Raw genomic sequence first — 913,846 nt, forward strand, 5'->3', positions numbered from 1 at the left:
CCGCGTCGTCGAACATGAAGATGCAGACGAGGCCGTCGATGAAATACGTCTGCCCGAAACCGTCGTCGGTAGCGCCCTCGATCGTCGAACGCGGCTCGCCGAGGCGCTTGATGATGTCCGTCGAGGTCCTCGCGTCATTCACGCCGAACGGCAGATTCCCCTTGAACGGATTTTTCTTCGACTCGAGATCACAGTAGATCTCGGAGAAGATGAACTGGCCATCACTTTTCGTCGCGATCTCATACTTCCGTGGACTGTCCTCAAAAGTCAGCGTGATTCCCTCCGCTTTGACATCCACCTGATAGGGGTAGTCATCACTCGCCTTGGGACGCTTCTTGACGCCGTGGCGGGTCAAATAGTCATTGAAAGCGTCGTGAATCGACGAATGCCCGAGAAAGGCAACCAACTGGTCGATCTCAATTTTCACTTCATTCTCCTTCTCAGATCGACTCGTCGTTCGGGTGACCAGCGCGGGCTTCTTCCAGAAGCGGCAACAAGCTGGCCCGCCGGCATCAGCGGAAGTCGAATGCACTGAACAGTCGCGTCCACTTCTCGCCGTCGTATAGACACGCCCCGTATGGACCGGCGGTCAGCAGGTGCTTGCCGTCGGGACTGATATCGATGCGCCCCGTCACCATCGAGCTGGGAACGCCGTCTTCGATCGTACCCAACGGCACGAGTTCCTTGTCGCCGCTGATGACGTACAGACCTTCCTGAGCGCCGAAGAGCATGCGGCCCTTGAACCAGAAGGCGTCGACGGGCTGCGATCCCCAGCTAAGTTCGCTTGCTGCGACCTGGGCCCAGGTCTCTTCGCGACCCGCCCACACGTTGCCGTGCAGGTCGGTCACATACACCTTGCCGTCACCGGCGCAGCAAACGGTCTCCAGCTGTGCTTTGGTGGACAGCGGACATTGGTACCAGGTCTTGCCGTCGAAGCGCCACAGGTCGCCTTCACCGCCGGCAGCGTAGAAGTCGGTGTCGCTGAAGGCACTCAGGTCCTTGAACCCGAGCACCCTACCCCAGTCCGTAGGAGAGGTCGTGTAGTCCGCAGGCGTCGGGGCACCGCGCCCCTCGGTATGCAGGTCTACCCAGTTGTCGATGCCCTCGCGGCGATACAAGCGCCGATCGCTGCCGATCGCGTAGACCTTTTCGGCCACTCGTGCAACGCGGTTGATCACGACACTGTCGCCTACGTCAGTCTTGAGACTGATGAGGTCTTCAATTGGAGTTTCGAATTGCCTGGACCTGCCACTGGTACTGAATACATTGCTCGCGGTATCGACAACGACGTACTCGGCAGGACCCAAACCGCAGGCGATCGTGGCGAACTTGAATCGCACGGTTTGCGCGAACGGCACGCCGCCTGATGTGGAGATCGACCGGTCCGCGATGATGGTCACAATCCGAGTAGCCGGCAGAGGATCTCGACCCCCTTTTCCTCGACGAGAAGGAAGCAATAACCCTTCTCTCTATAAATGGCGCAGTCGTGGATCGTGTAACCCTTTAAATACCTGTCCCAAACATCCCTGTCAATCATCACGTCTCCACTCAATCGAAGTGGCAACTCAGCGGAAATCGAATGCACTGAACAGCCGCGTCCACCGCTCGCCGTCGTATAGACACGCTCCGTAAGGACCGGCAGTCAGCAGATAGTTCCCATCGGGACTGATGTCGATGCGCCCCGTCACCATCGAGCTGGGAACGCCGTCTTCGATCTCACTCAGCGGCACGAGTTCCTTGTCGCCGTCGATGACGTACAGACCTTCCTGAGCGCCGAAGAGCATGCGGCCCTTGAACCAGAAGGCGTCGACGGGCTGCGATCCCCAACCGAGTTCGCTGCTCGCGACCTGCGTCCACCTCTCTTCGCGACCCGCCCACACATTGCCGTGCAGGTCGGTCACATACACCTTGCCGTCACCGGCGCAGCACACCGTCTCCAGCTGCGCTATGGTGGGCAGCGGACATTGGTGCCAGGTCTTGCCGTCGAAGCGCCATAGGTCTCCCTTACCTCCGCAGGCATAGACGTCCGTGCCACTGAACGCACTCAGGTCCTTGAACCCGATCTCATGGCCCCAATCCGCATTCGGCTTGGCCGCATAGTCGGCTGGCATCGGTGCACCGATCCCTTCGCCGTGCAAATCCACCCAGTGGTTGACGCCGTCTCGTCGGTACAACCGCCGGTTGTTGCCTACTGCGTAGACGCGGCCTGCAGCTCGCACGACTTTTCGGATCGTCACCATGGTGTCGTGCGGCGTCTTGAGGCTGATGAGATCCTCAATAGGCGTTTCAAACTGATTCGACTTCGCGTTGGCGCTGTAGACCTTGCTTGTCAAGTCGACTGCCAGATACTCAGCAGGAGTGATCCCGCAAGCGATGGAAGAAAAAGCAAAGTTGTCGGTCTTCCCAAACGGTACATTTGCGGTCGTGATCGGGCGATCAGCTATCACCGTCACAAATCGCGTCGTTGGCAGCGTGCGGCGATCACTCTGTTCTTCAACGAGGACAAAGCAATATCCGTCGCGCCGAAAGATTGCACAGTCGTGGACAGTGAATCCGTCGAAGTACTTCTTCCAGACGTCCTTACTGAGCATCACTTGTTGACCCAATGGATGTGCGAACTCGGAAAACCGAGTGCGCAGAAAACCTCTTTTTCCGCTCGTCGTCGCCGAGCTGCGCCTCGTAGGTCGAATGCCAGCTGAAGCGGCCCGCACTCGAACTCAAAGGTAGGGCTCCACGATGGTTCGCCAGTTCTCACCGTCAAAGACATTGAGCCGTTCGACGCCAGCAACGGCAAGCAGACCGTCGCGGGCATCCATATGGCCATTGAGCCAAAGCTGCCTACCCTCATGCGTGACCGGCGCCAAGCTCTTTCCATCCCAGTGCCGGAACTGGAAGTCCGACGACAGCCAAAGCTTTCCCTCGAACCACAGCGCGTCGTTCCACAAAACGCTTGAGTTTCCCTCGTAGATGCGCTTCCAGCTGGACTTCTGCCCCACCCACAAGCTGCCACCTTCGCCACTGATGTAAACCTGCCCATCTCCCGCGCAGGTCACCGTACCCAGTTGCACATTGCTGGGGAATTGCATGTGGCTCCAGCGCTCACCGTCGAAATGCCAGACGTCGCCATGGCCGCCCACGGCATACATATCGCCTTCACTGAAGGCATCCATATCCTCAAAGCCGTGACTGGTCACAGCTTCAATTGCCGGAAAACCTTCATTGAACGGCAACCAGCTTCCGATATAAGCTCGCTTGTAGATGGAACGCCCCTGCCCCACCGAATACGCGCACCCGAACAAGGTCTTGACCCGGTGGGTCATCGGGTACTTTCCGGGAGCAATGAATTCGTCGGAGAAGTCGCGTCCTCCGCCAAGCAGGACCACCTGACCATCGGCGTTTCTCGCGACCATCATTGCCTGCGCGACTGGGACCGAGCAGACGCCGAGCTTTGGCAACTTGAGGCCAGCGTAGGTCCGGTCCCCAAAAACGTTCTCATCTCGATTGATGAACAGGTTCATCAACCTGGACGGAATGTCACTGTCGGCAGTCCAGCTCACGTCCTCCGGGTCGACCTTGCGGCGCAGACACAAACTGATCACATCCCGACTACGCACGGCACAGTCTGTGATATTCCAGCCTTGTATTCGATCGAGCCAGATTTCCTGCGAGACGTGCATCATTCACCACCCTTCATGATTTCGCTCTGACAAGCGGCGGAACGCGGAGGCACGTCGGCGTGACTCCCGGATTTCCCGGTCAGGAACTTTTTCATTTCGCCTCGGCAAGCAGCATCTTGTCCATGCACCCTTTGGTGAAGATGCTGTGCCACTCACCGTTCTCGCGGAAGCAGGCGCCGCCGAGACCGGCCATCAGCATCACGCCGTCGTTCACGTAGAGATTGCCGCTGCAAACCGCGATCTCGGGTTCAAGCAGGTGATTCTGAAACTCCACCTTTCCATCCTTGATCGCCCAGAGCCCGTTCTCGCTGACGGCCCAGGCCCGATCTTCGAACCACACCATGTCCCGCCATCCGAGGTAGATGCCCCCCTCCTGAATCTGGGTCCACGTGTCGTCTCGCCCCATGAAAGTGCGGCCTTCATAGCCGGAGATGTAGACCATGCCATCACCGCCGCAGCACACGGTGTTCAACCAGGCGTTCGTGGACAAGTGAATCTGGCGCCAGGTCTTGCCGTTGAAGTGCCAGACGTCGCCCTTGCCCCCGGCGGCGTAGACGTCATCCTCGGCAAACATGTCGAAGTCGGCGAAGCCGTCGCGCAGGTACAGCGGGTCGTCCTCCGGAACCTCGGGGATGGCATCGGTGTAGCTCTCATATTTGTCGACGCCCAGACGCTTCCCGAAGCTCCGGTAAGCCCCGCAGAGGAACGCGTGCCCCTCGAAGGTCTTGATCCTGTCGACCAGACCGAATGGCGGGAGGTTCGGGTTGTCACGATTCAGCGGCACTTCAAAGCCTGCCTCGCCGGATCCGACGACGTAGACCTGCTGCCCATGCTGCTCGAAGAGCAGCAGCTGACTCTTGGGCGCCGACATGGCACCGAGTCTCAACGGCCCCCACTCCTCGAATTCTCTCGCTCCATAGCGCGCGCCCTCGGGCTTGTCGCGAAAGAACGTGATGAGTCGTTTGGGTCTGAGCGATCGGTCCCAGCCATTTCGCTGCTCTTCATCGACCTCCTCGTCCGTGAAGATCGCATCGAGCGCGAATGCGAAGATGTTCCTGTCTCGCACGGCGCAGTCCACGATGCAAAAGCCGTCGAAACTCCCGCTGTATTCGTCGCCTGTGATCCATGTCATTGATCCACCATCTCGATCACAAGGGCCTTGATGCGCTGACGAAGGGCAGGAGCGCCCTCTTCAACAGCAAGAGTCAAGAACCGGTCGCCCAGGAAGTGGAGGAGAACTCCGTCCACAACGAAGGAAGATCGAGCAATTCGTCTTCATGCGGATCCCGAATCTGTGTCCCCTCGATCGCGACAGGTTGTAGTTGGACACGTTCAGCCGGCGGCGCATCGGGCGTAATGTCGATTACCACCGCAGCCTGTACGCAGACGCCTTGGCGCCACCGTAGAAGCAGCGGCAGGTCCGGCGGTACGAAGCCATTCAGGAACTCGGCGTGATCTTCCAGATCCAGCCACATGGGTAGCACGTGACGGGGCATGCCTACAGCCAACTCATCGAACGCGGGTCGCAAGCGTTGGCACTTGCCGCACCACGACTCCGCGCCGAGGACCACAAGCAACTCCGCGCCCGGCTCGCGGAGGCGTTGAGCGATTTGCTGAGCATCCAGCCATGGGTCCAATCGCTCCTGGCCGCTCACTGCGGGATCCCCATACGGGCCAACTGCGCGGCTTGCACCGCAGGACTGGCGCGCAGATTCAGCGCGTAGGCGGGAAGCACCTGTTCCAGCGCATGCCCCGCAACGAAGCGCAGCGCCTGGGAATGATTGGCGGAGGGATCCAGCAGCGCGCGCAAGACATGGGCCTGCACAGGCTGTCCCATCAGGCAGCGCTGGTCGATGGACAACGCGACGCGGCTGGCCGGGTGCGCGACAACCGCTGCGGGGTCCGGCAGAGGCAAACCATGGTCCGAATCTTGCTGTGCTGCGCTGAGCGGCGCATCCAGGTCGAGTGGCGCGTCAGGCAAGGTCAAGCCGGCTTCCTGAGGGTCGACGCCGGTCAGGCTGCGCCAGACCCAAAGTGCCCAACGAGCGGTGTCGGGCCGCTGCAAGGCCTGCAGCACGAAGCCAAGCTGCCGCGGATCGCCGTGATGCAAGACGAAGCTGAGGGCCAGGCGCGGCGGCAACTGGTTCAACAGTTGCGGCACACCCGGATGCCCAAGCGGAGCGAGCCAGGCGAGATGACGCAGCCAACGTGTCAGACGCCGCTGCGCCTGCATCCTGTGCCAACCCGTGGCGGCACCCAGCAACTGCAATTGTTCTGAAACGCAGCACCACAGCACACTGGCGGCCTGGGCCGAGTCGTCGGCACTTCGTGCGCTCGACGGGACCAGCCTCGCCCAGGCAAGCACACTCTCGGCGCGGACGGCAAGGTCGACATCCGTGCGCAGCGCGAGCAGGACGCTCGTCGCCTCGACCGGCGCTGCACGGCACGCCGCCGCACGGACGAAGGCGCTCTCATGTCCGGCCTGTTGCTTCCAATCGGATACCACTAGTCCGCGCAACGCCATGGCACGTAACGATGCCACCCGTCGCACCACATCGTCCCGGAACGAAAGGGTCAGCCACGGTTCGACGTGAGTCGGATCGGCCCACGCCAACGCGGAGATGGCGCCGCGCAACAGCGAGTCGGGCGCGCGCGTCACGGTCGCGAAAACCCTTTGCACCGCGCGAGTCTGCTCTGCTCCAGGCGCCACGGCGAGCGCTGCGTGCAACGCGGCAAAAGCCTCACCGGGCTTTCGCCACCGTTGCAGCGACTCCAGAGAGACATCCCGGCCTTGAGCGCCGGCCAGACCAAGCCCCTCCAGGTGCAAGGTCAGCAACTCGGCGAAATGACGGGCTCGCCGCGCGGGCAGTTCGGTCGCGCCGGCACTGCCGGCCAGTTGTTGCCAATAGAACGCGGCGTCTTCCGAATGGCGACGCACCAAGGGCAGCACGACGGGACGGTCTTGCGTCTCCTTGAGAGGCGCCCTGGCCCAACGCTTGGATGGACATTCAACCCCTCCAGATCTCGGCAGCACTCACAGCAACCGATGCCATTGCCTGCCGTCGTGAATGGCGGCGCCGTTGAGACCCGCCACCATCAGGATGCCGTCGGCGGTCGACAGGTTGCCGGAACATGCCGTGGCAAGCGCCGGCGCGTCCGCGTCGACCAGCTTGCCGTCCTTGCCCACGGTCCATAGACCGTACTCCGACGTGCACCACAGCTGATCCTGGTACCAGACGATGTCCTTGAACGGCACGGTCATGCGATCTTCATGAATGACCTGCCATTCGTCCCCACGCCCGCGCATCAGGCCGCCGGACTGCAGTCCGACGTACACATTGCCATCGCCCGCGCAGCGAGGCTCTCCATGGTCATGTTGGTCGGCACCTGGCACTGGCGCCAGGTCTTGCCGTCAAAATGCCAGAGATCACCTTCACCGCCTGCAGCATAGATATCGTCGGCGCCAAATCCGGCGATCGCCTCAAAGCCGAATCGGCTGGCCTTCTTGGGGTTTGGGGGATCCGGCAGGTTATGACGGATCGACACCCACTCCCGTGCGTCGCTCAGGTAGCAAACATGTCGCCAACCCGCGCAGACATAGAGCTTCCCGCCAATGGTCGCGACATTCGTCGGCCCGGTACTGATGGGGCCTTGCGGAGATTTAGGAATATCGGGCCACATCTCGCCCCCGCCCTCGCCATGAACGGCCACACCATCGATACTGCCAAGCATGACCGAGGTCTTTCCGAGATTCGGCGCCACGCCGAGCATCGGGAAGGCGAACCCGTTGAACTTCTTGCCTCCCAGCTTCGCGTCAGCGCCGAAACTGACCGTGCCGAGCGCACGGTTGCCGTTGTCTTCCGGGCCGTTGTCGAAGAGGATAAAGCTGACCGTATCTCTGTCGACAACCGCACAATCGTAGAACCAACGGTTCTCGAAGATTCTCTGGCGGAAGGACTCCGAAATTTCGTAGTGGCTAGTCAAAAGTCATCTCCAGAAGTGTTCCCAGCTCCAACCTTATTGTCCTTGATGCCCGATTCCTTCTTCGGCTTGCAGTTGATCTTCTTGTAATAGTTTTCCAACTGCGCCTTCAGGCATTCCTCGCTGCATTTCGACTCGGGGAATGTCTTGCGGACAGACTCGACCCCAGCATCGATGGCATCCGCTTTCGTCATGGTCTGGCCGAAGGCTGTCCCGCGGTGGTTCGTGTCCAGCACGCGGAGCAGCGAACGGTGGGCCTTGCCATGGGATCCCAGGCTGTTGGTAGCGCCCTCGACACACATCGTGGGCGCCCTGGCATGCTCCTTTGAGCCGTAGTTGGAGCAATGGTCGAACATTGCTTCCGGCAACAGGTGGTGGCCGGTCTGTCCCGGGCAACAGCCCTTGCCCGCCATCGCAGGCCCACTACCGGTCTGGTTATATGGGACCAGCATGCAGCGCCGCGCCGTGAGGCAGTCATTGGTGCGAGCGGCAAGCTCCATCATGTCTGAGGCGATCGCATCCTTCTTGAGCAGGCCTGTCTTCGGATCGCGATAGTGATCCAGCGCCTTGTTCACGTCCGTGACCTGCTTCTTGGCCGATTCCAGCGCCCGCTGCGCGTTCTCGACTTCCTTCTTCATCTGCGGGAACTCTTCGACGGCCCGCTTCACATCATTGATCGCATCCGCCGTCATGGCGACGTTCACCGCGACACCGACCACCGGCCCGCCTAGGAACGAGAACACACGGATGAAGCCCTGCTTGAGCGCCAACTTCGCGAGCTTCTTCTTGACCGCATCCTCTAGCGCCTGCACCACTTTCTGCTCGACCGCCTCCAAGGCCTTCATGCCAAGGCTCTCGGCCATCTGGGCGGGCAGCGCCTCAAGATCCTTGACCATGTCGTCAGCCGCACCCGGCTTGAGCATCAGGAAATCGCAATGACTGCCGATCCAGCCCGCGTTAGGCTTGCTGCTGCCTGCATTGGGTTTGCGCTGGAGCTTGCCGAGCAGTCCGCCCCGCTTGGCGTGCCGCTTGGTCTTGTTCTCCTCGGACTCAGGCTTGCACTTCTCCTCGATCTCTTCGCGCTCGCCCTTGAGCCCGTTCTTGCCTTCGCAACTTTTCTTCGACTTCGAATCGAGATAGGGGAAGTTGGGCGTGTTGCCCACCGACGAACCGCCACCCGACCTGCGTGCTGATCCTCCCATGGTGCTCGCTCAGCGGTGATTGTGGGTCATGGGATCGTCATGCCGGCAGACATTGAGTCCTTCGACCTTGACGTTGCCCGACCAGTCGGTGAAGAAGGCCTTGCCCTTGATGACCGTGGTCTTCTGTCCCTTCTGGAACGCGGGCGTCGCCGGCTCGTTGCCGATGCTGTTGGCGAGATGGCTGACGTTCTTCAACGCCAGCGGCTTGCCGCAGATGAACACGGTGGCACTACCATCCTGGAGCTGACTCGCGAACACGGTGTTGGGATACGGCAGAAGGACCGGGCCAGCGCCAGGTGGCGGAGGACTCCAACAAGGATCGGGAAATGCGCACTTGGACGTGCCGTCCGCCGTCTTGGAACAGATTTCGTTGCCGTTGGCAAAAACGTTGGTACTCATGGCTTGGCAGGTCAGCGGAGCTCGAGGACGGCCGCGGCGCGCGCGCCATCGTCGTCGGCCAGATGCAGGATCCCGCAGGCGCCCGGCCCGAGCGGGTGGCGCATGAGGCGTGAAAGGTGGGCCAGCATCAGCGGGCCGAGGGCAGCGCCGACTTCGCCGACGCCATCCGCGATGGTCAGCAGTTCCAATGCGTCTCCACCGACCGGCGCAATGCGGCCAAAGGCATGACTGGCTTCTTTGGCATAGAACGCTTCGCCGTTCTGGTCCGCGCATCGGAACTCGAGGTCCGCATAGCCCAGCGCGGCACTGCTCAGGGCGGCCCGCAACGCTTGTGCGAGCCCCTGCGCGCGGCTCGGAACGCTGCCATCGACTCGGCCGGCCTCGATGCCCCGACCATGTCCGACGATGTGGACGGAAGGCCGGGCATCGGACGGCGCCGTCTCCCGCTGCAGCAGGACCGCGGCAGCCGCCTCGCCGGGGATGAATCCATCGGCATTCTTGGGCGTCAGCAGTCGATCCTCGTTCAGGTAGCGGCCGATCGTTGGCGCGTCCAGCAAGCTGTCCACGCCCACCACCAAGACCCCGTCGATGTCGCTACGCTGCAGCAGCAGATGGGCACGCTCCAACGCCACGGACAACGAGGCTCGCCCTTGAGCCAGGATGCGTGATTCGGCATGGAAGCGCAGCTCCAAGGCATCGCAGGCATCCTGATAGATCGCGCCCCAATCGATGGCCGCGTGCCTGACCTCGAGCCTTCCGGGCGCCAACCAGAGCACAGCCAGCCGATCCGGGGTGACCTCCGAGACATTGCTCAAACAATCTCGCAGCGCCGCCTGGAGCCACAGACCCAGACGTTTGCCACCCCAGCGTCGGGTCTCGGGCAGTTGAGCCACGAGCAGAGGCTCGCCTCGCGGGGTCTTGAAATGACTGCTCTGGAAATGATCCAACCTCGCCTGCAATGCGACGCTCGCCGTGTCGAGGGTGTAGCCCAACGAGCAGCAAATGCCCGCGGAGGCAATCCGCAAGGGCGTGAAAGGCAGCGTCTGAGGAGGCGCCTCCATGGTGCGAGGTCCGTTCATGCGAAGGCCCCGCGATCCAGCATCGTGACAGGCGGACCATCGCCGCAGCCCTCGCAACCGCCTTCCTGTTCGAGACCCAGCCGCCGAGCGCGCCACCACGCACCATCGACCTGCCCCAACGCGACCGTATCGATTTCCTGCAGCCGCCTGCGCAAGGGCACGCTGGCCCGCCAGACGGCGCTGAAACGACCTGCTTCGGTCTCGAAGAAGATCGTGTCCACGGGCGCATCCATCTCCTCGACGCTGTAGTCCGTGCGCAGGACCATGACTCGAAGCGCCTTCAGATTCGGCAAGGTGAAGCTGACACGCGGACGACCCGCGATCAGGTTCTCCAGCATCACCGGCATCGCCTCGGTGGGGTAAGGCATCTGCTGGTCAGGCGGCGCCACCTGATGGAAGCGCTCATCGAAATCTTCCGGAAGGAACGGAGCCACGCTCTCTTCCCAGGCCACGTCGTAGGTGCCTGCATAGTGAATGCGTGGCGGGCAATTGCTGGGGACGGCGGAGAACGCCCAGGGCACATGCGGACCATCAGGACGCGCCAATGCGTCATGAGGCGCCTCGAGCTGGCTGGCGGACAGGCCCGCAGCCTGGTTCCTCGTGTTCGGCCCGACGAAACCCTTACCGATCGGATTCGGAAGGAAGACGTCGGCCATCGATTCCTTGCCCGGACCGTGGGGCTGCCGAAGGCTGCCGCCAAAGGCATTGCCGTAGTGCAGCGCGACCGATCTGAAAGGTGCGGCATTACCAAGCTTCGCCTCCGCGCCCTGCCCTTCCCAGTGCCTTGGACCGAACACACGCACCTGCTTCTGCAGGTCGCCGATCTGCCAGCCGGCGTTGATCTGCTGGACGGTCGACGCATCCGGCGCATGCGCACAGGCGTCGAAGATCACATCGCACTTGGGCTTGAAACGCGCGAAGTCGCTGCCGTATCGCATCGCGCTTTCGCCGGGCTCGCCATGGTAGTCGTCGACCATGGCCAGCGGCTGCGGCGGCAACGGCCGCGGTCGCTGCCCCGGCTCCGGGATACTCCAGGTCGCCTTCGCCACCACCACGAGATGTTCGCGTCCAGTCACATCGAGCGCCACCGCGACTTCGGCGGCGTGATGCTTGGAGCCAATGTGCAACTGCATCGTCGACGTCAGTTCACATGCACCGACCCGCCCACGATGCGCTGCGTCGCGCTCGCATGGCTGGTGATGTAGGTCCCGCGCAGCTGGATGCGACCGTCGGCCGTCAGCACGATGCACGCCTCGCCGCAGCGCAGCTCGAGTTCCTCTGCGGCTTCGATGACCTCGCGATGGCCATCCACCGTGATGGCGAGTCCTTCGGACTCCTCGTCGTACGCCAGAGGGGCTGGCTGAGATTCCTTCACGGCCTCGCCGTTCCACAGCAGCCCCAGCACGATCGCGGAGCCCCCAGCGAGTACGCTCAGCGCGACACCCTGGCCCTCATGTTCCGCGGACAGCGGCACCAGGCTGTGGGCCACGCCCACAAGTCCGAGCCCGGGAACCATCGCCGAGCCCGTTGCCTGCTGCGAAGGCACAGTCTGCAAGGTACCGATGATCACCTGACCCGGGGCCGGCATCGTGGCCGCCTGGGAGCCCTGGTTCAGCAATACCTGGAAAGGCGATCCCTCTTGGGTGGCAGTGTCGACGCCATGCGCCGGCATGTCGATTCGCTCCACGTCAGTTCTCCAGGATCTGTTTGCCCTTGACCGTCACCTCGCCGTCGGCCTTGAAGGTCTGCTCGCCGGTGGTGCCGACGCTGAGCGTGTGGCCGTTGAGGATGATCGTCCCGTCCGACTTCATCGTCAGGCTCGCCTTGCCGACCGTCAGATGGAGCTCGTCCTTTGCGGTGACCGAATACACCGCGCCGCTGTTGATGGTGTAGTCCTTGCCCACCATCGTGTTCTTGTACAGCCCGACCTGCTCGGTCTGGAACGCACCGACCGTCGTGTTCATCATGGCGCCGACCGAGGTCTGGTATCCCAGGCCGATCGTCAGCGCCTTGGCAAGACCGATCGTCTCGGCCTTCGCCATCGAGATGGTCTCGGTCTTGTTCCCGCCGATCGTCACCGACCGGTTCGACCCGATGCTGATCGTCTCGTTGATGCCGACGTCTTCCGTGCGGTTCATCCCGATCGAGATCGTCTCATCGAGGTCCACGCGCTCCTTGCGGTTCTGGTGGATCGTGATCGTCTCGTCCAGGTCCACCGTCTCCGTGCGGTTGCCCTTCACGAACACCGTCTCATGCCGGTCGATCGTCTTCGTCCGGTCCCGTCCGACCCAGTGCGTCTCGTCGTTCTCGACCTCGATGTCCTGGTTCTTCTCCGCGTGGATCCACAGCTGCTCGTCGCCGTGCTTGTCCTCGAACCGGATCGCGTTGGCGTTGCCGTAGCTCCCGCCCTTGGTCGAGCGCGTCAGGAAGCCGCTCTGCGTCGCGTTGGCCGGCAGGTCCCATGGCGGCAGGTTCTCGCCGTTGTAGGTCCGCCCCATGATGATCGGCGCGTCCGGGTCCCCTTCGATGAACCCGATGATCACTTCCTGCCCGATGCGCGGGATGTGGATGCCGCCGAAGTTCGAGCCCGCCCACGGATGCGCCACGCTCACCCAGCACGAGCTGCGCTCGTCGCTCTTGCCGCGACGGTCCCAGTGGAATTGCACCTTCACCCGGCCGTACTTGTCGGTGTGAATCTCCTCGCCCGCCGGACCGCTGACGATCGCCGTCTGCGGCCCCGCCACCAGCGGCTTCGGGGTGCGGCGCGGCGGCCGGTACTGCTGCGCCGCCGGGATGCAGTTGAAGCTGCAGCGCAGCCCCGTCTCGCCCGAACCCGCCTCGTTGGCGGCCTGGCTCAGGCTCAGCTGCGTGCTCGTGACCAGGTACTGCGCGTTCTCGCTCTCGCGCGGATGGCGCGTCAGCGACAGCAGATGGCCCGTGCTCACGCCCTGCGCGTTGGTCGCGCCGTCGTAGGTCTGGAACTGCGTCTGCAGCTCGTCGAGCCGGTCCTCCACGTACTGCGACCCGTCACCCGTCTGGATGTAGCCGCCCGGGTAGTCGAAGATCTCGCCGTCGGACAGGTCGTAGTTGCGCGCCACGCTCTGGTTGGTCTCCAGCGACGTCGACGGACGCTGGAAGTCGTAGTCGGTGATGACGACCTTGCCCGGTTTCACGCACTCGGCGCTGCCCCAGGCCTGGACGTACTCCAGCGCCGGCGTGGCCTGCGCGCCCGAGCCGTAGAACGGCAGCGACTCGCAGCCCGGCCTGGCGTCGTGCCCGCTGGCCGAGTCGCACAGCACCACCTTGTGGCCGCCCTCGTCGTGCTCGACGTACCAGTAGATGCCCTCGTGCTCCAGCAACCGCGCGACGAAGTTGAAGTCGGTCTCGCGGTATTGCACGCAGTAGTTCCAGGTCCGGTACGGACGCAGCAGCTTGAACTCGTAGCGCGCGACCGGGTGGTCCTCGAAGACCTGCTTGACGATGTCGGGGACCGACAGCTCCTGGAAGATCCGGCAGTCCGACGTGCGCGTCAGCAGCCACAGCCACGGCTTGAGCTGCATCTCGTACACGCAGTGCTTGCCCTCGAAGCCGCGTTGCGCGAAGCGCGTCACGTAGCCGCTGAGGTAACGCGGTGCGTCGTCTCGCAGCGCGATCGTCAGCGTCGCGGGCTTGCCCAGCAGATCCGAGGCCTGGATGTCCTTGCGTTCGCTCAACAGCGTCAGCGTGGTGTCTCCAGCGTCGCTCAGACCCTCGCGCGACACACAGGTGTGCACGCGCAGAGTGTCTTCGGGCAGGGAGGTCTTGAGGCGGAAAGGTGAGGCCATGGCACCAAGGGTCAGGTCGACACCCCGCAGGCTAGGGATCACCCGCAATCACCACAACGGTCGAAAGTCACTCCCTACCTCGCCCATCGACTTGGGCGATATTCGCACACATTCTGGGCGACCAGAGCCCTCTGCCTCGACAACCTCTTCTGAGGTTTCCGGTCGTCACGCCGATTCATCCGGATCGAGAAGCTCCGTACCCAGTCGCAAGACCGTCACCCGCGCGATGCCCTTCAACTCAGGGAGCCAAGTGATCTGCAGCACCAGCGCCTTGTCCAGGACGAAGCTCTGGCGATAATCTCCAGCGCGCAGCCTCGCTTCGCCAAGTCCCAGGCTGTCGGCGTCAAGACGCGCTTTCGCGGACTCGGGCGTTTCGAGGTGGGCGTCAAGGCCGAAAGGCAAGGCCTGACGCCATGAACCACCGTGGGCGCCAGCCACGTCAAAAATGACGTCGGTGATCAACCACCGATCAGGATCGCCGCGTTCGACATCCCCCGCATGCGGATGTCTGAGCACCAAGTAAAGCCCATGGTCTGGCAGCGATATCACATGCCTGGCGACTGGCGGCTCCGGCATGACCTGTTGAGGCGCCAGCCCCGTCCGACGACCGAGCTCCGCCAGCCAGTTGCCGGCACCCCGGCAGTTCACGCGCCGGCAGAGCTCGTCCGCAAAGGCCGCGGGTTTGGAGGGTGCGTCCATCATCAATGACGGGTTCGCGATCAGATGGGATCGTTGTCGGGGTGATGGATACGCGTCCAAGTCTTGCCATCGAACTTGGCGATATCTTTTCCACCGACTGACCAGAGCACGCCATTGGCCCGATCAATGATCCGCGCGTCCTGCAACTCCGGCACCAACCCTGTGACGACCTCCCGGATCCCTGCTGCCGGATCCTGAACGTCGTAGACGAAGAGGCCGAGGGTGGATGGTAAATACACCTTCCCGAAGTACTCGCAGACGCCAAGGAACAGCTGGTTGTCGTCGACCGAACTGAGACTTTTGAAGCCGTCGTTGGCATTCCCGACAAGCAGCGTCCCATTGGCGCCGGCAAGCCAGACCCGATCCTCGGATTCCACATAAAGCGCGTTGATTGCCTCCGCGACTTCAGGCAGCGGCACCTCCCGCCACACTTGACCGTCCCAGAAATGGACTTGCGGGGGTGTCCGTCCTTGGCGATCGAGCCCACCACGTAGATGGCCGATTCGTGCGCACCATCGATCGCGCGAGGCAACAGGCGATCATCGACGTCCGGCGCCTGGAGCAGGCCTTCGTCCATGTGAACCCATTGGCCGCCGCCGAGACGTTTGTAGACCTGACCAGCGCCGCCGCAGGCATAGAGATGGTCGCCGATCTGGCGAAGCCCACTCATGTAGCCCCAGCCTTCGGAATCTTCCGAATGCACACCGGCACCGGGGATCTTCTCGATGATGGCCTTATGCCCGAAACCGAACAGCTCCACCTCTCCTTCATTCGACAGCGAGCAGAGTTCCCACTCGGCCCCCTCGTACTCGATGAAGATGGCGCTGGCCACGCACCACCACGGGACGTCGTGGCTCTCCCAGGGCTGCTCGAACTGCGGGTCGTACAGGAACATCCGGCCATGCCTGGAATAAGCTGGCTGGGAGTCGAGAGAACCGCAGATATAAATCGTGTCGGCATCCAACGTGATGGCGTTGGTGAATTCTACGGAAGCTGTCATTACTTCTCTTTCTTCGGCTTTGCGGCGCGGCTGGAGCGGGACTCTTCGACAGGATGACTTTTCCCCTGTTCCAGCGTGTTGCGTGCGGGCTCTTTCTCAGGCGGAAGATTCTGCGTCGTGCGCGCGTATTTGTTCCTATCGACACCCTTGAACGCCTCTTTGACCTTGCGGTCGATCTCGTCGCGGCAATGAGGCTTCACCTTTGCCACTTCCTCGATGGAGATGTCGAGGATATTTCCGATCGGCGCCACCCCGGCGACACCCTTTGTCGTGTCCTTGCCCAATGCGGCAATCTGGGGATCCGTACCTTCGTGGGCCTTATTGTGCTCAGAGCCTGAGGTCTTGCTGCCCCCGGAAAGACAGATGCTCGGACCCGCGTCGAACGAGGGCATGCCAGGGATCCGATTGATCCCATCGATCCCATCCTTGCGGTTCCCGTATCGAAGCGTGTAGTCCGGAACGATGTGATGCGCCTGCTGGCCCTTCGGGCAGGTCTGCTGCCCGTACGGCTTGATGCCGCAGCCACCCTCACCCTCTCCTTCAGTTTTGAATCCGTTGTTCCCTGTGCCTGATTTCGGCGGGTCCTTCTTGTCGTTGTGCCTGCGCTGCCTGTTCGGAGCACCTCCGGTCAGCCGATCCACCTTGCTCGAGACCATCCGTTGGAAGAGCGCAGTGGCAGCCGAAGAAGCATTGGGGATGGCACCGGTGGTGGCGAACTCGGCAGCCACATCCAGGCCGGTGGCCACGGTCTCAGCAATGCCGCCCACGCTCGCGACACCGCCGCCGATGGCCGTCGCCACGCCACCGCCGGCCGCCAGGACCGCGCCGGGCGCTGCGCCTATTCCGGTCGCCATCATGACCCCACCCGTCGTTGATACCGCGCCCCCTGCGGCGGCAATCTGTCCACCGGAGGTCATCGCCCCATCGGCGAAGCTGTGCGCCGACTCGGAGACGTTGTCCTTGTAATACTGGCCGGCCTCCTTGAGCTTCGTCGCGACACGATCAAAGAAGCTCTTCTCTTCGTCGGTCTCCGCCTTCGCCGAGGGGGTCGAACGTCCTGCCGCCGCAGGTGCCGTTCCCGATACCGCCGGCACGGTGACGTAGAGCCCGGGGTTGTTCCCCCGTTCATCGTGCAAGGGTCGCCGTCGCGGATGACCGGATGCCCGCCGACGCGGGTGGTGGTGGAGCCCTGCGTCGGCTTGACCTCGCCATTCAGGGTGCCGCTCTTCACGCCCTTGGCAACCCCCGCGTTGTCCCCCTTGCAGCTCGGTTGTTTCGTCTGATCCAGCACATAGGTCGGCCGGCCGTTGAGTCGCACCGACGCCACCGCACCCAAGGCATTCGCCAGGTCCTGGACGGTGGGATACGGCAGCGGCGGCGTGCTGGCCCCGACCGGTGTCTTGTTGAACGACGGGGCGGTCGAGATCGCCTTGAAGCTGTCGTCCTTGCGCGCGCCAATCCTGTCAGCCATCGCTGCCCACCTCGTCCGGCTTCGCCTGCCCGGCGGCATGGATGTCCAGCAGCGCTCGATAGGCATCGCGCTCACGGTTGAAGCGGACCGTCCGTACCTCGTCCATCGTCCCCACTTCGGCGACCCGGATCGGCGTGTCGTCGCGCTTGTCAAGCACGGTTCTCCAGACACAGACCACGCTGCGTTCATCCGTATCGATGGCGACGGTATCCAGCCGCAGAGGGTGCACGAACACCTCCCCTGAACTGAGCCTCAGCGTCACATGGGCGGTGTGCCCCGGAAGCTTCAGGTGAAGGATGCGATTGCCGTCCCGATCCACGCGCTCCCACGGTTCGCCCGGCGGTTGCAGATTCACGAGCGCGATCTCCTCATTGCCCTCCAGCACGTCGACCTGCTGATCCGGCCAGGAGGCTTGCCAGACCGCGAAGTCGAAGTCGGGGGCAGCGGCGCATCGCCTTTGATGAAGGCTTCGTCGATGGTGCCTGCCAGCACCGCCCGCTCCGGAGAGCCTTTGGGACGGACGCCGAAAGTTGCAATACCGGCGGTGGCGGGATCGACACGACCTGACAACAGGCCCTCGAAGACCGAGTCCGACATCGGTCGATCCCGAAACTCCAGCTGCGGTGCGGTCACCTGCGTCGCATTCGTCGCACGCAGCCACCAAGGCGTGACGAAGCCGGTTCCCCATGTATTCGCGGACACCGCCTCGTGCGCCATCGGCGCGTCGGGACCGTCAGGGTGGGACTGCCGTTGTGCCTGTGTCAGCCGATGACGCTCCGCGACGTGAGCCGCCGCGGCATCGGACCGTTCGATCCGGCACTCGCCGCCAAAGGCCCTTTCCAGCCGCACAGGCACGGCCTCCGACGCGGGCGCACGCACGAGTTGCCATGACTTGCCGACCCCCGCATCACCGTGAGTCCGCTGGAATTGCCCGCGTCCACGGACTGTCAGGCGCTTGTCGATCAGCCGTTCCCCGGAAACTGGATTGGCGCGGGCGCGAAGGATTTCCGCTTCCCATTGCGCCAAGGCTTCTCGCGAGGGCGACATCGTGGGATTGAGGCCGGTGGGCCGCTCCGGCAAAGGCGCCGGTCGATCGGCTCGACGCAGGGCCAACCTCGCCTCAAAACCTTGGAGCGGACGGCCCGTGCTTGCCGGCGGATAGGCGGTGCCGTTCAACAGCACATCGCATCTCGGCTTGTAGGGACAGAAGTCCGATTCGTATCGTGGGCTGCCATGCGGCGCATCGAAGAACTCGTCGACGTCGCAAAGCGGGGTCTGGACGTCGGCGATACGCAGGATGCCGTCGCCCGCCCACGTCAGCGTCTGTCGCAGCACGATGACGTGGAAACTCTGGTCAAGCGCATCGACGCCCCCGAACGCAACTGCGGGGAACGGGCTGTGGTTTCTGAACTCCATGTGTCGTGGCGTTCAGTTGACGTCGACGTCCTTGCCCTTGATGACCGCAGGGCCACTGGCTTCGAACTTGAATCGGGTCCCGTTGATGAGCACCGTGCCGTCGGACTTCATGACCAGGCTGGCCTTGCCGACGTTGATCTTGAACTCATCCCCCGCATCGATCGAATAGGTCTTCCCGACCGTGGTGCTCTTGCTCATGCCAACCTGCTCGCTCTGCTGCAGGCCGACGCTCGTGTTCATCAGCCCGGCGACCGTGGTCTGGTAGGCCGCGCCGATGGTCAGCGCCTTGCCCAATCCGATCGTCTCGGCCTTCGCCAGCGCGATGGTCTCCGTCTTCATGCCGCCCACGGTCACCGACCGGTTCTTCCCGATCGACACCGTCTCGTTCACCCCCACATCCTCGTTGCGGCTCTTCCCGATCGAGATCGTCTCGTCGAGGTCGACCCGCTCCTTGCGGTTCTTGTGGATGGTGATCGTTTCGTCCAGGTCGACCGTCTCCGTCCGGTTCTTGTGGATCGTGATCGTCTCGTCGAGATCGACCGTCTCGGTGCGGTTCTGGTGGATCGTGATCGTCTCGTCCAGGTCGACCGTCTCCGTGCGGTTGCCCTTCACGAACACCGTCTCATGCCGGTCGATCGTCTTCGTCCGATCGCGCCCGACCCAGTGCGTCTCGTCGTTCTCGACCTCGATGTCCTGGTTCTTCTCCGCGTGGATCCACAGCTGCTCGTCGCCGTGCTTGTCCTCGAACCGGATCGCGTTGGCGTTGCCGTAGCTGCCGCCCTTGGTCGAGCGCGTCAGGAAGCCGCTCTGCGTCGCGTTGGCCGGCAGGTCCCACGGCGGCAGGTTCTCGCCGTTGTAGGTCCGACCCATGATGATGGGCGCGTCCGGGTCCCCTTCGATGAACCCGATGATCACTTCCTGCCCGATGCGCGGGATATGGATGCCGCCGAAGTTCGAGCCCGCCCACGGATGCGCCACGCTCACCCAGCACGAGCTGCGCTCGTCGCTCTTGCCGCGCCGGTCCCAGTGGAATTGCACCTTCACCCGGCCGTACTTGTCGGTGTGGATCTCCTCGCCCGCCGGACCGCTGACGATCGCCGTCTGCGGCCCCGCCACCAGCGGCTTCGGGGTGCGGCGCGGCGGCCGGTACTGCTGCGCCGCCGGGATGCAGTTGAAGCTGCAGCGCAGACCCGTCTCGCCCGAACCCGCCTCGTTGGCGGCCTGGCTCAGGCTCAGCTGCGTGCTCGTGACCAGGTACTGCGCGTTCTCGCTCTCGCGCGGATGGCGCGTCAGCGACAGCAGATGGCCCGTGCTCACGCCCTGCGCGTTGGTCGCGCCGTCGTAGGTCTGGAACTGCGTCTGCAGCTCGTCGAGCCGGTCCTCCACGTACTGCGAGCCGTCACCCGTCTGGATGTAGCCGCCCGGGTAGTCGAAGATCTCGCCGTCGGACAGGTCGTAGTTGCGCGCCACGCTCTGGTTGGTCTCCAGCGACGTCGACGGACGCTGGAAGTCGTAGTCGGTGATGACGACCTTGCCCGGCTTCACGCACTCGGCGCTGCCCCAGGCCTGCACGTACTCCAGCGCCGGCGTGGCCTGCGCGCCCGAGCCGTAGAACGGCAGCGACTCGCAGCCCGGCCTGGCGTCGTGCCCGCTGGCCGAGTCGCACAGCACCACCTTGTGGCCGCCCTCGTCGTGCTCGACGTACCAGTAGATGCCCTCGTGCTCCAGCAGCCGCGCGACGAAGTTGAAGTCGGTCTCGCGGTATTGCACGCAGTAGTTCCAGGTCCGGTACGGACGCAGCAGCTTGAACTCGTAGCGCGCGACCGGGTGGTCCTCGAAGACCTGCTTGACGATGTCGGGGACCGACAGCTCCTGGAAGATCCGGCAGTCCGACGTGCGCGTCAGCAGCCACAGCCACGGCTTGAGCTGCATCTCGTACACGCAGTGCTTGCCCTCGAAGCCGCGTTGCGCGAAGCGCGTCACGTAGCCGCTGAGGTAACGCGGTGCGTCGTCTCGCAGCGCGATCGTCAGCGTCGCGGGCTTGCCCAGCAGATCCGAGGCCTGGATGTCCTTGCGCTCGCTCAACAGCGTCAGCACAGTGTCTCCGGCATCGCTCAGGCCCTCCCGCGACACACAGGTGTGCACGCGCAGAGTGTCTTCGGGCAGAGAGGTCTTGAGGCGGAAAGGTGAGGCCATGGCACCAAGGGTCAGGTCGACACCCCGCAGGCTAGGGATCACCCACCATCACCACAACGGTCCAAAGTCACTCTCACCCCTGGTGATCCGTCCACGAATGCTTCGTGACATCAGAAAAGGGGTCAGGCCATCAGCAGGAACTCCTGGCCTTCCATCATCTCTGCAACATCCTCCCGCCACTGCCGCGGGTCGTTCACCACGTGCCAGACAACACCATGGGGCCAGGTCTTGCCTTCCCCATGAAACCGGTCCCGCATCATCGCGACGATGCATCGCGGGCTCGGCCAGGAGGATTCTCCGATCTCGACCATCAGGTTTCCCTGATCGAGCTCCTCGAGCAAGACCTGGCGCAGGCCGTCGGGCAGCCGGTAGACGAGCGAGATCCAATCCGCCGCGATGGCGGGGTCCTGATGTCGGGCACGGATCTGCGCAGCATGCTCGCGAGCGGTCGCCGCCGCATCAGCGTCGGGGATCGCGTGCGGGCTCGCCGAGCATCGGAACTGGAGGCCGTCGGGGGATGGGTAGCGGCGCCAGGAGGAGCGTTCAGGCGTGACGCCTCTGACTTTGGGCATGGGATCAGCGTTCGCGGACTTCGATCGACAGGTCGCCCTGCTTCGGATCGACGTGGAACACGACCTCGCCCCAAGCGAATCGGGCCACCGCGCGTGACAAGGCGATCATCTCGGGCTCGACACCGGTCTTCCTGGCGAAGCGCTTGACCATCTGCGTGGTCAGGATCGACGCGGGAAAGTCCTCCTCGTCGAACAGCACGAACGCCGCCGGCGCCCGACCATCGCGCGCATCGATCACCAACTTCGCCGACAAGTCCAGACACCTGACTGGGCGCCAATCAGAGGGCTGCGCATTGGGTGCGCCTGCCCGCCAGACCGCCTTGCCGTCAACGGCGACGAGGCCGTCGATCACATCGATTTCCAGATTCATTCGAGTACCAGAAAACCAGTCGCGCCAGCGGCGATGATCGACGGCGTTGTCCACACAAGACTTGGCACCCCGCCACGATGACCGTCGAGTCCCTTCTCATCCGCCGCATCCACACCCAGTCTTCCCGGTACGACCAGCTCCGGGGCCAACGCATGGCCTACACGCTGGACGTGGGCGCCAAACGCCCGGAGTTCGTCCTTCTGCCCGGAGACGTCCAACTCGTCGAGGGCCAGCAGATCCACATCGTGCGCTGGAAGCCGGGATCGCCGGCGGTCGTCGCCTTCCTCAACGGGGGCTACGGCACGCCGGTCCACATGCAGCCGGGGAGCTGGTTCGGCCTGACCTCGATGGCGCTGCTCAACAACGGCATGGGGCTCTTCTACTGCTGGACTGTGGAACAGCTCGCTCCCCTGCTCCTCCTCGGGCTGAGTTGCCTCGTGGTGAACGCATGGCTGATCCAGGACGTCCGCGCGCGCCTAAAGCTGAAGCAGGCGCTGCAGGCCTTGCGAGCGTTCCAGCAGATGCGCGTCCGTCTCGGATTCCAGACGGAGCGAGGCTGAGCCTCAATCGAACGCGTAATCGAAGTCGCCGTCCTTCACCGCCAGCTCGACCTTCGTGATCGCCTGGCCGTTGGTGACGCGGGTGAGGTACTCGCGGCTGATGCGCGGCAGCACGGTGTTCGTGAGGATCGCGTCGACCACGCGGCCGCCGCTCTCCACCTCGTTGCAGCGGCTGATGATCAGCTTCACCACGTCGTCGCCGAAGGTCAGCGGCACGCCCAGGTTCTCGCCCACGCGCTTCTGGATGCGGCCCAGCTGCAGACGCACGATCTGGCCCAGCATCTCCTCGTTCAGCGGGTAGTACGGGATCGTGACCAGGCGGCCCAGCAGCGCCGCCGGGAAGATCTTCAGCAGCGGCTCGCGCAGCGCCTTGGCGATGCCGTCCGGCTCCGGCATCAGCTCCGGGTCCGCGCACAGCTTCATGATCAGGTCGCTGCCCGCGTTGCTGGTCAGCAGGATGATGGTGTTCTTGAAGTCGATGTGGCGGCCCTCGCCGTCCTCCATGCGCCCCTTGTCGAAGACCTGGAAGAACAGCTCGTGCACGTCCGGGTGGGCCTTCTCGACCTCGTCCAGCAGCACGATGCTGTAAGGGCGACGGCGCACCGCCTCGGTGAGCACGCCGCCTTCGCCGTAACCGACGTACCCCGGGGGCGAGCCCTTGAGCGTCGAGACCGTGTGGGCCTCCTGGAACTCGCTCATGTTGATGGTGATGACGTTCTGCTCGCCGCCGTAGAGCGCCTCGGCCAGCGCGAGCGCCGTCTCGGTCTTGCCCACGCCGGACGTGCCCGCCAGCAGGAACACGCCGATCGGCTTGCTCGGGTTGTCCAGCCCGGCGCGCGAGACCTCGATGCGCTTGGCGATCATCTCCAGCGCATGGCGTTGACCGACGACACGCTGGTTCAGCGTGTCCGCCAGCTGCAGCACCGCCTGCACCTCGTTGCGCACCATGCGGCCCACCGGGATGCCGGTCCAGTCCTGCACCACCGCGGCCACCGCCTGTTCGTCGACCTGCGGCAGGATCAGCGGCGCATCGCCTTGCAGCGTCGTCAGTTCGGAACGCAGGCCGTGCAGCTCGGTGAGCAACGTCTCGCGCTCGGCCTCTTCCGGTGCGCCCTCGCCGCCCTTGCGCAGCAGCGCGTGCAGTTCCAGCACGCGGTCGACCATGCCCTTTTCCTTCAGGTGGCGCGCTTCCAGCTCCGCCTTGCGCGTCTGCGCCTCGTCCAGCTGGGTCGCGACGCGCTGCTTGCGCTCCGCGACGTCCATGCCGATCGCGCCTTCGCGGCCGATGATCTCCCGCTCGATCTCCAGCGCCTGGATGCGGCGCAGGCAGTCCTCGAGTTCCGCCGGCGTCGCATGCTGGCTCACCGCCACGCGCGCGCAGGCCGTGTCGAGCAGGCTCACCGCCTTGTCCGGCAACTGTCGCGCCGGGATGTAGCGGTGGCTCAGTCGCACTGCCGCCTCGATGCCCTCGTCGAGCAGCGCCACGCGGTGATGCTTCTCCAGGATGGAGGCCACGCCGCGCAGCATCAGCACGGCCTTGTGTTCATCGGGCTCGGGCACCTGCACGACCTGGAAGCGCCGCGTCAGCGCCGGGTCCTTCTCGATGTGCTTCTTGTACTCGGCCCACGTGGTCGCCGCGATCGTGCGCAGCTTGCCGCGCGCCAGCGCCGGCTTCAGCAGGTTGGCCGCGTCGCCGGTCCCCGCCGCGCCGCCCGCGCCGATCAGCGTGTGCGCCTCGTCGATGAACAGGATGATGGGCTTGGGCGAGGCCTGCACCTCGTCGATGACCTGACGCAGGCGGTTCTCGAATTCGCCCTTCATGCTCGCGCCGGCCTGCAGCAGGCCGATGTCGAGCATGTACAGCGACACGTCCTTCAGCTGCGGCGGCACGTCGCCCTGCGCCAGACGCAGCGCGAAGCCTTCCACCACCGCGGTCTTGCCCACGCCCGCCTCGCCCGTGAGGATCGGGTTGTTCTGGCGCCGGCGCATCAGGATGTCGACGATCTGGCGGATCTCCTCGTCGCGGCCGGCGATCGGGTCGATCTCGCCGTTGCGCGCGCGCTCGGTCAGGTCGACGGCGTAGCGCTTGAGCGCCTCCTGCTTGCCCATCGCCGCCGGCGCGATCGCGCCGCTGGCATCACCGGGCGCGGCGCCCGGTTCGGCCGCGCGCATCGCGCGCTCCGGCGAGCCTTCGAGGATCTGGTTGAAGTTCTCGCCCAGGTCGTCGACGTTGATCTTCTCGAACTGCTTGGACACCGACAGCAGCACGTTGCGCATCGACGCCGTCTTCAGCAGGCCCAGCACCAGGTGGCCGGTGCGCACCTGCTGGTCGCCGAACATCAGCGAACCGTAGACCCAGCCGCGCTCGACGGCGTTCTCGACCCAGCTCGACAGATCGGTCACCGAGGTCGCACCGCGCGGCAGCCGGTCCAGCGAGGCCATCAGGTCCGTCGACAGCTGCGCGGCGTCCAGCCCGTAGTGCTTGACGATGCGGTGCAGGTCGGAATCCGGCGTGTTGAGGATCTGGTAGAGCCAGTGCTGCAGCTCGACGTACGGATTGCCCCGCAGCTTGCAGAACACGGTGGCGCCTTCGATCGCCTTGTAGGCCAGCGGGTTGAGCTTGCCGAAGAGGCTGGTACGCGAGATTTCAGTCATGACGATGCTCCCTGTGATGCCGGCGGCGTGGCCTGCCCCTTCACCCGCTGTTGCGGATGCAGGTGCAGGTCGCCCCGGTCGTGACGATGCGGACGGCCGCCCGAGCGGCCCGTCCAGGAAGTGAAGCCCAGGCGCGCCTTGCCGCTCAGCGCCGCGGCCGGCACCTCGTCGCGGCGCAGCACGGGCTGCAGTTCCCATTGAAGGTTGTGGCCGACGTACTGGCGGATCCAGTCGTTCAGCGGCCGCCACGCGTCGCCATCGGGCAGGAAGCCCTCGTACTGGCGCAGCGTCAGCGGCCCCAGGACGACGCGGAAGCGGTACTGCCGGTCCCAGGCCTTGTTGCCCGCGGACGTGTTGCGGCCCAGGCGCGGCAGCTCGCGGCCGATGCGCTCGGGCCGCTGGCGCGCGAAGCCCAGCCGCGTGCGCTCGCCGTCCTCGACGGGCAGCCAGTGCGGCACGTGCTGCTCGATGCGCACCGGCACCTTGAAGTGGGACGACAGGATCTTGGCGAGGCCTTCCGGATGCTGCGCCCGCCCTCCGTGCAGGCCGGCCTGGAACAGGCGCGCCGTCTGCGGCAGCGAGTCGCCGGGGCGTTGAGCGCCGTCGAGTCCGGTGGCGGCGCCCAGCCAGGCGGCATAGCGGTCGGTGGCCGGCCGGTCGTGCTGTACCGTGGGCTGCGATTGCGCCCAGGCACGGTAGAAATGCAGCAGCAGCCGGTGATGGAAGACGTCGAGGAAGCGGCTCAGCGTCGGGTCGCCGCGCTGGTGCAGCCGCTCGCGGGTGTATTCGGTCAGGTGCAGCGGCATCGGCCCCTGCGGGCCGAGCAGGCCGAAGAAGCGCACGCCCAGCCGCGGCGCGGGCCCTGACCGCGCGTCAGGCTCTGCAACGCGGCCGGCGCGAAGTCGAGCTCGGGCTCCTGGCCCAGCCGGATCGCCTCCTGCGACGGGCGCAGGCCGCGACCCAGCCGCGGGACGTCCGGCGTCAGGCCCTCGATGCGCCGCAGCAGCGCGAAGAAATCATGCGCCCAGGGCGTCGCCTCGACGTCCTCGAACAGCGCACGCAGCGCGGCGTCGCGCTCGTTGCGCTTCTCGGGCCGGCGCGCGAGCAATGATTCGGGCGTCTGCACGGTGTCGTCACCGGACGCGAGATCGGACGCCTGCGCGGCGCCACCGCCGCCGGGTCCGCCCGCGGCCTCGGCGTCTTCGTCGTCCAGGGTCGGGCCGGGCCCGTGCGCATTCATCCGCGGTCCTCGTCGAGGGCCCGATCGCCGCGTCCTTCGGCGTCGCCGCCGATGCGCGGCGCCCAGCGCTTCACGAGGCCGCGCTGCGTCGTGCGCAGGCTCAGCTGCGTGAAGCTGTTGATCGCCGCGTGGCGGGTGAAGTAGCGTTCCAGCACGCTCGCGAAGAGGAAGGTGCTGTGACCCTGGAAGGCGTGCTCGTCGAGCTCCAGCGCGATCTCGGCGCCGGTGCCGTAGCTGAGCGGGCCCGAGAACGGCAGGCGGCGCACGACCTGGCGGGACTCGACGGCGCGCACGCCCTCGACCTGCCGCAGCCAGCCCGGATCGCCCGGCGGGCCGTACAGGGCCAGCAGCCGTCGCATCGTCGCGGCGGCCTGCGCGGGCGGCTCGTCGGCCCACGGCAGCTGCTGCTGCGTCAGCAGGCCCACCAGGTTCCAACCCGCCTCGCCCGCCGGCTGTCGATTGACCGGTCGCGTCGGGCCATGCACCGCCTCGACCTTGAGCACCGGACCGGCCGCATCGAGCCGCCAGACGCCGGCGCCGTTGTGCGGCAGCAGCATCGGCAGGTCGCGGTTGGTGACCAGCGCGGAGACCGACAGCTGGCGGATGTCTTCGCGATACGGCGCGTGCCGCGGATCGACCAGCGAGAGGAAGACCTCCTCGCCGATGTAGCCGGTACGCGGGCCCTGCTCCTTCTGGCGCGTGGACATCAGCCGCGGCTCGCGACGCGCGGTGTAGAAGCCGGGCGCCTCGGACGGCGCCTCGTGATAGGTGGCGTAGAGCGGCTCGAAGCCCTGCTGGCCGAGCGCGCCGGCACCGTAGCCGGTGACCGACTGCAGGCTGTGGACCTCGTAGTCCATCGGCCGGGTGCGGTCCGGCACGACGTGGTATTCCCAGCTGCCCGTGCCGAGCTGGATCCGGTCCAGCCGTTTCGGGAACAGGTTGATCGCGGGCGTGCAGTGCAGCGAGACGCTGTCGACATCGACCATCGCCTCCAGCGCGCCGTCGCCGCGGGAGAAGAACAGCACGATCTCGAAAGACGTGCCGTCAATGCGTGCGAGGCGGTCGGCCAGTTGATCGACCTCGATGAACAGGAAGCGCCGCGGCATCGCCGCGAGTTCCTGCATCAGCCGGCTGCCCGAGAAACTGCGATGGGTCTCGGGCAGCAGCGCCTCGTCGGGTGCGAAGCCCAGCGGACGGATGCTGGTCGCGGAGCGCCATTGCACGGGCACGGCGGCCGCGTCGATGCCGTCGCCGGTGACGAAGGTGCCCAGCGGCGCGCCCAGCGCCAGTTCATGCAGCCGGTAGGCGACCTCGTCGGGCGCGCTCAGGTAGAGCGCGAGCCGGTCCAGGCCGAGCTGCCGCACGGGAATGCCGCCGCCGGTCTTCAGCCGGAGGCGTACGCCGCCGCGGCTGCCCGCGGCATCCGGCAGGCGCGAGACCGGCAGGTCCGGCGCGTGGGTGAAGTACTGGACGTCGTCCAGCGTCAGCGGCCACAGCGTGACGTCGTGGGCGGTGCGGAACTCGCAGCGCGTGTCCTGTCCGCGCGGCACGGCGGACTGCAGCACGCTGCCGCGCGGCACCGGATGGCCCTTGGACAGGTTGGGGTCGGTCGGATCGACGGTCAGGCGCGCGATCATCATCGACGGGATCGGCGCCAGGAAGTTCGGGTAGATCGATTCCAGCAGGTGCGAGATCAGCCGCGGGTGTTCCGCGTCGAGCTTGAGCTGCACCCGCGCGGACAGGAAGGCGAAACCCTCCAGCAGCCGCTCGACATACGGGTCGGCGACCTCGGCGTCCTCCAGCCCGAGCCGGGCGGCGATCTTCGGGAAGTCGCGCGCGAACTCGGCGCCGACCTCGCGCAGGTGGGCGAGTTCGTCGTTGTACAGGCGCAGCAGGCGCGGATCCATGTCCTCAGCCCTCGCGCACTTCGACCTGGCCGGCCTCGAGGTCCATCTGCGTGCGCAGCAGGATCTCCAGCGGGATCGGTTGCGCCCACAGGTGGCCGCGGATGTCGAACTCGATCACGTTGTGCGTGTCCATGACGCTCTGCGTCTCGATCGCACGGACCTCCAGCGAGTCCGGCAGGATGCGCGGCTCGAAGCGCAGGATGGCCTGGCGGATCTGCTTCTCCAGCAGGTGCACGTCGATGCGCGAGGCCAGTTGACCCGACAGCGCCGGCAGTCCGAAGTTCAGCACGCTGTCGCCGACATGCCCGTAGGGATCGCACTCCTTGCCCATCGGCTGGATCGCGTTGAACAGCCAGCCCAGGTCGCGCAGCACCGCCTGGCGCAGCTGCGACTTGGTCATGACGCGGCGCTCCTCCGCCTCGACGCGGTGGAAGGGGTCGTCGTCGGTCAGCCGGTCCAGCAGGGCCGGTTGCAGGCGGTCGCGGTGGATCTGGCTCATGAGGTGCGGCGCTTGCGGGGAGTCGGTCCATCGACCGATCGATATTGACGTTGCGAGGCATCCCAGCGCAACACCGGGAGGTCATACGGGCCGCTCACGGCGGGGTTGTCGACATGGACGCGGATCTCCTGCGGGATCCCGCCCTTCCAGAGCCCATGCCGGAGCGTCAGCGTGGCAGGCTGATCCCAAGGGAACAACTCCGAGATCCCGCCGACAGGGCGAAATTCTTCATCCACCAACAGAGGTCTGGGGAAGTCCTCCCATGGTGCCGTCGCAGGTTTCCCCTCGTAGAAGGAGAGTGCAAAGACGGTGATCAACGCCACTTGGGACTTTGCGCCGGGTTCGGTCAATTCACATCGGCGCGTCGCGGACAGATACGGCTTCCATGTCGCGGGCAGACGGGCCTGTTCGTTTTCCGTCAGCGGCGTGCAAGCCTCCGCATTCAACTGCCGCCAGCGCCCGTCCTGCTTGCCGTCAGCCCAGGCGGAGCCCATCAAGGCCACGGCCACAAGCGCGCCGCCGACGCGGCTCAAGGACGGCGCCGAGCGCATTCAAGACCTCAGTTCAATGAGGCGCGCATCGAGCAGCCCGGTCTCGCCCTGGTCGGTCATCAGCACGCGCTGGCCGACGCCGGCGTACTGGTCGTCCTGCGAGCCCGGCAGCGGCTGCCATTCGGTGCGGCGCGCCATCCAGACGCGCTCGTCGTCGAAGGCCACGCTGCCCGGGTATCGCGTCGGGATCAGCGCGACGGAGCCGCCGCCGTTGGGGAATTCGAGGTGCGCCGCGGACCACACCAGGTCGCGCAGGTCCGTCGGCGGCTCGATGTGGATCTCCTTGATCGCGGAGAACGGCACCCAGCAGTAGCGGCCGTTGATCACCGCCTCCAGCACCGGACCGATGCGCGAGTCGCCGTCGCAGATCCAGTCGAAGGCCTGGCCGTCGATCGTGCCGGCCGTCGCGGGCGCGGCGTCCAGCGCCTGGGCGCGCAGCTGCCGCGCGCCGGCGATGTCGCCGTCATGCTCGAGCTTCAGCGAATGGACGAGGTTGGCGACCCATTCGGCCGGCTCGCCCATCACCATCGGCGTGGTGCGGCCCTCGAAGACGGCCTCGCGCACCAGCTCGCACTTCAGCGCTTCGCGGTAGGTGTTGACCATCGCCAGTGTGCCCGCGTCGAGCTCGCCGCAGACTTCCAGCTGCGCCGCCGCGCGCGCCCATTGGCCCGTCACCGCCAGCAGCTGGAACAGCATCGTGCGCAGCTTCGCGTCCTGCGGACGCTGGCGCACTTCCGCCTGCGCCGCGGCCAAGGCCTCGGTCGGGCGGCCCGCCGCCAGCAGTTCCTGCACTGCGCTCATTCAAGACTCCCGTGGAATTCAATGCCCCGGCGGGCCCGCGGGCGCGCCGGGATGACCTCAGGTGAGGTCGTCGTCGAAGGTGTGCGTGCCGCCCATCGCGCCCTTGGCGTTCTGGGTGCGGTACTCGATGTTGACCTTCTGGAAGCTCATCGAGATGCGCTCCACCGGCGCGCCGGTCTCGTCGCAGTCGATGTCGTAGGACGCGATGCGCGCCTTCTCCAGCGTCAGGCAGAAGTAGTCCTCCTGCGAACCGCCGGCCTTGCGCAGGTAGAGCTTGGAGCTCTTGACCTCGTCGTTGGTCGCCACGGCGCTCATCAGCGCGGTGCTGGCGCTGTCGAGGCCCTTGGTGATCGTCAGCTGGCGGTAGCTGCGGCGGCCGGTCTGCTGACCGGCCACGGCATCGCCCGCGGCGCCCACGCCCCAGCTGAAGCCGCGCACGACGATGTCGTTGGCGTGGCCCTGCGAGGTGGACTCGCCCTTGACCTTGCCCGCGCGCTTGAGCGAGAGGTCGAGGTACATGTCGGCGCTGCTCGCGCCGCTGGTCAACGGATTCATCTTTCGCTCCGGCATGGACAACGGATGACGGCCTGATCCAGGCCTGGCACCGGCATGCGTTGTTCGAGCGCGGCGCGCCAGGCCGAAGCCTGCCGCGCCGCGGGAATGGTCGAAGGAGAAGCGCCGGCGCGAAGCCCCGGCCCTTCCCCGTTCAACCCATCAACGCGTTTCGGTCGTGGCCACGTTCCAGCCGAACTTGACCGCGCCGCCCAGACCGCCCTTGGCGTCCTGAGCCTTGTACTCGAACTCGATGTCGGCGTAGGACACCGACACGCTTTCGCTGATCTCGCCGCCGGCCGAAGCGGACGGGGAGACGGCGGTCACGAGGACTTGCTTCAGGGTGACCTTCAGGAAGTCCTGCTGGCCTTCACCGGCCTTGCGGCAGGTCAGGACGGCCTGGTCGAAGTGCTTGCCCGAGGCGCAGGCCTTGGCCAGCACCGGGGACGCCTTGTCGTAGTAGTGCGCGAACACGAACTGGCCAGGAACGCCCTTGCCCTTGCCCGAACCGGTACCGGCGGCGGCAGTGCTTTCCTGACGCACGTCCCACGACCAGGCCAGCAGGTCGATCTCGCCCTTGTGGTCCTTGTGGGTGGATTCGCCTTCGACTCCGGCGAACTTCAGATTGGCGTCGATCGTCATGGTCGGTTTCTCCTAGATGAACTCTTTGAAAACAGTCTCCGCCTCGACGCTGACCGCGACGGAGACCAGGGATATCGGACCTGGAAAGGTCCGGATGGCGGGGTGCCTCGAAAGTCCAGAACGCGCCTTCGGAGGCGCTCCCTTCAACACGTCGCGCGTCATCGCGCGCGATTCTCAAATTCCTGGGGTCCTGGCGACGGCCGCGTCGCGGCCACCGCCCGGCCCGGTGCTTACTTGCCCTTCTGCGACGGCAGCGTCGAGACCAGACGCAGCGACACGGTCAGGCCTTCGAGCTGGTAATGCGGACGCAGGAAGAATTTCGACGAGTAGTAGCCGGGGTTGCCCGGGATCTCCTCGACGACCACTTCCGCGGACGCCAGCGGCTTCTGCGACTTCGTCGTCTCCGACGAGTTCGCCGGATCGCCGTCGACGTAGTTCATGATCCACTTGTTCAGCCACTTCTCCATGTCGCCGCGTTCCTTGAACGAGCCCACCTTGTCGCGCACGATGCACTTCAGGTAATGGGCGAAGCGGTTGCAGGCGAACAGGTAGGGCAGGCGCGCGGCCAGGTTGGCGTTGGCGGTGGCGTCCGGGTCGTCGTACTCGGCGGGCTTCTGCAGCGACTGGGCGCCGATGAACGCGGCGAAGTCCGAGTTCTTGCGGTGCACCAGCGGCATGAAGCCGTTCTTGGCCAGCTCGGCCTCGCGGCGGTCGCTGATCGCGATCTCGGTCGGGCACTTCATCGCCACGCCGCCCTCGTCGGTCGGGAAGGTGTGGGCCGGCAGGCCTTCAACCGCGCCGCCCGCTTCCACGCCGCGGATGCGGGTGCACCAGCCGTAGGTCTTGAACGAGCGGTTGATGTTGGTCGCCATCGCGTAGGCCGAGTTGGCCCACGTGTACTTGGCGTGTTCGCCGCCGCCGGTCTCTTCCTCGAAGTTGAATTCCTCGACCGGATTCGTCTTCGAGCCGTAGGGCAGGCGCGCCAGGAAACGCGGCATGGCCAGGCCGATGTAGCGCGCGTCGTCGGACTCGCGCAGCGACTTCCACGCGGCGTATTCGGGCGTGCTGAAGATCTTGGTCAGGTCGCGCGGATTGGCGAGTTCCTGCCACGAGCCCATCTGCATCAGCGACGGATTCACGGCCGCGATGAAGGGCGAGTGCGCGGCGGCCGAGACCTTGGCGATCTCGCCCAGCAGCTCGACGTCGGGCGGGCTGTGGTCGAAGTAGTAGTCGCCGACGATGGCGCCGAAGGGCTCGCCGCCGAACTGGCCGAATTCCTCTTCATACACGCGCTTGAAGATCGGGCTCTGGTCCCAGGCCGTGCCCTTGTAGCGCTTGAGCGTCTTGCCGAGGTCGTTCTTCGAGATGCTCATCACGCGGATCTTGAGCTGCTCGTCGGTCTCGGTGTTGTTGACCAGGTAGTGCAGGCCGCGCCAGGCCGATTCCAGCTGCTGGAGCTCGGCGTGGTGCAGGATCGCGTTGACCTGCTCCGACAGCTTCTTGTCGATCTCGGCGATCATGGCCTCGATCGAGACGATGACGTCGCTGCCGATCAGCGTGGTCTGCGACAGCGCCTGCTGCGCCAGCGTCAGCACCGCCTGCTCGACGGCGGACTTGGCCTCGTCGGTCTTGGGCTTGAATTCCTTGTTCAGCAGCGAGGCGAACTCGCCGCCCTCGTACTCGATGCCCTGCAGTGAAGGCGCGTGTTGCGCGAGGGTCTCATCGGCCATGGTGCGTGCTCCGTGGGGTCCGTCGGTTTCTGGATAACGTGGGCGCCGCGCTTACTGCGCGCCGCCGTCGGCCGGTTTCTGGGCCGTGGCCAGGGACTTCAGCAGCGCCTCGTCCTTGACGACCTTGGCGATCAGCTGCTCGGCGCCGGCCTTGCCGTCCATGTAGGTGATCAGGTTGGCGAGCTGCTGGCGCGCCTCGAGCAGCTGCTTGAGGCCGTCGACCTTGCGCGCGACCGCAGCCGGCGAGAAGTCGTCCATCGACTCGAAGGTCAGGTCGACCATCAGGTTGCCTTCGCCGGTCAGCGTGTTGGGCACGGCGAACGACACGCGCGGCTTCATGGCCTTCATGCGGGCGTCGAAGTTGTCGACGTCGAAGTCCAGGAACTTGCGGTCCGACACCGGCGGCAGCGGCTCCGTGGGCTTGCCCGACAGGTCCGACAGCACGCCCATCACGAAGGGCAGCTGCACCTTCTTCTCGGCGCCGTAGAGCTCGACGTCGTACTCGATCTGCACGCGCGGGGCGCGATTCCTGGCGATGAACTTCTGGCTGCTGGTGGCCATGGGGTGCTCCTTGAAGCGGGGATCGGGTGAAAGGGGTGACGTTGAAGAACGGCGTCGGTATGGGGGGCCGGGGGTGTCGGGCGCTTACTCGCTGGTCGTGCCGGCGAGCTTCTCGATCTCGTGCACGCCCTCGGGGTTGAGGTCGCGCATGATCTCCAGGAAGCTCTTGCTCATCAGCCGCTGGGCGCGGCGGATCAGCAGGGGCGCGGGATTGCTGGGTTCGTGGCGCTCGATCCAGTCGCAGACGCGTTGCAGCGCGCGGACGGCGTCGTCTCGGCTGGCGATCGTGCCGGGCGCGGCCACCGCGCCGACGGCCACGCCGCCGACACCCGCGACCGGCACGCCGGTCGCGTCGTCCATCGCGGCCGCGGCATCGCCGCCGCCCTGCCCCTGCAGTTGTCCGGCAGCCGCGGCGAGCGGCTTGAACAGACGCAGCAGCGGCGAGAAATCAGGGCCTTGTCCGCTGCCGAGCGGCGACTCGATGGCCGCGACGATGCCTTGCACCGTCGGCAGTGCGTCGTGCAGCCGGGCGGCGAAGGCAGGATCGTTGGCGGCCTGCGCCGTCAGCCCGGCCATCAGCCCTTCAGGCGACGGCACCGACTCTTCGCCCATCGGATCGGCATTGCCCAGCGCGAGTTCCACGTCACGGACGCGGGGACCGCCGCGCTGCCCGGTCAGGCTGGCGGCGCGCAGGTCGGCGATGCCGGCCATCACGCTGGTCAGCGGCTGCAGCGCGTTCATGCGCATGGTCGGGTCGTCATGATCGGAGGCATCCAGCTGCGGATGCACATGCGCCCACTGCTGCTCCAGCAGGCCGCGGATCAGCGCCAGGCCGTCGAGGGCGGCGCCGAGACCCTGCAGGCGCGCGCCGGCCCGTACCAGCCACACGGCGACGCGCAGGTCGCGGGTCCGTCTGGCCAACGCCAGGGCCTGTTCCTGGACGGCGTGCCAGTCGGGCTCCTCGGCCGGGATGATGGTGTCGCCGAACTGCTGCTCGGGCTTGCCCGCGCCGGCAGCTTCCAGCGCGAGGAAGGCGGCGTCGTACTCCAGGTCGGCGCCGCACGGGGCGTCGTCCTGCAGGGGGCAAGCAGTGATTCGAGGTCGAGGTCAGCCATCGCGTCGGAGGCAGCAAAACGGTTGCATGCCATGGACTCTATTGAGGCCTGTAACCGAGCGCAGTGGTCGAAAGTCACTTTGGCCCTTCAGGGGGCGCCCAGGCTAGGGATTGCGAGCGTCGCCAAGTCAAGACGGGGCCGCCGCGGATCGCCGCGGGACACCTCTTCCGAGGTACAGGGATTAATGCCACCCGTCAGCAACATTAACAATGTGTTTCGGTGCGGGACAAGAACATCGCGGGCCACCCATACTCCGGCCCCGCAAGACCTGTCCCTTTCGTGAGGGACAGGCTCATCACGAGCCTGACGCCATGCCCAAGAAGATCCCGACGGCCCCGTTGCCCATGTCCATGCCGCAGCAGACACCGGCGCTGGTCGCGCCGCTGCCCCCGATGCCGACCGTCGACGCCTGCTGAGCTACGCCGGCGCCGGCGCGCTCGCCGTCACGCTGTCGGCTTGCGGCGGCGGTGGCTCGGAGGCGTCGGCCGAGCCGACGGGACCCGCCGCGGGGGCGCCGCCCTCGTCGTCGCTGCCGCCGGCGTCATCACCACCGGCTTCGTCGCCACCGGCGTCCACCCCTCCGGCATCATCGCCGCCAGCATCCACGCCGCCCGCCTCGTCGCCCCCGGCTTCTCCGCCCGCGTCGCCACCGCCCGCCTCGTCGCCTCCCGCTTCGCCGCCGCCCCCGGCAGCGCCGCCCCCGGCAGCGCCACCGCCGGCCTCGTCGCCCCCAGCGTCGCCGCCTCCCCCCACCGCCGCCGCCCCCGCCTCCTCCGCCGCCCGCGCCACCGCCGCCCGCGGTCAAGCGCGGCATCGCCTACGACCTCAAGGACGCGGCCGACTTCAACGCGCTGTCCGGCGGCAACGTGGGCTGGTGGTACAACTGGGCGCTCCAGCCCGACGCGAACGTCCGCTCGAATCCGTCGATCGCCGGCACGATGGAACACGTGCCCATGGTCTGGACCACCCGGGAACTGAAAGTCGCCGAGACGGTCGCCGCCTTGAAGGCTCGCCCCACGGTGAAGAACCTGCTGGTGATCAACGAGCCCAACCTCACCGACCAGGCCAACCTCACGCCCGCGGAAGCCGCCGCGCAATGGCCCATGCTGGAGAACATCGCGCGCCAGACCGGCGTGAAGCTCATCGGCCCGGCGCTCAACTGGGGCACGATGGCCGGCTACAAGGATCCGATCGATTGGATGGACGCCTTCCTCGCCGCCTTCCGCGGCGCCAACGGGCGCGATCCGCAGATCGACGCCCTGGCATTCCACTGGTACGACTACGGTCTCGCCGACCAGTTGGACAGGCTCAAGAAGTACGGCAAGCCGTTCTGGGTCACCGAGATGGCCAACTGGCACAACGGCGATGGCGACGCGCAGATCGACACGCCCGCCAAGCAGATGGCGCAGATGGCCGACATGGTGCGCGTCTGCGAGTCGCGCAGCGACGTGCTCCGCTACTCGTGGTTCATCGGTCGCATGTCGCCCAAGGCGGACCCGCACTTCACGAGCCTGCTCGGCGCCCCCGGCGTGCTGACCGACGTCGGCAAGCAGTACAAGAGCCTGCCCAAGGCCTGACGCCCGGCTGGCGGCAGCGATCAGCGCAGCGCGGCGATGACCGCCGCCTGCGCGAGGCGACGGGGCGACGACGCGTCGGCGCCGCTTTCTTTCCTGGCCCCTGCGCGGACGCGAGCGTCGCCTGCACGTCCACCACGGGGACCACGGCCACGGCGCTCAGTCGCCGCACCACCGCCGGCGGCAGGCCGTCGCAGGCGATCGCGCCGTACAGGCGCCCGAGCAGGCGCGCGATCTCTTCCAGCGCCGCGCCGTCTTCCAGCACCCGCGCCGGCTCGAGCACCGTCACCTGGGCGCCCAGCTCGAGCACCAGCTGCTGGAACAGCATCGCACCCGGCGCGCGTTCATCCCCGCACAGCAATCCCATCCGGAGACCCAGCAAGGGCTGGGACGTCATACGCACGGACGAGGCAGGCTGCGGCATGGTCGGGCGCGTGGCGCGAGGGGAAGAGATCGGCGGCATGGTGGCAGCGGCGGGCGCGGGGCCTCGCCGGGCGGTGAGCTGCGCAGCGTAGTCAGCTCCCGGAAACACGCCTTGATCGATGTCAACACGCAGCTCATGTCGCGAGCGGGACCGCCGCCCGGCCGGCAGGGTTCGACGGGCTGTTACTGAACCGTCACCGAGGGTTCACTGACTGTTGCTGACCGATGTCAAGGATTGGTGATGCCGTTGCGCGCCGTTTCTAGCATCCCCAGCAATCCCTCCAACCACGAGTTCATCATGCACAGCGCCATCGCCCTCGCCCCCCTCCGAGCGATCTCTCCCGCGACCGCCTGCGCGATGCCCTGGCCGGCCGCCCGCGCATTGCGCCCTCCGCGAACCCGCCCTCCACGAACCTATCGCTTCGCGAAGGCGCCCTCGCCCTGTCCTCCACGATCGTCGCCGCTACCACGCCCGGCCTGATCGCGCCCGATCTCCGTCCGCAGGCACGGCCGCCGCTGTACGTGACCGTCGCGGAGCCCCGCGTGGTCTCCCGCGATCCGCAACAGCGCATGCTCGAGGTGATGCGGACCATCCGGGACCTCCTCCAGCCGGCCGCCAAGGTCGTGCGCGCCGGGGACATGGTCTTCCGAGCCGCGCAGTCGTTCAACACCGTCTACCTGATCAATGCCGGCGCCTTCAAGCTGGTGAGCCGCAGCCTGGACGGCCGCGAGCAGATCGTGAGCCTGAAGTTCCGTGGCGACTGGCTGGGCTTCAGCGGCATCGCACACGGCCGCCATCCCTGCGACGCCGTGGCGATGGACACGGGCAACATCTCGATCATTCCGTACGACCTGCTGCTGCAGGCCTGCGCGCGTCATCCGGAGATGATGGCCGTGGTCCACGAAGGCATGAGCGCCGAGATCACCCATGAACGCCAGTCGCTGATGTCGGTCTGCACGCTGGCCTCGCTGGCACGCGTGGCGGAGTTCCTCTGCGCCTGGGCGCGCAGCATGCACCAGCGCGGCCTGCGCGCCGACGAACTCACGCTGCGGATGACGCGCGCCGACCTCGGCAACTACCTGGGCATGACCCTCGAGACGGTGAGCCGCTGCCTCTCCAAGCTCAACCGCGAAGGCCTGATCCTCTTCGGCGAGCGCGGCCGACGCCAGATCTCGATCCCCAACCGCGAACGCCTCGAGCAGTTCGTGATCGGCGGCTCGATGGCGCGGGGAAGCTGGCCTCGGCAGCGTGAGCCGCCCGCGCCGGTCGGCGCCGACGAGCACTCAGCGGTTCAGCGCCTTCCCGATCGCCCTCGCCAGGGCGGCACGCTCATAGGGCTTGGGCAGCAACTCCCAGTCCAGCGTGTTGTCCGGTCCGGACGACAGCAGTTCCGCCGAGAACCCCGACATCAGCAGGACGGCAAGGTCAGGCCACGCCTGCTGGACGGTCGACGCCAGTTCGGTGCCGCGCATGCCGGCGCCCAAGGCGATGTCGCTCAGCAGCAGATGCGGCAGCGCGCCGCCACCGGCGGGATCCTCCAGATCGCGCAGATGCCGCAGGGCCTCCTCGCCGCTGACGCAGGCCGTGACGCTGCAGCCGAGGTCGGTCAGGTAGCGCCGCGCCACGGCACGCACCTCCGCGTCATCCTCCACCAGCAACACCTGCAGCCCCGGCGGCACGGCCGCGTCCGAGGCATCGTGCTCGGCGGCATCGCGCGGCACGGCCGGCGGCTGGGGCAGGATCAAGGACAGCGTGGTCCCGTGACCCGGCGTGCTGTCGATCCCGACCGCCCCCTGCGACTGGCGGGCGAAGCCGTACACGGTGCTCAGCCCCAGGCCGGTACCGCGGCCGGCCTGCTTGGTCGTGAAGAAGGGCTCGAAGGCGCGCTCCTTGACGTCGTCCGGCATGCCCGTGCCGCTGTCGGAGATGGCGATGCGGACATACCGCGTCGCGTCGCCCGCCAGTCCCGCCGGCGCGGGAACATCCTCGTCCCTCGCCAGCTGGCGGCTCAGTGCCGGCGGGATGACGCTCAGCGGTTCAGCCTCGAACACCAGTTCTCCACCCTCGGGCATCGCGTCGCGCGCATTGATGGCGATGTTCAGCAGCGCTGACTCCAGCTGTGCCGGATCGGCCTGCACATCCGGACAGCCGGGCGCCACCTCGATGCGGATGCGGATGCGCTGGTCGAGCGTGCGGCGCAGCATGTCGGCCAGCGAGCGCATCATCGCGCTCACGTCGACGCTGGTCGGCTGCAGCCGCTGGCGGCGCGAGAACGCGAGCAGCTTGCCCGTCAGCTCCGCACCGCGGCGCGAGGCGCGCGTCGCCGCCGCGACCAACTGCGGCGCGAAACCGTCATCGATCACCACCGGCAGTTCGGCCAGCACCTGCAGGTTGCCCTGGATGACGGTCAGCAGGTTGTTGAAATCGTGCGCGATGCCGCCGGTCAACTGCCCGACCGCCTCCAGCCGCTGGGAATGATGCAGCGCCTCCTCGGTCTGCGCCCGCTGCAGGCAGGTGCCGAGCAGATTCGCGACCGACTCCAGGAAGCGCACTTCCGCGTCGCCGAAACGCTGGGGCTGGCGCGAACGCACGGCCAGCGTGCCCACGGGCCGTCCCCGATCGGACAACGGGACCGCCAGCGCGGACACCAGGCCCGCCTGGCGGTAAGCCTCAGGCACGGTGAACCGCGACTCGACGCCGTAGTCCTCGACGACGACGGGCTCGCCCTGCGCGAGCACGAAGCCCTGCGGCGTGTCGGGTCCGTTGGGCACTGTTGTGCCGAGCGGCTCGCCGGCCAGCAGGCCGACGCCGCCGGCCAGACGCAGCCCGGCGCGGCCGGGCTCGAGCAGGTAGACCACCGCCAGGTCCGCCTCCAGCGCTTGGGCGGCGATGGCCGGCACCTGGCGCAGCACCTCCTGGGGGTCGAGCGAGTCGACGGCGATCTTGCCCAACTGGGCCAGATGCTCGCTGTAGCGCGCCCGCTGCAAGGCCTGACGCACACGCGGGTACTCGGCCACACTGCGGATCGACGCCATGGTGTACGGCAGCCCGAGCGGCTGCAGCGGACTCAGGGCGATCTCCACCAGCACCTCGGACCCGTCGCGCCGGCGCGCGACGAGTTCGGTGGCCGTGCCGCCCATGGGCCGCGAGCGCGGCGCTTCTTCGTAGGCATGCCGGTAGGCGGCATGACGCGGGCGGATGCTGTCGGGCACCAGCATCTCGACGGAGGCGCCGATCAACGCCTCGTTCGCATATCCCAGCAGTTGGCTGGCCGTCGGATTCGCGAGCCGGATCAGCCCCTGGTCGTCGACGAGCAGCAGGCCGTCCGGCGAGGCGGCGAACAGCGCGCGGAAGATCGCGGATTCATCGAGCCGGGGCGCGCCGTCGCTCATGCCGTCGCTCATGCCGTCGCTCATGCCGGCGGTCAGGCGGAGAGCGTCGAGGTCACCCTCGGCGCGAACAGGTAGCCGGCGCCTCGCACCGACTTGATCCACTGGCCCTCGCCCGACTCGGCACCGAGCTTGCGACGCAGGCGTCCGACCTGCACGTCGATCGTGCGGTCGAACGGCCCCGACTCCCGGCCCCGGGTGTGTTCCAGCAGGAAGTCCCGTGACAGCACACGCCCCGGATGCAGCAGGAAGATGTGGAGCAGGTCGAACTCCCCGGTCGTCAGCGCGACCTCCTCTCCGTCCGGCCCGGTCACGCGACGCGCGGACACGTCCACGGTCCAGCCATCGAAATGGAGCCGTTCACGTCCCAACCCCGACGCAGCGCTGGTGGACGTGACGACGCCCCCAGGATGGGCAGGCGCGGCGGCCGGGGTCATCGCCGGTCCGGGCGCCAGGCGACGCAGTACGGCCTTCACCCGGGCGACGAGCTCGCGCAGGTCGAAGGGTTTGGTCACGTAGTCGTCGGCGCCGACCTCCAGCCCGACGACCTTGTCCACCGCGTCGCCGCGCCCGGTGACGATCACCAGGCCGCAGCGCCAGTGCTCGCGCAACTGGCGGGCGATGACGAAGCCGTCCTCGCCCGGCAGGCCCAGGTCCAGCAGCACCAGCTCGGGTGGGTCGGCCGCCATCAGGTCCATCAGCGCGCGGCCCGTATGCAGCTGCGTCGTGCGGAAGCCGTGCGACGCCAGGTAGCCCGCCAGCAGCTGAGTGATGTCCGGCTCGTCGTCGAGGATCGCGACGTGGGCCGGCGCAGGCGCCTTCGCCGGCGCGTTCGTGGAAGGAAGGAGGTCGGGCGCGGTCATGAGTCCCGATCAGAGCGCGTCGGCGCGGATCAGCCGCTCCAGCGTGCGCGTCAGGCGATCCAGATCGATCGGCTTGACCATGTGCTCGTCGAAACCGCTGCTCAGCGCCTTGTCGCGGTCCGAGGCCTGGCCGTAACCGGTCAGGGCGATCAGGCGCGGCGCGGCGCTGCCGAGTTCGTGCTGGATCAGCGTGGCCAACTGGTAGCCGTCGATGACCGGCATGCCGATGTCGAGCACCGCGGCGTCGAAGCGGGACGCGCGCACCCGGTCCAGCGCTTCCTGCGGCAGCGTCGTCGTGACGACGTCGTAGCCGGCGTAGCGCAGGGCCATGCCCAGCGTCTCGGCGGCGTCGCGGTTGTCGTCCACGACCAGCACCCGTCCCTGCACCGGCGGCAGCGTGTCCAGCGCCTCCGTGGCCGGTCCCGGCAGCGGCGGCACGGCGTGGATCTCGGCCGGCAGCGTCACGCGGAAGGTCGCGCCCTGTCCCGGTCCGGCGCTGAACACCGCGACCTGACCGTGGTGCATCTCGACCAGCTGCTTCACGATGGCCAGCCCGATGCCCAGCCCGCCCTTGGAGCGGTCCAGCGTCGTCGATCCCTGCTCGAACAGCTCGAACACGCGCGGCAGCATGTCCGCGTCGATGCCCGCGCCGTTGTCCTGCACCTCGATCACCAGCGCGTCGCCGACGGCGCGCGCCGCGACGCGGATCTCGCCGTTCGTCGGCGTGTACTTGGCGGCATTGCTCAGCAGGTTGACGACGACCTGCCGCAGCCGGGCCCGATCGCCCACCAGCCGCAGTTCCGGTCCGACGTCGCAGGCCACCCGCAGCAGGTGGTTGCGCTCCTCGAGCAGCGGACTCACGCCCTCGATCGCGTCGGTCAGGAGGAACGGGACGTCCACCGGCTCGCGCGACAGCTCGATCTTCCCGCGGGTGATGCGGGTGATGTCGAGCAGGTCGTCGACCAGCTTGGAGAGGTGGCCGACCTGACGCTCGATGATCTCGTGCTCGCGCGACAGCTGGCCCGTCTGCAACCGGATCAGGTGCAGCGCGGTGGAGATCGGCGCGAGCGGGTTGCGCAGCTCGTGGCCAAGCATCGCGAGGAACTCGTCCTTCGCGCTGGCGGCACGTTCGCGCTCATGGTCCAGCCGGGCCGCGTGCAGGCCGGTCGACGCGAGCGTCGCCGCGGCACGCATGAACGCGCTCTGGTGGGGCGACGGGAAGTCCGGTCGGGACGAACCGAACCACAGGCTGCCCGCCCGTCCCGCGGGCCCCAGGTAGAGCCGCACCACCCGCAGGGTGCCCAGTGGGGACTCCAAGGCTGTCGCGCTGTCCGCCGTGTCCGGCATCTGACGGCAGGCGACGATGAAATCGGTCCAGGCCTCCTGCGACACGCGCACGCCGCCCAACTGCAGGACCGTCGCCGGCGGCGCGTCCGGCACCAGCGGCGCATGCAGCAGGCAGACCGCCGTGCCGACGATCCGGTTCACCGCCTCGGTGGTGAGCTGCAGCACGGTGGCGGCGTCCCGCCCGACCCACAGCGCAGGCAGCGCGAGCAGGCCCATCAGGTCGCGCAGCGCCTGATCGGCGGCGGACGGTTCTCGTTCTCTCTCTCGGGACATCGTGGTCATTCGGCCCGCCGGGGTCGTGCCGGCACTGGAAGCGCCACCGGAGCGGACCACCCGCGACGTCGCCTGGTGGCCCGGCGCGCGGACAGCTCGCGCAGCATCTCGGCCGGCGGCGTGAAGAACGGATTCTCTCGCAGCACGCCACCGATCATCGTCAGCGGATGCGTCCGGAGCAGATCCATCATCGTGGCGCCATCGAGCGGCGCGAGGTCGTAGACGCAGATGGCCAGGCGTCGATTCGCGTCGAGGACACCGTTCAGACGCGCCTCGTACTCCAGCAGGTCGAGCCGGTCGAGGCCATGGCGGACGGCCCAGCCCATCTGCGTCATGACGCGCAGTCCGCTGAAGCCGTCGAGTTCGCTGCCGTGCCCCGCCGTGGCCTGCGCCATGGCGGCGAGCAGGAGCTCCACGTCGAACGCACCCGGCGCTTGAGGCCACGGCCTCACTGCCAGTTGGCCGCGGTGTTCGCACGCCACCACGTCGATGCCGGCACCGCCCAGTCGCGCCCGGTGCTCATCCAGGCCGCCCGGTTCAATCAGGTGAAGGCTGCGTTCATTGTTCTGCTCCGCCTCCCGATAGAACGGCGCCAGGACCTGGCACGCCTCCTCACGGCTGTCGAAAAAGGCACAAATATGGAAATGAGGGGTGATCACTGCTTTCTCGCACCGCCCGAGGCGTCTGGGGCCTTCGGACGTCCTCCGTCCCGAGTTGGATCGGCCAGTCAACTGGCTCTTGAGGGTCGATCCACGGATGTTAGCCGTGAAGCGCGCGGGCGGGAGGCATCCGCGAGAGGGTTACGCCCGGTTCCGGGCCCTCGCCACCGTCAGTCGCCACGCGATTTCCCCTTCCGCACCCGATTCCATATATCAGGCGGCAGGCGAGCGACATATGTCACGCATCAATATTTCAGGGAAAATTGACGATCCGATCCCCCGATCAGCAGCAGGCCCGTGAAATCCGAGCTGGACACGCGGAAAACCGTTGCGGCAATTCATCCGCAACCTGGCGGACGACAGAGGGATCAATCCATCAACGAGTAGATTGACGGCCACGCCGATGAGCGGATGGCCCTCCATCAGCGGCAGCGCTCAAGCATGGGCACCCAGCGAGTGGCGTTCACCCGCGTGGCGATCGCAGGCCGCCGCGCAAGCCCGGCAAGCCAGCGCGCAACGCCGGCAATGCGCGTGCTGGTGTTTCTCACACTCGTCGGCGCAAACGCGGCACAGGTGCGCGCACAGCGCGCAGAAATCGCCGTGGTGCTCGGATTCCCTTGAAAGCGCACCGATCGTGGCCTCGCAGATGGCGGCGCAGTCCAGATCGAGCAGCGCGCAAGCCTCCAGCAGGCGATCTCCGGAGCGGATGCACGCATTGGCGCACTGACGCGTTGCGAGCAGGGCCTCCGCGCAAGCCTTCATGCAGGGTTCCAGATCTTCGGTAGGGGCGGTCATCGCGTTTCCTCGGCAAGGTGGCAGGAGCGCTTCGTCTGGCAACCACCTCTCCCGCCACCCTTCCCGTCCTGCGCAAGCAGGGTCGCCCCCGGAAATTCCGAATGCGGACAAGGCTAGCAAATGATTGCTAGTTTATTTGCATAAATAAACCACCATTAGCAGTCGGCGTCGGAATGCTAGCAAGGGAATGTTATTGCGAGACCCCGAGACAGGAAACGAAACTGGGCGCCATAGAAAAACAGCCCGATGGGGTTTCCCTTGAACTTTCAAACCAATTCCCGACCATTCCGGTTGGCGAATATCCATACTACCGCTCGCTGGAAATACTCGTTCGCGGCACTGGCGCTGATCTGCGTGCCGGCCCATGCGGACGATGAGCCACGAGCGGCGGTCGCGGGGGCGCTCGACATACCAGCGGCGGCCGCGACCGCCAGCACGCCTCCCCCGGCAAATCTCGTCCGTTGGGGGGCCGCGATGGACGACTTTCTGGGCGGCGCCCTGTCCGCAGATCCATCCCTCGAACGTGCCCGCGCCTCGATCGCCGCCGCCGAGGCCGGCGTCTCCGCCGCGAAGTGGCAATTCGGCCCGTCGCCGAGCTTCTCCCGTCAGCTGGCCACCGGCACGAGTCGTTATGTCAACGTCCTCAGCGTCCAGCAGCCGCTCTACACGGGCGGCTTGCTGTCTGCCAACCTGAATGCTGCGCGAACCACCCTGCGCAGCAGCGAACTCGAGCTGCGGGCCGCCCAGCGCCAGTTGAAGCTCCGGATCGTCCAGACCTGGGCCGACTGGACCAAGGCCCATGGCCGCATCGACCGTCTGGAGGCGCTGCGCGCGGAGCATCAGCAACTGCTGGAGATGATCCGCCGACGCACGGAAGCGGGAGTCGCCACCACGGCCGACGGCGCACTGGCGGCCTCCCGCCTCAGTGCCGTGATGGCCGAGCTGGCCCAGGCACAGCTCGAGGAGGCCCTGCAGCGCGACCGGCTGCAACGTCTGGCTCGCCGCCCCGTCGAGGCACCGTTGCTCACGGCGCTGGACGGTGACCTCCCGACCCCGCCGTCCTTGAACCAGGTGCTCGACCGCATCCAGCTTTCGCCGGAGATGGCCATCGCGCGCGCGAACGTCGACTTGTCCCGCGATGAACTGAGCAAGGCCAAGGCCGTGCTGCTGCCGACGGTCAGCCTGCGCCTGGACCGCCAGAGCGGCGCCTACAAGGACGATCGCATCGGCTTCGTGTTCCAGGCCGGGCTGCCAGGTGGCCTGTCCGCCCTCTCCGGCCTGAACGCTGCCCGTTCCCGCATCGCGGCGGCGGAAGCCGCGGTCGCGGGGACAGAGCAGGACCAGTGGAGCAATTACCAGCTGGAGTACACGCGCTACGCCGCAGCGGTCGCCTCGCTGCGCAACGCTGCACTCACCGCCTCGACGGGCGACGAGGTGCTGGCGTCGTACCGACGCCAGTTCTACGCCGGCAAACGGGCGTGGCTGGACCTGCTCAACATGGTGCGAGAAGCCCACGCCACCCGCCAGGCCCAGGCCGACGCCGCCACCGACGAACGCGCGGGCCTGTACCGCCTGACCCTGCTGCTCGACAACGGACCGGCAGCCGACTGAGGAGGTCGACGCCCGTCTCCCGTTGCGCCTTCCTCCTGCCCTTCGCCACCAGCGAGTTCCCCAATGATCCGGAATCCTTTCAAGCGCCCGACGGCCCCGACGTCACTCCCTCGCTCGCCATCGCCACGTCGCTGGCCCACTGGATGCGGCTCAAAGGGCGCCCCGTTCCCGTCGATCTGCTGCGTCAGCGCCAGCTCGAGCTGGGGATGTCCGGCGAGGATCTCCATTCGGCCAGCCTCCTGGCGGCCTCGGTCGACGAGCGGATCCGATTCGTCCTGCTCGACGCTCCGCAACTCGCGGCACTGCCGCTGCTGTGCCACCACGCCGAGCATGGCTGGCAGGTGATCACCGCGCGCACAGCCGAAGGACTCTGGACCTGCGCAGGCCCCGATCGGGTGCGTCGCGACCTCGTGCTGGACCGGCAGCCCTGCCTCCATGCGGTGATGGACGTCGGGAGCGATCCGGCGACGTCCCGCAGCGCGCGCGGCATGATGCTCGCGCAGATCCGCGGCCAGTGGCCGATCTTCGTGGAGGCGGCTGGCCTGTCACTGGTGCTGTCGATGATCGGCATCGCCATCTCGTTCTTCTCGATGCAGGTCTACGACCGTGTCATCCCGAGCCAGGGCTACCAGACCCTGTGGGTCCTCACCCTGGGTGTCGGCTTGGCGGTGGTGATCGAGTTCCTGCTGAAGCTGGCGCGGGCATCGCTGCTCGAGCCGCGGCTGAAGCTGCTGGATGTCGGCATCTCCAAGGCGCTGATGGCGCGGCTGAACGCGGTCCGGATGGATCAACGGCCCGGCTCCATCGGCACGCTGGCGTCACAGGTGCAGAGTTTCGAGTCGATCCGCGGCATCCTCTCGGCCAGTACGCTGTTCCTCCTGTTCGACATGCCGATGGCCTTGATCTTCGCGCTGGTGATCGCGGCGATCGGCGGCTTCTGGATGGCGCTGCCGGCGGTGGTGCTGTTCGGCGTGACCGTGCTGACCGGCTTGCTGCGCGCCCGCCGGATCGCCCGACTCACGGCGAGCAGCCAGTCCGGCGCGAACGCCAAGACCGGCCTGCTGGTCGAGACCATCGAAGGCACCGAGGCGATCAAGGGGCTCGGCGCCGGCTGGCGCTTCGAGGCCCGCTGGGCGGCGCTGTGCGAAGTGAACGCCGCGCAGAGCCTGGACCTGAAGCATGAGAGCGACACGACCTCGTACCTGTCCGCCGCCCTGCAGCAGGCGAGCTACATCGCCCTGATCTGTGTCGGCGCGGTGCTCGCCATCGACGGACACCTGACCCAGGGTGCCATCGTGGCTTGCTCGATCCTGTCGGGACGCGTGCTGTCGCCGTTGGCATCGATCCCGCCGCTGCTGGTGCAACTGGGCAGCGCCCGGGCCTCCATGAAGGCACTCGATGCGATCTTCAGGCTGCAGGTGGACAACGACGGCATCGCCCGCGCCGTCGTCCCCCAGGTGCTGCACGGCGAGTTGCGATTCGAGGATGTCGAATTCGCCTATCCCGGCCAGAAGGAGCCGCTGCGCATCGGCCACCTGCGATTCCGCCGCGGGGAGAAGGTCGCCATCCTGGGCACCATCGGTGCCGGCAAGACCACACTCCTGTCGCTCGCCTGCGGACTGACGAAACCGACCCGGGGGACGGTGTACCTGGACGGCGTCGACCAGCAGCAGATCCATGCCGGATGGCGCGCCACGCAGCTGGCCTATTGCCCGCAGCACGCCTGGCTGTTCTCCGGCACGCTGCGCGACAACCTCCTGTTCGGATTGCCCGACGTCAGCGACGACGCGCTGGTCGAGGCGTGCCGGAAGACCGGTCTCTGGCCGATGGTCGCGCAGCATCCGCTGGGCCTGGACCGCTGGCTCTCGGAAGGCGGGCGAGGCCTGTCGGGCGGGCAGCGGCAACTCGTGGCACTGACGCGCCTCGTCCTGGCCGATCGCGCGGTCTGGCTGCTAGACGAGCCGACCTCGGGCATGGACGACGGCCTCGAGCAGGCCACCGTCCGCTTGATGAAACAGATGCTCAAGGCCGAGGCGACGCTCCTGCTGGTGACCCATCGCCTGTCGATGCTGGCGCTGGTCGATCGCGTGATCGTTCTCTCACCGCAAGGCGTCCTGGCCGACGGGCCCCGGGACGAGGTGCTGGCCAGGCTGCAAGGCCGGCCGCTGCCGTCATCGAGCGTCCCTGTCCGGGCAGCCTGAGCGCCCGCCCCGTCCCACGATTTCAGATATCCAGAGAATCCCATGACAATGACCGAGCGTCTTCACAAGGGTCCGGCGCGGGTGCGCTGGACCGTCCTTGCCACGGTGGCGGCGTTGGGTGCCGGTGTGTGGTGGGCCTCGCAGGCGGAGATCGAGCAGGTCACTCGCGCCGGAGGCAAGGTCATGGCATCCTCCCGCACACAGGTGATCCAGGCGCCCGACGGAGGTGTGGTGGAAAAGCTCTTCGTGCACGAGGGAGACGCGGTCCGCAAGGGCGACCTGCTGGCTCAGCTCGACAACACCAAGGCCAGTGCCGCGCTGGCCGAGTCCAGCGAGAAGGCCGATGCGCTGAACGCATCGCTGGCGCGCCTGCGCGCCGAGACGCTGGGAACGCCTTACCGCCCCGCCGGGACAGGCCCCTTCAATGAACTGCAGCGCAAGCTCTACGAGCGACGCCGGACGGCGTTGCAGGAAGAACTCGCCGTCCTGCAGAAGTCCGCAGATCTTGCACGGCGCGAAGTCGAGCTCAACGCGCCGCTGCATCAGACTGGCGACATCAGCGCGGCGGAATTCCTGCGATTGCAGCGCACCGCCAACGAGGCGGCGGGCCAGGTCACCTTGCGTCGCAACCGCTTCCTCCAGGACTCCCAGGCCGAGCTGGCCAAGACCGAAGAGGAGCTCGCCAGCGTCCAGCAGATGTTGAACGACCGACGTGGCAACCTGGAGCACACGCAGTTGCGAGCGCCGGTCGACGGCGTGGTCAACCTGATCACATTGACGACCGGTGGAGCGGTCCTGCGACCCGGCGACGAGATCATGCAGCTGCTGCCGACCGGCGACGACCTGATCATCGAGGCCCGGCTCCGGGCGGCCGACATCGGATTCATCCGGACCGGCATGCCGGCGATGGTCAAGGTGGACGCCTTCGACTACAGCATCTATGGCGCACTCGAAGGCAGCGTGACCTACGTGAGTTCCGACGCCTTGACCGAGCGTACCCCGCAAGGCGAGCAGGCCTACTACCGCACCCACATCCGCATCAGCGGCAAGCGTTTCAAGGGCGGGAAGGCAGATCGCATCGTGATCCAGCCCGGCATGACCGCAACGGCGGAAATCATCACCGGACGTCACACGGTGTTGGACTACCTGCTCAAGCCAGTCAGGAAGACCGTCTCGGAGTCGCTCGGAGAGCGCTGAAGGCCCGACGCCCCCGTGACGACCCCCAGAGCTCCAGTCACCTCACCTCCTCGATCGCCATCGAACATCAGCAACAACAACTCCGAACTACAGGAGAACATACATGATTACCGTCACCATCATCGAGGACGACGCCACCGTCCTGCAGCGCCTGATCGACGTCGTGTCGGCCAGCAGCGCCTGCCAGATCGTCGGCATCGGCCGCAATCGCGGGGAATCGGTCTCGGCGATCCTTGCCAATCGCGCCGACATCTACCTGGTCGACCTGGGCCTGCCTGATGTGGACGGCATCGATCTGATCAAGCTGATCAACGAGAAGTGTCCCGACGCCCACAGCATCGTGATCAGCACCTTCGGGGATGCCAAACACGTGATGCGCAGCCTGCGATCGGGTGCTTCGGGCTACCTGCTGAAGGAGGAGATCCAGCCCAGCCTGATCGACAAGATCATCGCCACCCATAACGGCCACGCCCCCTTGAGTCCGGCCGTCTCGCGGCTGGTGCTCGACAAGCTCGAGAGCCTGGAGACCGGCGTGAAGCCCAAGGTGGACAAGGCGCAGAAGTTGAAGGAGCTCGGCCTGGGACAACGTGAGTGGAGCGTGCTCAACCTGCTGATCGAAGGTCTGCCGATTGTCGACATCGGCAGCCGCCTGTCGATCTCGCGCTTCACGGTGAACCAGCATCTGCGATCGATCTATCGGAAGCTGAACGTCAACTCCCGGGCGATGGCGACCAGTGTTGCCCGGCTGCATGGACTGATCGACGACTGAACATGGCAACCGTCAACCCCACGCATGACGGCCAGAACAAAGCCGCCCACCCGGGCGGCTTTTCCATTGATGCCGACCATTCGAGTTTCAGGCGGCAATCCACGCGGTGCCGCCACCCGATCCGACATGGCGATGCGGCGTTGCGGGGCCCCCTGGCGTCTGAAGCACGTTGGCGACGCTGGACTGCGGGAGCATCCGCAGCAACTGTTTGCAAAGCAGGAAGGAGACCTTCTCCATCGCCGCCGATGTACTGACGAGGCCCTCGCGGCGCAAGCGCAGTCGCCCGTCAGCCAGTTCGCCTTGCAACGCCTGCGCCAGTTCGCGCTCCCGGCCGTGTACGGCGGCGATGCTGAGCACCAGCAACCAGGCGACCAGGATCGCGCGCGGCAGCGACTCCAGCACATCGGTCAGCGACTCCGCTGTGGCGACACAGTGGGGAACATGGATGGCCTGCACGCGCAGCAGCCGCGCGACCAATGCCGGATGGCGCCCGGCCAGCAGCGCGAGCGATGACGCGGCAGCACCCGATCGGGCCATCAGCATCAGCCGTCCGACAACGCCGGCATCGCATCCAGGCAGCGCGGGCACCGCCAGCGTCGTGGGTCGAGCGATGCCGTATCCCTGGAAATAGTCCGCGCCCGCACGAAGCGCCTGCTGGAAGGCCTCGTCGTCTTCAATCTTCTCGGCGATGACCGACAGACCGAGACGATGCGACTGGCGGACCAGCGCCTCCAATTGCGCCGGATCAAGATCGATGACATCGATCTTCGCGAACTGGACCCAGGGCGCGAGGTCCCATCGCGCATCATCCGCGCGGACGATGTCGTCCAGTGCAAACCGGTAGCCACGGCCATGAAGCGTCCGGATCCGCTGCACGAGCGCAGCGTCCACGACGATCGTTTCAAGCAGTTCGATCACGCCGACATCCGGCGTCAACGCCTCGGCGATCGGACTCATCAGCGTATCGCGATCCATGTTGACCAGCAGATCGCCGATGGGGTGTTCCGCGGCAGACGGACCGGTCAGCAGTTCGCCATCGATCAGTGCACTCGACAGGGCCGCGGCGGTCGCGTAGGCCCCCAGTTCCGGACGGACGCCATCGTCGCTGGCGTTCCAGCGGAACAGCAGTTCCGTGGCCACGACCCGCCCCGTCCGATCGATGATCGGCTGCGTGGCATAGCGGACATGGCTGCCGAGGTGCTCGGCCTGCCAGTTCGACCGGAGGGGAATTTCCGCACCATTGACGGCTGTGCTACCGGGTTCTGAGGGGCGGGACATGAGCACGTCGCGGCATGGGTGGCGAGGAGGTCTCCATGCTATGAATCCAGGGCGTTGCACCGAATAGCACACGCGTGTCATCCGCAGACAGTGGATAGCAGTTATGAGAGGGGTCGACCGACTGCGATGGGGAAAACGGCGGGTTCAACGCTTGCCCTCCATCGCCGTCGGACGCGCGATCGGACCGGGAGCCCGGTGCGACGCGCGGGTCACTCATCCACCGGCCCCGGGCCGGACCATCGCCGCGCAGGGATACTGTTCCCGAGGGCGGTGGCATGCCGCCCGGGTCGTTGGGTTTTCTTAGATCACAAGGAGAAGCAACATGCAGATGCGACACACCCGACTGGCTGCGGCCGCCCTGGCGACGGCCGTCCTGGCCGGCTGCGCGAACATGGACGACCGTCAACGCGGCACCGCGGGCGGCGCCGCGATCGGCGCCGTCTCCGGCGCGGTCATCAGTTCCGCCACCGGGGGCAAGGCGGGCACCGGCGCGTTGATCGGCGGCGCGCTCGGCGCGGTGGCCGGCAACGTCTGGTCACGCCACATGGAGGACAAGCGCCGGGCCATGGAGCAGGCGACGCAGGGCACCGGCGTCGAGGTGACCCGCACCGCGGACAACCAGCTCAAGCTGGACGTGCCGAGCGACATCTCGTTCGCCACCAACAGCGCGGCGGTCGAGCCGCGCCTGCGCCCCGTGCTGGACGCGTTCGCGAACGGCCTGAACAACAACCCGTCGCCGACCCTGGTCCGGGTCGTCGGCCACACCGACAACACCGGGTCCGATGCGATCAACGATCCGCTGTCGCTGCGCCGCGCGGAAAGCGTCAGGAGCTACCTGGCCGACCGGGGTGTCCGCGACGACCGGATCGACGTCGCCGGTCGGGGCTCGCGCGAACCGCTGGTCTCCAACGACACGGCCGAAAGCCGTGCCAAGAACCGGCGCGTCGAGATCTTCCTGCGCGAGCCGCAGCAAGGCTCGGGCGGGTGAGCGTTCCGACTCGCCAATGACAAAGGCGCCTGGACATCCAGGCGCCTTTTTTCATCCCCTCGGATCCAGGGGGCGGGGATCAGAGAGTCGACTTGGCGGGTTCGGGCCCCATGTGCGGCCCCGTGCGGTGCAGCGCGCCGCCCTCGCCTTCCCAGGTCGTCACTTCCTCGGGTTTCGAGTGGCAGGTCTTGTGCCGCCGCTCGAAGCGTCGGGCCTGCCACTGCCACAGCGCGTAGCCGGCCAGACTCGACAGCGCGAGCGGGACGAGGCGTTTCATCAGCATGGTGTCGCTCCTCTTCGATCGATCAGCGGGCGGGCGCGCTGGCCTTGGGCTGGCGCGGCGGCGGGACGTCGGGGCCCGGACGCATCGTCGCGCTGGGCGGCTCGGCCGGCGCGGACGGGATGCCCGCGGCCGTCGGGTTCTCCTGCACCATGCGGTCGATTCGGGTGAGGATGCCGCCGCTCTGCACGCTGCCGTCACGCGTCCCCTGCCCCATGACCATCATGCGGCAGTCTTCCCGGTCTTCCTCGGCAACGCGCTGGCAGCGCAGCATCGCATTGTTGGCGAGGTCCTGCGCGCTGGCGGTCCGCAGCGTGCCCCGCTGCGATGCCTGGCGAGCCGCGCCGGCCTCCTTCAGGCAGGCGGCTCGGGCCTGGCCGGTCTTGCCGGCGATGCAGTTGGCCCGCTCCTGCTCATAGGTCGCCTGGATGTCGGACTTGGTCGACGCGCCGGCCGCGAAGGCCGGCGTGGTCACCATCATGACGGCCGACAGTACGGCACCGGCGGTGATCCACGCGGCGGCGGAGGGGGACGTGAAGGTCTTGTTGAGCTTGATCATCTTGGGTTCCTTTCCAGCGCATTGCGCCGAGGTCGGAAGACGGGGCGGGAGGATGAAGCAAGGCTAGGCCCGCAACGGGCCGCCGTCTGTCGTACCGCGCCGGAGCCGGCTGTAGGACGAGTCCGGCATCGCCGTCGTCGGCACGTCGACCTTGCCGCGACAACCCCTCGCCGGCGGCATCCTGTCCTACACCCGGACGTGGGCCCTGCTGATCCTTCCGGCCCCCTGACGCTTCTACAGTGGCCTCAAGCGCCGCGCCGCGGCCGACAGCACGAAAGGACATCGTCATGTTGAAGTGGGCCCTGATCTTTGCCGTGATCTCGCTGGTCGCGGGCGTCCTCGGCTTCACCGGTCTCGCCGCGGGCGCGGCCGGCATCGCCAAGATCCTCTTCGGGATCTTCCTGGTCATCTTCCTGGTGCTGCTGGTACTCGGCATCACCGGCGTCAACGCGCTCCGAAAGTGACCTTCACCGTTTCCTGAACCCAGAGGAGCCAGCCCATGAACGCCCCCGAACACAAGCACCTGCAGCTTGACGAGACGGCATTGCAACGCGCTCGCCAGCACCTCGACGAAGGCCCCGTCACGCCCAGCTACGGCCCGTGGCGCGAAGACGTGATCCGCCTGCTCAACGATGCGCTCGCCACGGAGCTCGTCTGCGTGCTGCGCTACAAGCGTCACTACTTCACCGCGCACGGCCTCAATTCGCCGCGCATCGCCGAGGAGTTCCTCGAGCACGCCACGCAGGAGGCGGTGCACGCGGACCGCATCGCCGAGCGCATCGTGCAGCTGGGCGGCGATCCGGACTTCAAGCCGGACTCGCTGACCCAGCGCAGCCACGCCGAGTACGACGAGTCCAAGGACCTGAAGGCGATGCTGCGGTCGAACCTGATCGCCGAGCGCATCGCCGTCGAGGCCTACCGCCAGATGATCCAGCTCATCGGCGACAAGGACCCGACGACGCGCCGCATCCTCGAGGAAGTCCTCGCGGAAGAGGAAGAGCACGCCGACGATCTCGCCGACCTGCTGAGGGACTGAGTCCATGCGCCGACGCGTCGCCGCCCTGCTCTTCGCGCTCGGCGCGAGCGTCGGTCTCGTGGCCTGCGGCACCCCGCGCGCGCCGGTCAACGGCCGCGTGCCGGAACCGCCGTCGGCGGCACCGACCTTGACGCGCGTCGCGTCGCAGGTCGACGTCACGGGCCCCCGCGGCCCGATGAACCAGGCCAGCCGTGAACAGGCACTGCAAGCCGCGGCGGCGCAAGGCAGATCCGACCTGCTCAAGCGCCAGATCGCCGCGATGTCGGCGTTCGGCGACGTCGACCTCTATGCCGGCAACGACGCGCAACTGCTCGTGGACGGCCCGGCCACCTTCGCCGCGATGTTCGCGGCCATCGGGAAGGCACGCCGCCAGATCGTCCTGGAGAGCTACATCATCGAGGACGCCGACGTCTCGCGCCAGCTCGCCGACCTGCTGGTGAAGCGGCGCGCGGACGGACTCGAGGTGGCGGTCCTCTACGACGGCGTCGGATCGATGGGCACCGAGGAGGCCTACTTCGACCGCCTGCGCCAGGGCGGCATCGCCGTCTGCGCGTTCAATCCGGTCAATCCGCTGAAACAGCGCACAAGGTATCACAAGATCACGCAGCGCGACCATCGCAAGATGCTGGTCGTCGACGGCGAAACCGGCTTCACCGGGGGCATCAACATCAGCGCGGTGTACTCGTCGGGATCCGGCGGCTTCGGCAGCCGCGGGCCGTCGAAGGCGCCGAAGCCGAAGGCCGCCTCCAGCGAGGCCGGCAGCGGCAAGCCCGACGACAAGGCCGAAGAGAACGGCTGGCGCGACACGATGGTCCAGGTGCGCGGCCCCGCGACGCAGAAGCTGCACACGCTGTTCCGCGAGGTCTGGTCGCAACAGCACTGTGAGGGCACCGTCGCCGCGATCGCGCCCCGCCCGGTCCGCCCGCGGGCCAGCAGTTGATGCGGGTGGTCCCGTCGACGCCGCAGGACACCGAGAACCGCATCTACACGCTGCTGCTGGGCAGCATCCGGGCCGCGCAGCGCAGCGTCTACCTGACGATGGCCTATTTCGCGCCGGGCCAGGACATGGTCGACGCCCTGTCCGAAGCCGCGCAGCGCGGTGTCGACGTCCAGCTGATCCTGCCCTCGCGCAGCGACTTCGGCCCGGTGATGCAGGCCGGACGCAGCCATTACGAACGCATGCTGAAGGCCGGCGTGAAGATCCACGAACTCCAGGACGCCGTCCTGCATGCGAAGACCGCCGTCATCGACGGCGTCGTCTCGACGATCGGCTCCAGCAACATGGACTGGCGCAGCTTCGTGCACAACAACGAGGTGAACGCGGTCGTGCTCGGCGAGGACTTCGGCGGCGCGATGACCCGGATGTTCGAACGCGACCGCGCCGCGTCCAGGACGATCGAGCTGCAGCGCTGGCAGGACCGCGGGCTGTGGCAACGGAGCAAGGAATACTTTTCCAGGATGTTTGAACAATGGTGGTGAACAACGCGCCCTCTTCCGCACCGGCCAGCGCGCCGGCCCCGCGACGACGTGGCCCGCACGGCTGGGTCATGGGCCTGCTCGTCCTGCTGGCCCTGCTGCTGATCACCGTCGGCATCTGCGAATGGCTGGGCTGGCCTTTCCTGCGCCGGCCCGCCGAGCAATGGCTGAGCCAGAAGCTCGACCGCCAGGTCCGTTTCGATGGCGACGGGGACAATGCCGCCTGGCAACTCCGCCTGATCGGCCACCTGCGGCTGCGCTCGCACAGCCTCACGATCGCGGGTCCCAGCTGGAGCACCCTGGGCGGCCTGATGGTGCAGGCGCAGGACGCCGCGCTGACACTGCGCTATTCGGACCTGCTCGCCCTGCGCCACGAGGGTCAGGCCTTGCAGGTGAAGGCGCTGCGCGCGGGTGAACTGACCGTGCGGCTGGAACGCGACGTCGAGGGCCGCGCCAGCTGGCAATTCGGCAAGCAGCCGCCCAGCGACACGCAGGTGCGCAAGCGGTCCAGCATCGACGGCATCCGCTTCGACCTGCTGGAAGTGAGCCAGGGCACGGTGCTGGTGGACGACAAGATCCAGCAGCTCTCGCTGCTGGGCCGCTTCGCGCTGCGCGAGACCTGGATCACGCCCGAGGAAGCCGCGTCGGCGGTCCGCTCCGGCCGTGCCGCGTCGAGCACGGTGACCGAGCAGCGTGCGCCGACGGCGACGGCACGGGTGGCCAGCGCCGCGGCCTCCGGCACCCGTCTCGCCGTGGATTTCGGCGAGCGCGTGGCGGGCAAGCCCAAGGGCGCGTCGGCACCCGCCGGCGAGCCCGGCCCCGGCGAGGGCGGCCGTTACGGCATGACCGCCAGCGCGGAGGGCCACTACCGCGACCTGCCGATCAAGGCGACGCTGCAGACCGGCTCCGCCCTGCCCTGGTTGTCCTCGGATCCCAACGCGCCGGCCGTGCCCGTCACCCTGCGCGGCAACATCGGCAAGGCCAGGCTGAGCTTCGACGGCCAGGTCCGCGACCTGCTGGTGAGCCAGGGGCTGTCCGGCGAGTACACGCTGGCGGGCCCGTCCCTGGCCGCCGTCGGCGAGCCGCTCGGCGTCACGCTGCCGACCACGCCGGCCTTCGCGATGCAGGGCAAGCTGACGCGCGACGGCTCGCGCTGGACCACGGCGGTCAGCAAGGCCACGATCGGCAAGAGTCACCTCAGCGGCGAGTTCCAGTACGACAAGCCCGCGAACAGCGTGCCGACGCTGACCGGGGAGCTGCGGGGCCGCGAGCTCTGGCTGGCGGACCTGGGTCCGGCGGTCGGTGTCCCGGCCGAGCCGGGCGCGCCCAAGGCGAAGAAGGCGCCCTCGCGCGTGCTGCCGGACAAGCAGTTCGACCTACCCTCGCTGCGGGCGATGAACGCCAACGTCAACGTGAAGCTGGCGCGCTTCGAATCGGGCACCGCGATCCTGCAGGCGGCCGAACCGCTGAACGCCCGCATCGTGCTGCAGGACGGCGTGCTGGAACTGCGCGACATCGACGCGCGCGTGGCGCGCGGTCAGGTGGCGGGCAACATGAAGCTGGACGGCCGCGAACCGCAGGCCAAGTGGCAGGCGCGCCTGCGCGTCGGCGGCGTGCATCTCGAGCAGTGGCTGAACCTGGAGCGCAAGAACGGCCAGCGCTGGGTCACCGGGCTGATGGGCGGGCGCATCGCGCTGGATGGCGAGGGCAAGTCGACGGCCGACCTGCTGGCCAGCGCGGACGGCCGCATGGTCCTGTACTGGACCGACGGGACGATCTCCCACCTGATCGTGGAAGCCGCCGGCATCGACATCGCGCAGGGCCTGGGCATGCTGGTGCGGGGCGACGAGCCGTTGCAGGTGTACTGCGGCGTCGCCGATCTGCAGGTCAAGGACGGGGTCGTGACGCCCAAGCCCATGGTCATCGACACGAAGGACTCGGTGGTGCTGGTGGACGGCGGCATGTCGCTGGCGACCGAGCGGCTGGCGCTGACGGCCAAGGTCGATCCCAAGGACAAGAGCCCGCTGACACTGCGCACCCCATTGAACATCCAGGGGACATTGGGCGACCCGCAACTCAGCCTGCAGAAGGCGCCGCTGCTGCGCAAGCTGGTCCCGGCGGCGGTGCTGGGCGTGGCCGTGGCGCCGCTGGCGGCGATCGTGCCGCTGATCGACCTGGGCGAGGACGCCGATCCGGAGAGCATGAAGGCGCTGTCTGAATGCAACGCGCGGCTGGCGCCGACATCGAAGCGGGGCTCGGGATCGTGATAATGGGCGCCTCGCTCACGCCCATACCCATGTCCACCGTTCCCGTCACCGCACCGACGCCCGGCACGCTGAACTGTTTCCTGGTCGAGGACAGCCCGCTGATCCGGGAGAACCTCGTCGCGACCCTCCAGGAGATGCTCGACCTCGACATCGTCGGCATGGCCGAGGACGAGGCCGGCGCGCTGCGCTGGCTGCATGACGAGGCGGTCCCCTGCGACATCCTCATCATCGATCTCTTCCTGAAGCGTGGCTCGGGCATGTCGCTGCTGCCCAAGGCGCGGCTGCTGCAGCCGGAGGCCAAGCTGATCGTGCTGACCAACTACGCCACGGCCGACATGCGCCAGCGCTGCGAGGGGCTGGGCGCCGACAAGGTCTTCGACAAGTCCAGCGAGCTCGACGAACTCATCGCCTACTGCCTGGAGCTGGCGTCGTCCAAGGCCTGACGTCGTCCGTCGATGCACGACGCATGCGACGCGCCGATGCCACCGGAGAGCGCCGGACGCACAGCAGAATGAGCAGAAAGGGGTCCCGAGGGACCCCTTTCCGTTGTCGGGCGACAGGCGTCGCCTCGAAGATCGAATCCTCGATCGCCGTCAGTGCGCCCCGCCGGCGTCCACCGGCGCGCCCATCTTCGGCGGCCGTTTCGTGAGCCAGACGAAGGCGATCAGCACGACGAACAGCACTGCGGACGCCAGGAAGATGTCGTCCGCCGCGCGCGTGAACGCCTGCTGGTCGACCAGCCGGTTGATATACGCGAGCGCCTGGTCGTGGCTGAAGCCCTGGCGCTGCAGCGTGTCCAGCGCCGCCGTCTCGGCCGGGTCGCCCAGCGCGAGCCGCTCCGCCAGATGATGGTGATGCAGCGCCGCGCGGTTCTCCCACAGCGTCGTGGAGATCGACGTCCCCATCGCGCCCGCCGTGATCCGCACGAAGTTCGACAGACCCGCCGCCGCGGCGATCCGGTCCGGCGTGATGCCCGACAGGGTCAGCGTGGTCAACGGGATGAAGAAGAACGCCAGCGCCCCGCCCTGCAGGATCGTCGGGATCATGATGGTGCCGAGGTCGGTGTCCGTCGTGAACAGCGAGCGCATCCACAGCACGATCGCGAACATCACGAAGGCGAAGCTCGCCATCATCCGCGGGTCCCAGACCGAGACCTTCTTCCCCACCACCGGTGAGAGCAGGATGGCCAGCACCCCCACCGGTGCGAGCGCGAAGCCCGCGGCGGTCGCGGTGTAGCCCATGTGCTGCTGCAGCCACAGCGGCAGCAGCACCACGTTGCCGAAGAACAGCCCGTAGGCGATCGACAGCACCGAGGCCCCGAACAGGAAGTTCCGCCGCCCGAAGAGGCGCAGGTCCACCACCGGATGGTCGTTGGTCAGCTCCCAGACGATGAACACCGCCAGACCCACGACCGCGACCACGGCCAGCGCGATGATCTGGTTCGACTCGAACCAGTCCAGCTCCTTGCCCTTGTCCAGCATCACCTGCAGCGAGCCCACCCACAGCACCAGCAGCGACAGCCCGACGGTGTCGATCGGCAGCTTCTTGGTCGGCGTCTCGCGGGTGCGGTAGATGCTCCACGTCAGGCCGGCCGCGAACAGCCCCACCGGCACGTTGATGTAGAAGATCCACGGCCAGGTCACGTTGTCGGTGATCCAGCCGCCCAGCAGCGGCCCGACCACCGGCGCGACCAGCGTCGTCATGCCCCATAACGCGAGCGCCGTGCCCGCCTTGTGCTTGGGGTAACTCGACAGCAGCAGCGTCTGCGACAGCGGGATCATCGGACCCGCGACGAGGCCCTGGAACACGCGCGCGACGACCAGCATCTCCAGCGAGTGCGCGAAGCCGCACAACCAGGACGCGAGCACGAACAGCAGCACGCTGGTCGTGAACAGCCGCACCGCGCCGAAGCGCTGCGTCAGCCAGCCGGTCAGCGGCACCGAGATCGCGTTGGCGACGCCGAAGCTCGTGATGACCCAGGTGCCCTGCACCGGGCTGACGCCGAGGTCGCCGGCGATCGCGGGCAGCGACACGTTCGCGATGGACGAGTCCAGCACGTTCATGAAGGTCGCCAGCGACAGCGAGATGGTGCCCAGCACCAGCGCGGTGCCGGTCAGCGGCGCGGGGCCGCCGGGCGGCCCTGCGGGCGCCGGGGGCGCGGCGGGCCCGGGGCCGCCGGCGCGCCGGGCGCGGTGGGAGTGGAATCGCTCATTGCACGCGGTTCGTGTTCGCCTTGACCGCGGCCTTGCCGAGGTTGGTCGCGATGATCTTGTTCACCTGCTCGTCGGCGGCCTTCTCCTGGACGTCGAAGATCGCCGTCTGCAGGCGCGGCGCGCTGGCGCCGGTCGCGGCGGCGAGCATCGCGCCGCCCTGCTCACGGATGTCGACCTGCACGTCCATCGACAGGCCCACACGCAGCGGGTGCTCCTGCACTTCCTTGGGGTCCAGCGCGATGCGCACCGGCACGCGCTGCACGACCTTGATCCAGTTGCCGGTGGCGTTCTGCGCCGGCAGCAGCGCGAAGGCCGCGCCCGTGCCCGCGCCCAGGCCCTGCACCGTGCCGTGGTACTCGGTCTTCTTGCCGTAGACGTCCGCTTCCAGCGTCGCCTTCTGGCCGATGCGCAGCTTGGCCAGCTGGCTCTCCTTGAAGTTGGCGTCGACCCAGACCTGCTGCAGACCGACCACCGCCATCAGCGGCGCACCGGCCGCGACGCGCTGGCCCAGTTGCACCGAGCGGCGCGCGACCCAGCCGTCCACCGGCGCGATCAGCTCGGCACGCTGCAGCGCCAGGTAGCTCTCGCGCAGGCGCGCGGCGGCGCGCAGCACGTTCGGGTGTTCCTCGACCTTGACGCCGTCGGTCAGCACCTGGTTGGACGCCAGCTGATCCTTCGCGGCCTGCAGCGCCGATTGCGCGGCGGCGGCCTGGGCACGGGCCGAGGTCAGTTGCGACTGCGCGTGTTCCAGCTCTTCCTTGCCGACGGCGCCGGTGGCGACCAGCGGCTGGCGGCGGGTGACGTCGGACTGCAGTCGCTCCAGGTCGACGCTGACGCGCTTCAGGTCGGCCTCGCGGACCTTGACCTGCGCCTCGAAGCCGCTGTTGTTCGCATACAGCGTGCGGACTTCGCGGACCGTCTGCGCCAGTTGCGCCTGCGCCTGCTCCAGCGCGACGCGGGCGTCGACCGGGTCCAGACTCACCAGCTTCTGGCCGGCCTTCACGAAGTCGGTGTCGTCGGCGTAGACCGCGCGCACCGTGCCGCCGACGAGCGGCGTGATCTGCACGACGTTGGCCTGCACGTAGGCATTGTCGGTGGACTCGTAGCGGCTGCCGACGATCCACTCGTAGGCGGCGTAGCCCAGGCCCGCCACGATGACGACGGCGGCGATGGCCGTCAGGCCCTTCTTGCGGGTGCCGTTCTTGGCGGGAGCTTGCGTGTTGTTCGGGGGCGTTGCGCTCATGGTGTGCTCTTCGGGATTCTTGTGATTCGGGAGCGCTGGCGGCGTGGCGGCCGGCGCGTCAATTCGGAGTCGATGTTTGTCGGAGGTCCGGCGATGTCAGCGGCGATCGGCGGAGGCCGTCGTCTGCGCGGCCTCCCGGGCCGGCTCGGCGTAACCACCGCCCAGCGCGCGCATCAGGTTGATCTGCGCGTCGACCGTCAGGGCCTGCAGGTCGATCTGGCCGCGCTGCTGCAGCAGCTGGTTCTGCTGCGCGCTCAGCACCGCGATGCGGCCGGTCAGCCCCGCACGGTGGCGCTGGTCGGCCAGCGTGGCCTGGCCCTCGGCGTTGGCCACCAGCGCGCCCTGCTGCGTGCGCTGCTGGCGCAGCGATTCGAGCGTCGTGAACTGGTCGCTGGCGTCACGCACCGCGTCCAGCACCGCGACGTTGTAGCTCGCGATCGCGGCGTCCTGCTCGGCGGCGCTGCCGCGCAGGTTGGCGCGCAGCCGGCCGCTGTCGAACAGCGGCAGGTGCAGCGCCGGGCCGGCGCCGTACTGGCGGCTGCCGCTCTTGAACAGCTCATCCAGGCCGATCGAGTTCAGGCCGATGAAGGCCGTCAGGCTCACGCTCGGATAGAACTGCGCGCGGGCGACGCGGATGTCCTGCGCGGTCGCCTCGACCCGGGCGCGCGCGGCGGCCAGGTCCGGGCGGCGGCCCAGCAGGTCCAGGTGGGGTGCCTGCAACCAGTCGAGCGCGACCGGCAGCGCGGCGTCCAGCGATTCGGTCGCCTTCGGGCCCTGCCCGGTCAGCGCGGCGAGCTGGTGGCGCAGCAGCGCCTGCTGCTCGCGCAGCACGACCTGCTGGCGCTGGATGTCGGGCAGCGGCGCCTCGGCGACACGCAGGTCCTGGCCGTTGTCCAGGCCGGCGGCGCTGCGCTGGCGCACCAGATCGAAGGACTGGTCGCGCAGCGATTTCTGCTGCTCCAGCAGGCGAGCTTGCGCCTGGCTGCGGGCCAGCGCGACGTAGGCCTTGGCCACGGCGTTGGACACGCTCAGCCGCGCCGCGGCGGCGTCGGCCTCGGCGGCGCGCCGCTGGCCGAGCGCCGCCTGCAGCGCCGCGTCATGCTTGCCGAAGAAGTCGAACTCGTAGCTCAGCCCGGCCTGGATGTTGGCCAGCGTCTGCACGCTGCCGGCCAGCGGCGGCGGGTAGATGCCATGTTCGGTGATGCGCTGGCGGGTCGCGTCGGCCTCGAGCTCGGCGGCCGGGCGCTTCGCGGCCTCGGCGTTCTCGGTCATGGCCGCGGCACGCGCGATGCGGGCGCGGGCCAGCGCCAGGTTCGGCGAGTTCACGATCGCCTGGTCGACCAGCGCATCCAGTTGCGGATCGCGGAAGGTCTTCCACCAGGCGGCGTCGATCGACGGGCTCTGGCTGTCGTCGAGGCCGAGGCGGGCCGCTTCGGCGCTGTCGATCGGTCGGCTGGACTCGTCCAGCTTGGGGATGGGCGCGCAGGCGGTCAGCACCATCAGCAGCGCCGCGCCCATGGCCAGGACCAGGGTGGTGCGGTGAAGGAATCGGGAAGTCATCGGGGGGTCCTCAATGTTGTTCTTTTGGAGGGAGCAGGCAATTGAAAAGGGGAGCATCGGTCGCACTTGTCCGTCGTGACTCGTCGATCAGTCGTCCGTCATTCGCATTTGTCGAGGGTCGACGACTCGGACGTCAGGCCCGCGTCGCGGATCGCCTGGCCGTTGACGACGATGCGTTGCAGCAGGCCGATCAGCGTGCGGAACTCCTGGTCGGTGAAGCCGGCCAGGTGGTCGTTGAAGACCTTGGACAGCACGCCGGGGGCGGCGGCCATCGCGTTCACGCCGACCTCGGTCAGCGAGACCATGACCACGCGCCGGTCCTCGACCGAGCGCTCGCGGCGCACCAGGTTCTTGGCTTCCAGGCGATCGAGCAGCCGCGTCATCGCGCCGCCGTCCATCGCCAGCTCGCGGGCGAGCGCGGCGGAAGACATCGGGCCGTTGAAGCGCAGGCGCAGCATCGGCGCCCACTGGGCGTGGGTCAGGTCATGCTGGCCGAGCATCTTGTCGGCCTGCAGCACCATGGACTGCTTGATCTGCCGCAGGAGCCAGCCCAGGCTCGGCTCCGACGTGAAGCTGTCGGCGCTGTAGAAATCGGCGGGTGGGGGCAACTTGGCACTCATGGCGTCGTCTTTCGTGACTTCGGATTTCCAGGACGGAGCTTCCGGAAATGCTTGATGACAATTATTGCTTAGGCAATGATTGCCGTACCAATCACTGCCTGGGATGAGCTTTCCGCGCGTAGGGACATTCCCGCAACACGCGGCCCCTAAACTGACCTCATGTCCGCCATGTCCCCTCCTTCGATGTCGTCGACCCCCACGAGTACCGCCCCCGGTGCCGCCCCCACCCCTTCCGGGTCGCAGGCGTCTTCCTCCGCGCCCGGCGGTCAGGCAAACGCCGTGCGCACGTCGCCCCGGACGCCGCCGCCGCTGCGGGCCATGGCGCCGGCGCTGTGGCCCTTCCTGCGGCCGTACCGGGGACGGATCGCCGCGGCCATCGTCTTCCTGATCCTGGCGGCGGCGGCGACGCTGGTCTTCCCGATCGCGCTGCGCCAGCTGATCGACCAGGGCCTGATCTCCGCCGATCCGGGCGACCGGCTGATGGCGCTGCGCGAGCACTTCGTCTGGCTGTTCGCGACCGGCGCGGCGCTGGGGGTGTTCTCGGCGCTGCGCTTCTACGCGGTGACCTGGCTGGGCGAGCGGGTCAGCGCGGACCTGCGCACCGCGGTCTACAGCCACGTGCTGCGGCAGAGTCCCGAGTTCTTCGAGACCACGCAGACCGGCGAGGTCATCAGCCGCATCACGACGGACACGACAGTGATCCAGAGCATCGTCGGCTCCAGCCTGTCGATGGGCCTGCGCAACGTGATCATGGGCCTGGGCGCGGTGGCGCTGCTGATCTACAGCAACCCGTGGGTGATGACGCAGGTGCTGGGCATCCTGGTGCTGGTCGTCGCGCCGGCGATGTTCTTCGGACGGCGCGTGCGGCGCCTGTCGCGCTCGAGCCAGGACCGCATCGCCGACACCAGCGCGATCGCGGCGGAAATGCTCAACGCGATCACCGTCGTGCAATCGCACGCGCAGGAAGCGCGCGAGGCGGTGCGCTTCGACGTCGCGAGCGAAGCCGCGTTCGACACGGCGCGCAAGCGGACCAAGGTGCGCTCCTTGCTGGTGGCGTTCATCATCACGGCGACCTTCGGCGCGCTGCTGTGGGGCCTGTACCAGGGCACGCAGGCGGTGATGGCGGGGAAGATCTCCGCCGGCCACCTGGGCCAGACGGTGGTCTACGTGATCCTGCTGGTGTCGTCGGTGGCGGTGCTGGCGGAGGTCTGGGGCGAGCTGCTGCGCGCGGCGGGCGCGATGGAGCGGCTGATGGAGCTGCTCGCGGCCCAGTCGCCGGTGGCGGACCCGGCCGCGCCGGTCGCCCTGCCCGCTTCGGCCGGCCCGGCGCGCGTGGTCTTCGACCAGGTCCGTTTCCACTATCCCTCGCGCCCCGACCGCGCGGCGCTGGAGGACTTCACGCTGCACATCGAGCCCGGCGAGACCGTGGCGCTGGTCGGCCCGAGCGGCGCCGGCAAGAGCACGGTGCTGCAGCTGCTGCAGCGCTTCTTCGACGTCCAGTCCGGCAAGCTGCAGCTGGACGGCGTGGCGGTGGACCGCGTCAGGCTCGCGGAGCTGCGCGGCCGCATGGCGCTGGTGCCGCAGCAGAGCGTGATCTTCTCGGCCAGCGCGCTGGACAACATCCGCTACGGCCGCCCGGACGCGAGCCCGGAGGAAGTCATCGCCGCCGCCAAGGCCGCGCATGCCGACGAATTCATCCGCCAGCTGCCGCAGGGCTACGACAGCTTCCTGGGCGAGCGCGGCGTGCGCCTGTCCGGCGGGCAGCGCCAGCGCATCGCGATCGCGCGGGCGATGCTGCAGGACGCGCCGCTGCTGCTGCTCGACGAGGCCACCAGCGCGCTGGATGCCGAAAGCGAGCGTCTGGTCCAGCAGGCGCTGGACGAGGCGATGCGCGACCGCACGACGCTGGTCATCGCACACCGGCTCTCGACGGTGCAGCGCGCCGATCGCATCGTCGTGATGGACCACGGCCGCATCGTCGAGCAAGGCACGCATGCCGAGCTCGTGGCGCGCGGCGGCCTCTATGCGCGCCTGGCGGCCCTGCAGTTCAATGCGTGAGTCCTGGCCCCTCTAAAATCGTGCCCATATGACCGCCGACCTCACCTCCCCGCGCCCGGTGCGCAGCCAGTTCGAAGACTTCATGCGCCACGTGTACGAGCACGGCGTGGCCAAGGGCGACCGGACGGGGACGGGCACGCGCAGCGTCTTCGGCCACCAGATGCGTTTCGACCTGAACGAGGGCTTCCCGCTGGTGACGACGAAAAAGGTGCACCTGAAGTCGATCATCCTGGAGCTGCTGTGGTTCCTGCGCGGCGACTCGAACGTGAAGTGGCTGCAGGAGCGCGGCTGCACGATCTGGGACGAATGGGCGCGCGAGGACGGCGACCTGGGCCCGGTCTACGGCGTGCAATGGCGCAGCTGGCCGAAGGCCGGCGGCGGGCACGTGGACCAGATCGCGGAGGTCGTGAAGCAGCTGAAGACCAATCCGGACTCGCGCCGGATCATCGTCTCGGCGTGGAACGTGGCGGAGCTGGACCAGATGGCGCTGATGCCCTGCCACGCGTTCTTCCAGTTCTACGTGGCGGACGGCAAGCTGTCGTGCCAGCTGTACCAGCGCAGCGCGGACATCTTCCTGGGCGTGCCGTTCAACATCGCGAGCTACGCGCTGCTGACGCAGATGCTGGCGCAGCAATGCGGACTGGGCCTGGGCGACTTCATCTGGACCGGCGGGGACTGCCACATCTACGCCAACCACTTCGAGCAGGTGGAGACGCAGCTGTCGCGCACGCCGTTCGCGTATCCGACGATGCACATCAAGCGCAAGCCGGACTCGATCTTCGACTACGAATTCGAGGACTTCGAGCTCCAGGACTACCAGCACCACGCGGCGATCAAGGCGCCGGTGGCGGTGTGACGCTAGACTGCGACTCACGTCCCCCCGAAAGCACCGAGCCATGGCCCGCCGCCCCGAAGACCTGACCGAATCCGCGATGCGCGCCGCCGAGCGCCGCTTCCCGGAACTCGCCGCCAAGGCGGGCCGGGCGGCCTACAAGCAGGCGCTGGCGGAGACCGGCGCCGTGGTGGTGGCGACGAGCAAGGGGCAGCTGGTGGAGCGCAAGGCGGACGGGTCCGTCACGGTCATCAAGGCCCTGCCGCCGGACAAGCGCGTCAAGGTCGGCGTCGTGCTCAAGCGTGTCAAGCAAGAAGCTGCCTGACCGCCCCCAGGCGTCCCAGCCCCGCCTTCGCGTGCTGGCCGGACCGAACGGCTCCGGCAAGAGCACGATCAAGCGCGAACTCAAACCGCAATGGATCGGCGTCTTCATCAACGCCGACGAGATCGAGCGCACCCTGCGCGAGTCCGAGGGCCGGCTCGACCTCGCCTCGCTCGGGATCACGGCGGCGCCCGGGCGCGTGCTGGAGAGCCTGGAGACCCATATCCGCGAGTCCGCGTTCGCCAGGAAGCTCGGGCTGCACGCGGTGCTCGGGAAGATGCGCGTCGACGACGCGTTGATGCTCCAGGTCCCCGGGCCGTTCAACTCCTACCTGGCGTCGGTGCTGGCCGATGCCATCCGGCGGGAGCTGCTCGACGAAGGCAAGACCTTCACCTTCGAGACGGTGATGTCATCGGGCGACAAGGTCGATTTCATGCGGGAGGCCCGCGAGCGCGGCTACCGCGTGTACCTCTACTTCGTGGCGACGAAGGACCCGGCGATCAACGTGGACCGCGTGAAGATCCGCGTCAAGCAAGGCGGGCATCCGGTGCCGGAAGACAAGATCCGCGAGCGCTACATCCGGTCGATCGACCTGCTGACCGAGGCGGCCACCACGGCCAATCGGGCCTACGTCTTCGACAACTCGGGGGACAAGCACAAGCTGCTCGTCCAGGTCATCGACGGCGAGTCGATGGAGATCGAGGCGGGGGCGATGCCGAGGTGGTTCACCGAGACGGGGCTTTGGCAGTCGTTCAATTCGTGACCTCGACGGCTTGAGCCCTCCCGAGGGCGGCAGGGCAAGTCCTGACCCTTCAACGGTAAGCCGGCGATTCCGCCGGCGCTCTGGCGCCAGTCACTTTGCTGCGACGGAACTCCCAAGGCGGTGTCGGCGCCGCCTCGCTCCACAGGCCGCGCCGCGCGCGCCGGGCATCGACCTCCTCGTCCGAGTACAGGGTGCGCTGTGCGGCCGGTTGCTCCCGCGCGTACGCCTTGTAGTGCCAGGCCAGGCCCGCTCTCAGCTGGGCCTGACCGACATCGACCGATCGCACGCGGACGACCCCGAGGATGCGGCCGTAACGGTCTCTCTTCTTCCAGTCCACCACCACCTCCTGCCGGAACACCAGCGCTGAGAGATGCTGGCGCGAACGCTCCCCGAAGGCTTGGCGCTTCTCCGGCGCATCGATGCCGACCAGCCGCACGCGATGCTGATGGTGCTCGTTGTCCAGCACGGTCAGCGTGTCGCCATCAGCGAGGCCAACGACCTCGCCGCGGAGCGTCGCTGCGCTGGCAGTGACGATCAGGCCGCACAAGAGGACGGCAACGAGGAATGCGTGGAGCGAGGAAAACGCAGAGATCGGAAAGATCGGAGGGAGGCATCTGCCGGAGGGAACGGACATGAAGGCTGCAGAGTGAACGGGGACCCGGTTTGTAGGTCATTTCCCGACAGCTCGTTCATGGATTTGCCGACATCCACACAAATGATAAAAGTGCAAAATTCATTTCACGTTGTTACGCCGTGATGAGCGGTGTCTTCGTCCCCGTTTTCCTCCCTGAGCGGGGTCGACCCAGGTCGATTACGCCCGGCCGCGCAAGCGGTTCGGGCTACTTTTTGCTCGCGCAGCCTGAAGGGGCGCTGCCGTCCATCAAGAAAATGCGAATTCTGCTAATCGACGCCTCTTCCTCATTCCGACGGCGGCTTCACGACCGCCTGACCCGAGTCCCTGGCGCGGCAGTCGTGGGACAGGCGGAGCATGAGGATCAAGCCGTCATGGCCGCCGGCCTTTGCAGGCCGGACGTCATCCTCACCGACCTGACCCTGTCCACGGGCACCGGGTTCTCGGCGGTCGAGCGGCTGCGGGCCAGCGGGTTCCAGGGCACGGCGTATGCCGTCACCTGCGAGGACGAAAGCGTGTTCGGGCCGCTCTGCATCGCAGCGGGCATCGACGGCTTCTACGACAAGATCCATGACCTGGACCGTCTGGTGCAGGCGCTGGTCGTGATCGCGGATGCCCCGACCCCGCCGACGCGGTCGACGCTCAAGATCGCTGAACTCTGAAAGCCTGCGGGGCGAACCGGCCTCGCTCCCATTCTTCTCGGCAAACACACGAGACCTGAATGCTCCGCCGAATCCTGTACGTCTCCTCGATGGCTGAAGGCATGACCGACCAGGTGCTGAAGCACATCGTGGCGGTCGCGCAGATCAACAACCGGCGTCTCGACATCACCGGGGCCCTCGCGATCGCTCCGGGGGTGTTCGCGCAGGTCCTGGAAGGGCCGGCCGAGGACATCGCACGCACCCTCGCGCGCATCGAGCGGGACGAACGACACGTCGGGCTGCGGCTCCTTCTGGACGAGCCCATCGTGCTCCGGCTGTTTGACCGCTGGCGCATGCAACTCCTCGTCGACGACGGGGCTGCCCGATTGGCCATCGAGGCCACGCAAGGGGCAGCCGTTGCCCGCGAACTGCTGGAGCAGATGCGGCGGCAGTACACGGAGGATCCGCACCTCTCCCCGGCGGCGATGCGAGGGATGGCGCTGGCATCCTGAACCGATGGCGGCGAGCCGCGCGCGAAGCCCCAGTCGCGTGGCAGAGTCGGGGCTGTCAACAGCCCAAGATCGGCACTGGAGTCGATGCGAGGACGCGGTGCTGACGGCCAATCCGTCGGCGACGGTGGCGCGCATCGGCTGGCAGATCGCGCCGGATGCGGTTGGCAACAACATGCTCCGCCACCTCGATGAGCAGCACGCCCGGGATGGGCGCATCCGCGCGAGTTCGGCCTGGCGGCCGGCGTGCTCGTTCATGTCCGACACCGCGGCGGCGCTTTGCGACCTCGTTCAGGAAGGCACCGGTGGGCCGGTTCATCTGGACAGCAATGCGTTGGATGCGATGACGTTCGATCAGTTGGTTCAGAGGCTGGGGAAGAAGTTCGAGCGGGATTGGGTGGTCGAGGTGACGCAGGACTATGTGCATGACCAGCGGCTCGTGAATGAGAGCGGTGGGTCGATGCTGCCGGCGTTGAGCGTGCATCTGGGTTGAGCGACGCGGCCGGCTGAGAGAGCACGCGAGGAACGTCCAGGCGAGCGCTTTGCCTCCCCTGGTTGCAACGCAACGGGAGTCCCCGCACAAGCGCCCTGCCTTTCCCAAGGAGTTCCTCATGTCAGAAGAAGCCAGCTTTGCAGCACCAGTCGGCGGCCCCGCCGCTTCCAGCATCGACATCGCCGCCGACGACCAGGTCCAGACCTGGGCGAAGAAGCTCGCCGTCTCGCCCGACCAGATCCGCGATGCGGTCAAGCACGTGGGCGCGAATGCCAGCGACGTCGAAGAGTTCCTGAAGGGCTCTCGCTCCACGACGAACGCGGAGCAGACCAAGAAGGCGGTCTGAGCCGCGGAGACTGCCCGTGAGGGACAGTCATCCAGTGACGCCGGACGGCCGCTACTTTGTTGTGAAGGGGCGGCTGTGGCGTCGCACGAATCCGGCGGCGTCGCCTATCTGCAGATGTTCACAGAGAAGCTGCCACGCTCTCCACCAGCCCTCTGAACCATCTCTGCGCCGGGCTCGCGTCGCTGCGTCGATGCCAGATCAAATGGAAGACGATCTCCGGCAATGCGACCGGAGGAGGAAATATCGCGAGCCGTCGGCCCGCCGGCGAATTGAGCGCGACACGCTTCATGACCGTGGCCGTCATGCCTGTCCGGGCCACAACGGCAGGCACGGCAAACATCTGCGGCAACGTCAACGCCAGCACGCGCTTCTTGCCCTGTTGCGCCAGCGCCTGATCGACCAGCCCGTGACGCTCCCCCTCGGGGGACGCGAGGACGTGGGGCAACGCGAGGTAGGTCTTCATGGTCATCCCGCGCCTGGCCGCGGGATGGTCGCTGGCAACGATCGTGACGAACTCATCCCGAAGCACCGGGCGCGTGTGTATGCGCCCATCGGCCTGCGTCGGCGGTACGCCGATGGCGGCGTCGATCTCGCCGGCGTCCAGCAGATCGACGGCTTCGTCCCGGCCGTTGAACGCGCGCACGCTCAGTGACACCCCCGGCGCCTGCTTTTCCAAGGCCTGCAGCAGCGGAGGAAGCACAACGAAGGCGGGGTAGTCCGACAAGCCCAGATTGAGCGTCAGCGACGCCTCTCGTGGCGCGAACTCCGGCTTCCTGATCAATGCCGCCTCGATCTGCCCGAGCGCCTGCGACAAGGGCTCCGCCAAGTCCCGCGCCAGCGGCGTCGGCAGCAGCCCCTGCGCGCTGCGCAAGAACAACTGATCGCCGAAGAGCTTGCGCAATCGGGACAGCGCCGCGCTCATGGCCGGCTGGCTCACCCCGACTTGCGTTGCCGCACGGGTCACGTTGCGCTCTCTCATCAGCGCGTCGAACGCCACGAGCAGGTTCAGATCGATGCCATGAAAATCCATAGAACAAATATAGATCTATACAAGTCATTTGTTGGACAGATTTTCGGCTGGAAACCAGACTTCCCACATCCCAACCAGCCAATGGCGAATCCATGACTACGTCCCCAACGGACCTCTCCCATCAACTGCGCGCCGAACGCGAGGCGGTGGAGACCCTCTACCGCGCGTTCACCGAGCAGAACCCCGACCTCGTCGACGAGGTCCTCGCCCCCCACTGGGACGACATTCCTCTCGCACCGGGCCAGGGTCCCGGCCCGGAGGGCATCAAGCCGATCATCCGCAGCGTCGCGCAGGCGTTCCCCGACGTCCGGATCACGATCCACGACATGGTGCAGGAGCCCGGCCGGATCGGCGTCCGCGCGGAGATCAGCGGCACGCATCAGGGCGAGCTGTTCGGCATCGCGCCCACCGGCAAGCAGGTCAGCTTCCGCATCCACGAGTTCCACACGCTGGCGGGCAACCGCGTGACCACCACCTGGCACCTGGAGGACTGGTTCGGCTTGTTCCTCCAACTCGGCCAATTCCCGCCTCAAGCCTGAAGTCCCTTGGAGAGATCCCGATGAAAGCAGCATTCATCACCACCTTCGGCGCCTCGGACGTCGTCGCGATCGGTGAACGTCCTTTGCGCGCAGCCCAAGCCACCGACGTCACCGTGCGCGTGGACGCCGCGAGCGTGAACCCGCTCGACTTGAAGATCATGGCGGGCTACATGCAGCAGGTCTTCCCGGTCGACCTCCCCTATGTGCCGGGCACGGACTTCAGCGGCGTCATCGAGGCCGTCGGCGCCCAGGTGACGCACGTGAAGCCCGGCGACCGCGTGTTCGGACGGACGGCGCCCAGCGCTGGCGGGGCCTTCGCTCGACGCCTGGTCCTCTCCGCCGATGACGTCTGCCTCATTCCCGCGCAGATGAGCGCCGAGCAGGCGGCGGCCCTGCCGACCGCTTTCGGCACGGCGCAGCAGGCACTCTTCGACGTCGGCCAGCTCAAGCGCGGGCAGCGCGTGCTCATTCACGCCGCGGCGGGTGGCGTCGGCAGCATGGCCGTCCAGCTGGCCCATCAGGCGGGAGCCCATGTCGTCGCCACCGCTTCGAGCAAGAACGTCGATCTGGTCAGGAGCCTGGGCGCGGACGAGGTCATCGACTACCGGACGCAGGACTTCGCAAGCACGCGCGACATCGACCTGGTGCTCGATCCCGTCGGCGGTGACACGCTGACCAAATCCTGGACCGTCTTGCGCGCAGGGGGACGCATCGCGACGCTCGTGGAGTTCGGCATCAAGCCAACCAACGGGCACCTGGGCGAATCGGTGTTCTTCGCCAGCGCCACTCCCTTCCTGCCGCAAGCCATCCAGCTGTTCCAGCAGGGGCAGCTGCAGATCATCACCGACGCCATCTTCCCGCTGGACGAGGCACGCTCGGCGCTGGAGAAGGTGGCCACCGGACATGCGCGCGGCAAGGTGCTCATCCGCATGAGCAATTGAGGCAGGGAGTCTTGTGATGGCACATGAGGAACAAGTGGTCCTGGTGACAGGCGCGGGATCGGGCATCGGCCGCGCCATCGCCTTGTCGCTGGCGCGCGCCGGCCACCGCGTCTACGCCAGCATGCGCGACATCGGGAGGAAGAATCGCGACCGCGCCGGCGCGCTGCTTCAGCTGGCCCGGGAGGAGGACCTCCCCCTTCAGGTCCTGGAGCTGGACGTGCTGTCCGAAGTGGGATGCCAGGCCGCCGTCAACCACATCCTGGCCGAGCATGGCCGCCTCGACGTGGTGGTGAACAACGCCGGGATGCTGATGACGGGCGTCACCGAGGCGTTCTCCATCGAGCAGGTCGCGCGGATCATCGACACGAACGCGCTGTCCTGGCTGCGCGTCAATCGCGCCGCCCTGCCGGCGATGCGGCGACAAGGCAGTGGCCTGCTCATGTACGTCGGCAGCACGACGGCGCGACTGCACGAGCCCTTCCTGGGTCCCTACATCGCGAGCAAGGTCGCGGGCGATGCGCTGGCCGAGGTCCTGGGCATGGAGGTGCGGCCGTCGGGCATCGACAGCGTCACCTTGGTCCCCGGCGCCTTCACATCAGGGACGGAGCACTTCGCCCACGCCAACGAGCCGGAGTACCTCGCGATCGAGCAGCAGTACGGCGACCTGCCCGGCCGCGTCGCCACGCTGGGTGACCGGCTGGACGCCATCGACGCGAGTCACGGTGGCGCTCTGGATGTCACGGCGGTCGGGCGCGCAGCGGTCGAGGTGGTGGCGATGCCGCGCGGTCGACGCCCGTCCCGGGTGGTCGTGGACGGACAGCGAAAGGGAACGGAAGACATCGACGCCGTCTACCACGAGAAGCAGCTGGCCTTTCTTGAACGGATGGGCTTGCAGGACCTCGCCCCACCAGCGCCGTACCGCATGACCGAGCTCATCCAACGCGAGGACGTCGAAGCCTGACACCGGGCAATCGGGCAGGTCCACGCCAAATAGGGAAACAACCATGAAGACACTCAACCAACTTGCGGCCGTATCAGCGCTGCTGATGTGCATGCTGACGGTCGCCGCCGCACAGGATGTCTCGGGCGAGAAGCTTGTCGACACCTCCCAGGTCAGCGAAGTGCGCCCCGGGGTGTATGTCGTGGAGGACCGCCATCAGGTCCTCCTCGTTCCCAACGTCACCATCATCGTCGGACGAGATGCGGCCCTGGTCGTGGATACCGGGCTCGGCCCCGACAGCGGTCGTCGCGTGCTTTCCCTTGCCAGGAGGCTGGCCGGCACCAAACGTCTGTACCTGACCACCACCCACTTTCATCCCGAGCACGGGTTCGGCGCCCAGGTGTTCAAGGGTCAAGCCACGATCATCTACAACCGCTCGCAATGGGACGAGCTGAACAAGAAGGGCAGCGCCTATCGCAAGCTGTTCAGCGAACAGCTGGGCGTCGCGCATGCGCTCAAGGATGTCGAATTCGTGCCCCCCGACATCATCTACGAGCGCGAGGCTCAGATCGATCTGGGAGGACGGCTGGTCCGCCTGGAGAGCGTCGGGCCTGCTCACACACTCGGGGACCAAGTAGTGTCGGTCCCCTCCGAAGGCGTGGTGATTCTCGGCGACCTGTTCGAGACAAACTCCTTCCCCATCATGCCTTGGTTCCCCCAGATCCAGGACACCGACGTCGACCCGATCAGGTGGCGCGCGATCTTTCGCAGCGTGGAGCAGTCGGCGCCCACGGTCGTCATCCCAGGACACGGGCGCATCGGCGCCCTGGCGGACCTCCAGGCAGCCGCAGAACACCTCGACTTCGTGAGCAAGGAAGTGTCGGCGCGCTGCGCGGCCGGACAGGACCTCGCGGCGATGCAATCGGAATTGACGCCGATCCTGAAAGCGCAGCATCCCGGGTGGGATCTGTCGAACTGGATCGCAGGGGAGATTCAGGTCTTTCACAGAAGACTGTGCTCCACGGCGAGCACGCAGTGAGGCGTCCTGATTCCTGACGGGCGACTGGCCCATTGCCGGCGCAGACCTCGCGTCAACTCAATACGAATAACTCACAAACACCGCCCCCACCGGCGACGTCGTGCGCCGGGTGAGCGGGCTCTTCTTCGCATCGCCGAGCAGCGTCTGCGCGCCGACCATCCCGATGACGCTCCACTCCGTCGAGAGCTTGTACTGCCAACTCACCCCCGCCTCCGCGAGGTGCATCCCCGCCGTCGGCGTGTAGACCGCATACCCCGACCTTGCCGACTGCGCCGCCGTCACGCCGTGGTACGTCTGCATGTACTTCTTGTCGGCCGCATTCGCCGACGCCGACAGCACCACCGTGTTCTTCCCATCCGCCAACAGCGTCGCCGCGGCGCCGATGCTGTAGAGCGACCCGTTGCCCCGATTGGAGATCGCCTGCTCCGTCGCGACCTGGATCTCCAGCTGCTCCATCACGGCATAGCTCAGCGCCAGGTTCGCCGTGGCGCTCCCCTTCACGTCGCCCATGCCGCGCAGGTACCTGCTGCCGCTGCTGAAGCTCAAGCCGTGGGTCTTCTTCTCCTTGCGCTCGCCGCGATAGCCCAGCGCCGCGCTGTAGCTCAATCCGCCGACCGTGCCGGCGTAGCCGAGGCCGCGTTGCGTGCTCGCGAAGAAGCCGCTGGCATGCGCGTACTCCACGCCGAGGAGCGGCACGACCATCCGCTCGTCGGAGCCCGAGTAGCGCGTCGACACCGCCACGCCGGCTTGCACGACGACGGTGGAGGTCGGCGCGGCCGCGGCGCTGGATTGCGCCTGCGCCGTCGCGCAGAGCGGCAGCAGGACGGTGGCGAGGACAACAGGAGAAAGTTTCATGGTGGTGGTCATGGCAGTCGTTGAAAGGTGGATCGCGCTCACTCGAAGCGCTTGAATGGACGGCATTCGCCGGAGAGCCGCTTGACATCGGCCTTGCGCCCGGTGACTCGGAAGTTGCCCTTGCACCACTCCGCCGCCGTCCGGTCGCACGCGGCCCATCCGTCCGGGCCGGCGCAGGTGACGACGAAGTCCTTGCGTTCCTGCGCCGCGAACAGCGGATCGAAGGCAGCCGCGCACGCGCCCAGCGCGCAGGCGATCACGCAGAGCGACGGCGCGCGCAGCGCGAGCAGCGATCCGATGTCATGTCCGCGTCCGGGCGGACGGTGCTGAGGTGCAGCAGTCATGTCGTTACTCCCTGAACTGCGCCCGGCAACACGCCGGACCGCCTCGGCAGTGTCGAAACGCCCCATGAACCGCACCTGAGCCGCACATGAAGAATCGATGAAGAGCCCTTCCCCACCGCCGTTTCCGGCCCGTCGGGCTGGTCCAATGCCGGCATGAAGATCCTGCTCATCGAAGACGACCTGGACCTGGGCAACGGCGTGCGCATCGCGCTGACCGACCACGGCATGGACATCGTCTGGGCGCGCAACATCGAGGGCGCGCTCCGCCAGCTCCAGGACAAGGCCTGCGACCTGGTCCTGCTGGACCTCGGTCTGCCCGACGGCGACGGGCTGCACCTGCTGTCCCGGCTGCGGCGCGAGCAGGGTTCGCTGCCGGTGCTGATCCTCAGCGCGCGCGATGCGTTGAAGGACCGGCTGCAGGGCCTCGATTCCGGCGCCGACGACTACCTGGTGAAGCCCTTCGAGATCGCCGAACTGGTGTCGCGCATCCGCGCCCTCGCCCGCCGCAGCTACGGCTTCGACGGCGATGCGCTCACCGTGCGCGACCTGCAGCTGCACCTCCCCACGCGTCGCGTCACCGTCTCGGGACGCCCCGTCGAACTCACGGTCAGCGAGTACGACCTGCTGCGCCTGCTGATGATGCGCACCGACCGCATCGTCACGCGCCGCACGCTCGAGGAGCAGGTGCTCCCCGGCGGTCAGAGCAACGCGAGCAACTCGCTCGACGTGCACATGGCCAACCTGCGCCGCAAGATCGGCGACGGGTATGTGCGCACCGTGCGCGGCGTCGGCTACGTCATCGATCTGCAGGAGAGCACATGAGCGCCCCCGCCCTGCCCTCGTGGCGGCGGGCGGCCGCCGCCCTTTTCAAGCCGAGTCTGGTCCGGCGGCTGCTGATCGCGCAGATGCTGCTGCTGACGCTGTTGTGGTCCCTCGGGTTCGCCTACCTCGTGCTCCAGGGCGCCCGCCCGCTGCTCGAAAGCCGCCGGATCTACGAGACCATCAACGGGATCGCCGACGAACTCGTCGCCGATCCCGAGCGCCTGCGTCGCGTCATGGACCGGGCCCATGAGGCGATCGTCGAAGACTTCGAGAAGATCGACGATCCCCAACCCAGCTTCATCGTCGAGCAGCGCGGACGGATCGTGTACCGCAGTCCGAAGGCTCCGACGGTCGTCCCGGCCGGGCCGCTGAACGAGGAGTTCCCGCTCCGCGTCGACGGCGTGGGCTACCTCGCCAAGACGGTGCGCGCGCCTTCCGGCACCCGCACGACGATGTTCGCGCGGGATCACGGCATGAACGTCTTCATCACCATCTACTCCAAGAGCTTCTACCTGCTGCCGCTGCTGATCAGCCTGCCCTTCCTGCTGCTGCCGGCCTGGCTGTCCATCCGGCTGGCGATGCGCCCCTGGACCGGCGTCGCCCGCGAGATGACCGCGCGCGGCCCGCAAGACCTGTCCCCGCTCGCCTATCGCGGCAGGCACCGAGAACTCGCGGGGATGGTCGACGCGATCAACGGCTGGATGCGGCGCGTCCGCGACAGCAGCGAACGGGAACGCAGCTTCGTCGCCGACGCCGCCCACGAGCTGCGCACGCCGCTGGCGGCGATGCTCGTCAATGTGGAGGCGCTGAAGGCGAACGCGCGCGACGAGCGCGAACGCCAGCTGATGGCCGGCGTGATGAGCAGCGGCCATCGCGCGACGCGCATGGTCAACCAGCTGCTGCGTCTGATGCGCAGCGAGGCGCACGGCAGCGACCCGGTCGAGCGCGTCGAACTGGACCGCCTGCTGCAGGACCGGCTGGCGGTGCTGTCGCCGCTGGCCTCGGCGCGATCGGTGGAGCTGGAGCTGACCGCGGCACCGGGGCTGTGCGTCGCGGCGCCGCTCACGTCGCTGGAATCGCTGGTCGACAACCTGGTCGAGAACGCCGTGAAGTACGGCCCCGTGGGCGGCACGGTGCGCGTGATGCTGAAGCGCGCCGGCGGCGAGGCCGTGTTGTACGTGACCGATCAGGGGCCCGGCATCCCGCCGTCGCTGCGCGAGCGCGTGTTCGACCGCTTCTTCCGCGACCCCGCGCAGCGCGAGCCCGGCAGCGGACTGGGGCTGTCGATCGTGAAGGCGGTGCTGGAGCAGCTCGGCGGCCGGATCGAGATGCGTGACGGCCTCGGGAACGGCGACAGCGGCGGGCTCGAAGTCGCGGTGACGCTGCCGCTGGCGCAGGCGCGTGCCGACACGGCGCCTTGATGTGCGCGCCCGGGTGCCGCACCGCTTCCGCTTGTCCTACACGCACTCGCACCCCTCTCCGGCAGAGGCAAGGCCCGACCCTCGGCACCATTCACGGCAACCCATCCGAGTACTGCCATGACCACCAACCCGCCGATCTCCGCCGCCGACATCCTCCTGCGCATCGCTTCCGCGCGCCCCGCCCTGCGCGTTGAAGACGTCGAGCTGCACAGCTCGGCGCGAGGCCTGAGCAATGCCGCGCTGGACGCGCTGGTGGAGCTGGCCGCCCTGACCGAGACGACCGACGAGGCCGCGGCCGAAGCCGGTTACCGCCAGGCCATCGCCAACGATCCGTGCCACATCGAGGCCTTCTCGCAACTGACCTCGCTGCTCAGCCGCCAGGGTCGTCACGACGACGCGCTGGAGCTGATCGACCAGGCCGTCGGCTGGTGCAGCGACATCGCCTCGCTGTACTTCTTCGCCGGCAAGGTCCAGGAGAGCGCCGGTCGCGTCTCCCAGGCCATCGCGGCGTTCGAGCAGGCGCTCGACCTGAACCCGGCGCTGGCCGAAGCGCATTACCGCCTGGGCTCGCTGTGCGAGCAGCTCGGCGAGCCCCGCGCCTCCGCCGCCCACTTCCGCGTCTATCGCCGACTCGTGGACGAGAACCGGTCCAATCAGCGCCTGAGCTGAGCGCTCCGGACGCGACGCCGTCGTGAAACATCGTCGCGGTCGTAGACGCATACGAGGTCGTTTCTCGTGCTGGCGGGAGTCTTTGGCCATCCTCGCCGCGGCGCATTCTAGAGACCTGCATCACGCCGCGGGGCCGGACGCCGTGGCGCTCGCCGGGCGCCGCTGACGAGCCCTCAGTACTTCGCCGGCACGAACATCGACTCCGGCACCGGATGGCGCTGGTAGTCCTCGTGGCGCTCACGATCGGGCAGGCGGATCTCCTGACGCTCGACCTCGTGGTACGGGAACTGGTCCAGCAGATGCTGGATGCAGTTCAGCCGCGCGCGCTTCTTGTCGTCCGCCGCGACCACCCACCACGGCGCTTCCGGGATGTGCGTGCGGTCCAGCATCACTTCCTTGGCGCGGGTGTAGTCCTCCCAGCGGCGGCGCGACTCCAGGTCCATCGGCGACAGCTTCCACTGCTTGAGCGGGTCGTGGATGCGGCCCAGGAAGCGCAGGTGCTGTTCCTCGTCGCTGATGGAGAACCAGTACTTGATCAGCGTGATGCCGGAGCGCACCAGCATGCGCTCGAACTCGGGCACCGAGCGGAAGAACTCCTCGACGTCGTCCTCGCCGCAGAAACCCATCACCCGCTCGACGCCGGCGCGGTTGTACCAGCTGCGGTCGAAGAGCACGATCTCGCCGGCCGCCGGCAGGTGCGGCACGTAGCGCTGGAAGTACCACTGCGTGCGCTCGCGGTCGTTGGGCGCGGGCAGCGCCACCACGCGGCAGACGCGCGGGTTGAGCCGCTGCGTGATGCGCTTGATCGCCCCGCCCTTGCCCGCGGCGTCGCGGCCCTCGAAGAGGATCACCACCTTCTGGCGCGAGTGCTGCACCCAGTCCTGCAGCTTCACCAGCTCGCGCTGCAGGCGGAACAGGTGCTTGAAGTAGGCGATCCGCTCGTTGTGGGCCTCGCCGTCGTCGCTCTCGTCGAGGGCGCGCAGCGCCTCGTCGACGTGGCGGTCCTCGATCTCCAGCTCCAGTTCCTCGTCGTAGCCGTCCTGGAGATCGCGGCGGATGCGTTCGACGAGATCGTCGCGGTCGGAAGCAGAGCTCATGGCGGCAGGGGCGGAATTGCGGAAGCTCCGATCATCCGCCAGCGCGGTGACGACGGCGTGACGGACCGGTCGGCGCCAGCGCCCGCGCGCCGGATCAGGGCTTCCTCGCGGACGAACCGGCGACAGCTCGGTTCAAGATCGCATCGATGCAGGAGACGCCCATGAAGCCGGAAGCCTCACACCACTCGCTGGAGACCCGCCGCCACCAGATGTATCCGCGGCTGAGCGCCGGCGACATGGCGCGCATGCAGCGCTTCGGCACGCCGCAGCGCTTCCAGCCCGGGCAGACGCTGCTCAGCGCGGGCAAGCCGGGGCCGGGGCTCTACCTGGTCCTCGGCGGCACGGTGGATGTGTGCCATCGCGACGGCATGGGCAACACCACGCCGCTGATCCAGCACACGCGCGGCAATTTCTCGGGCGAGCTGGCGGCGATGTCGGGCAAGCCCTCGCTGGTGGACGCGGTCGCGGTCGACGAGGTCGAGACGCTGCTGCTCCCGCCCAGCCAGCTGCGCGCGCTGATCATCGCGGAGGCCGACCTCGGCGAGCGCCTGGTGCGGGCGATGATCCTGCGGCGCGTGGGCCTGATCGAATCGGGGGCGAGCGGCCCGGTGCTGATCGGCCGTCCCAACTCGGCCGCGCTGCTGCGGCTGCAGAGCTTCCTGCACAGCAACGGCGAGCCGTATCGCGTCGTCGACGTCGCGCAGGACGCCGCGGCGGCCACGCTGATCGAGGAATACGGCGCCGCGCCGGGCGACGTGGTCGCGGTCTGCCCGGACGGCGCGGTGCTGGTGAATCCGCCCGAGGCCACGCTGGCGCGCTGCATCGGCATGGTGGATGCGACACCGCGCGAGGAGCTCTTCGACGTCGCGATCGCCGGCGCGGGTCCCGCCGGCCTGGCGACGGCGGTGTATGCGGCGTCCGAGGGGCTGCGCGTGGTCGTGCTCGACCGCCGCGCCTATGGCGGCCAGGCCGGCAACAGCGCGCGGATCGAGAACTACCTCGGCTTCCCGACCGGCATCTCCGGCGGCGCGCTGACCGGCCGGGCCTGCGTGCAGGCCGAGAAGTTCGGTGCCGAGCTGCTGATCCCCACGGAGGTCGAGTCGCTGGACTGTGCCCGTGAAGGTCCGGAAGGCGAGCTCCTCATCGCCTTGACGGACGGACGCAAGCTCCGCGCGCGCACGGCCGTCATCGCCAGCGGCGCGCGCTACCGACGCCTGGCCGTGCCGCGCCTGAGCGACTTCGAAGGCCGCGGCATCTGGTACTGGGCCTCGGCGCTGGAGGCGCCGCTGTGCGTGGACACCGAGGTGGTGCTGGTCGGCGGCGGCAATTCGGCCGGACAGGCGGCGGTGTTCCTGTCCGAGCACGCGTCGCGCGTGCACGTGCTGGTGCGGGGGCCGGGTCTTGCCGACAGCATGTCGCGCTACCTGATCGACCGCATCGAGGCGACCTCCAACATCGAGCTGCGTCCCTACACGGAGATCACCGAGCTCCACGGCGATCCGCTGCGCGGCCTGGACGCGGTCACCTGGCGCTGCGGGCGCACCGGCACCGAGTCGCGCCAGGACACGCGCAACGTCTTCCTGTTCGTGGGCGCGGAGCCCGAGACGGATTGGCTCGCGGGCTGCCCGGTGATGTCCGACGACAAGGGCTTCGTGCTGACCGGCGCGGACGTGCGCCGCGCTCAGCGGCGGGCCGATCCGACGCTGGCCGCCGACCTGGAGTGGCAGATCGAGAGCGGTCCGGCCGCGCTGGAATCCAGCGTCCCCGGCGTGTTCGCAGTGGGCGACGTGCGCTCGGGGTCGGTGAAGCGAGTCGGCGGCGCGATCGGCGAAGGGGCGGCGGTCGTCGCACAGATTCATCAATGTCTGGCGAGAATGCGGCCCCGGAGGTCCCCATGATCCTTGAAGTCGCCCCGCTCCCCGTCCGCGCCGGCCATGAGGCCGCGTTCGAGGCTGCCTTCCTGCAGGCGCAGCGCATCATTTCGGCCATGCCCGGCTACCTGGGGCACGAGCTCCAGCGGTGCGTGGAACGGCCCGGCGAATACCTCCTGCTCGTGCGCTGGCGCACGCTCGAGGACCACGAGATCGGCTTCCGCAAATCGCCGCAGTACCAGGACTGGCGCGCGCTGCTGCACCACTTCTACGACCCGTTCCCGGTGGTGTCGCATTACGAGGCCGTGGCGGGCGCGGCGGGCTGAGCCTCTCCGCGGCATCCGGTCGCCGCTGTTGCCAGTCTTCACCGGTGCAGGCCCGAGGAGTCCGTAAACTCCCGTCCCTGTCCCCACGGCGGCTGCTGCCCTGTCCCGACCGCGTTCCACCGACATCCCCATGCCTCACCTGACCCTCATCGCCGCCCTAGACCGCGCGCGCGGCATCGGCCGCGACAACGAACTGCTGGTCCGCCTGCCCGAGGACATGGCGCGCTTCAAGGCGCTCACGATCGGCCACACCGTCGTCATGGGACGCAAGACCTGGGACTCGATCCCGGCGAAATTCCGGCCGCTGGTGCAGCGCCGCAACCTCGTGCTGTCGCGCCAGCCCGGCTTGGCGCTCGACGGCGCCGAAGTGTTCGCGACGCTGGACGAGGCGCTCGCCGCCTGCGCGCCGGACGAGGCCGTGTTCGTCATGGGCGGCGCCCAGGTCTACGAACTCACCCTGCCCCGCGCCGACGCGCTGGAACTCACCGAGATCGACGCCGCCTTCGACGCCGACGCCTTCTTCCCCGCCGTCGATCCGCAGCGCTTCGCCGAAGTGCGCAGAGAGCGCCACCACAGCCCCGCCGACCGCGGCCACGACTGGCCCTACGACTTCGTCCGGTACGAGCGACGCGGCTGACGACACCATCCCCGGCCGACGCCTTGGCGGACGCACGCGACCGGTCGCGGCGCGCATCGCCCCGGGGCGCCGGCCTTCCCCCTCCTCCCTCGACACCCCTCCGACCTCATGTCCGGCAACCATTTCCACGTCCACGGTCCGCACGACCACGAACTCGAACACGCGGCGCAGCACGAGCCCAAGGGGCTCGCGGGCCAGCTGGCGGTGATCACCGCCATCCTGGCCACGCTGGGTGCGTTCTTCTCGTACATGGGCGGCGCCACGCAGGCCAATGCGGGACTGTTCAAGAACAACGCCGCGATCACCAAGACCGAGGCCGCCAACCGCTGGAACTACTTCCAGGCCAAGAGCAGCAAGCAGAACCTGGCCGAGTTCGCGCTCGACCTGACCCCCAGCGACGAGCAGAAGGCCCGGTACCGCGAGAAGATCGCCCGCTACGAATCGGAGAAGAACGAGATCAAGGTCCAGGCCGAGAAGCTCGAGGCCGAGTCCACCGAGTGGGACCACAAGAGCGACGAGTAACTGCACCTCCACCACCGCTGGGCGCAGGCCACGACGGCGCTGCAGGTTGCCATCGCGCTCGCCGCGATCGCGCTGCTGACCAAGCGCCGCTGGATGGAGTACGCGACGCTGGGCGCCGGCGCGATCGGCGTCGGCCTGGGGATCGCGGCCTGGCTGCACGTCTGACCCGGCCCCTGATCGAGCGCCTGATCGAGCGCCTGATCGGGCGTCGGGCGGCGGATCGCCCGCGAGCGCGCGGCGCGCCTCCCACCGACGGGGAGCCCGCTCAAGTTCCGGAGCCACCGGCCGATAGCGAAGGGATCACCGCCAGCGCCATCAGAGCGCCGCGGGACTGCCGCCAGGGAGGCGCTTCGCAATGACCCTCATCACCTCGACCGGTGCAAGCCTGCTGGACCGCATCGCCGCCAGCCGCACCCCTCGACCTACCGCCCCGCGGGCGTGTCCGCGCAGGCGGCCAGCGCCGCTGCGAAGACGGCGTCGTCCGCCGCGTCCGCGCCCACGCGCGTCACCGTGGATGCGGTCGCCGACGGCGACCTCGTCTACGCGAAGCCCAGGACGCCGGGCTTCGGACCCCAGCGCTTCTGGGCCAACGCGCGCGATGACGGCCTCAGCGAACTCATGGCCCGCAACAGCGGCAAGGACGCGGTGTCGCTGTCCGACCGCTGGCGCGGCCTCGGCGGCGGCTTGCTCAAGCAGCTCGCCGACACCGGCACCGCCTACAAGCAGACGCTCGCCGACCATGTGCCGGGCGCGGAGGCCGCCGGGGCCGTCGAGGGCAGCGACGCCGCCGCGACCGCCGCGGCTGCCGCCGCACTCCAGGAACAGGCGCTCGGCGGCGTCAGCACGAACGCCGCCGAAGTGAACCTCACGATCCGGACGCGTTCCGGGCACACCGTCGAACTGAAGATCGGCGTCAACAACGGCGACCAGGGCGGCACGCGCGGCCTGCAGGTCGAGGTCAAGAGTTCCGGCGCGCTCAGCAGCGCGGAACGCAAGGCGCTCGCCGACCTCGGCGACGGGCTCGACAGCGCGCTCGAAGGCCTCGGAGAAGGCGCGCCCACGCTCGACCTGTCCAAGCTGATGGCCTTCGACCGGGGCGGCGTGCTCAGCGGCCTCGACCTGAAGGTCGAGAACCCGAATGCGCCGGCCGATGTGCCCGGCGCGATGCGGGCGTTCTCGCTGCACCTGGGCACGGACACCAAGTCGGTCTCGATGCGCACGACCAGCGGCGAGATGAATCTGGAAGTCGATGCCACGCCGCCCAAGGGTGCCGCGACCAACGGCCAGCGCTGGACGGCGATCGATCAGCTGCTCAAGCAGATCGACGCCGCCGCGGATCGCGGCCATGCCGACGCCGCGATGACGAAATCCTTCAAGGACGCGTTCCAGCAACTGCAGGCGCCGCCGGTGGACGAGGATCCGTCGAGCGCCGGCAGCGTGGCGAAGGCCGTCGCGAAGAACGATGGCCAGCCGATCGCGATCAACGCCAACGCCGGCGGTGCGGACGAGGCTGCGCCGGTCACGCCGTCGATGAGCGACGGCCTGCGTTCGCAGGTGCAATCGCTGCAGAGCGGCCTGGCGGACTTCAAGGCGTCGTTCAGCGCCGACTCGCAGCGCACCAGCCGCATCGGCAGCATCCAGGAAGCGGGTCACGCCGACTACCGGATCAGCCAGACGACCACGGACCGTCCCAACACGGCGACCGGCGGCCGCTCGATCTCGCAGGCGCAGACCGAGGAGATGGACGCCCACTACGAGAAATCGCGTACCTTCACGCTCGACCGCGCCAAGGGCAACTACGACGCCTACACGGTCAAGGACAGCAAGACCGTGACCACGCTGATCGACACGGCGAAGGACTCGGTGTCGCGCGCCCTGCGCAAGACCGACGAGCACCGGCAGAAGAGCTTCTCGCAGATCGAGAACTTCAGGGCCACCGAACACAACGAGTGGCCGTCGCAGCGCAGCGTCACCGAGCGACTGCGCTGAGGCGCCGACCCCGGAAACAGGAAAGCCCGCGGCTCGCGCCGCGGGGCTTTCTTTCAGGGGAGGTCGATCAGGCCGACTTGCGGCGGCGCGACACGGCCACACCGACCAGCGCCAGACCGGCCAGCGCCAGCGTGGCGGGTTCCGGCACTTGCGCGGCGGAAGCCTGGAAGAAGATCTTCTGGTAGGCCGTGCTGCTGTTCAGACCCTGGATGTCGTTGATGCGATAGCCGCCGACGGAATCCATGGTGTGCAGGCACATGCTCTGCGCGCTGCTGCTGACGTCGCACTCGCCGTTCGACACGCTGTCGCCCAGCGCGGTGAAACCCCACGACCAGTTCGGCGAGTAGTACCAGTTCGCGCCGTTGGCCACATGCGTGGTGCTCGTGTGGCCGGTGTTGATGATCGTGTCGGCGCGCAGGGCGGCAGCCAGCGACAGCAGCGTGTTCGAGCCGGTGGCGCGGCCGGCCATCATCAGATAGTCGCCGGAGCAGGCGCTCAGCACGTTCTGGGCGTTGCTGCCGATGGCCAGGCTCATCGTGCCGACGTAGCACTGGGTCCAGCCGCCGTTCAGGACGCTGTTGATGTCGACATTGGTCTGGGCACCCACCGGCAGGTAGGTCGGGGCCGCCTGGACGGCGCCAGCGAAGGCCAGGGTGGCAAGCAGGGCAGCGATCTTGGTTTTCATGGTCGTGGCGACGGGGAGGTCGGCTGATTGTTGATGCGATGACAAAAGCAACCGCCGTGCCACATCTTTAACCCAATGATTCATATGACAATTTCTCAAACACCCCTAATACTAGGGATGTAAACGTCAATAAATCCGACACACCGGGCACACCGCTTGCCGTGAACTTTTTCACGAGCCGCCAATCCGCCGTTCCGCTTCGCCGGACACCGCGCGACACGTCGGTTGTTCGCCCTTCGGCCCTTTAATACCAAAAATAATATTGATTGACCATCGCCTTGGTCAAAGGGTATAAACGGGCTGGCTATCATGCTCACCCGAGGCATGGCCGGAAATTTTCCGGCCCACGGCCTTCCGCGTATCGACGATCTGCCACCCAGACTCTGTCAACGCTTCGTGCGCCCCGTGCGCGCCCTCTGCACCTCGGCTTCCCGTCGTGCGCCACGACTCAGAAAGGCTCACTTGAGCACCAAAATCTATGTTGGGAATCTGCCCTACTCCGTGACCGACGCCAGCCTCCGAAGCAATTTCGGAGAGTTCGGCAGCGTCAAGTCCGCCAAGGTCATGATCGACCGCGACACCGGCAACTCCAAGGGCTTCGGCTTCGTGGAAATGGCCTCGGCTGAAGTGGCCCAGGCCGCCATCACCGCCCTGAACGGCATGTCGGTGGATGGGCGCTCGATCGTCGTGACCCTGGCCCGTCCCCGCGAAGGCGGCAACGACGCAGGCGGCCGCAGCAGCGGTACTGGCGAATTCCGCTCGACCAAGCGCGCGGACGTCGGCTACGGCAACGGCGGTTTCGGCGGCGGACGCTACTAATCCCGGCAGCCCCCTGAAAAGCCGGCTCGTTCGAGCCGGCTTTTTTCGCCCGGATCCGCCTGCCCCTCAATCGCAGGCCGCGCCGGCTTGCACGCGTCGCAGGCATCCACGCTCCGACCGCGGGTCGGCGTCGGTCCCCCAGTAACTGGGCGGGTAGTTCCAGATCGGCCCGCCCCAGGCCAGCGTGCGCGCCCCGTCCGTGACGTAGATGTAGTGCGTGCGGGCCCGCTGCAGCGCGTCCTGCATCTGGGCGGGTGAGGCTGAATGGATGAGCGCCCAGGTCTTGACCTGGAGCGAGTCGGCGACTTCTCGCGCTTGCGCGTCAAGGGCCCTGCCGCGCCCCTCTTCGGCCGGGCCGTCGAAGCTCACCACATGCTCGCCCGCTCGGGCCGATCGCAGGAAGCAATGGTCGGGTCCGGAGCTGCCCGCATTCCACACCACGACTCCCCGGCGTTGAGCGCGCTCAGATGCGCACGCACACCCTGCCAACGGGCATTCGCGGTCTCACATGCATCGGGTTTGCCGGCAGCGATCATCGGATCGGGTCCCGCCTGATCGAAGAAGAAGCCGTCGACCCCGTCCAGGGCATCCCGGTAGGCCGCGATCTCCAGCGGCACGGCGGCAAAGCGGGCCTGCTGATCCTGCGTCACGCCGCCGTGTCCCATGGCGATGTAACCCAGCACCTTGCCCCCTTGCGACCGGATGGTCCGGATGGCGGTCTTCCAGTTGGCCCGCTGCGTCGCATCGAGCCGCTGCACGCCCTCCACCGGACCGATGACGACCAGGCTCCCCGGCGGCACCCGCCCCTCATAACTGCGGGGCGACTGATCCCACAAGGCCAGCATGCCGAAGTTGGACGGCGCGGCCTCACAGGCCGGGCTGAGCGCGGCGAGTGAGACGAGCGCGGCGGTCACGACCATCGAGGCGGCCCGGGATCTGACCCAGTTCCGCATTGAGGAGATCATCGGTTTCATCATGCGCGCGACCTTCGTGGCGATCGTGAACGACAAGCCCATGTTCGCTCGTTGCGAACACCCTTGCGCTGCGGAGGGATCGTTGCCATGGGCGTCGCGGCCCGCGGGGTGATCGCTGCACGGGCGCGCCCCCGTGTCCCGCGACCCAGCCAGGATCGAAGCGCCCTGGAGACGGGGTGACGCAAGCGCCGGCGCAGGTCGGGGCAGCCAATCGGCCAGAGGCGATCCAGTTGGATACGATGCCGGGTTGCGCAATCGCTGAGAGAAGTCATGAAATTCGCCACCTGCGAATTGAATTAGGGTTTCCACCAATCCCAAGACGTCTTTTTTGAAACGCCGGAGTTGTTTGAAATCAACAACTTAGCAATCACCCCATCCCACCCCTCCCATACCACCTCGCGAGCAAATGGTAGCTAGCGGCGTAGTTTGGTAGCTAGAAATCATTAAACTCGTAGCGCGGAACATCAATCGTTTCTCGGGCTACAGGGGCACTGGATGGGCAAGCAGATTCACCGTCTGGATGACATCCAGATCAGACGCTGGATGGCCAAGGGCGAGGTGGTCGCGTTATCGGACGGCGGGGGTCTGACGTTCACGCTTTCGGCTGCCGGCGCCGCGAGCTGGGTACTGCGCTACAGCGTCGGCGGTCGCCGGCGCGAACTCACCATCGGCAACTACCCCGACGTGTCACTCGCCAACGCGCGGGTACGAGCACGCGCGGAGCGGGCCGCGGTCGACCGCGGTGAAGACCCGGCGATGCGCAAGAAGATCGACAAGATCGAGGCCAAGGGCGCCTGGACCGTCAATCAGCTGATAGCGGACTACAAGGACAAGCGCCTCACGCCAGACGCTCTGGCGCCCGGCACCCTGTACTACCGCGCCTGGGATCTCGACAACGTCTTCAAACCCAAGCTGGGATCATTTCGAGTCGATCAGGTCAGCGCGGCGCACATCGTCTTCGCGATCGAAGATGCAAAACGTAGCTGGACCGTCTCCAAGCGCATGCTGACGTCGGTCAAGCAGCTGTTTGCGCACGCCTGCGGGAAAAAGCTGATCCATTCCAACCCAGCGATCGGCATCGACTTGAAAGCGTTGATGGGGCCACGCCCGCCCATCAAAAAGCGGGTGATGCTGAGCCGACTCGAGTTGGAGACCCTGTTTCGCAATATTGAGGACATCGGCACCGAGAACGCCCTCGCCTTGCGGATCTTGCTGGCGACGTGTGTACGGTCGATCGAATTGGCCAAGGCTCGCTGGGAGCACGTAGACTTGGAAGGCGGCAGCTGGTGGGTGCCCGATGAGGTCGTGAAAACACGCAACGGGTTCCTGGTGCCGATGACTCCCACGGTGGTCGAATGGTTTAAGCGGCTCAAGGACTTGGCCGGTGACTCCGTCTGGGTATTGCCATCCCGGCACCCCCTTCGGCGTAGACGGCTCGGCGACATCCATGTGGGCAACACTACGCTCTGGGCCGCAATACAACGCGCGTTCAAGCGCGGAAATCTTGAGATTCGGCGCTTCACGCCGCACGACACTCGAAGCACTGCCAAGGGACACATGCGCAACCTCGGCGTGTCTCGTGAGATCTCGGAGATCGCACTGAACCATGTCCTCCGAGGCATGGAGGCGATCTACGACGTGCGCGACGAAATACCCGAGCGCCGCGAAGCACTGGAGCGTTGGGCCAACTTCATCGCTAGATGCGAGATGACCGCGCGCAGTGCCATGGTCCCAACTCCCGTAGCCGTGATGACTTAGAGGTTACCAACTCGAGAGCACTCATGGACTGCTTTGCAGCGGAAGCAGACATCGGGGCGACAGGTCGCGTTAGGCTTCTCGACCCCACGCACTGGAGTTTGAATGGCAAAGCTTGTGACTGGCGTCGTGTTCGCACGCATCGAGGACGAAGAGTACGAAGGCATGGCGCACATCTGGGTTCGAGATGCTGAGGACGCGTACTGGTTCTCGCTGTCGCGGGCAGTCGAGGCCGACAACATGCAGTTGATGGTGTCCGACCAACTTACGCACGAGTGTGAAGGCTACGCTGATTAAGTTCGATGGTTTCGGGTTGATCTGGTAGCGAGGCCGGGGCCGCATTGGGATGATGTTGGCATGAAGCAAACGACACTCGCAGTAGCAGCTGATCAGGGTGCGGAATTCGAGCGGTTCCGCAAGCCCACCCGGCGCGACGTGTTCCTGCAAGCGATGGACGCCATCGTCCCGTGGGCCGATCTGTGTGGGGTCATCGAGCCGCACTACCCGAAGGCCGGCAAGGGCCGCCCTCCCATTGGGTTGGAGCGCATGCTGCGCATGTACTTCGTGCAGCACTGGTTCAACCTGGCCGACGAGGCCTGCGAGGAAGCGTTGCTGGACAGCACGGCGCTGCGCCGCTTCGTAGGCATCGACCTCGGGCGCGAGCGCGTCCCTGATGGCACGACTTTGTTGAAGTTCCGCAGACTGCTTGAAGACGACAAGCACAAGCTGGGCGCGGCCCTGTTCGCCAAGGTCGGCGAAGTGCTTCAGAGCAAGGGCATGAAGGTCGGCACAGGCACCATCGTGGACGCGACCATCATCTCCGCGCCGAGTTCGACCAAGAACGACAAAGGCGAGCGTGACAGCGAGATGCATCAGACCCGCAAAGGCAAGCAGTGGTTCTTCGGCATGAAGATGCACATCGGCGTGGACAGCGAGACCGGGCTGGCGCACAGCGCGGTGGTAACGGCGGCCAACATGCACGACAAACACCCGCTGCCGCATTTGCTGCATGGCGCAGAGTTGGAAGTCTTCGGCGACTGCGCCTATGCCAGCCAGCCAGCTCTGATTGCCGCGAAAGCGCCGAAGGCAAAGGATCGAACGAACCAGCTCGTCAACGGCACCGGCGTGGTGGCCGAGATCGAGCGTATCGCTAACCGCATCAGATCCAAGACGCGTTCGCGGGTAGAGCATGTATTCGCGGTCGTCAAACGCCAGTTCGGCTTCAACAAGGTGCGCTACAAGGGCCTCGCCAAGAACGCCACGCGTGCATTCGTGGCACTGGGTTTGGCCAATATCTACTTGGCGCGAAAGCGTCTGATGGGATGAGTCCGCCCGCTTCGGGCGCACACGGCGCTCGGGCTTGAAGAAGCGGCGTTGAAGAGGCAATTCACGGCCGACTTGGCATCAACACCGGCGGCGAGACATGCCGCAGTTCGAGCGAGAAAATCGGGGGCTTGTTCAGCGTAGCCTGAAGTCCTGAGCGCCAGTCTCAAGCCCACCCGCCTTTGCGTGCGCGTGGATAGCTCGGCGGCTCGGTCGCTCGACGGGCACCTGGAGTACACGATTGCGTTCCATCCCGAATCGGACAGCTTCGACGCCATCGCGCGGACTCTGGGCGTTATTTTTCGAGGCAAGGAGGGGCTGGTGTTGGCCCCCACAAACGTAGGTTCCTAGCCAGTCGCAGAAATCGAAACCTTTCGGCCATACTGACCGGCAACCGGACCTTGGGGGACAACGGATGACAACATGGATGGACTGGCGCTCTTGGACCTACATCATCGCGGGTAGCGACATGGCCACCAGCGGGCGGATTGTCGACCTCGATTTTCAGGCCGGAAAGGTTACGTACCTACGCGAAACGGGGCGCCCTTTCGATGCCAATCCGCATCCGCTCGGCAGCCATGAATATGAAGCGTATCTCTATGACACCATTGAAGCTCGCTACGAGCACCTTTGGGTAAATCCGCAGAGGTCGGCCATCCTTAGCCGCGAAGACTACGACTGCTTGGTCGTCCAGCATAAGAAACCTTCATCATTCATCGAACTGGTCGACGTGGACCCTCGTGCCTATTTTGAGGGAGATGTGCTGATTACATCTGCCTCCGGGTGCCCATCGGATCTAGCGCCGTAGCGGATGCCAGAGGCGAGCGCTTAGCAGGCGGATAAGGCGACGCTGTCGAGCAAGCGTGGGCGGAATTGACGCTAGGAAAGTCCCTCGGAGGGGCGTAGTGTTCCGCCTACTCAATGGCCGTTTCCAGCCTCAACCCGGAGTCCGCAGCGCAGCGAAAGCGGACGCTATGCTGGATGTCCACAACTGATATCACTATGTCCGTCCAAGACACCACGAACTACAAGGTGTACGCACTACTGGCTTCGTTCGGCCTGTCCCGGCAGCAACTGCTGGCGGTTGCCAAGGAGGCCGAACTGCACGAGTTGCGGCAGCTTCGAATGCTGCGACTCACGTTCAATCTGTCGCTCCAAGAGGCACAAGCGGAGCTGGCAGCGTATGACGAATGCTCCTCACGCCAACAGCCTTGAATGTTGACGCTTGGCGTTCCAGCGCACTGTCAATGCCCGCTTCCAGCCTGAAGCCGTCCTCGGTCGATCGGCATCAAGCGAGGCGCCAATGCTCCTGCCAAGTCGCCTTAACTGCATCTGCGGCAACAGCGGCACGCGCTGCTCGTTCGTACGCCTCGATTCGATGAATCTCAACCAGCAGCTCGATACCGCGGTCTTCCAGGATCTCGCACGGCCAGCCGTCGCGCATTGCATCCTCAAGCACCAGATCGGGATGCACATCTTCATAGCCGGGCGGCCGGACCAGGAGGATCTGAACAGAGGTTGAACGAGATCGTTGCATGGTGTGTTTCAGGAACTGTCTGGGTACGCCGTAGGCGCGCTCCCATTGAAGACGCCTTGGTCCTATTCTGCCGGGATGCGGACCTCTCCTCACGCGAGACTTGGACCCGCGCCCGACCGGCCGCGGCAGTACCGAACCGCTGGCTCGCGCGGGTATGCATCGATTCGTGCCCCCACTCGCGCTGCCATACTCAACCGGTGCATGAGCTGGAGCAGATCCTCATCCTCTTCTTCGCGGCGGTCCTCCTGGCCGCCGCCGCGAGGAAGCTCGGCGCCCCGTCGCCGGTGTTCCTCGCGCTCGGCGGCGCGGCGCTGGCGCTGGTGCCGGGAGCGCCGGAACTCAGCTTGCCGCCGGACCTGGTGCTCGCCCTGTTCGTGGCGCCCATCCTGGTCGACGCGGGCTACGACGCCTCACTGCGTGATCTGAAGGACAACTGGCTGCCGTTGACGAGCCTGGTCGTCGTCACGGTGGGCCTTACCACCGCGGCGGTCGCCGTGGTCGCCCACACGCTCGTCCCGACGCTGCCCTGGGCGGCGGCCATCGCCCTGGGGGCCATCGTCGCGCCGCCGGATGCCGTGGCGGCCACGGCGGTCCTGCGCCCGCTGCATCCGCCTCAACGCATCCTGGGCGTGCTCGAGGGCGAGAGCCTCCTCAACGATGCCAGCGCGCTGCTGATCTACCGACTGGCGGTCGGCGCCGTCGCCTCGGGGGGCTTCGTCGTCCAGGCGGTGGCGCCCGCATTCATCCTCAGCGTCGTCGGGAGCCTCATCGCCGGGCCAGTGCTCGGCTTTCTGACGCAACGGCTGCTGGAGCGGGTCCAGCACATCCCGACGGCCATCCTCCTGCAGTTCGTTGGCACCGTCGCGGTGTGGCAGCTCTCCGAGCGCTTCGGGCTGTCGGGTGTGCTCACCACGGTGGGCTTCGCCATGACCCTGGCGCGCCTCGCGCCGGCCCGCATCGAGGCGCGCGTGCGCGTGCCCACCAATGCCGTCTGGGCGACGGTGGTGTTCGCGCTCAACCTGCTCGCCTTCATCTTCATCGGGCTGCAACTGCGACCGGTCCTCATCGAGCTTCCCCAGGCGACCCGGGACCAGTACCTGTCGGTGGCCGCGGCCGTGCTGGCGACCGTCATCGCCGTGCGCATCGCGTGGCACATGACCTTCAACCACCTGCTCCAGTTCTTCGGCGGCCGCCACGGCCTGCGCGCCGCGCGGCTGATGCTCAGGCCCACCGTGGGCAGCGGGCTCGTCATTTCCTGGGCCGGCATGAGAGGCGTCGTCACGCTGGCGGCGGCGCTGGCGCTGCCCGCGAAATTCCCCGGCCGTGACCTTATCCTGTTGACCGCCTTCCTCGTCGTCCTGGGGACGCTGCTGATCCAGGGGCTGACACTCAAGCCGCTGCTGCGCGCACTCAAGCTGCGCGACGACGACCCCGTCGGGGACGAGGAGGCCGCCGCGCGACAACGCATGCTGGAGGTCGCGCTGGCGCGCATCCCGGCGGAGACGTCTCCAGCGCTCGACCTCGCTCGCAAGAACCTGAAGATGCACCTGGGACGTCCGCTGCACGACCCGGGAAGCGCCGCCGCTTCGTTCGGTACCGATTACGACGCGGCCTACGAGGGCGCCCTCAGCGCGGCGCGCCAGACCTTGCTGGACATGCGGGACGCCGCGGAGATCGGCGACGACGCCTTCCACGCGCTCGAAAACGAACTGGATTGGCTCGAAGCCTCCGATCCCTTGCGTGCCGCGAATGCGGACGCCGTACCGTAATGACGCCGCCCCCGAGCGCGGGTCCAGGATCTTCCCTACCGGTTGGATTTCGCGACCCTTCCCTACCCGCGTTGCAAGGTCGGCGAGCACGCCTCTCATCCATCGTCTTGTACCGGGCATTCCTTCGCAACGGGCTACTCGCACGGTAATTGCCACAGAAGCGCATGTGCGTTGTGCACAGTCTCGCAAGCGGCGAGCCGCTAGCAGCGAGCAGCGAGCAGCGAGCAACAAGGAGTTTGCGGAGGGCGCATGAAAGTTGACCGAGACCATAGGGAGCAGCGCCGCGAGCAGCGGCGCCCGCTCAGTCAGCGCGCGACGGCGCATGACCGTCAGGACCATCGCGAGGCCGCGTTCACCGAGCGCGAGCGCGAAATGGCCGAGCGAACACGCCGAAGCGCGCGCATGTAGTCGTTGCCACTTCAGCCTTCGAGAAGGCCAAATGCTCCTTCACCGAACGCTTTGCCGGTGCGCCAGTTGCAGGGGCCGACGACCTCTGTAAACCGTTGAGGATCGTCTGGTTCACAGGCTCTCGCTCATCCGAGGGGCCCCACGCTCAGAGAAGCGGCAAGGTCGCAGGCGGCTCCGTCCGTTCGCCTAGCCCCGCATGACAGAGCAGCCATGTGTCATGGGTCGCCTCGCCCACCCGCCGCGCCATAGACCTGGCCAGTCGCATAGCTCGATTCGGAGGATGCCAGCAGCACGTAGACAGCGGCCAGCTCCGCCGGTTGGCCGGCACGTCCCATGGGCGTGTCGGTGCCGAACTTCTGCAGCTTCTCCTGCGTCTGCCCGCCGCAGACCTGCAGCGGTGTCCAGAACGGACCCGGTGCGACCGCGTTGACGCGGATGCCCTGCTTGGCCAGCTGCTTGGCGAGACCCTTGGTGAAGATCAGGATCGCCCCCTTGGTGGTCGCGTAATCGAGCAGGTTCTCGCCGGGATCGTAGGAGTTCACCGAGGCCGTGTTGATGATGGCGCTGCCTTCGCCCAGGTGCGGGATCGCCGCCTTGCACAGCCAGAACGGCGCGTAGATGTTGGTCTTGAAGGTCCAGTCGAACTGCTCGGTGCTGATGTCCAGGATCGATTCGTGGCTCTGCTGGCGGGCCGCGTTGTTCACCAGGATGTCCAGGCCACCGAGTTCGCGCACCGCGTCCGTTACGAGCTTCTGGCAGAACGCTTCGTCGCGCAGGTCGCCGGGCAGCGCGATGCCCTGCCGTCCGGTCTCCCGGATCAGCTCGATCACCTCTTTCGCATCGGGCTCCTCGTCGGGCAGATAGTTGATCGCGACGTCCGCGCCCTCGCGGGCATAGGCGATGGCGGCCGCCCGACCGATCCCGCTGTCGCCGCCGGTGATCAATGCACGACGGCCCGCGAGGCGGCCGTGCCCCACGTAGCTCTTCTCCCCGTGGTCGGGTCGCGGCGTCATGTCGCGCGCGAGGCCCGGCCAGGGCTGCGACTGCTTCGGAAAGGCGATCTTGTCGGAAGAGGACATGTCGGGCTCCTGATTCGAAGTCGGTGTGCGGCATCCGCGTCAGACAGCTGCGGCAACACGCATGCCCAGTCCGCCTTGCGCCTCACGCGGACCGCAGCCGGCTCAGGTGGGTCGAGAAGCCGTCGGGTGCCCGGCCCTCCTGTCTCGCGCTCGTCACCACGCGCACGGTGTTGGTCCAGGCGATGCGGACGCCGAGCGCGTGGAGACGCTCCACCAGCGCCACGTCCTCGCGCGTGCACAGCGTCGGAAATCCACCGGCCTGCTGATAGGCGCTCACGCTCACCCCGAGGTTGGCGCCATGGATGTGCCGGTGGTCCTCGGTGTCGAAGTAGCCGGCCTCGTAGGCGCGGCGCTCCTCGGACGTGAAGCCCGTCCAGTCGTCCACCTCGACCACGCCGCAGACGGCCTCGCTGCGCAGCGCCAGCTGGCGCGAGAACCAGCAGGGCGCCACGACGGAATCCGCGTCCGTGAACGCCAGCCACCGGGCGCCTTGCTCGATCAGGGCCTGCGCGCCCGCCGCGCGGGCGACGCCCACATTGCGGGCATCGACGGCCAGGCATTGCGCGCCGAAGGCGTGGGCGATGTCGCCGGTCCGGTCGCGGCACGCGTCCAGCACCACCAGGATGCGGACTTCCTCGCCTTGCAGGTCCGGATGCGCGGCGGCGACCCGCAAGGCCTGCAAGGCCCTGCCGATCAGGGCCTCTTCGTCATGGGCGGGAACCACCGCGCCGATCATGGCCGCAGGCCCTCGCGACGCGCCACCGAGCGATCGTCCGGACTCCAGACCTCGACGAGGAAGTCCTCCTCCTCGTGTCGCAACAACCGGGTCCAGCCGGGCCGCTGCCGGAACGCGGCGCCCATCAATCGATGCACCTCGTCACCGCTGCGGATATAGTCGCCCTCCGGATGCCGCCAATGGCTGGCGAGCAGCGTGCCGCCGGCGTCCAAGCTCGCTATCGCGCCATCGAGGGTCGGCCGGAGGGCCTCGTCGTCGAGGTAATAGCCGATCTCGCTTAGGACGATCAGGTCGAACCGTCCCTCGGGCCACTGCGAAGGTAGCCGGGCCTGCGACACCTCGACATGCGACAGCCCGGACAGTCGCTGACGCGCATGGGCCACGGCCGTGGCGCTGCCGTCGCTGCAGAGCAGCCGGTCGCAGCGCTGCGCCAATCCGGCGCTCAGTTCCCCATTGGCGCACGCGGGCTCGAAACCTCGCGCGTAGCGCTCCGACGGCAGGCTGGCGAGGATCTGCGCGCGCTTGCGCCGTTCGTACCACCGCGTGCGGTAGCCCCACGGGTCCGCGTCCTTGCTGAACAGATCCTCGAAGTGGTCGGCCAGCGCGTCCTGTCCCGAGGGGCCTCGGGCGTTCATGACGACCGCTCCAACACGAAGAAGAACTCCGCCGAGCGCAGCAGGCGATCCACGGCTTCAGGGAACAGCACGGGCGGACGGTCTCCATCGGGCGTCAGCTGGCTGCGGTGCTCGGACAAGGCAAGCCACTTGTCCTCGAGCGCGCGCCCGGTTAACGGCAACTGACGCAGGCGCTGCCACGGCACGGCAGGGTCTCCCGGTCGCGACCAATGCCAGGTCCACACCGGCATTTCCAGCAGCGTGGCCCCGCAGGCCGCGCTGGCTTCGGCGCAGGCCCGGCCGACGGCTTCATGGTCGGGATGGCCGTCGTGGCGCCAGGTGGAGATGACGACGTCGTGCGGCTGCAACTGGCCGGCCAAGGCGTCGACGAGCCGCTCCTCATGGTGCCGCACCTGACCATCGGGAAGTCCGAGCCCGTGGATCGGGGCGCGCAACCCGAGATGCCGCAATCCTTGCGTGCGCTCCTGCCGGCGGCGCGCGGCGAGCCGCGCCGGCGTCCAGGTCGTCGACCCGGCGTGGCTGGCATCGCCATCCGTCACGCCGATCACGAGGACCGTCGTCATCGATGACATGGCTGACATCGACGGCCAGCGCTGCGTCGTCGCCCGCGAGCGGGCCGCCAGCAGCGACAGCAATCCGCCACAGCCCAGCACTTCATCGTCCGGGTGCGGCGCCACGACGACGACCCGCGAACCATCCGGAACCAGCTCGTCGATCGACGTGGGCGGCACCTGCCACAGCGGCATCCACTGCCGCCAGGCCCATTCAGGCGTCCCGGTGCCCTCGATGCGACGGTGCGACAAGGGCCCCGCCGTCGCCGTCAAATCGGGTTGATGCGTCTGCGGCATCGGCAGCAGATCCGGGAAGCTGAGATCGATGGTCAGAGCGTCCATGTCGTGTCCGCCTGTTGAGAGAGCGCTTTGCCGAGCGCGGCCAGATCCCGGTCGCCATGGCATTGGCGGATGAACACAGGCAAATCCGCTGCCAGCCGGGCAAAACCTTCTTCATGGCACAACGGGCCCGCGCCCATCGCGCGCGTGGCCGCGCGCAGCACCTGCTGGGCGCATTCATCGCTGGAGGCGCGCGTTCGCAGCGCCCAGACGCGCGCGTCGCGGTCGGGATGGCGATCGATCCAGGCGGCGGCCTCGCGCAGCAGCGCCGCATTGGCGCTGAGCAGTCGATCCACCTCGCCGAGTGCCAGCGCCCGATGCCAGCCGGGATCGCCGACGGCGTTCGCGCTGCTGCCGGTGCCCGTGCCGGTGCCGGTGCCGGTGCCGGAAGATGCGAGCGCCGCGGTGCGGGCGTGTGCCATGAGGACGTTCGCGATGGCACACGACGCGCCATGCCAGCAGGCGGCGATGCCGATGCCCCCTTGCCAGAACCCAGACCGGGACAGGTAGAACCCCGCCGGCCCGACCAGGCGAGCCGGGACCGCGTCGAATCGCACCGATGCACTTGCGGAGTCCGCCATGCCGACGGCTTTCCAGCGCGACGCATCGAGGGTCACGCCCGACTGCCGCAGATCGACATCCGCAAGCCAGGGCCCCTCCTCCTGGTCAGCGTGGGACCCGTCGTCCGGCCAGACCGTCAGCAGCGCCCGATCCAACGCGGCGGCACCAGAACACCACGCTTTGACGCCGTCCAGTACGACGGCGTTGCCATCCAATGCGCGAAAGACCACACGCGCCCCCGGAGGCTCCGCCGCCCACATGCCGTACGCAGGGGCCGCGGATGAGGGGCCTCGCGGTGCTGCAACGCCCACTTCGGCGAGGATGGCCATCGCGTCGGTGTGTCCCTCGAAGAGCTTGACGAGCGACAGATCCACAGCGGCCACGGTCGCCAGCGCAGACCAGCGCTCCAGGGTTCGCCCACGTCCTGGCAGCGGCAGCTCGGCCCGCCCCGCGTCGATGAGGGCACGCAGGCGTCGGCTTGGCTCGACATCGCTCATGGTCGTGCGCTCATGGTCGGGCGCTCGCGGAGGGGGTGACCCGCATAGTGGGCAAGATCGCAAGGGTCGCGGTGGAAAGCATGGACCGGTTCCTGAAAAGGGCGCCCCGCCTGGCAAGGCCGCGGCGGGAATCTGAACCGGTCGATAGCAAGCGCGGTGCCTGCGCCAGGTGGACAGATGTCCCCCTAGCGTCGAAGCGCGTTCCGGCGAGGGGTGCTCGGTCAACGCCCGTTCGGGTCGTGGTCCTTCGCGCTCCGCTCGTTTTTGCGCACGCCACGCAGATTCATCGCGAACAGACCGACCTGCAGCACGATCAGGGCGTAGGAATGACTGAAGGCCCCCCAGACGCACCACAGCAGGTTGCTCAGGACAAAGGTCCAGAAGCCCCAGGTTCTTCGCCGCGCGCTCTGTCCGCCCACCAGCCAGGCGGCAATGAGGGTGACGGCCATGGCGGGCCATTGAAGCGCGTCGAGCATGCCGTTCATGTTGTTCATGTCCACGCACGGCAATCGGCCCGCCAACGGCCAAAAGCGACGCAACGGCCCGCACGGCTTGTCGCTTGCCGAGCTTCCGCAAGCAATCACACGGAGCCCACGGCATGTCCGTCACCCCTCGCATTGGCACGGCCGGCTGGAGTATCCCCAGGGACGCGGCCGGCAGCTTCCCCGGCCAGGGGAGCCAACTGAATCGATACGCGCGCGTCCTCGGGTGTACCGAGATCAACACCACCTTCAGCCGCACTCACCGCGAGTCCACTTTCGGCCGCTGGGCCGAAGAGACGCCGAGTGACTTTCGGTTTTCAGCAAAGCTGCCGAAGGCGATGACGCACGAAGCGCGCCTCAAGGTCTCCCGGGCAGATGTCAACGCATTCATCGAGTCGCTCGCGGGGCTGGGCGAGCGGCTCGCTGTGCTGCTCGTCCAATTGCCTCCGTCCCTGGACCTGGAAACGAGGACGGCGCGGACCTTCTTCCGTGCTCTTCGCGCCGCCTTCAACGGCGCGGTGATGTGCGAGCCCAGGCATCCGAGCTGGTTCACCGAGGCTGCGCAGCGGCTGTTGCGCGAGGAGCAAGTCGGACGCGTCGCGGCAGATCCCGCGCGTCCCGTCGGCGCTGACGTGCCGGGCGGGTGGCTTGGCGAGGCGGGAGACGGGCGTGGCGCCACGGTTTACTACCGCTGGCACGGATCACCGCGCATGTATTGGTCCGCTTACGACGACGAGTGGCTCCTCGCGCGAACCTCAGAGATGGCCCGATGGCCGGCTGGCACCGATGTCTGGTGCATCTTCGACAACACGGCGTCCGGAGCGGCTGCGGACGATGCCCTACGGTTGCAGGCCTTGCTGCGACGCACGTTTTAGCTGCTTGGTACCGGCCGCTCAGGCGGTCCGCACGCTGCACTGGCTGCACTGGCTGCACGGCTATTGCCGTTGCTGCCGCCACTGCACTTGGATCAGACCAGACCGAGCTTGGGGGTCGCGCGGAATGACGCGCAGGGCCTGCTCATCGCCTGCACATCGCCAGAGCGACGGCGCGCGCGCCTCACGGGCGAAAGGAGCCCGGGTCCAAGGCATAACGCCATGCGGCCGATCGCTGAAGCGACGTCCGGATATCGTTGGGTTCAGGATCGAGCGTGATGCCGAGCTCTTCGCAGACCAGCACGCACCCGGTGGCGGCAGCGCCGGCGCAGACCTTGCGAATGAACCCGTCAGTCTCATCGGCACGAGCGTCGAGGCGTGCCTGCACCTGCGACGACCCGTCGGGCTCCATGACGACATCCACCCGGTTGCCGTATCTGTCGCCGAAGTAGCGCCACTCCCGCATCATGGTCTGGCTCGGCCCGACGCTCTGCGACAGCAGCCCCATCAAGCGTTCAGTCGATGCCGCAGAGAGTGTTCGCCCGTCTTCAGCATGCTCAAAATCGAGATCGAACTGCCATACAGCCATGTGACTCTCCTACGCGGCACGCTTCGCCACCAGAGGATCAGACCTTGAACTCTTCGCGCTTGCGTCCGGCCGCCTCGTAGTCGCTGAGCCATCGGGCGGCGCGGCCGCGGCCGGACCAGGTGTTCCCTGGGTTGGACGGATCCCGGTAGAGCACGGGCGCGGTGGCCCCGGCCTGGGTGGTCTTTCGCTTCGCGCCCGACGCGTACGGTTGCAAGGCCACCAGAGCCTCGTCGACTGAGAACCCTGCCGCTTCCAGCTTCTTCGCGATGCCATCGACGAGCACCTTCAACTCCTCGTCGCGCTTTTCGGTGATCTTGTGCTCCAGCTCCCTGCTCAGCTCCAGCAGTTGAGCGTAGGACAGTTTGGACACATCAACGGTGGTCATCGAGTTCTCGGAAGGAGTGATTCATGCGCGCATGGTATCCGCCGGATCAGTCGTGCTCGCGACAACTGGAACCCTCGTCGCCTCGATGCCAGCCTGGTCGCGCTTGCCGGGCATAGAGTCGGTCCGCGCCTGCGGATGATCGCCGTTGTCGGGCGTCCCCCACGGGAGACGCGAAGGCCGATGAGGCATCTTTGTTAGCCACGCCGTCGTCGAGCCGCGCCGATGAGACGCCGCTGCGAGCGGCGCCAGCCACCGCCGATCTTCATCGAGCATCAAGAGGCGGAGCGCGGAGAGAACACCGCTGCGGTTAGACTTCGCCTTGGGTGCGACGCGATGAGGCGCTCGCAGGTTCATGCGAAGGTCGGGCCGCCTCGCGGCACTCCTTTGCGCCATCCACCATGCACCCTCAGGCGATCGACCTGATCGCGGCCGGCTTTTTCGCCGCCGCGCTACTCCACACCTTCGCCGCCAAGCAGTTCGAGCGATTGTCTCGACAGTTTCCCCGGCACGCGGGCCTCTTCCATCTCCTTGGCGAAGTGGAGGTGGTGTTCGGCTTCTGGGCACTCGCTCTCATCGCCACCCTGGCTGCTGTCTTCGGTGGCGCCGACGCGGTCGCCTACGCTGAGTCGCGCAATTTCGCCGAACCGCTCTTCGTGTTCGTCGTCATGGTCGTGGCAGGCTCTCGCCCGGTGCTCAGCGCCGTCCTGGGCGCAGTGGAGCATCTCACGCGCGTTCTGCCAGCGCCACGGGCGCTGGCCATGACCTGGCTCGGTCTTGCCGCCGTTCCGCTGATGGGCTCCCTGATCACGGAGCCCGCGGCCATGACCCTCGCCGCACTGTTGCTCGCCCCGCTCGCGTTCCGATCCGACATCCCGGAGCGGCCGAAGTACTTCGCGCTCGGCGTGCTGTTCGTCAATGTCTCCATCGGCGGCACCCTCACCTCCTTTGCCGCGCCGCCAGTCCTCATGGTGGCCAGTGAATGGGGCTGGAGCAGCGCGTTCATGGCCAGCGCATTCGGCTGGAAAGCGGCGTTGGCGGTGCTTGCAAATGCCACGGCAGCGTCGTTCGTGCTGCGAAAGCATCTGCGGGATCACGTACCGGCATCGGCGGATACTCCCGGTACCGCCGCCGTGCCCTGGCCCGTAATCGCGCTGCACCTGGCCTTGCTCGCCGGCATCGTGATGATGGCCCATCACCCCGTTGTCTTCCTTGGGCTCTTCTTGCTCTTCCTCGGGGTCGCCCAAGCCTACGATCGCTACCAGGAGCCGCTGTTGATTCGCGAGGCCTTGCTGGTGGCGTTCTTCCTTGCGGGACTCGTGGTCCTGGGGGGATTGCAGCGCTGGTGGCTGCAGCCACTCGTGTCGGGCCTGCAGCCGCTGGCTTTGTTCTTCGGCGCGCTCGGCCTGACGGCCATCACCGACAACGCCGCACTCACCTACCTCGGCTCCCTGATCCCGAGCTTGAGCGACCAGGCCAAATACATGCTGGTGGCCGGCGCGGTAGCTGGCGGCGGCCTCACCGTTATCGCCAATGCGCCGAATCCGGCCGGCATGGCGCTGCTGAAGAACGGCTTTGCCGATGAAACGGTCGGCGCGGGCGGATTGCTCCTGGGTGCGCTGGCCCCTACCGCTGTCGCCGTGGCGGCCTTCCTGCTGCTCTAGGTGCGATCTGGACGACTACGCAGATCGGGCCGGCTCCTGCGCGGAGCCTCCCGGCAGCCGCGCCAGCCTGGCTAACTGCGCCTGGGCCAGCCGGTGGTAGATCGGCACGCTGATCCATCGGGACACCAGGCTCGCCAGTAGCGCGGCGGCCATGAGGCTCAAGACCATCGAGTGGCCGTCCACCATCTCCATGACGATGATGAAGGACGTCACAGGCGCCTGCGTCACCGCCGCGAGGAACGCGGTCATGCCGATGGCGATCATGACGGCCGCGCCCTCGGTGGTGTGGGTCAGTTGGGCGATGTCGCTGCCGATGCCCGCGCCGATGGCCAGCGAGGGCGCGAAGATGCCGCCCGGTGCGCCCGACCAGACGGCCAGCCACGTGGCGACGATGCGCAGCGTGACGTAGAGCACCGGCAGATCCAGATGCCCCTCGACCAGACTCTTGGTGTAGTCGTAGCCGCTGCCGTCCGTCGCGCCATGGCTGACCAGGCCCAGAACGGCGATGGCCAAGCCGCAGCCAAAGGCGAATCTCACCGGAAACCGCGCGCGCCACTGACTGAAGCGATCGTTGCCGCCGAGCAGGCTGCGCTGCAGGAGCCGGGAGAAAACGCCTCCGGCCAGGCCGCAGCCGAGAGCGGTGAGCAAGCCCGGCAGCAGGTGCGCCCAGGTGAGGTGCTCGACGCGCAAGCGGCCGAAGTAGCTGGCATTGCCGAAGACCGAGACGGCCATCAGACCCGCCAGGACGATGGCGGCGATGATGAGGCCACTGCTGCGCTGTTCGATCTTGCGAGTGAGTTCTTCGATGGCGAACATGACGCCCGCGAGCGGCGCGTTGAATGCAGCGGCGATGCCCGCGGCCCCGCCTGCCACCAGCAGCCCGTCGTGATTCATCGGTGAGCGCCGAGGGAGCCAGCGCTGGGCGTGCTGCATGACACCCGCCGCGATCTGCACCGACGGCCCCTCGCGGCCGATGGCCAGCCCCCCAGCAGTCCGCCCGACACCAGCAGCAGCTTTGCGAGACTGAGCTTGAGCGATACAAAAAGTCCCTGTTGCTCAGCGCCGACCTTGGGTGACAAGGCCGCCATGACCTGAGGAATGCCAGAGCCTGCCGCACCGGGTGCGAAGCGCCGTGTGAGCCACACCAGCCCAGCGGTGCAGACGGGCGTCCACACCAGCGGCGCCCACGGCGACCACGCGCGCAGCGTCGCGAAGCCTTCGATGGCCTGATCGCTGACCCACGTGAACAGCACGACAGCCAAGCCCGCGGCCACGGCAAACGCCAGAACAACGATGCGGGCCAGCCATTGACGCCAGTCGGTCAGGTCCTCCCGTACGGCGGATAGGAAGTCAGGCTCGGCATGCGAGCTGGCCTCGGGATCGTGATCCAGATGGGGATGGGGATGGGGATTGGGATGGGGTTCAGGACGGGGATCTCGATCCTGGACCTCGTCTTGCGGCGCTACGGGCAGTCCCCGAGCTTCGTTGTCACCTGCCATGCGCGGAGTATCTCGTCGTGTGATAAGTGCTCGAAGTGTGCGAAGTGCGCGGAGTGCGCGGAGTGCGCGGAGTGCGCAAACGCATGGCGTCCGCGCGAACCGTTGCGCTCGAATCCACGACTTCGCCGGCTGGGGCATGGCGGATACGACGGTCGTGATGCCAGGCCGTCACGCCAAGTCACCTCGCCCGGCGCAGCAATAGCCAACGCGCGAACCCCTTCGCAGAATCTCAACCTCAGGCAGCTGACTCAGTCTCCCCCGCAGCCGACAACAGCCGGCGATAGTGCGCTTGGAGCAGATGATCGGGTGCCAGTGAGGTCGCTTCGGCCATGAAGCCGATTTCGGGCAGATTGGGCTGGGATGTTTCGTGTTGGCGAAAGATCGCCACCGCGCGCTCTCGCAACGCCTTTTCACCAGCCGCAAACCGCCGGATGACGTCTCGCTCCGCGCCTGACATGCTTGGCATGGATCACCTCCTGGCAGCATTCTAGGGTGGCGCCCCGGCGGCCAATCAGCGCGTCACTCGCACTTTGAAGCCGGTCTGCGCGTGCAGCTCCGCCTCCGCAAGCCGTTCGGCCTCGCCTGTGGCGAAGTACGGTGCGCCGCCGTGCGGCCGAGCTCGTGGCGAATTCTCGCTATGGCGTTGTCAGAACAATCGCGAAGCGGGAACCGTCGGCGCGAGCTTCTGAATTGCCTTTGACTCACGCGGCGCATCGCACACACGCTTGCTCCGATCTCGCTGCTCGAAGGCTTCGCGACGCGCGTTATCCGTCCTGCGTTCCGTGGGCTTCGCTTGCCAGGGGTTCATCTCGCTCTCCTTGAAATGTAAGGAGGTGTTGGCAAACCGCCCTCCTAAGCGCAGCGGCGCACCCGTTCTTTTGGGCGGAAGGACGCCCATGACTAAGCAACCCGGAAGGAAGATCGCGATGGTTGGAGTCAGCCGCGGCACTCCATGGCCGAAGAGCCTGGATGTCACGCAGCGGGTGCACGAGGATCCCATGCGCGACCGTTCACTCGTTGGTTTGCTCGCTGGTTCGCTCGTTGGTTCGCTCGTTGGTTCACTTGTTGGTTTGCTCGCTGGTTTGTTCGCTGGCCTGAGGGTGTCCACGTAAGCCGGGCTTTCGTGAGAGCGCTTGGAAGACGCTCTGAAGTCACGTGCCATCGCCATGAGCAGGCGAAGCTTGGACTCAGACCTCTCGTGGTCCTTCGCTGGGGAGCGCCCTCGCGGCGCGACCGCCTGTGGACCACCTCTTACCGACACACGCCTCAGTCGGCAGAGATCCGCGAGTGGACGTCGACTCGCGGCAACGTCCTACAACGCCACCGCACCTTGGCTGCTCCTTCCCGCACGGCCTCGCAATTATTGTTGGGCGCATGCCAGGAGGCACCATGGTCACATCTGCCCGCTCCATCGCATCGCTCACGCTCAGCTTCGGTCTGGTCAACGTGCCGGTGAGGCTGTTCTCGGCGACCGAATCCGGATCTGAGATCCGTTTCAATCTGCTGGACAAGGACGGCTCGCGCCTGAAGCAGCAGTATGTCAACGAGCGGTCCAAGAAGGTGGTGGATCGCAAGGACATGGTCAAGGGGTACGAGGTCGAGAAGGACCACTTCGTCCTCTTCACGCAGGACGAACTCAAGAACCTCGAGGAAGGCAGCAGCCACGTCATCGACATCGTGTCCTTCGTCCCACAGGCCTCCATCGATCCCCTTTTTACGACAAGAGCTATCTGCTCGCGCCAGACAAGCGCGGCGCCAAGCCCTACGCGTTGCTCGCGGAAGCCATGCGTCGCTCCGACCGCTGCGCGCTGGCCAAGTGGGCCTTCAAGGCCAAGCAGTACATCGTGCAGGTGCGAGCCAATGCCGATGGGCTCATCCTCCAGCAGCTGCGCTACGCCGAGGAGGTGCGCTCGCTGGCGGACCTCAACATCGAGCATGCGCCCGTCTCCAGCAGCGAGCTGCAACTGGCCCTGAAGCTGGTGGAAACGATCGCGGAGGACGACTTCCGCCCCGAGGAGTTTCAGGACGAGGAAAAGGCGCGTGTGCTCGCAGCCATCGATGAGAAGGTCGCCGGCAAGCAGATCGTGGCGTCGTCACACACCGAAGACGAGGTCGTCGCGGGCGGTCAGGTCATCGACCTCATGGAGGCATTGCGCTCAAGCCTCGCCAAGAAGCCTGCCGCCAAGGCCGATAAGGCCGATAAAGGCGATAGGGCCGACAAGGCCGTCAAAACGCCCTCCAACGTCACCAGGCTCAAGGCCGAAGCGGCTCCTGCCGTGCGCAAGCCCGCCAAACGCGCAGCCCCCACGCCTGAGCCCGTTTCAGCGCCGGCGCCCAGAACGCGAGCGCGCAAGTGAACATGGCTTCGGGCGCCGACTATTCCGCGCGTCAGGTCGACAAGCTGGTGGGGCTGCCGCGCGCGTTCATCCGCTCACTGACGGACGCCGGAGTGGTCCACCCTGACTCGTCAGGAGGCTTCTCCCTGCAAGACCTCATCGTGCTGCGCACCGCCAAGGGGCTGCGCGATGCCCGCATCCCGCCGAGGAAAATCATCCAGTCGTTGAAGAACGTGCGCGCGACCCTGCCCGGGCCAAGGCACCTTGCCAGCGTGCGCGTGCGAGCCAGCGGTGGCACGGTGGAGGCGGCCGACGGCCACGGCACGCACGATGCGCTCTCGGGTCAGCGGCTGCTCGCGCTGGACGAGTCAGCGCCCGCCGAGCTGGCGCCGGACGGTCCGCGGGCTCCAGCCGCGGCGCGAGGCGCAGCATACTGGTGCAAGCAGGCGGTCCGACTCGAAGCCTCGGACGCGGCTGCGGCCGAAAGCGCCTATCGGCGGGCGATCGACCTCGATCCGTGTATGAGCGCGGCGTACGTCAATCTGGGCGCGATGCTGTGCGAGGCCAAACGCTGTCTGGAGGCGGTCGCGCTGTACGACCAGGCTCTTGAGCACTGCGGCCAGACACCGCTCGTTCACTTCAACCGCGGCGCTGCTCTAGAGGACTCCGGCCGTCCTGCGTTGGCGGTCGACGCCTATCGGCGTGCGCTTGAGCTGGACGACACCCTCGCCGACGCGCACTACAACCTGGGTGTGTTGATGGAGCGCCTGGGAGACACCCAGGCGTCCCTGCGCTACTTCAGCGCCTACCGGCGCCTTCACCGCGAATAGCGTCCTTAGGCCCTGGCCCTCCTCCTCGCTCCTACGCCAACCCTCCACTCCACCCTCACCCCTAGGGAGACCAGCATGGCTGACGACAAGACCAAGACCGGTGGACAGGACCGCGCCCGCATCAACGTCAATGAGGACTACGAGCTTCGGGACTGGAGCAAGAAGTTCGGCGTGACGCCCGAGCAGCTCAAGGCCGCCGTCAACGCGGTGGGCACCAGCGCGGAGGCGGTCGAGGCGCACCTGCGACACACCAGACGTTGATACCGTGCTGGTCGCAAGCTGGAGCGCCGTTGATCGCCCACGGTCTTCAATCCGTCAGGCAAGGTTCGCCTTCCCCGCGGCCGACAGCGATGGCTGGCATCCCGCCTGCCCATGAGAAATCACGACAGCCCACCACGCGATCCCTTTCACAGGAGCAGCCGATGTCCGAAGAAGCCAGCTTTGCCGCCCCCGCCGACGAACCGGCCGCCCCGACCATTGACGTCAACGATGACGCGCAGGTCCAGTCCTGGGCGAAGAAGCTCGATTCGTCCACGGCGCAGATCCGTGACGCCGTCAGGCTGGTCGGAGCCAACGCGGCCGACGTCGAGGAGCACCTCAAAGGTTCGCGCTCCACGACCAACGCAGAACAGACAAAGCGCAACGGCTGACCTGGCGCCAATCAAGAGATGACGCAGCATCCGACAACCCCGGACGGTCGCTACTTCGTCGTTCGTGGACGCCTCTGGCGCCGCACCAATCCGTCGCTCTCAACGGCGCGCGCTGCGGCGCTGGTGGCAGAGCTCATGGACGCTCGCCGACAGCTCGCCCGCAAGGACCTGAGCGCAGACGAACGGGCACAGGCCCGTGCCCGGGTCGACGAGGTCAAACGCGAACTCGGCGAACGGGGGGACGTCTGGTGGAGCGACGGCGCGCCGGACTTCAACCGCCACATGGCGGCCACGACGCCGTATGCGGACTGGTTCAGCACACTCGCAAAGAACCAGGTCTAGCGCGGCCTCAAAGCAAATGCACGGGCAGCCGGCAGACCGCCCGAAGCGGCCTGACACAGCAGTCGCCTCCCCAATGAAAACTGCGAACGCTTCTATCAGAGGCGTCGCGATGAATGTTGACTCCCACTGGGCCTCGCCCAGCCCTCGCGCAACGGTCTGTCGCCGAAATGCGCGGGCGCCACCGCGGCGACTCACAAGCTCCTACAAAAAGTGCGGCGACGGCTGTCTCTCCTAATCCTGGGCAGGCGGTACCTTCCTCGGTCAGCACAGTCTTCCGCGAGCACCATGAGAACCGCACCTCCCCATGAAACGGCACATGCCGCGCGATTGAGCGTGGAGTCGACCTCGGAGGTCCTTGAGCGAATCCTGGCCGAGGACCTCGGGCAGGATGCCGTGCAAGCCATGGTCGATCAGGCGGCGCTCAGGGAAGTTGACGACGAGGCCCAGGCCGAGTCCAGCTATCGCGCCGCCATCTCGTCTGACGCCAATCTCGTCAGCGCGCACACGGCGCTCGCAGCGCTGCTTTGTCGTCAAGGGCGCCAGGAGGAGGCCCTCGACATCACGAACGCCGCGCTGGAGAGTTGCGACAACAACGCCAGGTTGCATCACGTGCGCGGCTGCATCCTTGAGTCTGCGGGGCGCCTGGCCGCCGCCATGGAAGCCTTCGGGCGCGCGCTCCGGCTCGACAGCAGTCTGGCGGAGCCTCACTACCGGCTCGGCGTGCTCTGCGAGCGCCTGGGCGCCCCGGTGACTTCGGCCAGGCATCTGGAGGCTTACGAGCGACGCGTCGCCGCACTCAGGTTCGACTCGCGTCTGAACTGACGGGCCAACGCCGCGACGTCGCATTCTCCGCGTACCAGCCCGCGCCTGTCGGGGCCGCGGCCGCGTTCGAGCGACGTTCTTGCGAGCACTGCCTTTGCGCAGTGCGCTGCGGGAATGCCACCTGCCTGCCACGGACACCTTTTCTCCTCGGGTGTCTCATGACCTCTCGCTCCTGCACATTGCTGCTCGTTTTGAGCGCCTGCCTGTCGCTGACGGTCCGCGCGCAGCAGGGGGACGGCACCGATGTCCCCATCCGCACGCACGTGTTCAAGCCCGACAAGGTGCAACCCACCCAGGCGCGCCTGAACGGGCTCAAGGCACCGCCCGGCTTCAAGGTATCGATCTTTGCCGAGAACCTGAAGAATGCCCGGATCATCGCGGTGGCGCCTGATGGACGCATCTACGTCAGCCGCCGCGATACCGGCGATGTCCTGCTCCTGGAGGACCGTGACGGCGACGGCAGGGCAGACGGCCCTGGCGTGAAGGTGCTGGACCGGGCCGGCGCCCACGGGCTCGCCATCCACGACGGAAAGCTGTACGTGGCCACGGTCAAGGAGGTCTTCGTGGCGCCGCTGCAGGCCGATGGTCGTGTCGGGGAGCCAAAGCTCATCATCGGCGACCTGCCCGATGCGGGCCAACATCCCAATCGAACCCTGGCATTCGGGCCGGACGGCATGCTCTACATCAGCGCTGGATCGACCTGCAACGCGTGCAACGAGAGCAATCCCGAAAACGCCACGCTGCTGCGCGCGTCCGCGGACGGCCAGAGCCGCGTGATCGTGGCCAGCGGGCTTCGCAACACGATCGGCTTCGACTGGCATCCCGCCACCGGCGAGCTCTGGGGCATGGACCATGGCATCGACTTTCTGGGCGACGAGATCCAACCCGAGGAGCTCAATCGCATCGAGCAGGGCAAGCGCTACGGCTGGCCACATGTCTGGGGCGCCGGCGGCATCAACCCGCAGAGCACCCCGCCGGGGGAGATCACCAAGGAACAGTGGAAGGGCGACAGCGTGCCGATGACGCTGGGCTACAAGGCCCACGCCGCGCCGATGCAGATGGTGTTCTTCAAGGGGGAGGACGCTTCCCCGCTGAGTTTGCCGGCGACGCCTTCGTGACGATGCGCGGCTCGTGGAACCGCAAGGCGGCGTCGGGGTACGAGATCGTGCGCATCCGCTTCGCCGATGGCAAGCCGCAGCGCTTCGAACCCTTCGTCAGCGGATTTCTGACCGACGGCGGACGCACCCACATGGCGCGACCGGTCGGCCTCGCGTGGGCCAAGGACGGATCGCTGCTCATGGCAGACGATGCGAACGGGGTGATCTATCGCGTGGCGTATGAAGGCAGGGAAAAACTGCCGCGGCGATGGAACCTCCTGCCGACGAGATGAAGCGTCAGGCGCAGCGCGGTATCGGTGTTCCCCTCGCGAAGGATCGATCGGAGACAGACGCGCGCGATGCGACTTCTGCGACTTCTGCGAAGTCCGCGGCGTCTGTGGCTTCCATCGCCCTCACCTCCACCGCTTTCGGACCAGATGCGGCGATTCCCAGGAAGCACAGCGAGTACGCCGATGGCGTGTCGCCCCCGCTGAGATGGAGTCCTGTGCCCGGGGCCAAGAGCTATGTACTCCTGGCCGAGGATCCCGATTCCAAGCCCATCACGCCCTTTGTTCACTGGGTCGCCTGGAACATTCCCCCCGAGGTGACATCGCTGCCCGAAGGTCTGCAGGAGCAGGAGCGACTGACCGAGCCCGCAGGGCTGATGCAAGGCGCCACGAGTCGGGGCTCGGTGGGGTACTACGGCCCGCGTCCCCCGGTGGGCGACCCGCCGCATCACTATCACTTCCAGATCTTCGCGCTGGATACCCTCCTGCAGCTGCCCCTTGGTGCGACCCGCGACGACGTGCTCAAGGCCGCCACCGGCCACGTGATCCGCAAGGGCGAGCTGGTCGGTACCTATCGCAAGGAGGTCAAACCGCCGAAGTGAGGCAACGCCGTCCCCATAAGCCTGCTGCAGGACGTCCTTGGGGACGGTCTCAATAGGCGTTGAGTGGGCGTGACAGTGGACGTGACAGTGGACGTTGCGTTCATCACTTCACACGATCAGCGAGTCAAAGAAAGGAGCCGGGGAACATGTTCGACATGCACGTGCCATGGTGGGAGCTGCTTGCGCGCGCGGCGCTGATCTATCTCGCGTTGTTTCTGATGGTGCGGTTATCGGGCAAACGCACCGTCGGACAGTTCACCCCGTTCGATCTGCTCGTCGTGATGCTGCTGAGCGAAGCGGTGAGCAACGGGCTGAGCGGCGGTGACGACTCCGTGGCGGGCGCCTGGATTCTGGCCGCCGCACTGATCGTCATGAATGGCGCCATCGGTTTTCTGGGATCGCGCAGCCCGCGCCTGGAAGCCTGGCTTGAGGGCTCGCCTGTCCTGATCGGGCGGGACGGGCAGTGGTTCGAGGCCGTGTTGCGCCGGCATCGCCTGGGCATCGCGGATGTCGAAAAGGCGCTGCGCGAGGCCGACTGCGAGCTGGCGGATCTTCACATGGGCGTGCTGGAAAGCGACGGGAGCATCAGCATCCTCAAGCGCAAGTAACGTCAGCGCGACGGCGCTATCCGCGCCTTCAGCACTTCTTTCATCCACATCAACGCCCCTTGCTTGCGCTGATCCGACTCCGCCGCGGTGCAGTCTGCGGGGACCGCGACCCGATAGCCCCTGACATAGGCGTCCATCGCCGTGCACTTCACGCAGTAGTCGGTCGCCAGTCCCGTGATCACAAGGTCCTTGGCCGCGAGTTGCTCCAGCAGCAGGTCCAGCGGCGTGGCGTAGAAGCCTGAATGACGAGGCTTGAGGATCATCAGGTCGGTCTTGGACGGCGCGAGCAGCCGCGCCAACTCCGCCGCGGCGCCGCCCGCTCGCTTGCATTCACGAAGCAGCGTGCGCACGTCCGAGCGCCACTGGCCGAAGTTGTCGTTGACGTAGATCACGCAGGCGCCGTCTTGATGGAATTGCTTCTTCAAGCGGGCGGCCGACCTGGCGGCCTCGACGGCCGCCTGCGCGATGAGCTCCGCCCCATCGAACGACAGCGGGTTGATGAAATCGACCAGCAGCAGGACCTTGCGGGAACGGGGCATCCCCGTTCCGCTGGCGACCTGATGATCGATCTCACGTGCCGGCTTGGTCATTGCGAAGTGAGGGGCGATTCATAGGCATGCATGAGCACGCATGGCCACGCATGAGCACGCATGAGCAAGCAGGAGCCACCCCGAGCCAGTACTTGGCGAGGGATGGCGCTGTCTCAATGCGCGGTCTGGTACTGAGCAAGCAATTCGTCCTTGCGGCTCTGAATACGCTGACCCAGGTCCACCAAGTCAAGCTTGGACTTCTTGGCCTTGGGGAACATCTCGTTTTGCTCTTCCTTCACGTGGTGCTTGACCCATTCGCTCATCACCTTGACCTTCGCGTCGTAGTCTTCGCCGTCAGGCTCCACGCCTTCCACGGCGGCGATCAGATCCTTGATGCTCTGGTGCTCAACCCGGGCCTCGGGCACGAGCTCCTTGTCACGCAACGCGGCCTGCACTTCGGGATAGAAGATCTCTTCCTCCACTTGCGCGTGAACGGTCAGTTCCTGGCAGATCTGGGCGACCAGTTCGCGCTTCTTGGCGGTGGAACGCGACTTCTCGAACTGCTCGAACAGGTCGGCGACCTTCTTGTGGTCAGCCCGAAGCAGCGTCACCGCGTCCGGGGTGCGTGGCGAAGCCTTCACGGTGGATTTTCGAACGGCAGTGGATCGGGTCGTGGCTGTCGATGGCATGTGGCCTCCTGGCGATTGCTGGAAAGTCGAGGTTTCAGCTGCGCGAGCGCGGTGCCGCTGGCGAGCCGTGAGGATGAATGGCAAACGACAGACCTACCGCCCTCGCCAAGGTGCGAGCGGCGCGAGTGAACAGGGCACGCATTCACCCCGCGCGACTGCGCAAGACACGGCGGCAACGCGCTCGCGTACCGGCCGCCCTTCCCTCCCGCAGATCGATGGGGGCGATTGCGCGGCCCGATTGCGCGGCTTGATTGAGCGGCCCGATTGAGCGGCCCGCTGAGCGATCCTGCGAAAGGCGCCCGAGCGTAACCCCAAGGCTCACGCTCGTGTCCTGTTCATGGCCACGTCCGCGCCGCTATCCTGGGGCAACAGGACTGCTCGCCCCAAGCCTCAAATGCGTCACTCTCCGCCCAGCACCTCCCCGGCGACCACCCTCGACTTCTCCGCACCGCCCGTGGAGCTCGCGCGCTCACTCCTAGGATGGACAGTGCTCGTCGACGGTGTCGGCGGACGCATCGTAGAAACTGAGGCCTACGACATGGACGATGAGGCGTCGCATAGCTTTCGCGGCATGACACGTCGCAACGCCGCGATGTTCGACGCGCCCGGCTCCACCTACGTTTACCGGTCCTATGGTCTGCACTGGTGCTTCAACATCGTCTGCCGCGAACGCGACCATGGCGCAGCGGTTCTCATACGGGCGCTGGAGCCCACGCATGGACTGGAGCGGATGCGCCAACGTCGCCAGCTCGAAGATCCGCGCCTGCTCTGCTCCGGGCCTGGCAAGCTGGCGCAGGCCCTGGGGATCACCGCGGCGCTCGACAGACGACGCATCGACGAGCCTCCGTTCGAACTTATCGCGCCGCCGGACATGGATCAGGCAGCAGACATCGCCAGCGGCACGCGCGTGGGCATCTCCAAGGCACAGCATCTCCCGTGGCGCTTCACCCTGGCAAAGTCAAGATTCCTCAGCAGGAAGGTTTGAGCGAGGGCCGGTTATCGGCGCTTCCGTCGGGGCGACACACAAGGATGAACGCTTCAACGCAGTGGTCGTGTTTTACGTGTCTTACCCATGAGATCGAGCAGGCCGCGCTCCAGCGCGCGGAAATCAAAAGGCTTGAGCCAGTACGCGCTGGCTCCCGCGCTCAGCGCGGCCTCGATGTCAATCACGTCGTTGCTTGCCGAGAGGATGACGAGCGGGACGCCGGCCAGCGTCGGCGCGGCCCGGCATTGGCGCAACACGTCGAGTCCGTCCATGTCCGGCAGACGCTTGTCCAGCAGCACCGCGTCCGGCACCTCGCGCAAACAGGCGGCGAACCCAGTTGCACCTGTCAGCGCGACCTCCAGCGTGAGTTTCGGATACTGCGCGGCCCAGTGCTGCATCAACAAGGCGTTGACGGGCTCGTCTTCCACATACACGAGCCTGCCTGAAAGGCTTTCGCCCGGCAAAGAAGCGGCATGCATCCGTTCCTCCACATCCATGTACTGACCCTCGCCTCGCCTGACCTCGTCACCAGGCGACTGCCTTGAGGTGGGCCAGTCGAGGTGGTGGCACTGCTGCAAGAAGTCAAGTAAGCCTGGGGTCGTCCGGCCTCGCTTGCTTCCTAGGTGGGTTGCTTGTTCTTCTACGAGGCGTTGTCCGTGGCGGATCACTCGCCGTTCGACAAGTTGGGTGAAGAACGTAACCCGAGGCACTCCGGTGACGTGACGGACTGGCGTCCGGCACCGTACTTGCTCAACAGTGCTATGGCGCCAAAGTTGTCAGAGGCTCTTCACACGTGGCAAGAGGCAGAGGCGCACGCTCGCCACCTCGATCAAGCGCTTGCCTCGGCGGTCTCGCGTCTGGACCTTGTCGAAGCCGAACGCGTCGCCTGGGAACTTCGGCATCAGCGCAGCTATGCAGGCGAGATGTTGACGACGACGCTGCGCCTCCTCGCGGATTGGAAGGAAGGCCCATAGTGCCGAATTTCCTCACGGCACCGAACCGCGCCGCACCGCGCCTCATCCAGCCCGCGGCACTACCATCGCCCCTCCCCACTATGGTCTGGCGCCGACGCGGTGGGGTGGGTGTCGAGGCATCCTTGCGCCGCTGGCTACGATTTGTTGGCGCTACCCGGCTCCGTGATCTTCCGGTGCTGCTCAGCCAGCATCTCGGCCGGCGTGACGTTCGCCAACACGGCCTGGATCTTGTTCTTCCAACCGGCGACCACCGAGCCTTCGCCATCTTCCATCGCCTCATAACCGGCCTTGGCAACCTCCACCGGCGGCTGCTTCTCGTCAGTGCCCACCTTTGTATCGGTCAAGTCCGCTCGGCGGAAGAACTCCGTGTCGGTCGGGCCCGGCATCAGCACGGTCACCGACACGTGGGTGTCCTTCAGCTCGTTGCGCAACGCATAGGCGAACGAGTCGATGAAGGCCTTCGTGCCGTTGTAGACGGCCTGGAAGGCGCCCGGCATCAGGCCGGCGATCGAACCGGTGATCAGGATCTTGCCGGCGTTGCGATCGCGCATCTCGCGTCCTACTCGCTGGATGAGGTCCAGCGTCCCGGTGATGTTCGTATCGATGACGTGACGCACGCCCTTGAAGTCCTGGTCCAGGAATGCGTGACCCAGTCCGTGACCCGCGTTGGCCAGCAGTGCGTCGACGCGCCGGCCCGCGAGGGCCTCATGGACCGCGTCCACACCGGCCATCGTGGCTAGGTCCGCGTTGACGAGCTGCACGCTCGCCCCTTCGGCGCCGCAGGCCGCCGCGGTGTCTTCCAGCGGCCGATCGGCGGCGAGCAGCAGATCGTAGCCATGACGCGCGCATTCCAGCGCCAGCTCGCGGCCGATGCCACTGGACGCGCCGGTGACCACTGCCAGCGGCCTTGTGACGATGTCATTCGAGTTCATGATGACTCCTGGTTCAATGCGTGGGGAATGGCGTCAGCACCACCTTGCGGCAGTCTTCTTCCTTCTTGTTGAACACCTCGTAGCCGTGCGCCGCATCGGCGAGCGGCATGCGATGGCTGACGATCACCTCGGGCTTGAGCGTGCCCTCCTCGATGTGTCGCAGCAGCTCGGGCATGTGGCGCTGGGCGTGCGTCTGACCGCTCGCAAAGCTCAGTCCCTTTTCGAACGCGTCACCGAACAGGAAGCCGTGGATGAACCCGGCGTACACGCCCGGCACGCTCACGACGCCGCCGCGGCGCGTCGCCGCAATGGCCCAGCGCAGGGACGTGCCGCTCGAGCCTTCCAGCTTGAGCGTGGACAGGACCGTCTCGACAGTGCTGCCCTTGGCCTCGAACCCGACCGCGTCGATCGAGGCGTCCACGCCGCGATGGTCGGTCTGTTCGATGATCAGTTGCGCCGGATCGTCGACCTGGTCGAAGTCGATGGGCAGCACACCGTACGTCTCCTTGGCGAACGCCAGCCGATACGGATGGTGGTCCACCATTAAGATGCGTTCCGCGCCAAGCAGCCGCGCGCTGGCAGCCGCCATCATGCCCACCGGGCCCGCGCCGAAGATCGCCACACTGGAGCCGGCGGTGATCTGTGCGTTCAACGCGGCCTGATAGCCGGTCGGCAGGATGTCGGACAGGAAGAGCACCTGTTCGTCAGCCAGACGCGTGTCGGGAATCACGAGGGGGCCGACGTTGGCCTTGGGCACACGCACGTACTGCGCCTGGCCACCGGCGTAGCCACCATACAGGTGGCTGTAGCCGAACAGTCCGGCCCCGGGACGAATGTCTTTCTTGTTGAGAATCGCGCCGCGTCCGGGGTTAGTCGTCTCGCAGGCGGCAAAGAGCTTGCGGCCGCAGAAGAAGCAGTCGCCGCATGAGATCGTGAACGGGACGACGACCCGGTCGCCGGGCTTCACATTGGTCACGCCGCGCCCTACCTCCTCGACCACGCCCATGAACTCATGGCCGAGGATGTCCCCCGACTTCATGTCGGGGATCTTGCCGCGATAGATGTGCAGGTCGGATCCGCAGATCGCGGTCGCGGTCACGCGCAGCAGCAGATCGTCATCGGCGGCGAGCACCGGATCAGGCACGGTTTCAACGCGCACATCTTTGGCGCCGTGATAAGTCAAAGCAAGCATGGAAGTACTCCTGACCGCCGCGGCGGCTGCAATGGGTGGAAGTCGCTTGGTCAGGCAACTTCAGTACCCACGGTACCCACGGTACCCACGGCACCGACTGGTCTCGCAGTTCGAAAGGCGACGGCAACGGCATCAACCTTGCCCATCGTCTTTGGGAACCGGTGACGGGCGTCATCGGTGCCATCACCCCGGTTTGAGGCTTACAAGGAGTCGCCATGAACCCGTATGGACAACGAGGCAGACAAGATCAGCGCCAAGACAATCAATGGGACGACGCTGACCGCGGACGTACGAACTACGGCAGCCGATCGGATCAATCCCGCGGCGAGCAGCGGTCCGAGTACCAAGGCAGCTACCAGGCAAACACCGACGACCAGCGCGGCAGCGGCTACCGGGGATACGCCGGCGGCAGCGACTATCGCGACGACCATCGGAATGACTATCGCGACGACTACCGTCAGGAATACCGCAGCCACGGCGACTTCCAAAGTCAGGGCGGCTACCGCGGCGGCCCCGACAGCGACGCCTGGGGCGGCGACCGCAGCCGTTCGATGGGCGGCAACAGTGGCAACTACGGCGGCGGCAACTACGGCAGGCAAGACAGCTATAGCGGTTCCGGCAACTACGGCAGCAGCAGCTACGGCACTTCAAGCGGCTATGGCCAGGGGACGTCGGATCGCTATCGCGACCAGGGCCCGCGTCACGAAGGCTGGGGCGAGGACAGCAGTCGCCGCGACTACGGCGGTATGGCTGGCTCCGGATCCGACAGCTATGCGGATTCGCTCAGTGAGCACTACGGCGGCTCCAGCGAAGGCCGAGGCTCGCAGGGAGGAGGCCAGCAACGGAACTGGCAGTCCCAAGGCGGGCAGTCCCAAGGCGGACAGTGGCAAGGCGGGCAATCCCAAGGTGGGCAGTGGCAAGGTGGGCAATCGCAGCCCCGACAGTCCCAGGGACGCCAGTCGCACTACGACCCGGATTACGAGCAGTGGCGCCACGAACAGATGCGCGCACTCGACAACGACTATCACGGCTGGCGTCAGGAGCGTTATCAGAGATTCTCGGACGACTTCAACAAGTGGCGTTCCGAACGCTCGACGCGTCAAGGGCAAGGCAGTAGTGGCGCCGGCTCCTCCGGGTCGTCCCAGTCGCTGGACCAAGAGACGTCCGATACCTCGCGGTATGGCCAAGGAAGCAGTGGCTCGGGCAGCGGTTACGGCGCCTCCGGTGATCGCAATGACAGCAGTGGTCGCAGCGATCGCAGCGACCGCAACCAAACGGCTTCGGCCGGATCGAGTCTGTCCAGCGGATCCACTGGAACGTCCACCCCCTCGTCTACCGCTTCGTCAGCCGGGTCCGGGACGTCGTTAACCTCGGGTGGGTCGGCTGGGTCGGGCGCGTCGGGCACATCTGGCACATCTGGCACGGCGACCGACAAGTCCAAGTGAGAGATCGCGTGAAGTAAGCCGAGATCCCAGCGTCACCGCTGGGATCTTTTTATGCACGGTTTTCTGGTCGCCCACTATCCCGCTTGGGTCACGGTCCCCTTCAGTCACGTAACGCGCTCTGCTCGAGCAAATATTGGGCGCATGCGTGGCGATATCCCTGCATCACCGGCCAGTCCATGACGGCTTAGTTGCCGACGGCCAGGACAGGGACACCGCCTGACAATCCACTCAACAGGCGTTCACCAAGGCCGCAACGGGCAGCTATCCAAGCGCTCGCAGCAGCGTCTGCATGTCGTAAGGCTTGGGAATCACGGCCACTCCTTCCCTGCGCGCGCCTTCGGCCACGTCGCTGTGACCGGTGACGAGCACCGACTTCACCTGGGGATGCCGCTGCCGGATCTGCCGCACGAGCTCCACCCCGTGCATGCCGCCCGGCATCACGATGTCGGAGATCACGACATGGGGCGTGAAGCCATCGTTTATGAATGCCAGCGCCTCCCTGGCGCTGCGGGCGGCCATCACAACGAATCCACCGGCCTCCAGCAGCTGCGCCGAGGCTTCCCTCACGTCGTCGTTGTCGTCCACCAGCAGCACCACGTCGCCCGCAGCGAGTGTTGCCGTGTGTACAACGCCTCCGGTCGACGAGGGGCCGGCCGTGGGCGACATCGCACCTGGGGCGAGCGAAAACGCGAGTGCGACGGTCGTTCCCTCGCCCATGACACTGCGCAACTCGACGCGCCCGTGGCTCTTGCCGGTGAAGGCGGCGACCTGCGCCAGCCCAAGGCCAGTGCCCTTGCCCGGCTCCTTGGTCGAGAAGAACGGCTCGAAAATATGCTCCCGGATCTCCGGACGGATCCCGACACCTGTGTCGCTCACTTCGACAACCAATGTCGGGCTCGCGGCGCGCGCGCCGAGGAACGCCCGGATCGTCACCATCCCGCCGTCGGGCATGGCGTCACGCGCGTTGGTCACCAGGTTCGTGACCGCGACTTCGAACTCCAAGGCGTCCAGCGTCAGCGGGGGCAGCTCGTCAGGCACCTCCAGCAGCAATTTGTGGTGCGCGTCGAGGAGGAGGCGGGCTGCTTCCGCTGTCCCTTGCAGCGCTGCGATCATGTCCACGGACTGGGCGAGGAAGTGGCGCCGCCCGGACAGCGACGTGAGTTGCCGCGTCAGCACCTCCGCCTTGCGGACATTGCGGCGGATCACTTCCACATCGGCGTCCGCCGCCGCGCCAACCCTGCGCTGCAAGATGGACAGCCGCCCGGTGATCACTTGCAGAATATTGTTCAAGTCGTGCGCCAGGCTCGCGCCGAGCTGCCCCACCGCTTTGAGCTTTTCCGCCTGCGCCAGCTGCGCCTCCAGCCGTTCCCTTCGCAGGATCTCCGCCTGCAGGCGCTCGGTGCGGTAACGAAGAGCGTCGACCGAATTGGCCAGACGATGCTGAAGGCGCCTGAAATGCTGCGCCAGGACCAGCAGCATGACCGCGCTCACCAGAACCCCTTCGATGCGGGCGCCATACCAAGCGATCGTGTAGCGACCGCCGCTGAAGGTGCTGAGCCAGACGCCCGCGGCCTCGGCAGTCATGACGAAGACCAGCCACACGAAGATCGAGCGCCTGTACAAGCCGCGCCGCCAGATCAGCGCCACGGCCAGCACCGCGATGGCCCCGGCCGCGTAGGACCCATAGATGCTGAAGGTACTGAACAGCTGCCGGCCACCGGCGAGCGTGATGGCCGCCGCGTCCGTGCATTGCGAGGCAACGGCCGCCAGCACGGTGGCGAGCACCGCCAGCACCACCGGCCAGGATCCGTCGACGGGACTGCGAGACGTGGCGACCTCCCCGCGCCAGGCGGCCCAGCCCACGAAGAGGGCAAATCCGGCGCGCCAGACGATGAACAGCCAACTGACCGCGTGGGGCGAGCCGAGTACCGGCTGACTTTGCAGGACGGCGCCGGGGAAAGTGAGGACATGCAAGACCGCCATCAGCCCGGCGAACAGATACGCCGCGGCGATGGCCGAATGCGCCCGAGTCTGCGCGGGGGCTGAGACAAGCAGCCAGAACGTGGCCAGATTGATCATCGCCACCGCTGCACCGTACATGCCGCTGATGTGGGAAAGTTCAGGCAGGGGCGTCGACGCATAGGGCGTGAGCGCCGCCGCAGCCGCCAGCAGCACAGCCGAGAGCCCGAAGGCCAGACGCTGCTGCGCGCGACTTGCGGATTCTTCGACAACCTCGCCCAGACTCATCCCCGCCCCCGTCCTGTGGACGCATTGTCACTCGAATGCAAAAGACCGATCGGCACGGTGAGCCGAGTCCAACGCGGGCCCCTGGCCCGAAAGGAAGTTGAACGTCGGGTGCGACGGAGAAGAGGCCCGAGCGGTCACGCGACATGGAACGCTCACCCCGGCGCCCGCGAGCGCACTTGCGCGCTTTTCGGGGCGCGCCCCGCGATCGGGCGGGGCGGGCCGGGCCGGGGCGGGCCGGGCCAGCTCAGGTGCCTGCGTTCGACTAGAGCGGCGTGAACGCCGACGTCGCCAGCACGAAGCTGATCGGCATGAACAACCCGCCGCCCACGTACTGAAGCTGAAGGGCGTCGGCTTGCCCTCCCGACAGCGTACCCGCCGCGCCGGGGGTGGTGGCCGTGCGGCGCGTTCCGCCATACAACGCCGCACCCGTCTTGGCTGCCAGCAGCGTCTGACCATTCGCACTGCTGGCGACGGCCGACCAGGCGCCGGCGTCGGCCGTGGCACGCCAGGACGTGCCGCCATCGGGCGATTCGAACAGCCTGCCGCCCGCCGTGGCGGCCACGACATAGCGGCCATCCGCAGACGTGGCGATCCCGCGCCAATCGCGGCTCGTCGACGCGGTGTCCCAACTGACGCCGAAATCTTCGGAACGCCAGATGACGCCGGTGTCGACCGTGGCAAACATGCGCTTGCCGTCAGCCGAGGTGCTCACGCTCCACCAGAACTGAGCGGATGCCCTGGGCGTCCAGCTTGCGCCGAAGTCGGTCGAGACATACAGCTGCGCGCCGTTGGTGGCGGCGACCAGCACGCGCCCGTCCGCAGAAGAGGCCACGGCGCGCCAGGCGCGATTGCTGTCGCGAGGCGTCCAGCTCAACCCCGCGTCGGAGGACGTCCAGATCTGCCCCAGGTAGGCCGTGGCGACCAGACGCTGGCCATCGGCAGACGTGGCCACGGCGCTCCATGCTCGCCCTGAGGCATCGTTGCTCCAACTGACGCCGCCGTCGGGGGACGTGAACAGCGCGCCGCCATTGGTCGCGGCCAGGATGTGTGACCCGTCCGACGACATGGCGACCCCAGACCAGACTTGGCCGGTCAGGCGGAGCGTCCAGTGGTCGCCACCGTCCGTCGAGGTGAACAGGTCGCCAGAGGATGTCGCCGCCACCTGGTTGACCCCATTGCTCGACATGCCGACGCTGGACCAGTTACCCGAGATCGGCTTGGCAGCCCAGTCCACCAGATTGCCGCCCGGCAGTCCGACGGTCGAAATACTTTGAGAGGCGTTTTGCGCGATGGTCCACCCTCCCGACCCCACCCCGGTCACCTTGATCCAGTCGCCGATGACTGGCGCGGTGGGCAGCGTGATGACTACAGCAGAGCTGGCATTGGCGAGGTATCCGGTATTCGCCTCCGCCTGAATGGATGATGCGGTGACGTTCACCCAACGGGTGTCGGCGGGCGCGGCGCTGCACAGGTAACTCGTGGACATGACCTCGCCGGCATCCAGGATGCCGTTGCGGTTGCCATCCTGGCCGGACTGCACACGCTGGCCGCCGTAGACACAGTTGGCGCCGGAAGGCTCTGCGCTGAGCGCCAGCAACGCATCCAATCCCGACGATCCGGTAGAACCGGTGGGACCGGTCGGTCCGGTCGGACCAGTGGGACCAGTGGGGCCAGCGGGGCCAGTGGGACCGGTGGGGCCTGTCGGACCAGTGGGCCCCGTAGAGCCGTTTGAGCCGTTTGAGCCGTTTGAGCCGTTTGAGCCGTTAGCTCCGTTAGAACCGTTGGCGCCGCTGCACACGTATGCGACGCTGCTCACTTCCCCGTCCTCGAGCACGCCGCTGCCGTTTGCATCGAGCCCGGCAGCGATGACCGACCCGCCTTGCGCGCAGTTGACGCCTGCAGGCTCGGCGCGCACTCGCACCAGCGTGGATTGGCCGGTCGCCCCCGTGGGCCCCCCGCGCCGGTGAGCCCGTTACAGACATATTGCGTCGACGTGACCTCGCCGTCGACCAGCGCACCGTTGGCGTCAGCGTCGCGTCCGGAGTCGATACGCGAGCCACCGGCCGCACAGTGGCCGCCTGGCGCTTCAGCCGAAACACGAACCAACGTGACGGCGAACGTGCCCGCCGCTGTGTCGGGTGGCGAATCGGGATCAGAGGAGCCGCCGCACGCCGTCAGCAACGCCGCGGCGAGGGCAAGTCCAACGCCAAGCAGCCCGCGCGGCGGCACGTGAAGCAATAGAGGAAGGCAGCGTCGCAATTCAAGCCGTCGAGGGTAAGCGCAGGTGTGGTACATAGTTGATATCGAGGTGTACGCCGCCGGCTGCCGCACCTTGCGGCCTTCACAGCGCGATGCGTCGCAGTATCTTCAAACGCCGTATCCTGCGGGAAAGGCGGTTTCGGAAAGTGCCGAAAATATTCGAAGAGTGTCGCGAGTTCGCCTCGCTTTAACGCCCTCGGATGAAGACGTGGGAACATATCTACGGGCACCGCTCTGCGTAGCCGCCACAACGCTGGCATGCCACAGCGAATGGCGTGAAAGGCGTAGTCGGGTGCCGCGCCCCCACCGATGGCCTCTGCATGCCGAGCCTTCTAAAAGTTGGCGCTGGAAACCGCGGAACGCCGGAGCTTGCACGTGATTGCACCCGGCAGCGTTGTCGGCTACCCGGTGACGGCTTGGCCGCGCCCTTTGGCAAATTACAGGGCCGCACTATAAGAGGCGAGCTCTCGCTCCATCTGCGCCGCGCGTCACCCGGCGAACCGTGGTGGCGCCGACCAAATCCCCTCAGAAGTGGACGTCTGGTTCAGCTTCATGACGCAGGCCAAAGCCTATGCATGCGCCCTGGACGTTCGAAGTGGAACCCCGCCGCGCAGCGTAAGCTCTCAGGCGGTGGCCTGGCGAGCGTCAGGCGCCATCGCCATCGCCACTGTCCACTGACGTGCGCACCATGCGCTGCATGGTCGAGCGGCGCCATTGGCCCGTCTCTCTACACCTCGCACCGCCACTCGCGCGCATGCCGGGAGGCCAAGGGCTCCGCAATTACGCCTGACTGCGACTATCACCTGCGGGAGCCGAGTCGCCACTGTACTGCCGCCGAGCCGCAGAGGCAGCCTCGCTGGCGCTTGGGTACTCGCCAGCATAGGTCCAGCTCGCCTCACGACAGCCCTCCCCCCGCTCCTGAAAAGGAGTACGACCGGAGCGAAGTTGCCCGATGGAGTGAGCCTGGCAGAAAACTCGGGATACCAAGAAATGTCGGTCATGTTCAGCTCCGTCACCTCGTAGTTCGAATCCTAAGGCGCCTGAGGTCACCTTCGCAATACTCAGATGGGTCCGTCCAGCAGGCGGCGCGCGCGCCGTGCAGCGCCGGGCGCACGCCAGTGAGACCAACGCCATTCATTGCCCCTCTTGAAATCCTTCGAGGAACTCCTAAGTCGGCGTCGGTGCGCAGCAGGGGCTGCATGCGCCACTTTTCAGACCCTTGATGGAGGACTCATCATGTATCGATCTTTGTTCCCTCGCGACTTCTTCGCGGACATGGATCGCCTGCAGCGGGAGATGCAGCAGGCGTTCGACCTGTCCCCCACCATCCGCGGCTTTGGTCGCCACTCCTTCCCGGCGCTGAACGTCGGCACGACGCCGGAAGCGATCGAGGTGTACGCCTTTGCTCCGGGCGTGGACCCGCAATCGATCGAGGTGCATGTCGAGCAGGGGCTGCTCACCATTTCGGGCGAGCGCGGCTCCCCGCTCAGTCAGCTCGACGAGCGCGCGAGCGTGCATATCAACGAGCGCTTCGCCGGCAAATTCCGACGGGCGCTGTCCCTGCCTGAGGATGCCAACGGCGAGGCAGTGACGGCCCAGATGCGCGAAGGCTTGCTCCACGTGACCGTGCCTCGCAAACAAGCCACGCAGCCGCGGCGCGTGCAGATCCAACCGGCCGCTTGAGACAAGGGAGACGATCATGAGCCAATTGCAAACCACACAGCATTCCGCCCCGGTCAACCCCGGCACCGCGTCGAACGCCAATCGCTTCAGTGACGCCACGCTGACGCCCCCGTGGACGTCGTGGAGGATGCGGTCGGCATCACGGTGTTCGCAGACCTGCCCGGCGTGAGCGCGGAAAAGCTCAACCTGCAAGTCGAGCGCGACGCGTTGACCATCGAAGCCGAGACAGACTTTTCGATCCCGGCGGGTTTGTCGAGCAGCCATGCAGAGGTTCGGCTGGCCAAGTTTCGCCGGGTTTTTACCCTCAGCCATGAACTCGACACGGAAAACGTACAAGCAGAGCTGTCGGCAGGCGTGCTAAAGCTGCGCATTCCCAAAGCAGCGCACGCCAAGCCTCGTCGTATTGAGGTGCGCGCCACCTGATACGCGATCCTCGCGCCGTCCCTCCCATGCGAGGGCCGGCGCGACGTCGTGCGATCCGCGCGGGACGAAAGCACGTGTTCGATCACCCAACATCGCTGCGCGCGGCCGTTCTAGTTGGCCGTCGGGATTGGCAATGCCGTGGCCGTCCGATCGTCATGGGGCGCCTGCGCGGTCCGCGCGTCGCTTCGCTCTTCGGCCATGCCTGCTCACGGACGTGCTTTCGCGCCGCAAGGGCCGTAGCGTACGCGGCCGCCACAGCCCAGCGATCACACGGACTTCAGTAAAGGAAAGGTGTGTCCGCCGTCCGCGACCAGAGGTCGAAACTTTCGAGGCCCACCGCATGTGCGGCGCCGCCGCAGGTTGCGCTCGGACAAGCGCCGCTCGCGGCGCCGGAGCGCGCCGCGGCAGCGCACCGATCAAGGTCGGCGAGGCTTGATTTTCACACCCGGCTTGCTAAAAATTCCGACTGTCCGACCGAGTCAGCGCCGTTGATCAGGATCCTCGACGCTCGAGGCGTTGAGCAGGCTTGGGACCACGTTTGCCACGCCTCGCCTTCGCCACGAGTTGATCACCCCTCGTCTTTTCCGGACCTTCAGCCGGCAAAAGGTAAGCGCGATGTTCATCTGGTCACGGGCGAGACTCGCTAATTCCTCGGCGTTAAACGCCTTCCATCATCGTTTCAACTTAAGGAGATGCAAGGAGTTCCAACATGACCGTCAAGGCAGTTCAATTCTGCGAAGCCGCTCACACCCGTCCCATGAATGGCGTGAGCCTGCAGAGTCATCGGGAAGCGCCCACCGCCAAGGCCGCGCGGCACGAGGCTGAGGCTGCCGCCCTGTCAGCCACCGAAAAGGGCGACGCCCGTGAACGCGCTGGCCTTGTCTTCCCCGACGTACCGATGCGCAACCCTAACGCGCCGGTCGATGCGCGCGCGCCTTGCGAAGCGTGGCAGCGTCGAGGCGACGCAAGAAGCATCCACCCGCCAGAACCTCTTCCGACGGCACAACTGCAGGCCCTGCGAAGGTGGTTGAGAGGCGAGATCGCGATGAGGCCGGAAGAAGCCCGCGAGCGACTGGCGCGTGCCATTGACGCGCGCCAGTTGGTGGACGAACCTGCGACGCACTGGCGCGCGGTGAAGGCCTGGATCGCAGGGGACGACAACTGGGCCCAAATGGGCTTCGGGCTCGTCCTCGACTGAAACGTGGTCGTGCTCGTGCTCGTGATGGTCGTGGTCGTGCTCGTGGTCGTCGTGGTCTTCACGACGACACGGGCACCTCGATGCAAAAGAAGCAACGATCTTTTCCAGCCACTCGGAACAAGCAAGGGTGGAACAACCAATCCGCTGCGTGATCAAAATGGCTCACACATCCCTCGAACCCAACGTTGAACAGAACACGTCACGGCGCGTCAGTTCTCAGCGGCGTTCTCAGGCGCAACTTCAGGCCTACCTGCTGGCCCGGGAAACGATTCGCCGTCACAAACCTTCCGCGACGCCGTGTTTCGCACGCGACTGGCAGCCTCGCAAGCCCACGAACCAGGAGGACGAGTGCATGGGCGCGGGCATCCCCGGGCCCGGGCACGACGAGGTAAGCCCTCCTCCGCCGTCGCGCAGCACGTCCACATAAGCGTCACTCAACCCGCCAAGCGGTTCCGACTGCCGCTTGATCGGCCACGCTGGTGGCATGTCGTCGCAACACGAGTACGACCCGCCCAGCGGGTACCGCGATTTGCCGCAGGCATGCACCACCCGGCTCGTTGCCGCCCACTCGCAAGGGGCGGCTGAGACGCAGGAGGATTAACGAGTCTGAGGCGCTGGACTGGCGGCTGGATCGGCAATGTGTGCGGGGGGCCCCGGGCAAGAGTGCGATGTGCTAGCCGTTTTAGAAACTGCAGCACTGCTCGCACGATTCGTCGGCAGACGCGGCGCGCTTGCCGCGACCTGAGCGCGCGCCGCGCACCTCTTCATCGCGAGGATGCATCGACCTCAGGTCGAAACGTGTTTCAGCTACCGTGTCCTGCTCAGCCTGTATCACGCCTCGACGCGCGTGTGGCCGGACCTTCGTCTACGACATGGTCCCCCTCCTCTCCAAAAGTTGGCGCAAGGCACCGCGAAGCTGTGTCGGAGAAGTCCTGCATGCGAACAGGATCGGGTCTGGCGGGTTGATGCGTGTTTCAACGGCAGGATGGCCGCAAGATTCACTGGCTGGTGTGACATGAGTTCCGATACCGATCCTCGCGACCAATTTCCGCATGCCCCGCGACACGACGCCCGCGTGCGCACCGAGGGGTTTGCGTCCGGTGGGCTTGGCCAGGACATCTTCCATGCCGCCGTGCACGCCACGCGCATGCCCATGGTGGTGGCCGATCCGCGCCAACCCGATACCCCGTTGGTGTTCGCCAATGAGGCTTTCCTGGAAATGACCGGCTACTCGATCGCGGAGATCCTCGGGAAGAACTGCCGCTTCTTGCAAGGGCCGGACACCGATCCCAGTACTGTGGCCCTGATTGGCGAGGCCATCCGCGCCGAGAAGGAATTGACGGTGGAGCTATTGAACTACCGCAAGGATGGCAGCACGTTCTGGAACGCGCTTTTTCTTACGCCTGTGCGGGGTGAGAGCGGAGAGCTGCTCTACTACTTTTCGTCGCAGCTGGATGTCAGCCGTCGACGCGATGCCGAGGCGGCGCTGCGCCAGGCTCAGAAGATGGAAGCGCTGGGCCAGCTCACGGGGGGCATCGCGCACGACTTCAACAATCTCTTGCAGGTCATCACCGGCAACGCCGAGGTAGCGACAGCGCGCGCCAGGAGCGCGGCGCCAGACGACGCGCTGCTCAGCCGAGCCCTTTCCAACGTGAAGGCCGCGGCGGCGCGCTCGGGCGCGCTCACTCAGCAGTTGCTCGCGTTCGCCCGCAAACAGCAGCTCCAAGGTCGCGTGGTCAGCGTCAACGACGCCATCGCCAGGACGGTCGACATGGCGGCCAGTTCCTTGCAAGGCGTGCGCGTGCAGTTGGAACTCGACCCGTCTGTCGCGAACGCGCGCCTCGACCCGTCTCAGTTCGAGACGGCGCTGCTGAATTTGCTGGTCAACGCGCGCGATGCGATGCCAGACGGCGGCCGGGTCTGGGTGCGGTCTGGCAATCTCGCGATCACCGCAGAGGACATGCGGCTGCACGGCCTTCCCGCCCCGGGCGACTATGTGACGGTGTCGGTCAGCGACGAGGGGCTGGGGATTCCCAGGCAGGCGTTGTCCCGCGTCATGGATCCCTTCTTCACCACGAAAGCCGAGCAAGGCGGCACGGGTCTGGGCCTGTCGATGGTCTACGGCTTCACCAAGCAAAGCGGCGGCATGGCAACGATCTACTCCGAGGAGCGCGCGGGCACCACGGTGCGTCTGTACTTCCCTGCGGTCGTCGATGTTCCCACCCCAACGACGTCCCAGAGTTCTTCGCGCGTGCGCGGCGGCCAGGGAGAGCTGGTCCTTGTGGTCGACGACCGTCCAGAGGTGGCCCAGACGGCCGCCGCGATGCTAGAAGCCGAAGGCTATAGCTGCCTGACCGCCTACAACTCCGACGACGCGCTGATGCTCCTCAAAGACCGCTCAGACATCCGGCTGCTTCTCACCGACGTCATCATGCCCGGCAGCAAGAACGGCGTGCTGCTGGCCCAGGAGGCCCAGCTCCTGCGTCCAGCTTTGCGTGCCCTGCTCATGACCGGATTTGCCGATGGCAGTCTGGATCGCTGGGGCGGCGAGAGCTATGACATCGTGTTTAAGCCCTTCACCTCAGAGGATCTGCGGGTGCGTGTCCGGAGAGCGTTGGATAAGCAGAGCTGAAATGCAGGCGCACGAAAGCCTGCCAATGCGTCCGGCCTCGCGACACTGAGATCGAGGAAAAACCGCGATGCCGCATGCGGCCTATGCGTCAGAACAAACGGCAGCGGCGTTCTGCAAGACGCTGACGGAGCGCGCGCGGTGTGAAACGTCCTCCCTGCCCTTCAAACTCGCCACTTCACCCATCTCGTCTACCCTAGCCTCCAGGGCCCTAGGGCCCAGGCTGATGGGCATAGCGTTTGCTGATCTGAACTGAGTCAATACGGGACCCTACCGAATCGTTGCGGGGACAAAGACATGGTCCACCCGAACAGACAGTTCATAGCGAAAGCCGATGTCCGAACGTCAGAAAAGACGTCCGATGCATGCCGAACAGGCGCCGTCGGCTACCGCGACCCGTGAACTCGTTCGCCACAACGCTCACCACGCCATCGTCGTTTCGGAGCATCGCGATGCAACGCAAAGCCACATCCGTCTATGTCCCGCTGCACCAGTTGGTACTGCTGTTCCCGCTGTTCCTGCTGTGCGGCTCCGTCTTCTTCGATTGGCTTGCCATCGCCATGGGCAGCGCCGCGTTCGCCGTCGTGGCCTTTTATCTGATCGCGGGCGGCTTGATTGGCGGCGTGATCGCCGTGCCATTCGGACTCATCGACTGGTTCTCCATGCCCACGGCACGACCAGCGCCGGGCGTCGCACGCTTTCTCGCGGGCGCCAACGTGATGGCGCTGATGCTGTTCGCCGGAAGTTGGGTGCTGCGCGAGCCCGCGCCACTCTCACCGCCTTGGCAGGCATACGCGCTCGCGTGGGCAGGCGCGCTGGCGTCGTTGCTGACCGCCTGGCTGGGGGAGACCTGCAGGGCCGTCGCAGTCCCTTCATCGGTTGCACCGACGGCTCTGCACCGGGTGATCACGCACGTAGCCTCGTGGCCAGGGAACCATCGCCGGTGGGGAGGTTCAAAGTGCCAGAGAACCAGTAATGACGGATGGTACGAAACGGTGATGCTGTGGATGCAGCAGAAACTTGGCGGCTTCATGCCGCGGTGCGGTGATGACGTGGCATGGTGAGCGATCCCGCTGGGGCCGCCGCCAGCCACCAAGGGCGAGACGACTTGGACAGCAGGACGTGGTCGCCGCGCTCGTCGGGCCCATGGCCGCTATCCCCGCTACCCCACCGCTACCCCACCGCGACCACCAACGCAACTCCACGCAAGGCACAGGATGCGACGCCAGTGGCCAAGCAACGGCTAGCATCACGACACGACATTTTTGACGACTCGACGGCACTATGGACTCGGCAACTACCGCCCTGGTGAGCAGCGAAGACGAACGGCTCGGGCGCTTCATCTCGTCAGTGACCGATTACGCGATCTACATGCTGACACCGGAAGGCACCGTGGCGAGCTGGAACGCAGGCGCCCAGCGTTTCAAGGGCTACCAGCCGGCGGAAATCATGGGTGAGCACTTCTCACGGTTCTACACCGATGAAGACCGGGCCAGCGGCCTTCCCCAGCGAGCTCTTGAGCAAGCAGTGCAAACGGGAAAGTTCGAGGCCGAAGGCTGGCGAGTGCGCAAGGACGGGAGCCGGTTCTGGGCCAGCGTGATCATCGACCCGGTGCGCTCGAGCAGCGGCGAGCTGCTCGGCTTTGCGAAGATCACGCGCGACATCACCGAGCGCCACATCGCGCAGCTTGAACTCGAGCGTGCCAAGGAAGCGCTTTTTCAGGCGCACAAGATGGAGGCGCTTGGTAAGGTGACCGGCGGCGTCGCGCACGACTTCAACAATCTGCTCAGCGTCGTGGTCAACGGTTTGGCGGTGCTGCGCAAGAGCGGCGCGCTGGCTGCAGAGGTCAAGCTGCTCGACTCGATGGAATTGGCCATCGACCGCGGGGTTCGCCTGGTGCAGCAGTTGCTGGCGTTTGCCAAACAGCAACCCGTGGAGAAATCCGCTCGACAACTGAGTCGGGTGATCTCCTCCTTCGAGGCGGTACTGCGCCGCGCCGGAACCCATCACGCCGTGCTGGCGCTGTCACTCCAGCCAGATCTCCCGCACGTGCTGGTGGACACGACGCAGTTCGAGACGGCGCTGCTCAATCTGGTGGTCAATGCCTTCGATGCGACGCCCCCGGGCGGTCGCATCGTCGTGAGCACCGGCACGGCTGACCTGGCGCGCGAACAGGTGGGGACGCTGCCAGCGGGCCGCTACGTCACGCTCGCAGTCACCGACAACGGACAGGGCATGAGCTGGGCCACCCGCCAGCGCGCCATCGAGCCCTTCTTCACGACGAAGGGCCCGGGCAGGGGCTCGGGCCTGGGCTTGAGCCAGGTGTTTGGCATGGTGCAGCAAAGCGGCGGGGACATGCAGATCGAGTCGGCCGAAGGCGCTGGCACCACGGTCACGCTTTACTTCCCCGCGTTGACATCCGGGTTCGAGGCCGAGGCGTCCAGTCAGTCCGAAACCGTGCTGGTGGTTGATGACCAGCCGGAAGTCCTGGACGTCACGTCCGAACTCTTCCGCACACTCGGGTTCGAGGTGCTCTCGGCCGACTCCGGTGAGCATGCCCTTGAGGTGCTTGAGCGCGCGCCAAGGGTGGACCTGCTCTTCAGCGATGTGCGGATGAGAGGCATGACCGGCATTGAGTTGGCACGTCGGGCGGTCGAGGCCGCGCCGCATCTCCGCGTGATCCTGGTCTCGGGTTTCGCGGGCCAGCAAGGCCCTCCCTCCTCGGACGGACGGCTGGAAGGTTTTCACTTCATGACCAAGCCCTACAAACTCAACGACGTCATCCGCAAACTGCGAGCCCTCGGCTGAGTCCGCGCTGCGCGCTTGGATGACTTTTTGTCGGAGAGCATGCCGCCCTTGGCAGCGCCAGGCTAATGCGTCAGTGGAAGATGATGGCCTTCGCGGCCTTCGCGGCCTTCGCGGGTGTCGCGGGTGTCGCGGTCGGTCGTGCCAGCGATCTAGGGCATGACTGGTGTTCCCGTATCGGGATTCCCAACGTCGCCTCACGCCGGCTCAACTGACGGCATTCGCACTGTTCGCTGTCACCGGGCAGTGGCGTGGCCCGCCCGCAGCAAGGATGGCGGGCCATCAGTCACAGCGACCAAGGTGCGCCACTGGTGCCCGTGCCGCGTTTGCGCTGCCGGTCGGCATGCCGAGTACAGAGGCGCAACACACCGATTTGCGCTGTGGAGGGGCATGTCGGTCTTCGAGCGCGCCAACAAGCTCCGGTTTGGGGGCGTCACGCCGTGCTGACGTTGGTCAAGACGCCGTCCAGGCGAAGCCGGGTCAGCTGATCGCCGTCCCCGAGTATCCAGGTACGGTGGCTGAGCTTAGTCTCCGACACCAACCCTGGCAGGCAACGCGTTGGTCGCTGATTGATCGTTCTTTCCACCTGGTTGCTGCTCATCGGCGCGTTGCCAGTCTGGGAACACCGCCTTGTGGACCGTGCGTGCGATGCACGTCTGCAGGCCTGGGCGCCGGCGTGTCGCGATGCTGGTGGCCGCGCTTTGATCGCCCGTAGGCGCTGGCGCGATCTTCCGGCTGGACCGATGACAACTGGCAAAGCACCCGCGAGAAGGGGTCACGCGATTCCGCTGCACGTGATAGCTGCCCGGGCGCCCACCGCGCCCCCTGGGCGCTCCAGGGGGCCGGCACAGATGGGGTAGCCGGGCTGGACGGGCGGACGCCTCCGCTTCGCGGCGCCTCAGCCCTGTTTCTTTCCCATTTACCCCACCGGGGTCGTAGGTCGGATCACACCTTGGGCGGATCTGTCTCGCGCTCGAAATGACGGTGTGTGCCCAGTTCGGCAATCAGCGCCCGCGCGCCGTCCACAGAGGACGTTTCGACGATGACGCCCGGCGCGTGGGCACTGGCGAGCGCGGCTGCTTTCTCATGGTCCGCTGCGATGTCTACCGCACGGCCTTCCGTACGGTTTTCCGCCCCATCCTCCGTGCCCGCGCCGGCGTCCAGTGCCGGCCCCAGGCCCGAGGCGCGCAGCAGCGTCACGCCTGCCCCCAGCGCCAGGATCGGCTTGCAGTGCCGGAACTGATCGCGGACGAACTCGAACACGTGCGCGTCCTGCAGCAGCGCGTGGATACCGGCCTCTCCGTCGGGAACCACCAGTGCGTCGAACAGGAATCCCGGCTCGTTCTCCAGCGACACGTCCGCCTGCAGCTCCACGCCGTCGGCCGTCTGCACCGGACCAATGCGCGGTGCGGCAAAGCGCGGCACGGCCCCCGCTTCGAACAGGGCGGCATGCACCTCGCTGGCGGACTGACCCAAGACGCCGTCGGCGACAAGGATCACAACCTTGCGGCCGGCCACGGAGCCGTCGCCCGGGCGCGCCATCAGCGACAACGTGGGCGAGTGCGTCACCTCAGGTTCGGGCGGCTGCTCGATGGCCAGCGGCGCGGGGTCGGGCAGCGGCATGTTGAGGCCCTGCGCGATCTTTGTCGCAAGTTCTTCCGACGCGTTACGCAGCGAAGCCAGCATCCGCGTGCGGATGGCCGGCACGGTGACCTTGCTCAGTTCAAAACGGAAGGCCGCGGCGATGTGCGCCTGCTCGGCAGGCGTCTGGCTCTCGTAGAAGAGCCGCGCCTGGTTGTAATGCTCGGCAAAGAGTTCGGGCTTGGCGCGCACCTTGGCCTGCTCGTCTCGGCCCTGCTGCCGCGCCGCCACCGAGGTGAAGCCCTGCGCAGCGCCTGCCTGGAACGGACAGCCGCCCGCCAGCGAGTTGGGCTCATAGGACACCCGTCCGCGCGGGATGGCCTGGCGATGCATGCCGTCACGCTGGTTGTTGTGAACCGCGGCGACCGGCGCGTTGATCGGGAGCTCGTGGAAGTTGGGTCCTCCAAGACGACTGATCTGCGTGTCCACGTAGGAGTGGATGCGCCCGGCCAGCAGCGGATCGTTGCTGAAATCAATGCCCGGGATCACATGGGCGGCACAGAACGCGACCTGCTCGGTTTCGGCAAAGAAGTTGTCCGGGTTGCGGTTGAGCACCATGCGCCCCACGGGACGCAACGGCACGAGCTCCTCCGGCACGATCTTGGTTGGGTCCAGGATGTCGAAGCTGAAGCCCTCGGCCTGTTCTTCGGTGAAGACCTGCACGGCCAACTCATACTCAGGATAGGCGCCTGCTTCGATGCGCTCCCAGAGGTCGCGTCGGTGGAAGTCCGGATCGGCGCCGGAGATCTTCACGGCCTCGTCCCACACCAGCGAATGCGTGCCGGCCTTGGGCGTCCAGTGGAACTTCACGAATACCGAGTCGCCCGCGTCGTTCACTAGCCGGAAGGTGTGCACGCCAAAACCCTGCATGGTCGCGTACGAGCGCGGGATCGCGCGGTCGCTCATCACCCACATCAGCATGTGCGTGGACTCTGGCATCAGCGAGACGAAGTCCCAGAAGGTGTCGTGCGCGCTGGCGGCCTGCGGCATCTGGTGATGTGGCTCGGGCTTGACCGCGTGGACCAAGTCAGGAAACTTCATCGCGTCCTGGATGAAGAAAACCGGCATGTTGTTGCCCACCAGGTCCCAGTTGCCCTCGTCGGTGTAGAACTTGACGGCGAATCCGCGCACGTCGCGCGCGGTGTCCTTGCTGCCGCGCTCGCCTTGCACGGTGGAAAAGCGCACGAAGACCGGCGTGCGCTTGCCCGCCTCCTTGAACGGCGCGGCCTTGGTGAGGTCCGTCAGCGCTTCGTAGGCCTCGAAGAAGCCGTGCGCGCCGGACCCTCGCGCATGCACGATGCGTTCGGGGATGCGCTCGTGGTCGAAGTGGGTGATCTTCTCTCGGAGGACGAAATCTTCCAGCAGCACCGGCCCGCGCGGGCCGGCCTTGAGCGAATTCTGGTTGTCGGCGATGCGCACGCCCTGGTTGGTCGTGAGCGCCTGGCCCGAGGAATCGACGCGCACGCGGTCCATCGAGGCGATGGTGGCGTTGCGCCCTTCCGGGGCCTGCGTGCCCACCTTCTCACTCGTCTGCGATTCGGACAAGGTGCTGCCCAGCGGCAGGCGCGACGCGGCAGAGGCAGTCCCCCGGCAGGTGGCCGTACACCGTTGTCGAAACCGTGTTCAGCGGCCTTGGTGGCATTGAATGGGAGCGAGGCGGCCAGTTCCTGCGTGTGCGCCACCTTCTGAACGGCGAGGTCGGCGCCATCCGGCGGCGCCGAGGTGGGCGACGACGGCCCGCTGTCGGTGTTCCTGGCCGCGGCCTTTGCGGACGAGTCCTTCGCTGGCTTGCTCAGGCTGTCATCCTTGCCAGGACGTCGCGTCGAGTCGGTGGGCTTGCTGGGCGGTTTCGGCATGTCGGTTCCCGATGTGGCGTTGAAGGTCCACTGCGTAGCACCCGGCGTTCCCGCCCCGAGAGGTCGTCATGCGGTCGAACCCGCAAGTCGGCAAGTCGGCATAGGCGCACTGCAACGCTCCGACGCGATGTCGGCCCGATGACGCGCGGCAATGCCTGAACGCAGTCTGCAAACGGTGCCGAACGCCCTCGCTGCATGACCGACCGCATGACCAATCAAATGACCAATCAAATGACCCGGCGAATTTCGAGCGCTGCCTCATTTCCAATATGGAATCGACGTCTGACGCCCCGATAAAGTTCGCAAGGCATCGCCACGTCACCAGCCGCCTGTCAGGGATCCGGAGGAAGGCATCCAACTCCACCGACGCGGCGGCCGACGCGCAGCCGCGAGGCTTCAAGCGCCCGGCAACGCCGGGAATGACACGGCGAAGATCGTTCCGTCTTCGACGGACGAGGTCACTTCCACCCGCCCCTCATGGGCCGCGGCGATCGCCTTGACGATGAAAAGTCCCAGGCCTACGTTGCGCTGTGCGCTGCCGGGCGTCTCGCCCCGCACCATGGGCTCGAACACCGCGGTGAGCATGTCGGCCGGAATGGCGTTACCGAAGTTGTGCACGGCCAGGCGTGCCGTGCCCTCCTTCACCAATGAGCTCACGGTGACATCGCGCGTTGGATCGCCGTAGGCCATCGCGTTGCTCACCAGGTTGCCCAGCAGCTGAGACAGCCGGTCGCCATCGGCGTACGCCTGACCCGGCCCCCACCCCTGTGTAGCAGCCCCCTGCCGGGATAAGCCAGGGCGAGTTCCTCGACCGCCTTCTCAGTCACGAGATGGACGTCCATCAACTCGCGAGACACCGACAGCCCGTCCCCGAGCCGCGCGACCGTGAAGTCCAGCAAGTCATCCACCAGGCGGCGCGAGCGTTCCGCGGCGCGCGTGATGTTGGCCAGCATCCGCTGGGCTTGCTCCTCGCTGAGATCGACGCCCCGCGTGCTCAGCGCCTTGGCAGCCATCAGCACGACCGACAGAGGATTGCGCAGATCATGGCTGACGATGCCCACCATCTGCTCTGCGAACAGCGCACGATCCTTTTCGAACACCACGAGGCTGTCGGCGCGCTTGCGCGCGGCCAGCAACTCCTTCTCATAACGGTTGCGGTCCTCGGCGATGAACGCGCAGACCTCGTCGAAGGTGCCCGCGTCGGTCGTCCGGCGCATCACGTTCAAAATCATCGGGAGCCGTCGGCCGTCCTTGGCCTTCACGTCGAACTTGACCTCCGAGATCGACCCCTGCATCTGCAGCATGGGCAACCAATGGGTCTGGTGAAAGATGCGCGCGCCTACCGTCAGCAATTCCTGCAGCTTCTTCGCGCCCACGAGCTCCTCGGCGCTCATGCCGATCCAGCGACAGAAGGTCGCGTTGACGCGCACGATGGTGCCGTCCATACGCGTCACCAGCAGCCCGCAGGGCATCTCCTCGAGCAGTTGCTCGGCATCGCGAGGCGCAGCCTGTTCCCCGGACATGACGCTCAGTAATCGATGGAGGCGAGGAACTCGTCCATGGCCTGCGCGCTGGCGCCGGGGACGCTCAGGTGCGGACAGTGCCCGGTGTTGTCGACCACACGCAGCATCGCGTGGGGTAAGTGGGCCTTCAGATACTGACCCACCACCAACGGGGCCACGAAGTCGTCGGTCGACTGCACGATGAGCACGGGCGCGGTCAGCTTGTCCAGATCGGCACGGTTGTCCGCGGTGAAGGTCACTCTCGCGAACTGCTTGGCGATCTCCGGGTCGGTCCGGCAAAAGCTTGCGGTGAGTTCGTCGGCGAGCTGCGGCTGCTCGGGGGCGCCCATGATGGCTGGCGCCATACTGCCCGCCCACCCCAGGTAGTTGGCCTCCAGGGTCTCCAGCAGCGAATCGATGTCCGCCCTGTCGAAACCACCGACGTAGGTGTCGTCGTTGATGTAGCACGGGGACGGCCCAAGCATGATGTGTCCGGCGAACTTCTCGGGACTGCGGATCCCCGCGAGCAGCCCGATCATGGCGCTCACCGAGTGTCCGACGAGCACGACCGGCGAGTCCGCCACTGCGTCGATGACCTCCAGGAGGTCGCTCGCGTAACCGTCTAGCGAACCGTACTTTTTTCGATCGTAGGCCGACAGGTCTGACCGCCCGCTGCCCACGTGATCGAAAGTGACGGTCTTGTAGCGCGCGCTGTACTGCGGCGCGAGCAGGCGGAACATGTTCTGGTCGCAACCGAAGCCGTGCGCGAACACCAAAGTCCTGTCGCCTGCGCCATGGATGCTCACGCTGTTTCGCTTCAAGACCGACATGCTGCGCTCCAAAACGGTTGAGCGCTCGCAGTACCGGATCGAACGCAAAGAGACACTCAAAATTATGCCCGACGTCCATCGAGCGTCACCTTCGATCGTCGACGCGCCCTCTCTTTGGACCCACGGGTCCCGTCGACATCGCTCAGGGTCGCGGCATCAATCGATCCAACCGCTCGAGGCTTTGGGGCAACGCGCGCGCGATGATGTGACGCTTGCTGGCTCGCCAATTGCCGTTTGACGACGATGCAACCAAGAATTCTTGTCGTTGATCCCCTGGCGGACCTGGTGCACGCGCTGACGGCCCTGCTCAGCGCAAGGGGGTGGTCGGTCGAGGCGGCCGGCTCACTGGTCGAAGCGCTGGCAAAAGTCGATCGTTTTGAACCTCACGTGGTTCTGGTGGGCGTGGAGACCCCGTTGGAAGTCGGCATCGCATTCGCTACGCGGGTTCGGGCGCTTCACGACGGCAGCGTCCTCCTTGTGGGCATGTCCGCCTGGAGCCCGGGGTGGTTCGGGACCGCGGACCCGACCTGTTCGATCGGATATGCCACAAGCCGCTCACTGACGAAGGAATCGAACAGATCGAGGAAGTCGTCCTTCGTAGGTTCGACGGCGTGCGCTTCAGTGCAGGCCGAAGCTGAGTCTTTGGTGTGCAACACGTTGGCAGATGGGATCCGCAATGCCTACGCGCGACTCCAATAGGTAGCTCAGTGACTGCGTTCGAAGCCCTTGCAGACCAGCCACTGCCAAAGACGCAGACCATCACGGTGATGCGAAGGGGCGGGTTGCTCCAGGCCCACCGCACCTCCGCAGCCTGGTGCGAATGTGATGCTGCAACGGAACCCGTTGTCGCGACCGGTGCCCCGCTGAAAGTCTTTCCATGACCACCCCTCCCTTGCCGCAGCAACCCGTGGCCCATGTATCGAACGAAGCGAAGGAGGCGAACGAAGCGCTGTTGAACCTGGCGGTCGAGGTGGCCGACATCGGGTTGTGGGACCTGGATCTCGTGACCGACCGGCTCGAGTTCTCGCCATGCATGCGACGTATGTTCGGGTTGACGCCACACGAGCCGATCACGCGCGAGCGATTCCGCGCCATGCTCCACCCCGACGACCGGGAGCGCGTGATGCAGGCCGTCGCGTCGGCGCAGGATTCGCATCGTCGGCCCGCTTACGAGGTCGAGTATCGGGTCGTCAGCGCCAGCGCCGGCGACGTGCGCTGGGTCGCCGCCAAGGCCGGGGCGTCTTCGACGCTGCAGGCCGTTGCGTGCGCCTCTTGGGCGCCGCGCTGGACATCACGCAACGCAGGCACGCGCAGGAGCAGCAACACCAGACCTCCGAGCGGCTAGCGCTGCTGGATCTGATCGGCCTGGCGACCCGCACCGTCACAGACGCGGCGCAGGTGATGCAGCTGACCGCTCGCATCCTTGGCGAGCACCTCGGGGCGACACGGTGCGCCTACGCCGATGTGGAGCCCGACAACGACCGATTCACGATACGCGCCGACTGGTCAATCCCCGGCGTTGCATCCAGCGCTGGCACCTACTCGCTGGACCTGTTCGGTCCGCAAGCGACATTCAAACTGCGCCGTGGCCAGCACCTGATCGTCAACGACGTGGACCGCGAGCTCGGCGACGAGGGCGGCGGCCGGATGTTCAATGCGATCGGCATCAAGGCCATCATCTGCGCCGGGCTCGTGAAGGGCGGCAAGCTCGTGGCGATGATGGCCGTGCATCAGGCCACGCCGCGCGAGTGGAGCGAGCACGACGTCCGTGTGGTCGGTGAGGTCGTGGACCGCTGCTGGGCCCACATCGAGCGGGTGCGCACGTCGGCCATGCTGCTGGAACAGGACCGTCGCAAGGACGAATTCCTGGCCACCCTGGCGCATGAGTTGCGCAACCCGCTTGCCCCGCTGATGTACGCCACCACCATCTTGCAGAAAGTGGACGACGCAGTCCGGCGCGACCGCGCGCTGGCGGTGATCGAACGTCAGACCGGTCAGCTGGCGCGCCTGATCGACGACCTGCTCGACGTGTCGCGCATCAACCGAGGTCTGGTCGAGCTCAAACGTCAACCGAACCCTATCGCGCCTTTGCTGCATCAGGCGTTGGAGGCCTCCAAACCCGCGCTGGACGCGGCCGGCCACCGGGTGAGCGTAAGCGTCCCTGACGAGACGGCCGTGGCCGACGTCGATCCCGCGCGCATTGTCCAGGCCGTCACGAACCTCCTCAACAACGCCGCCAAGTACACCCCGGACGGCGGCCAGGTGCGGCTGAGCGCTTGGGTGGAGGGCGATCGGATCGTGGTGGAGGTGGCAGATAACGGCATCGGCATTCCGTTGCAGGATCAGAGCAAGGTATTCCAGCTCTTCACCCAGCTCGCCCATGCTGGCATGCGATCGCAGGGCGGTCTAGGCATCGGGCTTTCGCTGGTCAAGCGCTTGGTGGAGCTGCACGGTGGCCAGGTGAGCGTGCACAGCGACGGGTTGGACGACGGCAGCACTTTCCGGATCGAGCTTGCGCGAATGCCCGCCCCGACGCACGCCGAGAGTCCCAACGCCGTGCACGCCGTAGACATCGTTCACGCCGTTCACGCCGCCCAAGCTGCCCAGCCAGCCCATCATGGCAAAACGGCCCAAACCGCCCAGACCTCGCAGACCACCCAAATTGCCCACACCGCCCCAATCTCCCACAGCGCCCAAGCCCATGCGCCCGGCAGCCTCTCTACCGGTACCGCAAGCGCGGTGCGCATCCTTGTCGTCGAAGACAACAAGGACGGCTTGGCCACCTTGCTGGAATTGCTGACGGCGCACGGCCACGACGCGCGCGGCGCATCCACGGGTCCCCAGGCCCTTCGCCTCGTACGGTCCTGGCGCCCTGACATCGTATTGTTGGATCTGGGATTGCCACTGATGGACGGCTACGAGGTGGCGATGCGTCTGCGACAGGACACCGGCCTGATCGGCGTTCGACTCATCGCACTCACCGGCTGGGGCGCGCAACGCGATCGGGAGCGAACGGCGCAGGCAGGTTTCGATGCGCACCTGACCAAGCCCGTGGCGCCCGCCCGGCTGCTTGCCGCCATCGGCGAATGGATGTCTTCCGCTGCGGCGCCGCCGCAGTGAGCGCCATCGTGGGCAGGGCGTGGTCCGAGACACCGGCGCGGTCAACTTCAAGGCACCGAGAGTGCGCGAACGCCGGCCACGACCAAGCGGGCCAACCGCAGCGACCGGCCAGCCAACCTCTCCCCTGGCCAACAACGTCAGGCGAGCCCGTCCTTCACCTATGACTTTTGACCAGGGCTCTACACCTGAGTCTATATGAGCGACATTGCCAGCCCGCCAAGGCGGCTAACCCGCCCATCTGCCATCGGCCGTGTGGAAATGACCCACCTCGGTCCACGCCTGCACGGACGCCGGCACATCGAACGCGGCTGCCAGCGCGCTGACGGCGTCCTGGGCGCCGTCGAAGGACTCACCCCAAGGCATGTGATCGATGCGGACTCGCCATCTACCGCTGATGCGTTGCTTGACGGTGAACGTCCCGCTCGGGCACTGAAAGACGTATGAGACGGTGTCCAACTCCATGGCGAGCCTCCTCCCTGCCAGATCCGCGAGCTCGCTCGGCGGGCCCGCTGCCGCGCGTTGATGTTAGTACTCCGGATGCCACCCCGAATGCTCATCGCTACGGTCATTCTCGTAGACCCACACGGTGGCGCACACGGAGCAAGTGAACTCGGTCAGATAGACGCTTCCGCTGGACGTCGGCTCCCTGGTGGTCTTGCCTTCGACAAGGAATGCGTGACCCGGTTCGCCCCGCTTGTTTTTGAGGATTGCCGAGCAGTCACTGCACATGGCCATCGGAGCCTCCAGGGGTGCGGAGGGAGTATGCGCCTTTGAAAGGCGAGTGCTCAGGCGTTACAGCCGGCGTCATGAATTCAAAGCGCTGCGCCAGGGTTGACCCTCGCTTCGCCGCGCCGCGCCCTCCCGAAGTCGTCCCAGGCGCTCCGCCTGAAGGCACCACTCGCAGCGCGACCCCGAGTGGGCGGAACCGTGCTCAGCGCCGCGATGACCTCGCTACGGTGCGAGGGTGCAAGGGTGACGGGCGGCCCCTTCGATCGTCAGGCACACGGGTTGCTGTCCAATGCCAAAGCCAGCGGGATGCGTGCTCCCATCCCCGTTCGCACATCCGCTGCAGAATTTCCAAAGGAGATATCCATGTCTGACGACAAGAGTAAGACCGGTGGGCAAGACCGCAAGCGCATCAACGTCAGCGAGGACTATGAACTTCGCGACTGGGCTGCAAAGTTCGGCGTAACCACACAGCAACTCAGGGACGCGGTTGCCCAGGTGGGTGACCGCGCCGCCGAAGTTGAGCAGTACTTGAAGTCAGCCAAACGGTGATGTCGTGCGGGTCGCGACATGGAACGTCAACAACGTTGTTCGGCGTCTCGACCTTCTCCTCGACTGGCTCGACCGCACCCAGCCTGATGTCGTCGCACTTCAAGAGCTGAAAACCGTCACCGAGCGTTTCCCTGCCAATGCTTTGCGCGAGGCCGGGTACGAATCCCTGGTCGTCGGTCAGAAGACCTGGAACGGCGTCGCGCTACTGGCTCGCGGCCATGACATCGTGGAGGTGGCCCGCAAGCTGCCGGGGACGCCAAGGACCTCGAGGCGCGATATGTAGAGGCCGCCATCAACGGCGTCCTCTTCGGATGCCTGTATCTGCCCAATGGCAACCCGCAGCCCGGCCCCAAGTTCTCCTACAAGTTGAAGTGGTTCGAGAGACTGCGCAAGCGCGCCGAAGCCCTCTGGGCCTCGGGCGAGCCCGTCGTGCTCCTTGGCGACTGGAACGTTGTGCCGACCGAGGCGGACATCTACCAGACCGAGTCCTATCGAGACAACGCGCTCGTCCAGCCCGAGTCGCGTGACGCGTTCGCAAGCATCCTCGCCCAAGGCTGGACCGACGCGCTCAAGCAGGTCTTCCCCACCAACACGCCGTACACATTCTGGGACTACATGCGCAAGCGCTGGGAACGAGACGCCGGCCTTCGCATCGACCACATCCTCGTCAGCGCCAGGCTCAAGGTTTTGGATGCCGGCGTCGACAAGGAGGAGCGCGGGAAGGAAGGTCCGAGCGACCACGCGCCAGTGTGGGCCGAGCTCAAGCTCGGGCGGGGGACGAAGGCGGCGAAGGTGGCGAAGGCGACGAAGGCGACGAAGGCGGCGAAGGTGGCGAAGGTGGCGAAGGTGGCGAAGGTGGCGAAGGAAAAGGCTACCGCGAAAGCAGCCACCCCCACCGCCAAATCCACCGCGAAGTCCACTGTCAAAGCCACTGCCGAGCCAAGTGGTAGCGCCACTGTCAGCCCCATGACCAAGGCAACTACCAGCGCCGCCAAGGCCGCCAAGGCCACCAAGGCGATCATCGACGAGCAGGTCGCTGGCGACGAGCCCGCGCCGCTTGAGCGCTACAACGCCAAGCGCAACTTCAGCATCACCGCCGAGCCGGCCGGCGTGGTGCCGCGCCATCGCGCGAAGGCCAAGGGCGCACTGCAGTTCGTCATCCAGAAGCACTGGGCCAGTCACCTCCACTACGACTTCCGCCTGGAGCTCGGCGGCGTGATGGTGAGCTGGGCTGTGCCCAAGGGGCCCTCCTACGACCCCGCCATCAAGCGCATGGCCATCCACGTCGAGGACCACCCCATCAGCTACAACACCTTCGAAGGAGAGATACCCAAGGGGCAGTACGGCGCAGGTACCGTCATCATCTGGGACCGCGGCACGTGGGAACCGGTGGGCGATCCCGGCGAAGGGCTGGCCAAAGGCAAGCTCATCTTCAAGATGCACGGCGAGAAGCTGGCCGGACGCTGGGAGCTCGTGAGAATCGGCAAGCCAGGCGACAAGAAGCCGCCGTGGCTGCTGTTGAAGAAGCGCGACGCCTGGGCCAGGCCGCTCGCCGACTACGACGTCATTACCGCGCTGCCCGACAGTGTCGTCGCGACGCCGCTCGGCCTGATCGAGGAGCGAGACCCCCGAGCAGCGCCGGTCACCACGGCGACCGCCAGCGACACGGCGCAACCTGACCTCGCGAACGCGAAGAGGGCGGCCCTCCCGCTCACGCTGGCGCCACAGCTGGCGACCCTGGCGAGCGCCCCCGCCGACGCAGGCTGGCTCGCCGAGAGCAAGTATGACGGCTACCGAATCCTTGCGCGCATCTCCAAGGGCAAAGCGCAGCTCTTTACGCGCAACGGCAACGATTGGACCGCCAAGCTGCGCAGCGTCGCCAGTGCCGTCGAGGCGCTGGGCATCGACACTGCGTGGCTGGACGGCGAGATCGTCGTCATGAATGACCGGGACGTCCCTGACTTCAACGCGCTTCAGAACGCCATCGACAACTCGGGCACCGAATCCATCGTGTACTACGTCTTCGACGTGCCCCACCTCGGAAGACAGGATCTGCGCGCCGTGCCCTTCGACAGCCGGCGCAAGGTCCTCCAAGCCCTCCTTGAGGACCGTGCCTCCGAGCGAGTACGTCTCAGCCGGACGTTCGATGCGCCCGCGTCGCGGCTGCTCGCCGCCGCCTGTCAGATCGGCCTTGAGGGCGTGATGCTCAAACGGGCCGACGCCCCCTACACGTCCGGCAGAACGCAGACCTGGCTCAAGCTCAAGTGCCAACACCGCCAGGAGTTCGTCGTCGTGGGATTCACCGATCGCACCAACGCCAGCGGCGAGGTCGGCAATCTGACCCTCGGGTACTACGAGGACGGTGTGCTGAAGCACGCCGGCGCGGTCGGTACCGGCTGGAGTTCCAGCGCCGGACGCGAGATGCACACGCAGCTCGAGCAGCTCGAGGTCAAGACGCCCACGGTCGACCCGGCCGCAGCCAAGCCGGGTCGATGGTCGAAGCGGTCTGCCGGCGCGCAGCGCTGGGTGAGGCCAGAGATGGTCGTGGAAGTGGCTTTCGCCGAATGGACGCCGGACGGCTCGGTACGACACGCCACCTTCCGCGGCGTTCGCACCGACAAACCAGCGTCCAGCATCGTGCGGGAGGACGCCACCGCGGTGAAGCCGACAACCGAGACGTCCAACACCGCTAGCACCACCAACGCCACCCACACCACCAAGAGCGCAACGAGCGCAAAGGGCGCAAAAACCGCAAATGGCGCCAAGGGTTCAGAAGCCTCCAAGGGCGGCGCGGCGGTCAGCGTCAAGGTGAGCCATCCCGAGCGCGTCATCGACAAGTCCACCGGCATCACCAAGGTCGAGCTGGTTCGTTACTACGAGTCCATCGCGCAGTGGATGCTGCCCCACCTGAAGGACCGTCCGGTCTCGCTGGTCAGGGCCCCTCAAGGCATCGAGGGACAGCTCTTCTTCCAGAAGCACTCGGAGGCCAAAATGCCCGGGATGACCGAGCTGGACGCGGCGCTGTGGCCCGGCCACGATGCACTGCTCGCGGTGAATTCCGCGCAGGCGCTGGTCAATGCCGCCCAGTTCAACACGATCGAGTTCCACACCTGGAACTCCAAGTCTGGCCGCATCAACCTTCCCGACCGGGTCATCTTCGACCTCGACCCCGGCGAAGGCGTCACCTGGGCGCACGTTCAGGAAGCCGCGGTGCTGACCAAGGACTTCCTTGAGCAGCTCGGGCTGCAGGCCTGGTTGAAGACCTCGGGCGGCAAGGGTTTGCACGTCGTGGTCCCCCTGGCTCCCAAGCTCGAGTACGACGCGGTGAAGGCGTTCTCCCAAGCCGTCGTGCAGCACATGGCCAGGGTGATCCCCAGCCGGTTCGTCGCCAAGTCAGGAGGCTCCAACCGCGTGGGCAAGATCTTCATCGACTACCTGCGCAACGGCCACGGCCAGACCACCGCCGCGGCGTTTTCCGCCCGCGCAAGACCCGGCCTGGGCGTATCGATGCCGGTGTCGTGGGAACAGCTCCCCGAACTGAAGGGTGGCGCCCAGTGGACCATCGCCACGGCGCGTGAGTACCTCACCTTCCAGAAATCCGACCCTTGGGCCGACTACTGGAAGAGCAGGCAGACCCTGACCAAGGCCATCCGGTTGCTCAACGCGACATAAGCCCCTCCCCCACCCTCAACTGGAGCCGCGATGGCGACCAAAAAGACAGCAGCCTCCGACCAGCGCAAGTCAAGTTCGCGTTCCATCTGGAAAGGCGCCATCTCCTTTGGCCTGGTCCATGTGCCGGTCTCGCTGCACACGGCCACCGAGGAACAGGAGGTCGACTTCGACTGGCTCGACAAACGAACCATGGACCCGGTCGGCTACAAGCGCATCAACAAGCGCACCGGCAAGGAAATCGACAAGGACAACATCGTCAAGGGGGTGAAGCTGGAGGACGACAAGTACGTCGTGCTCTCCGACGAGGAAATCAAGGCCGCGTATCCCAAGCGCACGCAAACCATCGCCATCGAGACCTTCGTCAAGGCAACGGACGTCTCCTTCGTCTACACCGAACGGCCCTACTACCTGGCGCCCGAGGGCAAGGCCGACCGCGTCTACGCGCTGCTTCGCGAGTCGTTGGCCAAGGCCGGGGTCATCGGCATCGCACGCTTCGTCTTGCACAACAAGGAGCATCTGGCCGCACTGATCCCGGCCGGCCCGGCGCTCATGCTGGGGACGCTGCGCTGGGCCAATGAAGTGCGCTCGCCCGAGGCCTTGGACCTGCCCAAGGTGGGAGCGAACGCGAACAGCCTGAAGCCGGCGGAACTGAAGATGGCGCAACAGCTCATCGAAGAGATGACCTCCGTGTGGAAGCCGGGGGACTTCAAGGACGACTTCACCGGCGCCATCCGCGCGTTGATCCAGAAGAAGGCCAAGGCGGGCAAGACAGCCACGGTGGAACCGTTCGAGAAGGCCCCCGACCTCGGCAGCTCCAACGTCGTCGACCTCAGCGAGTTGCTGCGACAGAGCCTGGGCGGCAAGTCCAAAGGCAAGACGGCGCCTGCCGCGGCGCCGGCGAAGAAGGCAGCCGCCAAGAAGGCCACGCCCGCAAGGAAGGCAGCCTCAGCGACGAACCGGACCAAGAAGGCGGCCTGAACAGCTCAACGGGGCGGCGAATTTCAACCCTGCGACCTTCAAGAGATCTCCGAGGGATCATTGAGGGCTGTTGTCGACCGTTTCTCGGAGCTGAGCCCCGTTGGAGCCGACAGCCTCCTGCTGGCGCTTGAACGTGCGCCATGCTGCCGCGCCGGACATCGGCTTCAGGCGGCGTCGTGGACCATCCAAGGAATCCCTCGCCTCCCGCGGCCTGCTCAAGCCGTCCCGCCACGCATAAACGAACGACAAACTTTATGCGTTGGCGTCCGCAGGCTCGCCGTTTGCTAGACGAGGCGCTCACCACTTCATGGAGTGCCACATGACCCTCGTCCGTTCCAGCTCGTCCCGCTTCCCCTTCCCGTCCGCCTTCGCTGCAGCCTCGATGGCCGTGGTCAGCGTGCTTGCAGCCGGCACGGCCGGCGCGCAGGGCACCACGACCGCACAGAGCACCGCGGCCTCCTCGCCGCGCGCCGCGCACGCTGACAGCAGCTTCTTGAAGGACGCCGCCGAGGCCGGCTATGCCGAGATCGACGCCGGTAAGCTGGCCTTGCAAAAGGTGCCAGCGCCGAGGTGAAGGCCTTCGCGCAGAAGATGGTCGACGATCACAAGAAGGCCGATTCCGAGCTGCAGAGCCTGGCCGCCGCCAAGGGCGTCAAACTCCCCACCGATGCGACCATGGTCGCCAAGGGCAAAGCCAAGATCCTGGAGAAGCGCGATGGCACGGGCTTTGACCATGCCTACGCGGAAAACCAGGTGTCTGCTCACAAGGACGCCGTTGAGCTCTTCGACAAGGCCTCCAAGAATGCCAAGGACGCCGATGTGAAGGCGTGGGCGGCCAAGACGCTGCCCACACTGCAGCATCACCTCCAGGAGGCCCAGGCTCTGGAGGCCAGTACCAAGGCGGCCGACAAGAAAAAGTGATAACTCCTTGCCGCGCAGAGTGATTCGGCGTGCGCGACGCCTTTCGGCGCCTCCCGGCGAAGGATCTGCGCCTCAGGTCGACGTTAAACGGGACCTTGAGGCGGAGTGTCCGAATCTCGCCGAGTTGTCGTGGGCGATATTGTCGGACATCCACTCCGGATCCGTTAGCCGCACGCTCGCCATCGCGAGCCGCCAATAACTGCGCATTGGCCGACGGCGAGCGGCAAGCAAGACGTGGCCGTACATGTCCGCTCGCTGTCCCTTGTCACCGGGCGGCGGTCTCGTCCGGAAGTCGGCAGTTTCAGATGGACTGTCCACGCGAACTTTGCTGGTTCGAGATCTTCCCCCTCGGCGCTTTGACATCCCCGAGGAATTCCGGCAGCGTTTGCAGGTATCTCGCGACATCAAGAAGACGCGCGTTTTAGGTCCGGCTGATCGAGGCAGCGTCGGGCCGTTCAGCGCAACGGCTGCGGCATTCCGCCGCGAACCTCGGCCGGGAGGATCAATTGCCGGCTTCTGTCGAAGCGGCTGTTCAGATCCGCCATCCGGGGACGGCCATGGAATTTCAAGCGGATCCGATCGAGGGGAATCTTGTGTAGATCGAGGACCACCCCTTGAACGCGCTTCTCATCCAGCATTGGGCGGCTTTGCATTCGAAACTCGATGTGACGATCGCCGTTTCCGGGGCGGCAGGCTTGACCTGCTTCGAAACCATGGCGCCCGACGTCGTGCTCCTGGACATGCAGCTCCCTGACCTCGACGGTCTGGAGGTGCTCAGACGACTGCGACAGTTGCCTTCGTATCGTGATCAGCCGATCGCCATCTTCACGGCGGCCGTAGCGCAAGAGGACAAGAAGCGCGCGTTCGCCGCCGGGGCGAGTGCGTTTGGGCCAAGCCGGTCGACTTCATGTCATTCACCAAGGATTTGGCCGCACTGATGCCTGCGTCGCGTAACCATCGCGTTCAGCGCTGATCGCGCGGTCCTGAGGGTTCCTCGGGCGCCGCTTGCCGGTCCGCCGTTGCGGGCCGGACCCCAAATGCCGGGCGGTCGAGCCGTTCAGCAACCGGGCATCAGGGCATCAGGGCATCAGGGCATCAGGGCAAGCAGGCAGGCAGGCAAGCAGGCAGACAACAGAACAACGGGCGATCGGGGAGTCCATAGCCTCGGCCAGCCTGTGGGGAGCGCCATGCCTCCCTATACTCCGCCATCTTCCTGTGGCCTCCCGTGAAACTCAAATTCCATCTGGCGCTCTTGTCCATCGCGACCGTCGCCCCCCTGGTGACCTTCTCCTGGATGGCCCTCCACGACTTGCGCCAGAGCGAACAAGCCGCGCTGCACGCCCGCGTATTCACGGCGACCCGGTCGCTGGCCAACGCGGTCCAGAGCGACGTCGGGCGCGCAGAGGCGGCACTGCGTGTCCTTGCGGCGTCCTCCAGCCTCGCCACAGCCCGGTATGACGACTTCCGCATGCAGGCTCTCGCGGCGCGAGTGGCTCCGGAGAACTGGATCGTTCTCATGGACAGCGCGGGGCACCAACTCGTCAACACCCGCTTGTCCCCCGGCGAACCCTTTCCGGCGAGTGGGGCGCCACCCAACTTCGGCGAGTTGCTGTCGGCCACCGATGTGACGATTTCCGGTCTCGTGGTCGGACAGATCACGAAGCGGCCCCAGATCCGTCTGGATGTGCCGATCCGGCTGCCCGACGGCCAAACGCTGTTGCTGACTTCGGCGTTGAGCGCCGACTACTTCCAGCGATTGCTCACCGACGCGAAGCTGCCTTCCGAATGGCTGGTTGGCGTGTTCGATGACAAGGGCATCACCGTGGCGCGCAGCCACAGGGCGCAGGAGTACGTGGGCAAGCCGGGCGGGAAGGTATTGCTCGAAGCCGCGCGCCGGGCCAGCGAAGGCCGTTTGTCCACGGTTTCCCGCGAAGGCATCGCCCTGCACGACACGTTCGTGACGATCCCCAGGCTGAATTGGGTCATTGCCAACGGCGTGCGAGCCTCGGACCTGGAGTCCGCGTCCTTGAAGGCCTTGAGGACCGCCACGCTGGGCATGGTCATCGCCGTCTTTGGGAGCTTTTGCATCGCGCTATGGCTGGGTGCCCGGCTCAGCCGGGCGTTCGGTCAGACGGCGCGTGCGGCCGCGCTGATGGGCCGCGGCGAATTGCCACGGTTCGACAAGAGCCATGTGGAAGAGTTTGACCTCCTTCAGCAACAGCTGGAGCAAGTCCACGCGGACCTCCTGGATGAGCGGGTGGCACGGCAAGGCGTGGAGGAGCAGCGCCAGGCCCTGTTGCTGAGCGAGCAGGCGGCACGCCAGCTCGCGGAACAGCAGAACCAGTCAAAGGATGAGTTCCTGGCCATGCTCGGTCACGAACTGCGCAACCCGCTCGGCGCAATCAGGTCGGCGGCGACCATTGCCAACACCGATCGGGCCAAGCCCGAGGCCCGCAGCTTCGCCCTGGGCGTGATTGCGCGGCAGGCGGACCATCTGGCGCGAATCATCGAGGACCTCCTGGAGGTCAACCGCGTGTTGCGAGGCAAGATCACCCTGCGCCTGGAACACCTCGACCTGGCCGAGGTGGTGCAAGCGGTAGTGGCGTCGACTCGGACGGCTGGTCGCTTCGAGCGGCACGAGGTGCAGGTGTCGATCGCACCCGCCTTCGTGCTCGGCGACCGCACGCGGCTGGAGCAGGTGGTGTCGAACTTGCTGAGCAATGCGCTCAAGTTCACACCCGAGGGGGCGCAATCTCGGTGGCACTGAGCAGCGACGAACGCACCGCGCTGTTGCGTGTGTCGGACAGCGGCACGGGGATGACGCCTGAACTGCTGGCGACGGCCTTTGATCTCTTCGTGCAGGGCGAGCCGCCGCTGGATCGCTCTCAAGGGGGGCTCGGCATCGGTCTGGCGCTGGTTCGGCGGCTTGTGCAAGACCATGGGGGTACCTGCACGGCAGCAAGCGAGGGCCTGGGGTTGGGTTCGGTCTTTGAAGTGCAGTTGCCGATCGCCACCGCGTCCAGTGCCGCAGCTCCTTCATCGGCGTCAACGGCCGACCCATCCGCAACGCCCGTCGGCCCCGCGTACCCTGCCGTGTCCCGGCAGGTCCTGCTGGTGGACGACAACGCCGATGGACGCGAAATGCTCGCCGAGGTGCTGCGCTTGAATGGCCACCACGTTGACGAAGCCGCGGACGGACTTCAGGCTGTCAGCATGGCGCTCGAGGGTCGCTACGACGTCGCGTTCATCGACATCGGCCTGCCCGGCATTGACGGGTTCGAGGTCGCTCGGCGTTTAAGGGCGTCGCCGGCAGCCTCAGGCCTCCTCCTCTTCGCGCTGACCGGCTATGGCGAGGCGCGTGATGCCGCGCTGGCAGCCGGCTTTGATCGACACATCGCGAAACCGGCCGATCCGGACTTGGCGCTGGAGCTGCTGGACACCCTGCTGCGCAACGCCGATGGCCCTTAGATCCCCAGTGGCACGCGCTCAGCTGGAGGCCGGGCCCGAAGCCAAAGTCCGAAGCCAAAGTCCGAAGCCAAGGTCCGAGGCAAGGTGGTCGGCGCGGGCCGGCGAGGCGACCACGCCCGAGCGGGCCCAGGAGCATCCCTAGCGACGACACTGTCGACGTGCCACGCGTCGCAGCACGTCAACGTTGCTCAGCCATGCTGCCGCGGTGACGCCCGACTCAGCGCCGTGCCCGTCCCGTCCGCCTTCCATCGTCCCAGGTCCCACTGCCCTTCTCGCGTGCCACCTCGACGAGCGGCGTCCGAGCCGGCAGCGGCCCAGGGCGATAGAGTGTCTCCAGTGAACAACCGGTGCTAGGGGTCCCCATGCCAGAGTCGATGTCTGAGCTCGCACGCGAGTCTGTCACCGAGCTTTGCCAGGTCGAGCTGGCCGACCTGAGCGTGGGCGCGCAGGTGTGCGGACCAGCCCACGGCCCGGTCGCCATCCTGTTGCATGGCTTCCCCTACGACATTCACGCCTACGCCAAGGTCAGCCGCCTGCTCGCGCACCAGGGCGTGCGCGTGATCGTTCCCTACTTGCGCGGCTTTGGCACCACGCGTTTCCTGCGAGCTGACACCCCACGCTCCGGAGAGCAAGCCGCACTCGGTGCGGATCTGTTGGCGTTGATGAACGCGCTCGGCGTCGAGCGGGCCGTGTTGGCCGGGTATGACTGGGGCGGCAGAGCCGCCTGCGTGGTCGCCGCGCTCTGGCCCGAGCGCTGTGCGGGTCTTGTCTCATGCAACGGCTACAACCTCCTGGACCCGAGGACATCCCTCGCGCCGGACGTTCCCGCCAACGAAGCGCGATATTGGTATCAGTTCTACTTCCACGGCGAGCGCGGGCGACACGGTCTGGATCTGCACCGCGCGGCGTTGGCGGACCTGCTGTGGCGGATGTGGTCGCCCAACTGGACGTTCAGCGACGAAGTCTTCCGCCAGACCGCGCCCGCATTCGATAACCCAGATTTCGTCGATGTGGTGGTGCACTCCTACCGCCACCGATACGGCCTGGTGGACGGAGATCCGCGCTACCTTGCGATCGAGTCGCAGCTGCTGGTACGGCCGGCCATCCTGCCCCCAACCATCTTGCTTGACGGCTTGGCCGACGGTGTCGCGGTGGAGGCCGACTCCAGGGCGCACGCGAGGCACTTCGCGCAGCTGCTGCGGCACGAGCGGGTGCCGGGCATTGGCCACAACTTTCCTCAGGAGTGCCCGGAGGTTTTCGCGAAAGCCGTCCTGGAGCTCACCGCACGTTGGTCGGATACACCGCCGTAGCGACGGCCGGCGCGCCCCCCGTCACGATGAAGGGCTAGCGTGGCTGCAGGCTGCCCGTGGTCGAAGGTTGAGCGTCCGGTCATTCCACCTCAACTCGCAACGGCCTGCGGCTAAGCGTTTGACCCGGGCCACCATTTGCTCGGCAACGGGAGACTTGCGCGTGCCGATGTGGCGTAGGCCCGCTAGTCTCGAGTTCAAGTGACATAGCTAGGATGCCGATGTATCAGCAATCAGTTCGGGCATCCGATGAGCCAAAGTCAAGCAGCAGGCAAGCAGGATGCAACCATGGCTGACGCCTCGCCAACGAGCGCGCGTGGGCCGCAGGGCTCGGCGACCGAGGTCTTCCTGGCTTTCTTGAAGCTCGGGTTGACTTCCTTCGGCGGGCCCGTCGCTCACCTTGGCTACTTCCGTACTGAGTTCGTCGAACGTCGGGCGTGGGTGGACGACAGGAATTACTCCGACCTGGTCGCGCTCTGTCAGTTTTTGCCAGGTCCCGCCAGTAGCCAGGTCGGCATCGCGTTAGGACTTGGGCGCGCGGGGTGGCGAGGGGCGATTTGCGCTTGGGTCGGTTTTACTCTGCCGTCCGCCGTCGCCCTCATCCTGTTCGCGCTGGGTGTCAACCAGTGGGCAGTGTTGGCGCAATCCGGCGCGGTCCACGGTCTCAAGGTCGTGGCAGTGGCCATCGTCGCGCAAGCCGTATGGGGTATGGCCAAGACGCTTTGTCCGGACCGTCTGAGAGCGGGTGTCGCCGTCGTCGCCGCTCTACTCGTGCTGGCCGTTCCGTCGGCGATGGGCCAGGTTGGTGCCATCGTCGCAGGCGGCATTGCAGGACGATGGGCGGTACAACTCGGACACCTGCCGGTCGCCGAGCATCGCGACTACGGCGTCAGCAAGAGGACAGGCGCAGCGATGCTGTTGGTGTTCGGCCTCTTGCTCGTGCTGCTGCCGGTTCTGGCGGCCACAGTCCGGTCGCCAGCTCTGTCGGCCATCTCGTCGTTCTACCAATCGGGCGCCCTCGTGTTTGGCGGCGGGCATGTGGTGCTGCCGCTGCTGCAGGCGAGTGTCGTGCCCGCCGGCCTGGTCACCAACGATGCCTTCCTCGCTGGATACGGGGCGGCCCAAGCCGCGCCCGGTCCCTTGTTCACCTTCGCCGCGTACCTCGGGGCAGTGATGACCGGCACGCTGGGAGGATGGATCGGTGGCCTGACGCTCCTCGTCGCAATCTTTGCTCCCGCGTTCCTGATGGTGGCCGGCGCACTGCCGTTCTGGGAATTGCTGCGCCAGCGCGACGATGTGCAGCGTGCGATGGCTGGCGTCAATGCCGCAGTGGTCGGCATCTTGGCAGCCGCGCTGTACGACTCCGTATGGACGAGCGCCATCCATTCGCGCGCCGATTTCGGGCTGGCCCTGGCCGCCTTCGGCTTGCTGGTGTATGGGCGGCAGTCGCCTGTGCGGGTCGTGGCGCTTGCGGCGGCTGCGGGCTGGATGCTTGCGCCATGAACCTGGCGTCCCATTGCTGGCAGCCAACGGTAGGACTGCAGGTGGGCCTGGTCGTCACCTGACGAGCATGCACCAAACTAGGGGCCACCTGCGGGAGATGCCAACGATGCGGTAGCGGTTCCCCGATCCGGCTGTCCGCTCCCGCCCGGAATCCGGCAAGCATGAGTGGACGCCGCCAACGACCCGTCTTCCATTTCCTGCCCATACACGCCGCCGCTAGCCAAGGTCGCCATGACTCCCGAGCACCCGACCCCACACCTCCAGCAGGTTCGAGAGCCACCACCTCCCGTGCAACGCGAGCGGCGATCACCGCAGGTGCAGTGCAACGCATAGGCTGCACTCCAGCATTGCGCCGAATGAAGGCATCAAAGATTGCGTCGGCCGCTGTGGCGCGCAAGGATGTCGCTGAGCTGCGCCATTACGATCGGCTTGACGAGGTTGAAGTCGAAAAGCGTGGGCTCGTAGGCGACGAGATCGCCCGACCTCACAGCGGCGGACATCGACACGATCAGCGGGCAAGCGGTGCCAAGGCTTCGGGCAACTCGGGCGACTTCCATGGCGTTCCCCGAGCGCAGGTAAGGCTCCATGACCAAAGCGGCTGGGCGATCGCGCTCGAGGCACAGAAGCGCTTGTGCGATGGTGAAAACGCAAGTCGGTTGCCATCCGTCGAGTTCCAACCAACCGGCGACGGCTTCAGCCGCATCGGGGAAGTCATCCAGGAGCAAAACGGTACGGTTCTGAGCTAGCACCGGCACATCGTAGCGTGGCACAACGACACCCTGCCAGCTGCACGACTCCCTCGTCGCCGGCGAAATCCCATGACCAAGGTTTCACATCGCGACGGCGCCCCGAGATCGCCGCGCGCCCATGCTGCACCTCTATTCGACTGCCGGGGGTTAATCCCCCACCCGAATCGACCACGTCCAGACCGTGCTTCCTGCCCACGGCCCGAGCGGATGCGGCATTGCCTCCAGTCGACGCGGCGCTCGTCGCTGGGACGCCTCCCGCCACGGAAGTCGACTCGCCTTCGAGCGCTCTCCAGATGTCTGGCAGAAGGTGGATGGCTCCACTCTCCGGCTATGCAACCGCGATGGCGCCGCGCTTACTCGCCACGGCGGGTCCGGCGGTGATGCGAGCGCCGCTGGGCGGCGGCGGCGTTGGTCGTCGATCTCGCGCATCGGCTAGTCGAGGCCCGAGAGAGTCGAATACCTCCGAGGCCGCCGCGCGGACGATGCGTCATCGGCCCCCGCCAGTCACCCACTTGAATGAGGTGAAGCCGCTCCCCCGGCGACATCGATATGGGAACGGACAAGGCACCATCCGAGACGCCAGAGCACTGGTCGCAGAGCGACGTCCGCAGGCGGCGGCAAGTGTATTGGGCACGTATGGCCACATATGGCCACGAATATGCACGTATAGGTCTCGCATTGGCACGTATAGGCCGCGTACATCTCGCGGATAGGCGATGATTGACCATTGATCCCCTCCTTCAATTCGACAGGAAGACCAATGGCGAAATCATTGAAGCAAGTCCTCGACCAGATCACCAAGCTTCAGCAGCAAGCCGACGAGATCCGCAGCAAAGAAGTGTCGGAGGTCGTTCAACGCATCCGCGTGGCCATCGACCACTACGGGCTGTCGGCCCGGGATCTTTTTGGGCCCGAGGGTCGCCGCACGCGCAAGGTGGCAGCTGCACCCAAAGGCCGCGCAGCAGCCAAGCATTCGGGTGTTGCCAAATACGCCAGCGGGGACGGTCGTACCTGGACCGGCGTTGGCAAGCGACCGACTTGGCTTGTCGAGGCCCTGGCGGCCGGCAAGACGACGCAGGACCTCCTCATCGACCCGTCCGCGACTTCGACGTCCGACACCGCGACTGCACAGCGCGCCAAGAAGTCGACCGCCTCCACCGCTGCCGGCGCTGGTGGGAAAAGGCGCAACGCCGCCAGAGGCGCGGAGGAAGGCGGCCTTCCCAAAGCCCTCGACGTCAGCCCTTCCGGCAGGTCGACCAAGTCAAGTAAGTTGAGTAAATCGAGAAAGGCGAGCAAGGCGCCCGGAGCCCCGAAGTACCACGACGGGGCAGGGAAAACCTGGACGGGCGTGGGAAAACGTCCGAACTGGTTTGTCGAGGCGTTGGCCGCCGGACGGCGGGCGGAAGATCTTTTGATCCCTGCCGCCGCCGCATAAAGCGGCCTCAATAAGACATTCGAGCCGGTCTTCGAGCCGGCCTTCGCGCCGGCCCGTGGCGGGCGCTCGGTCATGGCACAGCCGGCCTGTCGTCGACACGTGACGAGCACCTGACGAGCACACCCGACCGTCGGATCTCCAACGCATCCCCTGCGCATCCCCTGCGCATCCCCAGTGCATCTCCAGTGCATCAACGGCGCATCACTGGATTTGACGTCACCGGCGGATCAGTCGGTAGGTCGCGAAGTGACGCCACTCGCCCCCTGGTTTCTCCGCCTCAATGGTCAAGGTCCATTCCTGGCTGGCAGGGAGATGAGTGAAGACATCTCGAAACGTTCCGCCGGAGTAAGGGATCCGGATCTCTATCAGGACGTCCGTGGCGTCGCCTTCGCCGTGAGGCAAGGAGTAAGCCGCTCCAAACGAGTCGAGCCAGTGCGCGAAGACGCGCCCGCTATCGTCGCTACCCAGTAAGACGCGGGCTTCGTAGCGAGGTGGCACCTGAACGTCCACCATATGCAACTCCAGAAACTTGCCGCCAAAGACACGGGTGGCGTCCAGTTGATATTGCACCGGCTTGCCACGCACATCACCGACCATCCGCCACGGGCCTTCCAGCCGGGCGGGCAGTTGTTCCGCCAACGCAGTCGCCTTTACACCCGGGATGGCTGTGGCGGTTGGGACTGCTGAGCCGCCGTAGGCGATGGCACGGACTGATCCGGATGAATTGAGCGAGTTGGCTGCATCGAGGCGCCGGCCGCCTGCGAGGGATGACCGTCCCGCCTCGCGCTGACAACATCGGTGGCGTTGTCGCCTTCGGCTGCTGCAACCGCAGCGGTTGCTCCGGGCAAATTCTCAAGCTTGCAGCAAAGCACGAGACACAGGGCTGTAGCTCGAACGGAGAAATGAGGTCGGCGCATGTCGAAAAAACGTAACGGCTTGCGTGCAAGCACGCGAAGGCCAGGCCACGCCCTCGACCATCGCCGGCATCTCAGTTCCGTATCGGTGCGAGACGTCCCGCGCCAGCCACGCCACCCGGTCGATGACGACCGGGCAGCCAGTGGAAACATCCGCCAGCATGGAGCACGGCAGAACGACTACCGGCGCCAGTCGCTGCCCTGCCCCGCCCTCCCCGTCTCGCGCAGTTCTTGCCCTCCCACCGTCCCGGCCAACGGGCGCCAGCCTGCGCGGAAGCTGCCTTGCCGCGAGCAGGCTCACAGCGCGTGCCTCGGCCGTCATGTATCAGCTCGCCGGCTTGACCGCTGACGAGCGGGACATACGACCGCAAGGGAGCCATCGGAACCCGGCGCGTCTAGAAATCAATCACGACGTAGGTCTGACCGCCAAGCCGAGATACGGACTCTGCAGCACCGAGTGCGGCGCTCATGGAAGCGCCGGCGTACACCTCGGCGCCATTGGCGAGACAGCACGCGGACCGACGCGCCCGACCCTGCTCCGCACGCCAACCCTGCGCGGCCGGCCGTCGTTCGAACGGAACAACTGGGAGAGATTCGCACGAACACGCCAAGCCCGGCGCCGTAGGCCGCCGACATGGTCATCGCGATCACCACGGCGGCGACCGGCCGGGGAATGCGACGAAGCACTGGTCTCATGGAGCCCGCCAATCGAACGATGGTCCCTGCAAATTGACGCGTCATGTCGCCCCGTTTCTCATCTCCCCGCGAGCCCCAAGGGGCTGGAAAAATTGGCCCCGCACCAGGTGCGGGGCCGCAAGACTGCTTGACAGTCGCCCGACCGAGGGGGGCGGTGGGCACGACACCCACCGGATGGCGAGTTCGATGGATGAGATTCTGATGAACGACCGCCCCGGCGCCCAGTCGATTTATCCGGACTTCCATGTAGTGCGTTTGCGGACGTTCGCGGCGCAATCGCCTCATAGGACGACGCCATACAGTGGCGTCGGACTGCGGTCACAAAGAACCTTTCTTTCTGCGCGTGCAGATAGCGACCAGTCTCCGGACCGACGGCGGCGCCTGCTAAAAGGGTCGCAATGCCGGGATTCCTCAGCTTCGGCCAAACTTCTCACGCGACACCGCGGTGTCCGCGACGTCGAATAGTGCTTCTCGAACTTTCGGCCACGGCGACGGTGCCGCCAGCCTGGGCCGCGCAAGCGGCCACCCGGAGCGGGTAGCGCGCCGCTCATTGCACGGTGGGCCGTCCGGGACCCAAGAAGAAACGCTTGCCGTCGGTGTCATGACGCGGTGGCGCCTTGGCGGCGTGGCGGCGTGGCGGCGTGGCAATTCGCGCCGCGGAGGTTGCCATGAAAAGCTGGGGGCGGAGGGGAATCGCACACGACACGCGACGAACGACGACGTTTCCAGCATGGGTTCGCGGTGGACGTCGACTCCCCCACCCGCGCAGATCACGATGCCTTCACATCCAGGAGTCACGAGCAGCGCGCTGAGGCTGGACGAAGTCGCTGGCGCGCCGCTCCTCAAGTCGCCAGGCTCATCCACAGACTGCCGTCGCGCGAGCCCAGATCCCGGATCAGACGGTCCATGTCATGCGCCTTGTCGTAGAAACGGTCGGCCCCTCGTGAGAGCACCAGCGGTTCATAGGTGCTCCGGTCATTGGCGCTGAGCACGATCAGCTTGCCCCGAAACCGATTGGCCCGGAGCCGCGACACCAGGCTGAGCCCGCTGCCACTGGCAATGTTCAGGTCGATCAGGACGGCGTCCGGTGCAGTGAGCTGCACGGTGGTAAGCGCGGCGGACTCGCCATCGCTTTGACCGACAACCGTGGCGCCTGCCTCATCCTCCAAACGTTGCACCACCATGCGGCGCAACAAGGCCGAGTCTTCCACAACAACCAACTTCATCGTCACTCCTGTAGTGGCTGCATGATGCCGACCGCGGGGCCATCCCGTCCAGGCGCTAGCCTCCGCTCTCGCGAAGGCTTTTGCGCTGAACATGTGTAGGCAAATCGAGCACGACTTCCGACGCGACTCCGCTTAGGGAACGTCATCGCGTGAGTTCGTGCCGGAGTCGCCTTGGCCGACGGCAAACATCGGCGGGGCGCGCGGCTGTCGTGCCGGCCCGTCACGCTTGGCGCCTCACTTGGCGCCTTACTCGCGTCTCACTCGCGTCTCACTTGGCGTCGACGCTGCCGAACGGCCTGGGCGCTTCGCGCAGCGAGGCGCACGCAGACAGCCCCCGCGATTTCCGCTATTGGTCGGCTCGGACCACTCGTTCGGACCGCTCTTTCGGACCATGTGTTCGGTGCGATCGCTGGATGCGATCGAACGCACGGCAAAACGAATGCGGCCGCTTCACCTCGCACGAGACGGCGCTGGGAAGGGTGGGAGTTCGAACCTGGGGACGGTCAACGAAACCTCGGTTGGCAACGCGCCCGTCTGGCCGGTGCGCAGGAACTCAAAGATCGCATCTTTGGCAGCCACGCTCTGGCGCAGTTGATAGAAGGCGCCATCATGCCCCGCGCGATGCACCAGGATTGCGCGTCCGTTGGGGAAGTAGGGCAGCAGCCCGAGCGTATTCTCGATCGGGGTGGACGTGTCCCAGTCGCCGTGGACGAACACGACAGGAATTGGCGAAACGCGCGGCAATCGGACGCTGTCGCCCATATCCGGAGTGGGCCAGTCGGACGCTGAGGAAATATTGCTCTCGAAGTTCCAGGTTCCAAGCAGGTCGGTGGCGGGATCCGTCCGCATTTGGTGTTCGCGCTCTGCGGTGACGCCCAGACTGCTGTCGACAAGTGGTCCGATCAAAGTCACGGGCGCGGCGCGGCGGTCCTGAAGGGTCTCCCGCGCCCAATCCTCGTACCGGCCGTGGTACAGCGACAGGATGAACGCCGGCCATCGCGCCGCGTCGCTGGTCCGCGACAGCAGGGCAAGCTGCAGATCCTCCTTGCCCAGCGCGACAACCTGGCGCTTGCCGACCTCGTCAACCACGACCACACGCACGACCTTCGGCGTGGACTGCGACGCGAATCGCCGATGAAGGGCGCGAACGGCCTCCATCACGCCACCTTGCGGAAGGTAAGGCGCCAGGCCCGCATCACGATCGGCGTCGTAGGCGATGCGCTGCAGAGCGGCGAAAACATGCGACGGCATGTCGTAGCCGTTGTTCAGCGGCTCGACGGACGAGAGCACCGCGCGGGCGACGATCTCGGGGTGGAACCGCATCACCGCGAGCGACCACTGCGAACCGAAGCTGCCCCCGAAAAGACTGATCTTGTCGTAGCGCAGCTCTCTTCGCAACGAGTCGATGTCCGCTGCGAACGCGTCGATCGTGTAGCCCGAGAGGTCCTTGTCCGAATGATGTGCCATCGCCCGGATCGCCAACGCACGCATGGCTTGCGCCTCGGCCTGCACCGACGCAGGCCGGTCCAGGGGCGATGCGTCGGACATCTCGACCAGTTTCTCTCCCCGGAACGTGTAGCCACGCTGCCCCACGATGACCAGATCGCCCACCAGACGAAAGCTCAACCAGGAGCGCAAGCGCGCCTGGGCCGCCTCGCCGCTCTCGGTGAAGGCGCCCAACACGTCGAGGCCGGGGCCGCCGGGCAACCAGAACACGGGCGGCGCGCCGGTTGGATGGAGCGCCTTGATGCGGGCAAAACCGATCGCTATCGTTCGGCTGTTGGGCTTGCCTCGGTTCTCGGGCACAAAGAGCGTGCCCACCTCATAGTCGATCGTTTCTCCGCTCGCCAAGGTGACAGCGCGCTGCTCGATGCTGATGCGATCGGCAGTGGACTGTGCGCACACCCGCTCACTATGGAGGGCAAGCACCATCAGTGCGGTGAACAGAACTTGAATCGAGCGCACACAATGCTCCTTGAACCTGATCATCCGCTGCAAAACGGCAACGGGGCCTTGCGGAGCCACATGAGCACCGCGTCGCATCAGGCATTGACGAACCGATCGTATCCGTGTGCCTCGGTTGGCGCGCACCCAGCAGCGCCGTCGATGTCCCGCGAGCTGCCGCGAGATGCCGCGAGATGCCGCGAGATGCCGCGAGCGGGCCACCGGCAAGTCGTTGCGCCCACGTTGGCGGCCACGATCAGGATCTTGCTTGTTGGCGCCAAGCGTTCGCCTTCCTTGCACCTTCGCCATGAGCCGCCAGAGTCGGAGAAACATCCGGGTCCTGTGGGTCCTGTGTCTCTTGCGGTCCGGTGATCCGATGGGTCCAGCGGATCCCTTCCCGCCGTGCCCACCGCGACTGGCATGGGAGCAGACGGCCGGGCAATCACTCGTTCAGCGGTGCGTCGAAGACGCCTGCCGTCAGGGCCGCATCGGGCCATGCCAATGTGTCGCGTTCCTTAGTGAAGTCCGCGGCAGCAGGTGCAACGTCCGCCGCATGGGCGGGGTTAGCGGCTTGCACAGTGTCCGAGGTGCCCGCGTCGCGTGAAGCACCCGCGGCGCCACTCAAGCGCTCCCGCACGAGACCGGCGGAACGAGCGGCGGGACCAGTGGCGGGACCAGTGGCGAGCAGACCATCGTGTGCCAGGGTGCGCAACCGCGCCACGCGCCGACGTCCTTTGGGCAATCCGGCGAGCGCGTCGAACAACAGCGGATCGTCGCTGCGGCTCAACTCAAGCGTGACCCGAACACGACCTGGACCCGGGGCGATGCCGGTCTCGTCGGGTAGCCCGATGTGTGATCCGCTGGAGGGCGCGCCGTGTTGGCCGGTCCCCTGCCCTCTGCTTCGCCCATTGCTTTGCTCGCTCCCTGGCATGCCGTCGGTCACGCTGTCGGGCACGCTGTGGGGCATGTGGTGGGGCATGTGGTCGGGCTCAGGTCGCCGGGACATCAGCAGCTTCCGGTGCTTCGCCGGCCTGCGTCAAGAGGTTCTCGCCAGCGATCTGAAACCCTTTGACGTTGGCGTACATCGGATCCCGTAACGACTGGACCACGTGGTTGGGAAAAGCGGCCCGCACCGCATCCTTGAACATGAACGCGCCGCCGCCGACCAGGATGATGTTCTGGATGCTGTAGTCCTCGGTGATCCACTCCATCATCGACGACACGGCTGCGCGCGCGACAGTGCGGACGGTGGGCAGGATCGGCGTGAGGTCATAGGGCCGTTGGTAGATCAGCAAGGGCTTGCCGGTGCGCAGCGCCGCATCGATGGCGGGCAGATCGTGATACGGTCGCCCGATGTCGCTGCCGATCTCCTGCGCCACCGTCTTGAGAATGTCGGACATGCCCCGGTTCACCGAATTGCTCACCTTGAGCACGAGCCGCATCCCGCGTGAGAAGAGCCAATCGAACGTGCGGGACCCAGGATCGATGACCAGGCTTTGCTCCTGGCCGATCGTTCTGCCCTTGTGGCACGCCGCCGTGTAGAAGACGAGCGCTCCTTGCGGCTGCGCGAGCGCAACCGCTCGCCGCACCGTGACACTTCGCCCGCGCCCGAGATCGTGGGACCCCGTCATCAGGCGTTCGAGCTGCGCGCGGCGCGCCTGGAACATCGACACGGGCAGCCCCACCACCAGCAAATCGATTGCGTCGAGCTTCATGAAACTCATCGCTCCGCGCGCGAGCGCCAGGTACTCGGGCGTGCCCAGGTACTGATCATGAAGCTGCGTCGCGCGATAGTTGTCCGCGGCGAGCTGTACCTCCGGTCCCACCTCGTAGTAGGTGCCCCCGATCGGCAAGGCCACCGTCTTTCGGCGATCACCCGCGGACCCCGCGCCGGGATCCTTCATGCTCGTGTAGGCCAACGAGGGAAATGACGCGCACCTGAGTTCCGCCGCGGAACCTTCCCCGCGCCCCAGGGTGAACTTCGTCTGTCCGAATCCGACATCGATCGCCCGCACCACCTTGCTCATGGCTTCACCCCTCACCACGTGTCGACGCAGCGGAGCTTGTCGGTCGCACCACGCCGGCGAAAGGTCGCAATGGGGCCGTCGACACGCACAATTCGCCCGCACTCTCTCACGCTACACGTCCCCCGCCACACGTCCCAGGCGACAGGTCCGACGCGACACGCCCCAAGCCCCACGCTCCGCAGACCAACAGGCTCGACCTCACGACTTCGACAACCGTTCAATTCCGGGCGGCGAAAGTGCCGACTCGCCAGAAGCAATTGAAGCGTCTTTCAATCGACCCGCAGGCTCGCCACGCCCCATGCGAACTCACTCCCCTCGATCCATTCCCCTTGTTCACAACCAGAGGCCATTGCGCCCCTCGTCAACCCCCTCGCGCTCCGGTGGTGGGCAAGACAGTTCGCAACATGGACGGCGCTGTTTCGCGTGCTGGCCCGCCACCCCGAATCGCCGTCGGCAAGCTTGACCACCCGCGCGCCGGCGTTGCCTACTGAGGGCGTTCTAAAGCTCCAAGAGCATCAACAGGCTCTAAAAACTCCAACGGTTCCGAGGGCTCCAAAGGCTCCTTGTCCTCGCTTTCCTCACGGAAGCCAAAAAGGCGTCGCGCCCGACACGCGCCCTTCCCGCCCCCACCCCGAGTGAGGACGATGCGCTGCCCAGATGCAGCGCTTCGGAGGACCCTTCCGTAGCGCAGCGCCGCGATCCACCAGCCCGGCTGGGCGTTCTCCAAGGACGCATCGCGGCAACGCAGAACATGGCCAGGTACACCAGAGGTACCCGCGCAGTTCCCGCCACCATCGAGCACGCGCAGCGCGCGGCACACGGACGTGCTTGCCCCACTGGGGCTCCACGTGTGCACTCGCTCGAACGTCTGACGCTCCCTGGCTGCGGTCAGGGGAGCTACCCAGCAGACGGGTGGCGCTACGACACCAGCACTGATCCCGCAGAGGCGTCCCTGCCAGACAGGAACGTCGCGCCCCAGTCCTCCAAGGACATGGACGTACACCCCTGTGTTGACGTGGAAACACGCGCACAGACCGGATCAAACCCGTGTTCATTTTTAAGAACGGCCGCGTCGCCGGCGCCTATGAAGGCCGGCGACAAAACCTGGGTCAGCGCCTCGCGCTTGGGCTGCACGCGACGGCCAATCACGCGCTTCAAACAGCTCACCGTCGGAGCGATTGCGAGCGCCCCGGACAGACACGCCGCAACGTCACATCGGAAAAACGCTGCCCGCCCACCAAGCCGGGTCAACCTTGTATTGGAGATCGACATGTCCCGCGCCCATGAGCCCGCAACGCGCAAGACGACGATGACGACGATGACGACGATGACGATGACGACGATGACGACGACGACGACGAAGACGAAGACGAAGACGAAAACGACCAAGGCACGAAGCACGGCCAGCGTCACCGCGCGTGGGCGCCCCGCAGCCCGCCGGCGCCAAGACTGGGCAGGACTAAACGCCGCCGACGTGCTAGCGCGGCATCCCCCGGGCCAAACGCCGCCGACTCGGGTGCTGGGGATCTTGCTCGACCTGTTCAATGAGCAGCACACCGCGCGCCACAAGAGCGTGTCCCACAAGACCCGCCACGACCGCGCCGTGTTCCTGCGCCGCTTCTTCCGGGATCTGAGGGACAAGGCGGGTTTCGCGACCGTCCCCGATCCGCGCAATCTGGGCGGTCGCCACATCCAGGCGATGCTCGATCTGTGGCAGGCGCAGCGCATGGCGGCGGCGACGATCCAGACCTACCTGAGCTTCCTTCGCGGTCTCGCGATCTGGATCGGAAAACCCGGACTCGTACGAACGGCGGCGAGCTACGGCCTGCCAGCGTCGAGCTACCAGCGCCACGGGGTCGCCCACCGCGACAGGACCTGGAGCGGTGCCGAGGTGCCCATCGAGCCACTGATCGCCGAGGTGTGTGCTTATGACGCCCATGTGGGCGCGGCGCTGCGACTGATACAGGCGTTCGGGCTGCGTCGCAAGGAGGCGGTGATGATGCGGCCCCACGCCTGCGAGGTGGCGTTCGAGGCCACGGGACTGCCGCAGGACCGGCGCAGGGCCGACAGCTACTTGTGGATTCGCCAGGGCAGCAAGGGCGGGCGACCTCGCCATATTCCCATCGCGACCACGCAGCAGGAACAGGCGCTGGCCTACGCGCGGGAGGTGGCCGTGGGCCGCGACGCGCATGTGAGCCGACCGGGGCGCGACCTGCGCCAGAACCTGAACCGGTTCAGCTACGTGATGCGCCGCTTCGGGATCACGCTCAAGGAGCGCGGCGTCACGGGCCACGGTCTGCGCCACGAGGCGCTGGTGGCCGTGTGGGTGCAAGCCACCGGCGAGGCGCCACCGGTGCGCGGCGGCGCGCGCGTGGCGCGCGACGTGGAAGTCGCGGCCCGGCAGGAGATCGCCGAGCTGGCCGGGCATTCGCGCGCTCGGGCGGCGGCGGCCTACATCGGATCGCGACGCGCAGGGACGACCAGCGGCGGGCCGCCAGATCCGTCCACGCCGCGAGCCAACTCGCTATCCACCCCGCTATCCACCCCGCTAGCCACCCCACCCTAGCGACCGACCGGTAGGGCTTGAATCGTGCCCCTGACGCGAGTGATCAGGCGGCACCGCCCATGGCGCCGCCTGCCGGGCTCATCATCGGTGTCACCCGCAGCACCTGCGGCAGCCATCCCGTCGATGCCAGCACCTGCTGCGCGCCGGCAGCCGCAGCCTCCTTCTTGAGCTGTTGCAAAGGAGCTGCTGCTTGCGCGCCGAGGACTTCATCCACCACCTGCGCGATGCGCGCCTTGGAGACGTGGTTGAAGTAGCTCGCCGCACTGGCCTGCCACCACTTGCGCATGTCCAGCGCCAGCGCCTGGGCGAGACCCTCGGTGCGCTGGCACCGGGGCGATTCAGGCTCGGCGGCGTAAACGCCGGACACGCTGCTCGCCACGAGGAAGGTCAGCAGCTTCGTGACCATCGCCGCGTCCTGGGCAAGCATCCACGGCAGCAGCGCCTGCGCCTCGGCGGGAAGTTGGTCGCGCCAGAACTGGCGTTGCGCCTCCACCGCCAGCCAGGCCGGGCTGCTGACGATGTCGGGCGCGTCGCTGCTCAGTGGGCCGTGCGTGTCGGTGGCGCTGAAGGTGAGCGGATCGCCGCTCGTGTGCACATGTTGATAGCCGTCCAGCAGCAGCTTGCCAGCCAGTTGCGCCGTGAGTATCGCCAGCGCGACCTCGGGCCTGTCCAGCAGCTCTGCCTGGATGGCCGCCACGCGGTGTGCCGTCAGGTTGCGCGTGAGGCGCTCGGAGTGGACCGGTCGGACCTTGGGGACACTGTCCGACGACGTGCCGAAGGCATCTGCATCGTCGAAATCCAGCCCGTCGTCGTGACCGCCATGAGGGTCATGGGAATCATGGGAGTCATGAGCGCCGTCGGAGCCGCAGCCTTGATCACCAGCAGCGAGTCGACTGGCCCGGACGGCCTGGGCTGCCCGCGCCAGTTCGTTGCGGTCCTCCGGACGGATCAGGCCGTACCGGACCGCCGGGCTCGCGTCGGCGTCGACGTAGACCACGCATCCTGCAAACGCCATCAGCTCGGTCTGCCACACGCTGAGCGACTCGTGCAACGCGGCAATGGCCGCGCTGGCTGCGTCGCATTCGGATTCAAGGGCGGATTCAAGGTCGGCTTCCATATCGCCTTGCAGATCGCCCTGCAGATCGACTTCCAGCTGCTCATCGTCGCCCTCGCCGGGCAGCGCATCGTCGTTCCTGCCGTCCTGGTCAGCCTGCTCGGCTTGCTCGCCATCGCCTTCCCCCAGCTCGTTCCCCTCGACGCCGTCCAGCGCTTGCAACTTCCGGGTCAGCGCCGCAAGCCGCCCCTCCAGCACAGCCAGTTCGGCAGCCTCCGTGTCGTTTGCCGGGCGGCGTGACTTCCTGAGTTCGCCGTGGCGCGCATATTCGTCGTGCACGAAACGCGCACGCACCTCCACCCACTTCCAGCCTTCGGCCAGGATCTGCCTGGCCTTGCGCTGCAACTTCGCCACCGCCAACTGGTCGAGCAGCACCGCGTCCAGCAGGTAGACCTTCTTGTCGTTGTCGCTGAAGAGGTCGCGCCTTGAAGGGCCGCCGGCCTTCTCGTACGCCTTGACGCCGACGTACTTCGCCACCGGGCTGCGATCGGACTCGACCTCGCCCTGACTCAGCACGCGGCGAAGGTGGTCGGGTTGGCGGCTCCAGGCGTCCAGCCCCTCCCATGCCTGCTCCTGTCGGGCGTGGTCGTCCACCGACGCCAGCGCCATGAGGCAGTCCATGCTGATCCGGCCTTGCCTGAACTCCGCGATCAGCTTGGGGGACACGGCGGCCAGTCTCATGCGTCGCTTCACGACGAGCGGCGTCACGCCGAAGGCGGCGGCGACGTCCTCCAGGGAGCGGCCCTGCGCCAACAGCTTGGCGAAGGCCTCGAACTCGTCGGCGGGGTGCATGGGCACATGGAACGCATTTTCGGAGAGGCTCGCGATGAGGCCGTGCTCGGCGGCGACCACGAGCACCGGCACCGGAACGTTCTCGGGCAGCGTCCCGGCGCTCACCAGCAAGCCCAGCGCTTGCAGCCGCCGTCCGCCGGCGCAGACCTCGTAGAGGTTGCGCGCGCCTTTTATGACGATCAGATTTTGGAGGACGCCGCATGCCTGGATGGACGCGGCCAGCTCCTCGATGCTCAGGCGCGACGTGCTGCCCGCCGGGCGCGCCTGATAGTCCTTCGACAGGACGAGTTGATGAAGGGGGATGAAGGTCCGGCACGACGCGTCGATGATCGCCGCGATCTCAGCCTTGGAGATTTTCATGAGGGCTCCTGGTGTGGGTTGAACGACGGGTGGAGAACCCAACCCGTACATTCAGGATCACATCGAAGCCTCGCGGGTCAAGGGCATGCGCGGGCCTGCCATACGCGGCAGACGCTGCGATCTCGTTGAGAGATCGGCACCGACACAGTCAGCGACACAGACAGCGGCGCAGACAGCGACACCAACACCGCATCCAAGTTCGAGATCGAGTGCGAGTCAGAGTCCGAGTTCGAGTTCGAGTTCGAGTTCGACTCAGTCGATGCTTGGCAGTCCCACCGCCTCATCCGAACCGTTCAAGCCATCGCCTGCGGCAATGCGCCATCAACGCATCGGAACCGCGATGGGGTCGATGGGTTGGTCGCAAGCCCACCTGCCCTCTGCCGTATGGAAGTGGCCGATGGCCGTCCACTCGGTCACCAACGCCGGAACGTCGAAGTGCCGGGACAGCGCGGTCACGGCCTCCTGGGCGTTCGCGAACGATTCATCCCAGGGCATGTGATCGATGCGGACGCGCCAGCGCCCGCTGATGCGCTGCTTGACGGTGAACGTCCCGCTGGGCGACTGAAACACATACGACACGGTATCCAACTCCATATGGCCTCCCGACCCGTTCTACTTTCTATTCCTGATCCCGCCGCCCAGAACGCCAAGCCTGCTGCCCGAAAGTTCGGCGCCGATCATAGGTCCATCACTCATCCACGACTCATCCACGACTCGTCCACCACTCGTCTATCACTTGTCTCACACCCGTCGCTTGCCGGTCGCTTGCCCGTTGAGCGCACGCCGATCTCCAACCGGTCTCCAGACGATCTCCAGCCGATCACCCTGGCTATTCGAGCCGATCCGCCCCTGCGACACAACTATGCAACGTGGCGCGCTGTATCCACGCGCGTCGACACGCGAGGCAGCAGCGCTGCGGCGGCCAGGCCTGACATCGTCGGTCCGAAATGGATCCGTGCCTTGCCCGCGCGCTTGGCCGCGTACATCGCCGCGTCCGCGCCGCGCATGACGGCGCCAATGTCGCACGTTCCTTGGGCCAGCACGACGCCGATGCTCGCGCTCACCCGGACCGTCTGAGGCTCAGTGGGATGCTCAGTGTGATGCTCATTCACGCGGATGGGCCGCTCGATCTCTGCCAGGCAACGCTGGAGCACCGTGCGGGTGCTCCCCGCGTCGTCGCTGGCCGACAGCAGGATCGCGAACTCGTCGCCGCCCAGGCGTGCCACGACATCGTTGCCGCGCAGGCTCTGCTGCAAGCGCAGCGCGACCTCCTTGAGGACCACATCGCCCGCGTCATGTCCGTGGGTGTCGTTGACGGGTTTGAACCCATCCAGATCGAGATAACAGACCGCCACGCCGCGCTGCGACCTCAGCGCCTGCTGCTGCGCATCCGCGAGCTTTTCCTCGAACAGCCGACGATTGGGCAGACCCGTCAACGCGTCGCGCAGGGCCAGACTCTGGGCCGTTTCCTCGCTACGCTTGAGGGCGTCGACGTCGACCAGCATCCACAGGCTCTCGTCCTCGGACACCAGCATCCCACTCAGGTCGACCCACAGCGGCGAGCCGTCCTTGCGACGCATCTGCACCTGGGTTCGGAATCGCTCGCCCGCGCGCAGGGCGCCATACCCGGCGCGACCGATTTGGTCGAAGGTCGCCTCGTCCAGATACAGCTCGCGCATGGACATTCCGCGCAGCTCGGCGCTGGCGTAACCCAGCAGATTCGCCATCGCCCGGTTGTCCCACTGGATCACGCGCTCGCGCAGGCGCACCATGCCCACGAGATCGTTCTCCAGCATCAGTTCTTGCTCGCGCGTCAACCGGTCGGCGGCCATCCGGCCGAGGTACTCGCGCTGCTGCCCGCGGTACAGGAGCGCGGAGATGGCGCCAACGAGCGCGATCATCACCGCCACGAGCAGCCACAGCTCCAGGGCCTGGCGGTACCAGGCCGCGAGGTACTCGCTGGTGCTCAGCCCCGCATACACCGTGAACGGGTAGCCGGGGACCCGGCGGTAGGCGGTGACGCGCTCGACCTGGTCCAGCGCCGTCGGCGTCACGTACCAGCCGCGCGCCGGGTCACGGGCGATGCTGTCGCGCAGCGCCTGGGACACGATCGCCAGACCCACCCCCTTGGCCGACTGCGGCTCGGACGCCGAATGGCGCGAGACCAGCACGAAGCTGTCGCTCGTGCGCATGGAGATGGCGCCCGAGCGCCCCAGCTCCATGCCGGCGAAGAGCTGGGAGAAGTGCTCCGAGGTGAGCTCGGTCAGCACGATGCCGTCGAAACCGCCGTCGGCGTTGATCAGGCGGCGCGCCACGACGATGATCCACGCGCCGGTCACCCGGCTGCGCAAAGGCTCGGACACCACGGTGGCGTCGCGCGAGCGCGCCCGCTCGAAATAGGAGCGGTCCCCGAAGTGGAACACCCGGCCGGCGAGCGCCTGCGGGATGACCACGTCGCCCGACGCGTCGGTCACGCGCACTGCGCTCACGTGCTTGAGCAACGTCTGCTGTTCGTCGACCATCTCCCCCAGCACGGACGCGCGATCGGCCGACTGGCGCGTCTTGCCGTAACGCTCGGCCACCGTCGCCAACGCGTTGTCGATGACGCTCAGCTCGGCGGCAACCTCGCCGCTCATGCTCGTGGCCAGATTCTCGGCCGTCAAACGCGCGGCGTCTTCGTCGCCTTCGCGGGCGTTGTGAAGGCTCAGCCAAGCGGCAGTGCACAGGATGGCTGCTAGCACGAGGTTGCCCACCACCAGCCAGCGGCGAACGCGACCCAGCGACGGAGCGCCAAAGGCTTGTTGATGGATCATGGTGGTGCCTCCCTGGCCTGCGGCGGGACAACCCCTGCCGAAGGTCTCAGTTGTACGGCACGCGCTGAAGCGGCGGTATCCGGCGACGGAGGAAGCGCACGTAGGCAATCACCCGACCGCACTCTGACGGGCCGGGCGAGCACTCCTTGTCGGTCGGCAGCTGGGAAGCCTGCAAGTCAGGAATGCGGGAGAGCGGGAAGGCAGGAAGCCGAGAAGCCTGGGACCCGGCCCCCCCCCCGCATCCCAGACCGCCTGCGCGACGGGGCTCAGACCCCGGGGGCTTGGCCCTGGGCCGCTGGACGGGTGCGTGCAGCGTCGTCAGCGGTACTGCCCGTCGAAGCCGAGCCGTCACGCTCGCGTGAAGCGGACATCTGGTCAGGCTGGTTGCCTGCAGACGGCGTGACCGATGCCGCACGAACCGTTGATGGCACCGTCGAAGGGGCATTGGACGAAGAGGTGGTACCAGAGGTAGGTGCGCTTTGAGACTGGGCGGCAGGTGTAGCGGCAGGTGTAGCGGCCGCTGTGCCGGCGGTGGCGACGGTGTTCGGTGCGGTGGCGGGGGCGGCGCTCGGCGCAGCAGTCGGGTCGGCGGATAGGGAGGACGTTGTAGAAGACGGCGTGGACAACGGTCTGGCCGAGGGCGAAGCCGGCGTCGACCCCGTCGCGGTCGGCGAGTTTTCGCTTCGCCCGTGCGTGACGACCGCGGGAAGGCGGCGACCGGATCGGACGATGCGCGGCCCTCGTGCTTGGCCCGCATGGACTTGATCAGACGTGCAGAAAGGAAAGCGACGCCACCGGCGACCGCGAGGAAACGAAGGGACATGAGGAACTCCAGGTTGGGGCTCGATGACCGAGCCATGGACCCCATGAGGCAACCAGCGTTCCATCAGAGGGGCCAGCGCTTGCCGTGGGACGCCCAAACGTCACCCCAGAAAGACTGACATACGACGCGAAGCTTTGGCGCCGGCGCGTGGCGGGCGAGGTGAGGTTCGACGGGCCTCGTATACAATCGCAGCGTGCTCCTCCCTGAGCATCGGTCCGAGTGACTCCCTCCTCGGACCCTCAAGCCTCGACGATGTCGGGGCTTTTTTTGCCCTGAAGCGCCCAGCCGTATCCTCTCTGCCACCCCACCCTGGATTCTTGACATGTCCCAGATGGTTTCTTTCACCACCCGGATCGCGCGACCGTTCGGCGATGTGCCGATTGTCGCGACCGTGCGGGTCTGGGCGGATGACAGTGCGAGCCTGCGATGGGAAGCCGATCTGTTGGGCGTGTCCGCTTCGCGCGCCGCAGGAACCGGAACCCGCTCGGAAGGCGAGTCCCTGCATGCTGCCGGAGTGCGCCTACTTCAAGAGTGGGTGGAGTCTCTGGCTTGATCGCTTGACATCCTTCCGAGCCCAAGCTCGTCCACGCGTTGTGTACGGTGAAGCCGTCAGCCGTCAGCCGTAAGCCCGAACGCCTGGAATACGGGTCGAGTCCCCGAACCGTCAAAGGCGTCGGTGCCGTCAAGTCCCGGCGTCAACAGAGGACCTATCTCGCAGACACGGGCCCCGCGCGCGCATGCTCCGCCGCGAAGGCGCAGCGTCCAGCGCACGGAGCGGGGTTCAGCAAAAAATCGCAGCCACGTCCCAGGCCCAGCCGTGCCAGAAGCCGATCGCGTGGACCCGCGCACCATCCGGCGCGATGAAATCCGGGCATGCTCTTGGACAGTCAGCCACGAGGCCCCACTCCTGGTCGCTGAATTCGCGAAACGTCAGACGCAAACGGTCGTAGCGCACGCCATACATGGGGCAGCTGCACTCGGCGGCGATCCGCAGCCCGACTTCCAATGCGAACACCGGAATGCGCCTATCCTCAGGGTCAATCCAGCACGAATAGCCCAGGCCCTCCATGCCTTCCAAACTGGCAATGCCGCGCACTCGTGGTCTGAAACGCGCGACTCGATTCATTGCACTGATGTAGCTCACGGGCCAACTCCAAGCGGTACGCTGAGAGGTGCAGCTTGAATGGGAATGAGTGCAGCGCAAGTCAGTCAGCAGCGCAATTCCGGCGCCATACACGACTCCGCGCATCTTATGGCGCAGAGGTTGCCAGCCGCGCTGAGCGTCAAGCGATTCCGCTGCGCGACACATAGCACGGAGGAACTCCTCGGCAAGCGCCGCAAGTGATTCCTCGCAGCGCCACGCCTTGTGAAAGCAGCAGTCAACCCAAATACCGTCCTGCGACTCTCTCACTTCGGTCAACATCGAAAACCGCGCGTGACTCGCGGCCTTCGAAGGTGGTGAGTGGCTGCGGGCATCCAGCGAGCAGCACAGGATGTAGCGAAGTGCGGTGTTCTGCAAAATCCGTCCGCTTTCGTCGAGCGCGACGCCAGCCGCGCTCCGCGCCAGCTCATCGCAGCCCGAGTCGCGTGAACCGGCGATGGCGATTTGCATGGAATGCGGCAGCTCTGCGGCATGCGGTGCGCCGCCCGCCCGGCGAGGTGTCTTTGCGCGATCGGCAGCGGAGCCGACGGCCCGTCGGGAGCGTCCGTCGGATTTGCCACCGTCACCGCAGGCACCGCCGGCACGGATGTCACGGCCTTCATTAGCCTCATCGCATCCGACAAAGTCGTCCGACGGCAGCAGGATGAGTTCGCCGTTCCCGCAGGGAAGGCTGCGATCCAGCGCCGCGACGTATAGCGTGACAACCAGGTTGAACAGCGAGTTGCCCGCGTCATCCGCGGCACGGCGAAGTCGACCAAGCCGTGATCCGTCGATGAATAGACCGAGAAGTCCTTCGCCTCGGTGGAGTACCGATTTCTGCGTCTTCTCACTCTTCAACAGGTCGGCTGCGTCTCTGCCGACGCCCCGGCCAGCCGACGCCCCGGGCGCTGCTCGTCGGGAGTCGTCGTTCGGACCACGGCTCGCACAGGCCGACTCCCCGCGCAATGATGACGCGTCCAGATCGTTATCTGTGTCTGCGCCACGTGGACCACGCGTGTCGGCCAATGTTGTGGCCAAGGCGTGGAAGTGCGTGGGTGTGCAAACCGCCAGCCCGCCGTCTTTGGCATCCTCGCCTATTGGAGACATCCAACACCTGAGTTCATGAGCCGGACGTTCCATTTCACGCTCCTGTCGATGCAGGCCTGACGCCTACCCGTGTCACTCGAGGCCGGCGAGCCACTGGGCCTCACCGCCATTTGCGCCACTGCCGCCACTGCCGCCATTTCCGCAAGACCGCAAGATCCGCCACCGCGGCGCCGCGGCTCAGCGGCACGGCGGTACAGTGACTCAGCGGCTTGCCGCTGCGCGTGCTGCCCGTACTCCCTGCCTGCGCGACCGTACTTGGCTCGCCGACGTCGTCGACGCCATCGCGGGATCTCAAAGGTCGCGAGGCCGGCGAGAGCGCGCAGCCGCCGCAGTCCTCCGAGAGGCAACGCCGGTTGACAGCAACACGCATTCATCAAGAATTCGGCGAAGGGGTGTTGCCACGAGCGTCCGGTCCGCAGGACGTGAGCGACACGCCGCCATCTGCTCGCTGAGCGTCGCCTTGGAACGCCCAAAGTGCCGTGCAACGGTCGAGGCCGGGCACAGGCGGTGTGCCACCGCCAGGCAGGCGACCACGCCGCGCACGCGTGGCTGCATCGATGAAGGACGGATCTTGGCCCCGCGCATGGCCGGCGCTTGCATGCGCACGGTGACCCATGCGTGCAGCAGATCCAGCGCGCCCTCGACACCCTGCCCTCCTGCCAGGGCGATGAGCATCGCCGCGTCGCGGCTGGCCGTCTTGGCCGCGCGGACCTGCTCCCCGCCGTTGCTGGTCGCGAGTTCCAGACCCCGCGTCAGTTCCCAGGTCCGCCAATCGCGCTCGGAGGGACGGCGAGAGATCCACTGTCGCAGCGCCGATCGCGCCTCGGGCACCGGACCGCCGAAATGCCGCAGCAGAGGTCGAGCGTCGAATCCGTTGGAAGTCGTCAGGCCGAGGGCGACGCGAAGTCCACCGTGCGGATGGTAGGTGGGCGTCACGCTGGCCCTGCGGACGACGGGACGCCACGCGAGCATGCGCACCTCGGCGCGCAGCGCCTCCTCCGATTCCAGCGGCTGCGCCCAGAATCTGCCAGCCAGTACGGGGCCGCGAATCGGCTGGACCAGGCGCACCCACCGGGACACGACATTCCCGAAGCCTCTGGCAACGAGCCCGACCGAATCGCCCGGGGTGAGCTGGGTGATCGCGTGGATCTCCCTTTGCAGCATCACGAAGTCGATCAGCTCCCTGCTGTGCTTCTGGTGCGCGCCGATCAACCGCTCGCGGATCTTGGCCGCCAGCGCCGGAGTCGCGAGGAAGTCGCGGCCCACTGCGGCCTGCCAGCACAACGCCCATGTCGTACGTGCATCTCCCACATCCCACGCATTGGTGGTCGCCATCTTTGTTCTCCCATGAATCGATGACGAGTCGATTGCGCGACCGCCCTACCGCGCATCCCCGAATAACGGATCGACCGTTCGGTCGCTTGTCGTCTCGGAAGTGCGAATCGGTCGTTGGAGGGACGAAACCGTATGCCGCACGTTTTCACTCGTCACTCTGCCAATCGCCGAACAACTGAGACCTCGCTCATGAACGAGCGCCGATCGCGGTGTCGTGCGAATAGCAACTTTCTCGCTTCTTGCGCAGCGTCGCCGGGGTACGTGGCCAGGCCCGACAGCGACCGAACACGCAAAGGTCGCCTGCCCGGCGCCATGGACCACCGACGCGGCGTCGGACTACCTTGGCGTCGCCCCACGCAGATGAGCTGCAGGGCGGGACCGTTTCAACCTCAACTGAAGGAGTTCGACATGAGCAAGACCTCGCAAGTCGATCCGAGTCATGACCTGGACCTGGATCTCCAACTGGTCGACCTGGGCGACGCCAAGGAGCTGACCATGGGCACGCCGAGCACGGAATACGCGGAAGACAACCCGCAGTTCCCGCGCAAGATCACCACCTGAGCGTGGCAGGCGCGCGCCGCTGGCGACGGCGTGCGCCTGGTGTTCCGGCAGCGCTCTCCACCACCACACATCCTCAACGTCGTCGGCCGCCTGGTCCCACAGTCGCTCGGCGACCAACGCGCCGAGCGCGCCGAGTGCGGCTAGTGCGGCTAGTGCGGCTAGCGCGGCTAGCGCGGCTAGTGCGGCGCACACCGCGCCACAAGTCACCAAACCAATGCCATGACCAACTGCCAGCGCGTTTCGCCCCTCCAGCTCGCCCCGCATGTACGGTGCTGCGAGTGCGAAGGCTCCGTCGTCCTGCTCGATCTGCAGCGTGGCCGTTACTGGAATCTGGGCCAGGCCGGCGCTCGCGCGCTGGCCGGCCTCGTTGCGGGATGGCCAGTACCCGCATGCGCGTGCAGTCGGGGCGAAGACCCTCTCCACAGCCTCGCAATGAGACCGTATAGCGGCGACGCCGTGCTACTCCCCGTCGCCCGCCGTACGGTGAGTCCGGGCACGGCACTTGCGGATCGCCTCCTGTCGTTGGGCCTGCTCGCCCGCTCGTCGAGCCAGGTGCCTCCCACGCACGTGCGCCTTGAAGAGCCGCGCGAATCACCGGATCCGGATTGCGTGGGGAGACCTTTGCGTCTCACCGCGCGGCGGATCGGCAACTTCCTGCAAAGCAGTGCGTTGGCAGCATGGCGGCTGCGAAGGTCGTCCTTGCAGACGATCGCCGCGCACGTCGCCGCCAAGCACGACGAGTTGTCGCACAGCGCTGTGGAAATTGCAGCGCGTGCGGAATGTGCGGCACGGGTAGCGCCGGCGGAGCGGCTGGCGCGCCTGAATGGGGGACGCGCGATTGACGGCATCGCGGCTGAAGCGAGCGACGTCGGCCGGCTGACTGACCCCGCCGTACACGAGTCGATTCGTCTGGCTGCGCTGACCTTCGAGCGCCTTCGTCCCTTGGCGTTCAGTGCAAGGGATCGCTGCCTGCACGACTCGCTATCGCTCGTCTTTTTCCTCTTTGCAGAAGGTTTGAGCGCACGCTGGGTCATCGGCGTCAAGACGAATCCGTTCGGGGCGCATTCATGGGTCCAGTCAGGGCGCATCGTGCTCAACGACCAGCACGAATACGTCCGCGCGTTTCGCCCCATTCTTGTGGTGTAAACGGGACCGCCGCCCCATGTTCAGGTACATCGCCATTGCCTGGGATCCCGCACGGCAGGAACGCGCGCGCCTTGCCGCACAACTCGACGCGCAATGGGAAAGGCGTCCGCAATGGAAGCTGGCACTACGGCTTCCCGGCCTGAGCGTGTATGCGACCGGGACCTTGCCCGGTGTCAACGAGGCACAGGAGTTCCACGATGGTCTTGGGGGCCTGCTGGGCAAGGGGTTCCGCCGCGCGAATCTCTCCTCCTCTTCCTCTTCCTCTTCCTCTTCCTCGTCCTCCCCGGCCCGCGATGCGCGCCTGACGATCCTGGACGAGGCGCGACTGGTGGACAGTGAGGGTACGTCGCTCGTGCGCGATTTCTGGGGGCGCTACGTGGCCTTCTTTCCCACGGCGCGGGGATCGGTTTGCGTGCTGCGGGATCCCACCGGCACGCTCCCTGTTTTCGCATGTCTCACCAAGGGATCACCCTCGTCTTCTCCTGGCTCGAAGACGCGCTGACGATGCTGGGTGAGCGCGCCGCACCGGTGGTGGACTGGAACGCGGTGGTCGCACAGCTCCTGCTCGGTGCAATCACCGGGCGGGAGACCATGCTCAACGGCGTGTGCGAAGTCCTCCCCGGCGAACGTTTCGATCTGCGCACTGGCGAATCCGAATTGCTTTGGGAGGCGACCCGGTTCGCGCAGGCGCCGCTGGAGATGGCGCCAGGGGATGCCGCCGCACAGATGCGCGACACCGTTCAGGCCTGCGCCCGGGCCTGGGCCAGCTGCTACGACGCGGTGCTGCTGCGCCTGTCGGGCGGACTGGACTCTTCCATCCTGCTGAGTTGCCTGCGCGAAGAAGACACCCACGCGCACGTGCTGGCCGTCAACTACCACTCCCCGGGGTCAGACAGCGACGAGCGAGACTACGCCAGGCTCATGGCGCAACGTGCGGGACGCGAGCTGGTGGAGCGCGAACGCGATCCGAAATTTCGAATCGAGCGCGTGCTGCGTGCGGCCCGCATGCCCGCGCCCGTGCCCTACATCGGGTGGATGAACGGCGCATCGGATGCCGCTCTGGCTCGCGCACATGGCCTTGCTCACCAGCATTCAAGCGCCGGCACCCGCGCCAGCACAGGAACCAACACCAGCACCAGCACCAACCTCGCGACCAGCGCGCATGCCAGCAACCACCCCACGCCAGCCATGTTCTCAGGCACAGGTGGCGATCTGGTGTTCTGCGAGTTCCCGCGCTGGTGGCCTGCTGCGGACTACCTGGACGACAACGGCCTCAGGCCTGGATTTGTAGCCGCCGTCATGGACGCCGCACGCCTGGGGCGGGTCTCGATCTGGACCGCCTTGGGTCACGCCTTGAGGAGTGGATCCGCCCGGACGCCGCGCTGCGCGAGACCGGTGGGTTTGCCAACCTGCTCTCCAATAAAACCCGTTCGCGCTCACCTTGCCTGGACCGATTCGCGCATCCCTTGCATCGGGAGCTCTCGGCGCTGCCGATCGGCAAATACATGCAGACCTTCGGACTGATGTATCCCATCGGCTACTACGACCCGTTCGAGCAAGATCTGGCACCCGAGCTGGTCAACCCACTGCTCGCGCAGCCCCTGGTCGAGCTGTGTCTGCGTTTTCCGACCTATGCGCTGACCGTCGGCGGGCGGGGGCGTTCGCTCGCGCGCCAAGCCTTCGCCGGCGAACTGCCCGTGCAGATCACCAATCGCCGCTCCAAAGGCGGCATGGAAGAGCATCTCAAGGCCGTGCTTGCAGGCAACATCGACCTTGTGCGGGGTCTGCTGCTGGAGGGAGCGCTGAGCCGGCGCGGACTGCTGGATCGCCGCACGGTCGAGGTCCTGCTCTCGGGCCGTCCGACGACCTTGTCCGGCGCGCCGGCCCAGTTGCACGGATTGGTGGCGGTTGAAGCGTGGCTCGGACGCTGGGACGCCTGAGGCTGCGCCGTCGCAAGTGCATCCGGGAAATCGCCATGCCGCCGCTTCAAGGCGCCCTCGCCGCCATGCGACTGCTCGCCACGGGCGTGACCCGCGCAGTCGCCTGGCGGCTCTGTCTGGCCGCGGCCCTGTCGGTCGCGGGCGGCGCGCTCGCCGCGCTCGCGCCTCTGGCGCTCAAGGGACTGTTCGATTCGCTGGGAAAGCTGAACACCTTGGCTCAGCTCGGTGGCATCAACGGGGTGGATGGCGCTAGTGCGGTGAGTGCCGCTAGTGCCGTAAGCGGTGTGAGTGGCGGGAATGGACTCACCGGCGCCAACGCCGCCACAGCGGCCACCGGCTGGCTGCTGACCATCGGCGCGCCGGTGGCGGCGTACGTGGCAGCTCACTCCCTCGCGCGACTGGTTTCCGAGATACGCCCCGTGGTGACGAGCGCGGCCGAACAACGTCTTCAAACCCACCTGCGGCAGCGCTTTTTCGATCGCGTGCTGTCCCTGCCGACGCAGTTCCATCTCACGCGTCGGACCGGAGCGCTCCTGCAGGAGCTGCAGCAGGCGGCGGCCGGATATCAGATCATCCTCTTTCACCTCGTCAACAGTGTGCTGCCGGTGCTCGTGGAGACCGGCGCGATCATGGCGATCCTGACCACGTTCGATCAGCCGGCGCTGACGGCGATCATCGCGTCGACCGCGCTCGCTTACCTTGCCGTCATGACGCGTCGCACCACGCCGCTTCGCGCCGCCGCGACGGCGGTCAACGAGGCCAGCGTGGACGTGCACGCACGTTTGGCGGAAGGGCTCGGCAACGTCGAACCGATCAAGATGTTCGGCGCCGAGCGCGCCAGCATGGCGCGCCTGGGCGCAGCCAGCCTCTCGTTGGAGCGCGCGTGGCGCCTATTGCATCGCCTGCGCCTGCTGCAGGGCGCGGCGACCGTCCTCGTTTTCGCCGCGTCGATGGGCGCGTTCCTGCTCCTTGCCGCAAACGCGGTGCTCGATGGCTCGCTGACGCTGGGCGGCTTCGTGCTCGCCAATGTCTACATGTTGCAGGTGATCCGTCCCCTCGAAGCACTGAGCGGCGCGGTCCGCGACATCTGCCAGGGATTGGCGTTCGTTCGACCGCTGGTGGGGATCCTCTGCACGCCGGTCGATCTCGCGCGAGCGCACCACCCGCTCGATCGCGCTGCGGCCGGTCCGGCGCATGATGCGGCTGCGCGTACCTCGCCGCCCTCACCGGCCTTGTCGCCGGCGCCGTCCACGCCGTCCACACCGTCCACGCCGCTCCCGTCCTTCACGCGGCAAGCGCCGCCACACATCGCTTTTCGCGGCGTCGGACTGACCTACGAGGATCGCGCTCCCGTGTTGCGGGGCGTGGATCTCGACATCGCCGCCGGACGCTCCCTGGCCATCGTGGGGCCCACCGGCAGCGGGAAGTCCTCCCTGGTTCGACTGTTGCTTCGGCTGCAGGAGCCGCAGGAGGGCAAGATCCTCATGGACGGTTTGGCAATCGCTGAGATGCCGATCGATCACTTGCGCGGCCTAGTGGCGGTGGTGCCCCAGGACGTGATGCTGTTTCACGCGACGATCGCCGCCAACATCGCCTTGGGCAGGGATCACGCGACTCGACGCGAGATCAACCGTGCCTCGCGACTGGCCGGGCTGGGCGAACTGCTCGACGCGCTGCCAGACGGCCTTCAGACGGTGATCGGCGAGCGGGGACTCAAGCTCTCGGGCGGTGAGCGTCAACGCGTCGCGATCGCGCGCGCGATCCTGCGCGACCCGCTGGTCTATGTCTTCGACGAGGCGACCTCGATGCTGGACACGGCCACCGAAGCGAAGATCCTTCGAGATCTGCGCAACGTGGCGGCGGGATGCACGACCATCACCGTCGCCCACCGGCTTTCCACCATCCAGCATGCCGATCACATCGCCGTGCTGGCACAGGGCCGGGTCGTCGAACAAGGCAACCACGCGGCGCTGCTGCAACATGGCGGCGCCTATGCCGCGCTCTGGCGGTCGCAGGCGCCCCAATGAAACCGCGTGTGCGGTCGTTGCCTACCCGCGAGAAGTTGCTCCCCCGTCCCTCGACTCCTTGGTCCCTGATGCCCTGAGTCGCTGAGTCCCCGAGTCGCTGAGTCCCTCTGCCCGTTGGTCACTCCCTCAAGCCTGCGTGTCTCGGGTCCTCCTCCGCCACTGATCACGGCCGGCGCGTCATCGCCGCAAACGCGTCGAGCGCGGCCATCTCGGCCAGCTCCGGAGCGTCGTACTCGCCATCGATGGGCATTCGGAGGGGCGGGCCAAGCTGCGAAGGCGGCGACAAGACGAGCACCGCGACGAACCGGCCGGAGTCCACTCGCACGACGTCGATGTCCGCCTCCCAGGCGTCCCACGCGTCCCACGCCTCTCCCGCATCCAACGCCCCTGGGTCCCCGGTCATTGCGCGACGGTCCGGGCCGGATGTCTCATGTGATCTTTCACGTCATCTTTCACAGCGCCCCCGTGCATCTGCCGCGCTGAGCTGCACGAGACCTGTGCCGGCTGCCGCGTAGCAGTTGCGCGCGGATATCCATCGTGCGAGCAGGCGCAGCCGACGCTGAGTCAGGCAATGGCTGGAGGTCATCAGCAACAGACTCTACATGTGGAGCGATTCTGTCGAGGGGCGTCGGCGATGGACGTCGGCGATGTGCTGGTGCTGGTGCCGGTGCCGGGGAGTTTTGACCGCCTTGCCGGTTTTCCTTGACCGTCGCCGCTGGTTTGGTCGGACCATCTTCGCTGGTCATGACCAGCGCTGCACTGCGCTGATGATGACTTGCCGACCGACCACTTGCCTTCGCAGGGCTCCGAGCGGAGCCCCCCGCCAAACCACCCTAAGTCGACTTCCGGTTCAGGCCGAAAGCGGGGTCCGAGGCCGCGGGAATTAAACCCGCGTGCAACGCCGCTCTGGTGGGCTCTTGAACCCGTCGGTGCGAAATCGGTGCGATTCGCTCACAGCGACCGACTGGCCTGGACCCAGTCTAGTGATCGATCAGCACCTCGAAACGGCAAAGAGAACGCGTAGGCATCGACCAAACTTTCAATCGGCGTGCCCCATGGCCCCATCCATGGCCTCAACTTCCGCTCGAGGCTGAGAGCGGAAGTCGGTCGCACCGCTTCCGGCCGTCGTTGCGCTCATAAATCGCCCAAATAAAAATGGACTCGTCAGCGAGTCCATTACAAATTCTTCAGTTGAATACCGAACTTAATCTAGCGCGGAAATAATAGCCGGCATTGCTTTTTTAGCTGTGTTGGGCTTCGGCACCGGGGGTATTGGAAGGATTTCAAGTCTAGAGAAGGATTTCAGTGTTCCGCCACCCTCATCCCATCCTTCTGCAGTGACCCTATAAGAACCCACCGGAAGATTTGGAAATGCAAATAGTTTACCACCTCTCATTTCATAGTGCAGAGGGTCCGGCCGGCGGGCGACGAATATGTCAACGTTACCAAGAAGAATATGTCCCGGCTCAACATATATTCGCAAGGGTAGCGGATTACTCCCCGGCAGGCATTCAATCGTCATCGGATTGCTCGGCTGCGCGAACAATGAAACATCGACCTTGAGTGTAGATGCCTCACCTGGCGTGTATTCGACCGGCCCCGCAATACCAGTGGACAGCGAATATATGCACGCATTCTGGGCATTTGCCGGAGCTGCGCCCAATAACGCAAACGTCATAGCGAGCAGTCCAACTGCCGCAGCACCGGTGCCAGATCGCTTGGGAGGTCGTCGGTGGAATACCCAATTACGCATTAGAGACCTCGAGGTCAAAGAGTTGGCAAGCGCCATTTACCCTTTGAGATTCCTCATAGGCCCGAGCGCGTACCGTCTTCGGCAGCGAAAAACCGAGCATCGCAGTGGAGTGAATTGCCTTGCCGGCAGCAGAGGCTGGATCCACCCACAAACGGTTACCGCAGGTCCCGCCAATTGCGTAATCGAAAGAAATGTAAACCAAGCCCGATTCAACTTTGATCGACTGCACCCAATTTCCATTACCACCGACCAAAGCTGCATGCGAGGCCGACGAAGCGAGAACGCAGGCGGTAACGATCGAGGCCTTGAGAAGAGTATTAGAAAGGTGCTTCATAGTTTCCCTGATGTAGATAAGTGAGTAAATGCCCATCCAAATTGGGCATCGGATTCTGGCACGCTTTCTCCCAAAGGGTCCTTGACGAAGCCTTGCCCGCCAGGCATCCGCGGCGTTGCTTATGCACATCATGTTTTGAGGCCGATGCGGATGGATCGCAGTCGTTGGGGTCAAGCATTGCAAGAGACGGCGTCCATGGGTCGATCACCACTGGTACTACCGCCGTGCGCCGGCAAGCTCGGGACGTTGTGTTCGAACAGCGCATCTAGGTTTGCTCGTCCTGTGCCGCACCCCTTCAGCAATGCGTAGCACGCTGCTATCCCGCCAGCGCGCTCCTTCGCGTGAAAGACATCTGCGGCGACAGAAAGCCGGGCGCCCTGACCTGCTTCCCACGGGCCTGTGCCGCGCCGCCATGGGTGGCGTCTGGCGCCTTCCAGTCCCTTGGCAGTCCGCTGGCGCAGCGAGCAGCGAGCAGCGAGCAGCAGCAGAGCAGCTAGCAGGAGCAGTAGCCCGCAGTCGCAGGAGGATCAGCGCTTGGCAGCTTCATCCAGCGGACGGTGTTGCCACGTTGGGGCGCGGTTTCCGGACCACCCGCCCTATCCGCGGATCACAGCGGCTGGACAGCGCGAAGGCTTGCATATACTGTATGTCCATACAGTCTTTTCATCCGATCGTCATGCTGCCCTCCTCGCCCGGAGGGGCTGGAGCACCACCTCCAGTCCCCCCATCATCCCTGTCCTCGCTATCTTCCCTGCCACCCCTGTCCTCCCCTGCCAGAACGCGCTCCCCGGTGCTCATGAGCCCTTGCCGCCAGCGGTCGAGGCCGCGTTGTGGCGAGGCGACCAGTTGGGCAGTCCAGTCTCGGACGTTGAGTCGACAGGCTTTCCGGCGCTGGACGCCGTGCTGCCAGGCGGCGGGTGGCCCAGCGCCGCGCTCACCGAGGTGCTGGTCAGCCAGTTTTCCATCGTCGAATTCCGCCTCCTCGCCCCGACGATCGCCGCCCTCACCGCGCGCGGAAGAACGGTGGCGCTGGTCGGCCCCGCCCTGCGGCCGCATATGCCGGGGCTGCGCCATCACGGCGTGGACGATCGTTTCGTTGTCTGGGTGGACGTCGACGCGCCGAGAGATCGGCTCTGGTCCACCGAGCAGCTGATCAAGGCCGGCAGCTGTGGCGCCGTGATCGCGTGGCTGCCGCTGGTGCGTGCCGAACAGGTGCGCCGGCTGCAGGTGCTGGCGTCGCACTGCCGCGGACCGGTGTTCCTGTGCCGACCGGAATCGGCGGGACGGGATTCGTCCGCGGCGCCGCTGCGCGTCGCGGTGCGTGTGCAGACCGACTGGCAGATCGAGGTCCAGGTGCTCAAGCGCAAGGGCTCGCCGCTGGAGGAATCGCTGACCCTGCTGTCCATGCCCGGAGGCCTGGACACCATCATGACCCCGAGGCTGCGACACCCCAGCCGCCTCGTCACCGTCGAGCCCAGCCATGCTGTGGACAGCCCTGTTGCTGCCGCCGAGCGCAAGCCAGACCCCGTCCTCGAACCTTCCCGGTCCTGACGCGCTCGCCGCAGTGGCGGTCTGGGCGTTGCAGTTCACGCCCCGCGTCGCCGTGTCCGAGGATGCCGTCTTGATGGAGGTCGGGGCCAGCACGCGCCTGTTCGGGGGCAAGCGGGCGCTGCGCGACCGCGTGGTCGCGCAGGCCAAGGAGCTTGGCGTGGCGCAGGTCGCCTGGGCCACCACCGCCCTGGGCGCGCACGCCCTGGCGCGCTGCGGCATCGAGAACGGCTTCAAGAAGCCGCTGGGCGTCATGCTCGACGCGTTGCCCATGGCGTGCCTCTCCGCCGTCCGCCCGCACGCGACCACGCTCGCCCAGGCGGGCTGCCGCACGCTGGGCGACGTGCGGGCGCTGCCCCGGGGCGGCTTGAGCCGGCGCTTCGACAAGCAACTCCTGCAAGCGCTGGACCGCGCCTACGGCCATGCGCCCGAGGTGCATGCCTGGGAAGCGCTGCCCGACACCTTCCACGCCAGGCTGGAACTGCCCTTCCGGGTGGAGCACGCGCCCGCGCTGCTGCAGGGCGCGCGGCGGCTCCTGGTGCAGATGTGCGGCTGGCTGGCCGCGCGCCACGCCGGCGTCACGGCGTTCACGCTGCGCTGGTGGCACGACGCCATGCGTGCCAAGGACGCGGGAGAAGGCGGCTCCTTGAGCGTGGGGACCGCCGATCCCAGCCGCGATGTCGAGCACCTGTGCCGGCTGCTGGCCGAGCACCTGGCCAAGGTGGCGCTGCTGGCGCCCGCGGGGGACCTGGCGCTCACCGCCGACCAGGTCCACGACCAGGCCGGCAGCACCGCGGCTCTCCTTCCGGGTCTGCCCGGCCTGCAGGATGCGGCGCGGGACGTCGAGTCGCTGCACCTCGTGCTGGAGCGCATGGCCGCACGGCTGGGGCCCGAGGCGGTGCGGCGCTGCGTCACGCGCGAGGATCACCGCCAGGAGTGGATGGGGCACTGGCAGCCCGCGGCCGTGCCGCCCCCGCGCAAGCTCCCGGGCAGCACCTCGCTGCCCCAGCCCACCTGGGTGCTGCCCGAGCCGCTGAAGCTGGCCGTGCGCAAGCACCGCCCCGTGTACCAGGGAGAGCTGCAGCTGCTGGCCGGCCCCCAGTGCGTGGAAGCCGGCTGGTGGGACCGCGACGACGCGACCGACGAAGGACGGCTCGTCGTGCGCGACTACTGGCTGGCGGAGTCCCGACACGCTGGACTGCTGTGGATCTTCCAGGCCAGGCTGGACGACGGCACCGCGTGGTTCCTCCACGGCGTGTTCGGGTGACGAGTGACGGGTGACAGGGCACCGATGATTCCGGACTACGCGGAGCTGCGCTGCGCCTCCAACTTCACCTTCCTCAAGGGCGCGAGCAAGCCCGAGGAGCTGGTCGAGCGCGCCAAGGCGCTGGGCTACCGGGCCCTGGCCCTCACCGACGAGTGCAGCATGGCCGGCATCGTGCGGGCGCATGTTGCGGCGAAGGAAGCGGGCCTGCAGCTGCTGGTGGGCAGCCAGTTCAAGGTCGCGGGCGACGACCCGTTCACGCTGGTGGTGCTGGCCACGAACCGCAACGGCTACGGCAACCTGTGCGAGTTCATCACGCACCTGCGCCGCCGCTCGCCCAAGGGCACCTACACCCTGGACCTCGGCGAGATCGACAGCAAGACCTTGTCGGACTGCGTGGTGGTGGCGATCCCCGACCGCGAGTGCACCCAGGCGCAGATGGCGGGCATCGCGCGCTGGCTGCTCAGCCACTGGGTCGGATGCTGCTGGCTGGGCTGGGAGCAGCTGCGCCGCATCGACGACGAGGTGCAGCTGTTCAAGCTGCGGGCGTGCAGCGAGCTCACCGCCGTGCCGGTGGTGGCCGTGGGCAACGTGCACATGCATGTGCGATCGCGCAAGGCCTTGCAGGACGTCCTGACCGCCACGCGGCTCGGGCTGCCGCTCACCGAGTGCGGCCTGCGGCTCAAGCAGAACGCCGAGCAGCACCTGCGCACGCGCCGGCGCATCGCCGAGCGCTGCCCGCCCGAACTCATGGAAGAGACGCTGCGCGTGGCCGCGCGCTGCGAGTTCTCGCTGGACGAGCTGAAGTACCAGTACCCCGAGGAGGTCGTGCCCGCGGGCGAGACGCCCCAGAGCTACCTGCGCCGCATCGTCTACACGGGCGCGGGACGCCGCTGGCCGCGCGGGGTGCCCGCCAAGGCCCAGGAGCAGATCGAGCACGAACTCGCGCTCATCCAGGAGATGCAGTATGAGCACTACTTCCTCACCGTCTACGACATCGTCGCCTTCGCGCGCTCGCAGGGCATCCTGTGCCAGGGACGGGGGTCGGCCGCCAACTCGGTCGTGTGCTACTGCACCTTCATCACCGAGATCGATCCGCTGCGCAGCAGCATGCTGTTCGAACGCTTCATCAGCAAGGAGCGGGGCGAGCCGCCCGACATCGACGTGGACTTCGAGCACGAGCGCCGCGAGGAGGTGATCCAGTACCTGTACCGCAAGTACGGGCGCGACCGCGCGGCGCTCACCGCCATCGCGAGCAGCTACCGCCCGCGCAGCGCGCTGCGCGACGTGGGCAAGGCGCTCGGGTTCGAGGACGCCACGCTGGACCAGCTCAGCAAGGGCATGGGCCACTGGGACCTGGACATCAGCGACGAGCTGCTGGCCGAGGTCGGTCTGGACAAGACCCGGCTGGCGGTGCGCCAGCTGCTGCTGCTCACGGGACAGTTGATGGGTTTTCCGCGCCACCTGAGCCAGCACCCGGGCGGCTTCGTGCTGACCAGCGGGCCGCTGTCGCGCATCGTGCCCATCGAGAACGCGGCGATGGCCGAGCGCACGGTCATCCAGTGGGACAAGGACGACCTGGACCTGATGGGGCTGCTCAAGGTGGACGTGCTGGCCCTGGGCATGCTCACCGCGCTGCACAAGGCGCTGGACTTCATCGGCGCGCGCAAGGGCCACGTCTTCGAGATGCAGGACATCCCGGCCGAGGACCCCGCCACCTACGACATGATCTGCAAGGCCGACACGGTGGGCGTGTTCCAGGTGGAGAGCCGCGCGCAGATGAGCATGCTCCCGCGCCACCTGCCCCGCTGCTTCTACGACCTCGTCGTGCAGGTGGCCATCGTGCGGCCCGGCCCCATCCAGGGCGGCTCGGTGCACCCCTACCTGGACCGGCGCAGCGGCAAGGTGCCCGTGGTCTACCCCAGCCCCGAGATCGAGCAGGCGCTCGGGCGCACGCTGGGCATCCCGCTCTTCCAGGAGCAGTGCATGCAGCTGGCCATCCTGTGCGCGGGCTTCACCGCGGGCGAGGCCGACGGATTGCGCCGCGCGATGGCGGCCTGGCGGCGCCGGGGGAGCCTGGACAAGTACGAGCCCCGCATCATCGGGGGCATGCTCGAGCGCGGGTACACCGACGCGTTCGCGAGGAACGTGTTCGAGCAGATGAAGGGCTTCAGCAGCTACGGCTTCCCGGAGAGCCACGCCGCGAGTTTCGCGCTGCTGGTCTACGCCTCGTGCTGGGTGAAAAGGCACCACCCCGCCGAGTTCCTCGCCGCCATGCTCAACAGCCAGCCGCTGGGTTTTTACACCCCCAGCCAGCTGGTGCAGGACGCGCGCCGCGCGGGCGTGGAGGTGCGCCCGGTCGACGTGCTGCACAGCGACTGGGACTGCACCCTGGAAGGCATGGCGCACACAGAAGACACAGAACACACGGACCACACCAACCACACCGACCAAGCCGACCACACCGACCACTCAGCCCACGCCGATCACCGTCCCGCCGTGCGCCTGGGCCTGAGGCTGGTCGACGGCTTCAAGGAAGAGTCGGCCAGGCGCCTGTGCAAGGCGAGACAGACCGTCTATTTCGAAAGCGCCCAGGAGCTTGCCCGGGAGGCCGAACTGGAGCAGCACGAGATGCGCCAGCTCGCCGCCGCCGACGCGCTGAGGTCGCTGAGCGGCCATCGCCGCCAGCAGGTCTGGGACGCCGCGGCGCTCAAGCGCGCGCCCGCGCTGCTGCGCCAGGCGCCCGTCGACGAGCCGGTGCTGGATCTGGTGCCCGCGGCCGAAGGCGAGGAGGTGCTCTGGGACTACCGCGCGCTGGGGTTGACGCTGCGCAGCCACCCGCTGAAGCTGCTGCGCCCCGTGCTCGCCACGAGAAAGCTGTGCACGGCCCAGGACCTGGCGGCGATGCCCAACGGCCGGGCCGCGCACTACTGCGGCATCGTCACGCTGCGCCAGCAACCCGGCACCGCCAAGGGCGTCGTGTTCCTGAGCCTGGAGGACGAGACGGGCAACGTGCAGGTGATCGTGTGGTCGAGTGTTCAGGAGAAGCAGCGCAAGGTGCCGCTGCGCGCGCGGCTCATGGCCGTGCACGGCACCTGGCAGCGACAGGGCGACGCCTGCAGCCTGATCGCCGGCCGCCTCGAGGACCTGACCGAACTGCTGGGCGAACTCGACACCAGCAGCCGGGACTTCCGATGACCTGCCCCGCCGTGCAGCAAGGCGAGGACGAGCGGTCGCAAGGAACAGCACGGAGCGAATCGAGCGAATCGAGCGCACCGCAGGTACCACGCACACCGCAGGCACCAACCGGCGTGGACCACCCGCTCTGCTCACGATGAGAACAACCGCCCCTTCGTCGCAGCCTGCGTCGCAGCCTGCGAGAATGCCAGTCAACCAAGGAGATCCGTGAACGAAGCCGATGGACTGCGCGTGCTGCTGGTGGACGATGTCGTGGACGCGCTCGAACCCCTGCAGATGCTGCTGGCGCTGCGGGGTTGTGAAGTGCGCTCCGCGAGTTGCGCGGACGCGGCCCTCGCCATCGAGAAAGTGTGGCGGCCCGACGTGGTGATCACGGACATCGGCCTGCCGGGCATGGACGGCCGCCAGCTCGCGTCGCAATTGCGCGCGCTCGACCCCCATGTGGTGATCATCGCGCTCAGTGGCACGCCCCCACCATCGGACTGGAATTCGGCGCAGACGGCGATGTTCGATCACTACCTGGTCAAGCCGCTGAATTTCACGCAGCTGGAAGCGATGCTCGGTTTGTCGTGAAGGGTTCGGTGAGCGTTTGCCGCAACCGGTCCCCGATGGCCAGTGTCCAGTGTCCGGCCTGCGATTCCCGCCTCCCCGTTCGCCCACAACGTCACCCTCGGCTCGGAAAGAAACAGCCCGGCGACATGGCCGGGCTCAGAGGGAGGGTCCCGCCCGTAAGCATGGAGAAGCCGCACCTTCTATGCGTGGGTGAAACCCGCGCCGGCGACGACCCGACTCCCAAAAATACGACTTCAAGAAAACGATGACGATGAACGCACTGGACATTACCGAAGACGAACGCGCCGCGCTCTACTTCATCCCTCAATCCGAGGGCGGAAAGATCATTCCTGAAGAGCTGCAGCAGCGCCTGCAGGACAAGGGCTATGCGACCGCCCCTCGCGAAGACGGCCGCCGCTGGCTGACCGAGCTCGGCGACAAGGTGCGACGCGGCAGGCTGTAGAGCAGCACCGACTCCGCGCCGACGGAACCTCACGCCGCTCAGCCGGCCTCCCGCGCGCGCTAGATGTGGTGCCCGACGTGACGCCGAACTGGACAGCGCACGCCGGGAGCGGCGAAGGCTCGCTCCTCCCGGTCATCCCGCTCATCCCGCTCATCCCGCTCATCCCGCTCATCCCGCTGATCCCGCTGCGCCCGAAGCGCCCGAGGCGCCCGAGGCGGCACATCCCGGCTTCCCATCGACCGCACGCTTGAGCGTGAGCATCTGGTCCCAGCGCTCGTACTGTTGACGCAGGCTGTCGACGGTCTCCGTCGGCACGACGACCGCGGTGCGTTTCTCTCCCTTGAGCCAGAACCGGAACCAGTCGACATTCCCCTGCAGCGAGATCATGCGTTGGCTGGGCCTCGACAGCGCATGCGCGCCGTCGGGAAAGACGATCATCTCCGCGGGCTTGTACTGGCGCCGCAGCAACGCGTAGACATCCCAGTTGTTGTGCACTTCCTGGCCGTAGGTCTCGATGCGCAGCGCCGCGCGCACGCACTCGGTGTGCAGCGAGGGATCGTTGGCGAGCCAGCGCTCGCGCGAGGGCCCGAACGGCCCGCCCTGGTTGGCCTGCTCCTTCTTCATCTGGATCGCGTCGGTGGCGGCGTAGGTGATCGTCAACGAGAAGAGCGTGTTGGCGTCCCCGTCCAGCATCGACGCCGCGCGGATCGGCGTGTCGGTGAAGGTCACGAGATTGAGCACCGACTCGCCGGTGGCGCTCCATCCCATGATCCCGACGCGGTCCCGGTCCACGAGGCCTTCCGCCACCAGCGCGTCCACCGCGCCGCGCACGCCCTGCGCAAAGGCGATGCGCTGCGCCCGTTCATCCCGCGAACCGCCGCTGGCAGGCCCCAATGGCAGCGCGAGCACGAGGATGTTCTCGGCCAGGAACGCGCGGCCAGGGAACCCGCTGGTGAACCCGTCGTACAGGTTGGATCCGTCCCGGTAGAAGCGCGTGGGCGAGAACCCGTAGGCCTGGATCACGAGCGCGTACTTCCCCTTCGGATCGAACCCGGAGGGCACCATCAGGCCGCCCTTCCACGGCCGCCCTTGATCGTCCGACCAGGCGTACTCACGCATGGTGCCCCAACGCGCCGCGGAGTACTGCGGATTCAACGCGGTGAGTCGCACGATGGCGCGGTCGCCGATCGCCTTCGCCATCGCCTTCACCTCCGCCCCCTCCGCCCTCCCCGCCACCTTCGCCACCTTCGCCCCCGCCCGCGCGTCGCGCTGCCCGGGCTTTCCCCCATCGCCGGAACCTCCGGGAGCGCGAGCAGCGTCAGGGCCCTGAGCGTCACCGTTACCGTCACCGTCACCGTCACCAATTGCCTCGCCGCGTTCCCCCGCCCCCGTTCGGACCGCCACGATGTCGGGGGGCTCGTTCAAGGCCTGCTGCACGCGGAGCTCCCATAAAGCGCTTGATAAGGCGCCCGATGAGGCGCCTGATGAGGCGCCTGATGAGGCACCCGATGACGCGCCTTGCGCCGAGCGCCCCTGCTCGCGCCCACCGGAGATAGCGCCCCCGGCTTTCCCCGCCGCGTCAGCTGTCCGGACGGCCCTGCCCGTCCCGCTGCTTCGAGCCATCGGCGTCGCCGTGGCCTGCCCCACTTCGATCTCGCGCCACCCCTGCGCCGCCACCCGCATGAAGCGTCGCGGGCGATCGCCGTCGACCACGACGAAACCCGCCGGTTCGCCCACCGTCGGCGCCACCGCATACGCGGCCTTTGCCCGGGTCTGGAGCGTCGCCACGTCGCGCCACATGCCCGTGTCCGGCCAGAACTCGATCACGTGCGAGGCGGCGTCCTGCACTGCCACCGCCGGACGTTGCGCGAGGAAGGTGCCCAGGATCACCACCGAGCGTCCACCGTCCTGCCACAGGCCAGGCGCGCGCGCCTGGGTGTCCTGCTTGGCGTCGTCGGGCGCATCCACCACCATGAATTCCTGGCGATCGGAGAGACGATAGGCCACCACGCGCCGCGTCACATAGCTCGAGGGTCGCGAGAAATAGCTCAGCGGATCCATCGTGAGCGACGCGCCGTAGGTCGCCATCACATCGGCCACGTACGGGTAGTGCCGCGACCACAGCAGCTGGCGATGCGCCTCAAAGCGCGGCACGAGCGCCCAGCGGCCATCCGGCGAAATGCTGGCCGCCGGCACGCCGAGGTTGGCCTCCGCGAACGGCTCGCCCAGCGGCATCGCGCCCCGGCGCGCGGCCGCCGCGGTGACGAAGAACTGATAGCGCCGCTGCTGGTTGCCGAAGCGGTGCTGACCGAAGTGCACGGTCCAGAACGAGTTCGTGCCGACCACGATGCTCTGCCCGCCCGGAGGCATCGGCGGGTTGGGCACCGGCGAGAGGTACACCAGGCGCCGCCGGTCGCTGGCGGCGTCGAACGCCAGCACGCCGTGCGGGGCGAAGGTGAGCTGGGTCAGCCGGTGCGTCGCCACATCGAGCCGGTAGGCCTGGTACGGCTGATCGTGGAGCCGCGCGCGCAGCAGCAACGTGCCGCTGCCCGACCAGCGCACGTCCGTCACTGCCGGTGTGGCGTCGTTCTCGTCGCGCTGCGCCAGCACGGACAGCAGCGGCACCGGCGCCGGCGGCGCGCCGCTGGCCAGCCGCTGATCGCTCACGTCCAGCAGCAGCACCTCGAAGCGGTTGGTGTCGGTGGCCACGTCCGCCCGCCGCGTGACGATGAACGCGCGCTGACCGTCGGGGGAGCGCTGGGTGCGCAAGGTCTGGTCGTCCAGCAACACCGGCTGGATGATGCGGGTGAACTCGATGACCTCGCGCACGCTGGGCCCGGTGCCTGCGACGGCGACAGCGGGCGCGCAAAAGCCGACGACCGCTGCGGCAACGACGAGTCCAACCGCCGCGACGAGTCGCCCGCCCGTTCGCGGCATCGCGGACCGCGACGACAACGCAACATCGGGGCCGAGCGACCCTGACGACGCGGACGACGCGGACGAGGCGGACGCCGCGGTAGATACGGTGGACCCGGTTGATGCGGTCGACGCTGTTGGCGTGGTGGCGCCCGCCGGGGCAGTCACTGCAGTTGCAGCGTTCGGTGCAACGATGGCGCGCCATCGACGCGGCGTGGTGAAGGGAAAAGAGTGAGACAGCATGGTCCATGCCAAGGCGAAACCCTGGCAACAAATGTTGAGGATGAAAGGCAGGCGCTTGGGCCTGATGTCACTGAGCGTGGCTGAGTGCCGATGCGTACCGCTGCGTACCGCTGCGTACCGCTGGATGGCGCTGGATGGCACCGGGTGCAGTTGCTTACCGCGGCGCCATCAGTGCGCAACCGAGGCGGTGCTGCGAGATCGAACCGCTGTATCCGAACCGCTGTATCCGCGTGGCCTGACGCGAAGACGGGACCGCGAGCCAAGCGACTGCGCAAGACGCCAACGCTGGCGACAGAGGCCCGGGAACAAGCGATCAGCGCGAGGCGATCACCGAGCGCCGGTCACGAGCGCCGAACGCCCGTCAGCGCGCTCGCGCTACCAGTTCACAGACACGTGCAGGTTGGCGTAGCGGCCGCGCCAATCCGCCTGCGTGAGGTCGTAGTACGGCGACGCCGCGACAAACTCGGGCAGCTGGTTGCCCAGGTTCACGACGGACACCCCCACCTGCGCCGACTTCACGCCCGGCAGCCGCAAGCCGGCGCGTCGCAGGTCGAGCGTCGCGGCCAGGTCATACACCCAGCGGTTGCCCAAGCTTCGCTCGCTGGGTGCCATGTCGCGGTAGGCACCCAGGTAACGTCCCGTGAGGCCCAGGCTCCAGCTGCCCTGGTCCACCCCCGCGAAGACACGCCCCTTCCACTTCGGCGACCAGAAGTCGGTGGCTCGCCGCGCCAGGCGATCCTCGACCGGCGCGTTGGGGGCGACGACGACCTCGTAGCGGGTCGTGCGCGTGGCGCTGGCCGACATCGTCCATTTGGCCCCGGCCGCCCGCCACGCGTGCGTGAGTTCCATGTCCGCGCCCGAGGTGTCCACGCCGCCGAAGTTGACCTCGGTGGCCAGCACCCGCGTGACTTCACCCGGCAGCCCGCCCACGCTCGCTCCGCGGACGACGAGCCCGGGGAACAGCGCCTCGTTGTCCAGGAACACCTGCGGCCACGGCAGCGAGATCAGCCCGTTGATCTTCACCCGCCACGCCGTCAGCGCGATCCGCGTGCCGCCGGCCCACTCCGGCTCCCACACCGCGCCCAGCGAATACGCCCGGCCCTTCTCTGGCCCCAGCGCGGCATTGCCCGTGCGCAGCACCTCCCCGCCGACGATGGGCGCGTTGCCGCGCGCGGGATCGACCAAGCCGAAGTCGTCGGTGGTGAAGGTCTCGTCGTTGATGTGCGTCTGCAGCAGCGTGGGCGGCTTGAACGAGGTCGCCGTGGAAGCGCGCAAGAGCGTCGTGCGAGTGGGACGCACTTCCAGCCCCGCCTGATACGTGCCCGCGCTGCCGAAGTCGCTGTAGTGGTCGCGCCGCGCGGCCAGCGTGAGGACCGCGGCGTCGCGGCTGGGGCCGCTGTCCATGCCACCGCCCATGCCGCTGTCCACGCCGCTGTCCGCGCTGCTGTCCGCGCGGCTGCGACGCTCCGCCCCCGTACGCCACAACGGCACCCGCGCCTCGCCATAGACAGCGCTGTTGGTCCGGCTGCCGCCGATGTTGTAGGTGCCCGGCGTGATGCTCAGATACCGATCCCGCGCGCCTTCGGCGCCCGCGATGAGATCCACCGGGCCGGTGGGCAGCGTCAGCACGGGGCCGCGCACGAAAGCGCTGAACTGGTCCTTGCGTCCATGGTTGTCGCGCAGGGAGTCCGTCCAAATCGCGCGCAATACCTCGTCACTGGCCGCGCGACCGTTGGTGAAGGGATTGAGCGCAGCTCCAGGTGATGCAGCCGCCAGCGCCGCCGTGCGGGCGGCGCTGTTCACGACGGTGTTGGCGAAGATCCGGTCGCCGTCGTCGCGCGTGGTCGACACCGAGGCTTCCGCGTCCCACCCCGCGCCCAGCTCCGCACGAGCCCCGACCAGTAGCCGCTTGAAGTCGGTGTCGCGCGAGAAGGTCTCCGCGCCGTTGACCGCGCCCAAACGGGTCGTGATGCGCACCGCTTCGCCAAAGGGGTTGTAGGGGTTGCTGGCGGGCACCAGCACGTTGCTGAGCAAGAGCCCGCTCTGCTCGGCCCGCAACCGGTCCCGGGCCAGCGTCACCTCGCCGAAGAAGGACCAACTCGCGCCGAATTGGCGTTCGCCCGCCGCGTGCAACGCGAAGTTCTCGCTGCCGTGCACGAGCGCCGTGCCGTGACCGTTGGCCGCGCTGTTGCACAGGTTGGCCTGACCCGCGGTCGCCGCGAAGCTGCCGACCGTGGGCACCACGCCCTCCCCCAGCACCGGCAGGCCAGCGAACGAGGAGTTCAGACCGGGCAGGTTCGCGCCTGACGCACTGCTCACCGTGCCCGGCGAGCAGGAGCGCGAGCGCGTGTCGGCGCCACCGAAACGCCGGTAGTCCGCGTCCCGAAAAAACCCGCGTTCGGACATGCTCAGCGGCTCGGTCTTGCTGTAGGCCCCGAGCACGAGGTAGGAGCCGGCCTGATCTCGCCCGCCCGTGGCCAGCGACACGGCGCGGTCGCCAGTGCCCGCGCCGGTGGTCGCATGCGCGTCGAGCAAGACGCCCTCGACCGACTTCTTCAGGATGATGTTGACCACGCCCGCCAGCGCATCCCCGCCGTACACGGCCGACGAGCCCACCGGCACGATCTCCACCCGCTCCACCGCCGCCATGGGGATGAGGTTCAGGTTGAAGAAGTTGCCCGAGGACGAACCCACCGCCTGCACGCGACGCCCGTTGATCAACACGAGCGTGGAGCCCAGCGGCAGCCCGCGCAGCTGCACCGAACCCTGCCCCGTGGTCGAGCCCAGGCCGCCCTCGCCCGGACTCACCGAGGCCTCGTTGAGGCTGCTGATGAAGCGCTCCAGCGACGGCTGTCCGCTGCGGTCGATGTCGGCCTTGGTGTAGACGTTCACAGGGGTGGGCCCGTCGGCGTCGATGCGCTTGAGCCGCGAACCGGTCACCTCCACGCGCGACAGCGACGTGACCGCTTCGGCCCCGCCAGGGGTCTGGTCATCGGATGCACTGTCACCCGCGCCTTTGCTTCCGCCATTCGCCGGATCGGCGGCGATCTGTGTCCCGCGCGAGGCTCCGATGGATGCGCCCGGCTCCCCCGCCGAATCGGCCGCGCTGAGGGGTCGCGAGGCCGTTTCGTCGGAGGGCGTCGCGGCGCGCACGACGATGGACCCGTCGGGCATCACGATGGCCTGCAGGCCCGAACCCTGCACCGCCTGGGCGATCGCCTCCGCGGCCGAGAGCTGACCGCTGACCGGTCGGGACCGACGATCGCCCACGGCCACCGGATCGAAGAGCACGGACACGCCGGTCTTCGCGGCGATCGCGCGCAAGGAGTCTCCGAGCGGCTGGGCCGGTTGATCGATGCGGTACCGCGCCGGCGGTGTCGGCTCCGCCGCCCACGCGGTTTCGCAGGTCATGCCGAAAGTCAGGACAAGCGCCGTCACGACGGCGCTGGCGGGCAGGTGTGGGCGCCTGCGTGACGCCTGAATCATGTGTTTTGTCATCGTCGTCTCTCTCCATTGCCAAGGTGGCAGACCAGATGACGACGTCGTTCGGCGCAATTACGCTGGGGGTTCTCCTACTGCGGGCGCAGCAGTTCGAAACGTCCGTCCACCCTTCGCATGAGCAGCCCGTGGAGCGTGGCGGCCGCATGCGCGAAGCCGTCGCTGTCCCCCGCGCGGTAGGAGCCGCTCACCCGCAGGCGAGACAAGGCCGCATCGTCCACCAGCACGATCGGCTCACGGTTGTAGCGGTTCATCTCGGTCACGGCCTCCGGCAACGAGACGTCGTCGAACACCACTTCGCTGCGCTTCCAGGCGGTCACCTGATCGATGCGCGGACGATCCAGCGTCACCACGGCGGGCGCGCCGACGGACGAAAAACCGGCGGGGAACGCGCAGGCCCCTTACCCGTCGCCGCCGCGCCCCCCTCACCAGCCTGACGCGCTCGCCCGGCACCAGCGTCAGTTCCTTGGGCGGTGCCACCGCCGCATCCTCGGAGGAGGCTTTCCCTGCCCGCACGTTGACGCGACCCTCAATCAGCGTCACGGCGAGGGTCCGCGCCGACGCGCCCGGCTCGGACAGCCGCACCGCGAAGGCGGTGCCGAGCGCGACCACTTCGCTGCCCAGCGCCTGCACGACAAACGGGCGGCTCGCGTCCTTGGCGATTTCGAAAAAGCCTCGCCACTGACGATGCGCACGGTCCTACGTTCCGGAGTCAACGACACGTCCACCTCCGTGCTGGTGTTGAGGCTCAGACGAGAGCCATCCGCGAGCACGACACTGCGCTGCTCGCCGACCCCGGTGGCGTAGTGCGGCGTGTCGCTGCCCGCGTACATCACCGCGAACACGCTCAGCGCCCCCAGGGCAAACACACCCAATGCCATCCCGCCCCAGGCCCACCGGCCCGGATCACCCACCCTACCCCGCGTGCCATCCCGATCCAGATACTGATCGTCTGCCAGACCAGGCAACTCCACTTCCGAATGAACGCGCGATGCGGCTGAATAGGCATCCGCCAAGCTCAAGCCGGGCACGGCTTCCACACCTCGGTGCATCGCTCAAACGCGAGGCGATGCATGTCCGAGCGCGACTGCCAGGCCAAACATTCGCGCTCCATCTGCACCGAGCGATCCGGCCCGTGCAGCCGCGCGATCCAGACGGCTGCCTCCGCGGCGACCTCGGGCGTCGGTGGAGTGGATACAGTGGACGGCCATCCTGAGTCGCGGCTTGTCCGCCGATCCGCATCAGCGCCGCCGGCACGCTCGCCACGCGGGGGAACGGACCCGTTCATGATCACCATCCCTCCATGTCGCGCGTGAGGTGCAGCGTCGCTTTGGCGATGTGCTTTTCAATGGCCCCCACGCTCAGCTTCTGCGCCCGCGCGATCTCGTTGTAGGTCAGGCCCTCGATGCGGTTGGCCAAGAAGATGCGCTGCGTCTTTTCTCCCAGCCCCGCCAGGCTTTGAATGAGGCGAGCCACGCGCTCGCGGGCCAGCAAGGTCGTCTCAACCGTCGGCGTCGTGTCCACGAGATCCTTCTCCTCCACATCGTCCAGCATGACCTGCTCGCAGCGACTGCGCCCGCTTCGGTAATCATCGATGGAGAGATTGAGCGCGGCGCGCATCAGGAAAGCTTCGGGCTCCAGCACCGTCTGGCGCTGCGCATAACTTGCCAGACGGATCCACGCTTCCTGAACCAGATCGTCCGCATCGTGACATGAGCGCCCCCGCCGCATGAGCGCGGCCCTGACGCGAGAGAAAACCGGTAGCCAGTTCCTGTTCATGGCGCAGCACCTCCACCGGAAGTGCGGCCGGGCACCTTCGCTGAACCAGCGAAAAACACACTCGAGGTCGATGAGAGGCCAGCGCTTCGCGCTGAGGATCATCGCAGCGAACGACCGAACGTTGGCGACGTTATTCCTTTGACGAAGGCTGCGCGATGAGGGAGAAAAAGTGCACTCCCGACGCATGAAGCGGCCGGTCTGGCGGGAAGGTAGCGACGCCCCGCACCGCATCTGGCGCGTGACGCCGCCTTCGGACACGAACGGCCAGTGGCATTCATGGCACTCGACGTCGACGGAAGGCACCCTAGTCAAACGATGGCGCGTCGACGCGCGACCATGTGGCCACTCCTCCGTCGGTTCAAGGCGCGAGACAGGCGCAGTACCTGAAGGCAGCGGGAAGCCTCTTGGAGTTTGGCGACCAGTGCGCGCTGCCGCGGCTTGGACAGTGGAAGCTTCTGAAGGAAACCCTGCATGCCGGCGTCGATGTCGTGAAGCAGCTTCTCAATCCCTGCAAGCTGGGTGCCGTCAACGGGAGGGACTGCGGGCGAATCCACGACCGCAGACTTTCTCCTGAGCCGCAGCTTGCTCAGCGAAATCTTGGCTACCGCGAACGCCAACCTAGCGCGTGGCGGCTGCGCTGTTCAGCACTTTTGCTAGAGTTGAGAAAAGCAAAGCGCAGGGGGAAGGATGGCGGACGGCTCGACCGGACACGTCGGCTTGGCGAAGACTGAGCAGCAGTTGTCGCGACCACTAGATGGTCTGATTGACCTATTCAGCGACCACAAGCAATGGCGGATGGACCGGACCTTCGGCGGTTGCCCTGAAAGACATACTCGATGTCATCACCATAGCGCCTCCTCGCCTGCCACGTTGTGTCAACATCGATGCAGCTATCACCGTGGACATCGACAGGGAGATGGGATTCGCCGTCGCCTCGCTGAACGTGAAATCGGTCTATCTCGGAGAGTTGTCCACCATCTACGTCGCCACAGTTGACGTTAAATACCCCACCGGCTCGGTGCAAACGTTCTATGTCTACCGGGATAGTGATAACAACATGAACATGTACATGCCCACGCCGGCTCGTCCAGGAAACGCCTGCGGAGGATGAAATGAAGAAGTACCTTCCGTCAAAGTGGGTTCTATTGATCTGCTTCCTGATCGTTCTCGCGGGAGGGTACTTCCTTCTTTCCATGGAGAAGCGATTACCAGTGACTTTGACCGCCACGGATGGCGACAAAGCATCTCATGTAATTCGGCGGGATACGGAGCCCTCACCGTCGCACATTGAACCCGCCCAGGCGCCAACGGTGCGTGAGATCGTCAAGCCGGACACCTTGGCATCCGCCATGCGGAGCGCCAACCCGTACGCTCTTGCCATCAAACTCAGAAACGAACAAGGACCCGGAGCGTTCGCCGTCGCCGCAAACCTTGATGCGACCTGCCGCCTAGCCTTTGGAAAGACCATCGCCGTAAAGCCGTTCCTGGAAGGCACGCAAGCGGCGCCGCGAGGCGCAGACATGCCGGTCGCAAACGCAGGGCTACCGCCCGAGGTCCAGGCCAAGCGCGCCGCTGCAATACAGGAGATCCAGGCTCGCTGCCAGCCATTCCTCGCTGACCGCTCGACGACGGAACCTCTGCCGAATGACGCGTCAGGCGTTGCCTATCGAGATGCCATCTCGCGCTTGAAGTTCAGGCGTTTGACCGCGGCCTCGGCCGACAGCGCGCTGAGGGAGCTTGAGTCCCAAGGCATGCTCGCCAAAGCCTGGGGCATGTTGGGATCAAGCGACGGCGGCTTTAGCTACTTTGAAGGCCAACCACGTGGCGGCCTTTCGCAGGATGAATTCTTCCGCGCCATGCAATTGGGATCGCTGCTCGCGACGAGCGTCCACCAGGCGGGTCCTGCCGATCTCCGCATGCTGGCCGCCTGTGCTTATTCGGCTCAGTGCGGGGACGACCCGTCGCAGATCGTTCTGGCTGACCTGCCTGCTGACTCAGCCTCCGCGGCTCGAATCAAAGCACTGGCGATGAGAATCGCCGCGGCGTTCGAGGCCAGTAGGGTCGATGCATTTCAACCGCCACGGTCTTGAGTCGCGCGCTGCAGTCCCACGCCTTTGCTCCGGCCACGTCGCCTACACCTCCTTGGGCATTGAGACTCTCCACGGCTCCGCGCACCTTCGCGCAGTCCCCTAATCCACTCACCGCAGCAAGGAGATCTGGGACCCGCGGATCATCACCAATATCGAGGTGGGACTTCAGGAGCTGGCGCAGATTCTCCGGCGGCAGCTTCGTACTGCTCGCCACGAACACGAGAGAGCGGTTCGCCAGAGCTGCTTGCACCATCGCCGAGCCTGGCCAAGCAACTCCGTGTACCTCCCTGCATCCTCGTGGCTCTCCACATACACGTGCTTCGTCGCAGCGTAATGCACGTAGACGTCGCCCAGACCCACGAGCAACTAGGAGATCGCCTCATCCTTAGCGACTTCGACGAGGCGGGTCGCCGAGCCCCACGCTGTTGGCACCGAGGCGCTCCTGCGCAGACGCAGGCGTTTCAAGTCGCGCATCCAACCCGAACGGCAAGGCTTCGCCCCTGTTCATCAAGCGTTATGTGGGCGGCCGCACAATCTTCAAGAGGCACCGTAGGTCGAAGTTGCCTCGGCAATCCCAGGGCGCCAGACGGCCCGAGCCTCCTATGCGACAGGCGCAGAGTCGAGCTCATCGGGCAGCGCGCGAGCATCCGAACTCTGAAGAAGGGGCCGCGTGAGGCTCTCACCAAGAGACGATGCCGAGAGAGTTGCGTTCGGACAATGATTCGACTATTCTTTAAATATGGAATCAACAGACGTCGTTCGCGCCCTTGGCGCGCTTGCCCAACCTCTGCGCCTGCAGGTCTTCCGCGCGCTCGTAGTGGTGGGAGACACAGGCCTCACTCCCGGCGCCATCCAGGAGGCTCTCGGCGTGGCCCCGGCGACACTCTCCTTCCACCTCAAGGAACTGGTCGCGTCGGGCCTGGTGACCCAGGAGCGCGTGAGCCGCCACCTGGTCTATCGGGCCGCCTACGCCCAGATGAACGCGCTCCTGGGCTACCTCACCGAGAACTGCTGCCAGGGCGCGTCTTGCGCCGTTGAAGCGACTGCATCTAGCTGCGACTGCTGAACAAGGAATCTTCATGACATCGAGGGTCTACAACGTGCTGTTCATCTGCACGGGCAACTCTGCACGGTCCATCCTTGCCGAGGGCTTGCTGAACCACCTGGGGCGTGGCCGCTTCCAGGCGTACTCGGCTGGCAGCCACCCCAGGGGCGCAGTCCATCCGCTGTCTCTCAAGGAACTGAGCGAGCTGGGTATCCCGACGGACGGCTTCCGCAGCAAGAGCTGGGAGGACTTCGCTCAGCCGGGCGCTCCCGAGATGGACTTCGTCTTCACCGTCTGCGACCAGGCTGCTGGCGAGGTTTGCCCCGTGTGGCCCGGTCAGCCGCTGACAGCGCACTGGGGCATGCCGGATCCGGCTGCCGTTGAAGGCAGCGATGACGCGAAGCAGCAAGCCTTCCGCGCCGCGGCGGTCACGATGAAGCGCCGGCTGGAACTGATGATGTCCTTGCCGCTCCAGAGCCTGGACGCCATGGCCATCCACAAGGAAATCAAAGACATCGGGACGCGCTGAACCATGACCACCAACGTTCTCATCCTTTGCACCCACAACTCGGCGCGAAGCGTGCTGAGCGAGGGCATGCTGAACCACTGGGCCCAGCGCCTGGGCAAGGACATCAAGGCCTTCAGCGCCGGCAGCGCACCAAGCGGGCGCATCAACCCGTACGCGCTCCAGGCGCTTGGCGACGCCGGCATCGACACGAGCGCCTATCGCAGCAAGAGCTGGGACGAGTTCGTCGCCGATGGCGCGCCCGAGATGCGCGTCGTCATCACCGTGTGCGACAGCGCTGGGGCCGAGCAGTGCCCCTACTGGCCCGGCAGCCCCGTCAAGGTTCACTGGGGCTACGCCGACCCGTCGAACGCGCCCGAGGCCGACAAGCCTCAGGCCTTCCAACTGACGCGGCAGGCCATCGGTTACCGCATGCTCCAGCTGGCGCAGTTGCCGCTGGAGACCATGTCCAACGCCGAGTTGCAGCAGGCACTCGATGCCATCTCGAAGTCCTGAAGCCCGCCCATGACTACCGCCACTCTCAAGCCGGCCGCCACCGCGGCCAAGCCTGCCATCAGCTTCTTCGAGCGCTACCTCAGCGTCTGGGTTGCCCTTTGCATCGTCGTCGGCGTGGCGCTGGGCCAGTTCTTCCCCAGCGCGTTCAAGGCGATTGCCTCTCTCGAAGTCGCCCAGGTCAACATCCCGGTGGGTTTGCTCATCTGGGTGATGATCGTTCCGATGCTGCTGAAGATTGACTTCGCAGCGCTGGGGCAGGTGAAGGCCCATGCCCGGGGCATCGGCGTCACACTCTTCATCAACTGGGCCGTCAAGCCGTTCTCGATGGCGCTGCTGGGCTGGATCTTCGTGCGCCAGCTCTTCGCTCCCTGGCTGCCAGCAGACCAGATCGACAGCTACATCGCCGGGCTCATCCTGCTGGCCGCGGCGCCGTGCACAGCCATGGTCTTCGTCTGGAGCCAGTTGTGCAAAGGTGACCCGTACTTCACCCTGTCTCAGGTCGCGCTCAACGACGCCATCATGGTGATCGCGTTCGCGCCCATCGTCGCGTTGCTCCTGGGCCTGTCCTCGATCACGGTGCCGTGGGACACGCTGCTGACCTCGGTTGGCCTGTACATCATCTTGCCGGTGATCCTGTCGCAGCTGTGGCGCAGGCTGCTGCTCAAGCGCGGACTCGGCCACTTCCAAGCTGTGGCTGCCAAGCTCGGCCCGTTCTCCATCGGGGCGCTTCTGCTGACCCTGGGGCTGCTGTTCGCCTTCCAGGGGGACCGCATCATCGAGCAGCCGCTGGTCATCGCCTTGCTGGCCGTGCCCATCCTCATCCAGGTAGTGTTGAACTCTGGGTTGGCCTACTGGCTCAACCGCAAGATGGGCGTGCAGCATTGCGTCGCCGGCCCGTCGGCCCTCATTGGCGCCAGCAACTTCTTCGAACTGGCCGTCGCTACGGCCATCAGCCTCTTCGGCTTCCAGTCCGGCGCCGCCCTGGCGACCGTCGTTGGCGTCCTCATCGAGGTGCCGGTGATGCTTGCCGTCGTCGCCATCGTGAACCGCTCGCAGGCCTGGTATGAACAAGGAGCGCAGCGTGCCTGAGCTGGACCAGACCTTCCCGGCCTTGCGGTCGGAGCTCTTTGATGTACCCGACCAGGGGCGGTTGACGGTGCGCGAGCCGTCTGAGCAACGGCCGCGATTCCTGATGCTCTACGGCTCCCTGCGTGCCAGGTCGTACAGCCGACTCTTGACCTTTGAAGCAGCCCGCTTGCTGGAAGCCATGGGCGGCGAGGTCAAGATCTTCGACCCGTCCGGTCTCCCGCTTCCCGACGATGCCGCGGACACGCATCCAAAGGTCCGAGAACTGCGTCAGCTGGCCACGTGGGCGGAGGGCATGGTCTGGTGCTCGCCAGAGCGTCACGGCGCCATGACGGGCGTTATGAAGTCCCAGATCGACTGGATCCCCTTGAACTCCGGCGCTGTCCGTCCGACGCAGGGCAAGACGCTGGCGGTGATGCAGGTGTCCGGCGGCTCGCAGAGCTTCAACGCCGTGAACCAGATGCGCGTGCTGGGCCGCTGGATGCGGATGCTGACCATCCCCAACCAGTCCTCCGTGGCCAAGGCATATGCGGAGTTCACCGAGGAAGGCCGGATGAAGCCTTCCTCGTACTACGACCGCGTGGTCGACGTCATGGAGGAGCTGTTCAAGTTCACGCTCCTCACGCGCGACTTGGGTGACTACCTGGTCGACCGGTACAGCGAGCGCAAGGAGACAGCCGAGAAGCTGTCCGAGCGGGTCAATCAGAGCGCGATCTGAGCGTGAGTGCGGCCTGCGGCCCCGTTCTCTTGGCCATCTAGTTGCTATTGACAACCAAAAGAGCGATTTCTAGCATGCGGCCAAATAGTTGCCATTCACAACGATATGAGCCAAAGCCTATCTGTCGAGCTTCTGCGCGAGGTCACCCGGATGTACACGCGCGCTCAGCGCGTCGTCGCCGACTGCTGCCGCACCACCAACACGCAGTGCCATCTGCTGACGGAGCTGGGCCGCTCGGGCCCGCTGCCGCTGTCCGAGCTTGGCGTGCGGGTCAGTTTGGAGAAGAGCTGGGTGTCACGTGCGGTGGAGGCCATGGTCGCGCGTGGCTGGGTGACGAAGGAGCCGAACCCCTTCGACGCAAGGAGCTGGCTCGTCACGCTCACCGCCGACGGCGAACGCACGGTCCATGAGCTCAACGCCACTCTCGACCGTCACGCCGAGGCCTTGATGGCCAAGCTCAGCGAGCGCGACCGGACCGCTGTCGAGAAGTCACTGCAGATTCTCATGAAGGCATTGCGCGAGGACGACGCGGCCATGTGCTGCCTGCCGCCTCCCGAAACCAAGGACGACAAATCATGCTGTTGAACGCGAACATCACCCTGCGCCAAGCGAAGCCCACCGACTGGCCCGCGTTGGCCGCGCTGCTCCAGGCCAACAAACTTCCGCTGGATGGCGCGCAGGAGCATCTGCACGCGTACTTGCTCGCGCTGTCCAACGGCGAGGTGGTTGGCAGCGCCGGCGCGGAGATCTATGGAGACATCGCGCTGTTGCGCTCGGTCGCGATCTCGCCCGGGCTGCAGAAGCAAGGCCTGGGCAAGGCGCTGGTCGGTCGCTTCCTGGATGAAGCCAGAAGCCAAAGCATCCGCCGCGTCTTCCTGTTGACGGTCACCGCGCCGGAGTACTTCGAGCGGTTCGGCTTCCGGCGGCTGGACGCCAAGCAAGCGCCCGAGGCGCTGAAGGCGTCCGCCGAGTTCCGGGGCGCGTGCCCAGAGAGCGCGGCGTTCATGGGTCTGTCGCTCCAGGCTGCCACAGCAGCCGAGCCGGGCCTGCCGGTCGCGGTGCTGGGAGCAGGTCCGGTTGGTCTGACCGCTGCAGCGAAGCTCATCGAGCGCGGCTTGCCATTCGTGGTGCTCGAAGCGGGCCGCGAGGTGGGAAGCAACCTGCTGGAGTACGGTCACGTTCGGCTGTTCTCGCCCTGGCGCTACAACGTCGACGGCTCGATGGCCGCACTTCTGATGCCCACGGGCTGGACCGCACCCGATCCAGACGGCTTGCCGCTGGCGCGCGACATCGTGGAGCAAGTACTGAAGCCGTTCGCGCAACTGCCCGAGGTCGCCCCGGCGCTGCATGTCGGTACGAAGGTGCTAGCCGTAAGCAGGGAGGGCTTAGACAAGGTCAAAAGCGCTGGTCGTGACCAGGCCGCCTTCGTGATCCGCGCCCAGCGTGGCGACGAGTACCTCGAACTCCGGGCGCGAGCGGTCATTGATGCGACAGGGACATGGGGTACGCCCAATCCGCTCGGCGCCAGCGGCTTGCCAGCCATTGGCGAGGCGCAGGCCACCTCGCGCGTCTTCTACGGCATCCCGGATGTGCTGGGCACGCATCGCCATCGCTATGAAGCCCGGCGCACTCTGGTGGTCGGTGCGGGGCATTCCGCCGCGAACGCGCTGCTTGCGCTGGCTGAGCTTGCCACGGCCGTGCCGGGCACGAGCCTCGCCTGGGCCGTGCGCTCGCCTGTGCTCACCCGCGTCTTCGGCGGAGGCAATGCTGATGCACTTCCAGCTCGCGGGCAGCTCGGCGCATCGCTTCGGCGCCTGCGCGATGCCGGGCAGCTGGAGTTCTTCGGAGGTCTGCGCATCACGGAGATTCGCGAGCAGGACGATGCGCTTTCGGTGATCGGGTTGAACGCCGACGGCCGACAGGTCCAGGTGGATGGCGTTGACGAAATCATCTGCGCCACTGGCCAGCGTCCCGACCTATCGCTGACCAGCGAGCTGCGGGTCAAGCTCGATCCCTGGCTAGAATCGACCGAGGCGCTCGGCCCTTTGATTGACCCGAACGTTCACAGCTGCGGGACGGTGCGTCCCCACGGCCATCGCGAGCTCGCCCATCCGGAACCGGGCTTCTACACGCTCGGAGTGAAGAGCTACGGCCGGGCGCCGACCTTCCTGATGGCGACGGGCTTCGAGCAGGCGAGGTCCGTGGTGGCCGCCATTGCCGGCGACGTCGAAGCGGCCGACCGTGTGGAACTCGATCTGCCCGAGACTGGGGTCTGCGGCATTGGCGTGCCCGGCGTCGCTGCGACGGGTGGTGGCTGTTGCGGAGAGGCGGCGCCATCGCCGAATGCGAAGCCGGAGCCCGCGATGGGGAAAACGGGCGGCTGCGGGCCGTCGTCCTGCGGCACAGGAGCGGCGACGCCAAAGCCTCCGATTTCCCGTTGCTGCCGCTGAGCTCACGACGAACATGAGGCGTTCGACCACCATCGTCGCGCTGGGACTGGCCCAGACCCTGGCCTGGGCCTCGACCTACTACCTACCGGCCATGCTGGCTGCGCCGATGGCGCGGGATCTGAGCGTCACCGTCCCGACGGTGTTCGCCGCGTTCTCCGCGGCGCTGGTCGTGTCAGCACTGTTGGGACCTCACGCCGGTCGGGCCATCGACCGCTTCGGTGGTCGGCCGGTGCTGATGGCCACCAATCTGGTGTTCGCGCTGGGCCTTGTGCTTCTCGGGCTCGCCACGGGACCGACCTCGCTGTTCGCCGCGTGGGTGATCCTTGGCATCGGGATGGGGAGCGGCCTATACGAGGCGGCCTTCGCGGCACTCGTTCGGCTGTGGGGTCATGACTCCCGCGGCGCCATCACCGGCGTCACGCTCTTCGCTGGATTCGCCAGCACAGTCGGTTGGCCGTTGTCGACCTACCTAGAGGTGCACCACGGATGGCGTGCGGCGTGCTTTGTCTGGGCTGCGCTTCATCTTTGCGCCGGGCTTCCGCTGAACGCATTGATTCCTCGGGTTCGGAAGGAGGCTGAGTCCGCGCCGGACCCCGCCAACGAAGCAGCTTCGCCGGTGAGCGGCGACCGGCCGCCCCTACGCGCGTCGCTGGTGCTCGCATGGGTGTTCGCGACGACCTGGTTCATCAGCACGGCGATGGCGGCACATCTTCCGCGCGTGCTGCAGGCCGGAGGCGCCAGCATTGAGACGGCGGTTCTGGTCGGAGCCCTCATCGGTCCAGCGCAGGTCGGTGCCCGGCTGCTCGAGTTTGGTCTCTTGCGTCGCCTTCATCCGCTGCTGTCTGCGAGGCTGGCCGCATTACTGCATCCGGTTGGGGTCGTGTTGCTCGGCATCTTCGGGATGCCTGCAGCTGCGTTCTTCGGCGTACTCCATGGAGCTGGAAACGGCATCCTGACCATTGCCAAGGGCACACTGCCATTGGCGGTCTTCGGTCCACACGGTTATGGGCATCGACAAGGCGTACTCATGGTGCCAGCTCGCGTGGCCCAAGCGTTGGCACCCTGGGCATTTGGTGTCGCGATCGATGCCTGGGGTGCCTTTGCTCTTGGCGTATCTGCCAGTCTCGGGGCTCTCGCGTTCGCAAGTCTGTTCTTGCTCCCAGCCGACTTGGGCGGCAAGAAGCCGACCTTGCCAAGCAACGGGCCTTCGGGCAGAGATCCTCCTTCCGGCCGGTGAGCCCCGGCATGGAAATCTCCCGTGGTCCGAGCAGCGCCGGGATCGCACTCACCCGCGATAGGTCAGACGCACGCCTGCGTTTTGCGTTGCAGGCGTGCTAGTCCAAGGCTCAGCGGGCGGGCTTCAGCTCCGTGACGGTGGCCTTGCCCTTGACCATCTCCACCTGGAACTTGACCTTGTCGCCGACCTTCAGGCCGTCGAGCATCTTCTTGTCGGCGACATCGAATCCCATGGTCATGCCCGGCATGGCCAAGTTCGGAATGTCGCCGTGGCGCAGCACGACGAGGCCCTTGCTCAGGTCGACCTTGCGTACCTCGGCATCGACGAGCGGCAAGGCCGCCTCGGAGGGGCTGCTCGCCGGTTTCATGGGCATGCTCATGCCTTGAGCGCGGGCAATCGTGGCGGTGCCGAGCGCCAGGACCGCGGAGAGGATGAGAGTGGTTTTCATAGGTCTTCCTTTCAGAGAAGTCGGGGATGAACGGCGGCGCCCGCTGGCGAGCCAAGTGGTGAGGAAACGAGCGCCGAGACGAGCCTTCGGCGATGAACGAGGTACCAGGCCGCTGGAATCACCAGCATGCTGAGCAGCGGCGCGGTGACCATGCCGCCAACCATGGGGGCGGCGATTCGCGCCATGACCTCATGCCCGGCGCCTTGCCCCCACAGCATCGGGACGAGCCCGGCCAGCACGATGGCGACGGTCATCGCCTTGGGGCGCACACGCAGCACGGCGCCTTCACGGATGGCCGCCAGCAGCGTCTCGCGCGTGTCCGCTTCGCCGGCGGCAAGACGCCGTGCCAGAGCGTTCTCAAGGTACACCAGCATGACCACGCCGAACTCGGCAGCGACGCCGGCGAGCGCGATGAAGCCCACGGCCGTTGCGACCGACACGGAGTGACCGAGGAGCCAGATCAACCAGAACCCGCCCACGAGCGAGAACGGCACGGTAGCCATCACCAGCGCCGCGTTGGTGGCGTTCCGGAACAACAGATAGAGCAGCACGAAGGTCACCGCCAAGGTCGCGGGGATGACGAGCTTCATGCGATGCGTCGCGCGTTCCAAGTACTCGAACTGTCCCGACCAGGAGAGCGCGTACCCGGCTGGCATAGCGACCTCCTTGGCGACGACGGCTTGCATGCCGCGCACGACCGAACGCAGGTCTCGGCCCCGCACGTCGACGTAAACCCATCCCGACAAGCGCGCGTTCTCGCTGCGCAGCATGGGCGGGCCGTCCTCGACGGTGATGCGCGCCACGTCCTGCAGCAGCAGGCTGGCGCCGTTCTTGGTCAGGAACGGCAGGGTCCGTAGGCGCTCCAGCGAATCCCGGATCTCACGCGGATAGCGGACGTTGAGCGGGAAGCGCTCGCGCCCGCTGATGACCTCGCCGACGTTCTCGCCGCCCACCGCGGTCGACACCACGGCCTGCACGTCCGCCACCGACAAGCCGAAGCGCGCCGCTGCGGCTCGGTCGACGTCGACATCGATGTAGCGTCCCCCGGTCAGCCGCTCCGCCAAGGCCGACGAGACCCCGGGCACCTGCTTGACGGCGGTCTCGATCCGGGTGGTCAGGCGGTCGATGGTCTGAAGGTCCGTGCCCGCGACCTTGATGCCCACCGGCGACTTGATGCCGGTGGCCAGCATGTCGATGCGATTGCGGATCGGCGGCACCCAGACGTTGGACAAGCCGGGCACCTTGACGACGCGGTCCAGCTCCTCGACCAGCTTGTCCGGCGTCATTCCGACCCGCCACCGCTCGCGCGGCTTGAACTGGATGGTGGTCTCGAACATCTCCAGCGGCGCCGGATCGGTGGCGGTGTCCGCGCGGCCGGCCTTGCCGAAGACCGTCGCGACCTCGGGCACCGTCTTGATGAGGCGGTCGGTCTGCTGAAGCAGCTCCGCCGCCTTGGAGACGGAGATGCCCGGCAACGCCGAGGGCATGTAGAGCAGGTCGCCCTCGTCCAGCGGCGGCATGAACTCTCCCCCAGCCGCATCAGCGGGACCACGGTCAGAGCGAGCACCACGCCCGCGACGACCAGCGTGGCCTTCGGGAAGCGAAGCACGGCCTCCAGGGCGGGCCGGTAGGCCGCCATCAGGAGTCGATTCAACGGGTTCGCGGTCTCTTTGGGAATGCGGCCTCGGACCAGGTAGCCCATGAGCACCGGCACCAGGGTGACGGACAAGGCCGCGGCTGCGGCCATCGTGTAGGTCTTGGTGAAGGCCAGCGGAGAGAACAGGCGTCCCTCCTGCGCCTCCAGCGTGAAGACCGGCAGGAAGGACAGCGTGATGACCAGCAGCGAGAAGAACAGCGCCGGACCGACCTCGGTGCAAGCGTCCGCGACCAGCGCCCAGCGTTCCTGCGTCGTCGGCGGTCGGGACCGGGCGCACTCGAAGGCCTCGATGTGCTTGTGGACGGCCTCCAGGAGGACCACGACGCCGTCCAGCGCGGCGCCCAACGCCAGCGCGATGCCGGCGAGCGAGAGGATGTTGGCGTTGAGACCCTGCCATCGCATCACAATGAAGGCGACCCCGACCGCGATCGGCAGCGCGACCACGGCCACCAGCGCGGAGCGCAGGTGGAAAAGGAAGAGCACGCACACCAGCGCGACGGCGATGAACTCCTCCGTGAGCTTGAGCTTGAGGTTGTCGATGGCGCGATCGATGAGCTTCGAGCGGTTGTAGGTCTCCACGACTTCCACGCCCTTGGGCAGGCTGGGCCTGAGCAGCTCGAGCTTCGCCTTCACGGCGTCGATGGTCGTGCGTGCGTTCTTTCCCGAGCGCATGACGACGACTCCGCCGGCGACCTCGCCCAGACCGTCCAGTTCAGCGACCCCGCGACGCATCTCGGGGCCGAGCTGGACCGTGGCGACGTCCCTCAGCATCACGGGCGTGGCCCCTGACAGGCTGAGCGGGATGGCGCGAAAGTCGTCCAGCGACTTCAGGAAGCCGCGCGAGCGCACCATGTACTCGGTCTCAGCCATCTCGACCACCGAGCCACCCGAGGACTGGTTGGCGTTCCTCAGCGCGTCGACGACCGTGGCCTGCGTGACGCCGAGTCCGCGCATACGGTCCGGGTCCAGCACGACCTGGTACTGGCGGACCATGCCGCCGATGCTGGCGACCTCCGCCACGTCCGGGACCGTCTTCAACTCGAACTTCAGGAACCAGTCGTTGAGCGCGCGAAGCTGGCTGATGTCGGTGTGTCCGGTCCTGTCGACCAGCGCGTACTCGTAGACCCATCCCACGCCGGTGGCGTCCGGCCCCAAGGCGGCCGTCGCTCCCGGCGGAAGGCGGCTCTGCACCTGGTTCAGGTACTCGCCCACGCGCGACCTCGCCCAGTACGGATCGGTCTTGTCGTCGAACAGGATGTAGACGAACGAGTCGCCGAAGAACGAGTAGCCGCGAACTGTCTTGGCGCCCGGCACACTGAGCATGGTCAGTGGTCAGCGGATAGGTCACCAAGTCCTCGACGACCTGGGGCGGCTTGCCCGGGTAGGTCGTGCGCACGACCACCTGCGTGTCGCCGACATCGGGCAGCGCGTCGACCGGCGTGCGCAGCACCGACAAGAGCGCCGCCGCGACCAGGAAGCCCGTGGCGATCAGCACCAGGAACCGGTTGCCGATGGACCAGCGGATGAGCGCCGCGATCATTTGCCACCTCCCAGGCGATGCACCGCGACGAGTTGGTAGTCATCGCCCTCCTTCTTGAACTCGAAGCGCACCCGGTCGCCGTGCTTCACTCCAGGGAACGCCTGGGCCCGAGGCTTGTTGAAGGTCATCGTCATCGCGGGCCACCTGAGCGCGGCGACAGGACCGTGAGAGAGGGTCAGGGTCTGGGCGTCGACGTCCTCGACCTGGCCTTCGGCGGCGAAGATGCCGCTCGCCGCGGCGCCTGCGTCGGCGGCTGAAGCAGCCGAGGCCGCGGGCGCCGCGGACGCCATGGCGCCGAGCACGGACTTGAGCCGTGCCTCCGAATCGATGAGAAACTGGCCGCTGGCGACCACCTCGTCACCTTCCCGCAGGCCCGCCAGCACCTCGATCTGGTCGCCCAGATCGGCGCCCAGCTGGAGGTCGCGGGGCGCGAAGCCGACGCCGCCGCCGACGTGGTTTCGGACGATGGCGACCGCGCGGGTCCCGGTGCGGATCACCGCTTCGGACGGCACGACCAGGCGCGATGTCGACGCGCCGGCCACCTGCAGACGCAGCAGCATCCCGGGGTCAGCGTCCCCGCCTTGTTGTCGACCTCGAAGCGTGCTTGCAGCGTGCGCGTGTTCGCGCTGACCTGCGGAAGGATCTCCTTCAGTTCCCCATCGAAAGCATGCGACGGGTCGGCTTGCAGCACCGCCTTCACCTTCTGGCCGCGTGCGAGTCGCCTGACCTGCGCCTCGGGCACCTCCGCGACGGCCCAGACCTTCTCCAGGCCGGCGATGCGGAAGAGGGTCGTGCCGGGCTGCACCTGCACGCCCTCTCGAACGCCGAGCTCCGCGACCACGCCACCGACGGGGGCGCTGAGGGTGAATCGGGCCTGCGCGACGCCGGTCTCCTCGCTTTGTCGAATCAGACCGTCCGGAATAGAGATGGCGCGCATGCGATCCCTGGCGGCGGCGATGACGTCGGCGCCGACGCCGGCCCGCTTGAGCGCCAGGAGCTCGTTCTGCGGCGCCAGCCAATCCGGCGCGAAGACGGTGGCCAGCGCTTGACCCTTGCGCACCTGTTCCATAGGCGCTCGCACGGCCAAACGTTCCACGTAGCCGGCGACCCGGGTCTGGACGGCGACGCTGAGGCGTTCATCGAACTGCACCGTGCCGACGGCATCGAAGGAGGCGCCGATGTCCGCCCGCTTCACGGTCGCGGTCCGGATGCCGAGGTTCTGCTGGAAGGTCGGGCTGACCTTCACGCCGGCATCGTCGGCCTCGGCCGCGTAGACGGGGACGAGCTGCATGTCCATGAACGGGGACTTGCCCGGCTTGTCGAAACGAGCGCCGGGGACCATCGGGTCGTGCCAGTAAAGGACGTTGCGCTCACCAGCGGGGGCGGCACCGGCGCTCGGCGTGGCCGCCTGCGGCGCGGTCCGCGAGTGGGCGGAGGAACGGCCGAGGATATAGCCACCGCCGGCGAGCAGGCCGCCGACGATGACCAAGGACGTGACGAACGTGGCGCGAGTCATTGGGCGCCTCCCTGTGCAAGGGGTTTGAAGGTCAATTGCGCCTGTGCGCGCGCGAGGTCCCGTTGAAGCGCGAGCAGTCGGCGCTGCGCTTCCACCTCCGCATGGCGAGCCTCGAAGAGCGTGGACAGCGGCGTCTGGTTCGAGCGGTAGGACGCCAGGGTCGCGGCGATCCGCTGCTGGGCCGGAACGAGCACCGCCACCCGATAGCGGTCGACCCGCTGCTGAAGCCGGGCGGCGTCGCTGGCCAGGGCGCGGTAGTCGGCCGTCGCGGCGCGAGTCGCCTCGGCGAGTTCCGCCTCCGCCTTCTCGACCAGCGCCAGCTTGGCCGCAGTCTCGCGGTCCTGGCGCTGGGACGGCGCCACCGGCAGCGGGATGCTGACCCCGACGGAGACCATGTCCGAGTAGCCGCTGCGCTGACCGTAGGAGACATCCCAGGTCCAATTCGGCGTGCGCTCCTTCGCGGCCACGGCGGCGGCCCGTCTGGCGACCTCCAAGTCGCGCTGCAGGCCGGCGACGCTCGGGCTCCGGGCGAGGAAATCGTCCTCGGGCGGGATGACGAACACCGGGGGCGGGCTCAGCGATTCGGGCGTGAAGCCGACCCATCGCTGGAGATTCACCGCGGCGGCAGATTGCAGTTGCCGCGCGTCGTCGCTCTCGTCCTCCGCCATGCCGCGCGCCGCGGTGAGCTGCAGAACCTGGGGGCTGGCGCCCGTCGCCGCGGCGAGGCGAGCCCGGGCGGCCTCGAACTCCTCGTGCAGATGATGCTCGGTCTGAATCGTGAGCTTGAGCGCTTCGCCCGCGTACCAGGCGTTCACGTAGCTCAGGGCCACCTGCAGCCGGGCGTCAGCCTCGGCCGTGGCGCTCTGGACAGCCTCGCGGTCGGCCATCGCGCGCGCGGCGCCTTCCCGCGCGGCGCGCTTGTCGGCCGACAGCCATTCCTGGCTGATGCCGACGCGCTTCATCGTCATCGAGTCCCGCGTCGTGCTGAACCGGTCGGCGCCGGTCGCAGGAAGGTTGTCGACCCCGGCGCGCAGCGTGGGGTCGGGTAGTTGGCCCGCGGCCCGAGCGGACTCGTTCGCGCTGGTGATGGCCGCGCGGCCCGCGCGAGCGGCTTCCGAGCGTTGGACAGCCAAGCTCAAGGCCTGGTCGAAGGAAAGCGGTTCTGCCGACGCGAGGACGGGCAGAACGGCGGCAGCCATGGCGACTGCGCGCAAGAACATGGGTGGCATGGAAACTCCGAGGACGAACGGGAGTGCCGCCGGTATGCGGACGTGCCGCACCAGCGCCTGTCAGTCGACGGAGGAGGTCAGACTCGGAGTCTGCGCGTGGAGAGGAACAGTGGGTCGGGAGGCGGGCGAAGCTCTGGCGCCTCAGCCAGCGGGAGGGTGCGGGCGACCTCGGCCTCCAGCACCAGGGGCAGCTCGATCACCTGCAGCACCATCGGCAGCGATGCCGTCGGCAGCTTCACCGCCTCGAAGGTTTTGCCAGGGTCGGCGGCGTGCTGGTGGCACAAGGCCGGCTGCTGGTGGTCCATGCCGTCGCAAGGCATGCCGGCATCCATGACGGTCGTCATCGCGGCCATGTCCGCCTCTTGCGGGCAGACGTAGTGAGCCAGCGCCAGCTGTGAGAACAGCAGCGACAGCATCGCGACGTACGCGATAGTGAGGCGATGGAGACGGCGGCGCATCATGGACCGGGAAAGTGTAGGGCAACTGGCTCGGCCATGTCGCCGCGACCCCATCTACGGGCGGTGTCATACCTCTTTCGAGAATCCCGCGAGTGGCTCGGGTTGGGGCCTCGGCGGCAAGCGTCCATCGGCGTCCCGCATTGGAGATGCCAATCAGAGCAACTGGGGCATGGTAACAAGCATAGGGAGATAGGAAAAAGGCGCGGCCGCGAGCTGTGATCGTGCCGACGAGGTCGGTCATGTTGCCGATGTGGGTGCCCGTGTTACCGAAGCTGCGGCCACGCGTTCGCATGGAGCGATCTTCTCAGCCATGAAAGACTGAAATGCCTGTGCAGCACAAATTGAACTGCCTGTTCAAGTGGAGGCGAAATATGCAGGTGATCAGCCAGCGGTCAGGATCGCCGTGCTCGACATCGCCGGCATGCGGATGGCGGAGTACCAAGTAGAGCCCATGCTCAGGCAGCGACAGCAGGTGCCTGCGCCTACCCGGGGGCACCGGCAGGACCTGCCGCGGCTCCCTGCCCGTCCGGCGACCCAATTCCTCCAACCAGCGACCGACGCCCCGTCGATTCACACGCCGACAGAGTTCGACCGCGAAGCTCAAGCGAGGCGAGAGTACTGCCATGGTGTATGCCTTGCCCGCGCTCAGATGGGGTCGTTGTCCGGGTGCTGGATGCGTGTCCACACCTTGCCATCGAACTTCGCGATGTCCTTCCCGCCGACGGACCACAACACGCCGCTGGCCCGATCGATGATGCGCGCGTCCTGGAGCTCAGGCGTCAAGCCGGTCACCACTTCCTGGATGCCAGCCTGCGGATTCGCGACGTCGTACACGAACAGTCCGAGATTGGAAGGCAGGTAGACCTTGCCGAAGTACTCGCACACGCCGAGGAAAAGCTGGCTGTCATCCACCGAGCTCAAACTGACGAAGCCGTCCTTCGCATTGCCCAGGAGCAGCGTGCCGTTCGCGCCAGCCAGCCAAATCCTGCTGTCGGTCTCGACATAGATGCAGGTCAGGCGCGCTGCGACATCCGGTAATTCCAGCTGCCGCCACGACCTGCCGTTCCAGAAGTGAACCCTCGGCGGATAGCCGGATTCGGCCAGGGCCCCCACCAGATAGATCGCTTCCTCGTGCGGCCCATCGATGGCGCTGGGCAAGAGACGGTCATCGACGTCCGGCGCCTGGAGCACCCCTTCGTCCATGTGCACCCAGTGATCCTTGCCCAGCCGCTTGTACACCTGCCCCGCGCCGCCACAGGCATAGAGATGGTCGCCGATCTGCTTCAGATTGCTCATGTAGCCCCATCGCACGGCGCCCGACCTGTGGACGCCCGCGCCGGGAATCGACTCGACGACCGGGCCTCCGGTGGACCTGATGTAGTCGATCTGCCCTTCGTTGGAGAGGCAGCAGAGCTCCCAGTCCGCGCCGTCGTGCTCGACGAACACGGTAGTCGCAACCGACCACCAGTCCACATCGTGGTGTTGCCAGAGGTGCGCCACTTGTTCATCGTAGATGAACAGCCGTGACTGGCTCGAATACGCCTCCAAGGCATCGAGCGATCCGCTGATGTAGATGCTCTCGCCATCCAGTGCGACGGCGTTCAAAAACTCGACGGATGCTGTAGTCATTATTTCGATTCATCCTCCGATCGAGGCAATCGGATCAACCCAGATGCCTCACGCACCTCGGTTTGCCTTGGTGGCGCGCACTGTCGTAGATCAGCCTGAAGCCATGTCGCGGATTGGCCGCAAGGTGCTGGTCGAGGAACTCGATCACCCCGGAATCGTGGGGAGCCACGGCTCTGTAGCCCAAAGCGGATCTGGCGATCCCGCTGGCTTGACAGGCTTGGCGCTGGCTCAAGCCCTGGTCGTCCATCAGCGCTTGAACGACCTGCGCGACGCACCCACAACCCTATCCGATCTTTGGATTGCTGACATAGTCAACACGCTTCCAGACGTCGCCATCGAAGTACGCAATATCTTTGAATCCAATTGACCAGACAAATCCATCCCGCGCTTGGATGACGTTAGCGTCTTGCAGCTCCGGCTGAAGCCCAGTGATCACAGGCCTCAAACTTCTGCGCTCTTCGTCGTAGACCAGCAGGCCCAAATTGCTGGCCGCGTACAGCTGGCCCTGGAAGCGCTCCACGCTGCTGATACGCATGTTGTCGTCGACGCTCGAGATATCACGAAAACCATCCGCCGCGTTGCCAACCAACAGTGTTCCATTGGACCCGCCGATTACCACGTCCTTCTCGTCGAACACACGAATGCAAAGCAATTGTTCATCCGTTCGGATGTCGATCTTGCGCCATTGCTTCCCGTCGCCATGGAAAATCTCCCCGTCGACACCTACCACGTAAATAGCCGACTCACTCAACCCATCGATCGCCATGAAGCAGCGATTGGTCGAACCTTCTATCAACAAGCCCTCATCCACGTGAACCCACTTGTCGTCCGCCAAGCGCTTGTAGATCTGCCCTGCATCACCGCAGACAAATAGCGTCTTCCCGATGGCGGCAATATCCATCACGTAACCGTAGTCCTTGGACCAGTCCCCGTGCAGCCCTGCATCCTGAATCGTTTCATTCGACGGGAAGTCGGCACCCTGAAGAACGATCTCGACCTGTCCCTCCCAAGACATGGCGACGTAGGCCCGCTTCTTCCCCTTCGCGTTGGGCCAGAGGCACATGGCGATCACGTGCGTGTCGACATCGTCCTGACTCCAAGGATCATCACCTTGAGGGTCGTAGCTGATCATGCGGCTCTCATCCACCTCATCGGGGTCGATGTCATCCCTGTAGGCCGCAAAGCGCACGTAGTCAGATTCAACCACCACCGCAGTTGCAAAAGTGACGGTATCGGCCTTCTTGGCGATATCGGTATTCTTCTTTCCCATTGTCATTCCATCCGATTTCAGTGACGGTCGTCAGTCAGCGTTTGGTCTGACCCAGCTTGCCCATGGATTTCACCCTTAAAGATGTTGCACTTCAGAGTTGAATCCGCCTCTTCAAAAGCGTCATGCGATCCAGTTGCCTTCCTGACGACTTGCTTGTAATCGTCCCCACTTCTTCCTTCAGAGCGTGAGCCAGTTAATGTTGATGCTCACTACCTTGCCATGGCGTCCAATAACAGATTGGTATGCGGTCGGGCCGAGAAGTAGCGCCCCGCGCCGAAGGGCGTCGTCTGAACTCGACAGCACCGAGCTTCGCTGAGCCGTCGGGTGTTTAGGGTGCCGGTAGGTCGCCAGGGCGACGTTGGCCAGGGAGCTGCGCCGCGCATGTCACCGCTGCTCAGGGCCGGGGGTATGACGATGCCAGTCTTGGAGAAGGTTTGTTCCCAGGCACAGCGTTGCGAAGCCGAACTCGTCGGCCAGGCAGGGTTCACCGTTCATGTTGGCGATAGGTCAGACGCATTCATTGCGTCTCGACCGGATCCAGAAGCTCCGCCCCCAGTCTGACGACGGTGGCCTGGGCGAGGCCGTTGAACTGCTCGAGCCAAGTGATCTCCAGCACGAGCCCCTCCTTCAGAACGAAGCTCTGCCGGTAATCCCCGACGCGCAGCGCCCCTCGCCGAGGCCCAAGCTGTTGGCATCGAGGCGCTCCTGCGCAGACGCAGGCGTCTCAAGTCGCGCATCCAACCCGAAAGGCAAGGCCTGGCGCCACGGCGCGCCATGGGCACCCGCGACATCGAACAGCACGTCGGTGATCAGCCAGCGGTCAGGATCGCCGTGCTCGACATCGCCGGCATGCGGATGGCGGAGTACCAAGTAGAGCCCATGCTCAGGCAGCGACATCAGGTGCCTGCCTACCGGGGGCACCGGCAGGACTTGCCGCGGCTCCCTGCCCGTCCGACGACCCAACTCCTCCAACCAGCGACCGACGCCCCGTCGATTCACACGCCGACAGAGTTCGTCCGCGAAGCTCGTAGGTGTAGAGCGTGATGACATGATTGACGACGGGCTCGCAGTCAGATGGGGTCGTTGTCCGGATGCTGGATGCGCGTCCACACCTTGCCATCGAACTTCGCGATGTCCTTCCCGCCGACGGACCACAACACGCCGCTGGCCCGGTCGATGATGCGCGCGTCCTGAAGCTCAGGCGTCAAGCCGGTCACCACTTCCTGGATACCGGCTTGTGGATTCTCGACGTCGTACACGAACAGTCCGAGGTTGGAAGGCAGGTAGACCTTGCCGAAGTACTCGCACACGCCGAGGAAGAGCTGGTTGTCATCCACCGAGCTCAAACTGACGAAGCCGTCCTCCGCGTTGCCCAGGAGCAGCGTGCCGTTCGCCCCGGCGAGCCAGATCCGGGTGTCCGTCTCGACATAGATGCAGGTCAGGCGCTCGGCGACTTCCGGCAGTTCCAGCTGCCGCCAGGTCTTGCCGTTCCAGAAATGAACCCGTGGCGGATAGCCGGATTCGGCCAGGGCCCCCACCAGATAGATCGCTTCCTCGTGCGGCCCATCGATGGCGCTGGGCAAGAGACGGTCATCGACGTCCGGCGCCTGGAGCACCCCTTCGTCCATGTGCACCCAGTGGTCCTTGCCCAGCCGCTTGTACACCTGCCCCGCGCCGCCACAGGCATAGAGATGGTCGCCGATCTGCTTCAGATTGCTCATGTAGCCCCATCGCACGGCGCCCGACCTGTGGACGCCCGCGCCATGAATGGACTCGACCACTGACCCTCCCTTGGAGCGGATGTAGTCGATCTGACCTTCGTTGGAAAGGCAGCACAAGTCCCAGTCCGAGCCATCGAATTCCACGAATACGGTAGTCGCAACCGACCACCAGTCGACATCGTGGTGTTGCCAGAGGTGCGCCACTTGTTCATCGTAGATGAACAGCCGTGCATGGTTCGAATAGGCTGGCAGGGCGTCGAGTGAGCCGCAGATGTAGATGCTTTCGCCATCCAGCGCGGCGGCGTTGATGAATTCGACGGGTGCTTTCATTTTGTTTTCCTAGGTGCAACAGCACGATCGCGGGTGGCATCCGCGGCCTTGCGAGTTTCGCCGCTCAGGGTAGCGTGCGCCTCCGACCCCTTGGGCGGCGGATTCTGAGTGGTACGGCCATAGGCGTTGCGGTCGACACCGGCAAACGCGTCATTGACCTTCTTCTTGATCTCTTCCTGGCAGTGTGGCTTGACCTTGCCGACCTCGTCGATGGAGATCTGGATGATGTCGCCGATCGGGGCCACGCCTAGTGGCCCTTATCCGTGCGGTGACCGAGGTCCGCGATCTGCGGATCCGTCCCCTCATGGGCCTTGTTGTGCTCGGAGTTCTTGACCTTGCTTCCGCCGGTGAGGCAGATGCTGGGCCCATCGTCCAATGAGGGCATCCCAGGGATTCGGTTGATCCCCTTGGCCCCGTCGGCGCGGTTCCCATAACGAAGCGCGTAGTCAGGAACAATGTGGTGCGCCTGCTGACCCGTCGGGCAGGTCTGGTCCTTGAAGGGCTTGACGCCACACCCGCCCTCGCCTTCTCCTTCGACCTTGAATCCGTTGCTGCCGTTGCCCGATTTCGGCGGCTCCTTCTTGTCGTCACGCTTGCGCTTCCGGTTCGGAGCGAAGCTGGTCAACTGCTCCAGCCTGTTCGTCAACATCCGTTGAAGGAATGCGGTGCCGGCGGCGGACAGATTGGGCAGAGCCCCCGTGGTAGCGAACTCTGCAGCGACATCGACACCGGTGGCCACCGACTCGGCAATACCGCCGACGCCCGCCACGCCGCCGCCGATCGCCGAGGCCACGCCCCCGCCCGCTGCAACGACCGCACCTGGCCCCGCGCCGATGCCGGTCAGCATCATGCCGCCCCCGACCGCCGACGCCGCGCCGCCCGCGGCAGCGATCTTCCCCCGACGTCATCGCCCCATCGGCGAAGCTGTGGACCGACTCGGAGACGTTGTCCTTGTAGTACTGCCCGGCCTCCTTGAGCCTCTTCGCAGCGCGATCAAAGAAGCTCGACTCCTCGTCGGTCTCTGGCTTGGCCGAAGGGGTCGAGCGCCCGGCCGATGCGGGCGCCGTGGCCGAGACGGCCGGCACGGTGACGTAGAGCCCGGGGTTGTTCCCGCCGTTCATCGTGCAGGGGTCGCCGTCGCGGATGACCGCGTGCCCACCGACCCGCGTCGTCGTGGACCCCTGCGTAGGCTTGACCTCGCCGTTCAGGGTGCCACTCTTCACGCCCTTGGCGACCCCGGCGTTGTCTCCCTTGCAGCTCGGCTGCGTCGTCTGGTCCAGCACATAGGTCGGCCGACCGTTGAGTCGCACCGACGCGACCGGTCCCAAGGCGTTCGCCAGGTCCTGGACGGTGGGATAAGGCAGAGGCGGCGTGCTGGCCCCGACCGGTGTCTTGTTGAACGAAGGGGCGGTGGACACCGCCTTGAAGCTGTCGTCCTTGCGTGCGCCAAGCCTGTCAGCCATCGCTGCCCACATCAGTCGGCTGTGCCTGCGCCGCGGCATGAATGTCCAGCAGCGTCAGGTAGGCATCGCGCTCGCGGGAGAATCGGGCAGCCCGTTGCGCGTCCATGGTCCCCACTTCGGCGACGCGAATCTCAATGTCTTCTCGCTTGTCGAGCACGGTTCTCCAGACGCAGATCACGCTGCGCTGGTCGGTGTCGATGGCAACGGTGTCCAGCCTCATCGGGTGCACGAACACCTCGCCCGAGCGCAGCCTCAGCGTCACATGGGCGGTGTGCCCCGGCAGCTTCAAGTGAAGGACCCGGTTGCCTTGGCCGTCCATGCGTTCCCACGGCTCGCCCGGCGGCTGCAGATTCACGAGCGCGATCTCCTCGTTGCCCGCCAGCGCGTCGACCTGCTGATCTGGCCAGGCGGCCTGCCAGACAGCGAAATCATGGTCGGGGGGCAGCGGAGACTCGCCCCTGATGAAGGCCTCATCGATGGTTCCCGCTAGCGCCACCCGCTCTGGAGAGCATTTGGGGCGGACTCCGAATGTCGCGATACCGACCGCGGCGGCATCGACGCGACCCGCCAGCAGATCGTCAAACAGCTGCGCCGTCAGGGGTCGATCCCGGAACTCCAGTCGGGGAGCCGGCACCCGCGTCGCGTCCGTCGCTCGAAGGAACCAGGGCGTGACAAACCCTGTTCCCCACGTGTTCGCGGACAGGGCCTCATGGGCCAGCGGTGCTTCCGGGCCACTCGGGCCACTCGGGCCACTCGGGCCACTCGGGCCACCCGGGACACCCGGGCCGCGCAGGCTAGCCGGGTCGGCCTGACTGTCCGGGTGCTCGCGGCGCCGCACTTCCGTCAGTCGATGGCGCGGTGCCACGTGGGCCGCCGCAGCGTCGGACGCATCGATCCGGCACTCGCCGCCAAAGGCCGCTTCGAGCCGCACGGGTGTGGCCTCCGACGCCGACGCGCGCACCAGCTGCCAGGACCTGCCGTTCCCCGCATCGCCCTGTGACCGTTGGAAATGCCCACGTCCGCGCACCATCAGGCGCTTGTCGATGAGTCGCTCCCCGGCGACGGGATGCGCGCGCGCATGACGCACGTCCGCCTCCCAACGCGCCAGAGCCTCGCGAGAGGCGGGCATGGTGGGGTTGAGCCCGGTGGGACGCTCAGGCAAAGGCGCAGGTCGATCGGGGCGACGGACGGCCAGCATCGCCTCGAACCCGTGAAGCGGACCGCTTGTGCTCGCCGGCGGGTATGCGGTGCCGTTCAACAGCACATCGCACCTCGGCTTGTAGGGACAGAAGTCGGACTCGTAGCGCGGACTGCCGCCCTGTGGCGCATCGAAGAATTCGTCCACCTCGCAAAGGGGCGTCTGGACGTCGGCGATGCGAAGGACGCCGTCGTCCGCCCAGGTCAGCGTCTGACGCAGCACGATGACGTGGAAATCCTGTCCGAGCGTGTCCACGCCCCCGAATGCCACCGCGGGGAACGGGCTGTGGTTCCTGAACTCCATGGGTGGTGGCGTTCAGTTGATGTCGACGTCTTTGCCTTTGATGACCACTGGGCCACTGGCAGAGAAGTTGAATCTGGTCCCGTTGATCAGCACCGTGCCGTTCGATTTCATGACCAGGCTGGACTTGCCGACGGTGATCTTGAATTCGTCCCCGGCGTCGATCGAGTAGTCCTTCGCGACCGTCGTGCTCTTGCTCATGCCGACCTGCTCGCTCTGCTGCAGGCCGACGCTCGTGTTCATCAGCCCGGCGACCGTCGTCTGGTAGGCCGCGCCGATGGTCAGGGCCTTGCCCAAGCCGATCGTCTCGGCCTTCGCCAAGGCGATGGTCTCCGTCTTCATGCCGCCGACCGTCACCGAGCGGTTCGATCCGACACTGATCGTCTCGTTCACGCCTACGTCCTCGCTGCGGTTCATCCCGATCGAGATCTTCTCGTCGAGGTCCACGCGCTCGGTGCGGTTCTTGTGGATGGTGATGGTCTCGTCCAGATCCACCGTCTCGGTGCGGTTCTTGTGCACCGTGATCGTCTCGTCCAGGTTCACCGTCTCGGTACGGTTGCCCTTGACCAGCGTCGTCTCATGCCGGTCGATCGTCTTGGTCCGATCCCGCCCGACCCAGTGCGTCTCGTCGTTCTCGACCTCGATGTCCTGGTTCTTCTCCGCGTGGATCCACAGCTGCTCGTCGCCGTGCTTGTCCTCGAACCGGATCGCGTTGGCGTTGCCGTAGCTGCCGCCCTTGGTCGAGCGCGTCAGGAAGCCGCTCTGCGTCGCGTTGGCCGGCAGGTCCCACGGCGGCAGGTTCTCGCCGTTGTAGGTCCGCCCCATGATGATGGGCGCGTCCGGGTCCCCTTCGATGAACCCGATGATCACTTCCTGCCCGATGCGCGGGATGTGGATGCCGCCGAAGTTCGAGCCCGCCCACGGATGCGCCACGCTGACCCAGCACGAGCTGCGCTCGTCGCTCTTGCCGCGCCGGTCCCAGTGGAACTGCACCTTCACCCGGCCGTACTTGTCGGTGTGGATCTCCTCGCCCGCCGGACCGCTCACGATGGCCGTCTGCGGTCCCGCCACCAGCGGCTTCGGCGTGCGCCGTGCCGGCCGGTACTGCTGCGCCGCCGGGATGCAGCTGAAGCTGCAGCGCAGCCCCGTCTCTCCCGAACCCGCCTCGTTGGCCGCCTGGCTCAGGCTGATCTGCGTGCCCGTGATCAGGTACTGCGCGTTCTCGGTCTCGCGCGGATGGCGCGACAGCGACAGCAGGTGCCCCGTGCTCACGCCCTGCGCGTTGGTCGTGCCGTCATACGTCTGGAACTGCGTCTGCAGCTCGTCGAGCCGGTCCTCCACGTACTGCGACCCATCGCCCGTCTGGATGTAGCCGCCCGGGTAGTCGAAGATTTCCCCGTCGGACAGGTCGTAGTTGCGCGCCACGCTCTGGTTGGTCTCCAGCGACGTCGACGGCCGCTGGAAGTCGTAATCCGTGATCACGACCTTCCCCGGCTTCACGCATTCCGCGCTGCCCCAGGCCTGCACATATTCGAGCGCCGGCGTGGCCTGCGCGCCCGAGCCGTAGAACGGCAGCGACTCGCAGCCCGCCTTGGCGTCGTGTCCGCTCGCCGAGTCGCACAGCACCACCTTGTGCCCAGCCTCGTCGTGCTCGACGTACCAGTAGATGCCTTCGTGCTCCAGCAGACGCGCCACGAAGTTGAAGTCGGTCTCGCGGTACTGGACGCAGTAGTTCCAGGTCCGGTACGGGCGCAGCAGCTTGAACTCGTAGCGCGCGACCGGGTGGTCCTCGAACACCTGCTTGACGATGTCGGGGACCGACAGCTCCTGGAAGATCCGGCAGTCCGAGGTACGCGACAGCAGCCACAGCCAAGGCTTGAGCTGCATCTCGTAGACGCAGTGCTTGCCTTCGAAGCCTCGCTGCGCGAAGCGCGTCACGTGGCCGCTGAGGAATCGCGGCGCATCGTCGCGCAGCGCGATCGTCAGTGTCGCGGGCTTGCCCAGCAGCTCCGAGGCCTGGATGTCCTTGCGTTCGCTCAACAGCGTCAGCACAGTGTCTCCGGCGTCGCTGAGCCCCTCCCGCGACACACAGGTGTGCACGCGCAGGGTCTCGTCAGGCAAGGCAGTCTTGAGGCGGAAAGGTGAGGCCATAGCACCAGGGGTCAGGTCGACACCCCGCAGGCTAGGGTTCACCCGTAGTCACCACAACGGTCCAAAGTCACTCCCGACGTTTGGGAGCGACGCCCTCAAGGAAGCACCGTAACAGAGAGTGATCCACCGACCCCGGAGGCTGCGCGCCGGCCGGCATGCGCGCGACGCCCTGAAACCGTGGGCCACAGGCACGCAGCAATTCGGACAGGTCCCGCGCCGCCCGTTGGAGACTGAAGGAAAAGTTACCTGCCCTCCACGTCTGGCCAACTCAGAAAATCAACGATTCAATGGCGGAGGCGGTCGCGTCAGGTTCGTGCCACCAAGCATCTCGATTCGATCCGGGTGCTCGACAATGCGAAGACCGTTGAGCTCGGCTACAGCCCTCGCGAAACTCGCGTTGTCGCCCGTGCGGTACACCCCGCTGATCCTCAACTGCGCCAGACCGCCCTCCTCCGCCAGCGCAAGACGCATCGGGCTGTATCGATTCATCTCAGCCACAGCCTCCCTGAGCGTCGCGCGGTCGAACACCGCCTCCCCCGCTGCCACGCCGTCACCTGATCAATCCGCGGTCGGTCCTTGGCCACTTCCGCGGATTTCAGCCCTGGGGCCAACGCGATGCGCAGACGTTCACCCGGCAACATCTCGACCGCCATCACCGACGACATCGGCGACATCGGCGACACCGGCGACACACGCTCGTTCTTGCCGCTGACCTGGGTCACGACGACCGTCCCCTCGATCAGGGTCACCGAGGTACCTCCCGATGCTTCATCACGCCTGGCTTCACCGGCATCTGATCGAACGACGAAGCTGGTCCCGATGGCACGCACTTCAACGCCATTGGCCACGGCCACAAAAGGACGACGAGGATCCTTCGCTACCTCGAACAAGGCTTCCCCGGTCTCCAGTTCGACGATCCGGCGACTCGGTGTCCAGCGGACATGAATGCGACTGGCCGTGTTAAGCGATATGCGCGACCCGTCCTTCAGCACGACGGTGCGTCGCTCCCCGACTCCGGTTTCATAACGCTCGGGATTCGTGAGGAGAAATCCGCCACACAGCAGGGCCACACCGCCGGTTGCCGCAACAGCCCACATGCGTCGGTTCATGCGCCGCGTCATACCCCGTGCGGCTTCCCGCGCCGAAAGGTCTGCGCCATCTGGCAGAGCACCCGCAAACGCAGCCAGCGTGAGCCCGCCCACCTCCTGCCAGGTCTCCGTGCAGCGTTCAAAGGCCCAGCGGTGCTCCGCGGATCGCGCCTGCCACTCCAAACATTCCTGCTCCATCCGCGACGTTCGCGAGGGGCCATGCAGACGCGCAACCCAGACAGCCGCCTCGGCGGCGATCGCAGGGCTTACCTGCACCATCGCGCGCCGACACCGCAGAAACCAACGATAGCGGGCACGATCACCATCCCTCCATCCAGCTGGTGAGCAGCAGAGTAGCCTTGGCGACGTGTTTCTCCACTGTGCTAATGCTCAGATCGTGTTCGAGCGCGATGTCCTGATAGGTTCGCCCATCGACGCGGTGCGCCAACAGAATCGCCCGTGTCTTGGGTCTCAGGCGACTCACGCACTCGCTCAAACGCGCCACGCGTTCCCGCGCGAGCACGATGGCCTCAGTCCCGGGCGCCGTATCCATCAGCACCACATTCTCCGCCAGCACGTGATCGCCATGGGTGGACCGAGCCCGATGCGCGTCGACCGATAAATTCAGCGCCGTGCGCATTAGGAAGGCCTCGGGCCGGTCCACAGGTTGGCTGCTTTCATAACAGGCCAGCCGCAGCCAAGCCTCCTGCACGAAGTCGTCCGCCTCTTGCGATGAGCGACCACGGCGCATCAAGGCTGATCGCACGCGGGCGAAGCTTCGTGTCCAGTCAGTGATCATAAAAACTCCAAATCTCCTCCGGAACCGCGCGAGCGAGGCGATGCGTACACCCACCTCCGGCAGATCGTCCACGAGGGCGGCTGGCCCACTCACCCAACGTGACGGATGAGGTGCACACCAAGCAACCATTGAGGCTGAGGTTCGGATCGAATCTTTTGTGTACCCGGACGGCCATCAAACACCATCAAATACGTCTGAATAAGTTCCGCCTGATCCTCAAACGACACCCAATGTATATCAAACGATGTTGTTAGGACAAGTGCTGGATTTGATGCTTGAGGTACATGCCAAAGATCAAATCTCCGCTGTCCTCTCGCGAAGTTTTCGCCCGAAACCTTCGTCGCGCGAGGCGCATGAAGGACATGACGCAGGAAAGCTTGGCCAACGAAGCCGGCGTTCCGCGCGCCTACGTTAGTCGTGTCGAACGAGGCAACGTCAACATCTCAATCGACAACGCGGATGTTCTCGCGCGCGCCATCGGAATTTCGCTGCATGACCTGGTAGATCCATCTAAGTTCGTCGGCTTCGACGATGACTGACCTACACAGGTGAATAGCGTGGCCGGGGCACGAGATGTGAAGCCTTCTTGATTTCCTGTGCAAGTCAGAAGTAACGCCGCCGCGCGTCCTCGAACTATGCGTAATCGCAGAACAACGAGGCCACGCCCAGCAGCATGCGCAATGGGTGGCTACGGCCGTGGCGAGCCCGCAGCAGGCGGCCTGGCTAAATGGCCGTCTTGTCTGGAGTGCACGGAAGGGAGATGGATTCCGGGCGCGCATCGGAGCGGTCCGATGAAGCGCAAGTAATCGGCGGGCACTTCCTTGAGCCGGAGTTGGTCGGCCGAGGCGAGCAGCCCCAGATCGAAGAACCTCGCCCGCAGGGGCGCGAGCATCCGGTCCATGTCGATCGACTCGCACTAGAGGGAATCCGGTGAAGCCACGAGAGTGGCTCCTCGTGCCGCTGCAAGTGATTGATAAGGCGATGCAGCGCATCCGAGATGGGTCACTCACGAACTGCGTGTATGACCTTAAAAGCGCAGGACTGGCTGTCAGTTGACCCTAGGAACTGGCGCCCCACCGACTTTCCTTCATCGACAACTCACGGAACAGAGGGAAGAACGAAATGAACAAGGGGCGCTTGATGCGCCCCTTCGCTCGCCGTGCCTCAGCAACACCGAACCGATTGTGGTGGCGAGACGGTCGATAAGCTCCTCCGGAACATTGAGAAGGCGGCGCAGAGGCCCGGCAGCGGCGCCCACGACGAAAATCAGAGACAACGCGTGTGGTAAGAGTCTGAGAAAGCTGACCACCCAGTGGGCGCAATGTCCCGTCAGTGCGGGGCGACCAGAGAACTGATCGGCACCCACTCCTGTTGCGGCTTGCCAAAAATCTGCCGCTGCATTGGGTCGTACTGAATTAATGCGAGCGGTGACTTCAGGTCGATGATGATGCCCTGATTCGTTTTGTCGCCGATCTTGGGCTCAACACGAAGTCGCCGCGTTTCCGAAGCTGCGCGATCCAGGCGCTGCTGCAAGTTCCTGTGCGAAGCCTCGGCGCGCTCCTTCTCCTTCGCGTTATAGAAGTCGGCGAACTGGACCGCCTGCTCGGGGGTATAGAAGGCGATTACCGGCGCGGGCAGTTTGTGCGGTTCATAAGGGTGATTTCGATTGCCGCCATAGATGCGAACCATCATCACGGTCGTCAATTGCTGCTGCGCGTCGAAGCAGAATTGCGACGTGGAGCTGTAGCGCTCGCCGTAAGAGACCAAGTCTTGATTCGCCCAGGCAGAGGCCGCCGCATAGAAGGACTGGGCGACGCCTGTGGACTGTAAGGGCGGCATGTTCGACGTCTTACCTCCGCCCGCCCTGCACCAAATGTCAAAGCTCGCCTTGGTCTGCTCTAGACCTGGCGTGTTAGCGCCGTGGACGCTGCGCTTGAGCATTGGAGTCTTGTATTCGTCACCCCCAATCACTGTGCCGGGCACCGACGCGATAAACGCGGGCCAGTCCATCGAGGTCTCCCTCGCGACTGGAGCGGCGCACCCCACCACGATTACAGCAGCGAGTGCCGTCAGAATTTTCAACGTCATCAGATCTCCCTGTTGCTCGATAGTTCGTCGGTCTAGGTTGCGGTGGCCTTGAGAAGCCCACATTGTTTCCACCGTGCCCGGGCCCGTCGTCTCAGACTTCGACGCCGCGTCCCGGAATTTAAGGCGCTATCTCAGCCATTAATGGCAAAGAACAAAAAATCGGATTGGCCGAGGCAGGCCGCGGCGCCACTGAACTTCAGCTTGCGATTTTGTCCGGCATCTCCCCGGTAAGGCGGAAGACCGTATCGAGCGGTGGGGGAAGTCTCAGGCCGACGCGCGTCGCGATTGCCACGATGGCGAGATGATCTCGCTGCGAAATAATGACCTGGAGCGCCGACGTGCGGCGCGGCCCGACGCAGAGAAGATGCAGTCCACGCGTTTCGGTCAGAGCCTTTACGCATTCGCTTTACTGTCGATTTTGTCTAGCAAGACGTTTAGCGAGTGCCCGCAACAAGATTGGGGAAGGTAGGCATTTCGTCGCCATAGCCCCAACACCAGGCTCCCGCCTCCTCGCGCAGCACCCTCTCCTTGGTCGCCCGCTCTTTACCCGCCAAGAACGGACTCAAGACATGAAGCGGCACCGGCCGCGGCCCGGCGTCAAGGAGTAGCACGTTCGGGAAAGCAGCCGCCGTGCGCGCGTCATAGCGCAGCGGCTTGACGAAACGCCGGCGCTGCTGGACAAGCGCATTGACCAGCGCCAGCTCATGAACGCCTTCGAGCGGGATCCAATGTTCACTCGCGAGCATCAGACTGGCGGTGTCCACCTCGTAGGTGTGCTCACGCCGCGCTCGGATGAGTGCCGCCATGACGACGCGCACGCGCTGCCCGGTGTCCGCATGACGCGCCTCAAGCAGCGCCCCGAAGCTCCGTTCGATGCGCTCCCACGTGCGCGAGGCCACCAGCAGCGGCGCGTCCGGCGCATGCTTGATCCAGATCCGCCGCCCAAGCGCTGAGGCCTCGCACCCCTTGAACTCACCGATCACGAGTGCCAGCGGACTCTGGCCGTCGCGAGGATGCAGCACGGCCAGCTTCGCACGCCGCCGCCTCGCCGCCTCTTCCCGCCCCGCCTCCGAGAACGCCTCGGGCACATAGAGCCGCTCGGCCAAGCCGATGCCGCGCACCGTCATGCCCTCGGCGGCCTCCATCAGGTATTTGTGCAGCACCGCCTGGTTGCGCTTGCCCTCCATCGCGGGCGACCACCGATCAAATCCCGCCGTATGGAAGAGAAAGTGCATCAGCGCCCGCAGGCTCATGCGGCGCCTCGCGACCATCACCTCCGCGGTCTCCTCGGCCTCGCCCCGCGGAACTCCCTTCCCCGCCACGCGCGTCCACGGAAAATTGACCCGGAGCTCGAAGCAGCCGGGATTGGGCTCGAGCACGGCATCACCCACCAGCTCGCCCAACCCGGATAGCCGCTCATCCGGTTCGTAGGACGGGCACTCGGGATGATGCCGCGCGCCCGAGCCCGGCATGCGCTTGAGGACGAACTGCCGATGCCGCGCGACGTACATCTCCACGCCGCCCTCGCAGCACAGACACCGCGGACGATCAGGCGACTCATGCACACCCGCGAGCACATGCTGCAAGGCCGCGTCGTCAGCGAACACGACCCGTCCCGCCACCTCGAATCGCTGAATGCTCATGGCGCGCATCCTGGCGCCAGGGTCGCCCCACCGGCCGGCCACCACCAGCCTGAATCCGCGCGATCGACGCCCGATCTCGCGCCCACTGCCCTCACCCTCCAAACAACCGCCCCGGCGTGGACGCGGCAGTCCCGACGCACCACCCCGAATCCGCTTGGTGTCCCACAGCTTCGGCTGCCACCAGTGTCGGACGCGCACTCGCAAGTGACGCCTCGAACCGACAGGCTCATAGTGACGGCGCTACCCGTGGGCATCGCGTCCACACAGCCTTCTCGAGGCCTGTCACCGGGCCGCTGAAGTCCAGCCTGGCTGGCGCCGCGACCGTCACTCGCCCTGGATCCCTGGAGCGGCCGTATCCCCGGCCACGACCACAGCCAGTCCTACCTGGTTGGCAGACGTTCCTTCCGCCGCAGACGCGGCAGTAGGACACTGGGTATCGCTCGCTCGGGCGACGCCACAGGCAGCACGGAGCCTCGCGTCTCGCGTTCCACGGCCCCCTCCTCTTTTCGAATCACAGGCACGGTCCAACGGATCGAAGCCACTGTGCACGTCCACAACGTGGCAGTTCGCACTGGGCCACACAGGTCCAGCCACCCAACGGGGGACCAGTTCCCCGCCGGGGAAGCGGTGTCTCCACTTTTCATCGGGAGACACCATGTCGACGTTGGAGACAACGCACGCGCTCTGCGTGCTGCTCGGCGGCTCCGGCCACCGGGTGACGTTGAACAAGGCGGGACGAAACGCTCACGCGCCGTGCCGCCTCATGACGGGCGCCAGGACCATCGCGCCTCGCGCGCCTGGCGCGCCACGCCAGCGCGGCGCCGACAGCCCGGGTTCAGCGCTCGTCATGGCCTCAGCCCACTGATGCGGCATGCAACCCGCAAAAAGATTGACGTTGCCGCCTCCCCTGGCGGCATCCGCCGAACCATGAAGCTCCTGTCCTGGCCGACAGGCTCGCCATGGGCGACTTGGAGTTCCACCGCGCGAAGCGCGGAACGAGTGGCGACGGGATCCTCCCCGCCGCCGTCAATCAGCGCGCAAGGCCCACCCACGATCACGCAGTGACGCGGCAGGCCTGCGCAACCCCCGGAGTTTCACCATGGAGGTGAGTCATGAGCATGGAAAGAGAAGTGCTGGCCGCGCCGCGCCGTCGCAACAAGAGCGTGGAACGGCAGGAGGAGCTGACCTGGGACCGCTTTTACCCCCAGGCACGACGCGACGCGACGTTGGCGCTGGAGATCCTCAACGAGCTTGACCGAGACGAGTCGCTGCGGCGACGGCACCTGGGCCTGTGCCTGTCGTGCCAGCGCTGCATCCGGCTTCACGAGAACCGCGAGGCCCGCAACCGGCGCGTCGGACGGTTGGTACGCGCGACGTTCGCAGCCGTGTTCGTCGCGACGCCGCAGGCCCTGTGGCGCGGCGCGCGACACGGCGGGCAGTTGCTGCTCGCCTGCCTGCCCGGCGGCGACATGGAGCCAGACGATGCTCTCTTCCGGCGCGAGCTGGACGAGGACACGATGGAAGAAGTCGACCCGTCTCTGCGCATTCGGGCCCGCAAGGCTGCAGACCGGCAAGAAGCCAGTTCACGCGAGGCGCCCCCTCGGAGGGCGTCGCACCGACTGGCCATCTCCCGCCTGTCGACGGTTCCAGCCGGTGAGCGTATCGAACGCCCAGCCCGTCGCCTTGGCGGCGGGCTCGGGCGATTCGACCCGCCGCTCCGCAAAGCCCAACTCCCGTGGGATTTAGAGACCGACGACCCGGTCGAAGGGCGGCTGATGGAGCGGCTGATCGAGCGGCTGATGGCAGGCCAGTGTGCGGCGAACAAACCGAGTCCGGGCGATCGGCCGCGAGCGACGAAGTACCAGCCGGCGGCCGGCGCTGCCCAATCACTCCCCTACACCAGCTCGTTCACCAGCTCGTCCAGACGCACCTGTGGACGTTTGAGGGTCCGCAGTTCGCGCAGACCCAGCAGTTCACCGATCTGTCCCGCGCTGGCACCGCGCCGGCTCAACCGGTCCATGAACGTGCTCCGCACGCTTAACGCGGACAGGCCCGGGTACCCTATGCGCCTGAAGATCTTTCGATAGGCGTAGTGAATCTCCTGGCAAAGGCACCGCGTGCCGGTGGGCGTGGCCATCGCCAAAACCTGAAAACGCCGCTGCTCCTCGTTTAGGAACAGCGCGTCGGCGCCGTCCAGCCCGCGGTAGGACGCTGCCAGATCGCCCGCCAGCGCATCCGCTCGCTTCGCCAGATACGCATCGATCGCGTCGCGGACCGCGGAACTGGTGAAGAACAGGGGTCGCAGTCGTCGATTGGTCGCGACTGCCTCACGCAGCTGAGAGCTGGTCTTCACCGCTCCGTCGGCACGGAGATAGTCGCGGATCTCGAGCCGCGCGACCTCGAGCGGACGCAGTCCCGTAGCCAAAAGGATCAGAAACATCGCCGTGTCCCGCTCAGGTGTGCGGGTGCGATGGCGCACCCGGCGCAGCGCCGACTGGACATCGACATCCGACAGCACCGGAGAGGACACTGGCTCATCGCAGCTTACGGGAACATACGCTTCCAACGCCTCCTCGATCCGGCCCCTGTGCCTTCTCAAAGTGCGCACGAAAAGCGCTTGGCTTTCGGTGACGCCAGCGAGCGCGCCGTCGCGAATCAGCGCAAGAACCAGGGACTTCGCCCGACGCTCCACGGCTGTCCGTGTGAGCTCGTGCGCCCGCGCCGCCGATTCGTAGGTGTCGCCGGCGAGCACTCGGCGCAGCAATTCAGCGGACAAAGCGTGGCTGCCACGATCCATCGCATCCTCCTGGCGTTCGCCACATCATCCGCACGGCGCGCGGCGGCGACCCGTCGAAATTCCAGCCCTGCACTGAGGATTACGAGGTCAGGCCTCTCCGCCGTGAGCTCGACACAGGACGACGAGGAAAGCTTCCTCCAAGCCCCCAAGATCCGAAGTCAGGCTGGCCGTGCGCACCGTGGCTATTCTGGACATTCCGCTCGGTAACCAAGCCTGAGTTCCGCGAGCGACAGCTCTGCAGCGATCGCTGCCAGTGGCCGCGCGAATGCGTACTCACGCTATCGGGCATCAAGCAGAAGTTCGATCCGGCAATAGGGCGATGGCACGGAGGGCCGCCCTACGGGGTGCTGGGTTCGTAGGACCATCACGAGGCGGCCCACGATTCACCAGTAACCGCTACCCTATTTTTCAACCGCGCAGTCTCGACGCATAGCCGTGCCGCGCTCCCCGGAATCGCTGCCCGGCATTTGATTTAGATTTGTAATATCCTGCACAGAGGCACCCTCTGCCAAAATGAATCTATTTCTGATACTTAATAAGTTTACGCCTTTCAAGGTCCGTCAGAAATTTCCCCTTACGCTGTGTTTTCTCCTTCCCTTTGCTGCCAGGAGTCATCAACGCAATCGTCTCGCCCAGTAGAGACCTGATGCGCTCTTCCTCATTTACATGCAGGCGGCCAAGCATGTAGATTTGAAAGAGTTTGGCGAAGACAAGCTCACACACGAACCTATTTTTTGGATAAGTTTTCAACAGACCTTCGAGATGATTCAACCATTTTGGGAATCGAAGATCAACCATCAGGAATACATCAAGGACGCGCTGCGCAGTGGTATGGGAATGGCCCAAATGCTTCTCCATCACGATCTGAAGCTTTGAGGTACCAATTGCCTCCAGCGCAAATGAGATGATTACATTCGGAATCACCAGTTTCTTCAAATGCTTCGCCATACCCGGATTGTCCGTGGGCAATAATCCTTGCAACAAATGCAAAACAGGATCATCAACCGGTTTGCTGATGCCACCCTTGGCTTCAGTATCAATGGCGTGTACAACCTGAATTAGAACCTGGCACCATCCGTTGGTAAGCTTGTCGTACCCCTCCTCTTTCAATGCAAGATCGCCGACTAATTCGGAGTTCCTCAATATTGTCGACCCCACTTTCAAAGCTTCCAAATAGCGCGCGATTCCACTCTGTCCCTTCGCGGCCCGGACAACCTCGGCACTGGAAGTAGCCTTGCCGGCAGCGCGTTCGTCGTATGAATCGAGTAATTCGTGTCTTTGCGCAATCGAAGGGCGTACTGAAGGAACGGGGGCGAGACGACTGGCGATGGGCGCGCCTACTGGAGCGTCACCAATGCGGATATTGTCGAACTCACTGAGTTCATGCTTGATATTTGTCTCGATACAAAGTTCAGCAACCAACTCCAGTGCTCGCTTCAACACGTCCGGGCGATCTCGATGCCGACCAGTGTAATAGTCCAACTCCTCACCCAACTCCAAGAAGTGCTCGCGTGAAAGTGCTTTTGCAAGCAACTCCGGACTCTCATGAAGACGAGTTGACAAGAAGAATGCTCGAATGGCTTCGAACATAAAACTAACTTCATTGCCGACTTCTAGCAGAATTCTTTTTGCTTTAAGCTCAGCAAGAAATGGCCCCGTGGATGTGAGCAACCCCTTTGACGAAAAATACTTAACGGTGAAACTTTCCAACTCTAGCGTTGGAATCTTCTTCTTGCCAGTGCTGTACAAATGTTCGGCCAAGGCGGCGAGGTAATGACGCTTTATAGTTGAGTCATTCTTGGAGCGATCCTTTGTTTCCGACAATTTCTCCATGACGCCGTCTATCAGCGCATCGAGAATTTCCGCCTGATTAACTGGAGTGAATTGAGTTTGACGTTCGCGAATCCAAAGCAGCGCAGAAATTAGGAATGGTGACCTGGGAATATTTAACCGACCGAGCAAGGAGAGGACTTCATCAACCTTTGCTCCACACTCTTCCAATGACTCACCAAACCAGTTATGGGTAAGCAGTCTCGTCTCTTTGCGCCCGAACGGGTGCATGTAAATAACTTCAGCGCCACCTTCAGCAACCAACGGCACTTCGGTTGTGGAAAGCGAATAATCCAAATCCTCAATCATTGAGAAGTAATAGCGGCAATTGCGATAAAGCGCGCAGAACTCGCGCACAGATTTCAACTGCTTCGCCCGGCGCTCGTCCAAATTATCAAAGCAGATGCAAAATTCTCCTGCTTGAAGAAGTGCGATAATTTCCGGTTTTCTATAAGCACCTCCACAGAAGGAAATGACTGCATCAACCAAACTTGGGACTGTGTCCCCCGCAATCTCAAGGTCGATATATCCACCAAAAGGCGGCATTTCGGAACCAAATTGCAGACTTAGTGAGCAGACGTGCTGCAGTAGCGTTGTTTTCCCCATGTCCTTCGTCCCGAGGAACATGATGTGCCTTTTGGACTGAAGCAGATCTTTAAGGGGAACGAACATCCCGCTTTTTCCATTCTTGCCGCTCCCGTCAATTTTGCGTTGCGACACACGACTCAGCGGGGGTTCTACAAATATAGATTTCAAGCTATGCGGCGCTACCTCGGACACCAAGGATGGAAGGAGCCGCGAATCAAACGTAGCCTGCACCGAATCAATGTATTCATCGGAGGGTGAAGGTGGTGCCAAACTCGAATTACCCTCACGCGTCTGAATGAATTCAGCAATGCCGTCGGCATTAAAGCGTATCGCCTTATCAAAAACCTGACGCGCCTCGTAATACTCGCGAGCACGAACCACCCAACGCTTATTGCGATGGAAATAGTTTATTGAGCAGTACCCGTTAAAGTAATCCCTATGTTGATAAAGACATCCAGCATTGCTGACGAAGTACGTGCTCGACGCTCCAACGGAAACGACGGCATCAGATTCGTGATTGTGCCCGTGAAAAAATCCATCGAAATTGACGAGAATTTGACGATGCGTATTTTGTGCGTCTTTTGGCGTTAGCCAAGAAAGCGGATGATGGAGCAGCGCGAGTTTCAAGTCTGCCCCGTTGATAGCCTCAACAACCTCATCCATCTGCATACGGCTAACAAGCAATTTCCCATAGTCTCCGTCGGATGGAGCGCCTGTCGCGTGCCAAGCCGAATTCATCGCACCGATGCCGACCTTTAAGCCATCAATATCAAGCAAGTAGGCTCGATAGTGCGTGTTGCTAAGTACCGGATCTCCTCCATCGAGCTTCTTTAATATGTCATTGAAGCCTTCAAGTCCATTATTGAGCCCTGGGACAACTGCTTCCTTCAAATATACTGCGGCATCATCGTCACAACGGATGCTTTTTTGGGCGGATGCAATCAAGCCTGCTTGGCCTTTAAGATTTACATCATGATTACCAGGAATGAGGATGAGGCGGCACGGCTCAATTTGCGCCGCAGACAAGAGAGGCACAATAAATTGACTTATCACTTCCGCTTTATTGACGTCTGAGTAGCCACCCTTGGCGACGAGATCGCCGGTGAAAAACACAAGGTCATATGGCCCTTGGTCAGCGACGGTCTCCGAGATATCCTGGAAAAGTGCCTTCAACACAACGCGCTGGTCCCGCAAGAGGTCCTTGTCTAGATGCAAATCTGATAGATGCAGGATCTTCAATGTCTTGTCCACCGTTTCCTCCCGAAAATCATTTGGCAAGCATGCTCAATTTCTGAGGGCTTGTCTAACGGGGGATTTCCTACGGTAGAACATGCCGGCACGTCATGTAATGCACGGTGAGAACACGCAGGGTTCGCGTTGCCCACGGATGACACGGGGCCGCAAGTGGAAAGACCCGCCTGTTGATAGTCGGACCTGTCAGATTCCGAATCGCAAACTCAGGCGACGAGACGAAGTCGTTGGAGAGCCGGCGCATCGGTGACCCGAGCGCGATTGCGCCGTGTGATGGCTGCGGTGGGCTCGCCAGGCTGCTGAAGCCGAGCGGTGAGCCGTTCGTGATCGACATTCCCATGACCAGGATCGAGGACTGAAGGCTCAACGCCCCCCGAACTGCCGATGACCGGTAATTGCAGCAGCGGTCGTTGAGCCAGTCCAACTCAGCGTCAGCAGACAGCCTAATGCGGCCTCCGAACGACACCGGCATCTGCGAAGCGATTGCCGCGCCGTCAGGACGAGTGCTTTGCTAGACCTCACGTATGGCGCGCGCGTAGCTCGCGGGCGTCTCGCCGACCAGTCGTCGGAAGTCGGCAATGAAGTGGGCCTGGTCGAAGTAGCCAAGATCTTGAGCCAGGGCAGCCCATGACGCTGGTTGTCCGGCTTGCACGCGGGCCAGCGCCTCATGCATGCGATAGCGCTTGATGACCCACTTCGCGCCAACGCCGACACGGTCGTTGAACAGGCGCTGCAGCGTGCGCGGATTCATCTCGAAGCGCCGTGCGAGCGCGTCGACCGAGTGCAGCGTCAGGTCCTCGGCGACGCAGTCTACGATGCGACCGACCAGCCTCGCGGGCGCGTCCAGCGCAGGAAGACGCGCACGCAGGAATTCGGACGAGAGGGCCGCCGCCTCGGCGTCGGCGCAGTCCAGCACCTCGTTCAACACGACCGCCTCGGGACCGAAGAGCTCGGCCAGGGGCAGCGCCCGGTCGGCCAGCTCAGACAACGGTCCTCCAACCAGGCTGCGAAAGGCGCCCGGCCGGAACTTGATGCCGAACGCCTGGGAGCGGCCCGCCAGCTCGCGTGTCCAGCGCCGCGTATGCACGCCCCAGACAGCAGCCGACCGGGGTCCGATGACGATGTGCACGTTGGGATGCGGCAGGGTTTCCTGTACCCGCGGTGGGAGCCCTTCCAGATCCCAGCGCACGCGCCAGAAATGCTCGATCCGATCGGCCAGATCCAGCGGCGGCGCGATGCGTGAATGCACGAACTCGCCTTCCGGCAATCGGTGCAGGACTCCCCGCACGCGGTGGTCAAAGGGTTGTCGCGCTTTTCCAATCGTCGACATCGCGTTCGCTGCTTCAATACGGATGGCCGGTCATTCCCGGCGGATTCGGTTCATGTTGCCATGAATATTTCACCAGCCTTGATCGGCGCAGCGATATGCGCCGCCCTCGCCGCGAACGTCGCCGAAGCGGCGTCGCCCGATGCAGCAAAGGAGACTGCCTTGGATGTCCTCACTATCACCGGACCGTTCGAGGTCCAACTCTCGCCACAGCCGCCAACCGACGCGGCCTCTCAAGCCGGACTCGGCCGGATGACCTTGGACAAGAAGTTCCATGGTTCCCTGGAGGCCGTCAGCGCTGGCGAGATGCTCGCATTCCGAAGCGCGGTCGCCGGGTCGGCCGGCTACGTGGCCATGGAAAGCAGCCATTCATCTTGGAAGGTACAAGTGGCGCGCTGTACCGTCGGGCCGCTATTCGACAGTTTAGGCTGTAGGGCCGTGTGCACTTGCGCGCTGGTCATGCGCAAGTTCCCGGCGTTTTGGGCCGCGCCCAGCTCCCAGGGGATGTCCAATAGCATTGAACCATCTGACCGATCCGACCTGATGCCGATGACGCGCCCCATCTTTTCCAGAACGCTTTGGTTTCAGACCGACGGCGGCACCGTTGAGACATTGAGCCAGGCAGACTTGCCCGCGAAGCCGCAATCAGTCGTCGTCCTTGGTGAGGCCGGCATGGGCAAGACGCAACTCCTTGCGTGGCTTGGCGAGCAACCCGGCTACCTGTTTCGAACCGCCAAGCAGCTCAGGAACTCGGGATCGAGCACAGCGCGCCTTCTCGACAACTCGACCACGCTCGTGATTGACGCGCTGGATGAGCTCAGCAGCAAGAACGAAGGCGATGCTGTCGACGTGATGCTGCAAAAGCTCGCAGATCTCGGATTTCCTCGGTTCGTCATGTCATGTCGGACCTCCGACTGGCGCCATGTCACGGGAAGTGAGGCCATCAAGGAACAGTACCCCGATCTGGACCCATTGGTTATTCACCTGCAGCCACTCGACGAGGAGGACATACACGGCCTCCTTACGTTCGAACTGAGTGGTGATTCAGTCAGGGCAAGGGAAGTGATCGGCAGGCTTGAAGGCTCAAATCTGGCGGGTCTCCTGGGAAATCCGCAGACTTTGCAGATGATTTCGCGCGTCGTGGTTACCGGTCCTCTCCCTGAGACGAAAGCCGAGCTCTTCGAGAAGGCCGTGGAAGAGCTCCGGCGCGAGCACAGCAACAAGAAGCTAGATCTGCAGCCCGACTCGCAGACGGCCTTGGACGCCGCGGGTGCCGCATTTGCCGCGCTGATCTTGAGCGGTGCAGAAGCCATCGTCTATGAGACCGCCGAGCCGGAAGAGTTCGAGATCCAGATCGCTGAAGCCGCGGCGCTTCCAGGCGCGCAGGAACTGCGGTCGGTGCTTGGCAGCCGTCTCTTTGGAACTGCAGGTGCACCCAATCGACTGAGCTACTGGCACCGCAGCATCGGCGAGTTCCTGGGAGCTCGATGGCTCGCTCGGCAGGCGAGTTCGTCGATGAAGCGTAAACGCCTGTTGGCGCTCTTCCACTCTCCCGACGTGGTCCCGTCATCGCTACGCGGCCTCCATGCGTGGCTTGCGATTCATAGCGCTGATCTGGCACCCGAAGTGATCGCAGCCGATCCCTCCGGTGTGATTGAGTACGGCGATGCCTGGGCGCTTAGTCCAGCTATGTCTGAGCTGTTGCTCGACGCGCTTGAGCGCAGCGCATCCGAGGACCAGCGGTTCGTAGCGGGCGCTGGCACGGCACTGTCTCTCAGAGGCATCATGCGCCCGCCGCTCGTGGCGAGGGTCAGTGCACTCATAACGAGCGACCTCGTCCCCTATGGCTTGCGAGTCCTGCTGATAGCGGCAGTCAGCGGATCATCGATTTCGGAGTTGTTCAGGTCGGACCTGCGGGCAATCGTTCTTGCACCGGAAGCCCCCTATTCGGTGCGGTGGGCGGCGCTCGAAGCCTTGACGTCAATGGGCGGCGAGGATTGGGTCGCCACAGCAGACGCTGCGCTGTCTGCAGGGGCGGACGGTCCGCGGATGGCCATGGACATCGTGAAGGAGATCGGACCAGGCACGTTTTCAGACGCGCAGATCGTCAGGTCGGCGGTCCGGTATGCCCAGGCCAGCCGGCGCATGATCATGCAGTTCAATGGGCTGGCGGAGAGAACTCCTGGCGGGCGCCTGGACGGAATTCTCGACAGCTTGGCCGAACAGCTTGCCGCCCTGGGCAACCGGCATGAGCGCGCCGGCAACGACGAGCTTACCGATCTGGGATACCGGCTGATCGAACGGCGACTGGCGATGGGGCCAGCCCCGGCGGTGCGGGTCTGGAGTTGGCTGCGGAACTTTGACGAAGACGTGGGATACAAGCGTGACCAACGCAAGCGTGTGCACGCCCTCATCCGCAACAACGTCGAACTCCGTCGTGGCGTTCAGCGCCTGGTCTTGATCGATGAGTCCGGGCCCAAGTCGGTCTGGCAACGTGCGTTCAGGCTGACGACGCGGTCAAGTGGCTTTGCTCCGACCGAGGAGGACATCGTCCAGCTCCTGGAATCGATGGATCCACAGACCGAGAGTTCGGAGGAGAGATGGCAAGACCTGCTTCGGCTGACCTCACATTCGGAGACCGAAGGAGCGGCGGCTCGCGCCGCGGCCCGCCGGTTTGCGGCAGGCCAACGACAGCTCGAGGACTTCATCAGCCAACTTCCGCTCCCCAAAGTTCACGACTGGGAGATCAATCAGGCGCGGGAATCGAAGAAGAGGGAAATTGCAAAGGCCGAGCGTTGGGCTAAGGCCCGGCTTGGCATGAGCAAGGACATCGAAAAGATCCGGACAGGTACCGCGGGTCACGTCATTGACCTGGCCTACGGATACCTCGACCTTTATGACGACCTGGACCATGACGTAGTACCGGTGGAGCGTCTCACCAACTGGGTCGGCACCGAAGTCACTCACGCCGCGATCGCGGGGTTCGAGGCGTTCATCCTCAACAATGCGAAACCTACGGCCCGGGAGATCGCGCAGAGTCATGTCGAATCGATGCAGTGGAACGTGAGCCGGGTGATCGTCGCGGCATTGGCCGAGCGGGTCCGCGTCAGGGCGGGATTCGGCGGCATCTCAGACGACAGGCTCAAAGCGGCGTTCATTGAACTTCGGCACACCCGCATCGACGATCACGCCAAGCTCCCAGAACTGCAGCCTGCCATTGAACAAGAAATGTCCAAACGCGGACTGCTGGAGCCGACCTTGCACGAATGGGTTGGTCTCCAGTTGGAGAAGCCACTATCGAACGTCGATCAACTTGTGCAAATGATGTGGAGCGACCTCGATGGCAAAAGGGCTGCTGACATCGCTGTGCAATGGCTGGCCGACTTTCCCGATATGGCGACGGAGCCTGCAGCGCAGCTGATTGATCGGCTCATTGCCTCGCGCCGCTTCGATGAGCTTCGCGAGTTTGCCAATGAACGCTTGGCCGGAACATTGCACGAAGAACTACGTCAGATCTGGAACGCGGCTGCCTTCGTCGCCGATTTCCCGGCCCAAGCGAAGCGCTTGTCGGCTGCCGCCGCGAGCGACCCCAAGTTGATCTGGGCGCTACGTCGCCGTGTCTATCCGACACGGGATCGCCAATCCGGTATCTCGCTTTCCGTGGATCAGCTTGCGTGGGTGTTCAACGCGTTCCGTGGAGCGTTCCCGCAACGGAGGCATCCTGACAACGGGTGGACTGGAGACTCCAACCCGTGGGACGCTTCCGAGTTTCTCCTCAGCGTCTTGAATCGCATCGCTGCGATGACGTCCGACGAAGGCGTTACCGCGCTCAAGGCCTTGCGCGACGTTCCTGACGACAGCTATACGGCGACTCTAAAAGTGCTGTTCTCCGAGCAGCGGCGCAAGGCCACGGAAGATCGCTACCGCTCGCCGTCCTTGGCTCAAGTCAGGGCCATCGTCGAAGCGGGCCCGCCAGCCACCGTCCTAGATCTTCAGTCCACCCTAATCGAGTTGCTTGCCCAGATTCAGAAGCGGGTGATCGGCGATCCTGCGGACCCGTGGCGGGGCTTCTACGGCCACAGCGGTAGCCCGTTCGGGGAGGAGCGGTGCCGCGACCATCTGCTGACCATGCTTGGCCCGACACCCGAGGGCATTGATCTTGCGCCGGAAGGGCACATGGCCAATGACAAGCGCGCCGACATCAGCGCGACGCTGAGCGGGATGAGGGTACCGATCGAGATCAAGGGCCAATGGCACAAAGATCTATGGCATGCGGCGGACTCGCAACTGGACCGCTTGTACGCAAGCGACTATGCCGCCGAGAAACGTGGCATCTACTTGGTGCTCTGGTTCGGGACCAGCGTTCCGGAGAGCAAGGCCGCGAGATCGCCAGGGCGGGGCTGGCGGCGCCCGCAGACCGCTGAGGCGCTCAAGGCAGGGCTTGTTGCCAACAGCCGCGCGGTTTCAGAAGGTCGGGTTGAGGTTGTGATTCTGAACATCGAGCAATCTGCGCTGTAAATCACCCCAGCTTCAGTAGACATGTTCGAGCCCCTTCCTCTGGGCCTGGTCGGACGTTCACTTCGCGGTCGGCAGAGCGGCCGGTCAGCAATTTCCGCTCTCAGCCTTAAGGCGTCACCCCTGTCTGACCTTCGGCTCCGCTTTGGAAGGCTGAGCTGCTCGCGCGACAGCCGCTCCGCTAGCGTCGTGGTTGCGCCTAGCTGTGAAGCTTCATAGGTTGTGTCGGGTGTTCACCCGGGCTGAATTTGAGAGACTGGAAATCGCCAAACCCCCAGTCACTCAGGAGAGCAGCCGGATGAACACCCACAAGCATGCCCGACTCACCTTCGCGCGTCGACTCCAGATGGTCCAGCAGCTCACCTTCGAAGGGTTCTCCTTCGCTCAGGCCGCAGCCGAGCACGGCGTGACCCCGGCGACGGCCCGCAAGTGGCTGGCCCGCTATCTCGCGGGCGGTGAGTCCGCGCTGGAAGACGCGTCCTCGAGGCCCGCCAAGTCACCGCGGTCGATCGCTCCGGCCAAGGCCTTGTTGATCGTGGAGCTGCGGCGTCGGCACCTGCTGCAAGCGCGCATCGCGCGCTCGGTGGGCGTGTCCGAGTCGACGGTCAGCCGTGTGCTGGCACGCGCCGGGCTCTCCAAGCTCAGCGACCTCAAGCCGGTCGAGCCGGTGCAGCGCTACGAGCACGAGGCGCCGGGAGATCTGCTGCACATCGACACGAAGAAGCTTGGGTGCATCGTCCGGCCCAGCCATCGCGTCACCGGCGACCGCCGTGACAGCGTTGGAGGTGCTGGATGGGAGACCTTGTTCGTTGCCGTCGACGACCACGCGCGCATCGCCTTCACGGAGATGCAGCCCGATGAGAAGACACCGCAGGCCGTGCAGTTCCTGCACGATGCCGCGGCGTACTACGCGTCGTTGGGCGTGCGGCTCAAGCGGCTTCTGACCGACAACGGCGCAGCCTTCAGATCTCGCGACTTCGCGGCCGCGTGCAAGGATCTGGGCATCCAGCATCGCTTCACGCGGGCCTATCGGCCGCAGACCAACGGCAAGGCCGAGCGCTTCATCCAGTCAGCGCTACGCGAATGGGCCTACGGCTGGACGTATCAGAACTCCCACCATCGCACCGCGGCCTTGGCCAGTTGGATGCACCACTACAACTGGCATCGCCCGCACAGCGGCATCGGCGACGTCGCACCAATGACCAGGCTTAATGCTTCAGGACATAACGTCTTGACGTTTCACACCTAGCCGTGCACGCAACGCGCAGGCAGCCACTTCAACGGAGGCTGCGCGGTCCTTTTCGGCATGGTTTACGACGGTCACATCGTCGCCCCTTCCCATGGATGACACACGACGGCGCTCGGGCACCGTCGCGCGCGCTCAAGGCTTAGCGTGCAGCACGCCCACGTCCACGGCGCTGATCAGCATCACCAAGGGCAGACCCGCCGGACCCGCCAGATGAATCCGTTTTATTCGATCGACTTGCGCGATCAGGTCGAACCGCCTGCGAACGGGTCGCGGCCGTCGGCCGCACCGGGACGGAAACCGGCACCGGCGCCGGTCTCCAAGGTTGCATCGTCTCTGTCTGCGCGGCGATCCACATCCGCAGGTCTTCCGCCCGCCAGGCGGTCACCTTCGACGACAGCTTGACAGGCGCTGGAAATGACCCCGCCTCGACGCGTCGCCAAAGCGTGGATTTGGAGAAGGGGATGAAAAGAAGCACCTGCGGTTGACGCAGGAAACCTGTGTCCGGCAGGACAGACATTCGTTGAACGTAGGTGGACATGGTGCGACCTTTGCACGGCAAGCGCCGGCGCTGTGGCGACCACTTGTTCGCGTGCGGCGCGGTCTGAAGCACGACACGTTAGGGACGACAAGCTGCGCTTCACACCGCCGACGTCCCCTGGGCGGCATGGCATGTAGGAATGGACTGGTAGGGCGTGGTACGTGACGAGAGACCAGCGTCGCCAAACTTGCGGACCTCGCTGACCTTTAGAACCTCGCAAAGGCCGAGAACCTCGCGTAGCTCAGGCGGCGGGCGCCCTCCGTGTCACCGCGCCTCGCAAACATGCTGTGGGGCTGGAATGCCTGTGAGAGGACCAGCTGCCTCCGCCCTTCGCCGAGGAAAGACCTCGGCGGTGGCCATTGCCATCCAGGATAGGGCGTGATGATGACAGAGCAACCTCTATCTGAGCGCGCCACCCCGATTTGTCGAAACGTGCGTTCACCTGGATCCGGTTGGTGAGATGACGTGGGATGCCTCGCAACGTCGTCCACGCCAACCGACCTGTTCGTCAATCCGCTTCACTCATCGTCCTCTTCCGACACATCGTCGGCGGACACCCGCTCCGCTGCGGCCTCCGCCACCTGCAGGTCGTGCGCCAAGGGCGAAGCGGAATCATCGAAGATTGTGGGGGGTGTCAGGGACAGCGGCGCGGAGGTCGCCTCCGAAGCCGGCGCCCTCGCGAGGCTGCGCCGCACGCGACGCATTCCCGGCGCCGCCATGGAGGTGTAGCGGTGCCGGGAGCCCGTCCCCGCCGCATCCTCCGGTTCATCGCCGAATTCATCTCCAAGTTCGTTGTCAAACTCATCGTTGGCACTCCGATCACCACCGTCGCCGACCTTGTCACTTTCGGCATGATCGCCAAGATTGCCAAGCTCGCCAAGGCCGCCGGCCAGCGTCTCGCCGCGATTCCGGGCGAAGGTCAACGCACTGTCCCCGGCGACAGATTCCGTCTTTGTGAAGCTCTCCCCGGGTGCCTCGGTGTCCTCTACTGCCTCGCGAGCGGCTTCGTCGTCGCCTTTGCCCGAGCCGGCGACGCGCGCACTGCTAGCGCCACGCACCTTGCCGGCCCCACCCGGGCCATCGCTGCCACCCGAGAGCGCGTTCATCCGCCGGCGAAGCGCCGTGGCCAAGCGACGCGCGGTCGTCGCGATATTGCGGATCTGGCGCTTCAAGGTGGCCCGTTGGATGTCCAGGGTCTTCGTTGTGATTACCTCGTGGATCTCCAGCGTCTGCAGCAGCGGCATCAACTGGTCGAACTGGTTGAGCACCTCCAGGTAGCGGCGGCCTGCGGACGACAGAATCCCGACTTCGATCTCCAGGGGCTGCGTGTCGTAGCTGGCGAAGCTGCTGATGCCGTTCACCTGGAACAGCGCCTCCGCTCCGTCGATGGCCTGCCCCAAGGTCTCCTTGGCCGCGTCGATCTCCTTGCGGAGCGTCTCCTCCACGGCCTCGATCTCGCGGTGCTCCAGCCGCGTGCGCGCGATCACCGAGATGAAGTGCGCGTTGAGCTGCAAGGTATTGAACATCCGCACGAACAGCCGCTTGGCCTCCGCGCTCGTGAGATGGGTGCGCATCTTGAGGCTCGCGGCTTCCACGCGGCGGAAGTCCGCCTTGGCCTCCCGGGCCAGGATGCGTTCATTCACGCCGCCCTGGTCGGTCTTCACGATCGTGCTGTCGGCCATCGATGCCTCCGTGTGTCGGATCTGGCGATGATCTTGTGCACCGCCGCACCCCGCCACCACCCCGAAATCGCCGAGCCCTCGCGTTGAATTCACCGGCAGCCCGCGCCGTCACCGACCCCGCGATTGACGTTACGGCCCGGAGTGCCTAACTTGAGTCCAACGGCTGGCCCGCGCCGCTGATCAGCGTCACAAGACGCTCGTCTTCCCGCGCGGACGTTGGGAACGGGACGGCCATCCCCGTTCGCCTCCGAGCGATGACCCGGCACACAGGGCCCAGCTCGGCGGCTGATGAGACGCACGCATCGACTTTGAGAGCAGCACTGCGGCTCCGCTTCGGCCATGTTTTCCCGTCGGTAGTTGGCACACCGAAGACAGCGACACCTCGCCGTCCAAAGCCAGCCCGGGTCTCGCGACCCCCTCCTCGCTCGGCGATCGCCGAGTCATTCAACCCCGTGGGGCCTGCGCCCCTGAGGGTCGTAGCGCCTCCGTTTTTCCATGGAGGCCGCCATGCGGCAACGCATCTCAATCAACCATCCGCCGTCCCCGACGACCCCACCGTCCTTATCGGGCGGCACGGCAGATCGTCTGCGCATGCACGCCATCCGCCGCGGGCGTTCGATACCTACCAAGGATCTGGAAGGTGACGATCCAGACGAGCTCGACGAGCCCAACGAGTCCGTGGGCGATCACCACCCTGGCGGCGCTCAAGCGCGCTGCGAGTGGACTGAAGAGGAGATCGTCCTCCTCCATTGGCGCTTGCTGCAGGACGTGCGGCACCTGGCCGACCCTGCTGCGCCACTCGAAGAAAAACTATCCACCCTGCGGTGGGTCTTCACGGAGCCGGACAAGGACACACAGCCTTTCTCCTTCGTGAGCTGCCTGCGCGTGGTCGGGTGCAGCCCCCTGTCACCCGTCGCGTTTTGCGGGCGGGTCGACAGCGAGTCCATCCGTGAGCACATCGCCAGCAACGCCCGCCGTTGGCTGACGGAGTCGTTGACGAGGTACCCGGACTGGGTCGCCCACGCGCTGGCCGACAACCCCGCGTGGGTGGAAGCCCAGCTCGCCCGAAATCCGCAATGCATCAACGAACAGGTCAGGGTGATCGCTGCCCAGGGCGACCTGTTCGCCTGAGCAGGCGTGCATACAGGCCACGGCCGTCGACGCCGAGTTGCTGCCGGTGTGCAGGCGATGGGCGCAGTCCGATGGGTCCATCGCAGCCCCTCCCAGCCATTGCCGCCCCTCGCGGTCGCACCCTGACCGACCGCTCTGAGATGCACCTGCCGATCCCGGCAGCGCCCACACGCTCCCAGTAGATCCGCTTTCAACCACCCACACCGTCCCTTCCGAGCGACGGTGCACAGGAGATCCACATGAAGACCTATCTTGCCGTCCTCTCCCTCGTGCTCGGCCTGCTGCTTTCCTACGGCATTGCTTGGCACCTGGACAGCGAAGAACCGGCGGAGCGTCCCTCGCGCCGCCTGCTCAGCCACAAGGACGACGTGGCCGGCGCTTCGACAGACGCTTCGACAAACGCGCCGCTACCGGATCTTGAAACCGCGCTGAACAATGCGCTGGAGAACGCGCCGTCAACCGCACGAGACACTGAGCCCGATCGCGCGCCCAGCCCAGCGTCGTCCCCCATCCCCACGTCGCCACGCGAGTGCAGCGGCTTGAGCTCCCAGCCAACGATCGGTCTGAGCCGCGACCCGAACCAGGACGATTGCGACGAGTGGCCATCCACCACGGCGTCGCCATCGCGAAACGACCCGACGAGCGAGAGGAAGCACGACCCGAGGAACGCCCTGAAGGACCACAGGAAGAACGGGCCGCACCACGCGCCGCAGGAGTGAGTCATGACCGATGAGCACTACGCCCTGAGCGTGGATGACGTCAAGACTCGCGCGCACGGCCGCTGGGACGAGATCCTGCGGTGCCTCGGCGTGGACGAGCGCATCCTCAGTCGCAAGAACATGCCCTGCCCCTTGTGCGGCGGCACGGACCGGTTCCAGTACACCGATCGCTTCCAGGAAGGCAACTACCACTGCCGCAACCCGGAGTGCGGCCCTGGCGGCGGCTTCAAGCTGCTCCAGGCGGCGCTGGGTTGGGACTTCGCCACCACCCTGCGCAAGGTCCATGACTGTGTCGGCAGCGCGCCCAAGCGCTCCGAAGAGCAGCCGACCGCGGCACGCATGACGACGCTGGCGCGACGCATCTGGGACGAGTCCGTCCGCGTGCGTGCCGGAGACGCCGTTGATCGCTACCTGAGCAGCCGCGGTCTGGGGCTGGAGGACTACCCAGGCGCGCTGAGATGCCATCCACGTCTCGGCTACTACGGACGCGCAGACAGCGGCAGGACGCGGCGGCTGGGGGAATACGCCGCCATGGTGGCGCGCATCGACGGGCCCGACGGCGAGCTGGTCGCGCTGCACCGCACCTACCTCGACGCCGGACGGCGCGCAGCGCTGCCCGACGCGAAGAAGGTGTTGTCCACGGGCATCAACGGCGCTGCCATCCGGCTGTTTGCTGGCGGCGAGGTGCTCGCCGTGGCCGAAGGCATCGAGACCGCGCTTGCCGTGCACCTGCTGAAGAACCTGCCCGTCTGGGCGGGCCTCAATGCGGGCAACCTGGAGCGGCTCTGGGTGCCAACACACGTCCGCCGAGTGCTGATCTTCGGGGACAACGACGCGGATGCCGGGTTCGACGGCGAAGCCAGCGCCTATGCGCTGGCACGCCGGCTGCGCAAGGAGGCGCGACACGGCCCCCCGCGAGACGTTCAGGTGATGCTCCCGCGCAAGCGCGGCGCTGACTGGGCCGATGTGTGGTGGAGCGTGGTCCGGCAGATGAAGAACGAACGATGAGGAGCGGCGCACGAACCGCCGCATCCGCCAACCGCCGCAGAGGGGCACGCGAGACGCATGCCCCGTGAGCGACACCGTCGACGCACCCGCGCTGGCGATGCCGCGAAGGACGAGTCCGGCCACGAGCCGCGACTCGCCTTGTCGATGAGCGCCTGACACCGGCCCGCCGCGCCGGCGGGCACCGCGCTCAACGTGCTCAACGCGTTCAACGCGCTCATCGACAAGGCGAGCCCCAGATGTTTCCAGGCATTCCTGCCTTCCCCTGGTCGCTGTCGCACCAGGCCGGCCACGTCGTGCGCCGGCGAAGACAGCCTTGAAAGAGATGCGCGACCTGCTCGCGCCATACATGCCCGCGGTCAAGACCGCGGATTTTCACCACCCCCTGGGGCGCTGTCCCACGGGGATGTCGCGTCCCGCACCACTGTCGATTGGAGACTCTCATGCGTAACGGACGAAGCCTGGTCGCCTTGGCCAGCGAACTGGAGCGGCAGCTCTCGAGCAAGCGCGACCTGGTGCTGCATCCCTCCTTGATGCGGCACGAGACTCGCGAAGCCGGGGACACCCACCTGATCATCGATCACCCGGGAGGCGGCGACTTCGCCGTGACCGAGCTCGCGCGCCGGCAACTCGCGGCCAAGCTCAACATCCCTTTCGCCTACTTCGAGCGCATGCGTTCGGAGCAGCCACAACTGCTGGACCGCAACGTCAACACCTGGCTGCAGTGCGACGAAGGACACAAGATGGTGAGAACGCTCGACGGTCAGGCGCGCGCCGTGCTGTCCGACCGCTACCGGCGCCTGGACAACCACGACCTGGCCAACGCGGTGATCCCCATCCTGATGACGCTGCCCGACGTGCGGTTCGAGTCCATGGAGCTCACGGACACCAAGATGTACCTCAAGGTGGTGGTGCCGCCGCTGGCCTACACGATGGCCGCCGGCGACATCGTCCAGGCGGGCCTCGTGATCTCGAACTCCGAGGTCGGCCAGGGCACCTTGTCGGTCCAGCCGCTGATGTACCGCGTGTTGTGCAGCAACGGACTCATCGTGCCCGAGCGCGCGCTGCGCAAGGCGCACGTGGGCCGCGCACTGGGCGGCGCACTGGGCGGCGACGACGACGCCCTGCGGATCTTCCAGGAGGAGACGCTTCGCGCTGACGACCGCGCGTTCTTCCTCAAGGTGCGCGACGTCGTGCAGGCCACCGTGTCCGAGAAGACCTTTCTCGAAGGCGCGCACAAGCTGCAGCGCACGATGGGCGTGCGCCTCACGGGCGACCCGGTCAAGACCGTGGAGGTGCTCGCCGACCGGTTCGATCTGAGCGACGGCGAACGCTCGGGCGTGCTGCGCCACCTGATCAGCGGGGGCGACCTGAGCGGCTACGGCCTGGTCAACGCCGTCACGCACTTCAGCCAGGAGGTCGACGACTACGACCGCGCCACCGAGTTCGAAGCGCTTGGCGGCAAGCTGGTCGAGCTGAACCACCGCGACTGGGCCACCCTCGCCACGGCCGCCTGAGGGCCGTCCTCTCTCCCCACCCCAGGTCACATCGGCCCAGGGTGCGGGGGCCCCTTCCAGCACGAATCTGTCCAATGAAATGCGCCGACGTACGCCAGGCGATACCTCATGGAACGGCGGGTGGGCCCGCACAAGTGACGCTCGCAACATAGTCGCGATGTTGCGCGCGGGCCGCTCGAGACAGCTCGGCAAGGTCTGCCAGCTCCTCGGCGTTGACGTAGGCGCCCCGCCGCAACTTCGCGTAAATCGTTCGGTATGCCGCGAAGAACTTGCCCTCCGCGCGCTGCCACTCCTGGATAAGGTCGACTGCCGGCATGGCACTCTCCCGATGCGTGGACATGCTGATGACGATGCTCGCGGGCCGGTACACAAACAAGCACCCGATCAGGATGAACGATGCTGCGCGCTCTCAGCGCCCCTTGCAAGCGTCCCTGTCGCTGCAATCACAGATGCACTGAGCCACGAAGGCACGGAGACTTCCGTGGCAGAACACTCGGGCGCGACGTTCCACGGCGAATCAGCGCCCATGTCAGCGGCGGCCAATATCCCATTGCCGATTTCCGATTTCCGATTTCCGATTTCCGATTTCCGATTTCGGATTTCCGATTGCCAATTGCCAATTGCCAATTGCCAATTGCCCGTGCGCTCCTGGTGCGGACCTCGGCTACTGAGGTGTGCTGCCGTCAGTCGCCCGAAGCCCGCCCGGGGAGCAGTCGCCAGAACCTGCGGATCTGCACGACCCCCTCGATGCGCCCCATGATGCGTAGGCCGTGCGCGAGGATCTCCTCGGCGTCGCGGAAGACCGCGGGCTCGTAACGCGGGTTGGCGCAACTCACGACCAGCCCCTTACCCACCGTGTACTCGAGGCGCCGTACCAGTTCCTGCCCGTCGCAGGTGACCAGGTAGGTGCCATGACCATCGAAGTTGCGGACGGTGGCATCGATGAAGATGGTGTCGCCGTCGGCGATCTCCGGCTCCATCTCGTCCCCACGCATGCGCCGCGCGCGGCAACCGTACATCTCCCGCCCGACGTTGCTGAACACGGCCTCCAGCCACGCGTCGTTTTCCGATAGCAGCGTGCCAGGCGTACGGGAAGCAGCATCCGCAGCGGCTGCCCCGTCGGTACCGCTCGCGCCTGTAGTGGCCAAAGCGGCCGAAACGGCCGAAGCGCCAGTCGTGGAGCCACGATCCTGAGCAGCGAGGGCGACGGCGTCGCGGGGAACAGTCGGCGCCCCGGCCGCTCGTGCGACGCCGGACGTCCTCGCAGCGCCGACGGCTTCCCGCAGCGAGCGCTTGTCATCCGTCAAGCCCAGCAGCCACTGGGCGTCCGCGTCGACGCCCTCGCACAGCATGCGAAACGACGTCAGGTCGGGAAGCCCTGGCGACGCGTCATCGATCCAGCGGCGAGTCGTCTGATACGCCCGCCCGGTAATCCCGGCGAGGTGCAACGCCTGCGCATGCCCGGCCGGTACCCTCGCATCGCTCAACCGCTCCAACAGGCGCGCTCGCAACACCATCGCCAGCGCGTCTGAGGAGGAGGAGGAGGAGGAGGAGGTCGATGTCGACGCCTCGGCGACAGACGCGCGGAGAGCGGCCACTGCGTCTGGCGCGGCGGGGGCCGGCGTCACAACCGACGCGGCCTCCGACGCACGCGTCCTTTTTGACACCGGACTGCGCTGCCGAGCGGTCTTCGTCATGTCCGACTTCACCCTTCGTGTGGACCTCACGCCCAAGGGAGGCGCTTGGCAGTGACTGTGGGCGACTCGTGCCGCCCTGCGCTAGGGACGCCACCCCGAAACACCCGGCGACCCTTTGCCTTCGGGCCGCATACCGGGTGCACTGGAGCAACTTCTCTTGGATTTATCGATTTCGAGAGCATAGACTACACCGGCATCTTGAGCTCCGTCACGCGCCGTTCGCCGCCGAGAACCACGTGGACACCAAGGGCTTCAACGGGCTGATGGTCTATCTCCGGCGGTTCACTGTGCCTCAAGAGGCCACACCGAGGAAGCGTCCCATGGCTGCCATCCAGTTCTCCGATCTCGAACTGTTCAACCTCACGCTGCTGCTGGCGATGCGCGACAGCGTGGCGCGCGACGTGATGACAGCGTGCGCGCAGTTCGGATTGCGCGAGGAGGACGCACGGTACCTGGCCGCCCTGACCACCACGCAGATCCTCGCGGTCGTGGCCAACGTGGGACCGCAAGCGCTTTTCACCCCGCGCGCCGATCTCTTTTCGGTGATGCGGTGTCCACTGCCGTTGGCCGCACCCCTTGTCGCGGTGCATCCGCCGATGCCCGTTCAGCCGCGGATCGGCGCGGGAGCGTTCACGGATGCCCGGGGGCCCGGGCGGGCCAGGCGATCGCACCGCTCGGACAACGTTAGCCCCTACGCCCGTGAGGAACCGCCATGTCGGACTACCCGTTTGAGCGACACCTCGATCATTTGGCACTGGCCCGCGACTGCGCGGCACTGGGCGCGCGGCTGCGCACGATCGAGATCCTCACGGGACTGAGCCCCAGAACCATCGTCTGCCTGCTGCGCGCCGATCGCCGCATTCCCATCCGTGGCCGGCCGCCCAATACGCCGGAGTGGTACCACAGCGGCACCCTGCTGGACCGCAGCGAGGCATCGATCTTCGTGAGCGGTTATCGCCGACTACGGGACCTGGGCTTCCAAGCTGCGCCCGCCCTGCCCGGCGCCTACCGGCATTACCTGGCGGTGTGCCGGAGTCATCCGCGGATCAGCTTCGACCGGGCATTCGACCTGGCCCGGCAGCTCGACGGCATCTGGGAGGTGTCCGAACCCGGTTTGGCCCTGCACACCTGCGGCTCGTGCAGCAGTCGCTACCTGACCGTCGTCGGCGCGGCCTCGCGCAGCGGCAGCGACTGCCCCTTTTGCAAACTCAAGGCGCGCTACTTCCACGATCCGCGGGTGCAGGTCCATTTTCCCAGCGCGCCCCTGCCCGATCTGTCGTGTCTGGAGTGGAGCCTCATCCTGCGGACCCGACTGGACGAGCAGGCCGCGTGAACCACGACCGTGACGAGCGCAGCGCACACGTCATCGCTGATCCAGCCCATGGGCAGCGATGGCACTTCGGCCTCGAACCTCCTTTCTATGCTCGACGCGATGCCCCACTCAACGTCCGGTTCCGCGTCAAGCGCCGCGTCAAGCGCCGCGTCAAACGCCGCATCAGACGCCGCGTCAGACGCCACGTCCGACGCCGCGTCCCGATCGGCGCCCGGCCCCTCATCGAACTCCACGTCCGACTTCACTCCGGCTTCGGCATCCCCCGCGGCACCCGTCGACTATCCGCGACCGGCTCCTGCGTTCTCCGCGGTGGGCCTCGAAGCGCTCCTGGAACCGCATGTCGACCTGATCCGGCGCATCAAGATGTGCTTTGGCGCCGATCGAGCGACCTTCGAGCGGGACGTCCTGACGCTCGTGCGGCGCTACGCGGCATTCGTGCACCTGCTGCCCGCCACTCCCAATAACTATTTCGACATGCCCGGCGGATTGCTACAGCTGGGCTTGGAGACCGCGTTCTTCGCGTTGCAGGGAACGGATGCGCACATCTTCTCCGGTCGGTCCACCATCACGACACGGCGGCACCTGGAGCCCCGGTGGCGACTCGCGACCTTCATTGGCGGACTGTGCGGGGAGATCCACCGCACCGTCGGCCGCGTGACCGTGACGGACGAGCGAGGTCGCGAGTGGCCGGCCTACATGCTGGGCCTGCTGCCGTGGATGCAACGCGGCGAGATGGCCCGCTACCTGTTGAAGTGGCGCCCGGATGCGCCCGCGAATCCCGTGTTGTCGCTGTTCGTCCTGCCCCACATCGTGCCTGCGGCGACGCTGCAGCATCTGGCCGAGGGCAACTCGGTCATCGTGCCGCATCTGATGGCGAGCCTGTCGTCGACGCTCCCTCACGACAACAACATCCTGGATCAGCTGGTGCGCCGCTCGGCCGCGCTCGTGATCGACCGCTTCCTGCAAACCAGCGCAGAGCGCGACGGACAACCGCGCCTCGGCGACCATCTCGAGCGCTACCTGATCGCCGCGCTGCGACGCCTGATCGCCACGGACCCGGCCTGGCAGCCCAATGCGGAGCGTTCCCGAGTCTGGTTCGGCGCCGACGGGCTCTTCATCGTCTGGCCCCAGGCCGCCGCGGACGTGCGCAAACTGCTTGAGGCGGACCAGTTGGTCGGCATGCCTCGATCGGCCGAGACGATGCAGGAGATCCTCATGCGCGCCGGGGTGCTGCAAGCGCGCAGCGATGGCGGGGGCCTGTGGACGATCAATCCGCCGACATCGAAGGCTGCCGTGGACGCACTGAAGTTCAGCGCGGCGGAGCTGCTGCTTGACGGGCTCGCTCCCAGGCCGAGCAGATTGCCGACAGCCCTCTGCGTTCAAATGGTCGTCACCGCTCGTGTCGCCCAGCCTGACGCCGCTGCGGCGCGCGCTGGCACTCCGCTCCAGCCCGGCGCACCCCTCGACTCGCCGCTGGACTCGCCGCTGGACTCGCCATCGACCGCATCATCAAATTCCCCGCTCCAAACGTCGTTCCCTCCCCCGTCCCTTCCACCGTCCCTTCCCCCGTCCCTTCCCCCGTCCTATCCGCCGTCCCATCCCCCATCGCAACTGGAACTCCCGCTCACGCTGGGCCGGGAATCTCAGAGCGTCGGCGCGGCCGCAAGCCACCCGCGGTCTCCTCCTGTTGCGGTGTTTCCTTCGCCGCCGACTCCGGCCCCGGCCCGGTCGCCGTTGCAAGCGCCTTCTCCACGGCCCATCGCGAAGGAACTTGTGCTGAGAGCGCCGATGCGCCTGGCCCCGGCCGTCCGCGAGGTCGTTGACTCCCTGCTCGCCGCGCTGAGCTCACGGCTTGCGCACGGAACGGATGAAACGGACCGAACGGACCGAACGGACCGAACGGACCGAATGGATGGGACGGAGGGGACGGTCCAAGTCGTCGACACGGGTCTGTTCATCGCGTTGGACGCGCTGGCTGCGCGCGGTGTCCCGGCCCCCGTCGCCCTGCGCGCACTGGGCGATGCGGGCATGCTCCATGCGGGCCAGGCGTCCCCTGGCCCCACGGTGCTCCTGCGCGTTGGCGATCAAGAGCTACGCGGGCTCGTGATCGCCCGGTCATTCCTCGACGGCCTGCCGCACGCTCGAGGCGGCGAGGAGTCGACCAATCGGACCGGCCATACAGTGGATGCCGGCTTGGACGACAGGAATGACGAGGTGACCCAGATTGTCCAGGTCACCCATGTCGCCCAGGTCGCCCAGGACGTTCGAACCGGACATCTCACCGCCCCAAACACCCAGAGCAACCAGATCGACGGCGTCAATGCGATGGAGGAGGCCGAGCGTTCGGACGCCGTGGACGTGACAGCGGTGTCGGACATGTCAAACGCCTCGTACGGCCGGCTCTGGAACGCCAACCCGAACGAGGCGGACTGACATGCTGGCGCGTCGCTACGAGATGCCCTGGCGGCGCGCCTATGAAAGCTATGCCGCCCTGGTGTGGACGCTTGCGTTCGTGCTCATCCTCATCCAGACCGCCTCCGGGCGACTCCCCGGCCTCCTGGCCGCTCCGATGGGTCTGGGCTGCCTGTGCGCCGCGTGGCTCAGGGGCACGCAGGCGCTGCGCATCCTGGTCGTGCGGGCGTCCCTGACCGGGCGCGCCATGCAGGTGATCGGCCCTCGCGAGGTGGAGCGGGTCACCGGTGACCTCAAGAGCGTCTATCTGGGCCAGGGGTTTGAGTGGCAGCCCGTCCATTCCCAGCGCCTGTACGAGCTCGCCAAGATCGACTACCGGGACCATCTGGTGTCGCCGGTGCTGCTCACCCTCCTCGGATACCGTGCCGACCCGCAACCCGACGCGGAGATCGGCCTGCCCTACATCCACGGCGTCGAACCGCAGGAAGCGGCCGTGTCCCGCCCCTTGCAGAACTTCGAAGGCGGCACGCTGCTCGTCGGCACGACCCAGTCCGGCAAGGGTGTCGCGCTCGCCACGCTCATCACCCAGGCGGTTCGCCGAGGCGACGTCGTCATCGTGATCGATCCCAAGAACAGCCACCGGCTGCGTCGTGTCGTCCAGTGGGCATGCGAGCGTTACCGCGATCCCGACACCTTCCTGGAGTTCCATCCCGCCTTCCCGGAAAAAGGCGTGCGGCTGGACTTCACCTTCAACTGGCAAAAACCCACCGAAGTGTCCTCGCGGATCCAGGCCATCATGCCGCCCGACACGGCTGGCGCGTTCAGCGCCTTCGGCTGGGACGCCGTCAACGTCGTCGTGCAAGGCCTCGTGGAACTGGAGGAGCGGCCCAACCTGCTGCGGCTCACCCGCTACATCGAAGGAGGCATCGAACCCATCCTGCTGGCCACCCTTCGCCGGCACTACGCCACGCAGCTGGGCCCAGGCTGGCGTGAGACCCCCGACATGCGTCGACTGTTGCAGGAGCCTCAGCGCACCGGCCAGCGCCGGCCGTCCGAGGCCACGACCGCGGAGCTGATGGCGCTCGTGTCCTACTACGAACTGCACGTGCCCGAGGCCCAGCGCACCAAGACCATCGACGCGCAGGTGCGCACCTTTCGCCACGACCGCGAGCACTACCAGAAGATCACCGCGAACCTGCTCCCGGTGCTGTCCATGCTCACCTCGGGGGACCTGGGGCGCACGCTCTCGCCCGACCCGTTCGACGCCGCGGACACGCGCCCCATCATGAACCTGGAGAAGATCGAGCAGGCCGGGCACGTGCTTTACCTGTGCGTGGACGCCCTGCCCGACCCGTCGGTCGCCTCCGCCATCGGCGCCCTGGCGCTGGCGGACCTGGCGGCGCGCGCGGGCATGCGCTACAACCTCGGCGCCCACCGGCGCATCGCGCTGTTCGTCGACGAAGTCTCCAACGTCATCAACCTGCCCCTCATCGAGATCCTCAATAAGGGGGCCGAGGGCGGCATCCACACGACCTGCGCGATGCAGACGCTGGCCGATCTCGCGCGCCGCCTGGGCAGCCAGGACGCCGCGCGCATGGTGCTGGGCAACCTGAACAACCTCATAGCGCTGCGAACCAAGGATGGCCCGACGCAGGAGTTCGTCGTCGAGACCTTCGGCCGCACGGCCATCCATTCAGTGCGCGTGGGCATGAGTCATGGCGCCGACGTGCACCTGGGCGACTTCTCGTCGACGTACTCCACGCAACTCGCCGAGAGCTTCGAAGAAGCGGTGCCCGCCGACATCCTGGGCAAGCTGCCCAACCTGCACTACTTCGCCTCCATCTCGGGAGGCCGCAGGATCAAGGGCAGATTCCAGATCATCGACCCGGACCTCGAGGGGAGCCATGCGCCCAAGCCGTGATATCGCTCGCGGCGCGGCACACACAGAGCAGCGCCCGACCAACGCCCGACCAGCGCCCGACCAGCGCCCGAGTAGCACCGAAGTAGCGCCCATGTAGCGCCCGTGTACGTGCCCGTGTACGTGCCCGTGTACGTGCCCGTGTACGCGCCCGTGTACGCGCCCGTGTACGCGCCCGACCACCGCCCCCGTCGAAAGCCTTCCGACGATCACCCACGCCCGCCCCATGATCCGCGCTGTCACCGTCACCTGCCTCGTCACCGTACTGCTTCTGGTGCTGTACCTGCCCTCGTCCCGCCCACCGCAGCACTTCCTTGAGCGGTTGCGCCTGGAGCATGATGGCAACGCGGCGTTGTGGGGTATCGCGATCGCGGACCGCATCCTGGACAGGGCGTTGACCCTGCAGGGCCATGCCCGCGTCCACTCCCCCGTGCCCTCCATCGCCGACGCACCGGCGCCGGCCGCCGCGTCCGCCGTGGCTCCCGCCGTGGCTCCCGCCGTGGCGCGGGAGATGGCGCGCGTCAACGCGCGCCTCTTCGACAACCCCTACTTCCGCTCGATCGACGCCTTGCTCGTGTTGGCGCAGTACAGGTTCGCGGCCCTGCTGGAATGGTGGCCGCGGACGTGGGTGGTGGCGCTCGCCCTGGTTCTGGACGCATTGCTGGAGCGTTCCCGCAAGGCCAAGGAGTTCCGACATCACGACCCGGAGCGCTTCGCTCTGTTCGCCAGCTTGGCCATCCTCGTGCTGTGCGCCAGCGTCGTGGCGATGGTCTGGCCCGGCAACCTTCCGCCGTTCATGTGGGCGGTCGTGCCTACCGCAATCGCAGCGCTCGTGGCGCGGGCGGTTTCGCACTTCCACCGTCGCCCGTTCTGAGGCGGCACCGGGGGTCAGGTCGGCCGCCACTACGTCGGGCGCGCACGCAAGTCGCGGGCGCGGCGGTGATGTTGGCTGGCGTTCTGCTGGCCATCCCTCGAGCGCGCCGCCGCTGGCATCTGCTGCTCGGGTTGCCGATGGCGATCGGGCTCCTGCGCACCCCTGCTGTGGCTGGTCTTCGCCTCAACGCTGACAGTGGCGGAGCGTGTCGGGTTCGGCGCCTTCACGGCGATCGGTCTGGTGTCAATGGAGGTGGACTTTCACCAGACATTGTTCCGTCGCTCAAGCGGCGTTTTCCCGATCGAGCTCCACCGTCTCGACCCCGTGCAGGCCGCCCGGGTGCTCCGCCAGCACGGACGTCCGGAGCAAGCTGAAGCGGTGCTGAGGCGTGCGATGCGCGAGGAGCCTCAACGGCGCGACGAACTGCAGCGCGCCCTCGACGCAATGACGCGGCGAGCCTTGAAAAGCGCCTGACCAAGCAGCGCCCCCTGCGCCGGACAAAGGGCGTCGTGGGCGTTGGCTTAATGCCGGTAACTCAAGGACCTTGGGCATCCCTTGTCGCGTCAAAAGCGAGTGAACGGCTCGGCCGAGTGATCGTGCGGTGTAGCGGTTGAGCGGTGGAGCGGTCGAGCAAATTGCCAATCTCCATGTCTCCATGAACGCCGTCGTCGCGGATTGTTCGAAACGGTGAAGGGCGAACGCCCACGTGTCGGTGGTGGATCCCTGTCAATCTGACGGTCTCTTCACCGCTACCGCCACGCCGGCTGCGTGGGCACACTCCGTCTTGAGTTCTGTTGCGTCTACGTGACTCTCCCTGCTTTCCCCTGGGCAGGAGGCCGCCCAGGTGGGTGATGCCTTTCCAACCCCTGGCCCTTCATCGGGCCAGGGGTTTTCTTTTGCTGGTCGACGCATCTCCGGGAGAGTCGCCGCAGGGGGCATCGGCGACGCCCGACCGGGCCCACCCTCTCCCCGTCCCCGCTTTCCCCGCTTTCCCGCGCTCACCGCCCTCGCCGCGCTCCCCGCGCTTCCCGCGATCGCTCCGCGTCACCATTCCCAGCGACCCGGGTCGCTCAAGGTCGTCTGCTGAGCGCGCTGGGCTTACCGCGCGCAACTGCCGCGGGCGTCTGTTCGTCATGCCTCGGACGCATCCCACGGATCGCGTGCGGCGTGGGCACGCTCATCATGCGGAATCGGGCATTGGATGCCGACCTTGGGCGCCGACCTCGGACGCCGCGCGGGCCCCCGCGCAAGGACAAGGTGATCTTCAAGCCGCGCGATATCGCCCATGGTCCGCGCAACCTAGCCAGCTTCCGGCGGCGAGCGCAGCACTAGCGGGCCAACAGCGCCCTCGGCGCTGGTGTTGATGCGCGGCCAAACTTGCTCGCTGGTCACGAACGCGACCCGGCGGCCAGATGCCAAGCGCGCCCTCCGCAGTTCATGGGACGCCGCGTAGAACTCGTCCGTTACGCGATGAAGCAATTTCTACCTTGAAAAGCAAGCCGTGCGGCAGTTGCCGACGGGTTTCTCACCTTGAGTTCGACAGCGCGCCATCGATGTTCTGCTGGCGTCCTCTACGCCTGGCCAGGCCCCGTTCGTAGCGCGGGTTTGCTTCCCACGCGCGCGAGCGTCGCAGGGCACGGTGATTGCAATGAGCGAGGGGTGGGCACGTGCCACTGCAGTCCGTTCAGGAGACAACACCATGACGCAGCAAGCCAATCAAAGTCAGAACCAGCAAGGTCAACAGGGCCGGCAGTTCCAGGAACAGCAGCGTACACAGCATCAACAGCATCCACAGCGTCCACAGGTGCAGCAGGCGCAGCAGGGTCAACAGAATTGGCCAAGCCAACAGCTGCGCCATCAAGGTCAGCAAGACCAGCAGCGTCAGCCGGGACAGGATCGGCAGGGCCCGGAACTGCAACGTCACCAGGACCAGCAACGCCAAGGCGGCCATTAACAAGCGCCAAGCGCGTCGAATGCCACTGACTCACCGAAGGGCCGGCTGGAAGGGCCGCCCTGTTCAATTGGAGCCCCTCCATGCCCGGCGCCGCCTTCACTCCCGACGATCTCTTCAAGGAACAGCGGGTGGAACACCTGGACTTGCGCCCCGGCGGGGACATCGCCGTTTGTGAGTTGAAGACCGTTGAGCGTGACGACGACGCCTACCAGTCCCACCTGTGGCTCCTGCCCATGGACGGACGCCCGCTCAGCCGGCTGACGTTCGCGCCGGGCCGCAATATCCGCCCGCGATGGTCGCCCCAGGGCGAGCGGATCGCCTTCTTGAGCGACAGGCATGGCGGCGCGGCGCAGATCTATCTGATTGACCACCAGGGCGGTGAAGCCCGTCAGCTCACGCGCTTCGCGTCCACCGTCGTGGACATGGCATGGCATCCGGGCGGCCGACATCTGGCAGTGCTATGCGCCGTCAATGTCGATCCGGATGAACGTGCGAGCGGGGCGCAAAAGATCGATCTGGCGCGTCCCCTCGCCCCGCCCACGTCCCCGGAGGTGGTCTGGCGGTTGCCGTACAAGATGGATGGCGCGGGGTACACCCTGGGCGCCCGTTTGCAGCTGGTGCTGTACGACATCGACAGCGGTACGACCACGCCGCTCACGCGGGGCGATTTCGACGTCGGACAGTGCTGCTGGTCGCCAGACGGCTCACGTCTGGCAATCATCCGCAACCGGGAAGACGAACGCGATTCGCATTGCAAGGACTTGTGGATCCTCGACCTGGGCGACAAGCCGCGTGCGTTTCCCTCCGCCCGCCGGCTGACCAACACCATTGCCACCGCCTGCTGCCCGGCCTGGTCGCCCGACGGCGAGGTCATCGCGCTCATGGGCGCCAGGGACGGCGGCGACCCCATCATGAGACTGTGGCAGGTGGAAGTATCCAGTGGGGTCCTGCGGCAGGTGGGGGACGACGATCTGGAACTGGTCGGGAACGACCTGTTCTGGGACGCGCGGGGACCTCTGCTTCGCGCGGTCCAGGCCTGGCGCGGCGTCCAGCGGATCGTGGCCATCGACATGAAGCACGGGACTGTCACGCCGTTGGTGGAGCCCGCAGCCGGGCACGTATCCGCCATGGTGGCCCGTGAAGCCATGGTTTTCGCCGAAGAGGGGATCGACCATCCCATCGAGGTCCACCGCTGCGATCTCGACGGAAGCGCGAAGCGCCGCCTGACCGATTTCAACGCCTGGTGGCGCGAACGGCTGGCGCTGGTGACCGAGCGACGCCGCTTCACCGTGCCAGATGGCGATGGAGGCGAGGAAGAGATCGAGGGGTGGCTGCTCCGACGCGCGCAGCCCCGCACGTCCGACTCGTCCGCAGTGTCAGTCGCGCGCTCCGAGCCGTCCGCGCCGTTACAGCCCTCAGAGCCCTTAGAACCCTTAGAGCCCGCTCCCCTTCTGATGGACGTGCATGGCGGTCCGGCCAGCTACGTGATGCTCAAGTACGCGAGCAACCCGTACTGGCAGGTGCTCGCCAGTCAGGGATGGACGGTACTGGCGTTGAACGCCGTGGGATCAGCCAGCTATGGGCGGCCTTTCAGCCAACGGTTGCGGCGCAACTGGGGCAGGCTTGATCTCCCGCAATATCGCTCGGCCCTCGCCGCGCTCCGACGCGAGGGGCTCGCGGACGGGCGTGTCGCCATCGCGGGGTCGTCCTATGGGGGCTATTTCAGCGCCTACGCCACCGGCAATTGCAGCGACTTCCGCGCAGCCCTGGTCAACGCCCCCGTCGGCAATCTCGAGACCCATTACGGCACCTCCGACAGCGGCTACTACGCCGATCCCTATTCGATGGAGGGCAAGCCTGAGACGGACCGCGAGCTGATGATCGAGCTGTCGCCCATGGCACATATCAGCCGCAGCCGCACGCCCACGCTGTTTTTGCAGGGCAAGGACGACGAGCGGTGCCCCAAGTGCCAGTCCGAGGAGATGTTCGTGAAGCTGCGGCGTTCGGGCACCGTGAGTGAACTGGTGCTGTACCCGCAGGGAGATCACCACCTGCTGAGACAAGGGAGACCGTCGCACCGCATCGACGCGCATGGGCGCATCGTCGCCTGGCTCACGCGCTGGGTCGAGGAGCCGCTGCCGGTGCAGCCTACTGGATCCGATCCGGCAGACGCGCCGCTTGCGAGCCGGCATCGCCCCTGAGGAGTGAGCCCGACGGTGCAGCGACGAGTGCCTCGATCCCTGCGGGCGTGGCATGGACTGCGCATCTGCAGGAGTCGGCAGGTCGGTGCCGCGCGACGGCACGACGGGTCCAGAGGTGCAGCGACCCGGCACCGGCGATGACGCTGACGTACTGCCACAGGTATCGCACTTGCCAATCAAGACATGGCCGTACGGCTCTCCACGCGGCCGTTCAGCGCCTGGCACGCCGAGGCGATGCTGGCTGGTGGCTGGTCGTCTTAGACCCATGACTGCGAAGCTTCACGCTGCGAAGCCGCCACGGGCTTGCCGGTCCGGACCCGTTCCACGAGCGCGCAGCGCTCCATCGTCCCCACCAGGAGTTTCCATGACCGCCACCGCCACCGCCACCGCCACCGTCCCGACATCGACATCGACATCGGCAGCTGCCGACGCCGTTGTTGCCGTTCGCGACCACGACACCGCATCCACCGCGGCGCCCAACGACGGCGCGCAACGCGGTCCCTGTCCTGGCGCATTCGACCCGATCCGTGGCGAGCATCCCGAGCAGGCACCCTGCAGCGGCTCAAGCCCCCAGCAATGGTGGTCGTGAAGCGGCGCGTCCTCCATCCAACCTGACGCGCCTCGAAACGGTCCCCAGCAGCGGTTCGGCGGCACGTGCTGCCCGGGCGGACTCACTGGCAGCACGTGCCGCCAGAGGGACTCACTGGCTGACCATCTCGCTCACGCGCGCCGCAAGCACGGCCATGTCAAAGGGCTTGCTAATGAGCGACATGCCTGCGCCGAGCACGGGGGCTGTTCCAGCGCCCTCCCGGTTGTATCCCGTCATGAACAGCACGGGCATCTGCGGATGATTGCGTCTCGCCGACTCGGCCACCTCCACCCCGCTCGCTCCCGGCAGGCCGATGTCGGTCACCAGCAAATCCAACGGCCCGTCGAGCATGCGCATGGCCACCGCGCCGTCCGCCGCCTGATGCACCTCGAAGCCCAGGTCCTGCAGCGCCTCGACGACCAGACCGCGGACGACGTCGTCATCCTCCACCACGAGAAGCCTGCCGCGCCGCGGCGATGGGCGCGATGCGGCAGCAGGGACCACCTCGCGTTCGCCGTCGCTGCTTGGCGCCGCGGGCAGGATCAGACGCACGCGGGTGCCCCGCCCCGGCTCGGACTGGATGTCGCAGGCGCCGCCCGACTGCTTGGCGAACCCGTAGATCATGGACAAGCCCAGGCCCGTCCCTTTTCCCATTGGCTTGGTGGTGAAGAAGGGGTCGAACGCCCGCATGCGGACCTCCGCGGGCATCCCCGTGCCGGTGTCCTCCACCTCCACGATTGAATACCCGCCGTCGCGCGACCGTGCCGCCGACGCTTCCCCCATGTCCAGGGGTGCGCCGGAGGTGGTGTCCACCAGCGCATCGACGGTGGAGGTCCGCACGGTCACCGTGCCGCCCTGGGGCATCGCGTCACGCGCATTGATCACCAGGTTGAGGATCGCGTTCTCCAGTTGATTGGGATCGCAACTGGCCCGCGGCGTGGTCGGGTCGAGATCCAGCGCCAGCACGATCGTGTCTCCCAGGGACTGCCGCAGGAGGTCCCGCATCGACGTCACCAACTGGTTCAACGGCACCGCCGAAGTTTTCAATGGCTGGCGCCGGGCGAAAGCCAAGAGCCGCTGCACCAGCGCCGCAGCCCGATCCGCGGATCGTCGGCCGCTGTCGATGGCGCGCTGCATGCCTTCGGTGCTGCCGGTCGCGACGCGTTTGTTCAGCACGTCCAACGAGCCGCTGATCCCCTGCAGCATGTTGTTGAAGTCGTGCGCGATCCCCCCGACCAGTTGCCCCAGTGCCTCCATCTTCTGACTCTGGCGCAGCCGGTCTTGGATCTCGTCGCGCTCCGCGGTGCGCAGATGGACAAGCGTCTCCAGCGAGTTCGCAGCCTGCGCGATGGTTTCGCGCGCCGTCGCCAGCTCGTCCATGCGGTCGCGCAACTGGAACTGACGCTCGCGCGCCCGCAGAGCAGAATGCACGGCGCTGACGAGCGACGCACGGCTCAGTGGGCGCTCCAGCACGAGGGTATTGCCGCCCAGCTCCGCCACGAGTTCGGGCAGCACGCTCTGGCGCAGCGCAGCCGAGCGCTGCGGCATCAGCAACACCAGGGGAAGATCGGACCAGATGGGCTGAGCCGCCAGTGCCGCGCGCAGCGCAGCGAGCGCCGGGTGCGCCAAGGCCTCGGTCGTGATGAGCACAGCGCCCAGGGGGCCCTGATCGGCGTGGCGCGCCTGCTCACGCGCCGGCGCCTCCGACAGCCCGTCCGCCACCCGCTCAGCCACCCGCTCAGCCACCCGCTCCGCCAACTCACCAACCGAGCCCATCACCACCGTCTGCAAGCCAGCCTCCGCCAGCAGCATCACGGCGTTGCGCGTGTCCGCTCCAGTTGGCGCCAGTATCGCCACGCGCATTGGCCGGGCGGGGAAGCCGCGTTGAACGTGCTCGCGGTGTGGGGCGACTCCGACGGCGTCGTCGGCGTCGTCGGCCTGATCGGCGTGATCGGCGTGATCGCCGTGATCGGCTTGGCCGGCTTGAAAAGCTTGGTCGGCGTGGTCGGCGACCCGGGCGTCCCTTGCATCAAGGCGCCCGGCGTCATCGACTGCCTGCCCGGCCGGGGCGCCACGGGCGCCGCTGACAAGGGGCAAACCGTCAGGGGGCGAAGTCACCACGATCCTCCATCAGCTGCTCGGCCTGCCCTTCGAAGGTGGGCACGCCTGTGAGCACGCCATGGAACGCGTCGAGGACCTCGCCGATCCGTATCCCCTGCTTGTCGATGCGCAGCTCGCGGATCGATTCCTCATGCGCGCCACCGCGGTTCTTGATGATGGAGAGCGCTTTGCGGATCCGACCGCGATGCTCGAAGAATCGCAGCAGCAACACGGCATCGGCCACGTAGCTCACGTTGAGGTTGGAGGTGGACATGGTGCCGACCAAGCTTTGTTGCGCGTTGAGCAGCAACGTGGTCACCCCTTGCTGGTTCAGGTACGCGAGCAGTTCATGCAGCTGAAGAATGAGCTGCTGCTCCTGGGGCATCGCCGCCATGTACCCGGTGAGGCTGTCGACGACGATCATGCGGGCGCGGCGCCGTTCCACCTGCGCCACCACCATGGCGTCGAACTGTCCGGGTGAGATCTGCGCGGGGTCGACCTGATGAAGTTCCAGCAGACCCGCATCGATGTGGCGGCGAAGCGGCAGTCCGAGCAGTTCGGCCCGTCGCAGCAGGGTGCCGATGCGTTCGTCGAATTCGTACATCGCCACGGGCTCGCCGCGTTCGCACGCGGCGTGGACGAACTGCAGCGCGAGGTTGGTCTTGCCACTGCCGGCAGGCCCCATGAAGAGCGTGGAGGTCCCGCGCAGCGGTCCGCCGTCCATCATCGCGTCCAGCTCCTGGAGGCCGCTGCTCACCGCCTCACCCGTGAAGAGCTGGGCGTGGTCCGACGCGATCAGCCTGGGAAACACTTGAGCGCCGCCCGTGAGCACCACGAAATCGTGGAACCCGGCCACGTAGTCCACCCCGCGAAGCTTGCGCACCTGCAGGCGGCGCCGCGCGCCACCGAAATCCAGCGTCAGCCGCTCCAGCGAGATCACCCCGTGGCACAGGCTATGCAAAAGGGCGTCGCTTTGACCCTCGTTGCCGGTCAGGTCGTCAGTGAGCAGCACGGTGACCTGCCGCGTTGCGAAGTACTGCTTGAGCGCCAGCACCTGGCGCCGATAGCGAAGGGAGTCCTGCGCCAGCAGCCGCAGCTCCGACAGACTGTCGAACACCACGCGGGTCGGCTGCAAGTCATCGATGCGGTCCGTGATGCGCTTGATGGTCTCGCCGAGCTCGAGTTCCCAGGGATGCAGCAGCGTTTGCTGGTGGTCGGGCGAAAAACGGTGTCGACCTCGGAGAACTCGAAAAGGCTGATGCCGTCCAGTTCCCAGCCGTGCGACGCCGCCACATCGGACAGCTCCTCCGCGGTCTCGGACAGCGTGACGTACAGCACCTTCTCGCCGAGCGTCGCGGCGTGTCGCAGGAACTGCAGGGAGACGGTCGTCTTGCCCGTACCCGGCGGCCCTTCGAGCAGATAAAAGCGCGAGGCCGGCAAGCCCCCTCGCAGGACCGCGTCCAGTCCTGGAATTCCGCTCTCGACCCGTTTCGAAGTCACGACTTCTGTGCTCATGCGCGTGCCTGTAGGTGTGCCACTCCAGCGCAGGATAACCCGCCCTCTCGGCCGAGAACGGTGGAAGCTCGACTGGAAAAGCACACGGGTCACTGACCGCCCCACGCCGAGCGCTCCCAGCTCGGCGACTAAGCCGTCTTCGAGAGGCCCACGCGGCCCGCGCATCTCGGGCAGACCGGCGACGCTTCGCGGCAGCCGCTAGGCGTTCCAGCCACCATGCTGCGGACGTTGTGCGGCATCGAGCCGCTCTGGAAACTCCCCACGAACGGGCCGGAAGCCCTCAGCAGGATCATTGTCGGCCGGTTGGAGGCCCTGAGGCGCCTGCTCGGCGAGCTGCAGAGCGGCACCGGGGGTTTTCCGCTGACGGGGCCGTCGCACCACGCCAACCCATGAGCATCAGTGGTCCCCACCGATCGCTGCGTCGCTGCCCCCACCCACAGCGGCATCGATCGCAGCATCGATCGCGGCATCAATAGCGTGCGCGAGCTCGCCCTCGTGAAACGGCTTGGCCACGCGTCGGAACCAAGGCAGCGGCGGTTGGTCGACAAGGCCAGTGTCGCCTCCCGCGCTGATGGCGATCACCGGGATGGCGGCAGTCCGCGGTGCCTGTGCGAGCAACTCGAACGCCTGCCGTCCCGTCAGCTCCGGCATGTGGTTGTCCATGAGAATGACCGAGGGTTGATGCGCAATGGCGAGGGCCACCCCTTCGCGGCCGTTGGTGGCCGTGATCAGGTGCAGGTCACGGCGATGGGACAGCTGAGCCCTCACGAGTTCCTGACTCCGGAGATCGTCCTCGACAAGCAGCACCGTGTGACGGGGCCGATCGGTCGAGGGTGATTGGTGCCCCGTCGCCCGTTCCACCTCCACCTCCGCCCCCACCTCCCCCTCCACCTCCACCCCGACTTCCTGCGCCCACGCTTGGCCTGGACCGGCGGCCACCAGTTCAACCCAGAAGCAGCTGCCCACGCCAGGAGTGCTCGACACGCCCATGCGCCCGCCCATGAGTTCCACCAGATGTTTGGTCACGACAAGCCCCAGACCGGTGCCCTCCGTGCCGCCTTCACCATGCTGGGAGCGACCCAGCCGGTTGAAGGCCTCGAACAGGTGTTCGAGTTGCTCCGCGGACAGCCCCGCGCCGCCGTCGACCACCTCGATCCGCACGTGGCCACTGTCCGTCTGCCTCACGGTGAGCGCCAGCTCGCCCTGCGCCCGGTTGTACTTGACCGCGTTGGACAGCAGATTGAGCATGACCTGTTTGAGCCGCGTGGGGTCCGCGACGACGGTCAACCCGTCGGGCGCTGGTGAGAAGCGGCTCTTCAGCGAACGGGCGCTGGCCAGCGGCTCGATGATCGCGGCGCACTCTGCAAGCAACCGGTCCAGCGCCAGCGGTTCCAGGTGCAGTTCAATCTTCCCGGCCTCTATCCGAGCCAGGTTCATCAACTCGCCCACCAGCGTCAGCAAGTGTTGGCCGGCTTGCAGGATGTGCCCGTTGAACGCGGCCTGGCGCTCCGCTGGGAACTGGTGACCTGGCTGAGCGAGCAGCTGGGCGAAGCCGATGACCGCATTCAGTGGCGTTCGCAGCTCGTGACTCATGCGAGTCAGAAATTCACTCTTGGCCTCATTGGCCCGCTGCGCCGCCTTCACCGCAGCCGCGAGCTCCAGGTTGCTCATCTCCAGCTGCCGCGTGCGCAGGGCCACGCGCTGCTCCAAGGCTTCATTGACACTGCGCACCGAGGCCTCCGCAGTCTTGTGCACCGTCACGTCCTTCAACGTGCTGAACCACAAAGAGCCGCCCACCGCAGCGTCTTGGGCGATCGGCTCCAGCACGTGGGCCACGTACACCACCGCACCGGCCGGTTGGACCAGGCGATATTCGATCTCTGTCTTTGTCCCGCTGCTCAGCGCCTGTGTGATGGCTCGGCGCACCTCGCCTTGGTCCTTCTCGTGCACCAGGCGGGCGATCCACGCGTCATGGCTGAGCGGCAAGCTGTCTGTGGAACAGCCGGCCAACACCGGGAGGGTGTCGGACCAACTTTGGAAGGTGCCGTCAGGGAGTGCCACGACGTGGGCTAGCCGGGCCAGTTTCTGGGCGTGCGCCAGCGCAGCTTCGCGCTCACGCAACGCGGCCTCGGCCTGAACGCGCGATGTCACATCCAGCGGAGCAACGAAGCGAGCCGCCCGTCCGCGGTACATCAGCTCATGCGACGTGATCTCGACGAAGATTAACCGCCCATCGCGTAGCCGATGACGCCACACACCGCTGCTGAAGACCTGGGCCGGCGTCAGCCGAACGGACTGCTCCACGGCGCCGATGTCTTCCGGCGGACGGATGTCGCGGATGGTCATCGCCAGAAATTCATCCCGCGAGTAACCGTATTTCTTGCAAGCGACCTCGTTGACGTCCAGAAACGCGAGGGTTTGCAGATCGTAGATCCACATCGGCACCGGGTTGGCCTCGAAGAGCTGCTGGTACCACTGGGGATCGGCTGCGTCCATTGCGGGCGATTGTTCCATCGAACCCCTCTGCTGTCGTGCGGGGCTGATCCGCCCCGGATCGGTAGGCGGCGGGACGGCGGCCGTGCGCCCGCCCCGCCCCTGACGCATCCTTTATCGCCGAGATAGCATAGCCTCAGCGCACTGCTCTACTACCGAGGGTGCGCCGTGAGATGAATGACGGCGATCGCCGTCGCAGCCTGTCGCGCCCGCCCGTCGCGCTGTTGCCCTGTTGCCCAGCTGCCTTTTTGCCTTGTTGCCTCGTCTCCAACGGGCAGACAAGCCATCGTCGGCTCGATGTGCCCTGACGATCCGGGATGCTGCCCCAAACCGAACAACAGCGCCGCACGCGATATGAACGCACGACGGTCGCCGTGCGGCTCTCATTCCGCCCTGACGGCGCGATCGTCGCACTCTCACCCCTATGGTGGCGCCGTACCTATCCGGGAGACGCCAAGAGCTTGTACGCATCGTCAGCCCACCGGCCTGTGAAAAGTGCAAGACGGATGAGATCCGTCTGCGATCCACGGGCGCGCCCGCTCCCAGCGCTGCCGGTCGAACTTCCTTGCATTGGCACCGTTGTGTCTTTGCGCGGGTAGCGCGAACCGCCCGTCCGAGTCGAGATGCGCGCGACCGCCAAGTGTCGCGCCATCCGCTGCGCCCTCTACTTTCGCATTGCGTTCATCACGAACGTCACCACGGCCACCGCAAGGAAGATGAAGAAAAGAATCTTCGCAATCCCTGCCGCCCCTGCGGCAATTCCGCCGAAGCCGAACACTGCGGCGACAAGCGCGATGACAAGAAACACGACGGCGTAATGAAGCATGAGATCTCCTTGAATGAATCCGCGACAACTTCGCAGGATATGGAAGACGTTCACTCGGCAAGACGTGCGCCCGGCAGCTTCGCTGGAGTAAGCCCGAGCGCGATCCGACAGGTCTCTACAAGCGGTCAGGACCGACGCCCGGCACCACCGGCGCAGAGCCCGTCTAGCGATCGCCCCAGAACGTGCTGGAAGCCTGCAGCACGATCATCGCGATCGTGGCCGCGGCCATCGCCGCGGTGGCCAGCCAGCCCAATACGCGCCACAGCGGCGGCAGGCGCAGCTCGCCGACGATCTTGCGGTGCGACGCCGCCACCATCACCGCGATCATGATGGGCACGGAGATCACGGCGTTCACGACCGCCGACCACACCAGCGCCTTGATCGGATTGAATCCCGACAGGCTGATCGCCAGGCCGATCAGCATCGCGCCGCTGAGGATCGCGTAGAACACCTTGGCGGAATGCGCGGGGCGGTCGAGCCCGCGCCGCACGCCGGCGAGCGTGGCGACGGCATAGGCCGCCGATCCCGCGAGCACCGGTAGCGCGAGGAAGCCCGTGCCCACGATGCCGGCGGCGAAGAGCACGAACGCGAAGTTCCCCGCGACCGGCTTGAGCGCCTGCGCGGCCTGCGCGGTGGTCTCGATGTCGCGCACGCCGTGGGCATGCAGCGCCGCCGCGGTGGCGACGATCATGAAGAACGCGATCGTGTTGGAGAAGCCCATGCCGACCAGCGTGTCCGTGCGCAGGCGGCGGAACTGTTCCGTCGCCTGCTCGGGCGCGACGGCCAGCGGACGATCCGCATCGATGCGGCGGATCTCCTCGGCTTCCTGGCTGGCCTGCCAGAAGAAGAGGTAGGGACTGATCGTCGTGCCGAGGATGGCGACGACGGTGGTCGTGTAGTCGCGGTCCCAGTGCATGGTGGGCATCACCAGCGACTTCAGCGCGAGCACCCAGTCCGCCTGCGCCGCGAAACCGACGCCGACGTAGGCCAGCAGCGTCAGCGTGAGCCACTTCAGCAGCATCACGTAGCGGGCGTAGGGCAGCCAGATCTGCAGCAGCAGCGAGAGCAGCGCCATGACCACCACGAACGCGCCCGGTGACCCGCCCACGGCGAGGTGCATCGCGTCGCCCATTGCGCTGAGATCGGCACCCAGGTTGATGACGTTGGCGACGACCAGCAGCGAGACGAGTGCGACCACCAGCCAGCGCGGGCAGAGCTTGGAGAAGTTCTCGGTCAGGCCCTTGCCGGTGATGCGACCGATGCGCGCGCTGGCGAGCTGGATGCCGACCATCAGCGGGAAAGTCACGAGGATGGTCCAGCCGACCGCATAGCCGTACTGCGCGCCGGCCTGCGAGTAGGTCGCAATGCCGCTCGGATCGTCGTCCGCGGCACCGGTGATCAGGCCAGGGCCGAGCTTGCTCCACCATGGCGCGCGGCCGGAGGCCGTGGCCGAGGCCGTGGCCGAGGCCGTCGGTTCCGACGGCGGCGTATCGGAAGTCGCCTCGTGGGTGGACGCCTCGTGGGTAGACGCCTCGTGGGTGGACGGCTCGTGGGTGGACGGCTCGTGGGTAGACGGCTCGTGGGTAGACGGCTCGTCGGCCGGCGGGACCGTGTCGGGCACGGCCACCATCACATTTTCGGCTGACCGTTAGAGGCCATCACGCCGCCGTCGACCGGCAGGTTCACGCCGTTGACGAAGCGCGCATCGTCGCTGGCCAGGAAGGCCACGACCGCGGCGATATCGGCGGGCTCCGCCGGCCGGCCCAGGGGCATCCGTTCCATGAAGCGTGCGACGAGGTCCTGGTCCTCCAGCATCTCCTCGGTCATGCCGGTGCGGGTGAGCGACGGTGCGACCGCATTCACCCGCACGCCCTTGCCGCCGAAGTCCAGCGCGAGCGAGCGCGTGAGGTTCACGACGCCGCCCTTGGCCGCGTTGTAGGCGCACATGCCCCAGTCGCCGGAAAGGCCCGAGACCGACGCGGTGTTGACGATGCAGCCCTTGCGCTTGAGCAGCTCGGGCATCGCCGCGCGGCAGCCGTGGAAGACGCCGCTGAGGTTGATCGCGAGGGTCTCGTTCCAGTCGTCCAGCGAAACCGTCAGCGCGTCGCCTTCCGTTCCGATCCCCGCGTTGTTGACGATCACGTCCAGCCCACCGAAGCGCTTCACCGCCGCGGCGACCAGCGACGCGACGTCCGCGTACTTCGAGACGTCGGCCGCCAGCGCCAGAGTACGGTTCTGCGGCAGCTGCCGGGCGAATTGCTGGAGCTTGTCCTCACGCCGCGCGCAGATCACGACGTTGGCGCCTTCATGCGAGAAGCGCTCGGCGACGCCGCGCCCGATGCCGGACGAGGCGCCCGTGACGATGACGGTTTTTCCCCTGAATCTTTCCATGCGGGTCTCCTGTGCGATGAGTGGACGACGGCAAGACGAATGCCCGCCATCGGCGGCAGAGCAAAACCGGCGGTGAGGGCCCAACCGTCGACCACCACTCCCTTTCACCAGGGGCCTCGTCTCACCGGGCAACGCCGACTGTTCTCACCTGCCAGTCACCCGTCGAAGCAATTTCCCAGCCGTTCGAGCCACTGCTCGTGCTGTTTGCGTCAGTTCAGAAACTGTCGACGCAGCGAACGCCATCGGGTGCAAGTTGCTGGCAAGCGCTTCCCTTAACGGCGACGCCCCGAGCTGTCTGACACTTCGCTTCTGCGCGAGCAGCGCTGCAGCATCTTGTTCATGCCCGATGAGATCGATCGCGCGCCACCGTTGAAGGTTCGTTTCCGAAACGCAGCGTCACTTCAAACGCCTGAAGCGCACAGCGTCCACGTAGCGCTCGCCGGACTCTTCGTCCGAATGTTGAGCGGTGACTTCCACCATGCCTTGCTCGGCGAGTTCGTCCAGGCGTTCGAGTTCGCGGGAGAAGCGCTCCAGCGTTTCCACCACGTCTTGATGGTCTCGAAATGCAAAGCGCTGTTCGGAGCCGATCTCCGTCAGCTTGTAGATGTGATCGATGAGCATGACGGTACACCTCAGTGGGAGAGATCCTGCTACGGCCAAGGTTGGATGCGCGCAAGGCATGTTGGCAAGGGACCTCCAAACCTGTGAGCGCCAGAATCAGTGAGGCAACCTCCGCGCCCGCCAAGGCGGCCAAGGCGGCGATGTGTCGCCGCTGGCGAGGCGATTCTGAACACCTCACAGGCCAAACGACATCGAGCATGAATAGGGCCGCCTGGAGCGGGTGGGATGCACGGCGGGAAACTCAACCCGGCGCCCCTGAGCGTCCATCATGTCGGTTCATGCGCCGATCCGCTCTATGCGGACGTCGCCTTCGGTGATCGACTCCAGCGCGGTCGCATCGCCGACGAGTCGACCCAACCGGATGAGTCCGCTGGCATGCTGCGCCCCACGATAGAACAACGCAATGTTGCCCCAGGGAGCGTAATAGGCAACATCTCCCGGTACCGGCGTCATGCCGGGCAGTCCCGAGGCAGCCAACAACCGTCGCGGAAGGTAGGCAATTTTTTCGGTGGCCTGATAGTCCTCCAGGCGGACCGTCATCGGCAGTTGAGGCCAGAGCTCCAGCGTGGCGCGGTTCGCGTCCAGGATCACCTCGATACGGATACCACGTCGTTGTAGTTGTATTTTCATGCGCGACTCTTGGCCCATGCTGCCTATGGCGCGGATTCGATGATCCCCACCGCGGTGGCCGGGACGCCATCATGCGCGTCAGCGCCCCCTACGGGTGGAGGTACCGCGTGGCTGTCCCCCGTTCCGGTGGACGCAACCCGTCTCTCGATTCTTCCTGGCAGCCGCAGCCGCAGTCGCAGTCGCAGTCGCAGTCGCAGTCGCGAGGCAGCCGGCAGACTCTCGGCGGGCATTCCGCCTTGGGGCTCGGCTGCATACGATGAGCGACGTGGCTCACCTGCCTCCTGGATCCGCCCGCTGCCCCTCATTGCGCTCTCGGGATCCAGTCAGCTCGTCCCGGTTCGGCATGCCGGCCTCGATGCTAACGTCGACGCGGCGCCGGCTGGCCGACGCCGCCCATCGACTGTTCACGGCGCGCGCTGCAGTCGCCGCGGTTGGCATCTGCCTTGCTGGGATTCACCCGTTGGCAGTTGCCAATGCGTTTTCAAGGAGTACGCCATGATGGATAAACCCAGCGCGAGTCAGAGGTCGCAAGGCCGCGACAGCTTGAAACAGCAAAGTGATTCACAGCCGAGCCGACAGTCGGGAAGCCCGCGTACGGCCGATCAGCATGACCTTCGCGGGCTCGTGGACCAGAAAGACCGCGAAGACGGGCGCGTGCGGCCAATACAGCCTGGTTCAGAGGATCTGCGGAATCAGGCCGGCCACGAGGCACCGAAGCCACCGAGCGACCCTGACCGACAACTGGTGAAGGATCTGCAGAAAGAGGAAGGGGAACGCCCGAACGGCGAACAACGCAAGAACGGCGCCCCTTTGGGCTCGGCTGAACAGTAAGGCGTGGCGGAGGCTGCGGCGACCGCCCACCGACCGCTGAAGCGGCCGCGGCACAGTGCGGCGCCGCCGGATGTCTGGGCCACGTCGCAGCAGCCGCCGTCCGAGCCTGCTCAACACGAAACCCACTTTGGTGATGTCCTCGAGGGACAAGGCACTGAAGCAACCGGGAACCATCGCCGCGATCGCGACCCTGCACAGGTCTTCAACCGGCAGCCTCCTGCCGCCCCTTGTTCAAGCGAGTCTGCGCTTCAACGGCCAAGGAGGGGCGCGGTGGCGGCGCCTCTCACTCACTGCGCGGCACTTCGATGCCTTTGAGAAGGTGCCGCATGGATTCGTCAACGTCGCGGCTGCGCACCCGTTGCTTACGCCCCCCGCGGCGAGATCGGCCACCATCGCGAGCATCACATCAATGTCGAAAGGCTTGGATAGGAAGCCATCGTAGTCGCCGAAGGACTTCTGAACGACTTCCTCGTTCGTGCCACTGATGAACATGAAGGGGATGTCCGCCCAATGCGGCGTCTGACGGATCAACGTGCCGAATTCGCCCCCCGTCATGTGAGGCATCATGAAGTCGCTCACGATCACCGCCGGGCGCTCGCCTCCCAGCATCTCCATCGCCGACCGACCGTTGGAGACCGAGGTGACGCGGTAGCCATGCGCTTCAAGGATCAGCTGCAGGATCTCTGCTGCGCCGTACTCGTCTTCCACAATCAGAATGAGCTTCATTCGAGGTGGTCCTCTGCCGTTATACCCAGCCGTCGAGGCGATCAATCTCGCAGCGAGATGACGGTCGCTCCGACACGATGCCCCCTCATCTTGCGAACGGCCAGCTGGCGCAACGCCCCGGGTTGCCGGGGCGCCTCCAGGGCGAGCACGTTATCGAACAAGGCCGCCAACCCTGGGGCAATTGGTGTGCCGCTTGCCACACTGATTTCGGCCGGGTCCAAGGTGAACAAGGCCGTGACGGCCCGCTGACGAAGTTCGATCAAGAGCCGGCCCAGGAATCGATAGCCCCGGTCCTGGAACGCGCGGGTGTCGGCCAGGGCAGCGACCCCGTCCAGCACCAGTCGTCGGACTTTGCCCTCGTCGAGCAGTCGCAAGATCTTGTGGCCCATCTCGTCGAGCGACTCGTCCACCTGGCCAAGGGTTTCGATGCGAAGGGCGCCGCTGTCCACAGCGGTTTCCAGCCCGATGTCGAACCGCGCCGCGAGGCGACAGGCGTCGGGTTTGGTCTCGGGCGCGCCGATCAGCAGCAGTCCCGGCTGGTCCGGCGTGGACCCTGCCGCGAAGCGGTATCCCATGAGCGTCTTGCCCGCGCCGCTGTCGCCGACCACCAGCGACACGCTTCCCGCCCAGGCGCCGGATTCCCCCAGGACCGCGTCGACCTCCGGGATGCCCAGCACCACCGCTTGCGCCACCGCGCGTTCGCCCTTCGGGAGGGGCAGGTTCTCCAAACGGGGGAAGAACCGCAGTCCTTCGTCGGTGATGCAAAACGAGTGCTGACCCCGCACCACCTCGCTCCCACGGAACTTGCGGACCTGCACGAGGCGCTCCGCCCTGCCCTTGAAGAGTTGGTCCTCGAACGAGAAGATGCCATCCACCATCGTCTGTTCCGCACTGAGCGCGTTGCCCCGGCCCGTGGTCAGCACCAGGCACGTGCAGTTCATGGCGGTGACCAGGCTCTGGAGTTCGTGCACGAACTGGCGCACGCCCTCGTCGATGCCCGGCGCGCTCACCACCAGACCGTCGACGACAAGCAGGGTTGCCGCGCTGCGCACCAGCTCGCTGCGCAGCAGACTGACCACCCCCTTGAGTCCTTCGCTTTCCAGTTCGCGGTAGCCACTCATGTAGAACACGAAGGCGTTGACCGCTGTCTTGCGGAAGAACGTCTGGTTGCTCATGTGCTGCACCATGCGCGCGTGCGACTCCGAGAGCATCGTGACGTACAGGGTCTTGTTGCCGGCGCTGGCGTGGTTGTACGCCATCTGGTTGGCCAGCGTGGTCTTGCCGACCCCGGGCGGACCTTCGAGGATGTATACCCCACCTTCGAACAAGCCGCCGTGCAGGATGTCGTCCAGCCCGGCAACGGTCGATGGAAACCTTTTCATGTGATGCGCCTGATGTCTGAGGAAATGAATGCTCGGCCTGAACCTGAGGCGTCATCACCGCGATCAAAGTTCAACTCCCTGCATAACCGTCAAAATTCTAAGCAGATTCGAGCCACGAACTCCCCTGGCGTCGCTCGTTTGCGTTGCCAAGCGTTCCTTGGCGCGGCGCGTGAGGTCGATCGGCTCGGCGTTGAATGGGCTTGGGCGGGCTGCCCCTGCGTGAAGATCCCCCTTGCAGGGTACAGCGCTGGCCGCGTGACCGGCTTCGGGCGCCGCCCGGACGGCAAGGAGTGCGCGGACAAGTCAGGCCCGACCCGCCGCCAGTCGCGCGGGCACGGCGTGACCTCGCCGTTGCTTCACTGGTGCGCCTGACGGATCGTCCGCTTTAAGCCGCGACCACCGCCGGCGTAGGCGACTGGTTCTACAACGTGCCCGATCTTCCCCTGGTACGTGTGCGCTGTGATTGGGCCGCTCCAAAGATCGACGCGTCACCTGTCCGCGAAGGACGCCCTCGGGGCGTCATCGGATCTCCCGATTTACCGATTTCCCATGGCCCGCTGATCTGAAGGTCAAAGGCCAAAGCGGCGCAAATGGCGCGCAGCGCTGCTAGCGCCAGCCTGGTATCGAAAAGCGTGGGCTGATCTCGCGATTCCGGGGCGACCCGTGAGAGCTCCCGTCCTACTCTGACCGCATTCGAGGCATTCGCTGCGCGCCACGTCAACGCGCAGTGTTTCCTCAAGGAGGTTCAGATGTACGCATCCTCGGCGGCGCGCCGCGCCAGACCAACGCCTTCCCAGACGGAACGCACCTCCGGTGGGGATGCTACCAACGCGAGTCCTCTGCACTCCGCGGCCTGTTCACAAGCCGATGCGAAGGAGACGCCCCAGCACGGGCCTGCTCGCTCGTCAGGAACGCGCGCGTCGCCTCGTGTCAGCAACCTGACCGCGCACGCACTCACCACCGCCTCGGCCCTGCTGTTCATGCTCTCGCCAGCGATGGGTGCGGCATGTTGGCGCGATGCCGCGCAACGCCATGGTGTGCCCGTCGCACTGCTTCACGCAGTCGCGCGCGTCGAATCGAACCTTGATGCGCAGGCGATCAACCGTTCCCATTTCGTGAGGACCGGAACGTATGACATTGGCCTGATGCAGATCAACAGCTCGCACCTCAAGACGCTTCGCCGCTACGGAGTGGATGAGGCAGCTCTGCTGAACCCCTGCATCAATCTGCACATCGGCGCATGGCTTCTGGCGGATGCCATATCCCGCCACGGGATGAGCTGGAACGCCGTGGGCGCCTACAACGCGGCCTGCACGCGGCTGCATCCCGATGCCTGCTCGCGAGCGAGAGCACGGTATGCCTGGAAGGTCTACCGGCATCTGCGTGAAAAGCCGATGTCCGCCCAAGCATCGACCGGCCAGCCTTCGGCCGGTGACGGGTGTCCACGGCCTTGCCGAGTTGGCGCGTCTGCGATCCGCCCGGCCTCACCTCGCTCTGCCGGGAGTTGAACTGTCATTGCCCTGCGGCATTGCGTGGCGTCTTTGCCTTGCGCCTTTGCCTTGCGCCATTGCCTTGCGTCCGCCGAGGTCGCGTGGCGCCCCGAGTCGCGCCCTTGTTCAGTATCACTGGAGCTCACATGACCCCCAACATCTCCACCACCGTTTCGCCTGTAGCACCTACTGCCGCTGCGGCGTCATCGGCGTCCGCTGAGCCGACGTCCAACTCCTCGATTGCACTTCACGAACCGTCAACGGCAGAGTCAGCTGAAGCAGCAGCAGCAGCAGCAGCGATCGCGGCCCCTGCCCCGCTCAGCCGCAGGCTCGTAGCCTTCCATGCGCTGCTCATCATCGCGGTCGCCGGCCTCGCCAGCACCTTCCCCAGCCATGCCCTGGATCTTGTCGCTTTCAGCGGCATCACCGGCCCGTTGACCTCGGCGCTCACGCAGATCTCCGCGCTCGGACCGGGCATCAAGGCGCTGGTGGGGTTCGTGGGCTTCGTCGTCGCGCTGATCTCGTTGTCGGCGATGCGCAACTTCTCCTCAGTGCTGTTCTACGTGGGTCTGGCCATCTTCGCCGCGGTGGGGCTCGTCATCGCGGGCGCCATCATGGGCGCCGTGGTCTGAGCCGTCGCGGGCGTTGCCAATCATCCCCTGCAATCAGCAGCCACTGCCGGGAGGCCCTATGCAAACGGACACCTACATCCCGCGGCGTCTTGACGACCAGTGGAAGATCGGTTTTTGGGATGTCGACGTGGCTGCGCCCGTCGTTTTCATGTTCTTCGCTGGATACCTGGCAGGCAACAAGCTGGCGTTTGCCCTCTGCGTGGGCGTCGGCCTAGGCGTTGCTCGCTGGATGTCGCGCATCAAGGCTGACAAGCATCCCGCCTTCGCCATCCACTGGCTGTACTGGCATCTGCCAACCAACCCCATCACTGCGCTGCGCGCGACGCCGCCATCACACCTGCGTCGGATGGTCGGTTAGGTCCGTCACGTAGGGTTGGATTGGTCAGGTCGTCCAGCCGCGGTCAAGTCGGTCAAGTCGCTCAAGTCGGCAAGGTCGGCAAGGTCGGCAAGGTCGGCAAGGTCGGCAAGGTCGGTTAGGTGGGCTAGGTGGGCTAGGCGGGCTAGGTGGGCCCAGTCGATCCTCTCAGCGCCAATCGGAGGCACACATGGACTTCGAACGCTTCAAAAGCGACATCGGTGAACTGCAACGGCGCAACCGCGGGTTGGGTTTCACGGTCGGTGCGCTGGCGGCGAGCCTGTTGCTCTCGTTGATCGTCGTCTTCAATCTCCTGGGCACAGTACGAACCGTCGTCGTGCCGCCGTCGATCAACAAGTCCTTCTGGGTGACGCGCGACAGGGCGTCTGTCGAGCTGCTCGAGCAAATGGGCAGCTTCATCGCCTGGCTGGTGCTGGACGTCAGCCCAAGCTCGATCGACTGGAAGAAGGACCTGCTGCTGGGCTACGTAGATCCGCTCCAGCACGGGGCGCTCAAGACGCGCCAGGAGGTGGAGTCCGAGCGCCTCAAGCGCATCAATGCGGCGACCTCGTTCGCGCCGCAGCAACTGGTGGCCAGCGAGGCCAGCCAGTCTCTGGTGGTACGTGGGCGGCTGCGCACTCTCGTCAACGGGTTTGAGACCGCCAACGAACTCAAGGCCTACCGGATTGATTTCGGCTACGCCGGCGCGCGCATGCACGTGGCCGCTTTCAAGGAGGTGCCGTATGCCGTCAAGTGACGTGAGCATCGCAGGCCGCGTCTCGCCAGCGGCCGCCTGCGACGCGCATCGGCTGTCGTGGGACAAGCTTGGATCCCGCATGCATGCAATGCGCTCGCCGCCCCGCAGCGGGTCGGGGCATCGGTCGATCGCCCCACAGGGGCTCGGCGCGATGGCACTGTCGCTCGCACTGCACGCGCACGCGCTCCAGGTGTTGGAAGCCATCGACGGCGTCGCCGTGCAAGGCGTCATCTCGATCAAGGAGCCCACGCGCATCCGCATCGAGGGTGGCGCCATCACGGACGTGGTGGGCAACATCTTCTCCACCCGCTGCGCGCCACCGCCGGCGGGACCCATGGCGTCAGGCCGTTCGTTGGCCGGCTTTGGCAACGACGGCGCCGCCCTTCCAGGCAGCCCGACCGTCCCTTCCGACCCCAACGGAACCGCTGGCCCTGTCGGTGTCGGCCCGAACAATTCCATCGGTCCTATTCCCCCTTCTATTCCGGCAGCCCGATCAGCCCGATCAGCCCGGTCAGCTCCGTCACCCCAATCAACCCGGGCGGCGACGTGGTGCTGGAGTGCGACCCCGACAAGGGGGAGGTGTATGTGCGCCCGGTGGGCGTCAGCGACAAGCCGATCAACCTGTTCGTGTCCTCGGCGACTGCCACCTACACCTTGATCCTGACACGCGCGGATACGCCCGCCGACACGGTCCTGATCAGGGACAAGACGCCGCCGGCCCTGCGTCGCTTCACGAGAAGCACCCCCACCACCTCAGGCATGCCTCAAGCGGTAAGCCCTGCCCCCAGCCATGTTCGTGCGATGAAAGCGTTGTTGGTGGCGATGGCCTCCGACCGGATCCCGACCGACGTGCGTGTGGACGAGGCGCCGCGTCTCGTGCCACTCTGGACGGGGGTCAAGTTCTCGCTGCTTCGCGTGTACGAGGGCCGTGGCGTGACCGGCGAGCAGTACTCGCTGCAGAACGTCAACGATCTGCCGATCGTGCTGACCGAGCAGGAGTTCGACCGTCCCGCAGCCTCCCCCGGCGGCGAGATCACAGGCGTGGCCATCGAGCGACACGCGTTGCAGCCCGGTGAGTCGACGCTCGTGTACGTGATCCGCCGTGGAGGCGCCCGATGACGCGCCCCACGTTGTCCCCTCGGTCACTGGCCGCGTTGCGCAAGGGCGTTCGCGCACGCCTGGATCAGATGTCCCCACGCCAGCGACAGTGCGCCCTGCTGACCGCACTGCTCGCAAGCGGCATCGGCGTGCTCTGGCTCGTTTTGAGCCTGAGCACCCCCGCCCCCGTGTCCACGACCCAGGACCTGCCTGCGGACCAGAGGGCGAGCGTTACCAACATCGGCGTGCTGCCGCCAGGCGCTCAGATCAACCCGGTCGATCAGTGGGTCGGGACAGCCGGGCGAAAGCTCGCCCAATATGAGAGCGAGCGGGAGGAACAGGGTCGCCTCAACAAGGACCGCCAGTCCTTCGAGACGCGCACGATGCAGCGCTTCGCGGAGCTCGAGCAACGACTGACGTCCGCGCAACAAGGCGCGGCCTCGCGGGGCGTGTCACCGGACGTGCCACAGCAGTCAGCGGGACCGGGCGCGCCGCCCTTCCCGTCGGATCTCTCTTCGGACTCGCCCATGGGAATGCCGCCAGCGGGAGCGTTGCCGCGATCGACATCGCGCGCGACATCGCCCGCCACATCGCCCGCGACATCGATCTCGGAATCGAACTCGGAATCGCCAGCAAATTCGGCCTCAACTACGGCCGCAACTACGGCCGCAACATCAGCCGCGACCTTGCCCGCGATGGCGACGAGGACGCCGCCGGGCGCGCATGCCGGTTCGCGGCCACCTCCGCTGCCATTTGCTCCTGCGCTCGTTGCAGCGCCCCTGATCGTGCGCGTCAGCCTCGCCGCGGCGCCCCCGATCCCGGGAAACGCCCTGGACGCGGCTCATCCGGTTGGATCGCCAGCGGGCAACTTCGTGCCGGCGCCGGCCGCAGCGGATGCGACTGTGGCTGCGACTGTGGCTGCGGCTGCGGCTGCGGCTACGACCGCGGCTGAAACCGTGGCCACCTTCCTGCCCGTGAGTTTCACGCGCGGTACCTTGCTCGGTGGCCTGGACGCACCGACCGGGGGCAGTCCCAATCCAATCCTCACCCGGTCTTGATCCGGCTGTCCGACAACACCGTGCTACCCAACCGTTTCCGCGGCGAGTATCGCGACTGCTTCGTCATTGCCGCCGGTTACGGTGACATCAGCGCCGAGCGTGCCTATCTGCGCACGGAGAGCCTGTCATGCGTACGGGACGACGGCGCCACGCTGGAGGTGCGCATCCAGGGCAGCGTCTACGGCGAGGACGGCAAGGTGGGCATGCGGGGCCGCCTGGTCACGAAGCAAGGCCAGATGCTGGCCAACGCCTTGCTGGCCGGCGTGGTCAGTGGCATCGGCCAGGGTCTTTCCACGGCCAACACGAGTTACAGCTCATCTCCGCTCGGTACAACGGCCAGCACCGACAGCAGCGCTGACGCCTACCGTGCCGGGCTGGGCAGCGGCGTGGGCAAGGCGCTAGACCGTCTGGCGCAGTACTACATCAAGCTCGCCGAGAACACCTTCCCCGTCATCGAAGTCGACGCGGGCAGGGAGATCGATGTCGTGATCACAAAGGGCGTGCGGATCGACGTGCCGATGTCGAGCGCCGCTAGCGCGCACGCGAGCTTTGTTGGCGACGGCGATGGCGACCGCAGTCGCGATCGCAGTGAACGGAGTGGCGAACGCAATGCCGGCCGCAATGCCAATTGGGACGCGGGACGCGCCACGGGAGCACGCGGCCGGTCTCCCCGTTTCTCCTCTCCTGAGACCCGCTACCTGGAGGCGTTCAACGATGACCTGTACTGAACCGCTGCGGCCGGGAAGCCGTATTCGGGACGGCCGTATTCGGGACGGCCGCATTCGGGGCGACCGCATTCGGGACGACCGCATTCGGGCACGCCGCCTTGCTGCCCTTGCAATTGCACGCGCTGTTGTCACATGCGCGGTGCTGGTCCCGCTCAGTGCTCCAACCTGGGCGCAACGCAGCGATGCACGGCTTGAGCGCACCTCGGAGGCCAAACCGTGCACGGCCGCTTCAGACGCATCGAACGCAGCGAACGAATCCGGCGCATCCCAAGCGGCCCATGCGGGAAATGCAGCCCATGCGGCCCATGCGGCCGATATAGCAGACCCATCATCCTCGGCGCGGCCGTCAGCGCGGGAAATCCGGTCGGCGGAGTGGGCGGCGATGGCGAGCTCGCCGACCAGATCGACTGCGATCGTCCAGCGCAGATCGAGGCGTGGTGACGCGCACACCACGCTGCAGGCGAACTTGCGCGCAGCGCATCCCGGCACGCGTTTCAGCGACATCGTGCGCACGGAGGTGCCGGACCTGTTCGAGGTCTGGATGAACGGGACCGTGGCGTATGTCTCCGCGCGAAACCCGCGCTTCTTCATCTTCGGGCGGCTCTACGACACGCAGACCATGCGCGACCTGACCGGATCTCGCGTGCCCGAGTCCGGGCCAGCTCGAAACGCCGCCGGTTCCGGCGGCACTGAAGCGGGTGCGGACGCTGGCGTTACAGCAGCTGCACGGCCCAGTGCTGACGCTGCGGAGTCGGACAGCAACGGCGCGAGCGACATGGCTGGCGCGGATGCTGGAGAAGCAGCTGCGTCAGATTGGGCCGACAGCCCGCCCATCGATGTGAAGCGGCTTCCGCTGCACGATGCGATCCGCACGGTGCGCGGCGCAGGCCGGCGCACCCTGGCGATCTTCAGCGATCCCGGCTGTGGCTACTGCAGACAACTCGAGTCCGAACTCGCAGGGCTCGACGACGTCACGATCTACACGTTCCTCGTGCCATTTCAGGGCCACGACCTCCCCGTATCGATCTGGTGCGCTGCGGACCGCGGGCGCGCGTGGCAGCAGTGGATGTCGAGCGGTCGCGCCGCGCCGCAGTCGCGGGCCGCCGCCTGTGATCATCCCCTTGACCGAAATCTGGCACTGGCTCGCCGCTTGCGCGTGAACGCGACCCCGACGCTCATCTGGGCCGATGGGACCAGGTCGACCGGATCGCTCGCCCGCGAAGCGATTGAGGCCCGGCTCATCGCAACCGCGTTCACTCCGTCTCGTCCGGGTACCGCTGGCGACCGAAGGATGTCCCCCCTCGACCAGTGCTGCCAGGCCGACCGGTCCTGCTAGCTCGCCCGTTCCTGCCAGTCAGACCATCGCGACCTTCCCGACAGTCCCGACCGTTCCCGCCGTTCCCGCCGTTCCCGCAATCCCGGGCGTCCCGACCGATCTGCTCCGAAAAGACTCACCGCTGGAGCGCAAGCCATGATGACGCAACAAATCCTCCGCGCCGCTCCGCGGCTGCGTCCTTGGCAAGATCGGTCCGCGCGTGCGGCGCGTGCGGCGCGTGCCTCGATCACAGGCCCGTGCGCGTCAACCGCTGTCGCCTGCCTGCTGAGTGGCTGCCTGAACCTGTCAGGGCTGGGGGGCGAGTCCAAGTACGCCTGCGCCGCGCCCGAAGGCGTGACCTGTCAGTCGGTTGCCGGCACCTATGCCAACGCCGTGCGTAACGGCGCGGCGACGCCATCGTTCAGCCAAGGGCCGGTAGGCGCCGCCACTGCGACCGCAGCTCGCCCGCGCCAGCCTGCAACGGACTTGCTCCAACAGCGCGCCCCGATCGACGGACCCAACGCCGATGCGGCACTCTTCAATGGCCTGCCGGCCGACGCGCTTCGCACCCAGGCCCGCGTGCTGAGGTTGTGGACGAAGGCCTGGGAGGATGCGGATGGCGACCTCTGGGATCAGGGTTACGTCTACGTGCAGATCACCAACGGTGGCTGGCGCATCGATCACGTACATCAGAAGATCCGCGCGCGCAATGCGCCGATCCGTCCGCTGTCGGCAGCCTCGTCCAGCGCGAACGCCGCCGCGGCACGACCTTCGATGGCTATGCCCGAAGACGGGCGCCAGGGCGCGTTGACCGCCACGCCGACTGTTGTTCTTCCTCCCGCGCCAACCTCGCGCGACTCGCCGCGGCTCCCATGAGATCCGTTATGGACCTCCACTCCAGCGACGTCTCAAGTTCTGGCAGCTCGTTTGGCGCAAAGCCTTCACCCCAGCCACGAACGCAGCCACGAACGCAGCCTCGAACACGACCTCGAACTTCTCCCTGAACGCCGACACGACCACCGCCACGACCACCGCCACGATCGCCGCCATGAAATCCGCCACGCCTCCTCTTGATCGACCTCAGGGTGAACCAGCCCTCGAATCATCCGCCGTGCCGTCGTTGGCACCGGTTCTCGCCCCTGCCATGGCGCCACACGGTCCAGCCTGCGCGCCGCACGGGCCGACAGTCGAAGTCGAAGTCGAAGTCGAAGTCGGAGCCCGAGCCCGAGCCGGAGCCCGAGCCGGAGCCCGAGCCGGAGTGGGAGTCGGAGCCGGACTCGGCGTTGGGATCAAAGTCGAATCCGTTGCTGCTGCCCATACAGGCTCCGCTCAGGGGTCCGACGCCCCTCCCGCTGAGCCGCTGACCCGGGCGTCACACGAGTCCTCGTGCACGTCGCCCGAGCCGTCGCCCGAGCCGTCGTATGAGCCGTCGTATGAGCCGTCGTATGAGCGGTCGTCCGAGCAGTCGCCTCAGGGCTCGCCCCGTCGCACGTTCAAGCGATCGCTCAGTCGATCGCTCAAGCGGCCGGTCGGGCGGCCGTTCGGGCGGCCGTTCGAGCGGTCGCCAAATTGGTCGCCGCCGGGGTCGACCGATCCAACGCTCCGGTCCCCTTCGTCGCCGCTGTCATCGCTCCTGGGTCTTCGCGGCGTGTCGCAGTCACCCGCCGAGCAATTCGCCAGTTGGCTGCCATACGCCGCCTTTCTGAGAGAGGAACGGATCTTCGTCAACCGGGACGGCATGGGCTTCCTGCTGGAGGTGACCCCCCAGTCTGGCGCCGACGAGCGCATGACTGAAGTGCTGGTCTCTCTGTATGCGAGCTGCCCGCCCGAGACGGGACTCCAATTCCACCTCTTCGCGTCTCCGCACGTGCGACACCGGCTGCGGGCGTACACCAATCTCCGGATTGAGGACGACGACCAGGCGGAACGCGCGCGCACCGAAGGCGCTCCGGTGCCCAACTTGAACCTGTTCAGGCGTCTGGCAAGGCAGCGGGTGACTCATCTGTTGCACGGCACACAGCACTCGATGACGACGGGCTTTCACTACACCCTGCGGGACTTCCGGCTGATGTTGAGTGTGGCGTTACCCGGCGAAGCCGAAGACATGAGTCGGCGCGAAACGCTCCTGGCACTGCGCGACTCCATGCGGGCAACACTGCGCTCCGCACTCCTTCCCAGCAAGGTCTGCGACGCGGCCGATCTCATCAACTGGTGTGCCCTCTTCACCAATCCGGACCGCATCGCCCATTCCGACGAGCCGGACCTGAACTACGACGACGACCGCTGGCTGCATTACGACGACGGCCGGGAGATCCGCGACCAGATCGTGGACTTCGACACCGTCCAGGACGCCACCGCCAACGGCCTGACCTTGTGGAAGGAAACCATCCCGCAGGTTCTGGAGGCCAGGTTCTACTCCGTCAAGAGCTTCCCCGAACGTTTCGCGCTGTGGCAGATGGGCTCGCTCATCGGCGACCTGATGCAGCCGTCGCTCCAGTACACGGCGCCGTTCCTGATCACGCTGGGCGTGCACGTGCTGGATCCGAGCACCATCAAATCCACCGTCACCGCCAACCACGTGCGCGCGACGCAGAACGCGAAGTCCAAGATGGCCGACGTGATGCCGGACGTGCGCAAGAAGCTGGACGACTGGGCGGCCGCAGCCGAGGCGATCGACACGGGCGGCAGCCTCGTGAGCCTGTACATGCAGCTGGCGACCTTCACCACGCCGCAGCGCGCCGGCGCCGCGCACGAGGCGGCCAACGCCATCTGGCGCGCACGCGGCTTCCAGCTCAACGCCGACGCCTACCTGCATCGGCAGGCCTTGCTCGCCAGCTTGCCGATGACACTGACGCCGCGCTTCCATCGGGACCTCACCAAGATGCGCCGCGTGACCCGCAAGACCATGGCCAACGCGATCCACATGGCGCCTCTGATCGCCGAGTGGCGGGGCACGCCCACGCCAGCGCTTGTCTTCGGCGGGCGCCGCGGCCAGCTGATGACGCTGGACCTCTACGACAACGACCTGGGCAACTACAACTTCGCCATCATCGGCGCACCGGGCTCGGGAAAGTCCGTCCTGATGAACGAGCTGGCTTGGTCCTACCGCGCGGTCGGCGCCAAAGTGTGGATGCTCGACCTGGGGCGCAGCTTCGAGAAACTCTGTCGCAAGGCAGGCGGCACCTACATCGAGTTCCGCCCCGACGTGGCGCTGTGCCTGAACCCGTTCTCCGTCGTGCGCGACATCCACGAGGACCTCGACATGCTGGTGCCGGGCATCTCCAAGATGGCCTCCATGCAGCACCCGTTGGAGGAAGTTCAGTACAAGGCCATCTCCGCCATGGTGCTCAAGCTCTGGCGCGCGTACGGATGCGATCTGACGATCACCGGGCTGCGCGATGCGTTTCGCTCCGGAACGCTGGAAGAGCTCGGCATGGTGGGCGACCAGCGCATCAAGGACCTGGCCATCATGCTCAACCCCTACGCCAAGGGCGGGCAATACGAGCGCTTTTTCGAAGGCCGGGCCAACGTCGACTTCTCCAACGACTTCATCGTCATCGAGAACGAAGAGCTCAAGCGACGCCCGGACCTCCACGCCGTCGTCAACATCTTGCTGCTGCACCAGATCACCGGCGAGATGTACCTCACGCGCAATCGGCGCAAGGTGCTGTTCATCGACGAGCTCAAGCAGCAACTCGGCGACGTCGGCGCGGACGACCCCGTCAAGGCGGCGGTCGTGGAGGAAGCCGCCCGTCGCGCGCGCAAGTACGGCGGCGCGCTCGGCACTGCCACGCAAAGTGCCGACGACTACTACGGCTCGGCGCAGATGGAGGCCGCTTTCAACTGCTCGGACTGGGTGTTCCTCCTGCGCCAGAAGCCCGAATCCATCGAAATGCTCGATCGCAAGGGACGCCTGGCGATGGACGAGTCCAAGAAGCGGCTGCTGAACTCGTTGCGCACCGAGGCAGGTGCGTTTTCCGAGCTCTACATCTCCTCGCCCGTGGGCGAAGGCGTGGCGCGCACGATCCTCGATCCGGCCACCCACCTGCTGTTTTCCAACAAGCTCGAAGACAACGCCCCGCTGGACGCCTTGCGGGCACAGGGCTTGTCGATCGACGAGGCGATCACAACGCTGCTGCGTCAGCGGGGGCATGCGCTATGAGCCGGCCAGCCGTTGCGCTCCTGGTCAGCGCCCTGCGTCAAATGGGTGCCGCCACCGTTGCCGCGAGCCTGGTCACCGCCCTCGCGCTGCAGGCCTATGACCGCTTCGTGCTGCGTCCGGCGCTGACGGTGGGCGTGGTCGATCTCGCCGAGGTCTACCGCGCCAAAGAGGCCGAGTTCACGCGCTTGCTGACTCGAGCCAGCACCGAGGAAGACCGTGAGCGGGCGTTGGCCCTGGCGCGGGCATTCGCGAGGCGTCTGCCGGCGGCGCTGGACGAGCTGCCCAGGGAGTGCGCCTGCGTGGTGTTGGCCAAGTCAGCAGTCGCAGGCGCGCCGCACGCCCGCGACCTCACTCCGCTGTTGCGGCAGAAGGTGCACCTGCCATGACCAACGAATCCAGGGGGCGCGAGGCCGCTTCCGTCCCTTCCGTCCCTTCCGTCCCTTCCGTCCCCTCCGCCGCGTTGGCGCATTCCGCGCCATGCGCTCATTCGGCCCCATCAGTCTCGTCTGCCGGGTCGATCCGACATCGCCGCCGGCCACGCGAGTGGCAGCGCTGCTGCCAGCACTTCTGGCAGCACTTCTGGCAGCGCCAGAAACATTCACACCGAGAGCTCATGGGGATGATGCGTCGGCGTTGGTATCTCGTGGCTCCCGTCGTGGCGATCTGGGTCTTGGCTTACATCCGCCTCTTCATCGCCCCCACGCCGCGCATGCCGCTGGTTTTCAACTGGACGCCCAGCCTGCCTTATCACGTGGCGTGGATGCACGTCGGCCCGCGCACGCCCGGTCGCGGCGACCTCATCGTGTTCGCGTTCTCCGGCGGGACGCCGAAGCCGTTTCCCGGCCTGCAGGGACAGCCTTTCTTCAAACGCGTCCGGGGACTACCCGGTGACGTGATCACGGTCCAGGGTCGCACGGTCCTGGTCAATGGCGAGCCGATGGGGCTGGCGAAGCCGTTCACGCATGACCGCCGGCCCCTGACGCCCATCGCACCCCTCGTCATCCCACCGGGTCAGTTCTACGTGCAGGGCGCCAGCGCGGACAGCTTCGATTCCCGTTACCAAGAGAGCGGCCTCGTAGCGCAGGGGCAGATTGTTGCCCGTGTCCACCCGTTGTTCTGAGGAGCAGCCGAATGCATCGCTATCGTTCGCTCATCAGCAGGTATGTCGATCACTGCAAGCGTTGCCTGCACTGCACGAGCCAGATACGACAGCGCGGCTTGTGGCATCGCGACTGTCGCCCCGGTCGCCCTGGTCGCCCTGGCGATCCTTGTCCCCAGAGGCACCGCCAACACTGGTCAAATTTCTCGCGAGGCCGCAAGGGCGAGCGCCGCAGCTGGGCGCGTTTTTGGAGGCACCACGAGACGTATCGCAGCGGGATGGTCCGCGTGCTCGTCGGGGCCGCTGCCGTCGCCTTCATCGTCGTCATCACAGCAGTGACCACATGCGCAGCCGTGGCGCTCATCGCCCTATGCGCTTCGGCCAACGCCGCCTTTGCTCAGAGCAGCCCTGCATTCGGCGCGCTCACTCGGGAGGACCCTCCTGCGCCGTCGATGTCGACCAACGCGTTTGCAGGGGATGTCGATGCGATGTCGCTGGCCGACTATCTGGGGCTGCTGCGACAGATCTCGCCGGCTGCGGAACAGGGTGCTCGAGATTTTCTCGCGGCTTTCCTGCTGCGTTGCGGGCGGGAGATGACGACCCCGGAACTCCATCGATCGTTTGCCGGAACGGCCGGCGACCCGGTGCTGATGGGTTTCATCCGCGCAGCGCAGCGCCAGGATCCAAGCGATCGCCGTGACCTGACGCGGTATCTGCGGTGTTCCGCTGGAGCGGCTCGATGAAAAGCGATCCGCTTACTCAGATCCCAGCTCCGGGCACGGCCCGAGATGCCGCATGTGCCTCGCTCCCGTCGCGAGCCACACACGCCTTGAAACGCACAAGCCGTTCACACCACCAGCCGACTGTCCCGAGCGAGGGGGCGCCGAGAGCGGCCGCCCACACAGTCGCCCGCACCGCCGTCCCCGCGGCCGTCCTCGCCGCCACCTTTGCCGCCATCCGCTTTGGCCTCTCGCCGGCCATCCCCGCGACCTTGGCAACGTGCGCCATCACCGCCATCACCGCCATCGCCCTCCCGGTCGCCCCGGCCATGGCCGCCGAGGCGGCGGCACCCGACGCCGGCACCTTGGGTCCCACCTATCCGATCACCGAAGCTCACCTGCTGCAGATGATCGAGCAGCGTTTGAGAGAGGCCGCGCGAACGGGCGAGCTCTCGCGCATCGAGGACGAGGCCCGCAGCCGCGGCGCGCACGCGGTCCGTCATCCCACACCGGTTGCCGAGATCGTCACCACCCGGGTCGCGCGGAGCTTCCTCTTCGATCCGACGTTCGTGCTGGGCCGCAACGTGCTCGGACCTCGCGGAGAACTGCTCTTCCCAGCGGGCACGAAGAAGAATCCGCTCGACGTGACATCTCTGAGCCGGCCGCTGCTGTTCTTCGACGCACGCGACAGCCGCCAGGTCCGACAAGCCCACACAGTCATCACTCAGCACCAAGGGCGCGTGAAACCGATCCTGACGGCGGGCTCATACCTGGAATTGATGCACGTCTGGCGTACCCCCGTCTACTACGACCAGGGCGGCATGCTGACGCGTCGGCTCGGGATTCGGCAGGTGCCGGCGATGGTGACGCAACAAGGTCAGCGACTGCGTGTCGACGAGCTGGAGGTCGCCCCATGAGATGGCTTTCACCCGCCGCTGCGCGTTTCATGCGCCTCGTCGGACGCGCGAGCCGGAGCCTGCACCCGCGCGCCTCAGTGCACATCCGACGCGATATCCCGCGGGGCATCCCAGGGGTCATCGCACGCGACTCATCACGAGTCGCCACGGAGCTCAACGGCGCGGTGACGACACTCTCGGCAATCCGCGCCGCCGCCCCGGCCGGCATGCTGATCGCGATGATCATCGCTTTCGCTCCCGTGGATGCGGCGCGCGCCGCCGGCGCCGGGACCTGCACCGGCCAGTTCCCCAACCCGATCACCGACATCTGCTGGAGCTGCATCCTGCCCATCAGCATCGGCAGCGTGCGGCTCGGGAATCTGGGTGAACAGGAAGACATCGACAACCCATCGAGCCCGCTGTGCAGTTGCGGCACCAACCCGACCATCGGCCTCACCGTGGGGTTCTGGGAACCCGCGCGCCATGTCGAAGCCGTGCGCAAGCCGTTCTGCCTGGTGTCCCTGGGCGGCCTCGACCTGAACCCGGGACTGCCCTCGCCCGAAGGCGCGCGCTACACACATGCGGAAGGCGACGGAGACGGCGGGGCGTTCTACCAGGCCCATTTCTACGTGAACCCGGTCCTGTTCTATCTCGAGGCCGTGGCCGACTTTCCCTGCCTTGAGCGCGGCTCGTTCGATCTGACCTACCTCACCGAAGTCGATCCTTTGTGGGGCGATGACGAGCTCACCCTGATCCTCAATCCGGACGCCGTGCTGTTTGCCAATCCGGCAAGCGTCGCGGCGTGTGCGGCGGACTGCGTCGCCGCGTCGGCCGGGTTCGGTATTCCCGAGCTCTTCTGGTGCGCGGGCTGCCAGGGTGGGCTGTACCCGATGAATGGGCACGTGCCCTACCACCTCGGCGGCGTGCGCACCGCCGCGCTGATGGCGCAGCGGCTCACCGCCAAGATGCATCGTGAACTCGTGGCCTGGGGCTGGCACGGCCAGCGCGGACTGTGCGGTCCGTACTTCGAGCCCGTCATGGACAAGCGTGCCTACAAGACCCAACTCACCTATCCCACTCCCAACACGACCAAGGAAGCGGGCAAGTGTTGTCAGCCGTTCGGGCGCACGACGGTCCTGTGGGGTGCCGGCAAGGAGTACCCCGTTCGCGGCGAGGACTTCGCCTTCATGTTGTTCCGAAAGAGGAACTGCTGTGTCGGCTACTGATCTCATCATGGCGCCCGGCTGGATCGCGGCCCGGGCCGTCGAACGCGCCATCGCCCGTGTCATCGCACTCGCCATCACGGTGGCGATGTCCTCGCCATGCTGGCTGGGCTCGGCGGAGGCGCAGGTACTGTCGACCCCGGCGACAGCGTCCGCGTCCGCGTCCGCCGCTGCCGCTGCCGTCGCGGCCCCCGCCGTCTCAGTCCCGCGTCGTCGCTTAGGAGCCGGCACTCAGACGGAGACGAGGACCGCGACCGGTATTGCGACCGGTACTGCGACCGGTAGTGCGACCGGCACTGCGACCACACCCGTCATGCCGCGCATCACCGACGAGGACATTCGACGGGCGCAGCGGGAGACCCGTACGCCCACACCCGCGGACATCGAGGTCGTGCGCCGTCTGCACGGGACGCAGGGACTGCCACGGGACCTGCAACGGGACCTGCAACGTCATCCGGGGCTTGCGACCGCTCAGGGCCAGCCATCACCGTCTTCGCAGGCACCACGCCTCGACGCCCTGCCGCTGCCGCTGTCCAATACGCCGATCGATCTCGAGGCCATCGCGCGCAGCTATGCGGCGCAGGCGGAAGGGCCCCCACCAAACGGCGCCACCACGGCCCCCGGGCTGCTGGTATTCGTGAGCTTGTCGATGCCCCGACCCACCTTGCAAAGGCTGCTCGCGCAGGCGGCGCGCGCACGCGCTGCCGTGGTGCTGCGGGGATTCGTCAACGGCTCGTTGCGCGAGACGGTCCAACTCGTGCAGCCGCTCCTCGGCGCCACGCAGGTGGCGCTCCAGATCGACCCACCGGCCTTCGATCGGTTCGATGTGCAGCGCGTGCCGACCTTCGTGCTGGTGCGAGACGGCGCGCGACCCCAGTCCTGCGCGAGTGGCACGTGTGCGCCGGCCGCGGATTTCGTGCGCGTTGCCGGCGACGTCAGCCTCGACTACGCACTGGCGCACATGCGCCGGACGCGGCCCGACTTCCGGCACTCCGCGCAGCTCTTCCTTGCCCGACTCGCCGCACACGGTGTGGACCGCGACGTAGCCGGAACCGGAACCGGAATCGGAACCGGGATGAAGATCGAAGCTGGCCCGGGCGCCGGCAATGTCCCGCGTGCTGGGGGTGATGGCGGCGATGGTGGTGTCGGACACAGGACCGAGGTCGGGGTCGGGGTCGGGGTCGGCGTCGGCGTCGGCGTCGGCGTCGGCGTCGGCATTCGCGAGACCGGCGCGGGTCGCGGCCTGCACAAGCACTGAGGTGTTGACATGCCCCTCCCTCATCAAATCGTGGTGTGGCTGACGGCGCTGGCCATGTCGCTCTCGCCACCCGCACGAATCGCGCATGCCGCGAGCCCCCATGAGGAGGGATTGGCGGCGGGCCAGGCGGCCAATCCGCTCATACGCGGCAGGGTCACTGCACCGAGTGCGTCCGGGCTGGTGCCGGGCTACACGACCACACCGCCGGAGCGTCGGTACTACGGCCAGCCCAGCCTCTCCGGTGCCGCCGATGCGCAGTTCGCGGCGTGCCGTTCGCTGCCAGGCGACCCGGTCTGCCAGGCGCTGCTCGGCGCCCGGGCCTCGGCCAGCACGCCGCGCGATCCGCTCTCGGCGAACGATCCCGCAATACTCGACGCCCGACGCATCATCGGCGATCCCTCCGGGCAACTCGGGGACATCGCCGCTTACTACCGCGGCTGCGAGGCCGGCAACTGCCCGGCCAACGTGTTCTGTCTTGGCGGCAACTGCTTCGAGACCCGTCACGCGAACGACCCCGACTTCGCCCGCGCCATGTCTTTCCTGGAGGCCGCGCGTGAGGCCGGGGTCTATCTCGATCCGGCCGCTCTGAAGGTGTTCCAAGGAGAGCCTGCCCGGTGCCGCGACCGGCTGCTCAAGAACTGCTGCCATGCCGACTCCGCCGGGGCGGGCATGAGCAACCAGAGCATGTTCGGCGTGGGATCGCGCCTCGTCTACGACGTGCTGATGAACGCCAACAACCGCCAGTTCCTGTACCAGGGCATGCAGGCGCTGCTGATGGGCGGTGGCTTCGCCGGCACGTTCACGACCTACGGTGTGACCGTTGCCGTGAATGGCGCCGCCCTGCCTGCCGGCTCGGCGGTGCTGTATTCGGGCCAAAGCGTCGTGGTCGCCTTCGATCCGTGGAGCCTGGCCATCGCCGTGGTGATCTACATCGTCATGTCGATGATGTCGTGCGACGAAGAAGAGGGAAAGCTCGCGATGAAGGAAGGCGCACGGCTGTGCCACGCCGTGGGCACCTACTGTTCGTCGTGCATCCGGGTGCTGGGGCACTGCGTCTCATGCACCACGCACACGACCAAGAAGTGCTGCTTCAACTCGTCGCTGGCACGCCTCATCAACGAGCAAGGACGCGCCCAGCTGCGCAAAGGCTGGGGTTCCGCGCAGAACCCCGACTGCTCGGGTTTTACCGTCGCGCAACTCCAGCGGCTGGATTTCTCGCGGCTGGACTTGCGCGAGTTCTATGCGTCCATCGTGCCCCGTCTCCCGGATGCGAGCGCAATTCGGAACCGCAACGCCACGCAGGCCACCCGTTGCTACCTGGGACAAGGCCAATGCCAATGACCTCGCCCGCATCGGAGCTCAGTTCGCATCCCACGCGGCGCCCTGCACTGGCCTCCCCGGCCCCGCATGCCGTTTGGTGGCCATTCGACACGATGGTGTCGTGCACGCTCAGCAGCACGCAGGTGTTTGGCTGCGGTCCTATGGGCGCCGCGTTGCTCGTGCTCGTCGCCCTTTGCGGGGGGACCGTTCGTGCGCAAGGCCTCGCGCAAGGCCTCGCGCGTGTCCCCGTACCGGACGCCCGACCGTTGCTGCTGGCAGCGCTCGCCGCGGCCGATGGCACCGCGCGCGGCATCCTGACCGGCGAGCTAGCCGATGCCATCACGCGCCGCTTCGACGCCACCAGCCCCGTGTACATCGATGTCACGACCCTGCGGCGGTATCAGCAGACGGGATGTGCGCGGCTCAACGTGCTCTTCTGGCAGGAGGGCGTCAAGCTGCCGGGAGTGGCTGCGCCGCGCCGCCAGACGATCGAATTCGGCTTGAACTACTGCGCCGACGGCTTGCCGCCGCGTTCGCTGCGTTAGGAACGCCATGCGTCGCCTCGCCTTCGCCTGCCTTCGCAGGCTCACCCGGCTCACCCGGCTCACCCGGCTCAGCTGGCTCAGCTGGCTCAGTTGGTTAGGGTGCCTGGGGTGCGTGTCGCTCCTGGCCGGGCCCTTTTGCATGCGGGCGGCACTGGCGCAAGCGCCTGTGCTGCGCGACCCGGTTCGCGTCGAGACCCCAGCCCCACGCAAGGCGGCCTCAGCCCCAAGTGCGGAACGCCCGCGCGACGCGCGTGTCGCGTACTGGGCAGATGGCTGGCGCGGCTGGCACTTCTATGAGGATCCAGACCTCGAAGCCAGTCCGGATCGCCAGGCGCCGCTGCGCTCCAAACATGACGATGGCACTCCTCCAAGGCGCGCTACCTCGCCCGCACAAGCCCCTGCTGCTGCTGAGCGCGCACCAGAACTGGTGGAGTTCGAGCAATTGCAAAGGACCCTGCAGGACCTTCGCCACATCGCGATCATGCGGCCCACCGAAGTCAACGTACGCCGCTACATGGCACTCGAGGCCAGCGTCGTCGCGCGCGCATCCCACTTCGCCGACGTGGCGCAACGCGTGGCGTGGGCCACGCCAGAACTCGATCCGACCGTCCAAGGCAGACCCGTGAACGCCAAGGCGTTGGAGGTGTTCGAGCAGCGCCAGCGCGACGATCGGTCGAGCACCGTTGACGCGCTGGGACGGGACCATGTGCTGCTCTTCTTCTTCCGCTCGGACTGCCCGTACTGCCACGCCTTCGCGCCGACGCTGCGCGGCTTCGAGGAACGCCATGACCTGCAGGTCGTGCCGGTCAGCCTGGACGGCGGGCCTCTCCCGAACTATCCGAGTCCCCGACGGGATAACGGCATCGCCAGCGCCCTGAAGGTCACCCAGGTGCCTGCGGTCTTCCTCGCCCAACCCTTCAACGCCACGATCACACCGATCGGGTTCGGCGTGCTCTCCGAATCCCAACTGCTCGAACGCATCGCCACCGTGTCGACGCCCGAGTCGCAGGCGATGCTGCCGGGCGCCATGCGGCGCCTGGCGCTGCCGTAGGAGAACCTGATGCAAATGCCCAAGATCCCAGGCCCCGATCGCGACCGTGCCGCACGGGTGAGCCGCCAGCGCCCGGTCCCGTCGCTGCGCCGCAGGCCTCGACTGCTGCGCCGCAGGCCTCGACTTCGCGCTTCGTTCCCTGGCCTCTCGCTCCTTAGCCGGCCATTCCTCCGCCGGTCGTTCCCGCACCGGTCGTTCCTGCACCGGTCGTCCCTGCACCGGTCGTCCCTGCACCGGTCCTTCCTGCACCGGTCGTTCCTGCACCGATCCATGGTCTGCGTCTCGATGCTTCTGATGGGCCTGCCCGGCCACGCCGGTGACCTCAACGCGGAAGTGAACACCATGTTCAATCAGCTCGGCGCCATCGGGAACTACACCGCCCCCGGCGCGTTTCGCGGTCAGGCGTACAACACCTACACCGGGGGCAGCCTCATGATGCGTTCCCCCAACAAGGTCTATCAACTCGCCGCCATCCAGTTCCCCAACGCGAAGGCCGGCTGCGGCGGGATCGACATCTTCGGCGGCTCCTTCTCCCACATCTCCGCCGAAGAGTTCAAGAACATGCTGCGCAACATCACGGCCGCGCTGCCGGGCATCGCGTTCCAGCTCGCGCTCGAGTCCGTCTCACCGATGCTGGGCGGGCTGACGAAATGGGCCAAGGGCCTGGAGACCTGGATCAACAACGCGCGCATCAACTCCTGCGAGACTGCCAAGGCCATCGTGAGCACGGCCGCGGAGGCGGCGGGCTACAGCTCGCAGGAGAGCTGCGCCGACCTCGCCATCGAACTGGGCATGGAAAGCGACCGCGACGCCGCCCGCCGCCGGTGCAAATCCGACCGACCGGGCATCCTGGGCGCGGCCCGCGCCTCCGGCGATCCCGGGCTGAGAAACCGCGCCCCCTTCGTCGGCAACCTGACGTGGAAGGCCCTGCAGCACGCCGGCGCCTACCTCGACGATCAGGAACGCGAGCTCATCATGAGCATCGTCGGTACCGTCCTGTACTACCCGGAGGAATCGGGGCGGGATCCCGACCCCGTCGCCCCGACGCTGACCTCGATCGGCCAATTGCTCTACGGGCAGGCCGCGGGCGCCGACGCCGAGGTGGTCCAGCACCTGCTGCGATGCAACGACTACGTCAACTGCGACGTGGTCAGCGTCAATACGGCCTACCGGCACGTGCCGTTCACGGCGCGCGTGGAGACGCTGATGCGCTCGATCGCCGCCAAGATCGCGACCCGCGCGCCCATCCCGAACAATTCCCCCGAGGTGGGCTTCGTGAACCAGACCACCGAGCCCGTCTACCGGATGCTGTCGATCGGGGCCAGCATCCCCGGCTCCGGCCTGGCCGACAGCCTCATCGCGCAGTACCGCGACGTCATCGCCGCGGACTATGCCTACGTGTTCCTCGAGCGCAGCCTGCGCCTGGGCATGGCGGCGCTGGACAAGGATTACACGCTGCAGCAGCCCCAGCGCGAACAGGCCAACCGCGTGCGCCAGCGCGCGCAGGCGATGCTGCAGCAGCTGTCCCAGGAGAAGGGGCTGCTCTACCAAAAGGTCGGATCATTTCGCGCGGTGGCCGGCCACCTGGAACAGCTCGAGCGTCAGCTGCGATCGAGCATGCCCCAAAGCGTGGCGGACATGCTGGGGCAGCAGTCCGCATCGATGTCGCGCTGACCAGGCGCCGCGGCCAGGCCGACCTGGCCAGGGTGCCAGGGTACCGACCATCTCGGCCTGCCTTCGATCCCTGCGCTTGCATCGTCGGAGATCCGCATGTGGGAAATCTACGCCTACCAGAACGCCGACAGCCTGTTCGGCGTGTTCAACGCGTGCGCGGCCATCCACGCCTCGGGCGACTACGCCAGCGCCGTGGCGGCCGTCGCCTTCTGCGGCTTCGTCGCCGCCCTGCTCGCCTACGCGTTCGCGCCGGAAAAGCTCCAGGGCTGGAAATGGCTGGCGTCCGTCACCTTGGTCGTCGCGCTGCTGATCGTTCCCAAGGTGAGTGTGGGCATCATCGACAAGACGGGCGGCGCGCCCGTGAAGGTGGTCGATAACGTGCCTCTGGGCGTGGCGCTCCTGGGCAGCGTCACTAGCACCATCGGTCACACGCTGACAGGCCTGTTCGAGACCGCGTTCCAGCAACTGCCCGGCAACGCCGCGCAGCCGCAGGAGCTGCGCTACGAGCAGCACGGCCTCATGTTTGGCAACCGCCTGGTGCGCGAGACCGCCGCCGTCGTCTTCCAGGATCCGGGCTTTCGCACCGACCTGATCAATTTCATCCACAACTGCACGACCTACGACCTCCTCGACGGCACGCTGGACGCCACGACCTTCTCGGCGTCCAGCGACGTCTGGCCGCTGATGGGCACGCCCAATCCGGCGCGCTTCACCACCGTGTCGTCTCTTGCATCTTCGGGTGGCGGGGGCAGCGGCATGGGCATCGGCATCGACACCTGCCCCAACGTCTATCAGGTCCTCCAAGCACGACTTCCCGCCCAGCTCACGCGCGTGCAGGGGCGGCTTGCCTTCCAGCTCAATCCCACGCTCCCCGCCGCGGCCGCCGCCAGCGTCATCGCCGCCCAGATCCAGCAGGCCTACCTCAGGAACAGCATCGCCGACGCCGCGGCCAGCGCGGCGGACATCGTGCGCCAGAACGCCATGCTCAACGTGATCCAGGACAGCGCAACGCTGGTGGGGCAGAAGGTCAACGATCCCGCCGCGATGGTGCTGGCCGTGGGGCGGGCCCAGGCCGTGGCCCAGAAAAACGCGTCGTGGCTCAACTACGGCAAGGTGGCCGAGCAGGCCCTGCCCGTGTTGCGCAACGTGATCGAGGCGGTGGCTTACGCGATGTTCCCACTTTTCGTCTTGCTGCTGCTCATGACCAGCGGGCGCGAGACCATGCTCGCGTTCAAGGGCTATGCGGGGCTGCTCATCTGGATTCAGCTGTGGCCGCCCCTGTACGCGATCCTGAACTACATGGCCTCGGTCTACGCCGCCTACGATCTCGCCGCGGCGGCGGACCTGGGCACCGGCGCCAAGGCCCTGTCGCTGCAGACCGCCTCCAGCATCTATTCACGCGCCATCTCCGGCGAGGCCGTGGTGGGCTACCTCTCGATCAGCATCCCGTTCATCGCCTGGGCCGCGCTCAAGCGCATGGAGACCGTCGGGACGGCCCTGGTCGGCGGGCTGTCCGGCCTGCAAGCGGCGCTCTCGGGCGCCACCTCGTCCGCGGCGGTGGGCAACACGTCGATGGGCAACGTGGCCATGGACCAGCTCCAGCTTTCGCCCAACCGGTCCTCGGCGTTCATGAACCGCTGGCAGGACGACCTGAGCGGCGACACCTTCACCGCCGGCGTGCTGGGCGGCCGCACGGCGGTGAGCTTGCTGCGCAACCAGGGCTACGCGTCGCGCGTGGTCTCCAGCCGCGTGTCCGAGCAGGACGTCCAGGACGCCAGCCGGCAGGTGGCGGCGGCGCGCAGCGAATCGGTGTCTGCCCTCCAGGAGCGCTCGGCGGTGCTGGCCGAGTCCTTCACCAAGGGCCTGGCCAAGCTGCATGCCAGCCGCAGCGCCACCGGCACCACCACCAGCGGGTTCGAGCAGTATGGCGAGAACCTCAACCGCCTGGACCAGATCAGCAAGAGCGTGGCCGACACGACGGGATTCACCCAGAGCCAGAGTGCGCGCATTGCGCTTGGCGCGGCGGCGCGGCTGGGCGTCAGCACCCCGCTGGCCGGTCTGCAGGGCAACGTGGCGGCGGACAAGAGCTATCTCTCGTCCTTGTCCAAGGCCGAACAGCGGGTGGTGTCGGCCATGACCAATGAGCAGCTGTCGGAGTTCAAGCAATTTGGCGATCGCGTCTCGCGGGACCGCTCCTTCGCGACGCTCGTGTCCTCGGATGCGCGAGAGGCGCGAGAGCTCGCGGCTCGTCTGAGTGCTTCCGCGTCGCGATCGGAGCGTGCGGACGCGACCCTGGTGCACAGCACGGCGGTGTCCGAGCGCATGGCGCGCGCCTACGAGCGCGGTGAAACCATCGCCATCGACATCGCGCAGGATCCGCACAACGTGGCGATGTTCACGCGCTTTGCGCAGCGCTACGGGGGCACCAGTGCGTCGGCGATGGTGCTGATGGACGCCGAACTGGCCAGGCAGTCGCCGCGCCCCCACCGCATCTTCTCCGACGGCGCCAGCGTTCCGGGCGGGGCCGCCGACGTCCGGCGGGCCCATGAGCAAGATCGCGAGTCAACGTCGCTGCGTGTCGATCCACGTGCGATGAACGACTCCCACAGGCAAGCCGTCGAGCGGGCGTCCTGGACCGAGCAGTCGCCGAAGGCGCCACCTCAGACGCGCTCTCGGCGCTCCGAGTTCCAGCAGGCGGGAACAAGCGTTCGCGATCGCGTCGACGACGCGGCGGGATCGCCGGGCAGCCAGCCTCGCGCCGGGGCCACCGCGGACGGGACGCTGCGGTCGTCGGAGTCGCTCCTGTCCCGATCGGCCAAGCAGGTTGCGGCCGATGCGGGGTCCGTGATCGACGACGCCACCAAAGCGGTGAAGCGCGCGCTCGATGACTGAGCACCTTCACCACCGCAGACCGGGGCCGCATTTATCCCTGGGACCTGTGGACAAAGCTGTTGGCTCTGCCTGCAGGTGCATCGCAAGCCGTTGTTCTATATCGCAAAAGCTTGTTCTGCCCGCAAATGAGGCAAGCGGGCGCCTGACGACTGAATTTGAGACTGAGTCTGCGGTGCGAGACAGCGACGTAGCCACGCGGCACCCCAGCGATGTCGCAAGACGTTCACCCCAGGACCGCCTCACACGTGCGCAGCAAAGCGCTCGCCGCCAAGCCAGTGCCGCCGGCGCCGCCGGCGCCGGTCCGCTCAGTCCCCGAACTCCACCACCAGCTTGCGATCGAGTGTCGTGCCGTTCTGTTCGAGCAGCCACTTGCTGGCGAACTCCCGGACCGTCGCTTCGGCCGATGCGGACACCAGGCGCAGGTACGCGGGCGCCGCGCCTCGCTGGGCCAGCGTCGGGCTGAAGTGCTTCACCGCAAGCTCCCGGTTCGGAGCGGCGTCCGGCGAAAACAAGCCTCGCTCCTTCGTCTCGATGCGCATGGTCGACGTGTCAAACGCCACGGGGATCTGCAGCTGCGGCAGCGGTACCTTGAGCAGATAGGCGCCGTCGCGTGGCTCGAGCTTCCAATCCTTCGCGAGCGCGATGGTGTAGGTGTAGCGCGCCGTCACCTCCACCCTTGACACCGTCAGGGGCAGCCTGCTGCAGTCGATCAGAGGACAAGTCCAGGAGGTCTTCCATTCGATGGCTTCCGACCTCTCCAGCTGAGCCACCTGCAACACGCCGCCCGGCGTGCGCAGGACCACGACCCTCGCCGGGTCGATCAGCTCGACGGCCTCGTCCGCGGTGCCCAGGCCCGTCGTTCGGAGATGAAATCCAACCGCCGTCGCGGCGAGGATGATGGCCAGCCCGCCAATGATGAGCCACTTGTTGCGCGTCATGTCGCGAAAGTCCGTTCTTTCGTGCGTCCGTGCGTCCGTGCGTCCTAGCCTCCAAGCGTCGGTCGTCCCTGCGTCGTTCGGCGATGTTATTCCCCGCCCGTGAGCAGTCCGCGCTACGCGGGCGGCCCGCGAGGCGCTCGGCCGCGGCGTCGGCGTGCCGGTGCTCCCCGGTGCTCCCATGCATACTGCAACGATGCACAGGCCCAACAGCGAAGAGATTGCGGCGCTGCCGCTGTACCGCGCCCTCCCCCTTGACCGGATTCACGTGCTTCGCAATCAGGAGCAGTGCGAGGCCGCCGAAGTTGAGCTGCGGCTGGCCGGCCACGTGGGCTTCGACACGGAAAGCAAACCGCAGTTCGTGGCCGGTAGCGAAAACACCGGCCCGCACATCGTGCAGTTCGCGACCGCAGACCGCGCTTTCATCATCCACACCGAGGCGCCCGGCACCGCCGCCTTTCTCAGGACCATGCTCGAAACCGAGGCGGTGGTGAAGGTCGGCTTCGGCCTGGCGTCGGATCGCACGCCGTTGTTCAGGAAACTGGGCGTCGCGCTTGCGGCAACAGTGGACGTCTCACGGATGGTGCGTCGCCTTGGGTTCAAGGACGACGTCGGGCTCAAGACCGCGGTGGCCGTGGTGCTGGCTCAGCGCTTCCCGAAATCCAAGAAGGTCACCACTTCCAACTGGGCGCTCCCCCAGCTCAGCACCCAGCAACTGCAGTACGCTGCCAACGACGCTCATGCATCGTTGCTCGTCTTTCTGGCGCTCAGGGACATGGGCGTGCCAGCTCCAGTCGCGCCGAAATCAAGACAGCCGCGCAGACGACCTGCTTCAGTCCCCGAGTTTTAAGTCAAGGCACTAGCCTGGGATTCGAAAGTGTTCCGACGGGTGCACTAGATGAACGTTGACGTTTCGACGAACCTCCACAGTTCGGCCCTTTCGATCCGCAAATTTTCGAACTAGTAAGTCCTCGACACCCACGTACACCACTACAGGCGTCCGACCCTGCAGCCCTGTGATTCGGTGGCACAGCACGCCGTCAATAACGCGCGGAGCGCGACGCCGTGGCCGCTTCAAGTCTGCGAACGTCCAACCTCCCACGTCTGGATATAGCAGTCCCGCAATCGTGTGGGCGGCTCCCCCTGATATGCCAGTCGCGGCGGCCACGCTCCTACAAAGCTCGGGCTCGTGATTCAGAAGAGCTCGGCCGCTTGACGTGAGGCTATAGAGATAGGGTCGTCCATTTGCTCTTCCAACAATATGGGTTGTCACCTTGTGTCGAAGAGGCCAGTACGGATGTGGCGACCGAAAAACAAAACGAAAGTTGCCGCCGTCGCCCGCGGCCGTCTCAAAGGTGCGCACGTGCTGGCCTGGACGCAAACGAGTTGAAACATGCCCAACGTCTGAGTACGTTTTTAGAGCACGGTATCGCTCTTTCACTGCGGCCATGAGGGCTCTCGCACTATCGGAGGTCGGCATAAAACATCCTGGTTTCATTCGTCTGCGTCAGCCATCGCGGCGGCGAGCCGGCTATACACATCCTGCTGTGATGGAAGCGCTTCAGCACATCGCGTAGGTACCTTCTCCGCAAGCCCGGTCAAGAACTCTTCGGTCGCAAGGCCTCCCGCACGAGAGGCTTGAACCAACGCAAGGAGTTCGTCGCGCATGAGTAGATTTGATTCGCCTAACCCATTGAAATATATAGCATTTCAAGAATCGTCTCAAAAACTTGAAACTCGATGGAAATCGACTCAGCGCCGTCTCAGCGTCACCTCAGCGGCACGGCGCCAAGCACAAATCGGCGAGCCCCCCATTCACGGGCGGGATGCGCACGGGGAACCGATCTTGCCCGTTGCTGATTGGCCGCAACGACGCGTCCATCCTCGTCACGCGCTGTGAGCGGACTCGCCCTGTCCAGGCGGCGATAGGAGACCTCCAAGGTTGAGCCTGCCAGGGCTCGGTCGCCCCTCGCGCCAAGCGTGACATTTCATTCCACACCAACGCTGCGACCACGGGCGGACTTTGAAGGTCCGTCGGCGGCGCGCCAGGGACGCAGACATGACGCTCAAGGCGAAACTCAACTTTTCGTTCATCGCATTGGTGAGCCTGGTCCTGCTCATGGGGGTGTTCGGCCTCGTGCAGTTGGCGCGCGTCAATGCGGTGGCGCACGATCTCGCGACGGAACAGCTTCCGAGCGTCACGTCGCTGGCCAACATGCGCGCCACCGCCAATCAGATCCGGCGCGCCGAGGCCGAGCATGTGCTCAGCAAGAATGAGCCGGAGATCGCGGCCGCGGATCGCCAGATCGCCAATCTGCGCTCCGTGCTCGCCAAGCAGGAGGAGGCTTACCGGCCGCTTGTTGCGCCTGGCGACGAGGCACAAGGCTTCGCGGACTACCAGAGATTGCGGGACGCATTCCTCACGTCGATGGACACGGTGCTCACGCTGTCACGCGCCGGCGAGGACTCCTTTGCGCAGGCGCGCGAGGCCCATCTCACGACCTCTAAGACGACCTTCGACGCCTGGGTCGCTGCGATCAGCCGTCTCGTGGAGATCAACAATGCGACGGCCAGCGAGTCGGCTCGTCAAGCGTCCTCCACCTACGGTTTCGCCAAGGGCGCATCGTGGAGCCTGATGGTGGCCGCCGTGGTGGTGGGCGCCCTCCTTGCCTCGGTCATTGTGCGCAACGTCCTGGGTCAGATCGGCGGCGACCCGGCGGTCGCGGTGTCCCTGGCGACAAGGGTGGCTCAGGGAGACCTGACGACCGAGATCCAGCTCAACAAGAACGACGACCGAAGCGTCCTCGCCGCACTCAAGCAGATGCAGACAAAGCTCAACGGTGTTGTCTCTTCGGTGTTGGAGAACGCTCATGGCGTGGCGACGGCATCCGCGCAGATTGCGCAAGGCAACTCCGACCTGAGCAGCCGCACCGAGCAGCAGGCCTCCGCGCTGCAAGAAACTGCCTCGTCAATGGAACAGCTTGGCGCCACCGTTCGTCAGAACTCGGACAACGCCATGCAGGCCAATCAGCTCGCCAGCAGCGCGTCCCAGGTTGCCAAGCTCGGCGGACAGTCCGTGTCCGAGGTGGTGTCCACCATGCGCGACATCAACGAGTCGTCGCAGAAGATCGGCGATATCGTCGGCGTCATCGACGGCATCGCTTTCCAGACAAACATCCTCGCGCTCAACGCGGCCGTGGAGGCCGCTCGGGCGGGGAACACGGAAAAGGCTTCGCGGTGGTCGCCCAGGAAGTGCGCACCCTTGCCCAGCGCAGCGCCACCGCGGCCCGGGAAATCAAGACCCTCATCGCAACAAGCTCCGAACGCGTCGAGCGCGGCACGTCACAAGTGGACGCCGCCGGACAGCGGATGCAGGAGATCGTCACGTCCATCCAGCGCGTGACCGACATCATGGCCGAGATCAGCGCGGCGTCGCTTGAGCAGAGCCAGGGCGTGGCCCAAGTCGGCGAGGCGATCGGACAGATGGACAGGACCACGCAGCAGAACGCCGCGCTTGTCGAAGAGAGTGCCGCCGCAGCAGAGAGCTTGAGATCACAGTCCGAGCGACTCGTCGGACTGGTGGCAGCTTTCAAGGTCGCATAGGAAGGCAACAAGGTTCGCGTCCAATGAAGGCTCGCCTTGCGTGCGACCAGACCAGTACACGTCATGCCCGAGACGCCCAGCGCCAATCCCGCCCAACCAGATGCAAGACAGTGGCCTGTTCTGGCGCTACGACGGCAACAGCCGCGCTTGCGGGCCGTCCGCGACGCTGGCGCACCATCGCGGGTAGCTGGCGAGCACGGCTATCGGCACGACAAATGCCCGAGTGGATTGAAGCGGAACTCTCCGCACATCCAAGGAAACGCCATGAGCACGCAACCCAACCCCGCCATCAACACCGACCCTGAGGCGCACTCCGCGGCGGGTGCGGCCCCACAAGACGGCCGAGCGCCCGCGGAGCGGCAGGAGCCGGCGGGCGGGATTGCGCCCAGCCCCAGCCAGCAAGGTCGCCAGACGCCGAGCCCCGAGGACGATCTGCGTGACGCACCCGCTGGCGCGGATCGAGGCAATGTGCAAGGCGGACGCGATGAGGACGACGGCATCCCCCAATCATGAGCGTCTCGCCACAGGGCGCCATGTGAGTACCTCGGTCCGCAGGACGACCCGAACGTTGAACGGCGGTCTCGTTGATTGATCGGGGTGAGAGCGCCCTACGCTGCGCCAAAGGCCCCCTGCAAGCGCGTCATCAGATCCTCCAGCGCCAACGGCTTGTGCACGACATCGAGCTTGGCGTCCAACGCGCTCTGCACATTCTCGGCGTACCCGGTGATGACCGTGACCGGCAGCCTCGGTCGCTCACCCCGTACCGTCATTGCCAGCTCAACGCCTCCCATCGCGCCGGGCATGACCGCGTCCGTCAGCAAGAAGCCAATGTCATCACCCAGCTGCGGTGTTCGCAGCACGCGCAGCGCATCGTCGGCATTGACTGCCCGGGTGACCTTGAGCCCCAAGCTCGCGATGAGCGCGATCGTCGCGGCGGCGACGTCGTCGTTGTCTTCCGCCACCAGGACGTGGCCGTGGAACTTGCGCCCGACGGCCGTTGAGGAAACAAGTTTCGGCTCGACAGCTCCGGTGACTGCGTCAGATTCGCCAGATCGGTCAGATCCGCCAGATCCTCCAGCTCGGTCAGCTCCTTGCGTTTCGTCGGAACCAGCCGCCCCGTCAGGTCCGACGTCGGCTGCAGGCAAGATCAGCCTGACCGTCGTGCCCTGCCCCACTGCGCTCTCGATACGCAACTCTCCCCCGGCCGCCTCCGCGACGCCCCGCACCTGATTCAAGCCCAGGCCGGATCCAGAACCCCGCTCCTTGGTCGTGAAGAACGGCTCGCTCACGCGGCCCAGGATGTCCGACGGGATGCCATGGCCCTCATCGCGGGCACTGAGGGTCACGAGCTTCTTTCCGCCCTCGACCATCCCGTCCGCGTTGACGACAAAAACGCCTCCGTGCGGTTGCGCGTGTTTGGCGTTCACTGCGAGGTTGACCAGCGCCAACTCGAGCTCGGCCGCATCCACGAGAACCGGCGGAAGATTGGAGGCGACGTCCACGCTCAGCGCAATGCTGCGACCCAAGGTCGTGCGCAACAGCTCTTCGATCTCCGGTAGCCACGTGCGCAGGTCGATGACCTCGGGCCGCAACGTTTGCCGCCGCGTGAGCGACAGCAACTGGCGCGTCAGACGCGTGCCGCTCTGGACAGCTCGGCGCATCGCGGCGTTCTGCGGCTCCGAGGCGTGCTCCGGGTGCCTGACGTTCTGGATGTGGAGGCTGTTGGTGAGGATGGCCAGCAGGTTGTTGAAGTCGTGCGCGACGCCCGCCGTCAGTGTCGACAGCGTCTCGCGCCGGTGAGCTTCGAGCACGCTTTTCTCGCTGGCGGCGCGCAGCCGGGTCTGTTCGTGGAGATCGAGCTGGGCCTGCTGCTCCAGTTGTACGCGCCGACGTGCAATCGCGGTGACGGCGATCAGCAACAGCGTGATGGGCAGCGCCATCGCACCAACGATCCCCATGGTCCGCACCCAGCCCGACATCAGCGCGGCCTGGCTGAAACTCACCACCACATACACGGGCAGTTCCTCGACACGGCGAAATGCCGCCACGCGTGGCTCGCCGGATCCGCCCACCCGACCGTAGACCACGCCTGACGATTCTCCGGATCGGATGGCCTCCAGTGACGGAGAGTCCGCCGCCACGTGCGTGGTTCCCGTCGCAGGAACGGGCCATCGTGCCAGCAAGTCGCCGTCCGTTCGAACGAGGCTGATGGATTCCACGTCCGTGTTCTGCGCCAGGATGGCACGGTAGTAATCGCGGAAATACTCGGGGTTCAAGGAGACCGCAACGATGCCGTTGAAGCGCCCATCCGCGGCCGGGCGCCGGTGGGTGAGGTTGAACAGTTCCCTCCCCGTCTGACGCCCTTTGAGCACCTCACTGAGGTCGAACCCGCGGTCCTCGGCGGCCTGCCGGGTGAAGTAGCTGCGATCGATGACCGTGACGGTCGGATCGATGGCGCGGTCGCTGCGCACCACGGGAACCGCCATGGCATCCCACACATTGAGGTTCACCACGGAGGGCACCCCCAAAAGCATGTCACTCAGCCGCTGTCGAACGTCGCTCTCGTGCCGACGAATGACGTCGTCGTTGCCCGTGGTCAGCAATGCGGCTTCCAGCGTCAGCTTTTCCGCGACGTCGAAGGTACGCCGCGCATGTTGGTACACCAAGTCTGCACGTCGCACGACGGTGTCATGAGACGCCTGCAGCGCTTGCTCATAGGTCCACCAGCCGACGAGCACGAACGCGGTCGCGGGGAGCAGCACTGCACCGAATAGCGCCGCATTGAGCCATCGGACCAGCGGCATATCGGCGGCTGCGCCCAGCCTGACATGGCGACGCCGCAGGGCATTGACCCGCGCCACGAGCACACAGGCCCCCCGAGCACCAGAGCGAATCCGACAGCCCTGACGCCGCCGTCGCGGTTCAGCACATCCGGCGGCATGCTCGGCAGCAAGGTACCCACAAGGCAGATCAGCGTCGCCAGGGCTCCCGGGCCTGCTCCCCACATGAGGGCGCAGAACAGTGCGACCGGCGCGGCAATGATGAAGGGGAGCTCGTCGCCCAACGCGGGCTGAAGGAAAGCGCGCAAGGCGATGGCAAGGACCGCCGCAAGCGCGGCCGCCAGCCATCTGGCTTTAGCCGCGATGCTCGGGTGGCGAAAGCGAAAAGAGGGCATGGAGTCCGGCATTGGGGCGACCCGCAACTATGCCTCGATTTGTCCGTGAGGCTTGGTGCGCTCGCTGCCGTCCTTCCGTCCTCCCGTCCTTCCGTCCTCCCGTCCCCGCTCCAGTTCAACTGGAACACCCCGTCTCCAAAACATCGCGTCCGTTAAGGATGCAGCGAGCAGTTACGTGATGGCCCCTCCTAATGAATCTCAAGCCCTTGCTTCGGCCAGGCGAGCGGCCAGTTCGTCATGCTGCATCTGGAACCTGGCGTCGTTCTTCCTCGGACCTTTCGTCACCTAGCAATTGTCCGCATGAAAATTTCGGTCAAATGCCCTTCATACGGTCATTTCACCAATTTTTCAATTCCACAAACGGTCCGCCCTAACCTCGTGATTGGGTGTTCCACCGCCTTTCGTGAGGCGCCGGCGCATCAAATGCCCGGGCGAGATCTAGCTGCGGCTGGATGCTCGGCCCGTATTCTGGGCATACAGCCTCCCCGCCGCTTTCAGCCCGCCCATCGCGAACGCATGCAGATGCAGGGCCAGGTCCTCGCGCGGCGAGGCGACGAAGTCGCGCAGCGGCGCGATATAGCCGTTCGCGCCAACCAGCATCATCAAGCCCGGCGCGCCTGTGCTCACCAAGCATCGCAAAAGCGCCGGCTCGCCGACCGGGATGCGCGTGACCCCGCTCAAGATCCCCAGAACGATCTGCAGCTTTGGCGCGATCTCCTGGTTCAGCAGCACATGCGCGTTGGCCGTGGGCGACAACAACTCCCTTGCCAGCACCCGGGTCGGCCAGCCGGGCACACCGCTCGTGGCATGCAGGAACTGGTCGATCAGTAGCCTGACCTTGTCCGATCCTGGCCGCTTGCCGCTGGCGATCTGTTGAAGGACCTCCAACCGGATGACCCGCCGATGCGCCTCCGCCAACACCGCCTGGTAGAGCCCGTTGCGACTGCCGAAGTGGTAATTGATCGACGCGACGTCCGCGCCCGCATGTTTGGCGATCGACGTGCTGGTCGTCTCGGCGAAGCCGGCCGCGGCAAAAAGCAATCCGGCCGATTCCAGCAACCGCGCGTAGGTCTGATCCCCGTCGGCGCGGGTGGCGCGGGGGCGCGCGCGTGGCTGGTGGCGCGCACCGGATTCACGCTCGCCGAGGGCGCGCCGGGCTGCTTGCTCTTTAGTTGAGTCATCCGTTTAGTTTAAAAGCGATTGAGATTAGAGTCGATTCCCAGCTCAAGTCCCAACGCTACTCACATGAAGAAACCTTTGATTCTTGGCCTCGTTGCCTTGATCCTGATCCTCGGATCGGGTGGCTGGTGGTGGCATCGGCAGGCCGCGAACAAGGACGATGGGACGCTGACACTGCATGGCAATGTCGACATCCGTCAGGTCTCGCTGGCCTTCGACGGCAGCGGTCGCGTCGCCGAGGTATTGGCGCAGGAAGGCGACCGCGTGCACGCCGGCGCCGTGGTCGCGCGACTGGACGTCAGCACGATGAAGCTGGAGGCGGAGCAGGCCCGCGCGCAGAGCGAGGCGCAGCAGCAGGCGCTGTTGAAGCTGCGCAACGGCTCGCGATCCGAGGAACTGGCTCAGTTGCGCAGCCGTGTGGTCGCCGCGAAGGCGGACGCCGAGCGCGCGCAGGACGAGGTGGCACGACTGCAGGAGGTCTCGGCCAGCACGCGGGGTCGTGGGGTGAGCGCCCAGGATCTGCAGCGCGCGAGCACCGCGGCCCAGGTCGCACGTGCCAAGCTCGACGAGCAGATCGAAGCGCTCAGGCTTGCCGAGCGCGGCGCGCGCAAGGAGGACCTGGCGGCGTCCGAGGCGCAGGCGAAAGCTGCCCTCGCCCGCGTCGCTCTGCTTGACCATCAGATCGCCCAGGGCGAACTGAAGGCTCCTTCGGACGCCACCGTGCGCTCCCGCCTGGTGGAGCCGGGCGACATGGTCTCGCCGCAACGTCCCGTTTTCGCACTCGCGTTGGCCGGGCCCAAGTGGGTGCGGGTGTACGCCAACGAACCCGACCTGGGCCGAGTCAAGCCGGGCACGCACGTCAGCGTGACAACGGACAGCGCGCCGACGACACCATTGCAAGGCGTGGTCGGTTTCGTCTCGCCGGTGGCCGAGTTCACGCCGAAGGCCGTGCAGACCGACGAGCTGCGCACCAGCTTGGTCTACGAGGTGCGCGTGCGGGTGGTCGACCCGCAGGACCAGCTGCGCATGGGTCAGCCGGCGACCGCCCGATTTCCTGTCGCCACCGGCAACTGAGCGATGAGCGCCGGTGAGCCGACCGTCGTCGCGCAGGGCCTGCGCAAGACGTTCAAGGGGAGCGGGGGCGGCGAGGTCGCGGCCGTCGACGCGGTCACGATGCGCGTGCGCGCTGGCGAACTCACTGCGTTGGTGGGCCCCGACGGGGCCGGCAAGACCACGCTGCTGCGGATGATCGCGGGATTGATGACGCCGGTCGCGGGCTCGCTGACCGTGCTGGGCACCGACGTGGTCCGGCAGCCTCAGGCGGTGCAGGACCGGATCAGCTACATGCCGCAGCGCTTCGGCCTGTACGACGATCTCAGTGTGCAGGAGAACCTCGATCTCTATGCCGATCTGCACGGCGTGCCGCGGGACAAGCGCATCGACCGCTTCCAGCGCCTGCTGGCCATGACCGACCTCGCCCGCTTCACCGACCGCGCCGCGGGCAAGCTGTCCGGCGGCATGAAGCAAAAGCTCGGCCTCGCCTGCACGCTGGTGCGCTCGCCCGAGCTGCTGCTCCTCGACGAACCCAGCGTCGGCGTCGACCCGCTCTCCCGCCGCGACCTGTGGACGATCCTCGAGCAGCTGATCTCGGACGAGCAGTTGAGCGTGATCGTCAGCACCGCCTACATGGACGAAGCCGAGCGCTGCGCCCAGGTCTTCGTCATCAACCAAGGCCGGGTGCTGGCGCAAGGCGCGCCCGACGTCCTGAAGGAGCGGGCCAAAGGCCTGAGCTATCAGGCCACGCCGCCGCGGGGGATGGCCGCGCGGGACCTCCAGGCCAGCCTCATTGATGCAAAGGACCGCATCGTCGACGCCGTCCCCAAGGGCGGTGGCGTGCGCTTCATCCGCCAAGCACACGTGTCCCAGGACGCGTTGACGGACTTGCTCGGCGAGGCCGAGGTCAAGGTCCGACCCCATGAACTCGAGGACGCGTTCATGATGCTGCTGCGCGAGCAGACGCCGCCGGGCGAGCACGCCGCGAGCGCGGCGGCGGACGCGCCGGTCGGCACCGTCCGGCCGCGCGACGGCAAGCCGGTCATCATCGTGCGGGACCTGGTGCGCAAGTTCGGCGACTTCACCGCCGTGGCGAGCACCTCCTTCGACGTCAAGCGCGGCGAGATCTTCGGACTGCTTGGCCCCAACGGCGCCGGCAAGACGACCACCTTCCGCATGCTCTGCGGCCTGCTGCCCCCCACCAGCGGCCATCTCGAGGTCGCGGGCGTCGACCTGCGCACCGCGCGGGCCAAAGCCCGACGAAACATCGGCTACGTGTCGCAGAAGTTCGCGCTCTACGGCAACCTGAGCGTGCGCGAGAACCTCGAGTTCTTCGCCGGCGCCTACGGCCTGCGCGGTCGGGCGCTCGCTGACCGCGTGAAGACCGTGATCGAGCAGTTCGATCTGGATCCCGACGCGACCAGCGGCCAGTTGCCCGGCGGCTACAAGCAGCGCCTGGCGATGGGCGCAAGCCTGCTGCACGAGCCGGAGATCCTGTTCCTGGACGAACCGACCAGCGGCATCGACCCGCTGGCGCGCCGCGCTTTCTGGCGCACCATCACCGGCCTGGCCCAACGCGGCGTGACCATCATCGTCACCACCCATTTCATGGAGGAGGCCGAGTACTGCGATCGCATCGCGATCCAGGATGCCGGCCAGGTGCTGGCGCTGGGCACGCCGCGCGAGGTGCGCGCGCAGGCCGGCGCCGAACATGGCAGCGACATGAACGACGCGTTCATCGCCATCGTCGAGCAGGGTCGCCAGTCGGCCGGGAAGCCAGGGACATGAGCGATCAAACGCACGGCGGGTTTCTCCGGCGCTTCACCGCGCTGCTGCGCAAGGAGTTGCGCCAGATGCTGCGCGACCGCAGCAACCTGGCGGTCGGGCTGCTGCTGCCGGTGATGCTCATCCTGCTCTTCGGCTACGGCTTGTCCTTCGACGTCAGGGACGTGCGACTCGCCGTCGTGATGGAGGACAACTCCCCCACCGCGCGCGACGTGATGGCCGGTCTGAGCGGATCCGAATTTCTGTCGCCAGTGTGGATGGCCAGCCAGACCGAGGCGGTCCAGGCCATGCGCGAGGGCCAGGCGGTCGCGATCCTGCGCGTGCCGTCCAACTTCTCAAGCGAGCTGGCCGCCGGTCATGCGCAGGTGCAGCTGTTGATGAACGGCGTCGATTCGAGCAGCGCCGCGGCCGTCGAGGGCTACGTCGCCGGCGCTATCGGCCAGTGGGCGCAGATCCAGAACGCGCGCCGCGGCACGAGGGTCGAGACGCCCGGGATCGAGCTGGTGCAGCGCATGTGGTTCAACGAGGCCAACACGAGCACCTGGTATCTGGTGCCGGGGCTGATCGTGCTGGTGATGACGCTGATCGGCGCCTTCCTGACCTCGCTGCTGATCGCGCGCGAATGGGAGCGCGGCACGCTGGAGTCGCTCTTCGTCACGCCCGTGCATTCGCTGGAGATCGTACTGGCGAAGATCGTTCCCTACTTTGTCGTCGGCGCCATTGACCTCGTGATGTGCCTGCTGGCCGCGCGCTTCCTCTTCGAGGTACCCATGCGGGGCTCGCTCGTCGTGATCGTCCTGGCTTCGCTGCTGTACCTGATGGTGGCGTTGCTGCTGGGGTTGTTCATCTCGGGCAGGACGCGCAACCAGTTCGAGGCCAGCCAGCTCGCGATGCTGGCCAGCTTCATGCCGGCCATGATGCTGTCGGGCTTCGTCTTCGATCTGCGCAACGTGCCGCTGGTGGTGCAGCTCGTCAGCCAGTTGCTGCCGGCCACCCACTTCATGAGCCTGATCAAGACGCTGTTCCTGGCTGGGGACAACTGGCCCATGATCCTGCGCGACTGCGCGATCCTGCTGCTCTACATGCTGGTGCTGCTGTGGGCCACCCGCGCCACGCTGCGCAAGACTCTGGACTGATGCCCATGATCGAAGGATTCATCACCGGTCTGGGGGCCATCGGCTTCCTGATCCGCAAGGAGCTGCTGGCGCTGTTCAAGGAGCCCAGCAGCCGCGTCATCCTGCTGGTGCCCGCGCTGCTGCAGTCCTTGCTGTTCGGCTACGGGGCCACCTACGACCTGACCAACGCGCCCTATGCGGTGCTGGACCTGAGCCACGGCGCCGCCGCGGCCAGCGTCATGCAAAAGCTCGACGGCACGGGCGTGTTCCGACGCCAGGCGATGCTCGTCAGCACCACGCAGATCGCGTCCGCCATCGAGAACGACGACATGCTGATGGTGCTGGTGTTCCCGGCCGACTCCGAGAACCGGCTCGGCGCCGGGCAGAGCGCGCCGCTGCTCATGGTGCTGGACGGCCGCAACTCGTCCACCGCCGGCGCGGCCGCGGCGCAGGTAGGCGCCATCGTGGCCTCGATCAATGCCGGGCGCGCCGGAGCGCCGGCGATCAGCATCGAGCGGCGCGCCTGGTACAACCCCAACCTCGAATCGCGCTGGAACATGATGCCCGGCCTGATCGCGGCGCTGAGCTTGATCCAGACCTTGATGATCGCGGCGCTCTCGGTGGCCCGCGAGCGCGAGCAAGGCACGTTCGACCAGTTGCTGGTGACGCCCTTCACCCCGATGCAGCTGCTGATCGGCAAGGCCATCCCCTCCATCCTGGTCGGACTGGCGCAGTCCACGATCATCTTCCTGATCATCGTGTTCTGGTTCCGGATCCCGTTCGCCGGCTCGGTGGCGCTGCTCTACCTGGGCCTGGTCACCTTCACCATCGCCGCCGTCGGCATCGGCCTGTCCATCTCGGCGCTGTCGGTCAGCATGCAACAGGCCATGCTCTACACCTTTTTGCTGATCATGCCGCTGATGCTGCTGTCGGGGATGCTCACGCCGGTCAGCAACATGCCCGAGTTCCTGCAGATCGCCACGCTGGTCAATCCCTTGCGATTCGGCATGGACTTGACGCGCCGTGTCTACCTGGAAGGGGCAGGCCTGCATGAGGTCGCGCACGACTTCGTGCCCATGCTGGCTGTCGCCGCCGTCACGCTGCCGCTGGCGGCCTGGCTGTTCCGCAACCGCTTGGCGTGAATCCCATGAAGCACTCTTCCCTCCTCCTGGGCGCCGCGACGCTGCCCCTTGCCGCCGCTCTGACACTCTGCGGTTGCGCGAGCCCCTCGACCTTCTCCCAGCCCGAGACCGCGACCCCGAGCGACTGGTCGCAGTGGCGCACCGGCGACGCGGCGCTGCCGCGGCCGGTGACGACGACCGCCTCCGCCTCCACCGCCACCGCCACCGCCACCGCCGCCCCCGCCGCGGGGCATGGCGCCGGCTGGTGGACGACGTTGAACGATCCGGTGCTCGACGAGCTCGAAGGTCGCGCCGCCCGTGCCAGCCCCGACCTGAGGACGGCGGCCCTGCACTTCGCCCAGGCGCGCACGCAGCTGCAGGTGGCCATCAGCCAGCGAGGGCCGCAGGCCAAGGCCAGCGCGGGCGCGCTCCGCCAGCGACAGAGCGAATACGGCGCCAGCACGCGGCTGCTCGACGTGATCGGAGGCAGCAGTGGCGCCAACCGCGATCAGCTGGTGTCGGCGCTCAGCAGCCCGTTCAACGACTATCAGGCGGGCCTCGATGTCTCCTGGGAGCTGGATCTGTGGGGCCGCGTGTCCCAAAGCATCGAGGCGGCCGACGCGGACGTGGCGACGCAAGTCGCGCTGCTGGCGCTGGCCCGTCAGAGTCTGGCAGGCCAGGTGGCGCAGCACTATCTGGCGCTGCGCAGCGCACAGGATCAGCGGCAGGTGGTCGAGGAGGATGTCGCCGGACAGCAGGACCGGCTGGACTTGTTGAAGGCGCGCGTCGACGCAGGCCTCATCGATCATTTCGACCTGGAGCGCCAGCGCGCCGACCTCGCGACCACCCGGGCGCAGTTGCCCGCCTTGCTGGATCAACTGGCGCAGGCGCAGGGTCAGCTCGAACTGCTGCTCGGCGAGCAACCGGGCGCGCTCAGTGCCGTGCTGGCGCCACGTCGATCGACTGCGGGGGCCACAGCCCTGCCTGATCTGTCGCTGGGCCTGCCCTCCGAGGTTGCGCGACGCCGGCCGGACATCCGCGCCGCCGAAGCGAAGCTGCGCAAAGCGGTCGCCAACGTGGGTATCGCCCAGGCGGAGCTGTATCCCAGCATTCGCATTGGCGCGCATGCCGGGCTGGAGTCCTACCAGGCTGGCAAATTCACCGATTGGGCCAGCCGCACCTGGTCGATCGGCCCAAGCTTGGACTTGCCAATCTTCGACCGCGGTCGGCGCCAACGCGTGGTACAGCTGCGCGAACTCCAACAGCAGGAGGCCGCGATCGACTACCAGCAGACGGTTGTCAAATCCTGGCACGAGATCGACGATGCGTTGAACACCTACGTCTCGGAGCGCGAGCAGCTCACCGAAGCGCGTCAGCGGGAGGCGCACCTGCAGGACGCCCTTGATTTGGTATCCGCGCGCTACGGCGCCGGGACCGTGGACGTTGGCTCAGTGTTGGACGTTCGTCGAGGCCTGCTCCAGGCAAGGCGGGAGCGCGTTCTCAGCGAAGGACGGCTGAGGCAGAAGTATGTCCAGCTCCACCGCGCGACCGCCGCAGAGGTTGCTGTTGGGGACGCGAGCGACGAGTTGCCAGATTAATAGACGCAGGTCGAGTCGCGGATCACGTTCTTTTTCGCGCGACTGCGTACCTCCGGTTTCCGCCTCGCTGCTACACAGGGAGACTCCCGCCATTCTGAGAGAGCGGGCCCGGAGCTGACCCGGCAGCGCCCTGCCGACGGAGCCGCCGCGGGGTGGGGGCGGAGGCGCCCGGGTCTAGGAGCGTTCTTAGTACCGGCGCGGTCCCGGCCGCACGACCTAAGCCGGGATTGCGATCGGGACGCGGCTAGCACCATGCACAAATTCGGTGTAGAAAAGATGCATCGATTTTCTGCAAACGAGGTATCTCGATGGGCGCACGCTACAACATGGAAGTGCCCGACGTTCTCAACAACGAAATCACAGCTGCGGCCGCGGAGGACGAGGTCAGCAAGGCCGAGATCATCCGCAAGGCGCTGCAGATGTACATCGTTGGACGCAAGGCGGTGCGTGAAGGCAACGTGCTGGGCATCGTGCCTGCTGAGAACAGGGACGTCCTCAAGCGAGAGTTCATCGGCGTATGAATTAGCCGGACCGGGAGAAACCGGCCGGCAACCTTGACGGCGACGCGCTGGATCGGCAGCACTTCCGCACGCATGGCTGCGAGATCCGCGCAGACGCGTCGCATCACGTTCATGCCGAGCTTGTGAATGCACCCGCTGGACTCCGCAATGGGGATGAAGACGTCAGGCCCGATCGGACCCAATGTGGGGTGTCGCCAGCGCGCAAGCGCCTCGGCCACCACCGGCCGACCGGCCGACCGGCCGAGTCCACGAGCGGTTAGTAGGCGATGTGCAATTCATCGCGGTCCAGCGCATCGATCAAGTCCCGCCGCAACCGGTGGAGCCGGCAAGCCTCCCGGTCCTGAGAGGGGTCGAAGATCGCAAGCCCGCCAGGCCCCGCTTGCTTGGCGGCCTGCAGAGCCACATGGGCCATGCGAAGCGCTTCGGACGCCGTCTTCGCATGATCCAGCAGCGCCGCGCCAACGCTGACCGACGGGGAAAGACGCAGACTGTCCAGGATGATGGGCACCCCCATTGCGGCGCGCAGCGACATCAGCGACTCCGTGAGCGGCTCCTGCAGCGACGTGGGGAGTAGCAACCCGAACTCGTCGCCCCCCGTACGTGCCGTCGTTCACGTGGTGTGGAACACCTTCAACAGCCGTCCCGCGCCCCGCTGGATGACCGCGTCACCGGCGGCATGGCCGTGAAGGTCGTTGATCGCTTTCAGGCCGTCGATGCCCACTAGCCAGTCTCCGCATCGTCAGTCGAACTAGTTGCGTTCACAGCTTTTAGTGCGTATTCTCAAACTACGCATCAAATGCTGTAAATCAACAATACAGCCTATAAACTGTATGTCTCGATTCACCGTACGAACGGCCGATCAACTGCCCACACTCTTGCAGGCCTACCGCAAGGAAGCAGGTTTGACGCAAACGGAGGTGGCGCTGAGATTGGGCGTCACCCAGCAGTCCTATTCCGCGCTGGAACGCAACGCCGACACAGTCGGTGCCGCACGCTTGCTGAAGCTGCTGCACATCCTGGGTGTAGAACTCGCGCTGAATAAACCATCGTCGCCCCACCATCCGAGCAAGGATGTCTCAGACGCGGGCTCAGGCGCCGACAAACCGGTCTGGTGACCAATGGGACGCCGCTCTCACACCCGCACGCTCGGGCTCTGGATGAACGGGGCCCGGGTGGGCCGATGGAGCCTCGCTCCGAATGCGCCCGACACGCTCCAGTATGACGAGGCCTGGGTTTCGTCAGAACACGGGCGTCCCTTGTCGTTGTCGCTGCCTTTCACACCGGGCAACAGTGCGCATCGCGGCGACAAGGTCCGCGCCTATTTCGAGAACCTGTTGCCCGATAGCAAGGAGATCCGTGAGCGACTAGCGCGTCGTTTCAGCACCGGCTCCACCGATGCCTTTGAACTCCTTGCCGAGATCGGAAGGGATTGCGTCGGTGCGTTGGAGATCCTGCCTGAAGACCAGGCGTCATCGGGCCTTGGCAGCGTACACGCCGAGGTGCTGAATCACGCCCAGATTGCGCAGGTCCTGAGGAGCGCGACGACGCCACAGGGCCTGGGCTGGGGGAATGAGGACAACGAGTTCCGGATCTCCATCGCCGGCGCGCAGGAAAAGACCGCCCTCCTCCTGCGCGATGGGCACTGGTGTCTGCCGCGTGGCAGCACACCCACCACGCACATCTTCAAGCTGCCTCTGGGACTGATCGGCGGCATGAAGCTCGACATGCGCCACTCTGTGGAGAACGAGTGGCTGTGCGCGCTGATACTGAAGGCGTTCGGTCTGCCCGTCGCCCCTTGCCAGCCCATGCAGTTCGAGGACATCACGGCGCTCGTCGTCGAGCGCTTCGATCGCTCGTGGTGGACAGCTTCCGACGGCGATCAGCGCCTTGTCCGGCTGCCGCAGGAAGACATGTGCCAGGCCGTCGGCGTCTCGCCGGAGGCGAAATACGAGGCCGAAGGCGGCCCGGGTATGGACCGCATCCTGGAGCTGCTCGACGGCTCGATCACCCGGGAGCAAGACCAGCGCAACTTTTTCAAGGCTCAGTTGATCTTTTGGATGCTTTGCGCCACGGACGGGCACGCCAAGAACTTCAGCCTGTTCCTGCGCCCAGGCGGCAGCTGCCAGTTGACCCCGCTGTACGACGTTCTATCCGCCTATCCGGTGCTCGGCGAGGGGCCGGCGAAGATCTCCGCGCACAAGGTCAAGATGGCCATGGCCGTGCGTTCGAAGAATGCGCATTGGAGGATGCGCGACATTCTCCGCCGTCACTGGGTGGCGCTTGGCGCCAGGCATGGCGTGATCACCGAAGGCGGTCGCGCCGTCGATGCGCTCATCGATGAAGTCGTGGACCACACACCAGCCGTCGTACAAGCAGTCCACGCCGTGCTGCCGGACGATTTTCCACAGGCGGTGACCAACAGCATCCTTAGCGGGTTTCAGGCCGCCGCTGCGCGGATCGCAAAGTCTTGATCCGCAGGGCGCCTGCGCACCCCGACGAAGGCACAAGCAGCACGCAATGGCGGCTTCAGATCAGGCGCGAGTTCGGCGTGTCCAGCGCTGCAAGTTTCGAAACAGACTTGGGCTGCGACGCGATGACGTCGGGACGCTTGCTGCGATCACGTTGAGAAAAGGCGTCCCTGCGTGCCGGATCGCTTCTGCGATCGATGGGGGACTTGGTGGGGAGAGTGCTCACGGCGGCTCCTTGAATCGTAAGAAGCGGTTGGCAAACGTCTCTCCCGTTCAGCGTCCGCGCACCCTCTTCCAAACGCCGCAAAAATGGATTTCATCAGCCAACTCGTGGCCCGCACGCTAGCGGAGGGAGGCGGCAGGCTCCTTGCCCGGATGCAGGAGCGCTCGACTTCGCTCGCGGTCGCGCGGGCTCATCGCACTCACCAGAACCAATCCTCGGGCGATGCGGTACGCGCAGCGCGAGCGCGAATCAGCGCGCAGTGCCCAAGTCCGAGTCGCCGAATGCAGTGTGTGCGCTGGCGCCTGGTGGCGCCATCTGGCGCCGGTACTGCGCTTGCAGCAAGTGATCCGGCACAAGCGATGTCGCTTCAGCCATGAGACGAATTTCCGGAGTGCCCGCGTGCGAAGCCTGGTGCTCGCAAAACGCCTCGATGGCCTGAATTCGAAGCGCTCTATCGCCGGCCGCGTAGCGGCGAATCACGTTGCGATCGCTGTCGGTCATGGTGCTCATCTGTCTCCTCATCGTCATCTTATCGACCGTCTGATCCCGCCATGCCCTTTAGCAAAGGGGCGCGGCACTGCCGAACCGGCGGCTCGCTGCAGGACCAGGAACAAGCGTCCATCCGTCGGATTCGCTCTTCCGCGTCGCCAACGATGCGCAGGCGCCCGCCTGAATCCGGCGACATCGGCCGCCACCCGCTCCGCGGCGGCGAGCAACTGAACCGCTCGGGCCGGTGCACTTCCCGGTGAAGCCCGTTCGCTCCTCACATGCGTCGCGCCTGGCCCGGCTCATTCGCCAACGACCGATCCCAGCCTCCCCACATCCCACGATGACGCCGGCCCAATTCCATGTCGGGACCGCTTTCAGCAGCGCCTCTGGCGCCAGCTGTGCCATGAATCGATAGGATGCGTCGTAGGACGCTAGCTACCACCCAAGCTACCATTTTGGCGCCCGAAATTTTGGTAGCTGGACAGGTAGCTAGCAAGAAAATAGAAAAAACCAACATCAAAAACTTCAATAAAATCAATAGGTTAAAGGAATCATGAAATTCGCCACCTGGAACGTCAACTCCCTGGCCGTGCGCCTGCCCCAGCTGCTCGAGTGGCTGGCCGCGAATCCCGTCGACGCGCTGGTGCTGCAGGAGACCAAGCTCACCGACGACAAGTTCCCGACGCTGGAGATCGGCGAGGCCGGTTATCAGGTGCAGTGGTTCGGCCAGAAGACCTACAACGGCGTGGCCCTGCTGAGCAAGACGCCCGCCCAGGACGTGGTCAAGAACATCACCGGCTATGCCGACGAGCAGGCGCGGTTGATCGCCGGAACAGTGGGCGACGTGCGCGTGATCGGGGGCTACTTCCCGAACGGCCAGGCGCTGGACAGCGACAAGTTCGTCTACAAGATGGCCTGGCTGGACGGCCTGCGCGCCTGGCTCGCCACCGAGATGCAACAGCACGAGAACCTGGTGCTGATGGGCGACTTCAACATCGCCCCCGAGGACCGTGACTGCTACGACCCCGCCGCCTTCGTCGGCCAGACCCACACCTCCCCGCAGGAACGCGCGCACTTCCAGGCGCTGCTCGACCTGGGTCTGACCGACGCCTACCGGATGTTCGAGCAGCCGCCCAAGAGCTACAGCTGGTGGGACTACCGGATGCTGGGCTTCCAGAAGAACAAGGGCCTGCGCATCGACCACATCCTGGTGAGCGCGGCGCTGAAGGCCCGGGTCACCGCCTGCACGATCGACCGGGCCATGCGCAAGCTGCCCAAGCCCAGCGACCACGCGCCGGTGATCGTCACGATCGACTGAACGACTGAACGACCGCTCCGGACGAGGTCAGTCCGGCTCGACCTCGCCCCGCATCAGCGCGGCACATTCGTCAAGCAAGGCGTGCAGGCGCTGCACGCGTTCGTCGCCCAGGCGCTCGTTGAGCGAGAGCTGGGCGCGCTTCCACGTCGCCTTCATCTGCTTGCGCCGCGCGTGGCCCTCTTCCGTCGCCTGCAATTGGCGGCTGCGCGCGTCCGCGCCAGGCAGCGTCTCCACCAGACCCAGCGCCTGCAGCGGTTGCACGTTGCGCGACAGCGTCGAGAGATCGATGTCCATGCGCCGCGCGAGTTCGCTCGGCTGGATCGGCCCCAGCACCACGATGTGCGACAGCAGCGCGTACTGCGTCGTGGTCAGGCCGGACTCGGCGAACTGCGCCTCGCAGTGGTTGGACACCAGCCGCGTCACCTGACGCAGCTTGAAATTGGTGCAGCCCTTGGGCGAGATCGGCTCCGCGTGCGCCTGGGCCTGGCCCTGCGCGGGCGTTGTCTTGGAGGCAGGGACGGAGGCGCTCATTGGAGTGATCTCTCAAGGTGTCGCCGGGAGGCTTGACAGCGAATGATTGTAGCTGCAACCATTGCAGCCACAAGCTTTCACTCCGGCCCACCGCCACAGGACCTCCTCATGAGCGCAGCATTGACTCCTCCGCCCACCGCTTCACACGACGACGCGCTGGCCCAATGGCTGGCGGAAGAGAAGGACGTCCGCGCCCGGATCCGTCCGGAACACGGCGTGGCCACGATGGCCGAGATCGCCGGACTGAACGGCCTCGAACAGATGCTGGCGATGCTGGACGGCAAGCTCCCGCCGCCGCCGATCGCGCAGACGCTGGACTTCACGCTGCTGCGCGCCGCCAAGGGCGAGGTGATCTTCCAGGGCACGCCGAAGTTCCGGCACTACAACCCGATGGGCACGGTGCACGGTGGCTGGTATGCGACGCTGCTGGACTCCGCGCTGGGCTGCGCAGTGCACACGACGATGGACGTGGGCCGCGCCTACACGACGCTCGAGTTGAAGATCAACCTCGTGCGTGCGCTCAACGACAAGGTGCCGGTGGTGCGCGCCATCGGCCGCGTGCGGCACGTCGGCCGCCAGATGGCCACCGCCGAGGCCGATCTCATCGGCCACGACGGCAAGCTGTATGCGCATGCCAGCACGACATGCCTGGTGTTCGATCCGCCGAAGCGGTGAACCCTTGGGTCAGCGGCGCAGCGCGCTGGCTTCCTTGGCCAGTTGCGTGATGCGGGCCCAGTCGCCCGCCTTCACCGCATCCGCCGGCGTCAGCCACGAGCCGCCGCAGACCTTCACGTTCGGCAGCGCCAGGAAGTCCGGCGCGGTCTGGACCGTGATGCCGCCCGTGGGGCAGAACACGACGTCCGTGAACGGGCCGGCCAGCGCCTTCAGCAGGTTCACGCCGCCGACCGCCGTGGCGGGGAACAACTTCAGGAACTTGTAGCCCGCGTCGCTGGCCATCATCACTTCGCTGGCCGTCGACACGCCCGGCAGCAGCGGCAGGAAGTTGGCTTCGCAGGAGCTCGCCACATCGTGCGTGAAGCCGGGGCTGACGGCGAAACATGCGCCGGCCTTCTTGGCCGCCACGGCGTCGGCCGAGGTGCGCAGCGTGCCGGCGCCGAGGATGGCCTCCGGCACCTCGCGCGAGATGGCCGCGATCGCCTCGAGCGCCACCGGCGTGCGCAGCGTCACCTCCAGCACACGGACGCCGCCCGCCACCAGCGCGCGGGCCAGCGGCACCGCGTCCTCGACGCGGTCGATGACGATGACCGGAATCACCGGACCGTGTTCGGCCAGGCTCAGGGTGTCCTTGATGGAAGTCATGCGATGTCCTCGTAGTCGGATTCGAAATCGGCAGACGCCACGGTCGGCGGGCGATCAGCGCGGCCTCACAGCCAGCTGATCGCGCCCTCCTCCGCCGTCGTCACGTTGCGCCGCATGCCGGCGAAGAGCTCACGGCCCATGCCGGCGCCGTTCTCGATCACCGCATCGGCGGTGATCTGCGCCAGCTCGCGACGGTCCCAGTCGGCGGCCGGCACCAGCGCGCTCAGCTCGCCGGTGTTGGCGCACACGCGCACCAGGTCGCCGTCGCGCAGCTTGGCCAGCGGACCGCCGGACAGCGCCTCGGGGCTCACGTGGATGGCGGCCGGCACCTTGCCCGACGCACCGCTCATGCGGCCGTCCGTCACCAGCGCCACCTTGAAGCCCTTGTTCTGCAACACCGCCAGCGGCGGCGTCAGCTTGTGCAGCTCCGGCATGCCGTTGGCCTGCGGGCCCTGGAACCGGACCACGACGACCACGTCGCGCTCCAGCTCGCCGGCCTTGAACGCGGACTGCATCGCCTCCTGGCTGTCGAAGATGCGCGCCGGCGCCTCGACGGTGTGCCGGTCCTCCGGCACCGCCGACACCTTGATCACCGCGCGGCCCAGGTTGCCCGCCAGCAGCTTCAGCCCGCCGGTCGGCGAGAACGGCGCGGCGACGGTGCGGACCACGCTGTCGTCGTTGCTCCTGGCCGGCAGGTCGGTCCAGGTGACGGTGCCATCCTCCGCCCGATGCGGCAGGCGTCCGAAGGCGCTCAGGTTCTGGCCCGAGACCGAGGTCAGCACGTCGCCATGCATGAGTCCGGCGCCGATCAGTTCCTTGATGACGAAACCCGGGCCGCCCGCGGCCTGGAACTGGTTCACGTCGGCGCTTCCGTTCGGGTACACGCGCGACAGCAGCGGCACGACGCCCGACAGCTCGGAGAAGTCGCTCCAGTCGATCAGGATGCCCGCCGAACGCGCCACCGCGATCCAGTGGATCAGGTGGTTGGTCGAGCCGCCGGTGGCCAGCAGCGCGGCCATCGCGTTGACGATGCTGCGCTCGTCGACCATGCGGCCGATCGGCGTGTAGTCGCGCTGCGGAATGATCTTCAGCGCCTGGCGGACCGCTTCGCGGGTCAACGCCTCGCGCAGGCCGTCGTGCGGATGGACGAAGGCCGCGCCCGGCACATGCAGGCCCATCGCCTCCAGCAGCATCTGGTTGCTGTTGGCCGTGCCGTAGAAGGTGCAGGTGCCCGCGCCGTGATACGCCTGGGACTCGGCCTGCAGCAGCTCGTCGCGGCCGACCTTGCCTTGCGCGTAGAGCTCGCGGACCTTGGCCTTGTCGTTGTTGGACAGGCCCGAGCTCATCGGCCCCGCCGGCACGAACACGCAAGGCAGATGTCCGAAGTGCAGCGCGCCGATCAACAGGCCCGGCACGATCTTGTCGCAGATGCCCAGCAGCAGCGCCGCGTCGAACACGTCGTGCGACAGCGCCACCGCCGTGCCCATCGCGATCGTGTCGCGCGAGAACAGGCTGAGCTCCATGCCCGGCGTGCCCTGGGTGACGCCGTCGCACATCGCCGGCACGCCGCCGGCGACCTGCGCGGTCGCGCCCAGGCGGTGGACCTCGTCGCGGATGAGCGCGGGATAGGTTTCGTACGGCTGGTGCGCCGACAGCATGTCGTTGTAGGCCGTCACGATGCCCAGGTGCGGGGCCTTCTCGGCCACGATGCGCAGCTTGTCGTTGGCCGGCATCGCGGCCACCGCATGCGCCACGTTCGCGCAGCCCAGGCGTTGCACGCCGCGTTGCCGACCCGCCATGCGTTCGATCAGGTCCAGATAACGCTCGCGCGACGCGGCGCTGCGCGCCTTGATCCGCGCGGTGACATCCAGAATGGTCTTGTTCATGCCGACTGCCGATGTAACTCGGCCAGGGTTAGATTGGTAACCATATTACACGCCCGGGAGGTCCAACGGCTCTCCAACAGGCCTTTCCCGGGTACAAGCTGGTTACAGAAACGTTCCGGGAGCAACCGACCTGCGGCACGCCACGTTCCTACGCCGAAGTCCTCGGTAGCAGAACCGTGGAAGTCGGATCGTGGTCGGGGGCGGGAGGGCGTGGGGTTTCCGCGCTTGCCGCGGGGGCCCCATGTCCTCGCGACCAGCGCACCGATCGTTGCAGGGAGATATCCACCCTATGGCAGCATCTCTCCCATGATCGCCGACCCTCTCGCCGAAGCCAGACTGGAAGACCTGCCCGCCCACAGCCAGCAGCTGTTGAAAGTGGCGGAACGCACCTGGGACCGTGAGCACGGCCTGATGATGTTCGCTTATGGCTCGCTGATGTGGAACCCTGGTTTTGACCCTGCGCAGACCTTGGTGGCGAGGGTCCAGGGCTACCACCGCGCGTTGCGGCTGCGCTCGCTGGTGAACCGGGGCAGCAGCGAGCAGCCCGGCCTCGTGATGACGCTGTTGTCGGGCGGGAGTTGCCGGGGGTTGATCTACCGCGTCGAACCCAAGGACAGCGAGGCCACGCTGCACCGCCTGTGGCTGCGGGAGATGGTGGTCGGCACCTACGTGCCGCGGTGGCTGGACTGCCATTGTGCCGACGGCCTGGGCACGCGCAAGGCGCTGGCCTTCACGCTGTCGCGACGCAGTCCGGGCTGGGTCGGCGACATCGCCGACGACCGCCTGCTGCACATCTTGCGGCATGCGCGCGGCCGCTACGGGACGACGCTCGACTACCTGCAGCGTGCCGTGACCTGCCTGCGGGAGCACGGCATCCACGACCGTGCGCTGGAGCGCCAGCTGGCGCTGGCCCGGTCGAATGGGCTCTAGCCCAGGGTCCGCAGGCCTTCGCCGCTCGGACGCGGCTTCAGCGGATCGAGGGCGAGCCGCTCCAGGTCCTCGACGGTGTCGACGTCGATGAGCACGCCGGGATCGTCGACCTCCACGGCCTGCGCCGGGTAGCGCGCCAGCAGCCGGCGCGCGCCCTCGTCGCCCTGCAGGCCGGCGAGTTCGGAGAAGAGCTCGGCGTTGAACCCCACCGGATGCCCGCGACGTCCGCGGTGCTGCGCGTAGGCGATCGGATCGCGCTCGATGGCCTGCGCGACCGCGGCCAATGTGGTCGACCGCACCATCGGCATGTCGGCCGGCAGGATCAGCCACCCGGGCGCATCCCCGGTCGCGGCGACACCGGCCGCGATCGAATGCCCCATGCCCAGCGGCGCGGGGCGCCCGAGGCGGTCCTGGTCGGGCAGCACCAGCATGTCGCGCGAGGCCACATGGCGTCGGACCAGAGGCGCCAACGCGGTCGAGGTCACCACGAGCATCGGCAGGCCTGACGCCATCGTCTGGCGCAAGGTCAGCGCCAGCACGGTGTCTCCATTCACGACCTGTTCCAGCTTGTGGCCCTCGCCGCGAAAGCGCTGGCCGCGCCCTGCCGCGAGCACGACGACGGCGGGTCGTCGCTGATTCATGCGAACTTCCTTCTGGTTTGGTCCCGATCCCCCTGGGCCCCGCTCTGCGGCGTGGCTCGACGGGACCAAGCATGCCTGCGGCGGGAAAGCGCTCCCACCCGGAGTTTCACGAGTGGGAGCTTTACTTAAGGGAAGCCCTGCATAACTCCCCCGCGCGGAGCGTCCGAACGATTCGCCCGATACTCCGGAAAATGGACAAACTCTCCGACCTCCGAAAGAGCTACGAGCGCGCCGAGCTCGATGAACAGCAATCCGCGGCCGAGCCGTTGCGCCAGTTCCGCGAGTGGTTCCAGCAGGCGCTGGACGCGCAGGTGCCCGAACCCAATGCGATGACCCTGGCGACCGTCGGTCCGGAGGGGCGTCCGTCGACCCGCATCGTGCTGATCAAGGACATCGAGGACCGCGGCCTCGTCTGGTACACCAACTATGACAGCCGCAAGGGCCGCGAGCTGGCGGTGCATCCGTTCGCCGCCCTGCAGTTCCACTGGGTGGAGCTGGAGCGCGTGGTCCGCATCGAAGGCCGCGTCGAGCAGGTCGATGCGGCGCAGTCCGATGCCTACTTCGCGTCGAGGCCGCTGGACTCGCGCCTGGGGGCATGGGCGTCGCCGCAGAGCCAGGTGATCTCGTCGCGCGCGGTGCTGGTGGCCAATGCCGCCAAGGCCGCGGCGCAGCACGGACTCAGCCCGAGCCGGCCGCCGCATTGGGGCGGCTACCGGCTCGTGCCCGAGCGCTGGGAGTTCTGGCAGGGGCGCAAGTCGCGGCTGCATGACCGGCTCGTGTATCGCCGTGAAGGCGACGCGTGGGTCCGAGAACGGCTCGCGCCCTGACGCTCAGAACTTCACCTGCAGCCCCGCGAAGAGGCTGCGTCCCGGCAGCGGCGTCAGCTCGCGGATGGTCTGGACGCTGCTGGCGTTGTAGGCCAGCTTGTTGGCCAGGTTGTCCAGCTTGACGTACCACATCGCGTCCAGGTTGCCGATGTCGAAGTGGCGCGCGATGTTCAGCCGCAGGATGCCGTAGCCCGCCGTCGGCGTGTCCAGCGCCGGCACGCGGTCCTGGCGCAGCGCGCCGCGCAGTTCGGCCTGCAGCAGCCACGGACCTCGCTCGGCCTGGATCGACACGCTGCCCCGCACCGGCGCCAGGCGCGGCAGCGGCTCGCCGGTGTCGCGGTTGGTGCCGCGCACGAGGTCGATCGTCGTGCCCAGCGTCAGGTCCCAGCCCGCGAGCTTGGACAACGGCAGCTTGCCCTCCAGCTCCACGCCGTGCATCCGGGCGCGCACGCCGCGGTAGAGGTACTCGGGCACCGAGGACGGTTCGCCATCCTCACCGACCTCGTCGACGCTGCGGCCGCTTGCATCCAGCGCGATGTAGTTGGAGAAGCGCGTCTGGTAGACCTGCACGCTCCACTTCGCGTCGCCCTGCTTCCAGTGCAGCCCCAGGTCGACCGCCTTCGCGCGCTCGAGTCCGAGGTTGATGTCGCCGACCTCGTAGGCGCCGGACGCCACGTGCACGCCGTTGGCGAACAGCTCGTAGAAGGTCGGCGCGCGCTGGCTGCTGCTCAGGTTGCTGGAGACACTGAAGCCGTTGCCCAGCTCATAGGCGCCGCTCAGCGAGAAGCTCTTCGGGCTGAAGCGCCGCGTCACCGGATCGCCGAAGCGCTCCTCGTCGCCGCCGGTGGAGCCGATGTTGACGCGCTCCGCGCGTGCGCCGGCCTGCAGGCTCCACGGGCCCGAGCGGAACTGCTCGATCAGGAACAGCGCGTTGTTGCGGGTCTTGGTGCCGGGCACCAGCGCTTCTTCGCCGAGCGCGGAGAAATCGCTCAGTTCCCATTGCCAGCCGAGCACCCCCTGCATCGTGCCCCAGTCGCCCTGGAAGGCCGAATGTGTCGCCTCGATGCGGCCGTCCTTGCCGTCGGACGAGAAGACGGTGCCGACTTCGCCGCTGCCCTCCACTTCCTGGTGCTTGTAGCGGCTGCTCGCGAACTGCCACGTCACGCGCGCCAAGCCAGGCAGCGGATCGCGCCATTCACCGGCGGTCGCCAGGCGCTGGCGCTGCATCTGGATGCGGACGTCGGGCTCGACGGTGACGCCGTAGTCGTTGTGATAGTCCTCGACCGACACGCCGGCGTAGCCCTGCGAGAACAGCAGCGAGCCGCCCACCGCACCGCTGCGGCCGTGGCTGTCGGAGTTGCGGACGTGGGACGAGACGCCGTCTTCGCTCTCGAAGCGCGGCACGCGCTGGTCGTCGGCGCGGCGGTCGGCCGCGTCCACGTGCCAGGCGAAGCCGGTGGTGCCGCCGTCGAGCACGACGGCGCCGCCGCGCTCCTTCGAGGCGCCGCCCAGACGCAGTTCCGCCGCGCCGTTCAGGCCGGGCTGGGCCAGGCGCGGGATGCGGTTGTCGATCGCGTTGACGACGCCGCCGATCGCATTGCCGCCGTACTGCAGCGCCGCCGCGCCGCGCAGCACCTCGACCCGCGTCAGCACCAGCGGATCGACCGGCAGCGCATGGTCGAAGCTCAGGCTGGACGCATCGACCGAGGCGCCGGAGTTGCTGAGCATCCGCACGCGGTCGCCGTCGAGGCCACGCATCGTCGGGCGGTTGCTGTTCGGGCCGAAGTAGGTCGAGCCCACGCCGGCCATGCCGTCGAGCGTCTCGCCGAGGCTGGCGCCGCGCTTGAGCGTCAGCGCATCGCCGCTCAGCACCTGCACCGGCGCGGCGAGTTCCTTCTGGCTCAGCGGGTTGCCGGTCACGACGACCACGTCGAGCTTGTGCTTGTGGGGCCGGTCGGCGCCGCCGGACGCGGTGCCGCCATCGGCCGAGGCCGATGCAGCCGAGTCAGCCGAAGCGGATGCGGGAGCCGGCACGGTGGGCGCCTGTTGCGCCCAGGCGCCCCCGGCGGCGACGCTCAGCGCGAGGGCCAGCAGCGTGGGTTGGAAAGGGGCGCGCAAAGACGCCGACGAACGGATCGAAGTGGACTGGAAGGCCATGGAAACACTCTCGAGCACCGGCGGCACAACGCCGCGGCGCCATCAAATTCTTGGAGGGCCCAAGCCGGCACGCCACGCTGCCGGAGGCAGGCGCGAACGGCCCGGTCGCGTGAACGGACACGCCCGGAACGGACGCGCCTGAGCAAGGGCGGAATCGATGGAGGTGTCAGGCTCTGGGCGGCCCGCGGGCGCCCTTGCGCCACTGCTGCGCGAGCATGGCGTCATGGGGCTGGTCGATGCCGACGGGGATGTCCGGCGGCAGCGCGGTCCAGGCGGACGCCTGGACGATGGGGCCCAGCACATGGCTGAGCTGGTCGAGGAGCTGGCAATCGCCGGAGCCGGCGACGTGCCCGAACGTCAGGAAGCTGCCATCCTCGGCATCGCCGGACCCGGCCCGGGCGGCCAGTTCCGCGCGCTCGACGGCGGCAGCCTGCTGCGCGGCGGCCACCGCGAGCCGGACAGGCTCCGGCATCGGTCCGCCGTGCAACGCGCGGTGCACCAGGCCCAGCGCCTGGAAGCCCACCACGGTGACCACGCACAGCCAGATCCACCAGCGCTGCTGACGGCTCATGGCGGTGGAGGACAAGCGCGACATCGGGATCGGTCGGTGTCCGCGCGGTCAGCGCGTCGCGCGGACGGCGTCCGTCACGCGATAGAACATGCCGTAGGGATCGTCGTTGAGGACGGCCAACTGACCTTCCACCGTCACGACGTCCAGCGTGTAGCGCACCGGGGTCTTGCTGCGAACCTCGACCAGGCCTTCCGGTCCGGCCGGCACGCAGAACGAGCAGCTCGTCGGCACCGACGACAGCAGGAAGTGGCTCTGCTTGTCGCCCGGCTCCAGCGGCATCATGAAACCCTGGACCTTCACCGTGCGCTGGTTCAGCGCCAGCACGCCGGACGGGAAGCTCGGGATGACCTTGCTCTTGTCCGCCTTCACGGTGACCGAGGACAGCAGCTTCCAGCTGACGACGCCCTCGACCTCCTGCAGCGGCTTGAACGGGCTGCGCGGGTCGTGATAACCGGGGCCGGAGCCCATCGGCATCGCGGCACCCGACGTGGGGGACGGCGCCGCCGAGGTCGTGGCCTGCGCGAACGCCACACCCGCAGCGCCTGCCATGACGATCGTCACGAGCGCGAGCGCGACCCGGCGGGCGGGTGTTGCATCGGTGGTGGCGCGAGTGGGCATCGGGGCGGCGGGGCGGCGGCGTGAATGCGATCTGAGGACCGCGTGAAGCTCGCCATTGTGCACCGGCTCGATGACCGTCCGGAGCAAGGTCCGGGCGCGTCGCGTTCAGCGCGGGGTCTGGAGCAGTTCGGTCACGTCGAGCCGGTAGCCGCGCCACGCCGGCCACGCGGCGGCGATCAGGGCCAGGCCGAGCGCCAGCGCCGGCACCAGCGCTTCCCAGCCGGACACCCAGGAGCCGGAGATCCGCACCGACTGCTGCTGCGCCAGCACCGCGCCCAGCCCCGCCGTCAGCGCATGGGCCAGGCCCAGCGCGAGCAGCGTGGCGAGTCCCGCCAGCATCAGCGCCTCCATCGCGATCAGCGCAGCGACGCGCCTCGGCGCGGCGCCGAGCATCCGCAGCATCGCGAGATCGCCCTGGCGCTCGCGCACCGCGTGCAGCAGCGCCACCAGCACCGACAAGGCCGCCGCCAGCAGCAGCACGCCGCCGAAGCCGCGCAGCACGTCGACGCCCACGCCGACCATGCTCAGCAGCCGCGCCGTCTCCAGCGCCGGCACCGAGGCCTGCAGCCCCGGCTGCGCGTTCACCCAGCGCGGCAGCATCACCGCGGCCAGCGGGCTGCGGTAGCGGACCAGCACCATGCTGACCTCGAGCGAAGCCTCGTCGTCATGCGCGGCCTCTCCATGCCCGTGCGCCACATGCGCTTCCCAGACGGAAGCGAGATCCGTCAGCACGAGCCGATCGACGACGCCCCCGTCGGCGCCAGCACGCCGGTGACCTCGTAGGCCTGCTCGTGCTCGTCGCCGCCGGACGCGAGGCCATGCGTGCCGTGGAATCGGTCGCCGGGCTTCAGGCCGGAACGGCCCGCCACCTCCGCGCCGAGCACGGCCTGCATCGGCGCCTTCCACGACGCACCTCGAGCCAGCGAGAGTTGATAGAGCCCCAGATAGTCGGCGGTCGTGCCGACGATGCGGAAGCCCTGGAAGCTGTCGCCGAGCGAGATCGGCACCGCCTGCGCCACCAGCGGCTGCGTGCGCAGCTGCGACACGGTGGCCAGCGGGATGTTCCCGGTCGACTGGTCGAGGTGGAACACGCCGGCCAGCAGGATCTGCATCGGGCTGCCCTTCGCGCCGACGACCAGGTCGATGCCGCCAAGATCGCGTCGCAGCCCCTGCTCCATCTGCTCGCTGACGAGGACGACGAAGCCGATCGCCGCCAGGCCGAGGCTCAGCAGCATCAGGTTGAGCGCCGTCAGCATCGGACGCGCCCAGAGGTAGCGCCACGCCAGGCGAGGCAGGTTCAGCGGCGCGCGGCTCATGAGGTCGAGGTCGTCGAGGTCAGGACGGCATTCCGACCGGGGAGTCGCAGTCGATGCAGCGCCGGCCAATCGGCCCACGACGCCTCGATCCGTGCGTCGTGCGAGGCGATGATCAGGCACACGCCATGCACGGTGGCCGCGCGGCGCAGCAACGCCAGCGTGGCATCGCAGGCCTCGTCGTCGAGGTTGGCCGTGGGCTCGTCGGCGAGGACGATGCGCGGCGACCGCAGCAGCGCCCGCGCGAGCGCCACCCGCTGCGCCTGCCCCTGGCTGAGCGCATGCGGACGGCGGTCCTGGAGCTCGCCGATGCCGAGCTCGTCGAGCAGGGCCTGGATGCGCGCGGGATCCGGCGCCAGGCCGGCCGCCACGTAAGGCAGCGACAGGTTGTCGCGCACGCTGAGCGAAGGGCTGAGATGCAACCGCTGCGGCACGAAGCCGAGGTGCGCGCCACGCCACGCGTCGCGCGCCGCGGGCGCGAGCGCGCCGATCTCGACGCCGTCCACCGTCAGCCGCCCGCCCGACGGCGTCAGCAGGCCCGCCATCAGCGCGAGCAGCGTGCTCTTGCCGCTGCCGGACGCACCGCGCAGCAGCAGGTGTCCATCGGCAGGCAACGCGAAGTCCGGGAACTGCAGACCGGCGACGGACGCGCTGTCGCCGCCCGTCGTCCGACCTTCACCGCCATGGCGGTAACGCAGCCCCTCGAGAACGACCATCAACCGGCCGCCTCGTCCTTCAGCAGTTCCTTGAACTTCTTGGCGAACTTGTCGACCTTGGGCGCGACGACGAAGGCGCAATAGCCCTGCTCCGGATGATTGGCGAAGTAGTCCTGGTGATACGCCTCGGCGGGCCAGTAGTTGTCTTCGGGCTGGATCTCGGTGACGACCTTGCCGCCGTGGGCGCGCTGGGCCTCGTCGACCACCTGCCGGATCACGCCGAGCTGCTCGGGCCGCGTGTAGTAGATGCCGGAGCGGTACTGGGTGCCGACGTCGGCCCCCTGCCGGTTCAGCGTCGTCGGATCGTGGATGGTGAAGAAGACCTGCAGCAGGTCCTCCAGGCTGACGACCTTCGTATCGAAGCGCACGCGCACGACCTCGGAATGCCCGGTGCTGCCGGAGCAGACCTGCTCGTAGTTGGGGCTGGCGAGCGGCCCGTTGGTGTAGCCGGACTCCACGCCGAGGACCCCTTGACGCGCAGGAACACCGCCTCGGTGCACCAGAAGCAGCCGCCGCCGAGGGTAATGAGGTCCTCGCCGGGCTGGAGTTGGACGGGGTTCGGGGTGGTGGTCATGATGGATCCTTGGCTCATGGGTCGATCGCCCTACATGGCGTCTGCGGCGTATTCCTCAAGCCTCGCCCGCCGCACCCGCCTGCTGCTGGACGAGGTCGAACTGGAGGACTTCCTCGAACACCCGGTTCCGTGCCTTGGCGTCGCGGATGAGGGACGAGGCCGGCGTCACATACAGATGGAGGGGCACATCGCTGGATTGCCCGATCAGGAAATCGTTGTAGACCACCCGCTCGGACAGGGAGAAGACATCCTTGAATCCGGTCTGCTTCAAGTCCCGGTAGAACTCGTCATCCACCTCGACGATCGAGAACGCGAAGACTTCCCTCACCGTGGGGATGCGATCCGCCAGGGCGCTCGCATAGAGCCGGCATTGCAGCAGCGACTTGTTGTTCTCGAAGATGTCCGCCGCCGGCTTCTTGAATTCGATGATCACCAGCTTATTGGGCTGGTCGTCGGTGTCCTTGGAGAAGAAGGCCGCGACGTCGGGGCGCCGTTGCAGCTTGCCCTCGAGGCCGTGTCCGACCTCTTCGAGGATCTGCTGGAGCCGCTCATCGCTGTGGATGCTCGAGTAGGAGAGGAACTTGTCGTCCACCAGCCAGACGTTGTTCTCCCGCAGATTCGCACCGTCGCTCCGCTTCGGAAGGATCGCGTTGTGGACCACCTCCTCCACGCAGTCGTGCGGCAGATTGGCCAGGGAATCGATCACCAGGGCCCGGTGGACGATGAACCGGGCCAGGTCTTCGCTGGCCAAGTGGGAGACATCGTCCAGGGACACTTCGCGCCCGCTTTCCAGGGCCTCGACCACCTGGTCCTCGCGCCGCGCCTGCTGCGCGCGATACGCCTTGACGATCTCGTCCGCGTCCAGCAGCGCGGCATTGCCGCCGAGCGACTCCAGGCGGATGAACGGGTAGTACTTCCGCAGGCGCCCCAGATTGTTCGACTTGAATTCGTCGATGCCGCTGTTCGAGGACCCACGGATGAGCCGCATGCATTCGGCCTCGATGCGCGGCATCAGCCGCTCCCGACTGATCGGCGAGATCATGTCCACGTCGTCTTCGGTGCGCGGCAGTTCCAGGCGCTGCCGCTCGATGTTGGAGCGGTCGTTGAAGTAGCTGGAGGTGATGAAGATCAGATGCCGGCAGACATCGAAGCGCCGGCTGATCACGAACTCCTCGATGCAGAGTTCATCCGCGCACAGCATGGCGGCAATGCCCTTGCGCGGCAGTTCATCCCGGAAAAGATAGCAGCGGAACAGCTCGTCCCCGACCGAGAACTCGTGCTCGGCCACTGCCTTGACCTCGTTCCCCGAAAAGACAAACTCGTCATCGAACGGCTGCCGGGAGTTATGGCGGAAGGTCACCGAAATCTGATGCCCTTGCCGCGCCTTGAGGAAGAGCAGCAGGCGCAGGTCGTCGCAGATGGAGTTGACCAGCTTGGTGACCTGCGTGTTGATCCGCTCCTTCAGGTCGCGCAGGACGATAGCCGTGCGCGACGGCCCCGCAGCATCGGCATACCGCACATCCTCGAGCGTGAACTCCGGCGTATAGCTGAACTGGACCAGCCGCTCCGGAAGCTGGCTCTCGATCTGGACCACCCGGGCGTACTTGAGGAACGCGAGCCGGCCCACGCCCTTCCCGCCGATTTCGTCCTTGTGACCGGTGCAGATCTCGTCGAAGTACTGGAGGTTCTCGTGCGTGAACCCTTCGCCGTCGTCCGCGATGGTGATCTGCTCCAGCACGCTGCGCACTTCGGTGCCCTGGAACAACTCGCCGTTCTTCTCCGAGAAATGCAGATCCACGGCGATCTGGCGTCCTCCGGCATGGATCGAGTTGGTGATGGCCTCGCGGATCACGTCCCGGGCCGAGACCCCGCCGCGGTAGTGCTCCGCAATGAATTTCCGAAGATTGATCCGGGCCATCTGGTCGTTCCCCGCCTCGACGGCGGCACTTGAATCAAATGATCTTACGGCCGTTCGACAGCGCCGGATTCGAAGCTACTGTGCGCTCAGCGCCAGATCGACGCGAGGCGCCCAGGCCTTGTCCTTGTCGGCGCCGCGCTCGTCGTCCTTCGCATGCAGCTTCGGCGAGGCCAGGAACATGCGCGCGTTGGGCACGCCGCGTTCGAGCAGCGCGTCGCGCACCGCGACCGCGCGCTGCAGGGCCAGCTCGCGCAACTGCTCGTCGGTGACGGTGTAGCTGTCCATCAGCAGCTCGCGCATCTGCGCCGCCGGGATTTCCTTGGACAGCCCGATGAAGTTGCGCGGCTTGTTGGGCAGCTTGGCGTTGTCGTAGACGACCTTGAGCAGACGTGCGCGCTGCGCATCGTCGAGCACGACCGGCGCCAGCCCCGCATCGGCACCCGCCGATGCAGCGGACGCGCCGGATGCGCCCGAGGCGCCCGTCAAGGCCACGTTCGGCGCGTTCACCGCCTGCGTGACCGATGCGCGCCGCAGCTCGCGGCGACGCTCGGCAATCATCGCGTCCTCCAGCCGGGCGCCCTGCGCGGCGCGGCGCTCGCCCTCGGGATCGACCCAGCCGGTGATGCTCAACTGCAGCGCCGGCTTGTCGGCCAGCACCTTCGTCAGCGGCTCCAGCTTCTTCGCCGCCTCCGGCTGAAGCGCCGCCGTGCCGGGCTTGAATTCGAGCTGGCTCATCTCGGCGCCGCCGCCGCCGCCGGACAGCAGCGAGAACGGCGCCGTCAACGCCTTCGTCAGCAGGTTGACGATCAGCTTCACCACCAGGCTGCCGACGCTGAACTCCGGATCGTTCAGCGAGCCGCTGACCGGCAGGTTGACGTCGATGACGCCGTCGCTGTCCTTGAGCAGCGCGACCGCCAGCTTGACCGGCAGCCGGGTCGCCGTCGGGCTGTCGATCCGCTCGCCGAAGGTCAGCTGGTTGAGCACGATCTTGTTGTCGGCCTCCAGCCGGCCGCCGGGTTCGATCTGGTAGTGCACCCGAGTGGACAGCTTGCCGCGTTCGATCGCGTAGCCCGCGTACTTGCCGGCGTAGGGCGACAGCGGCGCGAGCTCGATGTCGGTCGCGCTGGCGGTGATGTCCAGCGCCAGCGGCGCGCCGCTCGGGTTCAACTGGCCGCTGATGTCCAGCAGCCCCGTGCCCTCGACCTTGCCCTTGAGCTGCAGCGGCGCCATCGCCGCCGAGCCCGCCGAGAACGCACCCAGCGTCCCCGTCAGCTCGCTGAGGTTGGCGCTGTAGTTGGGCTTGATGAACCGGTCGTTGAAATCGACCTTGCCGCCGTTGACACGGGTCTCGGCGATGCTGATCCGCAGCGGCGGGGCGCCGGCCGCGGAGGCCGCCGGTTCTGGCGCCGACGTCGCGCGAGCCACGGTCGCCGCCACGGGCGCAGACGCCGCCGGCGTGTTCGCCACGGCGGGCACGGCCTGACCCTGCTCGGTCTGGTTCAGGTCGCGCAGGTTCAGGCGCCCCTGCTCGTTGATGATCAGCCGCGCGTAGAACTCGTCCAGCACGGCCTGCTGGATCTTCACGTCCGGCGCGCCGCCCGGCGCCAGCGCCACCCGCAGCCCGCCGAGCTTCAGGCCCTGCCAGCTCAGCAGCTCCTCGGCGGAACGGCGTCTGCCGTCCTGCAGCCGCGCCTGGCGCAGCCGCAGATCCGAGATCACCAGCTCGCCGCCGGCACGCACCGACGGTCCCTTGGGCGTCGCGGTGAACTCGAAACCGCCGCGCATCGAGCCCTCGGCGCGTTGCAGGTGGATGCCGATCGACGGATCGAGGTAGGGATCGACCCAGTGCAGCGGCAGGTGCTCGGCGGTGAGTCGTCCCGAGGCCTTCAACGGCGCCAGCGCCAGTTGACCGTCCCAGCGGAACTTGGGCACCTCGCGCAGGTTGCGGCGCGTGGCGTCGGGCCGGCGCAGCGTGGCGCCCAGTTCCACCGGCAGCGGCTTGCGCAACTGGCGGCCGTCCCAGTCGATGCCCGACACCTTCAGCACCAGGTCCTGCACGCCGATCGGCCGGGCCGGTTCATCGTCCAGCACATGCGTGGCCAGGTCGAGCAGGGTCGCCTCGCCGCCTTCGACGGCGATCTCGGCGATCTGCGCCGTCCAGAGGGCGTCGTTGGCCGGCGCCATCGCAGTCGCCGGAGTCGTGGTCGCGGGCGTGGTCGGTCCAGCCGCCACCGGCGACGCAGGGCGTTGGAGCACCTCCGGAACATCCAGTGTCAAGCGATCGCCGCGACCCTCGGACGCGCGTCGGCGCGAAGTCGCCGCCACGCTGACGTTCGCGGTCGCGGCCCCCTGCCCGCTCGCCACAGGCGCCGGCGTCCCAGCGCCCATCCAGGCGTCCCAACTCCACTTCCCTGCCTTGTCGCGGCCCATCTGGACCTTGGGCGCCACCAGCGCGAGTCGCCCGGCCGTCAACTTGCGGCTGCCCAGCACCAGTTCCGCCTGATCGAGGCTCAGTTGCTTCAGCGCCAGCACCGGCTTCTTGCCATCGGCCAGTTGCACCTCGTCGAGACTGAGCGCCTTCAACGACAGCTTGAGGTTCTCACCCGCGGGTCCCGCGCGCACGGCGCCCTGGGTCGCGAAGCGACCCGCCACCGACAGCGGCGTCGCCGCCTTCAGATACGGTGCAAGGGCTTCCAGTGCGAGATCCTTCAGCGCCCAGTCGAGCGCGATGCCCGACGCGCCGAGCTCGCCCTTGCCGCTCAACGCGGCCGGGGTCTTCCCGCCCTCCGGCGACAAGGTGGCAGCGATCTCCACCGGTGCCGCCTTCGCGGCCAGCGGCCACGACAGCCCGCTGCCCTTGACCGTCAGGCCGTCGACGCTCCACCGCGCCACGGGACGGAGCGTCTCGTCGGTCCAACCGACGCGCCCCTCCAGCGCCAGTTGCCGCACACCGACGCGCCAGGGCATCGCGCCCTTGGCCGGCGTTGTCGCGGGAGCCGACGACGCGGCCTTCGGCACCTCGGCGACGGCCTGGGTTGCCGGCATGTCCGGCAGCCGGAGTCGACCTTGCGCGTCACGGCCCATCAGCAGCTCCGGCTGCTTCAGGCTCACCGCGCCCAGCAGCACCTGCCGCTTCAGCGGCTGCACGTCCGCCAGCTCGACGCTCAGCGCCTGCCAGCGCAGCCAGTCCTCCCAGCCGCTGTCCGCTTTCCCGTCTGCGCCGGCGCCCGCGCGCCGCTGCAACGACAGCTCCCGCACCGAGGCCCGGCCACTGACCTTGACCTCCGGCGACTGCTTCGGGGGCTGCTTGAAATCCAGCGTCAGCTGCGAATCGACCAGGCCCTTGGCCAGCCGCATCGGCAGCTCCTTCGGCCAGTACGCGCGGTATGCCGACAGGTCCAGCGCGTCGAGCTTGACCGTCATGCTCGCGCTGCGCGTGTCGGCGAAGGGCTGCACCTGGCCTTCGCTCTCGAAACCGACCCCGTTCAGGCGCCCGGACAGCCGCGGCAGCACGTTCACCTCGACGTCCGTGTCCAACGTCGACAGGAACGGGATGCCCAGGTGGAGCGCCTTGAGCTCGTGAACCATCCCGGCCGTGCGATCGTCCAGGCGGAACTCGCCGTCGGTCAGCTCGATGTTGTAGAGCGCGGCCTCGGCGGGGCCGTCGTCGGGTGTCGGAGGCGCCTTGGGCGCGGCGGCCAGGCGGACGAGGATGTCGTCCAGGTCGGTCCTGCCGTCGGGCAGCAGCGCGACCCGCACCCGGGGCGCCTCCACCGTCAGCGAGGACAGCACCGGCGCCAGGTGCCACAGCGAGCGCGGCGACAGCACCGCGCGCACGCGTTTCACTTCGAACAACGGCGGCGCCTCGGCCTTCGGCCCGGCGATCTTCAGGTCGTCCAGCGTGAGGGCCAGCCGCCACGGCGTGAAGCTCGCGGCGCCCAGCGTGACCGGACGCCCCAGCTGTTCCGCCGCGATCCGGACGCCCGCCCGTTCGATCCACATCGGCAGCGCCACCCACGCGACCAGCAGCAGCGCGACCACGGACAGCACCACACCCGCGAGCACGCGCAGCGCGCGTCGCGGCCAGACCGGAAGGGCAGAGAAGAACACGAAGGGCAGCCGGCGAAACCCGGACGAGTCGTCAAGGAAGCTGATTATGCTGGCGGGCCTCAACACCTGACACCGATCCCCGGCCCTCGATGAACGACCTGATACATGCGGTCGCAGCGTTCCTGCTGCCGCCCACCGGCGCCTTCCCGCTGCTGCTGCTCGCCTGGTGGCTGCGGCACCGCCGCCGCGGGATCTCCGGCGCGCTGTTCGCGACCGGGTTGATCGCCGTCTGGATCGGCAGTACCGAACTGGGGGCGCTGTGGCTGCAGGACCGGCTGCTCGGACCGCAGCAGGCCGTCCAGGTCGAGCGTCTCAAGGCGGTGCCGCCCCAGCAGGCCATGATCGTCGTGCTCGGCGGCGGCGCCCGCAAGCTGATGCCGGAATACGGCGGCCCGCAGCTCAAGGCCTTCTCGGTCGAGCGGCTGCGCTACGGCATCTGGCTGTCGCGGCAGACCGGCATCCCGCTGATGTTCACCGGTGGCACGCCCCGCGACGCATCGGACGAGCGCATGACCGAAGCCGCACTGGCCGAACGCACCGCGGCGCAGGAGTTCGGCTTCACGCTGGCGGCCAAGGAAGACCGCGCCACCGACACGCGCGAGAACGCACAGTTCACCGCGGAGATGCTGCGCGGCCAGCCCATCCGTCGCGTCGTGCTGGTCACGCACGACGTGCACATGCGCCGCGCGCTGCGCGCTTTCCGCGAGGCGCTGCCGCCGGAGGTGGAGGTGGTCCCGGCGCCGCTCGGCCTGGCACTGCCCGGATTCGAATGGCGCGATCTGCTGCCCTCGCAGGAAGGCCTCTCGCGGGCGCGGTATCTGGGCTACGAATGGCTGGGCTACGTCGGCGGTCATTGACCGTCCCGCGCATCGCGCATCGCGCGCCGGACCTCGACGATCGGGGATCGACCATCGGGGGTTGACCTTCGGCGGTTGACCTTCGGCGGTTGAGGCTCGGGGATGTCGACGGCCCAAATAGAAACCCCCTCCGCGCCGGGCGTGCCGGACGAGGAAGGGGTGGGCGGACCAGCCGCCTTTGGGGCTCCGCGGCGAATTGCCGCAGGGCTCCTGGCGCGCAGAGACTGCGCCAGTTGAAGTGCCGGAAAGGCCTGACAACCTTAGGCCCGCGCGCCGGCCCTTTCAAGCGCCGGCCCCCTCGACCCCGTAGTTTCCTAGCCCCCGAACAAACGCTGATAGAGATCCGCCGCGCGGGCTTTCTGCTCCGCCGGCATCTCGATCACGCGGCCCCATTCGCGCGGGGTCTCGCCCGGCCACTTGTTGGTCGCGTCCAGGCCCATCTTGCCGCCCAGCCCGCTGACCGGCGAGGCGAAGTCGAGGTAGTCGATCGGCGTGCCCTCGACCAGCGTCGTGTCCCGCACCGGGTCCATGCGCGTCGTGATCGCCCAGATCACGTCCTGCCAGCTGCGGATGTCCACGTCCTCGTCCACGATCACGATGAACTTCGTGTACATGAACTGGCGCAGGTAGCTCCACAGGCCGAACATCAGCCGCTTGGCATGTCCCGGATAGGCCTTCTTGATCGAGATCACCGCCATCCGGTAGCTGCAGCCCTCCGGCGGCAGATAGAAGTCGACGATCTCCGGGAACTGCTTCTGCAGGATGGGGACGAACACCTCGTTCAGCGCCACGCCCAGCACCGCCGGCTCGTCGGGCGGCTTGCCGGTGTAGGTCGAGTGGTAGATCGCGCCGTCGCGCTGGGTGATCCGGTTGACCTCGAACACGGGGAACCAGTCCTGCTCGTTGTAATAGCCGGTGTGGTCGCCGTACGGGCCTTCCAGCGCATGCAGGTAACCGCCCTTCTCCTTCAGCGGGATGCCGTCCTCGCTGTGGCCGGTGAAGCCCGGCGCAGCGGGCGGGATGTGGCCCTCGAGCACGATCTCCGCCGTCGCCGGCACCTGCAGCATGCGGCCGGCCTCGCCGACGTTGGTGTCGGCGACCTCCGTCCGCGAGCCGCGCAGCAGGCCGGCGAACTGGTATTCGGACAGCGTGTCCGGCACCGGCGTGACCGCACCCAGCGTCGTCGCCGGGTCGGCGCCCAGCGCCACGGCGATGGGGAACGGCTGCCCCGGGTTCGCGATCCCGAAGTCGCGGAAATCCAGGGCACCGCCGCGATGCGCCAGCCAGCGCATGATCAGCTGCCGCTTGCCGATCAGCTGCTGTCTATAGATACCGAGGTTCTGGCGGAGACGCGGGTTCGCGATCTTCTGCGGCCCCCGCGTCACCACCAGGCCCCAGGTCAGCAGCGGGCCGACGTCGCCGGGCCAGCAGGTCTGGATCGGCAGGCGCTTGAGGTCGACGTCCTCGCCCTCGATCACCTGCTCCTGGCAGGCCGGCCGCTTCACCAGCGACGGCTTCATGTCCCACAGCGCCTTGCCCATCTGCGCCAGCTTGCCCACGTCGCGCAGGCCGCGCGGCGGCTCCGGCTCCTTCAGCGTCGCCAGCAGCTGGCCGACCTCCCTCAACTGGGTGGTCGACTCGGCGCCCATGCCCAGCGCCACCCGGCGCGGCGTCCCGAACAGGTTGGCCAGCACCGGCATGCGGTAACCGGTCGGCTGCTCGAACAGCAGCGCCGGGCCCTCCGCCTTGAGGACCAGGTCGCTCACGGCCGTCATCTCGAGCACCGGGGACACCGGCTCGGCCACGCGGCGCAGCTCGCCCATGGCCTCCAAAGCGCCCATAAAGTCACGCAGATCTCGGTACTTCATAACTCAAAGTAGTTAAGAACAAGGCCCATACGGTTGACGGGTTATTTTTGATCCATAGAATCGCGCCCTGCCCTGGCCCCCAGGGTTATCCCGGTCTTCGCTGTGGGACGCGAAACCGGTGTGCTGCCAATGGACGCTGGATCGCCCGTCTGTCGCATCAAGAGCCTGGAGCCCTCTGAGAGCCCTCCAGGCCGTCGACGACGCCCGAGCCGGCCCATTATCACCACCCCCAGGTGGGTGTCCGGCGAGTGACGCTTCGAGCGGCTCGCCAGGCAAACACCGGGAGTGGTCGGAGAAAGGAGTCGCATGACAGCGCGTTCAGACCTGCTATCCCTGCCCCGCCAGGCGCAAGCCGCCCTGGTGCTTTTCGTCAAGGACATCGGCCAGGGCCTCCTGGTCGTCAGCCACAACACGCTCGCCCTGGTGGGCTTCGCGGTCGTCGCCGTCGGGCTGGTCTTCGCCAGCCAGGCCGACCTGCGCCAGCAGCTGGAAGGCCAGGTGCTGGGTTGGCTCAACGCCCGCCACGAGGCGCGCGTCGAGGCCTCCGGCGACGTGCTCGCCCTGATGGCCGAGCCCGACGCGATCAGCCGCGCCACCGCGGTCGATCCGAAGGAGCTCACCCGCCAGCAGGCGCTGGTGGCCAACTACCTGGCCCGGCGCTACCGCGTCGCGCCGGAACCGGTCAGCCGCCTGGTCAAGGAAGCCTGGGACGTCGGCCAGCGTGCCCGCGTCGAGCCGACACTGATCCTGTCCATCATGGCGATCGAGTCCGGATTCAACCCGTTCGCCCAGAGCGCCGTCGGCGCCCAGGGCCTGATGCAGGTCATGACGCGCGTCCACGACGACAAGTACGAGGCCTTCGGCGGCAACTTCGCCGCCTTCGACCCCGTGACCAACCTGCGCGTCGGCGTGCAGGTGCTGAAGGAGTGCATCCAGCGCGCCGGCAGCCTCGAGGAAGGCCTGCGCCGTTACGTCGGCGCCGCCAACCTGCCCGACGACACCGGCTACGCCTCGCGCGTGCTGGCCGAGCAGGACCTGCTGAAGGCCGTCGCCCAGGGCCGCAATGTCAGCCCGTCGGCACCGCGCCCGGTCCGTGAGCCGGCGTCCGCGCCGACCCCGACCGGCGAACAGGTCGCGATGACCGCCGTGATGCGCTGATCGTTCCATTCGCACCGATCTCGCGCCTTTCATGCGCCGGTCATGCGCTTTGACAACGGGTTCCGATCGGAACCCGTTCTTCATTGGGCGAAGCCTTCGCCCCACCGCCGTGGGAACAATGTCACGGGATGGCCGGCGCCCCGAGCCGGTGCGGCTACACTGCGGACTTCGCGCAACTGGCGATCAGGGCGCCCTGCCCGGAGACGATCCTGTCTCCGCACAGGCGTCGCCCGAGGTGGGCCACCACCGGGAAGCGCGAACGGCCGGGGACGTCCCCGGCTGTCCGTGCCGTTCGCCTGGGCCGCCGTCGTTCCGACCGCCGTCGCCGCCTCGCCGTCATCCTTGACCGCGACCGCGCCGATGCGTTGCCGGGCGGGCGGCGCCAACCCTTGAGCCGACATCATCATGTTTGACCGCACCCAACAGACCCTCGCCACCGTCGATGCCGAAGTCTTCGCCGCCATCCAGCAGGAGACCCGGCGCCAGGAAGACCACATCGAGCTGATCGCCTCGGAGAACTACACCTCTCCGGCGGTGATGGAAGCCCAGGGCAGCCAGCTGACCAACAAGTACGCCGAGGGCTATCCCGGCAAGCGCTACTACGGCGGCTGCGAGTACGTGGACATCGTCGAGCAGCTGGCCATCGACCGCCTGAAGCAGCTCTACGGCGCCGAGTTCGCCAACGTGCAGCCCAACAGCGGCTCGCAGGCCAACCAGGGCGTGTTCTTCGCGCTGCTGCAGCCCGGCGACACCATCATGGGCATGAGCCTGGCCGAAGGCGGCCACCTGACCCACGGCATGGCGCTGAACATGAGCGGCAAGTGGTTCAACGTCATCTCCTACGGCCTGGACGCCAAGGAAGAGATCGACTACGACGCGATGGAAGCGCTGGCGCGCGAGAAGAAGCCCAAGCTGATCATCGCGGGCGCGTCGGCCTACTCGCTGCGCATCGACTTCGAGCGCTTCGGCAAGATCGCCAAGGAGATCGGCGCCTACTTCATGGTCGACATGGCGCACTACGCCGGCCTGATCGCCGCGGGCGCCTACCCGAACCCGCTGCCGCATGCCGACGTCGTGACCTCCACGACGCACAAGAGCCTGCGCGGCCCGCGCGGCGGCATCATCCTGACCAACGACGAGGCGATCGCCAAGAAGATCAACTCGGCGATCTTCCCCGGCATCCAGGGCGGCCCGCTGATGCACGTGATCGCCGGCAAGGCGGTGGCCTTCAAGGAAGCGCTGACGCCCGAGTTCAAGGCCTACCAGCAGCAGGTCGTCGCCAACGCCAAGGTGCTGGCCGACACGCTGATCGAGCGCGGCCTGCGCATCGTCTCCGGCGGCACCGAAAGCCACGTGATGCTGGTGGACCTGCGTCCGAAGAACCTGACCGGCAAGGAAGCCGAGGCCATCCTGGGCGCCGCCCACATGACCTGCAACAAGAACGGCATCCCGAACGACCCGCAGAAGCCGATGGTCACCAGCGGCGTCCGCCTGGGCACGCCGGCGATGACCACGCGCGGCTTCAAGGAGGAGCAGGTCCGCAAGACGGCCCACCTGATCGCCGACGTGCTGGACAACCCGCACGACGAGGCCAACCTGGCCCGCGTGCGCGAGCAGGTGGCCGAACTGACGCGTCAGTTCCCGGTCTACCGCTGAAGCGGGTCCGCGGCGCATGCGATGCCCGTTCTGCGGTCACGGCGACACGCAGGTGTCGGAGACCCGGGAGTCCGACGAAGGCGACGTGGTGCGTCGCCGCCGTCGCTGCCAGTCCTGTGACAAGCGCTTCACGACCTACGAGCGCGCGGACATCGCGCTGCCCATGGTCGTGAAGAAGGACGGCACGCGCGCCGAGTTCGACATGGGCAAGCTGCGCGCGTCGATGACGCTGGCGCTGCGCAAGCGGCCGGTGAGCATCGAGCAGATCGACGCGGCGCTGGAGCGCATCCAGGAGAAGCTGCTCAGCACGGGCGTGCGCGAGATCCCGTCGACCAAGCTGGGCGAGCACGTGATGCGCGAGCTCAAGCGCATCGACAAGGTCGCCTACGTGCGCTTCGCATCGGTGTACCGCTCGTTCGAGGACGTCGACGAGTTCCGGCAGCTGATCCGCGACATCTGAGGCGGCGCGTTTCACGCGTCTCCCCAAAGGCCGGCCCCCTTCAGCGGGCCGGCTTTCCCTCCTGAAGGCGAAGCGCATCGCAGGCCATCTCCCTAGAGTTCCTGGCAACTCTTCTGGAGATCTTCCTTGCGGCCTGCCACCTTCTCCTTCCCCTTCCGCGTCCCCTGCCCCGGCACGGCGCCCCACCCGGCACTGACCACCGCGCGCGGTGTCAGCCTCATCGAGTTGCTGGTCAGCATCGCGCTCGTCGCGCTGGCGGCCCTGCTCGCAGGCCCCGACCTGCGCGACTGGCTCTGGCGCCAGCGACTCGCGAACGCCGCGCAAGCGGTCCTCGGCGACCTGCAACTCGCCCGCAGCGAGGCGATCCTGGGCGCGCGCAACGTGATCCTGCGCTTCGGCGGCGACCTGTCGTCCCTCAGCGGCAGCGGGCGCTGCTACGTGCTGCACACGGGCGCGCCGTCCGCCGTCACCACCGCCACCGCCACCACCACAACGACAACGACGTCCGGCAACTGCGACTGCCGCCTGGACACGCCGCCGCTGTGCGACGGCGGCGCGCAGGCGATCAAGCAGGCCCGCTGGTCCGGCGGCCGGGGACAGGCGGAGGTGGTGTCCAACGTGCCGTCGATGCTGTTCAGCGGACGCCAGGGCACCGTGTCGGTGAGCGGCACGATCGAGGTCCGCATGACCGGCATCGGCACCGTCCGCCACATCGTCAGCATCACCGGCCGCGTGCGCAGTTGCACGCCCGACGGCGCGCTGAACCGCCTGCCGAGGTGCGCATGAACCGCCGGGGCTTCCCGCCTGTCGGCTTCTCGCCTGTCGGCTTCTCGCTGATCGAGCTGCTGACCGTGCTGGCCATCCTGTCCGTGCTGGCCGCGCTGACCCTGCCCGGCTTCCGTGACCAGGTCCTCAAGGGCCGGCGCGCCGAGGCGCGCGAGGCGCTGCAGTCGATCCAGATCGCGCAGGAACGTTTCCGCGCCCGCCATCCCCGATACGCCGACCGGCTCGAGGACCTGGAGCAATCCGCGACGACCCGGGGCGGGCTCTATCGCCTGCGCATCGTGCAGGCCGACGCCACGCGCTACCAGGTCGAGGCCGTCGCGCAGGGCAACCAGTCCGCGGACCGCCGATGCCAGGTGTTGAGGCTCCGACTGGATCTGGGCGCCACCACCACGACCGGGTTCGACGACCGCGGCGCGGAGCAGGCCGACGCCTGCTGGCCGCAATGAAGGAGGCCACACGATGAACCGCCAACGCCTCGCAGTGCCGACGCGCCACCTCTCACGGAGCCTCGCCGGGAGCTCCTCACCGCGTTCCTCTCAGCGTTTCCCCTCGCGCGCCACCGGGGGCTTCACGCTGGTGGAGTTCATGATCGGCCTGACGATCGGGCTCCTGCTGCTGGCGGGCGCCTTCTCGATGGCCGGCGTGCAACTCGGCGAGCACCACCGGCTGATGCTGGAGCTCCAGGTGCAGCAGGAGCTGCGCGCCACGGCGGAACTCATCCTGCGCGACCTTCGACGCGCGGCGTTCTGGGACAAGGCGCAGGACGGCGTCTGGCAGGACGACCCGGACGCACCGGTCCCCAACCCCTACGCCGATCTGACGGTGGAAGACGCCGGACATCGGGTCAGCTACAGCTTTGCCCGCGACGGCAGCGCGCCAAGCGCCGGCAGCGTCCGGGAGACCTCCGGATTCCGGCTCAACGAGGGTCGGATCGACCAGTTGATCGCCGGTCGCTACCAGCCGCTGACGGATCCGGACCTGTTGCGGGTGAACGGGTTCGAGGTGCGGCTCACCGCGCAGGCCCATCCGCTGGGCGACGACTGCGCCCCGGGCTGCGCGTCCGGCACGGCGGGTTGCCTCCCCGTCCTGTCCACGCGCCTGGTGACCGTCACCGTCGACGCCGAAGCCACGCACGACCCACGCGCACGCCATCACCTCGAGATGCTGGGGCAGCTGCACAACCATGTCCTCTCGGGAGGCTGCCCATGATCCGGCCACTTCAACGAGTCCAGCGGGTTCAACGGATTCAACGGATTCAACGGATTCAACGGATTCAACGAGGATTGGCCACGCTGACCATGTGCGTGCTGCTGCTGGGCGTGCTGGCGCTCGGGGCCGCCTGGGCGGCGCGGCAACTGGCGATGGCGCAGCGCGTGGCGGCCAACGACCTCAGGGCCGCTGCGGCGTCCGAGGCCGCGGAGTCCGGCATGGCCTGGGCCGTCGCCATGCTCAACAGCGGCGCCATCGACGAGACCTGCCGCGCCGCCACGATGCCTCCGGCGGCCGGCGGCACGGCGCCTTCGGATTTCCGGAGCCGGTTCCTGCTGATCGGCGCGGACGGCCACTATCACGCCCCCACGGCGCCCGCCACCGCCGCCCCTCCCACGTCACCGCCGGCGGCAGCCGGCACCGGACCCGCGATGCCGGCCTGCCTGAACTCGGGTCCGCTGCGATGGTCCTGTCGCTGTGCCGCCACCGGCGGTGCTCCCGTCGACGCCCAGCCCCGCGCCGACGGCGAGGCGCAACCGCAGTTCAGCGTCCGCTTCGCCGACGCCGGCGGCCCGGGACAGTTGAAACTCATCGTGCGCGGCTGCAGCGACCGCCGGACGGACTGCGACGACGTGTCCGACGGGCCGGTCGGGGTGGCGGAGACCTCGCAGCAACTGGCGCTTCTCAGCGCATTGCGCCTGCCGCCGGCCTCCGCCCTCATCGACACCCCGGGCAGCTTTCTCCAGGTCTTCGGTTATCCACCCGGGCGTTATCGCGACCAGCCCGCCATCACGCGGCTGCGTTGCATCGACGACTGCGGCGCATCGCTCGCCCAGGCACTGGCGCGCGGCCGGCGCCTGATCTGGATCGACGGCGACGCCCGTCTGTCCGAATGGCCGGCACCCGCACTCGACGGCACGCCGCTGGTGCTGATCGTCGACGGGCGGCTGGACCTCCTCGCGCCCGGTCACCCGCAAGGCGTGATCTATGCGCGGGACGGCCTCGCCTGGCATCCGCCCGCGGGACAGTCCGCCTCGCTGCGCGGCGCGGTGGTCAGCGAGGGACACGTGGACAAGTCCGCGTCGGTCCAGTTGATCCATGACGCGGCCGTCCTCTACCGCATCCATCGGCAGATGGGCAGCTTCCTGCCCGTGCCCGGCGGCTGGATCCCGACACGATGATGACGATGACACGCTCCCACCCTCGGTGCCCTCCTCACCGTCCTTCCCACCGGTCTTCCCACCGTCTGCCGCACCACCGGCCTCCTCCGAACGATCACACCGGTCGCGCCGGGCGCCGCCTTCGCCGCGGATTCGCGCTCATCGAGGCCCTGATCGCGCTGGTGCTGCTGTCGATCGCCGCCGCCAGTCTCATGACGCTCCAGGCCCGCCTGCGTATCGCCGCCGACGAAGCGCGTCATCACGACCAGGCCCTGCGCCTGGCCCGCAACGAACTCGAGCGCTGGCGCGGGCAGCCGGACGCCCCCTCGCCGGCGCTGAGCTGGGAAGGTCCGGACATCGCCTTCGCCGTCGTCGGCGGTGCGGCCCTCACCGCCGACGCCGCCGCCCCACCGGGCGGGAGCGCCCCGGACGCCGGGCTCACGCCCCTGCCCTTGCGCCCGGTGCAGCTGCGCGTGCAATGGACGGACCGTGCGGGTCACGCCCGGAGCATCACCCTCGAGAGCCTGCTCCCCCTCACCGATCCGGCCCTCTCCGGATGGTTGCTCCGCCCGCCAGGGTCGCGCCGCTAGACTTCGCGCCATGCAAGAAGTCTCTTCGTCCGCCCTGCCGCCCGTTCTGCCATCGGGCCAGCCGCCGATCCACGGCTCCCCGGCGTCGACCTCACGCGACGATCGATGGATGGCCGAAGCCCTGCGGCTCGCCGAGGCCGCGGTCGGCCTCACCGACCCGAACCCGCGGGTGGGCTGCGTCATCGTCGACGGCGACGACCGCGTGCTCGGTCAAGGTCACACCCAGGCCGCCGGGCAGGCACACGCCGAGATCATGGCCCTGCGCGATGCCCAGGCCCGGGGTCAGGACGTGCGCGGCGCCACCGCCTACGTGACCCTGGAGCCCTGCGCCCACCACGGCCGCACCCCGCCCTGCTGCGACGCGTTGATCACGGCCGGCGTCGGCCGGGTGGTGGTCGCGCTCGGCGACCCCAATCCGCAGGTCGCCGGCCAGGGACTCGCACGGATGCGCGCCGCCGGCATCGCGACCGAGGTCCTGCCGACCGACCACCCCAGCGCGGTCGAGGCGCACGAGCTCAACATCGGTTTCCTGACCCGGATGCGGCATGGCCGCCCCTTCGTGCGGATGAAGGTCGCCGCCTCCCTGGACGGACGGACCGCGCTGTCGAACGGCGTCAGCCAGTGGATCACCGGTCCCGAGGCCCGGCGCGACGGTCATGCCTGGCGCCGCCGTGCCGGCGCGGTGCTGACCGGCATCGGCACCGCGCGCGAGGACGATCCCCGCCTGGACGTCCGGGACGTGGACACCGTGCGGCAGCCGCAACGCGTGCTGATCGACTCCCGCCTGGAGCTGTCGCCGGACGCGCGCCTGCTGGCGCCTCCCGGGCAACTGCTGATCTATCACGCGTTGTCCGAGCCGGGCGAGCGCGGCGCCGCGCTCGCTGCCCGAGGGGCGGAACTGGTGTCCGTCGCCGATCCGGTCAGAGGCAAGGTCGACCTGGGCGCGGCGATCCACGACCTGGGGCGACGCCAGGTCAATGAGCTCCACATCGAGGCGGGCTACAAGCTCAACGGTTCGTTGCTGCGCGCCGGGCTGATCGACGAACTGCTGATCTACGTCGCGCCGATGCTGCTGGGTGAAGGCCGCGGCATGGTCGACCTGGGTGGACTGACGGCGCTCGACGGCGCGCCCCGCTTCCGGATGGTCGACTGCCAGCCCGTCGGGGGCGATCTGCGGCTGAGGTTGCGGCCGATCGGCGCGTAATCGCCTCCCGATCGCGTCCTGATCGCCGCATCGGCCCGGTCTCCCGACGCCGTCGAGCAACCCCGCGCCCCGGAGAACCGGGCCGCCCCCGCCTACAATCGCGCCCATGCCTATTTCACCGATTCCCGAGCTGGTCGCCGAGCTGGCGGCCGGCCGCATGGTCATCCTCGTCGACGAAGAGGACCGCGAGAACGAGGGGGACCTCGTCCTGGCCGCCGACCACGTCACGCCGGAAGCGATCAACTTCATGGCCAAGCACGGCCGCGGCCTGATCTGCCTGACCTTGACCCGCGAGCGCTGCGAGCTGCTGCAACTGCCGCCGATGGCCACGCGCAACGGCACCAAGCACGGCACCGCCTTCACCGTCTCGATCGAGGCGACCACCGGCGTCACGACCGGCATCTCGGCGGCGGACCGGGCGCGCACCGTGCAGGCGGCGGTCGCCAAGGGCGCCGTCGCGGCGGACCTGGTGCAGCCGGGCCACATCTTCCCGCTGCAGGCGCAGGACGGCGGCGTGCTCATGCGCGCCGGCCATACCGAAGCCGGCTGCGACCTGTCGCGCATGGCCGGCCTGACGCCCGCCGGCGTGATCTGCGAGATCATGAACGACGACGGCACCATGGCCCGTCTGCCGGACCTGGAGATCTTCGCCAAGGAACACGGCCTGAAGATCGGCACCATCGCCGACCTGATCGAGTACCGCAGCCGCAACGAGTCGATCGTGCAGCGCATCGCGCAGCGTCCGCTGGACACGCGCGAAGGCCGTTTCGAGTGCCACGTCTTCCGTGACCGCTCGAACAACGTCCACATGGCGCTGGCGCTGGGCCAGTGGCAGCCGGACCAGGAAGTGCTGGTGCGGGTGCACGAGCCCTTCTCCGCGATGGACCTGCTGGACGCCGGCCGATGCGGCCACAGCTGGCCGCTGCCGCAGGCGCTGGCGGCGATCCAGCGCGAAGGCGCCGGCGTCGCGGTGCTGCTGAACTGCGGCGAGGATGCCGACGCGCTGCTGGCCCGCCTGCAGCCGAGCGCATCGGAAGACACCCGCCAGACCATGGACCTGCGCACCTACGGCGTCGGCGCGCAGATCCTGCGCGAGCTCGGCGTCCAGCGCATGAAGCTGCTGGGCAGCCCCCGCCGCATGCCGAGCATGACCGGCTACGGGCTGGAGGTGACCGGCTTCCAGGCCGCCCAGCCCGGCCACGACAAGAACTGCTGAGCCGAGGACCGCATGCAAGGATCTGACAAGGGTCAATCGACCCGACTGGACGGACGCGGGCTGCGTGTCGGCATCGTCCAGGCGCGCTTCAACGATGAACTGACGACGGCGCTGGCCAAGGCCTGCCTGGCCGAACTCGCCCGCCTGGGCGTGCAGGACGCCGACATCCGTCACGTGACCGTGCCGGGCGCGCTGGAAGTGCCGGTGGCGCTCCAGGCGATGGCCGTCAGCGGGAAATTCGACGCACTCGTCGCGCTGGGCTGCATCATCCGCGGCGAGACCTACCACTTCGAACTGGTCGCCAACGAGAGCGGCGCCGGCGTGACGCGCCTGACGCTCGACCACCGCCTGCCGATCGCCAACGCGATCCTGACGGTCGAGAACGAGGAACAGGCCTGGGCGCGGGCCGAGGACAAGGGCCGCGATGCCGGTACCGTCGCCGTCGAGATGGCACAGCTGCTGAAAGAACTCAAGTGAACACGAACGACAACAACCCCGCCGGCAAGCCCGCTCCCAAAACGGGGAGCCATTCGGGCGGCAATTCGGGCGGCAAGCCCGCCGCCAAGAAGGCGCCGGCCAAGTCGGCCCGCCGCCGCTCGCGCGAGCACGCGCTGCAAGGCATCTACCAGTGGCTGGTGACCGGCGACGACCTCGGTGTGATCGACGCGCACACGCGTGAGCAGGACGGCTTCGAGAAGGCCGACCGCGGCCACTACGACAAGCTGTTCAACGGCGCGATCGAGGAAGCGGCCGATCTGGACACGGTGCTGGCCCGTCACGCGGACCGCAAGACGACCGAGCTGTCCCCGATCGAGCACGCGATCCTGATGATCGGCGCGTACGAGCTGAAGAACTGCATCGACATCCCGTACAAGGTCGCGATCAACGAGGCCGTCGAACTGGCCAAGTCCTTCGGCGGCACCGACGGCCACAAGTACGTCAACGGCGTGCTGGACCGCGCCGCGATCGACCTGCGCCCGGTCGAGGTGAAGGCCGTCCGCGGCAACTGATCTCCCGACGGACCGAGGCCGACGCTGCTCCCGCAAGGGAGCCGTCGGCCTTTTTCATTGGCACGCGATTCGCCAAGGCGTCTCCCCGGGCCGACACGCCTCCCAGGGATCGACGCGCCCCGTCAGGTGGCACGCCCTCGCCACACGCTCACGAGTCCCGCGATCAGCGCGAATCCCGCGGCCATGCCGAGCCCTGCGTGCGACGCCCGTGACGCCGGCAGCCACGTGAACAGCAGCCCCATCAACAGGCTCCCCAGCGTCTGACCGGTGAGGCGTGCCACGCCTTGCGCGCCGCCGGCGGCGCCGCTGCGCTCCTTGGGCGCGGACAGCAGCATGTTGCGGTTGTTGGGCGTCTGGAAGAAGCCGAATCCCAGCCCCGCCAGCGCGGTGAACACGACCAGCGACGGCCGCGGATCCGCCTGCACCGGCCAGGCCGCGCAGAGCGCCAGTCCCGCTGCCAGACCACTCGCACCCGCCGCGCAGAGCCAGGCCGTCGGCAGGCGATCGGCCATGCGGCCGGACAGCGGCGCGGCCAGCATCACCGCCAGCGGCCACGGCGTCATCAGCAGGCCGGTCGCGAGCACGCTCAGTCCGAGCACATGGTGCATGTAGAACGGCAACGCCACATAGCTGGCCATCTGCCCGGTGAAGCAGCACACCGACGCGATGATCGACATCCGGAACGACGGCGAGCGCAGCAGGTCCAGCGGAATCAACGGCGCCGCGCGCGGCAGCTCGCGGCGGACCAGCAGGGCGCCGCAGACGATGGCCGCGATCAGCAGCGCGCCGCCCTCCAGCGGCTTGGCCAGCACCTGATCGCCGCCGAGCACGAAGGCCGCAAACATGCCCGCGTTGAGCGCGACGCTCACGACGTCCAGCGGCCGGCGTGTGCCGGGCGTGTCGGGCAATCCGCGAGCGGCGATCAACACCAGCAGGCCCACCGGCAGGTTCACCGCGAACAGCCACGGCCAGCCCGCCACCGACAGGATCGCCGCGCCGATGGCGGGCCCGGCCGCCGAAGCGCCCGCGACGGCCAGCGCGTTGTACGCGATGGCCTGTCCGAGCAATCGCTTCGGATAGGTGAAGCGCAACAGCGCCAGGCCGAGCGGCATCACCGCCGCGCTGCCCAGGCCTTGCAGGCATCGACCCGCCACCAGCCACCCCAGCGAGGGCGCCAGCGCGCACAGCGCCGACGCCGCGGTGAACAGCGACACGCCTGCGACGAAGACGCGACGGTAGCCGAGCCGCTCACCCAAGGCCGACGCCGGCAGCAAAAACATCACGACGGCGAGTTGATAAGCCGTCGCGACCCAGATGGCATCGGCGGGCGAGGTGTTCAGGGTCTGCGCGATGTTGGGCAACGCGACGTTGGCGATGGCGCCGTCCAGCACGACCAGCGCGATCGCGCCTAGCAGCGCAGCGACCGCGGCATGTCGGCGCGGCAGCGGGACGCCATCGGAATCAGACTCGGAAGCGGACGAAGCGGGCAGCGTGGCGGACATCGGGACGACGGCTCGGAAAGGGATGCGTTCAGCATAGGAGCCGCCCGGCGACGCGACCAGCGCGCCGGGCGCAGGGAGTCCCTGTACGCGACGCCATCCGCACCACTCGTGCGCGTGCTAGCGTGACGCGATGGCCGACATCGATCTGAACCTGCTCACCGCGCTGGATGCCCTGCTCGCCGAAGGCAGCGTGGCGCGGGCCGCCGAACGCCTGCGGCTCAGCGAATCCGCGATGAGCCGCACGCTGGCGCGGCTGCGCGAGGCCACCGGCGATCCGCTGCTCGTGCGGGCGGGCCGCGCGATGGTGCCGACGCCGCACGCGCTCGCCCTGCGGGACCAGGTCCGCGAGCTCGCGCAGGGCGCGCGCGCCGTGCTGCAGCCGGCCGGCGCCGGCTGGGACCTGCGGACACTCCGGCGGACCTTCACGCTGCGCGCGAACGACGGCTTCATCGAAGCCTTCGCGCCGTCGCTGGTCGCCCGCGCAGCGGAGGAAGCGCCGGGCGTGTGCCTGCGCTTCGCGCCCAAGCCCGACAAGGACGTCCGCCCGCTGCGCGAGGGCCTGATCGATCTCGACATCGGCGTGCTCGGCGAGTCCGGCCCCGAGGTGCGGATCCAGGCACTCTACCGCGACCATTTCGTCGCGGCGGTGCGCGAGGGCCACGCGCTGCTGGACGCGCGTGAACCCGATGCGACAGCGTACGCGGCCTGCGCCCATGTCGTCACCTCGCGACGCGGTCGTCGCGCGGGTCCGGTCGACGAGGCGCTGGCCGCGCGCGGCTTGAAGCGCCGGGTCGCCGTGGTGGTGCCGAGCTTCCGCGCGGCGCTGTCGATCGCGGCCGCGACGGACCTGGTGGCGCTGGTGCCCGCCTCCTTCTTCCGGCCGGATCTGGCCCAGGGCGCGCTGCGTCTCTTGCCGCTGCCCGTGCCGACCGAGCCGATCACCGTCTCGCAGATGTGGCATCCCCGCCTGGACAAGGATCCGGCGCATCAGTGGCTGCGGGGGATGGTCTTCGAGTTGTGCAGGTCGAGGACCTCGTCGTCGTCACCGCCATCGCACTGATCGAAGCCGGGGTGGCGCCGGTCACTCCGGCAGCGGCACGCGCCGGATCACGTCCTCGTACGGCGCGAGGTCGAGAAAGGCCGTGGCCTCCGTGACGCGACCGTCCTTCATGCGGAAGATCCAGACATAGCTGTTGCGATACGGTCGCCCGTCGCGCGCCTGCGCCTCCCCGTCCCAATGCACGGCGACGTCGTCGCCCTGCGCGAAGACGTGGTGCACGGCAACCGGCCGCACCGGCGTCGACAGCCTCGACGCGAAGGGACGCACCGCGCGCGTGACGAAGTCCTCCAGGCCGACGTAGGTGCCCGCCGTCGGCCCGCTGCCGCGGATGGTCCAGCGCACCGACGGCGACAGCAGGTCGTCGAAGAAACGGTTGCCGCCCTGGGCCCAGGCATCGAAGGCATCGACGACGCGGGCACGGTTGCGTTCAGCGGTCTTGATGTCCGCGCGGACTGAAGGCGCCGGCGGCGTCTGCGCAAGGAGTGCTGGCGGAGACAGCAGCGGGACGATGGCGACGGCGACGACGACGACGAGCGGCACGATCGCGCGTGTCCAGCGACGGGGGCGGGGGCACTCTGCATGGCGGTCACTCCAGGTCCTGACGATCCGACCACTGTGGTTCCGGTCGGTGGGGACGGCTGGCACGATCCTCCAAATCGCTTGCACGATACGGTCACCTCCGCCCCATCGCTCGGATCACGCAGAATCCACGCTCACCTCACAGCGCGCAACGCATTCCCCATGTCCCGACTCAACATCGCCATCACCGGTTTCGGCGGCATCGGCCGCAAGGTGGCGGAACTGCTCGCGGCCCGGGCGGACCGCTATCGGCAGCAGTTCGATCAGGACGTCCGCATCGTCGGCGTCTGCGGCGGTTCAGCCGGTCTCATCGACGACGCCGGATTGAGCCTGGCGGCGCTGGCGGACCGGTCCGGCTACACCCCCGGCCTGACTGGCGAGGCCTTCATCGACCAGGTCCCCGCCGACGTCCTGATCGAAGCGAGCCCGACGGACTTCCGCACCGGCGGCGCCGCGCTCGGCTACATCCGGACGGCGTTCCGCCGGCAGATGCACGTGGTCGCGATCTCCAAGGGCGCGCTCGTCCACGACTTCCCCGGACTGCATGCGGAAGCGACCCGCCGGGGTCTGGCGCTCAAGGTGAGCGGCGCCGCGGGATCGGCGATGCCGACGGTCGACCTCGTTCAGTACAACCTGGCGGGCTGCGAGGTGAAGTCCCTCGCCGCCATCGTGACCGGGACGACCAACATCATCCTGTCGGAGATGATGGACAGGGAATGCGACTTCGCCGACGCGCTCGCCGAGGCGCAGCGCCTGGGCATCGCGGAGTCCGACCCGACCCTCGACACGCACGGCTGGGACACCGCCTGCAAGATCGCGATCCTGTGCAGCGCCGCGTTCGGCGAGGTCGTCGACGTGCAGACGATGAAGCGCCAGGGCATCACTCACGTGACGCTGGCCGATGTCCGCCGATGGAAGGCGCAAGGACTGATGCCGCGGCTGGTGGGCCGGATCGACCGTTCGGGCGGGACCTGCGACGCCTCGGTCGGCATCGAGCTGTGCGGCCCCGACCATCCGTTCGCGCGGGCCCATGGCCGGGCGAAGGCGGTGCACGTCGTCACCGACCTGATGGGAGACCTGACCCTCGTCGGCGGCGGATCGAGTCCCTACGGGACGGCGGCCGCCGCGCTGAAGGACCTGGAACACCTCCTCCGGGACCTGCGGCTGCCGCTCAGCCCCCGTGCCGGAACTCCGGATACAGGCTCATCCCCCCGTCGATGAACAGGGTCGTGCCGACCACGTAGTCCGACGCATCGCTCGCCAGCCACAGCGCCGCGGCGGCCACGTCCTCCGGCGCGCCGATGCGGCCGTAGGGAATGAGCGACAGCATCTTCGCCCTTGCCGTCTCGTCCTCCACCGATGCGCGGTTGATCGCCGTGGCGATGGCGCCCGGCGCGATGGCGTTGACGCGGATGCCCTCCTCCGCCACCTCCTGCGCGAGGCTGCGCATGAACAGGTCGATGCCGCCCTTGGACGCCGCGTAGTTCGCATGCCCCGCCCAGGGGATGAGCTGATGGACGGAGCTGATGTGGATGATCTTGCCCAGGGCACGCGAGCGCCGTTCGTCCCGTCCCTGCCGCCGGAACAGGCGCACCGCCGCGCGGGCGCAGAGGAACTGCCCGGTCAGGTTGGTGCCGATCACCTGGTTCCACTGGTCGAGCGTCATCTCGCCGATCGTCGCGTCGCGCTGGATGCCGGAGTTGGCCACGAGGATGTCGACCCGGCCGAACGCCTCGACCGCCTTGTCGAACAGCTGGTCGACCTCGGGCTCCGAGCCGACGTCCGCCTTCACCGCGATCGCGCGCCCGCCGGAGCGCATGATCTGCTCGACGACCGCCGTCGCCGCCTCTTCCTGCGAGTGGTAGTTGATCACCACGGCCGCGCCGGCGTCCGCCATCGCCAGGGCGATGCCCTGGCCGATGCCGGAGCTGGCGCCGGTCACGACGGCGACTTGGTGATCCAGGGGGTGCACGAGCGGCATGCGAGGTCTCCAGGGGCTGGATGCAAGGGGTGTTCGCCAGGGCTCAGGCCCGCGGTCCGCGTCCTTCGATGGCGCGGTCCAGCGCGAGGGCGGCGCTGATCAGCGCCAGGTGCGTGAGCGCCTGCGGGAAATTGCCGAGGTGCTCGCCGCCGCGTCCGATCTCCTCGGCGTACAGCCCGAGATGGTTGGCATAGGTGAGCATCTTGTCGAAGTGCAGCCGCGCCTCGTCGACGCGCCCGGCACGGGCCAGGCATTCGACGTACCAGAACGAGCACGCCATGAACGCGCCCTCCTGACCGTGCAGCCCATCCAGGTTGGCGGCGTCGGGGCCGTCGCCGGTCGTGTACCGCGCGACCAGTCCGTCCACGCTCAGCTCCCGGCCCACGGCGTCCAGCGTGGACAGCCACCGCGGATCGCTGGACCCGATGAACTTGACCATCGGCATGAGCAGCACCACCGCGTCCAGCGTGTCACCGCCGCGGTACTGCACGAACGCCTGTTTTCCGGGATGCCAGAACTCGTCGATGATCTGCGACGCGATCGCGTCGCGCGTCTCCACCCACCGCAACACCGGCGCCGGACGCGCAAAGCGCTTGGACATGCGCAGCGCGCGGTCCAGCGCCACCCAGCTCATCAATCGTCCGGACAGGAAATCGCGCCGCTCGCCGCGCATCTCCCAGATGCCGTCGTCCGGCTGGTCCCAGTGCTCGCACAGCCAGTCGATGCGGCCCGTCAACCGGCGCCAGACGTCGATGGACGGCGCGGGCCCATGCTTGTCGGCCAGGTACATGGCGTCGACGAGTTCCCCCACCACGTCCAGCTGCAGCTGGGCCGCCGCGGCATTCCCCACCCGCACCGGACGGGAGTCGCGGTAGCCGGACAGGTGATCGAGCTCGACCTCGCCCTCGACGCGACGGCCGTCCACGGCATACAGCACCTGCGGCACGGCGTCCTCGTCGTCGTCGTCCGCCCGGCCCTTGGCCCAGGCGATGAAGCGGTCCGCCTCCTCGGTGTAGCCCAGCCGCAGCAGCGCATGGACGGTGAACGCCGCGTCGCGGATCCAGCAGAAGCGGTAGTCCCAGTTCCGCGCGCCGCCGACGTGCTCGGGCAGGCCGAAGGTCGCGGCGCCGATGATCGCGCCGTGCTCGGCCGAACTCAGCAGCTTCAGGATCAGCGCGGAGCGTTGCACGATCTCGCGCCACCGCCCGCGATAGGCCGACCGCTCGCTCCAGCCCTGCCAGTACGCCACCGTGTCGGTGAACGACGCCTCCAGGAAGGCGTGGAGGTCGTCGCCATCGGTCGGCCGTTCGATCACGCATTCGAAGACGAAGCCGACTTCGTCGCCCGCCTTCAAGGTCATCACGGCCCCGACGGCACCCACGGCGCCGACGCCACCGGGATCGACCTGCAACGGGACCGTGCTGCGCAATTGCATCGGCGCCGGCGACGCGCCCATCGTGAACGTCGCCAGCAAGCCGTCGCTCCCGTCGCTCCCGTCGCTGTGCACACGGGCCTCGCTCTCCACGCGCCCGTAGTCGAACCGCGGTTCGCAGAACATCTCGAAACATTGTGTGCCGCGGATACATCGGACCCGACGCACGAGGGCGCTCTGCGGACCATTTTTTCGAACCGGCATGTAATCGATGACCTCGACCAGGCCCTCAGCCGACATGTGGCGGGTCAGCAGCACGTTGGTGTCGGGCAGGTACATCTGCCGCGTGTGCATCCCGGCGCCGTCGACCGGACGCAGGCTGAAGCGCCCGCCCTGCCGGTCGTCCAGCAGGGACAGGAACACGCTGGGCGAGTCGAAGCGCGGGAAGCAGAAGAAGTCGATCGTGCCGTCGGTGCACACCAGGGCGGTCGTGCGCAGGTTGCCGATCACGCCGTGCGATCCGATGTCGGGGTAACTCAAGGAAACTCCTGGTGCCAAATGCGGGAAGCCCCTGCAATCGGTGTTCCCACATCTGCGTACATTCGGCTGCCCGAGGCACCGTGATGCGGCGCTTCGCACCTTGAGACAACGCTTCGTACCGGTGTTCGCCCCCGTGCACCGACGTGGCGCAATGACCACGATCACGGTCGCCATTCGCCCGATCATGGCGGCCCTCAACTACCTGCCAGGAACGCACGTGAGAACTCTCTGTGGGCTGACGCTCCCCTCCTCTTCGCGACCCTGTCCGCGACAATCTTCGCGACGACCGCCCACGCCGACGTGCTCATCGGCCAGACCTCCGGTTTCACCGGCTCGGTCGCAGCCAGCGTCAAGGAAGCGACCGACGGCGCCAAGCTCTACCTGGACTCGGTCAACAAGGCCGGCGGCGTGCACGGCGAGAAGATCAAGCTGATCTCGCTGGACGACAAGTTCGATCCGAAGCTCGCGGCGGAAAACGCCAAGACGCTGATCGTCGACAACAACGTGCTGGCGCTGTTCCTGACGCGCGGCACGCCGCACAACCAGGCCATCATGCCGCTGCTCACCGAGCACCGCGTGCCGCTGGTCGCCCCGTCGACCGGCGCGATGGTGCTGCACAAGCCGGTGCATCCGTGGCTCTTCAACGTCCGCGCCACCTACCAGCGCGAAGCCGAGCGCGCGGTGCAGCATCTGAGCCTCATCGGCATCGAGAAGATCGGCGTGGCCCAGGTCGACGACTCGTTCGGCGCCGACGCGGTGGTCGGCGTGATGGCGGGCTTCGCCGCGGTCGGCAAGACGGCGGCCTTCGTCGAGAAGTTCGATCGCGCCCATCCCGACTTCAAGTCGACCGTCGCCAAGACGCAGTCGACCTCGGCGCAGGCCGTCATCATCCTGGGATCGGGCCAGGCGGTGGTGGACGGCGTGACCGCGCTGCGCGACAGCGGCTCGCGCGTGCAGATCGTGACCCTGTCCAACAACGCGTCGTCGGGCTTCGTCGCCTCGCTGGGCAAGAACGCGCGCGGCATCATCGTCGGGCAGGTGTTCCCCTACGAGCGCTCACGCAACGCCGCCATCGTGACCGAGGCGCAGGCGCTCTCGACCGCCCAGGGCCATGGTGACATCACACCGGCGATGGTCGAGGGCTTCGCCGGCGCCAAGGTGCTGGTGGAGGCGCTGCGCCGCGCCGGCCCCCACCCGACGCGCCAGAAGCTGCGCGACACGCTGGAGAACATGCAGAAGGTCAACATCGGCGGGCTGGAGATCAGCTACGGCCCGAACGACCATTCGGGCCTGGATTTCGCGGACCTGTCCATCGTCGGCGAAGGCAATCGCTTCGTGCGCTGAATCGTCCCGTCGGGCGGGTCGGGACGGCGCGAGGGTCGCCGCCGCCGATGCCGCGCGCCTGCGATGAGCGGCGGCGTCAAGCGCCGCCGCATGCAACCCGGGCTACAGGTGGGTCGGCTTGAGGATGCGGCCCGTCTTCGCCGGGTCGGCGGCCTGACCCAGGCCGGCAATCCCGCCCGCCCCCAACACCCGCTGATGCGGGTCGTCCGATGCGCGCATCGCGGCGATGCGCTGCGAGGCCAGTCGGGATGCTTTGGCAGCTTGCTGGCCCTTCGGCGTGACCGCCGCGGCGGCCAGTTGGCCGATGTAGTGGAGATCAAAGGGGTGCATGGCGGATCGCGTGATGAACACGCCCCGACTCGGCATGCGGCGTGCCAGCCCCCGCACGCGAGGCGGACGAGCGCGGCATCGGTCGCAACCAGACCCCCTATCATTCCCCCATGAGACTGTCTGACCGAGTGGCGCGCATCGACCCGTTCTACGTCATGGAATGTGCCAAACGGGCCGACGAGATCGCCCGTTCCGCGATCTGCGATCCGGCCCAGGGCGGCCGGCGCATGATCTACCTGAACATCGGCGAGCCCGACTTCGGCGCCAGCCCCGCCGTCCGCGAGACCGCCGCGCGATTCACCGCCGAGGGCCGCATCCCCTACACGCAGGCCAACGGCCTGCGCGCGCTGCGCCAGCGCGTCGCCGACTGGTACGGCCAGACGCAACAGCTGGACATCGATCCCGATCGCATCGTCATCACCGCCGGCGCCTCGGCCGCGCTGCAGCTGGCCTGCCTCGCGCTGTTCCAGGCCGGCGACGAGGTGCTGATGCCGGACCCCAGCTACCCCTGCAACCGGCACTTCGTCGCCGCCGTGGACGCGACGCCGGTGCTGATCCCGTCGACCGCCGCGGAGCGTTTCCAGCTCAGCCTGGGGCGGCTGCGCGAGCACTGGAACGAACGCAGCCGCGGCGTGCTGCTCGCCTCGCCGAGCAACCCGACCGGCACCTCGATCCCGCCGGAGGAGCTCGCCGCCATCCACGCCTTCGTGCGCGAACGCGGCGGCATCACCATCGTCGACGAGATCTACCAGCCGCTCGGCTACGACGACCGCTATGCACGCAGCGCGTTGACGCTGGGCGACGACGTCGTCTCGATCAACAGCTTCTCGAAGTACTTCGGCATGACCGGCTGGCGGCTTGGCTGGCTGGTGCTGCCGCCGGCGATGGTGGGCGCGGTCGAGAAGCTCGCGCAGAACCTCTACATCTGCCCGTCGACGATCGCCCAGCACGCGGCGCTCGCCTGCTTCGACACCGACTCGATCACCGAATACGAACGCCGTCGCGAAGCGTTGCGCCGGCGCCGCGACCGGGTCGTGCCCGCCCTCGAGGCGATGGGGCTGCCCGTCCCCGTCGTGCCCGACGGGGCGTTCTACGCCTGGGCCGACGCGTCCGGCACGGGCCTGTCCAGCTGGGACCTGTGCATGGACCTGATGACACACGCCCAGGTCGCGCTGACGCCGGGCCGCGACTTCGGCCCCGCCTTCGGCGAACGCTTCCTGCGCCTGTCCTTCGCCAGCAGCATGGACGACCTCGACGAGGCGCTCGCGCGTATCCGCGTCCGCCTCGCCCAGTTGAAGGCCCGCACCGCATGACCGGGCCGGAATTCGAGCTCGAGTTCAAGGTCCGCGACTACGAGTGCGACATGGACCACGTCGTCAACAACGCGGTCTATCTCAACTACCTCGAGCACGCCCGCCACGAGCTGCTGCAGGCCCGCGGGCTCAAGTTCGAGGAGCTGTCCAAGCGCGGCATCAGCCTGGTCGTGACCCGCGTCGAGATCGACTACAAGGGCTCGCTCGTCAGCGGCGACAGCTTCGTCGTCCGGACCCGCCTGCAACGCAGCGGACGGATCCGCTTCCTCTTCCACCAGCGCATCCACCGGCAGTCCGACGACCGGCTCATGCTGGACGCGGTGGTGACCGGCACGGCGCTGAACGCACGCGGCCGGCCGGAGTTCCCGCCGGAACTGGACCAGGCCTTCGGCTGAAGGAGCCGGGCAAGGGACGGGGCGGGTTCTGGGTGAACGCCTGAGGCTGACCGCCATCGGTGGATCGCCACCGATCGATCGCGGTCCCTTCCGGCTTTGAAAGCGTTGTCAAAGCGCATCAGACCGGGGTTCGAGGGGGTGGGTCACCTACCTCTGAAGGGTGGGTTGGTCCTATGATCTGGATGCGAATCATTGTTATTCGCACAGATTCCTCCCACCTCCGCCTCCCAGATGACTCATCAACCGCGTCCCCTCGTCCTCGTGCATGCCCTGGCCCTGGCCGGCCTGTCGCTGTCCTCGGTCGCCCTGGCCCAATCGGCGCCCGCGCCCGCACTGGCGGCTTCCGCCGCCCGGTCCGCCGCGGCCGACGCCACCCTGCCCGAAGTGAACGTGCGCGGCACCGGCCCGCGTGAGACCGCCACCAGCGCCGTCTACGGCATGGTCGCGCGCCGCAGCGCCACCGGCATGAAGACGGACACCTCGATCCTGGAAGCGCCGCAGTCGGTCTCGGTCGTCACCCGCGAACAGATCGAACTGCAGGGCGCCACCGGCGTCGACGAGGCGGCGCGCTACACCTCCGGCACCGTCGGCGGCGCCTTCGGCTCCGACTCGCGCAGCGACTGGATCCTCGTGCGCGGCTTCCGCCCGGCGCTGTTCCTCGACGGCCTCGGCCTGCCCGACGGCACCTGGGCCGGCCAGACCCGCCTGGAGCCCTATCTGCTCGAACGCATCGAGATCCTGAAGGGGCCTGCCTCGGTCATGTACGGCGCGCTGCCGCCCAGCGGCTTCATCAACGGCGTGAGCAAGCGTCCGTCCGCCGTGCCGGTCAACGAGATCGGCCTGGAGTTCGGCAGCTTCAACAAGAAGCAGCTCACCGTCGACGTCGGCGGCAAGCTGGCCGCGGACGGCTCGGTGCTGTTCCGCGTCGCAGGCCTGGCGCGCAAGGGCGACACCTACGTCGACTTCGCCAAGGACGACCGCTACGCCATCGCCCCGTCGCTGCTGGTGAACTTCAGCCCGGCGACCTCGCTGCTGGTGATGGGCCAGTTCCAGAAGGCTGACACCGCATCGGCGGGCGGCTTCCTGCCGGCCGACGGCACGCTGTTCACCAATCCCAACGGCAAGATCCCCGCGTCCCGGTTCACCGGCGAGCCTGATTACGACTGGTACAAGAAGGACAGCGCCTCGGTCGGCTACGAGCTGTCGCACAAGCTGAACGACAGCGTCACGCTGCGCCAGAACCTGCGCTACATGGACTTCGACATCGACCACCGCACGGTGGGCGCGTTCGGACTCGCGGCGGACCGGCGCACGCTGTCGCGCTACGTGTGGACGCCACGCGAGGACTCGAAGTCGGTGGCCCTCGACAACCAGGCCGAGTTCGCCTTCGCCACCGGCGCCGCGCGCCACACGCTGCTGACCGGCCTGGACTACCGCCGCGTCAAGACCGATTCGCGCTCGGCCTTCGACTTCACCGGCGCGCCGCCGCTGGACATCTTCAATCCGGTCTACGGCGCACCGATCACCTCGCCCGCCGACACCACGCACACGGAGCAGACGCAGAAGCAGCTGGGCCTGTACCTGCAGGACCAGATCCGCCTGGACCGCTGGATCGCGACGCTGTCCGCGCGCCATGACCGCGTGACCACGGACACCGACGACAAGCTGCTCGGCACCACCGCGTCGCAGAAGGACAGCAAGACCTCGGCTCGCGTCGGCCTGAACTACGTCTTCGACAGCGGTCTGGCGCCGTACGTGTCGTACTCGACCTCGTTCCAGCCGACCATCGGCACCGACTTCTTCAAGCGCACTTTCGTGCCGACCACCGGCCGCCAGGTCGAGGCCGGCGTGAAGTACCGCCCGGCCAACAACCGCGCGCTGTTCACGGCCGCCCTCTTCGACCTGCGCCAGAAGAACGTGCTGACGCCGGACCCGGATCCGACACACAGCTTCGCGTCGGTGCAGCAGGGCGAGGTGCGCTCGCGCGGCCTGGAGCTGGAGGCGCGTTTCCGCGCGGTCAGCACGCTGGACGTGATCACCTCGTACACCTACACCGACTCCAAGGTCGTCGAAACCGACCGCCCGGTGTTCCGCCAGCCGAAGAACCAGGCGCAGGTCTGGGTCGACTACCGCGTGCCCGAGGACCTCGTGGCCGGCCTGGGTGTCGGCGGCGGCGTGCGTTATGTCGGTGGCTCCTATGCGTACGCCGCGGCGGACAACAGCCGTGTGAACACGAAGGGCTACACCGTGCTGGACCTGCAGGCCCACTACGACCTGGAGAACTGGCGCTTCCTGGCCACGGTGAGCAACGTCACCGGCAAGGAATACATCGCCACCTGCCAATCGGCCGCCTGGTGCTTCTACGGCTATCCGCGGACCTTCAGCGTCTCGGCACGCTACAGCTGGTAAGACGGGCACGCCGGATCGGACGGGCCAGAGCGACGGCATCGTGAGCGCCACCTCCCCCTCCGCCATCTCGGTCGTCAATCCGGCCGACGTCGGCGTCGCCGGCGGTGCCTCGGCGCTGGAGGCCCTGCCCTGGCGGGGTCTCTTCACGGTGCTCTTCCTTGGCGTGACGGCCGGCATCCAGATGAGCGACCGCGGCCTGCAGGCCGTGCTGTCGCCGGCGATCCAGCAGGCCTTCGCCGTCAGCGACGCGGCCATCGGCGCGATGCACGGCGTGGCCGGCATCCTGATCGCCAGCGCGCTGGCGGTGCCGCTGGCGCGGCTGGCCGACCGGCATTCGCGCAAGGGGATGCTGCTGGCGCTGATCGCGGTGTGGACCGCGCTGACGGGCGTCAGCGCGATGGCCTCGAGCTTCCCGCTGTACTTCGCCACCCGGGCCGCGCTCGGCGTGAGCGAGTTCGCGATGATCCCCGTCGTGTATTCGCTCATCCCCGATCTGGTGGGCGAGCGTTTCCGCGTCGGCGCCAACCTGAGCTTCGCCGCGCTGATGGCGACCGGCGCCAGCGCCGGCTTCTACGGCGGTGGCGCCTTGCTGGACTTCGCGCAGGAACTGGGCGGCGCGGTCAGCGGCGGAGCGGGCGGCGGCGCCCTCGCCTCCTGGCGGCTGGCCATCGTGGTGCTGGGCGCGGCGGGGATTCCGCTGTTCCTGGCCGGCCTGCTGACCTGGGACCCGCCGCGCGGCATCGCGCGCGCGGAAGCGGCGGAGGAACGCGGCGCGTTGTCGGCCTTCGTGCGGACGCACGGCCGCGACCTGCTGCTCTTCGTCGGCGCCGCGGGCGGACTCGCGATCGCCGTGCAAGCCCTGACCCCGATGATCGCGCTGGCGCTGGGGCGGCGCTACGGCGCGGACCTCACGGCCATCGGCCATGCGCTCGGCGTCATCCTGCTGGTGACCAACCTGTCCAGCCTGCCGCTGGCCGGCACCCTGGATCGCGTGCTGCGGCGCCATCTCGGCGCCCGCGCGCGGCCCGCGGTCATGGCGGCCGGCGCGGCGCTCAGCATGCCCTGCGCGCTCGCGCTCTCGAGTGCCGGCGACGCACGGCCAGCCCTCGCGCTGGTCGCAGGCTTCCTGCTGCTGACCTGCATCGCCAACGCGCTGATCCCCACGCTGCTGCAGGATCTGCTGCCGCCGACGATCCGCGCGCGCTGCTTCGCCATCTACAGCTTCGTCATCGCGGCGTTCTGCTCGCTGGGACCGGTGCTGTCGGGGGCGGTCTCCGACCGGTGGATGGGCGGCGACCTGCTCGGCGCGATCGCCGCGGTGAGCGTCCCCGCGCTGATGCTGACCGTGCTGTGTGCCGGTCTGCAGGTCGCACGGCGGGCGGACCGCCCGGACCGCCCGGTCTGACCGGTCTGACCGACCCACGGCGGGCCGCCGCCACCCTGCGGCAATAATCGGCCACGACGCCGCCGACGCCCCGTCCCCGACACGCTTCTTTGCATGTGGCTGGTCCGTCGTTTGCCGGGGACCCCGCCAGACTTGTCACAATCCCGCTCTTGATCCGCGACCACCGCCCGCCGACCTCATGAACCAAGACCTCTCCATCGTTTCCCTGATCGCCCACGCCAGCCTCACGGTGCAGCTGGTGATCGCCGCGCTGCTGCTGGTGTCGCTGGCCAGCTGGAGCGTGATCTTCAGCAAGCTCATCTCGCTGGGCCGCATCCGCACGCGCAACGAGGGCTTCGAGCAGGAGTTCTGGTCCGGCAAGAACCTCAACGACCTCTACAACAGCGTCTCCAACCGCCAGGACGGCGCGCCGCTGGAGCGCATCTTCGCCTCCGGCATGCGCGAGTTCCTGAAGCTGCGCGAGAAGCGCGTCGTCGACTCCGGCCAGCTGCTGGACGGCGCCCGCCGCGCGATGCGCGCCAGCTTCCAGCGCGAACTCGACGCGATGGAATCGCACCTGTCCTTCCTGGCGTCGGTGGGCTCGGTGTCCCCGTACGTGGGCCTGTTCGGCACCATCTGGGGGATCATGCACGCCTTCGTCGGCCTGTCCAACCTGACCCAGGTCACGCTGGCCACCGTCGCCCCCGGCATCGCCGAGGCGCTGGTGGCGACCGCGATCGGCCTGTTCGCCGCGATCCCCGCCGTGCTGGCCTTCAACCGCTTCGCGCGCCAGATCGACCGCAACGCGATCACGCTGGAGACCTTCATCGAGGAGTTCTCCAACATCCTGCAGCGCAACGCCGGCCAGCCCGCGCCGGCCGCGCAGCGCTGATCCGGAGCGTCGGTCATGCCCGGAATGTCCTCCCGCAGCGGTTCGCGCCGCCGCACGATGAACGAGATCAACATGGTCCCGTTCATCGACGTCATGCTGGTGCTGCTGATCATCTTCATGGTCAGCGCGCCCCTCATCACCACCGGCGTCGTCGACCTGCCCAGCGTCGGCTCCAGCCGCACGCAGCCGCAGCACGTGATCCAGGTGATCGTCGGCACCGACGAGCAGCTCAAGATCAAGCTCGACGGCGACCAGGACCCGTCGCCGGTGCCGCTCAAGGCGCTGGCCGCGCGCGTCAAGGACGCGCAGAAGGGCGACGCGGCCACGCCGGTCGTGATCTCCGCCGACCGCAACGTCAAGTACGAGGCGGTCGTCAAGACGATGGACGTCCTGCAGCGCGCGGGCATCCAGCGCGTGGGCCTGTCCGTGAAGAACGGCGCCGCGGCGGACCGTTGAGACCGGGAAGCGATTCGCAGCGATGAGCACCCTGGTCTCCCGATTCCACCCGGACCGCGATCCGCTGCGTCCGCCGCCCGCGCCCGGACTGGGCCGCGGCTTCAGCTTCGCGATCGTCGCGCACGTGCTGCTCGTGGCGGCCCTGAGCTTCGGCGTGAACTGGCGCTCGGCGCCGGTGCCGGCGATGGACGCGGAGCTGTGGTCCGCCATCCCGCAGGCCGCCGCGCCCAAGGAGCAGCTGCCGACCGAGCCGCAGCCCGAACCGCCCAAGCCGCAGCCGGAGCCCCCGAAGCCGCAACAACCGACCCCGCAGGAAGTCCAGGCGCAGCGCGACGCCGACATCGCGATCGCCAAGGCCAAGGAGCGCAAGCTCAAGGACGAGCAGGAGCAGCGCGAGGCCGAGGACAAGCGCAAGCAGGAACAACGCAAGAAGGACGAGGCGGACCAGAAGGAACGCGACCGCAAGGCCAAGGAAGAGCAGGCCAAGAAGGACGAGGCCAAGGACAAGGCCGCCGACAAGGCGAAGGCCGAGAAGGCCCGCAAGGAGTCCGAAGCCAAGGCCGAGGCGCAACGCCAGGAGAACCTGCGCCGCATCCAGGGCATGGCCGGTGGCACGGGCGCGCCGGGCGCGACCGGCACGGCGGCCAGGAGCTCGGGACCGTCGGCGAACTACGCCGGCCGCATCAAGGCTCGCGTGCGCCCGAACATCATCTACAACGACCCGGGCGGCGATTCGAATCCGGAAGCGGAAGTCGAAGTGCGCACCGGTCCTGGCGGCACGATCATCGGGCGCAAGATCGTCAAGTCCAGCGGCCTGCCAGACTTCGACAACGCCGTGCTGCGGGCACTCGACAAGACCGACACGTTCCCACAGGACACCGATGGCACGGTGCCCAAGGTCATGATCATCGCCTTCCGTCCCAGGGAGTGACGCCCCTCCCGGCGTCCTTCCTGACGTCGCTGTCGAGGGTCTAGACGGTCTCGACGCGGGCCAGCCACCCGCGCGCGACCGCCATCGACAGCCAGGCGCTGAAGTCGAAGGCCGCGCCGACGTTCAGCAGCGCGCGTTCCAGGTCGAGCCCCGCGCGCAGCGACTCGAACCAGCGCGTGGTCACGCCGTCCAGCGCCATCGCCCGGCCGCCCCAGCCCTCCCGCCACACCATCAGCGCGGCGTGCGGCCCCTGGCCGAAGGCGTCGCTCGCGAGATCGAGCAGCGCCTTCGGCGCGTGCGCGTCGCCACCGTGCCAGACGACGTGGTCCGCCAGCACGAGCCGCACCGCGCTCGCGGGCAGACGCCCGAGCAGCACGAGCGAATCCAGGTCGGGCCGCGGATCGGCGACGCGCTCGACACGGTGGAACTGCCACTCGATCCGGGCCAGCGCCGTCCATAGAGGCGGCAACCCGTCGGCTTCGGCACCGGCGAGCAGCGCGATCAGCGCTTCTCCCCACTCGCCGAGATCGCCCTGCGCGGGCGGATGGCGACGCCAGCAGGCCCAGGCCAGCGAAGCGAAGCTGCCGGGTTCGTCGGCCTCCACGCGATCACGCAGGCGCGGATACGCCGCCGCGAGCGTGCGTTCGGCCTGGCCGCTGGCATGCGCCTGGTACTGGCGCAGCACCCGGGCGAGCCCGCCGACGATGCCGGACAGGGCTCGCAGCCCGACAGGCGCCAGCGAGGCGGCGTCGACGCCCGGCGCGGCCAGCAGCGCGGCCACGAGGCCGGACTGCTGATCCGGGAGGCCCCGTCCGTCGCGTCGGGACGAGCGATGCGACTCGCCGGGGAACACCGCCGTCGACGCCGTCGTCAGGGATGCGCGAGCGGTCCGGCGCAGCATCGGCCGCGAAGGCGCCAGCCGTGACGAGGGGCGCGGTGGCGGCGGCGCGATGAGCTGCCGGTCCAGCAAGGTCTGCTCCCGGCGGGCGCGTGCCACCTCCTTGCACAGGACCGGGAGCGCCGGCAGCGCGTGGTCCCACTCGATCAGGGTCGGCCGGGCGCCGATGCGCGTCAGCGCGTGGCGGTACAGCGACCAGACCGGCTCCGACACCGCGCCGCCATGGTCGTCGAGCACCAGGCCCGCCGTCCTGGCATGGCCCGACACGTGGTACTGGCCGACGGTGGCCGGCGTCATGCCGTCGAGCCAGGCCATGCCGGCCCGCAGCGCGGCCTCGTCGTTCAGTCCGCGGTTGAGCGACCGGACGAACACGCTGTTCAGGTCGAGCAGCAGCCCGCACCCGGTGCGGGCGGCCAGCGCGTTGAAGAAGTCGGGTTCGCCGATCGCGTCCTCATCCCACGCCAGGCAGGTCCCGAGGTTCTCGATCAGGATCCGGCGGCCCAGGCCCTGCTGCACCGCATCCACCTGCGACGCCAGCAGCGACAGGCCGCGCGGGCTGAACGGGATCGGCAGCGGCGCATGCACATGGGCGGTCCCGTGGTGGTGCCGCGCGCGGGTGAAGCCGGCATGTTCCGAGACCAGCGCGGGCTGGACCGCGTCCACCAGCGCACGCACGCGCTGGAGGTGACGCGGGTCGATGCCGACCGCCGAGCCCAGGCCCAGGCCCACCCCATGCAGGCTGACCGGGAACCGGCGCGCGGCCTCCAGGAGCAGCTGCCGGCTGGCACCGCCGGGCGCCAGGAAGTCCTCGGTGTGGACCTCCAGGAAATCGAGATCGAGCACGCCACCCGCCATCACCTCCCGGTAGTGGGGCTGGCGCCAGCCGACGCCGACCGCGACCGGCCACAAGGCGGCACCGCGCTTCAACGCAGGCCCTCGGCACCGGCCCCGTACGTCCATTCGCCGGGCGTGCGATCGACACACGACAGGCCGGCGCAGGCGTGCTGGCCCGCCTTGGCCACGTCGTGGCACGGGCCCCCGAAGGCGCGGTGGGCGGTTCGAGCGTCCGCCGAGGTGTCGGTGGACAGGGCGGCCGTCAGCGCCGCGAGGACGATCTGGCGAGTGGTCATGGAGGACTCCGATGAGGGGGCGATGCCCGCGAAGGGGTAGGCGATGAGCGTGGCAATGGACGCGGCGCCGGTCCGATCGACCGCGCCACCGCGCCTGTGCCCTCAGTCGGCCGGCCCTGTCCTTCGCGCCACGCCGGAATCCTGTTCATTGACATCGGTCAAGCCAGGCTCCGAGTCGCCACCCCATCGACCCCGCGCCGTTGCAGCGCGCGTCCTCTCAACGTCCTCCCACGGCCCTGCCACCGCCCCTCAGTCGAGCTGCCCGCCTCCGGCCCGGATCTCCTGGGCGGTGACGGCCAGTTCCATCGCGAGCCGCGTCGCCGCGACCAGCGTCGGCAGCGGCAGGCTGGGCGCGCCGGGATGTCGCGCGGCCTGCTCCGGCAGGTAGGGGATGTGCATGAACCCGCTGCGCACGCCGAGGCCGTCCAGCCGATGCTGCAGCCCGTAAAACAGGTGATTGCAGACGAAGGTGCCGGCCGTCTGCGACACCGACGCCGGATATCCCGCCGCCCGCAGCCCGGCGACGATCGCCTTGATCGGCAGCGTCGAAAAGTACGCCGCCGGGCCGTCCGCCACGACGGGGACGTCGACGGGCTGCGCGCCGGCGTTGTCCGGGATGCGCGCGTCGTCCACGTTGATCGCGACCCGCTCCAGCGACAGGTCGCATCGCCCGCCCGCCTGGCCGATCGCCAGCACCATCGCGGGCCGCACGCGCTGCAGGGCCTCGTCCAGCCGTTGCAGCGCCTCGCCGAACACGCAGGGCAGTTGCACGGCCACGACACGGGCACCGGCGATCACCTCGCCGTTGAGCGACCGCGCCAGTTCCCAGGACGGATTGACGACCTCGCCGCCGAATGGATCGAAGCCCGTGACCAGAAGGTTCTTCATGGGGACGAGTCTAGACGCGAGGCCTGACCCCGTCGCCGTCCCGGCCGGGCGACTGCTGCGACAGCCGGGCATGCCACCTGCTTATCTCGATAGTGGCCACTCCTCAAAAGGGTTAATCTCCCGCCTCAAGCATGTACAGATACACATTCCCCGCGGAGACCGCCAGATGACCGACCCGTCCGTGCCGCTTCAATGGCCCACCGCCCCGTCAGGCAGCGCGCCAGCCGAAGCGTCACCGCAGTTCGAGTGGCCCACCCCGCCCTTCGCCGCCTACCCGCGGCCCCGCCCGCAGCGTGAACCGCAGGCCTGCGAGATCATGGGACTGAACGGCAGTCGCACGGTCGGCAAGGTGATCCTGATGGTGCCGTCGGAGCGTCTGGCGCAGGTGGTCGTGCCGCCCGCGCGCAACGCGATGCCGCTGAAGTTCTCGCAGTTCAAGGGGCTCAAGCTGCTGCATGCGATCGAGGTCCCGCCGCGCGACCCGGCCGCGGCGAACGATGCGATGTCGCTGGACCAGCGGCCGCGCAGCGACTTCAAGCTGGTCTACCAGGGCGGCGAGGAACAGAAAGGCACGACGATCGGCCACCACGAGACCGACCTGGGCCTGTTCCTGTTCCCGCCGGTGAGCGAGACCAGCGACTGGGTGCGCTGCATGTTCGTGCCCCGCGAGGTGCTGGTCAGCTTCGAGGTCGGCGAGCGCATCGGCGACCTGCTGGTGCGTCAGGAAGTGGCGACGCAGGCGCAGGTCGACGCCGCCGCGGATGAACAGCGCGAACTGCGCGACCGCCGCGTCGGCGACATCCTGGTGGCGACGCACATCGTCAGCGCGGACCAGCTGATGCAGGCGATCGAGCAGCAGGCCAAGATGCCGATGGTGCGCATCGGCGAGGCGCTGCTCGCGCTGGAGCTGATCACGCAGGCGCAGCTGGACGAGGCGCTCGCGCAGCAGAAGCAGGACCGTTCGGTGCCGCTGGGCGAGCTGCTGGTGCGCAAGGGCATCGTGACGCGCGCGCAGCTGCAATCGGCGCTGGCCCGCAAGATGGGCTACCCGCTGGTCGACGCGGACAACTTCGCGATCGAGCCGGACTCGGTGCGCAAGCTGCCGTTCTCGGTGGCCAAGCGGCTGGAGGTGCTGCCGCTGGTGCTGCGCGACGGCCGCCTGATCGTCGCGATGGAGGATCCCACGCGGCGCGACTGCATCGACGAGGTCGAGTTCATCACCCAGCTCAAGGTCGTGCCGGCGCTGGCGCGGCTGGGCTCGCTGACCTTCGCGATCCCGGGCGCCTACGAGCGTTTCGGCTCGATGCCGGCCTCGTCCCTCGGCAGTGCGCTGCCGGCGCTGACGATGGACTTCGAGCTCGACAGCTCCGACAAGCTGATCGAGACGCTCGAGCGCGAGGGCCAGGAGCAGTCCGCCCGCGAAACCGCGCGCGAGGAGGAGAAGGACCGGCAGATCGAGCAGAGCGACAACTCGCTGGTGCGGCTGATCAACACGATGATCATCGACGCGCACAACCAGAACGTGTCGGACATCCACATCGAGACCTACCCCGGCAAGGAGAAGGTCAAGATCCGCTTCCGCAAGGACGGCGTGCTGCAACCTCACCTGGAGCTGCCGCACACCTATCGCAGCGCGATGATCGCGCGGATCAAGATCATGTGCGACCTCGACATCTCCGAGCGCCGCAAGCCGCAGGACGGCAAGATCAACTTCGCGAAGTTCTCGGAACGCCACAAGATCGAGCTGCGGGTCGCGACCATCCCGACCAACAACGGCCTCGAGGACGTGGTGATGCGGATCCTGGCGTCGGCCAAGCCGATCCCGATGGAGAAGCTGGGCTTCTCGGAACGCAACCTGCGCGAGCTGAAGGCGGCCTCGGAGCGGCCGTACGGCATGGTGCTGTGCGTGGGCCCGACGGGCTCGGGCAAGACGACGACGCTGCACTCGGTGCTGGCCAACATCAACAAGCCGGAACGCAAGATCTGGACGGCCGAGGATCCGGTCGAGATCACGCAGACCGGCCTGCGGCAGGTGCAGGTCAACCCGAAGATCGACTGGACCTTCGCCAAGGCGCTGCGCGCCTTCCTGCGCGCGGACCCGGACGTGATCATGGTCGGCGAGATCCGCGACGAGGAAACCGCGGAGATCGCCGTCGAAGCGTCGCTGACGGGTCACCTGGTGCTCTCCACGCTGCACACCAACAGCGCGCCGGAGACGGTCACGCGGCTGCTCGACATGGGCATGGACCCGTTCAACTTCGCCGACTCGCTGCTGGCGGTGCTGGCGCAGCGGCTGGTGCGGCGCATCTGCTCGTCGTGCCGCAAGTCGGAGCCGATGTCGGACGCGACGCTCAACGAGCTGCTCGACGACTACCTGCACGTGTTCTCGGCCGAGAACCGGCCGGAGCGCGAGAAGGTCCTCGCCGAGTGGAAGGGTCTGTACGGTCAGCCCAACCTGCTGCAGTACCACTCGCCCGGCTGCGAGAAGTGCGACCACACCGGCTTCAAGGGCCGCGCGGGGCTGCATGAGCTGCTGATCGTGACCCGGCCCATCCGCCGGCTGATCCAGACCGGCGGACGGGCGGAGGAGCTGATGCACCTGGCCATGTCGGAAGGCATGACGACGCTGCGGCAGGACGGGATCGCGAAGGTGCTGCAGGGCGTCACCACCCTGGGCGAGGTCAGGTCGACGAGCAACCAGTAGCGGGAACAGAAGCGGCGACCTACCCCGCCATCAGGTCGTGATCGCGCAGCATCACCGGCTCACGCGATCCGCCGGCGACGCGGCGTCGGACGATCCCTTCAAGTTCATCCGTGTGGGCCTGGAAGGTCTGCAGCGGATCGTCGTTCGTGTTGTGGGGGCTGTAGCGATAGTGGAGCGACTCGCGCCGGACGGTGGCGCCGACGAATTGCTCGCCCACGAGCACCCAGAAGCGGATGGTTCCCGAACTCAGGTCGTAGAACGCGGCTGGTTTCACTGGACCTCCTGGCGCCGGTGCGACGCCGTGAAGGGTCAGGTTGAGCGCATTCACCGGCACAGTCTGTGCACTGGCGCACACAGGCCCGCGCCGACCCATTCGATTCGCAAGCGCAACAGGGAGGAAGAACATGGCCAGTCTGGACTTCGAGGATGAGAAGGCACGGTTCCGGGTCTTCTACGAAGCCAATTCAGCGAGGTTGCAGAATGCCGGCCGGTCGCTGGTCAGCCTCCTCACAGACCTCCTCCCGCAACTCGGCTCGGTGCCGTTCTCCAAGATCGAATCGCGGCTGAAAGACCGTGAGGAGTGCATCAAGAAATTCAATCTCAAGTACCGCCAGGCCCTGGAAACCGAATCGACGGACTACGACATCCGAAGTCACATCAGTGATCTGGTCGGCCTTCGTATCGTCTGCCTCTATGAGGACGACATCGAGAAGATCGGCGCGATTCTCCAAAGCGAGTTCGAGGTTGTCGAAGTCACCGACAAGATTTCGACCATCGAGAACACGGAGGCCTCGTTTGGCTACAAGGGTCTGCATTTCGATCTGAAGCTAAAGAACCCGCGGCTTGAGTTGCCCGAGTACCGGGCCTATGCGGACCTTCAGTTCGAAGTGCAGGTACGAACGATCGTGCAGGACTCATGGAGCGTGCTGGATCACAAGATCAAGTACAAGAAGTCCATCCCCAACCATTTGAAGCGCCGGATCAACACGCTGGCCGCACTCTTCGAACTGGCCGACCGAGAGTTCCGGCAAATCCGCGATTCAACCGAAGAAGAGATCCAGAAAGAAGAGGACGAGCCGGCCGAGCCGGTGGACACATCGGCGGCGCAGGGCGTCAACGGTGTAGGGCCAGTTGAAGCGCCGCGCACCGAGCCTCCCGCGTCCCCGGCAATCGAGCGTCGCAGCGCGCAGCTCAACGCCTTCAATTTCCTGAAGATCGCCAGCCATTTCTTCCCCGCCTTCGACTTCGTGCCACAGAAGGTGGATGGCTTCGTTCAGGAGATCGTGACGGCTCAGCCGTCCATTTCGCGCTCAGAGTTCAACCAATATCTGCGCGAGAACATCGGCATCGTCAAGCGATACCAAATTCACTTTGAAGACGGTTCTGAGAACCGGATGAACCCTTTTACCGTGATCCGTCACAGCCTCTATCTCGGCGACAAGACGCTGTTCCAAGGCATGCTGGCGACTCTTGCCAGGAAGAACTTCGAGAAGTGGCTCTCGGTTCAGGCCGTCGAAGAGCTCTGATGCCATGGCTTGCGGCTTGCGGCCGGCGCATGACCTGACCCTTTCATGTCAGGACATGCGACGCGAGGACCGTCTGCAGTTGTCCGGACCTAACGACCGAGCAGCGCCAGGATCGGCGAGGCCATCCGCGCCGCCGCGCCGCGATGCGCCGCGGCGAAGGCCGTGGCCGCTGCCGCCATCGCGTCGCGCTCATCGGACTTCCTGAGCAGCGCGAGGGCGCCATCGAGGCCCTCCGGCAAGGTCTCCACGCGGCGCGCAGCGCCGGCCTGCAGCGACAACTCCGCCGCCTCGGCGAAGTTGAAGGTGTGCGGCCCCATGAACAGCGGCACGCCGCAGGCAGCCGTCTCGATGAGGTTCTGGCCGCCCAGCTTCTCGAAGCTGCCGCCGAGCAGCGCGACGTCGGCCAGGCCGTAGTACAGCGCCATCTCGCGCATCGAGTCGCCCAGCCACACGTCCGCCACGCCCGCGCTCAAGGGCGGCGTGGCGATGTCGCTGGTGCCGAAGGCGCTCCGTCGCGCGAGCGTGAGTCCCGCTTCGCCCACCATCGCGGCGATCTCGTCGAAGCGCTGCGGATGCCGCGGCACGATCAGCAGCAGCGGGGAACCTGCAGCCGCCCTCGCCTGCGACGCCGCCTTCCAGGCGGCCAGCACCGCGGCCTCCTCGCCTTCGCGGGAGACCGCCAGCATCACCACGGGTCGATTCAGTCCGGCGCGCCAGACGCGGCCTCGCGCGAGCAGCGCTTCATCGGGCTGAAGGTCGAACTTCAGGTTGCCGCAAACGCGCACGTCCTCGACGCCGGCCTGACGCAGGCGGTCGGCATCGCCGGCCGTCTGCGCGAGCGCGAGCTTCAGGCTGCGCGCCGCCGGCGCGAGCAGCGCCTTGAACTTCTCGCCGCGACGCAGGCTGCGCGCGGACAGCCGTGCATTCGCCAGCACCATCGGTACGTCCGCCTTCCGCGCCTCGTGCTGGACGTTGGGCCAGATCTCGGTTTCCATCAGCACGCCGACCGCCGGCCGCGTGCGCTTCAGGAAGCGACGCACCGCGCCGGGCGTGTCGAAGGGCAGCCAGCGCTGCGTGTCGCCGTCGCGCAGCAGCGCGCGGCCGGCCTCGCGGCCGGTCGCCGTCGTGTGCGTGAGCAGCAGCCGCATGCCGGGACGTTCCTGGCGCAGGCGCTCGATCAGCGCCGCCGCGGCCCGCGTCTCGCCGAGCGAGACCGCGTGCACCCAGATCGCGCCCGGCGCGATCGCCTCGCCGAAGCCGAAGCGCTCGCCCGGATGCACCGCGTAGAGCGGCTCCTGGCGTCCGCGCAGGAACAGGCGCAGGAAGTACGCCGGCGAGGCGAGCCTCAGCACCGTGCTGAAGACGCCGCGCGCCAGGCGCTCCTTGAACGAATCGGCAGGCAAGGGACGATCAGTGGCCGGACGTGAAGGTGATGTCCGGCTTCACGCGCTTGAGCTGGGCCAGCACTTCCTTCTGGATGCGCTCCAGCGCTTCCTGGGTGTGGCCCTCGAAGCGCAGCACCAGCACCGGCGTCGTGTTGGACGCGCGCACCAGGCCGAAGCCGTCGTCGTATTCCACGCGGATGCCGTCGATCGTGATGATGTCCTTGGCGTTCGGGAACTCGGCGATCTCCTTGAGCTTGGCGACGACCTCGTGGTGCTCGCCTTCCTTGCAGGGGACGTTCAGTTCCGGCGTGTTGACGCTGTTGGGCAGGTCGTTCAGCACCTGGCTCGGGTCGTCGCTGCGCGACAGGATCTCCAGCATGCGCGCGGCGGTGTACATCGCGTCGTCGAAGCCGTACCAGCGCTCGGCGAAGAAGATGTGGCCCGACAGCTCGCCGGCCAGCGGCGCGCCGGTCTCCTTCAGCTTGGCCTTGGCCAGCGAGTGGCCCGTCATCCACATCAGCGGCTTGCCGCCGTGCTCCTCGATCCACGGGGCCAGGCGTTGCGTGCACTTGACGTCGAAGATGATCTCCGAGCCCGGCAGGCGCGTCAGGATGTCCGCGGCGATCAGCATGATCTGGCGGTCCGGCATGATCATCGTGCCGTCCTTGGTCACGATGCCCAGGCGGTCGCCGTCGCCGTCGAAGGCCAGGCCCAGCTCGGCGTCGGTCGCGTGCACGATGCGCTTGAGGTCCTCGAGGTTCTCGGGACGCGACGGATCCGGATGGTGGTTGGGGAAGTCGCCGTCCACCTTCGAGAAGATGTCGATCACTTCGCAGCCCAGCGCGCGCAGGATCGCCGGGGCGGTCGCGCCGGGGATGCCGTTGCCGCTGTCGACCACGACCTTCATCGGACGCGACAGCTTGGCGTCCTTGACGATGCGCTGGGTGTACTCGGCGATGACGTCCATCTGGCCGACGCGGCCGTTGCCGGTGGCGTAGTCCTCGGCCTCGATGCGGCGCTTCAGGCCCTGGATCTGTTCGCCGTAGACGGCGGCGCCCTTCAGGACCATCTTGAAGCCGTTGTAGTCCTTCGGGTTGTGGCTGCCCGTGACCATGATGCCGGAGTTGCAGCCGTGCTTGCCGCGCGTCGCGGCGACGTAGTACAGCATCGGCGTCGTGACGGCGCCGATGTCGACGACGTCCAGGCCGGTCGACTTCAGGCCGCGGATCAGCGCGTCCACCAGCGACGGGCCCGACAGGCGGCCGTCACGGCCGACGGCGACGGCCTTCTCACCGGCGTTGACCGCCTCGGTGCCGAAGGACTTGCCGAGATGCTCGGCGAGCGTCTCGTCCAGCGTCGTGCCCACGACCCCGCGGATGTCATAGGCCTTGAAGATGGATGCGTGAACTTGCATGTGCTTCCTTGCAGGAATGGTGGAGATTCGAACTGGGGCGCATTGTAGGCAGCGCCTATGAGGCCTCCGTGTAACCCGGTGCACGGAGGCCCCAAGAGGGCAATTCCCGGGCCAGGGCCGACCACGGGGTGCTGGAGGGAGATGTCCGAAAACGGCGAGAACCGTCGGACCCCGGCTCCTATGATCCTTGCCATGGACTTCCTCCTCGATCCCGACCACTGCTACCCCGCCCTGCTGGCGCGGGACGCCCGTTTCGACGGCCAATGGTTCGTCGGCGTGACCTCGACCGGCGTCTATTGCCGACCGATCTGCCGGGTGCGTGCGCCGCGCCGCGAGAACTGCCGCTTCTTCCCCAGCGCGACGCTGGCCGAGGCCGCGCGCTTCCGCCCGTGCTTGAAATGCCGCCCCGAACTGGCGCCCGCCGCACGCCCGTGGAGCACGATGGACGCCGCCGAGGTGCTCGCCCGCGAAGCGGCGCGCTGGCTGGACGAATGTGCGCCCGAAGAGGCGTCGCTGCCGGCGCTGGCCGCGCACCTGGGCGTCAGCGAGCGCCATGTGCGGCGCGTCTTCACCGCCGTGCACGGCGTGGCGCCGCTGCAGTACCTGCAGACCCGCCGGCTGCTGCTGGCCAAGCAGTTGCTGACCGATACACGCCTGCCCATCGGCGAGGTCGCGCTGGCGGCGGGCTTCTCGAGCCTGCGCCGCTTCAACGCCGCCTTCCAGGAGCAGTACCGGTTGAGCCCGTCCGCCCTGCGCAAGGGCGGCGCGGACGCGGAAACCGGCGCGTCCGGCACCGGCACTGCGTTCGAGACCGCCGAGCTGCGCCTGGACCTGCGCCCGCCGCTGCTGAGTTCGGCGCTGCTGAACTTCCTCGCCGCCCGTGCGGTGCCCGGTGTGGAGCAGGTCGACGTCGAGCGTCTGTCGCTGTCGCGCAGCGTGCGCTTCTCGCGACCGGGTCAGCCCGATGTGCTCGGCTGGCTGTCGGTGCGACTGCCCGCCGACGGCGACGAGCGGCCGCGCGTGCGCCTGTCGCTGAGCCCGTCGCTGTGGCCCGTGATCGCGCCGCTGATGCCGCGCCTGCGTCGCTGGCTCGACCTCGACGCCGACCCGCAGGCCATCGCCGCCGCGCTCGGCGAGACGCTCGGTCCGGCCGCCGCCGGCCTGCGCCTGCCGGGATCGCTCGACCGGTTCGAACTCGCGATCCGCGCGGTGCTCGGCCAGCAGGTGACGGTCGCCGCGGCCCGCACGCTCGCCACACGCCTGATCGCCAAGTACGGCGAGCCGCTGCCCGATGCCGCCGGCGCGCCGCCCGGCGTCACGCATGTGTTCCCGACACCGGCCACGCTGGCGGCCGCGACGGTCGATGACATCGCGCCCCTCGGCATGCCCGGCCGCCGCGCCGAGGCGCTGATCCACCTGGCCCGCCAGTGGCCGACGCTGGCTTTCGCCCACGGCCGCGGCACGGTGGAGGAGGCGATCGCGGAACTGGCTGCCCTTCCCGGCCTCGGCCCCTGGACCGCGCACTACATGCTGATGCGCGGCTGGAGCTGGCCCGACGCCTACCTGCCGGGCGACGTGGTCCTCAAGCAATGCCTCGAGGAGCGCGCGGGAACGCCGTTGCGACCGAGGGAGCTGATCGCTGCCGCCGAGCATTTCGCCCCTTACCGCAGCTACGCCGTGTTGCAACTGTGGCGGGACGCCGCGACCAAGTCCGCCGCGGCAAGGACTCTCCCGAAGTCCGCCGCTGCCAGAACCATCCGAAGTCAACCGAAGACAGTGGGGCCGGAATGAGGCTGGGGGTTCCCGGACGGGATGCCCCCTGCCTCGTGGAGAGCCCGCGCCTGGCCCACCGGAGTTGGTGGGTCTCCCGCCAACCAGGAGAGACACGATGAAGCACGACCCCCACACCGCCTGGACCGAGACCGACACCCCGCTCGGCCGCCTGCTGATCGCCCGCAATGCCGAAGGCTTGTCGGGCCTGTGGTTCGAGGGCCAGAAGTACCACCCGGGCGGCCTCACCGCGGCTCGCGACGATGAGGATCCGTTGTTGCGCGACACCGTCGCGGCGATGAAGGACTACTTCGCCGGCCGCGCCGCGACCCTCCCGCCGATGTCCCCGTCGGGCACCGCGTTCCAGCAGGCCGTGTGGCAGGCGCTGCTCGGCATCCCGGCCGGCGAGACCGTCACCTACGGCCAGCTCGCCGCGCGCCTGGGCCGCCCCGAGGCCGTGCGCGCCGTCGCCGCGGCGGTGGGCCGCAACCCGGTCTCGGTGCTGATCCCGTGCCACCGCGTCCTGGGTGCCGACGGCAGCCTGACCGGCTACGCCGGCGGCCTGCATCGCAAGGAAGCCCTACTGACAATCGAGGGCGGTCTTCCGACTACGCTTCGCCCCTCGCCTTCCCACAAGCCGGCCCTGCGCCGGGACAACAAATCAAGGGTGACCGCGTGAAGCGAAGCGATCTGATCGAACTGCTGGTCCTGGCTGCCATCTGGGGCGCCTCGTTCCTGTTCATGCGGGTGGCCGCGCCGGAGTTCGGCGCGGTGGCGACGGCCGCCGTGCGCGTTGCCGGCGCGTCGCTGTTCCTGATCCCGCTGCTGGGCTTTCGCGAAGGCCTCGGCGACCTCCGGACCCACTGGAAGGGCCTGCTGCTGGTGGGCCTGCTGAACAGCGCCTTCCCGTTCGCGCTGTTCAGCTTCGCCGCGCTGTCGATCAACGCCGGCCTGTCGAGCATCCTCAACGCGACCACGCCGATGTGGGGCGCGCTGGTCGCGTGGGCCTGGTTCGGGCAGCGCCTGGACGGATCGCGCCTGCTGGGCCTGGCGCTGGGCTTCGCCGGCGTGGTCCTGCTGGCCTGGGACAAGGCCTCGTTCAAGCCCGGCGGCAGCGGCTTCGCGATCGTCGCCTGCCTGATCGCGGCGCTGAGCTACGGCATCGCCGCGAGCGCCACCAAGCGCTACCTTACCGGCGCCAGCCCATTGGCCGTCGCCACCGGCAGCCAGTTCGCCGCCGCGCTGCTGCTGGCCGCGCCGGCCTGGTCGCTGCGTCCGGCCAAACTGCCCAGCGGTCATGCCTGGGGCGCGGTCGCCCTGCTCGCGCTGCTGTGCACGGGCATCGCCTACATCCTGTTCTTCCGCCTCATGAAGCGCGTCGGCCCGACCAACACGATCTCGGTGACCTTCCTGATCCCGGTCTTCGGACTGCTGTGGGGATGGATCTTCCTCGGCGAGACGCTGAGCGCCGGCATGGCCGCGGGCTGCCTCGTCGTGCTGCTGGGCACCGCGCTGGCGGTGGGCGTGCTCAAGCTGCCTTCGACGACGCCTCCAGCGACGTCCTGAGGATCCGGTCCGACAGGCCCGGCGCGGCGCCCGCGCAGGCCCGGGCCAGGATCATCCCGCCGACCATCGTCGACAGCACGCCGATCGCGCGGGCCTCGTCCTCGGCGGTCGGCTCGTCGACGACGGTGCCGTCGGGCCGGTGCACCGCCAGCTCGCGCAGGTAGGCGGCGATGCCGGTGCTCATCGATTCGCGCAGCAGGCCGCCCTCGCGCGCCGCGTCCACGCCCAGCGCGGCCATCGGGCATCCCGCGCCCGGCGTGTCGCGATGCGCGGCGCCGAAATAGCGCTTGAGGAAGGGCTGGTAGTCGCCGTCGTGCTTCTCGAGTTGCGCACCCAGGCGCGCCAGCGAGACCTCGAAGGCCACGTCGCAGGCCTCGGCCGCGAGTTCCTCCTTCGACGCGAAGCGTCCGTAGAACCCGCCGTGCGTGAAGCCGGCCTCGCGTGAGATCTCCGCCAGGCCGACGCCGGCCACGCCGCGCTCGCGGTACAGCTTGGACGCCGCGTCCACCAGCGCCTTGCGGTTGGCGGCGGATTGCTCTTTGGTGACTTTCATGATGGTCACCATTGTAGGAACGCCGCCCGCCGCTTCCGATGACCGCGTGATGCCACGCTTTTGAATAGGGTCATCATCAAATCTGCGGCGGGTGTCGGAAATCCCGATACGATGGCGGCCATCATTAAAACAAGCACCCCTGGAAGGATCCGCCCGCATGCTTGCCGCCGCCCTGTCCCGACGCCTGACCCATCGGGGTCTCCACTTCAGCTGGGTGATCGCCGGGCTGACCTTCCTGACGATGCTCTTCATGTCGGCGGCGCTGGGCCTGCCCGGCGCGATGCTGCAGCCGCTGGCGAAGGAATTCGGCTGGTCCACCAGCCAGATCTCGTCGGCGCTGGCGCTGCGATTCGCGCTGTTCGGGCTGATGGGGCCGTTCGCGGCGGTGCTGATGGAGCGCTTCGGCGTGCGGGCCGTCGTCAGCGTGGCGCTGGGACTGGTCGGCGGCGGCATGCTGCTGGCCGGGCTGGTCACGCAGCTGTGGCACCTGGTCGTGCTGTGGGGCGTGGTGCTGGGCCTGGGCAGCGGCATGACGGCGCTGGTGCTCGGCGCGATCGTGTCCAACCGTTGGTTCGCGACGCGCAAGGGCCTGATCATGGGCATCCTCACCGCGAGTGCCGCGACCGGCCAGCTGATCTGCCTGCCGATTGCCGCCTGGATGATCGAGCGCTGGGGATGGCGCGCGCCGCTGCTGCCGCTGGCCGTGCTGTGCCTGGCGGTGATGAGCCTGGTGCTGCTGTTCATGCGCGACCGGCCGTCCGATGTGGGTCTCGTGCCTTACGGTGCCGATCCTGAAGCGGCTGCGGCGCCGGCCGCACCCGCGGCGAAGGTCACCTGGCTCACCCCGTTCACCGCGCTGCGTGAGGCGTCGACCCAGCCGACCTTCTGGCTGCTGTTCGGCACCTTCTTCATCTGCGGGCTGTCGACCAACGGTCTGGTGCAGACCCACTTCATCTCGCTGTGCGGCGACTACGGCCTGGCGGCGGTGCCGGCGGCCTCGGTGCTGGCGATGATGGGCATCTTCGACTTCATCGGCACCATCCTCTCGGGCTGGCTCAGCGACCGCTACGACACCCGCAAGCTGCTGTGCTGGTACTACGCGCTGCGCGGACTGTCGCTGCTGTGGCTGCCGAATGCGGAGTTCACGCTCTACGGGCTGTCGCTGTTCGCGGTGTTCTACGGCCTGGACTGGATCGCGACGGTGCCGCCGACGGTGCGCTTGACGGCGGAGCGCTTCGGCGCGGCGAAGGTGGGGATGGTGTTCGGGTGGATCTTCGCCGGCCACCAGATCGGCGCGGCGGTGGCCGCGTACGGTGCCGGGCTGAGCCGCAGCCTGCTGCTGAGCTATGCGCCGGCGCTGTATGTCGCCGGCGCGGCGTGCCTGCTGGCCGCGGTGATGGCGATGGTGATCCGCCGCAAGACGGCCACCGCCTGACCGGTCATTCCGCCGCGATCACGTCCGGCGGCGCCGCGAGCAAGGCCTGCAACCCTTCCTCGTCGAGGACCGTGACGCCCAGTTCGCGGGCCTTGTCGAGCTTGGAGCCCGCCTCCTCGCCCGCGATCACGTAGCTGGTCTTCTTCGACACCGAGCCGCTGACCTTGCCGCCGGCGGCCTCGATCAGTTCCTTGGCCTCGTCGCGCGACAGCGTCGGCAGCGTGCCGGTCAGCACCAGCGTCTTGCCGGCCAGCGGCTGCGGCCCGGCCGGCGCCGCGGCGGCGCCTTCCGATTGCGGGAAGGTGACGCCCGCGGCCATCAGCTGCTCGACGACCTCGCGGTTGTGCGCCTCGGCGAAGAACGCCGCGATGCTCTTCGCGACGATCGGTCCGACGTCCTTGACCGCGAGCAGTTGCTCCTCCGTCGCGCCCATCAGCGCGTCCAGGTTGCCGAAGTGCTTCGCCAGGTCCTTGGCCGTCGTCTCGCCGACCTGCCGGATGCCGAGCGCGAACAGGAACCGCGCCATCGTCGTGTGCTTGCTCTTCTCGAGCGCGTCGATGAGGTTCAGCGCGCTCCGGTCGCCCATGCGTTCCAGCGCGGTGAGCTTGGCCACGCCGAGCTTGTAGAGCCCCGGCAGGCTGGTGACGATGCCGCCGTCGACGAGCTGGTCGACGAGCTTGTCACCCAGCCCCTCGATGTCCATCGCGCGTCGGCCGGCGAAGTGCAGCATCGCCTGCTTGCGCTGCGCCGGGCAGAAGATGCCGCCGCTGCAGCGGTGGTCGATGCCGCCCCGCTCGCGCACGACGTCGCTGCCGCAGATCGGGCAGTGCGTGGGCATGCGGAAGTTGGGCACGTAGCTCGCGCGCGTGGTGTCGACCTTGCCGACCACCTCCGGGATCACGTCCCCGGCGCGCCGGATGATGACCTGGTCGCCGACGCGGATGCCCTTGCGGCGCATCTCGAAGAGGTTGTGCAGCGTGGCATTGCTGACCGTCGTGCCGCCGACGAAGACCGGCTCCAGCTTGGCCACCGGCGTCAGCTTGCCGGTGCGGCCGACCTGGATGTCGATGCGGTCGAGCTTGGTGACCTGTTCCTGCGCCGGGTACTTGTGGGCGACCGCCCAGCGCGGCTCGCGCGAGACGAAGCCCAGCCGCCGCTGCAGCTCCCGGCTGTTGACCTTGTAGACGACGCCGTCGATGTCGAAGGGCAACTCGTCGCGCTTCTCGCCGATCGACCGATGGAAGGCCACCAGGCCCTCGGCACCGCGCACGACGGCACGGTCCTCATTGACCGGCAGGCCATAGCTCTGCAGCGCGTCCAGCATCGCGCCATGCGTGGCCGGGATCTCCCAGCCCTGCGTCTCGCCGATGCCGTAGGCGAAGAAGCTCAGCGGCCGCTGCCGCACCAGCGCCGGGTCCAGCTGGCGGATCGCGCCGGCGGCCGTGTTGCGCGGGTTCACGAAGGTCTTCTCGTTGGCGGCGCGCTGGCGCTCGTTGAGCGCCTCGAAGTCGTCGCGGCGCATGTAGGCCTCGCCGCGCACTTCCAGCACCGCGGCCTTCGCGCCGTCGCCGGAAAGCTTCAGCGGGATCTGCTTGATCGTGCGCACGTTCTGCGTCACGTCCTCGCCGGTCTCGCCGTTGCCGCGGGTGGCGGCCTGCACCAGCACGCCGTGCTCGTAGCGCAGGCTGATCGCCAGGCCGTCGAATTTCAGCTCGGCCGCGTACTCGATCGGCGCGGCGTGCTCGCCCAGGTCCAGCTCGCGGCGCACGCGTGCGTCGAAGTTCTCGGCGCCGCTGGCTTCGGTGTCGGTCTCGGTGCGGATCGACAGCATCGGCACCACGTGCCGCACCGTCTCGAAGCCCTCCAGCACCTGCCCGCCCACGCGCTGCGTCGGTGAGTCCGGCGTCAGCAGCTTCGGGAACGCGGCCTCGATCGCCTGCAGCTCCTGGAAGAGCTTGTCGTACTCGGCGTCGGGCAGCGACGGCGCGTCGAGCACGTAGTACAGGTGGGCATGGTGATGCAGCACGTCGCGGAGTTCGGCGGCGCGCGCGGCGGCCTGTTCGGCGGAGTGCGAGGACACGGGGGAGGACACGGAAGAAGGCACGGTGGAAGGCACGAGAACGGACCTCGAGGGAGTCATGCGCGCATTGTGGCGCAGCCCCACCGTACCGGGCACGGCGCCGGGGTCAGTCCCCCAGGCCCAGGGCCCCGGATGCCCCCGATTCTCCGGACGGCGGCCCCACCCTGGCGATCATGACCTGGTCGACGCGGTGGCTGTCGACGTCGACGACCTCGAAGCGCCAGCCGTGCCATTCGACGACGTCGGTGCGCTTGGGGATGCGGCGCAGCATCACCATCAGGAAGCCGGCCAGCGTGTCGTACTGGCCGTGGTGCGGGAAGTCGTCCACGCCCAGCGCGCGCTGCACGTCGGGGATGGGCGTGATGCCGTCGGCCAGGAAGCTGCCGTCGTCGCGGCGGATGATCTGCTGTTCCTCCTCGGCGGTGGAGACCAGCGAGCCCATCACCGTGCTCATCACGTCGTTCAGCGTGATGACGCCGACGACCAGCGAGTACTCGTTGACGATGACGGCGAAGTCCTCGTGCGCGTGCCGGAACTGCGTCAGCACCTCGGCCAGCGTCAGCCGGTCCGGGACGATGAGCACCTTCTTGACCAGCGCCGGCTCGGAGCGCAGCGAGATGACCTCGCCGCGCAGCACGCGCTGGAACAGGTCGGTCGCGTCGACGTAACCGACCACCTGGTCGATCTCGCCCGCGCAGACGAGGTAGGTCGAATGCGGCGAGTCCGCGATCCGCGTGCGGATCAGCGCCTCGTCGTCGTCGAGCGAGAAGTAGACGACGCGTTCGCGCGAGGTCATCGAGGATTCGACGGTCCGGGTCTCGAGCTCGAAGACGTTCTCGATCACCTGCTGGTCGGCCGCCGAGACGACGCCCGCGCGCTGGCCCGCCGCGGCCAGGGCGAGGATGTCGTCGTGGGTGATCGTGTTGTCCGGGCTCATCGGCCGGCCGAGCAGCCGCAGCAGGCCGTCGGCGACGTGGTTCAGCGCCCAGGCGATCGGCCGCAGCACGATCGTGAGGAACAGCATCGGCCGGATCAGCGCCATCGCGACGCGCTCGGGCTCGTTCATCGACAGCCGCTTGGGCAGCAGGTCCGCCAGCACGACGAAGAGGATGGTGACGCTGGTGAACGACAGCGCGAAGGCGGCGCGCTGGGCGCTGTCGATGTCGATCAGCGGGCGCAGCAGCGACTCGAAGTGCGGCGTCAGCGCGCCCTCCCCGACCACGCCCGCCAGGATGGCCAGCGTGTTGACGCCGATCTGCACGACGGTGAAGTAGTAGCCGGGCTGTTCCTGCACCTTGAGCACCTGCGCGGCGCGGTGGTCGCCTTCATCGGCCAGCTGTCGCAGCTTCAGCCGCCGGGAGGCGGCCAGCGAAAGTTCCGCCATCGAGAAGAACGCGCTGGCGGAGATCAGCAGGATGATGAGCAGCAGGCTGGAACTCAAGGCGGCTTTCAGGAGGAAGAAGCCGCCCAGTGTACCGGGCGCCCCCGCTGCGCCGCCCGCACGTCGGGGCCGGCTCGATGCCCGCCGCCGCCCTCGGGCGGCCGGTGGACGACGGGATGGTGGCAGGTCGGTGGCAGGCAGGGCCGATGCGGGTGCGCGGCTTGCTTGCCCCTCGTAGACTTGCCCGAACCGGCCTCGACGAGGAAATTCTGCCGATGCATGCCTTGCCCGCCGATCCTGCCGGCACGCCCAGCGACCCGTCCATCGACCCGCGCGACGATGCGCCCGGTCACGGCGCGCTGCCCCCGGTCCGCCGCGCCGCGCCGCCGCCATTTCCTGGACGGCGGCGGCGAGATGGGCGAACGCATGCGCGCGCTGGACTGGGCCGCCACGCCGCTCGGCCCGCCGGACGGCTGGCCGGCCGCGCTGAAGACGGTCGTGCGGATGATGCTGGACTCGCGCTATGCGATGTGGATGGCGTGGGGGGCCGACATGACCTTCTTCTGCAACGACGCCTACCTGCCGACGCTGGGCCTGAAGCGCGAATGGGCGCTCGGGGCCCCGTCCCAGCGCGTCTGGGCCGAAGTCTGGGATGCCGCCTACAGCCGCATCCGCCACGTGCAGACCACCGGCGAGGCCACCTGGGACGAGGCGCTGCTGCTGCTGCTGGAGCGCAGCGGCTTCTCCGAGGAGACGTATCACACCTTCTCCTACAGCCCGATCTATGACGACGAGCTGCGCGTGGACGGCATGCTGTGCGTCGTCACGGAGGTGACGGACCGCGTCATCGGCGAGCGCCGCCTGCGCGTGCTGCGCGACCTCGCGGCGCGCACCGTCGGCGCGGACGAGACGGACGAATGCGCCCGGCGCGTCTGCGGCGTGGTGTCCGACTGGCCGCTGGACCTGCCGTTCGCGGCCCTGTACCTGAACGACCCCGGCGGCCAGGCCGCGCGACGGATCTGCTTCAGCCTCCCCGAGGGGGCCGGAGCGGAGGGCATGGCCGCGCCGTTCCCGGAGGCGCTCAGCCTGGCCGATCCGCCGGACGGCTGGCCGCTGCAGGACCTGGCCGCCGGCGGCGCGGCCCGCGACCTGCCGGACCTGCGGGCGCTGGGTTTCTCGCGGATCCCGGGACCCACGCCGGGGCCGCCGGCGGGGCCCGGCGCGGCGCAGCCCCCGGGACCGACCGCCGGACCGGCGCAGGCGCCGCCGCCCTGGCCGGACGCCCTGAACCGCGCCGTGCTGCTGCCGCTGCGCAGCGCGGGCAAGGACCTCGCCGGATTCCTGGTGCTGGGGGTGAGCCCGCGCCGGCCGCTGGACGAGGACTACCGCGCCTTCCTGAACCTGGTCGCGGGCCAGGTATCGGCGGCGCTGGCCGACGCGTCCGCCTATGAGGCCGAGCGCCGCCGCGCGGAATCGCTCGCCACGCTCGACCGGGCGAAGACGGCGTTCTTCTCCAACATCAGCCACGAGTTCCGCACGCCGCTGACGCTGATGCTGGGGCCGCTGGAGGAGCTGGTGACCGCGCCCCACCTGGACGGCGCGGCGCGGGACCGGCTGGCGCTGGTGCTGCGCAATGCCACGCGGCTGCAGCGGCTGGTGAACACGCTGCTGGACTTCTCGCGCATCGAGGCCGGCCGCGCGCAGGCACGCTACGAGGCCTCCGACCTCGCGGCGCTGACGCGCGACCTCGCGAGCACGTTCCGGTCCGCGATGGAGCGCGCCGGCCTGGGTTTCGAGGTCGACTGCGCGCCGCTGGGCACGCACGCCTATGTCGACCGCGAGATGTGGGAAAAGATCGTCCTCAACCTGCTGTCCAACGCCTTCAAGTTCACGATGCGCGGCCAGGTCACGGTGCGGCTGCGCGAGGCCGGGCACGATCCGGCGCAGGCGGTGCTGGAGGTGGCCGACACCGGCACCGGCATCCCGGCGGACGAGTTGCCGAAGGTCTTCGAGCGCTTCCACCGCGTGGCCGGCGCGGAGGGCCGCACGCACGAAGGGTCGGGCATCGGGCTGGCGCTGGTGCAGGAGCTGGTGCGCCTGCACGGCGGACGGATCGAGGCGTCGAGCGTGCACGGCGCGGGGTCGCTGTTCCGCGTCCTGCTGCCGCTGGGCCACGAGCATCTGCCGCAGGACCGCGTCGAGCGCCCGGCGCGCGACCACCGCCTGGACAGGCCCCGCGGGCGCGACGATCCGCCGTCCGCGTCCATCGCGCCCATCGCGCCCTCGCCGGCCGACACGACCTCCGCGCGGGCCTATGTCGAGGAGGCGCTGCGCTGGCTGCCCGCGCCGGAGCCGGTGCGCGACGGCACGCCCGGCCCCGTACGCACGGGCGATGCCCGCGCGGATGGCGCGGACGTCATTCACGGCGCCGGCTGGCCGGCTGCCGACCAGCGCTTTGCCGCGACCTTCGGCGCGCGGGTCATCGTCGCCGACGACAACGCGGACATGCGGGCCTACCTGCGCGACCTGCTGGCGCCGTACTACGCGGTCGAGCTCGTCGCGGACGGGCTGCAGGCGCTGGAGGCGGCTCGGCGCGAACCGCCGGACCTGCTGCTGAGCGACGTCATGATGCCCAGGCTGGACGGTCTGGCGCTGCTGGCGGCGATCCGCGTGGACCCGCGGCTCGGCGGCGTGCCGGTGGTGCTGCTGTCGGCGCGCGCCGGCGAGGAGGCGCGCATCGAGGGCCTGGACGCGGGCGCGGACGACTACATGATCAAGCCGTTCTCGTCACGCGAGTTGCTCGCGCGGCTGGGGGCGCTGCTGGAACTGCGCCGGCTGCGGCAGTCGGCGGAGGCCGCCTTCCGGCTCCGGACCGAACAGTTCGAGACCTTGCTCAACGAGGCGCCGATGGGCGTCTTCCTGGTCGAGCACGACGGCGAGGGACTGCGGATGCGCGAGGCCAATCCGACGGCCCGCGCGACCTTCGGCGATCCGCCGGACCTGATCGGCGCACGCTTCGACGCGCTGCTGGAGCGGCAGTGGGGCCATCCGTTGTCGGACCAGATCGCGTCGCTGTTCCAGCGCACGCTGGAGACCGGCGACCCGTACCACACGCCCGAGTTCATCCAGGAGCGCAGCGACCTCGGCATCACCGAGGCCTACGAGTGGCAGATCAGCCGCATTCCGCTGCCGGACGGATCGCTGGGCGTCGTCTGCTACTACCGCGAGATCTCCGCGCCGGTGAAGGCCCGACGCCAGCTGGAGGCGGCGGACCGGCAGAAGGACCAGTTCCTGGCGATGCTCGCGCACGAGCTGCGCAATCCGATCGCGCCGATCCGCAGCGCCGGCGATGTGCTGTCGCGGCTGGGCCTGCCCGACGAGCGCGCGACCAAGATGGTCGACATCATCCGCCGCCAGGCGGCGACGCTGACCCGGCTGGTGGATGACCTGCTGGATGTCTCGCGGATCACGCAGGGCCGGGTGGAGCTGCAACTGGGCCCGGTGCCGCTGGCCGAGGTCCTCGCCCAGGCGGTGGAGACGGCCGAGCCGCTGATGCGCGAGCGGCGTCATCACTTCACGGTGGCGGCCGGCGGACCGCCGCTGCGCGTGCGGGGCGACCTGGCCCGGCTGGTGCAGTGCGTGGCCAACCTGCTCATGAACGCGGCGAAGTACACCGACCCGGAGGGATGCATCGCGCTGGTCCTGTCCGCGGAGCCCTCCCCGTCCGGCGGGCCCGGCAACGCGGTGATCCGGGTCAGCGACGACGGCATCGGCGTCCCGCACGCGCTGCAGGCGACGATGTTCGACCTGTTCGTCCAGGGCGATCGCGCGCTGGACCGCTCACAGGGCGGCCTGGGCATCGGCCTGTCGCTGGTCCGGCAGCTGATCGGCATGCACGGCGGCAGCGTCTCGGTGCACAGCGAGGGCACCGGCTGCGGCGCGCGCTTCGAGCTCCGGCTCCCGCTGCTCGCGACCGAGCCGTCGCTCAGCGCAAGCCCAGCCGCTTGAGCCCCGCGGTCAAGGTCTGCCTCGACGTCCAGTAGTCCGCCCACGGGTCGACCTTCTGGAAGCTGAGCCGGTCGCGCGCGTTGGCGAGCGTCCACTGGTCGCCGCGCTTCACGTCGCCGAGCTCGTCCCAGTCGATGGGCATCGAGACGCCGAGCCCGGGCCGCGCGCGGACCGAGAAGGCGCAGGCGGTGGTCTGCCCTTCCCCGTTGCGGAGGTAGTCCGGGAAGATCTTCCCGACGCGGTTCCTGGGCCCGCTCCTGGCGGAGAACTTCTTCGGGAAGGTCTCGGCCAGATGCTGCACGACAGCGTGGCTGAAGGCCTTCGCCGTCGCATGGTCGTGGCGCCGCGCCAGCGGGACCACCACATGCAGCCCCTTGCCGCCGCTGGTCTTGAGCCAGGACTGCAGGCCGAGCTCCTGGAGCAGCGCGCGGGTGATGCGCGCCGCGTCCACGACCGCCGCGAACCTGACGCCGTCGCCCGGATCCAGGTCGATGATGAAGCGGTCGGCCCGGTCGAGCTTGTCGTCCTGCGCGTTCCAGGTGTGGAATTCGATCGCGTTCATCTGCGTCATCTGCATCAGCGCGGCGGGATCGCGAAGGACGATGAGGTCGTCGCCCTCGACATGCTTCTGGAAGAACAGCGGCCCCTCGATGCCGTCCGGCGCGCGCACGATGGCCACGGGCCGCCGGCCCAGATGGGGCTGCATCCAGTCGATCACGCTCTCGTAGTAGCGGATCAGCTCGATCTTCGTGTGGCCCGTGGACGGGTCGATCACGCGTTCCGGATGAGTGATGCGCAGCTGCCCCGCGGCGGTCGGCGTCGATCCCTCCGCCGACCTGCCCGCGCGCTTGGCCGATGCCGTCGCGGGCTCCGATGGCTTCGATGGCTTCGATGGCTTCGACATGTTGACCGACGAGGCCGCCTTCGGTGCCTTGACCTCATCGGCGGTCTTGGCCGACTCGCGTCCGACGTCCTTCGGCGCCTTGTCCTCGCGTTCGCCCTGGAACGACGCGTGACGCACGTGACCGTCCGGCGTCCATTCCGCGAAGGCGACCTCGACGACGAGCTTCGGCTTCACCCAGCGCGCGTCACCGCCCGAACGGCCGCCGAGGCGGGCCCAGTGGCTGCGGGCGATGGTGGCCTCGTCGAAGTGCGGGGTCTTGACCTCGAGCGCGGTCAGCCGCTTGTGCATCTCTCCGGCCAGCTTCATCGACCAGCCGGTGCCGACGCGCCCGGCATAACGCCATGCGCCGTCCTCGTAGTAGCCGAGCAGCAGGCTGCCCAGCGCCTTCGCACCGTCCGACCGGTCCGTGAAGCCGACGACGACGAACTCCTGCCGCAGCTGGCATTTCAGCTTCACCCAGGCATCGCTGCGGGCGGACACGTAGCCGCTGTCGGGCCGCTTCAGGATCAGCCCTTCGAGCCGCATCTGGCAGGCGGCGGTGAGCATCTCCTCGGGCGGCACCGCGAAGTCCTCGCTGAAGCGCAGGCGCTCGCCTTCAGCGCCGTCCTCGTGACCCTCCATCAGGGCCCGCAGCACCGCGCGGCGGTGGATCAGCGGCACGTCGCGCAAGTCGTGGCCGTTCAGGAACGGCAGGTCGAAGAGGAAGTAGACGATGTCCTCGTGCCGCGTGCGCTTCGGGTGACCGATCGCGTTCTGCAGCAGGCTGAAGTCGGGCGCGCCATCGTCGCGAAGCACGACGATCTCGCCGTCCAGCCAGCCGTTGTCGATGTCCAGGCCACCGATCGCCTCGGCGAGCGACGGCAGACGCGAGGTCCAGTCGTTGCCACCGCGCGTGATCAGTCGGACCTTGCCCTTGTCGACGCGGGCCATCAGCCGGTAGCCGTCGAACTTGGCTTCCGCGATCCAGTCGCCGGGCGGCGTCGCGCTGACCAGCGTCGCGAGCTGAGGCGAGAGCTCGGCGGGCAGGCGCGCCTTCTTCGCACGGCTCAGGTCGGGCTCGGTTCCGGCATCGCCACCGGCACGGCGACCGCGGCCATTCTTGTCCGGGTGACCCGTCGACGCGGCACCGGCCCCCGTTGCCGTCGCGGACTTCGCAGACCTGGCGGTCTTCGCGGGTTTGGCCTGCCGCTCCTCCGCCCATCCCAAGGGCTGCCGGATCACGCTGTCGGGCAACTCGACGGTGACGTCGTAGTCCGCGTGCGGCCGCTCCAGGCCATCGTGCTTCTTGATCAGCAGCCACTGCTCGCGCTTCGACGCATCGCGCGAGGTGCGGATCAACTGCCACAACCCGGCGAGCTTCTGGCCGTTCAACCGGAACACGAGCTTGCCGTCACGCAGCCCCTCGTGCGGATCGCCTTCAGGCGTCCAGCTGCCGTTGTCCCAGACGATCACCTCGCCGGCGCCGTACTGCTTCGGCGGGATCGTGCCCTCGAAGCCGCCGTAGGACAGCGGATGGTCCTCGACATGGATCGCCATGCGGCGTTCCTTCGTGTCGTAGGACGGCCCCTTGGGAACGGCCCAGCTCAGCAGCACGCCGTCGAGTTCCAGCCGGAAGTCGTAGTGCAGGTGGCTGGCCCAGTGCTTCTGGATGACGAAGGACAGCGACTGCGTCGCCGCCTTGGCGGCGCGACGCGGACGCTTCGTGCCGGCGCGAGACTGCGCGGCGCCGCGCGCCGGACCGACCGTCCCGTCCGCCTCGTCCGGCTCGGGCGTGATGCGGAAGTCCCGCTTCTGGCGGTAGCGGGAGAGCGGGTCCTGGCGCGGGGCGGTCGGCATCGATGAACTCCGGAACTCGGACAGCGGCGCCCGGGAGCGCTCAGGCCGCCTTCTTCTTCGACTTGCCGCCGAGACTGCGGCGCAGCAGCTCGGTCAGGTCCACGACGTTGCCGCCCCCGCCGGCTTCCTCGGGCGCAGCCTCGAGCGGGGTCACGGTCTGCGTCTCGCCCTCCTCGACCTTGCGCGCGATCAGGCCGCGGATCGCGGCGGTGAACTCGTCGTGGTAGTCCTCGGGATGCCAGTCGTTGCTCATCTCGTCGATCAGCTGGCGGGCCATCTGCAGCTCGGCCGCCTTGAAGCCGTGCGCGGACTTGCCCTCGGCGGGCAGGTTGAGGTCGTCGCAGGGCCGGATCTCATTGGCCCAACGCAGCATGCCGATCATCAGCGCCGGTCCGGCCGGCAGCAGCGCGGCGAGATGCTCCTTGCTGTGGATCACCAGCCGCGCGATCGCGATCAGCCCGGCATCGGCCATCGCCTCCCGCAGCAGCGCGTAGACCTTGCCGGACTTGCCGACCGGCTCCAGGTAATACGGCTTCTCCAGGTAGACGAAGGACACCTGGGTGGCGGGGACGAAGGTCTCGATCTCGATCGTCTGGGTCGTGGTCGGATAGGCCTTGCGTATCTCGTCGTCGGAGACCAGCACGTAGTCGCCGTTCTCCTGCTTCACGCCCTTGACGACGTGCGTCTTGTCGATGTCCTTGCCGGTGCGCTTGTTGATGCGCTTGTAGCCGACCGGGTCCATGGTGCGCTTGTCGAGCCAGTCGAAGTCGACGCGCTGGTCGCGCGAGGCGGGGTACAGCGCGACCGGCACGTGCAGCAGGCCGAAGCTGATCGCGCCCTTCCAGATCGCGCGCCGCGCGGCGGGCGCGTCGTCGCTGTCGCCGCGGGTCGAGGTGGGGTGGGCCGTCTTGCCGGTGGACTTGCCGGTGGACTTCCCATGCGAGGCCCGATCGGCATTGGATGCGCGCTGGCGGCTCGCACCGGGGGCGCTGCGGCTGGCGGTCCGCGGCGGCGCCTTGCGGACGCCGCGGGAGGACGTGGAGGCGGTTCTGCTCGGCATGGGAACCTCGACGACGCATGCGATGGAAGCCTGCCATCGGCAAATCGCGCGCCCGTGGACGTCGCCCGTGCGGGCATCCGGCTTGCTCCGTCCTGGCGATGGAACTACCGCCGTTGCGAGGCCACCATGTCGCCGGAAGCCCCTGCCATGCCGCTTGTCCGCCCAGCGCCTGCCCGTCCCGGTCCGGACGCCGTGTCGGGATCGCTGATGGCGGCTGAGCGGCGATTCCTGGATCGACGCGATGCGGGCCGGCACCTGGTGGCCCGACTGGCGGCCTATGCCCATCGCGACGACGTGACCGTGCTCGCCCTGCCGCGCGGCGGCGTCCCGGTGGCCGCTGAAATCGCGCGGGCGTTGGAAGCTCCGCTGGACGTCCTGGTCGTTCGCAAGCTGGGCCTGCCCGGACAACCCGAATACGCGATGGGCGCCATCGCCTCGGGCGACGTGCGCGTGCTCAACACGCAGGTCCTGCAGCAACTGGCGATCAGCTATTCGGCGATCGAGATCGTGACCCGCGCGGAGGTCCGCGAGCTGCATCGGCGCGAGAAGCTCTACCGCGGCGACCGGCCGGCACCGGCGATCCAGGGCCGGCAGGTCATCCTCGTGGACGACGGCATGGCCACGGGCGCATCGATGCGCGCGGGCGTGCAGGCGCTGCGGGAGATGCGACCGGCGAAGATCGTCGTGGCGGTGCCGGTGTCTTCCCCGGAGACCTGCCACCTGATCACGCAGGATGCCGACGAGGTCCTCTGCGCGCGCACGCCGGAGCGCTTCCGCTCGGTCGGGCAGTGGTACGAGCGCTTCGAGCAGACGACGGATGAAGAGGTGCGGCGGTTGTTGGCGGCTGCATCGGAACACGTCGCGGCGGCGAAGGCCTGAGCGTCCGTCAATTCCGCCTGCCGGAATGGACAACGGGCACCTCTCGGTGCCCGTTGCTCGTTGAGCCCGTTGCTCGTTCCCCGTCGCTCGTTCGACAGTGCGTCCGCCGCTCAGCTGAACAGGCGTCTCGCCACCGGGCTGCCCGCCGCGAGATCGCGCGCAGCGAGCGACTTGTAGAGTTCCGACAGCTCCTGCCCGATCGACTGGAACGCATGCAGGTTCAGGATCTGGTTGCGGTCGTCGCAGACGTCGGCCTCGAAGTCCCGCGCCAGGTTGCGCGCCGACTCCTGCCAGGTCGCGAACGGCTCCAGCGCCTCCGGCGTCTGCAGCACGTCCAGCGACAGCGTCAGCTCCCGCAGCGACGAGGCCTGCGGATCTTCCGCCAGCGCCGCCTGCGCATCGAAGACCAGCGTCAGCAGCGGCGGCGAGCCGTCCTCGGCCGCCGGCATCACCAGCCGGCCGGGAATCGATCCCGGCACGAAGCCGTGCCGCAACGCGCCCTGCTGCACGAAGCCGAGCGTCCACGCCGCGGCGCGCGCCTTCAGCACGATGGCCAGTTGCGCGTCGTGACTGGCCGCGAACTGGTCGAGTTCGCGCGCCCGGCCCACGACGTCCAGCATGTCCGGGAACTCCGGCATCGCGCCGATGCCGTCCGCGAAGCCCTGGATCTTCTGCACGAACTCCGAGTACTCGATCTCGTTGAGCGCCCCGCTGCGGTTGGCCATCTGCAGGCCGGCCTGGAACTCGCCGTAGCGCTGGCCGGGATGCGGCAGCTCCCATTCGCCGCTGTCCGTGTTCAGGCCTTCGATGTGGAACGGCTTGGTGCCGGCGCGCCGGCTGCCCGGCAGGTGAGACAGCGCCATCTCGCCGCTGACCGGCGACTCCGGCGTCATCGTCGCGATGGCATCGATCAGCGCGTCGATCCGCGTCGACGCCTTGCGCACGCGCGCCATCGCCGGCACGCGCTCGTCCAGCGTGCGCAGGTCCATCGTGCGGGAGTCCACCGCCTCGCCGTCGGCCGTGCCGTCCAGCGTGACCGGCGACTGGCCCGCCGCAGCGGCGCCGGCCCCCAGGCTCGGCTCCTGGCGGTCGCCCGCCGGCACGATCGGCTCGGCGCGCCGCGGGCCCGCCTTGCGCGCGCTCCACCAGCCCTGCGCCAGCAGCCCCACCAGCACCACGCCGCCCAGCGCGGCCAACAGCGTCGTCAGGTTCCAGTCCGTCGTCATCGCGTCATTGCTCCTGCGGCACCGCGCGCGTCCCACGCCGCGATCACCGTCGTCGTCCTCATTGTTCGGCCATCGCCAGCGCGGATTCCATGTCCACCGCCACGATGCGCGACACGCCCTGCTCCTGCATCGTCACGCCGATCAGCTGCTTGGCCATCTCCATCGCGATCTTGTTGTGCGAGATGAACAGGAACTGCGTGATCTTGCTCATCTCCGACACCAGCCGCGCATAACGCTCGGTGTTGGCGTCGTCCAGCGGCGCGTCCACCTCGTCCAGCAGGCAGAACGGCGCCGGGTTCAGCTGGAAGATCGCGAAGACCAGCGCGATCGCCGTCAGCGCCTTCTCGCCGCCTGACAGCAGGTGGATGGTCGAGTTCTTCTTGCCCGGCGGCTGCGCCATCACCTGCACGCCGGCGTCCAGGATCTCGTCGCCGGTCATGACCAGCTTGGCCTGGCCGCCGCCGAACAGGCTGGGGAACATCCGCCCGAAGTGTTCGTTGACCTGGGTGAAGGTCGAGCCCAGCAGGTCGCGCGTCTCCAGGTCGATCTTGTGGATCGCGTCCTCCAGCGTCGTGATCGCGCTGGTCAGGTCGGCCATCTGTGAATCGAGGAAGGTCTTGCGCTCGCGCGCCGCGCCCAGTTCGTCCAGTGCCGCGAGGTTCACCGCGCCCAGCGCCGCGATGTCGCGGGTGATGCGGTCGATCTCGCCCTGCAGGCCGTAGAGCTTGACGCCGCCGTCCTCGACGCTCTTGGCGAGCGCCTCCAGGTCGACGTTCTGCGCCACCAGCTGTTCCATGAACTGCTGGCCGCCGAGCGCCGCCGCCTGCTCGTCGAGCTGCAGCTTGGTGATGCGCTCGCGCAGCGGCTCGAGCGCGCGCTCGATCGTCATGCGCTGCTCCTCGCTGCGCTTGAGGCGCAGGCTGAGGTCGTCGTAGTTGGCGCGGACGACGGCCAGCGCCTGCTCGCGCTCCATCTTCAGCGCCAGCGCGTCCTCCAGGCCGGCCTGCGCGGCGGCGTCGTCGAGCTCGGCGCGCTCCTGCGCCATGCTCTGCACCGTCTGCTCGTTGACCTGCACCTGCTGGCGCGAGGTCTCGATGGCGCGTTGCAGCTCGCCGCGCTTGGCCGCCAGCGCCCGGGCGCTGAACACCGCCTCCTGCGCCCGGCGCTCCAGCACGCGCTGGTGTTCGCGGGCCTCGGTCAGCTTGCGCTCGGCGGTGATCACCGACTCGTCGAGCTCGGCGTGTTTCTCCTGCGTCGTCGCGAGCTGCTGGTCCAGCTCCTCGAAGCGGGCCTCGCCTTCCATGCGGCGTTCCATCAGCGCTTCGTTCTGCGCATCGATCTCGCCGAGTTCGTCGTCCAGCTGCGTGCGACGCGCGACGGCGGCCTCGGTCTGCTGCGCCAGGCGCAGCAGCTCGACCTGCAGCTGATGCGCACGGCCCTGCGTCTCCGATGCCTCGCGGCGCACCACCGCCAGCCGTTGCGACACGTCCGTGTAGACGGCCTCGGCCCGCACGGCCTGGGCGCGCGACTCATCGGCGATCAGGGTCTGCGCGCGTTGTTCGCGCTCGAGGTTCTCGATCTCCTGCGCGCGCGCCAGCAGACCGGCGGTCTCGCTGTCCGGCGCGTAGAAGCTCACCGCGAACTGGCTCACCGCATGGCCGTCGCGGGTCATGATGAGTTCGCCGTGGCTCAGCTTCGGTCGCTGCGCCAGCGCATCGCCGATGGACTCCGCCGTGTAGATGCCCTCCAGCCAGTCGTTCAACAGCGCCTTCAGGCCGTTGGCGTCGAGCTTGAGCAGATCGCTCAGCGGCGACAGCGCGCGGTGCGTGTTGACGATCTCGCCGCTGGGCAGCGAATAGAACGCCAGCCGCGCCGGCGGCGGATCGGACGCGAAGGCCTGCACCGTCTCCAGCCGGCCCACCGACAGCGCGCCCATGCGCTCGCGCATCGCGGCCTCGAGGGCGTTCTCCCAGCCCGGCGTGATGTGCAGCTGCGTCCACAGGCCCTTGATGTCCTGCAGGCCGTGCTTGGCCAGCCAGGGCTTGAGCTTGCCTTCGGTCTGCACCTTCTCCTGCAGCGCGCGCAGCGCGGTCAGGCGGGCGACGATGTCGGTCAGCTTCGCGGCCTGCTGCTGCGATTCGCGCTGCGCGTGCTGGCGCGCCTCGTCGGCGGCGGGCGCGGCTTCGGCCAGCTCCGCGAGGCGTGCATCGGCCACGGCCTGCTGCTCGTCGGCGGCGACCGACAGGCGCTTCACCTCGTCGAGCTTGTCGTGCTGCGGCGCGGCCAGGCCCTGACGCTCCTGGCCGAGGCGCTCGCGTCGACCGCGCAGGCCCTTGAGCTGTTCGTCGACGCTGCGGCTCTCGGCGGCCAGCACCTGGATCTGCTGCTGGACCTGCGTGACCTGCGTGCGCTGCTCGTTGGCGCGCGCCTGCGCGGCGCGCACCTGGTCCTCGACCTCGGGCAGCTTCATCGCCTGTTCCTCGGCCTGCGCGGCGAGGATCTCGCTCTGCTCCTCGGCCTGGGCGATCTGGGTGGCGACGTCCTCGAGCTCCGCCTGCGCCTGCTCGGCGCGGTCCTGCCACTGCTGGTTCTGCGCCTGCAGTTCGACCAGGCGCTGCTCCAGCCGCTGGCGGCCTTCGACGACGTAGCGGATGCGCTCCTCGAGCCGGCTGACCTCCATCTGCGCCTCGGCCATGCGGCCCTGCGCGGCGTGCAGCTCGTCGCCGGCGCCGTAGTGGGCCTGGCGGATGGTCTCCAGCTCGGCTTCGAGGTGGCGCAGCTCGGCCATCTTGGCCTCGAGCGCGTTGACCGCTTCGGCGTGCTCGGTCTTCACCCGCGTGGCCTCGCCGGCCGCGTCGCGGTGCTTCAGGAACCACAGCTGGTGCAGCTTCAGCGTGCCCTGCTCCTGCAGGTTGCGGTAGTTCGCGGCGACCTCGGCCTGGCGCTCCAGCTTCTCGAGGTTGTTGTTGAGCTCGCGGAGGATGTCCTCGACGCGGGTCAGGTTCTCGCGCGTGTCGCGCAGGCGCAGTTCGGTCTCGCGTCTGCGCTCCTTGTACTTGGAGACGCCGGCGGCCTCCTCGAGGAACATGCGCAGTTCCTCGGGCTTGGATTCGATGATCCGGCTGATCGTGCCCTGGCCGATGATGGCGTAGGCGCGCGGGCCCAGGCCGGTGCCCAGGAACACGTCCTGCACGTCGCGGCGGCGCACCGGCTGGTTGTTGATGAAGTAGCTGCTGGTGCCGTCGCGGGTCAGGACGCGCTTGACGGCGATCTCGGTGAACTGGTTCCACTGTCCGCCGGCGCGCGCGCTGGCGTTGTCGAACACCAGCTCGACGCTGGAGCGGCTGGCCGGCTTGCGGTTGCCCGAGCCGTTGAAGATCACGTCCTGCATGGACTCGCCGCGCAGCTCGCTGGCCTTACTTTCGCCCAGCACCCAGCGCACCGCGTCCATGATGTTGGACTTGCCGCAGCCGTTGGGGCCGACCACGCCGACCAGCTGCCCGGGCAGCTGGAAGGTCGTCGGATCGGCAAAGGACTTGAAGCCCGAGAGCTTGATCGAGTTCAGTCGCATCGGGTGGGATCACCGGCCAACAGCGGCCCTCACGTGATCTAAGCCTTTGATTTGATTGTGGAAACGCCCCTTCACGGGGCGCTCGATTCGCGGCGGATGATACCATCGCGCCCTTCGCATTCCGGCCGCCGCCGCCCTCTGAAGCAGCGACCCGGCCGCCACCCGCATTCATCTCCCGCCCATGGCCAAGACCACCTCCGCCAAGCCGGCCGCGCCGGCTGCCGTTTCCTCCTCCACCGCCAAGGCGGCCAAGGCCCCGAAGGCGTCCAAGGCGCTGACGTTCGTCGAGCCGATCAAGGCCGGCAAGTCGACGAAGGCGGCCAAGGCCGACACGGCCGTGCCGCCCAAGATGCGCGACATGCCGCCCAACCCGCCGAGCCGACCGAGCAAGGAGATCCACGTCTTCCCCAACCCGGCGCCGGAACGCGACTACGTCATCCAGTTCCAGATCCCCGAGTTCACCTGCCACTGCCCGCTGACCGGCCAGCCGGACTTCGCGCACTTCACGATCGACATGATCGCGGACCAGTACTGCGTCGAGCTCAAGAGCCTGAAGATGTACTTCTGGAGCTACCGTGACGAGGGCGCGTTCCACGAGAAGGTGACCAACACCATCCTCGAGGACATCGTGAAGGTCACCAACCCGCGCTTCATCCGCATCACCGCCAAGTGGTACGTGCGCGGCGGCATCTACACGAACGTCGTGACCGAGCACCGCAAGACGGGCTGGAAGCCGCTGCCCGCGGTGGACCTGCCGGCGCACGGCTTCGAGACCGGCCTGCTGCGCTGAGCGGCTGAGCCGGAGTCCCGAGACAGCAGCGGATGGCCCTCGCCTATGACACGGACACGCAGTTCGTCGCGGTCGCGCTCAGGCGCAGCCGCATCGACGGCTACGGCGTGTTCGCGGCCGAGGCCATCCCTGCCGGCACCTGCCTCGGTCTGCTGACCGGCGAGTCGATCACCGTCGCCGAGGCACGGCGCCGCGCGCAGGAGCGCCGGCGGCTGATGCTGGTGGAGCTGTCGCCAGCGCGGGCGATCGATGCGAGCCGCTCGCAGGACGCGATGCGGTTCACCAATCACAGCTGCTCGCCGAACGCCCGCATCCAGGTCGAGGACGGCGAGATCCGCTTCTTCGCGCTGCGCGACCTGGATCCCGGCGACGAGATCACCGTCGACTACGGCCTCACGCACCACGAGGGGCGCCTGGCCTGCCGCTGCGGCGCGCCGGGCTGCCGCGGCTCGCTCTAGGTCTCTCGCGGATCGCTCCCGATTCCTTGACTCCAGGTGGGTCGAGATATATCTTCCGATCATTCGGAAGGATTAATCATGAGCATGCCGCAACCCTTCGTTCCCGCCGCCGAAGTTGCCTATATCGGCGATGTGAGCACGAGTCAGGTCAACCGGCTGGTCGACGAGCACCTGGTGCCGGACTCCCTGTTCCAGCGCGATGGAAACGCTCGAAGATTGGCGCGCCTCCTCGCCGCGTATGCGCGATTCTTCTTCGCCAACGACGCCGTGCTTCAAGCCGCAGCCCGCAAACAGGTGTTGGCCGACCTCACCGCCAGAGTTGAACGATCCCAGGTGAGGGATCAACTTTTGGACTTCGCCCCGTGCCACACGACATCGACTGGACCATCGCCCTCCCCGGGCGCGGCATCGTCGTCGACATCTCCAGCTTCGTCGCGGAAGCGACCAGCCGGGCCAAGGATGTCGACAACGCCGACCGCCTCGTGATCTCGGACGTCGAGATCATGGGCGGCGCGCCGTGCTTCATCCACTCCCGCGTTCCCATCGACATGGTGGTCGGCAGGATCGATTGCGGGGAAGACCGCGCGCAGATCCAGTCGGACTACCCGTTCCTCACGGAAGCGCACATCGACGCCGCGCGGATCTACATGGCCGCGCATCCGAGGCGCGGGCGCCCGCTGCGGATCACCGACATGTACCCGACGGCGAAGGTCATCGCCAGCGGCACCGCAAAGCTGAAGCTCCCGCATCCATGATCTTCAAGTTCCTGATCGATGAGTGCCTGTCGCCGGCACTGGTCGATTCCGCCGTGCGGGCCGGTCACGTCGAATCCACCTGCGTGCGCAATCGCGGCTGGTCAGGGACCAAGGACCACAGGCTGATCGAACGCATCGTCGCGGAGGACTTCACCCTCGTGACCAGGAACGCAAGTGATTTTCGAGGCGAAGGCGAAGACAACCCCGGGGGCGAACACGCCAGGCAGCCCATCCACGCGGGACTTGTTTGCCTCAATGCAAGCGACAAGCTATCGACCGCGTTGCAGCTGGCGATGTTCGACTACACCCTCCACGTGCTTGCCGAACAGGGCACGGATCTCGTGAACCAGGCACTTGAGGTGTCTCTCTTGCCCGATCGATCGGTGCGATGGATCCGCTACACCATCCCTGCGATCTAGCGCCGCAAGAAAAGTCGACGACCTTACGTCTGGAACACAAGTCTCCGTTGTCGACGTAAGTACGACCCGCCCTTGGGCGCCCGCCTATGATTCCGCGCATGAGCTCCACCCCCGCTTCGCAGCCGGTCCCACCACCGGTCAACCCTCGCCTGGCGCTGCTGAACCCCTACCCGTTCGAGCGGCTGAGCGCCCTGACCCAGCGCATCGTTCCCAACCCCGAATTCCGGCCGATCTCGCTGGGCATCGGCGAGCCGAAGCACCCGGCGCCGAAGCTGGTCGAGGACGCGCTGATGGCCAACCTCAAGGGGCTGTCGGGCTATCCGGCCACCGCGGGTCAACTGCCGCTGCGCGAGTCCATCGCCGGCTGGCTGCAGCGGCGTTATGCGCTGGCCCTCGATCCCGCCACGCAGATCCTGCCGGTCAACGGCTCGCGGGAGGCGCTGTTCGCCCTCGCGCAGGTGGTGATCGATCCGTCTTGCCCCGGCGCGACCGTCGTCTGCCCCAATCCGTTCTATCAGATCTACGAGGGCGCCGCGCTGCTGGCCGGCGCGACGCCCGCCTTCGCCAACTCCGACCCGGCGCGCAACTTCGCCCCCGACTGGTCGCAGATCGACGAGGCGACCTGGTCGCGCACGCAGCTGCTGTACGTCTGCTCGCCGGGCAACCCGACCGGCGCGGTCATGCCGCTGTCCGAGTGGCAGACGCTGTTCGAGCTCAGCGACCGCCACGGCTTCGTGATCGCCTCGGACGAGTGCTACTCAGAGATCTATTTCCGCGACGGCCCCGATGCCGCGCCGCTGTCGGGCCTGCAGGCCGCCGCGCAGCTCGGCCGGCCGGACTTCCGCAACCTGATCGCCTTCACCAGCCTGTCCAAGCGCTCCAACGTGCCGGGCATGCGCTCGGGCTTCGTCGCCGGCGACGCCGCGTGGATCAAGCGCTTCCTGCTGTACCGGACCTACCATGGCTCGGCCATGAACCCGATGATCCAGGCCGCCAGCATCGCCGCCTGGGACGACGAGGACCATGTGATCGCCAACCGCGCGCAGTACCGCGCCAAGTTCGCCGCCGTCACGCCGCTGCTGGCCGAGGTCCTGGACGTCGCCCTGCCCGACGCGGGTTTCTACCTGTGGGCGGCCGTGCCAGACGGTAACGATATTGGCTTCGCCCAGGGGCTGCTCGCTCAATACAATGTCGGCGTTCTGCCCGGCAGCCTGCTGGCCCGCGACGCCCATGGGATCAACCCCGGCGCCGGCCGCATCCGCCTGGCACTGGTGGCCGAGCAGGCCGAATGCCTGGAAGCCGCCCATCGCATCGTCTCCTTCGTGAAGCAACTCAAGACGTCCGCCTGATCCGGCTCCGCCGGTCCGCCCCACGATCTGCTTCGCGTATCCACCGCATTCGCCCCGAATCCACCCTCTTTCCCCGAACCCCTCCGCACCATGACGCAAGACCTGCAATCGATCATCGACCTCGCCTGGGAAGGCCGCGCCAACCTGACCTCCGCCAACAGCCCCGAAGTGCGCGCGGCGGTGGACGAGGTCATCGCCGGCCTGGACGCCGGCACGCTGCGCGTGGCCGAGCGCAAGGCCGTCGGTGAATGGACCGTGCACCAGTGGGTCAAGAAGGCCGTGCTGCTGTCGTTCCGCCTGAACGACAACCGCCAGATGGGCGCCGGCGACATGACCTTCTTCGACAAGGTCCCGACCAAGTTCGGCGGCCAGTCCGACGAACAGCTGCGCGCCGCCGGCGTGCGCGTCGTGCCCCCGGCCGTCGCCCGCCGCGGCAGCTTCATGGCCAAGAACGTCGTGCTGATGCCCTCCTACGTCAACATCGGCGCCTACGTCGACGAAGGCACCATGGTCGACACCTGGGCCACCGTCGGCTCCTGCGCGCAGATCGGCAAGCACGTCCACCTGTCCGGCGGCGTCGGCATCGGCGGCGTGCTGGAGCCGCTGCAGGCCAACCCGACCATCATCGAGGACAACTGCTTCATCGGCGCCCGCTCGGAGATCGTCGAGGGCGTGATCGTCGAGGAGAACTCGGTCATCTCGATGGGCGTCTACATCGGCCAGAGCACCCCGATCTACGACCGCGAGACGGACACCGTCACGTACGGCCGCGTCCCGGCGGGTTCGGTCGTCATCAGCGGCAGCCTGCCGAAGAACGACAAGTACAGCCTGTACGCCGCGATCATCGTCAAGAAGGTCGACGCCGGCACCCGCGCGAAGACCAGCATCAACGAGCTGCTGCGCGCCTGAAGCCACGAGCTTCACGACGCCACGCTGAACAAGATCATCCGTCCGGAGGAGACCGCATGAGCACGGGAAACATGGAGCGCATCCTGCGCCTGATGGCCGAGAAAGGCGCATCCGACACCTACCTGTCGGCCAACATGCCGGTGCTGATCCGGATCAACGGACAGATGCTGCAGCTGTCGGACCAGCTGCTGACGCCCGCGCAGCCGCGCGCGCTGATCTCCGAGGTCGTCGACGCGCAGCACATGTCCGAGCTCGACACCAACGGCGAGCTGAACCTGGCGGTCTCCATCCCCAAGGTCGGCAGCTTCCGGCTGTCAGGCTTCCGCCAGCGCGGCTCGATCGCGGCCGTGTTCCGCCACATCCCGCACGTCATCCCGACGCTGGACAGCCTGGGCCTGCCGCCCATCCTGGCCAAGCTGATCACCGAGAAGCGCGGCCTGATCCTGATGGTCGGCGCGACCGGCACCGGCAAGAGCACGACGCTCGCGTCGATGCTGGAGCACCGCAACCAGACGATGACCGGCCACATCCTCACGATCGAGGATCCGCTGGAATACCTGTTCACCAACAAGCGCTCGCTGGTCAACCAGCGCGAGGTCGGCCGCGACACCGCGTCCCTGGGCATCGCGTTGAAGAACGCGCTGCGCCAGGCGCCGGACTGCATCCTGATCGGCGAGATCCGCGACCGCGAGACGATGACGGCCGCGATCTCGTACGCGCTGTCGGGCCACCTGGTCGTCGCGACGCTGCACGGCAACAACAGCTACCACGCGCTGAACCGGATCATGTCGTTCTACACGCCGGAATCGCGTCCGGCGATGCTGAACGACCTGGGCGCCGGCCTGAAGGCGGTGGTCTCGCAGCGCCTGGTGCGCGCCGCCGCGGGCGGCCGCGTGCCGGTCACGGAAATCCTGTTGAACACCAAGCTGGTGGCCGAGCTGATCGAGCAGGGCGACTTCGCCGGCGTCAAGGAGGCGATGGAGAAGTCCATGGCCGAGGGCTCGCAGAGCTTCGAGGAACACTTCGCCCGCCTCATCACCGAAGGCACGATCACGCGCGAGGAAGGCCTCGCCTTCGCCGACTCGCCGACCAACCTGCTCTGGCGCCTGCAGAACGACGGTCCGGGCGTCAAGCCCGGCGGCCCGGGCGCGCCGAAGAAGGAAGAGCCGGCCGAGGACACCGCCAACTTCACGTCCATCACGCTGGACGTGCAGCCGGGTTGACGCCCCGGCGCGCCGACGACCGCTCCCACCGATGGACGACCTGACCCTCGCGCTGCTGGAGCAGCTGATCGCCCGCCCGTCGGTGACACCGGCCGACGCCGGTTGCCTCGACCTGATCGGCGCGCGGCTGGCCGCCGCCGGCTTCACGCTCGAGCGCATGGACAGCGGGCCGGACGACTTCCACGTCAGCAACCTGTGGGCCGTGCGTCGCGGACAGTCGTCGGACGGCCCCCTGCTGGTCTTCGCCGGCCATACCGACGTCGTGCCCACCGGCGATCTCGCGAAGTGGACCAGCGATCCCTTCGTCCCCACCGTGCGCGGCGACCGCCTGTACGGGCGCGGCGCGGCGGACATGAAGACCTCGCTGGCGGCCATGGTCGTCGCCGCGGAGGACTTCGCCGCGATGCATCCGGACCACCGAGGCAGCGTCGCCTTCCTGCTGACCAGCGACGAGGAAGGCCCGGCGCGTGACGGCACCGTCGTCTGCGTCGAGCGTCTGCGCGCTCGCGGCGAGCGGCTCGACTACTGCATCGTCGGCGAGCCGACCTCGGTCGAACGCCTCGGCGACACCGTCAAGAACGGGCGCCGCGGCTCACTGTCCGGCAAGCTGCGCGTGATCGGCGTGCAGGGCCACGTCGCCTATCCGCATCTCGCGCGCAACCCGGTCCATCAGGCCGCGCCGGCGCTGGCCGAACTGGCCGTGAGCGAATGGGATAATGGCAACGCGTACTTCCCGCCGACGACCTTCCAGATCTCCAACATCGCTGCCGGCACCGGCGCCGGCAACGTGATCCCCGGCGAGATGGTGGTGGACTTCAACTTCCGTTTCTCGACCGAGTCGACGCCGGAGAGTCTGCGTCAGCGGGTGCACGCGCTGCTGGACCGCCACGGCCTGGAATACACGCTGGACTGGTCGCTGTCCGGCGAGCCCTTCCTGACGCCGGTGGGCGAGCTGTCGGCCGCCATCAGCGCCGCCATCGAGGCCGAGACCGGCGTCAACGCCGAGTTGTCCACGACCGGCGGCACCTCGGACGGCCGCTTCATCGCCAAGCTCTGCCCGCAGGTGGTGGAATTCGGACCGCTCAATGCGAGCATCCACAAGATCGACGAATACGTGCCGCTGGACCAGATCGCGCCGCTGACGCGCATCTACCGACGCACCCTGGAGAACCTGCTGCTGTGACGCTGTTGGAATTGATCGAGGCCCAGGCCGCCCGCCTCCGTGAGGCGGGCGTTTCGTTTGGGCACGGCACGACGAACGCCTTCGACGAGGCTGCCTGGTTGAGCCTGTGGGCGCTGGACCTGCCGCTGGACGCGCTGGACGACCACGAAACCGACGTCGTCGACGACGCCGGCCGCGCGAAGGTCGAAGCGCTGGTCGCCGAGCGCGTTGCCACGCGCAAGCCCGCCGCCTACCTGACGCGCGAGGCGTGGCTGCAGGGCGTGCCCTTCTACGTCGACGAACGCGCCATCGTGCCGCGCAGCTTCATCGCGGAGCTGCTGGCCGACGCGACCATCGACGCCTGGCTGTCGGACCAGACCACCCGCGTGCTGGACCTGTGCACCGGCAACGGCAGCCTGGCCGTGCTGGCCGCGATGGCCTGGCCGGACGTGGCGGTCGATGCGATCGACCTGAGCGCCGAGGCGCTCGCGGTCGCGGCGATCAACGTCGAGCGTCATCAGCTCGGCGACCGCATCCGCCTGCTGCAGGGCGACGGTCTCGCGCCGGCTCAGGGTCCCTACGATCTGATCCTGTGCAATCCGCCGTACGTGAACAGCACGTCGATGGCGGCGCTGCCGCACGAGTACCGCGCCGAGCCCGAGCTGGCGCTGGCGGGCGGCGCCGACGGCATGGACTTCATCCGCGAGCTGCTGTCCGACGCCCCTGCGCAGATGAAGCCGCAGGCGGTGCTGGTCCTGGAGATCGGCAACGAGCGCGAATTTTTGAAACCGCCTTCCCGCAACTTGAGGCCTTCTGGCTCGAGACCTCCGCGGGCGAGGACCAGGTCCTGCTGCTGACCCGCGAGGCGCTGGTCGCCGCGGGCTTCGGCCATGAAGACACACAAGGAGTTTCCCCATGATCACGCTGCGCAACATCGTGCTGCGCCGCGGCACCAAGGTCGTCCTCGATGACGCGAGCGTCGTGCTGCAACCCGGCGAGAAGGTCGGTCTGGTGGGCCGCAACGGCGCCGGCAAGTCCAGCCTGTTCTCGCTGCTGACCGACCGCCTGCACAGCGACAAGGGCGACGTGGAGATCCCGCGTCACTGGGCCCTCGCCGAGGTGGCGCAGCACATGCCCGAGACCGACATGCCGGCCACCGAGTTCGTGCTGGAGGGCGACGTCCGCCTGATGGCCGCGCGCAAGGCCCTGGCCGAGGCCGAGGCCGCCGACGACGGCCACGCCATCGCCGACGCCTACGCGCTGCTGATGGACGCCGGCAGCCTCGACGCGCCCGCCCGCGCGCAGGCGCTGATGATGGGCCTGGGCTTCAAGGGCGCGCAGGTCGACGCGCCGGTCAACAGCTTCTCCGGCGGCTGGCGCATGCGGCTGCAGCTGGCGCGCGCGCTGATGTGCCCGTCCGACCTGATGCTGCTGGACGAACCCACCAACCACTTGGACCTGGACGCCCTGGTCTGGCTGGAAGCGTGGCTGCAGCGCTATGAAGGCACGATGATCATCATCAGCCATGACCGCGAATTCCTGGACGCGATCACCAAGGTCACGCTGCACCTGGACGAGGCCAAGCTGCACCGCTACGGCGGCAACTACACGGCGTTCGAATCGATGCGCGCCGAACGCATGCTCCAGCAGCAGCAGGCGTTCAGCAAGCAGCAGGAGCGCATGGCGCATCTGCAGAAGTTCATCGACCGCTTCAAGGCCAAGGCCAGCAAGGCCAAGCAGGCGCAGAGCCGGGTGAAGGCGCTGGAGCGCATGGAGCGCCTTGCGCCGGTGCTGACGGCGTCGGACTTCAGCTTCGAGTTCCGCGAACCGCAGAACCTGCCCAATCCGATGCTGATGTTCGATACGGTCTCGGTGGGCTACGACACCGACGAGGGCGAGAAGGTCATCGTGCGCGGCATCGACCGCTCGGTGCTGGCCGGCCAGCGCTTCGGCATCCTGGGCGCGAACGGCCAGGGCAAGTCGACCTTCGTGAAGACGGTGGCGCGCATGCAGCGCGCGATGGGCGGCACGATCACCGAAGGCAAGGGCCTGTCGATCGGCTACTTCGCGCAGCAGGAGATGGACGTGCTGCGGCCCGACGAGGGCCCGCTGATGCACATGATCCGGCTGGCCAAGGAGGTCAGCCCGAACGCCCGTGAGCAGGAGCTGCGCGACTTCCTGGGCCAGTTCCGCTTCGTCGGCGACATGGTCAACCAGGAGGTGGGCAGCCTGTCCGGCGGCGAGAAGGCGCGGCTGGTGCTGGCGATGCTGGTCTGGCAGCGCCCCAATCTGCTGCTGCTGGACGAGCCGACCAACCATCTGGACCTGCAGACGCGCGAGGCGCTGTCGATGGCGCTCAACGAGTTCGAAGGCACCGTCATGCTGGTCAGCCACGATCGTGCGCTGCTGCGCGAGGTCTGCGACGAGTTCTGGCTGGTGGCCGACGGCAAGCTGGCACCCTTCGACGGCGACCTGGACGACTACCAGCGCTGGCTGCTGGATCGTTCCAAGGAGGCAGCGAAGCTTGCCAAGGAAGAGGCCAAGCAGGCGCTGCGTGCCGCGCGCACCAGCAGTGCGTCGCCCGCTCCCGCACCGGCCCCGGTGGTCGCGGCGCCCGTGGCCGCCGCGCCGGTGGCGCCGCCCGTGCCCGTCAAGCGCGAGGATCGCAAGCTCAGCGGCCAGGCCCGTCAGAAGCTGTCCGAGCAGACACGCCCGCTGCGCAAGGAGATGGAGCAGATCGACGCCCGCATGAAGGCGTGGACGCAAGAACGGGCCGCGCTCGAAGCGCAGCTGTCCAGCGCCAGCCAGACGCCCGCGCAGATCGCGGACGCCGGCAAGCGCCTGAAGGCCATCGCCGACGAGGTCGAAGCTGCGGAACTGCGCTGGCTGGAACTCAGCGAGCAGGTCGACGCCATCCAGGCGACAGGCTGAACCCGCCTCGGCACACCGCTCCACGAACGCCTCGGCGACCTCGGTCTCCGGGGCGTTTTTCTTTCTGGAAGTTCCGGCGACTGCCGCCGATAGTTCCCGTCAACCGCGCTCAAAGACCATTTCAATTGTGCACAATTGAATTGCTCGCTATAGTTCATCCCATGCCGAAGACAACACCCTTCAACCCGCAGGACGCCGCCGCAGTCGCCGTGGCCGATTCCCGCGGCCTGCCGATGCCGGCCGGCACGGACTGGTTGAAGCTGGACGTTCAGCTGTGCTTCGCGCTGTATTCGACCTCGCTGGCGATGACCAAGCTCTACAAGCCGCTGCTGGCTCCATTGGGCCTGACCTATCCCCAGTACCTGGCGATGCTGGTGCTGTGGGAGACCGACGGCCCGAGCGTGTCCGATCTGGGGCAACGGCTGAACCTGGATTCCGGCACGCTGACGCCGCTGCTGAAGCGCCTGGAAGCGAATGGCCTCATCGAACGTCGACGCGCGCTGGCCGACGAGCGCCGCGTCGAGATCCACCTGACGACGACTGGGCGCGCCCTGCGCGATCAAGCCGTCGCCATCCCCGAACAACTGGCCTGCGCCAGCGCCTGCGGCCCCGCCGAACTGGAATCGCTGACCCGACGCCTGCATGAATTGCGAGCCAACGTACTGACCCACCTGGCCCGTGATCCCGCCCTTCCCGTCACTGCCGACGAGGAGGGCGAGACCTGACCCCGAGTTGTCCGTTCACCCCCACCCACCTTCACCCATCACCACCAAGGAGCCTCACATGGCCATCGAAAAAGCCCTCTACACCGCCACCGCCACCGCCACCGGCGGCCGTCAAGGCACCGCGCAATCGTCGGATGACCGTCTGAAGGTCCAGCTGTCCACGCCCAAGGCGCTGGGCGGCGACGACGGCGCCGGCACCAACCCGGAACAGCTGTTCGCCGCCGGCTACTCGGCCTGCTTCATCGGCGCGATGAAGGCCGTTTCCGGGCGCAACAAGGTCGCCCTGCCGGCCGAAGTCTCGATCACCAGCGAAGTCGGCATCGGCCCTCACGCCAACAAGCCGGGCGCCTTCGGCATCGCCGTGTCGATGAAGATCTCGGTGCCGGGCATGGACCGCGCCGCGCTGGAGAAGCTGGTCGCCGAGGCGCACGAGGTCTGCCCGTACTCGAACGCCACCCGCGGCAACATCGACGTCACGCTGACGATCGTCTGATCGTCTGATCGTCTGATCGTCCGGGTCCGGCTCGTTCCGGATCTGCGATGAAAAAAGCGCCGGCACTGCCGGCGCTTTGTCGTTGGGGAGCGCCGCGACGCGCTCAGCGTGACCGCAGCAGCGTGAGCATCAGTTCGACGCGCGCGGCCCAGGGCGACAGCGCCGCAGCAGGCTCGTCGATCGCGCCGACGATGCGGCCCTGCGCACAGCGCGTCGTGCGCCAGACCGGAACGCCCGCGTCCTTCAGCGCCTGCACCGGCGCTTCCAACGCCTGGTTCAGCGTGCCGTTCCCCGTGCAGGCCAACACCAGGCCCTGGAGTCCGGCCGCGCGCCATGCGTCGAGCGAACGCGCATCGGCGCCCGCATGACTGGCGAGCACCTCGACCCACGGCCACCGCGACGCGTCTTCAGGCAGCACGTTCGCGCCCAACGCCTCGCCATGCGGCCAGTCGCGGAAGCGGCGCACGACGCCCTCCTCCACCACGGCCAGCGGACCGGCATCGGGCCCGGTCTCGAAGGCATCGAGCCGGTAGGTGTGCGTCTTGCGCAACTCCAGACCCGACAAGACCTGACCCGCGACCACCGCGACGACACCGCGCACGCCGACGGTTTCCGCCACGGCCACCGCATCGAGCAGGTTCTGCGGCCCGTCCGCTTGAATCGCCGTCGCCGGCCGCATCGCCGCCGTCAGCACCACCGGCTTCTCCGGCGCGAGCACGCGCTGCAGCAGGTAAGCGGTCTCTTCCAGCGTGTCCGTGCCGTGCGTGATCACGATGCCGCGGACCTCGGGACGGTCCAGGTGCTCGCGCACCCGGCGCGCCAGCCGCGCCCAGGTCGCGTGATCCATGTCCTTGCTGTCGAGCTGGGCGAGCTGCTCAGCCTCCAGCGCCTTGGACGCGAGCGCCGGCACTGCCCCCACCAGCGACTCGACCGACAGCGAGCCGGCCTTGTAGCCGACGTTGTCCGTCGCACTGCCGGAGGCGCCGGCGATGGTCCCGCCGGTGCCGATGATCACGAGGGTCTGGGCCGCGCTTTGCAATTTCTCGTCTCCTGTATAAAAATCCAGATGCTGGATGAATTCTCAGGCGGCCTTCGAACCCTCAGGTCGCCGCGTCTTCGACATCCGCCCCTCAATCGAATAAAGGCTTGCTCGTGGACACTCCGCCCAAACTCACTGCCCGGCAACAGCAGATCTTCGATCTGGTCCGCGACAGCATCGAGAGCACCGGATCGCCACCCACCCGCGCGGAGATCGCGCAGCAGCTCGGCTTCAAGTCCGCCAACGCGGCCGAGGAACATCTGCAGGCCTTGGCGCGCAAGGGCGTCATCGAGCTGGTGGGCGGCACCGCCCGCGGGATCCGGCTGCCGTCGACGGCGTTGCGCCAGGTCAATCGCGCCCGGGAGCACAGCCAGTTCGCGCTGCCGCTGGCGAGCCTCGCACAGCTGACCTTGCCGCTGGTGGGCCGCGTCGCCGCGGGTGCGCCCATCCTGGCCGAGGAACACGTCGAGCAGCACTATAGCGTCGACGCTTCCATGTTCTCGAAGGCGCCGGACTTCCTGCTCCGTGTCAAAGGCATGAGCATGAAGGACATCGGCATCATGGATGGCGACCTGCTCGCCGTGCAGAAGATCAGTGAGGCCCGCAACGGCCAGGTGGTCGTGGCACGCATCGGGGAAGAGGTCACCGTGAAGCGCTTCCAGCGCCACGCCGACGGCATCCGGCTGCTGCCCGAGAACCCCGACTTCGAGCCGATCGAGGTCACGCCCGATGAGCAGTTTGCGATCGAAGGCTTGGCCGTCGGCCTGATCCGTTCCGGCGGCTTCCACTGAGCGTCGGGATCCCCTCATGAGCGCGCGAAAGACGCACACCAAAGCGGCTTCGGCCGCCGAATGTACGTCGCTTCGGCAGATTCCCAACATCGGACCGGCGATGGTGCGGGATTTCGAGCTGATGGGGATTCATCAGCCGGCGGATCTCGTGGGTGCCGATGCTTTCGCGCTGTATCAGCGGATTTGCAAGCTCACCGGCCAGCGGCACGACCCGTGCGTACTGGATACCTATATGGCGGCCGTCGATTTCATGAACGGCGGTCCGTCACGGGATTGGTGGAGTTATACGGCGCAGCGGAAGCGCGAGTATCCGGATCTCTGACCCCAGACTCATCAAACGCAATCGAATGCGCCAAAGAAAAAACCCTGCCGATTTTCATCGACAGGGTTTTAATGTTGGCGGAGTGGACGGGGCTCGAACCCGCGACCCCCGGCGTGACAGGCCGGTATTCTAACCAACTGAACTACCACTCCAGATACGACGCTATTGAGTGCTTCGATATCATTTGCGAACAAGTTTCGCTGCAAACAACCGGCTCCAAACGGAACCGCGATTCAGCCAAGCCTTGTCAAACTTGGCGTCCCCTAGGGGATTCGAACCCCTGTAGCCACCGTGAAAGGGTGGTGTCCTAGGCCTCTAGACGAAGGGGACTGGACTTGCTGCCTTGACTCGAACTGCGCGTACCTTGCAACCGTCACACCCGAAGGTGTTCTGGTGGAGGTAAGCGGGATCGAACCGCTGACCTCTTGCATGCCATGCAAGCGCTCTCCCAGCTGAGCTATACCCCCGAATGCTTTCGCATCGAATCGGTACGCCGCCCGAGTCTCAACTGTGTTGGCGGAGTGGACGGGGCTCGAACCCGCGACCCCCGGCGTGACAGGCCGGTATTCTAACCAACTGAACTACCACTCCAGATACTCAAGATCTTTCGATCCGTCGCATCAAACTTTTTCCGCTTTGATTCGATCAATTGCTTGATGTCATCGCTGCGTCGATTTCGTTACTGTACCTGATTTTGACAACGATCAAATCGATTTCCGAAGAATTTTTCGATTTTCTCGTTCAATCTCTGGTCAATAACCAAGTTCGAAACTTGGCGTCCCCTAGGGGATTCGAACCCCTGTAGCCACCGTGAAAGGGTGGTGTCCTAGGCCTCTAGACGAAGGGGACAAAACCTTCTTCCTTGAACCGCGCGCCACGCAAACCGAGGTTTGGTGGAGGTAAGCGGGATCGAACCGCTGACCTCTTGCATGCCATGCAAGCGCTCTCCCAGCTGAGCTATACCCCTTCGGGGAATTCGATCCGGCTTCTTTTCGGCTTTTGAATTTCATCGGGGAGCTCGCGCTCCCCGTTTAGATTCATCGTCTGCCGCTTCGAAGTTCGTTTCGAACAACGCGCTGTTCAAGCGAGAACGAGAGTATAGATCGAGTTTTAAACGGAGCGCAAGCGGTTCAACAAAATTTCTTTGTCGAAAAGTTCCAGCACCGCGTCCACGGACGGCGTCTGCGACCGGCCGCAGGCCAGCACACGGACGGGAATCGCCAGTTGCGGCATCTTCAGGCCGTGCGCGGTGATCGTTTCCTTGATCGCGGCGCTGATCGAGGGCTTGTCCCAGACCGCCAGCGCGTCGAGTTTGTCCGCCAGCGCCAGGACGGCCGGCTTCACCGCGTCGGTCAGATGCTGCGCGCGATCCGCGTCGCTGATCGTCACTGGCGACACATACATCGCCAGCCAGTCCGTCAGCGCCACCGTCGTGCTGCAGCGGTCCTTGAACAGCGCGCACATCTCGACCAGACGGGCCGGCACCGCCAGTTCGCGCTTGGCCAACTGCGTCGTCACGAGTGCGGCCAGGCGGGCGTCTTCGGCCAACTTGATGTAATGCGCATTCACCCACTCCAGCTTGGCCGGATCCCACTGGGCCGGGCTCTTGGAAATGTGGCTGCCGTCGAACCACGACACCATCTGTTCGATGCTGAAGAGCTCATCGTCGCCGTGGCTCCAGCCCAGGCGCGAGAGGTAGTTCAGCATCGCCTCCGGCAGATAGCCGTTCTCTTCATACGCGGTGACGCTGACCGCGCCGCGGCGCTTGGACAGCTTCTGGCCGTCGTCTCCCAGGATCACGGGGATATGCCCGTAGGCCGGCAGCGCCGCGCCCAGCGCGTTGAAAAGGTTGATCTGCCAGGGTGTGTTGTTGATGTGCTCGTCGCCGCGGAAGACGTGGGTGATCTTCATGTCCCAGTCGTCGATCACCACCGCGAAGTTGTAGGTCGGCACGCCGTCCGGACGCAGCAGGATGAGGTCGTCGATCTCGCGGTTGTTGATCGTGATCGGTCCCTTGACGAGGTCGTCCCAGGTCACGTCCCCGTCGATCGGATTCTTGAAGCGCACCACCGGCTCGATGCCTGCGGGAATCGCGGGCAGCGTCTTGCCCGGTTCCGGGCGCCAGGTGCCGTCGTAGCGGCGCTTCTCGCCGCGTGCTTCCTGGCCGGCCTTCATCGTCGCGAGTTCCTCGGGCGAGCAGTAGCAGCGGTAGGCGGTGCCGGCCGCGATCATCTGCTCGATGACCGCGTGATAGCGCTCCAGGCGCTGCATCTGGTAGATCGGGCCCTCGTCGTACTCGAGGCCCAGCCACTTCATCGAGGCGAGGATCTGCTCGACCGAATCCTGCGTCGAGCGCGCGACGTCGGTGTCCTCGATGCGCAGCACGAATTCGCCGCCGTGATGGCGCGCGTAGGCCCACGAGAACAGCGCCGTGCGCGCCGTGCCGAGGTGCAGGAAGCCCGTCGGCGACGGGGCGATGCGGGTGCGGACCGGGGTGGAGGGAGTCGTCATAGGGAATTTAAACCGCGGGCCAGGTCGGCCTTGATGTCTTCGATGTCTTCGAGGCCGACCGCGACGCGGATCAGGCCCTGCGTGATGCCGGCAGCCTGGCGCTGCGGCTCGGTGAGCCGGCCATGCGAGGTGCTGGCCGGGTGCGTGATGGTGGTCTTGGTGTCGCCGAGGTTGGCGGTGATCGAGCAGATCTTCGTCCCGTCGATCACATGGAAGGCGGCGGCGCGGCCCTTGTCGTCCGCGTTGCTCTTCACGATGAACGACACCACCGCCCCGCCCTGCCCGCCTTGCTGGCGCATCGCGAGCTCATGCTGAGGATGCGACTTCAGGCCCGGGTAGTAGACGCGCTCGATGCCGGGATGCGCTTCCAGCCATTCGGCCAGCACGGCGGCGCTGGCGGTCTGCGCCTTCATGCGCACCGACAGCGTCTCCATGCCCTTGAGCACGACCCAGGCGTTGAACGGCGACAGCGACATGCCGACCGAGCGCATCACCGGCGTGAACACCTCGTCGACGTACCTGGCCGAGGCGCAGATCGCGCCCGCAATCACGCGGCCCTGGCCGTCGAGGTACTTGGTGCCGGAGTGGATGATGAAGTCCGCGCCCATCTTCGTCGGCTGCTGCAGCGCGGGCGAGGCGAAGCAGTTGTCGACCGCCAGCAGCGCGCCGTGCGCGTGCGCAATCTCCGCCAGCGCGGCGACGTCGCAGACCTCGGTCAGCGGATTGGTGGGCGTCTCGGCGAACAGCAGCCTGGTGTTGGGCTGCAGCGCGTTCTTCCACTCGGCCAGATCGGTCTGCGACACGAAGGTCGTCTGGACGCCGAACTTGCCGAACTCGCCCTGCAGCAGCTTGATGGTCGAGCCGAACACCGAGCGCGAGCACACCACATGGTCGCCGGACTTCAGCAGGCCCATCACCAGCAGCATGATCGCTGACATGCCGGACGAGGTCGCGATGCAGGCCTCGGTGCCTTCGAGCGCGGCCAGCCGGCGCTCCATCATCATGACCGTCGGATTCGAGAAGCGGCTGTAGACGAAGGCCTCCTCCTCGTTGGCGAAGCGGCGCGCGGCGGTGGCCGCGTCCGGATGCACGAAAGAACTGGTCAGGTACAGCGCTTCCGAGTTCTCGCCCCAGGGCGACGGCGGCAGGCCCTCGCGGACGGCAAGCGTGTCCAAACGGACGTCGGCCGGCAGGTCCACGCGCGGGATGCCGCCCTTCTTCTCGTTGCTCATCACTGGTCCCCACCGCTCTGCAGCGCCAGGCGGCTGCGCGCCGGCAGGTCTTCTTCCTCGGGCTGCGACTTGCGTTGCGCCTGCATGGTCGCGAAGTCCTCGACCGAGACGTCGCCGGTGATGTAGGTGCCATCGAAGCACGAGGCCTCGAAGCCGTTGAGACCCGGGCGCAGTTGGCCGACAACGCGCTTCATCGCATCGACATCCTGGTAGATCAGCGCGTCGGCGCCGATGAACTGGCGGATCTCCTCGATCGAGCGACCATGGGCGATCAGCTCTTCCTTGGTCGGCATGTCGATGCCGTACACGTTGGGGAAGCGCACCGGCGGCGCGGCCGAGGCCAGGTAGACCTTGTTAGCGCCGGCCTCGCGGGCCATCTGCACGATCTCCTTGGAGGTCGTGCCGCGCACGATGGAGTCGTCGACCAGCAGCACGTTGCGACCCTTGAACTCGAGGCCGATCGCGTTGAGCTTCTGGCGCACCGACTTCTTGCGCGTGGACTGGCCCGGCATGATGAAGGTCCGGCCGACGTAGCGGTTCTTGACGAAGCCCTCGCGGTACGGCTTGCCGATGCGGTGCGCGAGCTGCATCGCCGACGGACGGCTCGATTCGGGGATGGGGATCACGACGTCGATCTCGCTCGGCGGGATCGTCGAGATCAGGCGCTGGGCCAGCGTCTCGCCCATGTTCAGGCGGGCCTGGTAGACCGAGATGCCGTCCATCACCGAGTCCGGGCGCGCCAGGTAGACGAACTCGAACATGCAGGGATTCAGCGTCGGGTGCTCGGCGCACTGCTGTGTGTGGACCGTGCCGGCGGTGTCGATGAACAGGGCCTCGCCGGGCGCGAGGTCGCGCGTCAGCACATGGCCGGTGCCTTCGAGCGCCACGCTTTCGCTGGCGACCATCACCTCGCCGTCGGCCGCCTGGCCGAAGCACAGCGGACGGATGCCGTACGGATCGCGGAAGGCGAGCAGGCCATGCCCGGCGATCAGCGCGATCACGGCATACGAGCCCTTGATGCGCTTGTGCACCGTGCCCACGGCCTTGAAGATCTGCGCCGGCGTCAGCGGCAGGTCGCGGCCGGCCATCTCGAGTTCGTGCGCGAGCACGTTGATCAGGACTTCGGTGTCGCTCTCGGTGTTGATGTGGCGGCGGTCGACGTCGAACAGCTCGGCCTTCAGCGCATGCGCGTTGGTCAGGTTGCCGTTGTGGACCAGCACGATGCCGTAGGGCGCGTTGACGTAGAACGGCTGCGCCTCTTCCTCGGAATAGGCGTTGCCGGCCGTCGGATAACGGACCTGGCCGAGACCGACGGTGCCTGGCAGACCGCGCATGTTGCGGGTGCGGAACACGTCGCGCACCATGCCGCGCGCCTTGTGCATGAAGCACTTGTTGCCTTGCATCGTGACGATGCCGGCCGCGTCCTGGCCGCGATGCTGCAGCAGCAGCAGCGCGTCATAGATCAGCTGGTTGACCGGCGCCTTGGAAATCACACCGACGATGCCGCACATGGGGAGGTCCTTAATGCTTCGGGAACAGGAGGAAAACGACGAGAGAAGCGATGGCCGGGGCGCTCGTGACGCTCAGGCCGGAATGTAGTCCTGCAGGGCCGCCGGCAACAGCGGCTTCACCTGCGCGAGCGTGGCCTGCAGCCAGGGCGCGATCTGTGATTCGGTCCAAGGCCGCGAGCGCACGGCTGGCGTCATGTCGACGATCACCGTCGCCAGCAGCGCCAGCAGCGCCGCGCGCAGCACGCCGAAGGCGGCGCCGCCGAGCCGGTCCAGCACGCCCAGCGGCGTCGCGTGGATCAGCGCCCGGATCAGCTTGGCGCCCAGGCCCCAGATCAACAGCACCAGGATGAAGGCCAGCACCAGACCGACGGCATGGATCAGCGACGGGCCGATCTTCTCCGCGGGCAGGAAGCGCTCGATGAACGGCGCCACGAAGGGCGAGGCGGCATACGCGACCAGCCAGCCGGCGATCGTCATGAGCTCGAACACCAGGCCGCGCCAGGCACCCAGCAACACCGACACCACCAGCAGGCTCAACAGCGCGAGGTCGACCCAGTTCATCGTGTCGATCGGGCGTGGGCGACGGGTTCATGGGCGTGCATCGTGGGGTGCTCCGTGCCGGCCCGTCAGAGCGTCAGCACGGCCGACGACAGGCCGCCGCCGCGGACCTTCGCCGCGACCTTGTCCGCCTCGTCGCGCGAGTTGAACGGCCCGACCCGCACGCGGATGCGCTTGCCGTCCGCCGTGTCGACCGATTGGGTGTAGGTCTTCAGGCCCATGCGCTCCACCTTCGCGCGCACGTCCTGCGCGGCCTTGCCGTCGGCGTAGGCGCCGACCTGGACGATGAAGCGCGCGCCGGACGCCGCGGCGTCGGGCTTCTTCTCGGAGGAGGACCGCCCCTCCAGCAGTGCCTGCGCACGGGCAGCATCCGCCGAGCGGGTGTCGGGTTTCGGATCAGGCTTGCGTTCGGGCTTGGCTTCGACCTTGGGCTCGGGCTTGCGCTCCGGCCGGGTCTCGGGTCTGGCTTCGGGCTTGTGTTCGGGCTTGGGCTCGACGCGCGCCGGACGTGCCGGCTCGGCGATCGTCGCCCGCTCGTCCGGCTTGGTGTCCATGCGCGTGGGCGGCATGGCCTGGGCCACCTGGTCGGCCACCGGATCGCGCGGCGTCTCCGGCGGCACATTCGTCTGCACATTCGGCGGCGGGACCGAGCGGTCGGCGGCGGCCTGCTCGGCGGACTCGGTGATGATGCCGCGGCCCGCGTCGCCCCCGCCGGTCTGGCCACGCGAGGTCTGCGCGGCCGGCGCGGGAATGGTCAACGGCGTGGCGCCATCCTTGCGCGGAATGTCGATCGGCAGGTCGACCGGGATCGGACGCGGCTGGGTCTCGAACAGCAACGGGAACACGATCACCGCCACCCCCACCAGCACCGCGGCGCCGATCAGGCGCCGGCGCGCCCGCAGGCGCAGTTGCTGGACGTCGTCGACAGCCTCGGCGCCGCCGCGGGAACGCCCCCGCCCGCCGTCGCCGGAACGGCTTCGCTCGCTGCGATCACCGCTCCGGTCGCCGGAGTCTTTCGCTTCGCCGCGCTTCAGGAAGGACAGAAAACCCATGTACTCGGAGAACCTGGTTGATGCCGCGCCGTCGCCGCGGGAGTGCCGTCGGGGCCGGGGCCCCGGAGCGGAAAGCGGCCCCTCCGCAGATACGGACAGAGGCCGCCGACTTCAACTGCGAGCGATTCGAATGCAGCGTTGCGAAGCGCTCAATGCCACCCGTTTCAAGACTCGGCTTCCGGCTGGACGCCGCCGCCCAGTCTCGGGATGCCGTTCTTGAGCACGCCGCCCACGGTGAAGAACGAACCGAAGACCAAAATTCTATCAGCGGGGTCCGCCTCGGCCGCCGCGGCGGCCAGGGCCGACGCCGGGTCCGCATGCAGCGAGACGCCAACGTCCTTCGGGGTTTGCAGCGTGCCGGCGGCGCGGGCCTCGTCGAAGCGCGCCTGCAGCGCCTGGGCGCTCGCCGCACGCGCGATCGGCAGGTCGCAGAAATGCCAGTGATCGATCAGCGGGGAAATGCGCGCCAGGATGTTGGCAAGGTCCTTGTCCGCCATCGCGCCGAACACGGCCCGGGTACGCGGATAGAAACCCATCTGGTCGAGGTTCTGCGCCAGCGCGGCCACCGCATGCGGGTTGTGCGCGACGTCCATCACCAGCATCGGCGAACCCGGGATGACCTGGAAGCGCCCCGGCAGCTCCACCAGCGCCAGTCCCGCGCGCACCGCCTGCGCGGAGATCGGCAGCCGCTCGTACAGGGCTTCGAAGACCGCCAGCACGCCGGAGGCGTTCAGCAACTGGTTGACGCCGCGCAACGCCGGGTAGGACATGCCGCTGTAGCGCCGCGCGCGTCCGGCCCACTGCCACTGCTGGCGGTCGCCGGAATAGCTGAAATCGCGGCCGAGCTGCCGCACCTCGGCGCCGATGGACTCGGCATAGGCCGCGATGGACGCTGGCGGCATCGGGTCGGACACGATCGCCGGCTTGCCCGGACGCATGATGTGCGCCTTCTCGCGGCCGACGGATTCGCGGTCCGGGCCGAGGTATTCGGTGTGATCCAGGTCGATGCTGGTGATCACGCTGCAGTCGGCGTCGATGAGGTTCACCGCGTCCAGGCGTCCGCCGAGGCCGACTTCGAGGATCACCAGGTCCAGCGGCTCGGACGCCAGCTTGTGCAGGATCGCCAGCGTCGTGAACTCGAAGTAGGTCAGCGCCAGGTCGCCGCGGGCCTGCTCCACCGCCTCGAAGTGCGGCAGCAGCGCCGCGGCGTCGACCGGGCGGCCGCCGACGCGGCAGCGCTCCTGGAAGTGCACCAGGTGCGGCTTGATGTAGAGGCCGACGCGGTAGCCTGCCTGCAGCGCGACGCTTTCCAGCATGGCGCAGGTCGAGCCCTTGCCGTTCGTGCCGGCGACCATCACGACCGGCGTGTCAGGCCCGAAGTTCAGGTTCAGGCGCTGACGCATCTCGGCGACGCGCGCCAGCGTCATGTCGATTTCCTTCGGATGCAGCCGCTCGCAGCGCGCCAGCCAGGCGTCGAGCACCTGCTGCGCGTCACCGCCGGGGATCAGCACCGGAATGGAAAGATCGTCGGGAGAGGCCGACACGGACGAAGTGGAGGACATCGGAAATTCCAAGGCTCAAATGAAGACGGCCAGACCGGGCGTGGTCTGGCCGTGCTGAGTACCGTCACCACCCGGAGGGCGGTTCACTGTCGCGACGTCAGGCGACCGCGTCGGAACTCTGCCGCTGCAGGATGGCCAGGTTGCGGGCGATGACCTCGCGCAGCTTGCGGCGGTCGACGATCATGTCGATGGCGCCCTTCTCCATCAGGAACTCGGCGCGCTGGAAGCCCGGGGGCAGCTTCTCGCGCACGGTGTTCTCGATCACGCGCGGGCCGGCGAAGCCGATCAGCGCCTTCGGTTCCGCGATGACGATGTCGCCGACGAACGCGAAGCTCGCCGAGACGCCGCCCATGGTCGGGTCGGTCAGCACGCTGATGTAGGGCAGCTTCGCCTTGGCCAGACGCGTGAGCGCGGCGTTGGACTTGGCCATCTGCATCAGCGAGAGCAGGCCTTCCTGCATCCGCGCGCCGCCGGTGGCGGTGAAGCAGATGAAGGGGGTCTTCTGCTCCAGCGCGGTCTCGACGCCGCGTGCGAAACGTTCGCCGACCACGGAGCCCATCGAGCCGCCCATGAAGTCGAACTCGAAGCAGGCCGCCACGACCGGGATGCTCATCACGGCGCCGCCCATGACGACCAGCGCGTCGGTCTCGCCGGTCGATTCCAGCGCTTCCTTGAGCCGGTCCGGATACTTCTTGCTGTCCTTGAACTTCAGCGCGTCCACGGGCAGCACTTCCTGGCCGACCTCGTAACGGCCCTCGCCGTCCAGGAACGCGTCCAGGCGGGCGCGGGCGCCGATGCGGTGATGGTGGCCGCACTTCGGGCAGACGTTGACGTTCTGCTCGAGGTCGGTCTTGTACAGCACCGTTTCGCAGGACGGGCACTTGATCCACAGGCCTTCCGGCACCGTGCGGCGCTGGTCGGGGTCGGTCTGCTGGATCTTCGGGGGAAGCAGTTTCTCAAGCCAACTCATGGCGGGCTCCTATAGCTAAGGCCGGACGACCGGGCGGAGATCGACGTGATCGACCCGTTCAGGCGTCCAGCGCGGCGCGGATGTCTCGGATGAAGGCCGCCGCCTGGATCGCGACATTATCCCTTGTCTGGGACTCGATCAGCTGGACGAGGGCCGAACCGATCACCACCGCGTCCGCATGGCGCGCCACGGCGGCGGCGGTCACCCCGTCGCGGATGCCGAACCCGACGCCCAGCGGGATGCTCACATGCTTGCGCAGGCGGGGCATCGCGTCGGCGACGGCACCGGTGTCCAGGTGGCCGGCGCCGGTCACGCCCTTGAGGGAGACGTAGTAGACGTAGCCGCTGGCGAGTTGCCCGATCCGGGCGACGCGTTCGTCGGTCGAGGTCGGGGCCAGCAGGAAGATGGGGTCCAGGCCTTGCGCCTTCAGCGCGGCAGCGAAGTCCTCGGACTCCTCGGGCGGGTAATCGACGACCAGCACGCCGTCGACGCCGGCCGCCTTGGCCTCGGTGACGAAGCGCGCCAGGCCGAAGCGCTCGACCGGGTTGGCGTAGCCCATCAGCACGACCGGTGTCGCGTCGTCCTGGCGGCGGAAGTCGCGCACGATCTCCAGGACGTGCGTCAGCGTGATGCCCTTGGCCAGCGCGCGTTCACTGGCCTTCTGGATCACCGGACCATCGGCCATCGGATCGGAGAACGGCACGCCGAGTTCGATCACGTCGGCGCCGGCCCGGGCCATCGCGAGCATCAGCTCGACGGTCACGTCCGCGTAGGGATCACCGGCGGTGACGTAGGGGATCAGCGCCTTGCGGCCCTCGGCGCCGAGGCGGGCGAAGGTGGCTTGGATGCGGCTCATTGCGCACCTCCCTTCACGGCGTAGCCGGCCATCGAGGGCCGATCAAAGTACTCGGCGCCGGACAGGTCGGCGACGGTGCCGATGTCCTTGTCGCCGCGGCCGGACAGGTTGACCAGCAGGTGCTGGTCGGGAGCCATCGTCGGCGCCAGCTTCATCGCATGCGCCAACGCATGGCTCGACTCCAGCGCGGGGATGATGCCCTCGGTGCGACACAGCCTGTGGAAGGCGGCGAGCGCCTCGGCATCGGACGCGACGACATACTCGGCCCGGCCGGTGTCCTTCAGGTAGGCGTGCTCCGGCCCGACGCCCGGGTAGTCCAGGCCGGCGGAGATCGAGTGCGTCTCGATGATCTGTCCCGCGTCGTCCTGCAGCAGGTAGGTGCGGTTGCCGTGCAGCACGCCCGGCGACCCCGCCGTCAGCGTGGCGGCATGCTTGCCGGTGTCGACGCCCTGCCCCGCAGGCTCGACGCCGATCAGCCGGACGCCCTGGTGCGGGATGTAGGGATAGAAGATCCCGATCGAGTTGCTGCCGCCGCCGACACAGGCGATGACGGCATCAGGCTGCCTGCCGGTCATCTCGGGCATCTGCACGAGGCACTCGTCGCCGATGACGCGCTGGAAGTCGCGGACCATCATCGGATACGGGTGCGGGCCGGCGACGGTGCCGATGATGTAGAAGGTCGACTCGATGTTGGTGACCCAGTCGCGCATCGCCTCGTTGAGCGCGTCCTTGAGCGTCTTGGAGCCGGATTCCACCGGCACGACGCGCGCGCCGAGCAGGTTCATCCGGTAGACGTTGGGCGACTGGCGCTTCACGTCCTCGGAGCCCATGTACACCACGCACTCCATGCCGTAGCGGGCGCAGATCGTCGCGGTCGCGACGCCGTGCTGGCCGGCCCCGGTCTCGGCGATGACGCGCTTCTTGCCCATGCGGCGGGCCAGCAGCGCCTGGCCGATGGTGTTGTTGACCTTGTGCGCGCCGGTGTGGTTCAGGTCCTCGCGCTTGAGGAAGATCTGCGCGCCGCCGAGCTCGCTGCTCAGCCGTTTGGCGTGATAGATCGGGCTGGGCCGGCCGACGAAGTGCGCCAGCTCGTACTGGAACTCGCGGATGAACTCCGGGTCCTGGCTGTAGCGGGCGTAGGCCTCGTTGAGCTCATCCAGCGCGTGGATCAGCGTCTCGGCGACGAAACGGCCACCGTAGTAGCCGTGGGAGTTCTCCGTGGACACGGGACCGAAACGGCCCTGTGCGTCGGGCTGCGCGTAGCCCTCGAGCGGGCCCGTGACGAACGGGATCGCGGACGAGGTCGCGGAGGGATTCAAAGTCTTGGACATGAGAGGTCCTCAATGAGGAGGCCCGCGCGTGAATCCGCAAGGATCGCAGGAAGCGACCGGAGGCAGGGATTCAAGCCGACTTCAGGCGGTCGGCCTCGCGCACGGCATCGCAGAACTGGCGGATCTTGCCGGCGTCCTTGAGGCCTTTCGAGGCCTCCACGCCGGAGCTGACGTCAACGGCCCAGGGCCGCACCTTCAGCACGCCATCGATCACGTTGGCTGCACTCAACCCACCAGACAAAACGACCGGAGAGGGAACGCTTGGAGGCAGCAGTGACCAATCGAAGACCTTTCCGCCTCCACCGTAGCCGTCGACGAAGGCGTCGAGCAGCACGGCCTGGGCGTGGGAGAACCGAGACGCGAAGTCTAGCAAATCGAAACCCGGCGCCATCCGTGCCGCGCGCAGATAGGGGCGCGCCCAGCGATCGCAGTCCCCGGGCGTTTCGTCGCCGTGGAACTGCAGGGTCAGCGTCGGGATCGCGGTCAGCGCCGCCTGGATCGTCCCGGACGATGCGTTGACGAACAACCCCACCGGCGTCACGAACGGCGGCAGGCGCCGCGCCAGTTCGGCGGCGCGCTCGAGGGTGACGGCGCGCGGACTCTTCTCGTAGAAGACCAGTCCGATCGCGTCGGCACCGGCCTCGACGGCGACATCGACGTCGGCTTCGCGGGTCAGGCCGCAGATCTTGATGCGGGTTCGGCTCATGGCAGGGCGATCGTCATTCGGAAGGCAACCGGGATCGTCGGAGTATCACGGCAACCAGTCCATCGCCGCGGTGTGGCGCGGCAGGTTCAGGTGGTCGTCGTAGCTCGGGCCGACGAAGTACAGCCCGTCCGGAGGAAAGGTCGGCGCGGCGGCATCTCGCGAACGCGCCGCCAGCACCTCGTCCATCCACGACGGCGGCTTCTGCCCGGCGCCCACGGCGATCAGGCAGCCCATGATGTTGCGGATCATGTGGTGCAGGAAGGCGATGCCGTCGAACTCGAAGCGCCAGTACGGCCCGCGCCTGTGGATCTCGATGCCGCGCAGGATCTTCACCGGGGACGACGCCTGGCACTCCGCGGACCGGAAGGAGCTGAAGTCGTGCTCGCCGACCAGCCGCGCGGCCGCGTCGCGCATCGCGTCGCCGTCCAGCGGCCGGAAGGTCCAGCCCACGCCGCCGGCCTGGATGGAAGGCCGCACATTGGACTCCAGCAGCAGGTACCAGTAGCGGCGACCGCGCGCCAGGTTGCGCGCGTGAAAGTCCTCGCCCGGAAATGCGGCCCACTGGACCGCGATGTCGCGCGGCAGGTAGCGGTTGACGCCGCGGACCCACGAGAACACCTCGCGCTCCACCGGCGAGTCGAAATGGACGACCTGGTTCAGGCCATGGACGCCGGTGTCGGTGCGGCCCGCGCAGATCGTGCGGATCGGCTGCGTCACGAACTGGGCCAGCGCCGCCTCCAGCGCATCCTGGACCGTGCCGCCGCCGGGCTGGCTTTGCCAGCCCTTGTAAGCCTCGCCGCGATAACTCACGCCCAGCGCGACGCGCATGCGGATCTCCGGATCTCAGTGAAACGTGAACGCCAAAAGAAAAGGCGCCCGGCCAGGCCGAGCGCCTTGTCGTGAACCGCCCGCAGTTTAGCGAAGCTGGTCCAGCATCTGCTGCGCGCGGGCGCGCATCGGACCATCCGCCTTGCCGACGAGTTCCTGCAGCACGTCGCGCGCGCCTTCGGTGTCGCCGATCTGACGGAACTCCTCGGCCAGCTCCAGCTGGCGCTGCAGGGCCTCGTCGTCGTTCGGATCGATGCTGTCGAGGTCGACCCCCAGGTCGTCCAGGCTCATCGTGTCGCGCGTCGCCGGCTTCGCATCAGGCAGCGCGTCCAGGTCGGGCAGATCGACCGAGGTGATGTCCTCGATGTCGTTCACCTTGCCCATCGTGCGCTCGTCGCGGCCGGCCGGGGTGTCGGACGGCAGGTCCAGGTCGATGCTCGACAGGTCGAAGTCCAGCGACGACGAATCCTGGGCCGGCGCCGAGGCGGGCGTGCTGCCGCCCAGATCGTCCAGGTCGCCGAGGTCGAACTCGAGTTCGCGCGCGCTGGCCTGGGTCGGCGCCGCCGACGGCGTGCTCAGGTCCAGGTCCATGTTCATCGGCGCCTGGCTGGCGGACGACGGCAGCGCCTGCGTGGCGGCCATCGCCGGAGCGGGAGCCGGAGGCGAACCGAGGTCCAGGTCCAGATCCAGGTCCATCAGGCTGGACGGGCCGCTGTCGCGCGGGGCGGCTGCGGCAGCCGCGGCGGCGGTTGCCGCGGCGCGCGCCAGCGCGCCACCACCCGGATGGGCCATGCCGGTCGCGGGCAAGGTGCTCGCGTTCATCGGCTCGGGACGCTCGTCGTCGTTCTCGAACATCGTCGGCGCGCCGCCCGGCTGGTACAGCGGATTCTCCGGATCGGCCTGACGACCGAGTTCCTGGACCTTCGCCCAGTCCTCGCCCTGACCCTTGGTCTCGGCATACAGCTGGACGGCCAGCTGCTCGAAGCCCTTGATGTCACGACGCTTGCCGTAGACCTCGAGCAGCTTCAGGCGGATGGCCAGGCGTTCCGGATTGGCGCGCAGCGCTTCCTTCAGGATTTCCTCGGCCTGCAGGTCGCGGCCGTAGGCCAGGTAGACGTCGGCTTCAGCGACCGGGTCGACGTCGCCGATCGCATCGAGCTGGCTCAGCGAGTAGCTCATCGACGACTGGCCGGTCGTCGACGCATCGCGCGTATCGACACGCTGACCGCCGCTGTGGCCGAAGAACGAGTCCGGCGCCAGGCGGCTTTCCGCGAACGCGGTCTCCGAACGCGAGGCCGCGTCCCGGCGCGCGCGCCAGCGGTTGTAGCCGATGCCGGCGACGATGACGGCCAGCGCAGCCACCAGCGCGGGGAAGTAGTCGCTCAGCGAATCGAGGAAGCCTGGCTCCTCGGGCGCGGGCTTCGGGGCCGGCACGGCGCGCGGTGCCGAGGCAGCCACAGGCACCGACGCGGGGGCCTCGGCTTCGGCCACGGCAGCGGAGGCCGGCGCGGAGGCGGCGGGCGCTTCCGACGAGGCCGGCACATTGGCGGCGACGCTCACCGGCGGCACCACCGCCGGAGCGGGTGCAGGTGCGGGTGCGGGTGCCGGAGCCGGCGTGGGCGCCGGTGCAGGAGCTGCCGCGGTCGTCGCGCCCGGCTTCGACGCGGCGGTCGACAGCTTCTTCAATTCCTCGACGTTGCGCGTCAGCTCGGCGACTCTGGCGGCCGAGTCCTTCTTCTCGGTGTCCTTCGACACCTTGGACTCGGCGCCGGTCACGCCGCTGGGCTTGCTCAGCGTCAGCTTGTCGGGGGCCGCCGAGGTCGCGGGCTTGCGATCCTCCACGGACGCCTGCACGGAGCCCTTGGCCTGACGGCTGTTCTCTTCGGCCTTCAGCGCGGGCGCGCCTTCGGCCAGACGCTGGCGATAACCGCCGAAGTCGTTGCTCTGCGCCTGGATGACGCGGCGCGCTTCCTGCGGCGTGATCGACTGGACGGCGTCGCTGCCCGGCACCGACAGGACGGAGCCCGACTTCAGCCGGTTCATGTTCTGGTTGATGAACGCGTCCGGATTGCTGCGGTACAGGCCGACCAGCATCTGGTCCAGCGACACGCCGGAAGGCTGGGTGCGACCCGCGATGCGCGACAGCGTGTCGCCGGGCTGGACCGTGTATTCGGAACCGGGCGTGGCCGGCGACGGCGCGGCGGCCGACGGGGCCGGACGCGGTGCGCGTGCCGTGGCCGGCGCGGGCGGCTGGTTCACCGGCGTGGCCGGCGCGGACGCCGTCGGCGTCTGCGTGCGTGCCACCGGCGGCGGAGCGACGACAGCCGGCGTCGACGCCGGGGCCGAGATCACCGGGGACGTGGTGGGTTCGCTCGAACGGGCGACGTTGTTGCTCGGCGGATCGAACAGCAGCGTGAACTCGCGGGTGAGGCGGCCGCTCGACCAGTTCACCTCGAGGATGACGTCGACGAACGGTTCCTGGACCGCACGGTCGCTGCTCAGTCGCAGGTAGGGCCGGCCGTCGGCGCGGCGGGCCAGTTGCACCTGCGTGCTGGCCAGCACCGCGTTGTAGTCCAGACCGGAAGCCCGGTAGGACTCAGGCGGCGCGACGCGCAGCTTGAGCGAGCTGGCTTCCTCCGGCGTGAGGCTGCTGACGTCGATCTCCGCGCGCAGCATTTCGCCGAGCGCCGATTGCACCGTCAGTTTTCCAAGCCCAAGGCCATAGGCGGAACCCGCCGCCAGTCCCAGCACGGTGACCGCGGCCACCTGGCTCAGCGCAAATCGCGCATATGCGCTCGCATGTTTTTTCAAGGCGTCCCCCAAAGCAACAAGGCGGCCCATCCAAAGGACCGCCTGTCTGACGTATTGTTGTTGTGCGACTGATGCGCCCGGGCAGGCTCCCAGCCATTCCCGCGGTAGAAAATCACAACGGTGGCAAGCATATACGCATCGTTGCTGAGGTAGCTCATGAATAACATCGATGAGCTAGCCTTGATTCACAGGTCGTTACGGGCTTGTCGCTAGAAGGCAACGCGCCCTCCCCCTGGCAATCCCTGATCCGCATGAAAAATGCGGTGACCGCGTCACCGCTTTCAGCACGCCAGGCGCCAGCCGGCGTGTCGCCGACGATGGCCGGCGACCTAAGGATCAACGATCCAGCAGGATGCGCAGCATCCGGCGCAGCGGTTCCGCCGCACCCCACAGCAACTGGTCACCGACGGTGAACGCGCCCACGTATTCCGGCCCCATGGCCAGCTTGCGGATGCGGCCGACCGGGATGGTCATCGTGCCGGTGACGGCGACGGGGGTCAGGTCCTTGATCGTGGCCTCGCGGGTGTTGGGCACCACCTTCACCCATTCGTTGTCCGCGGCGATCATGGCTTCGATCTCGTCCAGCGGCACGTCCTTGCGCAGCTTGAGGGTCAGGGCCTGCGAGTGGCAGCGCATCGCGCCGACGCGCACGCAGAAGCCGTCGACCGGGATCGCGGCGGTGCCGAAGCCCTCGCCCTGGCCGAGGATCTTGTTGGTCTCGGCCATGCCCTTCCACTCTTCCTTGGAAGTGCCGTTGCCCAGGTCCTTGTCGATCCAGGGGATCAGCGAGCCGCCCAGCGGCACGCCGAAGTTGGCGATCTCGTCGGCGGACAGCGAACGCTGCTTGGCGATGACCTTGCGGTCGATCTCCAGGATGGCGCTCTTGGGGTCGTCGAGCAGCGCCTTCACTTCCGCGTTCAGCGTGCCGTACTGGGTCAGCAGCTCGCGCATGTGCTGCGCGCCGCCGCCGGACGCCGCTTGGTAGGTCTGCGTGGACATCCACTCGACCAGGCCGGCCTTGTAGAGCGCGCCCACGCCCATCAGCATGCAGCTGACGGTGCAGTTGCCGCCGACCCAGTCGCGGCCGCCCTTGGACAGCGCGTTCTTGATCACCGGCATGTTGACCGGGTCCAGCACGATCACGGCGTTGTCGGCCATGCGCAGCGTGGAGGCGGCATCGATCCAGTGGCCACTCCAGCCCGCAGCGCGCAGCTTGGGGTAGACCTCGGCGGTGTAGTCGCCGCCCTGGCAGGTGATGATGATCTCGCAGCGCTTGAGCTGGTCGAGGTCGAAGGCGTTCTGCAGCGCCGTCTCGTTCTTCGCGAACGACGGGGCGGTGCCGCCGGCGTTCGAGGTGCTGAAGAACAGCGGTTCGATCAGATCGAAATCGCGCTCCTGCGCCATGCGGTCCATCAGCACCGAGCCGACCATGCCGCGCCATCCCACCAAACCAACCAATGTCGTCATTTGCGTACCTTCGTTCATTGAAAGGCCCGGCACTGCTGGCCGGGCATCGCCCAAACACCGTCACACACCCTGGGAGCCTGCCCGGCTCGCTTCGCCGGGTGTGTGAGGTGGGGCGAGACGAACCGGAGCGGACTAGCTCTTGATGGTTTTGGTCGTCGTGGTAATGGCGGTCGCGCCCATGCCTTTGCCCGAAGCAACGGCAGAAATGGCGGCGACGACGGCATCACCCATCTCGCGGGTGCTCACCTTCTGGGTGCCCTCGCTCCAGATGTCCGCGGTACGCAGACCCTGGGCCAGCACGGCTTGAACCGCCGACTCGATGCGAGCGGCGGCTTCGGGCTGGTTGAGGGAGAACTTGAGCATCATGGCAGCAGAAAGGATTGTAGCCAGCGGATTGGCGATTCCCTTGCCGGCGATGTCCGGCGCGCTGCCGTGGCTCGGTTCGTAGAGCCCCTTGTTGTTCTTGTCCAACGAGGCGCTGGGCAGCATGCCGATGGAGCCGGTCAGCATGGCCGCTTCGTCGGACAGGATGTCGCCGAACATGTTGCCGGTGACGACGACGTCGAACTTCTTGGGCGCCTTCACCAACTGCATCGCGGCGTTGTCGACGTACATGTGGTCGAGCTCGACGTCCGGGTAGTCCTTGTGGACCTCGGTGACGACGTCCTTCCAGAACTGGAAGGTCTCCAGCACGTTGGCCTTGTCGACCGAGGTCACCTTCTTGTTGCGCTTGCGCGCGGCCTGGAAGGCGACGTGGGCGATGCGCTCGATCTCGGGGCGCGAGTAGCGCATCGTGTCGAAGGCCTCCTCGCTGCCGGGGAAGTGGCCGTCGACGGCGGTGCGGCGGCCGCGCGGCTGGCCGAAGTAGATGTCGCCGGTGAGCTCGCGGATGATCAGGATGTCCAGGCCGGCGACCAGTTCGGGCTTGAGGCTCGACGCGTGGGTGAGCTGCTCGTAGCAGATCGCGGGACGGAAGTTGGCGAACAGGCCGAGCGCCTTGCGCAGGCCGAGGATGGCCTGCTCGGGCCGCAGCGCCCGCTCGAGCTTGTCGTACTTCCAGTCGCCGACGGCACCGAAGAGCACCGCGTCCGCGTCCTGCGCGAGCTTGAGCGTCGCCTCGGGCAGCGGATGGCCGGAGGCCTCGTAGGCGGCGCCGCCGACGGGCGCGGTCTCGAGTTCGAACGGGAGTTCGAGCACGTTCAGGACCTTGACGGCCTCCGCGACGATTTCGGTGCCGATGCCGTCACCAGGCAGGACTGCGATCTTCATAGGGTCCTCAGCGAGTAATTCGATTGTTCAGCCACGGCTTGGTGGCGATGCGTTCGGCCTCGAAGGCCTTGATCTTGTCGGCGTGACGCAGCGTCAGCGCGATGTCGTCGAAGCCGTTGAGCAGGCAGTACTTGCGGAACGGCTGCACGTCGAAAGGCAGCTCTTCGCCGTCGGCCTTGACGACGACCTGGCGCTCCAGGTCCACCGTCAGTTGGTAGCCCGGGAAGGCGAAGACCTCGTCGAACAGGCGCGCGACCTGGTGCTCCGGCAACACGATCGGCAGCACGCCGTTCTTGAAGGTATTGTTGAAGAAGATGTCGGCAAAGCTCGGCGCGATCAGCGCGCGGAACCCGTACTGCTGCAACGCCCAGGGCGCGTGCTCGCGGCTGGAGCCGCAGCCGAAGTTGCTGCGTGCGATCAGCACCGACGCGCCTTGATAACGCGGCTGGTTCAGCACGAAGTCCGGATTGGGCTTGCGGCTGGCCGGATCCTGGCCCGGCTCGCCGTGATCGAGGTAGCGCCACTCGTCGAAGAGATTCGGGCCGAAGCCGCTGCGCTTGATCGACTTCAGGAATTGCTTGGGGATGATCGCGTCGGTATCGACGTTCTCGCGATCCATCGGGGCCACGAGGCCCTTGTGCACGGTGAACTTGTCCATGGCGGGTGTCCTGTCGCTACTGTCGGTCCTGGGGGCTCAGGCGATTCTGCGCACGTCGACGAAGTGGCCTTCCATCGCGGCGGCGGCGGCCATCGCGGGGCTCACCAGGTGCGTGCGGCCGCCGGCGCCCTGCCGGCCTTCGAAATTGCGGTTGCTGGTGGAGGCGCAGCGCTCGCCCGGCTCCAGCCGGTCAGCGTTCATCGCCAGGCACATCGAGCACCCGGGCTCGCGCCATTCGAAGCCGGCGGCCTTGAAGATCTGGTCCAGGCCTTCAGCCTCGGCCTGCGCCTTCACCAGGCCGGAGCCCGGCACCACCATCGCCAGCTTGACGTTGCCGGCGACGCGACCGCCCAGGCGCTTCACGACGGCCGCGGCTTCGCGCATGTCCTCGATGCGGCTGTTGGTGCAGCTGCCGATGAACACCTTGTCGATGCGGATGTCGTTGATCGCCTTGTTGGGCTCCAGCGCCATGTACTGCAGCGCGCGCTCGATGGCGCCACGCTTGACGGCGTCCTTCTCCTTGTCGGGATCGGGCACGCGATCGTCGATGGACAGGACCATCTCGGGCGAGGTGCCCCAGGTGACCTGCGGACGGATCTGCGCGGCGTCGAGCTCGACGACCGCGTCGAACTTCGCGCCGGCGTCGGTGTGCAGCGTGCGCCAGTACTGGACAGCCTGGTCCCATTCGACGCCGGTGGGCGTGAACGGGCGGCCCTTGACGTACTGCAGTGTCGTCTCGTCGACGGCGATCAGGCCGGCGCGCGCACCCGCCTCGATCGCCATGTTGCAGACGGTCATGCGGCCTTCCATCGACAGCGCGCGGATGGCGCTGCCGGCGAACTCGATCGTGTAGCCGGTGCCGCCGGCGGTGCCGATGCGGCCGATGATCGCCAGCACGATGTCCTTGGCGCCGACGCCGGGCATGACCTGGCCCTCGACCTTGATCAGCAGGTTCTTGGCCTTCTTCGCGAGCAGCGTCTGCGTGGCCAGCACATGCTCGACCTCGGAGGTGCCGATGCCGTGCGCCAGCGCGCCGAAGGCGCCGTGCGTGGAGGTGTGGCTGTCGCCGCAGACGACGGTCATGCCGGGCAGCGTGGCGCCCTGCTCCGGCCCGATCACGTGGACGATGCCCTGGCGCTTGTCGTTCATCTTGAACTGCGTGATGCCGAAGCGGTCGCAGTTCTTGTCCAGTGTGTCGACTTGCAGGCGCGAGACCGGATCGGCGATGCCCTGGCTGCGGTCGGTGGTAGGCACGTTGTGGTCGCTGACGGCCAGGTTGGCCGACAGGCGCCAGACCTTGCGGCCGGCCAGGTCCAGGCCTTCGAAGGCCTGCGGGCTGGTGACCTCGTGGACGAGGTGGCGGTCGATGTAGAGGACGGAGGTGCCGTCGTCCTCGGTGTGCACCACGTGCTCGTCCCAGAGCTTGTCGTAGAGGGTGCGCGGCGCACCGGCTTGGGCGGCGTGGGCGTTGGAGATGTTGGCGGTCATGGGATGGCTCTCCATCACTTCAGGGAAAAGCTGCTCAATCGGCTGCGGACAGGGCGGCTCACTTCGAGCCGGCCTTGGGAACGGGAACGGTCGGGGTGGCGGCCGCCCCGCGGCGGCGGCCTCCTTGGCGGCCGGACACAGCGCGTCGACGAAGCGCTGGACGACGGTCGGCAGGCGCTCCTGGCGGGCCACTCCCAGAACATAGTCGCGCTGGGCCCAGGCTTCATCCAGCGTCAGGCGCTTGACGTCGAAGACCTGCGCGAAGCGGCGCGACGGCGCATCGGGCAGCACGGCGACGCCCAGGCCGGCCTCGACCAGCTGCGCGATCGCGTCGAAGCCGCGCACCTGCAGCCGCGCCTTGAGCGTGCGGCCGCGGGTCATGGCTTCCTGCATCATCAGTTCCTGGGCCGCGGCGCCGCCGTGCAGGCCGACGAGGTCGTGGTCCAGCAGGTCGTCGAAGCTGACGGACTCGCGCCCGGCGAGCTCGTGGCCGGCCGGCACCAGCACGGCGAGGCGGCCGGTGCGGTAGGACCAGGTCTGCAGCCGGTTGTCGAGCAGCGGCGTCGTGAAGACGCCGACATCGGCGCGGCCTTCGGCGACGGCCGCCTGCACCTCGGCGCTGGTCTGGTCCTCGAGGCTGATGCGGATCTGCGGATGGGCCTGCGAGAACGCGGCCAGGTCGGGCGGCAGCGCTTCCGCGATCGCGCCGGCGTTGGCGGCGATGCGCAGGTGGCCCTTGATGCCGCGGGCGAATTCGACGACCTCGCTCTCGAGCGCATGCAGCGAGGCATGCAGCGAGCGGATGTGGCGGACCAGCGCGCGGCAGGCCTCGGTGGGCTCGACGCCGCGGGCGCGACGCTCGAACAGTTGCACCCCCAGGCGGGTCTCCAGGTCCGAGATCCGCTTGCTGGCCGCGGCCAGCGCCAGATGCTCGCGCTCGGCCCCGCGGGTGATGGATCGAGTCTGTTCGATCGCCAGCACGAGGTTCAGGGTGGTGAGGTCGAGGCGCATGGGATGGCGGCGGCTGGGTTGAACTGTAGCCTTCGCTCAGAGAGCAAGACTGCGGTCGTTCATGATAATCCCTTCGCCTTAAACGAAAGCTGGAAAATCTTCAGCGACGGCCGTTACCGTTGTTCGGCTTGTTTTGGTATTTCTCAGGTCCTATGGTGGTACTGCTTTGGTGCGATGTCGGGCCCATCCCGCCGAAAGCGCCCATCCCAACACTTCCAGGAGACCTGCATGCATTTCCGTGCCCGATCCGCCGGCGCCGCCGCGCTGGCCACGCTGTCGACCGCCATGACCGCCGCGCTGGCCCCCAGCGCCGCCTTCGCCCATGGCGCGCCGGAGTTCCCGATCTCCCGCCAGTACAACTGCTACAAGAACCCGTCGCTGCCGGCCTGTCAGGCGGCGATCGCCTTCGGCGGCGAGCAGGCGATCTACGACTGGAACGGCGTCAACCAGGCCGCCGCCAACGGCAACCACAAGGCGGTGGTGCCCGACCTCAAGATCTGCGCCGGCGGGCAGGAGAAGTTCAAGGGCTTCGACCTGGCGCGTGCGGACTGGCCGAGCACGGCCTATTCGCCGGGCGCCGACGGCAAGTACGAGTACCGCTACAACGCCACCGCGCCGCACCGCTCGCTGAACTGGACCTTCTTCATGACGCGCGACGGCTGGAACCCGACCGCCTCGCCACTGCGCTGGTCGGACCTGGAGCAGGTGCAGCAGCTCGGCCCGGACCAGATCGTCACCTCGGCGTCGGGCAAGACCTACACGATGAAGCTGAGCCTGCCGCGTCGCACCGGCAAGCATCTGCTGTTCTCGGCCTGGCAGCGGGCGGACAGCACCGAGGCGTTCTACGCCTGCTCGGACGTGGACTTCGGCGGCGGCACGACGCCGCCCGGCACGCCGTCGGGCCTGAAGCAGATCGGCCAGGTGTCGGCGGCACAGGACCTGCCGTCGGGCAGCCAGGTGAAGCTGCGCGTGTTCAACAGCGCGGGCAATGACCTGGAGACGATCCCGGTGGCGTTGACCGCCGCGACCAGCAAGGCCGCGTGGCTGGGCCAGCTCGCGACCAAGGTCAACCAGACCTCGGGTTACGTGAAGGTCGGCACCCTGCAAGGCGGCAGCGTCGTCGTGCCCGGCGGCGCGACGGTGATGGACGTCTACCTGCAGAACGCGAACTCGGGCGCAAGCTATGCGCTGGATGTGATCCTGCCGACGCCGCCGACGACGCCACCCACGACGCCTCCGACGACTCCGCCCGGTGCGAGCCGGTGGGCCGAGGGATCGAGCTACACCGCCGGGCAGGTCGTCAGCTACCAGGGCAAGCAGTACCGCTGCCTGCAAGCGCACACGGCCTGGGCCGGCGCGGGCTGGAATCCGGCGGTGTCCGCAACGCTCTGGAAAGCCATCTGAACTGACAGCACCGAGCACCGGCAGAGGGTGCCGGAGGCACCGTGTCGTCAATCGCGTCGCATGCTCCGCATTCCTCCCCGGTGCCCCCGGCACCCTCTGCCGCGATGCGGCATGGTGCTCGGGTGAGTGCGCGAGTGAGGTCGTGGACGGCGGCGCGACGGATGGCGCGTCAGGGCGTCGGGGTCAGTCCTTGAGCCCCAGCAGCGACTTCCCCACCGCCTCGGCCACCTCGATGCCGTCGACCCCGGCGGACATGATCCCGCCGGCGTAGCCGGCGCCCTCGCCGGCCGGGTACAGGCCGCGGACGTTGAGGCTCTGGTAGTCCTTGCCGCGCGTGATGCGCAGCGGCGAGGAGGTGCGCGTCTCGACGCCCGTCAGCACCGCGTCGTTCATCGCGAAGCCGCGGATCTGGCGCTCGAAGGCCGGCAGCGCCTCGCGGATCGCGTCGAGCGCGTACTTCGGCAGGCTGCCGTTGCCCTTCTGCTGCAGGTCGGTCATCGTGACGCCGGGCTTGTAGCTCGGCTCGACGCTGCCCAGCGCCGTGCTGCGCTGGCGCTTGACGAAGTCCCCCACCAGCGCAGCCGGCGCCAGGTAGCTCCCCTCGCCGAGCTCATAGGCGCGCGACTCCCAGAAGCGCTGGAACGCGAAGCCGTCCAGCGGATTGACGGCGCTGCCGTCCTTCTTGCCGTCCTGCCGGTAGTCCTCGGGCGTGATGCCGACGACGATGCCCGCATTGGCGTTGCGCTCGTTGCGCGAGTACTGGCTCATGCCGTTGGTGACGACGCGGTTCGGCTCGGAGGTCGCCGCGACCACGGTGCCGCCGGGGCACATGCAGAAGCTGTAGACCGAGCGCCCGTTGCCCGCGTGATGGACCAGCTTGTAGTCCGCCGCGCCGAGGATCGGATGACCGGCGTTCGGGCCGAAGCGGGCCTTGTCGATGATGGACTGCGGATGCTCGATGCGATAACCGATGGAGAACGGCTTGGCCTCCATGTGGACGCCGCGCTCGTGGAGCATCGTGAAGGTGTCGCGCGCGCTGTGGCCGAGCGCGAGGACGACGTGATCGGCGCGCAGCTGCTCGCCGGTGGCGAGCGTCACGCCGCGCACATGCTGCTGGCCGTCGGCGCCGGGCTCGATGAGCAGGTCGGTGACCTTCTGCTGGAAACGGATCTCGCCGCCGAGGCTTTCGATGTCCGCCCGCATCTTGATGATCATGCTCACCAGACGGAAGGTCCCGATGTGCGGCTTGCTGACGAAGAGGATCTCCTCGGGCGCGCCGGCCTTGACGAACTCGGTCAGGACCTTGCGCGTGAGGAAGCGCGGGTCGGAGATCTGGCTGTAGAGCTTGCCGTCGGAGAAGGTGCCCGCGCCGCCTTCGCCAAACTGGACGTTGGACTCGGGGTCGAGCACGCTTTCGCGCCACAGGCCCCAGGTGTCCTTGGTGCGTTCGCGGACCTGCTTGCCGCGTTCGAGCACGATGGGCCGCAGGCCCATCTGCGCCAGGATCAGCGCGGCGAAGAGGCCGCAGGGGCCGAAGCCGATGACGATCGGACGCGGACGTTCGCCGGCCTCACCAGCGCCGCCGGCGGAAGCGGCGTAGAAATCCGTCGGCGCATGACCGGCGAACTTGTAGTCGGTATCGGGCGAGGGCTTGATGTGCGAGTCGCCGGCGTGGCGCTGGAGCAGCGCGGCTTCGGCGGCGGCGTCGCTGCCCCCGTTGATTTCGCAGTCGACGGAGTAGATCAGGACCATCGCGGTCTTCTTGCGGGCGTCGTAGCTGCGCTTGAAGACGGTGAAGGCGGTGAGCTGCGCGTCGGGGATGCCGAGCCGTTCGACGACGGCGGGGCGCAGCGCCTCCTCGGGGTGGTGGAGGGGCAGGCGGAGTTCGTTGATGCGGATCATGGCGATTGATCGGGCAGCGGCGCGAGGGTCAGGTCATGAGCGCAAGCCATGCGCCTCGCTGAAAACAAAACAGGCCCCGCCGGAGGGCATGGGCCTGTTGTCGGATCGATGGGGAGAGGCTCCCCGCGACCTCAACCCGAGTGCGGACGCTTGCCCGGGTTCTTCTTCGAGCGGGTGTGCGAACCGCGCTCGAGGCTGCTCTTCTGGCCGCGATGCGACGTGACGGTCACGCCGTTCGGTGCGACGGGACGGGGGAAGCCTTGCGATCGGCTTCGGTGATGATCTTGTTGCCCATGTTGGCTCCGGTAAATGAACTGAAAAACACCTGCCCGAAGTCACAGACTCGCCGGCCTCGGACCCGAATGGGCGACCGGTTGCCTGGAGCAGCGTCGGAAATACGGTGAAGGGCGGGAGTTTACACGCGCCGGAGGGGTCTCCGCTCTCCCCCTCCACGGGGACGGCGGCCTGTCAACCGTCCCCCTCGGGTCCGTTGACCGTCGAGCAGGTCGTCGCGAGGATGATCCGCATCCGGCCAGGACGGCGCCTGAGGCATCGGCCGGTCGCACCACAGAGGGAGAAACCATGTCATTTCCGTCCCGATCCGCGGTCGCACAGGCCGTCCTGCTGACAGCCGCGGTCGCCACGCTCATCGGCTGCTCGACCATACCGCGGCAGGCCGGCAACTCGCCCGTCGAGCAGCAGGCGCCCGCCGAGACACGGTCGACCCCGCCCGTCGCCACCACGCCGACGCCGACGCCGATGCCGGCACCGGCCCCCCGGTTACGCGCCGCCTGCGCCCTCCCCGGCGGCGCCCGCCGGGGCGGCGGACTACCGGGTGCGCGCCGCCGCCACGGCCCCGGCCTATGCGCGTCAATGGACGCCGCCCCCGCCGGTCTCGACGGCCAAGTACACCGCCTTCTCCGACAACCCCTGGCAGCGCGCCACCGAACAGCCGGTCTCCACCTTCAGCGCCAGCGTCGACACCGGCAGCTATGCCAATGTCCGCCGCTTCATCAACCGCGGCCAGTTGCCGCCGCAGGATGCAGTGCGGGTCGAGGAACTGGTCAACTACTTCGGCTTCGATGCCCCCGGCCCCGAGGCCGGCGAGCGTGATCCGTTCAAGGTCCGCGCGCAGGTGCTGGCTTCGCCCTGGAACGCCGAGCGCGGCCTGATACGCATCGCCATCAAGGGCAAGGACATCGCGAAGGCCGGCCTGCCGCCGGCGAACCTGGTGTTCCTGGTCGACATCTCGGGCTCGATGGGACCCGAGGATCGGCTGCCGCTGGTGAAGTCGGCGCTGAAGCTGCTGACCGCGCAACTGCGCCCGGTGGACCGCGTGAGCGTCGTGACCTACGCCAGCGGCACACGCGTCGCGTTGCCGCCGACTTCCGGCAACCAGAAGACGGTCATCAACGACGCGATCGACCAGTTGCGCGCCGGCGGCGCCACCTACGGCGAAGGTGGACTGAAGCTCGCCTATGCGCAAGCGCGCGAGTCCTTCATTCCGGAAGGCATCAACCGCGTGCTGCTGGCCACCGACGGCGACCTGAACATCGGCGAGACCAACCAGGAGACGCTCAGGAAGATGATCGAGGGGGAGCGCAAGAGCGGCGTCACGCTGACGGCGCTGGGCGTGGGCCAGTCCAACTTCAATGAAGCGCTGATGAAGAAGCTGGCCGACACCGGCAACGGCAGCTATCACTACCTGGACTCCCTGCAGGAAGCGCACAAGGTGCTGGTCAACGAGATGACGTCGACGCTGGCGACGATCGCGCAGGACCTGAAGCTGCAGGTCGAGTTCAACCCGGCGACGGTGCAGGAGTACCGCCTGATCGGCTACGAGCTGCATGCGCTCAAGCGCGAGGACTTCAACAACGACAAGGTCGACGCGGGCGACATCGGCGCCGGTCACCAGGTCACGGCGCTGTACGAGTTCGTGCCGACGGGCGCGAAGGGCAACGTCGATCCGCTGCGCTACGGCGGTGAGGACAAGGCCGCCAAGGAAACGCCGCGTGTCGGAAAGAACGGCGAACTGGCGTGGATCAAGCTGCGTTACAAGCCGCCGGGCCAGGAGACCAGCCAACTGGTGGAACTGCCGGTCATGAAGCCGGCGGCGATGCCGGCGCTGGCCGCGCAGGACGCCGACACGCGTTTCGCGGTGGCGGTGGCCGCCTGGGGCCAGTGGTTGCGGGGCAGCACGTTGATCGGCGATTACGGCCCGGATCAGTTCGTGCCGCTGGCGCGCGGCGCGCGCGGCGAGGACCGGTACGGCCACCGCGCAGAGTTCGCCAGACTGGCCGAGCTGTCGGCCAGCCTGAAGCGCTGAGGTTTACTCGACCGCGTGACCGCCGGCGTCCAGCGCCGGCGGGCGCATCAGGTCCACGTCCACGCCCATCGCTTCGCTGGCGCGCTCGACGGCCTGCCAGAGCTCGGCAGGCATCTGCAGGATCTCCTCCGGCGAGCTGGCTCTCGCGATCCACGCATCGATCTCCTGGTGCTGCGCCACCGTGATCAGGTCCAGGTTCAACATCTCGTCGATCGTCTTCACTGCGCAATTCCTTCTTGTGGGGGCCGGTGGCAGTGTCGAATCCCGCCCGCTGACGGGGACTGCTGTGGCAGTGCATCCACCGTTTCACCACGCCGACCGATGGATAGTATGCGGGACGATTCACCGTCGAATGCCCCTCCCATCCCTTCGCCCCTGGCCGCCCGTCCGGCAGCGACATGGCGACCCTTCCTACAGACTTCGCCGGCCGCGTCGCCTACTGTGATTGGATGAAGCCAGCCACCCCTTCCCCCGACCGAGCGCCGACCACCGACGACGAGGACACCGTCCCCCTGCTCCTGCGCGGCTTCTCCGTCGTGCACGGCGCGTTGGCGCTGCTCTTCACCGCCATGGCGCTGCTGCTCCTCGCCATCGCGGCGAAGGAAGCCTGGATGGCGCTGCACCTCGACTGGAACGACGAGGCCGCGCAACTGGTCATCGAGGCGATGGGCGTGCTCGCGGCGGCGGTCGTGGCGCTGCAGATCGCGCAGACGATCACCGAAGAGGAAGTGATCCGGACGGCACACATCAGCGCACCGACGCGCGTACGGCGCTTCCTGTCGCGCTTCATGGTCGTCATCGTGGTCGCGCTCGCGATCGAGGCGCTGGTCGCCACCTTCCGCGCCGCGCATTCGGACTCGACGCTGTTGCTGCATGCCGCGGCGATGGTCTTCGCCGTCGGCGCGCTGCTCACCGGCTGGGGGCTGTTCATCCATCTGAACCGCTCCGCCGAGGAACTCGAGCCCGAGGCGATGCAGGAGGCCAAGCGCGAGGATCACAAGCTGAAGTGACCGGCAGATCACCAGATGAAAAAGGGAGGCCCTGGGCCTCCCTTCCTCATCGTCACAGGCGACCCGACGGTCGCGCGACGCGGTCCGTGGCGTGCCGGACTCAGGCCTTGCGGGCCTGCTTGCGACGCGCCACGCCCACGCCCGCCAGCGCCAGGCCGGCCAGCGCCAGCGAAGCCGGCTCGGGAACGCTCTGGCCGTCCACCGACAGCACGTTCAGCGTGCCGTTGGTCGCCGTCATCGTCAGTTGCCAGGCGCCGAAGCGGTTGTCCGGGCCGTCGTAGTTGCGGAAGTAGTTGTTGGCCTGATATCCCGCCAGCGCGTCCTGGACACCGTAGCTCAGCTGACCCAGCGTGATCAGGTAGGTGCCCGCCTGGGAGAAGGTGTAGCCATAGGCGGAGTCGTACGCGTGGACCGAGCCATCGCCGAAGGTCTCGCTGGAATCATCCTGGGCGTACAGCATGTTGCTGCCCTGCAGCAGCATCATGTAGTTGTCGAACCCGGTGATCACGCCGTCGCCGTTCAGGTCGACGCCGGTGGATTCGCGCACCAGCGAATCGAAGAACACATGCGTGCCCGCCGACACGGTGAACGTCACCTGCGAAATCTTGCGGCCGTCGACCTGGCCATTGCCATCGCGGTCGATGTCATGGATGGAGCCCTTGACCACCACCGGGGCCGCTGCGGCGGTGCCCGCCATCACGGTCATGACCAGTGCCATCAACGTCTTCTTGAACATTCCTCTTCCCTCTGTTGTCGTATGAAACGACGTCACAAAAGCAAGGGTCATGCCAAATGCGTAAGTCTTTGATTCGTCTAGACACGATCAAGACCACATCACGATCATGTAAAGATCTTCGACGCTTTTCACGTCCCATCCTGAGACGACATCCGCGTCACCGATTAGGAGGACGCCGATCACCTTCGGGCGCTTGAAGACGCCGATGCCGAAGCCTATGACGTGAGCCCGGCAAGGTATGCGGCTGCGCGTCGGCGCTCAATCGTTCTCGAACGGCAGCGTGTCCAGGAAGTCCTGCGCCTCGACCTTGCGCGCCACCAGCCGCGCGCAGCCCTTCAGGCGCGACAGGTCCTCGGACCGCAGGGCCGGATTCGGCTGGAGGCTGAAGCAGCACACGGTGCCGAAGACGCGGCCGTCCGACAGCACGACCGGCGTGCTCAGGTGCGCGCCGATGGGCACCGGCGTCGGCGGGAGCTTGAGCTCGGCGGCCACGGCGGCGGCGTTGGTCATCAGCTCCGGCGCGCGACCCTCGACGATGCGCTGGCAGTAGCTCTGCTCCAGCGGCGCCGAATCGCCGACCCGCACGTCGATCTCCGACTCGCCGTCGACGAAACGGAACACGCGCTCCCCATCCTGGAACTCCGAGACGAACACCACGTCCATGTTGAGCTGCTCGCGCAGCCCCTCAGCACGCTGGTGATCCGCGCATCGAGTTCCGGATCGAATCCGTCCGCGGTGGCGGCGAGCAGTTCGGAAATCGCGACTTCGAGGGAATGGGCGGTGAACGGACGGTCGTACATCGGGCGAGGACGGCTAGAACGGCGGCTGGAACAGCGGACGGGCTGGATGGAGGGAACATGCTACCGAAGCGCAGCCTGGGGCATGGGACAACGTGCCAGGAAAGTTACAGCTTGTAGGAATTCGCCCTAGCCTGCATGGGCCAGACGGTACAGCCCCACATCCACCCGCCCGGAGCGGAAGCCGGCCTCGCAGTAGCAGAGGTAATACTCCCACAGCCGCTTGAACGGCAGGTCGAATCCCTGCGCCTCGATGGCGGGCCACTCGGCGAGGAAGCGGCGGCGCCATTCGACCAGCGTGGCCGCGTAGCCGCGCCCGAAGCGCGTCTGGGTCGAGAAGCCGAGGCCTGCCTTGCGGGCCTCCTCGGCCATCCGCTCGGGCGTCGGCAGCATGCCGCCGGGAAAGATGCAGCGCTGGATGAAGTCCGGATTCGCGCGGTAGCGCTCGAAGTGCTGCTCGTCGATCGTGATGGCCTGCAGCACCGCCAGGCCGCCGGGCTGGAGCCGGTCCCGCAGCGTCGAGAAGTAGACCGGCCAGTAGGCCTCGCCCACGGCTTCGATCATCTCGATCGACACGATCCGGTCGAAACGGCCCTCGACGTCGCGATAGTCCTGCAGCCTCAGGTCGACCTGGTCGGCCACGCCCCACTGCCGGGCGCGCGCCTGGGCAAAGCGCAGCTGCTCGGTCGACAGCGTCAGGCCGACGACCGCCACGCCGCAGCGCTTGGCCAGCGTCGCCGCCAGCGTGCCCCAGCCGCAGCCGATCTCCAGCACGCGCTGGCCCGCGCGCAGGTCCAGCAGTTCGATGATGCGATCGAGCCGCCGCGCCTGGGCGCGCTCGAGCGAATCGATGTCGATGTCGACGGACGCCCGAGGCGGATTCCCGCCCGTTCCCGCGCCCGCTCCTTCAGGCCGCAGCCCGGGCGGCACCCCGTTCGCATCGTTGTGCTGGTCGTCGTACAGCGCGCTCGAATACAGCATGCTGTCGTCCAGCCACCGTTCGTAGAAGTGGTTGCCGAGGTCGTAGTGCGCGGCGATGTTGTGCCGGCTGCCGCTGCGCGTATTGGCATTCGCACGATGCAGCAGACGCGCGAACCAGCGCGCCGGGCCGCGCGTCTGCGCGACGCTGCCCAGCGCGGCCTCGTTGGCGATCCCGAACGACAGCAGCGCCGTCAGGTCGGGCGTGCTCCAGTCGCCGTCCCGGTAGGAGAACGCCAGGCCCAGATCGCCCTGCAGCAGCAGCCGGATCGCCGGTCGCCAACGATGCAGGTGCAGCACCGCGGCGGGGCCGGGATACGGGCCCACGGCCTCGACACAACGCCCGTCGGGCAGCGTCAGCGCCAGTCGGCCCTGCTGGATGCGTGACAGCAAACGCCGCAGCGTGTCGTGGCGCGCACCGAGCCGGTCGCCGCCCAGGATCGCGGGGGTGATCTCGAGGACCGCGGGGGCGGTCATGAACGAGCTCTCTTCATGCATGCGAGGTCGCCTTGGAGGGGTCGGCCGGTGAAGCCGGTGAAGTCTGCGGGGCCGCGCGGGCCGGTTCAGGTCGGGTCGGTCCGCTCGCACGGACGATGGTCATCGGGCGATCCGGCGCGGCAGGCCGCTCATGCAGCCGGGCGCCCTTCAGCCACAGCCGCAGCGCCTCCCAATGGATGCCGACCACGACCTTGAGCGTCAGCAACGGGTGGGTCACGAGCAGCCGCAGCAGTGCGCCGTCGCTCAGCGGCACCCGCGTCGCGTCGAGTCGCGCATTGAGGACCGCCGCGCCCAGGTCGCCGCCGTCGTTGCCCCCGTCGTCGCTTCCGTGGTCGCCCCCATGGCCACCCACGCCGCCGCTTCTGTCGTCCCCGTCCTGATGAACGCTGACCCCGATGGAGAGCCGCTCGCGCGGCGGCTCGATCCTGAACCGGTAGGTCAACGCCATGCCGAGGAACGGCGACACGTACAGCTGCTTGCCGCTGCGCTGCTCGACGACGGCCGCCTCGCGCTGCGCCTCGTCGACCTCGATCAGGTAGCTGTGCCGCTCGCCGAAGGTGTTGTTGACCTCGTAGACGATCGCGCGCAGCGGACCGTCCGGCGCATGGCAGAACCAGACGCTCAGCGGATTGAAGACATGGCCGAGCAGGCGCGGCATCGCGAGCAGCCGGATCGCGCCGCCGATCGGCAGGCCCGCCAGCGCGAGACGCGCGTCGATGTAGGCGCGCAGGCCGGGGACGTCCGTGGCCGTGCCGTCGCCATGATCGGACGGCCGGAAACTGAAGAGGTTGAAGCGCCTCACCGAGAACCAGCGCAACCGGGCATGGAGCGCGGGCAGTTCGTCCAGGTCCAGCAGCAGCGTGAACATCCGGTATTGCAGGCGGTGCCGCAGCGGCCGCAGCCGCTGGTGCATCACCGGCCCGCGATAGATCGCCGAGTGCAGGTCCGCGTCCGGCCGTCTGCTCATGCGGCCACCGTCCGCGGCAGGTGGATGCGATCGGACTCGCCCGCGACGGTCCAGGGTCGGCGCACGCCGCCGAGCGCCTCGGCCACCGCGAGCCCGGCCTGCAGCCCGTCCTCATGGAACCCGGACCCGAAATAGGCGCCGCAGAACCAGGTGCGCTGCTGGCCCTGCAGCGACCAGAGCTCGCGTTGCGCCGCGATCGCGACGGCGTCGAAGCGCGGGTGCTCGTAGACGTCGGTGCGGATCAGGTGCTCCGGCTTGGGTGCCACCGACGGGTTCAGCGACACGAACAGCGGCGACGCGCCGCGGCCCTGGGGCAGATGCGGCTGCAGCCGGTTCATCCAGTAGGTGACCGTCGGCGGCAGCTGGAAGAGGTCGTCGCGCTGCCCGGCGAGGTAGTTCCAGCTCGACCACACGGCCCGACGGCGCGGCATCAGCGCGGGATCGCGGTGCAGCACCGCGAGGTTGCGCGTGTAGGCGAACGCGCCAAGCAGCCGCTGCTCGGTCGCCGTCGGCGCCGTCAGCATGCGCAGCGACTGGTCCGCGTGCGTGGCCAGCACCACGTGGTCGAAGGTCGGCGTCCAGGCGCCGCGCCGCGTGCGCAGCCGCACGCCGCCGAGCTCGCGGGCGACGGCGATGACCGGCTCGTCGCGGTGGAGCCGGTCCTCGAGGCCCCGCGTCAGCCGCCGCACGTACTCGCGGCTGCCGCCGTCCACCGTCCGCCAGACCGGCCGGTCGGCGAGTTTCAGCAGCCCATGGTTCTCGCAGAAGCGCACGAACGCCGCCACCGGATAACGCCCGATGTCCGCCGCCGACGACGACCAGATCGCCGCCCCCATCGGGTAGAGGTGGTCATCGCGGAAGGCGCGGCCGTAGCCGCGCGCGTCCAGGTAGTCGTCGAGCGCCAGGTCGCCGCACTCGGCGGCGTCGCGGGGCGCCTCGCGGTAGAAGCGCAGCAGGTCGCGCAGCATCCCCCAGAAGCGCGGACGCAGCAGGTTGCGGCGCTGGGCGAAGAGTCCGTTGAGGTCGGTCCCCGCGTATTCCAGCCCGCCGTCGTTCAGGCTCACCGCGAAGGACATGTCCGAGGCCCTCGTCGGCACGTCCAGGTGACGGAACAGCGCGCTCAGGTTGGGATAGGCGGGCTCGTTGTAGACGATGAAGCCGGTGTCGACCGGCACCTGCAGCAGCCCGCAGGGCGCGTCGACCGTGTGGCTGTGGCCGCCGATGCGGCCGTCCGCCTCGAAGACCTGCACGTCGTGCCGCTGCGACAGCAGCCACGCACAGGACAGGCCGGAGATCCCGGCGCCGACGACGGCCACCCGCAACCGGCGTCCTTCCTCGAGGAGCGGCATGGGCAGGCTGGGGTGGTCGTCGGGGCGGTCCATGGGCGCGTGGGGGTGATGGGCGGTCTGTGACTCTCTGGCGCTTCTACGCGGACGGCCGCGTTTTGGATTCCTCCACCGTGAAGGAACACCGCCCGCCCGGGCGAGGGTCGCCCGCGTGGTGGCCGCCCCCGAGTCGAGCGATGATCCGGAACGTCGTCCGCCGCGTAAGAGCGTCCATGGGCCCCTTGCGACGCGACGAACCGACCTCGGCCCCGGCCCTTCCGCCGGGCGCCGGGCCCGTGTCCGCCATGTCCTTGAACGCCGCGTCGACGCCAGCGCCCCGCCGCACGTCCCCGCCGAAAGCCCGCCACTTGAAGATCGTCCCGATCGATCCCGACCGCAGCGCGCCGCCGTCCCCGCCCGGGGACGACTGGCCGGCGCTGATGCGCCGCGTGGCCGAGCTGCAGGACCGCGACGCTTTCGGCCGGCTGTTCTCCCACTTCGCGCCGCGGGTGAAGAGCTACCTGATCCGCACCGGCAGCACCGACGGCGCCGCCGAGGACCTGGCGCAGGACGCGCTGGTGATGGTCTGGCGCAAGGCCGCGCTCTTCGATCCGAAGCAGGCGGCGGTCTCGACCTGGATCTTCACGATCGCGCGCCGGCTGCGCATCGACGCCGCCCGGCGCCACCTGCTGGACGGCGCCGGCGACGAGTGTTTCGAATTCGACCGGCTCGAGGCCGACCAGCCCGGCGTCGCCGAACACGCCGACGCGGCGCGGCTGTCGCGCCGCGTGCGGGAGGCGCTCACCCGTCTCCCGCCCGAGCAGGCGCAGGTGTTGCGCTTGTCTTTCTACGACGACGAACCGCATGCCCGCATCGCGGCCGAACTCGGCCTGCCGCTGGGCACCGTCAAGTCGCGGATCCGGCTGGCCGTGGCGCACCTGCGCCGGCTGATCGACCTCTGATGTCCCGACTCCTGCTGCCCTCCCCGACCATGCTCCCGTCCCCCGACATCCGCCATCACCCCGCCGACGAGCTGCTGCTGTCGCTCGTCAGCGGCGCGTTGCCGATCGGCCTGCGGCTGGTCACCGAGACCCACCTGGAGCTGTGCCCGGTCTGCCGGGAACGTGTGGCGACGTTGCGCGCGCTCGGCGGCGTGATCCTGGAGGAACAACCGGAGGCGACGATGCGCGAGGATGCGCTCGCGCGCGCCTTCGACCGCATCGACCGGCTGGCGCGCAATGAGCGCGCCGTCGGCACGCCGGTACCGCGCAAGGTGCCGGCCCCGCCGCCGCTGCCGGCCGGCGCGGTCTGGCCGAAGGCGCTGGAAGGCTGCAGCGCGACGCGCTGGCGCTGGCTGGGCCCCGGCATGCGCTGGAGCCGCGTGACCGTGCCGGATGCGCCCGAGGCCAACGTCTTCCTGCTGCGCATCGGCGCCGGCAAGTACCTGCCGCAGCACACGCACCGCGGCACCGAGCTGACCCAGATCATCTACGGCCGGTTCCATGACGGCCGGGCGCTGTTCGGGCCGGGGGATTTCGACCTCGCCGACGACGAGGTCCACCATCAACCGGTGGTCCAGGACGGCAGCGAGTGCATCTGCGTGGCGGCCGTCGAGGGCCGCCTGCACTTCGACGGGGTCATCGCCCGCTGGTTCGGATCGCTCGTCGGCATGTGAGCGCGGTGAGCGCCGAGGCGATTGCGGCGGAGACGCCGCTGACGGTCGTGCCCCAGACCAGGTCGATGACCGTCACGTGCCAGGGCCAATCGCGCAGCGTGGCCTGGTTGGTGAAATCGTAGGTCGCGTAGGCGAGGAAACCGAACAGCGCGCCGCGGCCGAGCGCCCCGGCGAACGGGCGCCCCGCCAAGGCCGGCGCGATCGCGAAGAACACCAGCCCGCCGACGTACAGCGGATAGAACACCGCCACGGCACGCCAGTCGATGGTGGCCGCCATCAGATGCCCGATGGCCGGCTGGTACAACGCGCTCGAGCTGAGGCTCAGCCAGACCGCGTCCATCGCAAGGAACACGACGAGCGTGAGGACATAGGCGAGCGGCCAGCGCCAGGCCGGCGCTCGCGTGGGGATCGGATCGTCGCGAAAGCTCATGGGGGTCTCCGGTTCAAGGCAGGCGATAGCTCAGCACACGATCGCCCTTCACCTGCGCGTCGAGTCCGATCCAGCGCCCATCGGCGCGATCGCGCCACAGCGTCAGCACCTGGCGCGCGGGCGAGGACTTGCCTGACGAGGTCGCCGTCGCCGTCGACGTGATGCGCCACCGCGACGCGTCGACGTCGCGGCCGCCTGCCGGGACGGTCGCATCGGGCAGACGTTCGATGCGGACCTCGTCCACCTCGCCGGTCTGCGGATTCAGCAGGCGCTGTTGTCGGATCAGCCCGGGATGCCAGTACGCGTAGCTCATGAGGCAGGCCGGTTCGCCAGACGCTGCGGACGCCACGGGCGCTACGGAGGTGACGGAGGTGGCGGAAGTGGCGGAGGACGCTGCAGGCATCGTGGGTTCCCACCGCCGGTCCACCTGGACAGGTTTCCCGTCGTCGTCGGTGCGGCTGCGGATCTCCTGCAGGCAATCGCCGCGCCAGCGCTCGCGCGCCTCGTGGCGATAGCGGAAGACGGTGATGCCGAGCAGCTTGACGTCGAAGGCGGCGATGCTGGTGACCTCGCGCGCCGCCTCGGGGCCGTCGACGGTGAAGCGGTGCGTGCCGATCGGCTTGCCGTCCAGGCGCACCTCGAAGTTCCAGGTCTCGGCGCGAGCCGATGCTGCCAGTCCGGCGGCTCCGGCCGTCACGACGGACACGGCGACCATGACACGCATGACGCGCATGAATGCGCCGACGGCCGCAACGCGGGCGGCCATCGGGGAAGCGTGCGTCGACGAGGCTGCGGTCATCGTGCGGCCTCGCGCTTCGGCGGCCACGGAATGAAGGCGCTCGTGCGCGCGATGTAGTCGCGATATGCAGGGCGACGCTCGCCGATGTCCTGTTCCAGCAGCGTGACGCCGGAGACCTTCAGCAGCAGGATCGTCATCAGCAACGGCGAGACCAAGGCCCAGGCGCCGGCCCACCCGCCGGCGGCCAGGCCCATCACGCCGAGCCCCCACCAGACACAGGTCTCTCCGAAGTAGTTGGGATGGCGCGAGTAGCGCCACAACCCTCGATCCATGACCTGTCCGTGATGGGCCGGATCGCGGCGGAAGCGCGCGAGCTGCGCGTCGGCGACCGTCTCGACGAGCAGCCCACCCGCCGCGAGCGCGGCGCCGAGGCCGTCCCACACGCCCCAAGGCGCCGTGCCCGGCGCGCTGGCCACGAGCATCGGCCAGCCGACGATCCATCCGAGCACCGCCTGCAGCAGGAACACGAGCCAGAGACTCTTGAGCGCGAAGTTCGGTTGGTTGCGCTCGCGGATGGCCTGATAACGACGGTCCTCGCCGTGACCCCAGTTGCGGATCGTGACGTAGACGCCGAGTCGCACCGCCCAGGCGAGCGTGATCGCGAGCATGACGTCGGCGCGCGCGTCGCCGCCGGTCTTCCACACATAGAACGCGACGGGAATCGCGATGAACGCCGACCAGACGCGATCGGCAAGACTCGCGTCGCGCAGCGGGAGACTGGCGAGCCAGGTCGGCACCGCGATGACGACGGCGATCAGCAGACCCGTGAGGCCCAGCGCGGGCGTGGCCGGCAGCGATTCGAGGAATGCCATGGCGGTGGCCTCAGCGCCGCGGCGCGAAGAGGTAGTGGCTGACCCACCACTGCTGGCCGCGGTCGTAGCCGAACAGCTCCTCGACGGACAGCAGGAAGAGCCGCCAGCGCTGCCACCACATCGGTGCGTCCTTGGCGCCGTAGACCGATTCGAAGACCGGCCACAGCGCGGCGCGCTGCGCGTCGAAGCGCTCCAGCCAGGCGGCGGCGGTGCGCGCGTAGTGGCGCCCGTCCCAGCGCCAGCGTTCCTGCAGCGCGAGGTCGTCCTGGCACAGCAGCGCGAGGTCGTCGCTGGGCATCATCCCGCCGGAGAAGAAGTACTGGCTCATCCAGTCGGTCGCGTCCCGCACCTCGAAGGCGTACGGCGCCTCGCGATGCGCGAAGACATGCATGAAGAAGCGGCCGTCATCGCGCAGCCAGCCGGCGACCTTGCGGAACGCGCGCGGCCAGTTGCGCAGATGCTCGAACATCTCGACGGACACGACGCGGTCGAAGCGGCGGTCGAGGCTGCCGTCCTCGCCGAACGCGTTGAAGTCGCAGGTCACCACGCGCAGGTTGCGCAGCCCGCGCGCCTCGGCCTGGCCCTCGATGAAGGCGCGCTGCGAGGCCGAGTTCGACACGGCGAGGATCTCCGCGGCAGGGAAGCGCGCGGCCATCCACAGGCTCAGCGAGCCCCAGCCGCAACCGAGCTCGAGGATGCGCTGCCCGTCGGCGAGCCCGGCGCGCGCGACGGTGGCCTCGAGCGCCGCCTCCTCGGCGGCCTCGAGCGTGTCGACGCCCTCCGGCCACCAGCAGCAGCTGTACTTGCGCTGGGGGCCGAGCATCGCCTCGAACAACGCCGCGGGCAGCTCGTAATGCTGCTCGTTGGCCTTGTCCGTCTGCACGGCCAGCGGCGCCGCGCGCAGCGAGGCCAGGAAGGACTGCGTCAGCGCGGCGGCTGTCTCGTAGTCATGATGATGCGATTCATCGAGGCGCTGGCGCAACAGGCGGCGGATGCCCAGCCGCACGGCGGCCTCCGGCAGCAGGCCGCGCTCGGCGAGCCGGACAGCGATCGAGGAGATGTCGAGATCCATGGGGGCGCCTGGAAGCGGAGGACCGGCTCTATACGCAAGACCCGCCGATCTGGATCTCCGGGCGTTGATGCGATTTCCCGAGCGCTGGCGCGATCAGCGGAGGACGCCGGGCGCTGGCGGCGCTGGACGGCACCGGCCAAGGCCTGATCGGCCGACGTCGGGACGAGCCTTGAAGCGACGCGAGACGAGGCGGTCGCGACCTTCCACTGTTTGGCGCCGGCAAACACTGCTTGTGCGAACTGGCTGTTTATCGGTGATCGTCGAATTCCTACAGTGGCTGCATCCGCCATCACTTTGAAGGAACGCCTTTCATGAGTACCCGCGACGTCGTCTTTCCGCCCAACCGTCACGCCCTGTACGAGCTGCATCGTTATTCCCCGGCCATCCGGTCCAATGGCCTGCTGTTCGTGTCGGGCCAGGTCGGCAGCCGGGCCGACGGCTCTCCCGAACCGGAACTCGACGACCAGGTCCGCCTCGCGTTCAGGAATCTCAATGCGATCCTGGCCGAGGCCGGCTGCACCTTCGCCGACGTCATCGACGTGACGGTCTTCATGGTGGACCCGCACACCCGTTTCGAGCGCGCCTGGGAAGTCGCCGCCGAGTTCTGGGGCGAAGCGCCCTACCCGACCGCCACCGCCATCGGCGTCACCTGGCTGGCGGGCTTCCAGTTCGAGATCAAGGTCATCGCCAAGCTGCCTGAATCCGCATGCAGCTGAGGGACACTGGGGCGCAACGACTGCCCCCGTGAGCCCTGACGATGAGCATCTCCGCACGACGCCTCGCCCGACCCGAAGACCTGGAAGCAGTCTTCGCGATCTACTCGCATCCCAAGGTCGATCCCTACCTGACCTACGAGCCGATGGACCTCGCGTCCTTCGTGCCGATCTACGAGGAACTCGTGCGCAGCGGCGCCTTCTGGATCTGGGAAGTGGACGGCGAGATCGCCGGCTTCTACCGGGCGACGCGTTATCCGGGCCGCGTCAACCATGTGCTCCTGCTGGGCACATTGGCCGTCGATCCGCGGCGCCATGGCCAGGGTGTAGGCCGGGCCATGATCGACGACGCCCTGCGCCACTTCCGCGAGGCCGGCATCCGCCGCGTCGAGCTCTACGCCGAGACCGACAACGGCCAGGCGCTGGCCTTCTACAAGCGGCTCGGTTTCGTCGTCGAAGGGACGCTCAGGGACTTCTACAAGCGCGCCGATCAGGCGCACTATGTCGACGAGCATGTGCTGGGGTTGCTGCTGGTGTGATCCGGCGTGTGATCCGGCGCGACCCGCCATCGCTCTGACTGGGCGAAGCCATCGCCAGGGCCGCACGGCCCGTCACGGGCTCCAGCCTCCTTCAATCCCGGCAGTAGCCCTCCCCGGGATGCACCGTCAGGCAGGTCGTCTTCCCAGCCAGCCACTTCATGCCCGTGGCGTCGCCGTTGGTCGCCTTGATCGACTCCTGCTTGCCGTCGCGCACGAAATGAACTTCCCCGTCCCTGCCGGTCCCCTGGAACGTCCGCTCCGCATCCAGGTCCTTGATGCGGACCTCGTAGCTGCCGCCGGCGGCGGCCTCCAGTTGCAGGTAGGTGCCCTCCGGCCCGTTCCAGCGTCCCAGCCAGGCCTGCGCGGGGTCAGGTGTTGACGCTGCCGGAGACGCAGCGGACGCGGATGTCGCAGCGACCGGCGCGGACGACGCAGGTGCCGATGGCGGCGACGCCGCACGGTCGCAGCCGGCGAGTGACGCGGTGAGAACGAGCAGCGAAACGGCGGTCGATGGCAGGAAGTTCATGGCACTGTGCACGCGCTCGGCGCGCCGGGTGTTGGGGATGACGATCCTGCCAGCAAGCCAGGTGCCCGCTCGCGAGACCGGCCTGGCAGCCCGGTCCGTGGCCAGCCCTTACAGTCCCCGCTTCAACGCCGGGAAGCCCAGATGACGGATAGCCCCTTCGACGCCCTTCACGCCTCCCTCCGAGCGGAGGTCGACCAGCAGTTCCTGCCCAACGTGGCGACCGCCCTGCTGCGAGGACGGACAGTCGTGGATCGCTTCTGCTACGGCGCCGCCGACCGCGAGGCCGGCATCGCGCTGCGCGAGGACCATCTCTTCCGGATGTTCTCCAGCACCAAGCTGATCACGGCCTGCGCCGTCCTCCTGCTCGTGGAACAGGGGCGGCTCGGCCTGGACGATCCCGTCGATCCCCATCTCCCCGAACTCGCGCACCGTCGCGTCCTGCGCCCCGGCGCGCGCGACCTGTCGGACACCGAGCCCGCCCGAACCCCGATCACCGCGCGCCACCTGCTGACGCACACCTCGGGCCTCACCTACGGCGTCTTCGATCCCGGCTCGCCGATGTACGACGCCTACAACCAGGCCCGCGTCCTCGACCACCGCCGCGATTTGGCGGGAATGATGAAGGCCTTGGCGGATCTGCCGCTGATCTTCCATCCTGGAACGCAGTGGGAATACTCGGTGTCCATGGACGTGCTGGGACGCCTGGTGGAGGTGGTCAGCGGCGAGCGCTTAGGCCAGTTCCTGGCCCGGCACATCTTCGAGCCGCTCGGCATGGTGGACACGGACTTCTGGGTGCCGCCTTCCAAGCGGGACCGGCTGACGGTGCTCTACGAGGGCGCGGACTTCAACGACCCCGACACGCCCGGCCTGCCGCGCGTCGACGAGAAGCCCTATCCCGGCGCCTATGTCGAACGCGCGCCGCTGGAGTCCGGCGGCGGCGGGTTGGTGAGCACGCTCGACGATTCCATCCGCCTGATCCAGAGCCTGATCCCCGGTGGCCCGACGCTGCTCAAGCCCGCCACGATCGACATGATGTTCAGCAACCAGCTCGCGCCGGGGCTGCACGTGCGCTTCGACGATGCGCCGCCCACGCCGGGACGGTTGTTCGGCCTGGGCTCCGCGGTGCGCGCGTTCGCCGATCGGGGCGAGCCGGCCGAGGCGGCTGGGGAAGTCGGCTGGGGCGGCCTCGCCGGCACGCTGTGGTGGATCAATCCGCGCCTGAACGTCGCCGCCGTGCTGCTGACCCAGCGCTACTTCGGCTACGCCCATCCGTATGGACTGCGGTTCAAGAGGAAGGCGTATCAGGCGTTGACGGGATCCTAGGACCACCTCGTCGGCTCACCCCGCGATGACCGCCTTCGCGTAGGTCTCCCGCTGGATCTCGACGACCTCGACGGAGACCTGGATGTGGAGTTCAGACGTCGCGGGGATGCACGACACCAGCGCGCGCAGCGCGATCGCGCCCATCTCGCGCCGCGTGTCGTCGCTGCGTCCCGTCAGCACGGACAGCGTGCCGGCCACGAACGCGCGGCCGCGCGCTTCCACGCCCACGAGGAACTGCTCGGCCTGGAAAGCCCGGCTCTTGATGTCGATCTCCTCGAAGTGGCCCGACGCCGCGAGCGCGGCGTTCACTGCAGTGAGGCAGCGATCCACGTCGATGCCGCTGAGGTTGGCGCTGTGATGCAGGATGAAGTGAGGCAAGGTGGGGCTCCAGGTTTTTTCCATGATAGGAGTCCGACGCTGGAATGCGTGCGGGTAGCGCCGTTCATACCAGCCTGAGACTTCCGCAGGCGGGGTACCGAGGAACGTCCTGAGGTCAGGCACCACCAGCAGCGCGAGACCGCTCAACAGGAAGCCCGCGCTCATCAGGCCGTAGACCCACGCCACCGGCCACCGTTGCAGCCACATGCCTGCCAGCAATGGCGCGAGCGCGGCGGCCAGATGCGAGAGGGTCAATTGCGCGGCGGCCATCCGCGCGCGGAAGTCTTCCGGAACCGCCAGCGAGCGATGCGTCTGGCCCATCAGCTGCGTGACGGAGAGGCAGACCCCGATCACGCCGAAGCACAGGACCAACGCACCGGGCCCGTCCGCGACCCCGACACCGCCCAGACTCAGGCCGCACAGCACGATGGCCGACGCCATCGCCCGCAGGCGGCCAAGCCGCGCCATGCATCGGTCGGCGATGCCCAGCACGCCGGCGAGCACACCGACCGACAGCGCGCTGCTGCACAGCCCCAGCCACGCCGGCGAGGCCCCGAACGCCTGCAACCTCAACGGCAGCAGCATGCCCGTGGCGGGAAGGAAGAAGACCATCATCAAGGCGCCGGCCAGACTCCACCACCGGTCGACGCGCACGAGCCACTTGGCGCGCAGTCCTGCCCGCACACTGCCGCGCCAGTCCTCACGCGGCCCGACGAGCGATGCCGGCGCAGCGGGCCTGACCTTGCACGCCAGGACCCAGGCCCCGATCGCCAGCAGCGCCTGCATGCCGAATGCCCAGGCCGTGCCGCCCGACGCGAGCGCCAACCCGCCCACGGCCGGGCCGCCCAGGGTGCCGAGCGCCTGCGCGCCGCGGCGGACACGGATCGCCGCGGCCAGCCTTGCGGGAGCGACGACGTCCAGCAACTGGGCGGACCGCGCGGGCTGGATCACCGCGTTGGCCACGGTCGCCAACGCGCCGCAGCCGCACAGCGCCGCCAGGCCAAGGCCGTCGACGATGGCGAGCAGGACCAGCGCCACCGCCTCCACCACGAGCAAGGCCTGGCCCCAGACAACCAGCCGGCGCTTGTCCGACCGATCCCCCAGCGGTGACAGCAGCGGCAGGCTGATGAGCGCCACCGCGGCCATCAGGACGGCGTAGATCGTGAGCCCGTGAACGCCCGCGGTTCCGGCCAGCCACCACAGCGCAGCGCCATGTCCGACGGTGCTGGCGAACAACGCCGTCAACTCGGCCAGCAGCAGCGCGGCGGACGGGCCGTCGACCGGCAGTCCACGGAACCGGCGGCCGAGCAGGGTGAAGAAGAGCGGAGCGAATGGCATGCGGCGGGACTCTAGGCATCCGGCCCGGACGCCGACAGGCGCAGCCGTAGTGCTGCGGCATGGATACAGCCGCCCCTCCGGCTGTATCCATTGCCCGCCGATGTCTCTGCATCGATACAGGGACGGTCGAGCGCGGTATCGTTGCGCGCCCCCTGCTTCCACCGACGCCGTGAGTTCCCCTTCCGAGCCTTCCCCTTTCCGCTACCTTCAGGTCGCCGACCAGTTGGCCCAGGCGCTGCGCGACGGCCGCCATGCCGCCGGCGCCCGACTCCCGTCGGTCCGCAGCCTGTGCGAGAGCCACGCGGCGAGCCTGGCCACCGTGACCCATGCGCTGCATCGCCTGGAGGACGCCGGGCTGATCGAGGCGCGACCGCGCCAGGGCTTCTTCGCACGAACGATCACGCCCACGGCCCCACCCGCCCGAGCAGAACGACCGCAGGCGCTGAACCTGCGCCGCGAACGCCTCATGGCGCTGGCGGCGTCACAGGACGACCTCCTCTCGCTAGGGCATCTGGGGCTTCCGGAAGACCTGCTGCCGCTGTCGACGCTGCGCCGCCTGACGCAGGCGCGTCTGCGTGGCACATCGGGCGCGTGGGTCGGCGGTTCTGTGGCAGGCTCGTCCTCCTTGCGGGCAGCGCTGGCCGCACGGCTGCGCCAACGCGGATGCGGCATCCGCGACGACGACCTGGTCGTCACCCACGGAGAGGGCGAATCCCTGCAGCTGTGCCTGCGGGAGCTGACCCGGTCCGGCGACCGCGTGGCTGTGACCCGCCCGGTGCCGCTCCGCGCGCTGGATGTCCTGCACAGCATGGGGCTGGAGGTGGTGGAGCTGCCCGCAGCGTCGGACGGACACGAGGTGGCGACCGCCATGGCCGGGCTGCTGCGCACGGCCCCGGTCGTCGCCTGCATCGCGGACGTGGCGCTGTCCTCCACGTCGGGCACGGTCTGGTCGCCATCGGCCTGCGAAGCGCTGGTGTCGACCTGCGGCAGTCACGACCTGCCCCTCATCGAATGCAACCTGCTCGGCGAATTGCCGATCGGCCCCGACAGCCCCAGACCCCTGAAGGCCTTCGACCAGGACGACCGCGTGCTCCATTGCGGCAGCCTGGCGTGCGTGACCGGCACCGGCCTGAGCGTCGGCTGGATCGCGAGCGGACGACACCGGCTCCAGATGCGCGCCGCACGGGCGGTGCATGGCGAATTGCTGTCCGCATTGACGGATCAGGTGCTCACCGATTTCCTGAGCGGCGACGCGGTCGACCGCCACCTGCGCCGGCTGCGTCGGCAACTCGGCCGCCGGGTGCTCGCGTGGCGGGCGGCGGCGCTCGACGCCTTTCCGCCGGGGACGACGGTCCGGCACGGGCCGCTCGGCCATCAGTTGTGGGTGACGCTGCCCGACGGACTCCGCGCGCTGGAACTCCTGGCCCGCGCCCGGGCGTTCGCGATCACCTTCGTCCCCGGTCCGGTGTTCACCACGAGCGGCGATTTCGACAGCTGCCTGCGACTCACGGCGGGACACGCCCTCGATGAACGACGTGCGGGCGCGCTGCGACGACTAGGGGAACTGACGGCGTCGATGACTGGCTGACGCGTCACCCGCGCGCGAGCCACACGCCCCTCGGATCCTTCGTCGGCGCGATTGAGCGATCATTGGCCTGTCCGCCAGAATGTAGATTCCGATTCATGACGCACCTCGCCATCCCCGCCGACCGCCCCCAGACCCTGGGCGAAGAGATCGCCAACGCCATCAGCCACGGGCTGGGCGCCCTGCTGTCCATCGCGGCCCTGCCCATCCTCGTCATCCGCGCGATGAACCACGGCGAGTCGGCGGACGTGGTCGCCGCCGCCATCTTCGCGTCCACCGGCATCCTGCTGTACGGCATCTCCACGCTGTACCACGCCCTGCCCGCCAAGCTGGCCAACGGCCGCGTCAAGGCCTGGCTGATGCGCCTGGACCATGCCGCCATCTACGTCTTCATCGCCGGCAGCTACACGCCCTTCACGCTGGGCGTGCTGCACTCCGGACCCGGCGTGACGCTGCTGATCGCCGTGTGGGCCGCGGCCGCCTTCGGCGTGACGATCAAGCTGCTGAACCGGCTGCGCCATCCGCTGGTGTCGACGGCGCTCTACCTCGCGATGGGCTGGGTGGTGGTCTTCGCCATCGGGCCGCTGATCGACCGCACCCCGGGGCCGGGTCTTGCGCTGCTGGTCGCCGGCGGCTTGAGCTACACACTGGGCGCGGTCGTCTTCCTCCTCGACAACAAGGTGCGCTACGCCCACTTCGTCTGGCACCTGTTCGTGCTTGGCGGCAGCGTCTGCCACTTCTTCGCGGCGCTGTTCTACGCCTACGCGTGAGGTCGGTCGACAGCTGCCCCGTCGAGAGTGCGCCTCTCCCTGCTCCTCTGTCTCCTGCTCGTCGCTGTGCCGATCGCGGTGGCGACGATGCTGATCATCAGAAGGCTGCCCGAGTTGCGTCGCGAAGAGGAAGCGCAACAGAAGACATTCCGTGCCGCAGCCGCGAGGGTCTATCAAGCCCACGTCGTGCCATCCAACGATCCCCGGTTCAGCTTCGATCCGGCCACCGCCACGGTCGTCCATGAGTACGAGGCCTTCGGCCGGAAGCGCCATCCCGGGCACTGGTTCTATTGGATGGAGCGCATCGCCCGCAATCCCAGCGGCGAATACTTCAGGATTGAGTACGGCACCGGGTCCATCTCCCGGTTCTCCCACATCGAGCACCGCATCGCGAAGATCGTGCTGAAGGATCGCTACCAGCCGCCGGAATCGGCTTGAAGCATTGCCCTACCCATGCATGACAAGGACATCGTGACACTTGTGCGCGCGTACGCAACGGATCCCGCCATGGGCGACGCGCTGCTCGGGCAGCGCCCGGATCTGCTGAACGCAAGAACCGGACTTGGAGAGACGCCAATTCATCTGCTCTGTCACGGTGAGTCGGTCGCGGCTGTCCGCGCCCTCCTCGCCCACGGTCCCGATATCAACACCCTCAATTTCTGCGGCGGAAGCCCTCTGAGCGAGGCGGCCCTGATCGGCCGTGAATCCATCGTTCAAATGCTGCTGGAAAACGGAGCGCTACTGTCAATTCCGAACCAGGACGAGCCGACTCTGCAACAGGCGATCCGCTCAGGAAACGTGCGCCTCGTTGAGCTGATACTCGACGCAGGGGCACCCGTCGACGAGCGGGGACCGCTCAACCAGACCGCGCTTCATCTCGCCGTGGAAAACGACAGGGTGGAGATCGCAGCACTGTTGATCGCGCGAGGGGCCGACCCCTCGGCCCTCAACGGGTTCAATGAGTCGGCCCTCGAGATCGCACGCGGTCATGAGAGCGCAGGCTGCCTGCAGTTGCTGAAGCGGGTGCATTGATCCCCCTCGTCTTGCCTCACGGCAGCGTCGCCCGGATCAACTGATGATCCGACATCAGCACCAGCTGCTTGACGCCCACCGCGGCGAACGCCCAACTGCTGTCGCCGCCCAGGCGCGGATCGCTGCCGAAGGTGAGCCGGGTCCCCAGCGGCACCAGCACCGTCAGCGCGCCGGTGGCCGGATCCAGGCTCGCCAGGTCGCCGCCCTCGGAGATCACGTAGAGGTTCCCCGCGGGGTCGACCGTCAGCCGCCGGACTTTCACGGGCAGCGAGCTGACCGTCCCGTCCGGCGCGACGCGACGGACCGTGGGCGTCTCGTTCCGGCCGCCGTCGAGCAGCCACAGCGAGCCGTCCGGCGCCAGGGACAGGTCGAGCGGCATCGTGAACCGCGCCGTCGCCCGCGGGCCGTCGGTCGCGGCCTTCTGGCCCATCACGCCGGCATAGGTGGTGACGTTGCCGGCCGGGTCGATCCGGCGGATGGCGTAGTTCATCGAATCCGACGCGTACAGGTCGCCATTGGCCGCGCGGGCAAGACCGGTCACGTTGGTGAATCGCGCGCCGGCGCCGTTGCCGTCCACCGCACCCTGCCCTTGTCCGGAGGAATCGCCGAAGACCGAAGGCGTGCCCGCGATCGTCCGCACGGCATGGGTCGCGTCGACCGCGCGGATCGTGGACACGTCGGAGAAATAGATCACCCCGGCCGGATCCACCACCACCGCCTGGCTCGCGTTCAGCATGTCCGCCGCGCGGCCGGTGCCGTCGAAGCTGCCGACGCCGATGGCCCCGGCGATGGGCGAGACGGCGCCGCCCGGCGCGATGCGGCGCAGCGAGGCGATCGAGCCGATGACCAGGCTGCCGTCGGGCGCGCCAGCGACGGCGACCTCGCGGCTGAAGTGGCTGAGCCCGTCGGTGAGGGCATCCTCGGGGAACCAGGCGAACGGCAGCTGTGCGAGCACGCCGGTGCCCGCCGTCGTGCCGTTGAACCCCAACGGATGCGCGACGGCCAGCGTGGTGACCAGGCCGCTCGAGTCGATGCGGCGCACCGCCCCCTGGTAGAGGGTGGTTTCCGTGAGCAGCAGGCCGCCGTCCGGTGTCGGCACCAGTCCGCCACCGTTCATGGCCGTCTCGATGGTGGCCTCGCCTTTCGGACCATCCCGGGGCACGGTCGCGGCCACCGTTCCCGCCAGTGTCGTGACGACGGCGGTGCCGGTGTCGATCGTGCGCACCAGGCCGGCGCTGTCCCGGACGTAGAGCGTGGTTCCGGAGACCGCCATCTGCTCGGGCACCACGATGACCGCCGCCGTGCCGGTACCGTCCATGTTGGGAACGATGGCGCCGGTGCCGGTGCCGGCCAGCGTCTGGACCGCGCCGGCGGCGTTGCCGCTGCGCAGGATGCGGCGGACCCGTCCGTCCGAGCCGGAGACATAGACGACACCGTCGCCGCCGACCGCGAGGCCGGTGGGATAGCTGAGCTTCGCCCCCAGGGCGGCACCGTCGACGTACCCGGACATCCCGGGCGTGCCGGCATAGGTCGTCACGACGCCGGCCGTGGTGACGCGGCGGACCACCTGGTTGCCGCGATCCGCGACGTAGAGGTCGCCATCCGGGCCGATGCCGATGGCGCTCGGGAAGTAGAACCTTGCCGCGCTGCCAGTGCCGTCGGCACTGCCCGACTGCCCCCGTGCGCCGGCGATCGTCGTCACCGTGCCGTCGGAGGCGATGCGCCGGATCACGTTGCTGGATCGCTCCGTCACGTAGAGAGTGCCCGAGGCGTCGACCGTGATGCCGTACGGGTCCGCGAACCCGGCGGCCGTGCCGACGCCATCGACCGATGAGCCGACCAGATCGCCGACCGATCCGGCGACCGGCGTGATGGACGACATGTCCGCGGACAGTCGCAGCACGGCATTGCCGGAGACGAAGGCGTAGCTCCCCGCGCTTTCCCGGACGATGCCCCGCGAGAACGCGATCGGCGCCTGGTGGCGCAGGCCCGTGACCGCGATGGGCGCCAGCACGCTGGCCACGGGGTTGCTCACGGCCAGCGTGGCCGTCGCGCTGGTGGTCGCGCTCTCGCCGCCGCAGTCCAGCGCCGCGCGGAACTTCGCGCCGTTGTCGGCAATGGCGCTGGTGAACGCGTAGCTCGTCGCCGTCGCCGAGGCGATCGCGACGAACGCACCGTCGGCGCCGGTGTTGCGCTGCCACTGGACGTTCAGCCTGCCGGCGCTGCAGGTCCCCGCGACCACGAAGTTCGCCTGCGCGCCCGCGATGACCGCACCATCCGCGGGCTGCTGGGTGATGGTCAGCACCGCCGGCGTGACGACCGGCGGCGTGACGACGGGCGGCGTCCCCACCGGTGGTGCCGGCGGCGCCGCGACGTCGGGCGGCGCCGGATCGTCGCCTCCCCGCACGCGACCAGGAGCACGCAAAGGACGGCGACCGCGGCGGCATGCAGCCTCCGTTCCACCGGGGACCAGTCAACACTGAACATGGCGACTCCGCAAATGACGAGATGGGGGGCGCTGCGTCGTCCAACCGTCGCAGCACCTGCTCCCTCACTGAACGAAGTCCCGGGCGGACGCCGGACACGCGACGGACGCAGACCGTCGATGCCCTTGTCCCCTGCTTGAGGTTCCGGGTCCTTGTCCGTCCGCGGCCGCGCACCTCGTTCACCTGGGCAGGACGACGTGATTTCTCCGTCGTCCCCAAGGGGAGCGCGATGGACGAGTTGTTCAAGGGCCTGCTGACGGCGGGCATGGTGCTGCTGGTGATGGCGGCGGCAAGGCATGGCGGCCGCCGGGTGGCAGGTCTTGTCGCCGCGCTGCCGACGATCACCGCGCCGACGCTGGCCTGGCTGGCGCACGATGAAGGCCTGGGCTTCGCGATCAGCGCCGCGATCGGCAGCGTCGCCGCCTGCGCGATGCTGGCGGTCTTCGCGCTGGGTTATGCACGGGCCGCCCGCTACGGCGGCGGTGCCGTCGCACTGGCCTGCGGGCTGGTGGGCGCGCTGGCGATGGCCCTCCCCGCCAAGGCGGCCAGCACCGACCTCACCAGCGCACTGATGCTGGCGCTCGGCTGCTGCGCGCTCACCTTCGCGGCCATGCCCAGGCTGGGTACGGAGGTCGTCCCCGGCCACCGGCCGCGCTGCTCGATGTGGCGGGTCGCGGCAATGGCCGGCGGTCTCACCGCGATCGCGACGCTGGTCGGTCCGGCCATGGGCGGCTTCGCCGCCGGGCTGCTGTCCTCGCTGCCGCTGATCACCGGGCCGGTCGCCATGGCGGAGCACGCCAACGGCGGCCATCGCGCCGCCGCGCACTTCCTGCGCGCCTATGTCGGCGGCCTCTTCGGCAAGGCGGCCTTCGGCACCGTGTTCGTGCTGCTCGCGCCCCGCACCGGGGCCCTCCCTGCGCTGGCCCTCGCCTGCGCCTGCGCGTGCCTGCTGTCCACCGTCCGGTGGCGGCTGCCATTCCTGGGCACCGTCTCGTTGACGATGCCTTCCCTCCCGCCCATCCCGCCCATCCCGCCGATCGCGCCGATCAGGCCCATGACCCGCGCCCCGCGTCGGGCGGAGTGACACGAGATGACACAAGCCTGTCAGGACTTGGGGACGCCCGGCGCTCCGGACCGCGAGGAGCGCGCGCTACCATCGCCGTCACCAACCTCGTTTTGGACGGAAGCACGGCATGGGGGAAGTGACGCAGTTGATCGGACGGGCGCGCGAAGGCGACCGCGATGCCTTCGACAGGATCTTCGAGCTGCTCTATCCCGAGCTCCGGCAGGTGGCCCACCGGCGACTGTCTCGCGGCTCCGGCAACGACCTGATGGCGACGACCGCCCTGGTCAACGAGTGCTACCTCAAGTTCCTGCAGCGCGAGACGCTGACGCCCTCGGACCGGGGCCACTTCCTGGCCTACGCCGCGACGGTGATGCGATCGATCATCGTCGACGCGGCGCGCCAGGCGAAGACGGACCGCCGCGGCGGCGAGGCCGAGCAGGTCACGCTGAACTCCGAACTGATCGGCGCCCTGCCCGCCGCGTCCGACGAGATCCTGGCCGTGCATGCGGCGCTGGAGGACCTCGGCCGCGTCGACGAGCGGCTCGGCCGCGTGGTCGAGATGCGCTACTTCGGCGGCCTCGAGGACGAGGAGATCGCCGAGGCGCTGGGCCTGTCCGCGCGTACCGTGCGCCGGGACTGGGACAAGGCGCGGCTGCTGCTCGCGCACGCGCTGCGCGACTGACGGCGCCACGGGTCGGATGACGGCATGACGACCCTCTCCCGATTCGAAGGCGACTGGCCCGCGATCAGTGCCCTGTTGGACGAGGCGCTCAACCTGTCGAAGGCCTCGCGCGACGCCTGGCTCGAAGGCCTGATCGGTGAACACGCCGTGCATCGCGACACGCTGCGCACGCTGCTCGCGCACCAGGCCGAGGTCGAGACGGACGACTTCCTCGACACGCTGCCCCGGCTCTTCGAAGCCGAGGGACCCGCCGACAGCCCGGGACCGTTCGACGGCGTCGGCCCGGGCAGCCTCGTCGGCGCCTACCGGCTGATCGACCAGATCGGGCGCGGAGGCATGGGCACCGTGTGGCTCGCCGAACGGGCGGACGGCCTCATGCACCGGCGCGTCGCGCTGAAGCTGCCACGCATCGTCTGGGGCGACAGCCTCGCCGAGCGATTGGAGCGGGAACGGGAGATCCTCGAAACGCTCGAACACGAGCACATCGCACGGCTCTACGACGCCGGCATCGACGCGCACGGCCGGCCTTTCCTCGCCATGGAGCATGTGGACGGCGTGCCGATCGACGCGTACTGCCGCACGCGCGCGCTGCCGGTGCGGGAGCGGGTCACGCTGCTGCTGCAGGTGATGGCGGCCGTGGGGCATGCGCACTCGCGACTCGTCGTCCATCGCGACCTGAAGCCGAGCAACATCCTGGTGACGCCCGAGGGTCAGGTGAAGCTGCTGGACTTCGGCATCGCCAAGCTGCTCGAAGGCGACAGCACGCAGCGCACGGCACTCACGGAGCTCTCGGGCCGCGCGCTGACGCTGGACTACGCCAGCCCGGAGCAGATCCGCGGCGATCCGCTGGGCACCGCCAGCGACGTCTACAGCCTGGGCGTGGTCGCCTACGAGGTGCTGGCCGGCGTGCGTCCCTACCGCCTCAAGCGGGGCAGCGCGGCCGAACTCGAAGAAGTGATCGCCGCGGCGGAGATCCCTCTGGCCAGCAGCCTCGGCATCGCGGACGTCGGCGCGGCCGTGGGCACGGGGCCGGGGCTGGGCGCTGCCGGCACTGGCACGGTCTCCAGTGCCGACCGCACGCTGCGCAGGCAGCTGCGCGGCGACCTGGACGCGATCCTGAACCAGGCGCTGAAGAAGTCGCCCACCGATCGTTATCCGACGATGGACGCCTTCGCGCAGGACCTGCGCCGGTGGCTGGATGGCGAGCCGGTCCAGGCGCGGCCCGACGGATGGGCGTATCGCCTGGTCAAGCTGGTGCGACGGCACCGCCTGCCGGTGACGGCCGGCGCCATCGCCACGCTGGCGCTGCTGGGTGGCGCGTCGGTCGCGCTGTGGCAGGCGCACCGGGCGGGTCTGGAGACCCAGCGTGCCCAGGCGGAAGCGGCCACCGCACTGGCGGTGCAGGGATTCCTGGAAGGCGTGTTCCGCGCCAACACGGCCGATCAGGCCAATCCGGCCAAGGCCCGGGACACGACGGCGCGCGAGCTGCTGGACCGCGGCGCCGAGCGGATCAACGCCGAGCTCAAGGACGCGCCCGCCGCGCGACTGCGGCTGCTGACGGTGCTGGCCTCGATGTACCAGGACCTGGGCTTGAACGCGCGCGAGGTCGACCTGCAACGCCAGCGCCTGGGCGTGGCGCGCGCGCTGCACGGGCCCACCAGCGACGAGACGGTGCTGGCGTTGGCGGCGTTGGCCAATGCGTTGGCCCTCGACAGCAAGCGCGACGACGCCGCGGCGCAGTTGAAGGAAGCCACGGCCCTGCTGGACGCGCGACAGGACCACAGCTCGCCGACACGACTGCAGGTGGAGATCGGCCAGGCGTCGCTGAACCGACGCGCGGAGCCGGCAGTGGCGATGGCCTTCGCCGAGCGTGCATTGACGATCGCGCGCCGCGGCAACTCCAACGCCGACCTGCTGCTGGTGCTGCACATCCTTGGCGACGCGGCCCTGTACGACAGGTCGTTCGAGCGCGCGCAGGCCGCCTACGCGGAAGCCGTCCGGCTCTGCGAAGCGCATCCGCCGCTGGGTGCCGGCGAGCTGTCGCTGCTCTACGAGTTCCTCGGGCATTCGCAGCGCGCGCTGGGTCGATACGCCGACGCCGAGACCAGCATGCGCAAGGGCGTGGCGGCGGAGCTCGCGCGCAATGCCAACGCGGTGCGCGTGGCCGAGACACAGACGCACCTGGCGATCTTCCTCAACCTGGGCGGGCGCTTCCGCGACAGCCTGACGGCGCTGGCGCCGGCATGGCGATGGAGTGAGACCGCGGCCGCCGATCTGCCGCAGCGCCGCTGGGTCCGCATGTGGCAGGCGCGCGCGCTGGCGACCTACGGTCAGACGCAAGCCGCGCTGGCCGTCAGCAGCGACGACGTGGCGGTGCTGGGCAAGCCTCATCCGGTGGACGGCATGGACGAGCAGGTCCTGACGGACCGCGCAGTGGCGCTGACGAGCCTCGGTCGATTGGCCGAAGCGCAGGCCTTGCTGGAGCGCCAGCGACAGGCCACCCCCGCCGGCAAGCCGCCGGGCAGGCTCTACAGCCTGGCGCTTCGGCGCTGGCAGGTGCAGAGCGGCCAGGCATGCGAGGCGCTGGCGGGCCTGCAGGCGCAGCGCGCCGCGAGGAAGGTGCCGCCCGCGCCCACCGCAAGCGAGCCCGTGACGGAACAGGCCGAATCGGCCTGGCTCGAGCTGAACGCAGGCCATCCCGACGTGGCGGAGGCGCAGGCGCGGCAGGCGCTCGCCGCCATCGACCGCGGCGGGAATGCCGACTACCAGCGGGACAACCAGGCCGCCGCGACGCTGGTGCTGGGTCAGGCCTTGCTCCGACAGCACCAGGCGGCCGCGGCGGAGCCGGTGCTGCAGGAGGCCGTGCGCCTGCACCGGCTGATCTACGACCCCGCGCTGAGCCCCGCAGTGGCGGATGCGCTCGATGCGTTGGCCCAGGCTCAACGCACGCTGCACAAGGACGCCGAGGCCGACCGGCTGCTCGATCAGGTCCGCGCGCTCCGCGCTGCACAGCGCAAGCCGGCTCCGCTTCCCTGATGTCGCGCGGCGCTGTCCGCTTTGGGGCCGGGATCTCGTAATCAGGGATAGGCGGGTGGCGTCACCCGCGGCGGAGATCCCGATGAGCTTTCCGATCCCGTGGCCCGAAGGCGGCCACGCGCCAGCAGCCCCCGCAGCCGTATCAGCACCCACCGCATCAGCAGCAGCGACAACGGCGGCAACTGCACTGCGCTGGCGGCCGATGCCCTGCGCCGCGGCGACCTCCGCCACGTATGCCGCGCTGTACACGCTGTCCAACCACGTGACCAGCCTGCGGACCGATGTCGGCGCCGGCGTCTTCGCGTGGGAACGGGCCATCCCCTTCGTGAGCTGGACGGTGGTGCCCTATCTGTCGATCTGCTTGTTCTTCGCGCTGTCGTTCTTCATCGACGGGGACGCCGAACGGCTGCGCCGCCACGTGCTGCGGCTGCTCATCGTGCTGATCGTGTCGGTGCTCTGCTACGCCGCGTTCCCGCTACGCTTCACCTTCGAGCGGCCGCCGACCGACGGCGCGATCGGCCTGATGTTCGACCTGCTCGGCCACTGCGACATGCCGTACAACCGCGCGCCCTCGCTGCACATCGGCGTGCTGGTGCTGCTGTGGGCCCGATTCACGCCGGCGCTGCGAGGCTGGCAGGCGGCGGCCCTGCACCTGTGGTTCGTGTTGATCGGCGTGTCGGTGCTGACGACCTACCAGCATCACGTGATGGACGTGCCGGCGGGCGCGGCGCTGGGCGCGATGGCGATCCTGCTCACCGCGCCGCCGCGACGGATGCGGAGAAAGTCGGGGACGAGGCTCGTCCGCAAGGGCCGATGGCCTCGCTTAAGCTAGTTCCCCGCTGCGGCTTGAACACTCGCCGCCGACGGAGCTCGAATGAACGAATACCTGCTGTTGATGCACCGCGACGCCACCGACCTGCAACTCGCCGACGATCCGGCGCGATGGGAGCAATACCTGGACCTCCTCCGAGGCACCGGGCTGTTCGACGGCGGCAGCGCCATCGGACGCGGCGAGGAGCACAGGAAGCATGCGTCCATTCAACCCGCGCGCAGCCGGCTCGACGGCTTCATCCGCGTGCGTGCGGACAGCCTCGAGAGCGCCAGGCAGTTCCTGACGGGCAACCCCGTCTACGAGGCGGGCGGTACGGTGGAGATCCGAGAGCTTCCCAAGGGTTGACGCACGCGGGGAGCCGATGGATTCGCGCGCTCATAATCCCGCATGAAACTTATCGTCGCGGTTCATTGGGATGGTGCGCAGGCGAATGCCGCCGCCGTGGCTTTCGATGCCTGGGATGCAGCGGAAGCGACGAAGACCTACTTCTCCCGCATCGAACACGTCGAGAAGGCCGTGCGCGGCGAACTCGACCTGCGGGAACTGCCCTGCGTGATGCAGCTGCTGCGCGAGCACAGCCTCGAGCCCGAGCTCATCCTGATCGAAGGCTTCGTCCACCTCGATGCCGATGACACGCCCGGCCTGGGCCAGCACCTGTTCCATGCGCTGGGTGGACAGGTCCCCGTCGTCGGCGTCTCGAAGAAGGGCCTGCCCGGCCTGTCCTCGCAGTTCGAGGTCATGAGAGAGGAGGAAACGCCCCCGCTGATCGTGACGTCCGCGGGCCTCGACATCGGCGCGGCCAAGGTGCGCCTGCGCTCCATGCACGGCAGGAAGCGTGTTCCGACGCTCATGAAGCTGGCGGCGCGGTTGGCGAAGAACAGGGATTGATTCGGGGACACGACGCATGAGCATGGGGAAACGCGGTTCCCGCCTGATCACCGTGGACGGCGTCCTGTATCGCTGGAGCGTGCGGCGAAGTGCTCAATTCGCGACGCAAGGCCCCACGTCGACGCTGACCGTCATCGTCGAGTCGACAGCGGACATGAGCCACCCGCTCAAAGTGGTCCTTCCGCCTCTTCCGACAGACGACTGGCTCCACGGTCCGGGCCACGTCGTCATGCCGAGGCAGGTGGCAGCGTGGATTCGACGGGCCTGCGCCGAAGGGTGGCAGCCGACCCACCGCAGGGGCGTCCACGATCTTCGCGTGACTCTTGAAGAGATTGCTCATGAGTCCGGAACCGTTGAGCCTTGATGCCTCCGCCCTTGTGGCAAGCCGCTTTGAAGAGATCTCGAAGCTCTTGGCGCCGGCATTGAGTCGACTGCGACATCCGGCAATAGCCACGTGGCCGATTTCCGCGGATGAAGCTGAGGCGCAGTGGTAAAAACGGACGGCGCACCCCAGCAACAAGCCCGCTGGCCACTTGAATGATGGAATCCCGCGATGCCAGGAAAACAAGCAGCTCTGCGCCCCCTTGACGCTCGCGAACAGTCCGACCTCCACGTCAGGATCAGCGCGCAGCCCGACCCTCTGGAAGACTGCTATCGCGTGGAGGTCTCGAACTCCGGGGCCCGGCCCTATCGAGACCTCACCGTGGAGTACGCAGACCTGATCCTGTGGGCCGAACGGTTCGGTCTTGACACCACGCACATGCCTGCCGATGAGCAGTACCTCGCAGGAGAGCCCATCAGGATCGACTGCCTGGCTCCTGGAGAAGCACGCCTGCATCTGAGACGGGGATATGCGGCACATCACTGCTACGACGGACCGCGTGTGACCAGGACGAGGGTGTCCTATGCCATCGACGACCAGATGGACTCGCCGGCCGAGGGGCATTGGTGTCGCGCCGATGTCGATCTACCCGCTGCGAAGTGATCGCGGCATGCGGAGCGTCTGGCCAATCCCAAACTGGAAACTGCGGCATCGCAGCGGGGCGGAACTCCCGCTCGAAAGCGCTGAGTCACCTTTCCGCGCGGCGAATCGCCTGTAATGCAGACGCATTGACCTCGCACTGGTACTTTTCTCGAACCAGAGACTGGCGAGCATCAATCACTGAACGCGATTCCGCCAGCCGCAGCGAGACGCTGGGAACGGTGCACGCCGACAGGGCATGGCGCAGGCGAATGAGCTGCGCCATCAACCCGGACAGTTCGCTCGGGCACTCGGCGTCCAGGTGCGCCAGCGCGAGATCCACCGCCCAGGCCTTTCGAGGCTCGTTCAGCCGCGCAGCCTCAAGCGCCTCTCGAAAATCCTCTGACGGCGCGAGGCATGCCAGGATGCTTGCCCACACCAGGCCGCGCCAACCGAATTCGCTGGCCAGATCTTCGATGAGCGCCTTGCTGAGCGCTCCCAGGCTCTGGAGACAGACGTAGTGGAAGTCCAGCGCCTGATAGCGCACCTGCGGATACTGACCCAATACCGACGCCAGTTCCTCAGCATCGTCCGCCGCGCGAGTGAGCAGACTCAATGCGCTGCCCGGACGCATCAGCGCCATGAAAGGCACGGCGCCCACCAAGCGTTGGAGGTCGTCGTAGCGGTGATGCATGCGAATGTCCGGCGTTGCGTCTACGCGGATTGTCCTGCACATGGCTCGCCGTGAAGCATCAGGACGTCATGGGCCGAATGCCACGCTCTCTCGCCGAGATGGCCTGTGGGTGTTTGACAGGCGCTGAGAGCCCCTCTGCAGAGGGACGACGCGAAGTCCGGCGCCACGGGCGCGATGGCGTCGTCGAACTCCTGGTCGACGTGGACGCCACGCGGCTCGCAGGATCGAGCGCCGTCAGGCCGAGGTGGATCCTGCGATGGCCGCAGTGCCAGCTTTGCGCTTGCGAGAGAGCGCAAGGATCAGCGCGCCGCCGCCCAGCATCAACATCCAGGACTCGGGCTCGGGGACCGCGGACGCGTTCCGATCGGTGATGGTGAGCGTCGCGAGGCCGTTCATGCTGATACGCCGAGCGCCAACCAGCGCATTCCCGCTGACATTGCCTGCGAAGGTCCCACTCGCCGCGAGGTAGTCGGTCGTGTCCTGATCGAGGCTGAACAAGAAGGAGATGCCGCCGAACGTGTACTGGTCATCCACGAGAACGCCGAGCCCACCTCCGTCAAATGCCCACCAACTGTTCTTGTTCGTCCCGGCACGGGACACGTCGTAACCAAACGGCGTGCGCAGCGAAGGACCTTCGATCGGCTGCAAGCCTGTCGTGCGGACGAAGTCGTCGAAGCTGAGGTGCAATCGGAAATCATCGAAGGTGTGAGCGCCGGTCCTCAGGTTGGTGAACGTGAAGTCGTAATCGACCGCAGCAAAGGCCGGGCTGACCAAGCCCATAAACGCCACCGTGCAAGCCCCCACCCGGGCCGAAATCCATCGAATCATCTGCTCTCCCTGAACGCTTCAACGCAAAGCGGTCGACGCTAGCAAGCTCCATTCCAATACGACTTTCCTGAGCCGCGACAAGGGGATGGCAAGCCGACGCTCAGCGTGCTTAATCGGAGTGTCAAGTTTTCCGTCGCGCTTCGTGGGAGCGCTCGCCGACAAGCCCCTCGACTCCACACACCATCAGAACCGATCGCAGTGATCCGGCTGTGCGTTGCTCTGCGGCGTCCAGACCTGGTAGGCAGCGACGGCGGCACCGGGGAACGCGCCTTGCACTCGATCAGAGCTTCTCGACTTCCTTCGATGCCCCACTCGAAGAGTTCAGGACGGGCCTGAAGCGGAGCCCACCGCGTGGCGTCGGTTTTCAGCCTCAAGCCAACGTCCGCGCTGCAGCGAAAGCAGACATGCTGTCGAGACGGGCCTAGCTCTTAGGAAGCGTCATTCAGCTAGTCTGTTGCTTATGAAACGGGATGCGCTTGAGAACCTTGGGCACCCACCTCTCGGAATCTTTGGGATGCGCGACCGTCCATGATCAAACAGGACCTTTTTAGTGATCTTCAAGTTCAAGAAGATGCTTGTTTTCTATGCGGGACACATTCAGGCATCACGCAGGAGCACGTGTTCGCGAAGTGGATGCAGCATGGCTACAACCTGTGGGATAAGCGTCTTACGCTGCTGAACGGCACGCTCTTGCAGTATCGAAATCTCAAGATACCTTGTTGCTGCCACTGCAACGGGGTTGAGTTGGGCAGGCTTGAGAACCTAGTCTCGAATGCTGTCGGGCAGGGTTATGAAAGCGTCAAGCAGTTGGGAGACAGGCCGCTGTACCTTTGGGCCGCTAAGATCTTCTACGGAATCTTGCGCAAGGAGTGGTCGCTCTTGCGAGACCGCCGGCAACCAGAAGCTGGCCCCATCGTCCCAGAGGAGGTGCTGCGATCTTTCTCCAATTTGCATCTGTTTTTGCAGGGGTCCGGGGGCGCCACGATTTCGCCGGCACGCCTCCATATTCCCTGCTGCTCTTCAACCTCCATGACGTTGGCGGAGAGCATCGTTTCGGCTTCCGCGACAGCATCCCTTACATGACCCTCTCATTACGCATGGGCGAGGTTGGGCTTATCGTCGTTTTCGAGGACGACGGGCTCGCCCGAGAGTCGTACGGGCGCTATGCACTCGACGTTGGTGGGCGCAAATTGCACCCAATCCAGTTTGATGAGGTCTACGCCAGGGTGTCCTACCAAATGAGCTTGGTTGAGTCAGGGTTGAAGTACTTGACCAGCAAGACTGACGGCGACCACACCTCTTGTCGCACTACTGTCTTCGGTCGCAGCCTTCCGACGAAGGCTTGGTCACAGAGAGAACTTTCAGACGTATTGAGAGTTCACTTGGCCGGCTGGACCGACGCGCAAGGCCACAGCATCAAGTGGTACGAGCCCCCAGACAAAGTTCAGACTTGGATGACCAACACCGCCGGCGAACTGCTTCTCAAGCCTCTCGAAGAATGGGAAGGCGCTTCAACGTAGCTACAGTGACCGCCTCCAGTGGCAGAGCCGTCTCGGTGACCGCTGTCAGCCTGAAGCCGCGGCGGCATCGCAGCGATAGCGGTCGCTCAATCTGCGGCGGTTGGGTGGCTGCTGTCGGCCAAGAGTAGACCGATCACGGAGACCGCTTGCGGGTGAGCCGATCGGCTCCTGCTCGACAGGCGTGCCGGAAATTCAGGGTTAGCGCCAATGCCCGCGCCCCAGCAAGAGGGGTACTTCCTCCTGTTGGCACGTCATACTCGCTCCACCTACCCATTTCTGAAGCGGACGGCTGCGCTGCCCGCTGAGCGCGAACGTTGGCTTTAAAGATGACACCAGCTCAGATTCAAGATTTTGCGGATCGAACTTGCAGCATCCTTGTCTCGCATGCAGCGCACGGACTAGCGACATCCTCGCTTGAGGGGATGGGCGAGATCACACTCCGGGATAGCCTGATAGTTGCCGCTGCAACTGCTGGCGCACAAATGAATCAGGCATGGGTGCATAAGCGCGAAGTGATTCCTGCGGGATGGATTGACTCCGCTGTGGATTTGGTTGTCCACCGAATAGGACATAAAAACGTCCTGCATGTCGTCGGAGGAGTTGAGCTCAAGTGGTGGCGCCACCAAGACAAGAGCAACGCTTCAAATCGCAGACGAGACCTTGTGCGCGATTTTGTCCGGGCGGCGGCGCTCTATCCGCAGGTTGAGGACTTCTCATTTGTGGCCTTGCTATCCACGGAAGTTTCTTGGGCAACAACTACGACGACAACCGGTGCGGACGCAAGTGCCATGACTCTCCTAACGGCCAATGGAACCAGCAAATGGAACCTTCAGTCCTTGCGAAGTTCACCGGCTGTAAAAGGTGCTGTTCGCTCACTTAATGGCAAAGTGCCGGTGCCCAACATCTTTCATTCCAAGTTGCTCAGCACACTTGAGCTACACCTTGCTTCGGGCCGCTCGGCCTTTGCTCGTGTATGGTTGATAACAAAGCCTCAGAAGACGCACTTCTTTGATGCGAATGAGCTGCACGATTTCCTCCAATGAATGCTAGCCAATCGCTCGATCCGACTCGTCTCGGTAACCTGCTGCTCGCAGCATAGGCTCAACGTTGAGCGGCCGCTTCAGGGCAGCCAGACTGCGGAACCCCATGTCCGCTCCGGGTCGATAGCGGCCGCCTGTCGGGCTCGCAGCGAACGGCCGCAACCAGCCTGAAACGGACGCCAGCACCTGTCGATCGCCACCCCGCCTTTATGATCCGCGCGGCCTTTCCACTCCTTGCCAACTCCCCACATGACCGACGACTGGGACTTCTACTCCGCGCGTGTCGACGGCAAGCCCGCGTCGCTCTACGTGGACCTCGGCGCGGAAGCGTCAGCGCCCGTGGCGGCCCTGCCGCACATGGCCTATCTGCGGCTGCGCATGCGCCATCCGCGCGATGACGGCCTCTCCAGCCAGGCGGAGTTCGACCAGCTCATCGCGATCGAGGACCGGCTGCAGGCGTCGCTCTGCGACGACCGCACCGCCTACGTCGGCCGCAACACGTCCGATGGCTGCCGGGATTTCTACTTCTACGTCTTCGCGCCCGACACGTGGGCGGCGCGCGCCGCCGCGGCGATGAAGCCCTTCGCCGACTACGAGTTCCAGTCCGGCGCGCGCGACGACCCCGAGTGGTCGACTTACCGGACCTTCCTGCTGCCCGACGACTGGGACCGGGAACGGATCCAGAACCGGCGCGTCTGCGAGCAGCTCGAAGAGCACGGCGATACGCTCTCGGCGCCGCGCGAAATCGATCATTGGGCGTGGTTGCCCGATGCCACCTCGGCCGCCGCGTTCATCGACGCGGTGCGTCCGCTCGGCTTCCTGCCCAAGGACGAGCCCACGCATGTCGAGGAACGCGATGCGATGAGCGTGCACGTCGCGCGAGTGGACGTGCCGTCCCATCAAGACATCGACGAGGTGACCCGGCCGCTGTTCGAGGCCGCGAAGCAGCATGGCGGCGAGTACGACGGCTGGGGTTGCCCGGTCGCGCCTTGACGGCCGCGATCACGCCACGAGCTTCTTCACCGACCCGATCACCGCCGGGCCGTTGAACGGCTTCACGATCCAGCCCTTGATCCCGGCCGCCTTGCCCCGCTCCTTCATGGCCGGCGAGTTCTCGGTGGTCAGCATGATGATGCCGACCTGGAGATTGCCCAGCTCGCTGCGCACCTTCTCGGCCATCGTCAGGCCGTCCATGTTGGGCATGTTGACGTCGCAGATCACCAGCTTGATGCCGCTGTCCGCCTTCAGCTTGGTCAGGCCGTCGCGGCCATCCACCGCGTAGGCCACGCTCAGCCCGTGACCTTGCAGGAAGCCGCCCACCTCGTTGCGGACCGTGCTCGAATCGTCCACCACCAGAATCTGCGTCATGTCGTCTCTCCGAATCGTCGTCAATGAAGGAATACGGGGAATGAAGGGAATGCGGGGAATGAAGAGGCGCAGCGGGCTCTGTCAGAACAGTTCGAGCTCGCCGACGCTCACGTCCTCGACGACCGCCTCCGGCGCCGCGAAGTCGATGTCGCCGTACGCGCAGACGCAGTAGCTCGCGAGCCGGTGCGAGCCGTCGCTCAGCGCCATCCGGAAGTGCCGCGCGTGGCTGTGCCTGAGCAGCCGCAGGTGGTCGATGCAATGCCCGTCCAGCCGGTGCGGCGTGGACATGCCCACCAGCGGGAACACGCGTCCCAGCTCGCGGTTGAGCGCGCCGCAGAACAGGTTGCCGGCCTCCGACATCGCGTCCTCGACCGCTTGCCCGTCCCGCGCCGATGGATCCAGCCCATGCTGCGCCGCCAGCCGCGCACGCGCTGCCGCATCGACCTCGTGATGCAGGAACAGCACCAGGCTGAAGCTCGACGACGCCACCGTCAGCATCACCACAACACCGCGTGACGCGGTGGTACGTGGTGCCGTGCTTGCGGCACGCGCGGATGAGACCGGCTCCGGCGTCACCGCATCGAGCGCGGTGATGCCGATCGCCGACTGCCCGGCGGGCACCAGCGTCGTGCGCATGCAGTGCTGGACGAACTGGTCGAAACCCTGTCGGGCCCGATCGCTGATCTTCATGTCGTGCTCACTCCGGCGACGCGCCCAGCAGGCGCCGGTTTGCCAGTTCCAGGCTCGTCAGCGCGCCCATGATCAGGCGCCCGGACGCCTGCACGTCCTGGAAGGTCGACGTGGTGATCAGGTCGTTCTCGTGCAGCGCGTCGCCGTAGTCCTGCGACAGCTGGGCCGCGTCGGACGCCAGCCCGCGCATCTCCTCGGCGACGACCGCGAAGCCGCGGCCGGATTCGCCCGCGCGCGCCGCCTCGATCGAGGCGTTCAGCGTCACGATGATCATGTGCCGCACGATGCGGGCGAAGTCGCCGTTCTTGTCGTGCATGCCCTTGTTGTGCGCGAGCAGTGCGTTCATCGAATGGTGCCAACGCTCGAAGGTCTGCTCGACCTTCATCAGCTCGGCGATGTTCCGGGCGACCTGGCCGTTGCCTTGCAGCAGCTCGTCCACCCGCCCCTGCCGCTCGGCCTGGACCTCGCCGGCTTCGACGAGCTGGCGCAGCAGGCGATCGCGGTCCTGCGCGACGTCGGCGCCGGCCTGTGCCGCCGCCTCGGCGTCCGAGGCCGCACGCGCCTTCAAGGTCTCGAAGGCCTGCTCCAGCGCCTGGAAGCGCTGCGTCAGTGCCTGCGCATCGTGCTCGGCGCGGGCCTGGCCGGCCGCGCCCCGCCGTTGACGCCAGTACAGCGCACCCGCGGCCGCCAGTCCGAGCAGCAGTCCGATCGCGAACTCAAGCATGCGCCACCTCGACGATCGCGCCGATGTCGGCCGGGACGGCGAAGCGGTCCGGCAGCGTGATCACCGTGCGGAACGGGACGAAGCCGCTCGCCGGGATCATGTCGGTCTCGAGCACCAACGCGATGTCGCCGCCTTCGACGTTCAGGAAGGCACGCACCGCGTCCATGCCGACGCCGCGGCCGGAGACGTCGGACACCTGGTCGGCGGTCGAGAAGCCGGGCGCGAAGACCAGCGCCGCGAGTTCCTGCGGCGAGGCATTGACCGCCGCGCCGATCAGACCGCGTCCGACCGCGCGATCGCGGATGCGATGCAGCGCGAGTCCGCGTCCGTCGTCGGCGATCTCCAGGCGCAGGCGGCCGGCGCCGTCCACCGTGTCATGGCGCACAGAGATCGCGATCCGGCCTGCGGCGCGCTTGCCCGCGGCGATACGCTCCAGCGCCGGCTCGATGCCGTGATCGATCGCGTTGCGGCACAGGTGCACGAAGACGTTGCGCAAGGTGCCGCCGATCTGCGCGTGCAGCAGCACGCCATGATCCTCGACGCGCACGTCCGGCGCCTCCTTGCCAAGCTGCGTCGCGAGCGCAGGCAGCGAGTCGATCACCGGCGCCAGCTGGTCGCCCAGCGTCTCGGTCCCCACGCGCGCCATCGACGCGCGCAGCTGTTGCCAGGCGAGCGTCTGTGCCGCGTCGCCCGACGCGCCGGCAGCGCCCAGCGACTCCAGCTGCAGCTGCCACGACCGCAGCGCCTCGCGCGGCACCAGTGCGAATTTCTCGACGTCGCCGCGCCGGCCCGGACCGCGACGGCCGAGCTTGGTCTCGCTGAGCTGGCGGTATTCGTCCAGCGTGTCGCGGACGCGCGCCGACTGCTCGCACAGCAAGGCGCCGTCCCAGTCGACACGACCAGAGCGCAGCCGGTCGAGGGTCTCCTCGGCCTGATGCGCCGGCTCGGCCAGCTGCAGCAGGCCGTGCGTGCGCGCATTGCCCTTGACGGTGTGCATGTTGCGGAACAGCACGTTGACCGCCTCGAGCCGCTCGCTCGGCGCGGCGGATCCGGCGTGCTCGATGACGTGGCGGTTCTCGTCGAGCAGCGTGGCCGCGTCGGCGCAGAAGGCCTGGAACTTCTCCTGATGCACGGCGAGGATCTCGCCGATCATGCCCAGCTCGCGGCGTTGCGACTGCGCGGCGCGCGCCAGCGCGCGCAGCTCGGTGACGTCGCGCACGCACACCAGCAGCCGGTCGACCTGATCCTGCTCGTCCATCATCGGCGACCAGTTCAGGTCGAGGATCTTCACCCGCCCGTCGGCCATCGACTTCTCGATCTCCAGCGGCAGCAGGTGGGCGTTGAATGCAAAGTTCATCGCGTCCTCGCCGATGCAGGCCGAGATCGCCGCGTCGACCTGCGACAGCGCGTCGGCGCCCAGGGTGGTGTCGGCGAAGAGCACCGCCATCGCCGGCTGGCCGGCGCAGTCGCCGCGCTCCAGCACGGCGGCCAGGTGCTGCGAGACCTCCGGATGCACGAGGCCGCCGGCCTCGATCGCCAGGATGCCCTGCGGGATGTTGTCGAGCATCGCGTGGATGTCGGCGGTCCTGCGGCGGACCTGCGCGGCGCCCTCCTCGATCTTCTCGATCATCAGGTTGAAGGCCTGCAGCGAGCGGCCGATCTCGTCGTCGCGCTCGACCGGCACGCGATGCGAGAAGTCCTGCGTCGTGGCGATGCGGGTCATCGAGGCCTGCATCTCGCCGATCGGCGCCACGATGCGGCGGTAGAGCACGAAGCCGATCACGCCGAGGAAGGCGATCGCCGCCGCGGTGACCGTCGCCAGCAGGATCAGCGTGGCGCTCAGCTGCTCGTTGAGCTTGCGGATCGCCTCGTCCTTGCTGCGGGTCTTCTCGATGTCGAGCGCGGCCAGCGCCTCGCCCTGCTCGCGCAGGTACTGGTCGACGGTGGCGGCCATCGTGGCCTGCGCGATCTCGCGCTGGCCGGCCAGCGCGAACTGCGCGGTCTCGTCCAGCGACTGGAAGTAGTTCTTCTGGCTCTCGCGGACCAGGTCGACCAGGCCGCGCTGGGCCTTGGAATCGGACTGGGCGTCGAGCGCGTCGACCGCCTGCTGCAAGGCCTCGCGGCGGCGCGTGGTCTCCTCGTGCGCCTGCTTGACGGCGGCCTCGTCGGGCGCGGACACCATGCCCAGCGCGGCGATGTGCACCTCCTTGAGCTTGGTGAGCAGGGCCACCGACTTGATCGCACTGGGGACCACCGTCTCGGTGACGAAGCGGACCTCGCGTTCGCTCTTGCGCGCTTGATACATGGACAGGGCGCCCACTGCGAGCAGCGCCAACAGGGACGCTGCCACGAGCAGCAGGATGCGGGCTCGGATGTTCATGCGTGACTCTCTCGACCAACGACTACAGGGGCCTTGTCATGTGGCGTTGCGCCGGGACAAGGCGGCGACGTGCCGACCTCGGAACAGGGGCTGCGTCTTCCGGTCCGCAATGTAGTCAGCAGCCGATGACTGTTTCCATCTGTGTCATGGCCCCTCCCTCGCAAAAGCCCGTCGTCTGTGAATGAGCCCACGACCGCACCGCGCGGTCATCCCTCCTTCAAATTTCGGTCACCGTCCCCCACCACAAATCCGTGACCGGCACGCGCGAGCACACCCGCGATCACCGCGCGCCTAACTCGGCAGAGGTAGCGCCGCCCTGCCCGCTTACCGCTGATTGCAGCTCTTGCGACTTCCGCTTAGCGCCGCCTTCACGTCGCAGAAAAAATCCGATCGATTCGGGTCATCGAGCCGACAACACCATTCGCGAGACACGCCCATGCACCAGCCCTTCCCTCCGAGCTTCGGCAAGATCCAGGCCGCGCCGACCACCGTCGCGCTGGCCGTCAGCGTCCTGTTGAGCGCCTGCGGCGGCGCCGACTCGCCAGGATCGGCGACGCCCGCCGCCGCGAGCGACCGCGCCACGGCCGAAGCACTCGCGCCCGATACGTCGCCGGTGATCGCGGCGGGCCGCTACGTGCTGATGAACGCGCTGACCGGCAAGTGCGTCGAGGCGGTGCCCGCCGCGGCCGACGGTGGCCGCGTCCAGCAGACGACCTGCGGCGACAGCCTCAACCAGGCCTTCGACCTGAGCGTGCAGAACAACGGCTTCTACAAGCTGACCAACGCCGGCACGTCGAAGGTGCTGGAGCTGGCCGGCGCCTCGCGCGCCGACGGCGCGGCGATCCAGCAGGCCGGCAACAGCGATGCCGACACGCAGCGCTTCCGCCTGTGGCGCGCCAACGGCAACCGGGTCCGGGTCGTCAACGTGTCCAGCGGCAAGTGCCTGACGCTCCCGGGCCGGTCGGCGGCCAACGGCGTGCAGATCCAGCAGGCCAGCTGTCTCACCGCGGAGGCGGTGCACCAATTCTTCCTCTATCCGCGCGCGTCGGCCACGCGAGGCCTGCTGCCCGTGGGCCAGTACACCGTGCGCGGCGTCCAGTCGAACCTGTGCCTGGACATCGAAGGCGCGAGCACGGCGGACGGCGCGAAGACGCAGCTGGCGGCCTGCGGCACCGCAGCCAGCCAGCGCTTCGAGGTCAGCGCCGCGGCCGATGGCAGCTACGCGTTCCGCAACGTCAACAGCGGCAAGGGGCTGGACGTCAGCGACATCTCGACCGTGAACGGCGCGCTGATCCAGCAATGGAGCTACGGCGCCGGCGCGAACCAGCGCTTCGCCGTGACGGCCAAGGGCGACGCGTTCAACATCGCCGCCAAGCACACCGGCAAATGCCTGGACGTGAAGGAGTTCAGCGTTGCCGTTGGTGGCCGCATCCAGCAATGGGATTGCGGCAACGGCGACAACCAGCGCTGGCGCCTGCAGGAGACGGACGCGCAAGGCCCGGCACCGACGCCGGCACCGCCTGCCCCCGCGCCGTCGCCCACGCCACCTCCCGCGCCAGCCCCGTCGCCGACGCCACCTCCGCCGCCCCCTCCTCCTCCGCCGCCGCCGCCGGCCCCGCCGCCGGGACCCGCACCAGCGCCCGGTCCCGCGCCGACCCCCGGCCCCGCGCCGACGCTGACGCTGCCGATCGAGGTGCTGGGCGCCGGCTCCCCCGATGCACCGACCGTCGTCGGCGCCGAGCTGTCGCTCGATGCCGCCTCGCTCGCCACCGCGACGCAGCTGGTGGTGCGCTGCCACCGCTGCGGCTTCTACAACTCGCCGGAGTTCGAGGCGCTCAGCAAGCCGCTGACGGCCATCGCCGGCAGCCTGCGCGTGATCGGCGCCGCCAACGCCAACAACACCAGCGCGGCGGCGTGGATCCCGATCAGCGACACCGGCGTCCAGCTCGACGACGTCGAACGCTCGCACGGCGGCGTCAACGGCGGGCTGCTGACCATCCGCTTCCGCGTGCCGCTGGACAGCACCGCGCGGGCGCGCCTGGTCGCGAGCCCCGCCACCAACCGCATCGAGTTCCGCTTCAACGGCACCGACGGCAACTCCAACGGCTTCCGCATCCTCGACCTGCAGCTGCAGGACGCGAGCGGGCGCAACCTCGCTACCAACCCGCGCCGCTGGGCCGACATCGCCGCCGAGAAGCAGACCGGCCGTGTGTGGACCGCCGATGCGGACGCGGGCAAGGCGTTGTGGAACGCTTCCGGCCTGCTGCTGAAGTCACCGGTGGTCAACACCAAGATGCGCGCCGCCTGCGCGTCCTGCCATGCCGCGACGGGCCGCGACCTGCAGTACTTCAACTACTCGGACAACTCGATCGTCCAGCGCGCCCGTTTCCACGGCCTGAGCGAGACGCAGGGCCGGCAGATCTCCGCCTACCTGCGCGCAGCGCTGACGCAGGTCCCGCACGTGCCGCAGGCCACGCCGTGGAATCCGCCGTACCAGCCCGGTCCCGGGCTGGACAGCCGGCCCGTCGTCGAGTGGGCCGCCGGCGCCGGTCTCGACGCGGTGCTGCCGGACGCGAAGTCCTTCGTCAACGTCTTCGCCGGCAAGGCGGCCAACAGCACGGCGGCGGTGACGCAGGCCGAGCTCGACGCCGCGATGGATCCGAGCCCGGGGAAGGTGCTGAACACCCGCGAGATGCCGATCCCGCTGCAGCTGCCCGACTGGAACGCGTGGCTGCCGATCACGCATCCGCTGGACATCTGGACGCCGGAATCGGGCCAGGGTCAGGGCTTGTTCGAGACCCAGGGCGACACCGGCTCCAACCCGATCAAGGTGGTCAAGCGCATCGCCGACTGGCTGGCGGCCAACAAGAATCCGAACGGCGTGTACGGCGACTGGAGCCATCTGACGCCGGACCAGCGCGAACGCGCGCAGTACTGGCTGACCGATCCGGGCATGCGCATCCTGGACTTCGTCGGCGGCGGACGCGGCAGCCGCGTGTCGTCGAATCCGTCGCAGCCCTACGGCGCCGAGATCGGCGGCCGCAAGCTGCAGGCGCTGCTGTCGCCCTCGACGCAGTCGGCGGCGAGCGCGCTGTACCCGAGCGCCAAGGCCGGCTACAGCAAGGAGGCGTTCATCGAGCGCGCCATGTTCGGGATGATCCACTGGATGGGCGTCAAGCAGTGGGAACTGGCGCAGGAATACGGACTCGAGGGCCAGGCCTCGTGGTTCCGCGGCAAGAAGGATTCGAGCGGCAAGTGGGTGGGCGAAGGCGAGAAACGCGGTTGGCCCTTCAGCTGGCCCAGCGTGTTCTACATGGCGCCGCACATGCTGTACGTCGACGAGAAGACGCCGCAGGGCAAGCGCGAGTTCTACTTCTCGTGGGAGCCGCGGCTGACCTCGTACTACCGCACCAACCAGTGGTACCAGCTGCAGATGACGGTGAACCCGGGCTGGTCCGGCGCGTCGGAAGGTCCGATGGACTGGCCGTACCACATGGGCTTCACGACGGCGGTCGTGGACGACCTGATGACGGCGAAGGCGCCATCGCAGGTGTCCGCCTCGCACCTGGCGCGCTACTTCCAGGTGCGGACCAAGCTCGCGCAGCTGGCCAACACCAACCTGTCCTTCAGCAAGCCGGATCCGGCCTATCCGACGGACCTGTTCCGCAACGAGGGGCATCGCAGCCGCGCGTCGCTGGCCATCCACAAGCTGGGCGTGGGCGAGGTGGTCGACCGCGGTCCGGAGAGCTGGGAGAAGTCGCGCTTCCGCCTGCTGGACGACGTGACGCCGGGGCTGCACCTGCAGTTCATCAACAGCTCGATCTCGCTCTACAACGCGATGTACGCCAACACGACCTACGAGCAATGGCGCCGCTGCGACCCGAACGCGCTGTTCGGCAGCGAGCCGGAGATCAGGTCGGGCTTCCGCTTCTGCCTCGACGCGAAGCGCACGCCGCTGCCGCTGACCAGCAAGGGCCAGCCGCACCTCGTGGGCGGATGGGTCGACTGGACCGGCGAGCAGTACATCACCTGGAGCGTGATCTCGGCGCGCAACCACGGCGCGGAGGCGCAGCGCCTGAAGACCTTCTCGGACTGGGCGGGGAGGATGTGGCGGGAGTGAGGGGACGCCTCCCGCGCGGGTAACATCACCCGCGTGACATCTGTCCTTTCCTGATCTCGAGGCGCCGCGGAAGGCGAGGATCCTTCCCGCGTGCGGCGTTCCTCACACGCTGTTCCCGGCGCCTTGATGCGGCGCCGCGGACGACTGCGCACGGCCTCGTCACGAGGCCATCAGGAAAGACCTTGTCATGCACACATCCCACTTGCTTGTGACCGGTGTCGGTGGACACCTGGGTCGGCTCGTTGCCGAACAACTGATCGACGCCGGCGCGACGGTGCCTGTCGTCGGCACCAGCCGCAGCCCCGAACGTCTAGCCACGCTGATCCGACGCGGACTCACACTGCGTCGCGCCGACTTCGACGAACCGGACGCATTGCCTGCCGCCTTCGCGGATGCCGAGCGGATGCTGCTGATCAGCACGGCTGCCGCCAACGCAGGTCCCCGGCGGGTCCGCCAGCACACGCAGGCGATCCGGGCCGCCCTGCAGGCGGGTGTCCGCCACATCGCCTACACCTCGTTCCTCGACGCCGATTCGACACCCCTGCAAGCCCTGGCGGCGGACCACGCCAGCACCGAGGCGGAGCTGACGCAGGGTCCGGTCGGGCACTCGATCCTCCGCCACGCGTTCTACATGGAGATGCTGCTGACGACGCTCCCGCCCGCCATCGCCAGCGGGCGGCTGCTGAGCTCGAACACGCGGGCCGGCGTCGCCTACGTGGCCCGCGCCGATTGCGCGTCGGCTGATGCGGCCGCCCTGCGCGACGGCTTCGACGGTCGACGGACACTCGACATCACCGGGGGTCAGGCCGTGTCAGCGGCGGGGTTGGTGCGGCAGCTCAACGACACGCTGGGGACCGACATCGTTGCGGTCGATGCCAGCCGGCAGGACGTGGCGGCCCATCTGGCCGCCTGCGGCCTGCCGCCTCCGATGGCTCAGATGCTGGCGGCCATCGACGAAGGGCTCGGCCGGGGCGCGATGGCGCGCGTCAGCGAGGATCTCGAGCGCCTGACCGGCGCCCGGCCCACCACCGTCGAGGCGTTCCTGCGCGATCACCGGGCCTCGCTGCTCGCCCGCTGATCGTCGCTCACGACGTTCCAGACCTCAGGCCTCGCCGATGGCGGGGCCTGACCGCCCGGCCCGATCCCGACGCGAACCGGCGGGAACGACTACCTGGCGTCGCTTTCCAGCAGCGCGTCCAGCTCCGTCCACAGCGGATCGCAGAGCCCCGGCCGATAGGCGGCCGCCCGGAACGTCGGATGCTCGCCACGATACACGTCGAGCATGCGCTCGTTGCGGTCCGCCACGGAGGCTCTCACGTTGGCCAGTCGATCCGCCGCTTTCACGATCAACGCGAGTTCCTGCGGTCCGGTGACCAGGGCCAGCTTCGCGTAGGTCTTCGCCTTGCGCTCCTTGCGATTGGCGCCGGGCTCATCGGTGAGCAGCGCCACGCAGGCGGCGATCTCCGGCCCGAACAGATCGGTGATCTCCGCCAGCGTCGCCGGCGTGTCCTCGACCGTGTCGTGCAGGTAGGCGGTAACGACCGCCGCCTCGCCGAAAGGCGCGGCGATCGCGGCCACGGCGTCCAGGTGGTGCACGTAGGGATGCACCCCGTACGTCTGCTCGCCGTGCGCAGCCACGGCGAAGGCTCGCGCTTGATGTGGGGTGGAGATCGTCATGACGTCGAGTATCCGCGACGAGGCCAGGCACGTTCCGCGCAAGGGCACAGGACGTGCTGCGGGCCGCCGGCGGGATTCGCCTCCGACACCGTCCCCCTTACGCGTGATTGGCACTGTGGGCCGGCCCGAAGATGATCGCGTCCATGAAATTCGCCAAGACCACCCCGATCCTGCGCATCTTCGACGAAGCCAAGGCGCTGGAGTTCTACGTGAAGTTCCTGGGCTTCCAGGTCGACTGGGATCACCGCTTCGAGCCGGGCCTGCCGCTCTACCTGCAGGTCTCCCGGGACGGGTGCGTGCTCCACCTGTCGGAACATCACGGCGATGCCTGCCCGGGCGCGGCGATGCGCATCGAGACCGACGACATCGACAGCTTCCACGCCGAGCTGAGCGCCCGCCAGTACGGCTACGCCCGGCCCGGGCTGGAGGAGACGCCCTGGGGCTCCAGAGATGTCTCGGTGACGGATCCGTTCGGGAACCGGTTGACGTTCACCAATGCGATCAGCACATGATGCTGGACGTCGGGATACCGACGGCTTCCATGGAGTGACCGTTCAAAGGGTCTCGAGACATGAATGACACGCTGGCAACAGCCGCCGAGTACCTTCGGCTGGCCATCGAGACGGACACCTTGCCCGCATCGTTCGTACGCCAATGGGCCGATGCGATCATTGCGGCCGATCCGCAGCCCACGGGCGACATCGTCGAGGTGTCCTGGAGTCGCGATACTCGGGACATCATCGCAGCGCTGAATGGCGTCGAAGGCGATCGGGACTTCGAGCTTGCAGAGCGCTGGTTCTGCAGGACCTTGCACTCGCAGCTGCGCGCCGGTCGAGAACCGTCAGACGTCATCCGGGCCGCCAGACACGCCCTGTTCAACAACGATCTTGCGCTTGAGTCCTACTATGCGGCCGGCACGTTGGAAGACGATTTGCAACTCGCCGACATGGGCGTGCACGGATCCCCGCCAGAGGTCAAAGAGCGCATCGCCAAGTTTCTAGACGGCAACGCCGCAGAGTCGATTCCCCCAACCTTGAAGAAGCGCAGCGTCGGTAGATGCACCTCTCAAGGGGTCGAGCATCGTGGCGGGGAATCGCTGACTCAGCGGCTCAGATAGAAGTCCATCGGAATCAGTTCCACGGCCCACCCACCCGCTTCGCCCAGCGTGGCGGCCGGATGCATGGACGCGATGCGCTGGGCCTCTTCAGGGCTGTCCGCCTCGATGATGAACAGTCCGCCGACGACTTCCTTCGACTCGGTGTACGGGCCGTCGGTCACATGCGTCCTGCCGCCTTGCGGGCGCAGCGTCTTCCACTGGTCCAGATCGCCGAGCGACGCGGACACCAGCACCTTGCCGGTGGCGCGCATCTGCTCGTCCAGCGGCGGGCATTGGCTCACCAGCGCCTTGACGTCGTCCGGCGCCATCTCGGCGAACTTTTCAGGGGTGAAGTAGGCGAGGCCGAGGTATTTCACGAGAGGTCCTTTGGAAGGTGGTGATGCTCTGACGACGAACGCGAGGATCGGGAATCGACAGGGCGAGCAGCGATGCGCAACGATTTCGCCCGCTTGTCTCGATTGGCCGGATCAGTCCTGATCGTGAACCGGATACTCGGCGGCTGTCACTTTCCAAAGGCCTGTCTCTTGATCAAACCATGTCAAGAGGCCGATCAGGTCCCCTTCTTCGCTGAGGAGGGGAAAGTTGGCCGGACCGTAGGCACCCGGCCCGGGACCGTTGTATGGCCCGCTCATGAAATACCGAGGTTCAATCACGCCGAAATCGCACCCGGCATGCTTGAGAAGAGGTTGCGGGACGTCCAGGAGTTGATAGTTCGATCCGCCGCAGCAGAGCGCCCTGGGGGCGTGCCGCCGCTCCAGGCGCCACCGGAGGAAGGCGCCGACCTCGTCCATCGCCATCTCACGAGTCAGGTTCTCGGTTTCGGCGGGGTACTCCACCGCTCGGCCAGCTTTCACCGCGCCGTAAGCGTCCTCGAACGCTCGTATCGTGGCAATGTCCTCGACGGTGCATATCGTGGCGCAGTCCTTGCACCAACCGGGTCGCAGCGGGGCATGGAACACCTTGGCGCCGGAGATTTGGCTGCCAAGAGGATCCCCGCCGCGATTGAAGTGATAGCGCGCCTCTCGGGTCGCGAACTCAAAGTTCTCGCCGCAACTCGTGCAGGTGTAGTGACTGGGAAGCATCATCGGCTCAGCAACGCAGTTGTTTTGATCGGACGTGCGTCCAGGCTCGATGCCGCAATGGCCGACTCAGTCATATCCGTAATACCGGCGCACGACATCCAGAAATGCCGTCTCCTCCATGGGATGGCCCTGTTCATCGACAAGCGCGCTGGAACGAAAAGACAGAAGGATCTGACCTCGCTCCTTGCGATGCGGCTTCAACACGACGAGGTTGTCCTCCTCCGCTGCGCCCATCACCATGAATCGATCAAGCGCCCCGTCGACTTCCCGGACGTCGTCGCTGGAGCGCAGGTGCACGGTCCCTTCGAGCAACCGCACACGGAGGACTCCGGGCGCGTCGGACACCCTGTCCTTGAGAAACGAGCAGTCGACGACCAGCTCGATCAGATCGAAGGAGAGACGGTGGACCGACCTGATCCATGCGCGATGCAAGGCATGGAAGATCGCCAACCGCCGCACCGAGACCTCCCGCCGCTCGGCATTGGCCCGGGCAACAGTCATCGCCTCGGTGACGAGACCGGCGGTTTGTCGAGGCTTGTTCGCCTTGGACGGGAACCAGATCTCTGGAATGTCTTGCAGCAGCGGCCACGCAGCCTCCGGATCCACGCCTATCGAAGGCAGGTGGATCGACACAACGGATCGCTGCGTGACCTCCGTCGAACGTGGAAGACGAAGCAAGATCGACAAGACATGCGGTAGATCCCCGTCTTGCAGCTTCTCAGTCCAGGATAGGTCTTCTGAAAAGATCAGATGGATGTGCGGCCAGTCTGGCCAAGTCTGCGAGTCGATGGAACAGTCGAAGAACTGGCTCAGGATCAGCCGCGCTTCGGAGAAGTCGCAATCCCGGACGCTCCCCTTGCTGCCGGAAAACTTTGGGCCGAACTCACACCCCTTGTACTGGCCCTTGAAACGACACCGCTCGAAACGGGTGTCGTCAAACCGGCCGTCGCTCAACGGCTTGGTGGCACGTACATCGCAATCGGAGAACTGCGCCTCGAAGTTCATGCGCTGCCGAGGCGTAGGGACGATTTTCAGTTCGCAGTCCTGGAACTCCGCACCGCCATCGATGCGGTCGAACACCTCGCCCCCTCCCACGACCAACGATCGCCCCTCGAAACGGCCGCCACGGATCTCGTAGCCCATCCCCGGATCCAGAGGTTCCCGCTGGCGTCTCTTCGTTGCATTCAACCTGTCCTCCCTCAAGGGCTACCGTGGGTCGAAAGCATAGCGCTGGCTCCTGATCTGCAACGTACCGGCGCGTCCCTTGAGAGCTGCTTGATATCCTCGAAAAAAACAAGCCAGGATGCCAATGAGCCACTGCTACTTCATCACCCACCCCGAAGTGACCATCGACCCCGATGTGCCTGTGCACCGTTGGGGCCTGTCCGACCAGGGGCGGGAGCGCATGAGCGCGTTCTCGGCGCATCCTTTCCTGGCCAACGTGAAGCGGGTGATCAGCAGCGAAGAGCTGAAGGCGGTCGAGGCGGCAAACCTGCTCGCTGCGCGGCTCGGCCAGCAGCCGGCCCGGATGGCAAGCCTGGGAGAGAACGATCGCACGGCCACCGGCTACCTGCCCAAGGCGCAGTTCGAGGCCGCGGCCGACGAGTTCTTTGCCCATCCTGACCGCTCGTATCGCGGCTGGGAGACGGCGACGGCAGCGCAGGCGCGGATCGTCGCCACGATCGAGCAGATCCTGCGCGCTTCGCCGGACGTCGATATCGCCATCGTGTCGCATGGCGCCGTGGGCACCCTGCTGAAGTGTTTCCTGAAAGGTATCGCCATCACAAGGACCGAGGACCAGACCCGGCAAGGGCACTACTTCGTCTTCGAAACGGACTCCAGGAAGTTGCTCCTGGACTGGACCCCGCTCGAGTCTCCCTGGATCGTCTGAATGCAGCCATCCGCCCTCGACCCCGACGACTTCTTCCCCGCGCTCGAGATCCGCCGCACGCGCGCCCTCGTCGAGCGCGACATGGCGCTCATCGAGTCGCTGCACGCGCCGGACTATGAGCTCATCACGCCCGCGGGACGGCGCTTCCAACGCGACGAGTACCTCGCGCTGCTCGCGGAAGCCCCCTTCTACTCCGGTTGGGACCACAGCGACATGCAGGTCCGCGCATCGCAGCATCTGGCGGTCATCCGCTATCGCGCACGGCTGAGCTTCCCGTCGGGCAAGGTCGTCGACTGCTGGCACATGGACGTCTACGAGCGCCGTGAGTCCGGCTGGATGGCCGTGTGGTCAGAGGCGACGGCCCTCGCGCCCAAGGAAGGCGGCGATTCGTCGACGAGATGACCGCGCGCGGTGATAGTCTGCCGCCCGATCCAAACACCCCACCCCGCTCCATGAGTTCCGCCTCGCCCATTCCTGGAATCGACACGCCTCCACCCGACCTGTCGTACGGCTACGGCGGCATCTGCTTCATCCCCCTCGACAAGATGGCCGAGATGCAGATCGGCTATTCCGGCTCCGACTGGAACCCTCAATGGCTGGTGGTCGCCCAGGATTCCCTGTGCGGCGACCCGATATTCGTCGATCGATCTGGCCCGGGCTTTCCCGTCCTGTCCGCCCCGCATGGCGACGGCGTCTGGAATGCGACGCCCGTGGCCCCGTCGTGGCAGGTCTTCCTCGCAGCCGTCGAAACGGTCCGGCCATTCACGAAAGGTCGGGAGTACCCGGTCGCCCTCGAAAGGAGTCCGTTGACGGAGACGGAGCGCGTGCAGGTCCTGCAATCGCTCGAGGACCTGCTCGGCCCGGAACCGCTCGACTATTGGCGGCTGCTGCTCGGTCAGTCCGACTTCGACATGCCCATGGCGCCTCACACGCCGTTGCCCCCCGAAGAAGCCGAGCGCCTCATGGCAGAGGCACTGGCTGCGCTGCCACCCGAGTTGCGCGAGGGCATGCGGGAGATCGAGCGGCATGCACGGGAAGAAGCGGCCAGTCGCCCGCGCGTGACGTCGTTGAACGACGACGCATGGCGTTTGATCCCCGACGAGCGACTCGATGCTGCGGTGATGGCCTACATCAACGGTCGGGCCTTCAGTCAGATCGGCGAACCGGAGTCGTTGGCCGCCCTGCCACGCGGCTTCCAGATCTTCCACCTCTCATTCATCCTCGAAGCCGAGGTCGCCAACGGTGGCTTCCATCAGTTCTTCTGGAACATTCCCGGACAGTACCTGCGGCAAGTGCCAGCGGCGTTGCAGGCCTTGGGTGCGAACGAAGCCGCCGTCATGTTCGAGCAGGCGTGGCAGGTCGCGGATCAGGACAGCCCGCGCCTGGCCCCTTTCAAGGCGGACGGTTCCTTGCAGGCCTTTTCGGCGTCGTACAGGGACTCCCCGCTCAACGCATTCGACGATCCGTTCATGGCATTGGCAGCGAGGTTCCCGGCCTTGCGCGTCGAGTACCTGAAGCAGCGCATCGAGCAGTTCCGCGAGTGATCGACACGCTCGGCCGGGGGGCCGTCGGCTCACGGCAGGCTGCGCACCACCAGTTCCTCCGACTTCGATTCATCGAACGCCATGCGTTCCTTGAGTCCCGCGTGCTCGTCGTAGGGCGTCTCGTAGGACCACACCGCATCGTTGGCGCTCTGGTCGCCGACGTCGACATCGAAGTAGCTCGCCGTGCCCTTGAACGGGCATTCGGTCGAGGTCTCCGTGCGTTTCAGCCGGTCCTGCCGGACATCTCCGCGCGGGAAGTAGAACCGCGGCGGATGGCCGTCCTCGTCGACACGTACCACGTCGCGTGAATCCGCCAGCGTCTGACCGGCGAACACGACGGTCATGCGTTCGGCGACGCGGGACTCCTTCACATGGTGCTCGGGATGCTGCCGATGGCCAGGGGACTTGCTCATGACGGGACCTTCATGAAAGTGGCTGAGGAAAACGTCTGAGAGCAATCGGCATGCCTCGCCCGGCGCGCCCCGCCCGCCCGATGCGGCGCCCTCTCACCCCGCTCTGACCTGCCCCTTCCCATCGCGCTTCCCGCGCAGCATCTCGTGGTCCGCGCGCTCGATCAGCTCGTGCGCGCCGGCCTCGTCGTCCGGCGAGAACACCTCGACGCCCGCCGTGACGCCCACCGTCACCTGCTCGCCGGACGACAGCACGATCGGCTCGCCGATCGCGTCGACGACGCGCGCCAGCACCGGCCGCCATTCCTCGTCCTGCACCCCGGTCAGGACCAGCACGAACTCGTCGCCGCCCAGCCTCGCCACGGTGTCCAGCGGGCGGATGCTCGCCGACAGCCGCGCCGCCACCGTCTGCAGCAGCTGGTCGCCGGCGTCATGCCCGTGCGCGTCGTTGACCGCCTTGAAGCCGTCCAGGTCCAGGTAGCAGACCGCCACCCGGGTGCGCTCGCGCCGCGCCATCGCCAGCGCCTGCTCGATCCGGTCGTACAGCAGCACCCGGTTGGGCAGCTGCGTCAGCGCATCGTGGAAGGCCGCATGCGCCAGGTCCTCATGCGCCGCCTTCATCGCGGTGATGTCGACCGCCATCGCGAAGACCTCGTGCGCCGACAAGGGCACCGCGCCGAAGTCCACCCACACCGACTCGCCGGCCTTGCTCCGCATCCGGATCTGCGAACGGTAGTGCCCGTGCTCGGCCAGCGCCGTGTAGACCTGCCGCCCCACGTCCTCGTACTGCGCGTCGTCCCAATAGAACACCCGCGCCGGCACGTCCTGCAGCTCCCCGGGACCGTAGCCGAGCAGCCGCTCCACCGCCCGGTTGCGCCAGGTGATCTTGCGGCGCGAGATCTTGGCCATGCCGACCAGGTCGCTGTCGAGCATCGCCGCCTGTTCGCGCTGCAGCGCCTGGATCTGCTTGCCCTGGTCGGCCAGCGCCTGCATGGACCGTTGCTGTCGCCGGTTCGCGCGATGGACCTGCCAGCTCGCCAGCGCCACCAGCAGCCACGCGAGCGCGGCCAGCGAGGCCACCGTCCAGGCCTGCTGCCGCCAGGGCTTGAAGAAGCGCGCGTTGTTCACGCCGGCGAACACGACGAACGGCCAGTCGTCCAGCGCGCGGTACGAGCTGGTGCGGCTCTGTCCGTCGATCGCCACGGTCGACACGAAGGTCCCCTGGCGCGGGTGCGCGGCCAGCATGGCGCGCAGTTCGTCCGAGACCATCGTCTCGCCGACCTCGCCCTGCGACGGGCTGTCCGGCGCCATCCGCGCCACCAGCCGCAGGTCGTCCCGGCGCAGCGTCATCGCGTCGAGCGGCGCGAGGTCGTACCGCTCGAAGAGATGCCGGAAATGATCGACGCCCACCGTCACGTAGAGGAAGCCCGCGAACCGTCCGCCCACCACCAGCGGCCGTCCGAAGCCGATCACCCAGTGTCCCGACACGCGCGAGCGCAGCGGCCCGGTGACCCGCGTCACCGGCCTCGAGAGGTCGCGGGCATCGATGAAGAAATCGCGATCGGCGATCTGCGTCGGCACGCCGGCCGGCAGTCGCGTTCCCCAGCGCACCAGGCCGGCCGTATCCGCGGCGCGGAGCGCCTCGATGCCGGGCAGCAGTCCGAAGCGCGCGTGGAGCACGTCGTTCAGCACCGCGTCGGAAGCGCCGCCCGGCGCGTCGAGCAGCCGCTCCATCTCGCCGGCGGTCGCGCGCAGGACCGCGTCGACTCGCCCCATCTCGGCGGCGACGTTGAGCTGCGCGACGGCGGCCAGGCCGTCGGACACGTCGCGCGCCTGCGCCGCGTAGGCGCGGCGGGAGGTGTCGAGCACCTGCACGACGAGCGCGCCCAGCACCAGGGCGACGGTCAGGTTCGCGACGATCAGCCAGGCCGTCACGCGGCGCCGGCGGCGCATGGCGCCTTCGACAAAGACTTGTGGATCGGAAAGCGGCATGCCTTGCATGGTGCCTCAGCCGGACGCCGTCCGACAGCCGGGACGGCCCCCCAGGGCCTGTGTTTTCCCGAGTCCCTACATTCGGGGATGACCGTGGCCCCCATCCGTCCTAGCCTTCGAGCTTCGACAGAAGAACCACAGGGGGAGGACGACCATGGACCCGAGCACGACAGGCGCGACGGACGCCACAGGCGGGAGAGGCACGGCAAGCGCGGAAAGCGCGGAAAGCGGGGAAAGAGGGACAGGCGCGCCCGACGCGGCGACCGGCATCGCACGCCGGCAGCGCAACCTCGTGCTGTTCTGCGACGGCACGAACAACACGCTGACCGGCGGCATCGAGGACACCAACGTCCTGAAGCTGTTCGGCTACCTGCGCCACCACCCGCCGACCATCGATTCGCTGCTGTACTACGACCCGGGCGTCGGCTCGCCCGATTCGGCCCCGCCGACCGGCCTGCTCGACCTGATCAAGCGCCGCTGGGCGCGCATCGCCGGCCTGGCCTCGGGCCAGGGCGTCTACGACAACATCGGCGAGGGCTACCGCTTCCTGATGCGCCACTTCGACGAGCGCATCGACGACCGCATCTTCTGCTTCGGCTTCTCGCGCGGCGCGTTCACGGCGCGCGCGATCGTCGGCATGGTCAACCTCTTCGGCATCCTGCGTCCCGAGCATGAGGAACTGATCCCGACGCTGGTGCGGATCTACTTCTCGCAGCCGCCGATCGAGGAACAGGCCCGCGGCCGCAAGAACTGGCGGCGGTCGCTGGCCCGCGCCCTGCACCGCGGCTTCGCCCGGCCGGGCCAGGAAGGCGCGCGCGGCGCCCAGGGCGGCGAGGAAGCCACCGCGGCCACGCGCAACCGGCTCGCGGAGCAGGTGCGACGCAACTTCGCGCGGCCCGCGGACGTCTTCTGGGTCGGCGTCTGGGACACCGTCGAATCGGTCGGCCTGCCGCCCTTCGGCTCCCGAGACAACCCGGCGACGGCCACCTTCGCCGACAAGAAGCACATGCTCAACGTGCGCCACGCGCTGGCCTTCGACGAGCACCGCTGGCCCTTCCTGCCACGGGTCTACGACTCGCCCAGCCGGGTGGACGTGCCGGCGGTCGACCGCTTCAACCGCCCGATCACGCGCACGCTGCGCCAGCTCTGGTTCCCGGGCGTGCATTGCGACGTCGGCGGCAGCTATCCGGCGCAATCGGCGGAGAGCCCGCGTTATCCCCACGGGCGCACCGGCCTGCCCGATGCCTCGATGGTGTGGATGGTCAACGAGGTGGCGGCGGAACTCGGCGTCCCGCCGCTGTCCAGCCTGCCCGCCGGCAGCGACGCCTTCGGCATGCCGCTGCCGGAGTCCTTCGTGGGCACGCTGCCGCTGCGCCACGATGCGCTCCACGACACGCCGTTCTGGGCGCTTGCCGGCATGACGGTGCGGCGCATGACGACGGAGGTCGTCCGCATCCCCAAGGGCAAGCAGAAGATCCCGGTGGACGTGGTGGCGGAGTCGCCGCCCGCGCCCTTCCAGGGCCCCAGCGTCTGGGACGAGCGGCGCTCGCTGCCGTGGCTGCTGTTCGCGGTCGTCGCCGCGGCGGCCCTCCTGCTGCTCTCCGGCTGGCAGCTCCAGCAGCTGCCCTTCCTGCAGTCGCGGCTGCCGGCGCCGGGCGGCTGGGAAGAGGGCCTGATCCGCAGCGCCGTGGCGCCCTGGGAGTTCGCCCGCCATCAGCTGGGCCTGCTGCTGCACGGCTGGCCGCGCGACCTCTGGTGGATCCGCCAGGAGCGCGCCGCCCTCTTCCTGGGCCTGGCGTGGGACCTGGCCTTCCTGCTGGCCGCGGCCTACCTGCTGTCGCGGCTGGCCTCGCGCGTCTTCACCTGGATGGCGGGCTGGCGCAAGCCGGGTGACCACCGGTCGCGGCTGCTGCTGGCCATCGGCTGGCTGCCCGCGCTGGCCTTCGGCGCCGATGCGCTCGAGGACCTGTCCACCCTGGCCGCGACGCTGATCGACCTCGTCGGCCTGCCCCATGTCGCGGGCCTGGCGCTGGTGGCCATGAGCCTGTGCTCGGTGGTGAAGGTCGTCGCCTGGGGGCTGGGCATCGTCGTCTTCGGCGGCGGCCGCGTGCTGCTGGCGGTGCTGCCGGTCAAGACGGTCGGCAAGGTCGGGCGCAAGACCTGACCCTGCGTCGGATCAGAGGCCTTCCATCGCCCGCTCGTGCGCCTGGTCCTTCAGCGTGCCGCCCTTGGGGGCCAGCAGCTCGCGGGCGTTGGGGATGCCGGAGCCGGCCGACGCGGGCGCCGGCGGCGCCTTGTAGGCCGGCATGACGGTGATCGTGCCGCCCTTGACCTGCTGCTCGGTGCTGCCCGCCGGACAGGCGTCGTTGGTGTAGAGCACGCTGCCGTTGACCACGCAGCGGCGCGCCCCGCCCGCCGGCGGCTTGCCCTGCGGGGCACCCGAGGTCGCGGGCGGATCGTTGTCGAAGCGGATCTTGGGCACCTCGACCTTGTCGGCCTGGCGTTCGACCTCGCGCGCGGCATCGCGCAGGAACGGGATCTCGTCGCGCTTCTTCCAGCCGACGACACCCAGGATGGCGACCACGATGATGAGCAGCACGGCTCGCATGACATTTCTCCCTGATCTGCCGGCCATGTGTTTCGAAATGATGCAGCGCGGCGGGGGCGAATGATAGCCACGGCCTGTCACCTCGGCGCAACCTGGCGCAACGAACATGACACGCATCACGACCTCGATCGCTGTCATGCCCCTCTTCCCGACGCTCTTCTCCCCCATGCCACCGCTTGCTCCCCCTCCCGCTTGCGGGAGAAGGCGGGGGTGAGGGCCCGCGGCCTTGACACCCCACGGACCGGCACGAGGGGCCCGCCTCCGCGTACCGCCTGATCCCGCTGCTGCTCGCCACCGCGGCGCTGGCCGCCTGCGGCGGCAGCGACGACGCCGGCGATCCGATCAACAGCAACGACAACGTCACCGTGTCCAGCCTGCGCCTGATCGGCCAGCAGGTGCTGCCGCGCCGGATGACCTACGCGAACACCGTCGTCGGCGGCCTGTCCGGCGTCGACTACGACCTCAAGACCGACACCTACGTGTTCATCAGCGACGACCGCACGACGACGGACTCCGCCGGCGCGCCGCGGCTCTACACGGCCAAGCTCACCTTCGATGCGAGCACCTTCAGCGCCGTGACCTTCACCGGCGTGGTGACGATGAAGCAGCCCGACGGCAGCGACTATCCGAAGGTGCCGGACGCGAAGGTCGCGGACCCGGAGTCGGTCCGCGTGGATCCGGTGACCGGCAACTGGGTCTGGCTCAGCGAGGGCGACCGCACGCTGACGAGCACGCCGCCGCGCGTGATCAACCCCTTCATTCGCGAGATCACGCCGCAGGGCGGCCATGTGCGCGAGTACACCCTGCCCGCGATGTTCCAGATGAGCGCGCAGGACGCCGGCCCGCGCGGCAACCTGGTCTTCGAGGGGCTGACCTTCTCGCCCGACGCCCAGTCGGCCTGGGTGCTGATGGAAGGCGCGCTGATCCAGGACGGCGCCGCACCGACGCTGGCCGCCGGCAGCGCCTCGCGCCTGACGCGCTTCGACCGCGCGGGCGGCACGGCCAACGCGCAGTACGTCTATCCGATCGAGAAGGTGCAGGCGACGCCGGTGCCGGCCGACCAGTTCACCGTCAACGGACCGACGGAGATCCTGGCGCTGTCGGCGACGCGTTTCCTGGTGCTGGAGCGCAGCTTCTCCGTCGGCGTCGTCGGCAACCAGGTGCGGCTCTACGAGATCGACACCGCGAACGCGACCAACGTGCTGACGGCCGCGTCGCTGACCGGCGCGACGCCGGTGACCAAGAAGCTGGTGCTGGACTTCGAGACGCTGAAGACGCAGCTCGGTGGCATCGCCAACCTCGAGGGCATGACCTTCGGGCCGAAGCTGGCCAATGGCAAACGCAGCCTGGTCGTCGTCGCCGACGACAACTTCCCGGCGGCGGATTCGGCGACGGACCGCAACCAGATGCTGGTCTTCGAGATCCAGCCTTGAAGGACGCTGAGGACGCTGCGCGTTACGGCGAACGCCCGTAACGCGCCTTTCGCCGTCGCGGCCCGGCATCTGCCTCCAACATCCGGGATGAACGCTGCGCTTCCCGCGCGGCCCTCTTCCGACGAGGCTTCATCGATGCATGGGATTTCACGCGCCGCGGCGCGACTGGCGACACGACTGGCGACACGACTGACGGCGCGACTGACGGCGCTTGCCGCCGCCGGACTCACCGTCCTCTCGGCGCAGGCCGCGCCCCACCAGGCACCCGACGCCGCCGCCCTCCGTGCGGCCGTCGACGCGGCGATCCGTCCCCTGATGGCGAAGAACGACATCCCCGGCATGGCCGTCGGCGTGACGGTCGGCGGGAAGTCCTTCGTCTTCAACTACGGCGTCGCGTCCAGGCAGTCCGGCCAGCCGGTGGACGACCGCACGCTGTTCGAGGTCGGCTCCGTCAGCAAGACCTTCAACGCGACCTTCGGCGCGCAGGTGATGGTGGACGGCAAGCTGCAGCTGTCGGACCACCCGAGCCGCCACCTGCCCGCGTTGAAGGGGCATCCGATCGACCGGGCGACGCTGCTGAACCTCGTCACCTACACGGCCGGCGGACTGACGCTGCAGGTGCCGGACGCGGTCACGGACGAGGCGTCGCTGATGCGCTACCTCCAGCAGTGGAAGCCCGACTTCGCGCCGGGAGCGAAGCGCCGCTATTCGAATCCGAGCATCGGCCTGTTCGGCCGCGCGGCGGCCGCGGCGATCGGGCGCGACTACGCGGATGCAGTCGAATCCGACCTGCTGCCCAAGCTGGGCCTGCGCGAGACCTACCTGCGAGTGCCGACGACGGCCATGACCCGTTACGCCACGGGCTACGACAAGGTCGATCACCAGGGTACGGCCCAGGACATGGCCGTGCGTGTCTCGCCGGGCGCATTCGACTCGGAGTCCTACGGCATCAAGACGACCGCGGCGGACCTGGTGCGTTTCATGCAGGTCAACATCGACCCGAGCGGGCTGGATGCCACCACGCGCCAGGCCGTCGAGGCCACGCACATCGGCCACTTCCAGGTCGACGGCATGACGCAGGGCCTCGGCTGGGAGCAGTACCCGTGGCCGGTGCCGCTGGCGCAGCTCCAGGCGGGCAATGCGCTCGGGCGCGTGACCACGGCGGTCAAGCCGCTGGACCACACGCCGGCCGGGCCGCGGCTCTTCAACAAGACCGGCTCGACGCGCGGCTTCGGCGCCTACGTCGTGTTCGTGCCGACGCAGCGCATCGGCGTCGTGCTGCTGGGCAACCGCAGCTGGCCGATCCCGGAGCGCGTGGACGCGGCTTACGCGATCCTCGGCAAGCTGCAGGCGGGCAGCGCCCGCTGATGCGGCTTCCATGCCGACGCCCGCGGAAGCGGGCTCAAGGTGACACCCGGCTGAAGCGGGCTCAAGGCCACCCCCGCTGAAGCCGGTTCAGCGCGACGTCGTCGGCCCCGTGGCAGGTGCGGACGCGCCCTTCCCTGCGGCGCGCACGACCGCGAGCTCGCGGCTGAGCCAGGTCTTGCTCTCCACCGGCGCCGCGCCGCCGCATCGCACCAGATACGGCTTGCCGCTCATGCTGCTCTTGGTCGCGCCGAGGTCGATGAACTGCTCCGCCGTCTTCACGAGGTTCTTGTCCTCGAGGTAGCTCAGCTTGCGCTCGAGGTGGGACTTCGCCTCGGCGGCGGAATGCCAGTCGCCGTTGCGGTTGAACTCGCACGACGAGGCCGTCAACTTGCCGAGCAGCGCGGTGACTTCGGCCTTCGCGGCTGGCGGCAGCGGATCGGCCCAGGCGCCCATCGGCACGGCCACACAAGCGGCGAAGGCGGCGGCGGACAGGACAGGAGACGGGAAAGCGCGCATGAGCAATGGACGTCGACGGTTCGGATCCACGATGTTGCCACGCGTCGCGCTCAGGCCTTCCTTCCCACTGGCGCCGCGCCGTCGAGCGTCGCCGCGATGAAGCCGTTCGCTTCCAGGCAGTCGCCGCGCGACCAGCCTTCGGTGAAGGCCTGGGCCAGGCGCTGCAGCTCGGCGTCCTGGGCGTCGAGTTCCATCCGCATGCGGGCGATCTCCTCGCGCCGGCGCTGCAGGCTGGCGAGCACGAGTTCCTTCGGCACCTGCCCGTCGCCTTGCGCGAACGCCTGTCTCAGGCTGTCCAGCGTGAATCCCAGCCGCTGTGCGAGCTGGATGACCTGCAGCCGCTCCAGTGCGTCCGTGCCGTACTCGCGGTAGCCGTTGAGGCCGCGCGCGCCCTCCGGCAGCAGCCCGCTGGCCTCGTAGAACCGGATCGCCGAGGTCTTGATCCCGATCCGTTTCGCCAGTTCCCCGATGCGCATCCTCGACTCCATGAAACGCTGAAAAAGGCGCTTGACCTTCAAGTTGGCTTGAAGCTTACGCTGAAGGCCTTCCTGAACTCAAGCCCGGACCATGCCGACCGTTCCGACGCCCCACCTGCCGCCTGCCCTCCATGACCCGCTCGTCCTGCCCAACGGCCAGACGCTGAAGAACCGCATCGCCAAGGCCGCCATGGAGGAAGCGCTGGCCGAGCCGGGCCAGTTGCCCGGCCTCGGGAGCCAGACGCTCTACCGGCGATGGGCCGAAGGCGGCGCCGGCCTGCTGATCACCGGCAACGTCATGGTGGCACCAGATGCGCTGACCGGGCCCGGCGGCCTGGTGCTGGAAGCCGGCACGCCGCTCGCGCCCTATGCCGCCTGGGCCCGCGCGGCGCATGCGGGCGGCGCGCGGCTCTGGATGCAGATCAACCATCCGGGACGGCAGGTGTTCGCGGCGCTCGGCAATCCGGGGTACGCGCCGTCCGAGGTCGCCCTGGACATGGGCAAGCACGGCAAGCTCTTCGCGCCGGTCCGCGCGCTGACCGAGGCGGAGATCGCCACCATCGTCCGGCGCTTCGCCGACACCGCCCACGCCGCCCGCGAAGCCGGCTTCGACGGCGTGCAGATCCACGCGGCGCACGGCTACCTGCTCTCGCAGTTCCTGTCGCCGCTGGCCAACCGACGCGACGACCGCTACGGCGGCCCTATCGCGCTTCGCGCCCGGCTGCTCCTGGACGTCGTGCGCGCCGTCAAGGCCGTCGCCGGACCGGACTTCGCCGTCGCGGTGAAGCTCAACAGCGCCGACTTCCAGCGCGGCGGCTTCGACGAGGCCGATGCCCGCGCCGTCGTCGGCCTGCTCAACGCGGAAGGCATCGATCTGCTGGAGCTGTCCGGCGGCAGCTACGAGAGCCCGGCGATGCAGGGCCGCACCGCGGACGGCCGCACGCTGGGCCGCGAGGCCTACTTCCTCGAGTTCGCGCAAGACCTGGCACGGCTCGCCCACATGCCGGTGATGACGACCGGCGGCATCCGCCGGCGCGCCGTCGCCGAACAGGTGCTCGCGAGCGGCGTCGCGGTGGTGGGGCTGGCGACCGCCCTCGCCTACGAGCCGGATCTGCCCAGACGCTGGGCGGCCGCGGAAGCCGTGGCCGAGCCCGTCGCCGTGACCTGGAAGAACAAGTCCATCGGCAGTCTGGCGACGATGGCGCTGGCCCGGCGCCAGTTGCGGCGCATGGCCGCGGGCGTCGCGCCGACCCGGCATGTCTCGCCGGTCATCACGCTGGTGCTGGACCAATGGCGCGCGTCCCGGCTCACGCGGCGCTACCTGCGCTGGCGGCAGGACGCGACGGCGCAGCCGCGCTAGGCCAACCGCCATCGAGCGTCGATGGTCCACGAGGCGCGGATCGAGGTCCGCAGTCCGCAGTCCGCAGTCCGCAGTCCGCAGTCCGCAGTTCGTGATCCGTGATCCGTGATCCGGGGAACGCGACAATGACGACGTCGCACCCCGTCGACCTCGCGGTCGCATCGCATGTCGCCTTCGCTGCCCCCTCATCGCACGACCTGCCGGGTTTTCCGCCCTTGCTCGATGACGTGTTGCGGCGGACGCCCCGCCGCTATCGCGCGCCCGCGTTGCCGGCCACGTGGGAGGAAGCCCGCGCCGCCGGGACGGCGACGGCGCTCGCTGCTGCCATCGAGCAGGCGCGGACCGCGCTCGCCTCCGGGAACGCGCCCGCGGACGACGCGCGGACGCTGTTCGTCGACGCCCTTGCACGGCTGATCGGCCACGCCATGCGCCCGCTCACGGCGCAAGGCAAAGAAGGCGACGGCGATGGCGATGCAGGTGGTGACAACAACGAGGGCGGCCCGGCCCCTGCAGGCGGCGGCGACCCGGCCTTCCAGGCCATGGTGCTGCGCCACCGTTCGCCGGTGGTGCGCGAGTACGCCTCGCTCAGCGCGCATGCCGAGCGCGACCGCCGCGCGGTCCGCACCGCGGTCAACGCGCTCGCCCATCCAAAGAAGACGCAGCGCCGCGCGGCGGGTCCGACGCGCGACGCGCTCCTGGCGCTCCACGCCGCGGCCGGCGCCGGCGATTGGGCTCGGGTGTCCGATGTCCTCGTCCCGTTGCACGACGGCGCCGACACGCACGCGGAACCCTCCCTGCACCGCGGTCTGGCGCGTCTGATCGACGAACCCGCGCTGACGCGTCTGCGTCGACTCGACGCCCTGTCCCCGGACGTGCTGGTGGCGCGTTACCGCGCGCTCTGGGAACGGCGAGGTCCGATCGCCGGCAGCGAGCAGGCAGCCGCGCGCGGCGCCGGGGCCCAGCAACGCGGCGATGCGGTGGAGGTGCTGGCGGTCCAGGCGCTCGATGGACTCGTCGACCGCATGAATGCGGCCGCCGGCGAGACACGCTACCGGATCGTGGCCTCGCTGAGGATCCCGCCGTCCTTCCCCGGCGACGCGCAACGCGCGAAGAGCGAGTGGGACGTGGCGCTGCTGAAGCGCAGCGACGCCGACGGAGACTGGGACCTCTGCCTGCTGGTCGAGGCCAAGGCTTCGCCCGACGCTGCGACGACCGACCTGCCGAAACTCCTGCGCGGTCTGCGTCTGCTGGCGCAGGCCGACATCGACACGACCTACGCGTTCACCTCGACCGACGGCGAGGTCCGCCTGCGCGGCGCGTCGCTCAGCGCGCTGCCCACCGAGGAGGGCGACCTCGCGCGCGCCGTGCTCTATTGCTGTGACGGCCTGGAGGACCGGACACCGCGTCTGCTGAGCGCAGCAAGCCGCATGCAGCTGCTCTGCGCCGAGGCCAGCCTCGACTTCGCCGCGGCGCTCGAGGACGGCGCCTCGGCCGACCCATCACGGTTGATCCCCGTCTGGCGTCTGCTGCTGGAAGCGCCCGCCTTCACCTCGGTGCTGCGCCAGTACGAGACGCTGCGTGCCGTGCGCGAGTTGATGGTCCATCCCGGCGACCTGCAGGCCGCAGTGGTCACGACAACGCCATCCACACTACCCGATTCGAGGTAGTCGGACAAACAACAGGTCCTGAGCCGAGAACCCAGCAGGCATCGGCCATGACGGCAGTCATGGGCCTCTGCGGAAGGCCCGCCTTTTTCATTTGGTCGCAGTCCGGCACACCTGCCGGCGGCTCGGGCGACAGAGAATCCGCGCCCGTTCCATTGACCTGATCGACCCGTGAAGCACCGTCGCCACCTTGCCCTCCTGTCACTGACCGTGGCGCTCTCCGCATGCGGCGGAGGCGGCTCCAGCGACGGGCCCGGATCACCGGTGTCGAGCAACCCGTCCTCGCCCTCGCCGGCGCCCTCCCCCGCTCCGGCACCTTCGCCAGCACCAGCGCCTGCTCCGTCGCCGGCACCTGCTCCAGCGCCCGCGCCGGCACCGGCACCGGCGCCGTCTTCCGCCGACCTGTCCGATGCCCGCAAGAAGGACATCGCGATGCAGATCGTCTCCAGCGCGGAAAACAGTTCGCAGGACTGGCGCGCGCAGTACGCCTACATCCAGGACATCAAGGACGGACGCGGCTACACCGCCGGCATCATCGGATTCTGCTCGGGCACCGGCGACATGCTGGAGCTGGTCGAGGACTACGCCCGGCGCTCGCCCGGCAACGTGCTGGCGAAATACCTGACGGCGCTGAAGAAGGTGAACGGCAGCGACTCGCACGCCGGCCTGGATCCCGACTTCAAGGCGGACTGGGCCGCGGCCGCGAAGGATCCCGTGTTCCAGCAGGCGCAGGATGCCGAGCGCGACACCGTCTACTTCAATCCCGCGGTGAGTCAGGCCAAGGCCGACGGCCTGCGCGCGCTCGGCCAGTTCGCCTACTACGACGCCCTCGTCATGCACGGCCCGGGCAACAGCAGCGACAGCTTCGGCGGGATCCGCAAGGCGGCGATGGCGAAGGCCCGGACGCCCGCGCAAGGCGGCGACGAGACCGCCTACCTGAACGCCTTCCTGGATGCCCGCGTGGCGGCCATGAAGAAGGAAGCGGCGCATGAGGACACGTCCCGCGTGGACACCGCGCAGCGTGTCTGGTTGAAGGCCGGCAACCTGGATCTGAACACGCCGCTGCGGTGGCAGGTCTACAAGGACGACTTCCACATCGACTGAGTCGCGCCGGCCCCGTCACGGGCCGGCGGCCGGTCACTTCACATCGGGACGAACGGAGGACGGCGATACGGACGGCGATACCCACGGCCGGCGCATGTCGAGTTCCTCCGACTCGCCGGGCATGCGGATGCCGTCGAGCAGGCGGGAGAAGACCTCGACCTCGTCGCGGCCTGGCGGCCATCCCGTGTCGAACAGCGCCGTGTGCTGCCGGATGAAGGCTTCAGCGGCGTCGACCAGCCGGGCGTCCTCGGCATCGGAGAAGGTCGGGAAATCATTGCCGAGGCTCGTCTTGAGAGAGGCATCGAAGCGCGACAGCCAGCCCGGCCCGAAGGCCTCATGCAAGGCGCCCAGCGCCACGAGCTGCGGTGCGGCAATGCGGCGGTTCGGCTCTCCGCGCGGCGTCTCCACCACCGTCCCCGTGTCATCGCGCTTCGCGGTGAAGCGTCGCAGCCGCGCCCGGAGCTCGTCGAGCAGCGTGCGATCCCGCTCCTGGCCCTGCTGCAGCATCTCGAAGTAGCGCAGCTTGTTGCCGAAGCGCTTCACCGCGCGCGGCGTGTGCGCAGCCTCGCGGACCAGCTCGGTCCAGACCTTGAGCGCATCGCGGAAGTCCTTCGAATCCGTCGCCTCGCGATGGCGCCGGCTCGCGACGCGCCAGAGCAGCAGGCCCGCCAGCGCCGCGCCGATGGCGAGCACCCCCGCGGCGATCCATTCGTCCGCGTGACTTTCCTGACCGGACTGCACCAGCACCCGAGTCGGCGGCTGGTCCGGTGAGGTGCCCCAGGCCAGCGTCGGATCGGACGCCGAGAGTCCGGGGAAGACGACGGCACCGGACGCGCCGCTTGCCGTCGACGCCATCGACGGCGCGGGTGATGACGACGACGCCGCTGCCGATGACGGCGCGGGCGCTGCCGTGCGTTCGTACGCCGCCTGCGATGCGTCGGGACGCATCAGCACCCCCAGGCTCACGCCGACAGCCACCGACAGCGCGAGCGCCAGCCCCATCGCATGACGACGCAGCCCGTCGGTCGCCTGACCCCGCCAGGAGGGCGGCTTCGCCGTCGCCGGATCGTCGGTGAGCAGCCGCCACGCCTCGTACGACTGCTCGGTCGGCACCTTGATCTCGAGGTTGATCAGCTTCTGCAGGTAGTTGGCCGCGTAGTCGCGGCGCTGCTTGCGCGCGGCGGCCTCCGGATCCTTCTCACCGCCGGCGCCGCTGGCCAGTTCCTTGGCGATGCGCTCGAACGCGATCGCCAGCGCCGCCTGCACCTTGTCCGTCGCCATCCCGAAGAGCACGAAGCATTGCCCCGAGGAGGTCAGGAAGTTCACCGCCTCCATGATCTCGAGCACCGCCTCGGGCCGGCAGCGGTCGAGGTCGTCGATGACGACGACGACACGCTCCGGCAAGGCCTGCGAGACCTCGCCGAACTGCTCGGCGAAACGCGTGCGGAAGCTGTTCTGCTCGGCGGCGAGCTTGGGCTTCATGCCTTGAAGCCCGCCGGCCAGCAGCGCCGCCGGATCGGCGCCGAAGGCCGTCAGCGCCTTGCGCAGCGCGGCCAGCGTGGTGCCGGCGACCGTCAGCAGCGCGAGCCAGCCGGCCCAGGGCACGGGCGGCGCGGTCGCGGCGCTCATCGAGGCGGCCATCGACGCGGTCGTCGCGCCGGCCGATGCCGCATCGGGCTTCGCGCTCCCCACCCGCCGAGCGACGTCAGCAGGTCGCCGAGCTGGCGCAGCCGCTGCGTCTCCGCCACGGCGTCGTTCATGCCGAGGTGCAGGGTGACGAGCGCCGCCACCGCCGTGCACAGCAGCAGCGTGAACACCCAGTGCTTGCGCGAGCGCACCCACAGCAGGCGCAGCCGGAAGCCGATGCCGTCGAGGCTCAGCCACGGCGGCGGGGCCTGCTTGCTCAGCGCGCCGAGCAGCGCGGCGAACAGGTGATCCTCCTTCTGGTGGTGCCAGGCGTTGAACCAGATCGGCCGGGAACCGTGCTCGCGCAAGTCCGCGCAGATCAGCCCCATCAACGAGCTCTTGCCCGAGCCCCAGTCGCCGGTGATCGCCAGCGTCAACGGCGGTTCGGTCGCCGGATTGCGCAGGAAGCGGGAGATGCCTGCGGCGAGCGGCTCGAAGTTGAGCCGATCCTGCCGCGGGTCGGTCAGTGCCGCGTCGGTGGCCGGCGTGTCGGCCATGCCGATCACGGCCTGGTGCGCCTGCGTGAAGTGCCGCCACGCGCGCAGGAACATCGGCACCGACAGCAGCAGCGCCAGCCAGTACCACGGCGCCGGATAACGCGCGTAGCGGCGGGGATCGGTCCAGCTGCGGCCGCCGTCGCGCGTGGTCAGCAGGAGGCCCCCGTCGCCGACGGCCCAGCCGCGCAGGCCGTCCGCACCGATGTAGCCGGAGCGCACACCCCAGGGCAGCGGCATCGGCGGCCGCAGCGATGCACGAGGACGCACCATCGCCGCTTGCGCGTCCGGCGAGGTGAAATCGCCGGGCTCCCAGGATGCGCCTCCGTTGAGGGTCTCGAAGGCGAGCTTGCCGTCCGCGTACCCGGCCCAAGCCTTCATGCCGTCGGCGCTGACGTGCAACAGACTCAAGCCAGTCGAGGAACCCGTCGGCTGCCGCCGCCAGGAGCTGCCGCCGTCTTCGCTCCTCAACACCGTGCCGCTGGCGCCGAGAGTCCAACCCCGCTGTCCGTCGTCCGAAAAACCGACGCTCGTCAGCGCGTCCAGCGCGCCCCGGGTCACCAGCGACCAGGACAAGGGGTCGTCCCGGAACATGATCAGGTTGCCGCTGTCGCCCAATGCCCAGGCACGTGTCTCGTCGACTTCAGACCGGAAGGCGACCAGGGGTCTGGACCAGCCAGGCCTGTCCGGCACAAAGACGGACAGGCGTCCCGTTTCACTCATCACCATGCGGGCGCCGTCGATCGTGAGGTCTTGCAAACGCCTTGTCCCGGTGGGCTCCGACGGCCCGACGCCGTCCACCTGGTGCCAGGTGGTGCCGCCGTCGACGGTTTCGACCGAGGCGCCCTGGTTGCCCAGGAGCCACCAGCGGTCGCCGCCGACGCCGACGGCCATGGAGGTGAATGGTCCGCGGAGGTCGGGAAGTCGAAGGAAGGCATGGCGCTCGACCGGCAGACGCCACCAGTCCCAGAGACTGTGCTCCACGCGCGTGACCGGCATCGCCGAGCCCACGGGCCCCGGCGGCTGCCACAGCGCCACGGCGGTGGCGAACGCGCACCAGACGACGGCAATCCACAGCCAGACACGGCCGCCGCGCCGATGGGTCGCGGGCGAGCCGGCGGAGGGAGCTTGCATGGCGGGAGACCAGTTAGCCACGTGGCCGTATATCCCGCGCCACGCGGGCGCGCATCATCAATCCGTATGACGCCGGACCGCCGGACAATCGGCGCATTCCGATACCGAGAAAGTCCCGGCATGCGCCTCGCAGCGACCCGCTCCCGCCTCACAAGCCCCGCGCTGATCGCCCTCTCGGCCATGGGCGCACTGGGGGCGATGACCGTCATGGCCTGGATGGTCCCGTCAACCGCGATGGCCGCCGAGTCCGCAGTGGCCGCGTCGGCCGCGTCAGCCGCGTCGGCCGCGTCGGCCGCAGTGATGGCCGCGTCGGCGCCCGCGGAGGCGCCTCCGATCGTCGGTCGCGAAGGCGTGACGGCCACCCTGTGGTTCCAGACCGCGGTGGAGCGGCGGGCGGCCACGCTCGCGGTCTACCGCGCCGCGACCGCCCGCCTTCCCGCCGCCCGCAAGGCCACGCGGGAGACCGCGTCCCTGGAGCAGGCCGGTCAAGGCGGTTTCACCCGCAAGCCGCCGGCGATCGTGCTGGACGTCGACGAGACGGTGGTCGACAACTCGCCCTACGAAGCCTGGCGGATCCGCGCCGGCCGGCCCTATGACAGCGCGTCCTGGGGCGCCTGGGTGGCCTCCGCGCAGGCGACCGCGATCCCGGGCGCGCCCGGGTTCATCGCCGAGGCCCGCCGGCTGGGATTCCGCGTCGTCTTCATCACCAACCGGACCTGCCCCTCCAGGGGTCCTACGGTCCGGACGGTTTCCATGTCGCCTGTCCGCAGAAGGCCCAGACGCTCGCGAACCTGGCGCAGGTGCTGGGCCGCGCCGTCGCGCCGGAAGACCTGATGCTGCGCCGCGACCGCATCGAATGGTCCGACGCCGACAAGAGCGCCCGACGCTACGCGGTCGCGCGCACGCACCGCATCGCGATGCTCGTCGGCGACGACCTCAACGACTTCGTGCCGCGCGCGAAGTACGACGCAACGGCGCACGAGCCACGCTGGGGACGTTCGTGGGTCCCGATTCCCAATCCGACCTATGGGTCGTGGGGCGATGCGCTCACGCTGCCGCAGCGCTACGAGGCGTTGAAGCCGTGGAGCGGGCCCACCGTTGCCGAACCGGCAGGTCCCGCGTCAGCCTCGCCCTAGGTGCGCCGGGCGACCTGCCCTCGCAATGACGCCTCACGCCTGGATTCGCCCCCCGACGAGCAGGCTCAGCGCGCCTGCAGCGCCTCCAGCGCCTGCGTCCGCTTGACCGCGTTCACGGTCTCCCGCGCGTTCTTGCTGCGCAACTCCCGGATCCTGTCCAACGCGCGGGTCACGCGGCCGGACGCCTTGCGGAACTCCAGCAAGGTCAGCTCGTCGTTGAACTGCAGATGCAGCGACGGTTGACGCACGAGCGCAAAGTGGCCCGACTGCGCGTCGAGCAACCCCAGCAGCGCCGTCGACTGCACCGCGAGGTCTCGCTCCGCGTCCGTCAGCGCGGTGTACTCCTGCCGCGAGCGATCGTGGATGTCGAGCAGATCGCCGAACTTGGCCTGGTACTTGGGCGCCAGGTTCTTGAGCGCGGCGCGCGTCGCCTCGACCTGCCGGTCTATCGTGGCCATGCTCAACCGCTGGTGGCCGTCGACGTCGGCCATGAACGCCGCCATCCGACCACGCACCTCTTCCCGCTGGGCCGCGGTCGCGAGCGCCTCGGGCGCCAGCAGCGTCTTGACGGGGAATTCCCGCCACTGCGCCTCGTGGCGCAGCAGCAGCCGGTCGTTCTCATGGACCGCCGACATCAGCGCCAGCATGAACGGCTCCAGCGAGCCGATCTTCGCCGCCTTGATGCGCTCCGGCGTGACGGCCTCGCCAGCGTCCGCCGCGAGCATGAGGGGGACGGCCTTGTCCACGCTCTCGCTCATCAGCCGGGGGTCTTCCAATGAGCGGTGCGACTGCACGCCGAAGGTCCCCGCCCAGATCGCCGCGGCCAGCAGCACGCGCAGCGTCGACGGCACGCGCAGCGTCGACGGCACGCGCAGCGCCGACAGGATCGCATAGCCGATCACCGCGAAGCCGAGGCCCATGCCCGCCCACATCGGCAGGTCGGTCGCGGTCATGTCGCGTTGCAGCGAGCGCGTCTTCCAGATCGCGTAGTACGCGCCCCCACCGACGATCGCCACGAAGCTCAGGCCCAGCAGCAGCCGGCCGCCGAACTGCCCCTGACCGGCACGCGCGCTTGCGCGCCCCTGCCCCTGCGCGCGACCGCCGCGCGATGCTTGAACCGCCATGACTCCCTCCCCAAGAACCGATTGATTTTGGGGAGGGATTGTGCCGGCTCTCCCATCGCGGGAGGGTCAGGACTTGCCCCGCAGGCGCGGGTCGGGGTCGGGGTCGGCGCCCGGCTCAATACCCGGCCGCCAGGCCGGTGTTGCGTCGCGGATCATTCGCGCCGTAGAAGCGGTTGTTCCCGACCGGCTTGCCGTTCAACGACGGCGCGCCGACGATGATCGCCGCCAGGTGGTTCGCCGGATGCGGCGCGCCCAGCTTGTGGCCCATGCCCTCCAGGACCTTGCGCGTGTCGGGCGAGAACGCATAGGGCTCGACGTTGGTCACGTCCGGCAGCCACTGCTGGTGGAAGCGCGGCGCGTCCACCGCCTCCTGCACGTTCATGTCGAAGTCGATCGCGTTGAGCATGGTCTGCAGCACCGCCGTGATGATGCGGCTGCCGCCCGGCGTGCCGACCACCATCACCGGCTTGCCGTCCTTGGTCACGATGGTCGGGCTCATCGACGACAGCGGCCGCTTCCCGGGCGCGATCGCGTTGGCCTCGCCCTGCACCAGCCCGTACATGTTGGGCACGCCGACCTTGGAAGTGAAGTCGTCCATCTCGTTGTTGAGCAGCACCCCGGTCTTCGCCGCCGTCACCTTCGCACCGAACCAGTCGTTCAGCGTGTAGGTCACCGACACCGCGTTGCCCCACTTGTCCGCGATCGAGTAGTGCGTCGTGTTGCTGCCCTCATGCGGCGCGACGCCGGGCTTGATGTCCATGGACACGCCCGCCTTCGCCGGATCAATGGCCGCGCGGATCTTCGCCGCGTAGGTCTTGTCCAGCAGCCGCTGCAGCGGGTTCTTCACGAAGTCCGGATCGCCCAGCGTGCTGTTGCGATCGACGTAGGCATGCCGCATCGCCTCGATCTGGTAGTGCGCGCCCTGCGCCGAGCCCCAACCGAGCTGGCGAAGCGGGTAACCCTCCAGGATGTTGAGCATCTCGCAGATGATCACGCCACCCGAGCTCGGCGGCGGCGCGGAGACGACGTGGTAGCCGCGGTAGTCGCATTCCACCGGCGGCAGCTCGCGCGTCTGGTACTGGTCCAGGTCGGCCTGCGTGAGGATGCCCTTGCCCGCCTGGCTGGAGTCCACCAGCGCCTTGGCCACCCAGCCCTTGTAGAAGCCGTCCGTCCCCTTGGCGCCGATCTCGCGCAGCGTCTTGGCGAGGTCCTTCTGCACCAGCCTGTCGCCGGCCTGGAAGGGCCTGCCCTTGTTCAGGAAGATCGCGCCCGAGGCCGGGTCAGCCTCGAAGTCCTTGCTGGCCGTCTGGAACATGTCGACGTCGCCCTGCTCCAGCGCGAAGCCGCGGTCCGCCAGCGCGATCGCGGGCGCGATCAGCGCGGGGCGCTTCATCGTGCCGTACTTCTCCCGCGCGTATTCCATGCCCGACACCGTGCCGGGCACGCCCACCGCGAGGTGGCCGTGCGTGCTCAGTCCCTTGACGACGTTGCCGTCCTTGTCGAGGTACATGTTGGCCGTCGCGGCCAGCGGCGCCTTCTCGCGGAAGTCGAGGAAGGTCTTGCGCCCGTCGGCCAGCTGGATCGTCATGAACCCGCCACCGCCCAGGTTGCCCGCCGCCGGGTACACGACCGCGAGCGCGTAACCCACCGCCACCGCGGCATCGACGGCGTTGCCGCCGTCCTTGAGCACGTCGACGCCGACGCGCGTCGCGAGGTGCTGGGCCGTGACCACCATCCCGTTCTGCGCGGCCACCGGCGCGGCCGAGGCGGCATACGTGGGCGCCACCGGCGCGAAGGCGAAGGACGCGGTCACCGCCGCGGCGCAGACCAGCAATCGGAAAGTCTTCATGAACCTGATTCCTCAAGAGATGCGACCGGCGCATTCGACACCCGCGGCGGTGTCGCCCGCAATCCCAAGAGGCGTCAGGTCGTTACTGGAGAGGGTCTTTCAGCGCGTCGGGCACCGGCAGTGCGACGATGTCGATGCCCTCGTCCGCCAGCTCGCGCGCCTCGTCCGGCGTCGCGCGGCCACGGATGCCGCGCTCCTCGGCTTCACCGTAATGGATGCGGCGCGCCTCGGTGGCGAATCGGTCGCCGACGTCCTCGGTCTTCGCCATCAGCGTACGCACCGCCTGCATCACCTGCTTCTGCAGCTCGATCGCGATCGGGGGCACGCCCTCCGACGTCGTCGGTCCTGCGGGAAGCTTCGCCGATGTCTCCGTCGCGCGCGTCCTTGCGGCTTCGGCAGCCTGGGCAGCCTCTGCGGCTTGCGCAGCCTTCGCGGACTTTGCCGCCTGGGGCTGCGCGGCAGAAGAGAGATTCAAGCGCGGCGCGCTCGGCATCCGCCGCACGGAGACGCTGTTGCACAGCGGGCAGCTCAACAGACCGCGCTCCTGTTGCGACTCGAAATCGGTGGCGGACGCAAACCAGCCTTCAAAGGCATGGCCGGTCTCGCAGGCCAGGTTCAATACCAGCATGATGGGCCGATGCTAGCGGCTGGAGGCTTCTTCCGCCGGCATCCAGTCCAATGGCCATGCGCCGGCCCGCCAGCGCTGCAGCCACTGCAGGCCGATCAAGGTCTTCGCATCGGTGACACGGCCGTCGCAGGCCATGCGGTCGAGCTCGTCCTCGGTCACCGGCAGCAGGTCGAGGAACTCGCCCTCGTCCAGTTGCCGCTCGCCGGCGATCAGGCCGCGCGCGAAGAAGATCTCGATGCGCTCGTCCGAGTAGGCGATCGCGTTGTGCAGCACACCGGCGTAGGCCCACTCGCGGGCGCGGTAGCCGGTTTCCTCGAACAGCTCCCGCACCGCGCAGCGCAGCGGGCTCTCGTCCGGATCCAGCTTGCCCGCAGGGAACTCCAGCACCACGCGACCGAGCGGATAGCGGTACTGGCGTTCCAGCAGCACGCGACCGTCGTCGAACAACGGCACGATCACCGCAGCGCCGGGGTGGCGGATGTATTCGCGCGTGGCCTCCCGGCCATCGGGCAGCGCGACGCGGTCGCGCTTCACCTGAAGGAAATTGCCCCGCAGGATCCAGTCGGAGGACAGCGCGGTTTCGCGCAGATGCTCGTCACCATCGTCCGCCGGCGGGATGCCGATCACGCCGTCGTCGTCGGGCCGGTTCGCTTCAGGCAGCTTCTTCGTCATCGAACTCTCGCACCTTGGCCCGCGAGCGGCGCAGGTAGCGCCACACGAAACCCGGGAAACCCAAGGTCACGAACATCGCCAGCGCGGCGGCGTAGAACTCCCAGCCCTGCGGGAAGCGCTGGCCCTGCGTGGACTCCAGGCCGAAGCCCACGACCAGCGTCAGCAGCGCCAGCAGGAAAAGCTCCAGCAGGCGCCAGCCCCCGGCCTTGGGATCGCGGCGCGGCCCGACCAGCAGGATGCGCGAACTCACGTAAGGCAGGTTGGCCGCGACGAGCGCGACCACCAGCACCATCCAGACCGAAACGCCTTGATCCATGGGTCGTGCTCTCTCTTCGACGTTGATTCGACGTTGATTCGACGGTGGGTGGGGGTCTCCTGCCCTGCCGCCGCTCAGTGCGCCAGCGCGCGCGTCACGGCCTGGCTGCACAGCGCCAGCAGGCCGCTCGGCAGCAGGCCCAGCACCAGCACCGCGGCGCCGTTCAGCGACATCACCACGCGGGCGTCCGCGGGGGCCGTCACCGGGCTGTGGTCGGTCGGCTCATCGAAGAACATGACCTTGACGACACGCAGGTAGTAGAACGCGCCGACCAGCGACAGCAGCACCGCGATCACCGCCAGCCAGAGGTACAGCGACTGGCCCGTCGTGACCATCGCCTGCAGCACGGCCAGCTTGCCGTAGAAGCCCACCATCGGCGGGATGCCGGCCAGCGAGAACATGTAGATCGCCATGACGAAGGCGAACCACGGGCTGCGCTTGAACAGGCCGGCCAGATCGCTGATCTGTTCGGACTCGAAGCCCTGGCGCGCCAGCAGCATGATCAGGCCGAAGCTGCCCAGCGTCGTCAGCACGTAGCTGATGGCGTAGAACATCGCCGAGCTGTAGGCGTTCAGCGCATGCATGTCCGGCTGGCCGTTCACCACGCCCGAGGCCAGGCCCAGCACGACGAAGCCCATCTGCGAGATGGTCGAGTAGGCCAGCATCCGCTTCAGGTTGCTCTGCGCGATCGCGGCCAGGTTGCCCACGACCAGCGAGGCCACCGCCATCACCAGCATCATCTGCTGCCAGTCGGTCGCCAGCGGCAGCATGCCTTCCACCAGCAGACGCAGCGTCATGCCCAGCGCGGCCAGCTTGGGCGCGCCGCCGATCAGCAGCGTCGCGGCCGTCGGCGCGCCTTGGTAGACGTCCGGCACCCACATGTGGAACGGCGCGGCGCCCAGCTTGAAGCCCAGGCCGGCGACGACGAAGACCACGCCCAGCACCAGCACGCCCTTGTTGACGGTGCCGGTCGAGATGACCTCGAACACGCGCGGGATCGACAGCGAACCCGTGGCACCGTACATCATCGACAGGCCGTACAGCAGGAAGCCCGAAGCCAGCGCGCCCAGCACGAAGTACTTCATCGCGGCTTCGGTCGAGATCGTGTGATCGCGACGCAGCGCCGTCAGCGCGTACAGCGACAGGCTCATCAGCTCCAGACCCAGGTAGGTGGTCAGGAAGTTGTTGGCCGCCACCATCACGTTGACGCCCAGCAGCACCAGCAGGCTCAGCGTGAACAGCTCGCCCTTGAGGATGTCGCGCGACTCGGCGTACGGACGTGCGTAGACCAGCGTGATGATCAGCGCGATGGCGCTGGTGCCGCTCAGCAGGTGGCTCAGCGGGTCCACGACCAGCATGCCCTGCATCGTCTCGGTGGGCACGTCACCCATCGCGGCGAAGTGCATGACGCCGACCACCGCCAGGCTGAGCTGCGTCAGCCAGTAGGTCGTCGTGCGGCGCGGATCGGTGACGAACAGGTCCACCAGCGCGACCACGCAGGCCAGCGCCAGCAACAGGATTTCGGGATAGACCGCGACCCAGTTCATGTCGTTCATTGTGTTGGGCCCTTATTGGATCTTGGACACCGCGACGTGCTTGAGCAGCGCGTCGACGGATTGATGCATCACGTCGGTGAACGGCTTCGGGTACACGCCCATGTAGAGCGTCGCGATCGCCAGCACACCCAGCATCAGGAACTCACGGCCGTTGATGTCGGTCAGGTTGCGCACGTTGTCGTTGGTCACCGCGCCGAAGTAGACGCGCTTGATCATCCACAGCGTGTAGGCCGCGCCGAAGATCAGCGCCGTGGCCGCCAGCAGGCCGATCCAGAAGTTGTGGCCGACGGCGCCCAGGATCACCATCCACTCGCCCACGAAACCGGCCGTCGCCGGCAGGCCGCAGTTGGCCATGCCGAAGAACACCGCCAGCGCCGCGAACTTGGGCATCGTGTTGACGACGCCGCCGTAGTCGGCGATCTCACGCGAATGCACGCGGTCGTACAGCACGCCGATGCACAGGAACATCGCGCCCGACACGAAGCCGTGCGAGATCATCTGCACCAGGCCGCCGGCGATGCCCAGCTCGTTGAAGATGAAGAAGCCCAGGGTCACGAAGCCCATGTGGGCGACCGACGAGTAGGCCACCAGCTTCTTCATGTCGCGCTGGACCATGGCCACCAGGCCGATGTAGATCACCGCGATCAGCGACAGGCCGATGATGAACCAGTCGTAGTGACGCGCGGCGTCAGGCGCGATCGGCAGCGAGAAGCGCAGGAAGCCGTAGGCGCCCAGCTTCAGCATGATGGCCGCCAGGACCACCGAGCCGCCCGTCGGGGCTTCCACGTGGGCGTCCGGCAACCACGTGTGCACCGGCCACATCGGCACCTTCACCGCGAAGGCCGCGAAGAAGGCGAAGAACAGCAATGTCTGCGCCGACATCGGCAGCGGCAGCTTGTGCCACAGCAGGATCTCGAAGCTGCCCGACTGGCTGTACAGGTACAGCAGCGCGATCAGCATCAGCAGCGAGCCGGCCAGCGTGTACAGGAAGAACTTGAAGGCCGCGTACACGCGACGAGGTCCGCCCCAGACGCCGATGATGATGTACATCGGGATCAGCGTGGCCTCGAAGAACACGTAGAACAGCATGCCGTCGAGCGCGCAGAACACGCCGATCATCAGGCCCGACAGGATCAGGAAGGCGCCCATGTACTGGTGCACCCGCGTGTCGATCACTTCCCAGGCGGCGATCACCACGATGATCGAGATGAAGGCCGTCAGCGGGACGAACCACATCGAGATGCCGTCCACGCCCAGGTGGTAGTGGATGTTGAAGCGCGGGATCCAGGTCGCGACCTCGACGAACTGCATCGCCGCCGTCGAGTTGTCGAAGCCGCTGATCAGCGGCAACGTCACCAGGAAGGACAGCACGGCGCCGACCAGCGCCATCCAGCGCACCGCGCCGGCATTGTTGTCGCGCCCGAGCGCGAGCAGGAGGCCACCGCAGACGATGGGCAGCCAGATGGAGAGACTTAGCAACATTCTTATTCTCCGCCCGCGTCAGAGGCCGAACAGGGCCTTGAATTGGGGCCCCATGTAAGGCCACAGCTGCCAGGTCATCAGACCGACGACACCCAGGATCATCACCAGCGCGTACCAGTACAGGTGGCCGGTCTGGACCAGCCGCACCAGGCCGGCGAATCCGCCCACCGTGCGCGCCGAGCCGTTGATCAGCACGCCGTCGATGACGGCCTGGTCGCCGGCCTTCCACAGGCCGGATCCGAGCGCGCGCGCGCCGCGGGCCAGGACGTTCTCGTTGAACCAGTCCATGTAGTACTTGTTCTCGAGGATCGTCACGATCGGGCGGAAGATCCGCGCGAAGGCGGCCGGGATGGCCGGGCTGATCATGTAGAACCAGTAGGCCACCGCCACGCCGGCGACCGCCAGCCACAGGGGCAGCGTGCCCAGGCTGTGCTCGGCCATCGCGAAGGCGCCGTGGAACTCCTCGCCCAGCTCGGTCATCGCGTGATGGACCTCGTGGTTCACGAAGATCGCATCCTTGAAGAAGTCGCCGTGCAGCATCGGCTTGATCGTGAAGAAACCGATCAGCACCGACGGGATCGCCAGCAGCACCAGCGGCACCGTCACCACCCACTTCGACTCATGCGGCGTGTGGTCGTGACCGTCGCCGTGGTGATCATCGTCGTGATGATCGTGCTCGCCCGGGAACGGCTTGTGATGGAAGTTCTCCTTGCCGTGGAAGACCAGGAAGTACATCCGGAAGCTGTAGAACGCGGTCACGAAGACGCCGGCCACCACCGCGAAGTACGCGAAGCTCGCGCCCGGCAGGTGCGACGCGTGGACCGCCTCGATGATCGAGTCCTTCGAGTAGAAGCCCGAGAAGAACGGCGTGCCGATCAGCGCCAGCGAGCCCAGCAGCGAGGTGATCCAGGTCACCTTCATGTACTTGCGCAGGCCGCCCATGTTGCGGATGTCCTGGTCATGGTGCATGCCGATGATCACGGAGCCCGCGCCCAGGAACAGCAGCGCCTTGAAGAACGCGTGCGTCATCAGGTGGAACACCGCGACCGAGTAGGCCGAGGCGCCCAGCGCCACCGTCATGTAGCCCAGCTGCGAGAGCGTGGAGTACGCGACGACGCGCTTGATGTCGTTCTGGATGATGCCCAGGAAGCCCATGAACAGCGCGGTGATCGCGCCGATGATCAGGACGAAGTTCAGCGCGGTGTCGCTCAGCTCGAACAGCGGGCTGAAGCGCGACACCATGAAGATGCCGGCCGTCACCATGGTCGCCGCGTGGATCAGCGCCGAGATCGGGGTCGGGCCTTCCATCGAGTCCGGCAGCCACACGTGCAGCGGGAACTGCGCCGACTTGCCCATCGCGCCGATGAACAGGCAGATGCAGGCCACGCTCAGCATCATCCACGGCTCGGCGCCGAAGGGATTGGCGAAGCCGATCTTGGCCAGTTCCGCCGACTTGGCGAAGGTCTCGGTGTAGTTCAGCGACCCGCCGTAGGCGACCAGCAGGCCGATGCCCAGGATGAAGCCGAAGTCGCCGACCCGGTTCACCAGGAAGGCCTTCATGTTGGCGAAGATCGCCGTGGGCTTCGTGTACCAGAAGCCGATCAGCAGGTAGGACACCAGGCCCACCGCTTCCCAGCCGAAGAACAGCTGCAGCATGTTGTTGGACATCACCAGCATCAGCATGCTGAAGGTGAACAACGAGATGTAGCTGAAGAAGCGCTGGTAGCCGGGGTCTTCCTCCATGTAGCCGATGGTGTAGATGTGCACCATCAGCGAGACGAAGGTCACCACGCACATCATCATCGCGGACAGGCCGTCGATCATGAAGCCGACTTCCATCTTCAGGCCGCCCAGCACCATCCACTCGTAGACGGTCTGGTTGAAGCGCGCGCCGTCGAGCACGGCGTTGAGCGTCATCACCGAGATGATCAGCGCCACCAGCACGCCGAGGATGGTCACCACGTGGGCGCCGCGGCGGCCCACCTGCTTGCCGAACAGGCCCGCCACGATGGCGCCGGCGAGCGGCGCCAGGGGCACCGCCAGCAGCATGTTCTGAGAGAGTGTTGCAGACATTGTTTTTCTCGCTTCCCTCGTCAGCCCTTGAGGGCGTCCAGCTCTTCCACGTCGATGCTGCTGCGGTTGCGGAACAGCACGACCAGGATCGCCAGGCCGATGGCCGACTCGGCGGCCGCCACGGTGAGGATGAAGAACACGAACACCTGGCCGGCCATGTCGCCCAGGTAGTGCGAGAACGCCACGAAGTTCATGTTGACCGCCAGCAGCATCAGCTCGATGGCCATCAGCAGCACGATCAGGTTCTTGCGGTTCAGGAAGATGCCGATCACCGACAGCGCGAACAGGAACGCGCCCAGGATCAGGAAGTGGTTCAGGCTCAGCGCACCCATCACGCGGCTCCTTCGTTCTTGTCAGCCGCCGGCAGCGACGGCGCTTCGACGGTCGGGGCGACCTTGACGATGCGCAGGCGGTCCGCCTTCTTCACGCGCACCTGCTGCGACGGGTCCTGGTGGCGCGAGTCCTTGCGGCCGCGCAGCGTCAGCGCGATCGCCGCGATGATCCCCACCAGCAGCAGCACCGCGGCGATCTGCACCGGGAACAGGTAGTTGGTGTAGATCTCGATGCCCAGCAGCTTGGTGTTGCCCAGCTGCGCCATGTTGGGGATCTCCGGGGCGTTCTCGACGCCGCGGAAACCGCCCATCAGCACGGCCGCGATCTCCAGCGCGATGACCGCGCCGACGAGGCTGGCCACCGGGAGGTGCTTCCAGATGTTCTCGCGCACGGCGGTGGACTCGAAGTCCAGCATCATCACGACGAACAGGAACAGCACCATCACGGCGCCGATGTAGACCAGCACCAGCGTGATGGCCAGGAACTCGGCCTTCAGCAGCATCCACAGGCAGGAGGCGCTGAAGAAGGACAGGATCAGGAACAGGGCCGAGTGCACGGTGCTCTTGGCCGTGATGACACGGATCGCGGAGCCCAGCAGCACGGCCGAGAAAACGTAGAAGAGCGCGGTAGTGATATCCATGCGATGTCCTGCAAGCAGGCCGCCGGTCGCGGTCCTCTCCCCTCCCCTGGCGGCGAGGTGGAGCAGACCGCCGGACCGGTCAGCGGTACTTGGCGTCGGCCTCCTTGCTGGCTGCGATCTGCGGCTCGTACCGGTCCCCCACCGCCAGGAGCATCTCCTTGGTGAAGTACAGGTCGCCGCGCTTCTCGCCGTGGTATTCGAAGATGTCGGTCTCGACGATGGAGTCGACCGGGCAGCTCTCTTCGCAGAAGCCGCAGAAGATGCACTTGGTCAGGTCGATGTCGTAGCGCGTCGTGCGGCGCGAGCCGTCTTCGCGCACGTCGGACTCGATCGTGATCGCCATGGCGGGGCACACGGCCTCGCACAGCTTGCAGGCGATGCAGCGCTCTTCACCGTTCTCGTACCGGCGCAGCGCGTGCAGACCGCGGAAGCGAGGAGACAGCGGGGTCTTCTCTTCCGGGAACTGCACCGTGATGTTCTTCGAGAGGAAATGCCGGCCGGTGAGGGCCATGCCCTTCAGCAGCTCGGTGAGCATGAAGCTCTTGACTAGGTCCTTGATCACAGCGGGTACCTCGGCTTACTTCCAGATATTGAACGGCGACTGGATCCACAGACCCACGACCACCAGCCAGATCAGCGTGATGGGGATGAAGATCTTCCAGCCCAGACGCATGATCTGGTCATAGCGGTAGCGCGGGAACGTGGCACGCACCCACAGGAAGCAGGTCACGACGAAGAAGGTCTTCAGGAACAGCCAGACCCAGTTCCACAGGCCCATGGTCTGCTGGATGAAGGCCGGGGTCTCCATGCCGAACAGGCTCCAGGACACCGGGGCCGACCAGCCGCCCAGGAACATCAGCACCGCCAGCGCCGACACCAGGATCATGTTGGCGTACTCGGCCAGGAAGAACATCGCGAACGACATGCCGGAGTACTCGATCATGTGACCGGCCACGATTTCCGATTCGCCTTCGACGACGTCGAAGGGATGGCGGTTCGTCTCGGCCAGGCCGGAGATGAAGTACACGATGAAGATCGGCAGCAGCGGCAGCCAGTTCCACGACAGGATGTTCACGCCGTGCGACGCGAACCAGCCCTGCTCCTGGCTCATCACGATGGCGCTGACGTTCATCGAGCCCGTCACCATCAGCACGACGACCAGGCAGAAGCCCATCGCGATCTCGTACGAGACCATCTGCGCGGAGGCGCGCAGCGCGCCCAGGAAGGCGTACTTCGAGTTCGAGGCCCAGCCCGCGATGATCACGCCGTAGACCTCGAGCGAGGTGATGGCCATCAGGAACAGCAGGCCGGCGTTGACGTCGGCGATCGCGACGCCAGGACCGAAGGGCACCACCGCCCAGGCCGCCAGCGCCGGCATGATCGTCATGATCGGGCCGAGGAAGAACAGGTTCTTGTTGGCCGCGCTCGGGATGATGATCTCCTTGAAGATCAGCTTCACGGCGTCGGCGATCGGGGTCAGCAGGCCCATCGGACCCACGCGGTTCGGACCCGGACGGATCTGCGACCAGCCGATGGCCTTGCGTTCCCACAGCGTCAGGTAGGCGACGCAGCCCAGCAGCGGCAGCAGCACGGCGACGATCTTGAGCACGCTCCAGACCACCGGCCAGACCACACCTCCCAGCAGCGAGGCGCCGGCGTTATAGAAGTTTTCCATGGTCGTCTCGTCCTCAGGCCTTGGTCACGGCGATCGCGCCGGTGAACGCGCCCAGCGCGGCGGTCTCGGGGATGCCGGCGGGGATGCGCACCACGGTCGCCGGCAGCGATGCGTCCAGCTGCGCGGCCAGCACGGCCTCGCCGCCGTCCTGCGACACGCGCACCTGCGCACCCTTCTCGGTCAGGCCGAGTTCGGTCCACAGCGCCTGCGGCAGCGACGCGATCGCCGCGTCACGACCGTCGCGGGTCAGTTGCAGCGAGGTGGCGCGACGCACCAGCGCGTCGGTGGCGTAGATCGGCACCGTCGTCAGGCGTTCCAGGCCTTGCGCCGGCGCAGCAGCGGAAACGGACTGCGCCGACACCGTGTTGCCCAGGCGGTTCGCCAGGTCCAGCGACGAGCCCAGCGCCGCGGTGCGGACCTGCTCGGAGCTGTCGAAGTCGAAGCCCTGCAGGCTCAGCAGGTTGCCCAGCACGCGCAGGATCTTCCAGCCCGGACGGGTCTCGCCGCGGGCCTTGGCCACGCCGACGAAGCTCTGCAGGCGGCCTTCCGCGTTGACGAAGCTGCCCGAGGTCTCGGTGAACGGGGCCGTCGGCAGCAGCACGTCGGCGAACTCGACCACCGGGCCGGTCTTGAACGGGGTCAGCACGACGACCATCTCGGCCGCGTTGATCGCCTTCTTCGCGGCGGCGGCGTTCGCGCCGTCCAGCACCGGATCGGTGTTGAGCAGCAGCAGCGCCTTGGCGGGCTGGTCGTTCAGCAGCTGGGCTGCCGTGCGACCGCCCTGCCCCGGACGCGCGTTGACGAGCTGCGCGCCGACGCTGTTCGCGGCGGCCGACAGCACACCGACGGTGGCGCCGGTCTGCTCGCCGATCCAGTTCGCCAGCGACAGCAGCGTCGCGGCTTGCGGGTGCTGGATCGCGGCGTTGCCGATCAGCACGGCCTTGCGCTCGCCCGACAGCAGCGTGTCGGCGATCGCCTTGGCGGCGTCGGTGGCGTTGCCTTGCACCGGGGCGCTGACGCCCTTGGCGGCGCCGATGGCGGCGGCGACGTTGGCCAGTTCAGCGACCCAGGCCGACGGGGCGGCGGTGATCGCGGCGGCGACCGGCATCTTCCAGTCTTCGACCGAGCCGGCCAGCGACACGACCTGCGCGCCGCGGCGGGCGGCCTGGCGCAGGCGTTGCGCGAACAGCGGGTGGTCCTTGCGCAGCGACGAGCCGACGACGAAGGCGCGGTCCAGCTGCGACAGCGATGCGATCGCGGTGCCCAGCCACAGCGCCTTGCCGTCCGCGGCGCGCAGCGCCGGGTCGACGACGCGCAGCTGCGTGTCGATGTTCTCGCTGCCCAGGCCGCGCACCAGTTGCGCCAGCAGGTGCAGTTCCTCGACGGTGCTGTGCTCGGAGCCCAGCGCGGCGATGGAGGCGCCGCCCTTCTCCGTCTTGACCTGCTTGAGGCCGTTGGCGACGTATTCGAGCGCGGTGGTCCAGTCGACGGACTTCCACTCGCCGCCCTGCTTCAGCATCGGCGTGGTCAGGCGTTCGTCGCCGTTCAGCGCTTCGTAGGAGAAGCGGTCGCGGTCGGCGATCCAGCACTCGTTGACGGCTTCGTTCTCCAGCGGGACGACGCGCATCACTTCGTTGTTCTTGACCTGGACGATCAGGTTCGCACCGGTCGAGTCATGCGGGCTGACGCTCTTGCGACGCGACAGTTCCCAGGTGCGGGCGCTGTAGCGGAAGGGCTTGCTGGTCAGCGCGCCCACCGGGCAGATGTCGATCATGTTGCCCGACAGCTCCGAGTCCACGGTGCGGCCGACGAAGGTCTGGATCTCGCTGTGCTCGCCGCGGTGCGCCATGCCCAGCTCCATCACGCCGGAGATCTCCTGGCCGAAGCGGACGCAGCGCGTGCAGTGGATGCAGCGGCTCATCTCTTCCATCGAGATCAGCGGGCCGACGTTCTTGTGGAACACCACGCGCTTCTCTTCCGAGTAGCGCGAGGCGCTGGCGCCGTAACCGACGGCCAGGTCCTGCAGCTGGCATTCGCCGCCCTGGTCGCAGATGGGGCAGTCCAGCGGGTGATTGATCAGCAGGAACTCCATCACGCCCTGCTGGGCCTTGATGGCTTTCTCGCTCTTGGTGCGCACGATCATGCCCTGCGTCACCGGCGTGGCGCAGGCGGGCAGCGGCTTGGGCGCCTTCTCCACGTCCACCAGGCACATGCGGCAGTTGGCCGCGATGCTCAGCTTCTTGTGATAGCAGAAGTGCGGGATGTACGCGCCGGCCTTCTCGGCGGCATGCATCACCATGCTGCCTTCGGGCACTTCGACCTTCTGGCCGTCGAGTTCGATTTCAACCATAGTTCTTCTCAGCGGCTCCGATCAGGCGTGCGCCGGCGACTTCGCCGTGGCGGACGGGGACGACGCGGCAGGCGCCTTGTTCTGCTGGGCCTGTTCGATCATCGCGATGAACTCGCCCTTGAAGTGCTTGAGCATCGCGCGCACCGGCATCGCCGCGGCGTCGCCCAGCGCGCAGATGGTGCGGCCCTGGATGTTGTCGGCCACGGAGTTCAGCAGGTCGATGTCCTCGACGCGGCCCTTGCCGTGGGCGATGCGCTCGATCACGCGGTGCATCCAGCCCGTGCCTTCGCGGCAGGGCGTGCACTGGCCGCAGGACTCGTGCGCGTAGAAGTAGGACAGGCGCAGCAGGCTGGTGACCATGCAGCGGGTCTCGTCCATCACGATGACCGCGCCCGAGCCCAGCATGGAGCCGTTCTTGGCGATGGAGTCATAGTCCATCGTGCACTGCATCATGACGTCGGCCGGCAGCACCGGGGCGGACGAGCCGCCGGGGATGACCGCCTTGAGCTTGCGGCCGCCGCGCACGCCGCCGGCGAGCTCCAGCAGCTTCTCGAACGAGGTGCCCAGCGGGATCTCGTAGTTGCCCGGACGCTCGACGTCGCCGGAGATCGAGAAGATCTTGGTGCCGCCGTTGTTGGGCTTGCCGACTTCGAGGTAGGCCTGGCCGCCGTTGCGGATGATCCAGGGCACCGCCGCGAAGGTCTCGGTGTTGTTGATGGTCGTCGGCTTGCCGTACAGGCCGAACGAGGCCGGGAACGGCGGCTTGAAGCGCGGCTGGCCCTTCTTGCCTTCGAGCGATTCCAGCAGCGCGGTTTCCTCGCCGCAGATGTAGGCGCCGAAGCCGTGGTGGCCGTGCAGCTGGAAGCTGAAGTTGCTGCCCAGGATGTTGTCGCCCAGGTAGCCGGCCGCGCGGGCCTCTTCCAGCGCGGCTTCGAAGCGTTCGTACACCTCGAAGATCTCGCCGTGGATGTAGTTGTAGCCAACCTTGATGCCCATCGCGAACGCCGCGATCGCCATGCCTTCGATGACGATGTGCGGGTTGAACATCAGGATGTCGCGGTCCTTGCAGGTCCCGGGCTCACCCTCGTCGCTGTTGCAGACCAGGTACTTCGCACCCGGGAACTGGCGCGGCATGAAGCTCCACTTCAGCCCGGTCGGGAAACCCGCGCCGCCGCGGCCGCGCAGGCCGGAGGCCTTCACTTCGGCGATGACCTGGTCGGAGGTCATGCCCTGACCCTCGCCCTGGGCGAGGATCTTGCGCAGGGCCTGGTAGCCGCCGCGCGCTTCGTAGTCCTTCAGCGACCAGTTCTTGCCATCGAGGCCCGCGTAGATCTGCGGGGTGATGTTGCGGTCGTGGAAGCAGGTTTCCTTGCCGGTGGCCTGCCACTTCGAGAGGTCGATGTTCGCGATGTTGGTCATCGTCCAGGTCCCTCAGTTCTTGTTGGCCGCATGGTGCGCTCTCAGCGCATCCACCAGCTCATCGAGACGTTCGGCGCTCATGAAGCTCAGCATCTGGCGGTCGTTCACCAGCATCACCGGCGAGTCGGCGCAAGCACCCAGGCACTCGCTCTGCTGCACGGTGAAGACGCCGTCGGCGGTCGTGCCGCCGGCCTCGACACCCAGCTTCGAGCACAGGTGGTCCAGCGCCTTCTGGCCGTCGCGCAGCTGGCACGGCAGGTTGGTGCAGACGTTCAGCTTGAACAGGCCCAGCTTGCGCTGGTTGTACATGTTGTAGAAGGTCGTGACCTCGTAGACGGCGATCGCCGGCATGCCGAGGTACTGCGCGATCGCGTCCTCGGCCTCGCGGGACACGAAGCCTTGCTCCTGCTGGACGATGGACAGACAGGCCATCACGGCCGACTGCGCCTGCTCGGCCGGGTACTTCGCGACTTCGCGCGCGAAGCGGGCCGCGGTGGCCTCGCTCAACACGAACCCGGTGCTCACAATTTCAGTGCTGCTCATGCGGTCACCACTCAACGGTCAATTTCACCGAACACGATGTCCATCGTGCCGATCACGGCCACCGCGTCGGCAATCATGTGTCCGCGGGCCATCTCGTCCAGCGCCGCCAGGTGCGAATAACCCGGCGCGCGGATCTTCAGCCGGTACGGCTTGTTGGCGCCGTCGCTGATCAGGTAGATGCCGAACTCGCCCTTCGGGTGTTCGACCGATGCGTAGGCCTCGCCCTCGGGGACGCGGAAGCCTTCGGTGAACAGCTTGAAGTGGTGGATCAGCTCTTCCATGCTGGTCTTCATCGCCACACGGCTCGGGGGAGCGACCTTGTGGTTGTCGGTGATGACCGGACCCGGGTTGGCCTTCAGCCACTTCACGCACTGCTGGACGATGCGGTTGGACTGGCGCATCTCCTCGACGCGCACGCAGTAGCGGTCGTAGGTGTCGCCGTTGGTGCCGACCGGGATGTCGAAGTCCATCTTGCCGTAGACGTCGTAGGGCTGCGTCTTGCGCGTGTCCCACGCGATGCCGGAGCCGCGCAGCATCGGGCCGGTCAGGCCCAGGTTGAGCGCGCGCTCGGGCGTCACGACGCCGATGCCCACCGTGCGCTGCTTCCAGATGCGGTTGTCGGTCAGCAGCGTCTCGTAATCGTCGACGTTGGCCGGGAAGCGGTTGCAGAAGTCCTCGATGAAGTCCAGCAGCGAGCCCTGGCGGTTCTCGTTGAGCTTGTCGATGGCCTTCTGGTTCTTGATCTTGCTGACCTTGTACTGCGGCATCGAGTCCGGCAGGTCGCGGTACACGCCGCCCGGACGGAAATAGGCCGCGTGCATGCGCGCGCCCGAGACCGCCTCGTACATGTCGAAAATGTCCTCACGCTCGCGGAAGCAGTAGATGAGGATGTTCATCGCGCCGCAGTCGATGCCGTGCGCGCCCAGCCAGAGCAGGTGGTTCAGGATGCGGGTCAGCTCGCCGAACATCACGCGGATGTACTGCGCGCGCTCCGGCACTTCCAGGCCGAGCATCTTCTCGATGGCCAGGCAGTACGCGTGCTCGTTGGACATCATCGACACGTAGTCGAGGCGGTCCATGTAGGGCAGTGACTGGATGAAGGTCTTGGTCTCGGCCAGCTTCTCGGTGCCGCGATGCAGCAGGCCGATGTGCGGGTCGGCGCGCTGGATCACTTCCCCGTCCAGCTCCAGCACCAGGCGCAGCACGCCGTGCGCGGCCGGATGCTGGGGTCCGAAGTTCAGGGTGTAGTTCTTGATTTCGGCTGGCATGCTCACAGGCCCCCGTAGTTGTCTTCGCGGATCACGCGCGGCGTGATCTCGCGCGGCTCGATGGTCACCGGCTGGTAGATCACGCGCTTCTGCTCGGGGTCGTAACGCATCTCGACATGGCCCGTCACCGGGAAGTCCTTGCGCATCGGGTGGCCGATGAAACCGTAGTCGGTCAGGATGCGACGAAGGTCTTCATGGCCTTCGAAGATGATCCCGTACATGTCGAACGCTTCGCGCTCGAACCAGTTGGCGGCGTTCCAGATCGGCGTCACGGCGGCGACCGACGGGAAGTCGTCTTCCGGCGCGAAGACCTTGACGCGCAGGCGCCAGTTCTTGTTGATCGACAGCAGGTGCGAGACGACCGCGAAACGCGCGCCTTCGTAGGCGCCGTCCTTGTAGTCGGAGTAGTCCACGCCGCACAGGTCGATCAGCTGCTCGAAGCGCAGCTCCGAGTGGTCGCGCAGCAGCTTGGCGACGTTGAAGTAGTCCTTGGCCGCGACGGTGATCGTGATTTCACCCAGCTCGCGCTTGAACGCGACGATCTGGTCGCCCAGCACGCTGTGCAGGGCCGCCTGCAGGGTGTCGAGTTTGATGGTCATGGGGGTCTGCCTGCTTCTGCTCAGCGAGCGATGGTGTTCTCGCGGCGGATCTTGGCCTGCAGCTGCAGGATGCCGTAGAGCAGTGCCTCGGCGGTCGGCGGACAGCCCGGGACGTAGACGTCGACCGGGACGATGCGGTCACAGCCGCGGACCACCGAATAGCTGTAGTGGTAGTAGCCGCCGCCGTTGGCGCAGCTGCCCATCGAGAGCACCCAGCGCGGTTCGGCCATCTGGTCGTAGACCTTGCGCAGCGCCGGCGCCATCTTGTTGCACAGCGTACCGGCCACGATCATCAGATCGGACTGGCGCGGGCTGGGACGGAACAGCATGCCGAAACGGTCGATGTCGTAGCGGGCGGCGCCCGCATGCATCATCTCGACCGCGCAGCAGGCGAGACCGAAGGTCATCGGCCACAACGAACCGGTCTTGGACCAGTTCACCAGCTTGTCCAGCTGGGTGGTCATGAAGCCTTCCTTCAATACGCCTTCGTTACCCATATCGAATTCCCATCTTTCGAGATCAGCGGAGAAGGCACGTCGGACGGCGGTCGCTGCGTGATGGCCACACTAACGCCGCGTTGACGCGTTGCTCTTCCCTAACGGACACGCGCCCTGAACGGGCGCCGTGTCCTGATGCGTTCACGGATCCGGCGCGTCATCGCGGATCCGCCGTCGGTCGTCACTCCCAGTCGAGCGCGCCCTTCTTCCATTCGTAGGCGAAGCCCACGACCAGGATGCCCAGGAAGATCATCATCGCCCAGAAGCCCGTCGGACCGATCTCGCGCAGCGAGACCGCCCACGGGAACAGGAAGGCGATTTCCAGATCGAAAAGGATGAAGAGGATGGCGACGAGGTAGTAGCGCACGTCGAACTTCATGCGCGCGTCCTCGAAGGCCTCGAAGCCGCATTCGTAGGGGCTGTTCTTAGCCGCGTCAGGGCGACGCGGGCCCGCCAGGAAGCCCAGCACTTGCGGAGCGATACCCACTCCGCAACCGACCAGGATGAAAAGGATGACGGGCAGGTATTGTTCCAGGCTCACGACTTGCTCTCGTTGTATGGCCGGGATTAGATACTGCCGACCTTGAGCGGCAACACCATTTCCCGACGTGTCACCGAAGATTGGCGGGCCGGGGCCGACCAACGATTCGGCAAAGCAACGGGCGCGCCGCCAGCGATTATCCAATCGCTCACGGACCGCGCCCGCCTTGTCCTCTGGAAATTCGCACACCTGTTGTGCGCTGGAATTTCCCGAGTCCTCAACCTGCTTGATCGCTTTCGATCCGGCTTTCCGGCTAGATCGCGAAGACCATGGCAGGCCGATTTATTCTGGTGCCGACGGCGAGACTCGAACTCGCACAGCTTTCGCCACTACCCCCTCAAGATAGCGTGTCTACCAATTTCACCACGTCGGCTTGTGATCACCTTTCAGTGATCTTGTCTTGACGGTTTGCGCTTCAGACAGCCTCGAATTCTATAGTGCTTTTCAAGCTCCAAAAGGAAACCAAAGCAATTTTGTCGAGGTGCTTGCGCTTGCCGCCCAGCCCTGTCAGTTCGACGCGCCGGAAGCAGCGGCCGAAGGCGCGGCTTGGGGAGCGATCGAGGCACCAGGCAGCACCGCGGCCGAGGCCGGCGCCGACGGCACGGCCGCGCGTTCGAGCAGTTGCTCGCCCGCCGACGGACCCGAACCGATGCCGCCTTCGCGGTGGCTGCCCATGTAGGCCAGCGCCAGCGTCGACACGAAGAAGATCGTCGCCGCGACGGCCGTCGAGCGCGACAGGAAGTTCGCGCTGCCGGTCGCGCCGAACAGCGAGCCCGAGGCACCGCTGCCGAACGACGCACCCATGTCGGCGCCCTTGCCGTGCTGCACCAGCACCAGGCCGATCATTGCCAGGGCTGCAATCAGTTGCAGCACCAGCACCAAATTCATCATCACTTGCATTGCTATTTTCTCCAGGAACCTTGAACGCCGGACTTCAGCCGGCAGCGCGGCAGATCGCCGCGAAATCAACCGCCTTCAGCGCGGCGCCTCCGATGAGGCCGCCGTCGATGTCCGGCTGCGCAAACAGTTGGGGGGCGTTGTCGGGCTTGACGCTGCCGCCGTACAGGACCTGCATCTGATCGGCCTTCTGCGTGGCCGCGCGCAGCTGCTGGCGCAGCAGCGCATGGACCTGCTGGGCCTGCTCCGGCGTGGCCGTCAGACCCGTGCCGATCGCCCACACCGGCTCGTAGGCCACCACGATCTCGCCGATGCAGTGCGTCAGCGTGTGGATGACCGCCGCGAGCTGGCGCTTGACGATTTCCTCGGTGCGACCCGCTTCGCGTTCGGCCAGCGTCTCGCCGACGCAGACGATCGGCGTGACACCGTGCGCCAGCGCGGCCTTGGCCTTGTCGGCGACCAGCTGATCGCTTTCGGTGTGGTACGCGCGACGCTCCGAGTGGCCGACGATCGCGTAGCGGCAACCCAGATCCGCCAGCATGGCCGACGACACCTCACCGGTGTAGGCGCCCTGCTCGTGCGTCGAAACGTCCTGCGAGCCATAGGCGACCTGCGTGCCGGTCAGCCCGAGCGCCGTGTCCGTGATGTACGGGAACGGCACGCACACGGCGACCTGGGCGTTCCACGGACCCGCCTCCTTGAGGCCCGCCAGCAGCACGGCGTTGGACGCACGGGTGCCGTGCATCTTCCAGTTGCCGACCACCAGTTTCTTGCGCATCAGATCAACTCCCTTGAATCCGAAAAATCCTGCGGATGAGCGGACCGCTCACCAGCTCAGCACGATCTTGCCGACGTGCCCGCCCGATTCCATCAGCGCATGCGCCGCGGCGGCTTCCGACGCGGGCAATTGCCTGAAGATCACCGGCGAGATCGCCCGCGACTCGAGCAGCGGCCACACGCGCTCGCGCAGCGCGCGGGCGATGCCGGCCTTGAAGGCGATCGGACGCGGACGCAGCGTGGAACCGGTGATCGTCAGCCGGCGGCGCAAGACCTGACCCGCATCGAATTCCGCCTTCACGCCGCCCTGCACCGCGATGATCACGGCACGGCCGTCATCAGCCAGGCACAACACGTTGCGCGCGACATAGCTGCCGGCGACCATGTCCAGGATCACGTCGACGCCGCGACCGTTCGTGGCCATCTTCACTTCCTCGACGAAGTCCTGGTCGCGATAGTTGATCGCGACGTCGGCGCCGAGCGCGAGGCAGGCCTTTGCCTTGTCCGCGTTGCCGACGGTGACCAGCACCGTCGAGCCCAGCGCCTTCGCCAGCTGGATCGCCGTCACGCCGATGCCGCTGCTGCCGCCATGGATCAGCAGGCTTTCGCCGGGCTGCAGGCGGGCGCGTTCGAAGACGTTGCTCCAGACGGTGAAGAAGGTTTCCGGCAGGCTCGCCGCCTCTGCCATGCTCCAGCCCGCGGGCACCGGCAGGCACTGAGCCACCGGCGCGACGCAGAGCTCGGCATAACCGCCACCCGCCACCAGCGCGCAGACCGCGTCGCCGACCTTCAGACCAGCGGCGGCCAACGCCTGAGCGTCACCCGACTCGACCGTGCCCGCGACTTCCAGACCTGGAAGATCGCTGGCACCGGCCGGCGCCGGATACGCGCCCTTGCGCTGCAGCACGTCCGGGCGATTGATGCCGTAGGCCTGCACGCGGATCAAGCATTCGCCAACCCCGGCGACGGGGTCGGCACGCTCGACCAGCTGCAGGACCTCCGGTCCGCCGGGCTGGGTGATGGCGATCGCTTGCATAGCGCGAGGTGACGCGAGGTGCCGGAGGGCAGGACGATTACTCGCCCGAGCCTTCGCCGTGGCCGTGGTGCGGCGCCGGAGCGTCGCGGTCCAGCAGCGCCTTCATCGACAGCTTGATGCGGCCCTTCTCGTCGGTCTCGAGCACCTTGACCTTGACGATCTGACCTTCGCTCAGGAAGTCGGTGACCTTCTCGACGCGCTGGTGCGCGATCTGGCTGATGTGCAGCAGGCCGTCCTTGCCGGGCAGGATGTTGACCAGCGCGCCGAAGTCCAGGATCTTGGTGACCGGGCCTTCGTAGACCTTGCCGATCTCGGCTTCCGCGGTGATCTCGGCGATGCGCTTCTTGGCGATCTCGGCCTTGGCGCCGTCGGTCGACGCGATCGTGATCGTGCCGTCTTCGCCGATGTCGATCTGCGTGCCGGTCTCTTCGGTCAGCGCGCGGATGGTCGCGCCGCCCTTGCCGATCACGTCACGGATCTTCTCCGGATTGATCTTCATCGTGTACAGACGCGGCGCGAACTGCGAGATCTCGGTGTTGGCCGCGCCTTGCGCGCCGACCATGGCTTCGAGGATGTGCAGGCGGGCTTCCTTGGCTTGCGCCAGGGCGACCTGCATGATCTCCTTGGTGATGCCCTGGATCTTGATGTCCATCTGCAGCGCGGTGATGCCCGAGGTCGTGCCGGCCACCTTGAAGTCCATGTCGCCCAGGTGATCTTCATCGCCCAGGATGTCGGTCAGCACGGCGAAGCGGTTGGCGTCCTTGATCAGGCCCATGGCGATGCCGGCGACGTGCGCCTTCAGCGGCACGCCGGCGTCCAGCAGCGACAGGCAGCCGCCGCAGACCGACGCCATCGACGAGGAGCCGTTGGACTCGGTGATTTCCGAGACGACGCGGATCGAGTACGGGAAGTCTTCCTTGGTCGGCAGCACGGCGACGAGCGCGCGCTTGGCCAGACGGCCGTGGCCGATTTCGCGGCGCTTGGGGCTGCCCACGCGACCGGTTTCGCCGGTGGCGAACGGGGGCATGTTGTAGTGCAGCATGAAGCGCTCGGAGTACTCGCCGGCCAGCGCGTCGATGGTCTGCGCGTCGCGGTCGGTGCCCAGCGTCGCGGCGACCAGCGCCTGCGTTTCGCCGCGGGTGAACAGCGACGAGCCGTGGGCGCGCGGCAGCACGCCGTTGCGGATCTCGATGGCGCGGACGGTGCGGGTGTCGCGGCCGTCGATGCGCGGCTCGCCGGCCAGGATCTGGCCGCGCACGATGCGGGCTTCGATCTCGAACAGCAGGCCGTCGACTTCCACGCCGTCGAACTCGGTGCCTTCGGCCGTCAGGGCGGCCTTGACCTTCGAGTAGGCCGAGCGGCAGGCTTCGGTGCGGGCCTGCTTCGAACGGATCTGGTAGGCGGCGCGCAGCTCTTCTTCAGCCAGGGCCGTGACCTTGGCGATGAAGGCTTCATCCTTGGCCGGGGCGACCCAGTTCCAGGACGGCTTGCCGGCGTCGCGGACCAGTTCGTTGATCGCGGCGATGGCGGTCTTGCCCTGGTCGTGACCGAAGGTCACGGCGCCCAGCATGATGTCTTCGCTGAGCTGGTCGGCTTCGGACTCGACCATCAGCACGGCGGCCTCGGTACCGGCGACGACCAGGTCCAGCTTGGAGTCGAGCAGCTGGGTCTTGCCCGGGTTCAGCACGTACTCGCCGTTGACGTAGCCCACGCGGGCGGCGCCGATCGGGCCGTTGAACGGGATGCCGGAGATGGCCAGCGCGGCGCTGGTGGCGATCAGGGCGGCGATGTCGGCCTGGACTTCAGGGTTCAGCGACACCGTGTGGACCACGACCTGGACTTCGTTGAAGAAGCCTTCCGGGAACAGCGGGCGGATCGGGCGGTCGATCAGGCGCGAGGTCAGGGTCTCGAGTTCGCTCGGACGGCCTTCACGCTTGAAGAAGCTGCCGGGGATCTTGCCGGCGGCGTAGGTCTTCTCGATGTAGTCGACGGTCAGCGGGAAGAAGTCCTGGCCCGCCTTCGGGGAGGACTTGGCGACGACGGTCGCCAGCACCACGGTGTCCTCGATGTTCACCAGCACGGCGCCGGAGGATTGACGGGCGATCTCGCCGGTCTCCATCACGACTTGATGTTGGCCCCATTGGAAGGTCTTCACGACCTTGTTGAACATGCTCATTCGAGTTCTCCTCAGTTCAGGGATGCGCCGCTCACGGTGCGGCACAAGGACCGGGAGTGAAACTGGGTTTGGCGGGATGCCATTCCAGAGCGGCTGCGGGTCCCGGCTGCTGCCGGCGAACGCCTTGCAAACGCTTTGGAATGACACATCGGCGCCACGTCAGTTCAACTCCGTTGTGTGACCGGTCCGCTGACCGGTCGGGCCGCCTGCCGGAACACTCCGGCCGACAGCACGCTGAAAGCACGCAGAAACGACAAAGAGCCTGTTGGAGTCAGACCAATCAGGCTCTTTGCTTTCATGCGCCGATTACTTGCGCAGACCCAGCTTCTGGATCAGGGCGGTGTAACGGTCGGCGTCCTTCTTCTTCAGGTAGGACAGCAGGCTCTTGCGCGCGTTGACCATCTTCAGCAGACCGCGACGGCCGTGGTGGTCCTTGGCGTGCAGCTTGAAGTGGGGGTCAGTTCGTTGATGCGCGCGGTCAGCAGGGCCACTTGCACTTCCGGCGAGCCGGTGTCGTTGGCGCTGCGCGCGTTGGCCTTGACGATCTCGGCCTTGTTTTGGTCGAAGCTGGACATGATGCGTTCCTTGTTCCGGAATGATTCGGAAGGTCCGCCGGCATGCCAGTGAAGGCGTCAAGTGCGCAGACGGTTTCCGAGGTTTGACTTGCGATCACAGGTGAAACCGACCCGTGTCGTGCTGATTGCCGTCTCCAGGAGGAACCTGGCAGGACAGCCGGGGAGTATAGCCGCAATTACTACAACTTAGTATTGACGCCTCATCCGGCAGCGGGAGGGCTGCTCCGCCTGCGCGGCATCGAGGAAACGCGTCGTCCGGAAGCCGTATCCGGAGCCTTCGTTGTCGTGCGGCGTCCCAGCCTCCCCGGCGCGGCGCATGACGCTGACGTACAGCGGCTGCTGGAGCTGGTGGTCCGCGGGCCGCATCCAGCCCTGGTGCGCGACGCCGAGCGGCCGGCCGTCGAGCTTCAGGCCCTCCAGCGCCAGCGCGACCGCCTTCGGGTCCGTGCTGCCGGCCTTCTCCATCGCGGCGACCAGCATCTCGATCATCAGTTGCATCCGCGCATGGAGATAGTCGTGCTCCGGCTTCGGGAAACGCTGGCGGAACGCCGCATAGAAGCGCTCCGAGTCCGCGGTGCCGACGTTCGGGTGCCACTCGGCCACCGCCAGCACGCGGTCGACGCCCGCCTCGCCCAGCACGCCGGGCACACCCAGCGCATTGCCGTAGAAGGTGTAGAAGCGCGCGTCGAGCCCGATGTCCTTGGCCGCCTTGATCAGCAGCGTCAGGTCGTTGCCCCAGTTGCCGGTGAGCACCGCCTGGGCGCCGCTGCTGCGGATCTTGGTCGCGTAGGGGAGAAAGTCCTTCACGCGGCCGAGCGGGTGGAGTTCGTCGCCGACGATCTGCAGATCGGGGCGGCGCTCGGCCAGCATCGCCCTCGCCTGCTCGCGCAGGTGCTGGCCAAAGCTGTAGTCCTGGCCGATCAGGTAGAGGCGCTTGAGGCTCTTGTCCTGGGCGATCACCTCGACCAGCGCCGCCAGGCGCATGTCGGTGTGGGCATCGAAACGGAAGTGCCAGAAGCTGCACTGCGCGCCGGTCAGCGCCGGATCGACGGCCGCGTAGTTGAGGAACAGCGCGCGACGGTCGGGCTCGCGGGCGTTGTGGCGCTCGAGCGCGCCGATCAGTGCGCTCGCCACGGCGGAGCTGTTGCCCTGGAGGACCACCGGAATGCGCTGGTCCGTCGCCGAACGCAGTATCGACAGCGACTCCTCCACCGAACCCTTGCTGTCGAAACGGACGATCTCCAGCCGGCGCGCGCCGCCCGGCAGCTTCACGCCGCCGCGTGCGTTGACACGCTCGGTCGCCCAGATGAGGTTGCGGAACACGGCCTCGCCACCGTTCCCGAGCGGGCCGGAGAGGCCCTCGATCAAGCCGAGTCGGATCGGATCGGCAGGAGCGGCTGCCATCGCGCCGGCCAGACCGGCCAGCGCAAGCGCCGCGGCGGCCAATGCGATCGCCGCCCTCCTCGCCCAACGTTTCACAGCTGGGCCGGGCTGGCGAGTTGCGACAGATCCCAGCGCGGCTTGACCTCGAAGCCGCCGCCGCGCGTCAGGTTGGCCATGTCGCGCTGCAGGCGCAGGCCGGCCGCGAGCGCGATCATCGCGCCGTTGTCCGTGCACAGATGCAGCTCGGGATAGTGGACGCGCACGCGGCGCTTCTCGCAGGCCGCATCCAGCTGCTCGCGCAGACGCTTGTTGGCGCCGACGCCGCCCGCCACGACCAGACGCTTCAGGCCGGTCTCCTTGAGCGCCAGCAGCGCCTTCTTGACCAGCACCTCGACGATCGCTGCCTGCGTCGATGCGGCGAGATCGGCGCGCTGCGCCTCGGTGATGCCACCGGGTTGTGCTTCGAGCTTGCGGACCTGCGTCAGCACCGCCGTCTTCAGACCGGCGAAGCTGAAGTCCGGCTTGCCGCTGTGCATGAGCGGGCGCGGCAACGCGAAGGCCTCCGGATTCCCCTGCTCCGCCAGCTTCGACAGATGCGGGCCGCCGGGATACGGCAGGCCGAGCAGCTTGGCCGACTTGTCGAAGGCTTCGCCGGCGGCGTCGTCGATGGTCTCGCCGAGCAACTCGTAGCTGCCGACGTCGTCGACACGCATCAGCTGCGTGTGCCCACCGGACACCAGCAGCGCGACGAAGGGGAACTCCGGCGGATCCGCCGAGAGGAACGGCGACAGGAGATGTCCCTCGAGGTGATGGATGCCCATCACCGGCCGATCCAGCGCGGCGCCAAGCGACGCGGCGACGCCCGCGCCCACCAGCAGCGCGCCGGCAAGACCCGGCCCCTGCGTGTAGGCGACGACGTCGACATCCGCCAGCGACAGCCCGGCGCCCGCGAGCACTTCGCGGGTCAGCGGCAGCACGCGGCGGATGTGGTCGCGCGAGGCCAGCTCGGGCACCACGCCGCCGTAGGCCTGGTGCATCGTGATCTGGCTGTGCAGCGCATGCGCGAGCAGCGTCGGCACGCCGTCGCCGGACGCGTCGACCAGCGCCACGCCGGTTTCGTCGCAGGAGGATTCGATGCCGAGGACGCGCATGGGATCAGTCGTTCCGCTTCGCAGGGCGAAGGCTCAATGGTTTTCTTTGGCGTGGTTGATCGAGTACTTGGGGATCTCGACCGTCACATCCTTGTTGGACAGGATGGCCTGGCAGGACAGGCGCGAGTTGGGCTCCAGGCCCCAGGCGCGGTCCAGCATGTCTTCCTCGTTCTCTTCCATCTCGGACAGCGAGGCGAAGCCCTCGCGCACGATCACATGGCAGGTCGTGCAGGCGCAGACCTGGTCGCAGGCGTGCTCGATGTCGATGTGGTTGTCGAGCATCGCCTCGCAGATCGTCGTGCCGGAGGGGGCTTCGATCGACTTGCCTTCCGGCGCGTATTCGGGATGGGGAAGGATCTTGATGACGGGCATGGGGAGGTGTCCTTGAGGCTGGCGGGCGGCGCTCTGTCGGCTGGGCGTCGGCTTGCGGTCAGACCTGGTCGATGCTGAGGCCGGTGAGGGCCTGCTGGATGCCGCGGTTCATGCGCGCGGCGGCGAAGGCTTCGGTGCCCTTGGCCAGCGCCTCGACCGCGGCGGTGATCGCGTCGGCATCCGCGACCGCGTCGTCGGCCTGCGCCTTCGCGAGCAGGTCCGTCTGCAGCGCGGCGATCTCGGCGCGCTCGGCGTCGCCGAGCAGGTCGCCGTCGGCGCGCAGCGCGGACTGGGTCGCGAGGATCATCCGCTCGGCGTCGACGCGCGCTTCGCGCAGCTTGCGGGCGACCATGTCACCCTCGGCGCTGGCGAAGCCCTCGCGCAGCATCGTCGCGATCTGGTCGTCGGACAGGCCGTAGCTTGGCTTGACCTGCACCGCCGCTTCGACGCCCGAGCCCAGCTCGCGCGCGGAGACGCTCAGCAGGCCGTCGGCGTCGACCTGGAAGGTCACGCGGATGCGGGCGGCACCCGCCACCATCGGCGGGATGCCGCGCAGCTCGAAGCGCGCCAGCGAGCGGCATTCGCTCACCAGCTCGCGCTCGCCCTGCAGCACGTGCACCGCCAGCGCGGTCTGGCCATCCTTGAAGGTGGTGAAGTCCTGCGCCTTCGCCACGGGGATGGTGGCGTTGCGCTCGATGATGCGCTCGACCAGGCCGCCCATGGTCTCCAGACCCAGCGACAGCGGGATAACGTCCAGCAGCAGGATCTCGCCGTCCGAGCTGTTGCCGGCCAGTTGATTGGCCTGCACGGAGGCGCCCAGCGCGACGACTTCATCGGGATTCAGATCGGTCAGGACTTCGCGGCCGAACAGCTCGCCGACGACGCGGCGCACGATCGGCATGCGCGTGGAGCCGCCGACCATCACCGTGCCCTGCACCTCATCCGCGGCGACCTTTGCATCGCGCAGCACGCGGCGCACAGCCAGCAGCGTCTTGTTGACCAGTGGCTGGGCCAGTTCGTCGAACTGGCCGCGCGAGACCTCGACGTTCAGCGCGCCGGCGTCGAGCGCGGCGCTCAGCGTCACACACTCCTGATCGGTCAACGCTTCCTTGGCTTTGCGCGCAGCGACCAGCACACGACGCTTGTCCGCCGCGCTGCTCACGTTCAGACCCGCCTGCGCCAGTGCCCAGTCGGCCAGCAGGCGATCGAAGTCGTCGCCGCCGAGCTGCGCATCGCCGCCGGTGGCGACGACTTCGAAGACGCCTTTCGTCAGGCGCAGCAGCGAGATGTCGAAGGTGCCACCGCCCAGGTCGTAGACGGCGTAGAGACCTTCGTTGCCGGTGTCGAGCCCGTAGGCGATCGCGGCGGCGGTGGGCTCATTGATCAGGCGCAGCACGTTCAGGCCCGCGAGCTGCGCCGCGTCCTTGGTCGCCTGGCGCTGCGCGTCGTCGAAGTAAGCGGGTACCGTGATGACGGCGCCGAACAGGTCGTCGTTGAAGGTGTCCTCGGCGCGCTGGCGCAGCGTGGCGAGGATCTCCGCGCTGATCTCGACCGGCGATTTGAGGCCTTCACGCGTGAGCACGCTCAGCATGCCCGGCGTGTCCTCGAAGCGGTACGGGAGCTTGTCGCGGTTGGCGATGTCGTCGAGGCGGCGGCCCATGAAGCGCTTCACCGAGACGATGGTGTTCTCCGGATCCTCGGCCTGCGCGGCGAGCGCGTCGTAGCCGAACTGGCGGCGGCCTTCCGGCATCACGCGAACGGCCGACGGCAGGATCACGCGACCCTGGTCGTCCGGCAGGCACTCGGCGACGCCGTGGCGCACCGACGCCACCAGCGAATGCGTCGTGCCGAGATCGATGCCCACAGCGATGCGGCGCTGATGGGGATCGGGCGACGCGCCAGGTTCGGAGATTTGCAGCAGGGCCATGGTGTGTTGTCTTGTTCTTCGGATGTCGATGAGGCGATCCTGGGCGCTCGTGGTCGTTCCGGCCTCAGGAATGCTCGAGCGTGTCGAGCCGATGATCGATGTCCGAGCGGAAACGCGTCAGGAACATCAGCGCGCGCACCGATTCGGCGGCGCCAGCAGCGTTGTCCTCGTCGTCGAGCTGATGACCGGCCTGGGCCAGCAGCGCGCGCTCTCGGTCCGCGACCTGCTTGTCGATGGCGAGGATCGCGTCGGGCGTCTTCGCCTCGTCGAGCGATTCACGCCACTCCATCTGCTCCATCAGGAACGCCGCGGGCATCCGGGTGTTCTCGTTGGCCTGGATAGGCGCGCCGCGCAACTCGCAGAGGTAGGACGCGCGCTTGAGCGGATCGCGCAGGCGCTGATGCGCCTCGTTGACGCGCAGCGCCCATTGCATCGCCAGGCGCTGCGACGCCGCGCCGTCGGCGGCGAAGCGGTCCGGATGCACCTTCGCCGCGAGCGCCTTCCAGCGCTCGGCGATCTCGGCGCCGTCCTGCGCGAAGCGCTGCGGCAGTCCGAAGAGGATGAAGTCGTCGTCGTCGAGTTTCATGAACTCACGCTCGGCGCGAAGCCGAATCAATCGCACGAACAAAAAAGCGCGGCACCGTGGCCGCGCCTTCTCTCGCTTGCGAACTCAGACGCGGAAGGATTCGCCGCAGCCGCAGCGGTCCTTCTCACGCGGGTTGCGGAACTTGAAGCCCTCGTTCAGGCCTTCGCGGACGAAGTCCAGCTCGGTGCCGTCCAGGTACGGCAGGCTCTTCGGGTCGATCAGCACCTTCACGCCATGGCCTTCGAAGATCACGTCCTCGGGGGCCACCTCGTCGGCGTACTCCAGCTTGTAGGCCAGGCCCGAGCAGCCGGTGGTCTTCACGCCCAGGCGCACGCCCACGCCACGACCGCGCTTGGCGATGTAGCGCGTGACGTGCCGCGCCGCGGCTTCGGTCAGGGTGACGGACATCATGGACCTCAGGCCGTCGCGGTCGCGCCTGCGTCGGCGTTCTGACCGTGCTTGGCGCGGTAGTCGTCCACCGCGGCCTTGATCGCGTCTTCCGCCAGGATCGAGCAGTGGATCTTCACCGGCGGCAGGGCCAGCTCTTCCGCGATCTGGTTGTTCTTGATGGACAGCGCCTGGTCCAGCGTCTTGCCCTTGACCCACTCGGTGACCAGCGAGCTCGACGCGATCGCCGAGCCGCAGCCGTAGGTCTTGAACTTGGCGTCCTCGATCAGGCCGGTCGCGGGATTGACCTTGATCTGGAGCTTCATCACGTCGCCGCAGGCCGGCGCGCCGACCATGCCGGTGCCGACGGACTCGTCGCCCTTGTCGAAGCCGCCCACGTTGCGGGGATTCTCGTAGTGGTCGATGACCTTGTCGCTGTATGCCATGTCGTGTTCTCCAACAACTTTGTCTTGATGAACTGCGTCGTTCGTTTCGCCGTCAGCGGACGCTCAATGCGCCGCCCACTGGATGGTGCTGATGTCGACGCCTTCCTTGTACATGTCCCACAGCGGGGACAGTTCGCGCAGCTTGGCGACCCGGTCCTTCAGCAGCGAGACGGCGTAGTCGATCTCCTCTTCGGTCGTGAAGCGGCCGATCGTCATGCGCAGCGAGGAATGCGCCAGCTCGTCGCTGCGACCCAGGGCGCGCAGCACGTAGCTCGGTTCCAGGCTCGCGGACGTGCAGGCCGAGCCCGACGACACGGCGATGCCCTTGATGCCCATGATCAGCGACTCGCCCTCGACGTAGTTGAACGAGGCGTTGACGTTGTGGGGCACGCGGCGGGTCAGGTCGCCGTTCAGGAACACCTGCTCGATGTCCTTCAGGCCGTCCAGCAGACGCTGCTGCAGCGCCTTGATGCGGGGCAGCTCGGTGGCCATCTCCTCGCGGGCGATGCGGAAGGCTTCGCCCATGCCGACGATCTGGTGCGTCGGCAGCGTGCCCGAACGCAGGCCGCGCTCGTGACCGCCGCCGTGCATCTGCGCTTCCAGGCGCACGCGCGGCTTGCGACGCACGTACAGGGCGCCGATGCCCTTGGGGCCGTAGGACTTGTGCGAAGCCAGGCTCATCAGGTCGACGGGCAGCGTGGTCAGGTCGATCTCGACCTTGCCGGTGGCCTGCGCAGCGTCGACGTGGAAGACGATGCCCTTCTCGCGGCACAGGGCGCCGATGGTCGGGATGTCCTGGATCACGCCGATCTCGTTGTTCACGAACATCACCGAGATCAGGATCGTGTCGGGGCGGATGGCCGCCTTCAGCACGTCCAGGTCGATCAGGCCGTCTTCCTTGACGTCGAGGTAGGTGACTTCGAAGCCCTGGCGCTCCAGTTCACGCGTCGTGTCGAGCACGGCCTTGTGCTCGGTCTTGATCGTGATCAGATGCTTGCCGCGCGACTGGTAGAAGTTGGCCGCGCCCTTGATGGCGAGGTTGTTCGACTCGGTCGCGCCGGAGGTCCAGACGATCTCGCGCGGATCCGCGCCGATCAGCTTGGCGACTTCCACGCGCGCCTTCTCCACGGCTTCTTCCGCTTCCCAGCCCCACGCGTGACTGCGCGACGCCGGATTGCCGAAGTGCTCGCGCAACCACGGAATCATCGCGTCGACGACGCGCGGGTCCACCGGCGTGGTGGCGCCGTAGTCCATGTAGATGGGGAAGTGCGGGGTCATGTCCATGGGAACGTTCTTCTTGTCGACTACTGAATGGTTGACGTGGACCGGAGGGCCGGAATCACTTGCTCATCGCATTGCCGAGCGCGAACACGGAGTTCGGCGCGGTGATGCGGATGGGCTTGACGACGGGGGTGCTCGAGATGGCGCGCTTGATCGGCGCTTCCTCGACGGTGACGCCCTTGGCGAGCTGGTCGTCGACGAGCTTACGCAGCGTGACCGAGTCGAGGTACTCGATCATCTTGTTGTTGAGCGCCGTCCACAGGTCGTGCGTGATGCAGCGGCCGGTGTCGTCGCCCATGCAGTTTTCCTTGCCGCCGCAGCCGGTGGCGTCGATGGGTTCGTCGACGGCGACGATGATGTCGGCGACGGTGATCTCATCGGAGCGCCGGCCCAGCGAATAGCCGCCGCCGGGACCGCGGGTGGATTCGACCAGTTGGTGGCGGCGGAGCTTGCCGAACAGCTGTTCGAGGTAGGACAACGAGATCTGCTGGCGCTGGCTGATCGCCGCCAGCGCGACGGGCCCGCCGTTTTCGCGCAGGGCCAGATCGATCATCGCGGTGACGGCAAAACGACCTTTGGTGGTGAGACGCATCGAACTTCTCCTTGGCGCCCTTGTCGGGCTACAGGACATGGAGGCGGCGGCTCGGCTGACGCCGGGTCGACTCACGGAGCAGGGTTAACCCCGGCTAAGTCCGACCATTTTACTCAATTAAGAAGAAGCTTGCTCGGGTTACCCCGGACAGGGGTCGAGGGGGTCTGTTCAGGCCAGGCGGCTGGCCGCGATCCGGGCCAGATGACCGCATCCGGACTCCAGCAGATCGAGCACCTGCTCGAAGCCGTCGGCACCGCCGTAATAAGGATCTGGTACCTCGATCTCCCCCGGAAGCAGGGAAATCCGGTGCTGCAGCGCAGCAGGGCAGCGGCGGCGGAGTTCGCGCAGATGGCCGCAGTCCATGGCGATCAGCAGATCGAAGCGCTCGAAATCATCGGTGCGAAGCGCGCGCGCCCGTTGATCGCCAAGCTCATAGCCCCTCTTAGGGCGTGGTCTTGGGAGCGTTCGTCAGGCGCCTCGCCGGCATGCCAGCCTTGGACGCCGGCGGAGTCGACATGCACGCGGTCCGCCAGACCCAAGGCCGTCAGTTGATGGCGGAGCACACCTTCCGCGGTCGGCGAGCGACAGATGTTTCCAGTGCAAACAAAGAGGATGGAGAGCTCGGCAGCCATGAGGGGTATTGTGGCTTGGCCCGGGATTTGCCCTTCCACCGTTCCCAACCTTTGGAAAGCTGCCATGAGCCTCACGCAAATCGAAACCATCCGCGTCGCCCGCTTGCAGTTGATCGACCTCGGCGACGAGAAAACCGCTGCGCTGCTGGCGTGGGCCTTGGAGGACAAGGCCGTCAGCGCCCAGGACGCAGCCGATCCGCGTTCGCCAGATCCGCGATCGGCGACAGCAGCGCGCGATTGAACGCCTCCACCGGGAGGCCCTCACGGACGCGACGCGGCCAGTCCGCATGCGTCAGCGCACCGCGACCCAGCGCGATCACGGTCGCCTCCCCGCGATCGAGCATGTCGACCGCCCGGTCTGCGTCATGCAGCGAGCCGTTCGCGATCACCGGCACCGAGCCGTGGCGCCGCGCCAGCGACGCCAGGCTCGGTCCCTCGCCGAAGGCAGGCTGCCAGGCTTCGAACTCCGTCGTGTGGAGGTAATCGATCGGCGTCGCCGACAGCGTGCGGAACACGGTCGCCGCGTCCGCCTCGCCGCCGCGCCACTTGTGCGCGAAATCGTTGACCTTGCCTTGCGACACCCGATAGCCCACGGCGAAGTCCCCCCTACCGCGCGGCGGACCGCCTGGATCGTGTCGACGCCCAGCCTCAAGCGTCTCCTCAGATCGCCGCCGTAGCCGTCCGACCGCTGATTCGTGTGTTCGGTGAGGAACTGGTCGAGCAGGTAGCCATTCGCGCCGTGGATCTCCACGCCATCGAAGCCCGCTTCTCGAGCCCGCGCTGCGGCGCTCGCGAAACCGTCGAGCGCCTCTGCGACCTCTTCAGCCGACATCGACTCCGGCATCCGATACGGCCCTTCTCCGCGATAGAAGGACATCTGCGCGGCCGCCGGCTGGATCGCCGACGGCCCCTTCGCTGGCGCCCGATGCGGGTTCCCTTGCGAGATCGCTCCCGCATGCATCAACTGGGCGACGATCTTTCCGCCCGCCGCATGGACGCGGTCGACGATCGGCCGCCAAGCGTCGCGATGCGCCTCATCCGCCAATCCAGGCTGATGGAAATACCCCTGCGCGAACGCCCGATCGGTATAGATCCCTTCCGTGATCACGAGACCGAAGCCGCCCGCGGCGAATTCGGCGTAGTACTCGGCCATCCGGGGTGTCGCCCGGCCGTCCGCCAGCGCGCTGACACGCGTCATCGGCGCAACGGCCATCCGGTTGGCGATCTGGAGCGGCCCCAGTGCAGTCGGAGAGAACAGGCTCGATACGGCCATCTCAGCGCTCCTGAGCGTCGGCGACGGCGGGAGCGCCTGCCACCGCAGCGATCGCTTCGATCTCGATCATTGCGTCCGGCGTGTAGAGCGCCTTGATCTCCGCGATCGTGTCGGCCGGATACGGCGCCGAGAAGAACTTGCGGCGCAGGGTCACGACATCTTCGAAGTGCCCCATGTCGGTCACGAAGATGGTGACCTTGATGACGTGCTTCAAGCTCGAGCCGCCGGCTTCGAGCGCCCGGCGCAGGTTCGCGAAGGCCTGCTCGCCCTGCGCGAGGAAGCCGCCCCGGACGATCTTGCCGTCTTCGCCCGCCCCCGCCTGGCCGGAGATGAACAGAAGACCGCCCACCTTGATGCCCTGCGACAGCAGGAAGGGTTCATAGGGATCGGGGTTCGTGATGACGCGTTCCATCATGGTTGCATTCCTCTCATTCGTTTCGGATGACGATGTGCCGTCCGTGGGAGAACGATAGGGAGGGCAACGAGGCGCGACAAAGGTTCAATTGTCAGGCGTAAGATGAACCAATCTCATCCATAGGGCGTACGCATGGACCGACGGTCGCTTCCGCTTTCAGCGCTGCGCGCCTTCGAGGCCGCTGCACGACTGGGCAGCTTCAAGGCCGCCGCCGAAGAACTCGCCGTCACGCCGACGGCGATCAGTCACCAGATCCGTGGCCTGGAAGCCCTCAGCGGCGTCGCGCTGTTCGAGCGCCAGGTGCGGCGGGTGACGCTCACCGAGGCCGGTGCGCAGCTCTATCCCGTGCTGCGGGATGGACTCGACGCGTTCCAGTCGGCGCTTGAGCGCTTGTCGCAGCCTCGGCGCCGACCGCAGGTGGCGATCTCGGCGACGAACGCCTTCACGGTGAAATGGCTGGTGCCGCGAATGGCGGACTTCCGCCGCCTGCAGCCGGGCATCGACCTGCAATTGCAGGCCTCGGATGACGTGGTCGACCTGCGCTCCACGGCGGTGGACATCGCCATCCGTTATGGACGAGGACCCTACCCCGGGCTCACGGTCGAGCCGCTGTTCACGGATCACTTTGCGCCGGTGACGAATCCTCGATTGGCGGTGCAATCCATCGCCGACCTGGCGCGGGTGCCGCTGATCCATTTCGACTGGAAGCGCGCGCAGCCGGAAAACCCGACGTGGGAGCGCTGGCTTGCCGCGGCCGGCATCGAGGGGCTGTCCACGGCCGGCCAGTTGCGCTTCTCTGACGAAGGGCATGCCATCCAGGCGGCGGTTGCCGGCCACGGCGTGGCCTTGGTCAGTCAGGCGCTGATTGCCGACGAACTGGCGGCCGGGCACCTCGTCCAGCCTTTCGGCCCGGTGATCACCGGGCACACCTACCACGTGGCCGTCAGCAAGGAACGCCGGCCGTCCGACAGCGCGGAGGCCGTCGTGGCGTGGCTGAAGGCGCAGACCGCACCTGCCGCACCTGCCGCAATTGCCTGACGCCGGTGGCGTTTATCGATCCTCGCTTTGCTTCGTTCCAGGTCATGACGAGGATCCCTAGGCTGCGGTGATCTCCCGTTTCCTCGTGATTGCGAGCTCCCCCGCCATGTCCTCCTCCGCCGTTTCGTCCTCCCGCCGCCAATGGCTGGCTCAGGCCGCCGCCCTCGCGGGCGCCAGCGCACTGCCCACGCTCCCGGCGCTCGCCGCCGACGCCAAGACCCTGCGCATCGGCTACCAGAAGTCCAGCACGCTGACGCTGTTCCTGAAATCGCGCGGCATCCTGGAGAAGGCGCTCGCGCCGCAGCAGGTCACCGTCAGCTGGCATGAGTTCACCTCCGGGCTGCCGCTGCTGGAGGCGCTCAACATCGGCGCGCTCGACCTGAGCGCGGACGTGGCCGACGCCGTCCCGCCCTTCGCGCTGGCCGCCGGCGCCAAGCTGACCTATTACGCGATCGAGACGCCCTCGCCCACCGCGCAGGCCATCGTGGTCCGCAAGGACTCGCCGATCACCAGCGTCGCCCAGCTGAAAGGCAAGAAGATCGGCTTCGCCAAGGGCGCCGGCGCGCATTACCTGCTGCTGGAAGCGCTGAACCAGGCCGGCCTGTCCATCAAGGACATCGAGCCCGCCTACCTCAATCCCGCCGACGGCCGCTCGGCCTTCGAGAACGGCGCCATCGCCGCCTGGGTCGTCTGGGATCCGTTCCTGGCCGCCGTGCAGCGCCAGTCCGGCGCCCGCATCCTGGTCGACGGCACGCGCATCGCGGCCTACCGGCGCTTCTATCTCGCGGCCACCTCGTTCGCGCAGCAGAATCCCGAGGTGCTCCAGCGCGTCTACGACGAACTCCAGCGCGCCGGCGAGTGGGTGAAGAAGAACCCCGCCGCCGCGGCCGACTGGCATGCGCCGGTGCTCGGTCTCGACCCGTCCATCGTCGCCGCCGCCAACGAGCGTCGCACGTATGCGGTCCGCCCCGTCGACACGGAATCGCTGTCCGAGCAGCAGCGCATCGCCGACGCCTTCACCGGCGCGCAGATCCTGCCGCGACGCGTCGCCGTCCAGGAATCGCCTGTCTGGCGCCCGGCTTGAACCGCGCCCCGCCACCCGAACCGATGCCCGACCCGCACCGTCCCGGTCCGATCGCCAGGAGCCATGCCATGTCCGTCTTGAATTCCGATGCGGGGGCCGTCCAAGGGCTGCCCCGTCCGCCGACCCCGAAGCACCCCGCGCCGCTGCCGACCCGCACGCCCGCCGATGTCCGCGCCGCGCTGCTGGCGCGCGTGGAGATCGCACTGCTCGATGTGCGCGAGGAAGCCGCCTACGCCGAGGCCCATCCGCTGTGGGCCGCCAATCTCGCAGCCTCGCGCCTGGAACTCGACGCCTGGGGCCGACTGCCCCGCCGCGACGTGCCCATCGTCGTCTATGACGACGGCGAAGGCGTCGCGGCGCCGTCGGCGCGCAAACTGCAATCGCTCGGCTACACCGATGTCGCACTGCTGGCCGGCGGCCTGAGCGCGTGGCACGACGACGGCCTGGAGCTCTTCCGCGACGTCAACGTCCCGAGCAAGGCTTTCGGCGAACTGGTCGAGGCGCGTCGGCATACGCCGTCGTTGCCGGCGGAAGAGGTCCAGGAGCGTCTGGCGCGTCGCGACGACATCGTGCTGCTCGACGCCCGACGCTTCGATGAGTACCGCACCATGAGCCTGCCCGGCTCGATCAGCACGCCGGGCGGCGAGCTGGTGCGTCGCGCACGAGACCTCGCGCCGGATCCGGCGACGACGATCGTCGTGCACTGCGCCGGCCGCACCCGCAGCCTGATCGGCGCGCAGTCGCTGATCGACGCCGGCGTGCCGAACCCCGTCGCGGCGCTGCGCAACGGCACGATCGGATGGACGCTCGCCGGCCTCACGCTGGCGCAGGGTCAGGGCCGCTCCCATGAGGACGTGCCGGTCGGCGATCTGACCGCTGCAAGAGACGGCGCGGCAGCCCTCGCCCGCCGAGCACATGTTCAGCGCATCGACGCCTCGGTCCTCGCCGAGTGGCTGGCCGATGCACGGCGCACGACCTATCGCTTCGACGTCCGCAGCGCCGCCGAATACGGTCGGGGCCACCGCCCCGGCTTCCGCAACGCGCCGGGCGGACAACTCGTGCAGGAGACCGACCATCATGTGCCCGTGCGCGGCGCGCGCGTCGTGCTGGCGGACGACGACGGCGTCCGGGCGCCGATGGCGGCGGCGTGGCTCGCTCAGATGGGCTGGGAGGTCGCCGTGCTGCCGCCCGACGCCGCCGCTCATACCGAGACCGGTCCCGACCTGCCGCCGCAGCCGCTCTCGCCGACGGTCGCAACGATCACGCCCGCGGAGCTTGCCCGCTGGCGCGCCGAAGAGGCGGATCGGGAACAGCCCGACACCGTCGTCGTCGACGTGGCGCCCAGCATCACCTACATCGTCCGCCACATTCCGGGCGCCTGGTGGAGTCCGCGGGCCCGGCTCGCGGACGCGCTCCGGAACGTGATCCCGCACGCGCGTCGCGTCGTGCTCACCGGCAACCTGGGCGTGCTGCCGCGCTTCGTGGCGGCGGATCTCGCGGCGGAACTCGCGTCAGAGGGTCGGGAGTTGCTCGTGCTCGAGGGCGGCACGACAGCGTGGTACGACGCGGGTCTGCCGATCGAATCCGCCAATCCGCGCCTGGCCTTCCCGCGCGACGACCGCTATCGCCGTCCTTACGAGGGGACGAACCACGCGCGCGACGCGATGCAGGCCTACCTCGACTGGGAGTTCGGGCTGTTGGCGCAGCTCGACCGCGACGGCACGCACTTCTTCCGTGTGATCGACACCGACGCCACGACGGCGAACCCGTAGTCAACGGGCCTCCGTGGGGCCGGAATGGGGCCTGGGGTCCCTGGAGGGGCGCCCCATGCCCCGTGGAGAGCCCGCGCCTGGCCGATCGAAGTCGAGGGACTTCGGCCGGAAGCGCCTTACTTCCCCTTGCCGGCCGTGATCGGCACGACGTTGTCGTGCACGGCCGCGCCGAACGCCTGTTCCTTGAGCTGGGACAGCTGGTCGCGCAGCCGCGCGGCCTTCTCGAACTCCAGGTTGCGCGCGTGTTCCAGCATCTGCTTCTCCAGCTGGGTGATGCGCTTGCTCAGGTCCTTCTCGCTCAACGCCTCGACCTCGGCCGCGTCGTGGATGACCTTCGCGTCGTCGCGTCCCGGCTTGTCGCTGTAGACGCCGTCGATCAGGTCGCGGATGCGCTTGACCACGCCGCGTGGCGTGATGCCGTTGGCGGCGTTGAACTCGACCTGCTTGGCGCGCCGGCGTTCGGTTTCGCCGATGGCCTTCTTCATCGATTCGGTCATGCGGTCCGCATAGAGGATCGCCTTGCCGTTCACGTTCCGCGCGGCCCGCCCGATGGTCTGGATCAGGCTGCGTTCCGCGCGCAGGAAACCTTCCTTGTCCGCGTCCAGGATCGCCACCAGCGACACCTCGGGGATGTCCAGGCCCTCGCGCAGCAGGTTGATGCCCACCAGCACGTCGAAGGTCCCGAGCCGCAGGTCGCGCAGGATCTCCACCCGCTCGACCGTGTCGATGTCCGAGTGCAGGTAGCGCACCTTCACGCCGTTGTCGCTGAGGTACTCGGTCAGCTGTTCGGCCATGCGCTTGGTCAACGTCGTGATCAGCACGCGCTCGTGGATCTCGACGCGATCGCGGATCTCCTGCAGCACGTCGTCGACCTGATGCACGGCCGGTCTCACCTCGACGATCGGATCCACCAGGCCCGTCGGTCTCACCAGTTGCTCGACCACGTTGCCGGCCTGACGCTTCTCGTACTCGCCCGGCGTCGCGCTGACGAAGATGGCCTGGCGCATCTTGCGCTCGTACTCCTCGAACTTCAGCGGCCGGTTGTCCATGGCCGACGGCAGTCTGAAGCCGTACTCGACCAGTGTGCTCTTGCGCGCCCGGTCGCCGTTGTACATGCCGCCGAACTGGCCGATCAGCACATGGCTTTCGTCCAGGAACATCAGCGCGTCCGGCGGCAGGTAATCCACCAGCGTCGGCGGTGGATCACCCGGCGCGGCCTGCGACAGGTGGCGCGTGTAGTTCTCGATGCCCTTGCAGTGGCCGACCTCCTGGAGCATTTCCAGGTCGAAGCGCGTGCGCTGCTCCAGCCGCTGCGCCTCGACGAGCTTGCCCTCCTTGATGAAGAAGGCGACGCGCTCGCGCAACTCCTCCTTGATCGTCTCGATCGCGGCGACCACGCGGTCGCGCGGGGTCACGTAGTGGCTCGACGGATAGACGGTGAAACGCGGGATCTTCTGCCGGATCTGGCCGGTCAGCGGATCGAAGAGCACCAGCCCCTCGACCTCGTCGTCGAAGAGCTCGATCCGCAGCGCCAGCTCCGAGTGCTCCGCCGGGAACACGTCGATCGTGTCGCCGCGCACGCGGAAGTGGCCGCGGGTGAATTCCATCTCGTTGCGCGTGTACTGCATGCGCGCCAGCTGCTGGATCACGTCGCGCTGGCCGACCTTGTCGCCCACCCGCAGCGTCATCACCATCTGGTGGTAGTCGCTCGGGTTGCCGATGCCGTAGATCGCCGACACCGACGCCACGATCACCACGTCGCGCCGCTCCAGCAGGCTCTTCGTGCAGGACAGTCTCAACTGCTCGATCTGCTCGTTGATCGCGCTGTCCTTCTCGATGAACAGGTCACGCTGAGGGACGTAGGCCTCGGGCTGGTAGTAGTCGTAGTAGCTGACGAAGTACTCGACGGCGTTCTTGGGGAAGAACTCTCGGAACTCGCTGTACAGCTGCGCCGCCAGGGTCTTGTTGGGCGCGAAGACGATCGCCGGGCGTCCGAGACGCGCGATCGTGTTGGCCATCGTGAAGGTCTTGCCCGAGCCCGTCACGCCCAGCAGCGTCTGGAAGCTTTCGCCGTCGTTGACGCCGTCCACCAGCGCCTGGATGGCCGTCGGCTGGTCGCCCGCGGGCGGGTACGGCTGGAAGAGCTGGAAGGGAGAGCCTTCGAAAGAGACGAATTCGCCCTTCGGCGGCTCGCCCGCGCCGGCGTCGTCCGCCTCTGGCGGGGCAGGTTTCTCCCCTTGGCGACGGAGGTTTCAGGCTTGGCGACGGTAGAACGGCTCATCAGGGTTTCCCAGGGGCAACGCATGTTCCCTGCCTACAATCGGCGGGCTTCGCTGGGCGCTCAGGAGGCGCCTCGGGCGTCAGGACGCGACAGCGTAGCGCAGTCCTCTCCACCGTTTGTCAGGAAAGCCTCCATGTCCTTGTTCGCCGCCGTCGCCATGGCCCCTCGCGACCCCATCCTGGGTCTGAACGAGCAATTCAACGCCGACCCGAATCCCGGCAAGGTCAACCTGGGCGTCGGCGTCTACTACGACGACAACGGCAAGCTGCCGCTGCTGGCCTGCGTGGCCGCGGCGGAAGCGCAGATGCAGGCCGCCCCCAAGCCGCGCGGTTACCTGCCCATCGACGGCATCGCCGCCTATGACTTGGCGGTCCAGGGCCTGGTCTTCGGCGCCGACAGCGAGGTGCTCAAGAGCAAGCGCGTGGCCACCGTGCAGGCCATCGGCGGCACCGGCGGCCTGAAGATCGGCGCAGACTTCCTCAAGCGCCTGAACCCGGGCGCCACGGTGCTGATCTCGGACCCGTCCTGGGAAAACCACCGCGCGCTGTTCACCAACGCCGGCTTCCCGGTCGAGACCTACCCCTACTACGACGCCGCCAATCGCGGGATCAACTTCGACGGCATGCTGTCGGCGCTCAACGCCGCGCCGGCCGGCACGGTCGTCGTCCTGCACGCCTGCTGCCACAACCCCACCGGCTACGACCTGACGCCCGCGCAGTGGGCGCAGGTGGTCGAGACCGTCAAGGCCAAGCACCTCGTCGCCTTCCTCGACATGGCCTACCAGGGCTTCGGCGAAGGCATCGCCGAGGACGGCGCCGTGATCCAGCAGTTCCTGGCCGCCGGCCTGGACTTCTTCGTGTCGACCAGCTTCTCCAAGAGCTTCTCGCTCTACGGCGAGCGCGTCGGCGCGCTGAGCGTGGTCTGCGCCTCCGCCGAGGAGACGGTCAAGGTCCTGAGCCAGCTCAAGATCGTCATCCGGACCAACTACTCCAACCCGCCGACGCACGGCGCGCAGGTCGTGGCCACCGTGCTGTCGACCCCGGCACTGCGCGCCCAGTGGGAAGAGGAACTCGCCGGCATGCGCGTGCGCATCAAGCAGATGCGTGAGGCGCTCGTGACCGAACTGAAGGCCGCCGGCATCACCGACGACCTGAGCTACGTCACCCGCCAGAAGGGCATGTTCAGCTACAGCGGCCTGTCCGCCGAGCAGATGCAGCGCCTGCGCTCCGAGTTCGGCGTCTATGGTGTCGATTCGGGCCGGATCTGTGTCGCCGCGCTGAACAGCAAGAACCTGAAGCCGGTCGCCGCCGCGATCGCCGCCGTGAAGAAGGCCTGATCCCCCGGATCTTCCTGCCGACACCACACTTCGATGCGCTGATCGCACGATCGGCTTTCGAACACAGGGCCGGACCCGCCGTAAGCGGGCCGGCCCTGCGCATTTATGGCGAAATGGGACGCTTCGAAGGCCCTCCTCTCGCCCTGCACGGAACACCGGCGACACACACTGCAAGAGGCCGGGCACTAGAATTGCTGCATTGCACAACGGGTGCCAGCCTTCGCCTCACTCCCCCTCGAGAGGTTCGCCAGATGCTCTACCAGCTTTATGAAACCCAACGCGCGCTGCTGAGCCCGTTCTCCGAATTCGCCAGCGCCACGGCCAAGCTGTACAGCCATCCGCTGTCGCCCTTCGCCCATACCCCGCTGTCGCACCGGATGTCCGCGGGCCTCGATCTGATGCACCGCCTGGCCAAGGAATACGAGAAGCCGGAGTTCGAGATCAACAGCGTCGAGGTCGACGGTGTCGACGTCGCGGTCCAGGAACTCGTGTCGCTGGAGCAGCCGTTCTGCCGCCTGCTGCGCTTCAAGCGCTACACCGACGACCCCGCCGTGCTGGCCAAGATGAAGGCGCAGCCGACGGTGCTGGTCGTGGCGCCGCTGTCCGGCCATCACAGCACGCTGCTGCGCGACACCGTCAAGCAACTGCTGAAGGACCACAAGGTCTACATCACCGACTGGACCGACGCCCGCATGGTGCCGCTCGAGGCCGGTGCCTTCCACCTCGACGACTACATCTACTACGTCCAGGACTTCATCCGCCACGTCGGCGAGGACTGCCATGTGATCTCGGTCTGCCAGCCGACCGTGCCGGTGCTGGCCGCGATCTCGCTGATGGCGTCCAAGGGCGAGACCACGCCGCGTTCGATGACGATGATGGGCGGTCCGATCGACGCCCGCCGCAGCCCGACGGCCGTCAACAACCTGGCGATGAACAAGAGCTACAGCTGGTTCGAGAACAACGTGATCTACCGCGTTCCCACCAATTTCCCGGGCGCGGGCCGCGAGGTCTATCCGGGCTTCCTGCAGCACACCGGCTTCGTGGCGATGAATCCGGACCGCCACCTGAGCTCGCACTACGACTACTTCCTGGACCTGGTCCGCGGCGACGACGACAGCGTCGACGCCCACCGGCGCTTCTACGACGAGTACAACGCCGTGCTGGACATGCCGGCGGAGTACTACCTGGACACGATCAAGACGGTGTTCCAGGACTTCGCGCTGGTGAACGGGACCTGGGAAGTGGGCGGCGATCTGGTGCGTCCGCAGGACATCACCCAGACGGCGCTGCTGACGGTCGAGGGCGAGCTGGACGACATCTCGGGCGCCGGCCAGACCAAGGCGGCGCATGAGCTGTGCAGCGGCATCGGCGCCAAGGATCAGGCCCATTACGACGCGGTCGGTGCGGGCCACTACGGCATCTTCTCGGGCCGCCGCTGGCGCGAGAAGGTCTATCCGGTGATCCGCGACTTCATTGCGAAGTACGATGCGGCCCCGTTGCACAAGCCCGCCGCGGCCAAGCGTGCCGCCGCCCGTCCGGCAGCGGCACGCCGGTCGCGCAAGCCGACCGAGTGAACCCCGCCGCTTCCGCCTCCGCCGAACCGACCTCCGCCACGTTCGACGATCTCGTCGAACGCCTGAACCTGGCCCTGCCGCAGACGCAATGCACGCGCTGCGGCTATCCCGACTGCCACTCGTATGCCCACGCGATCGCGCGGGGCGAGGCCGCCATCAACCAGTGCCCGCCCGGCGGCGCTGAAGGGATCTCCCGGTTGGCCGCCCTCACCGCGCGCGAGCCGCTGCCGCTCAATCCCGACAACGGCATCGAAGGCCCTCGCCGCCTGGCGGTCATCGACGAAGGCTGGTGCATCGGCTGCACGCTGTGCATCAAGGCCTGCCCGGTCGACGCGATCGTCGGCACCAACAAGCAGATGCACGTCGTCATCGACGCCGACTGCACCGGCTGCGAACTCTGCATTCCGGTGTGCCCGGTCGACTGCATCTCGCTGACCGACGTCACGCCCGGACGCAGCGGCTGGTCCGCATGGAGCGCACCGCAGGCGGAACGTGCCCGCGAGCGTTACCGCTGGCACGAGATCCGCGTCGCGCGCGACCTGCGCGAGCACGACGCGCGCCTCGAAGCCAAGGCGCAGCACAAGCTCGATCACCTCGAAGAGGAGACGCGACTCACCGACGCCGCGCAGATCGACCGCAAGCGCGCCGTCATCGAAGCCGCGCTCGCGCGGGCGCGCGCCAAGCGCGGCGCTTGAGCGCAACGCCGCCTCCCCTTTCCATCGCCAGCCATTGCTGCTCGCCATGAATCAAACGCAAGTCCGCGAATTCTTCGAGATCCTCCGCCGCGCCAATCCGTCGCCGCAAACGGAGCTGGAATACGCCAGCGTCTTCGAACTGCTCGCCGCGGTGCTGCTGTCCGCGCAGGCCACCGACGTCGGCGTCAACAAGGCGACGAGACGGCTGTTCGTCGTCGCCAACACCCCGCAGAAGATCCTGGACCTCGGTGAAGAGCGGCTCGCCGAGTTCATCAAGACGATCGGTCTGTACAAGACCAAGGCGAAGAACCTGTACGCGACCTGCCGCATCCTCGTCGAACAGTACGGCGGTGCCGTGCCGCAGAGCCGCGAAGCGCTGGAGTCCCTGCCCGGGGTCGGGCGCAAGACGGCGAACGTGGTGCTCAACGTCGCCTTCGGCGAAGCGACGATGGCGGTCGACACGCACATCTTCCGCGTCGGCAACCGCACCGGCCTGGCGCCCGGCAAGAACGTGCTGGAAGTCGAACAGCAACTGCTCAAGCGGGTGCCTGACGAATTCCTCGTCGACGCGCACCATTGGCTCATCCTCCACGGCCGCTACGTCTGCCAGGCGCGGCGGCCGCTGTGCGAGCGCTGCGCCGTTGTCGCGCAATGTGACAGCGCGCCGATGGCTGCGGCGCGTTGAGCAAATCCCGCCCTCTACAATCTGCGCGTTCATCCGTCAGGGAAACCATGTCCAGCATCAACGACCTAGTCGACCGCGTCGAGCGCCTGCTGGTGCGTCACGAAGAACTCAAGCGCACGAACGGCCTGCTCGAACAACAGGTCCAGGCACTCACGCTGGAGCGCGACAGCCTGCGCTCCAGACTGGCCGCGGCGCGTGCGCGCGTCGATGCCCTGCTGGACCGGCTGCCGCTGGAGGCGGCGGACCTCCTCGAGAGCGGCGACGGTGGCGAACCCTCAGATCCTCGAAAGACCGGCGCATGAAGCAAATGGAAGTCACGATCATGGGCCAGAGCTACCTGCTCGGCTGCCCTGAAGGCGGCGAAGCCGCGCTGCAGAAGGCGGTGGGCCGTGTCGACAAGGAAATGTGCGCCATCCGCGATGCCGGCCGCATCAAGGCGCGCGAGCGGATCGCCGTGCTCGCAGCCCTGAATCTTGCTTATTCGCTCACCGAATCCACGGCAAATGCCGTCGCCACGGGCGATGCAACCGATGCAACGACCGATGACGCGCGCGGGGTCGCCGTCGACGGCGCCATACCCGATCTTGAAACGCTGATGAAGCGACTCGATGAAGCCCTTGTCCAAGACGGGCAACTGCTGTGATCGGGTGATCGCGGCGCGTAGAATCCATCCTGTCCACTGCGTTCGCGTGAGTTTTATATTTCCTTGAACCGATGCTTTCGCGAGCAAGGGCTTGGAACATTGCAGAGCTGGTGTGAGCGTCTCGCGTCAGATGAACCCGAAGCCCTGCTGACCTCGCCCACCTGTACCCCTAGGGTTCAGGAATGCGGCTCACGGTTCGCCGTGGACACCTCTTCCCGAAACCGCGCCTGATCTTTTCATCACGCGCGGTTTTTTCATGGTCGGCGAGTGCATCGGTCGCCGCGACCATCGTCGTGAGGATTCCGCCTTGAGCACCACCCCGCACGCCTCCCTCCAATACTGGCTGATGAAGTCCGAACCGGACGAAGCCTCGATCGATCATCTGGAGGCCGCCGGCGAGCTTCCCTGGACCGGCGTGCGCAACTACCAGGCCCGCAACTTCATGCGCGACCAGATGCGCATCGGCGACGGCGTGCTGTTCTATCACTCGTCATGCCCCGAACCGGGCATCGCCGGCTTCGCCGAGGTCAGTAGCCCCGCCTATCCGGACGAGACCCAGTTCGATCCGGCAAGCCACTACTTCGATCCGAAGTCCAGGCGCGAGGCACCGCGCTGGCAGCACGTCGATGTGCGCTTCGTGCGCAAGACGCGCCTGCTGAGCCTGGCGGCGATGAAACGCGACCCGGCGCTCGCCGACATGCGTACGCTGCAGCCGGGCAACCGGCTGTCGATCACGCCGGTGACGCCGGCGGAGTGGCAGCACCTGCTCAAGCTGCTCGCCTGACCGGCGCGTGCACCCCGAGGCCTCGCCGAGGCCTCAGCCGCCCATTCCGAACGGGATCGACGCCAGCACGACCTGGTTGCCCCCGCGTCGCTGCGCTTCCTTGACCGCCATCTCGGCGGCGCCCAGCAGTTCCTCCTGGCGGGAGGCGGTGTGAGGGAAGCTCGCCACGCCCATCGACAGCGACAGGCCGATGTCCTGCCCGTGCAGCACGACGATCTGGGCATGGCACTGGCGCCGAAGCTGCTCCATCCGCGCGTGGGCGGTCGCGAGGCCGACGCCCGACAGCAGCACGGCAAACAGGTCGTCGCCGATGCGGCAGGCCGCGTCCATCGCACGGGTGTTGGCGCGCAGCATGCGCCCCAGGCCTTCCAGCAGGCGCTGACGGGCCTCCTCGCCCAGACCGGCCTCCGGCGCCACCGGATCCAACGCGATCAGCACCAGCGTGAACTCGCGATGCTCGCGGGTCGAGAGATCGATCTCGCGCAGCAACTGATCATCGAACTGCGCCCGCATGTAAAGGCCCGAGACCTCGTCGCGTCCGCTGCCCTGCTGCAGCTCACGGCGCATCTGTTCCAGCGATTTCTGCTGCTGCTCGAGCTGCTGCAGCGCGCGCTGCAGGTGCGTCTCGCGGTGACGCTCCTCGGTCTTGTCGCTCCACAGCGCCATCACGTGCTCCGCGCCGAGCGGCACGCGCATGACCATGAACTCGCGACGGCGTCCGCCGATCTCGAGCCGATGCTCGGAACTCACGACGCCACGCTGGGCCAGCGTGGCCTGTTCAGAGCGGCGCATCGCCTGCACTTCGTCGCCGCGCATCAGCTCGGCATCGGCTGCGCCGACGATCCCCGCCTCCGCGCGGCCGAAGAGCTCGCTCATGCCGGGACTGGCGAAGACATACCGCCCCGTGGCCATCGACTTCACGGTCAGGCAGGCACCCGTCGGCTCCAGCAGGCTGAGCAAGCCGGCCGCAACGGGCGCCTGGGGCGTTCCCGACGACTCCAGCCAGGCATCGAAACTGGCAGGCGCGGGCATCGCGGCGGCTTGTAATTCCATGGGTCGGGCCAGGCCAGGGGGCGGCCCCTCGCGGTCGAATGGTGGTGGATCGAATGTAGATGGGCGTCCGTCGCCGGGGCAAGTGCCGTCGACGGGACAGAGGCGCCACTCCCCTAAGCTTGGGGTGCGGCATCCTAGCTTGCCCTGGCTCGCACCGAGAGCGATGCACTTCGCCCAGAGAGGCGGGCCTGCGCTCCTGCGGGGACAAGGCGTGAAAATGTCACATCCTTTTTGCAGGACACCCATGGGGCTGCCATAGGGGACACCCGCATCGGGATCAGGTCGCGTGTACGCCGCCGCACCGTTGCGCCGAGGTAGGTGGCGAACGGTCAAAAATAAGGCTAGAATCCTCGTTTTGCTGGCAAACCCTGCGCGTCGATTCGGAAGTGGAATCCGGATACTCCGCTTCGAAGGCAAGTCCTTCCTCGCGAACACCGAGCGCTATTTGAAGGAATTTCATGACCACCATTCGCGTCAAAGAAAACGAGCCGTTCGACGTGGCCCTGCGCCGCTTCAAGCGCACGATCGAAAAGCTGGGCCTGCTCACCGAGCTGCGCGCCCGCGAGTTCTACGAGAAGCCGACTGCCGAGCGCAAGCGCAAGAAGGCTGCGGCCGTCAAGCGTCACTACAAGCGCGTGCGCAGCATGCAGCTGCCCAAGAAGCTGTACTGATCGTCTGATCGGACCGCTTCGGCACCGGGGACCCGTCCACTGACGGTCTCCACCGCCGGAACAGCACAGAAAGCCCGCGCAGGACGCTGCCGCGGGCTTTTCTGTTTCTGCGCGACATTACGACATCTCTCCCCTCTCCCACCTCTCCCTCGAGACCACGAATCAAGGAGCCCTCATGAGCCTGAAGGAACAGATCACCGAAGACATGAAGACGGCGATGCGCGCCAAGGACAGCGAACGTCTGGGCACGATCCGCCTGTTGCTGGCCGCGGTGAAGCAGAAGGAAGTGGACGAGCGCGTCGAGGTGGACGACGTGATGCTGGTGGGCATCGTCGACAAGCTGATCAAGCAGCGCAAGGACTCGATCAGCCAGTTCACGGCCGCCGGCCGCATGGATCTGGCCGACAAGGAAACCGCCGAACTGAAGGTGCTGGAGGTCTATCTGCCGCAGCGCCTGAGCGAGGCCGAGATCAAGGCTGAAGTCGCCGCCATCGTGGCCGAGCTGGGCGCCAAGGGTCCGGCCGACATGGGCAAGGTGATGGGTGCCGTGAAGGGCAAGCTGGCAGGCAAGGCCGACATGGGTCTGGTCTCGGCCGCAGTGAAGGCGGCGCTGGCGGGCTGAACGCCCTCCTCGTCCCCGATTCAAGACAGGAGTCCGCGATGGAACTGACCGTCCAACAATTGACACCCGATTTCTGCGTCGCGCCGCAGCTGACGCCGGAAGCGATGGCTGCGCTGGCGGAAGCCGGCTTCAAGTCGGTGATCAACAACCGGCCTGATTTCGAGCATGGCCCCGATCAGCCCACCAGCGAGCAGATTCGTGCCGCTGCTGAAGCTGCGGGACTGGTTTATCACCACCTGCCGGTGCAAGGCGGCTACCAGTCGCCGGAAGAGATTGCCGCCATGCGCGCGCTGCTCGATGAAGTGCCGACGCCCGTGCTGGCGTTCTGCCGCTCCGGCGCGCGTTCCACGCGTCTCTTCGCCGCCGCCACCCAACTCTGATCCGACGACGAGCCCCTCGGTGCCTCGGATCGAGGCGACCGGGGGCCCTTTCCGGAACTTAAGGAGGGAATTTGCTTGCCGGGAGGCAAGCAAAGGAGGGAGATGGAGGAAAGGGCCCGCGGTCGCCTCGATCAACGCTCCGTTCGTGGCATGTCGGGGCTTTCCCGCAACCCCACCCGAATTCAGCTTTCCGACAGCCCTCGCTGGCTACAGTCCACGTCTACACACAAGAACCGAGAGCCCTCCCCGCCGGGGTTCGAGATGGAGACCTGGACTCGTCGATGAAAGCCCTGCTTGCACTTGCCAAGGGCATCGACTGGCTGACGGACCGGTTCGGCACGCTTGCCGCCTGGGCTGTCCTGCTGTCGTGCTTTATCAGCGCCGCGAACGCGGTGATCCGCTACGGCCTGGACATCAGCTCCAACGCCTTCCTTGAGATCCAGTGGTACCTGTTCGCCGCCTGCGTCATGGGCGGCGCGGCGCAGGTGTTGCGGCTCAACGAGCACGTGCGTGTCGACATCCTCTACACGCGACTGCGCGGCCACGGCAAGGTCTACGTCGACCTGTTCGGCCTGATCGTGTTCCTGATCCCCGTGATGGGGTATGCGGGCTGGCTGTCTTGGGACTTCTTCCTGGTGAAGCTCACCACCGGCATGCGCGCGGAGGACACCGTCGCCGCGCTGGGCTACGGCGGTTATGCGTGGAAGCTGTTCACCAGCGGCGAGGTCTCGGGCAACGCCGGCGGCCTGATCCGATGGCCGGCTGCGCTGACGCTGCCGGTGGGCTTCGCGCTGGTGTTCCTGCAGGGGATCTCGGAGGTGATCAAGCGCATCGGCTACCTGTCGCATCTCGTCGAGATGGACACGCACTACGAGAGGCCGCTGCAATGATCACGATGGAGCAGTTCCCTCCGCTGATGTTCGCGGGGCTGATCATCATCATCCTGATCGGTTTCCCCGTGGCGTTCTCGCTGGCCGCGCTGGGCCTGGCCTGCGGCTTCTTCGCGGTGAGCCAGGGCTGGTTCCCGCCCTCGTTCATGGCGGCGCTGCCGCAGAACGTCTTCGGCATCCTGTCCAACGACCTGCTGCTGGCGATCCCCTTCTTCACGCTGATGGGGGCGTTGCTGGAGAAATGCGGCCTCGCCGAGGACATGCTCGATTCGATGGGCCAGCTCTTCGGGCCGGTGCGCGGCGGGCTGGGCTATTCGGTGATCATCGTCGGCTTCATCCTGGGCGCAATCACCGGCACGGTGGCGGGCCAGGTGATCGCGATGGCGATGATCTCGCTGCCGGTCATGATGCGCTACGGGTACAACATGCGCTACGCCACCGGCGTGCTGGCGGCCTCCGGGACCATCACGCAGCTGGTGCCGCCGTCGCTGGTGCTGGTGGTGCTGGCGGACCAGCTCGGCAAGCCCGTCGGCGACATGTACAAGGGCGCGTGGGGGCCGTCGATCCTGCAGGTGCTGATCTTCGCGCTGTACACCTTCATGGTGTCGCGCATCAGGCCGGAGCATGTGCCTGGTGTCCCCAAAGAAGCGCGCACCCTCAACGGCTGGGCGCTGTGGGCGAAATGCCTGCGCGGGATCATCCCGTCGGCGATCCTGATCTTCGCGGTGCTGGGCTCGATGGGCGGCCTGCCCGGCATCGACACGGCGATCTGCACGCCGACCGAGGCCGGCGCGATGGGCGCGGTCGGCGCGTTCATCCTGGCAGCGTCGCACCGGCGGCTGAACTGGCCGGTGGTCAAGGACGCCATGATCGGCACCATGCGCATCACCGCGATGGTGGTGTTCATCCTGATCGGGTCGCGGACCTTCTCGCTCGTGTTCCAGGGCGTCGAAGGCGGCAAGTGGATCGAGCACCTGCTCTCGAACCTGCCCGGCGGTCAGATCGGCTTCCTGATCGTCGTCAACCTGTTCATCTTCTTCCTGGCGTTCTTCCTCGACTTCTTCGAGATCGCCTTCATCATCCTGCCGCTGCTCGGCCCGGTGGCCGACAAGATGGGCATCGACCTGGTGTGGTTCGGCGTGATGCTCTGCGTGAACATGCAGACCAGCTTCATGCATCCGCCGTTCGGATTCGCGCTGTTCTACCTGCGAGGGATTTCGGACACGCTCTTCAAGAACGGTGCGCTGCCCAGGAAGGTGCTGTCGAGCGACATCTATCTGGGCTCCATCCCCTGGGTGGCGATGCAGCTGATCCTCGTGGCCATCGTCATCTTCTTCCCGGTCACGGTGACGGCGTTCCTCGACAAGGCGGAAGCGGTCGACATGGACAAGGCGACGGAGATGCTCCAGGGCATCGACGCCGGCCAGGCGGAGCGTACCGATCCGAACGCGGATACGAATGCGCTCTTCGGGTTGCCGGCGGAGGCGGCGTCGTCGCCGGCCTCCGCGGCCTCTGACGGGGCTCCTTAGCGTGTCGACGGGGGCATGTTCGACGCCTCCTTGATGCGATCCCAGGCATCCTTCACCGCGGGCTTCGCCCTCGCCCATTCCAGCGAAGAACCCTGTCGCTGGTTACCCCAGTCGCGGTGCAGTTCGGCCTCGAAGTCCTCGAACTCGCGATCGGGGTAACGGGCGAACGCATCGACGCCGTAGGCGTACGCAGGACCGAAGTCGTCGTGCGTGTCGCCTTGCTGGATATAGGGTCGCTTGGCGTAGTTGTCGCGCCAGTAGGTGGCCTCCTGAGCGTGGTCGTAGGCCTTGTCGCGGGGCTTGTCGAAGTCAGGCATGGCGATCTCCAGAGTGTCTCGATGACCTTCGTCGGCAAGCGCCATGCCCTGCGGTCGCTACAGTCGACCTCATGCGCTCACGCCCTTCCCCCTCCTCCGCTCGATCCCGGCGATCCGCCTTCACGCGTTGATCACGCTGATGATGGCAGCGGCGGCCCTCAGTCCGCTGGCTGCCAACGCCGCCGGGGCCTGCGAGCAGGGCACTTGGCGCGGCACGCTGGGCACCACGCCGGTGTCGGTGGAACTCAATCCCGCCGACAACGGCCGCCCCGCCATGGGCCGCTACTACTACCGCAGCTCGCTGGGCGACCTCACGCTGGTACGCGATGCCAGGACCGGCGACTGGCAGGAACTCGACGCCAAGGAAAAGCCGACAGGTCGGCTGAAGCTCACCTGCGACGCCGACACGCTGCGCGGCGAATGGCGCTCCGTCGACGGCACGAAGACTTCGCCGATCGAGGCCGTGGCGATCAAGGAACGCGACTACAACGCGAGCCGCAAGGCCGCGCTCAAGCCGACCTCCGCAAAGACCGCCCAGATCGGCGGCCGCCGCTACGAGACGCTGACCCTCCCCGTGCCGGGAGGCGGCACCGGCACCCGAGGCGCAACATCCGGCCCTCTGCAGGTCGGCGTCCGTCTGGCCGGGACGACACCTGCCCTCGCGACGCTGAACGCGACGCTGTGGGACAAGGCCGCGGACGCCGTCCTCGATCACATCGACTGCCTGGCACAGGGCCGGCGCGAACGCGGCCCCGAGGCCGGCTACGAGTCCTCGCAGACGCAGAAGGTCGTCGCCTGGAACACCGCCTTCGTCGTCATCGACACCTGGAACGAGGGCTACTGCGGCGGCGCCCATCCTTGGCACGGCAACAGCGTCACCACGTATCGCCTGGACACCGGAGCGGAGGCCGACGTCGCCGCGTGGCTGCGGCCAGACTGGCGCAACGAGATCCCGAAAGATGCGCGACTCGGGAAACTGCTGGTGAAGGCCTATGCCGACAACGGCGAGGAAGCCGAATGCCGCGACGAGGTCCGCTGGATGGGCAGCTCGATCCATCCGGAACCGAAGCAACTCGTCTTCCACACGCAGGCCTCCTATGCAATGACACCCTGCGCCGAGGATGTCGCGTTGCCGATCGACGCCGTCTGGCCTTACCTGACCCCGGCCGGCCAGCAGGCGCTCAAGACGTTCCGCTGACGGTCAGACAGATGCCACCCCTCCACGACATCGAACGCCACTGAGACATTGATCCGGTCGGCGCGACCGACCGCCACCGCACCGACCGATCACTGCGTCGAGACCATCTTCAGTCCGACGATGCCCGCCGCGATCAGGCCGATGCACGCCAGCCGCGCCAACGAGGCGGATTCGCCCAGCAGCACGATGCCCGCGATCGCGGTGCCGACGGCGCCGATGCCCGTCCACACCGCGTAGGCCGTGCCCACGGGCAGGTGCTTCAGCGCCCAGCCCAGCAGGACGACGCTCGTCACCATCGCCGCCACCGTGCCCACGGTCGGCCACAGCCGGGTGAATCCCTCCGTGTACTTCAGGCCGACGGCCCAGCCGATCTCGAACAGCCCGGCCAGAAACAACACACCCCACACCATCGTCATCTCCTTGAAAGTGGATGGATGGCACTTTATGTTCATGATCCTGATAGTTGAAGTCAGAATCCATCAGCTTCACTGACAGATCACGACCCACGACATGGCCTTCGACCTCGACAACGTCCGCGTCTTCCTCGCCGCGATCGACCACGGTTCGTTTTCCGCCGCCGCGCGGGCATTGGGGCGCGTGCCTTCGGCGGTGAGCATGACCATTGCCAACCTGGAAGCACAGCTCGACCTGACGCTCTTCGATCGTGCGGGCCGCGAGCCGGTGCCCAGTGCGCAGGCGCTCGCGCTGGTGCCACAGGCGCGCCGGCTGGCGGAGCAACTCGGCCAGCTCAACCGCCACGCCTTGTCGATGACCCAGGGGCTGGAGCCCGCGCTGACGATCACGGTCGTGCCGGAACTTGTCGCCGCAACACCGTGGAGCGAGGCGTTGGCGACCCTGTCTGCTGAATTCCCGCTCCTGGAGGTCGAGGTGCTGACCGCCCCCCAGGCGGACGCACTGGCGATGCTGAAGTCCGGCCGCGCGCAACTGGCACTGGTCTTCGAGCGCCAGGGGCTCGACCCGTCGGAGCAGTTCCAGGAAGTGGCCCGTGAAACGCTGATCGCCGTTGCCGCCGCCTCACACCCGATGCTCGCACTCGATCCATCGGCGCTCCGGGATGAGCACCTCATCGCCGAGCGTCAGATCCTGGTCGCCGGCCGCGACGCCTGCGACGTCGACAAGCGGATCTCCGTGTCACGCGTGCAATGGCGCACCGACAGCCCCGTGGCGGCGCTGCGGATGGTGTCTGCGGGCCTGGGATGGGCGTGGCTTCCTTCCGGGTTCGTACGTGCGGCGCTGGCCTCGGGGGAACTGGTGCAGATCCCCGCAGGCAACTTCACGACGTCGCTGCAGCTCTACGTCGACGTGGTGTGGACCCAGACGCGTCCGCTGGGCCTCGCCGCGCGACGCTTCGTGACGCTGCTGAACGGCCGTGACAGCTGCTCCGGCACGGTCGCGGGTCATCGAAAAACAGACGGCGCGACGGCCGCCCTCGCGCTCAGCGGTAGCGCTCCGGATCCGGGGAGTCCGTCGGCTGCGCGACCACGCGCCGGAAAGCGGCGTTCATCGGCAGCTTCAGGTTGATGCCCGACGGCGGCAGCGGCGACTCGAACCAGCGCTTGTAGATCGTGTGGATCTCGCCGCTTCGGTAAAGCCCGATCAGCACGTCGTCGACCATGGTCTTGAACATCGGATCGTCGCGGTTGAGACCGATCGCATAGGGCTCGACCGTGAGCGCGCGATCGGAGATCACATAGTCGTCGGCCGAGACCGCGGCGCCCTGCTGCGCCAGCAGCGCCCGGATGATGACGTCGTCCATCATGAAGGCATCGGCACGACCGCTGCGCAGCAGCTGGAACGCGTCCGGATCGTCCAGTCCGGCGACGATGCGGATGTTCAGCCCCTGCTGTTCGTTGACCTTGGCGAGGTGCTGGATGCTGGTGGTCCCGATCGTGCTCACCACCGGACGACCGCGGAGGTCGAGCAGGCTCTCCACCTTCTCGCCGTGGCGCGTCATCAGCTTGGTTTCGGCCACGAAGATCGTCATCGAGAACGCCTGGCTGCGCGCACGCTCGGCCGTGTTGGTCGTGATACCGCACTCCATGTCGAGCGTGCCGTTGCTGACCATCGGCATCCGCGTCGCCGAACCGACCGCGACGCGCCGCACCTCCAGGTCGGGCAGCCTGAGCTTCACGCGCAGCGAAGCGATCACGCGTTCGCAGAGGTCGACCGAATAGCCCGTCGGCCGCAGCTGCGCATCGAGGTAGCTGAACGGCGCCGACGCGGGCCGGTAGCCGATGACGACGACCCCGGTTTCTCGGATGCGCGTGAGCGTCGGACCTTCGGGCGGCTGCGCGGGGCGGGACGCGGACGCCGCGGGCGCCGCAAGCGCCGGCTTGACCGTCGCAGCGAGCGCGGACGACGCGCCGACCGCTGACGCCAGCGCCAGGATCAACGCGGTCACGACGCCGATGATCCGCGTACCCATCGATCAGGCCTCGCCGTCGTCGCCGACGCCCGCGCCGCCACCGGCATCCCCGAGGCCGCCGGCTCCGTCCTGTCCGAGTGCCCCCGCATCCAGGCGGCGCAGTTCCTCGAGGCGCGCACCGATCTTGATCTCCAGGCCGCGCGGCACGGGCTCGTAGAAACGCTGATCCTCGAGGCCGTCCGGCAGGTACTGTTCACCGGCCACATACGCGCCGGGAAAGTCATGTGCGTAACGATAGGCCTTGCCGTAGCCGAGCTCCTTCATGAGCCGCGTCGGCGCGTTGCGCAAGTGGACCGGCACCGGCCGCGAACTGTCCTGCTTGATCAGCGCGCGCACCTGGTTGTAGGCGTTGTAGACCGCATTGGATTTCGGCGCGATCGCCAGATAGACGACCGCCTGCGCCAGCGTGAGCTCGCCCTCCGGCGAACCGAGGCGTTCATAGGTCTCGGCCGCGTCCAGGCACAGGCGCAGCGCGCGAGGATCCGCATTGCCGATGTCCTCGCTCGCCATGCGGATCAGCCGCCGCGTGATGTAGCGCGCGTCGACGCCCCCGTCGAGCATCCGCACCAGCCAGTACAACGCGCCATCCGGGTTGGAGCCGCGCACCGACTTGTGCAGCGCCGAGATCACGTCGTAGAACTGGTCGCCGCCCTTGTCGTAGCGACGCAGCTGCTCGCCGAGCGTGCGCTCCAGCAAGGTCTCGTCGATCGCCGTCGTTCCCGGTGGCGTCAGTTGCGCCACGGTCTCCAGCGTGTTCAGCAGACGCCGGGCGTCGCCGTCGGCATAGCCGATCAGCCGCAGCGTGGCGGCTTCGCTCACCGGCGGCGCCGCCAGCACCTCGCGTCCGCGCGTCAGCAGTTCGCGCATGTCCTGCTCGTCGAGCGCCTTCAGCACGTGCACCGTCGCCCGCGACAGCAGTGCCGAGTTCACCTCGAAGGACGGGTTCTCGGTCGTCGCCCCGATGAAGCTGAACAGGCCCGACTCGACGTGCGGCAGGAAGGCATCCTGCTGCGCCTTGTTGAAGCGGTGGACCTCGTCGACGAACACGATCGTGCGACGCCCCTGCCCCGCCGCGGCCTGCGCGCGCTCGACCGCCTCGCGGATGTCCTTGACGCCGCCCAGCACCGCCGAGATCGCAATGAACTGCGCGTCGAAATGCTGGGTCATCAAGCGCGCGAGCGTCGTCTTGCCGACGCCGGGCGGCCCCCACAGGATCATCGAGTGCGGCCTGCCGCTTTCGAGCGCCACGCGCAGCGGCATGCCCTCGCCCAGCAGGTGGCGCTGACCGACGACCTCGTCGAGCTTGCGCGGCCGCAGCCGCTCGGGCAGCGGCGCGTGCGGGCTTGGCGCGGCCGCCGACGGACGTCCGCTGGGCACGGGATCGAACTCGTCCGGGAAGAGCGACGCGTTGCTCATCGATGCAGGCTCACCAGCCGTTCAACGTTCAAGGTTGGCGGGCGATGTCGGTGCCCGCTGGCGGCGTGAAGCGGAAGCGGTCGGCCGACACCTTGGCGTTGGGCTCGATCGCGCTGAACTGCATCACCGATTGCTGGCCGAATCCGTCGACGATCTCCAGCGCGCCCAGCTCACGCCCCTTGAAGCCGAGCTTCAGGCTCTGGAGCCCGCTGTCGTTGCGCTTGGGCGTCGCCTGGACCCAGTCGAGACCGTTGGCCGCCGGCAGCGCCTTCAACGTGAAGTCCTTCGACAGATCGCCGCCCGCCAGCAGCGAGACCGGCGTCGCGCCCAGCGCCTGGTCCATGTTGCGGACGCTGGCCTGTTGGAGATCGGGATCGTAGATCCACACTTCCTTGCCGTCGGCCACGATCAGTTGCTCCGCCGGCTTCGCATAGCTGAAGCGGAACTGGTTGGGCCGCTGGAACTCGAAGGTGCCGGTCGTCGTCTTCTTGCGCTTGCCGTCGGGCGCGGTGACGGTCTGCGTGAAGGTCGCGCGACCGCTCTTCACTTCGCTGACGAACTGCTGCAGCGCACTCACGCCGTCGGCGTGGGCCAGGGTCGTGAAGCAGAGGGCGATCGCCGCGATGCCACGGGTCAAGGGTCGGAACATGGAGGAAGCCTCAATCATTCGTCGCGTTCATTCATCGTGTCCGGTAGTCGCGCTCGGTGATCGCGCGTGGCCGTCGCGTCGGTGGGGCCGCCGTCAATCGTCCCGCTTGGGCACGATGATGTCGCGGTTGCCGTTGGTGGCCATCGCCGAGACCACGCCGGATTTCTCCATCTGCTCCAGCAAACGGGCCGCCCGGTTGTAGCCGATGCGCAGATGTCTCTGCACCAGCGAGATCGACGCCCGCTTGTGCTGCAGCACGATGCCCACGGCCTGGTCGTACATCGGGTCGGATTCGCCGTCGCCACCCGCCGTCAGGCCGGGCAGCCCATCGCCGCCGCCATCGCCGTCGAGCACGCCGCCTTCCAGGATGCCTTCGATGTAGTTGGGCTCGCCCTGCTCCTTCAGGTATTCCACGACACGGTGCACCTCATCGTCGCTGACGAACGCGCCGTGCACGCGCACCGGCAGGCCGGTGCCCGAGGCCATGTAGAGCATGTCGCCCATGCCCAGCAGCGCCTCGGCGCCCATCTGGTCGAGGATGGTCCGCGAGTCGATCTTGCTCGACACCTGGAAGGACAGCCGCGTCGGGATGTTGGCCTTGATCAGGCCGGTGATCACGTCGACCGACGGACGCTGCGTCGCGAGGATCAGGTGGATGCCGGCCGCGCGCGCCTTCTGCGCCAGACGGGCGATCAGTTCCTCGATCTTCTTGCCGACCACCATCATCAGGTCGGCCAATTCGTCGATGACGACGACGATGTGGGGCAGGCGCTCCAGCGGCTCCGGCTCTTCCGGCGTCAGGCTGAACGGGTTGGGGATCTTCTCCTCGCGCTCGGCCGCGTCGGCGATCTTCTTGTTGAAGCCCGCCAGGTTGCGCACGCCCATCTTGGACATGAGCTTGTAGCGGCGCTCCATCTCGTTGACGCACCAGTTCAACGCGTTGCTGGCCTGCTTCATGTCGGTCACGACCGGCGCCAGCAGATGCGGGATGCCTTCGTAGACGCTCATTTCCAGCATCTTCGGGTCGATCAGGATCAGGCGGACGTCGCGGGCCTCGGCCTTGTAGAGCACCGACAGGATCATCGCGTTGATGCCCACCGACTTGCCCGAACCGGTCGTGCCGGCCACCAGGCAGTGCGGCATCTTGGCCAGGTCGGCCACCACGGGCAGGCCGACGATGTCCTTGCCCAGGCCCATCGTCAGCGGCGACGCGGCGTCGGCGTAGACCTGCGAGCCGAGGATCTCGGACAGCCGGATGGTCTGGCGACGCGCGTTCGGCAGCTCCAGCGCCATGTAGTTCTTGCCCGGGATGGTCTCGACCACGCGGATCGAGGTCAGGCTGAGCGACCGCGCCAGGTCCTTGGCCAGGCCGAGGATCTGCGAGCCCTTCACCCCGGTCGCCGGTTCGATCTCGTAACGCGTGATCACCGGTCCCGGCGACGCCGCCACCACCCGCACGTCGACGCCGAAGTCCTTCAACTTCTTCTCGATCATGCGGCTGGTCATCTCCAGCGATTCAGGCGTCACCGTCTCGACGCGCGGCGGCGGCGCATCCAGCAGGTCGACCTGCGGCAGCTTGGCGTCGGTGGGATCGGTGAACAGCGTCTGCTGCCGCTCCTTGATGACGCGCGTGGACTTCGGCACCTCGGCCACCGGGGGCTCGATGACGATGGGGATGTGGTGCTCTTCCTCGACCAGGCGCTCGACCTCGACAACGGCTTCGCGCTCGCGCTTGGCCTCCTTGCCGACCCGCTTGTCCTCGGCGATCTCGCGGCGCTCGGTGCGCTTCTCGATCAAGGCTTCGATCCGGGTACCGATCTGCTCGGCCACGCGCAGCCAGGAGAACTTCAGCGCGAGCGACACGCCGGCCACCAGCGCGGCGATCCACACGACGCCGGAACCGGCGAAGCCCAGCAGCTTCATGCTCAACGGGCCCAGCAAGTAGCCGAGCACCCCGCCGGCGTGCCCGCCGGGCAGGTACTCGTCCCAACGCCACAGCCGCGTCCACTCGAGCGAGCAACTCGCGGCGATCAGGAGCACGACGCCGGCGAGCGCAGGCAGGCGCTCCTTGAGCGTGGGCACCGACGAGCCATCGGCGCGCAGCATGCGGGCCAGACCGCTCAGCCACGCGCGCAGCGATATCAGCATCAGCCACCAGCACGAGTAGCCGAAGCCGAACAGCATCAGGTCGGAGATCCAGGCGCCGAGCGCACCGACGCGGTTGTGCGCCGGGGCCGACGTACCCGCCGTGCTGAAGGCGGCATCCGCGCGGTCATGGCTGACCATCGCGAGCAAGACCAGGCACCACACCAGCGCGCCGATCAGCAGCCACAGCGGCGTGCGCAGCGGACTGGGGGCGTGGGCGGGGCGGCCGGCGGCGCGGCCTTCTTGGACTTGCGTGCCGGCGCGGGGCGCTCGGTCGGGGCGGCGTCGTCACCGCCGCCCAGCAGGGAACCGGGAAAACTCATCCCTCGATTGTGACGCACAAGCCCCGCGTCCCGGACGCGGGGCACCTCACCAAGGTGAAGAAACGTTGAGGCGCCGATCGATGGCGCGTCAACGCAGGCGTCAGTCGTGCTGCAGACGTTCCTTGATGACCACGGAGCCGTTCTCGAGCGTCTCGATGACGCCCTTGTCCTCGAGGTCCTTCATGACGCGGCTGACCATCTCGCGCGACGCGCCGACGACCTTGGCCATGTCCTGCCGCGACACCTTGCCACGGATGATCTTCACGCCCTTCTCCTCCTCCGCCATGTCCAGCAGCGTGCGCGCGACACGGCCGTAGACGTCCAGCAGCGCGAGCGACTCGATCTGGCGGTCGGCGTTTCTCAGACGAGCGACCAGGCCGCGCAGGATGCCGTAGGCCAGGCTGGACGACTCCGGCAGACCGCGGCCGAAATCGGCGCGACCCAGCACCAGCATGTCGGTCTGCACCTCGGCGCGAACCGTGGCCGAGTGCGGCTCGTTGTCGATGAGGCTCATCTCGCCGACGTAGTCGCCGGGCTGCAGCACGGCGAGGATCACTTCGCGGCCGCGACTGTCCGCGGTCAGCACGCGGGCGCGGCCGTTGAGCAGGATGAAGAGCGCATTGGACTTGGTGCCCTGCTCGACGATCAACTCGCCGCGTTTGAAGCGCCGTTTGACGACGCTGTCCGCGATGGACTGGGCCTGGTCGGCGGTCAGCAGGGAGAACAAGGGAACCCTGCGGATCAGATCCAAGTTGGACAACATGGCCATGAAGGGATGCCTCCTGTCGGTGGTTAGGGTCAATCGTGGAACTCAGGATGGCAGAGGGACCCGCCACCTAGAATGGATGCATTGTGCCAATTTGTTCACGGCTGTTCATAGGGTCAACGCCATAGGCCGCCCGCTCGTCCCCTTAGGCTGTGGACCTGCTGTCGACCTGCCGTCGTCCCCTTGCGCCCGCTGAACGCATCCCCACCTCCCCCGTCATGAGCCAAAACACCCGCCACGCCCAACTGCTGATCCTCGGTTCCGGCCCCGCCGGCTACACCGCCGCCATCTACGCGGCGCGCGCCAATTTGAAGCCGCTTCTGGTGACGGGCATGGCGCAAGGGGGTCAGTTGATGACCACCACCGAAGTCGACAACTGGCCCGCCGACGTGATGGGCGTGCAGGGCCCGGAACTGATGCAGCGTTTCCAGGAACATGCCGAACGCTTCCAGACCGAGATCGTCTTCGACCACATCAACAGCGTCGACTTCTCCAAGCGTCCGTTCACGCTCACCGGCGACAGCGCGGTCTACACGGCCGACGCGGTCGTGCTGGCCACCGGCGCTTCGGCGCAATACCTGGGACTGCCGTCGGAAGAGTCGTTCATGGGCCGCGGCGTCAGCGCCTGCGCGACCTGCGATGGCTTCTTCTATCGCGAGCAGGAAGTCTGCGTCGTCGGCGGCGGCAACACCGCCGTGGAGGAGGCGCTGTACCTGTCCAACATCGCCAGCAAGGTCCACCTGATCCACCGCCGCGACAAGTTCCGCGCCGAGCCGATCCTGGTCGACAAGCTGATGGACAAGGTCCAGGCCGGCAAGATCGAACTGCACGTGTTCCACACGCTGGACGAGGTGCTGGGCGACGCCAGCGGCGTGACCGGCGTGCGCATCAAGAGCACGCAGGACGGCACGACGACCGACGTCAAGCTGCAGGGCTGCTTCATCGCGATCGGCCACAAGCCCAACACCGACATCTTCGAGGGACAGATCGAGATGAAGGACGGCTACATCCGCACGAAGAGCGGCCTGGAAGGCTTCGCCACGATGACCAGCGTGCCGGGCGTGTTCGCCGCCGGCGATGTGCAGGACCACGTCTATCGCCAGGCCATCACCAGCGCCGGAACGGGTTGCATGGCCGCACTGGACGCGCAACGTTTCCTGGAGCAGGAATCGAGCTGACCCTCTCGGGCTCCACGAGCGCGGCGCCCCGCGAGGGGCTCCCGCCCGAAGACCTCGACCGGCCCGTCTTTGCGCGGGCCGGCCTGTTTCTGCTACACTCTTCGTTTCCCCGCGCCATCAACCTGTGAAGGATCTTGACGCGAGGAGGATGGGATACCGCCACCCTATGGCGAGGTGAGGCCGCCGCCCGCGATTCGACAGCAAGGTCGAGACGATTGGGACGGTCGCCGGATGACAAGTATCGGAGTGTCCTCATGGCACGCGTCTGCGAAGTCACGGGCAAGAAGCCCATGGTCGGGAACAACGTTTCCCACGCCAACAACAAAACCAAGCGCCGGTTCCTCCCGAACCTGCAATACCGCCGTTTCTGGGTCGAGAGCGAAAACCGCTGGGTCCGTCTTCGCATCAGCAACGCAGGTCTGCGTCTGATCGACAAGAAGGGCATCGACGCCGTGCTGGCCGACCTGCGCTCGCGCGGTCAAGCCTAATCACTGAACCAGGAGCGACACCATGGCATCCAAAGGCGGACGCGAGAAGATCAAGCTGGAATCCACTGCCGGCACCGGTCATTTCTACACCACCAACAAGAACAAGAAGACCACGCCCCAAAAGCTGGAATTCATGAAGTTCGACCCCAAGGCACGCAAGCACGTGCTGTACAAGGAAACCAAGCTGAAGTGATTCAGCCCGGTCCTTGAAGAAGAAAACCCGCCTCTCGGCGGGTTTTTTCATGGGCGATCGAGAGACGGGGCCATCTCCCCACCCCTCCTCAAGTCGCACTCAGCGGATCGGGGCCAGACTCGTCTTGCCCAGCAGTTCACGCGCCATCCAGTCGTCGATCATCTTCTTCTCGTAGCGCAACGACTCGGTATCGAAGTAACGGTTGCTGCCAGTGTTCTGGTAGTCCATGTCCTTCAGATCCGCCTTGCCGGACTTCAGGACCTGGCCGTTCTCGCTGAGTGTGTAGGCGAAGCTCATGCGCGGGATCGTCACCGACCGGAGGATACGGATGCGGTCCATGCGGACGCGCGGTTCGATCTCACCTGCCAGGTCGACGTCCGTGATGTCGATCTTGAGTTGCTTGCCAGGGAGCTCGCGCGCTGCGAGCGCCTTGAAGTGATCCTCCAGCTGCTTCATCGCGTTGTCGCGATCCACACCACCCCAACCGATGTCGGAGAAGTTCTCCGGCTTGATGAAGTTGACTTCCGCCTGCGCTTGAGCGGCCGCGGCGATAGCGCCCAGGCTCATGCTCGTCAGGCCGAACAGCACGGCGCGCTTGAAGAAGGTCGAGGCCATCATGTCAGTCTCCTTGTCTGAGAGTCTCCACAAATTATGAGCGCCGCCAAGAAAAAGGCGCCCGGTAGGGGCGCCCTTTGCATTGCTTCATCAGCCGCTGGGTGATGACCGTCACCATGGACGATCCCACCCCCAATGAGTCCGACGTCCGATCAGACGCGCACCGTGCGCAGGCCAGTCGCAAAGGCCTTGAGTTCGGCAATGCCACTTTCCTCGGCCTTGCGGCACCAGGCTTGCAGGTCGTGCACCAGCTGTTCGGCCGACACATTGGTGCGGGTCCACAGTTGACGCAGTTCTTCGCGCATCGTCACCAGCTTGTCGAGCACCGGGCTCGCCGCACGGGCACCGTCCAACTGCGCCTGATACGCCACCGGGATTTTCTCGGCGTCGCGATGCAGCCAGCGGGTGGCCAGCTTGAACTGATGGAACTTGACGCTGTGCTGCTCGCCAGCCGCCTTCAGTTGGATCAGCTCGGCCTTGCAGACACCGCGCAGACCGCGCGCATAACGGGCCATCACCTCATAGCGGTTGGCAATGATCGCTTCCAGCGTGTCCTTGTCGGCCACCGCCTTCAGCTCGCCAGTCTTGATCTGCGGCGCGGTCTTGCGGACCTTCGCCCAGCCGATCATTTCCATCGCGCGGATGTAGCCCCAGCCGATGTCGAACTCGAACGGCTTGACCGAGAACTTGGCCGAAGTCGGGTAGGTGTGGTGGTTGTTGTGCAGCTCTTCGCCACCGATGATCACGCCCCACGGGGACACGTTCGTCGACGCATCCTGCGCCTCGAAGTTGCGATAGCCCCAGTAATGGCCGACGCCGTTGATCACGCCCGCAGCCCAGAACGGGATCCAGGCCATCTGCGCCGCCCAGACGGCCATGCCGGCCACGCCGAACAGCGCCACGTCGATGATCAGCATCAAGGACACACCCCAGACCGACCGGCCCGTGTAAACGTGGCGCTCGATCCAGTCGTCCGGCACGCCATGGCTGAACTTCCTGATCGTTTCCTCGTTCTTCGCCTCGGCGCGATACAGCTCGGCGCCACGCGTCATCACGGTCTTGATACCGCGGGTGACGGGGCTGTGAGGATCGTCCTCGGTCTCGCACTTCGCATGGTGCTTGCGGTGGATGGCCACCCATTCGCGGGTGACCATGCCGGTCGTCAGCCACATCCAGAAACGGAAGAAATGCGACGGGATCGGCCCGAGGTCGAGGGCGCGGTGGGCCTGGGCCCGGTGCAGGAAGATCGTGACGCCAGCAATGGTGATATGCGTCACCACCAAGGTGAAGACGACGATCTGCCACCAGCTGGCGCCGGTGAGGCCGTCGATCATCCACGCCAGGATGGCGTCGTGCACAGACATCAATACGTTCATTCGGTCCTAACCCTGCTCGCGGGGAGCCAGTTGTCCACAGGAAGCCCCGATTGTAGGCGACGCACTCTAGAAATCGCCCGGATGTAAGCGGCTTTCCCGCCGGTCTTTTGACGCTTCAGGGCCGGAAGGGCCTGAAGACGTGATCGAACGAACGGTACAAGCCGTTCGTATCAAAAACAAACCACCTTTCCGGCGCCTGGATCCGGCGCCCGGCAGCTCGGCAGCTCGGCAGGCTTACTTCTTCCGTTCCCAGACCGCGGCGAAGAAGCCGTCGCTCTGGTGACGATGCGGCCACAGGCGCAGATAGCCGTTTTCCGACAGCTGTGCCGCCTGGGACGCCTCGATCTGCGCATGCGTCAGCACGTCCTGCGCCGGGATGAAGGTGAAGTCAGGATGAGCCTCGGCAAACTCCTGGGCGACGGACTCGTTCTCGGCATCCAGCAGCGAGCAGGTCGCATAGACCAGGCGACCACCCGGCTTGAGCAGGCGCGAGGCGCTGTTCAGGATCGCCAGCTGCTTGGCGTGCAGTTCCTGGATGCCCTCCGGCGACTGGCGCCATTTCAGGTCCGGATTGCGGCGAAGGGTACCCAGGCCCGAGCATGGCGCATCGACCAGCACGCGGTCGATCTTCCCGGCCAGGCGCTTGACGCGCTCGTCGCGCTCGTTGCTGATCTGCACCGGGTAGACGTTGGACAGTCCACTGCGCGCCAGGCGCGGCTTGAGCTTGTCGAGCCGGTGTCCCGAGACGTCGAACGCGTACAGCCGACCGGTGTTGCGCATCGCGGCGCCCAGCGCCAGCGTCTTGCCGCCGGCACCGGCGCAGAAGTCCACGACCATCTCGCCGCGCTTGGCTTCGGTCAGCAGGGACAGCAGCTGGCTGCCCTCATCCTGGACCTCGACCTGGCCGCTGGTGAAGACATCCAGCTTCTGCAGCGCCGGCTTGCCTTCGAGCCGCAGCCCCCAGGGCGAGAACGGCGTCGGCGACGACGCGAAACCCTTCTCCTGGAGCGCGGCCTGCACGTCCTCGCGCTTGGCCTTCAACAGGTTGACGCGCAGGTCCAGCGGCGCCGACACGTTGACAGCCTCCGCCAGTTGCCAGAACTGCTCGTCGCCCAGACGCTGCTTCAGCGGGTCGACGATCCAGTCGGGCAGGTTGTGTCGCAACTTCGCCGGCAGCTTGCTGCGGTCGACCTTCGCCACCTGCTTGAGCCAGTGCTGCTCTTCGTCGATGAGCGCGGCGCGGAGGAAGGCTTCGCTGCCGGCCCAGGCGAGGATCGCCAGCCGCCGCGACATCGGACCGCGGCCCGACTGGGCCAGATGCTGCAGCACCGGACGCAGGCGCAGCACGGCATAGGCGGTCTCGGCCACCGTGTGGCGCTCACGCTGGCCGAGCGCCTTGTGCGCACGGAAGAAGTCGGAAACGAGGGAGTCGGCGGGCTTGTCGAACAGCAGCAGGCTGTCCACCAGTTCGGCGCAGAGTTCAAGAAGGGCATTAGGATGCATCGCCCGATTATCCCAGGCTCCGGGCCCGGGACCGCGCCCTGCCCTGTTCCCGCCGTCACGCACCCTCCTCCATGAGCGATTCCCACACGACCCAGGACCCCACGGCGCACGGCGCCGGCGACCCGTTGCCGCCGCTGCCGAAAGCCCCTGCCGGCCGCTACCGCCACTACAAGGGCGGCGAATACGAGGTCCGCGGCGTCGTGCGCCACAGCGAGACGCTGGAGGCACTCGTGCTGTATGCGCCGCTCTACAACGACAGCGGCCTGTGGGTACGCCCCTACGAGATGTTTTTCGGCACCGTCGAGATCGACGGCGTCCTGCAGCCCCGCTTCGCCCTGATGGCGGGTTGAACCTGGACGGACCGCCCGCTGAACCCCCCATGCCCTTGCTGCACCAGATCAAGCGCCGCCCCCGCCTGCTGATCGGCGCGGGCACCGGGGCCCTGCTGGCGGCGGCCTGGCCGGTCGAGCTGGCCTGGCACACCCGCACGCTGCTCGGCTGGAGTGCCGGGGTCTGGACCTACCTCGTGCTGATCGGCTGGATGATGTTCCGCACCGACGCGGAAGACGTCGAGGAGCAGGCCCGCGCCGTCGCGGACAGCGCGCCGACGGTGCTGGTGCTGGCGATCCTCGGCGGCGCCGCGAGCATGGCGGCGATCGCGCTGGAGCTGGCGCAGGTGAAGGAGTCCGGCCTGCTGCAGGCCTGGCCGCATCTGCTGGTGGCGTCGGCGACGCTAACCGGGTCCTGGCTGCTGCTGCCAGTGGAGTTCGGCTTGGCGTACGCGTCGCTGTTCCACAGCGGGCCGAAGGCGCCCCACGGGCTGGAGTTCCCCGGCGACGAGGAAGCGCCCGACTACCTGGACTTCTTCTACTTCGCGGCGACCGTCGCCGCGACCTCCCAGACCTCGGACGTCGTCGTCAGCGCGCGACCGATCCGGCGGCTGGTGCTCGTGCAGGCGATCCAGGCGTTCGTGTTCAACACCGTGGTGCTGGCGCTGACGATCAACTTCCTGGCAGGCATGCTGGGATGACTGCCACGGCCTCGGATCCGAGGCCTCCCTGCGGCAGGACGCTCAGCTGAACATCTGCGATTCGCCGCCACGATGGCGCACGCAAGCACCCTCGGTCACGAGCTGATCCTCGACGAACCAGCGCACGGCACTGGGATACATGCGGTGCTCGAGCTTGAGCACGCGCGCGGCGAGTGCCGCCTCGTCGTCGCCGTCGAGCACCGGCACCACGGCCTGCGCGACGATCGGTCCGTGATCGAGCTCCGCCGTCACGAAGTGCACCGTCGCGCCGGCCACCCGGCAGCCGGCCTCGATGGCGCGCTGATGGGTGTGCAGGCCCGTGAAGGCCGGCAGCAGTGACGGATGGACGTTGAGCATCCGGCCCGCGTAGTGGCCGGTGAAGCCCAGCGTGAGGATGCGCATGAAGCCCGCCAGCACCACCAGATCGGGCGCGAAACCGTCGATGACGCGCTGCAGTTCCGCGTCGAAGGCGACGCGCGCGGCGTCGCCCTTGCCGAAGGCCTTGTGGTCGACGACCGCGGTGGGGACGCCATGCGTCCGCGCGAATTCCAGGCCGCCGGCGTCCGGCCGGTTGCTGATCACCGCGGCGATGCGGGCCGGCCATCCGCCGGCGGCGCAGGCCTGGACGATGGCCTCCATGTTGGAGCCTCGCCCGGAGATCAGGATCACGATGTTCTTCATGGGCCGGCAGTGTAGCCAAGGGCATGACCATGACCGCCGTCGACCGGGCCGCGGCTCCCTACAATCGCCCTCCCGCCGTCGCCGTCTGCCGTTGATCGAGCGGCCTCGTTCCGAGACCGCCCGCCCCGGCGCGGCCACCGCCCAAGCCCTCCGCCATGACCGACCACTCCACCCCCACCCCGCGCCAGCGCGTGCTGTCCGGCATGCGCCCGACCGGCGCGCTGCACCTCGGCCACTACCACGGCGCGCTGAAGAACTGGGTGCGGCTGCAGTCGGCCTACGACTGCTTCTTCTTCGTCGCCGACTGGCACGCGCTGACGACGCACTTCCAGCATCGCGAGGGCTTGGAGCAGAGCGTGTACGACATGGTCGTCGACTGGCTCGCGGCCGGCGTCGATCCCGAACAGGCGACGCTGTTCATCCAGAGTCGCATGCCGGAGCACGCCGAGCTGTTCACGCTGCTGGCGATGAGCACGCCGTCGAGCTGGCTGGAGCGCATGCCGAGCTACAAGGACCTCGTGGCCGGGAACCGCGAGCTGGCGACCTACGGTTTCCTCGGCTACCCGCTGCTGCAGGCGGCCGACATCCTGATCTACAAGGCCGCCTTCGTGCCGGTGGGCGAGGACCAGGCGCCGCACGTCGAGGTGACGCGCGAAGTCGCGCGCCGCTTCAACCACCTCTACCGGCCGCCGACCGCGCCGCTGTTCCCGGAACCGCAGGCGCTGATGACGGAGACCTCGCGACTGCCCGGCCTGGACGGCCGCAAGATGAGCAAGACCTACGGCAACGCGATCGCGATGCGCGACGCGCCGGAGGTCGTGGCCGACAAGGTGCGCAAGATGCAGACGGACCCGCAGCGCGTGCGCCGCGGCGATCCGGGCGAGCCCGAGCGCTGCCCGGTCTGGGCGCTGCACAAGGTCTATGCCGACAGCGACACGCGCGCCTGGGTCGAGGCCGGTTGCCGCAGCGCGGGCATCGGCTGCCTGGACTGCAAGGAGCCGCTGATCGAGGCGATCCACGACGAACAGGCGCCCTGGCGCGCCCGCGCCGACGAACTGCTCGCCGATCCGAAGAAGGTCCACTGGATCGTCGAGGTCGGCACCGAACGTGCCCGTGCGGTGGCACGCAAGACGCTGCGCGAGGTGCGCGGCGCGATGGGCATCGACTACTGAGACGACCGAGATGGCCGGCATCCACATCACCGACCTCGAATCCGCCATCAACTGGTGGCGCCAACGCTCGCCGGGTGACGGCGTGACGCTGGGCCCGGAGCTGCGCGCGCTGGCGGAGGTCTATGCGCTGATGGTCTTCCACCACGAGACCGAATGCGACGAGGACTCCATGCCGCCGCACGCGCTCGCGGCGTGGATGCGCTGGTACGACACGACGCCGGACGCCCCCTGCATCGCGATCTGCTCGACCAGCCAGGGCGACGAGCTCTGCAAGGGCTGCGGTCGCAGCTTCGACGAGGTCCAGAACTGGCCGGTGCTTACGCCCGGCGAGAAGCGCGCGACCTGGCGACGCATCACGATCGAAGGCACGGCGTGGCGCTTCAACCGGTATGCGGAGCGCGCCATCGAGTTGCGCGGTGCCAGCGGCACGACCCACCTGACCGGCACGGTCAATGCCGCCGGCTCGGCGGAAGCCGGCGGTGCTGACGCGTCCAGCAAGGACTCCGCTTGAGCGCAGCGCTGCACGGCCGGCTCGCGAGCCTGCGTCAGATCCTGCCGCTCGCATGGCCCGTGTTCATCGGTCAACTCGCGGTGCTGGCGTACTCGACGATCGACACGCTGCTCGTCGCGCGCCATTCCGCGATCGACCTGGCGGCGCTGGCGGTGGGCTCGGCCGTCTACACCTCGGTCTTCGTCGGGCTGATGGGCGTCGTGCTGGCGATCTCGCCGGTCGCGGGGCAGCTCTTCGGCGCGAAACGCATGGCCGAGGCCGGCGACAGCCTGCATCAGGCGGCATGGCTCGCGCTGGCGCTGTCGGTCGTCGGGGAAGTGATCCTGTGGTTCCCGCACCCCTTCCTGGCGATCTCGCAGGTCAGCCCCGAGATCGCCGCCAAGATCCGCGACTACCTGCGCATGCTGGGCGTCGCGCTGCCGGCGGCCTTGCTGTTCACCGCCTACCGCGGCTTCAACACGGCCGTCTCGCGACCCAAGGCCGTGATGGCGCTGCAGATCGGCGGGCTGCTGCTGAAGTTCCCGGCCAGCGCACTGCTGATCGGCGGCTTCACGCTGGGGCCGTTGCACGTGCCGCCGCTGGGCGCGGTCGGCTGTGCGATCGCCACGGCGATCGTGATGTGGAGCCAGTTGCTCATCGCACTGACCGTGCTGCGACGCGATCCGTTCTATGCCGATTTCGGCTTCGCCCGCAGCGGGCTGCACCGCCCGCGCAAGGACACGCTGATGCGGCTCCTGAAGCTGGGCGTGCCGATGGGTGCCTCGGTGCTGATCGAGGTCACCGGCTTCACCTTCATGGCGATCTTCATCGCGCGGCTGGGCACGACGCCGGTGGCGGGGCATCAGCTCTGCGCCAACCTCGTCGCGATGATGTTCATGCTGCCGCTGTCGCAGGCGAACGCCTGCAGCACGCTGGTGGCGCAGGCGATGGGCGCCCGCGACTACGCCGCGGCGCGCCGGCTCGGCTGGCACGGACTGGAGATCGCGCTGGCGATCGCGTTCGTGCTGGGCGGCGTGGTCTTCTCGCTGCGCGAGCAGGTGCTGGGCCTGTACACGAGCAACGCCGCCGTGATCGCGGCCGCCCTGCCCCTGCTGGGCTGGCTGTGGCTCTTCCACGTGTCCGACGCCGGCCAGACCGTGGCCGCCTTCGTGCTGCGCGCTCATCACATCGCGACCGCGCCGATGCTGATCTACGCGTTCGCGATCTGGGGGCTCGGACTGGGCGGAGGCTACTGGCTGGTCTTCGGCGACCACGCCGTCGCGCTGCCCGCGATCATGCAGGGGGCGATGGGCTTCTGGAGCGCCGCCTCGGCCGGGCTCGCGGCGGCCGCGATCGGGCTCAGCATCCTGCTGGCCCTCGTCCATCGCCGGGAGATCGGTCCCTGAGCGTCCCTGCGACCTCTCTGGAACCGCTCCAGAAACTCGTCAGGCCGCGCTCAGCGGAAGCGTGATGACGAAGCAGCTTCCGCCGCCTTCGCGGGCGTCGCAGCGTACAGTGCCCTGATGCGCCGTCGCGATCTGCTTCACCAGGCTCAGACCCAGGCCGACGCCGCCCGACACCTCGGCATGACCGGGCAGGCGGAAGAAGGCCTCGAAGATCCGCTCGCGCATCGGCTCGGGCACGCCCGGGCCGCGGTCACAGACCTGCAACTCGACGCGGTCCTGACCGGCGCGACGCACCTTGAGCTCCACGACCGGCCCGCCGTAACGGCGCGCGTTCTCGAGCAGGTTGCGCAAGGCGCGGCGCAACAGGCGATCATCGCCGTTCAGCGGCAGGCGCGCGATGCCGTCCTCGATCTCCAGCTCGGCGTCGCCCAGTGCGGCGGACTCGGCGGCGATGGCCAGCAGATCGACCGGCTCCAGCCTCAGCGACTGCGCACCGCCCTCGAGGCGACTGGCCAGCAGCACTTCCTCGACCAGCGCGTCCAGCTCGACGATGTTGGTGTTGATTTCCTGACCCAGCCGCGCGCGTTGCGCGGGCGACGCGTCGTCCAGCATCGAGAACGCCATCTTCAGACGCGCCAGTGGCGAGCGCAACTCATGGCTCGCATTGGCCAGCAGGCTCTTCTGGGATCGCAGCAAGGCCTCGATCCGTTCGGCGGCGAGGTTGAAGCTGGTCGCCAGCGCGGCGACCTCGTCCTTGCCATTGTCCTGCACACGGAAACTCAGGTCGCCAGCGCCGAACTGCTCGACGCCGGACTTCAACGATTCGAGGCGGCGCGTCAGGCGACGCACGACGGGATACGCGCCCACGGCCACCGCGACGAACAGCATCGCGAGCAGCACAGCCAAGGCCTCGCCGCTCGGGCGCGGGATCCAGCCCGGCAGCCAGGAACCGTTCGCCGCGTCTTCGCGACGTTGCTGCTCCAGGCGGTCCAGCATGCGTTGACGCATCTGCTCGACTTCCGGACGCGGCTCGCGCCGGATGGGGTCGCGGGCGTCGTTCGGCGGCGGACCGTCGACGAAGGGATCGCGGCGCTCGCGCTGCATCCGGTGCGGACCGCTCGCGGCGCGCGCGTCGGCTTCCAGCTTGTCCTGGCCGATCGGTCCCGATGCGCCCGGTGGTCGCGCCAGACGCAGGAACAGCAGATGCCGGCCGTCATCCAGCGGTACGCGCTGCACGCGCGAACCCGGCAGGTCCTCGCGGCGCTCGAACAGCGGCGAGGCGCCGATGCGGCGTCCGCGCGAATCTTCCAGTGCCAGCGCCATGCGCAGGCGCTGGCCCCAGTCCTCGACGGCGTCGGCCTGCTCGTCCGTCGACGCCGTCACCGGCGGCAGGGCGCGCTGCACCAGCACCGCGAGCGCCACCAGGCGCTCCGAGGCGGCCTGCTCGAAGGTCCCGCGCTCCTGCTCGATGCGACCCTGGAAGAGCCACGCCGAACCGAGCGCAAACGCCAGCAACACCACCACGACGGTGATGTAGATGCGCAGGTACAGCGCCTTCACCGCGTCGCAGCCTTCATTCGAGGCCTTCGGCGTCCTGCTTGCGGGCGAACACGTAACCGGCGCCGCGCACCGTCAGCACGCGTCTGGGATTCTTGGCGTCGTCCTCGATGACCGAACGGATGCGCGAGATGTGCACGTCGATCGACCGGTCGAAGGCCTCCAGCGGGTGGCCCTTGAGCGCGTCCATGATCTGGTCGCGGGAGAGCACGCGGCCGGGGCTCTGTGCCAGCACGACCAGCAGGTCGAACTGGTGGCTGGTCAGGTCGCAGGCGTTGCCGTCCAGGCGCACCTGGCGGGCCGCCAGGTCGATCTCCAGGCGGCCGAATCGCAGCACCTCGTCGCCCATGGCCTGGGGCTCGGTGCGGCGCAGCAGCGCCTTCACGCGGGCCTGCAGTTCCCGCGGTTCGAAGGGCTTGGGCAGGTAGTCGTCCGCGCCCAGTTCCAGGCCGAGGATGCGGTCCATCGGCTCGCCGCGCGCCGACAGCATCAGCACCGGCAGGCGGCGCCAGCGCTTGTCGCCGCGCAGTTGCCGGCAGAACTCGAGGCCGTCGCCGTCGGGCAGCATCAGGTCCAGGACCAGCAGCTCGAACTGGCCGGCCTCGAGCTCGGTGCGGCCTTGCGACAGCGAACCGGCGAAGCTGACGTCGAAGCCGGCGCTGCTGAGGTAGTCGCCCAGCATCGCGGTGAGCCGGGCGTCGTCGTCGATCAGGAGCAGTCGTGGGTTCATCGGGCGTTGCGGTGCAGCCACCGACCGGGCCGGATCGGCCAGGCCGCGCGCCGCGGACTCATCGAAAGACTGAAGCATAGCCGGCCTCGTACGTTCAGCGGTCAGTGAAAGGCTTCGGGACCGGGTTGGCCTCGTTGGCCCCGCGGCGTTCCTTGGCGCGCTCGGCGCGGTCCTTCATGCGCTCCTTCATCTTCTCGCGCTGCTGGTCCTTCAGCTGGGCGATCTTGGCGCGCTGCTCGGGCGACAGGACCCGCGACGCGTCGATCATCGCCAGCGTGATGCGCTTGGATTCGACGTCATGCGCGGCGTGCATCTGCTGGCGCACCTGCTCGACGGCGTTGGCGTCGACGGTGGGCGCCGTGAACAGCGCCTGCATGCGTTCGTGCAGTTGGCGCTTGGTGTCGCGCTGCGACTTCAGGTCCTTGTGCGCGGCTTCGAAGATCTGCTTGATCTGCGCCTGCTGCGCGTCGGTGACGCCGGCGTCCTTCAGCAGCTTGCCGTGCATGGCGCCCATGGGGCCGAAGCCGGGGCCGCCGAAGTCCGGACCGCCGCGGTGCATGCCGTGCGGCGGCGGCGGCGGCACGTCGCCGGGCGCCGGTTGGGCTTGCGCGGCCAGGGCGGCCACGCTCATCGTCGCGGCCAGGGCCAGCATCTTCAGGGGGCGGGAGAAGCTCTTGACCATCTCGGAATCTCCAAATCGTTCTGGGGTGAGGAAATGGTCGGCGCCGCGCGTCAATTGGCCGTGGGCGTCCCGTAAAGATTCGTGAAATGAATCGACCCCAATGAAAAACGCCCGCGGCGCCTCTTGAAATCGAGACATCGCGGGCGCCTGGCAAGACCTGCCCCAGAGGGCAGGCCTGACGGCTGGGAGCCGTGGAAATTAAGTGATCGGCTTGAAGCGGACGCGCTTGGGACGCGCACCTTCTTCACCGAGGCGCTTCTTCTTGTCGGCTTCGTACTCGTGGAAGTTGCCGTCGAAGAAGAACCACTGCGAATCGCCTTCGCAAGCCAGGATGTGCGTGCAGATGCGGTCCAGGAACCAGCGATCGTGGGAGATCACCATCGCCGAGCCGGCGAATTCCAGCAGCGCCTCTTCCAGCGCGCGCAGGGTTTCGACGTCCAGGTCGTTCGACGGTTCGTCGAGCATCAGCACGTTGCCGCCCTGGGCCAGGGTCTTGGCCAGGTGCAGACGGCCGCGTTCACCGCCGGACAGCTGACCGACCATCTTCTGCTGGTCGTTGCCCTTGAAGTTGAAGCGGCCGATGTAGGCGCGCGACGGCATCACGAACTTGCCGACGATGATGTTGTCCAGACCGCCGGAGACGTCTTCCCACACGGTCTTGTTGGCGTCCAGGCTCTGGCGGCTCTGGTCGACGAAGGCCAGCTTGGCCGTCTTGCCGATCTTCACCGTGCCGCTGTCCGGCGTCTCGACGCCCTGGATCATGCGGAACAGCGTCGACTTGCCGGCGCCGTTCGGGCCGATGATGCCGACGATGGCGCCGGCCGGGACCTTGAACGACAGGTTGTCGATCAGCACGCGGTCGCCGAAGGACTTGGTCACGCCCTCGAACTCGATGACCTCATTGCCCAGGCGCTCGGCCACGGGGATGAAGATCTCGTTGGTCTCGTTGCGCTTCTGGTAGTCGACGTCGCTCAGTTCCTCGAAGCGGGCCAGACGCGCCTTGCTCTTGGCCTGGCGGCCCTTCGCGTTCGAGCGCACCCACTTCAGTTCTTCCTTCATCGCCTTGGCGCGGGCGTCCTCGGTCTTCTGCTCCTGCTCCAGGCGGCGTTCCTTCTGGTCCAGCCAGTCGGAGTAGTTGCCCTTCCAGGGGATGCCGTGGCCGCGGTCAAGTTCCAGGATCCACTCGGCGGCGTTGTCCAGGAAGTAGCGATCATGGGTGATGGCCACCACGGTGCCGGGGAAACGCTGCAGGAACTGCTCCAGCCACTCGACCGATTCGGCGTCCAAGTGGTTGGTTGGTTCGTCCAGCAGCAGCATGTCGGGCTTGGACAGCAGCAGGCGGCACAGCGCGACGCGGCGCTTCTCGCCGCCGGACAGCACGCCGATGTTGGCGTCCCACGGCGGCAGGTTCAGCGCGTCGGCGGCCAGTTCCAGCTGCAGGTCGGTGTTCTCGGAACCGGCGGCGGCGATGATCGCCTCCAGCTCGCCCTGCTCGGCGGCCAGCGCGTCGAAGTCGGCGCCGTCTTCCGCATAGGCGGCGTAGACCTCGTCCAGGCGCTTCTTGGCGGCCAGCACGCCGCCGATGCCTTCCTCGACCGCTTCACGCACGGTCTGGTCCGGGTTCAGCTGCGGCTCCTGCTCCAGGTAGCCGATCTTGATGCCGGGCATCGGGATGGCCTCGCCCTCGATCTCCTTGTCGACGCCGGCCATGATCTTCAGCAGCGTGGACTTGCCCGAGCCGTTCAGGCCCAGCACGCCGATCTTGGCGCCGGGGAAGAAGGACAGCGAGACGTTCTTGAGGATGTGGCGCTTCGGAGGAACCGTCTTGTTGACGCGGTTCATCGAAAAGACGTATTGAGCCATGGCGATGGTTCTTCAGCGTTTCGTGGGTTGACCTGGGGGCCTCGGGGCGCCTGTCGCGGCGTTGGCAGCGACGGGTGCGGCAGCGGGGCCGGAGCCTGCATGGGCGGCGGGGCGCCCGGGCAATAGTCGTGCATTGTCGCAGCTTCCGCCGGTGCCCATAAACTCGACGGCCCTTCCCGCCGCTTCCGGTTTCCTCGGCCGGTTTCCTCAGAGATGACCACCATGCTGTTCCGTTCCATCTCGCGCGCCGTCTCGGTTCGTTCGCGCACAGTGGCCGCGCTGGCCGCACTCCCGCTCACGATGGCCCTCCTCGCGGGCAGCGTGCAAACGCAGGCGCACGCGCAGACGCTGCGCTGGGCCAGCCAGGGCGACATGCAGACGGCCGACCCGCATTCGCAGAACGAGATCGTCACCAATGCGATGAACGGCCAGGTCTACGAGCGACTGGTCTCGCGCGACCGCAACCTCAACCTGGTGCCGGGTCTTGCCACGGAATGGACGCAGCCCAAGCCGACGCTGTGGCGGCTGAAGCTGCGCCAGGGCGTGAAGTTCCAGGACGGCACGCCGTTCACGGCGGACGACGTGGTGTTCTCGATCAACCGGGCGAAGGATCCGTATTCGCAGATCAGCGTCTACGCGCAGGCGGTCGGCACGCCGAAGAAGATCGACGACTACACGGTCGAGTTCCAGCTCGACAAGGTCAATCCGATCTTCCTGCAGCACCTGGACACGCTGTTCATCATGAGCCGCAAGTGGTGCGAGCAGCACAACGTCGTCAAGCCGCAGAACTTCAAGGACAAGCAGGAAACCTACGCCGCCACGCACTCGAACGGCACCGGGCCGTACACGATGGTGGCGCGCGAACCCGGCATCCGCACCACCTTCAAGCGCAACCCGGCGTGGTGGGGCAAGTTCGACGGCAACGTGCAGGACGCCGTCTACACGCCGATCGCCAACGACGCCACGCGGCTGGCGGCGCTGGTCTCGGGCGAGATCGACTTCGTGCTCGACCCCTCGCCGCGCGACATCCCGAAGCTGAAGCAGACGCCGCAGGTCAAGGTCCAGGAAGGCCCGGAGAACCGCATCGTCTTCATCGGCATGGACCAGGCGCGCGACAAGCTGCTGTACGGCAAGGTGCCCGGCGACAAGAACCCGTTCAAGGACCTGCGCGTGCGGCAGGCGCTGTACCAGGCGATCGACATCAACACGATGCGCACCAAGCTGATGAACGGCCTGAGCCTGCCCACCGGCGGGCTGACGCCCTCGAAGCTGGGCGCTTTCAACGATCCGCAGCTGGAGACGCGCCTGCCCTTCGACCTGGCCGCGGCGCGCAAGCTGATGGCCGACGCCGGCTACGCCAACGGCTTCGAGGTGACGCTGGACTGCACCAACAACCGCTACATCAACGACGAGCGCATCTGCCTGGCGCTGGCCTCGATGTGGGCGCAGCTCAAGGTGAAGGTCAGCGTCAACGCGCAGCCGCGCGTGCTGATGTTCCCCAAGCTGGAGAAGCTCGACACCAGCCTCTACCTGTACGGCTGGGGCGGCAGCATCACCGATGCGGAAGTCGCGATGACGCCGCTGATGCGCAACCGCGGCGAGAAGTCGGTCGGCCAGTACAACTTCGGCAACTGGCGCGACGACAAGTTCGATCAGCTCGCCGCCGCGTCCAGCGAGGAAGCCGACCCGAAGAAGCGCGAGGAGCTGATCAAGGCCGCGCTGCGCGAGTTCCGCGCGCAGACGCACCTGATCCCGCTGCACCGCCAGATGATCCCGTGGGCGACCCGCGCCAACGTGACGGTGATCCACCGCCCCGACAACTGGTTCGAACTGCGCTGGGCGTCAGTCACCCCGAAGTAAGCCGGTTGAACTCCCTCTCCCGCTTGCTGTATGGACCGAGGACATGGGTAACAGGTGTGCCAGGACATGGGTGACACTTTTCCCGCCTAGTCAGCGGGAGGACGAAGTTGCCCTGGAGCCAAGTCACCGTGAAGGATCAAAGAGAGGAATTCGTTCGGCTGGCCCGACAGCCTGGCGCCAATATCAGCGAGCTATGTCGACGCAGCGGCATCAGCCGTAAGACGGGCTACAAGTGGCTCAGCCGAGTCGATCTTGAGGATCGATCTCGGCGACCACGAACCTCACCGACCCGTACACCCGAACAGCTGTAAGCTCATGTGCTTGCAGTGCGGGCCGAATGTCCGGCTTGGGGTGCTCGCAAGATCGCGCATGTGCTGGGGCGCGATCATGGCGTGCACATAGCGGCCAGCACGGCCAACTGGGTGCTGCGCCGCAACGGCCTGATCGACCCGGCAGCAAGCCAGGCCGCAACGGCATGGCAGCGCTTCGAGCACGAGACGCCCAATGCGCTGTGGCAAATGGACTTCAAGGGCCACTTCGCCACCGACGCTCAGCGCTGTCACCCGCTGACCGTGCTGGACGATCACTCACGCTTCAACATCGTCCTGCAAGCGCTGGGCAATGAGCGGCTCGAGTCCGTGCAGCCCGTGCTGCAGCGCGCCTTCGAGCGCTATGGGCTGCCTGAGCGCATCAACGCCGACAACGGCCCGCCCTGGGGTTCGCCGACGCGCGGCGCGCTCACCGAGTTGGAGGTGTGGCTGATTCGGCTGGGCGTGCGCTTGAGCCACAGCCGACCGATGCATCCGCAGACCAACGGCAAAGACGAACGATTCCATCGCACGCTGAAGGCCGAGCTACTAGCCAGTCGGCACTTCAAGGACCTGAGCGATGCCCAGCGCCACTTCAGCCAGTGGCGCCATCTCTACAACTCCAAACGGCCTCATTGCGCACTGGGCATGGGCACGCCAGCCAGCCGCTACGTGGCTAGCCCGCGCTCAATGCCAAGCTCACTGGAGCCCGTCGAATACGGCGATGGCGTCATCGTGCGCCGGGTCGGATACGGTGGACGGATCCAGTTCAAGGGCAATACCTACCGCGTTGGCAGAGGTCTCATCGGCCAACCTGTGGCCCTACGACCTCACTTGGATCTCGATGGCAGCTTCGATGTCTTCTTCTGCCACCAAAAGGTACGCATGATTGAGCTGTGCCAGGCTGACTAACCTGGACCAGACCTGTTACCCATGTCCTGGCACACCTGTCACCCATGTCCTCGGTCCATACAGCTTGCGGGAGAGGGTGGGGGTGAGGGCCAGCGGCCGCCGAAGGACCTCAACGCAGCGGCGGATCGAACAGGTAGCCGATCCCCCGTACCGTGCGGATCAATGGCGAACTGGGATCGTCGTGCAGCTTCTGCCGCAGTCGCGAGACCATCAGGTCCACCGACCGCTCCAACGCCGTGACGCCATCGCCGCGCGCCAGGTGCAGCAGCTCCTGCCGCTGCAGCACGCTGTGCGGCCGCTCGAGGAAGGCGCGCAGCAGCTTGTATTCGCTCTGCGAGAGCACCACACAGAACCCGCCCGGCCCCGACAGCCGGCGCGTCATCGGCTCCAGCTTGAAGCGGCCGAACATCAGCACCTCGGCCGCATCCCCCTCACGTGGCCGCAGCAGTGCCTTGATGCGCGCCTGCAGCTCCCGCGGTTCCCCGTCCTTGGCGAGCACCGCATCCGCCCCGCGTTCCAGCGCCAGCACGCGTTCGAGCGTGCTGTCGTGCTGCAGCAGCACGATCACCGGCATGCGCGACCGCTGCCTGAGCCGCGTCAGCGCGCCCCACCCTGCCTCGCGGGCGTCGCTCGGATCGATCAGGGCGAGGTCCACCGGCAGCAGCGGCACGCGGTCCAGCAACGCCGCCTCGGCGCTGTCGGTGACGCGGAAGCCCCAGGCCCGCATCAGCCCGGCGAATCGCAGGCGCGCATGCGGGTCGGGGTCCAGCAGCAGCAGATGGGTGCCGGCGGCAGGATCGGGAAACAGGGCGCTCATGACGATGGGACAAGTGGACACATTGGCGCAAGACTATGCCGCTGCAATCCCCTTTGAATGCCGATCAGCACGGGCCTCACCGTCCTTTTTACCTGCGGTTTACCGCACTGAAACACGGCTGCGGGGACCGACACGATTGCCTGAGCGATGGCTGTCACCCAGCTTGCTGAAAGCTGTCCGGATGCCCCGCAATCCGCCTTTTCAGCGCCGTCGTTCGCCCTGGACCAGCATGGGGGTCCGTTCATCGTCCTCCCGATGCACTGAACCAATCGCTCACAAGGGTCACAGACCCCGTCAGCTACAATGGCCCCATCGCCGCGGCTCAGTCTTGCCGCGGCTTTATCTTTGAGCTCACGCTCTCCCACGGCAGCCGAAGACTGGCGCCAGGCCCTCACCGGGTCGGCGTGCTGCACACAAAGCCCGTTCGGGCACCAACAAAGCAGCTTATGAGTTTTGACGCATTGGGGCTCTCCCAGCCCCTGCTCCGCGCGATCGCCGATGCCGGCTACTCGACCCCCACCCCCATCCAGAGCCAGGCGATCCCCGCCGTGCTCACCGGCGGCGACCTGCTGGCCGGCGCCCAGACCGGCACCGGCAAGACCGCCGGCTTCACCCTTCCCCTGCTGGAGCGCCTGTCCGCCGGCAAGCCCGTGCGTGACGCCAAGGGCCGCCCCGCGATCCGCGCGCTCGTGCTGACCCCGACCCGCGAACTCGCGGCGCAGGTCGAGGAAAGCGTGCGCACCTATGGCAAGTACCTGCCGCTGACCAGCATGGTGATGTTCGGCGGCGTCGGCATGAATCCGCAGATCAGCCAGCTGCGCAAGGGCGTGGACATCCTGGTGGCGACGCCGGGCCGCCTGCTGGACCACGCGCAGCAAGGCACGCTGGACCTGTCCAAGGTCGAGATCCTGGTGCTGGACGAAGCCGACCGCATGCTCGACATGGGCTTCATCCACGACATCAAGAAGGTGCTCGCGCTGCTGCCGGCCAAGAAGCAGAGCCTGCTGTTCTCGGCGACCTTCAGCGACGAGATCAAGGCGCTGGCCGACCGCCTGCTGGACAACCCGGGCCTGATCGAGGTCGCGCGCCGTAACGCCACGGCCGACACGATCGCACAGCGCATCCACCCGGTCGACCGCGACAAGAAGAAGGAACTGCTGGCCCATCTGATCACGAAGCACGACTGGCATCAGGTGCTGGTGTTCACGCGGATGAAGCATGGCGCGAACCGCCTGGCCGAGTACCTGGACAAGTCGGGCATCACCGCGATGGCGATCCACGGCAACAAGAGCCAGGGCGCCCGCACGAAGGCGCTGTCCGAGTTCAAGAGCGGCGACCTGAAGGTGCTGGTCGCGACCGACATCGCCGCGCGCGGCATCGACATCGACCAGCTCCCGCACGTCATCAACTACGAGCTGCCGAACGTCGCCGAGGACTACGTGCACCGCATCGGCCGGACCGGCCGCGCCGGCGCGCAAGGCGAAGCGCTGTCGCTGGTGTGCGTGGACGAGGAAGGTTTCCTGCGCGAGATCCAGAAGCTGATCAAGCGCGAGATCCCGCGCGAGGTCGTGCCGGGCTTCGAGCCGGACCCGAACGCCAAGGCCGAGCCGATCGTGCTGGGCCGCATGGTGCTGAACGGCGGGCTGGGCAAGTCCTCGGGCTCGCCGCGTCCGGCGGGTGGCGGTGGCGGTGGCCGTCGCGGTGGTGGCGGCGGTGGCGGCGGTGGCCGTTCGCAAGGCCAAGGCGGCCGTCCGCAGGGCGGCGGTCAGGGTCAAGGCCAGGGTCGTCCGGCGCAGGGTGCCCAAGGCGGTGGCCAGAGATCTGGCGGTCAATCGCAAGGTCAAGGCGGTCAGCGCCAGGGCCAGGGCCAGGGCGGCCAGGGTCAAGGCCAACGCCAGGCGCAGGGCCAAGGCGGTCAGCGCCAAGGCCAGGGTCAAGGCCAGGGCCAGGGCAGCCGTCACGGCAGCCAGGGCAACCGTCCGGCAGGCGCGGCGCTGACGCGTCCGAAGTCGAACTCCTGATCCCGGACTCTCCGTGATGCAACGGCGCCTTCGCAGGCGCCGTTGTCGTTTCCGCCCACCGTTTCCGCCAACCCTATGTCTGGCGCCGGGCAAGATCACATTGGGCATACTCCCCGCCACTCCCTGATCCCATGAAGACCGCGCCTATCGTTCCGGCCCGCGTCGATTTCTCCGGCGCCATTCCGAGCGCGCCTGATTTCGGCGACGCGTACCACGCCCCGTCCGGGGCGTTCGTGCAGGCGCGGCAGGTGTTCCTCGGCGGCAATGGCCTGCCGGAGCGGTGGGCCGGCCAGAGGCGCTTCGTCGTGCTCGAGACCGGCTTCGGACTGGGCAACAACTTCCTCGCCACCTGGGCCGCCTGGCGCGACGATCCGGCGCGCTGCGGGCGGCTGGTCTTCCTCAGCATCGAGAAGCATCCACTGACCCGCCCTGATCTTGAGCGCGCGCATGCGGCCACGCCGGAACCGGCGCTGGCTCGGCAACTGCTCGACGCCTGGCCGGCGCTCACGCCCAACCTGCACACGCTGGACTTCGAGGACGGCCGCGTCCGGTTGATGCTGGCGTTCGGTGACGCACACGCGTGGTTGCCCGAGCTGGTGGCTTCCGTGGATGCCTTCTTCCTCGACGGCTTCGCACCGGCGAAGAACCCCGACCTGTGGGACGAGGCCGTCCTCAGGCAGGTCGGCCGCCTGGCCGCGCCGGGGGCCACGGCCGCGACCTGGAGCGTCGCCCGCAGCGTGCGCGACGGCCTGACGGCGGCAGGCTTCGAGGTCGAGAAGCGGCCGGGCATCGGCGGCAAGTGGCAGAACACGGTCGCACGTTTCACACCCCGCCACCGGCCGCCGGTGCCACCGGGCCGGACGGCCATCGCGCCGGACACCCAGGACGTGCTGATCATCGGCGCCGGCCTGGCCGGCGCGTCCTGTGCCCGCGTGCTGACACGCGAAGGCTTGCGGGTCACGGTGCTCGAAGGGGGCGCGACGACCGCGCCCCAGGCCTCCGGCAATCCGGGCGGCCTGTTCCACGGCACGCTGCACGCCGAGGACGGGCCGCACGCCCGATTCAGCCGGGCCGCAGCGCTGGCGACCGAGCGCGAACTGCGCCGTGTCGAGCCTGCCCTGCCCTGGTTGCAATGGGGATTGCTGCGCGTCGAACGGGACCCTCAGGCCCTGGCATCGATGCAGTCGCTGCTGGCGCGCAGCGGACTGCCTGCCGACTATGTCCAGGCCCTGAGCGTCGAGTCGGCGAGCGCGAAAGCGGGTCTCGCTGTGAGCCAACCCGCGTGGTTCTTCCCGGGTGGAGGCGCGGTCTCGCCGCCGGCACTCGTGACAGCGTGGCTCGAAGACGCGGCGCGGTCCGACGGCTTCCAGCTGCGCCTGAACACGCCCGTCGACCGCCTGCGTCGCGATGAGGCGGAAGGGCGCTGGTCGGCGCTCAATGCCGCCGGCGACATCATCGCCACCGCTGATGCCGTCGTGCTGTGCGGTGGCATCGGGAGCGACCCGCTCGCGTCCCCCTGGGCAGCCGGCGCGCGGTGGCCCTGGGTGGCACAGCGCGGGCAGTTGAGCGTCATGCCGCAAGACCTGGCACCTCCGACGCTGGCGCTGCCCGTGGCGGGGTTGGGCTACGCGCTCAGCCTCCCTGACGGCGCGCTGTGCTTCGGCGCGAGCACCGATGGTGGCGACATGGATCCGGCACTCCGTGCCTCGGACCATGCCCAGAACCTCGATCGGGTGCGGGCATTGCTGTCGTCGGCCACGATGCCCGACACCCTACCGCTCGTTGGCCGCGTCGGCTGGCGCAGTCTGGTGCCGGATCGGCTGCCGATCGTGGGCGCGCTGCCGGCCGGGGTGCCGGAGCGGCGCGCCGAACAGGCGCGCTTCTGGCCTCGTCAACCGGGTCTGATGGTGATGGGCGCCCTCGCCTCGCGCGGGATCACCTGGGCGACGTTGTGCGCCGAACTCGTCGCCGCGCAGCTCACGGGCGCCCCGTGGCCCGTGGAGACGAGCCTCGCCGACGCCGTCGATCCCGCCCGCTTCGCCGCCAGGGAGCGACGCGCTCCGGAGTAGGCAGGACCGCCGTGTCGAGGGTCAGGTCTTTACGGCCTCGGCCGGTTTGCCGTCCGCGCCGCTGCGAACGACATAGCTCGTCACCTCGCGCGACACCAGCATCGGGAGGATGGTGCCGAAGCCCAGACGCTGGAAATGCTCGGAGGCACGGTGCTCGTCCAGGCCGCTCGCGTCGGTGTACTGCTCGAGGATCACGTAGCGGTCCGGATCCTGAGGCGATCGGTAGAACGCGTAGGCCAGGTTCTTGGCCTCGCGACGCGTGGCCTCGGTCAGCTCGACCAGCAGTGCGCCGACCTGGTCGCCCAGGCCCGGCTTGACGTGGTAATGCGCGATCACCTGCAGGAAGCTGCCGCCAGCGGACGTCGGGGCGGTCGAGGGAGGCGTGTCGGACATGGCGGACACCGGCGAGGGCCGGCAGGTCGTGACGGATGGCGCATTGTCCGGCCACCTTCGTCGAACCATTTAAGTTTGATCACGTACGCGTCGATATGGTGCGAAGGCGGCATCAAGGTCGCTGCGCGCCCGCATGGGCGCAGGCATACGATTCCAAACGGGTCCTGCCGGATCCAACATCTCGGGAGACATAGTCATGATTCATCTGGTGGCGGGCCGATCGATCGGCCAGCGGCTCGGCGTGGTGCTGGGCCTGGTGCTGCTGATCGCCTTCGTGGGCTCGGGCCTGAGCTACCTGGCCCTGGGCCGCGTGGCGGCCGAGACCGACGTGATGCTCAACCAGGACCTGGCCGCCGAGCGCGTCGCCTCCGACTGGTACCGCAACATCACCAACGGCGTGAACCGCACCAGCGCGATCGCCGTCAGCGCGGACCCCAGCCTGGCGCAGTTCTTCGCCACGACCGCCGCCGAGTCGACCAAGCAATCGGGCGAACTGCAGAAGCAGCTCGACGGCTACATGGTCACGCCGGAGGAACGCAAGATGTTCGAAGCGCTCAGCGAGGCCCGCAAGGGGTACCTGAGCACGCGCGACGCCGTGGCCGCGGCCAAGAAGGCCGGCGACGCCGACAAGTCGCGTGAGATCTTCGACCGGGAGTTCCAACCCGCCGCAGCCAGGTTCCAGGAGGCGATCCAGGGCATCGTGCAGCACAAGCGCTCGCTGCTGGACGACGCCGCGAAGCAGGTCGACGCGACCAACGGCCGGGCACGGACCGCATTGCTGGTCTTCTCGCTGGTCGCGCTGGGTCTGGGCGTGTGGTTCGCGGTCTCGCTGACGCGCTCGATCACCGGACCGCTGCGCGGTGCCGCCGAGGTCGCGGACGCCATCGCCCATTTCGACCTGACGCAACGCGTGCCGCAAGGCGGTCGCGACGAGACAGGGCAATTGCTCGGCTCGCTGGGCGGGATGCAATCGCAGCTGCTGAAGCTGATCGGCGACGTGCGCGGCTCGGCCGAGAACATCGGCACCGCCAGCGCGGAGATCGCCACCGGCAACCACGACCTGAGCGCCCGCACCGAGCAGACAGCCTCCAACCTGCAGGAAGTCGCCGCGTCGATGACGCAGCTGACGGGCACCGTGCGTCAGACGGCGGACTCGGCGATGACGGCCAACCAGCTGTCGAGTTCGGCGGCCGAGACGGCGCAGCGCGGTGGCGCGGTGATGGGCCAGGTGGTGAGCACGATGGGCGACATCAGCAACAGCTCGCGCCGCATTGCCGACATCATCGGCACCATCGATGGCATTGCGTTCCAGACCAACATCCTGGCGCTGAACGCGGCGGTCGAAGCGGCGCGCGCCGGCGAACAGGGCCGCGGCTTCGCGGTGGTCGCCAGCGAGGTCCGCTCGCTGGCGCAACGCAGCGCCGAGGCAGCCAAGGAGATCAAGACGCTGATCGGCGCCAGCGTCGAGCGCGTCGAGTCGGGGTCGCGGCTGGTGGAGGATGCCGGCGGCGCGATGACCGAGATCGTGGCCAGCGTGCAGCGTGTGGCCGACATCATCGGCGAGATCAGCGCCGCTTCGCGCGAGCAGAGCGACGGCATCAACCAGGTCAACGCGGCCATCGGCCAGCTCGACCAGATGACGCAGCAGAACGCAGCGCTGGTCGAGGAATCGGCCGCCGCGGCCGAGAGCCTGAAGGAACAGTCGCAACGGCTGGCCAGCGCGATCTCGGTGTTCCGGCTGCGCTGAACGTTCCTGAAGCAGGATGGACAACGAGGCCCCGCGGGGCCTCGTTGTCGTTCCGGTGGGCGACGTTCAGAAGGTCATCGTCTTCACGCCCTGCGCCGTGCCGAGCAGGCACACCCCCGCCTTGTTGCGGGCGAAGACACCGACGGTGACCACGCCCGGCCATTGCGTGACCTCGGCCTCGAACGCCGCGGGATCGGTGATCTTCAGGCCTTTCACGTCGAGGATCTGGCAGCTGTTGTCGGTCACGCAGTCCTTGCGCAGCACCGGCTCCACGCCCATCGCCCGGAAGCGGCGCGCGATCTGCGCAGCCGCCATCGGGATCACCTCGACCGGCAGCGGGAAGCCGCCCAGCACGTCGACCAGCTTGCTCTCGTCGGCGATGCAGACGAAGGTCTTGGCCAGGTCGGCGACGATCTTCTCGCGCGTCAGCGCGGCGCCGCCCCCTTGACCATGTGCCCCTGACGATCGATCTCGTCGGCGCCGTCGATGTAGACCTGCAGCGACTCGACCTCCGACGCGTCCAGCACCGGGATGCCCAGCGCCTTCATCCGCTCCGTGCTGCGCACCGAACTCGACACCGCGCCCGAGATGCGGATGGCGCTCGCCGCCAGTGCGTCGATGAACTTGTCCACCGTCGATCCGGTGCCCACGCCCACCACGGTGTCCGGCGTCACGTACTGCAATGCGGCCTGGCCGACCAGGGTCTTCAATTCGTCTTGGGTCATGGGAGGAGCGAGCGACGGCTCGTCGTTGATGGCGGGAGAGGAAAGGCGGAAAGGCCGAGGCGGATTATCTCCGCTGCCCTGCGAGTTCCCGCGTGGCGATCAAGCGTCAGACGAACGCGATCCAGCGTCCGCAGATGATGACAACGACCCATATCGCCAATGAGAGCAGGCATTGCCAGCGCCCGAGCCGGTCCTGTGCGCGGACGCCGCCGCGCCAGTGGAACCACGCCGCGTTCAGGCCCGCCAGCGCGATCAGCGCGACCTTGATCCGCATCGCCGGATTCACCCACAGCTCCTGCGGCTGGATCGCGAACATCGCCGCGCCCGACACCGCGCACAACGCGAAGCCGGCCAGCGCCGTGGGAATCGCCAGGCGCGCCAGCGATGTCGGATCGAGCTCGCGTCGCGCGCCCAACGTCCTCAGTTCGAAGACCAGCAACCCGCCGAACAGCGCGCCGAGCCCGATCAGGTGCACCACCGAGAACGCCGGGTAGGCCCACGGATGGGCGACCAGCGTCGTCATGGTGGTCCACATGCGTTCACTCCGCCGCGCGCCGGGGTGGGCCGATGGGACGGTCGCTCATCCGCCTGACTTCGTGTGCGATTCCGGAAGGACAGGCCGTCCGCTCAGGCCGCGCGACGCTCGCGCCGTTGGCGCACCGCGGCGGCCAGCGCGCGCATCAGCGGCTCGGTCTGGCTCCAGCCCAGGCAGGCGTCGGTGATCGACACGCCCGGCAGCAGGTCGGCCTTGGTCTGTCCGGTCAGCAGGTCCTGACGACCCGGCTGCAGGTGCGACTCGACCATCACGCCGGTGATGCGCTCGTCGCCGCCGGCGATCTGCGCGCCGACGTCGTGGCCCACGTCGATCTGGCGCTCGTACTTCTTCGACGAATTGGCATGCGAGAAGTCGATCATCAGCTGCTCGCGCAGCCCCGCCGCCTTCAGCACCTCGGCCGCCGCCTGCACCGAGGCCGCGTCGTAGTTCGGCGCCTTGCCGCCGCGCAGGATCAGGTGGCAGTCGTCGTTGCCGCGGGTCTCGAAGATCGCGGCCAGGCCCATCTTCGTCATGCCCATGAAGGCGTGGCTCGCGCGCGCCGCCAGCACCGCGTCGGCGGCGATCTTCACCGAGCCGTCCGTGCCGTTCTTGAAGCCCACCGGGCAGGACAGGCCGGACGCCAGCTGGCGGTGGCTCTGGCTCTCGGTCGTGCGCGCGCCGATGGCGCCCCAGGCGATCAGGTCGGAGATGTACTGCGGCGACAGCAGGTCCAGGAACTCGGTGCCCGCCGGCAGGCCCAGCGCCGTCACGTCCAGCAGCAGCTTGCGGGCCAGCCGCAGGCCTTCGTTCATGTGGAAGCTGCCGTCCAGGTGCGGGTCGTTGATGTAGCCCTTCCAGCCCACCGTCGTGCGCGGCTTCTCGAAGTACACGCGCATCACGATCAGCAGGTCCTGCTGAAGCTCGCCGCGCAGGTCCTTCAACAGCCGCGCGTAGTCCATCGCCTGGCCGTGGTCGTGGATGGAGCACGGCCCGACGATGCACAGCAGCCGGTCGTCGCGGCCGTGCAGCACGTCGCTGATCTCGCGGCGCGCGGCCTCGACGACCTTGAGCGAGGCTTCCGGCAGCGGCAGCTCGTCGAGCAGCAGCGCCGGCGAGATCAGCGGGCGGACCGCGTCGATGCGGGTGTCGTCGGTGCGGGTGTCGTCGCGGGTGGAATCGGCGGAACCGATCTCGCGATCGTGCTGCGGGTGGTCGAGGTGCTTCATGGCGGCGGCGGTGCGCCCTCGCGGGCGTCGAAACGCAAAATTGAACCGCCGATTATCCGCCCGACCGGGACATCGAGGCGAGTCCCACCGAGGTAGCCGACAGGACGAAGCCCGTCAGCGCCAGCGCGCCGAAGTGCTCGCCGAGCAGTCCCATGCCCATCAGCGCCGACACGCCGGGGATCAGGTAGAAGAGCTTGGCGACCGCGCCGGCCTGACCACGCCGGATCATGACGAACATCAGGCTGAACGCGCCGATCGAATTCACCAGGCCCAGCCAGAGCGTCGAGCCGATCAGTTCCAGGCTCCAGTCCGGCGCGCCCGGCTCGCGCCAGAGCGCCAGCGCCAGCACCGCGAGCGCGGACACCGTCACCTGGATGCCGCTGCCGGTGCGCAGGTCCATGCCGGCGCAGAAGCGCTTCTGGTACAGCGTGCCGGCGACCAGGCCGGTCAGGCCGAGCAGCCCCGCGCCGTAGGCCATCCACGCGCCGCCGCCCAAGGGCCGGTCGACGATCACCAGCGCCACGCCGGCCGCGCCGCCGAGCATGCCCAGCCACTGCGCGACGCTCATGCGCTCGGCCAGCCAGAGGTGGGCGCCCATCGCGGTGGCCAGCGGCATCATCCCGATCAGCAGCGCGGCCACGCCGGTCGGCAGGCCCCAGGCGATCGCGCAGTAGACGCCGGAGAAGTGCAGCACCTGCATCAGCAGCCCGACGACGCCGAGGTGGATCCAGGCCCGTGCGGTCTTCGGCCACGGCGCGCGCGTCGCCACCGACACGGCGAGCAACACCACCGCCGCGAGCCCGAAACGCAGCGCCAGCAGCGTGAACGGCCCCGCATGCGGCAGCGCCAGCTTGCCGGCGACGTAGCCGGTGCTCCACAGCAGGATGAAGAGCGCCGGCAGGCTCAGCGCGACGAGGGCGCCGAGACGGTCTGGCCGCGCGGGGCCAGGGGTGGCAGTGAGCAGGATCGAGGTCGTCATCGCGGACTCCCAGGTGAACAGCGATGGGATCAACTCTAGAAATTGAACGCCTTGGACACAATCCACTGTCGATTCGTTTTAGAGTTTCCATATCGAGAACAATCAGAGGATCGTCATGGGACGCCTGGAAGACCTGCAAGCCTTCGCCCGCGTCGTGGACGCGCGCAGCTTCTCCGGCGCGGCCAAGCTGCTGGGCGCGACCAAGTCCGCCGTCAGCAAGCAGGTCGCGCGGCTGGAGCAGCAGCTCGGCACGCGGCTGCTGCACCGGACCACGCGCAGCATCAGCCCCACTGCGGAAGGCCGCAGCGTGTACGAGCGCGCCCAGCGCCTGATCGAAGAGGCGCAGGCGCTCGATGCGGAGCTCGCCGGCCAGCGCGAGCAGCCGCGCGGCGTGCTGAGGCTGAGCACCTCCACCGCGTTCGGCAACCTGCAGTTCACCGGACTGATGGCGGAGTTCTGCGCGCGGCATCCGCAGCTGCAGGTCGTGCTCGGGCTCAATGACCGCTACGTCGACCTGGCCGAGGAAGGCTTCGACGTCGTGATGCGGCTGACGGGACGTCCGAGTCCCGGGCTCGTCGCGCGCAAGCTGGCCGACATCCGCTTCGTGCTGTGCGCCTCGCCGGACTACCTCGCGAGGCAGGGCACGCCGACGGCGGTCGCGGATCTCGCCGGCCACCGCTGCCTGCGCTTCGGCTACCTGCACGCGCCGGAGCGCTGGCGCTTCCGCCATCCTGTGGACGGCGAGGCCGAGGTCGAGATCTCCGGCGCGCTGCGCTTCGAGAGCGGGCTCACGGCCAACAGCAGCGAGTCGCTGCGCGTGGCGGCGCTGGCGGGCATGGGGCTGGCCGTGCTGCCGACCTACGCGATCGGACGCGACCTGCGCGAGGGTCGTCTGACCGCCCTGCTCCCGGACTGGACGCCCCTGGGCGGACCGGCCGAAGCCAACGTGCTCTACGCCGTCTACCTGCCGAGCCGCTTCCCCAGCCCGAAGGTCCGGGCGCTGATCGATTTCTGTGTCGAACGGTTCGGCGACATCCCACCCTGGGACCGCCCGGAACCCGCCTGACACCCGCATTGGCGGGCTTTCCTGCGGATCTCCCGCGGCACTCCTCCGGGCCCCGGCCCGTTCGGGCCACGGAGAGTCCCCCATCACCGTTCGCACGCCAGGAGTAGGCACGGCGCGGGCGGCTCCGGGCGCGATGAGACAATCCGCCCCCATCATGGCTCTCATCCCCTACGGCTTCGCCCGTCCCTTCCTGTTCGGTCTGGATCCCGAACACGCGCACGAACTGACCCTGGGCAGCATCGCCCGTCTGCAGAACACCCCCGCCCAGTGCGCCTGGGCGCAGACGCGGGTGTCCGATCCGGTGACCATCGCCGGCCTGCGCTTCCCCAACCGCATCGGCCTGGCCGCCGGCCTCGACAAGAACGGCCGCTGCATCGACGGCCTCGGCGCGATGGGCTTCGGCTTCATCGAGGTCGGCACCGTCACGCCCAAGGCGCAGCCCGGCAACGACAAGCCGCGCATGTTCCGCCTGCCCGCGAAACAGGCCCTGATCAACCGCCTGGGCTTCAACAACGAAGGGCTGGACGCGTTCATCGCGAACGTGAAGCGCTCGCACAGCTTCCGTCACCACGGCGGGCTGCTCGGCCTGAACATCGGCAAGAACGCCGCGACGCCGATCGAGCGCGCCGTCGACGACTACCTGATCGGCCTGGAAGGCGTGTTCCCGCACGCCGACTACATCACCGTCAACATCTCCAGCCCGAACACCAAGAACCTGCGCCAGCTGCAGAGCGACGAGGCGCTGGATGCCCTGCTCGGTCCGCTGCAGGCGCGCCGCCTGGCGCTGCAGGACGCGAGCGGACGGCAGGTCCCGCTGTTCGTGAAGATCGCGCCCGACCTCGACGAGGAGCAGGTCGCCGTCATCGCCGCGAGCCTGAAGCGCCACGGCATCGACGGCGTCATCGCGACGAACACGACGATCGCGCGCGAGGCCGTGCAAGGTCTGCCCCATGCGAACGAAGCCGGCGGGCTGTCCGGCGCGCCGGTCTTCGAGGCCAGCAACCGCGTGATCCGCCTGCTGCGTGCGGCGCTGGGCAACGGCTACCCCATCATCGGCGTCGGGGGCGTGCTCAGCGGCGAGGACGCACGCGCCAAGCTGCAGGCCGGGGCAGACCTGGTCCAGCTGTACACCGGCCTGATCTACAAGGGTCCCGCGCTGGTGCCGGAGTGCGCGAAGGCGATGGCGCGGCTCTGAGCGCCCTTCCGGCGCCCCGGCGGCTCCGCCCCTCCAAAGCGCTCCTTCGTGAGCGCTTTTTTCGTTGGCGTCCACAGCAAAGACCTGTTGATGCGGGGACGATCCGCACCCGGGCCGGCGGTTGGCAAGACGATAATGCCTCGCATTCACATTCGTCAGATGCTGTCCCGCCCATGATTGATACCGCTACCAGTCCCACCCGGGGGACGAGCCGGCCAATGCCGCTCCAGCTCCTGTCACGCATCGGCGCGGCGATCCTCGGCGGCTACGCGTTCTGCTGGGGCTTCATCGCGATCGCGCACAGCGGGCTGTATGCGCTCGGCATGTCCTTCCACGACGCCGAGCACCTGAGCGCGATCCTGGGCGTGCTGCTCTTCCTGGTGGTGTTCCTGTGGACCTTCGCGGCACGCCGCGTCGGCCTGTGCTGGGCGGTGCTGCTGATCGGCGGCGGCGTCATGTCCGGAGCGGCCGCGCTGATCCAGCGCGCGCTGCTCGCCTGACGGGAAGGAGGCAGACATGTTCCAGAACTTCCGGCTCTCGATGGCCTGGCTGCACACCTGGTTCGGCCTGGTGCTGGGCTTCGTGCTGATGGTGGTGTTCTTCTTCGGCGCGCTGTCGGTGTTCGACCGCGAGATCGACCGCTGGGCGATCCCGTCCTCGCGCTTCGAGCCGCAGCCGATGCCCTCCTTCGACCAGATCCTGAAGCCCGCCTTCGAGAAGATGCAGCCGGCCAAGGAGGCCGTCGCACTGCTCGAAGGTCGCGTCAACGGACCGCTGCCGGAGCGCTTCGACGTCGTCAGCAGCTGGGGCGCGTACACGACGCACCGCGATCCGGTGGTGTCGGTGTTCGCGGGCTACAAGGTGCCCCACGCGAAGGACCCCGACGAGACCGTCTTCGCGGTCCATGCGCTCGATCCGCGCAACGGCGCGGTGCTTCCCCAAGGGCAGTTGCGCATCGGCAGCGAGTTCTTCTATCCGCTGCACTACAGCCTGCACTTCACCTGGAAGGACCTGGGCTACTGGATCGTGGGCTTCTCGGCGCTGATGATGCTGGCGGCGCTGGTCAGCGGCGTGGTGATGCACCGCAAGATCTTCCGCGAGTTCTTCACCTTCCGCCGCAACAAGACCGTGCAGCGCAGCGCGCTGGACCTGCACAACCTGACCGGCGTCGTGGCACTGCCCTTCCACTTCTTCTTCGCGTTCACGGGGCTGGTGATCTTCGCCGGCATCTACTTCCCGGTCGCACACACGCAGTTGCATGACCTGCACGAGCTGTCCGAACGCGTCGAGGCGCAGCAGACCGGCCTGCCGCACGAGCGCGCCGGCGTCGCCGCGCCGCTGGCCTCCGTGGACGCGATGGTGGCCGAGGCGCAGCGTCGCTGGGCGGCCAAGGGCATGGCCGGCGACGTGGGCTTCGTCAACCTGCAGCATGTCGGCGACGCCAACGCCTATGTGAGCGTGTATCGCGCCGGCACCGACCGCGTCGCGCTGACCGGTGAAGGCATCCACTTCAAGGCGAGCACCGGCGAGCTGCTGCGCGAGGATCCGCCGCGCACCGCCGTCGACAGCGTCACCGAGTTCCTCACCGGGCTGCACCTGCAGCACTTCCGGCACTGGCTGCTGCGCTGGCTCTACGTGCTGGGCGGTCTGCTGGGCTGCGTCTGCATCGCGACGGGTTTCCTGTTCTTCGTCGAGAAGCGCAAGCAGCAGCACGCCAAGGCGGGCGGACAAGGCAGCCGCGTCGTCGACGCGCTGGCGGTGACGACGGTCACCGGCATGCTGGTCGCGACGATGGCGATGCTGATTGCCAACCGGCTGCTGCCGGAGTCGCTCGCCGACAAGGGCGAGTGGGAGCGCAACGTCTTCTGGAGCATCTGGGCGCTGACGATGGTGCATGCCTTCGTGCGCGGCGGCGCGGTCGCACGGGCGAGGATGAATCCGGCCTGGCGCGAGCAGTGCTGGGTGATCGCCGCGGGCGCGGTCGCGGCGGTGGTCGCGAACGCGGTCACGACAGGCGATCACCTCGGAAAGACCCTGTCGAACGGCTACTGGCCGGTGGCGGGCGTGGACCTGAGCCTGATCGCGTCGGCCGCCGTCGCGCTCTTCGCTGCCGGGAAGCTCGCTCAGCGGGCCAGGCGATCAGCGTCGGCGGAGCGCGCGTCGCCGTCCGCCCTCAAGCCCGCGGGAGTCCGTCATGGCTGAGCCCGTGGTGCTGCTGAGCGCCGCCGCCGTGAACGCCGTCCTCGGCTTCGGCTGGCTGGCGTTGGCCATGGACACCCACTGGGAGCAGGTCCACGGCGAAGAGGCGCCGAAGGCGGCCACCGCCCGGAATCTCCGCGCGGCAGGCGTGCTGGCACTGGCGCTGTCGCTCGGCCTGTGCCTGAAGGCGGATCACCCGTCGATGGCCGCGCTGGTCTGGCTGATGCTGCTCGCGGGCGCCGCGTCGGTCATCGCGGCCACGCTGTCGTGGCGCCCGCGATGGCTGAAGGGGTTGTGGCCGCGCTGAGCGGCTCACAAGCGGCTCAAGAACGGCTCACAAGCGACTCAAAAGCGGCTGAAATGGAAACGGCCGCATGAGCGGCCGTGCAGGAGGCGGCCGCTTCGCGCGGCCAGGTCCCCGATCAGTCGCGGCGGCGACGGCGCGCCACGAAACCGACGGCGGCGATGCCGGCCAGCATCAGCGCGTAGGTCGCGGGTTCGGGCACGGCGGCGGCTGCGGCCGTGACATTGAGCGTCGTCGACAGCACTGCGATGCCGCCGAAGCCGGGGCCGCTCAGCACGCCGCTGGCGAGCAGTTGATACGTGCCCGCAGCCAGGTTGGCGTAATGGAAGCCGGAGGCGCTCGCGTCCAGGTCGGTCAGGCCGTTCAGGCCGGCGAAGCTGAAGCTCACCGACTGCAGGGGCAAGGTCTGGCCGTTGCCGAAGCCCACGGTGGTCGCGGCCAGCACCGAGCCGGTCACGTCCGACGCCTGCGTCAGGGTGAAGGATCCGAGCACGATGTCGGAAAAGCTGTTGCCTGCCGGCGTCGAGGTGGTCGTCACCGCCACCGCATCCAGGGTCGCGGCGCCTGCGGCACCAGCGATCAGCGCGGCGCCCAGCGCCAGCACGAGAGACTTCAATTTCATGGCTGCCGATCCCGTCAGTCGAGTTGATTTCGTGACGGAGTTTGCACTGCAGCATGAGTTCGTGTCCTGGACAAACTGGCGACTTTTGTTGCAGTGCGTCACCGGCACGTCACGCCCGCAGGGGACAAGAGGCCGGTTTTGTCCCTTGCCTTGTCCCCTGCGTGCCCGCTCCGGGCACGCCGACGATCGAACAGTCCGGACCGTTCGCGATCAGCCCGCCGTGACGCGCATGGGCTTGGTCATCACGTCGCAGGGCTTGCCCTTCTTCGCGCGCTTGCCGGCGTAAGCCGCGAGCGCGGCGTTGCGCAGCGGCTCCTCCTTCGCCTTGCCGCCACGGACCGTGCCGCTGACCATCAGCAGGTGGGTGAAGGCCGCGATGCTGACCAGCGCGTCCTTCGCGTCCAGGTCGATCAGCGTCAGGCCGCGCCCGCCCTTGGGCTGGTGCTTGAGTTCCTCGATCGCGAAGGTCAGCAGGCGACCGGTCATCGTCAGGCAGGCGACCTGGACAGCGGCCGCCTCTCCCTTGGCTGCGGCGGCCGGCACCACGGACGGCGGCAGCGGACGTTCCTCGCCTTCCAGGCTCAGGAAGCTCTTGCCCGCCTTCTGGCGGCCGACCAGGTCGCCGACCTCGGCCACCAGGCCGAAGCCGCCGGTACCGGCCAGCAGCAGCTTCTGCGTCGCCGCGGCGGCGTAGTAGTGCGCGATCTGGGTGCCCGACTCCAGCTCGATCAGCGTGGTGATCGGCTGGCCGTCGCCGCGCCCGCCCGGCAGCGCCGAGACCGGCACCGAGTAGGCCCGGCCGTTGGTGCCCAGCACCACCAGCGGATCGACGCTGCGGCACGGGAACACACCGTACAGCGAATCGCCGGACTTGAACGCCAGCGCCGCCGGATCCACCTCATGACCCTTGAGCGCGCGCACCCAGCCCTTCAAGCTGACGACCACCGTCACCGGTTCGTCGACGATGCGCACCTCGGCCACCGCGCGCTTGTCTTCCTTGATCTCGGTGCGGCGCTCGTCGCCGTATTGCTTGGCGTCCGCCTCGATCTCCTTGACCACCGTGCGACGCAGCACCGACGGGTTGGACAGGATCTCCTCGAGCTTGCCGGCCTCCTCGCGCAGGGTCTTCAGCTCCTGCTCGATCTTGATGAACTCCAGCCGCGCCAGCTGGCGCAGGCGGATTTCCAGGATGTCCTCGGCCTGGCGCTCGCTCAGCTTGAAGCGCTCGATCAGCGCGGGCTTCGGTTCATCCGAATTCCGGATGAGCGCGATGACCTCGTCGATGTGCAGCAGGATCTCGTGCCGGCCTTCCAGGATGTGGATGCGGTCGCGGACCTTGTCCAGGCGATGCTGCGTGCGCCGCGTCACCGTGTTCAGGCGGAAGCCGATCCACTCGGTCAGGATCTTGCGCAGCGTCTTCTGCGTCGGCCGGCCGTCGTCGCCGACCATGGTCATGTTCAGCGGGGCCGTCGTCTCCAGGCTGGTCTGCGCGAGCAGCGTGTTGATGAAGTCCTGCTGGTCGACCGTGCGGCTCTTGGGCTCGAAGACCAGGCGCACCGGCGCGTCCTTGTTGGACTCGTCGCGGGCCTTGTCCAGCACCGCCAGGATCGCGCCCTTGAGCTGCAGCTGCTCCGGCGTCAGCGTCTTCTTGCCGGTCTTGACCTTGGGGTTGGTCAGTTCCTCGATCTCCTCGAGCACCTTGGCCGTGCTGACCCCCTGCGGCAGTTCGGTCACGACCAGCTGCCACTGGCCGCGGGCCAGGTCCTCGATCTTCCAGCGCGCGCGCACCTTCAGGCTGCCGCGACCGGTGCTGTAGGCCGCGCGGATCTCGTCCGCCGAACTGATCAGCTGGCCGCCGCCCGGATAGTCCGGCCCCTTGATCGCGCCGAAGAGCTCGTCGTCGCTCGCGTCGGGGCGCTTGAGCAGCAGCACCGCCGCTTCTGCGACTTCACGCAGGTTGTGGCTGGGGATCTCGGTGGCCATGCCGACCGCGATGCCGGAGGCGCCGTTCAGCAGCACGAAGGGCAGCCGGGCCGGCAGCTCGCGCGGCTCGCTCTCGGAGCCGTCGTAGTTGGGCTGGAAGTCGACCGTGCCCTGGTCGAGTTCATCGAGCAGCAGGCGCGAGTAGGCCGACAGTCGCGCTTCCGTGTACCGCATCGCGGCGGCGTTGTCGCCGTCGCGGCTGCCGAAGTTGCCCTGGCCGTCGACCAGCGGGTAACGCTGGCTGAAGTCCTGCGCCATGCGCACCATCGCGTCGTACGCGGCCTGGTCGCCGTGCGGGTGGTACTTGCCGAGCACCTCGCCGACCACGCGCGCGCTCTTGACCGCCTTGGCGCCCGTCGTGCCGGTGAAGCCCAGGCCCAGCCGCTCCATCGTGAACAGGATGCGCCGCTGCACGGGCTTCTGTCCGTCGCTGTACGACGGCAGCGCGCGGCCCTTCACCACCGACAGCGCGTACTCCAGGTAGGCCTGCTGCGCGTACTGCGCCAGCGTCAGCGCGTCGCCCGAAGGCGCCTGCCCGCCGGGGCCGCCAGAGCCGTTCGGGTTCTCGAAATCAAAAGTCTCTTGGGTCATCTCTCTCATGCCGGCCTGCGCCGGTCGTTCGAATCTTTTCGGGAATCTGTTGAATCTGGGTCCTGGCAGCTCGCCGCCTGCCTCGACCGCTCATTCGAGCGGCGCCGCAACCATCGTCAGCTGCCGGGCCCGGCTGCCGAGGCTGCGCTGCAGCAGCGCCCAGTAAAGCTCCATCACCAGGTGGACGTGGGCCTGCGTCTCGTCGATGTCAGGCATGTGGCCACCCGCGCGACGCACCGCGCCCTCGCCCGCGTTCCAGGCCGCCAGCGCCGCGTCCAAGCGTCCGAAGCGCCGCGTCAGGTCCGCCAGCATCCGCGCGCCGATCAGCACGTTGGTGCGCGGGTCCTGGAGATACCCGACGCGCCGCAGCTCGTCCGGCGTCGCGTAGCGCTGGGCCGTCGCCGCGGTGATCTGCATCAGGCCGGTCGCGCCACGCGGCGAGACCGCATCGGGCTTGAAGCCGGACTCGACCGCGATGATCGCCTTCAGCAGCTCCGCGTCGATGCCGGTCGCGGCCGCCGCCTCGCGCAGATACGGCTGCACGGCCTTGACCTCGGGCGCGATGTCCAGCCAGGTCAGCATGCGCTGGCCGTGGTCGGTCTTGCCCGGCACGCGCCGGATGCCGCTCAGCGGCGACATCACCGGCTGGAACCGGCTGTCCACCTGCACCGGCGCGAAGTGCGCGATGCCGTCGGCGTCCACGTAGCCCCACAGCTCCGCATGCGCCGGCGACAGCTTCGCGGCGAAGGCGACCGCGATGCTCAGCGCCAGCCGCTTGCGCAGCCGGCGTCCGCCGGAGGTGGGGCGTCCGTGGCTCATGCTGCCTCCAGACCTTGCGCGGCGCGCGCCTCGTACTCGCGCTTGAGCAGCGACATCACGATCAGGTCGTCGAAGCCCGTGCTGTCGCCGCGCTCCGCGTCCTTGCCGCCCTGACCGCCATCGGCCTCGGTCATCCCTTCGGCGCGCACGCATTCGCGCAACCGGCCTTCCTCGACGTAGCCCTCGCTGCGGTACAGCGATTGCGCCCGCGTGTTGCGACCCTTCACGTCCAGCCAGAAGCGGTGCGCCCCCAGCTGCGTGAACGCCATCTTCTTGAGCAGCCGCACGCACAGGCGACCGACGCCCTGCCCCTTCGGGCCGAGCACGATGCGCTTGAGCTCCACCGAACGGTTGGGATTGCGGCAGCCCTGCAGGATCACGAAGCCGGCGCGCTCGGCGTCCAGTTCCACGATGAAATGCCGCGCATCCGGGAAGCGGACGGCGCCCTCGTGCTGCGTGCGCTCCCACGGCGTGATGAAGGGCCGGTTGCCCGCGTCCTGCTCCACGCCCACGACGAAGTCCAGGTCGGACAGCATCGTGGGTCGGAGCGTGACGCGGTGGTCGAGCATGGCGTGGTCCGGGGTTGAAGGGGCTTGAGGGGCTTGACGCGCTTGAGCGGCTTAAACGTCGACTTCGATGGAGTCGCCGTGCAGCTCCATCAGCTCGCGACGCGCGGCGGCTTCGCCCTTGCCCATCAGCTTGTTGATGGCGCCCTCGGTGTCGCCGAAGTCGAGCTCGCCGTACTGCACCTGCAGCAGGCGGCGCGTCTCCGGATTCAGCGTCGTATCCCAGAGCTGCTCGGCGTTCATCTCGCCCAGGCCCTTGAAGCGGCTGATGCTCCAGCTGCCTTCGCGCGCGCCTTCCTTGCGCAGCTTGTCGAGGATGGCGGTCTGCTCGCCCTCGTCCAGCGCGTAGAGCTTGGCCGCGGGCTTCTTGCCGCGCGCCGGCGCGTCCACGCGGAACAGCGGCGGCCGCGCCACGTACACGTGGCCGGTGGCGATCAGCTTGGGGAAGTGGCGGAAGAACAGCGTCAGCAGCAGCACCTGGATGTGGGCGCCGTCGACGTCCGCGTCCGACAGGATGCAGATCTTCCCGTAGCGCAGGCCGGACAGGTCCGGCTCGTCGTTCTTGCCGTGCGGGTCGACGCCGATGGCCACCGAGATGTCGTGGATCTCGTTGTTGGCGAACAGCCGGTCGCGCTCGACCTCCCAGGCGTTGAGCACCTTGCCGCGCAGCGGCAGGATGGCCTGCGTCTCCTTGTCGCGGCCCAGCTTGGCGGAACCGCCGGCGGAGTCGCCCTCGACCAGGAAGAGCTCGTTGTGCAGCAGGTCGGTGCTTTCGCAGTCGGTCAGCTTGCCGGGCAGCACGGCCACGCCGGAGCTCTTGCGCTTCTCGACCTTCTGCGCCGCGCGCTGGCGCGTCTGCGCCTGCTTGATGACGAGTTCGGCCAGCTTCTTGCCGTGCTCGACGTGCTGGTTGAGCCACAGCTCCAGCGCCGGCTTCACGAAGGCCGACACCAGCCGCAGCGCGTCGCGCGAGTTCAGCCGTTCCTTGGTCTGGCCCTGGAACTGCGGATCCAGCACCTTGGCCGACAGCACGAAGCTGGCGCGCGAGAACACGTCTTCCGCCATCAGCTTCACGCCCTTGGGCGCGAGCGCGTGCATCTCGATGAAGCCCTTGATCGCGCCGAACAGGCCGTCCTTCAGGCCGGACTCGTGCGTGCCGCCGGCCACCGTCGGGATCAGGTTCACGTAGCTCTCGCGCATGACCTGACCCTCCTCGGTGAAGGCCACGCACCAGCTCGCGCCCTCGCCCTCGGCGAAGTTCTCGCTCTCGGAGGCGGTCGCGAACTGCTCGCCCTCGAACAGCGGGATCAGCGGGTCGGCCGGCAGGGCCTGCATCAGGTAGTCGCGCAGGCCGCCCTTGTAGGTCCACGTCTGCGTCTCGCCGGTCTTCTCCTGCGTCAGCGTCACCGTGACGCCGGGCATCAGCACGGCCTTGGAGCGCAGCAGGTGCACCAGTTCGCCCTTGGGCAGGTCGGCGCTCTCGAAATACTTGCCGTCGGGCCAGACGCGCACCGTCGTGCCCTGCTTGCGGTCGCCGGCCTTGAGCTCGGCCTTGCGCGTGGCCACCGGCTCGATGACGTCGCCGCCCGAGAAGGCCAGCGTCGCGACGTTGCCCTCGCGGTAGACCGTCACCTGCAGCCGCTTGGCCAGCGCGTTGGTCACCGACACGCCCACGCCGTGCAGACCGCCGGAGAAGCTGTAGGCGCCGCCCGAGCCCTTGTCGAACTTGCCGCCGGCGTGCAGCCGGGTGAAGACGATTTCCACGACCGGCACGCCCTCCTCGGGATGCAGGCCGTAGGGAATGCCGCGGCCGTCGTCCTCGATGGTGATCGAGCCGTCGGTGTGCTGGGTGACGGCGATGCGCTTGCCGTGACCGGCCAGCGCCTCGTCGGCCGCGTTGTCGATCACCTCCTGGATGACGTGCAGGGGGTTGTCGGTGCGGGTGTACATGCCCGGGCGCTGCTTGACGGGCTCCAGTCCCTTGAGGACACGGATCGAGCCTTCGCCGTAGCTGCCGGGTGCGCTGCTGGTGGAAGTGACTGCTTTGGTTGCCATGGGGCGGGATTCTATGCAGCGTCGGCGACGCTCCCGACCGCCTGCCGGCAGGGGTCGTTCCCATGGGGGTTTCCCCGCTCTTCGCGCGCATGCCGCACGGCGCAGCGGTTCCCGCACGTCCCGTTACCGATCGAGCCCCGATGGCATGGAAGCGCTGTCGTAGCATCCGCCGCTTGTCCGCACGCCTCCGCCCGACTGGTCCGATGCCGCTCCTGCCCCGCTCCTCGCGCCCGCTGCTGGCGCCCCTGGCCCCCTCGTCCTGGCGTTGTCCTCCCTCCTCGGAGCGGGAACGGCGCAGGCCGACAACTACAAGGCCAGCCCGGAGATGGCCATGGAGCTGCGCCACGCCCGCTGGTTCGACGGCGAGAAGCTGCAGAGCGGCACGCTCTACGTCGAGGACGGCCGCTTCGTCGAGAAGCGCCCCCGCAAGGTCAACCGGCTGCTGGAGCTGCGCGGCCAGACCTTGGTGGCGCCGCTCGCCGACGCGCACAACCACAACCTGCAGAGCGCCTGGGGCCTGGACAAGTTCGGTCAGGATTACCTGCGCGACGGCGTGTTCTACGCGGCGATGCTGTGCGCCGATCCGGCCGCGATCGAGCCGATCCGCGCCCGCATCTCGCAGCCGGAGACGCCGGACGTGCTGTTCGCCACCGCCTGCATCACCTCGTCCGACGGCCAGCCGCTGGCGATGCTGCAATCCGGCACGCCGCCGATGGCGCTGGAGCAGATCGTCGACAAGGCGGTGCTGGTCATGGACACCCCCGAGCAGGTCGGCCAGAAGTGGCCGCTGATCGCCGGCCGCCACAGCGACCTGGTGAAGGTCATCATGAGTTATCACGACCGTCCCGAGCTGCGTCAGGTGCCCGAGCAGCGCGGCCGGCTGGGCGTGACGCCCGAGGTGGTGGCCGAGGTGGTCCGCCGCGCGCATGCCGAGGAGCGGCGCGTCGTGGTCCACATCGAAAGCGCCGCGGACTTCGCCGCCGCCGTGCGCGCCGGCGCCGACTTCATCGCCGAGCTGCCGGGCTACTTCCCGCAGCATGGCGAGGATCCCGAGACCCACCTGATCCCGCCGGACATCGCCGCGCTCGCGGCCGAGAAGAAGATCGGCATCGTCACCGCGACGGTGGCCACGCGGCTGTTCCAGCCGGCACCGGAGCTGCTGGCGCGGATCGAGGCCGTGCAGAAGCAGAACCTGGAGCGGCTCAAGGCCGCCGGCGCGCGGTTGCTGGTCGGTTCCGACCTGTTCACCGGCAATGCGTTGAGTGAGGTGCATCACCTCGACCAGCTGGGTGTGCTCGACAAGACCGCGCTGCTGCGCCTGGCCACCCTGGAGACGCCGAAGGCCCTGTTCCCGCAGCGCAAGCTCGGCTGCTTCCAGCCCGGCTGCGAGGCGAGCTTCCTGGTGCTGATCGGCAATCCGCTGGAAGACCTGGACGCCCTGGACAAGCCGATCCTGCGCATCAAGCAGGGCCGCGTGCTGACGCAGCTGGAGGACGTCGCCGCGACCGCCGGCGAGGAGAACAACGCGCTGAATTCCGCCGCCGGCGCCGAGAAGAAGTCCTCCGGCAAGAAGTCCAACGCCAAGTCCACGAAAAAGTCGTCCAGCACCAAGGCCAAGCCTGCGGGAAAACCCGCCAAGGGCACCAAGACGAGCGCACGCCGATCGTCGACGGCGCACGCCTGAGGGACGCCGGACCACCATTCGGAGGGAGCCCGCGCCCCCGCCCGTCATCCAGGCGTCAGCGGATCGCGCATGAAGCCATTACATTGACCGGATGAGCGCGATCCCGATTCCCCCGTCCTCCCCCGCACGCTGTCGATGCGGCAGGTGCTGATCTGCGGCGCCGCGATCGTCACGCTGTCGATGGGCATCCGCCACGGCTTCGGACTGTGGCTCACGCCGGTCACGATGGACCGCGGCTGGACCCGCGAGGCGTTCTCCCTCGCGCTCGCCGTCCAGAACATCGCCTGGGGCGCGGCCGGTCCGTTCGCCGGCATGCTGGCCGACCGCTTCGGCGCGCTGCGCGTGCTGATCGCCGGCGCGCTCCTCTACGCCGCGGGGCTGGCGCTGATGGCGGTGTCGACCTCCACCGCCGGCTTCCTCGGCAGCGCCGGGGTGCTCATCGGGCTGGCCCAGTCGGGCACCACCTACGCGGTGATCTACGGCGTGATCAGCCGCAACGTCTCCGCGGAGAAGCGCTCCTGGGCCATGGGCGTCGCGGCGGCCGCGGGCTCGTTCGGGCAGTTCCTGATGGTGCCGGTCGAGAACTGGCTGATCGGCTACAACGGCTGGCAGAACGCGCTGTTCGTGCTGGCGATCGCCGCCTGCCTGATCGTGCCGCTCGCCTTCGGCCTGCGCGAACCGGCCCGCGAGACCGCCCACGGCGCCCACCACCAGAGCATCGGCCAGGCGTTGCGCGAGGCCTTCGGCTACCGCAGTTTCCAGCTGCTGATGCTGGGTTACTTCGTCTGCGGGTTCCAGGTCGTGTTCATCGGCGTGCACATGCCGAGCTACCTGAAGGACCATGGCCTGACGCCCCAGGTCGCGACCAACGCGCTGGCGCTGATCGGCCTGTTCAACGTCTTCGGCACCTATGCCGCGGGCACGCTGGGCCAGAGGCTGCCGAAGCGCTACCTGCTGTCGGGCATCTACCTGCTGCGCTCGATCGCGATCATCATCTTCCTCAACGTGCCGCTGACGCCCGCCAGCGTCTACGTCTTCGCCGCGGTGATGGGCGTGCTGTGGCTGTCCACCGTGCCGCCGACCAACGCCATCGTGGCGCAGATCTTCGGCGTGCAGCACATGTCGATGCTGGGCGGCTTCGTGTTCTTCAGCCACCAGATCGGCAGCTTCCTGGGCGTGTGGCTGGGCGGCAAGCTCTACGACGCGACCGGGTCCTACGACGTGGTCTGGTACCTGGCCATCGGGCTGGGCGTGATGGCGATGCTGGCCAACCTGCCGGTGCGGGAGTCGGCGATCGCCCGGCGACCGGCGCCGGCCGCCGCCTGACCCGCGACGCCACGACACGCCATGACGCCATGCAACGCGACGGTAGCCCCACCATGACACGCGCGACGCGACGCGGACTCTGGCGGATCGCCGCGTGGCTGGGCGCCGGCGGCGTGCTGGCGGCGGTCTTCCTGGCCTACACCCAGCCCTCGCTGATGCAGCAGCTGGGCGACGCGATCTGGGCCTGCTTCTGAACGGGCGCCGGCCTTGGTTTTCGATCTGACGACGGGTACAACCAGCGCCACGAGCGCAACGACAACGGAGACAACATGGTCGTGATCATCACCGGCGCCTCCGACGGCATCGGCGCCGAACTGGCGCGTCAATGGGCGCGGCGCGAAGGCGCCAAGCTCTCGCTCGTGCTGGCGGCGCGCAGCGTCGACAAGCTCGAGAAGGTGGCGGCGGAGTGCGAGTCGCTCGGCGCCCACACCCGCGTGCAGCGCTGCGACGTCGAGTCGCAGGAGGACTGCCAGGAACTCGTGCGCACGACGCTGGGCGCCTTCGGCGCGATCGACGTGCTGGTCAACAACGCCGGCATGTCGGCGCACGCGCTGTTCGACCAGGTCAAGGACCTGGCCTGGTACCAGCGCCTGATGCTGATCAACCTGTGGGGCTCGGCCTGGTGCACGCAGGCCGCGCTGCCGGCGCTCAAGGCCAGCCAGGGCCGCATCGTCGCGGTCTCCAGCCTGGCCGGCCTGCTGGGCATCCCGGGCCGCACCGCCTACAGCGCCAGCAAGTTCGCGATGACCGGCTTCTTCGAGGCGCTGCGCACCGAGCTCGCCGCCAGCGGCGTCAGCGTGACCATCGCCTACCCGGGCGTCGTCGACACGCAGATCCGCTACCGCGGCTTCAACGCGCAAGGGACCGCGTCGGGGCTGAGCAGCCTCGACGAACGCGGCGCGATGCCCGTCCAGGAATGCGCCAGACTGATCCTCGACGGCACGCTGAATCGCGAGCGCGACATCGTCATGACCGCCAAGGGCAAGCTGGGCCGCTGGCTCAAGCTGCTGGCGCCGGCGATGGTCGACCGCATGGCGATGAAGGCCCTCAAGAAGGAACAGCGGCCCGCATGAGCATGACCTCCCTTCCCGCCAGCGCGTCCGCCGGCAGCGCGTCCGCCGGCGGCGCTCCCCACGGCGCCGCCTACAGTGGCTCCCACCGTGCCTCGTTCCCCAGCGACTGGGTGCTGCGCTGGGCGCAGGCCTGGCGCGACCGCGACAGCATCACCGCGCTGGATCTGGCCTGCGGCTCGGGCCGCCATCTGCGGCTGCTGGCCGGCGAAGGCGTCGCCGTCACCGGCGTCGACCGCGATGCGGCGGCGCTGGCGTCGCTTGCCGGACTGTCCGACCGGATCGAGCTGATCGAGGCCGACATCGAGCAGGGCCCATGGCCGCTGGCCGGCCGCGTCTTCGACCTCGTGCTGGTCACCCACTACCTGTGGCGGCCGCTGCTGCCGCGCGTGGTCGAGGCCGTCGCCCCCGGCGGCTGGCTGATTTACGAGACCTTTACCGACGGACAGCAGACGGTCGGCCGGCCCGCCAATCCGGACTTCCTGCTGAGGTCCGGCGAGCTGCTGGCGGCCGTCCACGGCCTGCGCGTGGTCGCCTACGAGGACGGTTTCATCGAGACGGAGCCCCCGTCCCCGGGGGCGGCGTGGTCAACGGCCGGTATGTCCAGCGCGTTGCTGCGGTTCGCGAGAACCGGCCCGCCGACGCCGCGCCGCCTGGGGTCTACCCGAGATACCGGCTGCGCTGAGCGGGCAAGCCCGCGAGTGCCCCGGATGAGCGCCGAAAGAGCCCCGGCGCTTCAGTAGAATCCGCCGATCCAGAGGAATCCTCAATGAACGCAATTGTTGGCAGCATCGTCGCGCTGGTCACGCCGATGCATGAAGACGGCCGCATCGACTTCGATGGGCTGCGCAGCCTGATCGACTGGCACATCGACCAGGGCACGGACGTCATCGGCGTCGTCGGCACCACCGGCGAGTCGCCGACGGTCACGATGGAAGAGAACCGCGAGGTCATCCGCGTCACCGTCGAGCATGTCAAGGGCCGCAAGCCGGTCCTCGCGGGCACCGGCGCCAACGCCACCGCGGAGGCCATCGAGCTGAGCCGCTTCGCCAAGCAGGTCGGCGCCGACGCGACGCTGTCGGTCGTCCCCTACTACAACCGCCCCTCGCAGGAAGGCATCTACCAGCATTTCAAGGCGATCGCCGAGGCGGTCGACATCCCGATGATGCTGTACAACGTGCCCGGCCGCACGGTCGCGGACATGTCCGTGGAAACGACGTTGCGCTGCGCCACGCTGCCCGGCGTGTTCGGCATCAAGGACGCGACCGGCAACATCGAGCGCGCCGCCTGGCTGATCAAGCATGCCCCGCAAGGCTTCAGCATCTACTCCGGCGACGACGCCACCGCCATCGCCATGATGTTCATGGGCGGCCGCGGCTCCGTCAGCGTCACCGCCAACATCGCCCCGAAGGCGATGCACGAGATGTGCGCGGCCGCGATCGAGGGTCGTGTGCGCGAAGCCACCGCGCTGCACTTCCAGCTGCTGCCGCTGCACAAGCAGCTGTTCTGCGAACCCAGCCCCGCACCGGCCAAGTGGGCCCTGAACAAGCTGGGCCGCTGCCCCAACAACCTGCGCCTGCCGCTGACGCCGCTGACGCCCGCCGGCCAGGACCTGGTCGCAGGCGCCCTGCGCGACGCCGGCCTGCTCTAATCACTGCCGGCCGGCGCGCGCCGGCCGCACCCTTTCCCTTCAGCGGCCGCGGGCCGCAGCGACCTACCTCGGAGATCTCCAGCGTGACTCGTTCCCTTTCTGAATCCGGCGCGCCCACTCCGGTGCGCGTGGCCTGCCTGATGGCGCTGGCCTCGCTGACGGCGTGCAGCACGTTCGAGAGCATCACCAGCAGCGACAAGGTCGACTACCGCACCCAGGCCAAGCAGACCACCGGCCTGGACGTGCCGCCGGACCTGACGCAGCTGCCCAAGGAAAACCGCCCCACCGGCCCGATCAGCGCCGCGCAGATGGCGGCGCAGCCGAATGCGCAACGCCAGGGTGTCGCCACGGCCGGAGCACCGGTCGCGCTGGACAAGGCCGGCACGGTCGAATTCCATCGCCTGGGCAACGCCCGCTGGCTGCACAGCGCGCTCCCGCCGGAGCAGCTCTGGCCGCAGATCAAGGGCTTCTGGCAGGACCGTGGCTTCACGATCGAGTCCGAGGACCAGAACGTCGGCCTGATGGAAACCAACTGGGCCGAGAACAAGGCCAAGCTGCCCCAGGACTTCATCCGCAAGACCCTGGGCAACCTGCTGGATTCGCTGTACTCCACCGGCGAGCGCGACCGCTACCGCACGCGCCTCGAGCGCAACGACCAGGGCGGCACCGACATCTACATCACGCACCGCGGCCTGATCGAGGTCTACACGAACTCGCAGCGCGACGAGACCGGCTGGCAGCCCCGCCCGTCCGATCCGGAGCTGGAAGCCGAGATGACCTCGCGCCTGATGCTCAAGCTCGGCGGCAAGGAAGAGGACGCCAAGACGCTGCTCGCCAACGCGCAGCAGCCGGCGCCGTCGCTCCCCGACGCGCCGCGCGGCAACGCACCGCGTTCGCTGGCGGAGGTGCCGGACCAGCTGAAGATCACCGAGGACTTCGACCGCGCCTGGCGCCGGGTCGGCCAGTCGCTGGACCGCCACGGCTTCACGATCGAGGACCGGGACCGCAAGCAGGGCCTGTTCTTCCTGCGCTACGCCGACCCCAACCAGGCCGGCAAGGAAGAGCCCAACTTCTTCCAGCGCCTGTTCGGCGCGACCAGCGCGTCCACCGCGGTGCGCTACCGCGTCTCGGTCAAGACCGAAGGCACGACCTCGACGGTCATGGTCCTGGACGACAAGGGACAGCAGCAGACCAACGAAATGGCCAAGCGCATCCTGCAACTGCTGATGGAAGACGTGCGCTGACCCCACTCGATGGCGGACCACCGTACGCCATCAGTTTGCGCAAAACAAAACGCCACCTTCGGGTGGCGTTTTTCGTTGGGCGGACCATTCGACGGGAGGGCCGTCCGCATTCGCTTCGGCGAGGCCTGACAAACTCCACTCTAATACCAGCAGCGGGACGTCGACGCAGACACGCAGACAAAGAGGCAGACAAAGAAAAAGCCGCAAGGGCGAACCCTTGCGGCTTTCTCTGGACGAGTGATCGTCTTAGTTGCTGGCGGCCGAAGCGGGCGCAGCAGCGTCGGAAGCGGCAGCCGAAGCTTCCACGGCCGGGGCCGAGGCTTCAACGGCCGGAGCCGAAGCTTCCGGAGCCGGGGTCGCCACGGGAGCGACGGCTTCTTCCTTCTTGCCGCAAGCGGTCAGGGCAACAACGGCCAGCAGGGAGGCCAACAGGATCGACTTTTTCATACTTGTCCTCAAGTAACTTTTAGACGAACAATCAATTACCGGTAATTAATGAAGTCGTACCAGATGACAAGTACAACTTCAGCAGACCAAGACGTGAGAAACCTCGAGCGCTTCCCTCGCCTAGCCAATGATTATAGACGCCAGTTTGTAATCTCCTTACAACCCGAGGGTGCTGCTGGCGAACGAGTCGACAGAACGTTGCTCAATAGCGTCAAACCACTCGCCAGCCATGGCTTCTTCGCGGGCGTCATGCAACGACAGGGACGCCCTCGCCGGTGTCCACAGCTTCAACGTCAGCAATCCGGGTGCCAGCAGCAGGCCCATGGGCGCGGGCGTGCCGCGCTCGGCGAGGTCGGCCGGATCGAAGGCGCGCGCCTGGACCACATGGTCGTGGGTCTGGCGCCACTGGACGAAACGAGGATGGACGCGCCGCAGCGTCTCGTAGTGGTGGGCCGACAACAGGCGCAACTTGCGATGGGGCAACGCCCAACGATGCAGCGCGTCCAGCAACCCGGACTCGGACAGCGGCCAGTCCGCGAAGTCGGGATCCAGCCAGCACAGCTCCCGCCCGCCCTGCTCCGCAGCCCGCTGCAGCGCTTGCCGCAGCATTTGCCGGACCTCCGCCGGCGAGTCGACGACTCCTGCCTGAAGGGCCTCCGGGGGCATGGGATCCGGTGACATGTCGAGCTCCTCGTGACGATGGCGGGTGTCGGTGTCGTTCGGCCTCAGTCAGGCGGGCAGGACCCAGCCGTCTTCGGTCCACTGGTCCAGCAAATCGCGTGCGCCCTCGCTGAGTTTCGCGACTTCGGCGGCGGACAGCTCGCGGCGGTCCGCCATCCGGCGCATCAGCGTCGCATCGCGGCCGCCCGCACGGAAGGATTGTCCGTTGATGAAGACATGGGCCGCGTCGTACATCATGCGGGACCGGCCGCTCAGCCGTGCGCCCTGCCCCGCCGGCAACGCCTCGCCGGGCTCGAAGAAGACGCGGGGCTTGGGCTCCGTCAGCGCTTCGCCCAGCGCGCGCTCGAGCGCCAGCGGTTGCGACGCGGCCCTCAAGACCGCTTCGCGCGCGAACGTCGTCAACGCGTCCGGGATGCGGCCCGGTTCGCTGGTGGCCGCCTGGCGCGGATCGACGTACAGCCGGTCGCCGCGCGGCGCCTCCTCGTCGTCGGTGAGCCGGACCAGCAGTTCATTCGCCAGCTCGCTGCGCCATGGCGAGCGGAAGCCCACCGATGCCGTCATGCAATCGCCCCCGACCGCCACCCCGTCGTGCGCCCAGCCGGGTGGCAGGTAGAGCATGTCACCGGGCTCGAGCACGAAGTCCTGTTCCGGCTCGAAGTCCGACAACACCTTCAGCGGAACGTCCTCGCGCAGCGCGCCGGTGGTCGACACGCCCAGACGGCCGATGCGCCATTGGCGCCGTCCGCTGACCTGGATCAGGAAGACGTCATAGGAGTCGAAATGCGGGCCGACGCCGCCGCCCTCGCTGGCATACGACAGCATCAGGTCGTCCAGCCGGGCCTCCGGAACGAACCGGAAGCGGCTCAGCAGCGTCCGTGCGGCCTCAACGTGCAGATCCAGCCCCTGGACCAGCAGCGTCCATTGCGGCTTGCTCCAGGCGGGCAGCTTGGCGATCGGGCCCTGGCGCATCGTCCAACGCCCCCGCCTCTTGCGACACGAGGCGGCACTCCACCTCGTCGCTGGCCGCCAGGCGAGCCAGGCCCGCGCGATCGATCGGCGGCACCACGCCGGGCAGCGCCTGCCGCACCAGCAGCGGCTGCTTCTGCCAATGACGCTTCATGAATTGGGCGGGGCTCAGGCCGCCGAGCAGCGGCAGTTTCGCGTCGACGTCGATGCCGGCAACGTCGGGCGCGGCCGGGGCTCGCGTCGATGGGGCCGGGGCTGTCTGGGGGGACTTGGACTTGGAGGTCATGGGCGCGCATTGTCTGAGAGAATTGCGCGATGCAAATCACTGCCCCCTGCGTCGTCTCCCTGACTTGGAGACTCGAGGACGCCCAAGGCCAATCCGTCGAGGTGCTGGACCCGCCGATGGAGTTCTTCTACGGTGGCCAGGACCTGTTCACGAAGGTCGAGGAAGCGTTGACCGACAAGCTCGCCGGCGACGAGGTCAGCGTGGCGCTCGAGCCCGAGGACGCGTTCGGCGACTACGACAGCGCCCTGGTCTGTTTCGAGCCGCGCGAGGTCTTCCCCGAGAACGTCGATGTCGGCATGCAGTTCGAGGGCTTGCCGGAAGGCTCGTCCACGCCGGACATGCCGGCCGACCGCATCTATACCGTCACCGAGGTCTATCCGGAACATGTGGTGCTCGACGGCAATCACCCGCTGGCCGGCGTCGGACTGCGCATCCATGTGACGGTGCACGACGTGCGCGAAGCCACCGAGGAAGAACTCGAGGCGGGCTCGCTGGGCGACTCGGGCTTCACCGTCGCCACCGGCCTCACGAGCGGCCCGGGACCGGACGAGCCGATCCACTGACGACCGCGACCCCAGCATCCGGAAAGCCCTGCACAGGCGGGGCTTTGCCATTTCTTGGGGCCACGATGAAGGGCTTCGCACCCGGCTCCGCTCAGTCCGCGGCCCGATCCTGCGGCATCAGGGGGACGGCTGGTCGCGCCGGCATGGCCAACGAGTCACGGCCACACAGGCGCCGGTAGAGATCGAAGATCTTCGCCTCCAGCTCGTCAGGACTGCAGCAGACGCGCGCCACGATCAATCGGGCGCGATAGTTGTGGATCTGCTCCCGCACCGCATGCGACCAGCTCTGGTGGCCGGGCGTCAGGTCGAAGGTGCTGCTGCGCAGCGCATGCAACCAGCCGATCAGCACCGGCTCCGGCAATCCCGCCAGCGTCTCAGTCAGCGTCCTCGGCGGCCGCAGGTGGCCGGCATGCAGGCGGTGGAGCATCAGCAGCCGGATCACCAGGGCCGGATCCGAGGCCGCGATCATGGCCAGCGCCTCATGCGGCGCGCCATGCCGCACCAGGCGGAACATCCGGCCGAGCACGTCGAGGTCGCAACTGGGCAACGATCGCGGCGACTCTTCCTGCGGGGCCATCAGCAGATCCCCCTGGAAATAGCGCACGCCCATCGCCATGAGGCGCAGGTAGTCCGCCGGCTCGGTCATCCGGTCGGCAATCAGCGGGACGCCGGCCTGGCGCGCCAGTTCCTGGACACTCGCCCACGCACTCACCGGCGCCAGCGACACATCCAGCTTCACGAACGACGCCATCGGCAGCCAGGCGGTGCGCGGATCATCCGGCGACACCACGCCCGCCAGCGCGAAGCGATAACCGCGCGCATGCAGTTGCGCGATCCGTCGTGTCACCGCCTCCTGGACGGGGAGTCCCATGGGCAACTGGATCGTGCCGAGGGTCCCGCACAGGACATCCGCGATCGGGCTGAGCAGCGTCGCCGCGTCCATGTCGATGAAGAGGCAGCCCGGACGCCGATGCGCCAGGCCGCCGTCCAGCAAGGCCTGGCTCAACAGCAGGCTGGTCGCATAGGCACTGGGCGGCGGCGCCCGGCGCACGCCTGCACTCCAGCGGAAGCAGAGCTCCTGGCCCATCGGCTCGACCGAGCCATCGATGATGGATTGACGTGCGAAACGGGAGCTGGCGGGTTCGGATTGAATCAGCAGCCGGGCTACCGTGACGCCGCTGCGGGAGGGTCGGGAAGATTGCATGGCCATGAAGATCGTCGACAGACCCGGACGCCCGGGCGGGACGTCAGTATTTCCAGGAACGCGCCAAGGTTCGATGGCTCAGCTCAGTGGCAATGCAGCGGTTTCCGACTGGGAACAGTCGCCGACCGACTCGTTTGCTGGGTTCGGCGCCGGCCACATCGTCAACGGAAGGACCAGCGAGGTCCGTGCGCCGTGTGGCGTGCGTTCGAAACTGAAGCGCGCGCCGATGCGTTCGGCGCGGCGCCGCAGACCGTCCAGGCCGGTGCCGCCGGCCAGTGGTGACCCGCCATCGCAGGGGTCATCGAAGGGGTCATCGCAGGCCCTCGCGGCAAGGCCTTCGCCGGCCTCGCGCCGCGTCGCCCCGGACTGGCCGTTGTCCTCGATGAGCACCTCCAGCCGCTCGCCGTGCAGTACCCTCATGCGGATCGAGAGCCGGCTCGCCCGGGCGTACTTGATGGTGTTGGCGACGGATTCCTCGACGATCCTCATCACCTGCCTGGACAGATCGGCCAGCAGGACGATTTCAGGGCCGTCGGGAATGTCGTACTCGATCTGGAAACCGGCCCGCGTCAGCGAATCGTCGAGATTGCTGCAGTACGTGAACAGGATGTCGTGGACCGTTCGCTCCTCGTGGACCTCCGTCACCGAGATGATCTCCCGCAGATCCTTCAGCGCATCCATCAGGCCGCGCTCGAGGCGCTCATGGTCGATGTCCCGGTCGCGCACGCTGAACAGCGTCGTGACCAGCTTGGAGCCGATGCCGTCATGCAGGTCCCGGTAGATCCGGTCCCGCTCGGCCTGCGCGGCGGAATCGGCTTCCATCTCGCGCTGCCGGTTGTAGCTGATCAGCAGCTCCCGCTCGCGCTGCTGCAGCGTGTCCGTGAGGATGCGGTTGTTGTCGCGGACCCGCTTCACGTTCGCCTGGAACTTCGTCAGCAGGATCTGCGCGACGACGAACAGTAGCAGCGGCACGCTCAGATGGCTCAGGAAGATCGGCGTCACCAGCAGATGCGACAGCGACCAACCCGCGTCCGGCATCGGGAAAATGACGAGTTGCCGCACCGCATTGTGGTCACGCAGCGCGAAGACCTGTGCCAGCACGGACTGGAACAGCAGCGACATGGCCGTGCGCGAACGCGTCCGCGCCACATGCAGCGCGAGTCGCGAGCAGGCGTAGAGATGGAACACGAGCAGGACCGGCAACCAGTAGGCGTCGAGCCATTCGCGGCCTCGCGGCCCCAGCAGCGGATAGGTCGCCGCCGCGAAGGCGGCCACGCCGAACAAGGCCAGCATCCCGCCGCGCCCCAGGGGCTCGTCGACAAAGGCGAACAGGAACAGCGTCAACACCACCACAACGCCTCCGATGCAGGCGTACTGCGCCCAGAGCCACAACGGCACCAGCGCGGCGGGAACGTACGGCAGCAGCACCAGCGAGAAGAGCACCGACCACAGCACCGTCGTCGCGCCCGCATGCAGGAACACGGCACCCTCGCGCCGGTTCGCCAGCCACGCGCCCAGCATGAACATGCCCGCGAGCAGACAGAAGACATTCGAGGCATTGGCCAGCGAGGTCCCCACGAACAAGGTCAGTTCGCTGATGTAGGAGATGGTGCCGAGGTCGCCGATGTAGAGCGGCGCGATGTGGATCTGCCGGTCCCAGGTCGTGAGCTCGACCGTCAGCACGTTGCCTTGCGGCTGCACGAGGCTGCGCGCCAGGGGCACCTGCAAGGGGCGGTACCACTTGTAGCGCGCGTCGGCCGTCGACTTCGGCAGGCCGGCGACCCAGACCCCGTTCAGGTAGACGTCCATGCCGTCGAGGGCCTGGCTGATCAGCAGGCTGGTGCCGGGGATGCGCGAATCGCCGCGGAACGGCGCTCCCGCCAGCGGGGTGCAACACGGCGGCGGTCGGGACAGGTAGCGATCCAGATCGATCCGGAATCTCGCCCGTTTCAATCCGGCCGCCTGGCTGACGTCGTGGAAGTAAGGAAGGGCGAAGGCCCGCTGGTGGGCGAGGACCGGCCCCTCGAGCCGAGGGGTCTCCGGACCGGCATCGTCCGCATCGGCACTGGCCTGGACGATCTCCAGGTCCTGGGCGCCCTCGACACGGTAGACCCGCGTCGCCAGGCTGCTGGTGGCCACCACCAGCAAGGTCAGGACGAAGAAAGTCAGCCAGAAGAACACCGTCTTCAGCGAACTGCGCCTCGGACTACTCATCGATGAGCCCGTGCAGACGCGCCGCGTTGGCCGCCATCGCCCGGGACTTCACGCCCAGCTTGCGGTAGACGCTGCGCAGATGCTGATTGACGGTGTGATGCGAGATGCTGAGCCGGCGCCCGATCTCGACGATGGGCAATCCATCGGCAAGATGGCGCAGAACCTCCCACTCCCGTTCACCCAGCCCGAGGTCGCGCAGCAGCTTCTGCCGGTCGACATGGGGCCGCACGTTGTTCTCGAGCATCGTGATCCGCTCGACGACGAGTTGCGCGACCGCCGGGCTCAGCGGTGCCTGCCCGTTGTGCGCGCTGACGAGCTTGTCCACCATCGCCGGCTGGATCTCGTCCTTGAGCAGGTAGCCGCTCGCCCCGGCCCGCAGGCTGCGCATCACATGCTTGCTGTCGCCGAAGGTGCTGACGACGACGCTGCGCGACTCCGGGCACTTGTCCTGGATCAACCGGATCAGTTCAACGCCGTCGACGTCCGGCAGCCCCAGGTCGACGATGTACAGGTCGGCACGATTGGCGAGGATCGCCGCCACCGCCTCGCCGCGATTCCTGGCGACGCCCACCACCTCGCAAAAGCTGCTGTTTGAAATCACGTCCACCAACCTTTTCATGACGGTGGCGTCGTCTTCGATGATCACGACGGCGATACTCATTCCCGGACTCCTTCTCACTCGTTATCCCAATACCCAAAGGCGGGCACAGTTTCGCGAGCGAGCAGAAACGAGCAATCACCGAAGCAAGTAAAGCCGAAAACGCCGGACTACTGACTTCAGTGGTGGTCCAGGACGCGCGGCGGTGGGGCCTCCCAGTCCTCGTCGACGGGCTGCGCGACCCGGCGCCATCGGCCTTTGATCCAGTCTTCCGTGCTGGCCGCCAGGCAGGCGACGAACAGCATCCCTCCCCCGTCGCCAGCAGATAACCAATGACAGTAAGTTCAAATAAGGGATGACCGGGGGTCATAGACTCGGTTCGTTCGGCCAACAGACATCCGCCGCCGGCAAGCGCGAGCCCGATCGAGATCGCGTACATGTTTCTCATGGCACCCATCCATTTGCGCACTATTGATCGCAGTGTCACCGACTGCGATCAGTTTGCCAGTTACTCAAAAATGCATTTGTCGACTTCCTGTCGCCAGCTCTTCAATATTCGAGTATCGAATTTTCTGATCGGCCACTGAATTCGTATCGTCGACTGAAGTCATGGAATATCCGGCGCGGGTGGGAGCCCTCTTTCAGCGGCGGCGGGCGCCGATACCGAAGCAGAAAACAGAACGGGCGCCCGAAGGCGCCCGTCGCGAGGAGGATCCCGTGCCGGGATCAGCGCAGGAAGCGCCCTCTCGGATCGATGATCGCGATGTCGGCGTAGTTCGTGCCGGTATGGTCGGTCGGTGAGTAACCCACCTCCATCCCGCCGAGGTCGTAGCGCGTCATGCTGTTGAGCACCTTCTGGATGGCAGCGCGGCTGGGATCCTTGCCGGCGCGCTTGAGTGCCTCGACCAGCACCTTGGCGGACGCGAAGCCCTCCATCATGGCCGGCGTGACCTGCCCGGCGGATTCCGTCGGGTGCGCCTTCACCAGATCGCCCAGTTCCCGGACCATCGGCACGTTGGTCGAACGCTCGCTCGGGAAGACCTGCGAGACGATGATGCCGGCGGCGTTCTGGCCCAGCAGCTGGACGAAACCGTTGGAGGCGTTGTTGGACAGGGTCGCGCCCAGGATGCGCGACCCGGCCGCGCGCAACGCGTTGATCGTGTCGGCGGTGATCTGCTGCGACGCGACCAGCAGCACGACCTGCGGATCGGCGGCGATCAGCTGCTTGACCACGCCGGCGATGTCCGGCTTCTCGCGTTCGTAGGTGAAGTGGGCGACCGGCTTCATCTTGCGGTCGTTGAAGCCCGTCATTGCGCCGGTGATGCCGTCCGCGCCGAAGGTGTCGTTCACCTGCACCAGCGCGATGCGGGTGTTGCCCATCTCCAGCAGCAGCTGGACGGCGCGTTCGGCTTCGCGCTGATAGGTCGAGCGCACGTTGAAGACGAAGGGATGGACCGGCTTGTGCAGCAGCATCGCGCCGGTCGACGGCGCGATCAGCGGCACCTGGGCCTTGTCGAGCAGCGGCATCACGGCTTGCGTGTGCGGGGTGCCGCGGGTCAGGAACAAGGCGACGGCGCCCTTGTCGATCAGCGTCTGCGCGTTGGCGGCGGCGCGCTTGGGATCGAAACCGTCATCCAGCGACTGCAGGTCGATCTTCTGGCCGTTGACGCCGCCGGTGGCGTTGACCTTGTCGATGTAGAGCTTGGCGCCCAGCGTCAGTTCCTTGACGCTGGCGGCGACCTGGCCAGTGAAACCGGCGGTCTGGCCGATCAGGATGTCCGCATGCGCGGCGGCACTGAGGCCGAAGGCCACCAGTGCGGTGGCGATGGAAGCGGCGAACCGGCTCAGGGGCCGGTTGCGTGTTGACTTGCTCATGGTGGTCTGTCCCGCCGGCTCGTCATGCGACCGGCTGTGTCTCCAGCACGCCGGCGGTCAGATCGCCGCCGGCCCCTCGGCGCCGGCACCCCCATGTTCAGGGGGATCAGCGCCCCGCGCGCATCTTAGCCACGATGTCCGCTACCCGCCCAAGCATCGCCTGCGTGTCGAAGGTCAGAACGTTGCGATTCGACAGCACCTGCCGGCCGCCCACCCAGACATCCGTGACATGTTCACGCCCGGCGACGTAAACCAGCTGCGCATCGGCGTGATACACGGGCTGGCATTCGATCGAGTCCAGGGCCACCGCGACGACGTCGGCCAGCTTGCCCGCCTCGAGCGTCCCCAGGTCGTTCGCGCGGCCCATGGCCTTGGCGGCACGCACGGTGGCCATCTCCAGCGCGGTGCGCGCGGTGACCGTCAGCGGGTCGCCGGTCACGCCCTTGGCGAGCAGCGCCGCGGCGCGGATCTCGCTGAACATGTCCTGGCGGTTGTTGGAGGCCGCGCCGTCGGTCCCGAGGATGGTGTTGACGCCGGCCGCCTCCAGCGCCTTCACCGGCGCGACGCCGGACGCCAGCTTCAGGTTGGAGCTCGGGTTGTGGACCAGGTGCACGCCCTGCTTCGCGACGAGGTCGATCTCGTCCGGGGTCAGATGGACCATGTGGACGGCGATCATCTTCGCGTTCAGCAGGCCGAGCTTGTTCAGGCGCGCCAGCGGACGCTCGCCATACTGCTTCACGCTGCCGTCGATCTCGTCCTGCGTCTCGTGGATGTGGCAGTGCATCTGCAGGTCGTACTTCTCGGCCAGCTCGCGCAGCTGGATGAAGGTCTCGTCCGAGACCGTGTACGGCGCGTGCGGCGCGCTGGTCCAGTCCAGCAGCTTCTCGCCCTTGAACTGCTCATAGGCGGCCAGGCCCTTGTCGATGTAGTCCTGCGCGTTGGCGGCGTAGCCGGTCGGGAAGTCGATGACGTTGATCGACACGCCGGCGCGGATGCCGCTGTCCACCGCCGCGCGGGCCATCGCGGTGGGGAAGAAGTACATGTCGTTCAGGTAGGTCACGCCGCCGCGCAGCGCCTCGGCCGCGGACAGCAGCGAGCCCTGGTAGGTCCAGTCCTCGCTGACCCACTGGCGCTCCAGCGGCCAGATGTGGTTGTTGAGCCAGTCCATCAGCGCGAGGTCGTCCGCGACGCCGCGCAGCAGCGACATCGCCGAATGCGTGTGCGCATTGATCAGGCCGGGGATCAGCACGTGGTTCGGCAGTTCGACGCGCTCGGCGTCGGCGTAGCGCTTCAGGGCCTCCTCGCGCGGCAGCACGGCGGCGATGCGCTCGCCTTCGATGGCCAGCGCGTGCTGCTCGAGCACCGGGCTGTCCGGGGTCATGGTGATCAGCCAGCGGGGCAACAGCAGCTTCACGGCTTGGGTCGTCATCGGGGGTTCTCCTTGCTCACGCCGCTCGGCGCGAGGTGCATTGTCTAGATTCTTGGCGGCGTCGTCGCGTGATCGCCTGGCACGGCGTGCCATCGTGCCATCGTGTCATGGCGACGACGTGGATTCAGAAGATCTCGTCGAACAGCGCCAGCACCCGGGCCGCGTCGACCTCGACGCAGACCTGCTGTGCCGGGTGGCCGCTCCACGGCGTGCCGGTACCGTGCTCGTTGCGCCAGTCCTGGATGGTCTGGCCGGTGGCGATGCCTTCCAGCGCCACGCGCACCGGGCCCGCGCGCAGCGTGAAGGCGTCGGGCACCAGCAGGATCGCCGCGGCGCTCGCGTCGTGCGCGTAGATGCCGCCGATGCCGTCGCGCGCATCGTAGAACTGCTGGTAATGGCGCGTCGCCTGCCAGAGCAGGTCGCCCGCGCCGTCGCCACGGCCGCGCAGCTTCGCCAGGTCGGCCTCGCGCATGATCGCTTCCTGCGTCACGTCCAGCCCGACGATGGTCACCGGCCAGGCGGCGGTGAAGAGCTGGTCCGCGGCTTCGGGGTCGGCCATGATGTTGGCCTCGGCCACCGGCGACACGTTGCCGCCGTGGCCTTTCAGGCCGAAGGCGCCGCCCATCACGACGACGCGCTTCACCTTGCCGGCGATCGTCGGATCGTGCGCCAGCGCAAGCGCCAGGTTCGTGAACGGGCCGACGGCCACCAGCGTGATCTCGCCGGGCCGTTCGTTCACCAGATCGCAGATCAGCTGATGCGCGGGCCGCGGATCGAGCGGCCGCGTCGGCGCCGGCAGACGACCGGCGACGCCGCCGAGGCCGTCGTCGCCGTGCACATGCGCGGCGTCCTTGCGACGGCGCTCATCGCGCAGCGGGCCGTCGGCGCCAGCGGCGACGGGCACGTCCCGACCGTAGAGCGCGGTCAGCCCGCGCGCATTGCGCGTGGTCGTGGCGACGGGGCCGTTGCCGAAGGCCGTCGTGACGGCCACCAGCTCGAAGCGGGGGTGACAGGCCAGCAACGCGAGCGCGAGCGCGTCGTCGATGCCGGGGTCGGTGTCGAAGAGGACCGGGATGCGGTCCGATGCGGAGATCATGCTGTCCATGGGGTACTGCGCTCCAGGGTCAGGGGTTGCCGTCGGCGGAGTGTGCCCCGTTCGCGATCAGATCGGCGAGCTCGGGCAATTCCGGCAGCTCGGAGCGGTGCGGCATCGCCTGCTGCACGCCGGTGCGGCTGACCGCCAGCGCCGCCGCCAGTTGTCCCAGCGCGGCCGCGCGGGCGGGCACCAAGCCCTCGGCCAGGCCAACCGCGAGTCCGCCCACCAGCGTGTCGCCGGCGCCGACCGTGTCCACCGCGTCCACGCGGGACGCGCGCAGGTGCAGGCCGTCGGGATGCTCGTCGCTGAGCAGCCAGGCGCCGGCGCCGCCCAGCGTCACCAGCACATGGCGAGGTCCCAGCGTCCGCAGAGGCGAGGCGGTCGCGCGCGCGATGGCAATGCCGTCGGCATCGCCGGGCAGCGCCACGTCGCGGGCCAGTTGCAGGGCCTCGGTCTCGTTGACGATCAGCCAGTCGCTCAAGGCCAGCAGCGCGGCCGGCAGATCCTGCGCGGGCGCGGCATTGAGCACCGTGATCACGCCGGCCTCCCGGGCGATCTCGAAGGCGCGCTGGATCGCCGGCAGCGGCACTTCCAGTTGCGCCACGACGACCTTGGCCTGGCGCAGCAGCGCCCCGCCCTGCTCCACGTCGGCCGCGTCCAGGTCCGCATTGCTGCCGGGCACGACGACGATCGCGTTCTCGCCGCCCTCGCTCGCGACCATGATCACGGCCACGCCGGGCCACGCGGTGTCGTCGCGACGGATCGCCTGGACATGCACGCGTTCGGCTTCCAGCGCCTTCAGCAGGTCCTGCCCGTGCTGGCGCATCCCGATACGGCCGATCAGCGCCACCTCGGCGCCCAACCGGGCGGCGGCCACCGCCTGGTTGCCGCCCTTGCCGCCCGGCGTGCCGGCGAAGGCCTCGCCGATCAGGGTCTCGCCCGGCGCGGGCAGGCGCGCGGCGTGGGCCACGAGGTCCATGTTGACGCTGCCCACCACCACCACGGTGGCGGCAGCCTTTGCTGAAGTCATGAAAGCTCCGGAGACGACGGCGCCGCGGTGCTCTCGCGCAGCACGACCTGCGGCACGAGTTGCAGGTCCTTGAAGGGCGCCTGGGGATTCTCGATGCGCTCGATCAGCGCGCGGCCGGCCTCCCGGCCGAGATCGCGGATCGAGCAGCCCACGCTGGTCAGCGCGGGATAGACATAGCTGCCGAGTTCGATGGCGTCGAAGCCCACGACCGACAGCTGACGTGGCACGTTCAACCCGAGTTCGGCCGCGGCGCGCAGCGCGCCCATGCCCATCAGGTCGTTGCAGGTGAAGACGGCGGTCAGCTCGGGCTGGCGCGTCAGCAGCGCCTTGACGGCCTCGTAGCCGCCGGCGGTGCTGAAGTCGCTTTCGGCCAGCCATTCGACACGCGCCTCGAGGCCACGCTGCTGCAGCGCGTTGCGCCAGCCGGCGACGCGCTCGGTCGTCACCTCGAATTCGGCGGGGCCGCTCACGCATCCGATGCGGCGGTGGCCCAGTTCCAGCAGATGGCGGACGACCTCGAAGGCGCCGAGCTGGTTGTTCACGCTGACGCGGTCCGCGCGCGCGCCGGGCACCAGGCGGTCCACGGTCACCACCGGCACGCTCGCGTGGCGGAAGGTGCTGGCCAGCGTCTCGGCATCGCCGGCGGAGCTCAGCAGCAGGCCGTCGATGCGCTTCTCGAGCAGCGTGCGCAGATACGCCTGCTGGTGCTTGGGGTCGTTGTCCGAGTTGCAGAGGAAGACCGAGTACCCCGCCTGCCGGCACCACTCCTCGGCACCGACGACCAGCTCCGCGAAGAACGGGTTGCGCACGTTGGGCACCAGCACGCCGACGATCTTGGTCTCGCTGCGACGCAGCGAGCGGGCCACTGCGCTGGGCAGGTAGCCGATCTCGTCGACCGCCGCCAGCACCCGCGCGCGCGCCTCGGCGCTCACCGGCCGCGTGTTGTTAAGCACGTGCGACACCGTGGTGAAGGACACCCCCGCCAGCGCGGCTACATCCTTGATGGTGCTCATCGATCGATCCGGTCCTGTGCTCGTGCCAAACTGGCTGGTTCAGTCAATTGCAAACGTTTGCAAAGCATAACCCAAGGGCGGCGCGCTTCCGGCCGGGGAAGCCCGTGCATCAAATATTCAAGAGCGCTTTTCGTAGGCCCGCGTGACCCGATCGGCCAAGCGCGGGCTCTCCGCGACGCAGGGGGCTTCGCGTCCGCGAACTCCCAGCATCACTCCGGCCCCACCCTCTCACGTTGACGTCGGGTCAGGTCTTGCGGCCTGCGGAAAAGAAAAAGCCCCTGGTCGAGACTCAGGGGCTTGGTGGTGCGAACCGGCATTCCGGTTCGAAGTCCGCTGATCAGCGTTGCGCGATCGGCGTGACGTTGCGCGGGGTGGCGCCGACGAAAAGCTGACGCGGACGGCCGATCTTGTACTCGGGGTCGCCGATCATCTCGTTCAGCTGCGCGATCCAGCCGACCGTGCGGGCCAGCGCGAAGATCGCGGTGAACAGCGGCACCGGGATGCCGATGGCGCGCTGCACGATGCCGGAGTAGAAGTCGACGTTCGGGTACAGCTTGCGGGCGACGAAGTACTCGTCTTCCAGCGCGATCTTCTCCAGCTCCATCGCCAGCTTGAACAGCGGGTCGTCGTGCAGGCCCAGTTCGTTCAGGACTTCATGGCAGGTCTCGCGCATCAGCTTGGCGCGCGGGTCGTAGTTCTTGTAGACCCGGTGGCCGAAGCCCATCAGCTTGACGTTGCTGTTCTTGTCCTTGACCTGCTTGATGAACTCGCCGATCTTGGCCACGCCACCCATCTGCTGGATGTCGTTGAGCATGTTCAGGCAGGCCTCATTGGCGCCGCCGTGCGCCGGGCCCCACAGGCAGGCCACGCCAGCCGCGATGGCCGCGAACGGGTTGGTGCCCGACGAGCCGCACAGGCGCACCGTCGAGGTCGACGCGTTCTGCTCGTGGTCGGCATGCAGCGTGAAGATGCGGTCCATCGCGCGGACCAGCACGTCGTTGGGCTTGTACTCCTCGCACGGCGTGGCGAACATCATGCGCATGAAGTTGCCGGCGTACGAGAGGTCGTTCTTCGGATAGATGTAGGGCTGGCCGATCGTGTACTTGTAGGCCATCGCCACCAGCGTCGGCATCTTCGCGATCAGGCGGATCGCGGCGATCTCGCGGTGCTCGGGGTTATTGATGTCGGTGCTGTCGTGATAGAAGGCCGACAGCGCGCCGACCAGACCCGTCATCACGGCCATCGGATGCGCGTCGCGACGGAAGCCGCGCAGGAAGAACTGCATCTGCTCGTTGACCATGGTGTGGTTGGTCACGCGATTGACGAACTCTTCCTTCTGCGACGGGCTGGGCAGCTCGCCGTACAGCAGCAGGTAGCAGGTCTCGAGGTAGTCGCAGTTGGTCGCCAGCTGTTCGATCGGGTAGCCGCGGTACAGCAGCTCGCCCTTGTCGCCGTCGATGTAGGTGATCGTGGAGTTGCACGACGCCGTCGACAGGAAGCCCGGGTCGTAGGTGAACTTGCCGGTCTGGGCGTAAAGCTTGCGGATGTCGATCACATCCGGACCGATGGTGCCCTTGTACAGGGGCAGATCCATTTGCGGGCTGCCATCGGAGAACGACAGGGTGGCTTTGACGTCAGACGGGGTCATGGGCATTCCTTATGACTTCGGGGGTTCTGGTTACTGAGGGGTCCGCAGCATCGCGAGCACGGCATGAACGTCGGGCCGGTCCAGCTCGTCGGCCGGTTCCTTGCGGGCCAGCATCAGATCGAGCAGGTCGTTGTCCGACAGGTCCATCAGCTGACGCAGGCCTTCCGCGTGGAATTCGGTCAACGTGCCTTCGTGCCGCCGGAAGAACCGCTCGATGAAAAGATCATTCTCCAACAGCCCGCGGCGGCAACGCCACTTGAGCTTGGAGAGATCCCTCTCATCGATGAGGGTGTTGATGTCGGTGGCGTTCATGCGTGTGCGTGTAGCCGCCCGGAAGCGGCACGAGCGGGCTCAGACGGTGCGACGCACCATCAATTCCTTGATCTTGCCGATCGCCTTCGTCGGGTTGAGACCCTTGGGGCAGACGTCGACACAGTTCATGATGGTGTGGCAGCGGAACAGGCGGTACGGGTCCTCGAGGTTGTCGAGGCGCTCCGCGGTGGCCTGGTCGCGGCTGTCGGCGATGAAGCGGTAGGCCTGCAGCAGGCCGGCGGGTCCGACGAACTTGTCGGGGTTCCACCAGAAGCTGGGGCAGCTGGTCGAGCAGCTCGCGCACAGGATGCACTCGTACAGGCCGTTGAGCTCGTCGCGCTCTTCCGGGGACTGCAGGCGCTCCTTCTCGGGCGGCGCTTCCTCGTTCACCAGGAACGGGCGGATCGAGTTGTACTGCTTGAAGAACTGCGTCATGTCCACGATCAGGTCGCGGACGACGGGCAGGCCCGGCAGCGGCTTGAGGATGATGACGTCCGGCAGCGAACGCAGGTTGGTCAGGCAGGCCAGACCGTTCTTGCCGTTGATGTTCATCGCGTCGGAACCGCACACGCCTTCGCGGCACGAGCGGCGGAACGACAGCGACGGATCGACGGCCTTGAGCTTGAGCAGGGCGTCCAGCAGCATGCGTTCGTTGCCGGCGAGCTCCAGCTCGATGGTCTGCATGTACGGCTTGGCGTCCTTGTCCGGGTCGTAGCGGTAGATCTTGAAGGTGCGCTTGATCATGTTTGAGTGCTCCTGCGGCCGGTCAGAAGGTACGGACCTTCGGGGGGACGCTATCGACGGTCAGCGGTTGCAGATTCACCGGCTTGTAGGTCAGGCTGTTGGACTTGGAGTGCCACAGCGTGTGCTTCATCCACTCCTTGTCGTTGCGGCCCAGCGGGAATTCCGCATCGTCCGCGCCGCGCTCGAAGTCGTTCACCGTGTGGGCGCCGCGGCATTCCTTGCGCGCGGCGGCGGACACGATCGTGGCCTGCGCGGCCTCGATCAGGTTGTCCACTTCCAGGGCCTCGACACGCGCGGTGTTGAAGACCTTGGACTTGTCCTGCAGCGTGATGTTCTTGACCCGCTCGCGGATCGCGGCGACGGCGGTGACGCCTTCGTCGAGCAGCTTGCTGGTGCGGAACACGCCGGCGTGCGACTGCATCGCGGCGCGCAGGTCGTCGGCGACGCCCTGGGCATATTCGCCGCCGGCGTTGGACTCCAGGCGGTTCAGGCGCGACAGCGTCTGGTCGGCGGCGTCCTTGGGCAGCGGCTTGTGCGACTTGCCCGAGTTCTTGACGGCGTCCACGATGTGGTTGCCCGCGGCGCGACCGAAGACCAGCAGGTCCAGCAGCGAGTTGGTGCCCAGGCGGTTGGCGCCGTGCACCGACACGCAGGAGCACTCGCCCACCGCGTACAGGCCGTTGACGACATCCTTGTAGTTGTCGCCCTTGGGGGTGACGACCTGGCCGTGGACGTTGGTCGGGATGCCGCCCATCTGGTAATGGATGGTCGGCACGACGGGGATGGGTTCCTTCGTGATGTCGACGTTGGCGAAGTTGTGGCCGATCTCCAGCACCGACGGCAGGCGCTTGGCGATGGTGTCGCCGCCCAGGTGGGTCATGTCCAGCACGACGTAGTCCTTGTTGGGACCGCAGCCGCGACCTTCCTTGATCTCCTGGTCCATGCAGCGCGAGACGAAGTCGCGCGGTGCCAGGTCTTTCAGCGTCGGGGCGTAACGCTCCATGAAGCGCTCGCCGTTGGCGTTGCGCAGGATCGCGCCCTCGCCGCGGCAGCCTTCGGTCAGCAGCACGCCCGCGCCGGCCACGCCGGTCGGGTGGAACTGCCAGAACTCCATGTCCTGCAGCGGGATGTCGGCGCGCGCCGCCATGCCCAGGCCGTCGCCGGTGTTGATGAAGGCGTTGGTCGACGCGGCGAAGATGCGGCCGGCACCGCCGGTCGCCAGCAGCACGGTCTTCGCTTCGAGGATGTGGACCTCGCCCGTCTCCATCTCCAGCGCGGTCACGCCGACGCAGTCGCCGTCGGCGTCGCGGATCAGGTCCAGCGCCATCCACTCGACGAAGAAGTTGGTGCGGGCCTTGACGTTCTGCTGGTACAGCGTGTGCAGCAGCGCGTGGCCGGTGCGGTCGGCCGCGGCGCAGGCGCGCTGGACCGGCTTCTCGCCGTAGTTGGCCGTGTGGCCGCCGAACGGACGCTGGTAGATCGTGCCGTCCGGGTTGCGGTCGAACGGCATGCCGAAGTGTTCGAGCTCGTAGACGACCTTGGGCGCTTCACGGCACATGAACTCGATGGCGTCCTGGTCACCCAGCCAGTCCGAGCCCTTGACGGTGTCGTAGAAGTGGTAATGCCAGTTGTCCTCGGACATGTTCCCCAGGCTGGCGCCGATTCCGCCCTGGGCGGCCACGGTGTGCGAGCGGGTGGGGAAAACCTTGGACAGGACGGCCACGTTCAGGCCGGCCAGCGACAGTTGCAGCGACGCGCGCATGCCGGAGCCGCCGGCTCCCACGATCACGACGTCGAATTTGCGCTTGGGCAGCGAGGTTCCGATTTGCATTTCTTACAGCCTCCAGAGCACTTGGATCGCCCAACCCGCGCAACCCGTCAACCACACCAGTGTGAACGTGTGCAGGAACAGCCGCACGCCCACCGGTTTCACGTAATCCATCCAGATGTCGCGCACGCCGACCCAGGCGTGGTACGCCAGGGACACGATCAGCGCGAAGGTCAGGAACTTCATCCACTGCTTGCTGAAGATCCCCGCCCACAGGTCGTAGCCGATCGGCTGGCTGGTGAATAGCACTTGCGCGAGCAGCACGAGGGTGAACAGCGCCATGAGCAGCGCGGTGGCGCGCTGGACCATCCAGTCGCGCAGGCCGTAATGCGCACCGGTGACGATGCGCTTGCTTCCGTAGGTTGTCATTGTTGATTTGCCTCTTGGGTCAATCGTCGGAACTCAGCCCGACCGCGCGGCACGCCGCGCGGTCGCGGCATGATCAGTACAGGCCGAACAGCTTGGCGCCGAGCGCCAGCGTCAGCACGACGCTCAGCACCAGCGTGACGATCGCGCTGTTCTTGCCCTGCGCCTTGCTCACGCTGTGCGTGGCGTCCATCCACAGGTGGCGCACGCCGGCGATGAAGTGGTGCAGGTAGCCCCAGATCAGGCCCAGCGTCACGAGCTTGATGAACCAGCCCGGCAGGAAGCCGATGCCGGACACGAAGGCCGCGGTGAAGGTCTCGTACGAGATCTCGGACGTGAGGCTGGTGTCGAACATCCAGATCACGAACGGGAGCAGGAAGAACATCAGCAGGCCGCTGATGCGATGCAGGATCGAGACGATGCCGGCCGGAGGCAAGCGGTACGACACGATCTGCGTGACATGGATGTTGGTGTAGACCGGTCGATTCTTCTTGGTGGCTTGGGTGGCGTCCGTCATGTCCGACCTTGTAATCAATGTGAAACCCGAAGATTTTATGGCAACGCAACACCCCTCAAGGGTGTCCTGGGCGCATCTCGTCTTCTGGCGTTGCCATGAAAACGTCAGCGCCGCAACGCGAAAGCATCAGTTCAGGCTGTTGCGATAAAAGTGGTGGGAAGTGTTGTAGAGACCGCGGCGCAACTCCACCGGCTTGTCGCCGTAGGTGAAGGAGAGCCGCTCCACGCTCAGCAGCGGACTGCCGGGCGCTACCTGCAGCAACGCGGCGGCGTCTTCCTCCGCCGCGACCGCACGGATCTTTTCCTGCGCCCGGATCATGGGCACGTTGAATTCGGTTTCGAGCAGGCTGTAGAACGGGCCGCGATGCTCGAGCAGCCGCTCGGTCGTCAGCCCCTTGAACAGCGCGCCGGGCAGCCAGATGTCGTCGAGCACGACCGGATGGCCGCCGCTGTGCAGCAGGCGGCGGATCTCGATCATCGGATCGCCGGCGCGCAGCTGCATCAGCTTGGCGATGAAGGCCGGCGCGCGCTGGCGCTTGCAGTCCAGCAGCTGGCGGCCGAGCGACGAAGCCTCGTCGGCGTCGGGCGTCAGCCGCAGGAAGCGGTATTGCTGCTGCTGTTCCGCATGGGTGGCGACGAAGGTCCCCTTCCCCTGCTTGCGGACCAGCAGGTTGTCGGCGGCGAGTTCGTCGATGGCCTTGCGCACGGTCCCCTGGCTCACCCCGAAGCGGGCCGCCAGGTCCATCTCGCTGGGGATGGTCTCCCCCGCCTTCCACTCGCCGGCCTGCAGCCCCTTCAGGATCAGTCCCTTGATCTGGCGATACAGCGGGCTGAACGACGGCGCGGCCTCCGCACGCGCCAGCTCATTGAGCGGCGTCACGGGGTGGACCGGGGCGGCGGGGGGCGACATGGGGCGCGATTCGAGCACAAACCCGGAGACAGCGTCCACCCTGTAGAGGGAGTCCGACCGGATTAGTCTTATATAAGACAGAAGAGTGTCAGTTTCGCGCAATGCCGATGCGCTACTTTTGGGGGCAGCTCCCCACACCGGTGGGCGAAGAAGACCCTATCGCGATCCGTGCCGAGGCCGTGCTGTCCTACACTTGCCGCCGCTGGCGCGGACTGCGCCTCACGCATCATTCACTCGCACTTCTCGGAGACCCTGATGAGCAAGAAACCCGTTCGCGTCGCCGTCACCGGCGCCGCCGGCCAGATCGGCTATGCCCTGCTGTTCCGCATCGCTTCCGGCGAGATGCTGGGCAAGGACCAGCCCGTCATCCTGCAACTGCTGGAGATCCCCGACGAGAAGGCCCAGAACGCGCTGAAGGGCGTGATCATGGAGCTGGAAGACTGCGCCTTCCCGCTGCTGGCCGGCATCGAGGCCCACAGCGACCCGATGACCGCCTTCAAGGACACCGACTACGCCCTGCTGGTCGGCTCGCGTCCGCGCGGCCCGGGCATGGAACGCGCCGAACTGCTGTCGATCAACGGCGCCATCTTCACCACGCAGGGCAAGGCCCTGAACGCCGTGGCCTCGCGCAACGTCAAGGTGCTGGTGGTCGGCAACCCGGCCAACACCAACGCCTACATCGCGATGAAGTCGGCGCCGGACCTGCCGGCCAAGAACTTCACCGCCATGCTGCGCCTGGACCACAACCGCGCCGCCTCGCAGATCGCCGCCAAGACCGGCAAGCCGGTCGCCGGCATCGAGAAGCTGGCCGTGTGGGGCAACCACTCGCCGACGATGTACGCGGACTACCGCTTCGCCACGATCGACGGCCAGTCGGTCAAGGCCCTGATCAACGATGAAGAGTGGAACCGCACGACGTTCCTGCCGACCGTCGGCAAGCGCGGCGCCGCGATCATCGCCGCCCGCGGCCTGTCGTCGGCCGCCTCGGCCGCCAACGCCGCCATCGACCACATGCGCGACTGGGCCCTGGGCACCAACGGCAAGTGGGTCACGATGGGCATCCTGTCGGACGGCTCCTACGGCATCCCGAAGGAAGTCATGTTCGGCTACCCGGTGACGGTCGAGAACGGCGAGTACAAGATCGTCCAAGGCCTGGAGATCGACGAGTTCTCGCAAGCCGCGATCAAGAAGACGCTCGACGAACTGCTCGAAGAGCAGAACGGCGTGAAGCACCTTCTGTAAACCACCCCTACCGCCTTCGGCGGCCCCTCAAGGGGCGGCTCCGAGGGCTGGCAAAGCCAGATCCTCGTGCCCTGCTTGAACAGGACCAGGCTTCGCCGGTCCGTCGCTGAAGGCAGTATCGTTGGGCCGACCTTCGCAAGAGGGTCGGCCCTTCTTCTTTCAAGCCCCATCCATCCATGACCGCCCTCCTCACTCCCGCCCAGGCCCTGTTCGAAGAAGGCCAGGCGCCCGTCGTGCTGCCGGTCGTCGATCACTACTGCGGCGTCGAGGCGCGCATGATCAAGAGCCTCGAGCTGCAGGTGCGGATGGGGCCGGTCTTCGACATCACGCTCGATTGCGAGGACGGCGCCCCGGTCGGCGGGGAGGCCGAGCACATGCTGCTGGTGCTGCACCTGCTGAACGGCTCGCTGAACGCGCACGGCCGCGTCGGTGTGCGGGTGCATCCGTTCAAGCATCCGGCCTTCGAGGCCGACGTCGAGGCGGTGATCGCCGGCGGCGGCGAGAAGCTCGCCTTCCTGATGATCCCGAAGCCCGAAGGCATCGACGATCTGAGCCGCGCCGTCGCCTTCATCGACGACAGCCTGAAGCGCCACGGCATCCGCAAGCCGCTGCCGCTGCACACGCTGATCGAGACACACGGCGCCCTGCGCGACGTGATGGCGATCGCGGCGCATCCGCGCATCGAATCGCTCTCCTTCGGCCTGATGGATTTCGTCTCCGCGCATCGCGGCGCGATCCCGCGCTCGGCGCTGACGGTCGACGGCCAGTTCACGCACCCGCTGGTGCAGCGCGCGAAGCTGGCGATCGCCGCCGCCGCGCACAGCTACGGCAAGACGCCGTCGCACTGCGTGGTCACCGAGTTCAAGAGCGAACGCGCGATCCAGCACGCCGCCGAGCGCGCCGCGCGCGAATTCGGCTACACGCGGATGTGGAGCATCCACCCGAACCAGATCCAGCCGATCATCGATGCCTTCGCGCCCAGCGTCGCGGAGATCGACGAGGCCATCGACATCCTGCAGGCCGCGCAGGCCGCACAGTGGGCGCCGATCCAACACCGGGACATGCTCCACGACCGCGCGAGTTACCGTCTGTTCTGGCATCTGCTGCAGCGCGCCCACGGCACCGGCCAGAACCTGCCGACAGAGGTGGCGCAGACCTGGTTCGCACCGCATCCATCGCCCCTGTGACGCCCCGCAGCCCCGTGAAGACCCTAGCAACGATCAACCGTTTGACACATTAAATCCCCGCTTCAGGGGACGCGGGCGCAGTCACAATCCCGCATCGCCGAGCTCCGGCACTTCGTTTTTCCGGTCGTCGCTTCGGCCGGTGATTCAAGCTTTCCCAGGTCCAACTTCCACGCCCTCCCCATGCGACTGACCGCCCTCCTCCTCTCCGGCGCCGCTGCCGCCGCGCTCACGCTGACCGCCGGCATCGCCGCCGCGCAGCCCGCCGCCAACACCGGCACCGCCAAGCCCGCGGCACCGGCCAAGACGGCCAAGCCCGCCGCGAAGACGACCGCAGCCAAGAAGGCCGCCCCCGTCAAGGCGCCGCCGCCGCCCCTGCCGGAAGCGAACGAGGAACAGCTGGCCGCCGCCAAGCGCGCCTACCTCGGCCTGTACGAGTGCGAGTTCAAGCAGTCGATCACCATCGAGCCGAACACCAAGGACGTGGGCTACATCAACGTGGCCTTCAAGAAGGACACCTTCGTGATGAAGCCCGTGCTGTCGACCACCGGCGCCCTGCGCCTGGAAGACGTCACCGGCCGCACGCTGATGGTCCAGATCGCCAACAAGTCGATGCTGCTGGACGTGAAGGCCGGTCAGCGCCTGGTCGACGACTGCATCCACCCGGAACAACGCGCCGCGATCGAAGCCGCGCGTGCCTCGTCGGCCCCGGCCGGCGGCGGCCTGGGCATCACCCCGAGCGCCCAGTAAACACCGCGCCCCGCTGGACGAAGCCGCCTCTTGAGGCGGCTTTTTCATGTCCAGCCTGCCCCGCGTCGTCGGGACGCTCCTTATCCATACTGCGCCGGTCGGGCTTCAGGCGGGGCGCTGGCTTTCACGACCCGGAAGTACGTACAATTCATGCATACTTTCTGGTTCATACCGACAGTGCGCTTGCGCCCCCGGTCATGACAACGCCAGAGCCGTCGTCTAATCTCCCAGCACCGCCAGGAGCCCGCATGGAAGCCACCGTCGCCGAACGAGGTCAGATCACCCTGCCCAAGGCCGTCCGCGACGCGCTGGGGCTGACCAAGGGCACGACACTCAAGGTCGAGCTCGACGGCGCGCGCATCATCCTGCGCAAGAACGTCGACGACGCCATCTCCCGCGCCCGCGGCCGCTTCAAGCTGCCCGAAGGCACCGCCACCGACGACGTGATGCGCGACCTGCGCGGCCGCGCGCCGGATGAGGCGACCGGGGAAACCGCCGACGACGGCAAGGCCGCCTGATCCGATGATCGCCGTCGACAGCTCCGTCCTCATCGACCTCCTGGGCGACGCACCCGGCGCGGACGCGGCCGAGGCCGCGCTGCGCCTGGCGCTGTCCAGCGGTCCGGTGGTGCTGTGCGACGTCGTGCTGTCCGAGGTGACCGCCGGCCTGGGCCACGGCTCCGAGGTGATGGACGCGCTGGAGGAGATGGGCCTGAGCTTCCTGGCCATCGACCAGCGTGCCGCCATCCGCGCCGGCGAGATGCAACGCAAGTTCAAGCAACGGCTGGCGCAGAAGAACGCGGACAAGGGGGCGGACGCCGCCTCGTCGCGCGCCATGCCCGACTTCCTGGTGGGTGCGCACGCGATGCTGCAGTGCGACGGCCTGATCACCCGCGACCAGGGATTCTTCCGAGACTATTTCAAGGGCCTCAAGGTCATCGTGCCCAGCGCACCCTGACCCCGGCCCGATTTTTGACCCAAGCAGAGACAACGACTGGAGTTCGCATGCTGCAAGCCTACCGCCAACACGAAGCCGAACGCGCCGCGCTCGGCATCCCGCCGCTGCCGCTCGACGCCAAGCAGGTGGCCGAGCTGATCGAGCTCATCAAGGCCCCGCCCGCCGGTGAAGACGCCTTCCTGCTGGACCTGCTGACCCACCGCGTGCCTCCGGGCGTGGACGACGCCGCCAAGGTCAAGGCCAGCTTCCTGGCCGCCGTCGCGCACGGCGACCTGTTGGTCGGCCTGATCTCCAAGGCCAAGGCCACCGAGCTGCTGGGCACCATGGTCGGCGGCTACAACGTGCATCCGCTGATCGAGCTGCTGGACGACGCCGAAGTCGCCGGCGTCGCCGCCGCGGGTCTGAAGAAGACCCTGCTGATGTTCGACTACTTCAACGACGTCGCGACCAAGGCCAAGGCGGGCAACGTCACGGCCAAGGAAGTGATGCAGAGCTGGGCCGACGCGGAGTGGTTCACCTCGCGCCCCGAGGTGGAAAAGAAGATCACCGTCACCGTCTTCAAGGTGCCCGGCGAGACCAACACCGACGACCTGTCGCCGGCCCCGGACGCCTGGAGCCGCCCGGACATCCCGCTGCACTACCTGGCGATGCTGAAGAACACGCGTCCTGACGCGGCCTTCAAGCCCGAGGAGGACGGCAAGCGCGGTCCGATGCAGTTCATCGAGGACCTGAAGAAGAAGGGCCACGTCGTGGCCTACGTCGGCGACGTCGTCGGCACGGGCTCGTCGCGCAAGTCGGCGACCAACTCGGTGATCTGGGCCACCGGCCAGGACATCCCCTTCGTCCCGAACAAGCGCTTCGGCGGCGTGACGCTGGGCGGCAAGATCGCGCCGATCTTCTTCAACACGCAGGAAGACTCGGGCTCGCTGCCGATCGAGGTCGACGTCAGCAAGCTGGAAATGGGCGACGTCATCGACGTGCTGCCGTATGAAGGCAAGCTGGTGAAGAACGGCCAGACCGTCGCCGAGTTCAAGCTCAAGAGCGACGTGCTGTTCGACGAAGTCCGCGCCGGCGGCCGGATCAACCTGATCATCGGCCGCTCGCTGACCGCCAAGGCGCGCGAGTTCCTGGGCCTGCCGGCCTCGACGCTGTTCCGCCTGCCGCAAGCCCCGGCCGAAACGAAGGCCGGCTTCACGCTGGCGCAGAAGATGGTCGGCCGCGCGGTCGGTCTGCCTGAGGGTCAGGGCGTGCGTCCGGGCACCTACTGCGAGCCCAAGATGACCACCGTCGGGTCGCAGGACACGACCGGCCCGATGACCCGCGACGAGCTGAAGGACCTGGCCTGCCTGGGCTTCTCGGCCGACCTGGTGATGCAGTCCTTCTGCCACACCGCCGCGTACCCGAAGCCGGTGGACGTGAAGACGCACCGCGAGCTGCCCGCCTTCATCTCCAACCGCGGCGGCGTGTCCCTGCGTCCGGGCGACGGCGTGATCCACAGCTGGCTGAACCGCCTGCTGCTGCCCGACACCGTCGGCACCGGCGGCGACTCGCACACGCGGTTCCCGATCGGCATCTCGTTCCCGGCGGGTTCGGGCCTGGTCGCCTTCGGCGCCGCCACCGGCGTGATGCCGCTGGACATGCCGGAATCGGTGCTGGTGCGCTTCAAGGGTGAGATGCAGCCTGGCGTGACGCTGCGCGACCTGGTGCACGCGATCCCGCTGTACGCGCTCAAGGCCGGTCTGCTGACCGTCGCCAAGGCCGGCAAGAAGAACATCTTCTCGGGCCGCATCCTGGAGATCGAAGGTCTGCCCGACCTGAAGGTCGAGCAGGCGTTCGAACTGTCCGACGCCTCGGCCGAGCGCTCCGCCGCCGGCTGCACGATCAAGCTGAATCCGGCGCCGATCAAGGAGTACCTGAGCTCCAACGTCGTCCTGATGAAGAACATGATCGCCGACGGCTACGCCGACGCGAAGACGCTGCAGCGCCGCATCGAGAAGGTCGAAGCCTGGCTGGCCAAGCCCGACCTGCTGGAAGCGGACAAGGACGCCGAATACGCGGCCGTGATCGAGATCGACCTGGCCGACATCACCGAGCCGATCGTCTGCTGCCCGAACGACCCGGACGACGCCAAGGTGCTGTCCGAAGTCGCCGGCACGAAGATCGACGAGGCCTTCATCGGCTCGTGCATGACCAACATCGGTCACTTCCGCGCGGCGGCCAAGCTGCTGGGCGGCCAGCGCGACATCCCGGTCAAGCTGTGGGTCGCGCCGCCGACCAAGATGGACCAGAGCGAGCTGATCAAGGAAGGCCACTACGCCGCCTTCGGCACGGCCGGTGCGCGCACCGAGATGCCGGGCTGCTCGCTGTGCATGGGCAACCAGGCGCAGGTCCGCGAGGGCGCGACGGTGATCTCCACCTCCACGCGCAACTTCCCCAACCGTCTGGGCAAGAACACCAACGTGTTCCTGGGCTCGGCGGAACTGGCCGCGATCGCCTCGCGCCTGGGCCGCCTGCCGACCAAGGAGGAGTACCTCAAGGAAATGGGCGTCATCGACGCCGACAAGGCCAGCGTCTACCGCTACATGAACTTCGACCAGATCGAGGAATACGCGGAAACGGCCAAGACGGTCGCGTGAGGCACCGAGCGACCTGACGGTCGCCCGACTTGGAGATCGGCGGGGGATTTTGAGTCCCCTGCCCCTCGCCAGAGAACAAGGGCCCGGAGGTGCGAACCTCCGGGCCCTTTGCATTGCGCTCGTGCGGGCAGGACTCAGCCGCCGATGACGCCGCAGGCGACACGCGCTCCGCCACCGCCCAGCGGTGCGGGATGGTCGGAGTGGTTGTCGCCGCCCATGTGGACCATCAGCGCGTGGCCCTTCACCTCGTCGATCTTCTTCAGACGCGGCGAGAGCACCGGGTTGGACGACTGGCCGTCATGTCCGACGTACAGCGGCGGCAGATCGCCGAGGTGGCCGTCGCCCCACGGCTCGCCGTGGTGCTTGCTGCCCAGCGGATCGAAGTGGCCGCCGGCGGCGCCGGCCGGCGTGACCGTGCCGTCGGCGGCGGTGGATGGCGCGCACGACGGCTTCTCATGCACATGGAAGCCGTGCACACCGTGCGGCAGGCCGGCCAGTTGCGGATAGAACGCCAGGCCATAGGGCGTCTCGACGATGCGCACCGTGCCGGCCGAGGCGCCGGGGCCGTCGGGCTGCGCCATGGACAGATTGACGGTCAGCTCGGCCGCGTGGGCGGCCGACAGGGCGGAGCCGGACACGAGCAGGCCCAGGCACAACGACTTCACGAGATTCATTCAAGGCTCCTTGGGGGAAAACGGAGAGACGGAAACAGGCATGCGGGACAGGGCGCGCGCTCGACCACGCGAGCGCGTCGGAGCGCGAGGCACCGGATTACCAGCCGCCCTTGGCCACGTACTTGTTGCCGTTGGCCTGATAACGGGCGATGGCGTCCTTGAGTTCCGTGTGCTGCTCGCAGGACGACTTGCACTCGGTGGCCAGCGACGCGAGGCGGGCCTGCGCCTTCGCCAGGTCGCCCTTCATCAGGTAGAGCTCGCCGGAGTACTCCAGCGTGTTGCGGTGATGCGGATCGATGCGCAGCGCCTCGTCGTAGTAGCGTTCCGACGCGGCCAGATCGGGGCTGGCGGCCTTGCGCGACACGTAGCCCATCAGGTTGTTCCAGTCGGCGCTGCGGCGGTCGTCGACGCGCTTCAGTTCGTCGCGGGCGGCTTCCCATTGGCGGGCTTCGATCAGCTGACGCGCGGTGGCCAGACGGTTCACGGCCGGCGCGGGTGCGGCGGACGGCGGCGGCGCCGTGTCGGCGGCCTGGACGGATGGCATGGCACCGGCCAGTGCCCAGACGGCGGCCATCAGGGACAGCAGTTTCAAAGTCTTCATGGGTTGCTCCTCAAGCTCAAACGTGATGCAGGACATCCTGCTCTCTGACGTACGGGTCTGACGTGAAAGCGGACGCACCGGCTTTCAAAAATCGTTGTAACGGTTCGTCCGAACGGATCCGCGGCAAGCCGCTTCACGAGGTCCTCAGCGGATCGTCACCGCACCTTGACGCGGACGCCTTCAACACGGCTGTCGCGGGCGTCCGCGGTGCGGGAAAGGATGATCGGCGAAGACGTCGCTCACCGCGACGGGGCGGCCGCCCAGAAGAGGTAGTCGGCGGTGTAGCCCACGCGCTCGATCCGGCCCGATGCCGCAGTCGTGCACTGCGTGGGCGCTGGCGCGACACCGCCGACGGTGTTGATGCGCTGCACCGCGTCGACGGGTTCCAGCGCGCCCGGACCGGTACGCGACGCCACCGTCAGGAGCAGCCAGGGAATCGCCCCCGTCGTCGGCGCCGGGACCGATGCCTTGGCCTGTCCGACGATGCGGGAGCCGTCCGCCAGGCGCCAGAACGGACCGGCGCCGTGGTCGCCGACTTTTGCGCCGCGCGCGTCGAACAGCGTCGCTTCAGGGCCGCGGAATTTCCACTCCCAGGCGCTGTTCGCGCCCTGCGTGCATTCGTAGATCTGGACGCCGACGGCGTGGACCTGGAGCAGCTGGCGCGATCCCTCCGCGGGGCGCAGCACGGCGGGGACTTCCGGGTCCTTCACCGCGACGGCGGTCGTGGGGTCGTCGGGCAGCCGGGACAGTTCGTCCGCGGAGGGACGGGTGGCCTGCGCGCTCGCGCAGGCGGCAAGGGCAAGAGCGGAAAAGATGGCGGGGCTCAGACGCATCATGGCGATCTCCTGGGTCGGATGGGAAACGAGCGGCGTCGGTGCCGCACATCAGCCACTTACGGCGACCGCTTCTGTTCGGATGCAGCGCGTGATGCCGGCTGGCATGCCGACCAGCGCGCGACCCGCGTGCCGGCCGCCGTCGATGTGGTTCAGAGCGCGCGCCGCAGCGCCTCGGCCCGGGCCTGATGCACGCGCACGCGACTTTCCAGCCACGTGTGGCGATGGCTGCCGGCGGGCGGCGCGAGGCGGTCCAGCAGCCGCGCATAGGTCGCGCCGAGCGCTTCGAAATCGCGGTCCAGGCCGCCATCCCAGGCCGGCGCCTCATCCGGGGCGAACGCCTCGACCGGCACCAGCGTCTCCACCACGACGAGGGTCTCGAGGGGCACGAGGTGCTCGATCGACGGCGGCGGGCAGCAGCCCATCGCGGAGGTCTGATGCGTCCGCTGGAACTCGCCGGCGAGGCCGTCGACGAGCGCGTCGGGGCGCCGCACGCCGATGCGTCGGAGGCGTTGTTGCGACTCGGGCCGGGAGCAGGCATCTCCAAGCTGGCGCAACTGGATCAGCACGCGGACCCACAGGGCGCGCACTTCGCGGCAGGCGTCGCCGGAGGACTCGCCGGCGGCGTCGCCACGGGGCATCCGCGCCGCGAGCACGCAGCGTTGCATCGTCATGCCTGTCTCCTCTGGTCTCTGCGGACCTGTGGTGGCTCCGCGGCCCGCCAGGGGCCGCGGATGGCGATCGAGGCCGCCGGCCCGGACCCGCCGGCCGGCGGCCTCGCCGCCTCGTCAGAGGCGCGTTCATCGCGCCCCTGTCGTCTCTCCGATGCTCAAGCCAGGTCGAAGCGGTCCAGGTTCATCACCTTGGTCCAGGCCGCGACGAAGTCCTTGACGAACCGGCCCTGCGCCTCGGCACCGCCGTAGATCTCGGCCAGCGCACGCAGCACCGCGTTCGAACCGAACACCAAGTCGACGCGCGTTCCGGTCCAGCGCGGCTGACCCGTCGCGCGGTCGCGGCCCTCGAAGACATCGGGATCCGCGGCGCTCGCCTGCCACGTCGTCGTCATGTCCAGCAGGTTGACGAAGAAGTCGTTGCTGAGCACCTCGGGCCGGTCCGTGAACACGCCGTGCGCGCTCTGCCCGGCGTTGGCGCCGAGCACGCGCAGTCCGCCCACCAGCACCGTCATCTCCGCGGCGCTCAGCGTGAGCAGTTGCGCTTTATCGACGAGCAATTCCTCCGCCGAGACGGTGAACGTCGACTTCTGGTAGTTGCGGAAGCCGTCGGCAACCGGCTCCAGCACGGCGAAGGACTCGACGTCGGTCTGGTCCTGCGACGCGTCCGCGCGACCCGGCGTGAAGGGCACGGTCACCGCATGGCCCGCCGCCTTCGCGGCCTGCTCGACGGCGGCACCGCCGGCCAGCACGATCAGGTCGGCCAGCGACACCCGCTTGCCGCTGCCGGTCTGGTCGGCGTTGAAGCCCCGCTGGATGGCGCCGAGCACCGCCAGCACGTCCGCCAGCTGGCTGGGCTCGTTGACGGCCCAGTCCTTCTGCGGGGCGAGGGCCACGCGCGCGCCGTTGGCGCCGCCGCGCTTGTCCGAGCCGCGGAAAGTCGAGGCCGAGGCCCAGGCCGCCGACACCAGCTGCGACACGGTCAGGCCCGAGGTCGACACGCGCGCCTTCAGCGTCGCGATGTCGCGCTCGTCGATGACCGGATGGTCGACGGCGGGGATCGGGTCCTGCCACAGCAGCACTTCCTGGGGCACCTCGGTGCCGAGGTAACGCGCGCGCGGCCCCATGTCGCGGTGGGTCAGCTTGAACCAGGCACGCGCGAACGCGTCGGCGAACTGATCGGGATGGGCCAGGAATCGGCGCGAGATCTTCTCGTACGCCGGATCGACGCGCAGCGACAGGTCGGTCGTCAGCATGGTCGGCGCATGGCGCTTCGACGGGTCGTGCGCATCGGGGATGGTGCCCGCGCCGGAGCCGCCCTTGGCCTGCCACTGATGAGCGCCTGCCGGGCTCTTCGTCAGTTCCCAGTCGAAGCCGAACAGGTTCTCGAAGAAGTTGTTGCTCCACCGGGTGGGCGTGGTGGTCCAGGTGACCTCGAGGCCGCTGGTGATCGCGTCGCCGCCGTGGCCCTTGCCGAAGCTGCTCGCCCAGCCCAGGCCCTGCGCGGCGAGGTCCGAGCCCTCGGGCTCGACACCCACATGCGAGGCGGGCCCCGCGCCGTGGGTCTTGCCGAAGGTGTGGCCGCCGGCGATCAGCGCGACGGTCTCCTCGTCGTCCATCGCCATGCGGGCGAAGGTCTCGCGGATGTCTCGCGCGGCGGCGATCGGATCCGGATGGCCGTTGGGGCCTTCCGGGTTCACGTAGATCAGGCCCATCTGCACGGCCGCCAGCGGCCTGGCCAGCTCGCGGTCGCCGCTGTAGCGCTGGTCGTCGAGCCACTTGGCCTCGGCGCCCCAGTTGATGTGGTCCTCGGGTTCCCACTGGTCGACGCGGCCGCCGGCGAAGCCGAAGGTCTTGAAGCCCATCGATTCGAGCGCGACGTTGCCGGCCAGGATCATCAGGTCGGCCCACGAGATTTTCTGGCCGTACTTCTGCTTGACGGGCCAGAGCAGGCGGCGGGCCTTGTCGAGGTTGCCGTTGTCGGGCCAGCTGTTCAGCGGTGCGAATCGCTGCTGACCGCCGCCCGCACCACCACGGCCGTCGGCGGTGCGGTAGGTGCCGGCGCTGTGCCAGGCCATGCGCACGAACAGCGGACCGTAGTGGCCGAAGTCGGCCGGCCACCAGGGCTGAGAGTCCGTCATCAACGCATGCAGGTCGCGTTTGATGGCCGCAAGGTCGAGGCGCTTGAACTCCGCGGCGTAGTCGAAGTCCTGACCCAGCGGGTCGGACTTGGACGAGAGCTGCCGCAACACGGCCAGGTTCAGTTGGTTGGGCCACCAGTCGCGGTTGGTCCGCGCCGCGGGCGCACGTGCGCCGCCATGGCCCGTCACCGGGCACTTGCCTTCTTCACTCATCGCTTCTCCAGATTTGCTGCTGATCCCGCGTTCGCGCAGCGTCGAATCGTCCTGCGCCGCGGGCGTCCGTCCCTTCTGTGGAAGGGCGGGGTCAGTATTTGCTATCGATCTTCATTGGGCCATTTGCAATTTCTAATGACCCGGATAGCAGCAAACTTGGGGAAGTGGTGCGGCGGGGGCAACAAGTGACCCCCGGAGGTCGGAAACGGTTGTCGGCGAAGCGCGCTGACGAGCGTCGACCGGGTTCATTCCGCTCAGGGTAAAGGTGTGCCAGCCATGGTGATTGATCGGCTGGGGTGGTCCTCCCACACTTGGCCGGCAAGCCTGATTCGACATCGGTCGATGCCATCGTCGTCATCGCGCCTTCGTCCTGGCACGCCGGTGCCGCGAGCGGTGTCCTTCAATTTTTCCGCGCCGCTCGCGTGCCGCTGACCTGCCAATGAAGCGCGAATTCGGGGGTATATGAACAAGTTCTTGAATGCACTGTCAATGTCGACTGCGGGCATGATCTTCCTGGTCAGCACGCCTGCGCACAGCGCAGCAGGGATCATTGACAACTTCCAGGTCATTTCCACGGTGGATGCGTTCAACGGCGCCACGCCTCCAGGGGCCGCCGGCCCCTACATACTGATCACGGCGATCGCACACGGGAAGCTGGACCCTCTCCATCCACTGAATGCCGGAATCGTCGACATCCAGAATGCAGCGCGCGATTCAAACGGGATGGTCTCGTATTCGACCGATGTGCTGATATTACGGCCCAAGTCGGCGGCCAACGCCGTCAGGGTTCTGTACTATGACGTGGTCAATCGGGGAAACAAGCTGGGGCTGGCCGACTTTGTCGGTGGGGACCTGGTGGCCGGAACGCCACCCCCCGCCACCTTCCCCTCGTTGGTGCAAAAGGGATACACCGTCGTCTGGAGTGGATGGCAGGGAGGGATTGCGCAGAGCGGCGACGGCCTCCATGGCGTTCTCGGAACCAGCTTCCCGGTCGCGAAGAACAGCGACGGCTCCGATATCACCGGACTCACCACTGAAGAATTCATCGGTTCGGGCAACACCATCCGGCTGACCTACAAGCCGGCATCGCCATCGAATTTCTCGGAGGTGAAATTTCTTGCCCGTCAAAGCTGGTACAACCGCGATCATCGGCTGGGGTACAACACCTCATACGCGACGCAAGTCGCCAGCTGGAATTACGTGACGAACGCTGACGGCAGCTATTCCGTCCACTTCACGCCCCCTGCCGTCGTCCCCGATGAACGCAATGTCAGCGTACCTGCCGACGCGGGCACGATCTACACGTTTGTATACCGGGCCAAGCAGCCGCTGTTGAATGGCATCGGCTTCGCGGCGGTTCGCGACCTGGTCTCCTACCTCAAGAATCTTCAGGCGGATGGCCAGGGCCACGTCAGTCCACTGAAGGACATGATGACGGCGCGGTGCGTGATGACCTCCTGCGCATCCAATCCCACCACCAACTTCGATGTCGCCATTGCGGGAGGACAGTCTCAGTCAGGCCGTTTTCTCAAGGATTTCCTCTACCAGGGATTCAACGCAGACAAATTCGGGAAGACGGTGTTCGATGGCATGCTGCCCATGATTTCCGGCGGGAAGCGGGCCTGGGTCAACATGAGGTTCTCCCAGCCGGGGGCGACGTCCACCGCCCATTCGGAACACTGGCAGCCCGGGGACCAGTTCCCGTTCACATACGGGGTCTTGACCGACCGCTATTCAGGCAGTTCGGATGGCATCCTGAAGAAGTGCCAGACCAACGGCACTTGTCCGAAGATTCTGCACATCGACAGTTCGCTCGAGTGGTGGCAAGGCCGCGGATCGTTGGTCGTCACCAATGATTCGGGTCTCGATATCACCCAGCCAGCCAATGTGCGGGTCTACATGGTTTCCGGGGCGCGACACGCTTCGGGGCCGGGGGTCAGGACGGGCGTCAACTCGCTGCCGAGCTCGACCAATGCGTGTCTGTTGCCGTTGACGAATATCAAGACGGCGACGATCTGGCGAGGTTTGCTATCAAAACTGGTCGGATGGGTGACGGTCGGAGCAAACCCGCCGGCTTCCTTGCATCCCACCGTTGCGGGAGGGGCGGTCCAGATGTCTCCCGATCAACCCGGTTATACGTTCCCGGCCTCGGTGGGCAGCCTCAGAGTTCCGCTGGGCGATGCGGCAACGCCAACCATCATCAGCGCCCCCACATCGGCTACTACAACCAGATCTACGCGACCAATTACTTCCCGTCCAACGGCCAAGCCGAACCGATCGTGGACCTCACCAAGGGATATATGCAGCATGTCCCCCAACTGGACAACAGCGGGAACGAGCTGGGCGGCATCTTGACACCCGAAGTCAAGGTCCCCGTGGCGAGCTACGTGGGATGGAGCGTCCGGAAGGAGGGGTTTGCACTTGGAGAGAGTTGCGGACTGGAAGGGTCGGCCATCCCCCTTGCGGTCAATCCGGCCACGAAGGGCGCCGGAGATCACCGGCCGACTTTGGCCGAGCTCTACCCAACGCGCACGGACTACATCGCCAAGTACCGGGCGGCGGCCAATGCGCTGGAGTCGCAAGGCTTCATCCTTCCGCTGGACAATGTCAACTGGTACCAGCCGGCGCCGACCAGTATTTCCGCCAACCTGATCCCTGCCCCCTAGGGGGATGCAGGGGGACGCAGGGGGACGCAGGGGGACGTAAGAAGACGCAGGTGGGCGCCCGTTGATCGCGGCGTCAAAGCCCCCGCACCATCTCCACGTGCGCGATCCCTGCTTCCTCGAACACCGGACCGCGCCGCTGGAACCCCGCGCGGGTGTAGAAGCCTTCGGCGCTGAGCTGCGCGTGCAGCAGCACCTCGCGGTAGCCCTGCTCCCGGCCGGCCTGCATCAATGCGTCCAGCACCTGGCGGCCGACGCGGCTGCCGCGCATCGGCGACAGCACCGCCATCCGCCCGATCTTGGCCACGCCCGGCACGTGCTCCAGCAGCCGGCCCGTGGCCAGCGGCCGGCCCAGCCGGTTGTAGGCCACCGCATGCGTGCAGCTCTCGTCGGCGGCGTCCCACTCCATCTCGGCGGGGATCTTCTGCTCCTCGACGAACACGGCCTGGCGGATCCGATGCGCGTCCTCGCCCACCGTCGCCCAGTTGCCCACGCGCGCCTCGGTCATCGCCTCGCCGCGCTCGAAGCCCAGCAGCAGGTCGCGCAGCGCCTGCGGCACCGCCTTGGGCACGCGCACGGCGGGATCGGCGAAGACGTAGACCAGTTCGCCGTGCACCAGGCATTCGTCGCCGCGGAACACCGCGCAGCTCACCGTCATCGACGTCGTGCCGACGCGCTCGGTGCGCACGCCGATGTCGAGCAGCTCGTCGTAATGCGCCGAGCCCAGGTACTCGATCGTCGACTTGCGGACGAAGAGATCGCCTTCCAGCGACTGCATCGTCGGCGCGTAGGGCAGCGCCAGCGCGCGCCAGTAGCCGCCGACCGCCGTGTCGAAGTAGGTCAGGTAGTGGCCGTTGAAGACGATCTGCTGCGCGTCGATCTCGGCCCAGCGCACGCGCAGGCGTTCGAAGAAGCGGAATCGGTCGCGGCTCATGCCGGCTTCGGTGGCGGTGGTGCTCATGCGGAAGCCCCGGTGGGGGTCGAAGGGGTCGTCGTCCCGGCGACGGGAGCGGAAACAGGAACGGGCGCGGGCAGGCCGAAGGCCGTCCTGAGCGCATCCGCGCAGTCGTCGAGCGCCTGCTCGGCCTCCGGGATGCTACGACCCATCTTGATGAAGTCGTGTGTCACGCCGCGGTACAGCTCCAGCCGCACCGCGTTGCCGTTGGCACGCAGCAGGTCGGCGTAGGCGATGCCCTCGTCGATCAGCGGATCGGCCTCGGCCAGGATCAGGGTGGCCGGCGCCACGCCTTCATGGTCCTCGGCCTCCAGCGGCGCGAAGCGCCAGTCGTTGCGCTGGTCGGCCGGGATGTACTGGTTGAAGAACCACGCGATGGTGTCGGCGTCCAGCAGATGGCCCTTGGCGAAGCGGCGGTGCGAATCGGTGTCCGCATGCGCCGTCGCGCCCGGCGTGATCAGCAGCTGCATCACGAGCGACAGGCCCAGGCGGTCCCGGATGTCGCGCGCGTGCAGCGCCGTCACCGCGGCCAGCGTGCCGCCGGCGCTGTCGCCGCCGACGGCGATGCGCGCGCGGTCCAGCCCCAGATCGGCCGCCGTGGCCGCCAGCCATTCGAGCGCGGCCCAGCAGTCGTCGACGGCGCCGGGGAACGGATGGTCGGGCGCGAGCCGGTAATCGACGGCGATCACCGCGCAGCCCGTGCGCAACGCGAGCTGGCGGCACAGGCTGTCATGGGTCTCGAGGCTGCCGATGACGAAGCCGCCGCCATGGAAGTACAGCAGCACGGGCAGGCCGCGGCCGTCCCGCGCGGCGGCGTCCTCGCGTGTGAGCGGCGCGTACAGGCGCGCGGCGATGTCGCCCGCGGGACCCGGGATGGCCAGATTCTCGATGCGCGGCAGCGGCGCCCGCGGCAGGTCCAGGATCTCGGCGCCCATCAGGTAGGCGATGCGGGCCTGCCTGGGCGTGAGGCTGTGGAACGACGGGCGGTTGGCGCGGTGGATGCGCTCGAGCACCGCGGCCATCCGCGGTGTCAACAAGGTGCTACTCAACGGGAACTCCAGGACGTAGGCTCGGCTGCTGCCAAGCCCCAATCGCGGGATTCTCCCAGACCCCGCGGGCCCGCGCCGCCGCGGCCCGCCATCACCCAGGCAAAGGACATCGCCCATGGCCCTGATCCAGTACCTCACCCACATCCACCTGGAGGCCGGCGCGCGCCGGCTGATCGGCGCGGAATGCGTGCGCGCCGGCATCGGCAAGCCGCTGATCGTCACCGACAAGGGCGTGCGCGCCGCCGGCGTGCTGGACCTGGTCCTGGAGGCCTGGGCCGCCTCGCCGATCGCCGCGGCCGCCCTGCCCGTGTATGACGGCACGCCGCCCAACCCGACCGAGACCGCCGTGCGCGAGGCCGTCGAGGTCTTCCGCGCCCACGGCTGCGACGGGCTGATCGCGATCGGCGGCGGCTCGAGCATCGACCTGGCCAAGGGCGTCGCGATCGCCGCGACCCACGAGGGCCCGCTGACGACGTACGCCACCATCCTCGGCGGCGCCGGGAACATCACCGCCCGGGCCGTGCCGCTCATCGCAGTGCCGACGACGGCGGGCACCGGCTCCGAGGTCGCGCGCGGCGCGATCATCATCGTGGACGACGGCCGCAAGCTCGGCTTCCACAACTGGGAGCTGATGCCCAAGTCGGCCGTCTGCGACCCGGAGCTGACGCGCAAGCTGCCGGCGTCGCTGACGGCGGCGACCGGCATGGATGCGATCGCGCACTGCATGGAGACCTTCATGTCGTCGGCCTTCAACCCGCCGGCCGACGGCATCGCGCTGGAGGGCCTGCGCCGCGGCTGGCGCCAGATCGAACGCGCCACCACCCATCCCGACGACCTCGACGCGCGTCTGGACATGATGGCCGCAAGCACGATGGGCGCGCTCGCCTTCCAGAAGGGCCTGGGCTGCGTCCATTCGCTGAGTCATGCGCTCGGCGGACTGATGCCGACGCTGCACCACGGCACCTTGAACGCGGTGTTCCTGCCGGCGGTGATCCGCTTCAACGGGATGCATGACTCGATGCGCCGCGACGACAAGATCGCCCGCATGGGCCACGCGATGAACCTGCAGGAAGGCACGCCGGCCGATGAACTCGCCGGCGCGGTCAAGGCGATGAACCAGCGGCTGGGATTGCCGGCCAGCCTTGGCGCGATGGGCGTGACGGTCGATCTCTACGACCAGATCGTCGAGCGCGCGCTGCACGACCACACCCACAAGACCAATCCGCGCGAAGCTTCGGCGAGCGACTACCGGAAGATGCTGGACGAGTCGATGTGAGCCGGCTGGCGGCGGCGCCTACCAACTAGTAGACAACCGGTAGAATGGGGCCTCGTTCATCCGGATCGGGCCCCATGACCGTCGAGCTCTCCCCCAAGGCCGCCGAGATCGTCGCGCACACGCGAGCGCTGCTGGTCTCGGGCGGCTACAACAGCTTCAGCTACGCCGACCTGGCCGAGCGGGTCAAGATCACCAAGGCCAGCATCCACCACCACTTCCCGAGCAAGGCGGTGCTGGTCCAGCGCGTGGTCTCGCTGTACCGCGAAGAGGCCCGCCACGGGCTGGCGGGCATGGAGCGACAGATCGGCGATCCGGCGTCCGTGCTCAATGCCTACGCGAACTACTGGGCCGGCTGCATCCGCAGCGGCGAGCACCCGTTCTGCATCTGCGCGATGCTCGCCACGGAGATGCCGACCATTCCGGAGGAAGTGGCGGTCGAGGTCCGCGCCCATTTCCACGACCTGAACGCCTGGCTCGCCGGCGTGCTCAAGCGCGGCGCCGCCGCCGGGCAGTTCCATCTCGGAGGGACCCCGGCGAACTCGGCGCGCGCGTTCATGGCGGTCGTGCATGGCGCAATGCTGGTGGCCCGCGCGGTCGACGATCCGAAGGCATTCGGCGCGATCGTGCAGCCGGCGATCGTCAAGTTGACCCAGCCGGCCTGACTGCCCAGACCGCGCGCGCTGCGCGCGCCCTCACCCCACCCTCTCCCGCAAGCGGGAGAGGGAGCCCGACCGGCGCCCTTCTTGCTCCCTCTCCCGCTTGCGGGAGAGGGCCGGGGTGAGGGCCAGCGGCGGTGGAAGTGCAGAAGCCCTCAGCGGTCCTCGGGGGCCTTGCCGGTCGTCTTCACCGCCCGCAGGAAGTCGAAGTCCACGCCCTGATCGGCCTGCGTGACCGTCTGCAGGAACAGCTTGCGATAACCGCGTTCCGCCGTCGGCTCGACGACCGGGTTCTCCGCGGCGCGCTTGGCGAGTTCCTCATCGGAAACCATCAACGCGATCTCCCGGTCCTTCACGCTCAGCCGGATGCGGTCGCCGTTGCGCACGTGCGCGAGCGGACCGCCCACCGCGGCCTCGGGCGTCACGTGCAGCACGATGGTGCCGAAGGCCGTGCCGCTCATGCGGCCGTCGGACACGCGCACGATGTCCTTCACCCCCGCCCGCGCCAGCTTGCGCGGGATCTGGATGTAGCCCGCCTCGGGCATGCCCGGCGCGCCCTTCGGTCCGATGTTCTTCAGCACCAGGATGTCGTCAGCGGTCACGTCGAGATCGTCGCTGTCGATGCGCGCGGCCAGGTCCGCGCCGTTCTCGAAGACCACCGCCCTGCCCTCATGCTCCATCAGCTTCGGGTCCGCCGCCGACTGCTTGATGATCGCGCCGCCTGGCGCCAGATTCCCGCGCAACACGGCCAGGCCGCCTTGCGGATAGATGGGCCGGTCGAAGGAGCGCACCACGTCCTGCTTGAAGCCCGCGCCCGCGCGTTCGATCTCCTCGCCCAGCGTCCGGCCGGTGACCGTCAGCGCTTCCAGGCGCAGCAGCGGCTTGAGCTCGCGCAGCAGCGTCGCCATGCCGCCCGCGTGGTGGAAATCCTCCATGTAATGCTGGCCCGACGGCTTCAGGTCGAGCAGCACCGGTGTCTCGCGTCCCAGGCGGTCGAGACCGGCGAGATCGATGTCGATCCCCATCCGACCCGCGATCGCGGTCAGGTGCACGATGCCGTTGGTCGAGCCGCCGATCGCGAGCAGCACGCGCAGCGCGTTCTCGAACGCGGCCGGCGTCAGGATCTTGTCGATCGTGAGGCCCTGGCGGGCGAGCTCGACCGCCTGCGCGCCGGTCTGCTCGGCGATGCGGATGCGGTCCGCCGTGACGGCCGGCGGCGACGCGCCGCCCGGCACCGTCATGCCGAGCGCCTCCGCCACGCAGGCCATCGTGGAGGCCGTCCCCATCACCGAGCAGGTGCCCACGCTGGCGACCAGCTGGTTGTTGACGTCGGCGATCTCCTGGTCGTCGATCTCGTCCGCGCGGTACTTGCCCCAGTAGCGGCGGCAATCGGTGCAGGCGCCGACGCGCTCGCCCCGATGACTGCCGGTCAGCATCGAGCCGGTGATCAGCTGGATCGCCGGGATGCCCGCGGACGCCGCGCCCATCAGCTGCGCCGGCACCGTCTTGTCGCAGCCACCGATCAGCACCACCGCGTCCATCGGCTGCGCGCGCACCAGCTCCTCGGTGTCCATGGACATCAGGTTGCGCAGGTACATGCTGGTCGGGGCGGAGAAGCTCTCGTGCACCGAGATCGTCGGGAAGTCCATCGGCAGCCCGCCGGCGAGCATGATCCCGCGCTTCACCGCCTCCAGCAGCTGCGGCATGTTCCCGTGGCACGGGTTGTAGCTGCTCCCGGTGTTGGTGATGCCGATGACCGGCCGGTCCAGCGCGTCGTCGGTGTAGCCCGCGCCCTTGATGAAGGCCTTGCGCAGGAACAGCGAGAAACCTTGATCGCCGTAGTTGGTCAGGCCCTTCTTCAGGCCCTTGGGGGTATCGCTCATGAGAGGCTCACTCGTCTGCCTTGATGTTGGCCTCGGCGATGACCTTGGCCCATTTCGTCACTTCGCCCTTGAGGCGCTCCTGCGCGGCGGCTGGCGTCAGCGGCGCCTGCGCCACCACGCCCTGCTGGGCCAACTGTGCCAGCACCTCGGGCCTGCGCAGCGCCTTGTAGATCTCCGCATTCAGGCGCTGCACCACGTCGGCCGGCGTGCCCGCCGGCACCAGCACGCCGAAGGTCGAGGTCACCAGGAGGTTGGGGAATCCCGCCTCGGCCGTCGTCGGCACGTCGGGCAGGCTCGGGTCCCGCGCGGAGGCGGCCACGGCCAGCGGCGTCAGCTTGCCGCCCTTGATGAACTGCAGCACCGCCGGGACGGTCTCGGCCATGAACTGGAGCTGGCCCGCGATCAGGTCGGTGACGGCGGGGCCGCTGCCGCGGTAGGGGATGTTCTCGGTGGCGAGTTTGCCTTGCAGCTTCAGCATCTCCGAGGCCATGCGCTGCGGCGCGCCGGCGCCGGACGAGCCGAAGGACACCTTGCCCGGGTTGGCCTGGATGTAGGCGACGAGCTCCTTGAGCGACCTGGCCGGCACGCCGGTGTTGGCCACGAAGACCAGCGGCACGCTGCCGACGACGGCGGCGGTCTGGAAGTCCTTGACCAGGTCGTAGCGGACCTTGCCCTTCTCCAGCGTCGCGATGGTCGAGTGCGAGGTCATCGCGCCCATCAGGATCGTGTAGCCGTCCGGCGCGGCCCTGGCCACGACCTGCGCGCCGAGGTTGCCGCCCGCGCCGGCGCGGTTCTCGACGATGACCTGCTTCCCGAGTCCGGTGGAGAGTTCCGCCGCGAGGATGCGGCCGATGATGTCGGTGGCGCCGCCCGGTGAGAACGGGACGATCATCGTGATGACCTTGTCCGGCCACGCGGCGGCCGCGGCGGGGCCGCCGAGGGCGAGCGAGGACGCGGCCACGGCGGCGGCGGCGGTCAGGACCTGACGGCGATCGACGCCGGGGGTCCGGCGCGGGGGACGGATCGGGGAACGGGGCATGTTGTCTCCTGGCTGTGGTCAGCGCGGTTGTTATGGGTCGTTGTGGGTAGCGATGGTTGGCCAAACACGACCTGAGAACAATTTGCTTCCCATTGCTTCAGAGCAAAAATTCCTTATGTTCCACAGCGCCGGCCCTGACCGGCGCGACGAGGGACGATGGAATGGATCTGCGCTACGTTCAGAGTTTCGTGACGACGGTGGAATGCGGCTCCATCGCGGAGGCCGCCCGGCGGCTGGACATGACCGCGCCGGCGGTCGCCGCGCGGCTGAAAGCGCTGGAGGACGATCTGGGCACACCGCTGATCCGGCGCTCGGGGCGCTCGGTGAAGCCGACGGCGGCGGGGCTCAACATCTTCGACCGCGCCCGCAACATGCTCCGCGAGGAGCGCGACCTGCGCGCGCTTGCCAACGAGAAGGTCCAGTTGGGCGAGCTGCGGCTGGGCGCGTTCGTCTCGGCGCTGACGACGGTGCTGCCGCCGGTGCTGCGACGCCTGTACGCGAGCCATCCCGACCTCTCGGTCTCGGTGGTCTCGAACGCGTCGACGGAGCTGGTCCGGATGGTGGCAGCGGGCGACCTCGACGCCGCGGTCGTCGTGGAGCCGCAGTTCGCGATCCCCAAGACCTGCGAGTGGCGCGAGCTGATGACGGAGCCGCTCGTCGTCGTGGCGCCCAGGGAACTGGCCCGTCGCGACGCACACGACCTGCTCCGCACCGAGCCCTTCATCCAGTACGACCGCTCGGTGCTCGGCGGCCAGTTGGCGGACCGCTACCTGCGCCAGCAAGGCCTGACCCCGCGACGCCGGCTGGAGATCAACGGCCTGATGTCGATCGCCGCGATGGTGGACCAGGGACTCGGCATCTCGCTGCTGCCGGACTGGTCGGCGCTGTGGTCCAGCGGGCTCTCGATCCAGAAGGTGCCCCTGCCCGGCACGGCGCCGGTCCGCAAGAGCGGCTTCGTCTGGAGCGCGCAAAGCCCGCGCGCGCCGCTGGCGCGGATGTTCCTGGAGCAGGCGGAGGCGCTGTTCGCGCCTGAGGCGAAGCGGAAGCGGTGACCGATAAATCCTGGCAAAACAGGTGGTTAGGTGTTTCAGACCCTGAGGTTATCTAAACACCCGCCAAAGCATCCGGATAACTACATAGAAGTGAAAATAGGCGTATATTCCTGCCAAAGTAGGAGGAAAGATGCGCAGAGTCGTTCGCGAGCCCTTTCCCGACCCCATGGTCCGGGATGCCATTGCCTTCGGGCAGGCGATCCGCGCTGCCCGGACGGCAGCGAGCATCAGCCTGGAAACCGCGGCTGACGCACTGGGAATCAGCAAAGCCACGATGAGCGATCTCGAAAACGGCCGGGGAACGGTCGCGCTGGGGACGGCTCTCCGCGCCGCTCAAGATCTTGGTGTCGCATGCTTCACCACGCCGCTGGCGAGCCAGCTTGAGGCTGCTCGTGCGCTGCAAGATGTGCGGAGCGGCAATCCCGAGCCGTGGGGCGGCATCGACGCCAAACGCGCACGCCCCGCTTCGCGTCGACAAACCGAAACGTCCGAATGAACCGTCTCGCGATCCGGACGTCGGGCCGACAGGTCGGCACGCTGATCCATGACCCCACGCGAAATCTCTTCGACTTCGTCTACGACCGGGACTGGCTCCGATCGGAAGACAGCTTCCCCCTGAGCCCGCAGATGCCAATGGCATCTGACACCACTGCGGTGGAGGACGCCCCCTTTGAGGCATTGGCGCCCGAAACGCGCTCCGCCATCGCCAGGGCGTTCTTTCAGAATCTGCTACCGGAAGGACAGGCGCTGGACGTCGCGGCACAAGCCAACGGCTTGTCCAAGGCCAATCTGGCAGGTCTTCTGCTCGCGCTGGGCGCGGAGACGGCCGGCGCATTGAGCGTCACCCTGGCGGACGCATCGACAGCACCGACAAACGCGCGGACGGCGTTGCGTGCGCTGCCATTCGGCGAGTTGAGTGAGCGCATCCGCGCCCGATCGCAGACCCCCTTCTCCGTCTGGGACGGCAAGGTGCGGCTGTCCATCGCTGGCCTGCAGGACAAGATCGCCGTGTTCGAGGACAACGGCGAGCTCTTTCTCGCCGATGGCGGCGGTTTCGCCTCGACCGTGATCCTCAAGCCCGCGCCGCAGAATCCGCGCTTCGGCGACCTGCCGGTCGTCGAGCATGTCTGCATGCATCTGGCGGCGGCCGTGGGCATTCCGACCGCTCGGACGCGACTGCTGCATGTGCCGGAGCCGGTGCTCCTCGTCGAACGCTTCGACCGCAGGCGTTCGGCGGACGGCCTCGTGCAACGCCTGCACATCATCGATGCCTGCCAAGGGCTGGGACTGACTCCGGAGCTCAAGTACGAGCGTGCCTACGGCGATCAGGAGGCAGTGAAACACCTGCGCGACGGCGCCTCGCTGAGGCAGCTGTTCAGCCTCTCGGCAGCGAGTGCCTCCCCGCTGTCCATGCGCATGCAGCTCGTGGACCGCCTCATCTTCAACGTGCTGATCGGTAACACCGATGCGCATGGCAAGAACTGGTCGTTCTTCATCGAGCGCCGTGCCGGGTTGCTGAGTCTCGCCCCCGCCTACGACCTGGTGGACGTCGAAGCGGTCGCCGACGAATACATGAGCACGAGCTTCGCGATGGGCATCGGGGACGCATTCCACCTGGAGGAACTCGGGGCATTCCAATGGGCGAGCATGGCCGTGGAATGCGGCCTTACCCCGCGGCAACTCGCCACGCGCATCCGGGCCCTGAGCACCCGCTTGCCCAAGGCGTTCAACGACTCCCGTTCCACGCTGGAAGAGCAAGGCGTGACCCCGGCGCTGCTCGACGCCATGGCCGCACGTCTGGCGCATCGTTGCCAGCGCCTCGCCAAGCATGCGTCATTGATTCCCCAGGTCTCACCAGAGGACCTGATGTGATGCATTCATGCCGGCGTATGAGCCATGCCGCCCCGGCATAACAGCTAGCGCCCTTCCAGCATTGGTGTCGGCCGGGTCACCGACCAGAATGCGCGCGGGCGGATCCTCCCGGTCCGACTCTCCGCGCGCTGTCTCCGGCGCCGATTCCCCACAAGGTCCCCATGAAGAGACAAGCATTCCTCTGGGCCGGCGCCGCATTGGCGTTCGCCGCTCCGCTCGCGTTCGCGCAGACCCTCCCGCCCGGTCCCGTCAAGATCGTCGTCGGCTACTCGGCCGGCGGCGCCGTGGACGTGGTCGCCCGCGCCGTCGCCGTGCGGCTGCAGACCGAGCTGAAGCAGCCGGTCATCGTCGACAACAAGCCCGGCGGCGGCAGCAACATCGCCGCGCGCACCGTCGTGACCGCATCGGCCGACGGCGCCACGCTGCTGATGGCCGCCAACGCCGTCGCGGCCAACATGGCCCTCTACCAGCCGCCGCCCTACGACGTGGAGAAAGACCTGGCCCCGGTCGCCCTGATCGGTCGCGTGCCGGTCATCATCGCGGTCAACCCGGAGTCGCCGTACAAGACGCTCGCCCAGTTGATCGAGGCCGCCAAGGCCAAGCCGGAATCCGTCGGTTATGCGACGCCGGGCAACGGCTCCACGCCGCATCTGGCCGTGGAGCTGTTCGCCAGCGCCGCGAAGATCAACCTGATGCACGTGCCCTACAAGGGCGGCGCCCAGGCGCTCACCGACGTCATCGGCGGCCAGGTGCCCGTCGTGGCACTCAACGCGCTGGAGATCCTGCCGCACTGGAAAAGCGGCAAGCTGCGCCCGCTCGCCGTGCTGAGCGCCAAGCGCTCCGCGCTGTTCCCCGACGTGCCGACGATCGCGGAGTCCGGCTTCCCCGGCTTCGAGGCCTCGGTCTGGTACGGCCTGATGGCGCCGGCCGGCACGCCCAAGCCGGTGCTGGCCGCGCTGAGCGCCGCCGCCGTCAAGGCCGCTCAATCGTCGGAAGTGAAGGAACGCCTGGCCCAGGCCGGCGGCGAGAGCACGCCCGGTGACGCCGCGGCCTTCGCCAAGCACCTGCACGCCGAGCGCGAGCGCTACACGAAGCTGATCACCGCCGCGAAGATCAAGCCGGACTGAGGGACGGGCGAGGCGCGCGCGCTTCCCCGGACAACGGGCGATCTGCGCGTCCGCCGCGCCGTCCGGCCGGGTAATCACGCTCGCGATGCGCGGGGAATCGACGTCTCATGGATCCACAAGATCAGGAGACGTCATGACCCAATCCCGCTTCCCTCGCGACCGATCGCGCCGCGCATTCGCGCTCACCTCGGCTGCGATCGCCGCCATCGGCCTGATGGGCGCCCTCCCCGCGCTGGCGCAGGACTTCCCCTCGAAGCCGATCCGCTTCATCGTGCCCTATGCGGCCGGGGGCACGACCGACCTGGTCGCGCGCACCGTCGGCGCGCACATGGCGCAGACGCTCGGGCAATCCGTCGTCATCGAGAACCGCGGCGGCGCCGGCGGCAACCTCGGCATGGACGCGGTGGCGAAGTCCGCGCCGGACGGCTACACGGTCGGGATGGGCGCCATCTCGACCAACGCGCTGAACCCGCACATCTACAAGAAGATGGCCTTCGACCCGCGCAAGGATTTCAGCGCGATCGGATTGCTCGGCAACTCGACGATCGTGCTGGAGGTGTCGCCGTCCGTGCCGGTCAAGACCGTCGCCGAGTTGCGCGCGCATGTCGCGAAGAACCCCGGCATGCCGTTCGGGACGGCCGGCGCGGGCACCTCGATGCATCTGGCCGGCGTGCTGTTCGGCCAGCTCAGCCACACCGAGTGGGTGCACGTGCCCTACAAGGGCAGCGCGCCCTTGATCACGGACCTCATCGGCGGCCAGATCCCCGTGGCCTTCGACAACCTGCCCGCCTCGCTGCCGCACATCCAGGCCGGCAAGCTGCGTGCGCTGGCGGTGGCCGGCTCGCAGCGCAACCCGGCGCTGCCCGACGTACCGACGCTCGCCGAGGCGGGCCTGCCGGGTTACGCGATCGAACCGTGGTTCGGCGTGTACGGTCCCGCCGGTCTGCCCGCGCCCGTCGTGCGTCGCCTGGAGCAGGCGCTGAAAGCCGCGCTGGCCGATCCCGGCGTGAAGGAGAAGCTGATCGCCGCCGGCTTCTCGCCGAAGTCCTCGACCGCCGCGGAGCTCGCGGCGCTGTCGGCGCAGGAGTACGAGCGGCTCGGCAAGGTGGCGCGCAGCGCCAACATGTCGGCGGACTGACCGTCACCCGTCGCCTTCCACGACCTGCTCGTCGCCGGGCAGGCCGGAAGGACCACGTCGCAGCCCTCGACCTTGCTCAGCGCGTGGGGCGCTTCACCGCGGCGCCGGCCTTGCACGACGCCACGTCGAACTGCGTCGTGCCCGACGCGCCGCGGCCGCCGGTGGTGCCGTCCGCCGGCGTCCACTCGTTGACCAGCGGCAGGCTGCCGCCGAAGTCCGCAGCGTTCATCGCGGTGAAGCGCGTCTGCCATTGCGAGCCGTGCGGCGTGCTGAACAGCTGCAGCTTCGTCAGCCCGCCGCGGCCCGTCGGCAGGTTCACCGCGAAGGTCGCGAAGTTGTCGCCGCTGGTCGCGTCCTTGGCGCCGCGCTTGTAGCCGGTCGCGTCGTTGGGCCGGTTGAAGTCGCGATAGCCGATCGGCAGCAGATGGCGCAGGACCGTACCGTCCGCATAGGTCGCCACCAGCGTGTAGTCGCAGCCGTTGTACACGCAGTAGTAGCCGCTCCAGCCGCCCGGCTTGTCGCTCAGGATGCGGTCGACGTCGGCCTGCACCGTCGGGTCCATGCGCTGCGGCAGGTTGCCGGTCCACGCCGGCGTCACCACCATCGTGCTGGCCGTCGGCGCCAGGTTGAAGTGGGACACGGTGCCGATCACCGTCTGCACCTGCTGGTCGAGCTGCAGCACGTCCACGCCGGCCCGGGCGCGGTCGTCGTTGGACACCTTCTCGAACGCGCCCGTCGTGCGGTTCCAGCGCTTGTAGCCGCCGTCGAAGCTCGAGTCCGGGAACAGCTTGTCCAGGAAGCCCTGCTGCATGATCGCGGCCTGGTAGTCCGAGAACGCGTTCCAACGGTAGACCTGCGCATTGCGGTCGTCGTCGCCGCCCGACATCGGCGTGCGCTGGTAGCAGACGCCACCCACGGTGCGGGCGCCGCAGTCCTGGCCGCTGAACTCGCGCGTCGTCAGCAGCTGCTGCTTGACGCTGTCGAAGCCCCAGCTCGAGCCGCTCTTCGTGCCCATCGGGTACGGATCGTCGCCCGCATCGGCCGCGGCATCCGCGTGCGGCAGGCCGTAGGCATGGCCCATCTCGTGGTTGAAGATGGCCGAGTAGATCGTGTCGGGCCGGTAGTCGCCGCCGGACACGGCCACGCCGCCACCGCCCAGTCCGCCGCCGGTCGAGGCCGCGACCTGCTTGCCGCCGCTGATCGTCTGGACGAAGCCGTAGAAGCCCGCCGCGAACGAGCCGTCACGGTTGCCCGTCCAGCCGCGCATGTCGCCGAGGATGCGCAGCATCCGGGCATTGGTGTCGCCCTCGATCGCGCGGTAGTCGGCCCACGAGGACACGGTCATCGCCGGATAGCAGAACTTGTCGTCGTTGCGGCCGGGCACCGCCAGCTGGTCGATCGTGACCGCGCCGGCGACGCGCGTGTCGAGCTTCGCGACCGGCAGCTTCTCTCGGTACTCGACGTCGATCGCATAACCCGCGGTCGACGCGACGCCCAGCTTGAAGTCCGCGACGACGGACTGCGCCGCGCGCGCGCCGAAGAGATACATCGGCACCGTGTGATGCTTCAGCGTCGTGGCCGGGGTGACCGCCAGCGCGATCGTGCGCGGCGAGGAGAAGTCGACGTTGCCGACCTCCAGCTTCGCGCCGATCTGCAGCCACTCCTTGGGCAGCAGCACGCTGTACTTGACCGTCGAGTAGGCCGCGCCGCCGCCATCCGCCGCGGGCAGCTTGGCCGGCGCATTCATCGTCACGGGGCCGAGCGTGCGCCCGTCCGCCAGCTTCGCGCGCACGACCAGCGTGTTCACGCCGCTCGCCGGCTCCAGCATCAGCAGCGCCGGGCGGTCGGCCACCAGCTGCAGCTTGCGGCTGGTGTTGTTCTTGACCTCGTTGGGCGACTGCATCGTCCGGCCGCCGGCCGGGATCACATGGGTCTGGGCGAGCTCGACGCCACGCAGTTCGGGCGTCGGGGCCGGTGCGGGGGCCGGCGTCGGCCCGGCCGCCGGGGCGGGCGCAGGCGCGGGACCGGGTGCCGGCGCCGGTGAGGGCCCAGGCGCGGGAGCCGGCGCGGGCGACGGAGCCGGAGCGGGCGACGGAGCCGGAGCCGGAGCGGGAGCCGGAGACGGCCCTGGCGCAGGGGACGGTGCAGGAGAAGGCGCGGGCGACGCCGTCGGAGGCGTCGCAGGATCGTTCGGCGGCGCGGGAGCGGGAGCCGGAGCGGGTCCCGGTGCCGCGCCGTTGCCGTTGCCCGGCGTGGTGCCTTGCGTCGGCGTGGGCGTCGTCGCGGTGTCCTTGTCACCGTCGCCGCCGCCGCAGGCCGCCAGGGCGGCAGAGGCGATCAACGCGAGGACGAAGGGAAAGACATTCGGGCGAGGACGGTTCATCACGGGCGAGGAGCAAATCGGATCGGGCCGCGATGATCGTGGATCAGGCTTGAAAGCGCATTCATGCCTGACCAACTCTTACACCTGATGCAGCCGCGGCACAGTCGTCCACTGGGTTGCGGGGTTGCAGGTGTCAGGTATTGCGTCCCCGGAGTGGCGCGTTCCGACGAACGCCGACATGGGTCGGCGCGGGTCGGATCGGTTCGATCGCGTCCGAGTCGAGCGGATCGGCGCGGCTCAGCGTGCAGGCCGCTTCACCGCGGCGCCGACCTTGCACGACGCCGTGTCGAACTGCGTCGTGCCAGGCGCGCCCTTGCCGCCGGTGGTGCCGTCCGCCGGCGTCCACTCGTTCACCAGCGGCAGGCTGCCGCCGAGGTCCGCGGCATTCATCACCGGGAAGCGCGTCTGCCATTGCGAGCCGTGCGGCGTGCTGAACAGCTGCAGCTTCACCAGCCCGCCGCGGCCGGTCGGCAGGTTCACCGCGTAGGTGGAGAAGTTGTCCGCGCTGGTCGCGTCCTTGGCGCCGCGCTTGTAGCCGGTCGCGTCGTTGGGCTTGTTCCAGTCGCGGTAACCGACCGGCAGCAGATGACGCAGCACCGTGCCGTCCGCGTAGGTGGCCACCAGCGTGTAGTCGCAGCCGCTGGTCACGCAGTAGTAGCCGTTCCAGCCGCCGGGCTTGTCGCTCAGGAGGCGGTCCACGTCGGTCTGCACCGTCGGGTCGAGGCGCTGCGGCAGGTTGCCGGTCCACGCCGGCGTCACCACCATCGTGCTGGCCGTCGGGGCGGCATTGAAATGCGAGACCGTGCCGATCACCGTCTGCACCTGCTGGTCCAGCTGCAGCACGTCGGTGCCCGAACGCGCGCGGTCGTCGTTGGTGACCTTCTCGAACGCGCCCGTCGTGCGGTTCCAGCGCTTGTAGCCGCCGTCGACGCTCGAGTCCGGGAACAGCTTGTCCAGGAAGCCCTGCTGCAGGATCGCGGCCTGGTAGTCCGAGAACGCATTCCAGCGGTAGCTCAAGGCATTGCGGTCGTCCTCGCCGCCCGACATCGGCGTGCGCTGGTAGCAGACGCCGTCGACGGTGCGCGTGTCGCAGGACTGGCCGCTGAACTCCCGCGTCGTCAGCAGCTGCTGCTTGACGCTGTCGAAGCCCCAGCTGGAACCGCTCTTCGTGCCCAGCTTGTACGGATCGTCGCCCGCCTCGGCCGCGGTGTCCGCGTGCGGCAGGCCGTAGGCATGGCCCATCTCGTGATGGAAGATGGCCGAGTAGATCGCATCGGGACGGGTGTCGACGCCCGACACGGCCACACCGCTGCCGCCCAGTCCGCCGCCGGTCGAGGCCGCGAGCTGCTTGCCCGCGCTGGTGGTCTGGATGAAGCCGTAGAAGCCCGCCGCGAACGCCTGGTCGCGGTTGGCCGTCCAGCCGCGCATGTCGCGCAGCACGCGCAGCATCCGGGCGTTGGCATCGCCGTCGATCGCCCGGAAGTCGGCCCACGAGGAGACCGTCATCGCCGGGTAGCAGAACTTGTCGTCGTTGCGGCCGGGGACCGCCAGCTGGTCGATCGTGACCGCCCCCGCGACGCGCGTGTCGAGCCTGGCGACGGGCAGCTTCTCGCGGTACTCGGCATCGATCGGATAACCGGCCGTCGAGATCGCGCCGAGGCTGAAGTCCGACACCACCGACTGCGCGGCGCGCGCGCCGAACAGGTAGATCGGCACCGTGTGATGCTTGAGCGTCGTGGCCGGCGTGACGGTCAGCGCGATCGTCCGGGGCGACGAGAAATCGGTCCGGCCCACTTCCAGGATCGCGCCGATCTGCACCCATTCCTTGGGCAGCAGCGCGCTGTACTTGACCGACGAATACGCGACACCGCCGCCGTCGGACGTCGGCAGCCGGGCCGGCGCGTTCATCGTCAGCGGGCCGAGCGTGCGGCCGTCCGCGAGCTTCGCGCGCACCAGCAGCGTGCCGGCCGTTCCGTCGCCGGTCGACGGCTGCAGCATCAGCAGCGCCGCGCGGTCGGCGACCAGTTGCAGCTTGCGGTTCTTGTTGAGCTTGACCTCGTTGGGCGACTGCATCGTGCGGCCGCCGGGCGGGATCACATGGGTCTGGGCCAGTTCGACGCCCAGCAGCTCCGGCGTGACGACGGGCGCGGGCACCACCACGGCGGCGGACTCGGGCGCCGGTGCCGGGGTGGGTGCGGGCGCCGGGGACGCCGCCGGGGAAGGCGACGGTGCCGGAGAAGGCGACGGCGAGGCGAACGGTCCCGGCAGATAGAGGGCCATCGCGCGCGCCGGTGCCGTGGTGACGGTCACGTCCTGCGGCGTCGTCGTTCCGGCGGAGGCGAAGCGCATCGGCACGCCCGCATTGGCGCGCGCCGCCGCCGCAGGCGCGGGCACCGGCGCTGCCAGCACCGGCGGCGGCTTCGGCACGGCGCCGGTCGCGGCGAATTTCGGTTTGCGGGCGACGGGCGCGGGCGCCTCCGGCAGTCGCACCGGGCCCATGCCCATCGGCACGGGACCCGCCGCGGCGCCCTGCGACGGCTTGGCCGGATCCGGTTCAGGCTGGGCACTGTCTCCCACCTTGTACGCGGCGAATGACGCTGCGGCGATGAACGCGGCAACGGAGACGACCGCTTTGGGGTAAGGCACCAGCATGAGTTCGATGGATGGATTGAAAAGGCGGCGAATGATCAACGATCCTTCCACCTTCCCAGCCCGATCCTGACCAACTCTTACACCTGATTCAGCCGAGCGACAGGTCACGGCCACGTCAGCTTTCGACGCTACGCTCCGGGGTCATGACTTGCCTCTGGACCCCCTCGCGACGTGGCCTGCTGCAGGCCGCCCTGGCCGCCGGCTGCGCACCGGCCCTGCTCCGCCACGCCGAAGCCGCGGCCCCCTCCGGCGCGCCGCTGTTCGCGCTCGGCGTCGCGTCCGGCAGCCCCCGCGCGGAGCGCGTCGTGCTGTGGACGCGCTTGATCGGCGACACGCTGCCGGCGGAGGTGCCGGTGCAGTGGGAGCTGGCGGAGGACGAGGCGTTCAAGAGAATCGTCGCGCGCGGCACCGAGCGGGCCGAGCCCGGCACCGCCCACAGCGTGCACGCCGAACCGGCAGGCCTGCGTCCCGACCGCTGGTACTGGTATCGCTTCCGCGCGCGGGGCCAGCAGAGCCCGGTGGGTCGCACGCGGACCGCGCCGGCGACGGGCGCGGTGGCCGGCCCGCTGCGCTTCGCCATCGCGTCCTGCCAGCGTTACGACCACGGCGACTACGCCGCCTGGGGCGACATGGCCAGGCAGGACCTCGACCTGGTGCTGTTCCTCGGCGACTACATCTACGAATCCGCCACCGCGTCCGGCAGCCAGGCGCCGCGCCAGCACCGCGGCGGCGAGTGCCGGACCCTGGACGACTACCGCCAGCGCTACGCCCAGTACAAGGCCGATCCACAGCTCCAGGCGATGCACGCCAACGCGCCGTGGATCCTCACCTGGGACGACCACGAGACCCAGAACGACTGGGCGGGCGACGTCTCGCAAGACCTGGCCCCCGATTTCCACCAGCGCCGCATCGCCGCCGCGCAGGCCTACTGGGAGCACCAGCCCTTCCCGAAACAGATGCGCCCGCGCGGTGCCGACATGACGCTGAACCAGCGTTACGACTGGGGCGGCCTGGCGCGGCTCGTCACGATCGACGACCGCTCGTGGCGCGATCCCCAGGTCTGCCCGAAACCGGGGCGCGGTGGCTCCAACACGGTGGACCTGAAGGCCTGCCCGTCGCTGCGCAATCCGCAGCGCACGATGCTGGGAGCGCCGCAGGAGCAGTGGCTGCGCGACAGCTGGGACGCCACGCGCCCCTGGAACCTGCTGGCCCAGCAGACGCTGATGACACGCTTCAATTCGCAGGATCCGGACCAGGGTCCGGGCCGCTACTGGACCGACGGCTGGGACGGGTATCCCTTCGCGCGCGAGCGGCTGCTGCGCGACCTGGAGGCGCGGCGCGTGCCGAATGCGGTGGTGCTCGGCGGCGATGTGCACGCGAATTACGTGGCCGACCTCAAGCTCGACTGGGACGACGACCAGGCGCCGGTACTGGCCAGCGAGTTCTGCGGCACGTCCATCTCCAGCAACGGCATGGCGCAGTCCCACCTGGACAAGGCCCTGCCGCTCAATCCGCACATCCGCTACGGCCGCAGCGATCAGCGCGGCTACATGCGCTTCGAGCTGCGCGCCGAGCGGCTGGAGGCCGAGCTGCGCAGCGTGCAGACGCCGTGGGATGCGAAGAGCCCGGTGTTCACCGCGGCGCGCTTCGCGGTGGAAGCGGGACGGCCGGGCGCACAGGCGGCCTGACGCCCGCTGCTCAGGACAGCCCCATCTCCTGGATCGCCCGCACCAGCGCCGGAAACTCCACCGGCTTGCGGAAGTGGGCCCGGAAGCCGGCCTCCAACGCCTGGCGCCGGTCGGTCTCGCGGGCGAAGGCGGTCAGCGCGATCGCGGGCACCTCGCCGCCCTGCCCCGCCGGCAGCGCGCGGACGTGCGCCAGCAGTTCGAAGCCGGTCATCTCCGGCATGCCGAGGTCGGAGATCAGCAGGTTCACGTCCGAGTTCGGCAGCAGCGCGAGCGCCTCCGCGCCGCTCCCCGCCGCCAGCACCTGCGCACCCTGCAGACCCAGCGCGCGCACCACCATCTCGCGCACGGACTCGTCGTCGTCGACGACCAGGATGCGCGCGCCCTTCAGCGAGACGCGCTCGACCGCACCCGCGGGGGTCCCGGCACCAGGCCCCGCAGTCATCCCGCCCCCGCTCCGGCGTCCGGCATGGCGCCGTCGAACGCGCGCACGCCGATCACCGGCAGCGTCACCGTGAAGCGCGCGCCGCGTCCCTCGCCGTCGCTCTCGGCACTCACGGTGCCGCGATGCAACTCGACGAGGTTGCGCACGATCGACAGGCCCAGCCCCAGGCCGCCGTGCCGCCGCGTCATCGACCCGTCGGCCTGGCGGAAGCGCTCGAACACGAACGGCAGGAAGGCCGTCGGGATGCCGATCCCGGTGTCCTCGACGACGAGTTCCGTGGCGGCAGGTCCGCCGCGCAGCAGCACCCGCACCTCGCCGCCGCGCGGGGTGAACTTGATCGCGTTGGCGATGAGGTTGGCCGCGACCTGCTGCAGCCGCGCGGCGTCGCCCATCACCGTCGCGCCGGGATCGGCGTCCACCTCGACACCCAGGCGCACGCCGGCGCGTTCGGCCGCCGGGGCCAGCAGGTCCACCGCGGCCAGCGTGAAGCCGGCCGCCGAGACCGGCGCGATCTCCAGGCTCAGCTTGCCGGTCGTGATGCGGCTCATGTCGAGCAGGTCCTCGATCAGCTGCGCCTGCGCCTTGGCGCTGCGCTCGATCACGTCGATGCCCTTCTTCAGGTCGGGCGGCTCGTCGCCGAACTTGCGCCGCAGGATGTGGACCCAGCCCGTGATCGCGCTCAGCGGCGTGCGCAGCTCGTGCGACAGCGTCGCCAGGAACTCGTCCTTGACCAGGCCGGCCTGCTCGGCCGCCAGCCGCGCGGTGCGCTCGCTCTCCAGCAGCCGCGTGCGCTCGACCATCGCCTCGCGCGAGGCCGCATAGAGCCGGGCGTTGTCGATCGCGATCGCGGCCTGGCTGGCGACGCCCTCGGCGAGCCGCTCGCTGCGCTCGGTGAAGACGGCGACGTCCTCATGGCCGAAGAACAGCCCGCCCAGCACCTCGCCCGACCGGCTGATCACCGGCACCGCGAGATAGCTGCGCACCGGCAGGTGTCCGGGCGGCTTGCCGTGATGCGGTCCCCATTGCCCGTAGCGCGGATCGGCCATCACGTCGTCCAGCCGGATCGTGGGCTCGCCGCGGAAGGTCGGACCGAACAGCGCGGTCGGCCGCGGATGGCCGAGCTGGTCGAAGTGCCGGCGGTCCGCGCCGGACAGCGAATACAGCAGGTAGGCCTCGCCCTGGTCGTCGACGCCGTTGTAGAAGAACGCGCCGAAGCGCGCGCCGGTGAGTTCGGTCGCCGCGTCGGTCACGCGCTGCACCAGCGTGCCGATGTCGAGCTCCGCCGCGAGCGCCGCGCCGGTGCGGTTCAAGGTCTCCAGCGTGCGGGCCTCCTCGCGCAGCGCCGCCTCGGCGCGGGTGCGCTCCAGCGCCTCCCAGCAGCGCGCGACGACGACCTTCACCAGCGCGATCTCCTCGTCGGTCCAGTGGCGCGGCTCGCGCTGGTGCACCGCCATCGCGGCCACGAAGCGGCCGTCCTTGTGCAGCGGCACGCAGATCACCGACTGGATGCTGGTGCGCGCATAAGCCGTGCGGTCGGCGCCGGCGGTGACCGGATCGCGGTCGACGTCGTGGTTCACGAAGGCCTGCTCGGCGCGCATCAGGCGCAGCACCTCCTGGCCGAAGTCGCCGAAGCGGTAGGTGCCGACGATGCTGGCGACGCCGTCGTTGTAGTCGCCGATGACGTCGAAGGTGTCCTCGTCGGCGCGCACCGTCGCGTAGGCGCAGCGGTTGGCGCCGAGGTGGCGCCCCAGCCGCTCCGCGGTCACCCGCATCACGTCGGCCGGATCGGTCAGCCCGCGCGTGGCCTGCGCGAGTCCGTCCAGGAAGGCCAGCCGGCGCGACAGCAGCACCTTCTCGGTGGTCTCCGCGAAGGTCACCAGCACCCCGGCCGCGCGGCCCCGGTCGTCGCGCACCGCGCTGTAGGAGAAGTTGAAGTAGACGTCCTCGGGGTAGCCGAAGCGGTCGATCGTGAGCTTGAAATCGTCGAAGCCCAGCGGCTCGCCGTCCAGGACCTGGCGCCACATCGGGCCGATCGTCGGCCAGATCTCGGCCCAGGTGTCGGGCGCCCGGCCGCCGAGCGCGGCCCCGGCCTTGGCGCCCAGGATGGGCCGGTAGGCGTCGTTGAAGATCTGGACGAGGTCGTCGCCCCAGGCCAGGTACATCGGCAGCTGGCACTCCAGCATCGTCGAGACCACGGCCCGCAGCGAGGCGGGCCAGCGCTCGATGGCGCCCAGCGACGTGGTCTCCCACGCGAACGCCCGCACGCGGGCGGCCATGTCGCCGCGAATGGGGGCCATCGCGAGGATGGCGGATGAGTCGTCCATGGAGCTCCAACGGTCAACCGCCGACGCGGGCGCGCAGACGCCCGGACCGGTTGCAACGCGGGAGTGTAGGCCGCGGCGTCCGGCCGCGACGCCGGGACGATCCCGCGGATGGAGGCGGCAGCGGAAGGGCGTGGCGGCCCGACCGGACGACCGGACGACCGGACCGGATCGTCGGGATCAGTCCCGCACGTTCGGCGTCCTGAACGTGCCGCCCGCTCGCGCGGCCTGCGCCTTGGGCTCGTCGAACTCCCAGTGCCAGGGCTCCTTGCTCACCGTGCGGACGAAGCCGAACGAGGTCGCATGGCGCTTGAGCCACTCGTAGGTCGGGTTGCCGTCGCCGCCGGCGACGGACAGGTCGAAGGCGATGCCGTTCTGATGCTTCGAGAAGCCGGGCTTGGCCGCCGTGTTGAAACCCGGCAGGCCGCGCACGAAACCGTCGTGCAGCAGCTTCTGCTCCGGATAGGACCGGAAGCCGCTGTTGAGCGTGATCCTGACGCCGTCGTCCTTCGCGGCCGCCACCAGCGCGGCGAAGGGGGCGATGGTCTTCATCGCCAGGCGCTCGATCTCGAGGGTCGAGTCCACGATCGCGACGAGGTCGAGCTGCTCGAGGAACTGCCCGTCGGCCCAGGCGGCGTTCGGCCCGAAGCGGGTGGCGCCCGGCTCGGGCGGCACCCGGCCGATCGTCTCGTTCATGAAGGCGCCCGCGAGGTTGCGCGTGGACGTCCAGCCGATCGTCGCGCCGCCACCGGCCGCCGCGGCGCGACCGAAGACGATGCGCTTCCTGCTGCCGGCCTCCTCGAGCCGGACCTCGACGATGGACACCGACGTGCCTCTCGCGATCGTCCGGAAGCCGCCGCCCGGCGCGGGGACGAAGGCCATCAGGTCGTCATCGCGCCGGAGGCGGGCATCGGGGTCGTCGACGACGAAGGTCCGGTCGCGGAAGCTTTCTTCGAGGCTCACGGCGGGCTCCAGCAGTGGAACCGTCAGCGTAAGCCCGGCCCTCGGCCCGGCGCGTCATCAAAAGGGATGATGCCGCGCCGGCACCATCGCCCTTCAGACGTTCAGGCGTTCAGCGCCGCCACCGGCCGTGCGATGAGGCCGCCGGACAGCGTGAGCGCCACGGCGATCACCAGCGCCAGTTCGTCGCCGCCGAAGAAATCCTGGTCGAAGGCTTCGGAGTCCAGGATGCCGACGACCCGCCGGTCGGCGTCGAACAGCGGCAGGCAGGCCTCGGCCTTCACCTTCGGATCGCAGGTGTAGTAGCCGCCGCCCTCGGCCACGAAGGTGGCCACGTCGTTGATCAGGCGCGCGCGGCCGCTCAGGCCCACGGCGCTGTTGTTGCTGCCCTGCGCGAAGGCCTCGGTCAGCGGGAACTCGGCCCGGCTCTCGGCGCCGAAGTAGGCCAGCTTCACCAGCACCGACTCGTCGGCGGACTTGCGCCGCGCCTGGTAGACGCCGAACCAGTGGCTGCGGCTGTGCTCGCGGTAATAGCGGGTGACGACCGTGGCCTCGGCCAGCAGGCGCTGGTTGTCGGCGCCCTGCCCGCCCAGGATGCCGGCGAGCTCATACGGCAGCTCGGCGAGCTGTCCGAACAGGGAGCACGCGCCGCCTTCGCCGAGTTCGGGCACGCGGAAGCGCCAGGCCACGGGCGTGGCCTCGAGCGTCTCCGACGTCAGCAGCGCCTGCAGCGCCGTCTGGTGCCGGCGCACGGACTCCGCGAACGGGGGAAGCCGCGGCCTCGGCGAGGTCGCCGCGCAGGCCGGTCCAGTCCAGGTACAGGTCGAGATTCATGGGCAGGGAAGGAAGTCAGGCGGTCGCCTGGAGATCGAGTTCCCAAGTTTCGCCGACAAGGTCCAACCCGAACCCTTGGAAGGGCTCTGTCCCGACGTGCCGGTACCCCGCCTTGCGATAGATGTGCTTGGCGGCGTCGAGTTGGCTGTTGGTCCACAGCCGCACGCGCTGGTAGCCGGCGTCCCGCGCGAAGCGGTGGCATTCGGCAACGAGCCGGTCGCCCAGGCCGAGCCCGCGCGCGGCCGGCTCCACGAGCAGCAGCCGCAGCTGCGCGACGCCGTCGATCGGCGCGTCCGTCGCCTCGTCGCGCGCCTGCACCAGCGCCACGCTGCCGATGTTCACGCCGTCGCGCTCGGCGATCCAGCACGCCTCGCGGCGGGCGTCGAAGCGCTCGATGAAGTCGGCGGCGATGCGCGCGACGAGCGCCTCGAAGCGCTGGTCGAACTGGTAGTCGCGCGCATACAGCGCGCCGTGCCGCGACACGATCCAGCCCATGTCGCCGGGCCGGTGCGGCCGCAGGATGAAGCCCTGCTTCGCCGGCTTGTCGTCGGGCGCTTCCAGCAGCCCCTGGACGCGGCGGAAGGCCTGCAACAGCTCGGTCTGCTGCGCCTCGCCGAGCTGGTCGAGCAGCTCGCCGACCTGCTCCTGGGAGCGTCGCTCCAGCGGCTTGAACGCCTTGCGCCCGGCCGGACTCAGCTGCAGCAGCGACTGGCGCGCGTCGACCGCGCTGCGCGTCGCGCGCACGAGGTCGCGCTCCTTCAGGTCGCGCAGCAGGCGGCTCAGGTACCCGCCATCCAGGTCGAGCAGACGACCCAGGTCGGTGGCGGTGAGGCCCTCCCCGTTCTCGAGATGCGCCAGCTCGAACAGGATGCGCCCCTCGGTCAGGTTGAACGGGGAGTCGAGCAGGCCTTCGTTGAGCACGCCGATGCGGCGCGTGTAGAAGCGGTTGAAGCGGCGGACGGCTTCGATGCGGTCAGGATCGGGCATGGCGGGATCGTCCGCCAATTGATTGCTTTTGGCAAGCATTTACTTGCCATGGCGCTTTCGAGCCCCGATCGATCGCGATGCGGCCAGGGCGCCATGGCGCGGCCGCCACAGTCAATGCTTGGTCGTGCGATTGCCGTATGTCGGCCGCGCGGGCCGTATCGCCGGCGCGTGGCCGCCCGCCGCGTAATTGCCCGGTCTTGCCGCCAGCAATACCGCCAGAAGATCCGTCACATTCAGCGGCTTGTAGAGCAGCCGGTTGAAGCCCGCCGCCCCGGCCGTCTCGTCCGTGATCTCCGGACCGCCGCCGGTCAGGCAGACGTACATGGTGTGGCGGCCGGCCTCGGCGTCGATGAGCTTGGCCTCGGACACGACCTCCAGGCCGTTCATGTCCGGCATGTCGAAGTCGACGAAGACCAGCTCCGGCTTGAACAGCTTCAACAGACGCAGGCCCACCCGGCCGCTGTAGGCGACCGAGGTCGCGCAGCCGTAGCAGCGGAACAGCTCGCTGAGGCTGCGCGCGCCCTCCGGATCGTCGTCGATCACGAGGACCCTCAGCGCGTGCGGCGATGGCGACGACGCGTGGGGGGCTCGTGAGGCGATGTATCGGACATCGAAGTCTTCTCCCTGAATGCAACACGACGCAACAGCGGTCCGCCCGCGACCCATCGCGGGCGACCTCCGCCGTCCGTCCACCTCCCGTCTCGGCAAGCTGCGTGCCCGGCCCCGCCCTCCTAAACCCAGGTCCCGTCAGCGTTGTCGCACGGCTAAAGTCCCTCGGTTGAGCCGCGATCAGACGGCCGTCGGGAGTCCTCTATGAGCGTCTTGGAAGAAGCGGTGGCCGTGGTCCCGGCCGAGCACCTGAATGCGATGCTGCTGGCGCTCCATGCGCTGCGCCGCGGGGACCCGGACGTGCGGCTGCCCTTCCACTGGACCGGCGTCGCCGGCAAGCTCGCCGACGCGTTCAACGAGGTGGTCGAGCAGAACGCCTCGATGGCCGCGGAACTCTCCCGGCTGCGCCAGGTCGTCGGCCGCGAAGGCCGGCTCAAGCAGCGCGCCACCCTGCCCGAACTGCGCGGTTTCTGGGGCCAGCAGATCGACTGCATCAACGCGCTCATCGACGACCTCGTCCACCCGACCAGCGAGGCCGCGCGCGTGATCGGCGCGGTCGCCGAGGGCGACCTCACCAAGTCCATGGCGCTGGAGGTGGACAGCCGGCCGCTGCAGGGCGAGTTCCTCCACACCGCCAAGACCATCAACCGGATGGTGGAGCAGCTCGGCGACTTCTCCGCCGAAGTGACCCGCGTCGCGCGCGAGGTCGGCACCGAAGGCAAGCTCGGCGGCCAGGCCGAGGTCAAGGGCGTCGCCGGCACGTGGAAGGACCTGACCGACTCCGTCAACTCGATGGCCGGCAACCTGACCGACCAGGTCCGCAACATCGCCGACGTGACCACCGCCGTCGCGCAGGGCGACCTGTCCAAGAAGATCGAGGTCGACGTCAAGGGCGAGTTCCTGACGCTGAAGAACACCATCAACACGATGGTCGACCAGCTGCGATCGTTCGCCTCCGAAGTGACCCGCGTCGCGCGCGAGGTCGGCACCGAAGGCTCGCTCGGCGGACAGGCCCGCGTGGAAGGCGTCTCGGGGACCTGGAAGGACCTGACCGACTCGGTCAACTCGATGGCCGGCAACCTGACCTCGCAGGTGCGCAACATCGCCGACGTGACCAAGGCCGTGGCCGCGGGCGACCTCTCCAAGAAGATCACCGTCGACGTGAAGGGCGAGATCCTGGAGCTCAAGAACACCGTCAACACGATGGTGGACCAGTTGCGCTCCTTCGCTGCGGAGGTGACCCGCGTGGCGCGCGAGGTCGGCACCGAGGGCAAGCTCGGCGGCCAGGCCGACGTGCAGGGCGTGGCCGGGACGTGGAAGGACCTGACCGAGTCGGTGAACTTCATGGCCGGCAACCTGACCTCGCAGGTGCGCAACATCGCCGAGGTGACCACGGCGGTGGCCGCGGGCGACCTGTCCAAGAAGATCACCGTCGACGTGAAGGGCGAGATCCTGGAGCTCAAGAACACCGTCAACACGATGGTGGACCAGTTGCGCTCCTTCGCCGCGGAAGTGACCCGCGTGGCGCGCGAGGTCGGCACCGAAGGCAAGCTCGGCGGCCAGGCCGACGTGCAGGGCGTGGCCGGGACGTGGAAGGACCTGACCGACTCGGTCAACTCGATGGCGTCCAACCTGACCTCGCAGGTGCGCAACATCGCCGACGTGACCAAGGCCGTGGCCGCGGGCGACCTGTCCAAGAAGATCACCGTCGACGTGCTCGGCGAGATCCTGGAGCTCAAGACCACCATCAACACGATGGTGGACCAGCTCTCCTCCTTCGCCGCGGAAGTGACCCGCGTCGCGCGCGAGGTCGGCACCGAAGGCCGCCTGGGCGGCCAAGCCACGGTGCGCGGCGTGTCGGGGACCTGGAAGGACCTGACCGACAACGTGAACTTCATGGCCGGCAACCTGACCGGCCAGGTGCGCGGCATCGCCAAGGTGGTGACCGCGGTGGCCAACGGCGACCTCGCGCAGAAGCTGACCGTGGAGGCCAAGGGCGAGATCGCCGCGCTGGCCGACACCATCAACTCGATGACGGACACGCTGGCGATCTTCGCCGACCAGGTGACCACCGTCGCGCGCGAGGTGGGCGTGGAAGGCAAGCTCGGCGGCCAGGCCAAGGTGCCCGGCGCGTCCGGCACCTGGAAGGGCCTGACGGAGAACGTCAACGAGCTCGCCGCCAACCTGACCACCCAGGTGCGCGCGATCGCGGAGGTCGCCACCGCCGTGACGCAGGGCGACCTGACGCGCTCGATCACCGTCGAGACGCAGGGCGAGGTCGCGTCCCTCAAGGACACGATCAACGAGATGATCCGCAACCTGAAGGACACGACGCAGAAGAACACCGAGCAGGACTGGCTCAAGACCAACCTCGCCAAGTTCACCCGGATGCTGCAGGGCCAGAAGGACCTGGTGACCGTCGGACAGCTGATCCTGAGCGAGCTCGCGCCCGTCGTCGGCGTGCAGCAGGCCGAGTTCTTCGTGCTCAACATGCGCGGCGAGATGCCCCGCCTGAAGCTGATCGCCAGCTACGCCTCCGGCGGCCTGGCCACGCACGGCAAGGAGCTGGCGCTCGGCCAGGGGCTGGTCGGCCAGTGCGCGCTGGACCAGGAGAAGATCCTGCTGACCAACGTGCCGGGCACGGCCTTCCGCATCGCGTCCGGCCTGAGCGAGACCGCGGCGATGGAAGTGCTGGTGCTGCCCGTCGTCTTCGAGGGCCGCGTGCGCGGCGTGCTGGAGCTGGCCTCGCTGGAGCGCTTCAGCTCCACCCACCAGGCCTTCCTCGACCAGCTGACCGAATCCATCGGCATCGTGATCAACACGATCGAGGCCAGCACGCGGACGGAAGACCTGCTGATCCAGTCGCAGTCGCTCGCGGAAGAGCTGCAGCGCCGGCAGCAGGAACTGCAGCAGACCAACGGCGAGCTGCAGGAGAAGGCGCAGCTGCTGGCCCACCAGAACCAGGAAGTCGAGCGCAAGAACACCGAGGTCGAGCAGGCCCGCCAGGCGCTGGAGGAAAAGGCCGAACAGCTGGCGCTGACCTCGAAGTACAAGTCCGAGTTCCTGGCCAACATGTCGCACGAGCTGCGCACGCCGCTGAACTCGCTGCTGATCCTGTCCGACCAGCTCTGCAAGAACAGCGAGGGCAACCTGACGCTCAAGCAGGTCGAGTTCTCCAAGACCATCCACGCGTCCGGCAACGACCTGCTGATGCTGATCAACGACATCCTGGACCTGTCCAAGATCGAGTCGGGCACGGTGGCCGTCGACGTCAGCGAGCTGCGGCTGGACGAGCTGCAGCGCTCGGTCGAGCGCAGCTTCCGCCACTTCGCGGACTCCAAGCACGTCGGCTTCGCCGTCGAGATGGACGCGCCGCTGCCCAAGTCGCTGGTCACCGACGTCAAGCGGCTGCAGCAGATCATCAAGAACCTGCTGTCCAACGCCTTCAAGTTCACGCACCAGGGCCAGGTCACCTTCACCGTCGCCGCGGCCGCCGAAGGCTGGTCCGCCGACAACGAGGCGCTCAACCACGCCAGCCAGGTGATCGCGTTCTCGGTCGCGGACACCGGCATCGGCATCTCCGCCGACAAGCAGCAGATCATCTTCGAGGCCTTCCAGCAGGCCGACGGCTCGACCTCGCGCAAGTACGGCGGCACCGGCCTGGGCCTGGCCATCAGCCGCGAGCTCGCGCGGCTGCTGGGCGGCGAGATCCGGCTCGTCAGCGCGCCGGGCCGCGGCTCGACCTTCACGCTCTACCTGCCGCAGCACTACGCGCCGGCGCGCAATGCGCGTCCGCGCAATGCACCGGGTACGCCCGGCACACCGGCCAGGTCCGGCACCTCCGGCGGCTCGAACGGCGCCGTGGCCACGGGCGAGGACCGCGACGACCTGCCCACCCACTCCCCGGCCGCGATCACCGCCGCCGAACTGGCCGAGGCCGCCGTGCAGCGCGCGGCCGCGCGGCGCGCGCCGTCCGGACGGACCGGCGACGGCCAGGGCAACGGCAACGGCAACGGCAACCGCGGAGCCGACGGCCCGCCCCACGGCAGAGCCGGTGGCGACGGCGATGCGGGCAGCGACAGCGGCATGACCCCGCTGGACGCGCACCGCGTCCAGATGGACACGCCGCCCGACAGCATCGTGTTCGCCAACGTCGCCAAGGATGACCGCGACGACATCGGCAGCGGCGACCGCGTGCTGCTGATCGTCGAGAACGACCTTGCCTTCGCCGGCGTGCTGCTCGAAGCGGCGCGCCAGGGCGGCATGAAGGGCCTGGTGGCGACCACGGGCGCGGGCGCGCTCGCGATGGCGCAGGAGTTCCGCCCCAGCCTGATCACGCTGGACATCTTCCTGCCCGACATGCAGGGCTGGCGCGTGCTGGACCGGCTCAAGTCCGACCCCGACATGCGTCACCTGCCGGTGTGCGTCGTCTCCACCGACGACGCCCGCGATCGCGCGCTGCAGGCCGGCGCGCTGGGCTTCCTGGCCAAGCCGCTGCAGTCGCGCGACGACGTCGAGGTCGCGCTGCGCGACCTGCAGCGCTACCTCGACCGGCCGCGACGACGCCTGGCGGTGGCCATGCCCGAGGGCGCGGAGCGGCAAGCGCTGCTGACGCCGCTGGCCGGCGACGTCGAGACGGTGTTCGTGCAGACCGCGGCACAGGCGCGCGAGGTCCTGCCCGGCGTCGACGCGCTGCTGGTCGATGCGGTCGCGAGCGCCTTCGGTCCGCAGGACGTGCTGGACGCGCTCGAGCAGCGTCCCGGCACGTTGCCGCTGCCGGTGGTCGCGCTGAACGCCGTTGGCGCCGCGGGCGCGGCAGGTACGGCGGGGAGTTCGGGGAACTCGGGCATGACGGGCATGCCCGACTCGTCCGAAGACCTCGCCGCGGCGCGCCGCTGGACGCGCCCGCACGGGCTGCCGGTGCGCACGGCCACAGGAACCGACGCGGCGATCGCGGCGATGGCCCTGGCCCTGCATCGCGCGCCCGCCGACATGGGCGACGGTGAGCGCCAGGCCTTGCACGATGCGCAGGAGGTCAGCTGTCCGCTGGTCGGCAAGAAGGCGCTGATCGTCGACGACGACATGCGCAACATCTTCGCGCTGGCGACCGTGCTGGACTCGCACGGGATGGTCATCGTCTCCGCCGACAACGGCCGCGAGGCGATCCGGATCGTGCAGGAGGACCCGTCCATCGACATCGTGCTGATGGACATCATGATGCCGGAGATGGACGGCCTGGAGACCATGCAGCAGATCCGCCGCCTGCCGCGCGGGCGCGAGCTGCCGATGGTCGCCGTCACCGCCAAGGCGATGAAGGGCGACCGCCAGAAGTGCATCGAGGCCGGCGCCTGGGACTACCTGTCCAAGCCCGTGGACCCCGCCAACATGCTGACCGTGCTGCGGGGCTGGCTATGCCGCTGAGCGCCCTCTTCGACGGCTACGCGACGCCCGACGCGGCGGAGCGCGCCAGCATCCTGATCGTCGACGACCTGCCGGAGAAGCTGCTCGTCTTCGAGACCATCCTGGCCGACCTCGACCAGCACCTGGTGATCGCGCGCTCCGGCAGCGAAGCGCTGCGCGAGGTGCTGCGCCAGCAGTTCGCGGTGATCCTGATGGACGTGAACATGCCCGGCATCGACGGGCTGGAGACGGCCCGGCTGATCCGCGGCTACCGACGCTCGGCGCACACGCCCATCATCTTCGTCACGGCCTACGCGGACGAGCTGCAGACGGCGCAGGGGTATTCGCTCGGCGCGGTCGACTACATCCTCTCGCCGGTGATCCCCGACGTGCTGCGCAGCAAGGTGCGGGTATTCGTCGACCTGTTCATCATGCAGCAGCGGCTGCGGCAGCAGGCGCTGGAGCGCATCGCGATCGCGCGCGCCGAGGCCGCGCAACGCGCCGCCGAGGAGAACACGCGCCGCTCGATCTTCCTGGCGCAGGCGGGCCGCGAACTGGCCGATTCGCTGGACGCGGACGTCGCGATGCGGCGCGTGCTGACCCTGCTGGTGCCGAACTTCGCCTCGCGCGCGCTGCTGTGGCTGCGCGACGCGGGCCACGGCCACGAGCGGGTGCTGCGCTGCGACGCACCGGTCGCCGCCGGCGATCCGCCGCTGTTCCTCGAGGGCCGCGAGCAGATGCTGTCCGAGGTGCTCTACAACGCCACGCGCAATGCGCTCGACCAGATGATGCCGCCGGCATCGGACACCGCCCTGCCCGCGCCGTCGAGCTTTGCGTCGTCGCCCCTTGCGCCTGCTGCCTTCACGCCCTCTGCACCCTCCGCTTTCTCGCCCTCCGCGTTCTCGCCCTCTGCCTTCGCGCCCTCGGGCCTGCCCGACGACGAGCCGCCGCCCCGCGCGCTGCTGCGCCGCGACACCGCCAGCGGCGTCGTGCTGCCGCTGGTGGCCGGCGAGCGCCTGCTCGGCGGCCTGCTGCTGGCCGAGCCGCACCAGCCGCCCGACTGGCCGACGCTGGAGGAGCTGACGGGCCGCGCCGCGATCGCGTTCGAGAACGCGCGGCTGTACGGCGCGCTGCAGGCCGAAATCGTCGAACGCCGTCAGGCCGAGGCCGATCTGCTCGAGGCGAGCCGTCGCAAGGACGAGTTCCTGGCGATGCTGTCGCACGAACTGCGCAATCCGCTGGCACCGATCCGCAGCGCGATCGAGGTGATGCGCGCGCTGTCCGCCGCGCCGTCCACCGCGTCCGCCGACGCGCCTTCGCGCGACGACGACGCACGGGACCGCGACCGGCGCCTGGGCGAGGCGGTCGCGGTGACGGACCGCCAGGCCCGGCACCTGACACGGCTGGTGGACGAGCTCCTCGACGTGGCGCGGATCAGCCAGGGCAAGATCGTGCTGAAGACCGAGACGCTCGACCTGTGCGACATCGTGCGCCACGGCCTGGAGCCGGTGCAGTCGCTGATCGACGCGCAGGGCCAGCAGCTCCGCCTGCAGCTGCCCGGCCATCCGGCGCACGTGCGCGGCGACGCTGCGCGGCTGATCCAGGTCGTCACCAACCTGCTGCACAACGCGAGCAAGTACACCGCCGCCGGCGGTCTCATCGAACTGACGCTGGCGCGCACGGACGTCGACCCCATGGGCCGCGATGTCCGTGGCGACCGGGGCGACCAGGTCGGCGGCACCTTCGTGCTCACCGTGCGCGACAACGGACGCGGCATCGCCGCGTCGCTGCTGCCGCATGTGTTCGACCTCTTCGAGCAGGGGCCGCGCGGCCTCGATCGCAACCAGGGGGGCCTGGGCGTCGGACTGACGCTGGTGCAACGCCTGGTGCAGCTCCATCACGGCCAGGTGGAAGCCCGCAGCGACGGCCCCGGCCAGGGGTCCGAGTTCGAGGTGCGCCTGCCCGCCGCCGACGACGAGGCCTCCGCGGCATCCCCCGGCACGCTCCCCGCGGAGCGCCCCGCGCCCGCCCGCGCCGAAGCGACGGCCGGCCGGGAGATGTCCGATGAACGCGGGGATCGCGGCGATGGCGGCGATGGCGGCGACCGCAGTGCCCCCACGCCCACGAGGGCCCGTGCCGGGTGATGGTCGTCGACGACAACCGCGACGCGGCGGACTCGATGGCGGTGTTCCTCGAGCTCGCCGGCTTCGACACCACGGTGCAGCTCGACGGTCCCAGCGCCCTGCAGGCCGCGACCGCGCAGGTGCCGCAGGTGGTGCTGCTGGACATCGGCCTGCCCGGCCTGGACGGCTACGAGGTCGCGCGCCGGTTCCGCGCGCTGCCCGGCGGCGCGGACTGCCTGCTGATCGCGCTCACCGGCTACGGCCAGCAGGACGATCGCCGGCGCGCGCACGAGGCCGGCTTCGACGTGCACCTGGTCAAGCCGGCCGATCCGGACGGCGTGGTCGACCTGATCCAGGATTGGCGGCAGCGCGACGCCGTCGCGACGCGGCCGGAGGCGGCGACGCGCTGAGCCGACCAAGCCGGGTCAGGCGGGCAAGCCGCGCACGCGTCGCGCCCCCGGACGAAAGACGGGGCCGAAAAAGGGGCTGCTCCCCAGCAGCCCCTTCCGGTTCACCGGCCCCGCCTCGACGGGGCCCGAGCCGCGGCGATCAGCCGTGCTTCGCGTCGAAGAACTGTTCGTCCTCCGTGGAACCCTTCAGCGCCGCGGTCGACGCCTGCGCTTCGATCGTGGTGGTGACCGCGTCGAAGTAACCCGTGCCCACTTCGCGCTGGTGCTTCACGGCGGTGAAGCCCTTCTCGGCGGCGGCGAATTCGGCTTCCTGCAGCTCGACGAACGCGCTCATGTTGTTGCGCGCATAGCCGTAGGCCAGGTTGAACATCGAGTAGTTCAGGCTGTGGAAGCCGGCCAGCGTGATGAACTGGAACTTGTAGCCCATCGCGCCCAGTTCGCGCTGGAACTTGGCGATCGTGGCGTCGTCCAGGTTCTTCTTCCAGTTGAAGCTCGGCGAGCAGTTGTAGGCCAGCAGCTTGCCGGGGAACTTCGCATGGATCGCCTCGGCGAAGGCCTTGGCGAAGGCCAGGTCCGGCTTGCCGGTCTCGCACCAGATCATGTCCGCGTACGGCGCGTAGGCCAGGCCGCGGCTGATCGCCTGGTCCAGGCCGTTGCGGGTGCGGAAGAAGCCTTCGACGGTGCGCTCGCCGGTGCAGAAGGGCTTGTCGTTGTCGTCGATGTCGCTGGTCACCAGGTCGCCGGCCTCGGCGTCGGTGCGGGCCAGCAGCACGGTGGGCACGCCCATCGTGTCGGCCGCCAGACGCGCCGCGACCAGCTTGGCCACCGCTTCACGCGAGGGCACCAGCACCTTGCCGCCCATGTGGCCGCACTTCTTCGCGGCGGCCAGCTGGTCCTCGAAGTGGACGCCGGACGCGCCCGCCTCGATCATGGCCTTCATCAGTTCGAAGGCGTTCAGCACGCCGCCGAAGCCGGCCTCCGCGTCCGCCACGATGGGGGCGAAGTAGTCGATGTCGCTCTTGCCTTCGCTCCACTGGATCTCGTCGGCGCGCTTGAAGGTCGCGTTGATCTTCTTGACCACCTTCGGCACCGAGTCCACCGAGTACAGCGACTGGTCGGGATACATCTCGCCGTTGCTGTTGGCGTCGCCGGCCACCTGCCAGCCCGACAGGTAGATGGCCTTCAGGCCGGCCTTGACCTGCTGCATCGCCTGGTTGCCGGTGAGCGCGCCCAGCGAGTTGATGAAGGGCTCGGTGTTCACCAGGTTCCACAGCTTCTCGGCGCCGCGCTTGGCCAGCGTGTGCTCGATGTGGATGGAACCGCGCAGGCGGACCACGTCGGCGGCCGTGTAGCCGCGCTGGATGCCCTTCCACCGGGGGTTTTCGGCCCAGTCTTTTTCGAGGGCGGCAATCTGTTGTTCGCGGGTCGAGGTCGTCATCGTGAGCTCCTGGTGGATCAAGTGAGAGTTGCAAAACCGATGACTCAAATCTAGTCGCGACGCCCGCCGGCGTGGCGGTCAATGTCTTATATAAGACTGAATTTTTAAACCTTTCAAATCAACGGCTTGCAAATCAAAAACCGGATCGTGAGAGTGAGTCTTCCATGATGAGAAATCTTGCGGCGCTGCAGCACGCCGGTTTTTTGCATGCCGGCAAGTTCTTTTCATGATTTGAAATCTGCTGACGACGGCCTCGACGCCGGCGAGCAGGGACGAAAAAACGGGCGTCCTGGCGGACACCCGTTTCTGCGCGGAGGGGCGCGAGATCAGTCGAGCTTGAGCTTCTGCTGCTCGACGACCTTCTTGTAGACCGCGTACTCCGCCTTGATCTGCTCGGTGAACTGTTCCGGCGTATTGCCGATCACGATCGAGCCGGTCTCCTCGATGCGCTTCTTGACCTCGGGCATCTCGACGGTCTTGCGGGCGGCCTCGTTGATCTTGGCCACGACTTCCTTGGGCAGGTTCTTCGGGCCCAGGATGCCGTAGTACGCCATGCGGTTCACGGGCTCGAGGCCGAGCTCCTTGAAGGTCGGCACGTTGGGCAGCACGGCCAGGCGCTGCGGTGCCGCGACGGCGATCGCGACCAGGCGGCCGTCCTTGATGAAGGGCAGCGCGGACGGCAGGTTGTCGAAGATCATCGGCACCTGGCCGGCGACGGTGTCGTTCAGCGCGGGGCCCGCGCCGCGGTACGGGATGTGCGTGACGAAGACGCCGGTCAGGCTCTTGTACAGCTCCATCTGCAGGTGGCCGATGCCGCCGGTGCCGGAGGTCGAGTAGCTGTACTTGCCGGGGTTCTTCTTCAGCTCGGCGACGAAGGCCTTGTAGTCCTTGGCCGGGAAGGACGGATGCACGGCGATCACGTTGGGCGTGGCCGCGAGGTTGATGATGGGCGTGAAGTCCGTCAGCGGGTTGTACGGCGTCTTGGGATTGATCGCGGGGTTGGTGGCCGTGGTGGACACGGTGGCCACGCCCAGCGAGTAGCCGTCGGGCTGCGACTTGGCCGTGTCGTTGGCACCGATGATGCCGCCGCCGCCGGCCTTGTTCTCGACGATCATCGTCTGGCCCAGCGGGCCGTTGATGTGCTGCGCGACGACGCGGGCCACGATGTCGGTCGTGCCGCCGGGCGCGAACGGCACCACCAGCTTCACCGGCTTGGTCGGATAGGACTGGGCCAGCGCCGCGGCGCAGGACAGCGACAGCGTGCTCAGCAGCAGGCCGTGTTGGAGGATCGAGCGACGGTTCATTGGGCTCCTCGTCTTTTGAACAATGGGTAACGTGATCGAAACAGCTTAAGTATGTCCCCTTGGAGCCCGGCCTAGCGGAACTACGTAGAGCCCCCGTCGCAGGGGCGGGAAACCCCTGGCGCGGCCTGAAGCGGCGTTCGGGAGTTCCGATGTCGATCAACGGGCGTCGCTCAACGCGTGTCGATCAACGGACGTCGGTCGAGGCGCTTTCCCGCTTCGCCCATTCGACGGCACGACGTGCCAGTGCCGCGGTCGCATCGATCACCGGCAAGCCTGCCGACGCGGCGTCCAGCACCAGGGGGATCTCCGTGCATCCGAGCACGAGGGCGCCCGCACCGCGGGCCTTCAGACGCGCCGCGGCCGCGGCCAGCAGCGACGCGGCGGTCGCGAGCTGCCCCGCCTTGACGGCCACGATGCCGGGCTCGATCAGGTCGATCATCTCGCCCGCCGTCGGCAGCAGCCACTGCACCGCCCCGCCCTGCGGCGGCCGGCGGTTCAGATAGAGCCCGGACGCCAGGGTCGCGTCGGTGGAGAGGAGCCCGACCTTGCCGCCCTCGGGCACCAGGTCCAGCGCCTCGGCGATCGCCGCATCCACGAGGTGGATCATCGGCAGGCCCAGCGCCTGCTCGAGCTCGTCGAACCACAGGTGCGCGGTGTTGCAGGGCACCACCACCACGCCCGCGCCCGCCGCGGCCAGACGACGGCCGCTGACGATCATCGCGGCGAGCGGCGACTCGCCCTCGCCGCGGAAGGCCGCGGTGCGGTCGGGCACCTGCGGGATGCTGCTGACGACGACGGGGATGTGCTCCTGGTCCGTGGCCGCCGGCGTGGCGTCCAGCAGCTTGCGCATGAAGTCGACCGTCGCCAGCGGCCCCATGCCGCCGAGGATGCCGACGATGCCTGGCGCGGTGGGCAAGGCTGCGCCCTCGCCGCGCGCCGGGCGCGGTGTGGTGTGCGTCATGACGGGATCAGTGGGTGATCAACGCGCGGGCTTGTCCGAGAGCGCCTGCAGGTTCTCCTGCAGCTCGCGGCTCATCGGTGCGCCCAGCGTGATGCCCTTGGGCGGGATCGGCGTCTGGAACCACTTCTTGTAGAGCGTCTCGAACTCGCCGCTCTTCATCAACCCGGCCAGCGTGGTGTCCACGAGCTTCTTGAAGGCGACGTCGTCCTTGCGGACCATGATCGCGTAGGGCTCGACCTGGACCGGCTCGCCGACGACGGCGAGGTCCGCCGGATTGAGCGCGCCGGCGCGCAGGCCGTACAGCAGGATGTCGTCCATCGCGAAGGCGTCGGCCCGGCCCGACTGCACCAGCAGCGCGGCGTCGGCGTGGTCCTTGGCGCTGATCAGCTCGAAGCCCAGGTTCTGCTCCTGGTTCATCCGGCGCATCACCTGGAAGTTGGTCGTGCCGGTGGTCGACACGACCTTCTTCCCCTTCAGGTCGGCGAAGCCCTTGATGGGCGAGTTCGCCTTCACCAGCAGCCGCGTGCCGGTGTAGAAGTAGTTGATCGCGAAGTCCACCTGCTTCGCGCGGTCGCTGTTGTTGGTGGTGGAGCCGCACTCGATGTCGATGGTGCCGTTGTCCAGCAGCGGGATGCGGTTCTGCGAGGTCACGGACTGCGTGGCCACCTTCAGGTCCGCGCGGCCGGTCGCCTTCTTCACCTGCTCCACGACCTTGCCGCAGATCTCCCAGCCGAAGCCGGTCGGCTGGCCTTCGGCGCCCAGGTAGGAGAACGGGATCGAGGAGTCCCGGTACGCGACGGTGATGACGCCGGAGGCCTTCACCTTCTCGAGCGTGCCCGCGGGCTGCGCCGCGGCGGGCGCCGCGATCAGGGCGGTCAGGGCACACGCGCCGATCGAGGCGATCGAAGCCATCGAGGCGAAGGACACGGCGACGGCACGGGGAGCGGGCATCTTCATGGCGGTTTCCTTGGTCGGGAGAAGTGAAGTTTGCATGGGCTCGACGATAGTGACCATCGCCGTTTCCGGGCATCGGCATCACGCCGCTTCGTATAAGCTGGGCTTATGTTCGTCGACAGCCCCCGCCCATGCGCCTGAAGCACATCGAGGTCTTCCATGCGGTCATGTTGACGGGCTCCGTGAGCGCGGCCTCGAAGCTGCTGCACGTGACGCAGCCCGCGGTGACCCAGTCCCTGCAGCTGGCGGAGCTGCAGCTGGGATACGCGCTGTTCACGCGTCAGCGGCGGCGCCTGATGCCCACGCGCGAGGCGCAGGCGCTCTACCCCGAGGTGCAGGCGCTGATGTCGCAGCTCGAATCGGTGCGTCGCATGGCGACCGCGCTGGGCACCGGCGAAGGCCAGGGCTTCCGCATCCTGATCGTGCCCTCGCTGGCGGTGAAGGCACTGCCGCAGGCGCTGAAAGCCTTCCGGCGCCGTTATCGCGATCTGCCGATCAGCGTCCGGACGCTGCACTCGAACGACATCGCACGGGCGATGCTCCTGCAGGAGGGCGACGTCGGCATCGTGTACGGCCGCCCGTCCCACGCGGCGTTGTCCGATGAACTGGTCGCCACCGGGCGGCTCGTGTGCGCGTCGCCGAAAGGCAGGACGGCCGCGGACCGCCGGACGACCGTCGCGCTGCAGGACCTGCTGCGCGAGCCCTTCATCCGCATCGACGAGCGCGACCCGCTGGGCGCCGTGCTGGCCGACCAGTGGGCGCGCCTGTCGTTGTCGCCGCGCGCCGGCATCACCGTGCAGACGCACCACATCGCGATGGTGATGGCGGAACAGGGCTTCGGGCCGGCCATCATCGATTCCTTCACCGCGCAGGCCAGCGGCGGCGATCTCCACATCCGCACGCTGCTGCCCGAGGTCCCGGTCGAGGTCCGCGCGGTTCAGCCGCAGGGGCTGCGCTCACCGCAGCCGGTGTCGGACTTCATCGCGGCGTTCAGGCAGGCGATCGAGGAATGAGATCCTGCGCGAGCGCCCACTCGATGTGCTCGGCCACGACGGGTGTCGCGTCGGGCAGCGTCGCGCGCAGCGCCGTCAGCAGATCGGCGCGCAGCGCCGGCGCCAGGTCTTGCCTCAGCGCGTTCCCCATCGCCACGGCGATGTTGCGTTGCCAGCGCGCATGGCCGATGCGGCGGATCGCCGAGCCTTCGGTGCGCTTGAGGAAGGTCGCCTCGTCCCAGGCGAACAGCGTCAGCAGCGACGCGTGGCCGAGCGGCTCGCGCCAGTCGAAGTCCGGCAGCGCGTTCCTGCGCGCGAACTTGTTCCATGGACACGCGAGCTGGCAATCGTCGCAGCCGTAGATGCGGTTGCCGATCGCCTCGCGGAACTCGAGCGGGATCGGCCCGTCCTGCTCGATCGTCAGGTAGCTGATGCAGCGCCGCGCATCGAGCCGGTACGGGGCGATGATCGCGCCGGTCGGACAGGCGTCGAGACAGGCGCGGCACTGGCCGCAATGCGCGGTGACGGGCTCGCTGGCCGGCAGCGCGAGGTCCAGGTAGATCTCGCCGAGGAAGAACATCGAGCCGCTGTCGCGGTGCAGCGTCAGCGTGTGCTTGCCGCGCCACCCGATGCCGGAGCGGCTCGCGAGCTCGACCTCCAGCACCGGCGCGGAGTCGGTGAACACGCGGTGCCCCATCGGGCCGACGCGGTCCTGGATGCGATCGGCAAGCTGCTGCAGCCGATTGCGCAGCACCTTGTGATAGTCCCGACCCCGCGCATACAGCGAGACCTGCGCACGTGCCGGGTCCCGCATCGCGGCCCATTCGCGGTCCTGCCAGTCGTCGCCGGCGGCCTCGGGCAGGTAGTCCATGCGGGCGGTCAGGATGCTGATCGTGCCCGGCACCAGCTCGGCGGGCCGGGCGCGCTTGAGGCCGTGGGCGGCCATGTACTGCATGTCGCCATGGAAACCGGCGTCCAGCCACGCCTGCAGACCGGCTTCCGCATCGCTCAGATCGACGTGGGCCACCCCAATCTGTGAGAATCCGAACTCAAGCGCCCAGGCGCGGACCTCGACCATCAGCGCGCGCAGCGCGTCGGGGTCTCGGGAGGGGCCCGCCACGTCATCGGAGGACGCATCGGGCCGTGGGGTGTTGACCAGGGAATTCATCGCAGTTGAGCATTCTAGAAACCCGCCCGTACCGTTGGCCCGACGAGGCCGCCTGCGAACGTTTCGCACAGGCGTTGGCCCGCTGTCCGCAGATCGCGGACCTGAGCATCGAACTCGACGGCGGCCTGGGGGCCGGCAAGACCAGCCTGGTGCGGCATCTGCTGCGCGCGCTCGGTGTCACCGGCCGCATCAAGAGCCCGAGCTACGCCGTGGTCGAAGACTACGCCCCGCCGGGCCTCGCCGGCCTGCCCGCCCATCATTTCGACTTCTACCGCTTCAGCGATCCGCGCGAGTGGGAGGACGCGGGCTTCCGCGACCTGTTCGCCGCGCCGGGGCTCAAGCTCAGCGAATGGCCCGAGAAGGCGGCCGGCATGCTGCCGACGCCGGACCTGCGGCTCCTGCTCCAGGTCAACGACGACGACAGCCGCGACGTTCGTGCTGAAGCGCGCACGTCGCGGGGTCAGGATTTGCTGGCTGAGCTGGACCGGCAGCTCGCCGGACCTTCCGACTGATCCGACGGCCACCGCCCTGCCTCACATGAACGCAGACATGAACGGAGACATGAACGGAAACATGAAAGGCCTGCCCTCCTCCCCCAGGGACACGACCGTCGACACCCCGCCGGCTCGCGCCGGCCTGCCGTCCCGCGGCCGCCGCAAGGCGCTGGGCCGCATGGGCGCGACGGTGCTGAGCTTCTCCGTGCTGCCCGCGGTGCCGGCGCTGGCCGCCAGCGCCGCCAACATCGTCGCGGTGCGGGTCTGGCCGGCGAGCGACTACACCCGCGTGACCATCGAGTCCGACCGCCAGCTGGCGGCCAAGAGCTTCATGGCGGCGAATCCGGACCGGCTCGTGATCGACATCGACGGGCTGGAGCTCAACGCGGGCCTGAAGGAGCTGCTGGGCAAGGTCAAGCCGGACGACCCGTTCATCGCCGGCGTGCGCGTCGGCCAGAACCAGCCGCGCGTGGTGCGCATCGTGCTGGACCTGAAGCAGACCGTGGCGCCGCAGGTGTTCACGATCGAGCCGGTGGCGGCGTACCAGAACCGGCTGGTGCTGGACCTGTACCCGACGCGCGAGCGCGATCCGCTGCTGGACCTGGTGCGCGGCAAGGAAGCCGCGGAGACCGCTGCGGCGCAGTCGGTGAACGACGCGCTGGGCGAGCTGATCGGTCGCATCGACCGGCCGCTGACGGCGGCTTCGTCGGCCGAGCAGGCGGCGAGCGCGGCGGCGACACCGCCGCAGCGTCCGGCGAGCTCGACGGCGATCGCGAAGATCGACACCCCGCCCCCGCCCGCGCCGCCGCTGAAGGAGGTCGCGCCGGAGATGAGCCAGACCAGGCTGGACCGGTTGATCGTGATCGCGATCGATCCCGGCCACGGCGGCGAGGATCCCGGGGCCATCGGTCCCACCGGATTGAGAGAGAAGGACGTGGTGCTGGCGATCGGCAAGAAGCTGAGAGACCGGCTGAACACGAACCCGCGCATCCGCGTGATGATGACGCGCGACGCGGACTTCTTCGTCCCGCTGAACGAGCGGGTGCGCAAGGCGCGCCGGGTGCAGGCCGACCTGTTCGTGTCCATCCACGCGGACGCCTTCATCACGCCGAAGGCGCAGGGCGCCTCGGTCTTCGCGCTGTCGACCAGCGGCGCGAGCTCGACGAACGCGCGCTGGATGGCCGACAAGGAGAACGCGGCCGACGTGATCGGCGGCGTCAACACCAAGGTGGTGAAGGACGCCGGCGTGCTGCGCGCCATGCTGGACATGAGCACCTCGGCGCAGATCAAGGACAGCCTGAAGCTGGGCGGCGAAGTGCTGGGCCAGATCGGCAAGCTGGCCAAGCTGCACAAGGGCAGCGTCGAGCAGGCCGGCTTCGCGGTGCTGAAGGCGCCGGACGTGCCGTCGATCCTGGTGGAGACGGCCTTCATCTCCAATCCCGAGGAAGAGGCGCGGTTGCGCGACCCGGACTACCAGGACGACCTGGTCAAGGCGCTGGCGACCGGCATCGCGCGGTACTTCGCGAAGAACCCGCCGTTGGCGGCCAGGCACCGCGCCCTGTAGCGGCGCCGGGCGCGGCCGGACCGCGCCGCCACCGGGCACTACGCAATCGGTGGCATGGATGGACAAGGGGCGACGCCCTAGATTCCCGCACATCACGTGCCACCGGAATCGACCGCCGCCATGTCCCCCTGTCCGACGCCTCCAGCGCCACGACCGCCGCCACCGCCGCGACCGCCCTGCCCGACTGGCAGGGCGCGTCTCGTGGCGACACCGTCGACCTGCTGAACGCCTTCGGCGCGGCATCGCCGCGCTATGCGATCGGGCACCGGGCCGCTCTGGCCCGACCGGCCGACGGTCAGCCGGCCTTCCTGCTGGAGTTCATGATCGCGCCGTCCGCGCAGGGCGATGTGCTGGCCACGCTGCGCGCGGATGTCGAGGTCATCGGCGATGCGCCCGCCGGTGCGTTGGACCTGCTGCCGCGCCGCGGCGGCGTGTGCCGCCTGGAGGCGGGCCGCTGGCGCCGCGCGCTGCCCTTCGCCTGGGTCGGCCGGCGCGCCCTCGTCGAGGCCCGCCTGGGCAATGACGAAGCGCTGCTGCTCGACCGGCTGCTGCGCACCGACGGCGCGTTGTGGCTGGCCGGCGCGCTGGAGGGCGAGATCGACGGCGTGCTGCCGCGTCCGCCCTGCCGCGTCGTCTTCCAGCCGGGCCCGCTGATCGACGCGCTGCAATCGGTCCTCGCGCCAGGCGCGCAGGCGCTGCCGTGGCGGGGCCTGGTGGAGGCGCTCGAACGCCAGCCCGGCGCCTATGTCCGGATCGACAGCGACAGCGACAGTGGCGGCGATGGCGGCGCCGCCGCGTCGGCGACCGGCGCCCTGTCGCCACCGGCCGGACTGGGCCTGGCCATCGCCGGCCGCCTGCGCCAGGCCTACGGTTCACCGGCGCAGACGCCCTCGGTCGCCACGGGTCCCTGGCTGCGCCTGTGGGCCGACGACGACGAGCGCCAGGCCAGCGTCGCCTGGGACCTGCGCACGCCGCAGGTCGCGCCGGTGCCCGTCTGGTACGCGCTGGATCCATTCGAGCTGGCGCGCACGCCGCGCGACCCCGCGGTCGTCTGCCGCGTGACCCCGGTGCCGGCCATGCCCGGCGAGGCCCGCGCCCTGCCGGTGCTGGTGCGCGCCCTGTTGCCGTCGGTGCCGCCCGGCGTGCTGCGCATCGACGCGGAGTTCGCCATCGACGCGGCGCTCGCCGAAGGCGGCCGGCCATTCAGCGCGCGCGTCATCGTCTACCCCGCCCCCGCCGCCGCCAGCGAAGGCGACACGCCGCTGGTGCTGCGCTTCGCATCCTGGCGCGGCCCGCGCCGCTACCGGCTGCGCGTCACCGTCGTCGGCGCGCACGACGTGGTCAGCGGTCCCTGGCGTGACGCCACGGAGGACTACGTCCTGCTCGGCCGGAGCGACCTGCCCGCGCTGCCCGGCCGCCTTTCCCTCTCACCACCCGGCCCGGCACGACCCGCGGGCCATCAGACCCCAGGAGATTCCCATGAACGATGAACTCCAGACCCTGCACATCGGCGCGCTGCGCTGCATCGACGTCGGCTGGCCCGGCGAGCACCGCTTCCTGTACCTGCCCGGTGACCCTCGCCTGGACCGCGACGGCAACACCCCGATGCTGCATCTGCTGCGCATGGGCAGCGCGGACCAGCTGTCGCTGCAGATGTCGTGGGAACAGGATCCCGAGGCGGTCGACGCCGCGCGTCAGCAGCTGCAGGCGCGCTTCCCCGGCGAGCCGGTGAGCCTGCTGCCGGCCGAGCTCGACGGCGTGCACGTCATGCTGGTGATGGTCGACGACGCGGGCGTGTCCCGCGAACTCGGGCCGTTCACCGCGTCCGGCACCTCGTCCAACCGGCTGGCGCTGGTGGAGGCGATCTCGCGGGAGGATGCCCAGGCGGTGCAGGCCGCCATGGACGGTGCCGAGTCCCGTCTGCGCGTGCGCTACGGCGGCGGCCTGCGCGTGGACGCGCGCGTCGAGCTGACGCTGCAGGGCTCGCTGCAGCCCGTCTACGCCGCGCTGGTCCCGAGCGCGCCGGCGAAGTCGTCGGGCTGGTTCCCGTTCAGCAAGAAGACCGAAGCGGCCAAGCCGCCGGTCCCGACGATCGAGCAGGTCCGCCAGGCCGTGGACAGCGCCCTGTCCGACGGGTCGCTGACGCTGGACGTGCGCCGCACGGCGCAGTTCTCCGACGACGCGCTGACGCGGGCCACCGCGCCCGTCGTCAACGGCCTCGTCCGGCAGATCCTGGACAACTGGTCCAACGCCGCGTTCGCCGCGACCACCCCGCCCGAGGACCTGCGCATCCACGCGGCGACGACGGTGCCGGAACGCCGGGAGTGGCACATCCAGGCGAGCGCCGACCTCGGCCGCGCCTTCGCCGGCACCGCCCCGGACGGCGCGGACGGCGTGCCCCACGGCGGCGGCAGCCCCGGCGGGCCCGCAGGCACCGCGGGCACCGCCGGGACCGCGTCGCGGACACCCCGGGCATCGGCGCCGGGCCTCTCCGGCGGCTGAGGCCGCCCGCCGCCGCCCGCTCCCGCCCGTCCTTGCACCGGACGTGCCACGGCCTCGCGCCGCGGCGCGGGGGCCGGCTCGCGCCTGCCGGGCGGGCCCGTCCCCCCACACCCGGTGCACCCGGTGCACCCGGTGCACCCGGTCAGTTCCGCCCTTTCCGCCCCAACCCCGCCCGCTGCCGCCGAGCGGCAGCGCAGCCGATTTTCCTCAACGGGCGCCACCGGCGCCGCCATCCAACCAGGGAGTTCCCATGCTGAAGATTTCACCCGCCATCACCGTCAAGAACGTCACGCGCCGGATCCCCGGCAGCGACCGCCTCACCAATGCCAACAACTACATCCTGTTCCCCGACAGCGAGGACCGGAACACCTACTACGCGATGGCCGAGATGCCCACGCTGTGGACCGGTCCGGACGGCCAGCTGAAGTTCAACATGACGCGCTTCTTCGGCGGCGGCATCGACGCGGGGGCTCTGCACGATGACGGTCGCGCTGCCGATGCCCGACATGGGGGATCCGGCCGTGCGCGCGCGCATGGCCGAAGCCATCGTCAACGACGGCCCCTCGGTCGAGCGCGCCCGGCAGATGCTGGCCCTGTGCCAGGCGATGGCCGGCAACCAGGCCGAGGCCGCGCAGTCGCTGCGCAAGTCGCTGGGCCTGGGCGACGGCGATGCCCAGGCGCTGTTCGGGCGCTGGCAGCGCGAAGCGGACTACGGCCAGTTCCTGGCCGAGCGCGACGCGCTGCAGATCAAGCCGGTGCCGTACCGCACCGGCGCCGTCGAGGTCCGCGCCTTCGCCACCAAGGAGGCCTACGACAAGGAGCAGGACCCGGCCTTCACCGGCGTGTGCCGGACCACGCCGTCCAACTTCAACGACAACGCCGCCATCGTCACCTTCAACCTGACCGAGATCGGCGCGCAGCTGTTCTGGTCCGCGCTCGGCGGCCCGTCGGACAACGGCGACAAGGCCAAGGACGGCGGCAGCTCGGTGCTGAGCGCCACCTACACGGTGACCTTCGACGGCCTGCTGCCCGACGCCTCCGCGACGGTGACGCTGTCGCAGACGAAGATGGCCAAGCTGGTCGTCGAGGAGCAGAAGCACCGGGGCGCCTGGGGCAGCACCCACACGGTCGCGGTGCCGCGCGGCCGCAGCTACAGCGAGATGGCCAAGAGCTCCATCGATGTCGTCCTGCCCAGCGCCGACAGCGGCAGCAAGGAGACCGTCAGCAAGCTGCTGACGGATTGGGCCGGCAAGCAGCTCGAGGACATGGTCAAGAGCCAGCTGCCGGCGCTGGACCTCAACGCGCTGACCGCGGACGGGGTGCGCCAGATCGAGCAGGTGCAGGACCAGTCCCGCACCTACCACCTGAGCCAGGCGCTCAACATCGAGAAGCGGCCGCAGGCGCTGCTGCCGCGCGTGGACGCGGTGGTGCCGGCCGACAAGCTCGGCGACTGCTTCCACACGATCGACCTGAATGCCAAGCCCTTCTTCGACCTCGACCTGACGGTCAGCCCGCCCAGCGCCGAGCGGCTCAAGGCGCTCGGCGTCGACCGCCTGGTGGTGACGGCGCTGACGCTGGCCGGCCACAAGCTGCGCGACGACGCCCGCAAGGAGGTCAGCGTGCTGGAGTTCACGGCCGGCGGCGACCTGCGCTCGCGCCAGCTGCGCGGCACCTTCAGCAAGGGCGACGAGCGCGCGCCGCTGAAGTACCAGTACCGCGTCGTCTACCAGGACGGCACGCCAGCCTTCGCCGCGAGCCGTGAAGACACCGAGAACCGCAACTACCTCGACCTGTTCGGCGTCGACTTCGGCGTGCTTCACGCGACGCTGCGGGGCCAGGACTTGCCCTGGGGCGTGATCGACCGCGCCAGCGTCGCGCTGCGCCTGGGCGACTGGGAGCAGGAGGACATCGACCTGGCCGCGACCGCCCCGTTCGAGACGACGGTCAACGTCCCGCTGGGCCAGTCCTCGATCGGGGACCTGTCCTACCGGCTGACGCTGGCCTTGACCAACGGCGACACGGTGGAAGGCGACTGGACCCTGGTCCAGGGCTGGCGCGGCACCGGCGCGGTGCGGCTGGCGAGCCCCTGGGGCGGCGTGGCCCGCCGGGTGCGCCTGTCCCTCGAGGACGGCGCCGACCGGGCACGCGTGCGGCTCGAGACCACGCTGCGCGGCGCCAGGCCGGGCGTGTTCCGCCAGGAGATCGAGCTCGACCGTGCCGCCGGTCCCCGCAGCGTCGACTGGACGGTGCCCGCCGGCAGCGGCGGTCCCGGCGCCTTGCGCGTGGTGGAGGCCGAGGTGAGCGTCGGCGGCAAGACCTCGCGCCTGAACGTGGCGACCGCCGTCCTCGATCCGCTGCCGGGCGGCCCGGTGGCCGTGCGCGTCCGCGCCACCGGCGTCACCGTCGGCTGACCCGCGGAGCCCGCGCCATGCTGGCCGACGATCAACCGATCGCGCTCGACGGCTTGCCCGAGCTGATGCTGTACGGCGACACGACGCCCACGTCGGGCGTGGTGTATTGCGCGGCGACGCGGCCGGCGCTGGCGCGGATCGACGGGGTGCCGCAGCTGCGGCTGCTGACCTACGACCGGCCGCTCGGGAACGATCCGGACGCCGACGCCGGCCAGCTGTCGATGGTGGTGGACCTGCGCCCCGACGACGCGCTGCTGGCGCGGGCCCGCGACGCCCTGACCCTGCAGCGCGGCGGCCTCGCGCCCGAGCTGCGGCCCATCCCCTGGACCGCCGGCGAGGTCGTGGCCCGGCTCACCGGCCAGGCCCCGCGGCGCGCCCGGCCCTCGCTGCTGGGCGACAACAGCGTCGCGCTGACCCTGGGCCTGGGGGTGCGGCACCTGGCGATGCTGGGCGGCGGCGACGCCGGCCGCGACGCCTTCGCCGCGCAGGCGCTCGCGGTGGTGTACGCGCTGCGCTTCGACGCCTTCCGCGAGGCCTGGCGCATCGACGTCCAGGTCGACGGCTCGAAGTTCCGGCGCTGGGTGCAGGAGCGCTGCGCGCTGAAGCTGCCCTTCCTCGAGATCGAGCACGTCCAGACCTTCGAGACGCTGCGCGCCAGCGGCGCGATCCGCGTCGACACCACCGACCGCGGCGGCCTGCCCCTGCCCGACGGCTTCCGCCTGGCCTTCATGCGCAGCGTCCGCAACGCGCTGACGCCGATGCCGCGCTTCGCCACGCCCGGCGACGGCGAGACCGGCGGCTGGTCGCTGGGCATCGACTGCAGCCGGCTCGAGGACGAGCAGACGCTCGTGCGCAAGCTGGACATGCGGATGTCGGTCAGCGGCATGGTCTCGCGCCAGGCCTGTCCGCTGGGCGCGCCCACCGGCCTGGCCGAGGCCCTGCGCGACTGCCGCATGGAGACGATCGGCACCGGCCGGTCCTACGTCCGCCCGCTGCGGGTGCGCTGCCACGACGACTACCGGGGGCCGGTGCGCGCGGTCGAGCTGCGGCTGGATCCGCCCGAGGGCACGCCCGGCGGGTCGCAGGCCCACGTCTTCAACGCGGACCGGCCGCAGGACTGGCCGACCTCGCTGTCGCGCACCGCGACGGCGCCGCGCGCGCGCTGCGTCGTGCATTTCCAGGACGGCGGCGGCCTGGACCGGCCCGCGTCGCTCGAGCGGCCGCTGGCGCTGGACACCGACCAGGCCTTCCTCGACATCGTGCCGGCCGGGCTGTTCGCCGACCGCCGCTTCTCGATCGAGGTGGCCGAGGCCTTCCCCTGGCCGCTGGTGCGGTCGGTCGAGGTGCGTCTGGCCGGCGCCGGCCTGCGCTGGTGGCCGCCGTCGGTCGAGCTCGACGAACGCCGGCCCGGCGCCGTCATCGAGGCCTTCGCCCCGCAGCCGGTCGACTTCGGCGACGTGCGCTGCGAGCTGGTCGTGCATCCCGCCAGCGGCGACGCCGCGCTGCGGCTGCCCGGCGGCCAGCCGGCCGGCGGCGTCGTGTTCGTCAACCCGTTCGCGCGGCGCGACGTCGGCCTGCGGATAGACCCCGGCATCGACTGGGGCGGCCGCGACAGCCTCGCGTTGCGAGTCGTGCCCGGTCCGCTGCAGCTGTGGCCCGAGACCGTCTTCACCTTGCACCGCGACCCGGACGTTCCGCCGCCGGTGCTGCGTTACTGGCACGCCGGCGACCGCGGCTTCGCGCTCGCGATCGGCGGCGTGCCGCCCCGCCTCCTCCCCGCCGACGCGCCGCCGCTGGTGGCGCTGCCCTTCCACCTCCCCACTGGAGACCACCCATGATCTACATGCATGACCGCAAGCTCACCGTCGACGGCGTCGACGTCTACCCGGACGACGCGTCGTCCCGGCAGTTCTGGTACATCCCCGGCACCGTGCGCCTGGCCCAACGCGGCGGCCGCCGGATGCTGTCCTACCTCTGGTACACGGAGGACGCCGCCGACGGCGACGGCAGCGGCTTCCTGAACTTCGAGGTCGACACGGCGGTGCCGCCCGCCACGCTGCAGCGCATCAAGGAAGCCATCCAGCGCGAATGGCAACCGGGCGGCGCCATCTCGCTGGCGGCCGTGCCGTACACGCGGGGCGCGGTGAGCTTCTCGGTGCTCGGGCCGGTGGCGCGCCAGGCCGCGCCCGCCATCGAGGGCGATCCGTCGCTGCTGTACCAGAGCGATGCCCAGCTGGTGTGGCAGGCGGGGTCGTCCTCGCTGGTCGGCGACAACGCCGCCGTGTGCTCGGTCGCGTTCACCAAGGCGGGCAGGCTCGCCGGTGCGATGAACGCCGCGCTGCGCGCGCGCAGCAAGCACATCGCCGCGATGTACCGGCTCGAGTTCCTGGCCATGCGCCCCGCGGTGACCTTCACCGTCAAGGGCACCTTCAGCAAGGTCCTGGACGAGGTGCAGGGCAGCTTCGGCATGCAGATGCCGCTGAGCGCCTTCGTGCTGGATGTCGGCATCCAGGGCCAGTGGCAGAAGGCGCTGCAGAAGAGCGGCCTGCAGATCGAGGTCGTCAACTACGACGGCGACAACCCGCAGGAAGGCCTGAAGTGGGCCCAGCAGATCCTGCTGGAGTACGTGCTGAAGAACTTCTTCGAAGTCCAGATCGGCCCCGACGCGAACCGCTGGTCGCCGCTCGCGGAGGCGCCGCAGGTCGACGACACGGTCAACCGCGCCAAGGACGTCGAGCTGGCCGCCAGCGAGGCGGTCGCGCAGAAGGACGGCGGCGCGGACACGCCCGCCGAAGGCGGCGGAGAGAGCGGCGGGGAGAGCGGCTCGGACGGTGGCTCGGACGGCGGCACCGAGGGAGGTTCGGGTGGAAGCGGTGGCTCGGGCGGAAGCGGCGGCTCGGGCGGCGCCGGCGAGGCGGTCAAGGAGGTCGTGCGCGCCGCGACGATGACGATCCCGAAGGCCACGATCCGGATGTCCGTCTATCACGGCGAGCAGGTGAACAGCATCGACATGCTGTACTCCGAGAAGAAGGCCCGCACCTGCATCGTGCTGCCGCAGGCCGTGGTGGGCCTGGGTCAGGACGACCGTCCGGAAGACCACCTGCTGCTGGTGAACCGCTCGCAGATGCCGTTCGGGCTGGCCTATCCGGTGCGCGTCGCGGTGCCCGACGCCGACGACCGCCAGCGGCTCGGGCTGCGCGCGGTCAACGTGTCCGCCGTCTACCCCGCCGGCGCGTCCCGGGACCGCCAGCACCGGCTGTCCTACAGCATCGATGCCGACGGCGTCGTCGGCAGCCTGCCGTTGAGCTTCCAGTACGACGAGCAGGGCAGCGCCGGGGTCGACTACGTCGCCGAGTTCGTCTACTCGCCCTCGGGCGAGTGGCTCGGCGACGAGTTCGTGCACCGTGTCGAGGGCCGCAGCGACACCGGCCAGATCGTGGCGATGGCGGAGTCGGCGGCGGACTTCCTGTCGGTGGACGTGCGCCTGCGCGAGAACTTCGTCTGGGACGGCCTCGACCAGGCGGTCGTGACGCTGCGCAGCGCGCGCTGGAAGCAGGCGCCGCAGGTGGTGTTCCAGCGCGGCCGCGAAGGCGCGCAGACCTTGCGGCTGCGCGGTCCCGCCGGCCATCGCGACGAGCCGGTCGAGGTCACGGTGCAGCTGCGCCGCGGCGCCACCGACGTGCGCGTGCTGGGGCCGTCGCCGCTGGTGGGCGCGTCGGTGGTCGTCGACGACGGGTACGCGCGGCGCGTGCCGGTGATCCTGGTCCCGCGCTTCACCGAGGGCGCGGCCGACGTCACGCTGACCTGCGGCGCGGACTCGCCCGAGGTGCACGTGCTGCTCGAGGCGCCGCAGGACAAGGCCGGCCAGCGCGTCCAGCAATACGCGGTGACGAACGAGCCCGAGGTCGCCGGCACGCCGACGATGGTGCGCTACAGCGTCGTCTTCGACACGGGAGAGACCGCCGAGGGCGAGGTTCGCGCCGGCGGCATCGCCTTCATCAAGGCGCCGTGATGCACCGCGGCCTCGCACCGGGGCTGGACCGGGCGCTGTCGGTCCTGGACCGGCACGACCCGGACGCCGGTCGGCGGCTGGAGGCCTGGTGCCGGGTCGTGCTGGCGGCGCCGGCGGCGCGGGATGCCGCGTCGCCGGCGCCGTGGCGGGACACGCGGCTCAACACCCGGCCGGAGCCGGTGGAGCTGTCGCTGGGCTGGCCCGACGACGGCCTGCGCGCGACCTTCGACCTGGCCGCCCGCGCCGCCGCGCCACCGGACCGCCTGGCCCAGGCGCTGGCCTGCGTGCGGGAGGCCGACCCGGCGGCCGCGCGCGACGGCGGCGCCCTCGCCTCCTTCGCCGCGCTGCAGCGCCACGGCCCGCTCGACTGGGGCGCCTGGCTCGGCGTGCGATGGCGTGCCGACGGGACCGCACGCGCCAAGGTCTATGCCGAGGTGCCGCGCACGGCACCGCCGGATGAGCTCGACCGCTGGCTGCGCGCGCGGCTCGGCGCCCGGCCGGCCGTGCCGCCCCAGGCACGGCTGCTGCTGGTCGGCGCGACGCCGGGCGATGCGCTCTGCGAGTGTTACTTCGAATGCCCCCGCGGACCGGACACCAGCGGCTCGCGTGACTCACGTGACTCGCATGACTCGCATGACTCGGGTGAATCGGATGAATCGCGTGACGCTCGCGGCCTGCACGACTGGGGCGACTGGCGCGACTGGGACCGCCTGCTGCGCGCGGCCGGCATCGACGGCGAGGCGCAAGGTCTGTTCCCGTTGATGCGCCGGTTCGACGGCCGCGAGCCGCGGCCCGAACGCGGGCCGCCGGCCGCCTGGGCGGGATTCAGCCTCGCCGGCACGCCCGACGGCCGCGTGCACAAGGCCGCGGTGCTGGCGACGGTCGCGCGCCTGGCCGGCGGCGAAGCCGGACTGCGCCGCCAGATCCTCGCGCTGGTCCAGCGCCAGGGCGGCGCCCTGCCGCTGTACGACGCCCTGACCACGCCGCTGCGCGCGCTGCATCGCGCGGACGGCTTCCACAACCTCCTCAGCTGCAGCGCGGCGGTCGGCACCCCCGCCGGCTGGCAGATCGCCTTCTGCCCGCCGCCCTGCCTGGCTGACGCTGCCTCACCGGACCGACCATGACCATGAACACGACCACCACCACGATCCTTCCCCTGCCCGGCCTCACGATGAGCCGGGTCCTGGAGTCGCGCCTGCGTCGCGACGAAACCCGCGGCGCGCTGATCGCGCCGAGCGCCGACCTGGGCGCGCCTGCGCTGCTGGAGACGGCCGGCCCGGGCCTCTGGTACCGGCCCGACTTCCGCGCGAGCCCGACAGGCGGCGACGGCGGCGCACCCGACCTGTCGCTGGGCGCCGACGGCACGCTGACGCTGTGGGTCGACATCGGCGTGCCCGCGGCGCTGGCCGGGCGCACCGGCTCGGCACGCGCCTGGCTCGGCGAGCCCGACGGCCTGCGCTGCCAGCTGCTGATGCCGGCCTGCGACCCGGTGACGCTCGCGCGCGAGCGACAGGGCGACCGGCTGCGACTGACGGCCACGCTGGCGGGCGCGACGCTGGAGCGCGCCCGCGTCGTGCTCTTCGACGCCGAACCGAGCGCGGTGGTCCGGTTCCAGCAGGACGTGACGCTGGCGGCGCCGCAGACGCGCGAGTTCTTCGAGCGCTACTGGAGCGAAGCGCTGCAGGGCGACCTGCGCCTGCTGATGAACGCGGCGGGATCCGCCGGCGACTTCGTCCTCCTGATGACGCAGCAGGCCCCCGACTTCCCGTCGCAATACACGCGGTGCGCCTGCCAGTGGACGCAGGACCTGCGACTGCCTTCGCTGCCGGGCTACCTGCCGTGGAAGGTCGACTGGCAGGGCACGGCCGTCAGCTACTACCAGCACAACCGCGATCACGGCCGCGTGCTCTACCTGCCAGACCACTTCGAGCTGGCCGCCGGCGCGACGGGCCGCCCGGCGGCCTCGCTGCTGGAGTTCCGCGGTGACGGCGGGGCGAGCGATGGCGGGGCGAGCGACGGCGCGGTGTTCCGCTTCTTCGGTCGTCCCGTCGTCGAGCGGGACCGGATCGAGGCGGCCGCGCGAACCCTGGCCGCGCAACTGGGCCACCCGGTGACGATGTCGAGCGCGCAGGACTGGCGCGGTTCCGGCCTGTCGGACGGCGTGCGCGCCACCTTCACCTTGCTGCTGCCGCCCGAGCGGGGCCAGGTCGACGGCCCGCCGGTCAGCGCGGCGCAATCCGACGCGATCGTCGACCTGGCCGACGGCGTGACCGACACACTGATGCTGAGCGTGCCCCGCTTCCTGGCGGTGTGGGCCGCGATCTTCAGCAGCGCGCCCGAACTGACCCTGTTCAAGGGCTGGGTCGACGTGTCGTTCAACGGCGGCCGCTTCGTCGAGCGCCTCGCCTTCGACGGCCGGCTGCCGGCCTCCGTCCGCGAGGCCTATCTCGACGAACTGCTGGCCAGCGCCACCGACCGCGATCCGCGCGAGCCGATCGCCGTCGAGGCGCTGTCCGACGTCTTCCAGGGGTCGCCTCGCGCCCGCGCGATCCGGGTGTCGTTCGATCTGGCCGAGCCGGTCGCGCTGGACGCCGATCGGCCGCGCGCCACCGCCTGGCTCAGACACCCGGTACGCGCGCTGCTGCTGGGTCAGGCCGACGCCGGCCCGCGCGCCTGCCGCATCGACGTCGACCTCGACGCGGGCGGCACCGCGGCCAGCACGCGGCGGCTGGCCGCGGGCGAGACCGCGCTCTGGCTGCGACGCGACGATCTTTTCAACCCGGGCCAGGACGGCCCGCAACCAGGGAGCCCCGCATGACCACGCCTGCCTTCAAGTACTTCTTCAACAACACCGGATGGAACCTGTCGGTCGCGCTGGTCGTGCGCGAAGGCGGCGATCCGCGGCACCAGGTGGCCGGCGAGAAGACCTTCTCGCTGGACCCGAAAAGCGGCGCCTGGCAGTCCTACGGCAACGGCCAGACGCCGTTCCTCAACGGCATCCGCGTCAGCGCGTTCAAGAACGGCGGGCTGGTCTCGCTGCAGGAGTTCGTGATCGTGCGCGGCTCCGAGATCGACAACCAGCTCAACATGTACAACGCGGTCACCTTCGAGCCGGCCAACGGCCAGATGACGATCGTCACCTCGCAGCGCAACGAAGGGACCTGAGCCCGCGCGCGCCGGCCATGCGCGGCCGGTCATCGGAAAGGGCCGGCCCGGAGCGATCCGGGCCGGCCCTTGTCGTCGGTCGAGGCCGTTGTCAGCTGCGGGTGTCAGCTGCGGGTGTCAGCCGCGGGTGTCAGCCGCGGTGATCGCAGCGCCAGCACGCGCTGTCGCCGCGGCCGACCGCGGCCGCCAGCTCCAGGACGCTGCGCAGGCGCAGCTTGGCCATGGCGGTCTGCTTCTGCTTCTCGACCGTGCGCGCGCTGGTGCCGCGCACGCGGGCGATCTGCTTGGCGCTGTAGCCGCCGCAGACCTGCGCCAGCACCTGCATCTCACCGGCCGTCAGGAGTCCTCCCGCGGGCAGGTGAGCGATGACGCTTCGGATGTTGGCCTCCTCGAGGCTCACGCAGGCCAGGACGGTCGTCGTCCTCAAGCCTTTTTAAAAGGTTGCTGCCGTGTCGCCGCGCAGTGCCGAGGCTGATGCTCAGTTCCTCGGCGATGTGCCGGTAGTTGCGGCCCTCGCGCATGAGGGACTCGATCCGCTCCTCGGCGGGCGTGAGCGGGGCGGGCTCGTCGTCGTCGAACGGACGGCCCAGGGGCGTGTGGACGCCTGGCTTCATGATGTGGTTCTCCCTGACTGGGTGATGACCGCGGCGCGGGGCGCGCGGACTCGGTCGCCGGGCGGGCGGGCCGCGTCGCGCGGTCCGCTCGCCCGGAACGCCGCCTCAGCTCGTGGCCGAGATCACCGATTCGGTGCCGCCCTGCGTGGCGCAGGCGGCCCAGAATACGCGCACCGACTTGCCGGCCTTGGCCGCGGCGGCGGCCTTGGACGCCACCGCCGGCAGCTTGACCAGTTCGGCCAGCGTCGTTTCCTTGGTGACCAGCACCGGGGTCAGGACGTTGCCGGTCAGCAGCTTCACGCGGATCGGATCCGTCGCCGCGCCGAGCGAGAACAGGTGCAGGTTGGGTGCGCCCTGGCCGCCCTTGTAGGCGTGGGGAAAGCCGCCGCCGGGCATCAGCACGCTCTGCTTGCCGCCGGTGGTCAGGTTCAAGGTCTTGATGTCCTTGGCGTCGATCAGCAGCTTGGCCGCGGCGACCGTGAGCACGGCACCGACGGGGCCCAGGACGTACAGGTCCAGGCCCGCGGGCAGGGTGATGTTGTCCACGCCGCCGGTGTATCCGCCGTGGCCGAGAAGGATGATGTCGTCTTTGGTGGCTGTGAGCGCCATGATGAACCTCCGCTGTTGCTGTTGGGGACCACCGCGAATCGGGGGTCCGGACCGTCGACCGATCGCCGGGAACCGCGATGACAACGCGGGAAAACCGGGATCAGTCGGGTCTCAGCTTAGGGAGGGGGCGCGGGAGCGTCTATGGCATGGCTTACGTATTGACGGCGCCGCGCGGCGGCTCGCGGGGTCAGGACTTGCGGGGTCACGCCGACGGCGGACGGCGCCGCGCGCCCAGGAGGAACGGGGCCGCGGCCCCGTTCCTTCGCACCTGCGCGAGCGGCCTTACCTGCCGACCTGCGTCGGCATGGCGGGCGCCGTCGTGCGCTGGATCGGCTTCCAGGTCTTGAGGCGTTCGAGGACACTCGCCACGCCCGCTTCCAGCTGCACATCGCGGCCGGCGTTGACCGCCACCGGATCCAGGTCCACGTCGATGTCCGGCGCGACGCCTTCGTTCTCGATGCGCCACTCGCCTTCCGGCGTGAAGAAGCGGAAGAACGGCACCACGAGGAAACCGCCGTCGATCAGGTTCGGGTTCGCCGAGATGCCGATCAGGCCGCCCCAGGTCCGCTTGCCGATCAACGGGCCCAGGCCCGTGCGCTTGAACGCATAGGGCATGAAGTCGCCGCCCGAGCCCGCGTCCTGGTCGATCAGCATCGCCTTCGGGCCGTAGATGGCCCCGGCGGGCGTGTCGTAGATCAGGCCGTCACGGTCCTTCCAGCTGCCCAGGTAGGCGCGGTTCAGCAGCTCCGTCACGTAGTTGGCCGCCTGGCCGCCGCCGTTGCGGCGGTCGTCGACGATCAGCCCCGCCTTGTCCACCTGGCCGAAGAACATCCGGTTGAAATGCTGGAAGCCCGGGCCCGCCGTGTCCGGCATGTAGACGTAGGCGATCTTGCCGCCGCTCAGGCGATCCACTTCCTCGCGGTTGTGGTCGATCCAGGCCCACTGGCGCAGCCGGCCTTCGGTCGCGATCGGCTCGACGGTCACGCGACGCGCGCCCTGCCCGTTCGCGTTGGCCGACACCGTCAGCTGCACCTGCTTGCCGACCGTGTTCTCCAGCTGCTGGTACAGGTTGTGCGCGCCGTCCACCGGCTGGCCGTTGACCGCCAGCAGGTAGTCGCCTTCCTTGACGCCCAGGCCCGGTGCCGCCAGCGGCGCCTTCAGGTAGGGATCCCAGCGGTCGCCCTTGAAGATCGTCTTGATGCGGTACTTGCCGTTCTCGAACGCGAAGTCCGCGCCCAGCAGGCCCACCGCGACACGCGGCTCCTGATGCACGTCGCCGCCGCCCACGCGGTTGTGGCCGACCTGCAGCTCGCCGATCATCTCGACGAGCAGGTCGTTCAGGTCCTCGCGGCGCTGAACGCCCGCCACCAGCGGCAAGTAGCGTTGATAGATGCCGTTCCAGTCGAGGCCGTGCAGCTTCGGGTCGTAGAAGAACTCCTTCTCCATCCACCAGGTCTCGTCGAAGATCTGACGCCATTCGGCGCGCGGATCGACGCGGGTCTTCAGGCCCGACAGATCGATGCTCTTGGTGTCGATCTTCTCCTTGGCATCGGCGATCTCCAGGCGGCCGGCGCCCGGATTCAGCAGGATCTTCTTGCCGTCCGGACTCAGGCTGTAGCCCTCGATCTGCGGCTTGACCAGCTTCGCCTTCTTCTCCTCGAAGTCGAAGCGGTACAGGTCGCCCTTGCCGCCGTTGCCGCCCTCGGCATCGATGGACACGCCAGGCTGCTTGCGCTCGACGTAGAACAGCGCGCCGTCGTCCGCCACCGCGAGGTCGTCATACCGCGCGGTCGCCACCGGCAGACCCACAATGCGGTCCTTCAGGCCGGCGAAGTCGATGCGCACCGGCTTGACCTTGGGCTTGATGTCCTTGCCGTCGTCCTTCTTGTCGGACTTCCTGTCGTCCTTCGTGTCCTTGTCGGCCTTCTCCGATTTGTCCGACTTGTCCGACTTGTCGGCCTTGTCGTCCTTCTTGTCCTCGTCCGCCTTCTTGTCCTTGCCGTCCTCGTCGCCGGCCTTGGGCTCGAGCGGCGATTTGCCGTCCGCGCGCAGCACCGCCGCGTACAGGCCCATGCGCACCGAGCGCTCCTGCGTGGACATGTCCAGGCCCACCTGCGCCGGACCCGAGTTGATCGACGCGGCGAAGAACAGCACGTCGCCCTTGGTCGAGAACGCCGGCAGGCCGGCGTGGCTCAGGCCGTCGGTGACCGTGTACTGCTGGCCGGTCTGGAAGTCGGCGATGCGGATCTGGCTGAAGAAGTTCTTGCCGACCACCGTGTAGGCCAGGTAGCGGCCGTCCGGCGAGAAGCCGACGTCGAAACCGGCACGGCGCTCGCTGGTGTCGATCTTGGCCAGCTTGCCCGACTGCGCACCGGTCAACGGCAGCTGGTACAGGTTCAGGTGGTTGTCCTGCAGCACCAGCCGCGCGCCGTCGGGCGACCACGACAGCAGCGTGTAGTAGCCGGCCTCCGGCAGCAGCAGCTTGCGCGCGGTCTTGTTGGCGGCCTGGTCGCCGAGCTGGTCGCGGATCACGACCTGGTGGCGCATGCCGGGCTCGTCGGAGACATAGGCGACCTGCTGGCCGTCGGGACTCCACAGCGCGTCCTTCTCACGCACGCCGGAGGTCTGCGTCAGGTTGCGCACCACGCCGTCCTTCACCGGCACGGAGAAGACCTCGCCGCGCGCGCTGACCACGACACGCTTGCCGGTCGCCGACAGCGACGCGCCGGTGATGGTCTTCGCGGCGTCCTTCCACTGCACGCGCGCCTCGTTGCTCGGCTCGTTGAGCGCGACGCTGAGGATGCGCGAGGTGCCGCCCTCGATGCCGACTTCCTTCAACTGCCCGCCCGCCTCGTAGACGATGCGGCCGTCACGGCCGTCGGCGCTGCGGACGTCCCAGACGGTTTCCTTCGTCAGCTGGCGCAGCGCCTTGGTCCTGGTGTTGAACGCGAAGAGGTTGGCCGCGCCGTCGTTGCGGTCGGAGATGAAGACGACCTCGTCGCCCATCCAGATCGGGTTGCTGTCGGTCCCGTTGACGTGCGGGATCTGCTCCCAGGTCTTGCCCTTGGGATCGAGAATCCAGATCGGCGGCGTGGAGCCGCCGCGGCTCTGGCGCCAGCCGCTCGGGCCGACATACGCGGCGCCGTTGGGCCGGTAGGCCAGCCGCGTGCCGTCGGGCGACCACACGCCCTCGTAGGCGACGGCCTCCATCACCTTCTGCTCGAAGCCGCCCTCCACCGCCACCTCGAACAGCTGCTTGCTGCGCGTGTTCAGCACCTCGCGGTTGGAGGCGAACAGCACGCGCCTGCCGTCGGGGCTCCAGCCGGTCACCTGGTCGGCGGCCGGGTGCCAGGTCAGGCGGCGGGGCTGACCGCCGGTCGCGGCGATCACGTAGACATCGGTGTTGCCGTCGTAGCCGGCGGAGAACGCGATCCACTGGCCGTCGGGCGAGAAACGCGGCGCGAATTCACCGGCGGCATGGCCGGCCAGCCGGCGCGGCTGGCTGCCGTCGCGGTTCGCGATCCACAGGTCGCCGCCGTAGACGAAGGCCAGATGACGCGCGGACACGGCGGGATCGCGCAGCAGCATCGTCACGGCGGGCGCCGGAGCAACAGCAGCAGCGGTGGCGGAAGTGGCGGAAGCGGTCGCGGCCTGTTGGGCCCGCGTGGGGGCCGCCGCGATGACGGCGGTCAAGCTCAGGGCCACGGTGATGGCCTTGCTGAGGATGCTGTGTTGCATGGGCGTTGTCGGCGGTGAAAACAGCGGGCGAGAATAGCCCTGCGAGGTCACCGTGACGAAGCTCACCCCGGGGTTTGCGCGCTCTGCGGGTCGGTGTTTTCCCGCGATCAGACCGCTGGTTTTGCGCGCGAGGCGCGCCATCCGCCGTACAGCGCGATCAGGCCCGGGATCAGGATCATGGCCCAGATGATCTTGCTGAGATGGGTCTGCACGAAGGGGATGTTGCCGAAGAGGTAGCCCGCCATCGTCAGGCCCACGACCCAGATCACGCCGCCGGCGACGTTGTAGGCGGTGAAGCGGCTGCGGGTCATCGCGGCGACGCCGGCCACGAAGGGCGCGAAGGTGCGGATGAAGGGCATGAAACGCGCGAGGATGATGGTGACGCCGCCGTGCTTCTCGTAGAACTCGTGCGCGGCGTCGAAGGCACGCTTGTTGAAGAAGCGCGACTGCTCCCACTGGAAGACCTTGGGCCCGAAGTAGCGCCCGATCGTGTAGTTGCACTGGTCGCCCAGGATCGCGGCGACGAGCAGCACGGCGATCGCCAGCGGCAGGCTCATCATCCCCGTCCCGCACAGCGCGCCGACGACGAACAGCAGCGAGTCCCCCGGCAGGAAGGGCATCACCACGAGACCGGTCTCGACGAACACGATCAGGAACAGCAGCGCGTACACCCACATCCCGTAGGCGGTGACGAACTCGGCGAGGTGCTTGTCGACGTGCAGGATGAAGTCGACGAGGAAGTGCATCAGATCCATGGGCGCGGATTATGGCGGGCGCTTCCTTATCGGCTGATGAAGAAACGGCAGCTCGTCCGACCCGGAAATGCTGTGTGCCCCACCGAACAGAGCCGGTCCCGCCCGCCCAGGGGTGGAATCGCCGTACCTTCTACAATCGCCCCATGGACGACACCCTCGCCCCGACGGCGACTGCCGCGGCCGCTTTCGACACCGCCGCCCCGGCGGGCCGGCGCGCGATCCGCGAACTCCCCGATGAACTGATTTCCCAGATCGCCGCCGGCGAGGTGGTCGAGCGCCCGGCCTCCGTCGTCCGCGAACTGGTCGACAACGCGCTGGACGCCGGCGCCGGCCAGATCCAGCTCAAGCTGATCGCCGGCGGGATCCGCAGCCTGATCGTCGAGGACGACGGCCACGGCATCCCCGACGGCGAGCTGCCGCTGGCCATCAAGCGCCACGCCACCAGCAAGATCGGCACGCTCGACGACCTCGAGGCCGTCGCCACGATGGGCTTCCGCGGCGAGGCGCTCGCCGCCGTGTCCTCGATCGCCGAGCTGGCCCTGGTGTCCCGCTACACCGGCGCCGCCCACGCCTGGCGCCTGGAGGCCCGCACCGGCGAGCTCAGTCCCGCCGCCCGCGCCAGAGGCACCTCCGTCGAGGTGCGCGAGCTGTTCTTCAACACGCCCGCCCGCCGCAAGTTCCTGAAGAGCGAGAGCACCGAGCTCGCCCACTGCCTCGAGGCGCTGCGCCGCCACGCGCTGGCCCGCCCGGACGTCGGCTTCGCCGTCTGGCACGAGGGCAAGCTGGTCGACCAGTGGCGCGCCGCCCTGCTGCCGCAGCGGATCGCGGAAGTGCTGAACGAGGAGTTCATCGCTCAAAGCCGCGAGGTCTTCGCCGAGGTCGGCCCGATGCGCATCCACGGCCGCGTCGGCCTGCCCGAGGCCGCCCGCAGCCGCGCCGACATGCAGTACGTCTACGTCAACGGCCGCTACGTGCGCGACAAGCTGATCGCCCACGCGATCCGCTCCGCGTTCGACGACGTGCTGCACGGCCATCGCCAGCCGAGCTACGTGCTGTTCATCGACGTCCAGCCCGAGCTGGTCGACGTCAACGTCCACCCGACCAAGATCGAGGTCCGCTTCCGCGACGGCCGCGAGATCCACCAGCAGGTGCGCCGCGCCGTCGTGGCGGCGCTGGCGCTGTCGCGCAGCAGCGAGGACGGCATGCCCGCCGCGGACGGTCCGGCGTCGACCGAGGCCGCCGCCCCGTCCGGTCGTCAGCGCTGGACCGGCACGCCGGCCTGGGAGCAAGGCGGCATGAGCGGCATGAGCGGGGTGTCGGGTGCCGATGGCCAGACGGCCAACGCCTCTTCCGGCCAGGCCGCCTATGAGCCCCCGGCGGCCTACGCCGCCCCCTCCGCCCGGTTCGCCGGTCCCGAGGGCTGGCGCGCGCCGATCCCGACCCGCGCCCAGACCGCGCTCGCGCTGGAGCAGGCTGAAGCGCTCTATGCCGCCACACCCCGCGGTGGCCTGCCGACCGCGCCGGCATCGGCCTCCGCGTTGTCGGCGCCGGGCGCCGCCCCTGCCGGTCCGCTGCCGTCGAGCCAGGCCGGCGAATGGCCGCTGGGCCGCGCGATCGCGCAGATCCAGGGCGTCTACGTGCTGGCCGAGAACGCGCAGGGCCTGATCATCATCGACATGCACGCGGCCCACGAGCGCGTCGTGTACGAGCGCCTGAAGACCGCGCTCGGCGAGCGGCGCATCGACTCGCAGCCGCTGCTGATCCCGGTGACCTTCGCCGCGACGCCGGGCGAGATCGCCACCGCCGAGGCACAGGCCGAGACGCTGCAGCGTCTGGGCCTCGACATCGCCCCCTCTCCGCCAAGGTGCTGGCCGTGCGCGAGCGTCCGGCGCTGCTGGCCGGCGGCGACGTCGTCGAACTCGCCCGCGGCGTGCTGGCCGAGCTGGCACAGTTCGACGCGAGCCATGCGATCGAGCGCGCGCAGCATGAGATCCTCGCCACGATGGCCTGCCATGGCGCGGTGCGGGCCAATCGCCAGTTGACGATCGACGAGATGAACGCGCTGCTGCGCGACATGGAGCGCACCGAGCGCGCCGACCAATGCAACCACGGACGCCCGACCTGGCGTCAACTGACCCTGCGCGACCTCGACGCGCTGTTCCTGCGCGGGCGCTGAGCGCCGGCGCCCCGCGGCGCCGGCCTCGTCCCGTTCCTCTGCTCTTCCGCCTTTCCGCTGTTCCGCCTTTTCCGGCATCCCCGCCCTCCCGCTCCCCGTTCGCATCGCCGACCCCTCATTCACCAGAAGCAGTACCGACATGGCCACGCTCAAGCTCAACAAGAACAAACCGGCCGATGCCAAGTCGGCGGACGACAAGGGGCCGCGCCGCGCGCCGCTGCGCGGCAAGGGCGTCAACAAGCCGCGCCCGACGCTGGCACAGGCCCAGACCGACCGCGCCGAACGCGAGGCCGCGTTCCAGCGCCGCCTGGCCGAGGAAGGACGCCAGCGCCATGACCCGCGTCGGGATCCGCGTGGGGATCCGCGCCGCGACGATCGCGGCCACGACGCGCGGGGTCCGCAGGGGCGCGACGACCGCCGCGGCGGTCCCGGCCGTCCGCCGCGTGAAGGCGGCTACGGCGACCGGCCCGATCGGGGACCGCGTCAGGACGATCGGGGCGGCCCGGGGGGTCGCGCGGCCAGGGTGATCGCCCCGGCTTCTCCGGCCGCCCTGACGGCGGAGATCGTCGCCCGTACGGCGACCGCCCGCGTTCCGACGACCGTCCCCGCTTCGAGGGCGACCGCCCCCGCCGCGACGACCGGTACGGCGACCGCCCGGCCCGCCCGCAGGGGGATCGACCTTACGGCGACCGCCCGCCGCGGGACCGTGCCTATGGCGACCGGCCTCAAGGCGACCGTCCCCGAGGCGATCGACCCTACGGGGATCGCCCCCAAGGCAACCGGTCTTACGGCGATCGCCCGCAGGGCTACGGTGATCGCCCGCAGGGCGAGCGCTCCTACGGCGACCGCCCGCGTGATGACCGTGGCGGTGATCGCGGCGGTGACCGGTATGCCCGCGGCAACGAAGGCTCGCGCTACGGCAATGGGCCGGGCAACGGCCCTGGCAACGGTCCGGGTGCCCGCTACGGCGACGACCGCCCCCGCCGCGCGCCCTATGGCGACCGCGATGCGGGCCATCCGTCCGACGTCCATGCCCGCGCCGAACGCGAGGAACGCGCCGAGCGCACCGACCGTCCGCGCCAGCCGGACGCGCCGCGCCAGCCCGCGCCGGTGCGCCTTGCCGAGCAGGATGCCGGCGAGCGCCTGTCCAAGCGCATGAGCGAGCTGGGCCTGGCCTCACGTCGCGAAGCCGACGAGTGGATCGAGTCCGGCTGGGTGACCGTCGACGGCCAGCTCGCCACGCTGGGCCAGCGCGTCGGCCCGGACGCGAAGATCGAGGTCGACCCCGCCGCCCGCGAACAGCAGGCGCAGCGCGTGACCATCCTGCTGCACAAGCCGATCGGCTACGTCTCCGGCCAGGCCGAGGACGGCTACGAGCCCGCCTCGGTGCTGGTCAAGGCCGACACCCACTGGGGCGAGGACCCGTCCAAGATCCACTGGGCGCCAGGCCACGGCCGCGGCCTCGCGCCGGCCGGCCGGCTGGACATCGATTCCACCGGCCTGCTGGTGCTGACGCAGGACGGCCGCATCGCGCGCCACCTGATCGGCGAGGACTCCGACGTCGAGAAGGAGTACCTGGTCCGCGTCGCGGTCGAGAACGGCGATCCGGATCTGCATCCGCAGCAGGCGCTCGACCCCCGCGCCGTCGCGATGCTGATGCACGGCCTGGAACTGGACGGCGTGCAGCTGAAGCCGGCCAAGGTCAGCTGGGCCAACGAGGACCAGCTCCGCTTCGTCCTGCGCGAGGGCCGCAAGCGCCAGATCCGCCGGATGTGCGAGCTGGTCGGCCTGCGGGTGCTGGGCCTGAAGCGCGTGCGCATCGGTCGCATCCCGCTGGGCCAGCTGCCGCCCGGACAGTGGCGCTACCTCGCGCCCTGGGAGCGCTTTTGAGCGTTCCGTCGCCGGCGGACGTCGACCGCGGCGCGCGTCCGGCGCCCGCGCTCCAGGTCGTCGCGCTGGCGATGCTGCTGGGCCTGCAGCCGGTCACCACCGACCTCTACCTGCCCGCCCTGCCCGGCCTGCGCGCCGATCTGCAGGCGGGCATGGGCGCGACGCAGCTGACGCTGTCCGCGCTGATGCTGGCCTTCGGACTCTCCCAGCTGCTGCTGGGGCCGCTGGCTGACCGCTTCGGCCGCCGGCCGGTGCTGCTGGGCGGACTGTCGTTGTACGTCGTCGCCGCCATCGGCGCGGCGCTGGCCGCGACGATCGAAGGCCTCGTCGCCTGCCGCGCGCTGCAGGGCCTGGGCCTGGCGGCGTCGGTCGTCGTCGCCCGCGCCATGCTGCGCGACTGGTTCGAGCCCCAGGAGGGCGCGCGGATGATGGCCAGGGCGCTGTCGGGCCTCGGCGTGATCGCGCTGGCCTCGCCGCTGATCGGCGGCGTGCTCGCGGCCGGCCTCGGCTGGCGCTGGGCGATCCTGGCCACGGCCGTCGCGGGGGCCGCGACGCTGGCGATGATCGCGCTGCGCATCCCCGAGAGCCTGGCGCGGCCCGATCCCGCCGCGCTGCGTCCCTCGGGCCTCGTCGCCAACTGGCGCACCGTGCTGTCGAACCCGACCTTCCGCGCCTATGCGCTGCTCACCGCGCTCGCCTATGCGACGCTGTACGCGTTCCTCGCCGGCTCCAGCTTCGTGTTCATCGAGGTCCTGGGGCTGGGCCACCACGCTTACGGCGCGCTGGTCGCCGGCGGCGCCGCGCTCTACGTCACCGGCACGCTGATCTGCCGCCGCTGGCTGCGCACGCTGAGCGTCGCCGACACCGCCGCGCGCGGCGCCGGCTTCACCGCGCTGGGCGCGCTGGGCATGGGCCTCGCGGCCTTCGTGCTGCCGCCGTCGCCATGGGCGCTGATGATCCCGCATGTCGGCATCATGCTGGGCCACGGCGTGCTGCAGCCCTGCGGCCAGGCCGGCGCCGTCGGTCCGTTCCCGCGCCAGGCCGGCGCGGCGGCAGCCCTGTCGGGCTTCGCGATCGCGCTGGTCGCGTTCGCCGTCGGCGCCTGGCTCAGCGCCAGCCTCGACGGCACCGTGACGCCGCTCGCCGCCACCATGATGGTCCTGGGCCTGTGCACCGCCACCTGCGCCTGGACGCTGGTCCGCCGGCACGGCCAGCCGCAACGTCGTTCCGCATGAACAAGCTTCACTCGTCCGACGCCGGCATCGGTGTCGAGTCCGACGCCATCGACGCGGCGGCTGGAACCGCCGCCGCCGCGACGCGCGTCGCCGCCGGCGCCCCGGGGCACGACCTGACACCGCTCTGCATCGCCGGTCCGACCGGCTGCGGCAAGACCGCCGCGGCGCTCGCGATCGCGCGCCGCCAGCCGGTCGAGATCATCAGCGTCGACTCGGCGCTGGTGTACCGCGGCATGGACATCGGCACGGCCAAGCCGACGCCGGAGGAACTCGCGTCGGTGCCGCACCACCTGATCGACATCCTCGAACCGACGGAGAGTTATTCCGCCGCGCAGTTCGTCCGCGATGCGACGCGCCTCGTGCCGGAGATCCAGTCCCGCGGCGCCCGCCCGCTGCTGGTGGGCGGGACGATGCTGTACTTCAAGGCGCTCTTCGACGGCCTGTCCGAGCTGCCCCAGGCCGATCCGGCGCTGCGGGCGCAGCTCGACGCCGACGCGGCGCGCGACGGCTGGCCTGCGATGCACGCGCGCCTGGCCGCGATCGATCCGGAGACGGCGGCGCGCCTGGCACCGCTGGATTCGCAACGGATCCAGCGCGCGCTGGAGGTGTGCCTGCTCAGCGGCGAACCGATGTCGGCGCTCTATCGCCGGCAGCGCTCGTCGGGCGTCGATTGGCCCTTGATCTCGCTCGAGCCCTCGGACGAAGCCCGCGCCTGGCTGCATGCGCGGCTCGGCCAACGTTTCGCGCTGATGCTGGAACAAGGCTTCGTCGACGAGGTGCGCCACCTGCGCGCCCGCGGCGACCTGCACCCGGGCCTGCCGTCGATGCGCTGCGTCGGCTACCGGCAGGCGTGGGAGCTGCTCGACGCGAACGAGGCCGCGCCCGACCTCGCCGCGCTGCAGGAGCTCGGCACCGCGGCGACGCGGCAGCTCGCCAAGCGGCAGATCACCTGGCTGCGCAGCATGCCGGCACGCCGCATCGTGCCGGCCGAGGCGCCGGACGCGCTCGACCGGCTGATCGCACACCTCGACGCGATCTGAGCGGGATCGCGGCGGGACAGGCGCCACAATCCATCGATGGACGTCCCGCTCCTCACCGCCACCGGCCTGACCAAGCGCTACGGCGCGCAGACGCTGTTCGAGCACCTGTCGCTCACGCTGCATCGGGGGAGATGCTCGCGCTCCTGGGTGAATCCGGCAGCGGCAAGTCCACGCTGCTGAACGGCCTGGCCGCGCTGGAGCCGCTGGACCGGGGTCAGGTCGTGCTGCTGGGCCGCGACATCCTGTCGCTGGACGAATCCGGCCAGGCGCAACTGCGCCGCGAGCAGCTGGGCTTCGTGTTCCAGGCCTTCCACGTGCTGCCGCATCTGAACGTCCACGACAACGTCGCGCTGCCGCTCCTGCTGCAGGGCAGGCCCGATCCGAAGCGTGTCGCCGAGATGCTCGACGCCGTCGGCCTCTCCGCGCAGGCGCGGCACCTGCCGCGGCAGCTGTCCGGCGGTCAGCTGCAGCGCGTGGCGATCGCCCGCGCGCTGGTGCACCGGCCCGTGCTGGTGCTGGCCGACGAACCCACCGGCAACCTCGACCCGTCGCACGCCGACCAGGTCATGCGGCTGCTGCGCCAGCAGCTGCTCGAGCAGAACGCGGCCTGCCTGCTGGTGACGCACTCGGCGCACGCGGCGGAACACGCGGACCGACGCCTGCGGCTCGAGAACGGCCAGCTCGTCGAGGCATGAGGCCCCGATGGACCGGCCACCCCGATGACCTCGCGATGACCTCCCGATGACCGCGCCCGCAAGCACACCCGCAAACACGTCCGCTGTGGACGGCCTGCGCCGCGCCTGGGGCTGGTGGTGGCAACTGTCGTGGCCGGCGCTGCGCCTGCAATGGGGCCGGCAGCTCGCCGCGCTGCTGACGATCGCGCTGGGGCTGGCGCTGGCCGGCGCGGTGCACTGGATCAACGCCTCGGCGCTGGCGCAGTTCGAGTCCGCCGCGCGCCAGAGCAGCGCCCAGGCCGACACCGAGCTCAGTCCCGCGCCCGGTGCCGCGCCGCTGTCCGACCGCTACTTCGGCGAGCTCGCCGCGCGCGACGACATCGCCGCGCTCGCCCCCGGCTCGATGCCAGCATCCGCCTGCAGGGCCGTGACGGCACCTGGCAGCGCGTGCGGCTGATCGGGCTGGACCTGGTGCAGCTCGGCGCCTTCCATCCGCAATGGTTCCCCCGGCTGGACGGCGTCGACCTCGGCCGCGCGCTGCGCGAGCCGGCACTGCTGGTCAGCGACGCGGCGTGGGCCAGGCTGGGTTTCGATGTCGCCGCGGACGCTCGCAGGCCCGGGCCGGCGGCAGGCGCCGCGCCGGCTCCTGCTTCGGTGTCCGCGTCGGGCTCTGCGCCGGGTCCGGCCCCGCGCCCGACCTGGCCCCGCACGCTGCGCGTGGATCTGCCGGACGAGCCGGCCCCGCTTCCCGTCGTCGGCCGCGTGCCGGACCGCCAGCAGCCGCTGGTGATCATCGACATCGCCTGGGCGCAGCAGCTGCTGCATCGCCCCGGGCAGCTCGACGCGATCCTGCTGCGCATGGCGCCGGGACGCGCGGTGCCCGCCGACTGGCCGGCCGGCGTCCAGGCCCAGGCGCCCGAGGACCAGGCCCGCCAGCAGGCCGACGAGGCGCGCCGCCTCACGCGCGCCTACCGCCTCAACCTCGGCGTGCTGTCGCTGATGGCGCTCTTCGTCGGCGCGTTCATGGTCTTCGCGGTGCACAGCCTGTCGGTGGCGCAGCGGTTGCCGCAACTCGCGCTGCTGGGCGTGCTCGGCATGAGCGCGCGGCAACGGCTGGCGCTGCTGGTGTCGGAAGCGCTGGCGCTCGGCCTCGCCGGCGCGGTGCTGGGACTGGGGCTGGCCATCGCGCTCGCGGAACTCGGCCTGCATGCGCTGGGCGGCGATCTCGGCAGCGGGCTGACCGGCCTGAGCGGCGGACGCCCCGAGCTGCAGCTGTCGGCCGCGTCGATCGCGGGGCTGCTCGCACTGGGACCGCTGGTGAGCCTGGGCGCGGCCGCCCTGCCCTTGGCACGGCTGCGCGGGCTGCCGGTCGCGCAGGTGCTCAAGGGCCTGGGCAGCGGCGGCGACGCCGGCCGCTGGTGGTGGATGGGTCCCGCGCTGCTGGCCGCGGCCCTGCCGCTGACCTGGATGCCGTCCGTCTTCGCACTGCCGCTCGGCACCTACGCCGCGATGGTCGCGCTGCTGCTGGGCGCGCTGGGCACGGTGCCCTTCGTGCTGCGCGCGATCACCGGCCTGCTGCGCGGCTGGGCGGCACGGCGCGCGCTGCCGCTGCTGGCCGTCGAGCGTGCCCGCGACCAGGCCGGTGAAGCCGGCCGGCTGATCGCCGGCGTGCTGGTCGCGCTGGCGCTCGCGGTGGCGATGCTGGTGATGGTCGCGAGCTTCCGCCAGTCGCTGGACCAGTGGCTGAGCGACATGCTGCCCGCCGACCTCTACCTGCGCCAGACCGCCCGCGACAACGCCCAGCAGGGCCAGCCGATGCCGCCGGGCCTGGCCGCGTCGGCGGCCGCGCTGCCGGGTGTCGAGCGCGTGGCGGCGCAGCGCACCCGCGCGATCGGGATCCGCGTGCGCGGCATGACGGGCGGCACGACGCTGCTGGCGCGGCCGCTCGATCACCGCCTGCCCTTGCAGGGCGACGCCGCGACGCTGCCCGACCGCCTGCAGCCGGTCTACATCAACGAGGCGATGCGCGACGAGCTCCGGCTCGCGCCGGGCGACCGCTTCATGCTCCGGCTCGACGGCCGCCAGTTGCCGGTCGCGGTGAAGGCGATCTGGCGCGACTACAGCCGCCAGAGCGGCGCGGTGCTGATGGAGCGCCGCGATTGGGAGCGCCTCAGCGGCGACGCCGCGATCACCGAGCTCGCGCTGTGGCTGACGCCGGACGCCGATCCGGTGGCCGTGCAGCAGGCGCTGCGCGAAGCCTCCGGCGCGCCGGAGTCGCTGGAGATCGCGTCGGCCGGCGAGCTGCGGCGCTTCTCGCTCGCGATCTTCGACCGCAGCTTCGCGATCACCTACTGGCTGCAGGCGGTAGGACTCGGGCTGGGGCTGTTCGGCGTGGCGGCCAGCCTGTCGGCGCAACTGCTGGCGCGCCGGCGCGAGTTCGGCCTGCTGCTGCACCTGGGCCTGACGCGCGCGATGCTGCGCCGGCTGGTGCTCGCCGAGACGCTGCTGCAGGCGCTCGCCGGCGCCGTCATGGGGCTGCTGGTCGGCCTGGCCATCAGCGCGGTGCTGGTGTTCCGGCTCAATCCGCAGAGTTTCCACTGGAGCATGGACTGGTCGATCCCGGGCTGGCGCGTCGCGGCGCTGCTGGCGGCCAGCCTGCTCGCCACCGGCGCGACCGCCGCCTGGGCCAGCGCCCGCGCGCTGCGCGCCGGTCGCGGCGAGGCCTTGCGCGCCGTGCGGGAGGATTGGTGATGATCGGACGACGCCCGCTGCTGAACGGCCTGGGACTTGCGGCGCTCGCCGGGGCGACACCCTGCGTGTTCGCCCGGGATCGCACGCGTGCGTCCGATGCGGCGACGGCACCGACACCGGCATCGGCACGGACGTCGACGCCGCCCCCGCCTCCGAGCTGCTGTCCGCCGCGCCGCTGCATTTCCCGCGCGACCACGGCGCGCACCCCGGGACGCGCGTCGAATGGTGGTACGTGACCGGCGTGCTGCACGCGGAAACGGCATCGGGAACGGCCGCGCCCGCCGGCAATGCCACCGCCGGGTCCCGTCCCGACTTCGGTTTCCAGCTGACCTTCTTCCGCGTCAGGAACGATCTGAAGCGGCCGTTGTCATCGGCCTTCGCGCCGGACCAGGTGATGCTGGGCCATGCAGCGATCTCGGACCTGGGCCGGCAGCGCCTGCTGCACGACCAGCAGGTGCTGCGCCACGGCTTCGCGAACGCGCGCACCGAGCTCGACGACACCCGCGTGCGCCTGGGCGGCTGGCAGTTGCGTCGCGTCGACGGTCCCGGGGGCCGCAGCCGCTACGCGTTGCTGATGGCGAGCGAGTCCGCCGGCTTCGCCCTCGAGCTGACGCTGGACGCGCCGCAGGCGCCGCTGCTGCAGGGCCGTGCGGGCTGGTCGCGCAAGGGACCGGACGCGCAGCAGGCGAGCCGCTACGTCAGCGAGCCGCAGCTGGCCGGCTCGGGACGGCTCTCGTTGCGCGACGGCGGCTCACACGGTGTGCGCGAGCTGCGGGCCCGGGCCTGGCTCGATCACGAGTGGAGCAACCAGTACCTCGGCCGCGGCGCCGACACCGCACCGGACCGCGCGGTCGGCTGGGACTGGCTGGGGCTGAACCTCGACGACGGCGCGTCGCTGACGCTGTTCCGGATGCGGGGTCAGGACGGCACGGTGATCTGGACCGGCGGCAGCTGGCGCGCGGCGACGGGCGGCACGCCGGTCGACTTCGAGCAGCAGGTGCAGTTCGAGCCGCTGGCCTTCTGGAAGAGCCCCGTCAGCCTGGCGACCTACCCGGTCCGCTGGCGCATCCGCACGCCGCGCGGCGTGTTCCTCGTCGAGGCCGCGTACGCCGCACAGGAGATCGACACGCGCCGCAGCACCGGCTTCCCGTACTGGGAGGGCGTGGCGCGCGTGAGCGACGAGGCCGGCCGGCCGCTGGGCTGGGGCTACCTTGAGATGACGGGCTACGCAGGCAAGGTCCCGCTGTAGCGACGGGCCAGACCAGCCTGGCGAACACGCTCGGCGAGGTCGACTCGACGCGCCGCTAGGCCGGTCGCGTCCCGCTGTAGCGGTTGCGGCCTGACGGGATCGCCGCATAGGCGCGCACGCAGTTGCAGCCGGCGCCGCGCGCCATCGCCAGCGCCTGGCGGGCCTGCTGCAGCAGCTGGTCCGCGCCCTGCTGCGGCTCACGCCGCCAGTCCTGCCAATGGGCCAGGCCCAGGCTCGCGCTCAAGGGCAGGGCCTGGCCCTGCCAGCGGTAATCGAGTGTCGCGACGCGCGCACGCACCCGGTCGGCGGCGTCCAGTGCGCCCAGCGGATCGGTGCACGGCAGGTAGGCGGCCCAGACGCCGCGCGGCAGCGGCAGCAGCCAGTCACCGCCGCGCAGCTGCTGCCGCACGAGCTGGTCGAGGCGCTCGTCCAGCGCGAGGATGCATTCGTCGCCGTGCTGCTGCTGCAGGCGCGCCCAGGGATCGAGTTCCAGCAGCATCAGCACGCCGTCGTGGCGGTGTCGCTGCGCGCGGGCGGCCTCGCGTTTGAGGTCCTCCATCAACTGCGCCTCGTCGGCGGCGGCGATCCGCGCCGGCGGCTCGCGACGAGCCTGCCAACGCCGCCGCAGGAATGTCCACCAGGCCCGGGGGCCCCTGTCCGAGTCTTGAGCCATGCCGCCCACCTTCGCCGGAGATGAGGATTGATTGCAGCACAGGAGCAAGCCGCGCGCCGCCCCCTTGAGCGAGGGAGGATAGGCGCTTGCGCGACGCCGTGCCGCGGCAGTTGTAACGAATCCGGGCACGCCGCGAGGACGCATGCAGGCGGCCCGCGCCTGCTCTACAGTCGACGGCTGTGTCCAGCGCCCGCGGCTTGGCCGCCCTGCCCGTGCACGTCACTCCAGAGCCAGCTCCGCAGGATCCGCGGGATCCACGAGACTCCACCTTCCACGAGACCGTCGCGCCGCCGCCCGACGACCTGCCGATGCCCGCCGTCGTGGCCGCGCTGCTGGTGCTGCTGGTGGGCCTGGCGCTGACGCTCAGCGCGATGTTGTGGAACCGCAACCGCGTCGTCGCCGAAGGCCACCGCGTGCTCGACGCCCAGATGGAGCGCCTGCAGCACGACATCGTCCAGCGCTTCACGCAACCCGTCTACGGCCTGAAGGGCGCGCGCGGCACGATCGCCGCGCTGCACGGCCGGCTGAACCGCGGCGCGTTCCGCGCCTACGTCGAATCGCGCGACCTGCCGCGCGAGTTCCCGGGCGTGCGCGGCTTCGGCTTCGTCCCGCGCGTGATGCGGGAGGATCTCGCCGCGTTCATCGCCGCCGAGCGGGCCGACGGCGCGCCGCAGTTCTCGGTGCGCGGTTTCGGCAACGCCGCGCCGGATCTCTTCGTCGTCGCGCACATCGAGCCGCTGTCGCAGAACTACCCGGCCTGGGGCTTCGACCTGGGATCGGAGGCGATCCGCCGCCGCGCCATCGAACGGTCCATCACCACCGGCGAGGCGACGCTGTCCGCGCCGGTGCCCCTGGTGCAGGACCGCGCCCACGGGCCCGGCATGCTGCTGCTGGTGCCGGTCTTCCGCGACGGCGCCGACCCGACGACACCGGAGCAACGGCGCCAGGCCTTGCTGGGCGTGCTCTACGCGCCACTGGTGGCGCAGGAGATCCTGCACGGCCTCAAGGAAGGCCTGGCCGCCGCGCCGATGGACTTCCGGCTGCTCGTCGACGACCACACGCCGACCGAGGACCTGCTGCTGGACTCCGTCACCGGCATCCAGCCGCTGGACGCGCCGCCGACCGCGCGCAGCGGCTTCGACAGCCGCGTCGTCCGGGACGAGCGCCAGCTCGAGATCTCCGGCCGCGCCTTCCGCGTCGAGGCCGCGCTGACGACCGCCTACGAACGCGCCGTCATCGACGCCGCCGGCTGGGGGCCGGGGCTGATCGGCCTGCTGCTGACGGCGCTGCTGGCGGCGACGACCTACCTGCTGGCGGCCGGCCGCGCCCGCGCGCAGGCGCTCGCCGACGCGATGACCGAGGACCTGCGCCGCCTGACGCTGGACCAGCAGGCGATGCTGGACACCGAGGTCATCGCCATGGCCAAGCTGCGCGGCCGGCGCATCGTCTGGAAGAACGGCGCGCTGGAACGGCTGTTCGGCTACGGCCGCGACGAGCTGCTCGGCCTGCCGGTGCGCGAGCTCTACATCGACGAGGACACCTTCGTCGCGCTCGGCCAGAACGCCTATCCGGTGCTGCGCCGCGGCGGACACTACCGCAGCCAACAGCAGATGCGGCGCAAGGACGGCAGCCTCGTCTGGGTCGACCTGAACGGCGTCGCGCTGCCGGGCGAGCGCGACGAGGACACCACGCTCTGGATGATGGTCGACATCACGCAGAGCAAGGCCTACGAGGCGCGCGTGGAACGCGCGGCCTTCCACGACGCGCTCACCGGCCTGCCCAACCGCGTGCTGCTCGCCGACCGGCTCCGCCAGGCGATCGCCTCGACGCAGCGTCAGAAGCACACGGTCGCGGTGGTCAACATGGACCTGGACGGCTTCAAGGCCGTCAATGACACCCACGGTCACGATGCGGGCGACGAGGTGCTGAAGGCCATCGCCCAGCGGCTGACGACCGGGATCCGGGCGACCGACACCGCCGCGCGCCTGGGCGGCGACGAGTTCGTGGTGCTGCTGTCGCCAATGCCCTCGCCCGCCGACAGCCGCCCCGTCTGCGAGCGGCTGCTGCGCGCCATCCTCGAACCGATCCGCCTGAGTTCGGGCGCGACGGTGCAGGTCGGCAGCAGCCTGGGCGTCGCCCATTTCCCGCTCGACGGCGTCGATGCGGACGTCCTGATGAGCCGCGCGGACCAGACGATGTTCGAGTGCAAGCGCGCCGGACGCTGCCGCATCCGCTGGCTCAACGGCGCACAGCCGCCGGACGAGCTCGACCTCTCGGCGCTGCGGCAGCCGGCGGCGACGTCCCCGGGCGCGCCTTCGACCCCGCCGGACGCCGACGCGCGCGAAGGTGACCACAGTCACGCGCGCTGAGCGCGTCGTACAGTCGGGCGATGACGATCCTGACCACCCTCGGCTCCGCCTCGAGCCGATGACCGACGCCCATCTGGACGGCCTGTTCGAGATGAACCGCGACCCCGAGGTGATGCGCTACATCACCGGCAAGCCCGACACGCTGGCGGACACGCAGGCGATGATCGACCGGGTCAAGAAGCGCTGGGGCGACTGGGGTTTCAGCTGGTGGACCTTCTTCGAGATCGAGACCGGCGAGATCGTCGGCGCCGGCTGCATCCAGCACCTGCGCGGCGAGACCACGAATCCGCACGAGATCGGCTGGCGCCTGCGCCGCGACCGCTGGAGCCGGGGCTACGGCTCGGAGGCGGCGCGCCGGATGGCGGCCTTCGCGTTCGACACGCTGGACGCGCCGGAGATCGTCGCGGTCTGCGAGCCGGAGAACGAGGGCTCGGCGCACATCATGAAGAAGCTCGGCATGAGCTACCGCGAGACGCAACGCTGGCACGACGCCGACATCGCGGTCTACGGCATGACCGTGGACGAGTGGCGCCGTTCTCCGTCCGCCGCCAAGGCGGCGCAAGAGATGTCCCCAACCCCCGCGGCGTCTGACGCGTCGTCACAACCCGCCGACGAAATAGCGCTTCAGGCCGGACAGGATCATCTCGACCGCGATGGCGGTCAGCACCAGGCCCATCAGCTTCTCGATCGCGGAGACGACCGAGTCGCCGAGCAGCTTGCGGATCCGGTCCGCCAGGATCAGCGCGAGGAACGAGATCACCATCGCGGTGAACAGCGCGCCTATCCATTCCGCCACGCGGTCGGGCTGGCGCGAGGCCAGCAGCAGCACCGTCGCCATCGCCGACGGACCGGCCAGCAGCGGCACGGCCAGCGGGAAGATGAACGGCTCGCGGCCGGTCTCCACGCCGTAGGCGGATTCGCCGGCGTGGCTGAAGATCATCCGGATCGCGATGATGATCAGGATCACCCCGCCGGCCACCTCGAGCGACCGCTCGGACAGGTGCATCAGGCGCAGGAAGCCCTCGCCCAGGAACATGAACGCGAGCAGCACGAAGAAGGCGATGCCGACCTCGCGCAGCGCGACCTTCAGCCGGCGCTCGCGCGGCACCGCCCGCATGATCGGGATGAAGATCGGCAGGCTGCCCAGCGGGTCGAGCACCAGCAGCAGCAGGATGAGGGCGGAGAGGAAACTGTGATCCATGGGGCGGGATTCTCGCCGATGGCGGGCCGTCGGGCACCGGCCGTTGGAGCGCCGCCACGCACGCTTCGTTCATCTGGATCATTAGAATCGCAACAATTCCTCGCCAAGACACCGTTGACGAACAAGATGAACGACAGATCGGACAAGAAGCCGCCCCTGCCCGGCCGACGGGACCGGTGGCGCTGGACGCGATCGACCTGCGGATCCTGGAGGCCTTGCAGCGCGACGGCCGGATGTCCAACGTCGACTTGGCGACGCAGGTCCACCTGTCGGCGCCGCAGTGCTTCCGCCGCGTACGCGCGCTGGAAGAGCGCGGCGTGCTGCGGGGTTACCGCGCCGACGTGGCCCCGCTGGCGCTGGGGCTGAGCGTCACCGCCTACGTCAGCCTGAACATCACCGCGCAGGCCTTCGTCCGCGTGCGGGAGATTGAGTCGCTGATCCGCGACTTCCCCGAGATCCTGGAGTGCCACACCGTGTCGGGCGACTCCGATTACCTGCTGAAGGTCGTCGCGCGCGACCTGCAGGCGCTGTCCAAGTTCCTCACCGACAAGCTGATGCAGCTCGACGGCGTGGCCGACGTGCGGTCGATGATCTGCCTGGAGGAGATCAAGCCGCCGGCCGGTCTGCCGGTGGCGTGACCGGCGCGGTCAGGACGCCCTCCCCGACCCCGACCCCGACCACAACACGACCACGAGTCCACGGCCTCGCACCGCGTCGCTTCACCCGCGCGGATGGTGCGCCGCGTGCAAGGCCTTGAGGCGCTCCCGCGCCACGTGCGTGTAGATCTGCGTCGTCGACAGGTCCGCATGGCCGAGCAGCAGCTGGACCGCGCGCAGATCCGCGCCATGGTTGAGCAGATGCGTCGCGAACGCGTGCCGCAGCGTGTGCGGCGAGATCGGGCTCGTGATGCCGGCGATGACGGCGTACTTCTTGACGATCCGCCAGAAGCTCTCCCGCGTCATCGCCTGTCCGAAGCGGCTGAGGAAGAGGTCGTCGGTGTTGCGCGCGCTGAGCAGCTGCGTGCGCGCTTCCCGCAGGTAGCGCATCAGCCAGACGTGCGCCTCCTCGCCGAACGGCACCATCCGCTCCTTGTCGCCCTTGCCGGTCACGCGCAGCACGGCCTCGCGCAGGCCCACGTGCACGCTCTTGAGCGTGACCAGCTCGGTCACGCGCAGGCCGCTGGCGTACATCAGCTCCAGCATCGCGCGATCGCGCAGGCCCTGCGCGGTGCCCACGTCGGGCGCGTCGAGCAGCGCCTCGACCTGGAGCTGCGACAGCGTCTTGGGCACGCGCATCGGCTGCTTGGCGGTGATCAGCTTGAGCGTGGGATCGCGCTCGATGCGGCGCTCCCGCAGCGCCCAGCGGAAGTAGCGCTTGAAGACCGAGAGCCGCCGGTTGGCCGAACTCGCCTTGCCGCCGTCGTGACGCGCGGTCGCATAGCCCATCAGGTCGAGTTCCTCGACCTGGTCGAGCGTCCGGTCCCGCTCAACGGCAACCCACTCGGCCAGCAGCTGGAGGTCGCGCCGGTAGGCCAGCTGCGTGTTGCGGGACAGGCCTTCCTCGATCCAGAGCGACTCGATGAAGGCATCGATCGCGCGTGCGCTGCGCTCACGCGCGGCCGAAGGAGCGGCGGAAGGAGTGACGGAAGGAGCGGCAGATTCGGAGCTGGACGGCAACTTCGGCAATGGCGACGGCATGCCGCGCATGATGCCAGCGCGCGATCGGTGCCTCCGTCCCGCCTGACCAAAAAAGGGCCCGCGCCACCACGCGCGGGCCCCACGGAGCAACCGCCACAGGCAGCGGTTGGTTGGGACTGGCGCCGACCCGGAGGCCGGCGTGAAGAAAAGGGACCGGGGGCGCCGGAACGCGCTCGGTCAGCCGATGCGCACCGGCACGAAGATCTTGTCGCCGCCGCGTTGCACCAGCAGCGCGACCGACTTCTCCGCGCCCTTGACCGCGCTGCGGACCTGGTCCAGCGACTGCACCGGCGTGCCGTTGACCGCCAGCAGCACGTCGCCCGGACGGACGCCCGCGCGCGCCGCCGCGCTGCCCTCGCCGACCTCCTGGATCAGCAGGCCGTCGCGGGTGCCGAGCTGACGGCGCTCCTCGGGTTGCAGCGGTCGCAGGGCCAGGCCCAGCTTGGCGTGATCGGCATCCGCCTCGCCGCCGCCCTTGGCCAGCTTGGCGCCCTTCTCGTTGGCATCACCGAGGGTGGCGGTGATCGTCTCGCGCTTGCCGCTGCGCCAGACGTCGATGTCGACCTTGTCGCCAGGCAGCGACTGGTCCACCAGCGCCGGCAGATCGCCGCTGGACACGATGCGCTGGCCCTTGAAGCCGAGGATCACGTCACCCGAGCGCAGGCCCGCCTTGGCGGCCGGACCGTTGTCCTCGACGTTGGCGACCAGCGCGCCTTCCGGTCGGTCCAGCTTGAAGGAGTCGGCGAAGCCCTGGTTGACCTCCTGCACCATCACGCCGAGCTTGGCGTGCTGCACCTTGCCGCCCTTCTCGATCTGCTGGCGGACCTTGGTGGCCACCTCGACCGGGATCGCGAACGAAAGACCCTGATAGCCGCCCGACGCGCTGTAGATCTGCGAGTTGATGCCGACCACCTCGCCCCGCGCATTGAACAGCGGACCGCCGGAGTTGCCGGGGTTGATCGCGACGTCGGTCTGCAGGAAGGGGACGCGGCTCTCGTCCGGGCCCAGCGAGCGGCCCTTGGCGCTGATCACGCCGGCGCTGACGCTGTTCTCGAAACCGAAGGGCGAGCCGATCGCCAGCACCCATTCGCCCACGCGCAGGTCCTTGGTCGCGCCCAGGCGGACGGTCGGCAGGTTCTTGGCCTCGATCTTCAGGACCGCGACGTCGGTCGACTTGTCGCTGCCCAGCACCTTGGCGCGGTATTCGCGGCGGTCGGTCAGCTTGACGACCACTTCCTGCGCGTCCTGCACGACGTGGGCGTTGGTCAGGATCACGCCGTCGGCGCTGACGATGAAGCCGGACCCCTGGCCGCGGATCTCGCGGCTGCCGCCCTCACCACCGCCGTTGGGGCCGCCAGGCATGCCCGGCACGCCGAAGCGGCGGAAGAATTCGTAGAACGGATCGTCGGGATCGATCTGCGGGGCGCGCGCGGCGCGCGTCTTGACCGTGCCCGACACGCTGATGTTGACCACCGCCGGGCCTTGCGCCGCAGCGATCTGCGCGAAGTCGGGCATGCCCGACGGCGGCGGCGTGAAGGTCGCGGCCGGCGTCGCGGCATTCGCGGTGGCCGTCGCACCGCCGGCATTGGTCAGCGGCGTCGTGGTCGCGGCCACCTGGGTGTCGCCGCCCGACGTCGCGGCCGCGTCGGCCGTCGCCTGCGCCGAGCCGTCCGCCACCGGCATCAGCTTCGCGTTGCGCATGGCGAGCGCACCGCCCGCCGCCCCCAGCACGCCAGCCGCGGCCAGCGCCCACACGAGTTTCTTCACCGGAATCATCTTCTCCACTTGAGTCATGTGAACCTCCAGATTCGCTGAGCCTCGCCGGGGATGGGCCCCGGCGGCGACTCGATGACTGGAAGTGTGAGCACCTTCGCTTAGGTCGCTCTTAATGCGTGGGAGAGGGGCGGTGAAGGGGCGGTAAAGCGGGGACAGACGCCGCTGGACTCCGGTCGGCCAGGCTCGGGCACTCCACGAGGCAGGGGGCATCGCGTCCGCGAACCCCCAGCCTCATTCCGGCCCCACCGAGACTCGCTGACCTCGAGGTCAGGTGGGCGGGAGCGCCGGAGGCGGTGCGGTCGGCTGCAGCAGCGGCGGCACGGGCTGCGGTGTGCGGGAGAGCGGCATCGACAGCTCGACGCGCAGGCCGCCCAGCGCGGTGCTGTGTCCCAGCCGCAGCGTCGCGCCGTGGTCGTCGGCGATGCTGCGCACCAGGGCCAGGCCGAGGCCGCTGCCCGGCGCCTGCTGGGCCTGCGACTCGGAACGGTAGAAGCGGTCGAACACGCGGCCGCGCTCGGCGTCGGGAATGCCGGGGCCGTCGTCCTCGACCACCAGCAAGGCCTGACCCCCGCTGCGCTCCAGGCTCAGGTCCACGCGGCTGCGGCCGTACTTGATGCCGTTGTCGAGCAGGTTGCGCAGCAGCATCGTCAGCGCCTCGCGATGGCCGTCGACGAGGACCGCGTCGCAACGCTCCATGCCGAGGTCGATGCCGCGCCCCTGGGCCAGCGTCGCGCCGTCGATGACGGCATCGCGACACAGCACGTCGAGGGCGATGGGCTGTGCCGGCGCCTGCACCTTGGCGCTGTCCTGACGCGCCAGCGCCAGCAGCTGTTCGATGAGGTGGGACGCCCGGTCGATGCCCAGGCCGAGCTTCTCCAGCGCCTGGCCGCGGGCGGCTTCGTCGGGCGCGCGGCGCAGCGACTGCAGCTGGAGCTTCAGGGCCGCCAGCGGCGAGCGCAGTTCGTGGGCGGCATCGGCGACGAAGTGCTGCTGCTGCTCGAAGGCCTGGCGCACGCGGTCCAGCAGCGCATTGAGCTCAGTGACCAGCGGCTGGACCTCGGCGGGCACGTCCTCCTCGTCGACGGGGGCCAGGTCCTGCGCCGCGCGGCGCGACAGCTGCTGGCGCACCCGCTCCAGCGGGGCGAGCGCGTGCGACACCACCCACCAGACGACGAGCGCCAGCATCGGCAGCATGAAGGCGGTCGGCAGCACGGTGCGCCAGGCCAGCTGTCCGGCCATGCGTTGCCGGACCGCGATGTCCTGCGCCACCTGCACGACCTGGAAGCGGCCCTGGACGGCGAAGACGCGGTAGCGCTTGCCGCGCAGGGCGACGTTGGAGAAACCCAGCACCGCGCGCTGCGGCAGCCAGTCCGGGCCGGCCGAGCGGTAGAGCGGCGTGCCGTCCAGGCCCCAGACCTGGACGATCAGGTCGATGCTCTGCTCTTCGCCGAGCGGCAGCGGCAGGCCCGTGCCCATGCCCGCGCGCAGGGACAGCGCCACCTGCTGCATCTGGTAGTCGAAGATCTCGTCGGTCTCCATCAGCGCGTTGCGGTAGGCGCTCATGCCCTGCACGAGCGCGCCGGTCAGCACCGCCCCCAGCAGGAACATCAGCAGGCGGTAGCGCAGCGAGCGCGGCAGCAGCGTCAGGCGGCCGCGGCGACCCGCGCCGGATCCGGCGTCCGCCGTCATTCCTTGGGCACGCGATAGCCGACGCCGCGCACGTTCTGGATCAGTTCCGCGCCGAGCTTCTTGCGCAGGCCGTGGATGTAGACCTCGACGGCGTTGCTGCTGATCTCGTCCTTCCAGCCGTAGAGCTTCTCCTCGAGCTGCTGGCGGGAGAGCACCATGCCCGGGCGCGCCAGCAGCGGCTCCAGCACCGCCCATTCGCGTTGCGACAGCGTGACCGGGTGGCCGTTGGCGGTGACCTCGCGCGTGGCGGGATTGATGCTGACGCCCATGTGCTCGTAGACGGGCTCGGCGCGGCCGGCGGCGCGGCGCAGCAGCGCGCGGATGCGGGCCAGGAGCTCGTCGAGCTCGAAGGGCTTGAGCACGTAGTCGTCCGCGCCGGCATCCAGCCCGGCCACCCGCTGGGCGGTCGCGTCGCGCGCGGTGGCGATCAGCACCGGCACCGCCTGCTTGCGGCCGCGCAGGGCCTGCAGCACGCTCATGCCGTCGCGCTTGGGCAGGCCCAGGTCCAGGATCACCAGGTCGTAGGTCTGGGACTGCAGCGCGGTGTCGGCGATCTCGCCGTCACGCACCCAGTCCACGGCATAACCCTCGGCGCGCAGCAGCTCGAGCAGCTGCTCGCCGATCATGAGGTCGTCTTCCACCAGCAGGAGTCGCATGGCCGCGATTGTGCACGTGGGCCCCCGGGGTTTCATCGGACCGCCCCCGGATTCCATGACTACAATGCGCCCCTGTCAGGAGAGAGCCCCTCGCGGGGGCCGCCGAAGGCGCAGTGGCACTGGTGATCCCACGCTGCGAACGCTCAGGCAAAAGGACTGACGAAACGCTCGAGACATCGGGCGTCCTCACTGGAGAGAGACGGGGCGGACCTTGCGGTCGAGCCCGTCCACCGAAGGGGCAAGCCGCCGGTCAAACGCCGACGGCCAATCTCTCAGGTAAAGCGGACAGCGAGGGCATCTCCCCCACCCTGACGTGATCGGTTCACAGTCTGGGTGGTCACGACGAATGCCCTCGGAGCCCACCATGTCCGCCGATCAGTCCCTGAACGCCCCCTGCACAAGACCCCCTGCACGCGCTGCACGTCGAACTGGGCGCCAAGATGGTGCCGTTCGCCGGTTACGACATGCCGGTGCAGTACCCCGCCGGCGTGATGGCGGAACACAAGCATGCGCGCGCCCAGGCCGGACTGTTCGACGTGTCCCACATGGGACAGGTGCTGCTGGTCGGCGACGACGCCGCCGCCGCGCTGGAGACGCTGGTCCCCGTCGACATCGTCGACCTCGGGATGTTCAAGCAGCGCTACGCGCTGTTCACCGCCGACGACGGCGGCATCCTCGACGACCTGATGGTCGCGCGCCGCACCGACGGCCTGTTCGTCGTGGTCAACGCCGGCTGCCGCGACCAGGACATCGCCCACATGCAGAAGCACCTGTCGGGCCGCTGCGAGGTGCGCCCGCTGCCGGACCAGGCACTGCTGGCGCTGCAGGGCCCGCAGGCGGTGACGGCGCTGTCGCGCCTGAACGCCGACGTCGCCAAGCTCGTGTTCATGACCGGCGGTTTCTTCGAGCTGGACGGCATCCCCACCTTCGTGACCCGATCGGGCTACACCGGCGAAGACGGCTACGAGATCTCGGTCTCCGCCGACCGCTCGGTGGAACTGGCCCGCAAGCTGCTGGCCCAGCCTGAAGTGATGCCCATCGGCCTGGGCGCGCGCGATTCGCTGCGCCTGGAAGCCGGCCTGTGCCTGTACGGCCATGACATCGACACGACCACCACGCCCGTCGAAGCCTCGCTGACCTGGGCGATCCAGAAGGTGCGTCGCGCCGGCGGCGCCCGCGCAGGCGGTTATCCGGGCGCGGCGGTCATCGACAAGCAGTTCGCCGAAGGCGCCGCCCGCAAGCGCGTGGGCCTGGTGAGCTCGGAACGCATGCCCGTGCGCGAAGGCGCCAAGCTCGTCAACGCCGACGGCGCCGAGATCGGCGTCGTCACCAGCGGCACGCTGGGACCGACGGTCGGCAAGCCGGTGGCGCTGGCCTACGTGCAGACGCCCTACGCCGCGCTGGGCACCGAACTCTTCGCCGAAGTGCGCGGCAAGCGCACCCCGATGACGGTCTCTTCCACGCCGTTCACGCCCAACGGATACTTCCGCGGCTGATCCGCGATTCCGGGTCGCACCGGATCACGCGGGATCACGCTGAATCACGTTTCGCCCTTTCAACCTTCCGCAACCAACAGGTAGCACGGAGCCTCTCCATGAGCATCAAGTACACGTCCGACCACGAGTGGGTCGACACCACCGACGGCATCGCCACCGTGGGCATCACGGTCCATGCGCAGGACGCGCTGGGCGACGTCGTGTTCGTGGACCTGCCCGACGTCGGCAAGTCCTTCGCCGCCAAGGAAGTGGCCGGCGTGGTCGAGTCGGTCAAGGCCGCCGCCGATGTCTACGCGCCGGTCTCCGGCGAGATCGTGGAAGTCAACGAGGCGCTGCGTGACGACCCGTCGCTGGCCAACACCGACCCGCTGAAGACCGGCTGGTTCTTCAAGGTCAAGCTGTCCAACCCGTCGGAACTCGACGCGTTGATGGACACGACGGCCTACGACGAGCTCGTCAAGAACAGCTAATCGCCTGAGCGATGCACGCAGGGCCTGCGGGCCCTGCGGCAATGAATTCTTCTCTCCAGGATCGCCCCGCCATGTCCGCCCTGCCCTCGTTCGCCGAACTTGAAAACGCCTCCGAGTTCCACGCCCGTCACATCGGTCCCGACGCCCATGACGAGACGCTGATGCTCTCGGCCATCGGCGCCGCGTCGCGCGCCGCGTTGATCGATGCCATCGTCCCTGCCGCCATCAAGCGCGCCGCGAAGATGGACCTGCCGGACGCCGTGACCGAGTCGCAGGCGCTCGCCGAGCTCAAGGGCATCGCGGGCAGGAACCAGATCCTGAAGAGCTTCATCGGCCAGGGTTACCACGGCACCCTCACGCCGGGCGTGATCCTGCGCAACATCCTCGAGAACCCCGCCTGGTACACCGCGTACACGCCCTACCAGGCCGAGATCTCGCAAGGCCGCATGGAAGCGCTGGTCAACTTCCAGACCATGGTCTGCGACCTGACCGGCATGGCCATCGCCAACGCGTCGATGCTGGACGAGGCCACCGCCGCCGCCGAAGGCATGACGCTGGCCGCCCGCATGGGCAAGAGCAAGAGCCAGGTGTTCTTCGTCGCCGACGACGTGCTGCCGCAGACGCTGGAAGTCGTGCGCACCCGCGCCGAGCCGCTGGGCATCACCGTCCAGGTCGGCAAGGCCGAGGACGCCGGCAAGACCGAGTGCTTCGGCGCGCTGGTGCAGTACCCGGGCGTGACCGGCGTGGTGCGCCCGCTGCAGGCGATCGCCGACGCGGTGCATGCGCAGGGCGGCCTGCTGGTCGCCGCCGCCGACCTGCTGGCGCTGACGCTGATCGCGTCGCCGGGCGAGCAAGGCGCCGACATCGCCGTGGGCACCACGCAGCGCTTCGGCATGCCGATGGGTGCCGGCGGCCCGCACGCCGCGTACATGGCCTGCCGCGACGAGTTCAAGCGCTCGCTGCCGGGCCGCCTGGTCGGCGTGTCCGTCGACTCGCACGGCAAGCCCGCCTACCGCCTGTCGCTGCAGACCCGCGAGCAGCACATCCGCCGCGAGAAGGCCACCTCCAACATCTGTACCGCGCAGGTGCTGCCGGCCGTCGTGGCCAGCATGTACGTGGTCTATCACGGCCCGCAAGGCCTGAAGCGCATCGCGCAGCGCGTGGCCGCCTACGCCGCCGTGCTGGCGCAGGGCCTGAAGGCGCTGGGCCTGACGCTGGTGCACGAAACCTCGTTCGACACGCTGCACGTGAAGACCGGCGCGCACACCGGCCCGGTGCTGGCCGCCGCCGTCGCCGCCGGCATGAACCTGCGACAGGCGAGCGACGACAGCATCAGCCTGACGCTGGACGAGACGACCACGCGCGCCGACCTGCAGGCGCTGCTGACGGTCTTCGCCGAAGGCAAGCCGGTCGCGGACGCCTTCGCCGGCGCGTCGGCCTCGACGCTGATCCCCGCGGCGCTGTCGCGCACCAGCGCCTACCTCACGCACCCGATCTTCAACATCCACCACTCCGAAACGGAGATGCTGCGCTACATCCGTCTGCTGTCCGACAAGGACCTGGCGCTGGACCGCAGCATGATCCCGCTGGGCTCGTGCACGATGAAGCTCAACGCGACCAGCGAGATGATCCCCATCACCTGGCCCGAGTTCGCGCAGGTGCATCCGTTCGCGCCGCAGAGCCAGCTGCAGGGCTACGCGCAGCTCGACCAGCAGCTCACCGCCTGGCTGTGCCAGGCGACCGGCTACGCGGGCGTCTCGCTGCAGCCCAACGCCGGCTCGCAGGGCGAGTACGCCGGCCTGCTGATCATCAAGGCCTGGCACGAGTCGCGCGGCGACGCGCACCGCAAGATCTGCCTGATCCCGGAATCGGCGCACGGCACCAACCCGGCGTCGGCGCAGATGGTGGGCATGCAGGTCGTGGTCACCAAGTGCGACAAGGAAGGCAACATCGACCTGGCCGACCTGAAGGCCAAGTGCGAGCAGCACAGCCCCAACCTGGCCGCGATCATGATCACCTACCCCTCGACGTACGGCGTGTTCGACACGCACGTCAAGGAGATCTGCGCGCTGGTGCATGAACACGGCGGTCGCGTGTACGTCGACGGCGCCAACATGAACGCGCTGGTCGGCATCGCCGCGCCGGGCCAGTTCGGCGGCGACGTGTCCCACCTGAACCTGCACAAGACCTTCTGCATCCCGCACGGCGGCGGCGGCCCGGGCGTCGGCCCGGTCTGCGTGGTCGAGGACCTCGTGCCCTTCCTGCCGGCGCACCGCGCGGCCGGCCTGGGCGAGAAGACCGCCATCGGCGCCGTGTCCGCCGCGCCGCTGGGCAACGCGGCCGTGCTGCCGATCTCGTGGATGTACATCCGCATGATGGGCGAGGTCGGCCTCAAGGCCGCGACCGAGACCGCGATCCTGTCGGCCAACTACGTGGCCGCGCGCCTGTCCGACCACTACGACATTCACTTCAGCGGCAACATCGACGGCGTCAAGGGCGGCGGCGTGGCCCACGAGTGCATCCTGGACCTGCGTCCGCTGAAGGACAGCTCGGGCATCTCGGCCGAGGACGTCGCCAAGCGCCTGATCGACTACGGCTTCCACGCGCCGACGCTGTCGTTCCCGGTGGCAGGCACGCTGATGGTCGAGCCGACCGAGAGCGAATCGAAGTTCGAGCTGGACCGCTTCATCGCCGCGATGATCCAGATCCGCGAAGAGATCGCGAAGGTCGAATCGGGCGCCTGGTCGAAGACCGACAACCCGCTGGTCAATGCGCCGCACACGGCCGAAAGCCTGCTCAAGACCGAGTGGACCCACGGCTACAGCCGCGACGACGCCGCCTACCCGGTGCCGGCGCTGCGCCACGTGAAGTACTGGTCGCCGGTGGGCCGCGTGGACAACGTCTACGGCGACCGCAACCTGGTCTGCTCCTGCCCGCCGCTGTCGGCTTACACCGACGAGTGATCGGGAATAACCGGTCCTCGCGTCACAAGCGCGGGGATCCGGTCGTCACTACCCACGAGGTTCGCCATGGCAGTCTCCGTCTTCGACCTCTTCAAGATCGGCATCGGGCCGTCGAGCTCGCATACCGTTGGTCCGATGCGCGCGGCGCGCATGTTCGTGCAACGCCTGCGTCATGAGGGCGTGCTCGACCGCACCGTGCGCGTCGCCACGGCGCTGTACGGCTCGCTGGGCGCGACCGGCAAGGGCCACGGCTCCGACAAGGCGGTGCTGCTCGGCCTGGCCGGGCACGAGCCCGACACCGTCGACATCGAGTCGATTCCGGGCATCCTCGAGGGCATCCGCAACGACAAGCGCATCGCGTTGGGCGGCGATCACGTCGTCGCCTTCGACGAAGCGCGCGACCTCGTCATGTACCGCCGCCAGAGCCTGCCGCTGCACGCCAACGGCATGCGGCTGATCGCCTTCGACGCCGACGGCAACGAGATCCAGAACCGCGTGTACTACTCGGTGGGCGGCGGCTTCGTCGTGAGCGAGGAAGTGCTGGCCGACGGCAGCAAGCAGAAGCAGATCGCGCCGGACACGACCGTGCTGCCCTACCCCTTCAAGTCGGGCGCGGAGCTGCTCGAACTGACGGAGAAGGAAGGCTGCTCGATCGCCGAGATCATGCGGCGCAACGAGCGTCACTGGCGCACCGACGAGGAGACCCGCGCCGGCCTGCTGAAGATCTGGCAGGTGATGCAGGAATGCGTGCAGCGCGGCTGCCGCACCGAGGGCGTCCTGCCCGGCGGCTTCAAGGTGAAGCGCCGTTCGGCCGCGCTGTACCGCGACCTGATCGCGCATCCCGAGGCCGCGCTGCGCGACCCGCTGCAGGTGATGGACTGGGTCAACCTCTACGCGCTGGCGGTCAATGAGGAGAACGCTGCCGGCGGCCGCGTCGTGACGGCGCCGACCAACGGCGCGGCCGGCATCGTGCCGGCGGTGCTGCATTACTACGCGCGCTTCGTCCATTCGGCCAACGAGGACGGCATCGTCGACTTCCTGCTGACGGCCGCGGCGATCGGCATCCTCTACAAGGAGAACGCGTCGATCTCGGGCGCCGAGGTCGGCTGCCAGGGCGAGGTGGGCGTGGCCTGCTCGATGGCGGCCGCCGCGCTGTGCGCGGTGATGGGCGGCTCGCCGGCGCAGACCGAGAACGCCGCCGAGATCGGCATGGAGCACCACCTGGGACTGACCTGCGATCCGGTCGGCGGCCTGGTGCAGATCCCCTGCATCGAGCGCAATGCGATCGCGTCGGTGAAGGCCATCAACGCGGCGCGGATGGCGCTGCGCGGCGACGGCACGCACCACGTCAGTCTGGACAAGGTCATCAAGACCATGCGCGAGACCGGCGCCGACATGATGACCAAATACAAGGAGACCGCCCGGGGCGGTCTCGCGGTGAACATTGTCGAGTGCTGACACGCCGCCGACGTGTCAGAGGGGAGGCCGATTCGCGTGCCCCGGACATACTGCTTTCCGGAATCAATCGCGAGTCAGGCGGCGAAAACTGTCAGCACTCGAGCAAACGGTCGGTCCTGAGTTCTGCCTCGAAGGCACGAGATCGGGACCGGGACCGGATCAGCGTCAGTAGCTGATCGTCACGGTGACGGTATCGGTGTAGCTGCCCGGCACGACGCTGGCCAGCGACGGGATGCGACCGTAGACCGACAGCGACTGGGCTGAGCCCGTGCCGGTGCCGTTCTTGGAACTGGACGACGAGGTGCCGTCGCCCCAGACCGAGCTGCGGCCGGAGTCCAGGTACAGCTGATAACCCAGCGTGTCGGAGCCGCTCTTCATCGTGCGGCTGGTGAAGTTGGTCGCGCCGCCCGCATTCGCGCCGGCGTTCAGCGCCACCGTGTAGGGCGTCGTGTTGGAGCAGGTGACGGTCAGCGTGGACGTGGCGTCCAGCGGCGTGCCGGCGACCAGCGGGTCGATCGCGGAACCGAAATTCAGGTTGGAGCCGGACACCGTGCAGGAGCTCGTGATCGTGGCCGTCACCGGGAAGGTGTTGGTCACCGGCGTGGCGCCGCGGGCTTCCTGGACCACGCTGAACAGCAGGCCGGCACCGATGGCCAGGCTGCTGAGCAGCATCGCGCTCTTGAAACCGCTGTTGCGTTCCGCCCGGACCGCTTTCAGGTACTTGGTGGTGCTCATGTGGTGTCCCCCTGTTGATGGAACGAATCTTCCTTTCCAGGACGTTCCGGCGGCAGACAGGCTTGCCGTATCGCGCGGTGCACCGAAGTCGGCAGGCCGTGTAGGCAATCGACCGACAGCTGACGGAAGGTGGCAGCACGCGGCACCGGGCAGGCGAACGGCACTGGCGGCACGATCTCGTCCGCTGCTACAAACGCGTCCGTGTCGATTTCACGGAGGCCCGCCCGTCGTGGGGAGAGACACCCTCCGATCGACGCCGAACCGCTGGAATCCATGACATCCCACCTTGATCCGAAACGACGCCGCTGGCTGGCGCTGGGCGTGCTGTGCCTGGGCGTGCTCATGATCGTGCTGGACACGACCATCGTGAACGTGGCGCTGCCCTCGATCCGCGCCGACCTGCACTTCACCGAGACCTCGCTGGTCTGGGTCGTCAACGCCTACATGCTGACCTTCGGCGGCTTCATGCTGCTGGGTGGGCGGCTGGGCGACCTGTACGGCCATCGGCGCATGTTCCTGGCCGGGCTGGCGCTGTTCACGGCCGCCTCGGCCGCCTGCGGCCTGGCGCACACGCAGGCCCTGCTCATCGCGGCGCGCGCCGTGCAGGGGCTGGGCGGTGCGGTGGTGTCGGCGATCTCGCTGTCGCTGATCATGAACATGTTCACCGAGCCCGGCGAGCGCGCCAAGGCGATGGGCGTCTACGGCTTCGTCTGCGCGGGCGGCGGCAGCATCGGCGTGCTGCTGGGCGGTCTGCTGACCAGCGCGCTGAGCTGGCACTGGATCTTCCTGGTGAACCTGCCGATCGGCGCGGTCGTGATCGGCCTGTGCCTGTGGCTGATCGACCGCGGCGGTCCGACGGCGCCGGACGAGACGCTGGACTGGGCCGGCGCCCTGACGGTCACGCTGTCGCTGATGCTGGCGGTCTACGCGGTCGTCAACGGCAACGAGGCGGGCTGGCTGTCGACGCGCACGCTCGGGCTGCTCGGAACCGCCGTGGCGCTGCTGGCCGCCTTCCTCGTGCTGGAGACGACGGTGGCGCACCCGCTGATGCCGCTGTCGCTCTTCCGGCTGCGGTCGGTGGCGGTGTCCAACGTGATCGGCGTCCTGTGGGCGGCGGCGATGTTCGCGTGGTTCTTCCTGTCGGCGCTGTACATGCAGCTCGTGCTGGGCTACGACGCGATGCACGTCGGCCTGGGTTTCCTGCCGGCCAACCTGATCATGGCGGCCTTCTCGGTGGGCCTGTCGGCGAAGCCCGTCATGAAGCTGGGCCTGCGCAAGCCGCTGTGCGGCGGACTGCTGCTGGCAGCGCTGGGGCTGGCGCTGTTCGCGCGCGCACCGGCGGACGGCGGCTTCTGGCTGGACGTGCTGCCGGGGATGCTGTTGCTGGGGCTGGGCGCGGGCGTCGCGTTCAACCCGGTGCTGCTCGCGGCGATGAGCGAAGTCGCCCCCAGCGAGTCCGGCCTGGCCTCGGGCGTGGTGAACACGTCCTTCATGATGGGCGGCTCGCTCGGGCTGGCGGTGCTGGCCAGCCTGGCGGCGGCGCGCACGGTGGAACTGGGCGCGCTGGGCGCGGCGATGCCGGTGGCGCTGGCGGGCGGCTACCGCGTCGCGTTCGCCGTCGGCGCGGTGTTCGCGGCGTCGGGCGGGTTGCTGGCGCTGCTGCTGCGCGAGCCCGCGCCGCAGGCTGGCGCCGCCGCACCGGTGGCGCATCCGGGTTGAGGCCTCATCGGCCCGGCCGCCGTCGCCGCGATCACTTCTCCAGCAGCGGCCCCACGTATTTCACCGGCACCGCGTAGGTGATGCCGCTCGGCGCGCTGAGGGCCGATTCGCGCGTGCCCTTGAGCACGACCATGTTGACGACACCCACGACCTTGCCGGTGCGGATGTCCAGCAGCGGACCGCCACTGTTGCCCGGGTAGGCCGTCGCGTCGAGCTGAAGGAATTCCATCGGGCCTTCGCGGAGCTGGCGCACCGCGCGCTCGGACAGCGTGTTCGACGTCGGCGCCGGCAGCGCCGCGCGCGTGATCGCCGCCACCGTGCCCCGGTGCGTCGCCATCGTCACACCCAGCGCCGTGCCGATCGGGTACCCCATCAACGCCACCGCGGCGCCCTCGCGCACCACTGGCTGCTCGCCGACGACCTCCGCCAGCGACAGGACGTCGACGAGCGCGCCCTTGTCGTCGGCCAGCTCCAGGATCGCCAAGTCGCGCGCCGTGTCACGGCGCAGCAGCTTCACAGGTCGCAGCTGGGGTTGACCGGAGGCATTGCCCGCCGCGGGCACGGTGATCGCCAGGTCCTTCTCGATCGGGTTCGGGATCACGTGGGCGCAGGTCACGATGCGGCGCCCGTCGCCGACCGCGAAACCCGTGCCGCGGAAACCGAAGCGCGGGTTGTCCGTCGCCGAGAACGTCCCCACCGCCACCACCGCCTGACGGCTGCGGTCGATCAGGTCGGGCAAGGTGTTGGACATCTCCTGCGCCAGCGCCGGCAACGCGACGCCGAGGAGACCCGCGCCACCCAGGAGGCCGATGCTGCCCAACGCCAGCACGTCGCGGCGACGGGGAAGCAGGCGGTGCGCCAGCGCGGCCTGCCGCGGCGGCATCGCGTCGATGCCCTCGAGGATCGTCGAACGGGTGCTGCGGGCACTGCGGGTCATGCGGCCAGGTCCTTCGTCGTGGTGCCCATCTCCAGCGTGGAGACGAAGCTGCGCCAATGGCGGTCGGGTTCGTCGATGCGGAAGCCGTAGAAGCTTCCCTGCTCGGTGTCCTTGCGCCGCACCGCGCGGGCGGTCACGTGCGCGATCTCGTTGTGGCCGAGTTCGATCTCCACCGTGCCGTCCTGGTTCAGCGGGAGGTCGTGATCGCACTCGGCCTGGAAGCCGTGCGCCGAGACCTCGATCACGTCCAGGTCGAAATGGCCCAGCTGGCTGTCGTTGGCGGCACGGATGTCGAGGTGGCCCGGGCACCGGATCGAGTAGCGCGGATATTGACGCAACGAGCGCCCCAGGTCCTGGCCGCCACCGCTGAGCATCGGCAGCACCTCGCGGAACTGGGCGTCGTCACGGTACACCGACCACAGCAGCGCCTTCTTGCGATCGTCCATCGTCGGGAACACCGGCACGACGCGGTTGAAGAAGTGGTCGAGCAGCGCCGGCGTCATGACCGGGTCGTTGGTCGTGTGGAAGCGTCGCTCCGGCAGCCGGATGTTGGGCAGCCGGTGGCGGAAGAAGTAGTGGTGCAGGTTCTTCTCCGGCCGGCGGCCGCGATAACGCTTCTCGAACAGCGCATCGGCCTCGTGCAGGTCCAGCGTCGCCCCGACCGCCGGGGCGCCGTTGGCGAAGTCGTACTCCGCCACCGTCTGCTCGCGCAGCCTCGTGAAGGACAGCAGCGCCTCGTAGAGCTCGATCTTGTCGGGGTTCACGGCGATCACCAGGTGCCGGGTGTCGAAGTACTCGGTGCAGTACTGGTGCATGAACTTCATCAGCGGGAACAGGATCGCCCCGCCCGTCTTGCGGAACGCCGGCGCGACCGCCAGCGCCGAGATCTCGGCGATCTTGCCGCCCTTGGCGCGCACGCCCTCGAGGTCGAAGACCGACTGCAGCGGGAAGCCGAACACGCCTTCGCGCACCATCGAGATCGTGCCCACCACCACGCCGTCGTACTTGGCGCACAGCGTCGTGGTCGTGGGCAGCGCGTGATAGATCGTCACGCGCATGCCGCTGGGGTCCGGCTTCATGAAGCCGCTGCCGACATAGGCGTCGTGCAGGATGCGGAAGCAGGCGTCCAGCTCCTCCTGCGTCTCCGCGACCTTGAGTTCCAGGCTCCCCGACGGCGCGGGATCGCAATCCACCATGCGCCGGTAGACCGCGAAGCGCATCGGCTTGGGCAGCGAGGAAAACAGACGCCGCAACCCCTGGTGGAGCCGCTTGCGCAGGCTGGATCGTCGAATCTGGCTCATGACCGTCCCCTCCCCGGGCGCGGTGGTGCCACCGTCACGCGGTCCGCGCGGCGATCGACCTCAGGATCGGACGCCTCAACGGATCGCGGCCTGCAGCTTGCGCACCTCGGCTTGTTGCTCGAAATTCGGTCCCAGGTCCGCCAGGCGTTTGAGTTCCGCCTCGGCTTCGCCCTTGTTCCCCCCGGCCACGTACAGCTGCGCCAGGCGCAGCCGGTATGCGGGCACGGCGGGTGCCTGCTTCACGGCATCCTTCTGTACCTCGATGGCCTTGGCGTTCTGGCCCTTGGCGGCGAGCGCCTCGGCCAGCGTGTCCATGTACGGCGGCACATTGGGACGCAGCTTGTTCGCTTGCTCGGCAAATTTCAAGCCCTCGTCCGCCTTGCCAGCCCGCAGGCGCAGCCAGGCGACGTTGTTGACGGCCGCCGCGTTGTCCGGATTGGCCGCCAGCACCGCCTGGTAACGCTGCTCGGCCTCAGGATAACGGCCGGCGTTCAGGGCCACGTCGCCCAGGTGATACGTGAACAGCTCGTCCGACTTGAACCTGGCCAGGTAGGCCGCGGCCCAGCGATCCGCCTCGTCCTTCTTGCCGGATTCGATCAGCACGCTGTGCAGCGCGATCGCGAGTTCGGTATTGGGTGCCGTCGCGCCCGCCTCGCCCGCCAGCTGATCGGCCTTGCGGTAGGCCGCGATCGCCGCCGGCGCATCCTTGCGCGCGCGGGCGATGTCGCCCTCGAGCTTCCAGCCCAGGCCGAATTTCGGCTGCGCCGTCTGCAGGCTCCGGGCCGATGTCAGCGCCAGATCCGGCAAGCCGAGCAGGAGGCTCTTCTCGACCACCTTGCGGGCCAGTTCCCCGTCGCCGGGGGCGATGGCCTGCGCGCGCTTGAGCGCCGCGGTCGCGGCCGCCTTGTCGCCGGCCTGCGTGTAGACGTCGGCCAGGCGCAGCGGCCCCAGCGGCGAACGCGGCTGCAGCGTCGCGACCTTGTTGAAGCTGCTGATCGCCTGCTGCCGATCGCCGGTGGCGGACTGCACCTGCCCCAGCAGATCGATCAGCATGGGATTGTCCGGGCTTGCGGTCACGCCTTCCTGGGCCAGCGACAGCGCCGTCTTGAAGTCCTTCTTCTCCATCAGCAGCCCGACCGCCGCCTGGCGCGGCGTCGCATCGTCCGGATGCTGCTTGGCGATCTCCGTCAGACGCTTGGTCGCCGCGTCCTTGTCGATCAGCTGATGGGTCAGCTTCAGCCCCAGGATGGCCATCTCGGCCCGCAGGTTCTTGGGGTCGACCTTCAGCACGGCCTCGTAACGCTTGACGGCCTCACCGGCCTTGTGATCCTGCAGATCCTGCGCCGCGAGGCTGTTGGCCGCGGTCATCGACCCCGGATCGCGCTTGACCGCTTCCTCGAAGTGGGTCCGCGCCGCGGCGCGGTCGCCACGCAGCAGCGCCAGGCGGCCGCGCAGTTCGGCCGGGGTCGCCGACTTGGGATCCTTCTTCTCCAGCGCCGCGATCGCCTGCGAGGCGCCCTCGCTGTCCTTCTTGCGCGCCAGCACGCTGATCAGCGCGATGTCGGCCACGGTGCCCTTGTCCTCCGCCGCGAGCTGACGCAGCGCGGCAAGGCCGGCGGCCTCCTGGCCCTTCTGGATCTGGTTGAGCGCCAGTCCGACGCGGCTGCGCACGTCGTTCGGATTGGCTTCGGCGGCACGCGCCAGGAAGCGTTCCGCCTCCCCGCCCTGCCCTTGCTTGAGGCGGATCTCGGCGGCCAGCGCGAGCGCCTCCGACGAGGTGGATTTCGCGTCGAGCGCCGGTTGCAGCGTGGTCATCGCCTGTTCGGCGTCGCCGCCGCGCAGTTGCAACTGCGCCAGGGCGACCCGCGCCGGCTGCGTCTCGGGCGAGGACTGGATGATCTTGCTGTACTGCGCCTCGGCCTGGCGGAAGTCGCCATTGGCCTGCGCCACGCGGCCGGCCAGGAAGAGCGCGCGCTCGTTGTTCGGCGCCACCTTCAGCAACGCCTGCGTCAGATCGGTGGCCTCCTTGACCTGGCCCGCATCCATCGCGAACACGGCGGCGTAGTAGAAGGTCTGCGGATGCTGCGGCGCGGCGGCCTTCATCGCGGCGACCGCGTCCTTGGCCGCGGCCTTGTCGCCGTTGCGCATCAGCTGGTTGATCAGGCCCGCATGCGCGCCGACGAGCTTCTTGTCGATCTCCAGCGCCTTGCGGAAACTCGCGACGGACTCCGCCGAGGGGGCCTCGGCCAGCACCTGCAGCTCGCCCTTGAGCTGCCAGGCCTCGGCCGACTGCGGCGACTTGGCGAGCACCTCGTCGACCGCGGCGCGCGCCTCGGGCAGTTTGCCCTCGCTCGTCAGGAGCCGCACGTTGACCAGACGCGCCGCGGCATTGTCGGGAGCGACGCGCAGCGCGGCATCCGCCGCCCGGCGTGCCTCGGCCAGTTTCTGCTTCGCCACATAGGCGCCGACCAGCGTCATCTGCAGGTCGGCCTCGTCGGCCGCGGTCTGCAGATGGGTGCTGCCGAACTGGCCGAGCAATTCGTCGACCTTGCCCTGCATCAGCAGCAGCCGTGCCTGCAACGCGACCAGCGCGTCGCCGCCGAAGCCCTGCGTCTTGGCCTTCTCGGCCTCGATCGCCGCACCGGCGACATCGCCGCTGTCCAGCAGCGCCTTGGCCAGCAGGTAACGCGCCTCGGCCAGCGTCTCGTCCTTCTGCAGCGCATTCTTGAGCTGGATGATCGCGGCCTTGTTGTCGCGCTTGTCCAGGTGACCCTTGGCGGACTTCACCAGGTCCTGCGCCGACTCGCCGAAGCAACCCGCCAGCAGCAGCGCCGAGCCCAGCGCCAGCGCGGTCGCGCCGCGTCGAAGCGCGCGGGGGCCGCGGTGGGCAGGGCCGGCGTCCTCCGCGCCGAGGTTCTGGTGCAGGGGTCCGGACATCTTGGTGTTCTCAGGCTTGCGGGACATGCGTCGTCTCTTTCGCTGTCGGGTGGATCCGGGTGAATCGGAGAATCGAGGGAGGCGTGCGTCGTGGTCGACGCTCAGGCCTTGACGCCGAGGCGGGCCATCAGATCGTACAGAGTCGGCCGGCTGACCCCCAGCAGGTCGGCGGCCTTGGCGATGTTGCCGTCGGTGCGGGCCAGCGCGGCCACCACGGCCTGGCGCTCGGCACGTTCGCGCACGGTGCGCAGATCGAGATCGTTCGCGTCCGCCGGCGCGTCGCCGCCGGCAGGCACCGGCAGGTTGAGGTCTTCGGCGGTGATGCGGTCGCCGTCGGCCATGATCGACGCGCGCTTCATGACGTTCTGCAGTTCGCGCACGTTGCCGGGCCAGCGGTGGGCCTCGACGGCGCGGATCGCGTCGTCGGCCAGGCGCAGGATGGGGCGGCGCTGTTCCGACGAGAAGCGGCGCAGGAAGGCGTGGCTCAGCAGCACCGCGTCGCCGGCGCGATCCCGCAGCGGCGGGATGTCGACGACGATCTCCGCCAGGCGGTAGAACAGGTCCTCGCGGAACAGCCCCTGTTCGATCTTGCCCTTCAGGTCCTGGTGTGTCGCGCCGACGATGCGCACGTCGACGGGGATCTCCTGACGGCCACCCAGCCGTTCGATGCTGCGCTCCTGCAGGAAGCGCAGCAGCTTGGCCTGCAGCGGCATCGGCAGATCGCCGATCTCGTCGAGCATCAGCGTGCCGCCGTGCGCGGTCTCGATCTTGCCGACCGTGGTCTTGGTCGCGCCGGTGAAGGCGCCGCGCTCGTAGCCGAACAGCTCGCTCTCGAGCAGCGCCTCGGGAATCGCCGCGCAGTTGATCGCCACGAAACGGCCCTTGCGCTTGGACGCGTCATGCAGCGACTGCGCGAGCACTTCCTTGCCGGTGCCGCTCTCGCCGAGCAGCAGCACGGTGGCGTCGCTGCCGGACACGCGCTCGACGGTGCGGCAGATGCGCTGCATCTGGGCGTCGCGCGTGAGCAGCTTGCCGGTGGGTTCGCCGTCCTGCTGGGTGAGCAGCCGCTGGTTCTCCTGCTGCAGCTCATGCAGGCGCATCGCGCGCTCGACGGTCAGCACCAGCACGTCGGGATCCACCGGCTTGGCCAGGAAGTCGTACGCACCCATGCGGATCGCGCGCAGCGCGTTGCCCTGGTCGTTCTGACCGGTCAGCACGATGACCTTGGTGCCGGGCTCGAGCTCGATCAGCTTCTCGAGCAGCTTGAAGCCTTCCGAGGTCGAGTCCTGGTCGGGCGGCAGCCCGAGGTCCATCGTGACGACCGGCGGCTTGTGCCGGCGGAACTGCAGCACGGCGCTGGCGACGTCGTCGGCGGTGACGGACTCGAAACGGTCCATCGACCACTTCAGTTGCTTTTGAAGGGCAAGATCGTCCTCGACGATCAGCAATGAGGGGGCTGAGCACTCATCGCGCCTCCACCAGGCCGGCGTCGCTGCCCGACTGGGCAAGAAACAGCGGCAGCAGGATGGTGACCTTGGTGCCTTGTCCGGGCGCGCTTTCCACGTTGATCTTCCCTCCGAGTTCCTGCAGGTACTGGTAGCTCTCGTAGGCGCCGATGCCCATGCCCGCCGCCTTCGTCGTCTGGAACGGCTTGAACAGCCGTTGATCGATGAACTCCTGCGACATGCCGCAGCCAGTATCTTCCACTTCCACCTGCGCATGGCTGCCCACGCGCTGCAATCGCAGCGTCACGCGGCCGTCGATCGGTGTCGCGTCCAGCGCGTTCTGCACCACATGGCCGAGCACGCGCTCGATGCGTTCCTCATGGCCACGCGCGCTGACTTCGTCGCGCAGCTCCAGCTCCAGCGCGCGGCCCTTGCTCACCGCCGCCGCGGCCAGCCGCCGCGCGATCGCCGTCAGCGCGACGCCGCTGGCGCTGCCGTGATGCGGCTTGTCGCCTTCGCGCAATTGCAGCATCAGCTGGCGCATCTTCTCCAGCGAGTTTTCCACCGTGTCCAGCATGTCCTGCTGGAACTCGGGGTTGTCCCGCAGCCGCTTGGCGTTCTTCATCATCAGCGACAGCTGCGTGACGATGTTCTTGAGGTCGTGCACGACGAAGGCCGACATGCGGTTGAAGGCCTCGAACTTGCGCGCCTCCAGCAGGGCCTCCGCCGCCTGCATCTGCGCCAGGTAGCTGGCGGCCTGCTGGGCGGCGGTGCGGAGCAGGTCGCGCACTTCCCAGTTCAGCTCGAGCCGCGTGCGCGGCTGGCCCAGGATCACCCAGCCCGTCAGCGCGCCCGCGTTCAGCAGCGGGATCAGCAGCCAATGGCGCGCATCGCCGGCGATCGCCGCAGGCAGGGGCGCATGTTCATAGGCCGCCGGATCGCGGCGCCACTCGTCGAGGTCCACGATCCAGGCGCGCTCCTGCAGCAGTCGCAGCAGCGGCTCGTCGGCGGTCAGCGGCTGGCGGTCGTCGTTGAGGTTCCAGCGAGCGGCCTGCTGGTACTCCGAGGCACCCGCCGTGACGGGCGCGCGACGCAGCCACAGCGCGCCGGACGGACTCTCCACCAGGTGGGCCAGTCCGCGGATCACCGATTCGCCGAGCTCCGCCGGCGACGCGCTGGCCGACAGCATCGCGGTGAAGCGCAGCCATTCCTGGCGGTAGTCGTAGCGATAACTGAAGAAGTGCTTGCTGATGTAGACGCGCAGCTTCGCGCGCAGCGAGCCCGACAGGCCCATCGTCAGCAGCACCAGCACGCCCACCGCCAGCAGCACCTGCTGCAGCGCGCGACCCCACTCGCCGCCCGTGTAGCGCACGTAGTAGCCGATGCCGGACACGCCGAGCAGGTACACCCCCACGATCAGCAACGTCGCGGAGTGGAAAGCCGCGGTGCGCGAGACGTGGAGCTTGTCCAGCCACTTCTTGTGCCGGCGACTGGCCAGCCACAGCAGCGGCACGGCCAGACTGTGCACGGCGGCGCGCACGCTGAGGGCATCGCTGTCGAACTGCGCGAACAGCGAGGCCTGGGAGAACACGAACACGTCGAAGGCGAAGACCGCGCCCAGGCCCAGGCTGACCGGCTTGGCATTCCAGCGCGCGTCGCTGTCGATGTTGCGCAGCATCTGCTCGATCAGCACCAGCCCGAACACGCCCAGGCCCAGCCAGGCCATCGTCATCGGACGCTGCATCGCGACCAGCGGCGCGTCGCCCCAGTAGCGCCACAGCGGCAGGGCGACCGCGGCGGCCACGCCCGCCCAGGCCAGCCATTGCAGCGGCCGTGCGACGCCGGCGCTGCGCGCCCGGCCGTCGTCGTCGCGCGATTCGATCAGCGCCAGGATGAAGGAGAACCACGCGCCATAGCGCAACGCGTCGCAGATGGGCAGGAGGACCAGCGCGGGCCACCCGTGGCCTTCGAGCCAGCCCTGCTCGACCGCGGCGTCAAGACCGGCCCACAGCGCCGTCAGCAGCAGTGCGGCCTGCAGCCGCAGCGCTCGCCGCCGGTGCTGGCCGAACTGGGGCAGCACCACGACCGCCAGGGCCAGGTGCGCGAATACCGCGACGATCCCCGACGCGGCGCCGAGGCTCAGGGTGTTGGCCCACATGGATCAATGTCCCGGCGCGCGGGCCGCGATCAGGATCGGACGCGGAGACCGGCGCGAAAACGGACGCGGGAACGGGCGCAAGAACGGGACGCCGGGAGCGGGACGCTCCGCCGTCGCGCTCAGCGCGCCCCCGGCCCGTCAGGACCACCGCCACCGTCTCGAGCATGATCAGCAGGTCGAGGAACAGCGTGTGGTTCTTGACGTAGTACAGGTCGTACTGGAGCTTTTCCAGCGAGTCCTCGATGGTCGAGCCGTATTCGTAGCGGACCTGCGCCCAGCCCGTCACACCCGGCTTCACGCTGTGGCGCACGGCGTAGTACGGAATCTGCGCGACCAGCTCGTCGACGAAGAACGGGCGCTCGGGGCGCGGACCCACCATGCTCATCTCGCCGCGCAGCACATTGATCAGCTGCGGCAGCTCATCGATGCGGACCTTGCGGATGAAGTTGCCGACGCGCGTCACGCGGGCGTCGTTCTTGGTCGCCCACTGGGGACGACCGTCCTTCTCGGCGTCGTTGCGCATGCTGCGGAACTTGATCACCTTGAAGGTCGCACCGTTCAGGCCGACGCGTTCCTGCGTGTAGAAGATGCCGCCGGGCGATTCCAGCTTGATGAGCAGCGCGGTAACGGCCATGATCGGCGCGGTCGCGACCAGCAGCACCAGCGAGGACACCAGGTCGAAGGCGCGCTTGACGGCGCTGCGCAGCACGCCCTGGTTGAAGCCGTCGCCGAAGATCAGCCAGCCGGCGTGGACATGGCTGATCTTGATCTGCGCCAGCGTCTTCTCGAAATAGGTGGCCAGGTCCACGACGCGGATGCCGTAGAGCTTGCAGTCCAGCAGCTGGCGAAGCGGCATGCTGCCGCCGCGGCGCTCGGACAGCGCGACGACGATCTCGTCCACGCCCAGACGCATCGCGGCGTCGGTCAGGCTTTCGGCGGCCAGCAGCTCGTGCGCGGGCACCTGCGGGTCGACCTCGTTCGGGCCGGGCAGGAAACCGACGATCTGCGCATGCGGATCGGCGGCGCGCAGGCTCTCGCTCACGGCCAGCGCGGCGTGGCCGCTGCCGAAGATCAGGATCTTGGTCCGGCCCGCGCCCTGCGCGCCGGAATGCGCGGCGTACACGCGGTGCACCATGACCAGCGCGACGGCCAGCATGGCGGTCGTAGTCAGCAGGTCGCGGTGGGAGACGGTGGCGGGGATCAGGCTGAACAGGCCGTAGGCCAGCGGCAGGCCGATCAGCAGCGCGAAGAGCGCACGGGCGCAGGACTGCGTCAGCGAGCGCTTGTGCGACTGGGAATAGAGGCCGGACGCGGAGTTGATGACGAACATGCCGCCGGCGAGCGAGAGGCCGTAGGACGCGGCGAAGCTCACCATGTGCTCGCTGCTGCCTTGGCTCAATGCGACCGCAAACACCGCCGCGACGATCAGGCCCAGGTCGAAGAGCACCTGGACCAGGGTCCGACGATGGAGGTAATGGTTAAAAATTCGAATCATGCCCGTCCCCAAAGCTGGTCACGGCACCCTCTTGGGATGCAGTCGCCGACCCGGGTGAACCTCTCAGGACTGCTCATCGCGAACACGCCCTCCGCCAGAGGAGGCCCCGTTCGCTGCGGGGGCATCATGCCTCCCGCCCCCAGGCTTGAAAGCCCCCTGTTTGCAGGGGCGATCGCCTTGCAATCCGGCTCGGTTGAACCCGTCTCGCCGTCCGCCGCCGGATCCCCGAATCGACCCTGCGGCGCGCTGACGGAGGCCATTGTCTGTAGCCCCTGTTAGGTGCAAACCCCTGACTGAATGCTTTGAGGGGCTCTCGTGCGGGAATGCACGTGAGTGAGGGGGTGATCCCCCGAACCGGGGACAGTCCGATGTCGTCCCGACGTGACCCTGTCAGAGAGGGAACGTGAAGGAATGACGGGACCTGCCGCGGGCGAAAAAAACGCCCACCGAAGTGGGCGTTCCGTGGTCTGGGTGACCTTGGTGACTGGCGTCCCAGGATCAGCGCACGACGGCGAGCTGCTCGCGGTTGCCACCCTTGTAGGTGTACAGGGTCAGCGCGCCGTTCTTGATGTCGCCCTTGGCGTCGAACGCGATCGTGCCGGTCACGCCCTTGTAGTCGGCCGTCTTGGCCAGCACCGGCAGGTAGACCTTCGGATCGGCGGACTTGGCCTTGACCATGGCGTCGACCATCACGTTGACCGCGTCATAGACGTACGGGGCGTAGATCTGGACTTCGACCTTGTACTTGTCCTTGAACTTGGTCTTGAAGGCGTCCAGCGACTTCTTCGACTCGCCTTCTACGCCGCCCGCTTCCGCGCAGACGACCTGGCTGTCGGAGATGGTGCCGGCCGACAGCTTGGGCAGTTCGGCCGTGCAGATGCCGTCGCCGCCCATGAACTTGGCTTCGATGCCCAGCTGCTTCATCTGGCGCAGCATCGGGCCCGCGACGGCGTCCATGCCGCCGAAGAAGACGACGTCGGGCTTCTTGCCCTTCAGGGAGGTCAGGATGGCGGTGAAGTCCGTGGCCTTGTCGTTGGTGAATTCACGACCGACGACCTTGCCGCCCGCGGCCTTGACGCCCTTCTCGAACTCGTCGGCGACGCCCTGGCCGTAGGCCGTGCGGTCGTCGATGACGGCGATGGACTTGCCCTTCAGCGAGGTCACCGCGTACTTGCCCAGCGTGCCGCCCAGGTGCACGTCGTCAGCCACGACGCGGAATGCCGTCTTGTAGCCGTTGCGGGTGTACTTGGGGTTGGTCGCCGACGGCGAGATCTGCGGGATGCCGGCGTCGCTGTAGATCTTGGACGCGGGGATGGTCGTGCCGGAGTTCAGGTGGCCGATCACGCCGTTGACCTTGGAGTCGACCAGCTTCTGGGCAGCCGCGGTGCCTTGCTTCGGGTCGCCGGCGTCGTCTTCGGCCAGCAGCTCGAACTTCACCTTCTTGCCGCCGATCGTCACGCCCTTGGCGTTCAGCTCGTCGATGGCCATCTTGGCGCCCAGTTCATTGTCCTTGCCCAGGTGCGCGATGGCGCCGCTGGTGGGACCCACGTGGCCGATCTTGACCACCGCATCCTGCGCCAGGGCGGCGCCGCTTGCGGCAATGGCGATTGCGCCCACGATCACATTCAGCTTGGATTGCATCTAGGAACCTCCGACTCGGGATATGTGGAATGACGTTGAGTTCTCAACGCGAGCGACCATACCCCGAAAGACGGAAGCGTTTCCATAGTGAAAATGCTGTGAACGCGGTCACGGCGGAAGCGTTGTCGCGCCCCTGTCACCGGGGCAAACCCGGATGGTTTTCGCAGGAGTGCGACGGCGTGCACACGGGTCGCACGCGGAGTGCGGATTTCCGCCCAATCCATTGTCAGCCGGGGGAATCCACGCCCTGTCCTCGGGCCGTGCGGCACCACGCCGGCGCGGTCCGGCACCCTCTTGGCGCACCGCTCGCCCAGCCTAGAAAAAACAGGGATCGATCGGCTCAGGCCGACATCACGTGGTGATTCAGCGTCAGTCCGAGCGCCTTGTAGGCCTTGAATCGCCCGCGTCCCGCGGCGACCTGCTCGGCGTCGGTGGAGACCAGCTCCAGCACGCGTTCGAAACGCTCGAGCCCGGGCGGCACGCCGGGTTCGAAATTCAGCAAGACCTGGCACCCGGCCAGCGCATCGAGCTGGTCCGACAGCAGGATCGGCGTGCGCTCGCGCAGCGGCGACGGGCTGTCGCCGCGCAGCAGCAGATGCGGGAGGAACTCGCCGGGCTCGAAGGTCCAGAGCGTCTGGTCCAGCCGCTCCAGCAACCTCATCGGTCCCCAGATCCCGACGGTCAGTCCCGCCGCCTGCGTCTTGCGCAGCAGGCGGCAGGCGTAGACCTGCCGGTCGGGCACGCCGGTATAGAAGTTGACCTCCGTCACCGGACCCGCCCTTCCTCTTTCAGTTTCCGGAGAACGCCGCCGGCGTTCAGCGGACCTGCGACAGCACGAAGTGCGTCAGCAGGCCGACCGGACGGCCGGTGGCGCCCTTGGCGCCGCCGCCCTTCCAGGCGGTACCGGCGATGTCCAGGTGACCCCAGCGGTACTTGGACGCGAAGCGCTGCAGGAACTTCGCGGCGGTGATGGAACCGCCCTCGCGGCCGGCGACGTTGGCGACGTCGGCGAAGTTGGTCTTCAGGCCGTCGGCGTAGTCGTCGTCCAGCGGCAGGCGCCAGCACGGGTCCAGCGCCGTCTCGCCGGCGGCGCTCAGCGCGGCCGCCAGTTCGTCGTCGCTCGCATACATGCCCGAACGCACGCCGCCCAGGGCGATCACGCAGGCGCCGGTCAGCGTCGCGACGTCGACGACGGCCGCGGGCTTGAAGCGCTCGGCGTAGGTCAGCGCGTCGCACAGGATCAGACGGCCTTCGGCGTCGGTGTTCAGGATCTCGATCGTCTGGCCCGACATCGAGGTGACCACGTCACCCGGCTTGACCGCGCGGGCGCTGGGCATGTTCTCGCAGGCGGCGATCAGCACGACCAGGTTGATCTTGGGCTTGAGCTCGACCACGGCGCGCAGCGTGCCCAGCACGGAGGCGGCGCCGCCCATGTCGAACTTCATCTCGTCCATGCCGGCGCCCGGCTTCAGCGAGATGCCGCCCGAGTCGAAGGTGATGCCCTTGCCGACCAGCACCACCGGCGCCTGGGTCTTGGCGGCGCCTTCGTACTTGGCGACGATGAAGCGCGGCGGCACGTCGGAACCCTTGGCCACGGACAGGAAGGAGCCCATGCCCAGCTTCTCGATGCCCTTCTGGTCCAGCACCTCGACCTTGATGCCGTGGCTCTTGGCCAGCGCCTTCGTCTGGTCGGCCAGGTAGGCCGGCGTCGCGACGTTGGGCGGCAGGTTGGCGCATTCGCGCGCGACGGCGATGCCGGCGCCGATGGCCTGGCCGCGGGTCAGGCCGGCCTTGACCGCCTTGACGTCGTCCTTGCCGTGCAGCAGGGTGATCTTCGCCAGCTTCGACGCCGCGGGGGCGCTCGGCTTGGTCTCGCGGTAGATGTAGGTGGCTTCCAGCGCGGCGAGCACGGTCTGCTCGGCCAGGGACTCGGTCAGGTCGGCGCCGAAACCGGCATAGGCCACCGAGGCGCCCGTGGCGCCCTTGCCCTTGAGCTGGCCCAGCGCGGCGCCCAGCGCGCTGCGCGCGGCCTTCAGCGACGCGCCGCTCGCGGCGACGATCAGTCTGGGGGCCTTCAGGCCGGCCGGACGGACCAGGGACAAGACCTGACCCGCCTTCAGCTCGAAGTCGCCGAGCTTGATGGCGTCCTTGACCAGGGCGGTGACGGTCTTGTCGAGCGACGCCGGCAGGCTGTCGCCCGCGACGACCAGCACGAGGGCGTCGGCGCCGTGCGACGAGAGCGCGTCGAGGGTCGCGAGCTGAGAGCGGAAGTCCATAATGCCGAGAAGTAGATAAAGTGCCCGGATGTTATTCGATTCAACCGTACGCAAGGAACTGGCCCGCAGTTTCGGACTGGCCTTCGTGGTCATCCTGACCATCGTCGTGACGATGCTGCTGGTGCGCTCGCTCGGCATGGCGGCCAAGGGGACGGTGGCCCCGCAGCACGTGCTGCTGTCGCTGGGTTATCTGGCCCTCGCCCAGCTGCCGGTGATGCTGAGCCTGTCGCTGTTCGTCGCCGTCGTCATGTCGCTGGGGCGCATGTACAAGGAATCGGAGATGACCATCTGGTTCGCCAGCGGCCTGGGCCTGACGCGCTTCGTGCGGCCGGTGCTGACGATGGCCTCGCCGGTGCTGGTCGTCGTCGCGGTGCTGATGACCATCGTCTGGCCCTGGAGCAACGACAACAGCGCCCAGCTGCGCGCGCAGTTCGAGCAGCGCAGCGACCTGTCCCGCGTCGCGCCGGGCCAGTTCCAGACCTCCAACGACGGCTCGCGCGTGTTCTTCATCGAACGCGACCCGACCGACGAAGCCGCCGCGCGCAACGTCTTCATCATGAACAACACCGAGCACCTGGAGTCGGTGACGACCTCGGCGCGCGGCGCGCTGCAGTACAAGGACAACCAGCGCGTGCTGGTGCTGGACCACGGCCAGCGCAACGACGTCGACCAGCGCAACGGCGACAAGTCGGTGGCGCGCTTCCAGCAGTACCAGGTGGTGGTCGACGAGGAGGTGATGCGCGCCGGCGGCACGCGCCCGCCCAAGACGCGCCCCACGCTGGACCTGCTGGTCGACCGCACGCCCCAGAACGACGGCGAGCTGGCCTGGCGCTTCGGCATGATCCTGGGCTGCGTCAACCTGGTGCTGCTGGGGATCGGCATCTCTGCGACCAACCCGCGCCGCGCCAGCAACTGGAACCTGCTCTTCGCGCTGCTGGCGTTCATCGTCTATTTCAACCTGATCAACCTGACCCAGACCTGGGTGGTGGCCAACAAGATGAAGCTGGGCCCGGCGCTGCTGGCCCTGCACGGCGGCGCCTTCCTGGTGACGCTGCTGCTGCTGCTCTGGCGTGAACAGGGCGCGCGCCTGGGCGCGCCGCGCAGCGGCGTGCTCCCGGCCCCGCCCGAGAAGCCGGGTTACGACGAGACCGTCTTCGCCGCGCCACCGGCCGGCGTCGTGATCGCGCCCGCGACGATGTCCGGTTCCACGCCGGGAGTGCCCACATGAGAACCGTCCGGCGGCTGCTGTACCGCGACATCCTGAGCTCCTTCACCCTGGTCATGGCCGGGTTCCTGGCGCTGTTCTTCTTCCTGGACTTCATCGACGACCTGGACCGCTTCCAGCGCCTGGGGCTGGGCATCGGACTGGCGGTCTGGTCCAGCGTGCTGAAGCTGCCCGGCCGCTTCTACGAGCTGATGCCGATCGCGGTGCTGATCGGCACGATCTTCAGCATGGCGCGACTGGCGCAGTCCAGCGAGTTCACCATCCTGCGCACCGGCGGCCTCGGCCCGCAGCGCGCGCTGGGCCTGCTGAGCGTGATGGCGCTGGCCTTCGCGGTGCTGGCCTTCGTCGTGGGCGACTTCGTCAATCCGTGGGCGGACCGCCAGGCGCAGCTGCTCAAGTCCAGCGCCAGCGGCGGCGTCACGAACGCCCAGGGCGCGTGGATGAAGGACCGCCTCGGCGACTACAGCTATGCGGTGCACGTCGGCCGGGCCCGCGCCAACGGCGCGATGGAGGACGTGCTGGTCTTCGAGTTCGACAGCAAGGGCGCGATGGCCACCCGGCTGACCGCGAAGAACGCGACCGTCGACCCGACCGGCCGCTGGATGATGAACGACGTGCGCCTGATGCAATGGTCGCGCACGCCGACGCCGCTGAACCAGCCCGCCCTGGCCGCGCCGCAGCACGCGGACCCGGCGGCGCCGCAGGACAAGCTCGCCGAGAACCCGGCGGTGCGCGAGATCCTGCTGCCGAAGTACGAATGGCAGAGCCAGCTCCCCTCCGGCGTCGTGGCGGCCGCGGTGCAGCCGACGTGGAACATGTCGACGCTGGAGCTCTACCGCTACACGCGCCACCTGTCCTCGCAGGAACAGTCCTCGGCGCAGCCGGAGATCCAGTTCTGGCGCAAGGCCTTCTATCCGTTCGCCTGCATGGTGATGGTGGCGCTGGCGCTGCCGTTCGCGTACCTGCACTTCCGCTCGGGCGGCATCAGCGTGAAGGTCTTCGGCGGCATCATGCTGGGCATCAGCTTCGTGGTGCTGAACGCGATCACCGGCCACCTCGGCCTGCTGCGCGACTGGACCCCGTGGCTCGTGGCCTCGGCGCCCAGCCTGCTGTACCTGGGCATCTCGATGGGCGCGTTCTACTGGTTGGTGCGGTATCGATGAGCGGCGAAAACGCCGCCTGTCTGGCCGCCTGCCGGGCCGACCATCGGTCCGGGTCACCGACGTGTCGCCCGAGGGAGGACTGCTGATGGACGGTCTGCTGCTCTTCGCCCATGGGGCCCGCGACCCGGCCTGGGCGGGGCCGTTCCAGGCCATCGCCGCCGAACTGCAGACGCAACGTCCGGACCTGCCGATCGCCCTGGCCTACCTGGAGCTGATGGCGCCCGACCTGGCCACCGCCGCCGGTGCGCTGGTCGCGGTCGGCTGCACCCGCATCCAGATCGTCCCGATGTTCCTCGGCGCCAGCGGCCATGTGCGCCGCGACGTGCCGCCGCTGGTGGAGACGCTGCGCGCGGCCCACCCGCGCGTGCTCTTCGTCCTGCACGATGCCATCGGCGAACAGCCGTCGGTGATCCGCGCGATGGCGGGCGCGACGCTGGACCTGATCACCGCCGTCACGCTCCCCGCCGACCCCCTCAACCCCGCCACGCCGACCGTGCTTCCCGAGTCTTGAACCCTGCGATGAACCTGCCATGAACCTGCACCAGTTCCGCTTCGTCCAAGAGGCCGCGCGCCGCAACCTCAACCTGACCGAGACGGCCAAGGCGCTGTACACCTCGCAGCCGGGCGTCTCCAAGGCGATCCTGGAGCTCGAGGAAGAGCTCGGCGTCGACATCTTCTCGCGCCACGGCAAACGGCTGCGCAGCATCACCGAGCCCGGCCGGCAGGTGCTCAAGTCCATCGAGATCATCATGCGCGAGGTCGGCAACCTCAAGCGCATCGGCGAGGAGTACTCCAAGCAGGACGTCGGCACGCTGTCGATCGCGACCACGCACACGCAGGCGAGATACGTGCTGCCCGGACCGGTCACGCAGCTGCGCAAGCAGTTCCCGCAGGTCAACATCGGCCTGCACCAGGGCAGCCCGGACCAGGTCGCGAAGATGCTGATCGACGAGACCGCCGACGTCGGCCTGGCGACCGAATCGCTGTCGCAGTTCGAAGAGCTCGTCACCCTGCCCGCCTACGAATGGCAGCACGTGCTGGTGATGCGCGCCGAGCATCCGCTGGCGCAGCTCGAGCGCATCGATCTCGAGCACCTGGCCGCGCAGCCGCTGGTCTCCTACCACCCCAGCTTCACCGGCCGCACCCGCATCGACCGCGCCTTCGCGCAACGCCAGCTCAAGCCCAACATCGTGCTCGAGGCGATCGACTCCGACGTGATCAAGACCTACGTCCGGCTGGGCCTGGGCGTGGGCATCGTCGCCGAGATGGCGGTGCGCGAGGACCCGCCCGGCGGCGAACTCGTCTCGCGCCCGCTCGGCCACCTGCTGGGCCAGAACGTCGCCCGCATCGCCTTCAAGCGCGGCGCCTACCTGCGCAACTACGTCTACAGCTTCGCCGAGCTGCTTTCCGACCGCCTCAACCGCACGCTGCTGCAGCGCGCGATGAGCGGCGAGGCCAGCGACTACGACCTCTGATTTCCGGCACCGTCCAGCGCCTCCCCCGCACACGACCCGCCCACTCATCGATCTCCGTCGATCCTCATCGATACCGACCATGCGCGTTCACACACCCCTTCCCGCGAGCCGCCTGCCCCAACTGGGCGTGACGGTATTCAGCGTCATGTCGGCGCTGGCGCAGCAGCACCAGGCGGTCAACCTGGGCCAGGGCTTCCCCGACTTCGAAGGCGACCCGGCGCTGCTGGACGCCGTCGACGCCGCGATGCGCGCCGGCCACAACCAGTACCCGCCGATGCCCGGCGTGCCGGCGTTGCGCCAGGCGATCGCCGCCAAGATCGAGACGCTCTACGGCCACGCGTACAACCCCGACACCGAGATCACCGTCACCGCCGGCGCGACGCAGGCGATCCTGACGGCGCTGCTCGCGATCGTGCATCCGGGCGACGAGGTGGTGGTGCTCGAGCCCGCCTACGACAGCTACGCGCCCAACATCGCGCTGGCCGGCGGCGTCATGGTGCCGGTGCCGCTGGATCCGACGAGCTTCCGCCCTGACTTCGACCGCATCCGCGCCGCGCTCACGCCGCGCACCCGCGCGATCATGATCAACAGCCCGCACAACCCTAGCGGCGCGGTGTGGAACGCGGACGAACTGCGCCAGCTCGCCGAACTGCTGGACGGCACCGAGGTGCTGGTGATCAGCGACGAGGTCTACGAGCACATGGTCTACGACGGCCAGACGCACCAGAGCGTGTCGCGGCTGCCCGAGCTGGCCGCGCGCAGCTTCGTCGTGTCGAGCTTCGGCAAGACCTATCACGTGACCGGCTGGAAGGTCGGCTACGTGACCGCGCCCGCGCCGTTGATGGCGGAGTTCCGCAAGGTCCACCAGTACAACGTGTTCACCGTGAACTCGGCGATGCAGCACGGCATCGCGGCCTACATGCGCGATCCGGCGCCCTACCTGGGCCTGAGCGACTTCTACCAGCGCAAGCGCGACCGTTTCCGCGCCGGGCTCGCGGGCTCGGCCTTCGTGCTGAGGCCCTGCCCCGGCAGCTACTTCCAGTGCGTCGACTACAGCGCGCTGCCTGCGGCGCAGGCCGCGATGGGCGACATGGAGATCTGCCAGTGGCTGACGCGCGAGATCGGCGTCGCGGCGATCCCGCTGTCCGCGTTCTACACCGGTGGCAGCGACGCCAAGGTCATCCGCTTCTGCTTCGCGAAGAAGGACGAGACGCTGGATCTGGCGCTTGAGCGACTGAAGAAGATCTGAGTCACTCGCACTCCCCAGGCCCGCGAACAGCGAGTGCTTGTGGGGCCGGAATGAGGCTGGGGGTTCGCGGACGCGATGCCCCTGCCTCGTGGAGTGCCCGCGCCTGGCCACACGCAGGCCTGACGGCCGACGCCTGACCGCCCGCAATCACGATCACCGCCCTTTGGGTGTACGCGATGTCTCGTCGTCCTCGACGAGCGACAGATCCAGGTCCACCGACTGCGTGAGCGGCGTCCGCGACGGTGCCGGCGACTGCCACACCATGGTCGCCATCTGATCCGTGGGCGCGGTCGCATCCAGCGGCAGCACGACGTCGATCGAGTTGCCGTCGATCTCATGCTCGGCGCGATCGCGCGCCACCGCGTACAGCAGCAGCAGGTCGCGATAGGCCGGCAATCCCAGATCGCCGCTGTATTCCTGATGGTTGGACAGCAGATCCTGCAGCAGGCTCATGCTGCCTTCGGGATCGGACCAGGCGGCTTCGAGCCGCTCCATCAGTTCCGCGTGGGTCTCCAGGGCGTCGCCCTCGTTCAGGTCGTCGCTCCACGACGGCGCCCGGGCATGGAACTGCTCGGTAAAACGCGCCCCGATGCGATCGAAGGATTCCCGATCACCGCGGCGCTGATAGAGCTCCATCAGCTTGAGGAACGGCAGGCCGCTGGCCGCGTCGCGATGGTTCAGGCGGGAAGACAGCAGTTCGATCGCCGCATCGTCCTGGCCCAGCACCATGAAGAAATCGACCTGCTGCTCGAGGTCGATGAGTTCCTCGACGGTCACGGTGACGCCGCCACCACCGAGGTCGGCGGTCAGCGGCGCCGGACGGGTGTCGCCGCGTTCGAACTGCAGGCTCAGCGGCTCCAGCGCATCGAGGGCGGCCAGGGCGTCGAGCGCGTCGTCGGCGGCCGTCGTCGGTGCGCGGGCCGGCATGCGGGGTGCCGGCGGCGCGGGCGGCGTGGCCGACATCAGGGGCGCGGGGCGCGTCGGTTCCTCGTTGAGGCTCAACGGCATCGGGATCGTCGACGGGGCCAGGGACGCCGCCGGACCGTCGCTCGACAGGTGGGACATCAACGGCGCCGGCGAGCTGTGCGGATCGGTGGGCGTGAACGGGGACGGCCCGGTCGGCACGGGCGGCAGCACCGTCTCGGCGCCCTCCCCGTCATGGCGGGAATCGCCCAGCCAATGCTGGCCGGCCTCGCGCTTCTGCACGCGGTTGCTGCGCCACAGCAGCAGGCTGCTTGCGGCCAGCGCCAGGCTCAGCAGGCTCAGGCCCAGCACCCAGACCGAGGAGGCGCTGCCGCCGTTCGCGGCCTGCTCGCGCGCAGCCTGGAGTTCCTGCCGCAGCGTGGTCATCGCGGCCAGGGTGCGCTTCTGCTCGGCCTGCATGTCGGCCAGCTGCTTCTGCATCGCCAGCATCTGCTGACGCGCATCTTCAGCGGCACTCGCGGCACTGGCGGCGGCCTCGGCCGCCAGCAGCGCCTGCGCGGGCGCCTGCAGCACCTCCATCGGCTCCAGCGACAGGCGCGGCGTCGGGGCCCGCGTCGCACGGGCCTCGCGCGTCGGGGTCCGGCCCTGGGCCGGACGCGTCTCGCGTGACGCGCCGGAGCGGCCACCGTCGGTGCCAGGGCTTGCCTCGACCGCCCGGCGCTGCCGTTGCCGCGGCCGCTCCGCGCTGCCATCGGCGGCGCCGGGCGTGGCCGCGGCGGCGATCGCCAGGTCGTTGCCGGCGCGCGGCGCCGGGGATCGATTGTTCGGCGTCTCCGCCGGGCGCGGCGGCTGCGACTCCTGCAGTGCCTGCAACGCCGGCGACACGGTCACCGCGGGAGGCGGCCCCGGATCGGCGACCGGTTCACCGTTCAGGCCGGGCGGATCGATGAACGCGGTGTACTGGCGCGTCAGCCGCGCGGGACAGCCGACGCTGAGCTGCACCGACACGATCGGCTCGTCGATGCGCTGCGCGCTTCGCAAGCGCACGCCGGTGACGCGCGAACCGTCGCCCTCGACCTGCCAGTGCAGGCCCGACGCGGCCAGCGTGTTCTCGCCGGCGTTGACTTCCGCGCGCACGCATTCGGGCGTGACGGTCTCGCCGGGGTTGAGCTGGATGGGGAACAGCAGGTTCAGCGGCTGACCCAATGACGATGCCGCCTGGGGGCGGCCGACACCGAGGCCCCAGGCCGGCGTCGACATCATGAGGATGGCAAGCACGAGAACGCTGGGCGGCGGCAGTGCGCCGCGCGGGTCGTGAAGATCTCGATCCATTCCCGCTGTTGTTGCTGTTGGTGTGCGTTTCACTCTAGCACGACGCTTACAGGGACAAACCCGGAAAAGCGCCCTTCCTTCCCCCCGGATGCGCATCGCCCACGCATCATGCGCGCATCGTCGCGGCCCCCGCGGGCATGGCGTGGGTCCCTCACAATAGGCCAGAAATCACCCGGAAGACGCCGCCACGCACACGGCCTCTCCCCACAATTCAGGAGACGGCTGGCCTGTCACGCCAGCGACAAAGCATGAACAGCTCGGTTCTTACAATTTCCGAACGCAACAGCATCGAGACAGGCCCGTGGTTTTCCAAACTGTCACTGCCGCTGCGCAGCGACATCCTGGCGCGCGCCACCGTGAGACGCCTGTCCGACGGCGCGCTGATGTCGGTGCGCGGCGAACCCGCCGAGGAATGGATCGGCGTGGCCAAGGGCGCGGTGCGGGTGAGTTCGGTCTCGCTGTCGGGCAAGCAGGTCACGCTGACCTATGTCGAGCCGGGCATCTGGTTCGGCGACATCGCCCTCTTCGACGGCCTGCCGCGCACGCACGATGCCAGCGCGCACGGGGAGACCACGCTGCTGGTGATCCGCAAGCCCGACTTCCGCGACCTGCTGCAACGCCACACCGAGCTCTACGAGGCGCTGCTGCGGCTGAACTGCCGGCGGCTGCGGCTGATGTTCGACCAGGTCGAGGACCTCAACACCCGGCCCCTGGCTTCGCGCCTGGCCAAGCAGATCCTGCTGCTGGCGCGCAGCTACGGCGTGTCGCAAGGCGAGGAGGTCCGCATCGGCCTGCAGCTGGCGCAGGAAGACCTGGCGCAGTTGCTGGGCGCCTCGCGGCAACGCGTGAACCAGGAGCTCAAGGGCTTCGAGCGCGAAGGCGCGGTGCGCGTCGAGCCGACCCGGCTGGTGGTGCTGAGCAAGGAAAAGCTGTTGGCCATCGCCAACCGCTGAGCGTCCCGGGATCGTCGCCGCCTGCGCAGGGCGGCGGGCTCCGGGGACGCGTCGATCACGAATCACGACAACTCCAGGAGACCTTGTGGACGATGCTTTCACCGGCACCCGCGCCCCGTCGCAGACGATGGACGCCGAGGCGCTCGCCGCCTGGCTGGCGCGCGAGATCGAGGGCTTCGCCGGCCCGCTGACGATCGAGCAGTTCAAGGGCGGCCAGTCCAATCCCACCTACAAGCTGATCACGCCGGGCGCGACCTACGTGATGCGCGCCAAGCCGGCGCCGGTGGCCAAGCTGCTGCCGTCGGCGCACGCGATCGAGCGCGAGTTCACCGTGATGCGGGCGCTCAGCAACACCGACGTGCCGGTCCCGCGGATGCTCGCGCTGTGCGAGGACGAATCCGTCGTCGGCCGCGCCTTCTACGTCATGGAGTTCATCCAGGGTCGGGTCTTGTGGGACCAGACGCTGCCCGGTGCGTCCAACGAGGAACGCACGGCGATCTACGAGGAGATGAACCGCGTCATCGCCGCACTGCACCGCGTGGACTTCCGCGCGCTGGGGCTGGCGGGCTACGGCAAGCCGGGCAACTACTTCGAGCGCCAGATCGGCCGCTGGAGCAAGCAGTACCAGGCGACGATCACCGGCCCGAACGAGGCGATGGACCGCCTGATCGAGTGGCTGCCGGCGCACATCCCCGACTCGGCGCGCGACGAGCGCGAGGTCGCCATCGTGCACGGCGACTACCGGCTGGACAACCTCGTCTTCCACCCGACCGAGCCGCGTGTGCTGGCGGTGCTGGACTGGGAGCTGTCGACGCTGGGCCATCCGCTGGCGGACTTCAGCTACCACTGCATGTCGTGGCACATCCGCAAGAGCGGCGCGGCGCGTGGCCTCGGCGGCGTGGACCTGGCCCCGCTGGGCATCCCCAGCGAACTCGACTACGTGCGCCGCTACTGCGAACGCACCGGTCGCGGCGACGCGGCGACGGTGATGAAAGACTGGAACTTCTACCTCGCCTACAACCTGTTCCGCATCTGCGCGATCCTGCAGGGCATCGCCAAGCGCGTCGAGGACGGCACCGCGTCCAGCCAGCAGGCCCGCGAGGCCGGCGCCGGCGCGAAGCCGATGGCGGAACTGGGCTGGCAGTTCGCGCAGAAGCTGTCAGACTGAGGCCGGCCAGTCGGCGATCACGGCATCCCAGGGGGACGGTGTCGGGAACACCTCCTCCAGGAAGGCGACGAAGGCCTTCACGCCGGGATTCGCCCGCCGGCTCTCCGGCCAGACGGCGGTGATCGTCGAACGCTCCACCGCGCATTCGCTCAGGACCGGCACCAGCAGGCCGCGCTCCACGTAGGGCGCCGCGATCCATGAGGCCGCCATGCCGACGCCGCCGCCGGCGGCCAGCACCTCCACCACCGCATCGCTGACATCCAGCACGATGGCCGCCTCGGGGGTGAATTCGACGACGCGCTGTCCGACCTTGAACTGCCAGACCAGCGTCTGGCCCGTGGTCTGGTAGCGGAAGTTCACGCAGTCGTGATCGCGCAGGTCCTCGGGCCGGCGCGGCGCGCCCCGCGCGGCCAGATACCCCGGCGAGGCGAACGCGCTCAACCGGACCGGCGACAGGCCGCGCGAGATCAAGGTGGAGTCCGGCTGGCTGCCGATGCGGATGGCGACGTCCACGCCCTCCTCGACCAGATTGACGTAGCGGTCGCCGAGGCGCAGGTCGATGTTGAGCTTCGGATGGCGTCGACGGAACTCCGGGAGCGCCGGCGCCAGCAGACGCGTGCCGATCGGCAGCGGCGCGGCGATCTTCAAGGTGCCGGAGGGCTCGGCCCTGGCCGCGACCGCCGACTGCACCACGTCGTCCGCCGCGCGCAGCAGCTCGAGCGCGCGCTGATGCAGATCCCGCCCCTCCGGCGTCAGCACCAGCGAGCGGGTCGTGCGGGTGAACAGGCGCAGGCCGAGCTGCTGCTCCAGCCGCTGGATCGTCTTGCTCACCGCGGACGGCGAGACGGACAGCGACTGCGCCGCCGCGGTGAAGCTGCCATGAGAGGCGGCCCGCGCGAACGCGACGATGCCGGTCAGGCGCTCCAGGGTGATTTGTTCCGTCATGGCACTTAACAAGTGATCGGTGCACGGATTATCAAACCGGCGGCGAATATTCACACTGCGACTTCGGGACACCCCAGCGGTGTCGTCCCTCCCCATTCAAGAAGGAAGCAGTGATGACGCAAGACACGATGAAGGCCGTCCGGATCCACGCATTCGGTGGTCCGGAGGTGCTCCGCTACGAAGACGTACCGATGCCGACGCTCAAGCCCGGCGAGGTGCTGGTCCGCGTCCGTGCGGTGGCGATCAATCCGCCCGACTGGTACCTGCGCGACGGCTACCGGAGCCTCCCCGCGGACTGGCGCCCACCGGTCGACCTGCCGGTCATCCCGGGCTCGGACGTGTCAGGCGTCGTGGTGGCGGTGGCGGCGGACGTCACGGCGCTGGCTGTCGGCGACGAGGTGCTCGGCTTGGTGAAGTTCCCCAGCTTTGGCGAGAGCGCCGCGTATGCCGAGTACGTGGCCGCGCCGGTGACGGATCTGGCGCGCAAGCCCGCCGCGGTCGATCACGCGCACGCGGCCGGCGCGGCGATGGCCGGCCTGACGGCCTGGCAGTTCCTCATCGAGCTGGGCCATGACGAGCCCAACCCCTTCCAGCCTGCGTCCCACCGGCCCGTGCCGCTCTCCGGCCAGCGGGTCCTGGTCAATGGCGCGGGCGGCGGCGTGGGTCACCTCGCCGTCCAGTTGGCGAAACGGGCCGGCGCGGAGGTCATCGCCGTGGCCTCCGGCAGGCACGAGCAGTTCGTGCGCGACCTGGGCGCCGACCGTTTCATCGACTACACGGTCACGCCGCCGGAGACCGTCGCGCGCGATCTCGACCTGGTCCTGGACACCCTCGGCGGGCCGACGACGGCAAGGTTCCTGCGCACGCTCAAGCGGGGCGGCGCCCTCTTCCCGGTGTATCCGCTGGGTTTCGATGGAGCCGATGAAGCAGCGAGACTCGGGATCACCGTGTCATCGACTCAGGTGCGATCGAGCGGCTCGCAACTGGAGGCGTTGAGCCGGCTCCTCGCCGAGGGCCAGCTGCGGGTCGCCATCGACAGCACGTTCGCGCTGGCGGACGCACGGCAGGCCCATGAGCGCGCGGCACGCGGCGGGATCCAGGGCAAGATCATCCTCAAGGTTGCATGACGTCGCGCGTGACGTCGCGCGTGGCGCCGGGACCTACCGGACGGGCAGCCCCTCCGCCTTCAGGGCGGCGCGGACCGCCGGACGCTGCGCCATGCGGTCCATGAACCGCTTGATCGACGGGTAGGTCGACATGTCGATGTTCACGCGCACCGGCCAGCGCAGCACGTTGTACAGGTAGGCGTCGACGACGGAGAACTCGGCGCCCAGCACGTAGTCGCTGCCGGACAGGTGCTGCTCGATGTAGTCGAACCGGCTGGCCAGGTTGCCTTCGGCGAACCGGGTCTTCGACGCCGCGTCCACGAACGGCGAGAACATCACCGCCATGCCCTTGTGCAGGTCGGTCGCGATGTAGTTGAGCCATTGCATGGCGCGATAGCGCTCCCGGGTCCCGAACGCGGGCAGCAGCCTGAACTGCGGATGCTGGTCCGCGATCCATTGCAGGATGACGGCGCCTTCCGTGAGGACCTCGCCGTCATCCAGCCTCAATGCGGGAATCAGCCCCTTCGCGCTGACCTGGAAATAGTCGCCGTCGACCGTCGTCTTGGTGGCGAAATCGACCTTGATCAATTCGACGTCCTGTCCGGCCTCCCGCAATGCGATCTGGGAAGCCAAGGCACAGGAGCCGGGAGAGAAATAGAGTTTCATGGCTGAATGAATCGTCAGGTGAATGAATGGAGATCACGTGACGAGCAGTCTATGAATGGCAATGCGCGCCACCAATGGCCGCGGAGCGAATTGATCATTCAACCGGCTGAACAATGAGTCCCTGACGAGCCCCTGTCCAAGGACTTCCTGGACAAACGACCATCACGCGATCTGCAACGATGACTTGCAGGCCACGGCGTTTCCGCAAATGGGCGTCTTCCCTACGATTCCGTTCGTCAGTTGCAACTCATTCGACTGTCGATTCCGGTCATCACTCCAAGGAACTCCCATGAAAGTCGCCATCTTCATCTTCTCGGACGCCAATGGCGGGGAAGAAGCCCTGGGCCGCCTGTTCAACGGCCTGGCCACCGCCTACGACTTCAAGCAGCGCAAGACGGACGTCGCGATCTACTTCCAGGGCACCGGCACCCGCTGGGCCGGCGTCGTGAAGCAGCCGGACCATCCGGTGCACGGCCTGTTCGCCGCCGTCGAGGACAAGGTCGCCGGCGTGTCCTGCGGCTGCGCGGACGTGTTCGGCGCGCGCGACGCGGCGATCAAGAACGGCTTCGACCTGATCTCCGTCAACCAGGTGCCCGGCACGTCCGGTCTGCCGAGCATCGGCGAGCTGATCGCCGACGGCTACACGGTCCTGACCTTCTGATCGGTCCGACCCGGTCGTTACCCGGTCGTTACCCGGTCGGGATGGTCATCCGCTCAGCCCGACAGCCGCTCCGCGCGCAGTCGCTCCGCCAGCAGTTCGATGAAGTGGCGGACCCTGGATGAGCCGAACCGGGTTTCCCGATGGAGCAGATGGATGGGCACGGTGTCGCTGGCGAAGGCCGTCAGCACCGGCGTGAGCGCGCCGCTCGCCATCTTCTCCTTCAACTGATAGGTCGGCAGGTACACGATGCCCAGGCCGAGCTCGGCCGCGGCGATCGCCGCATCGCTGCCGGTGAAGCCGCAGCCGGGCTTGAGCTTGACGGTCATCGACGACTGCCGTGATCCGAATTTCCAGACCAGTTGCTGGGCCGAGACGTCGATCGCGAGGGTCCGGTGCTGGTGGAGGTCCGTGGGATGTCGAGGAACACCGTGACGGGACAGGTAGTCGGCGGACGCGCAGGCGGTCCGTCCCACTTCGCCGACCTTGAGGGCCTTCATGCCGGAGTCCGGCAGCTGGCCGATGCGGATCGCGAGGTCGAATCCCTCGTCGATCAGGTTGACGGTCCGGTCCACGAAGGTGGCGGACACCGTCATCTCGGGATACCGCCGCAGGTAGTCCGCGATGCCGGGCACCACGAACAGTCGCCCGAAGACGACCGGTGCCGTCACGCGCAGGTGGCCCCGGGTCACCACGTTCGCGTCCGAGGCCCCGGCTTCCGCCTCGGCGATCAGGCGGAGGATGGTGCGCGCGTCCTCCAGGTAGCGCCGGCCGGCCTCGCTCAGCGTCACGCGTCGCGTGTGCCGCACGAGCAGCGCCACGCCGCGACGGCGCTCCAGCGTCTGGATCGCCCGCGTCACGGCGGCGGCGGACAGGTCCAGCGTCCGGGCCGCGCCCGCGAAGCTCAACCCGTCGCAGACGGTGACGAACACCGTCATCAGATGGATGTCGTCCACGCGTGGACCTCCGATTCCCTGGCGCGCCGCCCGGCGGCGTGCCTCCCGTCGATCTCATCGAGGAGCACCCCATGACCGCCGCCCGATTCCATGAAGGCGAACTGATCGCCCAGCGCAAGGCCAACGAATCCGACATCGCCGCCAGGAACGGGGCGACCGTGGGTCCGACCATCGTGCGCGGCGCGTTGCCGTTCGTGCGTCAGCAGAAGACGCTGTATGTCGGCAGCGTCGACCTTGACGGCCGCGTCTGGGCGTCGATCCTGATCGGCGAGCCCGGATTTCTCGAGCCCGGCGACGATGCCGCCACCTTGACCGTCGACCTCTCGAAGGTCGCGAGACAGCCGCACGATCCGCTGTGGGAGAACCTCCGGCTCGACGCCCGGCTCGGCTTCCTGCTGCTGGACCTGCAGACGCGCAAGCGCCTGAAGGTCAACGGCGACGCCCATCTGCAGGGCGATCGGCTGGTCGTCGACGTGACGGAGTCGGTGCCGATCTGTCCGCGCTACATCCAGCGCCGCACGATCGCGCTGCCCGATCCCGGCCACCAGCCGATGCCGTCGGCGATGCGGCAAGGCAGCGACATCGGCGACGCGCAGATCGACTTGATCGCGCGGGCGGACACCTTCTTCCTCGCCTCCGTCCACGAGACGCACGGCGCCGACTGCTCGCATCGCGGCGGGCCGCCGGGATTCGTGCAGGTCCTCCCCGGCAACGTGCTGCGGATCCCCGACTACAACGGGAACAGCATGTTCAACAGCTTCGGCAACTTCCTGCTGAATCCGCAGGCGGGCCTGGTCTTCCCCGACTACGAGCAGCGCCGGATGCTGCAGCTGAACGGCACGGTGGCGATGTTCTGGGACCAGCCGGACCCTGACGGATCCACCGGCGGCACTGGCCGGTTCTGGGAATTCACGATCGAACGCTGGATCGAGACCGGGCTTCCCGACGGACTCGATGCCCGCTTCCTCGACGCCTCCCCTTTCCTTCCCCACGGAGTCTGATCCATGCTGCTGCGCGTCACCCATGCCGAAGCGCTCACCCCGTCCATCCGATCGATCCGGCTGGCCAGCGTCGATGGCACCCCGCTGCCGGGCTTCGAGCCCGGCGCCCATGTCGAGGTGCGCCTGCCGCTGGGCGACGACGTCGTCTTCCGGAAGTATTCGTTGATCTCCGACGGCGCGGACGGCTCGTCCTACGAGATCGCCGTCAAGCGCTCGGACCACGGACGCGGCGGCTCCCTGTTCATGCACGACCGGCTGTCCGTCGGAGACACGCTGGACGTATCCGCGCCGGTCAACGAATTCATCATCGCAGCGCAGGGCGCGCATCACGTCCTCATCGCCGGCGGGATCGGCATCACGCCGATGCTCGGCATCGCGGCGCGGCTGAAACGGTCCGGCGGGTCGTACGAGCTGCACTACTCGAGCCGGAGCGCCGCCGACATGGCCTTCCACGACCGGGTGACCCAGGAGCATGCGGCGCAGGCCCGGCTGTACTTCACGCGCGGCGACGGCGCGCGGCGCCTGGACATCGAGGCCCTGCTCGCCCGTCATCAGGAGCAGGTCGACACGCACCTGTACGTCTGCGGCCCCGCGCCGTTGATCGATGCGCTGCGTCTGGCCGCGCAAGCGCGCGGCGTGAACCGGCGACGGATCCATTTCGAGAGCTTCGGTCCGAGTTGGGCGGCGACGGACGGGACCGTCCGCGTCGCGATGTCGGAGTCCGCGATCGAGCTCGACGTCGCGCCCGGCACCACGCTGCTCGACGCGATGGAGGCCGCCGGCGCGTGGATCCCGTCCGACTGCAAGCGCGGCGAATGCGGCGCATGCATCGCCAGCTACAGCGGCGGACGGCCGATCCACCGGGACAACTGCCTCACCGAAGCGCAGCGGCAGCATTCGTTCTGCCCCTGCGTGTCCTGGGCCTCGTCCGACGAGGTCCTGACCTTGCAGCTCTGACATCCGGCTCAAGCGGCACCCGATGGCGTCAGGTGCCGCACGAGCAGGTCGACGAAGGCCTGGACCTTGGACGACGTCCCGCCAGCGCCGCCGTGGACCACCTGGATGGGCCACGGCGCCTCCTCATGGTCGGCGAGCAGGATCTCCAGATGGCCGTCGGCCACCTGCGACGCGACCTGATAGTGGAACAACCGGGTGATGCCCGCTCCCATCGTCGCGGCGGCCACCGCGGCGTCATTGCTCGTGACCGTGAGCGTCGGATTCACCCGCACGCTCAGCGGCCCTGCCGCCGTCCGGAAGGTCCAGTCCGGATCGGGCGACACGTTCTGCGCCGCGATGACCGAGTGCTCGGTCAATCCGGCCGGATGAGCCGGACGGCCGCGCGCCGCGAGGTAGTCCGGCGAGGCGCAGAGGACGCGCCGCATCGAGCCCACGGGGATGGCCTGCACCTGCGCCTGTACCTGCGCGAATGGCCCACCGCCGATGCGCACGGCGACATCGATGCCCTCCTCGACCAGGTCGACGACCCGGTCGAGGAAATAGCCGGACACCGTCATCGCCGGGAATTGCGCGAGGTACGCCGCGATGCAGGGCATCACATGCGAGACGCCGAACATCGCCGGCGCCGTCACGTTCAGATGGCCGCGGAGGTCGGTCGGATGACCGGAGGCCGACTCATGCGCCTCGCTGACCTTGGTCAGGATGAGGCGGACGTCGTCCAGATAGCGATGGCCGACGTCGGTCAGCCGCACGCTGCGGGTCGTCCGCAGCACGAGCTTGACGCCGAGCCGCTCCTCCAGACCCGCGATGGCGCGGGAGATCGTGGCCGGCGAGGTGCCCAGCCGCCGCGCCGCGGCGGCGAAGTTCTGTTCTTCGGCCACTGCCACGAAGGCGTTCATGGCTTGCAGGCGGTCCATGGTCGACGCCTCAGCCGGTGCGACGCGGCCTGGACTGCGCCGGGGGAGGAAGTTCTCGAGCGCGAGGTGGAAGCGGTCCGGCGATTCGAGATACGGCAGGTGGCCGCATTCCTCGAGCACGATGGACGAGCAGTCCGGGATCAGGGCCCGCAGCTCGTCGTGGCAATACGCCGGCACCAGCCCGTCCCGGCCGCCGCGGATCAGCAGCGTCGGACTGCGGACCGTCCGGACCTCCTCGCGCTGGTCGGCGTCCATGATCTGCTGGAACAGCGCGCGGATCCAGGGTCCGTCCAGGGTCGCCAGCGAGCGCATGAATCCTCGATGGATCCGGCTGTCAGCCGCAATGGCCATCTGCGTGAGCAGTCGCGTGGCCCACGCGACCTTTCCCTCGTCGCCTTGCAGCAGCCGGTCGTACAGCTCGAAGCGGGCGGCTTCGTCCGAGGGCGAGAGATGCAGGAACGCATTGACGGCGATCACCGCGCTCACGCGGTCGGGCGATTGCGCGGCAAGTTGGAGTCCGACGCGAGCCCCTTTCGAGAGCCCGCACACGGCGCTTCGATCGATGCCCAGGTGATCGAGCAGTCCCTCGACGACCCGCCCGAAATCGAGGAACGCGACGTCCTGTCCTTCCGACTTCCCGTGCCCCGGCAGAGCGAGGCAGATCACACGGCGGCGGGACGCGAAGTGCTGTCGCTGATAGGTCCAGTTGAGCGCATTGCCGCCCAGGCCGTGGAGGAACAGCAGGGCATCGCCCTCGCCGTCGTCGGTGAAATGGATCCGGTGTCCGTCGTGCAGGAAAAACATGGGGGCTCCGGCGTCAATGCATCAGCGGGTGTCCGGCGAGCAGTTCGGCGATCCATTCGACGAACACGCGCACCTTGGCCGACAGATGCCGGTTCTGCGGGTACACCACATGGATGGGCAGCGGATCGCTGACCCATTCCTCGAGGATCGGGACGAAGCGTCCCTGCGCGACCAGCGGCGCCATCAGGAAATCCGCCATCTGCACGATCCCCAGCCCGGCCAGCCCCGCCGCCGTGTAGGCACCGCTGTCGTTCAGCGCGATGACACCGGGCAGCGAGACCTGGAGGCGCTCGCCGCCGCGCGTGAAGTCCCAGTCGAACACCCGGCCGGAGCGCGCGCCGAAATAGTTCACGCACTGGTGGTGGACCAGCTCGTCGGGATGCTTGGGACGTCCATGACGTTCGAGGTAGGCCGGCGAGGCGCAGGTCATGTACCGCATCAGGCCGATGCGGCGGGCGATCAGGCTGGAGTCGTCGAGGTCCCCGGCGCGCACGGCGCAGTCCACACCCTCCTCGATCAGATCGATGGAGCGATCGCTGCAGCCCAGCTCCAGCCAGATGTCCGGATAACGCGCATGGAACGCCGGCAGCGCGGGGATGATCACCTCGCTGGCCAGCCCGGTGGGCGCATCGATGCGCAGGCGTCCCGAGGGGCTGCGGCGCGTGCGGGTCAGGGCCTCCTCGGCGTCGCGCACGTCCGCGAGGATGCGCAGGCAATGCTCGTAGTACACCGCGCCTTCGGCGGTCACGCTGACCCGGCGGGTCGTCCGGTGCAGCAGCTGGATCGACAGCGCCGATTCCAGCGACTGGATGAGCGTGGACACCGTCGCCTTGGGCAGCTTCATGTGGTCCGCGGCGCGGGTGAAGACGCCCGCATCGACCACCTGGACGAACACCTCCATCGCTTGCAGCTTGTTCATGCCGCATCGTCCCGCGCGGCGTCGCGGGAGGGAATGCGTGGCCCACGAAAGACTCAATTTCCAGATCCGGAAAGATCGTCGAAATTCCAGGCTAGAATGCGAGGCTCAGTCGGGGCGTAGCGCAGCCTGGTAGCGCATCTGCTTTGGGAGCAGAGGGTCGCGAGTTCGAATCCCGCCGCCCCGACCACCCAACACGAAAGCCGCAAGGAGTCCTGCTCCTTGCGGCTTTTCATTTTGCGGGCCGCCCTTCCAACGGAGCGCAACCCTTCTCGCGGCGCACTGTCGCGCCGACCTCAGAACCCGCTGTTCCCCGCCCCCAGCGTCAGCGTCATGCCGCCCGGGTTGTTCAGCCCGCCCTGCGCCGCGCCGCTGACCGTCACGTTGGACAGCGTCGCGCTGCCGCCGCTGCGGAACTGCAGCCCCCAGGTCCCCGCGCCGACGATGCTCACCCCGTCGAACTGCGCGCCCAGCACGCGCCGCGGGCCGCTGATGTAGACGCCCTGGTAGGTGCTGTCCTGGATCAGCAGGTCGCGCACCACCACCGGCGCGGCGATGTCCGAGGTCTCCGCGAACAGCCACAAGGCACCGAACTGGTCGTTCCAGTTGGGCTCGAAGCCGCCTGTGCGGACCAGCGTGTTGCCGCGCACGGACGTCGTCCCGCTGAAGGTCACCGGATTGAAGCGCGTGCTGATCGCGATACCCGCCGAGCCGACCGCCGTGTCCTGGATGACGTTGTAGTCCGCGCGGTTGCCGTTGCCGCCGTAAATGCCGATGCCGTTGGCCAGCACCGGCGACTGCACGGTGTTGCGCAGATAGGCGCTGTTGGTCACCGCGGCGCCCTCGGAGAACATCGCCAGCGCGTCGTCGCCGGTGTTGCGCACCACGCTCTGGTCCATCCACGTGTTCTGGACGTTCGCGTGGATGTTGACGCCGTCCGCGAAGGTGTTGCGGATGCGCAGGCCGGTGGCGTAGAGGCCGTTGGTGCCGGAGTCGATCCACATGCCGACCTTGGTGTGCTCGAACCAGAGGTTCTGGAACAGCGAGCCGGTGCCGAAGTTGCCTTCCAGCGGCGCGTCGGTGAGCACCTGGCCATCCGGATCACGCAGCGTCACCTTGCCCAGCATCAGGAAGTCGGCCATCGTCACGTTGCTGCCGGTGCCGTAGAAGCCGCCGCGGCCGTCGTTGCCGAGCTCCACCGTCGAGTACCACGGCCCCGCGCCGCGGAGGGTCACGCCCGCCACGTTGATGCGGGACGTCAGCCGGAAGCTGCCCGCCGGGATCCACACGACACCGCCGCTGGGCTGCGCGGCGGCGATCGCCTGCACGAAGGCCGAGGTGGCGTCCGAGCCGTCCGACCTCGCGCCATAGCTGGCGATGGAGAACGCGCCGGCTGGCGCGGCGTAGGCGGGGGCACCACCTCGGTCTCGATGAAGTCGACGTCGTAGTACGCCGCGGTGTTGCCACTGTCCTTCTGCAGCTTGAACACGGTGCCCGCGGGATAGCTCGGCAGCGCCACGCGCACCTCGTCGAAGAAGTGACGGGGCGTGCCGTCGGCCGGTACCCCGCGGAACGGATAGGCGCCGTAGACCCAGGCGTAGGTCGAGGTCAACGCGATGTCGCGGACTTTGGTCCCGTTGGCATACAGCGCCAGCGTGGCCGACTGCCCGCCGCCGCCAGGCGCATCGGGGATCGAATAACGCAGCACCAGCGAGTTGGTCGGCTGCGCCAGCGTGAAGCTGACCTGCTGACCGGTGCCGGACAGGCGCACCAGGCTGCGCCCGCTGGCTTCGGACTGCACGGTGAACGGCGTGCGACTGGGCGCCAGGATGGTGGCGTTGGTCGACGCCGTCTCGGCTTCCTGCAAGGTGGTCCGCACCGTCGCGCCGCGAGCCGCCTGCGTCAGTTCCCCGGGCACGCTCAGGCTGTCGATGCCCACATCCGCGCCGGCTGACGCGCGCCGCAGACCCACGGTGTTGTGGCCGGTCCGCAGCGTCAGCGGCACGCTGAGCGTGTTCCAGCCGGTGCTGGCGGGCAGGCTCACCGTGCCGACCTTGGCCGCGTTGACGACCAGATCCAAGCCCACCGCAGCGCCGCTCGTGTTGCGATAACGCAGCGTCGCGTTGGCGGATCCATCAGCGTTCATGAACACCGTGCGGATGGCCCGCGCACCGGCATTGCTGAATCCGGCCGCATAGCCGCTGCCATTGAAACCGATGGCGGCCGTGCTCACCGACGCGCCGCCGGACAGGAACCAGGTCTCCGCCTCCGCGGGCGTGACCGACGGGTTGCCGGCCCCACCGTCGCCACCGCCCGTGACGGCGGCGACGCTGAGCGCATCGACATTGACGTTGCCGCTGTCCGCCGCGGTGAAGCGATACGCCACGCTGTGCGCCCCCGCGGTCAGCGTCACGTTCGTCGTCTGCGTGCCCCACGAATCCCAATTGGCGGTGGCCGGCAGCAAGACCTGACCCGCGGCTGTCCCGTCGACGAAGACGGTCAGTGACTTCGAGGCGCCGGTCCCGTTGGCGTATCGCAACGTGAGCGCATGCGTGCTCGCCTGCGCTGCGGTGACGCTGAACGCCACCTGCGCATTGCCCTTGTTGGTGTCCGTGAAGCCGCCCACGAAGCCGCTGCCCAGGAATCCCAGATGATCCGACGCCGCGATCGCGCCGCCGCTCAGCGACGCGTTCTCCGCTTCGAGGCCTCCGCCGGGCGTGACCGCGACGGCATCGACGTCCAGCGCATCGAGGTTGACGTTGCCGCTGTCCGCCGTCGTGAAGCGATAGGCGACGGCGTGGTTGCCCGCCGTCAACGCGACGGTGGTCGACTGCACCAGCCAGTCATTCCACGACGCGCTCGACGTCAGGTTGACCTGCCCCTTCGCGACACCGTCGACGTAGAGCGTCAAGGTCTTGGCCGAGCCGGTACCGTTGGCGTAGCGCAGCTTCAGCGCGTAGTTGCCGGCCTGCGCGGCGCTCACGGTGAAGGCGACCTGCGCCGCGCCCTTGTTGCCGTCGATGAAGCCGCCGGCAAAGCCGCTGCCGGTGTAGCCGGTGTGGTCGCTCGCCGGAGCGACGCCTCCGCTGAGCGAAGCGCTTTCAGCTTGCAGCGTGGCCGCGCTGGCCGTGGCCGCGAGCAGCCACAGCGGGAGGGAGCAGATCAGGCGGCGGACCGCGTGAGGGTTCTTCATCGGGTGGTCTCCATGATGGTCTGAGCGTCCCGTCTGATGCGGGGCGCGGCCAGTCTATGGAGCGCACGGCGCCATGCGGACGATGCCAAGGTCCATCGCGGGGACTCGCGGAGCCAAGCTTCGTGATCGCTTCAGGCGACCTATAGATCGGCTATAGATCCCAGGCGAATTGCTGTCGCATCGCTGACGGCGCGCCGATGCGTTGCTGGTGCATTGCCGATGGATTGCCGATGACGACGGACGATGTGGCGGCCCTCAGCCACGGACCAGGCTACGTCCTGTCACCCGACCTCGGGAGATTCCCCGATGCGCAGCGCGCGAGGAACTCGTCGTGCGTGGGCATCACGTCCACGCACTGCGCGATCACGGCGCGCACGCTGTCGAGGTAGTCCTTCACCTCGCGCTCGTCCAGCAGGTCCACCAGCGGATGGTGTCCTTGCGCCCGCAGCCCCTGGCCGTGCATCACCTGCAGCCACGCGACCTCGGCGAAGAGCTCGTTGTTCTCCCGCACGAGGCGGCCGCGGCTGCGGTACAGCGCCATCTTGGCCTCGAGCGTGGCCGGCACGTCCATCTCGCGGCAGGCGCGCCACAGCGGTTCCTGGCGGCGGTTCAGGTGGTAGTGCAGCACGATGAAATCCCGGACGCGCTCGTATTCGAAGCGGCCCTGCCGGTTGAACTCGTCGATGTCCACCTGCGCGAAGCTGCGGTCCGGGAAGAAGCTGAGCAGCCGCGAGATACCGCTCTGGATCATGTGGATGCTGGTGGACTCCAGCGGCTCCAGGAAACCGCTGGACAGCCCGATGGCGACGACGTTGCGGTCCCAGGCTCGCTCCCGCATGCCCGTCGTGAAACGCAGCGCGCGCGGGTCGGCCAGCGCCTCGCCGTCGAGGTTGGCCATCAACTCGGCCGTGGCCTCGTCCTCGCTGATGTGGCGCGAGCAGAAGACATGGCCATTCCCGGTGCGATGCTGCAGAGGGATGCGCCACTGCCAGCCCGCGCGACGCGCCGTCGCCCGCGTGTACGGCGTGCGCGGCATGGTCGCCGCGCTGGGCACCGCCACGGCCCGGTCGCAGGGCAGCCAGTGCGTCCAGTCCTCGTAGCCGACCTTCAGCGTCTCTCCGATCAGCAGCCCGCGGAAGCCGGAACAGTCGATGAACAGCTCGCCGTCGACCCGGCGTCCGTCCGACAGCACCAGCGAACGCACGTGGCCGCCACGCGCGCCCCCGTCCTCGTGGTGACGCACCTCGGCGACCTTCCCTTCCAGGCGCACGACACCGCGCGCCTCCGCATAACGGCGCAGGTAGCGCGCGTAGAGGCTGGCGTCGAAGTGGAAGGCGTAGGCGATCTCGGACAACGGCGACTGCGGCATGTCCGTGCGCGGGCGCATGAACTTGTTGCGCAGCGCCGCCACGCGCGCGATCGAATACTCGCCGAGATCCGCCGCCTGGCCGATGGCGTGCAGGCGCTGCCAGTACTGGTCGAACGGCGCGGTCAGCAGATCCTGGCCGATGCGGCCGAAGCCGTGGATGTAGCGCTCGCCGGACGCGCCCCAGCCGACGAACTCGATGCCCAGCTTGAACGTGGCCTGCGTCTCGCGCAGGAACTCGTCCTCGTCGATCTCCAACACCTGGTTGAAGCGCTGGATCATCGGGATCGTCGCCTCGCCGACACCGACCGTGCCGATCTCTTCGGACTCCACGAGCACGATGCGCTTGCGCCCGCGCAGCACCTTCGACAAGGCGGCGGCCGTCATCCAGCCCGCCGTCCCGCCGCCGACGATGACGATCTCCTCGATGCCTGCTTCGCTCATCCGAATCTCCTCTGGGTCACGCCGTCTTTCAAGCGCATCCTTCCGGCGTCGTCATTCAGGCGCCGTCCTTCAGACGCCGTCCATGGCCGGCGTCGCCTCGAACGCGCCGCCGAAATGCACCGTCGCATTCAGGCCGCCGCCGTCCGGTCCCGGGGCCAGCTCGATGCGTGCGTCGTTGCGATGCGCGGCGCGCTCGGCGATCGCCAGCCCCAATCCGCTGCCGGGCTGCTCCTGGCCGGGCAGCCGGTAGAAGCGCTCGAACACGCGTTGCCGCAGCGCCGGCGGGATGCCGGGGCCCTCGTCGAGCACGGTCAGGCGGCAGCCATCGGTCTCCCGATGCAGGCGCACCTCGATGCGCCCGCCGGACGGCGAGTACTTGATCGCGTTGCCCACGAGGTTGTCGACCAGCGCGAACAGGCTCTCCTGATGCACCGGCCGCACGCACTCGTCGTCGGCATGGAAGTCGATGTCGATGCCGCGCTGCAGCGCGAGCGGCACCGCCGCGGCCAGCCGCTCGCGCACCAGCGTCGCGATCGACAGCGCGGGCGGCCGTTCCGCGCCGGGCTCGGCGCGCGCGCGTTCCAGCGCCAGCAGCTGGTTCACGAGATGCGTCGCCCGTGCCAGGCCGATGCGCAGGCCCTCGCTGACCTCGGCGTGCCGCTGGGGATCCGCGTCGGCGCTTCGGGTCTGCAGCAGGTGCGCGTTCAGCTGGATCGCGGCGAGCGGCGTCTTGAGCTCATGCGCCGCGTCGGTGAGGAACTCGTGCTCATGCTCGATGCGTTTGCGCAGCCGCGCCATCAGGCTGTTCAGCGATTCCACCAGCGGCGACAGCTCGCGGTAGTCGGACGGCGGCAGCGGCGTCAGGTCCTGGTCCGAGCGATGCTCGATGTCGCGGGCGAAGCGCCGCAGCGGCCTCAGGCCGATGCCCACGATGAGCCACGCCGGCAGCATCAGCAGCGGCAGGCTGAAGATGGTCGAGCGCAGCAGGAAGCTCACGCCCGAATAGGTGAACATCCAGCGGTCGTCGACCTCGTGGCTGCGCTCGACGACCAGCCCCGTGGCCGCGTCGCGCTCGACCGCGCGCACCCAGCCGTTGACCTGTCGCGCCTGCGGCGAATCCGGCAGCGGCAGCGCGTCCGGCAGGTCGGGCATGGAGTTGTAGAGCAGCGCGTCACCGCGCCAGATGCGCACGCGCACGTGGGAGCGATAGTCCAGCTCGCGGAACATCTCCACCCGCACCGCTTCGGCGGAGACCGCCGCCGCGCGCAGGCGATCGGGCGAGTCCGCCAACGGCGAGACCATCAGCAGCAGCTCGTGCGTATGGGCGCGGTTCTCGGCGTCGGTGCGGAAGCGCTGCGTCGCGCGCGCTTCCAGCACCACGTAGACGAAGCCCGCCACGAACACCAGCAGGATCACCGCACTGAAGCCCAGCAGCAGGCGGCGGAACAGCGACGAGGGATTGGCCGGTTTGGACGCCTCGGTCGCCCTGGACGTCCTGGACGCGTTGAACGCCTTGTTCGCGTTGATCGTCTTGGAGGAGGCCATGTCAGCCGTTCTCGCGCTGCAGCATGTAGCCCACGCCGCGCACCGTGCGGATGTAGCGGTCGCCGATCTTCTTGCGCAGGTTGGAGATGTGCACGTCCAGCGTCGCGCCGTCGCTGAAGGGCAGCACGCGGCGCTCCAGCTCGGCGCGCGTGAGCACGCGGTCGGACTGCTTCACCAGCGTCAGCAGCAGCGCGAATTCCGTCTTGCTCAGCGCCACCGGCGCGTCGCCGATGGTGACGCGCATGCGGCGCTCCTCGATGCTCAGCGCGCCGCAATGCCACAGCGCATCGGCGTCCGGCGATGCGCCGCTGCGGCGCAGGATCGCGCGCAGCCGCACCAGCAGCTCGGGGATCTCGAAGGGCTTGATCAGGTAGTCGTCCGCGCCACGATCGAAGCCGCGCAGGCGGTCCTGCAGCCCATCGCGCGCCGTGATGATCAGCACCGGCACGGTGAGCCCCGCGGCGCGGATCTGCGTCAGCACCTCGTTGCCATCGCCGTCGGGCAGCCCGAGATCCAGCAGCACCGCGTCGAAGTCCTCCAGCCGCAGCCGCTCCACGGCCTCGGCGGCCATGCGCACCCACACCACCTCGTGGCCCTCGTCGCGGAACGCGGTGAGCAGCGCGCGGCCGATGCTCAGGTCGTCTTCAATCAGATAGATCTTCACGCGGGCCAGTCTATCGGGGGCAATGCCGGGCACCCATCGGGATTGAACCCGTTATCTTCAGATTTCCTTCAGGCGCGATCGGGCCCGGCACACGAAGCTTCATGGGAGCTTCAGCGGCGTTCGATCCGCATTGACGGTGACTGGCGGGCTCCAGACCATGGCGCCAGTTCGCATCGCCATGCCCTCGACCAAGGACAGCGCGGCGCAGGACTTCGAACACTAAAACATCGCGAGGCAAACCCATGGTCCCCGTTCTTTCTTCGAGAGCGCCCCGAGCGCTCACCCAGGCGCTGCGACGCCTGCCCGTGGCGCAGGCCTGCGCCCTGCTGATGGTGGGCGCATCCGCCGCCCACGCCCAGAGCGCCGCACCGCCCGAGGCTGCCGCCTCCGCGCCGCGATCGACCGCGAACCCCGGCGCCAAACCGAACGAAGCGAAGAAGGACTCCGACGCCGCGCTCGAGACCGTCGTCGTGACCGGCATCCGCCGCAGCGTGGAGGACTCGATCGCGGTCAAGCGCAACGCCAGCTCGATCGTCGAGGCGGTGTCCTCCGAGGACATCGGCAAGCTGCCCGACGTCACCGTCGCGGAATCGCTGGGCCGCGTCAGCGGCGTGGCCACGCAGCGCGACAAGGTCAGCGGCAAGGCCAGCGGCGTCAGCGTGCGCGGCATGTCGCCGTCCTTCAACGGTTCGCTGCTCAACGGTCGCGAGCAGGCCTCGACCAGCGACGCGCGCAGCCCCGAATTCGACCTCTTCCCGGCAGAGCTCACCAGCAGCCTGCTGGTCTACAAGACGCCCGATCCCAGCCTGATCGGCCAGGGCCTGGCCTCGACCATCGACCTGCGTACCATCCGGCCGCTGGACTACGGCAAGCGCAGCGTCGCCATCAGTGGCCGCAAGGAACGCATCGGGGTGGGCTCGGGCACCGAGGCCGGCGACGGCCACCGGGCCGGTCTGGTCTACGTCGACCAGTTCTCCGACCGCCGCATCGGCCTGGCGTTGGGCCTGAGCTCGCTGCGCGAGGACAACGGCGGCGAGCTCAAGTTCGACAATTGGGGTGGATACGCGCCCCAGGTGGACTACCAGGGCCAGCAGGTCACCGTGCCCGGCGGCTTCCTCGCCGAGACCTCCAAGCGCAAGACCGAACGCGACGGCGCGTTCGTGACCCTGCAGTTCAAGCCCAACGCCGACTTCAAGACCACGGCCGACCTGTTCTGGTCGCGCGGCAACGAGACCACCAAGAAGACCGGCATCGAAGGCGCCATCGCCTTCGGCACCGGTCCCTACGATCCCAACGGCGCGCTGACCAACGCCACCATCGTCGATGGCGTGGCCAGCGCCGGCACGCTCAGCAACTACAAGGCGGACGTGCGCAACCATGTCTACGGCAGCAAGGACCGGCTGTTGTCGCTGGGGCTCAACAGCGAGCTCCGCACCGGCGACTGGCGCTGGGAGGGCGACATCGCCCACTCGCGCGGCGTGAAGGACATCAGCAACTACGAGACCACCGCGGGCCAGCCGGGCAACACGCCGGAGAGCCAGCTCGGCTCGATCAGCTGGACCGGCTTCAACGGCAGCAACTTCGGCGACGTGAAGTACACGCCCAGCCTGAACTACGCAGACCGCAACGTCGCCGTGCTCACCGACGTCGCTGGTTGGGGCGGCGGCGTGAACTCGCCACAGGCGGGCTATGTGGCGCTGCCGCGCATCACCGACCAGGTCGACAGCCTGCGCTTCGTCGCGCATCACGAGGCGGGCTGGGGCCCGATCGCGGGCACCCGCTTCGGCGCCAACTTCACCAGGCGCGACAAGTCGCGCACGGGCCAGGAAGGCCGGCTCTACATCCTCGGCGGCGACGGCTACGCCAGCGTGCCGGTGCCGGGCAGCGAGACCGCGATCGCCGGCCCCACCGGCATCCCCGTCGTGTCCTTCGATCCGACCGGCACGCTGGGCTCGATCTACGGCATCAACCGCTGGGTCGACTCCACGGTGCTCGCGCGCGACTGGACCGTGCGGGAGAAGGTCGCCACCGTCTTCGCGATGGCCGACCTGACCGGCGACCTCGGTCCCCTGCCCTACACCGGCAACTTCGGCTTCCAGGTCGTCAACACGCGGCAGCGCTCGACCGGCAACCAGGTCGACCTGGCCAACTGCACCGGCATCACCGTCGAGACCTGCCCCTACGTCGAGCGCAGCGACGGCGACAACTACACGCGCTTCCTGCCCAGCATGAACCTGACGCTGGACCTGGGCTCGCAGCAGCTGCTGCGCTTGGGCGCGGGCAAGCAGCTGGCGCGGCCCAACCTGGACAACATGAAGGCCAGCCTGGACTTCCAGGTGCAGAACGCGACTTCGGTCTCGCCCGCGCTGACGGGCTTCGCCGGCAATCCCAAACTCAAGCCCTACGAGGCCTGGGCGTTGGACTTGTCCTACGAGAAGTACTTCGGCCGTCACGGCTACATCAGCACCGCGGTCTTCTACAAGAAGCTGGAGAACTATGTCATCAACGCGCCGCGCGGCTTCGACTTCGCGCCCTACGTCAGCGCCAACACGCCGCTGCCGACGACCGGTCCGTTCAAGGACTCCACCGTCGGTTTCCTGACCCAGCCGATGAACGGCCAGGGCGGCAACATGAAGGGCGTCGAGGTCTCGGTCAACCTGCCGCTCAACATGCTGAGCGACTGGCTGGACGGCTTCGGCACCTCGCTGAACTACTCGTACACCGACAGCTCGGTGCGCCTGCCCACGTCCGGCTTCGTGACCCCGCAGAACGGCCCGGTCTTCAAGGACAGCGTGCCCGAGATCGGCCTGCCCGGCCTCTCCAAGCGCGTCGCCACGGTGCGCTTCTACTACGAGAAGAACGGCTGGCAATTGGCCTGGGCGGCGCATCGTCGCTCGGACTTCATCGGGCAGATCCTCGACTACCGCAGCGACTCGCAGTTCACCTTCATCAAGAGCGAGACCATCGTCGACATGCAACTGGGCTACGAGTTCCAGAGCGGCTGGATGAAGGGACTGTCGGTGCTGCTGCAGGGACACAACATGACCAACGCGCCGTTCCAGGAGTACACGACCGATCCGAATGTCATCACCAACAAGGTCAAGTACGGCAAGACCTACCGGCTGGGGCTGAACTACAAGTTCTGATCCGACTCCGTTGCCGCGCTCGGTCGCCTGACCGTGCGTGTGTCCGGCTCTCCCGGGCGCGGCTCTTTTTATTCCCATGACCCGAACGTCCCTCGACGTTCAAGGCCGATCCGCGATGTCCTCTGATTCCTTCGACGATCCCTTCCACCCGGCGACGCCTTCTCCCGGGCGGCGGCGCTGGCTGCAGGCCGGGGCGGCGCTGCCGCTGGCCCTGCTGGGCGGCGCGGCTGCCGCCTCGCCGGCTGCGGATCAGGCGATCGCGCCGCGGCGGGAGGCGTCGTCGCCCGCCGGCGGCGACGCGCGCTACGCCGCGAAGCCCTACGTCGAATTGCGCCATCCCGACTGGGCGCGCGACGCGGCCATATACCAGATCAACCTGCGGCAGTTCACGCCCGAGGGCACGCTGCGCGCGGCGCAGGCCCAGTTGCCGCGGCTGCAGGCGCTGGGCGTCGGCATCCTGTGGCTGATGCCCATCCACCCGATCGGCGAGCGCCAGCGCAAGGGCGCGCTGGGCAGCCCGTACGCGGTGAAGGACTTCCGCGCGGTGAACCCCGAGTTCGGCGACGAGGCCGACCTCCGCCGCTTCATCGCCCGCGCCCACGCGCTCGGGCTGCGCGTGATCCTGGACTGGGTGGGCAACCACACCGCATGGGACAACGTGCTGGTCGAGCAGCATCCCGAGTGGTACGCGCGGGACGCGGCCGGCCGCTTCCATCCAACGCCCTGGTACGACTGGGACGACATCATCGACCTCGACTACGACCAGCCGGGCCTGCGCCGCTACATGACCGAAACGCTGGTGTACTGGGTGAAGGCGTTCGGCGTCGACGGCTACCGCGTCGACGCGGCGGGGCTGGTGCCGCTGGACTTCTGGGAAGAGGCCGCGCGGCAGATGCGCGCGGTGAAGCCGGTGTTCCTGCTGGCGGAGTGGGAGGGGCGCGACTTCCACGCGCGCGCCTTCGACGCGACCTACGCCTGGACCTGGTGGGATGCGCTGAAGCACATCGTCGAAGGACGTACCGACCTGGGACCGCTGCTGACCTACTACGCGTGGGCTCGCAAGTTCTATCCGCGCGAGGCCTACCGGATGCTCTACACGACCAACCACGACAAGAACGCGTGGGAGGGCACGGAGTTCGAGATCTTCGGGCCGGCGGTGGACGCGGTGACGGTGCTGTCCTTCGTCGGGGAAGGCATGCCGATGCTCTACAACGGGCAGGAGGCCGGGAACACGCGTCGGCTGGCGTTCTTCGAACGCGACCCCATCGTGTGGCGCGACGACGCGCCGCAGGGCGTGCTGCTCAAGCGGCTGATCGCGTTGAAGCGATCGCACCGCGCGTTGTGGAACGGCGAGGCGGGCGCGACGATGGATCCGGTGCGCAACGACGCGCCGCGGCAGGTGCTGAGTTTCAGGCGCGGCGAAGGCGCGGGCCGGATCGTCGCGCTGTTCAACTTCTCGGCGCAGGCACGCTCGGTGACGATCGAAGGGCCTGGCGTTGCGGGCCGCTACGCCGACTTCATCGGCGGACAACGCGTCGATCTGAATGCGAAGCCGTCGATCGATCTGCCAGCATGGGGCTTCCGTGTCTTCGTTGCCTGATCCCGCGCGGCGGCGCTGCGCACTGGGGCTGGGCGCGATCGCGCTGTTCGGGACGGGCCCCGCATCTGCATCTGCATCGCCGCGCTCGCTGGCGGAGGTCGCCTCCCCCGACGGCCGTCTGGTCATGCGCGTCGCGAGCGACAAGGACGGCCGACTGAGCTACGCGGTCGCACATGCGGGACGACCTGTGGTCAACGCATCCCGCCTCGGCCTGTTGCTGACGAACGCGGAGCCGCTCGACGGTGGCTTCGAAGCGCTGCACGCCGTCGTCACCGCGCACGACGAGACCTGGGAGCAGCCGTGGGGCGAGGACCGCGTCCTGCGCGACCGCCATCGAGAGCTGCGGCTCGATCTCCGCCAGCCGCGGCACGGCCGTGCGATGACGCTGCGCGTGCGGGTCTTCGACGATGGCCTCGGCTTCCGCTACGAGCTGCCCGCACAGCGGTCGCTGCCGGTGGCGCGCATCGCCGACGAGCTCACCGAATTCGACATCGCCGAGTCCTCGGAGGCGTGGTGGTCCGCCGCAGGCGAACGGCTGGTGCTGGAAATGCCGGTTCAGCACACGCCGCTGGCGGAGACCGGCCTCGCCAACACGCCGCTGACGCTGCGCACGCGCAGCGGCCTGCACCTCGCCTTGCACGAGGCGGCACTGGTCGACTACGCGACGATGTGGCTGCGCCGCGTCGACGGGCAGAAGCTGCGCGCGCAGCTGGCGCCATCGGCGACCGGACCCGCCGTCGAGCGGCGCGGCGCCTTCGTCACACCGTGGCGCACGCTGCAGGTCAGCGAGACCGCGACCGGGCTGCTCGACTCGCGCCTGACTTTGCATCTCAACGAGCCGAACCGGCTCGGCGACGTCACATGGTTCAAGCCCGGCAAGTTCGTCGGGATTTGGTGGGAGATGCACCTCGGCCGATCGACCTGGAGCCCCGGCCCGCAACAGGGCGCGACCACGGCCAACGCGCGCCGCCACATCGACTTCGCCGCGGACAACGGCTTCGACGGCATCCTGGTCGAAGGATGGAATCGCGGGTGGGACTCGGACTGGCCCGGCAACGGCGCGAGCTTCGACTTCCTTCGACCGGTCGCGGGCTTCGATCTGAGGCAGGTCGCGGCGTACGCCCGGGAGCGCGGCGTGCGGCTGATCGGCCACCACGAGACTGGCGGCAACGTCGCGCACTACGAGCAGCAGATGGACCGCGCCTACGCGCTCTACGAGCAACTCGGCGTCCGGGTGGTCAAGTCGGGCTACGTCGCCGACGTGGGCGCGGCGCGCTTCGCGGACCCGTGGGGCCCCGGCACTCATCGCGGCTTCACCGAATCGCAGGAAGGTGTGCGCCATTTCCAGCGCGCAGTCGAGCGCGCCGCGCGCCACCGCATCGCCGTCGACACGCATGAGCCGGTGAAGGACACGGGCCTGCGCCGCACCTGGCCCAACTGGGTCACGCGAGAAGGAGCCCGCGGTCAGGAGTTCAACGCGTGGGGTGAGCCGATCAACGCCGTGGACCACGAGATCCGGCTGCTCTACACCCGGATGATGTCGGGCCCGATGGACTTCACGCCGGGCGTGGTCAGTCTCGACGGCGCGAACGGACGTCGCCTGCCCTCGACCGTGGCCAAGCAGCTCGCGCTGTATGTGGTGCTGTATTCACCGCTGGTCATGGTGCCCGACCTGATCGAGCACTACGCGCAGGCGCCGGATGCCTTCGACTTCATCCGTCACGTACCCACGGACTGGGAGCGCAGCCGCGCGCTGGCGGGCGAGGTCGGCCGGTACGCGGTGATCGCACGGCAGCAGCGTGGGTCGCGCGATTGGTACCTCGGCGCGATCGCCGACGGCGAGGCGCGCGAGACCGACATCGCCCTCGACTTCCTGCCGGCCGGTCAACGCTTCGACGCGACCATCTGGCGCGACGGCGACGCAGCCGATCATCGCGATCTGCAGCGCCGTTTCGACCTGGTCGTCGAGCGGCGCGAGGTCAGCGCGACGGATCGCATGCAACTGCGCATCGCGCCGGGCGGAGGCTGGGCCATCTGGCTGACGCCACTGGGCAGCGCATGAGCGCGATCATGCCGTGGCCCGCGCTGCTGGCCGTCGAGGTCGGCCGGACCCTCGTGACCGCTCATCGACACGGGGACGGGCGTCTGGTCCACCGCGCTTGCTGGGAGGCGGGCTCGCCGGCGGCCATCAAGCGCGCGCTCGAGTTGGCGCTGATCATGGGGCTTCAGGCGCCCCGGCATGCCGTGTTCATCAGCGATGCGGAGGAGGCGTCGGACGCGAACCTGCTGGACGGATGGCGCCGCTCGCTGGGTCTGAACACCCTGCGCGGCCGGTCGGAACGCGAGGCGCTCAGCCACGCATTGAACGAGGACGGCGCCGCGCCCGCCCTGCTCTGCCGTTGGCTGACATCAGAGGCCGCATACGGTGAAACCGTCGCTTCACGCGTGGTGCTGGTGCCGTCTCACGGCGCGCCGGAAACTTCGCTCCAAGCGCTGCTGCATCACCCGGTGGCACCACTCGCGCTGTTCGACGAACCTTCACCGATCGCGCTTCGACGAATCGGCGAGTCGCTCTGGAACGGTGATACGCCGCTGGCCTCTCAGGCGCTGGCAACGCTCTGCGGTCTGGCCGCGCTCGCCGGCGTGCGGCGACTGCTGTTCCAGCGCATGCCCCAGGCCCTCCGCGCTGCGGTGTCGACGCCGCATTGGCACGCCATGGTGGCTCGACTCCTCGATGGCCGCGTTGCGCCGCCGCTCATCGTCGAAGACATCGATGCGGACGGCGCAGACGACGCGGACATCGACGGGGATGCGCGGCAACCTGGCTCCTGACCGGCGCGGGAGAAATGCTCCGTGCGGACTGGCAGGCGCGGGAACGCGCCCACGCCATCCCGGTGCTGTCGCTCGTCCGCGAGCGCTACGACGCCCTGCCCCGCACCGAGCGCCGCGTGGCGGACCTGATACTCGCCGACGCCGATGCGGCGCTGCGAACGGCCACTGCGGAGCTCGCGCGGCTCGCGGAGGTCAGCCAGCCGCAGGTGATCCGCTTCTGCCGCAGCCTGGGCTTCGATGGCGTCACCGACTTCCGCAGGGAACTCGCCGGCAGCCTCGCGTTGGGCGAGGCGCTGGGGCGGTCCCGCTGACAACACGCCCTCGCCTCACGCGGTTCCGTCTTACCCGGCCTTGGACGTCGCGCGCTTCGCGCCCGCCAGCTTGGGCGCCATCGCGCCCACGGTCTTGCGCAGGTGCTCCACCACATGCTGCGCGCGCGCCGACAGCGGCCATTCGGCGCGATGGATCATCCACAGCGTGTCCACCACCGGCGAGCCGCAATCGAGCACCCGGATCTCGTCCTGACGAGGGAAGGCGCGACGCGCATGCTGCGTCAGCACGGTGAACCCGAGCCCGCGCGCCACCGGCTCCAGCAGCAGCCCGATCTGGTTGCTGAAGCCGCGCACCGGCAGGTCGCGCACGCCCGGCGAGCCGGGGAAATGCCGGCTCAGCAGGCGGTTGGCCATCGCCTGGCCGTCGGGGTGATCGATGAAGCCGATGCGGCGCAGGTCGTCCCATGACGCGCATTTCTCCGACGCAGGCAGCACCAGCTCCAGCGGCTCTTCCAGGAAGGCGCAGCTCGCGAGCCGGGCGTCGTCCGGCCGCAGCGTCACCAGGCCCAGTTCGTAGCGGTTGTCGAGCACCGCCTGCAGCACGTCCGGGTCGGGCGCGAACCGGTGCCGCACCACCAGCCCCGGGCGTTGCGCCTGCAGGTCCAGCAGGTGCGGATACACGAACAACCCGATGCCGCCCGGCGTGATCATGCCGACCTCGCCCTGGCAGGCGTCCTCGTCCGCCAACCGGCCGCGCAGGCGCTGGTCGGCCTCGTCCAGCTCGCGCCAGTAGTCCAGCGTCGCCTTGCCCGCCGGGGTCAGTTCGATCGCGCGCGGGCGCCGGATCAGCAAGGGGCCGAGCGACCCCTCCAGATGCCGCACGTGCTGGCTGACCGCCGCCTGCGTCAGGTCCAGCGCCTCAGCGGCACGCGTGAAGCTGCCCAGCCGCGCCAGGGTGGCGAAGCTCCGCAGCCATTGAGGATTCAGCATGGACGGCTCCCGTCTTTCATAAGCAAGTCTTATCACGGCAATAAGGCCGCATCGCTTTTCATTATGGCCCGCAGTTCCTAGACTGCCGCCTCCGCAGGTCTTTCCCGCCTGCCCTGCCCCCTTCCTTCCCCCTTCTCCTCCTCAAGGTCCCCATGTCCAGCCTGTTCTACCCGTTCACCCTCAAGGACGTCGTCCTGCGCAACCGCATCGCCGTGCCGCCGATGTGCCAGTACAGCGCCACCGACGGCCTGGTCAACGACTGGCACCTGACGCACTACGCCGGCCTGGCGCGCGGCGGCGCGGGACTGGTGATCGTCGAGGCCACCGGCGTCGCGCCGGAAGGCCGCATCACGCCGGCCTGCCTGGGCCTGTGGAACGACGACCAGGCCGCGGGCCTGGCCCGCATCGCCGCCGCGATCGCCTCGTTCGGCGCGGTGCCCGGCATCCAGATCGGCCACGCCGGCCGCAAGGCCAGCGCCCACAAGCCCTGGGAAGGCGACGACCACATCGCCGCCGGCGATCCGCGCGGCTGGGCCACGCTGTCGCCGTCCGCCGTGCCCTTCGGCAAGGGCCTGCCGCAGGTGCCCAAGGCCATGGACAAGGCCGACATCGCGCGCGTCCAGGCCGACTTCGTCGCCGCCGCGGTGCGCGCCCGCGACGCCGGCTTCCGCTGGCTGGAACTGCACTTCGCCCACGGCTACCTGGCGCAGAGCTTCTTCTCCGTCCACGCCAACCAGCGCGACGACGAGTTCGGCGGCAGCGCCGAGAACCGCGGCCGCTTCCTGCTGGAGACGCTGCGCGCGGTGCGCCAGGTCTGGCCCGAGCACCTGCCGCTGACGGCGCGTTTCGGCGTGATCGAGTACGACGGCCGCGACGAGCAGACGCTCGCCGAAGCCATCGGCCTGACGCGCGCGATGAAGGCCGAGGGCCTCGATCTGCTGAGCGTCAGCGTCGGCTTCTCCACGCCCGAGGCGCAGGTACCGTGGGGCCCGGCCTTCCTCGGCCCGATCGCGCAGCGCGTGCGCCGCGAGACCGGCCTGCCGGTCGCGTCCGCCTGGGGCTTCCACACGCCGCAGCTGGCGGAACAGGCCGTGGCCGACGGCCAGCTGGACCTGGTGATGATCGGCCGCGCGCTGCTGGCCAATCCGCACTGGCCCTACCAGGCCGCGCAGGAGCTGAAGAAGGACAAGCCGACGTGGGTGCTGCCCGCGCCGTATGCGCACTGGCTGGAGCGTTATCAGCCGCAGCGCGGCTGAAGCCCTCGGGGCGCCCCGCCGCCACGCGGCGGGGTGGCGTCACAGCGGATACGAATAGCCCTGCTGGATCGCGCGCTCGTAGGTGCAGACCTCGATCGCGTCCCGGCGGCTGTCGAGGTAGTCCAGCAGGCCGGTGAACTTCGCGAACTGCGCCGCGTTGCCCGACGGGATCACGTGGAAGACGAAGATGGCCAGCCCCCGGCTGGCCGCCGCGTAGCTGGCGAAGTTGATCAGGTCGGCGCCGGTGTTGACGTTCAGGTCGATGCCCAGCGCCGTCACGTAGTTCGGGTCCGCGATCGGGAAGGTTTCCGGCAGCACGACCTTGGCCGTGATGGAACCGCTCGCGCCGACGTTGAACCCGCGCATCCCCATCGGGAAGTTGGTCCGGCGCGCGGCCTTCCAGTCCAGCGCATTGGGCGAGTTGTTGGAGAAGTAGGAGCCCATCCCGCCGCCGTTGACCCCGAGCGCCACCCACAACGCGCGCTGCGAGGCCATCTCCGACATCGCCTGATCGCCGCCGAAGGGCGGGTTCTCCGTCGACCAGGCCTGGGAAGCCACCTGCCAGCCGTGCAGCCGGCAGAGTTTCTGCATCTGCGCGACGCTCATCTGGAACTGGTCCGGACCGGCGCGCAGCATCGCGGCGACCGCGCCCGGGAACAGCGTGCCCGGGAAGCCGCGCTTCGCGAGTTCGAAGGAGGCGTCGGTCCAGGTGTCCGCGCGGCAGTCGTCGAAGGCGATCACCGCGGCCGCGCGGTTCAACTGCTTGGGGCAGACGAAGACGCCGCCCAGCAGGACCTGGGTGCCGACAGACACGCCGCCGAGCCGTGCGCCCGCATGCGTGATCGCCGCGATGTCGCTCAACTGCGCGTTACCGAAGGCCGTGAAGTCTTCGATCGCGAAACCGAGCACCTGCCATTCGAGCGTGGCGTTCCAGTTCACGCGCGTGCACTGCAGGTAGTTGCCGCCGCTCGCATTGACCGTCCCGCCGGTGTAGAGCCGGATGCCCGCGGTGATGCTGCCCGGGCCCGAGGCGCCGCCCGGCAGCACCTTGAAGGCGAGGTAGACGTTGCAGCCCGTCAGGTTGAGGGCGGGCAGCGGCGCGCCGGCCGGGATCGCCGTGACGGCGGCGCCCGATCCCAGCGTGATGCGCGGACTCGTGCCCATGTTGGCCGGGTAGGCGCTGGACGCGGTGTTGCCGATGTACGGGTCGGAGGTGTCGTCGGCCTTGGTCGCACCGCCGGTCAGCGCGGTCGGCGTGGCGGCGGCCGTCGTGAACAGGCCCAGGTTGCGACGCTTGGGCCAGAAGGTCGGCGGCGGCGCCGACGGGCCGGAGATCAGCGGCAGGTCGAAGGCGCCGGCGACGACGTCGGGCGGCGTCACCAGGGTCGAGGTCGACACCTCGGGATCAAGCGCCGCCGCGTGCGGCGGCTGGGTGGGATCCGGGGTGTCGTCGATCATGGGTCAGTGCCTCGCTACATCCAGCGGCACGGCCGCGGTCTCCACGAAGATCGAGGGACGGAAGCCCTCGGTGGTCTGGCCGCCGGCCGCCTTGCCCGAATCCGAGGCGAGGATCTCGATCGCCAGCGCCGACATCGGCTTCGCGAACAGGTAACCCTGCAGCTCGTCGCAGCCCATCGCGACGAGCTGGTCGCGCTGCGCCGGCGTCTCCACGCCCTCGGCCACGACCTTCAGCTGCAGCACCCGCGCCATCTCGATGACGGCGCGCACGATGGCCTGCGCCTCGACGCTGGTCGCCACGTCGGCGACGAAGCTGCTGTCGATCTTGAGTTCCTGCGCCGGCAGCTGGCGCAGCGAGGCCAGGCTCGAATACCCGGTGCCGAAATCGTCGATCGAGATGTGCACGCCCAAGGCGCCCAGCCGCTTGAACGCGCGTCCGGTGACGGTGGCGTGCTCCATCGCGACGGACTCGGTGATCTCGACCGTGAAGCGCTCGGGCCGCAGGCGGTGCTTCTTCAGGCCCTTCTCGAGCCGGACGATGAAGTCGTCCGAGCGCATCTGGTAGCCTGACACGTTGATCGCCACGCGCATGCGCAGGCCCATCTCGCGCCAGCGCGCGGCCTGGGCCAGCGCCGTGTCCGCCACCCAGTCGCCGATCGCGTCGATGACGCCGTAGCGCTCGGCGATCGGGATGAAGCGCGACGGACTGACCATGCCCAGCGTCGGATGCCGCCAGCGCAGCAGCGCCTCCACGGCGGTGACCTGCAGGGTCTGGGCGTTCATCTTCGGCTGGTAGACCAGCTCGAGTTCCTTGTTCTTGATCGACTCGCGCAGCTCGCGCGCCAGCGTCAGTTCCTCGCGGAGTTCCTCCTCCTGCACCGCGTCGAAGAACGCATGGCCGTTGCCGCCCAGGCGCTTCACCGAGCGCATCGCCGTCTGCGCGCGCCGGATCAGCCGGATCGAGCTGCCGTGTTCGGGCGACATCGCCACGCCCACCGACAGGCCCACGCGCAACGGCGTCGTCCCGATCAAGGCGGCGGCGCCCAGACCCTCGAGGACCTGGCGCACGAGCGCATCGGTCTGCGCCGGCGGCACCTCGCTCCAGAGGGCGAACTCATCCCCCGCGAGCCGCCCGACGAGGGCCTTCTTGCCGCCGATCTGCCGCAGCCGTTCGGCGGTGCGCACCAGCAGGTGGTCGCCGAACTCCTTGCCATGCTCGTCGTTGACGAGGCGGAAGCCGTCCAGCCCGATGTACAGCAGGCAGCCCTTGCCTTCGCGGCGCTGGAGCCCGTCCAGCGTGGCGGCGAACTCGTCCTCGAAGCGACGCGCCAGCAGCAGCCCCGTGAGCCGGTCCCGCTGACGCCGGCGACCGACGCGACCGAACCGCCCCTGGGCCGCCATCAGCAGGCCCAGAGTCAGCGCGACGCCCAGCAGGACGCCCAGCAGAACCCACATCAGCGTCAACAACAGCTCCGGAATCGACAAGGGAGGAAGTTCGCATGCTAGGGGCTGAACGCGCTTTCGTGGGCCCCCGTTCGTCTTCAGCACCGGAATGCGGGGGCAGGTCTCACCAGCCAGACTCGCGCGGCGTGAAGAACTCGGCGCAGCCCGGGCGATCGGCGCCGAAGTGCGCCGTGAGGCGAGGCGTGCGCGCGACAACCCACCCTTTGGGGCGATAGGCAAGCGCCGATAGGTGGAAACCCCATGCGCACGGTCATGTCAGCACGATGTCAGGCAGAGACAATGCGCGCTGTTTTTTTGTTTCAAAACTGCGCCTTTTCCTGATCTCCTGGTCACGAGCCGGGAGCGCGGCGCGACAACGGACGAACCCGGAAAGATCGAGCACAGCATGGCGCTACAGCATTTGACCGACGAGCAGGTGCAGACCTGGTCGCGCGCGCAGAAGGACGAGTGGTGGTTCAAGAACGTCTTCCGCGGCGACATGGCGCAGCTCTCGCTGCGCTCCGGCTTCACCGGCTTCCTGCTGGGCGGCATCCTGGCGGCGACCTCGCTGTACATCGGCGGCAAGACCGGCATCAGCGTCGGCGTGGGGCTGACCTCGGTGATCCTGGCCTTCGCGATGTTCCGCATCTTCGCGACGCTGGGCTGGGCGTCCGACTACACGATCCTGGAGAACAACTGCACCCAGTCGATCGCGACGGCCGCGGGCTACGTGGTCTCGCCGCTGTTCTCGTCGCTGGCGGCCTACATGCTGGTGGTGGACCGCATCGTGCCGTGGTGGCAGATGATCATCTGGATGGTCGTGATCGCCGTGCTGGGCGTGTTGGTGGCCTTCCCGATGAAGCGGCGCTTCATCAACGAGGACCAGCTCCCTTCCCTGAAGGCCGCGCCTGCGGCGTGGTGCTGGACTCGCTGTACACCGGCGAGGGCGGCGAAGGCATCTACAAGGCCAAGCTGCTGGCCAAGGTCGCCGGCGCCGCCGCGCTGTACCAGGCCATCGTGAGCGACGGCTGGATGAAGCTGCTGCAGTTCAAGATCCTGCGCATGGACAAATGGGCCGGCATGACCGAGCCCTGGACCTTCCATGAGCGGCTGGACCAGTACTACTACGGCCTGGCGGCCAAGGCCGAGATCTGGATCCCCAAGATCCTGGGCACCGACATCCGCGCGCTGGGCCTGCGCCTGACGCTGGACGCGGCGATGCTGGGCGTCGGCGGGCTGATGGGCATCGCGGTGGCGACGAGCTGCCTGCTGGGCGCCTTCGTCAACTTCGTGGTGCTGGCGCCGATCATGATCCAGGCCGGCGACATCGTGCAGCGCGTGGGCCCGACCGGCGCGCTGATCCCGATCTCGCGCGTGGAGATCGTCAACCAGTGGTCGATGTGGTGGGGCGTGGCGATGATGGTCGCGGGCTCGCTGACGACGCTGCTGGCCAAGCCCGACCTGTTCCTGGCGGTGTTCAAGGTCTTCAAGAAGAAGCCCGAAGGCAAGAGCGAGGGCAGCGACCTGCTGAACCACATCGAGGTGCCGCTGTGGATCTCCTTCGTGGGCGTGCCGGTCTTCGGCGTGCTGGCGGCGTGGACCTCGCACGCGTTCTTCGGCGTGCCCTTCCTGATGGCGCTGATCTCGCTGCCGCTGATCTTCGTGCTGACGGTGATCTGCACCAACTCGATGGCGCTGACCTCGTGGACGCCCACGGGCGCGCTGTCCAAGATCACGCAGTTCACGATGGGCGCGATCGACCGGTCCAACCCGGCGTCCAACCTGGTGCCGGCGGGGATGACGGCGGAGATCGCGTCCAACGCGGCCAACCTGCTGAGCGACATCAAGCCGGGCTACATGCTGGGCGGCAAGCCGCGCCATCAGGCGATCGGCCATGTGATCGGCATCGTGGCGGGCGTGCTGTTCTGCGTGCCGCTGTTCTTCCTGCTGTTCGTGCCGAAGAACGCCGATGGCGTGCGTTCGACGTCGACCATCCTCTCGGAGCAGTTCTCGATGCCTGCGGCCGTGCAATGGCGCGGCGTGGCGGAGATCATCGCCAACGGGCTGCACAGCCTGCCGGCGTCGGCGCTGATCACGATGGCGATCGCGGCGATCTGCGCGGTGGTGATCGAGGTCATCAAGATGGCGACCAAGGGCAAGTTCCCGCTGTCGTCGGTGGCGATCGGCCTGGGCGTGGTGCTGCCGCCGGAGTCGACCTTCGCGATGTGGGTCGGCGCCATGATGTTCTTCGTCATGGGCAAGCTCTACAAGACGCCAGGCACCAAGGGCTGGAAGCGCTGGGTGGACGGTTGCGAGCCGATCTGCGCGGGCCTGATCTCGGGCGCGGCGCTGATGGGCATCGGCAACGCGATCGTCAACGTGCTGATCTGAGTTTGAGCTTATCGACAGTCGATCGGACAAGGATCGACTTGGAACCGTTCCACGGGCGCCGTTGACGGCGGATCGCGTGGCACAATTCGGGCCCTTCGGGAGGCGTGGGAACGCCTTCCAAGGGCCCGAAGTCTTTTCTGGACGCCGGGCGATCGTTTACCGATTTCAGTCTGCCCGTAGCTCAACTGGATAGAGCAGCTGCCTTCTAAGCAGCAGGTCGGGGGTTCGAGTCCCTCCGGGCAGGCCATGTTGATCCAGCATTTGAGCGAACCGCGGCCGCGGCGCTCGCCGGCAAGTTGGACAGCGTCCAACCCACAGCCATTCAGCAGCCCCTCCCCCGGTCTTGCTAGCGCTTCATCACAGCCCGTCGATTCCGGGGAGCCATGGATCGTTCGCACGTCCTCATCACGGCTCAGTCGGGACCAGACGCCGCGATCCCATTCGATTTCGGCCGACATCAAGATGGCCCTGACGCGATCCTCAAACTCGGAATTGAAGAGATCGTCCGACCTGATGCGGAGGTCAACGACGCAACGCTCATCAGAAAGAAAATCCCCCAGGCCGTCTTCCCTGTCGATCACAGAGACGGTGAAATCATGGGTTCGGGCACATGCGACCTGTCGTCCCTTCTCGTCTGCAATCGAGAAAGCGACATCAAGAGCGCCGCCCAGTCTCGCCACGAGATCGTCGAACGCAGCACTCTTCATTAGGACGATGCTGAAGATCCGATGATGGATTGCTGCCATCACGAGGCACCATTGCCAGACAACCATTCCCCAGCACGCTGCGCGGCCAACGCCATTGCGGCGGACCGATCAGCCACGATGCAATTGGCTCCCGCAGTGCGGAAAGCGTCCACTTGCTCGGGTTTCGCAATGACCACGATCGGCGAACCAGCACCACGGAACATGTAGGTCCCGACATGCAGGTCATTGCCGTATTGATAGTCCAATCCGGATAGGTCGATCACCATCCCCGCCGGGTCCGTCATCGCACAGACCATGTTGAGCACGCGCCCGATCAGCACCGCATCCTCCAGCCCCTCCGAACCTGGCCGGTAAGTCCCGCGGAACCGGACCAGTCCGAACTTCATCCCGCCTTCCTCATGCACCTCTGCGGACGACTGGATGGTCGGGGAGTTGCTGTCTTTCGGTCAACGCAAACCTGCATCAATCCATCCCATTCGACCGGGCTGATGGGCGCTGACTCATCGCCCAGCGTAACGGCGACACAGTTCAGCAGCTTGAATGGCTGGGTCATGATCTCCGTCCGGGTGGCGCTGGGGAAATCCTCCGGAAAGGAGATCACGCCACCGAGCCGGTTTTCCGGCGAATCAAAGCATTCGCTCAGGGCCAGGTTCGCCAACCCGGGCGCGCGAAGCAGCTCCCCCAGATCCTCCGCCCTTACAAGCGCAATGGAATGCCCGTCACTCAGATGGAAGTCCACCAGTGGGATCGAAAGTTTCGGCAAGTCGACCGACGTCATTTCCTCACGACGCCGACCGAAGCACCTCTTCCGTCATTTCCATGACACGGATCATCTCGTAGGCCGTCATCTCGACAATGACAGGCGGCGCCTCGTCGTCGCCGTCGTGGTGCACTCGACTGGCCAGATACAGCCGGCCATGGTGGGGAATCAGAAAGCTGAGCGAACTGTCGGTGGTGGGACCGAAATCAAGGACGCGACACGCGCCAAACAGGTCGCCGTCGTCGTCCCCGGCGAGATGCGCGTAAGCCTCCTCGAGGGAGTGTTTGAAGAAGAACGGCTCGTACTTCGTGTAGTCGATCTTGCGCTTCAACGCCTCGGTGGCCCTACCAAGGGAAGCGATGAATTGGGGGACGTAGACCGAGTTATCACACTCACTGACATTCTTCCCACCAACAAATATATTGACGACCCGCATCATCCGGTTTCTCGAATCGAGCGGACCGACCTCCATCGAGAATCGCTGGATCTTGCCAATCATTTTCATACTCGGATGGGCCAACGTAGCAGCAATGCGTCCTGTTCACTGCGCAGGTTGAATCCTGCGGTACTCCTCGTCGCGACTCGCTCTGGACCAGATGCCGTACCGCCACTTCACGCCGCCCAGTTCGAGAGCTTTGCCGACACGCCTTTCAAAATCCACGTTGAACAGGTCCTCGGATTTCAACTTAATATCCAAGACGTAATCGTCATCGGATAAGAAGTCTCCAAGATCGTCCGTCCGATCCACCGCCGCTAGCGAGAATTCATTAGTCCCCCCTTGGGCAATGCGCCGACCCTTCTTTTCTTCAATCAACAAAGCAACGCGAAAAGCGTCTGAGAGCTTGGTCACCAGCGCCTCGAATGTCGAATTCTCGGCCAAGACAATACTCAGGGTTCGATTACTCATCATTGACTTTCCAAAAATCATCCACAGCCCAATCTGCGCTGAACATCGCCGCCTCGGGCCATCTGGTCCAATTCATGCGGGAAGAAGATTCTGAATCCAAACGGCTCATCCCTCAATCCTGGGAACGCGGCCCGCAGCTTCCTATCAATGGACGCCTCGATTTCCGACATTCCAAGAAGTTTCGCAGCATCCCGACGCCTGTTGGTGAAGACCGGGTCCGCCGCCGAGACATAGGATTCGACAAAACCATCGACGTCAAAATTGTTCAGATTGACAGGTCTGGCGATTGAAGGGTCGTGTGCCTTGCTTATGCCGCTGGCAGTACTCCCCCGATATCCCACCGACGCATTGGGATCCCCCGTCACCTCCTGGATCGCCGGCAGATGCTCCTTGAGAATCGCGTCGATCTGTTGTTGCGCGGCACTCAGATCATTCGTCAGACCCAGAGGATCGATCCAACGGAACTGATTAGGTGCATATCGGTAGAGATTGAATCCACCCTTCAACCCGATGGGGTCTTTGGATAGGAAAATTCCTCCATGTGCATCGTAGTAACGATGCCTGTTGTAGTGAAGGTCAGTCTCAGTATCGTGGTACTGCCCTTGGAAGCGTAGAGGGCAATCGACCTCTTCAACTGACGGCAGGACTCGTCCGCCCACCTCGTAACGCGCCGCCCAAACAATCTCCCCATCGACGGTCGTCAACCGCGTCGGACATCCGTTCGGATCGGTGTGGAACCGGAAGCTTCGACGATCATCCAGCAACGCCAGCGGTACAAAGCTGCCGGGGCGATAGAGATATTCCCGCGGCGCAGTCGCAAGCTGCTCGAAGACCAGCGAGTCGCCCTCCCAGCCAAACCGGGTTGTCCGGTCAAGGGTGCGCTTGAAGATCCGCCGCCCTAACGGGTCATAGCCGTAGTCGGTTGCCGGCTCCTCCAAGACTTCACCAAAGGTCGACCTCGCGCGACTGCGCACCAATCGCTGGTTCGCATCCCATTCCAACGCGAGCGTCTTCGGCTCGTTCGCGGCTTGTGCGGCTTCCAACTGCCGCTCATCACGCCGCTCGATGAGATTGCCCGCCGCATCGAAGCGGTAATGCACGCCTTCGCACCATCCTTCGCGGCGCCACTCCCCGTCGGCCTGCTTCACACCGGTCGTCAAGCGGTCTCCGGCCGGATCCTGGAAGAAGCGCTTGAGCTTGCCCTGCGGATCCACGTGCTCGGTGATCTGTCCCAGCGGGTCGTAGCGGAACTGGTCCAGCCCGAATTGGCTGTCCTTGCGATGCGTCAGGTTGCCGGCCGAGTCATAGGCGTACTGCGTGCTGAACAGCCACTCGCTCTCGCGCCGGACGCCCTGCCCGGTGAGGCGGCCTTCGCCGTCGTACTGGTACTGCCGCTCCAGCGCCGGCGACAGCGTCTCCTTGACCACCTGGCCCGCCGCGTCGCGCTCGATCGTGATCGGCGGTTCGTCGTTGATGCGGATGGACGTCGGCTGCCCGAGCGCGTCGTACTCGTAGGCGATCGTGTTGCCCGCGCTGGTCTCGCGCCGGATGCGACGCCCCAGCACATCGAAGCCGTTCCTGATCACGAAGTCGCCCTGCGCCTCCTCGACCAGACGGCCTTCGACGTCCAGCGTCCGCGTCACCGTCACGTGCTCGTTGGCGCAGGCGGTGAGGTTGCCGTTCGCGTCGAAGTCGAAGGTCTCGTCGAGCAGGCGCCCCGCCTCGAACGGATGCGCGAAGCGCTTGCGCCGGATGCGGCCGAGCTTGTCCGTCGTGTAGTCGATGGCCCGGCCCAAGGGGTCGACGCTCTGCGTCAGATGGCCGGTCAGGTCGAAGACGTAGCGCGTGACCTGGCCCCAGTAGTCCACCTCCTCGACGACCCGCCCGAGCGCGTCGCGCCGGAGTTCGTAGGTTTCGCCGCGCTGGTTGCTCACCCCGACGAGCTGTTCCTCGGTGTCGTAGTGGTACTGCACCACGTGCCCGTCGGGCTGATGGCGCTTGGCGATCAGCCCTTGCCCGAAGTACTCGAAGCTCGTGCGCGCGCCGTTCTCGTCCTCGTGGTGCGTCAGGTTGTCCTGCGCGTCGTAGGCGCAGCGGATGCGCGCGCCCGCCGGCAAGGTCGCCTCGACCAGCCGACCCTTGCGGTCGTAGCGGTAGCGCGTGCCGCGACCCAGCGGATCGGAGCGCCCCAGCACGTTGCCCAGCAGGTCGCGCTCGATCCGGGTCACCTGCCCCAGCGCGTTGCGCACGCTGACCAGATAACCGTCCGTGTCGTAGCCCAGGCGCGTGGTGGCCTTCAATGCATCGGTGACGCCCAGCAGCAGGCCGTCCCCGCCGTACTCGTAGACGGTCACCGCCCCCAGCGGGCTGACCTGCTCGGCCAGCAGGCCGCGCTCGTCCCAGCGCTGGCGCCAGCTCGCGCCGTTGGGATCCGTGATGGCCACGGGCTTGTCGCCCGCGTCCACCTCCACCGCCATCGCACTGCCGTCCGGCCGCGTGAGCCTCAGCAGGTTGCCACGCTCGTCGTAGACGTACTCGGTCCGGCGGTTGGCCGTGTCCACCACGGCCGTCGTGCGACCCACGTCGTCGTACTCGAAGATCGTGCGCCCGCCCAGCGCGTCGATCTCCAGGATCGGCAGGCCATGCTCGTCGCACTGCACGGTCGACACGTGCCCCAGCGAGTCGGTGATCCGCACCTCGTGGATCGCCGGCCAGTAGGCGAAGCGGTAGTCGTACAGCCCGCCGTCACCCCACGCGTGGACCACCTGCCATGCGTCCCCGCTCCTGTCGTACTCATAGTGGAACGAGAGCCCGGTGCGGTTGGTGTGCCGCACCATGTGGCGGCCGTCGTAGGCGAAGCGGTAGGGGTGGTCCAGCTCGTCGCGAACCACCACGAGACAGCCCGTCCCGTCGTGCTCGTAGGTCACGAAGGCATGGCTGAACTCGGCCTCGGGCACGTACAGCGAGAGCGAGCGGATGAAGCGCCCCGCGTACTCGACCAGCAGATGTCGGCCGCCGGACTCACGGATCGCGCTCAACCGCCCTTCCACCCATTCGTAGAGCAGCCAGTTGCCGCACCGGTCGGTGACGCGCCCCAGCGGCACTTCCGTCACCGGCCCCGCGGTGACGACGGCCAGCGACTTCGGGAAGTGATAGGCCAGATCGCCCTTGGTGCGCACCCGCCACTCATCGCCGTGGTCGCTGAGCCGCGCACCGTCCATCAGTTCCAGCACCGACGCCGCGTCGCCAGGCTCGGCAGGCAGCGCGGGGAACAGCGCCGGACCTTCCTCGGGATGGAAGAACACCACGCTGCCGTCGGCCGCGTCGATCTCCAGCCGCGCATCGGCCGGACTCTCCCAGCCGATGCCGCAGGCGCCGACGCGCTCCCGACCCGAGGCGTAGCTGCGCGCCCATGTCAGCGGGATGCGCCAGGGCAGGCTGAAGTCGCTCTGCTCGACGCAGACCTCGCCCGTCAGGATGTTCACCGGCTCCGCGCGCAGCACCTTGCACTTCAGGAAGCCGGGGTCCATGTTCTTGAACAGCTTCTGCCGGAACTTCTTGAAGCGCGCGCCCAGCGCCTTGCCGAGCCGGGACTTCGCCAGCTTGCCCAGGCCCGCGAAGGCGCCGCGCGCGATCATGCCCGCCATCGAGATCGTCGGCGCGCCGCCCACCTTCACGGTGTTGGGGATCGCCAGGTTGAAGCTCGTGGGCAGCAGGTTGGGCAGCTTGAGCTTCTTCTTCTTCGGCCGCAGCGGGCTGGGCATGCCCACCACCTGGCAGCCGAGCACCGGCAGCGCCTGGTAGGACATCGGATCGCCGTCGGCCACGACGGTGGCGCTGCCCATGAAGAGCTCGTCGTCCTTCTCCGGAATCATCGGCGCGAACGGGAAGCCCGGCGGGATGTGCACGACGATGGCGGAGGTGCCCGCCGTGGCCCGCTTCATGCCCATCACCTTCACCGTCGCGCCGATGAAAGGCAGGTAGTCGAAGGGATCGAACACCACGGACAGGTGGGGGTGGGCAGCGGGATCGGTCCCGCCGGCGTCGTGCACAGGTGGATGTCGATGCCCAGCTGCGGGTCGCCGTGCTTGGCGGAGAGACTCATGCGGCAACTCCTCGGGTCTTCGCCGGAGCCGGGCCCACGGCGCCCTGCATGGCGATCGGCCAGGTCGGCCCGAACAGGTCGCGCGCGCGTTCGAAGAGCCCGACGAACGCGGCGCCGGCGCCGGCCGCCTCGCGGTCGGCCCGCTCCTGGGCCTGCTGCAGCAAGACCTGCCCCGCTTCAAGATGCTGTTGCTCGATCCGTCGAAGCGCCGCCGCGTCGGCGGACGATTCCAGCGCGGCGGCCTGCCCGTCCAGGCGGCCATGCTCCCGCGCCTGATCCCGCTCGAGCTCGTGGCGGATCGCCTCGATGCGAGCGGCGCGCTCGGGCTCGATGAGCCGCAGCATCTCGAAACAGTGCAGCGGCAAGGTCGTCATCGGCCGCGACGCGGGGCGGAGCTTGTCCCCGACGTCCAGCGCCGGTTGTCCGAACGCCAGCGCCGCCTCAGTGTCGCCGGCACGCGCGAGGCAGAAGGTGCCCATGCGCAGCGCCTCGATGCGCATCAGCGGGTTCGGCAGCTCGGCGGCCAGTTGCTCGGCCGCCCGGTAGCACGGTGCCGCGGCCTTCGGCTCGCCCGCCGCGAGCCAGGCGGCGGCCTCGCCGAACCATGACTGCAGCACCAGTTGACCGCCGGCCGGATGCCCGGCGGCACGCGCGGTCTCCGCGCTCGTGCGCGCATGCCGGTAGTGGTTGACGGCGTCGTCGCAGCGGCGCTCCTTGAGCATCACGCCGGCCGTCAGCAGGCGCACCGCGACCTCCTGGTCGGGCCAGCCCTGCCGATGCGCGAAGGCCAGCGCATCCCGTGCCTTCAGCAGCACCTGATCGGCCGAGCCCTTCTCCGCCAGTGCGAACAGTCCGGTCAGCAGGTTGCGGAACACGCCGCCCGGTCCCACCGCCGGCTCCTGCGCGAAGGTCTCCTGCGCGATCGACCAGGCATCCAGCGCCAGCGCCTGCACCAGCACCTCGGGGTGATCGGCGCCCGCCAGACGCTCCAGGCGCGGCGCGCCGTCGAAGTCGGGCACGAGCAGGCGCACGCCCTCGGGCACGCCGGCCTCGAGGGCCCGGGCCACCCAGGCGGCCCAGGCCTCGTCATCGCTCACGCCCGCGGGCGACAGCACGGCGACCAGATGCCCGAACACCGCGTGATGCCCGGCCAGCGACGCCAGCGCCCGCATGAACGCGGCGGCGGTGTCGGGAACCTCGTCCGGCGCGAAGCGCCAGTCCGGCGTCTGCCCGGCACTGCGCAGCGCCTCGTGGCTCGCGGCGTACTGGCCCGCCAGCGTCTGCTTCAGCGCGCGCGAATAGGCGATGGCCTGCTCGAAGGGCGCATCGAAGACGATGAAGGTGTCGCCGCTGGCGCCGCTCGTGGCGCCGCCTTTGGCGTCCTCATGCCGTTGCATCTCGAAGAAGGCGTCCAGCATCCGCTGGCCGCCGTCCGCCACCTGCCACAGCAGCAGGCGCTTGTCCGGCAGGTCGATGAACGCCTGCCAGTGCTGCAGCAGCTCCGCGAGCCGGCGCTGGACCGGATTGACCGCCATGGCCACCCTTTCTTCAGCAGTTCAGGGAGATTTCAGTGCCGTTGACCGACACGCCGCTGGCATCGACCTTGATGACCGCGCCCCCGGCGCTGATCGTGATGCTGCCCGCGTCGATGACGACGGTGGACGCGCCGACGCCGAAGGTCAGCGACGCGGCCGAGGTGTAGGTGCCCGCGCCGGTCGCGTGCAGCGCCATGGTCGCCGTGGCACCCTGCGTCACCGCGCCGGTCGTCTGGACATCGAGCGCCCCCGTGACGGCTTGCGTGTAGCCGCCGGTCACGGTCAGCCGCTTGCCCGCGCTGACGGTCTTCTCCTCGCCGGCGGTGACCGTCTCGACGAAGTGGCCGTTGACGGTGTTCTCCCGCTTGCCGTTGACCGTGCTGGTCAGGTCGCCGGTCACGGTGCGCGCCGTCGCCCCCGTGATCGTCTGCGTGTAGCCGCCCGCGGTGACGGTCACCTCGTGGCCGGCATTCACCGTCTCCGCCAGCTTGCCCACCACGCTCATCGTGCGGTCGGCGTTGACGGTCAAGGTGTCGTTCACCGACACGGTCGTCGCGCGGTTGTTGTTGACCGTGTTGGTCTGGTCATGCAGCACCGTCGTCGACATGTCGTACTGCGCGTGCAGGGTCATCTGCTCCTGCCCGGCCGTGTCGTTCATGGACAGCTCGTTGAAGCCCGCGCCCTTGTGCGTCTTGGACTTGATCCCGCTGACCATCGCGCCGTCAGGCAGACCGTAAGGCGGCATCTGCTCGGCGTTGTAGAGGCGGCCGACGATCAGCGGCAGGTCGGGATTCCCTTCGAGGAAGTCGACGATGACCTCCTGACCGATGCGCGGGATGGAGACACCGCCCCAGCCCTTGCCGGCCCAGGGCTGCGACACGCGGATCCAGCACGAGCTGCGCTCGTCGCGCCGGCCGCGGCGGTCCCAATGGAACTGCACCTTCACCCGGCCGTAGGCGTCGGTGTGGATCTCCTCGCCGCCGGGCCCGGTCACCGTGGCGGTCTGCGGCCCCGGCACCACCGGCTTCGGCGTGCGCCGCGCCGGCCGGAACTGCTGGGCCGCGGGAATCGCGCCGAAGTCGCAGCGCAGCGCGGTCTCGCCGCTGCCCGATTCGCTCGCCGCCTGCCGGGCCGCCAAGGTCGTCGAGGTGACCAGGTACTGGCCGTTCTGGTCATCCCGGGGATGCCGGCTCATGGAGAGCAGCCGCCCCACGCACACGCCCTGGGCATTGGTGCTGGCGGTGAGGACGTTGAAGCCGCTGTGCAGCTCGTCCAGCCGGTCCTCCGCGTATTGCGTGCCGTCGGCGGACTGGTGGTAGCCGCCGGGGAAGTCGAAGATCTCGCCGTCGGACAGGTCGTAGCCGCGCGAGCGCGACTGTTCGGTCAGCAGCGAGGTCGACGGCCGTTCGAAGTCGTAGTCGGTCAGCACCACCTTGCCGGGCTGCATGCGTTGCTCGCAGGTCCACCGGTCGATGTGTTCCAGCTGGGGCGGCGCCTGGTCGCCGCCGCCGTAGAACGGCAGCGATCCGCAGCCCGGCGCGCTGTCGTGCGCGCCCGCCGCGTCGCAGAGCACCAGCTTGTGGCCGCGTTCGTCGTGCTCGAAATACCAGTAGATGCCTTCCTGTTCCAGCAGGCGCGCGACGAAGTTGAAGTCCGTCTCGCGGTACTGGACGCAATAGACCCAGGGCCGGTACGGGCGCATCAGCTTGAATTCGAAGCGCGCCACCGGATGGTCCTGGAACACCGCCGCCACGATGTCGGGCACGCTCATGTCCTGGAAGATGCGGCAGTCGGCCGTGCGCGTGAGCAGCCAGGGCCAGGGCTTCAGCGTCATCTCGTAGACGGCGTGGCGCCCCTCGAATCCGCCCTGCACGAAGCGGGCGACATGGCCGCTCAGCCGCCGGACGTCCGCGTCGCGCAGCGCGATGGTCACGGTGACGGACTTGCCGAGCAGGTCGCTCGCGGCGATGTCCATCCGTTCGCTGAGCAGGCGCAGGCGGATCTCGCCCAGCTCGCTCAGCGCCTCCGTGGCGTCGCAGGCGTGGACACGGAAGGTGCCCTCGGGCAGCGGGGATTCAAGCCGAAGTGAAGCGGTCATGGCGCGCAATGTCCGGTGGGGCCTGCATTAGAGGTAGCGCCTCCCCGGGGGTAAAGCGACGAAAGTCACCACCTCGGCACCCTGCGCAGGGGACGTGTTCGCAAGGGGTACAGGCCGGCGGACTGCCGGACGCCAGGACCCCTTCTGGCCACCGTCATTGCCTCGCTGCGCGAGGCCATGCTGCAATCGGCGCGGCGCCCGGCGCCTGCCACGCAACGGAGGAACCCGTGACACCGATTCGATGCCTGACGCTCGCGACCTTGCTGAGCCTGTGCCTGGCGGCCCGGGCCGAACCCGAGATCCAGGTCGGCTTCTCGCCCGAAGGTTCGGCGCGCCAGCTCGTGCTGGAGACCATCGCCGGCGCGAAGGCGCGCATCCAGATCCTGGCCTACGCCTTCCAGGCGCCGGACATCATGCAGGCGCTCGTCGACGCCAGGCAGCGCGGCGTGCAGGTGCAGGTGGTCGTGGACAGGAAGCGCAACCAGAACAAGCCGAGCAAGCAGGCGATGGACTTCGTGACGAGCAAAGGCGTGGAGCTGCGCACCAACGACCATTTCCACATCCACCACGACAAGACGATCATCGTGGACGGCCACACGGTGGAGACGGGTTCGTTCAACTTCGCGCCGTCGGCGGAGACGCTCAACTCGGAGAACGTCGTGGTGATCCGCAACGCGCCGGAGATCGTCCGGCAATACCTGGCCCACTGGCAGTCGCGCTGGGACCTCGGCAAGCCTTACGTCTCCGCGTCCCTTCCCGACAAGGCCGCGGCGGCGCCCCTGCCCTGATCCGGCGCACCGGCCCCGCCCCGGGACCGGCGCGCGCGATCAGTGCGCCTCGTCCAGCAGACGGGACAGGGTGGGCTGCATGGCCTGCGCCCATTGGCGGTAGCCCTTTTCGCTGAGGTGCAGTTGATCCGGCATCACCTCCGGCGAGAGGGATCCGTCCGCATTCGTCAGCGATGCGCCGATGTCGAGGAAGTGGACATCGCGGCCATCCGCGAACGCGCCGATCCGCGCGTTGATCCGCGTGTTGACCGCGCGCATCGCGTCGTCCGGCCGGGCGCCGCGCGGGAAGATCGCCAGCAGCAGGATCTTCGTCGTGGGCAGGCGCAGGCGGATCTCGTCGATCACGCGGCGCACGCCGGCCGCGGTGACGGCCGGATCGTCCTTGCGGTCGCCGGTGTTGTTGGTGCCGATCATCAGCACGGCCACCTTCGGCGCGATGCCGTCGATCTCGCCCTGCTGCAGGCGCCACAGCACGTTCTCGGTCTTGTCGGCGCTGAAGCCCAGGTTGAGCGCGTCATAACGGGCGAATCGCTCCGCCCACACCGGCTGTCCGACGGCCTCCCAGCCCTGCGTGATCGAATCGCCGATGAACACGAGTTGTGGCGACTTGCCCTCCGCCCGCATGGCGCGGATCTCGGCGAGCTTGGCCTCGTGACGCGGTCGCCACCAGGGCACGGTCCAGGCGAGCGTCTGCGCCGCCGGTGTCTCCGCCGCGGACCTGTCCGCGGCTGAAGCCGCAGGCGCCTGCGCGAGCGGCGCGGTGGACGCCGCCATCGACGTGGCGCCGATCGCGACTGCCGTCAGCAGATGGCGGGACTCAATGAGGAACTGGGTGCGATTCATGAGCGGTGAGCTTAGCGCGTGGCCGTGGGGTCGCGGGTCACGTGAATCCCTGAGCGCCCGGGGCGATGAGCAGATCCAGTGGATACTGCTTCCTCGTTCCTCGTCCACGCCCTCCTCGACGCCCTCGATGCTGTTGTCCGCGCTCCGCAAGCTCTTCAGGTTCCTGCTCTTCCTCTTGCTCGTCCTCGCCTTGCTGGCGGCCTGGGGCCTGCTGATCGAGCCACGCTGGGTCGCCCGGCGCGATCTCCCCGTCGTGGTGCCCGGCTGGCGCGGACCGCCTGGGTTGAAGGTCGTGGTCGCCTCGGACTGGCACATCACGCACGAGTTCAAGCATGTCATGACGATCGCACGCGCCAACGCCATCGTCGATGAGATCAACGCCGCCAAGCCGGACGTCGTGCTGCTGCCGGGCGACTTCATCTACGGGCGCGGCGAGGACGGCACCACACCGGAAGACGTCGCGGCCGTGCTCGGTCGGCTGCGCGCCCCGCGCGGCGTCTACGCGGTGCTGGGGAATCACGACTGGTGGACCGACGGCCCGAGGTTCAACCGGGCGTTGACCGCGGCCGGCGTCAGGGTGCTGCTCAACGAGGCGGTGCCGCTGCCCGGCACCGACGTGTGGGTGGTGGGCATCGGCGACCGGACGTCGATGCAGAGCGACCCGATCCGCGCGGCGCACCAGTTGCCCGCCGGCGCCCAGGCGCTCACGCTCATGCATGACCCGGCCAGCGCGCTGGACATGCGGCCTGCGCCGGGCCTGGCCGTGGCCGCGCACACGCACGGGGGTCAGGTCTGGATCCCCTTCCACGGCTCCGCCGTCGCGCCGCACGGCTGGCCCAAGAACAAGACCCACGGCTGGGTGGACGTTCACGGCCGGCCGGTCTACATCACCAGCGGCCTGGGCGTCAGCATCTATCCCGTCCGCATCAACATGCGGCCGGAGTGGGTGATGTTCACCATCGGCGCCCCGGCGCATCCGTCCTGAACCCACGACACCCGCGATGAACCTCGCCGCGCCCACCCTCGCCGCCCTGCTGGCCCTGCTCGCGCTGAGCACCTCCGCCCACGCGGCGTGCGACCGCGGCCCGTGGACGGGCACGGTCGGTGCCGTTCCGATCTCGCTGGTGTTCGGCGATCCGGAGAACGGCGGCCCGCCGGCATCGGCCCGCTACTACTACCGCCGATCGCTGAAGGAGCTCTACCTGCGCGCGGACAAGGCGGATCCGACGACCTGGGAAGAGTCCGACGAAGCGGGCCGCATCACGGGCAGCGTGCAGCTGGCATGCCAGGGCGACCGGCTCACGGGCACCTGGCGCTCGCCCGACCGCCGGCGCGCGCTGCCCGTGTCGGCCCGCCCGGCCCCGGACGTGTACGGGTACCACGCGGCGCATCTGCGCGATCTGAAGGTCGACGAGGAAACCACGCACGACTTCGAGGGCCACGTCTACGACAAGCAGGAGGTCTCGGGCATCCCGTCCGTGTCGACGATCGCACTGTGGGGGGACGAGCCCGGCATCGCTGGCATCAACGCGCAGCTCTGGCAGATGGCGACCGAGGCCATGAGCGAGGCGCTCGACTGCGTCGGCGAGGGGCGCATGCGTCGCGGACTCCAGCATGGCTACGAATTCAGCTGGAACCACTGGCCCGCAGCGTGGAACGCGCGCTACGTCGTCATCATGAGCAGCCACGAACAGTACTGCGGCGGCGCGCATCCGATATCCGGCAGCCACGCCACCGTCTACGACCTGACCAACGGCAAGGAGGTCGACGCGGCCCGGTGGCTGATGCCGGCCTACCGCAAGGACATCGATCTGACGTCCTTGCTGGGTCGCCTCCTGATCGGGCGTTATCTCTCCGTCGAGGACGGCGAGACCGAGTGCCTCGACAAGGTCACTACCGATGGCGCCTTCATGCACCCCACGCGCGAGGGCCTCGTCTTCCAGGTCGCTGCGGGGGCCTATATCTACAGCCCCTGCACGCGCGACGTGACGGTCCCTTGGGACCAGGCCGCCGCGTTCCTGTCGCCGGAGGGCCGCCAGGCCGCGAAGGCCTTCCGTTGAAAGCCAGCGGGGCCTGCCCGCGGTGACCCCGTGATAGCCTCGCGCCCCATGTCCCAAGAGCGCCAAGAGTCACAAGGGCCCCTAGAGCCCCTGGAACCCCTAGAACCCCTAGAGCCCACCGTCGACGACGCCCCCGCGCGGGCCTCGCTGCCCGAGGTCCTGCTGCTCGCCAGCGTCTTCGTCATCGCCGCCTGCGGCCTGGTCTACGAACTCGCCGCCGGCGCGCTCGCGAGCTACCTGCTCGGCGATTCCGTCCTGCAGTTCTCGACCATCATCGGCGCCTACCTCTTCGCGATGGGCGTGGGCTCCTGGCTGTCGCGCTACATCGACCGGCAACTGGTCGCGCACTTCCTGCGGCTGGAGCTGCTGGTCGGCGTCGTCGGCGGCCTGATGCCCGCCGCCCTCTTCACCGCGCACAGCCTGCTGCCGCCGTCGCAGGTCGCCGCCTTCCGCGTGCTGCTGTACGGACTGGTGCTGCTGGTCGGCACGCTGGTCGGCCTGGAGATCCCGCTGGTGATGCGCATCCTCAAGCGCCACTTCCGCCAACGCTACGCGCTCAAGGAACTGGTGTCGCAGGTGCTGACCTTCGACTACCTCGGCGCGCTGCTGGTCGCCGTCGCCTTCCCGCTGCTGCTGGTGCCCAACCTCGGGCTGGTGCGCACCGGCCTGTTCTTCGGGCTGCTGAACGTCGCCGTAGCGGTCTGGGCGCTGTGGCTGTTCCGCGCGGAGCTGCGCGGCTGGCGCTCGCATGCGCTGACCTGCACGGTCTCGATCGGGATCCTCGCCGCGGCGATGGCCGGCGCCGACCGGCTCAGCACCTGGGCCGAGGACCGCTTCTACGGCGAGCAGATCGTGTTCAAGGAAAGCAGCAACTACCAGCGCATCGTCGTCACGCAGGGGGCGGCGGGCACGCGGCTGTTCCTCAACGGCAACCTGCAGTTCCACTCGCGCGACGAGTACCGCTATCACGAGGCCCTCGTGCACCCCGCGATGGCCGCGCAGGGCGCGCCGCGCAAGGTGCTGGTGCTGGGCGGCGGCGACGGCATGGCCGTGCGCGAGATCCTGCGCTACCCGTCCGTCGAGCAGATCACGCTGGTCGAGCTCGACCCGCACATGACGTCGCTGTTCTCGACGATGCCGCTGCTCAAGGGGCTGAACAAGGATTCTCTGCTGAGTCCGAAGCTGCGCATCGTCAACACGGACGCCTTCGGCTGGCTGGAGACGACCGACGAGATCTTCGACGTCATCGTCATCGACTTCCCCGATCCGAGCAATTTCGCGCTCGGCAAGCTGTACACGGCCAGCCTCTACAAGATGGTCGACCAGCACCTGAGCGCGTCCGGCTACGCGGTGATCCAGTCGACCTCGCCGCTGGTGGCGCCGCGCGCGTTCTGGACCGTCGTCAACACGGTGGAGTCGGTCGGTCTCACCGCGACGCCGTACCACGCGCACGTGCCGAGCTTCGGCGAATGGGGCTTCGTGCTGGCGAGCCGGCGCCCGTGGGCTATGCCGAGGAAGCTGCCGGACGGGCTGCGCTTCCTCAGCATCGATGGCATTCCGGCGCTGATGAGCTTCCCGCCGGACATGGCGCGGCCGGAGCACCTCGAAGTGAACCGGCTCTCCAACCAGGTGCTGGTCCACGAGTTCGAGCGCGAGTGGGGCAAGCTGCATTGAAGCGCCGCGACCTGCTGACGCGCACGCTGACGGCCTCACTGGCGACGTCGCTGGTGCCCCTGCTGTCGGCCTGCGGGCGCGAGGCGCGGCCGCTCGCCGACCGGCTGGCGGAGCGACTTGCGGAACTCCCAGGCGGATGGACCGGCGCGAACTGGGAACGCGGCCATCGGCTGCGCGGCGCCCTGCCCGTCTGGTCGGCGGCGACCGGGGCGCCCAAGCGCGCGCAGGTGCTGGTGCTCGGCGCGGGGATCGCGGGACTGGCCTGCGCGCGCCGGCTGCGGCTGCAAGGCGTCGATGTCGCGCTGCTGGATCTGGAGGACCGCCCCGGCGGCAACAGCCGAGGCCATCGCATCGGCGCCGGGCCGGCGCTCGGCGAGGGCCTGCGCTGCCCGCTCGGCGCGCACTACCTGCCGACGCCAGGACCGGAGGCGGTCGAGGTGCGGGCGCTGCTGGAGGACCTCGGCCTCGCACGCCAGGAGCACGGCAAGACCGTCTACGAGGAGCGCTGGCTCTGCCACAGCCCGCAGGAGCGGCTCTGGTGGCAGGACCAGTGGGTCGACGGCCTGCTGCCGCCGGCGGAGTCACCGGACGTGCAGGCGCAGTACCGCCGGTTCGGCGAGCTGGTCGACCAGGCGCGGCACGAGGTCGGCTTCGCGATGCCGAGCACGCATCACGCGTGGACGCCGGCGCATCAGGCGCTCGATGCGAAGACCTTCGCCGCGTGGCTCGACGAGCACCAGCTGACGGCGGCACCGCTGCGCTGGTACCTCGACTACTGCTGCTGCGACGACTACGGCGCCGATGCCGCACAGGTGTCCGCGTGGGCGGGGCTGCACTACTTCGGCAGCCGCCATGGCTTCATGAGCGGCGAGGAACGCGAGGCCGTGCTGACCTGGCCCCAGGGCAACGGCTGGTTGTCGGAACGTCTGGCCGCGCCGCTGGCGGACGCCTTCCATGGTGGCCGCACGGCACTGCGTGTGCGCGAGGAGCGCCACGGCATGCAGGTGCTCGTCTGGAACGACAAGGCACAGGCGGCGGAGCGCTGGGAAGCCGATCAGGTCGTGATGGCGATGCCGCTGTTCATCGCGGCGCGGCTGCCGGAGCAGCCGCCGTCCGCGTTGACGGAGGCCGCCGCCGTCATGCGCTACGCGCCGTGGCTGGTCGCGAACCTGCTGCTCGACGCGCCGCCGCTGGAGCGGCTCGGCGTGCCGATGTCCTGGGACAACGTCGCCTACGGCGGCGAGGCGCTGGGCTACGTCAACGCGAACCAGCAGGACCTCGACCCGAGCCGCGGCCCGATGGTGCTGACCGCCTACCGCTCACTGCGCGAATCGCAGCGCAAGGACCTGCTGCAGGACGACTGGCGCGCCTGGAGCGCCCGCGTGCTCGCTGACATGGCGCCGATGCATCCCGACCTGCCGGAGCGGCTGCAGCGCATCGAGCTCATGCGCTATGGACACGCGATGAGCATCCCGCATCCGGGACTGCGCGGATCGCCGGCACTGGCCGCGCTGCGCGAGCGCGCGCACGGTCGGCTCCACTTCGCGCATGCGGACCTGGCGGGCTATTCGGTGTTCGAAGAAGCGTTCACGCAAGGGGAGACCGTGGCCGCGCGGCTTCTGGGCAGGCGTCGCGGGAGCGCATGAGCGCGATCGCTCGCGCCTGGATTCACGGGAACACCGCGTCGACTCCCCGGTCTCGCATCATGCGGAGCAGCCTGAGTTCCGCACCTGTGGGCTTGCCCAGTCCCTGCGCCCATCGACGAAGACGCCGTGCCGTCGTGTTGAGCATGCGAGCCAACATGTAGACGTTGCACGAGGGCTGCTCCAAGAGCGCCCGGAAGTCCTCCGGCGTCAGCGGCTCCGGGGGCAGCATGCCCGCATGCTCGATCCTCCGGATCGCGTCGTCATCGAACGCGCCGCACGCATGGAGTTCTCGACTCATACGAAGCAGCTCCAGGATCGTTTCATTCTTCCTCTTGCGCATCACAGTTCAACCCCTTCAGCTTTTTATTGAGCACAGCCTCCGACAGACTCGACGCAGGCATCGCATTCAGATCACGCGCCGCCTCCGCGCAGAACAGACGCGTCTCCGGATCGACGTCATCCATCGCGTTCTTGGCGAAACCCTTGATGAAGAACCACGGCCCGCCTCGACGATTCGCGACGAGGGCGCGATACCCGCCTCGCTTGCCAGCCCCGGATCGTGCGATCCGCTTCTTCACGAGTCCACTACCCAGATCTGCGTCTGATCAGTCCCCGTGCCATTTCGGCCACAGCGCGGCACAGGTCGCGCTCGCTCAAGACCTGCTTGCTCATCCATCGGCGAAAGCCTTCCGTCACGTACACGGGTCCAATCACGTCGACCTCCCGCGAAGCTGCGATGACGATCAGTGCGGCGTCTTGCGCTTGGGAAGCTCGTCCTGAAGGTGGCCGTCTGTTGGGGGATCGAATGGACGCTCCGTGGACACGACCCGCTTGATCCGGTCGTTGAGGTGACAGCGGCGAATTCATTCCGTGCACAGAATGTGGCCACCTTCGCCGTTCAAGGAACCTTCCGATGCCGCACGACCTCGATCAGGCCATCCTCCTCGCCCCCGCCGGCGGACACCGCTTCGCCGGCGCGACGAATCCGGCCTACGCCAACATGGTCGGACCGTTCGGCGGCACGACCGGAGCGGCGATGCTCAACGCCGCGCTGCTGCATTCGGAGCGCATCGGCGAGCCGATCGCGCTGACGATCAACTTCTGCAGCCCGCTCGCTGACGGCGCCTTCGAGGTCGAGGCCCGCCCCGCCCGCACGAACCGGTCGACGCAGCATTGGGTGCTCGAGCTCACGCAGAACGGCGAGGTCGCCGCCACCGGCAGCGCCGTCTTCGCGCAGCGTCGCGAGACCTGGTCCGCGAAAGAGGCCGAACTGCCCGCGGACGTCCCGCCCGCCTCAGAACTCCAACCGCTGCCGAAGGTCGGCTTCCTGCCCGCCTGGGTCTCGCGCTACGACATGCGCTTCCTGCCCGGCTTCGAGCCGGGGCCGTTCGACGGCCAGGAGCAGCCGCATTCGATCAGCCGCTACTGGGTCCGCGACGAACCCGCGCGGCCGATGGACTTCCCGTCCCTCGCCGCGATCTGCGACAGCTTCTTCCCGCGCATCTTCGTGCGCCGCCGCAAGCCCGGCGCGATCGGCACCGTGACGCTCACGACCTACTTCCATGCGGACTCGGTCCTGCTCGCGCAGCAGGGCGACCGCCATGTGCTCGCGATGGCCAAGGCGCTCAACTTCCGCAACGGCTACTTCGACCAGACCGCCGAAGTCTGGAGCGACGACGGCCACATGCTGGCCAGCACGCACCAGATGGTCTATTTCAAGGAGTGAGGGGCGGCAGGCCCGCTGCCGCGCACGACGCGAGCTTCAGCGCCGAGTCCGGCGCCGGGATCAACCGCCCGTGACCGGCGGGAAGAACGCCACTTCCGCGCCGTCCTCGACGGGCGTGTCCTCGGGCAGGATCTGCTGGTTCAGCGCGCAACGGATCGCGCGGCCGCGTGCCAGCGCCTCCGCGTGCGCCGCGTCGCTGGCGATCAGCGCATCGCGGATCGAGCCCAGCGTCGCGCCGGCATGGTGCGGGACGCGCTCGTCGGTCCCCAGGGCCTCGCGCAGCGAGGCGAAGTAGCGCACGGTGATCGTCATCTCGGGTCGATTCGTCAGAACAGCGGTCAGAACAGCTCGTTGAACGGAATGAAGCGCAAGACCTGACCCGGCGCCACCGTGCTGCCCGGCGGCAGGTCGATCAGGCCGTCGGCCCACGCCGCCGAACTCATCACGCCGGAACTCTGGTTGCCGAACAGCTGCAGCCCGCCGGCGTCGCTCAGCTTCGCGCGCAGGAACTCGCGCCGCTTGTCGGCCTTCGTCCACGTGAACTCGGCCGGCAGCGGCAAGGCGCGCGGCGTCAGCTGCGTCGCGCCCTGCATGCGCAGCAGCACGGGCCGCACGAACAGCAGGAAAGTCACGAAGCTCGACACCGGATTGCCCGGCAGGCCGATGAACCAGGTGCGGCCACCGGTGCTGGTGACTTCGCCGAAGGCCAGCGGCTTGCCCGGCTTGATCGCGATCTGCCACAGGTCCAGCCGGCCCTCGTGTTCGAGCGCGGGCTTCAGGTGATCCTCCTCGCCGACGGACACGCCGCCCGAGCTGAGGATCAGGTCCGTGTCCTTGGACGCCTCGCGCAGCGCTGCGCGGGTCGCGTCGAGCGTGTCGGGCACGATGCCCAGGTCGCGCACCTCGCAGCCCATCGCCAGCAGCAGCGCGTGCAGCGTCGTGCGGTTGGAGTTGTAGATCTGGCCGGGGCCGAGCGGCTGGCCCGGCAGCACCAGCTCGTCGCCGGTCGAGAACAGCGCGACACGCGGCCGCGCCGCCACCGTCAGCGCCGCCGCGCCGGCCGTCGCGGCCAGGCCCAGCGAGGCCGCGTTCAGGCGCATGCCGGCGTTCAGCACCGGCTCACCGACGCGCAGGTCCTCGCCGCGTCGGCGGATGTGCAGACCAACCGTCAGCGGCCCGTTGATGCGCACCTGACCGAGTGCGCCCGCCACGCCCGTGGCATCGGCGATCGCTTCGCACTGCTCCTGCATCAGCACCGAATCAGCACCGTCCGGCACCGTCGCGCCGGTGAAGATCCGCGCCGCCGTGCCCGGCTGCAGCGGCTGGGGCACCGATCCCGCCGGCACGCGCTGCGACACCGGCAGCACCGCGCCCTCGCCGCCCAGCGCGGCGACATCGGCCGCGCGCATCGCGTAGCCGTCCATCGCGCTGTTGTCGTAGGGCGGCACGTCCAGCGGCGACACCAGGTCCTGCGCCAGCACGCGGCCGCGCGCCAGCGGCGTCGTCACCGATTCGGTCCGGCCCAGCGGCCCGACCTGCGAGAGCAGGCGCTCCAGCGCCTCCTCCATCGGCATCATCGGCGCGCGCGGTGCAGCAGCACCCGGAGCGTTTTTCAGGTCAGACATGGTCGACGATGAACTGCTTGACCTGCTCCACCGAGACCGGCATCACGCTGACGCGCTTCGGGCGCGTCTCGAGGTCAGCCAACGCGGCCGGGCGCGGCGGCACGATGCCCAGCGCTTCCTCGATGGTGACGGCGAACTTGGCCGGGAGCGCCGTTTCCAGCACCAGCATCGTGACGCCCGGCTCGCGCCTGGCGAGCGCGACCTTCAGGCCATCCGCCGTGTGCGTGTCGATCACGACGCCGTACTGCTGATGGCACAGGCGGATCGTCGCGACGCGGTCTTCATGCGTGCTGCGGCCCGAGACGAACCCGTAGCGCTCGCCGATGCGCGCGCGTTCCTCGGCGGTGATCTCGAAGAATCCCTTCGAGGCCAGTTCCTCGCCGAACAGCCGCTTCACGCGGTCGCCGTCGCGGTCCAGCAGGTCGAACACGAAGCGCTCGAAGTTGCTCGCCTTGGAGATGTCCATCGACGGGCTGGAAGTCTCCAGCGTGTGCTCCGCGCCGCGCGGACGGTAGACGCCGGTGCGGAAGAACTCGTCGAGCACGTCGTTCTCGTTGGTCGCCACGACTAGGCGCGCGATGGGCAGGCCCATCATGCGCGCGACGTGACCCGCGCAGACGTTCCCGAAGTTGCCCGACGGCACGGTGAAGCTGACGCGTTCGCTGTCGGACTTCGTCGCCTGGAAGTAGGCCGCGAAGTAGTAGACGACCTGCGCCAGCAGCCGCGCCCAGTTGATCGAGTTGACGGTGCCGATGCGGTGACCGCGCTTGAACTCGAGGTCGTTCGAGACTGCCTTGACGATGTCCTGGCAGTCGTCGAACACGCCCTGCACGGCGATGTTGTGGATGTTGGGATCCTGCAGGCTGAACATCTGCGCCTGCTGGAACGGGCTCATGCGGCCGTGCGGGCTCAGCATGAACACCTGGATGCCGGCCTTGCCGCGCATCGCGTACTCGGCGGCGCTGCCGGTGTCGCCGGAGGTCGCGCCCAGGATGTTCAGCGTCTCGCCGCGGCGCTGGAGCTCGTACTCGAACAGCTGGCCGAGCAGCTGCATCGCCATGTCCTTGAACGCCAGCGTCGGGCCGTTGGACAGGGCCACCAGCGCAAGACCCGGCTCCAGCGGCTTCAGCGGCGTGATCTGCGGCGTGCCGAAGACGGCCTCGGTGTAGGTCCGGTGCGCGATCGCCTTCAGGTCGGCGGCGGGGATGTCGTCGATGTAGAGCGACAGGATCTCGAACGCCAGGTCCGCGTACGAGAGACCGCGCCAGCGCGCCAGCGTGGCGCCGTCGACCTGCGGGTACGACGTCGGCAGGTACAGCCCGCCGTCAGGCGCCAGGCCCTCCAGCAGGATGTCGCAGAAGTGGCGCTCGGTCTTGTCGCCGCGGGTGCTCAGGTACTTCACGCCAGCTCTTCCTTGCGCAGCTTCACGATCGGCGCCAGCACCGTCGTCAGCGCCTGCATCTTCGCCAGCGCTTCGCTCATGCGGCCTTCCTGCGTGTCGTGCGTCAGGATGATCAGGTCAGTCTGGCTCTCGCCTTCGGCCGACTCGCGCTGCAGCACCGCGTCGATGCTGATCTCGTGCTCGGCCAGGATGGTCGTGATGCTCGACAGCACACCCGCCTGGTCCGCCACCCGCAGCCGCAGGTAGAACGCCGTCTGCACCTGCGCCATCGGCAGGATGGGCGTGTCGTTCATCGCGTCCGGCTGGAAGGCCAGGTGCGGCACGCGGTGGTCCGGATCGGCCGTGGCCAGGCGCGTGATGTCGACCAGGTCGGCGATCACCGCCGAGGCCGTCGGTTCCGCGCCCGCGCCCTTGCCGTAGTACAGCGTCGTGCCGACCGCGTCGGCCTGCACCAGCACCGCGTTCATCGCGCCCTCGACGTTGGCGATCAGGCGTCCCGACGGGATCAGCGTCGGATGCACGCGCAGCTCGATGCCGTTCTCTCTTCTGCGCGCGATGCCCAGCAGCTTGATGCGATAGCCGAGCTGCTCGGCGTACTTGATGTCGGTCGCCTGCAGCGCGGTGATGCCCTCGACATGCGCCTGCTCGAACTGCACCGGGATCCCGAACGCGATCGCGCCCATGATCGTGGCCTTGTGCGCGGCGTCCACGCCCTCGATGTCGAAGGTCGGATCGGCCTCGGCGTAACCCAGCCGCTGCGCCTCCTTGAGCACCGTCGCGAAGTCCAGCCCCTTGGAGCGCATCTCCGACAGGATGAAGTTGGTCGTGCCGTTGATGATCCCGGCGATCCACTCGATGCGGTTGGCCGTCAGGCCTTCGCGCAGCGCCTTGATGATGGGGATGCCGCCGGCCACCGCCGCCTCGAAGGCGACCATCACGCCCTTTTCGCGCGCCGCGGCGAAGATCTCGCTGCCGTGCACCGCCAGCAGCGCCTTGTTGGCCGTCACCACGTGCTTGCCGGCCTTGATCGCGTCCAGCACCAGCGTGCGCGCGATGCCGTAGCCGCCGATCAGCTCGACGACGATGTCGATCTCCGGATTGGCGATCACCTCGCGCGCGTCGGACACCACCGTGCAGGCGTCGCCGACGATGCTGCGGGCGCGTTCGACGTCCAGGTCGGCCACCATCGCGATCTCGATGCCGCGGCCGGCGCGTCCGCGGATCTCCGCCTGATTGCGGCGCAGCACCTGGAAGGTGCCGCTGCCGACGGTGCCAATGCCCAGCAGGCCAACTTTGATCGGGTTCATCGTCTTGTCTTTCAGAAGGTCGGGAGGTCAGCGTGCGTGGCGTTTGCGGTATTGCGCCAGGAATCGCTCGATGCGGCCGATGGCTTCACGGAGATCGTCCGTGTTGGGCAGGAACACGAGCCGGAAATGATCGGGGGCCTGCCAGTTGAAGCCCGTCCCCTGGACGATCAGCACCTTCTCTTCGGCCAGCAGTTCGTAGGCGAACTGCTGGTCGTCCTCGATCGGGTAGATCTTGGGGTCGAGGCGGGGGAACATGTACAGCGCGGCCTTGGGCTTGACGACGCTCACGCCGGGGATCTGCGTCAGCAGCTCGTACGCGAGGTCGCGCTGGTGGCAGAGCCGGCCGGTCGGCGCGACCAGGTCCTTGATGCTCTGGTAGCCGCCCAGCGCCGTCTGGATCGCGAGCTGGCCCGGCGTGTTGGCGCACAGACGCAGCGAGGCCAGCATGTTCAGGCCCTCGATGTAGTCGCGGGCATGGCGCTTCTCGCCCGAGACCACCATCCAGCCGGCGCGGTAGCCGCAGCTGCGGTAGTTCTTGGACAGGCCGTTGAAGGTCACGAACAGCACGTCGTCGGCCAGGCTGGCCATGCTGGTGTGGGTGTTGCCGTCGTAGAGCGTCTTGTCGTAGATCTCGTCGGCGAAGACGATCAGCTCGTGGCGCCGAGCGATCTCGATGATGCCCAGCAGCACGTCGTCCGGGTACAGCGCGCCGGTCGGGTTGTTGGGGTTGCAGACCATGATGCCGCGGGTGCGCGGCGTGATCTTGGCCTCGATGTCCTGCAGGTCCGGCAGCCAGCCGGCGCCCTCGTCGCAGAGGTAGTGCACCGGGCGTCCACCCGACAGACCCACGACCGCCGTGTACAGCGGGAAGTCGGGCGACGGGATCAGGATCTCGTCACCGTCGTTGACCAGCGCGTTGATCGCCATCTGGATCAGCTCGGAGGCGCCGTTGCCCAGGTAGACGTCGTCCACCGTGACGCCGCGGACGCCCTTCTCCTGCGTGTAGTGCACCACCGCCTTGCGCGGGGCGAACAGGCCCTTGCTGTCGGTGTAGCCGCCGGCATCGGCCAGGTTGCGGATCATGTCCTGGACGATCTCGTCCGGCGGCGTCAGCCCGAACACCGCCGTGTTGCCGATGTTGAGCTTGATGATCTTCTGGCCCTCTTCCTCCATCTGCCGCGCCTTGTCCAGCACGGGCCCGCGGATGTCGTAACTGACGCTGGAAAGCTTGCTGGACTTGGCGACGGTTCTCAAGATGGCTCCGGGCGAGGTTTCAAGGGTTCCACCGGGGGAACGCACAGGGGAAAATCGGGCCATCGATTTAAACACAGGGTTATCGCGGGTAATCCCACGCCCGCGGGGACACACCCTCCGTCGCTGCCAGAATCACCCTCAATGAAATTTCAACCCGACCAGCCGCTCGGCGGCAACATGATTTCGGCCCACGACCTGAACCACGTCTGGGTCAACGGCGTCGAGCAGGCCCACAGCGTGCTGGTACCGTGGCAAGGCCAGCCGGAGAACTGGGACGTCAGCCGCTTCGAGGACCTCACCGAGGCGCACTTCGAGCGCATCCTGAAACTCAAGCCGGAACTCGTGATCTTCGGCAGCGGCCCGAAACTCCGCTTCGCGAAACCGGCGCTGCATCGCGCGCTGATCCAGGCCCGCATCGGCATGGAGACGATGGACATCGGCGCCGCCTGCCGCACCTACAACGTGCTGGCGAGCGAAGGCCGCGCGGTGCTGGCGGCCCTGCTGATCGAGGCATGATGGCGACCTGAATGCGGGCCTCCGGCGCCCGCGAACCGCGCCGCGCCGGCGCGCCGCCCCCTCTCCCTGGGAGGCTGCTGACTCGTCCATGTCAGAGGGGGCGAGGCACGACCCATTCAACGTATAATCGCTGGCTATGCCCACCCGGGCACATCTCTCTGAAGAACGCCACATGACGCCAGCGCTCAACAAACCCCTCCCGGACATTGAAGCTCTTGCCACGGGAGGCGTGAAGTTCACTCCCAAGGAATTCCTGGGACGGGTCGTGGTGCTGTACTTCTATCCGAAGGACAACACCCCGGGCTGCACGACCGAAGCGATGCAGTTCCGCGATCATCACAAGGAATTCGTCAAGGCCGGCGCCGTCGTGCTGGGAGTCTCCCGCGACAACATGGCCTCGCACGACAAGTTCAAGCAGAACCTGGAACTCCCGTTCGAGCTGATCGCCGACACGGAAGAGAAACTCTGCCACATGTTCGGCGTGGTGAAGAACAAGATCATGTACGGCAAGAAGGTCAAGGGCATCGAGCGCTCGACCTTCCTGATCGACGCCCAGGGCATCCTGCGCGAAGAGTGGCGCGGCCTGAAGGTCGCCGGCCACGTCGAGGAAGTCCTCAAGGCCGTCAAGGCCCTCAAGAAGGAAGCCGCCTGACCTGCCGCGGATCCGCCCCTGATGGGTGTCTGATCCGCGCCTGACGATCTTCTTGCGTCCGTCATGGGCGCAGGCCGGGAGTTGTGCATAATCGGTCGCATGCCCCTGTGCCTGATCGCAGCGAATGACTTCCCGAAGACGAGCCGCACCGGCCCCGGTGCGGCTTTTTGTCTTCTGGGATCCGCCAGCGAGTTCGAGGCCACCGATGCCGCCGACACCTCCGGCATCGCCAGCGCCCGTCAGGCCCGGGGCATGACCCCTGGTCGGCATCGCCCCAGGCTCATCACGCAAGCCCGTCACCCCCGCACATGCCACTGCCCAAGCCTCCGACCAAGCGCGCCAGCCGCCTAGATTCCGACGCCTTCGCGACCGACCTGTCGCCCAGCAAACGCCCTCCCGCGCTCGAGGCCAGACCGTCCGCCCCCTCGCCGCCTCCCGCTCTGAACCCCGCGCCGAACCTGCGTCGCGGGTCGAGGCGCGCGCGGAGCTGCCGACCCCGGCCACCGCACCGACCAGCGCAGGCGTGCAGCCGCAGGCGTCCAACGCCCGCACCCGCACCGAGCCGGTGGAAGCCCGCGGCGGCCAGTCGCCCTCGCTGGCACTGGTTTCGCCCGCCCCGTCGAAGGCCCCGGCGAAGAAATCCGCCCCGGCCCGTTCGAAGTCGCGCAAGCCGGTCGGCGATCCCAAGCTGTTCGTGCTCGACACCAACGTGCTGATGCATGACCCGATGTCGCTGTTCCGCTTCGAGGAGCACGACATCTACCTGCCGATGATCACGCTCGAGGAACTCGACGGCCACAAGAAGGGCATGACCGAGGTCGCCCGCAACGTGCGCCAGGTCAGCCGTGACCTGGACGCGCTGGCCGGCAGCCTCAAGTCGAGCACGATCGAGGAGATGTCCAAGGGCCTGCCGCTGGACCAGACCGGTCACCGCGAGGCCGGCGGCAAGCTGTTCTTCCAGACGACGCTGTTCGAGACCCCGCTGCCGCAGGGCCTGCCGCAGGGCAAGGCCGACAACCAGATCCTGGGCGTCGTCCAGGCGCTGAAGCAGCAGCAGCCCGGCCGCGAGGTGGTGCTGGTGTCCAAGGACATCAACATGCGCATCAAGGCCCGCGCGCTGGGCCTGCCGGCGGAGGACTACCGCAACGACAAGACGCTGGAAGACTCCGACCTGCTCTACACCGGCGTGCAGGCGCTGCCGGCGGACTTCTGGGAGCGCCACGGCAAGACGATGGAGAGCTGGCAGCAAGGCGGCACCACCTTCTACCGGATCAGCGGCCCGCTGGTGCCGACGCTGCTGGTGAACCAGCTGATCTACCTGGAGGCGCCGGGCGCCGCGCCGCTCTACGCCAAGGTCCAGGAGATCACCGGCAAGACCGCCGTGCTGCGCACGCTGAAGGACTTCGGCCATCAGAAGCACTCGGTCTGGGGCGTCACCGCGCGCAACCGCGAACAGAACTTCGCGCTGAACCTGCTGATGGATCCGGACTGCGACTTCGTGACGCTGACCGGCTCGGCCGGCACCGGCAAGACGCTGATGACGCTGGCCGCCGGCCTGTCGCAGGTGCTCGACGACCGCCGCTACACCGAGATCATCGTCACCCGCGTGACGGTCCCGGTCGGCGAGGACATCGGCTTCCTGCCCGGCACGGAAGAGGAAAAGATGGGCCCGTGGATGGGTGCGCTCGACGACAACCTGGAAGTGCTGGGACGCGGCGAGAGCGGCGCCGGCGAATGGGGTCGCGCGGCCACCAACGACCTGGTGCGCAGCAAGATCAAGATCAAGAGCCTGAACTTCATGCGCGGGCGCACCTTCCTGAACAAGTACGTGATCATCGACGAGGCGCAGAACCTGACGCCCAAGCAGATGAAGACGCTGATCACGCGCGCGGGTCCGGGCACGAAGATCGTCTGCCTGGGCAACCTGGCGCAGATCGACACGCCCTACCTCACCGAAGGCAGCTCGGGCCTGACTTTCGCGGTCGACAAGTTCAAGGGCTGGGCCCACAGCGGCCACGTCACGCTGGCGCGCGGCGAGCGCTCGCGACTCGCGGACTTCGCGTCCGAGGTGCTCTGACCCCGCGCTGAGCGCCGGGCCTCACGGCCCTCCTGCTCCTTCAAAGCCACCCCTCGGGGTGGCTTTTCATTCCGGCCGTCGCTCCCGCGGCCGGGTGATGGCCCCTACTCTTCGGGGGTCAGCTTCGACTGCACGGTTTCCTCGGCGGCGCCCTCGTCGCGGCGCAGCTGGTAGAAGATGAACGCCGCCAGCGCGGCCATCGCGCCCAGCGCCAGGTAGGTGCCGTGGAAGGCGGGCACGATCGCGGCGCCCTCGGTGCGCGGTAGCCCGTGCGAGAACAGCAGCAGGAAGGCGCTGGACGTCGCCACGCCCAGGCTCATCGACAGCTGCATCACCACCGCCAGCAGGCTGTTGCCGGGGCTGGCGGTGCGCTCGTCGAGATCGCCCAGCGTCAGCGTGTTCATCGCGGTGAACTGCATGCTGTTGACCATGCCGAACAGGCCGAGGTGGATCGCCAGCCACACGTGCCCGACGCCGCGCGGGATCAGCGCGAAGCTCGCGATCAGCAGCCCCAGCAGCAGCGTGTTGACGATCAGCACGCGGCGGTAGCCGGCGCGCCTGATCAGGCGGATCGCCAGCGTCTTGGTGAACATCGCGCCCAGCACCGACGGGATCATCGACAACCCCGCCTCGCTCGGCGAGAAGCCCAGCCCCACCTGCAGGAAGAGTGGTGTCAGGAACGGCGTCGCGCCGCTGCCCAGACGCGCGAACACGTTGCCCAGCAGCCCGATGCGGAAGGTCGGCACGGCGAAGAGCGCGGGCGTGAAGAGCGGCTCGTCCGTGCGGGTCGCGTGCAGCCAGTAGGCCATCATGCAGGCCACGCCGGCGATCAGCATCACGAAGCAGACGGCGACGCTGACCATGTGCTCGCCGAAGCCCTGCAGCGCCAGCGACATCAGCATCAGCCCGACGCTGAACAGCCCATAGCCGCCCCAGTCGAAGCGCTTGCCGATGGGTCCCTTGATCTCCGGCATGAAGCGTCGGCAGGCGAAGGCGCCGGCCAGGCCCACCGGCAGGTTGATCAGGAAGATCCAGTGCCAGCTGACGAACTCCACCAGCACGCCGCCCAGCGTCGGCCCGAGCAGCGGCCCGACCAGCCCCGGCAGGCTGATGAAGGTCATCACCGCGAGGAACTCGGCCTTCGGGAAGGCGCGCAGCACGACCAGCCGCCCGACCGGCACCAGCAGCGCACCACCGACGCCCTGCACCACCCGCGACGCGACCAGCACGTGCAGGCTGGGCGACACCGCGCAGGCCAGCGAGCCCAGGCTGAACAGTCCGATCGCCCACAGGAAGACGGTCCTCGTGCCGAAGCGGTCCGCCAGCCAGCCCGACGCGGGGATCAGCAAAGCCACCGTCAACAGGTAGGCGACGACGGCGGACTGCATCCGCAGCGGGTCCTCGCCGAGGTCGCGGGCCATGCCGGGCAGCGCGGTGTTGAGGATGGTCGTGTCCAGCGTCTGCATGAAGAACGCCAGCGCGACGACCCAGGGCAGCCAGCGGCGCGTGGCATCGTCGAGGACCGGGCGGCCGAGCACGTCGAGCGGCGTCGTCGAGGAGGAAGGCATGGGCGGCATCCGGCAAGTATCGGACCCCGGCGGCGTAGGATGTGCGCCTGTCGCGGCACGCGGTGGCGCCCCGCCATCGATCCGCCCGACGCCCAGGACCCATGCGCTTCTACGTTTCCGATCTCGACGGCACCCTGCTCGATCCGCAGGCCCGACTCTCCGACGCCACCCGCGCCGGCCTCACCGAGCTGCTGGCCGAGGGCCTGGCCTTCACCGTCGCCAGCGCGCGGCATGTGGTGTCGATCGCCCGCATCCTCGAAGGCCTGCCCATCTCGCTGCCGGTGGTGTCCTCCAACGGCGCCTACATCAGCGACCTGCGCACTGGCCGGCACGAGCTGGTCAACGCGATGGATCCGGCGCTCGGCCAGTCGATCTTCGCGCTGGTGCGGCGTCACGGGCTGATGCCCTTCATCGCGACGCACGGCGCCAAGGGCGACCAGCTCTTCTGGCAGGAAGTGCAGAACGAAGGCCAGCAGCGCTTCGTCACCGAGCGCCAGCGCAACGCCGATCCGCGGCTGCGCCACGTCGACCGCCTGCAGGACCAGCTGGACGATCCGCTGGTCACGCTGCTGGTGGTCGGCCGCGCCGAGCCGCTGGAAGCGCTGCAGGCCGAGATCCTGGCGACCTGCGGCGACCTCGTCACCACGCACCTGGCCGAGGACCTCTACATGCCGGGCTGGCCCTGGCTGAACGTGCACGACCGCCGGGCCAGCAAGGACCAGGCGATCGCGACGCTGGCGCAACGCTACGCCTTGCACGAGCGCGAGCTCGTCGTCTTCGGCGACCAGGTCAACGACCTGACGATGCTGAAGTCCGCGCATCACGCCATCGCGATGGCCAACGCCAGCGACGATGTGAAGCAGGCCGCGCACCGCATCATCGGCTTCCACCATGAGGACGCCGTGGTGCAGTTCATCCGCGACGACTGGCGGGCGACCTACTTGCGCAAGTAGTCGTAGAACGCGTTGGCGTTGGAGTCGCGGCCGAGGAAGCCGCGCACCAGTTCCGGCGCCGGCTTCTCCGCGCCGCGCGAGAGCACCGCGTCGCGATAACGACGGCCCACCGCGGCGTCCAGCTTGTCCGCCGCGAACGGCGTGCGCAAGTCCATGGCGACGACCAGGCTCCACAGGTAGCCGTAGTAGCCCGCGCCGTAGCTGCCGGCGATGTGCGCGAAGCGCGACGGGAACATCGTGCCCTGCACGTGGCCCAGCGGTGTATCGCCCTCCATCTTCGCCCACAGCGCCAGCGGATCCTGGATCGTCGCGCCGTGCAGCGCGAGGTCATAACTCGCGTACAGGTGCTGGCGGCCGAACTTCGTGCCCTTGGCGAAGTCGCGCGCCTCTCGGGCCTTGCCGACGAGCGCGTCCGGCACCGGCTTGCAGGACGGGCAGACCTCGGCCATCAGCTGGAGCACCTTCGGGTCGTAGACCCAGTCCTCGAGCATCTGCGACGGCGCCTCGACGAAGTCGTGCATCACCGCCCACTGTCCCAGCGACACGTCGCGTGTGGTGGCCAGGTTGTTGTGGACCGCATGGCCGAGCTCGTGCAGCAGCGTCTCCAGCTCGTCCAGCGACAGCCCGCCGCGATCGAGGTTGACGACCAGGGCCGCCGCCGGATGGCGGCCGAGGCGCGTGCTGCTCGATCGCAGCGGCCAGACCGCCGCGTGGTTGTACTTGCCGTCGCGCGGGAACGGATCGACGTAGAGCGTACCCAGCGCCTTGCCCGTGGCCGTGTCGCTGACCACGTAGGCCTTGACGTCGGGGTGCCAGAGGCCAGGCAGCGACACCGGCGTGTGCGTCACGCCGAGCAGGCGGTCGACGACGCGCAGCGTGAAGGCCAGGCTCTCCGCGGGTGGGAAGTACGGCCGGAAGGCCTCCTGGTCGACGGTGAAACGCTGCTTGCGGATGCGCTCCGCGTAGTAGACGCCGTCCCATTGCGTGACGGTGGTGGCCTCGACCGCGGCGCCCAGGTGCGCCGCCTTCGCGCGGCGGAGTTCCTCCAGGTCGGCACGCTCGCCCTGCTGGACGGTGCCCTTGACCTCGGCGAGGAAACGCGTCGCCGTCGCGGCGTCCTTGGCCATCTGGCGGCGCAGGTTGAAGTCGACGTAGTTGTCGTAACCGAACAGGCCGGCGTATTCCTTGCGCAGCGTGATGACCTCGGTGAGCAGCTGGAGGTTGCCCTCGCCGCCCTCGTTGGTCTTGGCGCGCCAGATGCGCTCGCGCGCGGCGCCGCTCTCGGCGGTCTGCATCAGCGCGGTGTAGGTCGGGTTGTCGACGCCGAGCAGATACCTCCCCTGGTCGTCGCGCGGCTTGTCCTTCCAGACGCCGTCGGGCACGCCGCGCAGTTCCTCGGCGGTGAACGCGACGCGGATGTTGGCATCGCGGATCGCCTTCGAGAACTGCTGGTCGAGCGCGGACAGCCGGTCCAGGATCTGCTTGGCGCGCGCCCGCTTGTCCTTGGACAGGCCGACGCCGCTGTCTTCGAACAGGCCCAAAGCGTTGCGCTTGAGCTCGCGGTCGATCGCGTTGGCGGCGGGCGCGGTCTTCAGGCCGCGATAGATCTTCTCGTTCTGCGTCAGCGCGGTCTGGAAATCGGTCCAGCGCAGCGCGCAGGCCTGGGCGGCGTCGCGCACGGACTTGTCGGCATGCACGTTCTGGACGAAGTCGATCGGGAATCTCGCATCCTCGTGATGGGCGATCACCAGGTCGTAGGCGGCCAGCCAGCCCTTGTCGACCTTGCGCCCGGCCAACTGGGCGACCTCGCGGTTCAGCGCCTTCAGGCCGGCATCGCAGGCCCGATCCACCGCCTTGCCGTCGGCGAAGCTGGGGAACGCCGGCGTGGGCAGCGCGGGTGAGCCCACCTCAAGTTCAGCGAACGCCGGCGCGGTCAACAGCGCGCAGGCGGCCAGGATCAACGCGGTCCTCTGCATCATCAGGATGTCCCCTTCATCAAATCAAAGATCTGTTGCAACGCGGCCGGATCGTCGAGCGTGATCAGGTCGCCGGGATCGCGATGTTCGCAGACGGCCTGGATGGCGCGCCGGAGCAATTTCCCGGACCGCGTCTTCGGCAGCAGCGCCACGAAGCGCACCCGCGACGGCCGCGCCACCGCGCCGAGGCGCTGGTCGACGCGCCTGAGGATCTCGCCCTCGAGCGCCAGCGCCTCCTGAGGCTCGGCGGCGCGCGCCGGATCCTTCAGCACCGCGAAGGCCATCGCGACCTGACCCTTCAACTGATCCGCGACGCCGACCACGGCCACCTCCGCCACGGCCGGATGACCGGCGATGCACTCCTCGATCTCGCGCGTGCCCAGCCGGTGACCGGCGACGTTGATGACGTCGTCGCTGCGGCCGAGGATGAAGTAGTAGCCGTCCTCGTCGCGCAGGGCCCAGTCGAAGGTCGAGTACACCTGCCGGCCCGGCACGCTGTCCCAGTAGGTGCGCACGAAGCGCTCGTCGTCGCGCCACACGGTCTGCATGCAGCCCGGCGGCAGCGGATAGGCGATCGTGAGCAGGCCCTTCTGGTTCGGCGCCTCCAGCACCTCGCCCGTGCGTTCGTCGAGGAGCTGGACGCGATAGCCGAACATCGCCACGCCCGGCGAGCCGAACTTCGCCTCAGCCGGTTCTGCCGGATCGACGCCGCGCGCCAGCGTCAGGATCGGCCAGCCGGTCTCGGTCTGCCAGTAGTTGTCGACGATGGGTTTGCCGATGGCGTCGGCGATCCAGCGCGCGGTCGGCTCATCGAGCGGCTCGCCAGCCAGGAACAGCGCGCGCAGCGACGACAGGTCGTGCCGCGTCAGGCAGGCGGGGTCCTGCTTCTTCAGCACCCGCACCGCGGTCGGCGCGCTGAACATCACCGCGACACGGTGCCGCTCGACGAGCTGCCACCAGATCGCCGCATCCGGGCTCACCGGCGTGCCTTCGTACATCAGCGTGGCCATGCCCGCGATCAGCGGGCCGTAGACGATGTAGCTGTGGCCGACGACCCAGCCGATGTCGCTGGTGGAGAAGAAGGTCTCGCCCGGATGACCGTCGTAGATGTGCTTCATGCTCGCGGCCAGCGCGACCGCGTAGCCGCCGACGTCCCGCTGCACGCCCTTGGGCCGGCCCGTCGTGCCGCTGGTGTAGAGCGTGTAGCTGATGGCGTCGGACGGCAGCCACTCACAGGGCACGCGGGTGCCGAGCAGACGCCCGCGTTGCGCGGCGTAGTCCAGGTCGCGGCCTTCCACACACTCGAACGCGCTGAGCCCGCGGTCGACCATCAGCACCTTTGCCGGATTGTGCGCGGCCAGGCGGATCGCCTCGTCGAGCAGCGGCTTGTACGGCACGACCCTGCCGTTGCGGCTGCCGGCATCGGCGCTGACGATCAGCACGGGCTCGGCGTCGTCGATGCGGTCGGCCAGCGCATGGCTGGCGAAGCCGCCGAACACCACCGAGTGGATCGCGCCGATCCGCGCGCAGGCCAGCATCGCGAAGGTCGCCTCGGGAATCATCGGCAGGTAGATCAGCACGCGATCACCGACGCCGACGCCCTGCTCGCGCAGCATCGCCGCCATGGCCTCGACCTCCTCCTTCAGCGCCGCAAAGCTGAACACGCGCTCCTGGCCGACTTCGCTCGACACCCAGATCAGCGCCGCCTCGTCCGGCCGCGTGGCGGCGTGACGGTCGACCGCGTTGTGGCACAGGTTCGTGCGCCCACCGCCGAACCAGCGCGCGAACGGCGGCCGGCTCGTGTCGCAGACCTGATCGAACGGCTGCGACCAGTCGACCAGCCCTGCTTGTTCGGTCCAGAAGCCTTCCGGGTCGTCGATCGAACGCCGGTACATCGCCGCATAGCTGTCGGTCATCAGGGTCTCCTTGGATCTTGGGATTGAATGCGCGAATTCCGCACGGATCCTCGCATCGGGTGCGGTTCTGAAACTTTCGTTCACAGCCTCGCGCCCGGGGGCTGTGGTCCAATCCGGGTTTTCCTGGGAAGGGTCTCGTGGCCACGCCCGGACTTTCCCTAGCCAAGCGCGGTCCTGCGGGGATTCGCGCTTGACCGGTGCGGAGATGGTGCCTAGTCTCCGCGCCCAAGAACGATGACAACTGCTCGCCCTTTCCGCTCCGCCCCCCGACACAAGAAGCTCCAGCGCGCCATGGCCGCACTGGGGCTGATTTGCGTCTTCGCGGGCGGTAGTTGCTGGGCGCAACAGTCGACCTCGTCCACCAACGAGTCGCACGACAAGCCGAAGGCGCAGGCCAAGGCCGCGCCGGCTAAGGCCGCCGCCAAGCCGGCGGCGAAGAAGTCCGCGGACGCGAAGCCGACGGCGAAGGCCTCGAAGGACGCGAAATCCTCGAAGCCGGTCGCGGCCAAGGACGCCGGCAAGGACAAGAAGACCAAGGCCGACGACGACAAGTCGCCGGCGGCCGAGACCGTCGCCGAGAAGTCCGCGTCCGACAAGGGCGCTGCGGACAAGGGCGCGATCGACAAGGGCGCTGCCGACAAGGCGATCGCCGACAAGGTCGCTTCGTCCAGGCCGGACGCCAAGACCGCCGACAAGCCGACGCCGACGAAGGCCGACGCGAAGGTCGCGGACACCAGGACCGAGGTCGCGCCGCCTGCCGGCACGATGATGGGCGCTTACGGCCAGAGCCTGATGCGCTCGCCGGCCGGTGCCGCGGCGGTCGCGACGACCGTCGCCGCCGCGGGCACCGCCGCCGCGCTGATCGCGCCGGCCTCGCCCGCCACGACCACGCCCCCTCGCTGCCGCCGACCGCCCTGATGGGTGCGGCCGCCGGCAACGCGAACGCCAGCGAGTCCGTCGCCCGTTTCCTGCAGCAGCGCGGCATCGTCGCGCAGGCGCAGCAGTCGCCCGCCTCGGCGGACGCCGCCGCGCCGGGCCTGCTGAACCGGGTGCGCGACAACGCCTCGGACCTGGTGCTGTCGGCGATGAACTTCCTGGGCGTGCCGTACAAGCGTGGCGGCAACTCGGTCAACAACGGCTTCGACTGCAGCGGCTTCACGCGCCACATCTTCGAGATGAGTGTGGGCCTGGTGCTGCCGCGCCGCGCCGACGAGCAGGCCAAGCTGTCCAGCCTTGTCCCGATCAAGAAGGAAGACCTCAAGCCCGGCGACCTGGTCTTCTTCAACACGATGCGCGCGACCTTCTCGCACGTCGGCATCTACGTCGGCGAAGGCAAGTTCATCCATTCGCCGCGCGTCGGCGGTGCGGTGCGCGTCGAGGACATGCGCGAAGCGTATTGGGCCAAGCGGTTCACCGGCGCGCGCCGCGCCGATCTGAACCAGGCCAATCCGGGCACCTGATCCGGGCATCTGATCCTGGAATCCGGGCGGGCCACGGCGCCCGGCGACCTCGCCCCTTTCGAGGCCTCGACCGCCGCGCCGACGCGGCCCTCATGAAGACAAGCCCTGACACGGCCGCCGGTTGATCCCGGCTATGCTGCGCCCCAGCGCCGTCCGCCGCGATCCTCCGCGATCCACCTTGTCCGCCGTCCTCGATCCCGCCCAGACACCGCTGCACCGCGCCCCCGACCAGATGGGGCAGGCCCTGCTGCTGGCCGTGCTGCTGCACGTGCTGCTGCTCGTGGCCATCGGCAACGCGCCCGGCGGATCGGCGAAACCCGGCGAAGGCGCCTGGGGCCCGCTGAACGTGAGACTCCAGGGCGATCGCTACGAGCCCGGTTCGGGCGAACCCGCCGTCGTGCTGCCCGAACGCGGACCGGTCGGCGAGGCGAAACAGCCGCGTTCCGGCGGCGCGGTGCGCGAACGACCACCGACCCCGGAAGAACAGAAGACGCCCGGCGCCGCGCGCCAGGGGCAATGGCGGCAGCAACCCGGCGACGAGCTGACCGGCGATGCGCCTGCCGATCGCAGCGCGCCACCGGCCGCCACGACGCCGGCACCCGCGCCGACCCCCAGCCAGCGCCGCCGGCGCCAACACCCGTCCCCGCACCGACACCGACACCGACACCGACACCGACACCAACACCGGCGCCGACCGCAGCGCAGACGCCCTCGCCTCTGCCTACGCCGGCACCCGCCGTCGTGGAGCCAGCGCCCGCGGTCACGACGCTGACCACGCCTGTCGAATCGACGGTGGCAGCGCCGACGCGCATCGCTCCAACCGCTCGCGAGACGGCCCCCGCGCGTCCCACGGTGCCGACGGAGTCCTTGCAGGCGCCGTCACCGACGCTGCAGTTGCCGGAACGTCCCGCACCCCTCCTGAGCGAGACGCCAACGACGGTGAGACGCATCGACCGCTCGCCGATCGAGCGGACGCCGACACCGCCTGTCCCGACGGAACTCAAGGCCCCCGCCGAGCTCCCACCGCTGACCGCGGCGCCCGCGGCAGTCCCTCAGCCTGCGCCGACACCCGCGCCTCCGGTGGCATCACCTGCCCCCACGCCGACACCCACGCCTGCGCCCAGCCCGGCGCCGACGCCGCCTGCCGCTGCGACGCCGGCACCCAGCCCCACCCCTGCACAGCCTCGGGTCTCCACGACGCCGTCCTCGACGCCGACACCCGCCAATCGGACTTCGCTCGACGGCTCGACGACGCCCACGACGACGCAACCCAGCGTCGGCGCCCCTGACGCCGGCGCGCGCACCGGCCACGACGTGGCGACGCCCGCCTCGACGCCGCCGAACGCCCCGAAGCTCAACCTCGACATTAACGCCGCGCGCGGTCCGATGCGGCCGCGCGGGACGCCCTCCGGCGTGATCTCGGCGGTACCCAAGCCGCCCGAGGACAAGGACGCGCTGGCCGAGAAGATGCGCGAGGCCGGCCAGCAGGAATGCCGCAAGGCCTACGCGGACAAGGGCTTGCTGGCGGTGGTGCCGCTGGTGCGCGATGCCGCCCGCGACAAGGGCTGCCGCTGGTGAGTCCGGCGCGCGCCGACGCGGGTGCCAGGTGTTGCGTGAACTCCATGCCGCCCGCGCCGACTTGGCAGTCGCCGTGAAATCTCTGCTATAGTCGATGTCTTCGTTGGGGGGTAGCTCAGCTGGGAGAGCGTCGCGTTCGCAATGCGAAGGTCGGGAGTTCGATCCTCCTCCTCTCCACCAACAGATCCGGAAGGGGTCGCACCGAAAAGTGCGACCCCTTTCTTTTGGCGCGCCAGCTTCAGGGTCCGCCAGGTCCCTAGAGAACCGTCGGCGCGCCAGGGGCCGGACAGCCGAACTTCCTTTCGCGCGCCCGACGCCGCCGTCTCGCGGTAAAGCCCCAATCGCCATCCGGCGCCCCGCTCAAGACAATCCACGCCTCCCTGTCGTCGGCGGCGTCCTTGAGTCACACAACATTACAGCGGTCGTACAAAACGCAAGGTTGGCCCTGCCGGGCAACCCGCAAGATGCGGCGCATGGTGGCGTTGGCGGTGTTGCCCTGGAGTTGCGCGGTCATGGCGGCCGGGCCGGTGGCCGGGCCGATCGCGCCCGCCCCTTCCGCAGAGGGCGCCGGTGAGCTGAGCGTGCTGCACTGGTGGACGTCCGCCAGCGAGCGGGCCGCGGCCAATCACGTCGCCTCGCGCATGGCCGAGAACGGCCTGAGATGGGTCGACGGCGCCGTCGCGGGCGGCGGCGGCGGCCCGGCCATCAAGGTGCTGAACGAACGCATCCTGCGCCGCAGGGCGCCCCAGGTGGCCCAGCTCAACGGCGCCTCCATGAACGAGTGGGCCGACATGGGCCTGCTGCTGGAACTCGACGGCGTGGCGGCGAAGCGCAACTGGTCCTCGGTCATGTTCCCGCAGGTCATGGCCCAGGTCACGGTGCGCGGCCACATCGTCGCGGCGCCGCTGGGCATCCAGCGCATCAACAACCTCTACCTGAACAAGGCGCTGCTGAAGCGTCACGGCATCGCCCCGCCCGAGGACTGGGACGGCCTGGAGCGCGCCGCGATCAAGCTGCGCGCTGCCGGCGTCACGCCGGTGGCATTCAGCGACGAACCGTGGCAGGTGGCCACCGTCTTCGAAGCCATGCTGCTCAGCGAGGCCGGCCCGGCCCTGTACCGCCGCATGCTGGAGCAGCGCGACCTCAGCGCCTTCGACGACCCGGCGCTGGAGCGCGCGCTCAGACGCCTGCGCAACTGGCGCAACCTCGCCCTGCCCGCCAGCGGCGTCGCGCCCGGCGAGCGGCCCTGGACCGACGTCGTCGCCGACTTCGCCAGCGAACGCGGCGCCATGATGATCATGGGCGACTGGGCCCGCGGCGAGCTGGGCGTGATGGGACTGGAAGGCGAACGCGACTTCACCTGCAAAGCCGTGCCCGGCACCGCCCAGGCCCATCTCTACAGCATCGACACGCTGGCCATGCTGGCCGGCAACGGCGGCAGCCAGGCAGACCAGGAGAAGATGGCCGAGCTGCTCGGCAGCGCCACGCTGCAGCTGGGCTACAACCGCATCAAGGGCTCCATCCCCGTGCGCCGCGACGTGCCGGTGGACGAACTGGACCCCTGCGCGCAGGCCTCCTTCCACCTCTTCGCCAACCCCGCCACGCCGCGCGTGCCCAGCCTCGTGCACCGCATGGCCTTCGGCGAGATCGGCAAGAACGCCATCATCGAAACCGTCCACCGCTTCGCGCTGGACCCCAGCCAGACGCCCGCCGCCGCCCAGCGCAAGCTGCAGGGCCTGCTGCGCGCGCTGAGCCCACGGAAAGCCCCCCATGACCCCGAGAAAAATCCTGATCGTCGACGACGACCAGAAGATCCGCAGCCTGCTGAAGACCTACCTCGAGAAGAACCAGTACGAGGTGCTGCTGGCCCACGACGGCGCCAGTTTCATGGCCGAGTTCGAGCGCCACCGCGACGAGATCAGCCTGTGCATCCTCGACGTGATGCTGCCCGACACCGAAGGCTTCACGCTGTGCCAGTCGGTGCGCCGACGCTCCGAGGTGGCGGTCATCATGCTGACGGCCAGCGCGGACGAGACCGACCGCATCGTCGGCCTGGAACTGGGCGCCGACGACTACCTCGGCAAGCCCTTCAATCCGCGCGAGCTGCTGGCACGCATCAAGGCCATCACGCGCCGCACCGGTCAGGAGAAGACCAGGGAGCCGCGCTACTACGCCTTCAACGGTTTCACGCTGGACCTGCTCGAGCGCAGCCTGGTCGACCCGGACGGCACCGCCACGGCGCTGTCGGGCATGGACTTCCAACTGCTCAAGCTGCTCGTCGAGCACCCCGGCGAGGTGCTGGACCGCAGCCGCCTGGCCGAGGTCACCCGCGGACGCGACCTGGGGCCGCTGGACCGCTCGCTGGACGTGCAGGTCAGCCGGCTGCGCCAACGCCTGCAGGACGACGGCAAGCAGCCCGCGCTGATCAAGACCGTGCGCGGTTCGGGCTATGTGTTCTCGACGACCGTGACCCCGCGGCATGCGCCTTGAGTTGCGGGCCCGCAAGTTCCTCTTCGACAGCCTGCAAGGCCGCTTCGTGCTGGCCATGCTGGGCGGCCTGGCGCTGGTGCAGCTCACGGTCAACCTCGTCTGGTACAGCCAGATCGAGCAGCGCGTGCGGCGCCAGACGGAGCAGGCCGCCCATCACGTGACCAGCGGCGCCATGGGCGCCGTGCGGGCCCTGCGCGAACTGCCCGCCGCCTACCGGCCGCTGCTCATCGAGCAGTTGCGCACCATGGGCGGCACGCGCTTCCAGGTCTTCTTCAACAACGCCGCGGTGACGGTGACGCCGCTGCCCGGCCAGCCCATGGCGCGCCTGCTGGAGCAGCGGGTCACGCAGGAACTGACGGCGCAGCTCCCGCCGGGCACGCCGGTCCACGTCGCGCTGGCCTCGCCCATCGGCCTGGCGGTGGCGCCCAGCGGCGCGCTGCTCAGCGATCTGCCGGAGAGCTGGGTGGAACCCTCGCTGATCGCCGTCGAGCGGCCGGCGCCCTTCCTCGTCATCCAGGCCGAGACCGAGCCGGGGGTGTGGCTCTACCTCAGCAGCACCCTCCCCGACCCGTATTACCTGGAACAGCTGGAGTTCTTCACCTGGCAACGACTGACCCCGCAGCTGCTCGCGCTGGGCCTGGCCGTGCTGCTGACGCTGATCGCCGTGCGCGCGATCACGCGGCCGTTGGCGGGGCTGAGCCAGGCGGCCGCGCGCGTGGGCCGGCGCGTGGCGCCCAAGCCGCTGCCCGTCAGCGGCACGCAGGAGGTGCGCCAGGCCATCGAGGCCTTCAACGACATGCAGGAGCGCATCCGGCGCTACATCGGCGATCGCGAGCGGCTGTTCGCGTCCATCTCGCATGACCTGCGCACGCCGATCACGCGCCTGCGGCTGCGCAGCGAGCTGCTGGACGACACCGCCGTGCAGGACGAGTTCCATGAGGACCTCGACGAGCTGGACATGATGGTGAAGACCGCCCTGCAGATCGTGAAGGACACCGACATCCACGAGAACCGCGCCCCGCTGCGCATCGACCTGGTCCTTCAGAAGATGGTGCGGGACGCGCGCATGGGCGGGCACCGGATCGAGCTGCAGAACGAGCCGCTGACCGTGTTCGGCAAGCCGCTGGCGCTCAAGCGCGCCCTCGGCAACCTGCTGGACAACGCGATGTTCTACGGCGATGCCGGGCAGGCGGTGGAAGTGAGCGTGGGCAGCGACGAGGCGGGCCTCGTGCTCGTCACCGTGCGGGACCGCGGACCCGGCGTGCCCGACGGCGCGCTCGCCCTGCTGGGCCAGCCCTACACGCGGCTGGAGCACGGCGCCAGCCTTCGCAAGGAAGGCCTGGGGCTGGGCCTGTCCATCGTGCGCGAGATCGTGGCCGACCACGGCGGCACGGTGCGCTTCCGAAATCATCCGGCGGGCGGATTCGAGGTCCGTGTCGCCCTCCCTGCGGGCTGAGCCCTCACTGCCGCTCGCACCGCCGTACTGCCACCGCCGCTGGCCCTCACCCTCGCCCTCTCCCGCAAGCGGGAGAGGGAGCAGGAAGGGCACCGCCTTCACCAACGCCGCAGGCGGCTGCCGAACAGCGCGTAGAACAGGATGAGCCCGTACCAGGGCAGCATGACCCAGTAGCCGAGCTGCGGGCTGGTCACGTCGGCGAGATGGCCGTAGAGCATGGGGATCAGCGCGCCGCCGGCGATGCCCATGATGAGCAGCGCCGAACCGGCGGCCGTGTACTTGCCCAGGCCCTCCAGCGCCAGCGGCCAGATCGACGGCCACACCAGCGCGTTGGACAGGCCCAGCATCGCCAGGAAGAAGACCGTGTCGGGCACGGTGGGCACGCCCGCCCAACCCAGCAGCGCCTGCGAGACGCCGGAGGACGTCGGCGACGACAGGGCGACCCCGAGCACGAACGCGATGCCGCCCGCTCCCGACAGGATGAGCGCGGTGCGCTGGGACATCCACTTCGGGATCAGCGCGACGCCCAGCAGATAACCCAGCACCATGAAGCCCATGGTGTAGGACGTCAGCACCCCGTAGTGCGCCACCCCGAGTTCACGGCCGTAGAGCCCGATGGTGTCGCCCGCGATCACCTCCACGCCGACGTAGCCGAACAGCGCGATGGCGCCGAGCACGACCTGCGGATGCTGGAACACGCCCCAGCGCTTCACGCCTTCCGGACGCGTCCCCGACGGCGCCTCTTCTTCGTCCAGATCGGGCTCGCGCAGCGACGAGAAGTGGATCAGGGCCATGAAGACCAGCAGCCCCGCCGCCATCACCGCGTAGGGCACGACCAGGCGCTGAGACAGCTCGTTGCGCAGCGCCTCGCGGCCGGCGGCGTCCAGCGCCGCGAGGGCCGGCTCGGAGAAGCGTTCCATGCCCGACAGGATCAGCGCCGAGAACACCAGCGGCACGACGATGCCGGCGCCCTTGTTGAACAGGCCCATGATCGAGATGCGCATGGCCGCGCTCTGCGCGCGCCGATGCAGACGATGTAGGGGTTGATGGCCGTCTGCATCAGCGTCATGCCGCTCGCGAGCGTGAACAGCGCCGCGAGGAAGATCGCGTACTGGCCCGAGCGCGCGGCCGGGATGAAGGCCAGTGCGCCGATGGCCATGACGCCCAGGGCGGCCGTCATGCCCCGCTTGTAGCCGATGCGTGCCAGGACGGCCGCCGACGGCAGCGCCATCACCGTGTAGGCGATGTAGAAGGCGAACGCCACCCACAAGGCCTGGAAGTTGTTCAACTCGCAGACGATCTTGAGGAAGGGGATCAGCGAGCCGTTCAGCCAGGTGACGAAGCCGAGGATGAAGAACATCAGCCCGATGAAGATCATGGGCAGCAGCACGCCTTGACGTGCCGGGGATGCGAGGGTGGTGGTGTGCATGCGGCGTTCGATCCTTAGAACTTGGCCCGGACGCCGACGCTGTAGCGCGCGCCGTTCTCGTACATGCCGATGGGGATGCCGTCCACGGTGTTGGACTTGATGACCTCGTTGTTGATGTTCACCGCACTGGCGTAGAGCGCGATGTTGCGCGTCACGTCCCAGCTGGCCGACGCGTCCCACTGGCCGTAGGCGGCGTTGACGACCTGGCCGCCCATCTCCACGTTGCCGTAGCTCTTGGAGCGGTAGTTGTAGGACACGCGCAGCGTGATGCCGCCCCGCTCGTAGTAGCCGCTGAAGTTGAACTGGTCGCGCGAGTTGCCCAGCACCTTCAGCCGCGGCTGGCCGGCGACGGCGCCGGCCTTGGCGTCGGTGAAGGTGTAGTTCACGACGGTGCCGAAACCGGTGTTGCCGAAGGGCTGCTGCCACTGCAGCTCGAAGCCCTTGATGTCGGCGCCGTTGTCGGCGTTGTAGGGGCGTTCCACCGTCAGCGTCTCGCTGCCCACCTGCTCGGACTTGGACGCCTTGTAGGTGAAGGTGTCCAGCTTCTTGATGAAGAAGGTGCCCGAGACCAGCGCCGCATCGGCGTAGTACCACTCGGCGCCGATCTCGGCCTGGTTGGCGTGCACGGGCTTGAGCAGCGGATTGCCGGCATAACCCTTGGACAGCACGGTGCCGTCGCGGCGCAGGCCCGGGCTGAGCAGGTCGAAGGTCTGGCGGGCCATGGCGCGCGAGACCGCGCCGCGCAGGACGACCTCCTTGCTGAGGTCGTAGACGACGTTCAGGCTGGGGAGCGCGTCGGTGTAGTTGTGGTCGACGCTGGTGGGCGAGAAGCCGCCGCTGGCATTGCCCAGATAGCCGTCCGAGGTCTGCTGCGTGCGCACGACGCGCAGGCCGACGTCGCCGCGGAACTTCGCCACCGAGAAGTCGGCCTTGGCATACACGGCGCCGATGCGCTCGTGGATCTTGTAGTTCTCGTTGAGCACGTCCTTGTAGACCATCGCCTGGTCAAACATCGGGATGCCCTTGCTCGCGACGAGTCCGTCGTCGAACCAGGCGTACTGCCGCAGCGCGTCGGACGTGCCCGCGGCCTGGCTCAGCGACGGCGAGGGACCGGTGGACAGGTCGGCCAGCGAGAACGACTGCCAGCCCGGCGAGCCCGGCCCGGCCGTGCCCTGGATGCGGGTGTTCTTCAGCGTGTTGTCGCGCAGCTTGACGCCGACCTTCACCGCCTTGACGAGGCTGCCGTCGATGTCGAAGGTGACATCGCCCTGCGCGTAGTTCTCCTTGGCATCCATGCGACGGATGCGGTCGTCGCCGGACTTGAGCGTCAGCGCGTTCGGATCCAGCGGGTTGATGTCGAGGTACTTCACGCCGTAGTGATCCGGCCCCAGCGAGATCGTCGTGCGCGTGTCGCCTTCCATCCAGAAATGGCGGTCGTGCTTGCTGCCGCCGGAACTGTTGGTCGTGCCCACCTGGCCGTGCAGCTGCCAGCTGCCGCCCTGATAGGTGCCGTCGAGGTCGGCCACGCGCGACTTGATGTAGCTCTCGCGGTAGATGGGCTCGAAGGACACGCCGGTCTTGGGGCCGAAGGTGCCGCCGACCAGCGCCTTGCTGCCGTCGGCCACGGTGATGAACTTCGGGTCGACGGCGCTGATGACGCCGCCCACCGCTAGGCCGCCGGCCTGCCAGAGGTAGTTCTGGTTGTTGTTGTTCATCTTCATGTCCGAATCCATCAGGTTCAGCACGAGATCGGTGGCCGGGTTGGGCTGGAACTGCAGCGCGAGGTTGGTCGTCGTGCGCTCGCGCTCCTGGCGGAAGATGGCCGAGCCGCCGCCCCAGGAGGCGTACGCGTTGGTGACGCCGCCGTTCTGGTCCTTCACGTCGTACTTGCCGTCGGAGAACTGCTCCAGACCGTCGCGGCGCATGTGGCGCTTCTGGCTGCTGATGGCCAGCAGCACGCCGAAGGTCTTGGCGTCGTTCTTCCAGTTCAGCAGGCCCGAGAGCTGCGGGTCGGTCTTGCCGGGCAGCTTGCTGTACATGGCCTCGGCGGCGACCTGCACCGTCAGCGGGTCCTTGAAGGCCAGCGGCCGCCGCGTCTTCACGATGACCAGACCGCCGATGGAGCCTTCATCCAGGTCGGCCGACGGGCTCTTGAAGACATCGAGACTGCCGACGATCTCGGAGGGCAACACGTCGTAGTTGAAGCTGCGCGTCTGCGGCTCGTTCAGCCACCACTCGGACGAGGCCACGGCCTGGCCGTTGAGCTGCGTCATGTTGAGGTTCTTGTCGGTGCCGCGCACGAAGATGGCCTTGCCCTCCCCCAGATGCGGTCCACCGAGATGCCGGGCACCCGCTGCAGCGAGTCGGCCACGTTCTTGTCGGGGAACTTGCCCACGTCCTCGGCGCTGATGCTGTCGACGATGTTCTGCGCCTCGCGCTTCTCGGCCAGGTTCTTCTTCAGCGTGGCCCGCACGCCGCGGACCTCGACGGTGTCCAACTGCTGGTTCGCCTCCTGTGCGTTGGCGGAGGCGAACGCCGCGGCGCCCAGCGCCAGGCCGATGAGGCGGGGCAACAGGAGAGGCTTGGGCGCCTGCCTGGATTGAGGCTTGCATTGAGCCTGGGGAAGACGCTTGGGGAGAGGCTTGGCCACGTAGATGCTCCTGGGCAACGAGTGCCCGCAATCTAGTGGCGCTGCCCCCGCCCGGAGCGCCGCGTTGCGCTTTGCAGGACTTCATTGCACCGACGTTACGTTGGCGCAAGACAGGGTCAGGTCGAGCCCGCTTTGCAACGTCTTCGCAACGTCGTCGCACCCTCTTTGCACGCTCACTGCAGCACTTTGCGCTCGGTACGCCCTTGCCGGACGCGTACGGCACGCCGCCTCACATCGGGCCCGTTCCGAGCACGGTTGGAAGGATTGCGCAACCCGGGTCCGGAATCCCCCAAACGAGCGGTGGGACTCCGTCCGACGCGATTGCGACGTGGCGTCCGACAGGTCTAGTATTGATCGCTCCCACCCGGTGACCCGGGCCTCGCGCCCGGAGAGCCGGGAGCCCGCCGCGCTGCGGCACCGCCACCAGGAGCACCCCATGCTTGAACTGATCGGCGCGATTCTCGTGGGCGCGTTCGCGCTCACCTTCGGGGTCCTGTGCGTCGGCCCCATGATGCTCAAGTCCGACGACCTCTGAATCCATGACGGGCACAGGGCTTGCCGTTCAGGCAAGTCATGAAATTCACCGTCCTCACCGTCAATCTCCACAAGGGTTTCGGCTTCTTCAACCGCCGCTTCATCCTGCACGAGCTGCGGGAGGCGGTGCGGGCCGTCTCCGCCGACGTCGTCTTCCTGCAGGAAGTGCTCGGCGAGCATGAACTGCATGCCGCCCGGATCGCCGACTGGCCTCGGGGCCCCCACTACGAATTCCTCGCGGACAGCCTGTGGAGCGACTTCGCGTACGGCCGCAACGCGGTCTATCCGCAGGGTCACCACGGCAACGCCCTGCTGTCCAAGTTCGCGATCACGCGTCACACCAACCACGACGTGTCCATCGAGGGCCCGGAACGCCGCGGCCTGTTGCACAGCGTGCTCAAGCTCGCCGACGGCCGCGAGCTGCACGCGATCTGCGTCCACCTGGGCTTGCGCGAGTCGCACCGCCAGCGCCAGGTCGAGCGCCTGTGCCATGTGATCGACAGCCTGCCGCCGGGCGACCCGGTGATCGTCGCCGGCGACTTCAACGACTGGCGCCAGCGGGCGCACAAGATGCTCAGCGGCTGCGCCGGTCTCGCCGAGGTCTTCGTCAAGTCGTACGGCTCCGCGGCACGGACCTTCCCGTCGCGCTTCCTGCTGCTGGCGCTGGACCGCATCTACGTGCGCGGCGCGGCGGTGCAGCATCCGATCGTGCTGCCGCGCAAGCCGTGGTCGCACCTGTCCGACCACGCGCCCCTGGCCGCGGAGATCAGCCTGTGAAACGCCCCGACTGGAGTGCCGGCAACGACCTGGACCTGCTCGAGAACGGCGAGGAGTTCTTCCCCGCCGTCTTCGCCGCGATCGAGGGCGCGAAACACGAGGTCCTCATCGAGACCTTCATCCTGTTCGAGGACAAGGTCGGCCTGGCCTTGCGCGAGGTGCTCATCGCCGCCGCGAAGCGCGGCGTGCGCGTGGACATGACGGTGGACGGATTCGGCTCGCCCGAGCTGTCGATGGACTTCGTGACCGGGCTCACCGACGCGGGCGTGCGGCTGCACGTCTTCGATCCGCCGCCCAAGCTGTCGCGCCGGCTGAAGCCGTTCCGCCGGCTGCATCGCAAGATCGTCGTCGTCGACGGGGAGACCGGATTCATCGGCGGCATCAACTACTCGGCGGACCACCTGCTCGACTTCGGCCCCGAGGCCAAGCAGGACTATGCGGTGCGCGTGCAGGGGCCCGTCGTTGCGCAGCTGCGGCGCGTGACGGGGGAGATCCTCGCGACCGCGACACCGCAGACGCCCTCCGCCGGACCGGCGGCACAGCGACGCTGGTGGCCGAGCCGCGCGCAGGAGCCCCGCAAGAGCGATCCGTCCACCGGAGACACGAGGACGTCGGCCGCCGGCCAGGCCAAGGCGGTCATCGTCACGCGCGACAACCACCGCCACCGTGACGACATCGAGCGCATGTACCGCCTCGCGCTGCACGCGTCGCAGCGCGAGGTGATCATCGCCAACGCCTACTTCTTCCCCGGCTTCCTGCTGCTGCGGAGCATGCAGCGCGCCGCGCGCCGCGGCGTGAAGGTCCACCTGATCCTGCAGGGCCAACCCGACATCGCCTGGGCGCGCTGGGCGGCGCAGATGGTCTACGACCAGCTGATGCGCGCCGGCGTCCATATCCACGAGTATTGCGAACGACCGATCCACGCCAAGGTGGCGCTGGTCGACGACCACTGGGCGACGGTGGGTTCCAGCAATCTCGACCCGCTGAGCCTGTCGCTCAACCTCGAGGCCAACGTGATCGTCGAGGACCGCGCGTTCAACCGCGCGTTGCGCGACAAGCTCCTGCCGTTGATGAAGAGCCAGTGCAAGCTGCTGAAGCTCGAGCACACCAATGCGCATCGCTGGTGGTGGCGGCTCGGCATGGGCGCGTTCGTCTTCCACGTGATGCGCCACTTCCCGCGCTGGCTGGCGAGATTGCCGCGGCAGACGCAGCCGGTGATGGCGGTCGCCGACACGCCGGTCGTCGTCAGCGCCCCGCAGACGCCGGGCGCGCAGGCCTGGCGATGGCAGGACGCCCATCGCTTGCAAGACGGCGGGCCCGACGCGCAAGACGCGAACGACGCGCCAGGCGGGCCGGGCGCGCCGTGCCTGAGCAAGGAGGCCGCCGCGTGAGTGCCACGCCGACGCCGGAGGCCGCGGGGCGACGCCCGGCGCGCTGGCGTTGGGGTCGATGGCTGAGCGGCGTGTTCGCGGTCGCGGTGGTGGCGCTGCTCGCGTGGGCGGCGCGCCAGGTCGACTGGCATGAAGTCGGCGATGCGTTGCGGCAGCTGCCGCTGGGCGTGCTGGCCGGCGGCGCGGCGTTGTGCGCGCTCAGCCACCTGATCTACAGCGGCTACGACCTGATCGGCAAGCGCTGGGCGCATCACGCGGTGCCGACGCGGCGGGTGATGCTGATCACCTTCATCAGCTACGCGTTCAACCTGAATCTCGGCTCGCTGGTCGGCGGCGTCGCGATGCGGCTGCGGCTGTATGCGCGCGAGGGGCTGAGGCACCCGATCCCGGCGAAGATCCTCGCGCTGAGCATGGCCTCGAACTGGCTCGGCTACGGCCTGCTCGCGGGCGGCCTGTTCCTCTTCGGATGGCTCGAACCGCCGCCCGACTGGCATGTCGGCGACGCCGCGCTGCGCGGGCTGGGCGGGCTGATGTGGGTCGTCGTCAGCGCCTACCTCGCGCTGTGCGCGTTCTCGCCCCGGCGCGAGTTCAGGATCCGAGGTCACGACTTCTTCGTCCCCAGCCTGCGCCTCGCGCTGATGCAGCTGGTCATCTCGTCGGCCAACTGGCTGACGATGGGCGCGGTGCTGTGGGTGCTGCTGCAGCAGGGCGTCGACTACGGCCACACCCTGTCCGTGCTGCTGGTGGCGGCGGTGGCCGGCGTCATCGCGCACGTGCCCGCCGGGCTGGGCGTGCTCGAAGGCGTGTTCATCGCGTTCCTCGGCCCGACGCTGGGGCATGGTCAGGTGCTCGCCGCGTTGATCGCGTACCGGGCGCTCTACTACCTCGCGCCGCTGTCGATCGCCGCGGTCGCCTACTTCGTGCTGGAGGCGAAGGCGAGGCGGTGATCGCGCCGCCCGTCTCGTGGCGGCGGTACGTCCCGTCGGGGCGTTCGAAGCTGGCGAGCTGCGGACTCCGCTGACCGGGACGGATCGTTCCTGATCGACAGGGCCAGTTTCCAAACAATCGACTGAGACAGTTACGTCGCCAAGACCGTCGACGCAGGGCCAGCCCAGGCCCGGGTCCGTGAGACGCGCACGGCGTGTCCTCCGATCGCCACGGTGTTCCTTCACCTCCTGCGCTGACCTGCGCAGACGCGAAGCCCCGGAGCGAGTCCTGCGAAAGGTTCTCGGATTCCTTACACAATATTTCCAACGTTCCCAGGCGCGTCGGGTACATCCCAGTCTTGCGATCTGCAAGCGCTTTCTCAAGCCCACAGCCAGGGAGTTTGTGTTTTGACTTTCAATCTGAATGACCGTCCGACGAGATGGGACCGGTCGGTCGTCCTCTCGATCAGCCTCGTGTCGGTCGCGGTGCTCGCGGCCTGCGGCGGCGGCACCGGCGGCAACGACGTCAAGCCCGCCACCAGCGACGGTGGCCCGGCGTCCGCCGTCTCTTTCAACGACGCGGATTCGCCCGAAAGCGGCGCGGCGCTGTCGCTCGAGTCCGCCCCCGATCTGCCCGAGCCGCGCGCCACCGCCGAAGCGCGCAAGGAACCGCCCGTCGTGACGCCCGCGCCGCTGCCCGTGCTGGCGACGTCGCCGATTCCCTTCCCGATCGACGGGACCGGCCTGGTGCCGCTGCTGCCCGCGTCCCAGGAACCGATCGAGTCCACGCAGTTCACGCTGCCCGACGGCACGCTGGTCACCCGCTTCGGCATGACCGGCCGTCACCGCCACGCCCGCGAGCGCGGCGAGACCTGGAACGAGGTCGGCTTCGGCAGGAACGAGACGATGGACAGCAAGGGCAACCCGGCGGACAAGGGCGAAGGCCACAGCCTGGACTTCGTCAAGAACTACTTCCAGAACCGCACCTGGGGCGTCGAGATCATCGACAACAGCCGCGTGGCCGGGGTCACCAATCCCGTCCTGAAGATCAACAACTACTTCCTCGAGGCGCAACGCGCCGGCGGACGCGCGTTCTTCCATCGCTTCGACGAACCCAAGGTCACGGGCTTCGGCTGGATGACGCCCGGCAAGCTGGTCGATCGCGACCTGTACGGCGTGGACTCGGCCAACTGCCCGGTCGTCCCGCGCCCGCCCAACGGTAAGCTGCTCAATCCCGGCAAGGTGCTGAACGACGGCTGCAGCGCCACGATCGACGTGTACCCCAGCCATGATGCGTTGAGCCTCAACGCCGACGGCGTGCTGGTGCCGAGCAAGGACGTCCCGGGCGCCACGAAGTTCTACGACTACGCGGTGAACAACGGCGTCACGGGCACGCCGGTGTCCGGTCCGAAGATCCCCAAGCGCGCACTGAGGATCGGCGACGCGATGGAGTTCACGCAGGCCTTCTTCTCCACGCCGGCGGCGATGCGCGCCGTCGGCGACAACGGGGCGCACCACTACTACACCTCCGAACTGACCTACGTGGTCGGCGTCGGCGTGCGCCCCTGGTACGGCGTGGCGCCCCGGCTCAACAACGCCCCGCTGCCGGACGCCACGCTGCAGGGCGGCATCGGCTCGGTCTCCTACGACTACAGCGACGGCAGCAGCTTCATCTTCCAGCAGCAGATGAACCACATCGGCATGCAGAACATGCAGCGCTTCGTCGAAGGCCGCCGGCTGTTGCACAGCAACATGACCACCGGCGAGCACAGCGAGAAGGGCAACGACGTCAACAAGGCCGTCGTCGGGCTGCAGGGACCCAGCTTCAACCAGTCTTCCTGCTTCGCCTGCCACGTCAACAACGGCCGCAGCCCGGCGCCGTCGGCGCTGTCCCAACGCCTGGACAAGATGGCGGTCCACGCCGCGATGCTCGACGCCAAGGGCCAGCAACTGCCTGATCCGCGCTATGGCACGACCGTCCAGATGAACGGCAACGCATCCGGCGGCGGCGTGGTGAACCTGGGACGCAGCGTCAAGGTCGCCAGCTTCGACACCCGCACCGTGGCCCTGGCCGACGGCACGCCGGTGGAGCTGCGCAGCCCCAGGCTGGCCTTCGAGGGCCCGGCGCCGCAGATCGCCTCGCTGCGCGCGGCCCAGCCGCTCATCGGCCTCGGACTGCTCGAAGCCGTCCCGGAAGCCGACATCCTGGCGCTCGCCCGCGCGACGCCGGACGAGGACGGCGTGAAGGGCCTGCCCAACTTCGTCTTCGATCCCGACACCGGCAGTGTCCGTCTCGGTCGTTTCGGCTGGAAGGCGGGCAAGTTCAGCCTGAGGCACCAGGCGGCGTCCGCGTTGCTGGAAGACATGTCGGTGACGAGCTCCGTCTATCCGAGCCGGGAGTGCCTGGCCGGGCCGGCCCACTGCAAGTCGAAGACGGAGAAGGGCCTGACCGACAAGGATCTGCTGCTGGTCTCGCAGTACCTGTCGCTGGTCGCCGTGCCGGCACAGCGCAGCCTGAAGAGCGGATTCCCGAAGGGCGTGTCGCCGATGTCCTACCTGGACGTGGATCCCGCCAAGGTGGCGCTCGGCGCCAACGTCTTCCGCAACCTGCGTTGCGCGGCGTGCCACACCGTGGAGCTGAAGACCGGGTCCAGCCACCTCTTCCAGGAGCTGCGCAACCAGACCATCCGGCCCTACACCGACCTGCTGCTGCACGACATGGGCCCCGAGCTCGCGGACGGCTTCGCCGAGGGTCGCGCCACCGGCCGGATGTGGCGCACGTCGCCGCTCTGGGGCATCGGCTACACCGAGCGCGTCATGGGTGACGACGGCGCGGTCGGCTACCTGCACGACGGGCGCGCGCGCACCTTGACGGAAGCGGTGATGTGGCACGGCGGCGAGGCGGAGAAATCGCGCCAGCGCTTCTCGGCCCTGTCGACCGCGGATCGCCAGGCGCTGCTGGCCTTCCTGCAGTCGCTCTGACCGGGACGACGCGGCGCCTCAGGCGCCGCGTCCGTTCTCCAGACGCTCGGGGCTCCCGACGCGCTCGGCGCTCTCGGCGCTCTCGGCGCGCTCCGGGTTCAGCGCAGCACCAGCGCGGCCAACGCCAGCGCGCAGAAGATGCCCACGTTGAGCTTGGGTTCCCAGTAGCCCATGAACAGGAAGGTCACGGCCAGCCAGCCCAGTCCTGCCGCGAGGGTCAGGACTTGCACGGGCAGCGCGGTGACGACGTCCATGGCCCGCCACGCGAGGAACAGTCCGAGGAGTCCGAGCACCACCTGCCCCAGCGCGAACGCCGTGTTCAAGCCGTAATAGAGCGTCGTCTCCGGGCCGGGCGGGTGCTTGCCCCGGAGGACGTGCGAGACGACGTCGATGAGGAAGTGCAAGGTGCCGCTCAAGGTGAGCCAGCCGTAGGTGGTGTAGACCAGGTACTTGTTCATCGTCATGCGGCGTCCAGCGCCGTGTGCCTCGCGACAGGCCGCGGCGGGAAGCCCGCAGCGGGTGCTCGTGCCAGCAGGGGCTGCCACGCGGTGCGCCATTGCGCGAGCGCGGCGCCGTCGTCCTTGAACGCGAGGTCCAGGAACGCCAGTCCGAGCTCCGCCGTCGCGAACTTCACTTTCGGATTCAGCGCGGCGCCGCCCGTGAGCGAACGGTCGGTGAAGATGCTGTGCGATCCCGCCTGGAACACCGCGAGGAGCTTGCGCGGATCCCCGATCGCATCGAAGACCTGGAGCCGGTCCGCCGCGCCCGAGCGATAGCCGGGGATCTCGATCACGTCCTCGGTGGCGGTGATGTGGACGGTCGGTACCGACACGTGTCCCAGCACCGCCGCCAGATCACGCTCGCCATAGAACGGCGGCGCGGAGATCACGATGCCCGCGGAGAAGCGCTCGTCCTGGCAGGTGACCACCCGGCCCTCCCGCACCACCTGCGCGCCGATCGAGAGCAGCGTCGTGTTGGCGCCGTACGAGTGTCCCGCGGCCACGAGACGCCGGCGATCCACCGCCTGTCCCAGCGGACCGGTCTCGTCGGAGAGCATCCGGTCCAGCGCGAAGCGCACGTCGGCGGCGCGGGCGATGGCCTCGCTCTCCTGGGCCGCCGCACGCAGCCGGCCCACGATGCCGAACGGATTGCCGCGCCAGACGGCCACGTCGCTCCCTGCATGCTGCACATGCAGGCTGGCGACGCCCCTCGACGACCAGTGCCTGCCGAGGTAGCTGTAGCCCTGCCGCGATCCGCCGATGCCGTGCGAGAACACCACCAGCGGCACCCCCTCCGCCGAGGACGTCTGCGCCGGCCAGTACAGCCGGGCGGGCACGGCGCGCGATCGCGCGGCGTCGAACCAGTCGATATCGATCACGCGGAAAGGCGGGCTTGCGGGACCGGCGTCTTCCGCCCGCAACAGCGCCGGCATCGGCAGCGCGGAGGCCAGCAACAAGGCGTTCAACTGCCGGCGACGTCCGCTCGCCGGCTCGCGGACATCGGCGCTCAAGCACTGACTCCGGTGAGGCGGGCCGATTCGGCCCACAGCCGCGCCGCATCCGCCCTGTCCAGGGCTTGCGTCGGCACCCGGGCCACGGTCGGATGACCTCGCGTCTCGCCGAGCCGGTCCGGCCCGTAGTAGAGCCCGCCTTCGGCCTTTGCCGCCGTGGCCGCGAAGAGTGTCGGCAACGCGCCCTGCGCGGCCGGCTGGAAGAGGAACCAGAGGAAGCGGCGGATCATCGCTTCAGGACTCGACGGACCGGCGCCATTGGGCAGCAGATCGGTACGGGCGATGCCCGGATGCGCGGCGATGCTCTGGACGCCCCAACCCCCGACGTCGCCGCGGCGCTGCAGCTCGAAGGCGAACATCAGGCAGGCCAGCTTGGACTGGCCGTAGGCCGCCATCGGCTTGTAGCGCCGCTCGGACTGCAGATCGTCGAAGTCCAGCACGCCCGAGCGTGCCGCGACACTCGACACGCTGACGACCCGGGGCGACTGCCCCCGTCGCAGCCAGGGCAGCAGCCGTGCGGTCAGCGCGAAATGGCCGAGATGGTTGGTCCCGAACTGCAGCTCGAAGCCGTCGGCCGTCACCTGGCGCCGCGGCGGCGTCATGACGGCGGCGTTGTTGATCAGCAGGTCGAGGCGGTCCAGCGTGCCGCCGAGCCGCTCGGCGAAGGCCTCGATGCTGTCGAGGCTGGCCAGGTCCAGCAGCTCGAAGCGGACATCGGCCCGCGCGACGTCCGCGCGGATCCGGTCGACGGCCGCCCCGCCCTTGCGCGGGTTGCGCCCCGCGACGATCACCCGCGCGCCGGCGCGGGCGAGTGCCAGGGCGTCGTGGAAACCCAGGCCGCCGGTGCCGGTGACGACCGCCGTGCGGCCTTTCTGGGAGGGAATGTCCGATGCTTTCCAGGGGGCCATGGTTCCTTGCCTGCAGTAAACTGGATGCACAAATTAATGCACCGAGTGCAATTTATAGCGCACCCGGTGTACGAACACAAGAGCACCCACATGCCCCCTCCTCTTCCCACGGCGGACGATGACGCCGCCGAAGGCGCGCGCGAGCGCAAGCGTCGCGAGACCCGCCACCGCATCGCCGAGACCGCGTTGCGGCTCTTCCTCGCCCATGGCTTCGAGGGCACGACGCTGGACGTGATCGCCGCGGAATCGGACATCTCACGTCGGACCTTCTTCTCCTACTTCAAGTCCAAGGACGACATCCTGCTGTTCTGGCAGGACGTGCACTGGCGCGCCATCTACGACGACCTGCTGAAGACGTCTCCCGACGTGCCGCCGCTGGACGCGGTGCGGGACATCATGGTCCGGCACATGGCCCGTTACACCTCCGAGGAGATGCAGGCCATCGACACGCTGATGCGGTCCAGCCCGACGCTCTACTCGCGCAAGCAGGCCTTCTATGCGGAGCAGGAGCTGGTGCTCTTCACCCGGCTGTGCGAGGTCTGGCGCCAGCCGGAGCGCCGGCCGGCGCTGCGCATGGTGGCCATGGTGGCCATGGGCGCGATGCGGGTGACGACGCAGACCTGGAACGAGCTGCCCACCCCGCGCAAGCCGATGGCCAAGTTGCTGCGGGAGTCGTTCGAGAGCCTGCGGTCGGAGCTGTAGGTCGACACGGGGCGGCGTCGATCACTCCGAGACGAAGACCGGCACCTCGGCGATCAGGGCATCGAGCGCCGCCCGCACGCGCGGCGGCGTGTACGGCAGTTGCGGCCACAGCACGTGGATGTCGAAACCCAGGGTCGGCTGCGCGTCGAGCAGGCGCACCAGTCCGCCCGCGCGGATCCGGTCGCGGACCAGCCAGAGCGGCAGCCACGCGAGCCCATGACCGGCGGCCGCCGCGTCGGCCATCGCCTCCAGGTCATCGAACTTCAGGCGCGACCTGGGCACGTGTTCCAGCGGGGCGCCCTGCGCCGTCGGGAACAGCCAGGTCTGGGCACGTCCGTTGCGCGAGTAGACGATCGCCGGGTAGGCCGACAGGTCCTCGACGGTCTTCACCGTGGCCGCCGCCGCGACCGACGGCGCGCCGCAGATCACCATCTGCTCGCGCGCGATGCGGCGCGTCATCAGGCCGGCGCCCGGCCCCAGCGCGCCCATGCGGATGCTGAGATCGATGCCGTCCTCGATCAGGTCCACGACGCGATCGCTGAACTGCAGTTCGAGCTCGAGATCCGGATGCAGCGCCGCCAGCCGCGTCAGCACCGGCGCGATGCAGAGTCGCCCGAACAGCACCGGCATCGACACGCGCAAGCGGCCGCCGATGGCCTGGCGTCCCGCCTCCAGTCGCGCCTTGCCGGCACCGAGTTCCTCCATCGCGCGCAGGCAATGCTCGAAGTAGGCCATGCCGTCTTCGGTGAGGGTCTGGTGGCGGGTGGTCCGGTGGAAGAGGCGCACGCCCAGTCGCGACTCCAATCGCGCGATGGCCTTGCCCACGGCGGAGCGGGACAGGTTCAAGCGCCGCGCGGCCGCGGCGAATCCATTCGCTTCCACGGCGGCCACGAAGGCCGGGATGTCGTTGAAGGCATCGGTCATGGCTGATTGTAGAAACAACCTCGCCAATGCACGGATCAGACATCGCCACCAGCACGGATCCCCACTGCCTACGATCGCTGCGAACCGGCGCACCGGACGGATTGATTCCGTGAGGTCGCCATGCGTTCAGCACGACCCACCCACTGATCCGAAGCAGAAAGTCCTCATGACACCGTCCCGTCTTGTCCCGCCCGCCGTGGCCCTGTCCGCGCTGCTCCTCGCCGCGCCCGCATGGAGTGCCGCTCCTCGGGCCACGACGGCTCCGGCCGCGAAGACCGGCGTGTGGACCTACGCAGGTACCGGCACGGTGAACACCTACTGGGTGGAGACGCCGGGCGGCGGGCTGGTGGTGATCGACACGCAGCGCGACCTCCGTCATGCGGCGCAGGCCGTCGCGGCGGTGCGCGCCGTCGGCAAGCCGGTCCGGGCGATCCTGATCACCCACGCGCATCCCGACCACTACACCGGCATCGGCCTGTTCAAGGAGGCCTTCCCCGAGGCGCCCGTGTACGCCTCGGCCGCCACCATCGCCGCGATCCGCGACGACGCCTACGGCTACAACGCCGTCACTCAGCAGGCCGCGCCGGACATCACCCCGCAGGTCTTCGTGCCGCCCGACCAGGCCTTCGACGCCAACGCGACGCTGCGCATCGACGGCCTGAGCATCGTCACGCGCGAACTGGGCGCGGGCGAGGCGCACGACACCACCGCCTACTATCTGCCGGCCTCGGGCGACCTGTATATCGGCGACGTGGTGCTGAACCGCCTGCACGGGCCGTTGGAGGAAGGCGCGACCGGTGCCTGGCTGGGCATCCTGGACAAGCTCGACGCGATGTACCCGAACGTGCGCGTCGTGCATCCGGGCCACGGCCCGTCGGGTCCGAAGCAGCCGATGTTCGACGACCAGCGGACCTATCTGCGCACCTGCCGCGCGATCGCCGCCGAGGAGATCGCGCGCGCCGGCTTCACCGACGCCGCCAGGCAGGCGGCCATCCGACGCATCAACGCGCGCTTCCGTTACATCAATCCCACCGGGATCCCCGACATCGTCGAGGACAGCGTGAACGGCCTGTTCAAGGAGTTCTCGACGGCCTCGATGACGCCGGTGAGGTGAGCATCCCTGTCGCCGGAGCGCCAGGGCGCCCGACATCGACCGACACCGGCCGCCATCGGCCGTCACCGGAGGATCGCCTTGGCGCGATCTGATTTGTCGCGTCACAGGCGGCTCCCTATGCTGGCGCCATGCCTCCCGACACCTTCTCCGTGCCCGTGCACCTCCTCGACAAGCTCGGCCTGTCGATGGAGCGGCTGTGCGCCCGCGCCGGCGTCGCGCCCACGGCGGCCTGGCGCACCGACGACTTCTTCCGCCTCTGGGCCGCCCTCGACGAGGAGCTGTCCGATCGCTCCGCCGGACTGCGCTTCGGCACCGAAGGCATCAGCCGCGGCTACGGCGTCGCGGCGATCGTGGCGCTGCATGCCCCGGACTTCCGCGGCGCGCTGGCGGCCCTGTCCCGCTACAAGCGGCTGACCTGCCCCGAACTGGTCGAGGTCGAGACCGTCCGCGACGAGGTCGTCGTGCGCTACCGATGGCTCCAGGCGAGCGGCGACGTGCCGCGCCTGCTGATCGACACGACCCTGGCGTCGCTGAGGGAACTGGCCCGGCAAGGCACGGCGGGTCAGGTCTTGCCGACCCGCGTCGAACTGACGCGGCGGGCGATGGACGGCCCGCTGCTGCGTCGCCACTTCGACTGTCCCGTCGTGTTCAGCGCGGAGCACAACGCGATGGTGTTCCCTCGCGCATCGCTCGATGTGGCGTTCGTCACCGCCGACGGCGGCGCCTTTGCGCGCGTGCTGGCCGGTCTTGAGCGGGCGCTCGTCGAGGGCGAGGGCTTCACCGCGCTGGTGGGCCAGGTGCGCGTGGCCATCGCGCAGCAGTTGAGCGCCGGCCACGCCCCCACCGCGGCGGCCGTGGCCCACCGCCTCGCCACCAGCGGCCGCACGCTGCAGCGCCGCCTGGCGGACTGCGGCACCAGCTTCCAGCAGCAGCTCGCCACCGTGCGGCGCATCCTCGCCGGGCGGCTCCTGGCCAACACCGACCTCGACACCGTCGCGATCGCGATGCTGCTCGGCTTCGTGGAACCCAATTCGTTCGCCCGGGCCTTCCGCGGCTGGGAGCAGACGACGCCCTTGCGCTGGCGCGAGCGCCTGGCCTCGACGCCATCCCTTCCTCACACAGGATCCCCGACATGAGTTCAACGCCCGTCCTGGTCACCGGCGGCTCCGGCTTCATCGCCGGACATTGCATCCTTCAACTGCTGGCACAGGGACACACGGTCCGCGCCACCCTCCGGTCATTGACGCAGGGGAACGCCGTGCGCGCCGCGCTCGAACGGTCCGGCCTGACCCATGGCGAGCGGCTGACCTTCGTGGCCGCCGACCTGATGAGTGACGCGGGCTGGGCAGAGGCCGTCGAGGGGGTGGACATCGTGCTGCATGTCGCCTCGCCGGTGCAACCCGGCCACGTCGCCGACGAGAACGACCTGATCCGCCCGGCGCGCGAGGGCACGCTGCGCGTGCTCCGTGCCGCGCGGGACGCCGGCGTGAAGCGGGTGGTGCTGACCTCGGCCTTCCACGCGGTGAGCTGGGGATGGCCGCGCGGCGATCACACGTTCACCGAGGACGACTGGACCATCCTCGACGGCCCCGGCGTCGACGCCTACGGCAGGAGCAAGACGCTGGCCGAGCGCGCGGCCTGGGACTTCATCGCCGCGGAGGGCGGCGGCATGACGCTCGTGACGATGCTGCCCGTTGCCGTCATGGGGCCGATCATGGGCACGGCCATCTCCGGCTCGAACCATCTGGTCCAGCGCCTGCTCGAAGGCGCGATGCCGGGACTGCCCAACCTCTTCATCCCGATCGTCGACGTCCGCGACGTCGCGAGCGCCCACCTCCTCGCGATGACCGCGCCCGAGGCCGGCGGGAAACGATTCCTGCTGTCGAACGGCCAGGCGCTCGCGATGACGGAGATCGCCGCCCGCCTCCGGGCCGCCGACCTTGGCGATCGCGCCACGCGCGTGCCGACGCGTCGCATCCCCGACCTCGTGCTCCGCGTCATGTCGCTGTTCAGGGCCGAGTTGCGGAGCGTCGTCCACGACCTCGGCCGTGCCAAGCGCACCTCCAACGCGAGGGCCGCCGCGCTGCTCGGCTGGCATCCCCGCCCCGCCGACGAAGCGATCGTGGCTGCGGCGAGGAGCATGGTGGCCGGCGGCGTCCTGAAGAGCTGAAAGGCTGAAGCCTGACGCCCTGGACCGAGGGCGTCAGGCCGGCGCTCGAGACCCGGTCGCCGCGGGCGACGGGGCCATTCCGGACCCGGGCATCCTGATTGCTGAGCCTTCCGCGAGCATCCGCAACGGATGCGCCGTTCGGCTCAACAAGGACGTCGCCATGCCCTCTCTCCGCTTCCAGGTCGCCGCGCTGAGCGCGCTGCTGTTCACCCTGCCCTTCGTGCACGCCGCCGACGACGCCGGCAAGGGCACGGGCGACGAGCAGCCCGGCAAGGTCAAGACCGCCATCGCCAAGACCCTGGGACAGATCCGTCTCGACGGCGACATGCGCGCGGTGCTCAAGGCGCATGAAGGCCTGCGGCCCAAGGCGATCGAGAAGATCGACGTGCCCGCCGCCCGCGCGAATCCCACCATCGCCGATGCCGTCAACGCGCTGCTGCGCCAGAACGGCCGCAGCACCGATCCCGCGCAGCTCGTGCCCGGCGTGACCAGCATCGACGGCACGGTGCAGGGCGGCGCGGGCATGATCCCGGCGCGCTTCTACACGCCGGCCGGCCCGGGGCCCTTCCCCGTCGTCGTCTACTTCCACGGCGGCGGCTGGGTCATCGCCGACAAGCAGGTCTACGACGCCAGCGCACGCGGCATCGCCCGACAGGCGCAGGCCGTGGTGGTCTCCGTCGACTACCGGCAGGCGCCGGAGAACAGGTTCCCCGCCGCCTGGGACGACGCGCTGGCCGCCTACAAGTGGACGGTCGCCAACGCAGCCAGCTTCAAGGGCGACGTGAGCCGTGTCGCGCTGGCGGGCGAAAGCGCCGGCGGCAACCTCGCGCTGGCGACCGCGATCTCGGCACGCGACGCCAATCTCCAGAAGCCGGCGCATGTGCTGGCCATCTACCCGGTCACGCAGAGCAGCCTCAACACCGAGTCCTACCTCGAGAACGCGGCCGCCCAGCCGCTCAACCGCGCGATGGTCGAGTGGTTCATCGACAAGCTGCTCGACAACAAGGAACAGCTCAAGGACTGGCGCCTGAACCTGGTCGACGCGAAGCTCGCCGGCCTGCCGTCGGTGACGCTGATCAGCGCCCGCGTCGATCCGCTGCGCTCGGACAGCGCCAAGATGGAAGAGGCGCTGAAGAAGGCCGAGGTGCTCGTCGAGCGCCGCGACTACGAAGGCGTCACCCACGAGTTCTTCGGCGCCGCGGCCGTCGTCGAGAAGGCCCGCAATGCGCAGGCCTTCGCCGGCGAGCGGCTGCGCAAGGCGTTCGGGAACTGAGGGCGCGGCGGTGGCGGATCAGCCGCCGTTCGGCAGCAGCCCGGTGATCAACGGGGCGACCAGCTCGCGCAGCAGCACGCCCAGACCGCCGGCCATCGCGATCGCCACCATGGCGAGCGCCAGGCGCGCGATCAGTCGCCGATGGCCGGTCTTCACGATGAACGACAGGCTGAAGGCCAGGCTGGTCAGCGAGGCCAGCACCGCGCCGTTGGCCGCGACGTCGAACCCGATCGCCCCCTGCGCCGCCATGCTGGCCGCGGCGGCCACGGCGCTCGCGCTGGACAGCAGCCCGCCGATCACCGTGACGAGGTAGAAGCCGCCCTCGCCGAACTCGCGCTGCATCAGCCGTCCCACGACATGCAGCGCCAGGAACAGCACGCCGTAGCGCAACGCCACGGGCAGCGAGAACGGCAGCTCCAGCTTGATGTCGGTGACGTCCTCGACGGCCGCGCCGTTGCGTCGAGCCAGCAGGCTCAGCACCACGAAGCCGGCCGCCGACAGCACCATGAAGCCGAAGGCCGCGGCCGCATTCACGAAGGCCAGCGGCGTGAGGATCAGCAGCAGCACCGCGTTGCGCGTCACCATCGCGGCAACGGCGACGAGCACCGCGCGGTAGGCGCCTTCGGCGAATCGGCCGGAGGTCTCGCGCACCCGCGTGGCCATCTCCACCACCGTGAAGTTGCTGTTGACCAGCCCGCCGAAGAACGCGGACAGCTCCGCGCCCTTGGAGCCGTAGAGCTTCCACAGGATGTAGTTCACGAAGCCGATGCTGGCGATCAGGATCACCGTCACCCAGGCGGCGCGCGGTTCGATCAGGTGCCACGGTCCGATCGGTCCGGCCGGCAGCGCCGGATAGATGACGATCGCCAGGATCGCGAGCAGCAGCGCGGAACGCACCTCGCCCTCGGTCAGGCCCATCGACAGGCCGGAAAGCCGTTCCTTCCACGCCAGCAGCGCGGTCGTGCTGACCATCACGGCCGCCGGCGTCACGGTGTGCCCCAGGCCGCACAGGATGCCCGCCATGCAGGTCACCAGCATGGCCGCGGAGGTGGTCAGTTCCGGCCCGTGTCCGCCCCGCATCGTGTGGACGTTGAGCGGCACCGCCAGGCCCGCCGCGAGCAGCAGGCTCAGCAGCGCGTAGTGCTCGCCCAGCGAGCCGCCCAACGCGCCCAGCAGCGCGATGAAGCCGAAGGTCCGCAGGCCGGCCTCCTTGCCGCGACGCTCCCGCTCAAGGCCGAGCAGCAGCCCCAGGGACAAGGCCAGCGCCAGACGGATCAGGATCTCGAGATAAGGCCACTCGGCATTGGGGAGTGGCGTCGATGTCGGCAGCACTGGGGTCATCCGACTCAGCGTACCGCAACCCAGCCCGCTCGCGAAGGGCGCGGCCGCTGCTTTGGGTGCGCGGCTAGGCGCGAACCGGAGCCATAGCAGCGCTATGGCGAGGATTCGCAACGACGCGGCGCGCCCAAAGCAGTGGCCGCGCGGGGCCGTTGGTGTGGAGGGCCCCCCGGCCCCTCAATCATCAACGGCCCGCGCTGCACCCTTACACCGCCCAGCGCAACATCGGCGCTGCGACGGAAAGTGGGACCGGGTCGTGAGCGGGCTCCGACTCGCGGCCCGGCGTGCTGAGCACCCGGTCGAGCAGCCGCTGCTCCAGCGCCGCGAAGGACGCGTCGCGCCGACGCGGACGCGGCAGGTCGACGCGCAGGTCGAGCGCCAACCGGCCGTCCTCGATCAGCAGCACGCGGTCCGCGAGCGCGACCGCTTCCGCCACATCGTGCGTCACCAGCAGCGCCGTGAAGCGATGCCGCGTCCACAGCGATTCGATCAGCGCCTGCATATCGATGCGGGTCAGCGCGTCCAGCGCGCCGAGCGGCTCGTCGAGCAGCAGCAGCCTGGGCGCGTGGACCAGCGCGCGCGCCAGCGCGACGCGTTGCCGCTGGCCGCCGGACAGGCGCGCGGGCCATTCGCCGGCGCGGTCCGCCAGGCCGACCTGCGCCAGCGCCTGACGGGCGCGGTCGCGCGCATCCGCGCCTGCCAAGCCCAGTGCCACGTTGTCCAGCACCCGCGCCCACGGCAGCAGCCGCGCGTCCTGGAACATGAAGCGCGTGTCCTCCGACTCGCCCGCCTCGAGCGTGCCGGCGCTCGGCGTCTCCAGGCCCGCGAGCAGGCGCAGCAAGGTGCTCTTGCCGCAGCCGCTGCGGCCGATGATGGCGACGAACTCGCCGGGCGCGATGTCCAGGTCGATGCCGTGCAAGACCTGGCGCTCGCCGAAGGCCTTGCCCAGGCCGGCCAACGCCACCGGCTGCCCGCCGACCGACGGGGTCGACGTCGTGCCCGCCTCGCGATGGAGGGGCGCTGACGGCGACGGCGACGGCGACGGCGACGCGTTGCGCGCTGTCGCCGTGGCCGGCAGCGCCGCGGGTTGCGAGTCCTGCCATTCCGTCAGGACGTCGATCTCTGTCACGCTCATCATGTCTTGCCCGTCCTGTCTGCGGTGATGTCGGCGCTCATGCCTGATACCCCGGATGCCAGCGCAGCCACGCCCGTTCCAGCGCCTGCGCCGCGACGTCGGCCAGCTTGCCCAGCAGCGCGTAGATCAGGATGCCGACCAGCACCACGTCCGTCTGCAGGAACTCGCGCGCGTTCATCGTCATGTAGCCGATGCCGCTCTGCGCCGAGATCGTCTCGGCCACGATCAGCAGCACCCACATCAGGCCCAGCGAGAAGCGCAGGCCCACCAGGATCGACGCCACCGCGCCCGGCAGGATCACCTGCCGGTACAGCGACCAGCCAATGAGGCCGTACGAGCGCGCCATCTCGATCAGGTCGCGGTCCACGCCGCGGATGCCGTGGAAGGTGTTCAGGTAGACCGGGAAGAACACGCCCAGGGCGACCAGGAACAGCTTGGCCGTCTCGTCGATCCCGAACCACAGGATGACCAGCGGAATCAGCGCCAGCGGCGGGATGTTGCGCAGCATCTGCAGCGTCGTGTCGAGCGCGGTCTCGGCCCAGCGCTGCGAGCCGGTCAGCAGCCCCAGCAGCAGGCCGAGCCCGCCGCCGATCGTGAAGCCGATGAAGGCACGCCCGGTGCTCACGGCGAGGTGCCGCCACAGCTCGCCCGACAGCGCCAGCTCCCACGCGGCCTTCGCCACCGACGACGGCGCCGGCAGGACGCGCGTCGAGAGCCAGCCGGCCTGGGCGCTCAGCTGCCACAGCGCCAGCACCGCCAGCGGGACGATCCAGGGCACCAGGCCCTTGAGCGCGCCGAGGCCGCGGCCCGAGGTCGCCTGGAATCCGGCCTGGGCTTTGGGTTCAGCATGTGCCTGGGCCTGCGTCTGGGCCTTGATCGCGACGGTGCTCATCTCAGCTCGCCGCGGCCAGCTTGGCCGGACCGGGGACGAAGTTGTTGGCGACGATCTCGCCGAAGGGGCCGGTCAGCTTGGGCGCGCTGAGCTTCTCGCGCACGTCCAGCGGCAGCAGCGGGAAGACCAGTTCGGCGAAGCGGTAGGCCTCTTCCAGATGCGGATAGCCGCTGAGCACGAAGTACTCCAGGCCCAGCGCCGCATACGCCTGGATGCGATCGGCCACCTGCTGCGGATTGCCGACCAGCGCCGTGCCCGCGCCGCCGCGCACCAGGCCCACGCCCGCCCACAGGTTCGGAGAGATCTCCAGGCCGGCGCGGATGTCGTTCCTGTCGAAGCGGCCGCCATGCAGCGCCGCCATGCGGCGCTGCCCGACCGAGTCCATGGAGGCGAACTTGGCCTGTGCCGCGGCGATCACGTCGTCATCGAGATGCTTGACCAGATCGCCAGCGGCCGCCCACGCCTCCTCTTCGGTCTCGCGCACGATGACGTGCAGGCGGATGCCGTACTCGAGCTGTCGGCCTTTCGCCTCCGCAGCGGCGCGCACTTCGCCGATCTTCTCGGCGACGGCCTCCGGCGGCTCGCCCCAGGTCAGGTAGGTGTCGACCTGCTCGGCGGCGAGGTCGATCGCCGGTCCCGACGATCCGCCGAAGAACACCGGCGGATACGGCTTGTTGATCGGCGGGTACAGGAGCTTGCCGCCCTTGACGCGCAGCTGCTCGCCGTCGAAGTCGATGGCCTCGCCCTCATGGCTGGCGCGCAGCACGTCGCGCCACACGGTCAGGAACTCGGTCGACAGCGCGTAGCGCTCCTCGTGCGGCAGGAACAGGCCGTCGCCGGCGAGTTCATCGGGATCGCCACCGGTGACCAGGTTGACCAGCAGCCGGCCGCCGGACAGGCGGTCCAGCGTCGCCGCCATGCGCGCCGACTGCACCGGCTGCACCAGCCCCGGCCGCAGCGCGACCAGGAACTTCAGCCGCCGCGTCGCCTCGATGAGGCTGGCCGCGACGATCCAGCTGTCCTCGCAGCTGCGGCCGGTGGGCAGCAGCACGCCTTCATAGCCGAGGCTGTCGGCGGCGATGGCGATCTGGCGGTAGTAGTCGAAGTCCGCGACGCGGGCGCCCTTGGACGTGCCGAGGTAGCGCGAATCGCCGTGGGTGGGGATGAACCAGAGGATCTTCATGGGGGAAGCTCGTGTGAGGCGCCGCGATATCGCGGCAGTGGACTTGCGGCAGTGGGCTGGCGGCGCTTACTTGGCGGCCGTGGTGATCGACTTCGGCAGCGCGTCGGCGATGCGGATCGGCTTGGGGATCAGCTTCAGCGCATGGAAGGCGTCGGCGATCTTCTGCTGCTCGGCCGCGATGGCCGGCGTGATCGGCTGGATGCCGTAGGCGAAGCGCGCGGCGGCGATCTCGGTGGTCGCGAGGTCCAGTCCGATCTGCGGCGCGAGCAGCGCGGCGACGGCGGCGCTGTTGTTCTCGGACCAGCGGTCGAGCTTGGCGAGTTCCTCGATGATGGCCTGGACCACCTGCGGGTACTTGTCCGCATAGCCGCGCTCGGCCAGGTAGAACTGGTGGTTCGCGACGACGCCCTTGCCGTCGGCCACCACGCGCGCGCCGAGCTGGCGTTCCGCCGCGGCCAGGAACGGATCCCAGATCACCCACGCGTCGACGGCGCCGCGCTCGAACGCGGCACGCGCGTCGGCCGGCGGCAGGTAGACGACGGTGATGTCGGTGTATTTCAGGCCCTGCTTCTCCAGCAGCTTGACCAGCAGGTAGTGGACGTTGGAGCCCTTGTTCAGGACGACCTTCTTGCCTTTCAGGTCGGCCAGCGTCCTGATGGGCGAGTCCTTCGGCACGATCAGCGCTTCGGCGGTCGGCGCGGGCGGCTGGTTGGCGACGTAGACCAGGTCCGCGCCGGCGGCCTGCGCGAAGATCGGCGGCGCCTCGCCGACGGTGCCGAAATCGATGGAACCGACGTTCAGTCCCTCCAGCAATTGCGGACCGGCGGGGAACTCGGTCCACTTCACGGCGATGCCCTGCGCGCTCAGGCGCTTGTCCAGATCGCCCTTGGCCTTCAGCACGGTGAGCGTGCCGTACTTCTGGAAGCCGATGCGGACCTCCGTCGGCTTGGCAGGGGCCTGCGCGCTTGCAACACCGGAGAAAAGGCTGAGCGAGGTCGTCAGCGCGGCGACGACTGCGAGGGCCCCGCGGCGGTCGAGGAAGAACGTCATGGTGGTGGTCCTGGAAAAGGAGAAGTCGGTAGGGATCAGGGGCGCGAAACGGGAGCCCGGCTCAGAGCACCAGCGCGGGCCGCGAGACCGGCTCGACGGGTTGCGGTGCCGGCACGCTGTCCAGCACCTGCGACGCCCCGGCGAGCAGGCGGCGGGCGATGTCGTCGTTGATGCGGTACTCGCCGGCGGCGTCCTTGGCGATCTGCGCGTCGCAGGCGTAGACGCCGTCGACATGCGAGCGCGCGCCGAGCGCGGACAAGACCGGCAGCAGGCCGTAGTCCAGCGCCAGCAGGTGCGCCATGCTGCCGCCGGTGGCCAGCGTCCAGACGCTCTTGCCCGCCAGGCCGTCCTGCGGCAGCAGGTCGAGGAAGACCTTCAGCAGCCCGCTGTACGCGGCCTTGTAGATGGGGGTGGCGAGCACGACGACACGCGCTTCGGCGACGGCGGCCAGCGCCGCGCGGATCTCGGCGTCCTCGAAGTCGGCATGCAGCAGCGGCTGGGCCGGCAGGTCGCGGATCCGCAGCGTGCGGGTCGGCAGCCCGTGATGTTGAAGCCGCTCCGCGGCGGCGCCGAGCAAGGCGCTCGAGCGCGACTTCGCGCTGGGGCTCGCGGCGATGAGCAGGACGGGCGAGCCCGGAAGGTCGGCGCTCGAAGCGGCGGTCGAAGCGGTGGCGGAGGCGGTCATGGCGGGGGAGGAAGCAGGAACCGCCCCATTCTGCGAACCGCCCCTCCCTCGCCGAACGAAGGAGATCGCCGATGCTTAGCTGATTTGCGGCTATCGCTTGCGCGCGGGTGCCGACGGCTTAACGGCCGGAGCGAGCGACGCCAGGATCTCGTCGCGACAGGTGCTCAGGATTTCATCCGCCAGCGGCGAGTCGTCCGGGCAGGCGCGTGACATGACGATCGCGCCGACCGCGCGCGCGAACATGCCGAGGCACCGGATGCGCTTCTCCTCGGGATCCGCGTTCTCCAGGACGGTGCCCTCCAGGTTCAGCGCCGCCAGCAAACGCTCGACGCCGTCGGCGAAGGTGGTGCGCACGGCCTCGGGCTGGCGCGCCGCGTCTCCGCCCAGCGCCGCCATCGTGCATCCCATCCCCGGCGTGTCGCGGTGCTCGCGCGACAGATAGAACCGGACGAAGTCGGCCGCCGTCATGCCCGCCGTCAACGCCGCCGTCTGTTCGATGCCGCAGGCCGCCGACTCCGCCATCAGCTCGGCCTTGGACTGGAACTGCTTGTAGAAGCCGCCATGCGTGAAGCCGGCCGCGGCCATCAGGTCGACGACGCCGACACCGTCGTAACCCCGCTCGCGGAACACGCTGGCCGCCGTCCGGACCACGTGTTCCCGGTTGGCCTGCGCCTGTGCCTTGCTGACTTTCATCTGTCGCCGTGCCTGTGGATGCCTGCGAGAAGCCCACTATACATAGATGCCGATCATCATTTAAACGTTGACTTTTTGGATTACAAACATAATCATTGAAGACCAAGACAGGAGACAGACGAATGAAGTTGATCGAGGTCCATGCCCGCTCGGTGCTCGCGCTGGTGGCAGGTCTTGCCTGCGCCAGCCTCGGCCATGCCGCAGCCTTCAAGCTCAAGGAGCAGAGCGCCGCCGGCCAGGGTCGCGCCTTCGCCGGGTCGATCAGCGAGGGCGGCGACGCCTCCGTGATCGCCAACAACCCCGCCGCGATGACCCTGCTCGACGGGCGCCTCATCCAGGCGGATGCCGCGGTGGTGACCTATTCGGCCAAGTTCGACGGCTCGGGCCGGGATGCGCTGGGCCGCCCGCTGTCGGGCGGCAATGGCGGCGATGCGGGACAGACCGCGGTGATTCCCTCGCTCTACTTCCATGCGCCGGTGACGGACCGGATCCATCTGGGGTTCTCCGTGACGGCCCCGTTCGGCTTCAAGACCGAGTACGACGACGGCTGGGTGGGGCGCTACCAGGGCGTCAAGACCTCGCTGAAGGTGATCGACGCCGGCGTGTCGGGCGCCTACAAGGTCAATGAGGTGCTGTCGCTGGGCGTGTCCGTGTTTGCGGAGCGCCTGGACGTCAAGCTGCGCAACGCCGTCGACTTCGGCGCGCAGCTGGCGGCCGCCCGGGTGCCGGGATTCCTGCCCACCAGCGCGGACGGCTTCCTCGACGTCGAAGGCGACAACACCGAGGTCGGCTACACCTTGGGCGCGCTGCTGCGTCCCGCCGACGGCACGACGGTGGGCCTGGCCTACCGCTCCGAAGTCAAGCACAAGGCCAAGGGCGTGGACGCGCGCTTCTCGGTGCCCGCCGCGGCGAACGCGGTGCTGTCGGTGGCGGCGCCCAACACCTTCGTGAACACCACGGTGGACACCGAGTTGACGATGCCCGCGTCCTGGACGCTCAGCGTCAGCCAGCGGCTGAGTCCGCAATGGACGGTGATGGCGGACTACTCGCGCACCTCGTGGAGCAAGTTCGACAAGGTGGTCCTGGACTTCGCCTCGAACCTGCCCAACCAGACGCTGGACTTCGGCTATCGCGATTCGTCGTTCTACTCGGTGGGCACGGAGTACCGGATGAACGACGCCTGGACCTTCCGCGGCGGCTTCGCCTACGACCAGACGCCGGTCACCGACGCGGTGCGCGATGTCCGTGTTCCCGACGTCAGCCGCCGCTGGCTGTCGCTAGGCGCGACGTGGCGGACCAGCAAGCAGCTGGCCTACAGCGTGGGATACACGCATCTGTTCATCAAGGACACGAGCGTCAACCTGACGTCACCTTCCGCAAGCACATTGCAGGGCTCGTACAAGGTGGGGAGCGACATCCTGGCGGTGTCGGCTCAATACAGTTTCTAAGCGCGTCAGCGCGGATCACGATCCAGGGGTTGTCGTGCGTTCGGCACACGACCCATTCGCCTCGGACGGCAACGTCCGGGGCGTTTTTTATCGCCCGCGCATGCCGGGACTTCGGGGCCGCGACCTGCTACTGCGTCGCCTGCGGCAGATGTCCGAGCGGCATCTCCGTCTGCGCCTTGACCGTGGCGATCGCGAAGTTGCTGCGGATGTCGCTGACGCCGGGCAGCTTGAGCAGCACGCCGAGCAGGAACTGCTCGTACGCCGGCAGGTCGGTCACCACCACCTGCAGCAGGAAGTCCGATTCGCCCGAGACGAGATGGCAGGAGACCACCTCCGGCAACTGCGCGACGGCTTCGCGGAAGGCGGTCGACGTCACGTCCTGATGGCGCTCCACCCGCACGCCGACGAACACCGTCAGGCCCAGTCCGACCCCGGCCCGGTCCAGGTTGGCGTGATAGCCGCGGATGACGCCGGCCTCCTCGAGCAGGCGCACGCGGCGCAGGCAGGGCGACGGCGACAGGCCGACCTCCTCCGCCAGTTGCACGTTGGTCAGGCGGGCGTCCCGCTGGAGCGCGGCGAGGATCCGTCGATCCAGGTTGTCGAGTTTCAACATTGGCACGAAATCAATCTGGTGAATGCATTTCCAGCAGAGTATGCCAATCGGAGCGGCATCGACGGCGCACTTCGCAATGCACCCGTGGTCGAGCCTCGATAAAGTCCCGGCGTTGTTCAACTTCACGGCGAACCGGCTCGGCGGCTCACGGTCATGGCGAATCTCGGAGTTTTCATCGGCGCGCTGGTCGCCGTCTATCTGGTCCCCGGTCCGGACATGGTCCTGGTGTTGCAGACCGCCAGCACGCAAGGCCGCCGGCAGGCGCTGGCGACCGCCATCGGCCTCGGCGTGGCCCGCGCCGCCCACGTCACGCTGGCCGCCATCGGCCTGGCGGCGCTGCTCAAGGCGGTGCCCTGGGCCTTCGAACTCGTGCGTCTCGTTGGCGTGGTCTACCTGGTGTGGCTGGGCCTCAAGCTCGCGCGGGCCTCCAGCCTGACGGCAGACCTGGACGACAGCACGGTCGCGTCGTCCTCCCGCGCCTACCGCGCCGCGATGTGGCGCGGCCTGCTGACCAACATCACCAATCCCAAGGCCCTGCTGTTCTGCTCGGTGCTGCTGCCGCAGTTCGTGGACGCCGGCGCCGGGCCCGTGGGCATGCAGTTCCTCGTGCTGGGTGTCGTGCTGGTGGCACTCGGCCTCGCGTTCGACATCCTGTATGCGTTCGTCGGCGGTGCCATGCGGCAGTGGATGCAGCGGCGTCCGTTCGCGGAAACGCTGCAGCGCTGGACCTTCGCCGCCATGCTCATCGGATTCGGCGCGCGGCTGGCGGTCGCGGCGCGGCCGTAGCAGGCCCCGGGACCGGGATCAGCGTGGAGATCGGCGCAGGGACCAGCGCAACGATCAGGACAGGCGTTCCAGTTCCCGCAGCACCTCACCGCGCAGGTCGGCCACCGCCGCACTCCCGCGTCCGCGCGGATGCACCAACGGCACCTCGATGCGTCGCACGATGCGGCCCGGTGCTGCGCCGAGCACCAGCACCCGGTCGGCCAGCAGCACCGCCTCCTCCACGTCGTGCGTGACCAGGATCAGGCTGGTGCCATGTCTTGCCGCGACCTCGCGCACGAGGTCCTGCAGCCGCATCCGCGTGAACGCGTCCAGCGCGGAGAACGGCTCGTCGAGCAGCAGCACGCGCGGCCGCGTATAGAGCGCCCGGGCGATCGCCGCGCGCTGCGCCTGGCCGCCGGAGAGCTGACGCGGCAGCGCCTCGCCGAGCTCGCCCAGGCCGACCTCGCGCAACAGCGTGTCCACCCAGGCCTCATCGTGGCCCTGGCCCAGGTCGAAACCGACGTTCTCCGCCACCGTCAGCCACGGGAACAGCCGCGGCTCCTGGAACACGACGCCGATGTCGCGGTCCGGTCCGCGCCGTGCGCGGCCGTCGAGCCGCACCTCGCCGTCGAAGTCCGGATCCAGCCCTGCCGCGATGCGCAGCAGCGTGCTCTTGCCGCAACCGCTCGCGCCGACCAGGCCGAGCACCTCCCCCGCGCCCAGGTCGAAATGGACGTCCTGCAGGACGGGTGGCCGCTCGTGCCCACCGGTCTGCCGGGCACGATGGGGGCGTTCGCCGCCCGCGTTGTCGCGGGCGAAGCGCTTCGCCCGCACGGACACGGTCAACAGGCTCATGCGTGGCCTCCGAAGCTGTCGCGCCAGTGCAGCGCGCGCTGTTCCACCGCGGCCATCAGGCTGTCGGTCAATTTGCCCAGCAGCGCCAGCAGCACGATCGCCGCCATCACCAGGTCCGCGCGGCCGGTCTCGCGGCCGTCGGTCAACAGGTAGCCCAGGCCGCGGCTGGCGGCGATCAACTCGGCCGCGACCATGAACATCCACGCCAGGCTCAATCCGTTGCGCAGGCCGGTGAGCAGCGCCGGCAGCGCCGCCGGCAGCAGCACGCGGCGCGCCAGCGCCACGCGACCGAGTCCGCGCAGGCGCGCGACCTCCACCAGCTTGCGGTCCACGTCGCGGAAGCCCGAGGACACGCCCATGTAGACGGGGAAGAAGGCGCCGATCGCGATCAGCGCGATCTTGGAGGCCTCGTCGATGCCGAGCCAGAGCAGCAGCAGCGGGACCCACGCGAGCGAGGGAATGGCCCGCAGCGCCTGGAAGCTCGGCGTCAGCACCGCCGCGGCCAGGCCCGACAGACCGACCAGCGCACCGAACAGCACCGCCAGCACCGCGCCGAGTGCGAAGCCGCCCGCCACGCGCAAGGTGCTCGCGAGGACGTGTTGCGCCAGTTGCCCGTCGCGCAGCATCTGCGCCAACGCCGCGGCGACGTCGCTCGGCGCCGGCAGCAGGTTGGGCGCGATCCAGCCGGATCGCACCGCGGCTTCCGCCAACGCGAGCACCGCCACCGGCGGCAACACGCCGAGCAGCCACGTCGGCCACTGCCACGCAGTCTGCGGGCGCACCGATCGCTTCGCGCCACCCGCCTCCGGCAGGGCAACGCCGCCACCAGCCGATGGCCTCCGAGTCGCCGTCGCCGATTGTTCCGGCAGAACCGGACCGAGCGACGAGACGGCGCGTGCGATGAGGTCGGGATCGGCGCTCACGGCTCTGGTCTCCGTCATGGTCGCTGCGGGGTCAGGCCTTGATCAGGCCGTTGGCGAAGCGCGTGTCGACCAGCTCCGCGATCGTGCGGTTCAGGTCCACGCCGGGCTTCACGAGCTGCTCTGCCGTCAGGATCGGCGCGGCGGCCTGCAGCGCCTTCACCTGCTCGTCCGACGGCTGCGGATGAGAGAAGTCGCTGCGCAGCTTCACCTGCAGCAGCGCGACCGGCAGGCTGACCTTGGCTTCCTCGGACAGGATCTTCGCGGCGTCCGACGGATTGGCGATCGTCCACGCGCGTGCCCGCTCGTAGGCCGCGATCACGCGCTTCACCGTCTGCGGGTTCCGATTGAGGAACTCCTCGCGGACATTCAGGAATCCATAGGTGTTGAAGCCGACGTTGCGGTACAGCAGCTTCGACCCGGCATCGAGCTCGCTCGCCGCCATCAGCGGATCGAGTCCGGCCCAGGCGTCGACACGACCCTGCTCCAGCGCCGCCCGTCCGTCGGCGTGCTGGAGCGCGACATGCTCGATGTCGCCGCGCTTCAGTCCCACCGTGTGCAGCGCGCGCAGCAGGAAGAGGTAGGGATCGGTGCCCTTGGTCGCCGCGATCTTCCTGCCCTTCAGGTCGGCGAGCGAGCGGATGCCCGAGTCCGGACGCACGACCAGCGCGGTCCACTCGGGGCGCGAGAAGATGTAGGGCGCGCGGATCGGATTGCCGTTCGCACGCGCCAGCAGCGCGGCCAGGCCGGCTGTCGAGCCGATGTCGATGCTGCCGGCGTTGAGGTACTCCAGCGCGCGGTTGCTGCCGGCGCTCAGCACCCAGCGGACCGAGGTGCCGTCCTTGGCGAGGTCCTCCTCCAGCCAGCCGAAGCGGCGCAGCACCAGGCTGGTCGGCGAGTAGTAGGCGTAATCGAGCTTGAGCTCCTTCGGCGCGGCGGCGCCTTGGGCGCGCAGCGGGCCGGCAGCCAGTCCGGCCGCGAGGCCGGCGCCGATCACGAGTGCGTCGCGCCGCGTGGGATGGTTGTTCTTCGAATCAGTCTTGCGGGTCATGCGACGGGCTCCGTCAGGGGAATGTCCAGGGAGGTGAGCGTGGGGCCGCGGCCGTCGGCGGTCGCGAGGCCCGCCGGCGATGCGGGCGTCGGGTTGCCCTTGGCGTTGTCGTTGTCGTTGGCCGGCTCGCCGAGGCGGACGCGGCGTCCGGCATGCGTCGGCTTGAGTCCGTCGCCGTCGCCGAACAGCCGCGCACGCAGCGTCTTCGGCGCGGCGGCGACGTCGGCGCCCTCACCCGCTTCGGGGCGATAGCGGCCACGGCGTCGCAGCTCGGGCACCACGAGGTCGACGACGTCGCGGAAGGTCTCGTGCGCCAGCGCGAAGGCCAGGTTGAAACCGTCGAGGCCGGTGTCGTCCTGCCAGGCGATCAGCTGATCGGCGATCTCCGAGGGATCGCCGACGAAGACCGGCCCTCGCCCGCCCAGGCCGATGAAGGCGGCCGCTTCGCCGACCGTCCAGCGCCGCGTCGGATCCGCGCTGCTGAACGAGGCCAGCGCCGTGCGGCCCGCCTGCGTGTCGAGGTAGTCGATCGTGGCGTCCAGCGGATAACGGCTGAAGTCGACGCCGGTCCAGCCCGAGAGCAGGGCCAGCGCGGCCTCGATGTCGATGTGGGACTTCAGGTCCTCGTGCTTCGCATGCGCCTCGGCGCTGGTCGGCGCGGTGATGATCAGCGCCTGGCCGTAGATCAGCACGTCGTCGCGCGCGCGGCCGGCTTCCCCGACCGCATCGCGCAGGCCCTTCACGTAGCCCTTCACGACGGAGGTGCTGGGACCGCTGACGAAGACGCACTCCGCATGCCGGCCGGCGAAGGCGCGACCACGGCTCGACGTGCCGGCCTGGAACAGCACCGGCGTGCGCTGCGGCGACGGCTCGCAGAGATGCACGCCGGGCACGCGGTAATGCTCGCCGCGGTGGTGGATCGCATGGACCTTGGTCGGATCCGTGAACACGCGGCCCGCCTTGTCGCGCTTGACCGCGCCGTCCTCCCAGCTGAGTTCCCACAGCTTGTAGACGACGTCGAGGTACTCGTCGGCCAGGTCGTAGCGCTCGTCGTGCGCGCGCTGCCCCGTGTGACCGAGGTTGCGCGCCGCGCTGTCGAGGTAGCCGGTGACGATGTTCCAGCCGATGCGGCCGCGCGTCAGGTGGTCCAGCGTCGATATCCGCCGCGCGAAGCTGTACGGTGGCTCGTAGGTCAGTGCCACCGTCACGCCGAAACCGAGGTGCTGGGTCACCGACGCCATCAGCGGCACCAGCGCCAGCGGATCGTTGAGCGGCACCTGCACCGCATGGCGCAAGGCCGCGTCGGGCGAGCCGCCGTGCACGTCGTAGACACCCAGCACATCGGCCAGGAACACGCTGTCGAAACCGCCGCGCTCCAACAGCCGCGCCAGTTCGATCCAGTACTCCGGCTCGGTGTAGCGATGCGACTCGTCGCGCGGATGCGTCCACAGCCCGGGCGACTGGTGCCCGACCGTGTTCATCGCGAAGGCGTTGAAGCGCACGGGCTTCGCCGCCACGTTGCCGTTCGCCGCGCTCGAGCCGTCCGCCGCAGCGGCCGCGTCGGATCGCGGGTCGCCCGCGCTCATTGCAGGAACGCCGGCCGCGCGTAGCCGGGGAACTTCTGCACCAGCACCGCCTTGAACTCCGGTGCGCGGAAGGCGTCCGCCAGCGCCAGGGTCCACGGCGCCTGCTTGTCCTTGGCCTTCACCGCGAGCACCAGCATGTAGTGGTCGGGCGTCTTCTCCAGCAGCAGCGCGTCGGTCAGCTTCAACCCGCTGGAGATCGCGAAGTTGCCGTTGACGATCGCGTACTCCGCGTCGTCCAGCGTGCGCGGGATCTGCGCCGCCTCGATCGGCTGCAGCTTCAGGTTGAGCGGGTTGCTGGCGATGTCCTTCTCCGTCACGCGGATCGGGTCGGCGCCGGGCTTGAGCGTCAGCAGCTTCTGGTCGGCCAGCAGTGCCAGGCCGTGCGCCAGGTTGGCCGGATCGTTGGCCAGCGTGATGCGGTCGCCCGGCTTCACGTCGGCCAGGCTCTTGCGCTTCTTCGAGTAGATCCCGAACGGCGCCATCGGTCCCTGCACCACGTCCACGATGTCGAGCTTGCGGTCTTCGCGGAAGCGGTTGAGGTAGGTGATGTGCTGGAAGAAGTTGGCGTCGAGCGCGCCCTGCGCCAGCGCGATGTTGGGCTGCACGTAGTCGTTGAACTCGACCAGCTTGACGGTGTAGCCGCGCTTCTCCAGCAACGGCTTGATGCCCTGGCGCAGCACCTCGATGTTGGAACCGGCGGTCGCGCCGATGGTGATCTCCTTCTTGTCCTGCGCGTGGACGACGGGCGCGAGGAAGGCGGCGGCGGAGGCGGTGAGCGCGAGGGCCAGCAGCGTGCGGCGGGCGAGTGTCATCGGGAAGTCCTTGGAGGTCCGGGAGGGAGGGGAATACAACGGATGGAACGGCGGGAAGCCCAGGAGGCGCGGGCGATGTGGGCGATGTGGGCGATGTGGGCGATGTGGGCGATGTGGGCGATGTGGACGATGTGGACGGTTTGGGCGCTGCTCAGCGTTTGTCGAGCCGCCGCGCCACGCGCTGCCCGGTGAACTGGATCAGTTGCACGAGCACGACGAGGATCGCAACCGTCAGCACCATGACGTCGGACTGGAAGCGGTAGTAGCCGTAGCGGATCGCGAGGTCGCCGATGCCGCCGCCGCCGACCACGCCCGCCACCGCCGAGTACGACAGGAAGCTGATCGCCAGCACCGTCAGCGCGCCCACCAGACCGGCGCGCGCCTCGCGCACCAGCACGCGCAGCACGATCTGCGTCTCGGAGGCGCCCATCGCATGCGCGGCCTCGATCACACCGCGCGGCACCTCGCGCAGGCATTGCTCGACCAGGCGCGCGAAGTACGGGATCGCCGCGAAGGACAGCGGCACCGCCGCGGCCAGAGGACCGATCGAGGTGCCCGCGATCACCCGCGTGATCGGCACCAGCGCCACCAGCAGGATGATGAAGGGGAAGCTGCGCACGGTGTTCACCACCGCGTTGATCAGGCGGTGCAGCAGGCCCGCGCCGCGATGGCCCGACAGCGACTGGCCCGGGCTCAGCAGGAACAGCAGCACGCCCAGCGGGCCGCCGAATAGCACCGCCGCGCCCAGGCCGATGGCCAGCATCAGGCCGGTCTGTCCCAGCGCGATCCAGATCTCGGGCAGCAGGCCGACGAGGTTCTCAAGCATGGCGGACCTCCCGGCGTCCGATCGAGGCGATGACCTCGGACGTCGCCAGCGCCGAGGCGTCCAGCGCGGCGAGATTCGCCGCCTGGCGCTGCAGCCGCGCGAGTTCCAGGCCCAGCGGCGAGCTCGCGACGCGCACCGCGTCGACGACGTCGAACTGCTCGACCAGCCGGCCGTCCGCGATGACCGCGGCGCGCCGGCACAGCGCCTGCACGACCTCGAGCTCATGCGTGACGATCACGATCGTGACGCCCAGGCGCGCGTTGACATCGGCCAGCGTGGCGAGCAGCTCGCGCGTGGTCTCGGCATCGAGCGCCGAGGTCGGCTCGTCGCACAGCAGCACGTCGGGCTGCGGCGCCAACGCCCGCGCGATCGCGACGCGCTGCTTCTGGCCGCCGCTGAGTTGCGCGGGGTACTGGTCGGCCTTGTCGGTCAGGCCCACCAGCGCCAGGCATTCGGCGACGCGGTCGGCGATCTCGCGACGCGAGCGCCCGGCATGCAGCTGCAGCGGAAAGGCGACGTTCTCCGCGGCGGTCGCGTTCTGCAGCAGGTTGAACTGCTGGAAGATCATCCCGAGCCGTTGCCGCTCGCGACGGAGCTCCGCCGGTTTCAGCGCCGTCAGTTCGCGGCCGGCGACATGCACCCGCCCCGCGTCCGGACGCTCCAGCAGGTTGATCAGCCGCAGCAGCGTGGACTTGCCCGCGCCGCTCTTGCCGATCAGGCCGAGGATCTCGCCGGGACGCACGGACAGGCTCACGTCGCGCACGGCGTCGAAGCGCCGCCCGTCAGGCAGCGCGAAGGATTTCGACACGCCGTCGAGGCGGATCAGCGGATCGTGCTGCGGGTCGTTCTTCTGGTCGTTTGTCGGATCGTTCATGGGGACCGCCTCGATCAGGAGTACGCCGTCGGATCGGGGATCCGGTCGTCGAGGAAGAAGCGGCCCAGGTCGCGCAGCTTGTAGTCGACCGGGTCATGCAGCGTGTGCACCCGCGCGTTGCGCCAGAAGCGGTCGAGGCCGAACTCCGCCGACGTGCTGCGCGCGCCGGTCAGCTCGAACAACTGGCTGCCGACCTCGACGCCGGCGCGGTGCGCCAGCACCTTGGCTTCGGCGCCCGCCAGCGCGACCTCGCCGCGTTCCCGCGCGGTCAAGGCGTCGCCGCGCTCCAGCGCGCGCCGCAGCAGGTCGACGGCGTCGGCGGAGACGGCCTGCGCCGCCCTCACCTTCAGCCACAGGTCGCCGTAGCGGTGCTGCACCAGCGGATCGTCGACCGCCCGCGTCACGCCCGACGCGGACCAGGCCCGGCCGCGCGCCGCCGTGTAGCGGCGCGCCTCGTCGAAGGCGCCCTCGCCGAGGCCCAGGTACAGGTGGGTCATGATCAGTTGAGCGATCTGCGAGCGCAGCGTCGCGCGCGGCGTCGGGCTCTGGCCCGGCACCTGCAGCAGCTCGTCGTCGTCCAGCCGCACCGCGGCGAAGCGCACCGTGCCGCTGTCGGTCTGGCGCTGGCCGAAGGCATCCCAGTCCTGCTCGACGCGGACGCCCTCGCGCCGCGTCGGCACGATGCCGATCAGGAAGGCGCCCTCGCCGGTCGTCGCGGACACCGTGAGCCGGTCCGAGCCCAGCGCGCCCGAGCAGAAGCTCTTCACGCCATCGAGGCGCCAGCCGGCGCCGTCGCGCGTCGCGGTCAGCCGCGTGTCGGCCGGATTCAGCGCATTGCCCCAGAACAGGCGCTGCTCGGCGGTCTCGCGCAGATGGCGCGCGCCGTGCGCCGTCGCCGCCGGACCGCCGTAGAGCGAGACGCCGTAGAGCTGCAGGTGGTGGAAGGCCAGCACGTGCGCCAGCGCGCTGTCGACGCGGGCGATCCGCCGCACGACCTCGAAGAATTCAGGGATGCCGCCGCCCAGGCCGCCGTGGGTTTCCGGAATCGTCAACGCGAGCAGGCCGCTGGCGCGGATCAGCTCGCGCTGCTCGGCGGCGTGGCCGCCTTCGCGGTCGCGTTGCACCGCCGTGGCGGCCAGTTGCTGGACGACGCGGTCAAGACCCGGCCCCAGGAGCTGGGCCAGCGGTGGTGCGGCGTCGGTGTCGGCGTCGGCGCGGGGATCGGCGGAGGTCGGGGAGGCGTCGTCAAGACGCCGCAGCACGGGAGCGGTCATCGGCGGGAAGGAACTCGGGGGGCGGCAAACCGCGATGGCGCCGAGTGTTCCTGTCCGACCGCGCGGACCGAAGCGAGAAATTCGTCTGTGCTTATGCGGTGCCCGGCGCCGCGCGGCGCAGGCTCAGCCGCCGATGGGCCAGTTGCAGTCCGTCTTGGCCGCCTGCGCGTTGCTCTGGATGCCGACGTCCTGCGACATCAGCAGGCGCATCCGCTGCGCGCATTGCTCGATGTGACGCTTGTCGGGATGCCACGGCCCCGCCGCGTCCCCGCTGCTCTGCAGGTTCGCGTTCTTGGTGTAGACGACGCGCCAGAGCGTCTGCTTGAGGTCACCGGCTTGCATGGCGGGAGTATTCCGAAACGCCCGCGCGTCGCGCGAGAGGGCATCGTCTTCACCGCGTGTCAGGCGTTGCCCTACATCGGGGCCTTGCGTGCCAGAGTGGCGCCCCGGGCTTGCCCCAAGCCAGTGCGCACGGCCGGGCTGTTAATCTTCCATTCATGAACCTGCTGCTCGCCGAAGACGACGCGATCCTGGCCGACGCCCTGTGCGAACAGATGCGGGCCAGCGGCTTCTCCGTGGAGCATGCGCCGAACGGCGCGGTGGCGCAGTACCTGCTCGCCAAGCAGCAATTCGACGTGGTGGTGCTGGATCTCGGCTTGCCGATGGTCGGCGGCATCGAGGTGCTGCGCCAGCTGCGCCAGACCGATGCCTCGCTGCCGGTGCTGATCCTGACGGCGCTGGACAGCCTGGAGGACCGCGTCGCCGGCCTGAATGCCGGGGCCGACGACTACCTGACCAAGCCCTTCGACTTCCCCGAGCTGGAGGCCCGGCTGCGCGCGCTGCTGCGCCGCAGCCGCGCGCTGAAGGCCAGCACCGAACTGGGTCAGCTCAGCATGCAGCGCGAGACCCGCAGCGCGCAGGTGCGCGGCGAGATGCTGGAGCTCAGCCCGCGCGAGTTCGACCTGCTCGACCTGCTGCTCACCCACCAGGGCCGGGTGATCACGAAGGAGCAGATCAACCAGGCCTGGTCGGGCGACCGCAACGGCGCCGGCGCGGGCGCCGCCCACCCGGCCAACGGCGCGGACAGCGGCGCGGCGACCAACGCGGTGGAGGTCTACATCCACCGCCTGCGCCGCAAGCTCGAAGGCTCGCAGGTCGCCATCCGCACCGTGCGCGGCCTGGGCTACCTGCTGGAGCTGGAACGCGCCTGAGGCGCCCCTGCCCCGGCACCCTCCCGATGGCCCCCTCCCGCTTCTCGCTCAAGCGCCAGCTGCTGCTGTGGCTGCTGCTGCCGCAGCTCGTGCTGTGGCTGGCCGGCGCGGTCTTCAGCTACCGCCTCGCGGGACGGTATGCCAACGAGGCCGTCGACGCCACGCTGCTGCAGGCCACGCGCTCGCTCGCGCGCCAGGTCAAGCCGATGGGCAACGGGCTGCTGATCGACTTCCCGCGCGCCGCCCAGGACGTGCTCGAGGCCGACCCCAGCGACAAGCTGCTCTACACGGTCAGTTCCCCACCGGGCAAGTTCATCCTCGGCAACCGCAACCTGCCCAGCCCGCCGGCGATGCTGGCGGAGCCGCCGCTGGGCCTGGCGCAGTTCTACGACGGCGAGCTCGACGCCGACGGCGCCCGCACCGCCTCGCCGGTGCGCGTCGCCGCGCTGTACCTGCAGTTCGGCGAGAACCCGCGGGCCCAGCAGACGATGCTGGTACAGGTGGCGCGCTCCAGCGCCAACCGCGAGCTGCTCGCGCGCCGGCTGCTGATCGACACGATGCTGCCGCTGTCGATCCTGATCGTGCTGATGAGCATGGTCGTGTGGGCCGGCGTCGGCGCGGGACTCGCGCCGATCGCGCGGCTGCGCCGGCTGGTCGAGGGCCGCAAGCCCAACGACCTGCGTCCCATCGAGCTCGACGCCGCGCCGCAGGAACTGCGCTCGCTGGCGCAGGCGATCAACGACCTGCTCGAGGCCGTGCGCCACAACGTCCAGGGCCAGCGCCGCTTCATCAGCGACGCCGCCCATCAGCTGCGCACGCCGCTGGCCGGACTCAAGAGCCAGAGCGAGCTGGCGCTGGCCGAAGCCCCGCCCGGACCGCTGACGATGCGGCTGGCCCGCGTGCACGAGAGCGCCACGCGCAGCGCCCACCTGGTCAACCAGCTGCTGGCGCTGGCGCGCACCGAGCCGGAGTCGCTGACGCGGCAGACGCCGGTGCGCTTCGACCTCGGCCGGCTCGCCCGCGAAGTCACCGCCGAGCTGGTGCCGCGCGCGCTCCAGCAGAACGTGGACCTGGGCTACGACGGCCCCGACTGCGATCCGGAGTGCGCCTCCGCCTCGCAGCTCGACGAGCCGCTCACCGAGCCCCGCGCGCCGGGCTTGGCCGAGGCGCAGGAGGACCGCCCCGTCGAGGTCACCGGCATCCCGCTGCTGCTGCGCGAGGCGCTGGTCAACCTTGTCGACAACGCGCTGCGCTATGCGGGACGCGGTGCCCGCGTCACCGTGCAGGTGCGCGGCGAGGCCGACCGGGCGGAGCTGGTCGTCACCGACAACGGCCCCGGCATCCCCGAGGACCTGCGTGAGCAGGTCTTCGAACGCTTCTTCCGCGCCACCCACGAGGGCAACGGCTGCGGACTCGGCCTGGCGATCGTCAAGGAGATCGTCGAGCGCCACGGCGGCCGCATCGCGCTGTCGACCGCCCGGCCGCGCGGCCTGCGCGTCTCGATGAGCCTGCCGCTGGCGACCTGAACGGGGACGCCGGCACCGCCCGCGCGTCGCCTCCCGTCGGCCTCGGCAAGACCTGTCACCGATCCGAATCCGCAAGTCGGCGCGCTTCGCGGCGTGCTCCCGCAGGTGACCCTTCGCGTGGTCTGTGGCGTGGTCCGCAGACCATTTCGCACCAGGACGACGCCCACGAACCATCAGTCGCCCGAAACGGCTACAGACCGCCCGAAAACCGGCCGTGGCGTGCACCACAACGCTAGTGGTAAGCACCAATATAGTTTCATTAATGAATTATTAAAGTTCAGCCCGCATGCAAGAAAGATAAACGTCCGATTAACGGCGGCACGCCCGGAGCGCCGTTGAGCGGAGACAACCGGAGACTGACCATGACCCGCACCTCGCGCTTGCGCACCACCACGCTGTCGACGCTGTCGGCAGCCGCCGGCCTGCTGATGGCCGCCGGATCCGCCCACGCCCTCGACTACACCGGCTACTTCCGCGCCGGCCCCGGCGGCACCACCGACGGCGGCGCCAGCCGCGCCTGCTACGCCCTCAACGGCGGCACCAGCGGCATGAAGTACCGCCTCGGCAACGAGTGCGACATCTACGGCGAATTCCAGCTCGCCCAGGGCTTCAAGAAGGACGGCATCGACTACAAGGTCGTGCTGATGACGGACTACTTCAATCCGCATTCGGACGCGGACGACGCCAAGCACCTGCGCCTGGCACAGATGTACGCCGAGGCCAAGGGCTTCGACTTCGCCCCCGAGGCGACCGTCTGGGCCGGCAAGGAACGCGGCCGCCGCGGCGACGTCCACATCGTCGACACCTACTTCACCGAGATGGCCGGCATCGGCGCGGGCTTCAAGGGCCTCAACGTCGGTCCGGGCAAGCTCGGCGTCGCGTACTACACCAACGACAAGGACAACAACCAGCGTCCGGCCCACCGCGGCAACGTCGAGTACGTCGACATCAACTCCAATACCGACGGCACGCTGGCCTTCTTCGGCACCGCCACCAAGTCGCAGTTCGAAGGCGGCACCAACGGCTGGGGCCTGACCGCCAAGCATGTCCAGGCCAAGCTGTTCGGCTCGTCGTTCAACAACGTGCTGTGGGTCCAGTACGCCCAGGGCTCCACCGGGCTGAACTCCAACTTCGGCAACCAGACCGACACCTCCGCGGCCAAGAAGTTCCGCGTCGTCGAGTCGGTGAACTTCCAGCAAGGCGCCTGGGGCGGCATGGGCATGCTGCTGTGGGCCAACGAGAAGGACAACGCCGGCAAGGCCACGGTGTCCACCTCGGTCGGCGGCCGCCTGTCCTACGGCGTCACCCGCAACTTCAAGCTGCTCACCGAAGCCGGCGTGTCCCAGTACAAGCCCGACGGCGGCCAGCGCGCCCGCCTGACCAAGGTGACCTTCGCCCCGACGCTGTCCACCGGCCCGGCGCTGATGGACCGCCCCGAGTTCCGCCTCTACGTCACCCACGCCAAGTGGAACAAGGCCGCCGGCAACGTGACCGGCGTGGCCGGCTACGACGGCGAGACCTCGGGCACCAGCTTCGGCGCGCAGGTGGAAGTCTGGTTCTGACCTGAGGTCCGGCCCCGGCCGGACGAGGCCCGGGGGCGCCCGTCGCCCCCCTCCTCCGGCATCCCATGACAACATCACACGCATTGCCCGACGCCCTTGAAGTCGGGATGGAGACAACGGAATGATGAAGCTCAAGCAACTGTCCCAGGCCGCCGCGCTGTGTGCGCTGATGGCCGCCGGCGCGGCCCAGGCCGGCGAGGTCGAGGTCCTGCACTGGTGGACCAGCGGCGGCGAGGCCAAGGCCGCCACCGCGCTGAAGGCCACGCTGCAGAAGCAGGGCCACACGTGGAAGGACTTCGCGGTCGCAGGCGGCGGCGGCGACTCGGCGATGACGGTGCTGAAGTCGCGCGTGGTGTCGGGCAACGCCCCGGCCGCGGCGCAGATCAAGGGCCCGTCGCTGCAGGAATGGGCCGCCGAGGGCGTGCTGACCAACGTCGACGCCGTGGCCAAGGCCGGCAAGTGGGACGAGGTGATCCCGCCGGTCGTCGCCAACATCATGAAGTACCAGGGCCACTACATCGCCGCGCCGGTCAACGTGCACCGCGTGAACTGGCTGTGGGTCAACCCCGAGGCGCTGAAGAAGGCCAACGCCAAGCTGCCCACGACCTGGGACGAGTTCTTCGTCACCGCCGAGGCGCTGAAGAAGGCCGGCATCATCCCGGTCGCGCACGGCGGCCAGAACTGGCAGGACTTCACCACCTTCGAATCGGTGGCGCTGGGTGTCGGCGGCGCGGACTTCTACAAGAAGGCGCTGGTGCAGCTCGACCCGGCCACGCTGACCGGTCCGCAGATGGAGAAGGTGCTGGCCACCTTCAAGCGCATCAAGGACTACACCGACAAGAACGCGTCGGGCCGCGACTGGAACCTGGCCACCGCGATGGTGATCAAGGGCGAGGCCGGCATGCAGCTGATGGGCGACTGGGCCAAGGGCGAGTGGGTCGCCGCGGGCAAGACGCCGGGCAAGGACGTGCTGTGCGCCGCCGCGCCGGGCACGCAGAAGGCCTTCACCTTCAACATCGACTCCTTCGCGCTGTTCAAGCTGAAGAACGCCGCCAACGAGAAGGCCCAGCAGGACCTGGCCTCGACGCTGATGTCGCCCAGCTTCCAGGAGCTGTTCAGCCTGAACAAGGGCTCGATCCCGGTGCGCACCGACGTCAAGATGGACAACTTCGACGACTGCGCCAAGCTGTCCGCGAAGGACTTCGCCGCCGACGCCAAGGCCGGCACGCTGGTGCCCTCGATCGCCCACGGCATGGCCGTGCCGTCCGCCGCCGAAGGCGCGATGAAGGACGTCGTGAGCCAGTTCTGGAACAGCGACAAGATGACGGCCAAGGACGCGCAGGCGAAACTGGCGGCCGCCGCCAAGACGAAGTAAGCGCAGCGACCGTCGCCGGCGTCGTCAACGATGCCGGCGACGTCGGCCCCGAGGGGGCGGACCGACCGGACCGCCCCCGCTCCGTTTCCCCCGACGCGCCGCCCGCGGCGCGTCCTCAGGTCCGCTCCCACGCATGTCCGCTTCCCGAGCCCCCCGCAGTCCCTGGCTTCCCAAGCTGGTGGTCGCGCCGACCTTCCTCGTCTCCTTCCTCTTCATCTACGGCCTGATGGCGTGGAACGGCTACCTGTCGCTGTCCGCGTCGCGGCTGCTGCCGAACTACGAGTTCGTCGGCCTGGACCAGTACCGCGCGCTGTTCGACAACGAGCGCTGGTGGCTGGCGCTGACCAACCTGGGCATCTTCGGCGCGCTGTTCATCGGCGGCGCGATGGCCGTGGGCCTGCTGCTGGCCATCCTGCTGGACCAGAAGATCCGCGGCGAAGGCGTGCTGCGCACGGTGTACCTGTACCCGATGGCGCTGTCCTTCATCGTGACCGGCACGGCCTGGAAGTGGATCCTCAACCCCGGACTCGGCATCGAGCACCTGATGCAGCAGTGGGGCTTCGAGAACTTCAGCTTCGGCTGGCTGGTCGACCCGGACATGGCGATCTACTGCGTCGTCATCGCCGGCGTGTGGCAGTCGGCGGGCTTCGTGATGGCGCTGTTCCTGGCGGGACTGCGCGGCATCGACGACTCGATCATCAAGGCCGCGCAGGTCGACGGCGCCTCGCTGCCGCGCATCTACTGGCGCATCATCATCCCGACGCTGCGGCCGGTGTTCTTCTCGACGCTGATGGTCGTGGCGCACATCGCCATCAAGAGCTTCGACCTGGTGATGGCGCTGACCGCGGGCGGCCCCGGCTACGCCACCGACCTGCCGGCGACCTTCATGTACACGATGGCGTTCTCGCGCGGCCAGATCGGCCTGGGCGCGGCCAGCGCCACGGTGATGCTGGCCACGATCGCCGCCATCGTCGTGCCCTACCTCTATTCCGAGCTCCGCTCGAAGCAGTAAGCGAGCGTCGCGTCATGAGCACCCTCACCTCCCCCCGTCCCCCTCGCGGGTCCGCAGCCTGACCGTGCAGCGCCTGCTGCTGTGGGCCGTGCTGCTGGTATTCGCCTTCTTCTTCCTGCTGCCGCTGTACGTGATGGTCAGCACCTCGCTCAAGGGCATGGATGAAGTGCGCAACGGCACGCTGCTGTCGGTGCCGCTGGCGCCGTCGCTGGACGCCTGGTCCAAGGCCTGGAACAGCGCCTGCACCGGCACCGACTGCGGCGGCCTGAAGCCCTTCTTCATGAACTCCGTGTTCATGGTCGTGCCGGCGGTGCTGATCTCCACCGCGCTGGGCGCGATCAACGGCTACGTGCTGACCAAGTGGCGCTTCCGCGGCAGCGAACTGCTGTTCGGGCTGCTGCTGTTCGGCGTGTTCATGCCGATGCAGGTCGTGCTGCTGCCGATGAGCCAGGTGCTGGGCACGCTGGGCATCGCCAGCTCGGTGTGGGGCCTGATCCTGGTCCACATCCTGGCCGGCATGCCGTCCACGACGCTGTTCTTCCGCAACTACTACGCCGGCCTGCCCGACGAGCTGATCAAGGCGGCGACGCTGGACGGCGCCTCGTTCTTCCAGATCTTCTGGCGCATCGTCGTGCCGCTGTCCACGCCCATCCTGGTCGTGACGCTGATCTGGCAGTTCACCTCGATCTGGAACGACTTCCTGTACGGGGTGGTGTTCTCCGGGGCCGACAGCAAGCCGATCACGGTCGGGCTGAACAACCTGGCCAACACGTCCAGCTCCGTCAAGGAATACAACGTGGACATGGCCGCGGCGCTGATCGCCGCACTGCCGACGCTCGTGGTCTACGTGGTCGCGGGCAAGTATTTCGTGCGTGGGCTCACCGCCGGCGCCGTCAAGGGTTAAGGAGTCAAGCATGGGCGCGCTCGCCATTTCTCAAGTCCGCAAGAGCTACGGATCGGCCGACATCCTCAAGGGCATCGACCTGTCGATCGAGGCCGGCGAGTTCCTGATCCTGGTCGGCCCGTCGGGCTGCGGCAAGTCGACGCTGCTGGCGATGATCGCCGGCCTGGAGCACCCGACCTCGGGCGCGATCCACATCGGCGACCGGGACGTCACCTACCTGCCGAGCAAGGACCGCGACATCGCGATGGTGTTCCAGAGCTACGCGCTCTATCCGAACATGAACGTCGCGCAGAACATCGCCTTCGGGCTGGAGATGCGCAAGGTGCCGAAGGCGCAGCGCGAGAGCACGGTGCAGCGCGTCGCCAAGATGCTGCAGATCGACCACCTGCTCGACCGCAAGCCGGGCCAGCTGTCCGGCGGCCAGCGCCAGCGCGTGGCGATGGGACGCGCGCTGGCGCGCGATCCGAAGCTGTTCCTGTTCGACGAGCCGCTGTCCAACCTGGACGCCAAGCTGCGCATCGAGATGCGCGCCGAGATCAAGCTGCTGCACCAGCGCACCAAGACCACGACGGTCTACGTCACCCACGACCAGGTTGAGGCGATGACCCTGGGCGACCGCATCGCGGTGATGCGCGACGGCCTCGTGCAGCAGTTCGGCACGCCGGAAGAGATCTACACGCGGCCGGCCAACCGCTTCGTGGCCGAGTTCATCGGCTCGCCGACGATGAACTTCGTCACGGCCGAGCGCAACGGCGGCGGCGCGCTCGCCGCGCAGGGCGTGACGCTGCCGGTGAACGCGGCACAGCAGGCGTCGATCGACGCGGCGGGCGGCGTGCTCTACGGCGTGCGTCCGGAACACATCCGGCTGGCCGACACGACGGGCACGGGCGCGGGCGGCATGCCCGGCGTCCTGAAGATGAGCGAGCCGACCGGTCCCGAGACCTACCTGCTGGTGGACACGCCGAGCGGTCCGATGACGGCCCGCGTGGCGGGCAATCCGCACCTCAATGTCGGTGACGCGGTTCGCCTGCAATGGGAGGCGGAATCGGCCCACCTGTTCGACGCGAAGGACCAGCGCCGCCTGGCGTGATCCCGCCGGTGGGGCCTAGCGGCCTCACCCGCAGCCAGATCGTCTGCGCCGCGAGCACCGCGGCGAGCGCCAGCGCGATCCAGGCGGAGCCGTCGGAGCCGGTCATCGGCGAGGCGGTCTGCTTCACGTACACGCCGATCAGTGCCCACACCGCGGCGCCGGCGTACCCGAGCGCGGCGGGACCGGTGCCCGGCGCATGCAGGCGCGCATTGGCCACCAGCAGCAGCAAGGTGGCCAGCGCCCACAGGACGAGGGTCCAGGGCAGTTGGTCCTGCGTCGGCAGCATCTGCGCCGCGACGACGGTCTGCGCGGTATCCAGGAATGCGGCCAGCGACAGCCATCCGGCATGCAGCGCCAGCGGGAACACGGACAGCCACGACTGCGCGCCGCGCGGCATCGCCCGCGCCACCAGCATCAACGCCCACAGCAGGCTCGCCAGCGCGGCCCAGATGACGGCCAGCGCCAGGCCGAACCATTGCTGCGAGAACACGATCATCCAGCTCGCCGTCAGCGCGAAGCCGACGACGACCAGCCAGTGGCAGCGATGGGAATCGCGGTGCCCTTCCCTGTCCGGGACCGGCTGGCCGCGCAACAGCCACACGGCGAAGACCAGGTCGAGCAGGAAGATCACCCCCAGATCGAGAAGGCGTAGCCGTCGGCGACGAGCAGCGTCGGGAAACGGTCGGAAATGGCGCCGTTGTCCGGGCCGAAGACGCCGCGCTGGGACGCCCAGGCCACCAGGGGCATGGCCAGCGCGCTGAGGATGACGAGGATCTGGAGCATGTCCCATCATGGGCAAGACACATGCCTCGGGCAAGCCGGGCGCTCGGTCGCGGAGCCTTCGGAAGGCCTGGCGCGGACTGTGGATGCATACAGCTATGATCGCGGCCATGTGCCCCGATGCCCTCGCCGACGCGCAGAACGACGTCTTCGCCGACCTCAACCCCGAGCAGCGCTCGGCGGTGGAGCACGGCCTCGGCGGCGCCGCTCAGGACGGGCACGGGCCGCTGCTGGTGATCGCGGGCGCGGGCTCCGGCAAGACCAAGACGCTGGCGTCGCGCGTGGCGCGTCTGATCCAGTCCGGCGCGGATCCTCAACGGCTGCTGCTGCTGACCTTCTCCCGCCGCGCGGCCGGAGAGATGGAACGCCGCGCCGGTCGCGTGCTGCATCGCGCGTTGGGGCTGGCCTCGACGCAGGCGCCGCCGCGTTTCCCGTGGGCCGGCACCTTCCACAGCGTCGGCGCCCGGCTGCTGCGCGAATATGCGCATCGCATCGGCCTGGCGCCCAACTTCACCATCCTCGACCGCGCCGACGCCGAGGACCTGATGGGCCTGCAGCGTCAGGCGCTCGGGCTGGCCGAGACGACCGACCGTTTTCCGCTGAAGGCGACCTGCCTCAACATCTACTCGCGCGTCGTCAACAGCGAGGCGCGGCTGGACCAGGTGCTGCAGGAGCACTTCCCGTGGTGCTTCGCGGTCCATGACGAGCTCAAGCGCCTGTTCAAGGCCTATGTCGAGGAGAAGCAGCACCAGCAGCTGCTCGACTACGACGACCTGCTGCTCTACTGGTCGGAGCTGATGAGCGACGACAGCCTGGCCGCCGAGCTCGGCGAGCGCTTCCAGCACGTGCTGGTCGACGAGTACCAGGACACCAACCGGCTGCAGGCGACGATCCTGAAACGGCTCAAGCCGCGCGGCGACCGGCTGACGGTGGTGGGGGACGACGCGCAGGCGATCTACTCGTTCCGCGCGGCCGAGGTGCGCAACATCCTCGAGTTCCCCGCGCAATTCGACCCGCCCGCGCGCGTGGTCGCGCTGGAGCGCAACTACCGCTCCACGCAGACGATCCTGGATGCATCGAACGCGGTGATCGCGATGGCGCGAGAGCGCCACGAGAAGCGCCTGTGGACCGACAAGACGTCGAGCGAGCTGCCGCACCTGGTCACCGTCGACGACGAGGCGCGGCAGGCGCAGTGGGTCGCCGACAAGGTGCTGGAGCGCCGCGAACAGGGCTTGAAGCTGACGCGCCAGGCGGTGCTGTTCCGGACCTCGAGCCACGCGGCGCCGCTGGAGCTGGAACTGACGCGTCGCAACATCCCGTTCGTCAAGTTCGGCGGCCTGAAGTTCCTCGAGACCACGCATGTGAAGGACGTGCTGAGCGTCCTGCGCTGGGCGGAGAACCCGCGCGGCCGATTGGCGGGTTTCCGCGTCGCGCAGCTGCTGCCGGGCTTCGGCCCGGCGAGCGCGAGACGCCTGCTCGATGCGATGGCACCCGCGGCCGATCCGGCGCAGGCGCTGCGCGACTTCGAGCCGCCGCGCGCCGCGGCGGCGTCGTGGACGGCGTTGCGCGACCTCATGCTGCAACTGATCTCGGGCGCCAGTTGGCCGCTGGACCTGGAAGAAGCCGTGCAGTGGTACGCGCCCCATCTGGAGCGGCTGCACGACGACGCACCGGTGCGGCTCGCCGACCTGGAACAGATCACACGCATCGCGCAGGGTTACGGATCGCGGGAGCGTTTCCTGACCGAGCTGACGCTGGACCCGCCGGACGCGAGCAGCGACGAATCGGGCGTGCCGTCGAAGGACGAGGACTACCTGATCCTGTCGACGATCCATTCCGCCAAGGGCCAGGAGTGGAATGCGGTGTACCTGCTGAACTGCGTGGACGGCTGCATGCCGTCGGACCTGAGCACCGGCGCGCAGGCGCAGATCGAGGAGGAGCGGCGGCTGCTCTACGTCGCGATGACGCGGGCGAAGGACCACCTGGCGGTGATGGTGCCGCAGCGCTTCTACGTGACGCAGCAGACGCGGCACGGCGACCGGCACCTCTACGCGAGCGTGTCGCGTTTCCTGCCCGGCAAGGTGGTGCGCCACTTCGAGAAGGTCGGCCCCGCCAACCAGGCGCAGGCGCCGCTGCCGGCGCTCGTGAAGCCGGCGATGGACGTCGCGGCGAAGCTGCGCAAGGCCTGGGACTGAGTCCCCCATCGGGCGGAGCACATCCCCCGTCGCCATCGAATCAATCCCTCATTGGTGCGCACTCTTCGCCATCGTCGCGGAGCTGCAACTGGGTGCGCGCCGACCTGCCGGGGCGCTCATAGCATGAAGGCATGCAGTCTCCCGCCGTCGCCAAAGCAGCCGTCGCACTTCTTGCGGCGTGTCCGCCCAGCCTGATCCCGCAGTGGGTCCAGGACGCCAACACGGTCGCCGGCCTGATCGGCTTCGCGATCACGATCGTGGTGTGGTGGCAGGTGCGGAGCGTGCGGCTGTCGTTTCAAGCGAAGGCGCGATTGCCCGGCCTGGCTGACGCGATAGGCGCTGCACGCAAGACATTGGGCGCCCTCAAGGCGGCGGAGACCGGCGTCTTGCAAACCTCTCTTGCACTGGACTGGAAATGATCCATTACGCAGACGACATGACTCAGGCGTTTGTCGCCACCCTGCAGAGCCTGACCGAGGCGGACGCCATCGAATGGCGGATCGTGGAACCGCCTTCGCCTCCCCCGGGCACCCAACCATCGCAGCCCTGGCATTTCATGGCGGTTCACAAGGGAATCCAGATCGCGCTGTACCGTGAAAGGCCCGTATCCCCGCCCTCCCAGAGTTTCGGGAGCACCGACAACTTTTTGTACGTGCTCTCGATCCGGGACTCCCGCGGGCGCGAAATTTGGCAAGCGCAGCACGTCTCGTACGCCGTGGAGCGGCTTTTCGATCTGGTGCATGACCAGGTGATCAAGATCGACGTCATCCTCTCCGATGTCATCGATCCAGCCACCCTCGCCTCATTCGAACGGGACCGGGAACTGAGGATCCAGGATCTGATCGACGGCGATGGCTTGATCGGATGGTTCCGCCGCCAGCGACGTGCATTGAGGGAGCGCTTCGCCTGGACCGATGCAGGATCTCGCCCGCTGAACTCGTGAGCGGGCATGCCACTCGCGCGCGTAACGCACGTCACGCCAAGCCCGGCTGGCAGTCCGCCGCGAAGAACTTAAACTTCGCGTCGGTCAAACCCTGACCCCGCGCTTTCCGGACGATCTCCGGACAAGTCCCCGGACCACCTCCCGGACCCAGCCCGCCAGCCCAGCCCGACCGCCGTGACGATCCGCGACACCGTTTTCCGCACCCTCCTCCACACCAACTGGAAGCTCGCGCTGCCGGCGCTGATCCTCACCTGCGGTTGCCTGATCGTGCAGGCCGCCAGCGACGATCCCGAGGTCGTCGTCCCCACGGCCGCCCCCACCACCGCGGCCATCAGTCCCAACGGCGTCCTGACGCCCGCACCGGCCGGCGCCTCCGCGCCCGCGCCGACGGCCTCCTCGCCGCTGATCGCCCGATCGCCCGATACCGTCGTCGCGCCCACGCCGTCCGACGAGCCGCTGATGAAGCTGCCGGTCAATGCCCGCCACATGCTGGTCATCGACGACACCGGACGCGTGCTGATGTCCAAGGAACCGGACACCGTCGTGCCGATCGCCTCGCTGACCAAGCTGATGACCGCGATGGTGGTGCTGGACGCGAAGCAGGACATGAACGAGGAAATCAAGATCGACGACGCCGACGTCGACCGCCTCAAGCACAGCAAGTCGCGCGTGCGCGTCGGCGCGACGATGAGCCGGGAGGCGGCGCTGGAGCTGGCGCTGATCTCGTCCGAGAACCGTGCCGCGTCGGCGCTGGCGCGCCACTTCCCCGGCGGCCTGCCGGCCTACGAGGCGGCGGTGGTCGCCAAGATCCGCGCGCTGGGCCTGTCGCACACGGCGCTGGCCGATCCGACGGGCCTGTCGCCCAACAACACCTCGACCGCTGCCGAGGTCGCGCGCATCGCCGCCGCCGCATCGCGCTACCCGGTGATCGCGCGCATCAGCAGCGACAAGTCCAGCGAGGTCGAGGTCAACGGCCGCCCCCGAGAGCTGCGCAACACCAACCACCTGGTCGGTGCCAAGGGCTGGGACATCCGCCTGTCCAAGACCGGCTACACCGAAGAAGCCGGGCGTTGCCTGGCCATGCGGATGAAGAGCGGCGGCCAGACCATCACGGTCATCCTGCTCGACGCCGACGGCTCCGCGCAGCGCCTGCGCGACGCGGCGTCGATCCGCAAGTCGCTGGCGAAGATCGCCGCGGCCTGACCCCCTCGCTGCGCACGTCATCCCCCTCGCGGGGGACGCGAGCGGATTCTTTGAGGCCGATCAAACAACCCTCGGTTTCGGCATTCGCGCCACGCCGCTCGAGTTCGATGGCTCCTAGCATCTCCGGCTCCTCCCACCGCATGTCCAGGAGTCGCCGCATGCACCCTCACGCGCCACAACTCACGAACGTCACCCCGATTGCGAACGCCCAGCCCGATCTTCATCATGTGATGTATCGGCTCGACCTGCTCTCCGCCGAGACTCACAAGCTCCGCCAGGAAATGCAGGAAGGCTTCACCTCGATTCGGAAAGATCAGGAAGTCTTCAGGAAAGAGCTCAACGACCAACGCCAGGACTTCGCAAAGGAGATCAACACAGTGCGTCTGGAGATGAACGCCCAACGCCTCGAGTTGAAGGCTGAACTCAACGCGTGTCGGCACGAATTCAAGCAAGAACTCCATGACATGCACGAGAAGTCCAGGAAAGAATTCGATGCCACGCTCGATCGCGCGAGGATCAACGTGAAGGAAATGCTCGACTCCGTGATCGCCACCGTCGACGATCGCATCAGGATGAGCGGTCAGGCCTCGGACCTCCGGCTGGTGAAGTGGTGCGCCCGCGCCGCGATCAGCTCGTCCGCCGCTGCGGGCAGCCTCGCGTACGCGGTGTCGAAGCTGATGCCGTGATCGGCGCCCTGGGAGGCGCCCAACCTCGCGCCTCCCTCCGTCACCCGCAGTAGGCCCCGTCCTACCCGCCCCATGAGCCACCGGAGCTACTGTCGAGCCATATCGGCAGACTGGGTCCCGCCCTCATGGTTCACTCCCCTTCCCCTGCGACGGACCTGCCGCCGTCCGCCCCTGCGGCCCCTCCCAAGAAGGCCAGGCGCCGCCGCCCGCCGCGCCTGTCCGCGGCCGCGTGGCGCCAGTTCATGCAGATCGCGAAGCCGTACTGGCTCGGCGACCAGCGCAAGGCCGCCTGGGGCCTGCTGCTGCTGATGATCGTGCTGATGCTGTGCGAGACCCAGCTCGCCGTCCTGCTCAACGACAAGACCGGGGAAATGACCTCCGCGCTCGCCGAGCGCAACCACTCGCGCTTCTGGCTCGCGGTGCGCGACAGCCTCATCGTGCTGGGCTTCGCCGTGCCGGTGTACGCCTTCTACTACTACATGCGCGACGCCTTCTCCAACCATTGGCGGCGCTGGCTCACCGGGAAGTTCCTCGACGGCTACCTGGACGGTCGCAAGTACTACGAAATCGGCACCGGCGCGGCGGGCGACATCGACAACCCCGACCAGCGCATCTCCGAGGACATCAACACCTTCACCGGCCGCTCCACCCACTTCGGGCTGCTGATGATCGGCTCCATGATGCAGCTGGTGGCCTTCTGCGCCGTGCTGTGGTCGCTGTCCAAGCTGCTGGTCGCCTTCCTCGTCGTCTATGCCACGGTGGGCACCTTCCTCGCGCTGTACGTGTTCGGCTCGCCGCTGATCCAGCTCAACTTCTGGCAGCTGCGCCGCGAGGCCGACTTCCGCTTCGGCCTGATGCGCCTGCGCGAGAACGCCGAGTCCATCGCCTTCTACCGCGGCGAGCCGCAGGAGCGCGCCCACATCGAGGGCCGCTTCGAGTCGGTCTACCAGAACTACTGGAAGCTGATCCGCAAGCAGCGTGCGCTCAACCTCTTCCAGCGCGGTTTCAGCCAGTTGACGCTGGTCGTGCCGGCGGTGATCCTGGCCGAGCGCGTGCTGTCCGGCGACCTCGAGGTCGGTGCCGCCGTGCAGGCCGCCGGCGCCTTCGCGGCGGTGCTGACCGCCGTCTCGCTGATCGTCGACAACTTCGAGAGCCTCAGCCGCTTCGTCGCCGGCATCGACCGGCTGCACGCGCTGTCCGAGGTCATGCACAAGCGCAAGCCCCGCGACGAGCGCGCCCGCGAGAAGATCGCGACCAAGCACGCCGAGCAGCTCGCGCTGCGCGAGTTGACGCTCTACACGCCGCAGTTCGACCGGCTGCTCGTGGAGAAGCTCGACGTCGCGCTCCAGCCCGGCGAAAGCCTGCTGATCACCGGCGTCAGCGGCTGCGGCAAGAGCTCGCTGCTGCGCGCCATCGCCGGCCTGTGGCGCTGCGGCGAAGGCACCATCGAGCATCCGCCGCTGGAGGACGTGTTCTTCCTGCCGCAGCGCCCCTACCTGCAACCGGGCACGCTGCGCAGCCAGATGATCTATCCGGACACGACGACCGCGCTCGACGACGACGCGCTGCGCGCCATCCTCGACGAGGTCTGCCTGCCCGAGCTCGCGGAACGCGTCGGCGGCCTGGACGCCTCGCAGGACTGGGAGAAGCTGCTGTCCATGGGCGAACAGCAGCGGCTGGCCTTCGCGCGGGTGCTGGTGCGCACGCCGAAGATGGTCATCCTCGACGAAGCCACCAGCGCGCTGGACAGCTGCAACGAGCGCCGCCTCTACGAGCGCCTGTGCCGCGACGGCGTCACGCTGGTGAGCATCGCGCACCGCCACGCGGTGCTGCAGCATCACACCCACGTGCTGCGTCTGACCGGCGGCGGCGCATGGCAGCTGCATCCCGCCGAAGGCTACGACTTCGACGCGGTGGAAGCGGAGGCCGAGGCCGCGCGGGAAGCCGCCCTCGAGGCCAGGCTGGCCGACGGTGCGCGCACCGGCCCGGTCGCAAAGCCGAGCGAGGCGGTCAGCGGACGGGCGGGCGGAACACCGGGAGCCAAGGAGTTGCCATGAGTCTCGCCACCAGCGCCACCGCCGCCGCCGCGCCGTCCCCGAGCGCCTCCTGGACCGACGAGGTCATCGAGACCGTGCGCTCCGAGTTCTCCGACGTCCCCGACGTCGCGCAGATCACCCGCATCGCCGTGCGCCTGCTGCTGGCGGCGGTGCTCGGCGGCATCCTCGGCTACGAGCGCGAGCACCACGGCAAGGCCGCGGGCATCCGCACGCACATGCTGGTGTCGCTCGGCGCGGCGCTGTTCGTGCTGGTGCCTCAGCAAGGCGGCATGGCGCTGGCGGACATGAGCCGCGTGCTGCAGGGCGTCATCGCCGGCATCGGTTTCCTGGGCGCGGGCGCCATCCTGAAGCTCAAGGACGAGGAGCAGGTCCACGGCCTGACCACCGCCGCCAGCATCTGGATGACCGCCGCCATCGGCATCGCCTGCGGGCTGGGCCGCGAGGCGACGGCCGTCTTCAGCATGCTGCTGGCGCTGCTGATCCTGGCGGTGCTGCCGCTGGTCACACGGCCGCATCCCCGGAACGACGAGGACCGGAAGGCGCAGGCCCGGCAGGACCCCGACTGGAAGGAGGATGCCCGGCGGGACCGTCCGCCAGAGGATGCCGACCGGGAGGACGGCGCCCGGGAGCGCTCAGCTTGACCGCATGCGGCACCGGCAGCGGGCGTTTCGTCAACGCGGTGCCGAGCCCGGTGCTCAGCTTCATGCGGTTGTTGATGGCCCAGCCGCTCGCGTCCAGGATCGGACCCAGGCTGCGCTGACGCAGCTTGAGCCAGGCGATCAGCATGCTCGGTCCGGAGATCGACAGCACGATGCCCAGCACCGCCAGCGGGATCCACCACCCCAGATCGACGAAGCGCCCGAAGACGCCGACGATCACCGTGCTGATGCTGCCCAGCGCGACGCCGATCGCCGCGACGGTGCCGACGTCCACGCGGCGCCCCGGGGCACCGAGGCCCGGCAACGCCGCCCCTCCGGTGGCGCCCGCAGCGGCCGCCCCCGTGGCCGCACCGGCCGCACCGGCCGACAGGACCGGCGCGCCGGCCGCCGCCGCGGGTTGATCCGCCGTCGCGACGCGCCCGGCCCACTGGCCCATGCGCCCCTGCTGCGTCGAATCGCTCGCCGCGGCGCGCTTGGCCACCTGGTCCTCGACCAGCCGCACCAGTTTCTTGTACGGCGACAGGAAGGCCTGCCCGACGCTGATCGGGTTCTCGATCACCTTGACGATGCGCGCGTCCCAGTCGCGGCCATCGCGGTCGTAGAACAGGCCGTTGCGGCCGACGAAGAGGAAGTCCACGTCGCCCGCGCTGACCACCGCGACGATGGTGCGCTTCTGGTTCAGCCGCACGCACTCGCAGTACGCGAGGTAGGCCTTGGCGAGGCCCGCCACCGGCGCATGCTTGGCGGGGTCGGCGACATCCACCGTCAACTCGCACGCGCGGCCATCGACGAACAGCGTGCCGGCCTGGAACACCGCGCCACGGCCTTCGTAGAAGTCCTCGAAGGAGACGAAGTTGCGCGCCAGCCGCAGCAGCCCGCGCTGGAGCAGCAGCAGCTTCTCCAGGTCGTTCAAGGCCGCATGGCGCGGCGCGGCGGCGCGGTCGTCCTCGACGTGCTTCAGCAGGCGCGCACGCACGTCGTCGAGATGTCCGCCGGGCTGTCCGGCGGCGAGCGACGCCACGACGTCCACGCCGATCGCCGCGACCGGCCCGGTCGGCTGGCGTCGCAGCCACTCCCGGCAGGCGCGCACCGCGTCCTTCAATGCCAGCCAGTCGCGCTCGTCGAGGCTGTCGCCGAAGTCGGCCTGCAGGGCCTGCTCGCGCAAGGTGGCGAGCGCGCCCCGCCAGGCGGGATTGGCGCGATCGTCCAAGGGCAGCGTCGCGCCCGGCGATACCGGCGCGATGGGCATCTGCCTGAGCACACCGGCTTCCAGCGACAGCAGTCCGTTCGCGTGCGCCTTCAGCTGCTCGGGATCGGTCGCGTTGAGCGTGGCCGTCGCGGCCGCGTCGTAGCTCGCGAGCCGGCACCGCGCGAAGAAGTCCTCGACCTTGTCATGCACGGCCTGCACCGCCATCGCGGCCGCGCGACGTCCCGCGCAGCCGGCCTCGGCCTCGCCCTCGCGGTGCCAGGCGAGCAGCGTGGACGCCTGATCGAAGAAGGCCTTGATCCGGGTCTCGTCGATGCCCGGTTCACCGCCCGCGTCCGCGACCGTGCCCATCGCCTCGCCGATGCGCGACGCCAGCGCCCGATCCGCGGCGTCCTCGATCGTCGCCACGGGCACGATGCCGTCGCCGTTGTGGCGCTCCGCGGCGAGGTGGGACTGGCGTTCCCGGATCTCGTCCAGGCCGATGTCGGACTGCCCCGCATGGCCCGTCAGGTCGAGCGTGCGGCCGAGTTCCTCCGCCAGCGCACGACCCTCGTCGGTGTCGGCCAGCGATGCCAGCGCCAGCCGCGCGTCGCCGCGCAGCAGCGGCTGCCAGTCCGCCAGCCGCGCGCCGACCCATTCGCAGGCGGCGATCAATTCGGGCGCGCGGATGCGCCCATCACGATCGAGGTCGATCAGGTCCAGGGTGCGTTCGTCGAATTCAAGGCCGCGGGTGGGACAGGCCAGCGCGACCCAGCGTTTCTGGTCGAGGTCGCGGAGGTGCAGAAGATCGTCGGCGGTGTCGATGCGCGCTTGGTCGGCGCCGCCCGCCCGGAAGAATCGCCAGGGATGTGTCATTGAGGCAGCAGGCGGCAAGCGACGTGCCGTTTGCGGCCTTTCCAGGCAGTCGCGGGCGTTCTGCGGGCGTTCTGCGGGTGTGCTGTGGGCGCAGCCGGACCGCCGGCAGCGCCAGCGCGCATCCGCCGGACCGTCCCTCCCATCCGCGACGCAGGCATGACAGTTGCCGCCCGATGCACTAGGGTCATCGATCCGGAGACGACCCGGAGCTCACCATGGATCTCGATACCGTCTCTTACGTCTTCCAGAGCCTGGACGGCACGTTCACGATCAAGCCGCGCCTGTCGCGGCGCTGGCGCGTGAAACACGACAGCATGCCGTGGGGAGATTCCTTCGCCTCGGCGGAGGAAGCCGCCCTGGCGCTGTCGGCGCGGTTCGCGGTGCCTGCCGATCTGAGCGAATGGACCGAGATCGGCGACTTCCACACCGACGTCGGGGGTTCCACCTCTGACGCGACCGTTCCGGTCATCCCGGAACCTCAAGCGGACCGGGCGTCGGGTGCGGGCCAGACCGCGCCGCCGCCGACCGCGTGACAACGCGATCCCTGCGGCAATCCGGACTGCGTCGTGCCTGTGAACGCACCGAATGCGGGCAGGATCATCAGTCCCTCGGATTCGGCGAAGCACGGCAACCGGTGACGCTCATGCGCGCGGCCGTGCAGCGTCGTCGCAGGATGCAGATGCCCCGCGAGGACATACGCGCCGTCGACGCGCTGCGGATGGTGGCAGGCGGCGAACGGCCCCATCGGATGGGGCTCGTCGACGATCTCGAAGCGCAGCGACGGCGGCGGATCGCCTGCATGGCTGTCGTGGTTGCCGCGGATGAGCAGGCAGGCGAGCGCTGGATGCCGATCGCGCCAGGCCTGCGCCGGATCGAGCACCTGCGCCTGCTGCGCCGCGGCCGCGTGGAGGAAGTCGCCCAGCACCACCAGCCGCGCCGCCTGCAGCCCGTCGACGAGATCGCTCAACCGATCGAGGTTGTCGCGCGTCGTGCCCGACGGCACCGGCTGCCCCAGCGCACGGAAGCTCGCCGCCTTGCCCAGATGCACGTCGGCGACGAAGACCGTGCGCATCGCCGGCCACCACACCGCGCGCTCGGGCAGCAGCCAGACGCGCTCGTCGGCGAGCGTCACGGCGAGCGCCCCCTTCTTCTCGGTCACCCGGTCCTCCAGGTGCGCCGCCGTCAGCTTGTTCTCCGTCGACGCCTTCTCGATCAACGTCGTCTTCATCCACTTCGTCTCCGACAACTGGTTCTCCTTCGACCGACAGTCCGTCCCTCCGTCATCGCCGCCTGCGTCCGCCGGCCTCGCGGCGTCTGGCCGGCGCCTCGCCGCGTGTCTCCAGCGCGAGCGACTCCTGCACCGCCTCGACGGCGAACTGCGGCGAGTCCTTCTTCGCGAACACCGCCAGCGCGCGCTCCGCCGGCTCATGCGCGGTACCGACCGCCTCGCCGCCAGCGCTGCGCTCGAGTTCCGACACCATCCGCGCTATTCGGTCACCGAGCGACTCGTTGCTGAGCTTCTCGCGGAAGCGCTCCACCATCAACGGGAACGCCAGCGGCGTCGGTTTCTTGAGTGCGTGGATCTGCAGCGTCTGCCGGCCCATCCGCGCCAGCGCCGCCGCGAGTTGGCGCACATCCAGTTCCTGCGTGAGCAATTCCTGTTCCGCCTGCGCCAGCAGCCGGTTGCCCGGATCGTGCTGCTGGAACACCTCGAAGAACAGCGTCGCCGAGGCCTGCAGCTGCCGGTTGCTGCGACGCTCGCCCGGGTGGCTCTGGAAGATCAGCCCGGCGATGCGCGCGATCTCGCGGAAGCGCCGCCGCGCGAGTTCAGTGGCATTCAGGCTCGCGAGCACCTCACGCAGCAGCGTTTCCATCGGCGGCAGCGTGAGCAGGTCCGGCAAGCGGGCCGCCCAGTCGATCGGCTTGGCGCTGAGCAGCTCGATGCCGTAGTCGTTCAGCGCGATCGAGAAGGTGCCGGTCTCCGGCTGCGCCGCGCGCCACGCGATCAATCCGGCCAGACCCAAGTGCACCTGCCGTCCGGCGAAGGGGTGGAGGAAGAGGTGCCAGCCCTCGCGCGACTTCAGCGTCTCCGCCAGCAGCACGTCCGGTCCCGGCACGCCGGACCAGCGCCGCTGGATGTCGATCAGCGGCTTCACGCACTGCATCTCGGGTGATTCGAACTGCCCCGCGTCGGCTTGCGCGAACTCGCGCAGCACCGCGTCGGCGAGCGTGCTCGACAGCGGCATGCGGCTGCCGTTCCAGCGCGGCAGCGCGGCGCGTCCCGCCGTGGCGCGCCGCACCAGCGCCGTCATCTGCTCGACGCGCACCAGCTCCAGCAGCCGGCCGCTGAACATGAACGCGTCGCCGGGCTTCAGGCGTGCGATGAAGCTCTCCTCGACGCTGCCCAGCTTGCCGCCGCTCAGGTACTGCACGCTGATGGACGCGTCGCTGACGATGGTGCCGATGTTGACGCGGTGCCGCCGCGCGAGCCGCGCGTCGGGCACGCGCCAGAGGCCCTCGTCGTCGGGCACGACGCGGTGGTAGTCCGGGTACGCCGTCAACGACGGCCCGCCCTGCCGGACGAAGTCCAGGCACCATTGCCACCCGTCCGCGCCGAGGTGCTCGAAGGCGACGGTGCCGCGGACCTCGGCGAGGAGAGCCTCGGGCCTGAAGCCGCCGCCCAGCGCCACGGTGACCAGGTGCTGGACCAGCACGTCCAGCGGCTCGCGCGGACTGTGCCGGGACTCGATGTGGCCGGCGCGGACGGCGTCGCGCGCGGCGGCGGCCTCGACCAGTTCGAGGCTGTGCGTCGGCACCAGCGTGATGCGCGACGGCCGGCCAGGCGCATGGCCGGAGCGGCCCGCGCGCTGCACCAGGCGGGCGACGCCCTTCGCCGAGCCGATCTGCAGCACCCGGTCCACCGGCAGGAAGTCGACGCCCAGGTCGAGGCTGGAGGTGCACACGGCGGCCTTGATGCGGCCTTCCTTGAGGCCGAGTTCCACCCACTCCCGCACCTCGCGGTCCAGCGAGCCATGATGCAGCGCCAGCACGCCGGCCCAGTCCGGTCGCGCCTCCAGCAGTGCGCGGTACCAGCGCTCCGCCTGAGAACGCATGTTGGTGAAGACCAGGCAGCTCGCGCTGGCCTCGATCGCCTCGACCACCTGCGGCAGCATCCGCAGGCCCATGTGACCCGCCCAGGCGAAGCGCTCGGCGGCCTCCGGCAGCAACGTGTCGATGACCAGCGTCTTGTCGGTCTCGCCGTGCACGATCACGGCGTCGGCGTCGTCGACCGCCGTGCCTTGCAAGGTCCGCAGGGCCTCGTCGAGATTGCCCAGCGTCGCCGAGAGGCCCCAGGTCATCAGCGTCCTGCCACGGCTGCTGGCCCTCACCCCCGCCCTCTCCCGCGAGCGGGAGAGGGCGTGAGCGGAAGCGAAGCGGCGCAGCCGCGCCAGCGCGAGCTGTGTCTGCACCCCACGCTTGTTGCCCATCAACTCATGCCACTCATCGACGACAACCAGCCGCACCTGGCCGAGCTGATCGCTCGCATCGGCCCGCGACAGCAGCAGCGAGAGGCTCTCCGGCGTCGTCACGAGCACGGTCGGCAGCCGCCGGTCCTGCGCGGCCCGTTGCGCGGAAGTCGTGTCGCCGCTGCGCAGCGCGGCCGTCCATCCGGGACACAGCGCCGCCATCGGCGCTTCCAACGCGCGCAGCGTGTCGGCGGCGAGCGCCCGCATCGGCGTGATCCACAGCACCGTCAGCGGCGGCGCGATCGGTTTGCCGCCGTGCATGCGCGCCTCGGCGCCGACCTCGCCCCTCAGCGCGGCGAGCGCGCCCAGCCACACCGCCAGCGTCTTGCCGCTGCCGGTGCTGGAATGCAGCAGCCCGCCGCGACCACGGGCGATCTCCTCCCAGACCTGGCGCTGGAACGGGAACGAGGTCCAGCCCTTGGCATCGAGCCACGCGTCGACCGCTTCGACACCGTCCGTTCTGCCGGTCACTCGCCCTCCCCCGGCAGCAAGGCCTGCAACGACTGCAAGGTGTCGGCCTCCTCCACCGGCTTGTCCTCCCGCCGCCGCAGCATGCGCAGGAAGCGGACCGCGATGCCGCTCTTGTGGCGGCCACTGCGCGCGATGCCTTCGAAGCCGAGCTCGAACACCATCGTCGGCGTGACGCTGCGCACCGGTCCGAAGGTCTCGGTCGTCGTCTTGCGGATCACCGCGTCGACGACGCCGATCTCGGCGTCGGTGAGCCCGGAATAGGCCTTGGCGAACGGCACCAGCTGCCGCGACGGATCGTCCGGCGGACCGTTCCACACGGCGAAGGTGTAGTCGGTATAGAGACTCGCCCGCCGCCCGTGGCCGCGCTGCGCGTAGATCAGCACGGCGTCCACGGACAACGGATCGATCTTCCACTTCCACCAGACGCCGACGTCCTTGGTCCGACCGACGCCGTAACGCGCATCCCGCCGCTTGAGCATCATCCCCTCGACGCCGAGCGCGCGCGCCTGCTCGCGCTGCCGGGCGAGGTCGTTCCAGTCCGTGCCGGCGATCAGCGGGCTCAGTTCCAGCCCCGCCAGCGGATGCCCGGCGACCAGACGCTCCAGCCGTTCGCGGCGCTCCTGCTGCGGGCGCTCGCGCAGGTCGTCGCCGCCCTCCTCCAACAGGTCGTAGACGCACAACGCGACGGGCAGCTCGCCCAGCAGTTTCGCGCTCAGCGTCTTGCGTCCGATGCGCTTCTGCAACTCAGCGAACGGCATCGCACGGCCGTCGCGCCAGACCAGGATCTCGCCGTCGAGCACGGTGCCGTCGGGCAACGCCTCGGCCATCGCGCGCAGTTCGGGAAAGCGCTCGGTGACGAGCTCCTCGCCGCGCGACCAGATCGCGGCCTCGCCGTCGCGCTTCACCAGCTGGGCGCGGATGCCGTCCCACTTCCATTCGACCAGCCAGTCGGACGCGGGTCCGATCGCGGCGTCGAACTGCTCGACCGCGAGGTTGAACGGATGCGCGAGGAAGAACGGATAAGGCTGCAGGCCCCGGCCCGCGCCCTCGTCCCCGTCGAGGCCGACGGGCGCGATCAAGGCCGCATAGTCCGCCGCAGACGGCGTCGCGCCGATGTGCGTGTAGCCCATCAGCCGCTGCGCGACGAGCTTGGCATCCAGACCGCCGACCGCGGCCAGCGCCTGCGTCACCTGCAGCTTCGACACGCCGACGCGGAACGCGCCGGTGATCAGCTTCAGATGAACGAAGCGCTGGTCGACCGCCAGCGCCGCCCACTGGCTCTGCAAGGTCAGGGCCAGCGCCTCGGGGGCTGGCCGCGCAGCGGCAGCAGATGGGCGCTCATCCACTCGGCGAGCGGACGCTCGACGACCTGCGCCGGTTCGGGCAGCAGCAGCGCGATCGTCTCGGCGAGGTCGCCGACCGCCTCGTAGCTCTCGTCGAACAGCCACTCCGGCAAGCCGGCCGCAAGCCGGGCCTGCTCGCGCAGCAGCTTCGTGGGCACCAGCTGGCGCGGCTTGCCGCCGGCCAGGAAGTACACAGCCCACGCGGCGTCCTCCGGCGGCGCCTGGCGCAGGTAGGCCTGCAGCGCGGACTGCTTCGCGAGGCTGGACGTCGAGGCGTCCAGCTCTCGGTACAGCGCGGCGAAGGCCTTCATGCCGGGCCGGTCCCGGACGCGCGCGGCGTCGACGGGTCCGAGACCGACGCCGCAGCGGTCGAAGGATCCGTTGCGGAAGAATCCGGTGCCGGCGCGATCGTCGCTTCGGATCCCGGCGCGGACGCGGGCGCCGACGCGGACGCAGCTTCAGCCTCGCCGCCGGCCTCCTCGTCGCCGTACTCGGTCGCGAAGCCCTGCGCGCGCAGTCCCTGTTCGTTGAGCCATCGCACCATCGTCGCGACGCTGCCGTGGGTGACGAAGACGCGTTCCGCGCCGGTGCCGCGAATCGCCGCCATCAGTCCCGGCCAGTCGGCGTGATCGGACACGACGAAACCGCGGTCGACGCCGCGCCGCCGGCGCGTGCCGCGCAGCTGCATCCAGCCGCTGGCGAAGGCGTCGGCGAGGTCCGGGCCGAAGCGCTTCAGCCACGGCGAACTCGCGGCCGACGGCGGCGCGACGACCAGTGCGCGCGACAGCGCGGCCTTGTCCAGCGCCGGATCGCCGACCGACAGCGTCGGCGGCAGAACCACGCCGGCGGCGCGGTAAACGGCGTTCAACGGCTCGACGGCACCGTGCGCGACGATGGGTCCGATGGACGCATCGACGCCGTGCAGCAGCCGCTGCGCCTTGCCCAGCGCATAGGCATAGAGCACCGACGGCCGGCCCGCCTCGGCGTTGCGGCGCCACCAGGCGTCGATCTCGGCGAACAGCGCCGCTTGCGACGGCCAGCGGTAGATCGGCAGGCCGAAGGTCGACTCGGTGATGAACGTATCGCAGCGCACCGGCTCGAACGGCGCGTTGGTGCCGTCGGCCTCGAGCTTGTAGTCGCCCGATGCGACCCAGACGCGCCCGCCGTGCTCGAGCCGCACCTGCGCCGACCCGAGCACGTGTCCGGCCGGATGCAGCGACACGCGCACCCCGTGATGCACGATCGCCTCGCCGTAGCCGAGCGTCTGCAGCGTGATGTCCTCGCCGAGCCGGCGCCGCAGGATCGCGGCGCTGTCGTGATGCGCCAGGTAGTGCGCATGACCCCAGCGCGCGTGGTCGCTGTGGCCGTGCGTGATCACGGCGCGGTCGACCGGCCGCCACGGGTCGATGTAGAAGTCGCCGGGCGGGCAGTACAGGCCCTGCGGCCGGGCGACGACGAGATCGTCCCCGGCCGGGCCGTCCGCCGGCCCGGTCGTGGCGGTGCGCGTGTCCATGTCGACCGATCCTAGCCAAGCGCCCCGCCGGGGGCTGTAGGACGAGTCCGCGTCGTGACCCCTCGCCAAGCCCTCCCCGGGGCCGCCTCCGGCCGCGCGACCGCCTGGCCGGAGCCCCCGACCCGCGCCGGTTCGGGGGCTTGCGCCCCGCGCCGCCTCCCCTACACTGATCCGGCGTTCATCCACCATCGCCCGGGGCCCATGTAGCCCGGGCGTTCCTGGGGGAGAAGGATGGGTCGTGTCTCCGAATGGCTGCTGGGGCATCGCCGGTCCGCGTGGCTGCTGGCCGCGGGGGCGGCGCTCGCGCTGGGCATCGGCGCGAGCGAGCTGCACCGTCGCTCGCTCGAACACGACGCCCTGCGCAACCTCCACAACGCCGCCCAGCGCGAGGCCCTCGCGCTGCAGGGCCTGACCCTGACGGGCAAGGGCATGGGCGCGATCGTGCTCGCCGGCCAGCTCGACCCGGCGCTGAAGACCACCGCGGCGCTGACCGACGTCGAGCGGGCCCGCCTCACGCGCCCCGCCGCCGACACGCTGGAGGTGCTCGGCAACAGCGTCGGCGCGCAGCAGGCCTTCGTCGTGAACGCGCAGGGCCGCATCATCGCGGGCTGGGACGACGAGGGCACGACGCCGATCGGCCTGGACGTCAACTTCCGCCAGTACTTCCGCCAGGCGATCCGCGGCCAGCCCAACGTCTTCGCCGGCATCAGCGTCAGCACCGGCCAGCGCGTGTTCTGGCTCGCCGCGCCGATCTACCGGCAGCCCGGGCTGGACGGCGAGATCGCCGGCGTCATCGTCGGCCGGGTCTATGCCGACGCGCTGGACCGTTTCCTCGACACCCGCAGCTATGCCGGCGCGTTGCTGATCTCGCCGTCCGGCGTGGTGATCGCCGCCAGCCGGCCGGGCTGGCGCATGAGCCTGCACGGCGCCGCCACGCCGGAGCGCGCCCGGGCGATCACCGCCGCCCGGCAGTTCGGCAAGCTCTTCGAGGATCCGGCGCGCTCGCACAGCCTGCCCTTCCTGCTCGACGCGCCCGTCGTCGAGATCGACGGCGTGCGCCACGCCGCGATCGAGGCCGACGTGGCGTGGAACGATCCGAACGGCCCCTGGCGGCTGGTGCTGCTGGGCGACCTGGACGCGCTGGAGCCCCTCGCGACGCGCGCGGGCATTGCCGCGCTGGTCGCGCTGCTGGCCTTCGGCCTGCTGGCCGCGACCCTGCGCAGCCTGGCGCACGGTGCGTCGCGCGACCGCAAGGAGCTCGAGCTGCAGGCCCAGCACGGCCAGCTGCAGGCCCTGCTGGCCGAACGCGAGCGCGCCCAGGACGCGCTGCAGCGGGCCAAGGAGGATGCCGAGGGCGCCACCCGCGCCAAGTCCGACTTCCTGGCCAACATGAGCCACGAGATCCGCACGCCGATGAACGCGATCATCGGCATGTCCCACCTGGCGCTGCAGACCGGGCTCGATGCGCGCCAGCGCAACTACATCGAGAAGGTGCACCGCTCCGCCGAGAACCTGCTCGGCGTCATCGACGACATCCTGGACTTCAGCCGCATCGAGGCCGGCAAGCTCAGCCTGGAGTGCGTGCCGTTCCGGATGGAGGACGTGCTGGACCACCTGGTCAACCTGATCGGCTTCCGCGTCGAGGACAAGGGCCTGGAGCTGCTGCTGAACCTGCCGCCGGACCTGCCCACGGCGCTGATCGGCGACCCGCTGCGCCTGGGCCAGGTGCTGGTGAACCTGGGCAACAACGCCGCCAAGTTCACCGACCATGGCGAGATCATCGTCGGCATCGAGGCCGTGCCGTTGACGCCGGCCGAACTGGCGCAGGCCGCGCTGGCCGCGTCGATGGCCGGAGCGGTGACCGATCCCTCGGGCGCGGCCTGCGCGCCCGAGGTCGAGCTCCATTTCCAGATCCGCGACAGCGGCATCGGCATGACGCCGGAGCAGCAGGCGCGGCTCTTCCAGAGCTTCAGCCAGGCCGACAGTTCCACCACGCGCAAGTACGGCGGCAGCGGCCTGGGGCTGGCGATCTGCAAGCAGCTGGTGGAGATGATGGGCGGCCGCATCTGGCTGGAATCGACGCCCGGCGCGGGCTCGACCTTCCATTTCACGGCCCGCTTCGTGCTGCAGGCCGAGGGCTCCGACCTGCCCGCGCGCCGTGCGCTGATGGCGCATGAGCTGTCGCGACTGCGCACGCTGGTCGTCGACGACAACCGCGCCGCGCGCGAGATCCTGTCCACGCTGGGCGCGAGTTTCGGGCTGGAGGTCTCCACCGCCGCCGACGGCGCCGAGGCCGTGCGCGACGCCGAACGCGCGCAGGCCGAGGGACGGCCCTACGCGCTGGTGCTGATGGACTGGCAGATGCCGGTGCTCGACGGGCTGGAGGCCGCGCGCCAGCTCGGCGACGGCCGGCTGCAGGTGCCGCCCGCGGTGGTCCTGGTGACCTCGTTCGGCCGCGACGATTCCCTGACCGCGGCGCTGGCCGCCGCCGATCAGCCGCGCCGGCCGGTGCTGCTGACCAAGCCGGTGACCGCGTCGTCGATGCTGGCCGCCATCGGCGAGGCGCTCGGCCACGTCGACCTGCCGGCCCCGGCGGCGCAGCGCCGGCGCGACTCCGCGCGCGAGGCGATGCGTCAGGTCGCCGGCGCCCGCCTGCTCGTGGCCGAGGACAACGAGCTCAACCAGGAACTCGTCACCGCGTTGCTGGAGGATGCGGGGGTCCACGTGACGCTGGCGGGCAACGGGCGCGTCGCGCTCGACCTGCTGGAAGCCTCGCCCGACGGCTTCGACGGCGTGCTGATGGACTGCCAGATGCCGGTGCTGGACGGCTATGCGACCACCCGCGCGCTGCGCGCCGTGCCGCGCTGGGCCGGCCTGCCCGTCGTCGCGATGACGGCCAACGCGATGAGCGGCGACCGCGAGCGCGTCCTGGAGGCCGGCATGAACGACCACATCGCCAAGCCGCTCAACGTCGACCAGCTGTTCGAGATCCTGGCGCGCTGGATCCGGCCGGCGATGCCCGCGGCGGACGTGCCGATGGACACGCGCTCCGGCGCGGGCCGGCGCGTGGACACGCATGGATCGAGCGAGGCGCTCGAACCCGGCCCGCCCGGTGGACGCGAGGCCCGACCCGGGAGCGACGCCGTGCCGGGGAACGACGGCGCCGGCAAGCCGGACGGCCTGCCGCAGATCGCCGGGCTCGATGTGCAGCTCGGCCTGGCGACGGCGGGCGGCCACCTGCCGCTCTACCGCAAGCTGCTGCGCACCTTCCACGACACGCAGACCGGCTTCGCCGCCGATTTCGCCGACGCCACGGCGTCCGGGGACGCGATCACGATGACACGGCTCGCGCACTCGCTGCGCGGCGCGGCGGCCACGCTCGGCGCCCGGCCGCTGGCCGCGGCGGCGGGCGCGCTCGAACAGGCCTGTGCGCAGCGCGCGTCCGCGGCAGAACGCGATCCGCTGCTGGTGCGCACGCAGTCGCTGCTGGCGACGCTGCTGGTGTCGCTCGGCCGGCACCTGGCGCTCGAGGCCATGACGCAGGCGACGCGCTCGGCGCCGTCGTCCGCGTCGCCCGCGTCGTCCGCCACGTCGCGCGCCTATGCGCCCTCCCCGTCCTCGTCATCGCCGCCGTCATCGCCGCCTGTGCTCGACGACGCGTCCAGCGAGCGCCTCGAGGCGCTGCTCGCGCGGCTGTCCGCGCTGCTGCAGGACAGCGATTCCGCGGCCACCGACGCGGCGCAGGAACTGAACGCGCTGCTCGACCGCCTGCCGCTTCCGACGGCCCGGGCCCGCCGGCTGCGCCGCGCGGCGGACTCTGCGGCCCGCTTCGACTTCGACGGCGCGCTGGACTGGCTGCAGGACGACGCCCAGGCCGCGACCGACCCGTCCCCCTCGTCCGGGAGGCCCGCATGAACGACGACGCCGACCCCACCGACGGCGCCACCGTGCTGGTCGTCGACGACACGCCGGACAACCTGGCGCTGATGAGCGAGCTGCTGCGCGACCGCTACCGCGTCAAGATCGCCAACCACGGCGAGAAGGCCCTGGCCATCGCGGCCGCCGAGCCGCATCCCGACCTGGTCCTGCTCGACGTCATGATGCCGGGGATCGACGGCCACGAGGTCTGCCGGCGGCTCAAGGCCGATCCGGCGACGCGCGACGTGCCGGTGATCTTCCTGACGGCCAAGTCCGACGTCGCCGACGAGACCCGCGGGCTGTCGCTGGGCGCGGTCGACTACATCACCAAGCCGATCAGCCCGCCGATCGTGATGGCGCGCGTGCGCACGCACCTGCGGTTGAAGGCGAGCGCCGATTTCCTGCGCGACAAGGCGGCCTACCTCGAAGCCGAGGTGGCCCGCCGCAGCGAGGAGCTGGCCGCGATCCAGGACGTCACCATCCTGGCGATGGCCTCGCTGGCCGAGACCCGCGACAGCGACACCGGCAACCACATCCGCCGCACGCAGCATTACGTGCGCGCGCTGGCCGAGGCGCTGCGCGAGCATCCGCGCTGCCGCGAGCTGCGGGCGCCCGGCTTCATCGCCACGCTGTTCAAGTCGGCACCGCTGCACGACATCGGCAAGATCGGCATCCCCGACCGCATCCTGCTCAAGCCCGGCAAGTTCACGCCGGAGGAGTTCGAGGTCATGAAGGCGCATCCGGCGCTGGGGCGCGACGCCATCGAGCAGGCCGAGGCGCAGCTGGGCACCCCGGTGGCCTTCCTGTCGACCGCCAAGGACATCGCCTACTGCCACCAGGAGAAATGGGACGGCTCCGGCTATCCGCAGGGCCTGCGCGGCGAGGCGATCCCGCTGTCCGCGCGCCTGATGGCGCTGGCCGACGTCTACGACGCGCTGATCAGCCGGCGCGTCTACAAGGACGGCATGCCGCACGAGCAGGCGACGGCGATCATCGCCGGGGGCGCGGGCACGCACTTCGATCCGGACGTCGTCGAGGCCTTCCTGCGCATCCAGCCGGAGTTCCAGGCGATCGCGCGGCGCTTCGCCGACGACGACGCGGCCCTCGCGCGCAAGCGCGCCTGGATGGAGACGGTCAGCCCGCCGGACCTCACGCCGCTGGGCGTCGACCGGGGCCGCTGATGCCGCGCCCGGCGGATGCTGGTCGCACCGCGCTCGCCTGGAGCGCGGCGGTCGTGGTCGCGATCGCGGCCGGATGGGGCGTGAGCGCCGCGCAGCGCCTCTACCTCGAGACGGACCAGCATCACGCGCTGCAGTCGGCGGCCGACCGCGAGGGCGTCTCGCTGGTCCAGCGCACGCTGTCGGGACGGGACATGGGGGCCGTCGAGCAGAGCGGCCTCGTCGATCCGCTGATCAAGACGATGACCTTCGAGACCGACCTCGAGCGCGCGAAGCTGGTCCGCCCCGGCGAGGCGCACCTGCGGACCATCGCGCAAACGGTCGGCGGCGACGACGCGTGGGTCCTCAACATGGGCGGGCTGCTCGTGGCGGAATGGGTGCAGCGCGACGCCGAGCGTGCCATCGGCCTCGACCTGTCGTTCCGCGGGTATGTCCAGCAGGCGCTGCGGGGCCGGCCGTCGATCTATCTGGGCCTGAGCCCGCACCTGCGGGAACGGGCGCTCGTCTTCTGCGCGCCGATCTTCTCGGGCCGGGAGTCGACCAGCACCGTCGTCGGCGTGATGGCCGTGCGCAAGCCGGCGGTGATGCTCGACCACAGCCTCGCCTCGCGGGCGCAGGGGGACGTGCTGCTGATCTCGCCGCACGGCGTCGTCTTCGCGGCCAGCCGGCCCGCGTGGATCCTGTCGGTCGTGGGGCCGCTCACCCCGGCGCGCGCCGCGGAGCTGACGGCGACGCGGCGCTTCGCCGATCGCTTCGCCGACCCGGCCCGCGCCCGTGCGCTGCCCTTCGATCCCGTCGACGGCGAGGAGATCGACCTCGACGGCCGGCGTCTGGCCGTCGCCTCGACGCTGATCGACTGGAACGATCCCGACGGCGCCTGGCGCCTCGTGCTGCTGGAAGACCTCTCCGCCGCGCTGGGCGCGCGCAACGCATGGGGCGTCGCGGCCCTGACCGCGGCGCTGGTGCTCGCCGCCTACGCGCTGTGGCGGCGGATGGCCGCGCTCAGCCGGCAGCGGGCGCGCAGCGCCGCCGAGATCGCCGCGCGCGGCGACGAGTTCCGCACCATCATGCGCACCTCCCCGCTGGGCCTGTGCCTGGTCGTCGACGACCGGATCGAGTTCGTGAACCCGGTGCTGACCGAGCAGCTCGGCGTGCGCCTGTCCGAGCGCTGGCCGCACCGCTATGTCGACGACGCGAGCCGGGAACGGGTCGACGCGGTGCTGGAGGAACGGGCCCGCACGCTCGATGTCGAGGTCGGCCTGATCGGCGCCGCCGGCGAGCCCCGCGCCTACGTCATGTCCTCGATGCCCTATGAGTACGAAGGCGACAAGCCCGGCGTGGTGCTGTGGCTGACCGACATCACGCGGCGCCAGGAAGCCGCCTGCGCCGCGCGACGGGCGATGGAGGCCGCCAATGACGCGGCCCGCGCCAAGTCCGGTTTCCTCGCCGGCATGAGCCACGAGATCCGGTCGCCGATGAACGTGATCGTCGGCATGTCCGACCTGGCGCTGCAGACCGGCCTGGACGCGCGCCAGCGCAACTACCTCGAGAAGGTGCACGGCGCCGCGCTCAGCCTGCTCGACCTGATCGACGACATCCTGGACTTCAACAGCATCGAGTCCGGCCGGATCGCGCTGGAGCGGGTGCCGTTCCAGCTCGACCAGGTGCTGGACCGCCTCGTCGACCTGATCGGCCTGCGCGCCGAGGACAAGGGCGTGGAACTGCTGATCCATCGCCCCGCCGCCGTGCCCGACGCGCTGATCGGCGACCCGATGCGGCTCGGCCAGGTGCTGATCAACCTCGGCGCCAACGCCGTGAAGTTCACCGACAGCGGCGAGGTCATCGTCGCCGTCGAGCTCGTGACGGCACCAGGGGCCGGCCGCGAGCGGCAAGGCGGCAAAGGCAAGGTCGGCGGCGCTGACGACAACGACAACGACAACGACAACGGCGATGGCGATGGCGATGGCGTCGACGACAACGAGGAAGACAAGGAAGACGAGATCGAACTGCGCTTCAGCGTCACCGACTCGGGTATCGGCATGACGCCGGAGACGATCTCGCGGCTGTTCCACAGCTTCAACCAGGCGGACACCTCCACGACGCGCCAGTACGGCGGCAGCGGGCTGGGACTGGCGCTGAGCCGTCAGCTGGTCGAGCTGATGGGCGGACGCATCGAGGTGAGTTCACGCCTGGGCGAGGGCTCGACCTTCTCGTTCACGGTGCGCCTGGGTCTGTGCCGGGACGCCCGCGCGGCGGCCACGCCGGCCGCGGCGGCGATGGCCGACCTGTCGCGGCTGCGCGTGCTGGTGGCCGACGACAACCGCGCGGCGCGGGAGATCCTCGGCGCCCTGTGCGCCGGCTTCGGCATGCAGGTGGAGACGGCCGTCAACGGTGCCAACGCTGCGCAGTGCGTGCTGGAGGCCGAGGCCGGCAAGCGCCCCTTCGACCTGGTGCTGATGGACTGGCAGATGCCCATCCTGAACGGCCTCGAGGCGACCCGGCTGATCGCGGACGGCCGGCTCGCGTCGCCGCCGGCGATCCTGCTGGTGACCGCCTTCGGCCGTGATGCGACGCTCGCCGCCGCGCTGGGCGACTCGGACCCGCAGCATCGGCCCCGGCTGCTGAGCAAGCCGGTCACCGCCTCGACGCTGCTGTCGGCCATCGGCGAGGCGACCGGCCGCGCGCTGGCGCCCACCCTCGCCGCCCCCCGGCGCGGCGGTGCGACCCGCGCCGCGATGGCGCGGTTGACCGGGACGCGGGTGCTGGTCGTCGAGGACGATCCGGTCAGCCGCGAACTGAGCGCCGAGCTGCTGCGCGCCGCCGGCCTGGAGGTGGTGCTGGCCCCGGACGGCCAGACCGCGCTCGACCTGCTGGCACGGCCGGAGCCCGGCATCGATGCGGTGCTGATGGATTGCCAGATGTCGAAGATGGACGGTTGCGAGACCACGCGCCGCCTGCGCCGGGACCCGCGCTGGCACGCGCTGCCCGTCATCGCGCTGACGGCGAGCGCGACGCTGGAGGCGCGCGAGCGCATCCTCGCCGCCGGCATGGACGGCTGCCTGAGCAAGCCGCTGAGCGTGGACCGCCTCTTCGAGACGCTGGCGCGCTTCGCGCACGAGCGCAGTCCCGCGCGGACGGCCACCGGCCGGGCCGACGGAGGCTCGGACGGAGGGGCCGACGGAGGGGCGACAGGGCCGACGGTCGACGCGGCGCCGGACGAGGCCCTGGAGGCGCTGCTGTCACGGCTGACCGGGCTGCTGCAGGCCAGCGACGCGGCGGCCGTCGAGATCGGCCACGCGCTGGCGGAGGCGCTCGACCGTCGTCCGCCACCGCCGGCCCGCGCGCAGCTCTTGCGCCGCGTCGCCGCGGCGGCCTCGGGCTTCCGCTTCGAGGAGGCGCTGGCGCTGCTGAGCTGGGACGCCGGCGCCCCGGCCGGAGGGCCGTCGTCATGATCCGCGTGGCCACCCTGCTGTCGCGTCATCCGGCGGCCGCGTGGGCCGGTGCCGCGGCGCTGTCGCTGCTCGCCGGCGCGCTGGTCGCCGAGGAGGGGCGGCGCATCCTCGACGACCGTTTCCGCGCCCGGATGGCGGCCACGATCGACCGGGAGGTCCTGCTGTTCCGCGGCCTCACCAGCGAGAGCAAGGCGATGGGCGCGTTGCGGCTGGCGGGCCGCGTGGATCCCGCCCTGAAGACCGCCGCCCGGCAGACCGATCTCCAGGTCGCGCTGACCATGCGGCCCGCGGCCGGCACGCTGTCCGCGATGAACGACCAGCTTGGCGCCGACGTCACCTTCGTCACCAACGGCGCCGGCGTGATCGTCGGGGAATGGAACCGCGGCCTGCAACGTTCGCCGATGGGCCAGGATCTCAGCCACCGGTCGTATTTCCAGGAGAGCATCGCCGGCCGCACCGCGGTCTCCATGGCCATCAGCCAGGCCACCTCCCGCCGGTCGCTCTATCTCAGCGCCCCGGTGCTGCGCGACACCGACGGCGGCGGCCCCGTCATCGGCATCGTCGCCACGCAGTTCTACGGACCGTCGCTGGACCGCTTCCTGACCGCCCGCGCGGACATGACCTCGCTGATCCTGTCGCCCGAAGGCGTGGTGATGGTGTCGACGCGCCCCGAGTGGTCGCTGATGCTGGTGGGCCAGGCCTCCGCCGAGCGCAGCCGGCGTCTCACCGAGGGACTGCGCTACGGGCGCCAGCTCGAGGATCCGGCCCACGCGCGGGTGCTGCCCTTCGATCCCGGCGCCGTCGCGGACACCGGCGACGTGATGATCGACGGACGTCCGCACGCCCGGGTGTCGCGCGACCTCGGCTGGCCCGACGCCGCCGGCCCCTGGCGGATGGTGATCGTCGCCGATCTCTCGAACGCGCTCAGCGCGCCGGCGCGCGCGGGCCTGGGCCTGCTGTCCGCGCTGCTGTGCTTCGCCGCGCTCGCCGCGCTGCTGCGCAGCCTGACGCTGCGCGCCGCGCGGCACGCACAGAAGACGGCGCTGCGGCGCCAGGGCGAACGCTTCATGGCCCTCATCGAGCACACGCCCGTCGGCATCGGGCTGATCTCGGACGGCGTGGTGAGCATCGCCAATCCGGCGCTGCGGCGGCTGGTCGACGTCGAGATCGGCCAGCCCTGGCCCGACGTCTACGCGGACGACGCCAGCCGCCAGCGCGCACTGGCCCTGCTCGAGAGCAACGGCACCGGCAGCGATGTCGAGCTGCGGGTCGTCGATCCCGGCGGCGCGCGGCATGACTGCCTGGCCGCCTTCCTGCCGGTGGACTTCGGCCGCTCCGGGATGCTGGTCTGGCTGATGGACCTGACCGACCGGCTGGCCGCCGAGCACGAGATCCGCGCGGCGCGCGAGTCCGCCGAGACCACCACCCGCGCCAAGGCCGACTTCTTCGCCAACATGAGCCACGAGCTGCGCACGCCGATGAACGCGATCATCGGCATGTCCGAGCTGGCGCTGCAGACCGAGCTCGACGCGCGCCAGCGCAACTACGTCGACAAGACCTGCCGCGCGGCGGAGACCCTGCTCGGCGTCATCGACGACATCCTCGACTTCAGCCGCATCGAGGCCGGGCGGCTGGCGCTCGAGCACATCCCGTTCTCGCTCGACGAGGTGCTGGCACACCTGGTGCAGGTGATCGGCCTCGGCCTGGAGGAAAAGGGCGTGGAGCTGCTGCTGAGCGTGCCCGCCGGCCTGCCTGCGACGCTGGTGGGCGACCCGTTCCGGCTCGGCCAGGTGCTGGCCCATGTCGGCAAGCACGCGGCGCGGCGCAGCGAGCAGGACGAGGTGGTGGTCGCGGTGACGGCCGTGACGGAGACGCTGGAGGCATCGGGCGCGGCAGGAGCGTCGGGTGCGGAGGACGGCGGCGCCCGCGCCGACGACGGCACGATCCTGCTGCGCTTCAGCGTCCGCGACAGCGGTCCCGCGCTGTCGCCGCCGGCGCTGGCGCGGCTGGGCCGACGGGGATCGCCGGTCGACGCCAAGGCCGACGTCGACGCCAATGCCGACGCCCCGGACCGCGGCGACCTGTCGCTGGCGGTGTGCCGGATGCTGGTGGAGATGATGGGCGGCACGCTGAGCGTGGCGTCGATGCAGGGCTCCGGGCTCACGCTGCATTTCACCGCGCGGCTGGGCGTGGGCCCGCGCGACGAGGCGCCGCCGCCGGCGCTCCGCGGCCGGGTGCTGGTCGTCGACGACAACCGCGTCGCCCGCGAGGTCCTGGCCGCACTGTGCCAGGGCCTGGGCCTGCAGGTGGAACAGGCCGTCGACGGCACGCCCGGACTGCTCGCGGTGCAGGCGGCCGCGCGGGAGCACCGCCCCTTCGACTGGGTGCTGATGGACTGGAAGATGCCCGGGCTGGACGGCGTGGCCGCGGCGGCCCGGCTGCTCGAGGAGACGGCCCCGGTGCCGCGGATCGTCATGGTGACCGCGCGCGGCAACGACGACGGCCTGTACGAGGCGATGGCGGCCCTGCCCTGCGGGCCGCTGCCGGTGCTGGGCAAGCCGGTCACCACCGCCGCCTTGCTGGACGCCCTGGGCGCGCCGGCCGGTACCGGCGCGCCGATCGACCCGCAGGCCCGCCGCGCCGCGGCGCGGGCGGCGATGCAGTCCCTGGCCGGCGCCCGGCTGCTGGTGGTGGAGGACAACCAGGTCAACCAGGAACTCACCGAGGAGCTGCTGACCAAGGCCGGCATCGCCGTGACCCTCGCGGACCACGGCGCGATCGCGCTGACGCTGCTGCAGCAGTCGCCGGACGGCTTCGACGGCGTGCTGATGGACTGCCAGATGCCGGTGATGGACGGCTACGACGCCACGCGTTACCTGCGCCAGGACCCGCGCTGGCGCGATCTGCCCATCATCGCGCTGACCGCCAACGCCACCGGCGCCGATCGCGCGCGCATCCTGGCCACGGGGATGAACGACCACGTGGCCAAGCCGCTGAACGTCGACACGCTGTTCGAGGTGCTGGTCCGCTGGATCCATCCGGCCTACCCCGCGACGGCCCCGGCGGCGGACCCCGGGGACGCCAACGGCGGGGATCCTGCCGGGGACGGGGCGGACGCCTCCACGACCGGCCGGGCCGGGACGGCCGGCCCCTTCGGCCCGCCGGATCGGCGCGTCCGCGGCCGGGCACCGGGCCCGCACTGCCCGTCGTCGACGGCCTGGAGGCGCGCGCCGGGCTGGCCACGGCCGCGAACAACGCCGGGTTGTACCTGCGCCTGCTGCGGATCTTCCTGCATTCCCAGCAGGAGACCGGGGCGCGGCTGGAGCGGGCCGCCGAGGCGGACGACGCGCAGG

782 protein-coding genes, 9 tRNA genes, 1 other RNA gene, 35 pseudogenes and 2 riboswitches (3 of these 829 cut by a window edge) are annotated in these 913,846 nt (G+C 68.1%); of the genes and pseudogenes, 401 read left to right on the top strand and 426 right to left on the bottom strand.

Annotated features, from left to right (window positions below; all coding sequences use genetic code 11):
- The 17 genes from ACQ86G_RS22765 to ACQ86G_RS22845 form a co-directional block, all read right to left on the bottom strand.
- Positions 1–427 carry the 5' portion of a hypothetical protein gene (locus ACQ86G_RS22765; protein WP_431257443.1) on the bottom strand. The gene continues 74 nt to the left of window position 1, outside the view, so only the first 427 of its 501 coding nucleotides appear in the window; it begins with the start codon at positions 425–427; its stop codon lies beyond the left edge, outside the window.
- A gap of 85 nt (positions 428–512) precedes the next feature.
- Entirely contained in the window at positions 513–1,400 is an 888-nt protein-coding gene (locus ACQ86G_RS22770) for a hypothetical protein (RefSeq protein ID WP_431257444.1), read from the bottom strand.
- A gap of 165 nt (positions 1,401–1,565) precedes the next feature.
- Positions 1,566–2,591, bottom strand: coding sequence for a hypothetical protein (locus ACQ86G_RS22775; RefSeq protein ID WP_431257445.1), 1,026 nt, complete (start codon positions 2,589–2,591; stop codon positions 1,566–1,568).
- A 126-nt stretch (positions 2,592–2,717) separates the two neighbouring features.
- Positions 2,718–3,680: a hypothetical protein gene (locus ACQ86G_RS22780; RefSeq protein WP_431257446.1), complete on the bottom strand. Its 963-nt coding sequence runs from the start codon at positions 3,678–3,680 to the stop codon at positions 2,718–2,720.
- A gap of 88 nt (positions 3,681–3,768) precedes the next feature.
- Complete coding sequence (locus ACQ86G_RS22785; protein WP_431257447.1) at positions 3,769–4,809, bottom strand: WD40/YVTN/BNR-like repeat-containing protein; 1,041 nt, start codon at positions 4,807–4,809, stop codon at positions 3,769–3,771.
- A 73-nt stretch (positions 4,810–4,882) separates the two neighbouring features.
- Positions 4,883–5,332, bottom strand: a complete 450-nt coding sequence (locus ACQ86G_RS22790) for a thioredoxin (protein ID WP_431257448.1) — start codon at positions 5,330–5,332, stop codon at positions 4,883–4,885.
- Positions 5,329–6,627, bottom strand: coding sequence for a HEAT repeat domain-containing protein (locus ACQ86G_RS22795; protein WP_431257449.1), 1,299 nt, complete (start codon positions 6,625–6,627; stop codon positions 5,329–5,331). The genes ACQ86G_RS22790 and ACQ86G_RS22795 overlap by 4 nt, the downstream gene beginning before the upstream one ends.
- Before the next feature lie 84 nt (positions 6,628–6,711).
- Positions 6,712–6,939, bottom strand: coding sequence for a hypothetical protein (locus ACQ86G_RS22800; protein ID WP_431257450.1), 228 nt, complete (start codon positions 6,937–6,939; stop codon positions 6,712–6,714).
- 44 nt (positions 6,940–6,983) lie between these two features.
- The gene (locus ACQ86G_RS22805) at positions 6,984–7,661 is read right to left on the bottom strand and encodes a hypothetical protein (RefSeq protein ID WP_431257451.1); all 678 of its coding nucleotides are present in this window, start codon (positions 7,659–7,661) and stop codon (positions 6,984–6,986) included.
- On the bottom strand, positions 7,658–8,821 hold the full coding sequence (locus ACQ86G_RS22810; protein WP_431257452.1) for an HNH/endonuclease VII fold toxin-2 domain-containing protein: 1,164 nt from the start codon (positions 8,819–8,821) through the stop codon (positions 7,658–7,660). The genes ACQ86G_RS22805 and ACQ86G_RS22810 overlap by 4 nt, the downstream gene beginning before the upstream one ends.
- A gap of 48 nt (positions 8,822–8,869) precedes the next feature.
- Positions 8,870–9,259, bottom strand: a complete 390-nt coding sequence (locus tag ACQ86G_RS22815; protein WP_431257453.1) for a PAAR-like domain-containing protein — start codon at positions 9,257–9,259, stop codon at positions 8,870–8,872.
- 11 nt (positions 9,260–9,270) lie between these two features.
- Positions 9,271–10,320, bottom strand: a complete 1,050-nt coding sequence (locus ACQ86G_RS22820) for a beta-ketoacyl synthase N-terminal-like domain-containing protein (RefSeq protein WP_431257454.1) — start codon at positions 10,318–10,320, stop codon at positions 9,271–9,273.
- 14 nt (positions 10,321–10,334) lie between these two features.
- Positions 10,335–11,471 carry a DUF2169 family type VI secretion system accessory protein gene (locus ACQ86G_RS22825; protein ID WP_431257455.1) on the bottom strand — a complete coding sequence of 379 codons (1,137 nt, stop codon included), beginning with the start codon at positions 11,469–11,471 and terminating at the stop codon, positions 10,335–10,337.
- A gap of 8 nt (positions 11,472–11,479) precedes the next feature.
- Positions 11,480–12,025, bottom strand: a complete 546-nt coding sequence (locus ACQ86G_RS22830) for a DUF6484 domain-containing protein (RefSeq protein ID WP_431257456.1) — start codon at positions 12,023–12,025, stop codon at positions 11,480–11,482.
- Between the two features lies 1 nt (position 12,026).
- On the bottom strand, positions 12,027–14,162 hold the full coding sequence (locus tag ACQ86G_RS22835; RefSeq protein ID WP_431257457.1) for a type VI secretion system Vgr family protein: 2,136 nt from the start codon (positions 14,160–14,162) through the stop codon (positions 12,027–12,029).
- Between the two features lie 165 nt (positions 14,163–14,327).
- On the bottom strand, positions 14,328–14,624 hold the full coding sequence (locus ACQ86G_RS22840) for a hypothetical protein (protein WP_431257458.1): 297 nt from the start codon (positions 14,622–14,624) through the stop codon (positions 14,328–14,330).
- 257 nt (positions 14,625–14,881) lie between these two features.
- Positions 14,882–15,280, bottom strand: a complete 399-nt coding sequence (locus ACQ86G_RS22845; protein ID WP_431257459.1) for a hypothetical protein — start codon at positions 15,278–15,280, stop codon at positions 14,882–14,884.
- An 86-nt stretch (positions 15,281–15,366) separates the two neighbouring features.
- Between ACQ86G_RS22845 and ACQ86G_RS22850 the strand changes: the two genes are divergently transcribed.
- Positions 15,367–15,918, top strand: a complete 552-nt coding sequence (locus ACQ86G_RS22850) for a hypothetical protein (protein ID WP_431257460.1) — start codon at positions 15,367–15,369, stop codon at positions 15,916–15,918.
- Here the strand turns inward: ACQ86G_RS22850 and ACQ86G_RS22855 are convergent.
- The 6 genes and pseudogenes from ACQ86G_RS22855 to ACQ86G_RS22880 all read right to left on the bottom strand — a co-directional run bounded on the left by ACQ86G_RS22855 (position 15,861) and on the right by ACQ86G_RS22880 (position 21,940).
- Complete coding sequence (locus tag ACQ86G_RS22855) at positions 15,861–16,997, bottom strand: hypothetical protein (protein ID WP_431261550.1); 1,137 nt, start codon at positions 16,995–16,997, stop codon at positions 15,861–15,863. The genes ACQ86G_RS22850 and ACQ86G_RS22855 overlap by 58 nt on opposite strands.
- Positions 16,998–17,026: 29 nt before the next feature.
- Positions 17,027–17,398 (bottom strand): annotated as a pseudogene (locus ACQ86G_RS22860) (PAAR-like domain-containing protein); the annotation flags it as partial.
- Positions 17,325–18,748 (bottom strand): annotated as a pseudogene (locus tag ACQ86G_RS22865) (DUF2169 domain-containing protein). The pseudogenes ACQ86G_RS22865 and ACQ86G_RS22860, both read right to left, overlap by 74 nt.
- A 12-nt stretch (positions 18,749–18,760) precedes the next feature.
- Positions 18,761–20,944 carry a type VI secretion system Vgr family protein gene (locus ACQ86G_RS22870; RefSeq protein WP_431257461.1) on the bottom strand — a complete coding sequence of 728 codons (2,184 nt, stop codon included), beginning with the start codon at positions 20,942–20,944 and terminating at the stop codon, positions 18,761–18,763.
- Positions 20,945–21,066: 122 nt separating this feature from the next.
- Positions 21,067–21,516: a hypothetical protein gene (locus ACQ86G_RS22875; RefSeq protein ID WP_431257462.1), complete on the bottom strand. Its 450-nt coding sequence runs from the start codon at positions 21,514–21,516 to the stop codon at positions 21,067–21,069.
- Between the two features lie 4 nt (positions 21,517–21,520).
- Positions 21,521–21,940, bottom strand: coding sequence for a hypothetical protein (locus ACQ86G_RS22880; protein ID WP_431257463.1), 420 nt, complete (start codon positions 21,938–21,940; stop codon positions 21,521–21,523).
- 23 nt (positions 21,941–21,963) lie between these two features.
- Between ACQ86G_RS22880 and ACQ86G_RS22885 the strand changes: the two genes are divergently transcribed.
- Positions 21,964–22,446: a hypothetical protein gene (locus ACQ86G_RS22885; RefSeq protein ID WP_431257464.1), complete on the top strand. Its 483-nt coding sequence runs from the start codon at positions 21,964–21,966 to the stop codon at positions 22,444–22,446.
- A 3-nt stretch (positions 22,447–22,449) separates the two neighbouring features.
- Here the strand turns inward: ACQ86G_RS22885 and tssH are convergent, their stop codons facing one another.
- The 11 genes and pseudogenes from tssH to tssA all read right to left on the bottom strand — a co-directional run bounded on the left by tssH (position 22,450) and on the right by tssA (position 34,679).
- Positions 22,450–25,101, bottom strand: coding sequence for a type VI secretion system ATPase TssH (tssH, locus tag ACQ86G_RS22890; protein ID WP_431257465.1), 2,652 nt, complete (start codon positions 25,099–25,101; stop codon positions 22,450–22,452).
- Positions 25,098–26,341 (bottom strand): annotated as a pseudogene (gene tssG / locus ACQ86G_RS22895) (type VI secretion system baseplate subunit TssG). Before tssG ends, tssH begins: the two are co-directional and overlap by 4 nt.
- A complete protein-coding gene (gene tssF, locus ACQ86G_RS22900) occupies positions 26,338–28,248 on the bottom strand; it encodes a type VI secretion system baseplate subunit TssF (RefSeq protein ID WP_431257466.1) in 1,911 nt (636 codons plus the stop codon). The pseudogene tssG and the gene tssF overlap by 4 nt, the downstream one beginning before the upstream one ends.
- A 4-nt stretch (positions 28,249–28,252) precedes the next feature.
- Complete coding sequence (gene tssE, locus ACQ86G_RS22905) at positions 28,253–28,747, bottom strand: type VI secretion system baseplate subunit TssE (RefSeq protein ID WP_331616317.1); 495 nt, start codon at positions 28,745–28,747, stop codon at positions 28,253–28,255.
- A complete protein-coding gene (locus tag ACQ86G_RS22910) occupies positions 28,744–29,280 on the bottom strand; it encodes a hypothetical protein (RefSeq protein WP_431257467.1) in 537 nt (178 codons plus the stop codon). Before ACQ86G_RS22910 ends, tssE begins: the two co-directional genes overlap by 4 nt.
- 18 nt (positions 29,281–29,298) lie before the next feature.
- Complete coding sequence (locus ACQ86G_RS22915; RefSeq protein ID WP_431257468.1) at positions 29,299–30,099, bottom strand: type VI secretion system accessory protein TagJ; 801 nt, start codon at positions 30,097–30,099, stop codon at positions 29,299–29,301.
- A 57-nt stretch (positions 30,100–30,156) separates the two neighbouring features.
- Positions 30,157–30,654: an Hcp family type VI secretion system effector gene (locus ACQ86G_RS22920; RefSeq protein ID WP_431257469.1), complete on the bottom strand. Its 498-nt coding sequence runs from the start codon at positions 30,652–30,654 to the stop codon at positions 30,157–30,159.
- 159 nt (positions 30,655–30,813) lie between these two features.
- The gene (locus ACQ86G_RS22925; protein WP_067271515.1) at positions 30,814–31,293 is read right to left on the bottom strand and encodes an Hcp family type VI secretion system effector; all 480 of its coding nucleotides are present in this window, start codon (positions 31,291–31,293) and stop codon (positions 30,814–30,816) included.
- Positions 31,294–31,523: 230 nt separating this feature from the next.
- A complete protein-coding gene (tssC, locus tag ACQ86G_RS22930; RefSeq protein ID WP_431257470.1) occupies positions 31,524–33,023 on the bottom strand; it encodes a type VI secretion system contractile sheath large subunit in 1,500 nt (499 codons plus the stop codon).
- Between the two features lie 51 nt (positions 33,024–33,074).
- The gene (tssB, locus tag ACQ86G_RS22935) at positions 33,075–33,584 is read right to left on the bottom strand and encodes a type VI secretion system contractile sheath small subunit (protein ID WP_067271509.1); all 510 of its coding nucleotides are present in this window, start codon (positions 33,582–33,584) and stop codon (positions 33,075–33,077) included.
- A gap of 84 nt (positions 33,585–33,668) precedes the next feature.
- On the bottom strand, positions 33,669–34,679 hold the full coding sequence (tssA, locus tag ACQ86G_RS22940) for a type VI secretion system protein TssA (RefSeq protein ID WP_431261471.1): 1,011 nt from the start codon (positions 34,677–34,679) through the stop codon (positions 33,669–33,671).
- A gap of 886 nt (positions 34,680–35,565) precedes the next feature.
- Here tssA and ACQ86G_RS22945 point away from each other — a divergent pair.
- A complete protein-coding gene (locus ACQ86G_RS22945; protein ID WP_431257471.1) occupies positions 35,566–36,276 on the top strand; it encodes a glycosyl hydrolase in 711 nt (236 codons plus the stop codon).
- Here ACQ86G_RS22945 and ACQ86G_RS22950 read toward each other — a convergent pair.
- Positions 36,203–36,676 (bottom strand): hypothetical protein, encoded by a 474-nt coding sequence (locus ACQ86G_RS22950; protein ID WP_431257472.1) that lies wholly within the window; start codon positions 36,674–36,676, stop codon positions 36,203–36,205. The two genes, ACQ86G_RS22945 and ACQ86G_RS22950, sit on opposite strands and share 74 nt — an antisense overlap.
- A 659-nt stretch (positions 36,677–37,335) precedes the next feature.
- Here ACQ86G_RS22950 and ACQ86G_RS22955 point away from each other — a divergent pair.
- A pseudogene (locus ACQ86G_RS22955) lies at positions 37,336–37,839 on the top strand (Crp/Fnr family transcriptional regulator); the annotation flags it as partial.
- 141 nt (positions 37,840–37,980) lie between these two features.
- Here the strand turns inward: ACQ86G_RS22955 and ACQ86G_RS22960 are convergent.
- From ACQ86G_RS22960 to ACQ86G_RS22980, 5 genes are all read right to left on the bottom strand, one after another.
- Positions 37,981–40,113 carry a GAF domain-containing protein gene (locus tag ACQ86G_RS22960; RefSeq protein ID WP_431257473.1) on the bottom strand — a complete coding sequence of 711 codons (2,133 nt, stop codon included), beginning with the start codon at positions 40,111–40,113 and terminating at the stop codon, positions 37,981–37,983.
- 8 nt (positions 40,114–40,121) lie between these two features.
- On the bottom strand, positions 40,122–40,949 hold the full coding sequence (locus tag ACQ86G_RS22965; RefSeq protein ID WP_431257474.1) for a response regulator transcription factor: 828 nt from the start codon (positions 40,947–40,949) through the stop codon (positions 40,122–40,124).
- 9 nt (positions 40,950–40,958) lie between these two features.
- Positions 40,959–42,569: a hybrid sensor histidine kinase/response regulator gene (locus ACQ86G_RS22970; RefSeq protein ID WP_431257475.1), complete on the bottom strand. Its 1,611-nt coding sequence runs from the start codon at positions 42,567–42,569 to the stop codon at positions 40,959–40,961.
- A 5-nt stretch (positions 42,570–42,574) separates the two neighbouring features.
- Entirely contained in the window at positions 42,575–43,228 is a 654-nt protein-coding gene (locus tag ACQ86G_RS22975) for an MEDS domain-containing protein (RefSeq protein WP_431257476.1), read from the bottom strand.
- 435 nt (positions 43,229–43,663) lie between these two features.
- Complete coding sequence (locus tag ACQ86G_RS22980; protein ID WP_431257477.1) at positions 43,664–44,023, bottom strand: four-helix bundle copper-binding protein; 360 nt, start codon at positions 44,021–44,023, stop codon at positions 43,664–43,666.
- 258 nt (positions 44,024–44,281) lie between these two features.
- Here ACQ86G_RS22980 and ACQ86G_RS22985 point away from each other — a divergent pair, with 258 nt between their 5' ends.
- From ACQ86G_RS22985 to ACQ86G_RS23000, 4 genes are all read left to right on the top strand, one after another.
- Positions 44,282–45,634: a TolC family protein gene (locus tag ACQ86G_RS22985; RefSeq protein ID WP_431257478.1), complete on the top strand. Its 1,353-nt coding sequence runs from the start codon at positions 44,282–44,284 to the stop codon at positions 45,632–45,634.
- Positions 45,635–45,777: 143 nt separating this feature from the next.
- On the top strand, positions 45,778–47,835 hold the full coding sequence (locus ACQ86G_RS22990; protein WP_431257479.1) for an ATP-binding cassette domain-containing protein: 2,058 nt from the start codon (positions 45,778–45,780) through the stop codon (positions 47,833–47,835).
- A 42-nt stretch (positions 47,836–47,877) separates the two neighbouring features.
- A complete protein-coding gene (locus ACQ86G_RS22995) occupies positions 47,878–49,032 on the top strand; it encodes an HlyD family efflux transporter periplasmic adaptor subunit (RefSeq protein WP_431257480.1) in 1,155 nt (384 codons plus the stop codon).
- Positions 49,033–49,135: 103 nt separating this feature from the next.
- Entirely contained in the window at positions 49,136–49,801 is a 666-nt protein-coding gene (locus ACQ86G_RS23000) for a response regulator (RefSeq protein ID WP_431257481.1), read from the top strand.
- 87 nt (positions 49,802–49,888) lie between these two features.
- Here ACQ86G_RS23000 and ACQ86G_RS23005 read toward each other — a convergent pair whose 3' ends face one another.
- A complete protein-coding gene (locus tag ACQ86G_RS23005) occupies positions 49,889–51,079 on the bottom strand; it encodes an EAL domain-containing protein (RefSeq protein WP_431257482.1) in 1,191 nt (396 codons plus the stop codon).
- Positions 51,080–51,407: 328 nt separating this feature from the next.
- On the opposite strand from ACQ86G_RS23005, the gene ACQ86G_RS23010 reads away from it, so the two are divergent.
- The gene (locus tag ACQ86G_RS23010; RefSeq protein WP_431261472.1) at positions 51,408–52,067 is read left to right on the top strand and encodes an OmpA family protein; all 660 of its coding nucleotides are present in this window, start codon (positions 51,408–51,410) and stop codon (positions 52,065–52,067) included.
- A gap of 79 nt (positions 52,068–52,146) precedes the next feature.
- Here the strand turns inward: ACQ86G_RS23010 and ACQ86G_RS23015 are convergent, their stop codons facing one another.
- Together ACQ86G_RS23015 and ACQ86G_RS23020 are read right to left on the bottom strand one after the other, a co-directional pair.
- Entirely contained in the window at positions 52,147–52,350 is a 204-nt protein-coding gene (locus ACQ86G_RS23015) for a hypothetical protein (RefSeq protein ID WP_431257483.1), read from the bottom strand.
- Between the two features lie 22 nt (positions 52,351–52,372).
- Positions 52,373–52,906: a hypothetical protein gene (locus ACQ86G_RS23020; protein WP_431257484.1), complete on the bottom strand. Its 534-nt coding sequence runs from the start codon at positions 52,904–52,906 to the stop codon at positions 52,373–52,375.
- A 287-nt stretch (positions 52,907–53,193) separates the two neighbouring features.
- On the opposite strand from ACQ86G_RS23020, the gene ACQ86G_RS23025 reads away from it, so the two are divergent.
- Genes ACQ86G_RS23025 through ACQ86G_RS23050 form a run of 6 tightly spaced genes read left to right on the top strand, consistent with a single transcriptional unit; the run spans position 53,194 to position 58,128 of the window.
- Positions 53,194–53,370: a DUF1328 family protein gene (locus tag ACQ86G_RS23025; RefSeq protein ID WP_067271457.1), complete on the top strand. Its 177-nt coding sequence runs from the start codon at positions 53,194–53,196 to the stop codon at positions 53,368–53,370.
- Positions 53,371–53,405: 35 nt separating this feature from the next.
- Complete coding sequence (locus ACQ86G_RS23030) at positions 53,406–53,942, top strand: ferritin-like domain-containing protein (protein ID WP_431257485.1); 537 nt, start codon at positions 53,406–53,408, stop codon at positions 53,940–53,942.
- A 4-nt stretch (positions 53,943–53,946) separates the two neighbouring features.
- Positions 53,947–54,882 (top strand): phospholipase D-like domain-containing protein, encoded by a 936-nt coding sequence (locus ACQ86G_RS23035; RefSeq protein ID WP_431257486.1) that lies wholly within the window; start codon positions 53,947–53,949, stop codon positions 54,880–54,882.
- Positions 54,882–55,421 (top strand): phospholipase D-like domain-containing protein, encoded by a 540-nt coding sequence (locus ACQ86G_RS23040; protein WP_431257487.1) that lies wholly within the window; start codon positions 54,882–54,884, stop codon positions 55,419–55,421. Before ACQ86G_RS23035 ends, ACQ86G_RS23040 begins: the two co-directional genes overlap by 1 nt.
- On the top strand, positions 55,412–57,685 hold the full coding sequence (locus ACQ86G_RS23045) for an AsmA family protein (protein WP_431257488.1): 2,274 nt from the start codon (positions 55,412–55,414) through the stop codon (positions 57,683–57,685). Before ACQ86G_RS23040 ends, ACQ86G_RS23045 begins: the two co-directional genes overlap by 10 nt.
- A gap of 29 nt (positions 57,686–57,714) precedes the next feature.
- Positions 57,715–58,128: a response regulator gene (locus ACQ86G_RS23050; RefSeq protein WP_431257489.1), complete on the top strand. Its 414-nt coding sequence runs from the start codon at positions 57,715–57,717 to the stop codon at positions 58,126–58,128.
- 150 nt (positions 58,129–58,278) lie between these two features.
- Here the strand turns inward: ACQ86G_RS23050 and ACQ86G_RS23055 are convergent, their stop codons facing one another.
- The 4 genes from ACQ86G_RS23055 to ACQ86G_RS23070 all read right to left on the bottom strand — a co-directional run bounded on the left by ACQ86G_RS23055 (position 58,279) and on the right by ACQ86G_RS23070 (position 63,321).
- On the bottom strand, positions 58,279–59,784 hold the full coding sequence (locus tag ACQ86G_RS23055) for a DHA2 family efflux MFS transporter permease subunit (RefSeq protein ID WP_431257490.1): 1,506 nt from the start codon (positions 59,782–59,784) through the stop codon (positions 58,279–58,281).
- Between the two features lie 109 nt (positions 59,785–59,893).
- A complete protein-coding gene (locus ACQ86G_RS23060; protein ID WP_431257491.1) occupies positions 59,894–61,141 on the bottom strand; it encodes an efflux RND transporter periplasmic adaptor subunit in 1,248 nt (415 codons plus the stop codon).
- A gap of 96 nt (positions 61,142–61,237) precedes the next feature.
- On the bottom strand, positions 61,238–62,701 hold the full coding sequence (locus tag ACQ86G_RS23065; RefSeq protein ID WP_431257492.1) for an efflux transporter outer membrane subunit: 1,464 nt from the start codon (positions 62,699–62,701) through the stop codon (positions 61,238–61,240).
- 98 nt (positions 62,702–62,799) lie between these two features.
- A complete protein-coding gene (locus ACQ86G_RS23070) occupies positions 62,800–63,321 on the bottom strand; it encodes a MarR family winged helix-turn-helix transcriptional regulator (RefSeq protein WP_431257493.1) in 522 nt (173 codons plus the stop codon).
- A gap of 183 nt (positions 63,322–63,504) precedes the next feature.
- Here ACQ86G_RS23070 and ACQ86G_RS23075 point away from each other — a divergent pair, with 183 nt between their 5' ends.
- The 4 genes from ACQ86G_RS23075 to ACQ86G_RS23090 are packed head-to-tail and all read left to right on the top strand — an operon-like array spanning position 63,505 to position 67,296.
- Entirely contained in the window at positions 63,505–65,379 is a 1,875-nt protein-coding gene (locus ACQ86G_RS23075) for an ABC transporter transmembrane domain-containing protein (protein WP_431261473.1), read from the top strand.
- Positions 65,380–65,407: 28 nt separating this feature from the next.
- Complete coding sequence (locus ACQ86G_RS23080; protein ID WP_431257494.1) at positions 65,408–66,235, top strand: thymidylate synthase; 828 nt, start codon at positions 65,408–65,410, stop codon at positions 66,233–66,235.
- Positions 66,236–66,275: 40 nt separating this feature from the next.
- A complete protein-coding gene (locus ACQ86G_RS23085; protein ID WP_431257495.1) occupies positions 66,276–66,536 on the top strand; it encodes a hypothetical protein in 261 nt (86 codons plus the stop codon).
- Positions 66,537–66,567: 31 nt separating this feature from the next.
- Complete coding sequence (locus ACQ86G_RS23090) at positions 66,568–67,296, top strand: zeta toxin family protein (RefSeq protein ID WP_431257496.1); 729 nt, start codon at positions 66,568–66,570, stop codon at positions 67,294–67,296.
- Positions 67,297–67,345: 49 nt separating this feature from the next.
- Here ACQ86G_RS23090 and ACQ86G_RS23095 read toward each other — a convergent pair whose 3' ends face one another.
- Positions 67,346–67,930 (bottom strand): thermonuclease family protein, encoded by a 585-nt coding sequence (locus ACQ86G_RS23095; protein WP_431257497.1) that lies wholly within the window; start codon positions 67,928–67,930, stop codon positions 67,346–67,348.
- A gap of 254 nt (positions 67,931–68,184) precedes the next feature.
- Here ACQ86G_RS23095 and ACQ86G_RS23100 point away from each other — a divergent pair, with 254 nt between their 5' ends.
- The 4 genes from ACQ86G_RS23100 (at position 68,185) to ACQ86G_RS23115 (ending at position 69,916) form a co-directional block, all read left to right on the top strand.
- Positions 68,185–68,589 (top strand): response regulator, encoded by a 405-nt coding sequence (locus ACQ86G_RS23100; RefSeq protein ID WP_431261474.1) that lies wholly within the window; start codon positions 68,185–68,187, stop codon positions 68,587–68,589.
- A gap of 59 nt (positions 68,590–68,648) precedes the next feature.
- The gene (locus ACQ86G_RS23105) at positions 68,649–69,080 is read left to right on the top strand and encodes a BLUF domain-containing protein (RefSeq protein WP_431257498.1); all 432 of its coding nucleotides are present in this window, start codon (positions 68,649–68,651) and stop codon (positions 69,078–69,080) included.
- A gap of 97 nt (positions 69,081–69,177) precedes the next feature.
- A complete protein-coding gene (locus tag ACQ86G_RS23110; RefSeq protein WP_431257499.1) occupies positions 69,178–69,570 on the top strand; it encodes a hypothetical protein in 393 nt (130 codons plus the stop codon).
- Positions 69,571–69,688: 118 nt separating this feature from the next.
- Entirely contained in the window at positions 69,689–69,916 is a 228-nt protein-coding gene (locus tag ACQ86G_RS23115) for a DUF3606 domain-containing protein (protein WP_431257500.1), read from the top strand.
- Positions 69,917–70,034: 118 nt separating this feature from the next.
- Here ACQ86G_RS23115 and ACQ86G_RS23120 read toward each other — a convergent pair whose 3' ends face one another.
- Positions 70,035–70,946, bottom strand: a complete 912-nt coding sequence (locus tag ACQ86G_RS23120; protein ID WP_431257501.1) for a LysR family transcriptional regulator — start codon at positions 70,944–70,946, stop codon at positions 70,035–70,037.
- A 92-nt stretch (positions 70,947–71,038) separates the two neighbouring features.
- Between ACQ86G_RS23120 and ACQ86G_RS23125 the strand changes: the two genes are divergently transcribed.
- From ACQ86G_RS23125 to ACQ86G_RS23140, 4 genes are read left to right on the top strand one after another with little or no spacing between them, the layout of a single operon-like run.
- Positions 71,039–71,485 carry an ester cyclase gene (locus tag ACQ86G_RS23125; protein ID WP_431257502.1) on the top strand — a complete coding sequence of 149 codons (447 nt, stop codon included), beginning with the start codon at positions 71,039–71,041 and terminating at the stop codon, positions 71,483–71,485.
- Positions 71,486–71,505: 20 nt separating this feature from the next.
- Positions 71,506–72,426 (top strand): NADP-dependent oxidoreductase, encoded by a 921-nt coding sequence (locus tag ACQ86G_RS23130; RefSeq protein WP_431257503.1) that lies wholly within the window; start codon positions 71,506–71,508, stop codon positions 72,424–72,426.
- 16 nt (positions 72,427–72,442) lie between these two features.
- Positions 72,443–73,387, top strand: a complete 945-nt coding sequence (locus ACQ86G_RS23135) for an SDR family NAD(P)-dependent oxidoreductase (protein ID WP_431257504.1) — start codon at positions 72,443–72,445, stop codon at positions 73,385–73,387.
- Between the two features lie 43 nt (positions 73,388–73,430).
- Complete coding sequence (locus ACQ86G_RS23140; protein ID WP_431257505.1) at positions 73,431–74,405, top strand: MBL fold metallo-hydrolase; 975 nt, start codon at positions 73,431–73,433, stop codon at positions 74,403–74,405.
- 57 nt (positions 74,406–74,462) lie between these two features.
- Here ACQ86G_RS23140 and ACQ86G_RS23145 read toward each other — a convergent pair whose 3' ends face one another.
- Both ACQ86G_RS23145 and ACQ86G_RS23150 read right to left on the bottom strand, forming a co-directional pair.
- Complete coding sequence (locus ACQ86G_RS23145; RefSeq protein WP_431257506.1) at positions 74,463–75,272, bottom strand: MipA/OmpV family protein; 810 nt, start codon at positions 75,270–75,272, stop codon at positions 74,463–74,465.
- 26 nt (positions 75,273–75,298) lie between these two features.
- Positions 75,299–75,604, bottom strand: a complete 306-nt coding sequence (locus tag ACQ86G_RS23150) for a hypothetical protein (RefSeq protein WP_431257507.1) — start codon at positions 75,602–75,604, stop codon at positions 75,299–75,301.
- Between the two features lie 153 nt (positions 75,605–75,757).
- Between ACQ86G_RS23150 and ACQ86G_RS23155 the strand changes: the two genes are divergently transcribed.
- The 3 genes from ACQ86G_RS23155 to ACQ86G_RS23165 all read left to right on the top strand — a co-directional run bounded on the left by ACQ86G_RS23155 (position 75,758) and on the right by ACQ86G_RS23165 (position 78,516).
- On the top strand, positions 75,758–76,426 hold the full coding sequence (locus ACQ86G_RS23155) for a response regulator (RefSeq protein WP_431257508.1): 669 nt from the start codon (positions 75,758–75,760) through the stop codon (positions 76,424–76,426).
- Complete coding sequence (locus ACQ86G_RS23160; RefSeq protein WP_431257509.1) at positions 76,423–77,847, top strand: sensor histidine kinase; 1,425 nt, start codon at positions 76,423–76,425, stop codon at positions 77,845–77,847. The genes ACQ86G_RS23155 and ACQ86G_RS23160 overlap by 4 nt, the downstream gene beginning before the upstream one ends.
- Before the next feature lie 117 nt (positions 77,848–77,964).
- Positions 77,965–78,516, top strand: coding sequence for a tetratricopeptide repeat protein (locus ACQ86G_RS23165; protein WP_431257510.1), 552 nt, complete (start codon positions 77,965–77,967; stop codon positions 78,514–78,516).
- A gap of 173 nt (positions 78,517–78,689) precedes the next feature.
- On the opposite strand, the gene ppk2 is transcribed toward ACQ86G_RS23165, so the two are convergent.
- Positions 78,690–79,613: a polyphosphate kinase 2 gene (ppk2, locus tag ACQ86G_RS23170; protein ID WP_431257511.1), complete on the bottom strand. Its 924-nt coding sequence runs from the start codon at positions 79,611–79,613 to the stop codon at positions 78,690–78,692.
- 161 nt (positions 79,614–79,774) lie between these two features.
- Here ppk2 and ACQ86G_RS23175 point away from each other — a divergent pair, with 161 nt between their 5' ends.
- The 5 genes and pseudogenes from ACQ86G_RS23175 to ACQ86G_RS23195 all read left to right on the top strand — a co-directional run bounded on the left by ACQ86G_RS23175 (position 79,775) and on the right by ACQ86G_RS23195 (position 84,958).
- On the top strand, positions 79,775–81,511 hold the full coding sequence (locus ACQ86G_RS23175) for an FAD-dependent oxidoreductase (protein WP_431257512.1): 1,737 nt from the start codon (positions 79,775–79,777) through the stop codon (positions 81,509–81,511).
- Positions 81,508–81,810 (top strand): antibiotic biosynthesis monooxygenase family protein, encoded by a 303-nt coding sequence (locus tag ACQ86G_RS23180; protein WP_431257513.1) that lies wholly within the window; start codon positions 81,508–81,510, stop codon positions 81,808–81,810. Before ACQ86G_RS23175 ends, ACQ86G_RS23180 begins: the two co-directional genes overlap by 4 nt.
- A 130-nt stretch (positions 81,811–81,940) precedes the next feature.
- Positions 81,941–82,447: a dihydrofolate reductase gene (locus ACQ86G_RS23185; RefSeq protein ID WP_431257514.1), complete on the top strand. Its 507-nt coding sequence runs from the start codon at positions 81,941–81,943 to the stop codon at positions 82,445–82,447.
- A 108-nt stretch (positions 82,448–82,555) separates the two neighbouring features.
- Positions 82,556–83,134 (top strand): annotated as a pseudogene (locus tag ACQ86G_RS23190) (DUF4337 domain-containing protein).
- A gap of 273 nt (positions 83,135–83,407) precedes the next feature.
- Entirely contained in the window at positions 83,408–84,958 is a 1,551-nt protein-coding gene (locus ACQ86G_RS23195) for a hypothetical protein (RefSeq protein ID WP_431257515.1), read from the top strand.
- A 67-nt stretch (positions 84,959–85,025) separates the two neighbouring features.
- On the opposite strand, the gene ACQ86G_RS23200 is transcribed toward ACQ86G_RS23195, so the two are convergent.
- Positions 85,026–85,643 carry a PEP-CTERM sorting domain-containing protein gene (locus ACQ86G_RS23200; RefSeq protein WP_431257516.1) on the bottom strand — a complete coding sequence of 206 codons (618 nt, stop codon included), beginning with the start codon at positions 85,641–85,643 and terminating at the stop codon, positions 85,026–85,028.
- A 462-nt stretch (positions 85,644–86,105) separates the two neighbouring features.
- Between ACQ86G_RS23200 and ACQ86G_RS23205 the strand changes: the two genes are divergently transcribed.
- The gene (locus ACQ86G_RS23205) at positions 86,106–86,462 is read left to right on the top strand and encodes an RNA recognition motif domain-containing protein (protein WP_431257517.1); all 357 of its coding nucleotides are present in this window, start codon (positions 86,106–86,108) and stop codon (positions 86,460–86,462) included.
- A gap of 66 nt (positions 86,463–86,528) precedes the next feature.
- Here ACQ86G_RS23205 and ACQ86G_RS23210 read toward each other — a convergent pair whose 3' ends face one another.
- Positions 86,529–86,831, bottom strand: coding sequence for a hypothetical protein (locus tag ACQ86G_RS23210; protein ID WP_431257518.1), 303 nt, complete (start codon positions 86,829–86,831; stop codon positions 86,529–86,531).
- Positions 86,828–87,478, bottom strand: coding sequence for a hypothetical protein (locus ACQ86G_RS23215; protein WP_431257519.1), 651 nt, complete (start codon positions 87,476–87,478; stop codon positions 86,828–86,830). The genes ACQ86G_RS23210 and ACQ86G_RS23215 overlap by 4 nt, the downstream gene beginning before the upstream one ends.
- A 453-nt stretch (positions 87,479–87,931) precedes the next feature.
- Between ACQ86G_RS23215 and ACQ86G_RS23220 the strand changes: the two genes are divergently transcribed.
- The 5 genes from ACQ86G_RS23220 (at position 87,932) to ACQ86G_RS23240 (ending at position 91,729) form a co-directional block, all read left to right on the top strand.
- The gene (locus ACQ86G_RS23220) at positions 87,932–89,194 is read left to right on the top strand and encodes a tyrosine-type recombinase/integrase (protein WP_431257520.1); all 1,263 of its coding nucleotides are present in this window, start codon (positions 87,932–87,934) and stop codon (positions 89,192–89,194) included.
- Between the two features lie 102 nt (positions 89,195–89,296).
- A complete protein-coding gene (locus ACQ86G_RS23225) occupies positions 89,297–89,488 on the top strand; it encodes a hypothetical protein (protein WP_431257521.1) in 192 nt (63 codons plus the stop codon).
- A 60-nt stretch (positions 89,489–89,548) separates the two neighbouring features.
- Entirely contained in the window at positions 89,549–90,517 is a 969-nt protein-coding gene (locus ACQ86G_RS23230) for an IS5 family transposase (RefSeq protein ID WP_431257522.1), read from the top strand.
- A 424-nt stretch (positions 90,518–90,941) separates the two neighbouring features.
- Positions 90,942–91,322, top strand: coding sequence for a hypothetical protein (locus ACQ86G_RS23235; RefSeq protein WP_377154561.1), 381 nt, complete (start codon positions 90,942–90,944; stop codon positions 91,320–91,322).
- 194 nt (positions 91,323–91,516) lie between these two features.
- Positions 91,517–91,729 carry a hypothetical protein gene (locus ACQ86G_RS23240; RefSeq protein WP_431257523.1) on the top strand — a complete coding sequence of 71 codons (213 nt, stop codon included), beginning with the start codon at positions 91,517–91,519 and terminating at the stop codon, positions 91,727–91,729.
- 73 nt (positions 91,730–91,802) lie between these two features.
- On the opposite strand, the gene ACQ86G_RS23245 is transcribed toward ACQ86G_RS23240, so the two are convergent.
- Complete coding sequence (locus ACQ86G_RS23245) at positions 91,803–92,051, bottom strand: hypothetical protein (RefSeq protein WP_431257524.1); 249 nt, start codon at positions 92,049–92,051, stop codon at positions 91,803–91,805.
- Between ACQ86G_RS23245 and ACQ86G_RS23250 the strand changes: the two genes are divergently transcribed.
- Positions 92,033–93,820: a cation:proton antiporter gene (locus ACQ86G_RS23250; RefSeq protein ID WP_431257525.1), complete on the top strand. Its 1,788-nt coding sequence runs from the start codon at positions 92,033–92,035 to the stop codon at positions 93,818–93,820. The genes ACQ86G_RS23245 and ACQ86G_RS23250 overlap by 19 nt on opposite strands.
- Before the next feature lie 623 nt (positions 93,821–94,443).
- On the opposite strand, the gene ACQ86G_RS23255 is transcribed toward ACQ86G_RS23250, so the two are convergent.
- From ACQ86G_RS23255 to ACQ86G_RS23280, 6 genes are all read right to left on the bottom strand, one after another.
- Positions 94,444–95,307 carry an SDR family oxidoreductase gene (locus tag ACQ86G_RS23255; protein ID WP_431257526.1) on the bottom strand — a complete coding sequence of 288 codons (864 nt, stop codon included), beginning with the start codon at positions 95,305–95,307 and terminating at the stop codon, positions 94,444–94,446.
- An 82-nt stretch (positions 95,308–95,389) separates the two neighbouring features.
- A complete protein-coding gene (locus ACQ86G_RS23260) occupies positions 95,390–96,043 on the bottom strand; it encodes a glycosyltransferase (protein ID WP_431257527.1) in 654 nt (217 codons plus the stop codon).
- Positions 96,040–96,678: a class I SAM-dependent DNA methyltransferase gene (locus ACQ86G_RS23265; protein ID WP_431257528.1), complete on the bottom strand. Its 639-nt coding sequence runs from the start codon at positions 96,676–96,678 to the stop codon at positions 96,040–96,042. The genes ACQ86G_RS23260 and ACQ86G_RS23265 overlap by 4 nt, the downstream gene beginning before the upstream one ends.
- Complete coding sequence (locus tag ACQ86G_RS23270; RefSeq protein ID WP_431257529.1) at positions 96,675–97,571, bottom strand: PIG-L deacetylase family protein; 897 nt, start codon at positions 97,569–97,571, stop codon at positions 96,675–96,677. Before ACQ86G_RS23270 ends, ACQ86G_RS23265 begins: the two co-directional genes overlap by 4 nt.
- Positions 97,559–98,626 (bottom strand): acyl-CoA dehydrogenase, encoded by a 1,068-nt coding sequence (locus tag ACQ86G_RS23275; protein ID WP_431257530.1) that lies wholly within the window; start codon positions 98,624–98,626, stop codon positions 97,559–97,561. The genes ACQ86G_RS23270 and ACQ86G_RS23275 overlap by 13 nt, the downstream gene beginning before the upstream one ends.
- Before the next feature lie 221 nt (positions 98,627–98,847).
- Positions 98,848–99,120 carry a hypothetical protein gene (locus ACQ86G_RS23280; protein WP_431257531.1) on the bottom strand — a complete coding sequence of 91 codons (273 nt, stop codon included), beginning with the start codon at positions 99,118–99,120 and terminating at the stop codon, positions 98,848–98,850.
- Positions 99,121–99,224: 104 nt separating this feature from the next.
- Between ACQ86G_RS23280 and ACQ86G_RS23285 the strand changes: the two genes are divergently transcribed.
- Positions 99,225–99,983: a DUF72 domain-containing protein gene (locus tag ACQ86G_RS23285; protein WP_431257532.1), complete on the top strand. Its 759-nt coding sequence runs from the start codon at positions 99,225–99,227 to the stop codon at positions 99,981–99,983.
- A 181-nt stretch (positions 99,984–100,164) separates the two neighbouring features.
- Here ACQ86G_RS23285 and ACQ86G_RS23290 read toward each other — a convergent pair whose 3' ends face one another.
- Positions 100,165–100,569: a hypothetical protein gene (locus ACQ86G_RS23290; RefSeq protein ID WP_297532553.1), complete on the bottom strand. Its 405-nt coding sequence runs from the start codon at positions 100,567–100,569 to the stop codon at positions 100,165–100,167.
- 37 nt (positions 100,570–100,606) lie between these two features.
- Complete coding sequence (locus ACQ86G_RS23295; protein WP_431257533.1) at positions 100,607–100,954, bottom strand: H-NS family nucleoid-associated regulatory protein; 348 nt, start codon at positions 100,952–100,954, stop codon at positions 100,607–100,609.
- A 398-nt stretch (positions 100,955–101,352) separates the two neighbouring features.
- Here ACQ86G_RS23295 and ACQ86G_RS23300 point away from each other — a divergent pair, with 398 nt between their 5' ends.
- Positions 101,353–102,615 carry a putative Na+/H+ antiporter gene (locus ACQ86G_RS23300; RefSeq protein WP_431257534.1) on the top strand — a complete coding sequence of 421 codons (1,263 nt, stop codon included), beginning with the start codon at positions 101,353–101,355 and terminating at the stop codon, positions 102,613–102,615.
- A 15-nt stretch (positions 102,616–102,630) separates the two neighbouring features.
- Here ACQ86G_RS23300 and ACQ86G_RS23305 read toward each other — a convergent pair.
- The 3 genes and pseudogenes from ACQ86G_RS23305 to ACQ86G_RS23315 form a co-directional block, all read right to left on the bottom strand.
- Positions 102,631–104,006: pseudogene (locus ACQ86G_RS23305) on the bottom strand (chloride channel protein).
- Positions 104,007–104,349: 343 nt separating this feature from the next.
- Entirely contained in the window at positions 104,350–104,580 is a 231-nt protein-coding gene (locus ACQ86G_RS23310; protein ID WP_297532549.1) for a hypothetical protein, read from the bottom strand.
- Between the two features lie 180 nt (positions 104,581–104,760).
- Entirely contained in the window at positions 104,761–104,922 is a 162-nt protein-coding gene (locus ACQ86G_RS23315; protein WP_431257535.1) for a hypothetical protein, read from the bottom strand.
- A 581-nt stretch (positions 104,923–105,503) separates the two neighbouring features.
- Here ACQ86G_RS23315 and ACQ86G_RS23320 point away from each other — a divergent pair.
- From ACQ86G_RS23320 to ACQ86G_RS23365, 10 genes and pseudogenes are all read left to right on the top strand, one after another.
- Positions 105,504–106,471: pseudogene (locus tag ACQ86G_RS23320) on the top strand (Ku protein).
- A gap of 2 nt (positions 106,472–106,473) precedes the next feature.
- Positions 106,474–107,280, top strand: coding sequence for a tetratricopeptide repeat protein (locus ACQ86G_RS23325; protein WP_431261475.1), 807 nt, complete (start codon positions 106,474–106,476; stop codon positions 107,278–107,280).
- A gap of 75 nt (positions 107,281–107,355) precedes the next feature.
- Positions 107,356–107,541, top strand: coding sequence for a DUF3606 domain-containing protein (locus ACQ86G_RS23330; protein WP_431257536.1), 186 nt, complete (start codon positions 107,356–107,358; stop codon positions 107,539–107,541).
- Positions 107,542–107,702: 161 nt separating this feature from the next.
- On the top strand, positions 107,703–107,930 hold the full coding sequence (locus ACQ86G_RS23335; RefSeq protein WP_431257537.1) for a DUF3606 domain-containing protein: 228 nt from the start codon (positions 107,703–107,705) through the stop codon (positions 107,928–107,930).
- Between the two features lie 18 nt (positions 107,931–107,948).
- The gene (locus tag ACQ86G_RS23340; protein WP_431257538.1) at positions 107,949–108,272 is read left to right on the top strand and encodes a hypothetical protein; all 324 of its coding nucleotides are present in this window, start codon (positions 107,949–107,951) and stop codon (positions 108,270–108,272) included.
- Positions 108,273–108,557: 285 nt separating this feature from the next.
- Positions 108,558–109,094 carry a tetratricopeptide repeat protein gene (locus tag ACQ86G_RS23345; RefSeq protein ID WP_431257539.1) on the top strand — a complete coding sequence of 179 codons (537 nt, stop codon included), beginning with the start codon at positions 108,558–108,560 and terminating at the stop codon, positions 109,092–109,094.
- Positions 109,095–109,357: 263 nt separating this feature from the next.
- The gene (locus ACQ86G_RS23350; RefSeq protein WP_431257540.1) at positions 109,358–110,212 is read left to right on the top strand and encodes a PQQ-dependent sugar dehydrogenase; all 855 of its coding nucleotides are present in this window, start codon (positions 109,358–109,360) and stop codon (positions 110,210–110,212) included.
- Positions 110,213–110,214: 2 nt separating this feature from the next.
- Positions 110,215–110,484, top strand: coding sequence for a hypothetical protein (locus ACQ86G_RS23355; RefSeq protein WP_431257541.1), 270 nt, complete (start codon positions 110,215–110,217; stop codon positions 110,482–110,484).
- Positions 110,460–111,080 (top strand): YbhB/YbcL family Raf kinase inhibitor-like protein, encoded by a 621-nt coding sequence (locus ACQ86G_RS23360; protein WP_431257542.1) that lies wholly within the window; start codon positions 110,460–110,462, stop codon positions 111,078–111,080. The genes ACQ86G_RS23355 and ACQ86G_RS23360 overlap by 25 nt, the downstream gene beginning before the upstream one ends.
- Before the next feature lie 146 nt (positions 111,081–111,226).
- A complete protein-coding gene (locus ACQ86G_RS23365; protein ID WP_431257543.1) occupies positions 111,227–111,688 on the top strand; it encodes a DUF421 domain-containing protein in 462 nt (153 codons plus the stop codon).
- Between the two features lie 2 nt (positions 111,689–111,690).
- On the opposite strand, the gene ACQ86G_RS23370 is transcribed toward ACQ86G_RS23365, so the two are convergent.
- Positions 111,691–112,227, bottom strand: coding sequence for a cysteine hydrolase family protein (locus ACQ86G_RS23370; RefSeq protein WP_431257544.1), 537 nt, complete (start codon positions 112,225–112,227; stop codon positions 111,691–111,693).
- Positions 112,228–112,391: 164 nt separating this feature from the next.
- A complete protein-coding gene (locus ACQ86G_RS23375; protein WP_431257545.1) occupies positions 112,392–112,907 on the bottom strand; it encodes a hemerythrin domain-containing protein in 516 nt (171 codons plus the stop codon).
- A gap of 394 nt (positions 112,908–113,301) precedes the next feature.
- Here ACQ86G_RS23375 and ACQ86G_RS23380 point away from each other — a divergent pair, with 394 nt between their 5' ends.
- Positions 113,302–113,892, top strand: a complete 591-nt coding sequence (locus tag ACQ86G_RS23380; RefSeq protein WP_431257546.1) for a DNA-3-methyladenine glycosylase — start codon at positions 113,302–113,304, stop codon at positions 113,890–113,892.
- Between the two features lie 53 nt (positions 113,893–113,945).
- On the opposite strand, the gene ACQ86G_RS23385 is transcribed toward ACQ86G_RS23380, so the two are convergent.
- Complete coding sequence (locus ACQ86G_RS23385; RefSeq protein ID WP_431257547.1) at positions 113,946–114,389, bottom strand: response regulator; 444 nt, start codon at positions 114,387–114,389, stop codon at positions 113,946–113,948.
- Positions 114,390–114,524: 135 nt separating this feature from the next.
- Between ACQ86G_RS23385 and ACQ86G_RS23390 the strand changes: the two genes are divergently transcribed.
- A complete protein-coding gene (locus ACQ86G_RS23390) occupies positions 114,525–114,866 on the top strand; it encodes a hypothetical protein (protein ID WP_431257548.1) in 342 nt (113 codons plus the stop codon).
- Positions 114,867–115,000: 134 nt separating this feature from the next.
- Here the strand turns inward: ACQ86G_RS23390 and ACQ86G_RS23395 are convergent, their stop codons facing one another.
- Together ACQ86G_RS23395 and ACQ86G_RS23400 are read right to left on the bottom strand one after the other, a co-directional pair.
- Positions 115,001–115,798: an SDR family NAD(P)-dependent oxidoreductase gene (locus ACQ86G_RS23395; RefSeq protein WP_431257549.1), complete on the bottom strand. Its 798-nt coding sequence runs from the start codon at positions 115,796–115,798 to the stop codon at positions 115,001–115,003.
- Between the two features lie 13 nt (positions 115,799–115,811).
- The gene (locus tag ACQ86G_RS23400) at positions 115,812–116,990 is read right to left on the bottom strand and encodes a zinc-dependent alcohol dehydrogenase (RefSeq protein ID WP_431257550.1); all 1,179 of its coding nucleotides are present in this window, start codon (positions 116,988–116,990) and stop codon (positions 115,812–115,814) included.
- A 215-nt stretch (positions 116,991–117,205) separates the two neighbouring features.
- On the opposite strand from ACQ86G_RS23400, the gene ACQ86G_RS23405 reads away from it, so the two are divergent.
- Complete coding sequence (locus ACQ86G_RS23405; RefSeq protein ID WP_431257551.1) at positions 117,206–118,435, top strand: hypothetical protein; 1,230 nt, start codon at positions 117,206–117,208, stop codon at positions 118,433–118,435.
- A 261-nt stretch (positions 118,436–118,696) separates the two neighbouring features.
- Here ACQ86G_RS23405 and ACQ86G_RS23410 read toward each other — a convergent pair whose 3' ends face one another.
- From ACQ86G_RS23410 to ACQ86G_RS23425, 4 genes and pseudogenes are all read right to left on the bottom strand, one after another.
- On the bottom strand, positions 118,697–120,682 hold the full coding sequence (locus ACQ86G_RS23410) for a response regulator (RefSeq protein WP_431257552.1): 1,986 nt from the start codon (positions 120,680–120,682) through the stop codon (positions 118,697–118,699).
- A 262-nt stretch (positions 120,683–120,944) separates the two neighbouring features.
- Positions 120,945–122,288 carry a WD40/YVTN/BNR-like repeat-containing protein gene (locus tag ACQ86G_RS23415; RefSeq protein WP_431261476.1) on the bottom strand — a complete coding sequence of 448 codons (1,344 nt, stop codon included), beginning with the start codon at positions 122,286–122,288 and terminating at the stop codon, positions 120,945–120,947.
- A 198-nt stretch (positions 122,289–122,486) separates the two neighbouring features.
- A pseudogene (locus ACQ86G_RS23420) lies at positions 122,487–122,603 on the bottom strand (DUF7151 family protein); the annotation flags it as partial.
- Between the two features lie 65 nt (positions 122,604–122,668).
- Positions 122,669–122,977 (bottom strand): annotated as a pseudogene (locus ACQ86G_RS23425) (DUF7151 family protein); the annotation flags it as partial.
- 1,200 nt (positions 122,978–124,177) lie between these two features.
- Between ACQ86G_RS23425 and ACQ86G_RS23430 the strand changes: the two are divergent.
- From ACQ86G_RS23430 to ACQ86G_RS23455, 6 genes are all read left to right on the top strand, one after another.
- Complete coding sequence (locus tag ACQ86G_RS23430; protein WP_431257553.1) at positions 124,178–124,624, top strand: Hsp20/alpha crystallin family protein; 447 nt, start codon at positions 124,178–124,180, stop codon at positions 124,622–124,624.
- A gap of 111 nt (positions 124,625–124,735) precedes the next feature.
- Positions 124,736–125,047, top strand: coding sequence for an Hsp20/alpha crystallin family protein (locus ACQ86G_RS23435; protein WP_431257554.1), 312 nt, complete (start codon positions 124,736–124,738; stop codon positions 125,045–125,047).
- 709 nt (positions 125,048–125,756) lie between these two features.
- Positions 125,757–126,245: a hypothetical protein gene (locus ACQ86G_RS23440; protein ID WP_431257555.1), complete on the top strand. Its 489-nt coding sequence runs from the start codon at positions 125,757–125,759 to the stop codon at positions 126,243–126,245.
- Between the two features lie 1,015 nt (positions 126,246–127,260).
- Entirely contained in the window at positions 127,261–128,877 is a 1,617-nt protein-coding gene (locus ACQ86G_RS23445; protein WP_431257556.1) for a histidine kinase famiy protein, read from the top strand.
- A 449-nt stretch (positions 128,878–129,326) separates the two neighbouring features.
- Positions 129,327–129,938: a DUF2231 domain-containing protein gene (locus tag ACQ86G_RS23450; protein WP_431257557.1), complete on the top strand. Its 612-nt coding sequence runs from the start codon at positions 129,327–129,329 to the stop codon at positions 129,936–129,938.
- Positions 129,939–130,182: 244 nt separating this feature from the next.
- The gene (locus ACQ86G_RS23455; RefSeq protein ID WP_431257558.1) at positions 130,183–131,682 is read left to right on the top strand and encodes an ATP-binding protein; all 1,500 of its coding nucleotides are present in this window, start codon (positions 130,183–130,185) and stop codon (positions 131,680–131,682) included.
- A gap of 942 nt (positions 131,683–132,624) precedes the next feature.
- Here the strand turns inward: ACQ86G_RS23455 and ACQ86G_RS23460 are convergent.
- The 4 genes and pseudogenes from ACQ86G_RS23460 to ACQ86G_RS23475 all read right to left on the bottom strand — a co-directional run bounded on the left by ACQ86G_RS23460 (position 132,625) and on the right by ACQ86G_RS23475 (position 137,508).
- Positions 132,625–135,176, bottom strand: a pseudogene (locus ACQ86G_RS23460) (catalase).
- 396 nt (positions 135,177–135,572) lie between these two features.
- On the bottom strand, positions 135,573–135,878 hold the full coding sequence (locus ACQ86G_RS23465) for a sensor histidine kinase (RefSeq protein ID WP_431257559.1): 306 nt from the start codon (positions 135,876–135,878) through the stop codon (positions 135,573–135,575).
- On the bottom strand, positions 135,875–136,699 hold the full coding sequence (locus tag ACQ86G_RS23470; protein ID WP_431257560.1) for a histidine kinase dimerization/phospho-acceptor domain-containing protein: 825 nt from the start codon (positions 136,697–136,699) through the stop codon (positions 135,875–135,877). The genes ACQ86G_RS23465 and ACQ86G_RS23470 overlap by 4 nt, the downstream gene beginning before the upstream one ends.
- Positions 136,700–136,704: 5 nt before the next feature.
- Entirely contained in the window at positions 136,705–137,508 is an 804-nt protein-coding gene (locus ACQ86G_RS23475; protein ID WP_431257561.1) for an alpha/beta fold hydrolase, read from the bottom strand.
- Between ACQ86G_RS23475 and ACQ86G_RS23480 the strand changes: the two genes are divergently transcribed.
- The 3 genes from ACQ86G_RS23480 to ACQ86G_RS23490 all read left to right on the top strand — a co-directional run bounded on the left by ACQ86G_RS23480 (position 137,507) and on the right by ACQ86G_RS23490 (position 140,628).
- Positions 137,507–137,746, top strand: a complete 240-nt coding sequence (locus tag ACQ86G_RS23480) for a hypothetical protein (RefSeq protein WP_431257562.1) — start codon at positions 137,507–137,509, stop codon at positions 137,744–137,746. The genes ACQ86G_RS23475 and ACQ86G_RS23480 overlap by 2 nt on opposite strands.
- A 639-nt stretch (positions 137,747–138,385) precedes the next feature.
- Positions 138,386–138,853, top strand: a complete 468-nt coding sequence (locus ACQ86G_RS23485) for a PAS domain-containing protein (RefSeq protein ID WP_431257563.1) — start codon at positions 138,386–138,388, stop codon at positions 138,851–138,853.
- Complete coding sequence (locus ACQ86G_RS23490; RefSeq protein WP_431257564.1) at positions 138,781–140,628, top strand: hybrid sensor histidine kinase/response regulator; 1,848 nt, start codon at positions 138,781–138,783, stop codon at positions 140,626–140,628. The genes ACQ86G_RS23485 and ACQ86G_RS23490 overlap by 73 nt, the downstream gene beginning before the upstream one ends.
- A 225-nt stretch (positions 140,629–140,853) precedes the next feature.
- Here ACQ86G_RS23490 and ACQ86G_RS23495 read toward each other — a convergent pair whose 3' ends face one another.
- A complete protein-coding gene (locus ACQ86G_RS23495) occupies positions 140,854–141,090 on the bottom strand; it encodes a hypothetical protein (RefSeq protein WP_431257565.1) in 237 nt (78 codons plus the stop codon).
- A 630-nt stretch (positions 141,091–141,720) separates the two neighbouring features.
- Here ACQ86G_RS23495 and ACQ86G_RS23500 point away from each other — a divergent pair.
- The 6 genes from ACQ86G_RS23500 to ACQ86G_RS23525 all read left to right on the top strand — a co-directional run bounded on the left by ACQ86G_RS23500 (position 141,721) and on the right by ACQ86G_RS23525 (position 147,477).
- Positions 141,721–141,906, top strand: a complete 186-nt coding sequence (locus ACQ86G_RS23500) for a DUF3606 domain-containing protein (protein WP_431257566.1) — start codon at positions 141,721–141,723, stop codon at positions 141,904–141,906.
- 4 nt (positions 141,907–141,910) lie between these two features.
- Entirely contained in the window at positions 141,911–142,189 is a 279-nt protein-coding gene (locus ACQ86G_RS23505; RefSeq protein WP_431257567.1) for an endonuclease/exonuclease/phosphatase family protein, read from the top strand.
- An 8-nt stretch (positions 142,190–142,197) separates the two neighbouring features.
- A complete protein-coding gene (gene ligD / locus ACQ86G_RS23510) occupies positions 142,198–145,578 on the top strand; it encodes a DNA ligase D (RefSeq protein WP_431261477.1) in 3,381 nt (1,126 codons plus the stop codon).
- Positions 145,579–145,608: 30 nt separating this feature from the next.
- Positions 145,609–146,556 (top strand): Ku protein, encoded by a 948-nt coding sequence (locus tag ACQ86G_RS23515; RefSeq protein ID WP_431257568.1) that lies wholly within the window; start codon positions 145,609–145,611, stop codon positions 146,554–146,556.
- Positions 146,557–146,875: 319 nt separating this feature from the next.
- Positions 146,876–147,130, top strand: a complete 255-nt coding sequence (locus tag ACQ86G_RS23520; RefSeq protein WP_431257569.1) for a hypothetical protein — start codon at positions 146,876–146,878, stop codon at positions 147,128–147,130.
- The gene (locus tag ACQ86G_RS23525) at positions 147,127–147,477 is read left to right on the top strand and encodes a DUF4142 domain-containing protein (RefSeq protein ID WP_431257570.1); all 351 of its coding nucleotides are present in this window, start codon (positions 147,127–147,129) and stop codon (positions 147,475–147,477) included. The genes ACQ86G_RS23520 and ACQ86G_RS23525 overlap by 4 nt, the downstream gene beginning before the upstream one ends.
- 455 nt (positions 147,478–147,932) lie before the next feature.
- Here ACQ86G_RS23525 and ACQ86G_RS23530 read toward each other — a convergent pair whose 3' ends face one another.
- Complete coding sequence (locus ACQ86G_RS23530) at positions 147,933–148,115, bottom strand: hypothetical protein (protein WP_431257571.1); 183 nt, start codon at positions 148,113–148,115, stop codon at positions 147,933–147,935.
- Between the two features lie 9 nt (positions 148,116–148,124).
- On the opposite strand from ACQ86G_RS23530, the gene ACQ86G_RS23535 reads away from it, so the two are divergent.
- The 5 genes from ACQ86G_RS23535 (at position 148,125) to chrA (ending at position 153,755) form a co-directional block, all read left to right on the top strand.
- A complete protein-coding gene (locus ACQ86G_RS23535; protein ID WP_431261478.1) occupies positions 148,125–148,415 on the top strand; it encodes a response regulator in 291 nt (96 codons plus the stop codon).
- Positions 148,416–148,702: 287 nt separating this feature from the next.
- Positions 148,703–150,244 carry a sensor histidine kinase gene (locus tag ACQ86G_RS23540; protein ID WP_431257572.1) on the top strand — a complete coding sequence of 514 codons (1,542 nt, stop codon included), beginning with the start codon at positions 148,703–148,705 and terminating at the stop codon, positions 150,242–150,244.
- Positions 150,235–150,945: a response regulator gene (locus ACQ86G_RS23545; RefSeq protein WP_431257573.1), complete on the top strand. Its 711-nt coding sequence runs from the start codon at positions 150,235–150,237 to the stop codon at positions 150,943–150,945. Before ACQ86G_RS23540 ends, ACQ86G_RS23545 begins: the two co-directional genes overlap by 10 nt.
- Positions 150,946–151,319: 374 nt before the next feature.
- Positions 151,320–152,255, top strand: a complete 936-nt coding sequence (locus ACQ86G_RS23550) for an alpha/beta fold hydrolase (RefSeq protein WP_431257574.1) — start codon at positions 151,320–151,322, stop codon at positions 152,253–152,255.
- 285 nt (positions 152,256–152,540) lie between these two features.
- On the top strand, positions 152,541–153,755 hold the full coding sequence (gene chrA / locus ACQ86G_RS23555; protein WP_431257575.1) for a chromate efflux transporter: 1,215 nt from the start codon (positions 152,541–152,543) through the stop codon (positions 153,753–153,755).
- 365 nt (positions 153,756–154,120) lie between these two features.
- Here the strand turns inward: chrA and ACQ86G_RS23560 are convergent, their stop codons facing one another.
- The gene (locus ACQ86G_RS23560; RefSeq protein ID WP_431257576.1) at positions 154,121–154,525 is read right to left on the bottom strand and encodes a hypothetical protein; all 405 of its coding nucleotides are present in this window, start codon (positions 154,523–154,525) and stop codon (positions 154,121–154,123) included.
- Between the two features lie 739 nt (positions 154,526–155,264).
- On the opposite strand from ACQ86G_RS23560, the gene ACQ86G_RS23565 reads away from it, so the two are divergent.
- Positions 155,265–155,939: an H-NS family nucleoid-associated regulatory protein gene (locus tag ACQ86G_RS23565; RefSeq protein WP_431257577.1), complete on the top strand. Its 675-nt coding sequence runs from the start codon at positions 155,265–155,267 to the stop codon at positions 155,937–155,939.
- A 216-nt stretch (positions 155,940–156,155) separates the two neighbouring features.
- On the opposite strand, the gene ACQ86G_RS23570 is transcribed toward ACQ86G_RS23565, so the two are convergent.
- The 6 genes from ACQ86G_RS23570 to ACQ86G_RS23595 form a co-directional block, all read right to left on the bottom strand.
- Positions 156,156–156,578 (bottom strand): hypothetical protein, encoded by a 423-nt coding sequence (locus ACQ86G_RS23570; protein ID WP_431257578.1) that lies wholly within the window; start codon positions 156,576–156,578, stop codon positions 156,156–156,158.
- A 1,813-nt stretch (positions 156,579–158,391) separates the two neighbouring features.
- Positions 158,392–158,775: a response regulator transcription factor gene (locus ACQ86G_RS23575; protein WP_431257579.1), complete on the bottom strand. Its 384-nt coding sequence runs from the start codon at positions 158,773–158,775 to the stop codon at positions 158,392–158,394.
- 450 nt (positions 158,776–159,225) lie between these two features.
- Positions 159,226–160,740 carry an alpha/beta hydrolase gene (locus tag ACQ86G_RS23580; protein ID WP_431257580.1) on the bottom strand — a complete coding sequence of 505 codons (1,515 nt, stop codon included), beginning with the start codon at positions 160,738–160,740 and terminating at the stop codon, positions 159,226–159,228.
- A 421-nt stretch (positions 160,741–161,161) separates the two neighbouring features.
- Positions 161,162–161,698 carry a hypothetical protein gene (locus ACQ86G_RS23585; RefSeq protein ID WP_431257581.1) on the bottom strand — a complete coding sequence of 179 codons (537 nt, stop codon included), beginning with the start codon at positions 161,696–161,698 and terminating at the stop codon, positions 161,162–161,164.
- Positions 161,699–161,708: 10 nt separating this feature from the next.
- A complete protein-coding gene (locus ACQ86G_RS23590; RefSeq protein ID WP_431257582.1) occupies positions 161,709–162,746 on the bottom strand; it encodes a PRTRC system protein D in 1,038 nt (345 codons plus the stop codon).
- Positions 162,747–163,664: 918 nt separating this feature from the next.
- Complete coding sequence (locus ACQ86G_RS23595; RefSeq protein WP_431257583.1) at positions 163,665–164,159, bottom strand: hypothetical protein; 495 nt, start codon at positions 164,157–164,159, stop codon at positions 163,665–163,667.
- A 115-nt stretch (positions 164,160–164,274) separates the two neighbouring features.
- On the opposite strand from ACQ86G_RS23595, the gene ACQ86G_RS23600 reads away from it, so the two are divergent.
- Positions 164,275–165,312 carry an integrase domain-containing protein gene (locus ACQ86G_RS23600; protein WP_431257584.1) on the top strand — a complete coding sequence of 346 codons (1,038 nt, stop codon included), beginning with the start codon at positions 164,275–164,277 and terminating at the stop codon, positions 165,310–165,312.
- 43 nt (positions 165,313–165,355) lie between these two features.
- Here the strand turns inward: ACQ86G_RS23600 and ACQ86G_RS23605 are convergent, their stop codons facing one another.
- The 3 genes from ACQ86G_RS23605 to ACQ86G_RS23615 form a co-directional block, all read right to left on the bottom strand.
- Positions 165,356–167,578 (bottom strand): ParB/RepB/Spo0J family partition protein, encoded by a 2,223-nt coding sequence (locus ACQ86G_RS23605; RefSeq protein WP_431257585.1) that lies wholly within the window; start codon positions 167,576–167,578, stop codon positions 165,356–165,358.
- A gap of 321 nt (positions 167,579–167,899) precedes the next feature.
- Positions 167,900–168,172 (bottom strand): hypothetical protein, encoded by a 273-nt coding sequence (locus ACQ86G_RS23610; protein ID WP_431257586.1) that lies wholly within the window; start codon positions 168,170–168,172, stop codon positions 167,900–167,902.
- Between the two features lie 266 nt (positions 168,173–168,438).
- Positions 168,439–170,391 (bottom strand): diguanylate cyclase domain-containing protein, encoded by a 1,953-nt coding sequence (locus tag ACQ86G_RS23615; protein ID WP_431257587.1) that lies wholly within the window; start codon positions 170,389–170,391, stop codon positions 168,439–168,441.
- Between the two features lie 1,145 nt (positions 170,392–171,536).
- Between ACQ86G_RS23615 and ACQ86G_RS23620 the strand changes: the two genes are divergently transcribed.
- Positions 171,537–171,767 carry a hypothetical protein gene (locus ACQ86G_RS23620; RefSeq protein ID WP_431257588.1) on the top strand — a complete coding sequence of 77 codons (231 nt, stop codon included), beginning with the start codon at positions 171,537–171,539 and terminating at the stop codon, positions 171,765–171,767.
- Between the two features lie 228 nt (positions 171,768–171,995).
- Here the strand turns inward: ACQ86G_RS23620 and ACQ86G_RS23625 are convergent, their stop codons facing one another.
- Both ACQ86G_RS23625 and ACQ86G_RS23630 read right to left on the bottom strand, forming a co-directional pair.
- Positions 171,996–173,213, bottom strand: a complete 1,218-nt coding sequence (locus tag ACQ86G_RS23625) for a hypothetical protein (RefSeq protein ID WP_431257589.1) — start codon at positions 173,211–173,213, stop codon at positions 171,996–171,998.
- 540 nt (positions 173,214–173,753) lie between these two features.
- The gene (locus ACQ86G_RS23630) at positions 173,754–174,797 is read right to left on the bottom strand and encodes a hypothetical protein (protein ID WP_431257590.1); all 1,044 of its coding nucleotides are present in this window, start codon (positions 174,795–174,797) and stop codon (positions 173,754–173,756) included.
- A gap of 408 nt (positions 174,798–175,205) precedes the next feature.
- On the opposite strand from ACQ86G_RS23630, the gene ACQ86G_RS23635 reads away from it, so the two are divergent.
- From ACQ86G_RS23635 to ACQ86G_RS23660, 6 genes are all read left to right on the top strand, one after another.
- The gene (locus ACQ86G_RS23635) at positions 175,206–175,358 is read left to right on the top strand and encodes a rubrivinodin family lasso peptide (RefSeq protein ID WP_431257591.1); all 153 of its coding nucleotides are present in this window, start codon (positions 175,206–175,208) and stop codon (positions 175,356–175,358) included.
- A gap of 522 nt (positions 175,359–175,880) precedes the next feature.
- Positions 175,881–176,504, top strand: a complete 624-nt coding sequence (locus ACQ86G_RS23640) for a lasso peptide biosynthesis B2 protein (protein ID WP_431257592.1) — start codon at positions 175,881–175,883, stop codon at positions 176,502–176,504.
- 16 nt (positions 176,505–176,520) lie between these two features.
- The gene (locus ACQ86G_RS23645; protein ID WP_431257593.1) at positions 176,521–177,006 is read left to right on the top strand and encodes a hypothetical protein; all 486 of its coding nucleotides are present in this window, start codon (positions 176,521–176,523) and stop codon (positions 177,004–177,006) included.
- Entirely contained in the window at positions 176,955–178,028 is a 1,074-nt protein-coding gene (locus ACQ86G_RS23650; protein ID WP_431257594.1) for an asparagine synthase-related protein, read from the top strand. Before ACQ86G_RS23645 ends, ACQ86G_RS23650 begins: the two co-directional genes overlap by 52 nt.
- The gene (locus ACQ86G_RS23655; RefSeq protein ID WP_431257595.1) at positions 178,010–178,444 is read left to right on the top strand and encodes an asparagine synthase-related protein; all 435 of its coding nucleotides are present in this window, start codon (positions 178,010–178,012) and stop codon (positions 178,442–178,444) included. Before ACQ86G_RS23650 ends, ACQ86G_RS23655 begins: the two co-directional genes overlap by 19 nt.
- Positions 178,445–178,509: 65 nt before the next feature.
- Positions 178,510–180,471, top strand: a complete 1,962-nt coding sequence (locus tag ACQ86G_RS23660) for an ATP-binding cassette domain-containing protein (RefSeq protein WP_431257596.1) — start codon at positions 178,510–178,512, stop codon at positions 180,469–180,471.
- Positions 180,472–180,634: 163 nt separating this feature from the next.
- On the opposite strand, the gene ACQ86G_RS23665 is transcribed toward ACQ86G_RS23660, so the two are convergent.
- The 3 genes from ACQ86G_RS23665 to ACQ86G_RS23675 all read right to left on the bottom strand — a co-directional run bounded on the left by ACQ86G_RS23665 (position 180,635) and on the right by ACQ86G_RS23675 (position 182,558).
- Positions 180,635–180,874 (bottom strand): hypothetical protein, encoded by a 240-nt coding sequence (locus tag ACQ86G_RS23665; RefSeq protein ID WP_431257597.1) that lies wholly within the window; start codon positions 180,872–180,874, stop codon positions 180,635–180,637.
- A gap of 801 nt (positions 180,875–181,675) precedes the next feature.
- Positions 181,676–182,149, bottom strand: coding sequence for a hypothetical protein (locus ACQ86G_RS23670; protein ID WP_431257598.1), 474 nt, complete (start codon positions 182,147–182,149; stop codon positions 181,676–181,678).
- Between the two features lie 67 nt (positions 182,150–182,216).
- Positions 182,217–182,558, bottom strand: coding sequence for a hypothetical protein (locus tag ACQ86G_RS23675; protein ID WP_431257599.1), 342 nt, complete (start codon positions 182,556–182,558; stop codon positions 182,217–182,219).
- Positions 182,559–183,386: 828 nt separating this feature from the next.
- Here ACQ86G_RS23675 and imuA point away from each other — a divergent pair.
- From imuA to ACQ86G_RS23700, 5 genes are all read left to right on the top strand, one after another.
- Entirely contained in the window at positions 183,387–184,109 is a 723-nt protein-coding gene (gene imuA, locus ACQ86G_RS23680) for a translesion DNA synthesis-associated protein ImuA (RefSeq protein ID WP_431261479.1), read from the top strand.
- Positions 184,039–185,373 (top strand): Y-family DNA polymerase, encoded by a 1,335-nt coding sequence (locus tag ACQ86G_RS23685; protein WP_431257600.1) that lies wholly within the window; start codon positions 184,039–184,041, stop codon positions 185,371–185,373. The genes imuA and ACQ86G_RS23685 overlap by 71 nt, the downstream gene beginning before the upstream one ends.
- 24 nt (positions 185,374–185,397) lie before the next feature.
- Positions 185,398–188,568 (top strand): error-prone DNA polymerase, encoded by a 3,171-nt coding sequence (locus ACQ86G_RS23690; RefSeq protein WP_431257601.1) that lies wholly within the window; start codon positions 185,398–185,400, stop codon positions 188,566–188,568.
- Positions 188,569–188,775: 207 nt separating this feature from the next.
- Positions 188,776–189,141: a response regulator gene (locus ACQ86G_RS23695; protein ID WP_431257602.1), complete on the top strand. Its 366-nt coding sequence runs from the start codon at positions 188,776–188,778 to the stop codon at positions 189,139–189,141.
- 250 nt (positions 189,142–189,391) lie between these two features.
- Positions 189,392–189,583, top strand: coding sequence for a hypothetical protein (locus ACQ86G_RS23700; protein ID WP_431257603.1), 192 nt, complete (start codon positions 189,392–189,394; stop codon positions 189,581–189,583).
- Positions 189,584–189,751: 168 nt separating this feature from the next.
- Here the strand turns inward: ACQ86G_RS23700 and ACQ86G_RS23705 are convergent, their stop codons facing one another.
- The gene (locus ACQ86G_RS23705) at positions 189,752–192,412 is read right to left on the bottom strand and encodes a hypothetical protein (protein ID WP_431257604.1); all 2,661 of its coding nucleotides are present in this window, start codon (positions 192,410–192,412) and stop codon (positions 189,752–189,754) included.
- Here ACQ86G_RS23705 and ACQ86G_RS23710 point away from each other — a divergent pair.
- Positions 192,390–192,734, top strand: coding sequence for a hypothetical protein (locus ACQ86G_RS23710; RefSeq protein WP_431257605.1), 345 nt, complete (start codon positions 192,390–192,392; stop codon positions 192,732–192,734). The genes ACQ86G_RS23705 and ACQ86G_RS23710 overlap by 23 nt on opposite strands.
- Before the next feature lie 383 nt (positions 192,735–193,117).
- On the opposite strand, the gene ACQ86G_RS23715 is transcribed toward ACQ86G_RS23710, so the two are convergent.
- From ACQ86G_RS23715 to ACQ86G_RS23740, 6 genes and pseudogenes are all read right to left on the bottom strand, one after another.
- Positions 193,118–195,148, bottom strand: a complete 2,031-nt coding sequence (locus ACQ86G_RS23715) for a TonB-dependent receptor domain-containing protein (RefSeq protein WP_431261480.1) — start codon at positions 195,146–195,148, stop codon at positions 193,118–193,120.
- Positions 195,149–195,325: 177 nt separating this feature from the next.
- Positions 195,326–196,240: pseudogene (locus ACQ86G_RS23720) on the bottom strand (TonB-dependent receptor plug domain-containing protein); the annotation flags it as partial.
- Between the two features lie 74 nt (positions 196,241–196,314).
- Positions 196,315–196,593, bottom strand: coding sequence for a hypothetical protein (locus tag ACQ86G_RS23725; RefSeq protein ID WP_431257606.1), 279 nt, complete (start codon positions 196,591–196,593; stop codon positions 196,315–196,317).
- Between the two features lie 186 nt (positions 196,594–196,779).
- Entirely contained in the window at positions 196,780–197,292 is a 513-nt protein-coding gene (locus tag ACQ86G_RS23730) for a FecR domain-containing protein (RefSeq protein WP_431257607.1), read from the bottom strand.
- Positions 197,259–197,537, bottom strand: a complete 279-nt coding sequence (locus ACQ86G_RS23735; RefSeq protein WP_431257608.1) for a FecR/PupR family sigma factor regulator — start codon at positions 197,535–197,537, stop codon at positions 197,259–197,261. Before ACQ86G_RS23735 ends, ACQ86G_RS23730 begins: the two co-directional genes overlap by 34 nt.
- The gene (locus ACQ86G_RS23740; protein ID WP_431257609.1) at positions 197,531–198,019 is read right to left on the bottom strand and encodes an RNA polymerase sigma factor; all 489 of its coding nucleotides are present in this window, start codon (positions 198,017–198,019) and stop codon (positions 197,531–197,533) included. The genes ACQ86G_RS23735 and ACQ86G_RS23740 overlap by 7 nt, the downstream gene beginning before the upstream one ends.
- Positions 198,020–198,357: 338 nt before the next feature.
- On the opposite strand from ACQ86G_RS23740, the gene ACQ86G_RS23745 reads away from it, so the two are divergent.
- From ACQ86G_RS23745 to ACQ86G_RS23795, 11 genes are all read left to right on the top strand, one after another.
- Positions 198,358–198,750, top strand: coding sequence for a hypothetical protein (locus tag ACQ86G_RS23745; RefSeq protein WP_431257610.1), 393 nt, complete (start codon positions 198,358–198,360; stop codon positions 198,748–198,750).
- Positions 198,751–198,782: 32 nt separating this feature from the next.
- Positions 198,783–199,130 carry a hypothetical protein gene (locus tag ACQ86G_RS23750; protein WP_431257611.1) on the top strand — a complete coding sequence of 116 codons (348 nt, stop codon included), beginning with the start codon at positions 198,783–198,785 and terminating at the stop codon, positions 199,128–199,130.
- 1 nt (position 199,131) lies between these two features.
- The gene (locus ACQ86G_RS23755) at positions 199,132–200,109 is read left to right on the top strand and encodes a hypothetical protein (RefSeq protein WP_431257612.1); all 978 of its coding nucleotides are present in this window, start codon (positions 199,132–199,134) and stop codon (positions 200,107–200,109) included.
- Positions 200,110–200,848: 739 nt separating this feature from the next.
- Positions 200,849–201,175 carry an ArsR/SmtB family transcription factor gene (locus tag ACQ86G_RS23760; RefSeq protein ID WP_431257613.1) on the top strand — a complete coding sequence of 109 codons (327 nt, stop codon included), beginning with the start codon at positions 200,849–200,851 and terminating at the stop codon, positions 201,173–201,175.
- Between the two features lie 13 nt (positions 201,176–201,188).
- The gene (locus ACQ86G_RS23765; RefSeq protein ID WP_431257614.1) at positions 201,189–201,683 is read left to right on the top strand and encodes an arsenate reductase ArsC; all 495 of its coding nucleotides are present in this window, start codon (positions 201,189–201,191) and stop codon (positions 201,681–201,683) included.
- 3 nt (positions 201,684–201,686) lie between these two features.
- Positions 201,687–202,175: an arsenate reductase ArsC gene (locus ACQ86G_RS23770; protein ID WP_431257615.1), complete on the top strand. Its 489-nt coding sequence runs from the start codon at positions 201,687–201,689 to the stop codon at positions 202,173–202,175.
- A 9-nt stretch (positions 202,176–202,184) separates the two neighbouring features.
- Positions 202,185–203,264, top strand: coding sequence for an ACR3 family arsenite efflux transporter (gene arsB / locus ACQ86G_RS23775; protein ID WP_431257616.1), 1,080 nt, complete (start codon positions 202,185–202,187; stop codon positions 203,262–203,264).
- Positions 203,239–203,979, top strand: coding sequence for an arsenical resistance protein ArsH (gene arsH / locus ACQ86G_RS23780; protein ID WP_431257617.1), 741 nt, complete (start codon positions 203,239–203,241; stop codon positions 203,977–203,979). Before arsB ends, arsH begins: the two co-directional genes overlap by 26 nt.
- A 105-nt stretch (positions 203,980–204,084) precedes the next feature.
- Positions 204,085–204,564, top strand: coding sequence for a MarR family winged helix-turn-helix transcriptional regulator (locus ACQ86G_RS23785; protein WP_431257618.1), 480 nt, complete (start codon positions 204,085–204,087; stop codon positions 204,562–204,564).
- A complete protein-coding gene (arsN2, locus tag ACQ86G_RS23790) occupies positions 204,555–206,429 on the top strand; it encodes an arsenic resistance N-acetyltransferase ArsN2 (protein ID WP_431257619.1) in 1,875 nt (624 codons plus the stop codon). Before ACQ86G_RS23785 ends, arsN2 begins: the two co-directional genes overlap by 10 nt.
- A gap of 13 nt (positions 206,430–206,442) precedes the next feature.
- Positions 206,443–207,666: an MFS transporter gene (locus ACQ86G_RS23795; protein ID WP_431257620.1), complete on the top strand. Its 1,224-nt coding sequence runs from the start codon at positions 206,443–206,445 to the stop codon at positions 207,664–207,666.
- A 109-nt stretch (positions 207,667–207,775) separates the two neighbouring features.
- Here the strand turns inward: ACQ86G_RS23795 and ACQ86G_RS23800 are convergent, their stop codons facing one another.
- The 17 genes and pseudogenes from ACQ86G_RS23800 to ACQ86G_RS23880 form a co-directional block, all read right to left on the bottom strand.
- Positions 207,776–208,114: a copper-binding protein gene (locus ACQ86G_RS23800; RefSeq protein WP_431257621.1), complete on the bottom strand. Its 339-nt coding sequence runs from the start codon at positions 208,112–208,114 to the stop codon at positions 207,776–207,778.
- Positions 208,115–208,125: 11 nt separating this feature from the next.
- Positions 208,126–211,311, bottom strand: a pseudogene (locus ACQ86G_RS23805) (efflux RND transporter permease subunit).
- A pseudogene (locus tag ACQ86G_RS23810) lies at positions 211,308–212,827 on the bottom strand (efflux RND transporter periplasmic adaptor subunit). Before ACQ86G_RS23810 ends, ACQ86G_RS23805 begins: the two co-directional pseudogenes overlap by 4 nt.
- Entirely contained in the window at positions 212,824–214,047 is a 1,224-nt protein-coding gene (locus ACQ86G_RS23815; protein WP_431261481.1) for a TolC family protein, read from the bottom strand. The pseudogene ACQ86G_RS23810 and the gene ACQ86G_RS23815 overlap by 4 nt, the downstream one beginning before the upstream one ends.
- A gap of 86 nt (positions 214,048–214,133) precedes the next feature.
- Positions 214,134–214,472 (bottom strand): hypothetical protein, encoded by a 339-nt coding sequence (locus ACQ86G_RS23820; protein WP_431257622.1) that lies wholly within the window; start codon positions 214,470–214,472, stop codon positions 214,134–214,136.
- A 687-nt stretch (positions 214,473–215,159) separates the two neighbouring features.
- Positions 215,160–216,143, bottom strand: a complete 984-nt coding sequence (locus ACQ86G_RS23825) for a hypothetical protein (protein ID WP_431257623.1) — start codon at positions 216,141–216,143, stop codon at positions 215,160–215,162.
- Positions 216,144–216,426: 283 nt separating this feature from the next.
- Entirely contained in the window at positions 216,427–217,413 is a 987-nt protein-coding gene (locus tag ACQ86G_RS23830) for a hypothetical protein (RefSeq protein WP_431257624.1), read from the bottom strand.
- Positions 217,414–218,040: 627 nt separating this feature from the next.
- A complete protein-coding gene (locus ACQ86G_RS23835) occupies positions 218,041–218,310 on the bottom strand; it encodes a hypothetical protein (RefSeq protein WP_431257625.1) in 270 nt (89 codons plus the stop codon).
- A gap of 173 nt (positions 218,311–218,483) precedes the next feature.
- Positions 218,484–219,464: a hypothetical protein gene (locus tag ACQ86G_RS23840; protein WP_431257626.1), complete on the bottom strand. Its 981-nt coding sequence runs from the start codon at positions 219,462–219,464 to the stop codon at positions 218,484–218,486.
- Positions 219,461–219,709 (bottom strand): hypothetical protein, encoded by a 249-nt coding sequence (locus tag ACQ86G_RS23845; RefSeq protein ID WP_431257627.1) that lies wholly within the window; start codon positions 219,707–219,709, stop codon positions 219,461–219,463. Before ACQ86G_RS23845 ends, ACQ86G_RS23840 begins: the two co-directional genes overlap by 4 nt.
- 2 nt (positions 219,710–219,711) lie before the next feature.
- Entirely contained in the window at positions 219,712–220,314 is a 603-nt protein-coding gene (locus tag ACQ86G_RS23850; protein WP_431261551.1) for a hypothetical protein, read from the bottom strand.
- Between the two features lie 259 nt (positions 220,315–220,573).
- Positions 220,574–220,966 (bottom strand): annotated as a pseudogene (locus ACQ86G_RS23855) (DUF4150 domain-containing protein); the annotation flags it as partial.
- The gene (locus ACQ86G_RS23860) at positions 220,920–222,428 is read right to left on the bottom strand and encodes a DUF2169 domain-containing protein (protein ID WP_431257628.1); all 1,509 of its coding nucleotides are present in this window, start codon (positions 222,426–222,428) and stop codon (positions 220,920–220,922) included. The gene ACQ86G_RS23860 and the pseudogene ACQ86G_RS23855, both read right to left, overlap by 47 nt.
- A gap of 12 nt (positions 222,429–222,440) precedes the next feature.
- Positions 222,441–224,576: a type VI secretion system Vgr family protein gene (locus ACQ86G_RS23865; protein ID WP_431257629.1), complete on the bottom strand. Its 2,136-nt coding sequence runs from the start codon at positions 224,574–224,576 to the stop codon at positions 222,441–222,443.
- Between the two features lie 485 nt (positions 224,577–225,061).
- Positions 225,062–225,685, bottom strand: a complete 624-nt coding sequence (locus ACQ86G_RS23870) for a FecR family protein (protein ID WP_431261482.1) — start codon at positions 225,683–225,685, stop codon at positions 225,062–225,064.
- A gap of 165 nt (positions 225,686–225,850) precedes the next feature.
- Positions 225,851–225,943: pseudogene (locus ACQ86G_RS23875) on the bottom strand (hypothetical protein); the annotation flags it as partial.
- Between the two features lie 40 nt (positions 225,944–225,983).
- Positions 225,984–226,463, bottom strand: a complete 480-nt coding sequence (locus ACQ86G_RS23880; RefSeq protein ID WP_431257630.1) for an RNA polymerase sigma factor — start codon at positions 226,461–226,463, stop codon at positions 225,984–225,986.
- A gap of 284 nt (positions 226,464–226,747) precedes the next feature.
- Here ACQ86G_RS23880 and ACQ86G_RS23885 point away from each other — a divergent pair, with 284 nt between their 5' ends.
- Positions 226,748–227,002, top strand: coding sequence for a helix-turn-helix domain-containing protein (locus ACQ86G_RS23885; protein WP_431257631.1), 255 nt, complete (start codon positions 226,748–226,750; stop codon positions 227,000–227,002).
- Positions 227,003–227,792: 790 nt separating this feature from the next.
- On the opposite strand, the gene ACQ86G_RS23890 is transcribed toward ACQ86G_RS23885, so the two are convergent.
- From ACQ86G_RS23890 to ACQ86G_RS23915, 6 genes are all read right to left on the bottom strand, one after another.
- Positions 227,793–228,551, bottom strand: a complete 759-nt coding sequence (locus tag ACQ86G_RS23890; RefSeq protein WP_431257632.1) for a hypothetical protein — start codon at positions 228,549–228,551, stop codon at positions 227,793–227,795.
- Between the two features lie 434 nt (positions 228,552–228,985).
- The gene (locus ACQ86G_RS23895; protein WP_431257633.1) at positions 228,986–230,194 is read right to left on the bottom strand and encodes a DUF1173 family protein; all 1,209 of its coding nucleotides are present in this window, start codon (positions 230,192–230,194) and stop codon (positions 228,986–228,988) included.
- Positions 230,195–231,288: 1,094 nt separating this feature from the next.
- The gene (locus ACQ86G_RS23900; protein ID WP_431257634.1) at positions 231,289–231,768 is read right to left on the bottom strand and encodes a hypothetical protein; all 480 of its coding nucleotides are present in this window, start codon (positions 231,766–231,768) and stop codon (positions 231,289–231,291) included.
- A 320-nt stretch (positions 231,769–232,088) separates the two neighbouring features.
- Complete coding sequence (locus tag ACQ86G_RS23905) at positions 232,089–232,991, bottom strand: site-specific integrase (RefSeq protein ID WP_431257635.1); 903 nt, start codon at positions 232,989–232,991, stop codon at positions 232,089–232,091.
- A 519-nt stretch (positions 232,992–233,510) separates the two neighbouring features.
- Complete coding sequence (locus tag ACQ86G_RS23910; RefSeq protein WP_431257636.1) at positions 233,511–236,660, bottom strand: metallophosphoesterase; 3,150 nt, start codon at positions 236,658–236,660, stop codon at positions 233,511–233,513.
- Positions 236,661–237,171: 511 nt separating this feature from the next.
- Complete coding sequence (locus tag ACQ86G_RS23915; RefSeq protein WP_431257637.1) at positions 237,172–237,909, bottom strand: AraC family transcriptional regulator; 738 nt, start codon at positions 237,907–237,909, stop codon at positions 237,172–237,174.
- Between ACQ86G_RS23915 and ACQ86G_RS23920 the strand changes: the two genes are divergently transcribed.
- The gene (locus tag ACQ86G_RS23920) at positions 237,904–242,505 is read left to right on the top strand and encodes a DUF3224 domain-containing protein (protein WP_431257638.1); all 4,602 of its coding nucleotides are present in this window, start codon (positions 237,904–237,906) and stop codon (positions 242,503–242,505) included. The genes ACQ86G_RS23915 and ACQ86G_RS23920 overlap by 6 nt on opposite strands.
- Before the next feature lie 295 nt (positions 242,506–242,800).
- On the top strand, positions 242,801–243,751 hold the full coding sequence (locus tag ACQ86G_RS23925; RefSeq protein WP_431261483.1) for an IS481 family transposase: 951 nt from the start codon (positions 242,801–242,803) through the stop codon (positions 243,749–243,751).
- Between the two features lie 139 nt (positions 243,752–243,890).
- Here the strand turns inward: ACQ86G_RS23925 and ACQ86G_RS23930 are convergent, their stop codons facing one another.
- A complete protein-coding gene (locus ACQ86G_RS23930; protein WP_431257639.1) occupies positions 243,891–244,289 on the bottom strand; it encodes a helix-turn-helix transcriptional regulator in 399 nt (132 codons plus the stop codon).
- 518 nt (positions 244,290–244,807) lie between these two features.
- Positions 244,808–245,971 (bottom strand): hypothetical protein, encoded by a 1,164-nt coding sequence (locus ACQ86G_RS23935; RefSeq protein ID WP_431257640.1) that lies wholly within the window; start codon positions 245,969–245,971, stop codon positions 244,808–244,810.
- Between the two features lie 507 nt (positions 245,972–246,478).
- Between ACQ86G_RS23935 and ACQ86G_RS23940 the strand changes: the two genes are divergently transcribed.
- The 4 genes from ACQ86G_RS23940 (at position 246,479) to ACQ86G_RS23955 (ending at position 250,343) form a co-directional block, all read left to right on the top strand.
- The gene (locus ACQ86G_RS23940) at positions 246,479–247,102 is read left to right on the top strand and encodes a hypothetical protein (protein WP_431257641.1); all 624 of its coding nucleotides are present in this window, start codon (positions 246,479–246,481) and stop codon (positions 247,100–247,102) included.
- Between the two features lie 239 nt (positions 247,103–247,341).
- The gene (locus ACQ86G_RS23945) at positions 247,342–247,821 is read left to right on the top strand and encodes a hypothetical protein (RefSeq protein WP_431257642.1); all 480 of its coding nucleotides are present in this window, start codon (positions 247,342–247,344) and stop codon (positions 247,819–247,821) included.
- 3 nt (positions 247,822–247,824) lie between these two features.
- On the top strand, positions 247,825–248,829 hold the full coding sequence (locus tag ACQ86G_RS23950; protein WP_431257643.1) for a DUF7146 domain-containing protein: 1,005 nt from the start codon (positions 247,825–247,827) through the stop codon (positions 248,827–248,829).
- A gap of 440 nt (positions 248,830–249,269) precedes the next feature.
- Entirely contained in the window at positions 249,270–250,343 is a 1,074-nt protein-coding gene (locus ACQ86G_RS23955) for a DUF932 domain-containing protein (protein ID WP_431257644.1), read from the top strand.
- A gap of 106 nt (positions 250,344–250,449) precedes the next feature.
- Here ACQ86G_RS23955 and ACQ86G_RS23960 read toward each other — a convergent pair whose 3' ends face one another.
- Positions 250,450–250,659 carry a hypothetical protein gene (locus ACQ86G_RS23960; RefSeq protein WP_431257645.1) on the bottom strand — a complete coding sequence of 70 codons (210 nt, stop codon included), beginning with the start codon at positions 250,657–250,659 and terminating at the stop codon, positions 250,450–250,452.
- Positions 250,660–251,026: 367 nt separating this feature from the next.
- On the bottom strand, positions 251,027–252,040 hold the full coding sequence (locus tag ACQ86G_RS23965) for a S24 family peptidase (RefSeq protein WP_431257646.1): 1,014 nt from the start codon (positions 252,038–252,040) through the stop codon (positions 251,027–251,029).
- Positions 252,041–252,360: 320 nt separating this feature from the next.
- Here ACQ86G_RS23965 and ACQ86G_RS23970 point away from each other — a divergent pair, with 320 nt between their 5' ends.
- The 6 genes from ACQ86G_RS23970 (at position 252,361) to ACQ86G_RS23995 (ending at position 259,051) form a co-directional block, all read left to right on the top strand.
- On the top strand, positions 252,361–252,858 hold the full coding sequence (locus ACQ86G_RS23970; protein WP_431257647.1) for a hypothetical protein: 498 nt from the start codon (positions 252,361–252,363) through the stop codon (positions 252,856–252,858).
- On the top strand, positions 252,753–253,373 hold the full coding sequence (locus ACQ86G_RS23975; RefSeq protein ID WP_431257648.1) for a FlhC family transcriptional regulator: 621 nt from the start codon (positions 252,753–252,755) through the stop codon (positions 253,371–253,373). Before ACQ86G_RS23970 ends, ACQ86G_RS23975 begins: the two co-directional genes overlap by 106 nt.
- A 309-nt stretch (positions 253,374–253,682) precedes the next feature.
- Positions 253,683–255,806, top strand: coding sequence for a MobH family relaxase (mobH, locus tag ACQ86G_RS23980; RefSeq protein ID WP_431257649.1), 2,124 nt, complete (start codon positions 253,683–253,685; stop codon positions 255,804–255,806).
- 1 nt (position 255,807) lies between these two features.
- The gene (gene traD, locus ACQ86G_RS23985) at positions 255,808–257,706 is read left to right on the top strand and encodes a conjugative transfer system coupling protein TraD (RefSeq protein ID WP_431257650.1); all 1,899 of its coding nucleotides are present in this window, start codon (positions 255,808–255,810) and stop codon (positions 257,704–257,706) included.
- 223 nt (positions 257,707–257,929) lie between these two features.
- Positions 257,930–258,577 (top strand): DUF4400 domain-containing protein, encoded by a 648-nt coding sequence (locus ACQ86G_RS23990; RefSeq protein WP_431257651.1) that lies wholly within the window; start codon positions 257,930–257,932, stop codon positions 258,575–258,577.
- 195 nt (positions 258,578–258,772) lie between these two features.
- A complete protein-coding gene (locus ACQ86G_RS23995) occupies positions 258,773–259,051 on the top strand; it encodes a hypothetical protein (protein ID WP_431257652.1) in 279 nt (92 codons plus the stop codon).
- Between the two features lie 1,210 nt (positions 259,052–260,261).
- Here the strand turns inward: ACQ86G_RS23995 and ACQ86G_RS24000 are convergent.
- Positions 260,262–260,528 carry a hypothetical protein gene (locus ACQ86G_RS24000; RefSeq protein ID WP_431257653.1) on the bottom strand — a complete coding sequence of 89 codons (267 nt, stop codon included), beginning with the start codon at positions 260,526–260,528 and terminating at the stop codon, positions 260,262–260,264.
- Positions 260,529–260,611: 83 nt separating this feature from the next.
- On the opposite strand from ACQ86G_RS24000, the gene ACQ86G_RS24005 reads away from it, so the two are divergent.
- Positions 260,612–262,732, top strand: coding sequence for a prolyl oligopeptidase family serine peptidase (locus ACQ86G_RS24005; RefSeq protein WP_431257654.1), 2,121 nt, complete (start codon positions 260,612–260,614; stop codon positions 262,730–262,732).
- A 364-nt stretch (positions 262,733–263,096) separates the two neighbouring features.
- Positions 263,097–263,321 carry a hypothetical protein gene (locus ACQ86G_RS24010; RefSeq protein ID WP_431257655.1) on the top strand — a complete coding sequence of 75 codons (225 nt, stop codon included), beginning with the start codon at positions 263,097–263,099 and terminating at the stop codon, positions 263,319–263,321.
- A 111-nt stretch (positions 263,322–263,432) separates the two neighbouring features.
- Here ACQ86G_RS24010 and ACQ86G_RS24015 read toward each other — a convergent pair whose 3' ends face one another.
- The 9 genes and pseudogenes from ACQ86G_RS24015 to ACQ86G_RS24055 form a co-directional block, all read right to left on the bottom strand.
- Positions 263,433–265,439 carry an ATP-binding protein gene (locus ACQ86G_RS24015; protein ID WP_431257656.1) on the bottom strand — a complete coding sequence of 669 codons (2,007 nt, stop codon included), beginning with the start codon at positions 265,437–265,439 and terminating at the stop codon, positions 263,433–263,435.
- Positions 265,423–266,556 (bottom strand): ATPase domain-containing protein, encoded by a 1,134-nt coding sequence (locus tag ACQ86G_RS24020; protein WP_431257657.1) that lies wholly within the window; start codon positions 266,554–266,556, stop codon positions 265,423–265,425. Before ACQ86G_RS24020 ends, ACQ86G_RS24015 begins: the two co-directional genes overlap by 17 nt.
- 185 nt (positions 266,557–266,741) lie before the next feature.
- Positions 266,742–267,101, bottom strand: a pseudogene (locus ACQ86G_RS24025) (ATPase domain-containing protein); the annotation flags it as partial.
- A gap of 231 nt (positions 267,102–267,332) precedes the next feature.
- Complete coding sequence (locus tag ACQ86G_RS24030) at positions 267,333–269,432, bottom strand: PAS domain-containing hybrid sensor histidine kinase/response regulator (protein ID WP_431257658.1); 2,100 nt, start codon at positions 269,430–269,432, stop codon at positions 267,333–267,335.
- A gap of 661 nt (positions 269,433–270,093) precedes the next feature.
- Complete coding sequence (locus tag ACQ86G_RS24035) at positions 270,094–270,255, bottom strand: DUF1328 domain-containing protein (protein ID WP_431257659.1); 162 nt, start codon at positions 270,253–270,255, stop codon at positions 270,094–270,096.
- Positions 270,256–270,418: 163 nt separating this feature from the next.
- Complete coding sequence (locus ACQ86G_RS24040) at positions 270,419–271,885, bottom strand: Nramp family divalent metal transporter (protein WP_431257660.1); 1,467 nt, start codon at positions 271,883–271,885, stop codon at positions 270,419–270,421.
- On the bottom strand, positions 271,885–272,646 hold the full coding sequence (locus ACQ86G_RS24045; RefSeq protein WP_431257661.1) for an SDR family NAD(P)-dependent oxidoreductase: 762 nt from the start codon (positions 272,644–272,646) through the stop codon (positions 271,885–271,887). Before ACQ86G_RS24045 ends, ACQ86G_RS24040 begins: the two co-directional genes overlap by 1 nt.
- Before the next feature lie 396 nt (positions 272,647–273,042).
- A complete protein-coding gene (locus tag ACQ86G_RS24050; RefSeq protein ID WP_431257662.1) occupies positions 273,043–273,267 on the bottom strand; it encodes a hypothetical protein in 225 nt (74 codons plus the stop codon).
- Positions 273,268–273,543: 276 nt separating this feature from the next.
- Complete coding sequence (locus tag ACQ86G_RS24055) at positions 273,544–273,897, bottom strand: cyclophilin-like fold protein (protein ID WP_431257663.1); 354 nt, start codon at positions 273,895–273,897, stop codon at positions 273,544–273,546.
- A gap of 495 nt (positions 273,898–274,392) precedes the next feature.
- Between ACQ86G_RS24055 and ACQ86G_RS24060 the strand changes: the two genes are divergently transcribed.
- Positions 274,393–274,728: a hypothetical protein gene (locus tag ACQ86G_RS24060; RefSeq protein WP_431257664.1), complete on the top strand. Its 336-nt coding sequence runs from the start codon at positions 274,393–274,395 to the stop codon at positions 274,726–274,728.
- A 231-nt stretch (positions 274,729–274,959) separates the two neighbouring features.
- Here the strand turns inward: ACQ86G_RS24060 and ACQ86G_RS24065 are convergent, their stop codons facing one another.
- Together ACQ86G_RS24065 and ACQ86G_RS24070 are read right to left on the bottom strand one after the other, a co-directional pair.
- A complete protein-coding gene (locus ACQ86G_RS24065; protein WP_431257665.1) occupies positions 274,960–275,454 on the bottom strand; it encodes a response regulator in 495 nt (164 codons plus the stop codon).
- A gap of 41 nt (positions 275,455–275,495) precedes the next feature.
- Positions 275,496–276,836: an RAD55 family ATPase gene (locus tag ACQ86G_RS24070; protein WP_431257666.1), complete on the bottom strand. Its 1,341-nt coding sequence runs from the start codon at positions 276,834–276,836 to the stop codon at positions 275,496–275,498.
- A gap of 749 nt (positions 276,837–277,585) precedes the next feature.
- Between ACQ86G_RS24070 and ACQ86G_RS24075 the strand changes: the two genes are divergently transcribed.
- From ACQ86G_RS24075 to ACQ86G_RS24175, 21 genes are all read left to right on the top strand, one after another.
- Positions 277,586–278,344, top strand: coding sequence for a transglycosylase SLT domain-containing protein (locus ACQ86G_RS24075; protein WP_431257667.1), 759 nt, complete (start codon positions 277,586–277,588; stop codon positions 278,342–278,344).
- 128 nt (positions 278,345–278,472) lie between these two features.
- Positions 278,473–278,958 (top strand): hypothetical protein, encoded by a 486-nt coding sequence (locus ACQ86G_RS24080; RefSeq protein WP_431257668.1) that lies wholly within the window; start codon positions 278,473–278,475, stop codon positions 278,956–278,958.
- Between the two features lie 58 nt (positions 278,959–279,016).
- Positions 279,017–279,316: a type IV conjugative transfer system protein TraL gene (gene traL, locus ACQ86G_RS24085; RefSeq protein WP_431257669.1), complete on the top strand. Its 300-nt coding sequence runs from the start codon at positions 279,017–279,019 to the stop codon at positions 279,314–279,316.
- 187 nt (positions 279,317–279,503) lie between these two features.
- Positions 279,504–280,070: a type IV conjugative transfer system protein TraE gene (gene traE / locus ACQ86G_RS24090; RefSeq protein ID WP_431257670.1), complete on the top strand. Its 567-nt coding sequence runs from the start codon at positions 279,504–279,506 to the stop codon at positions 280,068–280,070.
- A gap of 546 nt (positions 280,071–280,616) precedes the next feature.
- Positions 280,617–281,189, top strand: coding sequence for a TraK domain-containing protein (locus ACQ86G_RS24095; RefSeq protein WP_431257671.1), 573 nt, complete (start codon positions 280,617–280,619; stop codon positions 281,187–281,189).
- Positions 281,186–282,226, top strand: coding sequence for a hypothetical protein (locus ACQ86G_RS24100; protein WP_431257672.1), 1,041 nt, complete (start codon positions 281,186–281,188; stop codon positions 282,224–282,226). Before ACQ86G_RS24095 ends, ACQ86G_RS24100 begins: the two co-directional genes overlap by 4 nt.
- Positions 282,223–282,954, top strand: a complete 732-nt coding sequence (locus ACQ86G_RS24105; protein WP_431257673.1) for a TraB/VirB10 family protein — start codon at positions 282,223–282,225, stop codon at positions 282,952–282,954. Before ACQ86G_RS24100 ends, ACQ86G_RS24105 begins: the two co-directional genes overlap by 4 nt.
- 382 nt (positions 282,955–283,336) lie before the next feature.
- Complete coding sequence (locus ACQ86G_RS24110; RefSeq protein WP_431257674.1) at positions 283,337–284,290, top strand: DsbC family protein; 954 nt, start codon at positions 283,337–283,339, stop codon at positions 284,288–284,290.
- A 135-nt stretch (positions 284,291–284,425) separates the two neighbouring features.
- Positions 284,426–285,145, top strand: a complete 720-nt coding sequence (locus tag ACQ86G_RS24115) for a TraV family lipoprotein (RefSeq protein ID WP_431257675.1) — start codon at positions 284,426–284,428, stop codon at positions 285,143–285,145.
- Between the two features lie 382 nt (positions 285,146–285,527).
- A complete protein-coding gene (traC, locus tag ACQ86G_RS24120; protein WP_431257676.1) occupies positions 285,528–288,431 on the top strand; it encodes a type IV secretion system protein TraC in 2,904 nt (967 codons plus the stop codon).
- A 41-nt stretch (positions 288,432–288,472) separates the two neighbouring features.
- The gene (locus ACQ86G_RS24125; RefSeq protein WP_431257677.1) at positions 288,473–288,817 is read left to right on the top strand and encodes a hypothetical protein; all 345 of its coding nucleotides are present in this window, start codon (positions 288,473–288,475) and stop codon (positions 288,815–288,817) included.
- A 227-nt stretch (positions 288,818–289,044) separates the two neighbouring features.
- Positions 289,045–289,551, top strand: a complete 507-nt coding sequence (traF, locus tag ACQ86G_RS24130) for a conjugative transfer signal peptidase TraF (RefSeq protein ID WP_431257678.1) — start codon at positions 289,045–289,047, stop codon at positions 289,549–289,551.
- A 257-nt stretch (positions 289,552–289,808) separates the two neighbouring features.
- Positions 289,809–290,273 (top strand): hypothetical protein, encoded by a 465-nt coding sequence (locus ACQ86G_RS24135; protein ID WP_431257679.1) that lies wholly within the window; start codon positions 289,809–289,811, stop codon positions 290,271–290,273.
- Between the two features lie 86 nt (positions 290,274–290,359).
- The gene (gene traW / locus ACQ86G_RS24140) at positions 290,360–291,166 is read left to right on the top strand and encodes a type-F conjugative transfer system protein TraW (protein ID WP_431257680.1); all 807 of its coding nucleotides are present in this window, start codon (positions 290,360–290,362) and stop codon (positions 291,164–291,166) included.
- Positions 291,167–291,372: 206 nt separating this feature from the next.
- On the top strand, positions 291,373–292,371 hold the full coding sequence (locus tag ACQ86G_RS24145; RefSeq protein WP_431261484.1) for a TraU family protein: 999 nt from the start codon (positions 291,373–291,375) through the stop codon (positions 292,369–292,371).
- Positions 292,372–292,681: 310 nt separating this feature from the next.
- Entirely contained in the window at positions 292,682–293,626 is a 945-nt protein-coding gene (gene trbC / locus ACQ86G_RS24150; RefSeq protein ID WP_431257681.1) for a type-F conjugative transfer system pilin assembly protein TrbC, read from the top strand.
- A gap of 9 nt (positions 293,627–293,635) precedes the next feature.
- On the top strand, positions 293,636–294,967 hold the full coding sequence (gene traN, locus ACQ86G_RS24155) for a conjugal transfer protein TraN (RefSeq protein ID WP_431257682.1): 1,332 nt from the start codon (positions 293,636–293,638) through the stop codon (positions 294,965–294,967).
- A gap of 158 nt (positions 294,968–295,125) precedes the next feature.
- Positions 295,126–295,491: a hypothetical protein gene (locus ACQ86G_RS24160; RefSeq protein ID WP_431261485.1), complete on the top strand. Its 366-nt coding sequence runs from the start codon at positions 295,126–295,128 to the stop codon at positions 295,489–295,491.
- A gap of 7 nt (positions 295,492–295,498) precedes the next feature.
- The gene (traF, locus tag ACQ86G_RS24165; RefSeq protein WP_431257683.1) at positions 295,499–296,542 is read left to right on the top strand and encodes a conjugal transfer protein TraF; all 1,044 of its coding nucleotides are present in this window, start codon (positions 295,499–295,501) and stop codon (positions 296,540–296,542) included.
- A 270-nt stretch (positions 296,543–296,812) separates the two neighbouring features.
- Positions 296,813–298,216 (top strand): conjugal transfer protein TraH, encoded by a 1,404-nt coding sequence (locus ACQ86G_RS24170; protein WP_431257684.1) that lies wholly within the window; start codon positions 296,813–296,815, stop codon positions 298,214–298,216.
- Between the two features lie 96 nt (positions 298,217–298,312).
- Positions 298,313–301,108 (top strand): conjugal transfer protein TraG N-terminal domain-containing protein, encoded by a 2,796-nt coding sequence (locus tag ACQ86G_RS24175; RefSeq protein WP_431257685.1) that lies wholly within the window; start codon positions 298,313–298,315, stop codon positions 301,106–301,108.
- Between the two features lie 305 nt (positions 301,109–301,413).
- Here ACQ86G_RS24175 and ACQ86G_RS24180 read toward each other — a convergent pair whose 3' ends face one another.
- Positions 301,414–302,046 carry a hypothetical protein gene (locus tag ACQ86G_RS24180; RefSeq protein WP_431257686.1) on the bottom strand — a complete coding sequence of 211 codons (633 nt, stop codon included), beginning with the start codon at positions 302,044–302,046 and terminating at the stop codon, positions 301,414–301,416.
- Positions 302,047–302,239: 193 nt separating this feature from the next.
- Here ACQ86G_RS24180 and ACQ86G_RS24185 point away from each other — a divergent pair, with 193 nt between their 5' ends.
- The 3 genes and pseudogenes from ACQ86G_RS24185 (at position 302,240) to ACQ86G_RS24195 (ending at position 306,159) form a co-directional block, all read left to right on the top strand.
- On the top strand, positions 302,240–302,893 hold the full coding sequence (locus tag ACQ86G_RS24185; protein WP_431257687.1) for a 3'-5' exonuclease: 654 nt from the start codon (positions 302,240–302,242) through the stop codon (positions 302,891–302,893).
- 1,209 nt (positions 302,894–304,102) lie between these two features.
- A pseudogene (locus ACQ86G_RS24190) lies at positions 304,103–305,646 on the top strand (methyl-accepting chemotaxis protein).
- Between the two features lie 264 nt (positions 305,647–305,910).
- Positions 305,911–306,159 carry a hypothetical protein gene (locus ACQ86G_RS24195; RefSeq protein ID WP_431257688.1) on the top strand — a complete coding sequence of 83 codons (249 nt, stop codon included), beginning with the start codon at positions 305,911–305,913 and terminating at the stop codon, positions 306,157–306,159.
- Positions 306,160–306,254: 95 nt separating this feature from the next.
- On the opposite strand, the gene ACQ86G_RS24200 is transcribed toward ACQ86G_RS24195, so the two are convergent.
- Both ACQ86G_RS24200 and ACQ86G_RS24205 read right to left on the bottom strand, forming a co-directional pair.
- Positions 306,255–308,450 carry an ATP-binding protein gene (locus tag ACQ86G_RS24200; protein ID WP_431257689.1) on the bottom strand — a complete coding sequence of 732 codons (2,196 nt, stop codon included), beginning with the start codon at positions 308,448–308,450 and terminating at the stop codon, positions 306,255–306,257.
- A gap of 809 nt (positions 308,451–309,259) precedes the next feature.
- On the bottom strand, positions 309,260–309,880 hold the full coding sequence (locus ACQ86G_RS24205; protein WP_431257690.1) for a CerR family C-terminal domain-containing protein: 621 nt from the start codon (positions 309,878–309,880) through the stop codon (positions 309,260–309,262).
- A gap of 219 nt (positions 309,881–310,099) precedes the next feature.
- Here ACQ86G_RS24205 and ACQ86G_RS24210 point away from each other — a divergent pair, with 219 nt between their 5' ends.
- The 7 genes and pseudogenes from ACQ86G_RS24210 to ACQ86G_RS24240 all read left to right on the top strand — a co-directional run bounded on the left by ACQ86G_RS24210 (position 310,100) and on the right by ACQ86G_RS24240 (position 317,193).
- Complete coding sequence (locus ACQ86G_RS24210; protein ID WP_431257691.1) at positions 310,100–311,074, top strand: HlyD family efflux transporter periplasmic adaptor subunit; 975 nt, start codon at positions 310,100–310,102, stop codon at positions 311,072–311,074.
- Positions 311,075–311,182: 108 nt separating this feature from the next.
- A pseudogene (locus ACQ86G_RS24215) lies at positions 311,183–311,530 on the top strand (ATP-binding cassette domain-containing protein); the annotation flags it as partial.
- A 468-nt stretch (positions 311,531–311,998) separates the two neighbouring features.
- A complete protein-coding gene (locus ACQ86G_RS24220; protein WP_431261486.1) occupies positions 311,999–312,841 on the top strand; it encodes an ABC transporter ATP-binding protein in 843 nt (280 codons plus the stop codon).
- Complete coding sequence (locus ACQ86G_RS24225; protein WP_431257692.1) at positions 312,838–313,974, top strand: ABC transporter permease; 1,137 nt, start codon at positions 312,838–312,840, stop codon at positions 313,972–313,974. Before ACQ86G_RS24220 ends, ACQ86G_RS24225 begins: the two co-directional genes overlap by 4 nt.
- 5 nt (positions 313,975–313,979) lie before the next feature.
- Complete coding sequence (locus ACQ86G_RS24230; protein WP_431257693.1) at positions 313,980–315,095, top strand: ABC transporter permease; 1,116 nt, start codon at positions 313,980–313,982, stop codon at positions 315,093–315,095.
- 5 nt (positions 315,096–315,100) lie between these two features.
- Entirely contained in the window at positions 315,101–316,672 is a 1,572-nt protein-coding gene (locus ACQ86G_RS24235) for an efflux transporter outer membrane subunit (protein ID WP_431257694.1), read from the top strand.
- 308 nt (positions 316,673–316,980) lie between these two features.
- Complete coding sequence (locus ACQ86G_RS24240) at positions 316,981–317,193, top strand: hypothetical protein (protein WP_431261552.1); 213 nt, start codon at positions 316,981–316,983, stop codon at positions 317,191–317,193.
- 35 nt (positions 317,194–317,228) lie between these two features.
- Here the strand turns inward: ACQ86G_RS24240 and ACQ86G_RS24245 are convergent.
- Positions 317,229–317,414 (bottom strand): annotated as a pseudogene (locus tag ACQ86G_RS24245) (EAL domain-containing protein); the annotation flags it as partial.
- A gap of 35 nt (positions 317,415–317,449) precedes the next feature.
- A pseudogene (locus ACQ86G_RS24250) lies at positions 317,450–317,914 on the bottom strand (diguanylate cyclase domain-containing protein).
- A gap of 109 nt (positions 317,915–318,023) precedes the next feature.
- On the opposite strand from ACQ86G_RS24250, the gene ACQ86G_RS24255 reads away from it, so the two are divergent.
- On the top strand, positions 318,024–318,308 hold the full coding sequence (locus tag ACQ86G_RS24255) for a helix-turn-helix transcriptional regulator (RefSeq protein WP_297532302.1): 285 nt from the start codon (positions 318,024–318,026) through the stop codon (positions 318,306–318,308).
- 3 nt (positions 318,309–318,311) lie between these two features.
- On the top strand, positions 318,312–319,664 hold the full coding sequence (locus ACQ86G_RS24260; protein WP_431257695.1) for a type II toxin-antitoxin system HipA family toxin: 1,353 nt from the start codon (positions 318,312–318,314) through the stop codon (positions 319,662–319,664).
- Between the two features lie 55 nt (positions 319,665–319,719).
- On the opposite strand, the gene ACQ86G_RS24265 is transcribed toward ACQ86G_RS24260, so the two are convergent.
- Positions 319,720–319,887 carry a hypothetical protein gene (locus ACQ86G_RS24265; RefSeq protein WP_297532306.1) on the bottom strand — a complete coding sequence of 56 codons (168 nt, stop codon included), beginning with the start codon at positions 319,885–319,887 and terminating at the stop codon, positions 319,720–319,722.
- A 246-nt stretch (positions 319,888–320,133) separates the two neighbouring features.
- Positions 320,134–320,394 carry a hypothetical protein gene (locus ACQ86G_RS24270; RefSeq protein ID WP_431257696.1) on the bottom strand — a complete coding sequence of 87 codons (261 nt, stop codon included), beginning with the start codon at positions 320,392–320,394 and terminating at the stop codon, positions 320,134–320,136.
- Positions 320,395–320,926: 532 nt separating this feature from the next.
- On the opposite strand from ACQ86G_RS24270, the gene xth reads away from it, so the two are divergent.
- Complete coding sequence (gene xth / locus ACQ86G_RS24275) at positions 320,927–321,691, top strand: exodeoxyribonuclease III (RefSeq protein WP_431257697.1); 765 nt, start codon at positions 320,927–320,929, stop codon at positions 321,689–321,691.
- Between the two features lie 27 nt (positions 321,692–321,718).
- Here xth and ACQ86G_RS24280 read toward each other — a convergent pair whose 3' ends face one another.
- Complete coding sequence (locus ACQ86G_RS24280; RefSeq protein WP_431257698.1) at positions 321,719–322,222, bottom strand: MarR family winged helix-turn-helix transcriptional regulator; 504 nt, start codon at positions 322,220–322,222, stop codon at positions 321,719–321,721.
- A gap of 108 nt (positions 322,223–322,330) precedes the next feature.
- Between ACQ86G_RS24280 and ACQ86G_RS24285 the strand changes: the two genes are divergently transcribed.
- Positions 322,331–322,897: a PaaI family thioesterase gene (locus ACQ86G_RS24285; RefSeq protein WP_431257699.1), complete on the top strand. Its 567-nt coding sequence runs from the start codon at positions 322,331–322,333 to the stop codon at positions 322,895–322,897.
- 9 nt (positions 322,898–322,906) lie between these two features.
- Here the strand turns inward: ACQ86G_RS24285 and ACQ86G_RS24290 are convergent, their stop codons facing one another.
- Both ACQ86G_RS24290 and edd read right to left on the bottom strand, forming a co-directional pair.
- Positions 322,907–323,542, bottom strand: a complete 636-nt coding sequence (locus tag ACQ86G_RS24290) for a bifunctional 4-hydroxy-2-oxoglutarate aldolase/2-dehydro-3-deoxy-phosphogluconate aldolase (protein WP_431257700.1) — start codon at positions 323,540–323,542, stop codon at positions 322,907–322,909.
- Between the two features lie 65 nt (positions 323,543–323,607).
- Positions 323,608–325,428 (bottom strand): phosphogluconate dehydratase, encoded by a 1,821-nt coding sequence (gene edd, locus ACQ86G_RS24295; protein WP_431257701.1) that lies wholly within the window; start codon positions 325,426–325,428, stop codon positions 323,608–323,610.
- 306 nt (positions 325,429–325,734) lie between these two features.
- Between edd and ACQ86G_RS24300 the strand changes: the two genes are divergently transcribed.
- Complete coding sequence (locus ACQ86G_RS24300) at positions 325,735–326,358, top strand: gamma-glutamylcyclotransferase (RefSeq protein WP_431257702.1); 624 nt, start codon at positions 325,735–325,737, stop codon at positions 326,356–326,358.
- Here ACQ86G_RS24300 and ACQ86G_RS24305 read toward each other — a convergent pair.
- Positions 326,355–326,999 carry a nucleotidyltransferase family protein gene (locus ACQ86G_RS24305; protein ID WP_431257703.1) on the bottom strand — a complete coding sequence of 215 codons (645 nt, stop codon included), beginning with the start codon at positions 326,997–326,999 and terminating at the stop codon, positions 326,355–326,357. The two genes, ACQ86G_RS24300 and ACQ86G_RS24305, sit on opposite strands and share 4 nt — an antisense overlap.
- Positions 327,000–327,190: 191 nt before the next feature.
- Here ACQ86G_RS24305 and pdxH point away from each other — a divergent pair, with 191 nt between their 5' ends.
- Positions 327,191–327,826 carry a pyridoxamine 5'-phosphate oxidase gene (gene pdxH / locus ACQ86G_RS24310; protein WP_431257704.1) on the top strand — a complete coding sequence of 212 codons (636 nt, stop codon included), beginning with the start codon at positions 327,191–327,193 and terminating at the stop codon, positions 327,824–327,826.
- A 3-nt stretch (positions 327,827–327,829) separates the two neighbouring features.
- On the opposite strand, the gene ACQ86G_RS24315 is transcribed toward pdxH, so the two are convergent.
- The 9 genes and pseudogenes from ACQ86G_RS24315 to ACQ86G_RS24355 form a co-directional block, all read right to left on the bottom strand.
- A complete protein-coding gene (locus ACQ86G_RS24315) occupies positions 327,830–329,983 on the bottom strand; it encodes a TonB-dependent receptor (protein ID WP_431257705.1) in 2,154 nt (717 codons plus the stop codon).
- Positions 329,984–330,149: 166 nt separating this feature from the next.
- Entirely contained in the window at positions 330,150–330,569 is a 420-nt protein-coding gene (locus ACQ86G_RS24320) for a hypothetical protein (RefSeq protein ID WP_431257706.1), read from the bottom strand.
- 33 nt (positions 330,570–330,602) lie between these two features.
- Positions 330,603–331,172 carry a DUF3299 domain-containing protein gene (locus tag ACQ86G_RS24325; RefSeq protein WP_431257707.1) on the bottom strand — a complete coding sequence of 190 codons (570 nt, stop codon included), beginning with the start codon at positions 331,170–331,172 and terminating at the stop codon, positions 330,603–330,605.
- Positions 331,173–331,277: 105 nt separating this feature from the next.
- Positions 331,278–331,904, bottom strand: a complete 627-nt coding sequence (locus ACQ86G_RS24330; RefSeq protein WP_431257708.1) for an FtsX-like permease family protein — start codon at positions 331,902–331,904, stop codon at positions 331,278–331,280.
- Positions 331,898–332,488: an ABC transporter permease gene (locus tag ACQ86G_RS24335; protein ID WP_431257709.1), complete on the bottom strand. Its 591-nt coding sequence runs from the start codon at positions 332,486–332,488 to the stop codon at positions 331,898–331,900. The genes ACQ86G_RS24330 and ACQ86G_RS24335 overlap by 7 nt, the downstream gene beginning before the upstream one ends.
- The gene (locus ACQ86G_RS24340) at positions 332,485–333,201 is read right to left on the bottom strand and encodes an ABC transporter ATP-binding protein (protein WP_431257710.1); all 717 of its coding nucleotides are present in this window, start codon (positions 333,199–333,201) and stop codon (positions 332,485–332,487) included. The genes ACQ86G_RS24335 and ACQ86G_RS24340 overlap by 4 nt, the downstream gene beginning before the upstream one ends.
- Positions 333,201–333,775, bottom strand: a pseudogene (gene msrA / locus ACQ86G_RS24345) (peptide-methionine (S)-S-oxide reductase MsrA). The gene ACQ86G_RS24340 and the pseudogene msrA overlap by 1 nt, the downstream one beginning before the upstream one ends.
- A gap of 55 nt (positions 333,776–333,830) precedes the next feature.
- Entirely contained in the window at positions 333,831–335,693 is a 1,863-nt protein-coding gene (locus ACQ86G_RS24350; protein ID WP_431257711.1) for an ATP-binding protein, read from the bottom strand.
- A gap of 75 nt (positions 335,694–335,768) precedes the next feature.
- The gene (locus tag ACQ86G_RS24355) at positions 335,769–339,803 is read right to left on the bottom strand and encodes a DUF748 domain-containing protein (RefSeq protein WP_431257712.1); all 4,035 of its coding nucleotides are present in this window, start codon (positions 339,801–339,803) and stop codon (positions 335,769–335,771) included.
- Positions 339,804–339,892: 89 nt separating this feature from the next.
- Between ACQ86G_RS24355 and ACQ86G_RS24360 the strand changes: the two genes are divergently transcribed.
- On the top strand, positions 339,893–340,660 hold the full coding sequence (locus ACQ86G_RS24360) for a YdcF family protein (RefSeq protein WP_431257713.1): 768 nt from the start codon (positions 339,893–339,895) through the stop codon (positions 340,658–340,660).
- 314 nt (positions 340,661–340,974) lie between these two features.
- Here ACQ86G_RS24360 and ACQ86G_RS24365 read toward each other — a convergent pair whose 3' ends face one another.
- Positions 340,975–342,528: a UbiD family decarboxylase domain-containing protein gene (locus tag ACQ86G_RS24365; protein WP_431257714.1), complete on the bottom strand. Its 1,554-nt coding sequence runs from the start codon at positions 342,526–342,528 to the stop codon at positions 340,975–340,977.
- A gap of 306 nt (positions 342,529–342,834) precedes the next feature.
- Between ACQ86G_RS24365 and ACQ86G_RS24370 the strand changes: the two genes are divergently transcribed.
- The 12 genes from ACQ86G_RS24370 to nusB all read left to right on the top strand — a co-directional run bounded on the left by ACQ86G_RS24370 (position 342,835) and on the right by nusB (position 352,977).
- Positions 342,835–343,686, top strand: a complete 852-nt coding sequence (locus tag ACQ86G_RS24370; protein WP_431257715.1) for a transglycosylase SLT domain-containing protein — start codon at positions 342,835–342,837, stop codon at positions 343,684–343,686.
- Between the two features lie 405 nt (positions 343,687–344,091).
- Complete coding sequence (gene glyA / locus ACQ86G_RS24375; RefSeq protein WP_431257716.1) at positions 344,092–345,342, top strand: serine hydroxymethyltransferase; 1,251 nt, start codon at positions 344,092–344,094, stop codon at positions 345,340–345,342.
- 16 nt (positions 345,343–345,358) lie between these two features.
- Positions 345,359–345,802, top strand: a complete 444-nt coding sequence (gene nrdR / locus ACQ86G_RS24380) for a transcriptional regulator NrdR (RefSeq protein WP_067271194.1) — start codon at positions 345,359–345,361, stop codon at positions 345,800–345,802.
- A gap of 126 nt (positions 345,803–345,928) precedes the next feature.
- Complete coding sequence (locus ACQ86G_RS24385) at positions 345,929–346,588, top strand: GspH/FimT family pseudopilin (RefSeq protein WP_431257717.1); 660 nt, start codon at positions 345,929–345,931, stop codon at positions 346,586–346,588.
- Entirely contained in the window at positions 346,585–347,034 is a 450-nt protein-coding gene (locus ACQ86G_RS24390; protein ID WP_431257718.1) for a type IV pilin protein, read from the top strand. The genes ACQ86G_RS24385 and ACQ86G_RS24390 overlap by 4 nt, the downstream gene beginning before the upstream one ends.
- A gap of 13 nt (positions 347,035–347,047) precedes the next feature.
- Positions 347,048–347,797, top strand: a complete 750-nt coding sequence (locus ACQ86G_RS24395) for a PulJ/GspJ family protein (protein WP_431257719.1) — start codon at positions 347,048–347,050, stop codon at positions 347,795–347,797.
- A gap of 74 nt (positions 347,798–347,871) precedes the next feature.
- Positions 347,872–348,978, top strand: a complete 1,107-nt coding sequence (locus ACQ86G_RS24400) for a hypothetical protein (RefSeq protein ID WP_431257720.1) — start codon at positions 347,872–347,874, stop codon at positions 348,976–348,978.
- A gap of 5 nt (positions 348,979–348,983) precedes the next feature.
- Positions 348,984–349,547: a type IV pilus modification PilV family protein gene (locus ACQ86G_RS24405; protein WP_431257721.1), complete on the top strand. Its 564-nt coding sequence runs from the start codon at positions 348,984–348,986 to the stop codon at positions 349,545–349,547.
- A 10-nt stretch (positions 349,548–349,557) separates the two neighbouring features.
- Positions 349,558–350,751, top strand: coding sequence for a bifunctional diaminohydroxyphosphoribosylaminopyrimidine deaminase/5-amino-6-(5-phosphoribosylamino)uracil reductase RibD (gene ribD, locus ACQ86G_RS24410; RefSeq protein WP_431257722.1), 1,194 nt, complete (start codon positions 349,558–349,560; stop codon positions 350,749–350,751).
- Between the two features lie 106 nt (positions 350,752–350,857).
- Entirely contained in the window at positions 350,858–351,967 is a 1,110-nt protein-coding gene (gene ribBA, locus ACQ86G_RS24415; RefSeq protein ID WP_431257723.1) for a bifunctional 3,4-dihydroxy-2-butanone-4-phosphate synthase/GTP cyclohydrolase II, read from the top strand.
- 12 nt (positions 351,968–351,979) lie between these two features.
- Positions 351,980–352,444 carry a 6,7-dimethyl-8-ribityllumazine synthase gene (gene ribH / locus ACQ86G_RS24420; protein ID WP_431257724.1) on the top strand — a complete coding sequence of 155 codons (465 nt, stop codon included), beginning with the start codon at positions 351,980–351,982 and terminating at the stop codon, positions 352,442–352,444.
- Positions 352,441–352,977, top strand: a complete 537-nt coding sequence (gene nusB / locus ACQ86G_RS24425) for a transcription antitermination factor NusB (protein WP_431257725.1) — start codon at positions 352,441–352,443, stop codon at positions 352,975–352,977. Before ribH ends, nusB begins: the two co-directional genes overlap by 4 nt.
- 122 nt (positions 352,978–353,099) lie before the next feature.
- On the opposite strand, the gene ACQ86G_RS24430 is transcribed toward nusB, so the two are convergent.
- A complete protein-coding gene (locus ACQ86G_RS24430; RefSeq protein WP_431257726.1) occupies positions 353,100–354,479 on the bottom strand; it encodes an MFS transporter in 1,380 nt (459 codons plus the stop codon).
- A gap of 130 nt (positions 354,480–354,609) precedes the next feature.
- Between ACQ86G_RS24430 and ACQ86G_RS24435 the strand changes: the two genes are divergently transcribed.
- A complete protein-coding gene (locus ACQ86G_RS24435) occupies positions 354,610–355,539 on the top strand; it encodes a LysR family transcriptional regulator (protein ID WP_431257727.1) in 930 nt (309 codons plus the stop codon).
- Positions 355,540–355,560: 21 nt separating this feature from the next.
- Here ACQ86G_RS24435 and ACQ86G_RS24440 read toward each other — a convergent pair whose 3' ends face one another.
- Entirely contained in the window at positions 355,561–356,079 is a 519-nt protein-coding gene (locus ACQ86G_RS24440) for a nuclear transport factor 2 family protein (RefSeq protein ID WP_431257728.1), read from the bottom strand.
- A gap of 201 nt (positions 356,080–356,280) precedes the next feature.
- Between ACQ86G_RS24440 and ACQ86G_RS24445 the strand changes: the two genes are divergently transcribed.
- Complete coding sequence (locus tag ACQ86G_RS24445; protein WP_431257729.1) at positions 356,281–357,339, top strand: homoserine dehydrogenase; 1,059 nt, start codon at positions 356,281–356,283, stop codon at positions 357,337–357,339.
- Here ACQ86G_RS24445 and ACQ86G_RS24450 read toward each other — a convergent pair.
- Together ACQ86G_RS24450 and ACQ86G_RS24455 are read right to left on the bottom strand one after the other, a co-directional pair.
- Positions 357,290–358,099: a glucose 1-dehydrogenase gene (locus ACQ86G_RS24450; RefSeq protein ID WP_431257730.1), complete on the bottom strand. Its 810-nt coding sequence runs from the start codon at positions 358,097–358,099 to the stop codon at positions 357,290–357,292. The two genes, ACQ86G_RS24445 and ACQ86G_RS24450, sit on opposite strands and share 50 nt — an antisense overlap.
- 43 nt (positions 358,100–358,142) lie before the next feature.
- A complete protein-coding gene (locus ACQ86G_RS24455; RefSeq protein ID WP_431257731.1) occupies positions 358,143–360,011 on the bottom strand; it encodes a glycoside hydrolase family 15 protein in 1,869 nt (622 codons plus the stop codon).
- A 228-nt stretch (positions 360,012–360,239) separates the two neighbouring features.
- Here ACQ86G_RS24455 and ACQ86G_RS24460 point away from each other — a divergent pair, with 228 nt between their 5' ends.
- Positions 360,240–361,355, top strand: coding sequence for an ABC transporter substrate-binding protein (locus tag ACQ86G_RS24460; protein WP_431261487.1), 1,116 nt, complete (start codon positions 360,240–360,242; stop codon positions 361,353–361,355).
- A 102-nt stretch (positions 361,356–361,457) separates the two neighbouring features.
- Here the strand turns inward: ACQ86G_RS24460 and ACQ86G_RS24465 are convergent, their stop codons facing one another.
- On the bottom strand, positions 361,458–361,706 hold the full coding sequence (locus tag ACQ86G_RS24465) for a hypothetical protein (RefSeq protein ID WP_431257732.1): 249 nt from the start codon (positions 361,704–361,706) through the stop codon (positions 361,458–361,460).
- Between the two features lie 89 nt (positions 361,707–361,795).
- Between ACQ86G_RS24465 and ACQ86G_RS24470 the strand changes: the two genes are divergently transcribed.
- From ACQ86G_RS24470 to tolA, 7 genes are all read left to right on the top strand, one after another.
- Complete coding sequence (locus tag ACQ86G_RS24470) at positions 361,796–362,998, top strand: pyridoxal phosphate-dependent aminotransferase (protein ID WP_431257733.1); 1,203 nt, start codon at positions 361,796–361,798, stop codon at positions 362,996–362,998.
- A complete protein-coding gene (locus tag ACQ86G_RS24475; RefSeq protein WP_431257734.1) occupies positions 362,995–363,393 on the top strand; it encodes an acyl-CoA thioesterase in 399 nt (132 codons plus the stop codon). The genes ACQ86G_RS24470 and ACQ86G_RS24475 overlap by 4 nt, the downstream gene beginning before the upstream one ends.
- A gap of 261 nt (positions 363,394–363,654) precedes the next feature.
- The gene (locus ACQ86G_RS24480; RefSeq protein ID WP_431257735.1) at positions 363,655–365,802 is read left to right on the top strand and encodes a TonB-dependent siderophore receptor; all 2,148 of its coding nucleotides are present in this window, start codon (positions 363,655–363,657) and stop codon (positions 365,800–365,802) included.
- A gap of 40 nt (positions 365,803–365,842) precedes the next feature.
- Entirely contained in the window at positions 365,843–367,207 is a 1,365-nt protein-coding gene (locus tag ACQ86G_RS24485; protein ID WP_431257736.1) for an MFS transporter, read from the top strand.
- A 178-nt stretch (positions 367,208–367,385) separates the two neighbouring features.
- Positions 367,386–368,078, top strand: a complete 693-nt coding sequence (gene tolQ / locus ACQ86G_RS24490) for a protein TolQ (protein WP_431257737.1) — start codon at positions 367,386–367,388, stop codon at positions 368,076–368,078.
- 15 nt (positions 368,079–368,093) lie between these two features.
- The gene (gene tolR, locus ACQ86G_RS24495) at positions 368,094–368,534 is read left to right on the top strand and encodes a protein TolR (RefSeq protein WP_431257738.1); all 441 of its coding nucleotides are present in this window, start codon (positions 368,094–368,096) and stop codon (positions 368,532–368,534) included.
- 22 nt (positions 368,535–368,556) lie between these two features.
- Positions 368,557–369,465 (top strand): cell envelope integrity protein TolA, encoded by a 909-nt coding sequence (tolA, locus tag ACQ86G_RS24500; protein ID WP_431257739.1) that lies wholly within the window; start codon positions 368,557–368,559, stop codon positions 369,463–369,465.
- 40 nt (positions 369,466–369,505) lie between these two features.
- On the opposite strand, the gene ACQ86G_RS24505 is transcribed toward tolA, so the two are convergent.
- The 3 genes from ACQ86G_RS24505 to pcp form a co-directional block, all read right to left on the bottom strand.
- The gene (locus ACQ86G_RS24505; RefSeq protein WP_431257740.1) at positions 369,506–371,290 is read right to left on the bottom strand and encodes a multinuclear nonheme iron-dependent oxidase; all 1,785 of its coding nucleotides are present in this window, start codon (positions 371,288–371,290) and stop codon (positions 369,506–369,508) included.
- Complete coding sequence (locus tag ACQ86G_RS24510; RefSeq protein ID WP_431257741.1) at positions 371,287–371,493, bottom strand: hypothetical protein; 207 nt, start codon at positions 371,491–371,493, stop codon at positions 371,287–371,289. The genes ACQ86G_RS24505 and ACQ86G_RS24510 overlap by 4 nt, the downstream gene beginning before the upstream one ends.
- A gap of 249 nt (positions 371,494–371,742) precedes the next feature.
- Positions 371,743–372,381 carry a pyroglutamyl-peptidase I gene (pcp, locus tag ACQ86G_RS24515; RefSeq protein WP_431257742.1) on the bottom strand — a complete coding sequence of 213 codons (639 nt, stop codon included), beginning with the start codon at positions 372,379–372,381 and terminating at the stop codon, positions 371,743–371,745.
- 166 nt (positions 372,382–372,547) lie between these two features.
- On the opposite strand from pcp, the gene ACQ86G_RS24520 reads away from it, so the two are divergent.
- Positions 372,548–375,085: an ATPase, T2SS/T4P/T4SS family gene (locus ACQ86G_RS24520; protein WP_431257743.1), complete on the top strand. Its 2,538-nt coding sequence runs from the start codon at positions 372,548–372,550 to the stop codon at positions 375,083–375,085.
- Positions 375,086–375,104: 19 nt separating this feature from the next.
- Here the strand turns inward: ACQ86G_RS24520 and ACQ86G_RS24525 are convergent, their stop codons facing one another.
- Entirely contained in the window at positions 375,105–375,359 is a 255-nt protein-coding gene (locus ACQ86G_RS24525) for a DUF1488 family protein (protein WP_431257744.1), read from the bottom strand.
- Positions 375,360–375,489: 130 nt separating this feature from the next.
- On the opposite strand from ACQ86G_RS24525, the gene ACQ86G_RS24530 reads away from it, so the two are divergent.
- The gene (locus ACQ86G_RS24530; protein WP_431257745.1) at positions 375,490–376,611 is read left to right on the top strand and encodes a GTP pyrophosphokinase; all 1,122 of its coding nucleotides are present in this window, start codon (positions 375,490–375,492) and stop codon (positions 376,609–376,611) included.
- Between the two features lie 89 nt (positions 376,612–376,700).
- Here the strand turns inward: ACQ86G_RS24530 and ACQ86G_RS24535 are convergent, their stop codons facing one another.
- Positions 376,701–378,014 carry a 3-deoxy-D-manno-octulosonic acid transferase gene (locus tag ACQ86G_RS24535; protein ID WP_431257746.1) on the bottom strand — a complete coding sequence of 438 codons (1,314 nt, stop codon included), beginning with the start codon at positions 378,012–378,014 and terminating at the stop codon, positions 376,701–376,703.
- Between the two features lie 7 nt (positions 378,015–378,021).
- Positions 378,022–379,410 (bottom strand): phosphomannomutase/phosphoglucomutase, encoded by a 1,389-nt coding sequence (locus ACQ86G_RS24540; protein ID WP_431257747.1) that lies wholly within the window; start codon positions 379,408–379,410, stop codon positions 378,022–378,024.
- 192 nt (positions 379,411–379,602) lie between these two features.
- Here ACQ86G_RS24540 and ACQ86G_RS24545 point away from each other — a divergent pair, with 192 nt between their 5' ends.
- The 3 genes from ACQ86G_RS24545 (at position 379,603) to ACQ86G_RS24555 (ending at position 382,746) form a co-directional block, all read left to right on the top strand.
- A complete protein-coding gene (locus ACQ86G_RS24545; RefSeq protein WP_431257748.1) occupies positions 379,603–381,201 on the top strand; it encodes a DNA-3-methyladenine glycosylase 2 family protein in 1,599 nt (532 codons plus the stop codon).
- Between the two features lie 97 nt (positions 381,202–381,298).
- Positions 381,299–381,859 (top strand): methylated-DNA--[protein]-cysteine S-methyltransferase, encoded by a 561-nt coding sequence (locus ACQ86G_RS24550; RefSeq protein ID WP_431257749.1) that lies wholly within the window; start codon positions 381,299–381,301, stop codon positions 381,857–381,859.
- Positions 381,856–382,746, top strand: a complete 891-nt coding sequence (locus ACQ86G_RS24555) for a DMT family transporter (protein ID WP_431257750.1) — start codon at positions 381,856–381,858, stop codon at positions 382,744–382,746. Before ACQ86G_RS24550 ends, ACQ86G_RS24555 begins: the two co-directional genes overlap by 4 nt.
- Here the strand turns inward: ACQ86G_RS24555 and ACQ86G_RS24560 are convergent.
- On the bottom strand, positions 382,709–383,299 hold the full coding sequence (locus tag ACQ86G_RS24560; RefSeq protein WP_431257751.1) for a TetR/AcrR family transcriptional regulator: 591 nt from the start codon (positions 383,297–383,299) through the stop codon (positions 382,709–382,711). The genes ACQ86G_RS24555 and ACQ86G_RS24560 overlap by 38 nt on opposite strands.
- A 157-nt stretch (positions 383,300–383,456) precedes the next feature.
- Here ACQ86G_RS24560 and ACQ86G_RS24565 point away from each other — a divergent pair, with 157 nt between their 5' ends.
- Positions 383,457–384,734, top strand: coding sequence for an MFS transporter (locus ACQ86G_RS24565; protein ID WP_431257752.1), 1,278 nt, complete (start codon positions 383,457–383,459; stop codon positions 384,732–384,734).
- A 4-nt stretch (positions 384,735–384,738) separates the two neighbouring features.
- On the opposite strand, the gene ligA is transcribed toward ACQ86G_RS24565, so the two are convergent.
- Complete coding sequence (gene ligA, locus ACQ86G_RS24570) at positions 384,739–386,874, bottom strand: NAD-dependent DNA ligase LigA (protein ID WP_431257753.1); 2,136 nt, start codon at positions 386,872–386,874, stop codon at positions 384,739–384,741.
- Positions 386,875–386,920: 46 nt separating this feature from the next.
- Positions 386,921–388,255, bottom strand: coding sequence for a hemolysin family protein (locus ACQ86G_RS24575; protein WP_431257754.1), 1,335 nt, complete (start codon positions 388,253–388,255; stop codon positions 386,921–386,923).
- Positions 388,256–388,534: 279 nt separating this feature from the next.
- Between ACQ86G_RS24575 and ACQ86G_RS24580 the strand changes: the two genes are divergently transcribed.
- The gene (locus tag ACQ86G_RS24580) at positions 388,535–392,203 is read left to right on the top strand and encodes an ATP-binding protein (protein ID WP_431257755.1); all 3,669 of its coding nucleotides are present in this window, start codon (positions 388,535–388,537) and stop codon (positions 392,201–392,203) included.
- Here ACQ86G_RS24580 and ligD (ACQ86G_RS24585) read toward each other — a convergent pair.
- Positions 392,181–394,943: a DNA ligase D gene (gene ligD / locus ACQ86G_RS24585; RefSeq protein ID WP_431257756.1), complete on the bottom strand. Its 2,763-nt coding sequence runs from the start codon at positions 394,941–394,943 to the stop codon at positions 392,181–392,183. The genes ACQ86G_RS24580 and ligD (ACQ86G_RS24585) overlap by 23 nt on opposite strands.
- 40 nt (positions 394,944–394,983) lie before the next feature.
- Entirely contained in the window at positions 394,984–396,003 is a 1,020-nt protein-coding gene (locus ACQ86G_RS24590) for a Ku protein (RefSeq protein ID WP_431257757.1), read from the bottom strand.
- A 147-nt stretch (positions 396,004–396,150) separates the two neighbouring features.
- Here ACQ86G_RS24590 and ACQ86G_RS24595 point away from each other — a divergent pair, with 147 nt between their 5' ends.
- Positions 396,151–396,882: a phosphoribosyltransferase gene (locus tag ACQ86G_RS24595; RefSeq protein ID WP_431257758.1), complete on the top strand. Its 732-nt coding sequence runs from the start codon at positions 396,151–396,153 to the stop codon at positions 396,880–396,882.
- A gap of 110 nt (positions 396,883–396,992) precedes the next feature.
- Here the strand turns inward: ACQ86G_RS24595 and ACQ86G_RS24600 are convergent, their stop codons facing one another.
- Both ACQ86G_RS24600 and smc read right to left on the bottom strand, forming a co-directional pair.
- Complete coding sequence (locus tag ACQ86G_RS24600; protein ID WP_431257759.1) at positions 396,993–398,108, bottom strand: cell division protein FtsZ; 1,116 nt, start codon at positions 398,106–398,108, stop codon at positions 396,993–396,995.
- A 58-nt stretch (positions 398,109–398,166) separates the two neighbouring features.
- The gene (smc, locus tag ACQ86G_RS24605) at positions 398,167–401,679 is read right to left on the bottom strand and encodes a chromosome segregation protein SMC (protein WP_431257760.1); all 3,513 of its coding nucleotides are present in this window, start codon (positions 401,677–401,679) and stop codon (positions 398,167–398,169) included.
- A 358-nt stretch (positions 401,680–402,037) separates the two neighbouring features.
- On the opposite strand from smc, the gene queF reads away from it, so the two are divergent.
- Both queF and ACQ86G_RS24615 read left to right on the top strand, forming a co-directional pair.
- Positions 402,038–402,469, top strand: coding sequence for a preQ(1) synthase (gene queF, locus ACQ86G_RS24610; RefSeq protein WP_431261488.1), 432 nt, complete (start codon positions 402,038–402,040; stop codon positions 402,467–402,469).
- A gap of 32 nt (positions 402,470–402,501) precedes the next feature.
- Entirely contained in the window at positions 402,502–402,927 is a 426-nt protein-coding gene (locus tag ACQ86G_RS24615; protein ID WP_431257761.1) for an SET domain-containing protein, read from the top strand.
- A 72-nt stretch (positions 402,928–402,999) separates the two neighbouring features.
- Here ACQ86G_RS24615 and ACQ86G_RS24620 read toward each other — a convergent pair whose 3' ends face one another.
- A complete protein-coding gene (locus ACQ86G_RS24620) occupies positions 403,000–403,272 on the bottom strand; it encodes a hypothetical protein (RefSeq protein WP_431257762.1) in 273 nt (90 codons plus the stop codon).
- A 17-nt stretch (positions 403,273–403,289) separates the two neighbouring features.
- Here ACQ86G_RS24620 and ACQ86G_RS24625 point away from each other — a divergent pair, with 17 nt between their 5' ends.
- From ACQ86G_RS24625 to ACQ86G_RS24670, 10 genes and pseudogenes are all read left to right on the top strand, one after another.
- Positions 403,290–403,682, top strand: a complete 393-nt coding sequence (locus ACQ86G_RS24625) for a DUF433 domain-containing protein (RefSeq protein ID WP_431257763.1) — start codon at positions 403,290–403,292, stop codon at positions 403,680–403,682.
- On the top strand, positions 403,679–404,101 hold the full coding sequence (locus tag ACQ86G_RS24630; protein WP_431257764.1) for a DUF5615 family PIN-like protein: 423 nt from the start codon (positions 403,679–403,681) through the stop codon (positions 404,099–404,101). Before ACQ86G_RS24625 ends, ACQ86G_RS24630 begins: the two co-directional genes overlap by 4 nt.
- 98 nt (positions 404,102–404,199) lie before the next feature.
- Positions 404,200–405,450: a succinyldiaminopimelate transaminase gene (dapC, locus tag ACQ86G_RS24635; RefSeq protein ID WP_431257765.1), complete on the top strand. Its 1,251-nt coding sequence runs from the start codon at positions 404,200–404,202 to the stop codon at positions 405,448–405,450.
- A 90-nt stretch (positions 405,451–405,540) separates the two neighbouring features.
- Positions 405,541–406,359 (top strand): 2,3,4,5-tetrahydropyridine-2,6-dicarboxylate N-succinyltransferase, encoded by an 819-nt coding sequence (gene dapD / locus ACQ86G_RS24640; protein ID WP_431257766.1) that lies wholly within the window; start codon positions 405,541–405,543, stop codon positions 406,357–406,359.
- Positions 406,360–406,415: 56 nt separating this feature from the next.
- Positions 406,416–407,582 carry a PilT/PilU family type 4a pilus ATPase gene (locus ACQ86G_RS24645; RefSeq protein WP_431257767.1) on the top strand — a complete coding sequence of 389 codons (1,167 nt, stop codon included), beginning with the start codon at positions 406,416–406,418 and terminating at the stop codon, positions 407,580–407,582.
- A gap of 31 nt (positions 407,583–407,613) precedes the next feature.
- Complete coding sequence (gene dapE / locus ACQ86G_RS24650; RefSeq protein ID WP_431257768.1) at positions 407,614–408,765, top strand: succinyl-diaminopimelate desuccinylase; 1,152 nt, start codon at positions 407,614–407,616, stop codon at positions 408,763–408,765.
- Positions 408,762–409,663 (top strand): annotated as a pseudogene (gene prmB / locus ACQ86G_RS24655) (50S ribosomal protein L3 N(5)-glutamine methyltransferase). Before dapE ends, prmB begins: the two are co-directional and overlap by 4 nt.
- Entirely contained in the window at positions 409,660–411,675 is a 2,016-nt protein-coding gene (locus ACQ86G_RS24660) for an ATP-binding cassette domain-containing protein (protein WP_431257769.1), read from the top strand. Before prmB ends, ACQ86G_RS24660 begins: the two are co-directional and overlap by 4 nt.
- Positions 411,676–411,908: 233 nt before the next feature.
- Positions 411,909–412,400: a MarR family winged helix-turn-helix transcriptional regulator gene (locus tag ACQ86G_RS24665; protein ID WP_431261489.1), complete on the top strand. Its 492-nt coding sequence runs from the start codon at positions 411,909–411,911 to the stop codon at positions 412,398–412,400.
- A gap of 58 nt (positions 412,401–412,458) precedes the next feature.
- A complete protein-coding gene (locus ACQ86G_RS24670) occupies positions 412,459–412,893 on the top strand; it encodes an organic hydroperoxide resistance protein (protein WP_431046559.1) in 435 nt (144 codons plus the stop codon).
- 103 nt (positions 412,894–412,996) lie between these two features.
- On the opposite strand, the gene ACQ86G_RS24675 is transcribed toward ACQ86G_RS24670, so the two are convergent.
- Positions 412,997–413,932: an asparaginase gene (locus ACQ86G_RS24675; RefSeq protein WP_431257770.1), complete on the bottom strand. Its 936-nt coding sequence runs from the start codon at positions 413,930–413,932 to the stop codon at positions 412,997–412,999.
- Positions 413,933–414,045: 113 nt separating this feature from the next.
- On the opposite strand from ACQ86G_RS24675, the gene lexA reads away from it, so the two are divergent.
- Both lexA and ACQ86G_RS24685 read left to right on the top strand, forming a co-directional pair.
- On the top strand, positions 414,046–414,723 hold the full coding sequence (gene lexA / locus ACQ86G_RS24680) for a transcriptional repressor LexA (RefSeq protein ID WP_431257771.1): 678 nt from the start codon (positions 414,046–414,048) through the stop codon (positions 414,721–414,723).
- Positions 414,724–414,739: 16 nt separating this feature from the next.
- Entirely contained in the window at positions 414,740–415,045 is a 306-nt protein-coding gene (locus tag ACQ86G_RS24685) for a helix-hairpin-helix domain-containing protein (RefSeq protein ID WP_431257772.1), read from the top strand.
- A 75-nt stretch (positions 415,046–415,120) separates the two neighbouring features.
- Here ACQ86G_RS24685 and ACQ86G_RS24690 read toward each other — a convergent pair.
- From ACQ86G_RS24690 to ACQ86G_RS24795, 22 genes and pseudogenes are all read right to left on the bottom strand, one after another.
- Positions 415,121–415,197 (bottom strand) — tRNA-Asp (locus ACQ86G_RS24690).
- A gap of 102 nt (positions 415,198–415,299) precedes the next feature.
- Positions 415,300–415,375: transfer RNA gene (locus tag ACQ86G_RS24695), tRNA-Glu, on the bottom strand.
- A gap of 61 nt (positions 415,376–415,436) precedes the next feature.
- A tRNA-Ala gene (locus tag ACQ86G_RS24700) sits at positions 415,437–415,512 on the bottom strand.
- Positions 415,513–415,559: 47 nt separating this feature from the next.
- Positions 415,560–415,636, bottom strand: a tRNA-Asp gene (locus tag ACQ86G_RS24705).
- A gap of 182 nt (positions 415,637–415,818) precedes the next feature.
- Positions 415,819–415,894, bottom strand: a tRNA-Glu gene (locus ACQ86G_RS24710).
- 261 nt (positions 415,895–416,155) lie between these two features.
- Positions 416,156–417,556 carry a glutamate--tRNA ligase gene (gene gltX, locus ACQ86G_RS24715; RefSeq protein ID WP_431257773.1) on the bottom strand — a complete coding sequence of 467 codons (1,401 nt, stop codon included), beginning with the start codon at positions 417,554–417,556 and terminating at the stop codon, positions 416,156–416,158.
- Positions 417,553–418,788: an O-succinylhomoserine sulfhydrylase gene (locus tag ACQ86G_RS24720; protein WP_431257774.1), complete on the bottom strand. Its 1,236-nt coding sequence runs from the start codon at positions 418,786–418,788 to the stop codon at positions 417,553–417,555. Before ACQ86G_RS24720 ends, gltX begins: the two co-directional genes overlap by 4 nt.
- Positions 418,788–420,299, bottom strand: a complete 1,512-nt coding sequence (purF, locus tag ACQ86G_RS24725) for an amidophosphoribosyltransferase (protein WP_431257775.1) — start codon at positions 420,297–420,299, stop codon at positions 418,788–418,790. Before purF ends, ACQ86G_RS24720 begins: the two co-directional genes overlap by 1 nt.
- A gap of 72 nt (positions 420,300–420,371) precedes the next feature.
- Positions 420,372–420,860 carry a CvpA family protein gene (locus tag ACQ86G_RS24730; RefSeq protein WP_431257776.1) on the bottom strand — a complete coding sequence of 163 codons (489 nt, stop codon included), beginning with the start codon at positions 420,858–420,860 and terminating at the stop codon, positions 420,372–420,374.
- Between the two features lie 65 nt (positions 420,861–420,925).
- Positions 420,926–421,909 (bottom strand): SPOR domain-containing protein, encoded by a 984-nt coding sequence (locus ACQ86G_RS24735; protein WP_431257777.1) that lies wholly within the window; start codon positions 421,907–421,909, stop codon positions 420,926–420,928.
- 164 nt (positions 421,910–422,073) lie between these two features.
- Positions 422,074–423,471, bottom strand: coding sequence for a bifunctional tetrahydrofolate synthase/dihydrofolate synthase (gene folC / locus ACQ86G_RS24740; RefSeq protein WP_431257778.1), 1,398 nt, complete (start codon positions 423,469–423,471; stop codon positions 422,074–422,076).
- Positions 423,472–423,568: 97 nt separating this feature from the next.
- Positions 423,569–424,441: an acetyl-CoA carboxylase, carboxyltransferase subunit beta gene (gene accD, locus ACQ86G_RS24745; RefSeq protein ID WP_088407350.1), complete on the bottom strand. Its 873-nt coding sequence runs from the start codon at positions 424,439–424,441 to the stop codon at positions 423,569–423,571.
- A 58-nt stretch (positions 424,442–424,499) separates the two neighbouring features.
- Positions 424,500–425,297 (bottom strand): tryptophan synthase subunit alpha, encoded by a 798-nt coding sequence (gene trpA / locus ACQ86G_RS24750; RefSeq protein ID WP_431257779.1) that lies wholly within the window; start codon positions 425,295–425,297, stop codon positions 424,500–424,502.
- Positions 425,294–426,628, bottom strand: coding sequence for a tryptophan synthase subunit beta (gene trpB / locus ACQ86G_RS24755; RefSeq protein WP_431257780.1), 1,335 nt, complete (start codon positions 426,626–426,628; stop codon positions 425,294–425,296). The genes trpA and trpB overlap by 4 nt, the downstream gene beginning before the upstream one ends.
- A 70-nt stretch (positions 426,629–426,698) precedes the next feature.
- The gene (locus tag ACQ86G_RS24760) at positions 426,699–427,334 is read right to left on the bottom strand and encodes a phosphoribosylanthranilate isomerase (RefSeq protein ID WP_431257781.1); all 636 of its coding nucleotides are present in this window, start codon (positions 427,332–427,334) and stop codon (positions 426,699–426,701) included.
- Positions 427,335–427,379: 45 nt separating this feature from the next.
- On the bottom strand, positions 427,380–428,162 hold the full coding sequence (truA, locus tag ACQ86G_RS24765; RefSeq protein WP_431257782.1) for a tRNA pseudouridine(38-40) synthase TruA: 783 nt from the start codon (positions 428,160–428,162) through the stop codon (positions 427,380–427,382).
- Between the two features lie 87 nt (positions 428,163–428,249).
- Entirely contained in the window at positions 428,250–430,928 is a 2,679-nt protein-coding gene (locus ACQ86G_RS24770; RefSeq protein WP_431257783.1) for a FimV/HubP family polar landmark protein, read from the bottom strand.
- A gap of 381 nt (positions 430,929–431,309) precedes the next feature.
- Positions 431,310–432,440: an aspartate-semialdehyde dehydrogenase gene (asd, locus tag ACQ86G_RS24775; protein WP_431257784.1), complete on the bottom strand. Its 1,131-nt coding sequence runs from the start codon at positions 432,438–432,440 to the stop codon at positions 431,310–431,312.
- A 132-nt stretch (positions 432,441–432,572) separates the two neighbouring features.
- Positions 432,573–433,709: a 3-isopropylmalate dehydrogenase gene (gene leuB / locus ACQ86G_RS24780; RefSeq protein WP_431257785.1), complete on the bottom strand. Its 1,137-nt coding sequence runs from the start codon at positions 433,707–433,709 to the stop codon at positions 432,573–432,575.
- 7 nt (positions 433,710–433,716) lie between these two features.
- Positions 433,717–434,367: a 3-isopropylmalate dehydratase small subunit gene (leuD, locus tag ACQ86G_RS24785; protein WP_431257786.1), complete on the bottom strand. Its 651-nt coding sequence runs from the start codon at positions 434,365–434,367 to the stop codon at positions 433,717–433,719.
- Between the two features lie 36 nt (positions 434,368–434,403).
- Positions 434,404–435,855, bottom strand: coding sequence for a 3-isopropylmalate dehydratase large subunit (gene leuC / locus ACQ86G_RS24790; RefSeq protein ID WP_431261490.1), 1,452 nt, complete (start codon positions 435,853–435,855; stop codon positions 434,404–434,406).
- Positions 435,856–436,005: 150 nt separating this feature from the next.
- Positions 436,006–436,866: pseudogene (locus ACQ86G_RS24795) on the bottom strand (LysR family transcriptional regulator); the annotation flags it as partial.
- 228 nt (positions 436,867–437,094) lie between these two features.
- On the opposite strand from ACQ86G_RS24795, the gene ACQ86G_RS24800 reads away from it, so the two are divergent.
- A complete protein-coding gene (locus ACQ86G_RS24800; protein ID WP_431257787.1) occupies positions 437,095–438,270 on the top strand; it encodes a lytic polysaccharide monooxygenase in 1,176 nt (391 codons plus the stop codon).
- A gap of 183 nt (positions 438,271–438,453) precedes the next feature.
- Here the strand turns inward: ACQ86G_RS24800 and ACQ86G_RS24805 are convergent, their stop codons facing one another.
- On the bottom strand, positions 438,454–440,172 hold the full coding sequence (locus ACQ86G_RS24805; RefSeq protein WP_431257788.1) for an NAD(P)/FAD-dependent oxidoreductase: 1,719 nt from the start codon (positions 440,170–440,172) through the stop codon (positions 438,454–438,456).
- Between the two features lie 835 nt (positions 440,173–441,007).
- Here ACQ86G_RS24805 and ACQ86G_RS24810 point away from each other — a divergent pair.
- Positions 441,008–442,498 carry a vWA domain-containing protein gene (locus ACQ86G_RS24810; protein ID WP_431257789.1) on the top strand — a complete coding sequence of 497 codons (1,491 nt, stop codon included), beginning with the start codon at positions 441,008–441,010 and terminating at the stop codon, positions 442,496–442,498.
- A gap of 3 nt (positions 442,499–442,501) precedes the next feature.
- Here the strand turns inward: ACQ86G_RS24810 and ACQ86G_RS24815 are convergent, their stop codons facing one another.
- On the bottom strand, positions 442,502–442,720 hold the full coding sequence (locus ACQ86G_RS24815) for a hypothetical protein (RefSeq protein ID WP_331616236.1): 219 nt from the start codon (positions 442,718–442,720) through the stop codon (positions 442,502–442,504).
- A 347-nt stretch (positions 442,721–443,067) separates the two neighbouring features.
- Between ACQ86G_RS24815 and ACQ86G_RS24820 the strand changes: the two genes are divergently transcribed.
- Positions 443,068–443,508 carry a hypothetical protein gene (locus ACQ86G_RS24820; RefSeq protein WP_431053265.1) on the top strand — a complete coding sequence of 147 codons (441 nt, stop codon included), beginning with the start codon at positions 443,068–443,070 and terminating at the stop codon, positions 443,506–443,508.
- A gap of 100 nt (positions 443,509–443,608) precedes the next feature.
- On the opposite strand, the gene ACQ86G_RS24825 is transcribed toward ACQ86G_RS24820, so the two are convergent.
- From ACQ86G_RS24825 to ACQ86G_RS24845, 5 genes are all read right to left on the bottom strand, one after another.
- The gene (locus ACQ86G_RS24825; protein ID WP_431257790.1) at positions 443,609–444,244 is read right to left on the bottom strand and encodes a DVUA0089 family protein; all 636 of its coding nucleotides are present in this window, start codon (positions 444,242–444,244) and stop codon (positions 443,609–443,611) included.
- A 258-nt stretch (positions 444,245–444,502) separates the two neighbouring features.
- The gene (locus ACQ86G_RS24830; protein WP_431261491.1) at positions 444,503–444,970 is read right to left on the bottom strand and encodes a GAF domain-containing protein; all 468 of its coding nucleotides are present in this window, start codon (positions 444,968–444,970) and stop codon (positions 444,503–444,505) included.
- Between the two features lie 200 nt (positions 444,971–445,170).
- Complete coding sequence (locus tag ACQ86G_RS24835) at positions 445,171–446,496, bottom strand: class I SAM-dependent methyltransferase (protein ID WP_431257791.1); 1,326 nt, start codon at positions 446,494–446,496, stop codon at positions 445,171–445,173.
- 13 nt (positions 446,497–446,509) lie between these two features.
- Positions 446,510–447,484 (bottom strand): DUF1365 domain-containing protein, encoded by a 975-nt coding sequence (locus ACQ86G_RS24840; RefSeq protein ID WP_431257792.1) that lies wholly within the window; start codon positions 447,482–447,484, stop codon positions 446,510–446,512.
- Positions 447,481–448,866: an NAD(P)/FAD-dependent oxidoreductase gene (locus tag ACQ86G_RS24845; RefSeq protein ID WP_431257793.1), complete on the bottom strand. Its 1,386-nt coding sequence runs from the start codon at positions 448,864–448,866 to the stop codon at positions 447,481–447,483. Before ACQ86G_RS24845 ends, ACQ86G_RS24840 begins: the two co-directional genes overlap by 4 nt.
- Before the next feature lie 311 nt (positions 448,867–449,177).
- On the opposite strand from ACQ86G_RS24845, the gene ACQ86G_RS24850 reads away from it, so the two are divergent.
- Both ACQ86G_RS24850 and ACQ86G_RS24855 read left to right on the top strand, forming a co-directional pair.
- Positions 449,178–449,771 (top strand): sigma-70 family RNA polymerase sigma factor, encoded by a 594-nt coding sequence (locus ACQ86G_RS24850; protein WP_431257794.1) that lies wholly within the window; start codon positions 449,178–449,180, stop codon positions 449,769–449,771.
- 29 nt (positions 449,772–449,800) lie between these two features.
- A complete protein-coding gene (locus ACQ86G_RS24855; protein ID WP_431257795.1) occupies positions 449,801–450,484 on the top strand; it encodes a ChrR family anti-sigma-E factor in 684 nt (227 codons plus the stop codon).
- On the opposite strand, the gene ACQ86G_RS24860 is transcribed toward ACQ86G_RS24855, so the two are convergent.
- The 4 genes from ACQ86G_RS24860 to ACQ86G_RS24875 are packed head-to-tail and all read right to left on the bottom strand — an operon-like array spanning position 450,447 to position 453,597.
- The gene (locus tag ACQ86G_RS24860) at positions 450,447–450,914 is read right to left on the bottom strand and encodes a DUF2177 family protein (RefSeq protein ID WP_431257796.1); all 468 of its coding nucleotides are present in this window, start codon (positions 450,912–450,914) and stop codon (positions 450,447–450,449) included. The two genes, ACQ86G_RS24855 and ACQ86G_RS24860, sit on opposite strands and share 38 nt — an antisense overlap.
- 13 nt (positions 450,915–450,927) lie before the next feature.
- A complete protein-coding gene (locus ACQ86G_RS24865) occupies positions 450,928–451,713 on the bottom strand; it encodes a DUF6134 family protein (RefSeq protein ID WP_431257797.1) in 786 nt (261 codons plus the stop codon).
- A complete protein-coding gene (locus ACQ86G_RS24870; protein ID WP_431257798.1) occupies positions 451,710–452,525 on the bottom strand; it encodes a DUF1295 domain-containing protein in 816 nt (271 codons plus the stop codon). The genes ACQ86G_RS24865 and ACQ86G_RS24870 overlap by 4 nt, the downstream gene beginning before the upstream one ends.
- 10 nt (positions 452,526–452,535) lie before the next feature.
- Positions 452,536–453,597, bottom strand: coding sequence for an SAM-dependent methyltransferase (locus ACQ86G_RS24875; RefSeq protein ID WP_431257799.1), 1,062 nt, complete (start codon positions 453,595–453,597; stop codon positions 452,536–452,538).
- Positions 453,598–453,908: 311 nt separating this feature from the next.
- Here ACQ86G_RS24875 and ACQ86G_RS24880 point away from each other — a divergent pair, with 311 nt between their 5' ends.
- Together ACQ86G_RS24880 and ACQ86G_RS24885 are read left to right on the top strand one after the other, a co-directional pair.
- Positions 453,909–454,313: a RidA family protein gene (locus ACQ86G_RS24880; protein ID WP_431257800.1), complete on the top strand. Its 405-nt coding sequence runs from the start codon at positions 453,909–453,911 to the stop codon at positions 454,311–454,313.
- Between the two features lie 41 nt (positions 454,314–454,354).
- Positions 454,355–454,849, top strand: a complete 495-nt coding sequence (locus ACQ86G_RS24885) for a GNAT family N-acetyltransferase (protein ID WP_431257801.1) — start codon at positions 454,355–454,357, stop codon at positions 454,847–454,849.
- Positions 454,850–454,940: 91 nt separating this feature from the next.
- On the opposite strand, the gene ACQ86G_RS24890 is transcribed toward ACQ86G_RS24885, so the two are convergent.
- On the bottom strand, positions 454,941–455,375 hold the full coding sequence (locus ACQ86G_RS24890) for a hypothetical protein (protein WP_431257802.1): 435 nt from the start codon (positions 455,373–455,375) through the stop codon (positions 454,941–454,943).
- A gap of 141 nt (positions 455,376–455,516) precedes the next feature.
- Between ACQ86G_RS24890 and ACQ86G_RS24895 the strand changes: the two genes are divergently transcribed.
- Positions 455,517–456,698: a serine hydrolase domain-containing protein gene (locus ACQ86G_RS24895; protein ID WP_431257803.1), complete on the top strand. Its 1,182-nt coding sequence runs from the start codon at positions 455,517–455,519 to the stop codon at positions 456,696–456,698.
- 15 nt (positions 456,699–456,713) lie between these two features.
- Here ACQ86G_RS24895 and ACQ86G_RS24900 read toward each other — a convergent pair whose 3' ends face one another.
- Positions 456,714–458,414 carry an MFS transporter gene (locus ACQ86G_RS24900; RefSeq protein WP_431257804.1) on the bottom strand — a complete coding sequence of 567 codons (1,701 nt, stop codon included), beginning with the start codon at positions 458,412–458,414 and terminating at the stop codon, positions 456,714–456,716.
- Between the two features lie 169 nt (positions 458,415–458,583).
- Here ACQ86G_RS24900 and ACQ86G_RS24905 point away from each other — a divergent pair, with 169 nt between their 5' ends.
- From ACQ86G_RS24905 to ACQ86G_RS24920, 4 genes are all read left to right on the top strand, one after another.
- On the top strand, positions 458,584–460,002 hold the full coding sequence (locus ACQ86G_RS24905) for a PLP-dependent aminotransferase family protein (protein ID WP_431257805.1): 1,419 nt from the start codon (positions 458,584–458,586) through the stop codon (positions 460,000–460,002).
- 95 nt (positions 460,003–460,097) lie between these two features.
- The gene (gene trhA / locus ACQ86G_RS24910; protein WP_431257806.1) at positions 460,098–460,769 is read left to right on the top strand and encodes a PAQR family membrane homeostasis protein TrhA; all 672 of its coding nucleotides are present in this window, start codon (positions 460,098–460,100) and stop codon (positions 460,767–460,769) included.
- 27 nt (positions 460,770–460,796) lie between these two features.
- The gene (locus tag ACQ86G_RS24915; RefSeq protein WP_431257807.1) at positions 460,797–461,207 is read left to right on the top strand and encodes a hypothetical protein; all 411 of its coding nucleotides are present in this window, start codon (positions 460,797–460,799) and stop codon (positions 461,205–461,207) included.
- Positions 461,208–461,222: 15 nt separating this feature from the next.
- A complete protein-coding gene (locus ACQ86G_RS24920) occupies positions 461,223–461,801 on the top strand; it encodes an ankyrin repeat domain-containing protein (RefSeq protein ID WP_431257808.1) in 579 nt (192 codons plus the stop codon).
- 16 nt (positions 461,802–461,817) lie between these two features.
- On the opposite strand, the gene ACQ86G_RS24925 is transcribed toward ACQ86G_RS24920, so the two are convergent.
- On the bottom strand, positions 461,818–464,208 hold the full coding sequence (locus ACQ86G_RS24925) for a hypothetical protein (protein WP_431257809.1): 2,391 nt from the start codon (positions 464,206–464,208) through the stop codon (positions 461,818–461,820).
- A 308-nt stretch (positions 464,209–464,516) separates the two neighbouring features.
- On the opposite strand from ACQ86G_RS24925, the gene ACQ86G_RS24930 reads away from it, so the two are divergent.
- The 6 genes from ACQ86G_RS24930 to ACQ86G_RS24955 all read left to right on the top strand — a co-directional run bounded on the left by ACQ86G_RS24930 (position 464,517) and on the right by ACQ86G_RS24955 (position 470,791).
- A complete protein-coding gene (locus tag ACQ86G_RS24930; RefSeq protein ID WP_431257810.1) occupies positions 464,517–465,371 on the top strand; it encodes a hypothetical protein in 855 nt (284 codons plus the stop codon).
- Between the two features lie 109 nt (positions 465,372–465,480).
- Positions 465,481–466,035, top strand: a complete 555-nt coding sequence (locus ACQ86G_RS24935; RefSeq protein ID WP_431257811.1) for an ECF-type sigma factor — start codon at positions 465,481–465,483, stop codon at positions 466,033–466,035.
- A gap of 24 nt (positions 466,036–466,059) precedes the next feature.
- Entirely contained in the window at positions 466,060–469,071 is a 3,012-nt protein-coding gene (locus tag ACQ86G_RS24940) for a protein kinase domain-containing protein (protein ID WP_431257812.1), read from the top strand.
- A gap of 82 nt (positions 469,072–469,153) precedes the next feature.
- On the top strand, positions 469,154–469,903 hold the full coding sequence (locus ACQ86G_RS24945) for a hypothetical protein (RefSeq protein WP_431257813.1): 750 nt from the start codon (positions 469,154–469,156) through the stop codon (positions 469,901–469,903).
- A gap of 42 nt (positions 469,904–469,945) precedes the next feature.
- Entirely contained in the window at positions 469,946–470,248 is a 303-nt protein-coding gene (locus ACQ86G_RS24950; protein ID WP_431257814.1) for a hypothetical protein, read from the top strand.
- Positions 470,249–470,290: 42 nt separating this feature from the next.
- The gene (locus ACQ86G_RS24955; protein WP_431257815.1) at positions 470,291–470,791 is read left to right on the top strand and encodes an endonuclease V; all 501 of its coding nucleotides are present in this window, start codon (positions 470,291–470,293) and stop codon (positions 470,789–470,791) included.
- Positions 470,792–471,861: 1,070 nt separating this feature from the next.
- Here ACQ86G_RS24955 and ACQ86G_RS24960 read toward each other — a convergent pair.
- Entirely contained in the window at positions 471,862–472,446 is a 585-nt protein-coding gene (locus ACQ86G_RS24960) for a hypothetical protein (RefSeq protein ID WP_431257816.1), read from the bottom strand.
- Between the two features lie 234 nt (positions 472,447–472,680).
- Complete coding sequence (locus tag ACQ86G_RS24965) at positions 472,681–473,274, bottom strand: PEP-CTERM sorting domain-containing protein (RefSeq protein WP_431257817.1); 594 nt, start codon at positions 473,272–473,274, stop codon at positions 472,681–472,683.
- A 528-nt stretch (positions 473,275–473,802) separates the two neighbouring features.
- Between ACQ86G_RS24965 and ACQ86G_RS24970 the strand changes: the two genes are divergently transcribed.
- The 4 genes from ACQ86G_RS24970 (at position 473,803) to ACQ86G_RS24985 (ending at position 476,827) form a co-directional block, all read left to right on the top strand.
- Complete coding sequence (locus ACQ86G_RS24970; RefSeq protein WP_431257818.1) at positions 473,803–474,357, top strand: hypothetical protein; 555 nt, start codon at positions 473,803–473,805, stop codon at positions 474,355–474,357.
- Positions 474,354–474,794: a hypothetical protein gene (locus ACQ86G_RS24975; protein ID WP_431257819.1), complete on the top strand. Its 441-nt coding sequence runs from the start codon at positions 474,354–474,356 to the stop codon at positions 474,792–474,794. The genes ACQ86G_RS24970 and ACQ86G_RS24975 overlap by 4 nt, the downstream gene beginning before the upstream one ends.
- Positions 474,795–475,216: 422 nt before the next feature.
- Positions 475,217–475,837, top strand: coding sequence for a hypothetical protein (locus tag ACQ86G_RS24980; RefSeq protein ID WP_431257820.1), 621 nt, complete (start codon positions 475,217–475,219; stop codon positions 475,835–475,837).
- 246 nt (positions 475,838–476,083) lie between these two features.
- Positions 476,084–476,827 carry a DUF695 domain-containing protein gene (locus ACQ86G_RS24985; RefSeq protein ID WP_431257821.1) on the top strand — a complete coding sequence of 248 codons (744 nt, stop codon included), beginning with the start codon at positions 476,084–476,086 and terminating at the stop codon, positions 476,825–476,827.
- 9 nt (positions 476,828–476,836) lie between these two features.
- Here the strand turns inward: ACQ86G_RS24985 and ACQ86G_RS24990 are convergent, their stop codons facing one another.
- The 4 genes from ACQ86G_RS24990 to ACQ86G_RS25005 all read right to left on the bottom strand — a co-directional run bounded on the left by ACQ86G_RS24990 (position 476,837) and on the right by ACQ86G_RS25005 (position 480,996).
- Positions 476,837–477,202 (bottom strand): response regulator, encoded by a 366-nt coding sequence (locus ACQ86G_RS24990; RefSeq protein WP_431257822.1) that lies wholly within the window; start codon positions 477,200–477,202, stop codon positions 476,837–476,839.
- Positions 477,203–477,283: 81 nt separating this feature from the next.
- Positions 477,284–477,892 (bottom strand): hypothetical protein, encoded by a 609-nt coding sequence (locus ACQ86G_RS24995; protein ID WP_431257823.1) that lies wholly within the window; start codon positions 477,890–477,892, stop codon positions 477,284–477,286.
- A gap of 7 nt (positions 477,893–477,899) precedes the next feature.
- Positions 477,900–478,616 carry a methyl-accepting chemotaxis protein gene (locus ACQ86G_RS25000; RefSeq protein ID WP_431257824.1) on the bottom strand — a complete coding sequence of 239 codons (717 nt, stop codon included), beginning with the start codon at positions 478,614–478,616 and terminating at the stop codon, positions 477,900–477,902.
- Positions 478,609–480,996 carry a HAMP domain-containing protein gene (locus ACQ86G_RS25005; RefSeq protein ID WP_431257825.1) on the bottom strand — a complete coding sequence of 796 codons (2,388 nt, stop codon included), beginning with the start codon at positions 480,994–480,996 and terminating at the stop codon, positions 478,609–478,611. The genes ACQ86G_RS25000 and ACQ86G_RS25005 overlap by 8 nt, the downstream gene beginning before the upstream one ends.
- Before the next feature lie 436 nt (positions 480,997–481,432).
- Between ACQ86G_RS25005 and ACQ86G_RS25010 the strand changes: the two genes are divergently transcribed.
- Positions 481,433–485,116, top strand: coding sequence for an RICIN domain-containing protein (locus tag ACQ86G_RS25010; RefSeq protein WP_431257826.1), 3,684 nt, complete (start codon positions 481,433–481,435; stop codon positions 485,114–485,116).
- Between the two features lie 187 nt (positions 485,117–485,303).
- Positions 485,304–486,194: an NAD(P)H-binding protein gene (locus ACQ86G_RS25015; RefSeq protein WP_431257827.1), complete on the top strand. Its 891-nt coding sequence runs from the start codon at positions 485,304–485,306 to the stop codon at positions 486,192–486,194.
- Between the two features lie 89 nt (positions 486,195–486,283).
- On the opposite strand, the gene ACQ86G_RS25020 is transcribed toward ACQ86G_RS25015, so the two are convergent.
- Positions 486,284–486,793, bottom strand: a complete 510-nt coding sequence (locus ACQ86G_RS25020) for an HD domain-containing protein (RefSeq protein WP_431257828.1) — start codon at positions 486,791–486,793, stop codon at positions 486,284–486,286.
- A gap of 143 nt (positions 486,794–486,936) precedes the next feature.
- Here ACQ86G_RS25020 and ACQ86G_RS25025 point away from each other — a divergent pair, with 143 nt between their 5' ends.
- A complete protein-coding gene (locus tag ACQ86G_RS25025) occupies positions 486,937–487,305 on the top strand; it encodes a glyoxalase superfamily protein (protein ID WP_431257829.1) in 369 nt (122 codons plus the stop codon).
- A gap of 59 nt (positions 487,306–487,364) precedes the next feature.
- On the top strand, positions 487,365–487,910 hold the full coding sequence (locus tag ACQ86G_RS25030) for a hypothetical protein (protein WP_431257830.1): 546 nt from the start codon (positions 487,365–487,367) through the stop codon (positions 487,908–487,910).
- Here the strand turns inward: ACQ86G_RS25030 and ACQ86G_RS25035 are convergent.
- The 3 genes from ACQ86G_RS25035 to ACQ86G_RS25045 form a co-directional block, all read right to left on the bottom strand.
- On the bottom strand, positions 487,895–488,266 hold the full coding sequence (locus tag ACQ86G_RS25035; protein WP_431257831.1) for a YciI family protein: 372 nt from the start codon (positions 488,264–488,266) through the stop codon (positions 487,895–487,897). The genes ACQ86G_RS25030 and ACQ86G_RS25035 overlap by 16 nt on opposite strands.
- Before the next feature lie 111 nt (positions 488,267–488,377).
- Positions 488,378–488,995 (bottom strand): hypothetical protein, encoded by a 618-nt coding sequence (locus ACQ86G_RS25040; protein WP_431257832.1) that lies wholly within the window; start codon positions 488,993–488,995, stop codon positions 488,378–488,380.
- Positions 488,996–489,058: 63 nt separating this feature from the next.
- Positions 489,059–490,135: a hypothetical protein gene (locus ACQ86G_RS25045; RefSeq protein ID WP_431257833.1), complete on the bottom strand. Its 1,077-nt coding sequence runs from the start codon at positions 490,133–490,135 to the stop codon at positions 489,059–489,061.
- Positions 490,136–490,301: 166 nt separating this feature from the next.
- Between ACQ86G_RS25045 and ACQ86G_RS25050 the strand changes: the two genes are divergently transcribed.
- From ACQ86G_RS25050 to ACQ86G_RS25060, 3 genes are read left to right on the top strand one after another with little or no spacing between them, the layout of a single operon-like run.
- Complete coding sequence (locus ACQ86G_RS25050; RefSeq protein WP_431257834.1) at positions 490,302–490,883, top strand: histidine phosphatase family protein; 582 nt, start codon at positions 490,302–490,304, stop codon at positions 490,881–490,883.
- Positions 490,884–491,285, top strand: a complete 402-nt coding sequence (locus tag ACQ86G_RS25055) for a nuclear transport factor 2 family protein (RefSeq protein WP_431257835.1) — start codon at positions 490,884–490,886, stop codon at positions 491,283–491,285.
- 50 nt (positions 491,286–491,335) lie between these two features.
- Positions 491,336–492,427, top strand: coding sequence for a DMP19 family protein (locus ACQ86G_RS25060; RefSeq protein WP_431257836.1), 1,092 nt, complete (start codon positions 491,336–491,338; stop codon positions 492,425–492,427).
- A gap of 29 nt (positions 492,428–492,456) precedes the next feature.
- Here ACQ86G_RS25060 and ACQ86G_RS25065 read toward each other — a convergent pair whose 3' ends face one another.
- Positions 492,457–492,840 (bottom strand): DUF427 domain-containing protein, encoded by a 384-nt coding sequence (locus tag ACQ86G_RS25065; protein WP_431257837.1) that lies wholly within the window; start codon positions 492,838–492,840, stop codon positions 492,457–492,459.
- 93 nt (positions 492,841–492,933) lie between these two features.
- A complete protein-coding gene (locus tag ACQ86G_RS25070) occupies positions 492,934–494,829 on the bottom strand; it encodes a diguanylate cyclase domain-containing protein (RefSeq protein ID WP_431257838.1) in 1,896 nt (631 codons plus the stop codon).
- 154 nt (positions 494,830–494,983) lie between these two features.
- Between ACQ86G_RS25070 and ACQ86G_RS25075 the strand changes: the two genes are divergently transcribed.
- The gene (locus ACQ86G_RS25075) at positions 494,984–496,993 is read left to right on the top strand and encodes a T6SS phospholipase effector Tle1-like catalytic domain-containing protein (RefSeq protein ID WP_431257839.1); all 2,010 of its coding nucleotides are present in this window, start codon (positions 494,984–494,986) and stop codon (positions 496,991–496,993) included.
- Between the two features lie 12 nt (positions 496,994–497,005).
- Here ACQ86G_RS25075 and ACQ86G_RS25080 read toward each other — a convergent pair whose 3' ends face one another.
- Positions 497,006–497,437, bottom strand: a complete 432-nt coding sequence (locus ACQ86G_RS25080) for a hypothetical protein (RefSeq protein ID WP_431257840.1) — start codon at positions 497,435–497,437, stop codon at positions 497,006–497,008.
- Positions 497,438–497,802: 365 nt separating this feature from the next.
- On the opposite strand from ACQ86G_RS25080, the gene ACQ86G_RS25085 reads away from it, so the two are divergent.
- Positions 497,803–498,870 carry an esterase-like activity of phytase family protein gene (locus tag ACQ86G_RS25085; RefSeq protein WP_431257841.1) on the top strand — a complete coding sequence of 356 codons (1,068 nt, stop codon included), beginning with the start codon at positions 497,803–497,805 and terminating at the stop codon, positions 498,868–498,870.
- A 135-nt stretch (positions 498,871–499,005) separates the two neighbouring features.
- Entirely contained in the window at positions 499,006–500,238 is a 1,233-nt protein-coding gene (gene ampC, locus ACQ86G_RS25090) for a class C beta-lactamase (protein ID WP_431257842.1), read from the top strand.
- A gap of 87 nt (positions 500,239–500,325) precedes the next feature.
- Here ampC and ACQ86G_RS25095 read toward each other — a convergent pair whose 3' ends face one another.
- Together ACQ86G_RS25095 and ACQ86G_RS25100 are read right to left on the bottom strand one after the other, a co-directional pair.
- Complete coding sequence (locus ACQ86G_RS25095; RefSeq protein WP_431257843.1) at positions 500,326–500,754, bottom strand: DUF5329 domain-containing protein; 429 nt, start codon at positions 500,752–500,754, stop codon at positions 500,326–500,328.
- A gap of 50 nt (positions 500,755–500,804) precedes the next feature.
- Entirely contained in the window at positions 500,805–501,230 is a 426-nt protein-coding gene (locus ACQ86G_RS25100; protein WP_431257844.1) for a MerR family transcriptional regulator, read from the bottom strand.
- Positions 501,231–501,321: 91 nt separating this feature from the next.
- On the opposite strand from ACQ86G_RS25100, the gene ACQ86G_RS25105 reads away from it, so the two are divergent.
- From ACQ86G_RS25105 to ACQ86G_RS25115, 3 genes are all read left to right on the top strand, one after another.
- Entirely contained in the window at positions 501,322–502,590 is a 1,269-nt protein-coding gene (locus ACQ86G_RS25105; protein WP_431257845.1) for an NADH:flavin oxidoreductase/NADH oxidase family protein, read from the top strand.
- Between the two features lie 125 nt (positions 502,591–502,715).
- Positions 502,716–504,257: a 3-deoxy-D-arabino-heptulosonate 7-phosphate synthase gene (locus tag ACQ86G_RS25110; RefSeq protein ID WP_431257846.1), complete on the top strand. Its 1,542-nt coding sequence runs from the start codon at positions 502,716–502,718 to the stop codon at positions 504,255–504,257.
- A gap of 429 nt (positions 504,258–504,686) precedes the next feature.
- Complete coding sequence (locus tag ACQ86G_RS25115) at positions 504,687–505,358, top strand: chitosanase (protein WP_431257847.1); 672 nt, start codon at positions 504,687–504,689, stop codon at positions 505,356–505,358.
- Between the two features lie 33 nt (positions 505,359–505,391).
- Here ACQ86G_RS25115 and ACQ86G_RS25120 read toward each other — a convergent pair whose 3' ends face one another.
- Positions 505,392–506,987: a P-loop NTPase fold protein gene (locus tag ACQ86G_RS25120; RefSeq protein WP_431257848.1), complete on the bottom strand. Its 1,596-nt coding sequence runs from the start codon at positions 506,985–506,987 to the stop codon at positions 505,392–505,394.
- Entirely contained in the window at positions 506,984–508,672 is a 1,689-nt protein-coding gene (locus ACQ86G_RS25125) for a P-loop NTPase fold protein (protein WP_431257849.1), read from the bottom strand. The genes ACQ86G_RS25120 and ACQ86G_RS25125 overlap by 4 nt, the downstream gene beginning before the upstream one ends.
- 120 nt (positions 508,673–508,792) lie before the next feature.
- Here ACQ86G_RS25125 and ACQ86G_RS25130 point away from each other — a divergent pair, with 120 nt between their 5' ends.
- On the top strand, positions 508,793–509,506 hold the full coding sequence (locus tag ACQ86G_RS25130; protein WP_431257850.1) for an HAD family acid phosphatase: 714 nt from the start codon (positions 508,793–508,795) through the stop codon (positions 509,504–509,506).
- A complete protein-coding gene (locus ACQ86G_RS25135; RefSeq protein ID WP_431257851.1) occupies positions 509,473–509,808 on the top strand; it encodes an HAD family acid phosphatase in 336 nt (111 codons plus the stop codon). Before ACQ86G_RS25130 ends, ACQ86G_RS25135 begins: the two co-directional genes overlap by 34 nt.
- A 65-nt stretch (positions 509,809–509,873) precedes the next feature.
- Here the strand turns inward: ACQ86G_RS25135 and ACQ86G_RS25140 are convergent, their stop codons facing one another.
- From ACQ86G_RS25140 to ACQ86G_RS25310, 35 genes and pseudogenes are all read right to left on the bottom strand, one after another.
- Positions 509,874–510,932, bottom strand: a complete 1,059-nt coding sequence (locus tag ACQ86G_RS25140) for a hypothetical protein (RefSeq protein WP_431257852.1) — start codon at positions 510,930–510,932, stop codon at positions 509,874–509,876.
- Between the two features lie 115 nt (positions 510,933–511,047).
- The gene (ggt, locus tag ACQ86G_RS25145) at positions 511,048–512,667 is read right to left on the bottom strand and encodes a gamma-glutamyltransferase (protein WP_431261492.1); all 1,620 of its coding nucleotides are present in this window, start codon (positions 512,665–512,667) and stop codon (positions 511,048–511,050) included.
- 196 nt (positions 512,668–512,863) lie between these two features.
- Positions 512,864–513,409: a DUF1178 family protein gene (locus ACQ86G_RS25150; RefSeq protein WP_431257853.1), complete on the bottom strand. Its 546-nt coding sequence runs from the start codon at positions 513,407–513,409 to the stop codon at positions 512,864–512,866.
- A gap of 12 nt (positions 513,410–513,421) precedes the next feature.
- Complete coding sequence (locus ACQ86G_RS25155; protein ID WP_431257854.1) at positions 513,422–514,081, bottom strand: NUDIX domain-containing protein; 660 nt, start codon at positions 514,079–514,081, stop codon at positions 513,422–513,424.
- On the bottom strand, positions 514,062–514,397 hold the full coding sequence (locus ACQ86G_RS25160) for a DUF2818 family protein (RefSeq protein ID WP_431257855.1): 336 nt from the start codon (positions 514,395–514,397) through the stop codon (positions 514,062–514,064). Before ACQ86G_RS25160 ends, ACQ86G_RS25155 begins: the two co-directional genes overlap by 20 nt.
- 74 nt (positions 514,398–514,471) lie before the next feature.
- Positions 514,472–515,953 carry an NADH-quinone oxidoreductase subunit NuoN gene (gene nuoN / locus ACQ86G_RS25165; RefSeq protein WP_431257856.1) on the bottom strand — a complete coding sequence of 494 codons (1,482 nt, stop codon included), beginning with the start codon at positions 515,951–515,953 and terminating at the stop codon, positions 514,472–514,474.
- Positions 515,954–515,965: 12 nt separating this feature from the next.
- Positions 515,966–517,435 (bottom strand): NADH-quinone oxidoreductase subunit M, encoded by a 1,470-nt coding sequence (locus ACQ86G_RS25170; RefSeq protein WP_331615279.1) that lies wholly within the window; start codon positions 517,433–517,435, stop codon positions 515,966–515,968.
- Positions 517,436–517,453: 18 nt separating this feature from the next.
- Positions 517,454–519,508 (bottom strand): NADH-quinone oxidoreductase subunit L, encoded by a 2,055-nt coding sequence (gene nuoL / locus ACQ86G_RS25175; RefSeq protein ID WP_431257857.1) that lies wholly within the window; start codon positions 519,506–519,508, stop codon positions 517,454–517,456.
- Between the two features lie 20 nt (positions 519,509–519,528).
- A complete protein-coding gene (nuoK, locus tag ACQ86G_RS25180; protein ID WP_067273420.1) occupies positions 519,529–519,840 on the bottom strand; it encodes an NADH-quinone oxidoreductase subunit NuoK in 312 nt (103 codons plus the stop codon).
- Complete coding sequence (locus ACQ86G_RS25185; RefSeq protein ID WP_431257858.1) at positions 519,840–520,481, bottom strand: NADH-quinone oxidoreductase subunit J; 642 nt, start codon at positions 520,479–520,481, stop codon at positions 519,840–519,842. Before ACQ86G_RS25185 ends, nuoK begins: the two co-directional genes overlap by 1 nt.
- 79 nt (positions 520,482–520,560) lie before the next feature.
- The gene (nuoI, locus tag ACQ86G_RS25190; RefSeq protein WP_431257859.1) at positions 520,561–521,043 is read right to left on the bottom strand and encodes an NADH-quinone oxidoreductase subunit NuoI; all 483 of its coding nucleotides are present in this window, start codon (positions 521,041–521,043) and stop codon (positions 520,561–520,563) included.
- A gap of 15 nt (positions 521,044–521,058) precedes the next feature.
- Positions 521,059–522,156, bottom strand: coding sequence for an NADH-quinone oxidoreductase subunit NuoH (nuoH, locus tag ACQ86G_RS25195; RefSeq protein ID WP_431257860.1), 1,098 nt, complete (start codon positions 522,154–522,156; stop codon positions 521,059–521,061).
- Positions 522,157–522,169: 13 nt separating this feature from the next.
- Positions 522,170–524,506, bottom strand: coding sequence for an NADH-quinone oxidoreductase subunit NuoG (gene nuoG / locus ACQ86G_RS25200; RefSeq protein WP_431257861.1), 2,337 nt, complete (start codon positions 524,504–524,506; stop codon positions 522,170–522,172).
- A gap of 21 nt (positions 524,507–524,527) precedes the next feature.
- Positions 524,528–525,925, bottom strand: coding sequence for an NADH-quinone oxidoreductase subunit NuoF (nuoF, locus tag ACQ86G_RS25205; RefSeq protein WP_431046739.1), 1,398 nt, complete (start codon positions 525,923–525,925; stop codon positions 524,528–524,530).
- A gap of 12 nt (positions 525,926–525,937) precedes the next feature.
- Complete coding sequence (nuoE, locus tag ACQ86G_RS25210) at positions 525,938–526,468, bottom strand: NADH-quinone oxidoreductase subunit NuoE (RefSeq protein ID WP_231993274.1); 531 nt, start codon at positions 526,466–526,468, stop codon at positions 525,938–525,940.
- A gap of 11 nt (positions 526,469–526,479) precedes the next feature.
- Positions 526,480–527,736, bottom strand: coding sequence for an NADH-quinone oxidoreductase subunit D (locus ACQ86G_RS25215; protein WP_431257862.1), 1,257 nt, complete (start codon positions 527,734–527,736; stop codon positions 526,480–526,482).
- A 2-nt stretch (positions 527,737–527,738) separates the two neighbouring features.
- Positions 527,739–528,335, bottom strand: coding sequence for an NADH-quinone oxidoreductase subunit C (locus ACQ86G_RS25220; protein ID WP_431257863.1), 597 nt, complete (start codon positions 528,333–528,335; stop codon positions 527,739–527,741).
- 20 nt (positions 528,336–528,355) lie between these two features.
- Positions 528,356–528,832 carry a NuoB/complex I 20 kDa subunit family protein gene (locus ACQ86G_RS25225; protein ID WP_067067101.1) on the bottom strand — a complete coding sequence of 159 codons (477 nt, stop codon included), beginning with the start codon at positions 528,830–528,832 and terminating at the stop codon, positions 528,356–528,358.
- A gap of 181 nt (positions 528,833–529,013) precedes the next feature.
- The gene (locus tag ACQ86G_RS25230) at positions 529,014–529,373 is read right to left on the bottom strand and encodes an NADH-quinone oxidoreductase subunit A (protein WP_088407453.1); all 360 of its coding nucleotides are present in this window, start codon (positions 529,371–529,373) and stop codon (positions 529,014–529,016) included.
- A gap of 288 nt (positions 529,374–529,661) precedes the next feature.
- Positions 529,662–529,746 (bottom strand) — tRNA-Leu (locus tag ACQ86G_RS25235).
- 134 nt (positions 529,747–529,880) lie between these two features.
- Complete coding sequence (gene secG / locus ACQ86G_RS25240) at positions 529,881–530,273, bottom strand: preprotein translocase subunit SecG (RefSeq protein WP_088407454.1); 393 nt, start codon at positions 530,271–530,273, stop codon at positions 529,881–529,883.
- Positions 530,274–530,307: 34 nt separating this feature from the next.
- Entirely contained in the window at positions 530,308–531,048 is a 741-nt protein-coding gene (gene tpiA, locus ACQ86G_RS25245; RefSeq protein ID WP_431257864.1) for a triose-phosphate isomerase, read from the bottom strand.
- Between the two features lie 48 nt (positions 531,049–531,096).
- Entirely contained in the window at positions 531,097–532,083 is a 987-nt protein-coding gene (locus ACQ86G_RS25250; RefSeq protein WP_431257865.1) for an NAD(P)H-quinone oxidoreductase, read from the bottom strand.
- A gap of 37 nt (positions 532,084–532,120) precedes the next feature.
- The gene (pnp, locus tag ACQ86G_RS25255; RefSeq protein WP_431257866.1) at positions 532,121–534,259 is read right to left on the bottom strand and encodes a polyribonucleotide nucleotidyltransferase; all 2,139 of its coding nucleotides are present in this window, start codon (positions 534,257–534,259) and stop codon (positions 532,121–532,123) included.
- A gap of 306 nt (positions 534,260–534,565) precedes the next feature.
- Positions 534,566–534,834: pseudogene (gene rpsO, locus ACQ86G_RS25260) on the bottom strand (30S ribosomal protein S15).
- Positions 534,835–535,020: 186 nt separating this feature from the next.
- Positions 535,021–536,238, bottom strand: coding sequence for a branched-chain amino acid ABC transporter substrate-binding protein (locus ACQ86G_RS25265; protein ID WP_431257867.1), 1,218 nt, complete (start codon positions 536,236–536,238; stop codon positions 535,021–535,023).
- Positions 536,239–536,309: 71 nt separating this feature from the next.
- A complete protein-coding gene (tsaD, locus tag ACQ86G_RS25270; protein WP_431257868.1) occupies positions 536,310–537,368 on the bottom strand; it encodes a tRNA (adenosine(37)-N6)-threonylcarbamoyltransferase complex transferase subunit TsaD in 1,059 nt (352 codons plus the stop codon).
- Between the two features lie 33 nt (positions 537,369–537,401).
- Entirely contained in the window at positions 537,402–537,740 is a 339-nt protein-coding gene (gene fdx / locus ACQ86G_RS25275; RefSeq protein WP_067273474.1) for an ISC system 2Fe-2S type ferredoxin, read from the bottom strand.
- 58 nt (positions 537,741–537,798) lie between these two features.
- Entirely contained in the window at positions 537,799–539,667 is a 1,869-nt protein-coding gene (hscA, locus tag ACQ86G_RS25280; RefSeq protein ID WP_431257869.1) for a Fe-S protein assembly chaperone HscA, read from the bottom strand.
- A 64-nt stretch (positions 539,668–539,731) separates the two neighbouring features.
- Complete coding sequence (hscB, locus tag ACQ86G_RS25285) at positions 539,732–540,253, bottom strand: Fe-S protein assembly co-chaperone HscB (RefSeq protein ID WP_431257870.1); 522 nt, start codon at positions 540,251–540,253, stop codon at positions 539,732–539,734.
- An 84-nt stretch (positions 540,254–540,337) separates the two neighbouring features.
- Complete coding sequence (iscA, locus tag ACQ86G_RS25290; protein ID WP_067282339.1) at positions 540,338–540,661, bottom strand: iron-sulfur cluster assembly protein IscA; 324 nt, start codon at positions 540,659–540,661, stop codon at positions 540,338–540,340.
- An 8-nt stretch (positions 540,662–540,669) separates the two neighbouring features.
- Positions 540,670–541,086: a Fe-S cluster assembly scaffold IscU gene (iscU, locus tag ACQ86G_RS25295; protein ID WP_088407462.1), complete on the bottom strand. Its 417-nt coding sequence runs from the start codon at positions 541,084–541,086 to the stop codon at positions 540,670–540,672.
- A 63-nt stretch (positions 541,087–541,149) separates the two neighbouring features.
- Complete coding sequence (locus tag ACQ86G_RS25300; protein WP_431257871.1) at positions 541,150–542,370, bottom strand: IscS subfamily cysteine desulfurase; 1,221 nt, start codon at positions 542,368–542,370, stop codon at positions 541,150–541,152.
- 55 nt (positions 542,371–542,425) lie between these two features.
- Positions 542,426–542,959, bottom strand: coding sequence for a Fe-S cluster assembly transcription factor (locus ACQ86G_RS25305; protein WP_067273486.1), 534 nt, complete (start codon positions 542,957–542,959; stop codon positions 542,426–542,428).
- A gap of 168 nt (positions 542,960–543,127) precedes the next feature.
- Positions 543,128–543,591, bottom strand: a pseudogene (locus tag ACQ86G_RS25310) (low molecular weight protein-tyrosine-phosphatase).
- Positions 543,592–543,655: 64 nt separating this feature from the next.
- Between ACQ86G_RS25310 and ACQ86G_RS25315 the strand changes: the two are divergent.
- Entirely contained in the window at positions 543,656–543,832 is a 177-nt protein-coding gene (locus ACQ86G_RS25315) for a hypothetical protein (protein WP_431261553.1), read from the top strand.
- On the opposite strand, the pseudogene ACQ86G_RS25320 reads toward ACQ86G_RS25315, so the two are convergent.
- Both ACQ86G_RS25320 and ACQ86G_RS25325 read right to left on the bottom strand, forming a co-directional pair.
- Positions 543,765–544,864: pseudogene (locus tag ACQ86G_RS25320) on the bottom strand (NADH:flavin oxidoreductase). The gene ACQ86G_RS25315 and the pseudogene ACQ86G_RS25320 overlap by 68 nt on opposite strands.
- 1 nt (position 544,865) lies before the next feature.
- Entirely contained in the window at positions 544,866–545,279 is a 414-nt protein-coding gene (locus ACQ86G_RS25325; protein WP_431257872.1) for a RidA family protein, read from the bottom strand.
- Positions 545,280–545,411: 132 nt separating this feature from the next.
- Here ACQ86G_RS25325 and ACQ86G_RS25330 point away from each other — a divergent pair, with 132 nt between their 5' ends.
- The 3 genes from ACQ86G_RS25330 (at position 545,412) to ACQ86G_RS25340 (ending at position 549,173) form a co-directional block, all read left to right on the top strand.
- A complete protein-coding gene (locus ACQ86G_RS25330) occupies positions 545,412–546,317 on the top strand; it encodes a LysR substrate-binding domain-containing protein (RefSeq protein WP_431257873.1) in 906 nt (301 codons plus the stop codon).
- Between the two features lie 106 nt (positions 546,318–546,423).
- Positions 546,424–547,401, top strand: coding sequence for an aliphatic sulfonate ABC transporter substrate-binding protein (locus ACQ86G_RS25335; protein ID WP_431257874.1), 978 nt, complete (start codon positions 546,424–546,426; stop codon positions 547,399–547,401).
- A gap of 68 nt (positions 547,402–547,469) precedes the next feature.
- Entirely contained in the window at positions 547,470–549,173 is a 1,704-nt protein-coding gene (locus ACQ86G_RS25340; RefSeq protein WP_431257875.1) for a rhodanese-like domain-containing protein, read from the top strand.
- Between the two features lie 116 nt (positions 549,174–549,289).
- Here ACQ86G_RS25340 and uvrB read toward each other — a convergent pair whose 3' ends face one another.
- Positions 549,290–551,263, bottom strand: a complete 1,974-nt coding sequence (gene uvrB, locus ACQ86G_RS25345) for an excinuclease ABC subunit UvrB (protein ID WP_431257876.1) — start codon at positions 551,261–551,263, stop codon at positions 549,290–549,292.
- Positions 551,264–551,587: 324 nt separating this feature from the next.
- On the opposite strand from uvrB, the gene ACQ86G_RS25350 reads away from it, so the two are divergent.
- From ACQ86G_RS25350 to ACQ86G_RS25385, 8 genes are all read left to right on the top strand, one after another.
- The gene (locus ACQ86G_RS25350; RefSeq protein ID WP_431257877.1) at positions 551,588–552,790 is read left to right on the top strand and encodes an amino acid aminotransferase; all 1,203 of its coding nucleotides are present in this window, start codon (positions 551,588–551,590) and stop codon (positions 552,788–552,790) included.
- 251 nt (positions 552,791–553,041) lie between these two features.
- Positions 553,042–554,364 (top strand): polyhydroxyalkanoate depolymerase, encoded by a 1,323-nt coding sequence (locus tag ACQ86G_RS25355; protein WP_431257878.1) that lies wholly within the window; start codon positions 553,042–553,044, stop codon positions 554,362–554,364.
- Positions 554,361–555,059: an electron transport complex subunit RsxB gene (gene rsxB / locus ACQ86G_RS25360; protein ID WP_431257879.1), complete on the top strand. Its 699-nt coding sequence runs from the start codon at positions 554,361–554,363 to the stop codon at positions 555,057–555,059. Before ACQ86G_RS25355 ends, rsxB begins: the two co-directional genes overlap by 4 nt.
- Positions 555,060–555,105: 46 nt before the next feature.
- The gene (gene nth / locus ACQ86G_RS25365; RefSeq protein ID WP_431257880.1) at positions 555,106–555,744 is read left to right on the top strand and encodes an endonuclease III; all 639 of its coding nucleotides are present in this window, start codon (positions 555,106–555,108) and stop codon (positions 555,742–555,744) included.
- 47 nt (positions 555,745–555,791) lie between these two features.
- Positions 555,792–556,046, top strand: coding sequence for a cell division protein ZapB (gene zapB / locus ACQ86G_RS25370; RefSeq protein ID WP_431257881.1), 255 nt, complete (start codon positions 555,792–555,794; stop codon positions 556,044–556,046).
- Positions 556,043–556,387 carry a cell division protein ZapA gene (locus tag ACQ86G_RS25375; protein WP_431257882.1) on the top strand — a complete coding sequence of 115 codons (345 nt, stop codon included), beginning with the start codon at positions 556,043–556,045 and terminating at the stop codon, positions 556,385–556,387. The genes zapB and ACQ86G_RS25375 overlap by 4 nt, the downstream gene beginning before the upstream one ends.
- Before the next feature lie 29 nt (positions 556,388–556,416).
- Positions 556,417–556,597: non-coding RNA, 6S RNA (ssrS, locus tag ACQ86G_RS25380), on the top strand.
- A gap of 136 nt (positions 556,598–556,733) precedes the next feature.
- On the top strand, positions 556,734–557,171 hold the full coding sequence (locus tag ACQ86G_RS25385; protein WP_431261493.1) for an EVE domain-containing protein: 438 nt from the start codon (positions 556,734–556,736) through the stop codon (positions 557,169–557,171).
- Positions 557,172–557,204: 33 nt separating this feature from the next.
- Here ACQ86G_RS25385 and ACQ86G_RS25390 read toward each other — a convergent pair whose 3' ends face one another.
- A complete protein-coding gene (locus ACQ86G_RS25390) occupies positions 557,205–558,224 on the bottom strand; it encodes a GGDEF domain-containing protein (protein ID WP_431257883.1) in 1,020 nt (339 codons plus the stop codon).
- A gap of 458 nt (positions 558,225–558,682) precedes the next feature.
- Between ACQ86G_RS25390 and rpsU the strand changes: the two genes are divergently transcribed.
- The 5 genes from rpsU to ACQ86G_RS25415 all read left to right on the top strand — a co-directional run bounded on the left by rpsU (position 558,683) and on the right by ACQ86G_RS25415 (position 562,316).
- Positions 558,683–558,895 (top strand): 30S ribosomal protein S21, encoded by a 213-nt coding sequence (gene rpsU, locus ACQ86G_RS25395; RefSeq protein ID WP_012346814.1) that lies wholly within the window; start codon positions 558,683–558,685, stop codon positions 558,893–558,895.
- A 175-nt stretch (positions 558,896–559,070) separates the two neighbouring features.
- Positions 559,071–559,517: a GatB/YqeY domain-containing protein gene (locus tag ACQ86G_RS25400; RefSeq protein ID WP_431257884.1), complete on the top strand. Its 447-nt coding sequence runs from the start codon at positions 559,071–559,073 to the stop codon at positions 559,515–559,517.
- 38 nt (positions 559,518–559,555) lie between these two features.
- Complete coding sequence (locus tag ACQ86G_RS25405) at positions 559,556–559,897, top strand: TIGR01244 family sulfur transferase (protein ID WP_088407477.1); 342 nt, start codon at positions 559,556–559,558, stop codon at positions 559,895–559,897.
- Positions 559,898–560,178: 281 nt separating this feature from the next.
- Positions 560,179–560,787: a TRAP transporter small permease subunit gene (locus ACQ86G_RS25410; protein WP_431257885.1), complete on the top strand. Its 609-nt coding sequence runs from the start codon at positions 560,179–560,181 to the stop codon at positions 560,785–560,787.
- Positions 560,787–562,316, top strand: coding sequence for a TRAP transporter large permease (locus ACQ86G_RS25415; RefSeq protein WP_431261494.1), 1,530 nt, complete (start codon positions 560,787–560,789; stop codon positions 562,314–562,316). Before ACQ86G_RS25410 ends, ACQ86G_RS25415 begins: the two co-directional genes overlap by 1 nt.
- Here ACQ86G_RS25415 and ACQ86G_RS25420 read toward each other — a convergent pair.
- Positions 562,313–562,633 carry a hypothetical protein gene (locus ACQ86G_RS25420; RefSeq protein WP_431257886.1) on the bottom strand — a complete coding sequence of 107 codons (321 nt, stop codon included), beginning with the start codon at positions 562,631–562,633 and terminating at the stop codon, positions 562,313–562,315. The genes ACQ86G_RS25415 and ACQ86G_RS25420 overlap by 4 nt on opposite strands.
- A gap of 127 nt (positions 562,634–562,760) precedes the next feature.
- Between ACQ86G_RS25420 and ACQ86G_RS25425 the strand changes: the two genes are divergently transcribed.
- Positions 562,761–563,831 (top strand): hypothetical protein, encoded by a 1,071-nt coding sequence (locus ACQ86G_RS25425; RefSeq protein WP_431257887.1) that lies wholly within the window; start codon positions 562,761–562,763, stop codon positions 563,829–563,831.
- 89 nt (positions 563,832–563,920) lie between these two features.
- Here ACQ86G_RS25425 and sugE read toward each other — a convergent pair whose 3' ends face one another.
- Positions 563,921–564,241: a quaternary ammonium compound efflux SMR transporter SugE gene (gene sugE / locus ACQ86G_RS25430; RefSeq protein WP_431257888.1), complete on the bottom strand. Its 321-nt coding sequence runs from the start codon at positions 564,239–564,241 to the stop codon at positions 563,921–563,923.
- A 100-nt stretch (positions 564,242–564,341) separates the two neighbouring features.
- On the opposite strand from sugE, the gene ACQ86G_RS25435 reads away from it, so the two are divergent.
- Positions 564,342–565,373, top strand: a complete 1,032-nt coding sequence (locus tag ACQ86G_RS25435; RefSeq protein ID WP_431257889.1) for a LysR family transcriptional regulator — start codon at positions 564,342–564,344, stop codon at positions 565,371–565,373.
- Here the strand turns inward: ACQ86G_RS25435 and ACQ86G_RS25440 are convergent.
- The 5 genes from ACQ86G_RS25440 to ACQ86G_RS25460 all read right to left on the bottom strand — a co-directional run bounded on the left by ACQ86G_RS25440 (position 565,288) and on the right by ACQ86G_RS25460 (position 571,579).
- Positions 565,288–566,277: an amino acid ABC transporter substrate-binding protein gene (locus tag ACQ86G_RS25440; protein ID WP_431257890.1), complete on the bottom strand. Its 990-nt coding sequence runs from the start codon at positions 566,275–566,277 to the stop codon at positions 565,288–565,290. The two genes, ACQ86G_RS25435 and ACQ86G_RS25440, sit on opposite strands and share 86 nt — an antisense overlap.
- A gap of 3 nt (positions 566,278–566,280) precedes the next feature.
- Positions 566,281–567,693 (bottom strand): replication-associated recombination protein A, encoded by a 1,413-nt coding sequence (locus ACQ86G_RS25445; RefSeq protein ID WP_431257891.1) that lies wholly within the window; start codon positions 567,691–567,693, stop codon positions 566,281–566,283.
- 28 nt (positions 567,694–567,721) lie between these two features.
- Positions 567,722–568,342 carry an outer membrane lipoprotein chaperone LolA gene (gene lolA, locus ACQ86G_RS25450; protein ID WP_431257892.1) on the bottom strand — a complete coding sequence of 207 codons (621 nt, stop codon included), beginning with the start codon at positions 568,340–568,342 and terminating at the stop codon, positions 567,722–567,724.
- Between the two features lie 93 nt (positions 568,343–568,435).
- Positions 568,436–570,628, bottom strand: coding sequence for a DNA translocase FtsK (locus ACQ86G_RS25455; protein WP_431257893.1), 2,193 nt, complete (start codon positions 570,626–570,628; stop codon positions 568,436–568,438).
- A 282-nt stretch (positions 570,629–570,910) separates the two neighbouring features.
- The gene (locus tag ACQ86G_RS25460) at positions 570,911–571,579 is read right to left on the bottom strand and encodes a Crp/Fnr family transcriptional regulator (protein WP_088383470.1); all 669 of its coding nucleotides are present in this window, start codon (positions 571,577–571,579) and stop codon (positions 570,911–570,913) included.
- Positions 571,580–571,794: 215 nt separating this feature from the next.
- On the opposite strand from ACQ86G_RS25460, the gene trxB reads away from it, so the two are divergent.
- The 3 genes from trxB to rpmG all read left to right on the top strand — a co-directional run bounded on the left by trxB (position 571,795) and on the right by rpmG (position 573,435).
- Positions 571,795–572,754, top strand: a complete 960-nt coding sequence (gene trxB / locus ACQ86G_RS25465; RefSeq protein ID WP_431257894.1) for a thioredoxin-disulfide reductase — start codon at positions 571,795–571,797, stop codon at positions 572,752–572,754.
- 254 nt (positions 572,755–573,008) lie between these two features.
- Positions 573,009–573,242, top strand: a complete 234-nt coding sequence (gene rpmB, locus ACQ86G_RS25470; protein WP_088407487.1) for a 50S ribosomal protein L28 — start codon at positions 573,009–573,011, stop codon at positions 573,240–573,242.
- 22 nt (positions 573,243–573,264) lie between these two features.
- Complete coding sequence (gene rpmG / locus ACQ86G_RS25475; protein WP_067273562.1) at positions 573,265–573,435, top strand: 50S ribosomal protein L33; 171 nt, start codon at positions 573,265–573,267, stop codon at positions 573,433–573,435.
- A gap of 99 nt (positions 573,436–573,534) precedes the next feature.
- Here rpmG and ACQ86G_RS25480 read toward each other — a convergent pair whose 3' ends face one another.
- From ACQ86G_RS25480 to ACQ86G_RS25490, 3 genes are all read right to left on the bottom strand, one after another.
- On the bottom strand, positions 573,535–574,053 hold the full coding sequence (locus tag ACQ86G_RS25480) for a DUF3016 domain-containing protein (RefSeq protein WP_431257895.1): 519 nt from the start codon (positions 574,051–574,053) through the stop codon (positions 573,535–573,537).
- 149 nt (positions 574,054–574,202) lie between these two features.
- Entirely contained in the window at positions 574,203–575,414 is a 1,212-nt protein-coding gene (locus tag ACQ86G_RS25485) for a DesA family fatty acid desaturase (protein ID WP_431257896.1), read from the bottom strand.
- 246 nt (positions 575,415–575,660) lie between these two features.
- On the bottom strand, positions 575,661–576,929 hold the full coding sequence (locus ACQ86G_RS25490) for an RsmB/NOP family class I SAM-dependent RNA methyltransferase (protein WP_431257897.1): 1,269 nt from the start codon (positions 576,927–576,929) through the stop codon (positions 575,661–575,663).
- Between the two features lie 71 nt (positions 576,930–577,000).
- Here ACQ86G_RS25490 and ACQ86G_RS25495 point away from each other — a divergent pair, with 71 nt between their 5' ends.
- Positions 577,001–577,279 (top strand): DUF1653 domain-containing protein, encoded by a 279-nt coding sequence (locus tag ACQ86G_RS25495; protein WP_431257898.1) that lies wholly within the window; start codon positions 577,001–577,003, stop codon positions 577,277–577,279.
- A 29-nt stretch (positions 577,280–577,308) separates the two neighbouring features.
- Positions 577,309–577,959: a DUF1345 domain-containing protein gene (locus tag ACQ86G_RS25500; protein ID WP_431257899.1), complete on the top strand. Its 651-nt coding sequence runs from the start codon at positions 577,309–577,311 to the stop codon at positions 577,957–577,959.
- A gap of 42 nt (positions 577,960–578,001) precedes the next feature.
- Here ACQ86G_RS25500 and purN read toward each other — a convergent pair whose 3' ends face one another.
- The gene (gene purN, locus ACQ86G_RS25505) at positions 578,002–578,640 is read right to left on the bottom strand and encodes a phosphoribosylglycinamide formyltransferase (RefSeq protein ID WP_431257900.1); all 639 of its coding nucleotides are present in this window, start codon (positions 578,638–578,640) and stop codon (positions 578,002–578,004) included.
- A gap of 155 nt (positions 578,641–578,795) precedes the next feature.
- Between purN and trpS the strand changes: the two genes are divergently transcribed.
- The 3 genes from trpS to ACQ86G_RS25520 are packed head-to-tail and all read left to right on the top strand — an operon-like array spanning position 578,796 to position 581,708.
- Positions 578,796–579,812: a tryptophan--tRNA ligase gene (gene trpS, locus ACQ86G_RS25510; protein WP_431257901.1), complete on the top strand. Its 1,017-nt coding sequence runs from the start codon at positions 578,796–578,798 to the stop codon at positions 579,810–579,812.
- Positions 579,813–579,822: 10 nt separating this feature from the next.
- Positions 579,823–580,323 (top strand): DUF3717 domain-containing protein, encoded by a 501-nt coding sequence (locus ACQ86G_RS25515; RefSeq protein ID WP_431257902.1) that lies wholly within the window; start codon positions 579,823–579,825, stop codon positions 580,321–580,323.
- Positions 580,320–581,708 carry an MATE family efflux transporter gene (locus tag ACQ86G_RS25520; protein WP_431257903.1) on the top strand — a complete coding sequence of 463 codons (1,389 nt, stop codon included), beginning with the start codon at positions 580,320–580,322 and terminating at the stop codon, positions 581,706–581,708. Before ACQ86G_RS25515 ends, ACQ86G_RS25520 begins: the two co-directional genes overlap by 4 nt.
- Positions 581,709–581,747: 39 nt before the next feature.
- Here the strand turns inward: ACQ86G_RS25520 and ACQ86G_RS25525 are convergent, their stop codons facing one another.
- From ACQ86G_RS25525 to ettA, 4 genes are all read right to left on the bottom strand, one after another.
- Positions 581,748–583,268 (bottom strand): HAMP domain-containing sensor histidine kinase, encoded by a 1,521-nt coding sequence (locus tag ACQ86G_RS25525; RefSeq protein ID WP_431257904.1) that lies wholly within the window; start codon positions 583,266–583,268, stop codon positions 581,748–581,750.
- A 13-nt stretch (positions 583,269–583,281) separates the two neighbouring features.
- Positions 583,282–583,995: a response regulator gene (locus ACQ86G_RS25530; protein WP_431261495.1), complete on the bottom strand. Its 714-nt coding sequence runs from the start codon at positions 583,993–583,995 to the stop codon at positions 583,282–583,284.
- A 94-nt stretch (positions 583,996–584,089) separates the two neighbouring features.
- Positions 584,090–584,677, bottom strand: coding sequence for a Spy/CpxP family protein refolding chaperone (locus ACQ86G_RS25535; protein ID WP_431257905.1), 588 nt, complete (start codon positions 584,675–584,677; stop codon positions 584,090–584,092).
- 198 nt (positions 584,678–584,875) lie between these two features.
- On the bottom strand, positions 584,876–586,540 hold the full coding sequence (gene ettA / locus ACQ86G_RS25540; protein WP_088407498.1) for an energy-dependent translational throttle protein EttA: 1,665 nt from the start codon (positions 586,538–586,540) through the stop codon (positions 584,876–584,878).
- 222 nt (positions 586,541–586,762) lie between these two features.
- Here ettA and ACQ86G_RS25545 point away from each other — a divergent pair, with 222 nt between their 5' ends.
- Both ACQ86G_RS25545 and ACQ86G_RS25550 read left to right on the top strand, forming a co-directional pair.
- Entirely contained in the window at positions 586,763–588,400 is a 1,638-nt protein-coding gene (locus tag ACQ86G_RS25545; protein WP_431257906.1) for an ABC transporter substrate-binding protein, read from the top strand.
- 107 nt (positions 588,401–588,507) lie between these two features.
- A pseudogene (locus ACQ86G_RS25550) lies at positions 588,508–589,620 on the top strand (IS481 family transposase).
- A 109-nt stretch (positions 589,621–589,729) separates the two neighbouring features.
- Here the strand turns inward: ACQ86G_RS25550 and ACQ86G_RS25555 are convergent.
- The gene (locus ACQ86G_RS25555; protein ID WP_431257907.1) at positions 589,730–590,437 is read right to left on the bottom strand and encodes a winged helix-turn-helix domain-containing protein; all 708 of its coding nucleotides are present in this window, start codon (positions 590,435–590,437) and stop codon (positions 589,730–589,732) included.
- Positions 590,438–590,883: 446 nt separating this feature from the next.
- Here ACQ86G_RS25555 and ACQ86G_RS25560 point away from each other — a divergent pair, with 446 nt between their 5' ends.
- Both ACQ86G_RS25560 and mnmC read left to right on the top strand, forming a co-directional pair.
- On the top strand, positions 590,884–592,458 hold the full coding sequence (locus ACQ86G_RS25560) for a DEAD/DEAH box helicase (RefSeq protein ID WP_431257908.1): 1,575 nt from the start codon (positions 590,884–590,886) through the stop codon (positions 592,456–592,458).
- 131 nt (positions 592,459–592,589) lie between these two features.
- Positions 592,590–594,527 (top strand): FAD-dependent 5-carboxymethylaminomethyl-2-thiouridine(34) oxidoreductase MnmC, encoded by a 1,938-nt coding sequence (mnmC, locus tag ACQ86G_RS25565; protein ID WP_431257909.1) that lies wholly within the window; start codon positions 592,590–592,592, stop codon positions 594,525–594,527.
- A 21-nt stretch (positions 594,528–594,548) separates the two neighbouring features.
- Here the strand turns inward: mnmC and ACQ86G_RS25570 are convergent, their stop codons facing one another.
- Complete coding sequence (locus ACQ86G_RS25570; protein WP_431257910.1) at positions 594,549–594,920, bottom strand: putative quinol monooxygenase; 372 nt, start codon at positions 594,918–594,920, stop codon at positions 594,549–594,551.
- 196 nt (positions 594,921–595,116) lie between these two features.
- Here ACQ86G_RS25570 and ACQ86G_RS25575 point away from each other — a divergent pair, with 196 nt between their 5' ends.
- Positions 595,117–596,667: a methyl-accepting chemotaxis protein gene (locus tag ACQ86G_RS25575; protein WP_431257911.1), complete on the top strand. Its 1,551-nt coding sequence runs from the start codon at positions 595,117–595,119 to the stop codon at positions 596,665–596,667.
- 66 nt (positions 596,668–596,733) lie between these two features.
- On the opposite strand, the pseudogene rpiA reads toward ACQ86G_RS25575, so the two are convergent.
- The 4 genes and pseudogenes from rpiA to ACQ86G_RS25595 all read right to left on the bottom strand — a co-directional run bounded on the left by rpiA (position 596,734) and on the right by ACQ86G_RS25595 (position 600,132).
- Positions 596,734–597,392 (bottom strand): annotated as a pseudogene (gene rpiA / locus ACQ86G_RS25580) (ribose-5-phosphate isomerase RpiA).
- A gap of 106 nt (positions 597,393–597,498) precedes the next feature.
- On the bottom strand, positions 597,499–597,927 hold the full coding sequence (locus ACQ86G_RS25585; RefSeq protein ID WP_431257912.1) for a hypothetical protein: 429 nt from the start codon (positions 597,925–597,927) through the stop codon (positions 597,499–597,501).
- A 92-nt stretch (positions 597,928–598,019) separates the two neighbouring features.
- Complete coding sequence (locus tag ACQ86G_RS25590; RefSeq protein ID WP_431257913.1) at positions 598,020–599,153, bottom strand: 3-deoxy-7-phosphoheptulonate synthase; 1,134 nt, start codon at positions 599,151–599,153, stop codon at positions 598,020–598,022.
- A 52-nt stretch (positions 599,154–599,205) separates the two neighbouring features.
- Entirely contained in the window at positions 599,206–600,132 is a 927-nt protein-coding gene (locus ACQ86G_RS25595; protein ID WP_431257914.1) for a DMT family transporter, read from the bottom strand.
- 115 nt (positions 600,133–600,247) lie between these two features.
- On the opposite strand from ACQ86G_RS25595, the gene ACQ86G_RS25600 reads away from it, so the two are divergent.
- The 5 genes from ACQ86G_RS25600 to ACQ86G_RS25620 all read left to right on the top strand — a co-directional run bounded on the left by ACQ86G_RS25600 (position 600,248) and on the right by ACQ86G_RS25620 (position 604,899).
- Positions 600,248–601,198: a LysR family transcriptional regulator gene (locus tag ACQ86G_RS25600; RefSeq protein WP_431257915.1), complete on the top strand. Its 951-nt coding sequence runs from the start codon at positions 600,248–600,250 to the stop codon at positions 601,196–601,198.
- A gap of 154 nt (positions 601,199–601,352) precedes the next feature.
- A complete protein-coding gene (locus ACQ86G_RS25605) occupies positions 601,353–602,393 on the top strand; it encodes a quinone-dependent dihydroorotate dehydrogenase (protein ID WP_431257916.1) in 1,041 nt (346 codons plus the stop codon).
- Between the two features lie 218 nt (positions 602,394–602,611).
- Complete coding sequence (locus ACQ86G_RS25610; protein ID WP_431257917.1) at positions 602,612–602,893, top strand: iron uptake protein; 282 nt, start codon at positions 602,612–602,614, stop codon at positions 602,891–602,893.
- Between the two features lie 16 nt (positions 602,894–602,909).
- Entirely contained in the window at positions 602,910–604,595 is a 1,686-nt protein-coding gene (locus ACQ86G_RS25615) for a PepSY-associated TM helix domain-containing protein (protein ID WP_431257918.1), read from the top strand.
- Positions 604,588–604,899: a DUF3325 domain-containing protein gene (locus ACQ86G_RS25620; RefSeq protein ID WP_431257919.1), complete on the top strand. Its 312-nt coding sequence runs from the start codon at positions 604,588–604,590 to the stop codon at positions 604,897–604,899. Before ACQ86G_RS25615 ends, ACQ86G_RS25620 begins: the two co-directional genes overlap by 8 nt.
- 115 nt (positions 604,900–605,014) lie before the next feature.
- On the opposite strand, the gene ACQ86G_RS25625 is transcribed toward ACQ86G_RS25620, so the two are convergent.
- From ACQ86G_RS25625 to ACQ86G_RS25645, 5 genes are all read right to left on the bottom strand, one after another.
- The gene (locus ACQ86G_RS25625; RefSeq protein WP_431257920.1) at positions 605,015–605,518 is read right to left on the bottom strand and encodes an FxDxF family PEP-CTERM protein; all 504 of its coding nucleotides are present in this window, start codon (positions 605,516–605,518) and stop codon (positions 605,015–605,017) included.
- A 210-nt stretch (positions 605,519–605,728) separates the two neighbouring features.
- On the bottom strand, positions 605,729–608,092 hold the full coding sequence (gene parC / locus ACQ86G_RS25630; RefSeq protein ID WP_431257921.1) for a DNA topoisomerase IV subunit A: 2,364 nt from the start codon (positions 608,090–608,092) through the stop codon (positions 605,729–605,731).
- 90 nt (positions 608,093–608,182) lie between these two features.
- Positions 608,183–608,911: a lytic transglycosylase domain-containing protein gene (locus tag ACQ86G_RS25635; protein ID WP_431257922.1), complete on the bottom strand. Its 729-nt coding sequence runs from the start codon at positions 608,909–608,911 to the stop codon at positions 608,183–608,185.
- The gene (locus tag ACQ86G_RS25640) at positions 608,908–609,480 is read right to left on the bottom strand and encodes a GNAT family N-acetyltransferase (protein ID WP_431257923.1); all 573 of its coding nucleotides are present in this window, start codon (positions 609,478–609,480) and stop codon (positions 608,908–608,910) included. The genes ACQ86G_RS25635 and ACQ86G_RS25640 overlap by 4 nt, the downstream gene beginning before the upstream one ends.
- Before the next feature lie 51 nt (positions 609,481–609,531).
- Complete coding sequence (locus tag ACQ86G_RS25645) at positions 609,532–611,532, bottom strand: DNA topoisomerase IV subunit B (protein ID WP_431257924.1); 2,001 nt, start codon at positions 611,530–611,532, stop codon at positions 609,532–609,534.
- A gap of 265 nt (positions 611,533–611,797) precedes the next feature.
- Between ACQ86G_RS25645 and ACQ86G_RS25650 the strand changes: the two genes are divergently transcribed.
- The 7 genes from ACQ86G_RS25650 to bamC all read left to right on the top strand — a co-directional run bounded on the left by ACQ86G_RS25650 (position 611,798) and on the right by bamC (position 618,507).
- Positions 611,798–613,216, top strand: coding sequence for an amidohydrolase family protein (locus ACQ86G_RS25650; protein ID WP_431257925.1), 1,419 nt, complete (start codon positions 611,798–611,800; stop codon positions 613,214–613,216).
- Positions 613,217–613,351: 135 nt separating this feature from the next.
- The gene (locus ACQ86G_RS25655; protein WP_431257926.1) at positions 613,352–614,542 is read left to right on the top strand and encodes an MFS transporter; all 1,191 of its coding nucleotides are present in this window, start codon (positions 613,352–613,354) and stop codon (positions 614,540–614,542) included.
- A 29-nt stretch (positions 614,543–614,571) separates the two neighbouring features.
- Positions 614,572–614,736, top strand: coding sequence for a hypothetical protein (locus tag ACQ86G_RS25660; RefSeq protein ID WP_431257927.1), 165 nt, complete (start codon positions 614,572–614,574; stop codon positions 614,734–614,736).
- 75 nt (positions 614,737–614,811) lie between these two features.
- Positions 614,812–615,615 carry an SDR family oxidoreductase gene (locus tag ACQ86G_RS25665; RefSeq protein ID WP_431257928.1) on the top strand — a complete coding sequence of 268 codons (804 nt, stop codon included), beginning with the start codon at positions 614,812–614,814 and terminating at the stop codon, positions 615,613–615,615.
- A complete protein-coding gene (locus ACQ86G_RS25670; protein WP_431257929.1) occupies positions 615,612–616,355 on the top strand; it encodes a class I SAM-dependent methyltransferase in 744 nt (247 codons plus the stop codon). The genes ACQ86G_RS25665 and ACQ86G_RS25670 overlap by 4 nt, the downstream gene beginning before the upstream one ends.
- 26 nt (positions 616,356–616,381) lie before the next feature.
- On the top strand, positions 616,382–617,263 hold the full coding sequence (gene dapA, locus ACQ86G_RS25675; protein ID WP_431257930.1) for a 4-hydroxy-tetrahydrodipicolinate synthase: 882 nt from the start codon (positions 616,382–616,384) through the stop codon (positions 617,261–617,263).
- 83 nt (positions 617,264–617,346) lie between these two features.
- Positions 617,347–618,507, top strand: a complete 1,161-nt coding sequence (bamC, locus tag ACQ86G_RS25680; RefSeq protein WP_431257931.1) for an outer membrane protein assembly factor BamC — start codon at positions 617,347–617,349, stop codon at positions 618,505–618,507.
- 246 nt (positions 618,508–618,753) lie between these two features.
- On the opposite strand, the gene ACQ86G_RS25685 is transcribed toward bamC, so the two are convergent.
- The 3 genes and pseudogenes from ACQ86G_RS25685 to ACQ86G_RS25695 form a co-directional block, all read right to left on the bottom strand.
- Positions 618,754–618,954: a hypothetical protein gene (locus ACQ86G_RS25685; protein WP_331612821.1), complete on the bottom strand. Its 201-nt coding sequence runs from the start codon at positions 618,952–618,954 to the stop codon at positions 618,754–618,756.
- A gap of 156 nt (positions 618,955–619,110) precedes the next feature.
- Positions 619,111–619,635 (bottom strand): hypothetical protein, encoded by a 525-nt coding sequence (locus ACQ86G_RS25690; protein ID WP_431257932.1) that lies wholly within the window; start codon positions 619,633–619,635, stop codon positions 619,111–619,113.
- A gap of 48 nt (positions 619,636–619,683) precedes the next feature.
- Positions 619,684–620,809 (bottom strand): annotated as a pseudogene (locus ACQ86G_RS25695) (JmjC domain-containing protein).
- 107 nt (positions 620,810–620,916) lie between these two features.
- On the opposite strand from ACQ86G_RS25695, the gene ACQ86G_RS25700 reads away from it, so the two are divergent.
- Positions 620,917–621,450: an FKBP-type peptidyl-prolyl cis-trans isomerase gene (locus ACQ86G_RS25700; RefSeq protein WP_431257933.1), complete on the top strand. Its 534-nt coding sequence runs from the start codon at positions 620,917–620,919 to the stop codon at positions 621,448–621,450.
- 91 nt (positions 621,451–621,541) lie between these two features.
- Here ACQ86G_RS25700 and ACQ86G_RS25705 read toward each other — a convergent pair whose 3' ends face one another.
- The 16 genes from ACQ86G_RS25705 to ACQ86G_RS25780 form a co-directional block, all read right to left on the bottom strand.
- The gene (locus tag ACQ86G_RS25705; RefSeq protein ID WP_431257934.1) at positions 621,542–622,654 is read right to left on the bottom strand and encodes a hypothetical protein; all 1,113 of its coding nucleotides are present in this window, start codon (positions 622,652–622,654) and stop codon (positions 621,542–621,544) included.
- Between the two features lie 78 nt (positions 622,655–622,732).
- On the bottom strand, positions 622,733–624,868 hold the full coding sequence (locus ACQ86G_RS25710) for an ATP-binding protein (RefSeq protein WP_431257935.1): 2,136 nt from the start codon (positions 624,866–624,868) through the stop codon (positions 622,733–622,735).
- A complete protein-coding gene (locus ACQ86G_RS25715; protein WP_431257936.1) occupies positions 624,861–625,529 on the bottom strand; it encodes a response regulator in 669 nt (222 codons plus the stop codon). Before ACQ86G_RS25715 ends, ACQ86G_RS25710 begins: the two co-directional genes overlap by 8 nt.
- A 116-nt stretch (positions 625,530–625,645) precedes the next feature.
- A complete protein-coding gene (locus tag ACQ86G_RS25720; RefSeq protein WP_431257937.1) occupies positions 625,646–625,771 on the bottom strand; it encodes a hypothetical protein in 126 nt (41 codons plus the stop codon).
- Positions 625,772–626,192: 421 nt separating this feature from the next.
- Positions 626,193–627,341, bottom strand: a complete 1,149-nt coding sequence (locus ACQ86G_RS25725; protein WP_431257938.1) for an ABC transporter substrate-binding protein — start codon at positions 627,339–627,341, stop codon at positions 626,193–626,195.
- Between the two features lie 106 nt (positions 627,342–627,447).
- Complete coding sequence (locus ACQ86G_RS25730; RefSeq protein WP_431257939.1) at positions 627,448–628,770, bottom strand: TRZ/ATZ family hydrolase; 1,323 nt, start codon at positions 628,768–628,770, stop codon at positions 627,448–627,450.
- Positions 628,771–628,894: 124 nt separating this feature from the next.
- The gene (locus ACQ86G_RS25735; RefSeq protein WP_431257940.1) at positions 628,895–629,875 is read right to left on the bottom strand and encodes a nucleoside hydrolase; all 981 of its coding nucleotides are present in this window, start codon (positions 629,873–629,875) and stop codon (positions 628,895–628,897) included.
- 19 nt (positions 629,876–629,894) lie between these two features.
- Positions 629,895–630,896, bottom strand: a complete 1,002-nt coding sequence (locus tag ACQ86G_RS25740) for a ribokinase (RefSeq protein WP_431257941.1) — start codon at positions 630,894–630,896, stop codon at positions 629,895–629,897.
- Positions 630,893–631,909 (bottom strand): LacI family DNA-binding transcriptional regulator, encoded by a 1,017-nt coding sequence (locus ACQ86G_RS25745; protein ID WP_431257942.1) that lies wholly within the window; start codon positions 631,907–631,909, stop codon positions 630,893–630,895. The genes ACQ86G_RS25740 and ACQ86G_RS25745 overlap by 4 nt, the downstream gene beginning before the upstream one ends.
- A 337-nt stretch (positions 631,910–632,246) precedes the next feature.
- Positions 632,247–633,557, bottom strand: coding sequence for a citrate synthase (gene gltA / locus ACQ86G_RS25750; protein ID WP_088408872.1), 1,311 nt, complete (start codon positions 633,555–633,557; stop codon positions 632,247–632,249).
- 30 nt (positions 633,558–633,587) lie between these two features.
- The gene (locus tag ACQ86G_RS25755; RefSeq protein WP_431257943.1) at positions 633,588–633,869 is read right to left on the bottom strand and encodes a succinate dehydrogenase assembly factor 2; all 282 of its coding nucleotides are present in this window, start codon (positions 633,867–633,869) and stop codon (positions 633,588–633,590) included.
- 39 nt (positions 633,870–633,908) lie between these two features.
- Positions 633,909–634,613 carry a succinate dehydrogenase iron-sulfur subunit gene (locus tag ACQ86G_RS25760; RefSeq protein ID WP_067273709.1) on the bottom strand — a complete coding sequence of 235 codons (705 nt, stop codon included), beginning with the start codon at positions 634,611–634,613 and terminating at the stop codon, positions 633,909–633,911.
- 22 nt (positions 634,614–634,635) lie between these two features.
- A complete protein-coding gene (gene sdhA, locus ACQ86G_RS25765; RefSeq protein WP_431257944.1) occupies positions 634,636–636,444 on the bottom strand; it encodes a succinate dehydrogenase flavoprotein subunit in 1,809 nt (602 codons plus the stop codon).
- A 3-nt stretch (positions 636,445–636,447) separates the two neighbouring features.
- Entirely contained in the window at positions 636,448–636,810 is a 363-nt protein-coding gene (gene sdhD, locus ACQ86G_RS25770) for a succinate dehydrogenase, hydrophobic membrane anchor protein (RefSeq protein ID WP_331614721.1), read from the bottom strand.
- Positions 636,811–636,883: 73 nt separating this feature from the next.
- A complete protein-coding gene (sdhC, locus tag ACQ86G_RS25775; RefSeq protein ID WP_431257945.1) occupies positions 636,884–637,324 on the bottom strand; it encodes a succinate dehydrogenase, cytochrome b556 subunit in 441 nt (146 codons plus the stop codon).
- A 126-nt stretch (positions 637,325–637,450) separates the two neighbouring features.
- Positions 637,451–638,233: a GntR family transcriptional regulator gene (locus ACQ86G_RS25780; RefSeq protein ID WP_431257946.1), complete on the bottom strand. Its 783-nt coding sequence runs from the start codon at positions 638,231–638,233 to the stop codon at positions 637,451–637,453.
- A 255-nt stretch (positions 638,234–638,488) separates the two neighbouring features.
- Between ACQ86G_RS25780 and ACQ86G_RS25785 the strand changes: the two genes are divergently transcribed.
- From ACQ86G_RS25785 to acnB, 6 genes are all read left to right on the top strand, one after another.
- A complete protein-coding gene (locus tag ACQ86G_RS25785; RefSeq protein ID WP_431257947.1) occupies positions 638,489–639,475 on the top strand; it encodes a malate dehydrogenase in 987 nt (328 codons plus the stop codon).
- 176 nt (positions 639,476–639,651) lie between these two features.
- Entirely contained in the window at positions 639,652–640,662 is a 1,011-nt protein-coding gene (locus ACQ86G_RS25790) for an HpcH/HpaI aldolase/citrate lyase family protein (protein ID WP_431257948.1), read from the top strand.
- Positions 640,663–640,842: 180 nt separating this feature from the next.
- Positions 640,843–641,409 carry a hypothetical protein gene (locus ACQ86G_RS25795; RefSeq protein WP_431257949.1) on the top strand — a complete coding sequence of 189 codons (567 nt, stop codon included), beginning with the start codon at positions 640,843–640,845 and terminating at the stop codon, positions 641,407–641,409.
- A gap of 248 nt (positions 641,410–641,657) precedes the next feature.
- Positions 641,658–641,927: an AbrB/MazE/SpoVT family DNA-binding domain-containing protein gene (locus tag ACQ86G_RS25800; protein WP_431257950.1), complete on the top strand. Its 270-nt coding sequence runs from the start codon at positions 641,658–641,660 to the stop codon at positions 641,925–641,927.
- A 4-nt stretch (positions 641,928–641,931) separates the two neighbouring features.
- Positions 641,932–642,366, top strand: a complete 435-nt coding sequence (locus ACQ86G_RS25805; RefSeq protein WP_331615773.1) for a type II toxin-antitoxin system VapC family toxin — start codon at positions 641,932–641,934, stop codon at positions 642,364–642,366.
- A gap of 47 nt (positions 642,367–642,413) precedes the next feature.
- Positions 642,414–645,002, top strand: a complete 2,589-nt coding sequence (gene acnB / locus ACQ86G_RS25810; protein WP_431257951.1) for a bifunctional aconitate hydratase 2/2-methylisocitrate dehydratase — start codon at positions 642,414–642,416, stop codon at positions 645,000–645,002.
- A gap of 134 nt (positions 645,003–645,136) precedes the next feature.
- On the opposite strand, the gene sodC is transcribed toward acnB, so the two are convergent.
- From sodC to katG, 5 genes are all read right to left on the bottom strand, one after another.
- Positions 645,137–645,676 carry a superoxide dismutase [Cu-Zn] SodC gene (gene sodC, locus ACQ86G_RS25815; RefSeq protein WP_431257952.1) on the bottom strand — a complete coding sequence of 180 codons (540 nt, stop codon included), beginning with the start codon at positions 645,674–645,676 and terminating at the stop codon, positions 645,137–645,139.
- Between the two features lie 97 nt (positions 645,677–645,773).
- Positions 645,774–646,277 (bottom strand): tetratricopeptide repeat protein, encoded by a 504-nt coding sequence (locus ACQ86G_RS25820; RefSeq protein WP_431257953.1) that lies wholly within the window; start codon positions 646,275–646,277, stop codon positions 645,774–645,776.
- A gap of 239 nt (positions 646,278–646,516) precedes the next feature.
- Positions 646,517–647,113: a DUF3455 domain-containing protein gene (locus ACQ86G_RS25825; protein ID WP_431257954.1), complete on the bottom strand. Its 597-nt coding sequence runs from the start codon at positions 647,111–647,113 to the stop codon at positions 646,517–646,519.
- A gap of 149 nt (positions 647,114–647,262) precedes the next feature.
- Positions 647,263–647,784 (bottom strand): hypothetical protein, encoded by a 522-nt coding sequence (locus ACQ86G_RS25830; protein ID WP_431257955.1) that lies wholly within the window; start codon positions 647,782–647,784, stop codon positions 647,263–647,265.
- A gap of 155 nt (positions 647,785–647,939) precedes the next feature.
- Entirely contained in the window at positions 647,940–650,135 is a 2,196-nt protein-coding gene (gene katG, locus ACQ86G_RS25835) for a catalase/peroxidase HPI (protein ID WP_431257956.1), read from the bottom strand.
- Positions 650,136–650,597: 462 nt separating this feature from the next.
- On the opposite strand from katG, the gene ACQ86G_RS25840 reads away from it, so the two are divergent.
- Positions 650,598–652,490 carry an alpha/beta hydrolase domain-containing protein gene (locus ACQ86G_RS25840; protein ID WP_431257957.1) on the top strand — a complete coding sequence of 631 codons (1,893 nt, stop codon included), beginning with the start codon at positions 650,598–650,600 and terminating at the stop codon, positions 652,488–652,490.
- Positions 652,436–652,801 (top strand): alpha/beta hydrolase domain-containing protein, encoded by a 366-nt coding sequence (locus tag ACQ86G_RS25845; RefSeq protein WP_431261496.1) that lies wholly within the window; start codon positions 652,436–652,438, stop codon positions 652,799–652,801. Before ACQ86G_RS25840 ends, ACQ86G_RS25845 begins: the two co-directional genes overlap by 55 nt.
- A 73-nt stretch (positions 652,802–652,874) precedes the next feature.
- Here ACQ86G_RS25845 and ACQ86G_RS25850 read toward each other — a convergent pair whose 3' ends face one another.
- Both ACQ86G_RS25850 and ACQ86G_RS25855 read right to left on the bottom strand, forming a co-directional pair.
- Positions 652,875–653,759, bottom strand: a complete 885-nt coding sequence (locus ACQ86G_RS25850) for a YbgC/FadM family acyl-CoA thioesterase (RefSeq protein ID WP_431257958.1) — start codon at positions 653,757–653,759, stop codon at positions 652,875–652,877.
- Entirely contained in the window at positions 653,756–654,775 is a 1,020-nt protein-coding gene (locus ACQ86G_RS25855; RefSeq protein WP_431261497.1) for an alpha/beta hydrolase, read from the bottom strand. The genes ACQ86G_RS25850 and ACQ86G_RS25855 overlap by 4 nt, the downstream gene beginning before the upstream one ends.
- 142 nt (positions 654,776–654,917) lie before the next feature.
- Between ACQ86G_RS25855 and ACQ86G_RS25860 the strand changes: the two genes are divergently transcribed.
- A complete protein-coding gene (locus ACQ86G_RS25860) occupies positions 654,918–656,078 on the top strand; it encodes an iron-containing alcohol dehydrogenase (protein WP_431257959.1) in 1,161 nt (386 codons plus the stop codon).
- A gap of 74 nt (positions 656,079–656,152) precedes the next feature.
- Entirely contained in the window at positions 656,153–656,740 is a 588-nt protein-coding gene (locus tag ACQ86G_RS25865) for a TetR/AcrR family transcriptional regulator (protein ID WP_431257960.1), read from the top strand.
- Positions 656,741–656,889: 149 nt separating this feature from the next.
- On the opposite strand, the gene ACQ86G_RS25870 is transcribed toward ACQ86G_RS25865, so the two are convergent.
- The gene (locus ACQ86G_RS25870) at positions 656,890–658,617 is read right to left on the bottom strand and encodes an IlvD/Edd family dehydratase (RefSeq protein ID WP_431257961.1); all 1,728 of its coding nucleotides are present in this window, start codon (positions 658,615–658,617) and stop codon (positions 656,890–656,892) included.
- 7 nt (positions 658,618–658,624) lie between these two features.
- The gene (locus ACQ86G_RS25875) at positions 658,625–659,656 is read right to left on the bottom strand and encodes a Bug family tripartite tricarboxylate transporter substrate binding protein (protein ID WP_431257962.1); all 1,032 of its coding nucleotides are present in this window, start codon (positions 659,654–659,656) and stop codon (positions 658,625–658,627) included.
- 161 nt (positions 659,657–659,817) lie between these two features.
- Between ACQ86G_RS25875 and ACQ86G_RS25880 the strand changes: the two genes are divergently transcribed.
- From ACQ86G_RS25880 to ACQ86G_RS25900, 5 genes are all read left to right on the top strand, one after another.
- The gene (locus tag ACQ86G_RS25880) at positions 659,818–660,708 is read left to right on the top strand and encodes a LysR family transcriptional regulator (protein WP_431257963.1); all 891 of its coding nucleotides are present in this window, start codon (positions 659,818–659,820) and stop codon (positions 660,706–660,708) included.
- A gap of 130 nt (positions 660,709–660,838) precedes the next feature.
- Entirely contained in the window at positions 660,839–661,204 is a 366-nt protein-coding gene (locus tag ACQ86G_RS25885; RefSeq protein ID WP_431257964.1) for a helix-turn-helix domain-containing protein, read from the top strand.
- Complete coding sequence (locus ACQ86G_RS25890; protein WP_431257965.1) at positions 661,201–662,580, top strand: HipA domain-containing protein; 1,380 nt, start codon at positions 661,201–661,203, stop codon at positions 662,578–662,580. Before ACQ86G_RS25885 ends, ACQ86G_RS25890 begins: the two co-directional genes overlap by 4 nt.
- A 161-nt stretch (positions 662,581–662,741) precedes the next feature.
- Positions 662,742–663,707, top strand: coding sequence for a tripartite tricarboxylate transporter substrate-binding protein (locus tag ACQ86G_RS25895; RefSeq protein WP_431257966.1), 966 nt, complete (start codon positions 662,742–662,744; stop codon positions 663,705–663,707).
- A 133-nt stretch (positions 663,708–663,840) separates the two neighbouring features.
- Positions 663,841–664,845: a Bug family tripartite tricarboxylate transporter substrate binding protein gene (locus ACQ86G_RS25900; protein WP_431257967.1), complete on the top strand. Its 1,005-nt coding sequence runs from the start codon at positions 663,841–663,843 to the stop codon at positions 664,843–664,845.
- 76 nt (positions 664,846–664,921) lie between these two features.
- Here ACQ86G_RS25900 and ACQ86G_RS25905 read toward each other — a convergent pair whose 3' ends face one another.
- On the bottom strand, positions 664,922–666,748 hold the full coding sequence (locus ACQ86G_RS25905) for a M66 family metalloprotease (protein ID WP_431257968.1): 1,827 nt from the start codon (positions 666,746–666,748) through the stop codon (positions 664,922–664,924).
- Between the two features lie 717 nt (positions 666,749–667,465).
- Positions 667,466–669,880 carry a M66 family metalloprotease gene (locus tag ACQ86G_RS25910; protein ID WP_431257969.1) on the bottom strand — a complete coding sequence of 805 codons (2,415 nt, stop codon included), beginning with the start codon at positions 669,878–669,880 and terminating at the stop codon, positions 667,466–667,468.
- A gap of 143 nt (positions 669,881–670,023) precedes the next feature.
- Here ACQ86G_RS25910 and ACQ86G_RS25915 point away from each other — a divergent pair, with 143 nt between their 5' ends.
- Positions 670,024–671,568, top strand: coding sequence for an alkaline phosphatase D family protein (locus tag ACQ86G_RS25915; protein WP_431257970.1), 1,545 nt, complete (start codon positions 670,024–670,026; stop codon positions 671,566–671,568).
- Between the two features lie 10 nt (positions 671,569–671,578).
- On the opposite strand, the gene ACQ86G_RS25920 is transcribed toward ACQ86G_RS25915, so the two are convergent.
- The 6 genes from ACQ86G_RS25920 to ACQ86G_RS25945 all read right to left on the bottom strand — a co-directional run bounded on the left by ACQ86G_RS25920 (position 671,579) and on the right by ACQ86G_RS25945 (position 677,655).
- On the bottom strand, positions 671,579–672,010 hold the full coding sequence (locus ACQ86G_RS25920) for a response regulator (protein ID WP_431257971.1): 432 nt from the start codon (positions 672,008–672,010) through the stop codon (positions 671,579–671,581).
- Positions 672,007–674,334, bottom strand: a complete 2,328-nt coding sequence (locus ACQ86G_RS25925) for a GAF domain-containing protein (RefSeq protein WP_431257972.1) — start codon at positions 674,332–674,334, stop codon at positions 672,007–672,009. The genes ACQ86G_RS25920 and ACQ86G_RS25925 overlap by 4 nt, the downstream gene beginning before the upstream one ends.
- Positions 674,335–674,511: 177 nt before the next feature.
- Positions 674,512–675,294 (bottom strand): M15 family metallopeptidase, encoded by a 783-nt coding sequence (locus tag ACQ86G_RS25930; protein WP_431257973.1) that lies wholly within the window; start codon positions 675,292–675,294, stop codon positions 674,512–674,514.
- A gap of 101 nt (positions 675,295–675,395) precedes the next feature.
- The gene (locus tag ACQ86G_RS25935; RefSeq protein ID WP_431257974.1) at positions 675,396–676,043 is read right to left on the bottom strand and encodes a GAF domain-containing protein; all 648 of its coding nucleotides are present in this window, start codon (positions 676,041–676,043) and stop codon (positions 675,396–675,398) included.
- 97 nt (positions 676,044–676,140) lie between these two features.
- On the bottom strand, positions 676,141–677,112 hold the full coding sequence (locus ACQ86G_RS25940; RefSeq protein WP_431257975.1) for a bifunctional helix-turn-helix transcriptional regulator/GNAT family N-acetyltransferase: 972 nt from the start codon (positions 677,110–677,112) through the stop codon (positions 676,141–676,143).
- 111 nt (positions 677,113–677,223) lie between these two features.
- Positions 677,224–677,655, bottom strand: coding sequence for a response regulator (locus tag ACQ86G_RS25945; protein ID WP_431257976.1), 432 nt, complete (start codon positions 677,653–677,655; stop codon positions 677,224–677,226).
- Positions 677,656–677,925: 270 nt separating this feature from the next.
- Here ACQ86G_RS25945 and ACQ86G_RS25950 point away from each other — a divergent pair, with 270 nt between their 5' ends.
- From ACQ86G_RS25950 to ACQ86G_RS25960, 3 genes are read left to right on the top strand one after another with little or no spacing between them, the layout of a single operon-like run.
- Positions 677,926–683,142 carry a HAMP domain-containing protein gene (locus tag ACQ86G_RS25950; protein WP_431257977.1) on the top strand — a complete coding sequence of 1,739 codons (5,217 nt, stop codon included), beginning with the start codon at positions 677,926–677,928 and terminating at the stop codon, positions 683,140–683,142.
- Positions 683,133–685,265, top strand: coding sequence for an ATP-binding protein (locus tag ACQ86G_RS25955; RefSeq protein ID WP_431257978.1), 2,133 nt, complete (start codon positions 683,133–683,135; stop codon positions 685,263–685,265). Before ACQ86G_RS25950 ends, ACQ86G_RS25955 begins: the two co-directional genes overlap by 10 nt.
- A complete protein-coding gene (locus tag ACQ86G_RS25960; RefSeq protein ID WP_431257979.1) occupies positions 685,265–685,654 on the top strand; it encodes a response regulator in 390 nt (129 codons plus the stop codon). The genes ACQ86G_RS25955 and ACQ86G_RS25960 overlap by 1 nt, the downstream gene beginning before the upstream one ends.
- Before the next feature lie 139 nt (positions 685,655–685,793).
- On the opposite strand, the gene aceA is transcribed toward ACQ86G_RS25960, so the two are convergent.
- The 4 genes from aceA to ACQ86G_RS25980 form a co-directional block, all read right to left on the bottom strand.
- The gene (gene aceA / locus ACQ86G_RS25965; RefSeq protein ID WP_431257980.1) at positions 685,794–687,092 is read right to left on the bottom strand and encodes an isocitrate lyase; all 1,299 of its coding nucleotides are present in this window, start codon (positions 687,090–687,092) and stop codon (positions 685,794–685,796) included.
- A gap of 326 nt (positions 687,093–687,418) precedes the next feature.
- Positions 687,419–688,396, bottom strand: coding sequence for a tripartite tricarboxylate transporter substrate binding protein BugE (locus tag ACQ86G_RS25970; RefSeq protein ID WP_431257981.1), 978 nt, complete (start codon positions 688,394–688,396; stop codon positions 687,419–687,421).
- A gap of 184 nt (positions 688,397–688,580) precedes the next feature.
- On the bottom strand, positions 688,581–689,357 hold the full coding sequence (locus ACQ86G_RS25975; RefSeq protein ID WP_431257982.1) for an aspartate/glutamate racemase family protein: 777 nt from the start codon (positions 689,355–689,357) through the stop codon (positions 688,581–688,583).
- 18 nt (positions 689,358–689,375) lie between these two features.
- Positions 689,376–690,269, bottom strand: a complete 894-nt coding sequence (locus ACQ86G_RS25980) for an amino acid ABC transporter substrate-binding protein (RefSeq protein ID WP_431261498.1) — start codon at positions 690,267–690,269, stop codon at positions 689,376–689,378.
- A gap of 173 nt (positions 690,270–690,442) precedes the next feature.
- On the opposite strand from ACQ86G_RS25980, the gene ACQ86G_RS25985 reads away from it, so the two are divergent.
- On the top strand, positions 690,443–691,324 hold the full coding sequence (locus tag ACQ86G_RS25985; RefSeq protein ID WP_088408179.1) for a LysR family transcriptional regulator: 882 nt from the start codon (positions 690,443–690,445) through the stop codon (positions 691,322–691,324).
- Here the strand turns inward: ACQ86G_RS25985 and queG are convergent.
- Entirely contained in the window at positions 691,302–692,381 is a 1,080-nt protein-coding gene (queG, locus tag ACQ86G_RS25990; RefSeq protein WP_431261499.1) for a tRNA epoxyqueuosine(34) reductase QueG, read from the bottom strand. The genes ACQ86G_RS25985 and queG overlap by 23 nt on opposite strands.
- Positions 692,382–692,476: 95 nt before the next feature.
- On the opposite strand from queG, the gene tsaE reads away from it, so the two are divergent.
- The 10 genes from tsaE (at position 692,477) to ACQ86G_RS26040 (ending at position 706,619) form a co-directional block, all read left to right on the top strand.
- Complete coding sequence (tsaE, locus tag ACQ86G_RS25995; protein ID WP_431257983.1) at positions 692,477–692,983, top strand: tRNA (adenosine(37)-N6)-threonylcarbamoyltransferase complex ATPase subunit type 1 TsaE; 507 nt, start codon at positions 692,477–692,479, stop codon at positions 692,981–692,983.
- 61 nt (positions 692,984–693,044) lie between these two features.
- Entirely contained in the window at positions 693,045–694,529 is a 1,485-nt protein-coding gene (locus ACQ86G_RS26000) for an N-acetylmuramoyl-L-alanine amidase (protein WP_431257984.1), read from the top strand.
- A 320-nt stretch (positions 694,530–694,849) separates the two neighbouring features.
- Positions 694,850–696,019, top strand: coding sequence for a hypothetical protein (locus ACQ86G_RS26005; RefSeq protein ID WP_431257985.1), 1,170 nt, complete (start codon positions 694,850–694,852; stop codon positions 696,017–696,019).
- The gene (locus tag ACQ86G_RS26010; protein ID WP_431257986.1) at positions 696,009–697,031 is read left to right on the top strand and encodes a hypothetical protein; all 1,023 of its coding nucleotides are present in this window, start codon (positions 696,009–696,011) and stop codon (positions 697,029–697,031) included. The genes ACQ86G_RS26005 and ACQ86G_RS26010 overlap by 11 nt, the downstream gene beginning before the upstream one ends.
- Positions 697,032–697,510: 479 nt before the next feature.
- On the top strand, positions 697,511–699,442 hold the full coding sequence (locus ACQ86G_RS26015; RefSeq protein WP_431257987.1) for a hypothetical protein: 1,932 nt from the start codon (positions 697,511–697,513) through the stop codon (positions 699,440–699,442).
- A gap of 17 nt (positions 699,443–699,459) precedes the next feature.
- On the top strand, positions 699,460–701,280 hold the full coding sequence (locus ACQ86G_RS26020; RefSeq protein WP_431257988.1) for a hypothetical protein: 1,821 nt from the start codon (positions 699,460–699,462) through the stop codon (positions 701,278–701,280).
- Complete coding sequence (locus tag ACQ86G_RS26025) at positions 701,277–703,454, top strand: hypothetical protein (protein WP_431257989.1); 2,178 nt, start codon at positions 701,277–701,279, stop codon at positions 703,452–703,454. Before ACQ86G_RS26020 ends, ACQ86G_RS26025 begins: the two co-directional genes overlap by 4 nt.
- Entirely contained in the window at positions 703,454–704,578 is a 1,125-nt protein-coding gene (locus tag ACQ86G_RS26030; protein ID WP_431257990.1) for a hypothetical protein, read from the top strand. Before ACQ86G_RS26025 ends, ACQ86G_RS26030 begins: the two co-directional genes overlap by 1 nt.
- Positions 704,575–706,272: a hypothetical protein gene (locus ACQ86G_RS26035; RefSeq protein WP_431257991.1), complete on the top strand. Its 1,698-nt coding sequence runs from the start codon at positions 704,575–704,577 to the stop codon at positions 706,270–706,272. Before ACQ86G_RS26030 ends, ACQ86G_RS26035 begins: the two co-directional genes overlap by 4 nt.
- The gene (locus ACQ86G_RS26040; RefSeq protein WP_431257992.1) at positions 706,269–706,619 is read left to right on the top strand and encodes a hypothetical protein; all 351 of its coding nucleotides are present in this window, start codon (positions 706,269–706,271) and stop codon (positions 706,617–706,619) included. Before ACQ86G_RS26035 ends, ACQ86G_RS26040 begins: the two co-directional genes overlap by 4 nt.
- A gap of 130 nt (positions 706,620–706,749) precedes the next feature.
- On the opposite strand, the gene ACQ86G_RS26045 is transcribed toward ACQ86G_RS26040, so the two are convergent.
- The 4 genes from ACQ86G_RS26045 to ACQ86G_RS26060 all read right to left on the bottom strand — a co-directional run bounded on the left by ACQ86G_RS26045 (position 706,750) and on the right by ACQ86G_RS26060 (position 712,335).
- Complete coding sequence (locus ACQ86G_RS26045; protein WP_431257993.1) at positions 706,750–707,046, bottom strand: LuxR C-terminal-related transcriptional regulator; 297 nt, start codon at positions 707,044–707,046, stop codon at positions 706,750–706,752.
- A gap of 292 nt (positions 707,047–707,338) precedes the next feature.
- Positions 707,339–707,842 carry a putative adhesin gene (locus tag ACQ86G_RS26050; protein WP_431257994.1) on the bottom strand — a complete coding sequence of 168 codons (504 nt, stop codon included), beginning with the start codon at positions 707,840–707,842 and terminating at the stop codon, positions 707,339–707,341.
- A 282-nt stretch (positions 707,843–708,124) separates the two neighbouring features.
- The gene (locus ACQ86G_RS26055) at positions 708,125–711,580 is read right to left on the bottom strand and encodes a S41 family peptidase (protein ID WP_431257995.1); all 3,456 of its coding nucleotides are present in this window, start codon (positions 711,578–711,580) and stop codon (positions 708,125–708,127) included.
- Between the two features lie 107 nt (positions 711,581–711,687).
- Positions 711,688–712,335 carry a DedA family protein gene (locus ACQ86G_RS26060; RefSeq protein WP_431257996.1) on the bottom strand — a complete coding sequence of 216 codons (648 nt, stop codon included), beginning with the start codon at positions 712,333–712,335 and terminating at the stop codon, positions 711,688–711,690.
- A 143-nt stretch (positions 712,336–712,478) separates the two neighbouring features.
- On the opposite strand from ACQ86G_RS26060, the pseudogene mutL reads away from it, so the two are divergent.
- The 10 genes and pseudogenes from mutL (at position 712,479) to ACQ86G_RS26110 (ending at position 723,350) form a co-directional block, all read left to right on the top strand.
- Positions 712,479–714,511 (top strand): annotated as a pseudogene (mutL, locus tag ACQ86G_RS26065) (DNA mismatch repair endonuclease MutL).
- 139 nt (positions 714,512–714,650) lie between these two features.
- Positions 714,651–715,670 (top strand): hypothetical protein, encoded by a 1,020-nt coding sequence (locus ACQ86G_RS26070; RefSeq protein ID WP_431257997.1) that lies wholly within the window; start codon positions 714,651–714,653, stop codon positions 715,668–715,670.
- Entirely contained in the window at positions 715,622–716,401 is a 780-nt protein-coding gene (locus tag ACQ86G_RS26075; protein ID WP_431257998.1) for a pseudouridine synthase, read from the top strand. The genes ACQ86G_RS26070 and ACQ86G_RS26075 overlap by 49 nt, the downstream gene beginning before the upstream one ends.
- Positions 716,398–717,636, top strand: coding sequence for a multidrug effflux MFS transporter (locus ACQ86G_RS26080; protein WP_431257999.1), 1,239 nt, complete (start codon positions 716,398–716,400; stop codon positions 717,634–717,636). The genes ACQ86G_RS26075 and ACQ86G_RS26080 overlap by 4 nt, the downstream gene beginning before the upstream one ends.
- Positions 717,633–718,676 (top strand): tRNA (adenosine(37)-N6)-dimethylallyltransferase MiaA, encoded by a 1,044-nt coding sequence (miaA, locus tag ACQ86G_RS26085; RefSeq protein WP_431258000.1) that lies wholly within the window; start codon positions 717,633–717,635, stop codon positions 718,674–718,676. The genes ACQ86G_RS26080 and miaA overlap by 4 nt, the downstream gene beginning before the upstream one ends.
- 36 nt (positions 718,677–718,712) lie before the next feature.
- Positions 718,713–718,856, top strand: coding sequence for a hypothetical protein (locus ACQ86G_RS26090; RefSeq protein ID WP_431258001.1), 144 nt, complete (start codon positions 718,713–718,715; stop codon positions 718,854–718,856).
- Positions 718,808–719,371: an ABC transporter ATP-binding protein gene (locus ACQ86G_RS26095; RefSeq protein WP_431258002.1), complete on the top strand. Its 564-nt coding sequence runs from the start codon at positions 718,808–718,810 to the stop codon at positions 719,369–719,371. The genes ACQ86G_RS26090 and ACQ86G_RS26095 overlap by 49 nt, the downstream gene beginning before the upstream one ends.
- A gap of 46 nt (positions 719,372–719,417) precedes the next feature.
- Entirely contained in the window at positions 719,418–719,807 is a 390-nt protein-coding gene (locus tag ACQ86G_RS26100) for a hypothetical protein (protein WP_431258003.1), read from the top strand.
- Positions 719,798–722,101 carry an FtsX-like permease family protein gene (locus tag ACQ86G_RS26105; RefSeq protein ID WP_431258004.1) on the top strand — a complete coding sequence of 768 codons (2,304 nt, stop codon included), beginning with the start codon at positions 719,798–719,800 and terminating at the stop codon, positions 722,099–722,101. The genes ACQ86G_RS26100 and ACQ86G_RS26105 overlap by 10 nt, the downstream gene beginning before the upstream one ends.
- 232 nt (positions 722,102–722,333) lie before the next feature.
- On the top strand, positions 722,334–723,350 hold the full coding sequence (locus ACQ86G_RS26110) for a lipocalin-like domain-containing protein (RefSeq protein WP_431258005.1): 1,017 nt from the start codon (positions 722,334–722,336) through the stop codon (positions 723,348–723,350).
- A gap of 55 nt (positions 723,351–723,405) precedes the next feature.
- On the opposite strand, the gene ACQ86G_RS26115 is transcribed toward ACQ86G_RS26110, so the two are convergent.
- The gene (locus ACQ86G_RS26115) at positions 723,406–724,023 is read right to left on the bottom strand and encodes a GGDEF domain-containing protein (RefSeq protein ID WP_431258006.1); all 618 of its coding nucleotides are present in this window, start codon (positions 724,021–724,023) and stop codon (positions 723,406–723,408) included.
- Positions 724,024–724,331: 308 nt separating this feature from the next.
- Here ACQ86G_RS26115 and ACQ86G_RS26120 point away from each other — a divergent pair, with 308 nt between their 5' ends.
- Together ACQ86G_RS26120 and ACQ86G_RS26125 are read left to right on the top strand one after the other, a co-directional pair.
- Positions 724,332–726,392, top strand: coding sequence for a CHASE domain-containing protein (locus tag ACQ86G_RS26120; protein WP_431258007.1), 2,061 nt, complete (start codon positions 724,332–724,334; stop codon positions 726,390–726,392).
- 91 nt (positions 726,393–726,483) lie between these two features.
- Positions 726,484–726,792: pseudogene (locus tag ACQ86G_RS26125) on the top strand (GNAT family N-acetyltransferase); the annotation flags it as partial.
- Positions 726,793–726,990: 198 nt separating this feature from the next.
- Here the strand turns inward: ACQ86G_RS26125 and ACQ86G_RS26130 are convergent.
- Entirely contained in the window at positions 726,991–727,593 is a 603-nt protein-coding gene (locus ACQ86G_RS26130) for a MarC family protein (RefSeq protein WP_431258008.1), read from the bottom strand.
- Positions 727,594–727,769: 176 nt separating this feature from the next.
- On the opposite strand from ACQ86G_RS26130, the gene ACQ86G_RS26135 reads away from it, so the two are divergent.
- Positions 727,770–728,231, top strand: a complete 462-nt coding sequence (locus ACQ86G_RS26135) for an Lrp/AsnC family transcriptional regulator (protein ID WP_431258009.1) — start codon at positions 727,770–727,772, stop codon at positions 728,229–728,231.
- Positions 728,232–728,312: 81 nt separating this feature from the next.
- Here the strand turns inward: ACQ86G_RS26135 and xerD are convergent, their stop codons facing one another.
- The 4 genes from xerD to ACQ86G_RS26155 form a co-directional block, all read right to left on the bottom strand.
- Entirely contained in the window at positions 728,313–729,290 is a 978-nt protein-coding gene (gene xerD, locus ACQ86G_RS26140) for a site-specific tyrosine recombinase XerD (protein WP_431258010.1), read from the bottom strand.
- 177 nt (positions 729,291–729,467) lie between these two features.
- Positions 729,468–731,084: a DegQ family serine endoprotease gene (locus ACQ86G_RS26145; protein WP_431258011.1), complete on the bottom strand. Its 1,617-nt coding sequence runs from the start codon at positions 731,082–731,084 to the stop codon at positions 729,468–729,470.
- A 249-nt stretch (positions 731,085–731,333) separates the two neighbouring features.
- On the bottom strand, positions 731,334–732,755 hold the full coding sequence (locus ACQ86G_RS26150) for an ATP-binding protein (protein ID WP_431258012.1): 1,422 nt from the start codon (positions 732,753–732,755) through the stop codon (positions 731,334–731,336).
- Positions 732,752–733,411, bottom strand: coding sequence for a response regulator (locus tag ACQ86G_RS26155; RefSeq protein WP_088408195.1), 660 nt, complete (start codon positions 733,409–733,411; stop codon positions 732,752–732,754). Before ACQ86G_RS26155 ends, ACQ86G_RS26150 begins: the two co-directional genes overlap by 4 nt.
- A 66-nt stretch (positions 733,412–733,477) precedes the next feature.
- Positions 733,478–733,580: riboswitch (glycine riboswitch) on the top strand.
- A gap of 10 nt (positions 733,581–733,590) precedes the next feature.
- Positions 733,591–733,710: riboswitch (glycine riboswitch) on the top strand.
- A gap of 141 nt (positions 733,711–733,851) precedes the next feature.
- Between ACQ86G_RS26155 and gcvT the strand changes: the two genes are divergently transcribed.
- From gcvT to ACQ86G_RS26175, 4 genes are all read left to right on the top strand, one after another.
- A complete protein-coding gene (gcvT, locus tag ACQ86G_RS26160; RefSeq protein ID WP_431258013.1) occupies positions 733,852–734,907 on the top strand; it encodes a glycine cleavage system aminomethyltransferase GcvT in 1,056 nt (351 codons plus the stop codon).
- A gap of 98 nt (positions 734,908–735,005) precedes the next feature.
- Positions 735,006–735,377: a glycine cleavage system protein GcvH gene (gcvH, locus tag ACQ86G_RS26165; protein ID WP_431258014.1), complete on the top strand. Its 372-nt coding sequence runs from the start codon at positions 735,006–735,008 to the stop codon at positions 735,375–735,377.
- Positions 735,378–735,448: 71 nt separating this feature from the next.
- Positions 735,449–738,340, top strand: coding sequence for an aminomethyl-transferring glycine dehydrogenase (gene gcvP / locus ACQ86G_RS26170; RefSeq protein WP_431258015.1), 2,892 nt, complete (start codon positions 735,449–735,451; stop codon positions 738,338–738,340).
- A gap of 66 nt (positions 738,341–738,406) precedes the next feature.
- Positions 738,407–739,798 (top strand): L-serine ammonia-lyase, encoded by a 1,392-nt coding sequence (locus tag ACQ86G_RS26175; protein ID WP_431258016.1) that lies wholly within the window; start codon positions 738,407–738,409, stop codon positions 739,796–739,798.
- Positions 739,799–739,963: 165 nt separating this feature from the next.
- Here ACQ86G_RS26175 and ACQ86G_RS26180 read toward each other — a convergent pair whose 3' ends face one another.
- A complete protein-coding gene (locus tag ACQ86G_RS26180) occupies positions 739,964–740,533 on the bottom strand; it encodes a Csu type fimbrial protein (RefSeq protein ID WP_431258017.1) in 570 nt (189 codons plus the stop codon).
- A gap of 273 nt (positions 740,534–740,806) precedes the next feature.
- On the opposite strand from ACQ86G_RS26180, the gene ACQ86G_RS26185 reads away from it, so the two are divergent.
- Entirely contained in the window at positions 740,807–742,252 is a 1,446-nt protein-coding gene (locus ACQ86G_RS26185; RefSeq protein ID WP_431258018.1) for a DHA2 family efflux MFS transporter permease subunit, read from the top strand.
- Positions 742,253–742,283: 31 nt separating this feature from the next.
- Here ACQ86G_RS26185 and ACQ86G_RS26190 read toward each other — a convergent pair whose 3' ends face one another.
- The 9 genes from ACQ86G_RS26190 to ACQ86G_RS26230 form a co-directional block, all read right to left on the bottom strand.
- Positions 742,284–743,189, bottom strand: coding sequence for a S1 family peptidase (locus ACQ86G_RS26190; protein WP_431258019.1), 906 nt, complete (start codon positions 743,187–743,189; stop codon positions 742,284–742,286).
- A complete protein-coding gene (locus ACQ86G_RS26195) occupies positions 743,186–744,490 on the bottom strand; it encodes a GNAT family N-acetyltransferase (RefSeq protein WP_431258020.1) in 1,305 nt (434 codons plus the stop codon). The genes ACQ86G_RS26190 and ACQ86G_RS26195 overlap by 4 nt, the downstream gene beginning before the upstream one ends.
- A 75-nt stretch (positions 744,491–744,565) precedes the next feature.
- Positions 744,566–747,454: an XrtA/PEP-CTERM system TPR-repeat protein PrsT gene (gene prsT / locus ACQ86G_RS26200; protein ID WP_431258021.1), complete on the bottom strand. Its 2,889-nt coding sequence runs from the start codon at positions 747,452–747,454 to the stop codon at positions 744,566–744,568.
- A gap of 74 nt (positions 747,455–747,528) precedes the next feature.
- Positions 747,529–748,872: a PEP-CTERM-box response regulator transcription factor gene (gene prsR / locus ACQ86G_RS26205; RefSeq protein ID WP_431261500.1), complete on the bottom strand. Its 1,344-nt coding sequence runs from the start codon at positions 748,870–748,872 to the stop codon at positions 747,529–747,531.
- Between the two features lie 19 nt (positions 748,873–748,891).
- Positions 748,892–750,955, bottom strand: coding sequence for an XrtA/PEP-CTERM system histidine kinase PrsK (gene prsK, locus ACQ86G_RS26210; RefSeq protein WP_431261501.1), 2,064 nt, complete (start codon positions 750,953–750,955; stop codon positions 748,892–748,894).
- Positions 750,867–752,525 carry a TIGR03013 family XrtA/PEP-CTERM system glycosyltransferase gene (locus ACQ86G_RS26215; protein WP_431258022.1) on the bottom strand — a complete coding sequence of 553 codons (1,659 nt, stop codon included), beginning with the start codon at positions 752,523–752,525 and terminating at the stop codon, positions 750,867–750,869. Before ACQ86G_RS26215 ends, prsK begins: the two co-directional genes overlap by 89 nt.
- A 498-nt stretch (positions 752,526–753,023) precedes the next feature.
- A complete protein-coding gene (locus ACQ86G_RS26220; RefSeq protein ID WP_331615166.1) occupies positions 753,024–754,166 on the bottom strand; it encodes a branched-chain amino acid ABC transporter substrate-binding protein in 1,143 nt (380 codons plus the stop codon).
- A gap of 340 nt (positions 754,167–754,506) precedes the next feature.
- On the bottom strand, positions 754,507–754,935 hold the full coding sequence (locus tag ACQ86G_RS26225) for a DNA polymerase III subunit chi (protein WP_431258023.1): 429 nt from the start codon (positions 754,933–754,935) through the stop codon (positions 754,507–754,509).
- A gap of 46 nt (positions 754,936–754,981) precedes the next feature.
- A complete protein-coding gene (locus tag ACQ86G_RS26230; RefSeq protein ID WP_431258024.1) occupies positions 754,982–756,442 on the bottom strand; it encodes a leucyl aminopeptidase in 1,461 nt (486 codons plus the stop codon).
- A gap of 28 nt (positions 756,443–756,470) precedes the next feature.
- On the opposite strand from ACQ86G_RS26230, the gene lptF reads away from it, so the two are divergent.
- The 5 genes from lptF (at position 756,471) to ACQ86G_RS26255 (ending at position 761,554) form a co-directional block, all read left to right on the top strand.
- Positions 756,471–757,670: an LPS export ABC transporter permease LptF gene (gene lptF, locus ACQ86G_RS26235; protein WP_431258025.1), complete on the top strand. Its 1,200-nt coding sequence runs from the start codon at positions 756,471–756,473 to the stop codon at positions 757,668–757,670.
- Complete coding sequence (gene lptG / locus ACQ86G_RS26240; RefSeq protein WP_431258026.1) at positions 757,667–758,830, top strand: LPS export ABC transporter permease LptG; 1,164 nt, start codon at positions 757,667–757,669, stop codon at positions 758,828–758,830. Before lptF ends, lptG begins: the two co-directional genes overlap by 4 nt.
- 85 nt (positions 758,831–758,915) lie before the next feature.
- A complete protein-coding gene (locus ACQ86G_RS26245) occupies positions 758,916–759,341 on the top strand; it encodes a sirohydrochlorin chelatase (RefSeq protein WP_431258027.1) in 426 nt (141 codons plus the stop codon).
- Positions 759,342–759,360: 19 nt separating this feature from the next.
- Positions 759,361–760,305, top strand: a complete 945-nt coding sequence (locus tag ACQ86G_RS26250; protein WP_088408215.1) for a CysB family HTH-type transcriptional regulator — start codon at positions 759,361–759,363, stop codon at positions 760,303–760,305.
- A gap of 79 nt (positions 760,306–760,384) precedes the next feature.
- Positions 760,385–761,554, top strand: a complete 1,170-nt coding sequence (locus tag ACQ86G_RS26255; protein ID WP_431258028.1) for a pyridoxal phosphate-dependent aminotransferase — start codon at positions 760,385–760,387, stop codon at positions 761,552–761,554.
- Between the two features lie 153 nt (positions 761,555–761,707).
- Here the strand turns inward: ACQ86G_RS26255 and ACQ86G_RS26260 are convergent, their stop codons facing one another.
- Entirely contained in the window at positions 761,708–763,810 is a 2,103-nt protein-coding gene (locus ACQ86G_RS26260; RefSeq protein WP_431258029.1) for a type IV pilus assembly protein FimV, read from the bottom strand.
- Between the two features lie 248 nt (positions 763,811–764,058).
- Here ACQ86G_RS26260 and ACQ86G_RS26265 point away from each other — a divergent pair, with 248 nt between their 5' ends.
- Both ACQ86G_RS26265 and ACQ86G_RS26270 read left to right on the top strand, forming a co-directional pair.
- Positions 764,059–764,763, top strand: coding sequence for a Crp/Fnr family transcriptional regulator (locus ACQ86G_RS26265; protein ID WP_431258030.1), 705 nt, complete (start codon positions 764,059–764,061; stop codon positions 764,761–764,763).
- A gap of 127 nt (positions 764,764–764,890) precedes the next feature.
- Positions 764,891–765,931, top strand: coding sequence for a phosphotransferase (locus tag ACQ86G_RS26270; RefSeq protein WP_431261502.1), 1,041 nt, complete (start codon positions 764,891–764,893; stop codon positions 765,929–765,931).
- Here ACQ86G_RS26270 and ACQ86G_RS26275 read toward each other — a convergent pair.
- Positions 765,923–766,876 carry a LysR substrate-binding domain-containing protein gene (locus tag ACQ86G_RS26275; RefSeq protein ID WP_431258031.1) on the bottom strand — a complete coding sequence of 318 codons (954 nt, stop codon included), beginning with the start codon at positions 766,874–766,876 and terminating at the stop codon, positions 765,923–765,925. The two genes, ACQ86G_RS26270 and ACQ86G_RS26275, sit on opposite strands and share 9 nt — an antisense overlap.
- A gap of 113 nt (positions 766,877–766,989) precedes the next feature.
- Here ACQ86G_RS26275 and ACQ86G_RS26280 point away from each other — a divergent pair, with 113 nt between their 5' ends.
- Complete coding sequence (locus tag ACQ86G_RS26280; RefSeq protein WP_431258032.1) at positions 766,990–768,003, top strand: NADP-dependent oxidoreductase; 1,014 nt, start codon at positions 766,990–766,992, stop codon at positions 768,001–768,003.
- A 33-nt stretch (positions 768,004–768,036) separates the two neighbouring features.
- Here the strand turns inward: ACQ86G_RS26280 and gstA are convergent, their stop codons facing one another.
- A complete protein-coding gene (gstA, locus tag ACQ86G_RS26285) occupies positions 768,037–768,648 on the bottom strand; it encodes a glutathione transferase GstA (RefSeq protein ID WP_431258033.1) in 612 nt (203 codons plus the stop codon).
- 289 nt (positions 768,649–768,937) lie between these two features.
- Between gstA and ACQ86G_RS26290 the strand changes: the two genes are divergently transcribed.
- The gene (locus ACQ86G_RS26290) at positions 768,938–769,309 is read left to right on the top strand and encodes a DsrE family protein (RefSeq protein ID WP_431258034.1); all 372 of its coding nucleotides are present in this window, start codon (positions 768,938–768,940) and stop codon (positions 769,307–769,309) included.
- Positions 769,310–769,362: 53 nt separating this feature from the next.
- On the opposite strand, the gene ACQ86G_RS26295 is transcribed toward ACQ86G_RS26290, so the two are convergent.
- On the bottom strand, positions 769,363–770,262 hold the full coding sequence (locus ACQ86G_RS26295) for a LysR family transcriptional regulator (protein WP_431258035.1): 900 nt from the start codon (positions 770,260–770,262) through the stop codon (positions 769,363–769,365).
- Positions 770,263–770,333: 71 nt separating this feature from the next.
- Between ACQ86G_RS26295 and ACQ86G_RS26300 the strand changes: the two genes are divergently transcribed.
- Both ACQ86G_RS26300 and ACQ86G_RS26305 read left to right on the top strand, forming a co-directional pair.
- A complete protein-coding gene (locus ACQ86G_RS26300) occupies positions 770,334–771,263 on the top strand; it encodes a pyridoxamine 5'-phosphate oxidase family protein (RefSeq protein WP_431258036.1) in 930 nt (309 codons plus the stop codon).
- A 3-nt stretch (positions 771,264–771,266) separates the two neighbouring features.
- Positions 771,267–772,220: a PDR/VanB family oxidoreductase gene (locus ACQ86G_RS26305; RefSeq protein ID WP_431258037.1), complete on the top strand. Its 954-nt coding sequence runs from the start codon at positions 771,267–771,269 to the stop codon at positions 772,218–772,220.
- 8 nt (positions 772,221–772,228) lie between these two features.
- Here the strand turns inward: ACQ86G_RS26305 and ACQ86G_RS26310 are convergent, their stop codons facing one another.
- Both ACQ86G_RS26310 and ACQ86G_RS26315 read right to left on the bottom strand, forming a co-directional pair.
- Positions 772,229–773,941: an alpha/beta fold hydrolase gene (locus ACQ86G_RS26310; protein WP_431258038.1), complete on the bottom strand. Its 1,713-nt coding sequence runs from the start codon at positions 773,939–773,941 to the stop codon at positions 772,229–772,231.
- 13 nt (positions 773,942–773,954) lie between these two features.
- The gene (locus ACQ86G_RS26315) at positions 773,955–774,860 is read right to left on the bottom strand and encodes a LysR substrate-binding domain-containing protein (RefSeq protein ID WP_431258039.1); all 906 of its coding nucleotides are present in this window, start codon (positions 774,858–774,860) and stop codon (positions 773,955–773,957) included.
- A gap of 110 nt (positions 774,861–774,970) precedes the next feature.
- Here ACQ86G_RS26315 and ACQ86G_RS26320 point away from each other — a divergent pair.
- Positions 774,971–775,047 (top strand) — tRNA-Pro (locus ACQ86G_RS26320).
- A 106-nt stretch (positions 775,048–775,153) separates the two neighbouring features.
- Here ACQ86G_RS26320 and ACQ86G_RS26325 read toward each other — a convergent pair.
- From ACQ86G_RS26325 to ACQ86G_RS26345, 5 genes are all read right to left on the bottom strand, one after another.
- Positions 775,154–776,185, bottom strand: a complete 1,032-nt coding sequence (locus ACQ86G_RS26325) for a hypothetical protein (RefSeq protein ID WP_431258040.1) — start codon at positions 776,183–776,185, stop codon at positions 775,154–775,156.
- Positions 776,116–778,050: a CBM35 domain-containing protein gene (locus tag ACQ86G_RS26330; protein WP_431258041.1), complete on the bottom strand. Its 1,935-nt coding sequence runs from the start codon at positions 778,048–778,050 to the stop codon at positions 776,116–776,118. The genes ACQ86G_RS26325 and ACQ86G_RS26330 overlap by 70 nt, the downstream gene beginning before the upstream one ends.
- A 271-nt stretch (positions 778,051–778,321) precedes the next feature.
- The gene (locus ACQ86G_RS26335; protein WP_431258042.1) at positions 778,322–779,860 is read right to left on the bottom strand and encodes a tryptophan halogenase family protein; all 1,539 of its coding nucleotides are present in this window, start codon (positions 779,858–779,860) and stop codon (positions 778,322–778,324) included.
- Positions 779,861–779,929: 69 nt separating this feature from the next.
- Positions 779,930–781,405 carry an ATP-binding protein gene (locus ACQ86G_RS26340; RefSeq protein ID WP_431258043.1) on the bottom strand — a complete coding sequence of 492 codons (1,476 nt, stop codon included), beginning with the start codon at positions 781,403–781,405 and terminating at the stop codon, positions 779,930–779,932.
- Between the two features lies 1 nt (position 781,406).
- On the bottom strand, positions 781,407–782,069 hold the full coding sequence (locus tag ACQ86G_RS26345; protein ID WP_431258044.1) for a response regulator transcription factor: 663 nt from the start codon (positions 782,067–782,069) through the stop codon (positions 781,407–781,409).
- A gap of 242 nt (positions 782,070–782,311) precedes the next feature.
- On the opposite strand from ACQ86G_RS26345, the gene ACQ86G_RS26350 reads away from it, so the two are divergent.
- The 5 genes from ACQ86G_RS26350 (at position 782,312) to ACQ86G_RS26370 (ending at position 789,958) form a co-directional block, all read left to right on the top strand.
- Positions 782,312–785,215 (top strand): TonB-dependent receptor, encoded by a 2,904-nt coding sequence (locus tag ACQ86G_RS26350; protein WP_431258045.1) that lies wholly within the window; start codon positions 782,312–782,314, stop codon positions 785,213–785,215.
- Positions 785,216–785,330: 115 nt separating this feature from the next.
- Positions 785,331–786,815, top strand: coding sequence for an alpha-amylase family glycosyl hydrolase (locus ACQ86G_RS26355; RefSeq protein WP_431258046.1), 1,485 nt, complete (start codon positions 785,331–785,333; stop codon positions 786,813–786,815).
- Entirely contained in the window at positions 786,799–788,877 is a 2,079-nt protein-coding gene (locus ACQ86G_RS26360) for a glycoside hydrolase family 97 protein (protein WP_431258047.1), read from the top strand. The genes ACQ86G_RS26355 and ACQ86G_RS26360 overlap by 17 nt, the downstream gene beginning before the upstream one ends.
- Positions 788,874–789,647: a hypothetical protein gene (locus ACQ86G_RS26365; protein ID WP_431258048.1), complete on the top strand. Its 774-nt coding sequence runs from the start codon at positions 788,874–788,876 to the stop codon at positions 789,645–789,647. Before ACQ86G_RS26360 ends, ACQ86G_RS26365 begins: the two co-directional genes overlap by 4 nt.
- A gap of 14 nt (positions 789,648–789,661) precedes the next feature.
- On the top strand, positions 789,662–789,958 hold the full coding sequence (locus ACQ86G_RS26370) for a hypothetical protein (RefSeq protein WP_431258049.1): 297 nt from the start codon (positions 789,662–789,664) through the stop codon (positions 789,956–789,958).
- A gap of 30 nt (positions 789,959–789,988) precedes the next feature.
- Here the strand turns inward: ACQ86G_RS26370 and ACQ86G_RS26375 are convergent, their stop codons facing one another.
- Positions 789,989–790,909, bottom strand: a complete 921-nt coding sequence (locus ACQ86G_RS26375; RefSeq protein ID WP_431258050.1) for a LysR family transcriptional regulator — start codon at positions 790,907–790,909, stop codon at positions 789,989–789,991.
- Positions 790,910–791,061: 152 nt separating this feature from the next.
- Between ACQ86G_RS26375 and ACQ86G_RS26380 the strand changes: the two genes are divergently transcribed.
- Positions 791,062–792,165: an NADH:flavin oxidoreductase/NADH oxidase gene (locus ACQ86G_RS26380; protein WP_431258051.1), complete on the top strand. Its 1,104-nt coding sequence runs from the start codon at positions 791,062–791,064 to the stop codon at positions 792,163–792,165.
- Positions 792,166–792,204: 39 nt separating this feature from the next.
- On the opposite strand, the gene ACQ86G_RS26385 is transcribed toward ACQ86G_RS26380, so the two are convergent.
- Together ACQ86G_RS26385 and ACQ86G_RS26390 are read right to left on the bottom strand one after the other, a co-directional pair.
- Positions 792,205–793,623, bottom strand: coding sequence for a hypothetical protein (locus ACQ86G_RS26385; RefSeq protein ID WP_431258052.1), 1,419 nt, complete (start codon positions 793,621–793,623; stop codon positions 792,205–792,207).
- Positions 793,624–793,626: 3 nt separating this feature from the next.
- Positions 793,627–795,078, bottom strand: coding sequence for a putative bifunctional diguanylate cyclase/phosphodiesterase (locus ACQ86G_RS26390; protein ID WP_431261503.1), 1,452 nt, complete (start codon positions 795,076–795,078; stop codon positions 793,627–793,629).
- Positions 795,079–795,565: 487 nt separating this feature from the next.
- On the opposite strand from ACQ86G_RS26390, the pseudogene ACQ86G_RS26395 reads away from it, so the two are divergent.
- The 3 genes and pseudogenes from ACQ86G_RS26395 to ACQ86G_RS26405 all read left to right on the top strand — a co-directional run bounded on the left by ACQ86G_RS26395 (position 795,566) and on the right by ACQ86G_RS26405 (position 798,167).
- Positions 795,566–797,457 (top strand): annotated as a pseudogene (locus tag ACQ86G_RS26395) (OPT family oligopeptide transporter).
- 170 nt (positions 797,458–797,627) lie between these two features.
- A tRNA-Arg gene (locus tag ACQ86G_RS26400) sits at positions 797,628–797,704 on the top strand.
- Positions 797,705–797,840: 136 nt separating this feature from the next.
- Positions 797,841–798,167, top strand: coding sequence for a hypothetical protein (locus ACQ86G_RS26405; protein ID WP_431258053.1), 327 nt, complete (start codon positions 797,841–797,843; stop codon positions 798,165–798,167).
- 35 nt (positions 798,168–798,202) lie between these two features.
- Here the strand turns inward: ACQ86G_RS26405 and ACQ86G_RS26410 are convergent, their stop codons facing one another.
- From ACQ86G_RS26410 to ACQ86G_RS26440, 7 genes are all read right to left on the bottom strand, one after another.
- Positions 798,203–798,550, bottom strand: a complete 348-nt coding sequence (locus ACQ86G_RS26410) for a hypothetical protein (protein WP_431258054.1) — start codon at positions 798,548–798,550, stop codon at positions 798,203–798,205.
- On the bottom strand, positions 798,547–798,942 hold the full coding sequence (locus ACQ86G_RS26415) for a hypothetical protein (protein WP_431258055.1): 396 nt from the start codon (positions 798,940–798,942) through the stop codon (positions 798,547–798,549). Before ACQ86G_RS26415 ends, ACQ86G_RS26410 begins: the two co-directional genes overlap by 4 nt.
- A gap of 4 nt (positions 798,943–798,946) precedes the next feature.
- Positions 798,947–799,423: a hypothetical protein gene (locus ACQ86G_RS26420; protein WP_431258056.1), complete on the bottom strand. Its 477-nt coding sequence runs from the start codon at positions 799,421–799,423 to the stop codon at positions 798,947–798,949.
- Positions 799,424–799,465: 42 nt separating this feature from the next.
- Entirely contained in the window at positions 799,466–799,804 is a 339-nt protein-coding gene (locus ACQ86G_RS26425; protein WP_431258057.1) for a hypothetical protein, read from the bottom strand.
- A 44-nt stretch (positions 799,805–799,848) separates the two neighbouring features.
- Positions 799,849–803,835 carry an RHS repeat-associated core domain-containing protein gene (locus tag ACQ86G_RS26430; protein WP_431258058.1) on the bottom strand — a complete coding sequence of 1,329 codons (3,987 nt, stop codon included), beginning with the start codon at positions 803,833–803,835 and terminating at the stop codon, positions 799,849–799,851.
- A 97-nt stretch (positions 803,836–803,932) separates the two neighbouring features.
- On the bottom strand, positions 803,933–805,471 hold the full coding sequence (locus tag ACQ86G_RS26435) for a hypothetical protein (RefSeq protein ID WP_431258059.1): 1,539 nt from the start codon (positions 805,469–805,471) through the stop codon (positions 803,933–803,935).
- A gap of 13 nt (positions 805,472–805,484) precedes the next feature.
- Positions 805,485–807,569, bottom strand: coding sequence for a type VI secretion system Vgr family protein (locus tag ACQ86G_RS26440; RefSeq protein ID WP_431258060.1), 2,085 nt, complete (start codon positions 807,567–807,569; stop codon positions 805,485–805,487).
- 227 nt (positions 807,570–807,796) lie between these two features.
- Here ACQ86G_RS26440 and ACQ86G_RS26445 point away from each other — a divergent pair, with 227 nt between their 5' ends.
- A complete protein-coding gene (locus ACQ86G_RS26445; protein ID WP_431258061.1) occupies positions 807,797–808,357 on the top strand; it encodes a phospholipase D family protein in 561 nt (186 codons plus the stop codon).
- A gap of 39 nt (positions 808,358–808,396) precedes the next feature.
- On the opposite strand, the gene ACQ86G_RS26450 is transcribed toward ACQ86G_RS26445, so the two are convergent.
- The gene (locus tag ACQ86G_RS26450; protein ID WP_431258062.1) at positions 808,397–809,200 is read right to left on the bottom strand and encodes a platelet-activating factor acetylhydrolase IB subunit; all 804 of its coding nucleotides are present in this window, start codon (positions 809,198–809,200) and stop codon (positions 808,397–808,399) included.
- A 127-nt stretch (positions 809,201–809,327) separates the two neighbouring features.
- Here ACQ86G_RS26450 and ACQ86G_RS26455 point away from each other — a divergent pair, with 127 nt between their 5' ends.
- Genes ACQ86G_RS26455 through ACQ86G_RS26470 form a run of 4 tightly spaced genes read left to right on the top strand, consistent with a single transcriptional unit; the run spans position 809,328 to position 814,580 of the window.
- A complete protein-coding gene (locus tag ACQ86G_RS26455; protein WP_431258063.1) occupies positions 809,328–810,185 on the top strand; it encodes a metallophosphoesterase in 858 nt (285 codons plus the stop codon).
- Between the two features lie 16 nt (positions 810,186–810,201).
- Entirely contained in the window at positions 810,202–811,260 is a 1,059-nt protein-coding gene (locus tag ACQ86G_RS26460; protein WP_431258064.1) for a hypothetical protein, read from the top strand.
- A gap of 48 nt (positions 811,261–811,308) precedes the next feature.
- Positions 811,309–812,934, top strand: a complete 1,626-nt coding sequence (locus ACQ86G_RS26465; protein WP_431258065.1) for a polyamine aminopropyltransferase — start codon at positions 811,309–811,311, stop codon at positions 812,932–812,934.
- On the top strand, positions 812,916–814,580 hold the full coding sequence (locus ACQ86G_RS26470; RefSeq protein WP_431258066.1) for a flavin monoamine oxidase family protein: 1,665 nt from the start codon (positions 812,916–812,918) through the stop codon (positions 814,578–814,580). Before ACQ86G_RS26465 ends, ACQ86G_RS26470 begins: the two co-directional genes overlap by 19 nt.
- 22 nt (positions 814,581–814,602) lie before the next feature.
- Here ACQ86G_RS26470 and ACQ86G_RS26475 read toward each other — a convergent pair whose 3' ends face one another.
- Both ACQ86G_RS26475 and ACQ86G_RS26480 read right to left on the bottom strand, forming a co-directional pair.
- The gene (locus ACQ86G_RS26475) at positions 814,603–814,920 is read right to left on the bottom strand and encodes a helix-turn-helix domain-containing protein (protein WP_431258067.1); all 318 of its coding nucleotides are present in this window, start codon (positions 814,918–814,920) and stop codon (positions 814,603–814,605) included.
- The gene (locus ACQ86G_RS26480) at positions 814,901–815,173 is read right to left on the bottom strand and encodes a type II toxin-antitoxin system RelE/ParE family toxin (protein WP_431261504.1); all 273 of its coding nucleotides are present in this window, start codon (positions 815,171–815,173) and stop codon (positions 814,901–814,903) included. The genes ACQ86G_RS26475 and ACQ86G_RS26480 overlap by 20 nt, the downstream gene beginning before the upstream one ends.
- A gap of 320 nt (positions 815,174–815,493) precedes the next feature.
- On the opposite strand from ACQ86G_RS26480, the gene ACQ86G_RS26485 reads away from it, so the two are divergent.
- A complete protein-coding gene (locus ACQ86G_RS26485) occupies positions 815,494–816,306 on the top strand; it encodes an acyl-CoA thioesterase (RefSeq protein WP_431258068.1) in 813 nt (270 codons plus the stop codon).
- Positions 816,307–816,366: 60 nt separating this feature from the next.
- Here the strand turns inward: ACQ86G_RS26485 and ACQ86G_RS26490 are convergent, their stop codons facing one another.
- The 5 genes from ACQ86G_RS26490 to ACQ86G_RS26510 are packed head-to-tail and all read right to left on the bottom strand — an operon-like array spanning position 816,367 to position 821,894.
- Positions 816,367–816,618, bottom strand: a complete 252-nt coding sequence (locus ACQ86G_RS26490; protein WP_431258069.1) for a MoaD/ThiS family protein — start codon at positions 816,616–816,618, stop codon at positions 816,367–816,369.
- Between the two features lie 26 nt (positions 816,619–816,644).
- Entirely contained in the window at positions 816,645–817,931 is a 1,287-nt protein-coding gene (locus tag ACQ86G_RS26495; protein ID WP_431258070.1) for a molybdopterin molybdotransferase MoeA, read from the bottom strand.
- The gene (gene thrC / locus ACQ86G_RS26500) at positions 817,924–819,333 is read right to left on the bottom strand and encodes a threonine synthase (RefSeq protein ID WP_431258071.1); all 1,410 of its coding nucleotides are present in this window, start codon (positions 819,331–819,333) and stop codon (positions 817,924–817,926) included. Before thrC ends, ACQ86G_RS26495 begins: the two co-directional genes overlap by 8 nt.
- Positions 819,330–820,640, bottom strand: coding sequence for a homoserine dehydrogenase (locus tag ACQ86G_RS26505; RefSeq protein WP_431258072.1), 1,311 nt, complete (start codon positions 820,638–820,640; stop codon positions 819,330–819,332). The genes thrC and ACQ86G_RS26505 overlap by 4 nt, the downstream gene beginning before the upstream one ends.
- A gap of 27 nt (positions 820,641–820,667) precedes the next feature.
- Positions 820,668–821,894, bottom strand: a complete 1,227-nt coding sequence (locus ACQ86G_RS26510) for a pyridoxal phosphate-dependent aminotransferase (protein ID WP_431258073.1) — start codon at positions 821,892–821,894, stop codon at positions 820,668–820,670.
- A 141-nt stretch (positions 821,895–822,035) separates the two neighbouring features.
- Here ACQ86G_RS26510 and ACQ86G_RS26515 point away from each other — a divergent pair, with 141 nt between their 5' ends.
- From ACQ86G_RS26515 to ACQ86G_RS26525, 3 genes and pseudogenes are all read left to right on the top strand, one after another.
- A complete protein-coding gene (locus tag ACQ86G_RS26515) occupies positions 822,036–822,410 on the top strand; it encodes an Mth938-like domain-containing protein (protein WP_067270240.1) in 375 nt (124 codons plus the stop codon).
- Positions 822,411–822,582: 172 nt separating this feature from the next.
- Positions 822,583–823,062 carry a peroxiredoxin gene (locus ACQ86G_RS26520; RefSeq protein ID WP_067270239.1) on the top strand — a complete coding sequence of 160 codons (480 nt, stop codon included), beginning with the start codon at positions 822,583–822,585 and terminating at the stop codon, positions 823,060–823,062.
- A gap of 308 nt (positions 823,063–823,370) precedes the next feature.
- A pseudogene (locus tag ACQ86G_RS26525) lies at positions 823,371–825,139 on the top strand (PhoH family protein).
- Positions 825,140–825,243: 104 nt separating this feature from the next.
- Here ACQ86G_RS26525 and mdtD read toward each other — a convergent pair.
- Positions 825,244–826,707 (bottom strand): multidrug transporter subunit MdtD, encoded by a 1,464-nt coding sequence (gene mdtD, locus ACQ86G_RS26530; RefSeq protein ID WP_431258074.1) that lies wholly within the window; start codon positions 826,705–826,707, stop codon positions 825,244–825,246.
- Between the two features lie 101 nt (positions 826,708–826,808).
- On the opposite strand from mdtD, the gene ACQ86G_RS26535 reads away from it, so the two are divergent.
- Complete coding sequence (locus ACQ86G_RS26535) at positions 826,809–827,660, top strand: HAD family hydrolase (RefSeq protein ID WP_431258075.1); 852 nt, start codon at positions 826,809–826,811, stop codon at positions 827,658–827,660.
- Here ACQ86G_RS26535 and ACQ86G_RS26540 read toward each other — a convergent pair.
- Both ACQ86G_RS26540 and ACQ86G_RS26545 read right to left on the bottom strand, forming a co-directional pair.
- Positions 827,645–829,639 (bottom strand): M3 family metallopeptidase, encoded by a 1,995-nt coding sequence (locus tag ACQ86G_RS26540; RefSeq protein ID WP_431258076.1) that lies wholly within the window; start codon positions 829,637–829,639, stop codon positions 827,645–827,647. The genes ACQ86G_RS26535 and ACQ86G_RS26540 overlap by 16 nt on opposite strands.
- The gene (locus ACQ86G_RS26545) at positions 829,639–831,552 is read right to left on the bottom strand and encodes a propionate--CoA ligase (protein WP_431258077.1); all 1,914 of its coding nucleotides are present in this window, start codon (positions 831,550–831,552) and stop codon (positions 829,639–829,641) included. The genes ACQ86G_RS26540 and ACQ86G_RS26545 overlap by 1 nt, the downstream gene beginning before the upstream one ends.
- A gap of 291 nt (positions 831,553–831,843) precedes the next feature.
- Between ACQ86G_RS26545 and ACQ86G_RS26550 the strand changes: the two genes are divergently transcribed.
- From ACQ86G_RS26550 to ACQ86G_RS26585, 8 genes and pseudogenes are all read left to right on the top strand, one after another.
- A complete protein-coding gene (locus ACQ86G_RS26550; RefSeq protein ID WP_431258078.1) occupies positions 831,844–832,470 on the top strand; it encodes a hypothetical protein in 627 nt (208 codons plus the stop codon).
- Entirely contained in the window at positions 832,470–833,012 is a 543-nt protein-coding gene (locus ACQ86G_RS26555) for a C40 family peptidase (protein WP_431258079.1), read from the top strand. Before ACQ86G_RS26550 ends, ACQ86G_RS26555 begins: the two co-directional genes overlap by 1 nt.
- A 178-nt stretch (positions 833,013–833,190) precedes the next feature.
- Positions 833,191–833,784: a hypothetical protein gene (locus ACQ86G_RS26560; protein ID WP_431258080.1), complete on the top strand. Its 594-nt coding sequence runs from the start codon at positions 833,191–833,193 to the stop codon at positions 833,782–833,784.
- A gap of 308 nt (positions 833,785–834,092) precedes the next feature.
- A complete protein-coding gene (locus tag ACQ86G_RS26565) occupies positions 834,093–834,590 on the top strand; it encodes a hypothetical protein (RefSeq protein WP_431258081.1) in 498 nt (165 codons plus the stop codon).
- Between the two features lie 105 nt (positions 834,591–834,695).
- A tRNA-Ala gene (locus ACQ86G_RS26570) sits at positions 834,696–834,770 on the top strand.
- A gap of 611 nt (positions 834,771–835,381) precedes the next feature.
- Positions 835,382–836,074: pseudogene (locus tag ACQ86G_RS26575) on the top strand (ABC transporter substrate-binding protein); the annotation flags it as partial.
- 286 nt (positions 836,075–836,360) lie between these two features.
- Positions 836,361–837,080 (top strand): response regulator, encoded by a 720-nt coding sequence (locus tag ACQ86G_RS26580; protein ID WP_088408256.1) that lies wholly within the window; start codon positions 836,361–836,363, stop codon positions 837,078–837,080.
- On the top strand, positions 837,070–838,536 hold the full coding sequence (locus tag ACQ86G_RS26585; protein WP_431258082.1) for an ATP-binding protein: 1,467 nt from the start codon (positions 837,070–837,072) through the stop codon (positions 838,534–838,536). The genes ACQ86G_RS26580 and ACQ86G_RS26585 overlap by 11 nt, the downstream gene beginning before the upstream one ends.
- 98 nt (positions 838,537–838,634) lie before the next feature.
- Here the strand turns inward: ACQ86G_RS26585 and ACQ86G_RS26590 are convergent, their stop codons facing one another.
- The 4 genes from ACQ86G_RS26590 to ACQ86G_RS26605 are packed head-to-tail and all read right to left on the bottom strand — an operon-like array spanning position 838,635 to position 842,537.
- On the bottom strand, positions 838,635–839,540 hold the full coding sequence (locus ACQ86G_RS26590) for a hypothetical protein (RefSeq protein ID WP_431258083.1): 906 nt from the start codon (positions 839,538–839,540) through the stop codon (positions 838,635–838,637).
- Entirely contained in the window at positions 839,468–839,965 is a 498-nt protein-coding gene (locus ACQ86G_RS26595; protein WP_431258084.1) for a hypothetical protein, read from the bottom strand. The genes ACQ86G_RS26590 and ACQ86G_RS26595 overlap by 73 nt, the downstream gene beginning before the upstream one ends.
- A 14-nt stretch (positions 839,966–839,979) precedes the next feature.
- On the bottom strand, positions 839,980–842,265 hold the full coding sequence (locus ACQ86G_RS26600) for a TonB-dependent receptor (RefSeq protein WP_431258085.1): 2,286 nt from the start codon (positions 842,263–842,265) through the stop codon (positions 839,980–839,982).
- A complete protein-coding gene (locus ACQ86G_RS26605; protein WP_431258086.1) occupies positions 842,235–842,537 on the bottom strand; it encodes a TonB-dependent receptor plug domain-containing protein in 303 nt (100 codons plus the stop codon). Before ACQ86G_RS26605 ends, ACQ86G_RS26600 begins: the two co-directional genes overlap by 31 nt.
- 651 nt (positions 842,538–843,188) lie before the next feature.
- On the opposite strand from ACQ86G_RS26605, the gene ACQ86G_RS26610 reads away from it, so the two are divergent.
- From ACQ86G_RS26610 to ACQ86G_RS26625, 4 genes are all read left to right on the top strand, one after another.
- Entirely contained in the window at positions 843,189–843,926 is a 738-nt protein-coding gene (locus ACQ86G_RS26610) for an endonuclease/exonuclease/phosphatase family protein (RefSeq protein WP_431258087.1), read from the top strand.
- On the top strand, positions 843,923–845,317 hold the full coding sequence (gene clsB / locus ACQ86G_RS26615) for a cardiolipin synthase ClsB (protein ID WP_431258088.1): 1,395 nt from the start codon (positions 843,923–843,925) through the stop codon (positions 845,315–845,317). Before ACQ86G_RS26610 ends, clsB begins: the two co-directional genes overlap by 4 nt.
- A complete protein-coding gene (locus ACQ86G_RS26620) occupies positions 845,314–846,264 on the top strand; it encodes a lysylphosphatidylglycerol synthase domain-containing protein (protein ID WP_431258089.1) in 951 nt (316 codons plus the stop codon). The genes clsB and ACQ86G_RS26620 overlap by 4 nt, the downstream gene beginning before the upstream one ends.
- Positions 846,265–846,651: 387 nt before the next feature.
- A complete protein-coding gene (locus tag ACQ86G_RS26625) occupies positions 846,652–849,225 on the top strand; it encodes a di-heme oxidoredictase family protein (protein ID WP_431258090.1) in 2,574 nt (857 codons plus the stop codon).
- 98 nt (positions 849,226–849,323) lie between these two features.
- Here ACQ86G_RS26625 and ACQ86G_RS26630 read toward each other — a convergent pair whose 3' ends face one another.
- From ACQ86G_RS26630 to ACQ86G_RS26640, 3 genes are read right to left on the bottom strand one after another with little or no spacing between them, the layout of a single operon-like run.
- The gene (locus ACQ86G_RS26630; RefSeq protein ID WP_431258091.1) at positions 849,324–849,689 is read right to left on the bottom strand and encodes a hypothetical protein; all 366 of its coding nucleotides are present in this window, start codon (positions 849,687–849,689) and stop codon (positions 849,324–849,326) included.
- Positions 849,686–850,735, bottom strand: a complete 1,050-nt coding sequence (locus ACQ86G_RS26635) for an alpha/beta hydrolase family protein (RefSeq protein ID WP_431258092.1) — start codon at positions 850,733–850,735, stop codon at positions 849,686–849,688. The genes ACQ86G_RS26630 and ACQ86G_RS26635 overlap by 4 nt, the downstream gene beginning before the upstream one ends.
- Positions 850,732–851,643: an oxidoreductase gene (locus tag ACQ86G_RS26640; RefSeq protein WP_431258093.1), complete on the bottom strand. Its 912-nt coding sequence runs from the start codon at positions 851,641–851,643 to the stop codon at positions 850,732–850,734. Before ACQ86G_RS26640 ends, ACQ86G_RS26635 begins: the two co-directional genes overlap by 4 nt.
- Before the next feature lie 90 nt (positions 851,644–851,733).
- Between ACQ86G_RS26640 and ACQ86G_RS26645 the strand changes: the two genes are divergently transcribed.
- On the top strand, positions 851,734–852,345 hold the full coding sequence (locus tag ACQ86G_RS26645; RefSeq protein ID WP_431258094.1) for a TetR/AcrR family transcriptional regulator: 612 nt from the start codon (positions 851,734–851,736) through the stop codon (positions 852,343–852,345).
- A 21-nt stretch (positions 852,346–852,366) separates the two neighbouring features.
- Here the strand turns inward: ACQ86G_RS26645 and ACQ86G_RS26650 are convergent, their stop codons facing one another.
- Positions 852,367–853,269, bottom strand: coding sequence for a LysR family transcriptional regulator (locus tag ACQ86G_RS26650; protein ID WP_431258095.1), 903 nt, complete (start codon positions 853,267–853,269; stop codon positions 852,367–852,369).
- Positions 853,270–853,435: 166 nt separating this feature from the next.
- Here ACQ86G_RS26650 and ACQ86G_RS26655 point away from each other — a divergent pair, with 166 nt between their 5' ends.
- The 4 genes from ACQ86G_RS26655 (at position 853,436) to ACQ86G_RS26670 (ending at position 857,826) form a co-directional block, all read left to right on the top strand.
- The gene (locus ACQ86G_RS26655) at positions 853,436–854,383 is read left to right on the top strand and encodes an MBL fold metallo-hydrolase (protein WP_431258096.1); all 948 of its coding nucleotides are present in this window, start codon (positions 853,436–853,438) and stop codon (positions 854,381–854,383) included.
- 128 nt (positions 854,384–854,511) lie between these two features.
- Positions 854,512–855,519, top strand: a complete 1,008-nt coding sequence (locus tag ACQ86G_RS26660; RefSeq protein ID WP_431258097.1) for an AraC family transcriptional regulator ligand-binding domain-containing protein — start codon at positions 854,512–854,514, stop codon at positions 855,517–855,519.
- Positions 855,516–856,553 (top strand): SDR family oxidoreductase, encoded by a 1,038-nt coding sequence (locus tag ACQ86G_RS26665; protein WP_431258098.1) that lies wholly within the window; start codon positions 855,516–855,518, stop codon positions 856,551–856,553. Before ACQ86G_RS26660 ends, ACQ86G_RS26665 begins: the two co-directional genes overlap by 4 nt.
- Positions 856,554–856,713: 160 nt before the next feature.
- Positions 856,714–857,826 carry an alpha/beta hydrolase gene (locus ACQ86G_RS26670; RefSeq protein ID WP_431258099.1) on the top strand — a complete coding sequence of 371 codons (1,113 nt, stop codon included), beginning with the start codon at positions 856,714–856,716 and terminating at the stop codon, positions 857,824–857,826.
- A gap of 18 nt (positions 857,827–857,844) precedes the next feature.
- Here the strand turns inward: ACQ86G_RS26670 and ACQ86G_RS26675 are convergent, their stop codons facing one another.
- The 7 genes from ACQ86G_RS26675 to ACQ86G_RS26705 form a co-directional block, all read right to left on the bottom strand.
- Positions 857,845–859,167, bottom strand: a complete 1,323-nt coding sequence (locus ACQ86G_RS26675; RefSeq protein WP_431258100.1) for an MgtC/SapB family protein — start codon at positions 859,165–859,167, stop codon at positions 857,845–857,847.
- Between the two features lie 202 nt (positions 859,168–859,369).
- Positions 859,370–860,302: an ATP-binding cassette domain-containing protein gene (locus ACQ86G_RS26680; RefSeq protein WP_431258101.1), complete on the bottom strand. Its 933-nt coding sequence runs from the start codon at positions 860,300–860,302 to the stop codon at positions 859,370–859,372.
- A 34-nt stretch (positions 860,303–860,336) separates the two neighbouring features.
- On the bottom strand, positions 860,337–861,191 hold the full coding sequence (ssuC, locus tag ACQ86G_RS26685) for an aliphatic sulfonate ABC transporter permease SsuC (RefSeq protein ID WP_431258102.1): 855 nt from the start codon (positions 861,189–861,191) through the stop codon (positions 860,337–860,339).
- Between the two features lies 1 nt (position 861,192).
- On the bottom strand, positions 861,193–862,374 hold the full coding sequence (ssuD, locus tag ACQ86G_RS26690; RefSeq protein ID WP_431258103.1) for an FMNH2-dependent alkanesulfonate monooxygenase: 1,182 nt from the start codon (positions 862,372–862,374) through the stop codon (positions 861,193–861,195).
- A gap of 66 nt (positions 862,375–862,440) precedes the next feature.
- The gene (locus tag ACQ86G_RS26695; RefSeq protein ID WP_431258104.1) at positions 862,441–863,424 is read right to left on the bottom strand and encodes a sulfonate ABC transporter substrate-binding protein; all 984 of its coding nucleotides are present in this window, start codon (positions 863,422–863,424) and stop codon (positions 862,441–862,443) included.
- 61 nt (positions 863,425–863,485) lie between these two features.
- Positions 863,486–864,109 carry an NADPH-dependent FMN reductase gene (gene ssuE, locus ACQ86G_RS26700; RefSeq protein ID WP_431258105.1) on the bottom strand — a complete coding sequence of 208 codons (624 nt, stop codon included), beginning with the start codon at positions 864,107–864,109 and terminating at the stop codon, positions 863,486–863,488.
- Between the two features lie 90 nt (positions 864,110–864,199).
- Entirely contained in the window at positions 864,200–864,802 is a 603-nt protein-coding gene (locus ACQ86G_RS26705) for a TetR/AcrR family transcriptional regulator (protein ID WP_431258106.1), read from the bottom strand.
- A 122-nt stretch (positions 864,803–864,924) separates the two neighbouring features.
- On the opposite strand from ACQ86G_RS26705, the gene ACQ86G_RS26710 reads away from it, so the two are divergent.
- Complete coding sequence (locus ACQ86G_RS26710; protein WP_431258107.1) at positions 864,925–866,250, top strand: outer membrane protein transport protein; 1,326 nt, start codon at positions 864,925–864,927, stop codon at positions 866,248–866,250.
- Between the two features lie 127 nt (positions 866,251–866,377).
- Here the strand turns inward: ACQ86G_RS26710 and ACQ86G_RS26715 are convergent, their stop codons facing one another.
- On the bottom strand, positions 866,378–866,869 hold the full coding sequence (locus ACQ86G_RS26715; RefSeq protein ID WP_331613542.1) for an Lrp/AsnC family transcriptional regulator: 492 nt from the start codon (positions 866,867–866,869) through the stop codon (positions 866,378–866,380).
- 147 nt (positions 866,870–867,016) lie between these two features.
- Here ACQ86G_RS26715 and ACQ86G_RS26720 point away from each other — a divergent pair, with 147 nt between their 5' ends.
- Positions 867,017–867,649, top strand: coding sequence for a LysE family translocator (locus ACQ86G_RS26720; protein ID WP_431258108.1), 633 nt, complete (start codon positions 867,017–867,019; stop codon positions 867,647–867,649).
- A gap of 54 nt (positions 867,650–867,703) precedes the next feature.
- On the opposite strand, the gene ACQ86G_RS26725 is transcribed toward ACQ86G_RS26720, so the two are convergent.
- From ACQ86G_RS26725 to ACQ86G_RS26765, 9 genes are all read right to left on the bottom strand, one after another.
- Entirely contained in the window at positions 867,704–868,483 is a 780-nt protein-coding gene (locus tag ACQ86G_RS26725) for an ABC transporter ATP-binding protein (RefSeq protein ID WP_431258109.1), read from the bottom strand.
- Entirely contained in the window at positions 868,480–869,424 is a 945-nt protein-coding gene (locus tag ACQ86G_RS26730; RefSeq protein ID WP_431258110.1) for an ABC transporter permease, read from the bottom strand. The genes ACQ86G_RS26725 and ACQ86G_RS26730 overlap by 4 nt, the downstream gene beginning before the upstream one ends.
- A 13-nt stretch (positions 869,425–869,437) precedes the next feature.
- Positions 869,438–870,454, bottom strand: a complete 1,017-nt coding sequence (locus ACQ86G_RS26735) for an aliphatic sulfonate ABC transporter substrate-binding protein (protein WP_431258111.1) — start codon at positions 870,452–870,454, stop codon at positions 869,438–869,440.
- Positions 870,451–872,040: an LLM class flavin-dependent oxidoreductase gene (locus ACQ86G_RS26740; RefSeq protein WP_431258112.1), complete on the bottom strand. Its 1,590-nt coding sequence runs from the start codon at positions 872,038–872,040 to the stop codon at positions 870,451–870,453. The genes ACQ86G_RS26735 and ACQ86G_RS26740 overlap by 4 nt, the downstream gene beginning before the upstream one ends.
- Complete coding sequence (locus ACQ86G_RS26745) at positions 872,037–872,852, bottom strand: MetQ/NlpA family ABC transporter substrate-binding protein (protein ID WP_431258113.1); 816 nt, start codon at positions 872,850–872,852, stop codon at positions 872,037–872,039. The genes ACQ86G_RS26740 and ACQ86G_RS26745 overlap by 4 nt, the downstream gene beginning before the upstream one ends.
- A 151-nt stretch (positions 872,853–873,003) precedes the next feature.
- Positions 873,004–873,678, bottom strand: a complete 675-nt coding sequence (locus tag ACQ86G_RS26750; RefSeq protein ID WP_431258114.1) for a methionine ABC transporter permease — start codon at positions 873,676–873,678, stop codon at positions 873,004–873,006.
- Positions 873,671–874,552, bottom strand: a complete 882-nt coding sequence (locus tag ACQ86G_RS26755) for a methionine ABC transporter ATP-binding protein (RefSeq protein WP_431258115.1) — start codon at positions 874,550–874,552, stop codon at positions 873,671–873,673. Before ACQ86G_RS26755 ends, ACQ86G_RS26750 begins: the two co-directional genes overlap by 8 nt.
- Before the next feature lie 14 nt (positions 874,553–874,566).
- Complete coding sequence (locus tag ACQ86G_RS26760; RefSeq protein WP_431258116.1) at positions 874,567–875,826, bottom strand: acyl-CoA dehydrogenase family protein; 1,260 nt, start codon at positions 875,824–875,826, stop codon at positions 874,567–874,569.
- 123 nt (positions 875,827–875,949) lie between these two features.
- Positions 875,950–876,168: a hypothetical protein gene (locus tag ACQ86G_RS26765; protein ID WP_431258117.1), complete on the bottom strand. Its 219-nt coding sequence runs from the start codon at positions 876,166–876,168 to the stop codon at positions 875,950–875,952.
- Between the two features lie 155 nt (positions 876,169–876,323).
- Between ACQ86G_RS26765 and ACQ86G_RS26770 the strand changes: the two genes are divergently transcribed.
- The 7 genes from ACQ86G_RS26770 to ACQ86G_RS26800 all read left to right on the top strand — a co-directional run bounded on the left by ACQ86G_RS26770 (position 876,324) and on the right by ACQ86G_RS26800 (position 884,506).
- A complete protein-coding gene (locus ACQ86G_RS26770) occupies positions 876,324–877,037 on the top strand; it encodes a response regulator transcription factor (protein WP_431258118.1) in 714 nt (237 codons plus the stop codon).
- A gap of 26 nt (positions 877,038–877,063) precedes the next feature.
- Positions 877,064–878,563 carry a sensor histidine kinase gene (locus ACQ86G_RS26775; protein WP_431258119.1) on the top strand — a complete coding sequence of 500 codons (1,500 nt, stop codon included), beginning with the start codon at positions 877,064–877,066 and terminating at the stop codon, positions 878,561–878,563.
- 362 nt (positions 878,564–878,925) lie between these two features.
- A complete protein-coding gene (locus ACQ86G_RS26780; RefSeq protein ID WP_431258120.1) occupies positions 878,926–880,125 on the top strand; it encodes a maltoporin in 1,200 nt (399 codons plus the stop codon).
- A 121-nt stretch (positions 880,126–880,246) separates the two neighbouring features.
- Entirely contained in the window at positions 880,247–881,500 is a 1,254-nt protein-coding gene (locus tag ACQ86G_RS26785) for an ABC transporter substrate-binding protein (protein ID WP_431258121.1), read from the top strand.
- Between the two features lie 133 nt (positions 881,501–881,633).
- On the top strand, positions 881,634–882,512 hold the full coding sequence (locus ACQ86G_RS26790; RefSeq protein WP_067270156.1) for a carbohydrate ABC transporter permease: 879 nt from the start codon (positions 881,634–881,636) through the stop codon (positions 882,510–882,512).
- A gap of 58 nt (positions 882,513–882,570) precedes the next feature.
- Positions 882,571–883,416 carry a carbohydrate ABC transporter permease gene (locus ACQ86G_RS26795; protein WP_431261505.1) on the top strand — a complete coding sequence of 282 codons (846 nt, stop codon included), beginning with the start codon at positions 882,571–882,573 and terminating at the stop codon, positions 883,414–883,416.
- 10 nt (positions 883,417–883,426) lie between these two features.
- Positions 883,427–884,506, top strand: a complete 1,080-nt coding sequence (locus ACQ86G_RS26800) for an ABC transporter ATP-binding protein (protein WP_431258122.1) — start codon at positions 883,427–883,429, stop codon at positions 884,504–884,506.
- Here the strand turns inward: ACQ86G_RS26800 and ACQ86G_RS26805 are convergent.
- Positions 884,421–885,137: a hypothetical protein gene (locus ACQ86G_RS26805; RefSeq protein ID WP_431258123.1), complete on the bottom strand. Its 717-nt coding sequence runs from the start codon at positions 885,135–885,137 to the stop codon at positions 884,421–884,423. The two genes, ACQ86G_RS26800 and ACQ86G_RS26805, sit on opposite strands and share 86 nt — an antisense overlap.
- Entirely contained in the window at positions 885,134–885,289 is a 156-nt protein-coding gene (locus tag ACQ86G_RS26810; protein ID WP_431258124.1) for a hypothetical protein, read from the bottom strand. The genes ACQ86G_RS26805 and ACQ86G_RS26810 overlap by 4 nt, the downstream gene beginning before the upstream one ends.
- Positions 885,290–885,396: 107 nt before the next feature.
- Between ACQ86G_RS26810 and ACQ86G_RS26815 the strand changes: the two genes are divergently transcribed.
- From ACQ86G_RS26815 to ACQ86G_RS26850, 8 genes are all read left to right on the top strand, one after another.
- Positions 885,397–887,481 (top strand): ATP-dependent helicase, encoded by a 2,085-nt coding sequence (locus ACQ86G_RS26815; protein ID WP_431258125.1) that lies wholly within the window; start codon positions 885,397–885,399, stop codon positions 887,479–887,481.
- Between the two features lie 131 nt (positions 887,482–887,612).
- A complete protein-coding gene (locus tag ACQ86G_RS26820; RefSeq protein WP_431258126.1) occupies positions 887,613–887,900 on the top strand; it encodes a hypothetical protein in 288 nt (95 codons plus the stop codon).
- Between the two features lie 17 nt (positions 887,901–887,917).
- Positions 887,918–888,424: a hypothetical protein gene (locus tag ACQ86G_RS26825; protein ID WP_431258127.1), complete on the top strand. Its 507-nt coding sequence runs from the start codon at positions 887,918–887,920 to the stop codon at positions 888,422–888,424.
- Positions 888,425–888,598: 174 nt separating this feature from the next.
- On the top strand, positions 888,599–889,627 hold the full coding sequence (locus ACQ86G_RS26830) for a serine hydrolase (protein ID WP_431258128.1): 1,029 nt from the start codon (positions 888,599–888,601) through the stop codon (positions 889,625–889,627).
- A 158-nt stretch (positions 889,628–889,785) separates the two neighbouring features.
- On the top strand, positions 889,786–890,313 hold the full coding sequence (locus ACQ86G_RS26835; RefSeq protein WP_431258129.1) for a hypothetical protein: 528 nt from the start codon (positions 889,786–889,788) through the stop codon (positions 890,311–890,313).
- Positions 890,314–890,438: 125 nt separating this feature from the next.
- Complete coding sequence (locus tag ACQ86G_RS26840; RefSeq protein ID WP_431258130.1) at positions 890,439–892,370, top strand: ABC transporter ATP-binding protein/permease; 1,932 nt, start codon at positions 890,439–890,441, stop codon at positions 892,368–892,370.
- Positions 892,367–893,011: an MgtC/SapB family protein gene (locus ACQ86G_RS26845; protein ID WP_431258131.1), complete on the top strand. Its 645-nt coding sequence runs from the start codon at positions 892,367–892,369 to the stop codon at positions 893,009–893,011. Before ACQ86G_RS26840 ends, ACQ86G_RS26845 begins: the two co-directional genes overlap by 4 nt.
- A 2,295-nt stretch (positions 893,012–895,306) precedes the next feature.
- Positions 895,307–895,624, top strand: a complete 318-nt coding sequence (locus ACQ86G_RS26850) for a hypothetical protein (RefSeq protein WP_431258132.1) — start codon at positions 895,307–895,309, stop codon at positions 895,622–895,624.
- Here ACQ86G_RS26850 and pdeM read toward each other — a convergent pair.
- From pdeM to ACQ86G_RS26870, 4 genes and pseudogenes are all read right to left on the bottom strand, one after another.
- Positions 895,570–896,319 carry a ligase-associated DNA damage response endonuclease PdeM gene (gene pdeM, locus ACQ86G_RS26855; RefSeq protein ID WP_431258133.1) on the bottom strand — a complete coding sequence of 250 codons (750 nt, stop codon included), beginning with the start codon at positions 896,317–896,319 and terminating at the stop codon, positions 895,570–895,572. The two genes, ACQ86G_RS26850 and pdeM, sit on opposite strands and share 55 nt — an antisense overlap.
- A 52-nt stretch (positions 896,320–896,371) precedes the next feature.
- Complete coding sequence (locus ACQ86G_RS26860) at positions 896,372–899,089, bottom strand: ligase-associated DNA damage response DEXH box helicase (protein ID WP_431258134.1); 2,718 nt, start codon at positions 899,087–899,089, stop codon at positions 896,372–896,374.
- Positions 899,086–900,743: pseudogene (locus ACQ86G_RS26865) on the bottom strand (ATP-dependent DNA ligase). The gene ACQ86G_RS26860 and the pseudogene ACQ86G_RS26865 overlap by 4 nt, the downstream one beginning before the upstream one ends.
- Positions 900,740–901,945 (bottom strand): ligase-associated DNA damage response exonuclease, encoded by a 1,206-nt coding sequence (locus tag ACQ86G_RS26870; protein WP_431258135.1) that lies wholly within the window; start codon positions 901,943–901,945, stop codon positions 900,740–900,742. The pseudogene ACQ86G_RS26865 and the gene ACQ86G_RS26870 overlap by 4 nt, the downstream one beginning before the upstream one ends.
- Positions 901,946–902,176: 231 nt before the next feature.
- Between ACQ86G_RS26870 and ACQ86G_RS26875 the strand changes: the two genes are divergently transcribed.
- Positions 902,177–905,860, top strand: coding sequence for a response regulator (locus tag ACQ86G_RS26875; protein ID WP_431258136.1), 3,684 nt, complete (start codon positions 902,177–902,179; stop codon positions 905,858–905,860).
- On the top strand, positions 905,857–907,044 hold the full coding sequence (locus tag ACQ86G_RS26880; protein ID WP_431258137.1) for a response regulator: 1,188 nt from the start codon (positions 905,857–905,859) through the stop codon (positions 907,042–907,044). Before ACQ86G_RS26875 ends, ACQ86G_RS26880 begins: the two co-directional genes overlap by 4 nt.
- Complete coding sequence (locus ACQ86G_RS26885; RefSeq protein WP_431258138.1) at positions 907,044–910,493, top strand: response regulator; 3,450 nt, start codon at positions 907,044–907,046, stop codon at positions 910,491–910,493. Before ACQ86G_RS26880 ends, ACQ86G_RS26885 begins: the two co-directional genes overlap by 1 nt.
- Positions 910,490–913,846 carry the 5' portion of a response regulator gene (locus ACQ86G_RS26890; protein WP_431258139.1) on the top strand. It continues 63 nt past the right edge of the window, so 3,357 of the gene's 3,420 nt are visible here — the first part of the coding sequence; it begins with the start codon at positions 910,490–910,492; its stop codon lies beyond the right edge, outside the window. The genes ACQ86G_RS26885 and ACQ86G_RS26890 overlap by 4 nt, the downstream gene beginning before the upstream one ends.
- Positions 913,813–913,846, top strand: partial view of an Hpt domain-containing protein gene (locus ACQ86G_RS26895; protein ID WP_431261506.1) — the beginning only. The gene runs 521 nt beyond the window's last position; only the first 34 of its 555 coding nucleotides appear in the window; it begins with the start codon at positions 913,813–913,815; the stop codon falls past the right edge of the window. Before ACQ86G_RS26890 ends, ACQ86G_RS26895 begins: the two co-directional genes overlap by 97 nt.

The sequence above is a fragment of the Roseateles chitinivorans genome (assembly GCF_050632145.1).
Taxonomy (GTDB): domain Bacteria; phylum Pseudomonadota; class Gammaproteobacteria; order Burkholderiales; family Burkholderiaceae_C; genus Roseateles; species Roseateles chitinivorans_B.

Excerpts from the sequence above, each read along its gene's own strand:
- ACQ86G_RS22775 (WP_431257445.1), bottom strand. The coding sequence starts at position 2,591 with ATGCTCAGTAAGGACGTCTGGAAGAAGTACTTCGACGGATTCACTGTC.
- ACQ86G_RS22780 (WP_431257446.1), bottom strand. The coding sequence starts at position 3,680 with ATGATGCACGTCTCGCAGGAAATCTGGCTCGATCGAATACAAGGCTGG.
- ACQ86G_RS22785 (WP_431257447.1), bottom strand. The coding sequence starts at position 4,809 with ATGACATGGATCACAGGCGACGAATACAGCGGGAGTTTCGACGGCTTT.
- ACQ86G_RS22800 (WP_431257450.1), bottom strand. The coding sequence starts at position 6,939 with ATGACCGTGCCGTTCAAGGACATCGTCTGGTACCAGGATCAGCTGTGG.
- ACQ86G_RS22815 (WP_431257453.1), bottom strand. The coding sequence starts at position 9,259 with ATGAGTACCAACGTTTTTGCCAACGGCAACGAAATCTGTTCCAAGACG.
- ACQ86G_RS22820 (WP_431257454.1), bottom strand. The coding sequence starts at position 10,320 with ATGGAGGCGCCTCCTCAGACGCTGCCTTTCACGCCCTTGCGGATTGCC.
- ACQ86G_RS22825 (WP_431257455.1), bottom strand. The coding sequence starts at position 11,471 with ATGCAGTTGCACATTGGCTCCAAGCATCACGCCGCCGAAGTCGCGGTG.
- ACQ86G_RS22835 (WP_431257457.1), bottom strand. The coding sequence starts at position 14,162 with ATGGCCTCACCTTTCCGCCTCAAGACCTCCCTGCCCGAAGACACTCTG.
- ACQ86G_RS22870 (WP_431257461.1), bottom strand. The coding sequence starts at position 20,944 with ATGGCCTCACCTTTCCGCCTCAAGACCTCTCTGCCCGAAGACACTCTG.
- ACQ86G_RS22875 (WP_431257462.1), bottom strand. The coding sequence starts at position 21,516 with ATGCCCAAAGTCAGAGGCGTCACGCCTGAACGCTCCTCCTGGCGCCGC.
- ACQ86G_RS22885 (WP_431257464.1), top strand. The coding sequence starts at position 21,964 with ATGACCGTCGAGTCCCTTCTCATCCGCCGCATCCACACCCAGTCTTCC.
- tssH (WP_431257465.1), bottom strand. The coding sequence starts at position 25,101 with ATGACTGAAATCTCGCGTACCAGCCTCTTCGGCAAGCTCAACCCGCTG.
- tssF (WP_431257466.1), bottom strand. The coding sequence starts at position 28,248 with ATGGATCCGCGCCTGCTGCGCCTGTACAACGACGAACTCGCCCACCTG.
- tssE (WP_331616317.1), bottom strand. The coding sequence starts at position 28,747 with ATGAGCCAGATCCACCGCGACCGCCTGCAACCGGCCCTGCTGGACCGG.
- ACQ86G_RS22915 (WP_431257468.1), bottom strand. The coding sequence starts at position 30,099 with ATGAGCGCAGTGCAGGAACTGCTGGCGGCGGGCCGCCCGACCGAGGCC.
- ACQ86G_RS22920 (WP_431257469.1), bottom strand. The coding sequence starts at position 30,654 with ATGAATCCGTTGACCAGCGGCGCGAGCAGCGCCGACATGTACCTCGAC.
- ACQ86G_RS22925 (WP_067271515.1), bottom strand. The coding sequence starts at position 31,293 with ATGACGATCGACGCCAATCTGAAGTTCGCCGGAGTCGAAGGCGAATCC.
- tssC (WP_431257470.1), bottom strand. The coding sequence starts at position 33,023 with ATGGCCGATGAGACCCTCGCGCAACACGCGCCTTCACTGCAGGGCATC.
- tssB (WP_067271509.1), bottom strand. The coding sequence starts at position 33,584 with ATGGCCACCAGCAGCCAGAAGTTCATCGCCAGGAATCGCGCCCCGCGC.
- ACQ86G_RS22960 (WP_431257473.1), bottom strand. The coding sequence starts at position 40,113 with ATGAGCGACGGCATGAGCGACGGCATGAGCGACGGCGCGCCCCGGCTC.
- ACQ86G_RS22965 (WP_431257474.1), bottom strand. The coding sequence starts at position 40,949 with ATGACCGCGCCCGACCTCCTTCCTTCCACGAACGCGCCGGCGAAGGCG.
- ACQ86G_RS22970 (WP_431257475.1), bottom strand. The coding sequence starts at position 42,569 with ATGTCCCGAGAGAGAGAACGAGAACCGTCCGCCGCCGATCAGGCGCTG.
- ACQ86G_RS22980 (WP_431257477.1), bottom strand. The coding sequence starts at position 44,023 with ATGACCGCCCCTACCGAAGATCTGGAACCCTGCATGAAGGCTTGCGCG.
- ACQ86G_RS22990 (WP_431257479.1), top strand. The coding sequence starts at position 45,778 with ATGCGGCTCAAAGGGCGCCCCGTTCCCGTCGATCTGCTGCGTCAGCGC.
- ACQ86G_RS22995 (WP_431257480.1), top strand. The coding sequence starts at position 47,878 with ATGACAATGACCGAGCGTCTTCACAAGGGTCCGGCGCGGGTGCGCTGG.
- ACQ86G_RS23000 (WP_431257481.1), top strand. The coding sequence starts at position 49,136 with ATGATTACCGTCACCATCATCGAGGACGACGCCACCGTCCTGCAGCGC.
- ACQ86G_RS23005 (WP_431257482.1), bottom strand. The coding sequence starts at position 51,079 with ATGTCCCGCCCCTCAGAACCCGGTAGCACAGCCGTCAATGGTGCGGAA.
- ACQ86G_RS23010 (WP_431261472.1), top strand. The coding sequence starts at position 51,408 with ATGCGACACACCCGACTGGCTGCGGCCGCCCTGGCGACGGCCGTCCTG.
- ACQ86G_RS23015 (WP_431257483.1), bottom strand. The coding sequence starts at position 52,350 with ATGCTGATGAAACGCCTCGTCCCGCTCGCGCTGTCGAGTCTGGCCGGC.
- ACQ86G_RS23020 (WP_431257484.1), bottom strand. The coding sequence starts at position 52,906 with ATGATCAAGCTCAACAAGACCTTCACGTCCCCCTCCGCCGCCGCGTGG.
- ACQ86G_RS23025 (WP_067271457.1), top strand. The coding sequence starts at position 53,194 with ATGTTGAAGTGGGCCCTGATCTTTGCCGTGATCTCGCTGGTCGCGGGC.
- ACQ86G_RS23030 (WP_431257485.1), top strand. The coding sequence starts at position 53,406 with ATGAACGCCCCCGAACACAAGCACCTGCAGCTTGACGAGACGGCATTG.
- ACQ86G_RS23035 (WP_431257486.1), top strand. The coding sequence starts at position 53,947 with ATGCGCCGACGCGTCGCCGCCCTGCTCTTCGCGCTCGGCGCGAGCGTC.
- ACQ86G_RS23040 (WP_431257487.1), top strand. The coding sequence starts at position 54,882 with ATGCGGGTGGTCCCGTCGACGCCGCAGGACACCGAGAACCGCATCTAC.
- ACQ86G_RS23045 (WP_431257488.1), top strand. The coding sequence starts at position 55,412 with ATGGTGGTGAACAACGCGCCCTCTTCCGCACCGGCCAGCGCGCCGGCC.
- ACQ86G_RS23050 (WP_431257489.1), top strand. The coding sequence starts at position 57,715 with ATGTCCACCGTTCCCGTCACCGCACCGACGCCCGGCACGCTGAACTGT.
- ACQ86G_RS23060 (WP_431257491.1), bottom strand. The coding sequence starts at position 61,141 with ATGAGCGCAACGCCCCCGAACAACACGCAAGCTCCCGCCAAGAACGGC.
- ACQ86G_RS23065 (WP_431257492.1), bottom strand. The coding sequence starts at position 62,701 with ATGACTTCCCGATTCCTTCACCGCACCACCCTGGTCCTGGCCATGGGC.
- ACQ86G_RS23070 (WP_431257493.1), bottom strand. The coding sequence starts at position 63,321 with ATGAGTGCCAAGTTGCCCCCACCCGCCGATTTCTACAGCGCCGACAGC.
- ACQ86G_RS23075 (WP_431261473.1), top strand. The coding sequence starts at position 63,505 with ATGTCGTCGACCCCCACGAGTACCGCCCCCGGTGCCGCCCCCACCCCT.
- ACQ86G_RS23080 (WP_431257494.1), top strand. The coding sequence starts at position 65,408 with ATGACCGCCGACCTCACCTCCCCGCGCCCGGTGCGCAGCCAGTTCGAA.
- ACQ86G_RS23085 (WP_431257495.1), top strand. The coding sequence starts at position 66,276 with ATGGCCCGCCGCCCCGAAGACCTGACCGAATCCGCGATGCGCGCCGCC.
- ACQ86G_RS23095 (WP_431257497.1), bottom strand. The coding sequence starts at position 67,930 with ATGTCCGTTCCCTCCGGCAGATGCCTCCCTCCGATCTTTCCGATCTCT.
- ACQ86G_RS23100 (WP_431261474.1), top strand. The coding sequence starts at position 68,185 with ATGCGAATTCTGCTAATCGACGCCTCTTCCTCATTCCGACGGCGGCTT.
- ACQ86G_RS23105 (WP_431257498.1), top strand. The coding sequence starts at position 68,649 with ATGCTCCGCCGAATCCTGTACGTCTCCTCGATGGCTGAAGGCATGACC.
- ACQ86G_RS23115 (WP_431257500.1), top strand. The coding sequence starts at position 69,689 with ATGTCAGAAGAAGCCAGCTTTGCAGCACCAGTCGGCGGCCCCGCCGCT.
- ACQ86G_RS23120 (WP_431257501.1), bottom strand. The coding sequence starts at position 70,946 with ATGGATTTTCATGGCATCGATCTGAACCTGCTCGTGGCGTTCGACGCG.
- ACQ86G_RS23125 (WP_431257502.1), top strand. The coding sequence starts at position 71,039 with ATGACTACGTCCCCAACGGACCTCTCCCATCAACTGCGCGCCGAACGC.
- ACQ86G_RS23130 (WP_431257503.1), top strand. The coding sequence starts at position 71,506 with ATGAAAGCAGCATTCATCACCACCTTCGGCGCCTCGGACGTCGTCGCG.
- ACQ86G_RS23135 (WP_431257504.1), top strand. The coding sequence starts at position 72,443 with ATGGCACATGAGGAACAAGTGGTCCTGGTGACAGGCGCGGGATCGGGC.
- ACQ86G_RS23140 (WP_431257505.1), top strand. The coding sequence starts at position 73,431 with ATGAAGACACTCAACCAACTTGCGGCCGTATCAGCGCTGCTGATGTGC.
- ACQ86G_RS23145 (WP_431257506.1), bottom strand. The coding sequence starts at position 75,272 with ATGACCACCACCATGAAACTTTCTCCTGTTGTCCTCGCCACCGTCCTG.
- ACQ86G_RS23150 (WP_431257507.1), bottom strand. The coding sequence starts at position 75,604 with ATGACTGCTGCACCTCAGCACCGTCCGCCCGGACGCGGACATGACATC.
- ACQ86G_RS23155 (WP_431257508.1), top strand. The coding sequence starts at position 75,758 with ATGAAGATCCTGCTCATCGAAGACGACCTGGACCTGGGCAACGGCGTG.
- ACQ86G_RS23160 (WP_431257509.1), top strand. The coding sequence starts at position 76,423 with ATGAGCGCCCCCGCCCTGCCCTCGTGGCGGCGGGCGGCCGCCGCCCTT.
- ACQ86G_RS23165 (WP_431257510.1), top strand. The coding sequence starts at position 77,965 with ATGACCACCAACCCGCCGATCTCCGCCGCCGACATCCTCCTGCGCATC.
- ppk2 (WP_431257511.1), bottom strand. The coding sequence starts at position 79,613 with ATGAGCTCTGCTTCCGACCGCGACGATCTCGTCGAACGCATCCGCCGC.
- ACQ86G_RS23175 (WP_431257512.1), top strand. The coding sequence starts at position 79,775 with ATGAAGCCGGAAGCCTCACACCACTCGCTGGAGACCCGCCGCCACCAG.
- ACQ86G_RS23180 (WP_431257513.1), top strand. The coding sequence starts at position 81,508 with ATGATCCTTGAAGTCGCCCCGCTCCCCGTCCGCGCCGGCCATGAGGCC.
- ACQ86G_RS23185 (WP_431257514.1), top strand. The coding sequence starts at position 81,941 with ATGCCTCACCTGACCCTCATCGCCGCCCTAGACCGCGCGCGCGGCATC.
- ACQ86G_RS23200 (WP_431257516.1), bottom strand. The coding sequence starts at position 85,643 with ATGAAAACCAAGATCGCTGCCCTGCTTGCCACCCTGGCCTTCGCTGGC.
- ACQ86G_RS23215 (WP_431257519.1), bottom strand. The coding sequence starts at position 87,478 with ATGGGCTTGTCGTTCACGATCGCCACGAAGGTCGCGCGCATGATGAAA.
- ACQ86G_RS23220 (WP_431257520.1), top strand. The coding sequence starts at position 87,932 with ATGGGCAAGCAGATTCACCGTCTGGATGACATCCAGATCAGACGCTGG.
- ACQ86G_RS23225 (WP_431257521.1), top strand. The coding sequence starts at position 89,297 with ATGGCAAAGCTTGTGACTGGCGTCGTGTTCGCACGCATCGAGGACGAA.
- ACQ86G_RS23230 (WP_431257522.1), top strand. The coding sequence starts at position 89,549 with ATGAAGCAAACGACACTCGCAGTAGCAGCTGATCAGGGTGCGGAATTC.
- ACQ86G_RS23235 (WP_377154561.1), top strand. The coding sequence starts at position 90,942 with ATGGACTGGCGCTCTTGGACCTACATCATCGCGGGTAGCGACATGGCC.
- ACQ86G_RS23240 (WP_431257523.1), top strand. The coding sequence starts at position 91,517 with ATGTCCGTCCAAGACACCACGAACTACAAGGTGTACGCACTACTGGCT.
- ACQ86G_RS23245 (WP_431257524.1), bottom strand. The coding sequence starts at position 92,051 with ATGCAACGATCTCGTTCAACCTCTGTTCAGATCCTCCTGGTCCGGCCG.
- ACQ86G_RS23255 (WP_431257526.1), bottom strand. The coding sequence starts at position 95,307 with ATGTCCTCTTCCGACAAGATCGCCTTTCCGAAGCAGTCGCAGCCCTGG.
- ACQ86G_RS23260 (WP_431257527.1), bottom strand. The coding sequence starts at position 96,043 with ATGATCGGCGCGGTGGTTCCCGCCCATGACGAAGAGGCCCTGATCGGC.
- ACQ86G_RS23265 (WP_431257528.1), bottom strand. The coding sequence starts at position 96,678 with ATGAACGCCCGAGGCCCCTCGGGACAGGACGCGCTGGCCGACCACTTC.
- ACQ86G_RS23270 (WP_431257529.1), bottom strand. The coding sequence starts at position 97,571 with ATGGACGCTCTGACCATCGATCTCAGCTTCCCGGATCTGCTGCCGATG.
- ACQ86G_RS23275 (WP_431257530.1), bottom strand. The coding sequence starts at position 98,626 with ATGAGCGATGTCGAGCCAAGCCGACGCCTGCGTGCCCTCATCGACGCG.
- ACQ86G_RS23280 (WP_431257531.1), bottom strand. The coding sequence starts at position 99,120 with ATGAACAACATGAACGGCATGCTCGACGCGCTTCAATGGCCCGCCATG.
- ACQ86G_RS23285 (WP_431257532.1), top strand. The coding sequence starts at position 99,225 with ATGTCCGTCACCCCTCGCATTGGCACGGCCGGCTGGAGTATCCCCAGG.
- ACQ86G_RS23290 (WP_297532553.1), bottom strand. The coding sequence starts at position 100,569 with ATGGCTGTATGGCAGTTCGATCTCGATTTTGAGCATGCTGAAGACGGG.
- ACQ86G_RS23295 (WP_431257533.1), bottom strand. The coding sequence starts at position 100,954 with ATGACCACCGTTGATGTGTCCAAACTGTCCTACGCTCAACTGCTGGAG.
- ACQ86G_RS23300 (WP_431257534.1), top strand. The coding sequence starts at position 101,353 with ATGCACCCTCAGGCGATCGACCTGATCGCGGCCGGCTTTTTCGCCGCC.
- ACQ86G_RS23310 (WP_297532549.1), bottom strand. The coding sequence starts at position 104,580 with ATGCCAAGCATGTCAGGCGCGGAGCGAGACGTCATCCGGCGGTTTGCG.
- ACQ86G_RS23315 (WP_431257535.1), bottom strand. The coding sequence starts at position 104,922 with ATGAACCCCTGGCAAGCGAAGCCCACGGAACGCAGGACGGATAACGCG.
- ACQ86G_RS23325 (WP_431261475.1), top strand. The coding sequence starts at position 106,474 with ATGGCTTCGGGCGCCGACTATTCCGCGCGTCAGGTCGACAAGCTGGTG.
- ACQ86G_RS23330 (WP_431257536.1), top strand. The coding sequence starts at position 107,356 with ATGGCTGACGACAAGACCAAGACCGGTGGACAGGACCGCGCCCGCATC.
- ACQ86G_RS23335 (WP_431257537.1), top strand. The coding sequence starts at position 107,703 with ATGTCCGAAGAAGCCAGCTTTGCCGCCCCCGCCGACGAACCGGCCGCC.
- ACQ86G_RS23340 (WP_431257538.1), top strand. The coding sequence starts at position 107,949 with ATGACGCAGCATCCGACAACCCCGGACGGTCGCTACTTCGTCGTTCGT.
- ACQ86G_RS23345 (WP_431257539.1), top strand. The coding sequence starts at position 108,558 with ATGAGAACCGCACCTCCCCATGAAACGGCACATGCCGCGCGATTGAGC.
- ACQ86G_RS23355 (WP_431257541.1), top strand. The coding sequence starts at position 110,215 with ATGCGCGGCTCGTGGAACCGCAAGGCGGCGTCGGGGTACGAGATCGTG.
- ACQ86G_RS23360 (WP_431257542.1), top strand. The coding sequence starts at position 110,460 with ATGGAACCTCCTGCCGACGAGATGAAGCGTCAGGCGCAGCGCGGTATC.
- ACQ86G_RS23365 (WP_431257543.1), top strand. The coding sequence starts at position 111,227 with ATGTTCGACATGCACGTGCCATGGTGGGAGCTGCTTGCGCGCGCGGCG.
- ACQ86G_RS23370 (WP_431257544.1), bottom strand. The coding sequence starts at position 112,227 with ATGCCCCGTTCCCGCAAGGTCCTGCTGCTGGTCGATTTCATCAACCCG.
- ACQ86G_RS23375 (WP_431257545.1), bottom strand. The coding sequence starts at position 112,907 with ATGCCATCGACAGCCACGACCCGATCCACTGCCGTTCGAAAATCCACC.
- ACQ86G_RS23380 (WP_431257546.1), top strand. The coding sequence starts at position 113,302 with ATGCGTCACTCTCCGCCCAGCACCTCCCCGGCGACCACCCTCGACTTC.
- ACQ86G_RS23385 (WP_431257547.1), bottom strand. The coding sequence starts at position 114,389 with ATGGATGTGGAGGAACGGATGCATGCCGCTTCTTTGCCGGGCGAAAGC.
- ACQ86G_RS23395 (WP_431257549.1), bottom strand. The coding sequence starts at position 115,798 with ATGAACTCGAATGACATCGTCACAAGGCCGCTGGCAGTGGTCACCGGC.
- ACQ86G_RS23400 (WP_431257550.1), bottom strand. The coding sequence starts at position 116,990 with ATGCTTGCTTTGACTTATCACGGCGCCAAAGATGTGCGCGTTGAAACC.
- ACQ86G_RS23405 (WP_431257551.1), top strand. The coding sequence starts at position 117,206 with ATGAACCCGTATGGACAACGAGGCAGACAAGATCAGCGCCAAGACAAT.
- ACQ86G_RS23410 (WP_431257552.1), bottom strand. The coding sequence starts at position 120,682 with ATGAGTCTGGGCGAGGTTGTCGAAGAATCCGCAAGTCGCGCGCAGCAG.
- ACQ86G_RS23430 (WP_431257553.1), top strand. The coding sequence starts at position 124,178 with ATGTATCGATCTTTGTTCCCTCGCGACTTCTTCGCGGACATGGATCGC.
- ACQ86G_RS23440 (WP_431257555.1), top strand. The coding sequence starts at position 125,757 with ATGACCGTCAAGGCAGTTCAATTCTGCGAAGCCGCTCACACCCGTCCC.
- ACQ86G_RS23445 (WP_431257556.1), top strand. The coding sequence starts at position 127,261 with ATGAGTTCCGATACCGATCCTCGCGACCAATTTCCGCATGCCCCGCGA.
- ACQ86G_RS23450 (WP_431257557.1), top strand. The coding sequence starts at position 129,327 with ATGCAACGCAAAGCCACATCCGTCTATGTCCCGCTGCACCAGTTGGTA.
- ACQ86G_RS23470 (WP_431257560.1), bottom strand. The coding sequence starts at position 136,699 with ATGTCCGGGGAACAGGCTGCGCCTCGCGATGCCGAGCAACTGCTCGAG.
- ACQ86G_RS23480 (WP_431257562.1), top strand. The coding sequence starts at position 137,507 with ATGCTGCGCTCCAAAACGGTTGAGCGCTCGCAGTACCGGATCGAACGC.
- ACQ86G_RS23475 (WP_431257561.1), bottom strand. The coding sequence starts at position 137,508 with ATGTCGGTCTTGAAGCGAAACAGCGTGAGCATCCATGGCGCAGGCGAC.
- ACQ86G_RS23485 (WP_431257563.1), top strand. The coding sequence starts at position 138,386 with ATGACCACCCCTCCCTTGCCGCAGCAACCCGTGGCCCATGTATCGAAC.
- ACQ86G_RS23495 (WP_431257565.1), bottom strand. The coding sequence starts at position 141,090 with ATGGAGTTGGACACCGTCTCATACGTCTTTCAGTGCCCGAGCGGGACG.
- ACQ86G_RS23500 (WP_431257566.1), top strand. The coding sequence starts at position 141,721 with ATGTCTGACGACAAGAGTAAGACCGGTGGGCAAGACCGCAAGCGCATC.
- ACQ86G_RS23515 (WP_431257568.1), top strand. The coding sequence starts at position 145,609 with ATGGCGACCAAAAAGACAGCAGCCTCCGACCAGCGCAAGTCAAGTTCG.
- ACQ86G_RS23520 (WP_431257569.1), top strand. The coding sequence starts at position 146,876 with ATGACCCTCGTCCGTTCCAGCTCGTCCCGCTTCCCCTTCCCGTCCGCC.
- ACQ86G_RS23530 (WP_431257571.1), bottom strand. The coding sequence starts at position 148,115 with ATGCTGGATGAGAAGCGCGTTCAAGGGGTGGTCCTCGATCTACACAAG.
- ACQ86G_RS23550 (WP_431257574.1), top strand. The coding sequence starts at position 151,320 with ATGTCTGAGCTCGCACGCGAGTCTGTCACCGAGCTTTGCCAGGTCGAG.
- chrA (WP_431257575.1), top strand. The coding sequence starts at position 152,541 with ATGGCTGACGCCTCGCCAACGAGCGCGCGTGGGCCGCAGGGCTCGGCG.
- ACQ86G_RS23565 (WP_431257577.1), top strand. The coding sequence starts at position 155,265 with ATGGCGAAATCATTGAAGCAAGTCCTCGACCAGATCACCAAGCTTCAG.
- ACQ86G_RS23575 (WP_431257579.1), bottom strand. The coding sequence starts at position 158,775 with ATGAAGTTGGTTGTTGTGGAAGACTCGGCCTTGTTGCGCCGCATGGTG.
- ACQ86G_RS23585 (WP_431257581.1), bottom strand. The coding sequence starts at position 161,698 with ATGCCCCACCACATGCCCCACAGCGTGCCCGACAGCGTGACCGACGGC.
- ACQ86G_RS23590 (WP_431257582.1), bottom strand. The coding sequence starts at position 162,746 with ATGAGCAAGGTGGTGCGGGCGATCGATGTCGGATTCGGACAGACGAAG.
- ACQ86G_RS23605 (WP_431257585.1), bottom strand. The coding sequence starts at position 167,578 with ATGAAAATCTCCAAGGCTGAGATCGCGGCGATCATCGACGCGTCGTGC.
- ACQ86G_RS23610 (WP_431257586.1), bottom strand. The coding sequence starts at position 168,172 with ATGGAGTTGGATACCGTGTCGTATGTGTTTCAGTCGCCCAGCGGGACG.
- ACQ86G_RS23615 (WP_431257587.1), bottom strand. The coding sequence starts at position 170,391 with ATGATCCATCAACAAGCCTTTGGCGCTCCGTCGCTGGGTCGCGTTCGC.
- ACQ86G_RS23620 (WP_431257588.1), top strand. The coding sequence starts at position 171,537 with ATGTCCCAGATGGTTTCTTTCACCACCCGGATCGCGCGACCGTTCGGC.
- ACQ86G_RS23630 (WP_431257590.1), bottom strand. The coding sequence starts at position 174,797 with ATGGCGACCACCAATGCGTGGGATGTGGGAGATGCACGTACGACATGG.
- ACQ86G_RS23635 (WP_431257591.1), top strand. The coding sequence starts at position 175,206 with ATGAGCAAGACCTCGCAAGTCGATCCGAGTCATGACCTGGACCTGGAT.
- ACQ86G_RS23645 (WP_431257593.1), top strand. The coding sequence starts at position 176,521 with ATGTTCAGGTACATCGCCATTGCCTGGGATCCCGCACGGCAGGAACGC.
- ACQ86G_RS23650 (WP_431257594.1), top strand. The coding sequence starts at position 176,955 with ATGTCTCACCAAGGGATCACCCTCGTCTTCTCCTGGCTCGAAGACGCG.
- ACQ86G_RS23655 (WP_431257595.1), top strand. The coding sequence starts at position 178,010 with ATGCAGACCTTCGGACTGATGTATCCCATCGGCTACTACGACCCGTTC.
- ACQ86G_RS23660 (WP_431257596.1), top strand. The coding sequence starts at position 178,510 with ATGCGACTGCTCGCCACGGGCGTGACCCGCGCAGTCGCCTGGCGGCTC.
- ACQ86G_RS23665 (WP_431257597.1), bottom strand. The coding sequence starts at position 180,874 with ATGACCGGGGACCCAGGGGCGTTGGATGCGGGAGAGGCGTGGGACGCG.
- ACQ86G_RS23670 (WP_431257598.1), bottom strand. The coding sequence starts at position 182,149 with ATGACGTTTGCGTTATTGGGCGCAGCTCCGGCAAATGCCCAGAATGCG.
- ACQ86G_RS23675 (WP_431257599.1), bottom strand. The coding sequence starts at position 182,558 with ATGAAGCACCTTTCTAATACTCTTCTCAAGGCCTCGATCGTTACCGCC.
- ACQ86G_RS23685 (WP_431257600.1), top strand. The coding sequence starts at position 184,039 with ATGCTGTGGACAGCCCTGTTGCTGCCGCCGAGCGCAAGCCAGACCCCG.
- ACQ86G_RS23690 (WP_431257601.1), top strand. The coding sequence starts at position 185,398 with ATGATTCCGGACTACGCGGAGCTGCGCTGCGCCTCCAACTTCACCTTC.
- ACQ86G_RS23700 (WP_431257603.1), top strand. The coding sequence starts at position 189,392 with ATGAACGCACTGGACATTACCGAAGACGAACGCGCCGCGCTCTACTTC.
- ACQ86G_RS23715 (WP_431261480.1), bottom strand. The coding sequence starts at position 195,148 with ATGTCCGAACGCGGGTTTTTTCGGGACGCGGACTACCGGCGTTTCGGT.
- ACQ86G_RS23730 (WP_431257607.1), bottom strand. The coding sequence starts at position 197,292 with ATGCACCGAGGTGTGGAAGCCGTGCCCGGCTTGAGCTTGGCGGATGCC.
- ACQ86G_RS23735 (WP_431257608.1), bottom strand. The coding sequence starts at position 197,537 with ATGGTGATCATGAACGGGTCCGTTCCCCCGCGTGGCGAGCGTGCCGGC.
- ACQ86G_RS23740 (WP_431257609.1), bottom strand. The coding sequence starts at position 198,019 with ATGAACAGGAACTGGCTACCGGTTTTCTCTCGCGTCAGGGCCGCGCTC.
- ACQ86G_RS23755 (WP_431257612.1), top strand. The coding sequence starts at position 199,132 with ATGAAGAAGTACCTTCCGTCAAAGTGGGTTCTATTGATCTGCTTCCTG.
- ACQ86G_RS23760 (WP_431257613.1), top strand. The coding sequence starts at position 200,849 with ATGGAATCAACAGACGTCGTTCGCGCCCTTGGCGCGCTTGCCCAACCT.
- ACQ86G_RS23765 (WP_431257614.1), top strand. The coding sequence starts at position 201,189 with ATGACATCGAGGGTCTACAACGTGCTGTTCATCTGCACGGGCAACTCT.
- ACQ86G_RS23770 (WP_431257615.1), top strand. The coding sequence starts at position 201,687 with ATGACCACCAACGTTCTCATCCTTTGCACCCACAACTCGGCGCGAAGC.
- arsB (WP_431257616.1), top strand. The coding sequence starts at position 202,185 with ATGACTACCGCCACTCTCAAGCCGGCCGCCACCGCGGCCAAGCCTGCC.
- arsH (WP_431257617.1), top strand. The coding sequence starts at position 203,239 with ATGAACAAGGAGCGCAGCGTGCCTGAGCTGGACCAGACCTTCCCGGCC.
- ACQ86G_RS23785 (WP_431257618.1), top strand. The coding sequence starts at position 204,085 with ATGAGCCAAAGCCTATCTGTCGAGCTTCTGCGCGAGGTCACCCGGATG.
- arsN2 (WP_431257619.1), top strand. The coding sequence starts at position 204,555 with ATGCTGTTGAACGCGAACATCACCCTGCGCCAAGCGAAGCCCACCGAC.
- ACQ86G_RS23795 (WP_431257620.1), top strand. The coding sequence starts at position 206,443 with ATGAGGCGTTCGACCACCATCGTCGCGCTGGGACTGGCCCAGACCCTG.
- ACQ86G_RS23800 (WP_431257621.1), bottom strand. The coding sequence starts at position 208,114 with ATGAAAACCACTCTCATCCTCTCCGCGGTCCTGGCGCTCGGCACCGCC.
- ACQ86G_RS23815 (WP_431261481.1), bottom strand. The coding sequence starts at position 214,047 with ATGTTCTTGCGCGCAGTCGCCATGGCTGCCGCCGTTCTGCCCGTCCTC.
- ACQ86G_RS23820 (WP_431257622.1), bottom strand. The coding sequence starts at position 214,472 with ATGCTGTCGCTGCTGTTCTCACAGCTGGCGCTGGCTCACTACGTCTGC.
- ACQ86G_RS23825 (WP_431257623.1), bottom strand. The coding sequence starts at position 216,143 with ATGACTACAGCATCCGTCGAGTTTTTGAACGCCGTCGCACTGGATGGC.
- ACQ86G_RS23830 (WP_431257624.1), bottom strand. The coding sequence starts at position 217,413 with ATGGGAAAGAAGAATACCGATATCGCCAAGAAGGCCGATACCGTCACT.
- ACQ86G_RS23835 (WP_431257625.1), bottom strand. The coding sequence starts at position 218,310 with ATGTCGCTGCCTGAGCATGGGCTCTACTTGGTACTCCGCCATCCGCAT.
- ACQ86G_RS23840 (WP_431257626.1), bottom strand. The coding sequence starts at position 219,464 with ATGAAAGCACCCGTCGAATTCATCAACGCCGCCGCGCTGGATGGCGAA.
- ACQ86G_RS23850 (WP_431261551.1), bottom strand. The coding sequence starts at position 220,314 with ATGATGCTGACCGGCATCGGCGCGGGGCCAGGTGCGGTCGTTGCAGCG.
- ACQ86G_RS23860 (WP_431257628.1), bottom strand. The coding sequence starts at position 222,428 with ATGGAGTTCAGGAACCACAGCCCGTTCCCCGCGGTGGCATTCGGGGGC.
- ACQ86G_RS23865 (WP_431257629.1), bottom strand. The coding sequence starts at position 224,576 with ATGGCCTCACCTTTCCGCCTCAAGACTGCCTTGCCTGACGAGACCCTG.
- ACQ86G_RS23870 (WP_431261482.1), bottom strand. The coding sequence starts at position 225,685 with ATGAACCGACGCATGTGGGCTGTTGCGGCAACCGGCGGTGTGGCCCTG.
- ACQ86G_RS23880 (WP_431257630.1), bottom strand. The coding sequence starts at position 226,463 with ATGATCACTGACTGGACACGAAGCTTCGCCCGCGTGCGATCAGCCTTG.
- ACQ86G_RS23885 (WP_431257631.1), top strand. The coding sequence starts at position 226,748 with ATGCCAAAGATCAAATCTCCGCTGTCCTCTCGCGAAGTTTTCGCCCGA.
- ACQ86G_RS23890 (WP_431257632.1), bottom strand. The coding sequence starts at position 228,551 with ATGACGTTGAAAATTCTGACGGCACTCGCTGCTGTAATCGTGGTGGGG.
- ACQ86G_RS23895 (WP_431257633.1), bottom strand. The coding sequence starts at position 230,194 with ATGAGCATTCAGCGATTCGAGGTGGCGGGACGGGTCGTGTTCGCTGAC.
- ACQ86G_RS23905 (WP_431257635.1), bottom strand. The coding sequence starts at position 232,991 with ATGGATCGTGGCAGCCACGCTTTGTCCGCTGAATTGCTGCGCCGAGTG.
- ACQ86G_RS23920 (WP_431257638.1), top strand. The coding sequence starts at position 237,904 with ATGCACGAACTCGCCTTCCGGCAATCGGTGCAGGACTCCCCGCACGCG.
- ACQ86G_RS23925 (WP_431261483.1), top strand. The coding sequence starts at position 242,801 with ATGAACACCCACAAGCATGCCCGACTCACCTTCGCGCGTCGACTCCAG.
- ACQ86G_RS23930 (WP_431257639.1), bottom strand. The coding sequence starts at position 244,289 with ATGTCCACCTACGTTCAACGAATGTCTGTCCTGCCGGACACAGGTTTC.
- ACQ86G_RS23935 (WP_431257640.1), bottom strand. The coding sequence starts at position 245,971 with ATGGCCGACAGCACGATCGTGAAGACCGACCAGGGCGGCGTGAATGAA.
- ACQ86G_RS23940 (WP_431257641.1), top strand. The coding sequence starts at position 246,479 with ATGCGGCAACGCATCTCAATCAACCATCCGCCGTCCCCGACGACCCCA.
- ACQ86G_RS23945 (WP_431257642.1), top strand. The coding sequence starts at position 247,342 with ATGAAGACCTATCTTGCCGTCCTCTCCCTCGTGCTCGGCCTGCTGCTT.
- ACQ86G_RS23950 (WP_431257643.1), top strand. The coding sequence starts at position 247,825 with ATGACCGATGAGCACTACGCCCTGAGCGTGGATGACGTCAAGACTCGC.
- ACQ86G_RS23955 (WP_431257644.1), top strand. The coding sequence starts at position 249,270 with ATGCGTAACGGACGAAGCCTGGTCGCCTTGGCCAGCGAACTGGAGCGG.
- ACQ86G_RS23960 (WP_431257645.1), bottom strand. The coding sequence starts at position 250,659 with ATGCCGGCAGTCGACCTTATCCAGGAGTGGCAGCGCGCGGAGGGCAAG.
- ACQ86G_RS23965 (WP_431257646.1), bottom strand. The coding sequence starts at position 252,040 with ATGACGAAGACCGCTCGGCAGCGCAGTCCGGTGTCAAAAAGGACGCGT.
- ACQ86G_RS23970 (WP_431257647.1), top strand. The coding sequence starts at position 252,361 with ATGGCTGCCATCCAGTTCTCCGATCTCGAACTGTTCAACCTCACGCTG.
- ACQ86G_RS23975 (WP_431257648.1), top strand. The coding sequence starts at position 252,753 with ATGTCGGACTACCCGTTTGAGCGACACCTCGATCATTTGGCACTGGCC.
- traD (WP_431257650.1), top strand. The coding sequence starts at position 255,808 with ATGCTGGCGCGTCGCTACGAGATGCCCTGGCGGCGCGCCTATGAAAGC.
- ACQ86G_RS23990 (WP_431257651.1), top strand. The coding sequence starts at position 257,930 with ATGATCCGCGCTGTCACCGTCACCTGCCTCGTCACCGTACTGCTTCTG.
- ACQ86G_RS24000 (WP_431257653.1), bottom strand. The coding sequence starts at position 260,528 with ATGGCCGCCTTGGCGTTGCTGGTCCTGGTGACGTTGCAGTTCCGGGCC.
- ACQ86G_RS24005 (WP_431257654.1), top strand. The coding sequence starts at position 260,612 with ATGCCCGGCGCCGCCTTCACTCCCGACGATCTCTTCAAGGAACAGCGG.
- ACQ86G_RS24010 (WP_431257655.1), top strand. The coding sequence starts at position 263,097 with ATGACCGCCACCGCCACCGCCACCGCCACCGTCCCGACATCGACATCG.
- ACQ86G_RS24030 (WP_431257658.1), bottom strand. The coding sequence starts at position 269,432 with ATGGACGCAGCCGATCCCCAGTGGTACCAGCAGCTCTTCGAGGCCAAC.
- ACQ86G_RS24035 (WP_431257659.1), bottom strand. The coding sequence starts at position 270,255 with ATGCTTCATTACGCCGTCGTGTTTCTTGTCATCGCGCTTGTCGCCGCA.
- ACQ86G_RS24040 (WP_431257660.1), bottom strand. The coding sequence starts at position 271,885 with ATGGTGGCCGTGCCCGACACGGTCCCGCCGGCCGACGAGCCGTCTACC.
- ACQ86G_RS24045 (WP_431257661.1), bottom strand. The coding sequence starts at position 272,646 with ATGGAAAGATTCAGGGGAAAAACCGTCATCGTCACGGGCGCCTCGTCC.
- ACQ86G_RS24050 (WP_431257662.1), bottom strand. The coding sequence starts at position 273,267 with ATGCTCATCGATCACATCTACAAGCTGACGGAGATCGGCTCCGAACAG.
- ACQ86G_RS24055 (WP_431257663.1), bottom strand. The coding sequence starts at position 273,897 with ATGAAAATACAACTACAACGACGTGGTATCCGTATCGAGGTGATCCTG.
- ACQ86G_RS24060 (WP_431257664.1), top strand. The coding sequence starts at position 274,393 with ATGATGGATAAACCCAGCGCGAGTCAGAGGTCGCAAGGCCGCGACAGC.
- ACQ86G_RS24065 (WP_431257665.1), bottom strand. The coding sequence starts at position 275,454 with ATGAAGCTCATTCTGATTGTGGAAGACGAGTACGGCGCAGCAGAGATC.
- ACQ86G_RS24070 (WP_431257666.1), bottom strand. The coding sequence starts at position 276,836 with ATGAAAAGGTTTCCATCGACCGTTGCCGGGCTGGACGACATCCTGCAC.
- ACQ86G_RS24075 (WP_431257667.1), top strand. The coding sequence starts at position 277,586 with ATGTACGCATCCTCGGCGGCGCGCCGCGCCAGACCAACGCCTTCCCAG.
- ACQ86G_RS24080 (WP_431257668.1), top strand. The coding sequence starts at position 278,473 with ATGACCCCCAACATCTCCACCACCGTTTCGCCTGTAGCACCTACTGCC.
- traL (WP_431257669.1), top strand. The coding sequence starts at position 279,017 with ATGCAAACGGACACCTACATCCCGCGGCGTCTTGACGACCAGTGGAAG.
- traE (WP_431257670.1), top strand. The coding sequence starts at position 279,504 with ATGGACTTCGAACGCTTCAAAAGCGACATCGGTGAACTGCAACGGCGC.
- ACQ86G_RS24100 (WP_431257672.1), top strand. The coding sequence starts at position 281,186 with ATGACGCGCCCCACGTTGTCCCCTCGGTCACTGGCCGCGTTGCGCAAG.
- ACQ86G_RS24110 (WP_431257674.1), top strand. The coding sequence starts at position 283,337 with ATGGCGAGCTCGCCGACCAGATCGACTGCGATCGTCCAGCGCAGATCG.
- ACQ86G_RS24115 (WP_431257675.1), top strand. The coding sequence starts at position 284,426 with ATGATGACGCAACAAATCCTCCGCGCCGCTCCGCGGCTGCGTCCTTGG.
- ACQ86G_RS24125 (WP_431257677.1), top strand. The coding sequence starts at position 288,473 with ATGGGTGCCGCCACCGTTGCCGCGAGCCTGGTCACCGCCCTCGCGCTG.
- traF (WP_431257678.1), top strand. The coding sequence starts at position 289,045 with ATGGGGATGATGCGTCGGCGTTGGTATCTCGTGGCTCCCGTCGTGGCG.
- ACQ86G_RS24135 (WP_431257679.1), top strand. The coding sequence starts at position 289,809 with ATGGTCCGCGTGCTCGTCGGGGCCGCTGCCGTCGCCTTCATCGTCGTC.
- ACQ86G_RS24145 (WP_431261484.1), top strand. The coding sequence starts at position 291,373 with ATGCTGATCGCGATGATCATCGCTTTCGCTCCCGTGGATGCGGCGCGC.
- trbC (WP_431257681.1), top strand. The coding sequence starts at position 292,682 with ATGCCGCGCATCACCGACGAGGACATTCGACGGGCGCAGCGGGAGACC.
- traN (WP_431257682.1), top strand. The coding sequence starts at position 293,636 with ATGCCCCTCCCTCATCAAATCGTGGTGTGGCTGACGGCGCTGGCCATG.
- traF (WP_431257683.1), top strand. The coding sequence starts at position 295,499 with ATGCGTCGCCTCGCCTTCGCCTGCCTTCGCAGGCTCACCCGGCTCACC.
- ACQ86G_RS24170 (WP_431257684.1), top strand. The coding sequence starts at position 296,813 with ATGGTCTGCGTCTCGATGCTTCTGATGGGCCTGCCCGGCCACGCCGGT.
- ACQ86G_RS24175 (WP_431257685.1), top strand. The coding sequence starts at position 298,313 with ATGTGGGAAATCTACGCCTACCAGAACGCCGACAGCCTGTTCGGCGTG.
- ACQ86G_RS24180 (WP_431257686.1), bottom strand. The coding sequence starts at position 302,046 with ATGACGCGCAACAAGTGGCTCATCATTGGCGGGCTGGCCATCATCCTC.
- ACQ86G_RS24185 (WP_431257687.1), top strand. The coding sequence starts at position 302,240 with ATGCACAGGCCCAACAGCGAAGAGATTGCGGCGCTGCCGCTGTACCGC.
- ACQ86G_RS24195 (WP_431257688.1), top strand. The coding sequence starts at position 305,911 with ATGAGCACGCAACCCAACCCCGCCATCAACACCGACCCTGAGGCGCAC.
- ACQ86G_RS24200 (WP_431257689.1), bottom strand. The coding sequence starts at position 308,450 with ATGCCGCTGGTCCGATGGCTCAATGCGGCGCTATTCGGTGCAGTGCTG.
- ACQ86G_RS24220 (WP_431261486.1), top strand. The coding sequence starts at position 311,999 with ATGCTGCTGCGCGAGCAGACGCCGCCGGGCGAGCACGCCGCGAGCGCG.
- ACQ86G_RS24225 (WP_431257692.1), top strand. The coding sequence starts at position 312,838 with ATGAGCGATCAAACGCACGGCGGGTTTCTCCGGCGCTTCACCGCGCTG.
- ACQ86G_RS24230 (WP_431257693.1), top strand. The coding sequence starts at position 313,980 with ATGATCGAAGGATTCATCACCGGTCTGGGGGCCATCGGCTTCCTGATC.
- ACQ86G_RS24235 (WP_431257694.1), top strand. The coding sequence starts at position 315,101 with ATGAAGCACTCTTCCCTCCTCCTGGGCGCCGCGACGCTGCCCCTTGCC.
- ACQ86G_RS24240 (WP_431261552.1), top strand. The coding sequence starts at position 316,981 with ATGGGCGCACGCTACAACATGGAAGTGCCCGACGTTCTCAACAACGAA.
- ACQ86G_RS24255 (WP_297532302.1), top strand. The coding sequence starts at position 318,024 with ATGTCTCGATTCACCGTACGAACGGCCGATCAACTGCCCACACTCTTG.
- ACQ86G_RS24260 (WP_431257695.1), top strand. The coding sequence starts at position 318,312 with ATGGGACGCCGCTCTCACACCCGCACGCTCGGGCTCTGGATGAACGGG.
- ACQ86G_RS24270 (WP_431257696.1), bottom strand. The coding sequence starts at position 320,394 with ATGAGCACCATGACCGACAGCGATCGCAACGTGATTCGCCGCTACGCG.
- xth (WP_431257697.1), top strand. The coding sequence starts at position 320,927 with ATGAAATTCGCCACCTGGAACGTCAACTCCCTGGCCGTGCGCCTGCCC.
- ACQ86G_RS24280 (WP_431257698.1), bottom strand. The coding sequence starts at position 322,222 with ATGAGCGCCTCCGTCCCTGCCTCCAAGACAACGCCCGCGCAGGGCCAG.
- ACQ86G_RS24285 (WP_431257699.1), top strand. The coding sequence starts at position 322,331 with ATGAGCGCAGCATTGACTCCTCCGCCCACCGCTTCACACGACGACGCG.
- ACQ86G_RS24290 (WP_431257700.1), bottom strand. The coding sequence starts at position 323,542 with ATGACTTCCATCAAGGACACCCTGAGCCTGGCCGAACACGGTCCGGTG.
- edd (WP_431257701.1), bottom strand. The coding sequence starts at position 325,428 with ATGAACAAGACCATTCTGGATGTCACCGCGCGGATCAAGGCGCGCAGC.
- ACQ86G_RS24300 (WP_431257702.1), top strand. The coding sequence starts at position 325,735 with ATGATCGCCGACCCTCTCGCCGAAGCCAGACTGGAAGACCTGCCCGCC.
- ACQ86G_RS24305 (WP_431257703.1), bottom strand. The coding sequence starts at position 326,999 with ATGAATCAGCGACGACCCGCCGTCGTCGTGCTCGCGGCAGGGCGCGGC.
- pdxH (WP_431257704.1), top strand. The coding sequence starts at position 327,191 with ATGGACAAACTCTCCGACCTCCGAAAGAGCTACGAGCGCGCCGAGCTC.
- ACQ86G_RS24315 (WP_431257705.1), bottom strand. The coding sequence starts at position 329,983 with ATGGCCTTCCAGTCCACTTCGATCCGTTCGTCGGCGTCTTTGCGCGCC.
- ACQ86G_RS24325 (WP_431257707.1), bottom strand. The coding sequence starts at position 331,172 with ATGCCCACTCGCGCCACCACCGATGCAACACCCGCCCGCCGGGTCGCG.
- ACQ86G_RS24335 (WP_431257709.1), bottom strand. The coding sequence starts at position 332,488 with ATGAGCCGCGCGCCGCTGAACCTGCCTCGCCTGGCGTGGCGCTACCTC.
- ACQ86G_RS24340 (WP_431257710.1), bottom strand. The coding sequence starts at position 333,201 with ATGGTCGTTCTCGAGGGGCTGCGTTACCGCCATGGCGGTGAAGGTCGG.
- ACQ86G_RS24350 (WP_431257711.1), bottom strand. The coding sequence starts at position 335,693 with ATGGCCCGGATCAATCTTCGGAAATTCATTGCGGAGCACTACCGCGGC.
- ACQ86G_RS24360 (WP_431257713.1), top strand. The coding sequence starts at position 339,893 with ATGAACGACCTGATACATGCGGTCGCAGCGTTCCTGCTGCCGCCCACC.
- ACQ86G_RS24365 (WP_431257714.1), bottom strand. The coding sequence starts at position 342,528 with ATGAAGTACCGAGATCTGCGTGACTTTATGGGCGCTTTGGAGGCCATG.
- ACQ86G_RS24370 (WP_431257715.1), top strand. The coding sequence starts at position 342,835 with ATGACAGCGCGTTCAGACCTGCTATCCCTGCCCCGCCAGGCGCAAGCC.
- glyA (WP_431257716.1), top strand. The coding sequence starts at position 344,092 with ATGTTTGACCGCACCCAACAGACCCTCGCCACCGTCGATGCCGAAGTC.
- nrdR (WP_067271194.1), top strand. The coding sequence starts at position 345,359 with ATGCGATGCCCGTTCTGCGGTCACGGCGACACGCAGGTGTCGGAGACC.
- ACQ86G_RS24390 (WP_431257718.1), top strand. The coding sequence starts at position 346,585 with ATGAACCGCCGGGGCTTCCCGCCTGTCGGCTTCTCGCCTGTCGGCTTC.
- ACQ86G_RS24395 (WP_431257719.1), top strand. The coding sequence starts at position 347,048 with ATGAACCGCCAACGCCTCGCAGTGCCGACGCGCCACCTCTCACGGAGC.
- ACQ86G_RS24405 (WP_431257721.1), top strand. The coding sequence starts at position 348,984 with ATGACACGCTCCCACCCTCGGTGCCCTCCTCACCGTCCTTCCCACCGG.
- ribD (WP_431257722.1), top strand. The coding sequence starts at position 349,558 with ATGCAAGAAGTCTCTTCGTCCGCCCTGCCGCCCGTTCTGCCATCGGGC.
- ribBA (WP_431257723.1), top strand. The coding sequence starts at position 350,858 with ATGCCTATTTCACCGATTCCCGAGCTGGTCGCCGAGCTGGCGGCCGGC.
- ribH (WP_431257724.1), top strand. The coding sequence starts at position 351,980 with ATGCAAGGATCTGACAAGGGTCAATCGACCCGACTGGACGGACGCGGG.
- ACQ86G_RS24430 (WP_431257726.1), bottom strand. The coding sequence starts at position 354,479 with ATGTCCGCCACGCTGCCCGCTTCGTCCGCTTCCGAGTCTGATTCCGAT.
- ACQ86G_RS24435 (WP_431257727.1), top strand. The coding sequence starts at position 354,610 with ATGGCCGACATCGATCTGAACCTGCTCACCGCGCTGGATGCCCTGCTC.
- ACQ86G_RS24445 (WP_431257729.1), top strand. The coding sequence starts at position 356,281 with ATGTCCCGACTCAACATCGCCATCACCGGTTTCGGCGGCATCGGCCGC.
- ACQ86G_RS24450 (WP_431257730.1), bottom strand. The coding sequence starts at position 358,099 with ATGCCGCTCGTGCACCCCCTGGATCACCAAGTCGCCGTCGTGACCGGC.
- ACQ86G_RS24470 (WP_431257733.1), top strand. The coding sequence starts at position 361,796 with ATGAGACTGTCTGACCGAGTGGCGCGCATCGACCCGTTCTACGTCATG.
- ACQ86G_RS24475 (WP_431257734.1), top strand. The coding sequence starts at position 362,995 with ATGACCGGGCCGGAATTCGAGCTCGAGTTCAAGGTCCGCGACTACGAG.
- tolQ (WP_431257737.1), top strand. The coding sequence starts at position 367,386 with ATGAACCAAGACCTCTCCATCGTTTCCCTGATCGCCCACGCCAGCCTC.
- tolR (WP_431257738.1), top strand. The coding sequence starts at position 368,094 with ATGCCCGGAATGTCCTCCCGCAGCGGTTCGCGCCGCCGCACGATGAAC.
- tolA (WP_431257739.1), top strand. The coding sequence starts at position 368,557 with ATGAGCACCCTGGTCTCCCGATTCCACCCGGACCGCGATCCGCTGCGT.
- ACQ86G_RS24510 (WP_431257741.1), bottom strand. The coding sequence starts at position 371,493 with ATGACCACTCGCCAGATCGTCCTCGCGGCGCTGACGGCCGCCCTGTCC.
- pcp (WP_431257742.1), bottom strand. The coding sequence starts at position 372,381 with ATGAAGAACCTTCTGGTCACGGGCTTCGATCCATTCGGCGGCGAGGTC.
- ACQ86G_RS24520 (WP_431257743.1), top strand. The coding sequence starts at position 372,548 with ATGACCGACCCGTCCGTGCCGCTTCAATGGCCCACCGCCCCGTCAGGC.
- ACQ86G_RS24530 (WP_431257745.1), top strand. The coding sequence starts at position 375,490 with ATGGCCAGTCTGGACTTCGAGGATGAGAAGGCACGGTTCCGGGTCTTC.
- ACQ86G_RS24540 (WP_431257747.1), bottom strand. The coding sequence starts at position 379,410 with ATGCAAGTTCACGCATCCATCTTCAAGGCCTATGACATCCGCGGGGTC.
- ACQ86G_RS24545 (WP_431257748.1), top strand. The coding sequence starts at position 379,603 with ATGGACTTCCTCCTCGATCCCGACCACTGCTACCCCGCCCTGCTGGCG.
- ACQ86G_RS24550 (WP_431257749.1), top strand. The coding sequence starts at position 381,299 with ATGAAGCACGACCCCCACACCGCCTGGACCGAGACCGACACCCCGCTC.
- ACQ86G_RS24560 (WP_431257751.1), bottom strand. The coding sequence starts at position 383,299 with ATGAAAGTCACCAAAGAGCAATCCGCCGCCAACCGCAAGGCGCTGGTG.
- ACQ86G_RS24565 (WP_431257752.1), top strand. The coding sequence starts at position 383,457 with ATGCTTGCCGCCGCCCTGTCCCGACGCCTGACCCATCGGGGTCTCCAC.
- ligA (WP_431257753.1), bottom strand. The coding sequence starts at position 386,874 with ATGACTCCCTCGAGGTCCGTTCTCGTGCCTTCCACCGTGCCTTCTTCC.
- ACQ86G_RS24580 (WP_431257755.1), top strand. The coding sequence starts at position 388,535 with ATGCGCCCGGTCACGGCGCGCTGCCCCCGGTCCGCCGCGCCGCGCCGC.
- ligD (WP_431257756.1), bottom strand. The coding sequence starts at position 394,943 with ATGCCGACCGCCCCGCGCCAGGACCCGCTCTCCCGCTACCGCCAGAAG.
- ACQ86G_RS24590 (WP_431257757.1), bottom strand. The coding sequence starts at position 396,003 with ATGCCGAGCAGAACCGCCTCCACGTCCTCCCGCGGCGTCCGCAAGGCG.
- ACQ86G_RS24595 (WP_431257758.1), top strand. The coding sequence starts at position 396,151 with ATGCCGCTTGTCCGCCCAGCGCCTGCCCGTCCCGGTCCGGACGCCGTG.
- ACQ86G_RS24600 (WP_431257759.1), bottom strand. The coding sequence starts at position 398,108 with ATGACGACGGACTGGAACCTGACGACGCTGTTGGCCGCGCTGGGCGGC.
- smc (WP_431257760.1), bottom strand. The coding sequence starts at position 401,679 with ATGCGACTGAACTCGATCAAGCTCTCGGGCTTCAAGTCCTTTGCCGAT.
- queF (WP_431261488.1), top strand. The coding sequence starts at position 402,038 with ATGCCGCCCAACCCGCCGAGCCGACCGAGCAAGGAGATCCACGTCTTC.
- ACQ86G_RS24615 (WP_431257761.1), top strand. The coding sequence starts at position 402,502 with ATGGCCCTCGCCTATGACACGGACACGCAGTTCGTCGCGGTCGCGCTC.
- ACQ86G_RS24630 (WP_431257764.1), top strand. The coding sequence starts at position 403,679 with ATGATCTTCAAGTTCCTGATCGATGAGTGCCTGTCGCCGGCACTGGTC.
- dapC (WP_431257765.1), top strand. The coding sequence starts at position 404,200 with ATGAGCTCCACCCCCGCTTCGCAGCCGGTCCCACCACCGGTCAACCCT.
- dapD (WP_431257766.1), top strand. The coding sequence starts at position 405,541 with ATGACGCAAGACCTGCAATCGATCATCGACCTCGCCTGGGAAGGCCGC.
- ACQ86G_RS24645 (WP_431257767.1), top strand. The coding sequence starts at position 406,416 with ATGAGCACGGGAAACATGGAGCGCATCCTGCGCCTGATGGCCGAGAAA.
- dapE (WP_431257768.1), top strand. The coding sequence starts at position 407,614 with ATGGACGACCTGACCCTCGCGCTGCTGGAGCAGCTGATCGCCCGCCCG.
- ACQ86G_RS24660 (WP_431257769.1), top strand. The coding sequence starts at position 409,660 with ATGATCACGCTGCGCAACATCGTGCTGCGCCGCGGCACCAAGGTCGTC.
- ACQ86G_RS24665 (WP_431261489.1), top strand. The coding sequence starts at position 411,909 with ATGCCGGCCGGCACGGACTGGTTGAAGCTGGACGTTCAGCTGTGCTTC.
- ACQ86G_RS24670 (WP_431046559.1), top strand. The coding sequence starts at position 412,459 with ATGGCCATCGAAAAAGCCCTCTACACCGCCACCGCCACCGCCACCGGC.
- ACQ86G_RS24685 (WP_431257772.1), top strand. The coding sequence starts at position 414,740 with ATGAGCGCGCGAAAGACGCACACCAAAGCGGCTTCGGCCGCCGAATGT.
- gltX (WP_431257773.1), bottom strand. The coding sequence starts at position 417,556 with ATGACGACTCCCTCCACCCCGGTCCGCACCCGCATCGCCCCGTCGCCG.
- ACQ86G_RS24720 (WP_431257774.1), bottom strand. The coding sequence starts at position 418,788 with ATGAGCAACGAGAAGAAGGGCGGCATCCCGCGCGTGGACCTGCCGGCC.
- purF (WP_431257775.1), bottom strand. The coding sequence starts at position 420,299 with ATGTGCGGCATCGTCGGTGTGATTTCCAAGGCGCCGGTCAACCAGCTG.
- ACQ86G_RS24730 (WP_431257776.1), bottom strand. The coding sequence starts at position 420,860 with ATGAACTGGGTCGACCTCGCGCTGTTGAGCCTGCTGGTGGTGTCGGTG.
- ACQ86G_RS24735 (WP_431257777.1), bottom strand. The coding sequence starts at position 421,909 with ATGGGTTTTCTGTCCTTCCTGAAGCGCGGCGAAGCGAAAGACTCCGGC.
- folC (WP_431257778.1), bottom strand. The coding sequence starts at position 423,471 with ATGTCCTCCACTTCGTCCGTGTCGGCCTCTCCCGACGATCTTTCCATT.
- accD (WP_088407350.1), bottom strand. The coding sequence starts at position 424,441 with ATGAGTTGGCTTGAGAAACTGCTTCCCCCGAAGATCCAGCAGACCGAC.
- trpA (WP_431257779.1), bottom strand. The coding sequence starts at position 425,297 with ATGAGCCGCATCCAAGCCACCTTCGCCCGCCTCGGCGCCGAGGGCCGC.
- trpB (WP_431257780.1), bottom strand. The coding sequence starts at position 426,628 with ATGTCCAAGACTTTGAATCCCTCCGCGACCTCGTCCGCGATCCCGTTC.
- ACQ86G_RS24760 (WP_431257781.1), bottom strand. The coding sequence starts at position 427,334 with ATGAGCCGAACCCGCATCAAGATCTGCGGCCTGACCCGCGAAGCCGAC.
- truA (WP_431257782.1), bottom strand. The coding sequence starts at position 428,162 with ATGCGCGTCGCGCTGGGCGTGAGTTATCGCGGCGAGGCTTACAAGGGC.
- asd (WP_431257784.1), bottom strand. The coding sequence starts at position 432,440 with ATGACGACATTGGTTGGTTTGGTGGGATGGCGCGGCATGGTCGGCTCG.
- leuB (WP_431257785.1), bottom strand. The coding sequence starts at position 433,709 with ATGAAGATCGCAGTCCTGCCTGGTGACGGCATCGGCACCGAAATCGTC.
- leuD (WP_431257786.1), bottom strand. The coding sequence starts at position 434,367 with ATGGACAAGTTCACCGTGCACAAGGGCCTCGTGGCCCCGATGGATCGC.
- leuC (WP_431261490.1), bottom strand. The coding sequence starts at position 435,855 with ATGACCGCCAACATCTCCAACGCCCACGCCGCCCAAGCCGGTGCGCCG.
- ACQ86G_RS24800 (WP_431257787.1), top strand. The coding sequence starts at position 437,095 with ATGCATTTCCGTGCCCGATCCGCCGGCGCCGCCGCGCTGGCCACGCTG.
- ACQ86G_RS24805 (WP_431257788.1), bottom strand. The coding sequence starts at position 440,172 with ATGATCCGCATCAACGAACTCCGCCTGCCCCTCCACCACCCCGAGGAG.
- ACQ86G_RS24820 (WP_431053265.1), top strand. The coding sequence starts at position 443,068 with ATGGCGCTGCTGCTCCTCGCCATCGCGGCGAAGGAAGCCTGGATGGCG.
- ACQ86G_RS24825 (WP_431257790.1), bottom strand. The coding sequence starts at position 444,244 with ATGTTCAAGAAGACGTTGATGGCACTGGTCATGACCGTGATGGCGGGC.
- ACQ86G_RS24835 (WP_431257791.1), bottom strand. The coding sequence starts at position 446,496 with ATGACCGCCCCCGCGGTCCTCGAGATCACCCCCGCGATCCTGGGCGGC.
- ACQ86G_RS24840 (WP_431257792.1), bottom strand. The coding sequence starts at position 447,484 with ATGAGCAGACGGCCGGACGCGGACCTGCACTCGGCGATCTATCGCGGG.
- ACQ86G_RS24845 (WP_431257793.1), bottom strand. The coding sequence starts at position 448,866 with ATGGACCGCCCCGACGACCACCCCAGCCTGCCCATGCCGCTCCTCGAG.
- ACQ86G_RS24855 (WP_431257795.1), top strand. The coding sequence starts at position 449,801 with ATGCTCCCGTCCCCCGACATCCGCCATCACCCCGCCGACGAGCTGCTG.
- ACQ86G_RS24860 (WP_431257796.1), bottom strand. The coding sequence starts at position 450,914 with ATGAGCTTTCGCGACGATCCGATCCCCACGCGAGCGCCGGCCTGGCGC.
- ACQ86G_RS24865 (WP_431257797.1), bottom strand. The coding sequence starts at position 451,713 with ATGACCGCAGCCTCGTCGACGCACGCTTCCCCGATGGCCGCCCGCGTT.
- ACQ86G_RS24870 (WP_431257798.1), bottom strand. The coding sequence starts at position 452,525 with ATGGCATTCCTCGAATCGCTGCCGGCCACGCCCGCGCTGGGCCTCACG.
- ACQ86G_RS24875 (WP_431257799.1), bottom strand. The coding sequence starts at position 453,597 with ATGGATCTCGACATCTCCTCGATCGCTGTCCGGCTCGCCGAGCGCGGC.
- ACQ86G_RS24880 (WP_431257800.1), top strand. The coding sequence starts at position 453,909 with ATGAGTACCCGCGACGTCGTCTTTCCGCCCAACCGTCACGCCCTGTAC.
- ACQ86G_RS24885 (WP_431257801.1), top strand. The coding sequence starts at position 454,355 with ATGAGCATCTCCGCACGACGCCTCGCCCGACCCGAAGACCTGGAAGCA.
- ACQ86G_RS24890 (WP_431257802.1), bottom strand. The coding sequence starts at position 455,375 with ATGAACTTCCTGCCATCGACCGCCGTTTCGCTGCTCGTTCTCACCGCG.
- ACQ86G_RS24895 (WP_431257803.1), top strand. The coding sequence starts at position 455,517 with ATGACGGATAGCCCCTTCGACGCCCTTCACGCCTCCCTCCGAGCGGAG.
- ACQ86G_RS24900 (WP_431257804.1), bottom strand. The coding sequence starts at position 458,414 with ATGCCATTCGCTCCGCTCTTCTTCACCCTGCTCGGCCGCCGGTTCCGT.
- trhA (WP_431257806.1), top strand. The coding sequence starts at position 460,098 with ATGACGCACCTCGCCATCCCCGCCGACCGCCCCCAGACCCTGGGCGAA.
- ACQ86G_RS24920 (WP_431257808.1), top strand. The coding sequence starts at position 461,223 with ATGCATGACAAGGACATCGTGACACTTGTGCGCGCGTACGCAACGGAT.
- ACQ86G_RS24930 (WP_431257810.1), top strand. The coding sequence starts at position 464,517 with ATGGACGAGTTGTTCAAGGGCCTGCTGACGGCGGGCATGGTGCTGCTG.
- ACQ86G_RS24935 (WP_431257811.1), top strand. The coding sequence starts at position 465,481 with ATGGGGGAAGTGACGCAGTTGATCGGACGGGCGCGCGAAGGCGACCGC.
- ACQ86G_RS24940 (WP_431257812.1), top strand. The coding sequence starts at position 466,060 with ATGACGACCCTCTCCCGATTCGAAGGCGACTGGCCCGCGATCAGTGCC.
- ACQ86G_RS24945 (WP_431257813.1), top strand. The coding sequence starts at position 469,154 with ATGAGCTTTCCGATCCCGTGGCCCGAAGGCGGCCACGCGCCAGCAGCC.
- ACQ86G_RS24950 (WP_431257814.1), top strand. The coding sequence starts at position 469,946 with ATGAACGAATACCTGCTGTTGATGCACCGCGACGCCACCGACCTGCAA.
- ACQ86G_RS24955 (WP_431257815.1), top strand. The coding sequence starts at position 470,291 with ATGAAACTTATCGTCGCGGTTCATTGGGATGGTGCGCAGGCGAATGCC.
- ACQ86G_RS24960 (WP_431257816.1), bottom strand. The coding sequence starts at position 472,446 with ATGCATCACCGCTACGACGACCTCCAACGCTTGGTGGGCGCCGTGCCT.
- ACQ86G_RS24965 (WP_431257817.1), bottom strand. The coding sequence starts at position 473,274 with ATGATTCGATGGATTTCGGCCCGGGTGGGGGCTTGCACGGTGGCGTTT.
- ACQ86G_RS24970 (WP_431257818.1), top strand. The coding sequence starts at position 473,803 with ATGATCAAACAGGACCTTTTTAGTGATCTTCAAGTTCAAGAAGATGCT.
- ACQ86G_RS24975 (WP_431257819.1), top strand. The coding sequence starts at position 474,354 with ATGACCCTCTCATTACGCATGGGCGAGGTTGGGCTTATCGTCGTTTTC.
- ACQ86G_RS24980 (WP_431257820.1), top strand. The coding sequence starts at position 475,217 with ATGGGCGAGATCACACTCCGGGATAGCCTGATAGTTGCCGCTGCAACT.
- ACQ86G_RS24985 (WP_431257821.1), top strand. The coding sequence starts at position 476,084 with ATGACCGACGACTGGGACTTCTACTCCGCGCGTGTCGACGGCAAGCCC.
- ACQ86G_RS24990 (WP_431257822.1), bottom strand. The coding sequence starts at position 477,202 with ATGACGCAGATTCTGGTGGTGGACGATTCGAGCACGGTCCGCAACGAG.
- ACQ86G_RS24995 (WP_431257823.1), bottom strand. The coding sequence starts at position 477,892 with ATGAAGATCAGCGATCGGGCCCGACAGGGTTTCGACCAGTTCGTCCAG.
- ACQ86G_RS25000 (WP_431257824.1), bottom strand. The coding sequence starts at position 478,616 with ATGCTTGAGTTCGCGATCGGACTGCTGCTCGGACTGGCGGCCGCGGGT.
- ACQ86G_RS25005 (WP_431257825.1), bottom strand. The coding sequence starts at position 480,996 with ATGAACATCCGAGCCCGCATCCTGCTGCTCGTGGCAGCGTCCCTGTTG.
- ACQ86G_RS25010 (WP_431257826.1), top strand. The coding sequence starts at position 481,433 with ATGCACCAGCCCTTCCCTCCGAGCTTCGGCAAGATCCAGGCCGCGCCG.
- ACQ86G_RS25015 (WP_431257827.1), top strand. The coding sequence starts at position 485,304 with ATGCACACATCCCACTTGCTTGTGACCGGTGTCGGTGGACACCTGGGT.
- ACQ86G_RS25020 (WP_431257828.1), bottom strand. The coding sequence starts at position 486,793 with ATGACGATCTCCACCCCACATCAAGCGCGAGCCTTCGCCGTGGCTGCG.
- ACQ86G_RS25025 (WP_431257829.1), top strand. The coding sequence starts at position 486,937 with ATGAAATTCGCCAAGACCACCCCGATCCTGCGCATCTTCGACGAAGCC.
- ACQ86G_RS25030 (WP_431257830.1), top strand. The coding sequence starts at position 487,365 with ATGAATGACACGCTGGCAACAGCCGCCGAGTACCTTCGGCTGGCCATC.
- ACQ86G_RS25040 (WP_431257832.1), bottom strand. The coding sequence starts at position 488,995 with ATGATGCTTCCCAGTCACTACACCTGCACGAGTTGCGGCGAGAACTTT.
- ACQ86G_RS25045 (WP_431257833.1), bottom strand. The coding sequence starts at position 490,135 with ATGGGCTACGAGATCCGTGGCGGCCGTTTCGAGGGGCGATCGTTGGTC.
- ACQ86G_RS25050 (WP_431257834.1), top strand. The coding sequence starts at position 490,302 with ATGAGCCACTGCTACTTCATCACCCACCCCGAAGTGACCATCGACCCC.
- ACQ86G_RS25055 (WP_431257835.1), top strand. The coding sequence starts at position 490,884 with ATGCAGCCATCCGCCCTCGACCCCGACGACTTCTTCCCCGCGCTCGAG.
- ACQ86G_RS25060 (WP_431257836.1), top strand. The coding sequence starts at position 491,336 with ATGAGTTCCGCCTCGCCCATTCCTGGAATCGACACGCCTCCACCCGAC.
- ACQ86G_RS25065 (WP_431257837.1), bottom strand. The coding sequence starts at position 492,840 with ATGAGCAAGTCCCCTGGCCATCGGCAGCATCCCGAGCACCATGTGAAG.
- ACQ86G_RS25070 (WP_431257838.1), bottom strand. The coding sequence starts at position 494,829 with ATGCCGCTTTCCGATCCACAAGTCTTTGTCGAAGGCGCCATGCGCCGC.
- ACQ86G_RS25075 (WP_431257839.1), top strand. The coding sequence starts at position 494,984 with ATGGACCCGAGCACGACAGGCGCGACGGACGCCACAGGCGGGAGAGGC.
- ACQ86G_RS25080 (WP_431257840.1), bottom strand. The coding sequence starts at position 497,437 with ATGCGAGCCGTGCTGCTCATCATCGTGGTCGCCATCCTGGGTGTCGTC.
- ampC (WP_431257842.1), top strand. The coding sequence starts at position 499,006 with ATGCATGGGATTTCACGCGCCGCGGCGCGACTGGCGACACGACTGGCG.
- ACQ86G_RS25095 (WP_431257843.1), bottom strand. The coding sequence starts at position 500,754 with ATGCGCGCTTTCCCGTCTCCTGTCCTGTCCGCCGCCGCCTTCGCCGCT.
- ACQ86G_RS25100 (WP_431257844.1), bottom strand. The coding sequence starts at position 501,230 with ATGCGCATCGGGGAACTGGCGAAACGGATCGGGATCAAGACCTCGGCG.
- ACQ86G_RS25105 (WP_431257845.1), top strand. The coding sequence starts at position 501,322 with ATGCCGACCGTTCCGACGCCCCACCTGCCGCCTGCCCTCCATGACCCG.
- ACQ86G_RS25110 (WP_431257846.1), top strand. The coding sequence starts at position 502,716 with ATGACGACGTCGCACCCCGTCGACCTCGCGGTCGCATCGCATGTCGCC.
- ACQ86G_RS25115 (WP_431257847.1), top strand. The coding sequence starts at position 504,687 with ATGCAGATCGTCTCCAGCGCGGAAAACAGTTCGCAGGACTGGCGCGCG.
- ACQ86G_RS25120 (WP_431257848.1), bottom strand. The coding sequence starts at position 506,987 with ATGAGCGCCGCGACCGCGCCGCCCGTGCCCTGGGCCGGCTGGCTCGCG.
- ACQ86G_RS25125 (WP_431257849.1), bottom strand. The coding sequence starts at position 508,672 with ATGCAAGCTCCCTCCGCCGGCTCGCCCGCGACCCATCGGCGCGGCGGC.
- ACQ86G_RS25130 (WP_431257850.1), top strand. The coding sequence starts at position 508,793 with ATGCGCCTCGCAGCGACCCGCTCCCGCCTCACAAGCCCCGCGCTGATC.
- ACQ86G_RS25140 (WP_431257852.1), bottom strand. The coding sequence starts at position 510,932 with ATGGCGGTTCAAGCATCGCGCGGCGGTCGCGCGCAGGGGCAGGGGCGC.
- ggt (WP_431261492.1), bottom strand. The coding sequence starts at position 512,667 with ATGGTGGTCACGGCCCAGCACCTCGCGACGCGCGTCGGCGTCGACGTG.
- ACQ86G_RS25150 (WP_431257853.1), bottom strand. The coding sequence starts at position 513,409 with ATGCTGGTATTGAACCTGGCCTGCGAGACCGGCCATGCCTTTGAAGGC.
- ACQ86G_RS25155 (WP_431257854.1), bottom strand. The coding sequence starts at position 514,081 with ATGACGAAGAAGCTGCCTGAAGCGAACCGGCCCGACGACGACGGCGTG.
- ACQ86G_RS25160 (WP_431257855.1), bottom strand. The coding sequence starts at position 514,397 with ATGGATCAAGGCGTTTCGGTCTGGATGGTGCTGGTGGTCGCGCTCGTC.
- nuoN (WP_431257856.1), bottom strand. The coding sequence starts at position 515,953 with ATGAACGACATGAACTGGGTCGCGGTCTATCCCGAAATCCTGTTGCTG.
- ACQ86G_RS25170 (WP_331615279.1), bottom strand. The coding sequence starts at position 517,435 with ATGTTGCTAAGTCTCTCCATCTGGCTGCCCATCGTCTGCGGTGGCCTC.
- nuoL (WP_431257857.1), bottom strand. The coding sequence starts at position 519,508 with ATGTCTGCAACACTCTCTCAGAACATGCTGCTGGCGGTGCCCCTGGCG.
- nuoK (WP_067273420.1), bottom strand. The coding sequence starts at position 519,840 with ATGGGTGCGCTGAGCCTGAACCACTTCCTGATCCTGGGCGCGTTCCTG.
- ACQ86G_RS25185 (WP_431257858.1), bottom strand. The coding sequence starts at position 520,481 with ATGGATATCACTACCGCGCTCTTCTACGTTTTCTCGGCCGTGCTGCTG.
- nuoH (WP_431257860.1), bottom strand. The coding sequence starts at position 522,156 with ATGGAAAACTTCTATAACGCCGGCGCCTCGCTGCTGGGAGGTGTGGTC.
- nuoG (WP_431257861.1), bottom strand. The coding sequence starts at position 524,506 with ATGGTTGAAATCGAACTCGACGGCCAGAAGGTCGAAGTGCCCGAAGGC.
- nuoF (WP_431046739.1), bottom strand. The coding sequence starts at position 525,925 with ATGACCAACATCGCGAACATCGACCTCTCGAAGTGGCAGGCCACCGGC.
- nuoE (WP_231993274.1), bottom strand. The coding sequence starts at position 526,468 with ATGAGCAGCACTGAAATTGTGAGCACCGGGTTCGTGTTGAGCGAGGCC.
- ACQ86G_RS25215 (WP_431257862.1), bottom strand. The coding sequence starts at position 527,736 with ATGCCAGCCGAAATCAAGAACTACACCCTGAACTTCGGACCCCAGCAT.
- ACQ86G_RS25220 (WP_431257863.1), bottom strand. The coding sequence starts at position 528,335 with ATGACCATCAAACTCGACACCCTGCAGGCGGCCCTGCACAGCGTGCTG.
- ACQ86G_RS25225 (WP_067067101.1), bottom strand. The coding sequence starts at position 528,832 with ATGGGTAACGAAGGCGTATTGAAGGAAGGCTTCATGACCACCCAGCTG.
- secG (WP_088407454.1), bottom strand. The coding sequence starts at position 530,273 with ATGCAAGTGATGATGAATTTGGTGCTGGTGCTGCAACTGATTGCAGCC.
- tpiA (WP_431257864.1), bottom strand. The coding sequence starts at position 531,048 with ATGCGCAAGAAACTGGTGGTCGGCAACTGGAAGATGCACGGCACCCGT.
- ACQ86G_RS25250 (WP_431257865.1), bottom strand. The coding sequence starts at position 532,083 with ATGCAAGCGATCGCCATCACCCAGCCCGGCGGACCGGAGGTCCTGCAG.
- pnp (WP_431257866.1), bottom strand. The coding sequence starts at position 534,259 with ATGAGCATGTTCAACAAGGTCGTGAAGACCTTCCAATGGGGCCAACAT.
- ACQ86G_RS25265 (WP_431257867.1), bottom strand. The coding sequence starts at position 536,238 with ATGGCAGCCGCTCCTGCCGATCCGATCCGACTCGGCTTGATCGAGGGC.
- tsaD (WP_431257868.1), bottom strand. The coding sequence starts at position 537,368 with ATGCGCGTCCTCGGCATCGAATCCTCCTGCGACGAAACCGGCGTGGCG.
- fdx (WP_067273474.1), bottom strand. The coding sequence starts at position 537,740 with ATGCCCGTCATCAAGATCCTTCCCCATCCCGAATACGCGCCGGAAGGC.
- hscA (WP_431257869.1), bottom strand. The coding sequence starts at position 539,667 with ATGGCCCTGCTGCAAATCTCCGAACCTGGCGCGTCGCCCGATCCCCAT.
- hscB (WP_431257870.1), bottom strand. The coding sequence starts at position 540,253 with ATGAAACTCGACGACGACGACTTCATCCTCTTCGGACTGCCGCAGCGC.
- iscA (WP_067282339.1), bottom strand. The coding sequence starts at position 540,661 with ATGTCCGTCACCCTGACCGAAGCCGCGGCGCGGCACGTCACGCGCTAC.
- iscU (WP_088407462.1), bottom strand. The coding sequence starts at position 541,086 with ATGGCATACAGCGACAAGGTCATCGACCACTACGAGAATCCCCGCAAC.
- ACQ86G_RS25300 (WP_431257871.1), bottom strand. The coding sequence starts at position 542,370 with ATGGACATGACCCCGCACTTCCCCATCTACATGGACTACGGCGCCACC.
- ACQ86G_RS25305 (WP_067273486.1), bottom strand. The coding sequence starts at position 542,959 with ATGCGTCTCACCACCAAAGGTCGTTTTGCCGTCACCGCGATGATCGAT.
- ACQ86G_RS25315 (WP_431261553.1), top strand. The coding sequence starts at position 543,656 with ATGAGCCTCACGCAAATCGAAACCATCCGCGTCGCCCGCTTGCAGTTG.
- ACQ86G_RS25325 (WP_431257872.1), bottom strand. The coding sequence starts at position 545,279 with ATGATGGAACGCGTCATCACGAACCCCGATCCCTATGAACCCTTCCTG.
- ACQ86G_RS25330 (WP_431257873.1), top strand. The coding sequence starts at position 545,412 with ATGGACCGACGGTCGCTTCCGCTTTCAGCGCTGCGCGCCTTCGAGGCC.
- ACQ86G_RS25335 (WP_431257874.1), top strand. The coding sequence starts at position 546,424 with ATGTCCTCCTCCGCCGTTTCGTCCTCCCGCCGCCAATGGCTGGCTCAG.
- ACQ86G_RS25340 (WP_431257875.1), top strand. The coding sequence starts at position 547,470 with ATGTCCGTCTTGAATTCCGATGCGGGGGCCGTCCAAGGGCTGCCCCGT.
- ACQ86G_RS25350 (WP_431257877.1), top strand. The coding sequence starts at position 551,588 with ATGTCCTTGTTCGCCGCCGTCGCCATGGCCCCTCGCGACCCCATCCTG.
- ACQ86G_RS25355 (WP_431257878.1), top strand. The coding sequence starts at position 553,042 with ATGCTCTACCAGCTTTATGAAACCCAACGCGCGCTGCTGAGCCCGTTC.
- nth (WP_431257880.1), top strand. The coding sequence starts at position 555,106 with ATGAATCAAACGCAAGTCCGCGAATTCTTCGAGATCCTCCGCCGCGCC.
- zapB (WP_431257881.1), top strand. The coding sequence starts at position 555,792 with ATGTCCAGCATCAACGACCTAGTCGACCGCGTCGAGCGCCTGCTGGTG.
- ACQ86G_RS25375 (WP_431257882.1), top strand. The coding sequence starts at position 556,043 with ATGAAGCAAATGGAAGTCACGATCATGGGCCAGAGCTACCTGCTCGGC.
- ACQ86G_RS25385 (WP_431261493.1), top strand. The coding sequence starts at position 556,734 with ATGAAGTCCGAACCGGACGAAGCCTCGATCGATCATCTGGAGGCCGCC.
- ACQ86G_RS25390 (WP_431257883.1), bottom strand. The coding sequence starts at position 558,224 with ATGGAATTACAAGCCGCCGCGATGCCCGCGCCTGCCAGTTTCGATGCC.
- rpsU (WP_012346814.1), top strand. The coding sequence starts at position 558,683 with ATGACCACCATTCGCGTCAAAGAAAACGAGCCGTTCGACGTGGCCCTG.
- ACQ86G_RS25400 (WP_431257884.1), top strand. The coding sequence starts at position 559,071 with ATGAGCCTGAAGGAACAGATCACCGAAGACATGAAGACGGCGATGCGC.
- ACQ86G_RS25405 (WP_088407477.1), top strand. The coding sequence starts at position 559,556 with ATGGAACTGACCGTCCAACAATTGACACCCGATTTCTGCGTCGCGCCG.
- ACQ86G_RS25410 (WP_431257885.1), top strand. The coding sequence starts at position 560,179 with ATGAAAGCCCTGCTTGCACTTGCCAAGGGCATCGACTGGCTGACGGAC.
- ACQ86G_RS25420 (WP_431257886.1), bottom strand. The coding sequence starts at position 562,633 with ATGCCTGACTTCGACAAGCCCCGCGACAAGGCCTACGACCACGCTCAG.
- sugE (WP_431257888.1), bottom strand. The coding sequence starts at position 564,241 with ATGGTGTGGGGTGTGTTGTTTCTGGCCGGGCTGTTCGAGATCGGCTGG.
- ACQ86G_RS25435 (WP_431257889.1), top strand. The coding sequence starts at position 564,342 with ATGGCCTTCGACCTCGACAACGTCCGCGTCTTCCTCGCCGCGATCGAC.
- ACQ86G_RS25440 (WP_431257890.1), bottom strand. The coding sequence starts at position 566,277 with ATGGGTACGCGGATCATCGGCGTCGTGACCGCGTTGATCCTGGCGCTG.
- ACQ86G_RS25445 (WP_431257891.1), bottom strand. The coding sequence starts at position 567,693 with ATGAGCAACGCGTCGCTCTTCCCGGACGAGTTCGATCCCGTGCCCAGC.
- lolA (WP_431257892.1), bottom strand. The coding sequence starts at position 568,342 with ATGTTCCGACCCTTGACCCGTGGCATCGCGGCGATCGCCCTCTGCTTC.
- ACQ86G_RS25455 (WP_431257893.1), bottom strand. The coding sequence starts at position 570,628 with ATGGTCAGCCATGACCGCGCGGATGCCGCCTTCAGCACGGCGGGTACG.
- ACQ86G_RS25460 (WP_088383470.1), bottom strand. The coding sequence starts at position 571,579 with ATGGCCATGTTGTCCAACTTGGATCTGATCCGCAGGGTTCCCTTGTTC.
- trxB (WP_431257894.1), top strand. The coding sequence starts at position 571,795 with ATGAGCCAAAACACCCGCCACGCCCAACTGCTGATCCTCGGTTCCGGC.
- rpmB (WP_088407487.1), top strand. The coding sequence starts at position 573,009 with ATGGCACGCGTCTGCGAAGTCACGGGCAAGAAGCCCATGGTCGGGAAC.
- rpmG (WP_067273562.1), top strand. The coding sequence starts at position 573,265 with ATGGCATCCAAAGGCGGACGCGAGAAGATCAAGCTGGAATCCACTGCC.
- ACQ86G_RS25480 (WP_431257895.1), bottom strand. The coding sequence starts at position 574,053 with ATGATGGCCTCGACCTTCTTCAAGCGCGCCGTGCTGTTCGGCCTGACG.
- ACQ86G_RS25485 (WP_431257896.1), bottom strand. The coding sequence starts at position 575,414 with ATGTCTGTGCACGACGCCATCCTGGCGTGGATGATCGACGGCCTCACC.
- ACQ86G_RS25490 (WP_431257897.1), bottom strand. The coding sequence starts at position 576,929 with ATGCATCCTAATGCCCTTCTTGAACTCTGCGCCGAACTGGTGGACAGC.
- ACQ86G_RS25495 (WP_431257898.1), top strand. The coding sequence starts at position 577,001 with ATGAGCGATTCCCACACGACCCAGGACCCCACGGCGCACGGCGCCGGC.
- ACQ86G_RS25500 (WP_431257899.1), top strand. The coding sequence starts at position 577,309 with ATGCCCTTGCTGCACCAGATCAAGCGCCGCCCCCGCCTGCTGATCGGC.
- purN (WP_431257900.1), bottom strand. The coding sequence starts at position 578,640 with ATGAAGAACATCGTGATCCTGATCTCCGGGCGAGGCTCCAACATGGAG.
- trpS (WP_431257901.1), top strand. The coding sequence starts at position 578,796 with ATGACCGACCACTCCACCCCCACCCCGCGCCAGCGCGTGCTGTCCGGC.
- ACQ86G_RS25515 (WP_431257902.1), top strand. The coding sequence starts at position 579,823 with ATGGCCGGCATCCACATCACCGACCTCGAATCCGCCATCAACTGGTGG.
- ACQ86G_RS25530 (WP_431261495.1), bottom strand. The coding sequence starts at position 583,995 with ATGAACCCACGACTGCTCCTGATCGACGACGACGCCCGGCTCACCGCG.
- ACQ86G_RS25535 (WP_431257905.1), bottom strand. The coding sequence starts at position 584,677 with ATGGTCAAGAGCTTCTCCCGCCCCCTGAAGATGCTGGCCCTGGCCGCG.
- ettA (WP_088407498.1), bottom strand. The coding sequence starts at position 586,540 with ATGGCTCAATACGTCTTTTCGATGAACCGCGTCAACAAGACGGTTCCT.
- ACQ86G_RS25545 (WP_431257906.1), top strand. The coding sequence starts at position 586,763 with ATGCTGTTCCGTTCCATCTCGCGCGCCGTCTCGGTTCGTTCGCGCACA.
- ACQ86G_RS25555 (WP_431257907.1), bottom strand. The coding sequence starts at position 590,437 with ATGAGCGCCCTGTTTCCCGATCCTGCCGCCGGCACCCATCTGCTGCTG.
- ACQ86G_RS25560 (WP_431257908.1), top strand. The coding sequence starts at position 590,884 with ATGAGTTTTGACGCATTGGGGCTCTCCCAGCCCCTGCTCCGCGCGATC.
- mnmC (WP_431257909.1), top strand. The coding sequence starts at position 592,590 with ATGAAGACCGCGCCTATCGTTCCGGCCCGCGTCGATTTCTCCGGCGCC.
- ACQ86G_RS25570 (WP_431257910.1), bottom strand. The coding sequence starts at position 594,920 with ATGTCCGACACGCCTCCCTCGACCGCCCCGACGTCCGCTGGCGGCAGC.
- ACQ86G_RS25575 (WP_431257911.1), top strand. The coding sequence starts at position 595,117 with ATGATTCATCTGGTGGCGGGCCGATCGATCGGCCAGCGGCTCGGCGTG.
- ACQ86G_RS25585 (WP_431257912.1), bottom strand. The coding sequence starts at position 597,927 with ATGTGGACCACCATGACGACGCTGGTCGCCCATCCGTGGGCCTACCCG.
- ACQ86G_RS25590 (WP_431257913.1), bottom strand. The coding sequence starts at position 599,153 with ATGAAGCACCTCGACCACCCGCAGCACGATCGCGAGATCGGTTCCGCC.
- ACQ86G_RS25595 (WP_431257914.1), bottom strand. The coding sequence starts at position 600,132 with ATGACGACCTCGATCCTGCTCACTGCCACCCCTGGCCCCGCGCGGCCA.
- ACQ86G_RS25600 (WP_431257915.1), top strand. The coding sequence starts at position 600,248 with ATGGGACGCCTGGAAGACCTGCAAGCCTTCGCCCGCGTCGTGGACGCG.
- ACQ86G_RS25605 (WP_431257916.1), top strand. The coding sequence starts at position 601,353 with ATGGCTCTCATCCCCTACGGCTTCGCCCGTCCCTTCCTGTTCGGTCTG.
- ACQ86G_RS25610 (WP_431257917.1), top strand. The coding sequence starts at position 602,612 with ATGCCGCTCCAGCTCCTGTCACGCATCGGCGCGGCGATCCTCGGCGGC.
- ACQ86G_RS25615 (WP_431257918.1), top strand. The coding sequence starts at position 602,910 with ATGTTCCAGAACTTCCGGCTCTCGATGGCCTGGCTGCACACCTGGTTC.
- ACQ86G_RS25620 (WP_431257919.1), top strand. The coding sequence starts at position 604,588 with ATGGCTGAGCCCGTGGTGCTGCTGAGCGCCGCCGCCGTGAACGCCGTC.
- ACQ86G_RS25625 (WP_431257920.1), bottom strand. The coding sequence starts at position 605,518 with ATGAAATTGAAGTCTCTCGTGCTGGCGCTGGGCGCCGCGCTGATCGCT.
- parC (WP_431257921.1), bottom strand. The coding sequence starts at position 608,092 with ATGACCCAAGAGACTTTTGATTTCGAGAACCCGAACGGCTCTGGCGGC.
- ACQ86G_RS25635 (WP_431257922.1), bottom strand. The coding sequence starts at position 608,911 with ATGAGCCACGGACGCCCCACCTCCGGCGGACGCCGGCTGCGCAAGCGG.
- ACQ86G_RS25640 (WP_431257923.1), bottom strand. The coding sequence starts at position 609,480 with ATGCTCGACCACCGCGTCACGCTCCGACCCACGATGCTGTCCGACCTG.
- ACQ86G_RS25645 (WP_431257924.1), bottom strand. The coding sequence starts at position 611,532 with ATGGCAACCAAAGCAGTCACTTCCACCAGCAGCGCACCCGGCAGCTAC.
- ACQ86G_RS25655 (WP_431257926.1), top strand. The coding sequence starts at position 613,352 with ATGCGGCAGGTGCTGATCTGCGGCGCCGCGATCGTCACGCTGTCGATG.
- ACQ86G_RS25660 (WP_431257927.1), top strand. The coding sequence starts at position 614,572 with ATGCAACGCGACGGTAGCCCCACCATGACACGCGCGACGCGACGCGGA.
- ACQ86G_RS25665 (WP_431257928.1), top strand. The coding sequence starts at position 614,812 with ATGGTCGTGATCATCACCGGCGCCTCCGACGGCATCGGCGCCGAACTG.
- ACQ86G_RS25670 (WP_431257929.1), top strand. The coding sequence starts at position 615,612 with ATGAGCATGACCTCCCTTCCCGCCAGCGCGTCCGCCGGCAGCGCGTCC.
- dapA (WP_431257930.1), top strand. The coding sequence starts at position 616,382 with ATGAACGCAATTGTTGGCAGCATCGTCGCGCTGGTCACGCCGATGCAT.
- ACQ86G_RS25685 (WP_331612821.1), bottom strand. The coding sequence starts at position 618,954 with ATGAAAAAGTCGATCCTGTTGGCCTCCCTGCTGGCCGTTGTTGCCCTG.
- ACQ86G_RS25690 (WP_431257932.1), bottom strand. The coding sequence starts at position 619,635 with ATGTCACCGGATCCCATGCCCCCGGAGGCCCTTCAGGCAGGAGTCGTC.
- ACQ86G_RS25700 (WP_431257933.1), top strand. The coding sequence starts at position 620,917 with ATGCAAATCACTGCCCCCTGCGTCGTCTCCCTGACTTGGAGACTCGAG.
- ACQ86G_RS25705 (WP_431257934.1), bottom strand. The coding sequence starts at position 622,654 with ATGCAATCTTCCCGACCCTCCCGCAGCGGCGTCACGGTAGCCCGGCTG.
- ACQ86G_RS25710 (WP_431257935.1), bottom strand. The coding sequence starts at position 624,868 with ATGAGTAGTCCGAGGCGCAGTTCGCTGAAGACGGTGTTCTTCTGGCTG.
- ACQ86G_RS25715 (WP_431257936.1), bottom strand. The coding sequence starts at position 625,529 with ATGAGTATCGCCGTCGTGATCATCGAAGACGACGCCACCGTCATGAAA.
- ACQ86G_RS25720 (WP_431257937.1), bottom strand. The coding sequence starts at position 625,771 with ATGCTGTTCGTCGCCTGCCTGGCGGCCAGCACGGAAGACTGGATCAAA.
- ACQ86G_RS25725 (WP_431257938.1), bottom strand. The coding sequence starts at position 627,341 with ATGAGCAAGTCAACACGCAACCGGCCCCTGAGCCGGTTCGCCGCTTCC.
- ACQ86G_RS25730 (WP_431257939.1), bottom strand. The coding sequence starts at position 628,770 with ATGACGACCCAAGCCGTGAAGCTGCTGTTGCCCCGCTGGCTGATCACC.
- ACQ86G_RS25735 (WP_431257940.1), bottom strand. The coding sequence starts at position 629,875 with ATGGACAGCATGATCTCCGCATCGGACCGCATCCCGGTCCTCTTCGAC.
- ACQ86G_RS25740 (WP_431257941.1), bottom strand. The coding sequence starts at position 630,896 with ATGACTTCAGCAAAGGCTGCCGCCACCGTGGTGGTGGTGGGCAGCGTC.
- ACQ86G_RS25745 (WP_431257942.1), bottom strand. The coding sequence starts at position 631,909 with ATGAGCACCATCAAGGATGTAGCCGCGCTGGCGGGGGTGTCCTTCACC.
- gltA (WP_088408872.1), bottom strand. The coding sequence starts at position 633,557 with ATGACCCCGTCTGACGTCAAAGCCACCCTGTCGTTCTCCGATGGCAGC.
- ACQ86G_RS25755 (WP_431257943.1), bottom strand. The coding sequence starts at position 633,869 with ATGAACGCCACCGACATCAACACCCTCATCGATGAGAGGGATCTCTCC.
- ACQ86G_RS25760 (WP_067273709.1), bottom strand. The coding sequence starts at position 634,613 with ATGATCAAGCGCACCTTCAAGATCTACCGCTACGACCCGGACAAGGAC.
- sdhA (WP_431257944.1), bottom strand. The coding sequence starts at position 636,444 with ATGCAAATCGGAACCTCGCTGCCCAAGCGCAAATTCGACGTCGTGATC.
- sdhD (WP_331614721.1), bottom strand. The coding sequence starts at position 636,810 with ATGACAACCTACGGAAGCAAGCGCATCGTCACCGGTGCGCATTACGGC.
- sdhC (WP_431257945.1), bottom strand. The coding sequence starts at position 637,324 with ATGACGGACGCCACCCAAGCCACCAAGAAGAATCGACCGGTCTACACC.
- ACQ86G_RS25780 (WP_431257946.1), bottom strand. The coding sequence starts at position 638,233 with ATGTCGCCCCCCGCCGCCCCGGTCCACCCCGTGACGCCGCTCAATGAG.
- ACQ86G_RS25785 (WP_431257947.1), top strand. The coding sequence starts at position 638,489 with ATGAGCAAGAAACCCGTTCGCGTCGCCGTCACCGGCGCCGCCGGCCAG.
- ACQ86G_RS25790 (WP_431257948.1), top strand. The coding sequence starts at position 639,652 with ATGACCGCCCTCCTCACTCCCGCCCAGGCCCTGTTCGAAGAAGGCCAG.
- ACQ86G_RS25795 (WP_431257949.1), top strand. The coding sequence starts at position 640,843 with ATGCGACTGACCGCCCTCCTCCTCTCCGGCGCCGCTGCCGCCGCGCTC.
- ACQ86G_RS25800 (WP_431257950.1), top strand. The coding sequence starts at position 641,658 with ATGGAAGCCACCGTCGCCGAACGAGGTCAGATCACCCTGCCCAAGGCC.
- ACQ86G_RS25805 (WP_331615773.1), top strand. The coding sequence starts at position 641,932 with ATGATCGCCGTCGACAGCTCCGTCCTCATCGACCTCCTGGGCGACGCA.
- acnB (WP_431257951.1), top strand. The coding sequence starts at position 642,414 with ATGCTGCAAGCCTACCGCCAACACGAAGCCGAACGCGCCGCGCTCGGC.
- sodC (WP_431257952.1), bottom strand. The coding sequence starts at position 645,676 with ATGAATCTCGTGAAGTCGTTGTGCCTGGGCCTGCTCGTGTCCGGCTCC.
- ACQ86G_RS25820 (WP_431257953.1), bottom strand. The coding sequence starts at position 646,277 with ATGAAGACTTTGAAACTGCTGTCCCTGATGGCCGCCGTCTGGGCACTG.
- ACQ86G_RS25825 (WP_431257954.1), bottom strand. The coding sequence starts at position 647,113 with ATGATGCGTCTGAGCCCCGCCATCTTTTCCGCTCTTGCCCTTGCCGCC.
- ACQ86G_RS25830 (WP_431257955.1), bottom strand. The coding sequence starts at position 647,784 with ATGACGATGCAACGCTGCGTGCTCGCGGCGCGGATGCCCCGTGGCGAC.
- katG (WP_431257956.1), bottom strand. The coding sequence starts at position 650,135 with ATGAGTGAAGAAGGCAAGTGCCCGGTGACGGGCCATGGCGGCGCACGT.
- ACQ86G_RS25840 (WP_431257957.1), top strand. The coding sequence starts at position 650,598 with ATGAACAAGTTCTTGAATGCACTGTCAATGTCGACTGCGGGCATGATC.
- ACQ86G_RS25845 (WP_431261496.1), top strand. The coding sequence starts at position 652,436 with ATGCAGCATGTCCCCCAACTGGACAACAGCGGGAACGAGCTGGGCGGC.
- ACQ86G_RS25850 (WP_431257958.1), bottom strand. The coding sequence starts at position 653,759 with ATGAGCACCACCGCCACCGAAGCCGGCATGAGCCGCGACCGATTCCGC.
- ACQ86G_RS25855 (WP_431261497.1), bottom strand. The coding sequence starts at position 654,775 with ATGGCCGCGGTGCTCGAGCGCATCCACCGCGCCAACCGCCCGTCGTTC.
- ACQ86G_RS25860 (WP_431257959.1), top strand. The coding sequence starts at position 654,918 with ATGGCCCTGATCCAGTACCTCACCCACATCCACCTGGAGGCCGGCGCG.
- ACQ86G_RS25865 (WP_431257960.1), top strand. The coding sequence starts at position 656,153 with ATGACCGTCGAGCTCTCCCCCAAGGCCGCCGAGATCGTCGCGCACACG.
- ACQ86G_RS25870 (WP_431257961.1), bottom strand. The coding sequence starts at position 658,617 with ATGAGCGATACCCCCAAGGGCCTGAAGAAGGGCCTGACCAACTACGGC.
- ACQ86G_RS25875 (WP_431257962.1), bottom strand. The coding sequence starts at position 659,656 with ATGCCCCGTTCCCCGATCCGTCCCCCGCGCCGGACCCCCGGCGTCGAT.
- ACQ86G_RS25880 (WP_431257963.1), top strand. The coding sequence starts at position 659,818 with ATGGATCTGCGCTACGTTCAGAGTTTCGTGACGACGGTGGAATGCGGC.
- ACQ86G_RS25885 (WP_431257964.1), top strand. The coding sequence starts at position 660,839 with ATGCGCAGAGTCGTTCGCGAGCCCTTTCCCGACCCCATGGTCCGGGAT.
- ACQ86G_RS25890 (WP_431257965.1), top strand. The coding sequence starts at position 661,201 with ATGAACCGTCTCGCGATCCGGACGTCGGGCCGACAGGTCGGCACGCTG.
- ACQ86G_RS25895 (WP_431257966.1), top strand. The coding sequence starts at position 662,742 with ATGAAGAGACAAGCATTCCTCTGGGCCGGCGCCGCATTGGCGTTCGCC.
- ACQ86G_RS25900 (WP_431257967.1), top strand. The coding sequence starts at position 663,841 with ATGACCCAATCCCGCTTCCCTCGCGACCGATCGCGCCGCGCATTCGCG.
- ACQ86G_RS25905 (WP_431257968.1), bottom strand. The coding sequence starts at position 666,748 with ATGCAGTCGCCCAACGAGGTCAAGAACAACACCAGCCGCAAGCTGCAG.
- ACQ86G_RS25910 (WP_431257969.1), bottom strand. The coding sequence starts at position 669,880 with ATGCTGGTGCCTTACCCCAAAGCGGTCGTCTCCGTTGCCGCGTTCATC.
- ACQ86G_RS25915 (WP_431257970.1), top strand. The coding sequence starts at position 670,024 with ATGACTTGCCTCTGGACCCCCTCGCGACGTGGCCTGCTGCAGGCCGCC.
- ACQ86G_RS25920 (WP_431257971.1), bottom strand. The coding sequence starts at position 672,010 with ATGACTGCGGGGCCTGGTGCCGGGACCCCCGCGGGTGCGGTCGAGCGC.
- ACQ86G_RS25925 (WP_431257972.1), bottom strand. The coding sequence starts at position 674,334 with ATGGACGACTCATCCGCCATCCTCGCGATGGCCCCCATTCGCGGCGAC.
- ACQ86G_RS25940 (WP_431257975.1), bottom strand. The coding sequence starts at position 677,112 with ATGCCCGATCCTGACCGCATCGAAGCCGTCCGCCGCTTCAACCGCTTC.
- ACQ86G_RS25950 (WP_431257977.1), top strand. The coding sequence starts at position 677,926 with ATGAGCGTCTTGGAAGAAGCGGTGGCCGTGGTCCCGGCCGAGCACCTG.
- ACQ86G_RS25955 (WP_431257978.1), top strand. The coding sequence starts at position 683,133 with ATGCCGCTGAGCGCCCTCTTCGACGGCTACGCGACGCCCGACGCGGCG.
- ACQ86G_RS25960 (WP_431257979.1), top strand. The coding sequence starts at position 685,265 with ATGGTCGTCGACGACAACCGCGACGCGGCGGACTCGATGGCGGTGTTC.
- aceA (WP_431257980.1), bottom strand. The coding sequence starts at position 687,092 with ATGACGACCTCGACCCGCGAACAACAGATTGCCGCCCTCGAAAAAGAC.
- ACQ86G_RS25970 (WP_431257981.1), bottom strand. The coding sequence starts at position 688,396 with ATGAACCGTCGCTCGATCCTCCAACACGGCCTGCTGCTGAGCACGCTG.
- ACQ86G_RS25975 (WP_431257982.1), bottom strand. The coding sequence starts at position 689,357 with ATGACGCACACCACACCGCGCCCGGCGCGCGGCGAGGGCGCAGCCTTG.
- ACQ86G_RS25980 (WP_431261498.1), bottom strand. The coding sequence starts at position 690,269 with ATGGCTTCGATCGCCTCGATCGGCGCGTGTGCCCTGACCGCCCTGATC.
- ACQ86G_RS25985 (WP_088408179.1), top strand. The coding sequence starts at position 690,443 with ATGCGCCTGAAGCACATCGAGGTCTTCCATGCGGTCATGTTGACGGGC.
- queG (WP_431261499.1), bottom strand. The coding sequence starts at position 692,381 with ATGGTCGAGGTCCGCGCCTGGGCGCTTGAGTTCGGATTCTCACAGATT.
- ACQ86G_RS26000 (WP_431257984.1), top strand. The coding sequence starts at position 693,045 with ATGAAAGGCCTGCCCTCCTCCCCCAGGGACACGACCGTCGACACCCCG.
- ACQ86G_RS26005 (WP_431257985.1), top strand. The coding sequence starts at position 694,850 with ATGATCGCGCCGTCCGCGCAGGGCGATGTGCTGGCCACGCTGCGCGCG.
- ACQ86G_RS26010 (WP_431257986.1), top strand. The coding sequence starts at position 696,009 with ATGAACGATGAACTCCAGACCCTGCACATCGGCGCGCTGCGCTGCATC.
- ACQ86G_RS26015 (WP_431257987.1), top strand. The coding sequence starts at position 697,511 with ATGACGGTCGCGCTGCCGATGCCCGACATGGGGGATCCGGCCGTGCGC.
- ACQ86G_RS26020 (WP_431257988.1), top strand. The coding sequence starts at position 699,460 with ATGCTGGCCGACGATCAACCGATCGCGCTCGACGGCTTGCCCGAGCTG.
- ACQ86G_RS26025 (WP_431257989.1), top strand. The coding sequence starts at position 701,277 with ATGATCTACATGCATGACCGCAAGCTCACCGTCGACGGCGTCGACGTC.
- ACQ86G_RS26030 (WP_431257990.1), top strand. The coding sequence starts at position 703,454 with ATGCACCGCGGCCTCGCACCGGGGCTGGACCGGGCGCTGTCGGTCCTG.
- ACQ86G_RS26035 (WP_431257991.1), top strand. The coding sequence starts at position 704,575 with ATGACCATGAACACGACCACCACCACGATCCTTCCCCTGCCCGGCCTC.
- ACQ86G_RS26040 (WP_431257992.1), top strand. The coding sequence starts at position 706,269 with ATGACCACGCCTGCCTTCAAGTACTTCTTCAACAACACCGGATGGAAC.
- ACQ86G_RS26050 (WP_431257994.1), bottom strand. The coding sequence starts at position 707,842 with ATGGCGCTCACAGCCACCAAAGACGACATCATCCTTCTCGGCCACGGC.
- ACQ86G_RS26055 (WP_431257995.1), bottom strand. The coding sequence starts at position 711,580 with ATGCAACACAGCATCCTCAGCAAGGCCATCACCGTGGCCCTGAGCTTG.
- ACQ86G_RS26060 (WP_431257996.1), bottom strand. The coding sequence starts at position 712,335 with ATGGATCTGATGCACTTCCTCGTCGACTTCATCCTGCACGTCGACAAG.
- ACQ86G_RS26070 (WP_431257997.1), top strand. The coding sequence starts at position 714,651 with ATGGCCACGCTCAAGCTCAACAAGAACAAACCGGCCGATGCCAAGTCG.
- miaA (WP_431258000.1), top strand. The coding sequence starts at position 717,633 with ATGAACAAGCTTCACTCGTCCGACGCCGGCATCGGTGTCGAGTCCGAC.
- ACQ86G_RS26090 (WP_431258001.1), top strand. The coding sequence starts at position 718,713 with ATGGACGTCCCGCTCCTCACCGCCACCGGCCTGACCAAGCGCTACGGC.
- ACQ86G_RS26095 (WP_431258002.1), top strand. The coding sequence starts at position 718,808 with ATGCTCGCGCTCCTGGGTGAATCCGGCAGCGGCAAGTCCACGCTGCTG.
- ACQ86G_RS26100 (WP_431258003.1), top strand. The coding sequence starts at position 719,418 with ATGACCGCGCCCGCAAGCACACCCGCAAACACGTCCGCTGTGGACGGC.
- ACQ86G_RS26115 (WP_431258006.1), bottom strand. The coding sequence starts at position 724,023 with ATGGCTCAAGACTCGGACAGGGGCCCCCGGGCCTGGTGGACATTCCTG.
- ACQ86G_RS26120 (WP_431258007.1), top strand. The coding sequence starts at position 724,332 with ATGCCCGCCGTCGTGGCCGCGCTGCTGGTGCTGCTGGTGGGCCTGGCG.
- ACQ86G_RS26130 (WP_431258008.1), bottom strand. The coding sequence starts at position 727,593 with ATGGATCACAGTTTCCTCTCCGCCCTCATCCTGCTGCTGCTGGTGCTC.
- xerD (WP_431258010.1), bottom strand. The coding sequence starts at position 729,290 with ATGCCGTCGCCATTGCCGAAGTTGCCGTCCAGCTCCGAATCTGCCGCT.
- ACQ86G_RS26145 (WP_431258011.1), bottom strand. The coding sequence starts at position 731,084 with ATGACTCAAGTGGAGAAGATGATTCCGGTGAAGAAACTCGTGTGGGCG.
- ACQ86G_RS26150 (WP_431258012.1), bottom strand. The coding sequence starts at position 732,755 with ATGACGGCGGACGCCGGATCCGGCGCGGGTCGCCGCGGCCGCCTGACG.
- ACQ86G_RS26155 (WP_088408195.1), bottom strand. The coding sequence starts at position 733,411 with ATGCGACTCCTGCTGGTGGAAGACGACCTCATGATCGGCGAGCAGCTG.
- gcvT (WP_431258013.1), top strand. The coding sequence starts at position 733,852 with ATGGTGCCGTTCGCCGGTTACGACATGCCGGTGCAGTACCCCGCCGGC.
- gcvH (WP_431258014.1), top strand. The coding sequence starts at position 735,006 with ATGAGCATCAAGTACACGTCCGACCACGAGTGGGTCGACACCACCGAC.
- gcvP (WP_431258015.1), top strand. The coding sequence starts at position 735,449 with ATGTCCGCCCTGCCCTCGTTCGCCGAACTTGAAAACGCCTCCGAGTTC.
- ACQ86G_RS26175 (WP_431258016.1), top strand. The coding sequence starts at position 738,407 with ATGGCAGTCTCCGTCTTCGACCTCTTCAAGATCGGCATCGGGCCGTCG.
- ACQ86G_RS26180 (WP_431258017.1), bottom strand. The coding sequence starts at position 740,533 with ATGAGCACCACCAAGTACCTGAAAGCGGTCCGGGCGGAACGCAACAGC.
- ACQ86G_RS26185 (WP_431258018.1), top strand. The coding sequence starts at position 740,807 with ATGACATCCCACCTTGATCCGAAACGACGCCGCTGGCTGGCGCTGGGC.
- ACQ86G_RS26190 (WP_431258019.1), bottom strand. The coding sequence starts at position 743,189 with ATGACCCGCAGTGCCCGCAGCACCCGTTCGACGATCCTCGAGGGCATC.
- ACQ86G_RS26195 (WP_431258020.1), bottom strand. The coding sequence starts at position 744,490 with ATGAGCCAGATTCGACGATCCAGCCTGCGCAAGCGGCTCCACCAGGGG.
- prsT (WP_431258021.1), bottom strand. The coding sequence starts at position 747,454 with ATGTCCCGCAAGCCTGAGAACACCAAGATGTCCGGACCCCTGCACCAG.
- ACQ86G_RS26215 (WP_431258022.1), bottom strand. The coding sequence starts at position 752,525 with ATGATTCGAATTTTTAACCATTACCTCCATCGTCGGACCCTGGTCCAG.
- ACQ86G_RS26220 (WP_331615166.1), bottom strand. The coding sequence starts at position 754,166 with ATGCAATCCAAGCTGAATGTGATCGTGGGCGCAATCGCCATTGCCGCA.
- ACQ86G_RS26230 (WP_431258024.1), bottom strand. The coding sequence starts at position 756,442 with ATGGACTTCCGCTCTCAGCTCGCGACCCTCGACGCGCTCTCGTCGCAC.
- lptF (WP_431258025.1), top strand. The coding sequence starts at position 756,471 with ATGTTATTCGATTCAACCGTACGCAAGGAACTGGCCCGCAGTTTCGGA.
- lptG (WP_431258026.1), top strand. The coding sequence starts at position 757,667 with ATGAGAACCGTCCGGCGGCTGCTGTACCGCGACATCCTGAGCTCCTTC.
- ACQ86G_RS26245 (WP_431258027.1), top strand. The coding sequence starts at position 758,916 with ATGGACGGTCTGCTGCTCTTCGCCCATGGGGCCCGCGACCCGGCCTGG.
- ACQ86G_RS26250 (WP_088408215.1), top strand. The coding sequence starts at position 759,361 with ATGAACCTGCACCAGTTCCGCTTCGTCCAAGAGGCCGCGCGCCGCAAC.
- ACQ86G_RS26255 (WP_431258028.1), top strand. The coding sequence starts at position 760,385 with ATGCGCGTTCACACACCCCTTCCCGCGAGCCGCCTGCCCCAACTGGGC.
- ACQ86G_RS26260 (WP_431258029.1), bottom strand. The coding sequence starts at position 763,810 with ATGGATCGAGATCTTCACGACCCGCGCGGCGCACTGCCGCCGCCCAGC.
- ACQ86G_RS26265 (WP_431258030.1), top strand. The coding sequence starts at position 764,059 with ATGAACAGCTCGGTTCTTACAATTTCCGAACGCAACAGCATCGAGACA.
- ACQ86G_RS26270 (WP_431261502.1), top strand. The coding sequence starts at position 764,891 with ATGGACGCCGAGGCGCTCGCCGCCTGGCTGGCGCGCGAGATCGAGGGC.
- ACQ86G_RS26275 (WP_431258031.1), bottom strand. The coding sequence starts at position 766,876 with ATGACGGAACAAATCACCCTGGAGCGCCTGACCGGCATCGTCGCGTTC.
- ACQ86G_RS26280 (WP_431258032.1), top strand. The coding sequence starts at position 766,990 with ATGACGCAAGACACGATGAAGGCCGTCCGGATCCACGCATTCGGTGGT.
- gstA (WP_431258033.1), bottom strand. The coding sequence starts at position 768,648 with ATGAAACTCTATTTCTCTCCCGGCTCCTGTGCCTTGGCTTCCCAGATC.
- ACQ86G_RS26290 (WP_431258034.1), top strand. The coding sequence starts at position 768,938 with ATGAAAGTCGCCATCTTCATCTTCTCGGACGCCAATGGCGGGGAAGAA.
- ACQ86G_RS26300 (WP_431258036.1), top strand. The coding sequence starts at position 770,334 with ATGACCGCCGCCCGATTCCATGAAGGCGAACTGATCGCCCAGCGCAAG.
- ACQ86G_RS26305 (WP_431258037.1), top strand. The coding sequence starts at position 771,267 with ATGCTGCTGCGCGTCACCCATGCCGAAGCGCTCACCCCGTCCATCCGA.
- ACQ86G_RS26310 (WP_431258038.1), bottom strand. The coding sequence starts at position 773,941 with ATGTTTTTCCTGCACGACGGACACCGGATCCATTTCACCGACGACGGC.
- ACQ86G_RS26315 (WP_431258039.1), bottom strand. The coding sequence starts at position 774,860 with ATGAACAAGCTGCAAGCGATGGAGGTGTTCGTCCAGGTGGTCGATGCG.
- ACQ86G_RS26330 (WP_431258041.1), bottom strand. The coding sequence starts at position 778,050 with ATGAAGAACCCTCACGCGGTCCGCCGCCTGATCTGCTCCCTCCCGCTG.
- ACQ86G_RS26335 (WP_431258042.1), bottom strand. The coding sequence starts at position 779,860 with ATGAGCGAAGCAGGCATCGAGGAGATCGTCATCGTCGGCGGCGGGACG.
- ACQ86G_RS26340 (WP_431258043.1), bottom strand. The coding sequence starts at position 781,405 with ATGGCCTCCTCCAAGACGATCAACGCGAACAAGGCGTTCAACGCGTCC.
- ACQ86G_RS26350 (WP_431258045.1), top strand. The coding sequence starts at position 782,312 with ATGGTCCCCGTTCTTTCTTCGAGAGCGCCCCGAGCGCTCACCCAGGCG.
- ACQ86G_RS26355 (WP_431258046.1), top strand. The coding sequence starts at position 785,331 with ATGTCCTCTGATTCCTTCGACGATCCCTTCCACCCGGCGACGCCTTCT.
- ACQ86G_RS26365 (WP_431258048.1), top strand. The coding sequence starts at position 788,874 with ATGAGCGCGATCATGCCGTGGCCCGCGCTGCTGGCCGTCGAGGTCGGC.
- ACQ86G_RS26370 (WP_431258049.1), top strand. The coding sequence starts at position 789,662 with ATGCTCCGTGCGGACTGGCAGGCGCGGGAACGCGCCCACGCCATCCCG.
- ACQ86G_RS26375 (WP_431258050.1), bottom strand. The coding sequence starts at position 790,909 with ATGCTGAATCCTCAATGGCTGCGGAGCTTCGCCACCCTGGCGCGGCTG.
- ACQ86G_RS26380 (WP_431258051.1), top strand. The coding sequence starts at position 791,062 with ATGTCCAGCCTGTTCTACCCGTTCACCCTCAAGGACGTCGTCCTGCGC.
- ACQ86G_RS26385 (WP_431258052.1), bottom strand. The coding sequence starts at position 793,623 with ATGATCGACGACACCCCGGATCCCACCCAGCCGCCGCACGCGGCGGCG.
- ACQ86G_RS26390 (WP_431261503.1), bottom strand. The coding sequence starts at position 795,078 with ATGTGGGTTCTGCTGGGCGTCCTGCTGGGCGTCGCGCTGACTCTGGGC.
- ACQ86G_RS26405 (WP_431258053.1), top strand. The coding sequence starts at position 797,841 with ATGGATCGTTCGCACGTCCTCATCACGGCTCAGTCGGGACCAGACGCC.
- ACQ86G_RS26410 (WP_431258054.1), bottom strand. The coding sequence starts at position 798,550 with ATGAAGTTCGGACTGGTCCGGTTCCGCGGGACTTACCGGCCAGGTTCG.
- ACQ86G_RS26415 (WP_431258055.1), bottom strand. The coding sequence starts at position 798,942 with ATGACGTCGGTCGACTTGCCGAAACTTTCGATCCCACTGGTGGACTTC.
- ACQ86G_RS26420 (WP_431258056.1), bottom strand. The coding sequence starts at position 799,423 with ATGATTGGCAAGATCCAGCGATTCTCGATGGAGGTCGGTCCGCTCGAT.
- ACQ86G_RS26435 (WP_431258059.1), bottom strand. The coding sequence starts at position 805,471 with ATGGCGGTCAATCCGGTCCAGCGCCGGCTCGCGGAGCTGCTGCAGCAC.
- ACQ86G_RS26440 (WP_431258060.1), bottom strand. The coding sequence starts at position 807,569 with ATGACCGCTTCACTTCGGCTTGAATCCCCGCTGCCCGAGGGCACCTTC.
- ACQ86G_RS26450 (WP_431258062.1), bottom strand. The coding sequence starts at position 809,200 with ATGAATCGCACCCAGTTCCTCATTGAGTCCCGCCATCTGCTGACGGCA.
- ACQ86G_RS26455 (WP_431258063.1), top strand. The coding sequence starts at position 809,328 with ATGCTGTTGTCCGCGCTCCGCAAGCTCTTCAGGTTCCTGCTCTTCCTC.
- ACQ86G_RS26460 (WP_431258064.1), top strand. The coding sequence starts at position 810,202 with ATGAACCTCGCCGCGCCCACCCTCGCCGCCCTGCTGGCCCTGCTCGCG.
- ACQ86G_RS26465 (WP_431258065.1), top strand. The coding sequence starts at position 811,309 with ATGTCCCAAGAGCGCCAAGAGTCACAAGGGCCCCTAGAGCCCCTGGAA.
- ACQ86G_RS26475 (WP_431258067.1), bottom strand. The coding sequence starts at position 814,920 with ATGCGCAAGAGGAAGAATGAAACGATCCTGGAGCTGCTTCGTATGAGT.
- ACQ86G_RS26485 (WP_431258068.1), top strand. The coding sequence starts at position 815,494 with ATGCCGCACGACCTCGATCAGGCCATCCTCCTCGCCCCCGCCGGCGGA.
- ACQ86G_RS26490 (WP_431258069.1), bottom strand. The coding sequence starts at position 816,618 with ATGACGATCACCGTGCGCTACTTCGCCTCGCTGCGCGAGGCCCTGGGG.
- ACQ86G_RS26495 (WP_431258070.1), bottom strand. The coding sequence starts at position 817,931 with ATGTCTGACCTGAAAAACGCTCCGGGTGCTGCTGCACCGCGCGCGCCG.
- ACQ86G_RS26505 (WP_431258072.1), bottom strand. The coding sequence starts at position 820,640 with ATGAACCCGATCAAAGTTGGCCTGCTGGGCATTGGCACCGTCGGCAGC.
- ACQ86G_RS26515 (WP_067270240.1), top strand. The coding sequence starts at position 822,036 with ATGAAATTTCAACCCGACCAGCCGCTCGGCGGCAACATGATTTCGGCC.
- ACQ86G_RS26520 (WP_067270239.1), top strand. The coding sequence starts at position 822,583 with ATGACGCCAGCGCTCAACAAACCCCTCCCGGACATTGAAGCTCTTGCC.
- mdtD (WP_431258074.1), bottom strand. The coding sequence starts at position 826,707 with ATGCCTTCCTCCTCGACGACGCCGCTCGACGTGCTCGGCCGCCCGGTC.
- ACQ86G_RS26535 (WP_431258075.1), top strand. The coding sequence starts at position 826,809 with ATGCGCTTCTACGTTTCCGATCTCGACGGCACCCTGCTCGATCCGCAG.
- ACQ86G_RS26540 (WP_431258076.1), bottom strand. The coding sequence starts at position 829,639 with ATGATGCAGAGGACCGCGTTGATCCTGGCCGCCTGCGCGCTGTTGACC.
- ACQ86G_RS26545 (WP_431258077.1), bottom strand. The coding sequence starts at position 831,552 with ATGACCGACAGCTATGCGGCGATGTACCGGCGTTCGATCGACGACCCG.
- ACQ86G_RS26550 (WP_431258078.1), top strand. The coding sequence starts at position 831,844 with ATGGCCGCACTGGGGCTGATTTGCGTCTTCGCGGGCGGTAGTTGCTGG.
- ACQ86G_RS26555 (WP_431258079.1), top strand. The coding sequence starts at position 832,470 with ATGGGTGCGGCCGCCGGCAACGCGAACGCCAGCGAGTCCGTCGCCCGT.
- ACQ86G_RS26580 (WP_088408256.1), top strand. The coding sequence starts at position 836,361 with ATGACCCCGAGAAAAATCCTGATCGTCGACGACGACCAGAAGATCCGC.
- ACQ86G_RS26585 (WP_431258082.1), top strand. The coding sequence starts at position 837,070 with ATGCGCCTTGAGTTGCGGGCCCGCAAGTTCCTCTTCGACAGCCTGCAA.
- ACQ86G_RS26590 (WP_431258083.1), bottom strand. The coding sequence starts at position 839,540 with ATGCGCATCTCGATCATGGGCCTGTTCAACAAGGGCGCCGGCATCGTC.
- ACQ86G_RS26595 (WP_431258084.1), bottom strand. The coding sequence starts at position 839,965 with ATGCACACCACCACCCTCGCATCCCCGGCACGTCAAGGCGTGCTGCTG.
- ACQ86G_RS26610 (WP_431258087.1), top strand. The coding sequence starts at position 843,189 with ATGAAATTCACCGTCCTCACCGTCAATCTCCACAAGGGTTTCGGCTTC.
- ACQ86G_RS26630 (WP_431258091.1), bottom strand. The coding sequence starts at position 849,689 with ATGACGATGAACAAGTACCTGGTCTACACCACCTACGGCTGGCTCACC.
- ACQ86G_RS26640 (WP_431258093.1), bottom strand. The coding sequence starts at position 851,643 with ATGGCCCCCTGGAAAGCATCGGACATTCCCTCCCAGAAAGGCCGCACG.
- ACQ86G_RS26645 (WP_431258094.1), top strand. The coding sequence starts at position 851,734 with ATGCCCCCTCCTCTTCCCACGGCGGACGATGACGCCGCCGAAGGCGCG.
- ACQ86G_RS26650 (WP_431258095.1), bottom strand. The coding sequence starts at position 853,269 with ATGACCGATGCCTTCAACGACATCCCGGCCTTCGTGGCCGCCGTGGAA.
- ACQ86G_RS26655 (WP_431258096.1), top strand. The coding sequence starts at position 853,436 with ATGACACCGTCCCGTCTTGTCCCGCCCGCCGTGGCCCTGTCCGCGCTG.
- ACQ86G_RS26660 (WP_431258097.1), top strand. The coding sequence starts at position 854,512 with ATGCCTCCCGACACCTTCTCCGTGCCCGTGCACCTCCTCGACAAGCTC.
- ACQ86G_RS26665 (WP_431258098.1), top strand. The coding sequence starts at position 855,516 with ATGAGTTCAACGCCCGTCCTGGTCACCGGCGGCTCCGGCTTCATCGCC.
- ACQ86G_RS26670 (WP_431258099.1), top strand. The coding sequence starts at position 856,714 with ATGCCCTCTCTCCGCTTCCAGGTCGCCGCGCTGAGCGCGCTGCTGTTC.
- ACQ86G_RS26675 (WP_431258100.1), bottom strand. The coding sequence starts at position 859,167 with ATGACCCCAGTGCTGCCGACATCGACGCCACTCCCCAATGCCGAGTGG.
- ACQ86G_RS26680 (WP_431258101.1), bottom strand. The coding sequence starts at position 860,302 with ATGATGAGCGTGACAGAGATCGACGTCCTGACGGAATGGCAGGACTCG.
- ssuC (WP_431258102.1), bottom strand. The coding sequence starts at position 861,191 with ATGAGCACCGTCGCGATCAAGGCCCAGACGCAGGCCCAGGCACATGCT.
- ssuD (WP_431258103.1), bottom strand. The coding sequence starts at position 862,374 with ATGAAGATCCTCTGGTTCATCCCCACCCACGGCGATTCGCGCTACCTC.
- ACQ86G_RS26695 (WP_431258104.1), bottom strand. The coding sequence starts at position 863,424 with ATGACGTTCTTCCTCGACCGCCGCGGGGCCCTCGCAGTCGTCGCCGCG.
- ssuE (WP_431258105.1), bottom strand. The coding sequence starts at position 864,109 with ATGACCGCCTCCGCCACCGCTTCGACCGCCGCTTCGAGCGCCGACCTT.
- ACQ86G_RS26705 (WP_431258106.1), bottom strand. The coding sequence starts at position 864,802 with ATGAAAGTCAGCAAGGCACAGGCGCAGGCCAACCGGGAACACGTGGTC.
- ACQ86G_RS26710 (WP_431258107.1), top strand. The coding sequence starts at position 864,925 with ATGAAGTTGATCGAGGTCCATGCCCGCTCGGTGCTCGCGCTGGTGGCA.
- ACQ86G_RS26720 (WP_431258108.1), top strand. The coding sequence starts at position 867,017 with ATGGCGAATCTCGGAGTTTTCATCGGCGCGCTGGTCGCCGTCTATCTG.
- ACQ86G_RS26725 (WP_431258109.1), bottom strand. The coding sequence starts at position 868,483 with ATGAGCCTGTTGACCGTGTCCGTGCGGGCGAAGCGCTTCGCCCGCGAC.
- ACQ86G_RS26730 (WP_431258110.1), bottom strand. The coding sequence starts at position 869,424 with ATGACGGAGACCAGAGCCGTGAGCGCCGATCCCGACCTCATCGCACGC.
- ACQ86G_RS26735 (WP_431258111.1), bottom strand. The coding sequence starts at position 870,454 with ATGACCCGCAAGACTGATTCGAAGAACAACCATCCCACGCGGCGCGAC.
- ACQ86G_RS26740 (WP_431258112.1), bottom strand. The coding sequence starts at position 872,040 with ATGAGCGCGGGCGACCCGCGATCCGACGCGGCCGCTGCGGCGGACGGC.
- ACQ86G_RS26745 (WP_431258113.1), bottom strand. The coding sequence starts at position 872,852 with ATGACACTCGCCCGCCGCACGCTGCTGGCCCTCGCGCTCACCGCCTCC.
- ACQ86G_RS26750 (WP_431258114.1), bottom strand. The coding sequence starts at position 873,678 with ATGCTTGAGAACCTCGTCGGCCTGCTGCCCGAGATCTGGATCGCGCTG.
- ACQ86G_RS26755 (WP_431258115.1), bottom strand. The coding sequence starts at position 874,552 with ATGAACGATCCGACAAACGACCAGAAGAACGACCCGCAGCACGATCCG.
- ACQ86G_RS26760 (WP_431258116.1), bottom strand. The coding sequence starts at position 875,826 with ATGACCGCTCCCGTGCTGCGGCGTCTTGACGACGCCTCCCCGACCTCC.
- ACQ86G_RS26765 (WP_431258117.1), bottom strand. The coding sequence starts at position 876,168 with ATGCAAGCCGGTGACCTCAAGCAGACGCTCTGGCGCGTCGTCTACACC.
- ACQ86G_RS26770 (WP_431258118.1), top strand. The coding sequence starts at position 876,324 with ATGAACCTGCTGCTCGCCGAAGACGACGCGATCCTGGCCGACGCCCTG.
- ACQ86G_RS26775 (WP_431258119.1), top strand. The coding sequence starts at position 877,064 with ATGGCCCCCTCCCGCTTCTCGCTCAAGCGCCAGCTGCTGCTGTGGCTG.
- ACQ86G_RS26780 (WP_431258120.1), top strand. The coding sequence starts at position 878,926 with ATGACCCGCACCTCGCGCTTGCGCACCACCACGCTGTCGACGCTGTCG.
- ACQ86G_RS26785 (WP_431258121.1), top strand. The coding sequence starts at position 880,247 with ATGATGAAGCTCAAGCAACTGTCCCAGGCCGCCGCGCTGTGTGCGCTG.
- ACQ86G_RS26790 (WP_067270156.1), top strand. The coding sequence starts at position 881,634 with ATGTCCGCTTCCCGAGCCCCCCGCAGTCCCTGGCTTCCCAAGCTGGTG.
- ACQ86G_RS26800 (WP_431258122.1), top strand. The coding sequence starts at position 883,427 with ATGGGCGCGCTCGCCATTTCTCAAGTCCGCAAGAGCTACGGATCGGCC.
- ACQ86G_RS26810 (WP_431258124.1), bottom strand. The coding sequence starts at position 885,289 with ATGCTCCAGATCCTCGTCATCCTCAGCGCGCTGGCCATGCCCCTGGTG.
- ACQ86G_RS26815 (WP_431258125.1), top strand. The coding sequence starts at position 885,397 with ATGTGCCCCGATGCCCTCGCCGACGCGCAGAACGACGTCTTCGCCGAC.
- ACQ86G_RS26820 (WP_431258126.1), top strand. The coding sequence starts at position 887,613 with ATGCAGTCTCCCGCCGTCGCCAAAGCAGCCGTCGCACTTCTTGCGGCG.
- ACQ86G_RS26825 (WP_431258127.1), top strand. The coding sequence starts at position 887,918 with ATGACTCAGGCGTTTGTCGCCACCCTGCAGAGCCTGACCGAGGCGGAC.
- ACQ86G_RS26835 (WP_431258129.1), top strand. The coding sequence starts at position 889,786 with ATGCACCCTCACGCGCCACAACTCACGAACGTCACCCCGATTGCGAAC.
- ACQ86G_RS26840 (WP_431258130.1), top strand. The coding sequence starts at position 890,439 with ATGGTTCACTCCCCTTCCCCTGCGACGGACCTGCCGCCGTCCGCCCCT.
- ACQ86G_RS26845 (WP_431258131.1), top strand. The coding sequence starts at position 892,367 with ATGAGTCTCGCCACCAGCGCCACCGCCGCCGCCGCGCCGTCCCCGAGC.
- ACQ86G_RS26850 (WP_431258132.1), top strand. The coding sequence starts at position 895,307 with ATGGATCTCGATACCGTCTCTTACGTCTTCCAGAGCCTGGACGGCACG.
- pdeM (WP_431258133.1), bottom strand. The coding sequence starts at position 896,319 with ATGAAGACGACGTTGATCGAGAAGGCGTCGACGGAGAACAAGCTGACG.
- ACQ86G_RS26870 (WP_431258135.1), bottom strand. The coding sequence starts at position 901,945 with ATGGACACGCGCACCGCCACGACCGGGCCGGCGGACGGCCCGGCCGGG.
- ACQ86G_RS26875 (WP_431258136.1), top strand. The coding sequence starts at position 902,177 with ATGGGTCGTGTCTCCGAATGGCTGCTGGGGCATCGCCGGTCCGCGTGG.
- ACQ86G_RS26880 (WP_431258137.1), top strand. The coding sequence starts at position 905,857 with ATGAACGACGACGCCGACCCCACCGACGGCGCCACCGTGCTGGTCGTC.
- ACQ86G_RS26885 (WP_431258138.1), top strand. The coding sequence starts at position 907,044 with ATGCCGCGCCCGGCGGATGCTGGTCGCACCGCGCTCGCCTGGAGCGCG.